This is a genomic window from Streptomyces sp. NBC_01016 (assembly GCF_026341035.1).
Lineage (GTDB): Bacteria > Actinomycetota > Actinomycetes > Streptomycetales > Streptomycetaceae > Streptomyces.
Window position 1 is genome coordinate 2569095 of record NZ_JAPEOQ010000002.1, and the last position, 922746, is coordinate 3491840.

811 protein-coding genes, 14 pseudogenes and 1 riboswitch (1 of these 826 cut by a window edge) are annotated in these 922746 nt (G+C 70.6%); of the genes and pseudogenes, 434 read left to right on the forward strand and 391 right to left on the reverse strand.

The window, feature by feature from the left end; translation table 11 throughout:
* Positions 1–278: 278 nt before the first annotated feature.
* Positions 279–620, forward strand: a pseudogene (locus tag OG746_RS45485) (VanZ family protein); the annotation flags it as partial.
* Positions 621–727: 107 nt separating this feature from the next.
* Here OG746_RS45485 and OG746_RS38475 read toward each other — a convergent pair.
* Positions 728–1729 (reverse strand): LacI family DNA-binding transcriptional regulator, encoded by a 1002-nt coding sequence (locus OG746_RS38475; protein ID WP_266723201.1) that lies wholly within the window; start codon positions 1727–1729, stop codon positions 728–730.
* Positions 1730–2288: 559 nt separating this feature from the next.
* On the opposite strand from OG746_RS38475, the gene OG746_RS38480 reads away from it, so the two are divergent.
* The 12 genes from OG746_RS38480 (at position 2289) to OG746_RS38535 (ending at position 20923) form a co-directional block, all read left to right on the forward strand.
* Positions 2289–3719: an L-fucose/L-arabinose isomerase family protein gene (locus tag OG746_RS38480; RefSeq protein ID WP_266725678.1), complete on the forward strand. Its 1431-nt coding sequence runs from the start codon at positions 2289–2291 to the stop codon at positions 3717–3719.
* Between the two features lie 85 nt (positions 3720–3804).
* On the forward strand, positions 3805–6384 hold the full coding sequence (locus tag OG746_RS38485) for an alpha-L-rhamnosidase (RefSeq protein ID WP_266723203.1): 2580 nt from the start codon (positions 3805–3807) through the stop codon (positions 6382–6384).
* 231 nt (positions 6385–6615) lie between these two features.
* Positions 6616–8019: an ABC transporter substrate-binding protein gene (locus OG746_RS38490; protein WP_266723205.1), complete on the forward strand. Its 1404-nt coding sequence runs from the start codon at positions 6616–6618 to the stop codon at positions 8017–8019.
* A 45-nt stretch (positions 8020–8064) separates the two neighbouring features.
* Complete coding sequence (locus tag OG746_RS38495; protein ID WP_266723207.1) at positions 8065–9006, forward strand: ABC transporter permease; 942 nt, start codon at positions 8065–8067, stop codon at positions 9004–9006.
* Positions 9003–10781: a dipeptide/oligopeptide/nickel ABC transporter permease/ATP-binding protein gene (locus OG746_RS38500; protein WP_266723209.1), complete on the forward strand. Its 1779-nt coding sequence runs from the start codon at positions 9003–9005 to the stop codon at positions 10779–10781. Before OG746_RS38495 ends, OG746_RS38500 begins: the two co-directional genes overlap by 4 nt.
* Complete coding sequence (locus OG746_RS38505) at positions 10781–11620, forward strand: ATP-binding cassette domain-containing protein (protein WP_266723211.1); 840 nt, start codon at positions 10781–10783, stop codon at positions 11618–11620. The genes OG746_RS38500 and OG746_RS38505 overlap by 1 nt, the downstream gene beginning before the upstream one ends.
* Before the next feature lie 35 nt (positions 11621–11655).
* On the forward strand, positions 11656–15636 hold the full coding sequence (locus OG746_RS38510; protein ID WP_266723213.1) for a glycosyl hydrolase: 3981 nt from the start codon (positions 11656–11658) through the stop codon (positions 15634–15636).
* A gap of 262 nt (positions 15637–15898) precedes the next feature.
* Positions 15899–16567, forward strand: coding sequence for a response regulator (locus tag OG746_RS38515; RefSeq protein ID WP_266723215.1), 669 nt, complete (start codon positions 15899–15901; stop codon positions 16565–16567).
* Between the two features lie 10 nt (positions 16568–16577).
* A complete protein-coding gene (locus OG746_RS38520) occupies positions 16578–17783 on the forward strand; it encodes a sensor histidine kinase (RefSeq protein WP_266723217.1) in 1206 nt (401 codons plus the stop codon).
* A 146-nt stretch (positions 17784–17929) separates the two neighbouring features.
* On the forward strand, positions 17930–18370 hold the full coding sequence (locus tag OG746_RS38525) for a hypothetical protein (RefSeq protein WP_266723219.1): 441 nt from the start codon (positions 17930–17932) through the stop codon (positions 18368–18370).
* A gap of 13 nt (positions 18371–18383) precedes the next feature.
* Positions 18384–19307 carry an ABC transporter ATP-binding protein gene (locus OG746_RS38530; RefSeq protein ID WP_266723221.1) on the forward strand — a complete coding sequence of 308 codons (924 nt, stop codon included), beginning with the start codon at positions 18384–18386 and terminating at the stop codon, positions 19305–19307.
* Positions 19307–20923, forward strand: coding sequence for an ABC transporter permease (locus tag OG746_RS38535; protein ID WP_266723223.1), 1617 nt, complete (start codon positions 19307–19309; stop codon positions 20921–20923). Before OG746_RS38530 ends, OG746_RS38535 begins: the two co-directional genes overlap by 1 nt.
* Positions 20924–21066: 143 nt before the next feature.
* On the opposite strand, the gene OG746_RS38540 is transcribed toward OG746_RS38535, so the two are convergent.
* Positions 21067–21201 carry a hypothetical protein gene (locus tag OG746_RS38540; RefSeq protein ID WP_266723225.1) on the reverse strand — a complete coding sequence of 45 codons (135 nt, stop codon included), beginning with the start codon at positions 21199–21201 and terminating at the stop codon, positions 21067–21069.
* 274 nt (positions 21202–21475) lie between these two features.
* Here OG746_RS38540 and OG746_RS38545 point away from each other — a divergent pair, with 274 nt between their 5' ends.
* The 7 genes from OG746_RS38545 (at position 21476) to OG746_RS38575 (ending at position 28448) form a co-directional block, all read left to right on the forward strand.
* Positions 21476–22642, forward strand: a complete 1167-nt coding sequence (locus OG746_RS38545; protein ID WP_266723226.1) for an ROK family transcriptional regulator — start codon at positions 21476–21478, stop codon at positions 22640–22642.
* Positions 22639–23484, forward strand: coding sequence for a sugar phosphate isomerase/epimerase family protein (locus OG746_RS38550; RefSeq protein WP_266723228.1), 846 nt, complete (start codon positions 22639–22641; stop codon positions 23482–23484). Before OG746_RS38545 ends, OG746_RS38550 begins: the two co-directional genes overlap by 4 nt.
* Before the next feature lies 1 nt (position 23485).
* On the forward strand, positions 23486–24541 hold the full coding sequence (locus OG746_RS38555; protein ID WP_266723229.1) for a Gfo/Idh/MocA family protein: 1056 nt from the start codon (positions 23486–23488) through the stop codon (positions 24539–24541).
* 256 nt (positions 24542–24797) lie between these two features.
* On the forward strand, positions 24798–26096 hold the full coding sequence (locus OG746_RS38560) for a sugar ABC transporter substrate-binding protein (RefSeq protein ID WP_266723230.1): 1299 nt from the start codon (positions 24798–24800) through the stop codon (positions 26094–26096).
* Between the two features lie 106 nt (positions 26097–26202).
* On the forward strand, positions 26203–27186 hold the full coding sequence (locus OG746_RS38565) for a carbohydrate ABC transporter permease (protein ID WP_266723232.1): 984 nt from the start codon (positions 26203–26205) through the stop codon (positions 27184–27186).
* Between the two features lie 11 nt (positions 27187–27197).
* Complete coding sequence (locus tag OG746_RS38570; RefSeq protein ID WP_266725680.1) at positions 27198–28034, forward strand: carbohydrate ABC transporter permease; 837 nt, start codon at positions 27198–27200, stop codon at positions 28032–28034.
* Between the two features lie 51 nt (positions 28035–28085).
* Positions 28086–28448: a GvpU-like protein gene (locus OG746_RS38575; RefSeq protein ID WP_266723234.1), complete on the forward strand. Its 363-nt coding sequence runs from the start codon at positions 28086–28088 to the stop codon at positions 28446–28448.
* Positions 28449–28586: 138 nt separating this feature from the next.
* Here OG746_RS38575 and OG746_RS38580 read toward each other — a convergent pair whose 3' ends face one another.
* Positions 28587–28937, reverse strand: a complete 351-nt coding sequence (locus OG746_RS38580; protein WP_266723236.1) for a PRC-barrel domain-containing protein — start codon at positions 28935–28937, stop codon at positions 28587–28589.
* Positions 28938–29578: 641 nt separating this feature from the next.
* Between OG746_RS38580 and OG746_RS38585 the strand changes: the two genes are divergently transcribed.
* From OG746_RS38585 to OG746_RS38600, 4 genes are all read left to right on the forward strand, one after another.
* Positions 29579–30628, forward strand: a complete 1050-nt coding sequence (locus tag OG746_RS38585) for an aldo/keto reductase (RefSeq protein WP_266723238.1) — start codon at positions 29579–29581, stop codon at positions 30626–30628.
* 89 nt (positions 30629–30717) lie between these two features.
* Positions 30718–32400: a murein biosynthesis integral membrane protein MurJ gene (murJ, locus tag OG746_RS38590; RefSeq protein ID WP_266723239.1), complete on the forward strand. Its 1683-nt coding sequence runs from the start codon at positions 30718–30720 to the stop codon at positions 32398–32400.
* A 110-nt stretch (positions 32401–32510) separates the two neighbouring features.
* A complete protein-coding gene (locus OG746_RS38595) occupies positions 32511–33221 on the forward strand; it encodes a polyamine aminopropyltransferase (RefSeq protein ID WP_266723240.1) in 711 nt (236 codons plus the stop codon).
* Between the two features lie 69 nt (positions 33222–33290).
* Positions 33291–33443 carry a hypothetical protein gene (locus OG746_RS38600; RefSeq protein WP_266723242.1) on the forward strand — a complete coding sequence of 51 codons (153 nt, stop codon included), beginning with the start codon at positions 33291–33293 and terminating at the stop codon, positions 33441–33443.
* A gap of 108 nt (positions 33444–33551) precedes the next feature.
* On the opposite strand, the gene OG746_RS38605 is transcribed toward OG746_RS38600, so the two are convergent.
* Positions 33552–33995: an HIT family protein gene (locus OG746_RS38605; RefSeq protein ID WP_266723243.1), complete on the reverse strand. Its 444-nt coding sequence runs from the start codon at positions 33993–33995 to the stop codon at positions 33552–33554.
* A 195-nt stretch (positions 33996–34190) separates the two neighbouring features.
* Here OG746_RS38605 and OG746_RS38610 point away from each other — a divergent pair, with 195 nt between their 5' ends.
* On the forward strand, positions 34191–36161 hold the full coding sequence (locus OG746_RS38610; protein WP_266723244.1) for an acyl-CoA dehydrogenase family protein: 1971 nt from the start codon (positions 34191–34193) through the stop codon (positions 36159–36161).
* 15 nt (positions 36162–36176) lie between these two features.
* Here the strand turns inward: OG746_RS38610 and OG746_RS38615 are convergent, their stop codons facing one another.
* Positions 36177–36692 (reverse strand): SRPBCC family protein, encoded by a 516-nt coding sequence (locus OG746_RS38615; RefSeq protein ID WP_266723246.1) that lies wholly within the window; start codon positions 36690–36692, stop codon positions 36177–36179.
* Positions 36693–36836: 144 nt separating this feature from the next.
* Between OG746_RS38615 and OG746_RS38620 the strand changes: the two genes are divergently transcribed.
* From OG746_RS38620 to OG746_RS38630, 3 genes are all read left to right on the forward strand, one after another.
* Entirely contained in the window at positions 36837–37394 is a 558-nt protein-coding gene (locus OG746_RS38620; RefSeq protein WP_266725682.1) for a Dps family protein, read from the forward strand.
* Positions 37395–37504: 110 nt separating this feature from the next.
* Positions 37505–37948 (forward strand): ATP-binding protein, encoded by a 444-nt coding sequence (locus OG746_RS38625; protein WP_266723248.1) that lies wholly within the window; start codon positions 37505–37507, stop codon positions 37946–37948.
* Positions 37949–38065: 117 nt separating this feature from the next.
* The gene (locus tag OG746_RS38630; RefSeq protein WP_266723250.1) at positions 38066–38935 is read left to right on the forward strand and encodes a SigB/SigF/SigG family RNA polymerase sigma factor; all 870 of its coding nucleotides are present in this window, start codon (positions 38066–38068) and stop codon (positions 38933–38935) included.
* 178 nt (positions 38936–39113) lie between these two features.
* Here OG746_RS38630 and OG746_RS38635 read toward each other — a convergent pair whose 3' ends face one another.
* Positions 39114–39287, reverse strand: coding sequence for a CsbD family protein (locus OG746_RS38635; protein WP_266723252.1), 174 nt, complete (start codon positions 39285–39287; stop codon positions 39114–39116).
* Between the two features lie 399 nt (positions 39288–39686).
* Here OG746_RS38635 and OG746_RS38640 point away from each other — a divergent pair, with 399 nt between their 5' ends.
* A complete protein-coding gene (locus OG746_RS38640) occupies positions 39687–41339 on the forward strand; it encodes a PP2C family protein-serine/threonine phosphatase (protein ID WP_323179734.1) in 1653 nt (550 codons plus the stop codon).
* On the forward strand, positions 41336–42547 hold the full coding sequence (locus tag OG746_RS38645) for a cobalamin B12-binding domain-containing protein (protein WP_266723256.1): 1212 nt from the start codon (positions 41336–41338) through the stop codon (positions 42545–42547). The genes OG746_RS38640 and OG746_RS38645 overlap by 4 nt, the downstream gene beginning before the upstream one ends.
* 18 nt (positions 42548–42565) lie before the next feature.
* Here OG746_RS38645 and OG746_RS38650 read toward each other — a convergent pair whose 3' ends face one another.
* Positions 42566–42709: a hypothetical protein gene (locus OG746_RS38650; protein ID WP_266723258.1), complete on the reverse strand. Its 144-nt coding sequence runs from the start codon at positions 42707–42709 to the stop codon at positions 42566–42568.
* Positions 42710–42869: 160 nt separating this feature from the next.
* On the opposite strand from OG746_RS38650, the gene OG746_RS38655 reads away from it, so the two are divergent.
* Both OG746_RS38655 and OG746_RS38660 read left to right on the forward strand, forming a co-directional pair.
* Positions 42870–43049 (forward strand): hypothetical protein, encoded by a 180-nt coding sequence (locus tag OG746_RS38655; RefSeq protein WP_266723260.1) that lies wholly within the window; start codon positions 42870–42872, stop codon positions 43047–43049.
* 87 nt (positions 43050–43136) lie between these two features.
* Entirely contained in the window at positions 43137–44144 is a 1008-nt protein-coding gene (locus OG746_RS38660) for a S66 peptidase family protein (protein ID WP_266725684.1), read from the forward strand.
* Between the two features lie 298 nt (positions 44145–44442).
* Here the strand turns inward: OG746_RS38660 and OG746_RS38665 are convergent, their stop codons facing one another.
* Both OG746_RS38665 and OG746_RS38670 read right to left on the reverse strand, forming a co-directional pair.
* On the reverse strand, positions 44443–45372 hold the full coding sequence (locus OG746_RS38665) for a carbohydrate kinase family protein (RefSeq protein WP_266723262.1): 930 nt from the start codon (positions 45370–45372) through the stop codon (positions 44443–44445).
* Positions 45373–45477: 105 nt separating this feature from the next.
* Positions 45478–46809, reverse strand: coding sequence for an oligosaccharide MFS transporter (locus tag OG746_RS38670; protein ID WP_266723264.1), 1332 nt, complete (start codon positions 46807–46809; stop codon positions 45478–45480).
* A 174-nt stretch (positions 46810–46983) separates the two neighbouring features.
* On the opposite strand from OG746_RS38670, the gene OG746_RS38675 reads away from it, so the two are divergent.
* Complete coding sequence (locus tag OG746_RS38675; protein ID WP_266723266.1) at positions 46984–48369, forward strand: glycoside hydrolase family 32 protein; 1386 nt, start codon at positions 46984–46986, stop codon at positions 48367–48369.
* A 53-nt stretch (positions 48370–48422) separates the two neighbouring features.
* Here OG746_RS38675 and OG746_RS38680 read toward each other — a convergent pair whose 3' ends face one another.
* The gene (locus OG746_RS38680) at positions 48423–49457 is read right to left on the reverse strand and encodes a LacI family DNA-binding transcriptional regulator (protein WP_266723268.1); all 1035 of its coding nucleotides are present in this window, start codon (positions 49455–49457) and stop codon (positions 48423–48425) included.
* 210 nt (positions 49458–49667) lie between these two features.
* Here OG746_RS38680 and OG746_RS38685 point away from each other — a divergent pair, with 210 nt between their 5' ends.
* Positions 49668–50717, forward strand: coding sequence for a LacI family DNA-binding transcriptional regulator (locus OG746_RS38685; protein WP_266725686.1), 1050 nt, complete (start codon positions 49668–49670; stop codon positions 50715–50717).
* A gap of 48 nt (positions 50718–50765) precedes the next feature.
* On the opposite strand, the gene OG746_RS38690 is transcribed toward OG746_RS38685, so the two are convergent.
* The 4 genes from OG746_RS38690 to OG746_RS38705 are packed head-to-tail and all read right to left on the reverse strand — an operon-like array spanning position 50766 to position 55409.
* Positions 50766–52196 (reverse strand): glycoside hydrolase family 32 protein, encoded by a 1431-nt coding sequence (locus tag OG746_RS38690; protein WP_266723269.1) that lies wholly within the window; start codon positions 52194–52196, stop codon positions 50766–50768.
* Positions 52193–53017 (reverse strand): carbohydrate ABC transporter permease, encoded by an 825-nt coding sequence (locus tag OG746_RS38695; RefSeq protein ID WP_266725688.1) that lies wholly within the window; start codon positions 53015–53017, stop codon positions 52193–52195. Before OG746_RS38695 ends, OG746_RS38690 begins: the two co-directional genes overlap by 4 nt.
* Before the next feature lie 23 nt (positions 53018–53040).
* Positions 53041–53985, reverse strand: coding sequence for a carbohydrate ABC transporter permease (locus OG746_RS38700; RefSeq protein ID WP_266723270.1), 945 nt, complete (start codon positions 53983–53985; stop codon positions 53041–53043).
* Positions 53982–55409, reverse strand: a complete 1428-nt coding sequence (locus tag OG746_RS38705) for an extracellular solute-binding protein (RefSeq protein ID WP_266723271.1) — start codon at positions 55407–55409, stop codon at positions 53982–53984. The genes OG746_RS38700 and OG746_RS38705 overlap by 4 nt, the downstream gene beginning before the upstream one ends.
* A gap of 272 nt (positions 55410–55681) precedes the next feature.
* Here OG746_RS38705 and OG746_RS38710 point away from each other — a divergent pair, with 272 nt between their 5' ends.
* Positions 55682–57235 carry a glycoside hydrolase family 32 protein gene (locus tag OG746_RS38710; RefSeq protein WP_266723272.1) on the forward strand — a complete coding sequence of 518 codons (1554 nt, stop codon included), beginning with the start codon at positions 55682–55684 and terminating at the stop codon, positions 57233–57235.
* 188 nt (positions 57236–57423) lie between these two features.
* On the opposite strand, the gene OG746_RS38715 is transcribed toward OG746_RS38710, so the two are convergent.
* A complete protein-coding gene (locus OG746_RS38715) occupies positions 57424–59025 on the reverse strand; it encodes a diacylglycerol/lipid kinase family protein (RefSeq protein WP_266723273.1) in 1602 nt (533 codons plus the stop codon).
* A 59-nt stretch (positions 59026–59084) separates the two neighbouring features.
* Positions 59085–59522, reverse strand: coding sequence for an STAS domain-containing protein (locus OG746_RS38720; RefSeq protein WP_266723274.1), 438 nt, complete (start codon positions 59520–59522; stop codon positions 59085–59087).
* 318 nt (positions 59523–59840) lie between these two features.
* Here OG746_RS38720 and OG746_RS38725 point away from each other — a divergent pair, with 318 nt between their 5' ends.
* Positions 59841–60770: a SigB/SigF/SigG family RNA polymerase sigma factor gene (locus tag OG746_RS38725; RefSeq protein ID WP_266723275.1), complete on the forward strand. Its 930-nt coding sequence runs from the start codon at positions 59841–59843 to the stop codon at positions 60768–60770.
* A gap of 93 nt (positions 60771–60863) precedes the next feature.
* On the opposite strand, the gene OG746_RS38730 is transcribed toward OG746_RS38725, so the two are convergent.
* The 3 genes from OG746_RS38730 to OG746_RS38740 all read right to left on the reverse strand — a co-directional run bounded on the left by OG746_RS38730 (position 60864) and on the right by OG746_RS38740 (position 62740).
* Complete coding sequence (locus OG746_RS38730) at positions 60864–61301, reverse strand: ATP-binding protein (RefSeq protein WP_266723276.1); 438 nt, start codon at positions 61299–61301, stop codon at positions 60864–60866.
* 36 nt (positions 61302–61337) lie between these two features.
* Entirely contained in the window at positions 61338–62072 is a 735-nt protein-coding gene (locus OG746_RS38735; RefSeq protein ID WP_266723278.1) for a GAF domain-containing protein, read from the reverse strand.
* Between the two features lie 245 nt (positions 62073–62317).
* On the reverse strand, positions 62318–62740 hold the full coding sequence (locus OG746_RS38740; protein ID WP_266723280.1) for a winged helix-turn-helix transcriptional regulator: 423 nt from the start codon (positions 62738–62740) through the stop codon (positions 62318–62320).
* A 97-nt stretch (positions 62741–62837) separates the two neighbouring features.
* Here OG746_RS38740 and OG746_RS38745 point away from each other — a divergent pair, with 97 nt between their 5' ends.
* The 6 genes from OG746_RS38745 to OG746_RS38770 all read left to right on the forward strand — a co-directional run bounded on the left by OG746_RS38745 (position 62838) and on the right by OG746_RS38770 (position 68152).
* Complete coding sequence (locus OG746_RS38745; RefSeq protein WP_266723282.1) at positions 62838–63551, forward strand: DsbA family oxidoreductase; 714 nt, start codon at positions 62838–62840, stop codon at positions 63549–63551.
* 46 nt (positions 63552–63597) lie between these two features.
* Positions 63598–64248 carry an FMN-dependent NADH-azoreductase gene (locus tag OG746_RS38750; protein ID WP_266725690.1) on the forward strand — a complete coding sequence of 217 codons (651 nt, stop codon included), beginning with the start codon at positions 63598–63600 and terminating at the stop codon, positions 64246–64248.
* 123 nt (positions 64249–64371) lie between these two features.
* Complete coding sequence (locus tag OG746_RS38755; protein WP_266723284.1) at positions 64372–65625, forward strand: sensor histidine kinase; 1254 nt, start codon at positions 64372–64374, stop codon at positions 65623–65625.
* Entirely contained in the window at positions 65622–66290 is a 669-nt protein-coding gene (locus tag OG746_RS38760; protein ID WP_266723286.1) for a response regulator, read from the forward strand. The genes OG746_RS38755 and OG746_RS38760 overlap by 4 nt, the downstream gene beginning before the upstream one ends.
* A gap of 126 nt (positions 66291–66416) precedes the next feature.
* On the forward strand, positions 66417–67352 hold the full coding sequence (locus tag OG746_RS38765; protein WP_266723288.1) for an ATP-binding cassette domain-containing protein: 936 nt from the start codon (positions 66417–66419) through the stop codon (positions 67350–67352).
* Positions 67349–68152, forward strand: coding sequence for an ABC transporter permease subunit (locus OG746_RS38770; RefSeq protein ID WP_266723290.1), 804 nt, complete (start codon positions 67349–67351; stop codon positions 68150–68152). The genes OG746_RS38765 and OG746_RS38770 overlap by 4 nt, the downstream gene beginning before the upstream one ends.
* Positions 68153–68287: 135 nt before the next feature.
* Here the strand turns inward: OG746_RS38770 and OG746_RS38775 are convergent, their stop codons facing one another.
* The 7 genes from OG746_RS38775 to OG746_RS38805 all read right to left on the reverse strand — a co-directional run bounded on the left by OG746_RS38775 (position 68288) and on the right by OG746_RS38805 (position 75582).
* Positions 68288–69364, reverse strand: coding sequence for a protein kinase family protein (locus OG746_RS38775; protein WP_266723291.1), 1077 nt, complete (start codon positions 69362–69364; stop codon positions 68288–68290).
* Between the two features lies 1 nt (position 69365).
* Positions 69366–70379 (reverse strand): threonine ammonia-lyase, encoded by a 1014-nt coding sequence (locus tag OG746_RS38780; protein ID WP_266723293.1) that lies wholly within the window; start codon positions 70377–70379, stop codon positions 69366–69368.
* A 274-nt stretch (positions 70380–70653) separates the two neighbouring features.
* Positions 70654–71631 carry a cyclase family protein gene (locus tag OG746_RS38785; protein WP_266723295.1) on the reverse strand — a complete coding sequence of 326 codons (978 nt, stop codon included), beginning with the start codon at positions 71629–71631 and terminating at the stop codon, positions 70654–70656.
* A 14-nt stretch (positions 71632–71645) separates the two neighbouring features.
* Positions 71646–72398 carry an IclR family transcriptional regulator gene (locus OG746_RS38790; RefSeq protein ID WP_266723297.1) on the reverse strand — a complete coding sequence of 251 codons (753 nt, stop codon included), beginning with the start codon at positions 72396–72398 and terminating at the stop codon, positions 71646–71648.
* A 152-nt stretch (positions 72399–72550) separates the two neighbouring features.
* Entirely contained in the window at positions 72551–72832 is a 282-nt protein-coding gene (locus OG746_RS38795; RefSeq protein WP_266723298.1) for a hypothetical protein, read from the reverse strand.
* A gap of 15 nt (positions 72833–72847) precedes the next feature.
* On the reverse strand, positions 72848–74188 hold the full coding sequence (locus OG746_RS38800) for a TRAP transporter large permease subunit (RefSeq protein WP_266723299.1): 1341 nt from the start codon (positions 74186–74188) through the stop codon (positions 72848–72850).
* On the reverse strand, positions 74185–75582 hold the full coding sequence (locus OG746_RS38805; RefSeq protein ID WP_266723300.1) for an RraA family protein: 1398 nt from the start codon (positions 75580–75582) through the stop codon (positions 74185–74187). The genes OG746_RS38800 and OG746_RS38805 overlap by 4 nt, the downstream gene beginning before the upstream one ends.
* 295 nt (positions 75583–75877) lie before the next feature.
* Here OG746_RS38805 and OG746_RS38810 point away from each other — a divergent pair, with 295 nt between their 5' ends.
* From OG746_RS38810 to OG746_RS38825, 4 genes are all read left to right on the forward strand, one after another.
* Positions 75878–76750 carry an NAD(P)-dependent oxidoreductase gene (locus tag OG746_RS38810; protein WP_266723302.1) on the forward strand — a complete coding sequence of 291 codons (873 nt, stop codon included), beginning with the start codon at positions 75878–75880 and terminating at the stop codon, positions 76748–76750.
* A 47-nt stretch (positions 76751–76797) separates the two neighbouring features.
* Positions 76798–78174 (forward strand): MFS transporter, encoded by a 1377-nt coding sequence (locus OG746_RS38815; protein ID WP_266723304.1) that lies wholly within the window; start codon positions 76798–76800, stop codon positions 78172–78174.
* Positions 78175–78203: 29 nt separating this feature from the next.
* The gene (locus OG746_RS38820; protein WP_266723305.1) at positions 78204–78857 is read left to right on the forward strand and encodes a 4-carboxy-4-hydroxy-2-oxoadipate aldolase/oxaloacetate decarboxylase; all 654 of its coding nucleotides are present in this window, start codon (positions 78204–78206) and stop codon (positions 78855–78857) included.
* A 70-nt stretch (positions 78858–78927) separates the two neighbouring features.
* Positions 78928–79605: a GntR family transcriptional regulator gene (locus OG746_RS38825; RefSeq protein WP_266723306.1), complete on the forward strand. Its 678-nt coding sequence runs from the start codon at positions 78928–78930 to the stop codon at positions 79603–79605.
* Between the two features lie 179 nt (positions 79606–79784).
* On the opposite strand, the gene OG746_RS38830 is transcribed toward OG746_RS38825, so the two are convergent.
* The 3 genes and pseudogenes from OG746_RS38830 to OG746_RS45490 form a co-directional block, all read right to left on the reverse strand.
* Positions 79785–80633 (reverse strand): ABC transporter permease subunit, encoded by an 849-nt coding sequence (locus OG746_RS38830; RefSeq protein ID WP_266723307.1) that lies wholly within the window; start codon positions 80631–80633, stop codon positions 79785–79787.
* 70 nt (positions 80634–80703) lie between these two features.
* Positions 80704–81165 carry a DUF8746 domain-containing protein gene (locus tag OG746_RS38835; protein ID WP_266725805.1) on the reverse strand — a complete coding sequence of 154 codons (462 nt, stop codon included), beginning with the start codon at positions 81163–81165 and terminating at the stop codon, positions 80704–80706.
* Between the two features lie 34 nt (positions 81166–81199).
* Positions 81200–82117 (reverse strand): annotated as a pseudogene (locus tag OG746_RS45490) (DUF8691 family protein); the annotation flags it as partial.
* On the opposite strand from OG746_RS45490, the gene OG746_RS45495 reads away from it, so the two are divergent.
* The 3 genes from OG746_RS45495 to OG746_RS38860 all read left to right on the forward strand — a co-directional run bounded on the left by OG746_RS45495 (position 82047) and on the right by OG746_RS38860 (position 85768).
* Positions 82047–84242 carry a winged helix-turn-helix domain-containing protein gene (locus tag OG746_RS45495; RefSeq protein WP_323179735.1) on the forward strand — a complete coding sequence of 732 codons (2196 nt, stop codon included), beginning with the start codon at positions 82047–82049 and terminating at the stop codon, positions 84240–84242. The pseudogene OG746_RS45490 and the gene OG746_RS45495 overlap by 71 nt on opposite strands.
* Positions 84243–84883: 641 nt before the next feature.
* A complete protein-coding gene (locus OG746_RS38855) occupies positions 84884–85219 on the forward strand; it encodes a MerR family transcriptional regulator (RefSeq protein ID WP_266723308.1) in 336 nt (111 codons plus the stop codon).
* Between the two features lie 345 nt (positions 85220–85564).
* The gene (locus OG746_RS38860; RefSeq protein WP_266723310.1) at positions 85565–85768 is read left to right on the forward strand and encodes a cold-shock protein; all 204 of its coding nucleotides are present in this window, start codon (positions 85565–85567) and stop codon (positions 85766–85768) included.
* Between the two features lie 214 nt (positions 85769–85982).
* On the opposite strand, the pseudogene OG746_RS38865 reads toward OG746_RS38860, so the two are convergent.
* Both OG746_RS38865 and OG746_RS38870 read right to left on the reverse strand, forming a co-directional pair.
* A pseudogene (locus tag OG746_RS38865) lies at positions 85983–86243 on the reverse strand (SDR family oxidoreductase); the annotation flags it as partial.
* A 102-nt stretch (positions 86244–86345) separates the two neighbouring features.
* Positions 86346–87836, reverse strand: coding sequence for an MFS transporter (locus OG746_RS38870; RefSeq protein ID WP_266723312.1), 1491 nt, complete (start codon positions 87834–87836; stop codon positions 86346–86348).
* A 226-nt stretch (positions 87837–88062) separates the two neighbouring features.
* Between OG746_RS38870 and OG746_RS38875 the strand changes: the two genes are divergently transcribed.
* The gene (locus OG746_RS38875) at positions 88063–88407 is read left to right on the forward strand and encodes a hypothetical protein (RefSeq protein WP_266723313.1); all 345 of its coding nucleotides are present in this window, start codon (positions 88063–88065) and stop codon (positions 88405–88407) included.
* 236 nt (positions 88408–88643) lie between these two features.
* Positions 88644–90692, forward strand: a complete 2049-nt coding sequence (locus OG746_RS38880; protein ID WP_266723315.1) for a GTP-binding protein — start codon at positions 88644–88646, stop codon at positions 90690–90692.
* Here OG746_RS38880 and OG746_RS38885 read toward each other — a convergent pair.
* From OG746_RS38885 to OG746_RS38900, 4 genes are all read right to left on the reverse strand, one after another.
* Complete coding sequence (locus OG746_RS38885; protein ID WP_266723317.1) at positions 90590–91729, reverse strand: MFS transporter; 1140 nt, start codon at positions 91727–91729, stop codon at positions 90590–90592. The genes OG746_RS38880 and OG746_RS38885 overlap by 103 nt on opposite strands.
* Before the next feature lie 385 nt (positions 91730–92114).
* A complete protein-coding gene (locus OG746_RS38890; protein ID WP_266723319.1) occupies positions 92115–92552 on the reverse strand; it encodes an RNHCP domain-containing protein in 438 nt (145 codons plus the stop codon).
* Between the two features lie 15 nt (positions 92553–92567).
* On the reverse strand, positions 92568–92945 hold the full coding sequence (locus tag OG746_RS38895) for an RNHCP domain-containing protein (protein WP_266723321.1): 378 nt from the start codon (positions 92943–92945) through the stop codon (positions 92568–92570).
* A 348-nt stretch (positions 92946–93293) separates the two neighbouring features.
* A complete protein-coding gene (locus tag OG746_RS38900; protein ID WP_266723323.1) occupies positions 93294–94850 on the reverse strand; it encodes an SGNH/GDSL hydrolase family protein in 1557 nt (518 codons plus the stop codon).
* 314 nt (positions 94851–95164) lie between these two features.
* Between OG746_RS38900 and OG746_RS38905 the strand changes: the two genes are divergently transcribed.
* The 15 genes from OG746_RS38905 to OG746_RS38975 all read left to right on the forward strand — a co-directional run bounded on the left by OG746_RS38905 (position 95165) and on the right by OG746_RS38975 (position 107280).
* Positions 95165–95437 carry a hypothetical protein gene (locus tag OG746_RS38905; RefSeq protein WP_266723325.1) on the forward strand — a complete coding sequence of 91 codons (273 nt, stop codon included), beginning with the start codon at positions 95165–95167 and terminating at the stop codon, positions 95435–95437.
* Positions 95438–95456: 19 nt separating this feature from the next.
* Entirely contained in the window at positions 95457–97253 is a 1797-nt protein-coding gene (locus OG746_RS38910; protein WP_266723327.1) for a S8 family peptidase, read from the forward strand.
* A gap of 13 nt (positions 97254–97266) precedes the next feature.
* The gene (locus OG746_RS38915) at positions 97267–97521 is read left to right on the forward strand and encodes a hypothetical protein (protein WP_160503574.1); all 255 of its coding nucleotides are present in this window, start codon (positions 97267–97269) and stop codon (positions 97519–97521) included.
* Between the two features lie 15 nt (positions 97522–97536).
* A complete protein-coding gene (locus OG746_RS38920; protein ID WP_266723330.1) occupies positions 97537–97899 on the forward strand; it encodes a hypothetical protein in 363 nt (120 codons plus the stop codon).
* A gap of 154 nt (positions 97900–98053) precedes the next feature.
* Positions 98054–98293 carry a hypothetical protein gene (locus tag OG746_RS38925; protein WP_266723331.1) on the forward strand — a complete coding sequence of 80 codons (240 nt, stop codon included), beginning with the start codon at positions 98054–98056 and terminating at the stop codon, positions 98291–98293.
* A gap of 139 nt (positions 98294–98432) precedes the next feature.
* Positions 98433–99170, forward strand: coding sequence for an AfsR/SARP family transcriptional regulator (locus tag OG746_RS38930; protein ID WP_266723332.1), 738 nt, complete (start codon positions 98433–98435; stop codon positions 99168–99170).
* 317 nt (positions 99171–99487) lie between these two features.
* A complete protein-coding gene (locus OG746_RS38935; RefSeq protein ID WP_266723333.1) occupies positions 99488–100195 on the forward strand; it encodes a polysaccharide deacetylase family protein in 708 nt (235 codons plus the stop codon).
* 169 nt (positions 100196–100364) lie between these two features.
* The gene (locus OG746_RS38940) at positions 100365–102026 is read left to right on the forward strand and encodes an alpha-L-fucosidase (protein WP_266723334.1); all 1662 of its coding nucleotides are present in this window, start codon (positions 100365–100367) and stop codon (positions 102024–102026) included.
* Positions 102027–102195: 169 nt separating this feature from the next.
* On the forward strand, positions 102196–103392 hold the full coding sequence (locus OG746_RS38945; protein WP_266723336.1) for an alpha/beta hydrolase family protein: 1197 nt from the start codon (positions 102196–102198) through the stop codon (positions 103390–103392).
* Between the two features lie 37 nt (positions 103393–103429).
* Entirely contained in the window at positions 103430–104404 is a 975-nt protein-coding gene (locus OG746_RS38950; RefSeq protein ID WP_266723338.1) for an epimerase, read from the forward strand.
* Between the two features lie 242 nt (positions 104405–104646).
* Positions 104647–104871, forward strand: coding sequence for a hypothetical protein (locus tag OG746_RS38955; protein WP_266723340.1), 225 nt, complete (start codon positions 104647–104649; stop codon positions 104869–104871).
* A gap of 337 nt (positions 104872–105208) precedes the next feature.
* Entirely contained in the window at positions 105209–105436 is a 228-nt protein-coding gene (locus OG746_RS38960) for a hypothetical protein (RefSeq protein WP_266723342.1), read from the forward strand.
* Between the two features lie 104 nt (positions 105437–105540).
* On the forward strand, positions 105541–106017 hold the full coding sequence (locus OG746_RS38965; RefSeq protein ID WP_266723344.1) for an LAETG motif-containing sortase-dependent surface protein: 477 nt from the start codon (positions 105541–105543) through the stop codon (positions 106015–106017).
* A 22-nt stretch (positions 106018–106039) separates the two neighbouring features.
* Complete coding sequence (locus OG746_RS38970) at positions 106040–106762, forward strand: RNA polymerase sigma factor (RefSeq protein ID WP_266723346.1); 723 nt, start codon at positions 106040–106042, stop codon at positions 106760–106762.
* Complete coding sequence (locus OG746_RS38975) at positions 106759–107280, forward strand: hypothetical protein (RefSeq protein WP_266723348.1); 522 nt, start codon at positions 106759–106761, stop codon at positions 107278–107280. Before OG746_RS38970 ends, OG746_RS38975 begins: the two co-directional genes overlap by 4 nt.
* 73 nt (positions 107281–107353) lie before the next feature.
* Here OG746_RS38975 and OG746_RS38980 read toward each other — a convergent pair whose 3' ends face one another.
* Positions 107354–107953: a hypothetical protein gene (locus OG746_RS38980; RefSeq protein ID WP_266723349.1), complete on the reverse strand. Its 600-nt coding sequence runs from the start codon at positions 107951–107953 to the stop codon at positions 107354–107356.
* Positions 107954–107992: 39 nt separating this feature from the next.
* Positions 107993–109456, reverse strand: coding sequence for a MocR-like pyridoxine biosynthesis transcription factor PdxR (gene pdxR / locus OG746_RS38985; protein WP_266723351.1), 1464 nt, complete (start codon positions 109454–109456; stop codon positions 107993–107995).
* Between the two features lie 46 nt (positions 109457–109502).
* Here pdxR and OG746_RS38990 point away from each other — a divergent pair, with 46 nt between their 5' ends.
* The 4 genes from OG746_RS38990 to OG746_RS39005 all read left to right on the forward strand — a co-directional run bounded on the left by OG746_RS38990 (position 109503) and on the right by OG746_RS39005 (position 115665).
* Positions 109503–110444, forward strand: coding sequence for an aldo/keto reductase (locus OG746_RS38990; protein ID WP_266723353.1), 942 nt, complete (start codon positions 109503–109505; stop codon positions 110442–110444).
* A gap of 117 nt (positions 110445–110561) precedes the next feature.
* A complete protein-coding gene (locus tag OG746_RS38995; protein WP_266723355.1) occupies positions 110562–111719 on the forward strand; it encodes an ROK family transcriptional regulator in 1158 nt (385 codons plus the stop codon).
* A 135-nt stretch (positions 111720–111854) separates the two neighbouring features.
* Positions 111855–113186: a glycoside hydrolase family 27 protein gene (locus OG746_RS39000; protein WP_266723357.1), complete on the forward strand. Its 1332-nt coding sequence runs from the start codon at positions 111855–111857 to the stop codon at positions 113184–113186.
* Positions 113187–113292: 106 nt separating this feature from the next.
* A complete protein-coding gene (locus tag OG746_RS39005) occupies positions 113293–115665 on the forward strand; it encodes a glycosyl hydrolase family 95 catalytic domain-containing protein (RefSeq protein ID WP_266723359.1) in 2373 nt (790 codons plus the stop codon).
* On the opposite strand, the gene OG746_RS39010 is transcribed toward OG746_RS39005, so the two are convergent.
* The 4 genes from OG746_RS39010 to OG746_RS39025 form a co-directional block, all read right to left on the reverse strand.
* Positions 115616–116686 (reverse strand): aldo/keto reductase, encoded by a 1071-nt coding sequence (locus OG746_RS39010; protein ID WP_266723361.1) that lies wholly within the window; start codon positions 116684–116686, stop codon positions 115616–115618. The genes OG746_RS39005 and OG746_RS39010 overlap by 50 nt on opposite strands.
* A complete protein-coding gene (locus tag OG746_RS39015) occupies positions 116683–118122 on the reverse strand; it encodes a sugar porter family MFS transporter (protein ID WP_266723362.1) in 1440 nt (479 codons plus the stop codon). Before OG746_RS39015 ends, OG746_RS39010 begins: the two co-directional genes overlap by 4 nt.
* A 68-nt stretch (positions 118123–118190) precedes the next feature.
* Positions 118191–118514 (reverse strand): L-rhamnose mutarotase, encoded by a 324-nt coding sequence (locus tag OG746_RS39020; RefSeq protein WP_266723363.1) that lies wholly within the window; start codon positions 118512–118514, stop codon positions 118191–118193.
* 283 nt (positions 118515–118797) lie between these two features.
* Positions 118798–119496: a GntR family transcriptional regulator gene (locus tag OG746_RS39025; protein WP_266723365.1), complete on the reverse strand. Its 699-nt coding sequence runs from the start codon at positions 119494–119496 to the stop codon at positions 118798–118800.
* A 164-nt stretch (positions 119497–119660) separates the two neighbouring features.
* On the opposite strand from OG746_RS39025, the gene OG746_RS39030 reads away from it, so the two are divergent.
* From OG746_RS39030 to OG746_RS39055, 6 genes are all read left to right on the forward strand, one after another.
* A complete protein-coding gene (locus OG746_RS39030; RefSeq protein WP_266723367.1) occupies positions 119661–120617 on the forward strand; it encodes a 2-dehydropantoate 2-reductase in 957 nt (318 codons plus the stop codon).
* Positions 120617–121705 (forward strand): mandelate racemase/muconate lactonizing enzyme family protein, encoded by a 1089-nt coding sequence (locus OG746_RS39035; RefSeq protein WP_266723369.1) that lies wholly within the window; start codon positions 120617–120619, stop codon positions 121703–121705. Before OG746_RS39030 ends, OG746_RS39035 begins: the two co-directional genes overlap by 1 nt.
* Before the next feature lie 77 nt (positions 121706–121782).
* On the forward strand, positions 121783–123141 hold the full coding sequence (locus tag OG746_RS39040) for an MFS transporter (RefSeq protein ID WP_266723371.1): 1359 nt from the start codon (positions 121783–121785) through the stop codon (positions 123139–123141).
* A gap of 104 nt (positions 123142–123245) precedes the next feature.
* Positions 123246–124088: a fumarylacetoacetate hydrolase family protein gene (locus OG746_RS39045; RefSeq protein WP_266723373.1), complete on the forward strand. Its 843-nt coding sequence runs from the start codon at positions 123246–123248 to the stop codon at positions 124086–124088.
* Positions 124085–124894 carry an SDR family NAD(P)-dependent oxidoreductase gene (locus OG746_RS39050; RefSeq protein WP_266723375.1) on the forward strand — a complete coding sequence of 270 codons (810 nt, stop codon included), beginning with the start codon at positions 124085–124087 and terminating at the stop codon, positions 124892–124894. The genes OG746_RS39045 and OG746_RS39050 overlap by 4 nt, the downstream gene beginning before the upstream one ends.
* Positions 124895–125088: 194 nt before the next feature.
* Complete coding sequence (locus OG746_RS39055; RefSeq protein ID WP_266723377.1) at positions 125089–125265, forward strand: hypothetical protein; 177 nt, start codon at positions 125089–125091, stop codon at positions 125263–125265.
* Positions 125266–125338: 73 nt separating this feature from the next.
* Here the strand turns inward: OG746_RS39055 and OG746_RS39060 are convergent, their stop codons facing one another.
* Both OG746_RS39060 and OG746_RS39065 read right to left on the reverse strand, forming a co-directional pair.
* The gene (locus OG746_RS39060; RefSeq protein WP_266723379.1) at positions 125339–126337 is read right to left on the reverse strand and encodes a phosphotransferase; all 999 of its coding nucleotides are present in this window, start codon (positions 126335–126337) and stop codon (positions 125339–125341) included.
* A gap of 137 nt (positions 126338–126474) precedes the next feature.
* The gene (locus tag OG746_RS39065) at positions 126475–127686 is read right to left on the reverse strand and encodes an FAD-dependent monooxygenase (protein ID WP_266723381.1); all 1212 of its coding nucleotides are present in this window, start codon (positions 127684–127686) and stop codon (positions 126475–126477) included.
* Between the two features lie 81 nt (positions 127687–127767).
* Here OG746_RS39065 and OG746_RS39070 point away from each other — a divergent pair, with 81 nt between their 5' ends.
* Positions 127768–128247 (forward strand): MarR family transcriptional regulator, encoded by a 480-nt coding sequence (locus tag OG746_RS39070; protein WP_266723383.1) that lies wholly within the window; start codon positions 127768–127770, stop codon positions 128245–128247.
* 17 nt (positions 128248–128264) lie between these two features.
* On the opposite strand, the gene OG746_RS39075 is transcribed toward OG746_RS39070, so the two are convergent.
* Entirely contained in the window at positions 128265–129707 is a 1443-nt protein-coding gene (locus OG746_RS39075; protein WP_266723385.1) for an alpha/beta hydrolase-fold protein, read from the reverse strand.
* Positions 129708–129981: 274 nt separating this feature from the next.
* On the opposite strand from OG746_RS39075, the gene OG746_RS39080 reads away from it, so the two are divergent.
* A complete protein-coding gene (locus OG746_RS39080; RefSeq protein ID WP_266723387.1) occupies positions 129982–131391 on the forward strand; it encodes a hypothetical protein in 1410 nt (469 codons plus the stop codon).
* Between the two features lie 110 nt (positions 131392–131501).
* Here OG746_RS39080 and OG746_RS39085 read toward each other — a convergent pair whose 3' ends face one another.
* Positions 131502–132683 (reverse strand): S1 family peptidase, encoded by a 1182-nt coding sequence (locus OG746_RS39085; protein ID WP_266723389.1) that lies wholly within the window; start codon positions 132681–132683, stop codon positions 131502–131504.
* Positions 132684–132883: 200 nt separating this feature from the next.
* Between OG746_RS39085 and OG746_RS39090 the strand changes: the two are divergent.
* Together OG746_RS39090 and OG746_RS39095 are read left to right on the forward strand one after the other, a co-directional pair.
* Positions 132884–132982: pseudogene (locus tag OG746_RS39090) on the forward strand (enolase C-terminal domain-like protein); the annotation flags it as partial.
* Positions 132983–133001: 19 nt separating this feature from the next.
* Positions 133002–133118, forward strand: a pseudogene (locus OG746_RS39095) (hypothetical protein); the annotation flags it as partial.
* A 118-nt stretch (positions 133119–133236) separates the two neighbouring features.
* Here OG746_RS39095 and OG746_RS39100 read toward each other — a convergent pair.
* Complete coding sequence (locus OG746_RS39100) at positions 133237–134214, reverse strand: LysR family transcriptional regulator (protein WP_266723391.1); 978 nt, start codon at positions 134212–134214, stop codon at positions 133237–133239.
* 115 nt (positions 134215–134329) lie between these two features.
* On the opposite strand from OG746_RS39100, the gene OG746_RS39105 reads away from it, so the two are divergent.
* Positions 134330–134944, forward strand: a complete 615-nt coding sequence (locus tag OG746_RS39105; protein ID WP_266723392.1) for a LysE family translocator — start codon at positions 134330–134332, stop codon at positions 134942–134944.
* 18 nt (positions 134945–134962) lie between these two features.
* Here OG746_RS39105 and OG746_RS39110 read toward each other — a convergent pair whose 3' ends face one another.
* Positions 134963–135448, reverse strand: coding sequence for a MarR family winged helix-turn-helix transcriptional regulator (locus OG746_RS39110; protein WP_266723394.1), 486 nt, complete (start codon positions 135446–135448; stop codon positions 134963–134965).
* Positions 135449–135574: 126 nt separating this feature from the next.
* On the opposite strand from OG746_RS39110, the gene OG746_RS39115 reads away from it, so the two are divergent.
* From OG746_RS39115 to OG746_RS39125, 3 genes are all read left to right on the forward strand, one after another.
* Entirely contained in the window at positions 135575–136534 is a 960-nt protein-coding gene (locus OG746_RS39115; protein WP_266723396.1) for a quinone oxidoreductase family protein, read from the forward strand.
* A 782-nt stretch (positions 136535–137316) separates the two neighbouring features.
* Positions 137317–139074, forward strand: a complete 1758-nt coding sequence (locus tag OG746_RS39120; RefSeq protein ID WP_266723398.1) for a SulP family inorganic anion transporter — start codon at positions 137317–137319, stop codon at positions 139072–139074.
* Between the two features lie 169 nt (positions 139075–139243).
* Positions 139244–141067: an alkyl/aryl-sulfatase gene (locus OG746_RS39125; RefSeq protein ID WP_266723400.1), complete on the forward strand. Its 1824-nt coding sequence runs from the start codon at positions 139244–139246 to the stop codon at positions 141065–141067.
* 20 nt (positions 141068–141087) lie between these two features.
* Here OG746_RS39125 and OG746_RS39130 read toward each other — a convergent pair whose 3' ends face one another.
* The gene (locus OG746_RS39130; RefSeq protein WP_266723402.1) at positions 141088–141930 is read right to left on the reverse strand and encodes a DUF1206 domain-containing protein; all 843 of its coding nucleotides are present in this window, start codon (positions 141928–141930) and stop codon (positions 141088–141090) included.
* A 298-nt stretch (positions 141931–142228) separates the two neighbouring features.
* Between OG746_RS39130 and OG746_RS39135 the strand changes: the two genes are divergently transcribed.
* On the forward strand, positions 142229–142384 hold the full coding sequence (locus tag OG746_RS39135) for a DUF6131 family protein (RefSeq protein WP_266723404.1): 156 nt from the start codon (positions 142229–142231) through the stop codon (positions 142382–142384).
* Between the two features lie 120 nt (positions 142385–142504).
* On the opposite strand, the gene OG746_RS39140 is transcribed toward OG746_RS39135, so the two are convergent.
* Complete coding sequence (locus OG746_RS39140; protein WP_266725694.1) at positions 142505–143074, reverse strand: TetR/AcrR family transcriptional regulator; 570 nt, start codon at positions 143072–143074, stop codon at positions 142505–142507.
* Between the two features lie 110 nt (positions 143075–143184).
* On the opposite strand from OG746_RS39140, the gene OG746_RS39145 reads away from it, so the two are divergent.
* Positions 143185–143850 (forward strand): O-methyltransferase, encoded by a 666-nt coding sequence (locus OG746_RS39145; protein WP_266723406.1) that lies wholly within the window; start codon positions 143185–143187, stop codon positions 143848–143850.
* A gap of 109 nt (positions 143851–143959) precedes the next feature.
* Positions 143960–144229 carry a hypothetical protein gene (locus OG746_RS39150; RefSeq protein WP_266723407.1) on the forward strand — a complete coding sequence of 90 codons (270 nt, stop codon included), beginning with the start codon at positions 143960–143962 and terminating at the stop codon, positions 144227–144229.
* Between the two features lie 439 nt (positions 144230–144668).
* Here OG746_RS39150 and OG746_RS39155 read toward each other — a convergent pair whose 3' ends face one another.
* On the reverse strand, positions 144669–146297 hold the full coding sequence (locus tag OG746_RS39155) for a DHA2 family efflux MFS transporter permease subunit (protein WP_266723409.1): 1629 nt from the start codon (positions 146295–146297) through the stop codon (positions 144669–144671).
* A 129-nt stretch (positions 146298–146426) separates the two neighbouring features.
* Between OG746_RS39155 and OG746_RS39160 the strand changes: the two genes are divergently transcribed.
* Positions 146427–146915, forward strand: coding sequence for a MarR family winged helix-turn-helix transcriptional regulator (locus OG746_RS39160; RefSeq protein WP_266725696.1), 489 nt, complete (start codon positions 146427–146429; stop codon positions 146913–146915).
* Positions 146916–146971: 56 nt separating this feature from the next.
* On the opposite strand, the gene OG746_RS39165 is transcribed toward OG746_RS39160, so the two are convergent.
* From OG746_RS39165 to OG746_RS39175, 3 genes are all read right to left on the reverse strand, one after another.
* Positions 146972–148378, reverse strand: a complete 1407-nt coding sequence (locus tag OG746_RS39165) for an MFS transporter (RefSeq protein WP_266723411.1) — start codon at positions 148376–148378, stop codon at positions 146972–146974.
* Between the two features lie 53 nt (positions 148379–148431).
* The gene (locus tag OG746_RS39170) at positions 148432–149352 is read right to left on the reverse strand and encodes an amidohydrolase family protein (protein WP_266723413.1); all 921 of its coding nucleotides are present in this window, start codon (positions 149350–149352) and stop codon (positions 148432–148434) included.
* Between the two features lie 86 nt (positions 149353–149438).
* Positions 149439–150464, reverse strand: coding sequence for an amidohydrolase family protein (locus OG746_RS39175; RefSeq protein ID WP_266723415.1), 1026 nt, complete (start codon positions 150462–150464; stop codon positions 149439–149441).
* Between the two features lie 224 nt (positions 150465–150688).
* Between OG746_RS39175 and OG746_RS39180 the strand changes: the two genes are divergently transcribed.
* From OG746_RS39180 to OG746_RS39190, 3 genes are read left to right on the forward strand one after another with little or no spacing between them, the layout of a single operon-like run.
* The gene (locus tag OG746_RS39180) at positions 150689–151438 is read left to right on the forward strand and encodes a response regulator transcription factor (RefSeq protein ID WP_266723417.1); all 750 of its coding nucleotides are present in this window, start codon (positions 150689–150691) and stop codon (positions 151436–151438) included.
* A 12-nt stretch (positions 151439–151450) separates the two neighbouring features.
* Positions 151451–152872 carry a sensor histidine kinase gene (locus OG746_RS39185; RefSeq protein ID WP_266723419.1) on the forward strand — a complete coding sequence of 474 codons (1422 nt, stop codon included), beginning with the start codon at positions 151451–151453 and terminating at the stop codon, positions 152870–152872.
* Complete coding sequence (locus tag OG746_RS39190; RefSeq protein ID WP_266723421.1) at positions 152869–153870, forward strand: TAXI family TRAP transporter solute-binding subunit; 1002 nt, start codon at positions 152869–152871, stop codon at positions 153868–153870. Before OG746_RS39185 ends, OG746_RS39190 begins: the two co-directional genes overlap by 4 nt.
* Before the next feature lie 8 nt (positions 153871–153878).
* On the opposite strand, the gene OG746_RS39195 is transcribed toward OG746_RS39190, so the two are convergent.
* From OG746_RS39195 to OG746_RS39210, 4 genes are all read right to left on the reverse strand, one after another.
* Positions 153879–154463 (reverse strand): histidine phosphatase family protein, encoded by a 585-nt coding sequence (locus tag OG746_RS39195; RefSeq protein ID WP_266723423.1) that lies wholly within the window; start codon positions 154461–154463, stop codon positions 153879–153881.
* Positions 154464–154533: 70 nt separating this feature from the next.
* Positions 154534–155514: a methylmalonyl Co-A mutase-associated GTPase MeaB gene (gene meaB / locus OG746_RS39200; protein WP_266723425.1), complete on the reverse strand. Its 981-nt coding sequence runs from the start codon at positions 155512–155514 to the stop codon at positions 154534–154536.
* A gap of 16 nt (positions 155515–155530) precedes the next feature.
* Positions 155531–157720: a methylmalonyl-CoA mutase gene (gene scpA / locus OG746_RS39205; RefSeq protein WP_266723427.1), complete on the reverse strand. Its 2190-nt coding sequence runs from the start codon at positions 157718–157720 to the stop codon at positions 155531–155533.
* On the reverse strand, positions 157720–159531 hold the full coding sequence (locus OG746_RS39210) for a methylmalonyl-CoA mutase family protein (RefSeq protein WP_266723428.1): 1812 nt from the start codon (positions 159529–159531) through the stop codon (positions 157720–157722). The genes scpA and OG746_RS39210 overlap by 1 nt, the downstream gene beginning before the upstream one ends.
* A 207-nt stretch (positions 159532–159738) precedes the next feature.
* A riboswitch (cobalamin riboswitch) is annotated at positions 159739–159860 on the forward strand.
* A 38-nt stretch (positions 159861–159898) separates the two neighbouring features.
* Here OG746_RS39210 and OG746_RS39215 point away from each other — a divergent pair.
* The 14 genes from OG746_RS39215 to OG746_RS39280 all read left to right on the forward strand — a co-directional run bounded on the left by OG746_RS39215 (position 159899) and on the right by OG746_RS39280 (position 175048).
* Positions 159899–160120 (forward strand): CbtB domain-containing protein, encoded by a 222-nt coding sequence (locus OG746_RS39215; RefSeq protein WP_266723430.1) that lies wholly within the window; start codon positions 159899–159901, stop codon positions 160118–160120.
* A 22-nt stretch (positions 160121–160142) separates the two neighbouring features.
* On the forward strand, positions 160143–160913 hold the full coding sequence (locus OG746_RS39220; RefSeq protein ID WP_266723432.1) for a CbtA family protein: 771 nt from the start codon (positions 160143–160145) through the stop codon (positions 160911–160913).
* A gap of 247 nt (positions 160914–161160) precedes the next feature.
* A complete protein-coding gene (locus OG746_RS39225; RefSeq protein WP_266723434.1) occupies positions 161161–161640 on the forward strand; it encodes a hypothetical protein in 480 nt (159 codons plus the stop codon).
* 107 nt (positions 161641–161747) lie between these two features.
* Positions 161748–162431 carry a GntR family transcriptional regulator gene (locus OG746_RS39230; protein ID WP_524540526.1) on the forward strand — a complete coding sequence of 228 codons (684 nt, stop codon included), beginning with the start codon at positions 161748–161750 and terminating at the stop codon, positions 162429–162431.
* Between the two features lie 186 nt (positions 162432–162617).
* Complete coding sequence (locus OG746_RS39235; protein WP_266723438.1) at positions 162618–163955, forward strand: MFS transporter; 1338 nt, start codon at positions 162618–162620, stop codon at positions 163953–163955.
* Complete coding sequence (locus OG746_RS39240; RefSeq protein WP_266723440.1) at positions 163952–164905, forward strand: dihydrodipicolinate synthase family protein; 954 nt, start codon at positions 163952–163954, stop codon at positions 164903–164905. The genes OG746_RS39235 and OG746_RS39240 overlap by 4 nt, the downstream gene beginning before the upstream one ends.
* Positions 164902–166050, forward strand: coding sequence for a mandelate racemase/muconate lactonizing enzyme family protein (locus tag OG746_RS39245; RefSeq protein WP_266723442.1), 1149 nt, complete (start codon positions 164902–164904; stop codon positions 166048–166050). Before OG746_RS39240 ends, OG746_RS39245 begins: the two co-directional genes overlap by 4 nt.
* Positions 166051–166146: 96 nt before the next feature.
* Positions 166147–166692: a winged helix-turn-helix domain-containing protein gene (locus OG746_RS39250; protein ID WP_266723443.1), complete on the forward strand. Its 546-nt coding sequence runs from the start codon at positions 166147–166149 to the stop codon at positions 166690–166692.
* A 188-nt stretch (positions 166693–166880) separates the two neighbouring features.
* Positions 166881–167891, forward strand: coding sequence for a LacI family DNA-binding transcriptional regulator (locus tag OG746_RS39255; protein WP_266723445.1), 1011 nt, complete (start codon positions 166881–166883; stop codon positions 167889–167891).
* Positions 167892–168037: 146 nt separating this feature from the next.
* Entirely contained in the window at positions 168038–169426 is a 1389-nt protein-coding gene (locus OG746_RS39260) for an ABC transporter substrate-binding protein (RefSeq protein ID WP_266723446.1), read from the forward strand.
* Positions 169427–169428: 2 nt separating this feature from the next.
* Positions 169429–170364 carry a carbohydrate ABC transporter permease gene (locus OG746_RS39265; protein ID WP_266723447.1) on the forward strand — a complete coding sequence of 312 codons (936 nt, stop codon included), beginning with the start codon at positions 169429–169431 and terminating at the stop codon, positions 170362–170364.
* The gene (locus OG746_RS39270; protein ID WP_266723449.1) at positions 170361–171200 is read left to right on the forward strand and encodes a carbohydrate ABC transporter permease; all 840 of its coding nucleotides are present in this window, start codon (positions 170361–170363) and stop codon (positions 171198–171200) included. The genes OG746_RS39265 and OG746_RS39270 overlap by 4 nt, the downstream gene beginning before the upstream one ends.
* A gap of 61 nt (positions 171201–171261) precedes the next feature.
* Positions 171262–173340 carry a beta-galactosidase gene (locus tag OG746_RS39275; protein WP_266723451.1) on the forward strand — a complete coding sequence of 693 codons (2079 nt, stop codon included), beginning with the start codon at positions 171262–171264 and terminating at the stop codon, positions 173338–173340.
* Positions 173341–173506: 166 nt separating this feature from the next.
* Positions 173507–175048 carry an AMP-binding protein gene (locus OG746_RS39280; RefSeq protein ID WP_266723453.1) on the forward strand — a complete coding sequence of 514 codons (1542 nt, stop codon included), beginning with the start codon at positions 173507–173509 and terminating at the stop codon, positions 175046–175048.
* Between the two features lie 133 nt (positions 175049–175181).
* Here the strand turns inward: OG746_RS39280 and OG746_RS39285 are convergent, their stop codons facing one another.
* Both OG746_RS39285 and OG746_RS39290 read right to left on the reverse strand, forming a co-directional pair.
* Entirely contained in the window at positions 175182–178502 is a 3321-nt protein-coding gene (locus tag OG746_RS39285) for a GH92 family glycosyl hydrolase (protein WP_266723455.1), read from the reverse strand.
* Between the two features lie 298 nt (positions 178503–178800).
* Positions 178801–180591, reverse strand: a complete 1791-nt coding sequence (locus OG746_RS39290) for a pectate lyase-like domain-containing protein (protein WP_266723457.1) — start codon at positions 180589–180591, stop codon at positions 178801–178803.
* 424 nt (positions 180592–181015) lie between these two features.
* Between OG746_RS39290 and OG746_RS39295 the strand changes: the two genes are divergently transcribed.
* Together OG746_RS39295 and OG746_RS39300 are read left to right on the forward strand one after the other, a co-directional pair.
* Positions 181016–182029: a LamG-like jellyroll fold domain-containing protein gene (locus OG746_RS39295; RefSeq protein ID WP_266723459.1), complete on the forward strand. Its 1014-nt coding sequence runs from the start codon at positions 181016–181018 to the stop codon at positions 182027–182029.
* A 120-nt stretch (positions 182030–182149) separates the two neighbouring features.
* Positions 182150–184282, forward strand: a complete 2133-nt coding sequence (locus OG746_RS39300) for a PQQ-dependent sugar dehydrogenase (RefSeq protein ID WP_266723461.1) — start codon at positions 182150–182152, stop codon at positions 184280–184282.
* 85 nt (positions 184283–184367) lie between these two features.
* Here the strand turns inward: OG746_RS39300 and OG746_RS39305 are convergent, their stop codons facing one another.
* Both OG746_RS39305 and OG746_RS39310 read right to left on the reverse strand, forming a co-directional pair.
* Positions 184368–184979 carry a sigma-70 family RNA polymerase sigma factor gene (locus tag OG746_RS39305; protein WP_266723463.1) on the reverse strand — a complete coding sequence of 204 codons (612 nt, stop codon included), beginning with the start codon at positions 184977–184979 and terminating at the stop codon, positions 184368–184370.
* Between the two features lie 134 nt (positions 184980–185113).
* The gene (locus OG746_RS39310; RefSeq protein ID WP_266723465.1) at positions 185114–185392 is read right to left on the reverse strand and encodes a hypothetical protein; all 279 of its coding nucleotides are present in this window, start codon (positions 185390–185392) and stop codon (positions 185114–185116) included.
* A gap of 173 nt (positions 185393–185565) precedes the next feature.
* On the opposite strand from OG746_RS39310, the gene OG746_RS39315 reads away from it, so the two are divergent.
* The 4 genes from OG746_RS39315 to OG746_RS39330 all read left to right on the forward strand — a co-directional run bounded on the left by OG746_RS39315 (position 185566) and on the right by OG746_RS39330 (position 188873).
* Positions 185566–186573, forward strand: a complete 1008-nt coding sequence (locus OG746_RS39315; RefSeq protein ID WP_266723467.1) for a MerR family transcriptional regulator — start codon at positions 185566–185568, stop codon at positions 186571–186573.
* A 113-nt stretch (positions 186574–186686) separates the two neighbouring features.
* On the forward strand, positions 186687–187961 hold the full coding sequence (locus tag OG746_RS39320; RefSeq protein ID WP_266723469.1) for an NAD(P)/FAD-dependent oxidoreductase: 1275 nt from the start codon (positions 186687–186689) through the stop codon (positions 187959–187961).
* A gap of 127 nt (positions 187962–188088) precedes the next feature.
* Entirely contained in the window at positions 188089–188586 is a 498-nt protein-coding gene (locus OG746_RS39325) for a DUF4383 domain-containing protein (RefSeq protein ID WP_266723471.1), read from the forward strand.
* A gap of 29 nt (positions 188587–188615) precedes the next feature.
* Positions 188616–188873 carry a hypothetical protein gene (locus OG746_RS39330; protein ID WP_266723473.1) on the forward strand — a complete coding sequence of 86 codons (258 nt, stop codon included), beginning with the start codon at positions 188616–188618 and terminating at the stop codon, positions 188871–188873.
* Positions 188874–188914: 41 nt separating this feature from the next.
* Here OG746_RS39330 and OG746_RS39335 read toward each other — a convergent pair whose 3' ends face one another.
* The 3 genes from OG746_RS39335 to OG746_RS39345 form a co-directional block, all read right to left on the reverse strand.
* The gene (locus OG746_RS39335; protein ID WP_266723475.1) at positions 188915–190357 is read right to left on the reverse strand and encodes an MFS transporter; all 1443 of its coding nucleotides are present in this window, start codon (positions 190355–190357) and stop codon (positions 188915–188917) included.
* An 8-nt stretch (positions 190358–190365) separates the two neighbouring features.
* Entirely contained in the window at positions 190366–191517 is a 1152-nt protein-coding gene (locus OG746_RS39340; protein ID WP_266723477.1) for an LLM class flavin-dependent oxidoreductase, read from the reverse strand.
* 752 nt (positions 191518–192269) lie between these two features.
* Positions 192270–192602 carry a helix-turn-helix transcriptional regulator gene (locus OG746_RS39345; RefSeq protein ID WP_266723479.1) on the reverse strand — a complete coding sequence of 111 codons (333 nt, stop codon included), beginning with the start codon at positions 192600–192602 and terminating at the stop codon, positions 192270–192272.
* 135 nt (positions 192603–192737) lie between these two features.
* Here OG746_RS39345 and OG746_RS39350 point away from each other — a divergent pair, with 135 nt between their 5' ends.
* Together OG746_RS39350 and OG746_RS39355 are read left to right on the forward strand one after the other, a co-directional pair.
* Positions 192738–193166 carry an STAS domain-containing protein gene (locus OG746_RS39350; protein ID WP_266723481.1) on the forward strand — a complete coding sequence of 143 codons (429 nt, stop codon included), beginning with the start codon at positions 192738–192740 and terminating at the stop codon, positions 193164–193166.
* Positions 193167–193225: 59 nt separating this feature from the next.
* Positions 193226–194098, forward strand: coding sequence for a SigB/SigF/SigG family RNA polymerase sigma factor (locus tag OG746_RS39355; RefSeq protein ID WP_266723483.1), 873 nt, complete (start codon positions 193226–193228; stop codon positions 194096–194098).
* Between the two features lie 80 nt (positions 194099–194178).
* Here the strand turns inward: OG746_RS39355 and OG746_RS39360 are convergent, their stop codons facing one another.
* The 3 genes from OG746_RS39360 to OG746_RS39370 form a co-directional block, all read right to left on the reverse strand.
* Complete coding sequence (locus tag OG746_RS39360) at positions 194179–195510, reverse strand: amidohydrolase family protein (protein ID WP_266723484.1); 1332 nt, start codon at positions 195508–195510, stop codon at positions 194179–194181.
* 88 nt (positions 195511–195598) lie between these two features.
* Positions 195599–196111 (reverse strand): nucleoside deaminase, encoded by a 513-nt coding sequence (locus OG746_RS39365; RefSeq protein ID WP_266723485.1) that lies wholly within the window; start codon positions 196109–196111, stop codon positions 195599–195601.
* Entirely contained in the window at positions 196108–197484 is a 1377-nt protein-coding gene (locus OG746_RS39370; RefSeq protein WP_266723486.1) for a purine-cytosine permease family protein, read from the reverse strand. The genes OG746_RS39365 and OG746_RS39370 overlap by 4 nt, the downstream gene beginning before the upstream one ends.
* Positions 197485–197810: 326 nt before the next feature.
* Between OG746_RS39370 and OG746_RS39375 the strand changes: the two genes are divergently transcribed.
* From OG746_RS39375 to OG746_RS39385, 3 genes are all read left to right on the forward strand, one after another.
* The gene (locus tag OG746_RS39375) at positions 197811–199334 is read left to right on the forward strand and encodes a helix-turn-helix domain-containing protein (protein ID WP_266723487.1); all 1524 of its coding nucleotides are present in this window, start codon (positions 197811–197813) and stop codon (positions 199332–199334) included.
* A gap of 69 nt (positions 199335–199403) precedes the next feature.
* The gene (locus OG746_RS39380; RefSeq protein WP_266723488.1) at positions 199404–200177 is read left to right on the forward strand and encodes an SDR family NAD(P)-dependent oxidoreductase; all 774 of its coding nucleotides are present in this window, start codon (positions 199404–199406) and stop codon (positions 200175–200177) included.
* A gap of 29 nt (positions 200178–200206) precedes the next feature.
* Complete coding sequence (locus tag OG746_RS39385; protein ID WP_266723489.1) at positions 200207–200800, forward strand: class I SAM-dependent methyltransferase; 594 nt, start codon at positions 200207–200209, stop codon at positions 200798–200800.
* A 64-nt stretch (positions 200801–200864) separates the two neighbouring features.
* Here the strand turns inward: OG746_RS39385 and OG746_RS39390 are convergent, their stop codons facing one another.
* The 4 genes from OG746_RS39390 to OG746_RS39405 all read right to left on the reverse strand — a co-directional run bounded on the left by OG746_RS39390 (position 200865) and on the right by OG746_RS39405 (position 203554).
* On the reverse strand, positions 200865–201155 hold the full coding sequence (locus OG746_RS39390; RefSeq protein WP_266723491.1) for a DUF4287 domain-containing protein: 291 nt from the start codon (positions 201153–201155) through the stop codon (positions 200865–200867).
* Between the two features lie 294 nt (positions 201156–201449).
* A complete protein-coding gene (locus OG746_RS39395; protein ID WP_266723493.1) occupies positions 201450–201758 on the reverse strand; it encodes a hypothetical protein in 309 nt (102 codons plus the stop codon).
* A gap of 459 nt (positions 201759–202217) precedes the next feature.
* Positions 202218–202343 carry a hypothetical protein gene (locus OG746_RS39400; protein ID WP_266723495.1) on the reverse strand — a complete coding sequence of 42 codons (126 nt, stop codon included), beginning with the start codon at positions 202341–202343 and terminating at the stop codon, positions 202218–202220.
* Entirely contained in the window at positions 202340–203554 is a 1215-nt protein-coding gene (locus tag OG746_RS39405) for a cation:proton antiporter (protein ID WP_266725698.1), read from the reverse strand. Before OG746_RS39405 ends, OG746_RS39400 begins: the two co-directional genes overlap by 4 nt.
* A 343-nt stretch (positions 203555–203897) precedes the next feature.
* On the opposite strand from OG746_RS39405, the gene OG746_RS39410 reads away from it, so the two are divergent.
* The 3 genes from OG746_RS39410 (at position 203898) to OG746_RS39420 (ending at position 206479) form a co-directional block, all read left to right on the forward strand.
* Entirely contained in the window at positions 203898–204674 is a 777-nt protein-coding gene (locus tag OG746_RS39410; RefSeq protein WP_266723497.1) for a class I SAM-dependent methyltransferase, read from the forward strand.
* Positions 204675–204723: 49 nt separating this feature from the next.
* Positions 204724–205308, forward strand: coding sequence for a TetR/AcrR family transcriptional regulator (locus tag OG746_RS39415; RefSeq protein ID WP_266723499.1), 585 nt, complete (start codon positions 204724–204726; stop codon positions 205306–205308).
* Positions 205309–205450: 142 nt separating this feature from the next.
* Positions 205451–206479, forward strand: coding sequence for a zinc-dependent alcohol dehydrogenase family protein (locus OG746_RS39420; RefSeq protein WP_266723501.1), 1029 nt, complete (start codon positions 205451–205453; stop codon positions 206477–206479).
* A 69-nt stretch (positions 206480–206548) separates the two neighbouring features.
* Here OG746_RS39420 and OG746_RS39425 read toward each other — a convergent pair whose 3' ends face one another.
* Complete coding sequence (locus tag OG746_RS39425; RefSeq protein WP_266723503.1) at positions 206549–209341, reverse strand: hypothetical protein; 2793 nt, start codon at positions 209339–209341, stop codon at positions 206549–206551.
* Positions 209342–209523: 182 nt separating this feature from the next.
* On the opposite strand from OG746_RS39425, the gene OG746_RS39430 reads away from it, so the two are divergent.
* The 3 genes from OG746_RS39430 to OG746_RS39440 all read left to right on the forward strand — a co-directional run bounded on the left by OG746_RS39430 (position 209524) and on the right by OG746_RS39440 (position 211829).
* Positions 209524–210120, forward strand: a complete 597-nt coding sequence (locus OG746_RS39430) for a TetR/AcrR family transcriptional regulator (protein ID WP_266723505.1) — start codon at positions 209524–209526, stop codon at positions 210118–210120.
* 231 nt (positions 210121–210351) lie between these two features.
* Positions 210352–211086 (forward strand): NADPH-dependent F420 reductase, encoded by a 735-nt coding sequence (locus OG746_RS39435; RefSeq protein WP_266723506.1) that lies wholly within the window; start codon positions 210352–210354, stop codon positions 211084–211086.
* A gap of 35 nt (positions 211087–211121) precedes the next feature.
* Complete coding sequence (locus OG746_RS39440) at positions 211122–211829, forward strand: nitroreductase (protein WP_266723508.1); 708 nt, start codon at positions 211122–211124, stop codon at positions 211827–211829.
* A gap of 64 nt (positions 211830–211893) precedes the next feature.
* On the opposite strand, the gene OG746_RS39445 is transcribed toward OG746_RS39440, so the two are convergent.
* A complete protein-coding gene (locus OG746_RS39445) occupies positions 211894–213468 on the reverse strand; it encodes an MFS transporter (protein WP_266723510.1) in 1575 nt (524 codons plus the stop codon).
* A gap of 214 nt (positions 213469–213682) precedes the next feature.
* On the opposite strand from OG746_RS39445, the gene OG746_RS39450 reads away from it, so the two are divergent.
* Positions 213683–214702 carry an Lrp/AsnC family transcriptional regulator gene (locus tag OG746_RS39450; RefSeq protein WP_266723512.1) on the forward strand — a complete coding sequence of 340 codons (1020 nt, stop codon included), beginning with the start codon at positions 213683–213685 and terminating at the stop codon, positions 214700–214702.
* Between the two features lie 76 nt (positions 214703–214778).
* On the opposite strand, the gene OG746_RS39455 is transcribed toward OG746_RS39450, so the two are convergent.
* From OG746_RS39455 to OG746_RS39470, 4 genes are all read right to left on the reverse strand, one after another.
* Complete coding sequence (locus tag OG746_RS39455) at positions 214779–215765, reverse strand: aldo/keto reductase (protein ID WP_266723513.1); 987 nt, start codon at positions 215763–215765, stop codon at positions 214779–214781.
* A gap of 337 nt (positions 215766–216102) precedes the next feature.
* A complete protein-coding gene (locus tag OG746_RS39460) occupies positions 216103–217107 on the reverse strand; it encodes an NADP-dependent oxidoreductase (RefSeq protein ID WP_266723514.1) in 1005 nt (334 codons plus the stop codon).
* Between the two features lie 144 nt (positions 217108–217251).
* The gene (locus OG746_RS39465; protein ID WP_266723515.1) at positions 217252–218307 is read right to left on the reverse strand and encodes an aldo/keto reductase; all 1056 of its coding nucleotides are present in this window, start codon (positions 218305–218307) and stop codon (positions 217252–217254) included.
* A 108-nt stretch (positions 218308–218415) separates the two neighbouring features.
* Positions 218416–219120 carry an SDR family oxidoreductase gene (locus OG746_RS39470; RefSeq protein ID WP_266723517.1) on the reverse strand — a complete coding sequence of 235 codons (705 nt, stop codon included), beginning with the start codon at positions 219118–219120 and terminating at the stop codon, positions 218416–218418.
* Positions 219121–219282: 162 nt separating this feature from the next.
* Between OG746_RS39470 and OG746_RS39475 the strand changes: the two genes are divergently transcribed.
* A complete protein-coding gene (locus OG746_RS39475; protein WP_266723519.1) occupies positions 219283–219843 on the forward strand; it encodes a TetR/AcrR family transcriptional regulator in 561 nt (186 codons plus the stop codon).
* A gap of 374 nt (positions 219844–220217) precedes the next feature.
* Here OG746_RS39475 and OG746_RS39485 read toward each other — a convergent pair whose 3' ends face one another.
* The gene (locus tag OG746_RS39485; protein WP_266723520.1) at positions 220218–221465 is read right to left on the reverse strand and encodes a LacI family DNA-binding transcriptional regulator; all 1248 of its coding nucleotides are present in this window, start codon (positions 221463–221465) and stop codon (positions 220218–220220) included.
* 388 nt (positions 221466–221853) lie between these two features.
* Between OG746_RS39485 and OG746_RS39490 the strand changes: the two genes are divergently transcribed.
* The 4 genes from OG746_RS39490 to OG746_RS39505 all read left to right on the forward strand — a co-directional run bounded on the left by OG746_RS39490 (position 221854) and on the right by OG746_RS39505 (position 226729).
* Positions 221854–223164 carry an extracellular solute-binding protein gene (locus tag OG746_RS39490; protein ID WP_266723521.1) on the forward strand — a complete coding sequence of 437 codons (1311 nt, stop codon included), beginning with the start codon at positions 221854–221856 and terminating at the stop codon, positions 223162–223164.
* A gap of 115 nt (positions 223165–223279) precedes the next feature.
* On the forward strand, positions 223280–224314 hold the full coding sequence (locus tag OG746_RS39495) for a carbohydrate ABC transporter permease (RefSeq protein WP_266723523.1): 1035 nt from the start codon (positions 223280–223282) through the stop codon (positions 224312–224314).
* Between the two features lie 16 nt (positions 224315–224330).
* Positions 224331–225251, forward strand: coding sequence for a carbohydrate ABC transporter permease (locus OG746_RS39500; protein WP_266723524.1), 921 nt, complete (start codon positions 224331–224333; stop codon positions 225249–225251).
* A gap of 80 nt (positions 225252–225331) precedes the next feature.
* On the forward strand, positions 225332–226729 hold the full coding sequence (locus tag OG746_RS39505) for a GH1 family beta-glucosidase (RefSeq protein ID WP_266723525.1): 1398 nt from the start codon (positions 225332–225334) through the stop codon (positions 226727–226729).
* 22 nt (positions 226730–226751) lie between these two features.
* Here the strand turns inward: OG746_RS39505 and OG746_RS39510 are convergent, their stop codons facing one another.
* Positions 226752–228095, reverse strand: a complete 1344-nt coding sequence (locus tag OG746_RS39510) for a cation:dicarboxylate symporter family transporter (RefSeq protein ID WP_266723526.1) — start codon at positions 228093–228095, stop codon at positions 226752–226754.
* 78 nt (positions 228096–228173) lie between these two features.
* Positions 228174–229340 (reverse strand): mandelate racemase/muconate lactonizing enzyme family protein, encoded by a 1167-nt coding sequence (locus tag OG746_RS39515; protein WP_266723527.1) that lies wholly within the window; start codon positions 229338–229340, stop codon positions 228174–228176.
* A 108-nt stretch (positions 229341–229448) separates the two neighbouring features.
* On the opposite strand from OG746_RS39515, the gene OG746_RS39520 reads away from it, so the two are divergent.
* Positions 229449–230126 (forward strand): GntR family transcriptional regulator, encoded by a 678-nt coding sequence (locus OG746_RS39520; RefSeq protein WP_266723529.1) that lies wholly within the window; start codon positions 229449–229451, stop codon positions 230124–230126.
* A gap of 58 nt (positions 230127–230184) precedes the next feature.
* On the opposite strand, the gene OG746_RS39525 is transcribed toward OG746_RS39520, so the two are convergent.
* From OG746_RS39525 to OG746_RS39535, 3 genes are all read right to left on the reverse strand, one after another.
* A complete protein-coding gene (locus tag OG746_RS39525) occupies positions 230185–231315 on the reverse strand; it encodes a M20 family metallopeptidase (protein WP_266723531.1) in 1131 nt (376 codons plus the stop codon).
* Complete coding sequence (locus tag OG746_RS39530; RefSeq protein WP_266723533.1) at positions 231312–232760, reverse strand: aldehyde dehydrogenase family protein; 1449 nt, start codon at positions 232758–232760, stop codon at positions 231312–231314. The genes OG746_RS39525 and OG746_RS39530 overlap by 4 nt, the downstream gene beginning before the upstream one ends.
* 104 nt (positions 232761–232864) lie before the next feature.
* Positions 232865–234451, reverse strand: a complete 1587-nt coding sequence (locus tag OG746_RS39535; protein ID WP_266723535.1) for a GMC family oxidoreductase — start codon at positions 234449–234451, stop codon at positions 232865–232867.
* Positions 234452–234573: 122 nt separating this feature from the next.
* On the opposite strand from OG746_RS39535, the gene OG746_RS39540 reads away from it, so the two are divergent.
* Complete coding sequence (locus OG746_RS39540) at positions 234574–235101, forward strand: GbsR/MarR family transcriptional regulator (protein ID WP_266723536.1); 528 nt, start codon at positions 234574–234576, stop codon at positions 235099–235101.
* Between the two features lie 3 nt (positions 235102–235104).
* On the opposite strand, the gene OG746_RS39545 is transcribed toward OG746_RS39540, so the two are convergent.
* Positions 235105–236148: an NAD(P)-dependent alcohol dehydrogenase gene (locus OG746_RS39545; RefSeq protein ID WP_266723538.1), complete on the reverse strand. Its 1044-nt coding sequence runs from the start codon at positions 236146–236148 to the stop codon at positions 235105–235107.
* Positions 236149–236243: 95 nt separating this feature from the next.
* Here OG746_RS39545 and OG746_RS39550 point away from each other — a divergent pair, with 95 nt between their 5' ends.
* A complete protein-coding gene (locus tag OG746_RS39550; protein WP_266723540.1) occupies positions 236244–236840 on the forward strand; it encodes a TetR/AcrR family transcriptional regulator in 597 nt (198 codons plus the stop codon).
* Between the two features lie 52 nt (positions 236841–236892).
* On the opposite strand, the gene OG746_RS39555 is transcribed toward OG746_RS39550, so the two are convergent.
* The 6 genes from OG746_RS39555 to OG746_RS39580 form a co-directional block, all read right to left on the reverse strand.
* Positions 236893–237849: a GNAT family N-acetyltransferase gene (locus tag OG746_RS39555; protein ID WP_266723542.1), complete on the reverse strand. Its 957-nt coding sequence runs from the start codon at positions 237847–237849 to the stop codon at positions 236893–236895.
* 27 nt (positions 237850–237876) lie between these two features.
* Entirely contained in the window at positions 237877–238797 is a 921-nt protein-coding gene (locus tag OG746_RS39560) for a Vgb family protein (protein ID WP_266723544.1), read from the reverse strand.
* Positions 238798–238934: 137 nt separating this feature from the next.
* On the reverse strand, positions 238935–240137 hold the full coding sequence (locus OG746_RS39565; RefSeq protein ID WP_266723546.1) for an IS110 family RNA-guided transposase: 1203 nt from the start codon (positions 240135–240137) through the stop codon (positions 238935–238937).
* Between the two features lie 756 nt (positions 240138–240893).
* Positions 240894–241802, reverse strand: a complete 909-nt coding sequence (locus OG746_RS39570) for an AraC family transcriptional regulator (protein ID WP_266723548.1) — start codon at positions 241800–241802, stop codon at positions 240894–240896.
* Between the two features lie 361 nt (positions 241803–242163).
* Positions 242164–243174, reverse strand: coding sequence for an alpha/beta fold hydrolase (locus OG746_RS39575; protein ID WP_266723549.1), 1011 nt, complete (start codon positions 243172–243174; stop codon positions 242164–242166).
* 231 nt (positions 243175–243405) lie between these two features.
* A complete protein-coding gene (locus OG746_RS39580) occupies positions 243406–243975 on the reverse strand; it encodes a TetR/AcrR family transcriptional regulator (RefSeq protein WP_266723550.1) in 570 nt (189 codons plus the stop codon).
* Between the two features lie 104 nt (positions 243976–244079).
* Here OG746_RS39580 and OG746_RS39585 point away from each other — a divergent pair, with 104 nt between their 5' ends.
* From OG746_RS39585 to OG746_RS39595, 3 genes are all read left to right on the forward strand, one after another.
* Entirely contained in the window at positions 244080–245507 is a 1428-nt protein-coding gene (locus OG746_RS39585) for an MFS transporter (RefSeq protein WP_266723552.1), read from the forward strand.
* A gap of 266 nt (positions 245508–245773) precedes the next feature.
* On the forward strand, positions 245774–246364 hold the full coding sequence (locus OG746_RS39590; RefSeq protein ID WP_323179736.1) for a DUF5994 family protein: 591 nt from the start codon (positions 245774–245776) through the stop codon (positions 246362–246364).
* Positions 246365–246369: 5 nt separating this feature from the next.
* Complete coding sequence (locus OG746_RS39595) at positions 246370–246654, forward strand: hypothetical protein (RefSeq protein ID WP_266723553.1); 285 nt, start codon at positions 246370–246372, stop codon at positions 246652–246654.
* Between the two features lie 44 nt (positions 246655–246698).
* Here the strand turns inward: OG746_RS39595 and OG746_RS39600 are convergent, their stop codons facing one another.
* The 5 genes from OG746_RS39600 to OG746_RS39620 all read right to left on the reverse strand — a co-directional run bounded on the left by OG746_RS39600 (position 246699) and on the right by OG746_RS39620 (position 252130).
* Entirely contained in the window at positions 246699–248099 is a 1401-nt protein-coding gene (locus OG746_RS39600; protein ID WP_266723555.1) for an MFS transporter, read from the reverse strand.
* Between the two features lie 63 nt (positions 248100–248162).
* The gene (locus OG746_RS39605; RefSeq protein WP_266723557.1) at positions 248163–249116 is read right to left on the reverse strand and encodes a PDR/VanB family oxidoreductase; all 954 of its coding nucleotides are present in this window, start codon (positions 249114–249116) and stop codon (positions 248163–248165) included.
* Complete coding sequence (locus OG746_RS39610) at positions 249113–249640, reverse strand: aromatic-ring-hydroxylating dioxygenase subunit beta (RefSeq protein ID WP_266723558.1); 528 nt, start codon at positions 249638–249640, stop codon at positions 249113–249115. Before OG746_RS39610 ends, OG746_RS39605 begins: the two co-directional genes overlap by 4 nt.
* Positions 249633–250931 (reverse strand): aromatic ring-hydroxylating oxygenase subunit alpha, encoded by a 1299-nt coding sequence (locus OG746_RS39615; RefSeq protein WP_266723559.1) that lies wholly within the window; start codon positions 250929–250931, stop codon positions 249633–249635. The genes OG746_RS39610 and OG746_RS39615 overlap by 8 nt, the downstream gene beginning before the upstream one ends.
* The gene (locus tag OG746_RS39620; RefSeq protein ID WP_266723560.1) at positions 250928–252130 is read right to left on the reverse strand and encodes an acyl-CoA dehydrogenase family protein; all 1203 of its coding nucleotides are present in this window, start codon (positions 252128–252130) and stop codon (positions 250928–250930) included. Before OG746_RS39620 ends, OG746_RS39615 begins: the two co-directional genes overlap by 4 nt.
* A gap of 177 nt (positions 252131–252307) precedes the next feature.
* On the opposite strand from OG746_RS39620, the gene OG746_RS39625 reads away from it, so the two are divergent.
* Both OG746_RS39625 and OG746_RS39630 read left to right on the forward strand, forming a co-directional pair.
* Positions 252308–252592 (forward strand): hypothetical protein, encoded by a 285-nt coding sequence (locus OG746_RS39625; RefSeq protein WP_266723562.1) that lies wholly within the window; start codon positions 252308–252310, stop codon positions 252590–252592.
* Complete coding sequence (locus OG746_RS39630; RefSeq protein ID WP_266723564.1) at positions 252589–253851, forward strand: amidase; 1263 nt, start codon at positions 252589–252591, stop codon at positions 253849–253851. The genes OG746_RS39625 and OG746_RS39630 overlap by 4 nt, the downstream gene beginning before the upstream one ends.
* A 41-nt stretch (positions 253852–253892) precedes the next feature.
* On the opposite strand, the gene OG746_RS39635 is transcribed toward OG746_RS39630, so the two are convergent.
* Positions 253893–254489, reverse strand: a complete 597-nt coding sequence (locus OG746_RS39635) for a nuclear transport factor 2 family protein (protein ID WP_266723566.1) — start codon at positions 254487–254489, stop codon at positions 253893–253895.
* 187 nt (positions 254490–254676) lie between these two features.
* On the opposite strand from OG746_RS39635, the gene OG746_RS39640 reads away from it, so the two are divergent.
* From OG746_RS39640 to OG746_RS39650, 3 genes are all read left to right on the forward strand, one after another.
* Entirely contained in the window at positions 254677–255543 is an 867-nt protein-coding gene (locus OG746_RS39640; RefSeq protein WP_266723568.1) for an IclR family transcriptional regulator, read from the forward strand.
* Between the two features lie 85 nt (positions 255544–255628).
* Positions 255629–256684, forward strand: coding sequence for a maleylacetate reductase (locus OG746_RS39645; protein WP_266723570.1), 1056 nt, complete (start codon positions 255629–255631; stop codon positions 256682–256684).
* Positions 256681–257580, forward strand: coding sequence for a hydroxyquinol 1,2-dioxygenase (locus OG746_RS39650; RefSeq protein WP_266723572.1), 900 nt, complete (start codon positions 256681–256683; stop codon positions 257578–257580). The genes OG746_RS39645 and OG746_RS39650 overlap by 4 nt, the downstream gene beginning before the upstream one ends.
* A gap of 25 nt (positions 257581–257605) precedes the next feature.
* Here the strand turns inward: OG746_RS39650 and dmpG are convergent, their stop codons facing one another.
* The 4 genes from dmpG to OG746_RS39670 all read right to left on the reverse strand — a co-directional run bounded on the left by dmpG (position 257606) and on the right by OG746_RS39670 (position 261275).
* On the reverse strand, positions 257606–258634 hold the full coding sequence (gene dmpG, locus OG746_RS39655; RefSeq protein ID WP_266723574.1) for a 4-hydroxy-2-oxovalerate aldolase: 1029 nt from the start codon (positions 258632–258634) through the stop codon (positions 257606–257608).
* On the reverse strand, positions 258631–259596 hold the full coding sequence (locus tag OG746_RS39660) for an acetaldehyde dehydrogenase (acetylating) (protein WP_266723576.1): 966 nt from the start codon (positions 259594–259596) through the stop codon (positions 258631–258633). Before OG746_RS39660 ends, dmpG begins: the two co-directional genes overlap by 4 nt.
* 3 nt (positions 259597–259599) lie before the next feature.
* Positions 259600–260439: a 2-keto-4-pentenoate hydratase gene (locus OG746_RS39665; protein ID WP_266723578.1), complete on the reverse strand. Its 840-nt coding sequence runs from the start codon at positions 260437–260439 to the stop codon at positions 259600–259602.
* 71 nt (positions 260440–260510) lie between these two features.
* A complete protein-coding gene (locus OG746_RS39670) occupies positions 260511–261275 on the reverse strand; it encodes an IclR family transcriptional regulator (RefSeq protein WP_266723580.1) in 765 nt (254 codons plus the stop codon).
* 225 nt (positions 261276–261500) lie between these two features.
* On the opposite strand from OG746_RS39670, the gene OG746_RS39675 reads away from it, so the two are divergent.
* Positions 261501–262307: an SDR family oxidoreductase gene (locus tag OG746_RS39675; protein ID WP_266723581.1), complete on the forward strand. Its 807-nt coding sequence runs from the start codon at positions 261501–261503 to the stop codon at positions 262305–262307.
* A 65-nt stretch (positions 262308–262372) separates the two neighbouring features.
* Here OG746_RS39675 and OG746_RS39680 read toward each other — a convergent pair whose 3' ends face one another.
* Both OG746_RS39680 and OG746_RS39685 read right to left on the reverse strand, forming a co-directional pair.
* The gene (locus tag OG746_RS39680) at positions 262373–264298 is read right to left on the reverse strand and encodes a sulfatase-like hydrolase/transferase (protein WP_266723583.1); all 1926 of its coding nucleotides are present in this window, start codon (positions 264296–264298) and stop codon (positions 262373–262375) included.
* 207 nt (positions 264299–264505) lie between these two features.
* Positions 264506–264907: a tautomerase family protein gene (locus tag OG746_RS39685; RefSeq protein ID WP_266723585.1), complete on the reverse strand. Its 402-nt coding sequence runs from the start codon at positions 264905–264907 to the stop codon at positions 264506–264508.
* A gap of 151 nt (positions 264908–265058) precedes the next feature.
* On the opposite strand from OG746_RS39685, the gene OG746_RS39690 reads away from it, so the two are divergent.
* Positions 265059–265961: a LysR family transcriptional regulator gene (locus OG746_RS39690; RefSeq protein ID WP_266723587.1), complete on the forward strand. Its 903-nt coding sequence runs from the start codon at positions 265059–265061 to the stop codon at positions 265959–265961.
* Here the strand turns inward: OG746_RS39690 and OG746_RS39695 are convergent.
* Positions 265940–267550 (reverse strand): sigma factor, encoded by a 1611-nt coding sequence (locus OG746_RS39695; RefSeq protein ID WP_266723589.1) that lies wholly within the window; start codon positions 267548–267550, stop codon positions 265940–265942. The genes OG746_RS39690 and OG746_RS39695 overlap by 22 nt on opposite strands.
* 210 nt (positions 267551–267760) lie before the next feature.
* Between OG746_RS39695 and OG746_RS39700 the strand changes: the two genes are divergently transcribed.
* On the forward strand, positions 267761–268201 hold the full coding sequence (locus tag OG746_RS39700; RefSeq protein ID WP_266723591.1) for an SsgA family sporulation/cell division regulator: 441 nt from the start codon (positions 267761–267763) through the stop codon (positions 268199–268201).
* Positions 268202–268237: 36 nt separating this feature from the next.
* On the opposite strand, the gene OG746_RS39705 is transcribed toward OG746_RS39700, so the two are convergent.
* The 3 genes from OG746_RS39705 to OG746_RS39715 all read right to left on the reverse strand — a co-directional run bounded on the left by OG746_RS39705 (position 268238) and on the right by OG746_RS39715 (position 271222).
* Positions 268238–268693 carry a VOC family protein gene (locus OG746_RS39705; RefSeq protein ID WP_266723593.1) on the reverse strand — a complete coding sequence of 152 codons (456 nt, stop codon included), beginning with the start codon at positions 268691–268693 and terminating at the stop codon, positions 268238–268240.
* 76 nt (positions 268694–268769) lie between these two features.
* On the reverse strand, positions 268770–269942 hold the full coding sequence (locus tag OG746_RS39710; RefSeq protein ID WP_266723595.1) for a serine hydrolase domain-containing protein: 1173 nt from the start codon (positions 269940–269942) through the stop codon (positions 268770–268772).
* Between the two features lie 146 nt (positions 269943–270088).
* Positions 270089–271222, reverse strand: coding sequence for an Lrp/AsnC family transcriptional regulator (locus OG746_RS39715; protein ID WP_266723597.1), 1134 nt, complete (start codon positions 271220–271222; stop codon positions 270089–270091).
* Positions 271223–271374: 152 nt separating this feature from the next.
* Here OG746_RS39715 and OG746_RS39720 point away from each other — a divergent pair, with 152 nt between their 5' ends.
* On the forward strand, positions 271375–272682 hold the full coding sequence (locus tag OG746_RS39720; protein WP_266723599.1) for a metal-dependent hydrolase family protein: 1308 nt from the start codon (positions 271375–271377) through the stop codon (positions 272680–272682).
* On the forward strand, positions 272679–274259 hold the full coding sequence (locus OG746_RS39725; protein ID WP_266723601.1) for an AbgT family transporter: 1581 nt from the start codon (positions 272679–272681) through the stop codon (positions 274257–274259). The genes OG746_RS39720 and OG746_RS39725 overlap by 4 nt, the downstream gene beginning before the upstream one ends.
* Before the next feature lie 17 nt (positions 274260–274276).
* On the opposite strand, the pseudogene OG746_RS39730 reads toward OG746_RS39725, so the two are convergent.
* Positions 274277–275185, reverse strand: a pseudogene (locus OG746_RS39730) (non-reducing end alpha-L-arabinofuranosidase family hydrolase); the annotation flags it as partial.
* A gap of 426 nt (positions 275186–275611) precedes the next feature.
* Between OG746_RS39730 and OG746_RS39735 the strand changes: the two are divergent.
* Positions 275612–276646: pseudogene (locus OG746_RS39735) on the forward strand (endo-1,4-beta-xylanase); the annotation flags it as partial.
* Between the two features lie 56 nt (positions 276647–276702).
* Here OG746_RS39735 and OG746_RS39740 read toward each other — a convergent pair.
* The 7 genes from OG746_RS39740 to OG746_RS39770 all read right to left on the reverse strand — a co-directional run bounded on the left by OG746_RS39740 (position 276703) and on the right by OG746_RS39770 (position 283696).
* Complete coding sequence (locus tag OG746_RS39740; RefSeq protein ID WP_266723605.1) at positions 276703–277536, reverse strand: alpha/beta fold hydrolase; 834 nt, start codon at positions 277534–277536, stop codon at positions 276703–276705.
* Positions 277537–277553: 17 nt separating this feature from the next.
* Positions 277554–277874, reverse strand: a complete 321-nt coding sequence (gene fdxA / locus OG746_RS39745; RefSeq protein ID WP_266723607.1) for a ferredoxin — start codon at positions 277872–277874, stop codon at positions 277554–277556.
* A gap of 7 nt (positions 277875–277881) precedes the next feature.
* On the reverse strand, positions 277882–278886 hold the full coding sequence (locus OG746_RS39750) for an NAD(P)/FAD-dependent oxidoreductase (protein WP_266723608.1): 1005 nt from the start codon (positions 278884–278886) through the stop codon (positions 277882–277884).
* A gap of 182 nt (positions 278887–279068) precedes the next feature.
* Entirely contained in the window at positions 279069–279962 is an 894-nt protein-coding gene (locus OG746_RS39755; protein WP_266723610.1) for an IclR family transcriptional regulator, read from the reverse strand.
* Positions 279959–280933, reverse strand: a complete 975-nt coding sequence (locus OG746_RS39760) for a DODA-type extradiol aromatic ring-opening family dioxygenase (RefSeq protein ID WP_266723612.1) — start codon at positions 280931–280933, stop codon at positions 279959–279961. The genes OG746_RS39755 and OG746_RS39760 overlap by 4 nt, the downstream gene beginning before the upstream one ends.
* Positions 280930–282309, reverse strand: a complete 1380-nt coding sequence (locus tag OG746_RS39765; RefSeq protein ID WP_266723614.1) for a M20 family metallopeptidase — start codon at positions 282307–282309, stop codon at positions 280930–280932. Before OG746_RS39765 ends, OG746_RS39760 begins: the two co-directional genes overlap by 4 nt.
* Before the next feature lie 115 nt (positions 282310–282424).
* Positions 282425–283696: an aromatic ring-hydroxylating oxygenase subunit alpha gene (locus OG746_RS39770; protein WP_266723616.1), complete on the reverse strand. Its 1272-nt coding sequence runs from the start codon at positions 283694–283696 to the stop codon at positions 282425–282427.
* Between the two features lie 161 nt (positions 283697–283857).
* Here OG746_RS39770 and OG746_RS39775 point away from each other — a divergent pair, with 161 nt between their 5' ends.
* Positions 283858–285351: an AMP-binding protein gene (locus tag OG746_RS39775; RefSeq protein ID WP_266723618.1), complete on the forward strand. Its 1494-nt coding sequence runs from the start codon at positions 283858–283860 to the stop codon at positions 285349–285351.
* A gap of 232 nt (positions 285352–285583) precedes the next feature.
* Here the strand turns inward: OG746_RS39775 and OG746_RS39780 are convergent, their stop codons facing one another.
* From OG746_RS39780 to OG746_RS39795, 4 genes are all read right to left on the reverse strand, one after another.
* Positions 285584–286531, reverse strand: coding sequence for a quinone oxidoreductase family protein (locus OG746_RS39780; RefSeq protein ID WP_266723619.1), 948 nt, complete (start codon positions 286529–286531; stop codon positions 285584–285586).
* A complete protein-coding gene (locus tag OG746_RS39785; RefSeq protein WP_266723620.1) occupies positions 286531–287385 on the reverse strand; it encodes an alpha/beta fold hydrolase in 855 nt (284 codons plus the stop codon). The genes OG746_RS39780 and OG746_RS39785 overlap by 1 nt, the downstream gene beginning before the upstream one ends.
* 32 nt (positions 287386–287417) lie before the next feature.
* On the reverse strand, positions 287418–288266 hold the full coding sequence (locus tag OG746_RS39790) for an alpha/beta fold hydrolase (protein ID WP_266723621.1): 849 nt from the start codon (positions 288264–288266) through the stop codon (positions 287418–287420).
* Between the two features lie 139 nt (positions 288267–288405).
* Positions 288406–289002: a TetR/AcrR family transcriptional regulator gene (locus OG746_RS39795; RefSeq protein WP_266723623.1), complete on the reverse strand. Its 597-nt coding sequence runs from the start codon at positions 289000–289002 to the stop codon at positions 288406–288408.
* Positions 289003–289089: 87 nt separating this feature from the next.
* Between OG746_RS39795 and OG746_RS39800 the strand changes: the two genes are divergently transcribed.
* On the forward strand, positions 289090–289821 hold the full coding sequence (locus tag OG746_RS39800) for an SDR family NAD(P)-dependent oxidoreductase (RefSeq protein ID WP_266723625.1): 732 nt from the start codon (positions 289090–289092) through the stop codon (positions 289819–289821).
* A gap of 42 nt (positions 289822–289863) precedes the next feature.
* Here the strand turns inward: OG746_RS39800 and OG746_RS39805 are convergent, their stop codons facing one another.
* The 5 genes from OG746_RS39805 to OG746_RS39825 form a co-directional block, all read right to left on the reverse strand.
* The gene (locus OG746_RS39805) at positions 289864–290643 is read right to left on the reverse strand and encodes an SDR family NAD(P)-dependent oxidoreductase (protein WP_266723626.1); all 780 of its coding nucleotides are present in this window, start codon (positions 290641–290643) and stop codon (positions 289864–289866) included.
* Positions 290644–290721: 78 nt separating this feature from the next.
* Positions 290722–291519 (reverse strand): enoyl-CoA hydratase/isomerase family protein, encoded by a 798-nt coding sequence (locus OG746_RS39810; protein ID WP_266723627.1) that lies wholly within the window; start codon positions 291517–291519, stop codon positions 290722–290724.
* The gene (locus OG746_RS39815) at positions 291516–293822 is read right to left on the reverse strand and encodes a CaiB/BaiF CoA-transferase family protein (RefSeq protein WP_266723629.1); all 2307 of its coding nucleotides are present in this window, start codon (positions 293820–293822) and stop codon (positions 291516–291518) included. The genes OG746_RS39810 and OG746_RS39815 overlap by 4 nt, the downstream gene beginning before the upstream one ends.
* A gap of 115 nt (positions 293823–293937) precedes the next feature.
* Positions 293938–294780, reverse strand: coding sequence for an IclR family transcriptional regulator (locus OG746_RS39820; protein WP_266723631.1), 843 nt, complete (start codon positions 294778–294780; stop codon positions 293938–293940).
* 88 nt (positions 294781–294868) lie between these two features.
* Positions 294869–296221, reverse strand: a complete 1353-nt coding sequence (locus tag OG746_RS39825) for an MFS transporter (protein ID WP_266723633.1) — start codon at positions 296219–296221, stop codon at positions 294869–294871.
* Between the two features lie 167 nt (positions 296222–296388).
* Between OG746_RS39825 and OG746_RS39830 the strand changes: the two genes are divergently transcribed.
* The 5 genes from OG746_RS39830 to OG746_RS39850 all read left to right on the forward strand — a co-directional run bounded on the left by OG746_RS39830 (position 296389) and on the right by OG746_RS39850 (position 301221).
* Positions 296389–297375, forward strand: a complete 987-nt coding sequence (locus OG746_RS39830) for an ABC transporter substrate-binding protein (protein WP_266723635.1) — start codon at positions 296389–296391, stop codon at positions 297373–297375.
* A 142-nt stretch (positions 297376–297517) separates the two neighbouring features.
* Complete coding sequence (locus OG746_RS39835; protein ID WP_266723637.1) at positions 297518–298525, forward strand: ABC transporter substrate-binding protein; 1008 nt, start codon at positions 297518–297520, stop codon at positions 298523–298525.
* The gene (locus OG746_RS39840; RefSeq protein ID WP_266723639.1) at positions 298522–299358 is read left to right on the forward strand and encodes an ABC transporter ATP-binding protein; all 837 of its coding nucleotides are present in this window, start codon (positions 298522–298524) and stop codon (positions 299356–299358) included. The genes OG746_RS39835 and OG746_RS39840 overlap by 4 nt, the downstream gene beginning before the upstream one ends.
* Positions 299355–300179, forward strand: a complete 825-nt coding sequence (locus OG746_RS39845; RefSeq protein WP_266723641.1) for an ABC transporter permease — start codon at positions 299355–299357, stop codon at positions 300177–300179. The genes OG746_RS39840 and OG746_RS39845 overlap by 4 nt, the downstream gene beginning before the upstream one ends.
* 70 nt (positions 300180–300249) lie before the next feature.
* Positions 300250–301221 carry a quinone oxidoreductase family protein gene (locus OG746_RS39850; RefSeq protein WP_266723643.1) on the forward strand — a complete coding sequence of 324 codons (972 nt, stop codon included), beginning with the start codon at positions 300250–300252 and terminating at the stop codon, positions 301219–301221.
* Positions 301222–301280: 59 nt separating this feature from the next.
* Here OG746_RS39850 and OG746_RS39855 read toward each other — a convergent pair whose 3' ends face one another.
* Positions 301281–302816, reverse strand: a complete 1536-nt coding sequence (locus OG746_RS39855; protein WP_266723644.1) for a carboxylesterase/lipase family protein — start codon at positions 302814–302816, stop codon at positions 301281–301283.
* 294 nt (positions 302817–303110) lie between these two features.
* Between OG746_RS39855 and OG746_RS39860 the strand changes: the two genes are divergently transcribed.
* Complete coding sequence (locus OG746_RS39860) at positions 303111–304526, forward strand: carotenoid oxygenase family protein (protein WP_266723646.1); 1416 nt, start codon at positions 303111–303113, stop codon at positions 304524–304526.
* A 16-nt stretch (positions 304527–304542) separates the two neighbouring features.
* On the opposite strand, the gene OG746_RS39865 is transcribed toward OG746_RS39860, so the two are convergent.
* The 4 genes from OG746_RS39865 to OG746_RS39880 form a co-directional block, all read right to left on the reverse strand.
* Positions 304543–304986, reverse strand: coding sequence for a PaaI family thioesterase (locus OG746_RS39865; RefSeq protein ID WP_266723648.1), 444 nt, complete (start codon positions 304984–304986; stop codon positions 304543–304545).
* 72 nt (positions 304987–305058) lie between these two features.
* On the reverse strand, positions 305059–305757 hold the full coding sequence (locus tag OG746_RS39870; RefSeq protein ID WP_266723650.1) for an enoyl-CoA hydratase-related protein: 699 nt from the start codon (positions 305755–305757) through the stop codon (positions 305059–305061).
* 58 nt (positions 305758–305815) lie between these two features.
* On the reverse strand, positions 305816–306409 hold the full coding sequence (locus tag OG746_RS39875) for a TetR/AcrR family transcriptional regulator (protein WP_266723652.1): 594 nt from the start codon (positions 306407–306409) through the stop codon (positions 305816–305818).
* A 127-nt stretch (positions 306410–306536) separates the two neighbouring features.
* On the reverse strand, positions 306537–307541 hold the full coding sequence (locus tag OG746_RS39880; protein ID WP_266723654.1) for a LacI family DNA-binding transcriptional regulator: 1005 nt from the start codon (positions 307539–307541) through the stop codon (positions 306537–306539).
* 112 nt (positions 307542–307653) lie between these two features.
* On the opposite strand from OG746_RS39880, the gene OG746_RS39885 reads away from it, so the two are divergent.
* The 3 genes and pseudogenes from OG746_RS39885 to OG746_RS39895 all read left to right on the forward strand — a co-directional run bounded on the left by OG746_RS39885 (position 307654) and on the right by OG746_RS39895 (position 309960).
* On the forward strand, positions 307654–308505 hold the full coding sequence (locus tag OG746_RS39885) for a phytanoyl-CoA dioxygenase family protein (protein WP_266723656.1): 852 nt from the start codon (positions 307654–307656) through the stop codon (positions 308503–308505).
* Positions 308498–309280: pseudogene (locus OG746_RS39890) on the forward strand (MFS transporter); the annotation flags it as partial. The gene OG746_RS39885 and the pseudogene OG746_RS39890, both read left to right, overlap by 8 nt.
* Positions 309259–309960, forward strand: coding sequence for an MFS transporter (locus tag OG746_RS39895; protein ID WP_266723658.1), 702 nt, complete (start codon positions 309259–309261; stop codon positions 309958–309960). The pseudogene OG746_RS39890 and the gene OG746_RS39895, both read left to right, overlap by 22 nt.
* On the opposite strand, the gene OG746_RS39900 is transcribed toward OG746_RS39895, so the two are convergent.
* The 7 genes from OG746_RS39900 to OG746_RS39930 form a co-directional block, all read right to left on the reverse strand.
* Entirely contained in the window at positions 309912–310706 is a 795-nt protein-coding gene (locus OG746_RS39900; RefSeq protein ID WP_266723660.1) for an SDR family NAD(P)-dependent oxidoreductase, read from the reverse strand. The genes OG746_RS39895 and OG746_RS39900 overlap by 49 nt on opposite strands.
* Positions 310703–311695, reverse strand: coding sequence for a fumarylacetoacetate hydrolase family protein (locus tag OG746_RS39905; RefSeq protein WP_266723662.1), 993 nt, complete (start codon positions 311693–311695; stop codon positions 310703–310705). The genes OG746_RS39900 and OG746_RS39905 overlap by 4 nt, the downstream gene beginning before the upstream one ends.
* Positions 311696–311787: 92 nt before the next feature.
* Positions 311788–312726 (reverse strand): VOC family protein, encoded by a 939-nt coding sequence (locus OG746_RS39910; RefSeq protein ID WP_266723664.1) that lies wholly within the window; start codon positions 312724–312726, stop codon positions 311788–311790.
* Positions 312727–312729: 3 nt separating this feature from the next.
* Positions 312730–313743, reverse strand: a complete 1014-nt coding sequence (locus OG746_RS39915; protein ID WP_266725702.1) for an amidohydrolase family protein — start codon at positions 313741–313743, stop codon at positions 312730–312732.
* 5 nt (positions 313744–313748) lie between these two features.
* On the reverse strand, positions 313749–314891 hold the full coding sequence (locus OG746_RS39920; RefSeq protein ID WP_266723666.1) for an FAD-dependent oxidoreductase: 1143 nt from the start codon (positions 314889–314891) through the stop codon (positions 313749–313751).
* Positions 314892–314947: 56 nt separating this feature from the next.
* Positions 314948–315931 (reverse strand): cyclase family protein, encoded by a 984-nt coding sequence (locus OG746_RS39925; protein ID WP_266723668.1) that lies wholly within the window; start codon positions 315929–315931, stop codon positions 314948–314950.
* Positions 315928–316929: a fumarylacetoacetate hydrolase family protein gene (locus OG746_RS39930; RefSeq protein WP_266723670.1), complete on the reverse strand. Its 1002-nt coding sequence runs from the start codon at positions 316927–316929 to the stop codon at positions 315928–315930. The genes OG746_RS39925 and OG746_RS39930 overlap by 4 nt, the downstream gene beginning before the upstream one ends.
* 148 nt (positions 316930–317077) lie before the next feature.
* Here OG746_RS39930 and OG746_RS39935 point away from each other — a divergent pair, with 148 nt between their 5' ends.
* The 4 genes from OG746_RS39935 to OG746_RS39950 all read left to right on the forward strand — a co-directional run bounded on the left by OG746_RS39935 (position 317078) and on the right by OG746_RS39950 (position 321323).
* Positions 317078–318016: a LysR family transcriptional regulator gene (locus OG746_RS39935; protein ID WP_266723671.1), complete on the forward strand. Its 939-nt coding sequence runs from the start codon at positions 317078–317080 to the stop codon at positions 318014–318016.
* A 100-nt stretch (positions 318017–318116) separates the two neighbouring features.
* Positions 318117–318890: an IclR family transcriptional regulator gene (locus OG746_RS39940; RefSeq protein WP_266723672.1), complete on the forward strand. Its 774-nt coding sequence runs from the start codon at positions 318117–318119 to the stop codon at positions 318888–318890.
* 122 nt (positions 318891–319012) lie between these two features.
* Positions 319013–320008 (forward strand): PDR/VanB family oxidoreductase, encoded by a 996-nt coding sequence (locus tag OG746_RS39945; protein ID WP_524540527.1) that lies wholly within the window; start codon positions 319013–319015, stop codon positions 320006–320008.
* Positions 320009–320105: 97 nt separating this feature from the next.
* On the forward strand, positions 320106–321323 hold the full coding sequence (locus OG746_RS39950) for a cytochrome P450 (protein ID WP_266723673.1): 1218 nt from the start codon (positions 320106–320108) through the stop codon (positions 321321–321323).
* A gap of 21 nt (positions 321324–321344) precedes the next feature.
* Here the strand turns inward: OG746_RS39950 and OG746_RS39955 are convergent, their stop codons facing one another.
* Positions 321345–322394 (reverse strand): LacI family DNA-binding transcriptional regulator, encoded by a 1050-nt coding sequence (locus OG746_RS39955; RefSeq protein ID WP_266723675.1) that lies wholly within the window; start codon positions 322392–322394, stop codon positions 321345–321347.
* 262 nt (positions 322395–322656) lie between these two features.
* Here OG746_RS39955 and OG746_RS39960 point away from each other — a divergent pair, with 262 nt between their 5' ends.
* From OG746_RS39960 to OG746_RS39985, 6 genes and pseudogenes are all read left to right on the forward strand, one after another.
* Positions 322657–323973 (forward strand): ABC transporter substrate-binding protein, encoded by a 1317-nt coding sequence (locus tag OG746_RS39960; RefSeq protein WP_266723677.1) that lies wholly within the window; start codon positions 322657–322659, stop codon positions 323971–323973.
* Positions 323974–324063: 90 nt separating this feature from the next.
* Positions 324064–324948: a carbohydrate ABC transporter permease gene (locus OG746_RS39965; RefSeq protein ID WP_266723679.1), complete on the forward strand. Its 885-nt coding sequence runs from the start codon at positions 324064–324066 to the stop codon at positions 324946–324948.
* A 3-nt stretch (positions 324949–324951) separates the two neighbouring features.
* Positions 324952–325788 carry a carbohydrate ABC transporter permease gene (locus OG746_RS39970; RefSeq protein WP_266723681.1) on the forward strand — a complete coding sequence of 279 codons (837 nt, stop codon included), beginning with the start codon at positions 324952–324954 and terminating at the stop codon, positions 325786–325788.
* 48 nt (positions 325789–325836) lie between these two features.
* Entirely contained in the window at positions 325837–328431 is a 2595-nt protein-coding gene (locus OG746_RS39975; protein WP_266723683.1) for a family 78 glycoside hydrolase catalytic domain, read from the forward strand.
* Between the two features lie 82 nt (positions 328432–328513).
* A pseudogene (locus tag OG746_RS39980) lies at positions 328514–328696 on the forward strand (glycoside hydrolase family 3 C-terminal domain-containing protein); the annotation flags it as partial.
* A gap of 126 nt (positions 328697–328822) precedes the next feature.
* Entirely contained in the window at positions 328823–329113 is a 291-nt protein-coding gene (locus OG746_RS39985; protein WP_524540553.1) for a fibronectin type III-like domain-contianing protein, read from the forward strand.
* Positions 329114–329140: 27 nt separating this feature from the next.
* On the opposite strand, the gene OG746_RS39990 is transcribed toward OG746_RS39985, so the two are convergent.
* Positions 329141–330094 (reverse strand): MerR family transcriptional regulator, encoded by a 954-nt coding sequence (locus tag OG746_RS39990; RefSeq protein ID WP_266723687.1) that lies wholly within the window; start codon positions 330092–330094, stop codon positions 329141–329143.
* Between the two features lie 108 nt (positions 330095–330202).
* Positions 330203–331096, reverse strand: coding sequence for a helix-turn-helix transcriptional regulator (locus OG746_RS39995; RefSeq protein WP_266723689.1), 894 nt, complete (start codon positions 331094–331096; stop codon positions 330203–330205).
* A gap of 216 nt (positions 331097–331312) precedes the next feature.
* Here OG746_RS39995 and OG746_RS40000 point away from each other — a divergent pair, with 216 nt between their 5' ends.
* The 6 genes from OG746_RS40000 to OG746_RS40025 all read left to right on the forward strand — a co-directional run bounded on the left by OG746_RS40000 (position 331313) and on the right by OG746_RS40025 (position 340259).
* A complete protein-coding gene (locus OG746_RS40000) occupies positions 331313–332290 on the forward strand; it encodes an aldo/keto reductase (protein ID WP_266723691.1) in 978 nt (325 codons plus the stop codon).
* A 58-nt stretch (positions 332291–332348) separates the two neighbouring features.
* Entirely contained in the window at positions 332349–333377 is a 1029-nt protein-coding gene (locus tag OG746_RS40005; protein WP_266723693.1) for a zinc-binding dehydrogenase, read from the forward strand.
* A 61-nt stretch (positions 333378–333438) separates the two neighbouring features.
* Positions 333439–334290: an aldo/keto reductase gene (locus tag OG746_RS40010; protein WP_266723695.1), complete on the forward strand. Its 852-nt coding sequence runs from the start codon at positions 333439–333441 to the stop codon at positions 334288–334290.
* Positions 334291–334465: 175 nt separating this feature from the next.
* Positions 334466–336577, forward strand: a complete 2112-nt coding sequence (locus OG746_RS40015; RefSeq protein ID WP_266723697.1) for a serine/threonine-protein kinase — start codon at positions 334466–334468, stop codon at positions 336575–336577.
* Between the two features lie 31 nt (positions 336578–336608).
* The gene (locus tag OG746_RS40020) at positions 336609–337982 is read left to right on the forward strand and encodes an SUKH-4 family immunity protein (protein ID WP_266723698.1); all 1374 of its coding nucleotides are present in this window, start codon (positions 336609–336611) and stop codon (positions 337980–337982) included.
* A gap of 87 nt (positions 337983–338069) precedes the next feature.
* The gene (locus tag OG746_RS40025) at positions 338070–340259 is read left to right on the forward strand and encodes a serine/threonine-protein kinase (protein WP_266723699.1); all 2190 of its coding nucleotides are present in this window, start codon (positions 338070–338072) and stop codon (positions 340257–340259) included.
* A 54-nt stretch (positions 340260–340313) separates the two neighbouring features.
* Here the strand turns inward: OG746_RS40025 and OG746_RS40030 are convergent, their stop codons facing one another.
* Entirely contained in the window at positions 340314–341045 is a 732-nt protein-coding gene (locus OG746_RS40030; protein WP_266723700.1) for an SUKH-4 family immunity protein, read from the reverse strand.
* Between the two features lie 557 nt (positions 341046–341602).
* On the opposite strand from OG746_RS40030, the gene OG746_RS40035 reads away from it, so the two are divergent.
* Complete coding sequence (locus OG746_RS40035) at positions 341603–342148, forward strand: hypothetical protein (RefSeq protein WP_266723701.1); 546 nt, start codon at positions 341603–341605, stop codon at positions 342146–342148.
* 67 nt (positions 342149–342215) lie between these two features.
* Here the strand turns inward: OG746_RS40035 and OG746_RS40040 are convergent, their stop codons facing one another.
* Together OG746_RS40040 and OG746_RS40045 are read right to left on the reverse strand one after the other, a co-directional pair.
* On the reverse strand, positions 342216–342365 hold the full coding sequence (locus OG746_RS40040) for a hypothetical protein (protein ID WP_266723703.1): 150 nt from the start codon (positions 342363–342365) through the stop codon (positions 342216–342218).
* A 1-nt stretch (position 342366) separates the two neighbouring features.
* Entirely contained in the window at positions 342367–342627 is a 261-nt protein-coding gene (locus OG746_RS40045; RefSeq protein WP_266723705.1) for a hypothetical protein, read from the reverse strand.
* Between the two features lie 174 nt (positions 342628–342801).
* Here OG746_RS40045 and OG746_RS40050 point away from each other — a divergent pair, with 174 nt between their 5' ends.
* Entirely contained in the window at positions 342802–343002 is a 201-nt protein-coding gene (locus OG746_RS40050; protein WP_266723707.1) for a hypothetical protein, read from the forward strand.
* A 40-nt stretch (positions 343003–343042) separates the two neighbouring features.
* On the opposite strand, the gene OG746_RS40055 is transcribed toward OG746_RS40050, so the two are convergent.
* The 14 genes and pseudogenes from OG746_RS40055 to OG746_RS40120 all read right to left on the reverse strand — a co-directional run bounded on the left by OG746_RS40055 (position 343043) and on the right by OG746_RS40120 (position 362674).
* On the reverse strand, positions 343043–343330 hold the full coding sequence (locus OG746_RS40055; RefSeq protein ID WP_266723709.1) for a hypothetical protein: 288 nt from the start codon (positions 343328–343330) through the stop codon (positions 343043–343045).
* Positions 343327–343923 carry a hypothetical protein gene (locus tag OG746_RS40060; RefSeq protein WP_266723711.1) on the reverse strand — a complete coding sequence of 199 codons (597 nt, stop codon included), beginning with the start codon at positions 343921–343923 and terminating at the stop codon, positions 343327–343329. Before OG746_RS40060 ends, OG746_RS40055 begins: the two co-directional genes overlap by 4 nt.
* Before the next feature lie 64 nt (positions 343924–343987).
* Positions 343988–344260, reverse strand: a pseudogene (locus OG746_RS40065) (Imm49 family immunity protein); the annotation flags it as partial.
* Between the two features lie 128 nt (positions 344261–344388).
* Positions 344389–345240 carry a pentapeptide repeat-containing protein gene (locus tag OG746_RS40070; RefSeq protein ID WP_266723713.1) on the reverse strand — a complete coding sequence of 284 codons (852 nt, stop codon included), beginning with the start codon at positions 345238–345240 and terminating at the stop codon, positions 344389–344391.
* 117 nt (positions 345241–345357) lie between these two features.
* Positions 345358–347571: an SUKH-4 family immunity protein gene (locus OG746_RS40075; protein WP_266723715.1), complete on the reverse strand. Its 2214-nt coding sequence runs from the start codon at positions 347569–347571 to the stop codon at positions 345358–345360.
* Between the two features lie 494 nt (positions 347572–348065).
* On the reverse strand, positions 348066–350270 hold the full coding sequence (locus OG746_RS40080) for an SUKH-4 family immunity protein (RefSeq protein ID WP_266723717.1): 2205 nt from the start codon (positions 350268–350270) through the stop codon (positions 348066–348068).
* A 251-nt stretch (positions 350271–350521) separates the two neighbouring features.
* Positions 350522–350863: a toxin-antitoxin system YwqK family antitoxin gene (locus tag OG746_RS40085; protein ID WP_266723719.1), complete on the reverse strand. Its 342-nt coding sequence runs from the start codon at positions 350861–350863 to the stop codon at positions 350522–350524.
* Positions 350864–350965: 102 nt separating this feature from the next.
* Entirely contained in the window at positions 350966–351754 is a 789-nt protein-coding gene (locus tag OG746_RS40090; RefSeq protein ID WP_266723720.1) for a hypothetical protein, read from the reverse strand.
* The gene (locus OG746_RS40095; protein ID WP_266723722.1) at positions 351751–358965 is read right to left on the reverse strand and encodes a toxin glutamine deamidase domain-containing protein; all 7215 of its coding nucleotides are present in this window, start codon (positions 358963–358965) and stop codon (positions 351751–351753) included. The genes OG746_RS40090 and OG746_RS40095 overlap by 4 nt, the downstream gene beginning before the upstream one ends.
* A 143-nt stretch (positions 358966–359108) precedes the next feature.
* Entirely contained in the window at positions 359109–359420 is a 312-nt protein-coding gene (locus OG746_RS40100) for an SUKH-4 family immunity protein (protein WP_266723723.1), read from the reverse strand.
* Positions 359421–359476: 56 nt separating this feature from the next.
* Complete coding sequence (locus OG746_RS40105; protein WP_266723725.1) at positions 359477–359947, reverse strand: hypothetical protein; 471 nt, start codon at positions 359945–359947, stop codon at positions 359477–359479.
* Positions 359948–360098: 151 nt separating this feature from the next.
* On the reverse strand, positions 360099–360530 hold the full coding sequence (locus OG746_RS40110) for a hypothetical protein (RefSeq protein ID WP_266723727.1): 432 nt from the start codon (positions 360528–360530) through the stop codon (positions 360099–360101).
* Positions 360531–360647: 117 nt separating this feature from the next.
* A complete protein-coding gene (locus OG746_RS40115) occupies positions 360648–360878 on the reverse strand; it encodes a DUF7489 domain-containing protein (protein WP_266723729.1) in 231 nt (76 codons plus the stop codon).
* An 80-nt stretch (positions 360879–360958) separates the two neighbouring features.
* Entirely contained in the window at positions 360959–362674 is a 1716-nt protein-coding gene (locus OG746_RS40120) for an amidohydrolase family protein (RefSeq protein ID WP_323179737.1), read from the reverse strand.
* On the opposite strand from OG746_RS40120, the gene OG746_RS40125 reads away from it, so the two are divergent.
* Positions 362613–363380, forward strand: coding sequence for an SDR family NAD(P)-dependent oxidoreductase (locus OG746_RS40125; protein WP_266723733.1), 768 nt, complete (start codon positions 362613–362615; stop codon positions 363378–363380). The genes OG746_RS40120 and OG746_RS40125 overlap by 62 nt on opposite strands.
* A gap of 145 nt (positions 363381–363525) precedes the next feature.
* Here the strand turns inward: OG746_RS40125 and OG746_RS40130 are convergent, their stop codons facing one another.
* Complete coding sequence (locus OG746_RS40130) at positions 363526–364476, reverse strand: ScbA/BarX family gamma-butyrolactone biosynthesis protein (protein WP_266723734.1); 951 nt, start codon at positions 364474–364476, stop codon at positions 363526–363528.
* Between the two features lie 120 nt (positions 364477–364596).
* Here OG746_RS40130 and OG746_RS40135 point away from each other — a divergent pair, with 120 nt between their 5' ends.
* Both OG746_RS40135 and OG746_RS40140 read left to right on the forward strand, forming a co-directional pair.
* The gene (locus OG746_RS40135; RefSeq protein WP_266723735.1) at positions 364597–365250 is read left to right on the forward strand and encodes a ScbR family autoregulator-binding transcription factor; all 654 of its coding nucleotides are present in this window, start codon (positions 364597–364599) and stop codon (positions 365248–365250) included.
* Positions 365247–365951 carry an HAD family phosphatase gene (locus tag OG746_RS40140; protein ID WP_266723736.1) on the forward strand — a complete coding sequence of 235 codons (705 nt, stop codon included), beginning with the start codon at positions 365247–365249 and terminating at the stop codon, positions 365949–365951. Before OG746_RS40135 ends, OG746_RS40140 begins: the two co-directional genes overlap by 4 nt.
* Before the next feature lie 102 nt (positions 365952–366053).
* Here OG746_RS40140 and OG746_RS40145 read toward each other — a convergent pair whose 3' ends face one another.
* The 7 genes from OG746_RS40145 to OG746_RS40175 all read right to left on the reverse strand — a co-directional run bounded on the left by OG746_RS40145 (position 366054) and on the right by OG746_RS40175 (position 372902).
* A complete protein-coding gene (locus tag OG746_RS40145) occupies positions 366054–367079 on the reverse strand; it encodes an aldo/keto reductase (protein WP_266723738.1) in 1026 nt (341 codons plus the stop codon).
* 52 nt (positions 367080–367131) lie between these two features.
* The gene (locus OG746_RS40150; protein ID WP_266723739.1) at positions 367132–368112 is read right to left on the reverse strand and encodes a quinone oxidoreductase family protein; all 981 of its coding nucleotides are present in this window, start codon (positions 368110–368112) and stop codon (positions 367132–367134) included.
* Between the two features lie 99 nt (positions 368113–368211).
* Positions 368212–369702: an MFS transporter gene (locus tag OG746_RS40155; protein ID WP_266723741.1), complete on the reverse strand. Its 1491-nt coding sequence runs from the start codon at positions 369700–369702 to the stop codon at positions 368212–368214.
* Positions 369695–371251, reverse strand: a complete 1557-nt coding sequence (locus OG746_RS40160; protein ID WP_266723743.1) for an MFS transporter — start codon at positions 371249–371251, stop codon at positions 369695–369697. Before OG746_RS40160 ends, OG746_RS40155 begins: the two co-directional genes overlap by 8 nt.
* Positions 371248–371700 carry an SRPBCC domain-containing protein gene (locus OG746_RS40165; protein WP_266723745.1) on the reverse strand — a complete coding sequence of 151 codons (453 nt, stop codon included), beginning with the start codon at positions 371698–371700 and terminating at the stop codon, positions 371248–371250. Before OG746_RS40165 ends, OG746_RS40160 begins: the two co-directional genes overlap by 4 nt.
* 29 nt (positions 371701–371729) lie before the next feature.
* Positions 371730–372494, reverse strand: a complete 765-nt coding sequence (locus tag OG746_RS40170; protein WP_266723747.1) for an SDR family NAD(P)-dependent oxidoreductase — start codon at positions 372492–372494, stop codon at positions 371730–371732.
* Between the two features lie 75 nt (positions 372495–372569).
* Positions 372570–372902 (reverse strand): hypothetical protein, encoded by a 333-nt coding sequence (locus OG746_RS40175; protein ID WP_266723749.1) that lies wholly within the window; start codon positions 372900–372902, stop codon positions 372570–372572.
* 384 nt (positions 372903–373286) lie between these two features.
* Here OG746_RS40175 and OG746_RS40180 point away from each other — a divergent pair, with 384 nt between their 5' ends.
* From OG746_RS40180 to OG746_RS40210, 7 genes are all read left to right on the forward strand, one after another.
* Positions 373287–374333 carry an AfsA-related hotdog domain-containing protein gene (locus OG746_RS40180; protein WP_266723751.1) on the forward strand — a complete coding sequence of 349 codons (1047 nt, stop codon included), beginning with the start codon at positions 373287–373289 and terminating at the stop codon, positions 374331–374333.
* Positions 374330–375412 carry a beta-ketoacyl-[acyl-carrier-protein] synthase family protein gene (locus OG746_RS40185; RefSeq protein WP_266723753.1) on the forward strand — a complete coding sequence of 361 codons (1083 nt, stop codon included), beginning with the start codon at positions 374330–374332 and terminating at the stop codon, positions 375410–375412. Before OG746_RS40180 ends, OG746_RS40185 begins: the two co-directional genes overlap by 4 nt.
* An 11-nt stretch (positions 375413–375423) precedes the next feature.
* Complete coding sequence (locus OG746_RS40190) at positions 375424–375561, forward strand: hypothetical protein (RefSeq protein ID WP_266723754.1); 138 nt, start codon at positions 375424–375426, stop codon at positions 375559–375561.
* A 198-nt stretch (positions 375562–375759) separates the two neighbouring features.
* A complete protein-coding gene (locus OG746_RS40195) occupies positions 375760–376623 on the forward strand; it encodes an AfsR/SARP family transcriptional regulator (RefSeq protein ID WP_266723755.1) in 864 nt (287 codons plus the stop codon).
* Positions 376624–376812: 189 nt separating this feature from the next.
* Positions 376813–378072 (forward strand): cytochrome P450, encoded by a 1260-nt coding sequence (locus OG746_RS40200; protein ID WP_266723757.1) that lies wholly within the window; start codon positions 376813–376815, stop codon positions 378070–378072.
* 74 nt (positions 378073–378146) lie between these two features.
* The gene (locus tag OG746_RS40205) at positions 378147–378347 is read left to right on the forward strand and encodes a ferredoxin (protein ID WP_266723759.1); all 201 of its coding nucleotides are present in this window, start codon (positions 378147–378149) and stop codon (positions 378345–378347) included.
* A gap of 165 nt (positions 378348–378512) precedes the next feature.
* Entirely contained in the window at positions 378513–378995 is a 483-nt protein-coding gene (locus tag OG746_RS40210; protein WP_266723761.1) for a hypothetical protein, read from the forward strand.
* An 85-nt stretch (positions 378996–379080) separates the two neighbouring features.
* On the opposite strand, the gene OG746_RS40215 is transcribed toward OG746_RS40210, so the two are convergent.
* On the reverse strand, positions 379081–379857 hold the full coding sequence (locus OG746_RS40215) for a hypothetical protein (RefSeq protein ID WP_266723763.1): 777 nt from the start codon (positions 379855–379857) through the stop codon (positions 379081–379083).
* A 348-nt stretch (positions 379858–380205) separates the two neighbouring features.
* Between OG746_RS40215 and OG746_RS40220 the strand changes: the two genes are divergently transcribed.
* Positions 380206–382644, forward strand: a complete 2439-nt coding sequence (locus OG746_RS40220; RefSeq protein ID WP_266723765.1) for a DUF3289 family protein — start codon at positions 380206–380208, stop codon at positions 382642–382644.
* On the forward strand, positions 382631–383227 hold the full coding sequence (locus tag OG746_RS40225; protein ID WP_266723767.1) for a hypothetical protein: 597 nt from the start codon (positions 382631–382633) through the stop codon (positions 383225–383227). The genes OG746_RS40220 and OG746_RS40225 overlap by 14 nt, the downstream gene beginning before the upstream one ends.
* A gap of 101 nt (positions 383228–383328) precedes the next feature.
* Here OG746_RS40225 and OG746_RS40230 read toward each other — a convergent pair whose 3' ends face one another.
* Entirely contained in the window at positions 383329–383844 is a 516-nt protein-coding gene (locus OG746_RS40230; protein WP_266723769.1) for a carboxymuconolactone decarboxylase family protein, read from the reverse strand.
* A 119-nt stretch (positions 383845–383963) separates the two neighbouring features.
* Here OG746_RS40230 and OG746_RS40235 point away from each other — a divergent pair, with 119 nt between their 5' ends.
* From OG746_RS40235 to OG746_RS40245, 3 genes are all read left to right on the forward strand, one after another.
* Positions 383964–384953, forward strand: coding sequence for a pirin family protein (locus OG746_RS40235; protein ID WP_266723771.1), 990 nt, complete (start codon positions 383964–383966; stop codon positions 384951–384953).
* A 122-nt stretch (positions 384954–385075) separates the two neighbouring features.
* On the forward strand, positions 385076–385414 hold the full coding sequence (locus tag OG746_RS40240; RefSeq protein WP_266723773.1) for a GNAT family N-acetyltransferase: 339 nt from the start codon (positions 385076–385078) through the stop codon (positions 385412–385414).
* 83 nt (positions 385415–385497) lie between these two features.
* Entirely contained in the window at positions 385498–386529 is a 1032-nt protein-coding gene (locus tag OG746_RS40245; RefSeq protein ID WP_266723775.1) for an NADPH:quinone reductase, read from the forward strand.
* A gap of 943 nt (positions 386530–387472) precedes the next feature.
* On the opposite strand, the gene OG746_RS40250 is transcribed toward OG746_RS40245, so the two are convergent.
* Together OG746_RS40250 and OG746_RS40255 are read right to left on the reverse strand one after the other, a co-directional pair.
* On the reverse strand, positions 387473–388285 hold the full coding sequence (locus OG746_RS40250; RefSeq protein ID WP_266723776.1) for an MBL fold metallo-hydrolase: 813 nt from the start codon (positions 388283–388285) through the stop codon (positions 387473–387475).
* Positions 388286–388425: 140 nt separating this feature from the next.
* Positions 388426–389457, reverse strand: a complete 1032-nt coding sequence (locus OG746_RS40255; RefSeq protein WP_266723778.1) for a LacI family DNA-binding transcriptional regulator — start codon at positions 389455–389457, stop codon at positions 388426–388428.
* Positions 389458–389678: 221 nt separating this feature from the next.
* On the opposite strand from OG746_RS40255, the gene OG746_RS40260 reads away from it, so the two are divergent.
* The 6 genes from OG746_RS40260 (at position 389679) to OG746_RS40285 (ending at position 396931) form a co-directional block, all read left to right on the forward strand.
* A complete protein-coding gene (locus OG746_RS40260) occupies positions 389679–390524 on the forward strand; it encodes a prephenate dehydratase (protein ID WP_266723779.1) in 846 nt (281 codons plus the stop codon).
* A gap of 36 nt (positions 390525–390560) precedes the next feature.
* Positions 390561–391400 (forward strand): helix-turn-helix domain-containing protein, encoded by an 840-nt coding sequence (locus OG746_RS40265; protein WP_266723780.1) that lies wholly within the window; start codon positions 390561–390563, stop codon positions 391398–391400.
* A gap of 166 nt (positions 391401–391566) precedes the next feature.
* The gene (locus OG746_RS40270) at positions 391567–392433 is read left to right on the forward strand and encodes an ABC transporter ATP-binding protein (protein ID WP_266723781.1); all 867 of its coding nucleotides are present in this window, start codon (positions 391567–391569) and stop codon (positions 392431–392433) included.
* Positions 392434–392550: 117 nt separating this feature from the next.
* The gene (locus tag OG746_RS40275) at positions 392551–393618 is read left to right on the forward strand and encodes an ABC transporter substrate-binding protein (RefSeq protein ID WP_266723783.1); all 1068 of its coding nucleotides are present in this window, start codon (positions 392551–392553) and stop codon (positions 393616–393618) included.
* An 86-nt stretch (positions 393619–393704) separates the two neighbouring features.
* Positions 393705–395774: an iron ABC transporter permease gene (locus OG746_RS40280; RefSeq protein ID WP_266725706.1), complete on the forward strand. Its 2070-nt coding sequence runs from the start codon at positions 393705–393707 to the stop codon at positions 395772–395774.
* Positions 395771–396931 carry a peptidase C39 family protein gene (locus tag OG746_RS40285; protein ID WP_524540528.1) on the forward strand — a complete coding sequence of 387 codons (1161 nt, stop codon included), beginning with the start codon at positions 395771–395773 and terminating at the stop codon, positions 396929–396931. Before OG746_RS40280 ends, OG746_RS40285 begins: the two co-directional genes overlap by 4 nt.
* 133 nt (positions 396932–397064) lie before the next feature.
* Here OG746_RS40285 and OG746_RS40290 read toward each other — a convergent pair whose 3' ends face one another.
* Together OG746_RS40290 and OG746_RS40295 are read right to left on the reverse strand one after the other, a co-directional pair.
* On the reverse strand, positions 397065–399245 hold the full coding sequence (locus OG746_RS40290) for a TerD family protein (protein WP_266723785.1): 2181 nt from the start codon (positions 399243–399245) through the stop codon (positions 397065–397067).
* Positions 399246–399349: 104 nt separating this feature from the next.
* Positions 399350–399970, reverse strand: coding sequence for a TetR/AcrR family transcriptional regulator (locus OG746_RS40295; protein WP_266723787.1), 621 nt, complete (start codon positions 399968–399970; stop codon positions 399350–399352).
* Between the two features lie 111 nt (positions 399971–400081).
* On the opposite strand from OG746_RS40295, the gene OG746_RS40300 reads away from it, so the two are divergent.
* The 8 genes from OG746_RS40300 (at position 400082) to OG746_RS40335 (ending at position 409304) form a co-directional block, all read left to right on the forward strand.
* On the forward strand, positions 400082–402352 hold the full coding sequence (locus OG746_RS40300; protein WP_266723789.1) for a 2Fe-2S iron-sulfur cluster-binding protein: 2271 nt from the start codon (positions 400082–400084) through the stop codon (positions 402350–402352).
* Positions 402353–402621: 269 nt separating this feature from the next.
* Positions 402622–403683: a glycosyltransferase family 2 protein gene (locus tag OG746_RS40305; protein ID WP_266723791.1), complete on the forward strand. Its 1062-nt coding sequence runs from the start codon at positions 402622–402624 to the stop codon at positions 403681–403683.
* A gap of 204 nt (positions 403684–403887) precedes the next feature.
* The gene (locus OG746_RS40310) at positions 403888–405408 is read left to right on the forward strand and encodes an ATP-binding protein (protein WP_266723793.1); all 1521 of its coding nucleotides are present in this window, start codon (positions 403888–403890) and stop codon (positions 405406–405408) included.
* A complete protein-coding gene (locus tag OG746_RS40315) occupies positions 405401–405835 on the forward strand; it encodes a roadblock/LC7 domain-containing protein (RefSeq protein ID WP_266723794.1) in 435 nt (144 codons plus the stop codon). Before OG746_RS40310 ends, OG746_RS40315 begins: the two co-directional genes overlap by 8 nt.
* Entirely contained in the window at positions 405832–406191 is a 360-nt protein-coding gene (locus tag OG746_RS40320) for a DUF742 domain-containing protein (protein ID WP_266723796.1), read from the forward strand. Before OG746_RS40315 ends, OG746_RS40320 begins: the two co-directional genes overlap by 4 nt.
* Positions 406166–406828 carry a GTP-binding protein gene (locus OG746_RS40325; RefSeq protein WP_266723797.1) on the forward strand — a complete coding sequence of 221 codons (663 nt, stop codon included), beginning with the start codon at positions 406166–406168 and terminating at the stop codon, positions 406826–406828. Before OG746_RS40320 ends, OG746_RS40325 begins: the two co-directional genes overlap by 26 nt.
* Complete coding sequence (locus OG746_RS40330) at positions 406825–408069, forward strand: cytochrome P450 family protein (RefSeq protein ID WP_266723799.1); 1245 nt, start codon at positions 406825–406827, stop codon at positions 408067–408069. Before OG746_RS40325 ends, OG746_RS40330 begins: the two co-directional genes overlap by 4 nt.
* On the forward strand, positions 408066–409304 hold the full coding sequence (locus OG746_RS40335; protein ID WP_266723800.1) for a cytochrome P450 family protein: 1239 nt from the start codon (positions 408066–408068) through the stop codon (positions 409302–409304). The genes OG746_RS40330 and OG746_RS40335 overlap by 4 nt, the downstream gene beginning before the upstream one ends.
* 24 nt (positions 409305–409328) lie before the next feature.
* Here the strand turns inward: OG746_RS40335 and OG746_RS40340 are convergent, their stop codons facing one another.
* Both OG746_RS40340 and OG746_RS40345 read right to left on the reverse strand, forming a co-directional pair.
* The gene (locus tag OG746_RS40340; protein WP_266723802.1) at positions 409329–411650 is read right to left on the reverse strand and encodes an FdhF/YdeP family oxidoreductase; all 2322 of its coding nucleotides are present in this window, start codon (positions 411648–411650) and stop codon (positions 409329–409331) included.
* A complete protein-coding gene (locus tag OG746_RS40345; RefSeq protein WP_266723804.1) occupies positions 411647–414148 on the reverse strand; it encodes an ATP-dependent Clp protease ATP-binding subunit in 2502 nt (833 codons plus the stop codon). The genes OG746_RS40340 and OG746_RS40345 overlap by 4 nt, the downstream gene beginning before the upstream one ends.
* A gap of 385 nt (positions 414149–414533) precedes the next feature.
* On the opposite strand from OG746_RS40345, the gene OG746_RS40350 reads away from it, so the two are divergent.
* Positions 414534–416171 carry an FUSC family protein gene (locus tag OG746_RS40350; protein ID WP_266725710.1) on the forward strand — a complete coding sequence of 546 codons (1638 nt, stop codon included), beginning with the start codon at positions 414534–414536 and terminating at the stop codon, positions 416169–416171.
* A gap of 12 nt (positions 416172–416183) precedes the next feature.
* On the opposite strand, the gene OG746_RS45500 is transcribed toward OG746_RS40350, so the two are convergent.
* Positions 416184–417431 carry a PucR family transcriptional regulator gene (locus OG746_RS45500; protein WP_323179738.1) on the reverse strand — a complete coding sequence of 416 codons (1248 nt, stop codon included), beginning with the start codon at positions 417429–417431 and terminating at the stop codon, positions 416184–416186.
* A 134-nt stretch (positions 417432–417565) separates the two neighbouring features.
* Between OG746_RS45500 and OG746_RS40360 the strand changes: the two genes are divergently transcribed.
* On the forward strand, positions 417566–418201 hold the full coding sequence (locus tag OG746_RS40360) for a DUF1345 domain-containing protein (protein WP_266723806.1): 636 nt from the start codon (positions 417566–417568) through the stop codon (positions 418199–418201).
* A 25-nt stretch (positions 418202–418226) separates the two neighbouring features.
* Here OG746_RS40360 and OG746_RS40365 read toward each other — a convergent pair whose 3' ends face one another.
* The 5 genes from OG746_RS40365 to OG746_RS40385 form a co-directional block, all read right to left on the reverse strand.
* A complete protein-coding gene (locus tag OG746_RS40365; protein ID WP_266723808.1) occupies positions 418227–419573 on the reverse strand; it encodes a serine hydrolase domain-containing protein in 1347 nt (448 codons plus the stop codon).
* A gap of 123 nt (positions 419574–419696) precedes the next feature.
* Positions 419697–420224 (reverse strand): NUDIX hydrolase family protein, encoded by a 528-nt coding sequence (locus tag OG746_RS40370; protein WP_266725714.1) that lies wholly within the window; start codon positions 420222–420224, stop codon positions 419697–419699.
* Positions 420225–420323: 99 nt separating this feature from the next.
* A complete protein-coding gene (locus OG746_RS40375) occupies positions 420324–420848 on the reverse strand; it encodes a P-loop nucleotide/nucleoside kinase family protein (protein WP_266723810.1) in 525 nt (174 codons plus the stop codon).
* Positions 420849–420900: 52 nt separating this feature from the next.
* Positions 420901–421542, reverse strand: a complete 642-nt coding sequence (locus OG746_RS40380) for a DUF4232 domain-containing protein (RefSeq protein ID WP_266723812.1) — start codon at positions 421540–421542, stop codon at positions 420901–420903.
* A gap of 254 nt (positions 421543–421796) precedes the next feature.
* Positions 421797–423449, reverse strand: a complete 1653-nt coding sequence (locus OG746_RS40385) for a glycine/sarcosine N-methyltransferase (RefSeq protein ID WP_266723813.1) — start codon at positions 423447–423449, stop codon at positions 421797–421799.
* A gap of 440 nt (positions 423450–423889) precedes the next feature.
* On the opposite strand from OG746_RS40385, the gene OG746_RS40390 reads away from it, so the two are divergent.
* The gene (locus OG746_RS40390) at positions 423890–426265 is read left to right on the forward strand and encodes a glycoside hydrolase family 127 protein (RefSeq protein ID WP_266723815.1); all 2376 of its coding nucleotides are present in this window, start codon (positions 423890–423892) and stop codon (positions 426263–426265) included.
* 23 nt (positions 426266–426288) lie between these two features.
* Here OG746_RS40390 and OG746_RS40395 read toward each other — a convergent pair whose 3' ends face one another.
* The 3 genes from OG746_RS40395 to OG746_RS40405 form a co-directional block, all read right to left on the reverse strand.
* A complete protein-coding gene (locus OG746_RS40395; protein WP_266723817.1) occupies positions 426289–427662 on the reverse strand; it encodes a M1 family metallopeptidase in 1374 nt (457 codons plus the stop codon).
* Between the two features lie 95 nt (positions 427663–427757).
* Positions 427758–431648: a Pls/PosA family non-ribosomal peptide synthetase gene (locus tag OG746_RS40400; RefSeq protein ID WP_266723819.1), complete on the reverse strand. Its 3891-nt coding sequence runs from the start codon at positions 431646–431648 to the stop codon at positions 427758–427760.
* A gap of 206 nt (positions 431649–431854) precedes the next feature.
* Complete coding sequence (locus OG746_RS40405; protein ID WP_266723821.1) at positions 431855–433453, reverse strand: GMC oxidoreductase; 1599 nt, start codon at positions 433451–433453, stop codon at positions 431855–431857.
* A gap of 159 nt (positions 433454–433612) precedes the next feature.
* Between OG746_RS40405 and OG746_RS40410 the strand changes: the two genes are divergently transcribed.
* Positions 433613–434254, forward strand: coding sequence for a TetR/AcrR family transcriptional regulator (locus OG746_RS40410; protein ID WP_266725716.1), 642 nt, complete (start codon positions 433613–433615; stop codon positions 434252–434254).
* A gap of 24 nt (positions 434255–434278) precedes the next feature.
* On the opposite strand, the gene OG746_RS40415 is transcribed toward OG746_RS40410, so the two are convergent.
* Together OG746_RS40415 and OG746_RS40420 are read right to left on the reverse strand one after the other, a co-directional pair.
* Entirely contained in the window at positions 434279–435607 is a 1329-nt protein-coding gene (locus OG746_RS40415) for a glycoside hydrolase family 125 protein (RefSeq protein WP_266723822.1), read from the reverse strand.
* 118 nt (positions 435608–435725) lie between these two features.
* Positions 435726–436313, reverse strand: a complete 588-nt coding sequence (locus OG746_RS40420) for a dihydrofolate reductase family protein (protein ID WP_266723824.1) — start codon at positions 436311–436313, stop codon at positions 435726–435728.
* Between the two features lie 160 nt (positions 436314–436473).
* Here OG746_RS40420 and OG746_RS40425 point away from each other — a divergent pair, with 160 nt between their 5' ends.
* The 3 genes from OG746_RS40425 (at position 436474) to OG746_RS40435 (ending at position 440389) form a co-directional block, all read left to right on the forward strand.
* A complete protein-coding gene (locus OG746_RS40425; RefSeq protein ID WP_266723825.1) occupies positions 436474–437679 on the forward strand; it encodes a cytochrome P450 in 1206 nt (401 codons plus the stop codon).
* Positions 437680–437848: 169 nt separating this feature from the next.
* Positions 437849–438793, forward strand: coding sequence for an alpha/beta hydrolase (locus tag OG746_RS40430; protein ID WP_266723826.1), 945 nt, complete (start codon positions 437849–437851; stop codon positions 438791–438793).
* Between the two features lie 3 nt (positions 438794–438796).
* Positions 438797–440389: a flavin-containing monooxygenase gene (locus OG746_RS40435; RefSeq protein WP_266723828.1), complete on the forward strand. Its 1593-nt coding sequence runs from the start codon at positions 438797–438799 to the stop codon at positions 440387–440389.
* Positions 440390–440411: 22 nt separating this feature from the next.
* On the opposite strand, the gene OG746_RS40440 is transcribed toward OG746_RS40435, so the two are convergent.
* Entirely contained in the window at positions 440412–440945 is a 534-nt protein-coding gene (locus tag OG746_RS40440; RefSeq protein WP_266723829.1) for a TerD family protein, read from the reverse strand.
* 131 nt (positions 440946–441076) lie between these two features.
* Between OG746_RS40440 and OG746_RS40445 the strand changes: the two genes are divergently transcribed.
* Both OG746_RS40445 and OG746_RS40450 read left to right on the forward strand, forming a co-directional pair.
* Positions 441077–441514 carry a VOC family protein gene (locus OG746_RS40445; RefSeq protein WP_266723831.1) on the forward strand — a complete coding sequence of 146 codons (438 nt, stop codon included), beginning with the start codon at positions 441077–441079 and terminating at the stop codon, positions 441512–441514.
* Positions 441515–441800: 286 nt separating this feature from the next.
* Positions 441801–442475: a PepSY domain-containing protein gene (locus OG746_RS40450; protein ID WP_266723833.1), complete on the forward strand. Its 675-nt coding sequence runs from the start codon at positions 441801–441803 to the stop codon at positions 442473–442475.
* A 135-nt stretch (positions 442476–442610) separates the two neighbouring features.
* On the opposite strand, the gene OG746_RS40455 is transcribed toward OG746_RS40450, so the two are convergent.
* The 4 genes from OG746_RS40455 to OG746_RS40470 all read right to left on the reverse strand — a co-directional run bounded on the left by OG746_RS40455 (position 442611) and on the right by OG746_RS40470 (position 446946).
* Entirely contained in the window at positions 442611–443810 is a 1200-nt protein-coding gene (locus OG746_RS40455) for a 4-hydroxybenzoate 3-monooxygenase (protein ID WP_266723835.1), read from the reverse strand.
* 173 nt (positions 443811–443983) lie between these two features.
* Positions 443984–444784: a helix-turn-helix domain-containing protein gene (locus tag OG746_RS40460; protein WP_266723837.1), complete on the reverse strand. Its 801-nt coding sequence runs from the start codon at positions 444782–444784 to the stop codon at positions 443984–443986.
* Between the two features lie 73 nt (positions 444785–444857).
* Positions 444858–445739, reverse strand: a complete 882-nt coding sequence (locus tag OG746_RS40465; protein ID WP_266723839.1) for an alpha/beta fold hydrolase — start codon at positions 445737–445739, stop codon at positions 444858–444860.
* Positions 445740–445773: 34 nt separating this feature from the next.
* Complete coding sequence (locus tag OG746_RS40470; RefSeq protein WP_266723840.1) at positions 445774–446946, reverse strand: cytochrome P450; 1173 nt, start codon at positions 446944–446946, stop codon at positions 445774–445776.
* Between the two features lie 297 nt (positions 446947–447243).
* On the opposite strand from OG746_RS40470, the gene OG746_RS40475 reads away from it, so the two are divergent.
* On the forward strand, positions 447244–447828 hold the full coding sequence (locus OG746_RS40475) for a dihydrofolate reductase family protein (protein WP_266723841.1): 585 nt from the start codon (positions 447244–447246) through the stop codon (positions 447826–447828).
* Between the two features lie 57 nt (positions 447829–447885).
* On the opposite strand, the gene OG746_RS40480 is transcribed toward OG746_RS40475, so the two are convergent.
* Entirely contained in the window at positions 447886–448236 is a 351-nt protein-coding gene (locus tag OG746_RS40480; protein ID WP_266723842.1) for an STAS domain-containing protein, read from the reverse strand.
* Positions 448237–448535: 299 nt separating this feature from the next.
* Between OG746_RS40480 and OG746_RS40485 the strand changes: the two genes are divergently transcribed.
* Together OG746_RS40485 and gap are read left to right on the forward strand one after the other, a co-directional pair.
* Entirely contained in the window at positions 448536–449492 is a 957-nt protein-coding gene (locus OG746_RS40485) for a GlxA family transcriptional regulator (RefSeq protein ID WP_266723844.1), read from the forward strand.
* Positions 449493–449610: 118 nt separating this feature from the next.
* Positions 449611–450609 carry a type I glyceraldehyde-3-phosphate dehydrogenase gene (gene gap / locus OG746_RS40490; RefSeq protein ID WP_266723846.1) on the forward strand — a complete coding sequence of 333 codons (999 nt, stop codon included), beginning with the start codon at positions 449611–449613 and terminating at the stop codon, positions 450607–450609.
* Between the two features lie 22 nt (positions 450610–450631).
* On the opposite strand, the gene OG746_RS40495 is transcribed toward gap, so the two are convergent.
* The gene (locus tag OG746_RS40495; RefSeq protein ID WP_266723848.1) at positions 450632–451618 is read right to left on the reverse strand and encodes an L-threonylcarbamoyladenylate synthase; all 987 of its coding nucleotides are present in this window, start codon (positions 451616–451618) and stop codon (positions 450632–450634) included.
* A 48-nt stretch (positions 451619–451666) separates the two neighbouring features.
* Complete coding sequence (locus OG746_RS40500; protein ID WP_323179739.1) at positions 451667–452308, reverse strand: carbonic anhydrase; 642 nt, start codon at positions 452306–452308, stop codon at positions 451667–451669.
* A gap of 315 nt (positions 452309–452623) precedes the next feature.
* Here OG746_RS40500 and OG746_RS40505 point away from each other — a divergent pair.
* A pseudogene (locus tag OG746_RS40505) lies at positions 452624–452833 on the forward strand (LysR substrate-binding domain-containing protein); the annotation flags it as partial.
* Between the two features lie 135 nt (positions 452834–452968).
* On the opposite strand, the gene OG746_RS40510 reads toward OG746_RS40505, so the two are convergent.
* From OG746_RS40510 to OG746_RS40520, 3 genes are all read right to left on the reverse strand, one after another.
* The gene (locus OG746_RS40510; RefSeq protein WP_266723850.1) at positions 452969–454492 is read right to left on the reverse strand and encodes a catalase; all 1524 of its coding nucleotides are present in this window, start codon (positions 454490–454492) and stop codon (positions 452969–452971) included.
* Positions 454493–454687: 195 nt separating this feature from the next.
* The gene (locus tag OG746_RS40515; protein WP_266723852.1) at positions 454688–455638 is read right to left on the reverse strand and encodes an AF_0692 family protein; all 951 of its coding nucleotides are present in this window, start codon (positions 455636–455638) and stop codon (positions 454688–454690) included.
* A 183-nt stretch (positions 455639–455821) separates the two neighbouring features.
* A complete protein-coding gene (locus tag OG746_RS40520) occupies positions 455822–456508 on the reverse strand; it encodes a DUF2848 domain-containing protein (RefSeq protein WP_266723854.1) in 687 nt (228 codons plus the stop codon).
* Positions 456509–456673: 165 nt separating this feature from the next.
* On the opposite strand from OG746_RS40520, the gene OG746_RS40525 reads away from it, so the two are divergent.
* Together OG746_RS40525 and OG746_RS40530 are read left to right on the forward strand one after the other, a co-directional pair.
* The gene (locus tag OG746_RS40525; RefSeq protein ID WP_266723856.1) at positions 456674–458023 is read left to right on the forward strand and encodes an MFS transporter; all 1350 of its coding nucleotides are present in this window, start codon (positions 456674–456676) and stop codon (positions 458021–458023) included.
* 46 nt (positions 458024–458069) lie between these two features.
* The gene (locus OG746_RS40530; protein WP_266723858.1) at positions 458070–458894 is read left to right on the forward strand and encodes a carbon-nitrogen hydrolase family protein; all 825 of its coding nucleotides are present in this window, start codon (positions 458070–458072) and stop codon (positions 458892–458894) included.
* A 59-nt stretch (positions 458895–458953) separates the two neighbouring features.
* Here OG746_RS40530 and OG746_RS40535 read toward each other — a convergent pair whose 3' ends face one another.
* Positions 458954–459583 carry a GntR family transcriptional regulator gene (locus tag OG746_RS40535; RefSeq protein ID WP_266723860.1) on the reverse strand — a complete coding sequence of 210 codons (630 nt, stop codon included), beginning with the start codon at positions 459581–459583 and terminating at the stop codon, positions 458954–458956.
* A 100-nt stretch (positions 459584–459683) separates the two neighbouring features.
* Positions 459684–460196, reverse strand: a complete 513-nt coding sequence (locus OG746_RS40540) for a CGNR zinc finger domain-containing protein (RefSeq protein WP_266723861.1) — start codon at positions 460194–460196, stop codon at positions 459684–459686.
* Positions 460197–460371: 175 nt separating this feature from the next.
* On the opposite strand from OG746_RS40540, the gene OG746_RS40545 reads away from it, so the two are divergent.
* Complete coding sequence (locus OG746_RS40545; RefSeq protein WP_266723862.1) at positions 460372–461241, forward strand: alpha/beta fold hydrolase; 870 nt, start codon at positions 460372–460374, stop codon at positions 461239–461241.
* 58 nt (positions 461242–461299) lie between these two features.
* Positions 461300–462412, forward strand: a complete 1113-nt coding sequence (locus tag OG746_RS40550; protein ID WP_266723864.1) for a mandelate racemase/muconate lactonizing enzyme family protein — start codon at positions 461300–461302, stop codon at positions 462410–462412.
* Between the two features lie 19 nt (positions 462413–462431).
* On the opposite strand, the gene OG746_RS40555 is transcribed toward OG746_RS40550, so the two are convergent.
* The gene (locus OG746_RS40555; protein WP_266725720.1) at positions 462432–463796 is read right to left on the reverse strand and encodes a sensor histidine kinase; all 1365 of its coding nucleotides are present in this window, start codon (positions 463794–463796) and stop codon (positions 462432–462434) included.
* Between the two features lie 71 nt (positions 463797–463867).
* Positions 463868–464575 (reverse strand): response regulator transcription factor, encoded by a 708-nt coding sequence (locus OG746_RS40560; protein WP_266723865.1) that lies wholly within the window; start codon positions 464573–464575, stop codon positions 463868–463870.
* A gap of 63 nt (positions 464576–464638) precedes the next feature.
* On the opposite strand from OG746_RS40560, the gene OG746_RS40565 reads away from it, so the two are divergent.
* Entirely contained in the window at positions 464639–465832 is a 1194-nt protein-coding gene (locus tag OG746_RS40565) for a UDP-N-acetylglucosamine--N-acetylmuramyl-(pentapeptide) pyrophosphoryl-undecaprenol N-acetylglucosamine transferase (protein WP_266723866.1), read from the forward strand.
* On the forward strand, positions 465829–466860 hold the full coding sequence (locus OG746_RS40570; RefSeq protein ID WP_266723868.1) for a GDP-mannose 4,6-dehydratase: 1032 nt from the start codon (positions 465829–465831) through the stop codon (positions 466858–466860). Before OG746_RS40565 ends, OG746_RS40570 begins: the two co-directional genes overlap by 4 nt.
* Before the next feature lie 8 nt (positions 466861–466868).
* On the opposite strand, the gene OG746_RS40575 is transcribed toward OG746_RS40570, so the two are convergent.
* Positions 466869–467249 carry a winged helix-turn-helix transcriptional regulator gene (locus OG746_RS40575; protein ID WP_266723870.1) on the reverse strand — a complete coding sequence of 127 codons (381 nt, stop codon included), beginning with the start codon at positions 467247–467249 and terminating at the stop codon, positions 466869–466871.
* A 113-nt stretch (positions 467250–467362) separates the two neighbouring features.
* Between OG746_RS40575 and OG746_RS40580 the strand changes: the two genes are divergently transcribed.
* A complete protein-coding gene (locus tag OG746_RS40580; RefSeq protein WP_266723872.1) occupies positions 467363–468295 on the forward strand; it encodes an NAD(P)-dependent oxidoreductase in 933 nt (310 codons plus the stop codon).
* Positions 468292–469179: an NAD(P)-dependent oxidoreductase gene (locus tag OG746_RS40585; RefSeq protein WP_266723874.1), complete on the forward strand. Its 888-nt coding sequence runs from the start codon at positions 468292–468294 to the stop codon at positions 469177–469179. Before OG746_RS40580 ends, OG746_RS40585 begins: the two co-directional genes overlap by 4 nt.
* Positions 469180–469236: 57 nt before the next feature.
* Here the strand turns inward: OG746_RS40585 and OG746_RS40590 are convergent, their stop codons facing one another.
* On the reverse strand, positions 469237–470091 hold the full coding sequence (locus OG746_RS40590) for an alpha/beta fold hydrolase (RefSeq protein ID WP_266723876.1): 855 nt from the start codon (positions 470089–470091) through the stop codon (positions 469237–469239).
* 130 nt (positions 470092–470221) lie between these two features.
* Between OG746_RS40590 and OG746_RS40595 the strand changes: the two genes are divergently transcribed.
* From OG746_RS40595 to OG746_RS40610, 4 genes are all read left to right on the forward strand, one after another.
* Positions 470222–470644, forward strand: a complete 423-nt coding sequence (locus OG746_RS40595; RefSeq protein ID WP_266723878.1) for a winged helix-turn-helix transcriptional regulator — start codon at positions 470222–470224, stop codon at positions 470642–470644.
* Positions 470645–470675: 31 nt separating this feature from the next.
* On the forward strand, positions 470676–471143 hold the full coding sequence (locus OG746_RS40600; RefSeq protein WP_266723880.1) for a hypothetical protein: 468 nt from the start codon (positions 470676–470678) through the stop codon (positions 471141–471143).
* The gene (locus tag OG746_RS40605) at positions 471140–472039 is read left to right on the forward strand and encodes an NADP-dependent oxidoreductase (protein ID WP_266723882.1); all 900 of its coding nucleotides are present in this window, start codon (positions 471140–471142) and stop codon (positions 472037–472039) included. Before OG746_RS40600 ends, OG746_RS40605 begins: the two co-directional genes overlap by 4 nt.
* Before the next feature lie 92 nt (positions 472040–472131).
* Positions 472132–472947: an alpha/beta fold hydrolase gene (locus tag OG746_RS40610; RefSeq protein WP_266723884.1), complete on the forward strand. Its 816-nt coding sequence runs from the start codon at positions 472132–472134 to the stop codon at positions 472945–472947.
* A 65-nt stretch (positions 472948–473012) separates the two neighbouring features.
* Here the strand turns inward: OG746_RS40610 and OG746_RS40615 are convergent, their stop codons facing one another.
* The gene (locus OG746_RS40615) at positions 473013–473411 is read right to left on the reverse strand and encodes a PPOX class F420-dependent oxidoreductase (RefSeq protein ID WP_266723886.1); all 399 of its coding nucleotides are present in this window, start codon (positions 473409–473411) and stop codon (positions 473013–473015) included.
* Between the two features lie 277 nt (positions 473412–473688).
* On the opposite strand from OG746_RS40615, the gene OG746_RS40620 reads away from it, so the two are divergent.
* Positions 473689–474294, forward strand: a complete 606-nt coding sequence (locus tag OG746_RS40620) for a DsbA family protein (RefSeq protein WP_266723888.1) — start codon at positions 473689–473691, stop codon at positions 474292–474294.
* Between the two features lie 44 nt (positions 474295–474338).
* Here the strand turns inward: OG746_RS40620 and OG746_RS40625 are convergent, their stop codons facing one another.
* The gene (locus tag OG746_RS40625) at positions 474339–475439 is read right to left on the reverse strand and encodes a CU044_5270 family protein (protein WP_266723890.1); all 1101 of its coding nucleotides are present in this window, start codon (positions 475437–475439) and stop codon (positions 474339–474341) included.
* On the reverse strand, positions 475436–476071 hold the full coding sequence (locus tag OG746_RS40630; RefSeq protein WP_266723892.1) for an RNA polymerase sigma factor: 636 nt from the start codon (positions 476069–476071) through the stop codon (positions 475436–475438). The genes OG746_RS40625 and OG746_RS40630 overlap by 4 nt, the downstream gene beginning before the upstream one ends.
* A 306-nt stretch (positions 476072–476377) precedes the next feature.
* On the opposite strand from OG746_RS40630, the gene OG746_RS40635 reads away from it, so the two are divergent.
* Positions 476378–476863, forward strand: coding sequence for a hypothetical protein (locus OG746_RS40635; RefSeq protein ID WP_266723894.1), 486 nt, complete (start codon positions 476378–476380; stop codon positions 476861–476863).
* A gap of 157 nt (positions 476864–477020) precedes the next feature.
* Entirely contained in the window at positions 477021–480680 is a 3660-nt protein-coding gene (locus OG746_RS40640; RefSeq protein WP_266723896.1) for a S8 family serine peptidase, read from the forward strand.
* 80 nt (positions 480681–480760) lie between these two features.
* On the opposite strand, the gene OG746_RS40645 is transcribed toward OG746_RS40640, so the two are convergent.
* Positions 480761–481762: a YjiK family protein gene (locus tag OG746_RS40645; protein ID WP_266723898.1), complete on the reverse strand. Its 1002-nt coding sequence runs from the start codon at positions 481760–481762 to the stop codon at positions 480761–480763.
* A gap of 156 nt (positions 481763–481918) precedes the next feature.
* Between OG746_RS40645 and OG746_RS40650 the strand changes: the two genes are divergently transcribed.
* The 8 genes from OG746_RS40650 (at position 481919) to OG746_RS40685 (ending at position 491244) form a co-directional block, all read left to right on the forward strand.
* On the forward strand, positions 481919–482815 hold the full coding sequence (locus tag OG746_RS40650) for a polyphosphate polymerase domain-containing protein (RefSeq protein ID WP_266723900.1): 897 nt from the start codon (positions 481919–481921) through the stop codon (positions 482813–482815).
* A complete protein-coding gene (locus OG746_RS40655; RefSeq protein ID WP_266723901.1) occupies positions 482812–483489 on the forward strand; it encodes a DUF4956 domain-containing protein in 678 nt (225 codons plus the stop codon). Before OG746_RS40650 ends, OG746_RS40655 begins: the two co-directional genes overlap by 4 nt.
* The gene (locus tag OG746_RS40660) at positions 483489–485027 is read left to right on the forward strand and encodes a CotH kinase family protein (protein ID WP_266723902.1); all 1539 of its coding nucleotides are present in this window, start codon (positions 483489–483491) and stop codon (positions 485025–485027) included. Before OG746_RS40655 ends, OG746_RS40660 begins: the two co-directional genes overlap by 1 nt.
* Before the next feature lie 185 nt (positions 485028–485212).
* Positions 485213–485968 (forward strand): response regulator transcription factor, encoded by a 756-nt coding sequence (locus tag OG746_RS40665; protein ID WP_266723903.1) that lies wholly within the window; start codon positions 485213–485215, stop codon positions 485966–485968.
* Positions 485965–487653 (forward strand): sensor histidine kinase, encoded by a 1689-nt coding sequence (locus OG746_RS40670; RefSeq protein WP_266723904.1) that lies wholly within the window; start codon positions 485965–485967, stop codon positions 487651–487653. The genes OG746_RS40665 and OG746_RS40670 overlap by 4 nt, the downstream gene beginning before the upstream one ends.
* Positions 487654–487817: 164 nt before the next feature.
* A complete protein-coding gene (locus OG746_RS40675; RefSeq protein ID WP_266723906.1) occupies positions 487818–488090 on the forward strand; it encodes a DUF3311 domain-containing protein in 273 nt (90 codons plus the stop codon).
* Positions 488087–489583 (forward strand): sodium:solute symporter family protein, encoded by a 1497-nt coding sequence (locus OG746_RS40680; RefSeq protein WP_266723908.1) that lies wholly within the window; start codon positions 488087–488089, stop codon positions 489581–489583. Before OG746_RS40675 ends, OG746_RS40680 begins: the two co-directional genes overlap by 4 nt.
* Positions 489580–491244, forward strand: a complete 1665-nt coding sequence (locus OG746_RS40685) for an HAL/PAL/TAL family ammonia-lyase (protein ID WP_266723910.1) — start codon at positions 489580–489582, stop codon at positions 491242–491244. Before OG746_RS40680 ends, OG746_RS40685 begins: the two co-directional genes overlap by 4 nt.
* A 63-nt stretch (positions 491245–491307) precedes the next feature.
* Here OG746_RS40685 and OG746_RS40690 read toward each other — a convergent pair whose 3' ends face one another.
* A complete protein-coding gene (locus OG746_RS40690; RefSeq protein WP_266723912.1) occupies positions 491308–492261 on the reverse strand; it encodes a PDR/VanB family oxidoreductase in 954 nt (317 codons plus the stop codon).
* Positions 492262–492436: 175 nt separating this feature from the next.
* Here OG746_RS40690 and OG746_RS40695 point away from each other — a divergent pair, with 175 nt between their 5' ends.
* Complete coding sequence (locus OG746_RS40695; protein WP_266723914.1) at positions 492437–493642, forward strand: cytochrome P450; 1206 nt, start codon at positions 492437–492439, stop codon at positions 493640–493642.
* On the opposite strand, the gene OG746_RS40700 is transcribed toward OG746_RS40695, so the two are convergent.
* Positions 493629–494447 (reverse strand): IclR family transcriptional regulator, encoded by an 819-nt coding sequence (locus tag OG746_RS40700; RefSeq protein WP_266723916.1) that lies wholly within the window; start codon positions 494445–494447, stop codon positions 493629–493631. The genes OG746_RS40695 and OG746_RS40700 overlap by 14 nt on opposite strands.
* A 232-nt stretch (positions 494448–494679) precedes the next feature.
* Here OG746_RS40700 and OG746_RS40705 point away from each other — a divergent pair, with 232 nt between their 5' ends.
* Entirely contained in the window at positions 494680–495105 is a 426-nt protein-coding gene (locus OG746_RS40705) for a DUF4267 domain-containing protein (RefSeq protein WP_266723918.1), read from the forward strand.
* A 3-nt stretch (positions 495106–495108) separates the two neighbouring features.
* On the opposite strand, the gene nhaC is transcribed toward OG746_RS40705, so the two are convergent.
* The 3 genes from nhaC to OG746_RS40720 all read right to left on the reverse strand — a co-directional run bounded on the left by nhaC (position 495109) and on the right by OG746_RS40720 (position 498589).
* Positions 495109–496599, reverse strand: a complete 1491-nt coding sequence (gene nhaC, locus OG746_RS40710) for a Na+/H+ antiporter NhaC (protein ID WP_266723920.1) — start codon at positions 496597–496599, stop codon at positions 495109–495111.
* A gap of 128 nt (positions 496600–496727) precedes the next feature.
* Complete coding sequence (locus tag OG746_RS40715) at positions 496728–497873, reverse strand: DmpA family aminopeptidase (RefSeq protein WP_266723922.1); 1146 nt, start codon at positions 497871–497873, stop codon at positions 496728–496730.
* Positions 497870–498589: a GntR family transcriptional regulator gene (locus OG746_RS40720; RefSeq protein WP_266723924.1), complete on the reverse strand. Its 720-nt coding sequence runs from the start codon at positions 498587–498589 to the stop codon at positions 497870–497872. The genes OG746_RS40715 and OG746_RS40720 overlap by 4 nt, the downstream gene beginning before the upstream one ends.
* A gap of 251 nt (positions 498590–498840) precedes the next feature.
* Here OG746_RS40720 and OG746_RS40725 point away from each other — a divergent pair, with 251 nt between their 5' ends.
* The 4 genes from OG746_RS40725 to OG746_RS40740 all read left to right on the forward strand — a co-directional run bounded on the left by OG746_RS40725 (position 498841) and on the right by OG746_RS40740 (position 502215).
* Entirely contained in the window at positions 498841–499863 is a 1023-nt protein-coding gene (locus tag OG746_RS40725; protein ID WP_266723926.1) for an asparaginase, read from the forward strand.
* Between the two features lie 137 nt (positions 499864–500000).
* Complete coding sequence (locus tag OG746_RS40730) at positions 500001–500291, forward strand: hypothetical protein (protein ID WP_266723928.1); 291 nt, start codon at positions 500001–500003, stop codon at positions 500289–500291.
* The gene (locus tag OG746_RS40735) at positions 500278–501024 is read left to right on the forward strand and encodes a hypothetical protein (RefSeq protein ID WP_266723929.1); all 747 of its coding nucleotides are present in this window, start codon (positions 500278–500280) and stop codon (positions 501022–501024) included. Before OG746_RS40730 ends, OG746_RS40735 begins: the two co-directional genes overlap by 14 nt.
* A 9-nt stretch (positions 501025–501033) precedes the next feature.
* Positions 501034–502215 (forward strand): hypothetical protein, encoded by a 1182-nt coding sequence (locus OG746_RS40740; RefSeq protein WP_266723931.1) that lies wholly within the window; start codon positions 501034–501036, stop codon positions 502213–502215.
* Here the strand turns inward: OG746_RS40740 and OG746_RS40745 are convergent.
* The 5 genes from OG746_RS40745 to OG746_RS40765 form a co-directional block, all read right to left on the reverse strand.
* On the reverse strand, positions 502160–503389 hold the full coding sequence (locus OG746_RS40745) for an NAD(P)/FAD-dependent oxidoreductase (RefSeq protein WP_266725722.1): 1230 nt from the start codon (positions 503387–503389) through the stop codon (positions 502160–502162). The genes OG746_RS40740 and OG746_RS40745 overlap by 56 nt on opposite strands.
* A 14-nt stretch (positions 503390–503403) precedes the next feature.
* On the reverse strand, positions 503404–503598 hold the full coding sequence (locus OG746_RS40750) for a ferredoxin (RefSeq protein ID WP_266723933.1): 195 nt from the start codon (positions 503596–503598) through the stop codon (positions 503404–503406).
* Between the two features lie 50 nt (positions 503599–503648).
* On the reverse strand, positions 503649–504881 hold the full coding sequence (locus tag OG746_RS40755; protein ID WP_266723935.1) for a cytochrome P450: 1233 nt from the start codon (positions 504879–504881) through the stop codon (positions 503649–503651).
* Positions 504882–505025: 144 nt separating this feature from the next.
* Positions 505026–505643, reverse strand: coding sequence for a TetR/AcrR family transcriptional regulator (locus OG746_RS40760; RefSeq protein WP_266723946.1), 618 nt, complete (start codon positions 505641–505643; stop codon positions 505026–505028).
* Positions 505644–505731: 88 nt separating this feature from the next.
* Positions 505732–507066, reverse strand: coding sequence for an NAD-dependent succinate-semialdehyde dehydrogenase (locus tag OG746_RS40765; protein ID WP_266723949.1), 1335 nt, complete (start codon positions 507064–507066; stop codon positions 505732–505734).
* A gap of 289 nt (positions 507067–507355) precedes the next feature.
* On the opposite strand from OG746_RS40765, the gene OG746_RS40770 reads away from it, so the two are divergent.
* Positions 507356–508573 (forward strand): alpha-hydroxy acid oxidase, encoded by a 1218-nt coding sequence (locus OG746_RS40770; protein WP_266723951.1) that lies wholly within the window; start codon positions 507356–507358, stop codon positions 508571–508573.
* Positions 508574–508678: 105 nt separating this feature from the next.
* Here the strand turns inward: OG746_RS40770 and OG746_RS40775 are convergent, their stop codons facing one another.
* Complete coding sequence (locus OG746_RS40775; RefSeq protein ID WP_266723953.1) at positions 508679–510223, reverse strand: FMN-binding glutamate synthase family protein; 1545 nt, start codon at positions 510221–510223, stop codon at positions 508679–508681.
* A 379-nt stretch (positions 510224–510602) separates the two neighbouring features.
* Between OG746_RS40775 and OG746_RS40780 the strand changes: the two genes are divergently transcribed.
* Positions 510603–512591 carry a glycoside hydrolase family 3 protein gene (locus tag OG746_RS40780; protein WP_266723955.1) on the forward strand — a complete coding sequence of 663 codons (1989 nt, stop codon included), beginning with the start codon at positions 510603–510605 and terminating at the stop codon, positions 512589–512591.
* Between the two features lie 27 nt (positions 512592–512618).
* Here OG746_RS40780 and OG746_RS40785 read toward each other — a convergent pair whose 3' ends face one another.
* On the reverse strand, positions 512619–513287 hold the full coding sequence (locus tag OG746_RS40785) for a TetR/AcrR family transcriptional regulator (RefSeq protein ID WP_266723957.1): 669 nt from the start codon (positions 513285–513287) through the stop codon (positions 512619–512621).
* Positions 513288–513443: 156 nt separating this feature from the next.
* Between OG746_RS40785 and OG746_RS40790 the strand changes: the two genes are divergently transcribed.
* Positions 513444–513836 (forward strand): cupin domain-containing protein, encoded by a 393-nt coding sequence (locus OG746_RS40790; RefSeq protein WP_266723959.1) that lies wholly within the window; start codon positions 513444–513446, stop codon positions 513834–513836.
* 119 nt (positions 513837–513955) lie between these two features.
* Here the strand turns inward: OG746_RS40790 and OG746_RS40795 are convergent.
* Positions 513956–514315: pseudogene (locus tag OG746_RS40795) on the reverse strand (FAD-dependent oxidoreductase); the annotation flags it as partial.
* A gap of 425 nt (positions 514316–514740) precedes the next feature.
* The gene (locus OG746_RS40800) at positions 514741–515958 is read right to left on the reverse strand and encodes an FAD-dependent monooxygenase (RefSeq protein ID WP_266725724.1); all 1218 of its coding nucleotides are present in this window, start codon (positions 515956–515958) and stop codon (positions 514741–514743) included.
* Between the two features lie 448 nt (positions 515959–516406).
* Between OG746_RS40800 and OG746_RS40805 the strand changes: the two genes are divergently transcribed.
* The 5 genes from OG746_RS40805 to OG746_RS40820 all read left to right on the forward strand — a co-directional run bounded on the left by OG746_RS40805 (position 516407) and on the right by OG746_RS40820 (position 521112).
* Positions 516407–517714 carry a sulfite oxidase gene (locus tag OG746_RS40805; RefSeq protein ID WP_266723963.1) on the forward strand — a complete coding sequence of 436 codons (1308 nt, stop codon included), beginning with the start codon at positions 516407–516409 and terminating at the stop codon, positions 517712–517714.
* An 82-nt stretch (positions 517715–517796) separates the two neighbouring features.
* Positions 517797–517877: a putative leader peptide gene (locus OG746_RS45595; RefSeq protein WP_353962433.1), complete on the forward strand. Its 81-nt coding sequence runs from the start codon at positions 517797–517799 to the stop codon at positions 517875–517877.
* Positions 517878–518134: 257 nt separating this feature from the next.
* Positions 518135–518692, forward strand: a complete 558-nt coding sequence (gene ssuE, locus OG746_RS40810; RefSeq protein WP_266723965.1) for an NADPH-dependent FMN reductase — start codon at positions 518135–518137, stop codon at positions 518690–518692.
* Complete coding sequence (locus tag OG746_RS40815) at positions 518689–519885, forward strand: SfnB family sulfur acquisition oxidoreductase (protein ID WP_266723967.1); 1197 nt, start codon at positions 518689–518691, stop codon at positions 519883–519885. Before ssuE ends, OG746_RS40815 begins: the two co-directional genes overlap by 4 nt.
* Before the next feature lie 135 nt (positions 519886–520020).
* On the forward strand, positions 520021–521112 hold the full coding sequence (locus OG746_RS40820) for an LLM class flavin-dependent oxidoreductase (RefSeq protein ID WP_266723969.1): 1092 nt from the start codon (positions 520021–520023) through the stop codon (positions 521110–521112).
* Positions 521113–521129: 17 nt separating this feature from the next.
* Here OG746_RS40820 and OG746_RS40825 read toward each other — a convergent pair whose 3' ends face one another.
* Genes OG746_RS40825 through OG746_RS40835 form a run of 3 tightly spaced genes read right to left on the reverse strand, consistent with a single transcriptional unit; the run spans position 521130 to position 523143 of the window.
* Positions 521130–522242 (reverse strand): Gfo/Idh/MocA family protein, encoded by a 1113-nt coding sequence (locus OG746_RS40825; protein ID WP_266725726.1) that lies wholly within the window; start codon positions 522240–522242, stop codon positions 521130–521132.
* 2 nt (positions 522243–522244) lie between these two features.
* Positions 522245–522943: a ThuA domain-containing protein gene (locus tag OG746_RS40830; RefSeq protein WP_266723971.1), complete on the reverse strand. Its 699-nt coding sequence runs from the start codon at positions 522941–522943 to the stop codon at positions 522245–522247.
* A gap of 35 nt (positions 522944–522978) precedes the next feature.
* Complete coding sequence (locus OG746_RS40835; protein ID WP_266723972.1) at positions 522979–523143, reverse strand: hypothetical protein; 165 nt, start codon at positions 523141–523143, stop codon at positions 522979–522981.
* A gap of 196 nt (positions 523144–523339) precedes the next feature.
* Here OG746_RS40835 and OG746_RS40840 point away from each other — a divergent pair, with 196 nt between their 5' ends.
* Positions 523340–524371: a LacI family DNA-binding transcriptional regulator gene (locus OG746_RS40840; protein ID WP_266723974.1), complete on the forward strand. Its 1032-nt coding sequence runs from the start codon at positions 523340–523342 to the stop codon at positions 524369–524371.
* 35 nt (positions 524372–524406) lie between these two features.
* Here OG746_RS40840 and OG746_RS40845 read toward each other — a convergent pair whose 3' ends face one another.
* The 9 genes from OG746_RS40845 to OG746_RS40885 all read right to left on the reverse strand — a co-directional run bounded on the left by OG746_RS40845 (position 524407) and on the right by OG746_RS40885 (position 536204).
* On the reverse strand, positions 524407–525507 hold the full coding sequence (locus OG746_RS40845) for a sulfite oxidase (protein ID WP_266723976.1): 1101 nt from the start codon (positions 525505–525507) through the stop codon (positions 524407–524409).
* A 100-nt stretch (positions 525508–525607) separates the two neighbouring features.
* Complete coding sequence (locus OG746_RS40850) at positions 525608–527218, reverse strand: acyl-CoA dehydrogenase family protein (RefSeq protein ID WP_266723978.1); 1611 nt, start codon at positions 527216–527218, stop codon at positions 525608–525610.
* Entirely contained in the window at positions 527215–528438 is a 1224-nt protein-coding gene (locus tag OG746_RS40855) for an acetyl-CoA C-acetyltransferase (protein WP_266723980.1), read from the reverse strand. Before OG746_RS40855 ends, OG746_RS40850 begins: the two co-directional genes overlap by 4 nt.
* 114 nt (positions 528439–528552) lie before the next feature.
* Entirely contained in the window at positions 528553–529302 is a 750-nt protein-coding gene (gene fabG, locus OG746_RS40860) for a 3-oxoacyl-ACP reductase FabG (protein WP_266723982.1), read from the reverse strand.
* An 8-nt stretch (positions 529303–529310) separates the two neighbouring features.
* Positions 529311–530579: a CoA transferase gene (locus tag OG746_RS40865; protein WP_266723984.1), complete on the reverse strand. Its 1269-nt coding sequence runs from the start codon at positions 530577–530579 to the stop codon at positions 529311–529313.
* A gap of 106 nt (positions 530580–530685) precedes the next feature.
* Positions 530686–531456, reverse strand: coding sequence for an enoyl-CoA hydratase/isomerase family protein (locus tag OG746_RS40870; protein WP_266723986.1), 771 nt, complete (start codon positions 531454–531456; stop codon positions 530686–530688).
* Positions 531453–532598, reverse strand: coding sequence for an acyl-CoA dehydrogenase family protein (locus OG746_RS40875; protein WP_266723988.1), 1146 nt, complete (start codon positions 532596–532598; stop codon positions 531453–531455). Before OG746_RS40875 ends, OG746_RS40870 begins: the two co-directional genes overlap by 4 nt.
* A 23-nt stretch (positions 532599–532621) precedes the next feature.
* Positions 532622–534832: an acetate--CoA ligase family protein gene (locus tag OG746_RS40880; RefSeq protein ID WP_266723990.1), complete on the reverse strand. Its 2211-nt coding sequence runs from the start codon at positions 534830–534832 to the stop codon at positions 532622–532624.
* A 46-nt stretch (positions 534833–534878) separates the two neighbouring features.
* A complete protein-coding gene (locus OG746_RS40885; protein WP_266723992.1) occupies positions 534879–536204 on the reverse strand; it encodes an MFS transporter in 1326 nt (441 codons plus the stop codon).
* A 234-nt stretch (positions 536205–536438) separates the two neighbouring features.
* Here OG746_RS40885 and OG746_RS40890 point away from each other — a divergent pair, with 234 nt between their 5' ends.
* Positions 536439–537347 (forward strand): LysR substrate-binding domain-containing protein, encoded by a 909-nt coding sequence (locus OG746_RS40890; protein ID WP_266723994.1) that lies wholly within the window; start codon positions 536439–536441, stop codon positions 537345–537347.
* Between the two features lie 19 nt (positions 537348–537366).
* Here OG746_RS40890 and OG746_RS40895 read toward each other — a convergent pair whose 3' ends face one another.
* Positions 537367–538149, reverse strand: a complete 783-nt coding sequence (locus OG746_RS40895) for a GntR family transcriptional regulator (RefSeq protein WP_266723996.1) — start codon at positions 538147–538149, stop codon at positions 537367–537369.
* A 231-nt stretch (positions 538150–538380) separates the two neighbouring features.
* On the opposite strand from OG746_RS40895, the gene OG746_RS40900 reads away from it, so the two are divergent.
* From OG746_RS40900 to OG746_RS40910, 3 genes are read left to right on the forward strand one after another with little or no spacing between them, the layout of a single operon-like run.
* Positions 538381–539466: a nucleoside hydrolase gene (locus tag OG746_RS40900; RefSeq protein ID WP_266723998.1), complete on the forward strand. Its 1086-nt coding sequence runs from the start codon at positions 538381–538383 to the stop codon at positions 539464–539466.
* Positions 539463–540887, forward strand: a complete 1425-nt coding sequence (locus OG746_RS40905; protein ID WP_266723999.1) for an MFS transporter — start codon at positions 539463–539465, stop codon at positions 540885–540887. Before OG746_RS40900 ends, OG746_RS40905 begins: the two co-directional genes overlap by 4 nt.
* Before the next feature lie 31 nt (positions 540888–540918).
* Positions 540919–541530: a class I SAM-dependent methyltransferase gene (locus OG746_RS40910; RefSeq protein WP_266724000.1), complete on the forward strand. Its 612-nt coding sequence runs from the start codon at positions 540919–540921 to the stop codon at positions 541528–541530.
* 164 nt (positions 541531–541694) lie between these two features.
* On the opposite strand, the gene OG746_RS40915 is transcribed toward OG746_RS40910, so the two are convergent.
* Positions 541695–543713, reverse strand: coding sequence for a GxGYxYP domain-containing protein (locus OG746_RS40915; RefSeq protein WP_266724001.1), 2019 nt, complete (start codon positions 543711–543713; stop codon positions 541695–541697).
* Between the two features lie 121 nt (positions 543714–543834).
* Positions 543835–544246 (reverse strand): annotated as a pseudogene (locus OG746_RS40920) (RidA family protein).
* A 143-nt stretch (positions 544247–544389) separates the two neighbouring features.
* Here OG746_RS40920 and OG746_RS40925 point away from each other — a divergent pair.
* Positions 544390–544758: a winged helix-turn-helix transcriptional regulator gene (locus tag OG746_RS40925; protein WP_266724002.1), complete on the forward strand. Its 369-nt coding sequence runs from the start codon at positions 544390–544392 to the stop codon at positions 544756–544758.
* A 235-nt stretch (positions 544759–544993) separates the two neighbouring features.
* Positions 544994–545953 carry a D-alanyl-D-alanine carboxypeptidase family protein gene (locus OG746_RS40930; RefSeq protein WP_266724003.1) on the forward strand — a complete coding sequence of 320 codons (960 nt, stop codon included), beginning with the start codon at positions 544994–544996 and terminating at the stop codon, positions 545951–545953.
* A 91-nt stretch (positions 545954–546044) separates the two neighbouring features.
* Here OG746_RS40930 and ulaA read toward each other — a convergent pair whose 3' ends face one another.
* The 4 genes from ulaA to OG746_RS40950 all read right to left on the reverse strand — a co-directional run bounded on the left by ulaA (position 546045) and on the right by OG746_RS40950 (position 549472).
* A complete protein-coding gene (ulaA, locus tag OG746_RS40935; protein ID WP_266724004.1) occupies positions 546045–547619 on the reverse strand; it encodes a PTS ascorbate transporter subunit IIC in 1575 nt (524 codons plus the stop codon).
* 38 nt (positions 547620–547657) lie between these two features.
* Positions 547658–548488: a PTS sugar transporter subunit IIAB gene (locus OG746_RS40940; protein ID WP_266724006.1), complete on the reverse strand. Its 831-nt coding sequence runs from the start codon at positions 548486–548488 to the stop codon at positions 547658–547660.
* 222 nt (positions 548489–548710) lie between these two features.
* Positions 548711–548965, reverse strand: coding sequence for a hypothetical protein (locus tag OG746_RS40945; protein ID WP_266724008.1), 255 nt, complete (start codon positions 548963–548965; stop codon positions 548711–548713).
* A 156-nt stretch (positions 548966–549121) separates the two neighbouring features.
* Entirely contained in the window at positions 549122–549472 is a 351-nt protein-coding gene (locus OG746_RS40950) for an antibiotic biosynthesis monooxygenase family protein (RefSeq protein WP_266724010.1), read from the reverse strand.
* Between the two features lie 91 nt (positions 549473–549563).
* On the opposite strand from OG746_RS40950, the gene OG746_RS40955 reads away from it, so the two are divergent.
* Positions 549564–550025: a MarR family winged helix-turn-helix transcriptional regulator gene (locus OG746_RS40955; protein WP_266724012.1), complete on the forward strand. Its 462-nt coding sequence runs from the start codon at positions 549564–549566 to the stop codon at positions 550023–550025.
* 41 nt (positions 550026–550066) lie between these two features.
* On the opposite strand, the gene OG746_RS40960 is transcribed toward OG746_RS40955, so the two are convergent.
* The 7 genes from OG746_RS40960 to OG746_RS40985 form a co-directional block, all read right to left on the reverse strand.
* Positions 550067–551005 (reverse strand): ABC transporter permease, encoded by a 939-nt coding sequence (locus OG746_RS40960; protein WP_266724014.1) that lies wholly within the window; start codon positions 551003–551005, stop codon positions 550067–550069.
* Complete coding sequence (locus tag OG746_RS40965; RefSeq protein ID WP_266724016.1) at positions 550992–551789, reverse strand: ABC transporter ATP-binding protein; 798 nt, start codon at positions 551787–551789, stop codon at positions 550992–550994. The genes OG746_RS40960 and OG746_RS40965 overlap by 14 nt, the downstream gene beginning before the upstream one ends.
* A 56-nt stretch (positions 551790–551845) precedes the next feature.
* On the reverse strand, positions 551846–552952 hold the full coding sequence (locus OG746_RS40970) for an ABC transporter substrate-binding protein (RefSeq protein ID WP_266724018.1): 1107 nt from the start codon (positions 552950–552952) through the stop codon (positions 551846–551848).
* Positions 552953–553085: 133 nt separating this feature from the next.
* The gene (locus OG746_RS45505) at positions 553086–553187 is read right to left on the reverse strand and encodes a putative leader peptide (protein WP_323179740.1); all 102 of its coding nucleotides are present in this window, start codon (positions 553185–553187) and stop codon (positions 553086–553088) included.
* 157 nt (positions 553188–553344) lie between these two features.
* Positions 553345–554574 carry an acyl-CoA dehydrogenase family protein gene (locus tag OG746_RS40975; protein WP_266724020.1) on the reverse strand — a complete coding sequence of 410 codons (1230 nt, stop codon included), beginning with the start codon at positions 554572–554574 and terminating at the stop codon, positions 553345–553347.
* A gap of 13 nt (positions 554575–554587) precedes the next feature.
* On the reverse strand, positions 554588–555187 hold the full coding sequence (locus tag OG746_RS40980; protein ID WP_266724022.1) for a winged helix-turn-helix domain-containing protein: 600 nt from the start codon (positions 555185–555187) through the stop codon (positions 554588–554590).
* Positions 555188–555469: 282 nt separating this feature from the next.
* On the reverse strand, positions 555470–556474 hold the full coding sequence (locus OG746_RS40985; protein ID WP_266724024.1) for an amino acid ABC transporter permease: 1005 nt from the start codon (positions 556472–556474) through the stop codon (positions 555470–555472).
* A 586-nt stretch (positions 556475–557060) separates the two neighbouring features.
* Between OG746_RS40985 and OG746_RS40990 the strand changes: the two genes are divergently transcribed.
* Positions 557061–558020, forward strand: coding sequence for an ABC transporter substrate-binding protein (locus OG746_RS40990; RefSeq protein WP_266724025.1), 960 nt, complete (start codon positions 557061–557063; stop codon positions 558018–558020).
* Between the two features lie 81 nt (positions 558021–558101).
* Here the strand turns inward: OG746_RS40990 and OG746_RS40995 are convergent, their stop codons facing one another.
* Both OG746_RS40995 and OG746_RS41000 read right to left on the reverse strand, forming a co-directional pair.
* Positions 558102–560789 carry a glycoside hydrolase family 84 protein gene (locus OG746_RS40995; protein WP_266724026.1) on the reverse strand — a complete coding sequence of 896 codons (2688 nt, stop codon included), beginning with the start codon at positions 560787–560789 and terminating at the stop codon, positions 558102–558104.
* 238 nt (positions 560790–561027) lie between these two features.
* Entirely contained in the window at positions 561028–562254 is a 1227-nt protein-coding gene (locus OG746_RS41000) for a PucR family transcriptional regulator (protein ID WP_266724028.1), read from the reverse strand.
* Positions 562255–562365: 111 nt separating this feature from the next.
* On the opposite strand from OG746_RS41000, the gene OG746_RS41005 reads away from it, so the two are divergent.
* The 4 genes from OG746_RS41005 to OG746_RS41020 all read left to right on the forward strand — a co-directional run bounded on the left by OG746_RS41005 (position 562366) and on the right by OG746_RS41020 (position 568400).
* Positions 562366–564411, forward strand: coding sequence for an acetate--CoA ligase family protein (locus tag OG746_RS41005; RefSeq protein ID WP_266724029.1), 2046 nt, complete (start codon positions 562366–562368; stop codon positions 564409–564411).
* A complete protein-coding gene (locus OG746_RS41010) occupies positions 564408–565730 on the forward strand; it encodes an alkyl sulfatase dimerization domain-containing protein (protein WP_266724030.1) in 1323 nt (440 codons plus the stop codon). Before OG746_RS41005 ends, OG746_RS41010 begins: the two co-directional genes overlap by 4 nt.
* Positions 565731–565883: 153 nt before the next feature.
* Positions 565884–567128, forward strand: coding sequence for an MFS transporter (locus tag OG746_RS41015; protein WP_266724032.1), 1245 nt, complete (start codon positions 565884–565886; stop codon positions 567126–567128).
* 66 nt (positions 567129–567194) lie between these two features.
* Positions 567195–568400: an alkyl sulfatase dimerization domain-containing protein gene (locus tag OG746_RS41020; RefSeq protein WP_266724033.1), complete on the forward strand. Its 1206-nt coding sequence runs from the start codon at positions 567195–567197 to the stop codon at positions 568398–568400.
* 70 nt (positions 568401–568470) lie between these two features.
* Here OG746_RS41020 and OG746_RS41025 read toward each other — a convergent pair whose 3' ends face one another.
* Both OG746_RS41025 and OG746_RS41030 read right to left on the reverse strand, forming a co-directional pair.
* A complete protein-coding gene (locus OG746_RS41025; protein ID WP_266724034.1) occupies positions 568471–569385 on the reverse strand; it encodes an endonuclease/exonuclease/phosphatase family protein in 915 nt (304 codons plus the stop codon).
* A gap of 155 nt (positions 569386–569540) precedes the next feature.
* Positions 569541–570440 (reverse strand): helix-turn-helix transcriptional regulator, encoded by a 900-nt coding sequence (locus tag OG746_RS41030; RefSeq protein WP_266724035.1) that lies wholly within the window; start codon positions 570438–570440, stop codon positions 569541–569543.
* A gap of 161 nt (positions 570441–570601) precedes the next feature.
* Between OG746_RS41030 and OG746_RS41035 the strand changes: the two genes are divergently transcribed.
* From OG746_RS41035 to OG746_RS41050, 4 genes are all read left to right on the forward strand, one after another.
* On the forward strand, positions 570602–571846 hold the full coding sequence (locus tag OG746_RS41035; protein ID WP_266724037.1) for an MFS transporter: 1245 nt from the start codon (positions 570602–570604) through the stop codon (positions 571844–571846).
* An 84-nt stretch (positions 571847–571930) separates the two neighbouring features.
* Positions 571931–572953, forward strand: a complete 1023-nt coding sequence (locus OG746_RS41040) for a zinc-dependent alcohol dehydrogenase family protein (protein ID WP_266724039.1) — start codon at positions 571931–571933, stop codon at positions 572951–572953.
* Between the two features lie 54 nt (positions 572954–573007).
* The gene (locus tag OG746_RS41045) at positions 573008–573721 is read left to right on the forward strand and encodes an SDR family NAD(P)-dependent oxidoreductase (RefSeq protein ID WP_266724040.1); all 714 of its coding nucleotides are present in this window, start codon (positions 573008–573010) and stop codon (positions 573719–573721) included.
* 101 nt (positions 573722–573822) lie between these two features.
* A complete protein-coding gene (locus tag OG746_RS41050; protein ID WP_266724041.1) occupies positions 573823–574260 on the forward strand; it encodes a pyridoxamine 5'-phosphate oxidase family protein in 438 nt (145 codons plus the stop codon).
* 79 nt (positions 574261–574339) lie between these two features.
* Here OG746_RS41050 and OG746_RS41055 read toward each other — a convergent pair whose 3' ends face one another.
* From OG746_RS41055 to OG746_RS41085, 7 genes are all read right to left on the reverse strand, one after another.
* A complete protein-coding gene (locus tag OG746_RS41055) occupies positions 574340–575338 on the reverse strand; it encodes a nuclear transport factor 2 family protein (protein ID WP_266724042.1) in 999 nt (332 codons plus the stop codon).
* An 88-nt stretch (positions 575339–575426) separates the two neighbouring features.
* Positions 575427–576794 (reverse strand): MFS transporter, encoded by a 1368-nt coding sequence (locus tag OG746_RS41060; RefSeq protein WP_266724044.1) that lies wholly within the window; start codon positions 576792–576794, stop codon positions 575427–575429.
* Between the two features lie 149 nt (positions 576795–576943).
* Entirely contained in the window at positions 576944–577723 is a 780-nt protein-coding gene (locus tag OG746_RS41065; protein WP_266724046.1) for an HpcH/HpaI aldolase family protein, read from the reverse strand.
* Entirely contained in the window at positions 577720–578496 is a 777-nt protein-coding gene (locus OG746_RS41070) for an SDR family NAD(P)-dependent oxidoreductase (protein ID WP_266724048.1), read from the reverse strand. Before OG746_RS41070 ends, OG746_RS41065 begins: the two co-directional genes overlap by 4 nt.
* Positions 578493–579803, reverse strand: a complete 1311-nt coding sequence (gene hisD, locus OG746_RS41075; RefSeq protein ID WP_266724050.1) for a histidinol dehydrogenase — start codon at positions 579801–579803, stop codon at positions 578493–578495. The genes OG746_RS41070 and hisD (OG746_RS41075) overlap by 4 nt, the downstream gene beginning before the upstream one ends.
* Positions 579804–579846: 43 nt before the next feature.
* Positions 579847–580542: an alpha/beta fold hydrolase gene (locus OG746_RS41080; protein ID WP_266724052.1), complete on the reverse strand. Its 696-nt coding sequence runs from the start codon at positions 580540–580542 to the stop codon at positions 579847–579849.
* Positions 580543–580547: 5 nt separating this feature from the next.
* On the reverse strand, positions 580548–581687 hold the full coding sequence (locus OG746_RS41085) for a cupin domain-containing protein (RefSeq protein ID WP_266724054.1): 1140 nt from the start codon (positions 581685–581687) through the stop codon (positions 580548–580550).
* 224 nt (positions 581688–581911) lie between these two features.
* Between OG746_RS41085 and OG746_RS41090 the strand changes: the two genes are divergently transcribed.
* On the forward strand, positions 581912–582910 hold the full coding sequence (locus OG746_RS41090; protein ID WP_266724056.1) for a LacI family DNA-binding transcriptional regulator: 999 nt from the start codon (positions 581912–581914) through the stop codon (positions 582908–582910).
* Between the two features lie 4 nt (positions 582911–582914).
* On the opposite strand, the gene OG746_RS41095 is transcribed toward OG746_RS41090, so the two are convergent.
* From OG746_RS41095 to OG746_RS41105, 3 genes are all read right to left on the reverse strand, one after another.
* The gene (locus OG746_RS41095) at positions 582915–584321 is read right to left on the reverse strand and encodes an amino acid permease (RefSeq protein WP_266724058.1); all 1407 of its coding nucleotides are present in this window, start codon (positions 584319–584321) and stop codon (positions 582915–582917) included.
* 134 nt (positions 584322–584455) lie between these two features.
* A complete protein-coding gene (gene hisD / locus OG746_RS41100) occupies positions 584456–585817 on the reverse strand; it encodes a histidinol dehydrogenase (RefSeq protein WP_266724060.1) in 1362 nt (453 codons plus the stop codon).
* 161 nt (positions 585818–585978) lie between these two features.
* A complete protein-coding gene (locus tag OG746_RS41105; protein ID WP_266724062.1) occupies positions 585979–586890 on the reverse strand; it encodes a LysR family transcriptional regulator in 912 nt (303 codons plus the stop codon).
* A gap of 171 nt (positions 586891–587061) precedes the next feature.
* Between OG746_RS41105 and OG746_RS41110 the strand changes: the two genes are divergently transcribed.
* Positions 587062–587952, forward strand: coding sequence for a carbon-nitrogen hydrolase family protein (locus tag OG746_RS41110; RefSeq protein ID WP_266724064.1), 891 nt, complete (start codon positions 587062–587064; stop codon positions 587950–587952).
* Between the two features lie 74 nt (positions 587953–588026).
* Here OG746_RS41110 and OG746_RS41115 read toward each other — a convergent pair whose 3' ends face one another.
* The 4 genes from OG746_RS41115 to OG746_RS41130 all read right to left on the reverse strand — a co-directional run bounded on the left by OG746_RS41115 (position 588027) and on the right by OG746_RS41130 (position 592944).
* Positions 588027–589709, reverse strand: coding sequence for a glycoside hydrolase family 13 protein (locus tag OG746_RS41115; RefSeq protein WP_266724066.1), 1683 nt, complete (start codon positions 589707–589709; stop codon positions 588027–588029).
* Between the two features lie 81 nt (positions 589710–589790).
* Complete coding sequence (locus tag OG746_RS41120) at positions 589791–590639, reverse strand: carbohydrate ABC transporter permease (protein WP_266724068.1); 849 nt, start codon at positions 590637–590639, stop codon at positions 589791–589793.
* Positions 590636–591619 carry a carbohydrate ABC transporter permease gene (locus OG746_RS41125; RefSeq protein WP_266724070.1) on the reverse strand — a complete coding sequence of 328 codons (984 nt, stop codon included), beginning with the start codon at positions 591617–591619 and terminating at the stop codon, positions 590636–590638. The genes OG746_RS41120 and OG746_RS41125 overlap by 4 nt, the downstream gene beginning before the upstream one ends.
* Positions 591616–592944: an extracellular solute-binding protein gene (locus tag OG746_RS41130; protein ID WP_266724072.1), complete on the reverse strand. Its 1329-nt coding sequence runs from the start codon at positions 592942–592944 to the stop codon at positions 591616–591618. Before OG746_RS41130 ends, OG746_RS41125 begins: the two co-directional genes overlap by 4 nt.
* 168 nt (positions 592945–593112) lie before the next feature.
* Here OG746_RS41130 and OG746_RS41135 point away from each other — a divergent pair, with 168 nt between their 5' ends.
* Positions 593113–594138: a LacI family DNA-binding transcriptional regulator gene (locus OG746_RS41135; protein WP_266724075.1), complete on the forward strand. Its 1026-nt coding sequence runs from the start codon at positions 593113–593115 to the stop codon at positions 594136–594138.
* Between the two features lie 58 nt (positions 594139–594196).
* On the opposite strand, the gene OG746_RS41140 is transcribed toward OG746_RS41135, so the two are convergent.
* A complete protein-coding gene (locus OG746_RS41140; RefSeq protein WP_266724077.1) occupies positions 594197–594565 on the reverse strand; it encodes a hypothetical protein in 369 nt (122 codons plus the stop codon).
* Between the two features lie 447 nt (positions 594566–595012).
* Here OG746_RS41140 and OG746_RS41145 point away from each other — a divergent pair, with 447 nt between their 5' ends.
* The 4 genes from OG746_RS41145 to OG746_RS41160 are packed head-to-tail and all read left to right on the forward strand — an operon-like array spanning position 595013 to position 598825.
* Entirely contained in the window at positions 595013–596074 is a 1062-nt protein-coding gene (locus tag OG746_RS41145) for an ABC transporter substrate-binding protein (RefSeq protein WP_266724079.1), read from the forward strand.
* Entirely contained in the window at positions 596071–596937 is an 867-nt protein-coding gene (locus OG746_RS41150) for an ABC transporter permease (protein WP_266724081.1), read from the forward strand. Before OG746_RS41145 ends, OG746_RS41150 begins: the two co-directional genes overlap by 4 nt.
* Positions 596913–597740, forward strand: a complete 828-nt coding sequence (locus tag OG746_RS41155; protein WP_266724083.1) for an ABC transporter ATP-binding protein — start codon at positions 596913–596915, stop codon at positions 597738–597740. The genes OG746_RS41150 and OG746_RS41155 overlap by 25 nt, the downstream gene beginning before the upstream one ends.
* Positions 597737–598825 (forward strand): LLM class flavin-dependent oxidoreductase, encoded by a 1089-nt coding sequence (locus OG746_RS41160; RefSeq protein WP_266724084.1) that lies wholly within the window; start codon positions 597737–597739, stop codon positions 598823–598825. Before OG746_RS41155 ends, OG746_RS41160 begins: the two co-directional genes overlap by 4 nt.
* A 14-nt stretch (positions 598826–598839) precedes the next feature.
* On the opposite strand, the gene OG746_RS41165 is transcribed toward OG746_RS41160, so the two are convergent.
* Complete coding sequence (locus OG746_RS41165; RefSeq protein ID WP_524540554.1) at positions 598840–599604, reverse strand: FadR/GntR family transcriptional regulator; 765 nt, start codon at positions 599602–599604, stop codon at positions 598840–598842.
* Between the two features lie 263 nt (positions 599605–599867).
* On the opposite strand from OG746_RS41165, the gene OG746_RS41170 reads away from it, so the two are divergent.
* From OG746_RS41170 to OG746_RS41200, 7 genes are all read left to right on the forward strand, one after another.
* Positions 599868–601235, forward strand: a complete 1368-nt coding sequence (locus OG746_RS41170) for an MFS transporter (RefSeq protein ID WP_266724088.1) — start codon at positions 599868–599870, stop codon at positions 601233–601235.
* The gene (locus tag OG746_RS41175) at positions 601232–602959 is read left to right on the forward strand and encodes a dihydroxyacetone kinase family protein (protein ID WP_266724090.1); all 1728 of its coding nucleotides are present in this window, start codon (positions 601232–601234) and stop codon (positions 602957–602959) included. Before OG746_RS41170 ends, OG746_RS41175 begins: the two co-directional genes overlap by 4 nt.
* A gap of 80 nt (positions 602960–603039) precedes the next feature.
* Positions 603040–603540 (forward strand): ribose-5-phosphate isomerase, encoded by a 501-nt coding sequence (locus tag OG746_RS41180; RefSeq protein WP_266724092.1) that lies wholly within the window; start codon positions 603040–603042, stop codon positions 603538–603540.
* Positions 603540–604310, forward strand: a complete 771-nt coding sequence (locus OG746_RS41185; protein WP_266724094.1) for a triose-phosphate isomerase family protein — start codon at positions 603540–603542, stop codon at positions 604308–604310. Before OG746_RS41180 ends, OG746_RS41185 begins: the two co-directional genes overlap by 1 nt.
* Before the next feature lies 1 nt (position 604311).
* The gene (locus OG746_RS41190; protein WP_266724096.1) at positions 604312–605121 is read left to right on the forward strand and encodes a sugar phosphate isomerase/epimerase family protein; all 810 of its coding nucleotides are present in this window, start codon (positions 604312–604314) and stop codon (positions 605119–605121) included.
* Positions 605118–605984, forward strand: coding sequence for a phosphogluconate dehydrogenase C-terminal domain-containing protein (locus OG746_RS41195; RefSeq protein WP_266724098.1), 867 nt, complete (start codon positions 605118–605120; stop codon positions 605982–605984). The genes OG746_RS41190 and OG746_RS41195 overlap by 4 nt, the downstream gene beginning before the upstream one ends.
* 66 nt (positions 605985–606050) lie before the next feature.
* Entirely contained in the window at positions 606051–606647 is a 597-nt protein-coding gene (locus OG746_RS41200; RefSeq protein WP_266724100.1) for a GNAT family N-acetyltransferase, read from the forward strand.
* A gap of 22 nt (positions 606648–606669) precedes the next feature.
* Here the strand turns inward: OG746_RS41200 and OG746_RS41205 are convergent, their stop codons facing one another.
* Entirely contained in the window at positions 606670–607572 is a 903-nt protein-coding gene (locus OG746_RS41205) for a helix-turn-helix transcriptional regulator (RefSeq protein WP_266724102.1), read from the reverse strand.
* A gap of 83 nt (positions 607573–607655) precedes the next feature.
* On the opposite strand from OG746_RS41205, the gene OG746_RS41210 reads away from it, so the two are divergent.
* Genes OG746_RS41210 through OG746_RS41230 form a run of 5 tightly spaced genes read left to right on the forward strand, consistent with a single transcriptional unit; the run spans position 607656 to position 612005 of the window.
* Complete coding sequence (locus OG746_RS41210) at positions 607656–608291, forward strand: non-oxidative hydroxyarylic acid decarboxylases subunit B (protein WP_266724104.1); 636 nt, start codon at positions 607656–607658, stop codon at positions 608289–608291.
* On the forward strand, positions 608281–609708 hold the full coding sequence (locus OG746_RS41215) for a non-oxidative hydroxyarylic acid decarboxylases subunit C (RefSeq protein WP_266724106.1): 1428 nt from the start codon (positions 608281–608283) through the stop codon (positions 609706–609708). The genes OG746_RS41210 and OG746_RS41215 overlap by 11 nt, the downstream gene beginning before the upstream one ends.
* A 53-nt stretch (positions 609709–609761) precedes the next feature.
* Positions 609762–610010 (forward strand): non-oxidative hydroxyarylic acid decarboxylases subunit D, encoded by a 249-nt coding sequence (locus tag OG746_RS41220; protein ID WP_266724108.1) that lies wholly within the window; start codon positions 609762–609764, stop codon positions 610008–610010.
* Positions 610011–610062: 52 nt separating this feature from the next.
* Positions 610063–610776, forward strand: coding sequence for a HEAT repeat domain-containing protein (locus OG746_RS41225; RefSeq protein WP_266725728.1), 714 nt, complete (start codon positions 610063–610065; stop codon positions 610774–610776).
* On the forward strand, positions 610770–612005 hold the full coding sequence (locus tag OG746_RS41230) for a MerR family transcriptional regulator (protein WP_524540529.1): 1236 nt from the start codon (positions 610770–610772) through the stop codon (positions 612003–612005). The genes OG746_RS41225 and OG746_RS41230 overlap by 7 nt, the downstream gene beginning before the upstream one ends.
* Before the next feature lie 37 nt (positions 612006–612042).
* Here the strand turns inward: OG746_RS41230 and OG746_RS41235 are convergent, their stop codons facing one another.
* Genes OG746_RS41235 through OG746_RS41250 form a run of 4 tightly spaced genes read right to left on the reverse strand, consistent with a single transcriptional unit; the run spans position 612043 to position 615646 of the window.
* Entirely contained in the window at positions 612043–612567 is a 525-nt protein-coding gene (locus tag OG746_RS41235) for a helix-hairpin-helix domain-containing protein (RefSeq protein WP_266724110.1), read from the reverse strand.
* Positions 612568–612589: 22 nt separating this feature from the next.
* On the reverse strand, positions 612590–613516 hold the full coding sequence (locus OG746_RS41240; RefSeq protein WP_266724112.1) for a glycine betaine ABC transporter substrate-binding protein: 927 nt from the start codon (positions 613514–613516) through the stop codon (positions 612590–612592).
* Between the two features lie 17 nt (positions 613517–613533).
* A complete protein-coding gene (locus OG746_RS41245) occupies positions 613534–614457 on the reverse strand; it encodes an ABC transporter permease (RefSeq protein ID WP_266724114.1) in 924 nt (307 codons plus the stop codon).
* Positions 614441–615646: a quaternary amine ABC transporter ATP-binding protein gene (locus OG746_RS41250; protein WP_404075159.1), complete on the reverse strand. Its 1206-nt coding sequence runs from the start codon at positions 615644–615646 to the stop codon at positions 614441–614443. The genes OG746_RS41245 and OG746_RS41250 overlap by 17 nt, the downstream gene beginning before the upstream one ends.
* Before the next feature lie 200 nt (positions 615647–615846).
* Between OG746_RS41250 and OG746_RS41255 the strand changes: the two genes are divergently transcribed.
* From OG746_RS41255 to OG746_RS41275, 5 genes are all read left to right on the forward strand, one after another.
* Positions 615847–616653, forward strand: a complete 807-nt coding sequence (locus OG746_RS41255) for an IclR family transcriptional regulator (RefSeq protein ID WP_266724118.1) — start codon at positions 615847–615849, stop codon at positions 616651–616653.
* 69 nt (positions 616654–616722) lie between these two features.
* The gene (locus tag OG746_RS41260) at positions 616723–617505 is read left to right on the forward strand and encodes an IclR family transcriptional regulator (protein ID WP_266724120.1); all 783 of its coding nucleotides are present in this window, start codon (positions 616723–616725) and stop codon (positions 617503–617505) included.
* A 245-nt stretch (positions 617506–617750) separates the two neighbouring features.
* Complete coding sequence (locus OG746_RS41265) at positions 617751–619829, forward strand: oxidoreductase (protein ID WP_266724122.1); 2079 nt, start codon at positions 617751–617753, stop codon at positions 619827–619829.
* A gap of 29 nt (positions 619830–619858) precedes the next feature.
* Positions 619859–621118: an aromatic ring-hydroxylating oxygenase subunit alpha gene (locus OG746_RS41270; protein WP_266724124.1), complete on the forward strand. Its 1260-nt coding sequence runs from the start codon at positions 619859–619861 to the stop codon at positions 621116–621118.
* Complete coding sequence (locus OG746_RS41275; RefSeq protein WP_266724126.1) at positions 621115–622167, forward strand: FAD-binding oxidoreductase; 1053 nt, start codon at positions 621115–621117, stop codon at positions 622165–622167. Before OG746_RS41270 ends, OG746_RS41275 begins: the two co-directional genes overlap by 4 nt.
* A gap of 19 nt (positions 622168–622186) precedes the next feature.
* Here OG746_RS41275 and OG746_RS41280 read toward each other — a convergent pair whose 3' ends face one another.
* From OG746_RS41280 to OG746_RS41300, 5 genes are all read right to left on the reverse strand, one after another.
* On the reverse strand, positions 622187–623509 hold the full coding sequence (locus OG746_RS41280) for an MFS transporter (RefSeq protein ID WP_266724128.1): 1323 nt from the start codon (positions 623507–623509) through the stop codon (positions 622187–622189).
* 423 nt (positions 623510–623932) lie between these two features.
* The gene (locus OG746_RS41285; protein WP_266724130.1) at positions 623933–625408 is read right to left on the reverse strand and encodes a sialate:H+ symport family MFS transporter; all 1476 of its coding nucleotides are present in this window, start codon (positions 625406–625408) and stop codon (positions 623933–623935) included.
* Between the two features lie 59 nt (positions 625409–625467).
* On the reverse strand, positions 625468–626163 hold the full coding sequence (locus OG746_RS41290; protein WP_266724132.1) for an N-acetylmannosamine-6-phosphate 2-epimerase: 696 nt from the start codon (positions 626161–626163) through the stop codon (positions 625468–625470).
* Positions 626163–627113 carry an ROK family protein gene (locus OG746_RS41295; RefSeq protein WP_266724134.1) on the reverse strand — a complete coding sequence of 317 codons (951 nt, stop codon included), beginning with the start codon at positions 627111–627113 and terminating at the stop codon, positions 626163–626165. The genes OG746_RS41290 and OG746_RS41295 overlap by 1 nt, the downstream gene beginning before the upstream one ends.
* Before the next feature lie 62 nt (positions 627114–627175).
* Positions 627176–628135 carry a dihydrodipicolinate synthase family protein gene (locus OG746_RS41300; RefSeq protein WP_266724136.1) on the reverse strand — a complete coding sequence of 320 codons (960 nt, stop codon included), beginning with the start codon at positions 628133–628135 and terminating at the stop codon, positions 627176–627178.
* Positions 628136–628333: 198 nt separating this feature from the next.
* Here OG746_RS41300 and OG746_RS41305 point away from each other — a divergent pair, with 198 nt between their 5' ends.
* A complete protein-coding gene (locus OG746_RS41305; protein WP_266724138.1) occupies positions 628334–629050 on the forward strand; it encodes a FadR/GntR family transcriptional regulator in 717 nt (238 codons plus the stop codon).
* A 33-nt stretch (positions 629051–629083) separates the two neighbouring features.
* On the opposite strand, the gene OG746_RS41310 is transcribed toward OG746_RS41305, so the two are convergent.
* Together OG746_RS41310 and OG746_RS41315 are read right to left on the reverse strand one after the other, a co-directional pair.
* Entirely contained in the window at positions 629084–629956 is an 873-nt protein-coding gene (locus OG746_RS41310; RefSeq protein WP_266724140.1) for an isocitrate lyase/PEP mutase family protein, read from the reverse strand.
* 89 nt (positions 629957–630045) lie between these two features.
* Complete coding sequence (locus OG746_RS41315; RefSeq protein WP_266724142.1) at positions 630046–630963, reverse strand: MBL fold metallo-hydrolase; 918 nt, start codon at positions 630961–630963, stop codon at positions 630046–630048.
* A gap of 122 nt (positions 630964–631085) precedes the next feature.
* Between OG746_RS41315 and OG746_RS41320 the strand changes: the two genes are divergently transcribed.
* The 3 genes from OG746_RS41320 to OG746_RS41330 all read left to right on the forward strand — a co-directional run bounded on the left by OG746_RS41320 (position 631086) and on the right by OG746_RS41330 (position 633299).
* Positions 631086–631262 carry a hypothetical protein gene (locus OG746_RS41320; protein ID WP_266724143.1) on the forward strand — a complete coding sequence of 59 codons (177 nt, stop codon included), beginning with the start codon at positions 631086–631088 and terminating at the stop codon, positions 631260–631262.
* Positions 631249–632640 (forward strand): amidase, encoded by a 1392-nt coding sequence (locus OG746_RS41325; protein ID WP_266724145.1) that lies wholly within the window; start codon positions 631249–631251, stop codon positions 632638–632640. Before OG746_RS41320 ends, OG746_RS41325 begins: the two co-directional genes overlap by 14 nt.
* Positions 632641–632738: 98 nt before the next feature.
* A complete protein-coding gene (locus OG746_RS41330) occupies positions 632739–633299 on the forward strand; it encodes a TetR/AcrR family transcriptional regulator (protein WP_266724147.1) in 561 nt (186 codons plus the stop codon).
* A 36-nt stretch (positions 633300–633335) separates the two neighbouring features.
* Here the strand turns inward: OG746_RS41330 and OG746_RS41335 are convergent, their stop codons facing one another.
* The 8 genes from OG746_RS41335 to OG746_RS41370 form a co-directional block, all read right to left on the reverse strand.
* On the reverse strand, positions 633336–634094 hold the full coding sequence (locus OG746_RS41335) for an ABC transporter ATP-binding protein (protein ID WP_266724149.1): 759 nt from the start codon (positions 634092–634094) through the stop codon (positions 633336–633338).
* Between the two features lie 9 nt (positions 634095–634103).
* The gene (gene mdlC / locus OG746_RS41340; protein WP_266724151.1) at positions 634104–635750 is read right to left on the reverse strand and encodes a benzoylformate decarboxylase; all 1647 of its coding nucleotides are present in this window, start codon (positions 635748–635750) and stop codon (positions 634104–634106) included.
* Positions 635747–636508, reverse strand: coding sequence for an ABC transporter permease (locus OG746_RS41345; protein ID WP_266724153.1), 762 nt, complete (start codon positions 636506–636508; stop codon positions 635747–635749). Before OG746_RS41345 ends, mdlC begins: the two co-directional genes overlap by 4 nt.
* A gap of 59 nt (positions 636509–636567) precedes the next feature.
* Positions 636568–637353, reverse strand: a complete 786-nt coding sequence (locus tag OG746_RS41350; RefSeq protein ID WP_266724155.1) for an ABC transporter permease — start codon at positions 637351–637353, stop codon at positions 636568–636570.
* Complete coding sequence (locus OG746_RS41355; RefSeq protein WP_266724157.1) at positions 637350–638306, reverse strand: ABC transporter substrate-binding protein; 957 nt, start codon at positions 638304–638306, stop codon at positions 637350–637352. Before OG746_RS41355 ends, OG746_RS41350 begins: the two co-directional genes overlap by 4 nt.
* A gap of 76 nt (positions 638307–638382) precedes the next feature.
* Positions 638383–638883 carry a MaoC family dehydratase gene (locus OG746_RS41360; RefSeq protein ID WP_266724159.1) on the reverse strand — a complete coding sequence of 167 codons (501 nt, stop codon included), beginning with the start codon at positions 638881–638883 and terminating at the stop codon, positions 638383–638385.
* 98 nt (positions 638884–638981) lie between these two features.
* The gene (locus tag OG746_RS41365) at positions 638982–639410 is read right to left on the reverse strand and encodes a hypothetical protein (RefSeq protein WP_266724161.1); all 429 of its coding nucleotides are present in this window, start codon (positions 639408–639410) and stop codon (positions 638982–638984) included.
* Between the two features lie 9 nt (positions 639411–639419).
* Positions 639420–641711 carry a P-loop NTPase family protein gene (locus tag OG746_RS41370; RefSeq protein ID WP_266724163.1) on the reverse strand — a complete coding sequence of 764 codons (2292 nt, stop codon included), beginning with the start codon at positions 641709–641711 and terminating at the stop codon, positions 639420–639422.
* Positions 641712–641960: 249 nt separating this feature from the next.
* Here OG746_RS41370 and rraA point away from each other — a divergent pair, with 249 nt between their 5' ends.
* Entirely contained in the window at positions 641961–642452 is a 492-nt protein-coding gene (gene rraA, locus OG746_RS41375; RefSeq protein WP_266724164.1) for a ribonuclease E activity regulator RraA, read from the forward strand.
* Positions 642453–642502: 50 nt separating this feature from the next.
* Here rraA and OG746_RS41380 read toward each other — a convergent pair whose 3' ends face one another.
* Together OG746_RS41380 and OG746_RS41385 are read right to left on the reverse strand one after the other, a co-directional pair.
* Positions 642503–643084 carry an LOG family protein gene (locus OG746_RS41380; RefSeq protein WP_266724165.1) on the reverse strand — a complete coding sequence of 194 codons (582 nt, stop codon included), beginning with the start codon at positions 643082–643084 and terminating at the stop codon, positions 642503–642505.
* An 88-nt stretch (positions 643085–643172) separates the two neighbouring features.
* Positions 643173–643982, reverse strand: coding sequence for a LysR family transcriptional regulator (locus tag OG746_RS41385; RefSeq protein ID WP_266724167.1), 810 nt, complete (start codon positions 643980–643982; stop codon positions 643173–643175).
* 67 nt (positions 643983–644049) lie between these two features.
* Here OG746_RS41385 and OG746_RS41390 point away from each other — a divergent pair, with 67 nt between their 5' ends.
* The 5 genes from OG746_RS41390 (at position 644050) to OG746_RS41410 (ending at position 647969) form a co-directional block, all read left to right on the forward strand.
* Complete coding sequence (locus OG746_RS41390; RefSeq protein ID WP_266724168.1) at positions 644050–644949, forward strand: NAD(P)H-binding protein; 900 nt, start codon at positions 644050–644052, stop codon at positions 644947–644949.
* Between the two features lie 322 nt (positions 644950–645271).
* Positions 645272–645475: a cold-shock protein gene (locus OG746_RS41395; protein WP_020119326.1), complete on the forward strand. Its 204-nt coding sequence runs from the start codon at positions 645272–645274 to the stop codon at positions 645473–645475.
* A 205-nt stretch (positions 645476–645680) separates the two neighbouring features.
* On the forward strand, positions 645681–647207 hold the full coding sequence (locus tag OG746_RS41400; RefSeq protein ID WP_266724171.1) for a DEAD/DEAH box helicase: 1527 nt from the start codon (positions 645681–645683) through the stop codon (positions 647205–647207).
* A gap of 70 nt (positions 647208–647277) precedes the next feature.
* Positions 647278–647595 (forward strand): CBS domain-containing protein, encoded by a 318-nt coding sequence (locus tag OG746_RS41405; protein WP_323179742.1) that lies wholly within the window; start codon positions 647278–647280, stop codon positions 647593–647595.
* A gap of 50 nt (positions 647596–647645) precedes the next feature.
* Positions 647646–647969 carry an SCO5918 family protein gene (locus OG746_RS41410; RefSeq protein WP_266724175.1) on the forward strand — a complete coding sequence of 108 codons (324 nt, stop codon included), beginning with the start codon at positions 647646–647648 and terminating at the stop codon, positions 647967–647969.
* A 56-nt stretch (positions 647970–648025) separates the two neighbouring features.
* Here OG746_RS41410 and OG746_RS41415 read toward each other — a convergent pair whose 3' ends face one another.
* Positions 648026–648373: a MerR family transcriptional regulator gene (locus tag OG746_RS41415; RefSeq protein ID WP_266724177.1), complete on the reverse strand. Its 348-nt coding sequence runs from the start codon at positions 648371–648373 to the stop codon at positions 648026–648028.
* 97 nt (positions 648374–648470) lie between these two features.
* Entirely contained in the window at positions 648471–649328 is an 858-nt protein-coding gene (locus tag OG746_RS41420) for a LysR family transcriptional regulator (RefSeq protein ID WP_266724179.1), read from the reverse strand.
* A gap of 70 nt (positions 649329–649398) precedes the next feature.
* Here OG746_RS41420 and OG746_RS41425 point away from each other — a divergent pair, with 70 nt between their 5' ends.
* A complete protein-coding gene (locus tag OG746_RS41425) occupies positions 649399–649716 on the forward strand; it encodes a hypothetical protein (protein WP_266724181.1) in 318 nt (105 codons plus the stop codon).
* A 224-nt stretch (positions 649717–649940) separates the two neighbouring features.
* Positions 649941–652274, forward strand: a complete 2334-nt coding sequence (locus OG746_RS41430) for a penicillin acylase family protein (RefSeq protein ID WP_266724183.1) — start codon at positions 649941–649943, stop codon at positions 652272–652274.
* A gap of 46 nt (positions 652275–652320) precedes the next feature.
* Here OG746_RS41430 and OG746_RS41435 read toward each other — a convergent pair whose 3' ends face one another.
* The 3 genes from OG746_RS41435 to OG746_RS41445 all read right to left on the reverse strand — a co-directional run bounded on the left by OG746_RS41435 (position 652321) and on the right by OG746_RS41445 (position 655412).
* A complete protein-coding gene (locus tag OG746_RS41435) occupies positions 652321–653508 on the reverse strand; it encodes an MBL fold metallo-hydrolase (protein ID WP_266724185.1) in 1188 nt (395 codons plus the stop codon).
* A 75-nt stretch (positions 653509–653583) separates the two neighbouring features.
* Positions 653584–654423 (reverse strand): DoxX family protein, encoded by an 840-nt coding sequence (locus tag OG746_RS41440; protein ID WP_266724187.1) that lies wholly within the window; start codon positions 654421–654423, stop codon positions 653584–653586.
* 194 nt (positions 654424–654617) lie between these two features.
* Complete coding sequence (locus OG746_RS41445) at positions 654618–655412, reverse strand: SDR family NAD(P)-dependent oxidoreductase (RefSeq protein ID WP_266725730.1); 795 nt, start codon at positions 655410–655412, stop codon at positions 654618–654620.
* Positions 655413–655510: 98 nt separating this feature from the next.
* Here OG746_RS41445 and OG746_RS41450 point away from each other — a divergent pair, with 98 nt between their 5' ends.
* A complete protein-coding gene (locus OG746_RS41450) occupies positions 655511–656371 on the forward strand; it encodes a helix-turn-helix transcriptional regulator (RefSeq protein WP_266724188.1) in 861 nt (286 codons plus the stop codon).
* A 16-nt stretch (positions 656372–656387) separates the two neighbouring features.
* Here OG746_RS41450 and OG746_RS41455 read toward each other — a convergent pair whose 3' ends face one another.
* Both OG746_RS41455 and OG746_RS41460 read right to left on the reverse strand, forming a co-directional pair.
* Positions 656388–657059: a response regulator gene (locus OG746_RS41455; protein ID WP_266724189.1), complete on the reverse strand. Its 672-nt coding sequence runs from the start codon at positions 657057–657059 to the stop codon at positions 656388–656390.
* Entirely contained in the window at positions 657056–658771 is a 1716-nt protein-coding gene (locus OG746_RS41460) for a sensor histidine kinase (protein ID WP_266724190.1), read from the reverse strand. The genes OG746_RS41455 and OG746_RS41460 overlap by 4 nt, the downstream gene beginning before the upstream one ends.
* 294 nt (positions 658772–659065) lie before the next feature.
* On the opposite strand from OG746_RS41460, the gene OG746_RS41465 reads away from it, so the two are divergent.
* Together OG746_RS41465 and OG746_RS41470 are read left to right on the forward strand one after the other, a co-directional pair.
* Positions 659066–660484: a GntP family permease gene (locus tag OG746_RS41465; protein ID WP_266724192.1), complete on the forward strand. Its 1419-nt coding sequence runs from the start codon at positions 659066–659068 to the stop codon at positions 660482–660484.
* Between the two features lie 171 nt (positions 660485–660655).
* On the forward strand, positions 660656–661666 hold the full coding sequence (locus tag OG746_RS41470; protein WP_266724194.1) for a mechanosensitive ion channel family protein: 1011 nt from the start codon (positions 660656–660658) through the stop codon (positions 661664–661666).
* 56 nt (positions 661667–661722) lie between these two features.
* Here the strand turns inward: OG746_RS41470 and OG746_RS41475 are convergent, their stop codons facing one another.
* The 3 genes from OG746_RS41475 to OG746_RS41485 form a co-directional block, all read right to left on the reverse strand.
* Positions 661723–662334, reverse strand: coding sequence for an SUKH-4 family immunity protein (locus OG746_RS41475; RefSeq protein ID WP_266724195.1), 612 nt, complete (start codon positions 662332–662334; stop codon positions 661723–661725).
* Between the two features lie 40 nt (positions 662335–662374).
* On the reverse strand, positions 662375–663244 hold the full coding sequence (locus tag OG746_RS41480) for an arylamine N-acetyltransferase family protein (RefSeq protein WP_266724196.1): 870 nt from the start codon (positions 663242–663244) through the stop codon (positions 662375–662377).
* 91 nt (positions 663245–663335) lie between these two features.
* Positions 663336–664325, reverse strand: a complete 990-nt coding sequence (locus OG746_RS41485; RefSeq protein WP_266724198.1) for an SDR family NAD(P)-dependent oxidoreductase — start codon at positions 664323–664325, stop codon at positions 663336–663338.
* Between the two features lie 152 nt (positions 664326–664477).
* On the opposite strand from OG746_RS41485, the gene OG746_RS41490 reads away from it, so the two are divergent.
* Positions 664478–665068 carry a TetR/AcrR family transcriptional regulator gene (locus OG746_RS41490; RefSeq protein ID WP_266724200.1) on the forward strand — a complete coding sequence of 197 codons (591 nt, stop codon included), beginning with the start codon at positions 664478–664480 and terminating at the stop codon, positions 665066–665068.
* 162 nt (positions 665069–665230) lie between these two features.
* On the forward strand, positions 665231–665848 hold the full coding sequence (locus OG746_RS41495) for a hypothetical protein (RefSeq protein WP_266724201.1): 618 nt from the start codon (positions 665231–665233) through the stop codon (positions 665846–665848).
* 103 nt (positions 665849–665951) lie between these two features.
* On the opposite strand, the gene OG746_RS41500 is transcribed toward OG746_RS41495, so the two are convergent.
* Entirely contained in the window at positions 665952–666407 is a 456-nt protein-coding gene (locus OG746_RS41500) for an STAS domain-containing protein (RefSeq protein WP_266724202.1), read from the reverse strand.
* Between the two features lie 225 nt (positions 666408–666632).
* On the opposite strand from OG746_RS41500, the gene OG746_RS41505 reads away from it, so the two are divergent.
* Positions 666633–667511 (forward strand): SigB/SigF/SigG family RNA polymerase sigma factor, encoded by an 879-nt coding sequence (locus OG746_RS41505; protein ID WP_266724203.1) that lies wholly within the window; start codon positions 666633–666635, stop codon positions 667509–667511.
* Between the two features lie 21 nt (positions 667512–667532).
* Here OG746_RS41505 and OG746_RS41510 read toward each other — a convergent pair whose 3' ends face one another.
* Positions 667533–668273, reverse strand: coding sequence for a GAF domain-containing protein (locus OG746_RS41510; protein ID WP_266724205.1), 741 nt, complete (start codon positions 668271–668273; stop codon positions 667533–667535).
* Between the two features lie 238 nt (positions 668274–668511).
* Here OG746_RS41510 and OG746_RS41515 point away from each other — a divergent pair, with 238 nt between their 5' ends.
* Positions 668512–668910 carry a DUF3662 domain-containing protein gene (locus OG746_RS41515; RefSeq protein ID WP_266724206.1) on the forward strand — a complete coding sequence of 133 codons (399 nt, stop codon included), beginning with the start codon at positions 668512–668514 and terminating at the stop codon, positions 668908–668910.
* A gap of 48 nt (positions 668911–668958) precedes the next feature.
* Here OG746_RS41515 and OG746_RS41520 read toward each other — a convergent pair whose 3' ends face one another.
* A complete protein-coding gene (locus OG746_RS41520; protein ID WP_266724208.1) occupies positions 668959–669318 on the reverse strand; it encodes a winged helix-turn-helix transcriptional regulator in 360 nt (119 codons plus the stop codon).
* 74 nt (positions 669319–669392) lie between these two features.
* Between OG746_RS41520 and OG746_RS41525 the strand changes: the two genes are divergently transcribed.
* Entirely contained in the window at positions 669393–670076 is a 684-nt protein-coding gene (locus OG746_RS41525; RefSeq protein ID WP_266724210.1) for an NADPH-dependent F420 reductase, read from the forward strand.
* A 138-nt stretch (positions 670077–670214) separates the two neighbouring features.
* Complete coding sequence (locus OG746_RS41530) at positions 670215–671408, forward strand: MFS transporter (RefSeq protein ID WP_266724212.1); 1194 nt, start codon at positions 670215–670217, stop codon at positions 671406–671408.
* Here the strand turns inward: OG746_RS41530 and OG746_RS41535 are convergent.
* The 6 genes from OG746_RS41535 to OG746_RS41560 form a co-directional block, all read right to left on the reverse strand.
* The gene (locus OG746_RS41535; protein WP_266724214.1) at positions 671377–672705 is read right to left on the reverse strand and encodes a hypothetical protein; all 1329 of its coding nucleotides are present in this window, start codon (positions 672703–672705) and stop codon (positions 671377–671379) included. The two genes, OG746_RS41530 and OG746_RS41535, sit on opposite strands and share 32 nt — an antisense overlap.
* The gene (locus OG746_RS41540) at positions 672702–677816 is read right to left on the reverse strand and encodes a hypothetical protein (RefSeq protein ID WP_266724216.1); all 5115 of its coding nucleotides are present in this window, start codon (positions 677814–677816) and stop codon (positions 672702–672704) included. The genes OG746_RS41535 and OG746_RS41540 overlap by 4 nt, the downstream gene beginning before the upstream one ends.
* Complete coding sequence (locus OG746_RS41545) at positions 677816–679882, reverse strand: CHAT domain-containing protein (RefSeq protein ID WP_266724217.1); 2067 nt, start codon at positions 679880–679882, stop codon at positions 677816–677818. The genes OG746_RS41540 and OG746_RS41545 overlap by 1 nt, the downstream gene beginning before the upstream one ends.
* Before the next feature lie 71 nt (positions 679883–679953).
* Complete coding sequence (locus OG746_RS41550) at positions 679954–680784, reverse strand: hypothetical protein (protein WP_266724218.1); 831 nt, start codon at positions 680782–680784, stop codon at positions 679954–679956.
* A 305-nt stretch (positions 680785–681089) separates the two neighbouring features.
* Positions 681090–682388: an MFS transporter gene (locus tag OG746_RS41555; RefSeq protein WP_266724220.1), complete on the reverse strand. Its 1299-nt coding sequence runs from the start codon at positions 682386–682388 to the stop codon at positions 681090–681092.
* Between the two features lie 124 nt (positions 682389–682512).
* Positions 682513–683397, reverse strand: coding sequence for an EamA family transporter (locus OG746_RS41560; protein WP_266724222.1), 885 nt, complete (start codon positions 683395–683397; stop codon positions 682513–682515).
* A gap of 85 nt (positions 683398–683482) precedes the next feature.
* Between OG746_RS41560 and OG746_RS41565 the strand changes: the two genes are divergently transcribed.
* The 7 genes from OG746_RS41565 (at position 683483) to OG746_RS41595 (ending at position 691758) form a co-directional block, all read left to right on the forward strand.
* Complete coding sequence (locus OG746_RS41565) at positions 683483–684019, forward strand: CGNR zinc finger domain-containing protein (RefSeq protein WP_266724224.1); 537 nt, start codon at positions 683483–683485, stop codon at positions 684017–684019.
* A 66-nt stretch (positions 684020–684085) separates the two neighbouring features.
* Positions 684086–684910, forward strand: coding sequence for a DeoR/GlpR family DNA-binding transcription regulator (locus OG746_RS41570; RefSeq protein ID WP_266724226.1), 825 nt, complete (start codon positions 684086–684088; stop codon positions 684908–684910).
* 162 nt (positions 684911–685072) lie between these two features.
* Positions 685073–686182 carry an alcohol dehydrogenase catalytic domain-containing protein gene (locus tag OG746_RS41575; protein WP_323179743.1) on the forward strand — a complete coding sequence of 370 codons (1110 nt, stop codon included), beginning with the start codon at positions 685073–685075 and terminating at the stop codon, positions 686180–686182.
* On the forward strand, positions 686179–687513 hold the full coding sequence (locus OG746_RS41580) for an MFS transporter (RefSeq protein ID WP_266724230.1): 1335 nt from the start codon (positions 686179–686181) through the stop codon (positions 687511–687513). Before OG746_RS41575 ends, OG746_RS41580 begins: the two co-directional genes overlap by 4 nt.
* A 58-nt stretch (positions 687514–687571) precedes the next feature.
* Complete coding sequence (locus tag OG746_RS41585; RefSeq protein WP_266724232.1) at positions 687572–689332, forward strand: dihydroxyacetone kinase family protein; 1761 nt, start codon at positions 687572–687574, stop codon at positions 689330–689332.
* Positions 689329–689832 carry a ribose-5-phosphate isomerase gene (locus OG746_RS41590; RefSeq protein ID WP_266724233.1) on the forward strand — a complete coding sequence of 168 codons (504 nt, stop codon included), beginning with the start codon at positions 689329–689331 and terminating at the stop codon, positions 689830–689832. Before OG746_RS41585 ends, OG746_RS41590 begins: the two co-directional genes overlap by 4 nt.
* Before the next feature lie 321 nt (positions 689833–690153).
* Positions 690154–691758: a peptide ABC transporter substrate-binding protein gene (locus OG746_RS41595; protein WP_266724235.1), complete on the forward strand. Its 1605-nt coding sequence runs from the start codon at positions 690154–690156 to the stop codon at positions 691756–691758.
* Positions 691759–691764: 6 nt separating this feature from the next.
* On the opposite strand, the gene OG746_RS41600 is transcribed toward OG746_RS41595, so the two are convergent.
* Positions 691765–692514 carry a FadR/GntR family transcriptional regulator gene (locus tag OG746_RS41600; protein WP_266724237.1) on the reverse strand — a complete coding sequence of 250 codons (750 nt, stop codon included), beginning with the start codon at positions 692512–692514 and terminating at the stop codon, positions 691765–691767.
* A gap of 351 nt (positions 692515–692865) precedes the next feature.
* On the opposite strand from OG746_RS41600, the gene OG746_RS41605 reads away from it, so the two are divergent.
* The 6 genes from OG746_RS41605 (at position 692866) to OG746_RS41630 (ending at position 699961) form a co-directional block, all read left to right on the forward strand.
* Positions 692866–694395, forward strand: coding sequence for an AfsR/SARP family transcriptional regulator (locus OG746_RS41605; RefSeq protein ID WP_266724239.1), 1530 nt, complete (start codon positions 692866–692868; stop codon positions 694393–694395).
* Between the two features lie 70 nt (positions 694396–694465).
* Positions 694466–696061 (forward strand): peptide ABC transporter substrate-binding protein, encoded by a 1596-nt coding sequence (locus OG746_RS41610; protein WP_266724240.1) that lies wholly within the window; start codon positions 694466–694468, stop codon positions 696059–696061.
* A gap of 28 nt (positions 696062–696089) precedes the next feature.
* Positions 696090–697016: an ABC transporter permease gene (locus OG746_RS41615; protein WP_266724242.1), complete on the forward strand. Its 927-nt coding sequence runs from the start codon at positions 696090–696092 to the stop codon at positions 697014–697016.
* Complete coding sequence (locus tag OG746_RS41620; protein ID WP_266724244.1) at positions 697009–697902, forward strand: ABC transporter permease; 894 nt, start codon at positions 697009–697011, stop codon at positions 697900–697902. Before OG746_RS41615 ends, OG746_RS41620 begins: the two co-directional genes overlap by 8 nt.
* Before the next feature lie 8 nt (positions 697903–697910).
* Positions 697911–698954 carry an ABC transporter ATP-binding protein gene (locus tag OG746_RS41625; protein WP_266724246.1) on the forward strand — a complete coding sequence of 348 codons (1044 nt, stop codon included), beginning with the start codon at positions 697911–697913 and terminating at the stop codon, positions 698952–698954.
* The gene (locus OG746_RS41630) at positions 698951–699961 is read left to right on the forward strand and encodes an ABC transporter ATP-binding protein (protein WP_266724257.1); all 1011 of its coding nucleotides are present in this window, start codon (positions 698951–698953) and stop codon (positions 699959–699961) included. Before OG746_RS41625 ends, OG746_RS41630 begins: the two co-directional genes overlap by 4 nt.
* Here the strand turns inward: OG746_RS41630 and OG746_RS41635 are convergent.
* From OG746_RS41635 to OG746_RS41655, 5 genes are all read right to left on the reverse strand, one after another.
* Complete coding sequence (locus tag OG746_RS41635; protein ID WP_266724259.1) at positions 699956–701419, reverse strand: MFS transporter; 1464 nt, start codon at positions 701417–701419, stop codon at positions 699956–699958. The two genes, OG746_RS41630 and OG746_RS41635, sit on opposite strands and share 6 nt — an antisense overlap.
* A complete protein-coding gene (locus tag OG746_RS41640) occupies positions 701409–702446 on the reverse strand; it encodes a dipeptidase (protein WP_266724261.1) in 1038 nt (345 codons plus the stop codon). Before OG746_RS41640 ends, OG746_RS41635 begins: the two co-directional genes overlap by 11 nt.
* Positions 702443–703111 (reverse strand): hypothetical protein, encoded by a 669-nt coding sequence (locus tag OG746_RS41645; protein WP_266724263.1) that lies wholly within the window; start codon positions 703109–703111, stop codon positions 702443–702445. Before OG746_RS41645 ends, OG746_RS41640 begins: the two co-directional genes overlap by 4 nt.
* Positions 703108–704838, reverse strand: a complete 1731-nt coding sequence (locus tag OG746_RS41650) for a hypothetical protein (RefSeq protein WP_266724265.1) — start codon at positions 704836–704838, stop codon at positions 703108–703110. The genes OG746_RS41645 and OG746_RS41650 overlap by 4 nt, the downstream gene beginning before the upstream one ends.
* Before the next feature lie 90 nt (positions 704839–704928).
* The gene (locus tag OG746_RS41655) at positions 704929–705714 is read right to left on the reverse strand and encodes an IclR family transcriptional regulator (RefSeq protein WP_266724267.1); all 786 of its coding nucleotides are present in this window, start codon (positions 705712–705714) and stop codon (positions 704929–704931) included.
* 160 nt (positions 705715–705874) lie between these two features.
* On the opposite strand from OG746_RS41655, the gene OG746_RS41660 reads away from it, so the two are divergent.
* The gene (locus OG746_RS41660) at positions 705875–706921 is read left to right on the forward strand and encodes a YncE family protein (protein ID WP_266724269.1); all 1047 of its coding nucleotides are present in this window, start codon (positions 705875–705877) and stop codon (positions 706919–706921) included.
* A 75-nt stretch (positions 706922–706996) separates the two neighbouring features.
* Here the strand turns inward: OG746_RS41660 and OG746_RS41665 are convergent, their stop codons facing one another.
* Positions 706997–707293: a ribosomal protein L7/L12 gene (locus OG746_RS41665; protein WP_266724271.1), complete on the reverse strand. Its 297-nt coding sequence runs from the start codon at positions 707291–707293 to the stop codon at positions 706997–706999.
* A gap of 82 nt (positions 707294–707375) precedes the next feature.
* On the opposite strand from OG746_RS41665, the gene OG746_RS41670 reads away from it, so the two are divergent.
* Both OG746_RS41670 and OG746_RS41675 read left to right on the forward strand, forming a co-directional pair.
* Positions 707376–708581 (forward strand): cytochrome P450 family protein, encoded by a 1206-nt coding sequence (locus OG746_RS41670; protein WP_266724272.1) that lies wholly within the window; start codon positions 707376–707378, stop codon positions 708579–708581.
* A 120-nt stretch (positions 708582–708701) separates the two neighbouring features.
* Positions 708702–709469, forward strand: a complete 768-nt coding sequence (locus OG746_RS41675) for a hypothetical protein (RefSeq protein ID WP_266724274.1) — start codon at positions 708702–708704, stop codon at positions 709467–709469.
* 13 nt (positions 709470–709482) lie between these two features.
* Here OG746_RS41675 and OG746_RS41680 read toward each other — a convergent pair whose 3' ends face one another.
* Positions 709483–710073: a CGNR zinc finger domain-containing protein gene (locus OG746_RS41680; protein ID WP_266724276.1), complete on the reverse strand. Its 591-nt coding sequence runs from the start codon at positions 710071–710073 to the stop codon at positions 709483–709485.
* Between the two features lie 88 nt (positions 710074–710161).
* Here OG746_RS41680 and OG746_RS41685 point away from each other — a divergent pair, with 88 nt between their 5' ends.
* On the forward strand, positions 710162–711394 hold the full coding sequence (locus OG746_RS41685; protein WP_266725731.1) for a cysteine desulfurase: 1233 nt from the start codon (positions 710162–710164) through the stop codon (positions 711392–711394).
* A gap of 66 nt (positions 711395–711460) precedes the next feature.
* On the opposite strand, the gene OG746_RS41690 is transcribed toward OG746_RS41685, so the two are convergent.
* Positions 711461–712372 (reverse strand): phosphotransferase family protein, encoded by a 912-nt coding sequence (locus tag OG746_RS41690; RefSeq protein WP_266724278.1) that lies wholly within the window; start codon positions 712370–712372, stop codon positions 711461–711463.
* 273 nt (positions 712373–712645) lie between these two features.
* Between OG746_RS41690 and OG746_RS41695 the strand changes: the two genes are divergently transcribed.
* Positions 712646–712912, forward strand: coding sequence for a hypothetical protein (locus OG746_RS41695; RefSeq protein WP_266724280.1), 267 nt, complete (start codon positions 712646–712648; stop codon positions 712910–712912).
* 65 nt (positions 712913–712977) lie between these two features.
* Here the strand turns inward: OG746_RS41695 and OG746_RS41700 are convergent, their stop codons facing one another.
* Both OG746_RS41700 and OG746_RS41705 read right to left on the reverse strand, forming a co-directional pair.
* Positions 712978–715422, reverse strand: coding sequence for a GH92 family glycosyl hydrolase (locus OG746_RS41700; RefSeq protein ID WP_266724282.1), 2445 nt, complete (start codon positions 715420–715422; stop codon positions 712978–712980).
* A 172-nt stretch (positions 715423–715594) separates the two neighbouring features.
* Positions 715595–716173, reverse strand: coding sequence for a TetR/AcrR family transcriptional regulator (locus OG746_RS41705; protein ID WP_266724284.1), 579 nt, complete (start codon positions 716171–716173; stop codon positions 715595–715597).
* A 119-nt stretch (positions 716174–716292) separates the two neighbouring features.
* Between OG746_RS41705 and OG746_RS41710 the strand changes: the two genes are divergently transcribed.
* From OG746_RS41710 to OG746_RS41725, 4 genes are all read left to right on the forward strand, one after another.
* The gene (locus OG746_RS41710) at positions 716293–717174 is read left to right on the forward strand and encodes an SCO6745 family protein (RefSeq protein ID WP_266724286.1); all 882 of its coding nucleotides are present in this window, start codon (positions 716293–716295) and stop codon (positions 717172–717174) included.
* A 367-nt stretch (positions 717175–717541) separates the two neighbouring features.
* On the forward strand, positions 717542–719044 hold the full coding sequence (locus OG746_RS41715) for a flavin-containing monooxygenase (protein ID WP_266724288.1): 1503 nt from the start codon (positions 717542–717544) through the stop codon (positions 719042–719044).
* 41 nt (positions 719045–719085) lie between these two features.
* On the forward strand, positions 719086–720057 hold the full coding sequence (locus OG746_RS41720) for an AurF N-oxygenase family protein (RefSeq protein WP_266724290.1): 972 nt from the start codon (positions 719086–719088) through the stop codon (positions 720055–720057).
* A 345-nt stretch (positions 720058–720402) separates the two neighbouring features.
* Positions 720403–722010, forward strand: coding sequence for an FAD-dependent oxidoreductase (locus OG746_RS41725; RefSeq protein WP_266724292.1), 1608 nt, complete (start codon positions 720403–720405; stop codon positions 722008–722010).
* A 42-nt stretch (positions 722011–722052) separates the two neighbouring features.
* Here the strand turns inward: OG746_RS41725 and OG746_RS41730 are convergent, their stop codons facing one another.
* Entirely contained in the window at positions 722053–722742 is a 690-nt protein-coding gene (locus OG746_RS41730) for a TetR/AcrR family transcriptional regulator (protein ID WP_266724294.1), read from the reverse strand.
* A gap of 287 nt (positions 722743–723029) precedes the next feature.
* Between OG746_RS41730 and OG746_RS41735 the strand changes: the two genes are divergently transcribed.
* Positions 723030–723638: a YdcF family protein gene (locus OG746_RS41735; RefSeq protein ID WP_266724296.1), complete on the forward strand. Its 609-nt coding sequence runs from the start codon at positions 723030–723032 to the stop codon at positions 723636–723638.
* An 18-nt stretch (positions 723639–723656) separates the two neighbouring features.
* On the opposite strand, the gene OG746_RS41740 is transcribed toward OG746_RS41735, so the two are convergent.
* Positions 723657–725999: an ATP-binding protein gene (locus OG746_RS41740; protein ID WP_266724298.1), complete on the reverse strand. Its 2343-nt coding sequence runs from the start codon at positions 725997–725999 to the stop codon at positions 723657–723659.
* A gap of 250 nt (positions 726000–726249) precedes the next feature.
* Here OG746_RS41740 and OG746_RS41745 point away from each other — a divergent pair, with 250 nt between their 5' ends.
* Positions 726250–726930, forward strand: a complete 681-nt coding sequence (locus OG746_RS41745) for an AroM family protein (RefSeq protein WP_266724300.1) — start codon at positions 726250–726252, stop codon at positions 726928–726930.
* A gap of 19 nt (positions 726931–726949) precedes the next feature.
* On the opposite strand, the gene OG746_RS41750 is transcribed toward OG746_RS41745, so the two are convergent.
* Positions 726950–727726: an IclR family transcriptional regulator gene (locus tag OG746_RS41750; RefSeq protein WP_266724302.1), complete on the reverse strand. Its 777-nt coding sequence runs from the start codon at positions 727724–727726 to the stop codon at positions 726950–726952.
* A gap of 274 nt (positions 727727–728000) precedes the next feature.
* Between OG746_RS41750 and OG746_RS41755 the strand changes: the two genes are divergently transcribed.
* The 3 genes from OG746_RS41755 (at position 728001) to OG746_RS41765 (ending at position 732298) form a co-directional block, all read left to right on the forward strand.
* Positions 728001–729653, forward strand: a complete 1653-nt coding sequence (locus OG746_RS41755) for an OPT/YSL family transporter (RefSeq protein WP_266724304.1) — start codon at positions 728001–728003, stop codon at positions 729651–729653.
* A 109-nt stretch (positions 729654–729762) separates the two neighbouring features.
* Positions 729763–730827, forward strand: a complete 1065-nt coding sequence (locus OG746_RS41760) for an S-methyl thiohydantoin desulfurase domain-containing protein (protein ID WP_266724305.1) — start codon at positions 729763–729765, stop codon at positions 730825–730827.
* Positions 730820–732298, forward strand: coding sequence for a M20/M25/M40 family metallo-hydrolase (locus OG746_RS41765; RefSeq protein WP_266724306.1), 1479 nt, complete (start codon positions 730820–730822; stop codon positions 732296–732298). The genes OG746_RS41760 and OG746_RS41765 overlap by 8 nt, the downstream gene beginning before the upstream one ends.
* 85 nt (positions 732299–732383) lie before the next feature.
* Here the strand turns inward: OG746_RS41765 and OG746_RS41770 are convergent, their stop codons facing one another.
* From OG746_RS41770 to OG746_RS41790, 5 genes are all read right to left on the reverse strand, one after another.
* Positions 732384–734336 carry a DUF2264 domain-containing protein gene (locus tag OG746_RS41770; RefSeq protein ID WP_266724307.1) on the reverse strand — a complete coding sequence of 651 codons (1953 nt, stop codon included), beginning with the start codon at positions 734334–734336 and terminating at the stop codon, positions 732384–732386.
* A 76-nt stretch (positions 734337–734412) separates the two neighbouring features.
* A complete protein-coding gene (locus OG746_RS41775; protein WP_266724309.1) occupies positions 734413–736806 on the reverse strand; it encodes a polysaccharide lyase 8 family protein in 2394 nt (797 codons plus the stop codon).
* Between the two features lie 21 nt (positions 736807–736827).
* Entirely contained in the window at positions 736828–738207 is a 1380-nt protein-coding gene (locus OG746_RS41780) for a M60 family metallopeptidase (RefSeq protein ID WP_266724311.1), read from the reverse strand.
* Between the two features lie 201 nt (positions 738208–738408).
* On the reverse strand, positions 738409–739545 hold the full coding sequence (locus tag OG746_RS41785) for a LacI family DNA-binding transcriptional regulator (protein ID WP_266724313.1): 1137 nt from the start codon (positions 739543–739545) through the stop codon (positions 738409–738411).
* 80 nt (positions 739546–739625) lie between these two features.
* Entirely contained in the window at positions 739626–740612 is a 987-nt protein-coding gene (locus tag OG746_RS41790) for a hydroxyacid dehydrogenase (protein ID WP_443063243.1), read from the reverse strand.
* A gap of 346 nt (positions 740613–740958) precedes the next feature.
* Here OG746_RS41790 and OG746_RS41795 point away from each other — a divergent pair, with 346 nt between their 5' ends.
* From OG746_RS41795 to OG746_RS41825, 7 genes are all read left to right on the forward strand, one after another.
* Positions 740959–741918: an ABC transporter permease gene (locus OG746_RS41795; protein ID WP_266724316.1), complete on the forward strand. Its 960-nt coding sequence runs from the start codon at positions 740959–740961 to the stop codon at positions 741916–741918.
* 94 nt (positions 741919–742012) lie between these two features.
* On the forward strand, positions 742013–742873 hold the full coding sequence (locus OG746_RS41800; protein ID WP_266725733.1) for a carbohydrate ABC transporter permease: 861 nt from the start codon (positions 742013–742015) through the stop codon (positions 742871–742873).
* A 113-nt stretch (positions 742874–742986) separates the two neighbouring features.
* The gene (locus tag OG746_RS41805) at positions 742987–744672 is read left to right on the forward strand and encodes a type 2 periplasmic-binding domain-containing protein (protein ID WP_266724318.1); all 1686 of its coding nucleotides are present in this window, start codon (positions 742987–742989) and stop codon (positions 744670–744672) included.
* A complete protein-coding gene (locus OG746_RS41810) occupies positions 744669–746096 on the forward strand; it encodes a M1 family metallopeptidase (RefSeq protein WP_266724320.1) in 1428 nt (475 codons plus the stop codon). The genes OG746_RS41805 and OG746_RS41810 overlap by 4 nt, the downstream gene beginning before the upstream one ends.
* A gap of 126 nt (positions 746097–746222) precedes the next feature.
* Entirely contained in the window at positions 746223–748439 is a 2217-nt protein-coding gene (locus OG746_RS41815; protein ID WP_266724321.1) for a galactose-binding domain-containing protein, read from the forward strand.
* Positions 748440–748523: 84 nt separating this feature from the next.
* On the forward strand, positions 748524–748949 hold the full coding sequence (locus OG746_RS41820) for a pyrophosphohydrolase domain-containing protein (RefSeq protein ID WP_524540530.1): 426 nt from the start codon (positions 748524–748526) through the stop codon (positions 748947–748949).
* Positions 748950–748999: 50 nt separating this feature from the next.
* The gene (locus OG746_RS41825; RefSeq protein ID WP_266724322.1) at positions 749000–749224 is read left to right on the forward strand and encodes a hypothetical protein; all 225 of its coding nucleotides are present in this window, start codon (positions 749000–749002) and stop codon (positions 749222–749224) included.
* 3 nt (positions 749225–749227) lie between these two features.
* Here OG746_RS41825 and thpR read toward each other — a convergent pair whose 3' ends face one another.
* The 3 genes from thpR to OG746_RS41840 form a co-directional block, all read right to left on the reverse strand.
* Positions 749228–749833, reverse strand: a complete 606-nt coding sequence (thpR, locus tag OG746_RS41830; RefSeq protein WP_266724324.1) for an RNA 2',3'-cyclic phosphodiesterase — start codon at positions 749831–749833, stop codon at positions 749228–749230.
* A 54-nt stretch (positions 749834–749887) separates the two neighbouring features.
* Positions 749888–752554, reverse strand: coding sequence for a rifamycin-inactivating phosphotransferase (gene rph, locus OG746_RS41835; RefSeq protein WP_266724326.1), 2667 nt, complete (start codon positions 752552–752554; stop codon positions 749888–749890).
* A 95-nt stretch (positions 752555–752649) separates the two neighbouring features.
* Positions 752650–753543, reverse strand: coding sequence for a LysR family transcriptional regulator (locus OG746_RS41840; protein WP_266724328.1), 894 nt, complete (start codon positions 753541–753543; stop codon positions 752650–752652).
* Between the two features lie 110 nt (positions 753544–753653).
* Here OG746_RS41840 and OG746_RS41845 point away from each other — a divergent pair, with 110 nt between their 5' ends.
* Both OG746_RS41845 and OG746_RS41850 read left to right on the forward strand, forming a co-directional pair.
* Complete coding sequence (locus OG746_RS41845) at positions 753654–754412, forward strand: sulfite exporter TauE/SafE family protein (RefSeq protein ID WP_524540531.1); 759 nt, start codon at positions 753654–753656, stop codon at positions 754410–754412.
* 123 nt (positions 754413–754535) lie between these two features.
* Positions 754536–755432 (forward strand): MBL fold metallo-hydrolase, encoded by an 897-nt coding sequence (locus tag OG746_RS41850; RefSeq protein WP_266724332.1) that lies wholly within the window; start codon positions 754536–754538, stop codon positions 755430–755432.
* 42 nt (positions 755433–755474) lie between these two features.
* On the opposite strand, the gene OG746_RS41855 is transcribed toward OG746_RS41850, so the two are convergent.
* On the reverse strand, positions 755475–755921 hold the full coding sequence (locus tag OG746_RS41855; protein ID WP_266724334.1) for an anthrone oxygenase family protein: 447 nt from the start codon (positions 755919–755921) through the stop codon (positions 755475–755477).
* Positions 755922–756014: 93 nt separating this feature from the next.
* Between OG746_RS41855 and OG746_RS41860 the strand changes: the two genes are divergently transcribed.
* A complete protein-coding gene (locus OG746_RS41860; protein ID WP_266724336.1) occupies positions 756015–756593 on the forward strand; it encodes a TetR/AcrR family transcriptional regulator in 579 nt (192 codons plus the stop codon).
* 328 nt (positions 756594–756921) lie between these two features.
* Here OG746_RS41860 and OG746_RS41865 read toward each other — a convergent pair whose 3' ends face one another.
* Entirely contained in the window at positions 756922–757611 is a 690-nt protein-coding gene (locus OG746_RS41865; protein WP_524540532.1) for a methyltransferase domain-containing protein, read from the reverse strand.
* Entirely contained in the window at positions 757515–757958 is a 444-nt protein-coding gene (locus OG746_RS41870) for a hypothetical protein (protein WP_266724338.1), read from the reverse strand. Before OG746_RS41870 ends, OG746_RS41865 begins: the two co-directional genes overlap by 97 nt.
* A 308-nt stretch (positions 757959–758266) precedes the next feature.
* Between OG746_RS41870 and gdhA the strand changes: the two genes are divergently transcribed.
* The 4 genes from gdhA to OG746_RS41890 all read left to right on the forward strand — a co-directional run bounded on the left by gdhA (position 758267) and on the right by OG746_RS41890 (position 764067).
* Entirely contained in the window at positions 758267–759622 is a 1356-nt protein-coding gene (gene gdhA, locus OG746_RS41875; protein ID WP_266724340.1) for an NADP-specific glutamate dehydrogenase, read from the forward strand.
* Between the two features lie 157 nt (positions 759623–759779).
* On the forward strand, positions 759780–760220 hold the full coding sequence (locus tag OG746_RS41880) for a spore germination protein GerW family protein (RefSeq protein WP_266724341.1): 441 nt from the start codon (positions 759780–759782) through the stop codon (positions 760218–760220).
* Between the two features lies 1 nt (position 760221).
* Positions 760222–761565, forward strand: a complete 1344-nt coding sequence (locus OG746_RS41885; protein ID WP_266724342.1) for a cytochrome P450 — start codon at positions 760222–760224, stop codon at positions 761563–761565.
* A gap of 132 nt (positions 761566–761697) precedes the next feature.
* On the forward strand, positions 761698–764067 hold the full coding sequence (locus OG746_RS41890; protein WP_266724344.1) for a SpoIIE family protein phosphatase: 2370 nt from the start codon (positions 761698–761700) through the stop codon (positions 764065–764067).
* 24 nt (positions 764068–764091) lie between these two features.
* On the opposite strand, the gene OG746_RS41895 is transcribed toward OG746_RS41890, so the two are convergent.
* Complete coding sequence (locus OG746_RS41895; protein WP_266724346.1) at positions 764092–765993, reverse strand: ATP-binding protein; 1902 nt, start codon at positions 765991–765993, stop codon at positions 764092–764094.
* 272 nt (positions 765994–766265) lie between these two features.
* Positions 766266–766499: a hypothetical protein gene (locus OG746_RS41900; RefSeq protein WP_266724347.1), complete on the reverse strand. Its 234-nt coding sequence runs from the start codon at positions 766497–766499 to the stop codon at positions 766266–766268.
* A gap of 299 nt (positions 766500–766798) precedes the next feature.
* On the opposite strand from OG746_RS41900, the gene OG746_RS41905 reads away from it, so the two are divergent.
* The 8 genes from OG746_RS41905 to OG746_RS41940 are packed head-to-tail and all read left to right on the forward strand — an operon-like array spanning position 766799 to position 777183.
* Positions 766799–767992, forward strand: a complete 1194-nt coding sequence (locus OG746_RS41905; protein ID WP_266724349.1) for a LacI family DNA-binding transcriptional regulator — start codon at positions 766799–766801, stop codon at positions 767990–767992.
* A gap of 40 nt (positions 767993–768032) precedes the next feature.
* Complete coding sequence (locus OG746_RS41910; protein WP_266724351.1) at positions 768033–769331, forward strand: ABC transporter substrate-binding protein; 1299 nt, start codon at positions 768033–768035, stop codon at positions 769329–769331.
* Between the two features lie 5 nt (positions 769332–769336).
* Positions 769337–770410 carry an ABC transporter permease gene (locus OG746_RS41915; RefSeq protein ID WP_266724352.1) on the forward strand — a complete coding sequence of 358 codons (1074 nt, stop codon included), beginning with the start codon at positions 769337–769339 and terminating at the stop codon, positions 770408–770410.
* Positions 770407–771378 (forward strand): ABC transporter permease, encoded by a 972-nt coding sequence (locus tag OG746_RS41920; RefSeq protein ID WP_266724354.1) that lies wholly within the window; start codon positions 770407–770409, stop codon positions 771376–771378. Before OG746_RS41915 ends, OG746_RS41920 begins: the two co-directional genes overlap by 4 nt.
* A complete protein-coding gene (locus OG746_RS41925) occupies positions 771375–772412 on the forward strand; it encodes an ABC transporter ATP-binding protein (protein ID WP_266724356.1) in 1038 nt (345 codons plus the stop codon). Before OG746_RS41920 ends, OG746_RS41925 begins: the two co-directional genes overlap by 4 nt.
* Positions 772399–773424: an ABC transporter ATP-binding protein gene (locus tag OG746_RS41930; protein ID WP_524540533.1), complete on the forward strand. Its 1026-nt coding sequence runs from the start codon at positions 772399–772401 to the stop codon at positions 773422–773424. Before OG746_RS41925 ends, OG746_RS41930 begins: the two co-directional genes overlap by 14 nt.
* 37 nt (positions 773425–773461) lie before the next feature.
* The gene (locus OG746_RS41935) at positions 773462–774745 is read left to right on the forward strand and encodes an alpha-L-fucosidase (RefSeq protein WP_266724358.1); all 1284 of its coding nucleotides are present in this window, start codon (positions 773462–773464) and stop codon (positions 774743–774745) included.
* A 14-nt stretch (positions 774746–774759) separates the two neighbouring features.
* Positions 774760–777183, forward strand: coding sequence for a glycoside hydrolase family 2 protein (locus OG746_RS41940; protein ID WP_266724359.1), 2424 nt, complete (start codon positions 774760–774762; stop codon positions 777181–777183).
* A gap of 56 nt (positions 777184–777239) precedes the next feature.
* On the opposite strand, the gene OG746_RS41945 is transcribed toward OG746_RS41940, so the two are convergent.
* From OG746_RS41945 to OG746_RS41990, 9 genes are all read right to left on the reverse strand, one after another.
* Complete coding sequence (locus OG746_RS41945) at positions 777240–778265, reverse strand: 3-oxoacyl-ACP synthase III family protein (RefSeq protein ID WP_266724360.1); 1026 nt, start codon at positions 778263–778265, stop codon at positions 777240–777242.
* A 14-nt stretch (positions 778266–778279) separates the two neighbouring features.
* Positions 778280–780148: a ThiF family adenylyltransferase gene (locus tag OG746_RS41950; RefSeq protein WP_266724361.1), complete on the reverse strand. Its 1869-nt coding sequence runs from the start codon at positions 780146–780148 to the stop codon at positions 778280–778282.
* Positions 780149–780517: 369 nt separating this feature from the next.
* Positions 780518–783127 carry a flavin-containing monooxygenase gene (locus OG746_RS45510; protein ID WP_323179744.1) on the reverse strand — a complete coding sequence of 870 codons (2610 nt, stop codon included), beginning with the start codon at positions 783125–783127 and terminating at the stop codon, positions 780518–780520.
* An 84-nt stretch (positions 783128–783211) separates the two neighbouring features.
* A complete protein-coding gene (locus tag OG746_RS41965) occupies positions 783212–784348 on the reverse strand; it encodes a helix-turn-helix domain-containing protein (RefSeq protein ID WP_266724363.1) in 1137 nt (378 codons plus the stop codon).
* Positions 784349–784356: 8 nt separating this feature from the next.
* Positions 784357–785178: a carbohydrate ABC transporter permease gene (locus OG746_RS41970; protein ID WP_266724365.1), complete on the reverse strand. Its 822-nt coding sequence runs from the start codon at positions 785176–785178 to the stop codon at positions 784357–784359.
* Positions 785175–786074: a carbohydrate ABC transporter permease gene (locus OG746_RS41975; RefSeq protein WP_266724367.1), complete on the reverse strand. Its 900-nt coding sequence runs from the start codon at positions 786072–786074 to the stop codon at positions 785175–785177. Before OG746_RS41975 ends, OG746_RS41970 begins: the two co-directional genes overlap by 4 nt.
* Positions 786071–787483: an extracellular solute-binding protein gene (locus tag OG746_RS41980; RefSeq protein ID WP_266724369.1), complete on the reverse strand. Its 1413-nt coding sequence runs from the start codon at positions 787481–787483 to the stop codon at positions 786071–786073. The genes OG746_RS41975 and OG746_RS41980 overlap by 4 nt, the downstream gene beginning before the upstream one ends.
* A 19-nt stretch (positions 787484–787502) precedes the next feature.
* Complete coding sequence (locus tag OG746_RS41985) at positions 787503–788603, reverse strand: carbohydrate kinase family protein (protein WP_266724371.1); 1101 nt, start codon at positions 788601–788603, stop codon at positions 787503–787505.
* A 240-nt stretch (positions 788604–788843) separates the two neighbouring features.
* Positions 788844–789962, reverse strand: coding sequence for an NADH:flavin oxidoreductase (locus OG746_RS41990; protein ID WP_266724373.1), 1119 nt, complete (start codon positions 789960–789962; stop codon positions 788844–788846).
* A 250-nt stretch (positions 789963–790212) separates the two neighbouring features.
* Here OG746_RS41990 and OG746_RS41995 point away from each other — a divergent pair, with 250 nt between their 5' ends.
* Positions 790213–791397 carry a 4-hydroxybenzoate 3-monooxygenase gene (locus tag OG746_RS41995; protein ID WP_266724375.1) on the forward strand — a complete coding sequence of 395 codons (1185 nt, stop codon included), beginning with the start codon at positions 790213–790215 and terminating at the stop codon, positions 791395–791397.
* Between the two features lie 47 nt (positions 791398–791444).
* Here the strand turns inward: OG746_RS41995 and OG746_RS42000 are convergent, their stop codons facing one another.
* The 4 genes from OG746_RS42000 to OG746_RS42015 form a co-directional block, all read right to left on the reverse strand.
* On the reverse strand, positions 791445–792635 hold the full coding sequence (locus OG746_RS42000; RefSeq protein ID WP_266724377.1) for an NAD(P)/FAD-dependent oxidoreductase: 1191 nt from the start codon (positions 792633–792635) through the stop codon (positions 791445–791447).
* Positions 792632–794092, reverse strand: a complete 1461-nt coding sequence (locus OG746_RS42005; RefSeq protein WP_266724378.1) for a sodium:solute symporter family protein — start codon at positions 794090–794092, stop codon at positions 792632–792634. The genes OG746_RS42000 and OG746_RS42005 overlap by 4 nt, the downstream gene beginning before the upstream one ends.
* Positions 794093–794174: 82 nt before the next feature.
* Complete coding sequence (solA, locus tag OG746_RS42010; protein ID WP_266724380.1) at positions 794175–795317, reverse strand: N-methyl-L-tryptophan oxidase; 1143 nt, start codon at positions 795315–795317, stop codon at positions 794175–794177.
* A 31-nt stretch (positions 795318–795348) separates the two neighbouring features.
* Complete coding sequence (locus OG746_RS42015; protein WP_266724381.1) at positions 795349–796101, reverse strand: GntR family transcriptional regulator; 753 nt, start codon at positions 796099–796101, stop codon at positions 795349–795351.
* A gap of 151 nt (positions 796102–796252) precedes the next feature.
* On the opposite strand from OG746_RS42015, the gene OG746_RS42020 reads away from it, so the two are divergent.
* Genes OG746_RS42020 through OG746_RS42030 form a run of 3 tightly spaced genes read left to right on the forward strand, consistent with a single transcriptional unit; the run spans position 796253 to position 799182 of the window.
* On the forward strand, positions 796253–796819 hold the full coding sequence (locus OG746_RS42020; protein WP_266724383.1) for a YciI family protein: 567 nt from the start codon (positions 796253–796255) through the stop codon (positions 796817–796819).
* A gap of 49 nt (positions 796820–796868) precedes the next feature.
* The gene (locus OG746_RS42025) at positions 796869–798341 is read left to right on the forward strand and encodes an arylsulfatase (RefSeq protein ID WP_266724385.1); all 1473 of its coding nucleotides are present in this window, start codon (positions 796869–796871) and stop codon (positions 798339–798341) included.
* 58 nt (positions 798342–798399) lie between these two features.
* Positions 798400–799182 (forward strand): GNAT family N-acetyltransferase, encoded by a 783-nt coding sequence (locus OG746_RS42030; protein ID WP_266724387.1) that lies wholly within the window; start codon positions 798400–798402, stop codon positions 799180–799182.
* 62 nt (positions 799183–799244) lie between these two features.
* On the opposite strand, the gene OG746_RS42035 is transcribed toward OG746_RS42030, so the two are convergent.
* Positions 799245–800042, reverse strand: a complete 798-nt coding sequence (locus OG746_RS42035; RefSeq protein ID WP_266724389.1) for an AraC family transcriptional regulator — start codon at positions 800040–800042, stop codon at positions 799245–799247.
* A 70-nt stretch (positions 800043–800112) separates the two neighbouring features.
* On the opposite strand from OG746_RS42035, the gene OG746_RS42040 reads away from it, so the two are divergent.
* Both OG746_RS42040 and OG746_RS42045 read left to right on the forward strand, forming a co-directional pair.
* Positions 800113–800931 (forward strand): phytanoyl-CoA dioxygenase family protein, encoded by an 819-nt coding sequence (locus OG746_RS42040; RefSeq protein ID WP_266724391.1) that lies wholly within the window; start codon positions 800113–800115, stop codon positions 800929–800931.
* Positions 800928–801197, forward strand: coding sequence for a hypothetical protein (locus OG746_RS42045; RefSeq protein ID WP_266724393.1), 270 nt, complete (start codon positions 800928–800930; stop codon positions 801195–801197). The genes OG746_RS42040 and OG746_RS42045 overlap by 4 nt, the downstream gene beginning before the upstream one ends.
* Before the next feature lie 6 nt (positions 801198–801203).
* On the opposite strand, the gene OG746_RS42050 is transcribed toward OG746_RS42045, so the two are convergent.
* The gene (locus OG746_RS42050; RefSeq protein WP_266724395.1) at positions 801204–801449 is read right to left on the reverse strand and encodes a twin-arginine translocase TatA/TatE family subunit; all 246 of its coding nucleotides are present in this window, start codon (positions 801447–801449) and stop codon (positions 801204–801206) included.
* Between the two features lie 2 nt (positions 801450–801451).
* Complete coding sequence (locus OG746_RS42055) at positions 801452–802435, reverse strand: sporulation protein (protein ID WP_266724397.1); 984 nt, start codon at positions 802433–802435, stop codon at positions 801452–801454.
* Positions 802436–802596: 161 nt separating this feature from the next.
* Here OG746_RS42055 and OG746_RS42060 point away from each other — a divergent pair, with 161 nt between their 5' ends.
* Positions 802597–803052 carry a tellurite resistance TerB family protein gene (locus tag OG746_RS42060; RefSeq protein WP_266724398.1) on the forward strand — a complete coding sequence of 152 codons (456 nt, stop codon included), beginning with the start codon at positions 802597–802599 and terminating at the stop codon, positions 803050–803052.
* 24 nt (positions 803053–803076) lie between these two features.
* Here OG746_RS42060 and OG746_RS42065 read toward each other — a convergent pair whose 3' ends face one another.
* Positions 803077–804009, reverse strand: coding sequence for a M56 family metallopeptidase (locus OG746_RS42065; protein WP_266724400.1), 933 nt, complete (start codon positions 804007–804009; stop codon positions 803077–803079).
* A gap of 3 nt (positions 804010–804012) precedes the next feature.
* Entirely contained in the window at positions 804013–804447 is a 435-nt protein-coding gene (locus OG746_RS42070) for a BlaI/MecI/CopY family transcriptional regulator (RefSeq protein WP_266724401.1), read from the reverse strand.
* Between the two features lie 278 nt (positions 804448–804725).
* Here OG746_RS42070 and OG746_RS42075 point away from each other — a divergent pair, with 278 nt between their 5' ends.
* The 5 genes from OG746_RS42075 (at position 804726) to OG746_RS42095 (ending at position 809371) form a co-directional block, all read left to right on the forward strand.
* Positions 804726–806075 carry a hemolysin family protein gene (locus OG746_RS42075; RefSeq protein ID WP_266725742.1) on the forward strand — a complete coding sequence of 450 codons (1350 nt, stop codon included), beginning with the start codon at positions 804726–804728 and terminating at the stop codon, positions 806073–806075.
* The gene (locus tag OG746_RS42080; RefSeq protein WP_266724403.1) at positions 806072–807094 is read left to right on the forward strand and encodes a hemolysin family protein; all 1023 of its coding nucleotides are present in this window, start codon (positions 806072–806074) and stop codon (positions 807092–807094) included. The genes OG746_RS42075 and OG746_RS42080 overlap by 4 nt, the downstream gene beginning before the upstream one ends.
* A gap of 112 nt (positions 807095–807206) precedes the next feature.
* Complete coding sequence (locus tag OG746_RS42085; protein ID WP_266724405.1) at positions 807207–807470, forward strand: GlsB/YeaQ/YmgE family stress response membrane protein; 264 nt, start codon at positions 807207–807209, stop codon at positions 807468–807470.
* A gap of 168 nt (positions 807471–807638) precedes the next feature.
* Positions 807639–808448, forward strand: a complete 810-nt coding sequence (locus OG746_RS42090) for an SAM-dependent methyltransferase (RefSeq protein WP_266724407.1) — start codon at positions 807639–807641, stop codon at positions 808446–808448.
* 95 nt (positions 808449–808543) lie between these two features.
* Positions 808544–809371, forward strand: coding sequence for a PaaX family transcriptional regulator (locus OG746_RS42095; RefSeq protein ID WP_266724409.1), 828 nt, complete (start codon positions 808544–808546; stop codon positions 809369–809371).
* On the opposite strand, the gene OG746_RS42100 is transcribed toward OG746_RS42095, so the two are convergent.
* Genes OG746_RS42100 through boxC form a run of 4 tightly spaced genes read right to left on the reverse strand, consistent with a single transcriptional unit; the run spans position 809355 to position 814902 of the window.
* Positions 809355–810212, reverse strand: coding sequence for an amidohydrolase family protein (locus tag OG746_RS42100; RefSeq protein WP_266724410.1), 858 nt, complete (start codon positions 810210–810212; stop codon positions 809355–809357). The two genes, OG746_RS42095 and OG746_RS42100, sit on opposite strands and share 17 nt — an antisense overlap.
* Entirely contained in the window at positions 810212–811786 is a 1575-nt protein-coding gene (locus OG746_RS42105) for a benzoate-CoA ligase family protein (RefSeq protein WP_266724411.1), read from the reverse strand. The genes OG746_RS42100 and OG746_RS42105 overlap by 1 nt, the downstream gene beginning before the upstream one ends.
* 33 nt (positions 811787–811819) lie before the next feature.
* Positions 811820–813238 carry a benzoyl-CoA 2,3-epoxidase subunit BoxB gene (boxB, locus tag OG746_RS42110; RefSeq protein ID WP_266724412.1) on the reverse strand — a complete coding sequence of 473 codons (1419 nt, stop codon included), beginning with the start codon at positions 813236–813238 and terminating at the stop codon, positions 811820–811822.
* Positions 813239–813240: 2 nt separating this feature from the next.
* The gene (boxC, locus tag OG746_RS42115; protein WP_266724414.1) at positions 813241–814902 is read right to left on the reverse strand and encodes a 2,3-epoxybenzoyl-CoA dihydrolase; all 1662 of its coding nucleotides are present in this window, start codon (positions 814900–814902) and stop codon (positions 813241–813243) included.
* A 143-nt stretch (positions 814903–815045) separates the two neighbouring features.
* On the opposite strand from boxC, the gene OG746_RS42120 reads away from it, so the two are divergent.
* Positions 815046–816419 (forward strand): NAD-dependent succinate-semialdehyde dehydrogenase, encoded by a 1374-nt coding sequence (locus tag OG746_RS42120; protein WP_266724415.1) that lies wholly within the window; start codon positions 815046–815048, stop codon positions 816417–816419.
* A 53-nt stretch (positions 816420–816472) separates the two neighbouring features.
* Here OG746_RS42120 and OG746_RS42125 read toward each other — a convergent pair whose 3' ends face one another.
* The 3 genes from OG746_RS42125 to OG746_RS42135 form a co-directional block, all read right to left on the reverse strand.
* Positions 816473–816856, reverse strand: a complete 384-nt coding sequence (locus OG746_RS42125) for a VOC family protein (protein ID WP_266724416.1) — start codon at positions 816854–816856, stop codon at positions 816473–816475.
* Positions 816857–816920: 64 nt separating this feature from the next.
* Positions 816921–817049 (reverse strand): hypothetical protein, encoded by a 129-nt coding sequence (locus OG746_RS42130; protein WP_266724418.1) that lies wholly within the window; start codon positions 817047–817049, stop codon positions 816921–816923.
* Positions 817050–817152: 103 nt separating this feature from the next.
* A complete protein-coding gene (locus OG746_RS42135; RefSeq protein ID WP_266724420.1) occupies positions 817153–818124 on the reverse strand; it encodes a lysylphosphatidylglycerol synthase transmembrane domain-containing protein in 972 nt (323 codons plus the stop codon).
* Between the two features lie 212 nt (positions 818125–818336).
* On the opposite strand from OG746_RS42135, the gene crcB (OG746_RS42140) reads away from it, so the two are divergent.
* Both crcB (OG746_RS42140) and crcB (OG746_RS42145) read left to right on the forward strand, forming a co-directional pair.
* Positions 818337–818801: a fluoride efflux transporter CrcB gene (gene crcB, locus OG746_RS42140; protein ID WP_266724422.1), complete on the forward strand. Its 465-nt coding sequence runs from the start codon at positions 818337–818339 to the stop codon at positions 818799–818801.
* A gap of 28 nt (positions 818802–818829) precedes the next feature.
* Positions 818830–819204: a fluoride efflux transporter CrcB gene (gene crcB, locus OG746_RS42145; RefSeq protein WP_266724423.1), complete on the forward strand. Its 375-nt coding sequence runs from the start codon at positions 818830–818832 to the stop codon at positions 819202–819204.
* A 23-nt stretch (positions 819205–819227) separates the two neighbouring features.
* Here crcB (OG746_RS42145) and OG746_RS42150 read toward each other — a convergent pair whose 3' ends face one another.
* The 3 genes from OG746_RS42150 to OG746_RS42165 form a co-directional block, all read right to left on the reverse strand.
* Entirely contained in the window at positions 819228–819413 is a 186-nt protein-coding gene (locus OG746_RS42150) for a DUF5999 family protein (RefSeq protein WP_266724424.1), read from the reverse strand.
* Between the two features lie 408 nt (positions 819414–819821).
* A complete protein-coding gene (locus tag OG746_RS42160) occupies positions 819822–821264 on the reverse strand; it encodes an SLC13 family permease (protein ID WP_266724425.1) in 1443 nt (480 codons plus the stop codon).
* A gap of 125 nt (positions 821265–821389) precedes the next feature.
* Positions 821390–822130 carry an IclR family transcriptional regulator gene (locus OG746_RS42165; RefSeq protein ID WP_266724426.1) on the reverse strand — a complete coding sequence of 247 codons (741 nt, stop codon included), beginning with the start codon at positions 822128–822130 and terminating at the stop codon, positions 821390–821392.
* 145 nt (positions 822131–822275) lie between these two features.
* On the opposite strand from OG746_RS42165, the gene OG746_RS42170 reads away from it, so the two are divergent.
* From OG746_RS42170 to OG746_RS42180, 3 genes are read left to right on the forward strand one after another with little or no spacing between them, the layout of a single operon-like run.
* A complete protein-coding gene (locus tag OG746_RS42170; RefSeq protein ID WP_266724427.1) occupies positions 822276–823442 on the forward strand; it encodes a pyridoxal-phosphate-dependent aminotransferase family protein in 1167 nt (388 codons plus the stop codon).
* Positions 823439–826342: an FAD-binding and (Fe-S)-binding domain-containing protein gene (locus OG746_RS42175; protein WP_266724429.1), complete on the forward strand. Its 2904-nt coding sequence runs from the start codon at positions 823439–823441 to the stop codon at positions 826340–826342. Before OG746_RS42170 ends, OG746_RS42175 begins: the two co-directional genes overlap by 4 nt.
* Positions 826339–828309 carry an enoyl-CoA hydratase gene (locus tag OG746_RS42180; protein WP_266724430.1) on the forward strand — a complete coding sequence of 657 codons (1971 nt, stop codon included), beginning with the start codon at positions 826339–826341 and terminating at the stop codon, positions 828307–828309. The genes OG746_RS42175 and OG746_RS42180 overlap by 4 nt, the downstream gene beginning before the upstream one ends.
* Before the next feature lie 85 nt (positions 828310–828394).
* On the opposite strand, the gene OG746_RS42185 is transcribed toward OG746_RS42180, so the two are convergent.
* Positions 828395–828961, reverse strand: a complete 567-nt coding sequence (locus OG746_RS42185) for a universal stress protein (RefSeq protein ID WP_266724432.1) — start codon at positions 828959–828961, stop codon at positions 828395–828397.
* Positions 828962–829246: 285 nt separating this feature from the next.
* Between OG746_RS42185 and OG746_RS42190 the strand changes: the two genes are divergently transcribed.
* The 3 genes from OG746_RS42190 to OG746_RS42200 all read left to right on the forward strand — a co-directional run bounded on the left by OG746_RS42190 (position 829247) and on the right by OG746_RS42200 (position 831613).
* Positions 829247–829639: an SAV_915 family protein gene (locus OG746_RS42190; RefSeq protein WP_266724434.1), complete on the forward strand. Its 393-nt coding sequence runs from the start codon at positions 829247–829249 to the stop codon at positions 829637–829639.
* 17 nt (positions 829640–829656) lie between these two features.
* The gene (gene lysA / locus OG746_RS42195) at positions 829657–830994 is read left to right on the forward strand and encodes a diaminopimelate decarboxylase (RefSeq protein ID WP_266724436.1); all 1338 of its coding nucleotides are present in this window, start codon (positions 829657–829659) and stop codon (positions 830992–830994) included.
* 193 nt (positions 830995–831187) lie between these two features.
* Positions 831188–831613, forward strand: a complete 426-nt coding sequence (locus OG746_RS42200; protein WP_266724437.1) for a nitroreductase/quinone reductase family protein — start codon at positions 831188–831190, stop codon at positions 831611–831613.
* Positions 831614–831646: 33 nt separating this feature from the next.
* Here the strand turns inward: OG746_RS42200 and OG746_RS42205 are convergent, their stop codons facing one another.
* Positions 831647–832195: a sugar O-acetyltransferase gene (locus OG746_RS42205; protein WP_266724439.1), complete on the reverse strand. Its 549-nt coding sequence runs from the start codon at positions 832193–832195 to the stop codon at positions 831647–831649.
* 197 nt (positions 832196–832392) lie between these two features.
* On the opposite strand from OG746_RS42205, the gene OG746_RS42210 reads away from it, so the two are divergent.
* Positions 832393–834309 (forward strand): alkyl/aryl-sulfatase, encoded by a 1917-nt coding sequence (locus OG746_RS42210; RefSeq protein ID WP_266724441.1) that lies wholly within the window; start codon positions 832393–832395, stop codon positions 834307–834309.
* Positions 834310–834359: 50 nt separating this feature from the next.
* On the forward strand, positions 834360–835253 hold the full coding sequence (locus tag OG746_RS42215) for an NAD(P)H-binding protein (protein ID WP_266725743.1): 894 nt from the start codon (positions 834360–834362) through the stop codon (positions 835251–835253).
* On the opposite strand, the gene OG746_RS42220 is transcribed toward OG746_RS42215, so the two are convergent.
* Genes OG746_RS42220 through OG746_RS42230 form a run of 3 tightly spaced genes read right to left on the reverse strand, consistent with a single transcriptional unit; the run spans position 835232 to position 839007 of the window.
* The gene (locus OG746_RS42220) at positions 835232–836239 is read right to left on the reverse strand and encodes a 1-aminocyclopropane-1-carboxylate deaminase (RefSeq protein WP_266724442.1); all 1008 of its coding nucleotides are present in this window, start codon (positions 836237–836239) and stop codon (positions 835232–835234) included. The two genes, OG746_RS42215 and OG746_RS42220, sit on opposite strands and share 22 nt — an antisense overlap.
* A 51-nt stretch (positions 836240–836290) precedes the next feature.
* Complete coding sequence (locus OG746_RS42225; RefSeq protein ID WP_266724444.1) at positions 836291–837580, reverse strand: MFS transporter; 1290 nt, start codon at positions 837578–837580, stop codon at positions 836291–836293.
* The gene (locus OG746_RS42230) at positions 837577–839007 is read right to left on the reverse strand and encodes a M20 family metallopeptidase (RefSeq protein ID WP_266724445.1); all 1431 of its coding nucleotides are present in this window, start codon (positions 839005–839007) and stop codon (positions 837577–837579) included. The genes OG746_RS42225 and OG746_RS42230 overlap by 4 nt, the downstream gene beginning before the upstream one ends.
* 160 nt (positions 839008–839167) lie before the next feature.
* On the opposite strand from OG746_RS42230, the gene OG746_RS42235 reads away from it, so the two are divergent.
* Together OG746_RS42235 and OG746_RS42240 are read left to right on the forward strand one after the other, a co-directional pair.
* Positions 839168–840067 (forward strand): LysR family transcriptional regulator, encoded by a 900-nt coding sequence (locus OG746_RS42235; RefSeq protein WP_266724446.1) that lies wholly within the window; start codon positions 839168–839170, stop codon positions 840065–840067.
* A gap of 40 nt (positions 840068–840107) precedes the next feature.
* Positions 840108–840653: an SET domain-containing protein gene (locus OG746_RS42240; protein ID WP_266724448.1), complete on the forward strand. Its 546-nt coding sequence runs from the start codon at positions 840108–840110 to the stop codon at positions 840651–840653.
* Positions 840654–840767: 114 nt separating this feature from the next.
* On the opposite strand, the gene OG746_RS42245 is transcribed toward OG746_RS42240, so the two are convergent.
* Both OG746_RS42245 and OG746_RS42250 read right to left on the reverse strand, forming a co-directional pair.
* Entirely contained in the window at positions 840768–843128 is a 2361-nt protein-coding gene (locus tag OG746_RS42245) for an MFS transporter (RefSeq protein WP_266724450.1), read from the reverse strand.
* A 55-nt stretch (positions 843129–843183) separates the two neighbouring features.
* A complete protein-coding gene (locus OG746_RS42250; protein ID WP_266724452.1) occupies positions 843184–843783 on the reverse strand; it encodes a TetR/AcrR family transcriptional regulator in 600 nt (199 codons plus the stop codon).
* 310 nt (positions 843784–844093) lie between these two features.
* Here OG746_RS42250 and kdgD point away from each other — a divergent pair, with 310 nt between their 5' ends.
* The 3 genes from kdgD to OG746_RS42265 all read left to right on the forward strand — a co-directional run bounded on the left by kdgD (position 844094) and on the right by OG746_RS42265 (position 847909).
* Complete coding sequence (gene kdgD / locus OG746_RS42255) at positions 844094–845026, forward strand: 5-dehydro-4-deoxyglucarate dehydratase (protein WP_266724453.1); 933 nt, start codon at positions 844094–844096, stop codon at positions 845024–845026.
* Between the two features lie 90 nt (positions 845027–845116).
* Positions 845117–846466: a glucarate dehydratase gene (gene gudD / locus OG746_RS42260; protein ID WP_266724454.1), complete on the forward strand. Its 1350-nt coding sequence runs from the start codon at positions 845117–845119 to the stop codon at positions 846464–846466.
* 120 nt (positions 846467–846586) lie between these two features.
* On the forward strand, positions 846587–847909 hold the full coding sequence (locus tag OG746_RS42265; RefSeq protein WP_266724456.1) for a gluconate:H+ symporter: 1323 nt from the start codon (positions 846587–846589) through the stop codon (positions 847907–847909).
* A gap of 50 nt (positions 847910–847959) precedes the next feature.
* On the opposite strand, the gene OG746_RS42270 is transcribed toward OG746_RS42265, so the two are convergent.
* On the reverse strand, positions 847960–848850 hold the full coding sequence (locus OG746_RS42270; RefSeq protein WP_266724457.1) for a LysR family transcriptional regulator: 891 nt from the start codon (positions 848848–848850) through the stop codon (positions 847960–847962).
* A gap of 155 nt (positions 848851–849005) precedes the next feature.
* Between OG746_RS42270 and OG746_RS42275 the strand changes: the two genes are divergently transcribed.
* The 5 genes from OG746_RS42275 (at position 849006) to OG746_RS42295 (ending at position 855880) form a co-directional block, all read left to right on the forward strand.
* Positions 849006–850094 carry an alcohol dehydrogenase catalytic domain-containing protein gene (locus OG746_RS42275; protein WP_266724458.1) on the forward strand — a complete coding sequence of 363 codons (1089 nt, stop codon included), beginning with the start codon at positions 849006–849008 and terminating at the stop codon, positions 850092–850094.
* A 128-nt stretch (positions 850095–850222) separates the two neighbouring features.
* Positions 850223–851596, forward strand: a complete 1374-nt coding sequence (locus tag OG746_RS42280) for a sodium/glutamate symporter (RefSeq protein ID WP_266724459.1) — start codon at positions 850223–850225, stop codon at positions 851594–851596.
* 148 nt (positions 851597–851744) lie between these two features.
* A complete protein-coding gene (locus tag OG746_RS42285) occupies positions 851745–853190 on the forward strand; it encodes an Nramp family divalent metal transporter (protein WP_266724461.1) in 1446 nt (481 codons plus the stop codon).
* A gap of 31 nt (positions 853191–853221) precedes the next feature.
* The gene (locus tag OG746_RS42290; RefSeq protein WP_266724463.1) at positions 853222–854955 is read left to right on the forward strand and encodes an IlvD/Edd family dehydratase; all 1734 of its coding nucleotides are present in this window, start codon (positions 853222–853224) and stop codon (positions 854953–854955) included.
* A gap of 25 nt (positions 854956–854980) precedes the next feature.
* Positions 854981–855880, forward strand: a complete 900-nt coding sequence (locus OG746_RS42295; protein WP_266724465.1) for an LLM class F420-dependent oxidoreductase — start codon at positions 854981–854983, stop codon at positions 855878–855880.
* Here the strand turns inward: OG746_RS42295 and OG746_RS42300 are convergent.
* Entirely contained in the window at positions 855877–856746 is an 870-nt protein-coding gene (locus OG746_RS42300) for a LysR family transcriptional regulator (protein ID WP_266724467.1), read from the reverse strand. The two genes, OG746_RS42295 and OG746_RS42300, sit on opposite strands and share 4 nt — an antisense overlap.
* Positions 856747–856838: 92 nt before the next feature.
* Here OG746_RS42300 and OG746_RS42305 point away from each other — a divergent pair, with 92 nt between their 5' ends.
* The 4 genes and pseudogenes from OG746_RS42305 to OG746_RS45730 all read left to right on the forward strand — a co-directional run bounded on the left by OG746_RS42305 (position 856839) and on the right by OG746_RS45730 (position 859419).
* Positions 856839–857201 (forward strand): DoxX family protein, encoded by a 363-nt coding sequence (locus OG746_RS42305; protein WP_266725745.1) that lies wholly within the window; start codon positions 856839–856841, stop codon positions 857199–857201.
* A 78-nt stretch (positions 857202–857279) separates the two neighbouring features.
* The gene (locus OG746_RS42310; RefSeq protein WP_266724469.1) at positions 857280–857891 is read left to right on the forward strand and encodes an acyl-CoA-like ligand-binding transcription factor; all 612 of its coding nucleotides are present in this window, start codon (positions 857280–857282) and stop codon (positions 857889–857891) included.
* Between the two features lie 49 nt (positions 857892–857940).
* Positions 857941–858993: pseudogene (locus OG746_RS42315) on the forward strand (FAD-dependent oxidoreductase); the annotation flags it as partial.
* 84 nt (positions 858994–859077) lie between these two features.
* Entirely contained in the window at positions 859078–859419 is a 342-nt protein-coding gene (locus tag OG746_RS45730; protein ID WP_524540555.1) for an aromatic-ring hydroxylase C-terminal domain-containing protein, read from the forward strand.
* 20 nt (positions 859420–859439) lie between these two features.
* Here OG746_RS45730 and OG746_RS42320 read toward each other — a convergent pair whose 3' ends face one another.
* Genes OG746_RS42320 through OG746_RS42330 form a run of 3 tightly spaced genes read right to left on the reverse strand, consistent with a single transcriptional unit; the run spans position 859440 to position 862050 of the window.
* Entirely contained in the window at positions 859440–860030 is a 591-nt protein-coding gene (locus OG746_RS42320; RefSeq protein WP_266724472.1) for a GrpB family protein, read from the reverse strand.
* A 1-nt stretch (position 860031) separates the two neighbouring features.
* Complete coding sequence (locus OG746_RS42325; RefSeq protein ID WP_266724473.1) at positions 860032–860976, reverse strand: fumarylacetoacetate hydrolase family protein; 945 nt, start codon at positions 860974–860976, stop codon at positions 860032–860034.
* 54 nt (positions 860977–861030) lie between these two features.
* On the reverse strand, positions 861031–862050 hold the full coding sequence (locus OG746_RS42330; protein ID WP_323179745.1) for a LacI family DNA-binding transcriptional regulator: 1020 nt from the start codon (positions 862048–862050) through the stop codon (positions 861031–861033).
* Between the two features lie 273 nt (positions 862051–862323).
* Between OG746_RS42330 and OG746_RS42335 the strand changes: the two genes are divergently transcribed.
* The 5 genes from OG746_RS42335 to OG746_RS42355 all read left to right on the forward strand — a co-directional run bounded on the left by OG746_RS42335 (position 862324) and on the right by OG746_RS42355 (position 868192).
* Positions 862324–863427 (forward strand): glycoside hydrolase family 172 protein, encoded by a 1104-nt coding sequence (locus tag OG746_RS42335; protein ID WP_266724474.1) that lies wholly within the window; start codon positions 862324–862326, stop codon positions 863425–863427.
* A gap of 84 nt (positions 863428–863511) precedes the next feature.
* The gene (locus OG746_RS42340; protein ID WP_266724475.1) at positions 863512–864870 is read left to right on the forward strand and encodes an ABC transporter substrate-binding protein; all 1359 of its coding nucleotides are present in this window, start codon (positions 863512–863514) and stop codon (positions 864868–864870) included.
* Positions 864867–865826 carry a carbohydrate ABC transporter permease gene (locus tag OG746_RS42345; protein WP_266724477.1) on the forward strand — a complete coding sequence of 320 codons (960 nt, stop codon included), beginning with the start codon at positions 864867–864869 and terminating at the stop codon, positions 865824–865826. Before OG746_RS42340 ends, OG746_RS42345 begins: the two co-directional genes overlap by 4 nt.
* Complete coding sequence (locus OG746_RS42350; RefSeq protein ID WP_266724479.1) at positions 865816–866664, forward strand: carbohydrate ABC transporter permease; 849 nt, start codon at positions 865816–865818, stop codon at positions 866662–866664. Before OG746_RS42345 ends, OG746_RS42350 begins: the two co-directional genes overlap by 11 nt.
* A 28-nt stretch (positions 866665–866692) precedes the next feature.
* On the forward strand, positions 866693–868192 hold the full coding sequence (locus OG746_RS42355) for an FGGY-family carbohydrate kinase (RefSeq protein ID WP_266724481.1): 1500 nt from the start codon (positions 866693–866695) through the stop codon (positions 868190–868192).
* A 12-nt stretch (positions 868193–868204) separates the two neighbouring features.
* On the opposite strand, the gene OG746_RS42360 is transcribed toward OG746_RS42355, so the two are convergent.
* Entirely contained in the window at positions 868205–869671 is a 1467-nt protein-coding gene (locus tag OG746_RS42360; protein WP_266724483.1) for an APC family permease, read from the reverse strand.
* A 164-nt stretch (positions 869672–869835) separates the two neighbouring features.
* Here OG746_RS42360 and dapE point away from each other — a divergent pair, with 164 nt between their 5' ends.
* Positions 869836–870975, forward strand: coding sequence for a succinyl-diaminopimelate desuccinylase (gene dapE / locus OG746_RS42365; RefSeq protein WP_266724485.1), 1140 nt, complete (start codon positions 869836–869838; stop codon positions 870973–870975).
* On the opposite strand, the gene OG746_RS42370 is transcribed toward dapE, so the two are convergent.
* The gene (locus OG746_RS42370) at positions 870964–872541 is read right to left on the reverse strand and encodes a PucR family transcriptional regulator (protein ID WP_266724487.1); all 1578 of its coding nucleotides are present in this window, start codon (positions 872539–872541) and stop codon (positions 870964–870966) included. The two genes, dapE and OG746_RS42370, sit on opposite strands and share 12 nt — an antisense overlap.
* 118 nt (positions 872542–872659) lie before the next feature.
* Between OG746_RS42370 and OG746_RS42375 the strand changes: the two genes are divergently transcribed.
* The 4 genes from OG746_RS42375 to OG746_RS42390 all read left to right on the forward strand — a co-directional run bounded on the left by OG746_RS42375 (position 872660) and on the right by OG746_RS42390 (position 876684).
* Positions 872660–873490, forward strand: coding sequence for a chorismate synthase (locus OG746_RS42375; protein ID WP_266724489.1), 831 nt, complete (start codon positions 872660–872662; stop codon positions 873488–873490).
* Positions 873487–874593: an o-succinylbenzoate synthase gene (gene menC / locus OG746_RS42380; RefSeq protein WP_266724490.1), complete on the forward strand. Its 1107-nt coding sequence runs from the start codon at positions 873487–873489 to the stop codon at positions 874591–874593. Before OG746_RS42375 ends, menC begins: the two co-directional genes overlap by 4 nt.
* A 127-nt stretch (positions 874594–874720) precedes the next feature.
* Entirely contained in the window at positions 874721–875368 is a 648-nt protein-coding gene (locus OG746_RS42385; protein ID WP_266724491.1) for a class I SAM-dependent DNA methyltransferase, read from the forward strand.
* A gap of 188 nt (positions 875369–875556) precedes the next feature.
* A complete protein-coding gene (locus OG746_RS42390) occupies positions 875557–876684 on the forward strand; it encodes an FAD-dependent oxidoreductase (RefSeq protein ID WP_266724492.1) in 1128 nt (375 codons plus the stop codon).
* Positions 876685–876757: 73 nt separating this feature from the next.
* Here the strand turns inward: OG746_RS42390 and OG746_RS42395 are convergent, their stop codons facing one another.
* The 3 genes from OG746_RS42395 to OG746_RS42405 all read right to left on the reverse strand — a co-directional run bounded on the left by OG746_RS42395 (position 876758) and on the right by OG746_RS42405 (position 881210).
* On the reverse strand, positions 876758–878626 hold the full coding sequence (locus tag OG746_RS42395) for a phospholipase C (protein WP_524540534.1): 1869 nt from the start codon (positions 878624–878626) through the stop codon (positions 876758–876760).
* A 158-nt stretch (positions 878627–878784) separates the two neighbouring features.
* Positions 878785–880029, reverse strand: coding sequence for an iron uptake transporter deferrochelatase/peroxidase subunit (efeB, locus tag OG746_RS42400; RefSeq protein ID WP_266724494.1), 1245 nt, complete (start codon positions 880027–880029; stop codon positions 878785–878787).
* Positions 880005–881210 (reverse strand): EfeM/EfeO family lipoprotein, encoded by a 1206-nt coding sequence (locus OG746_RS42405; protein WP_266724496.1) that lies wholly within the window; start codon positions 881208–881210, stop codon positions 880005–880007. Before OG746_RS42405 ends, efeB begins: the two co-directional genes overlap by 25 nt.
* Positions 881211–881436: 226 nt before the next feature.
* On the opposite strand from OG746_RS42405, the gene OG746_RS42410 reads away from it, so the two are divergent.
* Positions 881437–882609 carry a TetR/AcrR family transcriptional regulator gene (locus OG746_RS42410; RefSeq protein ID WP_266724498.1) on the forward strand — a complete coding sequence of 391 codons (1173 nt, stop codon included), beginning with the start codon at positions 881437–881439 and terminating at the stop codon, positions 882607–882609.
* 33 nt (positions 882610–882642) lie between these two features.
* Here OG746_RS42410 and OG746_RS42415 read toward each other — a convergent pair whose 3' ends face one another.
* Entirely contained in the window at positions 882643–883851 is a 1209-nt protein-coding gene (locus OG746_RS42415; protein WP_266724500.1) for an oxygenase MpaB family protein, read from the reverse strand.
* A 221-nt stretch (positions 883852–884072) separates the two neighbouring features.
* On the opposite strand from OG746_RS42415, the gene OG746_RS42420 reads away from it, so the two are divergent.
* Genes OG746_RS42420 through OG746_RS42430 form a run of 3 tightly spaced genes read left to right on the forward strand, consistent with a single transcriptional unit; the run spans position 884073 to position 887235 of the window.
* The gene (locus tag OG746_RS42420) at positions 884073–885665 is read left to right on the forward strand and encodes a succinic semialdehyde dehydrogenase (protein WP_266724502.1); all 1593 of its coding nucleotides are present in this window, start codon (positions 884073–884075) and stop codon (positions 885663–885665) included.
* Complete coding sequence (locus tag OG746_RS42425; RefSeq protein ID WP_266724504.1) at positions 885662–886186, forward strand: DUF4334 domain-containing protein; 525 nt, start codon at positions 885662–885664, stop codon at positions 886184–886186. The genes OG746_RS42420 and OG746_RS42425 overlap by 4 nt, the downstream gene beginning before the upstream one ends.
* Positions 886183–887235 carry an NAD(P)-dependent alcohol dehydrogenase gene (locus OG746_RS42430; RefSeq protein ID WP_266724506.1) on the forward strand — a complete coding sequence of 351 codons (1053 nt, stop codon included), beginning with the start codon at positions 886183–886185 and terminating at the stop codon, positions 887233–887235. Before OG746_RS42425 ends, OG746_RS42430 begins: the two co-directional genes overlap by 4 nt.
* An 87-nt stretch (positions 887236–887322) precedes the next feature.
* Here OG746_RS42430 and OG746_RS42435 read toward each other — a convergent pair whose 3' ends face one another.
* The gene (locus OG746_RS42435; protein WP_266724508.1) at positions 887323–888429 is read right to left on the reverse strand and encodes an Lrp/AsnC family transcriptional regulator; all 1107 of its coding nucleotides are present in this window, start codon (positions 888427–888429) and stop codon (positions 887323–887325) included.
* Between the two features lie 160 nt (positions 888430–888589).
* Here OG746_RS42435 and OG746_RS42440 point away from each other — a divergent pair, with 160 nt between their 5' ends.
* Positions 888590–889864, forward strand: coding sequence for an MFS transporter (locus OG746_RS42440; protein WP_266724510.1), 1275 nt, complete (start codon positions 888590–888592; stop codon positions 889862–889864).
* Between the two features lie 38 nt (positions 889865–889902).
* Positions 889903–891222, forward strand: a complete 1320-nt coding sequence (locus OG746_RS42445; protein ID WP_266724511.1) for an amidohydrolase — start codon at positions 889903–889905, stop codon at positions 891220–891222.
* A gap of 40 nt (positions 891223–891262) precedes the next feature.
* Here OG746_RS42445 and OG746_RS42450 read toward each other — a convergent pair whose 3' ends face one another.
* Positions 891263–892144, reverse strand: coding sequence for an SDR family oxidoreductase (locus tag OG746_RS42450; RefSeq protein ID WP_266724512.1), 882 nt, complete (start codon positions 892142–892144; stop codon positions 891263–891265).
* 126 nt (positions 892145–892270) lie between these two features.
* On the opposite strand from OG746_RS42450, the gene OG746_RS42455 reads away from it, so the two are divergent.
* Complete coding sequence (locus OG746_RS42455) at positions 892271–892852, forward strand: TetR/AcrR family transcriptional regulator (protein WP_266724513.1); 582 nt, start codon at positions 892271–892273, stop codon at positions 892850–892852.
* A gap of 34 nt (positions 892853–892886) precedes the next feature.
* Here the strand turns inward: OG746_RS42455 and OG746_RS42460 are convergent, their stop codons facing one another.
* Positions 892887–894797: a CocE/NonD family hydrolase gene (locus OG746_RS42460; RefSeq protein WP_266724514.1), complete on the reverse strand. Its 1911-nt coding sequence runs from the start codon at positions 894795–894797 to the stop codon at positions 892887–892889.
* Positions 894798–894990: 193 nt separating this feature from the next.
* On the opposite strand from OG746_RS42460, the gene OG746_RS42465 reads away from it, so the two are divergent.
* Positions 894991–896559: an AbgT family transporter gene (locus OG746_RS42465; protein ID WP_266724516.1), complete on the forward strand. Its 1569-nt coding sequence runs from the start codon at positions 894991–894993 to the stop codon at positions 896557–896559.
* A 28-nt stretch (positions 896560–896587) separates the two neighbouring features.
* On the forward strand, positions 896588–897688 hold the full coding sequence (locus OG746_RS42470; RefSeq protein WP_266724518.1) for an ArsR/SmtB family transcription factor: 1101 nt from the start codon (positions 896588–896590) through the stop codon (positions 897686–897688).
* Positions 897689–897711: 23 nt separating this feature from the next.
* Here the strand turns inward: OG746_RS42470 and OG746_RS42475 are convergent, their stop codons facing one another.
* From OG746_RS42475 to OG746_RS42485, 3 genes are all read right to left on the reverse strand, one after another.
* On the reverse strand, positions 897712–898779 hold the full coding sequence (locus OG746_RS42475; protein WP_266724520.1) for a tartrate dehydrogenase: 1068 nt from the start codon (positions 898777–898779) through the stop codon (positions 897712–897714).
* 70 nt (positions 898780–898849) lie between these two features.
* Positions 898850–899065: a type 2 periplasmic-binding domain-containing protein gene (locus OG746_RS42480; RefSeq protein ID WP_266724522.1), complete on the reverse strand. Its 216-nt coding sequence runs from the start codon at positions 899063–899065 to the stop codon at positions 898850–898852.
* 15 nt (positions 899066–899080) lie between these two features.
* Positions 899081–899617, reverse strand: coding sequence for a helix-turn-helix domain-containing protein (locus OG746_RS42485; RefSeq protein WP_266724524.1), 537 nt, complete (start codon positions 899615–899617; stop codon positions 899081–899083).
* A 187-nt stretch (positions 899618–899804) separates the two neighbouring features.
* Here OG746_RS42485 and OG746_RS42490 point away from each other — a divergent pair, with 187 nt between their 5' ends.
* Genes OG746_RS42490 through OG746_RS42505 form a run of 4 tightly spaced genes read left to right on the forward strand, consistent with a single transcriptional unit; the run spans position 899805 to position 902951 of the window.
* Entirely contained in the window at positions 899805–900086 is a 282-nt protein-coding gene (locus OG746_RS42490; RefSeq protein WP_266724525.1) for a DUF3311 domain-containing protein, read from the forward strand.
* On the forward strand, positions 900083–901609 hold the full coding sequence (locus OG746_RS42495) for a sodium:solute symporter family protein (RefSeq protein ID WP_266724527.1): 1527 nt from the start codon (positions 900083–900085) through the stop codon (positions 901607–901609). Before OG746_RS42490 ends, OG746_RS42495 begins: the two co-directional genes overlap by 4 nt.
* The gene (locus OG746_RS42500) at positions 901606–901941 is read left to right on the forward strand and encodes a TIGR04076 family protein (protein WP_266724529.1); all 336 of its coding nucleotides are present in this window, start codon (positions 901606–901608) and stop codon (positions 901939–901941) included. Before OG746_RS42495 ends, OG746_RS42500 begins: the two co-directional genes overlap by 4 nt.
* Positions 901938–902951 carry an LLM class flavin-dependent oxidoreductase gene (locus OG746_RS42505; RefSeq protein ID WP_266724530.1) on the forward strand — a complete coding sequence of 338 codons (1014 nt, stop codon included), beginning with the start codon at positions 901938–901940 and terminating at the stop codon, positions 902949–902951. The genes OG746_RS42500 and OG746_RS42505 overlap by 4 nt, the downstream gene beginning before the upstream one ends.
* A gap of 57 nt (positions 902952–903008) precedes the next feature.
* Here OG746_RS42505 and OG746_RS42510 read toward each other — a convergent pair whose 3' ends face one another.
* Both OG746_RS42510 and OG746_RS42515 read right to left on the reverse strand, forming a co-directional pair.
* The gene (locus OG746_RS42510; RefSeq protein WP_266724531.1) at positions 903009–906185 is read right to left on the reverse strand and encodes an alpha-N-acetylglucosaminidase; all 3177 of its coding nucleotides are present in this window, start codon (positions 906183–906185) and stop codon (positions 903009–903011) included.
* Positions 906182–907978 carry a DUF4091 domain-containing protein gene (locus OG746_RS42515; RefSeq protein WP_266724533.1) on the reverse strand — a complete coding sequence of 599 codons (1797 nt, stop codon included), beginning with the start codon at positions 907976–907978 and terminating at the stop codon, positions 906182–906184. The genes OG746_RS42510 and OG746_RS42515 overlap by 4 nt, the downstream gene beginning before the upstream one ends.
* Before the next feature lie 223 nt (positions 907979–908201).
* Between OG746_RS42515 and OG746_RS42520 the strand changes: the two genes are divergently transcribed.
* A complete protein-coding gene (locus tag OG746_RS42520; RefSeq protein ID WP_266725751.1) occupies positions 908202–908852 on the forward strand; it encodes a hypothetical protein in 651 nt (216 codons plus the stop codon).
* A gap of 124 nt (positions 908853–908976) precedes the next feature.
* The gene (locus OG746_RS42525; RefSeq protein WP_266724535.1) at positions 908977–909807 is read left to right on the forward strand and encodes an aldo/keto reductase; all 831 of its coding nucleotides are present in this window, start codon (positions 908977–908979) and stop codon (positions 909805–909807) included.
* 25 nt (positions 909808–909832) lie between these two features.
* On the opposite strand, the gene OG746_RS42530 is transcribed toward OG746_RS42525, so the two are convergent.
* The gene (locus tag OG746_RS42530) at positions 909833–910441 is read right to left on the reverse strand and encodes a histidine phosphatase family protein (protein ID WP_266724537.1); all 609 of its coding nucleotides are present in this window, start codon (positions 910439–910441) and stop codon (positions 909833–909835) included.
* Positions 910442–910555: 114 nt separating this feature from the next.
* A complete protein-coding gene (locus tag OG746_RS42535; protein ID WP_266724539.1) occupies positions 910556–911251 on the reverse strand; it encodes a type 1 glutamine amidotransferase domain-containing protein in 696 nt (231 codons plus the stop codon).
* 123 nt (positions 911252–911374) lie between these two features.
* Here OG746_RS42535 and OG746_RS42540 point away from each other — a divergent pair, with 123 nt between their 5' ends.
* Positions 911375–912121 (forward strand): IclR family transcriptional regulator, encoded by a 747-nt coding sequence (locus tag OG746_RS42540; protein WP_266724540.1) that lies wholly within the window; start codon positions 911375–911377, stop codon positions 912119–912121.
* A gap of 15 nt (positions 912122–912136) precedes the next feature.
* Here the strand turns inward: OG746_RS42540 and OG746_RS42545 are convergent, their stop codons facing one another.
* Positions 912137–913123 carry a zinc-dependent alcohol dehydrogenase family protein gene (locus OG746_RS42545; RefSeq protein ID WP_266724542.1) on the reverse strand — a complete coding sequence of 329 codons (987 nt, stop codon included), beginning with the start codon at positions 913121–913123 and terminating at the stop codon, positions 912137–912139.
* Between the two features lie 78 nt (positions 913124–913201).
* Between OG746_RS42545 and OG746_RS42550 the strand changes: the two genes are divergently transcribed.
* Positions 913202–913831, forward strand: a complete 630-nt coding sequence (locus OG746_RS42550) for a TetR/AcrR family transcriptional regulator (RefSeq protein WP_266724543.1) — start codon at positions 913202–913204, stop codon at positions 913829–913831.
* Between the two features lie 39 nt (positions 913832–913870).
* Here OG746_RS42550 and OG746_RS42555 read toward each other — a convergent pair whose 3' ends face one another.
* The gene (locus OG746_RS42555; protein ID WP_266724545.1) at positions 913871–915325 is read right to left on the reverse strand and encodes a serine hydrolase domain-containing protein; all 1455 of its coding nucleotides are present in this window, start codon (positions 915323–915325) and stop codon (positions 913871–913873) included.
* Positions 915326–915459: 134 nt separating this feature from the next.
* Between OG746_RS42555 and OG746_RS42560 the strand changes: the two genes are divergently transcribed.
* Positions 915460–916185 carry a TetR/AcrR family transcriptional regulator gene (locus OG746_RS42560; protein WP_266724547.1) on the forward strand — a complete coding sequence of 242 codons (726 nt, stop codon included), beginning with the start codon at positions 915460–915462 and terminating at the stop codon, positions 916183–916185.
* 240 nt (positions 916186–916425) lie between these two features.
* Positions 916426–917436: an FkbM family methyltransferase gene (locus tag OG746_RS42565; protein WP_266724549.1), complete on the forward strand. Its 1011-nt coding sequence runs from the start codon at positions 916426–916428 to the stop codon at positions 917434–917436.
* 87 nt (positions 917437–917523) lie between these two features.
* Here OG746_RS42565 and OG746_RS42570 read toward each other — a convergent pair whose 3' ends face one another.
* Entirely contained in the window at positions 917524–917889 is a 366-nt protein-coding gene (locus OG746_RS42570) for a YybH family protein (protein ID WP_266724551.1), read from the reverse strand.
* Positions 917890–918009: 120 nt separating this feature from the next.
* On the opposite strand from OG746_RS42570, the gene OG746_RS42575 reads away from it, so the two are divergent.
* Entirely contained in the window at positions 918010–918891 is an 882-nt protein-coding gene (locus OG746_RS42575) for a LysR family transcriptional regulator (protein ID WP_266724553.1), read from the forward strand.
* An 86-nt stretch (positions 918892–918977) separates the two neighbouring features.
* Complete coding sequence (locus OG746_RS42580; protein ID WP_266724555.1) at positions 918978–919415, forward strand: YdeI/OmpD-associated family protein; 438 nt, start codon at positions 918978–918980, stop codon at positions 919413–919415.
* Positions 919416–919432: 17 nt separating this feature from the next.
* Here OG746_RS42580 and OG746_RS42585 read toward each other — a convergent pair whose 3' ends face one another.
* Entirely contained in the window at positions 919433–920452 is a 1020-nt protein-coding gene (locus OG746_RS42585; protein ID WP_266724556.1) for an Lrp/AsnC family transcriptional regulator, read from the reverse strand.
* A 167-nt stretch (positions 920453–920619) separates the two neighbouring features.
* Here OG746_RS42585 and OG746_RS42590 point away from each other — a divergent pair, with 167 nt between their 5' ends.
* Complete coding sequence (locus OG746_RS42590) at positions 920620–921987, forward strand: MFS transporter (RefSeq protein ID WP_266724557.1); 1368 nt, start codon at positions 920620–920622, stop codon at positions 921985–921987.
* On the forward strand, positions 921984–922746 hold the 5' portion of the coding sequence (locus OG746_RS42595; protein WP_266724559.1) for an amidohydrolase. The gene runs 449 nt beyond the window's last position; only the first 763 of its 1212 coding nucleotides appear in the window; its start codon is at positions 921984–921986; the stop codon falls past the right edge of the window. Before OG746_RS42590 ends, OG746_RS42595 begins: the two co-directional genes overlap by 4 nt.

The window sequence follows — 922746 nt, forward strand, 5'->3', positions numbered from 1 at the left end:
TAGAGACGCAGGCAGCGACGGCACCGACTCACTCCCAGCGGGTAACTGCATTCGCGGTGTGATGGAGTACCGCCACAAGATGTACGTCACCAAGTGGCGCTGCCCCGGAGCCCCCGGCATCGACCCAAGGAACCTCCGCCGTGTGGGAGATCGTCCTCTGCCTGACCCCGCTGACCGTGGCGGGGTTCCTGCTGCTGTGCGCCGTCCTGCCCTGGGCGGCGGTGGCGCTGCAAGCCCGTACCCGGGATGTCGTCCCGGTGCTCTCCCGTGCCCTCCTGATGCTTTGTCTCCTGGTCGTGCTGGCGGCGACCCTGATCCCCGACCAGTCGCTGGGCAGTGGCGGGCAGCGCTACGTCATCTGGCTGCCGGGCGAGGGGCTGTGGGGCGACCACATGAGCACGCTCGGAATGAGTGACACGGAACGTGGCATGATCGTGCGGCTGCAGTTGGCGAACGCATTGATGTTCGTCCCCCTCGGCCTCCTCCTCGTCCTCGCGAGCCGTCAACCGCGCCTGGGCCGTGCGGCCTTGACCTGTCTGGCCCTGAGCCTTCTCATCGAGGCGGCGCAGTACGCGATGAACGCCGGCCGCACCGTCGACATCGACGACGTGCTGTTCAACACGCTCGGCGTTCAGCCAGGCGACCGGGGCTGCTGCAGCAGCAGCACCGTTGTGCGGGAACCCTGGTTACCGAACACCACGGGAACTTCGGAGAAGAGGCGGTCCGGTCATCCGCAGGTAGAGCCACGCACCACGAGCCGGGGAGGGAAAACCCGGGTCTCGTGCACATGCTCGTCGCTCGCTTCGATCTCGTCGATGAGGAGATCTATGGCTGCGCGGCCCAGGTCTTCGACCGGCTGGTGGATGGTGGTCAGCGGCACGGCCGCCAACGTCGCGACGTCGAGGTCGCCGTAGCCGATCACGCGGATGTCGTCCGGGATGCTCAGGCCGCGCGCGGACAGTCCCTGGCACACGCCCACCGCGAGGAAGTCGTTCGTGCAGAACACCGCATCCGGTACGGAGCTCAGGCCTCGGGCGATGGCGGCTCCCGCCTCGATCGTCATCGTCTCGGCGACGACCTGCTCGAGTCGGGCGTCCGGAGAGCTGCGGATCGCCTTGCGGGCTCCCTGGTAGCGGTCGGCGCACTGCCGGATCGTCCGGCTGCCGTTGACGACGAGGATGTGACGCGCTCCGTCGTTGAGCAGGTGGTCCACCGCCAGGCGGCCACCGCTGACGTCGTCGACGGCGACCGAGCAGCCGTCCTGCGCCGGCATGGTCCGGTCGGTCAGCACCAGGGGAATGCCGCGCTGACGCAGCCTGGTGAGCCGGTCCGGGTCGGCGCCGAGCGGCGCGACGACGACGCCGACCGCGCGTTGCTCTGCAAGCATGGTGAAGTAGCTGCGCTCGCGGTCGGGGTGGTCGCCGCTGTCGCACAGGACAAGGGAGAGACCGTGCCTGTACGCCGCGTCGGTGGCCCCCCTTGCGATGCGCGCATAGAAGGAGTTCGCGATATCGGGCAGGACCAGACCCACCGACGAGGCGCGACCGCTGCGCAGGCTGGCCGCCCCCGGGTGCGGCACATAGTCGAGGGCGGCGACCACGGTGCGTACCCGGGCGGCGGTGTCGGCGCTGACGCGCTCGGGACGGTTGAGGACGTTGGAAACCGTGGACGTGGAGACTCCGGCTGCCTCCGCGACATCCTGGATACGAGCGGGCGGCTTGCTGGACATCACGCCCCTTGTCCTCCGATCGCCCGGGTCTCACCAGATGGGGCAGCGCCTGTGCCGCACGGGCACGATGATTTCGGCTCCCGACCTTAACGAAAAAACTTTACATGGCCGCATCCGAAGCGCACAGGACCACCGGGCCCGGCACACGAAGGTGCTCCGACATCGCAAGGCATGCCCGTCCGGGCCGGGTGCAAGCCTTCTAAAAACGTTTTAGACGCGGCATCTCGCACCCGCCGTCAACCTCCATGTCCGCCTCAACCTTTGGTGGATCGTGGTGAATAGTGACGTTTGTTCATGGCCGGTCACCTCGCCGAAGAAGTTGCTGCACGTGTCTTGTTTGAACGTTCCAAGCGTCCTACGGTCGTTCGCACCGATCCCTCGACCGGGCTGTGCGGTTCACATCCCGGCAGGCACCGCTTTCCTCGCGCGACGCACCTTCATCTGTGCAGCTGTGCAGCCTCTTCGCCCTGGTATCTCCTGACTTCGAAGAAAGAGGGATCCAACCTTCATGGCCTCGAACCAGATCGCCGACAAGCCGGACGTGGAGACCGCGAGCGAGATGGGCGCGTTGCGACGGCTTCTGCCGCCGGTGTCGCGCAGGAAGACGCGTATCGGTCTGGTGGCAGGCGGACTGGGGGCCTACTGGCCGCAATTCCCGCAGCTGCTGCCCCAGTTGAAGGAATCCGCCCGGTACGTGACCGAGCGGTTCCAGGCCCTGGATGCCGAAGTCACCGATGTCGGCTTCGTGTCGGACGCCCGTGAGTCCGAAGTCGCCGCCGAGAAGCTGCGCATGGCTGACTGCGATCTCATCGTCGTGTTCCTCGCCACGTACCTGACGTCGTCCATGGTGCTTCCGATCGCGCAGCGTTCGGGTACTCCGGTGCTGGTGATCGATCTGCAACCGACGGAGAAGATGGATCACGCGTCCTTCGATACGGGCAGTTGGCTGGCGTATTGCGGGCAGTGTCCGGTGCCCGAGGTCGGGAATGTCTTCCGTCGCGCGGGCATACCGTTCCGCTCGGTATCAGGGTGGTTGCGCGATCCCAACGCCTGGCGGCGCATTGAGCGTTGGGTCGCCGCGTCGAAGGTCAGGGCGGCGCTCCGGCACGCGCGGCACGGTTTGATGGGGCATCTCTACCCCGGGATGCTCGATGTCTCCACGGACATGACGCTGCTGTCGGCCCAGTTCGGCTCCCACGTCGAAGTCCTGGAATTCGACGATCTCCGGGTCCGGGTCGCCGACGTCGGCGACGGACAGGCCAAGGAGCGGATGAACCTGGCCAGGGAGATCTTCTCCGTGGACGGCTCCGTGGCCGACGAGGACTTCGAGTGGGCCGCCCGGGTCTCCGTCGGCCTCGACCGGCTGGTCGAGGACTTCGGGTTGACCACTCTCGCCTACTACCACCGTGGGCTCGACGGCGAGCAGCACGAACGGCTCGGCGCAGGAATGATCCTGGGGGCCTCACTGCTGACCGCGCGCGGCATCCCGGCGGCCGGCGAGTACGAACTGCGCACATCTGCCGCGCAGTTGGTGAGCGACAGTCTCGGCGCCGGAGGGTCGTTCACGGAGATCCAGGCTCTCAACTTCACAGACGGCGTCGTCGAGATGGGGCACGACGGACCGGCACACCTGGCCGTCAGCGCGCAGGAGCCCATGCTCCGAGGACTCGGCGTCTACCACGGCAAACGTGGCTGGGGCGTCAGCGTCGAGTTCGACGTCGAACACGGTCCCGTGACCGCTTTCGGTATCGGCCAGGACCGGGACGGAACGCTGGTGTTCGTCGCGTCCGAAGGGAAGACCGTCCCCGGACCCCTCCTGGCGATCGGCAATACCACCAGCCGTGTGGACTTCGGACGGGACCCCGGCGAGTGGGTGGACGCCTGGAGCGACACCGGCATCGGGCATCACTGGGCGCTGTCCACCGGCCATCGCGCCGCCGAGTACGAGGCAGCCGCCCACCTCATGGGTGTGCCGTTCCGGCAGGTGTGACGACCGTTCCCCGGACACATCTCCGTTGCCCTGAAAGACACCACACTTTCCCGACCGCGGGCTGGTCCCGCGAGGAGGCATGACGATGCGCATCGAACGACTGGTGGCCGAGTACGGCGCTCCGGACCTGGGGATCGGCACGCCCAGTCCGCGACTCTCCTGGGCCCGTAGCGGTGGGGACGCGGAACAGAGCGCGTACGAAGTGCGGCTCCGGACCGCCGACGGCGGCACCGAGGTGGCGGGTGGAGCCGGGCCCGAACAGGTGCTTGTCGCCTGGCCGTTCCGGGAGTTGCGATCGAGGGAGCGCGTCGAGGTCCAGGTCCGGGCCGAGGCGGATGGCACATGGTCGGCGTGGAGCGACCCCCTCGTGATCGAGGCCGGGCTGCTGACACCCGAGGACATCGAGGCGCGGTTCATCGGCCCACGGGACATCGGCGGTCTCGACGGTGGCACGGTCGTGCTCGCCCGCGACCTCGAGCTGGACGGGTCGGTCGCCGACGCGCGGCTGTACATCACGGCACACGGCGTCTACGACGCGTGGATCGGCGACCGCCGGGTGGGCGACCACCAACTCGACCCGGGCTGGACGGCGTACGACACCCGCCTGCGTTACCAGACCTTCGACGTCACCGAGCACCTGCGGGCCCCGGGCGGGAACCGGATCGCGGTCGGCCTCGGCAACGGCTGGTACCGCGGACAGCTCACGTGGACGCTGCAACGCGACTCCTACGGTGACCGGCTCGGGCTCCTGGCCCAACTCGAGATCACCTACGCGGACGGCCGCCGGCAGACCGTCCTCACCGACGGCACCTGGTGCGCCGGGGAGACCGGGGTGCTCGCCGACGACCTCTACGACGGCCAGAGCACCGACCTGCGGGTGCCGCTCGCGCCCGAAGCCGTGGCGACCGGCCCGGTCGACGTCCTCGACGTCGACCTCGGCCGGCTCGTCGCGCCGATGGGCCCGCCGGTGCGCGAAGTCGCGACGGTGCCGGCGTGCGAACTGCTCACCTCGCCGACCGGAGCGCAGATCATCGACTTCGGAGAGAACGTGGTCGGCTGGGTACGTCTGCGTGTCACAGGGGAGCGCGGCGGCACCGTCACCGTGCGGCACGCGGAAGTACTCGAAGGCGGAGAGCTCGGCGTACGCCCGCTGCGCGAGGCCAAGGCGACCGACACCTACGTCCTCGCCGGCGGTCAGCAGGTGCTCGAACCGCGGTACACGTTCCACGGCTTCCGGTACGCGGAGGTCACGGGCGCCGAGGTGCGCCCCGAGGACGCCGAGGCCGTGGTGGTCAGCTCCGACCTGCGCCGTACCGGATGGTTCGAGTGCTCCGAGCCGGACGTGAACCGACTGCACGAGAACGTGATCCGGGGCATGCGCGGCAACTTCGTCGACGTACCGACCGACTGCCCGCAGCGCGACGAGCGGCTCGGCTGGACCGGCGACATCCAGGTGTTCGCCCCCACCGCCGGCTTCCTCTTCGACGTGGGCGGATTCCTCGGCTCGTGGCTGCGGGACCTCGCGGCGGAGCAACGACCCGACGGCGGCGTCCCGTTCGTGGTGCCCGACGTCGTGCGCGAGCACATCGGCGGCCCCCGGCCCGGTGACGCGCCGCACTCGCCGCCGGCCGGCTGGGCGGACGCGGCGGTCCACGTGCCGTGGACGCTGTACGAACGCTACGGCGACGTCGGCGTCCTCGAGAGGCAGTACGACTCCATGAAGGCATGGGTCGACAAGGCCCACGCCCTGGCGGGCGAGTCCCTTCTGTGGGACACGGGATTCCAGTTCGGCGACTGGCTGGACCCGGACGCGCCACCGCACGACGCGGCGGCCGCGAAGGCGGACCCCGCCGTCGTCGCCACCGCGTACCTGGCCCGCAGTACTCACCTCATGGCCCGCACCGCCGAGGTACTCGGGCACGAGGCCGACGCCCGGCGGTACGCACAGCTGTCGGCCGACGTCGCGCAGGCCTTCCACAAGGAGTACGTCGGACCGCACGGCACGGTGCGCAGCGACTGCCAGACGGTGTACGCGCTGGTGCTGGTCTGGGGCCTGCTCGACACGGACGTGCAGCGGCGTGGTGCGGGGGACCGGCTGGCGACGCTGGTCCGCGAGGCCGACTTCCACGTCAGTACCGGATTCCTGGGCACACCGGTGATCCTGGACGCCCTGTGCGAGGCCGGGCACCCCGAGCTGGCGCACGCGATGCTCCTGACCCGTACCAACCCGTCGTGGCTGTACCCGGTCGGCATGGGCGCCACGACTATCTGGGAGCGCTGGGACTCGATGCTGCCGGACGGGTCCGTCAACCCCGGCGAGATGACGTCGTTCAACCACTACGCGTACGGGGCGGTCGCCGACTGGCTGCACCGGAGCGTGGCGGGACTCGCCCCGGCCGCGCCCGGCTATCGCGAGGTCACGGTGCGGCCTTTGGTGACCGGCCAGTTGGACCGCGCGTCGGCCCGGCTCGACAGCCCGTACGGCCCGGTCGGTGTCGCGTGGCGGCTGGCAGGCGAGCGGTTCGAGCTGGAGCTCGACGTGCCGCCCGGAGTCACGGCCCACCTCGACCTGCCGCTGGACGAGCCGGCCCGCAGCGTCGGGCCGGGCACGCACCACGTGGCCGGGGACTGGGTGCCGGTGGGGAATCCGCTGCCCGCCCGCTGAGGTGTCGGTCCGAACGTTCCATCCAGAGGCTGAGGCTCCCTCACCTCAGGTCGGTTTCTCAAAGGCGAGAAGGGAGCGGCGATGAAGACGAAGTGGTTCGGAACGCTTCGTGGAGCAGGTTCCAGGTTGGCTGTCGCGGCGGTTGTCGCGTGTACCGCGCTGTCCGGGTGCGCGACCGGACACCCTGCGGGAGGCTCCGCGGTCAAGGGCCAACGGACACTGACCCTTGGTGTGTCGGGAGAGCCGCAGTCGTTCGACCCCGCCCTGCAGCAGAGCGGCGGCGACCAGCGATGGCGATGGCAGGCGACCTTCGACACGCTGCTGCGCTGCGACGCCGATGGCAACGTTGTCCCCAACGCGGCCCAGAGCTACAAGCTCAGCAAGGACGCGAAGACCCTCACCATGAAGCTCCGCAAGGGGATGACCTTCTCGGACGGCACACCGGTGAACGCCGCCGCCGCGAAGGCGACCATCGAGCACATGAAGAAGGGCGGCGGTTCCGACGCCGGCCGCGTCGCCGAGGTCACCGTCAAGACGCCGGACGCCCACACTGTCGTACTCAAGGCACCGCGCCCCACCGGCCAGTTGCCCACGTTCATGTGCCTGGCGCCCGGCGCCATCGCGGAGCCGAAGCAGATATCCAGCGGCTCCGTCGCCTCGGTTCCCGTCAGCTCAGGGCCGTACAAGCTCGACCCGGGCGGATCGACCTCGGGGTCCGTCTACCGGTTCGTCAAGCGCGACGACTACTGGAACGCCGACGCCTACGCGTACGACACCGTCGAGTTCGTCACCATGTCGGACTCCACCGCTCGGCTCAACGCGCTCATGTCCGGTGAGATCGACGGCGCCGTCATCGACCAGGACCAGGCGGCCGAGGCACGCAACACCGGCCTCCACGTCCTGTCGAATCCCGGCACTTGGACCGGCATGTACATCAACGACCGGGCCGGCAAGAAGATCCCCGCACTCGGCGACGTACGGGTGCGCCGCGCGATGAACATGGTCTTCGACCGGAAGGCCATCGCCGACCACATGTTCGGAGGCGAGGCCGCGCCCACCACCCAGATCTTCAACCCGGGCTCCACCGCGTTCGAGGCGAAACTCGACAAGGCCTACCCGTACGACGTCGCGCGGGCGCGCCGACTCATGAAGGAAGCGGGTCACGCGGACGGCTTCACGATCGAGGTGCCGAGCGAGGCGGACGGCAGCGCCGTCTACAACCCCCTCGTGATCCAGCAGCTCGGGCTGCTGAACATCCGCGTCAAGGAGGTCCCGCTCACGGGGCCGACCGCGATCTCCGACATCCTCGGCGGCCGGTTCCCCGTCATGTACGCACGGATGAGCACGTCGGCGTCGTCGCTGTTCAGCATCGTCGAGGCGCTCGAGCCCGGCTCCATCTGGAACGTCATGCGGACCAAGGACCCGAAGCTGCAGAAGCTCCTCGAAGAGGCTCAGGTCGCGCGCGGCAAGCGCGGCGACGAGGTCTATCGGGAGATCAACGAATACGTCGTGGACCAGGCCTGGTTCGTGCCCTGGGTCGCGGAGAACACGTTCTTCGCGACGCGGGACGCCTCGATGGTGCCCGAGATGACCGACCCGTTCCGCTTCAACCCGTACCTGAGCGACTTCAAGTAACCCCGGCCGCAAGGCTGTTGCCATCACGAGGAGGTGAGGCATCCCATGATCGGTTACACCCTGCGCCGGCTCGCCTCGGCGCTCCTGCTCACCGTCGCGGTCACGTTCGTGACGTTCGTTCTGATCTTCAGCGACAGCAACGCCATCGCCCGCGCCACGCTGGGCAAGGCCGCCACCCAGGCGGCCGTGGACCAGAAGGCCGCGCAACTCGGCCTCGACCGTCCCGTCCTGGTCCAGTACCTCGACTGGGTGGGCGACGTCCTGCACGGCTCGCTCGGCGTCAGCTTCTTCACCGGGGAGTCGGTGACGTCGATGCTGACGACCCGGCTGCCCGTGACGCTCTCGCTCACCGCCGTGGTCGTCGTCCTGACGGCACTCGTCAGCGTGCTCGTCGGCACCCTGGCCGCCGTGCGCGGCGGCTGGCTCGACCGGACCCTGCAGATGTTCGCCGTGTCCGGCGCGGCCGTGCCCGCGTTCATCGTCGCGATCTTCCTGGTGCTCCTGGTCGCGGTCGAATGGGGCTGGCTGCCCGCCACGGGATACGTCCCCTTCGCCCGCGGCCCCGTGGAGTGGGCGAGGTCCCTCGCGCTGCCAGTGCTCGCCATCCTCGTCGGCTCGATCGGTGGCGCGGCACAGCAGTTCCGCGGCGCCGTCTCCGAGGTCCTCCAGCAGGACTTCGTCCGTACGCTGCGCTCGCGCGGCATCGGCGAGTTCGGCATCGTCTTCCGGCACGTGCTGCGCAGCGCGGCCGCCCCCGGCCTGACCATCCTCGGCCTGCAGACCATCGGCATGCTCGGCGGCGTCGTCCTCATCGAGCAGGTCTTCGCGCTGCCCGGCGTCGGCGACCTCGCGGTCGAGATGACGCTGCGCTCCGACATCCCCGTCGTCATGGGGTGCGTCGTGTTCACCGTCCTCGTCGTCGTGGTCGTCAACCTCGTCGCGGACATCGTCGGCGCCTGGCTCAACCCGAAGGTGAGGCTCGGATGAGCGCGGAACAGGTCGCCAGCCCCGTCGTCGACCGCGAGGCTCTCGCAGGCGGCACGGCTTCTGCCGGTGACGGCCGCGGCGGCGGGACCTCCATAGGGCGCCGCCTGCTGCGCGACCCGCTGGCCGTCGCGGCCCTCGTGTACGTGACGCTCGTCGTGCTGGTCGGCATACTGGCGCCGCTGCTCGCCCCGAACGGGCCGAACCACGTCGACGTCAGCCAGGCCAACACCCCGCCGTTCGTGGGCGACTTCGTGCTCGGCGGCGACTCCTCGGGCCGCGACATCCTGTCCCGGCTGCTCTGGGCGACGCGCGGCACCCTGCTCTCCTGCGTCATCGTGCTGGCCGTCTCGACCGTCGTCGGTGTCGTCGGCGGCCTGCTCGCGGGCTACTTCCGGGGGCCCGCCGAGGCGATCGCCGGCTGGGTCGCCGACGCGGTCATGGCGCTGCCCGGCATCGTGCTGCTCATCGCCATGTACACCGTGATCGGCCCGTCGATTCCGATGGCCATGGCCGTGTTCGGTGTCCTCATCGCGCCCGCGAACTATCGGCTCGTACGGGCCGTTGTCGCCGAGGTGCGCGGCGAGCTCTACATCGACGCCGCGAAGGTCTCCGGCCTCTCCGACCTGCGGATCATCTTCCGGCATGTCCTGACCGCCGTACGGGCGCCGATCATCATCCAGTCCGGGTTCATCCTCGCGGCCGGTATCGGCATTCAGGCGGGACTGGAGTTCCTCGGCCTGGGCGACCCGCGCGACCCCTCGTGGGGCGGCGTCCTCCAACAGGCCTTCTCCACGGTGTACTTGAACCGCGGCGCGGTCGTCGCACCGGCCCTCGTCGTCAGCCTCACCATCCTCGCGTTCGTCCTGCTCGGTAACGCGTTGCGCGACGCGCTCCAGGGCTCCGGACGGAATCGGCCCGCGACCGCCGAACGCCTCGCGGCGGCCCGCGCTGCCCACCCCGCGTCGTCCCACACCCCGGAGGCCGACGCCCTCGTGAGCGTACGAGGCCTCGCGCTCGGCTACCCCGACGGCGAGGGCGGCGTAAGCGAAGTGGTCGAGAGCGTGGACCTGTGCGTACACCGTGGCGAGATCCACGGCCTGGTCGGCGAGTCCGGGTCGGGCAAGTCGCAGACGGCGTTCGCGATGCTCGGGCTGCTGCCCAAGGACGCGGTGGTGCTCGGCGGCGCGGTGTTGTTCGACGGCGCCGACCTGCTGGCCGACACCGCCGCGATGCGCCGGGCGCGCGGTACCCGCATCGCCTACGTGCCGCAGGAACCGATGAGCAACCTCGACCCGACGATCACCATCGGCCGCCAGCTCACACTCGGCCTGCGGGCAGTGAAGCGCATGCCGAAGGCGCAGGCGCGCATCCACCTCCTCGGCATCCTGGGCCGGGTCGGGATCGCCGACCCGGAGGCGGTCTTCGCCATGTACCCGCACCAGATCTCGGGTGGCATGGCGCAGCGCGTCCTCATCACCGGCGCGCTGGCGGGCGACCCGGAGCTCATCGTCGCCGACGAGCCGACGACGGCCCTCGACGTCACCGTGCAGGCCGACGTGCTCGCACTCCTTCGCGAACTGCGGGACGAGCGCGGGCTCGGGATGCTCCTGGTCACCCACGACCTCGGGGTCGTGGCCGACATCTGCGACACCGTGAGCGTCATGCGCGGCGGCACGATCGTCGAGCAACAAGAGGTCAGGTCGTTGTTCGCCGACCCCGAACACCCCTACACACGCGAGCTGTTGTCGTCCGCGCTCGACCCCGAGGAGTCGTGATGACGGACGCAACCCCGCTGCTGCGGGTGGAGAACCTCGTCGTCGAATACCGGTCGGGACGCCTGCGCTCGACGAAGCGGATCATCGACGACGTCAGCCTCGACATCGCACCGGGCGAAACGCTCGGCCTGGTCGGGGAGTCCGGCTCCGGCAAGACGACGATCGGGCGCGCGGTCCTCGGGCTCGCGCTGGTCACGTCGGGCCGCATCCTGCTCGACGGCACGGACATCGGCGGCCTGCGCCGCCGCGAGCGACGTGACCGCGCCCGAGACGTGCAGGCGATCTTCCAGGACCCGTACTCGTCGCTGAACCCGTCGATGTCGATCGCGGACATCCTCGCCGAGCCGATCCGCGAGGGAACCCCGGCCTCGCGACGGGGGCGGGTACGCGAACTCCTCGACGCCGTCGGTCTGCCCACGGACGCCGGGCGGCGGCGGGCGCGGGAGTTCTCCGGCGGCCAGCGCCAGCGCATCGCGATCGCGCGCGCCCTGGCACTGAGCCCGCGCCTCATCATCTGCGACGAACCGACCAGTGCCCTGGACATGAGCACCCAGACCCGCGTACTCGGCCTGCTCAAGGAGATCCAGCAACGCACCGACGTGTCCTACCTGTTCATCAGCCACGACCTGGGCGTCGTACGCGAGATGAGCGACCGCACCGCGGTGCTGCTCGGCGGCCGCATCGTGGAACAGGGCACGGCCGAGCAGATCGCCCGGGACCCCCAACACCCGTACAGCCGAAGGCTGCAGATGGCCACGCCCGTGGCCGACCCCGTACTGCAGGCGCGGCGCCGCGAGGAACGCCTGGCGATGCTGCGCGAGCAGGCGGCCGCGGGCTGACCACTACCGCCACACCCCTGACGGAAGGACCCCTGGTGGACCAGGACTTGACCGACCTCTTCGACAACCCGCCGGCACACAACGGCCCCGTCCCGCTGTGGTGGTGGAGCGGCGGCCCGGTCACGCGCGAGCGCGTGCGGTGGCAGCTGGAGCGCTTCGTCCAGGGTGCGATCCACGATGTCGTCCTCATGAACCTCGCGCCGAAGGGACCGACGTACGGGGCGCAACCCGACGACCCGCCGTGGTTCAGCGAGCGGTGGTGGGACCTCGTCACCTACACATGCGACGTCGCCGACGAACTCGGCGTCCGCCTCTGGTTCTACGACCAGATCGGGTTCTCGGGGGCCAACGTCCAAGGCACCGTCGTGGCCACGCACCCGGAGGCGGCGGGGCGGGTGCTGCGCACCGCCGTGACCGAAGTCGGCGAGGACGGCACGCTGCCGCTCGCCGAACGCGACCACGTCGTGGGCGTGTACGGGGACCGCGCGGGGGACGGCTGGCAGCGGCTCGACGTGCGCGACGGCCGGGTGGACGCCGCCCCCGGCACCCGCATACGCGTCGTGACCTGGCGCGACACCGCCTTCGACTACCTCGACCCGCACGCCTGTGCCCTCCTTCTCGACGCCGTGCACGGCGAGTTCGAGCGCCGCCTCGGCGACCGCCTCGGCAACGTCATCACCGGCAGCTTCCAGGACGAGCTGCCCGCCATGCCCACGTGGTCTGCCCGGTTCGCGGCCGAGTTCGAGCGCCGCCGGGGTTACGACCTGCTCGACCACCTGCCGTCGTTGTGGGAACGCGGGGGTGACGCCGACGACGCCGTACGAGCCGACTACCACCTCGTGCGCACCGAACTGGCCGAGGAGGCGTTCTTCCGGCCGCTCGGTGAGTGGCACGAACGGTGGGGCATGCTCGTCGGCGCGGATCAGACCAACCCGGCCCGCGCCGGCTGGCCGACCCAGAGCTCGCAGCTCTACGGCGACTACTTCACGACCCACCGGTGGATCAACGCCGTTGGCAGCGACCACGAGGGCGACGCCCGCGTCCACTCGTCCATGGCCGACCTGTACGGGCATCCGCGCGTGTGGATCGAGTCGTTCCACTCCAGCGGCTGGGGCGGCACGCTGGAGGACACCTGGGACTGGCTGCTCCCGTTCTTCCGCAGCGGCGCCGACCTGTACAACCCGCACGCCGCCTACCTCGACACACGCGCCGGCTGGTTCGAATGGGCGCCGCCGGGAACCGACTTCAGGCAGCCGTACTACGCGGTCTACCCGAGCTTCGCCCGCGCGGTCGCGCGCACGTCGGCGCTGCTGACCTGGGGAGACCACGTCGTCGACGTCGGAGTGCTCTACCCCTCGACCACGGGGCACGCGGAACTGGCACCGGACGAGCCGATCGACTACTTCGGCGAGGGACCCATCGGCGGCCCGCACGAACGGGCCGACCGCGCGCACATCACCTACCAGGCACTCACCGGCACGAACAACTGGTTCCGCCACACCCCGAGCCTGCTCGACCGCGCCGGGATCGACTTCGACGTCGTCGACGAGGACTCCCTGCACCGCGCGACGGCAGGCGACGGGAAGTTGCGGGTCGGGGCGCTCGGGTTCCGCACCGTGCTTCTCCCGTCGGTCACCCACCTGCGGCCCGGGACGGCGGAGCAACTCGTCGCACTGCTCGACGCCGGGGGACAGGTCGTGGTCGTGGGCGCCGACCCGGTGACGGTGACCGGCCGCGACTCTTCCACGGCGCTCGCCGCCCTCGTCGAACACCCCAAGTTGATCCGCGCCGACACACCCGAGCAGGCGGTCCGGCTGACCGCGGACGCCGGCACCCCGGCATGGGCGCCGCACGGGCTGCGCGCCCGCCGCCGCGGCGATGTCACCGCCGCGTTCGTCCCGGCCGCCGAGCCGAACGCGACCGCGTACCCGCTGCGCCAGGACCCGGACTCACTGCACTGGGACGAGATCGACTTCGACCCCGGCCGGTACGCGGCACGCACCCACGTGGACGTGGCGGGTCCGGTGGCCGAGGCGGAGGTGTGGAACCCGGCGACGGGCGAACGCCGGCCGGCGCCGATCGTTCCCTCGTCGGCGGGCAGCCGTATCGAGGTCGACCTTGCCGGGGCGCCCGCCGTCTTCGTCGTCTGGCGCGCCGGCGAGCGTCGGCCAGAGCACCCGGCGCAGCCCGCCGCCGCGACACCCGCTCCTCCGGTCGTCGAAGAACCGCTCGACGACGGATGGACCCACGAACTCGTCCCCACCCTCGACAACACCTGGGGCGACATGGCGCTGCCCGCCGGCCCGGACGACGTACCACTCGAGGTGTGGCGGATGCGATGGCGCGACGGCGAGGCCGAACCGGTCGACGTCCGCGCCACGTTCGGCCAGCAGGTACTGGTGCACGGCCCGTCGGCCACGCCCCCCGGACCACTGGGCGAGCGCGACGCGGAGCGCGTACATAAGGGCGCCGAACTCGCGGACCCCGACTGGCAGTTGCACCGCTTCTCGGCATCCCGCGGACTCGACACCGACCACGGACACCGGTACGAGCCGAAGGGGTTCGTGCCCGAGGAATTCCTGGTGCTGCCCGCGCCCGGCGAGGGCGAACACCTCTCCGTCCGTACGGTGTTGAGGGTGGAAGAGCCCGGGCCGTACCTCCTCACCGTCGCCGCACCGGCGGCGAAGCAGGTGTGGTTCGACGGGGTGCCGTGCACGGCCGACGGCGACCGTTACGCCACGACGATGCCCGTACGGTTCTCCGGCCGGACCGCCGTACTGGAGTACCGGGTGGGCGCCGGTGAACTGCCGGCCACGGTGCACGGGAACCACCCCGAGACCCTCGGGTCGTGGTTCATGCTCGAACGCCCCCAACAGCACGTGGAGCGTCCCGAGTTCATCGCCCCCGGCCAGGTGGCAGGCGGCGAGGGCGACGTACGGACCCGGTTCCGCACACCGTCCGACGCCGACGGCGTCACCCTGGTCACCGGCTCCACTGCCGCGCTGCGCATCGAGCTCGACTCGGTGCCCGTCGCCCGCCAGGAGAAGGTGCAGTACTACGAGAACGACGCGGGCGACCGGCCCATGTTCTTCACCCACCACCTCGGCCCGCTGCCGGCCGGGGAACACGAGCTCCGGGTCGTCGCCGAGACCGCCGACCCCGAGCACGCGGTGTCCGTCGACGCCCTCGTGCACGGGAAGGGCCTCCGGCAGACCGTGGTCAGCGGCCCGGAGTGGATCAGCGGCGCGGACGGACCGCCGGCCCGCGTGAAACGGGGCCTCGGCGCCGGACTCACCCATACGCACACGGCGCGCCGCCCGCACCCGCTGCCCGATGCCGCCTGGCTGGCCGGGCGGCCGGAGGTCGGAGAGCCCGCGGTGCGCTTCTCGGCCGCACGCTCCGCGGCCCCGCGCCTCCAGGAGTTCGAGGTCCTGCTGCCTGCGGGCGCGGTCGAGGCATCGCTCCCGGTGCCGGTCGAGAGCGCCGAGCTCGCCGGTGCCGCCGTGTCCGTCGAAGCCGGGCGCCTCACGCTGGACCGCCCCTTGGACCGCCCGGCCACGCTGATCGTGCGCACCGCCCCTCGCGCGTTCGACGTCGGCGGGGCGGCGTGGGACGGCCCGGTCGTGGTGCGCACGGAGTCCTTCGTGGGCCCGTTCGAGGACTGGCGGGACGCCGGACTCGGCGCCTGGAGCGGCGCCGTGCGCTCCGCGCGGTCGATCCACGTGGCCGAGAGGGAGCGCGTCCGCCTCGACCTGGGCCGTGTCCGCGGTGCCGTCGTGATCGCGGTCGACGACAACGTGGTGGGCGAACTCTTCTGCAGCCCCTTCGCCCTGGATCTGGGCGAACTCGCCCCCGGAGAACACCGGTTGACGGTCACCGTGTACGGCACGCTCGCGCCACGCCTCGACTCGATCAGCCCGACCCACTTCCTGCGACCGTCTCAACTCCACACCGGTGTACGTGGCCCGGTCCGACTCACCCGCCGAAGCGTGGGCGGTGATGTCCACGTGACGTGATGCCGCGCACGGCGGCGGGGCGCGCCGCCGCGGGAGCGGTCGTCCGGAACGGTGTGAGCAACACTCGGTGAGGCTTCCCCAGCCGGTCTGTGGCGCTGTAGCGCCCAGGCCACAGACCCGGCACACCGTCCCGCGGTCCCCCACACGGGAGAGCCGCCGGGCGACATGCGCCCCGGAGCCTCACCAAGGCCATGGGCGAGAACTGGCCACGCCTGAGGGCGGCCCGAATTCTCGCTCCGGACGACTGGAAGAATGCCCGGCTGTGACGATTCGTGTGCTGATGGTGGATGACCAGGAGATGGTGCGCCGCGGAATGGGGCGGATCCTCGAGAGTCAACCGGACATCGAAGTGGTCGGTGAGGCCGCCGACGGAGTAGCCGCACTGGAACAGGCCCGCCTGCTGCGGCCCGATGTCGCTCTCATGGACGTGCGCATGCCCCGGATGGATGGGCTCGAGGTCACCCGCAGGCTGCTCGAACCCGCCTCCGGGCTCACCACGAAGGTCGTCGTTGTGACGACCTTCGACCTGGACGAGTATGTGTATCCGGCGCTGCGCTACGGCGCTTCAGGATTCCTGCTCAAGCGCTCGGGGCCCACGCTGCTCGTGGAGGCGGTCCGTGCGGCCATGGTGGGGGACAGCCTCATCAGTCCCTCGATCACGGTCCGGCTGCTGCGCCATGTCACAGGCAACGGAGCTTCCGCTGGGGCGGGTTCGGCGCGGCCGGCGATGGTCGAACCGCTCACCAAGCGGGAGGTCGAGGTCGCTGGAAAGGTGGCCGAGGGCCTGACCAACGCCGACATCGCCGGCGAGATGTTCATCTCGCCGGGCACCGTCAAGACACATGTCGCGAGCATCCAGCGCAAGCTCGGTGTCCGCAATCGGGTCGGCATCGCCGTCCGGGCCTGGGAGATGGGGTACGCCCCTTCCTAGGCTGAGGCACATGATGCGAACCACACCCATCGGACTCGGGCGCCGGCGCGCCTTATGGTGCGGGCTGACGCTCGTCCTGCTGGGGCTGCCGGCGTTCCTCGGACCGCCCATGGCCCTGCTGCTCGCCCTGGTCGCGGTCGCCACCGTGCTTGCCGCCCTCGTGCCCTGGCCTCTGGGCCCGGTCACCCTGGTCCGGGCCGGATACGTGGTCGCCGTCCTCTCACTTGCCGTGGACCTCGGGTACCGGGGGCAGCAGGGGCTCACTCTGCTGTGGATGCCCTTCGAGTTCGCCGCACTGCTGGTGCTCACCGCACGCCTCGTACGCCGCGAACCCCGCCCGGTGCTCCCGGGTGCGACCCTCGCGATCGCCGCACTGGTGCTCCCACTGCGCTTCACCGTGCGCAACCCCGAGTCGGGCACCAACGGGTCCCTGCTCATGCTGGTGCTCACGCTGGTCCCCGTGCTCTGCGCGGTCGGCATCGGCATGCGGCTGCGTACCACGGACACCCGAAGCCGCCTGGCGGTTCTTGAGGCCCGCAGGGACCAGCGGCTGCACATGGCCCGCGTCCTGCACGACTTCGTCGCCCATGAACTGACCGGCATGGTCCTGGAGGTGCAGGCGGCACGCACCAGCGCCTACGACCCGGGCGAGTACGACGCCTTCCTCGCCCGGCTGGAGGAGTCGGGACTGCGGGCCCTCGATCAGATGGACCGCACCCTGGACACCCTGCGCCAGGCCGAGCAACTGCCCGCGCACGGCGGAGCCGCCGATGAGCCGGCCGAGGCTCCGACCCGGGTCCACGGACTCGTCGACCTGCCCGACCTCACGGAGCGCTTCTCGGCATCCACGTCCATCCCGACCGAACTCGACCTGGACGAAACGCTGGTGGGCACCCTGCGTCGGGAGATCGACGAAACCGCGTACACCCTGGTCCTTGAGGCGCTGACGAACGTACGCCGTCATGCCGCGGGAGCGACCTCAGTGAGGGTCAGCGTACGCCGGGACGCCGAGGACCGGTTGTGCGTGAAGGTCATCGACAACGGTGGACAGAGCAGCCCGCTGACCGGGGACCGGGACGGCGGCGGCACCGGCCTCGCGGGTCTCGACGAGCGGTTCGCCCTGCTGGGCGGGGGACTTGAGGCCGGACCCGACGGCACGGGCTGGCAGGTCACCGGCATCCTGCCGCTCCTGCAGCGGCTCGACGACACCGGCTGAACCACGCCCGGGGCGGGACTCGCCCAGACCCCGGCACCGGTCCCGAATCAGTCCCCGAATATCTGCCGAACGGCAGATGCCCAAAGGGGCGCGGCAGACGAGTCTTGGATCACTCACCGAGAGAGACAAGAACCCCGGAGGACACCGTGCTCCCTCGCAACTGGTCCCGCGCCCTGTTGGCCGCCCCCGCCGTAGCCGTTCTGGTCACAGCCACCGGATGCGCCAGCGCGAAGGACGCCGAACCCGAGAAGAAGACGTTCTCCTTCCAGGGGAACACCCTCGACGTCAGGTCTCACGGCATCCCCACCGACCTGGTCGCCTCGGGCCGCGACGACGTCCTTGTCACCCGGTGGTTCGACGTGGGCTTGGGCGCCGACGACGAGGCGAGCTGGGAACTGGCCAAGGGCGCGCTCGATCTGCGGGCCATGTGCAGCAAGCTCGCCAACTGCGATGTGCGCTTCAAGGTCGAGGTGCCCAAGTCCGTGAAGGTGCTGCGCAACGGCCGCCCCACGGATCTCAAGGGGGCCAAGAGCCAGGCTGCGGGCAGCCCGTCGCAGGCCGCCACCGCCATCCGGACTCGGGTGTAAGGGAGCCACCGGCATGCTGGAACTCATCGACATCACGAAGGTCTACCGGGGCGGCAAGCGCGCCGTGGACGGGATGACCCTGCGCATGGAGAGCGGAATGCTCGGCCTGCTCGGCCCCAACGGCGCCGGCAAGTCCTCGCTCATGCGGATCGCCTCCACCGTCACCCGCCCCACCAGCGGGCAGGTCGTGTTCAACGGCACCGACGTGGTGGCCAAACCGGACGTGCTGCGTCAGGCCCTCGGCTACCTGCCGCAGGACTTCGGGGTCTACCCGAACCTGACCTCACGGGAGTTCCTCTCCTACCTGGCCGCGGCCAAGGGCCTGTCCGCCCGCTCCGCACGCGCACGTATCGACGAACTTCTCCAACTGGTCAACCTGACAGAGGCGGTCAAACGACCTCTGGGCAAGTACTCCGGGGGCATGATGCGCCGCGTCGGCATCGCCCAGGCATTGCTCGCCGACCCGCAAGTGATCATTGTCGACGAGCCCACCGCGGGCCTCGACCCCGAAGAACGCGTCCGCTTCCGCAACCTGCTCAGCGATCTGGCCGCGGACCGCGTGGTCATGCTCTCCACCCACATCGTCTCCGACGTCGAGTCGGTCGCCGCCGACATCGCGGTCGTCGCACAGGGGCGGCTACTGCGCCGTGGCTCCCCCGAGGACCTCCTCGCCGCGGTGGACGGCTGGGTGTGGGACGTCCTCGTGGACCCGGCCGATGTTGCCGCCGTACGAGAGCGTCACCTCGTCTCCCGGATGGTGCGCACCACCAGCGGCGTACGGTTGCGGCTGATCACTCATGTGCCGCCGTACGCCACGGCGCAGCCAGTCACTCCCGACCTTGAGGACGCCTATCTGGCGATCGTCAACCAAGTCGGCCCGAAGAGCAGCGAGTTCACCTCGCAGGACCGGACCGTGGACCTGAGGGGCGGCTGGTGATGGGTGCTCTCTTCCGGCTCGCGAAAGCCGACTTCTGGGACCGGGTGAGGCGCCCGGCGTACGCGGCGATCCTCTGCGCCGCGGTCGGTCTGGGCTACCTCGCCACGCCCGGCAGGGACGCCGGCTGGGTCGTGATGCAGATCGGCCGCTACCGAGGCGAGTACAACAGCGCCTACATCGGCATGGTCGTCGCCCTCGCGGGCGCGGTCTGGCTCTGTCTCGGTGGTTTCTATGTCGTACGCAATGCCATCTCCCGCGATGAGAGGACCGGTGTGGGACGGCTGCTCGCGGCCACCCCGATCAGCAACGCCACCTATCTCCTGGCGAAGTTCCTGAGCAGTGTGCTGGTCCTGGCCTCCATGCTGGGTGTGCTCGTGGTCACCGCGGTGGTCATGCAGCTGGCGCGTGGCGAGGTCCTGGCCGTCGATCCCGTCGAACTGCTCAAGCCCTTCGTGCTGATCGCACTGCCCCTCATGGTGTTCACCGCGGCCGCGGCGCTCCTCTTCGAGACCATCCCGCTGCTGCGGGCGGGGCTCGGCAACATCCTCTGGTTCTTCATCTGGGCGTTCATCGCCATCGGCGGGCAGTCGCCCAACGCCCCGCTCGGCGGGATCGGTGTGCACGGCGTCGTGCAGTCGCTCGGCGGTGACATGAGGGCCCAGGGCATCGACCCCTCCAAGGTCGGCGAGTTCAGTCTCGGCCTGACCCTGGTGGACAAGCCGCTCGACACGTTCGTCTGGCACGGCTTCGGCCCCGACGCCGACTATCTGCTCTCGCGGCTCGCCCTGGTCCTGATCGCGGCCGCCCTTGTCCTCGTCCCGGCCTTGTGGTTCCCGCGCTTCGACCCGGCGCGCGGTCGTGAGGTGGCTGATCCGGCGCGGCAGAATCCTGCCGACGACTCCCGGGCCTTCCCGGTCACCCCTGCCGTCGTCCTGTACGAGGAGCCCGGCGCCGCCCGCCCCGATGCCTTCGGTGGCGTCCCCAAGACGCCGGTCAAGCGCGGGAACGCGACCCTGCGCCTGCTGTTCGGGGAGGTGCGCATCCTGATCCAGGGCGTTCCGCTCTGGTGGTGGGGTGGAGTCCTCGCACTCGCCGCGATCTCCCAGATGATCACCCCCGCGACCGGCGTCGCCAGGTTCCTGCTGCCGATGTCCTGGATCTGGCCCGTGCTGATCTGGTCCCGGCTCGGCACTCAGCGCCATGAATCCGGGGTCGAGGCGATCCTCGGCGCGTACCCCACCGCCCGTCGCCGCATCGCCTCCGAGTGGGCAGCAGGCTTCCTGCTCACCGCGGTCGTGGGCATCGGACCGGCCGTGCGGATGGCCACCGGATCGGACACCACGGGCCTCTTCCACTGGTTCCTCGGCGCGTTGTTCATTCCCTCCTTCGCTCTGGTCCTCGGCACGCTCAGCCGTACCCACCGCCTCTTCCAGGCCGCCTATCTGCCCCTCTGGTACGGCACGGTCAACGGCATCACGCCGCTCGACTTCATGGGCGCCCTCCGCGGGCCCGACGGAGTGCCGGTCGGCATGTCCCCGGGCCTGCTCATCGGCAGCACCGCGGTGATGCTCGCCATCGTCTTCGCCTCGAGCGCGGCCCGACGCGCGGCTTCGTGACGCCCGGAACTGCTCGGGCACCGCACAAAAGCCGGCCGGGGCCGCCCTTTTGCAGGGCGGCCCCGGCCGGTGCACCGGAGGCCCGATCGCTCTGTGGTGCACGTGCGGAGTACCACCCCTGCGCCCACGGCACTTTGCTGTCCCTAGGACTTGAGTGCGGCGCGCAGGCGCTCCGCGTAGGCGCGGCGGCGTTCGGCGGGGAGCGAGTCGGGCTGCGGGGCCGTGCCCCTCGTTCCGTAGAACGGGCAGTCGTAGTCAACGGGTTCGTGGTTGTGCACGGGGCACCTTCCTGACTGTTTGTCGAATCCGGGAAGGGGACTGATGCAGGTCTGGGTGAGAGCCTGACCTGCCCCACCGTTCGGGCTCCAGGTTCGGTGGCCAACCGGCAGTCGGGAGCAGCGCCAAACCGCACCCGTCGGAACACGCCTCGTCGACGCCAAGCCCGCAGCCCCAGCACACCGTCCCAAGCCACCCTTGTCCCCACCCACTCATTCCGATACCGTATTTATTAAAGCCGGTTTCCATAAGGGGATGGGGGCGATGGACACCGCGATGGACACTGCACGGGAGGCCGTTCAGGCGGAGCGGGCGGCGAATCAGGTTGCGTGTCTGGGGGTGTTGGCCGAGGCCGATGAGGCGTGCACGATCGGTGTGATCAGTGAGGCCACCGGGCTGTCGCGGCCGACGGTGCGGGCCGTTCTCGACGACCTCGTCGAACTCGGAATGGTCGAGGGCGTCAGCGCCGCGACGGCAGGGCCCGGCCGGCCTGCCCGTGCTTTTCGGTTCGCGCGTGAGGGCGGCCTTGTCGCCGGGGTCGACCTGGGGCCCCGAGGGGCGCGCGCGGTCATCTGTGACCTGTCCGGGCGCCGGGCCGGTTACGCGGAAGTGCCGCCCCACAAGCACGCCGACCTCGCGTTGATTTCGCGCGCGCTCGACGCCGCGGCCGGTTCGTCCGACCTTGACCACGACCTCGGACGGCTGCGTGCGGTCGGTGTCGCGCTGCCCGGTGTCGTCGAGACGGACGGGCGGCTGCGTGCCAGTCTCGCGCTGCCGGACCTGGTCGGTCTGCCGGTCGCGGAGCTGCTGGCGAAGGACCTCGGCCGGTCCGTGGTCGTGGACAACGACATCAAGCTGGCCGGTCTCGCGGAGCAGCGCGCGGGCGCGGGCCGCGGGTATTCCGATGTCGTCTATCTGCAGATCGGTCACCGGCTGTCCGTGTCGGTCGTGTTGGACGGTTCGATCCGGCAGGGCAGTCATCGCCTCGCGGGCGAACTCGGTGCGCAGCGCGGCATGCGCTGGACGCGGAACGCGCGGCGAGGGCAGTTGGTCTGGTCGTCGCGCCCGACGAGCGCGCAGGTGCTGAGCGCCGCCGCCGCGGGCGACGCCGACGCACAGGCCGAAGTCGAGGACTTCTGCGCGCAGATCGCCGAGCGGGTCGCGACTGTGCTGCTGGTGGTCGACCCCGAGGTCGTGGTCGTGCGGGGCGGTGCGGCGAAGGACGTCGGAGCGCTTCTGCGGCCGCTCGAAGCCGCGATCGAGAAGGAGTTGGTCTTTCCCGAGCGTCCGTCGTTCGTCGCGTCCGGTCTGGGGCGCGAGGCGGTGGTGCTCGGTGCCGTCGGCAACGCGTTCGACCAGTGCGGTTCAGAGATCTACGGAGTCCACGGCTATCCCAGCCCGTGGGCCCGCATCACACACGACGTGGAGGGGATCACCAAGTGAAGCTCGGAGTCAGTTCGTACTGCTTCCGCCAGCTCCTGAGCAGCGGCGAGATGGACCTGATCGGTGTTCTGGACTGGGTCGCGGCCTCGCGGGCCGGGCACATCGAGATCGCCGCGACGGACGGGGCGTACTACCTGGAGAACGAACGCGTCGTACGTGACACGGCGAAGCATGCCGAGGAAGTCGGCGTACCGATCGTCAATTACCTGGTGAGCGGCGATCTGAGGGAGGGCGACGGCAAGGAAGTCGACCTGCTGCGGCGGCAGTTGGACGTCGCGCAGCGCTTCGGTGCCGGGATCTTCCGGCACGACGTCGCGCCGTGGGCATGGCGTGAGCGGGACCCGGGGGAGTTCGAGTCGACCTTCGAGAAGGTCGTCGAAGGCTGCCGCGCGGTCGCCGACCACGCGGCGGCGCTCGGCATGGTGTCGACCATCGAGAACCACGGCTTCTTCATGAACGGCAGCGACCGTCTCGCCCGGCTCGTGCACGCCGTGGACCGTCCGAACTTCCGCGTCACGCTCGACCTCGGCAACGGCCTGTGCGTCGGCGAGGTACCAGGGAAGACCGCCGCCGGCCTGATCGACGTGGCGGCGTCCATCGGTGTGAAGGACTTCCACATTCGCCGCTCCGCGGGGGAGGGCTGGCTGAAGACGCTCGCCGGCGACTACCTCCTCGGCACCGTCTCGGGCCACGGCGACGTCGATCTGCCCGGCCTCCTTGCCCTGGTCGCCACGAAGCCCGACGTGCCGGTGAGCCTGGAATTCGAGGGCATGGAAGCGCCACTGCCCGCCATCGAGCACTCCCTTGCGAACATTCTTCGACTGACGGAAGGCGTGGCCTGACATGACGACCCGTATCGCAGTGATCGGCCTCGGGGCCATCGCCACCGAGCACTTGAGTGCCTACCAGAAGAACGACCAGGCCGAGCTGGTCGCCGTGTGCGACATCGACCCGGAGCGGGCAAAGGCCCGGGCCGAGCAGTTCGACGTGGAGCGGGCCACGACCGACGTCGAGGAGATTCTCTCCGACCCGGACGTGGACGCCGTGAGTGTCTGCGTGCCGAACACCCTGCATGCCCCCATCGCCGAAGCGGCGCTGCGGGCCGGGAAGAACGTACTGATCGAGAAGCCGATGACGGTCACCGTCGCCGAGGCCGAGTCGCTGGTCCGGGCCGTCGAGGAGACCGGACAGGCACTACAGATCGGCTACGTACGGCGGTTCGCGCCGAACGCGCTGGTGACGAAGCGGTTCCTGGACGCGGGCGAGTTCGGTGACATCTACGCCGCACGCGCCACGCTGTTGCGGGCCGCCGGGAACCCGGGTGGGTGGTTCGGCGACGTGGAGCTGTCGGGCGGCGGTCCGCTGATCGACCTGGGCGTCCACATCATCGACCTGTGCTGGTACCTGATGGGCAGGCCGAAGGCGGTGTCCGCGTCCGGTGTCACGTTCGCGCCGCTGGGTGCGCGCGACAACATTCAGAACCTCAAGCGGTACCGCGCCGCATCGGCGGCTCGGCCCAACACCGTGGAGGACTACGTCACCGCGCAGCTCCGCTTCGAGGACGGTCAGGTGCTCGATGTGGACACGTCGTACTCGCTGCACGCGCGCAACGAGATCAGTGTGCGCATCCACGGTGACAAGGGTGGCGCGGAGATCGAGCCCGAACTGCTGATGCTCACCGAGCGGCACGACACCCTCCTGCATGTGCGGCCTCAGATCGATTCGCTCGGCTTCGACTTCAAGGTCGGGTTCGCCAACCAGATCGACCACTTCCTGCGGATCTGCCGGGGCGAGATTCCGGCCGATGCCACCGCGGAACAGGGCCTGGAGATGGCCCGCATGCTGAGCGCGGTCTACGAGTCGGCGAAGAGCGGCGCCGAGGTGAAGATCGAGCGCTGACCTGGCCGATTCAGTTGCCCGGGATCGCCCCGTCCCGGGCAACTGGCATGCCTTCGCCGCTCCTTGGCGGCCGCCCGGAACCGACTGCACCACCTGCATCGGCCGGTGCGCCAGATGCACGGTCTGCAACGCGGATCACAGTTCAGTCGCCACTTCCAAAGGGGTCTAGACCTCCTGGTGAGAACGTGGTGAGAATCTGCGTGCTCACGGGCAACAACACTTCCCTGCTGTACTGCTGCAAGAGGAGCCACCACCCATGAACCGACGCGTCATCGCAGCCACCAGCACCGCCCTGGCACTGGGGCTCACCGCTACCGCCTGTGGAGGGGGTGGCTCGGAGGCCGACGGCGGGACCGACGGCAAGGGCAAGACGCTCAGCGTGTGGGTCATGGAGGGGACCAACCCCGACGCGAAGCCCTTCTTCAAGGAGGCCTCCGCCGCTTTCGAGAAGAAGACCGGCGCCAAGGTCAAGGTCGAGTACCAGCAGTGGGCCAGCGCCCAGCGGAAGTTCACCACCGCGATCGAGGGCGGTGCCGATCAGGTGCCCGACGTCGCGGAGGTCGGCACCACCTGGGTTCCCGGCTTCGCGGACAAGGGGGCGCTCGTCGACGTCTCCAAGGAGGTCGAGAAGGCCGGCCTGTCCGACGACCTCGTCCCCGCCCTCAAGGACGCGGGCACCCTGGACGGCAAGCAGTACGGCATGCCCTGGTACGCGGGAGTCCGCTCGATCGTCTACCGCAAGGACATCTTCGAGAAGCACAACATCAAGCCCCCGACCAACTGGAAGGAGCTGCGCTCGGCCGCCAAGACCCTGAAGAAGGACGAGCCGAAGATGATCGCCTTCCCCGTCGCCAGCGGCGCGGAAATGTTCACAACTCCCTTCATCTGGGGCGCGGGTGGCGAACTCGCCGTGGAAAAGGGCGGTAAGTGGAAGTCGGCCATCAACTCGAAGAAGTCCGTCGAGGGCATCACCGCCTACACCGACCTCGCCCTCAAGGACAAGGTGTCCCCGGCCAAGGTCAACACCTGGACCGAGAAGGAGGTCGGTGACGCCTGGAACAAGGGCGAGGTCGTCATGTCCCTCTCCGGCAACTGGACCCCGAAGGCCTTTGCCGAGGCCAACCCCGACCTCAAGGGCAACCTCGGCGCCATTCCGATCCCCGGCCAGAACGGCGGCATGTCCCCGTCGTTCCTCGGCGGCTCCTACCTCTCCGCGTTCAAGACGGACAAGCAGGCGCTGTCGTGGGAGTTCATCAAGCTCCTCACCACCGGCAAGTTCGCCAAGAAGTGGGCCGAGCAGAGCAGCTACCTGCCGCCCACCAACAGCGACCTCGACAAGATGCCCGACAAGGACGACGCGCTGGTCAAGCCGTTCGTCAAGCAGTTCAAGGACGGCGGCGCGAGCGTGCCCAAGGCCAAGTCGTACACCGAGATCCAGGCCACCCAGGTCATCCCGAAGATGGTCCAGTCGATCCTCGCCGGCAAGGCCACGCCGCAGCAGGCGGCCGACAAGGCGGCCAAGGAAATGGACGCCATCTTCGCGCAGGGCGAGTGACACTCACGGTCGCACGGCCGAGCGGTGGGTAACTCCCACGCCGCACCCCTCAATCCCCCCTCCGCACCCCTCAACCCTCCCCGCACATCCGACCATTGAGAGCTCCATGAACCGCTCGCTCGCCACCGGGACCGTGGATGCCCCGGAGCGCCAGGGCAGCCGGCCGTCCGTGCCCTCGCCCGAGTCCGAACGCCTGCTGAGGCGTAAGCGCCGGACCACCCTCACCCGGCCCTGGCTGCTGCTCGCCCCCTCCCTCGTCGTCCTCGCAGGACTGCTGCTCTGGCCGATGATCCAGGTCGGGATCCTGTCGCTGCAGGACTACGAGGTGAAGTTCGGCGGCGGCGTCGCCACCTTCACCGGCTTCGACCACTACGTCGAACTCCTCAGCGGCGATCTGCTCTGGAAGACGGTGCTGCCCAACACCGCGTTCTTCGCGGTGGCCTGTGTCGGCCTGACGGTGGTGCTCGGCACCGCGATCGCTCTGCTCCTGGCCAGGCTCGGCCCGGTCTGGCGGACCATCTGCTCCACCGCGATCATGGCTGCCTGGGCGATGCCCGCGGTGACCGGTACCTACGTGTGGATCTGGCTCTTCCAGCCGGGCGACGGCCTGTTCAGCGCTCTGGTGGGCGGCTCCGACTCCAGCAACTGGTTCACCGACCGCCTCTCCTTCTACGCCATCGGGACCCTCAACGTGGTCCACCACGGCTTCCCGTTCGTCGCGATCACCGTCTTCGCCGGACTCCTGACCATTCCCAAGGAGCTCTACGAAGCGGCGATGCTGGACGGCGCGAACGCCTGGCAGCGGTTCTGGAAGGTCACCGTGCCCGCCATCAAGCCGGTGTTCCTCGTGGTGACGATCCTGTCGACCATCTGGGACTTCAAGGTCTTCACGCAGATCTTCCTGATGCCCGGAGGCCAGGGCCAGAACGAGCAGGTCGAGAACCTCGGCGTCTACTCGTACCTCGAAGCCTTCGCCAAGGAAGACTATGGGACGGGCGCCGCAGCGGCGGTCCTGCTCACCCTCCTCCTTCTCGTGATCACCATCATCTACATCCGCACCCTGTTCAGGCAGGGGGAGGAGGACCTGTGAGCACCACCGACATGCCCGCCACGACGCGGTCCTCCCTCGGCTCCAAGGTCGGTCTGCCGGCAGCCGTCGCCGCACTCCTGATCTTCGCCCTCTTCCCGATCTACTGGATGGTCTCGACGGCTCTGGACCCGAGCGCCCAGAGCCGCGGAGCGAACCTCCTCCCCGGCGGCTTCACCTTCGACCACTTCAGTACGGTCTTCGAACGCGGCAACTTCGGTACGTACCTGCTGAATTCGGCGATCGTCGGCCTGGGTACGGTCGTGGTCTCGGCGGCCCTCGCGCTGTTCGCGGCGGTCGCGGTCGCCCGCTTCAAGTTCAAGTTCCGCACATCCGTGCTGGTCATGGTCCTGATCGTGCAGATGGTGCCGCTCGAGGCGCTCGTCATCCCGCTGTTCATCCAGATGCGCGACTACGACATGCTCAACAGCCTCCTCGGCCTGACCATCGTCTACACCGCGCTCTCGCTACCCTTCGCCATCTGGACCCTGCGCGGCTTCGTGCAGACCGTGCCCAAGGAGATCGAAGAGGCGGCGTACATCGACGGCTGCTCGTGGTGGCGGATGTTCCGCTCCGTGCTGCTTCCGCTGGTCGCGCCGGGGCTCGTGGCCACGTCGATCTTCGCGTTCATCACCGCGTGGAACGAGTTCGTCTTCGCGTACACCTTCATGAAGAGCAGCGACAAGTACACGGCCGCGGTCGGCATCTTCCAGTTCTTCGGTGAGAACACCACCAGCTGGGGCCCGGTCATGGCCAGCTCCACGCTGGTCACGGTGCCGGTCCTGATCTTCTTCGTGGCGGTCCAGCACCGGCTCGCCTCCGGCCTTGCGGCAGGAGCGGTCAAGGGCTGACCCCCTACGCCCCCAGCCTCACGGTCCGTTGTTGCCCGGTACTGTCCAGGGATGAGCGACGACATGGATCCCCTGCTGAAGCGCCTGACCGATCGAGTGGAGCGGGAGGGGCTCGCCCTGCCGATCACTCTGGTCGTGAACGGCACCACCATCACCGGAGAGGTCGTGCCGCACGCTGTGTGGGCCGGGCACATTGCGGAACAGCTTGCAGACTCGGAGAGCCGGGCGAGCATATTCGCCGACGACTTCACGTGGGAGCAGACGCAGCCCGAGCGTGATGGTGACTATCTGCATCTGAACGGAGGGAAGGTTGCCAGCGCCGGGGCTGTATTCCCTGAGCGCGGTGGCCTGTTCCGTATCCGGTTGGCGCACGTGAACGGTTGGTTCCTGGGGGAGATCCAGGCCCACGGGTGAGGGTGAGGGTGAGGGTGAGGGTGAGAGCGGTGGCGTGCCCGCCACTGGGGCAAGGGTGAGTGGGAACTTCGTCCCCTCATGACACCGGGGCCGGCCGAAGAGCTCGGCCGGCCCCGGTGGTCGTGATGGTTCGGACGGTCAGATGCGGCCCTTGCCGTAGTAGGTGCTGATCTGGTCGTGGTACCCGGCGTCTCCGACGTGCTTGTCCTTGTCGAATTCGGGGGCGTCCTTGATCTGTGCCTTTGAGCGGTCGACGTGAATCGTCCTGTTCACGGTGTCGATCCGGGACACTGTGCCTGCGGGCAGCAGGACATGCTTGCCGAAGATCCACACGCCGGTGTCGACGACGAGGTAGGCGGAGCCGACCTCGTCCGAGTGCTTGTCGACCTTGCCGATGCTGCCGTCGGTGGCCTCCACCTTGAAGCCGATCAGATCGGCTCCCGTGGTGTGGTTGCTCGTCGGCGGATAGCCCCACATGTTCTCGTTCACGTTCGGCTCCTTCATCGACGATGTACGGCCCGGAGCGCCCTGTCCAGCGGTTCCGGCGCTCCTCGGATCGGCGGGTGCCCCCGCCCCGGGAATGAACACAGATGACCAAGGAGCAACTGCGGCGCGGTTGCCGGGCGGACGTGCGGCCGCCGGATTCCCGGTCCGCCGAGTAGACGCTCCCCGCTGCGGTCCGACCTGCCGTGCCGAAGGCAGGGCGTGCCGGCTGTGAGGAACCTGCGGCGTGGGACTCTCACCGAGGTGCAGGCAGGGGGCCTGCCCTGCCTTTCTCGTTCTACCGCCCGATGGACGCGCCCCCAGGAACGGGCTCACCAGCGCCGCCCGCCCGACCGGTGGCGCGGTGACCAGTTCGGTCTCATCGGCCCGCCACATGACCGGCTCATCCTCGTCGCGCCAGGTCAATCCCGTGCGCCACCACGGCATGGCTACCCCGCACAAGGCAGCTGCCATCTCTGGTCCGTTGCCTCCCTGGGCCGCGATCCTGTCGATTCGGCCTCGCCCGCGCCTTGCCTGGCCACTGGACAGCTGACCCGCTCACGGGCCCTGTCCGTTCCCGTCCCTTCCGGATGCACGTGCGCAGGGGGTTGCCTTCGCGTGCACTTCAACTCCTAGCGTTCGCGGGCATGGAGACGACCAACGCGAAGAACGGGACGACGACCACCGCGACGCACGCGCCGTACACCAGGGTCCTTGGACGCAGCGGGATCGAGGTCAGCGCGCTCGGTTTTGGCTGCTGGGCCATCGGCGGGCCCTGGCAGGGGCTTGGCGGGGAGCCGCTCGGCTGGGGCGAGGTCGATGATGAGGAGTCCGTGCGTGCCGTGCGCCGTGCGCTGGATCTCGGCGTGACCTTCTTCGACACCGCCGACGCGTACGGGACCGGGCACAGCGAGCGCGTGCTGGGGCGGGCGCTCGGCAAGCGGCGGGCGGATGTCGTCGTGGCCACCAAGTGGGGCAACCTCTTCGACGAGGAGAGCAGGGTCCGCACGGGCGGCGACGACTCACCGGCGTACGTACGGCAGGCGTTGACCGCGTCGCTGGCCCGGCTGGGTACCGATTACGTGGATCTGTACCAGCTGCATCTGTCGGACGCTGACCCCGAGCGGGCCGCGCTGCTGCGGGACGCCTGCGAGGACCTCGTAGAGGAGGGGCTGATCCGGGCGTACGCATGGAGCACCGATGACCCGGAGCGTGCGGCGGTCTTCGCCGCGGGCCCACACTGCGCGGCCGTGCAGCACCGCTGCAACGTCCTGCAGGATGCGCCCGAAATGCTCGCCCTGTGCGAGGAGTTCGACCTCGCGAGCATCAACCGCAGCCCGCTCGCGATGGGCCTGCTGACGGGGAAGTTCGTGCCGGGCAACACGCTCGCGACCACGGACATCCGCAGCGCTCCGCCCGCCTGGCTGCCGGGGTTCGCGGTGGGTGGCGGCGTCGATCCGGAGTGGCTGTCGCGTGTGGAGGCGGTACGGTCCGTCCTCACGAGCCGCGGCCGTACCCTCGCTCAGGGTGCGCTGGTTTGGTTGTGGGCGCGCAGTCCGCGCACGGTGCCGATCCCCGGATTCCGGACGGTTGCCCAGGCGGAGGAGAACGCCGGGGCGATGGAGTTCGGACCACTGTCGGCGGGCGAGCTCGCCGAGATCGATCGTGCCATGGTCCCGGTCTCGCGCAGCTCATGACGGGGCGGCGGCCGAAGTCCAGGGCGCTGAACTGGTGTGTGTGGGGAGGTCAATTGGGGCCCTGAGACCTTGGGGCATAAGTTGACGGCATGGTTGAGGGGGCGAACTCCGCGGCGCAGACCATGCCGCAGGAGCAGCAGAACAGGGGACGGCATGCCGTCCGACCGAAGAAGGACAAGGGCGGGCTGGCTCGTTCGTCGTTGCTGATGGCTGTCGGCACGGTGGTGTCACGGGCAACGGGACTGATCCGTCAGGTACTTCAGGCCGCAGCGCTCGGCACGGGTCTGCTGGCCAGTACGTACAACACGGCGAACACCGTGCCGACGAGTCTGTACACGCTGCTGATCGGTGGCGCGCTCAACGCCGTGTTGGTGCCGCAGCTGGTTCGGGCCAGGGCGACGCAGCCCGATGGCGGACGCGCTTACGAGCAGCGTCTGGTCACGCTCGTGGTCTGTGTGCTGGGTGTGGGGACGGCGCTGGCGGTGTGGGCGGCGCCGCAGATCGTGGGCCTGTACATGCGGGACACCCCGGACAGTCACGAGGCGTTCGAGCTGACGGTGACGTTCGCGCGGTTCCTGTTGCCGCAGATCTTCTTCTATGGGCTCTTCAGCATCTACGGGCAGGTGTTGAACGCCCGCGAGAAGTTCGGCGCGATGATGTGGACGCCGGTGCTGAACAACGTCGTGCTGGTCGGCATGTTCGCCGCCTATCTGGGGCTGATGACGGTTCCCGACCGGGTGGAGGACATCACCGCCGACCAGGTGCTGTTGCTGGGGATCGGGACGACGGCAGGCATCGCCGTGCAGGCCCTGGCGCTGATCCCGTTCGCGCGGGCGGCCGGTTTCCGTTTCCGCCCGCGGTTCGACTGGCGGGGCACGGGCCTGGGCAAGAGCGTTCACGCGGCGAAGTGGACGCTGCTGTTCGTCCTGGCCAACCAGGTCGCCCTGACGGTGGTCACGAATTACGCCAACGCCGCCGACCAGGAGCTGCCGCAGGCCGGCGCGGGCTACTCGGCGTACACCTACGCGCAGACCATCTGGATGCTGCCGCAGTCGATCGTGACCGTGTCCCTGGTGACGGCCTTGCTGCCGCGCATGAGCCACGCCGTCGCCGAGGGGCGTATCCCGGATCTACGCGCGGACCTGTCCCGGGCGCTGCGGATCAGCGGCGTGGTCATCGTGCCCGCCGCGTTCCTCTTCCTCGCTCTGGGGCCACAGATCTCCTCGCTGCTGTTCGCCCACGGCGCGGCGGACGCCGACTCGGCCCGCCCACTGGGGTACATGCTGCAGGCCTTCGGACTCGGCCTCATCCCCTTCTCCGCCCAGTACCTCCTGCTGCGCGGCTTCTACGCCAGCGAGGACACCCGCACCCCGTTCCTCATGGCCGCCTGGATCGCGGGCGTGAACATCGCCCTGGCCACCGCCTGTCATGTGCTCCTGCCCGCCCGCTGGGCGGTCGTCGGCATGGCCGGCGCCTACACCCTCTCCTACGTGGCCGGTCTCGCACTCACCGCGCATCTGCTGCGCAGGAGACTTGGGGACCGCATCGACGACGGCGACCTGCGCCGCACCTACGTGAAACTGTTCTGCGCCGCGGGACCGGCCGCAGGGCTGGGCTGGGCCGCGGCGCGTGCGTGTGCGGGCCTGGGAAGCGGAACGTGGCCCACGGCCGTCGCACTGGCTACCGGGGCGCTGGCGACAGCCGTGGGGTACCTCCTCCTCGCCCGGCTGATGAAGGTCAACGAGCTGCGTCGCCTGCCCGGGATGCGCTGAGTCCAGGCGGACCAGCGGTCGTCGTCGCGTGGGGCCGAGCCTGCCGGTCGTGCGCCGCTTCGTACGCGAAGATGGTCGCGTTTCCCGGTTCGACTCGGCGGAGGCCGCGTATGAGTACTCGTTTTCAGGAGATCGACTGGCGCCCCACGCCCCTGGGTGACATCAGCCTGCGCCGCAGAAGGGACCCGGCCACTGGTGAGGACGTGTACGAGGTGAAGCTGGGGGAGGAGTTCCTGATGTCGAGCCTCTTCACCGCGGCCGAGATCGAGCTTGCCCGGCTCGGCCTCGGCGTCCTTGCGGACACGGAGCTGGATGTCGCCGTGGGCGGCCTCGGCCTCGGATACACGGCTGGGGCCGCACTCGACGATCCGCGGGTGCGTTCGGTGACGGTGATCGAGGCGCTGGGAGAGGTGATCGATTGGCACCGGCGCGGGTACGTGCCACTGGGCAGTCGTCTCACGTCGGACGACCGGTGTCGGCTGGTCGAGGGCGACTTCTTCGCGAGGGTCGCCGAGGGCGGTGGCCTGGACCCGAGTGAACCGGACCGCCGCTTCCACGCCATCTTGCTCGACGTGGACCATTCTCCCCGGCACGTGCTGCATCCCCGGAACGCGGCCCTCTATCGGCCCGACGGGCTGCGCGCGCTTGCTCAACTGCTCGTCCCGGACGGTGTGTTCGCCCTCTGGTCGAACGACCCGCCGGACCGGGAGTTCGAAGCCGCGCTCGAGGAGGTCTTCTCGAGCGTGCGGAGCCACGTCGTGGAGTTTGCCAACCCCCTGCAAGGTGGGTCGTCCACCAACACGGTATACGTGGCGCGGTAGTTCGTAGAGGGCGAGGCGGAGCTGCTGTGCCGGGCGGGCAGTAGCTCCGCCTCGAGGGGCAGCACGAGGATGACCACCACCGAGGTGATCACGGTGGAGGCGGTGTACCGGATGACGGCGCCGAACGCGAGGTCGGCGAGCGCGCCGATGACGGTGAGGGCGCCGATGACACCGAGGGTGAGGGCCATGAGCAGGGCCGCGTTCGCGCTGAAGGCCTGCTGAAGCGCGATCCCGTCGCAGGCGAAGGCGGCGCGGTCCTTGGACACCCGCAGCGTCCAGTGGCTGCCCCGTCCGGTGCACCGGATGCCCGATCGCTGTGGGGCGCACTCCCTAGGACTTGAGTGCGGCGCGCAGACGCTCCGCGTAGGCGCGGCGGCGTTCGGTGGGGAGGGAGTCGGGCTGCGGGGCCGAAGCGTAGAGGTCGTCGCCGGGGTAGCGGGGGAAGAGGTGTTGGTGGAAATGCCAGACGGTTTGGCCGCCGGCGGGCTCGTTCTGCTGGCGAGTGGAGACGCCCGCGCAGTCGTAGGTTGCGCGCATGACACGGGCGAGCTTTTGGGTGACGTCGAAGACGGCGTGACCGTCAGCGGCGGGGAGGTCATAGAGGTTTTCGTGATGGGCCACGGGGATGATCAGTAGATGCCCGGCGTTCCGCGGCCACCAGCGGGGGCAGATCGTGGCGAAGACGAGCTCATCTCGGTAGACGACTTCGGGCTCCCGGTCAGGGGGAAAGTCGCAGAACGGGCAGTCGTAGTCAACGGGTTCGTGGTTGGGCACGGGGCGCCTTCCTGACTGCTTGTGGAATCCCGGGAGGGGGCTGCACGTACTTTCTCAAGCGCCACCTCACCAATCACGGCGCACGTTACCGAGACGACCGACTGCCATGGTCTGCACCCAGCTCACACCATGGGACGCACCCGTGTGGTGTCGGTGGACCGCTTGTAAATCGTCTTCACGGGGTACCAGAGGTCCATGATCAACGATGCCTCCAAGTCCTCCGACGTCGACGTACAGGCCCTGACCGCGCTGCTTGACGGTGAGTACGCCGAGATCCGCGATCTGGTGCGCACGAATCTGTCGACGCACGCCTCCGTTCTCGAACAGGCCGAGGAACTCGGTATCGACGCGTTCCGCGAGCGGGTGCGCGAGCTCACGGTCGAACTGGCGGCCACCGGCCAGACGGGGATGGGGTTCCCGAAGGAGTACGGCGGGGGCGGTGACATCGGCGCCTCGATCGCCGCGTTCGAGACACTCGCCTACGGAGATCTGTCGCTCCTGGTGAAGGTGGGGGTGCAGTTCGGCCTCTTCGGCGGCGCGATCCTGCACCTCGGCACCGAGCGGCACCACCGGGCCCATCTGCCGGATCTGATCACCGGGAAGCTGATGGGCTGCTTCGCGATGACCGAGACCGGGCACGGCTCCAACGTCCAGGCGCTCGGCACTGTGGCGACGTACGACGCCGCGAGCCAGGAGTTCGTGATCACCACGCACGGCGACGCCGCGCGCAAGGATTACATCGGCAATGCCGCCCGGCATGCCGAACTGGCAGTCGTCTTCGCCCAGTTGGAGGTGGCTGGCAGGTCGGAAGGGGTGCACGCGTTCGTCGTGCCGATCCGCGTCGACGGCGCGCCGGCACCGGGCGTACGGATCGAGGACGCCGGCCGGAAGATGGGGCTCAACGGAGTCGACAACGGTCGCCTCTGGTTCGACGGTGTGCGGGTGCCGCGCGAGGCGCTGCTCAACCGGTTCGCCGATGTCACGCCTGACGGCGCGTACGAGAGCCCGATCGAGAACCCCGGCCGCCGTTTCTTCACCATGCTCGGAACCCTGGTCCAGGGGAGGGTCAGCGTCGGTGGAGGCGCGATCAACGCGGCCAAGGTCGCCCTGGCGATCGCCACGAAGTACGCGGTGCGCCGGCGGCAGTTCGAGGCGGCGTCGGACGGCGAGGAGCAGCTGCTCCTCGACTACGGGATGCACCAGCGCCGCCTGCTGCCGTTGCTCGCCCGCACCTACGCCCTGCACTTCGCCCAGGATGTGGTGCGTACCCAGTTGCACGAGGTCTTCTCGGGAGACCAGGACGACGAGCAGGCACGGCGGGAGCTGGAGGCCCGGGCCGCCGGCACGAAGGCGCTGGGCACCTGGCACGCGACACGGACGATCCAGGAGTGCCGCGAGGCGTGCGGCGGCGCCGGCTACCTCGCCGTCAACCGGTTCGCCGCGCTCAAGGCCGACAGCGACGTCTTCACCACCTTCGAGGGCGACAACCACGTCCTGCTGCAGCTCGTGGCGAAGGGGCTCCTCACGAACTACGCGCACGAGTTCGAGGACCTCGACCAGCTCGGCATGGTCCGGTTCGTGACCGGTCAGGCCGTGGAGACGGTCATCGAGAGGACGTCGGTGCACAAGCTGCTGGAGCGCGTGCGCGACCTGCTGCCCGGTGGCGACGAGTGGGACCAGGAGGCCGGCCTGCTCGACCGGGACTACCAACTCGCCATGGTCCGTTTCCGCGAGGAGCACATGCTCGCCGGCCTGGCCCGGCGGCTCAAGCGCGGGCTGGACGAGAAGGGCGATCCCGGTGTCGTCTTCTCCCACGTACAGGACCACGTGATCTCGGTGGCCCGCGCGCACGTCGAACGCCTGGTCCTCGAGGCGTTCGTCGACAAACTGCGCACGCTGCCGGACGGCGGGGACGACGGGAACGATGGGAACGACGACGGCAACAAGGTCGCACTGGGGTTGTTGTGCGACCTGTTCGCGCTGTCCACCATCGAGTCCGACCGGGCGTGGTTCATGGAACACGGTCGGCTGACCGTCCAGCGTTCCAAGGCGATCAGCCGTGAGATCAACAACCTCTGCCGAAAGGTCAGGCCGCTCGCGGTCGATCTCGTCGACGCATGGGGCATCCCGTCGGCGATGCTGCGCTCTCCGGACCTGGTGGGCTGACCCACCAGGCTGTGCTCAGGGCGCGGTGTCGTGTTCGACTTCGAGTTCGCGCTTGAGGTTGTGCAGCGTCTTCTCGATGTTGCGTTGTTGGAACGTGGCGAACGTCTTCCCGGAGGTGGCGACACGGTCGAAGGCGTTGGCCACGAATGTCGGCCAGGCGCGCCGGTCGTCGGTCCAGGTCTCCGTCACGCGGGTGCCGCTGCCGACCTCCTCGAACCGGTACTCCCAGGTGGCGATGGGGCCGCGCAGGAACGGCCGGCTGAGCCCGATCGCATGCACGCGGAACGCGAAGCGGTGACCCGGCTCGGCCGCTGTGACCGTGCATCGGGTCGTCCACCGGAACGCTCCGCGCTTGTTGCGGCCGACGAACGTGGTGCCGGGGCCGGCCGGCCCCGCGGGTGACTCGTCCGTCGTGCCGAGGTTCTCGGGGCTCCAACGTCCCATGTCCGCGGGGCGGCTGACGGCCTCGTACGCGGCGTCCGACGACACGGCGATGGTGATGCTGTCGCTCACGGTGAAGACGCGGGCCACGGGGTTCCTCCAACTGACGGCATTCGGCTTCCGACTCACGACGCGAACTTACTGCTGAGTAGGAGCATCGCATGTCGAGGGCATACCGAGCAGGAAGGGGGGTACGGGGTCGGGGCAATCCCGTACGAGACAGGAGATATGACGTTGACCTCCGAGGCTGCCCCGAAGTACACCGCGCCCGGCATCACGGCCAAGGATGCCGGGACCATGATCTCGCTGCTCCAGCAGCGTCTGCATGCGCTGAACGACCTTCATCTGACGCTGAAGCACGTGCACTGGAACGTCGTGGGCCCGCATTTCATCGCCGTGCACGAAATGCTCGACCCGCAGGTCGACCGCGTCCGGGCCATGGCCGATGACGTCGCCGAGCGCATGGCCACCCTGGGCGGGGTCGCCCATGGCACGCCGGGCGCGCTGGTCGCGGAGCGCTCGTGGCAGGACTACAGCGTGGGCCGGGCCGATGCCATCGCCCATCTCGGTGCGCTCGATCTCGTCTACACCGGTGTGATCGGGGACCTGCGTGCCGCGGTCAAGGAGGTGGGAGCCGTCGACGCGGCCACCGAGGACCTGCTGATCGGGCAGCTGCGGGACCTGGAACAGTTCCAGTGGTTCGTGCGAGCCCATCTGGAGACCTCCGGCGGCACCCTCGCCACGGCCGACGCCTCCACCGAACTGGACGCGGCGCGTTCCAGCGCACGGTGACCGACACCGCGCCGACCGAGACAGGGCAGGTGCGTAACCCGGGCAACGTGTGGGGCCCTCCGGGTCGGGCAGACGAATACGGACCGATCCGATGAGAGCGGTGACCGCACATGTACGACGCCACAGCCGAAGGCGTGATGACCGTTGTGGAAGCGGTGGGAACGGTGGAAACGGCACCAGAGCCGGAGTGCGAGGACATCAGCTGCGCGGACGCCCGGATGCAGGTCCGCTCGGTACTGAAGGAGGCGTGCGGCGGCCTGTCCCTGGCCCGCGCGCAGCAACTGCGCGACGACGCGCTGCTCGTGGTGAGCGAGTTGATCACGAACGCGCTGCTGCACGCGGGAGCCGTGACCGGCTTCCGCGCCCGACTGGCCGGGAACGAGCTGCAATTGCGGGTCAGTGATGCCAGCCCTGAGGTGCCGAAGGACCTGTCGCCGGTGCTCGGCCGTCAGGGCGGGTACGGCTGGACGATCGTCCAGCGCCTGTGCTCGCGCGTGCAGGTCGACAGGGAGCCGGGCGGGAAGACGGTCACAGCCGTCCTGGCTCTGGCGTGAACGCCGTGTGACAGGACACATCTGACCGTATGTATACGCGCATGACATGGGGGTAACCGCAGGCGTACGAGGATGGATGCCCGAAGCTCACACGACGAGAGACAGGGGACAACGGCAATGACCACCGCGGCAGTTCACCAGCAGACGCACATCACGGCCGACGAGGCCGAGGTGAATCTGATCGAGCGCGCCTATGCCGATCCTTCCTCTGTTCGCCCGAAGGACGCCCGAGAGATCGGGCGGCACTTCTTCGACCGCCTCGCTCGGCTGGAGGAGGGCACGCACGAGTACAGCTACGTGCGCAACGTGCTGATCGAGATGAATCTCTCTCTGGTGCGGTACGCGGCCGCCAGGTTCAGGCACCGTGGGCCCGAGGAGATGGAGGACATCGTCCAGGTCGGCACGATCGGCCTGATCAAGGCGATCGACCGGTTCGAGCTGACCCGCGAGGTCGAGTTCACGTCGTTCGCCGTGCCCTACATCGTCGGTGAGATCAAGCGGTTCTTCCGTGACACGTCCTGGGCCGTGCATGTGCCGCGCCGTTTGCAGGAGGCGCGGGTCGAACTGTCCAAGGCGAAGGAGGAGTTGAGCACCCGGCTGGGCCGCTCGCCCTCGACGGCGGAGCTGGCGGAGCTGATGCAGCTCGACGTGACGGAGGTGGCCGAGGCGCAGAAGGCGTCCAACGGCTACAACAGCGTCTCCCTGGACGCGGCGGTGAACGGGGCCGACGACGAGTCCGACACGATGCTTGCCGAGTTCATCGGCATCGACGAGGACCGCTTCGAACTCGTCGAGAACTTCCACTCCCTCGCCCCGCTGATCGTGGACCTGAATGAGCGGGACCGGCGCCTGATCCATCTCCGCTTCGTCGAGGAGCGCACCCAGCAGGAGATCGCCGACGAGCTCGGCTGCTCCCAGATGCATGTGTCCCGCCTGATCTCGAAGGTGGTCGCCCGGCTCCGCGAGGGGCTGATGGCGGCGGAGTAAAGCCGTCTGGATGCCCACTGGATGCCTTCTGTAGAGAATTGAGTGCGCTGCGCCGCCCATTCCGGGCGGCGCAGCGCCATGTTCACGGTGAAGACGTCCGCGATCCCCGAAACGAGCGCGCCCGTGGTGGGCCGCTCCATGAAAGGAGCGGACCACCACGGGCGCGAGCGCGGTGAATTCAGTGCTTGCCGATGTCCTTGGTCTTTTCCTTTGCCTGGCGGGCGTCGCCCTTCATTTGCTGGGCGCGGCCTTCTGCTGTGAGGCGTTCGTTGCCCACGGCGCGTCCGGCGGCTTCCTTGGCGGCGCCAGTGACCTGCTCGGTCTTTGCCTTGGCCTTCTCGCCGGCGGTCATTTCCGCTCACACTCCTTGGCATCGACATCATGTGCTGCCCTCCGATTGGCCACTCTGCAGCGAGGCAAACATCCTCGAGGCCATCGGATCCTGTGCCGTGTCTTTTGCGGTGTCTTTCGGCGGCATCTGCCGCCAGGTGTCACCAGGAGGAAAAGGGGCCCACCTCGCGTGCGTGAGATGAAGTGGGCTTCTCGAGAGAAAGTGCGGGCTCTGTCGCCGATTTCGGTTTGTCTCCGCCGTCTTGGGTACCCGGCGCGTGCTCTTGACGGCTCGGCGGTTTTTGTCGAGTGGCGGGGCCGTGGGTGTGCAAGGTCGGACGTGGTTGTCAAGGGTTCCAACGAAGGGTGGTGGGGTCCCGCACTGTGCGGGACCCGCGTGATGAAGTCCCCAACGGAGCCGGTGAGTTCCCGAAGCGCCAGACCTGCTGCCGGCCTCGGCGCGACGTACCCGTCGGTCACGGTGGACGGGGCAGGCCGCGTGCTGTCCTGCAGCGGCGAGGCCGTCGCCCTCCTGGAGGGTGTGCGGACCGGCGCGCTGCTCGCGGACGTGGCGCCTTCCTGGCTGGCCGAAGCGCACGCCGACATCGCCGGGGCCGCCGCGGACGGCGGAGCGGGTCCGTCCGCGGCGGTGAGAGGCCGCATCGGCGAGGCGACGGTGGACGCGTTCCCGAGCCGCGCGGCCGACGGCGGAGTGTCGTGGCGGCTGGTCGACGACCGTGAACTGCGCAACGTACAAGCGGAGTTGGCCCGCGAGAGGGCCCGCTCGCAAGTCCTGCGGGAGGTGTCCGGCGAGCTTCTGGCATCGCTGAACGTGGACCGATGCATGGAAGCGACCGCCCGCATGGCCGCGGCGCATCTCGCGGACGCGGCGGTCGTCGTCGGCGTCCGGTCCGGCCGCATGTATCCCGTCACCCGCTGCTCCACCGGCGGGCCGGTGGAGCAGGAGAAGGTCGAGCTGGATCCGCAAAGCATGCCGGGCCTCGCGGAGGCGCTGGCGGGCTTCCCTCCCGTGCCGTCGCGATGGATCGACCCGGGCCTCGTCCCGGACTGGGTGGTCCCGGAGCAGTTCACGGCCGGGCGGGCGCAGATCGGCTCCATCGTGGTGGTGCCGCTGCCCGGGCACGGTCTGCCGGCCGGGGCCATCGTGCTGCTGCGGCAGAGCCGGGAAGCGGTGTTCAGCGAAGCCGAGGAGGCCCTCGTCCGGCTCTTCGCCGCCCGCGCGGGCGTGGCCCTGTCCTCGGCGCGCGTCTATGCCGAGCAGGTCCACATCACGGACGTACTGATGCGGGAGCTGCTGCCCCCGGCCCTGGAGAGCGTGCACGGCATCGACTACTCCGGCCGCTACCGGGCGGCGTCGGCCACCGATCGGATCGGTGGCGACTTCTACGACGTGCATCCCGCCGACAGCGACGACGCGGAGACCTTCGTGGTCCTGGGCGACGTGTGCGGCAAGGGGCTCGAGGCCGCCGTACTGACCGGGAAGATCCGCAACACGATCGAGGCGCTGCTGCCGTTCGCCGCCGACCACCTCAAGCTGCTCGCGCTGCTCAACAACGCGCTGCTGTCCTCGCGCCATTCACGGTTCGTGACACTCGCCCTGGCCTCCGTCCGGCGTGAAGGAAGCCGCGTACGGCTGCGGGTCTCCAGTGCCGGACACCCCGCCCCCCTGATCCTGCGTGCCGACGGACGGGTGGAAGAGGTGGACACCAAGGGCGTGCTGATAGGAGTCCTCCCCACGGACCAAGTCACGATCACCACCGCGGCCGTGGACCTCGCACCGGGGGAGACCTGTCTCCTCTACTCCGACGGCGTCACCGAAGCCCGCGGCGGCCCGCTCGGCGATGTGATGTTCGGCGAACAGCGCCTGCACAACACGCTGTCCGAGTGCGCGGGCCTGCCCGCCGAAGCGGTCACCGAACGGCTCCAGATGGTCACCGCGCAATGGGTCGGCGACGGGCCGCACGACGACACGGCCGTACTGGCCATCACCGCGCCGCCCACCAGCCACCACGTGGCCGTGGACGGACACACCCGAGGCAGGTTCGCTTCATGACCACATCAGACGTCACCACACACGCCACATCAGATGTCACCACACGCACCACATCAGACGTCACCACGCACACCGCATCACACGCCACATCAGACATCACCGCACACACCGCATCAGGCGTCACCGCACACAGGGCGGCGCCCAGCCACGACGAACTCCGCGAGCAGTTGTGGCGCGCGGCGGTCGACTGCGACGTGATCCATGCCGTGGCCCTCGTACGGTATGCCGTGGGCGACGGCACTTCCTCGCAGGTGCTGGCCGCGGCGGAGCGGACGCTGCTGCAACTGATCGCGCCGGTGCAGGAACGCGTCGGCATCCAATGGGCGGCCAACGCCATCACGGTGGCGCAGGAGCACGCGGCGACCGCCATCAACGAACGCTGCGTGTCCGCCGTCGCCGACCTGGCCGCTCCCGCACTGGCCGACGCGGCGCCGCTGGGCCGGGTGACGGTCGCCTGCGTGGACGGCGAATGGCACGCCCTGCCCGCCCGCCTGGTCGCCGAGGTGCTGCGCCTGCGCGGCTGGCACGTGGACTACCTGGGCGCACAGGTCCCCACCGAGCACCTCATGGCCCACCTCCACCAACGGCCGAACGACGCCGTACTGCTGTCCTCGTCGATCTCCGCGCATCTGCCCACCGCCCACACGGCGATCAGCGCCTGCCAGGCCTCCGGCGTCCCCGTCATGGCCGGCGGCGCCGCGTTCGGCCCCCAAGGCCGATACGCCCACCGCATGCAGGCCGCCTGGGCCCCGGACGCCCTCGGTGCCCACACCCTGCTGAAGCAGGGCCTCGAACGGCCCACCGCGGACGCGGCCCGCCTGCCCGACCTGGACCTGCCGCATCTGAACGACCAGGAGTACACGCTGGTAAGGCAGACGAAACGGCAGCTGGTCACCCAGACCCTCACCGACATCGAGGACGCGTTCCCTCCCATGCGCTCCTACACCGAGTACCAACTCGAGCGCACCGCCGAGGACATCGACCACATCGTCACTCACCTGGCCACCGCCGTGTACGTCGACGACGCCGACCTGTTCACCGTCTTCATCACGTGGACCGCCGACATCCTCCGGGCCCGGAACGTCCCGCCGCAGAGCCTGCTGCCCGCCCTCGACTCCCTGCGGCGCCAACTGAACGACTTTCCGCGCGCCACCGGCATCCTCACCGCCGCGCGTACCGCCCTCGCCGTTCCCGCACAGCCCGCATGACGGGGTCCTCGGCGCCCCTCAGCGGCGGCGCAGCCGAGCGAGCCATCCGCGTGCCTGGGCCTGCCTGCGGGGGTCCGATGCCGTCCGGCGCGCCCTCGCGATCGTCCGCCTGCCCTGCGGACTGCGGCTGTACTGCTTGATCCGGTTGAGAATGCCGGCCATGAGTCCTCCATGATGTCTGTCGTTCTTCGACAAGAGCAGCGTCACTGCATCCTCGCTCTCTCTGCTGCTACCCGGGAAGCGGTACAGAACACAAAAGCGGGCACTCGGGAGTCAATGACGTCAACGACGTCAACTACACCGACGAGGAACAGGACTTCACATGTTCGCCATTGCCGCCGCCGTGCTGTTCTTCCTGGCATTTCTGATCAACGCCGCCGACATCTCGACGAACGACGTCTTCACCTCCGTGAACGTCATGCTCCTCGGGCTCACCGTTCTGGCACTCCACCTGGCGGGGGCCGGAGGCTGGGCGAGCAGCAGGACGTCGCGTCGACGATGAACTCGGGGGCTCATGACCCGGGGGCTCATGAAATGAGTCGCGTGGTGCGGCGGGTGCCGGAATACTGCCCCGGTGACTGCTACCTCGGTGACCGCTACCGCGCTGCCCGAACTCCTTCGCCCCCGTGCCCTGAAGCCCGGAGACCTGGTCGTTGTCGCGTCGCTGTCCGGGCCGCTGCAGGCCCAGTACGAGCCCGACCTCGAGCAGGCGGTGGTCGTACTTGAGCGGATGGGATTCCGTGTGCGTCGGGCGCCGCTCCTCGAAGCGGGGCGGCACCATTGGTGGAGTGCGGCAACACCGGCGGAAACCGCCGGGGAATTCAACGCACTTCTGCGTGATCCCGAGGTGCGCGCCATCATCGTGCATGACGGCGGCAGTTCAGCACTCGGCTACCTCGACCTGATCGACGTCGAGGCGATCGTCGCCGACCCCAAGCCGATCCTCGGTTACAGCGACATCTCACTGCTGCACCTCGTGCTCTTCGCGCGCACGGGGCTGGTCGGCTTCCACGCCGACGTGGCCACGCCTGGACTCGGCGGGCACTGGCAGTCCGCGCCCGCGGCACGCAGGGCGGAACTCGAGAAGCTCTACTCGACGTTGCTGACCGGCGAGGAGGCGATCGGTGCGCTGCCGACCACCCCGTCGTGGGAGTGCTGGCGTGCGGGTCGCGCCGAGGGACGACTGATCGGCGGGCTGCTCAATCGCATCGTGCTGGCACAGGCAACGCGTTACGCGCTGCCGCTCGAGCGGTTCGACGGCGCGGTGCTGTTTTGGGAGGAGATGGGCTGCCAGGCGGCCCATGTGTGGAGCTACCTACAGGTGCTGCGGCACAGCGGCATCCTCGACCGCATCTCCGGCATGGTCGTGGGCGTCCCGTGCGCGATCGATGGACTCGACTCGCCCGACGCCTCCCCGTCCCTGCCCGAGATGGTCCTCGACGTCCTCGGTGACCGCGACATCCCTGTCCTGGGCAACGTCGAGTTCGGACACGCCGGCCCGAACCTCCCGATGCCCGTCGGTACTCGCGTCGCCCTCGACGCGCAGCAGCGGACCTTGTCACTGCTCGAACCTGCGGTACGCCCGCTCAAGGCGTGAGGCGATCGAGGTGGAGCCGACCGGTGAGACGTTCGAAAGCCGGGGAGGCGCGTCCCATCAGCCGCCGGAGCACCTGCGGCACGCCTACGAGGCGTTGGGGGCAGTGGCCCCTGCAAATCCGGCACCGAGCACCTGCTTAGGGGGTCTACCGAGAGGCCCCGGTGCCAGTCCGCCACCGAGCACCTGCTTATGGGGTCTACCGAGAGGCCCCGGTGCCAGTCCGCCACCGAGCACCTGCTTAGGGGGTCTACCGAGAGGCCCCGGTGCCAGTCCGCCACCGAGCACCTGCTTATGGGGTCTACCGAGAGGCCCCGGTGCCGGTCCGCATCTCACCCGCGTTCGGCGGCTCGGCCCCCGCCCGCGAGCAGGTGATCGCCGCCGCGCGGGCGGCGAAGGCGAGCACCTCCCGCCAGGTGCGGCCCGGGACCGAGGCGAGGGCCCGCGCCGAGAGGAGGTCCCGCTCGGACAGCGCGTACAGCAGCGCGGCGTTCACGGTGTCGCCCGCGCCGATCGTGTCCACGACGTCGACGCGTTCGCCGGGCACGGAGAACTCCCGGCCGTCCCGGGTGAAGACCGTCAAGCCGTCGCCGCCACGGGTGATCACGACGGCGGCCGGACCTGCCGCGAGCCACCCCTCGACATCCGGCCCCAGCCAGTCCGCGTCCTCCTCGCTCAGCTTCAGCAGGGAGACGTACGGCAGCCAGCTCTTGAAACGGGCCCGGTAGGCGTCCGCGTCCGGGATGAGGCCGGCCCTGATGTTCGGGTCGAGGGCGATGAAGATCCCGCGCCCTGCCTCGCGCCGCATCAGCTCCTCGTACGCGCTCGCCCCCGGTTCGAGGATGAGCGAGCACGTCCCGAGCGACAACGCCCTTGTATCGGCGGCCAGTTCGCCCGGCAGCTCGAAGAGCCGGTCCGCGCTGCCCTCGACGTAGAAGCTGAACGCGGCAGAGCCGCCCGCGTCGATCGAGGCGAGGGCGAGCGTGGTCGGCTCGGGGCCGCGCTGGATGAGTCCGGTGCCCACCTGCTCGGCGCGCAGCCGCTCGACGAGCGAGGCGCCGAACGCGTCCGTCGAGATCCGCGAGCAGAAGGAGACCCCCGCCCCGAGCCGCCCGAGCGCGATGGCCGTGTTGTACGGGCCACCACCGCGCGCGGGCAGCAGGGACGCGGTCACGTCACCATGGGCCTGCGGCACCAGGTCGATCAATGCCTCACCGGCGACGACGATCACAGGGATGTTCCTTTCGCAAAACTGCTGGTGCTGAAACTGCTCGTGCTGAAACTGCTCGTGCTGAAACTGCTCGTGTTGAAGCTGCTCGTGCAGAGGGGGCGGGGCTCAGACCTTGGCCGGTTCGGGAGCCGGCTCCGTGACCACCGGCGCCACGGCCTCCGGCAACCCCTTCCCATCGGTCCGCAGCGTGCGGACCGAGATCAGGGTGAACGCGGCGACGAAGCCCGACATGATCAGGTACGTGTGGGCGTAGCCGATGCTGTCGTAGCCGATGCCCGCGAGCGGGGAGATGACGGCCGCGCCGACCTGCGTCGCCAACTGGAAGCCGACGAGGTAGATCGAGGACGAGAGCCGGGGCTCGAAGTGCCGGTTGATGTACTTGAAGATCGCGATCAGCATGATCGGCAGCTCGACCGCGTGCAGGAGTTTCACCGCGGAGATCGCGACCGGATCGGTGACCAGGCCGGACAGACAGATCCGGGTCGCCATGATGCAGCCGGAGACGAGCAGCGACCGCTTCGGCCCCAACCGGTTGACCAGGAACGGCGCGAGCGCCATGCCGCCCGCCTCCAGGAAGACCTGGACGGAGTTGAGGTCGCTGTACATGCGGTTGCCGTCGGCGGTGGTGGAGAAGAGCGAGGCGAAGTACGAGGGGAACATCGCGTCGTACGTGTTGTACGTCGCCGTCACCGCGACCACGAAGAGCAGCAGCCCCCAGAACGCCGGGTACGCGAGGAGCGACTTCACGTCGGCGACCGAGACGGATGACGCGGCATGGTCGACGGCGGCGGCCCGGCGGCCGTTCGTCACGCGGATCGCCACCAGGAGCACGACGAAGACGGCGGCGGCGACGGAGGCGGCCCAGAAGTTCAGGTCCGGGTCGATGTTGAAGAGGCGCCCCGCGAAGAAGGTCGCCGCGGCCCAGCCGAGCGACCCGAACATCCTGGCCCGGCCGAACTCGAAGCCGTGGAAGCGGCCGAGCCGCTCGGCGTAGCTCTCCAGCGTGGCGACGGCGACCGCGAACGCCATGGCCAGATAGGCGGAGCCGACGATCAGGCCGAGCGCGAAATGGGTCTTCAGGAGCGGGCCGTAGACGTAGATGTACATCGGGCCGACGAGCAGCATCAGGCCGCCGACCCAGTACAGAAGGTTCTTGCGCAGGCCGAGGCGGTCCTGGATGAAGCCGTAGACCGGCATGGTCACCAGGCAGCCGATGGCGTTGGCGCTGACCACCAGGGAGCTGCGGCCCGCGCTCAGTCCGATGTCCTGGGTGAGCCAGATGGAGAACAGTGACCAGGACAGCGACCAGGTCACGAAGAACATGAAGAGTGCCGCGCTGATCAGGGTGAAGTTCAGGCCGCGCCTGCTTCTCCCCGGGGCGGTCGCGGCGGGGCTCTGAGCCGCTCGGCTCTCGGTGGCCGGGCTCTGGGTGGTCATGGGCGCTCCCTCGCGCTGGGCACTGCGGTGTCCCGCGCAGCGCCGACTCATGATGCCGGAACAGACTGTTCCGGTCCTTTCCTCACACGTGCCCTTACACGTGCTAGGGCGGGTCAACTATCACGTGTTAGGTTCCGGTTGGCAAGAGGCCGATTTCAAGAAAGTGACATCACCATGACTGAGGCAGACGACCGGAACATCCCGAGTCACCATGTACGTCCTGCCGCCGGGCAGTGGTGCAACGACCCCAACGGGCCGCTCTTCCACGCCGGCCGCTACCACCTCTTCTTCCAGCACAACCCCGGCGCCCCGGTCTGGGGAGACATCCACTGGGGCCATGCGTCGAGCCCCGACCTTGTCACCTGGACCGACGAGGGCATCGCGCTCGCACCGACACCCGGCGGCCGGGACGGACGCGGCGCCTGGTCCGGCTGCGCGGTCGTCGACGACGGGGTGCCCACCGCCGTCTACACGGGCATGGACCGCGACGACGGCATCGGCTCGGTGATGCTGGCCCGCGCCACGGACGACCTGATCACCGAGCTGAAGGCCGAGCCCGATCCGGTCGTCGCGGGGCCGCCGCCCGGCCTCGACCTCGTCGCCTTCCGCGACCCGTACCTCTTCTCGTACGAAGGGCAACGCTGGGCCCTGATCGGCGCGGGACACCGGGGGAGCGGGGCCGGGGACGTGCTGCTCTACCGCGTGGACTCGCTCACCGAGTGGACCTACGCCGGTTCGCTCGTCGACGCCGCCGACCCGGTGGCGGGCCGGATCGCCGGACCCGCCACGGCATGGGAGTGCCCTGCGCTGCTGCCGACGGGCGACGGCCGCTGGGTGCTGCTCCTCTCGCTGTGGATCGACGACATCACGTACTCGACGTCGTATCTCGTCGGCGACCTGCGGGCGGCGGGCGACGGCCTGCGCTTCGTGCCCGCGACCGGCGGAATGCTCGACCACGGCAGGGACTTCTACGCCCCCACCGCCCTGGTCGAGGACGACCGCACCCTGCTGTGGGGCTGGAGCTGGGAGTCACGCACCGAGCAGGAGTCCGTGGCCGCGGGCTGGGCGGGCTGCCTCACCCACCCGCGCGAGATCGGCGTACACCCGGACGGCACCCTGCGCCTCGCCCCCGCCCGCGAGTTGACCGCGCTGCGCGGGACGCCGCTGCCCGTCGGCGCGGACCTTCCTGCGGCGTACGAGATCGAACTCGATGTACGGGTCGGCCTGCCCGACAGCGAGATCGTCCTGAGCCTCGGCTCGGCGGTGTCCCTCAGGGTGAACCCGACCCGCGGGACGCTCGTGCTGGACCGCACCGGCACTCCCGCGACGGCGTCGCATCCGCTGCCCCGGACGTCCGAGGCGATCGCGACCGTACCCGGCGGCACACGAACCCACCTGCGGATCCTGGTGGACGGCCCGCTGATCGAGGCGTTCGTCGACGAGCGGGCGATGCTCACGGAGAAGGTGTATCCCGCTCCCGTGGGGCGTTACGAGGTGACGGTGGTGCGGGGCTCGACGGAGGTGGAGACGCGCGCTTGGGAGTACGGCGGTCGGCACTGACGTGTCCAGCCGGAGACGGCGCGGCCGGGAACGCTCAGTCGGCTCCGGCTCCTTCAGCGGGCCCCCGTCGGCGGGCAAACCGAGTCCCGGGTGACCACGGGGCACGTCAGGCGGCGCGCGGTCTCCCGGTTCACCGGCTCGTCCGCCTCGGAGGCGTCGAGGAGCATACGGACCGCGGTCGCGCCCATCTCGTGGTGCGGGAGCGCGATCGTCGTCAGGGCGGGGACCAGGTGGCCGGCCATCTGGTCCTGGTCGTCGTAGCCGACGACCGACAGTTCGGTGGGTACGTCGATGCCCAGGCGGGCCGCGGCGAGCAGCGTGCCCGTGGCCATCCGGTCGTTCGCGCAGACCACGCCCGTCGGCCGGGCAGGACCGTCGAGCACCCGCATCGCCGCCGCGTATCCCTCGTCGATCTGCCAGCCCGCGCGGAGCACCCACTCCTCGCGCGCGCTGATCCCGGCGGCCCGCAGTCCGTCGCGGAAGCCGCGCGCCCGGTCCGACGCGGCGATGTCACCGGCCGAGCCGCCGAGCAGCGCGATGTCACGGTGCCCCGCCTCGATGAGCACATTCACCGCGGAACGGCCGCCCTTGCGTTCGTTCGACACCACCGAAGCGTACGAACCGGGCTTGCGCGGCAGGCAGTTGGCGAGCACCGCCCGGGACGGGTCGATGCCCTCGGGTACGGCGGTGCGGCGCATGGACATCGCCGCGTACACGATCCCGTCCACCCGGCGGGCCCGCAGCTCTGCGACCGCCTCCGCCTCGGCGGCCGGGTCGAGGCGGGACTCCATGAGCAGCACCTGGTGCCCGCGCTCACGGGCCGCCTCCATCGCGCCGAGCACCAGACGGCCGGCGAACGGGCTCGTCGCGATCTCGTCGCTGAGCAGTCCGATCACCGCGCTGCGCTGCTTGCGAAGCGAGCGCGCCACTTCGTCGGGGCGGTAACCGAGTTGATCGGCGGCTTTCCTGATCCGCGCCTGCGTCTTGGCGGAGAGGTTCCCCGCGGCGCGGCCGCTGAAGACGAAGGACACGGCGGCGCGTGACACCCCGGCAAGCTCGGCGACATCGAGGGCGGTGGGGCGGCTCACGTCGTGTCTTCTCCTGGTGGGTGGATTGGTGGGTGGATCGTTGGGTGGCTGCGGGCGACAATCGGCACCGCCAGTATCGCCGGAGCGCCCGGCCATGTCGGAGCGTCCGGCCATGTCGGGACGCAGGGGGCGCGGCTAGTCTGACGTGGATCAAGGCAGGTCACCCGTGCGGCATCGAAGGGGGCGGGGAACATCGAGAACGCCGACAGCCTGGGCAGGGACGCGGACAGGTCCGAGCGGCCGACGTCGAAGGACGTCGCGCGTCTCGCCGGTGTCTCGCACACCGCCGTCTCCTTCGTCTTCAACGGCCGGGCCGAAGGCAATCTCTCGCCCGCCACCCAGGCGCGCATCCGCAAGGCCGCCGAGCAACTCGGCTACCGGCCCAACGCCGTCGCCCGCGGCCTGCGCCGCCGTCGAACGGCCGTGATCGGCCTGGTCACCGACCACATCGCCTCGTCGCCGTTCGCCGGGGCGCTGCTGCGCGGCGCGATGGAGACCGCCTGGAACCGCGAACACCTGGTGCTCACCGTCGACTCCACCGGCGACCTCGCCAAGGAGGACGCGGCCGTCGCCGAGCTCCTGGACCGGCGGGTGGACGGCATCATCTACGCCGCCATGTCCCTGCGCTCCGCCCGTGTCCCCGCGGGCCTGAAGCGCACCTTCGCGGTGTTCGCCAACTGCCTTCCCGGCGACGGCTCGCTGGCCGCGGTGATCCCCGCCGAGCGGTCCGGTGGCCGGGCGGCGGCCAAGCTCCTCCTCGACGCGGGGCATCGCAGGGTCGCCCTGGTCGGCGGGCTCGACGACATCGCGTCGGCGGAGCGCCTGCGCGGTTTCCGGGACGCGCTGCGGACGGTGGGGGAGCGCGCGGGCGAGGACCGGATCGTGCGCGGCGGAGGCGAGATCTCTGCCGGCTACGCGGGAGCGATGCGCCTGCTGGACGGCGTGCCCGCCGAGCGGCGCCCCACGGGCATCGTCTGCTACAACGACCGGGTCGCGGCGGGTGTCCTGCACGCCGCGGCCCGGCTCGGCATCGACGTCCCCGGTGACCTCTCGTTGGTCGGCTACGACGATCAGGAGCACATGGCGGGGTTCCTGGACCCGCCACTGACCACCGTCGCGTTGCCGCACCGTGCCATGGGGGAGGTGGCGACGGGGCTGCTTCTGGACGCCATCGAGAACGCCACGCCCCCTGCCGTGGAGGTCCGGCGACTGGAGTGCCCCGTGGTGGTGCGTGACTCGGTGGGGCCGCCTCGTTCGTGAGGGCGCGGCGTGCGGCCCGTCTAGGGGGCACCCTTTGCCGAGGCCGACTCACTCGTGCTCCGGCGGTGTCACTTCCCAGCCGGTGACCTTCGCGCCTTCCCCGGCGACCGTCAGCTCGGCGATGTCGTCCGGGCGCCTGTAGATACGTTCTGTCGCCACCGCGCGGTCCGCCACGAAGAGTTCGAGCAAGGAGCCGTCGACCAGGATGCGGACATCAAGTCCGGCTTGCGAGACTGGAGTTGACCTCAGCGTGATCGATGCCGCGCCGTCGGGCCGTTCGCGGGGCCAGCCGGTGCGGTCCAGCGTCGCCGTGCCCGCCGCTGGGTCGAGCGTCAGCGTCAGCTCCGCGCCCGACGTGGCCCGCAGCAGCGTGACCGTGGTGGATGCGACGGCGGTGACCTCGATGTCGTACGCGAGAGGGAGTGGCGTACGACTACCTTGCTCCGTCACGAACGGTGTCCGTGCGCGCAGGAGTTGGAGCTCCGGTGCCGGTCTTACGCGTACCGTGCCGTCGGGGTGCGTGCCGACGACCCGCGGCGCCGTCAGGACACCGGACCAGCCGGCATCGTCCACCTCCCGCTGGCCCCGCGCCTCCCAGGACCAGCCCCACAGCAGATTCCGGCCCGCCGCGGTGTCGTGCAGCACGGCCGGCGCGTAGCAGTCCCTGCCCAGATCGAGCGGACCGCCGACGCGAGGAGTGAATCCGGTCAAGTCACCGTCGCGTCCAGTGGTGAGACGGCCCGTCAGGTACCCGGTCGACAACGGGGATCCGTCCCACAGCGACACCACCAGCGTCCAGTCGCCGCCGTCCCCCTCGAACAGCTGAGGGCACTCCCAGCCCACCGCGCCGCCGCCGAACGCCTTCTCCGCCACCGGATCGTGCCCGTCCACCAACACTCCGGCGAACCGCCAGGACTTGAGGTCGTCGCAGTCGTACAGGAGAACCGATGGTGTGCCGTCGGCGTGACCCGCCCCGACCACCGCCCAGCGGCGCCCGCCGTGCCGGAAGACGAACGGGTCGCGGAACATCGTCACGTCAAGGCCCGGTGGTGGTCCGGAGACGACCGGCTCGGGCAGCGTGCGCCAGGTCGTCAACTCCCGGGATTCGGGGGACGCCTGGGCCAGGCAGATGGTGCCGAGCCCGGTGTGTGCGTGGTCCACGCCGGTGTAGACGGCGGTGGGGACACCCGCGTCGGCCACCACACAGCCCGACCAGCAGCCACCCTCGTCCGGGCCGCCCGGTGTCGGGGTGAGCGCGATGGGGTGGTGCTCCCAGTGTGCGAGGTCGGCGCTGGAGACATGGCCCCAGTGCATGTTCGTGTGCACGGGGGCGTCGGGGTTGTGCTGGTAGAAGAGGTGGTAGCGGCCGCGCCAACGGAAGGGACCGTTGGGGTCGTTGATCCAGTTCGCGGGAGGTCTGATCCGGAAGCGCGGGGCGTGGGCATCGTTCTCGTCGGGTTCGAGGCGGGGCGTGCTCAACGGTTCACTCCAGCGGATGTGATGCCCTCGCGCAGCGGGCGCTGGCCGACGGCGAAGACGGCGATGGCGGGGATCATGGAGAGCACGACGCCCGCGAGGACCACGGACACGGATCCGGTGCCGAGGTTGCCCTGGAGCGAGACCAGGCCGAGCGGCAGCGTGAAGTTCTCGGTCGACGTCTCCAGGATCAGCGGGCGGAAGAACTCGTTCCAGTGGTAGTTGAAGGCGAGGACGCCCACGATCGCCAGGCCGGGCGCGGCCAGCGGCGCGTACACCGAGCGGAAGATCCGCCAGGGTCCCGCACCGTCGATCATCGCCGCCTCACCGAGATCCTTGGGCATGCCGAGGAAGTACTGCCGCATCAGGAACGTCCCGAACGCGGTGGGCCAGGCGGGGACGATCAGTCCGAGCAGTGTGTCGGTCAGGCCCATCGACTTCAGGACCAGGAACACCGGGACGATCGTGACCTGCAACGGCACCATCATCGTCGCGAGGACGAGCCCGAACAGCGGCTTCTTGAACCGGAATTCGAGGCGCGCGAAGGCGTATCCGGCGAGCCCCGCGGTGATCATCTGGCCGACCGCGATCAGCGCGGTCACCAGGGTCGAGTTGAGCGCGTACAGCCATACGTCGATCTCCGCGAAGACCTGACGGTACGCCTCGGTCGTCGGAGCGGACGGAATGAGCTGCGGGGGCAGGTCGAAGGACTCGGCGGGGGTCCGCAGCGAGGTGGACACGGTCCAGATCACCGGGCCGAGGGTGAGCAGCGCGACCACGGTCAGGCCGGCGATCCGTGCCCAGGAGGACAGGCCGTACTTCATACGGTTCACAGGGATCACCGGGCTCACTGGTAGTGGACGAATCGCCGGCTGAGCCGGAACTGGAGGGCCGTGACCGCGAGGATCAGGGCGAAGAGCAGCACGCCGACCGCCGAGGCCTCGCCGAACCGCAGCTGCTCGAAGGCGCTCTGGTAGATGACCATCACGACGGTGCGGGTGGAGTCGCCGGGCCCGCCGTCGGTCAGGACGTACGGCTGCTCGAAGACCTGAAGGGCGTTGATGATGCCCACCACGGAGGCGACGAGGAGGGTGGGCGAGAGCAGTGGCAGGGTGACGGCGAGGTGCTTGCGGATGCCGGTGGCCCCGTCCAGCGACGCGGCCTCGTGGATCTCCTTGGGGATGTTGTTGAGTCCCCCGATGAAGAGGAGGAAGGAGAAGCCGAACTGTTGCCAGACGTAGACCAGGACGACCGCCGCCATCGCGGAGTTCTCGGAGGTGAGCCAGGGGATCGGGTCGATGCCGACATGGCCGAGCAGCCAGTTGATCACCCCGAATTCCTGGTTGAAGAGGTACTTCATGACCACCGAGATGGATGCCGCGGACAGCACGAGCGGGAAGAAGAACGCCGAGCGGAACGCCGAACGAAGCCAGCCTGGCAGCCGGTTGTTGAGTGTCAGCGCGAGGGCGAGCGCGAGCAGCATCTGCAGGGCGACCGCGAAGAACATGAAGATGAGGGTGTTGGCGAAGGAGACGCGGACCGTGTCGTCGGTGAAGGCCTCGCGGTAGTTGTCGGTCCCTGCGAACGTCGGCGGGTCGATGACGTTCCAGTGGAAGAAGCTCAGGACGACGGACCCGACGATCGGTACGACGGTGAAGACGAGGACGCCGATGACGGTCGGCGCGAGGAAGAGCGTGGCCAGGAGGCGTGATCCACGGTCCCGGGCGGTGGGCCGGGGCTCCGGCTTCCCGACGGCGGCCTTCGCCTCTGCCCTGTGCTGGGTGGTCGTCATGCGTCACGCTCCATGGCCTTCTCCAGGTCGCCCTGCAGCCGCCGCAGTGCGGGACGCACCCCGCGCGGATCGGCGAGCGCGGTGCCGGTGTGCTTGAGGAGGAGCTGCTCGACCTCGGCGACCTGGGGCGGTGCCGGGATCGGTCCTGTGGTGGGGAACTTGTCGAGGGTGTCGTAGAAGACCTGCCAGTTCGTCGGCCCCGTCTTCTCGTAGCGGGCCGCCTGAACCATCGAACGACGGGCCGGAGTCGTCTGGTTGGCCACGAAGAGCTCGGCGAGGACGTCCTTGCGCACGGAGTACTTGATGAACTCCCAGGCCGCGTCCTGCTTCTTCGACGTACGCAGGAGCGCGAAGCCGGCGGCGCCGAACTGGTGGCGCTGGGTGCGCCAGCGGGGGAAGTACTGCACGTCGTACTCCGTGCGCCGCATGCCCGCGTCGTGCAGTCCGCCTGCCCAGAAGCCGCCCGCCGGGGTGACACCGACGCGGCCGGTGGAGAAGACACCGACCAGGTTGTCGCCGTTTCCGCCCTCGGGGCGTGAGCAGAGCCGGTCCTGGATGAGCGAGGCCAGATGGTCGTAGACCTCCTCCACGCGTTCATGGGTGGCCTGCGGGGTGCGCCAGCGGAAACCGCCGCCGCGGCCACGGCGTTGGGCCGCCGGATAGAAGCCGTCCCAGAGCCAGTCGCCGCCGGGCGCCTTGGACTCGGCGAGGATGTTCGTGTCGTTGGCGAACAGCCAGGGGACGACTCCGCCCCACAGCCGGTTCGTCCAGAAGTACGGCGTGAAGTGCGAGCCGCCGGTGCGCTTCATGTCCCGCAGCAGCGCCGTGAAGTCGTCGCGGGTCCAGTCGGGCGGCGGCAGTTCGGCTCCCGCCTTCTTCAGGACCTCGCTGTTGAGATACATGTCGGCTGCGTTGAACTCGACGGGGAGCTGATAGAGGCTCCCCTCGTACATCATCGACTCGACGAGGGACGGGTGGACGTCCGTGAAGTACTCGCGCAGCTCGTCCGCGTCGCGCCGCACCAGGCCGTCGAGCGGTACGCCGAGGCGCTGGGCGAAGAGCTGCACGCCCTCGGTGGCGACATAGACGAGGTCGGGTTCGGTGCCCGCGGCGATCTGGGTGAGGATCTTGGCGAAGAAGTCCGACCAGTCGGTGGCCTGGATCGGCAGCAGGCGCAGCTTGATGTCGGGGTGCAGCTTCTGGAAACCCTCGCGCAGAGCGCGCTGCGCCGCCGGGTCGAAGGTGGAGCCGAGCGTGGCGACGACCAGTGAGTCGCCGTCCCGGCCGGGGATGTCGGCGCCGGTGAGCCGGTCCCAGCTCGCGGCGGTGCCGGCGAGTGCGGCGGCGCCGGCGCCGTAGCCGCCGTAGCGCAGCACGGTGCGGCGGGGGAAGGTGCGGTCGGGAAGGTGGGGCGAGTCGGTCATCGGATGGCCTCACTCATGAAGGGCCTAACTCGTGTTAGTAAACTTCCGTGACCCAGATGATGAGAACCCTGTTACGTCGGTGTCAAGGCCCTTGCCGCGCTTGACCTTTAACGAGTTAGGTCTACAGTCCTGTCCCAGCGTGGACCGGCGCCGTCGAGCGAGGTCCCGCCTTGGGCCGCCAGTGCCACGAGCTTGAGTCGCCAGTGTCACGAGCCAGAGCCGCCGTGTCAGAAAACGTGTCAGGAAACGTGTCAGGAAAGGGACGAGTGACGATGCGAGACATGACCAGAAGGACGCTGATCCGGGCCGGAGCCGTGGGCGCGGCGCTGGCCGCGATACCCGCGGGATCGGCGGCCGCCCTGAGCGGCAAGTCCCTTAAGCAGAGCGCGAGTTACCGCGCCGAGTACCATTTCACGGTCCCCGACCAGTGGAAGAACGACCCGCAGAAGCCGATCTGGATCGACGGCGAGTACCACTACTACTACCTCTACAACGCGGACTATCTGGCCGGCGGCACGTCCACCGGCACGGCCTGGCGCCTGGCCACCAGCACCGACCTGGTCTCGTTCAAGGACCGGGGCATCGCGATCCCCAAGGACACCACCTCCAACGGCGACGTCTGGTCCGGCTCCGCGGTGGTGGACACGGACAACACCGCGGGCTTCGGCGCGGGCGCGGTCGTCGTCCTTGCCACCATGCAGCCGGACGGGACCACCAACGGCCAGGCCCAGTACCTGTGGTACTCCACCGACAAGGGTCGCACCTTCAAGAACCACGGCACCGATCCGGCCGTCCCCAACCCGGGCGTGCAGGACTTCCGCGACCCCAAGGTGGTCCGGGACGAGGAGCGCGGCCGCTGGGTGATGGTGCTCGCCGAGGGCACCAAGGTCGGCTTCTACCACTCCGCGAACCTCAAGGACTGGACACACGTCGGCGACTTCGTGAAGGAGGGCATCGGCGTCCTGGAGTGCCCCGACCTGTTCCGCATCACCACGGCCGCCGGCACCGCGAAGTGGGTGCTCGGGGTCAGCGCCAACGGCAAGGCGTCCGGTCTGCCCAACACCTACGCGTACTGGACGGGCGAGTTCGACGGCACCACGTTCACGCCCGACGCGCCGGAGCCGCAGTGGCTGGACCACGGCTTCGACTGGTACGGCGCCGTCACCTTCGAGAAGCACGCCGCGAACGGCGCCGTCGACCCGGCCGTCCGCTACGCGATCGGCTGGCTCAACAACTGGGACTACCCCAACACCACTCCGACCATCGACGCCGACGGCTTCAACGGCACGGACTCGATCGTCCGCGAGATCACCCTGCAACGCGCCGCGTCGGGCACCCACTACCTGGCGTCCCGCCCGGTGCAGGCCCTGGACCAGTATGTCTCACGGACCGTCGACCTCGGCGACGTGACCGTCGACGGGCAACTGGTCCTCGACTACACGGGTACGGCGTACGAACTGTCCACCGAGATCACCTGGGACCAGCTGACCGGCGCGGGCGTCCAGCTGCGCAGGTCCGCCGACGGCAGCCGGCACATCGACGCGGGCGTGTACGGGGACTACGCCTTCGTGAACCGCCGGGGCGCCGCCAACCCCGACACCTCCGGCAAGTGGCAGGAGAGCAAGAGCCCCTTCGACGCATCGGCCCACAAGGTCACGCTGCGCGTCCTGGTCGACCGCACCTCGGTCGAGGTGTTCTTCGACGACGGCCGGCACACCCACTCGTTGGAGGCGTTCCCCTACCTCACGGACACCCGGCTCGCGCTGTTCACGATCGACGGCAAGGCGGTCTTCAGGAACACCGTGATCCGGGAGTTCACCGTCTGAGCGATCACGAGGACGGGACGTCCCGCTGCTGCGGGAACGGGCTGGGCGGCCCTGGCGGAACGGCTCGGTGACGCCCCGACTCCGGCCGGCCACCCAGCCCCGTCCACGCACCGGCCATCAGCTGCGCACGCTCATGCGTATGGCCAGATCGGCCGTATGGCCGGATCGGCCTTCGCCGGCGCCTGGTGTCAGCGGAGCCACTGGCTCTGGTCGGCAGGGCGGTACAGGGTGATCGCGTTGGTGATCTTGTCGAGGACGAGGTGCCGGTAGGTCGCGTCCGTGACCTCGCCGTCGTACGCGAAGTGGGGGTCGCCCTGCAGTACTTGCAGGTCCAGGCGGCGTACCTGGGCGGTCGTCAGGACCCGGGAGTTGTGCAGGGTTCCGGTCAGGACGGCGAGGAGGAGTCGTGTGCGGGCCAGCGGGGTGCCGGCTTCCACGGCGCGGATGTCGAGCAGTCCGTCGTCGAGCTGGGTGCGGTAGGTCGGGGCGAAACCGGCGGGGTGGTAGATGCCGTTGCCCGCGAAGAGCAGCCAGATGCTGCGGGGGCGGCCGTTGATGGCCACCGAGAGCGGGCTGCCGGTGGCCAGGACCTTGGCCAGGCCCACGGCCAGCGCGGGCCACTTGCCGATGCGCTTCTCCAGGAGTTCCCGGGCGTGGACGAGTTCGGAGTACACGCCGATGCTGAATGTGTTGAGGAACAGCTGCTGTTCGCTGTTGCCGTGAGGGGCGGAGGGTGCCCCTTCGGACGGGCCCTGTGTCGCACCGTCTTCCGGGTCTGCGTGGGGGTCCTCGGGCCGTGTTGCCCGCCCTGCGTCGGCGGTGACTGCCTCGCCTGCCTGGATCGCGCGGGCGACATCCTCCAGGGTCTGGTTGCCGAGGTCGCCTGCGAAGTGGTTGAAGGTGCCGCCGGGGAAGACTGCGAGCGGTACGTGATGGCGGGCGGCCGTCGCGCTGGCCGCGTTGACGGTGCCGTCGCCGCCGCAGACGCCCAGCGCGCCGCCGTCCGCGACGGCGCGCAGCGCTGCCGCGTGGAGTACGTCCACGAGGTCGTCTCCCGGTTCGAACACGGTGATCGCGGCTTCGGGAAGGAGCGTGCGCAGCAGTGTCGCGGTGTCCTGGGACCAGGAGATGCCGGAGGACGGGTTGACCACCAGGTGCAGGCCCTTGCCGTCCTTGAGGGCCGGTGCCGGTTTGCGCGGGGGAGCGGCGGCCGCGGCGGTGTCCGGCTTCACCGGCCACCAGCGGCAGGTCAGCAGTGCGGCGCTCGCACCTGCGATGACGCCGGCCGCCAGACGGCCGCGGTGCTGAAGGCTCTCGCGGTCGCGTATGTAGGCGAGCCCCGCGGCGAAGGGCAGCACGGCGAGGCCGTGGCGGGGCGACTCCACGGCGACCGCGGAGGCGAACGCCGCGGCCGGCGCCAACGGGCTGGAGCGCAGAGGCGTGGCGCCCGGGCGGGGGACGTTCCTGGTGAGGGCATTCGTGCGGGGGCGGGTGGCGCGGGCGGCGGGTTTGGTCAGAGCCCGGTCCAGTACCGCGACGATGGCCACGGACCCGATGCCGCGCAGCGCGGCCCTGCGGCCGCTCCTGCCGCCCGAAAGCCCGAGCGCGGCAGCCGCGCCCAGCCATACGGCGTCGTGCCCCGCGACTGTGCGCAGCAGGCGGACCGCTGAGCTTCCGCGCAGGGGCCGCCCCTTCGTGGAGAAGGCGGAGGAGGTGGTGAAGGCGGAGAAGTACGCCTTCGGCCGCTTTCCCAGTCCTTGGATCTTTCCCAGACGTCCAGGTTGATTCATGCGCTCGCTACACCTCTGCACATCCAGTCCACTGCGCGACGACCGGGCCGACCGTAGCGTCACGTCACCCTATCGGCGCCCGGCTTCCGTACGGTCGGCGGTTTACTGGAAGGCGGTGGCCAGGCGGGGCGATGTTCCGGGGGCAGGGCTGTGAGGGCCTGGCTCACGGTGGAGTAGGAGGGCAGCAGTTCGCTGCTGCCGGTTTGGGCGAGCAGATCGACCAGGCGGCGCCCGGAGCCGGCCAGCAGGAGCATCCCCTCGCGGCGCTCCAGCAGCCAGCGGGCGGCGAGCAGGCAGTTGAGGCCGCGTGAGTCACAGAACGTGAGCGCCGTGACGTCCAGCACCAGGTGCCGGTGCCCGGCCAGGACCCGGGACCCGATGGTGCGGAGGAAGAACTGCTCGCAGTCCTGGTCGAGTTCACCGCGCACCCGCAGCACCGCGCAGTGCTCACAGTGCGTCAGGTCGGTGACGGACAGGCGGTTGGTCTGCGTGGACATCGCGGCTCCCTTTGGCCGTGTGGTCACGATGCGTGAGATGCGGCCGGCGCAGCCTCATCGTGCGGAGTCTCCTTCCGGTTGCCCCGGTGGCTTCTTCCTACGCGCCGGAGTTCGCCAACAGGCCGCATTTTCCGTCTAGTTGGGCGCTGCAGGCTGTTGCGGTCGGTCGCTGTCCGCGGAAATGGAGGATACCGCCGCGGGCTTCGCGCATGTTACGGAGCGTAAAATTGCTGGTGTGCTCCGGAAGATTGCGGGTATGAGGCGTGCACGCCGCACTCCCGACCGGGGGAGTGCCTTCGGATTGAGGGAGCGACGACGATGCCCCAGGCCTCCAGCCATCCGGCACAGCGGACCGATGTACCCGAGCGACATATGGCCGGCCTCGGGAGCGCCGCCCCGTCGGCCGACGCCCCGGGCCTTCCGTCACTCTCCGACACCGACACCGACACCGACACCGACACCGGCACCGACACCGATATCGACACGCTCGCGCCGGCGGACATCCGTGGCCTGTCGAAGTCGCTGTTCGCCCGGCTCGGCGAGGTGGAGGAGGGCACCCATGAGTACGCCTACGCGCGCAACACCCTCATCGAGCTCAACCTCAACCTCGTGCACTACGCCGCACGGCGCCTGCGTGCTCACGGCGATTCCTACGAGGATGTCGTGCAGGTCGGCACGATCGGTCTGATCAAGGCCATCGACCGGTTCGATCTGCAGCGCGGCGTGGAATTCACGAGCTTCGCCCTGCCCACCGTCATGGGTGAGATCAAGCGCTTCTTCCGCGACACCACCTGGGCCGTCCATGTCCCCCGGCGCCTGAAGGAACTCAGCCTGCACCTCGACCGGGCGAAGACCCTCCTCGAGCAGGTCGACGGGCACGCCCCCACCGTCGCCGAACTCGCCGCCCACCTCGGACTGGACGAGTGCGAGGTCGCCGAAGGGCTGAAGGCGACCAATGGCTGCACCGCTGCCTCGCTGGACCGATCGGTGGACGCCGGCGAGCCCGACGACACTCTGGCCGCCCATATCGGGTGCCACGACCCGGAGTTGGCCAAGGCCGAGAACCTTCAGGCTCTCAAGCCCCTGATCGCCGCCCTCGAGTCCCGGGACCGAGAGCTCCTCGCGCTGCGGTTCGTCGACGAGCTGACGCAGGCCGAGATCGGACGCGAACTGGGCGTCTCGCAGATGCAGGTCTCCCGCCGCCTCACCCGCGTCCTGGACCGGCTCCGGGTAAAGCTCAGCGTGTAGGAAGCGGCCGGCGGGCCCTCGGGAGGATCGGGATCCGTGGAGGCCCTGGGGAGCGGAGTCACTCCGCTCCCCAGGGCCTCCACGGCTGCGCGGCTACTCGCTCCTGCGGACGCTGCTTCGGGGCAAGGTCGCTTGGATCGTCTTGCCGCTGGGACCGGCGGTCACCGTGACCGACCGGGCCAGGTGGCGGACCATCGGCCAGCCGAAGCCACCGGTGCCGTCCGACATGTCGGGGGATCGTTCGTGGGGCGGTCGCCGATCGGCGTCGCTCACCGCGATCACGATGCTGTCCGCTCGGGCCTGCAGTTGCAGGGAGCAGCGGCTGCCGCGCGCGTGGCGGACGGTGTTGGTGACGAGCTCGGAGACGACGAGCTCGACACTGGCGGCGTCCTGCTCGTCGACTGACGGGTGCAGTCGGTCCAGAAAGTCGCGTGCCGTCAGCCGAGCCTGGGCTGCTGCTTCCGGTCGCTTGCGCAGTGCCACTCGTTCGTTGGCGCTGCTGTCTACTGTGTGTACCTGCTGCGTGGGCACTCTTGGACCCTCCTTGTGCGTGTGGGGGTTGAGGGCTCAGGACACGAGGGCGGCCGGTCGGCGGACGTCCGCCCTCGCCCCGGCGGGTTGCAGGACGCCGTCGCAGGTGTCGAGCAGCGACTCGTGCCGGCGCATGCTGGTGACCCGCAGCCAGGTCAGCGCCTCGCCGACCGGGCAGTCCTCGCGCGCGGCGACGTAACCGGCGGCCTGGTGGACGCGTTCCCAACGCGCCGCGCGGGTGTCGGTGGCCCACACCGGCTCGGGACCGGCGGCGTCGGCGTGCATGGGCCTCCAGCGCAGGAGTTCCTCACGGGCGACCGCGGTGGCCCGTTCGGCCTCGGCGATCTGCGCCGGGCTCGGCGGGGCGGAGCGGGTGTAGTACAGGCAGATCACACCGAGCGGCCCGTGCCTTCGGTGCAGCGGCAGCGCCAGAACGTGCCGGAGCGTGGGGAGTTCGTCGGACCAGCTCCGCAGGCGCGTACTGCGGCCGTTGTCATGGACGTCGGGGACGAAGGTGGTCCGCGCCCCCAGCGCGGCGTCGACCGAGGGCCCCTCCGCGTGGGCGAACTGGGCGGCCTCGGCCTGCAGGGCGCCTTCGTCGCTGGCGTACAGCAATTGCCACTGCTCAAGCCGGGGGAGCAGGGACATCGTGGCGTGCTGCGCGCCCAGCGATTCGGCGAAGGCCGTGCACAACCTCCTCGGCAGGGCCCGGCGCCCCACGGCCGCCGCGAGCGACACGTCGTGAACGATCGACCGGTCTTCCTCCAGCATGCGCCTCACTTCCTTTCTGGACGGGCCTTTGCCCTCCAGCGTTTGCGTCGGCGCCGCTGCGGAACGTGCCTGCCGCGACGCGGGGATGGAGATCCGCCTACCACCCGCGCACCGGTTTCACTCGTCCAATTATTTGGATTGCACTCGCGTACGGGAACACGGCGATGCGCCACTCCGTCGGGCGAGTGTTCTGCGTACGCAGGCGGGCAACCGAGAGTGCCGCGTGTGTCGGTGGGTGCCGCGGCTCAGGACCGGGAGGAGGTGGCGCTGCCGGCCTGGGCGCGGTTGGCGTGGATCTCGTCGTGGTGGCCGGCGACCCAGCCGATCAACTGCGTGACGATCTCGTGCAGGCCGCGGCCGAGCGGGGCGAGGGCGTACTCCACGCGCGGCGGCACCTCGGCGTAGGCGGTGCGCGTGATCAGGCCGTCGTCCTGGAGCTGGCGCAGCGTGTGGGTGAGCATGCGCTGGGAGATGCCGGGGATCTGGCGCTGCAGGTCGGTGTAGCGCAACGGGCCGTGCTCCAGGACGGCGACGATCAGCATGCTCCACTTGTCGCCGACCCGGTCAAGGACCTGCCGGACGAACGCCATGTGGTCGGCGGGGATGCTCGCGCACGGCCCGATCGCAGCCGCCATCTCCATATCGGTGCTGTCCTGCATGGCGCCCATTCCTCTCCGTCACGCACACCGGTGTGCCTTTTGTACCGGCTTCCATACTGGCGCATCATGGCGTTACGAACAAAAGAGAGGAATTGGAGGTCAGGGCATGAAAGTAGAGATCTGGGCCGAGGTCACCTGCCCCTGGTGCGGGCTGGGCAGCCACCGCGTGGACCGGGCCGTGGAGCGGTTCGAGCACAGCGATCGTGTGGAGGTGGTCCACCGTTCGTTCCCGCTGGGCACCGGCTTCCCCGCCGGCCGGACGGTCGGCGTCCGTGAGGTCCTGCTGAGCAAGTACGGCATCAGCGGCGCGGAGGCGGAGGCGGCGACCGGGCAGCTCGAGACGCTGGCCGCCTCCGAGGGGCTGAGCCCCTACCGGGTGCTGGACAACGTCGTCGGCGACACCGAGCAGGCCCACGAGTTCCTGGCCCACGCCTCCGCGCAGGGCAAGAACCGCGAAGCCTGGGACGCGATCTTCCGTACCTACTTCGGCAGGGCCGAGCCCGTCTTCGCCCTGGACGACCTGCTGGGCCTCTCCGACGAGCTGGGCCTTGACCCTGACCTGACGCGTCAGGTGCTCACCGAGCGCCGCTACCGCGCCCAGGTCCAGGACGACGCCCGCCGCGCTCGGCAACTGGGCGCCACCGGCGCCCCGTTCATCGTCGTCGACGGCCGCTACGGCGTCCCCGGCGCGCAGGACAGCGACACCCTGCTCGACCTGCTGCGTACCGCCTGGGACGAAACCCGCCCGGTCACCCTCGCCCCCGCGGGCGACGCCCCGGCCTGCGGCTCCGATGGCTGCGCAGTCCCGGCCCGCCCCTGACCCGTCACCCCATCCTCACCCCATCTCCGTGAAAGGCACAACTGCCATGTCGTACCTGCTGCACATCGACTCTTCCTCGCTCGGCGAGGCGTCCGTCTCCCATCAGGTCGCTCAGTCCTTCCGTGACCAGTGGCAGGGTCCGGTCGTCCACCGCGACCTCGCCGCCTCGCCGGTGCCGCACCTGAGCGCCGCGGGCATCACGGCCCGCATCACCGACCGGGACCAGCACACTCCCGAGCAGGCGAAGGCGGCCGCGCTCCAGGACGAGTTGATCGAGGAGTTCCTGGGCGCCGACGCGTACCTGTTCACGGTGCCGATGTACAACCTCTCGATGCCGTCGGTGTTCAAGGCGTGGCTCGACCAGATCGTCGTCACGGACCGCACCCTGATCTTCAACGGCCCCTCGCCGGTCGCGGGCCGCCCGGCCCTGCTGATCTCCGCCCGGGGCGGCGGCTACGGCCCCGGCACTCCCAACGAGGGCCTCGACTACGTGGTGCCCACCCTGGAGGCCGTCCTAGGCCACGACCACCTCCTCGGCCTGGACGTCACCACCGTGATACCCGAGCTGACCATGGCCCCCGTGAATCCGGCCATGGCCCCGCTCCTTCCCCTGCACGAGGCGTCCATGACGACCGCCCACGACAAGGCCCGCACGCTCGCGACGACCTTTGACACTTCGCTCCAACAGGCCGTATGAGACACGGGAGTTGTACGTAAGCGGCCCTGCGCGATCAGCGTCTCGTACCAGGCGCGTACCAGGGCCGACCGCTACTCCCAGAGGCGTATGCGGCCCGGCCCGACAGCCCATACCGTGAAGGGCGTGACGACCCCCGACCGCCTGCCTCTTCGGGCGCTGCCGCCACGCGCGACCGACCTTCTCGTGGTGGCGGCGGTCGGCCTGCTCACCGGGTCGGATCTCGCGGTCAATGATCCCGGGTACACGCAGGCCGACTGGTTCAGCCGGCTGCTTCTCGGGGTCTCGCTCGGCGCGCTGGTGTGGCGCAGGAGCCTGCCCCTGCCGGTCGCGGCGATCACCGGAGCTGCTTGCGCGGCCTGGGCCCTGTACGGGCACATCGGTGAACTCCTGAATCTCCCGGTCATCGTCGCGCTGTACACCGTGGCGGTCACGGGCCGTCGGCGCCGCACCTGGTGGACCGGTGTGGTCGCGGCGCTGGTCTCGGGGGCGGTGGCGCTGCGGGTCGGGTTCGACGTGGCCAATCCGCAGGGGTTGCCGCTGCTGGAGATGATCTGGCCGCTGGTGCCGCTGCTGCTCGGTGAAGTAGTCCGTACGAGAAGGCAGTTGACGCAGGCGTACGCGGCCAGGGCCGCCCGCGCGGAGGAGGACCGGGAGCGGGAGGCGGCGCGGCGGGTGCGCGAGGAGCGGGTGCGGATCGCCCGCGAGCTGCACGACATCGTCGCCCACACGGTGACCGCGATGACGGTGCAGGCCGGGGTGGCGCTCGACGCGCTCGACGCGGAGCCGGAGGTGTCGCGGCGGGCGATGCGGCAGGTACGCGAGTCCGGAAAGGAGGCGGTCCGGGAGCTGAAGGCCACGGTCACCGTGCTCCGCGCGTCGGATGGCGAGGCGGCGGAGCCGGCCCCCGGTCTCGGCCAACTCCCCTCGCTGGTCGAGCGGTTCGGCGGCAGCGGTGTCGCCGTGACGCTGGCGCAGGAGGAGGCAATCACCGGTGTGCCGCAGATGGTGGAGCTGGCGACGTACCGGATCGTGCAGGAAGCGCTGACCAATGTCGTCAAGCACGCGGGGGCCCGGCACGCGGCGGTGTCGGTGCGGGCCCGAAGTGGCGTGCTGCGTGTGGAGGTCGTGGACGATGGCACCATCGCCATCGCCACCGCGGGCGGCGCAGGTGGTTTCGGGCTGGTCGGGATGCGTGAGCGGGCTGTCGCTGTGGGCGGCACCATCGAATACGGTCCGCTCCCCGGTGGCGGTTTCCGGGTCGCCGCCTGGCTGCCGACGGCGTCCGCCGATGGGCTCCCGCCCGCGTCCGAGGACATCCCCGATCCGCTCACCACCGACATCCCGGATCCGCTCACCACCGAAGGAGAAGCGCGATGACCGTCCGCGTGGTGCTGGCCGACGACCAGACAGTCGTCCGCGCGGGCTTTCGCGCCCTGCTGGATCTCACCGACGACCTGGTGGTGGTGGCCGAGGCGGCGGACGGGCTCAGGGCGGTCGAGGCCGTGCGCACGACCCGCCCGGACGTCGTGCTGATGGACATCCGGATGCCCGGCATCGACGGCATCGAGGCCACCCGGCGCATCGCCGCCGACCGCACCCTGGACGGCGCCCGCGTGCTCATGCTGACGACATACCGCGTCGACTCGTACGTCTTCGAGGCCCTGCGCCACGGAGCCGCCGGCTTTCTGCTCAAGGACATCGAGCCGGACGACCTGCGCTCGGCCATCAGGACCGTCGCCGCGGGGCAGAGCCTCCTCGCCCCCGCGGTCACCCGCTCCGTGGTCGAGGAGTTCGCCCGCCTCAAGGCCCCGGAGGCGGCAGGGGCACAGCGCCTGGCCCCGCTCACCGACCGCGAGCGGGAGGTGATGGCGCTGGTCGCGGCGGGACTCAGTAACGAGGAGATCGGCAAGGAGCTGATTATGAGCCCGCTCACCGCGAAGACCCACGTCAGCCGGGCCATGACGAAGCTTGGCGCGCGGGACCGGTCGCAGCTGGTCGTGATCGCGTACGAGACCGGTCTGGTCCGCGCCGGGGACCGCTGACCCCGCGCTCTTGTCCACTCCTGCGGGAGTAGTGACCGACTCCCGGCGCAGGCTACTCCCGCGGGAGTAGCGGCCGACTCCCTGCGCAGGACGCCGGATCGCTCCGCCGTCCCTAGCGTCGACGACATGATCGAGGCAACGAAACTCACCAAGCGATACGGCGACAAGACCGCCGTCGACCGACTCTCTTTCACCGTCCGCCCCGGGCGGGTGACCGGCTTCCTCGGCCCCAACGGCGCCGGGAAGTCGACCACCATGCGGCTCGTCCTGGGACTCGACGCCCCGACCGCCGGACGGGTCACGGTGGGCGGCAAGAGGTACGGGGATCTCGCCGCACCGCTGCGCACCGTCGGCTCGCTCCTGGACGCCAAGGGCGTGCACGGCGGCCGCTCCGCCTACCAGCACCTCGCCGGACTCGCGGCCGGCAACAACATCCCGCGCCGCCGCGTCGACGAGGTCCTGGACCTGGTCGGCCTGCCACAGGCGACCGCCAGGCGCCGCACCAAGGGCTTCTCGCTCGGCATGGGCCAGCGCCTGGGCATCGCCGCCGCGCTGATCGGCGATCCCGAGGTGCTGATCCTGGACGAGCCGGTCAACGGCCTGGACACCGAGGGCATCCGGTGGATCCGCGACCTGATGAAGTCGCTTGCCGCACAAGGCCGTACGGTCTTCCTCTCCTCGCACCTGATGAGCGAGATGGAGCTGACCGCCGACCACCTGATCGTGATCGGCAGGGGCCGCCTCCTCGCGGACACCACCATGCGCGACTTCATCGAGACCAACTCCCGCGCCCACACGCTGGTGCGCTCCCCGGAGCCGGAGAAGCTGCGCGCCCTGCTGGAAGCCAAGGGCGCCCGCGTACGTCTGGACCCCCGGGGCGACTGGCGGGTCGAGGGCCCCGGCGCCGCCACGATCGGCGACCTCGCCCGCGACAACGGCCTCGCCGTGCACCAACTGACCCCCGCTCACTCCTCGTTGGAGGAGGTCTACACCGCCCTGTCCCAGGACGCGGCCGAGTACCGCACCGCTTCCGTACGTAAGACCGAGGAGACCTTGCGATGACGACCACTCATGCCACCAACCCGGCCCCGGCACTCACCGGACTCACCGGCGCCCGCGCCGGATACGTACAGGCCCTCGCCTACGAGTGGATCAAGTTCCGCAGCGTTCGCTCCACGGTGTGGACGACCGCCGCGACCACCCTCCTGCCGGTCGTGGGCGCGGTGTTCGTGGCGGCGACCGGCAGCCTGCAGCGCGACGACACCGTCCTCGGCGGCAGCCTCACCCTGGCGGTCGTCGGGCAGATGCTGGCCGCCGTGGTCGGTGTGCTCCTGGTCACCGGCGAGTACAGCAGCGGCACCATCCGCACCACGTTCGCCGCCAACCCACGCCGCGCGACCGTCCTCGCGGCCAAGGGCACCCTGATCGCCGGACTGCTGTACGTCCTGTCGCTGGCCTCCTGCTCCCTCGCCTACTTGGCCGGCGACGCCATGCTCGACGACGGGACATACGCGCAGGGCCGACCGCTGCCCGCCCTGTTCGGAGTCGCGGGATCCTTCGCGGTGGCCGGACTGCTCGGCCTCGCGGTCGGCACGCTCGTACGCCACTCCGCGGGCGCCGTGACCACCGTCATCGGCCTGCTGCTCCTGCCGTCCCTGTTCGGCCCGCTGTTCGGCGACGCGCAACGCTGGGTCGCGGGCATCTCGCCGACGGCGGCCCTGGAGAAGCTCACCCAGACCTCGGACGCCACGGCCGAGGCGGTCGGGAGCCTCGGCCCGTGGCCCTCGTTGTTGCTGGTCGCCGGATATACGGCGGTGCTGGTGCTCGCCGCGGGGGCGGTGCTGCGCCGCCGTGACGCGTGAGCCGAGAGGCTGTCCACGGCGGCGCAGCACGTGCCCGGGCATCGATGGCGGTGTCAGACCGCCATGCCTCCCATCTTCCAGACGGACAAGGACGTGACGGTGCTGCCCTCGCCGAAGAGTGTGTCGGCAGCCCCGTCAGCCGAGGGATGGGCTGTACGTGCGACCGATCCGGCGGATCTCCTCCACCGGATATGGGGTCTGCCTGCTCTCGCGCTGGAACTTGAGGTTGAAGTCCGATATCACGGCGGCGATCGGCGCGTGCCGGGCGAGGATCGCCGCGGCCTCCTCCGGGATCCCGGTGGGACGCTTGCCCTCTGCGTAGGCACGCACCAGCTCGTAGCGGCCGTCCCGGTCCTCCCGCCGGTATCCGTACAGAGCGGTGACCAGCCAATTCACCAGATACGTGGCGGTGTAACAGCGGTCGTAGGTCTGATGCCGGTCGAAGAAGTCGGCCTCGTCCTGCGACAGTTCGAACTGGGAGCAGATCGCGAGGCCGTAGTCTGCGAAGTAGAGGTGCTGCCCGTCGGTCAGGATGTTCTCGAAGTGCGCGTCGAAGTGCAGGAGCCCGCGGTTGTTCATGAACGAGACACCGGCTGCAAGTTCCCTCTCCACCATGGTGCAGGCCCGGTTGGCGACCTCGTCGCCTGCTTCGACCTGAGTGCCCAGCCACTGGTGCAGGTTCTGCGGGATGTACTCCAGGAACAGCGCGACGCTCGCCGAGGACTGCTGGAGAGCCTCGATCCGGCGGCGTACCTGTGATCCGCCGCCCCGATAAGCAACGGCCCGTTCGACGTCGGCCAGGTCCTCGGGCAGGGGCGTCGCGTCCGGCAACACCCGCCAGTGGTACATCAGTGGGAAGCCCTCGTGCTCCGCCGAGAGCACCCAGTTCGTCGTCATGGTGTGCGCGGCGAGCTCTCTCCAGGCCCCGAAGCCCGGCCCGGCGATGCTGCCGACGCCGTAGTGGCAGAAGACGGGCAGCTCGAACAGGTTCGCCGTGGACCGGACATGCTCAGGTTGCCTCTCCAAGTCGGTGAGGGGCACCCGCTTTACGAAAACCGGGGTTCCGGCGACCTCCAGCAGGGACGACTTCCCGCCGATGCCGGATCCGATCGGCACGGCCGTGTCCACAAGCTCGCGCAGCGCGTGATCACTGCACAGGGCGAGGGCTGTGGAGACTGCGCTGTGGGCAGTGAGACGCGCACCGCGAGACATGTCAGGAACTCTCACTGTTGGCTCCACCTGGACCGCGTGTGATGACAGACCTGGATGCGCCGACCCAGCGGTGATAGGCGTCCACGTCGACGTTGCTGCCGCACACGATGGTGACGACATGTCGGCCGGCGAAGCGGTCACGGTCTTCGAGGATGGCCGCGATGCCGAGCGCGGCCGACGGTTCGACGACGAGGCCGGCGTGGTCGAGGAGCATCCGCATACCGGCGATGATCGACGCCTCCTGGACCAGGACGGCGTCGTCGGCGACCAGGAGGAGGTCGTGAAGGACGGCCGGGATGGGGCGCCGGCCGGCGACGCCGTCGGCGATGGTGTCGGTCGAGTCGGTGGTGACGACCCGTCGCCTGCGCCACGAGTGTGTCAACGCCGGTGCGCCGAGCGGCTGGACGCAGATCACCTCGACCTCGGGTGCCAACGCCTTCACCACATGACCCACGCCGGTGGCCAGCGCCCCGCCGCCGAGAGCGATCAGGACGGTGTCGAACGACGGCGCGGTGCCCACCAGTTCCAGACCGATGGTCGCCGCGCCTTCGCAGGTCTCGATGTCCAGGCTGTCCTCGACCAGCCGGATGCCGTCGTGCCGTGCGATGGCCGCCGCCCGCTCGCGAGCCATCTCGTGGTCGCCGTCCACCAGCTCCAACCCGGCGTCCAGTGCGCGAATGCGGTCAAGTTTGGCCCGCGTCGCGAAGCGGGATGCGACGACTGTGACGTCGAGCCCCCGGCCGCGACCGGACCACGCGAGGGCTTGGCCGAGGTTGCCCGCGCTCGCGCACACCACGGCTCGCGAGGCATCGCCGGCGAGCAGGCTCGCGACCACCTCGGTGCCACGGGCCTTGAAGCTGCGGACCGGGTTCGCCGTCTCGAGCTTGATGCTCACCGTGCACCCGAGGCCGGGCTCCAGCGCCTCGCAGCGGTACAGCGGAGTGTCGAGAAAGACCGGGTCGATCAACCGGCGGGCCGCCCGGATCCGAGCGATGTCGAGTCGCGTCTGCTGCACGACACAGCAGCGTAGCGCCACCGGTGTTGGCGCCATGAGCAACTGGCTGGATTTGTGGGCAGGTTGAGGTGTCGCGCTGCGGCGGGCGAGTTTGGCGTCGTTCCGCCGCGCCGCCGTCGCTGGGCGCGGATTCCGCGCCCAGCCCCTCGCCCGGCGCACGGCCGAGCAGACCGTCCCGACGTCCCGTATATCATCCGGAACGGCCGTGACGAGGGGGCGCACTTGGGCAAACTGTGAAACGAGGGCCCTTCCAGGGGGCTGGCTCGATCGAATGTCAGCGCAGCGCAGTCGCGTTGGCCGGTGAGCCGACTCCGCCGGTGAGGTGGAGGGGCTTCACGGTCAGGAGGCTGTCCCAGTGGCCGGTGGCACGGCAGTCCTCGGTGAGTGCGGTCAGGTTCCACAACTCGCCCAGAGGGAGGCCGAGTTTGGCGATGAGTTCCTGGTGCATCATGCCCGCGTCCTCGGGCGCGCTGTCGTGGAAGTCGCCGTCGGGCAGGACGGGCAGGACCTCGACGGCGAACGTGTCGGTGGCCATCAGCGCGATGCGGTGGTCCCAGCACCAGGCGGCGAACTCGCGTGACTGGGCGAAACCGGTGGCACGGCGTGCGGCACGTGTCTCGGTACGTGTGTCGGGGTCGGTGGTGAGGTACCAGTGGGCCCAGCCGGTGTGGACGAGCACCAGATCACCGTCCTCGACGGTGCAGTGCTGTGCGGCGAGGGCCTCGTCGAGCAGGGCGGGGGTGAGGGCGGGGCCCGTGGTGTGGTCGAGCGGGGTGCCGCGCTCGCGCAGGTGGCCGTCGATGTCGATGAGCAGGCCGCGGCCCACCAGGGGTGTCTCGGCCCAGAGTTGGACGCCGAGGCGTGGGCTGCGCGGGGCGATGGCGTCATCGGGCACGCCGTTGTAGAAGCCGTGTCCGGATGCGCGGCGGTGGCGCAGTCCGTCGACCTGGGTGCTGGCCTGGAGATGGAAGCCGTCCAGGGAGTCGTCGCGGGCCTGGTCGTGCTTGGCGGTGATGTGGTGTTGGGGGATGCCGCGGGCCCTGGACATGGGCGGGTCGAAGGCGTCGAGTGCGTAGTCGAGGCTGATGGCGCGCCCTTCGCGTACGCAGGGTGTGGCGCGCAGGATCTGCTCGGGGCCCGCGAAGTCGGCCATGCCGCGCTCGGGCTGTTCGGTGAAGAGGTGCCAACTGGAGCCGGCGGGCGCGTCGGTGCGGGCGAGGAGGTCTGCGTAGGTGGGTATCGGCTGGGGCACGGCGGCGCTTTCGGTCAGGCGCAGCGCACGGCGATGGCCTTCGCTGCGTGGCGGACTTCGGTGATGATGCTCTGGTGGTCGGCCTCGGGCAGATCCGTGCTGGGGCCGACGATGCTGAGGGCGCCGAGCAGGGTGTCGTCCTTGAGGATGGGGGCGCTGACGGAGGTGACACCCTGGACGCGTTCGTCCTGGGAGAGGGCGTAGCCGGCGGTGTGCACGCGCTGGAGTTCGGCGGTGAGGTCCTCGGCGGTGACCTGCTGGCCCGACGCCCGGGTGAAGGGGGTCGCGGCGGTGACGTAGGCCGCCTGTTCGTCCTCGGGCAGCCAGGCGAGCAGGGCCTTCCCGGCTCCGAGGTGGAGCGTGAGCTTGTCGCCGATGGGGAGTTGGTAGCGCAGCGGGTTGCGGCCCTCGACGCGTGCGATCGGCACCCGCGAGTGGCCGACCCGGACGAACAGGGTCGGGGTGAGACCGGTGGTGGCGGCCAGCTCCTGAAGGATGGGCAGGGCGACCGGGCTGAGCCGGTTGTTGACCAGGAAGGCGTGGGCGGTGGCGACGGCCGCGGGCCCGGCGACGTAACCGGTGTCCTCCCTGGCCGCGTAGCCGCGGTCGACGAGGACGTTCAGGATGCGCTGGGCGGTGGCCACGTGCAGTTCCGCGCGGCGGGCGATGTCGCTGAGCCGCAGCGGGTGCCTGGCGTCCTCGAGGACTCCCAGTACGTCGAAGGCCCGGTCGAGCGAGCGCATGGGAGTGGCGGATGGGCTGGCCATGGGCTGGGGCTCCTGGTCGTCGTCGGCGCGGCACCCGGTGTGCCGCTGCCTGATAAGAGTTATCAGACTGTCGGCCGACGGCTGCGCGGGTCTCCCAAGAGCCTGCTCGCCCGCCCGCCAGAGGTCGCCGCCCGCCAGAGGTCGCCCGCCCGTCAGGGGGAGGTCGAGCCCGCGGCCGGTTGCAGGTCGTGCGCGGCGGCGGGGGCGTTCGGCTCGGGCTTCTCCTTGTCGACGTAGGACAGGATGAAGGCGAGCAGGCCGCTGACGCTCGCGGTGATGAAGGTGGGCGGCCCGGCGTGCTCGCCGACGGCGGCGACCCAGCCGGCGTCGCCGAGCGCGATCCCCAGGGCCTGGGCGATGACGACGACGAACCCGCCGGCCAGGAAGCCGATGACGCTGAGGCGGAAGAGGAACTGGAGTGTGCGGACGGTCATGGGACGGCCTCCGGTTCAGACGGGCAGGACGCCGGTGGCCACGGCGGCGCCGATGAGCAGGATGGGGATGCAGTAGTACGTGAGCAGAGGCATGAAGGTGCGTGACGGGTCGACGCCCGCGATGCCGCTGGCCACGTAGATGGGTGCGCCGGACGGAGGCGAGGCACCCTCGGTGGACGCGAAGATCAGCACGGCGACGCAGGCCGTGGCAGGCGAGACACCCGCGCCGATCAGCGCGGAGACGGCGACCGGTCCGATCGCGGCCATGGTGGCACTGGCCGTCAGCGGGATGGCGACACCCACCACCAGGAGGCCGACGACCAGGGCCAGCACCCACAGCGGCGCGTCCACTCCCGAGAGCAGGTCGGACAGCTGCGCGGGCAGGCCGAGTTCACCCAGCGCGTTGGCCGCGGAGAACGCGGCGACGATGGTGACACCGAGCACGCCGAACTTCGGCGCGGCCCCGCCGAGCAGCTCCCACCACGCCTGTCCGCCGCGCGGCAGATGACGTCGGCCGAGCACCAGCACGATCGCGATCATCAGGACGGGTATCCAGGTGATGAGGCTGATGGCGTCGGACATCTCCACGCCGTCCAGGTAGCGGCCGAGCGCCCCGGCGAGCGGCCCGCGCGTCAGCAGCAGCGGCACGACGATCCCGCCGAACAGGAGCAGGCTGGTCCAGCCCACGCCCATCGTGCGGCGCAGCGGCTTGAGTTCCTCGCCGGCCACCGGCTGGATACCGTGCCGACGCACCATGATGAACGCGGCGATCAGCCGGTAGCCGAGACACCACAGTCCGCCGATGAACAGCGGCAGCACGATGTCGTCGGTCGAGACCACGGAGGCGACGCCGGCCGAGCCCATGAGGATGAACATGGTGGAGCTGAACGGGAAGGTGACACCCATCCCCGCCCCGCCGGCCGCGACGGTCGCGGCGAGTTCACCGCTGACGTTCGACCGCTTCATCCACGGGATCGTCACCGACCCGACGGCGGCGGTGACAGCGGCGCCGACGTGCGCGATGGCACCGAACACACCGGCGGCGACGGTGGACGTGTAGATGGGGCCACCGCGCAGCCGCCCGAGGAGTGAGTTGAGGATGTCCAGGAGGTGGTCGAGGACCGGGGTGCGGGCCAGGACGTAGCTCATGAACACGAAGGCGAGCGCGGCGAAGGTGACTTCCTCCTGCAACGCCTCGGCCAGGCCGCTCCACAGCACATGGGCGATGTCACCACCGGAGAACAGGCCGGTGACCAGGAAGCCGACGATCAGTGCCTCGCCGATGTTCCGCTTGAGCACGGAGTTCCAGATGAGGATGGCCGCGATGTAGCAGCCCAGCGCCCATACGGCGATCATGATGCGTCTCCCGTTCCTGCCGCCGCGGCCGCCGTGGCGCGGATCGTGGCGCGCCGGCCGGCCTCGTCGGCCTCGACCGCGCGCGCCGCGGCGAGCACCGACTCTGCCTCCTCGGCGGCCACCACGGCAATGCCGTCGCCGTCCGCGACCACCAGGTCACCGGGGCGACACACCAGGCCGCCCACCGAGACGGGCACATTCACATGTCCGGGGCCGAACTTGTACGGACCGGCCGGTGTCACCGCGCGCGCCCACACCGGGAACCCGATCTCGGCGAGTACGTCGATGTCACGGGCCGCTCCGTCGAGCACCATGCCCACCACACCCCGCGCCTTGGCCCGCTCGCAGATCAGCTCGCCGACCAGCGCCCGGGAGGTGTCGGCCTCCCCGTTGACGACGATGATGTCACCCGGCTTCGCGACCTTGATGGCCTCATGGATGGCCCGGTTGTCGCCGGCCCGCGTCCACACCGTCAGCGCCCGCCCGATGGCACGCGCCCCGCTCCACATGGGCCGAATCCCGGAGTCGAGCAGCCCCAGCCGGTCGACCGCGTCACCGATGTTCGCGGTGGCCACGTCCTGGTGTGCGGCCAGCAGTTCGTCCGACACCCGCGGCACATCACGCAGCCCCTCCGGGCGGGCGGCCAGCAGGTGTACGTGTCCGATCGCCCGGGCGAGCTCCGCGTCCAGGTCGAGGTCTGCCATCAGCTCGGCGGCGGCCGACGTCTCGAACGCCCGGCGCTCACCGTGCTTCGCGGTCCCCGTGTACAGCCGCTCCAACGTGCCCGCGCCGCCCGCGAGTTCGGCGGCGATCTGCTCGCGCACCCACCCCTCGTCCCCGGCTGCCCGGCCCGCCTCCACGGTCTGCACGATGATCGCGCCGAGCCCCTTCATGAACACACTGCGCAGCAACTTGCGGGCGGACGCCGCTCCCGGCTCGCCGCCCAGGTCCTCCACCGGAGCGCCGAGGGTGCCGAAGTGGTCCGCGACCACGGTGGCACCAGGACCACTGGCCACCAGGGCGGTGCGGTGCCGGTACGCGGGGACGGACCCGATCACCGACACATCCGCGAACACGGCCTCGGAGGCGGCACCCACCGCGTCCGCGATCCGGCCCTTCAACTGCGGGGCGCCCGCGTTCATGTCGGCGTAGACCGTGGCCTTCCCGAGGTGCGGCGCGGCCTCCTGGGCCACGGCCAGTGCGGCCTTCGCCCCGGTGAGTCCGAGCACCAGATCGCTCCCGGCCACCGCGGCCCCGACGCTGTCCGCCCGCTCCACACCGTCCGGCGTCGGTACGTCCCCCGGGTCGTATCCCGCGACCGACCAGCCGTTCTCCAGGAACCCGGTCGCATACAACGCTCCCGCCTCACCGAGTCCGAGCACCGCGACGCGCATCTGTGGCCTCCTTGCCACCCCACCAGGGGATTCTCATTGCGTGATAAGTCTTATCGCTTGATGAGTAGGGATGTTGCCTGGGCGTGAAGTGGGCGTCAAGGGCTGTTTCGTCGCGCGCCCCGAAGGGGTCCAGGTGGTTGGCGGCTGAACAAGGGTGTACGACGTCACCTTGAGAGTGCTATAGAAGTACAACGCATCGGCGAGAGCGGCGTTTGAGCCACTAAAACTCCGTGATTGTTCTTCTATTGCACGTTCCCGGCCGGTGGTCGGGCCTACCTCGAGAGATGGCGCACGGATGACTGAGATCGTGATTGTTGGCTGCGGCGAGGTCGGTCTCGCCTATGCCGAAGCCGTGCGGGAGACGCCGGTGTCGGGGCTGCACCTGCTGGATCCCGCTCCCGCGCCGACGGCGCTCGCCCTGGCCCACGAGGCAGATCTGGAACTGCACCGGGAGGCCGGCCCCTGGCTGCACCCGGCCGAGGTGGTGCTCCTGGCGACACCGGGCGGAGCGCTGGCATCGATTCTTGACGCGCTGCTGCCCCACGTGCCGACGGGCGCCGTCATCGGGGACCTGAGCACCGCCTCGGCCGAGGACAAACGGGCCGCCGCCGCACGGTGCCAGGAGGCGGGCGTGGGCTATGCCGACATCGCCATCACCGGATCCGTCGCACTGGGCAGGGCGCGGACACCACTGCTCTACGCGGGCGAGGAGTACCCGGAACTTGTCGGCCTGCTGAAGCGGTTCGACGCGCCGCTGACCGTGCTGGGCGACTCCCGTCCCGGGGACGCGATGCGCGTCAAACTGCTGCGCTCAGTGATCATGAAGGGGCTTGAGGGCCTGGCGGTGGAGTGCCTGCCGGCCGCCCAGGAGTACGGCGTGCTCGACCAGTTGTGGGCATCGCTGGCCGACGTCGACCGCACCGGCTTCGTTCCCCTGCTGAACGCCATGGTGCGCACCCACCCGCAGCACGCGACGCGCCGTGAGCACGAGGTGGCCCAGGCGGCCGAGCAACTGGAACAGCTCAGCTACCCGAGCACCATGACCCGTGCCACCGAGCAGCGCTTCGCCGCGACCAACACCGCTGCCCAGCAGTCTCGTTCCGTGCCGGAGACGGCCGACGCCGCCATCGACTGGCTGGCCGGCCTCGCCCGCACCGGCCAGCGATGACACGCGCCCACCCGTCCGCGTAACCCACCGTTCCCCTCCGGAGAGTCATGTCCATACACCCCAACGATGTGGCGGGACAGTACAGGCCGGCCGTCGTCAACAAGATCAAGATCCGTCTCGTGCCGTTCCTGGCACTCCTCTACGTCATCGCCTTCATCGACCGGGCCAACGTCGGCTACGCGGCGCTGGAGATGAACGCCGACCTCGGCATCACGTCCACCCAATTCGGCCTGATCGCAGGCCTGTTCTCGATCGGCTACTTCGTCTTCGAAGTGCCGAGCAACATGCTCATGCGCAAGGTCGGCGCCCGCCGCTGGATCGCCCGCATCCTGGTCAGCTGGGGCGCCGTCGCCGTCGCGACCGGGTTCGTCCACAACTTCACGCAGCTCGCCGCCGTCCGTGTCATCCTCGGGATCGCCGAAGCGGGATTCTTCCCCTGCGTCATCCTCTACCTCAGCCAGTGGTTCCCGGAGCGCGAACGGGCCCGCGTAGTGGCGCAGTTCATGGTGGCCCTGCCCGTCGCCACGCTCATCGCCGGCCCGCTGTCCGGCCTCATCCTGGACCACGTGCACTGGCTTGGTGTGTCCAGCTGGCGGTGGGTGTTCATCCTCGAAGGTGTGCCGGCCGTCCTGCTCGGCCTGGCGACGCTGTTCCTCCTCACCGACTCCCCGCAGTCCGCACGCTGGCTGACGGCCGACGAGAAGCAGTGGCTCAGCCGCACACTGGAAGCGGAGAACGCGGCCAAGGAAGCCCGGCACCGCCAAGTCGGCTTCTGGCGCAGCCTGGCGGGCTGGCGCACCCTCGCCCTGGCGCTGATCTACTACAGCAAGTCCGTCGCCATCTACGTCCTGGCCTTCTTCACCCCGCAGATCGTCAACGGGTTGCAGGACAGCCTCAGCAACACCTCCGTCGGCCTGCTCAGCGCCCTGCCCTACGCCGTGGCGGCCGTGTTCATGGTCTGGTGGGCCCGACGCTCGGACCGGCTGCGGGAACGCCGCTGGCACGTGGCCATTCCGCTGTTCATCGCCGCCGCGGGCCTGTGCGCCATGGTCCTGGTGGAGGACAGCCTCGTACTGTCCCTGCTGCTGCTCACCGTGATCACGGTGGCCGTGTACGCGACCTACGGACCGTTCTGGTCGCTGCCCTCGCTGTTCATGACCGGATCGGCGGCCGCCGTCGGCATGGCCTCGATCAACTCCATCGCCAACCTCGGCGGCTTCGTGGGCCCCTACGGGTTCGGCGCCCTGGAGAGCGCCACCGGCAGCATCTACACCGGCCTGGCCATCGTCGCCGCCGTCCTCGTCGTCTCCGGCCTGCTCGTCGTACGCCTCCGGTTCGTCCGCGAGGCCGAAGCAACCGTCCGCTCGGCATCCGCGCCCGACCGGACCGGCCTGCCCAAGGCCACTGTGCACGACGTCGCCTGACCATCCATCAGTAACGAAACGGAAGATCCATGTCCCTCACGCAAACAGTCCGCACGCAAACAGTCCGCCCTGACCAGAACACTCTCGACCGGCTCGGAGAACTGGGAGCGGCCACGGTCTACGAGGCCAACGGCCAGTGCGGAGCCTTCGACGCCGGCCTCAAGCCCCTGGACCCCTCCCGCACCCTGGTCGGCACCGCGGTGACGCTCGACCTGCCGCCCGCCGACAACTGGTACATCCACCTCGCCCTCCTGGAAGCCGGCCCCGGCGACGTCCTCGTCGTGGACGCCAAGGGGTACCTCGAAGCCGGACCCTGGGGCGACGTGCTGACCTGCGCCGCCCAGGAGCGCGGCCTGGCCGGGCTGGTCATCGACGGAGCCGTCCGCGACAGCCGGGACATCATCGCCAGCGGCTTCCCCGTCTTCACCCGCGGCCTGTCGATCAAGGGAACGAGCAAGGCGGTGCCCGGCCGGATCAACGTGCCCGTCCGCGTCGGCGGGGTCCGCGTCGAGCCCGGTGACATCATCCTCGGTGACGCCGACGGCCTCGTCCGTGTCCCCGCCCACCAGACGGACGAAGCCCTTGCCGCCTCCGAGGCCAGGGCCGCGAAGGAAGCCGGCTTCCGCGACCGCATCCGCACCGGCGCGAGCACACTGGACCTCCTCGGGCTCCCGCGGCCCTGACCAGTACGGGACGGTGATCCAGTCGACTAGGCTTGCCGGGGTCCACAACGGTTGAAGGAGGCGGGTGGAGATGGGACGACCGGCTGATGCCATCTATCTCGCGCTGAAGTCCGCCATCCAGACCGGACAGTTGGCCCCCGGCGCCCACCTCGTCGAGGACACCCTCCGCGAGCAGTACCAGGTGAGCCGCACCCCGGTCCGCAACGCGCTGCGGCGGCTCAGCGACGAGGGCCTGGTCACCATCGAGGCCAACCGCGGCGCCTTCGTCGCCTCCTGGACCAGCGACGATGCCGCCGAAGTCATGGCGATCCGAGCCATGCTGGAACCCTACGCGGCGCAACTCGCCGCCCAGCGTCGCACCAGCGGACAGCTCGACCAGCTGATCAAGCTGTGCGACGCGATGGAGGCCTGCGAGCGGATCCGAGGCGACCGCTTCCGCGACGAACTCGCCCGCCAGAACCACGAGTTGCACCAGCTCGTACTGGAATGCGCGGCCTCCCCGCGGCTGTACAACATCGCCGCGAACCTGACCCGCGCCCCCCTCATGCTCGGCTCGTTCCAGTTCTACGACGACCTGCAACTCCAGCGGAGCCTTCAGGACCACCGGCAACTGGTCACCGCGATCGCGGCGCACGACAGCGCCACGGCCCGCGCCGTCATGGAAGCGCACCTGCGGCTGTCCTACATGGCACTGACCGCGTCACCCCAGCCCACCAACGCTCCTGGAACGTCGTCGGACGATACCTGAGACCGGGGTCGCTATCAGGCGCGCGGCGCCGAGTCGTACGACCAGAGCTCGTGCTGGAATCGTCCGGGCGACATGACCTCCTGGGCCTCCTTCGGGCGCCGGACGACGTCGCAGCGGCGCTGAGGACCCCGGCCGTGGCCGGGGTCCTCCGGAGTGCGCGAACAAGGGGCGTGGATCGGTCAGTTGGTGTCGCGGCGGTGCAGCAGGAAGGTTCCGATGATCAGGGCGACCACCGCGTAACCGCCGAAGACGAGTGCGTCCTGGGTCCGGGTGAGGGCGACGGCGACGGATTCAGCGGTGGCCGTGTCGGAGTCGATGGCCAGGAGTGCGTCGCCTGCGATGAAGGGCAGGAAGCGGGAGATCTGCGGCGACATGAAGAGGTTGAGGAGGTTCTCGACGACGAAGCCCCAGACCAGGAGCCCGGAGATCGCTGCGGCACCATGGCGGACGATCATGCCGATGCCCAGGCCGAGTACGGCGGCGAGCGCGGTGTACAACAGCGCCCACAGCGTGGTCACGGCCATGCCCGAGGTGTCACCCAGGTCGAGGCCGCTGACGAGCGCGCCACCGAGGCCTGCGGCCATCCCTGCCGCGCCGAGCACCAGACCGTACGCGGCCGCGGTGACCGTCTTGGCCAGTGCGACGACCCAGCGCGCCGGCTGCGCGGTCAGGGTGGCCGACAGGGTGCCGTGCTGTGCCTCGGAGGTGAAGAGGAGTACGCCGGCGACGGAGGCCACGACGGCTGTCAGCACGGTCGAGTAGGTGAAGACCTCGGTCGCCGTCAGTACCTCGTCGGTGACGAACGTCGCGACCGCCCAGGAGACGAAGGCGCCGACCAGGGTGGTGAGGGCGAGGACGGCCTGGTGGGAACGGAGCGAGGAGACCTTGAGCCACTCGCTCCTCAGGACGGCAGGGACCGCCCGGATGTTGTCGCCGGGTGATCGGGCGCCGGGACTCCGGTGTTCCTTCGGTACGACGGAGGTGGTGTCGAGCGACGGCGGGTTCGTGGTCACAGGTGTGTAGGTCATCGGTTCGTCCCTTGTTCGGGTGGCGAGTTGGTGGGTGGTGGGTGCGTGGCGGGGGAGAGGGGCGTGCGGTTTACGCGGCGGCGAACTCGGCCGAGGCCTTGGTCATGTCGAGCAGGCGGTCCTCGAGCGAGGTGGTGATCTCGGTGATCTCCACCACGCGGACGTGATGGTCGTACGCGATCTGGGACACGGCGGCCTTGGTGGTTCCGTGGACGAGCAGCCGGTCCCCGGTGGCCTCCGCGACGATGTGCTGTTCGGCCAACAGTCGTACGAGCTCGTCCGGTTGATGTGTCTCCACGACGACCCGGCTCTCGCCCCGCTCCAGGATCGAGGCGACCGACTCGGCGGCCAGCAGCCTCCCGCCGCCGATCACGATGAGGTCGTCGGCGAACATGCTCAGCTCGCTGATGACGTGGCTGGAGACGAAGACCGTGCCGCCCCGGCCCGCGAAGTCGGTGAGGAAGGTGCGCAGCCAGCGGATGCCGTCGGGGTCCAGGCCGTTGGACGTCGAGCAGCAGTACCTGCGGGTCACCGAGGAGGGCCCCGGCCAGGGCGAGACGCTGGCGCATGCCGAGGGAGAAGCCGCCCGCGCGCTGGCCCGCCGCCGTTTCGAGGCCGACCGCGACGAGCACCTCGTCAACCCGCGCTGCGGGGATTCCGCTGATGGCCGCCATGGCCCGCAGGTGGTTGCGGGCCGTGCGGCCGGGGTGCATGGAGCGCGTTTCCAGTACCGCGCCGACGACGGTCGCGGGGTGCTTGAGGTCGGTGTAGTGGATGCCGTCGTAGCGGACGTCACCGGTGTCGGGCCGGGTCAGGCCGACCATGACGCGCATCGTGGTGGACTTCCCGGCGCCGTTGGGGCCGACGAATCCGGTGACGCGGCCGGCCTGGACGCCGAACGTCATGTCCTGGACGGCGGCGCGTTTGCCGTAGTGCTTGGTGACGCCCGAGACAGTGATCATGGGAGAGCTCCGTACGTGGGAGTGGTGGGAGTCGTGTGAGTGCTGTGAGTCGTACGGGTCGTGCAAGGCGTGGGAGTCGTGTGAGAGGAGCGGGGAGACGGACACGACCCCGGCGTTGAACGACGTCAAGTGGGCGAGGACTCCGTGCAGATGGGCCGGGTCGGTGATGTCACCGACGAGGCGGGTGAGGCCGGCGTCCGTGTGATCGACGACGAAGTCGTCCAGGAGCGGCCGCAGGAGCCGAGGGCCGGCCCGGCCCCGGATGACGATCTCGTACGTGCTCTGCGGGGTCGTGTTCTGTGGGGTCGAACTCTGCGGGGTCGTACTCTGCTGGGTCATGTCCTGAGCATCGCGACGAGCGGCATGAGATCGCCTCGTCCGGTTCGCCACCCCACCCGGGTGAGGTGGTGGCAGTAGGCTCGGTGAGGTGACCGTCCCACGGGAAATGGGCTTGGCAGCAACGAAGTTGAGGCCGCCTGTGCCGCCCCGGCACCTCGTGCGGCGCTCCCGTCTCGATGACATCCTGCGTGCCGGCTGTGCCGATCACATCCGGCTGATCCTGCTCAGCGCCCCGGCAGGATCCGGCAAGTCGACGCTGCTCGCCTCCTGGCTGGCGGAGCGGCCCGAAGCCGTCGCGTGGCTGCAGGCGGAACCGAGCGATTCGGACCCCGTACGGTTCTGGTCGCACCTGATCGCGGCGATCGGGCAGGCGCATCCGGTCGCGGTGAGCGAGCTGACGCCGATCGTGGCCGGTTCCAAGGGGAACGACCTGGTCGTCGTGTCGGCGCTGGTCAATGCGCTGGCGGGGGTGGCCGGGCCGCTCGTGGTCGTCATCGACGACTACCACCTGATCGACAACCACAGTGTCCAGGCAGGCATGGAACGCCTCATCGACCTCTGTCCCCGCCAGGTCACCGTCGTCCTGTCCACCCGGATCGACCCGCCGTTCCGGCTCGGCCGGCTGCGCGTACGCGACCAGATCGCCGAGATCCGGGGCGCGGACCTCCGTTTCGACACCGACGAGGCGGCCGGGCTTCTCGGCGCGGCGGGCCGGTCCCTCGACCGCGCCCTTCTCGACCAGCTCTGCGGACGTACGGAAGGCTGGGCGGCCGCGCTCGTCCTCGCGGGGCTGACCCTCCAACGCGCCGCAGATCCAGGCGCGTTCATCGCTGCGTTCCGCGGCGACGACCACCTCGTGGTCGAGTACCTGCGGGACGAGTTCCTCGCCGCGGTCGACACGGACGAGCGTCGGCTCCTCCTGGAGACCTCGATCCTCGACCAGCTCAGCGGGGAACTCGTCGACGCCGTGACCGGCAACGGCACGGTTACCGGCACCGGCACAGGAAGCGGCGGCGCGAAATGGCTGCGCGAGACCGCTGCCGCCAACCAGCTCCTGATCGGCCTGGACCGCACCGGCACCTGGTTCCGCTACCACCACCTGCTGCGGGACCTGCTCCGGCTGGAAGCCCACCAGGAAATCCCTTCACAGATCCCCGCACTTCACGCACGCGCCGCGGCCTGGTTCACCGCCCAGGGCGACCTCGGCCGGGCCATCGACCACCGCCTCAACGGGGACGACCCGCGCGAGGCTGCCCAACTGATGCTCGTCCACGGGCCGCGCCTCCTCGCCGCCGGCCAGACCGACACCCTGCGGTCCTTCCTGGACCGGCTTGGTGACGTGGCGAAGACGCTGACCTGGTGCGCTCTCCTGTACGGCTGGTGCGAGTACCTGGCCGGCCGCTACTCACCCGCGGAGCGCTGGATCGACGTCATGCACGAGGTCGCGTACGAGGGCTTCGACACCACCCCGGCGATCTCCCTGCGCATGAACATCGCGCTGGCCCGGGGCGATGTCACCACCGCGATCGACTCGGCCCGCGAAGTCGCCGCCACCGAGGGCCTGTTGGGGTTCTCCTGCGACCTCGCGACGGCCACCGGAGCGGCCCACGCCTGGGCGGGGCAGGCCGTCGAAGCCCGGCGCATCCTGCGGTTCGCCGCAGAGAAGGCCGCCGCCGAGGAGTTCCGCACGGCACACGTTCTGGCTCTGGTCTACCTGTCCGTGGTCGCCTTCGACGACGCCTCCACGTCGAGCGCGCGAACCGCCGCCGCCACGGCGGTCGACACGGCCGGGCGGTTCGGCCTGGCCGCCTACCACGGCGTCGCCCCCGCCTACGCGATCCGCGCCCGCGCCACCGACGACCCAGCCCACGCCCGGGCGGACGCCCTGCACGCCCTCGGCCTGGTCCGCCGCTCCTCGACCGACCTGGCCCTCGGCTACGTCCTCACCCTCTGCGGAGACACCCTCGCCGCCCTCGGTGACCCCTCCGGCCTGCCTCTCCTCGCCGAGGCCCGTTCCGTCCTCTCCGCCTGCCCCGACCCCGGCATCGCCGGCCGCCAGCTGAAGCGGGCCGCGGCACGCCACGGCCTCGACGACGTCCAACCGGCAGACATCATCGAGCAGTTGACCGGCCGCGAGACCGCCGTCCTGCGCTACCTGCCCGCGAGTCTCTCGCAACGCGACATCGCGGCAGAACTGTACGTATCGCTCAACACCGTCAAGACCCACTGCCACGCGATCTACCGCAAGCTCGGCGTCAGCGACCGGAAGTCCGCGATCCAGGCCGCACGAGACCTGCACCTCCTCTGAGTGTGGTCGGGGCTCTGGCGCGAGCGCTGGACGGCTACAGGCCGCCGCGATGCGGGTTCGGCGACTGAGGTCGACTTCCTCCCGGCCAGACTCACGAAAATCTGTACTGGCCGGGGTAGACATTGGGTGGTGGTGTGGTTATGGTTTCTCTCGTAGCCGAGATCGAGCAAGCCCGGCAGGGATGAACTGCCGGGGAAGCAGTACCCGTAGTTGCAGTTCGCAGGACGGTGCGGTGGTGGAGTTTCGAAGCCAGGTTTGTTGCAGGACGGCGACGGGACTGACGACCGGACCGGGTGGCCCGCAGTGATCAGGGGCCGCCGTGAGCAGTACCGCAGTGGCAGTACCAGCAGTAAGTAAGTGTTTGATCCCAGAGGGAAGAAACGGAGGAGCCGAGCGCCATCAGGATCGCCCGGGTGGATGTCTTGAGCCCGGGTACCGCAGGACATCGATAGTGAGGTGGTCTCCGGTCAAGCAACCGCGATCCCCGCATCCCCGACATCTTCCAGGTCGGGTCGGCGGACACAGAAGGCCGGTGCAGTATCAGGGCCGGCAGATGGTGTAGCAGTTCCTTCGGGGCCCGGGTGCCGTACGGCACCCGGGCCCCTCGACGCGTTCCACACAGAGAACACAGAGAGGTGCAAGTGACAGCAGACGACTCGTTCGGCCGTCTCGACGACGACGACTACCCCGCCTACACCATGGGCCGGGCCACCGAGATACTCGGCACCACCCAGGGCTTCCTCCGCGCCATCGGCGAAGCCCGCCTCATCACCCCGCTCCGCTCAGAAGGCGGTCACCGCCGCTACTCCCGCTACCAGTTGCGCATCGCCGCCCGCGCCCGCGAACTCGTCGACCAGGGCACCCCCATCGAAGCCGCCTGCCGCATCATCATCCTCGAGGACCAGCTCGAAGAGGCCCAACGCATCAACGCCGAATACCGCGCCGCCGAAACCAAGAACCCCAAAACCCCGAGCTGAGACGCTGCACCACCCAGCCGCAGGCGACAGCTCCTCGTGCGCGTGCTCCGTCTCCGGGTGGATAAATTACCTGCACTCGCGGGACGAGGGTTTCACGCACCGTGCGGCCAGCGTGTTTACCGCGGCGAACAGAGTGGAATCGTTGACCGTACTCCGGTTGCCGCCAAATGCTACGGTCGACCTCAGTTGCAGTCATGGTTCCCGCAAACTTCAACGCCCGCGTCGGTATTTTCTGCGGCAGGGCGCGTTTTGTGTTTCCGGTCATTCTCCGGGCGGGACATCATGCCGGCGACCCGGTGTCCGTGGACCGCGGATTCCGGCGCACTGCGCCAAAGGAGATATGGCATGGCATCCGGAACTGTGAAGTGGTTCAACCCGGCCAAGGGTTTCGGCTTCATCGAGCAGGACGGTGACGGCGCCGACGTGTTCGCCCACTTCTCGAACATCGCCACCCAGGACCTCCATGAGCTACTGGAAGGCCAGAAGGTCGTCTTCGACATCGCGCAGAACCAGAAGGGCCCGACTGCCGAAAACATCGTCCCTTTCTGACGCACAGCTTCTGACGCAGGGCTTCGCAGCTGGGGCCCGTATCCCTCGGGATACGGGCCCCAGCCATGCCCGGAACTCCTTTTCAGGAATACGGGCCTACCGTGCCGGTATCTGCTTTTGCATTCTATTTGACCCCGCTCTTGAACCCCCTGCCCCTGCACTGGTCTTCCGCTGCGAGAATTCCTTGATATGGCCACCGCCGTCCGCGGTCGGGCTATACGCCGTATCCGCCGTCGATCCTCAGCACTGCACCGGTGACGTAGGAGGCCTGCGGGCCGGCGAGGAAGTCGCGGGCCGCGCCCCGGCTGAATCCATCGAGGGCCGACCTCGTGCCCGCGTAGTACGCCATCCCCTGGAAACCGGCCCGAGCAGCCACACCCGAGCTGATGCTGACGATGCGCCCGCCATCGGGCAGCAACGGCACCACCGCCTCGATCCCGGCCACCACGCTGGTGTAGTTGACGGCGAGCTGCCGCTCGCGGCCTGTGACGGTGTCGGCTTCTGACGGTGACGGTGTCGGTGCGGGAGGTGGCCGGGCCGGGGCCGCCGCGTTGGACGGACGGCTCCCGGCCGGGGATCACACGGCGGCGTGTCGGGTGTCGGCGGGGTCCTCGGTGGCGATGCCGTGCTGTTCGTTTTCGGGGCGTCCCTGCTTGGGCAGCAGAAACGTGATCGCGAGGAATGCCACGAGCAGACATGCCTGGACGATCAGCGCGCGGTGGAAGCCGCTCGTGAAGTCACCGGTCTTGGCCTGGGCGAAGAACACCGACCCGAAGATCGCGACGCCGATGGATCCGCCGACCGCCTGCACGGCCGACAGCACGCCGGAGGCGGAGCCGATCTCGTCGTCGTCGACCGCGGCGAGGATGAAGCTGAACAGGGCGGCGATCACCATGCCCGCTCCGATGCCTGCCACCGTGATGCCGGGGGCGATGTCCCAGATCGAGAACGAGGTGGAGTCGAGGCCGTCCAGTTCGAACCAGAGCAGAGCCGCTCCGGCCAGCTGGATCAGCGGGCCGATCTGCAGCACCTTGCGGCCGATCTTGTCGGCGAGGAACGCACCGCTGACGGCTCCGCCGATCGCGGTGCCGATGGCGAGCGGCAGGTTGCCGAGTCCCGCGTCTCCGGCGGTGAAGTGCTGACCGATCTGGAGGAACAGGGTGAGTACGAGCTGCGTGCCGATCAGGCCGCCGAAGAACAGGGCGATGCCGCCGAGTCCGACGGTGAAGGCGGGCTTGCGCAACAGGGCGGGGGTGACCAGCGGCTCCCGGCCCGCCGCGGCCGTGCGGCGCTGTTGCACGGCGAACAGGGCGAACCCGATCGCGGAGGCGGCCATGCACAGCCATGTCCACAGCGGCCAGCCGTTCTCCTGCCCCTGGTTGAGGGGCAGGACCAACAGGGCGCAGGACAGCACGACCAGGGCCGCGCCGGTCATGTCGACCCGCACCGTGCGGTCGCCCGGCTTCTTGGGTACGAACTTCGCGGCGATGATCAGTGCCGCGAGGCCGATGGGCAGGTTGACCAGGAACACCGACCGCCAGCCCAGGCCGAAGAAGTCGCCCTCGATGAGGAAGCCGCCGAGCACCGGGCCGATGATGCCGCCCAGACCGAGGACGGGGCCGAAGATCGCGAAGACCTTGGTGAGTTCGGGCCCGGAGAAGTTCTCCCGCAGCAGGCCGAGGCCCTGGGGCAGGAGCATCGCCCCGGCGGTTCCCTGCAGCAGCCGGAAGACGATCAGTGCCGCGATGTTCGGTGCGACTGCGCACAGAAGCGAGGCGGCGGTGAAGGCGGTCAGGCCGATCAGGAACATGCGGCGGCGCCCGTAGCGGTCGCCGAGCCTGCCGCCGAGCACGAGCCCGGCTCCAAGGGTGAGGGCGTAACCGCCGATCACCCACTGCAGACCGACGGAACTGGCGCCGAGGGATTCCTCCAGCGCCGGCCCGGCGACGTTGACGATCGACGCGTCAAGGAGATCCATGATCTCCGCGATGATCATCACGACCAGGATCAGCCACCGCCATCGCTGGGGTTCGGTGGTCCCGTCGGTGGTGGGGGACGGGTCGCGCATGCTCGATACCTCCATGGTGAAACAATTCCATCATGAAGGTAAAGTGGCGACGGGAGGTTGTCAAAGCGGTCGCCGACGCGTGCGGGGTGCGCGGCAGAGGGGAGGGGGGAAGGTCCCCGTCCACTGATGGCTGCCCAACTACCCGGCCTACGCTCGGCGTTGACGTGGTCTCCCGGCCACGGGAGGATCGGAGCAATCGGCGCTGGTCGGCGAAACGGGGTTCACCGTGAGCGAGGACCGTAGGGAAGATTTCTCGGACGCGGACATCGATCGGCAGTTCGCCGCCATCGTCCAGGGCGTAGCCGCTGACATGGAGCCCGGAGGCCCATTCGATCGCGGTCGGCCCGCAGTGACCGCGGGCGCAGGCAAGCCGATGTGGTACCTGGTCCCACTGCGAATGGTCTGCTCGATCACGTTCTTCATGACCCTGTGCTCCAGCATCGCGGCCTATGGCTGCGTCATGAACGACGCGCGTTGGGGCACAGCCACGCTGATCAGTTTCTGCGTGTCGGTCGGGAGCGGCGTCTGCCGACGCGTCGCCAAGTCAAGGTACGACCGACACCACCGGTAGTCAGCGCCGACAAGTACTGCATCTGTTGCATCCCAGCGGCTGACGGCTGACGGCTGCGGCCGGGGCGAGCGCGGCAGCGCGCGGAATTGCGTTGACAGCGCTGGATGCCGCTTGGAACATCGCCCCTGACCAATCGATCCCTGATCGACCGATCCCTGATCAACCGAGAGAAACGGACTTCACCATGCGCGAACTCGTGTGCCCCGCCGTCGCCCCCGACCTGCACACGAGGAGCCATGAACCGTCCGAACCCTCCCACCCCCGTACGTCATGACACCGCCACCGCCGGCCCGGCAACCAGCGCCCGGCGGCTCAATCTGGGCGTGGTGGCCCACGTCGATGCCGGCAAGACCAGTCTGACCGAGGCGCTGCTGCATGTCGGCGGTGCCATCGAGCAGGTCGGCCGGGTGGATGACGGCACGACCCAGACCGACACCCTCTCCCTGGAGCGGCAACGGGGCATCACGATCCGCTCTTCCGTCGCGGCATTCGCGATCGACGACGTCACCGTCAATCTCGTCGACACTCCGGGCCATCCCGACTTCATCGCCGAGGTCGACCGCTCGCTGGCGGTCCTCGACGGCGCCGTGTTGGTGTTGTCGGCCGTGGAGGGTGTGCAGGCTCAGACCATCGTGCTGTACCGGGCGTTGCGCCGCCTCGGTATCCCCGTGGTCTTCTTCGTCAACAAGATCGACAGGACCGGCGCGGCTCCCGAGCGGGTCCTTGAGGGGATCCGGAGCCGCCTGAGCCCGGCACTCGTGCCGCTCGGTCACGTGTACAACCCGGGCACGGCCGCGGCCGAGGCGGCGCCGTGCGCGTGGGACGACCCGGTCGAGTCGGAGCGTCTGACGGAATTGATCGCGGAACATGACGAGGGTCTACTTGAGGACTGGCTCGCCCGGGACCGACCCATCGGACCGCGACGCTTGCGTGCGGCCCTCGGCGCGCTGACCCGTGCCGGTGGTGGTGTCCACCCGGTTCTGTTCGGTTCGGCCAGGACCGGTGCGGGCGTCCGTCCTCTGATCGAGTCCGTCATCGATCTGCTTCCCGTGGCGCTTCCCGTGGTGGTCGGTGACGACGACGCACCAGCGGTGGCGCAGGTGTTCAAGGTCGAACGGTCGGGAGGGCAGCGGGTCTGTACGGTGCGGTTGCGTGCCGGAACGCTCGGCGTCCGCGATCGTGTGTCGCTCGCCGGTGACCGGTCGGCGACGGTGACGGCCCTGGAGGTCTTCAAGCCCGGCGGTGCCATGCGGTGCGATCGCGCGACGGCCGGTGAGATCGCCCGCGTACGGGGCCTGGACGGCGCTCGCATCGGAGACTGGATCGGTTGCCGCCCGTACGCCACCGCGGCGGCGGCAGCGTTGCCGGCACCGGGCTTCGAGACCAGGGTGGTCGCCCAAGACCCGTCCCGGCAGGGCGAGTTGCACCGGGCCCTGTCCGAACTCGCCGACGTCGACCCGCTGATCGGCCTGCGGCCCGAGCGAGGTGCCGCGCGGATCAGGATCTACGGCGAGGTGCAACAGGAGGTGCTGGCCGACACGTTGGCAACCGAATACGGCATCGACGTCGACTTCCGTGACACCGGCGTGGTCTGCATCGAACGACCCTCCGGGACCGGCAGCGCGGCGCTGCACATGGGCGAACCCGGTCACCCGTACAACTACACGCTCGCCGTGACCGTCGAGCCGGCCGCACCCGGCACCGGAGTCGAACTCCTCATCGCAGCGGACCGGTCCACGCTGCCCCTGCACGTCTACGGCAACGTCGACGGATACCGGACCGCGCTGCTGGACTACCTCCACGAGCCCTTGGCCGTCGGCCCGCACGGCTGGCGGGTGACCGACGCACGGGTCACCGTTACCGGCAGCGACTACCAACCGCCGGCCCCACAGGCCGCAGAGGTCAGGCGCACCACCGGCGTGGTGGTCCGCCAGGCCCTCGAACGGGCCGGGACGACTGTCTGTGAACCCGTCGACCGGTTCGTACTCGAAGCGCCAACGCAGGATCTGTCACCGGTACTTGCTCTGCTGGCCCGCCACGGCGCCGTCCCCGATGCCCACCAGACCACGGGACCCCTCGCCGTGATCACTGGAACCCTGCGGAAAGCAGAAGTGAACGCGGTACGCGGAGGCTTGCACGGCGCGGCTCGTGGTGAGGGCGTCCTCGATTCCACCCACGACCACTACCGGCCCGTACGAACCACCGGCAGAAGGAGCGCGGCGATGAGTCCCGCGCCGGCGAGTGCAGCGCCGGTGAGGGCGACACCTGTGAAACCGGCAGAGTGAAGGACGACTCCGCCCGCAGCCGAGCCGCCCGCGATGCCGGCGTTGAACGCGGAGATATTGGCTGCTGCGGCGATGTCGGTGGCGGGGTGGGCCTGCAGGGACACGTTGACCTGCGCGGTGGTGCTGAAGGCGTTGAAGGCTGCTGCCCAGAGCAAGGCGACGAGCCAGATCAGGACCGGGCTGGTCATCACCAGCGGGATGACGATCAGGCTGGTGGCCAGCAGCGCGACAGAGGTCACCAGAGCACGTCGGGTGTGTCGGTCGGCGGCTGTGCCGCCCACGAGGGTGCCGACTGTGCCGGAAACACCGCTGGTCAGCAGAAGGATGCTGGCCGTGGTGGTGCTGAGGTCGGTCTGTTGAGTCAGGAGCGTGACCAGATAGGTGAACGCCGTGTAGTGGCCGGCAGTGACAAGGGCATTGACCGAGAAGGTGACCAGCAGGCGGGGCTTCGCCAACACCTTGAGCCTGGTCGACAGACTGGACGCGGGCTCCGGCGGGGGTTCCGGCACCAGGCGGACGGCGGCTGTCAGGACTCCCACGGTCAGGGCGGACAACGCGCCATAGACGGCACGCCAACCGAACACGTCCCCCAGCAGCGTGCTCGCGGGAACCCCGACGACAGCGGAAACGGTGATCCCGGCGAAGACGACAGCGACAGCCCGTCCTCGACGCTCCGGTCCGGTCAGCGTCGTGGCCACGGTCAGGGCCGTCGCCGCATACATCGCCGCGGCGGTACCGGTGAGCGCCCTGGCCACCAACAGGGCTGGGAAATGGGTGGCGACGGCGGTGACGCCGTTCCCGACAGCAAGCGCCACCGATGCCCCCACGAGGACCTGACGACGCGACAGGTGACTCGTCGTCGCGGTGAGCACGGGGCCCAGGAGCGCGACGGCCACGGCGTACGCGGAGACGAGAGTGCCTGCGGCGCCCGAGGAGATCTCCAGGTCGGCGCTGATGGCGGGCAGCAGTCCGGCGATGGCGAGCTCGCTCGTGCCGAGGACGAAAGCGCCCAGTGCCAGCACAATCAGGGCCGGCATGGCGGCTCGCTGGTGGGTACCGGTTCCGGAAGAGCACGTGCGCATGACACCTCTTGGAAGAGCGACAGTTACGGGTTGTGCGCAGCGCTGATGACCGGCACGGGGCAGACGAAGACGGCCGGGGGAGTTGTACGAGGACGCCGACGGACGTGGTCGGCGAGAAAGAGGGTCCGCGGAAGCGGTCACCCGGGAAACAGCGGGGAGGGCCCGGCCGTTGGCTGTTGTCGCAGAAGGCGATGCCGGGCTTAACGATAGAGCAGTGATGTCGGCCGTCGTGGGCTCAACGGCAAATCGCCATGCGGTTCGCAGTGGGACGAAGCCGCTCGCACCACCTTGCCGGGCCGGTACGGGGGCTGTTCCGTACCGGCCCGGTCCTCACCTCACCTCACAGCATCAGCAGTGTGCGGTTCGCCGCTCGGCCCGTGGCCCTGAGGGGGAGGACCGCGAGGCGTATCAGGACGAGGGCGTTGTCGTCGCCCGCGACGCGGTTGGTGGAGAGTTCGCCGCACGAGAGGCACTCGTGGACGATCAGCCACTCCCCGTCCGGGCGGCAGGACACCGTCAAGGCGTCCATCCGGCCCCGGCAGTCCGACGCGCGGTCGCCTGGGATCCGGGCGTCCACGTGCAGGCTGGTCAGGCAGTTCGGGCAATGGTTGCGGTGGCCGCTGCCCGGGGCGTCGAGGGAGACCTCCAGGCGGCAGCCCGCGCAGCGGAAGTCGCGGGTGCGGTGGCCGTCGCGCTGGTCGTGGAGGATGTCCTTTTCGCGCTGTCGGCGCCGCCGGGGGACGGGGCCTTCGGACGACGTTCGGTTACGGCGTGGCATGCCGGGCCTCCCCGCTCACAGTGTGCCGAACGTTTCGAGGGGGAAGGGCGGTTGGGCCAGTGGCCGTACCGCCATCCGCATCAGCACCAGTTGGTTGTCATCGGGGCTCACGGGGTTCGAGGTGAGCTCGTCGCACCGCACGCAGCGGTGGACGATCATCCAGTCGCCGGTCCGCAGGACGGCGATGGCGATCGGTGACATCCGGCCGTGGCACTCGGTGCGGCCGCCCTGAACGTGGTCCAGGACATGGCGCGAGTGCAGACACGAAGGGCAGTGGTTACGGCTACGGCCGTCCGGATCGGCGGTGGTCACGGTGAGACCGCACCAGGCGCAGACGAACGTACTGATCTTGAGGGTGGGACTGGGGTTCGTGTTGGGGGTGTGCTCGGACACCTGTGCTCCTTGCTGGGGAGTCGGTCATCGACAGCAAGAGCAGGCCGAGCGGCCTCGACGGCTGGATCGGTCGGTTATCCGCGGTGTGTACGTGCGGTACGTGTACGCGGTACGTCGCGGTGAGGCGCGCTCGGCGCGGGCCGGGTCATCAAGACACCCTCTCGGTGGGCGCGGGGCCCGGTGGTTCGGCCGCACGGGCAGGGGATGCCGATGCGGAAGGAAGCAGCGGGCCAAGGGTAGGCAGGCCGGTGGGGCGTATGCGAGCGAATATTTCCGCGCGCGCCAGGAGACAGCGGCCCGCAGTGTTGCGGCCAGCGGCGAACGGGGTGAAGGTCGGCACCGGCAGGATCAGAAGCCGGAGAAGATGCGACGGAACAGATCCATGGACTCGTCGGCCCACCCGATGAGACGCAGGGTCGAAGTCAGGTTCCCCGGCGGCTGGTTGACCAGTGTGTCGTTGCGGATGAGACGGTCGAAGTCGATCAGTACCGGGTCCTGGCGCGGGGTGCGTCCGTCGGGCCTGAAGAACTGGACGCCTGCCAGCCGCATCACACTGATCACTTCCTGGGCGATGATGCCGTACCCGACCGTCGTCGGATGGACACCGTCGAGCGAGAACAGGCCGCCATCGGTGCGCCGTCCGTCCTTGCCGGCGAGGAAGTGCGAGTTCGGCGGCGGGGTCATCGCCCGCAGCGCGGGCGGCAACTCGTACGGCTGCCACCAGCCCGGACGCGCCGACAGGTCCTCCGCGTACCGGCGGGACGCGAGGCGGTCCAGCAGGCCGCAGGTCTCCAGCAGGTACCAGTCCTTTCCCTGGCGTCGGGCCTCCCGGACCTCCGCGGTGATCGCGTCGTTGTACTCGTCGATCGCGCTGTCGACCTGCTGCGCCTCCGAGCCGGTGATGCTCGGGTCCCGGCCGGGATCGAAGTCCCGGTCGCTGATCCATGGGCGGGTGTAGTACGGGTAGTACGCCGAGCCGGGCTCGGTCTTGCCCGCCACGCCGCGTGCGATCGGAGCGATGGTGACGTGCGGGACCGTGCACCAGATGACATGCCGTGCCTTGATGTCGGAGACCGCGGAGGCGACTTCACGCAGCTCTGCCCTGAAGTGCTCCGGCCGCCAGACGGTGAAGCGTCCCTTCTGATCCAGGTCGTCGAATCCGGGGTCCTCGCTCCAGACCACCTTGAGTTCGGTCACGGATTGCAGGGCGTTGTTCGCGCCCAGGAAGACGATCAGCGTCTCGATGCCGTGCTCGGCGTCGGTGCCGTCGGTGTCGTTGCCGAGCGCGGCAGCCGCACCCAGTTGACCGAGGGCCCCGGCCTCCGGCGGCCGGGTCGGCAACGCGCGCAGGGCGGCGCGCTCGCCGGCGTTCTGGACGATCTGGTTGATCGGGTCGTCCTTCGGTGTGTCGATCCGTTTGCGGCACTCGTCCGCCGACTTCGAGAGCGCGTCTCGCAGGTCCCACCCGAAGACGGCGAGGTTGTGCATGATGGCCGTGGTCGAGGGCACCGTCCGGCCGGGGCCCCGCTCCCAGTAGTCCTCCACCCGGTCCATGAGCCCCCGGGCCCGGAACGCCGCGAGCGGCACTTCCCACCAGTCCACGTCTTGCCCGTAGCGGGCTTCCAGGTCACGCAGGAGCAGCTCGATGTTGAGGGGCAGCCCGCCGACACCCTCGTACAGGGGGTACCTGAACCGTTCGATGCACCCCAACTCGTACGCGACGATTGCCGGATACGACAGACCGGTGTTGAAGATCGCGCCACTCTGGAACCCCTGTGTCAGCGAGTCTCCCATCGCCACCAGGCGGTGCCTCGGCTCTCCCTGCCAGTCGCGAGTGACCTCGACCCCCACCTTCGGGTCGGTCTCGGGCTCTCGCGGCCCCTGTCGGCGTACGGAATCGGCCATGATTCCCCCCCTGGCCCATCGCGGCGCACGGGCTGTGCCGCCCTCGCGGGGCTCATTCCTGCGTAGCGCAGCCGGACTCCAAGTGGCACATCCCGTACGGGAGATACGCACAAGTTGGTGCTCACCGCGTGCTCACCGCATGCCCGCCGCGTGCTCATCGCGGGCCCGCCGCTGTCCTCCACGTGCCGGACATCGCGGCCGCGGTGACGTCGCGGTGACGGTCCGGTGACAGCCACCCGCCTAGGGTCGGCGGGTTGGTGACCGCGAGCATGCCGTTCAGAGGCGGCACCACAAAGTGTCCGGGGGAGAGACCCGTGGCCGAGGCCGAAGTCATCGTCCAACTGCGTACGTCGCCGGGTCCCGCGCCGGCGGGCACCGCCGACGTCCTGGACGTCCGGAGCCTGCTGGAGCGTCGCTTCGGCGTCGAGGCAGAGATGTTGTACCCGGGCGCGGATGCCCCGGACCTCATCGGATGGCAACGGATCGCCGTCCCCGCAGGCGTGGACGCCGAGGCAGTCGCCACGGCCCTGCGCGGCCACCCGGCAGTCGAGGCCGCCTATGTGAAACCACCGGCGGACCTTCCGTAACGCGGTGAAGGAGTCAGCTGTGCCACAGCGATCAGGTGCGGGGAACAGCCGGGGGACCGACCGCCCGGCTCCAGAATTCGGACCACTCTTCGGACGCCCCGAGCTGGTGTGTGTCACACGCGCCGACGCCGGGGTGCGCATCACACCGACCGGCGCGACCGTCACGGCGGACATCTCCGTGAGCGGTATCGACGCCGTGGCGGCCCAGGCCGACGTCACCATCAGTCCCCTGTTCGGCGCGGACCAGGAACGGCTGCGCGCCCAGGCGGGGGCTCCCGCGGAGCACATCGGCGCCGACGACGCCACGGCGGAGGTCCTCGACCGGATGGGGCTCTTCTTCCATGTGGACGCGCCGGCCGACCAGTTGGACGCGCTGGCCGAGCAGCTCCGCGCGTCGGACGCCGTGGAGGGCGCCTACGTCAAGCCCGGCGTCGTCCTCGCCGCCTCGCAGACCGCCTCGAAGAAGAAGGAGAGCGGGGAGGCCGAACTCCCGCCGCTCAACGACATGCAGCCGACGGGCGCGGACGCGCCGCCCGTGAGTCCGGACTTCACCGCCCGGCAGGGCTATCTCGACGCGGCTCCGGGCGGCATCGACGCCCGTTACGCCTGGACCCGGCCGGGCGGCCGCGGCGCCGGCGTCAGGGTGATCGACTGCGAGTGGGGCTGGCGCTTCACCCATGAGGACCTGCGGCTGAACCAGGGCGGCATCGTCTCCGGCACCGGGAGCACGGACACCGATCACGGCACCGCCGTCCTCGGCGAGATCGGTGGCGACGTCAACGCGATCGGGATCACCGGGATAGCGCCGGACGCCGTCACCAGCGCGTCCGCGTTCTCCATCCCCACGGCCACGGCGATCCGGAACGCCGCCGACCGCCTCGGACCCGGCGACATCATCCTGCTGGAGATCCACCGTCCCGGACCGCACGCGACCGGCGTCGGCCAGGTCGGGTTCATCGCCGTCGAATGGTGGCCGGACGACTATCTGGCCATCCGCTACGCCGTCAACCGGGGCATCACCGTCGTCGAGGCCGCGGGCAACGGAGCGGAGAACCTGGACCACGTCGACTACGACACCCCGAGGGCGGGCTTCCCGGCCTGGTGGCGCAACCCCTTCCGGCGCACCGCCCTCGACGCCGGCGCCGTGATCGTCGGTGCCGGGGCGCCGCCGCCCGGCACCCATGGCGCCCAGCACGGCCCGGACCGGTCCCGCCTCGACTTCTCCAACTACGGTGCCTGCGTGGACGCGCAGGGCTGGGGACGCGAGGTGACCACCACCGGGTACGGCGATCTCCAGGCGGGCACCAACGCGGACTTCTGGTACACCGACCGGTTCAGCGGCACGTCGAGCGCCTCACCGATCGTCGTGGGCGCACTGGCGAGCACCCAGGGCGTCCTGCGCGCGAACGGCCGTGTCCCACTGTCGCCTTCGCGGTCACGGCAGTTGCTGCGCTCCACCGGCTCGCCGCAGCAGGACGCGCCCGGACGCCCGGCGACCCAGCGCATCGGCACGCGACCCGACCTGCGGCAGCTCATCCCGGTGGCCCTCCAGACGAGCAGCTGGGTCGGCGTCCAGTTCCGGGGCACCCTCGCCGGGAAGCGCACCGGCCGCTGGTTCACCTTCAACTGGCCCGCGCACTGGCATGTGGTGTGGACGGTCGTCCCGACCAGTCCACGCACCGGCGCCCCGCAGATCAGCTGGAGGGTCCGGGTCGAGCGGGCCAACGACACCTACGCGACGTACTGGATCGACGTGACCAACCTCGTGGCCGACTCGGTCGACTTCGAGGCCCGGTTCGCGGTTCTCGGATGGTGAGAGGAAAACGACGATGCGAGTAGGCACACAGTTCACCGGAACACTCAACCCCGGGCAGACCGGACGCTGGTTCACCTTCGGCTGGCCGCAGGACTGGCACGTCGTCTGGTACTTCATGCCGACGACACCGCAGACGGGCAGCCCCCAGATCGAGTGGGAGACCGAAGTCGAGCGGGCCTCGGCCACGGCGGTCACGTACTGGCTGACGGTGAAGAACATCGGCAGTACCCAGATGAACTTCGAAGGCCGGTACGCGGTTCTCAACTAGGCGAGGAGAACGGCCATGAAGGTGCACATCACGATCGCCGATGACGCGGGCGCGGCACCGCCGCCGGGGGCCGGGCCGGGGCGGCAGCACTCCGAGACGCGCGAGACCGCCGCGACGGGCGCCGTCGACGCCGGATCCGCCCCCGCGGCGGGAGCCGAACAGGCCATGACGAACGGCCACCGCACCAGCCCGGTATCGGAATCGATGCGTCCGGCCGGGCCCGTCACGGACGGCGGCGAGGCTCCGGGCTGGCTCGCCGAACTCGTCCGGCTCGCCGACGCCGGACAGGTGTCCCGCCCCGGTGAGGACCCGCAGGAGACCCGTCACTCCTCCGAGAACGCGTCGTCCATGGACGCAGGGCGCGCGGCACCGGGCTGAGCGGCAGCCACCGGTCTGCTCCCACGGAGCCGTGCGGGTGGCACCGGACGATGATGACGCGCAGGGCCGTCGTGGAGCGCGCGACGGCCCTGTCCGCTGCTCCCTGGCGGACCGCGGTGACGCCGCAAAGACGCCCGCCCGCCACACTTGACCGATGGAGCGAACTCGCGGACACCAGGAAGGCGTGACCGTCCTGCGCGCCTGGGTCGAACGAGGTGATCCGACGACAGGCTTGCGGGTCAGGATCATCCGGGTCGCGGACAGCGAACGGTCGCTGACCACCGTCGAGACGACCGTTGACGCTGTATGCGCGGCGGTCCGTGTCTGGCTCCTGGAGCTGCTGGCCGACGAGGCGGCGGACACCACAGGAGGGACCCCCGCGGAGCCGGAGTGACGACCGGCGACAGCGTGCACAGGGCGCACGGATGAGGTCGGTCACACGACGGACGGGTGGCTGCGGCGCCCCTAGACTGACGGCCTGGTCCATGCCCACCGGTCACCGGTGAACCCCCGAAGTATGTGGGGAGAGGCGGATGGAGACGAGTTTTCCGGCCGGGCTCGCCCTCGGCCTGTTGAGCGGTTTCCGGCTGACGACCGGAGCCGGCAGAACCAGCGTGGTCCCCGGCGCACAGCGCCTCATCGCCCTGCTGGCCCTCCAGGAACGACCGCTGTCCCGGGCCTGTGTGGCCGACGCCCTGTGGCCCAGCGGGCGCCCGGACCGCGCGGGGGCGAACCTCCGCTCCTGCCTCTGGCGGGTCAACCGGCGCTGCGGTCCGCTGATCGAGACATCGGCACAGCACCTGTCCCTGGCTGACGGCGTGGCCGTCGACGTCCGCGCCGTGAGCCGCCAGGCACACCGTCTGCTCGAGGGCCCCGACCCCTGCGAGGACTGCCTCACCGCGGCGACCCTGGCCGATCTGTCACTGGACGTCCTGCCCGACTGGTACGACGAGTGGGTACTCGTCGAGCGCGAGCAGTTCCACCAACTGCGCCTGCACGCCCTGGAAGCCATGAGCGGGCGGCTGGTCGCCGTCGGCCGCTACGGCGTCGCGGTGGACGCCGGGCTGGCGGCGGTGCGCGCCGAGCCGCTCCGGGAAAGCTCGCACCGGGCGGTCATCCGGGCGCACCTGGCGGCGGGCAACGACTGGGAGGCGGCCCGGCAGTACGTACGGTGCTGCCGGGCTCTTCACCGGGAGTTGGGGATCGAACCGTCGCCCGCGCTGCGGCGCCTGGTGCCGTTCCGGGACTCGACGCTCATGCTGCTGCGCTGAGGGCGGCCGGCCGGGCGTTTGGGTGGCACAATCTCGCCCTGCGGCGCTCCGAAAGACTTTCGAAACTCTCGTCGTGCTGATGCCTCGTCACGCTGGCCGAATCCCGCTCCTGGTTGCCAACCTGCCTTCTGTGCAGCCGAGTTGTTCCCATGACCAGGTGGGATGACGTGTGTGACGGGTGCCGTCGAACTGCAAAGTTTCGCTCTCTACGTCGAAAGAGTTGACAGCGCAAAAGCCCGGCGCCAGCCTAACGACGTCGACACGCACCTCAATGGCTGAGCAGCCTCACGCTGGCCCCACCAGGAGGAAGCATGAACATGAGCGACCTGCCCCCCAGAAACCCCCCACGTCGTACGTCGCGCTCTTTGATGGCCGGGCTGGCCGTCGCCCTGATGGCCGGCGCGTGCACCCTCGGCGTCGACACCACCGCATCGGCGCGTGCCGCTGCCTGCACCGGCTACGTCGGGCTCACTTTCGACGACGGCCCGTCCGGCAGCACGCAGGCCCTGCTCGACGCGCTCAAGCAGAACGGGCTGCGCGCCACCATGTTCAACCAGGGGCAGAACGCCGCTGCCAACCCGTCCCTGGTCCGCGCACAAGTAGCCGCCGGTATGTGGGTGGGCAACCACAGCTACACCCACCCGCACCTGACCCAGCTCGGCCAGGCACAGGTCGACTCGGAGATCTCGCGCACCCAACAGGCCATAGCCAACGGCGGAGGCGGCCAACCCCGGCTGTTCCGTCCGCCGTACGGCGAGACCAATGCGACGGTGAAATCCGTCGCGACCAAGTACGGCCTGACTCAGATCATCTGGGACGTCGACTCGCAGGACTGGAACGGCGCCGGCACCGACGCGATCGTGCAGGCCGCCGCACGGCTCACCAACGGCCAGATCATCCTCATGCACGACTGGCCCGCCAACACGCGCGCGGCGATCCCGCGCATCGCGCAAGGGCTTGCGGCTCGCGGTCTGTGTGCCGGCATGATCTCCCCGCAGACCGGCCGCGCAGTGGCTCCGGCCTGACGCCTCCACGCCGGATGAGTGGTTCCGTGTACGAGAGTCAACGCCTCGTCGTGGGTGGGGTACACGGGACCACTCCCGTCACAGCTCTTACCGAAAATCCGTTACTGCGTCATGATCCACCGGAGCGCAGCGAAGAGAAATCCGAGCGATGTGCCCGTAGGAGTGATTGATGACGTCTCGCCGCCAGATCCTCGGTGTCCTGGGAGCCGCCCCCGCGATCGCCGCCCTCGGCAGCACCGGCGCGTACGCCGCCGCTGCCGCGCCGACGGGAGCACCGGCCGGTAGCAGGGCCCGCGTCCGCCCCGCCTCGATCGTCCCGGTCGCGGGGGACGACACCCCGGAGCAGATCATCGCCAAGGCCGCGAACGTCGTACCCAGAAAAGGGCAGTTGGCGTGGCAGCGGCGGGAGATAACGGCGTTCACGCACTTCGGGATGAACACGTTCACCGATCGCGAGTGGGGGTCGGGCGCCGAGGACGCGGCGACGTTCGCGCCGACCGCCGTCGACGCCGACCAGTGGATCCGCACATACCAGGCGATGGGCGCCGAGCTCGCGATGATCACCGCCAAGCATCACGACGGGTTCACGCTGTTCCCCAGCCGGTACACGCCTCATTCGATCCTCAAGAGCCCCGGGCAGCCGAATGTCGTCCGCACGTACGTGGATGCGGCACGCGCCCACGGGATGCGCGTAGGGATCTATCTCTCGCCCTCCGACGGCGGCGAGTTGCCGCACGCCTGGCACGCCGAGTGGATCGAGTCACTGCGGAAGAAGCAGTCCGAGGGCGGGGAGTTGACCTCGGTGGAGCAGACCGCGCTCGACGACGGCGACCGTGCGCCCGGCGGACTCGGCCGGTTCGGCAACGGCAGCGCGGTCAAGAAGCACACCATCCCCACCCTGGTGGAGGGCGACGACCGGGCCGACGACGTGCGCTCGGGGAAGCTGCCGACGTTCACCGTGCACGTCAACGACTACGACGCGTACTACCTGAACCTGGTCTACGAACTGTTCACCGAGTACGAGCCGTTGGACGAGTTCTGGCTGGATGGCGCCAACCCGTGGGCCGACGCCGGGATCACCCAGGAGTACCGCTTCGAGGAGTGGTTCCGGGTGATCGAGGCGCTGTCGCCGGACACCGTCGTCTTCGGTGGTCCGACGGGCGTGCGCTGGGTCGGCAACGAGGACGGGATCGCCCGCGAGACCGAGTGGAGCATCGTACCGACGACCGCCGACCCGTGGACGTACCACGGCGAATGGCTGCTGCCGCACGGCCCGACCGCCGCCGACATCGGCTCCCGGGCCCGCCTCACCGAGTCCGGCGTGACCCATCTGTCCTGGTTCCCCGCGGAGGCCGACGTCTCCAATCGGCCCGGCTGGTTCCACCACCCCGACCAGAAGTCGAAGACGGCCGCCCAGCTCTTCGACCTGTACGAGAAGAGTGTCGGGCGCAACGCGACCCTGCTGCTCAACGTGCCGCCCTCGAAGGCGGGGACGATCGATGCCGCGGATGTCGCCGAGCTGACGGCGTTCGGGCAACGCGTACGGAAGGTGTACGGCCGGCCGGTGGCCAAGAACGCCGACGGTACGACCACCTTCGACCGGGTCGCGGTCCGCGAGGACATCGAGCACGGGCAACGGGTGGAGAAATTCGCCGTGGAGGCCGAGATCGGTGGTGCCTGGCGGCGGATCGCCACCGGTACCACCATCGGCTACCAGCGTTTCCTGCCGCTGGACGCCCCCGTCACCGCGAGCCGCGTCCGCATCAAGGTCCTCGCGTCCCGCGCGGAACCCCACTTGGGCCGGACGACGCTTCACCGGGCGACGGACTGACCCACGCCGTGCCCGTCCAACTCGGCCTCCGCCAAGGTGTGTTGTCCAGCGGTTCTGTTCGCCCTCACTTGTGTGATACCGAGGTCTGATGGGGTCCACCGACAGGGGTACGGTCAAGTAGCCCTGGAGCCGGACGTGTTGTGGAGAACCGGGGCCTAGCTTCGACTGTATGACCTCCAGACATCGCAGTGCCGCTGTGGCCACTCTGCTCACTCTGACCCTGTCCGCGCCGCTTTTGGGCGCCGCGCCGGCCGTCTCTGTCGGCACCGAGCAGGCTGCGCCCCGAGCTCAGTACAGCAGCGGGTTGGAACTGCCGCCCCTCACCGGTCCCTATCCCGTCGGTCGACGCACCCTGCACTTGGTCGATCGCAACCGCACCGACCCGTGGGTGCCGACGGCCGACGGTCGGGAGCTGATGGTGACAGTGGCATACCCGGCGCGCTCGGCGAGGGGTCTGCCGGCGGCGTACATGACCGACGAAGAGGCGCAACTCCTCTTGGAGGCGAGGGGACTCGGCGGCGTCGTGCCGCGCGAAACCGTTGCCGGCGCGCGTACCCGTGCGCACGTGGGCGCTCGCCCGGCGCCAGGGCATTTCCCCCTGGTACTGCTCTCCCCGGGCTTCTCGATGCCACGCACCACACTCACCTCCCTCGCCGACGATCTCGCGAGTCGCGGCTACGTCGTCGCCTCTGTGGACCACGCGTATGAATCCGTCGGCACGGCCTTCCCCGGGGGCCGGACGCTGACCTGTGTGGCCTGTGACCGGGTCGGCACGCAGGAGGAGCAGGCGGCCGTCGTGCGCGGCCGGGCCAAGGACATGTCCTTCGTGATCAGCGAGTTGACCAGCGGCCGACGGGCCGGGGCGCTGTCCCATGTGATTGACCGGAGCCGGATCGGGATCGGCGGGCATTCGATCGGGGGTGCAACCGCGGCGGCGACCATGGCCGCCGACCGTCGTGTGCGGGCGGGGGTCGACCTGGACGGCGACTTTTTCCTGCACCCTGCCGCGGCAGGGCTCGGCAGGCGCCCGTTCATGATGCTCGGCACCGAGTCCACCCACAGCCCCAGCAACCGGACAAGTGACTGGCCCGAGGCGTGGAAGCATCTGAACGGCTGGAAACGCTGGTTCACCGTGGCCGGCGCCGAGCACTTCTCCTTCACGGACCTGCCGTACCTGGCCGGGCAGTTGGGCCTGTCAGACCCTGACGTGCCGCTGTCCGGAGAACGCGGGTGGCGCATAACCCGCGACTACGTGTCGGCCTTCTTCGACCTTCACCTGCGGAGCATCGCGCAGCCGCTCCTCGATGGCCCCACGGCCACGCATCCCGAGGTCGCCCCGTATCCGGCGGGACGGGTCGTACGCTGACTCCACTGTGGGACACCAGGCGTCAGGGGAGGGGCCAGTGAAGATTGTGCTGCCCGGTGGGACCGGTCAGGTGGGCGGTGTGCTGCGGCGGGCGTTGACCGCTGCGGGCCACGAGGTTGTCGTTCTGACCAGACGCCCCGTGCGGGACGGCGAAGTCCAGTGGGACGGCAGGACGCTCGGCCCCTGGGCGGAGGTGGTCGACGGCAGTGACGTCATCATCAACCTTGCGGGCCGTAGCGTCAGTTGCCGCTACACCAACGAGAATCTGCGCGCCATGATGGACTCGCGTGTGGACTCCGCACGCGTCGTGGGCCAGGCGATCGCTGCCGCCCGGAAGCCACCCCGTATCTGGCTCCAGATGAGCACCGCCACCATCTACGCCCACCGTTTCGATGCGCCGAACGACGAGGCGAGCGGCGCGATCGGCGGAGCCGAGCCCGGCGTTCCCGGCTACTGGGCCTACAGCGTCGAGATCGCGAAGAACTGGGAGCGGGAGCAGGAGCGGGCCGCGACCCCGCAGACGCGCAAGGTGGCCCTGCGGTCGGCGATGGTGATGAGTCCTGATCGCGGTGGTGTCTTCGACTACCTGCTGTGGCTGGCGCGGCTCGGCCTGGGTGGGCCGGTCGCGGGCGGTGCGCAGTACGTGTCCTGGATCCACGACCGTGACTTCGTGCGTGCGGTGGAGTTCCTCATCGGCCGGGACGACATCAGTGGGGCGGTCAACCTCGCGGCTCCCGGCCCGCTGCCCCAGCGGGAGTTCATGCGAGTTCTGCGTGCTGCTTGGGGCGTGCGGGTCGGGTTGCCCGCGACGCGGTGGATGGCCGAAGTCGGGGCCTTGGCTCTCCGTTCCGACACCGAACTCCTCCTGAAGAGCCGACGGGTGGTGCCGGGGCGGCTGAGGGATGCCGGGTTCACTTTCGACCACGGCGCCTGGGCGGAGGCGGCGGCCGACCTTGTGGGGCGGACGCGCCGTGAGCGGTCCCGCTTCCGACGTGCAGCAGTAGGTGTCTGAGCCTGAGTTCGTGTGGGGCTCGAAGAACCATTCCTGGCGGCCTGGGTGACGCCAGGCGCGGGGCGCGGTGGGGTGGCCGGTCACGTCGCGTGAGGATATGGACGTGCCGGTTGGCGTGTTCGATCATCGCCATGATCTCGTGTAGAACTGCGAACAGTTCAGCGTCGGCGACGGAACTCGGAAGACTCGGAAGACAGCGGGTGAGTTCCGGGGCGTGTGTAGTGGAGCGACGGGGAGAGGTCATGGCGAAGGCAGTTCGGGCGTGGTTGGGGGAAAAGTGGATCACCTGCCAGGTCTGCGACGGTGATCTCTTTCGCGAACGGGGTGTGAAACTCAACAGCACCGGTGGCGAGTTCCTCGGACTGGCGTGGGCGGACGAGACCGCGACCGGGCTGATCTGCTGGCACTGCGGGTTCGTCCACCTCTTCGTCAACCGGGACATCGAGCTGCATCGCGTCAAGGTGTGAGCTGCGAGGCCGCCCATGAGGCCCGGACCGGTGCCGCAGGAGCGTGCACCTGGCAGGGAGGACTCGTATGGGGCGGTTGCTTGCCGCTGGGACCGTCGAGGTTCTCGTTGAGAACGGCACGCTCGGCCTGGTCGAACGATCGCGAGAGGGCGACGTCCACTACCCGGATGCGACGGCAGGGAGTTGGTTGCGTCCTGCCGAAGGGATGGTCCACGCGCACTGTCCCTCGAACGTGATCGACGCCCGGGTGCGCGTGGAACTGTGGGAGCGAGAGCCGGACGGCAAGGGTGTGTGGTCTCACAGGTAGGAGACCGAAGGGTTCTTTCTCGCAGGGGAATTGTGCGTCTACACGCTGGGCGAGTCGCTCCCCACCGAAATCGAGCTGGCCGCCACCGGGCGATACCGGGTGCGGATGTCGTGGGCGTTGAACCCGGAGGCCGGACCGTTCTACTCCCCGTTCAAGGGGCAGGGCGGCGCCCTGGAGTACGCCGCGGACGGTCATGAGGCCGACCTGGAAGGCGTGGATCAGTACTGTCTGGCGCAGGTCTGGAATCTTTTTGGGTGAGGGCGGCAACCTGCCGAGGGTTCGCGCGTCGTGTGGGGGTGAAGGGAGCCGTCCGGCATCCTTCACCCCGACCGTGGAGTACGACCGTGAACCACTTTGTTCCTGTGCGCAGTGCCGTCGTGGCCACCGGCCTGTTGGCCGCTCTGGCCGCGATTCCCGCCGCCCAGGCCACGCCGATGCAGTCGTCGGCCGGCCCCTCGGCCGCCAGCACCGCGACGCCGAGCCCGGTGCCCCCGGAGTCCGCCGGCAGCGTCCCGACGCAGGCATCGAGCGCCCCGCCTTCGGCCGAGCCCGCCGCCCCCGGCGGCAAGGGACACGAGGCCTCCTCGGCGGCGCCGAGTGCCGCCCCCGGCGGCAAGGGAGACGAGGCCCCCTCAGCGGCGCCGAGCGCCGCCCCCACCGAGCCGGGCACGCCCGCGCCCGCCGCCACCGAGCCCGGCACACCCGCCCCCGCCGAGGACGAGCTCGCACATACTGGGTCCTCGAACACGACCAACACCGTCCTGGGCGCCGGGGCCGTCGCACTCGTCGCCGGTGGCGCGGGGACCCTCTTCGCCGTACGCCGCCGCTCGCACCGCTGACACAGCACACCCGAGGAACCCTGTGCACACCCCCGTAGCCCACGAACTCGCCCCGCCACCACGGCCGTTCACCCTCCCGTACGGCCGGGTCCGCCCAGGGTGGCGGGACGTGCTGCGTGGGCTGCTGCGACGTGACCGGTCCGCTCTCGAAGGCGCACCCGGTATCGACGCGGCACCCGGCCCGGCCACCGATGCGCCGGGCCGGCCCTCACCCCCGTACGCGCACCCGCACGGCGTCACACCTCCGCCCCTCGACCGGCCGCCCACGATCGGCGAGCTCTACCACGCGCACCGGCTGCGCATGGTGCGGCTCGCGGTGCTGCTCGTGGACGACCTGGCCACCGCCGAGGATGTCGTGCAGGACGCGTTCACCGCCCTCTACCGCCGCCACGGCGAACACATCACGCAGGTGGACAACGCTCTTGGTTACCTGCGCACCGCGGTCGTCAACACCGCACGTTCGGTGCTGCGCCGTCGCCGCACGGCCCGGGCGTGGACCCCGCCACCGGCCGGCGAAGCCCCGTCCGCGGAGGACTCCGTCGTCCTCGACGAGGCACACCGCGAAGTACTCGCCGCCCTGTCCCGGCTCACACCGCGCCGCCGTGAAGTCCTCGTGCTGCGCTACTGGGCCGACCTCAGCGAGGCCGAGATAGCCACCACCCTCGGCATCAGCAAAGGCGCAGTGAAGTCGAACGCCAGCCGAGCACTGGACGCACTGGAAAAGATCCTGGAGGGCCGGATATGACTCCCCGCACACCACGTGCCCGTCCGGCCGACCGGGCCGAACGCCCGGTGGAGCAACGGTTGCGCGAGACGCTCGCCGTGCGCGCCGACAGCGTCACCGTACGGGCACTGCGCCCGGCCCGGCCGCCCGGACCGCATCTGCGCCGACTGCCTCGACTCCGCGACACCGCCCGGCGCTTCGTCCTCCCGGTCGCCGGGCTCGCCACTGCCGCAGCCATCGCCGTCGGCTACGTCGCCCTGGCCCCGGACGCGGACCCGCACCGCACCCCCGTGCCGCCCGCCGCGCCATCGTCCCCGACCGCCCCCGACCAGCGCCCGACGCCCAGCCCTTCGCCGTCGGATCCGTCCAGAACGGAGGTCCCCAACCCGGCTACGCCGTCGACCTCGTCCCCGTCCGCCGCGTCCCCGCCCACGTCGGCCCCATCCTCCGAGTCACCGTCCTCCGAGTCACCATCCTCCGAGTCCTCGACCGCGACGGACGGCGAACGCCCCACGGCCGGCGTGAGCGCACCCGGGTGAGTGGGGGCGGGCCCACTTCCAGGTGGTGTGGGCGTAGGGGTAGCCCGCCGAAACCGCTCCCGGTCAGCGCACCTCAGTCTCGACGCGGCCGCCACGACGTCAGCCCGTCCGTCGGGGTCGAGGCCTGCCAGGCACGGAACTCGTCGTAGGTGCGGATTCCGTGGTCAAGGGCCGCCTGGTAGACCCACACACCCTGTGTCGACTCGCCCCGTGCCGCTGCTTCTTCCTTGATGGCCAGGATGATGTCGCGCGTCGAGGTGTCCAACGCGGTGCGTACCGGGGTGACAAGGTCAGCCGCGCGTGGGCCGGGGTGGTCGTCGGGCAGCCACCACATGTCGATCTTCCAGACCTCGGTGGGCGTGAACTCGTAGTCCAGCCGCCAGTACAGCCCCTGATCCGGCAGGTCGAGGGCGTTGGCGAAGCGCAGATTACGCACGCCCGGCAACTCTGCGCAGGGCACGAGCGCGGCGAACCCGTCGGCGACCGACGGGGCGGGGGAGTAGATCTCCATGTCGATGTCGGGCTCCACCACGAGGTCGAGAGCGACGGATCCGACGAGTACGGGCGACCCCAGCGGCCGCCACCGCTCGAACAGGCCGAGCCGGTCCAGGATGGTGTCCGCGGTCGCGCGTCGTCGACTGGCGCGCTCCAGGCGCGTGTTGGGGATCTGCATCCCAGGAGCGTAGTGCGCGAAACCGCGGCGTCAGCGACGTCATGCGTGACGCAGCGGTGCTGCTGTACGTGTCGGTGGCGAGGCCGCGGGTGAACGCAACGCGTCGCGCAGGAGCGTGATGGCCGGAGGGATCTCGGTGTCGCTGATGTTGCCGTAGCCGAGGACGAGCGCGGGGTGTGTCGGCCGAGCCGCGCGGTAGTCGTCGAGGTCCGCCAGGCGCAGCCCCGCGGCGGCCGCGGCCCGGACCGTCCCGCGCGGATCGGCGCCGTCCGGCAGGTGGAGCAGGATGTGCAGCCCGGCGGCGGTGCCGGAGACCCGGCCTTCCGGCATCTGGGCGCCGAGGGTGCGGACCAGCAGGTCGCGGCGGGTGCGGAACCGCCGCCGTGCCGCGCGCAGATGGGCGTCGTACCACCCGCGGTCGATGAAGGTGGCGAGCGCGAGTTGGTCCAGCACCGGTGGCGCGGCGGCGACGGGGTTCGCCGCCCGGAGCACCGGGGTCATCGAGGCGGGGGAGACCAGCCAGCCCAGGCCGAGGGCCGGTGACAGTGTTTTGCTGACCGAGCCGAGGAGGAAGACCCGGCCCGGGGCCATGCCCTGCATGACGGCGACCGGATGGCGGTCGTAGCGGAACTCGGCGTCGTAGTCGTCCTCGATGACGAAGCCGTCGACCTCGCGGGCCCAGCGCACCAGACTCGCCCGGCGCTCCGGGGACAGCACCGTGCCGGTGGGAAATTGGTGTGCCGCGCCGACGATGACGGCCCGGGCCGGCGTGCGCGCGAAGTCGTCGACGTCGAGGCCGTCGTGGTCCACGGGCACCGGGTGCACGCGGAGGCCTGCGCTGGTCGCGGCGTCCTGCAGCCGCCCCCACCCCGGGTGTTCAACGGCCACGTCGGCGATCCCCTCGGCGCGCAACGCCCGGCACGTACGCAGCAGACCGTCGGTGACGCCCGCGCACACCGTCACGGACTCGGCGTGCGCGTCCGCGCCGCGCGAGCGTCGCAGGTACTGCGCGACGGTGGTGCGCAGCACGGTGTGTCCGGCGGCGTCGGGCAGGCCGAGGTCGTAGTGGACGGCCGAGCCGATGACCGCCCGGACGGCGTCCGCCCAGCGGCGGCGGGGAAACGCCCGCAGGTCGGGCAGGCCGGGCGCGAGGTCGTACCGGATGGGTGGTTGTGCCGGCGAGCGTCGGCCGCGGGGCAGCGGAGGTGTCGATCCCGACGCCTCCGGCGACCACGAGACACGTGTAGCGGAACCTACCCGGGCGGAGAGGTACCCCTCCGCGATGAGCTGTCCGTAAGCCTCCGTCACCACCCAACGGGAGAAGCCGAGTTCCTCGGCGAGTGCTCGGCTCGGTGGGACGGCGGCACCTTCCGCCAGCCGGCCGTCCCGGATCGCGGTGCGCAGCGCGTGAGCCAGACGGTCGTGCAGACGGCGCCGCCCGCCCTCCGGAGAACCGACATCCAGCAGCGTCGCCCACGCGAAATTGGTCTGGGAATCAGCCACAACATTGGAGCGTACCGCCGAACCGAACGCGCCTAGCGTGAGGGACATGACGGAGAATCTGGCCCTTGGGGCCATGCTGTTCGGCACGGCTCAGGACGAGCGCCGGTCGTTCGAGATACTGGACCGCTTCGTGGAAGCCGGAGGTGTCTGGATCGACACCGCCAACTGCTATGCGTTCTGGGCCGATCCGACCGGCTTCGGCGGGAAGAGCGAGGAGTTGATCGGGCGCTGGCTGGCACGTCGCCCGGGCGTCCGTGACCGGGTCAGGATCAGCACCAAGGTGGGTTGCGAGCCGACCGAGGCCGGACGATTCCCGGAGACCGCCGAGGGCCTGTCGGCCGGAGCCGTCAAGAGCGGGATCGAGGACAGTCTCCGACGCCTGGGCACGGACCATGTCGAGCTGTACTGGGCCCACATGCCCGATCCGGGCACACCGCTGGAGGAGACGGTCGCCGCCTTCGACGACCTCGTGTCCGCGGGCACGGTCGGGCGTCTCGGCTGCTCCAACTACCCTGTGTGGCAGGTCGATCGGGCACGGCGGATCGCGCGGGACCACGGTGGTGCCGGCTTCACCGCGGTGCAGCAACAGCACACGTACCTCCAGCCGCGCCCCGCGACCCGGCCCAGCGTGTCGCACCGCTTCGGTGCGGTCGGCGACGAGGTGCTCCACTACCTGGAGCACCACCCGGACATGGAGCTATGGGCGTACACACCGCTGTTGAGCGGCGGCTACACCCGCGCGGACAAGCCACTGCCACAGGAGTACGACCACCCCGGCACGGTCCGCCGCCTCGCGGCGCTCGATGAGATCGCCGCAGAGACCGGCACGAATCGTAACCGGGTGGTGTTGGCGTGGCTGACCGGAGGAAATCCGGCTGCCACACCGATCGTCGGCGTCAGCTCGGTCGAGCAGTTGGACGAGGCGTTCGCGGGCGTGGCGCTGGAGTTGACGGGTGATCAGCGCGAACGGCTGGACTGTGCGGTGTGAGCTGATAGGGGAGGCCGTGGGGGCGCGGGGGCGTGCGCGGTTCGTCGGGGCATCCCAGTTTCAGAGTCTTTGAATTTAAATATTGACGAAGGAAATTATTGCCCCTACGTTGCCTGCATGTTGCTGAACCGAGCGAAGCTGCTCGCGTCTCCGGCGGCCAACGCGGTGTTCACGACGGTGCTCACGCGTGGTCCGGTCGTCCGCCCGGAGATCGCCCGAATCACCGGTCTCTCCTCCGCCGCCGTCACCAAGGCGGTCAAGCCGATGATCGAAGCCGGTTACCTGGAGGAACTCACGCTGGGGCCCCGGACCGCCGAGGGCGCGGGACGTCCCGCGCACCCCCTCGCCGTCCGCGCCGACCGGGAGTTCTTCGTGGGCGTCAAGATCACCGCGGACGAACTCATCGGTGTGGTAACCGACTTGAGGGCGCAGGTCGTCGGCGGCGCACGCCGGGTCGCGGTGACCGACCGGTCAGTCGAGCAGGTCGTCCGGGACATTGCCGCGCTCGTCGCGGAGCTGACCCCGGCCCACGCCGAGCGGACCCACCACATCGGAGTGTCCGTCTCGGGCGACGTGGACCGGCCGGGCGGCGCCGTGCGCTACTCGCCGTTCCTCGGCTGGCGTGACATACCGCTGGCCCAACTGGTGGGCGTGGCAACAGGGTTGGCGGTAACCGTCGAGAACGACGTGAAGGCCTTGACCGTCGCCGAGCAGTGGTTCGGTGAAGGTGTCGGCGTCGACTCGTTCGCGCTCGCCACGGTCGGCGTTGGTATCGGCTGTGCTCTCGTCGTGGGTGGCCGCTTGGTGGCCGGCGGCTACGGAGTGGCCGGCGAGATCGGCCACATCCCGGTCGCCTCAGGGGACGGCCCGAACTGCCACTGCGGTGCCCGCGGCTGCGTCGAAGCCATTGCCTCCGAGGCGGCCATCGTCGCTCGCGCCCGACGTGTGGCGGACGATCAGGACCTCGACATGGCCGGAGCGATCGACCGGGCCCATGGCGGCGACGCGGCCGTACGCGCCGTTTTCGACGAGGCGGGCAAGGCCATCGGGCTCGGCCTCGCCGCCATGGTCAACCTGGTCGGGCCCGAGCGGGTCGTCGTCTCCGGTGAGGGGGTGGCGGCGTACGACCTCTTCGAGGAGCAGATCCGGGCGGCCTTCACCACCCAGGCCTTCGGGGCCGCCGCCCGCTGCCCGCTCGTGGTGCGCCCGCTGCCCTGGGAGGAATGGGCGCGCGGGGCGGCCGCCGTCGGCATCCAGTCACTCTTCACCGGGTGAGCCTGCGTGAGCGCCTTGCCCCCCCCCGCACGTCACCGTCCCCGTAAGGGCTCTGTCATGACTGCGGGTTCCACCGTGTCCATCGCGATGTCCGGTCTCAAGTCCTGAACTCCCTTCTTCCCGGAGGTACTTCCCGTGACCAGATCGATCCGACGCGCGGCTCTCGTCGCTGCCTGCACGCTGCCCCTCGCCCTCACCCTGTCCACCGGCACCGCCCAGGCCAAGACCCCGTACGTCAAGCCGTTCATGGGCTGGAGCAGCTGGAGCGTCGAGTCCTCCTCGCACAGCGACTACGGCACGCGCTGGCTGAACGAGGGCAACATCAAGAACGCCGCCGACGCGCTCAGCAGCAAGCTGGCCCCGGCCGGCTACAAGAACCTGAACATCGACGCCGGCTGGAACTTCGACTACGACTGGAACTTCCACACCGACGCCAACGGCATCCCGAACGCCGACAAGGACCGCTTCCCCAGCGGTATGCCGTCGCTCTCCGACTACGTGCACGGCAAGGGCCTCAAGCTGGGCCTGTACGGTGCCGCCGGTCTGGAGAAGGAGGTGTACGACAAGAACGCGCCGATCCTCGGTACGGACTGTCATGCCCAGGACATCGCCGTGCAGCCGCTGACGCCGACCAACAAGTGGGAGGGCGCCTGGAAGATCGACTACAGCAACCCCTGCGCCCAGGACTACATCGACTCCATCGTCGCCCGCTACGCCTCCTGGAACGTCGACTTCATCAAGATCGACGGCGTGACGAAGGACAACGTCGAGGACATCAAGGCCTGGTCCACCGCCATCGACCACAGCGGCCGCAAGATGTGGCTGAGCGCCAGCGCCTGGCCGGTCGACCTGGAGGCCGGCGACGGCCTGCGGCCCCACGCGAACGGCGTCCGCGTCGACACCGACATCGAGTGCTACTGCGACACCACCAGCACCTGGACCAGCTCCGTGGACGACCGCTGGACCGACCTGCCCAAGTGGCTGCCCAAGCTGTCCGCCCCCACCTACTTCGGCGACCTCGACTCCATGCCGATCAACAACAACTCCGGCAGCGGGCTGCAGGACGGCATCAGCGACACCGAGCGGCAGAGCGTCATGACGTTCTGGTCGATGGCCTCGTCCCCGCTGTACGTCGGTGGTGACATCTACTTCCTCGACGACAAGGCCAAGGCCATCCTGACCAACCCCGAGGTCATCGCCGTCGACCAGGCCGCCGTCCTGCCGAAGCAGCTCCGCTCCGGTGACACGCAGGTGTGGACGAAGCGCGTGGGTCACGACACGTACCTCGCGGTCTACAACATGGGCTCCTCGGCGACCGATATCCGCGTGAACTTCAAGGACCTGGGCATGCACGGTCCGCAGCGACTGCGTGACGTCGTCGCGCGCGAGAACCTCGGTTCCTTCAAGGGGAGTTGGACCGCCTCCTCCGTGCCGGCCCACGGCTCGCGGCTGATCAAGCTGTCGTAGGCCCCGCCCCTCAGACGCTCCCGGCGAAGCCCCGTCCCGCAATGGGGGCTTCGCCGGCCCATGGAAGGACCCGCACATGAGCAACGGCCCATGGAATGACCCGCACATGAGCAACGGACCGTCCCGCCGCACGTTCCTCGGGCTCGGGGCCGGGCTCGGCGCCGCCTTCGCGCTGAGCACCCTGCCCGCCTTCACCGCCCACGCCGCGCCGAACCGCCCCACCATCTCCCCGCTCGTCCCCGCCGACGAGGCGACCACACTCTGGTACCCCGAACCCGCCGACGGCGACCTCCTCATCGAGCAGGGCCTGCCGCTGGGCAACGGCCGCCTCGGCGCCCTCGTCGGCGGCGACCCCGACAGCGAACTGTTCCACGTCACCGACGCCTCGATGTGGACCGGCGGAGCCAACGCGACCCTCGACAGCGACGGCCAATTCCCGTACGGGCGCGACGACTTCGGCAGCCTCACTCTCCTCGCCCGACCCGTCCTGACCGTGCCGGGACACGGCCGCGCCGACGTGAGCGGCTACCGGCGCACCCTCGACCTCAGCAACGGCGTGGTGACCACCTCGTACACGAAGGGCAAGGTGCGCTACCAGCGGGAGATGTTCATCAGCGCCCCCGACGACGCCCTCGTCATCAGACTCAGCCAGAGCGGCGGCGGCACCCTCACCGGCAGCCTCGCCCTCTCCGGTACGCACGGCGAGACGACCACCGCGGACGCCGCCCGCCACCTCGCCTCCTTCTCCGACTCCTTCGCCAACGGCCTGCGCTACGCGGCCGCGGTCACCGCCACCGGCGACGGCGCCATCGCGGCGAAGGGTGCGCGCGTCACGTTCACCGACTGCACCGAGGTCGTGATCGTGATCAGCGGCGGCACCGACTACGCCCCCGACCATGCCGCCGGCTACCGCGACCCGAACCTCGACCCGCTGCGCCTCGCCGAGTCCAAGGCCCTTGCCGCGGCGGCGAGTTCGGGCGTGCTGCTACGTGACACGCACGTCGCGGACTACCGGCCCCGCTACGACCGGCTGAACCTAGACCTCGGCCCCTCCACCGGGCGGCAGCGCAGGCTCGACACCTGGTCGCGCCTGAAGGCGCGCGCCGCGGACGGATCCGCCCCCGACCCCGAACTCGAGGCCAGCTACCTTCAGTTCGGCCGCTACCTCACCATCTGCGGCTCGCGCGACGGACTTCCCATGGGTCTGCAAGGGCTGTGGCTGGAGGGCAACACCCCCGACTGGATGGGCGATTACCACACCGACATCAACCTCCAGATGAACTACTGGCTGGCCGACCGGGCCGGTCTGGGCGAGACCTTCCCCGCGTTCGCCGACTACTGCCTCGCGCAGCTGCCCGCCTGGAACAAGGTCACCCAGGAACAGTTCCAGGACTCCCGCAACCGCTACCGCAACACGTCGGACAAGGTCGCCGGCTGGACCGTCGCCTTTTCTACGAACCCGTACGGCGGCCTGGGGTGGTGGTGGCACCCGGCGGGCAACGCCTGGCTGTGCGAATCCCTCTACGAACACTACGAGTTCACGCAGGACACGAAGTACCTCGATCGGATCATGCCGCTGTTGAAGGGCGCCTGCGCGTTCTGGGAGGCGCGCCTGATCACCACGACGGTCGACGGCCGCGAGGTCCTGATCGACGACCACGACTGGTCGCCCGAGCAGGGCCCGCAGGACGCCCGTGGCATCACCTACACCCAGGAACTCCTGTGGTCCCTCTTCGGCCACTACGCGGAGGCGTGCCGCGCCCTCGGCCGCGACACCGACCACGCCGCCACCATCACAGGCCTGCGCGAGCGCCTCTACCTGCCGAAGGTCAGCCCGACATCCGGCTGGCTGGAGGAGTGGATGAGCGAGGACAACCTCGGCGAGACGACCCACCGCCACCTCTCCCCGCTCATCAACCTGTTCCCCGGTGACCGCATCCGTCCCGACGCGGGTGACCCCGAGCTCCTGAAGGGCGCGACAGCACTTCTCACCGCCCGCGGCATGGAGAGCTACGGGTGGGCCTGCGCCTGGCGGGCGGCGTGCTGGGCGCGGCTCAAGGACGCCGAGAAGGCCTACCAACTGCTCCTGACGAACCTGAAACCGTGGGCGGGCGGTGACACCGGCACGGCCATGAACTTCTTCGACATGTACCGGGTCTCCGACACCCGCGCCATCTTCCAGATCGACGCCAACCTCGGTACGCCCACGGCCATGCTGGAAACGATCGTCTACTCCCGGCCCGGCCACATCGAACTGCTCCCGGCCCTGCCGGACGCCTGGGCCGCGTCCGGATCGCTGCGCGGAGCGGGCGCGCGCGGCGGATTCACGGTCGACGTGACCTGGGAGCACGGCCGCGTACGCCGGGCGACGCTGCACAGCGTGGGAGGCCGCAAGACCACGGTCACCGCGGGCGGCCGGAGCACGACCGTCACCCTGAAGCCGGGGGAGTCGAGGGTGCTGAGGGACCTCGTGGCCTGAGTGCGCGGAAGCGGGGCGTTCGCCGGGCGGCCGCCTTCAGGTCCCGCCACATGGCGTCGGGGACGGGGCGGCGGAACTGGGCCGCCGCGTCGTGGACCTGCTCGGTGCTGCTCAGTCCGAGGAGGACGCCCGCGACAGCAGGGTGGCCGAGGGGGAAGCGGGCGGCGGCGGCGCGCAGTGGGACGCCGTGGCTCCTGCACACCTCCTGGAGGTGAAGGGCCTGGTCGAGGAGGTGGGTGGGGGCCGTCGCGTAGTCGTACGTGGAGTCCGGGCAAGGGGCCGCGAGGAGGCCGGAGTTGAAGACGCCACCGGCGACGACGGAGACATGTCGGCGCAGTGCCTGCGGCAGCAGGTCGTCCCGAGCGCTCTGGTCGAGCAGCGTGTAGCGGCCGGCGAGGAGGACCACGTCGATGTCGGTGTCGCGGACGAAGCGGGTAGGCATGGCGGACTGGTTCATGCCGACGCCGATGGCCCTGATGACACCTTCGGCGCGCAGCTGTTCCAGTGCCGGGTAGGCCTCGTCCAGGGCCTGTCGCTCATGGTCGTCCGGGTCGTGCAGGTACACGATGTCGACCCGGTCCAGGCCGAGTCGGCCGAGGCTGTCCTCCAGGCTGCGGCGTACGCCGTCGGCGGTGAAGTCCTGCCTGCGGCGGTGGGTCGCGGGCACGGCGAAGCCATGGGCGAGGTCGTCGCCGTGCGGGGCGGGGAGCGGTTCGAGTACCCGGCCGACCTTGGTGGACAGCGTGTACGTGTCGCGGGGGCGGGCGCGCAGCGCGTCGCCCAGTCGGCGTTCGGACAGGCCGAGGCCGTAGTGCGGGGCCGTGTCGTAGGTGCGGAACCCCTCGTCCCAGGCGCACTCCAGGACGCGCGCGGCCTCCTCGTCGTCGATCGCGCGGAACAGGTTGCCGACGCCCGCGCCGCCGAAGGCGAGCGGGGTGGTCCACGCGGCGGAGCGACCCAGCGGGACACGGGGGAGCGGGCGGGGCGTGTCCGTGGCTCCGCCGTCGCCGTGCGGGGTCATGTCGCCGCTCCGGTAGGGGAGCGCACCGGCTGACGCAGCCAGAGTGCCTCGATCTCCTCCAGTGACTTGCCGGCGGTCTCCGGCACCTTCCGTGCCACGTACCAGGCGGCCACCGCGGACAGCAGCGCGAACACACCGAACACCGCGGCGCCGATCGCGTGCAGCACATCAGGGAAGACCAGCGAGAACAGGAAGTTCATCAGGTACTGCGTGAAGGTGATCACGGCCATGCCGACGGCGCGGGCGCGCAGCGGAAGTACCTCGGGGCAGTACAGCCAGAAGACAGGACCGAGGCCGATGCCGAAGGCGAAGGTGTACACGAAGACACATGTCACGGCGACGACGGTGACGTCGGGGAACAACGCGAGCACGATCATGGGCGGCACCTGGGCCACCAGGGAGAGTGTCAGCAGGCGGACCCGGCCGAGCCGCTCGATGAACGGCAGGGACACCGCGGTGGACACCACGAGGGCCGCGCCCACGCAGTAGTTGGCGATGGTCCCCGCGCTGCCGGAGTCGGCGGTGAGGTGCTCGAAGATGATCGGTGCGTAGTAGACGACCGCGTTGATGCCGGTGAAGACCTGGAAGAAGGTCAGGATCAGCGTGATGCGCAGGGGTGCGCGATAGTGGCCGGTGAACAACTCCCGCAGCCCGGTGTGCTGTTGGGCCAGGCTGCCGCGGATCTCGGCGACCTCGGCGGCCGCGTCCGCCGGGGTGGTGCGCAGTGTCGTGAGGACCGCCTCGGCGTCGGCCTCGCGGCCGCGCATCATCAGCCAGCGCGGGCCCGCCGGGCTGGTGATCATGCCGATGAAGAAGACCACCGCCGGTATCGCCCCGAGTCCGAGCATCCACTCCCAGGCACCCGACGCCGACAGTACGTCGCCGACGGTGAAAGCGAGCAAGATGCCTACGTTGACGGCGAGTTGGTACAGCGCGGTGATGCGGCCGCGCAGATGCTTGGGCGCGAGTTCGCTGAGGTAGATGAGGCCGAACATGTTGGCCAGGCCCACGGCGAAGCCGAGGATGAAGCGGGACGCCATGAGTACGGGGGCGTTCGGTGAGACCGCGCAGCCGATCGAGCCGAGGACGAAGATCGCCCCGGCGAGGATCAGCAGGTGGCGCCGGTCCCAGCGACGCGCGGCGAAGGCTCCGGCGGCGATCGCGGGCAGCGCCCCGAGCAGCAGCAGGCTGGTCACCAGGCCCTGGCCGGTGGTGCTGAGCCCGAACTCCTCGGTGAGTGGGGCCAGCGCCCCGGAGATCGCCCCGGAGTCGTAGCCGTACAGGATGCCCGACAGGCCGCCGAGGACGGCGACCGCGTACACGCGGCGGGGCAGGGGGCCCGGGCTGTCGGTGTGCTCGCGTGGCTCTGGCGGCCCTGGCTCTGGCTCTCGCCCTGGCTCGCTGTCCGCGTGGCGGGACGTGGGTGTCTGCGTCATGGTGTGGCCTCTCGTTGGGCACGGAGGTGAGAGAGGGTGGGGCGGGGCAGCGGCTGTCGGCCCGGCCCTCACTTCATGAGGAAGACCTGTTCCATCGGCGTCCACCAGCCGTCGGGGCCGGCCTCCTCGACCGGCTCCTGGCAGGGGTCGGTCAGCTTCCACCACTCCTGCGTCGCCTCGTCGGCGGCCATCCGCGCGACGTCCGCCCGCAGGTCGTCACCGTGGTACTCGAAGTAGCTGAACAGCCGGTCACCGAGCAGGTGGATGGAGTAGTTCGCGATGTGGCAGCGGCGCATGGTGTCAAGGACCGCCTCGGGTACGTCGCGGTGCAGTGCGCGGTACTCGTCGATCCGCTCCGGACGCACCCGGATCACCTGTGCTACGCGTTCCATGCGGTGAAGTACCCCTTTCGGCGGCCCGCCGGTGAATGGGGATCGGTAGCGATCTCGAGGAGCGTCGACTCACTGGACATGCCGCTCACTGGGCATGCCACTCCGACGCAATCGACGCCGATCCTGTTCGTCTTCCGCGTCTTGGCCAGAAATCCAATACGATCTGGCCCGGCCATGCTGGGCCAGACTTCCGGGGCAGTCAACCCTTCCGGGCTGAAGTTCCAGTGGTGACAGGCGCGTTCGGGGTGTGGCGGGTCACGTCTGGCTCTGGCCCCTGGTCGGTTCAGGCGCGGGCGGATCCGTGGCGCCGGGCCGGGCGCGGCGAGGGGGCGTGCGGGCGGTGTCGGACCCGGCTCGAGCGCAGGTGGGCGGCCATCGCCTCGGCGGCCTTCTCCGGGTTGCGATGGGCCACGGCGTCCACGATCCGCTCGTGCTCGTCGATCGTCGGCTCGGCCGCTCCCGGTGCGCTGTTGAGGCGGAACATGTGCAGGTGCGCGTGGAGGCGGGTCACCGCCTCGGCCAGCAGCGGGCGGCCCGCCGCGTAGGCCAGTGCGTCGTGGAAGTCCTGGTCGAGCAGGGCGAATTGCCGGTAGGCGGAGTACTTGGCGCCGGTCTCCGGGTGTCGGCGCATCTCCTCGACGATGGACCGCAACTGCCGCAGATCCTCATCGTCCGCGTTCTCGGCGGCGAGGGACGCGGCGCGGGGCTCCAGCAGCAGCCGCATCTCGAACAGGTCCGTGAGGGCTTCCGGATCGAGCAGGTCGGTGGCGCGATAGCCGGCGTTCGGACGCTTGACGACCAGTCCGTCCGACTCGAGTCGGACCAGGGCCTCGCGGACGGGGGTGGCCGACACGTCGAGCCGACGGGCCAGGCCGTCGATGCTCATACGTGTGCCGGGCTCGATCTCATGGTCCATGACCATGGCCTTGACGGCCTCGTACACGCGATCGGCCAGCACATCCTGTCGGTTCTCATCCACCATGCCAGGAATCATAGAGAATCCGGGACTCGACTGGGGTGGGGCCTCGGGCTTCGGGTCGCCTGAGGGGTCGGCCGGAATGCCCTGCGCGCAACCCATTGCCACGCACCCGTTCCTATAGCATTCTGTGCCGCGCATGCATTTCCTATAGGAACGCGAGGTGAGCGGTGAGGGGAAGTACGCCCCGGCTCGACCCCGTCGCGGTGGTCGGCCCCGGCTCCGTAGGCCTCGCGCTCGCGGCCCGACTCGCCGGGCAGGGGCACCCGGTGACCCTATGCGGCAGACCCGGAAGCCCGCCGGTGTCCTCGGTGACGTGGAGCGACGGGCGCGAGACCCGGACCGTCGGCGTGGAGTGGTACGGCGACCCGGCCGAGGTACGTCCCTTCGCCCAGGTGGTGGTGGCGACCAAGCTGCACCAAGGGGAGGCGGCCCGGGCCTGGTTGGAGCGGCTGGTCGACCGGGACACCGTGGTGATCGTCGCGCAGAACGGGATCGAGCACCGTGAGCGGGTGGCTCCGCACGCTGCGGCGGGTCAAGTGGCCCCGGTTCTGGTGCACTTCAATGCCGAGCGGCGTGACCGGGACCTGGTGGACATCCGGCAGGACGGCCCGGGTCTGGTCGTCGGTGACGACGCACCGGGACGCCGTGCCCGCGCACTCCTCGACCGGACCGGACTCGGCGTGCACACCAGCGCCGACTTCACCACGGCGGCCTGGGAGAAGCTCATGGTCAACGCCGTCGCCAACCCCGTCACGGCACTCACCTGCCGTCGGGTCGAGGTTTTCGGTGACCCGTCCGTCCGGGACCTGTCGGCCGCCATGCTCACCGAAGTGGCCGCAGTGGGCCGGGCCGAGGGCGCCCGGCTGCCGGCCGAAGCCGTCGACGACGTACTCGCATGGATCAACGCCCGTCCGGCCGGGGCCGGTTCGTCGATGCTCGCCGACCGTGTCGCCGGCCGTCGTCTCGAGTACGACGGGCTGCTCGGGGCGGTGATCCGCCGGGCCCGGGCACACTCGCTCGCCGTGCCGATGTGTACGGCGGTCCTCGCGCTCGTCGCCGCGCTCGACACCACGCCCTTCGCGGCCGCGACACCACATGACACCTTCAAGCGTCAGGAGCAGTAGTGGCACACGTGATCAAGGCGGAGGCCTACCTCGTCGACATCGAGGTGGAGACCGTGCGTACGGATGCGACGCAGGCCTTCCTCAAGCAGGAGACCTTGTTCGTCGAGGTCGCCACGGACGACGGGCTGACCGGGACCGGCTACTCGTACACGATCGGCACCGGCGGCCGGGCCGTCCTCGCCATGCTCCGCGACCACCTGTTGCCCTCGCTCATCGGGCACGACTCCCGTGAGGTCGAGGGTGCCTGGCGCACCATGTACGACAGCACGCGGGCCACGATGGTCGGCGCGATCACCGCCCTCGGCCTGGCCGCGGTGGACCTGGCGCTGTGGGACCTGCGCTGCCTGCGGGCGGGCGAGCCGCTGTGGCGCGTCGCCGGGGGACACCGGTCGGCGGTTCCGGTGTACGACACCGAGCACGGCTGGCTGCAGCTCGACGAGGACGAGTTGGTCGCGGGCGCCCTCGCGGCGCGTGACCAGGGCTTCTCCGGAGTCAAGGTGAAGATCGGCAAGCCGAACCCCGGCGAGGACGCGGCGCGCATCCGGGCGGTCCGCGAGGCCGCGGGCCCCGGCCTCGACATCATGGTCGACGCGAACCAGGCCTTCACCGCCGCCGAGGCCGTGCGCCGCGCCGCCCTCCTGGAGCCGTACGACGTCGGCTGGTTGGAGGAACCGCTTCCCGCCGAGGACGTGGCCGGGCACGAACGACTGGCCGCCTCGACGACGATCCCCGTGGCGGTCGGCGAGTCCATGTACTCACTGGGCCACTTCCGCGAGTACCTGCAGCGCGGCGCAGCGGGCATCGTGCAGCCCGACGTGTCCCGGATCGGTGGCATCACGCCGTGGCTGAAGGTGGCCCACCTCGCCGAGGCGTTCAACGTCGAGGTGTGTCCGCACTTCCTGATGGAGATCCACGTCAGCCTCACCGCCGCCGTGCCCAACGCCCGCTACGTCGAGTACATCCCGCAGCTCCGGGCGGTGACGACACATCAGTTGCGGATCGCCGACGGCCTCGCACACGCCCCGTCCGAGCCGGGCCTCGGCATCGCCTGGGACCGCGACGCGATCGACGACCGCCGAGTCGCCTGACCCGCGTCCCTGAGTTGCGCTTCTGGCCCCGCATCCCCACCCGTCCCGCTGTCCGCTCCCGCACCAGGAGGACGACGATGTCCACCCTGACCACGGTCGAACCCGCCACCGCGGCGGCCGTGCAGCGCCGCAGAGTGCTGCTGGCCTCGCTCGTGGGCTCGGCCCTCGAGTGGTACGACTTCTACCTCTACGGCACCGCCGCGGCCCTCGTATTCAACAAGGTCATTTTCCCGTCGTTCGACGCCACGGCCTCACTGTTCGCCTCGTTCGGCACGCTGGCCGTCGGCTACTTCGTACGGCCGCTCGGCGGCATCGTCTTCGGCCGCCTCGGCGACCTGTTCGGCCGCAAACGGGTCCTGGTCCTCACCCTGCTCGTGATGGGCGCCTCCACCGTCGGCATGGCGCTCGTCCCGACGTACGAGCAAGTGGGCGTGCTCGCCCCGATCCTGCTGGTCGTCCTGCGCGCGGTCCAAGGACTCGGCGCGGGCGCCGAGTACGGCGGGGCCGCCGTCCTTGCGGCGGAGTTCTCCGAGCCCCGAAAGCGCGGGCTGTTCGGGACGGCGCCCAGCATCGGCGTCTACATCGGCATCCTGCTGGCCTCGGGTGCGTTCGCGCTGGTCACTCAGCTTCCGGAGGACCAGTTCCTGGCCTGGGGTTGGCGTATCCCGTTCGCGGCCAGCGTGCTGGTCATCGCCCTGGCCCTGGTCATCCGGCTGCGGTTGACGGAGAGCCCCGCCTTCGAGGCGGCGCAGGAGCGCACCGAGACGCAGGAGGTCTCGCCGGTACGGGACGTCGTACGCCATGAATGGAAGGCCGGGCTCGTCCTCTTCGGCCTGCAGACCGCGCAGAACGTCGTCGCCTACCTCAACCTGACGTTCCTGGCCGCGTACCTCACCGACACCCTCAAGATGTCCAGCTCGACGGGACCGCTCGCCGTCACGGTCGGCACGGCGGTGACGGCCGTGTCGCTCCCGCTGTTCGGCTGGCTCACCGACCGCGTCGGCCGCAAGCCGGTGGCCCTGGCAGGGACCCTCTTCTCCGCCGTCTTCGTCTTCCCGTACTTCTGGATCATCGACCACGCGCACAGTTCGCTCCCCGTCACGCTTGCCGTGGTGGTGAGCATGGGCATCGGGGTGGGCTGCATGTTCGCCCCGCAGGCCGCCTACTTCAGCGAGCTGTTCACGGCGCGCTCCCGCTTCAGCGGGCTCTCCCTGTACCGGGAGGTGGCCGGCGCGGTGACGGGCGGACTGACCCCGCTCATCGCCGTCGCCCTGGTCGCCGCGGCCGGGGACCGCTCCTGGGGGCTCGCCCTGTTCGTCGTCGCCGCGTGTGTCGTCGGCAGCGCGGCGGTGGCCCTCGGACCCGAGACACGGGGCCGCGACCTCGCCGCGACGACCGTCTCCGAACTCCGTGCCTCGACCGGCACGTTTCGCTGAACCACCCCTAGAACAGGCCCTCTTGAGCGCCCGCCCGCAAGGACAGTGCTCAGGAGGCGACAGCAAGACATCAGGAAGCGACAGCAAGACATCAGGAAGGCATCATGCGTATCGCTCGCCTCGGCCGCCCCGGCCAGGAGATCCCCGTCGTCCTCGACGGCGACCGCGTGCTCGATCTGCGCGGAGTGACCCCGGACGTGACACCCGAGTTCCTCGAACACGGTCTGAACAGCCTCGACGTCACCACCCTGCCCGAACTCCCGGATGCCGCCGGTCTGCGCCACGGCCCGCCGATCACCCGACCCACCGCGGTCGTCTGCGTCGGCATGAACTACGCCAAGCACGCGGCCGAGTCCGGCGCCGAACCACCCACCGAGCCGGTCGTGTTCCTCAAACACCCCAACACGGTGGTCGGCCCCGACGACCCGGTCACCATCCCGCGGGGCAGCACCATGACGGACTGGGAGGTCGAACTCGGCGTCGTCATCGGCAAGCGCACGAGCTACCTCGACTCACCGGCCGACGCCGCGGCCCACATCGCCGGCTACGTCCTGGTCAACGATGTCTCCGAGCGCGAGCTGCAGCTGCACACCTCGGGCGGCCAGTGGTCCAAGGGCAAGTGCGCGCCGACGTTCACGCCGGTCGGACCCTGGTTGGTCACCGGCGACGCACTGGACCCGGCGGCGGTTCAGCTCCGCAGCCGCGTGGGCGGCGAGCCGCGGCAGGACTCAAGCACCGCGGACCTGATCTTCTCCGTGCCCGAAGTCCTGTACCGGCTCAGCCAGTTCATGACTCTGGAGCCCGGCGACCTGATCCTCACCGGCACCCCCGAGGGAGTCGCCCTGTCCGGACGCTTCCCCTACCTGACGGCCGGGGACGTCGTGGAGCTGGAGGGCGAAGGGCTCGGAAAGCAGCGCCAGACCATGGCCGCGGAGGGAACCCGATGAACGAGGAGACGACACCGATGACCGGGACCTCGCCGAGGGCGACACACACCTCCGAGTACGCGGGTCTCGTCGCCGTGGTGACCGGCGGTGCGTCCGGGATCGGCCTGGCCACGGCCCGCGAACTGCACGCCCGTGGCGCCGAGGTGGCCGTGCTCGACCTGGCCGAGTCGGACGAGCCGTTCCTGCACGTGCGCTGCGACGTGACGGACGACGACGCCGTCCGTACGGCCATCGAAACGGTCACCGACCGGCTCGGGGGCGTGAACGTCCTGGTCAACAACGCGGGGATGGGCGCCCAGGGCACGGTCGAGGACAACGCCCCCGACGAGTGGCACCGCGTGCTCGATGTCAACGTGGTCGGCATCGCCCGCGTGACGGCGGCGGCCCTGCCGGCCTTGCGCAAGGCGGCCGCCGGAGGGGAGGGGCACGCGGCGATCGTCAACATGTGCTCGATCGCGGCGACCGCCGGGCTGCCGCAGCGCGCCCTCTACTCGGCGAGCAAGGGCGCCGTCCTGGCACTCACTCGCGCCATGGCCGCCGACCACCTCCGCGAGGGCATCCGCGTCACCTGCGTGAACCCCGGCACGGCGGACACACCTTGGGTGAACCGCCTCCTGTCACTCGCGGACGACCCCGAGGCCGAACGCGCCGCCCTGGCCGCCCGCCAGCCCAGCGGCCGCCTGGTGAGCGCCACCGAAGTCGCGTACGCAGTCGCCTACTTGGCAAGCCCGCACTCCGGCGCCACCACCGGCACGGACCTTGCCGTGGACGGCGGGATGCAGGGGCTGCGGCTGCGGTCCGAGTGAGGTCGGGGCCGACGGCTCGGCACGTGCCCCAACCAGGACACGGCCGCGCCGTCGGCAAGCCCCTCAACCGGCTCGGCGGCAGGCGCAGAGTTCCGTCAATGGGCCTTCAGGTGGACACCCCGACGATCAGTCACGGCGGATCAGCGCCATCGCCATCTGCTGGACGGAGCGGGTGAAGCGGCGAGGGTCGTCAGGTGGTGTCATGTGGCGGATCAGGTCGCCGTCCCCTCGGCTGCGTCGACCGCGTCTACACCGACCTCGCGGTCTTCGACATCACCCCGCAGAGCGTCCGTGTCGCGCAGACCTTCGGCGTCAACCTCGACGAGTTCGCGGCGCGCATGGATGTACCGCTGATTGCTGCCGAAGGGTGATGTGACGCCGGCACGAAGAGCTACGTCGCCGAACTGCCCCACCAATAAGCAGTGGTGGGGCAGTTCGGCCGCTTCACGCCTCGTAAGCGAGTGCCTTCTGCAGATGAAAGTCCGCGACGCCGAGCATCCAGTCCCGGTTCGGGAAGTCGCCCTCGGCGATGCGAAGGGGGCCGCCGACCAGGTCCAGGTGCATCACGTACTGGTAGAACTTGAGGCGTCGCGGGTCGAGTTCCGGGTTGCGGAGTGCCTCGTAGTACGAGCCGAAGCGCATCCGCATCCAGCAGTGCTCCACTTCGGTGTCGGTGTACATCAGGCCCTCGATGTCGATGATCACGGGCTCGCCGTCGGGTCCGACAAGCGTGTGTTCCGCGCAGAGTTCGCCATGGACCACACCGAACTCCGTGCGCGGCTCGAGTGCGGCGTGCAGGGTGCGGAGCTTCTCCTCCAACCTTCCCTCGCCTGCGGCCGCGCGGGTGTCGCGGGGCACGGCGGTGGCGATGTTCACCAGCGCGCGCTCCAGGTATGCCTGCTCGCAGGTCGTGTCCGGCGGCTCGCCCCCGCCGTCGATCCATGCCACCCGCCCGAAGGCCGGCGCGTGGTGGGCGTGCATGCGCCTCAGCATGTTCGAGAGCTGAGTGAGGGTCTGCCGGCCCGCGTCCGGATCGCGTTCCAACAACGCCTCCAGCGTGCCGCCGCGGATGTCCTCCGCCACCGCGATGTCTGCCGGATATAGACGCTTGCTGCGGTCGGCGAGCAACAACCGCGGCGATCGAGCCCCGACCGCTTCAAGGCGACGGGTGGCAGCCTCGAAGTAGTCGATGCCGGATGCGTGGGCGAACGGGTTCGACGGGTCGTCGTGGCCCTCCGGGAGCAGACCGTCCCAGTAGTCCTCAGCGGTGTTCCAGACATAGACGATGGTGCTCGAGGCGTCGTCCAGCGTGACGCGGTAGACGCCCTTCTTGCTGCCTTTGAGCAGCCGGTCGACGGCAGCGATGCGGCGGTCGGTCCCGAAGGCCTCCCGTATGACCGGGGCCAGGGCCTCGGCGTCGGCGAAATTCCGCTCGTCGGTCACGTCCGGTTCCCCTCTGCGGAGCGGCTGTATCGGCCCCCGGGGCACGCCCTCGCCGCGATGGGGCATGGCGACACGTTGCGCTGGATCCCGGCAGCTATGCGTTCGTGCACGCCGCCTCCCCACCAGCGTGAGTGCGCTCACTGCCGCGCAAGTCCGCCGTCCTCGCCTACTGCCGAGGCATCCCAGTCGATGTGGTGGCCGTACGTCTGCCGTGACTGTTCGCCGTTGGCAAGGCGGGGCAGGAGCAGTGGCATCAGCAGATCGCGGACGATCCGTCCGACCGGGCCTGCGGCCTTGTTGTTGTTGATCCGGGCGGCCTGCTTCACGATCCGTTCGACGCGCGGGCGGCGCAGTGCCTCGTACGCGGCGAAGGCGCCCTCGATCGTGGGTAGATCGCGCAGTGCCTTGGCGAGCTCCACGGCGTCCTCGACGGACAGTGAGGCGCCCTGGCCGGATGTCGGCGAGGGGGCGTGGGCGGCGTCACCGATGACGATCATCCGGCCGCGGTGCCAGGCCGGGACGCCCAGCATGGCGTGCATCGGGCTCGCCGGGGTGATCTCCTGGCTCGCGCGGATCAACTCGGCGGCAGGGCCCGCGTCATCGGCGAACAGGGCGGCGAGTCGGCGTCGCCACTGCTCGGCGTCGATGGCTTCGACCTCGCCGCGGGCCGGTTCGTCCTGGCGCGGCAGGTTGGCGAACCACCAGACCTCACCGTCGGGCGCGGGTGCGTAGCCGAAGAAGGCGCGTTTGCCGAACACCATCTGGTAGCTGCCCACTTCCGTGTTCACCGGCACACCGCGGGTGTAACCGCCGAGACCGATGAGGCCGGAGTAGGCGGGGGCGGGCGCCGCGGGGTCGATGAGCCCCCGGACCGTCGAGTGCAGCCCGTCGCAGCCGATCAGCAGATCGCCGTACTCCTCGCTGCCGTCGGCGAAGACCGCGCGGACGCCGTCGCCCGTGTCCTGTGCCTCGACCAGGCGCTTGCCGTGCTCGATGCGGATGCCGCGGCGCAGGGCCTCGTCGCGCAGCCCGCGATACAGGTCGGCGCGCTTGAGTGTCCGGCTGGTGATGTCCCCGTCCGGCCGACTGGTGCGCACCCGGCCCAGTGCCTTCCCGGTGGTGGAGACCATGTCGATGCCCGGGGTCTCGAACCCCGCGGCGCCGACCGCAGCGTCGGCCTCTATGGCGCGGAGGGCGTCGATGCCGTTCGAGCCCAGCGTCAGGAAGACGCCGACGTTCTCGGCGCCCCCGGCGTGGGCCTCGTAGACCGTCGCGTCGACGCCGGCCCGCTGGAGCGCCATGGCGGCGGCGGGCCCGGCCATACCGCTACCGATGATCAATGCTTTCACGTTGAGTCGCCTCTTCCATCCCGGTGATCACAGTAAGTTATTTAGATCTATCGAACTAAATAGTATGGCTACGATGCCGCTGTGACAACTCACGAGGAATCCGCACGGCCCACCGGTCGGGAGGAACTGGTGGACGAGGTGCTGCTGGCCGGCCGCGAACTGTCCACCGCCGCCGTTCTCTTCCACACCGCACTCGCCTCCCGCCAGGGGCTGAGCGCCACGGACACGAAGGCGCTGGACCTGGTCGCTCGGCTCGGACCGATGACGGCCGGCGACCTCGCTCGCCATCTGGCCCTCAAGCCCGCCTCCGTCACCGCCCTCATCGGCCGCCTGGAGGACAAGGACGCCCTGCGCAAGGCCCCGGACCCGGGGGACGGCCGCAAGGTGGTGCTGCACTTCAACGAGGAGTTCGCGGCCCGCAACCTGCACTACTTCGCCGACCTCGTCGGTTCACTGCGGGAGCTGTGCGAGCACTACACGGACGAGCAACTGGCGACGATCGCGTCCTTCACGAGGGAGGCGGCACGTCGGCAGGCGGAGGCGACGCAGAGGTTGGCCTGATCCGGGACCCGCGGGCCTCAGTGCCCGGTCCGCCGGGTCTGGCGGAAGATCCAGTCCCGGATGCCCGGGATGTCGTACGCGATCTGCCAGGTCCCCATGTGCGCGTTCGTCGCTGTGGAGTTGGCCGTCACCGTGCCGGTCAGGAAGGTCGCGTAGTTCACCGGCGCCTTCTGCTTCTCAAGGTTGCGGACGTCGGCGGCGAACTGCGCGGCGGTGGCTCCCGCGTCCCAGACCGCCTTGCCGACGCTCGTCCCCTGCGCCGCGATCACGTCGGTGATCGCGTTCCCACCGGGATACGCCTTCGTGTCGTCCTGCGAGACCACGATCCAGAGGTTCTTCCGCGCGAGCGGCGCGGCCTGCTCCGCCGGCCACTGCCCGGCGACGATGTAGGCCGCCGCGAAGAGGTCCGGGTACGCGATGTTCAGGCCGAGCGACATCATCGCGCCCATCGACTGGCCGGTGGTGTAGCGGCGGTCGGCGTCGACGGCGTACGTCTCGGTGATCTCCTCGACGAGGTGCGCCGTGGTCTCGAAGAGCGCCATCGGCTCGTAGTCGTCGTCGACCACGACCGCCCCGTACTCGGGCGCGAGGACGAACGCCTCGTTCCTGGCCTGGTCCTCGGGGCTCGCCCAGCACACCGCGCCGTTGCCCTGGACCAGGGGCGAGATCGTGTCGATGTTGATCAGGCTCGCGTCGTGCATGAAGAGGACCAGCGGGTAGCGGCGTCCGGGCGAGCCGTGCCGGTGGCTCTTCGGTACGAAGAGGTTGTAGCGGAGCGTCTGGCCGGTGGCCGGGTCGTCGAACGTGAACTGCCTGAAGTCGTCGACGACGAGGTTGCTGACGGAACTGGTGGTGACGGGCGTGGAGTTGGTCGGCAGGGCGCCGCCGTGGACGGTGGCGACGGGGCCGGTCTGGGTCACGGTGGCCGACGCGGGCGTGAGGGTGGCGTTGCTGGGGGTGGTGTCGCCGACCTTGGGGCCGCCGGCGCCGGCGCCGGTGCCGGTGCTCCCGCTCGGGCTCGGACTGGGGCTCGCGCTCGCGCTCGTACTGGCGCTGGGGCTCGCCGTGTCGCCTCCGCCTCCGCCCCCGCCGCCCGTGCTCCATAGCAGTGCCCCGTCGTCGTCCGGGGAGAGCTCGACCATGACGTACCGGCCGTCCCTGCCGCGTTCGGCGAGCTCGGGTGTCCGGTTCGCATAGACCTTCGTCACCGTCCGGTCCGCGACCTCGAAGGCCGATCCGCAGAGCGCGGAGTTGTCGATGTCGCGGTCGTATTCGACCGCAAGGGCAATGAGCTTCTGCCCGGCGCCGTACACCTTGGTAATTGCTGTGGCGCCTTTTATGTGCCCGGCCTGTGAGGCCGCCGCATCCTGGGCGCTGGCATTGCTTACGGACAAACCGCCGGCCGCGGCAAGGCCGGAGACGGCCGCCGTACCGGCGATGAATGTGCGCCTGTCCACCATGACGACTCCTAGTTTGGAACGGTCGCTGAGGCTGCTGGTCGATCGCGCCGGACATTACGCCGGATCATAGGGAAGGTCTCCCGGCTACCTGTGAATTTCCATCGGGAAAAAGGGCGCGCAGCAATTCCGTGCCAGGTGAAAGTGGGTGGCCGGTATTGATGACGAAGCTTGCAACCTTTGGTTTCACTCCCTGGTCGTTGTTGCACGGCGAAAATGCCTGTGATGCTGCCCGCCGTTACGTCTGCCGACCGAGTGCCGACCATGGAGGACCACAGTGACCGAGCAGCAGGACGACACAGGCGACATGGGGCCGAGCCGCAGATCGTTCATGGCCCTCACCGCTCTGGCGGCGGCCGTGCCCACCCTCATGGGCGGCGCCACGGCGGCCGAGGCGGCTTCATCCGGCTCTGATCGATCCGGTTCCGATCGATCCGGTTCCGAGTTGAAGGCCGGCGCGGGCAAGGCGGTGTTCACGCCGTCCGCCGCGATCCTCCCGCTGGACAAGTTCACCTCGGTCCACGACGACCTGCACGCACGCGTTCTGCTTCTTGAGTCCGCGGGGCGGCGCATCGCCCTGGTCGTACTCGACCTCACCTCGGTCAGCGCGGAGGCGATCGGCCTGATCCGCACGGCCGTCACCGGGGCCACCGGCGTCACCGCCGCCGACATCATGGTCACCGTCACGCACTGCTTCTCGGCGCCGCACGTGGCGGCCAGCACTTCCTCCGCGAGCGCGGCGGCCTACGTCCGGAACATCGTGGCCGCCGCCAAGAGCGCCGCCGAGGACGCGGCCAACGGCCTGCGGTCGGCCCGGATCGGCTACGGCGAGGGCCGGGCCGACGTCAACGTCAACCGCAATGTCTCCACCGCCGACGGTTGGTGGCTCGGCGTCAACGAGCAACTCCCCTCCGACAAGGGCGTGTACGTCGCCCGCGTCGACGACCTCGACGGCAACCCCCTCGCCCTCCTCACCAACTACAACGTGCAGTCCTGCGTGATGCAGGACTCCGTGATGGCCGACGGCAATCTGCCGATCACCGCCGACCTGGCCGGCGCCGCCGTCGCCCACGTCGAGGAGGCCTACCCGGACGCCGTCGGCTTCTGGCTGGTCGGGGCGTGCGGCGACCAGTTCCCCGGCCTGCGTGCCAAGCGGTACACCATCGACAAGGACGGGCACTGGACATACGGCGTCGACCTGAAGGACGCGGGCTTCGCACTCCTGGAGACGCAGGGCGAGCGGATCGGCAACGAGATCGTGCGGGTCTCCGAGACAATCACCCGTTACGCGAGCGGCAGCAGGGCCCCGGTGCGCCTGGTCACCGACTCGGTGACCACCACTCAGATCACGGGCCCCGGAGCGAGCGCCCCGGTCAAGACCGCGACGTTCAGCCCGGGAGACAGTGCCGAGGTGCCGCTGTGGGTCTTCCGGGTCGGCGACATCGCCTTCGCGGGAGTGTCACCGGAGCTGTCCACCAGCACGGCGCGGGCGATCCGTGAGGCCTCCCCGTTCACGGGCACCTTCGTGATGTCGATGTTCGAGGGCGGCGCCAAGAACATGCCCGACCGGTGGAACTACGAGCACTTCACGTACGAGGCCCTGGACGGCTTCTACATCGAGGGCACCGCGGAAAAGGTCGCGGCCAGGATCGAGCGCACGGTGAAGTCGCTGAAGTCGCTGAAGTAGCTGAAGTCGCCTGCCTGGGCAGCCGGGCAGCCGGGCAGCCGGGCAGCCGGACCGTTGTGGCCGACCGGGCCGCTGCTTTCACGCCGCGGACCCGGTCGGCCACACCCTCGTCAGGCGGTGACGAGCGTCAGCCCGTAGGCGTTGAGGATCTCGTTGACCGGCTGGAACCAGGTCTGGCCACCGCTCGTGCAGTCGCCCCAGCCGCCCGAGGTCACGCCCTGCGCCTGGTCGCCGGAGATGAACGAGCCGCCCGAGTCGCCGGGTTCGGCGCAGACGCTGGTGCCGGTCATCTCGTAGACCGGTCCCTGGCTGTAGTTGACGGTTTCGTTCTGGGCCAGCACGGTGCCGCAGTGCCAGTGCGACGTCGAGCCGGAGCGGCAGATGGACGAGCCGACGGGGGCCACCGCCGAGCCACGCACCAGGACATCACTGACGGTGCCCCAGCCGAGTACGACCGGCGTGGTCCACCAGCCGTTGCCGATCGGGATGTAGGAGTAGTCGTTGCCCGGGAAGGACGAACCGGCGAACGTGCCCATCGCCGACCCGTCCCAGCCGACAACGGAGCTGCCCGCCGTGCCGCAGTGCCCCGCGCTGACGAAGCCGCCGACCACCGAGAACCCTATGGAGCAGCGGGTGTTGCCGTTGATGTAGTACGGGTCGCCGCCGACGGTGCCCGCGGCGAAGGTCCGTGGCGTCTGCCCTGCTCCGGCGCGGCGCACGCTGAGGAGCCCCGCCTTGCGTGCCGGGGCCAGGAACTCCCGGACAGCGGCGCTGTGTTCGGAGCCCTCGCGTACGTCTGCCACCACGCTGTTCGTGCGGGGATCGACGCGCCAACTGCGGACGGCCATGGGGGCGCCGTCCGTCTTGGCAACGTTGTCGAGTGTCGACTTCGCGGCGTCGAGCGCCCGGGCGCTGTGCGCCACCCGCACGACCGAGGCGCCGGTGTCGCGTACTGAATCAGCGGCCGGGCCACCGGATTTGGTGAGTCCGACGACGAGGGTGCCGCGTGCCGGGTCGTACCAGGTGCCGCCGAAGTCCTGACTGGCCGCACGCTCGGCCCGGGGCGCGAGTTCGGCTGCGGCGGCTTCCTGGTGCAGCCGGGCGCGGGCCTGTGAGGTGGTGAGCCCGAGGTCCCGCTGCATTGCGGTGGCCAGGCCGGGGGAGAGGGCGCGTGCGGACGAGGACTCCGTAGCCGCGTCGGCCGCGGCGGCGGGGGACGTCAGGCCCAGGGTGGCGGCGCCTAAGGTCAACAGGACGGCGAGAGCAGAGCGGAGTCCGGTCGTACGTCTCATGCGTGAGCTCCTTCATTTCCGTGTGGGGCGGGAATGGTACGGACCTGCGACGTACTGTCGACCTGATGTCGCGCGCATGTCAATGCCGTGGCGGGATGCACTGCTTACGAATCCGCCGCACACCCGGTCACGGCTGCCGTGGTGCAGGTGACCGACTGATGTGAGCGGCGGCCGGATCCCTCGGCGACGACGTGACCCTGATGTGCGACGCCAATCAGCGCTGGGACCTGTCGACCGCGCACCGGAGGATGCCGGTCCTCGAAGAGACGCGCATGGACTGGGTGGAGGAACCGCTGCACGCCGACGATCTCGACGGCCATGTCGCTCTGCAGCGCTCGACGACCCTCGACATCGCCGCGGGGCGAAAGTATCTACAGCTACCAGCAGTTCACCGGCTTCATCGCCCACGACGCCGTCCGTGTCGTCCAGCCCGACGCCACCCGGCTCGGCGGTGTGACCGAATGGCGGCAGGTGTCCACGGCCGTCGCGGCCCCGGGCCCGCCGGGGCTGGCAGCTGCGTGGGGTCGGCGCGGTGCGTGGCGCATAGGGCTGCCTACGTGCCAGTGGACTCTTGTCCCTGCCCCTCGCCGGTGTCGGTGTCGGTGTCGGTGTCGGTGTCGGCGAGGTCGCGGGCGACGTCGTCCAGCAGGTGCAGAAATGCGCCGACCAGCGGAGTGAGGCTGGTGTCCGCGGGGGTCACCGCGTGGATGCGCCGGTGTGGGCGGGGCTCGGCGAGGTCGCGGTGGGTGGTGCCGGGGACGTGGGTGAGGGCGAGGCGTGAGACGAGGGCGACGCCGACGCCCGAGGCGACCAGGGCCTGCGCCACGTCGTAGGACTCGGTCTCGAAACGTACGCGTGGCGCGAACCCGGCCTTGGCGGTGAGGAGTTCGAGCTGCTCGCGAGGGCCCTGCCCGGAGGTGATGGCCACCCACGAGGCGTCGCGCAGCTCCCGCAGCGTCAGGGCGGTGCCGGGTGGACGTTCGACGGCCAGCGGGTGGTCGTCGGGGAGTACGACCACCATGGGGTCGACAAGGAGTGGATGGACCGCTACTCCGGCAGGGGCGGTGAAGGACGGTCCCCACTGGGCGGCCACCGCCACGTCGAGTCGGCCTGCCGTGATCTGGTCGGTGGCGCGAGCCGAGATCACGTCGATGACGGACACGTCCGCGTCGGGGTGACGGTGGCGCAGCGCCGTGAGAGCCGGCGGCAGCAGGTGCAGCGCGGCCGCCTGGAACGCGCCCACCCGCAACCGCAGGGCCAGGTGGCCAAGGAGGCCGGCCAGTCCTGCGGCGGCCTTGGCCGTCTCCGCCTCGATGACCTCGCCGTGCGCGGCAAGCAGCAGCCCCGCCTCGGTCAGCCGCGCTCCGCGTGCGCCCCTGATCACCAGTGGCGCCGCGCAGTCCCGCTCCCACCGGACCACTCGCTGGGTCACCGCCGCCGGGGTGAGCCCGAGCGCGTGCGCCGCCCCGGTGAGGGAGCCGTGCCGGTCGATGAGGGCGAGGAGCCGCAGCTGGTCGGGTTCGACGTGCATTCACTCAACTTAACGCTGACCGTGGCTGCGGTGACTTCCCTGAAGGCTCGGGGCGGGGAAACCTGGTGGCACCAACGAGTTCGACTCCCCTTCCGGCAAAGGAAAAGGCTGCCCCGTGCCCACCCACCTCCCCGCGTTCCTCGCCACCACCCTCCTGCTGTCGATGCTGCCGGGACCCGGCCAGGCACTCATGACCCGGCAGACACTCATGGGCGGGCCTCGCGCCGCTTGGGCGACCATCGCGGGCAACTCCACGGGGATCGTGCTCTGGTCACTCGCCGCGTCCGCCGGCCTCTCCGCCGTCCTGCTCGCCAACCCGCACGCGCTCGAGGTCGTCCGCCTCGTGGGCGGGGCCGTACTGGTGTGGCTGGGAATCTCCACCCTGCGGGCATCGAGGAAGAGCAACGCCACAGCCGAGGGCGGTGGGGCGGTGCGCTCCTGGAAGGGATTCGCCGTCGGCCTGGGAACGAACCTCGGCAACGCCAAGGCGGGAGTCTTCGCCGTCTCGATGCTGCCGCAGTTCGTGACGGACGGCGGCTCGCTCCTCGTCTCCGGCACCGTCCTCGGCGTGGTCTGGGCGCTGGTCACGGCCGCCTGGTACGTGGCCTTCACCTGGGCCGTGGGCCGGGGGCGGCGGCTGGTGTCGAGGCCGGCCGTCCAGCGCGGCCTTCAGGTCACCACCGGAGGGGTGTTGCTGGTGCTCGGCGTGGCGGTGGCGTCGGGCCTGTGAGCGCCGACGTCCTGACCGCTACGCGCCGGAGGCCCCGTCGCCCGGGGCGGCGGCGCGCAGGAGTTTCGCCGCCACTGCCCGAAGGTCGCCGCGCTCCGTGGCTGTCAGCGGCTCGGTCAGTTCGGTGACGGCCTGGTCCATCTCTGCGGCGCACAGTTCCGCGAGGGCGCGGCCCGTCGGAGTGAGGGCGATCAGGACGCTGCGGCCGTCGTGCGGTGAGGGGCGGCGTTCCACCAGCCCGCGCTTCTCGGCGCGGCTCGCCAGTCCGGTCATGGAGGACTTGTCCAGGCCCAGGTGGCGGGCGAGTTCGAGCATGCCGGGTGTGCGGTCGCGCAGGATGCCGAGGAGGCGGACCTGAATCAGGGACAGGTCGTGGTCGGCGGCCATGCGGGAGAGGATCCCCTGGACCAGGAAGGAAAGCTGGACCAGGGCGTCGACGGTGTTCTGGGGTTCGTCCGCCGCCTGGGAGCCGTCCGTCCCCTGGGGAGTGGGGGTGGGTGTCACTGTGTCCGCCTCTGGCCGATCTGGTACGCGGCACGAACCACCTTGACTTGGTACGTGCCGCAAACTATCTTGAAAGTAGTACGTGTCGCAAACTATATGCGGTCACACTGCCTCGGGAGAACCCCTATGCACGCAGCCGTCGTCCATTCCTTCGACACCCCGCCCCGCTACGACACCGTCGACACCCCCACACCCCGGGGAGAGCGCGAAATCCTCGTGGACGTCGTCGCTGCCGGTCTGCACCCGCGCGTACGATCCTCCGCCGACGGCAGCCACTACACCTCCGAGGGTGTGCTGCCGCTCGTGCCGGGCATCGACGCCGTCGGTCGCACGGCGGAGGGGGAGTTGCTCTACTTCGTCGCCCCGGACACCGCGCTGGGCACGATGGCCGAGCAGGCCGTCGTGGACCGCCGTCGCGCCATCGCCCTGCCGCCCGACACCGACCCGGTCGCGGTGGCCGCGGCCATGAACCCCGGCATGTCCTCCTGGGTCGCCCTGCGCCGCCGCATCGCTCTCCCGGCGGGCGCACGCGTCCTGGTCCTGGGTGCGACCGGCAGCGCAGGCCGGCTCGCCGTGCAGATCGCGCGGCACCTCGGCGCCGAGCGTGTCGTGGCGGCCGGCCGCGATCCCGGGCGGCTGGCCCTGCTGCCCGGCCTGGGCGCGGACGAGACCGTCTCCCTGTCCGGCGGGCCCGAGCAGGTCGCCGAGCACCTCGGCAAGAGCGCCGGCGACGTGGACGTCGTCATCGACTACCTGTGGGGCGCGGCCACCGAGCATGCCCTGACCGCACTGCTGACCGCCCGACCCGACCGGAGCAGGCCCCTGGCCTGGATCCAGATCGGCTCCGTCGCCGGGCCGGACATCACCCTGCCGTCCTACCTCCTCCGCGCCGCCAATCTGCAGATCATGGGCAGCGGCCAAGGCTCGGTCACCACCGCAGGCATCCTCGCCGAACTCCCTTCCCTGGCAGCCGAGATCACCTCCGGAACCTTCTCGATCGACCCGTCCCCGCTACCCCTGTCGGAGGTCGAGCGGGCATGGACGATGCCGACGCCGCCTGGCCGGCGCGTTGTGCTGATCCCCTGAGGCGGTTTGGCGCACGACAAGGAGGGGCGGTGCCGGTGCGGCACTCCCCGAGACGAGGCCTGCTGTGGCACGCCGTGCTGAGGAGCAGTGCCGGCCATCGCCGTCTCAGCCGGATCACTGGGGGATGGTGACCAGGGTGCGGCCGCGGCCTCCGGCGTCGACGCGGTCGTGCGCTTTGGTGATCTCCTCCAGCGGGAAACGGGTCGCCGATGTCCACGGTGAGGGCGCCGACGGCGGCATCGTACGCGTGGCGGATGCGTGGGTCGGCGGCGTTGCCGTGCAGGAAGAACTCGGCGCAGCGGTAGTAGTTCGAGGCGCGCAGGAACCCGTCGCGGGCGCTGGTGTCGTGGCCGCCTTCCAGTGAGGTGCGGGCCTGGTCGGCGATCCGGTGGGCGGTGGCCAGCCACTGGTCGTGCCAGCTGTCGTAGTCACCGTCGGCGATGCCCTGGGCGGTGGTGGCGACTTCGCCGGAGTCGGCGCCGCCGTAGGCGATGTGGCCGAGGGTCCGCAGCGTCTCGTACCAGAACGAGGGGTGGTCGGGGAAGAAGATCGGCTTCACCAAGGACTCCAGGGGTGTGGCCTGGCGTTGCGGCACCTTGATCACCGGCTTAGTTTCGCTCCATGGCGGAGACGGGATCTTTCGGGTTATTCGGCCGAGGTCTTGAGGGCCTGGTGGTGGAGGGGTTGGTGGCGGAGGGGGATCTGCCCCGCTGTGAGGACCCGCCGGGCCGGGGCTTCGACGAGCTCCACTTCCAGCCGGCGCGACGGGCGTGTTTGTGGGCGTGACACGGCCGAAGCCACCGAGGCTCCCGCGGCTCGGCAAGCCGCGGCCGTCCGATGTCTCCGCCGGGCTCGTCACCGGGCTGTTCTCCATCCCCGAAGGCATGGCGTACGCGGCGATCGGCGGCTTCAATCCGGTCGCCGGCATCTACGCGGGCGTCGTCCCGACCGTCCTCGGCTCGCTCTTCGCCCGCACCGTCCTGATGGTCACCACCCTCACCTCGGCGCTTGCACTGACCTCGCAGAGCGCCATCAAGGAGGCCGGGCTCGACGCCAAGGACGTGGGCAACGTCGCCACTCTCGCCGTACTGGCCGGGACGGTGATGCTGCTGATGGGGGTGCTGCGGCTCGGCGTCGTCATGTCGTTCGTGTCGAACGCCGTGATGACCGGCTTCTCCACCGGCATCGCCCTCCAGATCATCACCGGCTCACTGAAGGACGCCACCGGCTACAAGCCGGGCCCGCACAACAAACTGGCTCAACTCGCCGACTGGGTCTGGCACATCGGAGACTGGCAGCTCGCCGCGACCCTCACCGCACTCGTCACCGTCGCCGCTTGGGCGCTGCTCCGGCTCGTCAAACGGCTGGAGGCGGTGGCCACCCTCATCGCGCTGCTCGCGGTCAGCGTCGGTGTCGCCGTCCTGGGCACGCACGTCGACCTGGCCCGCGACATCGGGCACATCCCGGCGGCGCTGCCCTCCTTCACCGCCCCAGACCTGTCCGCCGTCGGCGCGCTGCTGCCCGGAGCGTTCGCCGTCGCCCTCGTCGGCCTCGCCCAGGCCGCCTCCATCGGCCCGACCGTCCCCAACCCCGACGGCTCCAAGTCCTCCGTGAACGGCGACTTCGTCGCCCAGGGACTCGGCAACCTCGGCGGCGGACTGTTCGGCGCGCTGCCCACCGGCGGTTCCATGTCCCGCACGGGCGTCGCGGTCGGCGCCGGCGCCCGCACCCGCTGGACCGGTATCTTCGCCGGGCTGTGGCTGGCCCTCCTGGTCCTCACTCTCGGCTCCCTCGCCGAACGCATCCCGATGCCCGTCATCGGCGCCCTCATCATCGTCATCGGCTGCGAACTGGTCGTGGGCCGGCTGCCCGACATCCGCCTCGTACTGCGTACGTCACCGCTGTCGGCGGCGGCGATGGTGATCACGTTCCTGGCGACCACGCAGCTGCCGCTCCAGCAGGCCATCGTGATCGGCGCCGTGCTGTCGCTGCTGCTGTTCTGTGTGCAGGCGGCCCGGCAGACGCGGCTCGTCTCCCTGCGCCGGGACACCGATGGCGGCCACTGGCGCACCGGCGATCCGCCGCGCCGCCTACCGCCCGGCGAGGTCACCGTCCTCGACTACGCGGGCACCTCACTGTTCGCCGAGCTGCCGCGCGTGGAGGCCGCGCTGCCCGACGTCCACGGGGCCCGGGACGCGGTCCTGGTGCTGGTGGTGCGCACGCTGCCCGATGTGCCCTCGTCGGCGGTGGTCAAGTTCCTCGACCGGTACGCCCGCTCCCTGTCCGACGAGGGCGGGCGGCTGGTCCTGGCCGGGGTGCAGCCCCCGCTCGCCCGCCTCCTTGAGGTGTCGGGGCTCGCCGAGCGCCTCGGCGAGGGCGGTGTCGTACCGGCGCAGCCCGAGATCTTCGCGCCGGTGGAGCGGGCGGTCGCGGAGGGCCGGGCCTGGATCACGTCGCACGAGAAGGCACCGGATGGGAGCCCGGAGGACCGGTCCGAGTCCGCCGGGCCTCGGCCGCCCGCCGCCGATCAGCCGCCATGATCCAGGCCCGGGCCGTAACAGGCAGCCCTGAGTCGTAACGGGCAGCCCTGAGCCTTCCTGAACTGAACGGCTCCCGCCCGACATGCGATCACCCCCGACCCACCCGATGCTGAGACGGACCGGCGCCGCCACGCGCCGGCCGGACCCGATCCGTGAAACGGAGCGCCAGATGACCGACGCCGCCGACCTGCCCTTCGACGACACCACCGACTTCGAGAACGCGGACCGGGGGTTCATCGACGCCCTCGTCCCCGCGGTCGTGAAGGGCGCCGACGGACAGGTCGTCTACGACAACGACGCGTACGCCTTCCTCAAGGCCGACTGCCCCGACACCGCGCACCCCAGCCTGTGGCGCCAGGCCCAGCTCTGCGCCCGCCAGGGACTGTACGAGGTCACCGAGGGCGTCTACCAGATCCGCGGCCTGGACCTGTCGAACATGACGCTCGTCGAGGGCGAGCGCGGTGTCATCGTCGTCGACCCGCTGCTGAGCGTGGAGACGGCCACCGCGGGCCTCGCCCTGTACCGGCAGCACCGCGGCGAACGCCCGGTCACCGGCCTCATCTACACGCACTCGCACGGCGACCACTTCGGCGGCTCGCGCGGCGTCCTGCCGCGTGGCACCGAGCAGGACGTGCCGATCCTCGCCCCGGCCGGTTTCCTGGAGCACGCGGTCAGCGAGAACGTGTACGCGGGCAACGCCATGACCCGCCGCGCGATCTTCATGTACGGCGACCGGCTGCCGAAGTCGCCCGAGGGCCAGATCAGCGCCGGCCTCGGCATGACCACCTCGAACGGCACGATCAGCCTCATCCCGCCGACCCTGGACATCACGCACACCGGGCAGGAGGAGACGATCGACGGTGTCCGCATCGTCTTCCAGCTCACCCCGGGCACCGAGGCACCGGCCGAGATGAACTTCCTCTTCCCCGAGAAGCGGGCCCTGTGCCTGGCCGAGAACGCCACGCACAACATGCACAACATCCTGACCCTGCGCGGTGCCGTCGTCCGCGACGCCCGTGTCTGGTCCCAGTACCTCGACGAGGCCATCGAGTACTTCGCCGACGCCTACGATGTCGCGTTCGCCTCGCACCACTGGCCGACCTGGGGCCACGACAACGTCGTCCAGTTCCTCGCCACCCAGCGCGACCTGTACGCGTACATGCACGACCAGACGCTGCGCATGCTGAACAACGGCCTGACCGCCCCGGAGATCGCCGAGGAGATCCAGCTGCCGCCGGCCCTGGAGAACTCCTGGCACGCGCGCGGCTACTACGGCTCCCTCTCCCACAACGTCAAGGCGATCTACCAGCGCTACCTCGGCTGGTTCGACGGCAACATCGCCCACCTCTGGGAGCACCCCCCGGCCCAACTGGCCCAGCGATACGTGGAGTTGGCGGGCGGAGCCGACGAGGCGTTGTCCAAGGCCCACGGCTACGTCGACGCGGGAGACCTGCGCTTCGCCGCCACCCTCCTCAATCACATCGTCTTCGCCGAGCCGTCCCGCGAGGACGCCAAGGAACTCCTCGCCCAGGTCTACGAGAAGCTCGGCCACGGCGCGGAGAACGGCACCTGGCGCAACTTCTTCCTGACCTCCGCGATGGAACTGCGCCACGGCGTGAACCCCATCGCCATCGACACCACCAACCCCGAGATGGCGATGGCGCTGACCACGGACATGCTCCTGGACTCCATCGCCATCCGCATCGACGGCCCCCGCGCCTGGGACGAGAACCTCACCGTCGACCTCGTCCTGACCGACGAGAACACCCGGCACCGCCTCACCCTCCACAACGGCGCCCTCACCCACCGCACGACGGCCGCCGCCAAGCCCTCCGCGGACCTGACCCTCACCCTCACCAAGCCCCAACTCCTGGGCATCCTCGCCGGAAAGGGCCTCGACGGCGTGAGCGTGGACGGCGACCCGAAGGCCCTCGCCACCCTCTTCTCGTACGTCACCGAACCCGACAAGGCGTTCCCGATCGTCACGCCCTGATCCAAACGACGGGCCCTGGATCAGACCTTGCGCCAGCGGGCGTTCGCCCAGGAGAACGCGCCGAAGGCCATGAGGCCGAGCGCGATCAACGCCAGCAGCCAGGGCCCGACGGGAGTATCGGTGAAGGCGCGCAGGGTGTCGTCCATGCCCTTGGCCTTGCCGGGCTCGTGGCGGACGGCCGCGACGATGGCGAAGGCGCCGGCGACACAGAAGACCGCGCCCCGTGCCGTGCCGCCGAAGACCCCGGTCACATCGACCGCCTGTCGGGGCCGCTTCGACATCTCGGACATCCTCAGATGCTTGTGGAACTTACGCAGAAGGGCCCTGACGGCGAGCCACAGGCCGGCCACGGCCAGCGCGGCACCGGCGACCCCCACGATCCACGTGCCGCCGGGCCAGTCCAGCGCCTTGGCCGTGACATCCTGCGAGTCCTTGTCCGAGCTGCCACTGCCGCTGCCCTTGCTCCCGGCCGCGTAGCTGAGCACGGAGTACGAGACGAATCCGTAGAACACGCAACGGGCCCCGGACATCGCCCGCTTGCTCGCCTTACGGCCGTCAGGTCCCGCCTGCCCGAACGCCGCCTCGGTCAGCCGCCACAGCGCCATCCCCGCCAGGGCGATGCCGAGAAGCCACAACAGGGCGGTGCCGAAAGGCTTCTGGGCGATCTCGGTTACCGCGCCGCCCCGGTCCGCCTGCTGACCTTCGCTGTCGGAGAAGGCGATCCGCAGGGCCAGGACGCCGATCAGGACGTAGAGGACTCCCCGAGCGACGAAGCCCGCACGGGCTCCTGCCGCGACCGCGTTGCTGTTCGCTGCGCGACGCGCGTGACCGCGTCCGTGTGCTGGTGCCCATCGAGTGGCCATGTCCCACCGAATGCCCCGGGAACGGGAGGCGAAGCATCTGGCCGAACAGCAGTGAGGTCGCGGGACGAGCGTTACCCGATTCACGGCAACGGGCCGCGGTTCGTGGCCCGTTGACGCATGAACGACGGATGGCGGGGCACTCGGAGCGGGCACGAGGAATCCAGCGGCCGCTGAACGCGCGGTCGGCTGGTATGCCACCCCGGCCCGGGACACACGGACGGGCAGGTACCGGGTGAGGCGGGTCCGGCAGGACGAGGATCCGTACGCACCGAAGAGCCTTTGAGATCGGAACCCGAAAATGATTGTCCTCGGCGCCATCTTGCTCATCATCGGCCTGCTGGTCGGTATTTCGCTGCTTACGATCGTCGGCAGTGTGCTCGTCGTGGTCGGCGCGGTTCTGTGGATCGCCGGTTCGACGGGCCGCGCGGTCGGCGGGCGCAAGCACTACTTCTGAGTTGCACCCTGTGTGGTTGTGGCACGGCGGGCGCGCCCTTTGCGCCCGCCGTGCCGTTGCGCTCAAGTGCGCATCGCTCGACGCGAGTTGAACTTCTCACCCGGCTCTGTACACCCGCAGTCAGGGTGAACGCAGGACTTGCATGAACTGGTCCGCAAGCGCCTTGGTGTCGATGCCGCTCGCGTCGTGCCCGGTGAGGATGCGGAAGAAGGGTGGCCCGATCAGGAGCGCGGTCGCCTGTTCCGCGGACAGGGCGGTGTTGCCGGCGGTGCGAGCAGTTTCCACTGTCGCCGCGGCGCTCTCTCCGAGGATGTCCCGGGAGGCCAGTAGAAGCGCGACGTCCGGATCGTGCTGGGCCTCCCCGATGAGGGCCCGGTAGGCCGCTCCAGCGTGCGAGTGCGCCAGGAAGGCGACGAGGGCGTCGAGGTAGGTCTCCACGTCCTTGCGGGCGTCACCGCTGCGAGGCACCGCCAGTTCTTGCTGGGCGTCGAGCACGCTCGCCTCGTACAGGACCTCTGCCTTGTTCGACCACCAGCGGTACACGGTCTGCCGGCCCACACCTGCCCGCTCCGCGATGCCCTTCATCGTCAGCGCCGCATAGCCGACTTCGACCAAGAGGTCGTCAACGGCGTGCAGCACGGCGGTCCGTGCGCTCTCACTGCGCGGTCGTCCACGGCCGCTGCCATCCATCATGCCCTCACTATAAACGAGACACTGTGCACCGCATGTGCTACTTTGCGGTGCACGGTGTCTCGTAAATGTGAACGTCGTGACTGGCCCCACCACTCAAGGAGCGACCCATGACCGCATCGCCCTGCACCCTTGCCGAACCACGTGTCGCCGCGGCCCTGGACCGGATGTTCGAGGCCGCAGCGCGCGACGAACAGGCCGCGGGACCTCTCGGGGCCCAGCAGTTCGCCGAGCGGGACAAGCTGACGGCCCAGCAACTCGCCGACGTCGCACAGGACGTCTACATGCCGGTCTCCGCAGAGGGCGGCAAGCTGCTCTACAACCTGGTACGAGCCGCCAGGCCGGCCACGGTCGTCGAGTTCGGGACCTCGTACGGGATCTCCACGGTGCACCTGGCCGCGGCCGTCCGCGACAACGGGGCCGGCCAGGTCATCACCACTGAGATGAATCACACCAAGGCGGCGGCTGCCCGGGACACCTTTACCGCCACCGGCCTTGACGACGTGATCACCGTGCTCGAGGGCGACGCCCTGGAAACGCTCGCCGGACTGCAAAAGCCGGTCGATTTCCTGTTCCTGGATGGGTGGAAGGACCTGTGCCTGCCCGTGCTGCAACTCCTCGAGCCGCATCTCGCCCCGGGAACCCTCGTCGTCGCCGACGACGTCGAACTGCCCGACCTCGGCCCCTACTTGGACCACATTCGCGACACCGCCAACGGCTACCACAGTGTCACCTTCCCTGTGGAGGACGGCTTGGAGATCAGCTGTCGCTTGTAGGTGAAATGGGGGAGGGGGAGTGGGCTCTTTCGTCCGGCGGTGGACTCCACGAGACTGAGGCCGTCCAGGACGCCGAAGACGGGGGCCTCGCGAAATGGCGAACTTTTTCATGACCGGCGCCGCGATGTTGGCTCGGCACGCAGATGAAAAGCTTGCTCAACGCAAGCGTGAGTCACGTCGTCGGGCCGGAGCCGAGGGGCGCCGCAGCGCCGAAGCGGCCAGACGCCAGAGCGTCAACAACACCCTGGACGAACTCCGCCGCAAGCTGACCCTCGGCATGATCAGCCGCAAGGAATTCGACGAAGCTGTCGCCTCTTCGGGGAACCAGGGGCTGAGCCCCAAAGGCGCGGCGTTCACGCCACCCCCACTGCAGCCGTAGAGGCGTACGCAGGTGGGAGCCCCGCGACGACGGGGGATGCATCGCGGGGCTCCGGTCCTATTCTGGCACGGACTTACTCGTGCGTAACCCCGGGGGAGCGGATGGATGGCCGGAGCCGCGCGGGCGGCGATGCGGCTCTGCCTCCCATGTCGACGCCAGTCCGTCCGGGCCCGCTGGAGCCGCGCCAAACCAACTCGGCGCGGACCCAGCAACCCCGCCCGTCTGCGCGAATACGAGCGGGGTACTCCCGCTCCCCGCTGTCGCAGAGGGCACCCGCGCGAGGAGACGGTGGGGGAGCTGTCCGTCCTCGCGCTCGACGGCCGCCATCGATCGCCATGACCGGTGGCGGCTGTTCCAACCCGACGAGTGCCCCTTCTGGTTGAGGGCATGCCGGGGGTCGGGTGTGCGAGACGAACGCCTCGCCCTGCAGCGCTGCCTGTCACGGCAGGGCCGGTTCCGTGTCGGCGTCGGCCGTCTCGGTCCCGTCCGGCGCCTGTGGCGGCATGGCGGGGATGAGCAGCGAGGCGAGCAGGCCCAGAACGACGAACCCTGCCGCGATGCAGCCGCCGATGGCGACACCGTCGGACATCGCCGAGCGGGCCGCGTCGGCGACCGAGGCCGTCTGCGGGTCCCCGGCCAGCGGGCCGATCGCGGCTCCCGCGCTGTCGGTGACGGCGTGGCTGAACTTGTCGGCGGCGGCCCCGGGCAGGCCGGAAGAGACCAGGCTGTCGTGCAGCTTGGAACTGAGTGTCGTGAAGAACACCGTGGTGAGCGCGGCGATGCCGAGGGCGGAGCCGAGCTGACGGAACGCGCTCTGAATGCCGGAGCCCTGACCGCTGCTGCCGTCGGGGATGTCGGCGAGGACGACGTTGGTGACCTGGGCCGTGGCGAAGCCGACGCCGATGCCGTACAGGAAGAGCATCGCCGAGATGGCCCACCAGGAGGTGTTCGGGGCGGCCACCAGGGCGACGCCGGCCAGGCCGACGACTTCGAGTGCGAGGCCGATGCGCAGCTGGATCAGCGGAGAGACCTTGGCGGCCATCCCGAAACTGGCCCCGCTGGCGACGAAGCTTCCGAGGGCCACCGGCACCAGGGCGAGCCCGGCCTGCAGCGCGCTGTAGCCGAGGGTGAACTGCAGCCACAGCGGGAGCACCGCGACGATGCCGAACTCCCCGACGCCGATGATCAGGGTGGCGATGTTGCCGCCCCGGAACGAGGCGATGGAGAAGAGTCGTACGTCCATCATCGCCATGGAGGCGTCGTCGCCGCGGGCCAGTTTCGACTGGCGGCGCACGAACAGGACCAGCGTGAGGGCGGCGAGGGCCAGTGCGACCAGAACGGGCGAGGGCCCGCTGCCCCAGGTGAAGCCGAGAACGTCGAGCGGGTGGACGGTGGCGACCCAGCCGTAGACGCGGCCCTCGACGAGCCCGAAGGCGAGCAGCCCGAGCCCGACGACGGACAGCACGGCGCCGGGCGCGTCGATACGCCCCTTGGCCCGGGGCGAGCGAGCCATGTAGCGCACCACACCGCACGCGACGAGCACGGACAACGGCACGTTGATACCGAACGCCCAGCGCCACGAGACGTGCTCGGACAGCCAGCCGCCGAGCAGCGGACCGAGCGCGGCGGCCGCGCCGATGGTCGAGCCCCAGACCGCGAAGGCCTGACCGCGGGCCTTTCCGGTGAAGTTGGCCTTCAGCAACGCCAGCGAGGTCGGCAGGATCATCGCCGCACCCGCGCCCTGCAGGAAGCGGGCCAGGATCAGCAGGCCGCCGTTCGGCGCAAGACCGGCGAGCACGCTGGTGGCGCCGAAGACCACGACACCCCAGGTGAAGACCTGGCGGGCGCCGAGCATGTCGGACAGTCGGCCGGTGAGCAGCAGCAGCGCGGCGAAGACGATCGCGTACGACTCCTGGATCCACTGCGCCTGCGAGGAGTTGACGCCCAGGTCCTCGACGACCGATGGCGTGATCACGTTGACGATCGTCGTGTCCACGACGATCAGCGCCACGCCCAGGGCGATGGCGATCAGTCCGAGCCACCGCCTGGTGGCTGTCGAGTCCCGCATCCCAATACCTCCATGGCGAAGTCATTCCACGATGAAGGTATTAAGGTGTGGGTAGATTGTCAAAGGTGATCTGCGAGTGCAGGTCCGGCGATGGTGACGCAGACGCAGGGGAAGGACGGCCCGTTCGTGATGGAGGAGTCGGCGCTCGATGAGGTGGCGGAGCGGCGCGAGCTGCTGGTGGAAGCCCTGAGGGTCTATGGCGGCCACTACGCGGAACTCAGCCGCAGCTTCGCCGCGCATCTCGGCCTGTACTCCACGGACGCGGCCGCGCTCTTGGAGATCATCGCGGCCGAGGAGCGCGGCGCCCCGATCTCCCCGGCCCGCCTGAGCAAACGCATCCTGCTGTCGTCCGGGGCGACGACCTCCCTCCTCAACCGCCTCGAGGACGCCGGACACATCGTCCGCAGCCGCGAACACAGCGACCGCCGCGTGGTCACCCTGCGCAGCAGCCAGCACATCCAAGAGCGCGCCGACGAATTCTTCCGTCCCTTGGCGGCGCCTATGGACGCCATCATCGGCCGCTATCCGCCCGAACTTCTTGAGCAGTTCGGAGAGTTGCTGGGGGAGATGTGTGCGGCCATGGACACTCACCTCACGCGGGTGAACCAGGACGTGTAACGGATACGTGGCCGCAGCCCGTCGGGGGATGTACGTCGTGTCGTACTGCTCCCGAATCAGTCGGCGCGGCCCGGCGCCCCCACGTCGGCAACCTCCGCAGGTGCCTTGGTCGCGGCGAGGCGGGCCCGGCGTGTGCGGGGACCGAAGAGTGCCAGGACGACGGCGCCGACCATCCACGTACCGGCGATGAAATAGAAGACCGTGCGGTAGCCGTGGTTGGTGTACAGGGACGCGACGATCAGCGGGCCCGCGGCGTTCGACAGGCGGCCGAGGCCGTAGGAGACGCTCGTGCCCAGGGAGCGGCCGCGGGTGTCGAAGAGTTCGGGGGAGTAGGCGTACGCCAGCGCCGTGTAGCCGCGCTCGAAGAAGTTCACCAGGAAGCCGAACACGACGATGAAGACCGGGCTGAACGTGAGCCCGTACAGCAGTCCGCAGATCGCGATGACCGTGCCGAACACCGTCAGCGACCACTTGCGCTCGAAGCGGTCCGTGACGAGCGATGCCAGGTACGAGCCGAGCGGTGCGCCGACCGTGGTGAGTGCCACGTAGAAGACGGACTTCTCGACGCTGAGGCCCTCCTTGGCCAGCAGGGTCGGCGCCCAGCTCGAATAGCCGAAGAAGCCGATGGTCTGCGTCACCCACAGGACCGTGAGGAGAAGCGTCGGAAGCAGGTACTTCTTCTGCAGGAGCAGCTTCAACGGGGCTTTCTGTGCCGGGACTTCGTCGACCGGCGGCGCGGGCTCGGGGAGCGGGCCCTTCTCCGCGGCGACGTGCGCCTCGATCTCCCGGAGCACCGCGTCGGCCGCGGCGTGGTCGCCCCGGCTCTCGTGCCAGCGCGGCGACTCCTTGAGGTGCCGGGTGAACAGGACGAGCAGGATGCCCAGGGAGCCCCACAGGTAGACCAGGCGCCACGACCAGTCGCTGAGGGGGACGACGAGGCTGGCGATGAGGTTGGTGACCGGGGTGCCGCAGATGCCGATGACGATGGCGTACGCCTGGTACTTGCCGCGGACCGCGGCCGGATACATCTCGCTGACGTAGACGACGGCCACGACGGTCATCGCGGACAGGCCCGCCGAGGTCAGCACGCGGAAGACACCGAGGGACACCAGGTCCCAGGAGAACACCGAGGCGAACGAGAAGACGGCGAAGAAGAGCGTCGTCTGCAGCAGCGCCCGCTTGCGCCCCCACCGGTCGGCGATGGCGCCGCCGACGATCGAGCCGATGAACATGCCGACGAAGGACAGCGAGGTCACGTAAGCGACCTGGTCGACCGAGATACCCCACAGGTCGACGAGTTTCGGTGCCGTGGTGGCGAAGCTGTTGATGTCCGCGAACTCGAAGAAGTACGCGAAGGCGATCGCGAGCAGGGTGAGCTTGTGGAAGCGGGATATGGGGAGCCGGTTGAGCCTGTTCAGCGCGTTGGAGTGGCTGGGCTGGTGGGCGTAGGTGGATGGGGACATGTGACGCCTTTGTCAGGTGGGCCTGGGGGAGGGGGTGGAGGGGGGCTTCGGGTTCAGACGTCCTCGCCGGGCCAGTACAGGCGCATCGGGTTGGCGACGAGGAGCTTGTGCCGCTGCTCCTCGGTGACGGCGATGTGCCGTACGTGGTCGACCAGGAGCCCGTCGTCGGGCATGTGGTCGGTGAGGTTGGGGTGGGGCCAGTCGGTGCCCCACAGCACCCGGTCGGGGAAGGTCTCGACGACGCGGCGGCCGAAGGGGACGACGTCGGTGTAGGCGTGCTGTTCGCCGTCGAGGGCGGCGGGCCCGGTGACGCTGAGGCGCTCGGGGCATGTCACCTTCACCCAGACGTCGTTGTGCTCCACGAAGCGCAGGAAGCGAGTGAACTCGGGGCCGTCCACGGGCCGGCTCACGTCCGGTCGTCCCATGTGGTCGATGACCAGCGGAGCGGGCAACGAGGCGAAGAACGCCTCCAGTTCGGGCAGATCGGCGCTCTCGAAGTACAGGACGATGTGCCAGCCGAGCGGTGCGATCTTCCGGGCGATGGTGTGCAGCGCGTCCTTGGGCGAGGTGTCCACCAGGCGTCGTACGAAGTTGAAGCGGACCCCGCGCACGCCCGCCGCGTCCAGCTCGCGCAGCTCGGCGTCGCTGATGTCCGGGCGGACGGTGGCGATGCCCCGCGCCCTGCCGCCCGCGGAACGGACGGCGTCGACCATGGCGGAGTTGTCCGCGCCGTGGCAGGTGGCCTGCACGATCACATTGCGGGCAAGGCCCAAGTGGTCGCGGAGCGCGAACAGTTGGTCCTTGCCGCCGTCGCAGGGCGTGTACTTGCGCTGCGGCGCGAAGGGGAACTCGGCCTGCGGGCCGAAGACATGACAGTGGGTGTCGACGGCTCCGGCCGGCAGCCGGAACGTCGGCTCGGACGGTCCCTCGTACCAGTCGAGCCATCCGGGGGTCTTGGGGGCAAGGGTGTGCACTGCTCTGCTCTCCGTACGAGGTGGGGGTGTCGGGTGACGTGTCGTGGGCGCCTCAGTGGGGCCGGCGCCTCCGTGGGTCCGGCGCCTCAGCGGCCCTGGCGCTTCAGCAGCGCGTCGAGCCGGGGGTACACGGCACGGGCGTTGTGCTCCTGGATCGCCGCGAGGTCGTCCGTGGGCAGTCCGGCCGCCTCGGTGTACCGACGTGTGTCGTCGAAGTGGTGGCCGGTGCACGGGTCGATGTCGCGGACGGCGCCGATCATCTCGGAGGCGAAGATGATGTTCCGCGACGGAATGACGTCGAAGAGGAGGTCGGAGCCCGGCTGGTGGTAGACGCAGGTGTCGAAGAAGACGTTGCCGAGGACGTGCTCCTCCAGCGGCGGCTTGCCGAGTGCCATCGCCAGTCCGCGGAACCGGCCCCAGTGGTACGGGACGGCGCCGCCGCCGTGCGGGACGACCAGGCGCAGGGTCGGGAAGTCGGCGAACAGATCGCCCTGCACGAGCTGCATAAACGCGGTGGTGTCGGCGTTGAGGTAGTGGGCGCCCGTGGTGTGGAAGGCCGGGTTGACGCTCGTACTGACATGGACCATCGCCGGGATGTCGTACTCGACCATCTTCTCGTAGACGGGGTACCACGAGCGGTCGGTGAGCGGTGGCGCGGTCCAGTGGCCGCCGGACGGATCGGGGTTGAGGTTGAGCGCGACCGCGCCCAATTCCTCGACGCAGCGGGTGAGTTCGGGGATGCAGGTGGCCGGGTCGACGCCGGGGGACTGGGGGAGCATCGCGGCGGGGGCGAAGCGCTCGGGGTAGAGCTGTGCGACGCGGTGGCACAGGTCGTTGCAGATCGACGCCCAGGCCGCCGAGGTGTCGAAGTCACCGATGTGGTGTGCCATGAACGAGGCGCGCGGCGAGAAGACCGTCAGGTCGATGCCGCGTTCGTCCATGAGACGCAGCTGGTTCGGTTCGATGCTCTCGCGCAGCTCGTCGTCGCTGATCCGCAGCTCTGCCCGCGCAGGGGAGGGCGTGCCGTCGGTGAGTGAGGCGATCTGCCGCTTGCGCCAGGATTCGAGCGCCGACGGTGCGGTCGTGTAGTGGCCGTGGCAGTCGATGATCATGTGCTGTGTCCTTAGGGGCCGACTCTGTCGTCTTCGACGGCAGCAGCCTGACTCCGGACCGCGCGGCACCGCGACGGCCCCGCACACGGACCTAACCGTCCCTTAACATTCCGGGCCTGCCGACCCGCTCCGGCACACCGGCCACGGAGTGTGCTCAGGTACGTGGTCTACATTCGGACGTGGGCGGTATCCGCACAGACACCGCTGATGGGAGGCGGGAGACAGTGCAGATACTCCTTGCGGAGGACGACGACGGAGTGGCCGCGGCGCTCCTCGAGGTGCTGTATGACCACGGCCATGTCACCCGGCGGGTCACGCACGGCAGGGACGTCCTGACGTACCACCGCAGCTCCGATCTGCTCCTCCTCGACCTGGGCCTGCCCGACATCGACGGCCTCGACGTACTGCGTTCCCTGCGTGCGGTGAGTGACATGCCGGTGGTGGTGCTGACCGCGCGCGGCGACGAGCGTTCGGTGGTGCGCGGGCTGCGGCTCGGCGCGGACGACTACCTGGTGAAGCCGGTACGGCTCGCGGAACTGCTCGCCCGGATCGAGGCCGTCACCCGGCGCAGTGCCGCGAAGAGCGCCCCGGCGGCGAGCCGGATCCGGGCCGGTGACGTCGAGGTCGATCTCGACGCGCGGCGGGTCCGGGCAGGAGGGGCGGACGTGGAGCTGACCACCAAGGAGTTCGACATCCTCGCCGTGCTCGCCGCGCGTGCCGGAACAGCCGTGAGCCGCGAGCAGGTCCTCGACGAGGTGTGGGGCGACGCCCACCATGGTGTGTCCCGCTCGCTCGACGTGCACCTCACCCAGCTGCGGGCCAAGCTGTCCCGCCCCGAGCTGCTCACGACGATCCGCGGCTTCGGCTACCGCTTCGGCGACGACGCCGCGTCCGGGCCCACGGACTTCGGTGACGACGCCGCCTCCGGCCCCACGGACTTCGGTGACAACGCCGCGTCCGGCCCCACGGACTGAGGGAGCGGGCACGTGCGCAACCGGGTCCAGGCGGCACTCCTCGCGTTCGTGGTGCTCGCCGTGGCCGCGTTCGCCGTACCGCTGCTGGTGTCCACCGCATCCGACCGCACACAGCAGCTGGTGCTCGCCCGCAGTTCCGACCTCGACCGCTTCGCCTCGCTGACGGACCAGGCGGCGACCACCGGGGACACCGCCGCGGTGGTCGCCGAGGCACGGCGCTACACCCGGCTGTACGGGGAGGCGCTCGTGGTCACCGACGCGCGCCACAAGCCCGTGGTGGAGACCGGCGGGATGCGGGCCGCCGACCCGGCCGTGGCCCGCCTCATCGACGCGGCCCTGCGCAACCAGACCGCGCATCCCACGGCCTCGCTGACGCCCTGGTCGGGAGGGCACAGGATGTTCGCCGAGCCCGCGGGCACCGGCACCCAGGTGTCCGGCGCCATCGTCCTGCGGGCCTCCGTACGGGCCGCTGCCGGTGACATCGCCTGGCGCTGGGCCGCCGTCCTCGCCGCGGCGGCCGTGGTCGCCCTTGCCTGCACGGCCCTCGCCCGCGCAGTGACCCGCTGGGTGGTCAGGCCGCTGCGCCGCCTCGACCGCGCCGTCGGCCAGCTCGCCGCGGGACTGCCTCCGGAACACACCCACGCCTCCGGTCCGCCCGAACTGCGCCAACTGGCCACCGGATTCAACCGGATGGCGAGCACCGTCACCTCCGCCCTGGAGCAACAGCGCAGGCTCGTCGCCGACACCTCCCACCAGATGCGCAACCCCATGGCCGCGCTCAGGCTCCGCGTGGACGCGCTGCACACCCACCTGCCCGCCGCGGCGGACCGCACGTACACCGGAGTCACCACCGAACTCGACCGCCTGGAGACACTGCTCGACGACATGCTGGCGCTCGCCACGGCGGAACACCGGGCCGGTGAACTGACCGTGAGCGACGGACCGTACGCACCCTGCGACGCGGCGGCGGTCGCGGCCGAGCAGCACCGGCTGTGGGAACCGGTCGCCCGCCGCCGCGGAGCACACCTCACCACGCGTCCCGCCGCCCCCGTTCTCGTCGCCTGCACGGAACACGAGCTCGCCCAGATCACCGACATCCTCCTCGACAACGCCATCAAATACGCGGGCGAGGACGCCGGGATCACGCTGCGCTGCACCGTCGAGGGGCCGCACGCGGTCCTCACGGTGACGGACGACGGCCCCGGCCTGGACGTCGAGGAACTCACCCGTGCCACGGAACGGTTCTGGCGTTCGGGCAAGCAGTCCGGCACGACGGGCACGGGCCTCGGCCTCGCCATCGCGGAACAGCTCCTCGCGGGGCGCGGCGGACGCCTGGAACTCGGCCCGGCGCGCCCTCGCGGGCTGCGCGCGCGAGCGGTCGTGCCACGCGCCGCCGAAGAGGCCGCCGAGCCCGGTCAGGAGGTGTCCCCATGAATCGGCGTACGGTCCTGATGAATCGGCGTACGGTCCTGCGCGCCGCGCTCGGCACCGCGGGCGCCGTCGCCCTCGGCGGCGCGCTCGCCGGCGACGTCTCCGGAATCGGCCGCGGTCCCAGCGGGGTGCTGCACCTGGCGACCGGGGAACCGACCGCCTTCTACGAGGCCTTCGGGCACCTCCTGGCCGATGAACTCACGGCGGCACACCCCGGCTTGCAATGCCGCGTCCGCACCACCGCGGGCAGCGTCGACAACATCGAGCGGCTGCGCGACGGCCGCGCCGATCTCGCCCTCGTCCTCACCGCCACCGCACGGGACGCCGCGGGCACCGACGTGTTCCCACGGCCCGTGCCGCTGCGCGCGATCGGCCGGGTCTACGAGACGTACCTCCAGTTCGCCGTACGCGCCGACGCGGACGTGCGGACCGTGGCCGACCTGCGCGGACACGTCGTCTCGCTGGGCGCCCCGGGCTCGGGGGCGGCCGTGTTCGGGGAACGGCTGCTGCACGCCGCGGGCCTGTCCCCCAGGACGGACGTGCGCGTACGCCATCTGCCGTTGAACGACGCGGCGAGCGCCATGGCGGCCGGTTCCGTGGACGGGTTGCTCGTGGCGGGCGGCGTGCCCCTGCCCGCGCTCAAGGACCTCGACGAGCGGCCCGGCCTGCGCTTCCTGCCGCTCGCCGAGCTGCTGCCCCGGCTCGGCGGCCGGGACGCACGAGCGGCTTCGGGCCTTGAACAGGTGGCGCTGCCGCAGGACGCGTACCGGGCTGCGGCCGGGGTCGCCACCATCGGTGTGTCCAACCTCCTGGTGTGCCGCCCCGACCTCGACCGTGACGTGGCCGACGCACTCACCCGCCTGCTGGTCCGGCGCGCCACACACCTCGTCCCCGGCAACGCGGTGGGCACCCAGTTCCTCGACGTCCGCAGCCTGATCGGTACGGGAGGCGTCGCCCTGCACCCCGGGGCACTCGCGGCGTACCGGTCGTTGCACGGCTGACCGTGGGGTCAGTGCGGACCGAGTGGGCGTCCCAGCCGTACGTTCCAGCGTCCCGACCGGCCGCTGAGTTCGGTGAGGGTCAGCGGTGGGACGTCGAGGCGCCAGAAGGTGGTGTGCGGCGCCCCCATCGCGTGGACCACGGCGGCACGCACCACCTCCGGTTCCACGATCGCGATCACCCGTCCGCTTCCGGGCTCGTCCGCCGCCGTCGCGTCGAGCCAGCGCCCGACGCGGGCGCAGACGGACGACACCGGCTCCCCGCCGTCCGGCGCGAAGTGCGGATCGCTGAGCCAGCGGGCCAGCGCCTCCGGTTCGGCCGCGCCCACCTCCTCCAGCGTCCTGCCCCGCCACGGCCCCATCGCCATGCCCGCCACATCCGGTGGCGAGGACGCCGGGCCGAGCCCGAGCTCGTGCGCGGTCTCCTCGCATCGGGCGCTCGGGGACCTCACGACGGAGTCGGCGGGCGGCAGCGATCCGGCCGCGGCCCGCGCGGCGTTCCGGCCGGAGTCGTCGAGCGGGGTGTTGTCGTCGAAGCGTGCCCGGCGCAGGGACGGGTTCATGGCGGGCGAGACGAAGAGGATGCGGCGGGTCACCTTGAACTCCCTTGGAGGTGCAGCGGGCGCGTACTCACTCTGTGCGTCATTCGATGCATCACTCGTCGCATCACCCGTTGCGGAACGCGTCCAGGATGCGCTCCGCGGCCAGCGTGGCGGTGAGCGCGCCCTCGCGGACCTGCTGCTCCAACCCGGGTGCCAGGGAGCGGACTTCCGGGTCGGCGTGCAGGCGGCCCAGCAGGTCGTCGCGGACCATCGTCCAGGTCCAGTCGACCTGCTGGTCGCGGCGCCGCTCGGCGAGGCGGCCCGACGAGTCGAGGAGGGTGCGGTGCTGCTCCAGGCGGTCCCAGACCGTGTCGAGACCGCTCGACTCCCGGGCGCTGCAACTGAGCACCGGCGGCGTCCAGAACGCGTCCCTGCCGTGCATCAGCCGCAGTGCGCCCGCCAGTTCACGCGCGGCGGCCTGCGCATCGCGCGCGTGCGGGCCGTCGGCCTTGTTGACGCTGATCACGTCGGCGAGTTCCAGGACGCCCTTCTTGATGCCCTGGAGCTGGTCGCCGGTGCGGGCCAGGGTGAGGAGAAGGAACGTGTCGACCATGTTGGCGACGGCCGTCTCCGACTGGCCCACGCCGACGGTCTCCACGAGCACCACGTCGTGGCCCGCCGCCTCCATGACGACGATCGACTCGCGCGTCGCCTTCGCGACACCGCCGAGCGTGCCCGCCGTGGGGGAGGGGCGCACGAACGCCGCCGGGTCGACGGCGAGGCGCTCCATGCGCGTCTTGTCGCCGAGGATCGAACCGCCCGTCCGGCTGGACGACGGGTCGACGGCGAGCACCGCCACCTTGTGTCCGAGGCCGGTCAGCATGGTGCCGAACGCGTCGATGAACGTCGACTTGCCGACGCCCGGCACCCCGCTGATCCCGATGCGCCGGGACCGGCCGCTGTGCGGCAGCAGCTGGGTGAGCAACTGCTGTGCCAGCGCCCGGTGTTGGGGGCGGGTGGACTCGACGAGGGTGATCGCGCGGGCGACGACCGCCCGCTTCCCGTCGAGGACACCCTTGACGTACGTGTCGAGATCGATGGCCATCCTCCGTGTCACCGGCTCACAGGTCGTCGTGCCCGAGCTCGCCCGCGAGCCGCGCCACCAGGTCGTACGCCGCGTCCGGGATGACCGTGCCGGGCGGGAACACCGCGGCCGCGCCCATCTCCAGGAGCGTGGGCACGTCGGCCGGCGGGATCACGCCGCCCACGACGACCATGATGTCCTCGCGGCCCTCCTCGGTGAGTGCCTCGCGCAGCGCCGGTACGAGGGTGAGGTGACCGGCGGCGAGCGACGACACCCCGACGATGTGCACGTCCGCCTCGACGGCCTGGCGCGCGACCTCCCCGGGGGTCGAGAACAGCGGGCCGACGTCCACGTCGAAGCCGAGGTCGGCGAAGGCGGTCGCGATCACCTTCTGGCCCCGGTCGTGGCCGTCCTGGCCCATCTTGGCGACGAGGATGCGCGGCCGGCGCCCCTCCGCCTCGGCGAACTCGTCCACCCGGCTCCGGGTGCGGTCCACGTTCGGGGACTCGCCTGCTTCGTTGCGGTACACCCCGGAGATCGTACGGATCTGTCCGGCGTGCCGCCCGTAGACCTTCTCCAGGGCGTCGGAGATCTCGCCGACCGTCGCCTTCGCGCGCGCCGCGTCCACCGCGAGTTCGAGGAGGTTGCCCTCGCCGCCGGCCGCGCGGGTCAGTGCCGCGAGCGCGTCCTGGCAGGCCGTCTCGTCGCGCTCCGCGCGCAGCCGCCGCAGCTTCTCGATCTGCTGCGCGCGCACCGAGGAGTTGTCGACCTTGAGGACCTCGATCTCCTCGTCGGTGTCCACCCGGTACTTGTTCACCCCGATCACCGGCTGCCGCCCGGAGTCGATGCGCGCCTGGGTGCGGGCCGCCGCCTCCTCCACGCGCAGCTTCGGGATTCCGGCGTCGATGGCCTGCGCCATCCCGCCTGCGGCCTCGACCTCCTGGATGTGCTGCCAGGCCCGCCGCGCCAGGTCGTACGTCAGCTTCTCGACGTACGCGCTGCCGCCCCACGGGTCGATCGACCGGGTCGTCCCCGACTCCTGCTGGATCAGCAGCTGCGTATTGCGGGCGATGCGGGCCGAGAAGTCGGTGGGCAGCGCGAGCGCCTCGTCGAGGGCGTTGGTGTGCAGCGACTGGGTGTGCCCCTGAGTCGCCGCCATCGCCTCCACACACGTACGCGTCACGTTGTTGAACACGTCCTGCGCGGTCAGCGACCAGCCCGACGTCTGGGAATGGGTGCGCAGGGAAAGGGACTTGGCGTTCTTCGGGTCGAACTGCTTGACCAGCTTCGCCCACAGCAGGCGCGCCGCGCGCAGCTTGGCTACCTCCATGAAGAAGTTCATGCCGATCGCCCAGAAGAACGACAGACGCGGTGCGAACGCGTCCACGTCGAGCCCCGCCTCCCGGCCCGCCCGGATGTACTCCACGCCGTCGGCGAGCGTGTACGCCAGCTCCAAGTCGGCCGTCGCGCCCGCCTCTTGGATGTGGTAGCCGGAGATGGAGATCGAGTTGTAGCGCGGCATCCGCTGCGAGGTGTACGCGAAGATGTCGGAGATTATCCGCATCGACGGCTTCGGCGGATAGATGTAGGTGTTGCGGACCATGAACTCCTTGAGGATGTCGTTCTGAATGGTCCCGGCCAGCTTCTCCGGCGGCACGCCCTGTTCCTCGGCGGCCACGATGTACAGCGCGAGCACCGGCAGCACGGCGCCGTTCATCGTCATGGAGACGGTCATCTTGTCGAGGGGGATGCCCTCGAAGAGCTGGCGCATGTCGTAGATCGAGTCGATGGCGACGCCCGCCATGCCGACGTCACCCGTGACGCGTGGGTGGTCGCTGTCGTAGCCGCGGTGCGTGGGCAGGTCGAAGGCGACGGACAGGCCCTTCTGCCCGGCCGCGAGGTTGCGCCGGTAGAAGGCGTTCGACTCCTCGGCGGTGGAGAAGCCCGCGTACTGGCGGATCGTCCACGGCTGGTTCACGTACATCGTCGGGTACGGGCCGCGCAGATACGGCGCGATGCCCGGGTACGTGCCCAGGAAGTCCAGGCCCTCCAAGTCCTGCCCCGTGTAAAGGGGTTGGACGGTGATGCCCTCGGGCGTCTCCCACAACAGGTCGTCGCCGCCTGCCCCCTTCTTCAGCGCCGTACGCCACTCGTCGGCGCTCCCGGCGCCCGGGGCCGGGGTTCCCAGGTCGATCGCCGAGAAGTCGGGGATGTTCGGGCCGGTCATCAGGACACTCCCATGCGGTCGAGCGTGGCGGTGAGCACGGCCACGGCGTCACAGCCGGCGAAGACGTAGGTGTCGACCCCCGCGTACGTTCCCGGGCGGCCCGCGAGGAACACCTGGCCGGCGCCCGCCTCGCGCAGGGCCCGCGCGGTGGCCTCGGCCTCCTCCTCGTACACGGTGTCGCTGGAGCACAGGCACGCCTCCCGCGCCCCGCTCTCCTCGAACGTGCCGTCCGTGACCGGTTCGATGCCGCCCGCCTGGAAGAGGTTGGCGGCGAAGCCGACGCGGGCGGTGTGTGCGGCGGCCGGGCCGAGCGCGGCCAGGTAGACGCGGGGGCGGGCGCCGGTCGCGGCGAGATGCGCGTCGGAACGGGCGCGCAGGGCCTCGAACGCCTCGTCGCGGCGTACGCGCGGCAGACCGCCGGACAGCAGCTCAGGGGCCGGCTCACGCACGACCGTCTTCTCGGCGAGGCTCGGGAACTCGCTGACCCCGGTGACCGGTTCGCGGCGCGTGGCCAGCTTCTTGCTCCGCGCCTCCCAGGTGGCGGCCAGCCGCTCGCGGACCAGGCCCGAGCGCAGCGCCGTCGCCTGCCCGCCGGCCTTCTCGATCTCCTGGAAGAACTCCCAGCCCGCATGGGCGAGTTCGTCGGTCAGGCGCTCCACGTACCAGGAGCCGCCCGCGGGATCGACGACCCGCGCGAGGTGGGACTCCTCGATGAGGATGGTGGAGGTGTTGCGGGCGATCCGGCGGGCGAACGCGTCCGGCAGACCCAGCGCGTGATCGAACGGCAGCACGGTCACGGAGTCGGCGCCGCCCGCCCCGGCCGCCAGCGACGCGACGGTGGTGCGCAGCATGTTCACCCACGGGTCGCGCCGGCTCATCATCACCGGTGACGTCACCGCGTGCTGGAGCTGCGCACCCGAGGCGGCCGCCCCGCAGGCCTCCGCGACGCGCGCCCACAGGCGGCGCGCGGCACGGAACTTGGCGATGGTCAGGAACTGGTCGGCACTCGCCGCGTACCGGAACTCCAGCTGACCCAGGCCCTGTTGGACGCCCAGTCCGGCGTCCGTCAGAGCCCGCAGGTAGGCGACGCCGGTGGCGAGGGACGCGCCGAGCTCCTGGGCGGCCGACCCACCGGCCTCGTGGTACGGCAGCGCGTCCACGGTCAGCGCCCGCAGGCCCGGGTACGCATCGGTGCACAGCCGGGCCAGCGCGACGGCGGGCGCCGCGTCACCGGACTCGCCCGTACGCGCCTCGTGCCCCAGCGGGTCGGCGCCGAGGTTGCCCCGGGCGGCGTCGTGGGCGATGCCACATGTGTCGTAGAGCCGCAGCAGATCCCGCGCGGCGGCGTCGTACTCCGCTCCCGCGTCGAGTACGACGGGCGCCAGATCGAGGTGGACACCGTCGAGCGCGGACGCGAGCGCGGAGACGGGGAAGCGGGCCGATTCGCCCACGGCCAGCCACAGTGACGTGACGCCGTTCTCCAGATCGGCCAGGACCGCACCGGAGTCGGCGACCGTGTGCCGCTGCCGTACGTCCCAGCCGCCGGCCGCGTTGCCCTCGGCGCGCCCGCCGCGTACGAACGGCGCGAAGCCGGGCAGGCCGGGGTCGGGCGCGTTGCTGTCGGCTGTGTACAGGGGCGGGACGCGCAGCCCGTCCTCGAGCGCGGTGGACAGGGCGTACTCCGCCTCGGAGTCCGAGACTTCCTTGCCGGACTTGCGCAGGACACCCGCCACCAGGTGCTGCCATTGCTCAAGGGTCGCGTCAGGAAACTCGGCTGCCAGGGAGAGCCCGTCGTCAGGCAGGACCGTCATGCCCGGATGCTAGGTCAGTCGGCTGCTGAGCAGGGCGGGGCGCGAGTGTGACCTTGTTTACCTTGTCCTGAAGGCGTCGCCGTCGTATCGGCTGGGAACAACAGGTCTCTTCGGCTGGGAACAACAGGTCTCTGTTCGCCGACCGGCACCCACGCGAGCGAGTCGTTCGCGCCCCATCTTGGCCATGCACGCGACACGCGGTACGGTCCCAGGGTTATCGACGACAGCACGACGGAAGCCGGTGAGATTCCGGCACGGTCGCGCCACTGTATGCGGAGGCCCTCGGGCCGCTCCGTGAGTCAGACCCGGGCTGTCGTCCCTTGCACCACCGATATGGGACGCGAACTCCCGAAGGAGGCCTTGCGCGATGGCGCAACACGTCGCCCAGCCGACTGCCACCACACCCGCCATTCCGGCCAAGCTGCCCCTGAAGGTGATCGCCCCCTGGGCTGCCTTCTTCGGCATCCTGATGCTCGTCCTGCTCTACTTCGTCGGCGCCGAACAGGGCGCCACCTCCGTGTTCAGCGGTGCGGGGGTTCATGAATGGGTGCACGACGCCCGACACCTGCTCGGCTTCCCCTGCCACTGACCCAGAGGGATCCGACGCGCTCATGAACTCAACAACCGTACGCAACCTGCTCGTTCGCGGCATGCTCGCGGGCCTCGCGGCGGGTGTGCTCGCCCTGGTCATCGCCTACTGGCTCGGCGAGCCCAATGTGGACAGCGCCATCGGCTTCGAGGGGGCCCACGCGGGCCACTCCCACGGCGACGAGGTCGAACTCGTCTCCCGGAGCCTGCAGTCCACGGCCGGCCTCGCCACCGGAGTCCTCGTCTACGGGGTCTCGTTCGGCGGCATCGCCGCACTCGCCTACTGCTTCGCCCTCGGGCGCGTCGGCCGCTTCGGCCCGCGCGCCACGGCGCTGCTCCTGTCGGGCTGCGCCCTGCTCGCCGTGTACGTCGTGCCGTTCCTGAAATACCCGGCCAACCCGCCCGCCGTCGGCAACGGCGACACCATCGGCAAGCGCACCACCCTGTACTTCCTGATGATGGTGCTCAGCGTGCTCCTCGCCGTCGCCGCGACGATCCTCGGCAAGCGGCTCGCGCCGAGGATCGGCACCTGGTACGCCACCGTCGTGGCGGTCCTCGGCTTCGCCGTGGTGATCGGTCTCGCGTACGCGTTCCTGCCCGTGATCAACGAGGTGCCGGCACACTTCCCCGCGGCACTGCTGTGGCGCTTCCGGCTGTCCGCGCTCGCCATGCAGATCGTGATGTGGGGCGGATTCGGCCTGCTCTTCGGCGAGTTGGCCGAGCGCCTGCTGAACCCGAAGCCGAAGCCGACGACGGCTCCGCCCGCACAGGCGTCGGTGCCCTCGGGTAACTGACCTGCCCCCGAGGCACACGAGAGGGCCCCCGGCACCGACCGGGGGCCCTCTCGCGTTTCACGGATACCACCGATGGGGCGAAGAATCACCCGCGACCGGGCGCTCTGGAGTGAGTCGTATTCCGTGACGACTGGGTCAGGTCTTGTGGGCGCGAGCAGTGTCAGTGCCGGGACGTAGCCTCGGGGTCTCTGTTCGTGCGTCTTCTGCGTGTGATCGCAGGGGGCGATGTTCCGCAAGGGGTCTGAGCATGGGTTCTGATGTGTCGGTCGACGGGCGCGCCGACTTCGATTTTCTCTTCGGCCGCTGGCGGGTGCGCAACCGCAAGCTGGTGGACGTCGCCGACCTGGCGTGTGAGGAGTGGGTCGAGTTCGATGCGACGTCGGCGATCGAGCCGATCCTGGGTGGGTTGGGGCATGTCGATCGGATATGGACCGACAGCTTCGAGGGGTTCACGCTGCGCCAGTTCGATCCGGAAGCCAAGATCTGGCGGATCTGGTGGGCCTCCAGCACCCGGCCCGGCCATCTCGACCCGGCCATGGAGGGGGCCTTCAGCGACGGCTTGGGCCGTTTCTACTGTGACGACGTCCTGGGCGGTCATGCCGTGAAGGTCCGCTTCGACTGGACCAACTCCTCACCCGACGCGGCCCGGTGGGAGCAGGCGTTCTCCTACGACGGCGGAGCCACCTGGCGCACCAACTGGACCATGGACCTCAGCCGGATCGCGTAGCTGCGGTAGCAGTGGGCGATGGTGTCACGGGGGCCGAGGTGGATTTGGGGAAGCTGGTGGCAGACCCATTGCCCTTGGTCGCTACGGCAGTTACGGTCCAGTCGTATATGACATATGAGATTCCATTTGGGGGCTCGACCTTGCCTGCTTTCAGTCCGGCCACCTTGCCGTCGCGGACCGCGCACGTACTCGAGGCCATCAAGGCGGCGATCCTGAATGGGGAGTTCAAGCCGGGAACCGCGCTGGTGGAGAACGTGCTGGCGGGGGAGTTCGGTGTGTCGAAGACGCCCGTGCGTGAGGCGTTGAAGGCGCTGGAGGGCTCGGGGCTCGTCGTCATCCGGCCGTTCGCCGGCACCACGGTGCGGGAGCTGAGCGAGCAGGACGCGATGGCTGTCTATGACATGCGGCTGCTCCTGGAGCCGGAAGCGGTGCGGCGCAGTGTCGTCGCGGGCAGTGACTTCTCCGGCGCGGCACAGGCGTTGGAGCGCGCGGCGTTTGCCGAGGACGCCTCGACCCGCTCCACCGCCAACAGGGACTTCCACCGCGGTCTCTACGCCGGGTGCGGCAACCCGCTGCTGCTCCGCACGCTCGACGGGCTCCGCGATCAGACGGCGCTGGTCTCCGCGTCCTCCTGGGCCCGGTCACCGTCGTGGCAGGAGGAGTCCCGCGAGCACGCGGCCGTACTCGAGCTCGTGCGCGCGGGAATGGCCGACGAGGCCGCCACGCTCGTCCGGCGTCACATCGAGGGATTCGTGGCCCGGCACCTTCAGGAGGAGACGCTCACTCACTGAACAACCGGACAACTGAACAACTGAAGACGAGGTGCGGCCCGTTCACCGCCAAGATCCCGGGCCGCACCTCAGAGATCCACGCTCCACAAGGAGCGTCGCCGTTACCCACTAGGAGCAACGATGCCCCAGTCTAACGTGCGCACGTCCGCCCCAGCAGGGCCAGGTCCCGTTCGCGAGCGCAGCCGTATGCGCTGGACGATCGTCGGATTCTCGGCCCTCGGGCTGACCATCGCCTATCTCGACCGCGCCGCCATCAGCGTCGCGATGCCGTTCATGTCCAAAGAGTTCCACATCAGCTCGGCGGTGCAGGGGGTTCTGCTCTCCGCCTTCTTCTGGACGTACGCGATCTTCCAACTCCCGTCCGGCTGGCTGCTCGACCGCTTCGGGCCCCGGGTGATCTACCCGATCGCGGTCGGCTGGTGGTCGATCTGGACCGCCCTGACCGCGTTCTCCCAGGGGGTCGGCTCGGTCATCGTGTTCCGGCTCGGCCTGGGCATCGGCGAGGCCCCGGTGCAGCCGGCGAACGTCAAGGTGGTCTCGCGGTGGTTCCCCCGCCGGGAGCGCGCCTTCGCGTCGAGCCTGTTCGACATGGGTCAGCAGATCGGAACGGCCCTCTCGGTCCCGATCGTGACCGCGCTGATCACGTTCAGCGGCTGGCGCACGGCCTTCGTCGTGATCGGCGTCGCCGGTCTGCTGTGGATCGTCGGCTGGAAGATGGTCTACCGCGAGCCCGAGAAGCATCCGCGCGTCTCCGCCGCGGAGTTGGCGCACATCCAGTCCGACCAGGGCGAGATGGTGGCCGCGCAGAACGCGGACGTCGACCACCAGGCGTCGTGGCGCGTGCTGTTGCGCAACAACCAGGTGTGGGCGCTGATGACGGGATACGTCTTCCGCTCGCTCGCCGGCGCGTTCTTCCTCACCTGGTACCCGAGTTACCTCCTCGACGACCGCGGCTTCTCCGAGGCCGAGTTCGGGATGGTCGGCGCCATCCCACCCCTCATCGCCATCGGCTCCACGGTCCTCGGCGGCATCGTCTCCGACCGCATGCTGGCGTCCGGGATGTCCACGAACCTGGCACGCAAGATACCGATCGTCTCCGGGCTCGCACTCAGCGCCTGCATCGGGTTCTCTCCCTTCATCGAGAGCAACGTCGTGGTCATGACCGTGCTGACCGTCAGCAACGCGGCACATTCCTTCGCAGGCGCCGCGATCCTGAGCCTGCCGGCGGAGGTCGCCTCCTCGCCGGCGACCGTCGGCTCGGTCGCCGGGTTCCAGAACTTCGGCTCCCAGCTCGGCAATCTCACCAGCCCGATCGTGATCGGACTCTTCCTGACCTTCGGCAACGGTTCCTACCTCGGCCCGCTGCTCGGCTCCGCCGCCTGCTGTCTGATCAGCGCGGCCATCTACCTGTTCTGGGTCCGGATCAAGCCCGTCACACCCGTGAGCGCCCTTGCGTCAGCCACCGATTCCGATCCCGACTCCCACCCCGACGCCGACTCCGCATCCAAGGGGGCATCTTCGTGAGCTCGACCCTGAACACCGCTGATCTCGTACGGCAGTTGAGCACCGTCATCGCAATTCCGGTGGTGCCCTACGGCGAGGACGGTGAGATCGACCACGACCGCGCCGGCGCACTGGCCGCCCGTCTCGTCGCAGGCGGCGTCTCGGTCCTGACGCCGAACGGGAACACCGGCGAGTTCTACGCCCTCACCCCGGCCGAACGACGGGCGGTCCTGACCACCGTCGCCTCTGCCTGCCCGGCCTCCACGACCCTCGTCGCCGGGGTCGGATTCGACGTGCACACCGCGAGCGCGGACGCCCGCTTCGCCCGTGACACCGGCGCGCACGCCATCATGATCCACCAGCCGGTGCTGCCCTACATGTCCCCGGAGGGCTGGGTCGAGTACAACGCGGCGATCGCCCACTCCGTACCGGAGTTGGGTGTCCTGCCCTATCTCAGCAACCCGGCGATCTCCGGCGCACACATCGCGGCCCTCGCCGAGCGCGCCCCCAACGTCGTCGGCCTCAAGTACTCGGTGCCCGACCCGGTGGTGTTCGCCGCTCATCGCGAACAGGCCGGGGACGGTCTGCTCTGGATCGCCGGTCTCGCGGAGTCCTACGCGTCCGCCTACTGGCAGGCCGGTGCCCGTGCGTTCACCTCGGGCCTGGCCAATGTCGCGCCGGCCGTACCCCTTCAGCTGCTCGCGTCCCTGCAAGCGGGGTGCTACGACGAGGCGGCGGCCCTATGGCGCCGGATCCGCCCCTTCGAGGAGATGCGGGCCCGCAACCAGTCGGCCGACAACGTGTCCGTGGTGAAGGAGGCCATGCACCAACTCGGTCTGTGCAGGCGCGAGGTGCGTCCGCCGAGCCACGCACTGTCCCGTGCCCGGGCGGCCGAGGTGACCGAGTCCGTCCGGCCCTGGCGGGAGCTCGTGCCCGCCCTCGACGAGGAGTTCAAGGAGTACGTGGCATGAAGATCGAATCCCTGGAGACCTTCCGCCAGCGGGTCGGCGACCGGCCCCGCGTCCTGGTGAAGATCACCACCGACAGTGGTGTGTCCGGCTGGTCCGAGGTGTACAACCACGGCCCCGACCTCGCCTACCTCCCGCTGCTCGACCACCTCTTCGACCAGATCAAGGGCATGGACCCGCTGCGGCCCACCGCGGTCAACCAGTTCCTGCACCAGTCCGCCCGCTTCCCGCAGGGGGCCCTGGGCACCGCCGCCATCGCCGCGATCGACCACGCCCTGTGGGACATCGCCGGCAAGGCGCTCGGCGTGCCCGTGTACCAGCTGCTCGGCGGCGCGGTCCGGGACCGGGTGCGGGTCTACGCCGGGCTGTACAACGCCCCGGACGTCGCCGAACTACGGGACAGGACAGCCGACTTGCACGAGCGGTTCGGCTTCACGGCGTTCAAGCTGAGCCCGTACCGTCGCAATCTGCACAACACCCGATACGGGCTCGTCGTCCGCGAACTCGGCGACTACTTCGGCGACGTACGGCAACACCACCCCGAGGAATGGGAGTTCGCCTTCGACGCCCACGCCTGTCTCTGGGAGCCGCACCAGGCAGTCGAGTTGGGTGCCGCGCTCGCACCCAACCAGCCGCTGTTCCTCGAGGAGCCGATCCGTCCCGAGTACATTCCCGCGTGGGGCCGGATCCGCTCGGACCTGCGCGTGCCGCTGGCCACCGGTGAGTCGCTCTACACCACACAGGAGTTCCTCGCGCTGCTCACGGCGGGCGGCGCCGACATCGTGCAACCCGACATCTGTGTGGTCGGCGGGATGACGCAGATGGTGAAGATCGCCGCGATCGCCGAGGCACACTACGTCCCCGTGTCACCGCACAACCCCATGGGTCCGTTGGCCACGGCGGCGAACGTGCACTTCGCGGCGGCCACCACGAACTTCGGCATCCTCGAATACGGCACGGGCTACCAGGTCGACGACATCTCCTGGTGCCCCGACCCGTATCTCCCGGTCGACGGCCACCTGGAGCTGCGCCCCGACCGGCCCGGCTGGGGCATCGAGATCGACGAGGACGCGCTCGTGGCCGACGACTGGGTGTCCTGGAACCGCAGGGTGCCCGTCCGTCCCGACGGGGCCACTGCCTGGATGTAGCCGAGCTCAACGGTGAAATAGATCAATTGCGCGACTTTGGGGTGGGTTCGTCGTTGAGACACGTGACCATGATCAACGTGTTCGAGGAGGCGACGGATGAGTAACAGGGCCAAGAAGAAGGGGCGCAAGCATCGCACGGTCAACCGCAGCCCGCGGCCGGTGACTCGACGGACGGCCGTCGCGGAGCCGGCGGTGGGCCGGGTGCCGCAGCAGGCGAGCGGCCCGGATCTGGACCGCGTGCTGGACAGGCTCGGCTACAGGCGGCTGCGCGTCCCGGCACCGGCAACACCTGAAACCAGCCCGGAGGCGGGCGCAGAGACAACTCCAGAGGTGGGCTCTGAGGCAAGCCCAGAAGTAGCCCCCGAGGTGAGCTCTGAGGTGAGCTCTGGGGCGAGCCCAGAGGCGAGCTCTGAGGCAGGCCCCGGGGCAAAGCCGGTCCTGGCGAAGAACACCCTGCTGACGTTGGAGCGGCTCCAAGAGGCATCGCTCGGACTCACGCTTGAGCAACTGTGTGAAGCGGTCGGCTGGACACCCCGCACGGTGACACGCCACCTCAAGAAGCTCGCCGACAGCGGCCTCGCCGAACAGGCCGAGAACGGGTGCTGGCTCGCGAGCGCGACGGCCGCCGCTCCCGTTCGCTAGTACGCGACGTGGAGACCGCCGGGCGGCGAACGCGGCCCGGCGGTCCAACGTGCGCCTAGGGGTGGCAAGTTGTGCGGCCCGCCGAACATCGTGCGCAAGGTCTTGACGCTCGTTTCGGCCGTGTGAACGATGGCATGACTACGTAGTCATGCCATCGTTCACACGGCCGAAGACGATCGGGAGGGCGCATGCCGACCACCATGACCGACGTGGCCCGTGCCGCCGGCGTCTCCCAGAAGACGGTGTCCCGCGTCGTCAACGGTGAGCCGTACGTGAGCGCCGAGATCCGCGAGCGCGTGCACCGGGCCATCCGGGACCTCGACTTCCGCCCCAACAACACGGCCCGCGCGCTGCTCAAGGGGAGACACCGCCGCATCGGCGTGGTCTCGCTCGGCAGCGCGCACTATGGGCCCACGACGCTCCTCATGGCTTTGGAGCGGGCCATGCAGCGGGCCGGTTACGCGTTCGCGCTGGCCGGCACCCGCGACGGCCGGGACAGGAGTCTCGCCGCGGCCGTCGCCTCGTTGCTGACCCAGGGCGTCGACGGCGTCGTGCTGTCCGAGCCGGTCGACGACGGCTCGCCGCTCCGGTTCCGCTGCGACGTGCCGATGGTCAGCCTGGGCGAACCCGTGGAGCTGTCCGGTGCCGCGGGCGCCGTGGTCTGCGCCGACGGTGTCGCCGACGCCCGATGCGCCACCGAACACCTCCTCGCCCTCGGCCACCGCACCGTGTGGCACATACCGGGCCCCGACAACTGGTTCAGCGCCCGTGACCGCGAGCGAGGTTGGCGTGCGGCGCTGGCGGAGGCCGGCGTCGCGGCGCCGCCGCTCGCCCCCGCGGGCGACTGGACCCCTGCCTCCGGCTACCGCGCCGCCCGGCAGCTGGCCCGCGACCCCGACGTCACCGCCGTCTTCGTGGCCAACGACGAGATGGCACTCGGCGCCCTGCGAGCCTTCACCGAGGCCGGGCGCCGCGTCCCCGAGGACGTCAGTGTCGTCGGCTTCGACGACATCCCGGCGGCCGCCTACCTCACCCCGCCGCTCACCACCGTCCGACAGGACTTCGCGACCGTCGCCACCCGCGCCGTCGACGTCCTGACCGCCATGATCGAGGACACCCCTCGACCGGCTGAACCCCCTTATCTAGCAAGCCAGTTGGTCCTGCGTGAGTCCACCGCGCCGCGACCTCGGACGACGTAAACCCCACACACCCGTCCACCCATCCACCGACAGACCGGAACACCCCCGGTCCGCCCCGCCATGCCCGCACACGGCCCCGCCGCCCCCGACACCCACCCACATACGCATCGCCCCCGCCCCCACCCGCACCACGTGAGGAGTCACGTGTGTTCACCCCGAGCCGCCACCTCCACCTCCACCGCCCACGCACGCCCCGCCCACCCACACCCCGACCACCCTCCCGCCGCGCCCTGCTCCGAGGCGCCGCCGGGCTCGGTGTCACCGCCGCGCTCGCCGCCTGCGGGCAAGGTGCCACCACGCCCCGTACATCCGGCGACGTCACCCTTGCCCTGTGGACCCACGACCAGAACTACGAGAAGTTCTTCACCCGTTCCATACCGGCCGCCGACCGGCTCACGGACTTCGCGTACCGCCTGAGCACCACGCTGGCGGGCGCCCCCGACCTGGTCACCAAGCTGCTCGCCCAGGCCGTCGCCGAGCGTGGTGTGCCGGACATGGTCGGCTTCGAGATGAGCGCCTTTCTGCGGATGCTGCGCGGTGACATCGCCGAGCGGCTGTTGCGCGACCTCGGCGAGGACGTGGCGAAGGTGCAGGGACTGAAGGAGGACCTGCTGCCCGCGCGCACCGCCCCGTTCAGCAAGGACGGCAAGCTCTACGGCCTGGACTCCGACACCCCGCTGGTCGTGCACTACTACCGCAGGGACCTCTTCGAGAAGTACGGGCTGCCGGTCGCGGCCGACACCTGGGAGGAGTTCGCCAAGTTCGGCGAACGCGCCCACCGCAAGCACGACGTCGCGCTCAATGCGGTCGTCACCGGCCCCGACGTCAACCAGGTCGTGCAGTCCTTCCAGATGCTGTTCAACCAGCGCGGCGGCGGCCTCTTCGACAAGGACCAGAACCTCACCCTGGACTCGCCCGAGGCGGTGGAGTCCCTGGAGTTCATCTGCCGTGGTCTGCGGGCCGGCTTCATCACTCCTGTCTCCGACTACTTCGGCGGCCCGATGCAGGCCGCGCTCAAGCAGGGCAAGGTGATCGGCGTCCTCATGGCGACCTGGTTCAAGATCTACGGCCTGATGCCCAACGTGCCCGAACAGAAAGGGAGATGGGGCATGGCGGCCCCACCCCGGTTCTCCGCGGGCGGCCACGCCACCTCCACCAGTGGCGGCACCGGATTCGGCGTGCTGCGGGGCAAGCCCAACTCCCGGGCCGCCGCGGAGTTCCTCCACAGCGCCTACCTCACCCACGAGGCCCAGGTCCGCCGCTTCCACGAGCTCGGCTATCTGCCCACCCGCGCCTCCGTCTACAAGGACAAGGCCCTGCTCCGCACCACCGACTCGTACCTCGGAGGGCAGCGCCCGTTCGACGTCTACACCGCGCTCCTCGACGACGCACCCCGCGTCTATGTCAGCCCGGACCAGTCGATCCTCAACGACGTGCTCGCCGGCTGTCTGCTCAGCGCCTACCGCGGCGACCTCACACCACGCGCCGCCATCCGCAAGGCCGCCGCCGACTTCCGCGACCAGGCGGGGAGGTAGCCATGACCTCGACATCCCTGCGCGCCCGCCCCGTCCGTGTCACCGAGACCGCCGCCACGGACGGCCGGAAGCGCCGCGCACCCCTCCACCCGTACCTCTTCATCGCCCCGTTCTACGTGCTGTACGTGCTGTTCATGCTGGTCCCCATCGCGGTGGCGATCTGGCTCAGCCTGTGCGAGTGGGTCGGGCTCGGCACCCCGCACTGGGTCGGCCTGCGCAACTACCAGCACCTGCTGACCGACGCGAGCTTCCACCGGGCACTCGGCAACACAGGGATATATGTCCTGGTCAGCCTTCTGGTCATCGTGCCCGCCGCGCTGTTCGTCGCCCAGGCCATCAACGCCCGCGGGGTCCGCGCCCGCGACCTGTGGCGGACCGCGTACTTCGTGCCGATCGTGGTGTCACCGATCGTCGTCGCCCTGATCTTCGGGCTCATCTTCGACCAGCAATTCGGGCTGCTCAACTCGCTGCTGCGGGCGCTGTTCGGCACCGGCTCCGTGGACTGGCTGGGCGATCCGACCCTGTCCAAGGTCGCCATCTCCCTTGTCATGGCGTGGCGTTGGACCGGTTACCTCACCATCTTCTTCCTCGCCGGACTGCAGAACGTGCCGCGCGAGCTGTACGAGGCCGCGGCCATCGACGGCGCCGGGCGGGTGCGCACCTTCGTCACCGTCACCCTGCCCTCGCTGAAGCCGGTGACCGCGTTCGTCGCGGTGACCTCGTTCATCGGCGCCGCGCAGATCTTCGACGAGCCGTATCTGCTCACCGGCGGCGGTCCTGCCGAAGCGACCCTGTCCGTGGCCATGTTCATCTACCGGGCCGCCTTCGAACGCCAGCAGTTCGGCTACGCGGCCGCTGCCGGGGTCGTGCTGTTCGTCGTCGTCTTCACCCTCAGCCGGATCTTCAACCGGCTGCTCGGCATCGGGAGGACCCAGTGAGCGCCCCAGTGAACGTCACGGTGCTGCGCCGTCCCCTCCTCTACACCACCCTCGGTGTGCTGCTGCTCGCCTTCACCGCCCCACTCCTCTGGGCGGTCAGTGGCTCCTTCAAGCGGCGCGGCGACATCTTCGGCTACCCGCCGAAACTCATCCCGTCCCCGGCCACGCTCGCCAACTTCCGTTCCCTGCTCACCGAGCAGCCCTTCGGTCGCTGGTTCCTGATGAGCGCCGTGGTCGCGCTGCTCGCCACCGTGGTCTCGGTGTTCGTCTGCGCGCTTGCCGGATACGGCTTCGCCAAATTCCGTTTCGCCGGGAAACGGTTCCTGTTCGGCGTGATGTTCAGCTCGCTGTCGATCCCGTTCGCGGTGATCCTCGTGCCGCTGTTCGTGATCCTCGTGAAGACCGGACTCGGCAGCCCGTGGTTCGCGCTGATCGTGCCGTGGGTGGCACCCGCGTTCGGCATCTTCATGATGCAGCAATACATTGTGCAGAGCGTCCCGGACGAGATCCTTGAGGCCGCCCGTATCGACGGCGCGAGCGAGTTCGGGATCTTCCGGCGTGTGGTGCTGCCACTGCTGCGGCCCTCGCTCGGCGCGCTCGGTGTCTGGCAGTTCCTGCAGAGCTACAACAGCTTCCTGTGGCCGCTGGTCCTGGTCTCCGACAGCTCCCAGTACACCCTTCCCCTCGGCCTGCAGACCCTCTTCCGGGCCGAGAACCGCCAGTACGACCTGGTCCTCGCAGGATCCGTGCTCGCGGTGCTCCCCGCCGTCCTCGTCTTCGTCCTCCTGCGCAAACAGCTCCTGGAGGGCCTTTCCACGGGCGCGGTCAAGGGATGAATGCCTGAGTGCCACCCGCCGCTCCGTCTCAACACACGCTCAACTCACGTATAGGAGAGCCATGTTCGACCTCCCGAACCGGGTCCTGTTCGGCGCCGCCTACTATCACGAGTACCAGCCCCACGACCGGCTCAAGGACGACCTCGACCAGATGGCCGAGGCGCACTTCACCGTCATCCGGGTCGGCGAGTCCGTCTGGTCGACCTGGGAACCCGACAACGGCCGCTTCGACCTCGACTGGCTGCAACCGGTCCTGGACGGCGCGCACGAGCGCGGCATCTCCGTCGTCCTGGGCACCCCGACGTACGCCGTACCGCCGTGGCTCGCCCGGCTCTACCCGGAGATCGCGGGGGAGCGGAAGACGGGACAGCGGATCGGCTGGGGCGCCCGCCAGGAAGTCGACTTCACCCACCCCGCGTTCCGCTTCCACGCCGAACGCGTCATCCGCAAAATCACCGAACGCTACGCCTCCCACCCGGCCGTCATCGGCTTCCAGGTCGACAACGAACCCGGCAACGAACTCCTCCACAACCACGGCGTCTTCCAGCAGTTCACCGACCGGCTGCGCGCGCAGTACGGCGACGTGGAGACCCTGAACCGCGAATGGGGCCTGGTCTACTGGTCGCACCGGCTCGCCACCTGGGCCGACCTGTGGACCCCCGACAACAACGCACAACCCCAGTACGACCTGGCCTGGCGCCGCTTCCAGGCCGACCTCACCACCGAGTTCATCGGCTGGCAGGCGGACATCGTGCGCGAGTACGCGCGACCCGACCAGTTCGTCACTACGTGCATCGCCTACGAACGCCCGGGCATCGAGGACGATCAACTGACGCGCCGCCTCGACGTCACCGCCGGCAACCCCTACTACGCGATGCAGGACGGCCTCGCCCACCCCGAGGGACCGCAGTCCCCGCAGGGCTGGACCACCTCCGGCACCTGGGCCCTGTACCGCAGCGCGGACCGCATGTACTCCTCGCGCCAGGAGCCCTTCCTCGTCACGGAGACCAACGCCCAGGCAATCGGCGGCAGTTACCACAACCGCCCGGCGTACGACGGACAGTGGCGGCAGGCGGCGTGGGCGCTCATCTCACGCGGCGCTTCGATGATCGAGTACTGGCACTGGCACACGCTGCACTTCGGTACGGAGACGTACTGGGGCGGCATCCTGCCCCACAACGGCCGCCCCGGCCGCGTATACCGCGAACTCGCCATGCTGGGAAGGGAGTTGGAGGTAGCGGGCGACCTGGTGGCAGGTCTCACCCCCGACACGGATGTCGCCTTCCTCTACGCGGGCCCCAGCAAGTGGGCACTACAGGCCCAGCCCGCACTCGCCCGACCCGACGGGGGAGCGGACCCGAACTCGTACCAGACCATCTTCGACGCGTTCTACCGCGGCGCTTTCGACGCGGGCCTCCAGGCGAGGGTGCTCCACCCAAGCCAACTGTCGGCCGCTGCCTCCGACTTGCCACCGATACTCGTGGCCCCGGCCTACTACGCGGCCGACGACATCACCCTCGACCTTCTCACCGCATACGCCGAACAAGGCGGCCATCTCATCATCGGCCCGCGCACGGCGTACGCCGACGAGGAGGCCCGCGCCCGCACGGACGCTCAACCCGCGCGTCTCGCCGAGGCCGCCGGAGTGACGTACGACGAGTTCAGCAACCTGTCCGCACCCCTCACGGTCCACGGTACGGACGCCTTCCCGCTGGAGGCCGACGCGCAGGCGCTGCACTGGGCGGACGGCCTGACACCGACGGACGCGCAGGCCCTGGCCTCGTACGAGCACCCGCACTTCGGGCGCTGGCCAGCCATCACCACGCGCGCGCACGGTGCCGGCCGCATCACGTACGTGGGTACGGTCCCGGACCCGGCGCTGGGGCGCGCCCTGTTCGGCTGGGCCGCACCCGAGCCCGCGACGGCCTGGCGCCCCGAGGCCCCCAGCGTCACCACCACGTCCGCGACCGCCCGCGACGGCCGCCGGGTCCGCTTCCTGCACAACTGGTCCTGGGAGCCGCAGACCTTCACCGCGCCGGAAGCGGTGCGCGACGTGCTGACGGGGGAGGCCCACGAGCGCGGAGGTGACATCACGCTGGGTGCGTGGGACGTGCGGGTGCTGGAGGTGACGGCGCGGTGACATCACGGGTGCCGCCCGAACGTATGGCCGCCTTGCCTTCCTGAAGACGCCATGATCAGGGGCATTGCTTTTCGGACGCGGATCGTTGCGTCATGGTGCGGGGCACACTTTCCCAGGGCTCTATTCGGCCATACGGCACCTCTTGTGTGGGAGTTGGAGAGTAGCGATGCGCGTTCCGATGACGATCGAGGACTTCCTGTACCGGGCCGAGCTCGGCTTCGCCGCCAGTCCCGGGGTGATCGACGAACCGGACCAGCCCGCGGCGCCCGTGCCGATGTCGACGTACGGGCGGCTCGGCGAGCGGGTGCGGGCCTGGCAGGCGGGGTTCGACGCGCTGGGCGTGGGGGAGGGCGAACGGGTGGCGGTGGTCAGCCACAACTCGGCCCGCATGCTGGAGCTGCTGTTCGCGGTGCCGATGAGCGGCAGGATCTGCGTGCCGGTCAACTTCCGTCTGAAGGCGGAGGAGATCGAGTACGTGGTGCGGCAGAGCGGCGCGTCGGTGCTGCTGTACGACCCCGAGGTCGAGGGCGCGGTGTCGGGGGTGAAGGTGCCCCACCGGTTCGTACTCGGCGAGCAGACGGAGAACGAGCTGATGCGCTTCGACGTTGCGCCGCGCCCGTGGTCGAGCCCGGACGAGAACGCGACGGCAACGATCAACTACACATCGGGAACGACCGCCCGCCCCAAGGGAGTCCAGCTCACCCACCGCAACATCTGGGTGAACGGCCTGACGTTCGGACTGCACACGCGGGCGTGGGAGCGCGACGTGTATCTGCACACGCTGCCGATGTTCCACTGCAACGGCTGGGGGATGCCGTTCGTGATGGCCGGACTCGGTGTGAAGCAGGTGGCGCTGCGGAAGGTGGACGGGGCGGAGATCCTGCGCCGGGTGGAGGAGCACGGGGTGACGCTGATGTGCGGCGCGCCGGCGGTGTGGAACACGGTCCTCGACGCGGCGTCCGGCTGGCAGGGCGAGATCCCGGGCCGGGACCGGGTGCGGATCGTGTGCGCGGGCGCGCCGCCGCCGAGCCGAACGATCCAGCGGGTGGAGGAGGAACTGGGTTGGGAGTTCACCCAGATCTACGGCCTGACGGAGACGTCCCCGATGCTGACGTTCAACCGTGCGCGGCCGGAGGACGCAGAGCTTCCGGCTGAGGAGCGAGCACGCAAGCTGTCGCGGGCGGGGGTCCCGGCGCTGGGCGTCCGCCTCCAAGTCGTCGACTCCGGTGAGGTGTTGGCCCGCTCCAACGTGGTCCTGGACGGCTACTGGGAAAAGCCGGAGGAGACGGCGGCGGTCCTGGAGGACGACTGGTTCCACACCGGCGACGGCGGTTCGGTCGACGAGGCGGACGGCCATCTGACGATCTCGGACCGGAAGAAGGACGTGATCATCACGGGCGGCGAGAACGTGTCGTCCATCGAGGTCGAGGACACCATCTTCAGCCACCCGGAGGTCGCGGAGGTCGCGGTGATCGGTGTGCCGCACACCAAGTGGGGCGAGACCATCAAGGCCTTGGTGGTCCCGGTGGCGGGCGCGACGGTGACGGAGGCCGACATCATCGCGCACTGCAAGGAACGCGTGGCCGGATACAAGGCGCCGACGAGCGTGGAGTTCCGGGAGGCGATCCCGCGCACGGCGACGGGCAAAATCCAAAAATTCAAGCTGCGGGAGCCGTACTGGGCCGGTCGGGGGCGGGACGTCAACTGACCGCGGGCCGCGGCTGCCCTGCAGGCGGGAGCGGCACGGCGCCGCGCGCCGATCTACGGGTGGCCCGGTGCTGGTGAGCACCGGGCCACCCGTGGATCGCTTCGGACCTCTGTGACAGGTCCGCTGGTGACGGTCAGTGCTTCAGCGTCATCGCATAGATCCCGAGGTTGCTGTTGCGCTGCCAGTCGAGGCCTCCGGACCCGGGGGCCACCCATGCCGGTACGGACGGTGCCGCCAGGGAGAGGGACCGGACCTGCTTCCCGGACTCCAGCGGGACGGTCGTCTCGTAGAGGGAGGCCTTGGTGGTGGTCTTCCCGGTTCCGGCCTTGAGCTGGTACGCGGTCGTCAGCGCGACGTCGTTGCCGAAGTCCGGAGCCTTGTTCGCCCAGCCGGTGAGCTTGAGCGGAACCGTCGCGGTGCTGCCGTCGGTGTACGTGACGACGGCGGTGGCCGACGCGGCGCCGGTGCTGCCGTTGTCGGACGCGCCCACGATGTGGAGGCTGTGGTAGTCACCGGTGGGGAGGGCGATTGCCTGGCCGGTGGACTTGACGAAGTTCTTGCTGGTGCCGGAGGTCTTGGGCGCCTGGTAGGTCACCCCGCCGAAGGTGACCGGGCCCGGTGCGGGCAGTTGGTCGGCGGCGAAGCTCGTACCCGTGCCGTCGAAGTCGCCCTCGCCCGGCGCGGCGAGCGTGGCGACGCCGTCGTTGTTGTAGGCGGAGTTCAGGTCGACGGCGCACGAAGTGACCGTCTTGATGGTGCAGTTCGCACCAGCCTTCTGGACAACGACGGTGACAGTCTTCTTGACCGGTGCGGCTCCGGGGAGTTCGGCGGTGACCGGCACCTTGTAGGTGCCTGCCTTGGTTCCGGCCGGGGCGGTGATCCGCAGACGCTTGTTCATCTGGGTGGGGAGCCCGTTCGAGTCGGCCTTCGCCGTCGTGTTGGACGGGGACACCGACCAGCCCTTCGGAGCCTTCGCGGTCACGGCGACCCGCGCGGTGTCCGGAGATGTGGCCAGCAGTGTCAGGTCGATCTGTTGTCGCGATGCGTGGTCTGCCGATGGCTCGATGGCGACCTGGTCCGGCCCCACGTCGGCGCTGAGCTGGTGCTGCGTATTCGGCGTCGTGTTGATCGACGGCGGGGCGTTCTTCTTGTCCGTCGCCCATGCGGTGGGCTTGGTGCTCAGGGCGTAGTCGATGTGTCCGCCGTGTGCGATGTCGGCCTGGTCGACCCACGCCTTGTCCCAGGCCTTGCCGTTCACCGTCGCGGAGGCGATGTAACGGTTGGCCATGCTGGTGCCGGGCGCCGAGATCGTCAGCGTCCCGCCCTGCGTCTTCCCGTAGTCACCGATCCGCACCCGGGCGTTCGGGAACTGCGGAGTGGTGATGACGTCGAAGTTGCCGCCGCTGGTCGTGGGGTAGAGGCCCAGCGACGACATCACGTACCAGGCGGACATCTCACCCATGTCGTCATTGCCGGGGATGCCGCCGGCGGTGTTCGTGAACAGGGTTTCCTGCGCCTTGATCACGGTCGCCGTGCGGCTGGGCTGTCCGGTCCACGCGTAGAGGTACGGCGCGATGAGGTTCGGCTCGTTGTTCGGGTTGTAGTGCGTGGAGCCGTAGTAGTTGTACGGGTCGCTGACCCAGGTCTTGCGGGCGGTCCCCGCCGGGTCGGTGAGGAGGTCGTCGTAGGCGAAGAAGTCGTTGAGCCGCTTGTTCGTCGCGTCCTTGCCGCCCAGCATGCTGATCAGCCCCGCCGGGTCCTGGGGTACCGACCACTGGTACTGGCTCGCGTTCTGCTCGTGGAACGCGTGGTTGCTGGTGACCGGGTCGTACGGGGTCAGCCAGGTGCCGTCGGCCGCGGTGCGCGGTCGGAACTGGCTGGTCTGCTTGTCGAAGACGTTCTTGTACGCCTGCCCGCGCTTGGCGAACATCTTGGCGTCGTCGGCGTGGCCGAGGCCCTTCGCCATCAGCGCCAATGACGCGTCGGCCGCCGCGTACTCCAACGTCGCCGACGTGCCGTAGTAGCAGTCGTTGTCGTTCGACTTGGTCGGGCAGCAGTTGCCGCTCGTGTCCCTGCCGCAGTCGGCGGTGGACTTTACGTTGAGGCCGTAGGGGATGTAGCCGCGTTCCGCGTAATACGCGGCGCCGGCACGGCCGTTCTCACGGACGTCGGCGGGTGGCACCTCGGTCGCGTTCGCCCGGAGGTACTTGTACGCCTCTTGGGCGTCCGCTCCAGTGAGCAGCCCCTTTGACCAGCCCTCGACGAGGAACGGCGTGACCGGGTCGCCGGTCATGATGTTGCCTTCCTCGTCCTCCAGGTACCAGCGCGGCAGCGCGCCGCCCTCCCGTGCGATCGCGAGGATCGACTTGTCGACGTCGCGTGCGACCTTGGGGACGAGCATCTCGAGGAGCTTGTTCTGCGTCCGGTACGTGTCCCACAGCGAGAGGTTGCTGTAGGGGGTGTAGTCGTCGGCGGTGTGGATCTTCTTGTCGGCTCCGACATAGCGGCCGTCGACGTCACCGATGAGGTTCGGGTCGAGCAGAGAGTGGTACAACGCCGTGTAGTACGCGACCTGTTGGTCGTGCGAGCCGCCACCGATCGCGGCCTTGTGCAGCATGGCGTTCCACTTGGCGTTCAACGCCTTGTGCACGGCGTCGAAGTCGAAGCCGAACTTCCCCGTCTCCGCCGCGAGGTTCTTGTGGGCGCCGGCGGGTCCGGTGAAGGAGAGCCCCACCTTCGCGACCACGGGATCGTCGTTCTTCGTCGTGTCGAACGTCGCCCACGCTCCGTTGGAGCCCTTGGCGGTCGAAGTGCGGGACCCCGGGCTCCGGTCGTCGCCCTTCCACGTGCCGTACGACGCGAACGGGCGGCTGAGCTGGGCGACGAAGTAGGTCTTCTTGGAGTCCTCGACCCATCCCTCGATCGTCCGGTCGCCGACGACGCGGATCTCTGAATTGCTCACGCCGGCACCGGCGTTGAACATCACGTTCGCCTGACGCGTCCGCGGGAACTTGTACTGCTGCCACCCGGTCCGGTCGGTCGCCGTCAGGCCGGCGGTCACGCCGTACTTGTCGAGCTTCGTCTCGTAGTAGTCGGGCCCCGTCGTCTCGTTCTCATGACTGAACTTCGACGCGTACTGTGCCGGATCGGTCGAACTCACCTCGCCGGTCGTGGGCATCATCGGCAGGTAGTTGAACCGGCACCCGTTGATGGTCGTCTGACTGAACCCGACGACCGTGTCGGAGGACTCCTTGTCGCACCCCGTGCCACCGGCCGTCTTCATCAACGGACTCTGCTGAACCAGGCCGAACGGCGCGCCCGCGGCAGGGAAGGTCAGTCCCTCGTTCTCTGTCCCGATGAACGGATTGACCAGCTTCGTCAGATCGGCCCCCGCTCCAGGCGGCGCATCGGACGACGACGCCGCCGACGGCTGCGTGGCGGTGCTCGCGCTCACTGGCGTCGCTGCGGCAGTACCCGCGGCGGCGAGAGCCAGGCAGAGTGCGGCGGCCCCCAGTCGGCCCCTCAGGCGCTGTGCCGTCGATCTGTTCCGGGTTGGTGCGTATCGCGCTGATTGCATGCCACTCCCGCTGTGGTCCCGCTCGTGGACATCGTTGTCATAGGGCGGGCATGACGCTAGATCGTCTCCTCCGCGCCTGCAAGGGGGCTCCGCTCCTCGATCCACGGAGCGGAGCCCGATGCAGGGACGGAAGTCGCGGACGTCCGTGCGTGGTTATGGGTAGGACGTCGCCGTGTTACGGGTAGGACGTCACCGTCGACGGCACCGTGGTGTCGCCCGAGGTGGCGGCGCCGGTGTCGTTGATGACGTGTTCGTACTGGCCCTTGCCGCCCAGTGACACCACGAGCAGGTCGTGGAACTTCACGCCAGGTGTGTTCGGCGCGGTGAAGCCGCGGTCCTGGCGGATCGTCGGGTCGACGTTGAAGAAGCAGTACGAGCCCAGGCCCCAACCCTCGTGACTCGTCACGGAGTTGTCCACCTTGTAGGCGGCGAAGCCCTTGGTGGTGCCGTCCTGGATCGCGGCCTGGTTCGGGGCGTCGTAGGCCTTCTCGTTCTGGAAGAAGATGGTGCGGCCGCCCTGCCCGAACCACTGCACGTCGTACTTGTTGAAGTGCTCCACGAACAGGCCCGTGGCCAGGACGTCGTCGCCGTTGACGACGAGTCCGTAGTCGGCGCGGTTGGTGTCCCAGCCGACCCCGTCGCCGTGGTCGGCGCGCCAGATCCAGGTGTGGTCGACGATGGTGTGCCGGGCGTTGACGACCAGGCTGGTGGTGGCCTTGCCCGCGCCTGCACCACCGATCCGTACGAACACGTCCTGCACGGTGATCGGGTCCGCGGAGTGGTCGGCGGACGCTCCCTTCGGGCCGATCTCCACCAGGGTGGAGGAGTTGACGGTGCCGGCGTCAACCAGGAACCCGGCAAGACGCACCCCGTTTACGTCGGCCACCTTCACGGCCGTCGCCCCGCCGTCGGGGATGAGTGTGGCGTAGCCGAGGCCGAGGACGACGGTGCCCGCACGGTTCACCTGGATCGGGGCGTCGAGGTGGTAAATGCCGGGCGTGAGAAGGAGGTTGAGGCCCTGGTCGAGGGCGGCGTTGAGGGTGCTCGCGCTGGCGCCGGGCTGAGCGACGTAGAACTGGCTCAGCGGGAGTGATGTGCCGCGCGGGGTGCCGTTTCCCCAGGTCGTGCCGCGGGCGTTCGTGCGCTTCTCCGGCAGGAACACCTTGTAGTCCGCGCCGTCCAGGTACAGGAAGGGCTTCTCGCGGGAGACCGGGGTGGTGTCGAGCGTGGTGTACGGCGGGTCGGGGAAGCTCTGCGCGGGTGCGCCCTCGACGCCGGAGAACACCATGTTCCAGACGGCGTTCTGCCATCCGCCCACCGAGGAGTCGCGGGTGTACCACTGCTGCTGCGAGTACGGGCCGACGGTGCCGTCGATGCGGCTGTCGGCTATGTAGCCGCCGCTGGCCCAGCCGTAGCCGTCCGGCGAGAGGTTGAGGCCACCGCGGACGTGCATCCGGCGGAACGGGGCGGCCTGGGCGACCGCCCACCGGTTGGTCCCGTTCACCGGCACGAGCGCCAGGTTCTCGGCGCTGCGCCAGAAGTTCTGTGTGGCGTTGCCGTCGAACCAGCCGGCGTCGACGGTGACGTCGCCGTTGATGGTGGTGTCGTCGGGGGACAGGCCGAGGCCTGAGATCGAGGTGTAGAAGCCGAGTTGGGCGTTGAGCCCGTTGTAGGTGCCGGGCTTGAACAGCAGGGCGTAGCGGCCGGTGCCGAACTGGGCGGTCTCCTGCTGCTTGAAGATCTCGTCGAGCTTGGCCTGGATGCCGGGCGTGGACGGGTCGAACACGATGACGTTGGGCCCGAGGTCGCCACCGGCGGCCAGCTTCTTGGCGGGCTTCGCCGAGTTGGTGGACTTCTTCGTGGTGGCGGCGGACGCCGCCGCGCTGCCGAGCGCGGGCAGTGCCGCGGCGGCGACACCCGCGGCGAGCAGACCGCGGCGCGACGGAGGACGGGAAGGTTGGGTCACAGCGGCTCTCCTGGTTCATGAAATGAACAATGGGGGGTGTGGGAGCGCTCCCTTGGCGACGCATGCTTCAGGTTGGTGAATGTGGCGTCAAGAGATGCGGCAGAAGTCCACGGAGAGCCGGGTGCGGTAAGTCCAAGTAAGGCCACAGAAGGGGTGGTTGAGCCTTCAGGAAGTGACGGCATGGGGCGAGGGGGCGGGGGCCCGCACTCCAACTCGCGCCACCACCAACCGAGTTGGGTGCGGCACACGGGCCGGCTCCGCCGTCGCCGCGTGGCCCCGTCGCCGCGTGGTCACGTCGCCGTGGCTCGGCGAGAGGAATTCCGACATCGTTGTCAGATCCCTTGTCGCCCGCGGCTGATCTTTGTACGTTGCACAGGCACGACTGGACAGGAAGCGCTTTCAACGCTTGCCCTCGGGAGTGGACATGACGCCTGGAACCATAGTGCCGGCACGCCGACGCAGACCTCTGCGGCGGGGGTTGTGGCCCACCGCGACGGCGGCCGGGGTCGCCCTGCTCGCCACCGCGTTCATCACCCCGCCCGGGGCCGCGTCCACGCCGGACGCCCGCTCCGCGGTCACCGGGGCCGGCCTCGGCCAAAGCCTGGTCGCGGGCTACGACTTCGAGCATCCGGACCCCGCGGACGCCGGGCGCGAACGCGACGTGGGGCCGTCCGGCACCACTTTGTCGCTCGTCAACGGCGGCGCGGCGATGCGCGTGCGCGACGACGCCGATCCGCGCCGCGGCCACGTCCTGCAGACCCGGCAGGTGCAGCCGGGCGCGGCCGGCAACGACGACTGGAAGGCAGGCGTGTACGACCCGGCCGGCGCGGCCTCGATGCACGCCTTCAACGGGACCCGCCAGGCCACCGTGATGGGCTGGTTCCGCACCACCGGGCAGAACCCGAGCCCGAATTCGGGAACGGCCGACCCCTCCGACCTCTACAACGCCATCGGCCTCGCCGGCGTCCTGACCGGCGACTCCAACGGTCACGACGTCCGCGCCCTCCTCGAACTGATCGACGTCGACGGCCAGTTGCGGCTGGTCGCCCTCGGCCGCCGCGTGGACGGTTCCGCGTCGCAGACCTTCGCCGCGGACGGCGACTGGCGCAGGCACCTGCCGGACGGCCAGTGGGTCCACCTGGCAGCGACCTTCGACTTCGACACCGGCGAGCTGGCGCTGTACCGCAACGGCCGCGCCCTGCCGGGCAGTTACGTACGCGACGACGATCCGTGGGCGCTCGCCGGAGACCCGGAACCCGATCTCGCCTCGCCGACCGATCCGCGCGGCATCAAGATCGGCGGAAGCTTTCCGCAGAACACACGTGAGGCCAACCCGTGCAACTGCCGCATGGACGACCTGCTGTTCCTGAACCGCGCCGCCACTGCCGGCCAGGTGCGGGCCGAGTACCGCCGCACCGGCGGGCACCCCGGATCCTGAGCGCCCGTCCAGATCCCGTCTCCCGCACACGCCGCCGTCCCGATCCCGTCCCCAGCACACACCGCCCGTCCCGATCCCGTCTCCTGCACACACCGCACGAAGCGTACGAAGGGAGCCCCCTTGTCCCCGTCGGCCCCGCACGTCCGGCCCCGTAAGAGAGCCCTCCTGATCCAGATCCTCACCGGCGCCCTGCTCGCCGCGACACTCGCCGCGGCACCGGCGGGCGCGGCCGAAGCGCCCGCCGACACGGGGGCGAGCGCCATCACCGACCCCATCCCCGGCAAACCCGTCACCTCCGGCCTCGGCCTCGAGGTCGAGGAGTTCGCGCAGCTCCCCAAGTCCGAGCCGCGCCCGGGCCCCGTCGAGGACGACCGTCTCATCCGGTACAACCGGATCAACTACCTGACCCCGTTCCCGGGCGGGTCCGGCCGGCTGGCCGTCGCGGACCAGAACGGCTCCCTGTACTCCCTCAACAAGGACGGCTCCGGGCAGCACGTCTACCTGGACCTGTACAAGGAGTTCTCGTCCGCCTTCTACGCCAGCCGGGGCCTGGGCACCGGATTCGGCTACGTCACCTTCGACCCGGACTTCCGGCACAACGGCCGCTTCTACACGGTCCACACAGAGAAGCCCGAACTGACCGACGCCAAGCCGGACTTCGACCAGCCCAGCGGAAACGGTTTCCACGGCATCGTCACCGAGTGGACCGCCGACGACCCGAGCGCCCCCACGTTCTCCGGCACCCACCGCGAACTGCTCCGCATCGGCTTCAACGGCCAGGTCCACGGCGTCCAGCAGATCGACTTCAACCCGACCGCGAAGCCCGGCGACGCGGACTACGGGCTGCTCTACATCGCGGTCGGCGACGGCGGAAAGGGCAACGCCACCGGCGACCCGCAAAACCGTGCCCTCCCGCACGGCAAGCTCCTGCGCATCGACCCGCGCGGCCGTGACAGCGCGAACGGCCAGTACGGCATCCCCTCCGCCAACCCGTTCGTGAACCAGGCGGGCACCCTCGGCGAGATCTACGCGATCGGCATGCGCGACCCGCACCGCTTCAGCTGGGACACGCGTGGCAGCCACCGCATGTTCCTGTCCCACGTCGGCGAGCACGCCATCGAGTCCGTCTACGAGGTCAAGTCCGGCGACAACTACGGCTGGAGCGAACGCGAGGGCGCCTTCGTCTTCGACAAGAAGGCCACCGACCCGTGCGCCAAGATCCTCCCGCTCCCCGCCGACGACGCCAAGTACGGCTACACCTATCCGGTCGCCGCCTACGACCACGACCCGCCGGCCGACTGGGACTGCAAGTCCGACGTGGGCCGCGGCATCTCGGGCGGCTACGTCTACCGCGGCCACGATCTGCACGGCCTCGAGGGCAAGTACATCTTCGGTGACATCGTCGACGGCCGTCTGCTCTACACGGACGAGAGCGACATGCGGCGCGCGAAGCCGGGCACGGAACAGCGGCTGGCACAGCTGCACAGTCTGATGGTCTACGACGCGAAGTCCGGCAAGCGCGTCTCCATGCAGGAGCTGACCGGAGACAAGCGCGTCGACCTGCGATTCGGACAGGACGCAGACGGCGAGCTGTACATCCTCTCCAAGGCCGACGGCAAAATCTGGAAGGTGACGGGAACCCGCAAGTTCGCGAGCTGTGACACCGACGGGACGACCCTCACCGATGTGATGGGCGCGGAGAACTGGGCGCCCGTCACCCCGTCCAAGTGGCAGTTCAAGGACGGCGAGGCGGTGATGACCGAGCCTGGCGCCGAACGGCCCGGACCGCGCCGCCCCTACGAGTACGCGGTGCTGACCGCCGGCCCCACGTACCGCAATGTGCGGATCGACGCCCAGATCCGCATCGATACGCCGACCGACATCGACAACCGGGACGTGGTCGTCGTCTTCGGACACGAGTCGGACACCCGATTCGGCTACGCGCATCTGTCCCAGGACAACTCCATCTACCCGCACAACGGCGTCTTCACGGTGGACGACGCCGACCGCCTCCGGGTGGAGGACCAGTGGGACGGCACCACCGGCGCTCCGCCCGCGATCAGCGACGCGGCCTGGCACCGGGTCCGGGTGGTGCGCTGCGGCGACACGGGGGAGACGGCCGTCTACATGGACGGTTCGCACTACCCCTTGATGACAGCCGTGAGCAAGCGACCCGGTGACGGGCGCGTCGGCTTCGGTTCGTTCGACAACGCCGGCCGGATACGCGGTCTGAAGGTGTCCGGTACGTCGTAGCGGCCATGTGTGGTGGCGGTCCGCGGCAGGTGAGGTTTCCGGCCGCGGCCGCCGCACCGTCTTCCGGTGATCGCCTCGGAGCGGCTCACGCGCCCGTCGTCGCCATGAGCTCGTCCCGCATGCGGAGCATCCCCCGGCGGGCGTGGCTCTTGACGGTGCCCAGCGGCCATCCCGTGAGTTCGGCGATCTGGTTCTGCGTCAGGTCGTCGTAGAAGGTGAGCTCCAGGACGCGGCGCTGCGCCGTGGGCAGCTGTGCCAGTGCGTGGGTGACGACGACTTGGTCGAGTACGCGCTGGACGTCGCGCTCCTGCGCCGGGTGGTGGACCGCGAGCAACGCCCCGGCGGCGTCGATCAGTTCGGTGCGCCGGGTGCGCGCGCTGAGCGCGTCGGCCACCTTGCGGCGGGTGATGCCGACGAGCCAGCCGGCGAGCTGACCGCGTCGGGGATCGAAGTTCCGTCGGCCGCGCCAGGCCGCGAGGAAGACCTGCTGGGTCACGTCCTCGGCCTCGCGGGCGTCGCCGAGCGAGCGGTGGGCCAGGGTGTGCACCAGCGTCGCCCAGCGACGGTAGGCGCCTTCGAGGCCCGCCTCGTTCCCGCGCAGCAGTTCGACGGCGATCTCCTCGTCGGACTGCTCGTCGGTCTGCTCGTCGGGCGCCCCCGGTGCTGCGGCCTTCGTCATGGTCAGTAGGACAGACATGGCCCGGTCCTTTCGCCGTCGGCTGCCGGCCACCACTGTGCTGACGAAAAGAGCGCGCATCGACTTGCAGCGAAGTTGCATCGATATGTGCTCAGTGGCTGGTCGGGCCGCTGAACCGGTACGCCGGTCGGGCCTCAAAGCCTGCGGCGGATCTCCTGCCATGTGGACGCCGGCGGCGCGGTGGGACGGTCGGGTCCCGCCCGGGCGGCCCGCACCACCCGCACCATGAGGCTGAGGGTCAAGAGGCAGGCAGGGCAGCCCAGGACGTGTTCCGTGTCCACGGCGTCCAGGGCCTGTTCGCCTCCGCCCCACGTGTCGACCGGCCGCGAACCGGGAGCCCAGGACTTCTCGCTCAGCGCCACGAGGGCGAGGTCCTCGGCCGGTGGATGCCGGTCCCGGGGTGGCGTGGTCATGGCGCACCTCGCGCTTTCGTCGGGCGTGGGGCCGGGACGGGGCGCGGTACTGTCCGGCGGCTTGCAACTCCTCTTCCGTGCAGGCAGGCCGGTTGGATGCGTGGGCGCGCGGGCAAAACGACAACACGACGCGGTGCGGTGGTGCACTGCTCTTGCATCGATATGGTGCGTACATGGATCAGCAGGCGTACGACGCGCGGGCGGGCGCCCCGGACGACGCGGCCGATGGCGCCGGCCTCACGTCCGGCACCGTGGCCCGACGCCTCGGGGTGTCACCCACCACGCTGCGTTCCTGGGACCGGCGCTACGGACTGGGACCGGCCCGCAGGAGCGAAGGCCGCCACCGGCGGTGGTACCCGGGCGACGTCGCGATGCTGGAGGAAATGTGCCGGCTGACCGCGCAGGGTGTGCCGCCCGGCGAGGCCGCGCGGCTCGTCAAGAGCGCGAGCCCTGTGCAGCCATCCCCGCTCGACGGCGCGCCCCACCCTGGGGACGGCGACGGCGATGTCACCGACCCGGCCGCTGAGCACGCGGGCCTCGCCCTCGGTGTGGCGCGCCCCGAGTGCCGCGGACTCGCCCGTGCGGCCGTGCGCCTCGACGCCGACACCGTCGAGGACCGCCTCCGCGGCTTCCTGCGTGAGCACGGTGTCGTCGCCACCTGGGAAGAGCTCATGATGCCGACGCTGAACGCCGTCGGCCGCAAGTGGGAGTCCGCGGGTGACCGTTACGTCGAGGTCGAGCACTTCCTGTCCTGGCATGTGTCCACGGCGCTGCGCTGTGTCCCCTTCCTCGACCGTCGACCGATCCGCCGCACGGGCGCTCCCGTCCTGCTGGCCTGCACCCCCGGCGAACAGCACACGCTGCCCCTTGAGGCGATGCACGCCGCTCTCACCATCGAGGGGCGCCCGGTACGGATGCTCGGAGCGGCCGTCCCCGCCGACGCTCTGGCCGAAGCGGTGCACCGAACCGGTCCCGCGGCGGTGATGCTCTGGTCCCAGACACGCTCCACGGCGGGCGCCTCGCTCGCCGAGCACCTCCTGCGCGTGGGTTGGGGCCTCAAGGGCGCGCGCCAGAAACCCGTGGTCCAGCTCGGCGGCCCCGGCTGGCGGGGCGCGGCGGTCGCGGGCGCCGCGTACCCGCACAGCCTCAGCGACGCGGTGACCGCGCTGCGCGCCCGCTGACGCGAGGCCCCCGCCCCCTCCCGGATGACACCGCATCCGTCGGCACGCCTTCCGCCGAACACAGGGAACAGGCCGACAGACCGGCCGCGCCGACGGACGGAAGAGGTGATCGCATGTCCGCCACTGGCAAGCCCACGGGGCGTCGCACGTCCGCGGCCAGGGACGGCGCCGAGGTGCTCGTGGTCGGGGCCGGCGTCGCCGGGCTCGCCTGCGCCCGGGACCTGCTGTCGGCCGGCGTCGACGCCCAGGTCCTGGAGGCCGCGGACGAGGTGGGCGGCCGGATGCGCGCGGACCGGGTCGACGGCTTCGTCGTGGACCGCGGCTTCCAGGTCTGCAACACCTCCTACCCGCAGGTCCGGCGCAGAGTGTCGCTGCGGGGCCTGCGCCTGCGGCCCTTCACCCCCGGTGTCCTGATCCACGCCCCTGGCGGCCGGCTCCGCTTCAGCGACCCCACCCGCCGACCGCGCACGGTGCCCGACCTGCTGCCGGGCCGCCTCGCCGGTCCCCGGGACCTCACCGCCCTCGGCGCGCTGTCCGCCCGGGACATGCTGGCGCCCGCCCGGCTGCTCAAGCGGTCCGCCGACACCACCACACGTACCGCGCTCGCGGCCGCCGGGATCTCGGAGGACCTCGTGGAGCGGTTCTTCCGCCCGTTCCTGTCGGGGGTGTTCCTGGAGGACGAGCTGGAGACATCCGCCCGGGTGTTCCACCTGGTGTGGCGGAGCATGCTGCGCGGCACGCTGTGCCTGCCGACCACGGGGGTCGGCGCGCTGCCGCGGGCCCTCGCGGCGGCCCTGCCCCCGTACGCCGTACGGCTGGAGACCCCCGTCGCCGAACTCACCGACGCAGGGGTGCTCACCATCGGTGGCGAGGAGATCCGCGCGCGGGCGGTCGTGGTCGCCACCGGCCCGGGCGCCGTCCCGGGGCTGCTGCCGCAGGTCACCACGCCCGGCTCCCGCGTGGTGACGACGTACTACCACGTCGCCCCGCGCTCCCCGCTCGGCGAGCCGACCCTGCTCGTCGACACCGAACGCCGTTTCCTCAACACGTGTGTGCTCAGCGACGCCGTGCCCGAGTACGCGCCGCCCGGCCACACTCTCGTCGCCACCTCGGTGCTCGGCCGGGACACGGAGGGCCGCGAGCGGGCGGTGCGGGAGGCCGCCGGGGAGGCGTACGGCACCGGCTGCGACGGTTGGGACCTGCTGACCCACCGCACCGTGGAGGACGCGCTGCCCGCCATGACACCGCCGCAGCCGCTGACCCGGACCACGCGCGTGACGCCGGGCCGCTACGTGTGCGGCGACCACCGGGCCACCGGCTCGGTCCAGGGCGCGCTTGCCTCCGGCGCCCGAGCCGCCCGCGAGGTGCTGCAGGACTTGCGACGCTGACCGACCGCGCCGCCGGAGCCCGCGCGACGTCGGGGCCCGGAGGGGCGCGATCACGGAGGACCGTCGCCGCGCTCCCGTTCGCCGCGCAGCAACTCCTCCAGGTCCGCCGGCCGGTCCCCTTGGCCCGGTGGAAGCGGCGGCGTCGGAACGCCGAACGGGACTCGATGCCGAGCTGTGCGGTGTCATCCTGCTGGTCTTCGGCTGCCTCGGCTTCGCCGACCGGCTCAGCCCCTTCGACACGGACGGCACGCAGATCGCCGGGATGTCCACCAACGGCGTGCTCAGCCTGATCTCGGTCGTCGTGGGTCTCGTGCTCATCGGCGGCGCGGTGATCGGCGGCAACGTCGCGTCCACACTCAACATGACGGTCGGCGCCCTGTTCGTCCTGAGTGGCTTCTTCCACCTCTTCGTCCTGGACCGCCCCGCCAACGTCCTGGACTTCGGCATGACGAACGTCGTCTTCAGCTTCGTGATGGGCCTGCTCGTGGCCTCCTTCGGGATGTACGGCCGGGTGTCGGGCAAGCTGCCGCACGACAACCCGTACTGGCGCCGCCGCCACCCCCGCGAGGCCGCCCGCGAGTCCCTGCGGAGTGCCCCGGCGCCCGCGCTCCGTCCGGGCAGGTGATCTCTCACGCCTCCCCGCATCCATCCGTCATGCGGCGTCGTTCGCCCTGCATGAAGAAGCTCATCGGTGTCGCCGGTCTCGCCCTCGCCATGACCGGACTCGCCGCACCCGCCCACGCCGTGAACGGCAGTGACCTCGGCTCCGGAATCGGCGTCTCGGACGACTGGAACGCCGGCTCCGCAGCTACCTGTCTCCAGGAAGTCGCCGTCGCCCCCGTGCTCGGTGACCACGTGGGCGCCCACGCCGACCACTGCACCGACGGAAGCCTGATCACCGGGAGCAAGTGAGCCGCCGCCCCCATCTGGCGGGGCGGCGCCTCCGGGGCGGGCTACTCGCCGTCGGCCGCCCGGCCGGTCCGTACGAACAGGTCCTTCTCGCGGAGCCGGGACGTCGCCCACACGCTGCCTGCCGCGGAGAGGACGAGGTAGCCGCACGCCAGCCATGGTGTGCCGGATCCGAGTGCGAGGAACGCGGTGACCAGGAGCGGTGTGATGCCGGACGCGAAGATGCCCGACACCTGGTAGACCGCCGACATCCCCGTGTAGCGCACGTGCACCGGGAACAGCGCGGCGAACAGCGTGCCCTGTGCCCCGTAGAAGCAGGCGTGCACGATGCCCAGGGCGAGCACGAGCGCCACGGCGAAGCCCAGCAGGCCGCCGGTCTGGAACAGCAGGAAGGCGGGGAAGACCGACACCCCGAACGCGGCCATGCCCGTCATATACGTGCGCCGTGCGCCGAACCGGTCCACCAGCCGCCCCGACACCGGGACGAGCACCGCCATCACCAGCGACGCACCGGTCACCGTCAACAACACGGGGGTGCGCGGCAGTTGGAGCGTCCCGGTCGCATACGTCAGCGCGAAGACGCCCCACGTGTTGAAGGCCACGCCCTCGCGCCAGCGGGCCACCATGCCAAGCAGCAGGTGACGGCGCGTCAGCCGCTCGCGCACCACCTCGACCAGGGGTACGGCCCTGGGCTCCGTCGTCCGGCCGAGCACGGCGCGGAAGGCGGGCGTCTCGTCGATCTTCAGCCGTACGGTCAGCCCGACCGCCACCAGGACAAGGCTGGCGAGGAACGCGACCCGCCACCCGTAGCCGAGGAACGCATCGTCGCTCAGTACGTTGCTCAGGAGCGCGAACACGCCCGTGCCGAGGGCGAGTCCGAGCGCCAGGCCGATCTGAGGGTAGCTGCCGAACCGGCCCTTGCGGCCCTCCGGTCCGTGCTCCACCGCCAGCAGGACGGCTCCCGCCCACTCGCCGCCGAGCGCCACGCCTTGCGCGACACGCAGGACCAGCAGCAGTACGGGGGCGAGCGCGCCCACCTGTTCGTACGTGGGAAGGAGGCCGATCAGCGCGGTCGAGACGCCCATCAGGCCCATGGTGAACGCGAGGGTGCGCTTGCGGCCCACGCGGTCGCCGATGTGCCCGAAGAGCAGGCCGCCGAGCGGACGCGCGACGAAGCCCACCGCGAACGTGGCGAAGGCGAGCATGGTGCCGACGGTGCCGTTCGTCTCCGGGAAGAACAGCTTCCCGAAGACGAGGCTCGCGGCCGTGCTGTAGAGGAAGAAGTCGTACCATTCGACGGTGGTGCCCAGCAGGCTGGAGAGGACGACGGTCCGCAGTTTGCGTCCGGACGTGGTGCTGCTCTCTGTGCCCGTGTCCTGAGCGTGCGTCAGTGGTGTGTCTGTGCCCGTGTCCTGAGCGTGCGTCAGTGGTGTGTCCGTGGCCGTGTCCTGGGCGTGCGTCAGTGGTGTGTCCGTGTCCGTGTTCATGTCTGCGCTCACACGCCCGCGAACGCCACGGTGCCGGGCTCGACGGGGGCCGGTGCGGCCGGGTGGCGCCAGGCACCGCGACGCTCCAGCAGCGGCAGGACGCCCTCCCCGAACCAGTACGCCTCTTCCAGGTGCGGCACGCCCGAGAGGACGAACTCGTCGATGCCCAGCCGGTGGTACTCCTCGATGCGGTCGGCGACCTCCGTGTGGCTGCCGACCAGGGCGGTACCGGCGCCGCCGCGCACCAGGCCGACACCGGCCCACAGGTTGGGGTAGATCTCCAGGTCGGAGCTGGTGCCGCTGGCGTGCAGCGCGCGCATCCGCTTCTGGCCCTCGGACTCGGAGGTCGCGAGGCCGCGCTGGACGGCGGCGACGCGCTCCGGGTCCATGCCCTGCAGCAGCCGCTCGGCCTCCGCCCAGGCCTGCGCGGCGGTGTCGCGGGCGATGACGTGCAGCCGGATGCCGAACCGGACGGTGCGGCCGAGGAGTTCGGCCCGCCTGCGGACCTCGGCGATCTTCTCCGCGACGGCCGCCGGCGGCTCGCCCCAGGTCAGGTACGTGTCGGTGTGCCGGGCGGCGACGTCCAGGGCCGCGGGGGAGGAACCGCCGAAGTAGACACTGGGCACCGGGTCAGGGAGCCGGTTCAGGCGGGCGCCCTCCACGCGGAGGTGCTCGCCGTGGTGGTCGACGGTCTGCCCGTCCCACAGGCGGCGCACGATGTCGAGGAACTCGCCCGTCCGTGCGTACCGCTGGTCCTTGTCGAGGAAGTCCCCGTAGGCACGCTGCTCGGCGCTCTCGCCGCCGGTCACCACGTTCAGCAACAGACGCCCGTGGGACTGCCGTTGATAGGTGGCGGCCATCTGGGCGGAGAGCGTGGGGGAGATCTGGCCGGGCCGGAAGGCGACGAGGAACTTCAGCCGCTCGGTGACCTGCGTCAGCATCGCCGTGGTCAGCCACGCGTCCTCGCACCAGGCGCCGGTGGGAGTCAACGCCCCCTCGAAACCGAGCTGTTCGGCGGTACGGGCGATCTGGCCCAGGTACTCCACGGACGCCGGACGGTCGCCCCCTGCGGTGCCGGGGGTCGAGCCGTGACCGCCGCCGACGACGTGGCGGCTGTCGCCGGTGGTGGGCAGGAACCAGTGGAAGGTGAGTGTGGACATGACGGGGTGAGGACCTCACAGAGCGTGGAGCAGGGAACGGAACAGAGCGCGGGCCGCGCGAAGGGCAGGCCGTTCGGGCACGCCGAAACCACGGCGCGGCGCGCAAGGCAAAGGGGCGGCGTCAGTGCCGACAGCAGGCGCTGGCGCAGTGGCAGAGGTCGATGTGCCGACGGGCGACGAGTAGCGCGCCCGCGCCGGATGCGCAGGAGGGGGAGGGGCCCGCCGGGCGCGGGCGCTCCGAGGAGGATCCCGTCGCCGGGGCGGACCATGGCAGGTCGAGCGGATGCATGGGCCCCTCCCTCCTTGCCTACAATTCCTATTGGATTACTAGGAAAATGTTCCGCATCGGTGTCCGCTGGTCAAGTTCCGTCTCAGTAGGCGGACGTGGAGGGGTACGTCGACACCCGGGCCAACTCACTGGTCCATGACATCGCACACGCCTGCGAGGCTTCCGTCGGCCACCATCGACGGCAGGGAGGCGGCGGACTCGGCACAGGTGCTTGCGTCGTTCCCGGTGAGGGGCGACGCGCTGTCGGCGGCCGAAGAGGGGGCAGCGAGGGACACCAGGGCCCCTGCGGTGAGAGCGGCGGCACCGACCGCAGAGCGAAGCGAGGATCCACGCATTGAGAACTCCAACCGTTCGAAAAGGCGCCGGGTGCGCAGGGCGCGCCATGACGGTGCACCCAGCCCGAGTAACGGCCGCCCCGTTCCGCCGGACACGGGAGGCCGTCGAGAATCGGCGGGAGTGTGGTTCAGGAGGTGCGCAGCGCGGAGTTGGTGCGGTCGGCTTCGTCGCGGGCGAGCAGTGCCAGCAAGGAGGCCACGCTCACGTCCGCCTCGGCCGGATGCCGCAGGATCTTCGCCGGGTCGATCTCGTAGACGTTGCTGCGGCCCTCGCGCACATGCGAGAGGTAGCCGCCCTCTTCGAGGTCCGTGATGATCCGCTGCACCGCACGCTCGGTCAGGCGGCAGTGCGTGGCCAGGTCGCGGATGCGGACCTGGCGGTTGTCGGCAATGGCTGCGAGTACCCGGGCGTGGTTGGTCAAGAACGTCCACCCGGTGTGCGACGTCGTCTGCTCCTCCATGTGACCACTATAGGGCCTTCCCGCCAAACGAATCACGAATATCTTTTCAGGTATTGGTTGACGTGATTCAAAGTTCGTACCAAGCTATGGGCCACTCAATGGGCAGAGCGGGGAGGCGTGGCGGTGCTGGACGGCATGGAGACTTCGAACGCGACGTGGACGTCACTGCTCATGAGCGGCGCTTCGCGGCACACCCGCATCGCCCCCTCGGCCCCTGTCGTCGAGGTGTTCGAGCGCGGCGACCGCACTGTCGTGGCGGTCTACGGCGAAATCGACTTCGACGTCGCGCCCGGCTTCGACGAGGCGCTGCGCACGGCTGTGGAGCGGTCGATCTCGGGGCTGGATCTGGAGCTCGGGGCCATGACGTTCTGCGACGGCGCCGGCCTGGGAGTGCTGCTGCGGGCGCGGCGGGCGGCCCTGGAGGCGGACAAGACCGTGAGCCTCTGCTCCGCCAGTGCGCCTGTCGAGCGGCTGCTGCGCGTCACCCGCACCCACGGCCTGTTCGCCGGTGACATCGGCCTTGAGCCGGCGCACGGCCGGCCGAACGGGGCGGGGGAGTCGTGACCCGCGACAAGCGTGGACGGGACCCGCATTCTTCGATACAGCTACAGAGGGGCATCCTCATGAACACTGAGACGGCAGTCGAACTCGCGCATCGCTCGGCCTCAGGGGCTCGGCGCGGACTGATCGAGCGTGCCTGTGAGGACCCGGTCTCGATCGCTCCCCGCGATGCGCGTGAGGTGGGCAAGTACTTCTTCGAACACCTCGCCGGCCTTGAGGAAGGCACCCGCGAGTATCAGTACGTGCGCAACGCACTGATCGAGATGAACCTCTCCTTCGTCAAGTACGCCGCCTCCCGCTTCAAGCATCGGGGCCAAGAGGAGATGGAGGACATCATCCAGGTCGGAACCATCGGCCTGATCAAGGCGATCGACCGCTTCGAGCTTTCTCGCGAGGTCGAGTTCACCACCTTCGCCCTGCCCTACATCACCGGAGAGATCAAGCGGTTCTTCCGTGACACCACCTGGGCGGTGCATGTCCCGCGGCGCCTGCAGGAGGCGCGCGTCGAACTGTCCAAGGCCACCGACGAGTTGCAGACCCGTCTGGGGCGGCAGCCCACCACCGCCGAACTCGCAGAGCTCATGCAGTTGGAGCCGGCCGAGATCGCCGAGGCGCAGAAGGCCGCCAACGGCTACAACGCCACTTCCCTCGACGCCACTTTCACCGGCCACGACACCGAGGGGGACTCCGCCCCGCTCGCCGACGTGATCGGCGTCGAGGAGGACATGTACGAACTGATCGACAACTACCGCTCCCTGGCGCCGCTCATGACCCGGCTCGACGCACGCGACCGCAGGATCATTCACCTCCGTTTCGTCGAGGAACGCACCCAGCAGGAGATCGCCGACGCCCTCGACGTCTCCCAGATGCACGTCTCCCGCCTCCTCACCCGCATCCTGACCAAGCTCCGCACCGGCCTGATGGCCACGGCGTAGGAGCGGCGCCGTACGGGTCGGCCTCAGGTCCTCGGGTGGATCCGACCCGGTCGGCGTCTACTTGATGGCCGTCTGTCTGATCAGTGCAGAAGTGCCGCCCGCCGCCGGAACAGTTCCTCCGCCGCCTCCTGCGCCCGCAGCCGTACCTGCTCCGTGTCCACGCTCAGCACCTTCCCGCCGGACACATGTAGTTCGCCGTCGACCCACACATGGTCGACGTCGGCGGCGGACGCGGAGAACACCAGGTGGGGGACGGCGTTGAAATCCTCGCCGTGGAGGAGGGGAGTGGTGTGCAGCGCGCGCAGGTCGACGGTGACGACGTCGGCGCGCTTGCCCGCCACCAGCGAACCCGTGACGTCGTCGAGGCCGAGGGCGCGGGCGCCGTCGCGGGTGGCCATGTCGAGGATGTCCCACGGGTCGCCGGTCGTCGGGTCGAGCGAGGTCACCTTCTGCAGCAGCGAGGCGAACTTCATCTCCTCCAGCAGGTCGAGGTTGTTGTTCTCCTTCTCGCCGTCGCTGCCGATGCCGACGGCGATGCCACGCCGGCGCATGTCGGCGACCCGGGCGGGACCCGACGACAGCTTCATGTTGGAGCAGGGGCAGTGGGCGACGCTCGTGCCGGTCTCGGCCAGCAGGTCGAGCTCGCGGTCGTCGAGCCAGACACAGTGGGCGATCACGGTGCGCGGTCCGAGGATGCCGCGATGGTGGAACTCCTCGACGGGACGGCGCCCGAACTGCCGCAGGGACTCCTCGACTTCCCACGTCGTCTCGGAGGAGTGGGTGTGCAGCCCGGTGTCGAATTCGTCCGCCAGCGCGGCGGCCGCGCGGAAGGCCTCCTCGCTGCAGTAGAAGAGGTGCTCAAGGCCCACCCACGAGCGCACCCGGCCGCCCGCGTACGTGCGGTACTCCTTCAGCAGGCGGCGGTTGGTCTCCAGCGTCTCGAAGTAGTCGTAGCCGGGGAGGTCGGCGACGTAGGGGACGAGCGTGGCGCGGATGCCGACCTGCTCGGCGGCGTGTGCCGAGCCCTCCATGTGGCGCCACATGTCCATCACGGACGTGGTGCCCGCGCGCAGGGATTCCGTGTAGCAGAGCAGCGACGCGGCCTCGGCGATGTCGGGAGTGAGGGCCTTGTGGGCAGGGTCCACGTAGTCGCGCAGCCAGTCCCACAGGGACTTGGACTCGGCGGTGCCGCGCAACAGGCCCGAGTGCAGGTGGGTGTTGTGCAGTCCGGGAATGACGGCGTGGCCGGTGGCGTCGATGACCTGCGCGTCGGTGCCGGCGAAGGCCTCCGGGCGGTCGACGGCGACGATGCGGTCGCCCTCCAGGAGGACGGAGCCGGGGTCAAGGACCGTCTTCGTGCCGTCGCAGGGGATGACGATGCCGTTGTGGATGAGAGTGCGGCGGGGTGACATGTGGGTGTGGGCTCCTCGGTGCGGGCGCGGGGGAGTTGTCACATAACGCGGGGGCGTTGTCACGTAAGGGGCGGGCTCAGGGGCGGGCTCAGTTCCAGAAGTCCGCGTGGACCGCCGCCGCCTCTTCGTGCAGGCACGGCCCGACGACATCCACCGGACGCTGCCCGGCCGCCAGCACCTCCCGACACGGCAGTGCCATCGTCGGGTTCTCGGGGTTCGCGCCGGTCAGGGCGAGGAGTTCGTCCTCGCCGAGGGCGTAGGCGACGCGGCCGATGCCGCTCCAGTAGACGGCTCCGGCGCACATCGCGCACGGCTCCGTGGAGGTGTAGAGCGTGGCGCGGTCCAGTGTGTCGCGGTCGTAGGTGCGGGTCGCCAGGCGTACGAGGTTGGTCTCGGCGTGGCCGGTGGCGTCCCGCTCGGTGACGACGGTGTTGCCGGCCTCCAGGACCTGCTCGCCGTCGAGGACGAGCAGCGCGCCGAAGGGATGGTTACCGGCGGCGCGGGACTGCGCCGCCGCGACGATGGCGGCCCGCAGGAACGCCTCGTCCTGTGCGCTGGGCGCGGTGGTGGTCGCGGTCGTGGTGGTGCTCGTGGGCGTCATGCCTCACTCCTCAACTTCTCGTACGGTGTGGATGGTTGGGGCCGTTCGGACATACGGGGGCGTGGACACACCACGGTGTACGCGGCCCCCGCCACCGCGAACCCGACGAACAGGCCGAACGAGCCGAGTACCGGATGTGCCTCGGCGAGCGGCCCCGTATAGAGGGACTGGTTCATGAACGGCAGCTCGGCCGCGATGGCAAGCAGCACGCAGGGCAGGCCCCGGCCGAAACGGTGCTCCGGGTCGTACGGATCCGCGAGGGCGCGCCGCCCACGGCCCCAGTACGCGACGATCATCACCGCGCCCCACGGCGCCAGCCAGTAACCCGTCATCAGGAGAAAGTCGTTGAGCTGCGCCGCGAAGTCGCCGTGCCCCGCATACCAGGCGAGCGCCGTGCCGAGGCCGCCGACGACGAGGACCGACACCCAGCGCGGAATGCTGAATCCGGCGACGAGCGCCGCCATCGCACCGGAGTACAGGTCGATGACCGTGGAGGCGAGCGTGGAGAGCAGCAGGCACAGCAGCACGACGGTGCCGAGGGCGCCCGGCAGGAGGCCGCTGACCATGGCGCTGGGGTCGTCGAGCGCGCCCACCGTGCCCAGCGCCGCGCCGAGCGAGCCGATCCACACCCCGGCGAGCGCACCGCCGCCGCCCGCCGCGAGGAACACCCGACGCGGCGAACTCTGCGCCGGCAGATAGCGGCTGTAGTCGGACGCGTACGCGGACCAGCCGAGTACGCGGGCCGAGGTGACGGCGACGACCAGCAGGAACGCGGAGGTCGAGCCGTCGGCCGGGGCCACGGGAGCGGTCGCGTGCGCCGCACCGAAGCCGTACGCCGACATCACCGCGAACACCACCACCAGGACCACGGCCAGGACCCGCTCCACGGTGTGGATCAACCGGTATCCCACGACCGCGATGCCGAGCTGGGCCACCGCCATCAGGACGAGCGCGGGTGCGAAGCCCATGCCCGTCAGATCGCGCAGGATGAACACCCCGAGCAACGAGTCGACCACACACCAACCGACGCCGTTGACCACGGTGAACGCCGCCGACGGCAGATTCCCGAGCCGGCCGAACGGGCCCCGGGACTGGACGAGTTGGAGCACACCGGTCAGTGGCCCGCGCGTCGAGAACAGGCCGACAAGCGCCGAGCTGAGCAGCGTGCCCGTGACGATCGCGAGGACGGCCGGCAGCAGGTCGAGGCCGAACACCGACGTGGACAGGGCGCCCACGCTGAGCGTCGCGAACTGCACGTTCGCGCCGAACCACAGCGTGAAGAGCGACCAGGGGCGGCCGTGCCGCCGCGTGAGCGGCACGGGTTCGGCTCCCAGACGTTCGATGGTCGAGGGACGTTCGGGGTCGGCGCGCATGGTGGGCTCCTCACCAGGACAGGACGGGAGTACGGAGCGGGGTGGTGCGGGTGCGGGGGCATGCGGCTCGTTGCGTGACTCGGTCGGTGTGGCTCAGCCGTCGCGTGACTGGGCCGTTGTGTGACTCAGCCGTCGCGTGGCTCAGTCGTTGTGATGACTCAGTGAACCGGCGTCGCGGCTCTTCCGGGATTGCAGATCTCTCCAGACGAGCGGCCCTTTTCGCGCGGCGGGCCCGTACTATGCTCCAAACCCCTTGCACGCCGGTGTGCATGCCTGTAACACGAGTCGCCCGCCCCTCCCCTGGGCGGTGCCGAGGAGGCCGACCGGTGGAGCTAGCCGAACTGCTCGCGATGCCACGACTCGGACTGCGGTCCGTCGTGGCAGCCCCCGTCGAGAGCCCGCGCATCCGGGGCGTCTACACCACCGACCTGCCCGACCCGGGGCGCTACCTCGACGGCGGGGAACTCGTCCTGACCAGCACCACCTGGTACCACGAGCCGCGCGACGCCGATGTGTTCGTCGCCGCACTGGCAGGAGCGGGCGTCGCCGCGCTCGTCGCCGGGACCGCGGACGTCGGCGCGGTGCCCGTGCCACTCGCCGACGCCTGCACCCGGCACGGCCTGACACTGCTCACCGTCGCCGACGAGGTCTCGTTCGCCGCGCTCACCGAGACCGTGCTCGCCGCGCTCGGGGGCGGCCATCGGCGCGCGCCCTCCGTGAACCTGCACCGGGGCCTGGTCGCCAGCATGGCCGCGGGGGAGGGGGCCGAAGGGCTCATCGACGTGTTCGCGCGGGCCACGGGTGTGTGGTGCGCGGTGCTCTCCGCGACCGGTGCGCCGCGCGCGGGCGGCGTTCCCCTGGTGAGCGAGCGGCAACTCGCCCGCGCCCACCACGACGCGCTCGGCGCGGGCGGCTTCCCCGCCGTACGGTCCGTCCCCGGCCGCGCTGAACTCACCCTGTTCCCCGTCCAGTCACCCGCCGCGCGCCGACCGCCTGCCGGGTACCTGGCCGCCTCGGGCGACTACCGCGACTGGGCACCGGGCGTGGCCGACGCCGCGTGGGAGGTGTGCGCGCTGCTCGCGCTCGACGGTGCCGCGATACAGGAACGCCGCCGCATCGAGGCGCGCTTCCTGCGCGAGGCCGTCGACCTGCTCACCGACGGCAGGGAAGAGGCGGCCGCCGCCCGGCTCACCAGCCTCGGACTCGCCCTCGACGCGCCGCTCAGCGCCGTGTACGTGCGCACCACCGGAAGCCCGTACGGGGCCGAACTCGCGGCCACCGTCCTGGAGGACGTCGCCGAACGGCTGCCCGGCTGCTCGGTGCCGATCCCCGCCGAGGACGGCGCCTACCTCATGCTCGTACCCGAAGGCGAGCACGACACGTCCGGCACCGCCGAACGGCTCGCGCCGCTCCTCGCGGACGGTCACGCCGCCATCGGTACGGGGGAGCCCGCCACGGGCCCGACCGGCCTGCGCCGCTCCCTGGACGAGGCCCGCAACGCACTCCGGGTCGCGGCCCTCGCCACCGGCACCGTACGCACCGCCGACCCCGGCTCCCTCTCCTCCTACGAACTCCTGCTCGCTGCCGTCCCCGACGACGTGCGCCGCTTCTACCGCGAGCGCCTGATCGGAGTCGTCGAGCGCTACGACGCCACACACGGCAGCGACCTCGTGGCCACCCTCAGCGCCTTCCTCGACGCCTCCGGCTCCTGGCAGCGCTGCGCCGAGCAACTCCACATCCACGTCAACACGTTGCGCTACCGGCTGCAGCGGGTGGAGCAGCTCACCGGCCACAGCCTCGCCACGCTGCGCGACCGCATCGACTTCTGTCTGGCGCTGAGCATCGGGTGAGGATCGGGTGAGGACGGACCGCCGTGCGGGGATGTATACGTCAGGCGTCCCAGAGGCTTTACTCGCCCAATGAGTGACACGACTGGAATGCTGGCCGGTAAGACCGTCATGATCACGGGTGCTTCGAGCGGTATCGGGGAAGCCGCTGCTCGCCTGTTCGCCGCCGAGGGGGCGGCAGTACTCCTGATGGCCCGCCGTGAGGACGTACTGAAGCAACTGGCCCAAGAGATAGTCGACTTGGGAGGTCGGGCGGCGATCAGCCCGGGCGATGTCTCGGTCCCCGAGGACACTCAGCGCGCCGTGGACGCGGCCTGTGAACACTTCGGCACCCTGGACGCGGCCTTCAACAACGCGGGCTTCGCCGGCGACGACCTGACGCCGCTGCACGAGCTCGACCAGGCCGTCTTCGACCGCACGATGGCCGTCAACGTCAGCGGCACCTGGAACTGTCTGCGCTCCCAGATCCCGGTGATGCTCGCGGCGGGGAAGGGCGCGATCGTCAACACGTCCAGCACCGCGGCCATGGGGGCCACCGGGGCTCCCGTGCCCTACGTCGCCGCGAAGCATGCGGTGCTCGGCATGACCAGGGCCGCGGCGGCCGAGTACGCGGAACACGGCATCCGCATCAACTCCCTCGTCGTCGGCACCACCCGCACGGAAATGATCGAGCAAGCAGTGGAGGCCTACCCGGAGTTGGGCCCGGCCTTTGTCGCCCGTCAGATGCAGAAGCGCATGGCGGACCCCGTCGAGATCGCCCAGGCGGCCCTGTGGCTGTGCAGCGACCGCGCTTCGTTCGCCACGGGGTCGGGACTGGCCGTGGACGGCGGGTGGACGGCCGGCTGACGGCAGCCGGACGAAAGAGCCCGGCGGTGGTGACGCCCGACGCATCGGAGCCAACGACCGTCCCGCTGGCCGGCTGGGAGAGCCACTTCGCCGACGGCAAGGGCTTCCGTGCGTCCGATGACCGCGAGTTGCAACTCCTGACCCCGCATCTGCCGTCGTCTGCCGGGGCCCGTCTCCTGGACGTGGGGTGCGGGCTGGGAAGTTACGCCGCCGGCCTGGCCCGGTGGGGATACGACGTGCTCGCGGTGGACTGGGCGTCCTCCGCGGTGGCCGCCGTCCGCGACCGCTATCAGGATCTCGTGCCCAATCTGACGGCCCAGCGCCTGGACTTCACCGACGAGCAGGCCGTGGGCAGGCTCGGGGCCGATGCCTTCGACGTGGTGACGATGCGGCTCGTCTACCCGTTCTTCACGGACAAGCGACAGGTGGCCGAGCGGGTCCGGCGGCTGCTGAGACCGGGCGGCGCGTGGGCCGTGACGACGCCTCTGGCGGAGCGGCTGTCCGCGCGGCGGCACATCGCGCTGTCCGCGGGCGAGGTGGGGGAGCTGATGTCGGGGTGGGACAGCGGCGCGTGGGTGGACCTGGAGCCGGGTGGGCTGCGGTGCATCGTGCTTCGCCGGTGACGGTTCAGCTCGTTCCTCAACCTCTGGCTCCGGTGGGGGCCCTTGCATATCCGGTCCACCAGCGTCATGGCTGCCGGTCCTGCTTGCCGTCGAGCCAGAGCGTGTCGGATTCGTCACGGTGCGAGCCCGTGGTTCCGACGTGCTTGGCGTCGATCTTTGCGCCGTTCTTGATGACGTGGACCAGCGCCATCCCGTGTCCTCGGCCCAGGTCGTAGTCCTGCTTGAGCCATTCCAGGATCGCCCCGGCCTTCGTAGCCGGTTCATCGAACCCTCGCTCACCGGCCAGCGCGATGAACTCGCGCGGCGTCAGGCCGGTCTTGTCCTCGATCTTGTCCAGGTATGCCTGAAACGACATGCTCGCTCCTGCGGTAGTTGCTGTGCGATCACGTACTCGGCCTGTAGACCTCTCGCTGCCCGCAAACTCATCGGTGCTTCGAGCCGGTCTGGAACGGCGGCTCGTATTGACTCACTCGGTGCCACTGGACGTGGCTCGTGGTCGCCGCCCACACCCGCGCCGAAACCCTCAATGCCCCGCCCCGGTAGGCCAGTTGTGAAAAGCCCCCGGCCGGCAAGGGTGTTGCCGGGCGGGGGCTCGTTCACCTTCGAGGCCGGCTGTGGGCCCGCCCCGAAGTGGTCAATCGGTCAGGCCTCAGCCGCCGATCGGGCCGGGGGCGTCGTTGTCGGTGTCCTGGCACTGCTGGATACGGTTCTGGATCGCCCGCGCCTTGGCGCGCTCCTTCGCGGCCGACTTGTGGTAGCCGAGGTTGTCCAGCTTGGCGGCTTTGGACTTGTGGCTGGCGACCTGCTGGCGCATCTTCGAGATGTTGCAGGTGATCGGGCCACGGACCGACACGCTGCCCTGCTCGGCAACGGGTGCGGCCTGCGCGGGGACGGCCGAGAACAGGACGCCGCCCGCGATGGCAGCGGACACGGCGAGTGTGGTGAAACGTCGGGTCAAGATTGTTCCTCTCCAAGTGACAGATCACAGCGACCTGTTGGGGGGTGGCTGATAGCAGTCGGTCACTGTATATGAAGAGATCGACTTTTCCTGGTATTAATCGCCGTACCTGCAGGGTCGGCCGACGACGCGGACGCCTGTCGCACCGCCGACGCCGCCCCCACCTCTACCTCGCCGAACTCTCGGTCTCCGGGTGCCTGTTGCGGGACGCCGGGCTTCTTCCCTCTTGCAACGAACGCCCAGAGATGTCGACTTCCAGGTTCTGCAAGCCCCACGTGGCCGTCACCGCGACAACAGCCGGTCCAGCAGCGTCCCCTCGTTCTGCCGCAGCCGGTCCAACCGCGCCTGCCGGGCATGCGCCCGGGACCGGACTCGGGACAGGGCCCGCCGCATCGGCTCTCCGCTCGCTCGAATCGATCGAAACACCGCTCCGCGCTCCAGCCTCTCCCGGCGCGGCCGTCACCGCCGCCGGAAGCGGCTGCGGGAGCCCGTACGGTTCGCCGGACACACCACGCCCGCGATCGTCACGTGCACGATCACCACGTCAGCGATCACCACGCCCGCGATCGCCACGTCCGCGATCACCACATCTCCGTCCCGGCGACATTCGTCCGCGCAGGCACCGCCTCACGTTCCTTGCCCCGCAACCGGAGGCCGAGCAGCGGGAAGACGAGGACGGACACCATGGCCGCGCCGACCATCGCGGCCGCCTCGCCCCTGCCGAGGAGTTCCTCCGCGAGGCCGATCGTCGTGATGGCGACGACCAGCGGCAGGCAGGTGGCCGAGTGGAGCGTCAGCGCCCGGCGGCTGAGCGGGGAGAGGTCGCGTGGGGCGAGCGCGTACGTCGGAAGTCCGCGTACGAGCAGGAACAGGACCAGGAACACGGGCAGCAGAACGAGCGGACGCCCGCCGGAGAGGAGCGACGACAGGTCGAACTCGATCCCGGTCACGATGAAGAACAGGGGCACGAGAAAGCCGAAGCCCAGGCCCTCGATCTTGCTCAGGACGTCCCTACCGACCTCCGGTGCCGTGCCCTGGAGAACCAGCCGGGTCAGCAGCCCGGCGGCGAAGGCGCCGAGCAGCACGTCGAGGCCGAAGGCCTGCGACAGGGCGAGCATCGAGACGAGCAGCAGCATGACGAAGCGGACCGCGAACTGGCCGCTCGTGTGCAGCGTCGTCTGGATGACCCGGGTGAACCAGGGCGGGCGCGGGCGGAGCGCCCAGAACACGGCCCCCGCGGTGATGGCGGCGAACACGGCGAGGATGACCGTCGACAGGCCGGGGTCACGGCCGCTGAGCAGGACGGAGATGGCGATGATGGGCCCGAACTCGCCGACCGCGCCGAACGCCGTCGTGACGGTGCCGAACCGGCCCTGCAGATCGCCGCTGTCGCGCAGGATGGGAACGACCGTGCCCAGCGCCGTGCTGGTGAGGGCCGTCCCGATGATCACGCTCTTGGGAAAGTCGAGGCCGGTCAGGGCCAGCGCCACCACGAGCCCCGCCACCAGCGAGATCACCCAGGCCCACACGGACCGGCGCAGCGTGTCGCCGCGGATGGCGTCGAACTGGATCTCGTACCCCGCGAGAAAGATCAGCAGGGACAGGCCGAGGTTCGCGAGAATGTCGGTGATCTCCCCGGAGCGGGCCCACCCGAGGACGTCGGGGCCCATGAGAATGCCGAGCACGATCTCGAAGATGATCACGGGAACCCGGACCCAGCGGCCGAGACCGTGTGCCAGCAAGGGGGCCAGCACCGCCGCGGCCATGATGAGGATCAGCGTTCCCGGATGCTCCACGACGATGTCCCCCTGGTGTGCGGCCGCTACCTGCTGGTTCCGAGGATCGGGGGAGCGGGCCGGTACGGCACCCATGGGCGGACCATGCGGGTGAACACGCCACGGCCCCAGGTGAGTTGAATCCTTGGATGCAGAGTGTGCGGGTGTGCGGGGTGTGCGGTTCGCGTCCGCCGATCGACACATCCTCCAAATTCGACGGTCCCGGCACTTGGGGATTTGATGGATCGCCCAAGCATCTGCAAGCCCTCTATGGAAATCTGCCTTGCAGATGCAAGATGGATGATGTTGTTCGGGTAGCGAATACGCAATCCCGGCCGGTTCGAGACCGCGAAGTGAGGTCCCCATGGTCACGCGCACATACGACGGCGGCTCCGGCGACGTCGACCACGCCACCGTCGGCTCCGGCCGCGCCTCCCACCGTCGACCCGACGCACGCATCGCCCACACCATCGCCGCGGCGCTCGGCGATGCGCGGGACATCCTCAACGTCGGCGCCGGCACCGGCTCGTACGAGACGGCCGCGCACACCATCACCGCGGTCGAGCCCTCCCTGGCCCTGCGCGCCCGACGCCCGGCCGAGCTCGCCACCGCCATCGACGCCGTCGCCGAGAACCTGCCCTTCGACGACGGCCGGTTCGACGCCTCCATGGCCCTCTTCAGCGTCCATGAGTGGCCCGACCCCGCGGCGGGACTGCGCGAGATGCGGCGCGTCACCCGTGGCCCCGTCCTCGTCCTCACCTGCGACCCCGCCCGCGTACGCGACTTCTGGCTCTACGAGTACGCCCCCGATGTGCTGGACATCGAGGCCCGCCGCTACCCGCGCCTCGGCGAGCTGGCCGACGCGCTCGGCGGCACGGTCGACATCCAGCCCGTACCCATCCCGTTGGACTGCACCGACGGCTTCAACGAGGCGTACTACGGCCGCCCCGAACTGCTCCTCGACCCCGCGGCCCGCCAGGCCTGCTCGGCGTGGAGCTTCATCGACGACCGTGCGCGTCAGGACTTCGACACCTCGCTGCGCCACGCCCTGGGCTCCGGGGCCTGGGACGCGGCCTTCGGCCACCTGCGCCATCGACCGACCTACAGCGGATCCCTCGTCCTCCTGCGCGCCACGGTCTGACCAGAGGACCTGTACGGCACCTGAGCACGGCCCGGAAGGGAGACACTGGATGACGCCGCCCCGCCCGCGCGCGGCGCGATGCGACGCCGAGGGCAATCGCGTCCGCATCATCGAGACCGCGAGCGAGGCCTTCGCCCGCGCCCCTGGTGCGACCCTCCAGTCGATCGCGAAGGCGGCCGGCGTGGGCCAGGGGACGATGTACCGGCACTTCCCGCACCGCGAGGCGTTGCTCCTCGCCGTGTACCGGGGCGACATCGAGACACTTGCCGAAGCCGCTCCGCGCCTCCTCGACGAACACGCACCGCTGGACGCACTGCGCCTGTGGCTCGGCCGGCTCGCCGCATACAGCCGCAGCCAACACGGGGCGGTCCAGGCCGTCGAGGCCGCCACCCGGGCGGACCTGGGCGGCCACTGCTACCCGCTGATCACCGCGGCGTTGAACCGGATACTCGCCGCCTGCAAGGACGCCGAACTCGTACGGCCCGACGTCCATGCCGACGAGGTGCTGCTGCTCGTGTCCTTCCTGTGGAAAGCCGGCAGCGGCCCCGATCGGCAGGAGCGCACCGAACGCATGCTTGCCATCGTCACTGACGGGCTGCGGGCCACGGCATGCGGTCGGGACCGCTCGGGCTGACCCGTCGGGGTGGCCGGGCGCTGCCCGCACCGGTCGCGTACGGTCGGTGCGGTCGGCAGCCCGGACCCGGGTCCGAGGCGCTGACCAGCATTGTCAGGGCGGGGGCGGTCGTAAACGGCTGCCGGGAGAGCGGAGTTCGCGGATGCGTGCAGTGGTCTTCGAGGAGTTCGGCAAAGACGCGGAGGTACGGCAGGTCGCCGACCCCGCGCCGCCCCGGGACGGAGTCGTGGTGCGGGTCGGGGCGACGGGGCTGTGCCGCAGCGACTGGCACGCCTGGCAGGGCCACGACCCGGACGTCCGCCTCCCGCACATCCCCGGCCACGAACTGGCCGGCACCGTCGAGGCGGTCGGCGCCGACGTCACCGAGTGGCGGACCGGCGACCGTGTCACCGTCCCGTTCATCTGCGCCTGCGGGCGCTGCGCCTCCTGTGTCCGCGGCGACCACCAGGTGTGCGAGCGCCAGGAGCAGCCCGGCTTCACGCACGCCGGATCGTTCGCCGAGTACGTCGCGCTGCACCATGCCGACGTGAACCTCGTCGCCGTCCCCGAGGGCATGACCGACGCCACCGCCGCGAGTCTGGGCTGCCGCTTCGCCACCGCCTTCCGCGCCGTCGCCGACCAGGGGCGCGCGGCCGCGGGGGAGTGGGTGGCGGTGCACGGCTGTGGAGGCGTGGGCCTGTCCGCCGTGATGATCGCGGCGGCGGCCGGGGCCCGGGTGGTGGCGGTGGACGTCTCTCCAGAGGCCCTCGCCCTGGCCTCCGCCTTCGGCGCCACCGTCTGCGTCAACGCGGCAGAGGTCCCGGACACCGCCGCGGCGGTCCGCGACGCCATCCGCGGCGGAGCCCACGTCTCCCTCGACGCGCTCGGTTCCCCCACCACCAGCGCCGCCTCCGTCGCGAGCCTGCGCCGCCGCGGACGCCACGTCCAGGTCGGCCTCCTGCCGGGCGGCGCCCACCTCCCGATGGACCGGGTCGTCGCCCTCGAACTCGAACTCCTCGGCAGCCACGGCATGGCGGCGCACGCCTACCCCCGCATGCTGGAACTGGTCACCGCCGGAACCCTGCGCCCCGACCGCCTCGTCACCGCCACGATCTCCCTGGACGAGACACCGGCCGCGCTCAACGCGATGGGCTCAGCGCCGGGCCGAGGGGTCACGATGATCGCGCCCTGACGCAAACCGCCGGGCGGAGGCGCACGCGCAGCGGCTCGCCGCGAACTCCATACGCACCTCGCCCGCGGCTCAGCGGCGCCCGCCGCCACCAGTGGTGCCGCCGTTCCCGCCTCCGTCCCCGGGGCGCACACACCCGGGGCAGTCCCCGTTCGTGTGCCGCAGGTAGCGATGCTGGTTCGCCAGGTCGACCACCCTGGTCATTGAGGGCTCCTCGGTGGGGAAGCCCACGCCGAACCGCTGGTAGAAGCCGAGCAGTTGGCCGTCGGCGCGCTCGACTGCGTCGCGGGCCCGGTCGTACGCCACCGAGGTCAGCCGGCGGAGGTCGATGCGCACGAGCCGCTCGCCGTCGGGCGGATGGGGCGCTGCGGGCCGCTCGTCGTCGGGTGCGGGAGGCGGTGCGGGCCGGTCGATCCGCTCGCCCCACCGGTAGAAGATCCGCTTCACCGGGCCGTCCTCCACCAGCCCGCCGAGGTACTCCTTGAGGATCTGCACGACCCCGTTGTCGCCCAGGTCGGGGATGTCGAAGGTGCGGGTGGCAGCCAGGGAGGCGAGTTCGGCGAAACGGTCGGTCCGCTGTTCGCGATCCGCGGCGAGCTGCTGGCTCGCGTCGAGCTGGGCGAGCTCTTCGTCGAGGCCGTCGGTCTCCGGCGGCACGGCAGGTTGCGGTGCGGCCGGGTCGTCGACGTCGAGTGAAGCGGCCTGGTAACGGCCGACCTGACGCGCGAGTTGGCGGGCCGCCGGGCTCACCGGCTCCCCGGGTGGCGAGGGCGCCGCCCGGTACACGGCCAGGACCACGGATCGCAGGCGCGCCGCCGAGCGGGGATGCGCCGTCACCTGCTGATGGATCTCCCGGTACGCGGCCGCTGCACCCGCCGCGTCCTCGCGGCGCTGCGTCTCCAGCGCGTACCTCTTGGCCACCGGCCGCTTCCACGTCCCCTCGGAGACCGGGGCCAGGACGACGGCGAACAGTAGCGTGACCATGAGGCCGAGGCTGAGCCCGCTGAGGACGCGCCGCCCGAAGTTGACCGCGGCGCCCAGCGGCAGCCGCGACTCGCGGAAGCGGGCCGGACGCAACCGCTCCCGCAAGCGCGCGACGCGCTCCGGCCACCGCAACACCGCGTAACTGCCGCAGGCCAGCACGGTGTACGCCACGAGCCAGTACAGCCAGGGCACTTCGGTCAGTCCTTGGATCGAGCTCAACACGCCCCGAACTGCGGCGACTTGGGTCGGGCTGAACGACAGTACGTTGCCCAGCCACACCACGAACAAGGCCAGAACCAGGCCGAGTTGCAGGGATACCACGACGTCGGCCGCCGCCTGCACCGTCGGCCGCGGCGAGTCCTTCAACCGGCGCCAGCCACGCCAGCAGAGCCAGATCGCGATCGGAAAGAACAGCCCGGCGGCCGGCAGCACGGTCAGTATGTCGCCGGCGACCAGCTGTTGGGCGGCCAGGCACACCAGCGCCACGCCGGGAAGATCCGGGAGGTGCCGCACTACGGTGCGTTCCGACCGGTCGCACCGCTTGATGGCGAGCACCAGCGCCCAACCGCCGAAGAAGACCAGCACGAGCAGCGGGACAAGCCGGGACGGGAACGACCAGAACAGCCTGGCCAGCAGCGTGACCGGCACGCCGAGGGCGACCAGCGCGAGGACGAGGGCGGCGACGTACCGGCGGTGCCGGAACCAGCGGATCAGCGGTTCGACGACGAACTCGCCCACCGTTCGCGGCAGGATCCCGACGAACGCCGCGAGCCCCAGCCCGAAGACGGCCCCGAAGAACCCGCCGAAGACCGCCGCGAGGACGGCCATCAGGACGGGGCCGACCCCGTCCACCCCCTGCCGGTCACCGAGCCGCCAGGCAGCCCAGGCGCCGATGCCGAAGGTGACGTACCAGCTCAACTGATCTGCTACGTCGCTGGGTTCCTCGGTGTCATTGGTGCCATGAGGCTCCCCGGTTTCCTCGGTGTCATCGCCGGTCGCCGTCGGGGTGGGTCGTGGGGCAGCGGTCGGAGCGGGTGCGGTCGGTGGCCGGTCGGTGCGTTGGCGGTGTGCGATGGCGAGGAGGACCTCGAGGTGGGGGACCTGGTACTGCGGAATCACGTAGTGGGTCGGGAAGTCGGGGCCGCGTGAGGACACCTCCAGGCCACCCTCGTCCGTGACGGTGATCGAAACGACGTCCTGCCAGGTCGTGAAGTCGTCCCGCCCGCGCCCGCGCCTGCGCCGCACAGCCAACCCGTCCCGACTCACCACCAGCACCCCGAACGGGACTTCGGCACCGTCCAGGACCGCCGCGATGGTCGGCGCCAGGACCGCGTCCCCGATGGCCTGCTGGATCGCCGGGCCCCACTCGCCCTCGTCCGGGAGCTGGAGCCCCTTGATCAACGTGCGGGTGGGCAGGCCCCGGATACGGGTCGCGTTGAGGAGGGGGCCGCGGTCGGCCGCCCCGAGTGTGATGACCGTCCCGTCGGGGTTGGCCAGCTTGTAGCGTTGCCTGCCGTCCGTGAAGAGCATCGTCGACGACCAGAGGTAGACGGCATCCCGCCCGTTGGAAGCGACGGCCATCACCCCGCGCTCGTACAGACGCAGCTCTGCGCGCGCGTGCCGCCAGTGCCAGAGCCCTCGGATGGCAACCGGCCCCAACAGCGCGAGCACACCCAGGACTTGGGCCACGGTCGCGTCGTCCCAGCTGAAGAACGCGCCGATGAGAATCGTCACGAGGAAGGTCAGGGCGGAGAAGGGGATGAGTCGCAGCAGGAGGAGCACATACGTCAAGGGCCCTCGGCGCGGCGGCCAGTAGGTGCGGCGATGCTGCCCCAGCACAGGGTGCTTCGCCTCGGCCTCTGCACTCCTGAGCTCATCCACCCCGGAGAGTGTTCCGCATAACAGGTCGCTCGACGACCGGATTGCGCGCGGGCGCAGGCAAGGAGTGCGTTGGGGGCCCCGCCCCAGCTTGACCGGATGCTGCCTCCGTTTTACTCTCGAATGAGAACGGAGGCGGCATCCGTTTTTACGTGTGATGGAACCGGCAGGGATCGGGAGGGCGTATGAGCACCAGTGGGCAACAGGGGCGCAAACCCCGTGCCGATGTCCAGCGCAACCGCGCTGCCCTCCTGGAAGCGGCGCAACGACACTTTCTCCGGCATGGGGTCGGCACCTCCCTGGAGGCCGTGGCCAAGGAGGCGGGTGTGGGGCCCGCCACCTTGTATCGGCACTTCCCCACCCGGGAAGCGCTGCTGGCCGCCGTGCTGCAGACGCGCTCCGAAGAGCTGGTGAACCGCCAGGCGGACATCGCGAAGCTCGGTGACTCCGTCGAGGCGCTGGAGCAGTGGCTGCGGGCGCTGGAGGAGTACTTCAGTGCCTTCAGTGGGCTGCCGGAGCCGCTCATGGCCGCGGCCCGCGCGCACGAGCCGAACAATCCGCTCACGCTTCCCTGTGACACCCTCATCTCCGCCACGGACGAGTACCTGCGGACCGCCCAACTCGCGGGCCGGGTACGGGAGTCGGTGCAGGGGTACGACCTGTTCCTTGCGGCCGTCTCGGTCGCCTGGATCCAGGGCACCGGTGCCACCGACGAAGCGTCGCTGGACCGGTTGCGTGCGCTCATCGCCAGCGGTTACCGCGAGCGGGACGACCAGGCGTAGGCCTTCGCCGCCCTCCGACACACCCTTTCCGACACGCCCTTTTCGACACACCCTTCCGGAATCCTTCAAGCCCTCGTCCTGTCCGGCACCTTCCGCTCGGCCGTCGGTCGCGCGGCGGCCCGGCGTGCCCCGGAGCAGTGGCACTCCAACCTTCGCACCTTCAAGCCTTGGCACCTCCAAGCCTTGGCACCTTCAAGTCTTCGCACCCTCAAGTCTTCGAGAGGACAAATCGTGAAAATCACCGTTATTGGCGCCGGTGTCATCGGCGGAAATCTCGCCCGCAAGCTCAGCACGGCCGGCCATGACGTCCAGGTCGCGGTCGCCCGGGGCCCCGAAGTCGTCGCCGACCACGTGCTGGAGACCGGGGCCCGCGCGGTGGCGCTCGACAGCGCCGTCCAGGACAGGGACGCCATCATCCTGGCCATCCCCTTCGGCAAGGCCCCGGAACTGGCCGAGCTGTTCACCACCGTGCCCGCCGAGACGGTGGTCATCGACGCCTCCAACTACTACCCGCACCTCAGCGGACGGATCGAGGAGGTGGACAACGGCGAGATCGAGAGCGTGTGGATCGCCAAGCAGCTGGGGCGGCCCGTGGCCAAGGCGTGGAACGCCGCCCTCGCCGAGACCCAGCGGACCAAGGGCGCCCCGGCCGGAACCCCGGGCCGCATCGCCCTCCCGGTCGCCGCGGACTCCGACGAGGCCCGGCGGGTGGCCATGCGCCTCGTGGACGACACCGGCTTCGACCCCTTCGACGCAGGGCCGCTGGCCGACTCCTGGCGTCAGCAGCCGATGGGCCCCGCCTACTGCACCGAGTTGACCCTCGATCAGCTGCCGGAGGCGCTGGCCGCGGCCGACCGCGTCAAGGACACCCAGGTGCGCGACAGCGTGATGGAACGCTTCGCCGCCCTGCCGGCCGACCCGACCGTGGAGGACGTCGTCGAGATGAACCGCGCCGCCCACCGCTGACATCCGAAACCCAACTCCCCCCGAAGGGAACCCCGTTGACCACCGCCACCCCGCTGCCCGCCTCGTACTTCAGTGATCTCGTACGCGCCAGGCACTCCTCCCGGCAGTTCCTGCCCACGCCGCTGCCCGCCGCGGACATCCGCAGCATCCTGGAAGACGCCCAGTCGGCACCCTCCAACAGCAACACCCAGCCGTGGCACGTCCACATCGTCTCCGGCGCCGCGCGTGACGCCCTGAGCAAGGAGCTCCTCGCGGCGTACGAAGAGGACCGGACCTCCCTCGACTTCACCTCCGGCTACGGCGAAGGCATCTACCAGGAGCGTTCGCACCAGCACGCGGCCACCGTCTACGGAGCCCGCGGCGTGGAGCGCTCCGACCTCGAAGGCAGGAAGGAGGTCATCCGCGAGAACCTGCGGTTCTACGGAGCACCGCATGTCGCCCTGCTCTTCATGCCGGTGCTCGGCGACGGTGTCCGCGCCGCCGGTGACATAGGCATGTACGCACAGAACTTCCTGCTCTCGCTGACCGCGCGGGGCTACCACGGCATCCCCCAGGCCGTCCTCGGTGTCTACGCCGACACGGTTCGCCAGTCCCTTGGTGTCACCGATGACCTCAAGCTGCTGTTCGGCGTCTCCTTCGGGATCGGCGACAGGTCCTCACCGATGCATGGCATCGATGTGGGCCGCATCCCGCTACAGCAGAGCGTGGCCCTGCATGACACCCCCGGCGTCCTCGACGGGTAGTACGCAACCACCCATCAACTACTGATCGACCACCCATCAGCCACCCATCAACCGCCCATCAAGGTCACCGGGACGAGGCCGGGGCCGGGGCGGCGGCCGGGGGGACGTCCTGTGGCGCTGGTGCGGCCGTCCGGTTCGGCGGTCGTACGAGGGCCAGGACGATCAGTCCGCCGAGGGCTGCCGCGCAGGCGGCGAGCAGGAAGACCGTGTCGAGCCCGGTGGCGAAGGCCTGATGCACCAGGTGCTGTGCCTCCGCGCTTTGGGCGGCGGGCACCGCCTGCACCAGGTGCTGCGCCTGTCCCGCGGCGAGGGCGGCGGCGGCCAGATCGGGGTCAGGGACGGCGCCGGACGCGGTGAGTGCGTCGGCCGTACGGCTGGTGAAGACCGCGCCGAGGACGGCGATGGCCAGGGTCATGCCCAACTGGCGGAAGGTGTTGACGGCTCCGCCGGCCATGCCCGCCTGTCGCGGCGGCACGGCGGACGTGGCGGCCGAGACCAGCACCGGGGTGGCCAGACCCACGCCGATCCCGGTGACCACGAGGCCCCAGACGAGCGAGGTGGCCCCTGCGTCGGCCGTCATCCCCGCGCGCAACAGCAGCATGCCGGCGGCGATGGACAGGAGCCCGAGGCCGACCGGCAGACGTGGGGAGAGCCGCTGGATGTGGCGTCCGGCGCCGGCGGCGACGAGGAACGACGCGCCGGCCAGCGGGGTCAGGGCGAGGCCCGCCGCGACCGGCCCGAGGCCCAGCACGGACTGCAACCACACGGAGAGCAGCACCAGGCACCCGAAGGCGCCGCCCTGCAGCAGCAGCGCACCGCTCATCAGGCCCGCGAACGACGGGCGTCGCAGCAGGGTCAGGTCGAGCATCGGGGCACCGCCGCGTCGTGCCGTGCGGTGCTCGATCAGTACGAACGCGGCCAGGGCCAGGACGCTGACGGCGAAGGTCGCCAGGATCTCGGCCGAGGCCCAGCCCGCCTCAGGTCCACGGATGAGGCCGTAGGTGAGCGTGGTGGCGGCGACGGTGAAGGCCGTCGCGCCGGGGACGTCGATGCGGGCCGGTGCGCCGTTGCCGGACGGCTTGCCCGACTGGTCGGCGCGGACCACGCGCAGCGTCATGGCGATGGCGACGGCCGCGATGGGCAGGTTGACCCAGAAGATCGCCTGCCAGCTGAAGTGCTCGGTGAGCAGGCCGCCGAGAAGCGGTCCCGCGGCGGCGGCCGCGCCGTTCGCGGCGCCCCATATGCCGAAGGCCGTGCCGCGGTCCCTGCCCTGGTACGAGGAGATCAGCAGGGCGGGGGTCGTGGCGAACATGGCGGCGCCTCCGACGCCCTGCACCACGCGGGCGGCGATCAGTACCCCGGCGTCGGGGGCGAGTCCGCAGACCAGCGAGGCCAGGCCGAAGAGCCCCAGGCCGTAGACGTAGAACCGCCGGTGCCCGAACCGGTCCGCCACGGAACCGGATGCCAGGAGCAGGGCGGCGAGGGCCAGGGCGTATCCGTCGATCACCCATTGCAGCGAGGTGAAGGAGGCGTCGAGATCGTCGGCCATGCTCGGCAGGGCGACGTTCACGATGGTCACGTCCACCAGCAGGATGAAGGCGCCGAGGCAGACGGCCAGCAAGGGCCACCACTTGCGCATGTCGTTTCTCCATTCGGATCGTGCGTGCTGTCGGAAGGGGAGAGCCGGCCGGTGAATGCACGTATGTCACGCACGTATGTCACGCATGTGTGGCACGCACGTGTGTCACGCACGCATATCCCCGGCGTCGTCCCTTCGACTGATCCTGGAACCCCCTCGGGCAATTCAATGAGCCAGAGATGCCCCGTTGCTCAGATCCGACACAATGGAATCCATGAAGACGTATCTCGACACATCTGACGAAGCCGACCGTGAGCTGTCGGTCGAGGAGATGGCGCTCGCGCACGCCCTTCAGATCAACGGACGGGCCTCGTTCAAGGAGATCGGCGAGGCCCTGGGGGTGTCCGACCAGACCGCGGCGCGCCGCTGGTCCCGCCTGCGGTCCGCCGGGAAGCTCAGGGTCCTGGGGCTGACCGATCCGATGCGGCTCGGCGACTCCTCGTGGGTCGTACGCATCCGGTGCACACCTGACGCGGCGGCTTCCATCGGGGAGGCGCTGGCGCGGCGCCCGGACACGACGTGGGTCAGCCTCAGCTCCGGCGGCACCGAACTCGTCTGCTCGGTGCGAACCCGGGGGCCGGGGCTGCGGGAGCCGCTGCTACTGCAGAAACTGCCGCGCACACCCCAGGTGATGGACGTGTCCGCGCACTGCCTGCTGCACGTCTTCTTCGGCAAGGACCTCAGCTCGATCAACAAGATCGGGCCACTGACACCCGCGCAGGTCGCGTCCCTCACGCCACCCTCCGTGCCGCAGCGCGCCACGGACGCGGCCCCCGCGGTGACCCTGGACGACGGCGACCGCCACCTGCTCGACCTGCTGGCCCGGGACGGCAGGGCGGCGCCCGGGGAGTTGGCTGCCGCGACGGGCCTGTCGCAGTCGACGGTGCGCCGCCGGATCACCGAGCTCAGGACGGCCGGAGTCCTCTACTTCGACGTCGAGTACCGCCTGGACGTTCTCCAGCGGAACTTCCGGGCGGCGCTGTGGCTGGAGATCGATCCGGCCCGCCTCGCCGAGGCGGGCGAGGCGTTGGCCACCCACCCCGAAGTGCCCTTCGCCGCCGCGGTGACGGGCACGGCCAACCTGTACGCCAGCGTGGACGCCACGAGCGCGCAGCACTTCTACCGCTACCTGACCGGGCCGGTGGCCACCTTGCCCGGCCTGCGCCACACGACGACCGCCCCCGTCCACCGCACCTTGAAGGGCCCCGGCCCCTACCTCCCGGCTGCGGGATGAGCCCGTACGGGCTGCGCCGCCCTGCCCTGGGCGGCGGTGGCGCCAGCCGTCATCCGCGAGGCCGACCGCCACCGCCTCACCTGTTGACGAAGCCCATGTGCGCGGCGTTGTAGCGGTCACCGTGCACACCGACCCGGTCCGCCAGGGCGTCGAGGCCGGCGATCTCGTCGGCGGAGAGCGGGACTTGGGTCGCGGCGGCGTTCTCCTCGAGGCGCGCGGTGCGGCGCGTGCCGGGGATCGGGACGATCCAGGGCTGCTTGACCAGGAGCCAGGCCAGGGCGATCTGGCCGGGGGAGGCGTTCTTGGTCTTGGCGAGGGCGGAGACGTGGTCGACGAGCGACTGGTTGGCGGCGAGGTTGTCCTGGTCGAAGCGCGGCACCCTGGACCTGATGTCGCCTTCGGTGAACGTGGTCGTGGTGTCGACGGTGCCGGTGAGGAAGCCCTTGCCGAGTGGGCTGAACGGTACGAAGCCGATGCCGAGTTCGGCGAGGGTGGGCAGGACCTCGGGTTCGGGGTCGCGGGTCCACAGCGAGTATTCGCTCTGCACGGCGGTCACGGGGTGCACGGCGTGCGCCCTGCGGATCGTGCCGACCGCCGCCTCGGAGAGGCCGAAGTGGCGTACCTTGCCCGCCTGTACGAGTTCGGCGACCGTGCCGGCGACGTCCTCGATCGGGACGTCGGGGTCGACGCGGTGCTGGTAGAAGAGGTCGATGGTGTCGGTGCGCAGGCGGCGCAGCGAGGCGTCGGCGACGCGCCTGATCTGTTCGGGGCGGCTGTTGAGCCCGTTCATCGCGCCGTTGTCGATGTTCCAGCCGAACTTGGTGGCGAGGACGACCTGTTCGCGCACCGGGGCGAGTGCCTCGCCCACCAACTCCTCGTTGACGTAGGGGCCGTAGACCTCGGCGGTGTCGAAGAAGGTGACGCCGCGGTCGACGGCGCCGCGGAGTACGCCGATCATGTCCGCGCGGTCGCCGGGGTTGGGGCCGTAGCTCTGGGACATGCCCATGCAGCCCAGACCGATCGCCGAGACCTCGAGGCCCTGGCCGAGTGTGCGGGTGTGCATCGTGGTGCTCCTTGTCGGGTGACGTCGAGCGTGAGGTGACGCCGGGAACCTCCGGACGTCGCTCGCTGTACTCACGTGTTCCAGGCTAGATCGGACGGACGGTATGAGGGGGGCCCTGTTGGTACCTGGAACGGGAGTGCCCCCACTCGCGGGGCGCGGTCGCTGAACTCGCCCCTGGAGTACGTCAGTTGTCGGGCGACCCGGGCGCGGCCACGGCCCGGAGGAAGTTCTGGGTGAAGGTCTATCGACAGGGCGGGGGAGGGGTTTGGTGCGTGGGGGATGTGTCCGGTGCCGCGGGTGGCTCTCCGGCCACCCGGCCGGGGCGGTTCCGATGTTCTCAGGTCATGGAGACGACGACCTTGCCGGCCTTCGCGCGGCCCTTCTCGACGTACTCCATCGCCTGGAGGGTCTCGTCGAACGGGAAGACGCGGTCGACGACCGGGTGGATCTTCCCTGCGTCGATGAGAGGGGTGAGTGCGCGGAGTTGCTCGCCGCTGGCCCTCATGAACAGGAAGGAGTACGTCACTCCGAGGCACTTGGCCTGGCGACGGGTCTTGAAGCTGAGCGCGGTCATGGCCAGGCGCAGGACCGGGTTCGCGCCGAGTTCGCGGGCGAAGGACGGGTCGGGCGGGCCCGCGACGGAGATGGCGGTGCCGCCGGGCTTGAGGATGCGCAGGGACTCGGCGAGGTTGTCGCCGCCGAGGCTGTCCAGGACGACGTCGTAGCCGTCGAGGAGGGTCTCGAAGTCCTGCGTGCGGTAGTCGATGACCTCGTCGGCGCCGAGTTCCTTGGCGAGGTCGACCTTGGCGGTGCTCACGGTGGTGGCCACATGTGCGCCGAGCGCCTTCGCGAGCTGGACGGCGAGGGAACCGAGGCCACCGGCGCCCGCGTGGACGAGGACCTTCTGGCCGGGCTTTACGTGTGCCCGCTCGACCAGCGCCTGCCAGGCGGTGAGGGCGACCAGGGGGAGGGAGGCGGCCTCGGCCATGGTGAGGGTGGTGGGCTTGGGTGCCAGGTCGTCCTGGTGGACGGCGATGAGCTCGGCGAAGGTGCCGATGCGGTCCTTGTCGGGGCGGGCGTAGACCTCGTCGTCGACCGCGAACTCCGTTACGTCGGAGCCCACTTGGACGACCGTGCCGGCGAGGTCGTTGCCCAGGACGAGGGGGAGTCGGTAGGGCAGGAACGCCTTGAAGTCGCCGTTGCGGATCCTCGTGTCGAGCGGGTTGACGCCCGCCGCGTGGATCTTGACCAGGACGTCGTCGGCGCCGACGACGGGGTCGGGGACATCGGCGGCACGCATGCCGCCCGCGTCGCCGTACTTCTCGACCCTGAAGGCCTTCATCGCCGTCTCCCTTTCTGTTCCCGTCCGTGCGAGGCCGGGGTTTCCGTTCGTCCCGTCACGGGTGTCCGTCGGTACGAGGCAGTCTGTGGTGTGTTCAGCGTTCGCGCGCGGCCCCGCGGCGCGGCCGGGGGCATCGCTGGTGGCTCAAGCCACCGGCACGGCCGGAGTGATGACGTGGTCGGCGGCGCCGCCCTGGAGGCGGTCCAGCGAGCCGGCGATCCCCTCGTGGGGCACGCCGAGCGGCACCGAGCTGACCTCGGTGAGCCGGGCGTACTGCTCGTCGGTCAGCCGGACGTCGAGGGCGCCGAGGTAGCTGTCGAGCTGGGCGAGGCTGCGCGGGCCGATGATCGGGACGAGCGTGGCCACCGAGCGGGCCGCGCGCTCGCGCACCCAGGCCACCGCCACCTGGGCGGGTGTCACGCCGGTCTCCTCGGCGACGGCCAGGACGGTGTCGACGACGGCGGTCTTCTGGCCGGTGTCCTCGGTGTGGATGACCATGCCCAGGTCGCTCAGACGACCGTCGGCGGAGGTGCGGTACTTGCCGGTGAGGAGTCCGCCGCCGAGCGGGGACCACAGGGCGGCGCCGAGCCCGAGGCTCTCGGCCATCGGCAGCAGCTCGCGGTCGGCGGTGCGCTCGACGAGGCTGTACTCGTGCTGGATGCCGATGATCGGGGCCTGGTTCCTGAGGTCGGCGAGGGTCACCGCGCGCGAGACGCGCCAGGCCGGGAAGTTGGACAGCGCGGCGTGGTGGATCTTGCCGGCGCTGACCAGGTCGTCGAGTCCGCGCAGGAGCTCTTCCATCGGCGTGAGCTCGTCGGGGAAGTGCACCCACAGCAGGTCGATGTGGTCGGTGCCCAGGCGCTTCAGGCTGGCCTCCACCGAGGCGACCATGTTCTTGCGGCTGTTGCCCGTCTTGGAGATGTCCGGCTGCGGGGCGGCGCCGAGGGTGAACTTGGTGGCCAGGACGAAGTGGTCGCGGTCGGCCGAGATCAGCTTTCCGGTCAGCTCCTCCGACTCGCCGAACTGGTAGCCGTCCGCGCTGTCGAGGAAGGTGCCGCCGGCCTCGGCGAACCGGTCGAAGATCCGGCGGGCCTCGTCGGGCTCGGCCCCGGCACCCCAGCCGGTGCCGAAGTTCGCGGTGCCGAGCGCGTACTCGGACACGCGCAGTCCGGTCCGGTGGCCGAAGGTCGTGTAGCGCATGAGATGTCCTTGCGTAGGGGGATCGCGAGCGAGGGGGAGGAGGGCGTTTCGGGAGCGCCCCGGAAGACTCAGGAGCGCCCCGGAAGGCTCAGGAGCGCCCCGGAAGGCTCAGGCGGCGTTCGGCTGCGGCTGCGTCTGCGGCGTGATGGCCAGGCCCTGCTTGACCTGTCGGGTCAACTCATCAGCGAGGATCTCGGGCAGGCCCGCCTCGATGCCGTCGAGTGCCTGCGCCGCGACGTCGGAGGCGGAGACCTTCTGGTCGGCGGGGACCTCGGCGGCCATGTCGGTGTCCATGTATCCGACGTGCAGCGCGGAGACGGTGATGCCGCGCGGCGCCAGTTCCTCGCGGCTCGCGCCGCTCAGCGCCCAGGCCGCGGCCTTGGACGCGGCGTAGGAGCCGAGGCCCGCCGGGTGGTACCAGGAAAGGACGGACAGGACATTGAGCACGGCGCCGCCGCCGTTGCCCTCGATCACGGGGGCGAAGGCGCGGGTCGCGGCGAGCGGCCCGAAGAAGTTGGTGTCCATCTCCCGGCGCACCTCGTCCAGGTCGCCGCCGACCAGCGTGGCGCCGGTGGAGATGCCCGCGTTGTTGATCAGCAGCGCAGCGTCGGAGGCGGTGCGGGCGGCCTCCCGGATCGACTCCTCGTCCGTGACGTCCAGGCGCAGCGGCGCGACACCCGGCAGATCGACCGTCTCGGGGCGGCGGGCCGCCGCGTAGACCTTCGCGCCGCGCTCCACGAGCTGGGCGGCGAGGTGCCGGCCGAGACCCCGGTTGGCGCCGGTGACGACCGCGACCGTGTTCTTGAGCTCCATGTCCGATCCTGCTCCCGGTAGTGGCGGGCGCCGTCCGGTCACCCGCGTCCATCAGATTTAGATTACGATGACAATCTAAACACTGGACTACGATAGATGCCAGTCGACATCCAAACCGGGTTCACGGAACCGGGTTCACGTAGGAGCACGCAGGAGGTGGCCATGGGCCGCGTATCGCAGGCGCAGGCGGAGGAGAACCGCAGGCGGGTCGTGGACACCGCCTCCCGGCTGTTCAGGGAGCAGGGCACGCAGGTCAGCGTCGCCGACCTGATGAAGGCGGCCGGTCTGACCCACGGCGCCTTCTACAAGCAGTTCGCTTCCAAGGAGGCACTCGTCGACGAGGCCACCGCCCACGCGATCGACGAGCTCGCCCAGCGGTACGCCGCCGGGCTCGAGCAGTACGAGGGCCGGCGCGACGACGCCCAGCGCACGCTGATCGACACCTACCTCTCCGTCGAACACCGCGACAACATGGCGGACGGCTGCCCCGTCGCCGCGCTCGCCACCGACATCGCCCGCACCCCCGACGACCAGGAGGCCCGCCGCGTCTACGCCGACGGGGTGGCCGACTTCGCCGACTTCCTCGCCGATGACGACCAGGACGGCCTCGCCCGCCTGAGCACCCTGTTCGGCGCGCTCGTCCTGTCCCGCGCCACCAAGGGCTCACCGCTCTCCGAGCAGATCCTGGCCGCCGCGCGTGTGGCTCTGACGGAAGCGGACTGATCGGCGGAGTGTTGGCGCCCGCCACGGCAGGGGCCGGTGTGTCAGGTTTCCTCGAAGTGTGGGGCTGTCCCGTGGGAGGGTGTGCTGGTGGCCGGCCAGGAACGGGCCGGGTCAGCCATGTGCGGGTGTCGACCGTGAGGCGGAGCCTGGTTCCTCCGCCGGGCTCTGGGTAGCTGCGCTGCTCGCCACCGGCGAAGCAATGACGGAGAACGTCCGCCACCGCCCGCACGGCCATGACTCACGCCGTCAGGGCCGACAACATCACCGAGGCCACCGAGATACTCATCGCCGCGCTTCCTGCGGCCAACAGCGAAGCCGAGAAGTCGGATTGGCGCAGTAGCCCTGCACCGTCCAAGCCTGGGCAGCCACCCCCGCTACGACGACTCCCGCACCACCAACTCCGTATCCAGCACAAGCCTCGTGCGCGCAACCGCCGGGTTCCCGATCTCGCGGAGGAGGGTGCGGGCGATCGTGGCGCCGATCTCCTCCGTGGGCTGGCGGACCGTCGTGAGCGGTGGGTTGGTGTGGCGGGCGAGGTAGGAGTCCTCGAATCCGACGACCGAGACATCCTCCGGCACGCGGCGACCCTGGGCGCGCAGTTCGAGGAGGGTGCCCGCGGCCATCAGGTCGGAGGCGGCGAACACGGCGTCCAGGTCCGGGGCACGTTCAAGTAGCGAACGCATCGCCGCGCGCGCTCCTTCCTCGGTGAAGTCGCCGACCTCGACCAGGTGTTCCTCAGCCGGGATGCCCGCCTGGACGAGTGCTTCCTGGCAGCCGCGCAACCGGCTGCGGCCGACCTCCATGTCCTGGGGGCCCGCGACAGTGGCGATCCGGCGCCGCCCGCGGTCCAGGAGGTGGCGCACGGCGGTGGCGGCCCCGCCCCGGTTGTCGGCGCAGACGTAACTGAGCGGGTCGTCCTCCCTGCGGCGGCCCGCGAGGACGGTTGGCAGCCCGGCCGATTCCAACAGGCCCGGCAGGACGTCGTGTTCGTGTATCGAGACCAACAGCACGCCGTCTACCCGGCGTTCGGCGACAGACTGGGTGAGCTGGTCGCGTTCGGCCTGGTCGCGGACGAGCGTCAGCTGGAGCTGGGTGCGCGTGTCGGCGAGCGCGGCGCTCACCCCGCGGATCACCGCCGAGAAGTAGGGCTCCGAGCCGAGCCGGCTCTCGGACTCGGGGATGACCAGGGCGACGGCGTTGGTACGGCTGGTGACCAGTCCGCGGGCCACCGAATTGGGGACGTAGCCCAGTTCCGCGATGGCGTTGAGGACGGCCTCCCGCGCCTTCTCGCTGACCAGCTCCGAGCCGTTCACCACACGGGAGACGGTGGTGCGCCCGACGCCGGCCCGCGCCGCCACGGTCTTGATGGTCGGCCGGGCGCCCGCCCCGCTCTGCTCGCGGTCCCGGCGTGCGGCCGGTTCTCGGGGTGTGTCCTGTTCTTGGCGTGCGGCCGGCTCCCGGCTGTCGGTCTGCGGATCGCTTCCGATGCGCAGACCCCGGCCCTCGCCTCGACCGCCGGCCCGGGCCCCGTCTCGACTGCCGGCCCGGCCCTCGCCTCGACCGCCGGCCCGGCCCCCGTCCCGCTCCCCGCCCGCCACTTCTCGTGTCGTGTCGCCGCTCATCGTTCCGGATCCTCCAATTCCCCTTCAGGGCCGCCCTGTTGGGGGTTCGACCCTCCCGGCCCCCTCCCGGCCTGCGCATTCTGTCAGCTGCCACCCCGATTCTGCCCACTCCGTGGCCCCTTTCCGGAAGCGTCCGTCGATAACGAGGTGGAAACGAGCTGGATTCGACTTCTTGACACGGGAGTTGTCGGGCCGCCAGTCTTCCTGAAACTCAGTGGGTACGTTCCCACCAACTCGCCAGCAGGCCGACCAGAGGCCGCGATTCCTGTCCGCGGCCCCCTGGGAAACCCGCTCTGAGCTGGGAACTTGATGATGCCTGCCGCGGGCGGCCGAGCTTTGGGCCGACTCGTGCCACCGGTGCGTCGGCGCCGTCTCATGGAGGACGTTCATGCTCAAGGTCGAGCGGAAACTGCGTACAAAAGTCACAGCTGTGCTGGCCTGTACGGCGGCGAGCGCCCTGCTCGCGGGCTGCGGCGGAGGGGGCGCGAGCGCCACCGGCGGCGGCGTCGAGGACGGCAAGGTCACCATCACCATGGGCCTGTACGGCGTGATGGGCTTCAAGGAGACCGGCCTGATCGAGAAGTACGAGAAGGAGCACCCCAACGTCACCGTCAAGGCCGAGGCGGCCGGCGACGAGCAGACGTACTACACCGCCCTGCAGACCCACCTCGCCAGCGGCTCCGGACTCAAGGACGTCCAGGGCATCGAGGTGGCGCGGGCGAAGGAGATCACCGAGACGCAGGCCGACAAGTTCGCGGACTTCGCCGGCACCAAGAACATCAAGCACTTCCAGCCGTGGAAGCAGGGCCAGATCACCACGAAGGACGGCAAGGTCCTGGGCCTCGGCACGGACACCGGGCCGATGGCGGTCTGTTATCGCAAGGACCTGTTCGAGCAGGCAGGGCTGCCCACCGACCGCGAGAAGGTCGGCAAGCTGTGGGCGGGTGACTGGAAGAAGTACGTGGAGACCGGCGAGAAGTTCGCCAAGGGCAACAAGAACAAGAAGGTCTCGTACCTGGACTCGGCCTCCGGCCTGTTCAACGCCATGGTCTACGGCAACTCCGAGCAGTACTACGACAAGTCCGGTCAGTTGATCTACAAGACCAACCCGGTGATCAAGGAGGCCTGGGACCTGTCGACCGAGGCCGCCCAGAAGGACCTGACCGCCAAGTTGCCGCAGTTCCAGCCGGGTTGGGACCCGGGGCTCGCCAACGGCACGTTCGCCACCACCGTCTGCCCGGCCTGGATGCTCGCGCACATCAGCGACAAGGCCGGGGACGCCAACAAGGGCAAGTGGGACGTCGCCAAGGCCCCCAAGGGCGCCAACTGGGGTGGTTCCTTCCTCGGGGTCACCGAGAAGAGCCCGGTGAAGGACGAGGCCAAGAAGCTCGTGGCGTGGCTGACCGCGCCCGCGCAACAGGCCTATCTCTTCGAGAAGTTGGGCAACTTCCCGTCCTCGAAGGCCGCACTCGAGGACCCGAAGGTGAAGGACGCCAAGTCGGAGTACTTCTCCGGCGCCCCGACCGGCCAGATCTTCGGAGCGGCGGCCAACGAGGTGCCCGCCGAGCAGGTGCTCGGCCGTAAGGACGGCACCATCAAGGACAACTTCCAGCAGGGTCTCCAGCTGGTCGAGAACGGCAAGTCCCCGGCCGAGGCCTGGAAGACCACCGACGAGCGCGTCAAGAAGGCCGTCGGCTGACGCGTACGGAACCGAGCGGGTGCGGTCGGAGTTCTGCCGGCCGCCCCGCCGCCGCATCGCGCACCCAGCCAGCTAGCTAGCCAGCCTGCCTTGCCCGCCCGATGGAAGGACCCCGGTGGCAGCCTCCACCCAGCTCGGCTCGTCCGCCGAGCCACCCCCGACACACGGCTCACCCGCGAAGCCGAACCCGAAGCCGGATCCGAACGGCGGCAACAAGTCCCGTTCGGACAAGGCCCGTTCGAAGATCCCGTTCCTGCACCGCCTCGATGTGAAGGGTGCGCCATACGCGTTCGTCGCCCCCTTCTTCGTCATCTTCGCCGCGTTCAGCTTCTACCCGCTGATCTACACCGCCTGGATCTCCCTCCACCAGGTCGAGCTGTCCACCTTCGACGTCATGACGTGGCGGGGCCTGGGCAACTACACGGCACTGTTCACCGACGAGCGGTTCTGGAACGCGCTGCGCAACACCGTCACCATCGGAGTGATCTCCACCGTTCCACAGCTGCTCATGGCCCTCGGCCTGGCGCATCTGCTCAACTACAAGATGCGCGGCTCGACCTTCTTCCGGGTCGCCGCCATCACCCCGTACGCCACCTCGGTCGGCGCCGCCGCGCTCGTCTTCACGATGCTCTTCCAGCGCGACTTCGGCATGATCAACTGGGGTCTCGGCCTCATAGGCATCGACCCGATCGACTGGGAGAACTCCACCGGTGCCTCCCAGACCGCCATCTCCGCGATCGTGATCTGGCGCTGGACCGGCTACAACGCCCTGCTCTACCTGGCCGCCATGCAGGCCGTGCCGCTGGAGCGCTACGAGGCCGCCGCCATCGACGGCGCCAACCGCTGGCAGCAGTTCCTCACCGTCACGGTCCCCGGCATCAAGGCGACGATCGTCTTCACCATCGTCCTGTCGACGATCGGAGCCACCCAGCTCTTCGGCGAGCCACTGATCTTCGGCCAGGGCCCCAACGGCGTCACCGGTGGCACCAACAACCAGTACCAGACGCTCGGCCTGCTGCTCTACGAAGAGGGCTGGAAGAACTACCAGATGGGCCGCGCGGCCACCGTGGCCTGGGCGATGTTCCTACTGCTCGTCCTCGTCTTCGTCCTGCAGCGCGCCATCTCGCGCCTGCGCAACCGCACGCACTGACCGGGGGAGTCACACCATGACCACCGACACCGCTCCGGTCCGCACCGGCGCCCGAGGCCGCGACGTCGTCCAGCGCCCCGCTCCCGCCCGCCGCAGGCGCCTGAGGCAGGGCGCGGGCAAACAGCACCACGCCGGGCCACTCACCTACGTCCTGCTCGGATTCACCGCCCTGGTCTCGCTCTTCCCGCTCTACTGGACGCTGGTCGCGGCCTCCAGCGACAGCGCCCGGATCTCGCGGACCCCGCCCCCGTTCCTGCCGGGACCGAACCTCTTCAGCAACCTCTCCCGGGCCTGGACCGAGGCCGCCATGGGCAAGGCGATGATGAACTCGCTGATCGTGGCCGGCGCCATCTCGCTGTCCACCGTGCTCTTCGCGACCCTCGCCGGATTCGCCTTCGCCAAGCTCCGCTTCAAGGGTCGCAACGCGCTCCTCATGGTCGTCATCGGCACCATGATGGTGCCGCCGCAACTGGGCGTGGTCCCGCTGTTCATGATGATGAGCGACCTCGGCTGGGGCCAGCAGCTGCCGTCGGTCATCTTCCCCACGCTGGTCAGCGCGGTCGGCGTGTTCTTCATGCGGCAGTACTTCGCCGAGGCACTGCCCGACGAGCTCGTCGAGGCGGGCCGGGTCGACGGCGCGCACTCACTGCGGATCTTCTGGTCCATCGTGCTCCCGATCGCCCGCGCCCCCATGGCCGTGATCTTCATGATCACGTTCGTGCACGCCTGGAACGACTTCTTCTGGCCGTTCATCGCCCTCGACATGACCAACCCGACCGTGCCCGTGGCCCTCACGCAGCTGAGCGCCGGCTACGTCCGCGACCAGTCCCTGATCATGGCGGGCGCGCTGCTCGGCACGCTGCCGCTGCTCGCGATGTTCGTGGTCTTCGGCCGGCAGATCGTCGGCGGCATCATGCAGGGCGCCGTCAAGGGCTGATCCGCTCCGTCGCCGCCCCCGCCTCCGCCCCCCAACTCCCGTACGACATCCTGCTGTTCGCTCTCCTCTGGAGGAGTCCCATGTCATCCGCGCTCACCTTCCCCACCGACTTCCTCTGGGGTACGGCGACCGCCTCGTACCAGATCGAGGGCGCAGCCCAGGAGGACGGCCGCACCCCGTCCATCTGGGACACCTACGCGCGCGCCCCCGGCAAGGTCCTCAACGGCGACACCGGCGACATGGCCTGCGACCACTACCACCGCTGGGCCGAGGACGTCGACATCATGGCCGACCTCGGCGTCAAGGCGTACCGCTTCTCGCTCGCCTGGCCGCGCATCCAGCCGACAGGCCGCGGCCCGGCCCTGCAAAAGGGCCTCGACTTCTACCGACGCCTCGCCGACGCGCTGCGCGAGAAGGGCATCAAGCCGGTCGCCACGCTCTACCACTGGGACCTGCCACAGGAGTTGGAGGACCTGGGCGGCTGGCCGGCCCGTGAGACCGCCGAGCGTTTCGCCGAGTACGCGAGCCTCGCCGCCGAGGGCCTTGGTGACCACGTCGACACCTGGACCACCCTCAACGAGCCCTGGTGCAGCGCCTTCCTCGGCTACGCGTCCGGCGTGCACGCCCCCGGCCGCACCGACCCGGTCGCCGCCCTGCGCGCCGCCCACCACCTCAACCTGGGCCACGGCCTGGCCGTGCAGGCGCTTCGGTCACAACTGCGCCCGGCCGCCCAGGTATCGGTGACACTCAACGTGCATCACGTGCGCCCGCTGACCGACGCGCCCGGGGACACCGACGCCGCCCGGCGCATCGACGCGCTGGCCAACCGGGTCTTCACCGGCCCCATGCTGCGCGGCGAGTACCCCGAGGACCTGCTGAAGGACACCGCGCCGCTGACCGACTGGTCCTTCGTCCAGGACGGCGATCTGGCAGACATCCACCAGCCATTGGACTTCCTGGGCGTCAACTACTACTCGCCGACCCTCGTCTCCGAGGGCGACCCGGCGCACGGCAGCGACGGCCACGGCGCCAGCGCGCACAGCCCCTGGGTGGGCGCGGACCGCGTCGCCTTCCACCCCACGCCCGGTGACAGGACCGCGATGGGCTGGACGATCGACGCCTCGGGCCTCGAGGAACTCCTGCTCCGCCTCGGCGGCGACCACCCCGGCCTGCCCATGGTGATCACCGAGAACGGCGCCGCGTTCCACGACTACGCGGACCCCGAGGGCAACGTCAACGACCCGGAACGCATCGCCTACGTCCGCGACCACCTGGCCGCCGTGCACCGCGCGATGTCCGCCGGCGCCGACGTCCGCGGCTACTTCCTGTGGTCACTGCTGGACAACTTCGAGTGGGGCTACGGCTACAGCAAGCGCTTCGGCATGGTCCACGTCGACTACCCGACCGGCACCCGTACCCCCAAGGCCAGCGCCCACTGGTACGCGAAGGTGGCGGCGACGGGGACGCTTCCGGTGTGACACGCCGCCCCTGCCGGGGAGATCAGCCGTCGGCGCCGACCTTCGTGGTGTCGACGGCTGCGGGCGGCGGGGGCGGTGTCTTGCCGGGTTGGAGCACCGACCGGGCCCGCGCCGTGTCGAAGTCGTTCTCCCACTTGCCGATGACGATGGTGGCGACCGCGTTGCCGAGGACGTTGATGAAGACGCGGCCCTCGTTGAGGATGCGGTCGACGCCGACGATCAGGGAGAGGGCGGCCAGCGGGATGTGGCCGACCGCGGTGACCGTGCTGGCCAGGACGATGAACGCGCCGCCGGCGATGCCCGCGGTGCCCTTGCTCGTGAGCATCATGACGCCGACCATGACGAGTTGCTGCTGCCAGGAGAGGTCGATGCCCATCGCCTGGGCGAGGAACATCGACGCCATCGTGAGGTAGACGGCCGAGCCGTCCAGGTTGAAGGAGAACCCGGAGGGAATGACGATCCCGACAACCGGGCGCCCGACGCCGAGGGTCTCCAACTTGCGTACCAGTTGCGGCAGTACGGCCTCGCTGGAGCAGGTGCTCAGCGCGACGAGGAGTTCGGTCTTGAGGAAGCGCATGAGGCCGAACAGGCTCAGCCGGCAGGCGCGCATGATGGCGCCGAGCACGACCAGGACGTAGACGACACACGTCGCGGTGAACAGCAGGATCAGGTACGCGAGTTGCTTGAGACTCTCGGCGCCGTACGTGGCGACCACCATGGCCAGGGCGCCGAAGGTGCCCAGCGGGGCAAGGCGCATCACCCAGCCGACGATGCGGAACACCACGTCGGACAGGGCCTTGATGCCTCGGGTGAGTGGGGCGCCGTCCTCGCCGGCCATGTTGAGGGCCACGCCGAAGACGATGGAGACCATCAGCGCGGCCAGGATCGCGTCACCCGTGATCGCCCCGAGGAGCGAGGTGGGGATCAGTGACGAGATGAAGCCGGTGAAGGTGGCGTGTTCGGTGGCCGTCTCCGGTACGTCCTCGGCGCGCAGCGTGGAGGGATCGACGTGCAGCCCCGCACCGGGCTGGAAGACGTTGGCGACCACAAGGCCGATCAGCATCGACACCAGGGACAGCACCAGGAAGTAGCCGATCGCCTTCACACCGATCCTGCCGGCCTTGCGCAGGTTGTCCATGGAGGCGATGCCGGTGGTGACCACGCAGAAGACGACCGGGACCACGATCATCTTGACCAGAGCGATGAACCAGTCGTTGAGCGGCTTGAGTTCCTCGCCCACGCCCGGCGCGAACAGTCCCACGGCGATGCCGAGAACGGCGGCCAGGACGACCTGGAACCACAGCTCACGCAGCAGCCGGTTCATCCTGGAGCGTGGTGGGCGGTCGGTGACGGCGGTGGATGTCATCGTAGGTGCTCCCTTGCACGACGATCGTGTGTTGCCCTGTCCCGTTGGTGCCTCGAGATGTGATGTGTGGAGAACGGCTCAGCTGTGCAGGGCGCGCAGCACCTTGTGGAAGGCGGCCTTGCCCTCGAAGCCGATGCCGGGGATGTCGGTCAGGCCGACGCGGCTCTTCTCCACGACGGCGTCGTCGGCGAAGCCGCCGGTGGGCTGGAACTCGCCCGGGTAGGACTCGTTGCCGCCGAGCTTGAGGGCGGCCGCGATGTGCAGCGAGAACTGGTGGCCGCCGTGCGGGACGCAGCGGCGCGAGGACCAGCCGTGCTGCTTCAACATGTCCTGGATGCGCAGGTATTCGGTCAGTCCGTAGGAGAGCGCCGGGTCGAACTGGAGGGTGTCGCGGTCGGGGCGCATGCCGCCGTAGCGGATCAGATTGCGGGCGTCCTGGAGGGAGAAGAGGTTCTCGCCGGTGGCGATGGGGCCTGCGTAGTGCTCGGCGACGGTGGCGTTGAGGTGGTAGTCGAGCGGGTCGCCGATCTCCTCGTACCAGAACAGTCCGTACGGCTCGATGGCCCGCCCGTACTCGAGGGCGGTGGCCAGGTCGAAGCGGCCGTTGACGTCGACGGCGAGGCGGGATCCTTCGCCGTCCAGGACCTCGATGACGGCCTCGATGCGGCGCAGGTCCTCGGCGAGGTCGGCGCCGCCGATCTTCATCTTGACGACGTCGTAGCCCTGGTCGAGGAAGCCGCGCATCTCGGCCTGGAGGTCGGTCAGTGTCTTGCCGGGGGCGTAGTAGCCGCCCGCCGCGTAGACGAACACCGAGTCGTCGGGCTCGCCGTCGCCGTGCCGCTCGGACAGGTACCGGTACAGCGGCTGGCCTGCGATCTTCGCGGCCAGGTCGAACAGGGCCATGTCCACGACGCCGACGGCGACCGAGCGCTCGCCGTGCCCGCCGGGCTTCTCGTTGCGCATCATCAGCTCCCACGCCCTGGCGGGATCCAGCTCGCCGGCCTCGTTCAGGAGGTCCCCGGGCTCCGCCGCCATCAGGCGCGGCAGGACCCGGCGGCGCAGGATCTCGCCCGCGCTGTAACGGCCGTTGGAGTTGAAGCCATAGCCCACCACCGGCTTCCCGTCGCGGATGACATCGCTCTCGATCGCGACGATCGAGCAGTCCATGGAGGAGAAGTCGATCCACGCGTTGCGGATCGAGGAGCTGATCGGGACGACGCCCTCGTACACGTTGGTGATCTTCACGATGGCCTTTCTTGTAACTTATAAGATGTGACGGCTGTTAGAGTGGGCGGCGCCACCGGGAGATGTCAAGGGGTGGGGGACCTCGGGAAAGGGACCGATCAAGAGGCCATGCCGAGCCAGAACACGTTCCTCAGCAAGAGCGATCTCGCCTACGCGGAACTGCGCGACCAGATCCTCACCGGCAGCCTCCCGGCCGGCTCCCGTCTCGCCCAGTACGACCTCGCCGACTCGCTCAACATGAGCATCACGCCGCTGCGCGAGGCCATCCGGCGCCTCAGCAGCGAGGGACTGCTCACCGTCGAGACCCACCGCGACGTACGGGTGTCGACCATGACCGCCGACGAGGCCCGCCAGCTCTTCGAGGTCCGCCTCTCTCTGGACCCCACCGCGGCCGAACTCGCCGCCACGCGCCGCACCGAGACCGACATCGCCGCGATGCGGGCCGCCGTCGCCGACCTGCTCCCGGTCACGCGCAAGTGGGGCGAGGAAGCCCTCACCGCCCACCGCGTCTTCCATCAGACGCTCTACCGGGCCTCGCACAACGACGTGCTCATCAAGATGCTCGACGACCTGTGGGACAAGTCCGACCGCTACCGCCGCCTCGGCCTCGACCTGCCGCCCGGCGACGAACCGCGCACCCGCGACCTCGAGGAACATCAGCGTCTGGTCGACCTCATCGTGGACGGCCAGGCGGCCCAGGCCGCGCAACTCATGCGCGACCACATCACCAACAGCCTGACCGCCACGGCGATCAGCGCTCTAGAGGACCTCGAGAACCGTTCGTAGTTCGTAGGACGAGAGCGATGCGCGCCCCGGACGCGCGCCCGACTGTTCCTACGGGTTCCTACGGGCGGGACGCCAGAGCGACGTCAATGGCCGTCCAGGCCATGCCGGTTGCCCCGTCGAGTACGGCACGGTCCGCCGCCTGTGTGGTGCACGCGGCGGTGAATTCCGGTTGGTGGTTGACCGCGGGGCCGCAGTCGAGTCCGAGCATGGGGTGGATGGTGGGCACGACATGGGAGACGTTCCCCATGTCGGTGGCGGCGCCCGCGACACTGTTCGGCAGTTCGGGGAAATGGCGGCCGAGCGCCGTCGCGTTGGCGACCCACAGGTCCAACAGGCCCTGGTCCGGCCGGAGATCGGCGTAGTCGGGGCCGACCGGCGTGGTGGACAGGTCGCAGCCGGTGGCCAGCGCGCCGGCCTCGAAGCACCGGTGCACCCGCTCCGCCAGGGGCCGCAGGGCGTCCAGGCTGTCGCTGCGTACGATCCAGTGGCCGCGGCTGGTGTCGGGGATGATGTTGGCGGCGGAGCCGGCCTGGGTGACGATGCCGTGGATGCGATCGGATGCGGCCGTCTGCTGGCGCAGCAGCCCGATGCCCATCTGGGCGAGGGTCATGGCGTCCGCCGCGTTGATGCCCAGCTCGGGATAGGCACCGGCGTGCGCCGCCTTGCCTTTGTAGGTCACATCGAACTGGGTGACGGCCAGGCCGGGCATCGCCGCCATCTCGACCGCGGCCGGATGCACCATCATGGCCGCGTGCACGCCGTCGAAGGCGCCCTTGTCCAGCATCAGAACCTTGCCGCCGCCTCCCTCCTCTGCGGGAGTGCCCAACACCCGTACGGTCAGGCCGAGGTCGTCCGCCAAGGGGGCGAGTCCAATACCGGCGCCGACCGCCGCTGCGGCGATGATGTTGTGGCCGCAGGCGTGTCCGATGTCGGGCAGGGCGTCGTACTCCGCGCAGATCGCGATGTGCGTCGGCCCGGTGCCGATCGTTGCCTCCACGGCGGTCGGCAGCCCGCAGTACCCGTGCCGGACCTCGAACCCCGCGTCGCTGAGGGCGTCGGCGACCCATCGGCTGGCGAGGTACTCCTCGAAGGCCAACTCCGGGTGGGCGTGGATGCGGTGGGACAGGGCGATCAGGTCGTCCGCCGCGGCTCGGATGTGCTGTGCCGCGGCCTGCTTCGTGGCGGTCATCGGGCGACCGCCGGGGCGGTGGCGGCGATGTGCACGGCGGCGGGCCGGGTCGCGGCGTCGTACGCGGCACGCGCTCCGGTGGCCCCCATGCCGCTGTCGCGGGCGGGTTCGTAGAGCCGCTCGGGGCCGCCGCCCTGCCACTGGTTGACCCAGACGACACCTACGGGAAGGTGTGCGGCTGCCGCGATGTGCTCGGGGTCGTCGGTGTACACGGTGGCGGCGAGGCCGTAGCGCGATGCGGCCGCGCGGGTGAGGCCTTCCTCGAAGTCGGCCACGACGGATATGGGTGCCACGGGACCGAACGTCTCCTCGGTCATCACGAGCATGGTGTCGTCGACTCCGGTGAGCACGGTCGCCGGGTAGAAGTAGCCGCGACGTTCCGGTACGGCTCCGCCGGTGCGCACGGTGGCGCCCTTGGCGACGGCGTCCTCGACATGGCGTCGTACGGTGTCGCGTTGGCGCGCGTCCACGAGCGGTCCGAGCACCGTGGCGGGGTCGAGACCGTCGCCGATGGTGAAGGTCCGCGCCGCGGCGACGAGGGCCTCGACGAACGCGTCCGCGATGCGCTCATGGACGTAGATCCGCTCCATGGAGGTGCAGATCTGACCGGTGTTGATGAACGCGCCGAACGCCACGGCCTGCGCGGTGGCGACCGGGTCCACTCCCGCGTCGATCACGACGGGGTCCTTGCCACCGAGTTCGAGCACGCAGCGGTTCAGACGCTGTCCGGTCGCCGCCCCCACGGCGCGGCCGGCCCCGACCGAGCCGGTGAAGTGGACGAGCCGTAGGTCTTCGTGCTCCGCCAGCGCCGCGCCGGTGCGGCCGTCGCCCAGGACCAGGTTCAGCACACCTGGGGGCAGCCCGGAGGAGGCGGCCAGCTCGAACAGCCGCACCGTGGACAGAGGGGACCGCTCGGAGGGCTTGACCACGACGGTGTTCCCCGCGGCGAGCAGCGGGCCCAGGGCGCCGAGGACCATGGCGACGGGAAAGTTCCACGGGGTGATGACGGCGGTGACACCGAGCGGGTGGCGGACGATGTCGGTCCGCTCACTCTCAGGACCCGGACCGGTCACCGTTTCGCTGAACGGGTAGGTGAGCGCCTGGTCCGCGGCGGCCTTCAGCCCGGCCACCGCTCCGTCCACGAAAGTGCGCCCGATGCCGACCGGTTTGCCCATCTCTCGGCATTCCAGCTCGGCAAGTTCCGCGGCGTGCGCGGCGATTGCGTCGGCCCAGGCGTGAATGCGCTCCACGCGCCGCGCCACGGTGAGCGCGGCCCACTCACGCTGGGCGGCGCCCGCCGCGGCCACGGCGTGGTCGACGTCTTCGGCGTTGCCCGCGCGGAAGTTCGCGATGGCTTCCTCGGTGGCGGGGTTGACCACGGCGACGACGTCCTCGCCGACCGGTTCTTCCCACCGGCCGCCGATGAGGTTCTGGAGGGTTTCCATGGGCGTGGCCGTTTCTGTTCGGGGCGGGGCTCTGGGCTTTGTGCGGGGGTCTGTGCTTACGGGGCGGTGTCAGGTGTCTCGATACGAGACGGGGGCGACATGTGTCAGACGTCGAGCCGGTCCGCCATGAGTTCGCCGGTCATGATGGCGGCGAGATTGGTGTTGGCCCGGGGCACGGAAGGGAAGATGGAGGCGTCCACGACCCGCAGCCCCCGGACACCTTGCACCCGGCACGCCGGGTCGACGACCGTCCCGGCGGCGCCGGGCGCGCCCATCCGGCAGGTGCTCGTGCCGTGTTGGGCGTCGATGACCGTGGAGAGCAGGTGGTCGTCGAGGCTGCTGTCGTTCGCCAGGGCCGCGAACAGCGGGCCGTTCGCCTCTTCGACCGACCCGCCCAGGATGGCGGCCGTCTCGGCGCTGCCGCTCAACTCCACGAGGGCGCGCACACCTTCCCTCATCGGGGCGAGATCGCGCTCGTCGGACAGCATCCGCTGGGCGACGTACGGGTGCACCGAAGGGTCGGTGGAGACCAGGGTGAGCTCGCCGCGCGAGTGGGTCCGGTTCAGCCAGACACCGAAGGCACCTGCGTGGGCCTGGGTGTTGGCCGTGGCCATGGCCAGCACGTTCTGATTGAGCGAGACGAACATGAGGTCGTCGGAGTGCGTACCCGTCCGGCTGGACCAGCGCACGCAGACGTTGGTGTGCCGGTCGTGCGGTGACTTGATGGCGGCCTCGGCCCGCAACGGCAGCGAGAGCACCGTCATCGCGTGGTCCTGCATACCGACACCGACCGGCAGGTCCTGACGCACCTTGATGCCCAGCGCCCGCAGCTGTTCGGCGGGGCCGATGCCCGAGCGCAGCAGGATCGCGGGGGAGTGGATGACTCCCGCGCTGAGGACCACCTCGTCCGCGTACTCGGTGACGAGGGCTCCGTCGATCACCGCACGCACACCGATCGCGCGGTCGTCGTCGAAGACGACGGTGTCCACCAGCGCGTTGCCGCGGATGGTGAGGCCGGGCAGGTCACGCGCCGGTTCGAGGTAGGCGTCGTTGACGGTGACGCGGCGGGCGGCGCGGGAGTTGATCGGGTAGGGGGAAACGCCGGTGGCGCCAGGGGCGTTGACGTCGGGCGCCCAGCCGAACCCCGCCGCCAGGGCCGAGTCGGCCAGGGCCCGGTCGACGCTTCCCCAGGCGTCCTTCGGGGCCCGGTGGATCGGGGTCGGTCCGCCGCGGCCGTGGTACGGCTGGTCGCCGAATGCGTCGTCGTCCTCCAGCTTGGCGAAGTAGGGCAGCACGTCGTCGGGCGCCCATCCGGTACAGCCGAGCCGGGCCCACTCCTCGAAGTCCGCCATCGGCGGCCGGATCGCGATCTGGCCGTTGACGGACGAACTGCCGCCCACGCCTCGGCCGCGCCAGTACGGGACCTGCGGCTGCTTCTCGGTGCGCGAGGAGTTCAGGCCGGTCCATACGAGATGTTCCGAGGCCGCGGGATCCATGAGCGCCACTACGGGGTTGGGCGAGCGCCACGCCTCCGGCATCTGCGCCGAGCGGTAGTCGGGTCCCGCCTCCAGCAGGAGGACCCGTCGGCCGCGAGCGGCGGCGCGGGCGGCGATCGCCGCACCCGCGGAGCCCGCGCCGACGACGATCAGGTCGCGAACATGCCGTGCCGTCTCGTGCTGTGCGTGTGCCATCTCGACTCCTTGATGCGGGAGCGTCCCGCACCGGTGAGTCCTGCGCGGATGCTGGTAATCTGACGCACAAGGAAAGTTCAGTCAAGAATGAATTTTCACTTTTTTCCGTACGGGGAGGATCGGTGCCGCCAGCCGCCGACAACGGCTCAGCCATGGGCGATGGGGCCTCGGCCATGGACGACGGGGCCTCAGCGGTGGGGACGGACGGGCCGCTGGTCGAGGACTTCGGCCGGCGGATCGGTCGCGCGATGGGATGGCCGCCGATAGCCGGACGGCTGGCGGGGGTCCTGATGCTCAGCCCCACCCCCATGACGCTGTCGGAACTCCAGGAGACGCTGGGGGCCAGCAAGGGTTCGACGTCGGAGATGACCCGCCTGCTCATCGCGAACGGCACGGTCGAACGGGTCAAGGTGCCCGGCGTGCGCCAAGCCGGTTACGTATGGCGCGACGACGCGTGGAGCGGCTGCCTCCAGCACCAGCTCGCCCAGACCGAGCAGCTGCTCGAACTCGCAAAGTCCGCGCAGGAGCGGGGAGTTGGCATGCCGGAGGCCCAGCAGGCGCGGCTGCGCGACATGCACACCTACTACGACTTCATGGTGCGGCAGCTGCGACGCCTGCTGGACGAATACCGTCAACTGCACGCCGGGTAGCGGTCAGTCGAGGTCGGACATGTCGAGCACGAACCGGTAGCGGACGTCGTTCCGCTCCAGGCGTTCGAGAGCCGTGTTCACTTGGGACGAGGGCAGCAGCTCGATGTCGGCGGTGATGCCGTGTTCGGCGCAGAAGCGCAGCATGGCGGCGGTGGACGGGCGGCCACCGCTGCCGGCGGAGCTGAGCTTCTTGCGGCCGATGAGCAGGTCCAGGGTGTCCACGGTGACAGGCCCGAGGTGTCCGAGGTGGCTGAGCGTGCCGTCCATGGCGGTCACACGCAGGTACGGGGCCAGGTCGTGTGGCGCCGAGATGGTGTCGATGACGACATCGAACCGGTCGCGGACCGCTTCCATCTGCTTCGGGTCGGTGGACACCACGAACCCCTGCGCCCCCAGGGCGCGCGCCTCCTCGGCCTTGTCCGGGGTCCGGCTGATGACGGAGGTCGTGGCCCCGAGCGCGGCCGCCATCTTGACCGCGAGGTGTCCCAGGCCGCCAAGTCCGGCCACGGCGACGGTACTTCCAGGTCCCACGCCGAGCGCCTGCAACGGTTCCCAGACGGTGACTCCCGCGCAGAGCAGTGGAGCCGTGGCGGCCGCGTCGAGCCCCGCGGGCAGGCGGTAGGCGAAGCGGTGGCTCACGACGTACTCCCGTGAGTACCCGCCCAATGTGGTCGAGCCGTCCTGCCGGTCGGCTCCGCCATAGGTCAGTGTCGGGAACTCACGACAGAAGTTCTCCTGGCCCGCCTGGCACATGCGGCACTTTCCGCACGAGTCGACGATGTTGCCGACGGCCACGGGGTCGCCCGGAGCGAAGTCGGCGACCGCGCCGCCGACCTCGGTCACCACGCCCGTGAACTCATGCCCGGGCACGAGCACGCCGTTCGCGTCGCTCCCGTGTGCCTCCAGCGCGTGCAGGTCCGTATGGCAGACACCGCAGTACTCGATGCGCACCGCGATGTCGTCCGGGCGCAGGTCCCGGCGCTCCAGTGCTGCACGGCGCAGAGTCCGCGTCGTGCCGTCCGCCTGCCATCCGGTCGTGGAACGCATCGCCAACTCCTAAGACAGACTGTTCGGTCTGTTTCACGGTAGGCGCACACGGGTCGAGAAGCAAACAGACGAGTCGGTCTGTTACGGTGCGAGGCATGCCCGACCAGCCATCCAGCAGCCGCGGAGCGGCGACGTATCAGCGCATCGTCGACGTCGCCACACAGGAATTCGCCGAGTACGGCATCGCCGGTGCACGCATCGAGCGGATCATCGCCGCCGCGCGCACCAACAAGGCGCAGCTCTATGGCTACTTCGGCAACAAGGAACAGCTCTTCGACGCGATCTTCTTCGCCTCACTGGAGCGGATCACCAATGTCGTCTCCATCGACGCCGAGGACCTCGCCGACTGGGCGGTGCGCCTCTACGACGAGTACCTCAGCCGCCCCGATCTGATCCGGCTCGCGACCTGGGCGCGCCTGGAGCGCCGCCCGACCGGGCACCTCGTGGCGGACCACGACCACTACGACGACCACAAACTCCGCGCCATCGCGGAGGCGCAGGCCGCCGGGCGCATCAGGCAGGGGGATCCCTTCGACGTGATGGCCATGGTCATCGCCATGTCCATGGCCTGGTCCCCGGTGAGCAACGTCTACGCAGCCTCCGCCGAGGAGCCCGCGAGCGTGCACGACCAGCGGCGCGCCCTGCTCAGGGACTGTGTGAGCCGTGCCGTGGCCCCGGACCGGGGGGCCTGAGTACACGAGCCCCGGGCCGGGAGAGCTGGGCGGGCCACGACGGTTCGGGGCGTCAGTCCCAGACCAGGTTGAGGGTGCGTTCGAAGTTGATGTATCCGGCGCGGGCGAAGGACTTCGCCATGGGGACGTTGTCGAGGTCCGTCGATGCCCTGATCCGGTCGACGCCCTCGGCGGCCAGGACGCGGGTGCCCTCGGCGAGGATCTCGTCGATGTGGCCGTTGCCGCGGTGTGCGGGCAGGACACCGAGGTACGCGATGATCGGGTGGTAGCTGTTGCGCGCCGGGACGACGAAGCCCACCGGGCCGCCGCCGTCGGGGAGTTCGGCGATGCGCCACCATTCGTGCGGGCTCTTGAACCCGGCGAACTCTTCGTCGTAATGCCGTTCCGCCGCCTCGCGCCGACTCAGCCCGGACGCCAGGTCCGCCTGGCCGTGGGTATCGAGGGTGCCCTCCATGACCGGGGTCATCAGGGCGAGGAGGTCCTCCCGGTCGGCCACCGGGCGGAAGACGAGACGCCCCTTGGACTCCGGGAGCGGGGACGTCGGGGTCCACTGCAGGCGCAGCCGCTCGACCAGCAGCCGTGCGCCCGTGCTCTCCAGTACGCGCGTGCGGGACTCGACCACCTCGCGGGCCGCGGGGTCGTCGTGCCAGTCGGGCGGGACGAAGCGGCTGTACTCCGGCAGCTTCGCGCCCGCCGGGAAGACGGCCGCCGTCGCCGTCCTGAACAGGCGCAGGCCGATCTCGTCGCGGTCGGCCCGTGGCAGCGTGTCGTCGACGTCGAAGAAGTCGAACTGCAGCGGGGCATCACCGCCCGGGCTCGTCCACCAGGCGAGCCGGGCAAGAAGACGGTCGCCGTCCAGGGCCACCCAGGTCCACTCCGGGCGACGGCGGCCGCCGTCGAAGTCGTCGGCCAGTTCGTGGTCGAGGACGTAGGGGAGCCGGCAGAAGAGATCGAGCTCCTCGGGGCCGGTCAGAGGTCTGTAATGCACCGATGCCAGGGCCGGGTTCACTTCAACTCCTTTGAAGGGGGACAGTGTTCAGGTCTCGGTGTGTGGTGGTGGCGGGCACGCCGGGGTTCCGGGCAGGACGCGGGCCAGCGCGCCCGTCTCCAGGGCCGTCCACAGGGCACCGTCCGGGCCCACCGTGATCCCGTGCGGCTCGGAGGCGGGCGTGGGCAGCTCGTGGACGGTGACCGAGCCTTCGCAAGTGATCGAGCCGACGCGGTTGCCGCCCCACTCGGTGAACCACGCCGTGCCGTCGGCGTCGGTGGTGACGGCGTGCGGCCGGGACGAGCGGTCGGGCAGCGGGTACTCGGTGATCCGGCCGTCGGGCGCCCGTCGGCCGATCTGACCGGCCGCGATCTCGGTGAACCAGACGCTTTCGTCCGGGCCCACGGCGATGCCCACCGGTGCGGCCGCCTCGGTGGGCAGCTCGTGGACGGTGATGTCGCCGCCCATGCCGATGCGGCCGATGGCGTTGGCCTGGTTCATCGTGAACCACATCGCGTCCCCGGCCGCGGCGATCGCGGAGGGGAACGCGCCGGTGAGCGGCAGCGGGTACTCCGTGACCGTTCCGTCGGTGGCGATGCGGCCGATGCGGTCGGCGGCGGTCTCGGTGAACCACAGTGCGCCGTCCGGCCCCGCGGCGATACCGAAGGGACCGCACTCCGCGGTCGGCAGCGCGAACTCCGTCACCCCGCCCGCCGTCGTGATCCGGCCGATCCGGTGCGCCCGGTACTCGGTGAACCACAGTGCGCCGTCCGGCCCGTTGCAGATGACCGTCGGACCGCTGTCCGGGGCGAGCCGATGACTGGTCGGCTCCTGTCCCGGCACGAGCCGACCGATCCTGCCGCTGTGCACCATGGTGAACCACAGCGCGCCGTCCGGTCCCGTGGTGATCGCGTACGGACCGCTGTCGCGATCGGACACCGCGTACTCCTCGACGCCCCGGGCGGTCACCGCTGCCGCTCCAGGCCTTCGGCGGTGTCGAGCCGTTCGATGTCGCTGGGCTCGAGGAGGACGACCCGCTCGTGGGCAGGCAGCGGATGGCTTGTGGACGGGGCGGGTGGCCGGGGGGGGTGTCCCTATGACTCTGGTCAAGGGGCGATCGGGGTTGGTGGTTGGTAGTAGGTGCCGTCGCGGAGCATCGCGAAGAGGACGTCGGCTCGGCGGCGGGCGAGGCAGAGGAGGGCTTGGGTGTGGTGCTTGCCCTGGCTGATCTTCTTGTCGTAATAGGTCCGCGATGCAGGGTCGGCCAGAGCTGCGAAAGCGGAGAGGAAGAAGGCGCGTTTGAGCTGCTTGTTTCCTCTGCGTGAGGGATGTTCGCCGCGGATCGAGGACCCGGAGCTGCGGGTCGCGGGGGCGAGGCCGGCGTAGGCCGCGAGGTGGGCGGCACTGGGAAAGCTGGTGCCGTCACCGACGTCGATGAGGATGCGGGCGCCGGTCCTGATGCCTATGCCGGGCATGGACATCAGGACCTCGGAAAGAGGGTGTGCCTCCAGGAGTTGTTCGATCCGGTGGGCCAGGAGTTTGCGCTGGTCGAGCACGGCCTGGAGCGAGTTGGCCAAGCTCGGGACGATCAGCGTGGCCGCGTTGGTGCCCGGAACGACGACGGTCTGTTCGTCGAGCGCGGCGAAGATGTCCTCGACCAGTCGCTCGGCCATCCGCGGTGCCTTCGGCCGGATCAAGGTGATCAGCTGGCGGCGTCCGGCCTTACGGATCTGGGCTGGGGATCCGAACTGATCCAATAGCCTGAGCACCGCGGGATGCTGGATGCGTGGGCCGATCACCCGCTCGAGGTGTGGGTGGATCTGGGTGAACAGGCCGCGGAGCCGGTTGGCCAGGCGGTTTGCCTCGGCGGCGAGGTCGTCGTCGAACCCGACGATCATCTGGAGTTCGGCGATCGTGTTGTCGTCGAGGTCGACCGAGCGCAGCGTGTGCGGCATGGCCCGGGCGGCGTCGGCGATGATGAACGCGTCTTTCGCGTCGGTCTTGGCCTCGCCGGGATAGAGGTCGGCGATCCGCCGCATGGTCAGGCCGGGCAGGTAGGCGACGTGGCAGCCCAGGTCGCGGGCGACGGCCAGTGGCAGGGCTCCGATGGAGGCCACCTGGTCGACGATGACGAGGACGGTTCCGTGCTTGGCCTGCAGTTTGGTGAAGACCTCGCGGAGTTTGGGCTCGCTGTTGGGCAGCCGTCGGTCGAAGGTCTTCTTGCCGGTCGGGGTGAGTGCGGTGGCGTGGTGTTCGCCCTTGCCGACGTCCAGTCCGAGGTAGACGTCGATGCTGCTGGTATCGATCACGTCATGGTTCCTTCGGTGCTGTTCACCCGGCCTCGCCACGGCACTGATCGCCACATCCACATTACGAAGAGCCTCCCGACCTGCGAAAAGGCCGGTGGTCATGCCCCTAATTAGTGGTCTGTCAGTGCCTCCGGAGCCGGTGACACCACCCCCCAGGCCATGATCTCGACAAGGGGAGGTAGTCATGCCAACTCCGAAGGCCGGTAACCCCGTTGCGGGGCTACGAAGAAGGTAATGGGGGGGGGGCGCTCGGGGCGGATGTCACGCGGAATCTCTCCGTGGGGTTCGGCGGGCGGAGGTGTCCAGCATGTATATCGGGCACCCCGGTAGCAACGGCCGATCTTGTCATGGTCGTTGACCCAGAGGTTCACGAATCGGGGAGACCGGGACGGACCCGCGGAACCAGGAAGGTGCGGCAGTCAGTGGCCCCGCGACCTCGCCGCTGCCGCCCGCATCTTGCGGGCGTCCGCACACATCCGCTGAGCCCGCTTGCCCTGCTGGAAGGCGCGCTCCCGCATCACGCGGGCGCGCTCCCGCATCCGTAGCTGCGCCGCGTACCCGGATGATTCACCTGAGCCCGAGGGCCTCATCGTGCCCCCTTAGCGGGTGGGATACGCCGCGCCCGAGCGCAGCGACAAGTACCTGATTGCACAGTACGCCCCTACGCCGGATCGCCCTCGTGCGCGCGGCGGCGCGCGCGGGCGGGCACCGCGATGTTCGTCGCGCTGGTGATGGTCACCCTTCGTGGGGGCGAGGCTATTGGCGCAGCGTGGTTGTCGGGCCGTGTCCGTAGGTGGCGCGGTACTGGGCGGTGAAGCGGCCGGGATGGAGGAAGCCCCAGCGGGCGGAGACGGCGGTCACCGTGGTGGTGCTGGGGTCGGCTGCCAGGAGTTCGCGGTGCGCGTTGGCCAGACGCACGGCGCGCAGGTGGGCGAGGGGTGTCGTGTCCCGGTGGCGGCGGAAGGCGTACTGAAGGGCACGAGGGGTGACGTGGGCGGCGGCCGCGATGTCGGCGAGCCCGATGTCGCGGTGGGCGCCGGCCTCGATGAATGACATCGCCCGGCGCACGGTGGCGGGTGTGGGAGTGCTGGGCCGCCGTGACGGGGAAGGGGGCAGGGCGGTGTTGGGGATGACAGCGAGGGCGGTGGAAGCCAGTAGGCGGGCGGCGTTGCCGATGAGGAGCTCTTGGCCCGCAGCCTCGTCATTGGCGAGCAGATGGTCGGCGATGTAGGTGACGGTGTTCTTCCAGAGCGCGGCCAGGCGTGGGGAAGCAGGGCGGAGCCCGGTGAACTGCCAGGTGCCGGGCTGCCCGTTGGGCAGATTTCCGGCGGCCTCCTCCAGGAGGGCAGGACGCAGCAGGACTGCCTGCAAGGCGGCGTCGTGGGTAACGGACCGGTAGGGCCGGTCGGGCAGGGACTGGACGAAGACGTCGCCGGCGGCGAAGCGTTCGTCGAAGCCTGCGCACTGGCTCGCCAAGGTGCCTCGGTGCAGCCTGAGGATCAGTAACGAGTCCATGCTGGCGGCGACATCGAGATCCAGAGGCGTGACGACGTCGTCGACCGCGAACGAGCCGGCGTCGCTGCGCGCATGGTGGAAATCGCGCCCGTTGGCCGGGTTGTCCATACGCATGTTGAGCCCGTAGGCGCAGTCCAGGAACGTGCGCACTCTCTCCGGGTCGGCCGAGGAGAAGTGTGTACGTATAGGGGAGTTGTCCTGTGAGGGTGAGCTCGGGAGCGTCATGGGTGGCTGCCGTCTGTCGGGCGTTTGCCTTCGCGACCACGCGCGGAACGAGTGATCAACATGAGGAAGAGCCTGGCACAGCACCAGCGTGTGGGGCGAGGGTTTCGTGCAATGTACAGACGCCTTCGCTGTGTGCACTGTTCGCCATTGCGTGGCCTTGTGAGTATGGGGGCCTGCGGATCCTCTCCTGTGATGACAGCGGGGAGGCCAACCGCCGCCGAATGCCGTGGTGTGGGGGCCAGTCGGCGGGTCCCCACACCACGGCCGGCCAACCATCGGGCCGGCCTCACGTCGCGCTGCGTTCGCTTGCCTCGCGGTACTGGCGTTCCACGCCTCGCGTGTAGATGTCCTCCGGGCGTCCTGTGCGCAGGAGTTCGCGCCACTGCTCGATGCTCCAGTCGCCGGGTGTGGTGGTGGCGATGAACTCCTGGAGGAGCCGGACGAACCGCGCGGGGTCGGCGTGGTGCGGGAAGTGTCCTGCGCCCGGGAAGATCTCGAGGCGGCTGCCGGGCATCGCCAGGTGCGCGGTGTGGGCGTGGTCCACGGGCAGCACGCTGTCGCGGTCGCCCCAGACGAGGAGGGTGGGTATGCCCTGGGCCAGGTAGCAGCGGTCCAGCATGGTGACCACCTGGCCGCGCCAGTCGACGACGGCCCGCAGCGTACGGGTGAAGGCGTTGCGGGAGTTCTGGTCGGGCAGGGCGTCGACCAGATTGACCAGGTCGACCGCGTCCACGCCGAGTCCGGTGTCCAGGAGTTGGAGGGCGCGGACGAACGCGGCGATCGACAACTGGGCGCCCGGCACCTTCAGTAGACCGAGGGCGAGCCCCGCACCGGGCAGGGTCGCGGCCCGCAGCACAGGAGTCACCTGGCGCCCGACCCCGCCGGTGGAGATCAGTACGAGCCGGTCGACGCGCTCGGGGAACTGGTACGCGAACTGCATCGCGACACCACCACCGAAGGAGTGCCCGACGAGGGTGACCCGTTCGACGCCGAGCACGCCGAGGAGATCCCGCAGGCCGTTCGCGTACGCGGCGACCGAGTAGTCGGCGCGCGGCTTCGCCGAGTCGCCGTGGCCGAGCAGATCGGGGGCGATGACGGTGTGCCGGCGCGCGAGGGCGGCGAAGCAGTCCTCCCAGTGCGCGGAGGACGCCCCGACTCCGTGGATGAGCAGAACGGCCGGGCCCTCACCGGCGATCCGATAGGCGCGGCGGTATCCGTGGACGGTGGAGAAGGTGAGCGTGCTGCCGGTCTCCGGCCCACGGCCGGCCGAGCCGCGGATCGGGATGACGTGCGCCATGGTCGTTCTCCCAGCGAGCGGTTCTCCGCAGGGGTGCGGGATCCCGGTGTCGTGTCCGGGGTCGGTGTGCCGAGTGTACGAAGCGCGGTGTGGCGGAGGGTTTCGTGCCGGTTGCGGGTGGATTCCGTTCCTGGGGTGGGCTCCGTGAGCTGGGCGATGGGCCGCGTGGTCAGGACCGTTCTGACGTGAGTGGTCAGGACCGTTCCGGACTGATCCCCGTCAGTCCGTGCGTCAGCGCAGCAGCCGGTCGACCAGGCCGTCCAGGTACTCCGGGGTGAGCGGGCCCGCGCCGAACAGGACGCGGATGTACATCGGGGCCATGACGTGGTCGAGGACGTCCAACGCGTCGAGGGACCGCTCCCCGCGCTCGCGTGCCCGGTCGAGCATGGACTGCATCTGACTTGCCCGTTCGCCGAGGAAGTCGTCGCGCAGGCGGAAGCCCTCGGGTCCCGAGCCGGACAGGGCGACGGTCAGGCGGAGTACGGCAAGGCCATCGGGTCCGGTGATCTCCTGGGCCACCTGGGCCGCGTAGGTGCGCAGGTCGCCGGCCAGGTCCCCGGTGTCGGGCATCGGTGACCGCGCGTTGAGGCGGGTCAGCGTCACGTCGGTGAGCAGCTCTTCGAGGCTGCCCCAGCGGCGGTAGACGGTGGTGTCGGCGACTCCCGCGCGGGCCGCGACCTCGCTGACGGTGAATCCGCCGTAACCGCGTTCTCCCACCAGGTCGGTGACGGCCTGATGCACCGCCGCGCCGACGCGGGCGCTGCGTCCGCCGGGCCGCCGGGTGCGCTGTTGCTCGTCCATGCCCCCACCTTAACGCAGTCCGCACTTGCTTTTATGTGGCGGGCTGCTCTATGGTCTCGCTTAATGCAGTCGCTGGCTGCGTTAAGCGAGTGAGAGGGGATTTCATGCTCGTGGTGACCTGTCTGGGGCAGTTCATGGTGCTGCTCGACAACACGATCGTCGGCGCGGCACTGCCCGACATGCAGCACCGCCTGGGTGCCGAACTGACCGGCCTGCAATGGATCGTCGACGCCTACGTCCTGCTGGTCGCCATGCTGCTGCTGTCCGGCGGAGTCTTCGCCGACCGCTTCGGCCGCAAGCGCGTGTACCTGAGCGGTGTCGCGGTGTTCACCGCGGCGTCCGTGCTGTGCAGCGTCGCGCCCTCGGTCGGCTGGCTGGTGGCCGGGCGGGTGCTGCAAGGGGTCGGGGCCGCGGCGCTGAGCCCCGCCTCGCTCGCACTTCTGGTGGCCGCGCATCCCGCCCCGAAGGAGCGGGTCAGGGCGATCGGGCTGTGGGCGGGGCTCAGCGGTATCGGCCTGGCCGCCGGGCCCGTGGTCGGAGGCGCCCTTACGCAGGCGTTCGGCTGGCCCGCGATCTTCCTGGTCAACGTGCCCATCGGCGTGGTCCTGCTGGTGGCCGGCCGGCGCGTCCTGAAGGAGTCCCGCACCCCGGAGCGCGGCGCCCTCGACATCCCGGGCACGATCCTGTCCGTCCTCGGGGTCGGCACGCTGTCCTACGCCCTGATCGAGGGCGGCTCGCGCGGCTGGACCTCACCGGTGATCCTCGGTGGCTTCGCGGCGGCGACCGTCCTGCTCGGCACGTTCGTGGCCGTGGAACGACGGCACCCCGCACCGATGCTGCCGCTGGGCCTGTTCCGTCAGCGGCTGTTCACCGTCTCCAACTCCGCGATGATCGTGGTGGGGTTCGCGCTCATGGGCTCGTACTTCTTCTTCTCGCAGTTCTTCGTGTACGTCCAGGGCAGCTCGATCCTGATGGCCGGACTGCAGACCCTGCCCGCCACGCTCGCCATGGTCGTCGTCAGCCCCTTCGCGGGCCGCCTCGCCGCCAGGTACGGCTACCGGTCCGTCGTCACCGGCGGCCTGGCGCTGGCCGGGCTCGGGCTCGTCGCGCTGGGCTGGGTGCACGCCGACACCGGTTACGCGAACGTGTGGTGGCGGCTCGCCATGGTCGGCATCGGCTTCGCCCTGACCATGTCCCCGCTGACCGGCGCCGCCATCCAGGCGGTCGACCCGCAGGAAGGCGGCCTCGCCTCGGGCGTCAGCAGCACCACGCGGCAGATCGGCGCGGTGCTCGGTGTGGCGGTGCTCGGGGCCGTGGTCCGCGCCTTTCAGTCCGGTGGGGCCTCCTTCGAGGCGGGTCTCGAAGGCGCCTTCGTCGTGGCCGGAGCCGTCACCCTGGCCGCCGCGGTGTGCACCGGCCTGTGGCTGGTGAGCTCCCGGCCGACGCCTGAGCCCGCGCCCGTACTCGCGCCTGAGCCCGCGCCCGAGACCGCTCCTGTGTCGCAGCAGCGCCCCGACCTCAGCGCGCGGTGAACCCCGTGAACTGCCTCCAGGTGTCCGCCTGGAGGCAGTTCACGGGGCGGAAGCTCGGCCGATCGGACGCGAAGCTCGGACGGTCGGCCGGCCACCTGCACCACGCAAGCGGAACGGCCTTCGTCGGACCCGTAACCGAACGCACCCGTAGGAGTACGGTGGAGGCACCGAGGGCATTTCGCACTCCGGCAGCCACGCGGGTCTCGTCCTCGGTGATCGGATACATCGGGGCGACCCCCGTGTCGCTCCGGAGACGGGTTCGCATCGTGATCGCGATCATCCCGCCCACCCGCACCACTCCACCCTCACCCTCCCCGCCGTCCGGTGCCCGCGTTGCGCTGAGGTCCCCGACGAGCCGCGGCCTGCTGGACGGCGCCTGGTGGCCCCACTCGCGCGACTTGACCGTCGAGCTTCCCGAACTCGTGGACGTACTCGACCCGTTGTGGGGCCGCATCACGCGTGTCGCCGTCAATCCGATGCTCTGGCCCGTCGTCCCGCGCAAGGTGACCGTCGGTCAGCGGGTGGTGAAGACCGGCTGGTTCACCCCCGAACTCGACCCGCACACACTGCTGTTGCTGTCCTACGGGACTCGCCGCTTCGATCTCCTGGTGATTCCGCCCGAGACGAGTGCCGCCTGCGCGGACCGGCTCATGGTCGCCGCCTGCGCCCCGGACGGTCCTCGGCTGAGCGCCACGGATCTCGTGGCGGCGGAAACCGCGCGCCTTCGTGGCGCCGCCGTGATCGACCGGCCACAGATCTCGCAGATCTCGCAGACCCCGCAGATCTCGCAGGGTTCGCGGGAGAACGAGGGCGGCGCGACGTCCACGCACGTCGGCCCCACGGTGGCGGGGCGGTGAGGGGCATGGACGCCATGCTCACCTCGGTCGCCTTCCTGGTGCTGATCGCCATGGGCGTCTACCTGATCCACCGTCTCAACGCCCAGCACGCCGAAAGGATCGCCTTGCGCACCTACCGCCGCTTCCTGCCCGGCCGCCGGAATCCCGGCGAGGGGGCAGACGCCGGAACCCTGCCCGACCAGCCGCCGCCGACCGTCCCGGCCGACCGGCACGACCATCGCGACGGCGGCCGCGGCCGGTTCCGGGCACGCCGCCGCCACGACCGCACCACGCACAAGCAGTCCCACTGATCCGTACCGCGTCGAGTGTTCCGGTTACGGGACGTCTATTCGGATCACGGGACGTCGGCCGCGTCCGGTGCCTTGGCGGGTGGCGTGCTGGCGGTCTGGTTCGGGTGCAGGCGGCGCAGCGCCCGGGGCGCCGTCTCCGGGAGGGCCGTCAGACACACCAGGGAGAGGACGCAGGTGCCGGCGAGGTAGTAGCCGACGTTCATCGCGTTTCCGGTCGCGGCGATGATCCGGTTCGCGACCAGCGGGGAGATGCCGCCGCCGAGGACCGCCCCGAGGTGGAAGGCGATGCCCATCCCGGACTGCCGCTGGTCGCGGGGGAAGAGCTCGGTGAAGAAGGTGTACATCGGGCCGAAGAGCAGCCCGGTCGTCGCGAAGCCGAGCATCAGCGCGCCGGTGAGGGCGCCGATGGAGCCCATTCCGGCGATGGGGAAGATGACCAGCGCCGCGACCAGCGACGCGAGCACTCCGGTGAACATGACCGGTCGCCGGCCGAACCGGTCCGATGCCCAGGCCCCGAGGACGTTGCTGGCCGCGTGGACCAGCAGGCCGAGGGTGCTGGCGTTGACCACCTCCTGCCGGGGCAGCCCGAGACCGTCAGGGGCGGCCGATGTCGCGTAGGACATCATGAAGGTGACCAGCGCGAACGTGCAGGAGTTCAGGCCGATGTTCACGCCCGCGGCCAGCAGTACGCGCCGCCAGTTGGAGCGGAAGACGTCGGCGACCGGGCGCCGGTCCTTGAGTGTCTCGCCCTCCTCGCGCACCATCTGCTGGAAGACCGGGCTCTCCGCCACACCGCGGCGGATCCAGATGCCGATGACGATGGCGACGCCACCGGCGAGGAAGGGCAGCCGCCAGCCCCATGACTCGACGCTGGAGTCCGGGAGGAAGAGCACGGCGGCGAACGCCAGGTTGGCGAGGATCGTCCCGAACGGCGAGCCGAGCGCGACGAACACGCCGTACCGGGCCCGCTTTTCATCGGGGGCGTGCTCGATGGCCAGGGCGGCAGCGCCGCCGGTCTCGCCGCCGCGGAACAGGCCGTGTGCCATCCGAAGTACGACCAGGAGCAGTGGCGCCGCGACACCGATCTGGGCGTAGGTCGGCAGCACACCCATCAGGACGGTCGCCGCGCCCATGCCGATGAAGGTGAGCAGAAGCGCGAAGCGCCGGCCGTACCGGTCGCCGAGCCAGCCGAACCCGGCCGCGCCGAGCGGGGCCATCAGGAAGCCGATGGCGAAGGTCGCGAGCCCGAGGAAGGTGCCGAACCAGGCGTCGTCGGTCTGGAAGAAGGTGTCGGTGAGGACGAGCGTGGTCGCCGTCCCGTAGATGGCGAAGTCGTAGAACTCCAGGGAGGTGCCCACGCCACTGGCCATGGCGATGCGGACGATGCCGGTGCGGGGCGGCTCCGGCGCGGTCGGTGTGTCCGCCGCCGATATCTGCTCGGTCATGTGTCTACCTCGGTGCCTGTGAGGGGAGTTTCGGCACGCAGTCGGAGGGTGGTGTGCCGCCGGTCAGTACAGCTCGATACGGAGCCGGTCGGAGCGCGCCCGTGACACGCAGAGGGCGATCTCCGTGCCGGCCGCGTGCTCGGCGGCCGACAGGCAGTGGTCGCGATGGTCGGCGGTGCCTTCCAGGAGGCCGGAGACACACGAGCCGCAGATGCCCTCCTCGCAGGACTTGCCGACCGGGATGCCCGCCTCCTCGAGCACGGAGAGGATCGACCGGTCCGCGGGGACCTCGAACTCCTCGCCGGTGTCGAGCTCCACCGTGAACGGCGTGTTGTCCGAGGCGTCGACCGGCTCCGCCGAGAAGTGCTCGACATGGACCTGCGCCTCGCCCACGACCGGCGCGAAGACGGCGGTGACCTGATCCATGAAGCCGACCGGGCCGCAGGTGTAGACATGGCTGGCAGTGCTCAGTGGGGCGGTCAACGAGCCCAGGATGTCCGGGTGTTCGGACCGCGGTCGGCCGATGTGGAGAGTGACCCGGTCGCGGAACTCGGCGCGGCGCTCCAGCAGGTCGCCGAAGGCGAGCTCGGCTCGTGACCGTACGAAGTAGTGCAGCGCGAAGTCGGCGCCGCGGCGGTGGAGTTCGTAGGCCATGCTCAGCAGTGGGGTGACGCCGATGCCGCCGGCCACCAGCAGATGCCGGTCGGCTCCGTCGGCGATACCCAGCAGGTTCCGGGGCGGTCCGATCGTCAACTCGTCGCCGACCGCCGTCCGGTGGAGCGCGGCCGAGCCGCCCCGGGACTCCGCCTCCCGCTTCACCGCGATGAGGACGGACGAGCGGTCGGCCGGGTCACCCGCCAGCGAGTACTGGCGCATGACCCCCGTCGGGCCGGTCACGTCGACGTGCGCGCCGGCGGCGAAGGGGCCGAACGCGGCGCCGTCGGCCCTGCGCAGCCGCAGGGAGCGGACCGCCGCGCTCTCCTCCACGATCTCGGAGACCTGGACGGCGACGCTCACAGCAGGAACCCCGCGGCGGGCACGGCGTCCTCGGCGTCCACAAGGCGGATCACCTTGCGCACGATCCGGTCCTCCGACCGGTCCGCACCGAACCGGACCGTGAACTCGACGTCCCCGGCCCACAGTTGGTGGCGGCCCCGCTTGTAGGCGACGAGGACCTGGGCGGCACGCAACGACACCGACCCGTCGGTGGTCTCCACGGGCACGAACCGCGACACGGTACGCACGGTCCTGGCCGAGTCGACCGCCGCGATGGCGTATCCCTCGGTGAGGCGCGCCACGCGCATGGCGCGCATCCGGGCGTCGTCGTAGACCATGTTCAGCTGGTCGTCGAAGTCCTCGGTGGTGGGATCGAGCGGGATGACGTAGATGCCGTCCTCTGCGTAGAGCCCGCTCCAGGCCCGGTACTCCTTGCGGTCGAGCAAGTCGGCCTCGTGCCAGAGGAGTTCGATGGCCCGCACGACGCGCGGGTCGGAGAGGGTGGCCCCGGGGGCGTCGGTGATCGTGGTGGCGGTGTCAGCCATTGCTCATCATCTTCTTCCACATCCGGTACGCGGCCCGCATACCGGTCTCGTCGGTGCTGTGCGAAGTGGCCCAGCCCTCGGGGGCGTCGGCCTCGCGCTTCAGGCCGCGGTTCACCATGATCGGCATCTCCGGGCAGGCCTGGGCGCCGCGCTGCACGCGGTCCCAGCCCTCGGCGTCGTCGGGTGTGCCGAAACCGAAGGGTCCCTGGAAGTGCTCGTGGATGCGCAGGCGTTCGCGGCGGATCGGGCCTGCGATCTCCTCGGGGGCGTCCACGCCGAGCGCCACGTGCTCGATGATCGTCTCGTCGACGCTGACCGGACGCAGCACCCGGAAGAACGCCGAGGAGAGGCCGACGTTGGGGAACAGGTTCAGGTTCGATCCGGTGCCGTGCATCGCGCGCACCAGCTTGCGGATCTGCGCATCGTCGGCCCCGCCCTCCCTCAACTCGGCGACCAGGCCGTCGAATCGGGGTTGCAAGGGTTCGCTGCCGTCATCGGCGTCGAGGTCGATGTGCGCCGGCACCATGTGCATCACGCTGTGCCCGTTGCCGAGGTCGTGGCAGGTGGAGGCCGGGTCGGTCATGAAGCTCAGCATGTCGGCCGTCTCGCCGTCCACCGAGCTCATCCAGGAGCGGTGCACGATCGGGAAGTGGTAGCCGTCGGTGGTGTTCTCCAACTGGATCTTCCAGTTGCCCCGGAACCTGAAACGGTGGGTGCCGAGCACCTTGAGCGGATAGCCGCCGCCCTGCTTGAAGAACCGGTCGGCCCACAGCCGCACATCGCCGAGGAACTCCTCCAGCGGCTCCGCGTCCTGGTCGAAGGTGGCGAAGATCAGGCCGCGGTAGCTCTCGGTGCGCAGCTTGTGCAGGCCCATCTCGTCCTTGCTCATCACCCCCTCGTAGCCGTCGGGGTAGGGGATGCCGCGCAGCCGCCCGTCCAGGCCGTACGACCAGGCGTGGTACGGGCAGGTGAAGCCGTTGGCCTCGCCGCGCGGCTTCTCGCACAGGCTGGCGCCGCGGTGCCGGCAGCGGTTGACCAGCGTATGGATGGCGCCCTTGCGGTCCCGGGTGACGATCACCGAATTGCGGCCCACGTACGTGGATTTGAAGCTGCCCGGCTTGGGCAGCTCGCTCTCGTGCGCCACCCAGATCCAGGTCTTCTCGAAGATCTGCGTCATCTCGCGCTCGAAGATCTCCGGGTCGGTGTAGACCCGTGCGGCGACACGGTCCTCCTGTACGAGATCGGACGGTTCCAGCTGGTGGATGGTGGCCGGGGTGAAATCGATGGTCATGCTGTCTTCTCCTCGGTGTTGCTGCTCCTGGGGCGGTCCGGGTCGTTACGTGGGTGTGTGGGGCCCAGGAAGCCGGGGGTGGTCGGGTCGAGGCCCAGCAGGACGGCCCCGGCGTCGTCGTAGATGTGCTGGCTGAGCGAGGCGTGCAACTGGGGGACCTGCGCGTCGAGGCGGATCCGGTTCAGAGGGTGCGAGTTCTGGATGATCGCCGCCCCGGACACCTTGGACAGGTCGTGGACGACCTGGGCAGCGGTGTCGGCGATGTGGACGGCGCTGAGCCGGATGCGCGCGATCTGATCGGCACTCGCCGCCTTCCCCGCGCTGACGGTCTCCCACACCTCCTCCGCGACGTCCAGGAAGTAGCGGCGTGCCGACTGCAGCGCCACGTAGGCCCGCGCGAACTCCGTGCGGTAGTAGGCTCGTTCGCCGATCGGCGGAGCGCCCGTGATGCCCCGGTAGGAGCCCGATTGCTGCGCGTAGTCAAGGGCGCCCAGGGCCACGCCGAGTCCGATGGCCGCATGGCACTGCGCCTGGTACGCCAACAGGGGGTAGCGGAAGAGGGGTTCGTCGATCTGTGAGGCGCCGCCGCGGATGTAGGTCCACTCCAGCGGGATCTCGACGTCCTCGAGCACCGTGTCGAAGGAGCCCGATGCGCGCATCCCGCTCACGTCCCAGTCCTGGACGATGGCCACCTGATCGGCAGGGAGGAGAGCCGCCCGCGGCTGCCCGCCCGCGGACTCGTCCAACAGGCCTACGTTGATGTAGTCGGCGGCCATGCATCCGCTGGCGAACTTCCACCGGCCGCTCACCCGGAAACCGTCCGCGGTCCGCTCGGCCTTCTGCATCGGGAAGAGGCCACCGGCCACGACGACGTCCGGGCCGTCGCGGTAGATCTCCTTCTGCGTCTCCACGGGGAGCGCGCCGAGGTAGGTGTTGGCGGAGGCGAAGCCCACCACCCAGGCGGTGGACCCGTCGACGCGGCCCACCTCCTCGACGAGCCTGAGGAACCGATGGGGCGGCAGCACATTTCCCCCGAACCGGATCGGGGTGGCGTGCCGGTACACACCGAACGGCATGAACTTCTCGATGAAGTCACGGGGGACGTACCCCTGGGCGTTGAACTCTGCCCGTCGCTCGCGGAGTTCCGAAAGCACCGCCTGCCACTTCGTGCCCGCTATGGGCTCGGGGGCGTCACCCATGTCGGCTCCTTCCGGCCGGTTCAGGGCCCCACGCTGGTTCGAGGCCCAACGGGATGCTCAGCCATCGAGTGGGCCGATGCGACGGGTCGGACCGGTGAGTGGACCGACCCGGCGGAAGTGGCAGGGCGATGTGGTCGGATCCAGAGGTGGAGCATGGAAAAGGAGGAGTGGCTGAGCATGAATGAGAACGAGCCGGTCGACCGCGCCCCGCGGATGACCCTCACCTGCTACAACGACAACCACGGCTACGGCTGGAAACACGTCGACCTGTTCGTCCACGACGCGGCGGGCCGTGAACTCGGCTGGGTGCACTGGGGTGTTCCCCAGGACGGCCCGGACGCGGCGGACGCGGAGACCGCGGCGGTCGAACCCGATCTGCGGCGCACCTCCGACTGGCGGCACGGTGTGAGCGCAGGTGGCGTGGACTTCTGGGAGGCGGATGCGCAGTGGAGGGAACAGTGAGTGACACCGTTCGACAGCCCTGGTCCCTGAGTGAACTCGTCGCCGATCTGAGGTCCGGGCGGACCACTCCCGAGGCGGCCCTGCGGCGCAGCCGCGACCGTATCGCGGGGACCGAGGAGCGGGTACGTGCCTGGGTGGCCTTCGATGAAAGCGCCGCGGACAGCGCCGCGGCCGTACGTACCGGGGCTCTGGGCGGCGTCCCGATGGGCGTCAAGGACATCATCGACCTGGGCGGGCTGCCCACCCGCTGCGGATCGGTGCTGCGGGCCGACGCCGGCCCCGCCGAGCGGGACGCCCCGGTCGTGGAGGCCTGGCGTGCGGCCGGGGCGATCCCCGTCGGCAAGACCGTGACCACGGAGTTCGCCTTCTTCGCACCCGGCCCGACCCGCAACCCCGCCAACCTGCGGCACACGCCCGGCGGTTCCTCCAGCGGCTCGGCCGCGGCGGTCGCCTCCGGGCAGGTCCCGCTGGCGATCGGCTCCCAGACCGCGGGGTCGGTGACCCGGCCGGCCGCGTACTGCGGTGTCGCCTCGCTCGTCCTGCGCCACGGGCACCTGTCCACCGACGGTGTCGCCGGCCTCAGCCCCAGCCTCGACGCCCACGGTGTGTACGCGGCGGGCGCCGCCGATGTCTCCCTCGCCTGGGCGGCCCTCACCGGCGAGCCGGACCCGGCCCGCGACGCACACACCGCCCCACGGATCGCGCTCTGGAACGCGGCCCCCTTGGCAGCCGTGTCCGACGAAATGGGTGCGGCGCTCGACTCCGCCGAGGCCCGGCTCACCGGACACGGCGCGACGATTGACGCCTTCCCGCTGGAGGCACTGATCGCCGAAGTGACCACGGCGCACCCGGTGGTGATGGCCTACGAGGCGGCGCGCGAGCGCTCCGCCGAGCTGGAGCGGGCCGATCAACTCAGCGCACCCCTGGCCGGGCTTCTCCGAACCGGTGCGGCCACCTCGGAATCCGACTACCGCGCCGCGTGCCGACTGGTCGCCGCGGCACGCACCGAACTCGGCGCGCTCCTCACCCAGTACGACGCAGTGCTCGGCCCTGCCGCGCCCGGGGCGGCTCCGCAGGGGCTCGACGCCACCGGCGATCCGGTGCTCAGCCGCCCGTGGCAGGCCCTCGGTCTGCCCACGGTGGCCGTGCCGGGGCTGCGAAACGCGGCAGGGCTGCCGCTCGGACTCCAAGTGATCGCGGGATCCGAGGCGGCAGCCCTGCGTGCTGCGGTCTGGGTGGAGCGAAGCCTCAACGGGTGAGGAAATCCCGGCCCGTTGAGGAGAGGAATGGGGAGAGTCGCTCAGGCGCCGGCAGCGTGCTCATTCGTGTGGTTCGTCCCCGGCTCCTTGAGCAGCACGGACCGCTTCGGATAGCTGCCGGCGAAGAAGTCGGGCAGGTCGGCGATGGCGACGTTCTCGGTCCGGGTCCGGGTGATCTTCCATACGCCGTCGATCCTGCGGAACGCGTTGTTGAGCCGGCTGGCGCGGATCAGGGACTTGCCGTCCTCGAAGAGCCAGGGCTGGAAGTGGATCCACTGGCCGTCGGCCTCGTCCCCGTACACATGGATCTGCTCCGAGGTGAGCCAGTGGGCGTTCAGGAGCAGCTTCGGGTCCTGGTCCTGCGGCCAGAAGCGGTTGAAGTGCGCGCGGATCGCCTCCTTGCCCTCGGCCCGGCCGAACTGGCTGTCGTAGTACTCGCCGACGCCCTCCCAGATGGCGTCGTCGGAGTAGAGGTCGAGGATCAGCTCGATGCGCTGCTCGTCGCTGTCGACCCCGTACTCCGGGCACGGTGTGTCGCACAGGAACATGTAACGGGCCTGAATACGGCGGATGTCGGCCTCGCCCTCGAGGACCTCGATGCGCTTGACCAGGGTGTCGATGGTGTCTTGGCTACTCATGTCGGCAGCCTCGCCGCCGCGCGTCCCGGAGGGAACCGCTCGGTCCACTGGGCGGATCGGCGCCGCGTAACCGGCCGTCATCGGGTCGTCACAGGGGTGCGTGTTCGCGGCCGAAGGGGGGTTGCCAAGAGGTTCACGAAGTTTGAACAATCACCTTTGGTCATTGGTATCGGCGAGGGGAAGCGGTATGCGCGCGAGCGCCCAGGCAGAACTCGACACCGCGGAGCAGGCCGCCCCGGAGGCCGGGCCCGCGGCCCCCGAACCGCACATGAGCTCCGTGCTCGGCAAGGCGCATCTGGTGCTCGGAGCCTTCTCCTCCGGCTCGACCTGCCTCGGTCTGAGCGAGCTCAGCCGCCGTTCCGGCGTGCCCAAGGCGACCGTGCACCGGATCGGAACCGAGCTCGTCCAACTCGGCTATCTCAGCCGCACGCCGGACGGGTACCAGCTCGGCTGGCGCATCTTCGAGCTGGGCCGACTGGTCCCCGGACCGGCCCATCTGCGGGCGGTCGCGCGCCCGGCGATGCTGGATCTGCGGGCCGCGACCCAGGCCGTGGTCCACCTGGCCGTGCCGCACGGCACCGACTGCTGCTACCTGGAACGCCTCGGCGGCCGCCGGGAGGCAGCCGTCGTCGCGGCCGTCGGTTCGAACGTGTCCCGGCCGCTCACCGTCTCCGGGCGGGTCCTCCTGGCCTACAGCGACGACCAGGAGGACGTGATCGCGGAGCTAGTGGCGCAGCGCGCCGACGGATCCCCGTCCTCCGACCGGCTCGACCCGGCGGCGCTGCGCGCCGAGCTGGCCCAGATCCGCGCCCGCCGATGGGCCCAGGAGCGGGAGTCGTGCATGCACGGCTACAAGAGCTTCGCCGTGCCGATCATGTACTTCGGGGGTGACCGGGTCATCGGCACGATCGCCGCGACGGTCCCGGCCGACCGCCGCGACGACCAGCAGCTGATCCACGCACTGTTGGCGACGGCGGCCGACATCGGCCGAGGCCTGTACCGACAGAACTCCTCCCATACGGGCCCCGGACCGCGGGTCGGCATGGCGGGCTGAGGGGGCGACGGGTGGTGGAGTCCGTCGGTCCGGCCACCGGACTGCCTCACTGCTCCGCACCCTCGACCCAGGCAGTATGGGCGGAATGAAGTTCGCACACGAAACCCCCGCGCAGCGCGCCGTGTTCGCGCCGGGGGAGGCCGTCCGCACCGTCGTCGACGAAGTGGCCCGGCTCGGATCGGGACGCGTCCTGATCGTCGGCGGCCCCTCCGCCAGAGCCCTGACCACGGAGCTCTCCGCGCACCTGACCGGGGCGCGGGTCCACGACGAGGTGGTCGAGCACGTCCCGGTCGAGGCCGCCGAGCGGGCCCGCGCGGTCGCGCACGAGCACGCCGCCGACGCCCTGGTGTGTGTCGGAGGAGGCTCGGCGACCGGCCTCGCCAAGGCCGTCGCCCTCACCACCAAACTGCCGATCGTCGCCGTCCCCACCACCTACGCCGGCTCGGAGGCGACCAACGTCTGGGGGCTGACCCGGGACGGCGTCAAGACCACCGGCGTGGACGCCGCGGTGCTCCCGGCCACCGTCGTCTACGACGCCTCGCTCCTGCTCACCCTCCCCGGCGCGCTCGCGGTCGCCAGCGGCCTCAACGCCCTCGCACACTGCGTCGACGCGATGTGGGGGCCGCGCGCCGACCCCATCGACCGAGCGATGGCACAAGAGGCGGCCCGCGCGCTGAGCGCCGGTCTGCCCGAAGTCGGCGCGCACCCCGACCGGTTGGCGGGGCACGAGCAGATGCTCTACGGCGCCTACCTGGCCGCGGTCGTCTTCGCCTCCGCGGGATCCGGCCTGCACCACAAGATCTGCCATGTGCTGGGCGGCCGTTTCGACCTCCCGCACGCGCAGACCCACGCCGTCGTCCTGCCGCACGTCCTGGCCCTCAACGCACCCCACGCCCCCGAGGCCGAGCGCAGGGTCGCCGCAGCACTCGACGCACCCACCGCCACCGAGGGGCTGGCCGCCCTCTACGCCCGCCTGGACGCGCCCACTTCGCTCAAGGAACTGGGCATGCCGGAGAGCGGCATCGCCGAAGCCGTGGAACCCGTCCTCGCCGCCGTACCGGAAGGCAACCCCGCCCCCGTGACCCGGGACCGGCTCAGCGCACTGCTGCGCGCGGCCTGGGAAGGAGACATCCCCCGATGACCACCCACCCGACCGGGACGGCGCCCGGCCCCGAACAGCAGCTCCGCGAGGCAGAACTCACCGACCGCGTCACGGCCTCCTTCGACAGCTGCCCGGACCCCCGGCTGCGGCAGCTGATGAGCGGCCTCGTGCGTCATCTGCACGCCTACGTCCGGGAGGTCCGGCTCACGGAGGAGGAGTGGAACCGGGCCATCGACTTCCTCACCCGCTGCGGCGACATCACCGACGACCGCCGCCAGGAGTTCATCCTCCTGTCCGACGTCCTCGGCGCGTCCATGCAGACCGTCACCGTCAACAACGAGGCGCACGGCGACGCCACCGAGGCCACCGTCTTCGGCCCCTTCTTCGTGGAGGACTCGCCCGCCGTACCGCTCGGCGGCGACATCTCCGCCGGTGCGCCCGGGGAACCCTGCTGGGTCGAGGGGACGGTCATCGACACGGCCGGCACACCACTGGCGGGGGCCCGGATCGAGGTGTGGGAGGCGGACGAGACCGGACACTACGACGTCCAGCACGACGACCACCGGACTGCCGCGCGCGGCCATCTGGTCACCGACTCCCAGGGGCGGTTCCGCTTCTGGGCGGTCACCCCGACGCCGTATCCGATCCCGCACGACGGCCCGGTGGGGGAGCTGCTGAAATCGGTGGGCCGCTCTCCGATGCGCGCCTCGCACCTGCACTTCAAGGTCACGCATGAGGACTGCCGCACGCTGGTGACCCACATCTTCGTACGCGGCGACGAACTCCTCGACTCCGACGCGGTGTTCGGCGTCCGGGACTCCCTGGTGAAGGACTTCGAGCAGCAGCCCGCCGCCCCCACCCCGGACGGCCGGATCGTCCAGGGACCCTGGACGCGGGCACGCTTCGACATCGTCCTCGCGCCCGCGAAGGCCTGAAGGGCGGCTCGCCCCGTACGTGGTGTCAGCTCGCCTGTGCGAGTCCCAGCGCCACGTCGACGATCATGTCCTCCTGGCCGCCGACGAGGCCGCGCTTGCCGACCTCGACGAGGATCGTGCGGACGTCGATGCCGTAGCGCTCGGCCGCCGCCTCCGCGTGGCGCAGGAAGGAGCCGTAGACCCCGGCGTAGCCGAGCGTGAGGGTCTCGCGGTCGACGCGGACCGGGCGGTCCTGGAGCGGGCGTACCAGGTCCTCGGCCGCGTCCTGGAGGGCGAACAGGTCGCAACCGTGCTTCCAGTCGTTGAGGTCGGCCACCGCGATGAACGCCTCGATGGGGCAGTTGCCCGCGCCCGCGCCCTGGCCGGCGAGCGAGGCGTCGACGCGGGTCACGCCCTCCTCCACCGCGGTCATGGAGTTGGCCACGGAGAGCGAGAGGTTCTCGTGGGCGTGGATGCCGAGTTCGGTGGCCGGGTCGAGGACGTCGCGGTAGGCGCGCATCCGTTCGCGGACGCCGTCCATCATGAGGCGGCCGCCGGAGTCGGTGACGTAGACGCAGTGGGCGCCGTAGGACTCCATGAGCTTGGCCTGCGCGGCCAGCGTCTTGGCATCGGCCATGTGGCTCATCATCAGGAAGCCGGAGACATCCATGCCCAACTCGCGTGCCGTGGCGATGTGTTGGGCCGAGACGTCGGCCTCGGTGCAGTGCGTGGCAACCCGCACCGATCGGACCCCGAGCGCGTACGCCCGCTTGAGTTCCTCGATGGTGCCGATGCCGGGCAGCAGGAGGGTGGTGAGGCGGGCGTTGGTGATGTGCGAGGCCGCGGTCTCGATCCACTCCCAGTCGGTGTGGCTGCCGGGGCCGTAGTTGAGGGATCCTCCGGCGAGGCCGTCGCCGTGGGACACCTCGATCCCGTCGACACCGGCCGCGTCGAGGGCGGCCACGATCCTCCCGAGCTGCTCCGGCGCGATGCGGTGCCGGATGGCGTGCATGCCGTCGCGCAGGGTGACGTCCTGGATGAACAGCTTGGTGTCATGTGTGGCGGTGGCACTCATGCGTCGGCTCCCTGGAGGTCGGTGGCGCGGGGGAGTTGGGTGGCGCGGGCGGCCATGGCCTCGGCCATCCGCAGGGCCGCGCTGGTCATGATGTCGAGGTTCCCCGCGTACGCCGGAAGGTAGTGGGCGGCCCCCTCGACCTCGAGGAAGACGGACACCTGGTGGGTGACCGGGGCCGTGGTGAGGGTGTGCACCGGCTGGTCGGCGGGGACCGGCGTGATCTGCACCTGCTGCTTGAGGCGGTAGCCCGGAACGTACGTGGACACCTCGTCGACCCGCTTGGCGACGGCCGCGCGGATCAAGTCGTGGGAGGCCTCGTCGGGCGCGTTCACCAGCGCGAGCACGGTGTCCCGCATGATCAGCGGCGGCTCCGCCGGGTTCAGGACGATGACGGCCTTGCCGCGGTCCGCGCCGCCGACGGTCTGGATCGCGTGGCTGGTCGTCTCGGTGAACTCGTCGATGTTCGCGCGGGTGCCGGGCCCCGCGCTCTTCGACGCGATCGAGGCGACGATCTCCGCGTACGGGACCGGTGCCACCGAGGACACGGCGGCGACGATCGGGATGGTGGCCTGGCCGCCGCACGTCACCATGTTCACGTTGTCCGCGGCGACGTGGTCGTCGAGATTGACCGCCGGGATCACCATCGGGCCGATGGCGGCGGGCGTCAGGTCGACGAGCTGCTTGCCGTACGGGGCGAGCGCCTCGGCGTTCGCGACGTGCGCCTTCGCGGACGTCGCGTCGAAGACGATGCGGATGTCCTCGAAGCCGTCCATCGCGATCAGGCCCTGGACGCCCTCGGCGGTGACCGGGACGCCGAGCCGCTCGGCGCGGGCGAGTCCGTCGGAGGCGGGGTCGATGCCGACCATCGCGCCCATTTCGAGGGTGTCCGAGAGGCGGAGCACCTTGATCATCAGGTCGGTGCCGATATTGCCCGAGCCGATGACGGCGACCTTGGTCTTCATGCTTCAGGCTCCTTCTTGGCGGGGTTCGGTGGCGTGGAAGCGGACGGACACCGAGCCGAGTCCGCTGATGTCGGCGGTGAACACGTCGCCGGCCGTGGCGGGCACCATCGGTCCGAGCGCGCCGGACAGCACGACCTGGCCCGCGCGCAGCGGGTCGCCGACGTCGCGCGCGGTCCGGGCGAGCCAGCCGAGTGCGGTGAGCGGATCGCCCAGGCAGGCCGCGCCGTTGCCGGCGGACACCGTCTCCTCGTGCCGCTTCATGGTCATCCCGGCCTCGACGGGCTCGAAGTCGGTGAGCGGCTTGGCCGGGCCCCCGATGACGTACAGCGCGGAGGAGCCGTTGTCGGCGACGGTGTCACCGAAGGTGATGTCCCAGTCGGCGATCCGGCTGTCCACGATCTCCAGAGCGGGGACCGCGTGCGCCACGGCGGCGCGGATCTGCGCGTCGTCGAGGGGGCCGTCGGTGAGGTCCGCGCCCAGGACGAACGCGATCTCCGCCTCGACCTTGGGCTGGAGCAGCCCGCCGACCGGCACGGAGGTGCCGTCCTCGACACTCATGTCGGCGAACAGCACCCCGAAGTCCGGTTGATCCACGCCCAGTTGCCGCTGCACGGCGGGCGAGGTGAGGCCGATCTTGCGGCCGGTGACGCGGCCGCCCGCTTCGAGGCGGTGTGCGGTGAGCAGCTCCTGGACGGCGTAGGCCGCCTTCACGTCGTCGCTGCCGATCAGGTCGCGCACCGGGGGACAGGGCACGTGGTCGGCGGCGGCGCGCAGCAGCCGCCGCGCCGCCTGTGCGACTGCGTCGTTGCCCGGGGAGGTGTCGCCGGGGGAGATCTCGTTCATGCCCCCAGCTTGGACAAGAGGGGCGCCCCGGGCCCAGCATTGAGTTCCGTCTGGCGGAACTCGTCCGTGGTTCAGTGCTTGCGCAGTTCCTCGCGGCGGCCGAGCGTCGCCGAGATCCCGGCCGCGGCCGCGCGCACGCTGTTGGCGTGCCGGGCGGGCTGGAACCGGTGCACCGGTCCGGTGACACTGACCGCCGCCACGATCTCGTCCGCCGGTCCGAAGATCCCGGCCGCGACACACACGATGCCGACCGCCGACTCCTCGTACTCGAAGGCGACACCCTTCGTGACGACGTCGGACAACTGCCGTGTCAGCACGTCGACGTTGGTGATGGTCCGGGGTGCCTTGCGCTCCAACGGCCCGCGCAGCGTGGCCTCGCGCACCTCGGCCGGGGAGTGGGCCAGCAGCACCTTCCCGATCGCCGTCGCGTGCAGCGGCATCCGGCCGCCGAGCCGGGAGGGCGAGTCGGCCTGCTGGTGGCCGCCCATCTTGGCGACGTAGACGACCTCGGTGCCCTCACGTGTCCCCAGATGGACGAGTTCGTGGGTGCGTACGAAGAGGTCCTCCAGGAACGGGGTGGCCACTTCGAGCAGCCCGCGCTCGACCGACGCGCGCATCCCCAGCTCGAAGACGAGCCCGGACAGGCGATAGCGCCCCTGGACGCGATCCAGGAGCCGGGCCGCCACGAGATCGCCGAGGACCCGGTGCAGGGTGCTCTTGGCGAAGTCCGTACGCCGCTGCAGCTCGGCGAACCCGAGGGTGGTGTCCTCGACGGTGAAGGCCTGCAGCACGGTGAGGGCCTTGGCCAGGACGCCGCTGGGCGCGTCGTCGCTCAAGGTGCCTTCCTCCTTCCCTGGTCCGGTCTCCGGTTGTCTCGGGCTGCCGTCCGGCCGCCTGTGTGTCCGGCTCCCACCTGGTGGTGGCCCGTCAGCTCAATCTACGTGTGGGCGGGGCGGAAGGTGTGTGAGCGGCTCGATCATGGGCGCCGCGCCTGAGACCATGGCCGACGCCCCGGCCCGCCCCCGTCCACGTACGCACCGAACCACCAAGAGGAGACCGACATGGGAACCATCGCCGTCACCGGAGCCGCCTCCGGTATAGGTGCCGCCATCGCCGCCCGGCTCTCCGAACAGGGGCACCGTGTCATCGGCGTCGACCTGCGCGGCACCGACGTGGCGGTCGACCTCGGCACGGCGGAGGGGCGGAGCGCCGCGGCGGCCGAGGTCGCCGGGCTCGCCGACGGACGGCTCGACGGATTCGTGCCGTTCGCCGGGATCTCCGGCGGCGCGGACCGGCCGGCGAGCCTGCTGGTCTCCGTCAACTACTACGGCGCCATCGGCCTGTTGGAAGAACTGCGCCCGGCCCTGGCGGCCGCGGGCGAGTCCTCCGTCGTCCTCGCCTCGTCCAACTCCACGACCACGCAGCCCGGTTGGAATCCGCGGCTCGCCGAAGCGTGCCTCGCGGGCGACGAAGAGGCGGCGCGCGCCCTCGCCGACTCTCTGGCCGACGAGGGCGGCGTGCTCACCTATCCGGCCACCAAGGCCGCTATCGCCCACTACACCCGCACCCGTGCGGCCGACTACATCGCGGACGGCATCCGCCTCAACGCCATCGCGCCGGGATTCATCGACACCCCGATGACCCGGGCCGGCCGCAAGGACCCGCGGATCGCGGCAGGCATCGAGGCGTTCCTGAAGGCCGTCCCGGCGGGGCGGGCGGGCAGCCCGGAGGAGGTCGCGGAGCTCGTGCTCTTCCTGCTGTCCCCCAAGTCCGCTTACTGCGTCGGTACGTTGATGTTCTGCGACGGCGGCCTCGACGCGCAACTGCGGGGGCTGGACTGGCCGAAGGTGCGGACGCCGGAGGGGTGAGGAGACCCCGGCTCGCTCCCTCCGCCGCTCGTCACTCCCGCGTCCGGCAGCCGGTCCGCGCCCGCTCAGCCCGAGGGGACGGGCTCGTAGACGGGCGAGGTCGGTGTGTACGTGCCGTCCAGTACGAATCTCAGGTACCGGCCCGCGTTGTGCAGATACTCGTCCTTGCTCGTGGCCGCCGCCTCGATCGCGGAGCGGGCCGGGCGGGCCAGGTCCGGGTCGACGAAGGTGAGCGCGTTGATCGCCTGGAGCCGGATCCGGACGTCGGGGTGCCCGGCGAGCGTACGGGACAGGAACTCGATGGCTTCGGACACACGGTGCCCACCTCGGACCAGGGTCTCCGCGGAGCTTATCCGCACCTGCGGCGAGGCATCCGTGCGCAGGGTCCGGGCCAGGCGGGGCAGCGCGGGGGCGGCGTCCCGCCCGAGCATGAGCAGGCCCTGCGCGGCCCAGTACCGTACGACTTCGTTCTCGTCGCCCAAATCCCTGGTGAGAGTGGGTAGATGGCGGGGGTCTCGCTCGATGGCCTGTCGCGCGAGCCGCAGTACGCGGCGCAGCGGATAGGCGCCGGGGCGGCGGCTCTGCTCCCAGCCCTCAAGGGGGCTGCCCTCCGGGATGAACCCGTTGTCGTGCACGTCCACGATGTGCTCGTCCAGGGCGCGCGAGAGCCGGTCGAGGGTGTGGCCGTGGGCGGGATCGTCGGCGAGATTGTGAATCTCGTGCGGGTCAGTGTGCAGGTCGTACAGTTCCTCGGCGGGCTTGGTGCCCCAGAACCGCTCCTGTGCGGGGTTCAGGGTGCCGTCCAGATGGGCCTGCTCCCACGACTGGTAGCCGCGCGCCTGCCAGGCGTAGGCGCCGTGCTGGCCCCAGGGGCGGTGCGGAGCGTAGTTGCGCAGGTAGCGGTAGCGGGCGTCGCGGACCGTGCGCACCATGTCGTAGCGCTCGTCCATACGGTCGCGGCCGCCGAACGCATAGCGGGAGGGCGGCAGTTGGCGCACTCCGGCGAACGGGTGGCCCTGCACATGGTCGGGGATGTCGACGCCCGCGAGGGCGAGCACGGTCGGCGCGTAGTCGACGGAGGTGACCGCCCGCCGCTCCACCGAACCGGCCGGGCGGGGCGCCAAGTGCGCCCACTTCTCCGGGAATCGCACGATCAGTGCGGTGCGCATCCCCTCGTCGTAGCAGTGCCGCTTGCTGCGCGGCAGGACGCCGCCGTTGTCGGAGTAGAAGAAGACGATGGTGTCGTCGGTGAGTCCTGCCGCCTCCAACTCGGCAAGTTTTGCGGCCACATGTCCGTCCATCGTCTCCATCGCGTCGTAGTAGTGCGCGAAGTCGCCGCGGATCTCCGGGGTGTCGGGCAGATAGGCGGGGAGGCGGATCTCGTCGCGCCGGGTACGGCCGTCCTGGGCGGTGAACAGGCTGGACTCGTGGGTCGTCATGTCGTTGAAGACGGCGAAGAACGGGGCTCCGGCGGGGCGGTCGCGGTAGTGGGCGGTCGCGCTGGACGCGTCCCAGGTGGCGTCCATGTCGACGACGGTGTTGTAGTCGGTCTTGGAGTTGTTCGTGGCGTAGTACCCGGCCTGCCGCAGATACTCCGGAAATCCCTTGAGGAAGGCGGGAGTGCGTCCGAGGGCCCGCATGTGCTCGGCGGGCCCCGCGCTCTGCGGGGCGACACCGGTCAGCAGGGCGAACCGGGACGGGGCGCACACGGGCGCCGTCGAGTACGAGTTCTCGTAGCGGATGCCTTCGCGGGCGAGCCGGTCCAGGGTGGGCGTTCTGGCGACGGGATCGCCGTACGCGCCGACAAAGGGGTAGTGGTCCTCGGCCACCAGCCAGAGGACGTTGGGCCGCTCGGCCGCGGCGCGTGGCGAGGAGTCGGTGGCGGCATCGGCGGCCGGAGCGGTGACGGCGGTCGTGGCCGCCGCCCCGGCGAGCGCGGCGAAGGTGCGGCGGGTGACGGGCACACCGAAGGGGGCGTGGGGCGCGGGCATGGCGAAGCTCCCGGATGCAACTGAGCGGGGTGGCAGGTGCGGTGACGGCAAGTGCGGTGGCGGGCAGGCGCTGTTCAGCGGGGGGAGCGACACAGGGACCCGGACTGTCGTCCCAGGTCCACGAACAGGCGCCTGACGAGCGGCGGTTGGCTGTACCGGCCGGTGAGCTCCATGATCCCGACATCATGCAGGGGGAACGGGGGTGCGTCAACGCGCGGACGACATGCTTCGGTAGAAGTCGAACTGGGTCACCCCGTGGTAGCCGTAGCTCTCCGGCGGCAGTTCGTGCAGCGCGACACCGGAACGGGCGAGAGTGCCCAGGGTGTCGGTGAGGAGTTCGTTGGCCTGGGCGATGAACGCGGCCTTCTCCGCCGCGCTGTTCGAGCCCAGGGTGATGCTGACCTCTACGTGGGCGTCGCGCGCCCCGCCGGTCATGGGCCTGCCGTCCACGTAATAGGTGCCGGGCTCAACCGCGGCGATCTGGACGATGGTTCGCGAGCGGTCCTTGCCCAGGGCAGAGACTGCCAGGTCGGTCAGGCCCTCCGCGAGAGTGTGTCGGGTCCCGACGGGGAGGTCGGGGTCGGTCACGGTGACACGGATGTAGGGCATGGCTCTCCTCGACATTTCGGCATACGCGTACGCACTTAATGACGCGCGTACTCGGCTGAACTCCGCCGGTATCGGCGGCACGGTTGAAGCCTCGCCCGACCTGGCACCATGGGTCCAACGCATACATGTCATGGCGATATGAGGCTCTCGCATGCCCCTGAACCTGCCCCAACTGCGCGCCTTCCTCGCGGTCGTCGACACGGGCGGCTTCAGCGCGGCCGCCGCCGAGCTGGGCATGACCCAGTCGGCCGTGTCGCACGCCGTCGCCTCCCTGGAACGCGAGTTGACCGCGCCGTTGCTCATACGCGCCACACCGGCGCGGACCACCGTGCTCGGCGAGCAGGTGCTGCCGCACGCCCGTACCGCGCTGGCCGCGGCCCGGTCCGTCGAGCAGATCGCGGCCGAGGCGGCCGAGTCCATGGCCGGCACCGTGCGCCTGGCCGCGACGCCGACGGTGTGTCAGGGACTGGTCCCGAGTCTGCTCAGGCACTGGCGCGAGGACCAACCACGCGTCACCGTACGGGTCTTCGAGGGTGACAGCGCCGAAGTCGCGGGCTGGCTGGGGAACGGGACCGCGGACGCCGCCGTCCTGATCGACCCGCCACCGGGCCCCGGCGTCCAGCTCGCCGACGACGGCTACCGGGCGCTCCTGCCCCGCGACCATCCCCTGGCCGGTGAGGAGCGTGTGGACATCCGTGACCTGGAGGACGACCCGTTCCTGATCTCGCCGAACGGCTGCGAGTCCCGGATCCGTACGATCCATACCCGGGCCGGCCTGCGCTTCGATCCGACCCACCGGGTACGGGACCTCGCGACGCTGATCAGCATGGTGCAGGCCGGAATCGGCATCACGGTCCTGTCCGAGGTCTCGCGCTCGCTGATCCCCGCCGACCTGGTCCTACTGCCCCTGGAGCCAGGGACCTCCCGCCGCCTCGTACTGACCGGCCCGCAGGAACGTCCGTGGCACCCGGCGGTACGCACACTGGCGGAGTCGGCCGTCACGTACCTCGCCCTGCGGGAGCGGGGTCAGCCTCAGCCGACGCGGCAGATGTAGATCGGGCCGAGCCAGCGGGTGCAGATGGGGGTGGGGGTGCTGGGCTGCGGGGGAGTGGTGGGTTCGGTGGGCTGAGTAGGGGCTGTGGGCTCGGTGGGCTCGGCCGGTTCGGTGGGTTCGGTGGTGGGTGTGGGCTCCGCCGGGGTGGAGGGCTCGGTGGGCTGAGTCTGTGTGGGCGTCGGCGTGGCCGGGGCGGCCGGTGGCGTAGGGGTGGTGTCGTCGGACGGCGGCTCGTCGGCCTTGGGCTCCTCCGGCGCGGCCCGCTCGGCTGCGGGCGGGTCCGCGGGCGTGGTCGGAGTCGCCGGGGCGCTCGGGGGCCCGGGGTCCGACGGCGCGGACGATGCCGTGGGCGCGGCCGGCGCACCCTTGTCCGCGGAGCCGCCCGGTGCCGCCTTGGTGTCGGGCCCGGCGTCGGGTTCGGCCGCGCGCTGCGACCCGCCCTGCGGAGCAACATGCTTACGTGAAGCGGAAGTTGAGGGGTCCGAGGACGGACTCGACGACGCACTGTCACGCCCGGTGGGTGACTCGCTCTGCACCGCCGCCGACCGCTGCGGCGGCACCGTATCGCCGTTCCCGGCGAGCATGAGCCCGGCCGCGACGGCGGCTCCCGCCACCGAGACCCCGAGCACCCCGGCCACGGCTCCCTGCGCCTTCGCGCCGCCGGCCAGCGCGTGCTTTACGCCGTGCAGCAGGCCGGAACCGGACCCGTGCCCGCCCGCCGCGGCGCCGGTGGCCCCGGCCCCGGCCGCGAGCGGCACCAGGAACTTCCCGGCCCCGCCGAGCACGAAGATCAGGAGCGCCGGACCCACCAGGGCCGGCAGCCGGTCGTTGGCGCGCAGCAGGACCGTGAGCCGCGCCCGGCAGTCGTCGCAGTCGTCGACGTGCGCGAGGAGCTTCTCCGACTGACGCGCGGACGCGCTGCCGCGTACGTGTGCGGGCATCCGGTCCCAGTGGCTCTCGCACGCCGGATCGTCCGGGGTCCCCGGATGCGCCCGCAGGAACGCCTGCCGCATGCCTTCACGTGCCCGGTGCAGCAGCACGGCCGTGGCCCCGCTGCCCGCGCCGATGCCCCGGCCCACCGCCTCAAGCGGCTGCCCCTCGGCCTCGGCGAGCCACAGGGCCTTCACCCACCGCTTCGGCAGCTGCCCGAGGACCTGGGACAACAGGTCCACGGCGGAGGCTCGGGTGGCCGGATCCTGGTCGCCGTAGCCCCCGGAACCGTATGAGCCGAACGAGCCGTACGAAGCATGCGTGCCGTTCGACACCTGTACCGGTTCGACGCCGGCGTGCGGGTCGAGGGGTGTCTCGCGCGCCGCCCCGCGCCCCGCGGAGGCGGCCAGGTGTCGCACGGTCGTCGTCAGGTACGCCGCGACGTTGTCGATGACATGCCCGGCGGCCAGGCGCCGCCAGACCCGGAAGTGGGCCTCGGCGACGAGATCGTCGGCAAGCCATGGGCTGCCGGTCAGCGAGCGGGCGTACGCGACGAGGCGAGGCTGCTCCGCCTCGTAGATCCGCGCGTACGCGGTGGGGCTGAGGCCGCCTTCCGTGGCGGCAGGGGGTATCGGCGCGGCGGCGGGGCCGTCGGTCATGGCAGGAGTCTTCCGTTCCGTCCGACGTCGGCGGTGCTCCGCCCGACTGCGGATCGGGCGGGGAGTTTGAAACCGTAATTCGTAAATGTCGGATTATGAAGGGGTGGGTGGCGTAGGTCACAACGACCTTTTCCGGAAATGCCGTAATGCCCCGCCCCGCTGTCGCGTCGAACGGTCACCTGGAACACGCAGTGGAGAAAGGGACCTGCCATGCCGACCACGCTGCCCGTCACGCTCGAACAGTCCGCCCGCGCCCGCCTCGTCGTCGCCGAGGGTCAGGGCCCCGAACGAAGTGTCACCGTCACCCTCCGTTATGAATCCGCCGACCCGCTCGCCCTTCAGCTGGTGTTTCCCGCGGAGGCCACGCTGGCCGGGACCGACGTGACGTGGGCCTTCGCCCGCACCCTCCTCGACGATGGCCTGCGCCTGCCGACCGGGACCGGGGACGTCCACGTGTGGCCGTGCGGCCGTGCGCGCACCGTCGTCGAGCTGCACGCGCCGCAGGGGATGGCCGTGGTCCAGTTCGACACCTCGGCCCTCCGCCGCTTCCTGCTGCGTACGTACGCGCTCGTGCCGGCGGGCAACGAGGACGTGGAGTCCGTCGTCGACCGCGCACTCGCCACACTCTTCGGCCCCGACACGGAACGGTGACGTCTGGGGCCGGGTCGGTCACCGGGCGAGGACGGCTCAGTCTCGGGGACGCTCGTCGATGGCGGGCATCGCCTCCCCGCCCGGGTGCCATCCGCTGAGGAAGCCGGCTTGCCTGCTCATGTCGACGAGTTCGATCCGTGCGCCGATGCTGTCCATCCGGTGATAGGCGAAGGGCCGACCGTAGGGGCAGCCGGAGAAGTCCACGGGCAGGCCCTCTTCCTCCAGTCGTCGGGAGCCTTCCCGGACATCGCTGGTCCAGAAGCCGATGTGGTCGAACCTGGCCCCCTTGGACGCGTCCCAGGGGCTGCCCGGCGGCCCTTCGATGAGCTCGATGAAGGGTGGCCCGCCCGCGGTGAACACGATCCGGTAGTCCCACTCGCCGAGCCGGTCGGACACGGGTTCATGCCACTCGACCCCGGCCGAACGCTGGAAGTCCCGCATCGCCTGCTCGAGATGCGGGACCACGAAGCACACATGGTAGAAGGCAGTCATCCACCCATGATCGAGCACATCGGCTCAGGGGCTCAGGCGTTCAGGGGATCAAGAGGGGGGTGAGGGGGCCAGGAGGTCATGGGGCAACCTTGTACACGGCGTCGACCAGGGTCATCTTCCGGGGGTCGTCGGCGATGCGTGTGCCCATGTGGTTCATGACGTAGCCGATACTGATGCCCGCTTCGGGGTCGGCGAGGCCGAAGGAGCCGCCGAAGCCGTCGTGGCCGAAGGCGCGCGGATTGGGTCCGTACGAGCCGTTCGCGCCGCTCAGCCAGAGGCCCAGGCCGATCTCGGTGTCGTGTGCGAAACCGGCGCCCAGTATCAGGTCCCGGCAACTGCCCTGGCCCTCGCGTACGCGTTCCGCGGCCTGCGGCGACAACACCCGGCGGTCGTCCGGGCGTTCGTGCCCGATGAACAGCCCGTACAGCGCGGCGACCCCCTGGGCCGTCGCGTGGCCACCGGCGGCGGGGATCTCGGCGGCGCGCCACTCGGGGGTGTTGGCTTCGGCGGCGCCGGTGAGCGGGTTGGCCAGGGCGGCGAGCGCGACCGGCTCCAACTGGCTGAAGGCGGCCTCCTGTTCGCTGCCGGCTGCGGCCAACGGGTGCATCAGCTGGGCAGGTTGCCGAGTCTCCTCCTCCGGGAAGCGGATGAAGAAGTCCACGCCGAGCGGCCCGGTGACCTCCTGGCGCAGGAACGCGGAGGGAAGCTGTCCGGTGATGCGCCGGATCACCTCGCCGACCAGGAAGCCGTAGGTGATGGCGTGGTAGCCGGAGCGGGTGCCGGGCTCCCACCAGGGCTCGGTGGCCGCGAGGCGCGCGGTGGTCAACTCCCAGTCGTAGAGCTCGTCCAGGGTGTGCGGTTCGCGCAGGCCGGCGAGGCCCGCGCGGTGCGACAGCAGATGGCGTACGAGGACGTTCTGCTTGCCGGCCGCGGCGAACTCCGGCCAGTAGGAGGCGACCGGCGCGTCCAGGTCCAGCAGGCCGCGGTCGACCAGGAGGTGTGCGCACAGTGCCGTGGCCCCCTTGGTCGTCGACCACACGTTGACGAGGGTGTCCTGCTGCCACGGGCGGGTGTGCGCGGCGTCGGCCCAGCCGCCCCACAGGTCGACGACCGGTTCACCGTCGAGCAGGACGGTGACGGCGGCTCCCAGTTCGCCGCGCTCACGGAAGTTGTCGACGAAAGCGGCGCGGACGCCGTCGAAACGCGCGTCGCAGTGCCCGCCGATCCGCGGTGTCGCCTGCTCGGCCATGGAACCTCCGGCTTCTCGGGCCGGGAGTCCGTAGCTCGTGTCCGTAGCTCGAGTGCCCGGCTCTACCTGTGCATACCGACTGGTCGGCATCGTCACCGCGGAACATACCGAGAGATCGAGTCGACGGGAAGGGGGCGGGTACGCGCTCACCCCTCCGGATGCCGCAACGGCACGACCCCCACGCTCCGCCCGTCGCGGTCCAGGAGCCGGCCCATGTGTTTGACCGTGCGGAGCACCACGGAGCGGTCCGCGACGGTCAGGCGGGGGAGTTTGCGGGAGAGGTGGGCCTCGAAGGTGTGGACGTCGTGCAGGGTGCGCAGCCACACGTCGACGACCAGGTTGTGCGGGCCCGCCGTGATCGCGCAGGAACGCACCTCCGGCACCTGGGACAGCACCTGGCTCGTCTCCTCCAGGTACTGACCCGGGACGGACGCGAAGTACACGGCCGAGAGTGGCCAACCGGACAGCGGGCGTGCCAGGTCGCAGCGGAGCAGGAGGCGTGAGGAGAGCAGAGCCGCGACCCGTCGGCGCACCGTCGTGAGGGTGGCGTCGCTCGATGCCGCCAGATCGCGCAGTGTCATCCGGCCGTCCACGCTGAGGAGTTCGAGAAGTCGTGAGTCGAGGCCGTCCCAGCGGGGCGGGGGCGTGGCACCCGTGGGGGCGGGTGGCGTCGCCGACTGTTCGAGGTGTGCGGTCTGCACCGCGTCCAGGCTGCGCAGCCGCCATCGGCTGCCTTCGGTGGGCAGTCCCGTCGACACATGTGTGCGGGTCGACCGTACGCCCGCGATCGGCCGGAACAGGCTCGCGGAGAGGCGTGACAGCTCGTCCAGGGTGCGGGTCTGCACGGAGGTCACCACGTCGCGGCCGCCCGCCGTCAGTTTGATGTTCGGCACCTCGGGGTCCGCCGCGAGGGCCTGAGCCACGTCCTCGGCGGCGCCCGGTTCCGTGTCCACCTCGATGACGCCCGTGACCACGATCCGGGCGTCGGTGAGGCGCGGGTACGCGGTGACCCAGGCGAGCCCGGCCTCCTCAAGGCGGCGCCAACGGCGCGCCGCCGTCACGGGATCGACGCCGAGCACCTCGCCGACCAGGGTCCATGGCGCCCGCGGATGGATCTGCAGGGCGTGCACAACGCCGCGGTCGAGTTCGTCCAGTTCAACCGGGGCGGTGGATGTGTCCGGCTCGCCGGATGTGCCGAGCCCGGTCGATGTGCCGGGCCCGCCCGTTGTGTCGGGTCCGGCACCGTTCCCCTGCCTCCCGGCACATTCCTGCGACTCCATGGGTGGCACCTTCCTGCGTGCGTCACGCGAATCCCGTACGAACCCTGCGTCGTCACACCGCGATGACGTGTGCATCCCACACTCCCCTTCAACAGGGCCCACCCACTGCCGACTTCAGGGCCCGCCGTACCGCACAGGAGTGACAGCACGCCATGACGCTCGCCACCACGCCGCACAACCCCCGGACCCCGCTGCGGATCCACAACGCCCGGCTGGTCGACGGCACCGGTAACCCTCCGGTGGACGACGCCGTCGTCCTTGTCGACGCCACAGGAATCATCACCTACGCCGGACCCGCGACGGAAGCTCCCCCGAGCGACCAGTCCGCCGCAGATGCCACGACCCGCACTGTCGACGCCGACGGACGCACCCTGCTGCCCGGCTTCTTCGACTGCCATGTCCACATGTCCTACGCTCACGGCGCCCACCCCGGGCGCCGCGCCGAACTCGACCCCGTCCTCGTCACCCTGGACACCGCCACCCGGCTGCGCGAGACCCTCGACGCGGGTGTCACCACGGCCCGTGACCTGGCGGGCCTGTCGGCCGGTTACCGTACGGCCGTCGAGACCGGGCGGATCGTCGGCCCGCGCCTTCAGACCGCCGTCCGCGTCATCAGCCACACCGGCGGCCACGGCGACGTACGCCTGCCGGACGGCACCGATCTGAGCGACGGCATGTCCGTGCTCGCCGACACCACCGACGAGGCCCGGATCGCCGTGCGCCGCGTGATCAGGGCGGGCGCCGACCTGGTGAAGGTGTGTGCCACCGGCGGCATGGGCAGCCCGTACGACGACCCGGACGACGAGGGACTCTACGAGGAGGAGATCCGCGCCGTCGTCGACGAGGCTCGGAGGCACGGCGACCGGCCCGTCGCCGCGCACGCGCAGGGCAACGCGGGCATCCTCAACGCGATCCGCGGCGGTGTCACCAGCATCGAGCACGGCTACGGCATCGACGACAGGGCGATCGACCTGGCGGGAGAGCGGGACATCTTCGTCGTGCCGACGCTGTCCACCGTGTACGCGGGCATCAACAAGGACACGATGCCCGACTACCACTACCAGAAGAAGACCCGCTGGTCCGGACTGACCAAGGAGAACATCGCCCACGCCATCGAGCGTGGCTCGCGGATCGCGCTCGGCACGGACGCCGCCGTCGGCCCGCACGGTGTGAATCTGATGGAGCTGAGCTATCTGGTGGATCTCGGTATGGATCCGATGGATGCCATCGTCGCCGGTACGCGGACGTCGGCCGAACTTCTCGGCGTGGATGAACAGTTGGGCAGTGTGACGGCGGGGCGTGTCGCCGATCTCGTGCTGTGTGATGGTGACCCGCTGGCCGACATCGGTGTGCTCGGTGACCCCGGAAACGTCGTCTGTGTCGTCCAGGACGGCATCGTCCGTAAGGATCTGCTGGGTCTCGTCGAGGGCGCCGCGTGTGCGGATGGGAGGCGGCCATGAAGTCTCCAGTGGCTGAGTTGTCGGCCTCCGGAGGGCAGGGGGAGGGGCCCGGGAAGGAGAAGCCGCGTGGCGTCGACCGGGTGCTTTCCTGGATCGAGCGGGCCGGAAACGCCCTGCCCCATCCGGTCGTCCTGTTCACCGCGTTGTTCGCGGTGGTGGCCGTCGTCTCCACCGCGCTCGCCCTCGCCGATGTGTCCGTCACCGTGCCGGGCACGGACGACACCAGGCACATCACCGGCCTGCTCACCGGCGGGGGTGTGCGCTGGCTGGTGGAGAACCTTGTCACCAACTTCGCCGCGTTCCCGCCGATCGCCGCCGTACTGCTCATGATCATGGCGGTGGGTGTCGCGGAGAAGGCGGGCCTGCTGGAGACCGCGATGCGGGCCACCCTGGCCCGCGCGCCGCGCGCCTTCCTGCCGTATCTGGTGGCGCTGGTCGCCTGTCAGGCGCACATGATGAGCGACGTGGCGGCCATCGTGCTGCCGCCGCTGGCCGCCGTCGTCTTCAAGAGCGCCGGTCGGCACCCGGCGGCCGGCCTGATCGGCGGCTTCGCCTGTGTCACCGCCGGGTACGCGGCCGGGTTCACGATCGGTTCGCTCGACGCCCTCTATACGGGCATCACCCAGCAGGCCGTCGGCGTCCTGCCCGACTCGCACCACGTCGACGTCAACATCCTCGCCAACTACTTCTTCACCGCCTCCAGCAGCCTCGTCCTCGGCCTGCTCGGCGGCTTCCTGATCAGTCGGATCCTCGAACCCCGCCTGCCTGTCTACGAGTTGGGTGACGACGCCCCGGGGGACGACGTCATCCCGCTGACCCCGGCCCAGCGCCGCGGCCTGCTGTTCAGCGCGCTGGCCGTCGTCGCGTACGCGGCCGTCGTGCTGTCCCTGTGGCTGCCCGGCGGCGCGCCACTGCGCGGCGAAGGCGGGGCACTGGTGCCGTCGCCGCTGCTCAGCGGCATCGTCCCGGTGCTCTTCGGTGCGTTCCTGCTCGCGGGCACGGTCTACGGCTTCACGGTGAAGACACTGACCGGCTCCGAAGGTGTCATCACCGCGATGACCGACTCGGTGAAGAACATGGCGGGCTACGTCGTCATGATGTTCGTCGCCGCGCAGGTCATCGCGGTGTTCAACTGGTCGAACCTGGGCGTCCTGCTCGCCGTGAAGGCCGCGGCCCTCCTGCAGTCCATCGGACTGACCGGCTTCGGCGCCCTGGTGGCCTTCGTCCTCCTCGTCTCGTGTCTCAATCTGGTGGTCATCTCCGGCTCGGCGCTGTGGTCCCTGATCGGGCCGGTCTTCGTCCCCGCGTTCATGCTGCTCGGCATGAACCCGGCGCTCAGCCAGGCGGCGTTCCGCATCGGGGACTCGGCGACCGCGGTCATCACACCGATGAACCCGTACGTGTTCCTGCTCCTGGCCCTGCTCCAGCGCTACGAACCCGAGGCACGGCTCGGCACGCTCATCTCACGGCTCGCCATCTTCGTGCTGCCGTTCATGGTGGCGTGGCTCGCGATCCTCGCCATCTTCTACGGGTTCGACCTGCCGCTGGGGCCGGGAGTGGGCGTCGGTCTCAAGTAGCCGGACCCGCCGTGCCGTCAGGGCCGCAGTGTCAGCAGACCCGGACGGTAGGGCAGGAGGCCGTAGTCGCCACCGGAGTTGGGGCTGCGTCCCTGGTAGAGCAGCTGAAGGTTGCAGGGGTCGACGGTCATGGTCTGATCGGCGTTGGTGCGGAGCAGTTCGCCGTGGCTGATGTCGTTGGTCCAGGTGGCGCCGCTGTTGGCCTTGCCGGCGAAGGGGTTGCTCTCGGTCGCGGCCTGGGGTGTCCACGAGCCGTTCAGGCTGGTGGCGGTGAACGAGCGGAAGTAGCGGCCCTGGGAGCCGATCGCCTCGACCATCATGAGGTAGCGGTTCTGGCCCTGGAGCTTGTACACCTGCGGGGCTTCGAACAGGTTGTTCGTCGTATCGCTCATGACCGTGGTGTACGAGGAGCCGAAGCTGCCCGGGAAGTTCCCGATCGGCATGCTCGCCCGGTAGATCTTGCCGTTGTCACCGGCGAAGAACAGGTACATGTTCGTCCCGTCGCCGATGATCGTCTGGTCGATGGGTCCTGTCCCGGAGCCGGTGATGCTTCCGGAGAAGAGCACGTGCTCGGACGACCAGCCGTTCGGGTTGGTGGGGTCGCTCGACGTCCGGTACGAGAAGGCGCTCCCGCCCCACTGGTAGGTGAGCACCCAGATGCTCTTCGGCGCGAAGTAGAAGAGCGAGGGCGCGACGGTGGCGGAGGACATGGTGTTCTGGCCGGCCGAGGCCATGTCCGACCAGTTGGTGAACGGGGTGAAGTTCATCGACCCCCACTTCGTCCCCGTGTCGTGCGTCGTCGCGTAGACGAGCTGCTTGCCGTTGTACGGGGCGACGGTGAAGTCCTTGAGCGAGGCCCATCCCGACTTGGGCTGCGCCAGCGCGCCCGTGGATGCCCAGCGGTACGCCGACGGGAGATCGCAGGCGTTGGGGGCCGCGGTCGCCGCGCCGACGGGCTGGGCACCGAGGAAGGCGGCCGCGAGCGACAGGGGTGCGAGGACCGCGAGCAGGCGTCTCAGGGGGACCGGGGACGGTCGGCGGAACCACATCAGAGGAACTCCCTTGAGGTCGAGGACACTTCCGAAAACTTTTCGAAGAATTCCCGGAATCTGTGACGCCACAAGCTAGGAATGTGTGGCTCCACGGTCAAGACCTGTCGCCGAACTGTCTGCAAATAGCGGCTCGTTGGGGTTCCGGAAGGTTTCAGGACTGGAACGGAAAGTTTTTCTGCGGGGCGTATTGACGATGCGCCGCCAACACCTCAATCATCCGTGTCTGAAGCCCCGGTCGTTGTTCGAGATCGCGAACCGGCGCTTCGGCCCTTCCATGATTTCTACCTTGGAGGCACCGTCATGGGCTCGTACGCCCTCTCCAGAACCGTTGCCCACCGAAAGCTCCGCTTTCTGCTGTTATCGCTGGTCGTTGGTGTCCTCGGTGCGGCCGCCTCGCTGGTCGCGCCGCCGACCGCACACGCCGACGAGAGCACGCTCGGTGCTGCCGCGGCGCAGAGCGGCCGCTACTTCGGTACCGCCATCGCCTCCGGCAAGCTGGGCGACTCGGCGTACACGTCGATCGCCGGCCGTGAGTTCAACTCGGTGACGGCCGAGAACGAGATGAAGATCGACGCCACCGAACCGCAGCGCGGCCAGTTCAACTTCACCGCTGGTGACCGCGTCTACAACTGGGCGGTGCAGAACGGCAAGAAGGTGCGCGGGCACACGCTGGCCTGGCACTCCCAGCAGCCCGGCTGGATGCAGAGCCTCAGCGGCAGCACCCTGCGCCAGGCGATGAACGACCACATCAAGGGCGTGATGGGCCACTACAAGGGCAAGATCGCCCAGTGGGACGTCGTCAACGAGGCCTTCGCCGACGGCAGTTCGGGCGCTCGCCGCGACTCCAACCTGCAGCGCACCGGCAACGACTGGATCGAGGCCGCCTTCCGCACCGCGCGCGCCGCCGACCCGGCCGCCAAGCTCTGCTACAACGACTACAACGTCGAGAACTGGACCTGGGCCAAGACCCAGGCCATGTACGCCATGGTCAAGGACTTCAAGCAGCGCGGCGTGCCGATCGACTGCGTCGGCTTCCAGTCGCACTTCAACAGCGGCAGCCCCTACAACAGCAACTTCCGCACCACGCTGCAGAACTTCGCCGCCCTCGGCGTCGACGTGGCCATCACCGAACTCGACATCCAGGGTGCCCCGGCCTCGACCTACGCCAACGTGACCAACGACTGCCTGGCCGTCTCGCGCTGCCTCGGCATCACCGTCTGGGGTGTGCGCGACACCGACTCCTGGCGGGCGTCGGACACGCCGCTGCTGTTCAACGGCGACGGCAGCAAGAAGCCCGCGTACACCGCCGTCCTCAACGCGCTCAACAGCGGTTCCTAGGTATACGCGGGTATACGCGTCCTGATGAGTCGACCGCGGCTGGTCCTGCTGGGTCAGCCGCGGCCGACCCAGTCCACGACGGTGTCGGCGAACTCCTGCGGAACCTGCTCCGGCGCCGCCACATGACCGCCGGACAGCACCCGTGTCCCGCGGCCGAGCGCGGCGGCGAACTTCGCGAGGGAGGGACGCGAGTAGTGGTCGTCCGGCGCGCAGACGGCGAGGGTGCGGGCAGTGACGAGGGGCAGACGCCCCTCCATGTCGTAGCCGGGGATGGCCCGATGACCCTCCTCGACACGGTCGAGGACGGTCAGCGCGTCGATGACGTACCGGGTGAGGGACGCCTCCTCGCCCGGCCGGTAGAAGCCGCTGCGCCGGCCCCACAGCTCTTGCAGGTGGGAGCCGTCGGGTTTCAGGTCGACGTGGTCGACCCGGTGTCCCGCGGCCGAGGCGCGCCGCTTCTCGTCGTCGACGAACGGCGTCCCGGACAGCAGCAGGCTCGCCACCCGGTCCCGCAGGCGCGCGGCCACCTCGACCGCGATCACCCCGCCCGTGTGGTGCCCGACCAAGTTCAGTCGTTCGAGGGCGAGTTGGTCGACGAGCGTGCAGACGGCGTCCGCGAACCGGTCGATGGTGTGCGGCCCCTCGGGCTTGGCGGACGCCCCGTAGCCGAGGGTGTCCATGGCGATCGCCCGGTACCGGGCACCGACCAGGGGGAGTACGTCGAGGTACTCCGTCCAGGAGCGGGGTGTCTGATGGAGCAGCAGCACGGGCTCGCCGCTGCCGGACTCCACGTAGTGCAACTGGCCGAAGCGGCTGGGGACATAGCCCTTCCGCAGCGGGACTGTGTCCGTGTCCGTCTCCGTGTTCGCGTACGTCGTGTCCGTCATACGTGGGTCGGCGGCGCTCACCGGGTGCTCACCAGCTCCGTGTCGACGCCCACCGGGCCGAGGGGTGTCGCACCGCCGGGGGAGCCGAGCGCGGCGTCGCGGCCCGGCAGGATCTCCACGAAGAAGCGCTTGTTGTCCTCGCGGAAGTCGGGGTCGGCCTTGCGGTCGACGGTGATCGCCTGCTCCGGGCAGGCCACTTCGCAGGCCCCGCAGTCGATGCACTCCATGGGGTTGATGTAGAGCTTGCGCTCACCCTCGTAGATGCAGTCGACCGGGCACTCCTCCATGCAGGACCGGTCCATGATGTCGACGCAGGACGAGCCGATGACGTACGCCATGGTGTGTTCAGTGCTCCTTCTCGGTGGAGTGCCCGGGGAACAGGGCCGCCTCCGGGTCGATGACGGTGGCCGCGTTGTTGACGGCGGTGGCGGCCTCGCCGAAGCCGACCGAGATCAGGCGGACCTTGCCGGGGTAGTCGGTGATGTCACCCGCGGCGAACACGCGCGGCAGGTTGGTGGCCATGTGGGTGTCGACGGTGATCTTCCGGGCCTGGAGGTCGAGTCCCCAGTGCTGCAACGGGCCCAGGTCGGCGAGGAAGCCGAGCGCGGCGACGACGGTGCCGGCCGTGACGAGGCGGGTCTCCTTCGTCGTACGGTGCCGGATCTCGGCCTGCTCGACCCGGTCGGCGCCGATGAGCCGGCTCACCTCGCTGTCGGTGACGATCTCCACGCCGAGGTCGCGGACCTTCTCGACGGACGCCGCGTGGGCGCGGAAGCGGGCCGTGCGGTGCACGAGGGTGACCGAGCGGGCGATCGGGGCGAGGAGGGCCGCCCAGTCGAAGGCGCTGTCACCGCCGCCGACGACGACCACGTCCCGGTCCGTGTGCACGGACGGCTCCGGCACGAAGTACTCCAGGCCCCGCCCGAGGAACTCCTCCCCGGCGGGCAGCGGGCGAGGTGTGAACGTCCCCACGCCGCCCGTGATGACAACGGCCCTGGCCCGCACCGTCGCCCCCTGGTCGCTGCGGACGACCGGCAGCCCGTCGGCGTCGTGCGTCAGCTCGGCGGCCCGGTGGCCGAGGAGATAGCGCGGGCAGTACGGCTCGGCCTGCGCGACGAGACCGTCCACCAGGTCCCGGCCGCGTACGGAGAGGAAGCCGGCGATGTCGAAGATCGGCTTCTCGGGGTACATCGCGCTGATCTGCCCCCCGAGCTGCGGCAGTACGTCCATGACGGTGACGGTCAGACCGCGGAACCCGGCGTAGTACGCGCCGTACAGGCCCGCCGGACCGGCGCCGATGATCAGGACGTCGGTGGTCAGGACGTCGGTGTCGTCGGTGAGTTGACTCATGGTGGTGAGCGTAGGAACGAGGGAGCGGTTCTCCCTATGGAGTCGTTCCGGTGAGCAGGACGGTCTCTGGGGTGGGTGGTCCGTGGGGTGGTGGCCCGTGGGGTGGGTGGGTCGGAACGCGGCGAGGGGCCCGCCGTTCGGCGGGCCCCTTCGTGCTTGTGGTGCGTGACGGCGCCAGGTCCCTAGGCCAGTGACCGGCCGATGCCAAGGGCCGCCGTGCGCAGGGCAGTTGCGTGACCGGACGCGTCCATCCGGTACGTGGGCGCCGTGATGGACAGCGCCCCCACCAGCGTGGTGCGTCCGGCGAACACCGGCACGGCCAGGCTCGCGTAACCGAGCCTGATCTCCTCGGACTCCAGGGCGATGCCCTCGTCCCGGATCCGGTCGAGCTGGGCGCGCAGCCGGCCCGGTGACACCACCGTGTGCCGGGTGATCGGCTTGAGACCGCTGCGCACCACGTCGACGAAGAGCGACGGCGGCGAGTGCGCGAGGATCGCCTTGCCGGTGCCCGTGCAGTACAGCGGGAGCCGGCCCGCGATCCGGGACTCGGCGTTCAGCCCGCGGTGCGGGAAGATCTTGTCCAGGTAGACGACGTCCAGGCTGTCGTGGATGGCGAAGTGGATGGTCTCCCGGGTGATCAGGAGCAGATCCTCCATGTACGGCTGTACCGCCTCGCGCAGGATGCGCTGCCGGTGCACCCGCTGCCCCAGCTCGAACAGCCGCAGCCCGAGCCGGTAGTCGCACCCCTCACGCTCCAACAGCCCCCAGGTGACGAGCTCTTGGGCCAGCCGGTGCACCGTGGCCTTCGCCGCCCCCGACCGGCGCACCAGCTCGGCCAGGGAGAGGGCGGAGTCATCGGAGGTGAAGGCCTCCAGGATCGGACGGACCTTTCCCAGAACGGAGTTCATGGGGTCGCCCCCGGCGGCGTCGGCCCCGGGCTCCGGCTCGTTGTCGGAGCGTTCGGAGCGTTCGGAGCGTTCGGAGCGTTCGGAGCGTACGGACGAGAGGACGAATTCGGCAGGTGGCGTCGCGGTCGGCCGGCGATCGGCCGGCGGTGCTCCGGCCGCCGCGCTCATGCCGACTGCCCCGCTGTCGACCGCCCCGCGTCCACGGCCGCCGGATCGATGACCGCGACACCCATCCCGGTGAGCCACTCGGGCATCGGCTCGTACGCCAGACGCCGAGCCGGCGCATGGTCAAGGGCGGCCGCCATCAGCAGCCAAGTACGCAGCTCCTGCGCGCCGTTGCCCGCCGCCTTCTCCAGCTCCTCGGTCGTGTACTCGGTGAGACGGTGGGCCTCGCCGCGCTCCAGAAGAGTGAGGAACTCGTTGTCGAACTCCGGCGTGAGGGAGGCCTCCGCGGCCCGGATGATCTCGCGGCGCCGGGCGTCGTAGTCCTGCCAGTTGTTGCGGCCGTCGAGCCACGCGCCGACCATGAACTCCTCGTCGTCGCCGTGCGGTTCGCGCCAGTCCGGCCACGGCAGCCGGTGCGAGAGCCCGCCCGAGCCGACCACCGCGACCCGCCGCTCGCCGGGGAAGGCGAGCACGGCCTCGCGGATGGCGTGCCCCAACTCCTCACACCGCTCCAGCGTGGGCAGCGGATGCGCGAACACGTTCACCACCAGCGGCACGATCTCCACGTCGAGCCCGTCGAGCAGGTACTGGATGGCGTGGGACTGCCCGTGGTCGATCTGGAGGCGGGCGGAGAACGCGGGGTCGAAGCGCCCGCTCTCCACCAGCGATTCGGCGATGTGCTGCGCGAGCGGCACATCCACCGGCTGCGGGCCCTTCGGCGTCCCGGACTCGCCGCTCGCGAGGCACTCCCCGACGCCGAGCGTGAACGGCGGGATCAGGTCGAGCCAGAACCCGCGGAAGTGGTTCGAGCCGATCAGGACGACGGTGTCGGGCCGGGTCCTGGCCAGTTCGTCGCGGGCCGCGCCGAGCGCGTCGCGGAACCGTTCGGCCCGGTCCTTGTGGACGGTCTCCTCCCAGTGCGTGTTCATCAGCGTGCTGTGGGAGGCACCCACGCCGAGCACGATCTCGCTCATGCCGTTGCTCCTTCCGGTGCCATGGGGGCCAGTGCCGTGGGGGAGTCGCATTCCTCGCGGGAACGGGTGACGGTGTCGACCGCCGTGCGGATCAGATGGCGGGTCAGTCTCTGCATCTCCTGTACGGAGACGGTGTTCATGCCGCGCGTGAAGTCGATGTCGAAGGGTGCCTCGGACACCTTCGGCATCCCGACGCGGACCGTGGGGATGCCGCGCCCGCGCAGGATGTTCGCGTCGGTGGCACCACTGTTCCCGGTCACGATCTCGTGCGGGAGCCCCTCAAGCGCCTCCCACCCGGCGACCGCGCTGCGGAACACCCAGCTCTCCCGGCTCGTGGACGTCCCGGGGATCGCCAGGATCATCTCGACCGTGGCGTCGAGGCCCGGCATCGACTGCTTCAACTCCTCGATGGTTGCGGTGAATTCACGCTTCGCCTGCATCGGTGTCGTCTCCGGTGCGATCCGCAGGTCGACGCGGAGGGTGCAGGCCGCGGGTGTCGCCGCGGCCAGGCGCGGCCAGCCGCCGCGCACCGACGAGACGACGCCCTGCGGTGCGACGGTGCCACCGGTGTGCCGCTTCGCGTACTCGGTGAACCACTCCTCCAGGTGCCGTACGACGTCGCCGGCGCGGCTGATCGCGTTGTCGTACGGGAGTCGGTGGCGGGAACCCACGTAGGTGTGGGTGCCGTGGACCGTCACCTCGAACCACACCAGGCCGACCTCGTCCCACGAGACCGTCCACCCCGGCTTGGCGATGACCGCGTAGTCCGTCCACACGCCTTGCTCCAGGAGGAACGAACAGCCCGCGCCCTGACCGGTGTTGAACCGGTCGCTGCCGGGTCGGGCGTTGGTGGGCATGCCGCCCGCGCCGAATGCGGCCACCAGGTCCCCGGTCAGCGGCACACCGGCCAGCGCGATCGCCTCTGCGGCCATCATCACGCAGGCCGCGTGGCCCTTCGGGTTGGAGGCGCCGAGCCCTGTCACCAGGTCGTCGTAGACGGTGGCCTCTGGGCGCATGTCCTCGCGCAGCTTCGGCCCGATCCACGGCACGTCCTCGCTATCGTCACCCACGGTGAAGGTGTCGATGGGCGCGTACAGCATCAGGTCGGGGCCGGTGCCGTCGCCCTCGAGGCGGGCCCAGGCGTTGGCCTGCCGCGCGTCGAGCGGCTGACACGTCGAGCGCAGGCCGACCGATTCCAGCGTCCCCGCGATGTGTTCGGCGAGCGGCCGCTCGTCACCCGTCGGGCTGGGGACACCGACCAGGCCCACGATGAGCTCGCGCAGCCGCTCCTCGGTGATGTGCTTCCATGCCTCCGCCACCCAGCCCTGACGCCGGGTGTCGAGGCCGGTCAGCCCGTCCGGGTTGGGGGCGTTCACTGGTTGACCCGGTGGACCTGGGTCATCGTGGTCTGCGCGAACCGCTTCTTCGCGCGGGGGAGTGCCACCGCGACGGCGACACCGAGCAGAATCTTGAACAGGGTGCGGGCCATGATCAGGCCTCCTCATCGGGCGTGGCGGTTTCGGTGACACCGGCGGCGGCGAACTTCTTGCCGTACTCGTCCTCGCTGAGGTTGCGCCACGAGGTCAGGGACACATCGGGGCGGTAGAGCTTCTCCGGGGGTGCGTCGGTCACGTCGACCATCCAGGCGTCCTGGCCGGAGAACTCGCCGTGGAACAGCCAGCGGATGGCGCCGAGGTACTTCGCGTAGAAGCGGAGCGTCTCCCAGCCCTGCGTGAAGTTGACCATCACACCGACGTAGCGGTGGTTGTCCTCGTCTACCGGGACGTAGAACTCGTAGTGGATGAAATTCGGGTACGCGATCCGCAGCACGCCGGGCATCGACAGGGACGCGAAGCCGGGGAACTCCTGGGCCTCGATGACGGGGTCGACGGCGTCGGACTTGCCGGTGTTGCCGAGGTTGAACGTCTCCTTGGGCGGCTGCTTCTTCCACCACCGCTTGTTGGACCAGCGGCCCACGCCCGGGAAGTCGGCCTCCCAGTGGACCTCGTCCTGTACGCGGTAGATCCAGCGGCCCTGCGGCACGATCCGGGTGATGTTCCAGGTCGGCATCGGCTTGAAAAGCCGCCAAAGGGCCGTGCGGTGAAGGTACTTGGCGTGGCCCTCGTCGAAGCCGTTCTCGCACGCGAAGCGCCAGTTGCCGCCGCGCGGCTCGATGCGGCCACCCATCACGAAGGCGTTCGACACCAACTCCTCGGGGAGTTGCTCGTCGATCGGGTGCGGCTCCTCGTCGGCGACCGGGATAAAGGCCCAGACCATGCCGAGCCGCTCCTCGACCGCGTACGTCCGCACGCCGAGCTTGCCCGTGAGACGGCAGCCGGGGCCGTCGGTGATGACCGCGGACAGCTTGCCCGTGGGCAGGTCGAAGGTCCAGCCGTGGTACGGGCAGCTGACCGTGCCGGGGAACTGCTGGTTGCCCTCGGACAGCGGCACACCGCGGTGCGGGCAGCGGTTGTGCAGCGCGTACACCTTGCCGCTGTCGCGGATCAGCGTGATCTTCTCGCCGCAGAGTGTGAACGGCTTCGGGTCGTCGGTGATGTGGCTCGACCAGGTGACCGGGTACCAGTAGCCGCGGAAGCCGGACGCCGCCTTGTCGTAGTGGGGCCAGGACGACCAGTCCTGCCGGCCGATCTTCTCGGCGGCGGCGCCGCGGCGCGCCCTGGCCGCGCCCTTGGCGGGCTCCTTCGCGGCGTCGTCCTTCGCGGCGGTCTTCCGGACGGCGGGGGATCGTTCGCTCGACGTCATCTCGTCGTGGCCTCCTGCTCAGTGGGTGTGCCGCACGAGCATCCGGCGCGGCGCGGCGCCCGCCTATGAACCTGTTCCGGTGAACGGACCACGGCCGACGGTGGACCGGTCAGCGAACCGTGGGCCTTGAGCCGGCGGGAGCGGGCGGACAGCATCCGTCCATGAACCGCATGACGATTCCCGGCCTCGTCGACGCGGCGGCCGAACGCCACGGAGTACGGACCTTCCTCACCGTCGACGGGACCCGGCGCACCTACGCGCAGACACGTACGGCCGCGGCCACCATGGCCGGCGCGCTCGCGGCCCGCGGCTGCCGGCCCGGCGACCGGGTCGCCGCGCTGCTGTCCAACCGCGTCGAACTGATCGACCTGGTCCTCGGCTGCGCCTGGCTCGGGGCAGTCGTCGTCCCGCTGAACACGGCGCTGCACGGGCGGCTGCTCCGGCATGCGCTGGACGAGGCGAAGCCTCAATGTCTTTACGTGGAGGGGGAGTTCGCCGAGCGTGTGGAGGCTGCGGGATACGCGGGCGAGGTGTGGGTGACCGGGTCGCCGCAGGCGCCCGTGCCCGGCGTCGAGCGGCCGCTCGACCCGTATCCGTCGCGCCCCGGTGACACGGCGGCCGTCATGTTCACCTCCGGCACCACGGGGCCCTCTCGCGGTGTGCGTTCCCCGCACGCCCAGTTCGTCTGGTGGGGGCGGAACGTGGCCGACTCGCTGTGCCTGACCGCCGACGACACCCTCTACACGTGCCTCCCGCTGTTCCACACCAACGCCCTCAACGCGCTGGCGCACGCGATGACCGTGGGCGCCTCGATGGTGGTGGACCGCAGGTTCTCCGCCTCGCGCCACTGGCGGCGGGCCGCCGAGACCGGTGCCACGTGCGTGTACGTGCTGGGGGCCATGGTGCCGATGCTGCTCGCCCAGCCGCCGGGGCCCGACGACCGTGCGCACCGGGCGTGGCGCGGGCTCGGGCCCGGCACGCCCGGTGCGCTGTGGGAGGTGTTCCGCGAACGGTTCGGTGTGGCGCTCGTCGACGGGTTCGGGTCCACCGAGACCAACCTGGTCATCGGGTCGGGTCCTGGTGACTGTCGGCCCGGGTACATGGGCACGGTGCGGGAGGGGTTCGAGGCGCGGGTCGTGGATGTGGATCTGTTCTGCGTTCCGGACGGCTCCGCAGGCGAGCTTGTTGTTCGTACCGAACGCGAACATGCCTTCGCCACGGGGTACTTGGGGGAAGCGGTGCTCGAGCCGGGTGGCTGGCGGCGGACCGGGGATCGGGTGGTGCGTGAGCCCGATGGGTGGTTCCGTTTCGTCGACCGCGTCAAGGACTGCATCCGGCGGCGCGGCGAGAACATCTCCTCGTACGAGGTGGAGACGGCGTTGTGCGCTCATCCGGACATCGCGGAGGCCGCCGCGTTTCCGGTTCCGTCCGATCTCGCCGAGGACGAGGTGATGGTGGCGGTGGTGCCGGGCGCCGGGCGCTCGCTCGACCCGGCGGAGGTCGCGCGGCACTGTGCGGGGGAGTTGCCCGGGTTCGCGGTGCCGCGGTACGTCGACGTGGTGGGGGTGTTGCCGCTTACGGAGACGGGGAAGGTTCGGAAGTCGGTGTTGCGGGAGCGGGGGGTCACGGGGGTGACGTGGGATCGGCTGGGCTAGGGAGCCGGGGGGATGTCACCGCCGGGTGCACGTCGTACGTGGCTGGGCGCGCCCACGCGGCGGAGCCGCATATTGACACAGCCCCGCGTCCCTGAAGGCATGCGGCTGCGCCGCTGCCTTCAGGGACGCGGGGCTCCCTGCGTGGTGCGAACGGCGTCCGTAGTTCGCATCCGCCCCAAAGCGCCCCGCCCCGAGCCGTCGGGCGGGCACTCGTGCCCGCCCGAGGCGGGCGTCAGCCAGGCAGCAGTACCGCCCTGCCGCGGACCCGCCCGCCCCGCAGCGCGTCCAGCGCCGCCGGGGCCTCCGCCAAGCCGAACTGCTCGACCGCCAGGGTCAGTTCACCCTCCGACAGGCGCCGGACCAGGTCGGCGGAGACCTCGCGTGCTCGGCGTTCCTGGCGGATCATGTTGACCGGGAGGAGGGCGACCTCGTCGAGGAGCCAGCTCGGCAGGTCGAGTTCGACGTGCGGCCCGGCCACGTAGCCGATGACCACCGCGCGTCCGCCCTGCCGTACCCACCGGCTGCGGCCCACCAGGCCCGCTCCGCCGAGTGTGTCGACGAGCAGGGAGGCCGAGCGGTCCTTGGCGAGCGCTTCCGCGTCGTCCAGCGTCACGGCCGCCACGCCTTTCGGTACGTCGGCCAGCTGGTCCTCGCGGCCGACCACACCGGTTACCGTCGCGCCCGCGGCCAGCGCCTGCTGCGCCACCATCGCGCCGACCGCGCCCGCGGCGCCGACCACGACGACGTCCTCACCCTTCTCGATCCGGCCGACGTCGTGCAGCGCCACGTACGCCGTCGTCGCGGGGACGAAGAAGCTCGCCGCCACCCCCGGGTCGAGCGGTGCCGCCAGCGGCGTGACCGCCTTGCGCTTGATGCTGACCCGTTCCGTCCACGTACCGTCCCGGAGCAGACCGAGGCCGCCGCCGCGCAGTACGACCTGATCGCCGGGCGTGAGGTCGGAGTCGGTGTCGGCCTCCAGAACCGTGCCCGCGCCCTCGACCCCGCCGATGTACGGCGGGGACGGCTTCAGCTCGAAATTGCCGGAGGCGACCGTCGCGTCGAGGTGCGAGACACCGCCCGCCGTCACCTCGACGAGGACCTCTCCCGGCGCGCGGCGCGGCTCGGGCACCTCGTCGAGGACCGGCGCGGCGCCCCATTCATGGAACCGTACAGCCCGCATCAGCCGGCCGCCTTGCCGATGAACTCGAGGCTGAGGGAGTTGTAGAGCTCGGCCTGCTCGTGCTGCGGCCAGTGCCCGCAGTCCTCGAACAGTTCAAGCCGCGAACCGGGGATGCCCTCGTGCAGCGCCTTCGCCTCGGGCACGTCGCCGAACGGGTTCTTGCGGCCCCACACCACCAGCGTCGGCTGGGTGATCTGCGCCTGCTGCTCGGGGGTCAGCAGGTTGCGCTTGCGGCGCTCCATGTCCTGGAGGGAGAGGAGGTTGTCGACACCCGCGACGAACTCCGGCGTGTGATAAATCGCGTGCCGCACCTCGACCAGTTCCTCCGTGGCGGAGGCGTCGTCGGCCATGAGCAGCCGCATCCGCTTCCGGGTGAGGTCGATGTCGTCGGAGCTGACGGCCTTCTTGGTACTGGTCCGAATGCGGTCCATGACCTCCGGGTTGGCCACCGTGCCGCCGGAGCACAGGAGTTGGAGGCTGCGCACCCGCTCGGGGTGCTCGATGGCGGCGCGGGCGCCGACCCAGCCGCCGAGGGACTCGCCGACGATGTGGACGCTGTCGACGCCGACGGCGTCCAGGTAGTCGATCAGGTGGGTCACGTAGTCGGCGATCTCGTACGGCTTGTCGGGCTTGCCGGTGTAGCCGTGGCCGAGCATGTCGATGGCGTGCAGGTCGTAGGCGGCGTGCGCGGTGATGTTCCGCGCGAAGGCCTCCAGGTGACCGCTGGTGCCGTGCAGGAAGATGACGGCCTGTGCGTTCGGGTCACCGGCGCGCAGGGTGCGGGTGGGGACTCCGGCGGCATCGACGTACTCGACGCGGAAGGGGGTGGGGCTGATCTCGGTCCAGATGGACATGTGCGGTACTCCGTAAGGAAGTTGAGGGTGGATCAGTTGAGGGAGTCGAGGAAGCCGCTGACCACCGAGTGGTACGCCTCGGGCCGCTCCTCCTGGAGGTGGTGGGAGGCGTGGTCCATCACGTGGAGGTTCCCGTTCGGCACCATGCGGGCCAGCATCAGCGGGTAGTCCGGGGTGAGGAACGCGTCCTGCATGCCCCACATGAACAGCGCCGGGGCCTGCACCTGGCCCAGCTCCTCGGTGAGGTCCTGCCAGTCGCCGCGCGGCGAGTCCGACATGGCGGCGAGTGCGCGCTCTTCCTGGTCGAGGCTCTGCTCGTGGCGCAGCGTCAGCGTCTCCTCGGGGAGCTTCGCGCCGTCGTACCACTCCAGCTTCGTGATGAGCTGCCGCATCTTCTCGCGGGTCGGGCCCTCGCCGCCGTAGTAGACGTCGCGGGCCGTGCGGCCCCGGTGACCGTTCTCGGGGAGCGGGGCGAGCGGCCCGTAGAACACGGGCATGCTGCCGGTGATGACCAACGACCGTACGCGCTCCGGGTACTTGGCGGCGAGGTTGAGCGCGATGGTGCCGCCCCACGAGTTGCACACGAAGTCCGCCCGGTCGATGCCGAGTGTGTCGAGGAGGCTGATCGTCTTCGCCGCGTGGTGGTCCCACATCGGGCCCTCGATACGGGACTTCTCCGATTTGCCGTACTGGTGGATGTCGACGAGCAGACAGCGCCGGTCGGCCGCGAACAGGGGCGCCACGGGCCCGAAGTCGCTCCACGCGGTGCAGCCGGGGCCGCCGCCGTGCAGGAACACGGTGTCGGGCCCGGAGCCCAGGTCGTGGTAGTGGTAGCGAATGCCCGCGCCGTCCGCGTAATGGCTCTCCGGTGCTGGTGACATGCGAGTCCTTCCGTACGAATGCGGGGGTACGGAGTCGAGCCCATCACCGCGCCGGGCGTTGGCCCAGCGTCACGGTCCGCTCAGCGAACCCCTCCCACTGGGTGACGCACGGGTACGTAAGGACGAGTGCCCGGCAGTATCAGCGGGCGGGTCGGGGCAGTACGGCGAGGGCCGTCCGGGCCACACCGGTCAGCGTCTCCTCGCTCGCTCCGGCCTTGCCCAGTGCTTCGATACCGCGCAGTACGGTGAGCACGAGCGCGGCCAGCTCTCCCGGATCCGCGTCCGCGGCGATGTCACCATGGCGCTGGCAGGCGGCGATGTCGTCCTGGAGCAGTGCCCGCAGCGCCTCGATGGTCGCGCGCGCCCGCTCGGCCACCGTCCGGTCGTGCTCGGCGAGTTCGGCGGCTCCCTTGGCCAACAGGCAGCCGCGGTGGGCCGTGTCGGCGGCGGTCGACGCCGCCACCGCGTACACGTGGGCGGACAGTCGCGCGTAGGCGTCCGCGTCGTCGCCGCTCAGCTGCCGGCTCGCGGACTCGACGGCGGAGCCGCAGTAGTCGTCGAACACGCGGTGGAACAGTTCCTGCTTTCCGCCGAACGCTCCGTACAGGCTGCCCTTGCCGAGCCCCGTCGCCTCGGCGATGTCCTCCATGCGCGTGGCGGCGTACCCACCCGACCAGAACCGCTCCCGGGCGGTGTCCAGTACCTGCTGCTCGTCGAACTTCCTCGGTCGTGCCATGGGCACAGCCTAGCCATTCTTGACCGGGTCGTCCATAACGGCTAGCGTTCTGGACGAACCAGTCAAGAACTGATGGGTGGGTGTGTGATGACTGAAGTACTCGCAGGCAAGGTGGCCGTGGTCACCGGAGCCAACAGCGGCATCGGGCTTGCCATCGCCAAGCGGTTCGCTGCGGAGGGGGCCCGCGTGTTCCTGGCCGGCCGCCGTCAGGAGCCGCTCGACGCGGCCGTCGCCGAGATCGGCCCCGCGGCCACCGGTGTGCGGACCGACGTCTCGATACAGGCGGACCTCGATGAGCTCTACTCGGTCGTGCGCAAGGAGGCGGGCCGTATCGACGTGCTGGTCGCCAACGCCGGCGGCGCCGTCCCCGAGCGCCTCGGTGAGATCACGGAGGAGGCCATCGACGCCACCTTCGGCGCGAACGTGAAGGGCACGATCTTCACCGTGCAGAAGGCGCTGCCCCTGCTGTCGGACGGTGCCTCGATCGTGGTGACGGGATCGAGCAGCACCGTCCGCCCCGAGACGGGTCTGGAGGTCTACGGCGCGTCGAAGGCGGCGGTGCGCAACTTGGTGCGCAGCTGGGCGCTCAGCGCGCAGGAACGGAAGTTCCGGGTGAACGCGCTGAGCCCCGGCCCGACTGAGACCCCGGGCCTGATCGGCGCGGTGGGCCCGGACCACCAGCTCGCCTCGGGGGTGCCGCTCGGCAGGATCGGCCGCCCGGACGAGATCGCCTCGGTCGCGACGTTCCTGGCCTCGGACGCCTCCAGCTTCGTCAACGGCGCCGACTGGTTCGTCGACGGAGGCCAGGCGCAGGTCTGAGACGGAGGGCAAGCGCAGGTCTGAGCACGCCCCTCCGGGGATTCACTGGGCGGTGTAGCCGCCGTCGACGTGCAGTACGGCGCCGGTGGTGAAGGACGAGCCGGCCGCCAGCAGTGGCAGTACCGCGTGCGCGACCTCCTCGGGCCGGCCCCAGCGGCCGAGCGGCACCTTGGCGGTGAAGGCGGCCTGGGCGGCGGCGTCGGTCTGGGCGTCGTCCTCGTTCATGGGGGTGCGGACGGGGCCGGGGGCGACGCAGTTCACGGTCACGCCACTGCCGGCGAGTTCCAGGGCCGTCGACCTGGTGAGCGCGGCGACGGCGCCCTTGGTGGCGGCGTACCCGGACCGTTCGGGGGCGCCCGTCGAGCCGAGCACGGAACCGATGGTGACGACGCGCCCGAAGCCCGCGTCGAGCATGCCGGGCAGGACGGCGCGGATCGCCAGCCAGGTGCCGACGACGTTGGTGTCGAGGGCGGCGAGGAAGTCGTCAGGTGAGAGTTCGAGGATCGACCCGCGGGCAAGGCGGCCGGCGGCGGTCACGAGGCCGGTGACCGGGCTCCATTGATCCTCTGCCTGGCGTACGGCGTCGGCGAGGTCGTCGGCGTTCGTGGTGTCTGCCTGGAGCGCCAACTGCCCAGTGCCAGAGGCGCATTGGAGTTGGTCGGCCGCCGCTCGGCAGCGTTCCGCGGAGCGGCCCGTGACTACTACGGGCCGCCCGGTACGGGCCACCGCCTCGGCGACCGCGAGGCCGATCCCGCTGGTTCCGCCGGTGACGAGCACGGGCCCGTCCTGTGGTGCGTCCTTGGTGTGTTGCGTGGAGGTCATCAGCCGAGGATGCGGAACGGACCGTGACACACCGATGCGGGCAGTCCGGTGAACGGACCGCCCGCATCGGTGTGTTCGTCACCGGCCCATGAACACCGGGTCCCGCTTCTCGAGGAACGCTTGCAGCCCCTCCGCAGCGTCGGCGGTCCCGGTCAGGTCGGCGACGCCCTTCTCCTCGTGCTGCAAGGCCTCCTCGACGGGCAGTCCGTGTCCCTCGTCGACGACGCGCTTGAGCAGGGCGATGGCGGCCGTGGGCTGCGCGGCGAGGCGGCGGGCCCGCTCGGCGACCACCGCGTCGAACTCGGCTTGCTCCACCACGACATCGACAAGACCGAGCTCCAGGGCCCGCTCAGGCGTCAGCCCTTCCGCCTCGATCATCAGCCGCTTCGCCAGGTGGGGGCCGACGAGCCGCGGAAGCCGCTGGCTGCCACCGGCCCCCGGGAAGAGGCCGAGCCGCATCTCCGGGAAGCCGAACGTAGCCCCGGCCGACAGGATCCGCAGGTCGCAGGCGAGCGACAACTCGGCGCCGCCGCCCAGCGCGTGGCCGTTCATCGCCGCGACGACCGGCTTGGGCGCCTGCTCGATCAGCCGCTGCACGTCGATCCAACGGCGCATCTTCGCCTGGTTGTCCGCCGACAGGTCCCGCATGACGGCGATGTCGGCGCCGGCGATGAAGAACCGTCCCGTGCCGGTGATGACGATGCAGCGCACCTCCGGGTCGGCGGCGAGGGGCTCCAGGGCCGTGAGGAACTCCTCGATCATCGCCGGGTTCACGGCGTTCGCCTTGGGCCGGTCGACGCGGATCGTGGCGACGGCGCCGTCGCGTGTCACGTGGAGTACGGAGTGCCCTACCTCGGTCATCCTCGCCTCGCTCACTCGGTCACTCCCTCGGCGGTCAGCGCCGCCAGTTGTTCGTCGGTCAGGTGCAACAGCTCTCGCAGTACCTCGTGGGTGTGCTGGCCGAGGAGAGGCGCGGGCCGGGTGAGTTCGCCGGGTGTCGCGGCCAGCCGGGGCACGATTCCCTCGTGCGGGACCGGTCCGGTCAGAGGATGGTCGAGTACGGGGTAGAAGCCGCGCGCGGCGAGCTGCTCGTCGGCCTCGACGAGGTCCTGCCCGGTCGCCACGACCGCCGCCGCGACGCCCTCGGCCTGGAGCAGCTCGGCCAGCTTGTGCGCGTCATGCTGGCGGGTCCAGGTGGCGAGAGCGTCGTCGATCTCGTCCTCGCTCCGCCTGCGGGCGGTCAAGTCGCCGTCGGTGCAGGGAAGTTCGACGGTCCGAGTCAGAGCCTGCCACTGCGCTTCGTCGGTCACCGACACCGCCACCCACCGGTCGTCGCCGGCCGCCGGATACACGCCGTGCGGCACGGCACGCGGCGACCGGTTCGGGAAGTCGGCGGTCCGTGGATCCGGCGCGCTGTCGCCCAGTACGGGTTCCAGGGCGGCCGGGCCCATCGTCGCGGCCATCGCCTCGAGTTGGGACAGGTCGACGTGTCCGCCCTGCCCACGTGCCAGGAGGTCGAGCGTGGCGAGCACCGCGGAGTTGGCCGCGATCATGTCGCCGAGGCCGAAGGTGAGTCCCTGCGGCGGGCCGTCCGGGTCACGTGTCTCGCTGGACAGGCCGGACATCGCGGCGAGTGTGTCGGCGAACGTCACGGCGTTGCGCCAGGGCCCGGTCTGTCCGACGCCCGCCATCGACACGAGGATCACGTCCGGATTCAGCTCGCGCAGCGACGCGTAGTCCATGCCCCAGCGCGCGAGAACTCCCGGGCTGAAGTTCTCCACGACGACATCGCAGTGCGGCACCATCTCGCGCAGCAGGCGCCGGCCTTCGTCGGTCCGCAGGTTCAGGGCGACGCTGCGCTTGTTGCGGTTGAAGTTGAGGAAGTAGCCGCTGTCGTCCGGGTCGGAGCCGGGCCGCAGGTGCATCGAGGGTGCGAAACGCGTGGGGTCCTGGCGGTGCCGCGACTCGACCTTGACGATGTCCGCGCCGTGCTCCCCGAACTGCTTGGTCACGTATGGACCGGCCAGCACCCAGGTCAGATCGAGGACCCGAATCCCTTCCATGGCACGGGACTTGGGCCGTCCGCCGCCGTCAGGTACCTGGGTGTTCGTGTCACGGCGCCACAGCGGATCGCCCACCTCGTGGAGCGCGGGCAGAGCGACCGGCCGGGGGAGCGCCGCCCACGGAAAGCCGACGTCCTCGACGCCGCCGTCCGGAAGTCCCTCGCCGGTGACCGTGACCAGCGACTCGCGGGCGCGCAACTGCGGGTGGTCCGGCAGCCGCCCGGCCGGGACCACCTCCGCCCACGGCAGGGCGCGTTCCCGCGCCTCGGCGGCCAGTTCGGCGGCCGGTTGCCGAGCCGCGAACCGCTGCACCAGCTCGTCGACATGCGCGCGCTGGTCCCACCGGAACGCGGCGTCCTGCCAGCGCTCGTCGACGAGGTCACCGGCCTCGCCCCGCTCCGCCATCCACGCCAGCAGGTCCGTCCACATCCGGTTACTGCCCGAGTAGCCCCCGGCCACATAACCGTCCGCCGCCTTGAAGATCCGGTGCGCGACGTGCTCGTACACCCCTCCGTTGCGTACGGGGAAACGTCCGGCGTGGATCCACGCGAGGGCGGCGGTCTCCAGCGTGGCGGCGACGGCCTCCTGCGCCGAGACATCGACGAGTTGCGGGGTTCCCGACACGACGGCGAGCAGCGCCCCGATCGCCGCATGGGCTCCGGCGGTCTGTAGCGCCTGCTCGCGCGGTGGCGGCTTGGGCTGTCCGTCGGGGCGCCCGCCGAGCCATGTCATGCCGCCCGCCGACGCCAGCACCAGATCGTCGCCGACCCAGCCGCGGCGCGGCCCGGTGAGACCGAAGGGTGTCACCACCACATGCACGGCGTGCGGCCACCGCGAGGAACCGTCCTCGCGCAGGCCGCGCAACCGTGCCACGGGTCCGCTCTCCAGGACGACATCGGCGTCCGCCGCCAGTGCGTCGAGCTCCGCCGCGTCCCGTACCTGCGTCCAGCGCTTGCCCGCGTGCCAGTGCGTACGGGCCGCCGGGTCGAGGTCGTTGCCCGGCTCGATCCGTACGACGTCGGCGCCGATGCCGACGAGCAACCTGGCTCCCTGGAAGGCGAGTTCATCGGTCAGGTCGAGCACGCGCAGCGCTGTCGGGTCCGTGTCTGTTCGCACCACGGCTCCTCCCCATACGTGTCCGCAGCCTTTGCGGAACTTCACGATCACCGGGGGCGGGGAGGCGGGCCACCGGGGTGTTCTGCTGACCGGACCGGGGTCCCGCGGCGAGTGCTCAGCTCGCGGCGGCGCGGGCGGGACGCACGCCGGCCGGCCTCGGTACGACCGCCGGTCGATCCATGTCGTACGACGTCTTCCGCGCCACACCGCGTTCGATGCTCTCGGCCGTGGCCCGCAGCGTCGCGAGGTGCCGGTCCACCGACACCTGCGCGACCGGCGCCGTGATCGAGAGCGCCGCGTGCGCCGACCCAGGCACGGCCACCGGCACCGCGAGGCTGGCGTACCCGGGCCTGACCCCCTCGACCTCCAGGGCGTACCCCTGACGGGACACCGTGGACAGGCGCCGCATCAGCACCTCGGGGTCCGCCACGGTGCGAGGTGTCATCACGGGAAGACCGCCGAGGGCGAGGGCCGCCACCAGTTCGGGCCCGTCGGGCGCCAGGGCGAGCAGCAGGTGACCGGTCGCGGTGCACGAGGCGGGCAGTCGGCCGCCGACCTGCGAGTGGGTGAGCACATTGGCCTCACCCGCGATCTTCTCCAGGAACAGGACATGGCTCCCGTCGAGGACCGCGAGGTGCACGGCGGCGTGACTCCGTGTGAACAGGTCCGCCATCAGCGGGCGCGCGACGGAGCGCAGCACCGAGGAGGCGGGCACCCGCTGCCCCAGGTGGAAGAGCCTGATGCCGAGCTCGTACGTCTCGCCGTGCCGGTCGAGGAGCCCCCACTGCACCAGCTCCCGGGCGAGGCGGTACGCCGACGCCTTGGGCACACCGGACCGACGGCTGAGCTCGCTCAGCCGCAGCCGGTCCGCCCCCGACTCGAACGCGGCGAGCAGCAGCTGCGCCTTGCCCAGTACGGAATTGCGCAGCAGGACATCCTCTTCGGCGTACGACCCCATCAGCAGACCCCTTACGTCCTCACATGGCGGTACAAGCCATTTGAAGTGCAACAACGCCATGTTGCATAGAGGGAACGGGGTGTAAACATCAGGCAACAGGTGTGTCGACGTCCTCCTCGGCCCGGTCGGTGCCCCGCCCGTCGGACTCCGTGTCCCCTTGTGCCTTGGGCACGTGCGCGAAGAAGACCAGTGCCACCAACGTGACGACGGCCATCCCCATGGTGAGAAGTGCCACCGGCAGGAAGTGTCCCGTGGCGGCCAGCAGCGCCGTGGCCACCACCGGCGACAGACCGCCTGCGATCGCCGACGACAGCTCGTGACCGAGGGCCATCCCCGAGTAGCGGGTGCTGGTGCTGAACAGCTCGGAGAAGTACGAGGGCTGCACCCCGATCATCGCGGCGATGGCGATGTGCCCGACGATGAACGCCGCCCACACCGCGGCCGGTTGGCCCGTGTCCATGAGTAGGAAGAAGGGTGCCGCCCACAGCAGCATGCCGGTGGCCCCGGCCAGATAGACGGGCCGCCTGCCCACCTTGTCGGAGAGCCGGCCGAAGACGACCATCATCGCCGAGTCCACCAGCATCCCGACGATCCCGGCCCAGAGCAGGACGGTCGACGAGATCCCCACGTGTGCCCCGTACACGAGGGAGAAGGACATGAAGATGTAGCTGGCGCCGCTGTCGGCGAAGCGCAGTGCCATCGCGAACAGCACCTGGCGCGGGTGGCGCCGCAGCACCTCGCGCAGCGGCGAATGAGGTGTGCTCTTCGCGTCCGTGGTGTCTGCCTCGAAGCTGTCCGTCTCGCCGAGGTTGCGGCGGATGTAGATGCCGACCACGAAGATGACCGCGCTGGCCAGGAACGGGAGCCGCCAGCCCCAGGCGAGGAAGCCGTCCCCCGACACCTGCTCCGCGATCCACAGTGCCAGCGCCGACAGGACGAAGCCCAGGCCCATGCCGCAGGAGCTGAACGAGGCGAGGAATCCACGGCGTTCGGCGGGCACGTTCTCGGTGATGATGAGCACGCCGCCGCCCCACTCGCCGCCGGCCGCCATGCCCTGGAGCAGCCGGAGCAGCACGAGGAGCACCGGGGAGAGCAGACCGGCCGTGGAGTACGCGGGCAGCAGCCCCATGCAGAAGGTGGCGGCGCCCATCAGCGAGAGCGTCCCCATGAGGGCGGCCTTGCGCCCGCGCCGGTCACCGATGTGCCCGAAGATCAGGCCCCCGACGGGCCGGGCGGCGAACCCCACCGCGTGCCCCGCCAGGGCCGCGATGGTGCCGAGCAGCGGATGCCCGCCGGAGGGGAAGAAGACCTGGCCGAGGACCAGTGCGGCGGCGGTGGTGTAGAGGAAGAAGTCGTACCACTCCATCATGTTGCCGGCGACGGACGCGATGACCACGCGTCGCGTCGCGGACGGGTCCTCGGTCGTGCTCTTGCGGGTCATATGTGCTCCTTGCCGTTCGACCCTGAAGATCGGTGGAGCGTACGAACGGCCCGGAGCGGCCTCAATCGGGTCGGTCCGCCAGGCGAGACACCGCGCTTCTCGCGGGCCCTGCGGGCTGCCAGCGTGCCGCCACCTCGACAGCACTTCGACCCCGGAGGTCGTATCCGATGTCCCGGAACCACCGCACTGTAGGGCGCCCGGCGGCCGCCCTCCTCACCCTGCTCGCACTCCTCCTCGCGACCGCCTGCGGCGCGGGCACCACCGATTCGGCGGGAACCGCGGGCGGCGGCAGCCCGACCGTACGCATCGCGCTCGGCGTCGACGCCTCGTACGCCCCGCTGTATCTCGCCGCGCAGCGCGGCATGTTCGAGAAGGCCGGCCTCGACGTGAAGCTGGTGAAGGTGGAGGGCGGCCCCGCCGCCGCGCAGGCGGTCACGGCCGGCACCGCGCAGATCTCTGCCAACGCCGACTCCACCGCGCTCCCGCAGATGGTGAGCAACCCGCGACTGCGCGCCCTGGGCGCCTTCCAGTCCTCGGGCCGCTACCTCAAGGTGGTGCTGCGCAAGGGCATCACCTCGCCGCGCGAGATCAGGACGATGGCCTCGATCCAGGGCATCGGCCTGTACGCCACCCACGAGTACCTGCGCCACCACGACATCGACCCTGACTCGGTGAAGATCCAGCAGAGCGCGCCGCAGGAGATCCCCACCATGCTGGAGCGCGGTGACATCGACGGCTACATCCTCTTCGACCCCTGGGTGAGCAAGGGTGTCGCGGCGGGCGGCCATCTCGCAGGCACCATCGGCGACTTCGGTGTCACCTACGTGCAGTGGCTGCTCGCGGACGAGAAGTGGCTGAAGGGGAACCGGGACCTCGCCGGGAAGGTGTTCAAGGTGGTCGCGGAGGCCGACCGGATCGTGACGAAGGACCCGCACGAGGGCGCACTCGGGGCCCACGAGCAGGCCCAACTGCCGGTCGTCGCAACGGAGAAGGCCATCGGCGAGATCTCCTTCAAGTCCCGTGCCCTGACCTCGGCCGATGTCACCTCCTCGCGCCGGATCGTGGACTTCCTGCGCGAGCAGAACCTCATCAAGAGCGCACCCGACCTCAACTCGGTGCTGCTGCGCGGCTGGTACGACCGGTACGCCCGGTGACCTGGGCCGACGCACCATTCCCCGGCCGTCCCGCTGAGCGGACCGCCACACATGCCCCGGCCCGCCGCCGCACAGTAACGTGCGCCAACTCGCGAGCCAGCACCCCGATGACCTGCCGAAAAGCGTCCACCCCGAGGTGACCATGCAGACAGCGTCCCGCCCGATTCAGCGCATCACCGGCTCCGCTTTCCTCACCGCCGCACTGCTGGCGGTGACCGCGTGCGGAGCGGGCACCACCGACGCCGGGTCCGGGCCGGGCTCCGGCGACAAGGCGGCCGGCCCCCGGATACGTATCGCGGTCGGTGTCGACGCCTCGTACGCTCCGTTCTTCGTGGCCGACGCCGAGGGGCTGTGGGCCAAGCACGGAGTGAACGTCGACCTCGTCCAGTTCGCCAAGGGCGGGGAAGGTGTCGACGCCCTCTCCGCCGGACAGGTCCAGATGGCCGGGAACTCCGACGCCACCACCATCGGCCTGCTCGGCCAGAACCCGGACCTGAGATCGCTCCTCGTGTACGAGAACTCGGGGCGGTACCTCAAGGTCGTCCTGGGCCCCCACGTGAAATCGCCCGACAAGATCCGGAAGATGGCCGTGGTCCCGGGCCTGTCCGAGCTGGCCGCCACACGGTTCCTCGAGTCCAAGGGCATCAAGCCCGGCTCGGTCGACCTCGTCACCTCCGATCCCGCCGAGATCCCGGCCCTCACCAAGAAGGGCGACGTCGACGCGTACGTCCTGTGGGAGCCCTGGCCGGCCAAGGGCAAGGAGCTGGGCGAGCGGATCCTGGAGACCACCGGCGACTACGGCCTCAGCTACCAGCACTGGCTGTTGTCGACCTCCCCCTGGCTGAAGGACCACAAGGGCACCGCCGCCAAGGTCGCCGCGGCCCTCGCGGACGCGGCCAAGAAAACGGAGAGCGACCCGGACGCCGCGGCGAAGGCCACCAAGGACGCCGCGAAGATCCCCACCGCCCAGACCCTGAACGCGGTGAAGGAGATCGACTTCGGCGTCCGCGACTTCACCACGAAGGACCTGAAGGGCTACGACGACACGGCCTCCTTCTACCTCGACACCGGCAAGCTCAAGGCCCGCCCCGACGTGCGCGGCGCCGTCCAGCACGGCTGGCTTCCCGACAACACGAAGGAATCCCGATGACCAAGGTGATCGAGAAGTCCACGGCCACGGGAGCGGCCCTGCGGGCCGAACGCGCCGGGATCTCCTTCGGCGACTTCCAGGCCGTCCGGAACATCGACCTCGACATCCCGGCCGGTGAATTCCTCTGCCTGCTGGGCCCGAGCGGCTGCGGGAAGTCCACGCTGCTGTCGGCGATGGCCGGATTCATCCAGGTCAGCGAGGGCACGCTGACCGCCGACGGCGCTCCCATCGGCGGCCCGGACCCCGAACTGGGCATGGTGTTCCAGAGCAGCGAGGCCCTCTTCGACTGGCTGACGGTGAAGCAGAACGTCACCTTCGGGCCCCGCATGCGCGGCCGTTCCCGAGCCGAACAGGACAAGGTGGCCGACGAGTTCCTCGGCCTGGTCGGGCTGCGCCACTGCGCGGACCGCTACCCCGGCCAGCTCAGCGGCGGCATGCGCCAGCGCGTCCAGATCGCGCGGGTCCTCGCCAACGAACCCGGCGTCGTCCTCATGGACGAACCCTTCGGCGCGCTCGACGCGCAGACCCGGCAGGTGCTGCAACAGGAGACGGCCCGCATCTGGCGGGCGTCCGGCTGCACCGTCGTCTTCGTCACGCACGACATCGACGAGGCGATCCTGCTCGCCGACCGCATCGCCGTGATGACGGCGGGCCCGGCGGCCTCGATCAAGTCCCTGTACACGGTCGACCTGCCGCGCCCCCGCGACGAGTCCGACCCCGCCGCCGTACGCCTGCGCCACAAGCTGCGCGACGACATCGGAGAAGAGGTCCGCAAGGCCATGCGCGACCAAGGGCTCGACGACCAGCTCGACGGAGAGGCGAAGGGCGCATGACGATCACCACGACGGAGGCCGCGGCCCCGACACGTACCCGCCCGCGCCGCACCAGCCGGGCGGGCGGACAAGGACTGCGCACCATCGGCCTGTACGTCCTCGCCGTCGTCGTCGGCCTGGGGGTCTGGCAGCTCGTCGCGATGAAGTACGGCCCCTCGCTGGTCGCCTCGCCGAGCCAGACCCTGTCGGCCGCGGGCGAGCTGGCGTCCGACGGCACGCTCGGCAACTCGGTCATCGCCTCCAGCCGCCGCATCCTGATCGGCTGGGGCCTCGGCGTCCTGGTGGGCGCCCCGATCGGCCTGCTGATCGGACAGATCAGGATCGTCCGGCAGCTCCTGGAGCCCTACATCGAATTCTTCCGCTTCATCCCGCCGGTCGCCTTCGTGACCCTGGCGGTGGTGTGGCTGGGCATCGGCGAGTCCTCGAAGATCGTCCTGATCTTCTACACGGCCGTCTTCATCGTCACCCTCAACACCAGTGCAGGCGTGATGGCCGTCAACGAGAACAAACTGCGGGCGGCGGCCAGCCTCGGCGCGAACCGCCGCCAGATCCTCCAGCGGATCGTGCTGCCGTCCACCGTCCCGTACATCCTCACGGGCGCCCGCCTGGCCATGGGCAACAGCTTCCTTACGATCGTCTCCGCCGAGATCGTCGCTTCCCAGGTGGGCCTCGGCTCCCTGATCTGGACGTCCCGGAACTACGGCCGCATCGACTGGGTCTTCGTCGGCATCATCACCCTTGGTGTGTTGGGTCTCGTCTACGACCGGGTGCTGCGCGTGATCGCGGTCCGTGTACTGCACAAGTACGGAGCTAAGGTGTGAGTGGGGGAACGGGGCGGGACGCGGTCACCAACGGAGACACCAACGGGGACACGAACGGAGAACACAGCACGTGAGCACCACCGCAACGACATCCCGAGCCCTGCTCCTGGAGGAGTTCGGCACCCTGCCGCGCCTCACGGAGCGGGCCGTGCCCGAGCCGCGCCCCGGGCACACCCTCGTACGGATGGCGGCGGCCACCGTCGCCCACCTCGACATGAACATCCTCGACGGACAGTTCGGCATCCTTCCCGAGCTGCCGTTCATCCCCGGTACCCAGGGCAGCGGCCACGTCGTCGCCTCGGACACGCACCCCGAGGGCGCGCTGGTCCGGCTTCGAGGGGAAGGGCTCGGCCTGAGCCGCGACGGTGCCTGGACGGAGCACGCGCTCGTGCCGGACGCCGCCCTGGAGCCCATGCCCGAGGGCACCGACCCCGCCCTCGCCTGCATCTACTTCTCGCCGGTCGGCACCGCCTGGGCGACCGTCCACGCCATCGCGCAGGTGCGGCCGGGGGAGCGGGTGCTGGTCACCGGTGCGTCCGGTGCGGTCGGTGCCATGGCCGTGCAGCTCGCTGCGCGCGCCGGCGCCGAGGTGATCGGTGCGGTCGGCCGTCCGGCGAAGCTCCCGCACGTGCCCGGGGTGGCCAAGGCACTGCTCGCCTCGGACCTCTCCGAGGAGACGATCGGCGGCAAGGTCGACGTGCTGATCGACACGGTGGGCGGCGAGATCCTGCGGAACGCCCTCACCCTGGTCCGCGGACGCGGCCGGGCGGCGCTCCTCGGCTACACGGCCGGCCGCGAACTCACCCTGGACCTCGCGGACTTCTTCCTCGCGGACGTCTCCCTGCTGCCCGTGAACATGATCTCGCGCGGCGAGGAGGTCGCCCCCGAGGTCCTGCGACTGCTGCCGGACCTGTCGTCGGGCGCGCTGTCGCTGCCGTACGAGCGGTACGGGATCGACGCGCTCGGCGAGGCGGTGGAGCGACTGCGCACGGGTGCGGCGGTCGGGAAGATCGTGCTCGACCTGGAGGGCTCCGGGAAGTAGGACCTGACGTACGGGAACGGGCCCCCTCCGATCGGAGGGGGCCCGTTGCGTATGCGGGGTCAGGACTGCGAAACGCCTGCCTGCGCCGCGAGTTGACCCGGATCGACCGGGAGCCAGTCGTAGTCGATGGAGTTCCAGAAGGAGCACTGGTGCTGGGTCGCGTACGCCCCGGACGTGAGGGCCTTGCTCTCACCACCGGGCAGCAGCGACATGTACTTCCCGGCCCGGTACGACGGCCAGGCGGCCTGTCCCGGAGTCGCGGGGTTCCCGTGCTTCACGAACGAGCCCCAGTAGCGCACCATCTCGTCGGACAGCTGCTGCTGCCCGGGTGACAGCTGCTTCGAGGCCGCCTCGGGCATCAGGTACGGCATCTCGGCGCCGTGCGAGGCACCCGGGTCGAAGCCGGCCGGCAGACCGCCCTTGACGGGCGGGTGCGGGTCGTCGAACTCGTAGAAATACGTGCGCGGTTGACGGCTCGCGGCCTGACCCGCGAGGTCGTGGTACTGGCAGCCTCCGAGCCCGTAGAACGAGCTGCTGTCGCCCCACAGATCAGCGAAGGCGTACGTCCCAGTGTACGAGTCGCCGTAGGCGCTGAACGGGTAGTGGGCGAGGACGGCGTCGGCCTGGTCACCGAACTCGATGCGGACCGCCTTCTCGTACTGCTCCTTCGTCGCCTTCGCGAACGGCAGCGCCCAGGAACGCACTTCGTCGCGCGTGTGACCGATGAGCAGGGGGACGTTCGCGGCCTTGCCCGTGCGGACGGCCTCGCTCGGCGGAATGGGCAGTTCGGGGCCGCCGGACACGGGTAGCGGTCCGCTCAGTACGCCTCCGGCGAACTCCCGTCCAGAGGCCAGCAGTTGATCGGCCGACTTGGACCGCAGGCAGGACGCGCTGTCCGCGGCGTTCGCACAGCCGGCCGCCGTCTCGTACTTCTTCCCTCGCGCGACGGCCTGCTGGGCCGTGAGGCTGGGGCAACCGCCGCTCTGGATGATCGCGCCGGAGAACAGGCCGCGGGCCGGCGGTGAGGCAAGGAGCGCGCAGACGGAATGACCGCCGGCCGACTGGCCGCCGATGGTCACCCGGCTCGCGTCGCCGCCGAAGGCGCCGACGTTGCGCTGCGTCCAACGCAGCGCAGCCTCCTGATCGAGCAGACCGTAGTTGCCGCCACCCTGCTTGCTCAGGCCCGGCAGATCGAGCCAACCGAACGCGCCGAGGCGGTAGTTGACGGTGACGACCACGACGTTGTTGGCCTCGGCGATCTGTGAGCCGTCCTCGTCGCCTCCCGACCCGCCGGAGAATCCGCCGCCGTGGATCCAGAACATCACCGGCAGTGGATGGTCCGTGCGCTTCGAGGGGGTGTAGACGTTGAGCGACAGGCAGTCCTCGCTCATCCCACGGCCGGCGTCGCCGCCGAACTGCATGCAACGCGGGCCGGGGGCCGTCGCCGGACGGGTCCCCTTCCACGAGGAGGCCGGGGCGGGCGGCTGCCAGCGCTTGGAGTCGACGGGCGGAGCCGCGTACGGGATGCCGAGGAATCGGTCGACGCCGTCCTTCGTGGCTCCCGCGACCCGGCCCTTGTCGGTGGGGACCGTCAAGGAGCGAGAGGCTGCGGAGGCGGGAACGGCGGATATAAGCGTGAGCAGCACGAACAGGCTCGCCAAGCCTGCAAGTCCTCTTCGGGCAAAGGAATGCACGGAACAACCTCCCAGGGGGCCGGAGCGATGGGCGAGGCCATGCTCCGTAACGCACGGCGGCCGCGCGACACTTCTGGCCCGCTCAGCGGACCGGATCGGGAACGGCCCGCCTCGATCGGGGGTCGACCCGGGCCCGCTTTCGGTAGAGGGTGGAGTCCTGGGCCACCCCCTGCCGGACCCGTCGAGGAGGCCGTCATGGCCGATCAGGGAAATCCGTATCTGCAAGGGCTGTTCGCGCCGGTGCGCGAGGAGGTCACCGCCTACGACCTGCCGGTGAGCGGGCGGATCCCCGAGGGGCTCGACGGGAGGTATCTGCGCAACGGGCCCAATCCGCTGAACCTCGACGACCCGGCGGCGTACCACTGGTTCACGGGGCCCGGCATGGTGCACGGGGTACGGCTGCGCGGCGGGCGGGCCGAGTGGTACCGGAACCGGTGGGTGCGCAACGACGCCATGGCCGCGACGCTCGGGGACAAGCCGCTGCACGGCCCGCGCCACCTCGACATGGACCTCGCGCCCAACACGCACATCCTGAACTTTGCCGGCCGCTACCTCGCCACCGTCGAGGGCGGAGCGCTGCCGTACGAGCTGGACGGCGACCTCAACACCCTTGGCCCGTACGACTTCCAGGGCACGCTGCCGGGCGGGCTCGCCGCGCACACCACCCTCGACCCGGTCAGCGGTGAGCTGCACGCGGTGGCGTACTGCTGGGCGTATCCGTATGTGCAGTACCTGGTGGTCGGGACCGACGGGCGGGTGCGGCGCAGGGTCGACATCCCCGTCGACGGGCGGCCGATGATGCACGACTTCTCGCTCACCGCCTCGTACGTGCTGCTGTACGACCTGCCCGTCGTCTTCAACCCGGACGTCGCCACGTCACCCTCGTCCCTGCCCTACATCTGGGACCCGGAGCGCAAGCCGCGGCTCGGCGTGCTGCCGCGCGAGGGGCGCGCCGAGGACGTGCGCTGGCTGGAGGTCGAGCCGTGCTTCGTCTTCCACCCCATGAACGCGTACGAGGACGGGGACGGGCTCATCACCGTCCATCTGGTGCGCTACGACCGGCTGTTCGCGGGGCGGGACAGCCGCGGGCCGGACGAGACGCCGCCACGACTCGTGCGGTGGACGGTCGATCTCGCCGCCGGGACCGTGCGCGAGGACGGCATCGACGAGCGGGCCGTGGAGTTCCCGCGGGTCGACCCGCGACGCGAGACCGGTGCGCACCGGTACGGCTACGGGGTCCTCGAACCCGTCGACGGGTATGCGGCCGAGCGGGCCCGCGTCCACCTGCTGTCGCCCACCTCGCCGGCGCCCGAGCTCGCCCAAGTCGGCGTCGGACTCGTCAAGTTCGACCTGGAGCGCGGCGGCAGCGAGGTGCATCGCTTCCATGCGGGCGGGGACGTCGGCGAGGGCGTGTTCGTGCCGTCGGCGGACAGCGACGCCGAGGACGACGGATGGATCCTGTCGTACGTCTTCGACCCCGAGCGCGGCGCCACGGACCTGGTGGTCCTCGCCGCCCAGGATCTGAGCGGCGGGCCCGTCGCGCGGGTGCATCTGCCGGTGCGGGTGCCGGTGGGGTTCCACGGCAACTGGGTTGCGGACCAAGAGAGTTGAGAACCGTCGCCGACGGCTAGAGAATCATGCAGGTGGTCGTGGCGTGGGCGATCAGCTTGCCCTGCTCGTCCAGGACCTTGCCCTCCGCGGTGGCGGTGCGGCGGCCGGCGTGGATGACCTTGCCTTCGGCGGTGAGGGTCTGGCCGTCGGTGCGGGCGGCGCGGATGTAGTTCACCTTGAGTTCGAGCGTGGTGTAGCCGGTGCCCGCGGGGAGCGTGGTGTGGACGGCGCAGCCCATGGCGGAGTCGAGGAGGGTGGCGGCGATGCCGCCGTGGACGGTGCCGAGGGGGTTGGCGAAGTCGGGGCGGGTGTCGAGGGAGGCGACGATGCGGCCGTGCTCGACCTCGTCGAAGTTCATGCCGAGCAGACGGCCGATGGAGGGGATGTCGGTGGGGCGTTCGGCCTGCACCCAGCGCATCAGTTCCAGGCCGGTCATGGCAGTGGGGTCGGTGGTCGTCACGGTGGTCGTTCTCCTTGTGCGGTGCGTGAAGCGTGGTGCGGGTGGCGCCCTTGCCCCGGGGTGCGGTCGTGGTCAGCCGAGCGGGTTGGTGGTGTCGCGCAGGGTGGCCAGGGCCGGGGCGTACATGCGGGCCTTGATGGTGCCGAGGGTGTCGCCGGCCTTGGTCACCTGTGCCTGGGCGAGTTCGATCGCGGCGGAGCGCACGGCGTCCTCGGGGACCGCCTGGTCGACGATGCCGGCGGCCGCGGCGTCGGTGCCGCCGTAGCGGTGGGCGGTGAGCATGGCCTCGTGCGCGGTCTGCGGGGCGAGGCGGGACTGGATCAGGGCGGCCATGCCGGGCGTGAAGGGGATGTTGATGTCCGCCTCGGGCAGACACCAGAACCCGCGGTCGGCCCGCATCACGCGGAAGTCGTGTGCGAGGGAGAACATGGCGCCGGCGGCGAAGGTGTGTCCCTGCAGCGCGGCCACGGTGATGACCGGCAGCGACAGCATCCGCGCGAACAGCTCGTGGACGGTGACGACGTAGTTCTCGTGCTGGTCGGCGTGCGCCAACACCCATTCCAGGTCGAGCCCGTTGGAGTAGAACTTGCCGGTGGCGGCGGTGACCAGCGCGCGCGGGCCCTCCGCCTTCTCCACCTCGTCGAGCGCGGCGCCGACGGCGGTGAGCCAGTCGGGGTGGAAGCGGTTCTCGCCGTCGCCGAGGTCGAGGACGAAGACACTGTCGTGACGGTCGAGCGAGGGCGTGACGGGCGTGACGGGCGTGGCGGTCATGGCGACTCCTTCGAGGTGTGCACGGGATGCGAGGTGTACGAGGTGGCGACGGGCCGGATCAGGTGTCGGGCCGCTCGCGCAGGGCGTACAGGAGGAGATCGTGGATCTCGGCGGCGGCCGCCTCGATCGGGGCGGTGCTCTGCTCGGCCCGGCACATGATGACCGCGCCCTCGACCGCGGCGATGATGAAGGCGCCCAGCCTGCGGCTGCGTTCCTCGGTCAGGCCGTGCCGGACGAAGAGCCCCGCGAGAGCCTCCTGCCAGCGGGCGAAGACGGCGGCGGCGGAACGGGCGAGCTGGGGCGCGTCGTCATTGGTCTCGACGGCCACCGCCACGATCGGGCAGCCGGCCCGGAAGCCGCTCTCCACGAGCCGCTCGCGCCACAGCACGAAGAACGCGTCGACGGCCTCCACGGGATCGTCGGCCTGCATCGCCGCGTCGATCAGTCCGGCGATGAAGTCCCCGGCCAGGGCCACCGCCTCGTCGATGAGCTGCGCCCGCCCGCCGGGGAAGTGGTAGTACACCGAGCCGCGCGGCGCCCCGCTGTGAGCGAGTACCCGGTCGACGCTGGTCGCGCTCGCCCCGTACTCGCGCAGCAGCGCGGCGGCGCTGAGGACCATCCGGTCACGACTGTCACTCTTGCGCGGGCTCACCTGTCCACCCCACCTCTGACGACGAGGCGCCCCACCGCCGAGCGGTGAGCTGCCTGGGCTACCTGTCAGTAACTTAAGGTGTATGACATAGAACAGGCAAGAGGGGATGGACGGCCGATCGGTCGGCTCAGGCCGTGCCGCGCTTCAACAGCCGGTGCGGCACGATCAGTTCCTGCGGAGGGACGTCGTTGCTGGGGCTGTAGATCCGGTCTGCCAGACACTGCAGGGACCGCTCGGCGATCTGCTGTTTGTCCGGCGCGATGGTGGTCAGGGGTGGGTGGCTGTAGCGGCCGTCCTCGATGTCGTCGAATCCGACGATCGCGATGTCCTCGGGCACGCGCAGGCCCCGTTCGTGCGCCACATGGAGGGCGCCCAGGGCGAGTTCGTCGCTGAAGGCGAACACGGCGTCGGGGACGGCCGGCCCGTCGAGCAGTTCGGTCATGGCGCGGGCGCCGTCCGCCCGGTGCAGCGCGGCCACGGGGCGCTGGGTGTCCGGGAGTTGGGGGAGTCCGGCCCGCTCCAGGGCCCGGCCGTGGCCCTCGGCGCGCAGTAGGGCCGTCCCGTTGTGCAGGTGCGGCTGCAGGCCGATGGCGGCGATGCGGCGCCGGCCGAGGCCGATCAGATGGCTGGTGGCCTCGTCGGCGGCGGTGACGTTGTCGACGGCGACGCGGTCGGCCGCGCCCCGCGGGCTGCGCTCGCCGAGCAGGACGAGCGGCACGGTCGGTGCGGTGGCGGCGAGTTCGGCCGGGTCGAGCGCCCAGGGGCTGATGATGAGCCCGTCGACGGCGCGCCCGCCGCCCTGGGTGAGCAGTCGGCGTTCGGCGTCGGCGTCGCCCCGGGTCTGGTCTATGACCACGGTCCAGGAACGGCGCTGGGCCTCGTCGACCAGGAGTCCGGCCAACTCGCCGAAGTAGGGCGAGTGCAGCTCGGGGATGGCCAGGCCGATGATCCCGGTGCGGCCCGCGCGCAGGCTGCGCGCGGCGAGGTTGGGCCGGTAGCCGAGCTCGTCGATCACCTCCTGGACGCGCCGTCGGGTCTCCGCCGCCACCGAGGCGGACCCACTGACCACATTGGACACGGTGCGCGTGGAGACGCCCGCCCGGGCGGCCACATCTTTCAGACGACTGCTCACCCGGTCATCCTTTCACGCGGCGCCCCCGGAAAACCGCTGCCCTGAGGGTATTGCAACGTTGCATTCATCGATGCAATCTAGTGGCGGAACTTCCGCTTGCAAGGAGGCAAGGATGACTGTGTCCGCATTCCCCGGCGTCAGCCCCGCCGATCAGGACGTCGATGTGACGCGGGACGTGGCGAACCTGTACGGGGACGGCATCACGGCGCGGAAGGGCGCCTTCGCCACGGAGTGGGCCGACCGGATGCGCGAGGACATCGAGGCCGCGTACGAAGAGGCGCGCTCCCGGCCGGGCGGCGCCGTGGGCCGCGGTCCGAACCGCTACTACGTGGAGATCCACCCCGAGCAGCTGCGCGGCTTCGTCGACCTCGTCGACCACCCGTGGGTGCGGTCGGTGGCCACCGCGGTCCTCGGCCCGGACTACCGCATCGTCGAACTCGGCTTCGACGTACCGCTCGAGGGCGCCGTGAACCAGCCCTGGCACCGCGACTTCCCCATCCCCGACGAGACGCGGAACGAACGCCGGCTGACGTCGCTCGCCTTCAACGTCACCGCCGTCGACACCGCCGAGGACATGGGCCCCTTCGAGATCGCGCCCGGCACCCAGTGGGACGACGAACCCGACTTCGAGCACGGGATGTTCCCGCCCCGCGAGCGCTTCGGCCGCTACGAGGAGCGCGCGGTGCGCAAGTACCCGCAGCGCGGCGACATCTCGGCCCGCACCGCGCTGACCATCCATCGCGGCACCAAGAACGAGTCGTCCAAGTCGCGGCCCGTGCTGATCCTCGGCCTCGACGGCCCGGAGTCGAACAACGGCGACCGGCACGACACCGCCGTCACCCGCACGTTCTGGGAGTCTCTGCCCGAGCGGGTGCGCCGCCACCTGGACTGCCCGATCGTCGACGAGCTGACGCCCGTCACCCAGAAGCACACCATCGAGGGTCTGGTCATGGGCGATGCCTGAGCCGGCCACGGAGGCGCACGGCCCCGCGGGCGGCGGACGCACCCCGGTGCTGGTCTACGCCGTCGCCGCCGTCTCGGCGCTTGGCGGTCTGCTCTTCGGGTACGACACCGGCATCATCTCCGGCGCCCTGCTGCACCTGCGGGAGGACCTCGACCTCTCCTCCCGCGAGCAGGAGATCGTCGTCAGCGTCATCCTGCTCGGCGCGATGGTCGGCGCCCTGCTCTCGGGGCGCGCGGCGGTACGGCACGGCCGGCGCAAGGTGGTGGCGACGGTCGCGGTGATCTTCGCCGCCGGCGCGGTCGCCGCCGCGCTCGCCCCCGATGTGTCGACGCTGATCGCCGCGCGCTTCGTGCTCGGACTCGCGGTGGGCGGCGCGTCCAACATGGTGCCCGTCTACATCGCCGAACTGGCGCCCGCGGCCGTACGCGGCCGGCTCATGGTGCTGTTCCAGCTGATGGTCGCCATCGGGCAGCTCATCGCGTACCTGTGCGGCTGGGCCCTGTCGGGCAGCGGCGGCTGGCGGGTCATGTTCGCCCTCGCCGTCATCCCCGCCCTGGCACTGGCCCTCGGCATGCTGCCGCTGCCGGAGAGCCCGCGCTGGCTCATCGAGCAGGGCAGGACCGACGACGCGGAGCGCACCCTGCGACGACTGCGGCCCGCAGGCGCGGACGTGGCCGCGGAGGCGGCCGAGATCGCCGCGGTGTCGAACAACACCCCTGCGGGCGGCGGTAGCTGGCGACAGCTGCGGCAGCGGTGGCTGCGCCCGGCCCTCCTGATCGCCCTCGGCATCGCGCCTTCTCCCAGCTCACCGGGATCAACGCCATCGTCTACTACGCCCCGACCATCCTCGACGACGCGGGCTTCGGCGACTCGGTGGCGCTGCTCACCGGCATCGGCATCGGCGCGATGCTCGTCGTGGCGGGCATCGTCGGTGCCATCGCGGTCGACAAGGCCGGACGGCGCCGCACGATGCTGTGGTTCCTGCCGGGCTCGGCGCTCGCCATGGTGGTGCTCGCGGCGGCCTTCGCGACCTCCTCCGGATCGACGGCCCAGCGCTGGACCGTGATCATTTCCCTGTTCGCGTACATCCTGTTCAACGGGGTGGGCATGCAGGCCGTCGTCTGGCTCATCGGCCCGGAGATCCTGCCGCTGGGCGTGCGCGGCCCGGCCACCAGCCTGGCTACGCTGTCCGTATGGGGCTTCGACCTCCTCATCGCCATGACCGCGCTGACGGCCATCAACACCGTCGGCCGCTCCGGCACATTCCTGTTCTACGCGCTGATGAACGTGGCCTGCATCGTCTTCGTCGCGCTGAAGGTCCCGGAGACGAAGGGCCGCAGCCTGGAGCGCATCGAGCAGGCGCTGCACAGCCCGCTGCCCTTCCGCCGGGCGCTGGACGACGACGGTCAGGGGTTGTCCGAGGCCTCGGACAGCCGCACGGGTGCGGTGGTGTGAGCGGCCGGTGTCCCCGGGCGCAGCGCGTCGGAGATGGACTTGGCGGCGCCGTGGGCCGTGTATCCACCGTCGACCGGGATCTCGGCGCCGGTGATGAACGACGACTCGTCCGACAGCAGGAACGTGACGAGCGGGGTGATCTCGTCGACCGTGCCGGTGCGGCCCAGCGGGGTCTCGCGCAGGTTGGCCTCGCGGAAGGCGGGGGCGGCCGACGCCGTCATCTCCGTCTCGATGAAGCCCGGATGGATCGTGTTGACGCGGATGCCGCGCGGGCCGAGTTCGAGTGCCGCCGTCTTCGACAGGCCGCGCAGCGCCCACTTGCTGGACGTGTACGCGACCGGGTAGTGGGCGGTGAGCGCGGCGGACGAGCCGACGTTGACGATCGAGGCGCCGGCGGGCATCAGCGGGGTGAGGTGCTGGATGCCGAGGAGCGGTCCGGTGACGTTCACGGCGTGCACGCGGGCGAAGTCCTCGGCGCGCACCTCGTCGAGGCGGGCGCGCCAGGTGATGCCCGCGTTGTTGACCAGGCCGTGGATGGGGCCGTACGACTCCCGTAGATCGGAGGCTAGTTGGGCCCATTGCGTCTCGTTGGTGACGTCGAGCGGGCGGATGCCGGGTCCCTCGGTCACGTCCGTCGCGATGACGTGGGCGCCCTCGCGGGTGAGGGCCGTGGCCTCGGCGGCGCCCTGGCCGCGGGCCGCGCCGGTGACGACCACGACCCTGCCCACCAGGCGCTTCGTTGTCACGGACGCTCCCGCGTGCGGCGGCGGCCGGCCGGGAGCGGCAGCGGGGCCGCGCCCTCGACGACGGTGTTGGAGAGGGTGCCGACGGCCTCGACCGTGAGGGTGACGGTGTCTCCGGGCTTCAGCGGCGGCGGAGTCTGTTCGCCGCGCCTGCCCCACAGTTCGGCGAGGCAGCCACCGTTGCCGCAGGTGCCGGAGCCGAGAATGTCACCGGGGCGGACGACGGTGCCGCGCGAGGCGTAGGCGACCATCTCCTCGAAGGTCCAACTCATGTTGGAGAGCAGGTCCTTGCCGATCGTCTCGCCGTTGACCTCGGCCGTCAGCGCCAGGCGCAGCAGACCGTCCGCGTCGCGGTACGGCTCCAGCTCGTCGGCGGTGACCAGGTACGGGCCGAGCGTGGTCGCGGTGTCCTTGCCCTTGCAGGGGCCGAGGCCGACCTTCATCTCGGCGGACTGGAGGTCGCGGGCCGACCAGTCGTTGAAGACCGTGTAGCCGATGATGTGCTCGCGGGCCTCTTCCGGAGTGAGGTCGCGGCCCTCGCGGCCGATGACGGCGGCGACCTCGAGTTCGTAGTCGAGGACGGTAGAGCCGGGCGGCATCGGGATGTCCTCGCCGGGGCCGTAGACGGCGTACGGGTTGGTGAAGTAGAAGGTCGGCGCCGCGTACCACTGCTCGGGTACGCCCGCGACACCGTCCACGGCCTTGCGCACACCCTCCACGTGTTCCTCGAAGGCGACGAAGTCCCGTACGGAGGAAGGCTGGAGGGGCGGCAGCAGCCGCACTTGGGAGATGTGCGGGCCGGGCGGTCCGGCAAGCGCGGCGGTACCGGCGTCGAGGAGGGACTGCAGGCCGCCAGAGGAGTGGATCAGGTCGGTGAGGGAGGTGACACCGGGCACCGGGTACAGGGTGTCGTCCTCCGTGACGACGGCGACGCGGGTGGGGTGTCCGTGTTCGTGTTCGTGCTCATACGTGGAGTAGGTGGCGAATCGCATGCGAGCTCCTGGCGGGCGCGACGGAACCGGGGCGCGGCGGGTGTGTCAGGGCATGGACAGGGCACCGCCGCGCCCCCGGAAATCGGGTGGGATCAGACCGGCGGGGCGATGAACACGCCGCGGTCGGGGTCGTTGAACGACTCCTTGGCGACGAGCTCGTTCATCGCGTTCGCCGTTCCCCACTGGTCGGTGACCTCGGGCTTCGAGAAGTCGTAGACGTGCGGGTGCCAGGTGTCCTCGTCGAGCAGCTCCAACTCCGTCGTGTATTCGACGGTGTTGCCGTGCGGGTCGAGGAAGTACGTGAAGGTATTGTCGCCCGCCATGTGTCGGCCGGGGCCCCAGATCTTCTTGAACCCGGCGCGCATCACGCGACCCGATCCGCGCATGTACTCGTCCAGGCCGCGCATCTCGAAGGAGACGTGGTGCAGCGCGGTGTGCGGGCCCTGCGCGATCGCCATCGAGTGGTGCTGGTTGGAGATCCGCATGAAGTGCATGACCTCGCCCATGTGCGGCGAGGACAGGGTGTCGGAGAGCGCGAAGCCGAGGTGGCGCTCGTACCACTCCCGGGTCTTGTTCAGATCCGGGGAGTTGAGGACGACGTGGGAGAGCTTGACCGGGATGGCCTCCTTCTCCTCGATCTTGCGGTGCCGGCGGACCTCGACGTCGGCGGAGACCTCGATGGTGCGCCCGTCGACGTCGAAGAAGCGGAAGCCGTAGCCGCCGCCGGGGGTGTCGACCTTGCCCGGCTGCGTAATCAACTGCACGTCACCGGCGAGGAGTTGCTCCGCGAGCGTGTCCACGTCCGCCGGGCTGGCGGCCCCGTAGGAGACGAGGTCGAGGCGCTTCTCGTCGGACTGGCGCAGGCGCACCACGTACTGCTCGGGGGAGCCCTCGGCGGCAAGGAAGGAGATGCCGGAGTCCTCGGCGACCTTGGACAGGCCCCAGACACCGGAGTAGAAGTCGAGCTGCTTGTCGTAGTCGGGCACGGCGAGGTCGACGTGCCGCAGGTGGGTGAGCAGACGATTGCTCATGGGTCAGTCCTTCCGGAGGCGGAGGAGGGCGGCCGCGGTGCCGCCGCGTACGGCGTGAAAGTCGGCGTCGGCGAGATCCGCCGCGCGCAGTGCGCCGACGGGGTCCTCGCTGCCCATGTCGAAGGGGAAGTCGGAGCCGAGCAGCACCCGGTCCGCGCCCGCGACCCGCACCAACTCCCGCAGTACGTAAGGGTCATGGACGAGCGAGTCGAAGTAGAGGCGGCGCAGGTACGCGCTCGGTTCCTGCGCGCACTCCTGGGCGTCGGCGCGCGCCCGCCACGCATGGTCGGCGCGGCCGATGTGGGTGGGCAGATAGCCGCCGCCGTGCGCCGCGATGATCCGCAGGCCGGGGTGGCGGTCGAGGACACCGGAGAAGATCAGGTGCGAGAGCGCGACGGCGTTCTCGGTGGGCTGGCCAACGGAGTTGGACAGGTACCACTGGTCGAGGCGTTCGTCGAGCGTGCAGCCGAAGGGGTGCAGAAAGACCAGCGCACCCGTCTCCTCGGCCCGTGCCCACAGCGGTTCGTACGCCGGGTCGGACAGCTCGCGGCCCGGCGCGTGGCTGGAGATCTCGACGCCGAGCAGACCCTGTTCGAGGGCGTGGTCGAGCGCGCGCACCGCCTGTTCGGGATGCTGGAGCGGTACGAGGCCGAGGCCCCGCAGTCGGTCCGGTGCGGCCGAACAGTGCGCGGCCGTCGCCTCGTTGGCGAGCCGGTACACCTTCTCCGCGGCCGCCTCGTCGGCCCAGTAGTGATAGTGGGACGGGGACGGGCTGACCAGTTGGACGTCCACGCCCTGCGCGTCCATCGCGGCCAGCCGGGCGGACACATCGGTGAGCCGGGCGAACCGCTCGCCGATCATCCGGCCGCTGACCTTGAGCGCGTCGGGGCCGTTGCGCCGGGCGTCCAGGGCCTTCGCCTCGGCGTGGCCCGGCAGGCCGTCCACGAGTGCCTCGATCTCGGGCAGCAGGACGTGGGCGTGCACGTCAATAGTCGGTGTCCCCGGAGGGGCAGTCACGTCGGTCACGGCAGCTCCCGCAGCATCGTCATCGTGCGGCCCATCAGGCCGGGCACATCCGCGTCGCGGACCCCGTCGAGCTGCCACTGGCCGATCTGCACGGACGCCTCAACGATCGGGCGCACACGTGCGATACGCCGCTCGTAGTAGGCCTGGAACAGCGCGTCGTCCCAGGTGTCGACGGCGCTCAGCATCTGGGTGAGCACCCAGGCGTCCTCCATCGACAGGGCGGCCCCCTGGGCGAGGGTGGGCGGGCAGCAGTGCGCGGCGTCGCCGACCAGGACGACCCGGCCGCGGTGCCAGGAGCCCTCGACCAGCATCCGGTCGAACCAGGTGTAGTTGACCTGCGCCGGGTCGGTGATGTGCGCGGTGATCTCCGGCCAGTGGCCGCCGTAGTGTTTCGCGAGCGAGCGCATCTCGTCGGCGTAGGAGTCCGCCGGGATGGTGGCCCGGTCGCGGTTGGCCTCGACGACGTACGCGTAGATCGTGGACTCGCTGGTCGGGCAGTATCCGGCGATGTAGGCGGGGCCGCCGTAGGCGAGGTCGGTGCGGGTCAGGCCGGACGGGCGCGGGGTGGCGACGCGCCAGATGGCCATGCCGGTGGGCTCGGGCCGGTCGGTGATGCCGATCGCGGCACGGGTGGCGGAGCCCAGGCCGTCGGCGGCGATCACCAGGTCGTAGCGGCCGTCGGTGCCGTCGCTGAAGCGTACGGAGACACCGGTGTCGTCCTGGTCGAGGGACTCGGCCCGGACGCCGAGCCGGACGGTGGCGCCGCTGGCGCGGACCGCGTCGATCAGGATCCGCTGGAGCTGCGGGCGCTGCATGCCGACGGTGGCGGGCAGCTCGTCGCCGCCGGTGCGCAGGTCCTCGCTGACGTGCAGGACGGTGCCGTCGGGGGCGGTGATGCCGACCGCGTCGAAGCCGTAGCCGGACCGCTCCACCTGCTCCCACACACCGAGTTCGCGCAGCACGCGCAGCGCATTGCCCTGGAGGGTGATGCCGGATCCTGCAGTGGCGTTCCAGTCGTCCTTGGCCTCGATCAGGTCGACCGCGATCCCGGCGCGGCGCAGCAGGATCGTCGCGGCGTTGCCGGCCGCGCCACCGCCGACGACGAGGACCGAGCGGGGACTGCTGGGGGTACTGCTCATGGTTAACTCCTGTGTTCCGTCGGCTACTTGACGGCAACTCGACGGCGACTTGTCGACTACTTGACGGCTACGGGGTTGACCGGGGAGCCGACGGCGCCGGTGATGGGCAGGGGAGCGGCGGTGAGCCAGAACTCGTAGGTGCCGTCCGCCGCGCAGTCCGCGGCGAGCGCGTCCGGGTCCCACATCTCGCCGATCAGCAGGCCCATGTTGGGGATGGCGACCTGGTGCAGCGGCTGGAAGGCGTGCTCGAACTCGTTGGGCCGCACCTCGAAGCCCCAGGTGTCGGTGGCGATCGCGGCGATCTCGGTGCGGTGCAGCCAGCCGGCCGAGGTGAAGGACAGGCCGGGGGCCGGGCCGCCCGCGTACTCGTTCCAGCCCTCGCGGCGGGCGCGGGCGAGCTGCCCGGTGCGCACGACGACGATGTCACCGCGTCCGACGCTCACCCCGTGGGCCTCGGCGGTCGCCGCCAGGTGCTCCTCGGTGATCGCGAACGCGTCGGGCAGCTCGCCGTCGGTGCCGATGACCCGGCCGACGTCGAGCAGGACGCCGCGCCCGGCCACGTACGGAGCCATGTGCTCGATGCCGGTGACCAGGTCGCCGTCGGAGGTGACGACCTTCTCGGCGGCGCGGCCGTTCCACGCCTTGCCGTGGTCGAAGATGTGGCCCAGGCCGTCCCACTGCGTGGAGCACTGCAGCGGCATGGCGATCACGTCGTCGGCGCCGCCCATGCCGTGCGGGAAGCCCTGGTTGGCGAGGGCCGCGTCGGTGCCGGTGTCGAGCATGGTGTGCACCGGGTTGGTGCGGCGCCGCCAGCCCTTCTGCGGGCCGTTCATGTCGAAGCTCTGGGCGAGCGAGAAGCTGGCACCCCGTCGTACGAGTGCGGCACCCTCGCGGCGCTTGGCCTCGTCCAGGAAGTTCAGCGTGCCGAGCCGGTCGTCCTCGCCCCAACGGCCCCAGTTCGAGTACGACTTGGCGGCGCGGGCCACCGCACCCTCCGGGTCGGTGCGGTCCAAGGACGCCGGCGTCCGCTCGGGGTTCACTCGGTCACCTCCGCCACACACCGGGTGCGCTGCGCGCCGAGCCCGGTGACGGAGCCGTCCATGACGTCTCCGTCGCGCAGCAGCCGACCCCAGTGCATGCCGTTTCCGGCGGGTGAGCCGGTCAACACCAGGTCTCCTGGCAGCAGTTGGGCGCTCTGTGAGGCGTAGGCCACCATGCGTGCCACGTTGAAGATCATGTCCTTGGTGGACTCGTCCTGCATGGTCTCGCCGTTGAGCTTCAGGGTGAGCTGCAGATCATCCGGGTCCGTGACCGATTCGGTGGGCACGATCCACGGGCCGAGCGGGGTGAATCCGGGTGCGTTCTTGCTGCGCAGCCAGTCGGTGCCGATCTGCGGCATGTCCCGGCGGAAGACGGTGGCGCGGTCGGTGAGGTCGTTGGCGATGGTGTATCCGGCGACGTACTCCAGGGCCTCCTCGACGGAGACGCCGTGGGCGGGCCTGCCGATCACGGCCGCCAACTCCAGCTCCCAGTCCGGCTTCCCGGCCCAGGAGGGCAGCACCACGTCGTCGTAAGGACCGGTGATCGCGCTCGGCAGCCCGATGAAGACGTACGGCAGGTCCTCCGTGGCCCGCCGGTCCATGATCTCCGCCGCCTCGGCGCGCCGCACGTCCTCCGGACGGTCGTCGCCCGGCGCCTTGTGCGCGACGTGCAGATCGATCACGTGCTGGCGGTAGTTGGCGCCGGACTGGAACACCTGGCGCGGCTCGACCGGCGCGTGCACCGAGAAGTCCGCGAGCGGCGTGCGCGCGACGGCGCCGTCGTCGGCCAGGGAGCGCAGCCGCGGCAGCACCGCGGCCCAGTCCTCCAGCAGCCGACGGGTCGTCAACCGGTCGTCGTCCAGGGCGATACGCAGGTCCACGACCCGCTCGTCGGGGGTGACCAGGGCGGGGAACTCCGGCCCGCCCGGAGTCGAGAGCGTGGCGAGCGCGAAGGGGCCGGCGAACGGCGCGGATGCGGGAGCGGGTTTCACGAACATGTCCTCCTGATTGCGGTGGTACTAATCTGGACCCGCCACCGGTGATCAGGGAAATAGATTCTGTGGATGCGGACTATCCGTTGGGTAAATTCTCCCTGGTCAGCACCGTCCGACCCCGAGCCCGAAGCCGTACAGCAAGGGAAAGCCCGTGAATCTGGCCCGTCTGGACCTCAACCTCGTCGTCGCCCTGCGGGCCCTGCTGGAAGAGCGCAACGTCACGCGCGCCGGACACCGCGTCGGGCTGAGCCAGCCCGCGATGAGCGCCGCGCTCTCCCGGCTGCGCCGCCACTTCGACGACGATCTGCTGGCCCGGGTCGGCGGCCACTACGAGCTGACCGCGCTCGGCCAGGTGCTGCTCGACCGTACCTCCACCGCCTACGACGTGCTGGAACGCCTCTTCGCCAGCCAGGCCACCTTCGACCCCGCACAGGAGAACCGCGAGTTCACGCTCGTCGCCTCCGACTACGCCGTCTCCGTGTTCGGCACCGCCCTCGCCCGCCACCTCCACGAGGAGGCCCCCGGCATCCGGCTGCGCTTCACACAGACCCCGACCACCGTGGTCGAGGACACGGCGACGCTGCTCAGCACCGTCGACGGACTGCTCATGCCGCACGGTGTCATCAACGACTTCCCCGCCACAGACCTCTACGACGACCGGTGGGTCTTCCTCGTCGCCGACGACCATCCGGATGTCGGGGACCGGCTCACCCTGCAGGACCTCGCGGACCTGCCCTGGGTCACCTATCAGCGCACCTACGACGCCCCGGCCGTGCGCCAGCTCGGCATGCTCGGCGTCGAGCCGCACGTCGAGGTCTCCGTCGACAGCTTCCAACTGCTGCCGCTCCTTGTGGCCGGCACCCGGCGCATCGCCCTCGTCCAGGCCCGGCTCGCCCGCCTGCTCGCGCCCATCGCCCCGGTCCGGGTCATGGAACCTCCCTACGAGGCGGTCTCCCTGCAAGAGGCGCTGTGGTGGCATCCCGTGCACACCCACGACGCCGCCCACATCTGGCTGCGGGAGACGGCCGCGCGGGTCGGGGCCGGGCTGCCCCGGTCGCAGGACGGTCCGCCGCTCAACAGCACAAAATGAACGGGGAGTTGGAAGTCGCGTGAGCGGAGAGCCGGAAGGGGCCACGTGAGCGGAGAGACGGAAGGAGCCACGTGACCGGAGAGCCGGAAGGAGCCCCCCGATGAAGCCACCCCACCGCGAGTCCGTCCTCTCCCGTGCCGCACGCATCCTGGGGGCCTTCAGCCAGGACGAACCGGCGCTGACCGTCTCCGAGATCGCCCGCCGCACCGGCCTGCACGTCGCCACCGCCTCCCGCCTCGTGGGCGAGCTGGTCGGGCACGGATTCCTGAGCCGCGACGAGGACCGTCGCGTACGGATCGGGGTCCGGCTGTGGGAACTCGTCGTCCGCGCCTCGCCCACACTGTCCCTGCGCGACGCGGCGATGCCGTTCATGGAGGGCGTGCACGACGTGGTGGGCCACCACGTCCAACTCGCCGTCCTGGACAGCGAAGAGGTGCTGTTCCTCGAACGCCTCTCGGCCCCGCGCTCGGTCATCAACTACACCCGCATCGCCGGACGACTCCCCCTGCATGCCTCCTCCAGCGGCCTGGTGCTGCTCGCCCACGGACCGGCCGCCCTCAAGGACCGCGTGCTCGCCGGCGAACTCGCCGCCTACACCGCCGCCACCCCGGCCACCCCAGCCGTGCTGCGGGCCGTCCTGGCCGAGGTGCGCCGGCAGGGCTACGCCTACTGCCCCGGATACGTCCACGAAGACGCCCTCGGCATTGCCGCCCCGGTGCGCGGCGCCGACGGCACGGTGGCGGCGGCGCTTTCGGTCATCGTCCCCAACGACCAGAGCGCACAGGCGGTCGTGCCCGTCGTCCGCACGGCCGCACGTGGTGTGTCGCGCGCGCTCGAAGCGGCCGCCGCCGCACCCGATACACCTGATGCGTGACGGACGTACGACGGTCAGGTGGAAGCGGTACGAAATCCGTCTCTCACTGGATGAGAAGGCCGTCGCGGTGCGACCGCCGCCACGCGCATCCTGCCTGCAATCCACAGACGGGAGGCGACGACGTGGTCGCACACCACCTGCTGCCTGAGATTGCCCGCGCCACCCCGACCCCCACCCCAGCCCTGACCCTGCGGGTGCGCGCCAAGGACACCGTCGCGGACGGCGTCGTGTCCCTCACGCTCGAGCGTCCGGACGGCACCCGGCTCCCGGACTGGACTCCCGGGGCCCATGTCGACCTGGTGCTGGCGGACGGGACGACCCGCCAGTACTCCCTGTGCGGCGACCGCTGGGACCCGTACACCTACCGCGTCGCCGTGCTGCGCGAGACCGCCGGGCGCGGGGGATCGGCGTATGTGCACGACCGCCTGGCGGTCGGCGACCCGGTCGGCGTCGGCGGCCCGCACAACCACTTCCCGCTGGCACCCGCGGACCGCTATCTCTTCATCGCGGGCGGCATCGGCATCACCCCGCTGCTGCCGATGGTCCACCAGGCCGAACTGATGGGAATCGACTGGCAGTTGCTGTACGGGGGCCGTACTCGGACCTCGATGGCATTCCGCGACCACCTCACGACCGCCTACGGCGAACGCGTCCACCTGTGCCCCCAGGACGAGTGCGGGCTGCTCGACCTGGACTCCTGGCTGAGCCGGCCGGAACCCGGCACCAAGGTGTACTGCTGTGGGCCCGCCCCGCTCCTGGCCGCCGTCGAGTCCGCCTGCGCCGCCTGGCCGCCGCACAGCCTGCGCACCGAACGCTTTACCGCTGCCGCCCCGGCCGAGCCCGTCCGCCAGACCCCCTTCGAGGTGGAACTGCGCCGCACCGGACGCACGGTCACCGTTCCGCCGGACCTCTCTGTGCTGCATGCCGTACGCCGTGCGGGAGTTGAGGTGCTGTCCTCCTGCGAGCAGGGCACCTGCGGCACCTGCCTGGTGCCGGTCCTCATGGGAACGCCCGACCACCGGGACGCGGTCCTCGCCGAGCACGAACGCGCCGCGGGTGACTGCCTGTTGCCCTGCGTGTCCCGCTCGCGCTCGGACCGACTCGTCCTCGACCTCTGAGGCCTCAGAGGTCCCAGAGGCTTCTGAGGTTTCTGAGGCCTCTGAACATCACCCGGGCCGACCGACCGACCGACCGAATCGCATTCGTGGAGCCGCCATGTCCGCAACAGCCGCCGCCCCCGCGTCGGTGCCGACCACCGACATCGACCCCTTCGCCGCCGAACACCTCGCCGACCCCGCCCCGTTGCACCGGGACCTGCGCTCCGCGGGCCCCGTCGTCCACCTGTCCCGCTACGACGTGCACGCCCTGGCCCGCTACGAGGAGGTGCACACGGCCCTCGTCGACTGGCAGACCTTCCAGTCCGGGGCCGGCGTGGGACTGGCCAACTTCCGCCACGAGAAGCCCTGGCGGCCGCCGAGCCTCCTCCTGGAAGCCGACCCGCCCCACCACGACGCCCCTCGCCGCGTACTGAGCGAGATCCTCTCCCCGCTCGCCCTGCGACGGCTTCGCGAGTCGTGGCAGAGCGTCGCCGACGACCTCGTCGACACCGTACTCGCCACCCAGGGAACGGAGTTCGACGCCTTCGAGGCGCTGGCCACGGCCTTCCCTCTTCGGGCCTTCCCGGATGCCGTCGGCCTGGGGCCCGACGGCAGGGAGAACCTGCTGCCCTACGGCAACATGGCGTTCAACGCCTTCGGCCCGCGCAACGAGCTCGTACGCGCCGACGCTGACCGTATGGCCGGTCTCTCGGCCTGGGTGAACGACCAGTGCGCCCGCGAGGCACTGAGCGAGGACGGCTTCGGCGCCCGCATCTGGGCGGCCGCCGACCGCGGTGACATCACCCCTGCGCAAGCACCTCTGGTGGTGCGCTCCCTGCTCACGGCGGGCGTCGACACCACGGTGCACGGCCTGGCCGCCACCCTGTACGCCTTCGCCACGCACCCCGATGAATGGCAACGGCTGCGCGAGCGGCCGCAGTTGGCGCGGGTCGCGTTCGACGAGGCGGTGCGCTGGGAGTCACCAGTGCAGACCTTCTTCCGCACCGCGACCACCGACGTCGAGATCGCCGGGGTCACCGTCCCCGAGGGCGGAAAGATCCTCATGTTCCTCGGCGCCGCCAACCGCGACCCGCACCGCTGGACCGACCCCGACCGCTTCGACCTCACCCGCGACCCTTCAGGCCACGTCGGCTTCGGCATGGGCCTGCACCAGTGCGTCGGCCAGCATGTGGCCCGCCTGGAGGCCGAGTGCCTGCTGACCGCCCTGGCCCACCGCGTGACACACCTGGAACTCGCGGCCCCGCCCCGCCGCCACCTCAACAACACCCTGCGCTCCTGGGCCTCCCTCCCGGTGCGGATCCGCCGCGCGACATGACACGTCCTACTGCATCGAGGCCTACCGCCCCTGCGGCGATGCCGTGCTGGCGCGCAGGACCAGGCGGGGCGTCATCGTGGTGCGCAGCGCCCGGTCCCGCCGCCGCTCCACACGTTCGATCAGCATCCGCGCGGCGGCCGCTCCCATCTCCTGCCCTGCCTGGTCGACGCTGGTCAGCTGGACGGGCGCCAGGGCGGCGAGTGCCGTGTTGTTGTAGCCGACCAGGGAGACGTCGTCCGGGATGCGCAGGCCGAGATCATGGGCGGCACGGTAGAGGCCCAGGGCCGCCACGTCCGCGCCCGCCATGACGGCGGTCGGCCGGTGCTCGCCCGTCAGCAGCGTGAGGCCGGCCTTGAAGCCGCCTTCGTCGGAGTAGGCGGCGTGGTGGACCTGGATGTGCCGCTCCAGGCCGTGCCGCCGCATCGCCTCCCCGTACCCGTCGGTCAGCGCGATCTCGGGGGTGCGCCGCCACTGCGCGGCCTTGTTGCCCGGCGCCGAGACAAGCGCGATGTCCCGGTGGCCGAGCCCGACGAGATGGTCCACCACGAGGCCGGCGCCGAGGTCGTCGGCGTCGGCCACTGTGTCGTGGCTGTCCGCGCCGTCGTGGTGGCCGATGACGACCGTGGGCGTCGCGGCGGCCGTGGTGAGGACCTCGGGGCGTGGCGTACCGGGCGCGATGAGGATCAGGCCGTCCATCTGGCGGTCCGTCATGGACCGGATGACACGGGCTTGTTCGTCCGGTTCGAAGCCCGCCGCGCCGATCAGCACCGTGTAGTCGGTGCGGCCGAGCTCCTCGCGGATGCCGTCGAGGATGTCGGCGAAGAAGGCGTTGCGTACGTTGTCGAGGAGCACGCCGATCGTGTACGTCCGACCGCGCATGCCACGGGCCGCCGCGTGCGGCCGGTATCCGAGCTCCGCGATCGCCGCGCCCACCTTCTCCCGCATCCCCGGGCTCACGCCGTAGGCGTTATTGAGCACCTTGGACACGGCCGTGGTGGACACCCCGGCGCGCCGGGCGACGTCGTTGATCGTCACGCGCTTGTTCGGCCTGGGTGTCGCGGCCCCGCTCATCGTCAGTACTCCGGATCTCGCGGCGTGAAGGGTAACGATTCACAGAATGCCACACCCGTGTCCCCACGTCTCCCTCCTGGGGCATCGACGTTACGGCTGAATGTCTTGACTGACACGGGAGTTGCGTGCAGGGTGATGCCCACTCGCAATGGGGAACGTTTCACACTCCCCGCCGTGGCCGGACGGCTTCCGCTCCATGCGCCGCTCCGTGCCCGAGCTCACCTCTCCGCTTCGCTGATTCACTGACTTCTGGGAGTGAACCGTGTCTTCCCGTACCCCCGTTGCCCGCCGCATGCGCCTGAGCCTGCTCACCGCCGGCGTCGCCTCGATGTCCCTGCTCGCGACCGCCTGTGGCGGCAGCGGTGGCGGATCCTCGGCCGCGCCGAAGGAGTTCGACTACCTGAGCGTCACCGAGAACACCACCGTCAAGACCGCTCTGAAGTCCCTGTCCAGGGGATCCTGCAAGTCCGCCCAGCAGGCGCTGCCGCTGAAGGTGGAGACGGTGCCGCAGAGCAGCCTCGACCAGAAGCTGCAACTGCTGGCCGGGCAGAACGCCCTTCCCGTTCAGTTCGCCGCTGGCAACGCACCTGCGCTCACGCAGCAGTTGGCGAAGTCGGGCAAGGTCGCCGACCTGGAGAGCCAGCTGAAGAAGCTGGGTGTTTACGACCAGTTGGAGCCGGCCGCCGTCTCCACCATCAAGGCGCTGTACGGCGACAAGCTGGATGTCCTGCCGTACGAGTACAACATCGAGGGGATCTTCTACAACAAGAAGGTCTTCAAGGCGAACGGCATCGAGACGCCCGGCACCTGGGCCGAACTGCGCTCGGCGGCCGCCAAGTTGGAGGCCAAGGGCATCCAGCCGTTCGCCGCCTCAGGACAGCAGGGCTGGCCGCTGACCCGCCTCATCAGCGGCTACCTCTACCGCAGCCTCGGCCCCGACGCGCTGCAGAAGGTCGCCGACGGCAAGGCGAAGCTGACCGACCCCGCGTACGTGAAGGCCGCCCAGGAAGTCGCCGAGCTCGGCAGGAAGGGCTACTTCGGCAAGGGTGTCGGCTCCATCGACTACGACACCGCGATGAACCAGTTCCTGGCCGGCAAGGCCGGCATGTACTACATGGGCAGCTGGGCCCTGGCCAACATCTCCGACGCCAAGCAGAACAAGGTCGGCGCCGAGAACGTCGGCTTCCTGCCGTTCCCCGCCGTCTCCGGCGGCAAGGGCTCGGTCGACCAGTACCCCTCCAACGTAGGACTCGGCATCGCCCTCAACGCGAAGTCCTTCGACAAGAAGACCAGGGACTGGGTCTCCTGCATCGCCAAGAACTACGGCAGCACCGCGCTCAAGGACCACGGCACCATCTCCGGATTCAAGGTCAACGGAGAGGTGAAGGACACCAACACGGTCACCACCCAGGTCCGGGACACCGTCGGCTCCTCGAAGCAGAACGTGCTGTGGTTCGAGGCCCTGTTCAGCACGAAGGCGACCACCGTCAGCCAGACCAACGCGGCACGCCTCGTCACCGGAAGCATGAGCCCGAAGCAGTTCATGCAGACCGTCCAGGACGCGCTCGCCGCGAAGTGACCGGCCCGGAACGCCTCTACGGAGGCCTCAACGGAAGCCTCAAAGGAAGCCTCAGCGGAAGCTTCAACGGAATCGAAGTGGACTCCATCCATGCACCGCGTACTCGGTGACCGCAGGGCCGTCGCGATCCTGCTCGGTCCCGCCCTCCTCGTCTACACACTGATCATGCTGGTCCCGATGGCATGGTCGCTCGGGTACTCCTTCACCAAGGGCAACAGCATCGACGGCTTCACCGGCAACGGCGTCGCCAACTTCTCCCGCCTCCTCGACGACCCGGCCGTCCACCACGCCCTGTGGTTCACCCTGAAGTACGCCGCCGTTGTCACCGTCGGCCAGGTTGTGGCGGGCTATCTGCTGGCCCTGCTCTACGTCTTCTTCCTCAAGCGCGCATCGGCCCTGATCCGCACCCTCGTCTTCTTCCCCGTGGTGCTGCCCACCGTCGCCGTCGGCCTGCTGTTCAAGAACTTCTTCCAGGTCGCCCCGAACCCCGGCCCGGTCAACTCCCTCCTGAACGCGGTGGGGTTGGACTCGATCGACTTCTTCGGCAGCTCCGGCAGCGCCTTCTGGGTCCTGATCGTCATGGACATCTGGCGCTCCATGGGCTTCTACGCCGTCCTCCTCTTCGCCGGCCTCGTCGACATCCCCGAGGAGACCCTGGAGTCCGCCCGCCTCGACGGCGCCACCGGCCTGCGCCTGGTGCGGCACATCGTGCTGCCGCTGTCCCTGCCCGTGCTGATGTCCTCGCTGATCTTCAGCATCAACGGCACGCTGAAGGTCTTCGACTCCATCGTCGCCCTGACCAACGGCGGGCCCGGCGACGGCACCACCCCGCTGACCCTGTACATGTTCCAGACGTCGTTCACCTACAGCGAGTACGGCTACGGCAGCACCATCGCTCTGCTGCTGACCGTGGTGTGTCTGCTGGTGAGCATGGTCGTCTACCGCGTCTCGCGGCGCGACCTCACGGAGGGCTGAGCCATGGCTGTCCGCAATCCCGCCCGCCGCTGGTGGGTGAAGCTCGTCATCGGCGTACTGCTCGTCGTGGAGATCTACCCGCTGATCTGGATGTTCCTGACATCCCTGAAGTCCAACAGCGACTACCTGAACAACTCCACCTGGAGCCTGCCCACCACCTGGGAGTGGGGCAACTACACCGAGGCATGGACCACCGGGAACATCGGCCTGTACGTACAGAACAGCCTGCTCGCCGTCCTGCCCGCCCTGGCCCTGATCCTGCTCCTCGGCACGGCCGCCGGCTTCGCCCTGCAGGTCATGGTGTGGAAGGGGCGCAGCCTGACCCTCCTTGTCTTCCTCGCGGGCATGATGGTGCCGCCGCAGATGATCCTGCTGCCCCTGTTCACCGTGTACTTCCAGACCGGCCTGTCCGGCACACTGTGGCCGCTGATCCTCACGTACACCGGGACCGGCCTGCCGCTGACCGTCTTCATGATGGCGACGTACTACCGCACCGTCCCGCGCGAACTCTTCGAGGCGGCCACCATCGACGGTGCCGGCATCCTGCGCGCCTTCTGGACGATCAGCGTGCCCATGGTGCGCAACGCCCTGCTCACCGTCGGTCTCGTGCAGTTCTTCTTCATCTGGAACGACCTGCTGATCGCCCTGACGTTCACCAACAACCAGGACCTGCGCACCATCCAGGTCGGCCTGCTGAACTTCACCGGCGACTTCGGTGCCACCCAGTACGGCCCGCTCTTCGCCGCGATCTGCATCAACGTCTTCGGCACCCTCCTGATCTATCTCTTCCTCAACCAGAAGGTCATGAAGGGCCTCACCTCGGGAGCACTCAAGGGCTGACCCCCGCAGGCCCGTTGCTCCCGCGCACGTGAATGAAAGGTTCCTCCCTTGCTGCCCTCACCGCCCTCACCGGTGTCCTTCGAACACCTCCCGGACGGCCTCGGCATCGGCACCGCCACGCCCCGCCTGTCCTGGACCCTGGCCCCAGGATCGAACCGCCAGACCGCCTACGAACTCCAACTCACGACCGATGGAGAGGAGTTGGTCACCTGTCGTGTCGACAGCGACGAGCAGGTCCTCGTGGCCTGGCCGGGCCCGCCGCTGGTCTCACGCGCACGCGTCGGCGTGCGAGTCCGGGTCTGGACGCCCGGTCACGATGCCCCCTCGCCCTGGAGCGAGGAACGCCTCGTAGAGGCCGGCCTACTCGACCCCACGGACTGGCGGGCCGTGCCGGTCGCCGCCGCATGGACCGAAGACCCGGAGGGGGATCGCCAACCGGCGCTGATTCGCCGGGACTTCACCCTCGACCGCCCCATCGCCCGCGCCCGCCTCTACGTCACCGCGCACGGCCTGTACGAGGCGGAGATCAACGGGCGCCGCGTCGGCGACGAGGCCCTCGCCCCCGGCTGGACCGTCTACCCGCACCGCCTGCGCTACCGCACCCACGACGTCACCGATCACCTCACCGAAGGCGCCAACGCCATCGGCGCCTGGCTCGGCGACGGCTGGTACCGCGGCAAGTACGGCTTCGACGGCGGCACCCGCAACATCTACGGCACCGACCAATCACTCATCGCCCAACTGGAAGTGACCTACGACGACGGCGCCACGACCGTCGTCGCCACCGACGACACATGGCGCGCGGCCCCCGGCCCGATCCTCATCAGCGGTCTGTACGAGGGGGAGACCTTCGACGCCCGCCTGCACCACGCGAGTTGGTCCACCCCGGCAGGCGCACACACCGGCACCTGGACTCCGGTCCGTACCGGCGAACGCGACCCCCGCACCCTCGTCGCGCCCCTCGGTCCCCCGGTCACCTGCACCGAGGAGCTCGCCCCGGCCACCGTCACCAAGGCACCCGACGGCCGCCACCTCCTCGACTTCGGACAGAACCTGGTCGGCCGCCTCCGCGTGACGGCCGACGGTCCGTCCGGTACCACCATCACGCTCCGGCACGCCGAGATCCTCCAGGACGGCGAACTGGCGACCCGGCCCCTGCGCGAGGCGTACTCCATCGACACCCTGATCCTGTCCGGCGACGGCCCGCTCACCTGGGAACCCCGCTTCACTCTGCACGGCTTCCGATACGCCGAAGTCACCGGCTGGCCGGGCGAGTTGATCCCCGACATGGTCACCGCCCGCGTCCACCACACCGACATGCGGCGCACCGGCTGGTTCGAGTGCAGCGACCCGTTGGTCAACCGGCTCCACGACAACGTCGTGTGGAGCATGCGCGGCAACTTCGTCGACCTGCCCACCGACTGCCCGCAACGCGACGAACGCCTCGGCTGGACCGGTGACATCCAGGTCTTCGCCCCCACCGCGAGCTACCTCTACGACTGCGTGGGCATGCTCGACTCCTGGCTCACCGACGTCGGCCTCGAGCAACTCCCCGACGGCACCGTCCCCTGGTACGTGCCCGTCATCCCCGGCGGCCCGATGTGGACCCCGATCCGACCCGGCGCCGCCTGGGGTGACGTCGCCACCCTCACGCCCTGGGTGCTCTACCAGCGCTTCGGCGACCGCGAACTGCTGCGCCGGCACTACCCGACGGGCAAGGCGTGGGTCGACCTGATGGAACGCCTCGCCGGGCCCGACCGGCTGTGGAACAGCGGCTTCCAGCTGGGGGACTGGCTCGACCCCGCCGCACCACCGGACGACCCGGCGGCCTCGCGAACCAACCGCTACCTCGTCGCCACCGCCCACTTCGCCCACTCCACACGACAACTCGCCCGCACAGCAGTCGGGTTGGGATACGAGCAGGATGCCGCACGGTACACCGCGCTCGCCGACGAGGTGACCGCCGCCTTCCACCGCCGTTACGTCCTGCCCACCGGCCGTATGACGAGCGACACCCCCACCGCCTACGCCGTCGCCCTCGCCTTCGACCTGCTGGCCCCGGAGCGGCGCGGCCCGGCCGGTGACCGCCTCGCTGAACTCGTCCTCGCCGACGAGGGGCGCATCGCCACCGGCTTCGTCGGCACCCCACTGATCTGCGACGCCCTCACCGACACCGGCCACGTCGACGTCGCCTACCGCCTGCTGACCCAGACCGCATGCCCCTCCTGGCTGTACCCCGTCACCATGGGTGCCACCACCGTCTGGGAACGCTGGGACAGCCTCCGCCCCGACGGCACCCTCAACCCCGGCGGCATGACCTCCTTCAACCACTACGCCCTCGGAGCCGTCGCCGACTGGCTGCACCGGGTCGTCGGCGGCATCACCGGGGCGGCGCCCGGCTACCGGGAACTGACCTTCCGGCCGCGCCCCGGCGGCGGCATCACCTGGGCCCGCACCCGCCACGAGACGCCGTACGGGACGGCGTCGCTGGACTGGGAGGTGACCGAGGCCGGCATGACGGCGCGTATCACCGTGCCCGAAGGCTGCACCGCCACCGCCGAACTCCCCGGATGCGCGCCCGTCGCGCTCGGCCCGGGGGAGCACACGCTCGACACCGCCGCGCTCATCTCCACGGCGGCGTGAACGCACCTGCTCGCGTCCGCCGCACAGCACGTACGTCACCTCAAGCCGGGGCCGGCCGTACACCTGACGACACGTCGGGGCCGTCGTCCAGGCCTGGTACGGAGGCCGGGGCACGGGCACCGCGCTCGCCTCGGTCCTCTTCGGCGACACCGACCCGGGCGGCCGCCTCCCCGTCACCTTCCCGGCCGACGCCGGCCCGGGCCCCGGCACCACCACCGCCACCTACCCCGGAACGAACGGCACGGTCACCTACGACGAAGGCATCAACGTCGGCTACCGCTACTACGACATCAAGGGACAGCGCCCCCGCTTCCCCTTCGGCCACGGCCTGTCGTACACCACCTTCGCCCACGGCTCCCTCGTGGCGGCCTACGACGCCGCCGCGAAGAAGGTGACCGTCTCCGTCACTGTCACCAACACCGGTACCCGCGCGGGCACGGACGTCGTCCAGCTCTACGCGACACTGCCGGACGCGGCGGCCGCCGAACCGCGCCGCCTCGTCGCCTTCCACAAGGTGTCCCTGCCCGCCAAGAAGTCCACGCGGCTCGAACTCTCCGTCCCCGTAGCCGAGTTGCGGGTGTGGAAGTCCGGCCGGTGGACTGTCGTCCCCGGCTCCTACACGTTCGCCGTGGCGCGTTCGTCGCGGGATGTCACCGCGCAGCGGACGGTGACGGTCGGCTGACGCAGGGACGCCTGGCCGCGCAACGGGCTACGTGGCGGTGGAACTGCTGCCGGTGCCCGCGCGCAACGCCTCGGCGAACCACGTGAACACCGGTGCCAGGCTCGGCGGGACGGGCCATGCGTTGATCACGGACAGGAGGTGCCAGTAGCGCTCCGCGCGGGGGTCGGCGGCCGTATCCAGGCGTGTCAGCAACCAGTCCCGCAGGTCATCGTCGTCCGCGCGGTCGAAGGTTTCCGCGTAGCGGGCGGTCAGGTCGTCGACGATGGGTGCGGCTTCGGGGGAGGCGGGGGCGATGCCGGAGGCGAGGGCGTGGCCGACCCGGGCGCGGACGGCTTCGGTCAGGTCGTGGTGGAGGCCGGTGGTGTCGCCCTGGGCACGTTCACGCGCCTGGTACTCGGCCATCCGCCGGACGGCGGCGCGGAAGTCGGGGTCCTGGGTGAGCTCGGCGAGTTCCGCCCAGGCTTCGACCTGCTCGGGTTCGGGGTCGTCGGGCAGCTCGGGCATGGCCGCGCGCATCATGGCCACGAACTCGGGATTGGCTTCAAGGCCGCCGAAGGTGTCGTCGATGAAGTCGGTGACGAGGCGTCTGCGTTCGTCTTCCGAGAGTTTCGCGAGCTTGTGCATGAGGTCCATCTCCTTGGGAGTAGAGCCCCGTTCGGCCACCACCCGAAGCACCGCGCGCCGCAGACGAAGGGTGCGGATCTGTACGTCCAGTGCGTCGGCGTGGGTCGCCGCGACCTCGGGCACCGAGATCTCCCGGTCCAACACCCGTCGGATGGCGGCGAGTTCGAGGCCCAGGTCGCGAAGGGTGCGCACCAGATCCAGCCGAGTGAGCGCGTGGATGTCGTAGAGGCGGTAGCCTGCCGGGCTGCGGTCGGTCGACGGCACGATCCCGCTGTCGGAGTAGAAACGAATGGTCTTGACCGTCAGTCCGGTCCTACGGGCAAGCGCCCCGATCGTGAAGAGTCCGTCGCCTTCCATGCCCCCACCCTCGTGTCTCCCCTTGGTGGAGACTCAAGTACATCTTCCCTCGGCGGGGCCGGCGGTAGTTCGGGCGAGTGAACGGATCGCGGCTGCGTTGAGGCGGTGTCAATTCGTGTGGGGTGATGTGCTGGGCGTCGAGGCGGCCGGCGCTGTCATGTCGAGCAGGAGCAGGGCGTCGTGGTCGGGGGTGCCGGGGTCGGCGGTGTAGACCCCGATGCGCTGGCCCGGGGTGCCTTCGACGTGCAGGGACTGCGAGGTGAGGGTCACGGTTCCGACCTGCGGGTGTTGGAACGTCTTGTGCGCCGGCTTGCGGCCCGTCACCTCGTAGCGTTCCCACAGGCCCGCGAAGTCGGGGCTCTTGAGGAGGAGTTCGCCGACGAGGTGGGTGAGGTCGGGGGCGTCGGGCGCGGTGCCGGCGATGGTGCGCAGGCGCGCGACGCAGGACGTGATCTGCCGGTCCCAGTCGGTGAAGAGGTCGCGGGCCGCGGGGTGGAGGAACAGGTAGCGGGCGAGGTTGCGCTGCTTGACCGGCCAGTCGTCGAGGCCCGCGTACAGGGCGAGGCCGCCGGGGTTCCAGGCGAGCATGTCCATGCTGCGGCTGATGACGTACGCGGGGTTCGGGCGCAGTGATTCGAGGAGCAGCTTGAGGTGGGGGCGCACGGTGCGGCTGGGCGCGGGCGGTGGTTCGGAGACGTAGCGGGCGGCGCGGGCGGCGAGCTCGCGCAGGTGCTGGTGCTCCTGGTCGTCCATGTGCAGGGCGCGGGCCAGAGAGTCGAGGACGGCCGGGCTGGGGCGGGTCTCCTTGCCGCGCTCCAGGCGAACGTAATAGTCGATGCTGATCCCGGCGAGGGTGGCCAGCTCCTCGCGGCGCAGGCCGGGGGTGCGGCGGATGCCGGCGCCGACGGTGAGGCCGACATGTTCGGGGCTCGTCTGAGTGCGACGGGCGCGCAGATAGCGGCCCAGCTCGGCGCCCTCGCTGTGCGCGCTTGTCGATGCCATGTCTCCAGTCTCACCCGCCGGGCACCCGCCGCGCAGAGCCGAGGGGGGCCCTGTCGTTACCCCTGAAGAGCCCGCCCTGCCGCACGGGCGCGATCCCGGCGAAGGTGAAGGAGCAAGACACCGGCACCCCGGCCCGACTCCGCCACCACAGGCGCGACCTGCCGGGGCGGGCGAGAGTGAGGGTGCCGGGTACGCCATGGATCGAAAGAGGGCGAGATGCGGTACATCAACCTGCGTGACCTGGAGGTTTCGCGGATCGGCCTGGGCGCGATGGGGATGTCCCACGGCTACACCGGCTCCGGCACAGACGACGCGGAATCCATCAGGACCGTGCACCGGGCGCTGGGGCTGGGCGTCACGTTCATCGACACCGCGGAGATCTACGGCCCGTACGCCAACGAGGAGCTGCTGGGCCGGGCGCTGAAGGGGCGCCGGGACCAGGTGGTGCTGGCCACGAAGTTCGGCCTGGTCTCGCACGCCGGTGACGGTGCCTGGAACCTGGACTCGAGCCCTGCCAACATCCGCACCGCGGTCGAGGGCTCCCTGAAGCGGCTCGGCACCGACCACATCGACCTGTACTACCAGCACCGGGTCGACCCGAACACGCCCATCGAGGAGACCGCCGGCGCCGTCGCCGAGCTGATCACCGAGGGCAAGGTGCGCGCCTTCGGCCTCTCGGAGGCCGGCCCCGACACCATCCGGCGCGCGCACGCCGTCCAGCCGGTGACCGCGGTGCAGTCCGAATACTCGCTGTGGACGCGCGGCATCGAGGACCGGGTCCTGCCGGTCCTGCGCGAGCTGGGCATCGGCCTGGTGCCGTTCTCCCCGCTCGGCCACGGCTTCCTCACCGGCACCGTCCGCTCCGAGGTCGACTTCGAGCCCGGCGACTTCCGGCACGGCAACCCGCGCTTCACCGGCGAGAACTTCCGGCGCAACCTGGCACTCGCCGACGAGGTCCAGGCCATCGCCGCCGACGCGGACGCCACACCCGCCCAGGTGGCCATCGCGTGGCTGCTCGCCCAGGGTGACGACATCGCCCCGATCCCCGGCACCAAGCGCGTGGCCCGCGTCGAGGAGAACACCGCCGCCGACGCCCTCACGCTCACCAGCGAGCAGCTCTCCCAGCTCAGCAGCCTGCCGCCCGCAGCCGGCGACACCCACACCGAGGCCCAGGCGCAGATGCTCGAACGCTGATCACCCACGCTCGCCACCCCCACCACGTGACACCACACCCGTTTGGAGTACGCCTCTCATGCGCGCAGCCCTGATGTACGGAGCCGGCGACGTCCGCGTCGAGGACCGGCCCGACCCGAAGATCGTCCAGCCGGCCGACGCCGTGGTGCGCACGCTCGCCGCGTGCGTGTGCGGCAGCGATCTGTGGCCGTACGGGGCCATGCCCGCCACCGAGGAGGGCCGTCCCATGGGGCACGAGTTCCTCGGCGTGGTCGAGGAGACCGGCGCGGACGTGACCGGCCTGAAGGCTGGGGACCTGGTCGTCGCCCCGTTCACGTACAGCGACAACACTTGCGACTACTGCGCCAAGGGCCTGCAGATCTCGTGCCGCAACGGAGGCCGGTACGGGTTCGACGGTGTCGACGGCGGGCAGGGCGAGGCCGTCCGCGTGCCGTACGCGGACGGCACCCTGGTCAAGCTGCCGGTGGCCGCCGACTCCGCGCTGCTGCCGTCGCTCCTCGCGCTGTCGGACGTGATGACCACCGGCCACCACGGCGCGGTCACCGCCGGTGTCGGCCGCGGCGACGCGGTGCTCGTGGTCGGGGACGGCGCGGTCGGCCTGTGCGGGGTGATCGCCGCGAACCGGCTCGGCGCCGAGCGGATCGTGCTCGCCGGCCGCCACGAGGCGCGTACCGAACTGGGGCGCCACTTCGGTGCCACCGACGTCGTCGCCGCGCGCGGCGAGGAGGGCGTCGCCCGCATCCGCGAACTGACCGGCGGCGTGGACAAGGTGATCGAGGCCGTCGGCACCCGCCAGGCGCTGGACACGGCCATCGGCGCGGTCCGGGACGGCGGCACCATCAGCCGCCTCGGCGTACCGCAGTACGAGGAGGGCCCGATCGGCCCGGCCGAGTTCATGCGGAATATCACGCTGACCGGCGGTGCCAGCCCCGCCCGTGCCTACATCGAGCAGCTGCTGCCCGATGTCCTGGACGGCACCATCGCCCCTGGCCGTGTCTTCGACCGCACCTTCGCCCTCGACGAGACACCGGACGCCTACCGGGCGATGGCGGACCGCCAGGTCCTCAAGGCGCTCATTCGCCCCTGACTCTCCCGACTCGCCAACTCGCTGAACCGCCAACTGGCTTGCATCACAAAGGACTTCCCCCATGCAGTACGTGACATTGAACAACGGTGTCGAGATGCCGCTCCTCGGCTTCGGCGTCTACCAGATCCCCGCCGACGACACCGAACGCGCCGTCTCCGAGGCCCTCGCCACCGGCTACCGCCTCCTCGACACCGCGGCCGCCTACGGCAACGAAGAGGCCGTCGGCCGAGCCATCAAGTCCAGCGGCATCCCCCGCGAGGAGCTGTTCGTCACCACCAAGCTGTGGGTCCAGGACGCCCCGGCCGAGGACAACACCCGCCGCGCCTTCGAGACGTCGCTGACCAAGCTGGGCCTGGACCACCTGGACCTCTACCTGATGCACCAGCCCTTCGGCGACGTCTACGGCCAGTGGCGCGCCATGGAGAACCTCAACCGCGAGGGCCTCGCCAAGGCGATCGGCGTCTCCAACTTCTACCCGGACCGCCTCCTCGACCTGATCGTCAACAACGAGATCACCCCGCAGGTCAACCAGATCGAGACCCACCCCTTCTTCCAGCGCGCCGACTATCAGGAGCTGATGGACGAGCACGGCGTGCAGATCATGTCCTGGGGCGGTTTCGCCGAGGGCAAGAACGACCTCTTCACCAACCCGCTGCTGGCCGAGATCGGCAAGGAGTACGGCAAGTCCGTCGCCCAGGTGGTGCTGCGCTGGCTGACCCAGCGCGGCGTCGTCGCCATCCCCAAGTCCGTGCGCGCCGAGCGCATGGCGCAGAACCTCGACGTCTTCGACTTCCGGCTCACCGACGAGCAGCTGGACCGGATCGCCACCCTCGACACCGGCAGCTCCCTGTTCTTCGACCACCACGACCCCGAGATCGTCACCTGGCTCGCGGCGCGCCGCTTGGACGCGTGACCTGGCCTGACCTGACCTCACGGCGCCGCGCCGCGCGTGGTCGGCCGGCGCACGCCACACCTGGGTAACAAGCGACGGCCGGGGCGTGATTCGCCCTGTGCGACCCCCATAGGATGAACGTCGTACGGTCAACACGATGTGACGGTGTCGGACGGACAGGACAAGCGGGGGAACGATGACCAGCCCGACCCAGGCCCCAGAGCAGGCCCAGGCCGCCTATGAGCCCCACCCTTACATCGGCGGGCGCAATGCCGCGCTGCGCGCGCTCGCCGCGTGGCGGATGGAGTGGCCGGGCGCGCCCCGGGTCGTCATCCTGACCGGGAGCCCGGGCACCGGGTGTTCGCGGCTGCTCACGGGGTTCCTGATGCTCTGCGACCCGGAGTACCGAAAGGGACTCGAGCTGGACGCGTTCGATCCGGCGACCGTGCCGCCGGACCTGCCCGCGCCTGCGGTGCCGAGCGTCGCAGGGCTGACTGCCGCGCAGACCCTGTGGTTGCTCGCCGATCACTACGGGTTGCCCGCGACCCGCACCGCCGACATCTTCCCCGAACTCGGTCAACTCCCTTCGTCAGGGCGGCCGGTGACGATCGTGGTGCCGGATGTGGACCGGGCAGGACCGGTGCGGGGGGCGGGGGAGCCCGCGCGCGTGGTGCGGGACGTGCTGAAGCCCCTCGCCGCCGTCGACTCCATACGTCTTCTCGCCGAGGTGCCCCGGGAGTTCGCCGCCGAACTCGCGGAGAGCCTGCCGTCCGGCGAGGTCCGCATCATCGACCTCGACGCACCCGAGTGGGGCGACCCCGAGGGGCTCGTGCTGCAGGCCGAGGCGCTGCTCAATCCCCAATTCGGCGCTCCGGAACTGCCGTTCACGACCGATCCCGCCGCTCGCCGCACGCTCGCCGAGGCGATCGCCCGACAGACGGGCGACGGCGCGGGCAGCCGGCTGACCGTGCATCTCGCCGTGCAGTCGATCCTGACGCACCCGGAGGGATTCGACCCTGCGGATGCGAGCCAACTGCCCGGCAGCGTAGGCGAAGTGCTCGATCTGCACGCCCAGCGACTCGACGCGCACCCCCGCACCCTGCGACAGATCCTGGCGCCCCTCGCCCTCGCCGAGGGCGATGGCCTGCCCGTGCACCTGCTGACCCCGCTCGCATCCGCCGTCGCCGAACGGGACATGAGCGAGGACATGGCGCGCGGCATGCTGCTCGCCGCTCCCTTCATCCGTCCCGTCGAGAGGGCCGGCGAAGACGTTCCCGAGGACGAGCGGACGCTCGTGGCGCTGCAACACCCGGGCATCGGGGAGGCCGTTCGGGCGGGCATCCCGGATGTGCCGGGCGCTCAGGCGCGTATCGCCATGGAGTTGCTGGAGGCCGTCCCCGATCAGGACTGGGCGAAGGCAGGGGAGTACGTACGCGATCGCATCGCGGGACACACCCTGGCGGCCGGACTGCTGCCCCGGCTCCTCACCGACCCGAACCTGTTCGCCCAGGCCGATCCGGTGCTGTTGCGTGCTGCGGTGGAGGCCCTGCCCTACGAGCAGTTGGAAGCACCGGCGCGCACGTATCTGCGTACGGCCCCGCTGCTCACGCGCACTCAGGCGCCGGCCATGCTGCGGGCGGCGCTTCTGGAGACGGCGTTCGTCGAGGACGGGTTGCCGGAGTACGCGGCGGTGTTGCGGGCGGCGCTGCCGGAGCTTGACTGGCACACCTTGTGGAGTGTGTCGGTCGCCGGGGTCGATGGTGTGACGGTCGGGAGGCTGGCGCCGTCTGCGGCTGTGCCGGAGGGCGACGTGCCGGACGGCGCCGAGCTGGCTCCGCTCGCGGTCGCCGTGAGCGTGGTGCCTCAAGGCACCCCGGGTTCACGCCCGTTGAAGGCCGACGATCCCGAGGCGCCCGCCGTGCTGGTGCACGACCTCGCCACCGGCTCCGTCATCGATGCCGACCCGGCCCGGATCCAGCGCCCCTCGGAGGACGAGCGCGCCGCGAGCCCGCTCGGATTCAGCCGCGGCGCCGACTACGTTCGCGTCTGGCGGCGCGGCGCGCAGAAGGGCGACGAGGAACTCGTGACGGCCCTGATCTCCGCCAGGCCCTTCACCGGAACCGACATCTCGGCCGAGGGTGTCCTCCTCGTTGCCACGGCACGTGGTGTGAAGGCGCTGCAGATCCGCCCGGCGAAGCCGGTTACGCCCGACGTACCTGCTCCCCGGGCAGCGGAGCCGGAGCCCGAGCCCGCGCAGGCTCCCCAAGCTCCCCAAGCCCCCGGACCGGACGCCCACCCCGGCGCCTGACACCCGCCCGAAGACTCGAAGGGAGTTTCCCGTGATCAGCCAGGAGCAGGCGCTCGCGACCGCCGAGGGGTGGCTCAACCCCGAGGGGCAGCAGCGCCGTGAGGTGCGGATCCAGGAGTTCGACCTGGGCTGGGTGGTGTGGGCTGCGGCCCCGCCCCTCGAGCGCGACCCGGTCACGGGCAAGCGCCGACCGCCGGCCACGATCGGCCACTCCTGCGGCGTGGTCGACCGCCGCACCGGCGAGCTGAGCACCTGGCCGTCCGTGCCGGTCGAGGAAGTCGTGCGGATGTACCAGCAGAAGCACGGCGGCGGCCAGGACACCGAGCCGTACGCCGGCGGGCAGGACACCGAACCGCACGGCGACGGCCAGGGCACGGCACCGCCCGCACAGCCGCCGGTCACCGGCCCCGGCAACACCGCCGTCTTCACCTACGTCGACCCGGGCACCGGCGAGGAGACGAGCCTCGTCAAGAACTCCGCCCCCGGCGAGCCGCACTCCGAGTACCAGGTCATGGTGGAGCTCGACCGCCTGGGCGTCCCCGCGCAGAACGTGATCGCGATCCACGTCGACCTCAGCTCCAGCCCGCTCCCCGGCGGCTACCCGGGCCTGCTGCTCGGCCGCCGCTTCGCCAACGCCAAGTTCACCTGCACGCAGGAGTACGGCCTGCGGGGCGAGGGTCGTGCCGAGGCGGTCGCCGCGCTGATCGAGCACGTCGAGCAGATGCACCGGATCGCGGGTCAGCAGCCGCCGCCCCGGCCCCACCGGGCGCCGGTGCCGACCGACGTCGAGCCGGCCGAGCCGCTGCGCGATGTCGCCCTGGGCCGCGAGCTGACGGAGGCCTTCGGCGCCGACGACGTACGCCGCTACGACGCCGACGACGTGGCGGGCACCCCGCTGCCCGAGGACACCAAGGCCACGCTGACGTGGGCCGGCCTTCCGTCCGACATCCCGTTCTTCTTCACGGCCGACAACACGGAAGCGGGGCTCCCGGGCGGCCTGTTCGGCAACGCCGCTGCGCACCTGCGTGCGGTCGGCTCCCAGGCCGGCGCCGACGCCCTCGCATTCCTGGAGGGCCACGTCAGGATCGGCACCGACGGCGTCGCGCTGATCACCGTCCAGTGCACGGGTTCCGACCTGGACGGCGAGCCGGTCGGCCAGGTCTGGGCCGTCACCCCGGACAACGGCGCGGGCCGCCGCGTCAACGCCTCGGTCTCCGCCTTCGCCCGCTCCCTCGCCCTCCTGCACACGACACGCGAGGAAATGATCGCGCTCGACCCGGTCATGGCGGGCAGCGCCGTCGCCGACTTCCAGGAGCAACTCGTCGCCATCGACGCGTCGGCCCTGGACGACCCGCGGAACTGGTGGTCGGTGATCGTCGAGCAGATGTGGCACGGGTTGTTCTGACCGGGTCCAATTTCCTTGAATGCGCGGCACGTTGGTGACAACGCGCCGCGCCAGTCGGTACTGGGAACGGGGAGGCGGCACCGGAGCATGGGCCGACGCCACGAAGTGGACGGTTACACCGTCGAGTTGGACGACGACTTCCAAGTCGTCCATCGCAACCCACGCGGCAAGAAGCTTCAGCAGGTACCCGAGTGGCTCGCGGACAGCCAGAGCACGCGCCGCCTGTACCGGCTGCGGCGGGCACTGACGGCACACCGCGAGCAGGCACGCGCTCTGGCCGAATCCTGGGCCGACGCGGGCGCGCCCGTGCCCAGGGCGCTCGCCGAATCCGACATCGTGTGGCGCGAGGCACTCGACGACGCCGGAGTGGAGCCGGTGGCAGACCTGCCCGCGCCAGAAGCCGGCGAGACGGATCCCGACGGGACGGACGCCGATGGGACGACGCTGATCGCGCGCACGTACGTCCACCCCGACGACCACACCATGACCCTCCTCCTGCACCCCTCCTTCGTACGCCACTGGGACGCACTGATGGCGTCGCGGGAGGAATGGGAGCTGACAGACACGTTCGCGACCGGCATCCCGGCCTCGGTGAACACGGGGCGCACCGAGGACGCCGAGGGCGGTGAACTCCCGTTCCCCGAAAGGCTGATGGCGGCCCACCCCGGACAGGAGCAGGAAGCCCTCGAAGCGGCCTACACCTTCGGTTGGAGCCTCTGGGGCAGCCCGAGCCTCTACAAGTCCCTCCTTGACGACCACTTGGAGGACCTGGCCACGACGGCACCGAGATTCCTCCCCGCGTTCCTCGACGAACTCGCCGACATCTGCCTGAAGGAGGGCGGAAAGCACAAGGAGTACGCCCCCGGGTACTTCACGCGCGCAAGGAACGCCGAACGTGAGCAGCACACCAAGCCCGACGAACGATGGCTCGACGCCCGCTACGCCACCTTCGCGGACCACGGAGCGCTGGCCGCCGGGGCGGTACGCGCGCGTGCCAAGGAACTCGCCTCCAAGGGGACGACGGTCTCACGGGACCAGCTGCGACGTTTCCGCGACGTACTGGAACGACGCGTCCACACGCCCGACGACCTGTATCCGGGCATGGCCGCGGACCTGCGCAAGGTGGCCCGCGCGGCGAAGGCGAATGCCGAGTCCGAAGTGGCCGCACTGCTCGAGGACATCGTGCCGAGGATCGGACTGTGCGCGGGCGACGTGCACAAGTTCTGGGCCGACGCACTGAAGGGGAAGGCCCTGGAGCTGCTGGTCGAACAACGCCCGGAAACGGTGCACGACGTACTGCGGCTGGCCCCCGGCGACGCGAGCAGCGCGCAGGAGTGGCAGTCGCTGCTCCAGCGCAGCGGGGCCCTGGCCCTGCTCACGGGCGCGCGCGCAGGGCTTCCCGCCGGCGAGACCGCCCGTCTGCTGCACGACTGGCTGGCGCGCGAACCGCTCGGGCAAGCACGCACTGAGGAGCTGTACGACGTGGCGATGAGCCTCGCCCCGCGCCTGGCGGCCGACGCCGTTCCGGTGCGCCTGCCCTTTCGCGATCCCGCGCCCGGCTGGTGGGCGCCCCTGCCGCTCGACCTGGCGGACGAACTCCTGGAACACGGCGTCCCGTTGGCGGACCCGCCACCGAAACTGGGCAGCCCCGGCGCCGCCCACATGCTCGTCGACCGGCGCCCGCACCTGACCCGCCTGCTCACTGATCCACGCTTCGCCCGCGAGCTGCGCAACGCACTCGACAGCGAACTGGAAGGGGTCGCACTCCGGGACGGAGGCGTCCCGTACCGCCACCACTACCGTCCGCACCACGCCGCGGAACAGGGGAGCTGGCGACACACCCCCGGCGTCTGCCGCACGGACGTGGGCCGCGAGGCGCTGGCCGCCTGGCTGGACCGCCAACGCGAACGCCTGCGCACCGGACTCGACCTGAACGGGCTCGTGCGCGTGATCGCCCCCTTCGTACACATCGGCGGAGCCGTAGACGAACTGCTCAAGGACGAGCCGGCCGCGCGCGAGTTCGCGGCCGTGGACGTGGTGGCGCTCGTCCTGACCGACCTCCCGACGGAGGCCGACCGCCCGGCGGTCGAAGCCCTGATGTCCACGATGCGCCCCGAGAACCTGATCCGCTGGCCCACACCGACCCTGCGCACCCGCATCGACGCCATCTTGCCCGGCCTGCCCGACGCGCAGGTCGCACAGGCCTGGGAGGTCCTCCAGACGGGGGTCAACTGCCAGGAGGGCCTGAGACGCGTCGTCGGCCGCCTATCGGCCTGACGGCGCCGACGCTCTGGTGTCACTTCTCGCGGCAGTGTCACGTCACATGTCACGTCACGTGTTCTCAAGGAGGTACGCCCATGCGGGCTGCCTGCCACCCGTCTCGTCGACCTCGGCCAGTGCTTCCGGGAGCCAATGGGTGACCTGCTCCCGCTCGTAACCGCGCGGAGGCGCGAGGTCGCGCGTACGCAGTCCGGTGACGTACAGCGCGACCATGGTCAGGAAGCTCTCCAGGTCGCGCGCGGCGGGAAGCGCGGTCAGATGCTCCTCGTCGGGGCCGACCGGGTCCGGGCCGGTCGGGACACGCAGGACGTGGCCGGTGGGCCCGTCGATGACGAGCTCGCCCCCCAGCCACCTGCCGATCTGGGAAAAGGGACCACTCTCCGCCGCGGGCTCGACATCATTCGGCCAGTCCACCTCGTCGAAGAGCTCCATGTCCGCGTCCCCGTACGGCAGGAGCGCCATGTCGCCCTCCACCATGTCCGGTAGCCCGAACTCGGTGAGAAGGTCACGCGTCGGCCGATGGGTCAACTCCTCGGGAATTTCCTCGGGTTCGGAATCCCAGATGCCATGGTCACCGAAAAGGGAGATCAGATCTTGGTGGCTCGGGGGAGCGGCATCGACGGGGCCGCTCGGGTCAGGGGCCGGGTAGTCCCCGGACAGCGGCTCCTGCCGGAGGCCGAAGGTGTCCGAGGGGTCCGCGTCACTCGCCGACTGGAGGGCGATCAGCCCCAGCTCGCCCCCGAACACGACGGCATCGCCCACGGTCAAAGGTGCGCAGGGCATCACGAAATTCCACTCGTCTCGCCGGGCGGACGGTGAGGCGAAGAGCTCGACGAGGCGGGTGAGCTCCCCGGCCTGTGAGGCCGAGGACGAGGCCGAGGGGTTCGGCCCCGTTGTCGTAGTGGACGGGGGCAGGGACAGGTCCGCACGGTGTTCCTGCGGAATCTCTTCCTGATCCCAGGGACCTGCGATGAGTTCGCCCGTCTCCGCGTCCGGACGGACACGTACGGCTCCGGCGACCTGCCGACCATGCGCTTCTGCAACCCGGCAATGGCGGGCCGCCCCTGCCAACGCACTTCCGTCACCCTGGAGAACCTGCCGGCCTCGAGGAACCGTGCGTGACACTCGCCCGGCGGCCGCCAGCGGACCCACTTCGTACGCCAGGGAAGCGAGACACCGGACGAGGCCACGGACTGCGCGAACTCGAACTCGTCGCGCGACCAGGCCATCAAATGCAACCAGGACGCCCACTCGCCCTGACGGGTGGGGACAACTCCGCACCCCCACAGGTGAATTGCATCGGCGGCGGGAGTGTTGCCGGGAATGATGCTGCTGTGGCTGTGCGCCGCGTCGATGAGTGCCGTCTGCGGCAGATTGGCCACCGTGCGTCCATCGCGCAGAAGTTCCTCGTACGACCCGGCCTGCACGGCGTGCATGGCGAGCCCGGCGGCGGCATACAGCCCGACGGAGCCGGACTTGGCCCACCCCTCGGGATGGCGGAAACCGTCGGACGTACGCAGCAACCAGTCGACCAGGTGCCGGTTGACGCGCACGAGTGGCTCGGCATCGACGCCCCGTCGCAGCGCTTCGGCCACGCGCTCATCGGCGAAGGAGACCCCGAGCGGCCCCGTCACGAGAACGTCCGAACGCTCCCGGGCCAGCCCGTTGAGTTCGTCCGCAGCCATGGTCTCGCCGGTCAGCGCAGCAATGAGCTGCGCCCACACGGTCACCGGCACGGTGCGCGGCTCAGCCAGGGCGAGTGCGCGCAGGGCCGCCGGAACATCGAGAGCCGGTGCGTCAGCGGCGGGCCCGGCCAGATAGAAGAGGTTCTCGGGCTGCAGGCCCAGCGGCAGGAGCCCGGCGTCGGTCGACTCCCAGCGCGGTGAGGGCCTGGTGCATGATCTGCTCTGCACTGAGCCCGGCGACGTCGACCAGCACACTCCCCGGTACATCCTAGTGCACCCGCCGCAGGACGGCCCCGGCATCGACACCGTCCGGAGCGACGACATGAGCGGCGCCGCCACCCCGCCCACCGGCGCGCCACCAAGCGCCTACCTGGCGGGCCACGCCTTCCGCGGGCATGCCGTCCGACGTCACCGTCATGTCACCTCTCGTCGCCACGGCTGTCGAACCCAATCACGGTAATGGACGGCGTCGTCACCGCTCTGGCTCGGGAGATCTGAAGATCTGATGTCGCCCCAAGACCCCGGAGCTTAAGCGAGCTGACGACCGAGGCTGGCTCGATCGGGGCATGCAGGGTCCCGGGCAACGGCCCGTACACCGACGCGTCGCCGTCGAGTCTCGTGATCGGGTGGCCCACGACCCCGCCTGCGACGGCGGCGGGGATGGTGGTGGTGTCATCCACGTCGACAACACCGTGCGGAAGCCTCGGACGAAGCGCGAAGCGGCTTCGTGGTCGACCCCGACGCCGTGATCACACCAGCCACAACAAGATCATCCCACTGCGGCCGGTCCGCCTGGGCACCTCGAATTCACCCTTCGTCGATCCCGCTCACCATGAAGCCGTACCATCCCCGCCATGACCATCGACCTCCTCGCCGAGGACCTCCAGCCCGGTGACCTTCTGGAGCTCTCGACCGAGTCGGGCACCCAAGTCCTCCGGTTGACGCATGTGGAGCGGCGTACCCAAGGCATCAAATTCATGGGGCGAAATCACCAGGGGGTCCTCTACTCCAGCGGAATAAAGTACGGCGAGCTCGCGCGGTGCGTCCGCCCGTAGACCGTCGCTCGGACTGCCGATGACAGTTACGGGACCACCCTTAGACCGGTGGCATCGGCTGCTCTTCCCCGTCTTCGAACAGGTACTGGAACATTTCCCGCAGGTAGGAGTAAAGGTCTTCGTCGCTGCGGAACTCGATGTCCGTGAGTCTTTCGTAGTCACCTGTCGAGAGTTCCCGCTCATTGAGCACGACCTCAAGGCCTTTTCGTACCCTCTCAACGTACTCCGCCTTGAACGCATACAGAGTTGCGCGCAGGGCCCCGCTGGTGTCGTACCCCTCTTGATAGTCCAGGTAGACCTTGATGAATTTCTCGAGCTCCCTGTTCATGAGAGCCCCTGCTGTGGGTGGCGGCCCGGGGCGGGGCGACGCTGCGGCTGTCCGTCGAGCAGGGGGATCGAAGAGCGGGCGATGCCCGCTGGCAGAGCAAACCCCTCGCGGTAGAAGCCCGGCACGTCAACGGCACCAAGTGCTGTTGCCAGTCGAGGCGTGCTGCCTTCGGGCAAGTCGAGGACCACCTGGACGTCACCTCGCGGGTCGTACTCGAAAACGTAGTGCCGTTGACCGTCGCTGTCGTAGAAGTTCTTCTCGATCTTCGTCAACTGCCGGCCTATATCGATGTGCAGAGTCATCAAGGGGGCGTCATACGTGTCGTTTCGCTCGAGGCGGACCAGGTATCCGACACGGGCGCCGGAACCCGAGAACCTGTGAGAGACACTCCAGCGGTGGTTCCCGGTCTCCTGAACCGCCAACTGGATTCCAAAGGGGATGCCGGGGCAGCGTGCCAGGTGCTCCTCCCTGGCGCCATCCAGGTCGCTTGTCCAGTGGTCAACGTGAAAAAGACGACCGGAATCGTAGAGTTCGGCGAACTGAGGTGTGCCGAACTCGTCGAGTTGAACGCATGTGTAGTCGCCCTCGTCCACGGCCTTCTCGCGACTTACCTCCTCTCCTGGGTACAGACCCCAATCCAGGTAATAGAGCTGACGTTCAGTGAGCACTTAGGCCTCGCAATTTGATGCGTGTCCGCGGGCAGATCGACCCCGATGGCGGTGAGGGCTTGGCGGCGATGGAAAAAACGGCCTGGCGCTCACGTGTGGCAGATCCGGTGGTGAACTGGCCTACCCAGGTACGTTCCAGGAGGCGCCGGGGAAGGTATTCGGACTCGACCTCGACCGGGATGCCCGCATCGAAGGCCATGCAGGCGGTGGCCAGCGGCCCGAGGGCGACCAACCCTTCGCCGTTCTGCGACCGGGCCGGGTCGCCGGTCCAGTACTACGGTTTCTCCAGGCGGGGTATCGGCCGGCGCGTCCTTGACCCAGTCGGCGGTCTGGTCTCGCTCGGAATTCATCGGGGCGGGGTCCTCCTCGTTACGCAGCCGGTCACTCAGCCTATTTGTCGCGCTGCTCGGCCCTGATGCGGGTGATGAATCGGGCGGTCTCTTCCTCGGTGATCTCGATGTGATCGTCGTCGTTGTGGCCCAGTTCGTAGCGGCGCAAGTACTCCGTCGGTTCCCAACGCAGATGACGAGTGAAGGCCTCGTCGCGGAACGTCGTGCCGTCTCGGCGTCGGCGCACGATGCCGGCAGGTCGTTCACGGGGAAATTCGTCGTCCACGCGGGCGTAGTAGGTGACGGTGCCGGGAGGCGAGTTGAGTACCGTCACGGACGCCCCGCGACTGTTCAGCCACGACTCCAGCTCAAGTCCCGCCAGTTCGCGTATCGCATCGCCTTCGGAGAGCCGAGCCGGGCCGCGAATCTCACCGGAGAGGCCGGTGACGACGGTGCTGTCGTCGAGCTCGACGTCAAGGGTCGCATCGTGTGCGGACGCTCCGGTGAGGTCGGCGCCGAGCAGAGATACGTCCCCGAACGCCGCACCGTCGAGCGTCGCATGGCGGAACGACGCTGCTCGCGCATCCACGTTCCAGAGGTCTGCGCTGCGAAGGTCGGCGCGCGCAAGGACGGCGCCACGCAAACGTGTGTCACCGAGGCAGGCCTTTACCAGTGATGCCCCGGTGAGGTCCGCGTTGTCGAGCACGGCGTCCGCGCTCTGTGCACGGTACAAGTCCGCTTCCACGAGCTTTGCGTCGGTGAGGTTGGTGTCGAAAAGCGTCGCCAGTGCGAGGTCGGCTCCCGACAAGTCGACGCCTGACAAGTCGAGTTGCGAAGCGTCAAGAGTCGTGTCCGTATCGGTCGTCTCGCACCAGGCCGCCAGAGCCGCCGCGGCCGTCGGATCGGCCGGCATGACCCGTACGGTTCTGTTCACGTCACGGGAACCGGTCAACTCGCTCACTCCCACAGGGGTGTTTGGTGGCCTGGGACAGGCTGTCTTTCGTGCCGTTGTCGCGTGGCGCGGGTTGGCTCATTCGTTTTCGAAGACGTACGCCCAGGCAGGAGCCTCGCTGCCCTTGTCGTCGATCATGGTCAATGCCCCGAGGACATAGCCGAGGACATCCGGCTTCTCCTCACGGGGCGGCGGGAGGGTGTCTCGGATACGCAGCCCCGTCACCCACCAGGCCACCATGGTCAGGAAGGCCTCCAGGCTGTGTGCCGCGGGCAGCGCGGCGAGTTCCTCCTCGTCGGGCCCCGTCGGAACACGCAATACGTGTCCTGTTGGGCCGTCGATGACGATCTCGCCTCCCATCCATCTGCCGATCTGGAAGAACGGTCCGGTCTCGTCGATGGGATCGATGTCGTCGGGCCACGAGGGCATCTCCTCGAGGATCTCGACGTCCCAGTCGCAGTAGGGCAGGACTCTCATCCCGCCCTCGGCCACGTCGGGGAGGCCGAAGTCGAGAAGGAGTTCACGCGTCGGTTCGTGGGTCAGCCCGTCGGGGAGCTCTTCGGGTTCGACCGGAAAGATGTCGTCGAACAACAGGGGCAGCACTGTGTGATCCGTCTGATCGGGCCCAGGGGAGTCGACCGGCGTGTTTCCGTCGGCCGAGGCGTAGCTGCCGCTCAAAGGCCGGTTCAGGGAGCCGAGGCTTGTGAGGTCGATTCCGTCGGCAGCCTCGATGGCGACAAGTCCCGAGTCGCTCCCGAGGACGGTGATGTCGCCGACGGTCAGCGGGACGCACGGCCACAGAAAGGAGCGGTCGTTGCGGCGAGGGGGAGCCGCAGCGAACAACTCTCGGACAGTGGAGGGGCCGGTGCTGTCCCCCTCGGCCGGGTGCGGTTGCGTCTGGGCCTCCGGCGCGGGCTGAGGTGGCCAGGAGAGGTCCGCACGGTGCTCCCCCTCGTCCCCTTCCCAGGGTCCGGCGAGTCGTTCGCCGGTTTCCGCATCCCAGATGGAGGTGTACTCGGCCCGCGATCCGACCATGAAGGACCGGTGTCGGCCCGCGACCGCGGGACGTTTTCGCCAGCGCACTTCCACCAACGCGTCGATCTTGCCTGATTGCAGATAAACGGGGTGGTATCCGCCCGGCGGCCGCCACTTCGCCCACTTCGCCTGCCAGGGCAATGACATGCTCGAAGCCGCGATGGCGGCGGCTGCCTCGTGGTCGTTGCGACTGAGGGTCATCAAATGCAGCCAGGAAGCCCATGAACGCTGGTTGTCGGGGACGACCCCCCATGTCCAAAGCTGCTTCGCGTCGGCAGCCGGGGTGTTCCCGGGAATGAGAAAGCCCACTGCGGTGCGACCGGCGTCCATCAGCACGCTCTTCGGGATGTTGGCGATCGCCTCGCCATTACGCCCAAGCTCTTCGTACGTCCCGGCCTGCACGGCATGCATGGCAAGACCGGTCGCGGCGTACAGCCCGAGGGCGCCGCTTCTGGCCCATCCGTCTGGGTGGCGGTAGGTGGGCATCGACTGCAGCAGCCAGTGGGACAAGTGGCTGTTGACGCGCCGCAGTTCGTCGGGTGCGGTCGCCGCGCGGAGAGCTTCGGCCACCCCCTCGTCGACGAAGGAGACACCCAAGGGGCCCGATCGCACGAGGGCGCTGTGCTCCTGGACGAACGTGGTGAGTTCGCCCTCGGTGGGGGTCACGCCGCTCAACGCGGCAACAAGCTCGGCCCACACCGCTACGGGCACCACACGTGGCTCCGCGAGGGCCAGGGCGCGCAGCGCGGACGACTCCGGCAGCGGAGTGGCGGAGTGCGACGGGGACACGTCGAAGACGGCTTTGGGGCTCGTGCCGCGGGGAAGCAGTGCAGGGGACGTGTCGGTCAGCACGGTCAACTTGCCATGTGCCAGCCAGCGAAGAGCGAAGCCGAGCAAGTGCTCGGGCTCGTGCGAGCGCCTGGTGGGACCTGCGCGGTGGGCATTGACGACGAGCAGCAGGCGGTGATCGGTCCAATCGAGTTCCGCGTTTTGCCAGCTGCGCTGCTTGTCCGCGGACAGATCCACGCCGAACGCCGTGAGTGCCTGGTGCAGAACCTGTTCCGTGGTCAGTCCGGTGGCATCGACGAGCACGCTGCCCGGAATGCGTTCGTGTGCCCGGCGTACGACCGAGGCGCCGTCGGCCGCGACAGGCGACACGACGTAGGTGACACTGCCTGTGTGCTGGCCCTCATGCCACCACTCGACGACGGCCTCTACGCTTCCCTGCGGAGAGGTGTCGGCTGTCGGACGGGGCATGTCACTCCTTGACGTCGGTCCGGCGGGCCTGCGTCACGGTAGATACGGCCCCCGATTGGTTCATGACGATGGTCGTTGCCAGCCGTCCTTCAGAAGGTGACTGACTCCGTTCAAGACGTCTGCACGGTCCGGCACGTTCTCGATCCAACCATTGCCGATGGCGGCCGGAACCATGTCTTTCTCGCGCTCTTGGAACCCCGAAGGGAGCCGCACCATCAGTGCGGCTTCGCTTCGACCTGATCAAGAAGGGGGGGCGCGTCGGCGCATGGTGAATTCGTGTGTGGGCGAGGGGTTGTGGACCGGCATGTCGCACGCGTCGTTCCAGTAGGAGGACGCGACCTCTAGGGACAGGGGGAGGCAGAGTCCGTCCGACAGGGCGAACATTGCAGCGAGGGCAAGGTCGGCCAGTTCGAGATGACGGTCGGCGGTCTCTTCGATTTCGCGGGTGAGGCGGACGCCGCTTCCCGGGTGATCCAGCATCCTTGTGGTCGGCATCAAGTGTTGTGGAGTACGTAGGACCAGGCGGGCTGTTTGCCACCCGTCTCGTTGGCCTCGATCAGTGCGCCCACCGTCCAATAGGTGGCCTGCTGTCGTTCGGCGCTGGTCGGGGGAGCGAGGTCCCGTGAGCGCAAGCCGGACACGAACACCGCGACCATGGTGAGGAATTCCTCAAGACTGTCCGCGACAGGGAGACCTCCGAGATGGTCCTCGCCCGGCTCGGCGGGGACGCGCAGCACGTGTCCGGTGGGGCCGTCGACGACGAGGCTGCTGCCCACCCACTTGCCGATCCGGAAGAAGGGGCCGCTCTCGGTGACGGGCTCGATTCCCTCGGGCCAGGAGGGCAGTTCGTCGAGGACGCCCATCTCCCAGTTGCCGAACGGGAAGAGCCCCATGGCGCCTTCCTTCATGTATGGCAGACCGAATTCCAGGAGGAGTTCGCGTGTCGCGGGGTCGGTGAGCTGATCCGGAAGGTCCTCGGGCTGGATGGGATAGATCTGGTCCTCGCCGAACACGGTGAGAAGGTCCTCGTAACTCGGGGCCGGCGCGTCGACCGGGCTGCACGGACCCGCGTCCGTGTAATCGCCGCTGAGGGGGAGCGTCCTGGCCCCGAAGTCGGAGAGGTCCACGCCGTCCGCGGGTTCGATCGCCATCAAGCCCAAGTCGCCCGCGAACAGCGTGACGTCGCCGACCGCCAGCGGTACGCAGGGAAGTATGAAGGCGCCGTCGTCCCGTCGCGGGACCGACGCGGTGAACAGTTCGCGGACACTGTCGGGCGCGGGGGAGACCTGCCCGAACGCCGCGGGCCAGGTGAGATCCGCGCTGTGCTCCTCGAGGATCAGGTCGCCCTCGAGAGAGTCCGTGAGCTGCTCTGCCGTCTCCACGTCCCGGATCGAGACGTACAGCAACTCCTCCTCGTTCACCGTCCGCCGCTGCAGACCGGCGACGGCGGGCCGCCCCTGCCAGCGCACCTCCGCCAGGGCGGCCAGCCGCCCCGCCTCGAGGAAGTCGGGGTGAAGGCCGCCCGGCGGCCGCCACTTCGCCCACTTGGCCTGCCAGGGCAGGGCGAGACCGGAGGAGGCGACCGCTGACGCGAACGTGCTGTCGTTGCGCGAAAGGGCCATCAGGTGCAGCCACGACGCCCACTCCGTCTGCTGCCGCGGGACGATTCCCCAACCCCATAGGTGAATGGCGTCGGCGGCGGCCGTGTTCCCGGGGATGTAGAAGGTGATGCTGCGTGCCGCGTCCATGAGGGCCGTCTGCGGCAGATTGGCGACGATGCCGCCGTCTCGGAGGACTTCGTCGTACCGTCCTGCCTGTACGGCGTGCATGGCGAGCCCTGTGGCCGCGTACAGGCCGACGGCGCCGCGCTTCGCCCATCCCTCGGGGTGACGAAGTTCGGCAGCCGAGCGGGTCAGCCAGTCCACCATGTGCCCATGAAGACGGCCGAGTTCGCCGGAACCGACTTCGTGCCCGGCGTCCCGGCGCAGCCTCTCGGCGAGGCCCTCGTCGACGAAGGAGGCCCCGAGTGGCCCGAGCCGAAGCACGCCTGACTCTTCCCGCGCGAGCGCGGCGAGTTCGTCCTCGGACGTCGGCTCACCGGTCAGCGCCGTGACCAGTTGGGCCCACACCGGCAGTGGTACGAAGCGGGGCTCGGCCAAGGTCAGGGCCCGTAGGGCCGGCGAGTCCGGAGTCGCCTCAGGCGCGGTGGCGGGCGCCGAGACCCGGAACACCGTCTGGGCGTCGGCATCGGTGGGCAGCAGCCGCGGAACCGCATGAACCAGTATGGCCAACTTGCCGCGCGCCAACTGTGGGAGCGCCCAGGTCACCAACTGCTCGGGCTCGTACGAGCGCCGGGTCGGACCGGCCCTGTGGGCGTTGACGACCAGCAGCAGCCGCTCCTCGGGCCACGCGCCGAGCGCGAGACGCCAGGCGCGCGACCCGTCCGCGGGTGGCTCGACTCCGAGCGCCGTGAGGGCCTGCCGCATGACCTGCTCGGCGGTGAGTCCGGTGGCGTCGACGACGACGCTGCCGGGTATGTGCTCGTGCGTTCGGCGTACGACCGCGGAGGCGTCGTGGCCGTCCTCCAGGGCGAGGAACGCGACACGCCCGCCGTGCCCGCCCTCACGCCACCACGCGCCGACGTGACCGGCGACTTCGTCCTCGGGAAATCCGGAGGTGTCGGTGGTCGGCTCGGGCACTGTGCCCCTCCCTGGTTCGTGTCGGTTCCCTGGACTCAGGTGGAACGGGACGGACCCACTCGCTGGATCACCCGGTCGATGAAGGCCGCTGCTTCGATCTCCGAGATCTCCACGTGGTCGGTGTCATTGTGTCCCAGGGCGTACAGGTCGAAATAGCCGGTGGGCTCCCAGCGCAGGTTCCGGCCGAAGGCCTCCGCGTGGTGACAGGCTCCTGCTGCCGGCTGATGGCATCGACGCCGACGGTAAATCGCTCAGTTTCCCGGGTGTGACGCGTCGTTGGTGCCCTCGGGAAAGCTTCCGTACTCCTCGACCAGGTTGCCTTCCTTGTCCCATTCGCGGCCGCATATGTCTATGCCGCGCTTGTAGACGATGTGCGTGGCCATCTGCCCATTACGGTGCCATGAACGCCACTCGCCAACGTGCGCGCCCAAGCTGAGTGTTCCCTCCGCCTTCAAGGAGCCGTCAGGCCACCACCGGCGGTACGGACCGAACGGCAATCCGTCGAAATACGTCTGCAGTTCGATCAGCCGACCCTCTTTGTCGTGCGCTACGACCTCACCCGTATAGGGCTCGCCCTCGTAGTGCACGATCACGTTGTCGTCTTCTGTGGACGTGTCTCGTCTGCTGACTCGCATCGTCGTTCCCAATGCTGCTCTGCTCGCGTCCGTACTGGCCCGCTCCCACAAACTGATCCCCTACGAACGGGACGGGCCGACTCGCTGGATCACCCGGTCGATGAAGGCCGCCGCTTCGATCTCCGAGATCTCCACGTGGTCGGTGTCATTGTGTCCCAGCGCGTACAGGTCGAAATAGTCGGTGGGCTCCCAGCGCAGGTTCCGGCCGAAGGCCTCATCGCGGGTGACGGGCTCCCGTCCGACCGCCCGGCGGCGCATCACTCCGAGGGGGCGTTCCCTCGGGAATCCCTCGTCGACGACCGCGAAGTAGGTGATCCTCCCCTTCGCCTCGAAGTCCAGGGCGTCGAGCGTCGCCGTGGTCACGGTCGGGAAGGGCGGAGCGGCGATGGTTGTGTCGAGGCCCCAGCGGGGCAGGCTCACGCCGTTGAGGTCGATGGCCTGATCGACGTAGAAGCCGCCCCCACGCTCGTACATCAAGAGCAAGGGCTCGTACGGTTCCGGGAGTTCGGGCAGATCCGTACGCCCCTGACGGCGCAACTCAGCCCAGCGGACGGCGCCCGTCACGGTCCGCTCGACCGAGTACGGGCCGATCCCGCCGCGCAGGAACGCCTTGAGGTCGCTCGCGACGTCCGGGGCCAATTGCACGGAAGCGTCGACGTGTTCAACGATGTCGAAGAACGGCCAGGCGCTCTCGGCTCCGTAGTGTCGGGCCCACTGGGCGGACCTGCGCAGATATTCGCGCATCAGGAGAGCGCGCGACCGTGTGTGGTCGAACGCCGCGGTCCAGTCGTCCCAGTCGATGGCTCGGAGGCGGCTGAGTACCCTACCGGCCGACAGATCTCCGGTCATCGGAGGTTCACGCCCTTCGCTCGCAGTTCCCTGACCACAGCCTTCATTGTTTCATCCAGGTTGGACAAGTCCTCGGCCAGCGGCACCGGCGGGGGTGTGAGGCCCAGAGACGGCCAGTGGGCGAATCCACCCTTCGTCGGATGTGGCGCCAGCTCGTGTGCTCCGGCGTCACTCAGGTCGTGCGGGAACTCCCTGTAGTAGCCGTCCGGGGCGCCGTTCGTCGTCACGGGCGTGTAGAGGTGTTCGGCGGCGGAGGAGTAGGGCAGCCCCGCCTTCATCAACTGGCTCTCGACGTACTCGTGCGACATCAGTGCCCTGAACTCCTCGATCTTGTCCGAGGGCAGGGTGCCCTGCTGCGCCCCCAGCCACAGTTCGGCGACGTCCTCGCGCGGCTCGAACAGGCCCCGTTTCACCTCACCAGGACCGACAGGCACGTCGTGCTGCGCGCGGAACAAATGGCTCTTCACCTCACGCAGGACGGACTCGTCGACACCGGTGGTGCAGGCGATCTCCGGGAGGTCGTTCTTGTTCGGTGTCGCACGAATCTGCTCGTACAGGCGGCTCGAGCGCGCCGACGAAGGCTCCGACACGTACCCCGCGCCCGAAGCGAAGGGGCCCGCCCGTCCTGGAGGTGTCTCATGGTCGGTGGAGCCGTGCCCCGCTGCGCCCGTGTCCCTGGCGGCGCCCGCGGGGGGCGCGCCGGTGTCTGGCGCGGAGTCCAGCTGGACGCGACCCGCGTCGTGTGGCACCGGAACCCTGCCGAACATCTCGTCCTGCTCGGCATTGATCGCGGCAAGCTGCTCCGGGGCGACCCCCGGCAAGCGCCCCCGCTCATAGAGAACATGCGTGTCCATCTTGGCCACGAAGCTCTCCGGTGTGTGGAACTGGACCTCGAAGGCCCTCCCCGACACCGGGTCACGCCAGGTGGAGTTGATCCCCTTGTACCCGGGAGAGTCCCAGGTGTTCTTGAACGTGACGTTCTCGAACCCCTGGGCCCGAAGGGTGTCCACCGCCTGCTGCACCCCTTGGGTGTAGCCGTCCGCCGGCATCTCGACGGTGTAGCGGATCGAGTCCCTGATCCGCGCGAGGGCGTCGCTCTCGGTCAGCTCCGCGTACCGGGCGAGGTCGGTGGCCAGCTTGCGCTTGAGGGAATCCTCGCCCTTGAGGCGGTAGTCGAGTCCCGTCAGGCGTCCGTCGTCGACGTTGTGCGCGAGCTGCTGAAGGGTCGCGGTGATTCTCGGTTCGGCCGCGGCCGACTGCCGCAGGAAGTCGTCCGCAGCCGCGTTCTCGTCCGGTGTGAGACGCAGCCCGTTCTCGCCCTCCCAGGAGCCGTCCGGCAGATTGCCGCGCGGGCCTTCGGGAAGCGTCTCGTCGTCGGGCAGGTCGTGCCCGTCCGCCGGCGTCGCCTGAGGCTGCTGCCCGTCGTCGTCGGCCTGTCGCTGCTCGCCGTCGGCAGGCGTGCCGGTTCCTGCCGGTTCGGCCGGTGCGCGGCGGTCCGTGCCGGCCGGGTCCGGCGGGGGTGTGCGGTCGGGGTTCGTAGGGCTGGACTGGCCCGCGGAGGGTGCCTGGGTGGGTGATGTGTTCTGGTCGGGGGCTGGGGGCGGGGACTGGGTCTGGGTGGCCACGGATTGCGCCAACTCGTTGACGAACCCCAAGTGGGCGCCGAATTCCCCGTCCTGGATCCGTTGGCTCGGCGTGCGGTAGTTGTTCGTGCTGTTGCCGGCCGCGCGCTCGGCCGCCTTCAGGCCCTTGAGCTCCGGGTCTGCTCGATACGTCGTGCCGTAATAGACGGGTACGCCGTTCATCGCCGTGCTCTTCTTGATCGTCTCGCTGCAGTTGGCGTGACCGGTGGGATGGTGCGAGACGGTGCCGTCGGGATTGGTGGTTCTGGTCGTGGGCAGGCCACAAGGCTCACGCTCGGTGAAGAGACCTCTGATCTCGACCGGGGACTGCTCCCGAGCCGCCCGGTTCTCGTTCAGCTGGTCGATCCACTTGAGGATGTGGGACTCGGAGTGCGCTGTGTTGGCGCCGTCCACACCAGGAGGAACCGACGAATCGACGATGTAGTGACTCTCGTTGGTGTCGGGGTCGACGACCTCCACCACCGCGTAGTTCTTGCCGGAGAGGTCGGGAGAATTCGCCTCGGTCTCCTCGACGAGCCGCCTCAGATCCGCGACATTCCGAAGGTCCGTCCCGTCCGGGTGCGAGGAGAGCTCGCGACGCCAGGCGGCCGCTGATTCGTGGAAATTGCCGTCGCGGTAGGTGTTGTTGTCGGTGGCCGGGTCAGGGTTCACGCCCACGGCGTTGTTGGCATGGAAGGACTGGCTGATGCGGGCCATGGTGGCGATGGCGGCGTACCGCTGGCCGTCGTTCATTCGCGACCATGCGGGATCAAGGTGCTGGCGCAGATCACTGTCGGTGAAGTTCGTCGACGGCGTGGGCACATTCCGGTGCGCCACCATCGCGGCCTCGTGCCCGGCCCTGGCCTGAGGAAGAGCCTGCTCGGCGGCGGCGAGCCGCTGCTCCGCATCGGCTCGCTTCTGCTGAGCCACCTGCTTCGCCGCTTCGGTCTTTGCCCTCTTCTCGGCGCCCTCCGCCCTGGTGCGTGCCGCCTTGGCGTCGGCGACCTCCTTCAGAGCCTTGTCGAGGTCCTGCCGGGCCGCACGTACCTGCTGCGCCGACTCCGCGTGCGCCTGGCGGCGATCGATGGATTCCCGCAGCACGTCGGCCAGGGGCGTCCTGGGCGGATCGCCCTGCGGCTGGGCCCACTGCCGCATCTGCTCCTGAACCGGGTCCAGGCCGATGCGACGGACGCGGTGTGAGGCGCGGAGGTCCTGCTGCGCCTGGTCCGGAGGGAGGTTTGCGTGTTCCTGGTCCGCGGCTTCCGGGTCGGGGAGGCTCTGGTTGCGCTGCGCGCGAGTGGCTTCCGCACTGGGGTCGTTGGACTGAGGGGTTGAACCTGCCGGGTTGTGGGGCGCGGGTCCGGTGGTCTGACCCTGGTTCTGCGCGGCAGGCTGGTTGGTGGTGTCGATGGGGCGGCGGTTGGCGTCCAGGGGGATGGCGAAGACGCCGTTGTTGCCGTTGTGGAGCGGGGTGGTTGAGCTCTGACCCGTCTGCGGGTCGGCGTAGACGATCTGGCCGTTGTGGTTGACCACGTTCCAGGCGTGGGCGCGGCCGTCGGCGTTCTGCGTGATGATGACGGCCTGTGAGCCGTGGCCCTCGTTGAGGAGGGTGGTCTCCAGGTTGTTGTACGCGTCGCGGCCGTCGCCGAAGTCGTCGAACTCGGCGCCCAGGGTGTTCTCGATACGGTCGCGGCCGCCCGGTTCCGGAGTATCGGCGGGGGTGCCGTCCTCGTTCGGGCTGCGGCGGGCGGCGACCGTGGGGTTGCCGGCGTACGAATCGGTGAACGCCAGCGCCCCGTCGGGGCAGTTGACGTCGCGGCCCGAGTCGTCGGGGTTCTGGCCGCGGATGTCCCCCAGCCACGAGCCCTCGCGCGGGTCGGGGGCCTGCTGGAACGAGCCGTCCTCGTTGCGTGGGAATCGTTCCTGCTGCGTGCGGTCGTCGGCGTCGGTCGGATCGTCGTAGCCGTCCGGGGGGCCGGAGGGGCGCGTTGCCGTGGACGGCGTCGGTTCCGTTGAGTCGTGTGAGTCGTGGTGCTGGTCGGTGCCGTCGTCCGGATTTTGCGTGGAGTCGGTGGAGTCGGTCGCGTCGGTGTCTTGAGAATCCCCGGGACCCTGTGGGGATTCGGAGTCCTGGTTGTCCTGGCTGTCCTGCGCGTCCTGGTCCGTGTCGGACTGCGGGTCTTCCTGGTTCGTCGACTCCGGGGGCTGCGTGGTGTCCGAGTCCAGATCCGGGGTGGCGTCCGTGTCCGGGGTGGGGGTATCGGAGGCCGGGGCCTGATCCGGGGCCGGTTCCTGTGTGGTGTCGGACGACTGGGGGTCGGGCGTGGACTGGTTCGTCGACGAGTCCGGGTCCGAGGTGTTGTTCGTTGTGTCCGGGGTGGTGTTCTCCGCGGACGGCTGCGGCGTCGACGGAGTCAAGAAGTACGGGGTGATCGGATTCCTGTTGGCGTCCAGTGGGGTGTAGAAGACCTCTTGGGCGCCCAGGTGGATCGGGTTCTCGCTGACGACGCCCGTCTGCGGGTCGACGAACAGGACCTGGCCGTTGTGGTTGACCGCCGCGAAGGCGTGGCCGCCACCGCCGGGCCAGTTGACGCCGATCACGGCCGCCGAACCGTGCCCGGCCTGCGACAGCTCGTGGGCTATTCGCGCGTACGGGTTGGGGTGGTCCTTGCCCGCGTACGTGCTGGGGGCGCCGGCCCAACGCGCCTGATTGTCGACCGAGTCGCGCTCCGCGGAGAAGCGGTTCAGGCTGCCGTCCGGGTTCTGGTCAAGGGTGCGCGGGGCGGACACCGTCGGGCGGCCGAACCATGTCTCGAGGAACGAACGGGTGCAGTCGGCGCAGTTGTTGGACCGGCCGGGCACGCCCGGGCCGCCGTCGTTCTGCAGGCCGGCCCAGTTTCCTTGCCGCGGGTCCGCGAACACCTGCGGGGTGCCGTCGGCGTTCCTCGGGTGGGCGTTCTCGAGGTCCTGTTGGTGGGCGGGGTCGGGTGTGGTCAGTCCTTCGGACGGGGTGTTCAGGTCGTTGCGGATGTCCGAGAGGTTGTCCGCCTGGGTCGGGGGCGGAGGTGCCGTGGGTTGTTGCTGTTGCTGTTGCTGTTGTTGCTCGTGCTGGTTCTGGTCGGGCGTTTGGTTGGTGGCGTCCGGCTGTGGGGTGGTCGGCTGGTGGTTGTTCTGGGCCGGCATCCCCTGATCGTTCGGCGTGGACGTGGGGGACTGGGGCGAGGGCTGGTGGTCCGAAGGGCGGTTGTCCGGTGGGCGGTTCGTCGGGCGGTCGCCGCGGGGCGGAGTGGTCGGGCGGCTTGGTGTCTCGGCGCGCGGTGTGCTGGTGCGCGGCGGCGACGCGGGGCCGTTCTGCCGTGTGTCCCGGGACGGCGTCGTGGGCCGGGCGCCCGGCTGGTCCGTACGCGGTGTTGTTGCGCTGGGCGTGGTGGACCGCGGTGGCGTCGTGGGGCCGCCCGCCGCCGGTGCCTGCGTCGGGATGGGGCCGGCCGTCGGTGGCGGCATGGCGCCAGGGGTCGGCGTCGAAGGCGGCGCGGAGGACTGGGCCGCCTGCTGCGGGCCGCCCGTGTCACCGGACTGCGCGTTGGGGGCCGGGGGTGCCGCCGTGGCGACGCCGCCCATGAGGTCCATGTCCGGGTCGCTCGGGTCGTGCGGGGTCGGGGACGGGTGTGTCGGCGCGTGGCCCTGGCCGGCACCGGGGTGGGAGGTGGGCGCGTTGCCGGGCATGGCGCCGCTCGGCATGCGGCCGCTGCCGGTGCCCTGGCTCTGGTTGTCGTTGTTGGTGCCGTCGCCGGAGTCGCCCGGCGTGGGGCCCTGGGCGTGCGCGGGCATGGTACCGACCGAGTCGCGGTCGACCTGGTGCGCGCCGGGTTCGGGGCTGGAGTTGTCCGGCGCCGGGGTGGGCGCGGCCTCGGGCGGCGTGGATGGGGTGGGCTCAGGATTGCGCTGGTCCGGGATCGACGCACCCTGGCCCGGGCTGGGGGTGTCGGCGCCCTCCGGACGGCTCGGGGCGGCGCCCTCCGGTGTGGTGTCCGGCGTCGGGGAGGTGCTGACGTCCGGCGTGGTGCCCGTGCTCTCGTTGGGCGAGGGATCGGAGGGCAGGGACGGCTCGTTGCCCGGTGGCGTGTTCGTCGGGGCGTCTGGGCTGCTGTCCGGACGGGCGGAGTCAGGAGTGGTGTCGGGGGCCGGCCCGCCCTCGATGTCCGGCGTCGTGGGGGACGGCGTGGACGATTCCGAGGGCGCGGCGGGGGCGGACGAGTCGGCGCTCGACGAATCCGGGGTGGAGGAGCTGGGGCTCGAGGAGTCCGGCGTGGAGGAGTCGGGGCCGGACGGGTCGCCCCCCGACGACTGACTGATGCTGTCCTGGTACGCCTGGGTGCCCACGTCGAACGGGCTGGGCGGGTCGGAGCCACGGCTCGGCGCGGGCGAGGACGAGGACGACGAGGTGTCCGGTGAGGCCGTGCCGCCGGTACCGTCCGTGCCGCTGCTCGGCGGCGTACTCGGCGAAGAGGTGTCCGAACCGCCCGATGGGGAGGAGGACGAAGGGCCGCCGATGTCCGGCGCCCTGCGCCCGGAGTCGCCGCCGCTCGAACTCGGCGAAGTACTGGAACCGGACGAGTCGCCCGACGAACTTCCGCCGTTCGAAGGCGAGTTGGACGAACCCGACGAACTGCTGGAGCCGGGGGAGTTGCTGGACGAGCTGCTGTCGCCCGCCGACGAGTTGCTGCTCGACGACGAACCGCCGGAGGACGAGTCGCTGGAGCTGGACGAGTTGGACGAGCTGTCACTGCCAGAGCTCGACGAACTGTCGCCTCCGTCCCCGCCGTCGCCTCCGCTCAGACCGTGGCGGGCGCCGTGCCCCGCCCGGGAGCCTGCGCCGTCGCGCAGCGACTCGCCGAACGTGGAGCCGGAGTTCTCCAGCGCGCTCTTGCCCTCTTCGTAACCCGTCTTGGCGGTGCGGCCCAGGTCGTAACCCGACTGCTTGCCGAAGTTCTGCTCGACGGTCTGGGCGACCACGTCGGAGATCATGGCTTCGAGTGCGGAGACGAAGGGTTCCTTGGCGGTCTCCAGGACCGCTTGCAGGATCTGTTGGGCTATCTCCTTGAGGAGCTTGCGCAGGATCATGCGCGTGGCGGCGGCCGCGCCCATCGCGCCGATCTCGGACAGGCCCAGGGTGAACGGAGCGGCGGCCTGGGCCGCGGCGATCTCGACCGCCAGGATGACCAACTGGGCGATCACCGCGATCTTCAGCCCGATGATGAGCATCGCCGCGGCGTCCATGCAGATGGCGATCAGCTCGGCGCCCTGGCGGGCGTCGTCGAAGTAGCCGGAGCCGCCGGCGAACTTCTCCCAGGTCTTGTTGAAGCCGTCGATGGAGTCCCCGGCGTTCTCCGCGAGGACGTTGCCGGCGGCGGTTAAGCCACGGGACTGGAGGTCCGTCACGTCGGCGGCGAACTGGCGCCAGGTGTTGGCGCATTCCATCATTTTGTCTTCGTCGCCTGTGGGCCAGTCGAAGCCGCACATCTCGAGAAGCCACTCAAGCCCGTTGGGCAGCATCAAAGCCACGACGAAGACCCCCGTTGTCGCCATGCAGTTCGTGTTGTCCCGGCCTTGTGGGCCGGCTCAACCGGCTCGCGCCGACGCAGAGCCATGCTCATGCCAGAGAGTACCCAAGGATCATTCGGAACCCTCAACCATCCTGTGTCACAGTGCAGTTGCAGACACCGGAGGTCTCAGCCGCTGCTTCGGCGCATGCTGCGGTAGAGGTCGATCGCGGAGTCCGGCGGGAAGTTGGGGATGTAGGTGACGGCTCCGTCGGTCTTGGAGATCACCATGTGGCTGCCGCCCAACGGTGCCTGGGTGCCGGGCGGCGGCGGGGGCATGACAGCGTGGACGAGGAAGCCGATGTCGAACTCCACCACGTGCAGCGGCGCCGGGTTTCCTTCCGGATCCAGCACTTCGAATCGGGACCGAGCGGCGGCCAGGGCCTCTTCGGCGGTGGTGGGGACGGGCTGCACCGCTTCGGGCGTGCCGGGCTGAGACACGAACTCTCTCCTATGGGCAATTGAGTGACGGCAAATCAACCAACGCTGTGAGTCGGCTACTTGCTCACGGACTTCAGAACGTGGACCTCGCCGCCGAACTGGTTCTCCGGCGTCTGCTCCTTCACCAGAGCCTCGTTGAAGTCCTCGTTCTCCTCGTGGTTCTTCGCCATTCGCTCCAACGCCTTGCCGATCTCGTTGAGCTTCGTGGCCAGGTGCTCCATCGAGTCCGTCATGCCGTCGCGCAGACCTTCGTAGACCACGCCGAACTTCTCGCCGAGTTCGTCGTCGCCCCAGGGCGGGGTGCCGGCCTTGTCGCTGAAGGTCGTCATGCCCTTCCAGGCGTCCTGGGCGACGCTCGCGAACGACGTGTCCTTCGGCGCTTCGCCCCCGCCGCCTCCGCCGTCGCCCTGCGCGGCCAGGCCGTTCTTCAGCCTGGCGGTCGCCTGGTAGAACTCCCTGCCGATGTCGGAGAAGCTCTGCCCCTCGGCCTTCAGCGTCTCCGGACTGCTCCTGAATCCGTCACCCATGACCACGCCCCCGTTTCACCAACCGGCGTCACATTGCCGCCGGTTCGCGTCCGTCTCATGTCTACGACAGCGTACCCAGAGGCACTGACAAGCGCTCAACCTCCGGGTGTCACAGTGCTGTTCCGAGACCGGCGGGGGAGCGGGCCCGGGATCAACCCCGGTGTCCGCCCTGCCCACGCTTCTTCGACCCCGTGAACAAGTTGGTCGAAGGACCGTCGCGCTCGTCGCGCTCCTTCTGCTCCTCCTCTTCCCGCTTGCGCGCCCACTCCTCGCGCTTCCCGCGCTCGGCCTCGCGGTCCTCCATGGTCTGCGACTCCGCGGCGTGCCGGATCTCGGTCATGCGGTCGCCCAGCGCGTCCATGTAGCGTTCGTCCTTGATGGCGTCGGTCATGCCCATACGTCCCGACAGGATTCCCTGGGCCATCTCCTGGAGCGGGCCGTTCACGTTGGGGTTGTTGGCCAGAGTGCGCAGCGCTTTGTGGAGGCTCTCGGCCTGCTCCGGGTCCTGCGCGACGTCCATCAGCTCCGAGTCGTCGATCTCCCGATCGCCCGGCCCCGGTCCGTTTCCCGGCCTGTTGGTCATGAGGAACCCCCTTCGAGCCCAGCGGGCCCTTCACCTTCACGCACACCGATCCACGAGCCTATCCAGCGGACCGCTCGGACCGTCAACCCGCCCTCATCCACCCACAATTCGCCCGGTCTAGCGAGGCGCCTTGGCCGGCTCCGAGGCCCCCGCTTCCTTGACGAGGCGGTCGCCGATGGTCAGTGACTCCCACAGGGGCTTATCCAAGCGGACCTTGATCGTCGAATCGTCCTGGAGGCGGACCTCGACGTAGTGGTAGAGGTTGGAGCCGTCGGTCGCCCGGCGGGTCTTGTCGATGACGATGCCGTCCCAGGCGTCTTCTTTGCGTACTTTGCGGGATTTGAACATCTCGCCACTGTAGCGGGCTGCCCGCGTCGGGCTGGTGCAGCCACCCCGGCAGCCCCAGCCCGCCCCAACCTCCCATGTCGTTACCGCGGTTCGCCCCGCAGTGGTCGCCCCGGAAGAGCATCGGGGCGCAGCGCGCCGTCCGAGACCACCGGCACCCCCGCCACGTACAAGTGCCGCACCCCGCGCGACGCCCGTGTGGGATCCGCATACGTGGCCGTGTCGGTCACCGCCGCCGGGTCCAGGGCCACGAGGTCCGCGTCGGCGCCCACGCCCAGGTGGCCCTTGGCGCGGGCGCCGGGGGCCACGTCGTCGAGGATGCGGGCCGGGAGGTAGGAGCAGCGGCGGAAGGCCTCCAGCCAGGTCCAGGCTCCGGTTTCGCGCACCATCAGGCGGAGCGTCTTGGTGAAGGTTCCGGCCGTACGAGGGTGTGTCGTGCCGCCGGGTGGCAGGGGCCACCGGGTGCTGTCGTGGCTGCCGTCGGGCCAGAAGACGGGCATCGCGTCGCTGGCGACGACGGCGTCGGGGAAGGCGAGTGCCTGCCGCAGCAGGGCCAGGTCGCGCGGGTTGTCCTCGTCGAGGAATTCCAGGAGGCAGGGCGCGCCCGGGTCTTGTGCCCGCAGTTGTTCCAGGCGGGCCGCGTCCGCGATCCGCTCGCCGGTCTCGACCATGATGACGCTGCTGGGGCCCAGGCCCTTCAGGCGCAGCCGCTCCGGGGCGATGAAGGCCGCCCCGACGGCTGTGCTGCCCGCCCCGTACGGATAGGCCTCCACTGTGACCCGTGAGCCCGACTGTCGTGATTCCTCAAGGGTGTTGAGGACGCGGTCGACGTGTCGACCCGAGGTGCTGTTGACGTGGCAGTGGTGCATCGCCGCGCCGGTCTCGGCCGCCGCGATCGCGATCTCCGTGGAGCCGTCGACAGGGGTGGCCGGATCCATTTCGACCAGTTCCCGTACGTGTGTGAACGTGGGTGCGCCGGCCTTCGCCGCGAGCCGGGCCACGGCCCGGAATTCGGCGGGCTCGGTGGCGGGCGCGTAGCCCATCAGGATGCCGATCCCGAGTGCGCCTGCCGCCAGCTCGTCCTCCAGCAGGGACAGCCACGCCGCCAACTCGCGCGGTGACGAGGACCGTTGCCAGCGCGGGTCGCCCAGCACGGCAAGGCTGGACGCGATCCGGGCATCGGGGGTGATGCCGGCGAGAACCTGGGCCCGCGCGCCGCCCCAGGAGGCGGAGAAGCCGAAGTGGAGCGGGCGGCCCGCGGCGGCGGCCTCGGCGTAGGCCCGCTCGACCGGCATCAGGCCGGCCTCCAGGTCGAGCGCGGTCGTCACGCCGTCCATGGCCTGCAACCGGTGCCCGGCGATGGAGTGGACGTGGCTGTGCAGGTCGACGAAGCCGGGGCCGATGACGAGCCCGGTGGCGTCCACCAATTCCGCGCCCGGCGGCGGTGCGAGGTCGGTGCCGACGGCGGCGATCTTCCCGTCGGCCACGAGCACGTCGGCCGCCCCGTCGAATCCGCCGGCGGGGTCGATGACGCGACCGCCCTGCAACAGTGTCTGCATACTCGTCTCCTCCTGAACGACTTGATCAGTTCTACTCGGAGACGTACCGAACGGGGTGAGTGTTTCCGAACGTTGCACAACTCGGCAGGGGCTGACGAAGGCGTTCCGGACCAGGCCGGCCAAGGGAGGCTCCTGCCCGGCCTGACTCCGGCCGGTCCCGGTCTGCTTGACTTCCCGCATGTCAACACACGGTTTGCTCGCTGAGAAGAACATCCTGGTCGCCGGTGCCTCCAGCGGCATCGGTGCCGCCGCGGCACGGCTGTTCGCCCGTGAAGGTGCCAGGGTGGGACTGCTGGCCAGGCGGCAGCAGAATCTTGAGGACCTCGCCGCGGACATCCGTGCCGAGGGCGGCACCGCCGTGCCGATCGCCGGCGACGTCACCGACCCCGAGGACGTCGAGCGGGCGGTACGGGTCGTGGCCGAGGAGTTCGGGCGTCTCGACGGCGCGTTCAACAACGCAGGCACCGCCACCGTCGGGACCGAACTGCACGAGATGTCCATGGACGATTACGACCTGGTGATGGACACCAATGTGCGGGGCACCTGGAACTGCCTGCAGCACGAGATCCGCGCCATGCTCGCCTCCGGCGGCGGCTCCATCGTCAACACCTCGAGCGTCGCCGGCCTGGTGTCCACCGGCGTCGGCGCGCCCTACATGGCTGCCAAGCACGCCGTCATCGGCCTCACCAAGGCCGCCGCCCACGAGTACGGAGAACGCGGCATCCGCGTCAACGCCCTTGCGGTCGGCTCCACTTTGACCGAAATGATGGAAGGGGCCATCGCCGGCTCCCCCGGGATCGAGAAGACCTTCTTCGCCCGCGCCATCCAGCAGCGCATGGCTTCCCCCGACGAGATCGGGCAGGCCGCCGCCTGGCTCCTGAGCGACCGCTCCACCTTCGTCACCGGTGCGACCATGCCCGTGGAGGGCGGGACGCTCGCGGTCTGATGTGACCGCCCGCATGGCCCTGCGCGCCTTCTCCGGGAAGCCCCAGGAAGCCCCGGGAAGCCCCGGGAAGCCCCGGGAAGCCCCGGGAAGTCCTGGGAAGTCCCGGGAAGCTCCTGGACGAGGGTGCAGGGCCGCTCGCGGTGGTTCAGCGCTGCTGTGCGCCGGCGAGGGTGAGGGAGGAGCGGAAGCACTCTTGACCGCTCTGCATCATGCGTACGTGTGTCACGGGCCGGCCGGCGTCGTCCTCGCCCGCGGTCTCGGCCGTCACGGTGCACGGCTGATCGAGCTCCACGTAGCGGGAGAAGAGGGCCTGTTGGCCCGCCGGGATCACCGTGAGACGCGGGTGGAGCTCCTGCGCGGCCTGGCGCGCGGCTTCCAGCAGCAGGGTGCCGGGGGCGTGGTCCACGGGGTGGTCGAAGTAGAACGGGTGGTGCACGTCGACGCGCAGGAGCCACTCCTGGGGCCGATCGGTGGGGGAGAGGGCCACGTCGTGGAACTCCGCTACGCCCAGCGGCTGATGGGGGAGCGGCGGGGGCAGCGGGACGGCCCGGGCCATGGCCTCTCGGCCGTCACCGGCGTCGGGGCGGATCCGTCGGTAGACGGCCGGTGCCAGCACGGGGAAGCGTGAGTGGGCACGGGCCAGCGAGACCCCGTCGGCCAGTACGTCGATGTCGAAGGCCAGGAATGAGGCGCGCTTGCCCCGGTACTGCGCCTCGGTGCAGGTCACGTGCAGTTCGACGTCCTGTGGTGCACGCTGCACGACGGCGCGCAGGGCGGACGGCGTGCACGTGTAGCGGAACTCGTCCCACAGAAGGTGGTGACCGAGCGGTACTTCATGGCCCACATGGGCGAGCAGTGGGAAGCTCTGGCGGACGGTCTCCACCAGTAAGGCAGGGCTGACGTGCCCGAAGAGGGGCGCGAATGAGTCGGTGGCGCGGTGCCAGTCGACGGGTATCGAGAACGTTCCGTCCGCGTTCCCTCGCCAGTCTTTGAGCAGAACCTGACAAGCGTGGTGCTTGTGGACCAGCTCCTTGGGGACCGGCCTGGCCGGCTGGGGCTGTCTTGCTGAGTCGATGTTCGTGGTGACGGTGCTCATCAACGGCCTTCATCTCGGGATGGGCGGAGTTCGCATCCAAGCCGGTGCGGCGGCCCATCGGATGTCTGACCGTAGAACATAGCGTGTATTATTTTTTGTCAACCGGCAAAGGGGCTGAAGATGGCAAAGGGTCAGCAGGAGCGGGCGCTCGCGACGCGCAGGATTCTGCTGCTAGCGGCGGCAGAGGTGTTCGACGAGTACGGGTACACGGGCGCCGGGATTGCCAAGATCCTCCAGCGGACGGATCTCACGGCGGGCGCCCTGTATTTCCACTTCGGCTCCAAGCAGGGCCTGGCGCAGGCGGTGATGAACGCGCAGCCGGAGGCGCTGGTCATCCCGGATGACGCCAAGGGGCTGCAGAAGCTGGTCGACCTGCTGCTGACCTGGTCGTTCCAGCTCCAGCGTGACCCGCTGCTGCGTGCCGGTGTCCGGCTGACGGACGAGCAGGCGACCTTCGGCATGCGCGATGTGACGCCGTATTCGACGTGGCGCACGATCATGCAGGAGTGCCTGGAGGAGGCGCGCGGTGCCGCGGAACTGCGAGCGGGGGCGGAGCCGGAGACGGTGGCGAAGTTCCTGGTCGGCGCGTGTACCGGGCTGCAGACCTACTCCCAGGTCGAGACGGGGCGCGAGGATCTGCCCGAGCGGGTCCTCGACATGTGGCGGCTGACCTTGCCCGGAATCGCGTCCACCGAAGCCATCAAGCACCTCGAAGTCAGCGTGGAGCGGGTCGACCCCGCCCTGCGCACCCCACGAGAGGAACCGAAACCGTGAGCACGTTCCAGAGGCTGAAGGCGGTGGCTGTCAACATCGACGGCGTCATGCTGACGGACACCTTCAGCCCGGTCATCCACCGCTTCATCACCTCAAGGGGAGGTGAGTACACGGCGGAGACCGAGCGCTCGATCTTCTCCCAGCGGCGGGCGGAGGCGGGTTGGGCCATGGCCCGCTCGGTCCCGCAGGAGATGACGGGGCCAGAGGCGCTGGAGACGTACTTCCGCGAGCGGGACGAGTATCTGGCCGAGAACCCGGTCGAGTTGAGCCCCGGAGCCACCGGACTGGTCAGCAGGCTGCGGGCACTTGGGCTGCGAACCGTGTGCTACGGCGGGCTCGGGGCCGACCATTTCCGTGCCTCGCTCGGTGCCGACGCCGAGCTGTTCGACGAGCCCGGCTACATCTGCACCAACGACTTCCGCCCCGGTGTGGCGGAGATACCGGGCATCCTCGGCCTGACGCAGGGCGAGGTGGTCTTCATCGACGACGTGGCCAAGGTGAGCGAGGTGGCCCGGACGGAAGGGGCGCCCTTCGTGGGCTACCCCAGCACCTTCCCGCACAGCCACCAGGCGCAGTTGATGCGCGAGGTCGGCGTTGAGTACTTGGTGTCGCACCTGAACGGAGTCGACGAGACGCTGCTGAGCGGGATCGACGAGTCTGTTGCTGCGGGACGTCTGTGGGCGACGGCGCCGGTGAACTGACCTCGTACGTCGGGTTGTTGCCCGCCCCGGAGGGGGTGGCGGGCAACAATCGGACGAGGGGCGGACAACCACCGGACGGGGTACGGGTTTTCGGCTCTGCCGTCAGCGGCGCCGAAGCCGTGCGTCGGACAGGTGCGGCGGCACATAGTCGGCATCGGCGGGGTTGAGGTCGGTGCCAGGCGGGACGAGCTCGTCGATGCGGTCGAGCACGTCGTCGGGCAGGTCCAGTTCGGCCGCGCCCAACAGGTCCTGCAACTGGGCCAGAGTGCGCGGGCCGATGATGGCGCTGTCCACGGCGGGGTGGGACAGGACGAAGGCCACGGCGAGGTGGGCCAGCGGCACCCCGGCTTCCCCGGCCAGCTTGAGCAGGTCCTCGACCAGCTCGAGTTTGCGCCGGTTGCCGGGTGACTCCTGGTCGAACTTGTACCGGATCATGTCCTGCCGGAAGCCCGCCAGGCGCAGCTCCTCACCGGCGCGGAAACGCCCCGTGAGCCACCCGCTGTTGAGCGGGGACCACGTCAGGACGCCGATCCTGTGCCGCTGGGCGGTGGGCAGCACGGCGCGCTCGGCACCCCGAAGGAAGATCGAGTACGGCGGTTGCTCGGTGCGGAAGGGGATGTGCCCGCGGCGCTCGGCGGTCCAGCGTGCCTCCACCAGTTGCTCGGCGGGGAAGCCGGAGCTGCCGATGGCCATCACCTTCCCCTCCCGGACCAGATCGGACAGGACCGAGAGGGTCTCGTCGATGTCGGTGTCAGGGTCGGGCCGATGGATCTGGTAGAGGTCGATGCGGTCGGTCCGCAGCCGGCGCAGGCTGCCCTCGACGGCCTGGCGGATCCAACGGCGGGAGTTTCCACGCTGGTTGGGGTCCTCGCCCATCGGGAAGTGTGCCTTGGTCGCGAGCACGACGTGGTCGCGGCGGCCCTTGAGGGCGTGACCGAGGATGGTCTCGGCCTCACCGCCGGAGTACATGTCTGCGGTGTCGATGAGGTTGATGCCCGCGTCCAGGGCGGCGTGCACGAGCCGGGTGGCCTCGTCATGGTCGGGGTTGCCCCATGAGCCCAGCATCATCGTGCCGAGGGCCAGGCGGCTGACCGTGATTCCGGTGCGGCCGAGCGTGGTGGTGCGCACTGTAGGTGTCTCCTTGCCGGGAAGGACGGGAAGGACGGGAAGGACGGGAACGTCAGGCGCCGATGGCGAGGACGGTCTTGCCGGTGCTGAGGCCGGAGCCGATGTGGCGGTGTGCCTCGGTCGCCTCGTCGTGGGCGAAGGTGCGGCTGATGGGCACCGTGACGCTGCCGTCGAGTACGGCGGTGAGCGCGCGCCGCAGCGCGTCGGTGATCTCCTGAGGTGCCTCGGCGGCCAGGGCGGCGAGGTTGAAGCCGAGGACGGCCTTGCCGCTCATCCACAGGTCGTTGGCGCCGAAGGGGACGTCGTCGGCACCCGATGCGTTGCCCATGGCCACGAGCCGGCCGCCGATGCCGAGGGCCTGCATGCTCTGGGTGCGTGCGGCCCCGCCGACCGGGTCGACGGCGATGTCGAAGCCGCGCCCGTCGGTAAGGTTCGCGGCTGCCGCGGGCAGTTCGTCGCGCAGCAGCACATGGTCGTAGCCCAGGGCCTTGGCATGCTCGATCTTCTCCGGGCTCCCGACGGTGCCGATCACCTGAGAGGCGCCGAGCAGGCGGGCGACCTGCCCGAGCTGGCTGCCGACACCGCCGGCAGCGGCGTGCACCAGGACGGACTCGCCCTTCTGGAGCCGGGCCGTGCGCTCCAGGACCAGGAAGGCGGTGCTGGTGTTGGAGGGGGTGGCGGCCGCCAGCTTGAGGTCGGCGCCGGCGGGCAGCGGGCAGACCAGTCGGGCGTCGGTGACGGCGACCTGGCCGTAGCCCCCGCCGCGCAGCATGGTGAGCGCGGCCACCTGCTGGCCGGGGCGCAGGCCGGTGACCTCCTCGCCCACGGCCCGGACGGTGCCGGCCACCTCGATGCCCGGAACGTATGGCAGTTCGAGGTCGACGACGCCGGAACGGAAGAGGATCTCGGCGTAGTTGACGCCGGCCCAGGCGACGTCGATGGAGACGTCCCCCGGGCCGGAGGTGGGCTGCGGGGCGTCGGTGAGGGTGAGGACTTCCGGGCCGCCGAAGCGGGGGATGGTGATGGCGCGCATGCGTCGTACCTCGCGAGGTCTGGGGACGGTGATGGTGTGTACGGAACTCGTACGGAACTGGCAGGGGAAGCGGGAACTCGTACGGAAAGCAGGCGCGGGTCAGGCCGGCTCGTGCACGACCTCCCGGTGCCGATCGGACGGCACGTCCGTGGTGTTCGCGCGCGGCCGTCGCAGGAGCGCCGCGATCGCCGCCGCGGAGGCCAGGCACAGCGCGGCGAAGCACCAGAGCACGGAGTGCAGGCCGTCGGTGAGACCGGGGCCGGTGAGCGTGCCCTGTGTGGTCTGCGCGAGAACGGCGCCGACCGCGGCGATCCCCACTGTTTCGGCGGTGAGCTTGGCGGTGTTGAAGGCGCCGGACGCCGCGCCCGCGTGCTCGACCGGGACGGCGTCCACGGCCTGGCCGTCGAGCAGCCCCTGGGCGATCGCCACGCCGCACCCGGCGACCAGCAGGGCGGGCAGCAGGGACGCGCCGGTCGCCATCCATGCCGCGCCCGCCGCCACCAGGACCAGTGAGGCCACCACCTGCACCCGGGCCGGGATCCAGCGCACCAAGTAGCCGCACAGCAGCGGCAGGACGAGCACCGGAGCGGTCAGCGCCAGCATCGCCCACCCGGCCGTGGACGGGGTCATGCCCACAGCGCGCGTGAAGTAGGTCGGCAAGTAGGTGAGCAGCGGGGCGAAGAGCCCGACCACCGCGGCCACCGCCAGGCACAGCGCCGCGAACCGGCCGGTGCCCACGTGCCGCAGGTCCAGCAGAGGACGCGCGGCCGTCCGCTCGCACCGTACGAAAAACGCAAGCGCCGCGACGGTGATCGCCGCGGACGCCCACACCAGCGGGGACGTCCAGCCGAGCAGCGGGCCCTCCACGAGCGTGAAGACCAGGGCCAACAGCCCCACGGTGAAGCAGATCGCGCCGGCCGGGTCGCCCTGACGGCCCGTGGCCCGCGGTGCGGCGGGGCGCGGCAGCAGCGGGACACCCAGCAGACACACCGCGCCGACCAGGCCCGGTAGGGCGAAGGCCGCCCGCCAGCCGAAGCCGTCGACGAGCTGGGAGGCGACCGTCGGACCGAAGGCAAGCCCGACGCCGATGGTGGTGCCGAACAGGCCGAAGACGCGGGCCCGTGAGCGGCCGGTGAACGCCCCCGCCAGCACCGCGCTGGCACCGGTCGTGGTGGCGGCGGCTCCGATGCCGGCGAGTAGGCGGGCCGCGTCAAGGAGCCAGATATTTCCGGCAGTTGCGGCCAGCAGCCCGCAGGCCGCGAAGAGCGCCACACCCGTGGCGAAGACGCGCCGGGCGCCGAAGCGGTCCGCCCAGGCGCCGGTGACCAGCATGAACGCCGCGAAGGTGGCGCTGTAGGCGTTCACCACCCACTGGGTGTCCGACAGGCCGACGTCGAGCTGCCGGGCGATGTCGCTCAGCGCCACCGAGGCGCCGGTCAGGGTGAAGGGCACCAGGAACAGGGCGACCAGCGTGGTGGCCAGAACGGCCCCGGAACGCCGCGGAGTTGAGGCGGGCACGCTCCGCGGAGTTGTCCCGGGCACGCCCGGCTGAGGTGCACCGGGAGAGCTCTGCTGCGAGGCCTCAGGCATGCTCGGCCTCCTTCACCCGCGCGGTCTGCTCCGCCGGAACCTCCGCGCTGTCCGGTCGCCGCGGCGCGAGCAGCTTCCACACCGCCACGCCGATGACGGCGCACAGCGCGGCGCTGACGAGCAGGACGGTCTGCCAGGCACCGGTCAACTCCTGGGCCACCAGCTGCTGGAAGCTCTCACCTGTGCCGGACGGGGCCAGGCGCGCCAGCCCCTCGCGCTCACCCGCCGCGGCGGTGTTGGCGATCTCCCCGGCGGACGCGGCGGTCCGGCCGTCGTCGGCGAGGCGCCCGGTGAGTAGTCCGACGAGGGCGGCGCCGGCGGCGGCGATGGCCACTGCCTCGCTGCCCAGGCGGAGGGTGTTGAGGAACCCGGCGGCGGTGCCCACCGATTGGGGTTCGACGACGTCGAGGACGGCGCCGTCGACGAGGCCGAAGTTCAATCCGAGGCCCACGCCGAGCATGATCAGCGGTGCGGCGAGGTCCGCGGCTCCGGCGCCCGGGTGCAGGGCGGGGGCCAGCCAGGCCACACCGGCCGTGAGCAGCAGCACGCTCAGCCCGAGGACGGCCCGGGTCGACATGCCCCAGCGCTGCAGCCGGGCGGCCAGCATCGGGGTCGGCAGGATGGGCAGCGTCATCAGGAGCATGAGCGTGCCCGCCGCCTGGCTGGAGATCCCGTCGGCCACGACCAGGTAGTTCGGCAGCAGGGGCAGCAGGATCACGAAGGCGAAGGTCGCCGCGACCGGGACGAGGCAGAGGCCCATGAAACGGGCGTTGCGCAGCAGCGCCAGGTCCAGCATCGGCGCGCTCACCCGCTTCTCGACGGCGCCGAAGGCGGCGAACAGCACGACGCTGCCGACCAGCAGGGCGACCACCGCGGGGCTCGACCAGCCCCACTGCGGGCCCTCGGCCACACCCATCATCAGGGCGAACAGGGCGGTCACGAACAGCACGGTGCCCAACCAGTCGACCCGCGCGCCCTGTTGGGGCCGAGCCCCGCTCATCGCCGGGATCGCGCAGGCCACCAGTGCCATCAGGATCGCGTGCAGGCCGAAGAAGGAACGCCAGCCCAGCGAGTCCGCCAGCACTCCCGCGGCCATGGCGCCCAGCGCGAGCCCGGCACCGGTCACGATCCCGACCGCGGCGAAGGCGCGCGTACGGGCGGCGCCGGTGAAGGTGGCGGAGAGAATCGCGCTGCCGCTGGTGAGCAGGGCGGCGGCGCCGATGCCCGCCAGCGCGCGGGACGCGTTGAGGATGGTGACGTCGCTGACCAGTGCGCTCAGGGCGCTGGAGGCGGTGAAGAGCACCGCCCCGGCGGTGAACAGGCGCCGGCGCCCCCAGGCGTCGGCGAGGGAACCACAGGCCAGCATGAAGCTGGAGAAGGTGAGGTTGTAGGAGTGCACCACCCACTGCAGGCTCGCCAGCGAGGCGTCGGTGTCGCGGGCGATGTGCGGCAGGGCGACTCCGGAGCCCGTCACCGAGGTCGGCAGCACCAACAGCGCCAGCAGGACGGCGACAAGCACCCATGCGGCGCGGGAACGTCCCGTACTCACGAGGCGGCCACCAGGGACTCCGCGCGCACCTTGAGAGCGGCGTTCATCAACATGAAGCCCTGCTCGATGCGCCACACCATCGCGCCGGCCAGCGGCATGCTCAGCCCGCCGAACTCCTCGAGCTGGCGCAGCCGGACACCCCCGTCGCGCTCCTCCAGGACGAAGGAGTGGCGGGCGCGGAAGAACGCGGGATGCTTGATGATCCCCGACCACTGCAGCAGCCGGCCCTCGTGCAGGGCGGTCACGGTGGGTGTGTGGGTCTCCTCCTCGGTCTTCATGGGCCGCTGCATGCGCAGGTGGAGCCGGGCCCCGGCCTCGATGCGGCCGCTTGCGTCGATGATGAAGGGGTTCCAGTCGCGGTAGCGGTCCAGGTCGGTGACGGCTTCCCATACGGCCTGGACCGGTGCGTCGATGTCGACGTGGGTGTCGATGCTGCGTCGTGTACGCACGATCGTCTCCAAGGGGTTCGAGGTCCGGTTCAGGCCGGGATGGACATGGACAGGCCGCCGTCGACCAGCAGGTCGACCCCGTTGACGTAGGCGGCGTCGGAGGAGGCCAGGAAGGCGACCACGGAGGCCACTTCCTCCGGCGTGCCGATGCGCCCGCACACCACGTCGCGGCGCGCCGCCTCGCGGCCCTCCTCGGTGGGGACCGACTCGCGGTACATGTCGGTGTCGATGTAGCCGGGGCTGATGGCGTTGACGCGGACACCGTGCGGCGCCAGGTCGGCGGCCAGGGTCTTGGCGAGGTTGCCCGCGGCGGCCTTGGAAGCGGCGTACAGCGAGCCGATGGCCAGTCCGCGGTGGTGGGTCCACGAGGCGTTGATGACCACCGCGGATCCCTCGTTGAGCAGCGGCAGGGCGCGCTGGACGGTGAAGAAGACGCCCTTGACGTTGGCGGCGAGCACGTCCTCGACGTCCTGTGCGGTGAAGTCGCCCAGGCGCTTGAAGACGCCGACACCGGCGTTGGCGAAGACCGCGTCCAAGGTGCCGAAGCGCTCGCGGACGGCGTCGGCCACAGCCTCGGCGCCGGAAGCCGTGGAGATGTCGGCGGACACGGTCAACACCCGTTGCCCGGCGTCCAGTTCGACGGCCGCCTTCTCCAGGCGCTCGGTATTGCGGCCGACCAGGGCGACCCGTGCTCCTTCGTCGAGGAAGCGGTGGGCCGCGGCCAGGCCCATGCCGGAGCCGCCGCCGGTGATCAGGACGGTCTTGTCGGCGAAGCGGGAGGTGTGCACATGCATGGTGGGTAACTCCTCATGGTTGTACGGGGGTTGGGTGCGGGCGCGGGTACGGGAAGGGTGTGAGCGCGCGCCGGGTCAGACGGGGGAGGGGAGCAGCTGATCCGCACGCTGGACGGCGAGTTCGGGGACGGCGCGGCGCGCGAGCCCGGCCATCGTGCGGCCGGGACCGACGTCGAGGAGCCGGGCGCAGCCGGCCGTGTCGCGCAGCGTGTCGAGCACGCCGTGCCAGTGCACCGGGCCGGTCAACTGAGCGAGACACAGAGCCGGGTCCGCCGCCTGCGACACCTCCTCGACCAACTCCCAGGCGCGGCTGGTGGACCAGGGGGCGCCCAGGCCCGGACGCTGCACCCCCTGCCCCGGAAACAGTGCGGCCGTGCGCGCTGCCGGAGACGCTTCATTTGCAGCCATTGTCTTCTTCCCTGCTCCGTCGTTCGGCGGTCGCCCTAACATGTTCACGACCGCTTTCTAAAGCGGTGCTCAAGGATCACTAAAGCGCAATTTCCCCCCGCCTCGTATTCGGCGGCTTTAGTGATTCTTTGGTGCGCCGCAGTGAGACTCCTGGTGTCGGCCGAGCGACGGACTCGGCCCCATCGGGAGGGACGCATGAACCACACGGAGCGGGCCGCGCGGGCCGGACTGAGGAATTCCCACGCCGCGAGAATTCGGGCGTTGATGGGCCTGGCCGAGGAATTCGAATCACCGCGGGCTTTCGCCGGACCACCGCAACCGCGCCCCTGGCGTTCCCCGCTGCCCCGGTCCGCCTGACCGCCCGTTCCGACGAAAGGAAATCCCGTGCCCCCGACCCTGTCCGCACCGTCGGCCCCGCACCGAGGCGAACAGGCGGAGCTGTCCTTCACCCGCATCGTCGACCGCCGCATCCTGCACCGCTGGGCACTGTCCGAGGTCTTCCTCACCGATGTGCATCACACCGACGACGGCGGCTACCGCGCCGCGGCCCAACTGCCCTGGAAACACCCGTACTACGGCGACCACCTCACCCGCCTCGACTGCCCCGACCCGCTGCTCCTCCTCGAGTGCGTGCGTCAGGCCGAGACCTGGGGCGGGCACGCGGTCGCCGGCGTGGGCGAGGACCGCCAATTCCTGCTGCGCCGCTGGACCATGGCGCTGCCGGGCCTGCTGACCGCCCCCGACACGCAGCGTCCCGCCGAGGTCTCGGTGGCGGTGACGACATCCGGCGCCCAGGGCCCCGCGGGCTCCCCGCGCCGTCTCACCTTCGCCGCCGACGTGGGGGTGTGGGACCACCACGTAGGACAGGTCCGCATCGAGGTCGGCTACATCCCCTCCGATGTGTACGCCGCCGTGCGTGAGAGCGGCCGTGGCAGACCGCTTCCCGACTTCGCCGCGCTGCCCCGCACCACCAGCTCCCTGGCCCCGCACTGGGTCGGACGCACCGACCGCCACAACGTCGTCCTCGACGACATCACCGTGGACGGGCAGGGCACTTCGGCGCGCGTGTGCGCCCCGCTGGACAACCGCAGCATGTTCGACCACGCCCAGGACCACGTGCCCGGCATGGTCCTCATGGAGGCCGCCCGGCAGCTGTGCCTGTTCACCGGAGCCGAGCTGCACGGCACATCCGCGGCCCACACCACCGTGGCCGGCTTCGACTTCTCCTTCAGCCGCTACGCCGAGCTGGACGCGCCGCTGACCGCCCATGTGCGGCACAGCGGCCCCTACGCAGGGGACGACGCCCTGGCCTCCGCACTGCCCCGACTGACCACCCACCACGTCGAGTTCCTCCAGGACGGAGCCCTGTGCGCCCGCGGCGTGCTGCACACCACCACCGCCCGCGCCGCACCCCAGAGGAGCCAGCCGTGATCGACATCCCCCGCGGCACCTGGATCGCCGCCGCCGAGTGGCTCCCGGCCACCTCCCGGACCCCTCAGGACGCTCTGCTCCTCGGGCAGGTCACCGCCGAGGAGATCGCGGCCATGGGGTACTCCTACCTGCCGTGCTCGGAGGACCTGTCCGCACCGCAGATGGCGGCCGAAGCCGGATTCGCGGCCCTGGAACGCGCCCAGGTGGATCCCGCGCGGCTGGGCTCCGTCCACCACGCCTGGACCTACTACCAGGGCCACGACTTCTGGTCCCCGGCCCACTACGTCGCCGCGCGCCTGGGCGCCCGGCACGCCGTCCCCGTCGGCATCCAGCAGATGTGCAACGGGGGAGCGGCCGCCCTCGAAGCGGCCGTCGCCCGCCTCGCCGTCACCGCACCACCCGCCTGCGCCCTGGTCACCACCGCGGACCGCTTCGTCGCACCCGGCTTCGACCGCTGGGCGGGCGACTACGGGGTCTGGTACGGCGACGGCGCCACCGCCGCCGTCCTGGGCCGCGCCGCCACCCCGGGAACGGTTCCGCCGGAACGGTCCCTGCAACTGCGCGCCCTGGTCACCCGCGCCCAGCCGGACCTGGAAGTCGTGCACCGCGGCCGCGACCGCTTCCATGCCGCCGCGGGCGAACTCGGGCCCGTCGACGTACGCCGCACCAAGAAGGCCTATCTGAGCGGCACGAGCCGGGACGCCTTCGTGGCCCGGCTGCGGCGGTGCACCACCGAAGTGCTCGCCGCCGCCCTCGCCCAGGCCGCCGACCGGCCGGGGGCCTGCACCGACAGCGGCCCGCGCAGCGTCCTGCTGCCCCGCCTGGGCGCGGCCACGGCACGCGACATCTACGGCAAGGCCGTCGCCGAAGTGACCGGCGCCCCGGCCGTGGACCTGGGCGCGGGGACCGGACACCTCGGCGCCGGGGACGCCCTGTCGAACCTGGCGGCCCTGTCCGACCCCTCCCACCCGCAAGGGCTCCTCCCGGGCGAGTACGCCGTCGTGCTCAGCGCCGGAGCCGGCTTCACCTGGAGCGCGCTCGTCGTGCAGCGCCCCACCGAACAGACCGACCCGTCGTGAAAGGCCACTTCATGTCCGCACCCACCCCGTCCGACAGCCTGCTGGAACAGGCCCCGCCCGGGCTTCCCGGCTGCGTGGGCGACGACCCGGATCTCGTGGCGCACGTTCGCGACCGCGACGGAATCCTGATCCCCGGCATGAACGGCTGAAGCGTCAAAGCAGCGACTGAAGCATCAAGGAGTCGTCAACAGTGGCTCGTGTGAGGAGGCACTCACTCGGCGTACAACATGAGAACGGGTATTATGTTTTCTGTGCGTACGCCGCCACCGTGTGCACAAAGGCATCCGGGCAGCGCTCTGTCTCCGAGGGTGGAGCGCTGCCCGGTACGGCTCCTGAGGGGGACTGCAGTGACCGCAGTGACTGAGCACCACGCTTCCGAGACCAGAGTGAGCATCGAGACCGAGGCCCTGCGATTCCGCATCCTGGGCCCGCTCTCGATGACCGTGCACGGCCGCGAGGCCGCACCGACCGCGGCGAAGCAGCGCCAGGTGCTCTGCCTGCTCCTGATGAACGTCGGCCGGCGGGTGACCACCACCGCGCTGACATCCGAACTGTGGCCCAACGAGGTGCCGCGCACGGCGAAGACCGCCCTACAGACCTACATCAGTGCCCTGCGGCGGCTCTTCGCCAAGGAGCTCGACCTGCCCGCCGAGACCGTTGCCGCGTCCCTGCTCACCACCGACGCCGGGAGCTACACCCTGCACCTTCCCGCATCCTGCTGGGACGGCGCCGAGTTCCAGGCTCTCCTGGAGCGGGGCGAGGGCGCCGCCGCGCGCGGAGACTACGAGGAGGCCGAAACCACGCTCGCGCGGGCCCTGTCGATGTGCCAGGGAGACATCCTCGAAGATGTACTGAAGGGCCCTCAACTGCGCCCGCTGGCCCGCTTCTTGGACGAGGCCCGGCTGCACGGCGAAGAGATCCTCGTCGACACCTTTCTGCGTACCGGCAAGAAGAATCAGGCCGTGTGCCGTGCCACCACCCTGGCCGACCGCAACCCCTACCACGAGGGACTGCACGCCCAGTTGATGCGATCCCTGTACGCCGCCGGCCGGCGCAATGACGCGCTCAAGGCCTACCGCGAGCTCGACGCCCGCCTCGCCGACGAACTCGGCACCGTGCCCTCACCGGAAACCCGCACCCTCCACCACGCCCTGCTCCAGGATGCCCCCGACGCCGCCTTCTTGCGCCTCGCACCGGTCAGCGGCGGCTGATCCGTGGGGTCGGCTCGGTGCGGCCACGACGCGGGGTGCCGCTCGGGGATGTGACGGTTGTGCGTCATACATAGAGAGTGCATCATGCACAGACGGTGCATGATGCACTCTTGTTGAACGGTGCATTGTGCAGGCCCTTTCGCCACCGTGGACACCTGCCGCCGCCTCCACCCCACGAGGAGCCGCACCATGACCGACCAGGCCGAACACGCCTACGCCCAACCGCCCGTCAGCCTGCCGCTGTCGGGAGACACCCCGCTCGAACCGCCCGCCGTGTGGGAGGAGTTGCGCGCCCGGTGCCCCGTCGCCCGCGCCACGCTGCCCAGCGGTGACACGGCCGTCTATCTGACCCGGTACGACGACGTCCGGGGTCTGCTCGCCGACCCCCGGTTCGTCCGCCCCACGGAGGAGGACAACGCCGCCCGGATGGCACCCGAGGGTGCCGGGGGAGCCGCCGCCACCGGTAGTTCCGCCGTCGCGCACCCCACCAAGGGCGAACCGCACCAGCGTTGGCGCCGTCAGGTGGGCCGCTACTTCACCGCCAAGCGGATGACCGCCCTGCGCCCCGCCATGACCCGCCTCGCCGAGGGTCTCGTGGACGCCATGCTCGCCGATGGCGCCCCCGCCGACCTGCGGGCGAGCCTCGGCTTCCCGTTCCCCGTCTACGTCATCTGCGACCTCCTCGGGGTGCCCGCGGAGGACCGGGACCGCTTCTCCGGCTGGTCCGACAGCTTCCTCAGCGTCACTCGCTACAGCGCCGACGAAATCCGTACCGCCCAGGCGGAGTTCGTCGCCTACATGTCCGCGCACATCGCCGCCAAGCGCGCCGAACCCGCCGACGACCTCCTCAGTGTTCTCATCACGCAGAGCGAAGAAGCGGGCGGCGCGGGGAGCGAGAGCGAAGGCGGCGGCCTGAGCGACGACGAACTCGTGTCCACCGGCATGGGACTGCTCGTCGCCGGCCACGAGACCACCGCCAACTCGATCGGCAAGATGGTCTCCCTGCTGCTCGACGACCGCGGCCGCTGGGAGAGCCTGCTGGCCGACCCGTCGTTGGTGCGCACCGCCGTCGAGGAGTCCCTGCGCTTCGACAGCAACCTCGGCTTCGGGCTGCGCCGTTACCTCGGCGAGGATGCCGAGGTCGGCGGGCAGGTCGTCCCGGCGGGCAGCACGGTCGTGTGCAGCATGCCGGCCGCCAACCGCGACGAGCGCGCCTTCACCGGCGCCGACGCCATGGATCTCGCCCGCACCCCGAACCCCCACCTCACCTTCGGCGTGGGACCGCACTCCTGCCTCGGCCAGGCACTGGCCCGCACCGAACTCCAGGTCGTCCTGGAGGTCCTGCTGTCCCGCGTCCCCACCCTGCGCCTCGCCGTCCCCGCCGCCGAACTCCGCAAGACGGAGGGCCTCCTGGTGGGTGGCCTGAGCGAAGTCCCCGTCAGCTGGTGAGTCCGCTGGTGACCCCTGGACCTGTAGCCCCGACGACCCCGACAACCCCGATAGCCCCGTAGAGGAGACGGACCGTGAAACTCACCGTCGACCAGGACAAGTGCTGCGGCGCCGGTGCCTGCGTCCTGTCCGCGCCGGAGGTATTCGACCAGCGCGACGAGGACGGCATCGTGACCCTCCTGACCCCCGAACCCGGCTCCGAGCACCACGCTGCCGTACGCGAAGCGGCGGCCATGTGTCCCACCGCGGCGATCGGTGTGAGGGAATCCGGCTGAGCGTCACGAGGTCATGGGCCGCCCTCTCCGTCTCGCCGGTCGCCCCGTCACGACAGCGATTTCGGGCACGCCGGACGACGTGTGTCACACAAAGAAGTCATTCGACTACCGTGCGTATCCATCGTGCGGGACTGCCCGCACGCGACTCGATGGAGAGGATCGTTCATGACATCCATCCGCCTGCTCGGACGGTCACTCGGACTCGCGTCCGCTTCGCTCGCTGTGGCGGTGGGTGCCCTGGCTGCCCCCGCGGTGGCTCTGGGCGGTCCGGAGCCACTGCCCACCATGACCGTGGACTTCGGTTACGAGGACGAGCAGCCCAGCGGCAGCGAGGGGCAGCAGTTCGACGGCGATGCCCGTCTCCTCGATGCCTCGGGAGACGTGGTGGGGCGGTTCTACTACGACTGCACCACGGCGGCGCCCGGGAAGACGACGGTGGGTGCGCTGTGCTCCGGCGCCTACGTCATCGAGGGGAGGGGTGAGATCTTCACCCAGGCCTTCAAGCCCATCCAGAAGGATGAGGACACCATGCCCCGCCCCACCCGCTCCGCGGTGACCGGGGGCACGGGTGACTTCAAGGGTGCGAGCGGCCAGGCGACGATGCTGCCGGTCGGTGAACCGGACACCAATACCGTCGTGTTCAACTGACGCGCACGCATGGCGTCGTGCGCGCTCGCACTCTGTACGGCTTTCTGGGGCCGGGTGGTTGGACCGCCCGGCCCCGCCGTAGAGATCAGATCTTCGGGGCAGTCACGATCTTTCCGGTCGGCGCCTTCGCGCCGACGGACGCGCCGAAGTCGGACCACGTGATGGTCTGCATGCCGGTCCCGTTGCTGTACGGCACCTCCTGCCGCAGCAGGTAGGGCTTGCCCGTGGTCGCGATGCTGAACGTGGCCTTCTTGCTCGGGTCCGTGCCCTTGGCGACGACCGTGGCGACGGGCTGCCCCGCCACCTCCGCGGCGTCACCCTTCTCCAGCTTGAGGGAGCTCTTCTCCTGCTGGCCGAACTGCTCGACGTGGCAGTAGCTGACGAGCGCCTTCGTGAGCGAGGCGGTCGGTGAGCCGTGCATCCACTGCTCGGCCTGGATGGTGCCGGCATCGTTCTTCTTGGCCCAGGAGACGAACTTGGAGTCGACCTTGACCCAGACGTCGTTGCCCTTGCGGATGATTTCGAAGGTGCCCATGTCCGTGAGGTCGACCGTGCCGGTGCACTCCGTGGCGGAGAGCCGGAGGTCGGACTTGGCGTCCGAGCGCGACATGACCTCGTGGACCGAACCTGCGGCGGCCTTCGTCTCCAGGCCCTTGGCGCGCAGTTCGGTGGCGGCGAGCTTGTCGGCGCCGTTCGGCTTGGCGTCGGCCTTGGCCGGCTTGTCCGCGGCGGTCGACGCCTTGCTGTCGGCGTCCGCGGCCTTGTCCGAACCGCTGTTGCAGGCCGTCAGCGACACCAGGGCGGCGGCGCAGGCGAGCGCGGTGGCGGTGCGGCGGACGGACAGGACGTGCGTGTTGTTCATCAGTTCCCCGTTGTTCCCCGTGAGTGTGTGGTTGCCGTAAGTGGCATGTGCCGTTCTATCAGTGGGCGGGTGACGCCTCGTAGCGGGGGCTCGACTCAACGTCGTGAACGGCGGTCGTCAAGGGTCGAAATCGGCCTCTCCCTCACCAGGCGCCACCGCCAAATCACCAGGAACGGAACTTAACGATCCACCCAGCGTCCTCAACTTCCCCTCATGGAAGCCAAGGTTCCGTCATCGACCCCTGCTAGCTTCTGCGTTCGACTGGCGAAGTGCCGTGAAACGGGGGCTACTTCGCGACGCCTGGTAAGTGTGGACACTTGGGGGAAGACCATGCGCAGACGCGTCACAATGCCACTCAGTGCCTTATTACTCCTGCTCGGAACCGCGGCACCCGCGATCGCGGGCAACGACGAGGACACACCTCCCGGGAAGACGATCTACCGGGACAAGGCGGTCGACGTCTCCTATCGGCAGCTCGCGGCGGACGATCCGCAGTGGGGCAGGGTTCCGAAGGAGTTGCGCGACAAGTCGACCGAGGGCTCCTACATCGCGGAGCTCCAGATCAAGAACGTCTCCAAGCGAGACATCACCGACTGGTCCCTGACGTTCGAACTGCCGGACAGGATCACGGCCACCGAGTCGGCGAAGCTGGATGGTGCCCAGCAGGGCGAGCGCACAACGATCCAGAACGACGCGGCGAACAAGGTGATCGAGCCGGGTACGACCTCGACCCTTTGGTACCGCGCGAAGGCCGGCGGTACGGCACACACCCCGGCCTGGACGAGCTTCGCGAAGGACGGGGCGCGGCCGACGAAGGACACCGACGGCGACGGGCTCCCGGACGACATGGAGCAGCGCGCCAAGCTCGACCCGAAGAGCAAGGACACGGACCACGACGGCCTGGCCGACTTCTTCGAACTGGGCAACCGCAGCGACCCGTCCAAGGCGGACAGCGACGGCGACGGCGTCCGTGACGGCAAGGAGGACCCGGACGGCGACAAGGTGTCGAACCTGCGCGAGGTGCAGCTCAAGACCTCACCCGGGCGGGCGGACACCGACGCGGACGGACTGGCCGACGGCAAGGAACTGACCCGGCACACGAGCCCGGCCAACCCCGACACCGACGGCGACGGCGTGGAGGACGGCCAGGAGACGCGGATCGGGTCCGACCCACGTGCCGCGGAGTCCTCGTTCGACGTGACACGGTCCGCGGACGGCGGAGCCACCACGGCCTCGGCCACGATCAAGGGACTGAGTCCCAAGCAGGTGTCGACGTTCTCGGTCACCAAGCTCCCGGCCGATCAGCAGCAGTTCCCGAAGTCCACTCCGGGCTACGTGGGCAACGGCTACGAGTTCACGGTCGACGGCAAGTTCGACGCAGCGAAGATCTCCTTCAAGGTCGACAAGGTCGCCCCGAAGCAGGCCGGATCGGACTTCAAGCCGGCCGTCTACGGCTACGACGAGAAGTCCCAGCGCCTGATCAAGCTCGCGGACCAGCGGCTCGACGGCGACACGATCACGGCCACCACCAGCGACTTCTCCAAGTACACGGTGCTCGACAGCCGGGCCTTCGACAAGGTGTGGGAGCACACCGACCAAACCGTCCGTAAGGATTCCGCCCAGGAACAGGGCTCGTCGAAGGACACCGACAACGACGGCATCAGCGACGGCGACGAGAAGGCGATGCGCGCCGGGAACCTCGTCCAGGGCAATGGTGTGCCGGTGGGCGCGATGGACCCCAAGAACCCGGATTCGGACGGTGACTCGGTCAAGGACGGCAAGGAGGTCCAGGTCGTCACGGACAAGCTGTCCGGTACGAAGCAGGGGACGCAACAGGGGACCAAGCAGCTCACCTACGCCAAGCTGACCTCGAACCCGCTGAAGACGGACACGGACGGGGACGGTTCCCGGGACCGTGCCGACCAACACCCGCTGGTCTTCGACGAGTCGGACATGCTGATCCACCAGTCGGCGAACCGGGAGGGCCGGCGCAAGGAGCCCAACCCCGACGACTTCCAGGTGCCTCCGAGCCGGCTGGTGGCGGACGACCTGACGTTCAACGACTACAACTGGGACGAACTGACCGATCTCAGCTGGGACTTCTGGAACGCCTCGATCACCCCCGAGTTCCTGATGTGGGGAGAGTTCAACGACATCATGAACTTCGGCAAGGCCGGCGCGGACAGCGGCAATCAGCAGACGGTGGACGACCTGCGCAACGCCTTCCGCTTCGGCCACAACGGGGAGAGCGCGGGCTCCGTCTCGGTGGACGACGACTACGACCCCGCCCGGTTCCAGCAGGTCGGCTCCGGCAGCGCCCTGTCCCGGGCGGTCGCGGCGTCACCGCAGGAGAAGACGTACACGGACAAGGCCAAGGAGCTCATCGTCCAGTCCATCAAGGACAACAAGGGCGGGACGGCGCAGTTCCAGCTCCAGGACGACCTGAACCAGAACCTGCTCTACCAGACGTTCTCCCGGGAAGGTGTGCAGTACCCGGTCTACGACTTCTCCCTCTTCGACGCCAACCAGCGTGCGCTCTCCATCGCCATCCACCAGTTCCACGGGCAGACGATCCGGCTGAAGGACTACAAGGTCAGCGGAAACACCTTCTCCGGGAAACTGCTGTTCCACTCCTACGACCACTTCGGACTCGACCCCGACGACGAGATCACGAACTACGGCTTCATCGACTGGTTTACGCTGCAGCACTATGAGCGATTCGAGGGGAAGTACGCCCCGCCGATCGCGGTGGCGGACGTCGAGATACCCATCAATGGTTCGTTCTGACGCCCTCGAGTTGGAGCGTCGCCGATGGCGGCGCTCGCCGGGCCGGGTTCTGCTCGTCGCGCTGATCGTGGCGGCGGCGCTGTTCCTGGCCTGGCGGGTCGTCGTCCTCGGACTGCTGGAGGCACACTTCGGCAGCGGGTACGACGACGGGCGGTTCGACAAGCTGCAGACGGAGTTCGACCGCCGGTCGTCGGCCTTCGCCAAGGCCGACGACCGGATGCGGGAGCTGGCGGCCGCCCACCCGCGGGCCGAACGGATCACCTGGATCCCGGCGGTGATCTGCGTGCGTGACGCCGGACGGCCCGAATCCTGTAAGCCGACGTCTGCCGAGGACCAGGCGGCGTACAGGGCGCTGTGGGGCGTCGACGTGATCGTCCGCCAGTCGAAGGACAAGGGGCGCACGTTCTTCCGTTTCTACGGCAACGACCCCCCGCGCTACACGATCATGCACGCCTCCGAGGACACGGACGCGGAGGAGTACGCGGACGACCGCGACTTCCGAAGCACGCGGTCGCTGAAGCCGGGGTGGACGATCCTCGGCCCGATCGACGATCTGGACCGTGAGGATGCCCAATGGCAGTAACGGATGCCCAATGGCAGTAAGAGGGCGCTCTCTTCTGCCCCGGCCGCCCGCCGGAGTCGTCGTGATCAGTCCTCGACCTTGCTGCGGCTGGGTCGGCCAGGTCACTGGACTGCCGGGTTCGGCATGGCGGCCCGGCGCACGGGGTGCTTGCTGAGGATGGAGACCCGGTTGAAGGCGTTGATGGAGATCGACGCCCAGATCGCGGCGGAGATCTCGGCGTCGTCGAACACCTCCCGGGCCGCGGCGTACGCCGACTCCTGAGCGGCGGCGTCATCCGGGTGCGTGACTGCTTCGGCCAGGCCGAGCGCCGCCCGCTCCCGGTCGGTGAACACCTCGGTGTCCCGCCATCCCGGCAGCACCCCCAGGCGCAGCGGTGATTCACCGGCGTGCAGGGCGGCACGGGTGTGCGTGTTGAGGCAGAAGGCGCACCCGTTGATCTGGGACACGCGTACGTTGATCAGCTCCAGCAGGGCGGGCTCGAGGCCGGCCGCGGCGGCTTCGGCGCGAACCGTCTCGGCGGCGTGCCGGAAGGCCCGGTATGCGTCCGGTGACTGCTTGTCGATGAAGACCCGGCGCCGGTCCTGCGTGCCCGTGGTGGTCGCTGCTGTGCTGCTCACTGTGGAGCCCTCCCTCGTTCGTGGCCGCCGGTGCCGGTCGGCAGTGGCGACCTACGCCAATATAGTTTACTGTTCAATCACCTTGCTACGGGGAAGATCCACAAAGGGGGAGGAGCGCCATGGCCGCACACGAGCAGACGCCGGTCGAGAACCACCGCACGCCGGTGACGCCACATCAGAAGACCGCCGACAGCAGGCGGGTGGAGCTGCTGTCGGCCCGCGAGGTGCCACTAGGCGGCCCGCGGGCGATGACCGTACGGCGCACCCTTCCCCAGCGGGAACGGAGCCTGATCGGTGCGTGGTGCTTCGCCGACCACTACGGGCCCGACGACGTCACCGCCACCGGCGGAATGGATGTCGCGCCGCATCCGCACATCGGCCTGCAGACGGCGAGTTGGCTGTTCAACGGCGAGATCGAGCATCGCGACAGCCTCGGCACGCACGCCATGGTGCGACCCGGCGAGCTGAACCTGATGACCGCCGGGCGCGGCATCAGCCACTCCGAGGTGTCCACCCCGGACGCCACCGTCCTGCGCGGTATCCAGCTCTGGATCGCGCTCCCGGACGCGCACCGCGACGTCGCGCCCGCCTTCCGATACCACGCCCCCGCCACCATCGCCCTGGACGGAGCGGAGGCCAGGGTCTTCCTCGGCACGCTGACCGGAGACACCTCCCCGGTCCCCACGTACTCCCCGCTGCTCGGCGCGGAACTCGTGCTCGAACCGGGCGCGCACGTCACCCTCGCGGTGGACCCGGCCTTCGAACACGGGGTCCTGGTCGACGAAGGGGCCGTCCGGGTCGAGGACACCCTCGTACCGCACGCGGAGCTCGGCTACCTGGCCCCGGGCGGAGACACGATCACCCTCACCAACGACGCGAGCAGCCCGGCGCGGCTTCTGCTGCTGGGCGGTACACCGTTCGGCGAAGAGATCGTGATGTGGTGGAACTTCATCGGCCGGAGCCACGAGGACATCGTCGCGGCCCGGGCGGAGTGGGAAGCCGACGCGGAACGCTTCGGCACGGTGTCCGGCTACCCCGGCAACCGCCTGCCGGCCCCCGAACTGCCCAACAGCAGGCTGAAGGCACGCGGCAACCGCTCGCCGCACTGACGGCCCCGGGAACACACCAACACACCAACACGCCAGCACACCAATCCGCCTACGCCCCGACACACCAAGGCCCAAGACTCAAGACTCAAGGCCGTCCCGCACGGCACAAGGAGAAAAGAACCATGACATCCGCCACCACTCCGGTCGTCGAACACCGCCCCGACGAGCAGCGCTACGTCATCACGGTCGACGGCGAACAGGCCGGTCTCACCGAGTACCGCGACCGCGACGAGCAACGGGTCTTCTTCCACACCGAGGTCGACGACCGCTTCGCCGGACAGGGCCTGGCCTCGACGCTGGTGACCGAGGCCCTGGCCGACGTCCGCGCCGCCGGCAAGCGGGTGGTTCCCGTCTGCCCCTACTGGGCCAAGTACGTCAAGAAGCGCGAGGAGGAGACGGCCGACGTCGTCGATCCGGTGACCCCGGAGATCATGACGTGGCTGCGAAGCCGGATCGGCTGAACGCGGACGGTCTCCCTTCCCGCCCACCGTCTCCTTTCCCGCCCACCGGGAATACGACAAGTCCAGTAGTGATTGGCCAGAACATGAAGGCCATCGTGTACAGCAGCAACGGCGACTCCGAAGTTCTGAAGGTGGAGGAGCGCCCCGTCCCCGACCCCGGTCCCGGCGAGGTCCGGGTCGAGGTCCATGTCTCCGGGGTCAACCCCACCGACTGGAAGGTCCGGGCAGGAGTCTCGGGTCAACTCGGGGACGGCGAAAGTCAGGTGCCCAACCAGGACGGTGCGGGCCGCATCGACGCGGTCGGCGCGGGAGTCGACCCCGCGCGGATCGGGGAGCGGGTGTGGCTGTACCTGTCCGCGGCCGGGCGCCCCGACGGCGGCACGGCCCAGGAGTACCTGACCATCCCGGCCGAGCGGGCGGTGCCGCTCCCGGACAACGCCGGCTACGACCTGGGCGCGGCGCTCGGCGTCCCGGCGCTCACCGCCCACCGTGCCCTGACCCTCGCCGCCGACGGACCGGACCGGTTGGCGCCGGGGGTGTTTGACGGACGGACCGTGCTGATCGCCGGAGGAGCGGGCGCGGTCGGCAACGCGGCGATCCAGCTGGCCCGTTGGGCCGGGGCGACGGTCATCACGACCATCAGTTCCCCGGAGAAGGCCGACCTGGCGCAGGCCGCCGGCGCCCACCACATCGTCAACTACCGTACGCAGGACGCCGCCAAGGTCATCCTCGACCTGGCGCCGGACGGGGTCGACCTCGTCGCCGAAGTCGCCCCGGCGGTCAACGCCGAACTGAACCTGGCGGTCACCAGGAACAACGCAACGATCGCCTTCTACGCCAACAACGGCGGCGACGAACTCCGGCTGCCGCTCCGCGCGACCTTCGGCCGGAACCTGGACTGGCACGGCCTGTCCCTCTACACCGTCCCGGCCGACGCGATGCGCGACGGCGTGGCCGCCGTCTCGGAGGCCGTCGCGGCCGGCGCGCTGCGGGCAGGTACGGAGTCCGGTCTGCCGCTGCTCCGCTTCCCGTTGGAGCAGACGTCGAAGGCGCACGAGGCGGTCGAGGGCGGTGCCGTGGGCAAGGTCCTCATCGACGTCAGGGCGGCCGAGTAGGGGCGGAGCCTGTGGCCCCGCTGCCCTGGGGCGCAGGACTTGGCCTGCGCGATCCCGACGGGGTCGGTCCAGTGCGGTGAGTGTGCCGTCCTGTCGTCAGGCGGTGTCGTGGTCGGTCCAGGTCGATACCTGGACCGACCCCAGGGGCCAGTGGCGGTCGGTGACGATGCCGGGGCTGCGCGCTTCCAGTTGCTGAACGAACTGGTCGTGCCAGCACACCTGTTCCCGGTGCAGGGCCGGCCGTGACAGACGACCGACAGCAGGGTGGCAGGCAGCGATGACCTGTGCGAGGTCAACTCCGTTTCCAGGATGGTGAGTACGAACGGCGCGTACCAGACGACCAAGGGCTCTTTGGTTGCCAGATACTCGGTCAGAGTGGCCGCCAGCTCGCCCAGCGCCTCGCGGGCAGGTGTCCCTTCGGCGCGTGCCCGCTCCACCGTGATGCCGTGGCCCTTGTACGGTGCGACGGACAGCGGACCGGGCCCCGGGTCGACGAGCCAGGACCTTTGCGTCCCGTCAGTGGTGCACACCGCCGCACTCAGGATCCGGTCGACGGTGAAGCGGTTGCCGGTGGTCGCGATGTCCAGAGCCATGAGGCGGCGCCGATGCCAGCCCGGGTGGGGGAGACGGGGCGGTGGCGCGGGCTCACGGACGTGGTCACGGTGGTAGTGCACGTCCCTTCCGCCGGACACCTTGCGCACCACTACTCCCGTGTAGGCCGCGACGGTTTCCCCGCAGGTCTCGCACCGTCCGTCCCACCGGTTGGGTAGGAGTGCGGAGGGGTCCGAGGTGGTGCCGTCCGGGTCGGGTGTCGGGGCGTGCGCCGGGTGGTAGGTCACCCATCGCCCCCACGCACTGCGCAGCCGCGTGCCGGTCTCGGCTTCGACTTGCTCGCCGCAGCGGGCGCATGGGGCCGCGTACTGGTTCGCCCGTGCCGGATTGTTCACTTGCCACCTCGCCGCGCAATGCTCTGGGCCTGCCCCTCGTGCACGTCGTTCACCCACTCCCAGCCGGGCCTCGCCGATGCGCCGAGCCGTGGGTCGTCGGGAGTGAGGCCGTCCCGTAGGGCGTGTACGTACGCCCGGTCCTGGTGGATGCGTGTGCGTACCTGAGCGGTGCCGGCGACGGACCCGTGGCCGGGGACCAGGACGTCGACGTCGTCCGCAACGTCCTCGAGCAGTCGCAGGCTCACCAGGTAGTCCTCGATCGGGGTGGTGGACTCGTCGAGCATCGGGATCAGGACGTCGGAGAGCATGTCGCCCGCCACGAGAACCCTGCTGTGAGCGATCAACAGCGCCGCGTGGCCGGGTGCGTGGCCAGGGTGTTCGATGATTCGCACCTCGGGGCCGTCCCAAGGAATCCGTACGGTTCCGGCCGGCAGAGCCGTGATGAGGCCGAACAGGTCCAGTGGCGTTTCCAGGGCGATTTCCGGCGGTAGGCCCTCGGTGACTTGAGTCCTCCAGTCCGCGTGCGACAGCAGCTCTTCCATTTCCGCCGCGCAGCGGGCCGTGCCGTAGCGAGGTGCTTCGCCGAGTTCGGCGTGCCAGAGGACGTGATCCCAATCGGGGTGCGTCGAGAAGCCTGCTGACACGGGCTGACCGTACTTACCGAGGTCGTTCGACAGGCAGAGCATTTCGTCGTCCGTGATTCCGGGGTCCACGAGCAGCACGCCATCCGTGCCCTGCACGACAACGGTGTTGTTCTGGAGCAACTCGCTCTGGTGGACAAGCACCCCTTCCGCTACCTGCTTCAGCATGGGGAACCTCCCGTTTGTGGCCTGCGGCCGCTTGGTGAGACGTTAGCCCACTCCATCCCTTTTGTGATGTCCTCGGGCAAGGGCGGCCGTCGCCGGTTTCCCCCAACTCGCCCTTCCCGAACGGCGTTTGTGCCGGGCGCTCAGGCGTCGGCGGGGGCCACCACCGAAGCGCGCGCGACGACCGGGCACTCCAGGCGCCGTACGTGCCCCGCCGGGACAGGGCCGCCGGACTCCACCGCGTCGAGCAGCGTGTCCACGGCCGCCGCGCCCATCGCGTGATGCGGCAGCGCCACGGTCGTCAAGGCCGGGACCAGGTGCGCGGCCATCTGGTCCTGGTCGTCGTACCCGACCACCGAAAGCCGCTCCGGCACGGAGATCCCCAGCCTGGCGGCGGCCAGCAACACCCCTGTCGCCACACGGTCGTTGGCGCACACCACGGCCGTCGGCGGCTTCGCCACGTCCAGCAGGCGCAGCGCGGCGGCGTACCCCTCGTCGATCTGCCAGCCGGCCCGCAGTCGCCGCCGGGCGCGCACCGGTACACCCGCCACGCGCAGTCCGTCGGCGAAGCCGAGGGCGCGGTCGTCGGCGGCGATGTTCCCTTCGGGCCCGCCCACCAGCGCGATGTCCCGGTGTCCGGCCGCGAGCAGCACGTCGACGGCGCCGCGCCCGCCGGCCCGCTCGTCCGCGACCACGGCGGCGTACGAACTCTCCTTACGGGGAAGGCAGTTGGCGAGCACCGTGCGTGCCGGGTCCAGGCCCTCGGGGACGTCCGTCGCGTTGAGTTCCATGGCCGCGTAGACGAACCCGTCGACGCGGCGTGCCCGCAGCTCCGCGACCGCCTCGGCCTCCGCCGCGCTGTCACTGCCCGACTCCATCAGCAGCACCTGGTGCCCGCGCGCACGCGCCGCTTCCATCGCGCCGAGCACCATGCGTCCGGCGAAGGGACTCGTGGCGATCGAGTCGCTGAGCATCCCGATCACACCCGTACGCCGCGCGCGCAGCGACCGCGCCACCTCGTCGGGCCGGTAGCCGAGGGTGTCCGCCGCCTCTTTGATGCGCTGCTGTGTCCGGGCCGACAGATTCCCCTCGGCCCGCCCGCTGAAGACGAACGACACGGCTGCACGCGAGACGCCGGCGAGCTGGGCGACGTCGCGGGCGGTGGGGCGCTTCACGCGGGGGCTCCTTCGAGGGCCGGGCGTCCATCCGAGCGCGACGACGTGCACGGGCGGACGGAGCGATGGGCCTCCAGTGTGCCGGATGGCGTCGTGGGAGTCCCTGTCGGCGGGGGCGTACGGTCCTGGCCGGGGGCCCCAGTCGCCGGGATGAAAGAGTTGGGTCTCCTGTTGAGCCCCCTGAACGATCGCAACGGCCTCCGCACCGAAGGTGAAACCCTGTGACCAGCATCGCGTATCAAGGCGAACATGCCTCCAACTCGGCGACCGTCGCCCAGAGGCTGTTCCCGGGGTGCACGGAACTGCCCTGCGTCGGCTTCGAGCAGGCGCTGGACGCGGTGACGCTGGGCACCGCCGACCTGGCGGTGATCCCGGTGGACAATTCCACGGCCGGCCGTGTCGCCGACGTGCACCATCTGCTCCCGGAGTCGGGCCTGTTCGTGATCGGCGAGTACTTCCACGCCATCCGCTTCGACCTCATGGGGGTGCCGGGGACGTCGCTCGGTCAGGTGGAGTGCGTCCGCAGCCACGTGCACGCGCTGGGGCAGTGCCGGAAGGTGGTGCGTGCGGGCGGGTGGCGTACGCGGGTCAGCGACGACACCGCGGGGGCCGCCCGCGAGGTGGCGGAACTCGGCGACCCGCGGCATGCGGCGCTCGCCCCGCCGGCCGCGGCCGGGCATTACGGTCTGGAGGTGTTGCAGGCCGGCGTCGAGGACGACCCGGACAACACCACGCGGTTCGTCGTCCTGTCCCGTGACGCCGAATTCGCGCCCCTGGAGGGCGGGCCGACCATGACGAGCCTGTTCTTCGCCGTGCGGAACATCCCGAGCGCGCTGTACAAGGCGCTCGGGGGCTTCGCCAGCAGTGGGGTGAACCTCACCAAGATCGAGAGCTATCAGATGGGGGCGGGACTCAACCCGAGCTGCTTCTACGTCGAGATCGAGGGGCACCCCGACGAGCCCCGTGTCGCGCTCGCCCTGCAGGAGCTGAGCTTCTTCTCGTCCGAGGTCCGCGTACTCGGCGTCTATCCGGCCCACCCGCACCGGCTGGAGGAGCGGAACGTGTGAGGGGTGGCTGCCGGCGCCGCGGATAGACTCGTGCGCATGCAGGTATCGGCGTTGCCGGAGCCGGTCGAGCCGCTTCCGGAGCAGGGGGCGGCTCCTTTCACCATCACCGCCGGGTTCCGGATTCCCCGAGTTCCCACCGAGTGGGCGCCGCACTCGCACCCCTTTCACGAACTCGTCTGGGTACGTGGCGGAACGCTGACGTCCCGCGTCGGGGATCGCGTCTTCACCGTGTCCGAGGGGCACGGTCTTTGGATGCCCGCCGGAGTGGCGCACGGGGGCCGGTCGACGGCGGGTGCGCAGTTCCACGACGCCTTCTTCGCCCCGGACCGCACACCGTTCGCGGTCGGGGAACCGAAGGCGATCGCGATGACGCCGCTCCTTGAGTCGTTGCTGATCCATCTGTCCGGCACGGACCTCGACGAGGCGGCCAGGGCACGGGCGGAGTCGGTCGTGTTCGACGTGCTCCGGCCGTCGGAGCGCCAGTTCGCCCTCCAGTTGCCCAACGATCCCCGGATCGATCCGATCGCCGAAGCCCTGCTGGACGACCCCGGCGATCCCCGCTCGCTGGAGGAGTGGGCGGTGCGGCTCGGGATCAGCGACCGGACGGTCACCCGCGCGTTCCGCCAGGCGACCGGCCTCTCGTTCGCACAGTGGCGGCAACTGCTGCGGGTGCACCGCGCGCTGACGCTGCTCTCCGAGGGCTTCGACGTGCTGACGGTCTCCGAGACGCTGGGCTACGCCCGTTCCAGCTCCTTCATCGCCGCGTTCCGGCGGGTCATGGGCACCACGCCGGGCGCGTTCTTCGCGGCGGGCGACGGAGCCGACGGCGCCCCGGGCGATGTCCGGAATCCCGTATCGGGTGTCCAGAACGCGTGATTGTCGACGCGGCGGCCGGAATATAACCTGCACGGAGTTAGGTAACCCTTAGTTGGTGCTCGACGTGCACGGCGCTGCCCGTACGCGGGTGAGTTCGCGGCCCGGCCGGTGACGGCCGGTCGGAGGGTGCCGCGCCTCCTGCCCTTCCGACCACCGGGATTCGTCGATGTTCACGCGCTCTCCTCGGCCCACCGAGCGTTCGGTTGCCAGTCCCGATGTGCCGGCGGGCGCCGCCCTCAACGGGCATGACCTGGTGCTGCGTTACGACGGCAAGCCGGTCGTCCATGGTGTCTCGATCGATCTGGCGCCCGGCCGCGCGACCGCTCTGGTGGGCCCCAACGGCAGCGGCAAGTCCACGCTGCTGCGGGCGCTGTCCCGGCTGCACCGGGTGGAGGGCGGCCGGGTGACGCTCGGCGCTCCCGACGGCCCGTCCGAGCGTGACGCGACGCTGCTCAGCGCCCGCCAGTTCGCCCGTGAGGTCACGCTGTTCTCCCAGTCGAGGCCCGCGCCCCAAGGGCTGACGGTCTCGGAGGTCGTCGCCTTCGGGCGCCACCCCTACCGCCGCGGCTTCGCGGGACCGACCGCCGAGGACCGGGCCGCCATCGACCGTGCCATGGGTGTCACCGGCGTACGGGACATGGCAGGACGACCGGTCGGGGAACTGTCCGGCGGCGAGATGCAACGTGTCTGGCTCGCGGCCTGCCTCGCCCAGGACACCGGCGTCGTCCTGCTCGACGAACCGACCAACCACCTGGACCTGCGCTACCAGTTCGAGACGCTCGACCTGGTGCGCGATCTCGTCGAGGAGCACGGCATCGCGGTCGGGATCGTGCTGCACGACCTCGACCAGGCGTCCCGTGTCGCGGACACGCTGGTCCTGATGCGCTCCGGCCGCGTGCACGCGGCGGGCGCACCCGCGGACGTCCTCACCGCCGAGAACATCGGCGAGGTCTACGACATCCGGGTCGACGTCAGCGTGGACGCCCGCACCGGCCGCCTGCGCATCGATCCCATCGGGCGGCACGCCGCCTGAACTGGCGGCACTCAGCCTGAGGCGGAACATCCGCCGCTCCCACCAACACGTACGTACACACACGTACCGCCGACCCACACACGTACCTCCGACACATCTCAAGAAAGAGGCCCCTTCATGAACCGTGCCCGTCTCCTGGCGGCGTCGGCCTCCACCGGGCTCGTCCTCCTCGCCGCGACGGCCTGCGGCACGACCGACGTCGACAAGGCCGTCAAGGCCGAGGGCGGGGCCAGTGCGTCGCCCGCGTCGAAGGACTGCGCCTCGGACACCACGGCCACCTCGACGAAGCCGGTCTCCTTCAAGGACGGCGTCGGCCGCACCGTGAAGCTCGACAAGCCCGCCAAGCGGATCGCGGTCCTGGAGTGGCAGCAGGTCGAGGACGCGCTGACGCTGTGTGTCACCCCCACCGCCGTGTCCGACGCGAAGGGCTACAGCACCTGGGTCAGCGCCGAGAAGCTGCCCAGCGGGGTGACCGACATCGGTACCCGCGAGGAGCCCGACCTCGACACCCTCTACGCGGCGAAGCCCGACCTCGTCGTGGTGGAGGGGTTCGACGCCGACGACGAGACCGTCAAGAAGCTGGAGAAGCGGAAGGTCCCCGTGATGGTCACCAAGGGGGCCGACCCGAAGGACCCGATCGGCAACATGAGGAACGTGTTCAGCATGATCGGCAAGGCGACGGGCCGCACCGAGCGGGCCGACCAGGTGCTCAAGGAGTTCGACGACCACCTGGCGACGGCGAAGAAGAAGGTCACCGACGCCGATCTGCCCACGAAGGACTTCCTGTTCTTCGACGGATGGCTGGAGGGCGGCAACCTCACCGTCCGGCCCTACAGCGACGGCGCCCTGTTCACCGAGATAGGCAAGGAGCTCGGCATGAACCCGGCGTGGACCAAGGCGGTCAACAAGAACCACGGGGACGGCGGTGTCGACAAGTCCTACGGGCTCGCCCAGACCGACGTCGAGGGACTCACCGCGGTGGGTGACGCCAACCTCTTCTACGCCAACGACGAAGGTGCGGGGGGCTACGTCGAGGCGCTGAAGAAAAACCCGATCTGGAAGACGATCCCGGCCGTGAAGGAAGGCCGCGCGCACTCGTTCCCGGCGCGGGTGTGGGGCGCCGGCGGTCCGCGTTCCACCGAGCAGGCGATCGACGCGTACGTCGACGTACTCGACAAGAAGTGAGCGCATCGCAAGAAGTGAGCGCACCGCAAGAGGTGAGCGCGCTGCATGAGGTGAGCGCACCGCATGAGGTGGGCTCACCGCACGAAGTGGCCACGCCGCAAGGGCCCAAGGCGCCGGGTGCCACCGGGATCGCCCTCCTCGCGGCGCTCCTCCTCGCGACCGTCCTGGTGGGCATGTGGCATCTGACGCAGGGCACTTCGGGTGTCGGCGTCGGAGACCTGGTGCGGTATTTCGCCGGAGGGCGGGGGCACACCGGTGGCGCGCCGGTCGGTGAGATCTTCACCGGCTCGCGCCTGCCGCGCCTGCTCGCGGGCGTGGCGGTCGGGTTCGCCCTCGGTGCCGCCGGAGCGCTGCTCCAGTCCGTCACGCGCAACGCCCTCGCCTCGCCCGACACCCTCGCGGTCACGGCCGGCGCCTACTTCACCCTCACGCTCGTCGCGGCCTTCGGTCTCGCCGTCCCGCTGTGGGCGTCAGGCGTCGTCGCCTTCGTCGGCGGCCTGACCGCGGCGGCGCTCGTGCTGCTGCTCGCGGGCCGGGCCGCCGGCACCGCGGGCACCCGCCTCATCCTCGCCGGATCGGCGACGGCGCTGGCCCTGGACGCGGCGACCGGGGCGCTCCTCATCCTGTTCAACCAGAACACGACCGGCCTCTTCGCCTGGGGGAGCGGTTCGCTCGCGCAGCTGAACATCGACGCGGCCGTGCGCGCCTGGCCCCTCGTGGCCGTGGTGCTGTGTCTCGGCCTCGCGCTGTCCCGGCGCCTCGACGTGATGAACCTCGGCGACGACACCGCGGCCACTCTCGGCGTCCCGATCCGTTCCACCCGTGTGACGGCCGTGTTCTGTGCGGTGCTGCTGACCAGTACGGCGGTCACCCTCGCGGGACCGATCGGCTTCGTCGGCCTCGGCGCACCCGTCCTGGTCCGCCTGATCGCCGGGCGGGTCGGGGCGCTGCGCCGGCACCTGTACTCGGTGCCCGCGGCCGGGCTGCTCGGCGCGCTGCTCATCCTTCTCGCGGACGCGGGCCTGCGCGCGGTGCAGGGCGCGGACGGGGCGGCCGCCATCCCCACCGGCGTACCGACCGCGCTGCTCGGCTCCGTCGTGATCGTGGTGCTCGCGCTGCGTCTGCGGGACACGGGCCAGGCTTCGCGGCCCCCGCATGCGCGGGTCGCCGCACGGTCGCGGCGCGCGTTCCTCCTCGTCGTGTCCGGCGCGGTGGCGCTGCTGGCCGTGGCGGCCGTCGTGGCGGTCCTCGCGGGCAGTCTCTGGCTGCGGACCGGGGACATCGTGCTCTGGGCCCAGGGCCTGGCGCCGGATCTGATTGGCCAGGCGCTCGACGACCGGGTCCCGCGCGTGACCGCCGCGGTGTTCGCGGGCGCGGCGCTCGGGCTGGCCGGATGTGTCGTGCAGGGCGCGGTGCGCAATCCGTTGGCGGAGCCCGGGTTGTTGGGCATCACGGCGGGCGCCGGGCTCGGTGCGGCGAGCGTCGTCACGTCGGGCCTGCCCGGCGGACGGCCGGTGCTCATCGTGGTGGCGGTCGCGGCGGGCCTCGCCACGTTCGCGGTGGTCGCCCTGTTGTCGTGGCGCGGCGGCTTCCTGCCCGACCGGTTCGTACTGATCGGCATCGGCTGCGGATACGGACTCAGCGCCATCACCACCTTCCTCCTCCTGCGCGCCGACCCGTACAACACGCCCCGCATCTTCACCTGGCTGTCCGGTACGACCTACGGCCGCACGTTTCCCGATGTCGTCCCGGTCGCGGTGGCCCTGGCGCTCGCGCTGCCCGTGCTGCTCGCCATGCGTGAGCGGCTCGACCTGCTCGCCGTCGACGAGGACACCCCGCGCATCGTCGGCGTCAAGGTCGAACGCACGCGTTTCACCGCTCTGGCGATCGCCGCTGTGCTCGCGGCGCTCAGCGTGGTCGCTGTCGGCGTCGTCGGTTTCGTGGGACTCGTCGCCCCGCACCTCGCCCGGTCACTGGTCGGATCCCGGCACGGCCGGGCCATCCCCGTCGCGATGCTGCTCGGCGCGGTGCTGGTCTGCGTGGCCGACGCCCTCGGCCGGGCGCTCGTCGCACCTGCCCAGATGCCGGCGGGCCTCATGATCGCGCTGGTCGGCGCCCCGTACTTCGTGTGGGTGCTCCGGAAGTCCCGCGCATGACGCCGCCCCGCAGAATGTCCCCCGTCAAGGAAGCCCTCGTGCGCCCTATCATCGTCGTCCCGTTCGAGTCCGATACGTCACCGGCCTTGCTGAGCCGCCTCGGCCACCTCGACGTGCCTGAGCGCTGGCACGCGGTCGACCGTTCCGCCCATGCCCCGCACATCGTCGCCGTCCCGGGCGACGATGATGACGCCACGGACTGGACCGGCGCCGCGCTCGTGTCGGCGCGCCCGGGCACCGCCTATCTGAAGATCGTCGACGCCGTCGGTGATGTGCAGGCGGCTGCCGAGGCGGTCGTCGCCCACGCGCGCGACCAGGGCCTCGCGCAGGTCAAGTGGGAAGGCTGGACGGCGAGTTCGGAGGACGCCGCGTCCGCCGGCTTCACCCCGTTGCGTGCACCGCTCACGCCGCTCGACGACGCGACGGAGCCTGCTACGGGAGACGCGACAGGGCCTGCTACCGGTGACACGGCAGGCCCCGCCACCGGATACGTACGCTGGCTGCACGACACCATGGTGAGCGAGCCCCCGTACTACGGGCAGACCACACACTTCACGTGCGGCGCCGTCACCGCCCTGCTCGCGCAGGCGCACGCGGGGACACTGTCGCCCGAGGCGCTCGACCGCCGGGCGGAGCTGACACTGTGGCGCGATGCGACCAACTTCCTTGCGTGCGAGCCCGTAGGCCTTGGTGTCGCCGTGCGCCGGGTGTGGCCGTCGACGCCCGTCACGGTCCATCTCGACGTGGACCGCCCCGTCCTGCTCGACCATCTCCCGGACAGCGAACAGGAGTGGCGCGCCCTGCTGCAACGGGAGTCCCGTACGCAGGCCGCGCACATCGGCGTCCCCGTCGACGCACGCCACCTTTCCCTGGCCGCGATCCGCGCCGCGCTCGACCGGCAGGAACACGTGCTGCTCCTGGTGTCGCTCGCCGCGATGCAGGGCTTCGACGTGCCGCACTGGGTGCTCTGCCACGGCGTCGTCCCCGGAGCCGTCGTGATCGAGGACCCGTGGGCGAGCGCGGCGGCGGGGGACACCTGGGTCGACGCCCATCTGCTGCCAGTCGCCGATGCGTCGCTCGACGAGATGGCCACCGTCTCGGCGGACCGCTTCCGCGGCGCCGTGAGTATCGGTCACGCGCCGGAACCCGCTCCGTAGGAGATACGACGAAGTCCCCGGCGCGGGGCGCCGGGGACTCGAAGTCGGCGGTGAGGAAAGCGAGGAGGCTAATTCATTGAAAGGAGTTGAGAAGGAAGCCTCTTCATGGCCTCACCGCGCTTGACGCTACCAGTCACTCAGGGATCGCGTCGCGCAGATTTTCCGGGGTGAGGATCCGCGACTCGGGATGCAGCCCTTCGGGGCGCTGCATCCCTATGTAGGTGACCGGCCCATCCGGAACGCTCTTGCCGTCCCACAAGGTCACCTCCGCATCGCCCAGCAGGCCCAACAGCCAGCGTACGGTCAGGAATTCGCGCTCGACGATGCCGCGCGCCAGCGCCTCCACCGTCACCCGGGTCTCCTCGACACGGTTCGCGGCAGGCATACCCTTGAGGTGCAAGTGCAGCCAGTGCGCGCACCATTGGCCGTCCTCGCCGCGCCGGAACACCAGCGGCAGCGCCACCCGGCCGGGGCCCCGCAGATCCGACTTCATCCGCACGGTGCGCGGTTCGAACGGCCGCCCCTTCTGCTCGCCCTCCCGCAGCATGAACCCGAAGAACGACTCCTCGACGTCCATGAAGCCCTCCCCTGAGAACAGCAGGACCTGCGGCACGACGAAGCTTCCGCGCACCGCTCCGAGCCGCAGCTCGATGAACTCCGAGGCGCCCTCGGGTGCTTCGACGATGTCTCCGGAGTGCCGCCCCTCCACGTCCGTCAGCTGGGTGTACGAGAGCCAGGTGACCTGCTCGTAGTTCTCGTCGAGGATCACCGCGGACAGGTCGTAGTCGGTGGTCAGGCTCTGCTGCTTCCAGTACACGAAGAACCGCAGCAGCTCACCCTCGACCGGTGACACCGAACCGCGCGGCAGCACACCAAGCCCGGCCGAGACCGCCTTGCCGCTGAGCGGCAGCGCGACATCGAGGACGTCCGGGTCGACGAGCACCGCGCCGGCCTCCGGCAGCCGGCGCGCGATCTCGGCGTCGAGCAGCCCGACGAGTCGCTCCTTGACGGGCCCGGGAAGCGCGGGACGCGTGTCCTCGGCGACCCAGGCGCGCCCGAGGCGGTTGATGAACACCCGGCGCACACCTGCCCGTTCGAGCCGGTCGCCGCGGTTCAGCAGGTGCTGGCGCACCGAGAGCAGGACCCGCCCGGAAGCCTGCGGGGCCACCTCCTCGACGCCGCTGAGTACGGCCGTGCACTCCTCGTCCGTGTGGGCCGAGCGCAGCAGCCGGTCCACGGACCGCAGCAGCACACCCGGTGCGGACTTCAGCAGCTCCACCGCGCCGAGCAGGTCGCCCCGGTCGAGCAGCTCCTCGGTCCGGCTCGCGAAGGACCGCACCCGCTGCTCGCCGCGGGCCACCGCGAACACCTGGGCGGCGTACGGCCACTGGGGGAACTTGTGCGGGTGCAGCCGCTCGCCGAGGCGCTTCCACATCTCCCGGTGCGCGGCCACATCGGCGAGCTTCGCGGGCGCCGCGGCGACCACGGCGTCCAGACCCGCGAGTAGCGCCCGGCGCGTGGGCCGCGAGAGCTTCCCGAACTTGGTGGGCTCGACGAGGGACACGTCGCCATCCGGGCCCGCCAACGCGCAGGCGAGACGCAGCACATCGGTGACGGTGTCGAGGAGCGGACCAGAACCCGCCCGCAGGCGCGCCTTGTTGATGACCGCGCGGTTCTCCCGCACGGGGATCTCCTCGGGCTGCGGGCCGTCCACGCAGTGCGCCGCCAGCGCGTCGAGGTCGCGAAGGTCCTCCTCGCCCAGGGGCGTGAGGCTGCCCGCGAGCTTTAGGTACAGCTCGCAGACCTCGGCCCGCGCGTCCTGCCCGAGATGCAGCACCGTCATCAGGTCACCGGCCGCCGCGATCAACTCGTCGTGGTGGCCGAGCATTTCGGTGTACGTGTGCTGGTAGCGGCCGTAGGACGGCAGTGTCAGCAGATTCACCACTCCGGTGCTCAGCTGCTTGAGGGTGCCTTCGCGGGCGTCGTCGTCGGAGAGTGCCTCGCGGATGCACCGCATCCAAAAGTCCATGGTGTCCGGCACATGCGCCGGGAAGTCGACGAAGTACGTGTTGTGCCGCACATGGTCACCGACCAGCTCACGCACACCGGCCAGCGTCCGCACGGCGACATCGACCACCGCCCCCTCGGACAGCACGGCCAGCCGCTCCAGCAGCGGCGCGGACAACTTGAAGCCCACGGACATCAGCGCGGCATCGAACTGCCGCGCGGCGACGGCACCTTGCCCGGCCGCGCCCTCGGGGGCGGGCAGACGGTGGGCGTGCCGGACGACCAGATGCTCGAGAGGATGAACCATGTGGGAATGGTGACAGCGGGGTGCAGGTGCACGCACTCGGGTTTTTGCGGCGCCTGTCTCCAGGTCGGACCCATCTCCCGACCGGACCCATTTCCCAGCCCGACCTATCTTCCGGCCTGAAGATACAGCGTGATCATGTCGACCAGTTCCTTCTCCAGGCGTTCGACCTGAACGGCGTGGGGCGTCGCCATGAGCTTGTGGGTGTTCAACTCGACCGTTCCCAGGATCAGTTCGGCGGCCATGTCGAGATCCTGTACGTGGACGTCCGGATGCCGTGCGAGCAGATCGCGCAGCTGGGCGACGCGCGTCGCGCCGTGCTGGTCGACCGCCTCGATCAGTTCGCTGGAGACCGGTGCCTGCTCGATCATGATCCGCAGCAGTTGCGGGTCTTCGCGGTGGTGGTCGATCGCGTCACGTACCAGGGAGCGCACCAGGTCCCTCAGGCTCCCGGGCGTCAGCTCGATCCGGTCGGCTCCTGTCCAGGCGCCGCGGTCGATGTGCCGCACCAGCAGCTCGGCGAGGATGGCGTCCTTGTTCGGGAAGTACTGGTACAGCGAGCCGATCGACATGTGGGCGTGCTCGGCGATGCGGTTGGTGGTGCCGGCGGCGTAGCCGTACTCCGCGAAAACGTGAGCAGCCGAGTTGAGGATGCGCTCGCGGGTGAGCTCGGCGCGTACCTGGCGGGGCTTGCGACGTGGGGTGAGGCGGCGATCGGCCGATGCCATCGGGTGATCCTTTCCGGCCGGGAAAAGCGAGTAGCCAAAGAGCTGAGCTTTTACTCAGAATACTGTCATGACCTGCGTGAATACCCGAAACACCGATACGGGGGATGGCACGTGAACCCCAAGCAGCACGCGTCCCCGCCGGACCTGCCCGACCCGCCCCACCGGCTCACCACCGTCGAGGAGCTGGAGTCGACCATCGGCCGGCCGGCCGCGATGATCACCCGCAAGCAGGTCCGCGCGCTGGACGAGGGCAGTCGCGCGGTTCTGGCCCGCTGCCCGGTCGCCGCCTTCGGCTACCGCGATGCCTCGGGCGCCGCGCGGACCACGTTCGTCGGCGGTGCGCCCGGCTTCGCACACGTCCACTCCCCGACGGAGATCTCCTTCGCCGTGCCAGGACCGGAGGTCGCCCGTGGCCCGGTCTCGGCATTCTTTCTGCTGCCGGGCGTGGGTGAGGTGTTGCGCGTCAACGGCACAGCGGCAGGCCGCCGTGGCGGAGAGGTGCTCGTGGAGGTCGCCGAGGCGTACGTGCACTGCGCGCAGGCCGTCATCCGCTCACGTCTGTGGGAGGCCCCCGCCGCGGCTGCGACAACCGAACCGGTCGCGGGCGAGGGCCCGTTGGCCGGGCCCGGGGTGGCCGACTTCCTGGCCGCCGCGCCCTTCCTGGCCCTGTCCAGCTGGGACACCGACGGCGGCGGCGACACCAGCCCGCGCGGCGAGCGGCAGCCGGTGGCCCGCATTCTGGACGGTCGTAGGCTCGTCATCGCCGACCGCAGGGGCAACAAGCGCGCCGACACCTTGCACAACCTGCTCCAGGACGACCGGCTCTCCCTCGCGGCCCTCGTGCCCGGCCGCAGCGGCGTGCTGCATGTCCGTGGGCGCGGCGCGATCACCGACGACCTTGCGCTGCGGGAGACGATGGCGCTGCGGGGCGTACCCCCTCACTTGGCCCTCGTCATCGACGTGGAGCACGCCGAGGTGACCGGCAACGCCGCCGTGGCGGATGCTCGACTGTGGGACCCGGGCCGGGCGGAGAGCGGCGAGGCGCCCGACATGATGGCCCTCGGCAGCGCGCACCTTGCCGCCAACTCGGCTGAATCCGGGCGAGGTTCGGCATGGCTGATCAAGGCCTTCGCCGCGATCCCGGGAGTGTCCCGGCTGATGCGCAAGGTGATGGACCGCGGCTACCGCTTCGCCCTGCAAAAGGAGGGCTACGAGGAAGTGCGGATTCCTGCCGGCACCCGTACCGGTGAGCCGGCGCGGCCGAGCGAGGCGGACGGTGCGCTGCGGCGGGTGCGCGTGGCCGAGGTGCGGCAGGAGACACCGACGGCCCGCACCCTCGTCCTGCGGGACGCATCCGGGGAGGAGGGGGCCCTCGGGGAGGAGAGGCTCTCCGGGGAGGAGGGGTCCTCCGGGGAGGGGAGGCTCTCCGGGGAGGAGAGGCCCTTCGACTTCCGGCCCGGGCAGTTCTTCACCCTGATCGTGGACGTCGCCGGCCACCCGGTACGACGCGCCTACTCGGCGTCGTCCGCCCCCGGCGCCACGCACCTCGACGTCACCGTCAAGCAGGTGGACGGCGGGCACTTCTCCACGCACGTCCACCGCGACCTGCGCGTGGGGGACCGCCTCGCCGTGCGCGGGCCGTCCGGCACCTTCCACACCCGGGACGAGCCGCAACGGCACCTCGTCCTCATCGCGGCCGGCAGCGGCATCACACCCATGATGAGCATGATCCGTTCTCGGCTGGCCGACCCGGCGGGTGACGGCCGCATCGCACTGCTCTACAGCAGCCGCACCCACGAAGAGATCATCTTCGCCGACGAACTGGCCCGGCTGGAGAAGGAGCACCCGGAACATTTCACCGTCACCCACGTCCTGACCCGGCGGGACGGTCGGCTCGATGCCCGAGGGGTGCGGCGCTGGGTCACCACAGAGGCCGCTCAGGCCCTTCCCGGAGATGCGCACCACTACCTCTGCGGCCCGGAGGCGCTGATGGACACCGTCCGGGGTGTCATGCGTGAACTCGGTGTCCCGGACGAGCGCGTGCACCAGGAGCGCTTCAACGCTGCCGCGACTCCGGCCGCGGTGGCGGGCCCGCAGCAGATGCGGGTCGAGGAGGGCGGCGCGCCCGTGGGCGCCACGATCGTCGAGCCGGGCCAGACCCTTCTCGACGCGGGCCTCGCCGCCCGCCTGCCGATGCCGTACTCCTGCACCGTCGGCAACTGCGGAGACTGTGCGGTGCGGCTACGGGGTGGTGAGGTCACGCAGGCCGAGCCCAACTGCCTCACGCCCGAGCAGCGGGCCGACGGGTACGTGCTGGCGTGTGTGAGTTGCCCGCTGTCGAACGTGACTCTCGACATCGGGCCGCAGTCGCCAACGGCCTGAAGCGTGCCGAAGAACTCCCCGTTCGTGTAAGGCAGTTATCCACAGGCGCCAGGTCGTCCACAGATTGCGGCGGCCCGGCCTTTCGCGGCCCACGCCGGGCTAGCTTCATAGGTGTGCGACGGCGCGGTGCCGGAGCGAGAAAGCGGTCGGGGGAGCGGGTATGGGCAGTGGGCTGCCGGTTGTCGGAGTGAGTGTTCTTGTGTACGCGGTGGTGGGCGCCGTAGTGCTTTTCAGGGCCGCGGTGCGGCGGCTCGTTCGGGGGCGTGGACATGTATGACGTGACAGTGATCGTGCCCGCGCACAACGAGGAGGCCGGGCTTCCGGCGACCCTGGAGTCGATCGCGGCACAGACCGTGCCGCCGCGCAGGGTGATCGTGGTGGACGACGCGTCCGTCGACGCCACCGGTGAGGTCGCGAGACGGCACGGCGCCGAGGTTCTGCGCCCGCGGAGCAACCTCGGCAGCAAGGCGAAGGCGCAGAACCACGCGCTGCCGCACTGCACTTCGGAGCTCGTCCTCGCGGTGGACGCGGACACGGTGCTCGCGCCCGACTACATCGAGAAGGTCGCGCCGGTCTTCGCCGACCCGCGCGTGACGATCGCGGCGGGCAATGTGCAGACCCGGTTCGCCCGGACGCTGTGGGAGCGGGGTCGGTCGGTGGAGTATCTGCACGGATTCCACTGGCAGCGGCCGATCCAGGCGGGCGCGGGCAGCCCGATGGTGTGCTCGGGGTGCTGCTCGATGTTCCGACGCAGCGCTCTTGGGAAGCACGGGTTCCCCGAGCGGACCATCGTGGAGGACATGGACTTCACGTGGTCCGAGCAGATCGCGGGGCGGCGCGCGGTGTACGTGGGCGAAGCGGTGGCACGGGCGGCCGACCCGGAGAGCCTGCTGTATCTGCGCAAGCAGGTGTGGAGGTGGATGGCGGGCTTCTGTCAGAATGTCCGGCTGCACGCAGGGCAGTTGGCGCTGCGCAAGCCGATGCTCGCGCTGTGGGTGGTCCTCGCGCTGATGGAGATTCTCCTCGCCCCGCTGTGGTGGGGCGCGCCCCTGGTGCTCACCTTCGGGTTCGGACGACCTGCCGTGGAGACGTTCGGCTGGTGGCTCGGGTCCGAACTCGCACTGACCCTTCCGCCGTTGATCTATGCGTCGCGCCGACGGCGGGTGCCGTTGAGATCGGTGCTGGTGAATCTCCTGTGTGTGTATCCGACCAAGCTCGTCAATGTCGTCTACGCCTGGAAGGCGGTCGTGGTGGAGCTGGTCCTGGTGCCGCTGGGCCGGTCGAAAGGCCTGGTCGTGTACGAGAAGGGGCGGGCGCCGACGGCCATCTGAGCCCGGGGCGCGGAAATCCGTCCGAATGCCGCCAACTCGCCCGCGAGGCGACGCGATTCAAGATCCTGGACGGCTTCACTCGAACGTGTGGTGGGAGGTAGGGTCGCAAGCGGCAGGTGGGCTTCCGCGCCTTCCCTCCTACCCCCGCCCCGTCCCCTCCTCGCAGTCGGCCCCCACGCCCTGTTCTCCTCGAGGTCCGCATACATGATTGAGATACCCGAGCTGGCCGCGGGTGCCCTGGCCGCCGGGACCGTGTCGGCGTTCGTGCTCGGCGGCGGCTTGCTGAAGGCCCGTCAACACAGCGGCAGACAGTGTGACGAGACCGATTCGCTCCGCTCCCGCCTCGAAGCCTCCCGCGAGGAGCTGGAGGCCGCCCGCGAGGAACTCGACGATCTCGCCGCGGCGTTCGCCTCCGAGGTCGCCCACCTGTCCGGCACGCGCATGCCGGCAGCGGCCACCCACACCGCCCACCCGCACTACCAGGTGCCGGGACCCCTGCAGCCCGACCTCGGCGGCAAGGAGCTGGCCGCGGGCCTCGACTCCGTGCTCGACGGGCTGCGCACCGCCATCGCCCAGGAGCGCAAGCGGGTCGACGCCGCCGCCCGTGCCGGGATGCGGGGTGCGACGCGCGAGATCCAGGCGGGCCTGTACCGGCTGCAGGACGTCCTGCGCGGGCTCCAGGAGCGCTACGACGACCCCGAGTTGGCGCAGACGCTGTTCGCGCTCGACCACGAGAACGAGCAGTCGCTGCGCCGGGCGCAGGTCGCCGCCGTGGTCTGCGGGGCCTGGGTCGGGCTCGCCCGCGGCGAGTCGCACCTGGTGGAGGCCGTCACCGGCGGCCAGTCGCGGCTCGCCGGGTACGAGCGGGTGGAGATCCACAACCACCTTGAGGACGGCACCGGGCTGATCTCGCACGCCGTCGAGCCGGTCGCCATCATCGTGGCCGAACTGCTCGACAACGCGCTGCGCCACTCCTCGCCCGACACCACCGTGGGCGTGCACCTCGAACGCGTCCACCACGGCGTCAGCGTGACCGTCGACGACGCCGGTGTCGGGATGAGCTCCGACGAACGGGCCCATGCTCAGCGGATGGTGGCGGGGGAGGAGCCCATCCTCCTGTCGGAGCTCGGCGATCCGCCGCGCATGGGGCTCGCCGCGATCGGCCAGCTGACCCGGCAGTTCGACCTGTCCGTCGACCTGTCCTCGCCCTCTCCGTACGGCGGTGTCCGCGCGGTCCTGCTCGTGCGGGACCACCTCCTGTGCCGGATCGCCCCCGAGGAGCGCAGGCCGGCCGCCGCGGCTCCCCGGTCCACCCGCGACACCACGCGCGACGTCTCCCACGACTCCACCCACGCCCTCGCGGCGGACGAGGCGCCGGCGGCATCCGCGTCCGCGCCCGCACAGGCCGCCGCCCCGGCCCCGGCGGCGACACCCGCCCGGCCGGACACCCCGCTCACTGACGGCGACGAACTGCCCCGGCGCCGCCGCCGGGTCCGCACCGAAGCGAAGGCCGACGCACAGTCCGACGCGCGCCCCGCCCCGTCGAAGCCCCGGCCCGCCGCGCACCGCAGCCCCGAGGAGCAGGCCGCCGCGCTCGGCGCCCTGCAAGCGGCCACCGCCGCGGCGCGGAGCGCCGCACCGGGGGACGGCGAGGCCGCACAGCAACCGCACGACACCGCGGGCGACCGCCCCGGCACCAGTGAAGGGAACACGCCCGATGAGTAGCCGTGACCTCGGCGACAGCGCTTGGGTCCTCGATCCGATCCTGGAGATCCCGCACGTCCAGGCCGCCGTCCTGCTCACCAGGGACGGCCTGCTCTCCGGACACACCGAGGCGTTGACGCAGGCTTCCGCGGAGCGCGTCGCCGCCATCACCAGTACCGTGCAGGGCGCCTGTCGCACCGCGGCGGCCGCCTTCGCCGACCAGGAGACCGCGGACGTACGCCAGGTGGTCATCGAGTCCGACCACGGCTACATCCTCGTCGCGCCCACCGCGCACGGCACTTGCGTGGCCGCCTTCGGAGACCCCGAGGTACGGCTCGATCTGCTCGGCCACCGTGTCCACTCGCAGGTGGCCAGGCTCGGCGAGAAGGCCATGGCGGCCGCGCCCCGCGGGGTCGACGGCGGCATCGCCGGCGGCACTGGGGAATGACGGGCCGCCGGAGCGGCCGGCCGCTGGTCCCCGCGTACCTCGCCACCGGCGGGGTCGCGCAGCCCAGCCGCAACAGCCTGGAGCGGCTGTCCGTGCTGACCGGCGTCGGCGCGCCCTGGCCCGCAGGACTGCCCGCCGCGCAGCACGCCCTGCTGCGCACCCTGGACGGCGGCTCGCTCACGGTGGTCGAGTCCGCCGCCCTGCTCGAACTGCCGGTCTCCGCCGTACGGGTGCTCGCCGCCGCACTGGTCGACCAGGGGCTCGTGGGTGCCCGCCCGCCAGTCCCGCCCGCCGCGCAGCCCGATCCCGATCTGTTGAAGAGAGTCGCCGATGGCCTCCGCGCCCTCAAGCGCTAAGTCCGCGCCGGCAGGCGCCGAGTTTGCGCCGTCAGACCCCGCGCCCGCAGGCGCCAAGAGCGCAGTACATCTCCCGGACACCGCACGGGAGTTGGTGAAGATCCTGGTCACAGGACCCTTCGGGGTGGGCAAGACCACCCTGATCGACTCCGTCTCCGAGATCCGCCCGCTGCACACCGAGGAGCAGCTCACCGAGGCGTCGGCCGCGGTCGACGACCTCGCGGGTGTGCGGGAGAAGACGACCACGACCGTCGCCATCGACTTCGGGCGGATCAGCCTCAAGGGCGGGGCCGTCCTCTACCTGTTCGGCACCCCGGGGCAGGAGCGCTTCCGTGCGCTGTGGGACGACATCGCGTACGGCGCGCTCGGTGCCCTCGTGCTGGTCGACACCCGCAGGATCGACGAGTCCTTCGAGGTCCTCGGCCTCGTCGAGGAGTCGGGTCTGCCCTACGCCGTCGCTCTCAACACCTTCCCGGATTCGCGCAGTTACACCGAGGAGCAGCTGCGGCTCTCCCTCGACCTGGACGACGACACCCCGATGGTGATCTGCGACGCCCGCGACACGTACTCCTCCGTCGATGCCCTGCTCGCCCTTGTGCAGCACCTGATCGACCGCAGTTTCCCGGAGCCCCGATGACGTATCCCGCGCAGGCCGAGGACTTCCACCTGTCCGCGCCGGTCCGCCTGTGGGAGGACGGCTTCGCCGCCGACCCGCACAGCTACTACGAGGCCCTGCGCGCCCAGGGCCCGGTCGGCCACGCCGAACTCGCCCCCGGCGTACCCGCGTACGTCGTCACGGACCGGCGGGCCGCCCTCGACCTGCTCCACGACACCGAGGCCTGGTCGCACGACCCGCGGCCGTGGGAGGAGACCGTCGACGGCGACGCGCCGATCCTCGGCATGATGCGGTGGCGGCCCAACGCCCTGTTCAACGACGGCGAGTTGCACGGGCGCTACCGGCGCTCCCTCTCCGACGCCTTCGACCTCGTGGAGCCGCACGACCTGCGCGAGCGGGTGCACCGCGCCGTGGACGTGCTGGCCGCAGGGATGGCGTCCCGGGGGCGGGCCGACCTCGTGAGCGAGTTCGCCCGCCCGCTGATGTCGCTGGTCTTCAACGACCTCTTCGGGCTGCCGGACAGCGAGAGCGACCGCCTCCAGGACGCGATCGCGCGGGTGATGGACGGCGGCGACCAGGCGGCGCGCGGCGAGGAGGAGTTCGGGCGCTACATCCTGGACCTCGTCGCCGCCAAGAGCGCGCAGCGCGGCCAGGACCTCACCAGCTGGCTGCTCGACCACCCCCTCGGCCTCACCCCCGAGGAGGTCACCTGGCAGGTCTTCCTCATGCTCGGCGCGGGCCACGAGCCCACCGCCAACCTCGTCTCCAACGCCCTGTCGCGGATCCTCGGCAACCCGGCGTACTACTCGACGCTGACCAGCGGCTCCCGGCCGGTCATGGACGCGGTCGTCGAGGTCCTGCGGCACGAGACTCCGCTGGCCAACTACGGCATCCACTTCGCCCGCAAGCCGCTCACCTTCCACGGCGTGTGGGTGCGCGCCGCCGTCCCCGTCGTCATCTCCTACGGGGCCATCGGACTCACCGCGGAGGAGGCGGCCAAGCAGTCCCCGGTCGCCCGTCACCCGCAGGACGCCTCGCACCTGTCCTGGTCGGCCGGAGAGCACTCCTGCCCGGTCAAGCAGCACACCCTGCTCATCGCCACCGAGGCCATCGAACGCCTCACCCAGTGGCTCCCCGACCTGGAGCCGACCACTCCGCGCGAGCAACTGACGTGGCGCACCGGGCCGTTCAACCGCTCTCTGACGGAACTGCCCGTCCGCTTCGTGCCCCGTACCGCATCCCAGTCAGGAGCGTCCGAGTGACCGAGACCGCGTCTTCGCCCCGTATCGCCATCGACCCGTTCGGCGCCGACCTGCCGGCCGAGGCCGCCCGACTGCGCGCGGCGGGATCCGTGGTCCCCGTCGCACTGCCCGGCGGCATCCCGGCCTGGGCACCGACCCGCTACGACACCCTCCGGTCGCTGATCCTGGATCCGCAGGTGAGCAAGGACCCGCGCAAGCACTGGTCGCTCTGGCCCGAGATCGGCGAACACCCCGAGTGGGGCTGGGTCCTCGGCTGGGTCGGCGTGGTCAACATGCTCTCCACGTACGGCCCCGACCACACGCGGCTCCGCAAGCTCGTCGCGCCCAGCTTCACCGCCCGCCGCACCGAGCTGATGCGCCCCCGCGTCGAGAAGATCACCGAGGAGCTCCTCGCGGCCCTGGACGCGGCCGCGGCCGACGAGGCCGTGGATCTGCGCGCCCTGTACGCCAACCAGCTGCCGATGCAGCTGATCTGCGAACTCTTCGGCGTACCCGACCACTTGCTCGGCCCGGTCGAGCGTCTCGTCGACGCCATCATGGACACCTCCGACCCGAGCCCCGAGCACGGCGCGTTCGTGCAGGAGCAGATCGCCGCCGTGCTGCCGGCGATCATCGCCCACCGCACCGAGCACCCCGGCGACGACATGACCACCGAGCTGCTGCGGGTGCGCGCGGAGGACGGCGACCGGCTCAGCGACGAGGAGCTGCTCTACACCCTGCTCCTCGTCATCGGCGCCGGCTTCGAGACGACCGTCAACCTGATCGGCAACGCGGTCGTCGCCCTGCTCACCCACCCCGAACAGCTCGCCGCCGTCCGCTCGGGCGAGATCGCCTGGGACGCCGTCATCGACGAGACGCTGCGCGTGCACCCCTCCATCGCCAGCCTGCCGCTGCGGTTCGCGGTCACCGACGTGACCGTCGACGGGGTGACGATCCCGGCGGGCGACGCCATCCTCACCACGTACGCCGCCTCGGGCTACGACCCCGAGCACTACGGGCCCACGGCCTCGGAGTTCGACGCGACCCACGCCGCCGACGACCACATGTCCTTCGGTATCGGCGTCCACCGCTGCATCGGCGCCCCGCTCGCCCGCCTGGAGGCGCGCACCGCCCTGCCCGCCCTCTTCGACCGCTACCCGAACCTCCGCCTCGACGTCGAGGCGGAGGAACTGCGCCAGGTCCCGTCGTTCATCGCGTACGGCTGGCAGCAGATCCCGGTGCGCCTGCACGGCTGAGCCGCACCGGTCCCGGCCGGCCCGTCATGTCGAGAGCGTCACCGTCACCTTGACGTGCTTCATGATGGGCTGGTCGCTCTGCGTGCTGTGATCGCCGATCGCGCACAGCACGTTCATCTCCGGCATGTACCCGGCCGCGCAGCCGCGCGGGATGTCGTACGGGACGGCCAGATAGCCCGCGAGGCTGCGCCGGCTGCCGTCCCTGGCGGTGCTCGTGATGTCGACCGGGTCGAACTCGCCGATGCCGCGCTCGCGCATGTCGTCCTGGTTCAGGAAGACCAGCGTGCGCAGGTTCTTGATGCCTCGGTAGCGGTCGTTGTCCGAGTAGATCGTCGTGTTCCACTGGTCGTGGGAGCGCATCGTGCCCAGCGCGAGGGTGCCGGGCTCCGGGATGACGTCGGGCAGCGGGGCGGCGGAGAACTCGGCGCGGCCCGAGTCGGTGAGGAAGACCAACTCCCTTGCGGGCTGCTTGATGCGGAAGCCGAGCGGGAGGCGCACCCGGCGGTTGCAGTCCTCGAAACCGTCGATGACCTGCGCCATGGTGTCGCGGACGCGGTCGTAGTCCTCGACGTACCACTCCCAGGGCGTACCGCTGTCGGGCAGCGAGGCGCGCGCCATGCCCGCGATGATCGCCGGCTCGGACAGCAGGTGCTTGGACGCGGGGCGCTTCATGCCGACGGACAGGTGCACCATGCTCATCGAGTCCTCGACCGATGTGGCCTGGAGGCCGCCGCGCTGCTCGTCCTTCTCGGTGCGGCCCAGGCACGGCAGGATCAACGCCCTGCGGCCGTGCACCAGATGGCTGCGGTTGAGCTTCGTACTCACCTGCACCGTCAGCTCACAGGTGCGCAACGCCTCGTACGTATAAGGGGTGTCGGGCGCCGCGAGCGCGAAGTTGCCGCCCATGCCGACGAACACCTTCACGTCGCCGCGCCGCATCGCCTCGATCGTGCCGACGGTGTCGAGCCCGTGCGCACGCGGCGCGTCGATGTCGCAGGCCTCCGCGAGCCGGGCCAGGAACGCGTCGCTCGGCCGGTGGTCGATGCCGCAGGTCCGGTTGCCCTGGACGTTGCTGTGCCCGCGTACGGGGGAGGGGCCCGCGCCCTCGCGGCCCAGATTGCCGCGCAGCAGAAGGACGTTGACGATCTCGCGGACCGTGTCGACGCCGTGCTCGTGCTGGGTCACGCCCAGGCACCAGCTGATGATGCTGCGGTCCGCGTCGCGGTACACGCGGGCCGCCTTGAGGATCGCGTCGCGGTCCAGCCCCGACTGGCGCTCGATCTCGTCCCAGGGAGTCGCCTCGCACAGCGCGCGATACGCGTCGAAGCCCTCGGTGTAGCGGTCGATGAACTCCCTGTCGAGCGCCTTCGGATCGGATCCTGACTGTTCCAGGACCGCCTTGGCGATGCCGCGCAGGAACGCCATGTCGCCGCCGATGCGCACCTGGAGGTTCAGGGTGCTGGTCCGCGTCGCCTTGTTCAGCGCCATGTCCTTGAAGTCGTGCGGGATGATCGTGCGGGTCGCCGCCGCTTCGACGAGCGGGTTGATGTGCACGACCTGCGCGCCACGCTCGTACGCCTCGGCCAGCGCGGTCAGCATCCGCGGGGCGTTGGAGGCCGCGTTGACGCCCATGATGAACAGGGCGTCCGTCCTCTCCCAGTCCGCGAGGTCGCAGGTCCCCTTGCCGGTGCCCAGGGACGCCTGCAGGGCGCGGCCGCTGGCCTCGTGGCACATGTTGGAGCAGTCGGGCAGGTTGTTCGTGCCCAGTTCGCGCGCCCACAGCTGGTAGAGGAACGTGGCCTCGTTGCCGAGCCGCCCCGACGTGTAGAACGAGGCCTGGTTCGGGTTGTCCAGCTCCCGCACCGTCCGGCCCACCAGCTCGAACGCGTCCTTCCAGCTGATCGGGACGTAGTGGTCGGTCTCCGGGTCGTAACTCATCGGCTCGGTCAGCCGGCCCTGGTCCTCGAGCGCGAAGTCGCTCCACCCGGACAGCTCGCTCACCGAATGCTTGGCGAAGAACTCGCGCCCGACCCGCTTGCGTGTCATTTCCCAGGTGACGTGCTTGATCCCGTTCTCGCAGATGTCCAGGTGCAGGCCCTTGAGGTCGTCCGGCCAGGCACAGCCGGGACAGTCGAAGCCGCCGTTCTCGTGGTTCATCTTCAGGATGGCCCGGGGCCCGTCGAGCAGTTCGCGCTCGCGCACCATGAACCGGGTGACGCTCTTGGCGGCGCCCCAGCCCGCCGCCGGGTGGTGGTACGGGTGGAAGTCCGGCTTCTCGTCGGGTGCAGGGCCGACGCGCGGCTCCGGTGTGTCCTGACCGTCCTGGGAGGCGTTCACTGGACTCATTCCTTGTCGGTGGAGTTCCTGCGGATCGTGCAGTGCAGGGTGTCGTTCTGCACGTCGGCGACGATCGTGTCGCCAGGGTCGGCCTCGCCGCCGAGCAGCAGGGACGCGATGCGGTTGTCGAGCTCGGTCTGGATGGTGCGGCGCAGCGGGCGGGCGCCGAACTCCGGCTGGTGCCCGTGCGCGATCAGCAGCTTCTTGGCCGCCTCGGTGACCTCCAGTTTCAGCCCCTGCGCGTGCACCCGGCGCTCGCTCTGGTCCAGCAGATGGTCGACGATCCGGCCGAGGTCGTCCTCGGTGAGGCTGTGGAAGACGATGATGTCGTCGATGCGGTTGAGGAACTCCGGCAGGAATCGGCCCCGCAGCTCCTCCATCAGCTCGTCCTTGAGCTCGGCGGCGTCGCCCTGGTGGGCGAGGATGCGGTGGGCGCCGATGTTGGACGTCATGATGACCACGCAGTGCCGGAAGTCGACGGTGCGGCCCTGGGAGTCGGTGAGCCGGCCGTCGTCGAGGATCTGCAGCAGCGTGTTGAAGATGTCGGGGTGCGCCTTCTCGACCTCGTCGAACAGGACCACGCTGTAGGGCTGGCGGCGGACCTTCTCGGTGAGCTGCCCCGCCTCGTCGTAGCCGACGTAACCGGGAGGGGCGCCGACGAGCCGGGCGACGGTGTGCTTCTCCTGGAACTCGCTCATGTCGAAGCGGACCATGCGGCTCTCGTCGCCGAACAGCAACTCGGCCAGGGTCTTGGCGAGTTCGGTCTTGCCGACGCCGGTCGGGCCGAGGAAGAGGAACGAGCCGACGGGCCGGTTCGGGTCGCCCATGCCCGCCCGGTTGCGGCGCACCGCCTCGGAGACCGAGGTGACCGCCTCGTCCTGCCCGACGATGCGGGCGTGCATCTCCTCCTCGAGCCGCAGCAGCCGCTCCTTCTCGCCGGCCGTCAACTGGGCGACCGGGATGCCGGTGCGGCGCGAGACGATGTCGGCGATGTCCCCGGCCGTCACGGAGACCACGCCCTCACGGCGTTCCTCGATCCCGGCGACCTCGCCCTCCGCCTCGGCGATCTGCTTCTTCAGCTCGGAGGCCTTCTCGAAGTCCTCGGACGCGACGGCCTGGTCCTTCTCACGGGTCAGCTTGGCGATGCGGTCCTCGCGCTCGACGACCTCGGTGGAACGGCTCGCGTTGCGCAGCCGCACCCGGGCGCCCGCCTGGTCCATCAGGTCGATGGCCTTGTCCGGCAGGAACCGGTCGCTGATGTAGCGGTCCGACAGCTCCGCCGCGGCGGTCAACGCTCCGTCGGCGAACCGGACTTGGTGATGCGCCTCGTACGCGTCCCGCAGCCCCTCCAGGATCTGCACGGTCTCCTCGACCGTCGGCTCCGGGATGAGTACGGGCTGGAAGCGGCGCTCCAGCGCGGCGTCCTTCTCGATGTGCTTTCGGTACTCGTCGATGGTGGTGGCGCCGACGACGTGCAACTCGCCGCGCGCCAGGGCCGGTTTCAGCATGTTGCCGGCGTCCATGGAGCCCTCGCCGGTGGCGCCCGCGCCGACGACGGTGTGCAGCTCGTCGATGAACAGGATGATGTCGCCGCCTGCGTTCTGGACGTCCTCGATGACCTTCTTCAGGCGTTCCTCGAACTGGCCGCGGTACTGCGCCCCCGCCACCATGGCGGACAGGTCGAGGGAGACGACCCGCTTGTCCTTGAGGGTGTCCGGGACCTCGCCCGCGACGATGCGCTGCGCGAGCCCCTCGACGATGGCGGTCTTGCCGACGCCGGGCTCGCCGATCAGCACGGGGTTGTTCTTGGAGCGCCGGGAGAGGATCTCCACGGTCTGCTCGATCTCCTCGGCGCGGCCCACGACCGGATCGAGCTTCCCGGCCTTGGCCTCCTCCGTGAGATCGCGCCCGAACTCGTCGAGCGTCGTGGATGCTCCTGTCGACCCACTGCTGCCGCCGCCGCTGCCTTCCGGCCGGGCCGCCTGCTCCGTGGCGTTCGCCAGCCGCTGCGGATCGAGGCCGCTCGCGCTCAGCAGCCGCGCCGCTCCCGTCCCGGGGTCGGCGATCAGGGCGCCGAGGATGTGCTCAGGACCGATGTAGGAGACGCCCGAGGCCTGGGACTGGGCATGGGCGGCGGCCAGCGAGCGCTTGGCCGCCGGGGTGAGCCCCGGCTCCGCGGACGGTTGTCCGGCCACCTGCGGAAGGATCTTGGCGATCTCCTCCGCGAGCCGGTCGGGGTCGACGCCGGCCTGCTCAAGGACCCGGCGGGACGGCTCCACCTTCGTCGTCGCCCACAGCAGATGTTCGGTGTCCAGATCGGAGGTGCCGTCGTCATGGGCCTTCTGCGCGGCCAGGTTGAGCAGCTCCTGGGACGACTCGGTGAGCAGCCGGCCGATGGGCACGCGCTGCACCGCCGGCGGCGAGCTCGCGGGGGACGTACCGAAGAACCGGTTGAACATCTCACTGAAGGGGTCCGAGGGACCGAACCCGAACGGCGACATCGACATGGTGACTCCAAGTGCGCAATGGGTTTCTCCAAGCGAACCCCTGCCCTTGATCCCCCGCAAGCTGATCTTCGCAGAAGGAACGCCATGACCAGGCGCCCTTCGGCAATTCTGGTAATCGACACAAAAACCTTTGTCGGGCCGCACAAGACGGTTATCGATTCAACCGTGATGGTTCAAGATGGTGCAATTCGAATAGATTCTTTGTTTGACTTGTTCGGTGATTTCCCGGACGGTGAGAAAAAGATTCCCGGGTCGTTTGGACAGCTGAGTGAGACACCTGCCGCGTGTGGCCGAGCGGGTACGGCGGGCGCTCTCGCCGCGTGGCGCCCTCGCGTTGCACAGCGAGGACGGAACCCTTTCGTTCGGGCTCCGTGCCGCCCTTGCCATGGCTCTGGTCGCCGTCCCGATGGCACTCGCCGGGCAGGCCGAAGCGTCCGTCTACGCGATGCTGGGCGCATTCACCACGACGTTCGGACGCAACTTCCCTTACGCCCGCCGGGCCCGGGTGCTCGCCCTTGTCGCGCTCTCCATGACGGCCTCCGTCGGTGCCGGAGCGGCGCTCGGCGTCTGGGCCCGCCCGCAGGACGGGGGAGCGGGCGCCGCCGTGGTGGTCGCCGCCATGGCGGTCGTGGCCGGGGTCGCGAAGGCCGGCTGCGACGCGGCCCGGTTGCGGGGGCTCGGCGCGGTACTGCTGCTGTTCTCGTTCGCGGTCTCCGCCTACGGAGCCCCGACACCGTCCGACGTTCCGGTGCGCACCGCGCTGGCGGCACTGGGCGCGGCCGTGGCCTGGGTGCTGGCGATGGCCGGCCGGTACGCACATCCCGACCGACCCCAACGGCTGGCCGTGGCCGTGGCGCTGCGTGAGCTCGCCGGGCTGCTCGATGCCACCACCGACGACGGCGGGACGGACCGGCTCGCGCGCCACCGGGCGACCGCCGCCGTGCTCGAGGCGCACCGGGCCCTCGACCTGGCACCCGCGACCGCCGCCGAACGCGGGAGCGAGGGCGGGCCCTGCGTCCGCCTGGCAGCCATCTCGTGGTCCGTGCTGATCCGCTCCGCGAGCCGCCCGCCGGACCTGCCGGCGGGGCCGGCCGGACACCTGCGCGGACAGGCGGTCATCCTCCTGGGGTGTCGCCGAGGGGAGCCGGAGCTGCTCCCAGGCGTGGAGGCGCTCGCGGGGATCGGAACCGGGACCGGTGCGCGCGACACCCGGGGCACTCAACCCGCCGCCCCGGCCCGCGTGGACGGGCCACTCGCCCTGGAACAGCGAGCCGCCGTCCTGACCATCGGGCGCCGCGCCGACGCGGCAGGCCGCGCCTCCCGCCGCGCCGTCCTGCTCGTGCCCGCCCTGCGCATGACGCTCGGCACCGGCCTCGCCGGAGGCATCGCCCTGCTGCTCGGCCTGGGCCACGGCTACTGGGCGGCGATCTCCGCGGCCGCCGTGCTCCACTCGATCAACGTGCGCACCGCCGCCCAGCGCGCCGTCCAGCGCACCCTGGGCACCGCCGCCGGACTGGCGCTCGCCGTCGCCGTGCTGGCGCTGCACCCCGGGCCCCTGACGCTCGTCCTCGTCATCGTGCTCCTGGAGTTCCTGCTGGAGTACGGGGTCGCGCACAACTACGGCATCGGGGTCGTGTTCCTGACGCCCCTGGCCCTGCTGATGAGCGACCTCGCGAACCCCGTATCGGCCGAAGACCTGGTCCAGGACCGGGTGTTGGGAAGCGTCGTGGGCATCGGCGTGGCCCTGCTGTGCGCGCTCGTCCTCATCCACGGTCGTGCGGCGGAGCGGGTGCGGCGCGCGCTGACGGCATGCGGCGCCGCGGCCGAACTCGCCGAGCGGGCCCTGGCGAACCCGGGCACTTCCACGCTGCCTGAGTTGCGGTCGCGGCTGGCCGAGGCCGTCGTCGAACTCCGTGACGCCGACGACGCCGCAGCAGGCGAACTGTGGCCCGCCGAGCTCGACCCCACCGAACTCGCCGCCGCCGAACAGCGCGCGCACGGGATCCTGCGGCGCCTGGAGTGACTCAGCAGCGTGCTAGCCGTCGGTGTCCATTCGGACGGCGTCCGTCGCGGTCACCAGCTCCGCCAGCGAGCGCGGATCACTGAGCGAGCGGCCGGTGAGTTCGCGGACGCGGTTCAGCCGGTACCGGACGGTGTTCGGGTGGCAGTGCAGCACGCGCGCCGCGCTCTCGGCCGACCCGGCCTGATCGACGTAGGCCCGCAGCGTCCGCAGCAGCGCGACGCGGTCCTCCTGGGGCAGGGCGAGCACAGGACCGAGCACCTCCTTGGCCAGTCGCCGCCCCTCGTCCGGGTCGTAGGCGATCAGCGCGGAGAGGGGGCTGGTGCTGAACTCCCGTACGCCGGCCTTCCCGACAGGGATGTAGGCGAGCGCCGTCCGGGCGAGGTGAAGAGCGCGCGGCGTGTCGGCGAGCGACTCGTACGAGGGGCTCACACCGGTACGGGACGCGGCGGCCGCGCGCAGCACGCCCAGGACTTCGTCGCGCTGCTCGTCGCGCAGCGCGATCACTCCGGCCTGGAGAGCAGGCGTGAGATGCCAGGCCGACACGATGCCGAGCCCGCCCAGCATGCGTTCCACGCCGACCAGGCTCTCCTCGGCGAGACCGGCGGTCTCCGTGGCCGCCACCGTCAGCTTCGTGTCGAGGGGCAGCCCCAGCAGCCTGCCGACCTCCCATGAACCGGACTCGGGCACCAGCCGGCCGGTGAACAGTGCCTCCATGAGGGCCGAACGCCGCCGCTGCTGAGCGACCAGCAGCTCCGCGGTCGCCGAACGGTAGGCCTCCGTGAGGGCGAGCGCGTGCTCGTCGGAGAGCCGCCACAGGGTGCTCGACGCGGCGAGCAGCGCGTCCAGGAAGTCCGGGCGGGCGACGCGCCGGGCGTGCTCGACGAACAGGTCCCAGAGCATCGCGCAGGCGATGCGGTAGCAGCGCAGCACCTCGGGCAGCGGCGCCCGCTGGTGCGCGCGGCGCCGCCCCGTCTCGGCGGGCGCCGACAGGTCGGGCGCGGTCCTGGGTCCGGTACCGATTCCTGCGTCAGTCCTGCGCTCCGCGAGACCGTCGAGGATGAACTGCAGGTTGACCGCTACAGAGGCGCGCAACTCCGCGCCCGGGACGATGCTTTCGTCGCGGTAGAGGTCGATGCGGTCGCGGGTGGCCGCGCACACGTCGTCGATCAGCCGGGGCAGTTGCTGCTCCGCCCACGCGACCAGCTCACCGAGCAGAGGGTTCGGCACTCGGCCGCCTGTGTCCGCGATGTGCCCAGCCATGAGTGCTTCCCCTGTTGCGCCGGAGGTGGGGGCCCAGAAGTAGCCGTGGCGCCTCGCGATCGTCAAGTCGGCGCGGCCGTGTCGCGACAGCCATCGGGGGCGATGTGGCACGGACCCGTCTAGTGTGACGAGCCATGAGCGCCTGGTTGCCGACGTCCGCGGTTCCCCGCCTGGCCGTCTCCGTGGGGGTCGGGTTGGTGGCCGCGGTGGCCGTCGGCCTTCCGGTCAGTGTGCCGATGGGCATCCTCGCGGGCATCGCCGCCGCGGAGCTGGTCTTCGTGGTGACGGGCTGGCTGGTGATGTGGCCGATGGACGCCGCCGCCACGCGCCGCGAGGCACGGCGTGAGGACTTCGCCCCCGTCACCGAGGAGTTCGCGGTGGTCGGCACGGCACTGTGCGGGCTGGGAGCCATCGTGGTGCTGCTGCTCCTCGACGGCTCCGGAGCCCGGCACGCGGGGGCCGCGGTCGCCCTGGGCGGTGTGTTCATGGCATGGGCGGCCCTGCACCTGATGTATGCCGCGCGCTATGCCTATCTGTACTACCAGGGCTCCGCGGGCGGAATCGACTTCAACTCCGAGGACCCTCCGGCGTACCGGGACTTCTTCTATTTCAGTTACAACCTCGGAATGACCTACCAGGTGTCCGACACCGACGTCTCCAGTTCGGTGATCCGGTCGGTCGTGCTGCGGCACTCGCTCCTTTCGTACCTCTTCGGCACCAGCCTTCTCGCCACCGCCATCAATTTGGTCGCGGGCATGGTCACCGGCTGACGGTCCGGCGCCGTTCGGTGCGAGGTCAACCCGTGAAGCGCGCTGCGGCCCGGCTGTTGTGGAGGTACTGCGCCCGGCCGTCCGCGTCCTTGCCGATCAGGACGAACACCTCGTGTCGCCCCGCGCGTTCCTCGACGGTGATCAGTCGGTCGGGGCCGAGGCCGACCAACTGCTGGGTGATGCTGTCCTTGCCGAGCAGCACCCTGGCCTCGCTGGTGCGCGGCGTGGTGGTCAGTGACGTGGTGCCGTCGTCGTGGACGGTGAGGTCGAAATCGAGCAACGTGGAGCGGTACGTGCCGGTGGCGCGGTGCGCGTCGACCGGTGCCGGCTGCTCGGGGACCCGGGGCAGGGCGGGCAGCCGTGCGTCGGCGAGTTCGCCGAGCAGGTGACCGCCGAGGTCCTGGAAGAGCGCCGCCGCGTCGCCGCCGTTGGTGAGCACGGCGACGGCGACGCCCGCCTCCGGCACGACCCGCAAGAACGCGTACTGTCCGATCGTGCCGCCGTCGTGGCCGATCATGGAACGCTCGGGCTGGTCGTACAGCATCCAGCCGAGCCCCCAGCGGTCGCCCAGCGCCCCCAGGGGTGGCGCTGTCACCTGCGTCTCGCGCATCACGTCGAACGCGCGCTCATCCAGGTGGAGTTGGACGAACCCGAGCAGGCTGCGCGCCGGCATCGCAAGTGCGGCGCCGGCCGGGGCGGTGGAGGGCGGCAGCCCGTAGACCGGCGCGGGCTGCGAGTCGGGGCCGAGGTGGCCGATGGCGGGCAGTTCCAGGATGGCCTCGCCGACATGGGTCGCCACGTGGGCGAGGCCGAGGGGCGCGATCAGGTGCTCGCGCAGCGCCGCATTGAAGGTCTGCTCGCTCAGCACCTCGACGAGGCGGCCGAGGACGACGTAGCCGCTGTTGCAGTACGAGAACTGTTCGCCCGGCGGGTACAGCTGCTCGGCGTCGGCCAGGGTGGGCAGATAGAGCTCGATCGCGTCGTCGTTCGCGCCCGTGTCCGTGAACCGGTCGCCTTCGACTCCCGAGGTGTGGCAGAGCAGTTGGCGGACGGTGACGGTGGCGGCGGCGTGCTCGTCGGCCAGGGCGAACTCCGGCAGGTACTGCCGCACCGGGCGGTCCAGGTCGAGCCGTCCCTCGTTCGCCAGCTGCTGGATCAGGGTCGCCGTCCAGACCTTGGTGATCGACCCGATCTGGAAGACCGCGTCCGGGGTGACGGGCACCCCGGTGGCCCTGTTCACCACACCGGCGGCCGCGTCCACCACCTCGCCGTCCACGAGCACGGCGACCTGGGCGCCGGGCACCTTGTGCACGGCTGTCAGCTTGGGCAGATGCTCCGCGATCCAGGCCTGGGCGGTGGACGCTCGTGACATGACTTCTCCCTCGTGGCGCGTGCTCATGGGCGCAGGCTCGTTGGCGCACGTCAGTCAGCCAATGGTGCTACCAGGCCCGGCGTTTCGGAACAAGGCGGTGCCGGGCGCCGGTCGCGGGCGGGTTCAGAGGCCGAGGCCCGCGTGGGCGAGGGCCTGTTTGAGGAGGGCGCCGTGGCCGCCGGGCATCTCGTCCTGCATGGCCGACGAGACCGCATCCTCGGGGCTGAACCAGACCAGGTCGAGCGCGTCCTGCCGGGGTTGGCAGTCCCCGGCGACCGGAACGATGTAGGCCAGCGAGACCGCGTGCTGGCGCGGGTCGTGGTACGGCGTGACGCCTTGCGTCGGGAAGTACTCGGCGACGGTGAACGGTTGCAGGGAGGCCGGCACCCGGGGCAGCGCCACCGGGCCGAGGTCCTTTTCGAGGTGGCGCAGGAGGGCGTCGCGGACCCGTTCGTGATGCAGCACGCGGCCGGAGACCAGCGTGCGGCTCACGTTGCCGTCGGGGCCGATGCGGAGCAGCAGTCCTACGCTGGTCACCTCGCCGCTGTCCGCGACGCGCACCGGCACGGCTTCGACGTAGAGGATCGGCATGCGGGCACGGACCAGCTCCAGCTCGTCGGAGGCCAGCCACCCGGGCGTTGTCTCTGTCATGTCGGGCATGGCGTGATCATATTTCAGCGGCTCCGGTCTGTGGCCGAATTGGACCCGTCCGGGCCTCGCCGATCCGACGCGCGCCGAACGGCGGGGGAGTCAGCCGAGCGACGGCCACCGGTGCACGGCCCACTCCCGCCACCCCGCCCACCCGGGCGGCGGGCCGTCGATCCGCCGGCCCTCGAGCTCCGCCGCGTCGGGCTCTTCGAACAGCGACCTCCAGCGCAGGAGTTCCGCCTCGCTCATGGGGAAGGTCTGGTCCGGAGTGGTCGCCTGGCGATGGGCGATGCGGGCGCGCTGGGTTTCGTGGTCCACCGGCACGTACACCAGGTGGCAGGACGCGCTCTCGGATGTCACCAGCGAGCGGATCGCGGATCGCTCGTCACGGGACCAGCAGCCGAAATCCAGCACGACATCGGTACCCAGCCGCAGTGCCTCCAGGGCCAGCCACAGCAGGCGCCCCTCCAGCACGTCCCGCTTTCCGCCCGCGTCCGGCTCGCCGAACAGTGGAATCATCCACTCGTCCGGCGTGAGCCGAAGGGCCCCGTGCTCCTCGGCCAGTTGCCGGGCCCGCGTGGTCTTGCCGGCCCCGGGCAGGCCGACCGTCAGGAACAACTTGGTCATGCCTGAAGGATGGCCGCACGGGTCGAGGAGATGCACGGACGCGCCGACGGTCCTACTTGGCGGTGTGCGTCGGGTAGACCTGGACGTCGGTGTAGGCGCCCTTGATGTCTCCCGCGCCCGCGGGCCAGTCCAGGGTCACGGAGTGGGTCTCGTTCGGGGGCGTCACCACGATGTTGGTCGGGGACGAGAGGCTCTCACCGGAGCTGTCGATGTCGTAGGAGAGGTTGAAGATCGCGGAGTCGCCCGGCTTCAGGGTGGTGACACGCGGTTCGGCGTGGCCGCGCTCGATGGGGTTCGAGGTGTTGTCCTTGTCCTTGATGTCGACGCCCGCGAAGCCCGTCGCCGAGCAGGTGGTCGAACCCCGGTTGACCATGGAGATGTCGATCCGGCCCGAGGTCTCGTCGGGCGCGGCGTCCACGGCGTTGATGGCCAGGTCCTCCGTCTTGCAGAAGGTGGCCTTGGTGCCGGACTGCGTCCCGCTGTTCGCGGCGCCGGCCTTGACCTCGGTGTCGCTGCCGGAGCCCGCCTTCGCGTCGCCGGCCTCCGACTTCGAGCCGCTGTCGGAGGACGAGGACGAAGAAGTGGCCGAGGAGTCCTTGGCGGAGGCGTCGGAGTCACCGCCGCCGCAGGCGGTGAGCGAGAGGGTGGCGGCGACGCCGATGGCGGCGAAAGCGGAGATGCGGGTGTACTTCATGGGGTTCCCCCGTGGGTGGCTCGGTGTGTGCGGTCTGAAGTATTTGTATCCCGCACCGAGTCACAGGCAGTGCTTCGGGGTGTCTTCGTTCTGTCACAGGCGTATCGAGTAAGGGCAGGTGGCAGCCCGACCGGCCGGTCCCGTAGGTACCTCGGGGCCGGCCGGTGGAACGTCGTTCAGCGGACTCGCTCAGGTGTCTCGTTCAGGTGTCTCGCTCAGCACTACCGCTCAGCCGTACAGCTCAGCCGCACCGCTCAGTCATCGCCACCGAGCCTGAAGTGGAAGATGCCCCACGTGAGATGGGTGTCGCGGCCACCGTTGACCCAGTGGCCGAGTCCCGTCTTCATCTGGGAGAGGTAGTCGTGGCTGATCTTTCTGGCCAGCCCCTCGGCCTCCAGACGCTCGGTCTCCTCGAGGACCCGCGTGTAGTGGTTCACCAACTGCTCGCGGTGCTCCTCGAACCCGCCGTCGACGGCGGTGAACCCGAGCCGCTTCAGTTCGCGCGTGTAGAAGCCGGGCGAGCCCATGTCGTCCAGGTGGATCCGGTCGAGAATCGGCTGCAGCACGTCGGCGCGGCCGCCCTCCGTCGCCGCCATCGGGTCGGTGAAGATGAGTTGGCCGCCGGGCCGCAGCACCCGGGCGATCTCCTTGAGGACCTGCTCCCGGTTCCCGCTGTGCAGGAAGGCGTCCTGGGACCAGACGACATCGACCTGGTCGGCCGGGTACGGGATGTCCTCGAAGGACCCGTCCACGACCTCGATCCTGTCGGTGAGCCCGCGGGCCGAGTTCAGCTGCTTGTGGCGCTGGTTCTCCACCTCGCTGAGGTTGAGGGCCAGGACCCGGCAGCCGTACGTCTCCGCGAGGTACCGGGCCGAACCGCCGAAGCCGGAACCGAGATCGAGCACCACGGAGTCCCGGGTCAGCCCGAGCTTCGACGCCATCTGCTCGACGGTCCGCCGGCTGGCGTCCGCGATGGGCTCGTCGGCGCTCTCGTACAGACCGATGTGGATGTCCTCGCCGCCCCACACCGTGGAGTAGAAGGTGTCGGCGTCGGGCGAGTTGTAGTAGCTGCGGGCGGTGCCGACCGCGCCCTTGTACTGCTCCTCTCCCTCGGTCCTGTACTCCTTCTCCGCGACATGGATGAAGAAGTCCGGCTGCTCACGACGGTAGGTGTGCTGGAAGTCGCCGTAGGTCTCGATGCGCTGGAAACCGACGTCCGACATCAGCTTCCGCGTGTAGTCCTTCCGGAGCGGAAACATGTTGAGGTAGTACATCGAGCTGTCCGGGAAGCTGTACCGCATGCGGCACAGTCCCTCGTCGACGTACTCCGGCTCCACGATGACGTCTTCACCGCAGTAGTAGTAGCGGTGCTTGCTCGTGTACCCGTCGTCCAGCATCGCGTCGTAATTGCGCTGATCCAGGATGAGAATTCCGTCGTGCTTGAGCATCGCGTAGAACTCGGCCAGCGCCTTGCGCCGGTCGCGTTCCGAGAAGAGATGCGTGAAGGAGTTGCCGAGACAGACGATGGCGTCGTACTCCCCGTGGACGTCACGGTTGAGCCATCGCCAGTCCGCCTGAACGACCCGCAGGATGTGGTCTCCCCGCTTCTGGCCGTTCTCGAAGGCCCGCGCCAGCATCTCCGCGCTGCCGTCCGCGCTGACGGTCTCGAATCCCGCGGACAGGAGCGCCACGGAGTGGAATCCCGTGCCCGTCGCCACATCGAGCACGCTCTTCACCCCCCACTTCCGCAGCAGGTCGATGAAGAAATTTCCTTCGCTGTCCGCCCTCTTCTCCCAATCTATGAGGGAGTCCCATTTCTCGACGAAGCTGGGGACGTACTCCTCCGTGTAGTGCCCGGTTTCGCGTACTTCGACAGGGTTGTCGCCGAACTCTTGGGCCGGTTGCACGATGATGGGGAACCCTTCAGCTAGGAGGAATCTTGCCCTGGCGCGGCAGCCCAAGACGGCACAGAACTCCAGCACTCGGGAGCCGCACGGTCTGAGCGCATCGCTGTCCAAGACTGCGCGGTCTCATGCCTCCAAAGTTCGTATACAGGGCCGGGGTTGAGGCAAACAGCGGACCTGGCCAGCGCCTCTCCGTTCCAAGATTGTTTGAGGTGGAGAGAGTGAAACCGCCTCGTATAAAGGTCATTCACGGAGGAACCGCCGCGACGGCGATAGTCAGCCAGGGCCGGAAACCGCTGCATGGTGGCCCCGTCCGGCGTGCAGAGGTGTTGACGGGCGGTCCACCCTGCGTGAGATCTTGGGCCCCGTTCAGGACTGTTCGACAAGTCAGAGGCTGTTCGGTATCCCGAACGAAGCCGTAACTCCCGTGAAAGGGGAGGGGCATGACGACGTTCGGTGGCCGGTCCATACGACGACGTGACTTCATGGCCGCTTCGGCCCTCGGTACCGCCGCCGTGGCGGCCGGCTCCTGGCCGGCGGCCGCCACGGCGCCAGAGCCCGGCACCGGCGCGGCCCGCGCGCTCGCGGCCCACGCGCTCGCGAAGGATCTCCCGCCGTACGTCGGCGCGGGCAGCACGGCGCCCGTCCGGCCCTTCCGGCTGAACGAAGTGGCCCTGGGCAAGGGCCTGTTCCAGGAGAAACGCGACAGAGTGAAGGCGTTCATCCGCGCCTACGACGAGCGGCGCTTCCTCGTGCTGTTCAACAAGGTCGCGGGCCGGCCCAACCCGCCCGGCGTCGAGGTCCCCGGCGGCTGGGAGGACGGCGGCCTGCTCAGCGGCCACTGGGCAGGCCACTACCTCACGGCCCTCGCGCAGTCCCATGTCGACCAGGGTGAACAGGTCTACAAGGACAAGCTCGACCGGATGGTGTCCGAACTGGGCGCCTGCCAGGACGCACTGAAGGGCAAGACGGTCCATCCGGGCTACCTGGGCGCACTGCCCGAGGACACCGTGCTGCGCGCGGGCCCGCCCAGGTTCGCCGTGTACGGCAGCGACCCGGACACCAACACCTGGGCTTCCTGGTACACCCAGCACAAGATCATGCGCGGCCTCCTCGACGCGTACACCCTCACCGGCAACGAGCAGGCCTTCGAGATCGTCCGGACCATGGCGGACTGGGCCCACCTGGCCCTGACACTCGGCGACATCGAACACCCCGACTACAAGGGGCCCGTCACCCGCGACGACCTGAACTACCTGTGGGACACCTACATCGCGGGGGAGTACGGCGGCGCCAACGAGGTCCTAGCCGAGATCCACGCGCTCACCGGCGACGGGCGCCATTTGGAGACCGCCCGGCTCTTCGACAGCCGCGAGTCCCTCTTCGAGGCCTGCGTCGAGAACCGCGACATCCTCGTCACCACCGACGAGAACCGGCCCGGCCGCAGACGCCCGAACCACCTGCACGCCAACACGCACGTCCCCAACTTCATCGGCTACCTACGGGTCTTCGAGCAGAACCGGGACGACGACTACCGGCGCGCGGCGGAGAACTTCTTCGGCATGGTCGTCCCCCACCGGATGTTCGCGCACGGTGGCACCAGCGGGACCGTCCCCGGCAGCAACACCAACCCCGAGGCGTTCCAGAACCGCGACAACATCGCCCACGCCATCGCCGGCGACGGCGCCGAGTCCTGCACCACGTACAACCTGCTCAAGCTGGCGCGCAATCTCTTCACCTTCGACCCCGACCCGGCCTACATGGACTACTACGAGCGCGGCCTGGTCAACATGGTGCTCGGGCAGCGCGCCGACACGGACCGGACGGACGATCCGCAGCTCGCCTACTTCCAGCCGCTGACCCCGGGCGCCGCCCGCGAGTACGACAACACCGGAACCTGCTGCGGCGGCAGCGGCCTCGAAGGCGGCACCAAGTACCAGGAGACGGTGTACTTCCGCTCGGCCGACGACAAGACCCTGTGGGTCAACCTGTACGTCCCCTCCACCCTGCGGTGGCAGGACCGGGACTTCACGGTCACCCAGACGACCGGCTTCCCGCGCGAACAGCGCAGCACCCTGAAGATCGACGGCCGCGGCCGGCTCGCCCTCAAGCTGCGCGTCCCCGGCTGGGTGGCCGACACCAAGGACGGCTTTACGGTCTCGGTCAACGGACGCCGCCGCACCGGCCCGCGCCCGAAGCCCGGCAGCTACCTCACGATCGACCGCGACTGGCGCCCCGGCGACACCGTCGAGGTCTCGATGCCGTTCACCGTCCGCATCGAGCGCGCCATCGACCGCCCGGAGGTCCAATCGGTCTTCTGGGGGCCCCTGTTGATGCCGGTGCTCGGCGAGGTGGCCAAGGGCGAATTCCAGGAGCTGACGCTCTACCGGCACCTGAAGCGCGACGGGAACTACGCCCGGTCGGCGATCACGCCGCGCCGCGGCCAGACTCTGGCCGTCGGTAACCGCACACTGCGCCCGCACTACGTCGGCGACCGGCAGCCCCAGTCCGCCTACTTCAAGCGCGTCGAACCCGAGGTGGTCTTCGGCTCCATCGCCACCGGCGTGCCCAACCGCAAGCGCGACGACAACCTCCCGGACTACGACGTGCCGGTCGAGGGCGTCACCTCACCCGGCGACGACGGCCTGACCTTCCTCGACGTGGTGTGGGACGGCGCACCGTTCGCCGAGCACCGCGACTTCGTCCGCCGGGTGGAGCGGACCGCGGACGCATGGGCCGCCGCCGGCCTCTTCACGAAGGAGCAGCGTGCCACCGTCGTCGAGCACGCGGCCGCGGCGGAGCGGGAGTTGACGCCCTAGGCTCATACGGCAGTCTCCTACGACTACGACGACGAACTCACCAGCACCGGAACCTCCGGCAGCGCCGTCTCGTGGACCCACGCACGGAACACCTCGTCCACGGGCCGGCGCGCGAACCGCTCCATGTGCGCCGCGAACATCTCGGTCGTGACGACGCCGTGCCGGTGCAGGTCCGTCCACGCGCGCAGCGCCTGGAAGAACGCCTGGTCGCCGAGTGAGCATCGCAGGGCGTGGATCGCCAGGGCGCCGCGCTCGTAGAGGCGGTCGTCGAACATGTGCTTACGGCCGGGGTCGGCCAGGGACAGGTTCTCGGGGAGCTCGGCGAGCAGGCCGTGGGCCGCGGCGGCGAGGTCCTGGGCGCCGCGGCCGCCCGAGCGTTCGCACCAGAGCCACTCCGCGTACTTGGCGAGACCCTCGTGGAGCCAGATGTGCTGCCAGTCGGCGACGGTGACGCTGTTGCCGAACCACTGGTGGGCCAGCTCGTGGGCGATGAGCCGCTCCGAACTCCGGGCGCCGTCCACGTGGTTGGTGCCGAACAGCGACAGGCCCTGCGCCTCCACGGGCACGTCGAGCTCCTCGTCGGCCACCACGACCGCGTACTCGCCGAACGGGTAGGGGCCGAAGAGCTCCTGAAACAGGGCCATCATCTGCGGCTGGCGCGCGAAGTCGCGGGAGAAGGCGGTGAGCAGATGGGCCGGGAAGTGGCCGGTCTGCGGGACCCCGTCGAGGCCCGGATCGCCGAGCAGCGCCGTCTGGAATCTGCCGATCGCCAGGCCGACCAGATAGCTGGAAGTGGGCGCGGCCTGTTCGTACAGCCAGGTCGTGGTCGAGGCCCTGGTCGTACGCGTGAGGAGACGGCCACCGATCACCACCTGGTACGCGGAGGGGGTGGTGAGGGAGATCTGGTACGCGGCCTTGTCGGCGGGGCGGTCGTTGCACGGGTACCAGGAGGGGGCGCCGACCGGCTGGCTGGCGACGAGCGCGCCGTCGGTCAGCTCCTCCCAACCCAGGCCGCCCCAGGCGCTCTTCACCGGCTTCGGGTTGCCGGAGTAGTGCACCTCGACGGTGAACGCGGCGCTCGCGGCCAGCGGCTTCGCCGGCCGGATCCGCAGCCGGCCGCCGCGCAGCGTGTAGTGCGCGGGGCGGCCGTCGACCCGGATCCGGCCGATACGGAAGTCGGCGAAGTTCAGCTGGAATTCATCCAGTTCGGCGCGGCCCGCAATGGCGCTGAGCCGGGCCGTGCCGGCCAGCCGGTTGGGCTCGGGCCGGTAGTCCAGGTCGAGTTCGTAGCGGTGCACCCGGTAGCGGGGGTCCCCATTGGACGGGAAGTAGGAGTCAGGCCCGTGGTGCCCGTGGTGCCGGCCGCCGTGGTGCTGACCGTAGTGCTGCCCGTTCACGCCTCGTCCGCTCCCTGTCCCTGTGCCTGTCCCTGTGCCCGTACTCGTCTTCGTACCCGTACGACATGGCCAACGTGCCTTCAGGGCCCGCCAATTCACGGGCGCCAGGCCTCTATCGGGTTGCCGAGCCACCGGCTGCCCGGCGGTACCGACTCGCCGGCCATCACCAGGGACGCGGGCCCCAGCGTGCTGCGGGCACCGACCTCGCTGCCCGGCAGCACGATTCCGCCCGGACCCAGCGTGGCGCCCTCGCGAAGGGTCACAGTATCCGTCCGCAAGATCCGGTCGTGGAAGAGGTGCGTCTGCAGGACACAGCCCCGGTTCACGGTCGCCCCGGCCTCCAGGGTGACCAGGTCGGTCTCCGGCAGCCAGTAACTCTCGCACCACACGCCCGCCCCGATGTGCGCGCCGAGGCCGCGCAGCCAGGCGGTGAGGACCGGGGTGCCGGGCACCGACCCGGCGAGCCACGGCACCGCGAGCATCTCCACGAAGGTGTCGGCCAGTTCGTCCCGCCACACGAAACCGCACCACAGCGGGTGCTCGCTCGCGCGATGGCGGCCGACCAGCAGCCACTTGGCCACGATCGACACCGCGCACGCGAGGACACCCGCGGCCAGCAGAACAGGGCCGCTGACGAGCGCGGCCGCCCACAGGCCGTGCCTCGCCGCGATGGCGGCCAGCGCGCCGAGGACCAGGACGATCAGGGCGGCCGAGCAGAACACCGGGACGAGGCGGCCCAGTTCGACCAGGGCGCGCGCCCAGCGCAGCCGGACCGGCGGTGTGTAGGTGCGGCCCGGATCGACGCCGGTGGCCGGGCGGGGCAGCCGGACCGGCGGCAGACCCAGGTACGAACTGCCCTGCTTGGCCTTCTTCGGGGTGGCCGACAGGACGCCCACCAGTCCGTCGTCCGGCACCGAGCGGCCGGGCGCCGTCATGCCCGAGTTGCCGAGGAACGCCCGGCGGCCGATCCGGGCGCGCCCGATCCGCACCCAGCCGCCCCCGAGTTCGTACGGCGCGGTCAGCGTGTCGTCGGCGAGGAACGCGCCGTCGCCGACCGTGGTGAGGCCGGGCAGCGCGAGCACCGTGGACACCTCGGCGTCCCGGCCGACGCGCATGCCGAGCAGCCGCATCCACACCGGCGTGACGAGCCCCGCGTACAGGGGGAACAGCGTCTGCCGGGACAGGTCCATCAGCTGGGTCACGGTCCAGGACTGCCAGCCCGCCCGGCTGTGCACCGGGAACGTTCCGGAGGTCAGGCCGAGCCCGGCGAGCCGCACACCGGCCAGGATCAGCACGGCGTACGTGAGTCCGTAGGCGAGGGCCGCGGGGGCGGCGGCGAGGAGCCCGTCGCGCAGCGCATCGCCGAGCCCGGCGCCCGCGGGCACGAAGGCGCGCGCGACGAGCAGGGCCGGGAGGGCGGACAGGAGCGGGAGGAGAGTGAGGGCGAGGCCCGCGGCGCCGTACATCGCGCGCCAGCCCACCGTGCGCGGCGGCCGCTGCGCGGGCCACTCCCGCTTGGCCTTGCCGAGCTTGACCGCCGGGGAGCCCGCCCAGCGCTGGCCGGTCGGTACGTGTCCCTGGACGGCGGAGCCCGGTGCGATCTCGGCGCGCTTGCCCACCCGGGCGCCCGGGAAGAGGACGCTCCGCGTGCCGACCACGGCGCCCGCGCCGACCTTCACGGCGCCGATCTCCAGGCGGTCGCCGTCGAGCCAGTGCCCCGACAGGTCGACCTCGCTCTCGACGGCGCAGCCGCGGCCGAGCTTGAGCAGGCCGGTGACCGGCGGCAGCGAGTGCAGATCGACGTCGGGGCCGACCCTGGCGCCGAGCGCGCGGGCGTAACGCTGCAGCCAGGAACCGGTCAGCGAGGTCGCGCCGCTGTGCTCGGCGAGCCGCTCGGCGGTCCACAGCCGCAGATGGACGCCACCGCCTCTCGGATACGTCCCCGGGCCGACGCCGCGCAGCAGCAGCCGGGCGCCGCCCACCGCCACGGCGAGCCGCCCCGGCGGACTGAACAGGACGAGCGCCGCCGGCGCGATCAGCCACCAGGAGGCGGACGGGGCCCACGCGTAGCCGCCGAACCGGTGCAGGACGTCGGCCAGCGCGGCGAGCGCGATCGTCCAGCGCAGGCCGTTGAGGGTGAACAGCGGTATCAGAAGCAGCAGTTGGACGAGCTTGGCGCGGTTCGGGACCGGGACGATCGTCCGCTCCGCGCCGTCGTCCTGCGCCGACTTCTCCAGGCGGCGGGCCAGCTTGCGCAGGACCGGACGCTCGTAGAGGTCGATGACGGCCGCGTTCGGGTAGCGGGTGCGCAGCCGGGTGGTCAGCTGGGCGGCGGCGAGGCTGCCGCCCCCGATGGTGAAGAAGTTGTCGTGCGCGTCGGTGACGGGGACGCCGAGGGTCTCGCTCCACTGCTCGGCGAGCCAGGCCTCGGTGCCGTAGAGCTGCTCGGTCGGGGCATCGGTCGCCACATCGGGCAGCGGCCACGGCAGCGCGTCGCGGTCGACCTTGCCCGAGGTGCGCGTGGGGAGTTCGGCGACGGGAGCGAGCAACGGCACGAGCGCGGCGGGCAGTTCGGAGCGCAGCTTGTCCACGGCGGCCGCGTGCTGCCAGCCCTCCTGGGTGACGATGTAGCCGACGAGCAGCTGGTTGCCGCCGCGCGCGGTGCGGACGGCGCAGGCCGCGCCCGCGACGCCGGGCAGCGCCTGCAGCGCGGAGTCGACCTCGCCGAGCTCGATGCGCCGCCCGCCGAGCTTGATCTGCTCGTCGCCGCGCCCGAGGAAGACCAGGCCCTCGGGGTCGGCCTTGACCAGGTCGCCGCTGCGGTAGGCGCGCTCCCAGCCCAGGGCGGGCAGCGGCGGATACTTCTCGGCGTCCTTGGCCGGGTCGAGATAGCGGGCCAACCCCACTCCACCGATGACGAGTTGACCGCTGGCGCCCATCGGGACGGGCCGGTCGGCCTCGTCGACGACGGCGAGTTCCCAGCCGTCCAGCGGCAGTCCGATGCGGATCGGCTCGGCGCCGGTCATCAGGGAGGCGCAGGTGACGACGGTTGCCTCGGTGGGCCCGTACGTGTTCCAGACCTCGCGGCCCTCGGTGACCAGACGCTGGACGAGCTCGGGCGGACACGCCTCGCCGCCGAAGATCAGCAGCCGGACGTCGTTGAGGGCCTCCGGCTCCCAGAGCGCGGCCAGCGTCGGCACGGTGGAGATGACGGTGATCTCCTGCTCGGCCAGCCAGGGCCCGAGGTCGGCGCCGCCGCGCACCTGGGCGCGCGGCACCGGCACCAGGCAGGCGCCGTGCCGCCACGCCAGCCACATCTCCTCGCAGGACGCGTCGAACGCGACGGACAGGCCCGCCATGACCCGGTCGCCGGGCCCGATCGGATCCTCGGCGAGGAAGAGCGCGGCCTCCGCGTCCACGAACGCCGCGGCGCTGCGGTTACGGACGGCGACGCCCTTGGGCCGCCCGGTCGAACCGGACGTGAAAATGATCCACGCGTCGTCCTCGGGCCCGGGCCGCCCGGCGGGAACGGGGGAGGGCTCCGCGACGGTGAAGGCGTGCCCCGCCCCGATCACGGTCCGCACCCCCGCCTCACCGAAGACGAGTTCGGCCCGCTCGTCCGGATCCTCGGCATCCACGGGTACGTACGCGGCGCCCGCCGCGAGCACGGCGAGAATCGCCACGTACAGGTCGTTCGTCCCCGACGGCACCCGCACGCCGACCCGGTCGCCGCGCCCCACCCCGGCCCCGGCCAGACGGCTGCGCAGCCGGCCGACCTCAACGTCCAGCGCGCGGTACGTCAGTCGGCGCACGCCGTCGTCGAGGGCGAGCTCGTCGGGGTGCTTTCGGACGGTCGCGTCGAGGATGTCGACCAGGGTGCGCGGTGCGGCGGCGTCCTTCGCGAAGAAGTGCGCCGGAGCGTCGAGCCGTTCGGTCAGCTCCGCTTCGAGCAGGCTGAGCTCGTCGTGTGCGCGAGTGGCGTCCATCGGGTCCCAACGTCGAGAAGACGGCAGCCCCGGCCGGAGCGACGCAACTGCCCCCGAACTGCCCGAAGTTGCCCGGGTGGAGCCGGACAACCGGGACATGCTACGGCGTCCGGGGTGTCGGACGCGGATCGTGCAGGTCAATCGGGACGCGGCGAACTCCACGGGGGTGGTGCCGAGTTGGCCGGAGAGGCAGTGTGTCGGAGTGGTCAGATGACCGTGCCGACGTCCTTGGCGGCGATGCTGTCCATGGCGCGCTCGGCCACCGCGGCGATGGTCATCGAGGGGTTGCAGGCGCCGGTGGTGCCGGGGATGAGCGCGCCGTCGAGGACGTAGAGGCCGCGCTGCCCCTGGACGCGTCCCTCCAGGTCGCACACGGTGCCCATCGGGGCGCCGCCCAGTGGGTGCCAGGTGCTGTTGACCAGGGAATTGGTGTCGATGAGGGTGCCGAGGCCCCGGGAGATCTTCGTGACCCGCTGATGGATGGCGCGGTAGCTGGTGTCGTCGCCGCCCGCGGGCCAGTGCAGGGAAACGGAGTCGGTGCTGGAGTTGTAGCGCAGGCGGCCGCGGTCGGGGCTGACGCCGAAGCCCACCAGCATGGTCGTGCGGGTGTCGAGGCCCAGGGGTGGGAGGGAGGCCTGGATGACGGTGTTCGCGGTGGCCGGGTCGGTCCAGTCCTTGCTGCCGTAGACGACGGGACCGCCCTGCTCGCCGCCGAAGTCCTCCTGGAGGCTGGTCCACGCGTAGATGCGGTCGCCGTTGGTGCCCCAGCCCTCGCCGAGCCCGTCGGGCAGGTCGGGGACGGCTCCGGTCGCGCCGGCGCGGACCAGGAGTTTGCTGGTGTTGACGCTGCCGGCCGCCATGATCAGGGCGCGGGTGGTGAGCACCTTCTGTTCCAGCACGGTGCCGGAGTCGTCGGTGCGGTCGACATGCACCTCCCAGCGGCCGTCGGCGGCGCGGGCCACGGAGGTGACGTTGTGGTGGGTGGCGACGGTGACCTTGCCGGTCGCCTCGGCCTGCTTCAGGTAGGTCACGTCCACGGAGTGCTTGCCGCCGTTGTTGACGCCGAGCGCGCAGTCGCCGTTCGTGTACGAGGGCAACATGTCGCCGCGCAGTTCGGCCAGGGCGTAGTCCCAGTCGATCGGCATGGGGATCTTCTCCAGGCCGTATCCGGCCTTGCGGACCCGCTCTCCGAAGACCCGGGACGCGAAGTAGTTGGGCGAGTCGATCAGTTGGTCGGGGGCGGTGTCCGCCTTGAGCATGCGGGCGACGCGCGGATAGTGGACGCGGTCCATGCGCCGGTAGTCGAGGCCTTCGGGCAGCCAGGTGTTGAACACGGCCTCCGAGGGCTGGAGGGTCATGCCCTGGTAGACGAGCGAACCGCCGCCGACCCCGGCCGCGCACACGCTCAGGATGTTCTCCCCGAGGACCGGCTCCAGGAGGCCGGTGTAGGGCGCGAAGCCGAGCGGGGTGCCGATCAGGCGGGCGAGCGGCCTGACGGCTTCGGGCAGGGTGCCGTACCAGAGCACCCGCTTGTCGAGGCCGGAGACGTGCGGGAAGGTCTCCGCGTTCGGGCCGGTCGGCCAGCGCCGCCCGCGTTCGAGGACGGTCACCGGGACGCCGGCCCGGGCGAGCCGCAGTGCGGCGACGCCGCCGCCGAATCCCGATCCGATGACGACGACGCGGTGTTCCTCGCGGGTCAGCCGTACGCGGGCCGGTGCGGCCGCCGCGACCGGGGCCGGAAGGGCAGCGGCGGTGGCGAGGGCGGTGGCGCCGGTGAGCAGGGCGCGCCTGGTGGGGGAGGGCATGGGCAACTCCTTGACCAAGTGGGGGGAGAGGGAGGGCACAAGGGGGCACAGGGGCATACGCCTGCCAACTCCGGTCGAGAGCACGGTGGTTACTCGCCGGTCAGCTACCGCAGAGTAGAGTCGTGTGTCACTCAGTGACAAGATGGCGGCATGCGACAGATGCCATGGGAAGAGTGGCGGCAGGAGGCGACGACGACGGACGGGCGGCCTTCGCTCGCCGAACGCCGCAAGGCCGCGCTCCGGTTCGAGATCGCCTGCGAGGCGGTGCGTCTGTTCACCTCCCAGGGCGTCACCGCCACGACGGGGGCGCAGATAGCGGGGGCCGTCGGCGTCTCCTCACGCACCCTGTGGCGGCACTTCCCGACGAAGGAGAGCTGCGTGCTCCCGCTGCTCGCGGCGGGACTCGACTTCGCGGTGACCCAACTGCGCCACTGGCCACCGCAGATGAGTCTGCTGGACTTCTTCACCGAGTCGCGCGGAACGGGAGATCTCCCGCAGGGCACGCCCACCATCCTCGCCCTGATCCGCATGACCTCGACCGAGCCCGCGCTGCGCGCCGTCTGGCTCCAGGCCCACGACGACGCGCTCCCCGTCCTCGGCCGCCTGCTCGCGGAACGCTCCGGCGGCCATGCCGACGACCTGCGCGTGACGGTGCACGCCGCGACCCTCAACGGCGCCCTGCGCGCGGCCGCGGAGAACTTCGCCCGCCGCTACGCGGACCAACCCGATGCCTCGTACAACGAGTTCGCGGAATGCCTCGACGTGGCCCTGCGCGCGGCGTCGGAGGGGCTGCCGTACTGAGAGCAGCTGTGGCCGACAGGCTGTCTAGGCGGACGCGTCCAAGGAGGTACCCACGGACGCGTCCCACAGGGCTCGAGTGCCGAACCCGACCAGATCCAGGGCCAGTTCCGCATACATGGCATTGGCCCAGGAGAACCAGTCGCGGGTGAACCTGTCCGGGTCGTCCTTGTGGAAGGACTCGTGCATCGCCCCGGTTCCGGCGTCGGTGTTGATCAGGGTGTGCAGCAACTGCAGCCGCCGCTCGGGGTCGTTGCTGGTCAGTCCCTCCACGGCGAGGGCGATGGGCCAGATGTAACCGTCAGGGGTGTGCGGACTGCCCACACCCTCGGCGGCCGTTCCCCGATACCAGGTCGGGTTGGCGGGGGAGAGGACGAACGCGCGGGTCGCCAGGTACAGCGGATCCTTCGGCGAGATGTCGGCGACCAGCGGCAGGGACAGCAGGCTGGGCATGTTGGCGTCGTCCGCCAGGAGCGCGTTGCCGAGCCCGTCGACCTCGTAGGCGTAGATCGAGCCGTGGTCGGGGTGGTCGACGGTGCCGTGCTGCCGGGTCGCCGCGCGCAGTTCGACCGCCAACTCGGCCGCATCGTCGGCGAGTTCGGTGTCCTGAACCTGCCGCGCCATGTTGGCGACGCCGTCGAGGGCAGCGGCGGCGCACAGGTTGGCGGGCACGTTGTAGCCATAGGTGCACGCGTCGTCGCTGGGCCTGAACCCGCTCCAGGTCATCCCGGTCTCGGCGACGGGAGTTCCGCGCCCCTCGTTCCGCAGGGTGTCGGTCGGCGGGACGTTCGCCCGCACGAAGCGGTACTTGGAGAGGTGCTCATGGTCCTGCTCCGTGCGCCACACGGAGATCGCGGCGCGCGCCGCCTCCAACGCCTGCGCCAAGTGGTCGGTGCGCCCGGTCGCCCGCCAGAAGCGATGGGCCAGCAGGAGTGGGAAGGCGAGGGAGTCGACCTCGTACTTCTCCTCCCAGACCCAGGGGTCCTCGCACAGGTCGTCCGTGTCGTGCGCCCGTCCGGAGGCCTCGGCGTTGAACGCGTTGGCGTACGGATTGTGCGCGATCTGCCGGAACTGGCGGCGCAGCACGGCGAGAAGCAGGTCCTGCAGGTCCTCGTCGCCCTCGAGCAGCGCCAGGTACGGCATCATCTGCGTCGTCGAGTCGCGCAGCCACATGGCGGGGATGTCACCCGTCACGACGAAGGCGGTGCCGTCGGGCATCGGGCGGATGGTGCGGGCCAGCGTGTCGTCCAGGCAGCGCAGCAGCGTCTGTCCGAAGCGGGGGTCGCCGAGCTCGTCGAGGCGGCGAACCGCCTGCTGGACGACCGGATTGTGCTGGACGCTGGTGGGAAACGGCATCGTCGGCCTTTCGGTGGCGGGGCGATGCCAAACGTAGATCACGACCGTGGGGCGGGGAAGAGCGCGGCAGACATCGAGCCCGGGCGCCGCCCCGCCACATCGGGGACCCTACGGCCGACTATCGGCGGACGGGATACCGCAGGTGGAGGGCACGGCGCCCCTGGACGACGATCGGGTCCTCGAGGAGGAGGTGGCCGCGCGCCAGCTTCGCGAAGTAGGGGATCCCCTCGCCGAACAGCACGGGGACGAGGCTGACGCACACCTCGTCGACCAGACCGAGGTCGAGCGCCTGCTGGGTGATCGCCGCGCTCGCGATGGTGACGTCCTGATCGCCGGCGATCTCCTTGGCCCGGACGATCGCGGCCTCGACTCCGTCGACGAACGTCGTGGTGGGCCACTTCGTGGCGGCGTCCTCGGGTGCGCGATGAGTGACCACGACGACGGGTGCGCCCACCGGGTGCTTGTCACCCCAGCCGTCGGCGATGTCGAACAGGTGCCGGCCGGCGACGAGGGCGCCACAATTGGCGGTCAACTCTCCCATCACCTGGGCGCCGGCGTCGTCGACCTGGGAGTCGACGGACTCGTTCGGGTCGGGGACGTTCACGCCTCCCGCCTCGTACCACTCGAACAGCTCCCCGATCTCGTCCTTCGGGCTCGCGATGAAGCCGTCCAGCGACATCGTCATGTGCGTGAACACCTTGGCCATCGGGGATCTCCCACCGTTTGTCGTCGTCTCGTCCGTCACGGGTATCGACTGCCTGTTCCCTCGAAACTCATCGGCCTCCCGGCGTCGCACTTCAAATCCGTGATCGACGGCTGCTCGCACGTCCATTGACAGTGCGTCAGGAGTCACCCACCGTGCCGCCATGAGTATCGTCCCGCCACCCGCCCGATTCCTACCCCGCGGTGCCGAGTCCTGGCGCGACCCCTACGCGATGTACGCGGCCCTGCGCGACCACGATCCGCTGCACCACGTCGAGGACGGCGACCACTGGGTGCTCTCCCGCTACGACGACGTCTTGGACGCGCTGCGCCACCCCGAGCTGTTCTCGTCACGCCAGGGGCTGACGGTGGCCCGCGACGACATGGCCGCGGCCGGTGTGGAGGCCGCGCCGCCGCTGGTCATGCTCGACCCGCCGGAGCACACGGAGTTCCGCGGGATGCTCACCAAGGGGTTCACTCCGCGCCGCGTGGAATCCGTGGCGGACGCGGTACGCGACTTCGTACGCACCCGGCTCGACGCGATCGCCGAGATGGCCGCGGCGGGCGAATCGGTCGACCTCGTCGCCGAACTGATGCGGCCGCTCCCATGTTTCGTCGTCGCCCATTACTTGGGGGTCGACGAAGCCGACCGGCAGCGTTTCGCGGGCTGGACACAGTCGATCGTGCAGGCGGGCGCCCAGGGCCACGCGCTCGACGCGCGCGAGGCGGTCGCCGACCTCTTCGCGTACTTCGCGGAACTGATCGAGCGGCGCCGCGCGCACCCGGCCGACGACACCGTCTCCGACCTCGTCCGCGTCCTGGCCGACGATCCGCAGGCCGTGATCCGGATCCTGGGATTCGCCTTCACCATGATCGCCGGCGGCAACGACACGACCATCGGACTGCTGACCACCGCATCCCAACTCCTCACCGAACAGCCAGAGTTACGGGCCCGGTTCGCATCGGACCCGGAGTCGGTCGGGCCCTTCGTCGAGGAGGCGCTGCGCCTGGCGTCGCCGGTGCAGGGCCTGGCCCGCACCCTCGCCGAAGACCTGAGCCTGCACGGCAGGACCGCGCCGGCCGGGGACAAGGTGCTGCTGCTCTACGGCTCCGCCAACCGCGACCCGCGCGCCTTCGGCCCCCACGCGGACGAGGTCGACCTGGAGCGCACGACCCCACAACACCTGGCCTTCGGCTACGGCCCGCACCACTGCCTGGGCGCCGCGGCGGCCCGCCTCCAGGGACGGATCGCGCTCACCGAACTCCTCGCCCGTTTCCCGCACTTCACGGTCGACGCGCCCCGCGGTACGTTCGCGGACGGCTGCTACGTGCGCCGGTACGAGACGCTGCCGTTCGCGGCCGGTGGGTGAGCCGAGGACCCGTTGCGCGAGCCGGCCTCCGCCGAGGTCTGGACCTCGCGAGGATCTCCGGCGAGCATGGTCCGTGCACGGTACAGCGGCCGGTGCGCGGGGCCGGGCCCGCCTGCCGTACGAGCATCACCTCCGAGAAGACGAGCAGGATCGACGAGGGGACGGCCGTATGCCACTGGAACCGGTGACCCAGGCGTTTCTGGCGGAACTGGCCAAGGCCGACGGCCCGGCGATGCACGAGTCCACGCCGGCCATCGCCCGTCTGCACGCCCCCATCCTCTCCGGTATCAGCGGCCGGGGCCCGGAGGTCGGCGCGGTACGGGACGTCAAGATCGAGGGCCGCGACGGCGGGCGATTCCGCACCAGGGTGCTGCGTCCCGAGGGCACCCCGCAGGCGGTCGTCGTGTACTTCCACGGCGGCGGCTGGGTCGTCGGGGACATCGACCTGCAGTACGACCACGTGGGCCGCCGGCTCGCGAACGCGACGCAGTCGACCGTGGTGATGGTCAACTACCGCAAGGCGCCCGAGCATCCGTTCCCGACAGCCGTCGAGGACAGCTGGGCCGCCCTGACCTGGACCGCCGAGCACGGGGACGAACTCGCCCCGCAAGGCGCCCCGTTGCTCGTCGCCGGCGACAGTGCGGGCGGCAACATCGCTGCCGTGATGACCCGCTGGGCCCGCGACCGCGGCGGGCCCGCCGTCGACTACCAGGCCCTGGTCTATCCCGTCACCGACTGCGACCTGGACCGGCCCTCGTACCTCGCCCCGCAGAACCAACTCATACTCACCCGCGACACCATGGCCTGGTTCTGGGACCACTACCTCCCCGACGAGCGGGCCCGCACACACCCGGACGCCTCCCCGCTGCGCGCCGACAGCCTCGCGGGCCTGCCCCCGGCGCTCGTGTACGTCGCCGAGTGCGATCCGCTGCACGACGAGGGAGTCGCCTACGCGCACGCGCTGCGCGAGGCGGGCGTCCCGGTGGCACTTGAAGAGGCCGCGGGCCAGATGCACGCCTTCTTCCAGATGGCGGGCATCCTGCCGGGCTTCGAGGACGGGCTGCGTCTTGTGGCGGAGCACATCAACAAGTTCGTCGCCGAAAGGACGGTGTGAGCCATGGCCAACCACGACGTGCTCGTCATCGGCGCCGGTTTCGCCGGCCTCTACCAGCTGCACCGGCTGCGCGCGCTCGGCTTCGACACCTGCGTGATCGAGGCAGGCGCGGACGTCGGCGGCACCTGGTACTGGAACCGCTACCCGGGCGCCCGCTGCGACATCGAGTCCGTCGAGTACTCCTACTCCTTCGACTCCGAGCTCGAGCAGGAGTGGGACTGGAGCGAGCGCTACGCGGCCCAGCCGGAGATCCTCGCCTACGTACGCCATGTGGCCGACCGGTTCGACCTGCGCAGGGACGTCGTCTTCAACACCCTTGTGGAATCGCTGGATTGGGACGACGCGGCGGAGCGCTGGACGGTCCGGGCCTCCGACGGAACACCCCGCACCGCCCGGTACGTCATCGCGGCCACCGGGTGCCTGTCCGTGCCGTCCCGGCCCGACTTCGAGGGCCTCACGGACTTCGCGGGCGAGGTGCTGTGGACGTCCAACTGGCCGCACGAGGACGCCGACCTGGCCGGCAAGCGGGTGGCCGTGATCGGCACCGGATCCTCCGGACTGCAGACGATCACCGCGATCGCCCCGCTGGTGGGCTCGCTCACCGTCTTCCAGCGCACCCCGTCCTACGCGGTGCCCGCCCACAACGGCCCCAACGCCGCCCGCCTCGCCGCGGCGCGGGCGCGCTACCCCGAACGGCGCGAGGTCTCCCGCGCCTCATCGAAGGGCTTCGACTGCGACGAAGAGGCGCAGGTGCTCGTTGTCGAGACCGAAGAGCAGGGAATCGTAGGGGAGTTGGACCGCCGCTGGGACATCGGTGGTCTGTGCTTCGGCAGCGGCTTCAGTGACCTGCTCAGGGACGCGGAGGCCAACGAGGCCGTCGCCGAGTACGTCCGCGCACGGATCCGCGAGAAGGTGAAGAGCCCCGAACTCGCCGAGCGGCTCACCCCGCGCACGTACCCGATCGCCAGCAAGCGGATGTGCGTCGACACCGGCTACTTCGAGGTGTTCAACCAGGACAACGTCACCCTGGTCGACCTCGCCGAGCGGCCGATCGACCGGATGACCGAGCGCGGGATCCGCACCGAGGACGGGGGCGCGTACGACGTCGACGTCATCGTCATGGCGACCGGATTCGACGCGATGACCGGCGCCCTGAACGCCATCGACATCCGGGGCGCCGACGGCCTCGCGCTGCGCGACAAGTGGGCCCACGGCCCGCGTACGTATCTGGGCCTGATGTCGGCCGGCTTCCCCAACCTCTTCACGGTGACCGGCCCCCAGAGCCCGTCCGTCCTCTCCAACATGATGACCTCGATCGAGCACCACGTGGACTGGATCACCCGCGCCCTCACGCACCTGCGCGAGCGCGGACTGCACCGCATGGAGGCCGACCCGGACGCCGAGGACAACTGGGTCAACACCACCAACGACCTCGCCGACCTCACGCTCATGCCGCAGTCCGCGTCCTGGTACATGGGCGCCAACATCCCCGGAAAACAACGGGTGTTCATGCCCTTCATCGGCGGCGTCGGCCTCTACCGCGACCTCACCGACGGCATCGCGGTGAGCCACTACCACGGCTTCGAACTGAGCTGAGCGGGAGCGGTATTGGTCCGGCTCAACCCTGCCGGGCGCTGCCCATTTCGGCAGGGAACGCGCTCGCGTCGCAGTCGAAGCCCTGGATCAGCTCGTGGAGTTTCCAGGCCCCGGAGTCATTCCGCCGGAACTCCACGATCGTCGCGGCGGTGGCCCCGGCGACCGGCGTGAAGTCGGTCTCCAGAAGCTCCGTGTACTTCTCCACGACCACGACCCCGGCATTCTCGATGTCGGAGAAGGTGCGCGGGTCGGCGTCCTGATGGATCACCACGCCGACCACCACTCGCGCGTAGGAGGACGCCAGTCGGTCGAGTTCGAGAGTCATGACCTCGACGAAGCCGAAACCCATCCCGGTCTTGCTGTCCCGGATCATGTTGATGGTGCCGTCGGGGGAGCGGCTGTCGTAGTGGACGACGTACGCGGGATCCCCGTCGACGTCGTCGTCGGAGTACGTCGCGGCGACGATGTCGAGATGGCGCGGTGACTCCCCGACGGGGCTGGGGTCCCACCGAAGCCTGACATCGATCTTCTGCAGTCCCGTCGTGACGCTGCTCACCGAACGCCGCCTCCTTGCCTCGAGTCAACGAGGGGCCATCCCGCCCCCGTGCCCTCAAGTATGTCCTGCTACCAGCGGCTTGATGGTCCCTTAACGCAATTCGCGGCCGCCCGACTCGTAGCATGCAACGCATGGCCATCAAACTTGAGAACGTCGCCATCGCTGTTCGCGACCTCGAAGCAACGATCTCCTTCTTCACCGACCTCGGCCTCACGGTCCTCGGCCGGGACACGGTCAGTGGGGAGTGGACCGATACCGCCGTCGGACTCGATGGCAATCACGCCAAGATCGCGATGCTCCAGACGCCGGACGGACAGGGTCGCCTGGAGCTCTTCGAGTACATCCACCCCGATGCGATCGAGACGGAGCCGACCCTCCCCAACGAGATCGGTATGCACCGCGTCGCCTTCTCGGTCGACAACATCGAAGAGGCCCTCGAGACGGCCGCCAAGCACGGGTGCCACCCGCTTCGCGGCGTGGGCACCTATGAGGACATCTACAAGCTCACGTATGTCCGCGGCCCCAGCGGCATCATCGTGATGTTCGCCGAGGAGCTGAAGAAGGGCTGACGGCCGATCGGGTCAATCGGCCTCCCGGCTCCTGCGCGCGTGTCGGGCAGGGCGGGAGGCCGTGCGCCGGGCCGTCGCGACGGGCAGGGCCGAGACCGTGTGCCGGGACGTCGGGGCGTCGGGATGCCGAGCCCCGGGGAGGCTGGGACGATCGGCGGGCGTCCGCTTCGTGCCCGTTTGCGGAGTCGCCGTGAGGGCGGCGGGCGCACGGGGTGACCTGGGCGCGGGAGCGGCACGGATCTCCCCGGCCCACGGCACGAAAGGCCCACCCATGCACTCTGTACCCGTGAAGCGGAGCAACCGAAGCGCGCGAGGGCGTGCCGTCGGCGTCGTGTGCGCCGTCGCCGCATCGCTCTCCCTGCTGAGCGCGTGCTCGTCGGACGACGGGGACGGCACCTCCTCGGGCGCCAAGAAGAGCGAGAGCGCCTCCCAGCAGGACCAGGCCGGCGACGCGACCCCGACCGGCCGGCTGAACGAGGACCAGGCCGAGCGCAAGAAGCTGCTCTCCGCGACGAAGGTCGGCTGGGACAAGGCGGCACGCACCGCCGAGAAGGAGGTCTCCGGCAGCAAGCTCCTGGACATCGAGCTCGGAGACGACAACCAGGGCAACCCGGAGTGGGAAGCGGAGGTCGTCGCGTCCGACGGCACGAGCACCGACGTACGCGTCGATGCCGTCACCGGCAAGGTGAGCGGCTCTACGACGGACAAGGACCAGGACGCGGACGACAAGAAGGAGAACTCCGACAAGCTCGCCGCGGCCAAGATCACGGCGGTGAAGGCCGCCGATACGGCCACAGAGCGGAAGAAGGGCAAGGTCACCTCCGTCGCCCTCGACGACTCCGACAGCGGGTCCACGGTCTGGTCGGTCGACGTGGTCACCCCTGCCACCTGGGACAAGACGTCGTTCGACATCGACGCGGCCAACGGCAAGGTCCTGAACGAGCACGTCGACAAGGACTGAATTCCCCCGGCCCCGGACGCGTTCGGCCGACCACACGGACCGATGGTTCCTTGGCGACCCCGGGCCATCATGAAGGACGGCACCCGAGGCCTGCGCGGATCACCGCGGAGCACATCGACCGGGTGTGTCCACGACCTACGAGGCGTGAGGCGCCGCCGGTTCCAGCATGGTTTCCAGGTTCTTGCGGGCGATCTGCTTGCGGAACTCCCCTTCGTAGGTGGTGTCACCGGAGTCGTGCATGGTCTGCGTCATCCGGACAGCGGATGCCTGGCGCTCCCATGTGTGGTTCAGGCAGGTGTCGGAGTAGCTGTCGAGCAGGGTCGAGTCGTTCTTCTCCACCTGCCGGACGACCGCCTTGGCCAGTGCGTCGGCGTCGTGGAGGGCGAGGCTCATGCCCTCCGCGCTCATCGGGGAGATGAGGTGGGCCGCGTCCCCGAGCAGGTACAGGCGCCCATGGCGCATGGGGCTGAAGACCACTCCGCGCAGCGGCACGACCTGCCTGCTGGTGATCGGACCCCTGGACTCCACGGGCCCACCGAAGCGAGCCTCCAGTTCGTTCCAGATGCGCTCGTCGGGCCACTGTTCGACGGTGTCCGTGAGTGGACACTGCAAGTAGAGACGGCTCGCGTGCGGGCCTCGGGTGATCCGCGCGGCGAATCCGCGCGAGTGCACGGCCAGCACGGCCAGGGGATCCGCCGGCGCCTGCGTCATCGCGCTCAGCCAGGCGTAGCCGAACTCGTAGGTGGAGCTGGTGAGTACGTCGTCGGGGACGGCCGTCCGGCTGACGCCGCGGTAGCCATCGCTGCCGGCGACGAAGGCGCACGTGAGCGTCCGCGTCGAGCCGTCGGCGTCCCGGTAGCGAACAGTCGGCTGCTCGGTGCCGGTGCCGGTGCCGGTGTCGATGTCGATGTCGATGTCGTGCAGGGATACGTCCTGCGCTCCGAAGCGCAGGTCACCGCCGTCGCGCAGGAAGATCCTGATCAGATTGCGGACGAGGATCTGCTGCGGGCAGAACGCCCCGTCGACCTCGTCCTCGTCGTCACCGCCGCCCATCCTCCATTGCCGTTCTTCTCCGTCGATCAGCAGCGGCACACCCGCGTCGGAGTCCCCATGGCTGTAGCCCTCGACGGCCTCTCCCAGCCCCCACTCGTTCAGTACACGCACACCGTTGGCATCGAGAGCCCCGGCCCTCTGCCGCTGCTCCACGTAGTCACGACTGTGCTTTTCGAGGACGACGCAACCGATCCCCTTGCCCAGGAGGAAATTGCCCAGCGTGAGTCCGGCGACTCCGCCCCCGACGATCACGACGGTCGTGTCCCTGCCGGTTTCGGTCATGGTTTTTCGAGCTCCTTGCAGAAGGTGGGGCCGCGCACTCCGCGCTGCGGGGGCGGCCGTGCCGCCTGGGCGGCGGCGTACTGACACCACTGTGGAACCGGCATCAGCCGTCACCAACCGGTGAATGGACATGTGATACCGAAAACCCGCCAATGTGCCGAGGGGCAGCACACCTAGGGCATCGCGGGGCTGTTGCGCAGGTCCGCCTGGTAGCTGCCCGGGGTTTGGCCGACGACGTCGTTGAAGGCGTCGATGAAGCTGGACGGGTTCGACCAGCCGCACGCCATCGCGGTGTCGGTGACCGACGTGCCCTCCGTCAGATGGGCCAGCGCGTGATGGATGCGCAGGATGGTGCGCCACTGGTGGAAGCTCATGCCGAGCTCGGTGTGGAACAGGCGGCTCAGGGTGCGCTCGCTGGCTCCCGCGACGCGTCCGAGCTCGGACAGTGTCGCGGGCCGGGCCGGATCGGCGTGCAGAAGATCGGTGACGGCACGGAGCCGGTCATCGTCCGCCTCGGGCAGATGCAGGGACAGCTCGGGGGTGTTGGACAGCTCGTCGATGACCACGGCGAGCAGCCGCTGGTGGGCGCCGGGACGTGTCTCGGGCCGGTCGCCGGTGAGGGCGAGGACGGCCTCGCGCAGCAGCGGGCCGACCGCGAACACGCTTGGATGCGCGATCAGTTCATGGCACAGCTCGACCGGAACGGTCAGCAGTCGCGTGTCGGTGCGGCCGTAGAAGCGGTGGGAGTGGGCGAAGCCGGGCGGCGTCCACGTCACGCGGTTGGCGGGAGCGACCCAGGTGCCGCGCTCCGTAGTGGTGGCCAGCGTCCCGGCGGCTGCGTAGACGAGCTGGCCCGCCTCGTGGGTGTGCGAGGCCATCGCGTAGCCATGCGGCAGCCACCCGGCTCCGCTGGGCATGTCCTGCGGAGCCGAGGACTTCAAGGGGGCCGACGACGGCTGGCGGGTTTTCGGCATCAGGGGCCAGTTTACCGACGGTACGAGGCCCTCGACTCCGATGCCCGGGCCGCAGGTGCTACGGACGACCTGCTCAGCCGGTGTGGGACACCACGGCGTCGATGAGCTCCGGCCAGAGCTCTCGGGGGCGGTCGTGGCCCATGTCGGGGATCAGCAGGAGTTCCGCACCCGGCACCAGCTCCGCGGTGCGCTTTCCGCCGCTGGGGTCGATCAGCGTGTCGTCCAGGCCGTGGATCACCAGCGTCGGCACCCGCAGTTCGCGGAGGGCGTCCGCGCGTGAACCGCTGAGGACCATCGCGCCGAGTTGCCGCCCGATCCCCGCGGGGTAGAACGAGCGGTCGTGGCTCGCGGCGGCCAGCTCACGCAGCGCCGCCGCGTCGCCGTAGCGCTTGGAGGCCCACACCAGCTCCTTCTCCGCCGCCGCGACATATCCCTCGCGATCCGCCGGCTTCGGAGTGAACAGTGCCGCCTGCGCCTCCGGGCTGGACCGGCCGTACTCACTCTCGCCGGTCGAGGACATCATCGACGTCAAGGTAAGCACCCGGTCCGGGGAGGAGAGGGCCATCGTCTGGGCGATCATCCCGCCCATCGAGGCGCCGACCACGTGGGCGCGGTCGATACCGAGCGCGGTGAGCAGGCCGAGTCCGTCGTCGGCCATGTCGCTAAGCCGGTAGGGAACCATCGCGAGGGCGGCGGGAATGTCACCCGAGCTGACGGCGGCGATGAACTCGCCCATGTCGACGGGATGCTCGTCGAACTTGGTGGACAGCCCGCAGTCGCGGTTGTCGTAGCGGATCACGTACCGGCCGCGGTCCGCCAGCGCCCGGCAGAAGTCCTCGTGCCAGCCGAGCAGCTGCGCGCCGAAACCCATCACGAGCAGGACGGGTGGGTCCCCGGGGTCGCCGAAACTCTCGTACGCGATGGACACCTCGGGAGACACGACAACGTTCGGCATACAGGAATCCTGTCATGAGGCCGACGGGCAGGCCCTAGACGCTCACCGTGACCTCCAGATGCTCCAGCCCGCGCAGCCCGTTGTTGAGCAGCGGCCTCGAGGACACGGTCTCGAACCGGCTCACCCGGTCGGCGAGGCGCTCCAGGAGCGTGCCCATCTCCACGCGGGCCAGGTGCATGCCGACGCAGACGTGTTCGCCGCGGCCGAATGCCAGGTGGTCCGAGGGGCGGCGGGTGATGTCGAAGCGTTCGGGATCCGGGTAGTGGCGCTCGTCGCGGTTCGCGGAGCCGTAGAGCAGGGCCACCCGGCTGCCGGCGGGGAGACCTACGCCGTCGATCTCGTGGTCCTCGGTGAGGACGCGGCTGAACTGCGGCACCGGGGTCTCCAGGCGCAGCGACTCATTGATGGTGTGCGGGATCAGGGATCGGTCGGCCCGCAACAGGTCCCACTGGTCCGGGTGTTGGGCGAAGAGCGCGATCGCGTTCGTGATCGCGAGAATCGTGGTGTCGAGGCTCGGCGTGACGTAGTCGAGCATCAGCGCCGGGCACTTCTCGCGCGGCAACTCCCCGCGGTCGGCCGCCTGATGGAGGTTGGCGGCCCAGCCGTCGGGGTCGATGCGCCCGGGGACCGCCTCGTGGACGACGTAGCCCATGAACTCCTCGACCATGGGCGCCGCCTTCGTGAAGCGCTCGTTGGCGGGCCCCTGCATGTCCCACATGGCCGCGGCCCACTCCAGCATCTTGTCGCGTCCCCGGTCGGGCAGGCCGACGAGGTCGGAGACGACGGCCATGGGCAGGTGCTCGGCCAGCTCCGTCGCGGCGTCGAACCGGCCCCGCTCGACCAGCTCCGCGACGATCCGCTCGGCCTCCGCCTCGATGGTGGGGGTGACGTCGCGCATCCGGTCCTGGCGCAGCGGACGGCCCAACACCGCACGCATCGCGGTGTGTTCCGGCGGATCGCTGCACAGCGTGATCCCCTCGAGCTGCGCGTTCATGTCCGGATCGACGAACACCCCGCGGGCCGAGGAGAACGTCCGCCAGTCCATGAGCGCCGCGCGCACCTCCTGGTAGCGGGGGAGGGCGTAGAGGTCGTAGCGGGACAGGTGCACCACAGGACCGAGCGCCCGTAACTCCTTGTAGATCGAGTACGGGTCGGCCCGCGCGCCGGGCGTGTAGAGATCGACGTCGCTCACCGGTATCGCGGACATACGCGCTCCTGGGGACGGGGGCCCGAACGTCGTTCGGTGCGGGCCCGGTTCGTCGTCGAGTACGGAAGGTCCGAGCGATCGTGGCATGCGGCCTGCGCCCATTAGGCGTATGTCATGAACACAGGACATCTTTGTGACAGTCCCGACCGTAGGGGTCTTTCCGGCCGGAGCGGCCGGATCCGGGATGAAGCGACCTCGGCGTAGGCCTCGCCAGGGCGATGAGTTCGCCTGCTGCCTGGAGTCTTCCGCTGTGACCACGGAGCCTTTCCGTGCCGTGCAAGAGAGAGGGAGGCCGGCATGCGCAATCCGATTCGGCTGTACATGTCGATGTCGCTCGACGGCTTCATCGCCGGTCCGGACGATCGACCGGGCCAGGAGCTCGGCCGCGACGGCGGACGCCTCTTCAACTGGCTCGACGACAGGAAATCCGACGGCCCCAGCGGACAGGTCTACCGCGAGGCGCTGGCGACCGGCGCGGTGATCTCCGGCCGTCGCACCTTCGAACTCGCCGGACGCTGGAAGGGCGACCACCACGACGGGGTGCCGATCTTCGTCCTCACCCATCACGTGGACGACGGGGACGTACCGCCCGGCCACGCACGATTCGTCACCGACGTCGAGGACTGCGCCCGGCAGGCCCGCGAGGCCGCCGGGGACCGGCCGGTCATGGTCCACGGGGCGGGCGCGGCCCAGGCGCTCCTGCGGGCCGGCCACATCGACGAGATGGAGATCCACCTGGTCCCGGTGCTCCTCGGGGAGGGCCGGCGCCTGTTCGACCACCTCGGCGCCGACCACATCGAACTCGACCTCACCCGACGCCTCGACGACCGGGACGTCACGCACTTGCGCTACCGGGTGCGCGGCTCCGAGGGGGCTGCGTAAAGACCCACTTCGTCTCTTACCGCGTCACTGACCTGGACCGCTCGAAGACGTCGTGGCTCAGGAGTCGGTGGCCTCCGTCGGCGGCGGTTCGGGGGTGGCGAGCAGGAGGCGGGCGGTGCCGGAGATGTCCAGGACCCGGCGGACGGGGCCGCTGACGGCGATCAGGCGCAGGCTGCCTCCCGCGTCGGCGGCCAGCTGTTGATGGCGCACGAGGAGGTTGATGCCGGTCGAGTCGGTGAACGGCACCTCGGCGAAGTCGAGTTCGCAGCGCCGTGGGTGCAACGGGACAAGCACCCGGTCGAGGCCGGGCGCGGTGTTCAGGTCGAGTTCCCCGCGCGCGCGGAGGAGGACAAGGTCTCCGGCGTCGACGACGTTGATGTCGAAGAGGGGTGAGGTCGGCGTGCTCATGTTGTTGCTCCTCGGCCTACCCGCTTGAGGTGCGTTGAGTGTTCCATGGAAGCACCGAGCGCCCGGTCCTGGCATCCGAACCGGCGGAAGGCGGCCAAGGTTGCTTGTTGGTCATGCCTACGGCATATGGTGGAGGGGCCTATTGGCGGCGAGCATACGGTCCTGGGCGTACGTTGGCATATGGCGCCGCCATCGTGCGAGACGGCCAAGGCGTGCGGGCCGCCCACGTGTTGTCGTCCTTCCCCTCGCGGTGGCAGTGCGGTGCCGGGATCGTGGCCACTCCCGCGTAATCTCCTCCTGTGTCAGCCTCCCGCCCGCACCATGTCGCCGTCCTCGTGCTCGAGGGCGCCAAGCCGCTCGACGTCGGGATTCCCGCGCAGGTGTTCACGGCCCGCGCGAGCATGCCGTACGAGGTGCGGGTGTGCGGGGCGGAGCCCGGGCTCGTGACCGGCGGCGACGGACTCGCGTACTCCGTGGCGTACGGGCTCGAAGCGCTCGCGTGGGCCGACATCGTCTTCGTTCCCGGCTACCGGTTCCCCGATCGCGAGGACCCGCCGCGGGCCGTCGTCGACGCGCTGCTCGCCGCCCACGAGCGGGGCGCCCGGCTCGCCGCCATCTCGACCGGCGCCTTCGCGCTCGCCGCCACGGGACTGCTCGACGGCAGGCGCGCCACGACGCACTGGCACTACACGCGCGCCCTCGCGGCCAGGCATCCGCTCGTCCAGGTCGACGAGAACGTGCTGTTCGTCGACGAGGGCCGCGTGCTCACCTCGGCCGGTGCCGCCTCCGGCATCGACCTGTGCCTGCACATCCTGCGCGGCGACCTCGGAGTCGCCGCTTCCAATCACGCCGCCCGCCGGCTTGTCGCCGCGCCCTACCGCAGCGGCGGCCAGGCCCAGTACGTGCCGCGCAGCGTCCCCGAGCCGCTCGGGGAGCGATTCGCCGCCACCCGCGAATGGGCGCTGCACCGACTCGGCGAGCCCCTCACCCTCGACACGCTGGCGCGGCAGGCCGGGGTGTCACCGCGCACCTTCTCCCGGCGCTTCGTCGACGAGACCGGATACACCCCGATGCAGTGGGTGATGCGCGCCCGTATCGACCTGGCCCGCGAACTGCTCGAGCGCTCGCAGCGCAGCGTCGAACAGATCGCCGCCGACGTCGGGCTCGGCACCAGCGCGAACCTGCGGCTGCACTTCCAGCGCATCCTCGGCACCACACCGAGCGAGTACCGGCGCACCTTCACCCCGGGCGGCTGACCCGTCCCGGGGCCGCTCGACGCCGCGTGGCGGGATCCTTTTGAAGCGTGGCGATCCCGCCACTGTCCGCACCGCGAGCCGCGCGCGAGCCTGGTGGGGAACGGAAGGGACACCATTCATGACTCGCATCGCCATCAACGGATTCGGCCGCATCGGCCGCAATGTGCTGCGCTCCCTGCTGGAGCGCGACAGCGACCTCGAGGTCGTCGCCGTCAACGACCTGACGGAGCCCGCCACGCTCGCCCGGCTGCTCGCCTTCGACAGCACGGCAGGACGGCTCGGGCGCCCGGTCACCGTCGACGGGAACACCCTCGTCGTCGACGGCCGGCGGATCACGGTGACGGCCGAGCGCGAACCGGCGCAGCTGCCGTGGGCCGAACTCGGCGTCGACCTCGTCCTGGAGGCCACCGGCCGCTTCACCTCGGCCAAGGCGGCCCGCGCCCACCTCGACGCGGGCGCGAAGAAGGTACTTGTCAGCGCCCCGTCGGACGGCGCCGACGTCACCCTCGCGTTCGGGGTCAACAGTGACGCGTACGACCCGTCGGTGCACACGATCGTCTCGAACGCCTCCTGCACCACCAACGCGCTCGCGCCACTGGCCAAGGTGCTCGACGAACTCGCCGGTATCGAGCACGGGTTCATGACGACGGTGCACGCCTACACGCAGGAGCAGAATCTCCAGGACGGCCCGCACCGCGACGCCCGCCGCGCCCGCGCCGCCGGGGTCAACATCGTGCCGACCACGACCGGCGCCGCCAAGGCGATTGGCCTGGTCCTCCCGAACCTCGACGGCAGGCTGTCGGGCGACTCGATCCGCGTCCCCGTACCGGTGGGCTCGATCGTCGAACTCAACACGACCGTCGCCCGCGACGTGACGCGCGACGAGGTGCTGGCCGCCTACCGCGCCGCGGCCGATGGCCCGCTCGCCGGCGTCCTCGAATACTCCGAGGACGCGCTCGTGTCCTCCGACATCGTGGGCAACCCCGCCTCGTCGATCTTCGACTCGGCCCTCACCCGCGTCGACGGCCGACACATCAAGGTGGTCGCCTGGTACGACAACGAGTGGGGCTTCTCGAACCGGGTGATCGACACGCTGGAACTCCTCGCCGCCCGCTGACCGGAAGCGCCCGGCCCGTCGGTTACGCGGGCCGGGGCCCGGCCGCGCGGCGCAAGCGGTTGGCGATCGCGAGGCCGAGGCCCTCCTGCGTCGGCAGCGACGCGAGGATGAGGTCGCAGCCCTGCTCGTCGAGTTCGCGCAGGTAGCCGTAGAGGCCGCGCGCGTAGGCGTCCAGCGACGCGGGGACGGCGACCACGGCGTGCGCCTTCACCGTCTCCGGAGCGTCGGCGAGGGCCGACGGCAGGAACACGCCCACCCGGTGGCCGAGTTCGTGCGCGCGGACCGTCTCGGCGAGGATCTCCTCCGGCTCGACGAGGACGACGCGCGCGTTTGGCGCGTAGTGCGAAGGATGCTGGCCCGGTACGCGCACCTCGCTGGTGTCGGGGACGTCGAGGGGGCGTCCCAGCGCCTGTTCGAGGTCCTCGCGCGTCACGCCGCCCGGCCGCAGAATGCTCAGCGACTCGCTCGTGGCGTCCACGATGGTCGACTCGACGCCGACCGCGCAGGGACCGCCGTCGAGCACGAAGTCGACACCGTCACCGAGCTCCGCGCGGACGTGATCGGCGGTGGTGGGGCTGACCGAGCCGAACCGGTTGGCGGACGGGGCCGCGATGCCGCCGCCGAAGGCGTTGAGCAGCTCCAGCGCGGCGGGGTGATCGGGCACGCGCAGCCCCACCGTCTCGAGTCCGCCGGTGGTTTCGAGGGGCACCCGGCCACTGCGCCGCAGGACCAGCGTGAGCGGCCCCGGCCAGAAGCGCTCCGCGAGCAGGCGCGCCGCCTCGGGCACGTCCTCGGCCCAGTCGCCCAGGTGCTCGGCGCCGCCGATGTGGACGATCAGCGGGTGGTTGGGCGGGCGGCCCTTGGTCTCGAAGATGCGGGCGACGGCGGCCGGGTTCTCGGCGTCGGCGCCCAGACCGTAGACCGTCTCCGTCGGGAGGGCGACGAGCCCACCGGCGCGCAGCACGGCGACCGCCTTGTCGATGTGGATGTCGCTGGTGGGTGCCGGCACCCTCGCGTTGTCCTTCACTGTGGTGCGCTTCTTTCGATGGGGCGGGGGTCAGAGTGCGGCGTCGGCGGTTTCGCTCAGGCCGTGGGAGGCGACCAGCTGCGCGGTGCCGTCGGCCAGTCGGTAGGACAGGCCCACCACGGCGAGGCGTCCTGCGGCCACCTGCTCGGACAGCACACGGGAACGGTCCAGCAGCAGGTCGACGGTGTGCCGTATGTGCTCGTGCAGGATCTCCTGGTCCGAACCGCGGCCGTCGGCGCGGGCCGCGAGCACGCTCGGCGTCACGCGCTCGACGACGTCACGCACGAACCCGGCGGGCGCCCTGCCACCGTCGGCGGCGTCCTTGGCGGCGGCGATCGCCCCGCAGGAGTCATGGCCGAGGACCACGACCAGCGGGCAGCCCAGCACGCTCACCCCGTATTCGATGCTGCCCAGCACCTCCGAACCGACCACGTGGCCGGCCGTGCGGACCACGAACATGTCCCCGAGCCCCTGGTCGAAGATGATCTCGGCGGCAAGGCGGGAGTCGGAGCAGCCGAACAGCACCGCGAAGGGGTTCTGCCCGGGCGCGGTCTCGGTACGGCGCGCGGCGTCCTGGTTGGGATGTCCGGGGGTGCCGGTGACGAAGCGTCGGTTGCCGTCCAGCAGCATCGCGAAGGCGTCGTCGGGAGTGGGATTCAGCGTCTCGGTCACGACGGCAGGCTACGACTCGGCTCCCGGAAGCGTGCAGCCAGGTCCACCGAACCCCGACGAAGGCAACCCTGGTAGCCCCCGAAATATGTGTGGTCCGCCAGCGCGCGGGCGCATGCCAGCAGGATCCGGCGCCCCCGCCCGGTCGGTCCAACAGATCGTGTAGCTGCCTGCCATCGATAGAGTAGATGGATGGAGATGCGTCAGCTCCGTCACTGACCACCGGACGCGTGTCCATCGGCACGATCCAGACCCTCACCCCCCGTGGACCTGCCCACGGAACTCGCGGCGTGCTATCGCCGACTGCCCGGCATCCAGGTGTCCGCACGCGACGCGCCGGTCGACGAGCTGTACGCGGCACTGCGCGCCGAGGAACTGGACCTCGCCTACCTCGCCCCGGACGCGGCCGAACTCCCCGAAGGACTGGTGGAGTTCGTATCCTGGCACGAGGAACTGGTGCTCATCACGGCCCCCGGGCACCCCCTCGCGCACGCGGGCCGCACCCTGATCCGGGACCTCGCCCAGGAGTCCTTCATCGACTTCCGCGCGGGCACGGGCCTGGAGACGGCGGTGCGCAGACTGTCGAGCACCTCACCCGCGGCCCGGGCGGGACTCCGGCCACGCGTCGGTAGCCGTCACCCGCCCGCGGGCCGCGGGTGTACCTCAGGCCTTGTCCTGCATGCTGCTGCGCGCCGGGTTGGCCTGCTCCGCCGCCTTGGGGTCCTTCTCGCCGGCCTTGGCCTGCACGCCCTGCTTGATGCGCTCACCGATGGTTCGGTCGATGTTGGACCAGTACTCGAACGCACGGTGCAGCACCGGCTCGCTCACGTCGTTGAGCAGGTGGCCGACGACGTTGTCCACGAGACGGTCGCGCGCGGCGTCGTCGAGGACCTCGCGGACCATCGTGCCCGCCTGGCCCCAGTCGTCGTCCTCGGCGTGGTCGACGTAGGCGGCGCGGGTGATGTCACCGTCCGCGGACCAGCTGGGCGGTGTGCCGTAGCGGTCCGTGTCGGCCGCCGGGCCGCCCTTGGAGTTCGGCGCGTACACCGGGTCCGTGGTCTTGCGGTAGGCCATGGCCCCGTCTTTGGAGTACGTGTTCACGGGCGCGACGGGAGCGTTGACCGGCAGCTGCTGGTAGTTGCCCCCGATCCGGTGCCGGTGCGCGTCGGCGTAGGAGAACAGCCGGCCGAGCAGCATCCGGTCGGGGCTCGGGCCGATCCCCGGGACCAGGTTGTTCGGCTGGAACGCCGCCTGCTCGATCTCCGCGTGGTTGTCCGTCGGATTGCGGTCGAGCGTCATCTTGCCGACCTCGACCAGCGGGTAGTCGGCGTGCGGCCACACCTTGGTCAGGTCGAACGGGTTGAAGCGGTACGTGGCGGCGTCGTCGTACGGCATGATCTGCACGTACAGCGTCCAGCTCGGGTACTCCCCGTCGCGGATGTGCTCGAAGAGATCACGGGTGTGGTAATCCGTGTCGGCCGCGCACATCTGGTCGGCCTCGTGCTGGGTGAAGCACTCGATGCCCTGGTCGGTCTTGAAGTGGTACTTCACCCAGAACCGCTCGCCCTGGGCGTTGACCCACATGTAGGTGTGGGACGTGTAGCCGTTCATGTGGCGCCAGGTCCGCGGAATGCCCCGGTCGCCCATCAGCCAGGTGACCTGGTGCGCGGACTCGGGCGAGAGGGTCCAGAAGTCCCACTGCATGTCGTGGTCGCGGAGGTTGTTGTCCGCGCGGCGCTTCTGGGAGCGGATGAAGTGCTGGAACTTCATCGGGTCCTTGATGAAGAACACCGGGGTGTTGTTCCCCACCATGTCGTAGTTGCCCTCGGTGGTGTAGAACTTCACCGCGAATCCGCGGGGGTCGCGCCAGGTGTCCGGGCTTCCGCGCTCGCCGGCGACCGTGGAGAACCGGGTCACCAGCTCGGTCCGCGTCCCGGGCTGGAACAGCGCGGCCTTCGTGTAGGGGCTGACGTCGGCGGTGACCTGGAAGTGGCCGAAGGCGCCGCTGCCCTTGGCGTGCGGCTGCCGCTCCGGGATCCGCTCGCGGTTGAACTGCGCCATCTGCTCGATCAGATAGGAGTCCTGCAGGAGGATCGGGCCGCCGGCGCCGACCGTGAGCGAGTGCTCATCGCTTTCGACCGGAACGCCGGCATCCGTGGTCGTCGCTTTGGCTGTGTCGTCACTCATGGGCTACGCGTGCCTTTCGACGGGGGTCCTAAACGCCTCGGCGCCCTGTGGGTGCAGCCTCGGAGGACGTTTCAGGCGGAGCCGCCTCTCGAAGGGCACACCGGGCAAACCGACGACATGACCATGCTGCGGCCTCCGTGCGGACCCGGCCATTCGGACCGCGTGGGCCCACCGCGGTGGGCCCACGCGGTCCGCTCACGCGGAGCGGGCGCCCACCCGTCGCCCGGCGACGCAGAGCAGGGCGACGGCGGCGCCGGCCAGGAGGATGTGGCCGACGAGGTTGACGGTGCCCCCCGAGCCCTGGTCCGGGGTCTGGCCGAAGCCGACCCAGGCGTAGGTCAGCGTGGCGCCGGCGGCCAGGGCGAAGATGTGCGGCGGCGCCCAGTCACGCGCGCGTGCCCAATGGTGGACAAGGCCCGCGGCCGCGACGGCGATCGCGAGCGCGGCGGCCACGCCCAGCCGGCTCGGCTGGAGAACCAGCCAGAAGGCGCTGGTGACCGCGCACGAGGCGATGCCGACGAACAGCGGCCGGGGCGCGCCGCGGGAGTCGAGCCCGGCGCGCGGGCGGGGGATCAGGAACGCGGCGACCACGAGCGCGGCCACCACGGCGGCCGTGCCGGCCAGCAGCGGCCAAGGAGCCATGTAACCGCTGTCGTCGTAGCTGCCCCAGCCGACCACCACGGCCCCCAGCACCAGCAGTCCGGCCGTGACGGTGAGCCCGGTCCTTCCGAGCCACGGACGCTCCGCGCGCTGCGGGACGAGGGCTTCCATGAGCGCGATCGGCACGGTGATGCTCCACAGCGCGTGCACGGCCAGGACGGAGATCAGGCCGTAGGCGCCGGTGCCGACCAGGGGGATGGGCGTCACGGTGACCATGTCGTAGTTGCCGGAGTAGTCGGCGTTGAACAGCATCTGGTCCAGCAGGCCCTCTTCGAGCAGCGCGTACGCGGCGCCCAGCAGCAGGATGGAGCCCCAGCCGCGTCCGGTCCTGCGGACGAGTTCGCGGATGAGCAGGGCCCCGCTTCCGTAGAGGAGCGCGAGGACCGGCAGCAGCGCCAGGGCGTCGAGTGAGGTCGCGCCGAGGAGCATCTCGCCGATCAACGGCGCGAGGAAGAAGAGTCCCACCGCCGGCATGCTGTTTCTCATGCCGCCGACGCTACGGACGCCGGGCCCGCCCGCGAGTCGGCCGAGCGGCTGCCCTGGACGGCTGTGCGGCTACGGGCCCGCGGCCAGAAATATCCGAAGGTAGACAGCAGGGAGACTTTGGGCGGACCCAGCCGGGTGCGCACGCCATGGGCGGCGCACCCGGCACCCGTTCTCGTGCCCCGCTCAGCCGATCGGCACCGGCAGCGGTGTCACCGCGTAGGCCAGCGTGATGGTGTCACCGGTCGACGGGTCGGACAGCTCCACCCGCCAGGCCTCGCCGAACTGGTCCACGCCCTCCGCCATCGGGATGGTGCCGGAGATCAGCACCGTGCCGGGGAGCAGCTCGCCGCGCTCGCGCAGCACGTCGGCCCAGTACGACGGCGTGAGCAGCTCCGCGAGGGAGCCGTCCTGGATCAGGGACTCCTCGCCCTTCACCGTGACCCACGCGCGCAGCGTCAGGTCGTCCAGGCGGCCCTCGACGTCCGAGAGGCGCCAGGCGCGGCGGGCCAGGACATCCGGGCTCGCGTTCTTGCTCCAGGCCACGCCGTGCACCTCGAGCTCGCGGTCCGTGTGGTCGCACGCGGCCGTGAGCAGCAGCTCGCCGTCCTGCGCCACGACGAGCGCCCACTCCGCCTCGCCCGAGGTCCGCCCGTGCTGCACCGCGACCCGCTCGGTCTGCTGCGCGAGGTAGGGGGAGATGGGGTACAGGGCCGGGGTGGTGGTCGGCGCGGGCACGCCGAGTTCGGCGAGTTCGGCGACGTGCGCGGCGACATCGTCCTGGCTGCGCCCGGCGTATCCGGCGTTGAGGACCTGGACGACGTCCACGTCGCGGGTGGAGCCATCGGGCAGTTCGAACGTGAGCAGCGTCATGGAAATCTCCAGGGGTGAGCAGGTAGGAGGGTTGCGAAGCGGTTAACTTCCCGTCCGGGGCTTGCGCATACGACCTGTATACAAGAAGTATGCCGGAAGGTCGATGTCTCCCCGAACGTCGACGTCCCCCCTCAGACCGTCGAAGCCCCCGAACCGAGGACCGAAATGCTGCAAGACTCCCCACGCGGCCCGGCCGCCTCACCGGTTGTCACCCCGAACCGCTCCGGTCTCGTCCGGGCCTTCTTCGCGAGCCTCACCGGCACCGCCCTGGAGTGGTACGACTTCGCGGTCTACTCCGCCGCGTCGGCCCTGGTCTTCGGCGACCTGTTCTTCCCCTCCGAGGACCCGCTCACCGGCACCCTGCTGGCCTTCTCCACGTACGCCGTCGGCTACGTCTCGCGCCCGCTCGGCGGCATCGTCTTCGGTCGGCTCGGCGATGTGATCGGCCGCAAGAAGGTGCTGATCGCGACGCTCGTGCTGATCGGCGCGGCCACGTTCCTGATCGGCCTGCTGCCCACCCACAGCAGCATCGGCGCCGCCGCTCCCATCGCCCTGGTCGTGCTGCGGTTCGCGCAGGGCGTGGGCGTCGGCGGCGAGTGGGGCGGCGCCGTGCTGCTCTCCAGCGAGTTCGGCGACCCGAAGAAGCGCGGCTTCTTCGCCTCGGCCGCACAGGTCGGACCGCCCGCCGGCAACCTCCTCGCCAACGGCGTCCTGGCGGCGCTCGGCGCCCTGCTGACCGAGGACCAGTTCCTCTCCTGGGGCTGGCGCGTCGCCTTCCTGGTCTCCGGCGTCCTGGTCGGATTCGGCCTGTGGATCCGCGCGAAGCTGGAGGAGACCCCGGTCTTCAAGGCGATGGAGGCCGAGCAGAGCCGCCCCGAGGCGCCGGTGCGCGAGGTGCTCACCCGGCAGCCCCGCGCCCTGATCGCGGCGATGCTCGCCCGCGTCGCCCCGGACGTGCTGTACGCCTTGTTCACCGTGTTCGTGCTGACCTACGCCACCGACGAGCTGGACATGTCGCGGGGGTCCGCGCTGACCGCCGTACTCATCGGCTCCTCGCTGCAGATCTTCCTGATCCCGCTCGCGGGAGCCCTGTCCGACCGCGTCAACAGGCGCCTGCTGTACGGATGTTCGGCCGTCGGCGCCGGTGTGTGGCCGTTCGTCTTCTTCAACATGGTCGACGGCGGCTCGTGGGGTCTGCTCGTCCTCGGTGTGATCGTCGCGCTGGTCCTGCACTCGCTGATGTACGGCCCGCAGGCCGCGTTCGTCGCCGAACAGTTCTCGCCGCGGCTGCGTTCCACGGGCTCCTCGCTCGCGTATACGCTGGCCGGTCTGATCGGCGGCGCGATCGCTCCACTGCTGTTCACGGCGCTGCTCGGCTCGTTCAACAGCTGGGTGCCGCTCGCCGTATACGTTGCCGTCACCGCGGCCGTGACCGTCACCGGGCTCCTGCTGGGCCGCGACGCGGAGGCGGCCACGGACGAGGACACGGAGCTGGTCGCGCAGGCGACCGCCTGAACCGCACACCTACCGCCCCATCAGGCCTCATCAGGAGGGACACCCCATGCTCATCGCCCTGAGCCAGCTCACCACCGGGCCCGACCCGGCCAAGAACCTCGACCTAATCGAGGAGCAGGCGCGGCGCGCGGCCGACGCGGGCGCCCGCGTCGTCGTCCTCCCCGAAGCGGCGATGGCCTGCTTCGGCACGCCGCTCACCCCGCTCGCCGAGCCGCTCGACGGCCCGTGGGCGAACCGGCTGCGGGCCATCGCCGAGGCGGCCGGCATCGTCGTCGTCGCCGGGATGTTCACCCCGGCCGACGACGGGCGGGTGACCAACACCCTGCTCGCGACAGGCCCGGGCGTCGAGGAGACCTACGACAAGATCCACCTCTACGACGCCTTCGGCTTCGCGGAGTCCGATACCGTCGCGCCCGGAACGCGGGTGGTCACCATCGACGTCGACGGCGTCCGCCTGGGTCTCGCGACCTGCTACGACGTGCGCTTCCCCGAACTCTTCCGGGCCCACGCCGACGCGGGTGCCGTCGCCACGCTGCTCCCCGCGTCCTGGGGTGCGGGCCCCGGCAAGCGCGAGCAGTGGGAACTCCTCGTACGGGCCCGGGCCTTGGACGCCACTGTCTGGGTCGCCGCGGTGGGCCAGGCGGACCCGGCAGCGAGCGGCATCGACGTCAGTGGCACGGCCCCGACGGGCATCGGGCACAGCATGCTGGTCGGTCCTGACGGCACAGTGCGGGAGAGCCTCGGCGCCGAACCCGGCCTGATCGTCGCCGAGTTGGACGTCGCCGAGGTCGAGCGGGTGCGCGGGAAGATCTCCGTGCTGGCCAACCGCAGGCTCGGGCGCGACGACGCGGTGATCACCTACCCGAAGTGATGCGGGTGGGCCGGCTCAGGGACACCCGGGCCGGCCCGGATCACCCAGTTCGGCCGGGGTTACCCAGCCAGCAGTACCTTCAGCGTCGACTCCAAGTGGCTGTCGATCGCCGCGCCCACCGCGTCCGTGTCACCCGCGGCGAGCGCGTCCAGGATCATCTTGTGCTCGTCGATGACCGACTTCTGCCGACCGCTCTGGTTGTACAACGCCACGACACCCGCGCGCACTTGGCGGCTGCGCAGCCCGTCGTAGTGGCGGTCCAGCAGGCCGTTGCCCACGGCCTGGACGATCGTCGCGTGGAAGCGGTGGTCGATGGCGATGAACTCCTTGGCGTCGTCGGGCCCGCTCAACCCGCGCTGCCGCTCAAGTAGTTCGCCCAGTTCCTCCAGCGGCACCCGGTCCGCCTTGATGACCTGCTCCGCCGCGTACCGTTCCACCATGCCGCGCAGCTCCATCAGCTCGGTGATCTGCCGCCCGGTCAGCCGGGAGACGCGCGCGCCGCGCCGGGGCACCATCTCGACCAGATCCTCGGCGGCGAGCAGCAGCAGGGCCTCGCGGATGGGGGTGCGGGAGACGCCGATGCGGTCGGCGATCTCCTGCTCGGACAGGAACTCGCCCTGCATCTCCGGGTCGGTGAGCACCGTCCCCTTGAGGTAGGCGTACGCCTTCTCCCGACCGGACGTCGCCATGTGAGCTCCCGTGGACCGTGGTTCTGAATCGCATACAACTTGTATACGGAAGTTACCACGGGGTGGAGTTACCACGGGGTGGAGGAGGAGTGCCCGATCGCTACTCGGCGACCCCGTCGCGGGTGCGCTGGTAGTGGCGCCTCGCCTTCATCCGGTTTCCGCAGACGGCCATGGAGCACCAGCGGGCCCGGTTGGTCTTGCTGCGGTCGAGGAGGAACAGGCGGCACTCCGGGTTGGCGCACGGACGCAGCCGGCCGGGCTTCGCCTTCTGCAGCGCGCTCCATGCCAGGACCGCCTCCACGGCCGGTCGGCGCTCCGCGGGGACGTCGAGCTCCCAGGTCACGCCGTCGGGGGAGAGGTGCGGCCGGGAGCGCACGCCCTCAAGGATCGGGGCCAGCGACGTGGCCGGCCGGGCGCCGCGCACCACCTCCTGCAAGGCGTCGCGCGCCTGCACCAGGTGAGCGAGTTCCCGGGTGCTGCCGCTGCCGCCGTGCGCCTTCTGCCACGCCTTGGCCGCTTCGCGGTCGGCCAACTCGTCCGTAGGTGTCCCGTTGGTCACCGGTGTGGTGTTGAGGAGTTCCAGCAGTGTGTCCTGCTGCCCGGGGTCGATCACTGCAGTACCTCCTGTCCGGCGTTTCCCGCGTCGAGTTCGCCTGCAGGCTACTTGCCGCGAAGGTGCGGCAACCGCCGTCTACTCAACCCTAACCCTTTAAAGCGCATTGACCGGTTATCCCGACTGTGCTCCACTGGGCCTGTAACCGGTAAATCGCGAATGAGGGGTTAGGGTCATGTCCTCCACGGTCCACCACCGCACCGCCACCATCAACGGTCTCGATGTCTTCTACCGGGAGGCCGGTGATCCGAAGGCGCCCGCCGTCGTGCTCCTGCACGGCTTCCCGACCAGTTCGCACATGTTTCGCAACCTGATCCCGGCGCTCTCCGACCGCTATCACGTGATCGCACCCGACCACATCGGCTTCGGGCAGTCCGCGATGCCCGCGCTGCGGGACTTCCCGTACACCTTCGGCGCGCTCGCCGACGTCACGTCCGGGCTGCTCCAGCACCTGGGCATCGACAGGTTCGCGATCTACGTGCAGGACTACGGCGCCCCGATCGGCTGGCGGCTCGCCCTGAAGGACCCGGAGCGGATCACCGCGGTCATCACGCAGAACGGCAACGCCTACGAGGAGGGCTTCGTCCGGCCGTTCTGGGACGGTCTTTTCGCCTACGCCGCGGCGCCGGGGCCGGACACCGAAGGGCCCGTGCGCGCCGCCCTGACGACGGAGGACGTCCGCTGGCAGTACGTGACCGGGGTGGCGGATCCGAGCGTGGTCAGCCCCGACAACTGGGTCCACGACCAAGCACTCCTGGACCGCCCCGGCAACGCCGAGATCCAGCTCAAGCTCTTTCGCGAGTACCCCACCAACGTGGACCTCTATCCGGCCGTCCACCAGTACTTCCGCGACTCCCAGGTCCCGCTGCTCGCGGTCTGGGGCGCGGGCGACGAGATCTTCGGGCCCGACGGCGCCAGGGCGTTCGGCCGTGACCTGCCGGACGCCGAGATTCATCTGCTCGATGCCGGACACTTCGCCCTGGAGAGCCGCCTCGAGGAAGTCACGGAGCACATCCGTGGGTTCCTCGCCCGGGTCCTGGCCTGACGTCCGCGAGCGGCGGCCGGGCCCTGGTCCGCACGGCCCGTGCAGTAGAAAGAAGCCCATGAAGATCACCGACATCACGCTCGACCACCTGCGGCTCGAACTCGACCCGCCGTTCCGTGCGGCCTGGGACCCGGACCCGCGGCGGCACTTCGACGCGACCATCGTGCGGGTGCACACCGACGAGGGTGTCACCGGCATCGGCTCGGGTGACACCATGGACGGCTTCGACGCCTTCCGGCACCTCTTCATCGGCCAGGACCCGCTGCACATCTCCCGGCACGTGAAGGCGATCGAGACGGCGAACTTCCACGGCGGCCACTACTGGCCGCTCGAAGCCGCCCTGTGGGACATCGTCGGCAAGGTGCACGGCCGGCCCGTGTCCGAGCTGTTCGGCAATGCCACCAAGCGCCTGCCCGCCTATGCCTCGTCGGGGGAGCTGAAATCCCCGGAGGAGCGCGTGGCCACCGCCCTGAAGGTGCGTGAGGCCGGCTTCAAGGCGATGAAGATACGGATCGACCGCAACCGGGTCGGCGAGGGCATCGCGGCCGTACGCGCGGTGCGCGAGGAACTGGGCGAGGACTTCGACATCATGGTCGACCTCAACCAGTCCTGGCGAATGGCCGGCGACACGGCGGACGCGACCGACCTCGCACGCACCCGCAAGACCGTCGCGCGCCTCGCCGAGCTGGACGTGTTCTGGGTCGAGGAACCGCTGCCGTACGCGGATCTCGAAGGCTTCAAGCGGCTGCGTGCGGAGAACCCGGGCGTGCGCATCGCGGCGGGGGAGATGCACCACTCGACCACCGAACTGCTCCGCTACCTCGAAGAGGACGCGCTGGACATCTACCAGATGGACGTCGTCCTGGCCGTCGGCATGCACCGCGCACGCACCCTGGCCGAGGTGGCCCAGCTCAAGCACCGCCACTTCACCCCGCACAGCTGGACCAACGGCATCGGTGTCCTGGCGAACGTGCATGTCTCGGCAGGCGTCGGCGGCGGCCCCTACTTCGAGTTCCCCTTCGACCCACCGGGCTGGACCCCCGAGCGCCGCGACTTCATGCTCGCCGAGCCGGTGCGGGTGGACGCGGACGGGTGTGTGCGGGTGCCGGATGCGCCCGGGCTCGGTGTCGAGCTGGACGAGGACGCGGTGGAGCGGTGGCGGGTCGGCTAAGTGCGTCACCACTGGAGCCCTAGGCGTGCGGAATCGTGAGGCGGAACTGGGCGCCGCCACCCGGCGCGGGTTCGGCGACGAGGTCGGCGTGGTGTGCGTGCGCGATCTGGCGGGCCATGGCGAGGCCGAGGCCGGACCCGGGCAGGGCGCGGGCGCTGCGGGCGCGGTAGAAGCGGTCGAAGACGTAGGGCAGATCCTGTTCGGAGATGCCGGGGCCGTGGTCGCGGACGGTCAGCTCCAGGGTGTCCGACACGGAGGTGAGCGTGACCCCGACGGGGCGGCCCGGCGGGCTGAACTTGGCCGCGTTGTCCAGCAGGCTCGACAGCAGCCGTGACAGCCGCGCCGGCACACCTGCGACGGTGGCGGTGCGCGCCTCGGGGGCGATCGACAGGGTGAGCGGGGTGGCCGGCCAATGGCCGCGTGCCGTCTCGACGGTGTGCGTCACGATGTCCGCGAGACGTACCTCCTCGATCAGCGGGTCCGGTTCCTCGTTCCGGGCCAGCTCGACCAGGTCGTTGACGAGGAGGGTGACCTCGCGCAGCTGGCGGCCCAGCGCGCCGGCCGCGCGCTCGCGCTGGGCGTCGCTGAGGCGGGAACTCCTGGTGAGCAGTTCGGCGTTGGTGCGCAGCGCGGTCAGCGGGGTGCGCAGTTCGTGGGAGGCGTCGGCGACCAGGCGGCGCTGCGCGCCGATCGACTTCTCCAGCTCGTCGAGCATGGTGTTGAAGGAGGCGGCGAGACGGGTGATCTCGTCGTCCTGGCCGGCGCGTTCCGGCGGCAGCTCGATGCGGTGCCGGGCATCGCGCGTGGCGGCGATGCGTTCGGCCGTGGCGGTGAGCCTGCTGACGGGCGCGAGTCCCGTGCGCGATACCCAGGCACCGAGGGCGCCGGCCAGCAGCACACCGGCCACTCCCATGCCGCCGAGCAGCACCGCGGCCTGACGCACACCCCGGTCCACGGTGTCCGCCCGCACGGCGACTTGGAGGGCGCGTCCCTCGGGCAGCGGTGTCGTGAGCATCCTGGCCCGGTGACCTGACAGCCTCAACTCGCTGTAGTACGGCCCCCGTTCGCCGGAGGCCACCTCGCGCGTGGAGTCGGTGACCGGCAGGAGGTACGGCTGCGTCGGGTCGTCGTCCGGCTGCGCGGGGACCAGCTGCGCGCAGGCCGGGGCGGCGAGGTAGCGGCACTGGCCCTGCACCACACCCGAGGGCTCGTGGCCGTACTGCTGGGTGGCCAGCCGAGCGGACTGCGTCAGGTGCAGGTCGAGCTGGTGCAGCAGCTGATGACGGATCACCACGAAGCTGCCGGCGCACAGGCCGACGGCCGCGGCGGCCACGGCCGCGGCGGCGGCGAGGGTCAGTCGGGTGCGCAGGGGACGGCGGCGCATCCAGCGGGCATGTCTGCGCCCGCCCTTCGGCAGCGGCCGGGACTGCGGTTCCGTGCTCTGCGGTTCCGTGCTCACGCCAGGTCCAGCCGGTAGCCGACGCCATGTGCCGTGTGGACGAGCCGTGGCTCGCCGTCGGCCTCCAGTTTGCGGCGCAGATACCCGACGTAGACGGCGAGGGAGTTGGAGTCGGGACCGAAGTCGCGGCCCCACACCCGCTCCATGATCGTCTCGCGGGGGAGTACCTGCCCGGGGTGGCGCAGCAGCAGCTCGAGGAGGGAGAACTCGGTGCGGCTGAACTCGATGACACGTGTGCCGCGCCGCCCGCTCCGGCTGGCCGGGTCGACGACGAGGTCGGCGAAGCCCAGCGTCGTCGACGACTCCTCGGGCGCGGCGCTGCGACGCAGCAGGGCCCGGATCCGTGCCACCAGCTCGTCAAGCGCGAACGGTTTGACCAGGTAGTCGTCGGCCCCCGCCTCCAGGCCGTCCACCCGCTCGCTCACCGAGCCCAGCGCCGTGAGCACCAGGACCGGCGTGCGATCGCCGAGCGCCCGCAGGCGGCGGCAGACCGCGAGGCCGTCCATGCCAGGGAGCATGACGTCGAGCACCATGGCGTCCGGCTCCCAGGCGGCGAGGGCCGAGAGCGCCGCGAGGCCGTCCTCCGCCCCGCGCACCTCATAGCCCTCGACCGTGAGTCCGTCCTCGACGGCGTACCGCACCTCCGGCTCGTCGTCCACCACCAGAACCTTCGGTGCGTTCGTGCACCCGTCGGCCGCGTTCATGGGGACAGCCTGCCAAAACCTGGTCTTAGAAAGTTCTTAGAGCGCGCCAGCAGTGTGACGGCCATGAGGACACAGCGAACATCCCATGGCCGGCTGTCGGTGGTGATCGGCGCGGGCGGCACGGGTGGACACATCTATCCGGGGCTCGCGCTGGCGGACGCGCTGCGGCGCGCCGTGCCCGACGCCGAGATCTCCTTCGTCGGCACCGAGCGCGGCCTGGAGACCCGGCTCATCCCGGAGGCCGGGTACCGCCTGCACACCGTCGACATGATCCCCTTCGACCCGTCGCTGGGTGCCCGGCGGTTCCTGCTGCCCGCCGCGCTGGTCAAGTCCGGCGCCCAGGCCAAGTCGGTGCTGCGTGCGCAGCGGGCACAGGTCGCCGTCGGCATGGGCGGGTACCCGAGCGCCCCGGTGATCGTCGGAGCGCGGATGGCCGGGCTGCCCAGCGTCATCCACGAATCCAACGCGGTGCCCGGGCGGGCCAACCGGTTCGCCGCGCTGCTCACCGACCAGATCACGCTGGCCTTCGAGGAGAGCCGGGCACATCTCGCCGGCAGCCGGCACGCCGACGTCGTGGGCATGCCGATCGCCTCGGAACTCGCCGCGCTGGACCGGCCCCGGCTGCGCGACGACGCCCGGCGGGCCCTGGGGGTCCCTGCCCACGGACGGCTCCTGCTGATCAACGGCGGCAGCCTCGGCGCCGCCCGGCTCACCGCGGCCGCCGCCGACCTAGCTCGGCGTTGGCGGGACCGCACCGGCGTCCACCTGCTGATCAAGACCGGACCCGCGGCTCTGGAGGACATCCGCCGGCGACTCGTCGAGACCGGCGGGGACCGCGTGGCGACCGCCGTGCCCTACCTCGACCGCATGGACCTGGCGTACGCGGCCGCCGACCTGGCCGTGTGCCGCGCCGGGTCCGCGACCGTCGCCGAACTCGCGACCACCCGCACCCCCGCCGTCCTGGTGCCCTACCCCTACGCGCCGGGCGACCACCAGACGCACAACGCGCGGGTCCTCACCGACGTCGGCGCGGGACTCCTGCTGCCTGACGCGGACACGGACGCCGCCAGCCTGGCCGCTCTCGTCGAGCCACTGCTGGCCGAACCGTCCCGGCTGGCCGCCATGTCGGCCGCCGCGCACCCCGGCCGACACGGGCGGGCGGCCGACCTGCTGGCCGCCCACGTCCTGCGCCTGGCCGGTCGCCCTGGCACCCACCCCACCACTCTTCCCGCACCCCACACGGAGATCGCCATATGACCACCAACACCCACCACACCGCCGCTGCCGCCGACTTCGACTGGACCGGCCGCACGGTGCTTGTCACCGGAGCCGAAGGCTTCATCGGCTCCACCCTCGTCGACCTCCTCGTCGCCCGCGGGGCGAAGGTCCGCGCCTTCGTCCACTACAAGCCGTACGGCGAGAAGGGCAATCTCGCCCCCTATCTCGGTGCCACCCACGGTCCCGTCGAGATGATCGCCGGTGACGTCCGGGACGCCGGTCGGGTCATGGACGCCGTCGAGGGCTGCGACACCGTCTTCCACCTCGCCGCGCTCATCGGCATCCCCTACAGCTACGACTCACCCGGCGCGTACGTGCAGACGAACGTCGTCGGCACCGAGAACGTGGCCGAGGCCTGCCGCAGGCACCAGGTGCGCCGCCTGATCCACACCTCCACGAGCGAGGTCTACGGCACCGCCCTCACCGCCCCGATCAGCGAGGCGCACCCGCTCCAGCCGCAGTCCCCGTACTCCGCCTCGAAGATCGGCGCGGACATGATGGCCCTGTCGCACTGGCACGCCTTCGAGCTGCCGGTGACGGTGGTGCGCCCGTTCAACACGTACGGCCCCCGGCAGTCGGCGCGCGCCGTCATCCCCACCATCCTCGCCCAACTGCACGCCGGCCGACGCCAGATCAAGCTCGGCTCCCTCACCCCCACGCGCGACTTCACCTACGTCACCGACACCGCCCGCGGCTTCCTGGCCATGGCCGCCTGCGACGCGGCCCTGGGCCACAGCGTCAACCTCGGCACCGGCCAGGAGATCGCCATCGGGGACCTCGCCAAGGCGCTGATCAACGCCTCGGGCCGGGACGCCGAGGTCGTCGTCGACCGGAGCCGGCTGCGCCCGTCGGGCAGCGAGGTGCACCGGCTGCTGTCCGACAACTCCCGCGCCCGGGATTGGGCGGGGTGGGAGCCGGAGGTCGCGCTGGACGAGGGGCTGCGCCGCACTTCCGACTGGGTCGCGGAGAACCTGCACCTGTTCGCGGCCGACCGCTACCAGGTCTGACCGACGGATCAGGAGGCGGCCGACGTTGAAGTGTCGGGGGCCGGGACGACGCTGAGGCCACGGTGGCGGATCCGGTCACGGCCCCACTCCCCGAGCGGCAGCAGCGCCTCGTTGAGCGCCGCGCCCGACTCGGTCAGCGCGTACTCCACCTTCGGCGGCACCTCCGCGTAGACCGTGCGGAGCACGAGGCCGTCCTCTTCCATCTGGCGCAGATGCTGGGTCAGCATCTTCTCGCTCACGCCCGTCAGCGCACGGCGCAGTTCGGCGAAGCGCCGGACGCCGTGCGCGTGCAGCTCCCAGAGGACAAGGCCCTTCCACTTTCCGCTGACGACGTCGAGTGCGGCGTCGATACCGCAGATGTAAGGGCCGTTGCGGGGCGCCTTCGCCATGTCCTGCAGCCTCCGGTCTCTGCTTGCATACAAAGCTTGCTTACAAAAAGGTAAGTACCGCAGTAAATAGTGGGTACTTCCGCGACGATACCGCCTTGCGCAGCATGGTCGTCGTGTCCGAACCCACTAGAAAACCAGTCCAGTTGACCGACGTCAGCATGCTCGGCCTCGGCGCGATGGGCAGCGCGCTGGCGGCCGCGCTGCTCGACGCCGGACGCTCCGTGACCGTCTGGAACCGAACCCCTGGCCGTGCCGCAGAGTTGATGACCCGCGGAGCCCGTGGCGCGGGCGCGGTCGGTGAGGCCGTGACGGCGAGCCCGGTCGTCGTCTGCCTGCTCAAGTACGACTCGGTCCGGGACACCCTCGGCCCGGTCGCCGACGAGCTGCGCGGTCGCACCCTGCTCAACGTCACGACCACCACGCCGAACGAGTCCCGCCAACTCGCCGCCTGGGCCGCCGAGTTCGGTGTCACCTATCTCGACGGCGCCATCATGGCCGTACCCGCCATGATCGGAACCCGCGAGGGCCAGATCTTCTACAGCGGCTCGCGGAAGGCCTACGACACCCTCCTGCCGACCCTCGACGTCTGGGCCACGAGCGAGTTCCACGGCGAGGACGCCGGCCGGGCGTCGCTGGTGGACCTGGCGATGCTGTCGGGGATGTACCAGATGTTCGCGGGCTTCATCCACGGTGCGGCGATGGTCGCCCCCATGGGGATGAGCGCGTCCGACTTCGCCGCCCGGCAGGCCCCGTTCCTGGCCGCCATGACCCACGGACTCGCCGGCTTCGCGGAGATCGTCGACGGCGGCGACTACGCCGTCCCCGGCCAGCAGAGCCTGGACTTCTCCGACCTGTCGCACATCGTGCGGGCCAGCGAGGAGCAGGGCGTCGACGCCGCCCCGATCGCCGGGGTCCAGGCGCTGATCAGCCGACAGATCGATGCGGGTCACGGCCGGGAGGGGTTCGCGCGGATCTACGAGAGCCTGCGCGCCGCCCGTCCCACCACCCGCCCCACTACCCGCCCCGAGGAAGGAACCGCAGCATGAGTACCACCCCCGTCACCCTGATCGGTCTCGGCCCGATGGGCCAGGCCATGGTCCGGGCGCTGCTCGCGGCCGGCCACCCCGTGACCGTCTGGAACCGCACTGCCGCCCGCGCCGACGGCCTCGTGTCCGACGGCGCCACCCTGGCCGCCTCGCCCGCCGACGCGGTCGCCGCGAGTGAACTGGTCATCCTCAGCCTCACCGACTACCAGGCGATGTACGACATCCTCGGCGGCGCGACCGCTGAGCTGGCCGGCCGCACGATCGTCAACCTGAGCTCGGACACCCCCGACCGGGCCCGCGAGGCCGCGGCCTGGGCGGCGTCGCACGGGGCGAAGTTCCTGACCGGCGGCGTGATGGTGCCCGCGGAGATGGTGGGGACCGAGGCGGCGTACGTGTACTACAGCGGACCGCCCGAGGTCCTCGAGGCGCACCGCCCGGCGCTGGCCCGCATCGGGGCGCCGCGCCATCTCGGCGAGGACGCGGGCCTGGCGCAGTTGATGTACCTGGCACACCTCGACGTATTCCTGACGAGTCTGTCGGCGCTGCTGCACGGCACCGCGCTGCTGGGCTCGGCCGGGATCAGCGCGACGGCGGCGATCCCGGAGCTGATGTCGACGCTGACCGGCATCCCGGCCATGATCGAGGCCGGCGGGGACATCGGCGCGCAGATCGACTCCGGTGAGCATCCGGGACACCTGAGCACGGTGACCATGATGGGCGCGACCGCGGACCACATCGCCGCCACCAGCGCCACCGCCGGGGTCGACCTCGCCCTTCCCCGCGCCGTCCAGGCGCACTACCGCCGCGCGATCGCCGACGGCCACGGGAAGGACAACTGGACGCGCATCGTCGACGGGATCCGGGCCCCGCGAGCGACACCGTAGCCGGGTCAACGAGGCGTGGCTGATGGCGAGTTCGGTCGCGGCAGCGTGTCGATAGGTTCAGGCGCTTCCAGCCGAATCCTCACCGGCCAGGAACGGACGCAGCAGAGCCAGCAGGGCGTCTGGCCGGTGCAGCGGGATGATGTGGCCGCAGTCCTCGATGAGGTGCCCGGTGAGATCGTCGGTGACGGGGCGGAGTTGGCGTTCCAGGGCTGAGCCGACCGGCTGCGCGCCCAGCGCCATCGTCGGCACCGTCAGGCGGGCCGCGGCGACCGCGTCCTCGATCTGCGCCGCGCTCTCGGGCATGGCCCGGTAGTACGAGAACGCGCAGGTCAACGCCTGACGGCCGGTGTATGCGCGGACGAAGGCGTCCCGGACGGCGGGGCGCACGCCGTCGCCACCCGTGCCGGCGTGGAGGAACCAGTCGACGTACTCGGCTTCGTGGCCCTCCAGCACGGTCTCGGCCAGTCCGGGCGCGGCGGAGTGGAAGCCGAACCACCACGGCGGACCGCCGGCGAGGAACTCCTCGGCGCCGGGCAGTCCGCCCAGCAGTGACTCCATGACGACCAGGCGGCGGACGAGGTCGGGGCGGCGCAGGGCGAGGAGGAAGGCCGGCGGGGTACCGGCGTCGATGCCCACCACCGCGGCCGAGGACACACCGAGCGCACCGAGAAGCGCGGCGGCGTCCTCGGCCAGGGTGCCTGCGTCGTACCCGGATTCGGCCCTGCTGCTCGCGCCGAACCCGCGCAGGTCCGGGGCGATGACGCGGTAACGGTCGGACAGATCGGCCATGACGTCCGTCCACAGCTCCCAGGTGTGCGGGAAGCCGTGCAGCAGCAGGACGGCGGGTCCCGAACCGGCAAGGGCGACGTTGAGTTCGACACCGTTGACGGAGATGCGTCGGAGCTCGGGCACGGAGGGACTCCAAGGGCGGTGAGGGAGGCGTGGATGAGGGAGAGGCGGTGAGGAATAGTGACAACCTCACGGTAAGGAACTAGCCTGATCCGCCCAAGACGGCACTTTCCCTTCAGGTGGTGAGCCCCAGGTGACCACGTCGAGATCCGGCGGACGTGAGCAGCGACGCGGTGAGCGTGGTGAGCGCGGTGACCTGCTGGATCCGCTCTGCCCGACCCGCCGGTTGCTCGACCGCATCGGCACCAAGTGGACGTCGATGGTGGTCAAGGTGCTGGCCGAGCGGGCTCCGGGCGAGATCCGCTTCGCTGAACTGCGGCGCCTCGCCCCCGGCATCTCGCAGAAGATGCTCTCCGTCACCCTGCAGAACCTGGCCCGCGACGGCCTGGTCGCGCGTCGCGTGGAACCCACCGTCCCGCCCGCAGTCCACTACCGGCTCACCGAGCTCGGCCTGTCCCTCGAAGGGCCGCTCTCCGCGCTGCGGGTCTGGGCCGAGACACACATGCCGGAGATCGACCGCAACAACCAGCTCGCCGACGAGTCGTCGCCCGACTAGCCACTGGCACCCATGAGGCATGATCGGGGCCATGAGACATCCGCATCTGGCGAGTACCGAGGCCGCTGTGGTGGCGGTTCGTGAGGTTGCTCGGGAGTACCACCTCGAGGTGTCCGTCACCGACGACATCGGCGCCGACCAGACGTCCCGCCGGACCTCGGCCGGGGTCTTCACCGTCCTCGACCCGGACGGCACGCTGCCGCACGAGGCACACATCGACCTCGGCGGCTCTCCCGCGGTGTCCGTCCGGATCTTCCCGGACGGCGACGCGAAAATCACGGTCGAGAACGTCGACTTCGACGACATCCCCCGAGACGCCGTCCCGGCGTTCCTGCGGTCCGTCTACGGAGGCCTGGCCCACGTAAAGCGAAGGCGGTTCCCTCCCGCCCTGTGGCTGATCGTGCCGCTGCCCGGTGACGACACCTACAAAGAGCTGATCCTGCCCAGTGCGCTCAGCCCTTGGCTCGCCCGCAACGTTCAGGAACGGAACACCCCATGAAGGCAGCGCAGTTCAGTCGGTTCGGCGGTCCCGAGGTGCTCGAGATCGTCGAGCTCCCCGATCCGCATCCGGGAGCCGGGGAGATCCGGATCGCGGTGCGCGCCGCCGGTGTGAACGCCAGCGACTGGAAGAAGCGACAGGGGCTGATGGACCAGGAGTTGCCCCAGACGATGGGCTACGAAGCCGCGGGGGTCGTCGACGAAATCGGGGACGGGGTCGAGGAAGTCGCCGTCGGGGACCGGGTGTTCGGGTTCGGCGGTGACGGCGCCGCGCAGGCGGAGCGGGCCGTGTTGTCCGCATGGGCGGCCATCCCCGCGTCGCTGGACTTCGCCGGCGCCGCGGCCCTGCCCTCCTCGGTAGAGACCGCGGCGAGAGCCCTCGACCAGCTCGGCGTCCGCAGCGGTGGCACGGTTCTCATCAGCGGGGCGTCGGGCACCGTCGGCAGCGCCGCCGTCCAACTCGCCGTCGCCCGCGGTGCGCGGGTGATCGGCACCGGCAGCCCGGCCACCCATGACCGCCTCCGCGAACTCGGCGCGGAACCCGTCGCGTACGGCGACGGCATGACCGACCGGGTCCTGGCCCTCGCGCCGAACGGGGTCGACCTGGCGCTGGACGTCGCCGGCAGCGGGATCCTGCCCGAGCTGATCGACCTCGCCGGCGGTGCGGACCATGTCATCACCGTCGCCGACTTCGAGGGGGCGCAGCGGCACGGTGTGCGCTTCAGCCGCGGAGACACCGGCCGCGCCGTCTACGCGCTGGGTCAGGTGGCCGAGCTGATCGCCGCGGGCCGGTTCACGCTCCCCGTCGGCCGGACCTTCCCCTTGGCCGACGTCGCCGAGGCGCATCGGGTCGGGGAATCCGGCCAGGTACGCGGAAAGCTCGTCCTCTTGGTCTGAGGTTGCCCGCTGAGGCGATGAGGTTTCCTCCCGGGCGGAGTCCTCCCTACGTCACCGCGATCGCGGGACGACCGCCCAGGGAAGGACGACCCGTGACCACCACCCACACCCTCGACGTCGCCGGTGCCCGGCTGCACTACGAAGTCCGCGGCTCAGGACCGCTGTTGCTGGTCATGGGGTCGCCGATGGATGCGGAGGCGTTCGGGCCGCTGGCCGACGCGCTCGCGAGCGACCACACGGTCGTCACCCACGACCCGCGGGGCATCTCCGGCAGCCCCCTCGACGACCCCGAGCAGGACTCCACCCCCGAACTGCGGGCGGACGACGTCGCCGCGCTCCTGGACGCCCTCGGCGCGGATTCCGCCGACGTGTTCGGCAGCAGTGGCGGGGCGGTCACCGGGCTCGCCCTCGTCGCACGGCACCCCGGGCGGGTGCGCACGCTCGTCGCGCACGAGCCCCCGCTGCTGGAGCTGCTCCCCGACGCCACGGAGCAGCTCGCGGAGGCGGACGACATCGTCGAGACCTTCCACCGGGAGGGGGTGGGCGCGGCGTGGATGAAGTTCATGGCCAACGCCGGGTTCGACGTCGGCGACGGCGAGGACGCCGCCCTCACGCCGCCGCCCGGGGAGCCCTCGGACCAGGACCTCGCCAACAGCGCCCACTTCTTCGGCCACGAACTGCGGGACACCATCCGCCACGTACCCGACATCGCTGCGCTGACGGCCCCTCCGACCCGCGTCGTGGTCGGTATCGGCGCCGGCTCGGCGGGCCTGATCACGGCCCGTACCTCCAGGGCACTGGCCGAACGCATCGAAACCGCTCCGGTCGAATTCCCCGGCGACCACGGCGGCTTCATCGAACAGCCCAAGGAGTTCGCCGAGCGGCTGCGCGAGGTGCTGAAGGACTAGCCGACGAACGGCGGCGGTCGGCGGGCGACGGGCCACAGACGGCGGGGCCCGCCGACCGGTCCCGGCTAGAAGGTGACCTCGAGCCCGATGACGGGATGCCTGCGGTGCCGTCCCGAGATGGCGGAGTACCAGTCGCCGATGCGCGCCATCACGTACTTCTGGCGCAGCAGAGCACCCGCCTTCTTCGTCTCCGCCTCGTCCAGCACCCGACCGGTTCCCGTGGCCCGTACGGCGTCCGGGGCGACGCGGCCGCGGACGTCGCAGACGGCGACCTCGGCCCGGGAGTCGCGGCGCAGCCGCTTGACCTTCCAGGCGTCGGCCGCGCTGCGCACGTAGAGCCGGTCACCGTCCATGGCGTGCCAGACCGCGGTGGCTCTCGGTGTGCCGTCCTTGCGGTATGTGGTGAGGCTGACGTAGCGGGCGCGCTGGAGCGCGGCGAGTGTGGCGGGGTCGAGTGAGGTCACAGGGGGACGGTACCGGGAAACGTCAACCCATCTACCGTCCAGGGGTGTTGGCGGCGCGCTTCGGCGCGATCCGGTTTTCATGACACGGCCCTGGACGAGAAGCCCATGGCATAAGGTCTGCTTGCTTCCGGGGAGGGGAACATTCATGCGTGCAGGGTTGAGTCGTGCTGTCGCGTCCACAGTGAGTATCACCTTGGTGGGTTTACTGCTATCCGGATGTGGGCGGGCGGCCCAAGCGGACAGCGAAGGGCCGGCGGATTCATTGGAGTACGCCCACGTGACTCACCTGCCCGAAAGGCTGTCCGAGGACGGCACGACCTTCCAAGTGGGGTCATCCACCGCGCCGAAGGTCATTCACGTGTACGAGGACATGCGTTGCCCGGTGTGCGGCGAGTACGAGGCGGACGGTGCGGCGGCGGTACGTCGGCTGGCTCTCTCGGGCGACGTCAGGGTCGACTACACGCTGGCTTCGTTTCTCGACGACCGGCTTGGCGGGTCCGGGGCCAAGCGTGCGGCCAATGCCTTGCGGGCCGCCTTCGACCGGGGGAAGTTCATCGAATTCCACGACGTCCTGTTCGCCCATCAGCCGCAGGAAGCCGTCGATGGGTATACCGATGCCTTTCTGCTGCGTATGGCCTCTCAGGTGAAAGGCCTGCGCGGCAAGGAATTCGACACCGCGGTGCGCACCATGAAATACCGTGCCTTCGTGGGCGCGTCACAGCGGGCGTACGAGTCCGTCGGGGCGCCCGGAACTCCGACGTTCTTCGTGAACGACACCCCTGTGCCGGACGACCTGCGCGAGAACATGTTCGACCGGGACATGGTGGGGATGGTGCTCGTCGCACTCGGAGGGCCTGATCAGGGGCCGGGACCGGCGAACTGATCATTGCTGATCTGCCGGTCCCGTGCCGTCCCGGGGCAGGTTTCTCAGCTCTCCCGCGCCCTGGACGGCTCCTGTCCCGCCTTGTCGACGACCGCGAAGTCCAGGATGGCCTCGCTCGACATGAGCGTGCCCTTCTTCCCGTACTGGGTGTCCTTGACGAGGTAGCTGCGAGAGCCCAGGAACGTGAGGTCCTGGCGGTCGAAGACCCACTCGGTGCGGGTGTGGAACGTGGTGTCCTCGCGGGCGATGCCGACGCCGTGCCGGCCGATGGCGTCGTGGGCGGCGGGGGCCTTGGTGACGCCGGGGATCTTGGCGGCGGCCCGGTAGAGAGCGGCGGCGGCCTTCGGTGGAGTCACCCCGCCGAGAAGGCCTCCGATGCGTTCGAACACCGCCTGGTCGCGTTCCTGGTCGTCGGACTCGGGTGTCTTGGCGTACAGGAAGTGCAGCAGCTTGTCGGGGTCGGTGGGCAGGGACGCCAGCCAGTGGTAGGTGGGGCGGCCGAAGCCTTCCGGAGTGCCCTCGGTGTCGCCCAGTTGGGCATTGATGGGCAGGGTCTCGCCGTCCTCCTTGACGATCCCGAGCTTGCGCAGCGGCCCGGGGTCCTGGGCGACCCAGCTCTCGGACTCCTTCAGCGGCTCCATCACCGCCTTGCCACTGGTCAGGTCCGCACCCTGGTCCTTCTGTCGGGTGTAGGCGAACTGGTCGTCGCGGACGGTGAGTTCCTCGTTCTTCCCCGCGGCGTCGGAGATCTGGTCGAGGAGCGCGGCCGCGGGGCGTACGTCCCTGCTCGCCGTGGTGGTCGTCGCGGTGTCGTCGCCCGTGGTGAGGACGACGCTCGTGGTGAGGATGCCGGCGAGGGCGAGCGCCGTCACCGGTACCAGGATCGCCGGGCGCAGCAGGCGTCGGGCGGAGAAGGCCGGACGGGCAGGTCGCGCGGGGCTGTCGGTGCGGTCGCGGTCGATGTGCTGCATCAGCTGTTCCTTGTGGTGAAGGTGCTGCGTGTGGGGGAGGGGGCGACGGTCCGGGGCCGGCAGCAGCCGGGCGATCTCCGCGACGTCGGCGTCGGCGCGTGCGTCTGCGCGTGTGTCGGCGCGTGTGCCGACGTCTGTGCGTCGGTCCGCTCGTACGTCCTTGTTGGGGGTCATGCCGTCTCCTCCCGCACGGGCAGGGCCGCGAGTGCGGCTTCACCCTTCATCTCTCCGCGGTCCGCGCGCGGTTCCGGATTTTCCTGCGCCTCGTCCGTGAACCGGGCGAGCTTGGCGCGGGCCCGCGAAAGCCGGGAGCGCACGGTGCCGACGGGGATGTCGAGCGCCTCCGCGGCCTGCTTGTAGTCGAGGCCGGACCACACGCACAGCGTGAGCACTTCCCGCTCCGGGCGCCGGAGTCGGTCGAGTGCGACGTGTACGGCGGCCAGGCGCCGGGCATCGTCGACGCGCCCCGCGACCTCGGGAGCGAAGTCCTCGACCACGGGTGTCCGCCGCTGCCGGGCCAGGAACGCGACGCGGCGGCGCAGGCCCCGACGGGCGTTCTCCGCCTTGTGGGTGGCGATGCCCAGGAGCCAGGGGCGCAGTGATCCCCCCTCCTCGTGCAGCCGTTCCCGTACCCGCCAGGCGGTCAGGAACGTCTCCGACATGATGTCCTCGGCGCTCGTCCGGTCGCCGGTGAGCCACAGCGCGTGCTGGTGCACGGCGGCGGCCCACTGCTCGTACATCTCGGCGAACGCGTCGCGCTCACCGGCCCGTACGCGTCTGCGCAGATCGTTTTCTGAGTCCCTCACACCGACTGTCTCTCCGCGGTCCCGGTGGAGTTCCTGTGACCTGCGCCATGTCGACCTCCCCGTCCAGGGGGGGGCGAGGAACAAGGCTAGCCCTGCGGCGGAAGCCAGCCGGAGGCCGGTGACCCGGGAGCGGAGTTCACCAAGTGACGACTGTCATGTCACGAACGTGTCCTGAACACGATCATGAAGCAACTGGGGCAACCGCACCGCTGTCTGAGGGGATAGAAAGCAACACGGGGGAACACCCGCCCCGTTCAATCGCCCGTCGCTCTCCAGGAGCGACGGCCCCACGCGGAGGACACAAGAATGCGCACTCGGAAGATCTCGGCACTGACGCTGACCGCAGTGGCCCTCGGACTGTCGCTGACGGCCTGCAACGGCAGCAACGGCGCCGACAACTCCTCCTCCAGTGCGTCTTCCAGTGCGTCTTCCAGTGCGTCTTCCAGCGCGTCTTCCTCCGCGAGCAGTTCGGCGGAGACCGCGAGCACCCCGCAGCCCGATGCGACGCAGGGCCAGTCGTCGGGGGCTCCCGCCGCCAAGTCCGACGCGAAGTGCACGGACCAGATCAACTACGCGGGTGACCCGCGCTCCAACGCCGAGATCAACTCCATCGGCGCGGACACGGGTACGTGCCCCGAGCCCCAGAAGTCCGACAAGCCGTCGGGTACGCCGAAGGACCCCGACACGAAGTGCACGGACCAGATCAACTATGCCGGTGACTCGCGCCCCAACGCGGAGATCAACTCCATCGGCGAGGAGACGGGCTACTGCCCGCCGGTCAAGCAGAACTGAACGGCCTGAACGGACACGGTGAGCCGAGTGGCGGATAGGCGCCGTGGCGCCAACCCGCCACCGTAAAGCAAGTACCGCACGACGCACAGTAGTTGACACTCTTCCCAGCTCTCGGAGCGCACCCCCGCACCCGATGGTTCCAGGAGAAGAGGCAACTATGGCAAGAGGTACCGCGCGACGCGGCGCGGCCCTGCTGTCGGCCGGGTTGGCGTTCGCGCTGCTGCCCGCCGGCGGTGCGCACGCCGCGCCGGACCACGTGAGACCCCAGTCCACGAAGGCCGCCCGCGCCGCTCACACCGTGACGCTGGTGACCGGGGACAAGGTGACCGTGACGGACATCGGCGGCGGGCAGCGGACCGTCGATGTCAAGAGGCCCCAGGGAGCCACCGGCCTCGTCCGTACGCAGGTCACCGACGGCAAGGTACGTGTCGTGCCGGACGAGGCCGCCCCCTACCTCGCCTCGGGGAAGCTCGACACCCGGCTGTTCGACGTGAGCGGGCTCATCGAGCAGGGCCTCGCGGACACCAAGGCCGACGCCACCCCGCTGATCGTCACCTACGGAGGCAAGAGCGCGCGCAGCACCGCCGCCACGCCCAAGGGCGCCGACCGCACCCGCAAACTCGGCAGCATCGGCGGCGCGGCCCTCGACGCCGACAAGGGGCGCACCTTCTGGAACGACCTGACCAGCAAGGGAAGTTACACCGACGGCATCGGCAAGGTGTGGCTCGACGGCCGCGTCGAGGGCGACATGGAGGAGTCCAACGCCCAGATCGGCACCCCGAAGGCGTGGGAGGCGGGGCTCACCGGCAAGGGTGTGAAGGTGGCCGTCCTGGACACCGGGTACGACACCACGCACCCCGACCTCGCCTCCCGCGTGAGCGAGTCGAAGTCCTTCATCGAGGGGCAGGAGGTCGCCGACCGGGCGGGGCATGGCACGCACGTCACGTCGACCGTCGGTGGATCCGGCGCCGCGTCCGACGGCAAGGAGAAGGGCGTCGCGCCCGATGCCACGCTCGCCGTCGGCAAGGTGCTCAGCGACGAGGGCTACGGCACCGAGTCCGAGATCATCGCCGGTATGGAGTGGGCCGCCAAGGACATCAAGGCCAAGGTCGTCTCCATGAGCCTCGGCTCCGACACCGGCAGCGACGGCACCGACCCGATGGCCCAGGCCGTCAACTCCCTCACCGCCGACACCGGCACGCTCTTCGTCATCGCCGCGGGCAACGCCTACAGCCCCGGCACCATCGGCTCGCCCGGCGCCGCCGACTCTGCGCTCACCGTCGGCGCGGTCGACTCGGACGACGAGCGGGCCGCGTTCTCCAGCCAGGGCCCGCGCCTCGGCGACGACGCCCTCAAGCCCGACCTCTCGGCCCCCGGCGTGGACATCCTCGCGGCCCGCTCCTCGCTGGTGGACGGCTCCGGCAGCTACACCACCATGAGCGGTACGTCGATGGCGACACCGCACGTCGCCGGTGTCGCCGCCCTCCTCGCGCAGGCCCACCCCGACTGGACGGCCGCGCAGCTCAAGAACGCGCTGATGTCGTCGTCGAAGCAGCTCTCCGACTCCGCGTACGCCATCGGCTCCGGCCGGGTCTCCGTCCCCGACGCGATCGCCGCGAAGGTCACCGCGACGGGCAGCGCCGACCTCGGCTCCTACCGCTGGCCGTACGACAGCAACAAGCCGGTCACCAAGACCCTCACGTACTCCAACTCCTCAGACGGTGCTGTGGAGTTGGAGCTCGCGGTGCAAGGGGCTCCCGACGGCGTTGCGACGCTCGCCGACTCAAAGCTGACCGTGCCCGCGCGTGGCACCGCCTCCACCACCGTCACCGGCGACGGCTCGAAGGCCGCCGTCGGCACCAACAGCGGTCGGATCGTGGCTAGTTCGGGTGGCGTGGCCGTCGCGCACACCGCATTCGGGCTGGTCAAGGAAGAGGAGCGGTACACGCTCACCGTCCACGTGAAGGACCGGGACGGCAAGCCGGCCGCGGCCGACCTCATGTACCAGCGGCTCGCCAAGGGCACACTGCCGCAACCGGCCACGGTCGACGAGTCCGGCACGGTCAAGCTGCGGCTCCAGCCGGGGACGTACTACCTGGACTCGTTCCTTGACGTCCGCGGAGCCCACGGCAAGGACTCCCTCGGCGCGGCCTATCTGTCCGACCCCGAGGTGAAGGTCGACGGGGACCGCGAGATCACGCTCGACGGCACCAAGCTGCGTGAGGTCGACACACGTGTCTCGAAGGACACCGACCCGCACCAGACACTCGTGCAGTACGACCGCAAGGCGGGCGGCACCGACGTGTTCGGCATGGTGCTGCTGCCCATCAAGTACGACACGCTGTACGCACTGCCCACCCGCCCTGTGAGCGACGGCAGTTACGCGTACCGCACCACCTGGCGCGAGGCCCAGCCGCGCGTCACCGTTGACGGCGTCGACGAGGTGTGGGAGCAGCCCGGCTCCACGCTCGTCGAGGGTGACAGCAGGCTCGCGCTGGTGAACGCGGGTGCCGGTGCCCCCGCGGACTACACGGGCAAGAACGTGACCGGCAAGGGCGTCCTCGTGCACATCGACGGCACCCGCACCCCGGCGCAGATCGCGCAGGCCGCCCAGGACGCGGGCGCCAAGGCGCTGTTCCTCACGGACGACAACCCCGGCCGGCTGAACACCCTCTTCTACAACGACGACAACACGGACCGGCCGCTGCAGATCGCGAGTGTCACCAACGCCGACTTCGCGCGGCTGCTCACCAAGCAGAAGCACGGTGAGCGCATCAGGATGACGGGCATCGCCAACCCCACGTACTCCTATGACCTGTCGAAGGGCTACAAGGGCGCGATCCCGGACCGGAGCCTGCTCTTCGCGCCGGATTCCAAGGACCTCGCCACCGTCGACACCACCTTCTACGGTGCGAAGAAGACCGCGGGCAGCGAGTTCCGCCACTCGGTCGACCCGTCCTTCGCGGTCGCGGGCGGGTTCCAGGAGCGGTACGACTTCCCGGGGCACCGCACCGACTACGTGTCGGTCGAGCCGGGCCAGAAGTGGCACGAGTCCGTGAACCTCGGTCCCCTGGAGGAGCGCAGCGGCCTGGTGTCCTACCGGCCGGGCAGGCACACCGAGTTGAACTGGTTCAAGCCCGTCTGGCACCCCTACGGTGGCAGCGGTCTCGGTTGGGGCCAGCAGCGGAACGGTGACATGCTGCGCTTCAATATCCCCGGCTGGGGCGACTCGGGCCCTGACCACACCGGCTTCGGCGACCCGTACAGCCCGGAAGCCGGCATGACGCAGTCCACCGAGGCCTTCGTGAACGGTGAGAGCGCGGGCCGACGCACGGGCAGCACCGCCCAGTTCAGTGTCACCGACGGTTCCGAGCAGCCGTTCAAGCTGGTCACCGACACGGAACTCGACCCGGCCGTGTGGGGCATCCGCAGCACCTCGCACAGCGAGTGGACGTTCCGCTCGGGCACCACGCCGGACGACGCGTACACGTTCCTGCCGCTGATCAACCTCAACTACGACATCGACACGGACCTTGCCGGAAAGGTCCGTTCGGGCAAGCGCCTGCCCATCGGCCTGTCCGCCGAATACGTCAAGGACGCGGCCGGCACGGGCACCATCGGCGGCGGCACCCTGAAGGTGTCGTACGACGACGGCAAGACGTGGAAGTCCGTTTCACTCACCGGCAGCGGCGCTTCCTGGAAGGGCACGCTGAACGTGCCGCGCGACGCCACCTCACTGTCGCTGCGGGCGACGGCGAAGGACGACAAGGGCGGCTCGGTGTCGCAGGAGCTCGTCCGGGCGGCGGCCGTGAAGTAGCCGTCCAGGACGATTGGAAGAAGGCCGGGGCCCGGCGCGGAGTAATGCCGCGCCGGGCCCCGCTCGATCCCGACGGCGCGTCAAAGTGCGCTGCCCCGGCGGCCGTTGGACCTCTTGCGCAGGCACACCATGCGGCCGCCCCCGAACAGCAGGGCCACGACGGCGGCGACACCGATCACGACGCCGGTGACCCGCATCCCGCTGAGGCCGTCGGCCTCATCGACGATCGCCGCGCCCGCCTTCGCCGGCCGTGCCACCACGCCACTGTTCCTGCCCTCGCTCCCGTACAGCAGTGTCCTGCCGTCCGTCGTGAACGTGATCGCCTCGCCCTGTTTCTGCTTCGGCACGTCCAGGGACCGCGGGTGGGACGGCTTCCCGTTCTTCCAGGTGTACATGATGCCGTCGTCGCCGCGGACGGCCAGCCGGGTGCCGTCGGGGGAGAAGGCCGCGTCCGTCACCCACAGGTCGATGTCGGCGACCTTGCCGAGGGTGTTGTCGCCGTCGGGGCTCGGCTCTTCGGGCGCCTCGTACAGCGCGCCGCCGTCCTTGTCCTTCGTGATCACGTAGATGCGCCCGGTCCCCGGGTGCACGGCGAGTGACTCGGCGTTGTGCGCCCCGTCCTCGTACGCCACGTGGTACTCGGTGGCCGCCACCGTCCGGTCGGAGAGGTCCGACGGCTCCTTGAGGCGGTAGATCCAGACGTGGTCCTCGTCCTCGTCGTTGTCGCCGGTGGCGCCGACGTAGAGGTGGCCGTCCGCGCCGACCGAGACGGCCTCGACGTCGTGCGGCTTGCCGACGCCGGTGTACGTGATCCTGGCGACCGTCTCGCCGGTCCTGCCGTCGACCGCGTACAGGTACGTGCCGTCGTCGCCGTCGTTGTGCGTCCAGTAGATGCCCGGGTGTGCCCGGGAGGCCGCGAGGCCGCTCGACTCGGTGATCCGCGGGTCCTTGATGGTGAATCCGTCGTCACCCGGGACCGAGGCGGACGCCGCGCCCGCGCCCACACCTGCCCCTGCTCCCGCTCCTGCAAGGAGCAGGACGGAGACCGGCAGCGCCGTTGCGTAACCCAAGATCCTGCGCATGGCGCCAGCCTGTCACGGCTTCCGGGCGGTCTCCCGTTCATGTTGCCGTAGCCCGGAAGACTCCTGAAATACACCCGAGATTCTCATGGGCCCCTCATGTGCCGTTGGTTGCGTGTGCCTGGCCGGTCGGTCCGCAACGTATGAGCAAGGAGGCGCATGGTGTTCCTGTCGAAGGCAGCCGGCGAGCAGGAGAGCGAGGAGCCACTGCATGTGGCCAGTCGGCTGCACGCGTTCAACCGGTTCGAGCTGAAGTACCTGGTCCCCGTCGACCAAGCGGCCGAGATCCGCGACGAGTTGGCCGAGCGGATGGACACCGATCCGCACAGCCCGGTCGGCGGGTACGGGGTCTGGAGCCTGTACTACGACAGCCCTCAACTCCGGTTCTACTGGGAGAAGATCGAGGGACTCAAGTTCCGGCGCAAGCTGCGCATCCGGCACTACGGGAACCTCGACGGTGTCACCGACGACTCGATGGTCTGCGTGGAGATCAAGCAGCGCGTCAACCGGGTCACGCAGAAGCGGCGCATCATGCTCCCCTACGGCGTGGCACGGCAGTTGTGCGACGACCGTGAGATGCCGGAGCACTCGCCGAAGGAGAGCGCCTTCATCCAGGAGGTCCTCGCCCTCGTCGTCGAGGCGAACCTGCGGCCCACCGCCATCACCGGCTACCAGCGCGAGGCGCTGGTCGGGCGGGAGGCGGACACCGGCCTCCGTGTCACCTTCGACCGGCGCATCCGCGGCCGGGACCGGGACTTCCACTTCGGCACCCCCACGCCCGAGAACCGGTTCACGATCCCGCCGCACCTGTCGGTCATGGAGATCAAGGTGAACGAGCGCACACCGACCTGGATCACCGACCTGGCCGCGCGGCGCAACCTCAACCTCGTACGGATCTCCAAGTACGTGCAGTCCATCGAGGCGTTCGGGCTCGCCCCGCGCTCGGTCTTCCACGTCAACGAGGCGGACTGCCCGCCTCCAACCCCCTCTGAAGAACTGCCGCTCGAGCAGCGGCCGGCGCAGCACGATGCGTCGTTGAAGGTAGGAGCACAGTGAATTTCGATCTGCAGGAACTCAGCGGCACGTTCAGCGTGGCCGATGTCGTGGCGGCGATGGCGCTGTCGTTCATCCTGTCCACGGTGATCGGCTACACGTACCGGTACACGCACCGGAACGTGTCCTACAGCCAGTCGTACGTGCAGACGCTGGTCATCGTCGGCATGATCGTCGCGCTCATCATGCTGGTCGTCGGCTCGAACCTGGCGCGGGCCTTCTCGCTGGTCGGCGCCCTGTCCGTGGTCCGCTTCCGCAACGCGGTCAAGGAGACCAGGGACGTCGGCTTCATCTTCCTGGCCATGGCCATCGGCATGGCCTGCGGTGCCCGCTTCTACACGCTGGCCGCGGTCGGCGCCGTCGTGATCTGCGCCGTCATCCTCGTGATGCACAAGTTCAACTGGTTCGCCCTCAACGTGCAGCGCCAGGTCGTCAAGGTTCAGGTCCCGGCCGGCGAGGACTACACCCCGCAGCTGCGTGACGTGCTCATCAAGTACACCAGCGAGTTCGAACTGGTCAGCACCGAGACCATCCGCGGCGGCGCGCTGAACGAGATCTTCTACACCGTGCGCCTGAAGAAGGGCGCCGAGCCCAGCGACCTGGTCGGCGCGCTGCAGGAACGCACCTCCGGCCAGCGGGTCACCGTGCTGACCGGTTACGACACGACGGACCTGTGATGCCCTCCGCCAAGGCGGGGCGGCGGCTGCGGGACCGGCTGCCCGTGCGCCTGCGCCACCACTGGAAGCCGGCCACGGCGCTGGGTGTCGGGCTCGCCGCGATGGTCTGTTTCCTGGGTGACGCGCGGATCTCCCCGTACGTGACCTCGTCCTCGCGCGTCGAGGCGGACGCCATCACCGACAACGTCCAGGGGACGGTGGACCTGTACGACACCTCGGTGTCGCACTCGATCCAACTCGCGTACCAGCAGACCGACTTCGACAAGATGATGAAGGAGTTCAAGGACGACGGCACCAAGGACTACATCGAGGCCGACCTCACGATCGACGGTGTCTACCTCAACGATGTCGGGATCCGTCTGAAGGGGAACTCCACCCTGTCGTCCCTGCGCGGCGCCAAGGGCATGCCCGGTGGCGGCCGGAACATGCCCCAGGGCGGGCAGGCAGCTCCGGCCGGCGGCCAAGGTCAGAAGGCCGGAGGCAAGGGCGGAATGGGCGGCATGATGCAGTTCAATCTGTCCGCCAAGAAGCCCGAGGAACTGCCCTGGCTCGTCAAGGTCGACGAGTACGTCGAGGGCCGCGCCTACCAGGGCGAGCGGGAGATTTCGCTGCGCCCCGGCAGCAACGGCCAGGTCCCGGCCAACGAGGCACTGTCGCTGTCCCTGACCGACGAGAGCGGGCAGAAGGCCGAGCGGTACGCCTTCACCAAGCTGAAGGTGAACAACCGGCCAACCGCCGCCCGCCTCATGGTCGAGGCCCCCGACACCGACTACGCCGACGACGTGTCCGGCGGCAACGCCGTGCTCTACAAGGCCCGGGCGAGCGGCAGCTTCGAGTACAAGGGCGACGACCCCAGCGACTACGAGACGTCCTTCAAGCAGCTCAACAAGAAGGGCAGCCAGGACCTCGAACCGGTCATGAAGCTGATCAAGTGGGCCGGCAAGGCCTCGGACAAGGAGTTCGCGCGCGACCTCGACACTTACGTCGACGTCGACTCGTTCGCCAAGTACGTCTCCTCGCAGAACCTGCTGCTGAACTTCGACGACATGGCGGGCCCGGGCAAGAACTACCTGCTCTCGTACGACCTGGACACCAAGAAGTTCTCCGTCCTGGGCTGGGACTACAACCTCACCTTCAGCGGCGACGCCACCACCGGTCCCGACGACTCGGTCGGCATGGGCGGCGGCATGCCTGGGGGTGCGCCCGGCGGCGCAGCGCAAGGAAAGCAAGGTGTCGGGGGCGCGGACGCGGACGCCAAGGGTGGAATGGGTGGCATGGGCGGGCGCATGCAGCACGTCCTGAAGTCCAAGTTCCTCGACTCCGACGCGTTCGACGGTGTCTACCAGAAGACGTATAGCGAGCTGTACCAGAAGTTCTACGGCTCGGGTACGGCGACGAAGACCCTCCAGGAGATCGCGGGCCAGGCCCGCAAGGCGGGCGCCGACTCCAAGGAGTTCGACACCGCCGTCACCAAGCTCCAGAAGACCGTCACCGACCGGCGCGCGGCGCTGGCCAAGGACAAGAAGGTGACCGGCTGATCGGCTGAGAAGGTCTCCGGCATCCCGGGCCGTCGCTGCGCGGAGCAAGCGGCCCGGGGTGCCGGAGATGGTCGGCCACGTCCCTATTTGTGCTCGTCACGCACAGGAACCCTGCCTAGCATCGCGCCGCACGACCAGGACCCGCCCCGGCGGCTCCGCCTGTCCGTATCCCGAGGTGTCGGAGCATGAACATCCAGCAGCAGCCACCCGCGCGCACATCCAGCGCCGCACACACCGTCCTGGTCGTGGAGGACGACGCCAGCATCCGTACCCTGCTCACCTCCGCGCTCAGCGCGGCCGGCTACGCCGTGGCGAGCGCGGCCGGCGGGCAGGAGGCCATGTTCGAGGCGGGCAGCCGCCGGCCCGATCTGATCGTCCTCGACGTGATGCTGCCCGACACCGACGGCTTCGAGGTCACCCGAGCCCTGCGCGCCCAGGGCGTCTACACACCCGTGCTGTTCCTCACCGCACGGACCGGGGTCGAGGACCGCATCATCGGCCTGAGCTCGGGCGGCGACGACTATGTCACCAAGCCGTTCCACGTCCAGGAGGTGCTGCTGCGCATCCGCGCCATCCTGCGCCGCACAGGTATCTCCGCCTCCGCCACCGGTGCCCGGCCACCCTTGCGGTACGCCGACCTCACCCTGGACGAGGACACCCACGAAGTGCGTCGCGCGGGCCGCCTGCTGAAACTGTCACCCACCGAATTCCGGCTCCTGGCCTGCCTGTTGTCCCATCCCGAACGCGTCATGGAGAAGGCCGAGATCCTCCAGCAGGTGTGGCGCTACGACTTCTCCGGTGACACCCGGATCGTCGACACCTACGTCAAGAACCTGCGCCGCAAGATCGACCAGGACGGTCCCGCGCTGGTGCACACCGTGCGCGGCGTCGGCTACTGCCTGCGGCTGCCGCGTGGCGAGTCCGACACGGTGACACGGTGACGCGCCCGCGCCTACGACGCCTGCGTAAACGGCTGCGGCTACGGCTCCGATTGCCGCGTTCCCTGCGCAGCCGCCTCGTGCTGATCGCGGGCCTGCTGGCCACCAGCGCCGTCCTGTTGTGCCAGCTGGCCGCCCTGACCGTGCTGCGCGGCTGGCTCACCGACCAGGTGGACAACCAGCTCTTCCACTTCCGTCCCCCGGGCCGGGTCTACGAAGACATCAAGACCGACGGCACACTGCGAGGACCGCCGAGGTCCGACAACACGCTGCCCTCCGACTACCGCGTCCACTTCTACGACGAGAACGGCCGGCTGCTCGGCGACTCCCTGGGCAGCAGCGACGCGCCGGGCCCACAACTCCCGCAGCGCGCCGCCGACTTGCACCTGGCCGCGCGGCAGCCGAGCACGGTCCCGGCCGAGGGCGGCGCGGGGTCCGACTGGCGGGCGATCTCCTACTCCGGGCCCGACCACATGCGCGCCGTCGTCACCCTGCCCCTGGACACCGTGGACGGCGCCACCACCAAACTCCTGTGGGTCAGCCTCGGCCTCGGTGTCGCCGTCGCGGTCGGGGTGGTCGTCCTCGGCAACGGCGCCGTCCGCCTGGGACTTCGCCCGCTCACCCGCGTCGAGCACACCGCCCAGCACATCACCGAGGGTGCCCTCGAACTCAACGTCCCCGGTACGGACCCGGACACCGAGGTCGGTCGCCTTGGCCTGGCCCTCAACACCATGCTCGACCGACTGCGCACGGCGCTGCACCGCACGGAGGCCTCGGAACAGCAGCTACGCCGCTTCCTCGCGGACGCGGGGCACGAACTGCGCACCCCGCTCACGGCCGTCCAGGGATTCGCCGAACTCCTCCTCGACGCACCCGACATGGCGGACCGGCGCCGTCACGAGGCACACACCCTGATCGCCCACAACGCCGACCGGATGAGCCGCCTCGTCGACGACCTGTTCCTCCTCGCCAAGCTCGGTGAGGGCGGAGGCGACACCCACCCGCCCACTACGCACCGCGAACCCGTCGACCTCCTCTCCCTGGCGGCCGACGCCATCGCCACCACCGCGATCCGCCACCCCCGCCGCGCCATCACCCTGGAACCCCTCGGCGGCCGCACAGGCGACTTCGGTGTCGGCTCCGCCCCTGACCCCAACCCCGACCCCGACGGCCCCGATCCCGAACACGACCTCGACATCGTCGAGGCCCCCGGTGACCCCCACCAACTCGCCCAGGTCCTGGGCAACCTGCTATCCAACGCCTGCGTACACACCCCCGCCGACACCGGCATCCGCGTCCGCGTGGGCGCCGCCCGCACCCCGGCCGAGCAGGGGCCGGGCAGCGGGGTGACACTGCCACCCGGCACACCCGTGTCTGTCGTCGAGGTCGCGGACAGCGGCCCGGGCATCGAACCCGCAGAGGCGCCCCACGTCTTCGACCGCTTCTACCGGGCCACCCCGCCCGTGTCGTGCGACGAACCGGCGGAACCGACGGAACCGGACCCCGAGGCCGCACCCGAACCGGGCTCCGGCCTCGGCCTGGCCATTGCCTCCGCCATCGCTGCCGCGCACGGCGGACGTCTCGAACTGGACAACCACCCAGGTACCGGCTGCACCTTCCGGCTGCTCCTACCGAACTTGGCCACCGCACCCAACTCGGCCACCACGCCGAAGGTCGACCAAGGTTGACCACCGCGCCGAAGAACGACACGTTCCTGCACCGTGAGAATCCGCCATTGCCAAGATCCGTTCACCGGGCAAGCATTCCCCGCGCGCCCGCCCGTTGACCTGAGGACCAGGCCTTCCGGACGGGGCCCTGCCCATGGCCCGTCCGCCCGGAGGGAGCACGTTTCGTGTCACGCCGCTGGATCCTCTATCTGCTCAGCGCCGTCCCGGTCGCCGGGTCGTTGATCGTCGTCAATACCGAGCGGCCCTACGTCCTGGGCCTGCCGATGGTGGTGTTCTGGGCCGCCCTGTGGGTGGTGCTCACCACCGTCGTCATGACGGTCGTCTACTTCCTCGACCCCGCGAACCGCGAACCCGACGGACCTGATGAACCCGATGAACCGTCCGACGAGCGCGGCGAGTTCGCCGGTGAGGCAGCCTCCGAAGGAGTCGCCCGATGAATACCGCCCTCGCCATCCTCGGCAGCGCATTCGTCCTCGTACTCGTCCTCGGGCTGCTCGCCCGGCGCGGTCGCACCATGGACCTCGAACAGTGGTCCGTCGGCGGGCGCGGCCTCGGCAGTCTGCTCGTGTTCCTCCTCGCCGCCGGCGAGAACTTCACCACGTACACCTTCCTCGGTGGCAGTGGCGGCGCCTACTCGATGGGCGGGCCGATGATCTACATGTTCTCGTCGATCTGCTACGTCGTCTTCTACTGGCTGGCCCCGCCGATCTGGGCGTACGCCCGCCGCCACAAGCTGCTCACCGCCCCGGACCTGTACGCGCACAAGTACCGCTCGAAGGGGTTCGGTGTGCTCACCGCCGTCGTCGGCGTGGTATCCCTCGTGCCGTATCTGGTGCTGCAGCTCAAGGGGCTCGGCATCATCGTCCACGAGTGCTCGTACGGGCGGATCTCGCAGGGCGCCGCCGTGTGGATCGGGGTCGCCGTCATCGCCGTGTACGTCACGGTGTCCGGGCTGCGCGGCACCGCTTGGAACGCCATCATCAAGGACACGTTGATGCTCGTCCTCGTCGTGGGGCTCGGTCTTTATCTGCCGATCCACTACTACGGCGGGCTCGGCGACATGTTCCACGCGCTGTCCGCCGCCCACCCGCACTTCCTGACACTCCCCGACCACGGGTACAGCGTGTGGTGGTACATCTCCACCAGCCTGCTGTTCGCCCTCGGCATCTGTACGTGGCCGCACATGATGCCCGGCATCCTGGCGGCCCGTAGTGCCAAGGCGCTGCGCCGCAATGCCGTGATCACACCCGCGTACCAGATCGTCCTGGTCATGGTCCTCGTCATCGGGTTCACCGCCGTGCTCAAGGTGCCGGGTCTCAAGGACGGGGACCTCGCGCTGCTGTCACTCGCCAAGGACGCGCTGCCGCCGTGGCTGGTCGGCCTCGTCGGGGTCGCGGGCATGCTCGCCGCGCTCGTCCCGGGTGCCATGCTGCTGCAGTCCGCCGCGATGCTGGTCGCGAAGAACATCTACCAGACGGCCCGCCCCGCCACGAGCGAGCGGACCGTCGGACGGCTCAGCCGCCTGCTGGTACCGGTGCTCGCGCTCGTCGCCGCCGTGCTCACCTTCCGCGGCGGCGAGGCCATCGCGATGCTGCTGATCATGGCGTACGGGTTCGTGGTCCAGCTCTTCCCGGTACTCGTCGCGTCGATGTGGCGGCGCAATCCGGTCACCACCGCCGGTGCCTGGGCCGGTGTGTGCACCGGTGTCGCCATCGTCAGCTGGACCACGCTCACCGATGCCACCAGTGCGAGCCTGCTGCCATGGGCGCCGCGGCCGGTGCAGGACCTCGACGTAGGTGTCGTCGCCATGGTCGCCAACATTCTCGTACTCGCCGTCGTCAGCGCGGCCACCCGGCACCGCGCCGGACACCCGGACGACACCCGCCCCGCCACCGCCGCTGCCACCGTCCCGGAAGGAGCCACCCTGTGACCACCACGGACACCACGGCCACCGCACCCCTCGTCCTCGGCGACCGGCCGCTCACCCTCGACGGCCTCGTCGCCGTCGCCCGCCACCACCGCCCCGTAGCGCTCGGCGCGGCGGCCGAGAAGGCCATGGCGCCGAGCGCCGCATGGATCTCCCGGCTCACCGACGACATGGCCGAGGGCGCGGCCGCACGCCCCGTCTACAGCGTCAACACCGGATTCGGTTCGCTCGCCGGACGGCAGGCCTTCGAGACCGCGGAGGACGCCGTCGAACTGTCCCGTCGGCTCATCGTCTCCAACGCCTGTGGCGTCGGCCGGTATTGCGGCGAGGACGTCGTGCGCGCCACCATGCTGATCCGCGCCTCCAGCCTGGCGCGCGGCTACTCAGGCGTGCGCCCCGATGTCGTGCACACGCTGCTCGCCATGCTCAACTCCGGTGTCCATCCGGCGATCCCCGAGTACGGATCGCTCGGCGCCAGCGGCGACCTCATCCCGCTCGCCCACCTCGCCCTCGTCCTCAGCCGCCCCGCCGGTGACACCGACCCGGAAGAGGACAGCGGACTCGCCCACTACGAGGGCGAGTTGGTGAGCGGTCGCGCGGCCATGGCCGCCGCGGGTATCGACCGGCTCGCCCTCGGCGCCAAGGAGGGCCTCGCCCTCACCAACGGCACCTCGTACTCCACCGCGCTGTGCGCCCTCGCCCTGGCCGACGCGGAGAACCTCCTCGCCACCGCCGAGGTGACCGCCGCGATGAGCATCGAGGCGCTGCTCGGCTTCGGCGACGCCTTCCTGCCGCAGCTGCACGAGGCCCGCGGACACCCCGGGCAGATCGCGACGGCGGCCCGGCTGCGCGAACTCCTCGACGGCAGCGCCTTCGTCGACGGCGCCGCCGACACCGATCCCGTACGTCAGCCGCCCCAGGACGCGTACTCGCTGCGGTGTGTGCCGCAGGTGCTCGGGCCGGTGCGGGACACCCTTGGGTTCGTCCACGGCATCGTCGAGACGGAACTCAACGCCGCCACCGACAACCCGCTCGTCGTGCCCGGTCTGCCGCGCGACCTCAAGGCCGTCTCCGGCGGCAACTTCCATGCCCAGTACCTGGCGTTCGCCTCCGACTTTCTCTCCATCGCGGTCACCGAGATCGGGTCGATCGCCGAGCGCCGCCTGTTCCGGCTCAACGACGGCACACTCAACCGCGGGCTGCCCGACATGCTCGTCGACGGCGAGAAGGTCGGCATGGACTGCGGCTACATGCTGCCGCAGTATCTGGCCGCCGCCCTGGTGTCGGACTGCAAGACACTCGCGCACCCGGACAGCGTCGACTCCATCCCCACCTGTTCCAACCAGGAGGACCATGTCTCGATGGCGTCCAACGCGGGGCGTCACGCCCGCCAGGTCGTCGCCAATATCGAGGCGGTCGTCGCCACAGAGCTGTTGATGGCCGGCCAGGCGATGGAGTTGCGGCTCGCCGAGCAGGGGAGGGGCCCGGAGGCCCTCGCCCCGGCCACCCGCGCCGCCCTCGACCGGCTCCGCGCCACACCGGCCACCGACGGACGGCCGATCGACCACCTGACCCGTGATGTCGTGATGTACCCGAGGGTGCACGCGGCGCTTGACCTCGTCAGGTCCGGGGCGGTCGTGGACGCGGTGACCCAAGTAGGGTGATCTGTACGGGGATTGCCCGGACGGTACGCGCCCGGGCGGTAGCTGCCCGGGCGGCCCCCGGCGTCACACATCGAGGACCAGACGGTCCCCCTGGCAGCGCGATACGCAGATCATCATGACGTCGCCCGCGGCCCGCTCCTCCTCGCTCAGGAGCTGGTCGCGGTGGTCGGGGGTGCCGCCGAGCACCGGTGTCTCGCACGTCCCGCACACACCCTCCCGGCACGAGGTGAGCGTGCGCACGCCGGCCTGCGTCAGGGCGTCGACGATGGACTGCCCGGCGCCCACCTCGATCTCCTGCCCGTCGGCGGTCTCCACCGTGAACGGCCGGTCGCCGTCCCGTGCGTAGCCCTCCGGTGCCGCGGCGAACCGTTCGAGTGTGAGGCGGGACGTCGGGTGCGCGTCGGCGTACCCCTGCACCGAAGCGAGCAGCCCGGCCGGGCCACACGCGTACACATGGGCGTGCGCCGCGCCCATGCCGTCGAGCTCCGCGGCGAGGTCCGCGACGCCCGAGACATCATCGCGGTGCAGGCGCACCCGGTCGCCGTACCGGGTGAGTTCCTCGGTGAACGCCATGCTCTCCGCGCTGCGCCCCAGATAAAGCAACTGCCAATCGGAACCCGCCCGTTCAGCCGCCGCGAGCATCGGCAGGATCGGCGTGATGCCGATGCCGCCTGCGACGAACACCAGCCGTGGTGTGCCCAGGTCCAGCGCGAAGGTGTTGCGGGGCGCGCTCACCAGCAGGGTGTCGCCCGCCTCGACCCGATCGTGCAGATACGCCGAACCGCCCCGGCCATCGGGCTCCCGCAGCACGGCGATCCGCCAGCCGGCCTCCTCCGTCCCCGAGGACAGTGAGTACTGACGGACCAGGTCCCGGGACAGGACCACGTCGATGTGCGCTCCGGGCGTCCACGCCGGAAGCGACCCGCCCTCACGCGCGGCCAGCACCAAGGAGCGCACCCCCGCGGCCTCGGAGCGCGTCTCCTTCACGGTCACGGTCAGGTGCTCCTGCGTAGGCATGCTTCCTCCATGTCGTCCTCCGAGTCGCGTCAGCCGCAAACTCGCCTGAGCCGCATCGTCAAAAACCCGGCCGCACGCGGCAACAGCGGTTCTCAGCAGGTGATAACGCCCGTGTCCCGGGCACGGCCCGCCGGTCTACGGTGCCTGCGACCACCGAGCCGCATCAGGAGGCCAGATGTCCGCCCCGGCCGACACCCCCGTCGCACACCTCGCCGACGACCCCTACGACGACGCCCACCTCACCGACCCGTACCCGCTCTTCACGCGGATGCGCGACGCGGGGCCCGCGGTGTGGCTCGAGCGCTACGGGGTGCATGCCTTCACGCGGTTCGCGGAGTGCCGGGAGATTCTCACCGACCACGACACGTTCCTCTCGGGCGCCGGGGTCGGGCCGCGCAACTACCACCAGGAACCCCCGTGGAAGCCGGCCGGCATCCTGGACTCCGACCCGCCGACGCACACGCCGCTGCGTACCGCCATGTCCGGGGTCATCTCCCCGCGCAACGTGCGTGCGCTGCGCCCCGCGTTCCGTGCCTATGCCGAGCAACTCGTCGACGAACTCCTCGACAAGCGGGAGTTCGACGCGGTGACCGAGATGGCGGAGCTGTTCCCCATCGAGGTCTTCGGCAACGCCGTGGGCATCCCCCGCGAGGGCCGCGCCGAGAACCTGCTTCCGCACGGAGCCATGAACTTCTCCGCCTTCGGCCCCGAAGACGCCCGCTACGCCGAGTACTTCGCCGCCGGCGAGCACACCGTCGACTGGGTCATGGAGAACTGCGCCCGCGAGAACCTGACGCCCGAAGGCCTCGGCGCGAGGATCTGGGAGTACGCCGACCAGGGCATGATCACCGGCGACGAGGCGACCCGCCTGGTGCGCGCGCTGCTTTCGGCGGGGCTCGACACCACCGTGCTCACCCTCGGCAACACCATGAAGTGCCTGTCCGCCAACCCCGGCCAGTGGGAACTGCTGCACGCCGACCCGAAGTTGACCCGGTTCGCCGTGGACGAGGCGCTGCGCCACGAGTCACCGTTCCAGTCCTTCTTCCGCACCACCGCGCGCGACGTCGACTTCCACGGTGTCCGCATCCCCGAGGACACCAAGGTCGCCCTGTTCACCGGAGCCGCCAACCGTGACCCGCGTCGCTTCGGCGAGGACGCCGACGCCTACCGGATCGAGCGGGACGCCTCCGGGCACCTGGCGTTCGGCTTCGGCATCCATCAGTGCGTGGGCCAGCCCATCTCGCGCCTGGAGGCGGAGGTCCTGATCGGCGAACTGGCCCGCCGGGTGCGGACGGTGGAGCCTGCCGGTGATCCGGTGCCGTTCCTGCACAACACGCTGCGTGGCTGGAAGCGCCTGCCGGTGCGCATCACTCCGGCGTGAGGGCGCCCGCCCCGCGCTCCAGGATCTCCGCGAGGCGCGCGCCCGCCGCCCTCAGTTGGGCGCGGGCCTGACGTCGCCAGGTCGGCCCGCACCGCGGTTCGGGCCCGGCCACGGTCAGCGCGCACACCACCTCGCCCATCGCGGTCACCGGCACCGCGACGGCGACCGCGCCCTCGTTCAGCTCCCCCTGCGAGATCAGGAAGCCGCTCGCCCGGATTCCCTCCATCTCCCGTGCCAGTCGGGCCCGATCGGGCGTACGGTCCGTGATCGTACGCATCGGCCTGCCAAGCACTCGGTCGATCACAGGGGGCGGCGCGTGGGCCAGCAGGATGCGCTGCCCCGCCCCCGCGTACAGCGGCAGCAGCTGGTTGATCCGGAACGCCATTCGCATCTCGTGCGGTGACTGGGTCTGGCGCAGACACATCGCCTGCGACCCGACCCGTACGGTCAGCACGGCCGTCTCACCCGTCCCGTCCGTCAGCTCCTGCAGCAACGGGTGCCCGAGCTCCACGAGCCGGGTGTGCGTCAGATGCTGCCCCGACAGTTCCAGCAGCCGCCAGCCGGGTGCGTACGTACCCGAACGCTCCTCCACCAGGTCCAACTCCCGCAGCGTGCGCAGATATCGGTACACCGTGCTCACCGGTATCCCCGCGTCGGCCGCGATCTGCTCGACGCGGGTCTCCCCGGACTCGGCGACGCTCATGAGCACCTTCAGCCCACGCTGGAACGACACACCCGCACCGGACGCCGCGGGGCGCGCGGCCGGCGTCGTCGCGTCGGAATCGTGCGGAACAGCCCTGGTCAACAGCCTTCTCTCCTCGGACCGGTGTGCCGGTCGGTGGACCCGGTCGGCGGCGTCGCCAGCGTAGATCAGGCAGCCCGTTCGAACCAGGCTCCGTCCATATCGACCCTAGCGACGCTAGACAAGCGAGCGGCAGCAGCACTAGCGTTGGCCCATCATCTAGCGGCGCTAGATTCCGATGGGGGTCTGCGCCGGCCGCTGCCTCGTCCCAGACCGAACGTCAAGGAGAGGAACCATGTCACTGAAGCGCGTCAATACCATCCTGACCACCGTCATCACGCTGTTCGTTCTCTACCTCGGGCTGTCCTTCATGCTGGCCCCCGAGACGTCCACTCCAGGCGTCGGCCTGCCGACCTGGCCCTCCGGCGACGGCGGCGGTTTCCTCGTCATGAAGGGGCTCCGCGAATTCGCGATGGGCCTGGTCATAGGCGTCCTGCTGCTGACGGGCCACCGCCGCGCCCTCGGCTGGGTCCTGCTGATGGAGGCCGTCGCCCCGTTCGGCGACATGATCAACGTCCTGACCCACCAAGGCTCCGTGGCCGCCGCGTTCGGCATCCACGGCCTGACCGCGGCATTCATCGCGGTCACCGGTCTGCTGATCCTGCGCGAGACCCGCAAGACCCACAACGCCCCCACCTCGGTGCCCGCCGCGGCGGGGTAGGTGTCAGGAGACGGGCGCGGACGCGGTCGGCTCCGTGGACGTGGGCCGGGAAGAAGGGGTCGTGCCGTTGCGGGCGATGCCGATGCCGGTGTAGCCGCAGATCACCGCGAACACCGCGCCCAGGTAGCAGAGGAAGGCGTAGGGCGCGTACGAGATCGTCGCCACGCCCAGCGTCGTCGACATGTACATCGCGGCCTCGCTCCAGGGGATCAGCGGGACCATGACCGTGCCGGAGTCCTCCAGGGTGCGGGAGAGGTTCTTGGGGGCGAGGCCCTTGTCGGCGTAGACCTGCTTGAAGCCCTCGCCGGGGATGAGGATCGTCAGGTACGAAGTGCCGGTGGCCAGCGCGACACCGATCGACGACCCCACCGTCGCCAGGACGATGCCTCCGGTGCGCCGGACGCGCTGCAGCAGGCGCGTGATCAGCACGTCCATGAAGCCCGCCTCGGTGATGATGCCGGCGAACGCGAAGCCGGCGAGACCGATGAGGACGACGCTCGTCATGGAGGAGAGTCCACCGCGGTCGAGGAGGGTCCGGGCCGTCTCCGGGATGGCCTGCGCGTCCCACCCGTGCGCGGCGAGCATGTCGGAGTTGAAGCCCTCGGACGCGGCGGTGCTCAGCTCGGACAGGGAGAAGCCCTGCACCACGCCGCCCAGGACCGCGGCCACCACCGACGACAGAATGATCGTCGGCAGCGGCGGCTTGCGCAGCACCGCTCCCACCAGGACCACGAGAGGCGGCAGCAGGAGCAGCGGACTGAAGGTGAACGCCTTGTCCAGGAAGCCGAGAAGCTCCTCCGTCTGCTTGCCCGTGCCCTGCGACGCATGCGTGTCCATGCTCAGGCCGAGGAAGAAGTAGGCGATCAGCGACACGACCGCGGCGGGCACCGTGGTGTACAGGAGGTGGCGGATGTGCTCGAAGAGGTTGGCGCCCGCGACGACCGGGGCCAGGTTGGTCGTGTCCGACAGCGGTGACATCTTGTCGCCGAAGTAGGCACCCGCGACGATCGCACCGGCCGTCATGGGCAGCGAGGCACCAAGACCGCCCGCCACGCTGATGAGCGCGACGCCGACCGTGCCGACCGAGCCCCACGACGTTCCCGTGAGCGTGGAGACGACCACGGTGACCAGGAACGACACGGGAAGTATCCAGTGGGGTTCGATCACTTGGAGCCCGTAGTCCACGACCATGGGGATCGTTCCGCTGATCATCCAGGTGCCGGTGAGCATGCCGATCGAGATCAGGATCAACAGCGCGGGCATGGTCGAGTCGATCTTACGGCGGATGCCGATGAGCATCTGCTCCCAGCTCAGGCCGAACCACAGCGCGTACACCCCGGCGAAGCTCGAGGCGACGATGAGCAGGATCACGGGATCGAGGCCGAGCCAGACCGTGCCGACCACCAGCAGCGCGATCATCACGGCGATCGGGGCGAGGGCCTGGAGGAAGGTGGGGGTCCGGCGCGGCGCCGCGACCGGAGCGGTTTCGGGCATGGTTCGCTCTTTCCGGGGTGGTTGAGGACAGGTCGGGCCGGGCCGCCGGGCATGCCCGGCGGCCGGAGACCTGCTCCGATGTCTGGGGGTGTGGGGTGTGGGTTGGTCGTGTTCGGGGTGCGGAGCTCTTACGGGGTGGGCTCCGGCGGCGCGCTCTGGTGGGCCAACGGCTCGGGGTGGCGCAGCAGTTGGGCCACTAGGTCCGTGGGCAGCGCGGGTGCGTGGTGGCCCCGGATGCCGGTCACCGGGTGCGCGGCGAACAGGGAGCCGAGGACGGCCTCCTCCGTCGCCTCGGCGACGGCCCGGAACATCAGGTCCATCAGGGGGCCGTCCTCCGCCAGGGCCGAGGAGGTGCGGACGGGCCCGGACGGTACGTGGGGTGTGCGGTTCGTCGTGGACCAGGCCAGGGCGTACTCGCCGCTGCCGTGCTGGATGATGCCGCCGGTGCGGGCCAGACCGACCGAGGCGCGCTTGGCGATGCGCCGCAGCTGGCGGGCGTCCGCCGGGGCGTCCGTGGCGACGAGGACGACACAGGATCCGGCGCCACGGGCGAACTCGGCCTGCTCCGCCGCCTGTTCAGGTGTGAGGTGGCGGCCGACCGGGGCGCCGAGCACCGTCAGGTCCGCCGCCCGCCCGAAGTTGGCGAGGACGAGGACGCCCACGGTGAAGCGGCTGCCGTCACCGCCGTCACCGGTGTCCACGAGTCGCGAACTGGAACCGATGCCGGCCTTCCACCCGAAGGACACCATGCCGGTGCCCGCCCCGACGGCCCCTTCCATGACGGGCCCTTCTGACGCCGAGGCCAGCGCGTCGAGGACATGACGCGGGCGGACGAGAAGCCCGCGGATGTCGTTGAGCCAGCCGTCGTTGCACTCCAGGACCACGGGGTTGACGGTGCCCGTGGAGACACCGATCTCCGGGTGGTCGCGCAGCGCGTGCCGGGTCAGGCCCTCGAAGGCGGCCCCGACGCCGAGCGTGTTCGTCAGCGCCAACGGCGTTTCCAGCACGCCGAGTTCGACGACCTGGCTGAGTCCCGCGGCCTTGCCGAACCCGTTGACGACGTCCAGGCCGGCAGCCGGCTTGTGGCGGAACACGGAGCCGGTGGCGGGGACGACGACGGTCACGCCCGTCCGCGCCGGCTGCGCCTCGTCGTCGTGGTGGAGGGTGAGGTGCCCCACGCGGACACCTCGTACGTCGGTCAGGGAGTTCGAGGGGCCGGGCGGCAGCGTGCCCGGCGCGATCCCCAGGGCGCGGGGACTGGGCCGGGGTGTCACGTCGCCTCCGCTCGGCCGGCGCGGCGGCGCGCGGGCGTGGCCCCCTCGCCGTGGTCCGCGTGCCGCGTGTCCGACTGCAGGGAGTGCAGCAACTCGGTCTCCACCAGGGAGAGATGGGCCTCCATCAGGCTCGCGGCGAGCTCGGCGTCGCCGTCCGCGACCGCCTCGGCCATCGCCTCGTGGTCGGTCAGCGAGGCCTCCGTGTGGGCGGGCCGCGACACGAGCCCGCTGCGCAGCACGATCACCTGCTGCTGCACCAGCCACACCTGCTCGGCGATACGGGGGCTGTGCGCGGCCTCCATCAGCAAACGGTGGAAGTCGAGGTCAAGGTTGTACGGGAGTTTGCGCCCCGTCTCGCGCGCCGTGCGGGAGCGCACGCACACCTTGCGCAGGCGGGCCACCTCCTTGGGCTGCCTGCGGAGCGCGGCCAGGCGTGCCGCCCGGCATTCGAGCGCCGAGCGCAGCTCGAAGAGTGCCGCTACGTCCTCGGGGCCCGCCGTCAGGACGGCGGCGCCCTTGTTGGGCACGTGCACCAGCAGCCCGTCGCTCACCAGCTGGCCGATGGCCTCGCGCAGCGGGCTGCGGCTGATGCCCAGATCGCGGGCGATCTCCACCTCGTTCAGGCGTGAGCCGGACGGCAGCACACCGGTGAGGATCTGCTCGCGCAGCATCTCGACCACCTGTCCCGCCAGACGACGGTGGATCAGTCCGGTCACGGGAACCTCCGAAGGACAAAGAGCGCGTGGTGTCGACAGCGGGTGGCGTTGATCTGCCGAAACACGCTGTCGAAGTGTCGACAGACGTCAGTGGACAGCCGTTCCGAACCCCGTGTCAAGGCTTCTCCGGAACCGTCTTTCATGGCGGACAACTGTCGACACTTGCTGCTGAAACTGGTAACTGTCGACACTTGAAAAGCTGTGCGGGCCTCCAGCCGGGGGCCCGCACCACCGACCGTCGAAGGACACTCATGACTGCCGTAGCCCCCAGCACGTCCACGCCCGAGTCACCGGTTTCACGGCCGGAGTGGCCCGTGCTCGCCGAGGTGTGGCGCGGTGACTTCCTCGAGTCCGTGCACCACGGCTCCGTCGTGGTGCTCGACGCGGACGGCGCCGCCGTACTGGCGGCCGGCCCCGTCGACAGCCCCATGTACCCCCGGTCGTCCAACAAGCCGCTCCAGGCCGTCGGCATGCTCCGTGCGGGCCTCGACCTCGACGGCGAACTCCTCGCCCTTGCCTGTGCCAGCCACTCGGGCGAGGCCTTCCACCTCGACGGGGTGCGCCGGATCCTCGCGGGAACGGGACTGACCGAGGACGCCCTGCGGTGCACCGAGGCCCTGCCCATCGGCGTCGACGCGCAGCCCGCGCACCTCGCCGCGGGTCTCGGCCCCAGCCGGATCACGATGAACTGCTCGGGCAAGCACGCGGCGATGCTCGCCACCTGCGTGGCGGCGGGGTGGACCGTCGACGACTACCTCGACCCCGGCCACCCCCTGCAGTTCGCCCTGCGCGACACGTTGGAGGACCTCGCGGGGGAGAAGTCGACCGCGGTCGGCGTCGACGGCTGCGGCGCCCCGCTGTTCGCGCTCACCCTCACCGGCCTGGCGCGCGCCTTCGCGAAGATAGCGGCCGCGGCCGACGGCACCCACGAGAAGCGGGTGGCGAAGGCGATGAACACGCACCCCGAGTACGTGGGCGGCACCGGCCGCGACGTCACCACCCTCATGGCGGCGCTCCCCGGCGTCGTAGCCAAGGACGGGGCGGAAGGCGTCTACGCCCTCGCCCGCCCGGACGGCTCAGCCGTCGCCCTCAAGATCGCGGACGGCGCGCAGCGGCCCCGCCCCGTGGTGATGACCGCCGCGCTGCGCCACCTCGGAGTGGACGTCGACTCCGATCCCCGGCTGGCGGCGCTGACCGAGGCACCTGTCCTCGGGCACGGTGAACCCGTCGGGGCGGTGCGTCCGTCGGCGGCGCTCGGGACCGCCCCGCAGTAGGCGCTCGGGACCGTTCCCCAATAGGCGCCAGGGACCGCTCCGCAATAAGCGTGAACCGCCTGGCCAGGTGCCCCGTAGAGCCCGGTGTGCGCGGATCACCATCCGCGGGGTGATGTGGAGACGAGAGAAGGGGGCCCATGTCGCGTATTCACATTCCGGTGGATGACCTCGCCGACACCATGGACGCGCTGCGGGACATCCGCGAACGCATCGCGAAGACCGCGAAGTTGGGCAACGTCGGTTCGGACGACGACGTGGGCGACTCCGGCCTGACCGGAGCCGTCAACGGCTTCGACGCGGCATGGACGGCCGGACACGAGCGGGTCCAGGACAACGTGGACACGTTCAAGGAAGCCGCGCAGGGCATCGTCGACAACTTCACCGACACCGACAACGACGCTACGAAGGCACTGGATGACACCGCTTGAGACGCAGGACGGGGACGGGGGAGGGCGGCCGGGGCTGCTGCCTGTGGGTGAGCGGCCGGAGGGCGCCCCTGCGCGCTACACCCTGAAGTACCCGTCCAGTTGGTCGCACCTCGACCTCGACCCGAACATCCGGGACGTGGCGATCCGGCGCCGTATCGAGGAGCAGGCGAAGGGCATCGAGGTCGACCGCGAGCTGGTGGACAGCCTGATCCGGGACACCCGCAAGAGCGCCCGCGAGGCCTATACCCAAGGCGCCCTGCAGGTCGGCTACATGCTCGGGTTCCTCCGGGACGGCAGCACGCTGAACGCCACGGCGATGGTGCTGCGGGCCCGGATCCCCGACGGCGAGACCACCGAGTTGACGGAGATGATGCTCGCCGCGGGCATGCGCAACAGCCGTACCTCGGTCGGCCGGCACTCCGAACTGAACCGTGTCGAGATCATGGAGCTGCCCGAGGTGGGCAGCGTGGGGCGGATGACCTCGATCGAGGACTTCGACTACTTCGGGCAGGCCACGGTCCGCACGGCCGTGCACCAGGTCGTGATCCCCGTGCCGTCGAGCCGGGAGCTGATGATCCTCGCCGGCACGACGCCCAACATCAGCCTGGCGGCAAAGTTCTTCGAGGTCTTCGACGCCATCGCCGAGACCTTCCGGTTCCACGACTCGGAGGAACCCGAGGACTCGGAGGAACCCGAGGAAGCCGAAGCCGCCGACACCGAGAACGGGAAGTGAGGTTCCGCCATGGCACGGCCACCGCTGGCCGACTGGGAATCGGTGTTCGGCTTCTCGGACGACCCGACACCCGGCGACCCCGAGATCCTCGAAAAGCTCGCCGCGGAGTACCGGTCCATCTCCCACGACGCCCAGTCCGCCCACTCCGTCGTCGCCCGCCTGGACTCCGACGAGCTCGGTGAGGGCAAGTCCATGGAGAAGCTGCGGACCCAACTCGGCGAACTGCCCAAGCAGGTGGGCAAACTCCACTCGTCCTACGAGGCGGCCGCCGACGCGGTCGCCACGTACGCCGAGCAGCTCAAGGAGTCACAGCACCAGGCGGACCGGGCGCTGGACAAGGGCCGCGACGCGAAGGAACGGCTCGACTCGGCCACCGACGTGGCGGCCGCGGCGAGCGCCCATGTGAAGCGCCTCGACAGCGCGGAGGCCCCGCCGCCCGACGACCAGGAGGCCCGCAGCAGCGCCCGGCGCGCGCTGGCCGACGCGCGGGAGGCGGAGGGTGACGCCGCGCGGTCCGTCGAGTCGGCGGAGGCGGACCTGGAAGCCGCCCGGATGCTGGCCGTGGACGCGCAGGAGCTGCGCACGTCCGACGCGGGCGTCGCCAAGCGCGCGCTGGAGGACGCCGAGGGCGAGGCGGTCGAGGGCAAGAGTTTCTGGGACCGGATCGGCGATCTCCTGAACACGATCTTCTCCGTCATCGGGACCGTCCTCGGTGTCATCGCCATGTTCATCAGCGGCCCGATCGGCGTCGCGCTCGCGATCGGCTCGGTCGTCTTCGGGACGGCCTCGCTTGGCCTGACGATCGGGAAGGGATTCGACACCGGGAAGTGGGACATCCCGAGTCTCGTCCTGGGAACGGTGGGGCTCGCCGCGGGCGGGATCTCCATCCTCAAGGGATTCACGGGCGTCGGCAGCCTGGGGAAGGCGACGGTCGGATTCGGGGACTGGATCAAGAACCTCTTCACGTGGAAGCCCACAGCGGTCTTTGTGAACGCGCCGCAGATCGAGCTGGACGTCCTCGCGGGGGCGGCCAGGGTCATCGGCACCGAGACCAGGCTCGCGGCCCCCGCGCCCGCGATCGGTGTCCTGGAAGGCATCCTGGACGGCCTCGGTCTCGCCACCGGGATCGGCGGCCTCATCTGGGGTCTCGGTCTTTCGCCACGGGTACAGGGGGGAGTCGTGCAGACGTGAGGGCGTGCCAGTCGGCCCTGGCGCCGATGGCTGTGCGCCAGCGGCGCAGTTCCTTGGGCGGCATGCCGATGGCCAGGACCCCGGTCAGGGTCGTGCCGCTGCGGTAGGCGACGAGGAAGCGGCCCTCCGACAGGGCCCCTTCCACGACGCGCGCCTCGTCGTGCCCCCGGAGGTGGCCGTACGCCTGGATCTTGAGCCCGTGCTGATCGGACCAGAAGTAGGGGATCGGCGCGAACGGCTTGGGCTGCTCCGGGCGGAGCAGGTTGCGGGCGGCGGCCATGCCCTGTTCGGCGGCGTTGGTGCGGTGCTCGATGCGCATGCTCGTGCCGAACAGCGGGTTGTGCCAGCGGGCGACGTCCCCGGCCGCGTACACGCCGGGGGCGGCGGCCGTGTACTGGTCGCACACCACACCGTCCTCCAGGCGCAGTCCGCTGTCGGCGAGCCATTCGGTGTTGGGTTCGGAGCCGATGGCCACGAGGACGTCGTCGGCCGGAACCAGGGTTCCGTCCGACAGCCGTACCGCGGTGACGCGGGCCGCTTCGGTCACGAACTCGTCGACCTTGGTGCCCGTACGCAGGTCCACGCCGTGCTCACGGTGCACCTGCGCCAGGTGGGCGCCCACGTCGTGGCCGACCGCGTGGGCGAGGGGGAGCGGGGCGGGCTCGACGAGGGTGACCCGCGCGCCCAACGCCCGTGCAGATGAGGCCACTTCGGCGCCCAGGAACCCGGCTCCCACCACGACCAGGCGCCGCCCCGCGGCCAGCCGGTCCCGCAGGGCGACGGCATCCTCCAGGTCGCGCAGCACGTGCACGCCGGGCAGTCCGCACTGGGGCAGCTTCCGCGGACGTACGCCGGTGGCGATGACCAGGCCGTCGTAGGGGAGTTCGGTGCCGTCGGACAGGGTGACCGTGCGGGTCCCGGTGGACAGCGCGGCGGCCGAGGTGCCCAGCCGCAGGTCCAGGTCGAGCGCGGCCAGGTCGGCGGCGGGCCGCAGCGTCGCCCGCTCGGCGTCCCAGTCGCCGGAGAGGATCTGCTTGGACAACGGCGGCCGGTCGTAGGGCGGGTGGAGCTCGCGTCCGACGAGGTGGATCGAGCCGTCGTAGCCTTCGCGGCGCAGGGTTTCGGCGGCGGCGAGGCCGGCCGCCGAGGCTCCCGCGATCACGATCCGGCGCAGTGGGCGACCGGTTGTCACTTGTCCGCCAGGTGGATGGCCGCGGCCGGGCAGACGGCGGCCGACTCCTTGACGTCTTCGTGGTGTGCGGTGTCAGGGGTGTCGGTGAGCAGCTCGACGATGCCGTCGTCGTCCTGGTCGAAGACCTCGGGGGCGAGCATGACGCACTGGCCGGAGGCGACGCATTTGGGCTGGTCCACGGTGACGCGCATGGTGGCTCTCGTTTCTCTGGGTGGGGGCGTACGCAGGTGGGGGCGAGGGGCTACCAGGTGACCGGGAGTTCGTAGACGCCGTACACCAACCCGTCGTGCTTGAACTCCAGTTGGTCGATGCCGGTGGCCAGAGCCAGGGTGGGGATGCGCCGGTAGAGGGTGCTGTAGACGACCTGGAGTTCGACGCGGGCCAGCGGCTGGCCCAGGCACTGGTGCACGCCGAAGCCGAAGGCGACGTGCCGGCGGGAGTCGCGGGTGATGTCGAGTTCGTCCGGGTTGCCGGCGAAGGCCGCCGGGTCACGGTTGGCGACCTCGCCCGCGAGGATGATGCCCTCTCCCGCGCGGATGACCTGCCCGTCGATCTCGATGTCCTCCAGCGCCAGACGGCGGCGTCCGGAGTGCGTGATGTTGAGGTAGCGCAGCAGTTCCTCGACCGCGGCGGATACCGTCTTGGGGTCCTCCGTCCCGCGCAGCGTGGCCAGTTGGTCGGGGTGCTCCAGCAGGGCGAGGGTGCCCAGGGCGATCATGTTGGCGGTGGTCTCGTGTCCTGCGGCGAGCAGCAGGACACCCATGTGCGCGGCCTCGCGCCGTGTCATCTCCCCGGTGGCCACCCGCTTGATGGCGAGTTCTGAGAGCAGGTCGTCCTCGGGCCGGGACTGCTTGGTCGCGAGCAGCTCCTCCAGGTAGTCCGCGAGGGCGGTGGTGGCGGCGACGGTCTCCTCGGGTGCGGAGTCGCGCTTGACGATGACCTTGGTGTGGCGCTGGAACAGGTAGTGGTCCTTGTAGGGCACGCCGAGCAGTGCGCAGATGACGAGGCTGGGGATCGGCAGGGCGAACGCCTGGACCAGGTCGACCGGGTTCGGTCCTGCGAGCATCTCGTCGATCAGGTCGTCGACGATCTTCTGGATCGAGGGGCGCAGTGCCTCGACCTTCTTGATGGCGAAGGGGGCGGTTACCATGCGCCGGATCCGGGCGTGCTCGGGGTCGTCCATGTTCAGGAACGTGCGGCGGCTCTGGGCGCCGGCCTTCTGGCCGGCCGAACGGTGGGGATAGCCGGGCCCGTTGACGTCCGCACTCACACGCGGGTCGCCGAGCAGCGCGCGCAACTGGTCGTAGCGGGTGACCAGCCAGGGGCTGCTGCCGTCCCAGATCCGTACCCGGGACAGCGACGGGGTGGACTGCAGGGCGTGCAGGGCCGGGGGCGGGTCGAAGGGACAGCCGGTCGCACGCGGGCTCGGGTGCTGGGGAAGGTCGACCGCCGTGTCGGTGGGGGCCTCGGTCATGGAGGTGCCTCCGTGGGGAGAGGGGTTGCTTCCCCACATACCTAACAGTGTTAGGTGCCTTGGGCAACCATGTGATCAAGTTCGCCCGGTTGAAACGTCGCTATTCGGCCGACTCTCACCAAGGACCTTCTGGCGGTACGGACTTCAGGTCCCGGAGGGAAGCAGCCCGAGCAGGTCGTCCGCCCTCGACAGCACCGACTGCCGGTCGGTGGGGAAGGGCAGCGCCACGGCCATGGACACGATGCCGTGCAGCGAGGCCCACAGCAGCACGGCCAACTGCTCGTCGCCCGGGCCCTCTTCGCCACGCCGCAGGGGCGACACCGCGTCGCGCCACACCTGGAGCACCTCGCGCATCGGGCTCGAATCCGACTCCTCCCGAGGTACCTGGATCCGCTCGATGCCGAACATCAGCTGGTACACGCGCGGGTTGTCCAGGGCGTAACAGCAGTAGTGCCGCGCCATCGCCCGCAGCGCGGCACGCGGCTCGTCCTCCGCGGCGGCGTCCCTGGCCGTACGCAGTTCCACGGCCAGCCTCTGGTAGGCCCGGTGCGTGAGCGTGGCCATCAACTCCGCCCGGTTCTTGAAGTGCAGATAGATGCTGGGCGCGGAGATGCCCACCTCGCGGGCCACCGCCCGCAGCGACAGATCCCCTTCCCTGCCCGACTCCATCAGCATCCGTGCCGCGGTCCTCAGGATCTCGTCCTTGAGAGCGGCCCCCTCGCCCCACTGGCTCGGCTCACGCCGCTTGAACCCTTCGCCCATCCCGCGCCCCTCCACCACCGGTGGCGCCGACCGGACGGATCCCGTCGACGCCACCGCCGTCTGCCTGGCTCCGCGCTGACGCTTACGCTTACGCGACCGTGCGGATGAGCTTCTTGTTCACGAACTCCTCGATGCCGGGACGGCCCAGCTCGCGGCCGAAGCCGGAGCGCTTGACGCCACCGAAGGAGAGCTCCGCACCCTCGGCGCCGACGCCGTTGATGAAGACCATGCCGGCCTCGATACGGTCCGCGACCCGCTGCGCCTGGTCGGCGTCGGTGGTGAAGACGTACGAACCGAGGCCGTACGGGGTGTCGTTGGCGATCCGCAGGGCGTCGTCCTCGTCGTTGGCCTTGAAGACCATGGCGACGGGGCCGAACAGCTCCTGGCGGGCCGTGGCGTGCTCGGTGGTCAGGCCCGTGAGGACGCCGGCCGGGTAGTGGGCGCCGTCGCGCTTGCCCTCGGTGTGCAGCGTGGCGCCCTCGGCGACGGCCGCCGCCACCTGGCGCTCCAGGTTGTCGGCCGCGGCCACGGAGGACAGCGGGGCGCCGGACTGGCGCGCGAGGAGCTGGGCGGCGAACTTCTCCACGAACGAGTCGTACAGGTCGGAGACCACGACGAAGCGCTTGGCGGCGTTGCAGGCCTGGCCGGTGTTGTCGAGGCGGGCGGCGACCGCGGACTCCACGACCGCGTCGAGGTCGTCGGCGGACAGCACGACGAACGGGTCGGAGCCGCCCAGCTCGAGGACGACCTTCTTCAGGTTCCGCCCGGCGATCTCGGCGACCGCGGCCCCTGCCCGCTCGGAACCGGTGAGCGAGACACCCTGGACGCGCGGGTCGGCGATGACATCGGCGATCTGCTCGTTGGTGGCGTAGACGTTGACGTACGCGCCGGCCGGGAGGCCCGCCTCGCCGCACAACTTCTCCAGGAGCGCCGCCGTGGCGGGGCACTGCGGGGCGTGCTTGAGGACGATGGTGTTGCCGAGCGCGAGGTTCGGGGCGGCGAACCGGGCGACCTGGTAGGCGGGGAAGTTCCACGGCATGATGCCGAGGAGCACGCCGACCGGGCTGCGGCGGACGACCGCGCGGCCGGGACCGGAGGTCACGTTCACCGCCTCGTCGGCGAGGTACTCCTCGGCGTGGTCGGCGTAGTAGTGGTAGATGTCCACACAGAAGTCGACCTCACCCTCCGCCTCGTCGCGCGGCTTGCCCATCTCCCGCACGATGCTGTCCGCCAGCTCGTTACGGTGCTCGGCGTGCAGATCGCCGAGGCGACGCAGCAGCGCGGCACGCTCGGCCACGGTGCTGGTGCGCCCCCACGCGGTGGCCTGGTGCGCGGCGTCGACGGCCGCGGCCACCTCGGCATCGGTGGCGGTGGGGTAGGTCTCGACGAGCTCGCCGGTGGCCGGGTCGGTGACTGCGTACATCGGATCTCCAGAAGAGTGCGAGGGGGCAGGAAACCAGGGCCTGTCGTTCGGACCAGGTCCTGGGTCGGCACGCGGTCCTCACATGCCGCGAGGCCGACTGGTGAGAACCCTACGGCTCCGCGGCGGTGCGCACCCCAGCGGGCGACTCGAGGTCTCCCATCACGGCCGCCGCCGCGCCGTCCGGGAGGGACCACGGATCATGGACCTGTAATTTGCCGTCCACGGGCGCATCGTCCGTCGCCACGGCCGCCCGCAGGACCGCATCCGTCACGCACCGCAGGAGGAACCCATGAAACACCGACTGCCCCAGATCTCCGAGCTGCGCCCCCTGCTGAAGTTCGACGGGTTCAACCCCGACAGGCGTGCCGCCCGGCTCGGGAAGGCGGCCGACGTGTGGGATCTGCGCGCTATAGCCAGGCGCCGTACACCCCGCCCGGCGTTCGACTACGTGGACGGCGCCGCGCAGCGGGAGTTGACGGTGCGGCGGGCGCGCAGGGCCTTCGACGATGTCGTGCTTCTGCCGCGCATCCTGCACGGGACCGAGAAGGTGGACCTGAGCACGAGGATCGCGGGCGCGTCGTCCGAGCTGCCGTTCGGGATCGCGCCCACCGGGTTCACGCGCTTCATGCACGCGGAGGGTGAGGACGCCGGAGCCACCGCGGCCGCCGCGGCGGGCATCCCGTTCTCGCTGTCGACCATGGGCACTCGCTCGCTCGAACACGTCGCCGCCGCGGCACCGGACGGGCGCCGCTGGTTCCAGCTGTACCTCTGGAAGGACCGGCAGAAGTCGCTCGACCTTCTCCAGCGGGCCACGGCGAGCGGCTTCGACACGCTCCTTGTCACCGTGGACACCCCGGTGGCGGGGCAGCGGCTGCGCGACTCCCGCAACGGCATGGTGATCCCGCCGAGGCTCACCCTCAAGACCGTGCTCGACGCCTCGTACCGGCCCGAGTGGTGGTTCAACTTCCTCACCACCGACCCGCTCAGCTTCGCCTCGCTGTCCGGTACGAGCCAGGACCTGCCGTCGCTCATCAACTCGATGTTCGACCCGACCCTGTCGATCGAGGACCTGGAGTGGATCCGGTCCCAGTGGCAGGGGAAGCTGTTCGTCAAGGGTGTCCTCACGGCCGAGGACACCCGCCGCTCGCTCGACGCCGGGGCCGACGGCCTCGTCGTGTCCAACCACGGCGGACGCCAACTCGACCGCGCACCCGTCTCGTTCCACGCCCTGCCCGAGGTACGGGCAGAGGCCGGCGACGACGTGGAGATCATCCTCGACTCCGGCATCATGTCCGGCGCCGACATCGTCGCCGCCCTCTGCGCCGGCGCCGACTTCACCCTCATCGGGCGCGCCTACCTGTACGGGCTGATGGCCGGCGGCCGCGAAGGTGTGTCACGAGCCGTCGAACTGCTCGCCAGGGAGATCGAGGTGACCATGCAGCTCATCGGGGCGGCGACGATCGCCGACCTCGGACCGCATCTGCTGCGCACGCGCCACACGGGCTGATGCGAGTACCCGCCGACGGTGACAGGGACGGGTGGACATCATCACCGGTCACCGTCGGACGGGGCAGACTCGGAAGCGGCGTACAGGGCAACCTCGGAAGGCGGCTCAGACGCCCGGCTTGGGCTCCGGCTCCGGCCGCGTGGTGAGGAGTTCGGTGATCTCCTGGGCGAGGTCCGTGCCGAGTTCGCCCCAGCCGGCCTTGTAGCCGTAGACGCTCGCCAGCGTACGGGCGTCGTAGTCGCCGTTCATGATGTCGATGTCATCGGGCGTGATGAGCGACGGGTGGGCGACGCCGACCGCGCCCGACACCTTCAGCAACTCCTTGCGCAGGGTGCGCAGATACATGGCGGCGCGGGTGGCCTTCGAGGGCGCGTCGAGGCCGCGCACCAGCCAAGGGTCCTGGGTGGCGATGCCGGTGGGGCACTTGTCGGTGTGGCACTTCTGCGCCTGGATGCACCCTATGGACAACATCGCCTCGCGGGCCACGTTGATCATGTCGACGCCCAGGGCGAAGGCGACCGCGGCGTTCTCGGGCAGGCCGAGCTTGCCGGAGCCGATGAAGGTGAGCCGGTCGGTCAGGCCACGCTCGGCGAACGTGCTGTACACGCGCGAGAAGCCCATCCGGAACGGCAGCGACACCGAGTCGCTGAAGATCAGGGGAGCGGCGCCGGTGCCACCCTCCCCGCCGTCGATGGTCACGAAGTCGACGCCGCGGTCACCGCGCGCCATCAGGGTGGCGAGCTCCTCCCAGAAGCTCATCTCGCCGACCGCGCTCTTGATGCCGACCGGGAGCCCGGTCTCCGTGGCGAGCAGCTCCACGAAGTCCAGCAGCGAGTCCACGTCGTGGAACGCGGTGTGCCGCGAGGGCGAGGCGCAGTCCTTGCCGGCGGGGATGCCGCGGATCCCGGCGATCTCGGAGGTCACCTTCGCGCCCGGCAGCATTCCGCCGAGCCCCGGCTTGGCGCCCTGCGAGAGCTTGATCTCCAGCGCCTTGACGGGAGCGCTGTCGACGACGGCCTTGAGCTTGTCGAGGTTGAACGTGCCGTCCTCGTTGCGGCAGCCGAAGTACGACGTGCCGATCTGGAGGATCAGGTCACCGCCGCTGCGGTGGTACGAGGAGAGGCCGCCCTCACCGGTGTTGTGCATCGTCCCGGCCAGCGCCGCGCCCTTGTTGAGCGCCGTGATCGCCGCGCCGGACAGCGAACCGAAGCTCATCGCCGAGATGTTCACGACGCTCGCGGGCCGGAACGCCTTGGCGCGCCCGCGCGGCCCGCCGAGCACCTTCGCAGAGGGCAGCGGGGCCTGCGGGTCGTGCAGGTCGGGGAGCGCCCCGGCGAACGTGCGCTGCTTGACGTACGCGTGGCCCTGAACGTGCTCGACGTCGTTGTCGGTACCGAAGCCGAAGTAGTTGTTCTCCTCCTTCGCCGACGCGTAGATCCAGCTGCGCTGGTCGCGGCTGAAGGGACGCTCCTCGTCGTTGGACGTGACGACGTACTGGCGCAGCTCCGGGCCGATCGTCTCCAGCAGGTACCGGGCGTGCCCGATCACGGGGAAGTTCCGCAGCAGTGCGTGCTTTTTCTGCACGAGGTCGCGGGCAGCGACCACCGCCAACGCGGTGGCGGCCGCCGCACCGATGTTCCGAGCACGCATGACGTTCCTCTCCTCGACTGCTCGATACCCGACGTCACCGCTGGGCGGCGGACGACGTGGACGCCCGACGTCGAACTCGGCCGGTCAGGCTCGGGCGTTCGACGGCGAAGCGCCACCTGATCGTAGAGGTCGGGGGTCGGGGAGGGCGTGACCGGGGGCGGGCGGGCACTCCCTCCCGCCAACAGCCATGGGGCGCGGAGCACTTCGCTTGTCACAGCTCTTGTATTGCTTGAACCTGCAACCTACTTTGAAGGCGCTCCGGTGATGTATCGCTTCACAGCATGAAGACGTGGCCCTCCGCTGCCGCCGCCCGTCAAACGGCGAATCGGCTGCAGGAGGCCTTGTACGCGCTCAAGTGGACCTCGATGGAGAGGAACGCATGCGTTCACGCAATCACCCCACGGGCGGCCGGCGAAGACTGGCCCTCGGGGCCGCCGTCACCACCCTCGCCGCCCTCGTCGCCCAGCCGGGCATGCTCACCGCACCGGCCGGCGCCCACGGGAAACCGTCCGCCCCGCCCCGCCTGGAATCGCGCGACGTACCGATCCTGGCCAAGGACGGCATCCGCTTCCGCGACCTGAACCGCGACGGCCGCCTCACGCCCTACGAGGACTGGCGCCTGAGCGCCACCGCACGCGCCCGTGACCTGCTGTCCCGGATGACCCTGGAGGAGAAGGCCGGGCTCCTCGTCCACGGCAACCTCCCCACAGCGGGCGACGGCTACGACGCGGCCGCGACGGCCCAACTGGTCGGCGACCGCCACGTCACCACCGCCATCACCCGCCTGTCGAAGTCGCCGGAGAAGGTCGCCGCGGCCAACAACAGCGTGCAGGCGATCGCCGAGAAGCAACGCCTCGGCATCCCCGCCGTGATCTCCACCGACCCGCGCAACGGGTTCTCCGTGGTCGAGGGCCAGACCGTCGCCGGCGCGGGCACGACGGCCATGCCCGACGCCATCGGCATCGCCGCCGCCCACAACACGCGCCTCACCGAGCGGCTCGGTGACATCGTCCGCCGCGAGTACCGGGCCGTGGGCATCACCGAAGGCCTGTCGCCGCAGGCGGACATCGCCACCGAGCCCCGATGGACCCGCATCGACGGCACCTTCGGCTCGGACCCGGAGACCGCGGGCCGCCAAGTGAACGCCTACGTCAAGGGAATGCAGCACGGCGCCGACGGCCTCGGCCCGGACAGCGCGGCCACCGTCACGAAACACTGGGTGGGCTACGGCGCCCAGGCGAACGGCTACGACAGCCACTACTACTACGGCCGCTACGCCACGTTCCCCGGCAAGAACTTCGCCGACCACATCACGCCGTTCAAGGGCGCGTTCGCCGCGCACACCTCCGGCATCATGCCCACGTACTCGATCCTCAAGGACCTCACGTACAAGGGCCACAAACTGGACCAGGTGGGCGCGGGCTTCAACTCGTACCTCCTGAAGGACCTTCTCCGAGGCACCTACAAGTTCGACGGAGTCATCGTCTCGGACTGGGGCATCACCGGCGACTGCCCGCAGCAGTGCCTCGACAACCGGCCCCCGGCGTCCTTCATCGGGCCGTGGGGCGTCGGCATGCCCTGGGGCGTCGAGAACCAATCGATCCTCCAACGCACGGCGCTCACCCTGAACGCGGGCGTCGACCAGATCGGCGGCAGCGACCAACCCTCGTACGTCGTCCAGGCCGTACGGCAGAAGCTGGTCGGCGAGCAGCGGGTGAACGAGGCGGCGCGGCGCGTGCTGGAGCAGAAGTTCCGCCTCGGCCTGTTCGAGAACCCGTACGTGGACGAGGAAGCGGCCGGGCGCCTGGTCGGCAACGCCGCGTTCCAGGCGGTGGGCGACAAGGCGCAGTCCGACTCCCTCACCCTCCTCAAGAACAGCGACCGAACCCTGCCCGCGCGCGGCGGCAAGGTCCGCACCGTCTACCTGCACGGCGTCTCCGCCGACGAGGCGAAGGCGCGCGGCCTGAAGGTGGTGGACGACCCGGCCGACGCCGATCTGGCGGTGGTACGACTCGCGGACCCCAGGGCCGGCTCCGACCTCACGGGCCTGGAGTTCCCCGACTCCGACCCCGCGTACCAGGCCCTGCGCAAGGCCGCGTCCACCGGCACCCCGACGGTCGCCGTCCCCAAACTGACCCGCCCACTGATCCTGACAAACATCACCCGCGCCGCCGACGCGGTCATGGCCAACTTCGGTGTCTCCGACGCCGTCCTGCTCGACACGATCTTCGGCAAACGCAGCCCGAACGGCAGGCTCCCCTTCGAGCTGCCGTCCTCGATGAAGGAGGTGGAGGCGCAGCGGGGCGACGTACCCGACGACACGGCGCATCCGCTGTACGAGCGGGGGTTCGGCCTCAAGTACCGGTGACCGGGCTCGCCCATCCGCAGCGAGTCATCAGCGGCTGACGGCCAGGCCGTCCACCAGGGCTCGGAGCCCGTCCTTGTAGGTGTCTTTCGCGGTCAGTGGTGCCCAGCGGTCCGCCGCCTGTGCCAAGCGCGGGAGCTCGCTCGGGTCGAGATCGGCGAAGACCTGTTCCCGGTAGGTCGTACGGTCACCGTCGGCGCGCCGCCGGGCCGCCGTTGTCCTGACCACGATTTCGCCCGCGGTGTAGTACCAGATCGCGCGGTAGCCGTGCACGGCCTGGTCGAGGGAGAGTCCGCACTCGACCAGGCCGTCGACGATCTGCTCGACGAACCACAGCGCGGACGTGGACATCAAGTCGTCGGCGGTCAGCACCTCCACGATCCAGGGGCAGGCGGCCAGCGCCTCGTGGATCGCCGCGGCGGCGACAACGACCCGCTCGCGAGGGTGGTCGGGAAGCTCGGGGCGGGTCAGCTCCCGCGCCGCGTAGTCGTCCAGCAGCAGGACGAGCAGTTCTTCCTTGTCTCGCACGTGGTGGTAGAGCGCCATCGGCGTACTGCCGATCTCGGCGGCCAGTCGACGCATGGTCAGCTTGCGCACGCCCTCCTCGGTCACGATCCGGCGAGCTGTCCCGATGATTTCCTCGCGAGAGATACGGGGAGGTCGGCCCGGGGTTTTGCGCGGTGTTGACGGCTGCGGCATGCCCCCATCATCCCCCAGTAGTCGACACGGGCGACCCTCGGCGCTACATTTTCTTACACGTACAGAAAACCTCGAGGGCGGCCCGAGGTGGTGCCGACGGCAGCGGCCGCACCTACAACCCACCACCCCCGCACAGAAGTTGAGAGGAACACCGCCATGACAACCACCAGCATTGACCTGTTCGCCTCGGCGCTGCACTTCAGCGCCGACGGTGGTGTCCGAGCCGCCGAACGACAGATGTCCGGCAGCGACTCCGACGCCTGGCAGATCGCCACCTTCCACGTCGAGACCGACGCCGATGTGCACGCCGACCACTGGGAGATGCACCCGGAAGCCGAGGAGGCGGTGTGCTGCCTGACCGGAGGTGTCCGCCTGTACTTCCGTCCCGACGGGTCCGGCTCCGAGGACATGGTTCAGTTGCAGGCGGGCGCCGCTGCGGTCGTTCCTCGCGGCCGCTGGCACCGCCTCGAACTGGACGCACCCAGCGACCTGATGTCGATCACCCTCCGCAAGGGCACCCTCCTCGAAAGGCGCATCGACGCCCCCTGAGTGCCGAATTGGGGGTGCTCACGAGCGTTGGGGGAGTGCGGTACGCGCCGCGTCGTCCGAGTCGCGTCCGACGGCTGACCGTCCGAAACGGATGCACGTTGCCGTCATGCACCGCGCGACTACCCCAGGACCGTGCCCGACGATTCCGTGTTGACCTCGCGCTTTCGGGAGAAGGTGCCGATGGCGACGTAGAAGCCCGGCAGGGCCGTCTTGTCGTAGATGGGCGTCCAGTCGTCGGCGACGTCGTACACGCCGGCGACGCCCTGGGGCCGGTTCGGGACGGTGAGGTCGGGGAAGCGCCGGGCGGCGCGGGTGACTTGGGACTCGAAGCGCTCCACGGTGGGGTTCGGGTTCGCGGCGTCCGGATCCTCGATCCACTCCAGCGGATCGCACTCCGGCTCGGTGCCGCCGATGAGCAGGTTCCCGCCGGTCTCGGGGCGCATGTACGTGCCCAGGTCCATGTCGCTGATCACGAAGAAGTCGGCGTCGGGCGCGAGGAGCGGGGCGGGGGCGAGCCACTCATGTGGTCAAGATCTTCCGGGTCACGAGTCTGTCCCGGCGGGTGTACGAATCCGAATGCGGGTTGTCTCGCGGAAGACCTGACGAACTCTGGGTAAGGGTTGTACGTTCGGTTGCGGCGGTCGCGGATGCGTCTCGCCACGGCCCCCTGTCCCCGGGCTCCTTTGTGCAGACCACAGGCGGCTGGGGCCGCGTCGCCGACCTTCGGCGGTCCCAGCTCACGCCCTGTCATGTGCTGTGCGGAGTGGCCTCCCGCGCTCTCCGCCCCGTGCAGGGCGTCCGCGTGGGGGAGGGAAGGGGAGCTTCCCTCCCCCACGCTCGGCGGCGTCCCGCCGGAGTGTTCCGTCCGGCGGCAGTCGCTGCTTCTTGCCTGCCCGAAATGTGTTCACGTACGCGCCCGGGGTGTCCCGCCGAACGCCCCCGTCCCGTCCGTCCGTTGCCACCACGCCTCCAGGCCCGCCTGGTCGAGGGACCGCCAGTCCGGGGTCTCCTGGACCAGGCCGCGGCCCAGCCGCCGGCCCAGGTCGACCATGACCCGGCCGGTGGGCGCGCGGTCGGCGTCGTACGCGGACAGGGCCTCCGGCCAGGTGGACGCGGAGGTCAGGGCCGACTGGAGGGCCGTGGCGTCCTGCAGCGCCTTGACGGCGCCCGCGCCCGTGTGCGGGCGGGCGACCGTGGCGGCGTCGCCCATCAGCAGCGCCCTGTCCACCGCGTAACGCGGCGCCGTGAAGTCGTAGAGGGGCTGCAGGAACAGCTCGTCGTATGTCGTCGCCCGCACCACGTCGCCCCAGAAGGCGGGCAACAACTCGGCGGCCACGTAAGCGAGATGGGCGCGGAGGCCGTCGCCCGCCGTGCCCGGATGCAGCGTCGTGGGAGTCTGCAGGCCCTGGTCGAGGCCGGACGGCGGGGCCGTGTACAGGACCCAGTTGACCCGGTGGACACCCGGGGCGCCGTCCGGGATGCGGTACGTGACCAGGTGTCCGCCCGGGAAGACGACGTACACGCACTCGTCCTCGGCCCACAGGTCCGCATCGCGCAGCCGGTCCGACGGGTAGGCGCCGCGCCAGGCCAGATATCCGGCGTAACCCGGCTGGACGTCGGGGTACACGGCCGCGCGGACCGCCGACCGGTAGCCGTCCGCGCCGATCACCACGTCGTAGCGGTCGGTGTGCCCGTCCGCGTGCACCGCGGCGCCCTCCGGCGTCACCTCGACCGCCTCGACGGTCGAGCCGTGCCGGAAGTCCGCCGCCTCGGGCACCCGGCCGCGCAACTCGCGCCAAAGCGGCCCCCAGTTGTAGGTGCGGAACGGGAACGGCAGCACCGCGAGCTCGCGCCCCAGCGGGCCGCTCGCCGCCGCGTCGTCCCGCACGTACCAGCGGCGGCGGGTGACCTGGTGATACGGCATCGACGCGTCGACGAGGCCGGCCAACTCCAGTTCGGCGTAACGGGCGTTGTGCATGGCGAGGCCGACGCCGCGGTCGGCCAAGCGGCCCGCCGCACGCTCGTACACGGTGACCTCGTCGGCCCCGCCACGCCGCAGCGCGAGCGCCGCCGCGCACCCCGCGATGCTTCCACCTACGACCGCGACCCTGCCGCCACGCATATCCACGTCCCCGTGGTTCGTCCATTGGCTGTGTACGTCGCCGGATTCGCGTGACGTACTGGCGTCATGATGCCAGCGGGGCGCGTGCGGGGGCCGGGACGCGCCGAGGTCCGTCGTCGATCGGCCGTCGGCGGCCATGGCCGTGACCGTGGTGCCGCGACCCGCGCCCGCTCCACCGGCGCCCCAACCACCTCGAGGCCAGGCGCCGTTGACACCCTCGCGCCCCGCGTGCTTGCATCGCGCCATGCCACCGCTGGAGCCTCTGACGCGTCGCCGCACCGTGGACCTCGTCCGCGTCGCTGCCGCGCTGTGTCGGTTCCCCGGCTGATCACTCGCCGCCTCGGTCCGGTACCCAACTGCCGTATGTGTCCGCTCTGTTGGGTGCGCTGGTCCGGCCGCCACACGTCCCGCGCGCCGCCGCCTTCCCCGCTGATCACGAGGACCCGCCATGCCTGAGTCCGCCCTGCCCGAATCCGCCGTGCCGCCGCCGCCCCGCCCCGCAGCCCGCCTCGACGAAACCGCCTACGACCGGCGCAGACTGCGCCAGTGGCTGGCCGGGGACGCCCGCGCGGACGGGGTCAGCCGCCGCCGGCTGCTCACCCTGCTCGCCGCCACGGCCGCCGCCACCGCGCTCCCGGCGCCGCGCCCGGCCCACGCCGCTGACACCCCCATCGTCAAACCGCTGCCGCCCGAGTGGTTCATCCAGCGCGGCACCAACGCCGAGACCCGCTGGGAGGCGCTGCGAGGGACCGGCCATCTCACCCCCAACGAGCGGTTCTTCGTCCGCAATCACACCGCCACCCCCGTCCTGGACGCAGACGACTGGCGGTTGCGGTTGTGGGGCAGCGGGCTGCGGGGCGCGCACGGCGAGGACAGGCCGGTGGAGTTCGGCTACGACGATCTGCGCGCCCTGCCCGCCGTCACCCGGACCGCGTTCGTCGAGTGCGCCGGGAACGGGCGCAGCTACTACACGTCCCAGCAGGGCGAGACGGTGACCGGAACCGCGTGGACGCTGGGCGCGGTCGGCGTCGCACGATGGCGCGGGGCGCGCCTGGGCGACGTACTCCGGAAGGCGGGGCTGTCGTCGGACGCCGTCGACGTACAACCGCGTGGGCTGGACGCCGAGTACATCAGCGAAGGGGAGAACCTCGGCCGGGTGCGGCGTCCGCTGCCGCTGGCCAAGGCGCTGGACGACGTCCTGCTCGCGTACGAGATGAACGGCGAGCCGCTGCCGTACGACCATGGCTACCCGGTGCGGGTGCTGGTTCCGTCGTGGGTGGGGATCGCCTCGATCAAGTGGGTCGGTGACATCGAGGTGTCCGCGCAGCCGCTGTTCTCACCGTGGAACACCGCCTTCTACCGGCTGTTCGGCCCCGGCTACCCGGAGAACGGCAGCGCGCCGCTGACCCGGCAGACCATCAAGAGCGCCTTCGAGCTGGCGAGCGGCGCCCGGTTCCCGGTGGGGGAGGGACAGGTGCTGCACGGCCGGTCCTGGTCGGGGGCGGGCGGCGTCGCGCGGGTCGATGTCAGCACCGACGGCGGGGCCAGCTGGCGGCCCGCCCGGCTGCACGACCGGCCCCGCGCGGGCACATGGACCCGCTGGTCCGTGCCCTGGAAGCCCGACGCCTCCGGCGCCACCCATGTCCTGGCCCGAGCCACCGACACCGCGGGCCGCAGCCAGCCGGACGTCGCGGTGCCCAACACGCAGGGATACCTCTTCGACGCGGTGGTGCGGCATCCGGTGGCGGTGGTGTGACGGCGACTTCCGGCTCTCAGAATGTGGAATCGGGCCCGTGCACTGTTGACCGGCGGGACTTTCCGCTGCTTTGATCGATGACATGAAGCGACAGGACCTCACGCAGCGACGCCACGTCGATCTCGCGCGTGTCTCCAGCTCCTTCTGTCGTTGTCGGGTCTGAGCGCACCCCGCGATAAACCCTCGCGCACGCGTCGCTCCCCTCATTCTCCTCGCGGATCCCACCCGCTGACGTCCCCTTTCAGGAACGTCGCTCCCGTGCGCCCCGATTCGGGCCACTGACCCCACTGCTGCCCCTCGTACGTGAGTTGGAGGCGCAAGCCGTCGACACGGACGCCGGGTCCGTCCCGGCCCACGCCTGACCAACCCGCCTCCGCCCGCCCCGTCTTGAGCGTCCCGAACCCAGAAAGAAGGCCCCCCATGGCCACCGTCCTGTCCGTCTCCGGCAGTCCGTCCCCCACCTCCCGCACCGCCCGTCTCCTGCGCGCGCTCGACACCCGGCTGACCGGGCAGGGGCACGAGGTGATCCCGCTCGATGTGCGCACGATCCCGGCCGAGGCCCTGCTCCACGCCGACTTCCGGCATCCCGCGATCGTCGAGGCCACCGCCCTGTTCGAGCGGGCGGACGGGGTCGTGGTCGGCACACCGGTCTACAAGGCTGCCTACTCGGGGTTGCTGAAGTCGCTCCTCGACCTGCTCCCGCAGTACGCGCTGGCCGGAAAGACGGTGCTCCCGCTGGCCACCGGCGGTTCCACCGCCCATGTGCTGGCGATCGACTACGCCCTGCGTCCGGTCCTCGCCTCCATGGGGCCCGCGCACATCACGCCGGGCTGGTTCACCCTCGACAAGGACATCAAGGTGGGCGACGACGGCACGCTGACCGTCGCGCCCGGCTCTGCGGAGGCCCTGGCCCAGGTCACCGACCAGTTCTCCGCCGCGCTGGGTGGCCGCACGAAGCTGCTTGCGGCCACCGGATGAGCGCCGCGACCGTGCTCGCCGACGATGCAGAGGCCCTGGCCGTCGCCGCCGAACTCGCCGAGGAATTCCGCAAGGAGGCCGCCGAACGGGACACGTTGCGCAGGCTCCCGCGCGCCGAGCTGGAACGCCTTTCGGCCTCCGGGCTGCTCGGCGTGACGGTGCCACGGGAGTTCGGCGGCGCGGACGTCCGCACCGAGACGCTCGCCGAGATCTTCCGGCTCCTTGCCGCCGCCGACGCCAGCCTGGCGCAGATTCCGCAGAGCCACTTCGTGTACGTCAATGTGCTGCGCCGGCAAGGCACGCCGGAGCAGCAGGGGTTCTTCTTCGGCGAGGTGCTGCGGGGGAAGCGGTTCGGCAACGCGCAGTCCGAGGCGGGCACGCAGCACGTGCAGGACATCCGCACTCGGCTCGCGCGACTGTCGGACGGGGCGTACGTCCTCGACGGCGTCAAGCACTACTCCACCGGGGCGCTGTTCGCCCACTGGATCCCCGTCCTTGCCCGCGCCGACGACGACACCCTGCACGTGGCGTACGTGCCGCGGGACGCGCCCGGTCTCACGGTGGTGGACGACTGGGACGGCATGGGGCAGCGCACCACCGCCAGCGGAACCGTCCGCCTGGAGTCGGTGCCCGTACCCGCCGACCGGGTCGTGCCCCATCACCTCACGTTCCAAGGGCCTCAACTACACGGAGCTGTAGCTCAGTTGCTGCACGCCGCCATCGACGCCGGGATCGCCTCCGGTGCGCTGGGGGAGGCGGTGGAGTTCGTCCGCACCAAGAGTCGCCCCTGGTTCGAGAGCGTCGACGAGGGGCACGCGAGCGCCGCCGACGACCCGCTGCTCATCCAGCGGTTCGGCGAACTGGGCATCCGGGTACGGGCCGCGGACGCGCTGCTCGCCGTCGCTGCCAGGTCCGTGGACGCAGCCCGCGCCGACCTGACCGACGACACGGCGGCCGAGGCCTCGATCGCTGTGGCCGCGGCGAAGGTGACGGCGGCCGAAGTCGCCGTGGAGACGGGCAGCGCCCTCTTCGAGGTGTCCGGCACCCGCTCGGCCCTCAACTCCCTGGATCTGCACCGCCATTGGCGTGACGCCCGCACTCACACCCTGCACGATCCGGGCCGCTGGAAGGTCCAGCACATCGGCCGCTACGTACTCAACCGGACCCGTCCGCCCCGGCACGGCCTGCTGTAACAACGGTCGGCTGCAACAACGGCCGGCTGTAACAGGCGACCCTGATCGGAGAACCCCTGTGCCCCTTACCTTCCACCGGCGCCTCCCCACTGACGTACGCGGCGAGACTGACGTACGCGGCGAGCAGGTGGCCTCGTGAAGTTCCTCGCCATCACCCTCATCACCCACCGGCCCGACCCGGTCACCGGCATAAAGAAGCCGACCCACGATCGGTTCCGTGAGGTGCTCCAACACGCGGTGCTCGCCGAGGAGTTGGGGTTCGACGGGTTCGGTGTGGGGGAGCGGCACGAGCGGCCGTTCATCTCTTCCTCGCCGACCGTCGTGCTCAGCCACATCGCCGCGCTGACCAGACACATCCGCCTCTTCACCGCGGTGACCACGCTCAGCCTCCTCGACCCCGTGCGTGCCTACGAGGACTACGCCACGCTCGACCACCTCTCCGACGGGCGCCTCGACCTGATCATCGGCAAGGGCAACGGGACCGCCCAGCGCGAGCTGTTCCACGTCACGCCCGAGGACCAGTGGGACCGCAACGCCGAGAGCTACGAGGTGTTCCGGAAGCTCTGGCGGCAGGGCAAGGTCACCGCGGCGACCCGGTTCCGTCCGCCGCTTGCCGACGCCGAGGTGTGGCCGCGGCCGTACCAGCAGCCGGTCCGGGTCTGGCACGGCAGCGCCACCAGCAAGGAGTCGGTGGACCTCGCGGCCCGCTACGGCGACCCGCTGTTCTCGGCCAACGTCACCAACCCCATCGAGCCGTACGCCGAGCTGATCCGCCACTACCGCGAGCGCTGGGAGCACTACGGCCATGACCCGGCGAAGATCGCCGTGGGCGCCGGTACGGCCGGGCTGTTCGTGGCCCGCACCTCCCAGGAGGCGGTGAAGGTGTACCGGCCGATCTTCGAGTCGACGCTGGCGTTCCAGCGGCAGTCCGGGCTTCCGGTGGTCTTCGAGACCGTCGAGGACTTCGTCGAACGAAGCTCCGCCCTGATCGGCAGCCCGCAACAGGTCATCGAGAAGGTGCACCGCTACCACGAGCAGTTCGGGCACTCGGTGCTGCATCTGCACGCGGACGGCGGCGGGCTGACGGACACTCAGCACCGCGACTCCCTCGAACTGTTCCAGTCCGAGGTCGCCTCGGTGCTGCGGCACGAGCTCCCCGACCCGCCGTTCGCCTGGGAGCCCGTGCTCCCGGCGCCGCCGGTCGTCGAGGAACCCGTGCGCGTCTGACCCGGGCAGAGCTCCCGCTAGGGCGCACCCACCCCCGTACGCGACAGGTCGGCGAGCGGCACCGGCGCCGGGCGCGGGGCGCGGCTGGACACCGTGACGGAAGTGCCGCCTGCCGCCGAGCCGAGCAGGGACTCCATGATGTCCAGCACGTGGTACGCCAGCGTGCCCGACGCACGCGGCTCGTGGGTCGGGGGCGTGGCGGCCAGATCGGCGATGCCGTAGCCGCGGCCCGAGTCGCTGTAGCCGGCGGAGACCGGGAGGGCCTCCCACGTCTCGGCGCCGAGGCGGAACAGGCGTGTGTCGCCGGCGAAGTGGTTCGGGTCGGGGACCGCGAGGGACCCCCGCGGTCCGTGGATCTCGATGTTCGAGGAGTGTGTCGCGACCGCGTCGAAGCTCACCACGAGCGTCGACAGCGCGCCGGACTCGTGCACCAGCACCCCCGTGACATGGGTGTCGACCTCGACCGATACCCGCTCACCGGCGCGCGGACCGCTGCCGATCTCCCGCTCGGAGCGGGGGTGGCTCGCGGCGCCGATCACCGAGGTGACCGGTCCGAGGAGGGTGACCAGAGCCGTGATGTAGTACGGCCCCATGTCGAGGAGCGGGCCGCCGCCCGGCGCGTAGTAGAAGTCCGGGTTGGGGTGCCAGCGCTCGTGGCCGGGGGTGACCATCGTGGCTGTGGCCGCGACCGGGCGGCCGATGAGCCCGTCGTCGATGGCCTTGCGCGCGGTCTGGATGCCGGTGCCGAGCACCGTGTCCGGCGCGCAGCCGACGACGACGCCCGCCTGCCGGGCGGCCTCCAGCACCTGGCGGGCCTCGTCCGTGGTGGCCGCGAGCGGCTTCTCGCCGTACACGTGCTTGCCTGCCGCGATCGCCTTGAGGGCTATCTCGGCGTGCGCGGCGGGGATCGTGAGGTTGAGGACGAGGTCCACGTCGTCGGCGGCGAGCAACTCCTCGACGGTGACCGCGCGTACGTCCCCTTCCCACTCCTTCGCCACCGCGCGCGCACGCTCCGCGTCCAGGTCGGCCACGGCGACCAACTCGACGTCCGCCAGCCTGCGCAGACTCGCCAGGTACTGGCCGACGATGGTCCCGCACCCGATGATGCCGACGCTCAACGGCCTGTCCATGTTCAACGGCTTGCCCACAGCAGGCCCCTTTCGACGATGGTGCGCACGCTCGGGTGCTCGAGGTCCTCGACGTGGTGGCCCGGTGTGCACACGAAGATGCGGCCCTTGCCCCACTTCCGTGTCCAGATGGCCGGCGAGGTGACCTCGCGGTGCCACGGGTCCCAGGCGCGGATCCTCTGCGTGGTGGTGGCGAGCACGTCGATGTAGTCGTCCGCGAGGACCCAGTACTGCTCGGTGACGAGGTCGAAGTCCTCGATGCCCTCGGTGACGGGGTGTTGGGCGGCGGCCGGGAGCATGTTCACCGTGTACGGGACGTAGTTGTCCGCCTGCTCGCCCTTGCGCTCGTCGGGGTGCTTGCCGGGATGGCAGGCGAACTGGCCGCCGATGAGGTGCAGATAGTCCGCGGTGTTCCGGTAGGAGTCGGCGATCCCGCCGTGCCATCCGGCGAGCCCGGTCCCGTTCTCGACGGCCGTGCGCAGCCCCGCGAACTCCTCCCGCTCGATGGTGGACATCGTCATGCACTGCATCACCAGGTCCACGCCTGCCATGTACGCCGCGTCGGCGTAGACCTTGGGCGAGTCCTCGATGCGTACGTCGTAGCCGTTGGCCTTCAGGTGCGGGATGAACAGGTCGGTGGCCTGGACGGGTTGGTGCCCGTCCCAGCCTCCGCGTACGACGAGTGCCTTCTTGGCGGTGGTCACAGAACTCCTTTGCCGGGTGAGAGGGGGTACGGGTGTCACTTGCCGAAACCGGCCGTGAGGCCGCTGACGAGCTGCCGGCGCGCGATGACGTACACGACGAGCAGCGGCAGCGTCGCGAGGATGGCCCATTCCGTGCAGCCGTCCAGGCGTCCGCGGATGCCGCTGAGGCCGCGGAGCCCGCTGAATCTGCTGGAGGCCATGGTCGTCCGTTCCTCGGCGTTGAGAGACGGGGATCGAAATATTTCGAAGATTGTTCGAGACTCCGGAACCGTAGAAGTGGCGACGGAGACGGTCAAGAGGCCGTGCAGCAGAAAGATTTGGCGCCCGGGGTTGACGCCGATGACGCCGCGTCCCAAGCTGCCGTCACCGAAAATATTTCGACACCCAGGAGACCCTGTGCCGCTCCCGTCCTCCTCCGTCAGGCCGACCCTGGCCGCCATCGCGCACGGCACCGGAGTCTCCACGGCGACGGTGTCCAAGGTCGTCAACGGCCGGGCGGACGTGGCCGACGAGACCCGGGCGAAGGTACTGGCCGCACTCGAGGAGGCCGGCTACCGCTCGCCGTCCCAGCGCCGGGCACCCTCAGGGCCCGACGTCGTCGAGGTCGCCTTCGACGCGATCGACTCCGCGTACCCCTCGGCGCTGCTCAACGGCATCCTCGACCACGCCGCGAGCACCGGCGTCGAGGTCGTCGTCAGCACGACCGGACGCCGGCGCACCACCGAACGCGGCCTCGGCCGCAAGGCACAGCGCATCATCAACGAGGGCCGTGCCGGAGTCATCGTCGTGACCTCGGCCTACGGCGAGTCCGGCCTCGCCGCCTTCCTCCGCCGCCACATCCCCGTCGTGGTCATCGACTCCTACAACCCGCCACCGGCCGACGTCGTCAGCGTGGGCGCCGCCAACTGGGCGGGAGGCAAGGCGGCCACCGAACACCTCCTGGACCTCGGCCACCGCCGTATCGCCTACCTCGGCGGCCCGGAGACGATCGAGTGCAACCAGGCGCGCCTGCACGGCTACCTGTCCGCGCTCGCCTCGCGCGGCATCGAGGCCGACCCCGGCCTCGTCCTGCACGGCCGCTTCCGCGCCGAGTACGGCATCGAAGGGCTGAGCACCCTCCTGTCCCGTACGCGACCGCCGACCGCGGTCTTCGCGGGCAACGACGCGATCGCCGTCGGCGTCCTGCGCGAGGGCCGCAGGCGCGGCATCCGGGTACCGGAGGACCTGAGCCTCGTCGGCTTCGACGGCACGGCCCTCGCCCGCGACTCCGTCCCCGCCCTCACTTCCGTCGCCCAGCCCCTCCAGGAGATGGGCCGCGCGGCCCTGCGCACGGTACTGCGCCAGGCGCGGGGCGAACAGCCCGACACGCATCGCGTGGAGCTGGCGACGCAACTGGTCGTGCGGGAGTCAACGGCTGTGCTGGAGTGAGGGGTTGGGGGCTCGTGACCTACCGGTCCGGCGCCTCAGCCGGTGACCTCTCCCGCCACGTGCACGGGATGGTCGAGAATCTGGTTGTTGAGGTAGCCGAGTCGGTTCCACGGGACGTGGGCCGGCTGGGTGCGGCCCGTGTCGTCCGTGGCGCGGATCGAGATGGTGTGCTCGCCCGGGTCGGGGGTCCAGGTGAAGTGCCAGCGGGTCCAGGCGCCGGCCTCCCGGGAACCGGTGAGCCGGGCCTCGTGCCACGGGCCCCGGTCGATGCTGTAGGCCACCGAGGCGATGCGCTGCTCCCCGGCGAACGACCGTCCTCGTACGAGCTGGGGCTCCGGCTTCAGGTGTGCGGGCCAGTCGAGTTCCACCAGGCTGGTCACCGGGAGTTCGTTGATGGGTGTGCCCAGGACGGGTCCGTGCGCCGGGTGGTCGGGGCCGATGAGGACGTAGTCCTCGGTGTTCCAGGGGACGTGGATCGGTCTGCGGGACACCTCGATGCGGCCGACCCACTTGATGCTCGCCGCCCCCAGCCAGCCGGAGACCACGACCCGGGCCGGGAAGCCGTGGTCGGGCGGCAGCGGCTCGCCGTTCATGGCCAGGGCGAGCAGGGTGTCGTCGGCCATCGCCTTGTCCAGGGGCATGGGCCGCCGGGCGCCGCACTCGTCGAGCGCCACCGGCATGACGTCGTGCGCGTCCGGGCCGACGCCCGCCGCCTCGAGCAGGTCACGCAGCCGTACGCCGGTCCACTCGGCGGTGCTGACCGCGCCGCGGCCCCACGGGGTCCCCGCGATGCGCTGCCCGTGCTGCCGACCGAACAGCACACGGCGATTGCCCGCGCACTCGATCGTGCGTGTGACGGAGACCAGGGGAAACGCCCGCCACAGATCGTCGTAGCCGAAGGTGACGGGCGACCGCACGGCATCGCCGTCGATCCGCAGGGACCATCCCTCGACGTCGATCCGGGGCGTGGGGGAGTGGCTGCGGACGAAGAAGCGGTCGTTGGGGGTCAGGTGGCCGGGCATCCGGTCCGCCCGCGTACCGAAGTCCAGACCGGTGCCGGTGTCCTCCATGACCTCGGCGGAGGTCGGCTTGACCACTCCGGGCACTGCGGTGACTGCCGTGTCGGTTGTCGTCATGCCCTTAGCGTCGGCCCCTGCGCTGCGGGCTGGTAGCCGCTTGTTCCCTATGAGCCCATAAGCGGGGCCTATGCCCTTAAGTGGTTGGGGGTGCCCCCTTCTAGGTGGTTGGAGGTGCCCCCTTCGCCAGCTGCCGCGCGATCACCCGGAGCGCCAGCACCTCGTCCGCTCCCTCGAAGATCGACAGGACGCGGGCGTCGACGAAGAGGCGGGACACCGCGTACTCCTCGGCGTAGCCATAGCCGCCGTGCAGCTGCTGGGCCTCGCGGGTGACCCATTCCGCGGCCCGGCAGGCCAGTTGTTTGACCTGGGCCGCCGGTAGGACGCCTTCGCCCGCCGTGATGGCCCGCGCCGCCGTGGCGGTGAAGGCTCGGCAGGCCGCGATGTGGGCGGCCATGCGTGCCAGCTTGGCCCGGGTGAGCTGGAAGGAGGTGAGGGGGTGGCCGAAGACGGGGCGTTGCCGTGCGTGGTCGGCAGCCAGTTCCAGGGCCGACTGCATCACGCCGACCGCGCGGGCCGCCGTCTGTAGACGGGCGTTGGCGAAGGCCTGCATCTGTAGGTAGAAGCCCCGGCCGAGGCCCTCGTCGAGGCCGATGAGGTTGTCCGCCGGGACCCGGAACCCGTCGAAGGTGACCTCGAACGAGTGCATGCCGCGGTAGCCGAGCGTGCGGATCGCGCGGCCCGCCGCCGAGCCGCCGCCGTCCTGCGTGACCTGCCACTCGTGGCCGGGGAACGACGGCTTCTCGACGACGAACAGGGACAGGCCGCGGTGGCCCGCCGAGCGGTCCGGCTGCGTACGGGCGAGTACGAGGAGGTAATGGGCGCGCCCCGCGAAGGTGCACCACGTCTTGACTCCGTTGAGGATCCAGTCCTCGCCGTCCCGCACGGCCGTCGTGGTGATGCCGCCGACATCCGAGCCGTGGTTCGGTTCCGTGACCGCGACACCGCACAGCCGCTCACCGGTCGCGATGAGTGGCAGCCACCGTCGGCGCTGCTCCTCCGTGCCGCCGCGCGCGATCGCCGTGCCGATGATCTCGGGCCGGGTGATCAGCGAGCCCGCGGCGCCGAGCGAGGCCCGCGACAGCTCCTCCGTCACCACGACCATGCTGAGCAGCTCGTCCGCGCCGCCCTCGGCGAAGCCGCCGTACTCGGCGGGGATCGAAAGGCCGAAGCAGCCCATCTCGGAGAGGCCGTCGACGATCTCGTCCGGGATGTCCTCGTCGCCCGCGTGGATGGCGTCGGCGACCGGCTTCACCTTCGCCTCGGCGAAGTCGCGGAACGTGGAGCGCACCAGCTGAAGCTCGTCGGAGAGGTGGCGCGGGGCCGCCTCGCCACCGGCAGCGAGGACGCGTTCGGCGACGGTGTCCAGGAACGCGGGCGCGCGCCCGGCCGCGATGTGCTCGGCGCCCGCGTCGAGCGCCGTCGTCCCGTCCAGGCCCCACAGGGCTTCGCGGCCTGCCGTCCGGCCCGCCAGATCGGCTGCCGTGTCGGCGGCGAAGAGCAGCGCCAGATCCGCCTCGACCGCGCTGTGCGCGCCCAGGTCGAGGAGGTGGCGGGCGGCGGCGACCGCCGAGGACACCGAGGCGATGTCGTACGGGACGGTCTGGTCCTCGTCCGTCGCGGGGGCCGCGGCGAGGCGTGCGGAGGCCTTGGCGACGACCTCCTCCAGTGCCTCGACCAGCTCCGTCGCGCGCACAAGTGCAGTGGTCACGACGTCACCCGCTCGAAGACCGCCGCCAGGCCCTGGCCGCCGCCGATGCACATGGTCTCGAGGCCGTACCGGGCCTCGCGGCGGTGGAGTTCGCGGGAGAGGGTGGCGAGCATGCGGACTCCGGTGGCGCCGACGGGATGGCCGAGCGAGATGCCGGAGCCGTGCACGTTGGTGCGCTCCAGGTCCTTCTCGCCGAACTCCCACTCGCGCATCACGGCGAGCGCCTGCGCGGCGAAGGCCTCGTTGAGCTCGACGAGGTCGATGTCGGCCAGGGTGAGCCCGGCCCGGTCGAGGGCGACCGCGCTCGCCGGAACGGGACCGATGCCCATCGTCTTCGGCGGCACCCCAGCCACGCCCCAGGAGACGAGACGTACGAGCGGCCGCAGGCCCAACTGCTCCGCGCGCTCGGGGGTGGTGACGACACACATCGCGGCCGCGTCGTTCTGCCCGCTCGCGTTGCCCGCGGTGACCGTGGCCTCCGGGTCGGAGTGGCGCAGGATCGGCTTGAGGCGGCCGAGGGACTCCAACGACGTGTCGGCGCGCGGGTGTTCGTCGGTGTCGATGACGGTGCCCTCGTCGGTGGGGCGACGTCCGGGGACCGTCACGGGCACGATCTCCTCGGCGAGGACGCCGTCCGACTGCGCCCGCACGGCGCGCTGGTGGGAGGCGAGGGCGAGACGGTCCTGCTCCTCGCGGCCGATGGCGTACTCGCGGCGCAGGTTCTCCGCCGTCTCCAACATGCCGCCGGGTACCGGGTAGTGGCGGCCTCCGGCGGTGGAGCGGGCGCGCGCGAGGCCGTCGTGCAGCTGGATGGCGGCGCCCTTCGCGCCCCAGCGCATGTCGGTCGAGTAGAACGCGGCGTTGCTCATGGACTCCGTGCCGCCCGCCACGACGACGTCGTGCGCGCCGGTCTGCACCTGCTGAGCGGCGTAGAGGACGGCCTGCAGCCCCGAGCCGCAGCGGCGGTCGAGATGGAGGCCGGGCACGGTGACGGGCAGGCCCGCGTCCAGGGCGACGACGCGGCCGATCGCGGGCGCCTCGCTGTTGCCGTTGCAGTGGCCGAGGATGACGTCCTCGATGGCCTCGGGGTTGAGGCCCGTGCGTTCGAGGAGGCCCTTGAGGGCGGCGACGCCGAGGTCGACGGCGGTCAGCGACTTGAACATGCCGCCGTAGCGGCCGATGGGTGTGCGGACGGGTTCGCAGACGACGGCTTCACGCATGGGGTGCTCCTGACGGGGTGCGGGTGCGGGTGTACGGCCGATGGCCGGCTGAGCTCGCAAACGAGGCCCGGCTCACATGTACGAACTCACAAGTACCAACTCACGAGTACCAACTCACATGAACCGCCCACCCGTTACCTCCAGCACGGTTCCGGTCATGTACGAGGACAGGTCCGAGGCCAGGAACAGCGCGACGGAGGCGACCTCCTCCACCTCGCCCGCGCGCCGCATCGGGATCTCGGCCATCTTCTGGTCCCACGCCTTCTCCGGCATCGCCTCGGTCATGGCGCTGCGGATCAGACCGGGCTGGACGGCGTTGACGCGCACACCATGGTGGGCCATCTCCTTGGCGGCGGCCTTCGACAGGCCGATGATTCCGGCCTTGGCGGCGGAGTAGTTGGTCTGCCCGACCATGCCGACCTTGCCGGACAGCGAGGAGATGTTGACGATCGCGCCGCGCTTCTGCTCACGCATCACGGCGGCGGCCTTGCGGGTGCCGTTCCAGGTGCCCTTGAGGTGGACGTCGATGACCTGGTCGAACTGGTCCTCGGTCATGGTGCGCATGGTGGCATCGCGGGTGATGCCGGCGTTGTTGACCATGACGTCGAGGGAGCCGAAGGTGTCGATCGCGGCCCGGATCAGGGCGTCCACCTGGGCGGCCTCGGTGATGTCGCAGCGTACGGCGTGTGCGACGGAGGGCCCGCCGAGTTCCTTGGCCGCGGCCTCCGCTGCCTCCAGGTTGAGGTCCCCGAGCACGACCTTCGCGCCCTCGCGGACGTAGGCCCTGGCGATGGCGAGCCCGATGCCCTGGGCGCCGCCCGTGATGACTGCGGTCTTGTCGGCCAGAAGTGCCGTGGCTGCCATGAGTGTCTTCAGCTCCCTGTGGTCGTGGTGAACGGGTGCGCGGCCCGGCGGGGACGGATGACGCCCGCCTCGCCGAGTTTCTCCAATTCGGCCTCGCTGAGCCCCAGTTCAGTGCGGAGTACGTCGTCGGTGTGCTGGCCGACCGTGGGCGAGGGTTCGGGCGTGGACTGGGTGTCGTCCATGACGACGGGGGAGCCGGGTGCCCAGTGCGCGGGGATGCCGTCCTGGCCGACGCGGGCCATCAGCGGGTTCTCGCGCAGCAGTTGGGCGCCGTCGGCGGCGAGGTCGGTGAAGCTGCGGTAGGTGGACCACAGCACGCGGGTGCGGGCGAGCGCCTCCTGGGCCTCGGCGAGGGTGTGTGCCGCGAACCAGTCGGCGAGCAGCTCGCCGAGGACCTTGCGGTGGGTGTAGCGCTCGAACTCGTCGGAGAGATCGGCGCCGAGTGCACGGCCGACGGCGTCGACCGCGTCGGTGAGACCGGTGGCGCCCAACAGGCCCTGCCAGTGACGGGTGGTGAGGGCGACGACCATGAGGCGGCCGCCGTCGGCGGTGGCGAAGTCGCGGCCGAAGGTGCCGTAGACGTAGTTCCCGGCGCGGACGCGCGGTGTGCGGTCGAGCTGGGCCTCGGCGAGGTAACCGAGGTTGCCCGCTGTCGCCAAAGCCACGTCCTCCAGGGCGACGCGGACCTGCTGGCCCTCGCCGGTGCGCAGCCGATGGCGTTCGGCGGCGAGCAGACCGACGGCGAGATAGAGACCGGCGGCCACATCCCAGGCGGGCATCAGGTGGTTGACCGGATCTGGCGTGCCCTCAGGGCCGGTGAGCTGGGGAAAGCCTGTGGCGGCCTGCACGGTGTAGTCGACGGCGGCCGAGCCGTCCCGACGTCCGGTGAGCAGCACGTGGATCAGATCGGGGCGGCGGGCGGCCAGAGCCTCGTACGAAAGGTCCTGATAACGCTCGGAGTTGGCGATCACGATGCCGCCGCCCGGGCCGCCCCCGGTGGCCAGACCGGCGACGATCTCACGCCCCTCCTCGCTGCGCAGGTCGACCTCAACGGCCCGCTTGCCCTTGTTCAGGCCGGACCAGTACAGGCTCGTACCGCTGTCGGCGAGCGGGTGCCGGGTGCGGTCCGGCGCGCCGTTGAGCGGCTCGACGCGGATGACGTCGGCGCCCAGCTGGGCCAGCGTCATCCCGCCGAGCGGGCTGGCCACGTAGCTGGAGAGCTCGACGATCCGCATGCCCTCAAGGGGACGGGAGCGTGACGCCACGGGGTGAGGCATGCGTTCTCCTCTCATTCCTTATGCCCGTACGGGTACGGGCTTTCCTTACGCATACGGGACGCATACGGGACACATACGGGTACGCGTACGGGTGCGGGCTGCCGACTCAGGCCGGGAAGACCGGGCGGCGGCGTTCCAGGAACGCGGCCCGGCCCTCCACGAAGCCCTGGCCGCCGAGCAGTTCGACCTGCGCCGCCGCCTCCGCGTCGAGGACCGCGTCCAGGTCCTGTGCCTCCTGGGCGAAGATCCGCTTGGTGGCGTCGACCATGGAGGGCGACGCGGCGGCGAGCCGCTCGGCCCGCTCCCGCGCCCGTGCGGCCACCTTCTCGCTCTCGGTGATCTCGCTGACCAGGCCGATCCGCTGGGCCTCGGTGGCGTCCAAGTCCTCGGCGAACAGGATGAGTTCCTTGGCGCGGGCCGGTCCGACGCGCTGGGCGAGGCTCCAGCTGAGTCCGGAGTCCGCGGTGAGCCCGATCTTGGCGAAGGAGGCCGCGAACCGGGCGTCGTCGGCGGCCACGACGTAGTCGCAGGCCGCGGCGAGCCCGAGGCCCAGGCCGTACGCCCCTCCGCGCACCGCGGCGACCACCGGCTTCGCCGAGCACGCCAGTGCCCGGGCCACGTCATTGACGACGGCGAGGCGCTCGCGGGCGACGCTCGGGTCCTGCGCCATCGAGCGGATGTCACCGCCCGCACAGAACACCTCGCCCGCACCGGTCAGCACGATCGCCCGGCACTCCGGATCCTGCCCGGACTCCCGCAGCGCGGCGAGGAGTTCGCGCCGGTCGGCGAGGTCGAGGGCGTTGCGCCGGGCGGGCCGGTTCAGGGTGAGGGTGTGGACCGGGCCCTCGCACCGCACGTCCACGGCGGGTTCGATCATGACCGGGCCTGCCGCAGCAGCTGCTTGGCGATGATGACCTTCTGGATCTCGCTGGTGCCTTCGTAGATGCGGAAGAGCCGGGCGTCGCGGAAGCAGCGCTCGACGACCGTGCCGCGCATGTAGCCCATGCCGCCGTGGATCTGTACGGCCAGGTCGGCGGCCTTGGAGACCATCTCGGAGCAGAACAGCTTGGCGGCCGAAGGACGGATCCTGCGGTCCTCGCCGGAGTCGTACTTCTCGGCGGCGTCCAGGACCATGGCCCGGCCCGCGAGCACACCCGTCTGGATCTCGGCGAGCATGCCCTGGACGAGCTGGAACTCGCCGATGGGGCGGCCGCCCTGCTTGCTGGTCGCCGCGTGGGCGACGGACTCCTCCAGGACCCGCTCGGCCATGCCGACACACAGCGCCGCGATGTGCACACGCCCGCGTACGAGGGACTGCATGGCCGTGCCGAAGCCCGCGCCCTCCTCGCCGCCGACGAGCGCGCCCTTGTCGACCCGTACGTCGTCGAAGAACACCTCGGCGGTCCAGGCGCCCGCCTGCCCGGTCTTGGCGTCCTTCGGGCCGACCGTGACGCCCGGAAGACCCGCCTCGACGAGGAACACGGAGATGCCCTTCGTCCCGGTCGCCTCCTCGCCGGTGCGGGCGAAGACGACGAACAGGTCGGCGAGCGGCGCGTTGGTGATGAACCGCTTGCTTCCGTTGATGACGTATCCGTCGCCCGCCCGGACGGCGCGCGTGGTCAGGCCCGACGGGTCGGAGCCCGCCTCCGCCTCGGTCAGCGCGAACGACGCGACGGCGCCCTCGGCGAGCCGGGGCAGCCAGTGCTTCTTCTGCTCCTCGGTGCCCGCGTTGTCGAGGACCTTGCCGGCGATGCCGTTGTTGGTGCCGAACATCGAGCGGAACGCGGGCGTCGTGTACCCGAACTCGAAGGCGAGTCGGACGTCTTCGGACAGGCTCGCCCCGAGCCCCCCGTACGCCTCCGGCAGCGTGTACCCGAACAGGCCCATCTCGACGGCCTTGCGGCGGACGTCCTCCGGGATGGCGTCCGTCTCCTCGATCTCGTCCTCGCGCGGGACCACGTCCTCCCGCACGAGGGTGTGGACGGCGGCGACGACCGCCTCGAACTCCTCGGCTTCCATCGTGAATCTCCTTTCCAGGTACGTCAGTTGACAGGGGCGCGGGTTGAGTTGGTAGGGGCGAGGTGTGAATTGACTGGGTCGCGGTGCGAGTTGGCCGGGGTGAGGTGCGCCAGCGCGTCCACCGCCGCCGCGCCCTCGCCCACCGCGGCAAGGAGCAGCGGGTTGACGTCCAGCTCCGCGAGCTCGTCCGCGAGGTCGGCGGCCAGCCAGGACAGCCGCGCGATGGTGTCGGCGGCGGCCTCGACGTCGCGGGCGGGCTTGCCGCGCACCTCGCCGAACAGACGGCTGCCGCGCAGGGACAGCAGCAGTCGCCGGGCGCCGACCGTGTCGACGGGGGCGACGGCGACCCGGCTGTCGGCGAGCGCCTCGACGAGGATGCCGCCGAGCCCGGTGACCACGACGGGCCCGAACACCGGATCGTTCTTGACGCCGACGATCAGCTCGGTGCCGCCGCCTTCGGCCATCCGCTGGACGAGAACGCGGGCGTCGTCCACGCCTGCCTCGCGGGCGATGCGCAGCACATCCTCGGCGGCCTCGCGCACGGCGTCTGCGCCGTCGAGGCCGAGCCGGACGCCGCCGATGTCGCTCTTGTGCCCGATCCGTTCGGACAGCAGCTTCACGGCGACGGGCCCACCCAACTCCCGGGCAGCGGCTGCCGCTTCGCCCGGATCGATGGCCGGGCGCGATGCCGCGGCCCGCACCCCGTAGGCGGCGATCAGCTGCGTCGACTCGTACTCGTCGAGCTGGGTGCGGCCCTCGGCGCGGGCGCGGGAGACGACGGCGCGGGCGGCCCCGGTGTCGACGTCGGCGGGACGCACGGGGGCCGGGAGGGCCGGCCGCAGGCTGAAGTCGGCGAGGAGACCGAGGGCGCGGGCAGCCTGGGCGGGGTCGGTGTAGCAGGGGATGCCCAGCTCGCGCAGCCGGGTGCGGGGACGGCCGCTGCCGCCCGTCCACACGACGACGAAGGGGCGGTCGGTCGAGCGGTACGCCTCGTCGAGGGCCTCGATGAGCGTGTCGGCGCAGTTGTCCGCGCAGCCCAGGAGGACGGCGATCATGTCGGTGCCCGGATGCTCGACGGCGACCTTCAACGACCGCCGCAGGATGTCGGGTTCGGCGATGAGGCTGCCGGTGAGGTCGACGGGGTTGCGCGGGGACCCGTAGACGGGGATCGCGGCGGCCATGGTGCGCTGCCACTCCTCGTCCCAGGCGCGGACCTCGATGCCGTGGCCCGCGGCCGCGTCGGCCATCAGGGCCCCTGCACCGCCGGAGACGGACAGGGAGGTGAGCCTGCGCCCTGCCGCGCGGCGGCCGGTGGAGAAGATCTGGGCGGCCTCCAGCATGGACTCGGGACCGTCCACGCGCAGAATGCCGTACTGCCTGATCGCGCCGTCGAAGACGGCGTCCTCGCCGGCGAGCGAGGCCGTGTGGGACTGGGCGGCGCGGGCGCCGGCCTCGGAACGGCCGACCTTGACGGCGATGATCGGCTTGTCCCGCTCGTGCGCCTCCCGGGCGGCGTCCAGGAGACGGCGGCCGCCGGTGACACCTTCGAGATAGGCGAGGATCACCTCCGTGTCGTCGCTGCGCACCAGACCGTCGACCAGCTCGGCGACCGAAAGGTCCACCTCGTTGCCGGTGTTGAGGTAGTGGGATATCCCGATGCCGAGGTTCTGGGCGGCGTTGAACACGAAGCCCCCGAAGGCGCCGCTCTGGCTGAGGAAGGCGATCGGGCCCTCCACCAGGTCGGCGTCCTCGTCGAGCGCGGAGGTGAAGGTGGGCAGCGCCCGCTCGCGGGAGGCGATCATGCCGAGGCAGTTGGGGCCGAGCACCCGTACCCCGCTCTCGGCGATCGCGGCCTTCAGGTCCTCCTGGAGCTCCACGCCCCGGCCGCCGACCTCGGCGAACCCCGAGGCACCCAGGATGGCGGCGGGGATGCCGCGCCGGCCGCAGGCGCGGACGGCGTCGGCGGACTGCTCGGCCGACAGCATGATCATGGCGAGGTCGATGTCCCCGTCGATGTCGTCCAGGCCGCGGTAGGCGGTCAGGCCCTGCACCTGATCGCGCTTGGCGTTGACGGGAAGGATCCGGCCCGTGAACCCGAACCGCTTGAGGTAGTCGACGGGCCGCCCCGACAGCTTCGTCGGGGTGTCGGATGCGCCGAGGATCGCGATGGAGCGGGGGTGCAGGAGTGCGTTCAGGGCGTCGTCGGTGCGGGGGCGGTCTGCGTGCTGCTGCACGGTTCCTCCTCGGGACTGCGAGACACGAAGTACGAGTAGGTGGAGGTCAGTTGGCGGCGGCGGGCGAGGCCTCGGTCTGCTGCTCCTTGTCGACGGTTCTGGCCGCCAGGGTGAGGAAGGCGCGGGCCGCGACGAGTGAGATCGCGCCGAGGACGACCACGAAGAGGACCGGCAGCACGATCGTCCCGGAGGCGGACAGCAGCGACTGAAGGATCACCGGTGCCAGCCCGCCGAGCACGCCCGCGAGCCCGTACGCCGTGGAGATGCCGGTGTAGCGGACCCTGGCGGGGAAGGCCTGGGCGAACATGCCCGCGACGATCGCGTAGTACATGACGTCCGGGATGGTCGCGAGGACCGCGCCGGTCACGGCGAGCGGGAAGCTCCCGGTGCCGATCAGGGTGAACATGACCGGGATCGTGGGGATCTGGCAGGCCAGGATGACGGTGACGGCCTTGCGGACGCCCCAGCGGGTGGCCAGCACGGCGCCGAGCGGTTGCACGAAGAACTGCACGATGCTGGCGACCAGGATGACGGTGAGGAAGTCCTGCCGGCCCATGCCGACTTCACCGGTCGCCCAGGACAGGGCGAAGGTGTCACGGGCGTAGACGATCGCGAAGACGGTGAACGCGGCGCCGACACCGAGCAGCAGCAGCTTGGAGTGCTCCCGGAACAGGGTGACGACCGGCACCTTCACGGTCTGGTCGGCGGCCCGCAGGGACACCATCGCAGGAGACTCCTCCAGGCTGAGCCGGATCACCAGGCCGATGATCACCAGCAGGGCGGAGGCCAGGAACGGGATCCGCCAGGCCCACGCAAGAAGTGCCTCGTCGGAGAGCCGCCCTACGGCGAGGAAGGAGAGGGTGGCCAGGATGCGGCCGGTGGGCGAGCCCTGCTGGGCGAAGGCCGCGAACAGGAACCCGCGTTCCTTCTTGGCGTGTTCGGTGGTGATCAGGACCGAACCGCCCCACTCACCGCCGAGCGCGATGCCCTGCACGGTACGGAACACGGTGAGCAGGACCGGCGCGGCCACACCGATCTGCCCGTACGTCGGAAGACACCCGATGCCGACCGTGCTGACACCCATCAGCAGCAGCGTGGCGACGAGCGCCTTCTTGCGGCCGAGGCGGTCGCCGAGGTGGCCGAAGAGGATGGCGCCGAGCGGCCGGGCCAGGAAGCCGACCCAGAAGGTGACGAAGGAGAGCAGCACGCCGACCGTCGGGGGCACGTCGGCGAAGAACAGCGGGGCGAACACCAGGGCGGAGGCGGTGCCGTAGACGTAGAAGTCGTACCACTCGATCGTCGAGCCGAGGTAGGAGGCCCAGCCCGCCCTGCGGGCCATCTTCTCCTCTGCGGGAAGCCGTCTGATCGGCATCTCGTCCCGCTCCTTCCGGTGGGCCGCGGACGTCGTCGTCCGGGCGTGGGCAGGGGAACTCCGTGGGGAATCAACGTGATCGCGCTCACAGGGAAGCTATGGCTGCCGAATGGTTTCGTCTAACACCAAACTTGCCTACCGTTGATTCGGCTGCGCGACATAATCACCGGTGACCTGCGCGGACGCACCCGGCACCGGGCACGTTCAACGGGCCGGAACCGAACGGGAGTTCATGTGGAATTGCGTCATCTGCAGTCGTTCGTGACGGTCGCGGAGGAGCTCAACTTCCGGCGGGCGGCGGAGCGTCTGCGGATGTCGCAGCCTCCGCTGTCCCAGCAGATCAAACGCCTGGAGCACGAGGTCGGCGTCGTGCTGCTGCGCCGCACGACGCGGCAGGTGGCGCTCACGGCGGCGGGGGAGGCGTTCCTGACGGAGGCCAGGCGGGCGCTGCGGGCCGTGCAGGAGGCGCCGCTCGCCGCGCGCCGGGCCGCGAGCGGACAGACCGGGGTGGTGCGCCTCGGGTTCAGCGGGCCCACCTCCCACGAGGTGCTGATCCTGATGACCCGGAAGTTCCGCGAACACCGCCCGCGCGTGCGCCTGGAGATCCACGGCCCGGTGTACGGCGGCGAGTTGGTGACCCGGCTCACCGACGACGAGATCGACGCGGGGCTGATGCGGCTGCCGGTCGCGGGCACCGGCATCCAGGCCCGCGAACTGACCCGGCACGGCATCGTGGTGGCCCTCCCGGCGGGCCACCGGCTCGCCACGCGCGCGGAGATCGGCATGGACGACATCCAGGACGAGCCCGTCGTCAGCCACCCCACCAATCGGGGCGCGGGCATCGTGGCGCTGATCCACACCGCCTATCTGGCCCACGGTTCGAGCCCGCGCATCGTCCAGGAGGCGCCGGACACGCATACGATCCTGACGCTGGTCGGCGCCGGCGTGGGCATCGGCTTCGTGCCGTCCTCCGCCAGCCACCTCAAGGTCCCCGGCGTGGTCCTCATCCCGGCCCGCGACATCCCGCCGCTGCCGCTCGCCCTGGCGTGGCGCGCGGGCGACCCGAACCCGGCGCTGCACGCGCTGATCGACCTGCTGGACGAGATCGCGGCGGACTGTGCGCCGGGGGCGGTGGCCACGTGAGGCGGCGGGCCGCGGGAGGTCAGCGGCGCTGGCGGACGTGGAGCAGCGGGGCGCCCGCCGGGTAGAGGTACTTGGCGGCGAACAGGGGCCGGCTGCCCCAGGACACGACCTGCGTGACGAGCGTCGCCGGGGTCTGCGCGGAGCGTTCCATCGCCGCGCCGCGTTCCTCGCCGAGCAGGGTCGCGCCGACCGTGCTGCGGCCGGTGAGCGGGGCGTCGGTGGCGGCGAGGAGGACGGCGCTCATGCTGCGGTCGGACGCCCCGCCCCGGCTCGCGTCGGCCGTGCGGTCGAGGAGTGCGGGCCCTTCGGGGACGGCCTCGGCGAGGGTGGCGTCGTCGGCCGCCCACTCGTGCGCGAAGCACGCGGGCACGCCGTCCGCCGACAGCAGGGTCTCCCAGAACCAGGTGCTGTCGCTGCCGGACAGCCGCAGGTGGTGGGCGGAGAAGTCGGTGGGCAGGTCCCGGCTGGCGGCGAGCCGGCGGCCGTCGACGTGGGTGGTGTCGAGCAGGTCCTCGACGGGCGAGAGGCGTTCGAGGCCGCGCGGCGGCAGCTGATGGCTGACCCGGCTGCCCACCCCGTGCTTGCGGGTGATCACGCCGTCCTCCTGGAGCAGGATCAGCACCTCGCGCAGCGCGGGGCGGCTCACACCCAGCTCCCCGGCGAGCGTCGGCTCGGAGGGCAGCACGGAGCCGGGCGGGAAGGTGCCGTCGTGGATCGCGGCGACGATCCGCTCGTACAGCTCGACGCGGGGCGGTCGGCGGTGAGCCGCACGTGCGGTCATGGGGCGGGGCCTCTCGGTCATGTCAACCATTGTCCGGCCGCCAGTGGTCATACATCCAGCGGGCTTGGTGCGGGGTCCCTTCGAGCATGCACCAGAGCCAATACGCCGGTCAACAGTGGAAATCAACCCCTTGTCAGCGAGGCGATCCGTACTTACGCTCCACCGCAGACTTCAGTTGTCTGACAACTGGCGCTGAGTGTCTGGCAACCGGCGCTGAGCTGGATTGAACCCCCTCCTCGCGGAAGGCCCCCGATGAACGCCCCCATGCCCCTGCTCATGGACTGCGACACGGGCGTCGACGACGCCCTCGCCCTCCTCTACCTCGCCGCCACCCCCGGCGTGGACCTGCGCGGTGTCACCACCGTCGCGGGCAACACCAGCGCCGAACAGGCCGCGATCAACACCCTCCAGGTGCTCGAACTCGCGGGCCGCACCGACATCCCCGTCGCGGGCGGCGCCGCCACCCCGCTCACCGGAACCGATCCCGAGTACGCCACCCATGTGCACGGCGACAACGGCATCGGCAACATCCAGCTCCCGCCGCCCGCCGCCGACCTCGACCGGCGCGACGCCGTGCAGCTCATCATCGACGCCGCGCACGAGGCCCCGGGCGCCCTGCACATCCTGGCGACCGCGCCCCTCACCAACCTCGCCCACGCCCTGGAGCGCGAGCCCCGGCTCCCCGAACTCGTCGGCCACGTCACGGTGATGGGCGGCGCCGTCCACCACCCCGGCAACATCGGCGCCCGCGCCGAGGCCAACATCGGCAACGACCCCGAGGCCGCCGCACGCGTCCTCGCCGCGGGGTGGGAGCTGACCATCGTCCCCCTCGACGTGACCATGCGCGAGCGCCTCACCCCCGCCCACCAGGACCGGCTGCGCGCCCACGGCACGCCGGCCGCCCGCTTCGCCGCCGACGCCCTCGACGTCTACTTCGACTTCCACGAGCGGATCGTGTTCCCGTTCCGCGCCTCCGCCTGCCACGACCCGCTGGCCGCCGCCATGGCCGCCGGTGACCTCACTCCGGTCCAGGCCCCCGTGCTGCATGTCACCGTCGACACCACGCAGGGCCCCGCGCGCGGGGAACTCGTCGCCGACGCCCGGGGCATGTACCGCGACTATCCGCGTACGCCCGAGGCCAACGCCCGCGTCCTCCTGGAGACCGACGGCACGTTCCCGGAGCGCCTCGTGGAGCGGATCAACTCCATAGACGTGCCGACCGCAGACGTACCGGCCACAGACGTATCGGCCGGAGCCGTACCGGTCGCAGACGCACCGGCCGGAGGCGCACCGGTCGGAGCCGCCCAGCCCGCCGCCGGATCCGGAGCCCTCTCGTGAGCCGCACGGCCCCCGCGGCGACCGCCGAGGTCGCGGAGGGCACGGGCCGCCGCGGGAGGTCGCACGCCCTGCTGCTCACCGCGCTCATCGTCGCGGTGATCGCGTTCCAGCTCGGTGCCTCCATGGTCACCCCCGCGCTCCCCGAGATCGCCAGGGAATTCGATGTCTCGGCCTCCCAAGTGGCGGGCGCCCAGGACCTGTTCTTCCTCGTCGGCGGTGTCGCGGGCGTCGTCCTCGGCCGACTCAGCGACCGCGTGGGCCGCCGCCGCATCCTGCTGGCCGCGATGGTCACGATGTGCCTCGGCGCGCTGATCGCCGCCCTGGCACCCAGCGTCCCCGTGCTCATCGCCGGACGCATCCTCCAGGGCGCCTCCGGTGCCACCTTCCCGGTCACGTACATGCTGCTGCGCGACACCATGAGCCCCGCCAGGTTCGGCCCGGCCCTCGGGCTCGTCACCGCCATCAACGGGGGCGTCGGCGGTCTCGACGGCCTGGTGGGCGGCATCGTCGCGGACACCGTCGGCTTCCGCTGGATCTTCGGTGCCATCCTCGTCGTCGGCCTGACCGCGATCGTGCTGGTGCTGCGCTTCCTGCCCGAGACCGCGCCCAAGGACGGGCGGCGGATGGACTGGTGGGGCGCCGCCGCGCTGTCCGCCGCGCTCGTCTGCGTCAACCTCGCGCTCAGCAAGGGCTCCGCACACGGCTGGTCGGCTCCGCTGCCACTCGCCCTGATGCTCGCCGCACTCACCCTGCTCGTCGTCTTCTGGCAGTTGGAGAAGCGCCGCACCGCCCCGCTCATCGCCGTCGAGCACCTGCGCTCGCGCCAGGTGTGGCCGCTGCTCGCGACGACCCTGCTGACCCTGATGGGCGTCTTCTCCGCGATCAACTTCACGTTCGTCCTGCTCAGCCAGGACGGGGAGTTCGGCTACGGGATGAGCGCGACGCTCTCCTCCCTGCTCTACCTCACCCCGCCCGCCGCCATCGGCCTGCTCTCCGCGCCGCTGACCGGGTGGCTGGCGCCGCGCAAGGGCTGGCTGGTGCTCCTGCGCACGGGCCTCGGGCTCAGCCTCCTCATCCTGCTCGGCACGGCCCTGCTGCCGGACAACCGGTGGCTGCTCTTCGCCGCGGCCTGCGCCCTCGGCATCGCGTACAACGGCCTGGCGATGACGCCGCTCAACGCGCTCGGCGTCGTCGTCTCCCCGAAGGACGCGCCCGGCGCGGTCCCCGGCATCAACGCGGCCTGCTTCGGCATCGGCTCCTCGGTGGGCATCGCACTCGTCGCCCCGGCGGCCGGCTCCGGCACGCTCGGCGGCATCGAGCAGGCGCTGTGGATCTCGGCCGGCTTCACCTTCCTCGCCCTGCTCGCGGCGTGTGTCCTGCGCCTTCCGGCGAGCGAGGGCGGCGACGAGGCCCGGGCGTGACCGGGCGCCGCGTCGACCTATAGTCGATCTCATGAGTCGTTGGCAGGAACTGACCGGTGGAAAGTCCGGGGGCGAGTACGCCGCCCGCTTCGAGGCGCTCGCGCGCAGCGGAAAGGACATGCACGGAGAGGCGTCGTTCTGCTCGGCCCTCGTGCCCGCCGGGGCCCGGGTGCTCGACGCCGGGTGCGGCACCGGACGGGTCATGATCCGGCTCGCGGAGCTCGGGCACGACTGCGTGGGCATCGACCTGGACGTCTCCATGCTCGACGTGGCGCGGGAGCGGGCGCCTCAACTGCCCTGGTTCCAAACGGATCTGGCCGAGTTCGACCCGGCCGCGCTCGGCATCACCGCGGACTTCGACCTCGTGGTCGCCGCCGGCAACGTCCTGCCGCTGCTCACCCCCGGTACCGAGGCCACGGTGGTCAAGCGCCTGGCCGGGGCCCTGCGCCCGGGCGGCCTGCTGGTCGCGGGCTTCGGCCTGGACGCGGCCCACCTGCCGGTGCCGCCCACGATCACACTGCCGGAGTACGACGCCTGCTGCGAGGCAGCCGGACTGACCCTTGTGGACCGGTTCGCCACCTGGGACGCCGCGCCGTACGACGACGGCGGCTACGCGGTCAGCGTCCACCGCCTCGGTTCCTGACGGGGCCCGCGTGGACGTGCCGTCCGTCCCCGGACGCCCTGCGCTCCATGGGCATGCTGATCGAGCAGGCCGCTGTCCGACTGGCTCACTGACTGACCGGCCGTGTGGGTGCACACGCGCCGGGCGGGGAGCACCCGCCCGGCCGCGTCGCCGTCGAGGTACTCCTACTCGTAGCTGCGGTCGAGGAGTTCGAAGAAGGCGTCGCCGCGCACGATCTCGAACGGGTCGTCCAGCAGCTTCGCCAGTTCCGCGATGTCGCTCGGCGTCCAGCTCCACGCGTTGATGGCCGCGGCGATGAACATCGGCTTGTCCGGATCGCGGCCCTCGATGTGGTGCAGCAGCGCGTCCCGGAAGTCGGCGCCCTTGCCCTGCGGGTAGAAGTTGCCGATCACCGGGATTCCAGCCGGGCGGGCCTGTAGATCGCCGGTCTCCCAGGACTGGATGACACCCCGCAGCGGCGTGTTCTTCCGGAAAGACGCCATGACGCTCTCGTCGAACGGCACCCAGCCGTCGTTGTCCGCGTTGCGCGGGTTGTACGCGTAGACGAGATCCATGCCGGTGCGCCGCAGATAGCGCCCCGTGAGTTCGGTGTACGAGTCCAGCGCCGCCTTCGGCCACGAGCCCGGATAGGTGTAACCGGCGCCGGACGGGCCGCAGATGAGCAGGTCGTTGTCGGTGGCGGTCTTCTGGTAGTACGCGAGTTGGGCGGGGCCGATGTCGGCGAGCAGCGGGGTGACGGTCCAGTTCACCGGTACGTCGCCGCGCTTGGGGTCGTCCCAGATGTCGCGCATGCGGCGCTGGCAGTACTGGATGTTGTCGCCCTCGCCGACGGTGAACGTGACGTACACGCGGTTGCGCAGCTCGGCCTTGGGGCGCTTCGGTACGCGGCCGGAGACCTTCGCGGGGACACCGGCGTGCACGGTGCCGTTCATGTAGAAGTCGGCGGCGACGACCGGCACTCCGTGCTGCGAGGCGCGGTCCACGCCGCCCCACTCGCCGGCCACGTCGTTGGGGAACCATCCGGCGTACGGGGTGGTGGGCGCCAGCTTGGTCAGCACCTCGTCGAGCAGCTTGCCGGTGTCGCCGGACGGCGGCAGCCACAGCACCATGGCCCGGCTCGCCACCACGTAGTCCCGGAAGTACGGGAAGGGCTCGACACGGGTGGGCGCGGTGGCGGTCGCGGTCACCAGGTACTGGTTCCAGAGGTCGACGTCGACGGTCAACTTCCCTGTCCCCGCAGGCGCCTTGAAGTGGTAGACGAAGTAGCCTCCGCCGTCGGCGAAGCGGTTCGCCTTGTCGCCGAGCGAGGAGTTCAGGCCGTCGAACAGATAGGGCTTCTCGCCGTCCGTGCCCGGCGTGAAGGACGCGAGCTCCTTGCCGTCCGCCGTGACCTTGACGGAGCCGACCGAGGCGCCCCAGCCGTCGTCGCCGAAGGAGTCCTGGAAACGGAGGTAGACATCGTTGTCGCCGCCCAGTTCGGGGCTGAGGTCGAGCGTGCGGGACTTCCGGTTGGAGGTGTCCCGGATCCGCTCGCTCTCCCGTGCCACCTCCCGCCACTTGACGCCGCTCACACTCACGGTCCGGGTCGGCGGCAGACCGGACAGCAGCGCGTGGTCGCAGTGCGGGAAGAGCTTGTCGAGCTGCCAGCGGTAGGTGCCCAGGACGTCGTCCGGGTCGAAGCGGCCGCGCAGGTCCACCAGGGTCTTCAGGCCGTGGTCGCGCGCCTGCTCCGCGGTCGCGGCCACCCCGTTCTTGAGGCCCGCGAGCGTGGTGGCGACGTTCACGGAGTCCGGCACGTCGGGGTCGACGAGGACGGCGCCGCGCACCCGATCACGGTAACGGCCCACCAGATCAAGGGCGTTGTCGTGCTGGGCGACGGACGCCCCGGTGCTCGACAGCCACCGCCGGTCGGCCGCGCCGTCGTCGAAGGTGAAGTAGAGGCGGGGGCCGCTGCGGTTCACGGTTCCCTGAAGGGTCGTCAATAGCAGCTGGTCGTAGCCATTCAGGGCGCCGACGTGCGCGACGTCGAGCCGCGTCGGGCGGCCGAAGGACGGCAACAGGCGGGCGGGTGCGGCGCGTTCGGCTGCGGCCGCTGCCGCCGCCGGGTTCGGCAGGGAGATCCCGAAGGCCCCGGCGGCCAGGGCCGCTCCGCCGGTCCGCAGGACGGTTCTTCGTGTCACCATCGACGTTCACTGCTCCTCGATCGGGCCACTCTGACATCGTTGTCGACCGTCGGTGAACGTAACCAGTGGGTGGGGCGTTGTCTATGGGATACGCACATACTTTTGCGGGAGGGTGCGGCTCTCAGTCGAGAACCGCCGTCGCCTCGACCTCGACGAGTACGTCGGGCTCGAAGAGGTGGTCGACCCCGATCAGCGAGGCCGGGGGGGAGTCGGTCGCCCAGGCCCAACTCCCCGGCCACCTGGCCGATTCCGGCCATGAACGCGTCGATCTTCTCCGGCGCCCACCGCACGACGTAGAACGTCAGCCGCACCACGTCGTCGAACGTCGCGCCCGCCCCGGCGAGCCCGGTCGCGGTGTTGCGCAGCGCGTGGGCGACCTGGCCGGCCAGGTCACCCGGTGCGACCTGGGTCCCGTCCGGGGTGCGGGCAATCTGACCGCTCACGTACACATGGCGCGTGCCGGTCGCGACGGCGACGTGGTGGTAGGGGGTGGGCTGCAACATGCCGGCGGGGGTGAAACGGTGAACGGACATCAAGGGCTCCTCATGCCTCATTGCTCATGTCTCATGTCTCGAGTTGCTCAGGTCTCATGGCTCGCGCCCGGAGTCGAACGACTTGCATGTATACCTTTGATACCTGGTACACAAAGGACACTTCAACGAGACCAGGTTTCGGCATGGATACCGCCCCCACCCCGGACAGTGAACTCCGCGTCACCGCCCCGCACCGGGAACTCCTCGACCAAGTCCTGGACAAGTGGTCGCTGAGCGTCCTCAACGAACTCTGCGAACGGCCCAGCCGGTTCAACGAACTGCGCCGCGCCATCCCCGCGGTGACACAGAAATCGCTCACCGCGACCCTTCGTCGACTCGAGCGCAACGGCATCATCGAGCGCGAGCTGCTCAGCTCCCGCCCGGTCGCCGTCGAGTACCGGATCACACCCCTCGGCAAGACACTCCGTCGCCCGGTCGACGTACTGCTGGACTGGGCCACGACCCATATGCCCGAGATCGAACGCGCACGCCGGAGCTTCGACACCGAGTGAGTCGGCGGTCGGCGGGCCCAAGTCCTTTGCTCGATTCGCTCGTTGATCGTGCGTACACATCAAGGGAGTCACGGGATCAACCGGTTGTCTGCACACCGTCTTCACGCAGGTCAGGCCTGTTACCCGGTTATGACATGGCGATCTTGACGTAAAGGGCCTGTGGGCAAGTAGGTTCGTGATGCAACGATTTACCATGACGAACCGGCGGTCACCCGCCGGAAGGAGGGGGCGTTCCATGGGTTCCCATGCCCGACCCAATCGGCTGCACAAGACCGGCGCGAGATTCGCGACGGTCGCGCTCTTCGGAGCCGTCCTGCCGATCACCGCCGGCGGCATCGCCCAGGCGGCCACACCGGCCGCCACGCACTCCGCCGAGCAGAACGACGGCGCGCCGGCCGCGGACACCCAGGACGTCCCTGACATCGCGGCCGACCACGCCTACCTCCTGGACGCCCGTGACGGCAGCCAGGAGCGTGAGATGTGGGCCGGGGCCAAGGCCGACGAGAGTGTGTCGATGGCCAGCACGACGAAGATCATGACGGCCGTGGTCGTGCTCAAGCACCCGGAGTGGCTCGACCGGCAGGTCACGGTCAAGCAGGAGTACCGGGACTACGTCCAGGCGAATGGCGCGAGCACCGCAGACCTCCAGACCGGCGACAAGCTGACCGTCCGCCAGCTGCTGCACGCCATGCTGATCCCCTCCGGCGGAGACGCCGCCATGGCCCTCGCCGACAACTACGGCGTCGGGTCCACCACGGAGGCGCGCATCGCCGACTTCGAGCGCCAAATGAACGCCGAGGCCGCGCAGCTGGGCATGACCGGCACCCACTTCGACTCGTTCGACGGCATCTCGCACGGCGACAACCGCAGCACCGCCCGCGATCTCGCCAAGCTCGGCCAGCGCGCCATGCTCCAACCGGTCTTCGCCGACGTGGTGAAGCAGAAGAAGTACGAGGCCGAGGCCCCGGCGGCCAACGGCCACACCCGGTACTACACCTGGGAAAACACCAACGACCTGCTCGGCACCTACGACGGCGCCCTGGGCATCAAGACCGGCAGCGGCGAAGAGGCCGGCTACTCCCTCGTCTTCGCCGCGAAGCGCGACAACCGCACCCTGGTCGGCGCGATCATCGGCGCCGACAAGGAGGTCTTCGGCGACGCCACGAAGGTGCTCGACTGGGGCTTCGCGCACTGACGGGACCGTCCGTCACGCCGTGCGAAGGCGTCGAAGGCCCGCTGAAACCCCGAGGGTTCAGCGGGCCTTCGACGATTCCGGAGAGTGTCGGTCAGTCCTCAGGCGGAGGCGGCGGCACCGGGGCACCCGCCGGAGGTGCGATCTTCGAGTACGTGCGGGAGACCGAGGTCCCGCCGCCCGCGGAGTCGTCGTGCTGCTCCGGGCGGTCCTCCGGCGGCAACAGCGCGGCGCGCTTGGCGCCCGGGTCCCAGCCGGTGTCCACGACCCGCTTCTGCCATGTGATGGCCCCGGCCAGGATCACCAGGCCGACGACGAGCATGAGGATCACGCCCGCGACGTCACCCGCCTTGGCGACGTTGCCGAGGATCAGGCCGAGCCACCCGAAGTCGGCGTCACCGAACGTGGTGTTGGCCGAGCCGAACGAGCCGAGGACGCCCAGCAGGAACGCGGGCAGGAACGTGATCAGCACACCGTTGAGGAACGAGCCGAGGGCCGCCCCGCGACGACCGCCCGTCGCGTTGCCGAAGACACCCGCCGCGCCACCGGTGAAGAAGTGCGGGACGAGCCCCGGCAGCACGAGGGCCGTGCCGAACGCGGGCTTGAACACACCGACGAGCAGCCCGAGGCTGACGAGGCCGCCGACGAACGAGCAGATGAAGCCGACGAGCACGGCGTTCTGGGCGTAGGGGAAGACGATCGGGGCGTCCAGGGCGGGGATGGCGCCGGGCACGACCTTCTGCGCGATGCCCTGGAAGGCGGGGACCAGCTCGCCGAGGATCGTGCGGACACCGAACAGGATGACGGCGACGGCGATGCCGAACTGGAGGCCCTGGTTGACCGATGACATCAGGTAGTTGCCGACACCGGTGGAGGCCGTGCCGCCGTCCGTCGCGAACGCCTTGAACGCCTCCGTCTTCCCGACCTTCGCGAGGAAGACGATGGCCATGATCATGTAGATGAGCAGCATCGACAGGGCGGTGGCCACCATCGAGTCACGCAGGAAGCGCAGGCCCTCGGGCAGGTTCATCTCCTCCGTCGAGCGGCTCTTCTTGCCGACGGCCTGCCCGGTGGCACCGGAGAGGATGTACCCGGCGGTCCCGAAGTGCCCCACGGCGACGGTGTTGTTGCCGGTGACGCGCTTGGTCCAGGGATGCGCGAAGGCGGGCATCGCGACGAGCATGATGCCGAGAAGGACCGCGCCGGCGACGACCACGATCCATGACGTGACGCCCGCGGTGGCCATCACCATCGTCAACAGCGTTGCCATGAACAGCATGTGATGGCCGGTCAGGAAGACGTACGAGAGCGGGGTGAAGCGGGCGAGCAGAAGGCTGACGAGGAAGCCGAGGATCATGAGCCACGCCACGCGCGAGCCGTACTCGGCCTGCGCGATGCCGACGATCGCCTCGTTGGTGGGGATCACACCGTGCGAACCGGTGGCGCCGGTGATCATCGTGCCGAGCGGGGCGAGCGAGTTGGTGACCAGGGTCGCGCCCGCGCCGATCAGCAGAAAGCCGAGGGTCGCCTTGATGGCTCCGCCGATGACCTGGCCCGCGGTCTTCTTCAGGGCGATGAGGCCGACGGCCGTGATGATGCCGATGAGATAGGCGGGGACGCTGAGGATCTCGTTGACGATGAATTTCGCGATGTCCACAAGGGAGTGCATGCGGGACTCCTGGGGAGGGGAGCGGTGGGAGCGGGGGATCAGACGTCGTAGAGGTCGCGCATCGCCGCGTCCACCTCCTTGGTGCTGGTGAAGTCCTCGATCACCCGCACCGGCACCCCTACGTCGCCGAGCGTCCGCGCGATCTCCCGCGACGTCATGATGGCCACCGCCTCGGACGCCTTGCCCTTCGCGGAGATGGTGTCGGTCGCCTCGGTGGTGATGTACCGGCCCCACTTCCAGCGGTCGAGCACCTTGTCCAGCGTCGACTTGAGGAAGAGGCTCGTGCCGACGCCGTTGCCGCACACGGTCAGGATCTTGTGCATGCCGTGGGCGGAGCCCTTGGCGGCGGGCCGTTCGGGGGCGGCGTCGGACGGTGTCGGCGCCGCTGCCGGTGCCGCTGCCGACTCCGGCTCCGGCGTCGTGTCCCCTACGAGGATCTGCCGCAGGGCCTCCGGTGTCGGCGCGTGGTCGAGGGCCGCGGAGGTGTCCGGGTCGGCGAGCAGGCGGGCGAGGGCGCCCATCGCCTGGGTGTGTGCCCCGGCGTCCGCGGCGGCGAGTGCCACCACGAGGTGGACCGGGTCGTTCGTCTCGTGCCCGAAGTTCACCGGCGTCGAGAGCCGGACCCATGACATGCCCGTACGCCGGACGGCGGGGGAGGGCCGGGCGTGCGCGAAGGCGAAGCCGGGCGCGATGACGATGTAGGGGCCGTTCTCCTCGACGTTGCGGAGCATCTCCCCGGTGTAGGTGTCCGTGCTGACATCCGTGGAGACGAGCAGGTCACCGGCGGTGCGCACGGCGGACTGCCAGTCGGGGGCGGCCACGTCGAGGCGGATGGCCTCGACGGGGATCAGGTCACTCAGTTCACTCATACGAGCAGTGGTCCCGAGCGGCGGTCCCGTGTCAGCGCGACACGCCGGGTGAAGACACCTTCGTTATGAGGTTCCTCTTCGTTTTGAGGTTCCTCCGGGGAGGTGTGCGCACACGCGGAGGCGGCCCCGCCGAAGCGGGGCCGCCTGCGTCATGCGTCATGCGTCATGCGTCATGCGTCATGCGTCATGCGTTACGCGAAGGAGCGGAGCCCCCAGGTGCCATCAGCGACCGGCGTAGTCGTGGTAGTGGGAGTGCTTCTTCCAGGCGCCGACGTTGTGGTGGGCGGCCAGCGAGTTGGAGACGGTGACCCCGTTGCGTCCGCCGACGTTGACGAACTCCTGGCCGGCGATCCCGGCGTGGTCGTACACGTGGCTGCTGTCGTGGCGGCTGTGGTCCACGTCGGCGACGGCGGGGCCGGCGGCCAGGAACCCGGCCACCGAGGCGACGGCGACAGCGGCTGCGATGCGACGCACCATGAACTTCTCCTTCTGAGAGGGATCAAGCGATCAGTTAAAAGATCAGCAGACCGCCGGTGGGTGCGCACCTCGGGGCGTCCCCGGGACACCCGCGTGCAGCAACGCGTTCCCCTGCTCGGCCCCATGATCGGCGTGTCGCGTCGACCTGGAGGCCTTTCAGACGTTCTGTCCGTCGGGTCGGTGGACCGAGCGGACCCGGGCAAAGGTCGGGTCGAAGGCCTCGGCGATCGCTGCCGCCTCGGCGATGTGCTCGCGGACGTCGGGGCGTCGCATGGCCTCCTGGTACTGCTGCTCGCTGTTCCACTGTGCGTAGTTGACGACGCGGCGGCCGTCGAGGCTGATGTGGAGGTTCGCGGAGACGAAGCCGGGCACGGCCAGGAAGACGTCGCGGGTGGCCCGGTCGAGGGCGTCGGCGAGCTCGATCTGTCGTTCCGGCGGGACGGTGAAGACGTTCACCAGCGTGATCAGGTCGGCGTCGGCGGAGATGGTCGTGGTGGGACTGCTCATGGTCGGCGCCTCCGGCGGTAGCGTGCATCCAATGTCAGGACTTTGACATCACGAACGTAGGTGTGCCGCTCGTGTATGTCAAACTACTGACATGGAAGACCGGAAGCCGGCGCAGCCGCCGCACCCCGCCGACGACGTCACGGACCATGTGGGATACCGCCTCAAGCGCGCCGCCGCGGCCCTTCGCGGCGCCATGGACGCGGCGTTGCGCGAGCACGAGCTGACCGTGCCGCAGTACTCCTGCCTCGAACTTCTCGATGAGCGGCCGGGCCTGTCCAACGCCGAACTCGCCCGCGCCACGTTCGTCACCCGGCAGTCGGTGAACGTCGTCCTGCGCAACCTCCAGGAAGCCGGCCTGGTCTCCCGGCCCGCCACCACCGAACACGGCCGCGCCCTGCCCACCCACCTCACCGCTGAGGGACTCGGGCGGCTCGAGGCGGTCAAGTCCGCCGTCTATGACATCGAGCGGCGGATGATCGAGACCATCCCCGAGCGGCGCCTGGCCGCCCTCCTCGCCGACCTCGACCGCATGGCCGACGCCCTCGGCGGCTGACCGGCCGGACCCCCGGGCCGGGCGGCAGCCGCCGGTCATGGTCAGCGGGAGGTGAGCAGCCCCCGCCCCCGCAGCACCCTGCGCTCCAGCGGGCTGAAGATCAGCAGGTCGATGGCGATGCCGACCAGGAGGATCAGGAGGATGGCCAGGAACACCTGCGACATGCTGCTGTTGTTGCGGCCGTTCTCCAGCAACTGGCCGAGGCCCACGCCGAGATCGGGAGACGAGGCGATGATCTCGGCGGCCATCAGGGAGCGCCACGAGAAGGCCCAGCCCTGCTTCAGCCCCGCGAGATAGCCGGGCAGCGCGCCCGGCATCACGATGTGCCACGCCCCGCGCAGCCCGGTCGCGCCCAGAGTCTGTCCGGCGCGCAGGTACAGCGGCGGGATCTGGTCGACGCCCGCGACGAGGCCGTTGGCGATGGAGGGGACCGCGCCGAGCAGGATCACGGCGTACATCATCGAGTCGTTGAGGCCCAGCCAGATCACGGCGGGCGGCACCCACGCCACCGACGGCAGGGACTGCAGGCCCGACAGGATCGGGCCGATGGCCGAGCGCACGAACCGTACGCGGGCCACCAGCAGGCCGAGTGGTGTGCCGATGACGAGGGCGAGCAGGAAGCCGAACAGGCCGCGTGACACGGACGTCCAGATGGAGTCGAGGAGCGTGCCCTGGAGCCAGGCCGTGCGCACCTCGCCCCACACATCGGACGGTGAGGGCAGCTTGTAGTCGGGGACGACGCCCGCCCACACCAGCAGCTGCCAGACCACCAGCACCACCGCGACCGCGGTGAGGGGCGGCAGCACCTTGCGGCGCAGTGTCTCGCGCAGCGGCGTACGGAAGGTCTGCACCGAGTCCAGTGCGTCGAGCCCGGCCTCCAGACCCGCCAGATCGCTCGGGCGGCGGGGCTCGCCGGGCGTCGGGGAGCCGTCCTTCGTCGCCTCGGCGTCGAGGGTGACGGTGTGGTCAGTGGCGGCCATGGCGGCGGATCTCCCCACGCAGTTCTTCGGTGATCTCGGCGGACAGTTCGGCGACCGAGGTGTCCTCGAGGCGTCGCGGCCTCGGCAGGTCGACCGTCCACTCCCGGGCGATGCGGCCGGGGCGGGACGACAGCAGGACGACGCGCTCTGCCAGGCGCACCGCCTCCCGCACGTTGTGCGTCACGAACAGCACCGACACACCCGTCTCCTGCCAGATGCGGGTGAGCTCGTCGTGCAGCACGTCGCGGGTGATCGCGTCGAGCGCGGCGAACGGCTCGTCCATCAGCAGCAGCCGGCTGTCCTGGGCCAGGGCGCGGGCGAGTGCCACGCGCTGGCGCATGCCGCCGGACAGTTCGTGCACCCGCTTGCCGTGCGCGCCGCTCAGGCGCACGAGGTCGAGCAGCCGCTCCGCCTCGGTGTGCCGCTCCTGCGCCGCGACGCCGCGCAGCTTCAGCGCCAGCTCGATGTTCTTGCCGGCCGTGAGCCACGGGAACAGCGCGTGCTCCTGGAACATCAGGGCGGGCCTGCCGTCCGTGGCGATGGAGCCCGCGGACGGCAGGTCGAGGCCCGCAGCCAGATTGAGCAGGGTGGACTTGCCGCAGCCCGAGGCCCCCAGGAGGGTGACGAACTCACCCGGCGCGACATCGAGTGTGATGTCGTCCAGGACGAGCTGCTGTCCGCCGGGCGTGCCCGGTGCGGGGAAGGACTTCGAGACATGCTCGATACGCGCTGCGTGTGTCACCGTCTCGACGGCCTCGGCCGACTTGGGTGTCGTGGTGGCCATGGGCGTCACCTCCTGAGGGTTCGTCAACTCGTCGACGTGCCCGGTCCGATGGGTTGTTACTTGGCGCCGAGGCCGGCGTCGTCGACCTCGTCCTCGCCCTCGGCCTTGAGGACCTTGTTGAGCGGCTTGAGGTCGTAGATGCCCTTGAGGTCGGGCTGCTCGAGGAGTCCGGACTTCACCGCGTGCTTCGCCTCGGAGTCGAGGGTCGAGGCCAGCGGGTCGTCGAGGAAGTCGATGGACTTCCAGGCCGGGTCGATGACATCGGCCGGCAGCGCCTTGCCAGAGAGCTTCTGCAGCGCCGCGTTGGCGGATTCCTTGGCCTTCTCCGGGTTGGCGTTGATCCACTTGTTGGTCTTCACGGAGCCGCGCAGCACGGCCTCGACGACGTCCGGGTGCTCCTTGAGGAACTTCTGCGACACGATGATGTTCGTGATCACGAACTTCTTGTCGGGCCACAGGTCGGACTCGTCGAGGATGGTCTTGCCGCCCTCGGCGACGAGCTTGGACGCGGTGGGCTCGGGAACCCAGGCGCCGTCGATGGAGCCGGACTTGTAGGCGTCGGGCGTGATCTTGTTGTCCGTGCGGACGACGGAGACATCGCCCTTGCCGCTCTGGGCGTCGACCTTCCAGCCCTTCTCCGCGATCCAGTTGAGGAACGCGACGTCCTGCGTGTTGCCGAACTGGGGCGTGGCGATCTTCTTGCCCTTGAGGTCGTCCAGGGACTTGATCTTCTTCGGGTTGACGACCAGCTTGACGCCGCCCGAGGCCGAACCGCCGATGATCCGCAGGGACTTGCCCTTGGACTTGGTGTAGCCGTTGATGGAGGGGGAGGGGCCGATCCAGCCGATGTCGATGGATCCGGCGTTGAGCGCCTCGATCTCGGAGGGGCCCGCGTTGAAGGTCGACGGCTTGATCTCCGTGCCGCCGAGCTCCTTCTGCAGCAGGCCCTTCTGGACGCCCACCAGGGCGGTGCCGTGCGTCAGGTTGGGGAAGTAACCGATCTTCACCGAGTCGGCGGAGAGCTTCTTGGCGCCCGACGCGGCCTTGGCCTGGTCGCCGCTGTCGTTCGACTGGGACCCGTAGCCGCATGCGGTCAGCAGGAGCGGGAGCGCTGCTACGGCGGCGAGGGTGCGCAGGGTGGTGCGTGGGCGTGCGGCAGACACGGAGGTGTCCTCTCGGGAAATGAGTGCTTCAGGGGAGGCGCGCGGGGCGCCGTGGGACCGTGGACCGGCATTCGGCGGGCCCGGGGGCCGTCGTCCAGGGGCGGCCTCGGGCGGCCCGGCGGACGGAGGTGGCTCAGGCGGCCCGACAGATGGCGCTGGACGTGCGGCCGAGGTCGATGTGGCGGCGCGAGGTCAGCAGGAGGCGCGACAGGTCCGCGCGGCTGAGCGTACGCATGGCCACCCCCTGACTTCCCCAGTTTTCCTACCTGACAGATAGGGATCGTGGCAGAAGGAAGCGCTCACCCCAAGAGGGTGTTCATCATATGGACGTACGAGTCTCGCATGTCGAGAACTCGCATTTCGGAGGCGCTGCGAGAGGCCCGCGGAAATCCTCAGGCGGGCAGGGCGAACGGGGGCTGTGCGCCGTTGAGGAAGTAGTCCCCGATGTCGCGGAGTTGGTGCCCCAGAGGCTCGTACAGAGTGTGGGTGCGGGCGTTGCGCCAGAAGCGGTCGAAGCCGAGGACTCCGGAGGCGGCCCGTGGGCCGACGATGTCCAGGGCCCGGGTCGTGGACTCCTGGGCGGCCCGCGACGCGGCGGTCTCCGCCATGGTCACGAGGGCCGCGACCTCCGCGTACTCGTCATAGGCGAGCTCGTCGCCGAGCGCCAGCGCCTCCTGTACGGCTCCCAGTGCCTGGTCCGCGAGCGCCGACGCGGAGCGGATGAGGACGGTGAGCTCCCCATAGGTGGTCAGCACCTGCGGGTCGTGCGGGCTGCCGACCGGCCAGGCCGGATGCAGGGGCGTCTGGCGCGCCCTGCTGTACTCGCGGGCCTCGGCGAGCGTTCCCTCGGCCGTACCCAGCAGGACCTGCACGGAGACGAGGTGGGCGACGGGCGACGCCAGCGCCGTACGCGGCGGCAGGAAGTCCTCGTCCGCGGAGAGCGGGCCGAGCACTTCGTCGGCCGCGACCGTCACGTCGTCGAACTCCACGCTGCCGCCGGCCGCGAGTCGCCGGCCGAAGGTGTCCGCGGCGGCGTCGATCACGACACCGGGACGGTCGGCGTCCACCACGACGGCGAGCGGCGCGCCCGTGTCCGCCCGCACGGCCCGGACGGCGAGCCGGTCGGCGGCCAGGACCCCGGTGGTGTAGTCCTGCCGCCCGTTGAGCACCAGCCCGCCGGAGTTCCTGGTCAGCGTCAGCGCCGGTTCCTGGCGGGCGAATCCGCCGCCCCAGCACCACTGCCCGGCAGCGGACCGCTCCTCGATCTGCGCGGCGAGCGCGGGCCCGGCGAAGAACCGGGCGCTGCCCGCCAAGAAGTAGTGACAGCCCAGCAGTTGGCCGATCGCGCCGTCCGCCGCGGAGATCTCACGGACGACCGCGAGGGCGGCGGCCCAGTCCCCGCCGCCTCCGTCGGTCTCGGCCGACGCCGGAGGTGTCAGCAGGCCCGCCTCGCGCAGCCGGGACACCTCGTCGACGGGGGCCTTGCCCGCCTGCTCCCTGGCGACCGCGTCCGTGGCGAGGTCGTCCGCCACCTCGCGGGCCACCCGCAGCCAGTACGGAGGGGTGGAGCCGGTCCGGTCGTGGGCCGAGGTGGTGCGGGGCGACGCGGTGGCAGGGCCCATCACGGGGATCTCCTCAAGGTCGGTGGCAGGGGGCGGAGTCGGAGCTCTCCTGCCGGTCGGGGCGCTGCTCGGGGACGTACTTGTAGCCCACGCGTCGTACGGTGACGATCCGTTGGCGGTGGGCCCTGCCCAGCTTGCGGCGCAGTCGGGCGATGTGGACGTCCACGGTGCGGCCGTCGCCGACGTGGTCGTAGCCCCAGACGGCGGTCACCAGCAGCTCGCGCGTCAGCACGTGGTGAGGGCGCTTGACGAGGTGCGCGAGGAGCGCGAACTCCAGGTAGGTGAGGTCGAGTTCACGACCGTCCAGCTCGGCCACGTGCCGCACCGGGTCGATGCGGATGGTGTCGTCGTCCGTGGGCCGCGCGGCGGCCGGCGGCGGGACGGGGATCGCGGCCGCGGGGTCGACCGGCCGGATCTCGGGCCGGGGCCCGCCCTCGGCGAAGAGCTCGGTGGGGTCGGTGCCCTCGGGGACGAGCAGCAGATATCCGACCATCGGTACGGAGGTCCGCCGGCCGCCGCCGCCCTGCGGGGTGTCGCGGACGAGGCTGAGGTGGCGGGCGTCGGAGGGTGGCGCGGTGGCGTGGGTGGTCCCGGTCTGCGGTGCCGTGGTCATGGCGGTTGTCCCTCGGTGGTGTGTCGGGTCACCGGCGCGCAGTGGATGAACGTGCCCTGGTGACCTGGGAATTGGCGTGCGGAGCGGCACGATCCGACCTGTGGGCCGGGTGCCTTACGCGCGACAGCACGCGGCGCTGACGACGTGACCAAAGTCGACATGCCGACGACGAACGAGTCGCTGCTGCGTACGGGACATGTGCACCATCCTGTGTGCCCGAGCGGGCCCGGTCAAGGATTTCCTAGTAATTCGGTAGGGAAAGTGGGGAAGGTGTGGCGCAGCTCACCGCTCGCCCCGGATCGCGGGTCGCGCGTCGGCCGCCGTCACCCTGCTCAACCATGCGCGAACGGAGGTGAGGCGACCGCGCAGCCGCTGCAGCGGAGTGGGCGGCAGCGTCCGCGAGTCGCCCCGCGCGTAGTGCCGCTCGACGTAGTACTGCCCCACGCTGAGGACGCTGGTGACCGCGATGTACCAGAGTGTGGCGACCATGAGCAGCGGAATGACCTGGTACGTCTGGTTGTAGATGAGCTGCGCCGAGTACAGCAGGTCGTGCACGGCGAGAACGCTGACGATGCTCGTGCCCTTCAGGGTGCCGATCAGCATGTTCCCCGCGGTCGGCACGATCGAGCGCATCGCCTGCGGGACGACGATCCGGCGCAGCGTGCGGCGCCTGCTCAGGCCGAGCGCCTGGGCGGCCAGGGTCTGCCCGGAGTTCACGGAGATGATGCCGCCGCGCACCACCTCGGCGGCGTACGCGGTCTCGTGCAGCGTCAGGCCGATCAGGGCGGTGAGGGTCGGGCCGAACAGGTTCACCGTCTTGACCGTGACGAACTCCGGGCCGAACGGGATGCCGAGCCCGAGCGTGGGATACAGGGTGCCGATGTTGAACCAGAACAGTAGCTGCACCAGGAGCGGCGTGGACCGGAAGATCCACACGTAGCCCCAACTCAGCGTGCGCAGCACGGGGTTGGCGGACAGCCGCATCGTCGCGAGGACGGTGCCGAGCAGGAACCCAAGCACCATCACGGCGGCGGTCAGCCACACCGTCAGAAGCAGACCGTCGAGCACGGCGGAGGTGGTGAAGTAGTGACCCACCACCTCCCACTGGAAGGCGTCGTTGCGGACCACGGAGTTCAGCACCATCGCGAAGACGAGCAGCGCGACGGCGGCGGACGCCCAGCGTCCGAGGTGCCGGCGCGGCACGATCCGGGGCCGGGCGGGGGCGCTCGTCGGCTCCTCGGGCGGTGCGGCGGGGGAAGGTTCTACGTAGGACGACGTGGTGGTCATCGGGGCTCTCCGGGGGAGGGAATCGCGGGCAGGGGTGAGAACGCGTCGTCACATGCGCCGCGTCCCTCAACGCGGCCGGAGCGGCCGCCGCGTACTGCGGGGCCGGTCCACCGTCGATCGTATGTGCCCGCCACGCCGATGTGTCAACAGCGCCCGGACGCAGCCGAGTCGAGGACATCCGGCATCCGGACACCGGCCGGGCGCGGCTTGACGAACAGCTCGATGTACTGCTCAATTGTCCGCATGACTGCCCAGCGCTTGGTCTCGCGTGACCACATCGACTTCGGTCGGGTGTGGTCCGCGGCGTGTTGCGCCTGATGCGGCAGCGGGCCCTCTGACCGGCCCTTCCCTCCCTCGGTGACCCCGTCGCGGGCCGAGCTCTCCCTTTCTGGCGCGCGCTGCCGCGAGTCCTCTCTTCATGACTTCTCGTGACTGCTCACGACTTCCCGTGGTGCCTCACGATGCTCGACGTCGTCACACCTGCCCCGTCCCGTCGCTCCGCTTGCCGACGGGCCGTCATTCGACGTGCCTCCGGTGCCCCGCGCACTGTTCGGCACTGTTCGCACACCTGAAAGGCTCCCGCCCCGTGAACCTGCCCGGGACCAGAACCCGACCGCGGCTCGCCGCCCTCTTCCTGCTGCCGCTCCTCGCTCTGACCGCCTGCGGCTCGGGAGACACCGACACCGACGGCGCGGCCGGGGCGGGCGCGCAGGCGGCCGCCGCACCGAGCGGCAACCCGGTCGCCGCCGTCCGCAAGGTGGAATCCGCCGCCAAGCTGCTCCCCGCCGACGTCCGCAAGAAGGGCACGTTGCGCATCGGCAGCTCGACCGGAGGCCCGCCCGCCGCGTACTACCCGAACGGCACCGGCAAGAAGGCCGTGGGCCAGGACATCGACCTCGCCGACGCCGCGGCCAAGGTCCTCGGCATCCAACTCCGGCGCCAGGACGCCTCGTTCGAGACGATCCTCCCGGCCCTCGAGAGCGGCAAGTACGACCTCGGCACCGGCAACTTCGGTGTCACCGGCGAGCGCCTGAAGACCATCGACTTCGTCACCTACATCAACGACGGCCAGGGCTTCGCGGTCAAGACGGGTGACACCTCGTTCGGCAAGAAGATCACCGACCTCGCGCAGCTCTGCGGCCGGAACATCGGCGTCGGCGCGGGCACCACGTTCGAGGCGACCCTCGACGCGGAGAAGGCGCGCTGCACCAAGGCCGGCAAGGAGCCGTACGACGTGCAGGTCTTCTCCGACAACGGCGCCACCCTCACCGCGCTCCAGCAGGGCCGCATCGACGTGATCATGTCGACCATCAACGGCCTGCGCCACCAGGCGAGCAAGTCCGCCTCCCGGACCACCTTCCTCGGCGAGTTCCACCGACTCGACGTCGGCTTCGCCTTCAAGAAGGACTCCCGGCTCACCAAGGCCTTCCAGGCCGCCGTCAACGAGCTGATCAAGGACGGGACGTACGAGCGGATCCTCAAGAAGTGGGGCACGTCCGAGTCCGCGATCGAGACATCACGGATCAACCCGCCCGAGCACACCTGACAACGGGGAGCGGGACGCACCCGCCCGGGTGCGGAAAACCGACAACGGCTCTCCGCACCCGGGCAGTTCACGGCACCGCGCCTACTTGGCGGTCTCTTCGCTCTTGGCGATCACCTCGCTCAGCACCGGAGCTGCCGAGCCGTCACCCCACACCAGCCGCACCGCGTCCGCGCTCGTCCCTGCGGGTGCGGGCAGGGTGGTGACGGCGCCGTCGAGCGGGCCGAGGTCCTGCCATGTGCCGTTGACGCGCAGCTGCACCTGTGCCTTCGACGACGTCCCGTCGTCCGGGCGCAGCACCGTCACCGAGGACACGGCGCGCGACGCCGGGTACGTCACGGTGACGGCGTCGTCCGAGGCCGGGGCGGAGGCGGCGCGGTAGGCGCTTTCGGGGAGGCCGTCCGCCGCCGCGGCAAGGCTGCTGCCCTCCGCCGCGACCGGGCCGCCGCTCACCGTCGGGCGGTCCGTACGTGCCACCGTGAACTCGCGGACGATCAGCCAGTTCGTCTGGTCGGCGCTCGCGCGGGCGCGCACGTACCGGGCGGTCGTGCCGCTCGGCGCGTCCGCCGTCCACGTCGCCTTCCCGCTGAACTCCGCGCCCAGCGCGTGCCACGTCGTGCCGTCCGACGAGTACTCGAGGACACCCTTGTGCAGATAGTCCTCAGTGCTCCCGGACTTGCCCATGGCCACCGTCACCGAACCGAGCGGCTGCTCACCGCCCAGGTCGACACCGACACCCTCGCCCGTCTTCGGCGCCCGGCTGCTCCAGAAGTACGTGGAGTCGTCGCCGTCGGTCATCCGGTCGGCCGTGTTGCCGTTGTAGACCGGCAGCCCGGTCGTGCCGGTCGGCTGCGGCGGCAGGCCGAGACCCTTGTTGGACGTGTCCCGCACCTTCGCGAAGAACGGTTCGAGCACACCCTCACCGACGACCACCGGCACCTTGTTGCGGTTGAGGTCGGTGTACCGGTACGACTTCGCCTTCGTGACCAGATCGGGCAGCTGCTGACGGAGTGTCCAGGCCGCGTCGGTGTGCCCGGCGCGCTGCTCCTCCAGCATCCGCACCGCCGCGACCCCGGCCCTGCCCCACGCCTGAGCGGAGTCCAGCCACGGCCCGGAGTCCTCGACGAAGCCCTTCTCGACGCCGTCGCGAATCGTCGTCGGCGCGTCCCGCAGCGCCGCGAACGCCGCCGTCAGCCGGGACGCCGGGACGGAACCGTCCCAGTACCCCTTCATCAGCTTCGACAGCTCCGGCGCCTCCACGGAGTCCATCCGCGAGCTGTGGTTGACGTCAGTGAACGCCCGCAGCGCCCGCGCGACCTTGGCGTTCCCACCGGCCGTCTCCTCGACGGCAGCACGGTAGGAGGCGTCGGGGTCGTACGCCGAGTCGTTCCACGTGTAGTCGGCGACGGTGTGCAGGGCGAGCTTCGAGGCGTACGGCTGGATCATCGGGTTGGCGGTGATCCCGGCCAGCTCCTCGGCAAGCCCCTTCTCGCGTCCGCTGAACGGGCCGAGGAACAGCCGCCCGGTGGCGAAGTCGTTGACGGGGTAGTTGTCCCACGTCAGGATCTCGTGCCCGAACACCGCCTTGGCCCGCTTCGCCTGAGCCACCGTCATCGTCGGCGCCACGACACCCTCGCCCGTCCACTCGACGAGCACATCCTTGTCGAGCTGCCCGGCGATCGCCGTCTTGTACGGCGTGGAGGTGGTGTTGTAGTACTCCGTCGGCACCATCTGCAGCGGCAGGGCGCCGTCATGGGTCTTGATGAACTGCTGGTTGACCCGGTTGAGCAGATACGCCTGCGCCTGACCGGCAGCGCCTCCGCCGGTGCCCCACTTCGCCTTGTCCGCGTCGCAGTTCCAGTCGGTGTAGCTGATGTCGTCCAGCGGCACCGCGAACTGCCGTACCCCGATGTCCCACAGCGTCTGGAACTTGTCGGTGAGGGCCTTGAGGTCGTCGTCGGAGCTGTAACAGACGCTCAGACCGGGGGAGAGGGCATAGGTGAACTCGACGTGCTTCGCGCGCGCCCGGTCCACCAACTCCGCGATCTGGCCGAGCTGTTCGGGCGGGTACGGGTCGCGCCACTTGGCGCGCAGATACGGGTCGTCCTTCGGCGAGTACACGTAGATGTTCATCTTGTGCTCGCCGTAGTAGTCGAGCTGGTCCAGGCGCGCCTCGTGCGACCACGGGGTGCCGTAGAAGCCCTCGATGACACCGCGCACCGGCGTCGCCGGCCAGTCGCGCACGGCCAGTCCGCGCACGGTGGCGCCGGGAGCCTTGCGGTGCGGCAGTACCTGGCGCAGCGACTGCGCCGCGTAGTACGTGCCGGTCGGATCGGCGCCGGACAGCACGATGCGGCCCGCGCCCTTGCCGCCCATGGCGAGGACGTAACCCTCGGCGGCGAGCCCGGCCGGACCGTCGGTGCGCAGGGCGTCGAGTGCGCCCGCGGAGGCCGGGTTCTCGGAGGGGCCACCGACGTAGACCGTCAGCGAACCGGAGCCCGCGGGAGCCTTCCGCGTGGTGGTGACATCCCGCGCGCCGGCCGCCTTCAGTACGGCGGTGGTCAGTTGCACGGCGGCCGGGTCGGACTTCGCGCCGGTGACGACCGTGACGGCGGGGGTGATGATGACCCGGTCGGAGCGTTGCCGCTCGCTGTGCGGGGCCGGGGTGATGGCGGGCGCGCCGTCATCGGACCCGGCTCCGGACCCGGGCCCCGATCCGGCGGCGGCCGGGCCCGAGCCGAATGTCAGGGGAGCGGCGGCCAGGGCCGCCACGGCGAGGACGGCGATGAGCGGCGTCCTGCGGGATCTGTCAGTCCTGCGGGATCCGTCAGTTCTGCGGGATCCGTCAGTCCTGTGCGACCTGTGCGGCCTGTGCAATACGTGCGATCTGTGCTTCGTGCGGAACATGAGTGAACCTCCACGGTGGGCACATGCAACATGCTCTAGCGGACTAGACCACCTTGGTGATGCAGTGTCAATGTTGCGTGAAGTAGCGGGAGTTCGAGCAGTTTCACGCATCGCGGTGCTCGGCTCCGCCGACTCCCATCGCGGCGCCGAGTACCAAAAGCCCTTGGGCTGTACGCGGGTTGACCCCGGTGAGCGCGTCGACGCGGGAGAGGCGGTTGTCGATCGTGTTCGGGTGGACGTGGAGCTGCTGCGCGGTCTGCCGCCGGTTGAAGTCGTTCGCGAAGTAGGCGCCGACCGTCGTCAGCAGGTCCGGCTCGGTGCGCAGCCGCTCCACGAGGGAGCGCAGGTGCGGGGCCGCCTCGCTCTCGTGACGGAGGTGGTAGGCGAACAGATGGTCGCCGAGCACGGCCACCTCGCCGGGGGCCACCGCAAGGGGGAGCAGCCGGCGGGCCTGCGCGGCAGCGGACGGGATCCCGGCGTGGTCGCCGGCGTGCGCGAAGCCGGCGGTCATGTCGATACCCGTGGCCTGCCGGACCCGTTGCAGCGCGGCGCGTGCCGTCTCCGGACCCTGGTCCGAGCCGCCCTGATCCGAGCGGTCGGGATCCGAGGGGACGAGGACGAGCCCGCCGTCCGGGTCGAGGGCGGCCAGGAGGTCCGCGGCGCCGGCGTCCTCGCTGAAGGCGCGGAGCAGTTCGTCGGTGAGCCGGTGCACCTTGCGGCGGCCGGCGAGGCGGCGCCCGAGCGCGTCCCCGATGGACTCCGAGGGGTCCGCGACGAACCGCAGCGCGAGCACCGTGTAGGAGTCGGCGAGCCGGATGCCGAAACGCGTGGCCGACTCGGTGGCCCGCTCGCCCGCCACCAGAGCACGCACCGTCGCCCGCCGGGCCTCACGCTCCTCGCTGCGGGAGGCCTGGAACTCCTGCTGGTGCGCGTCGAGCGCCTCGCGCGTCACATGGCGCAGCCAGCGCAGCAGCACCGCGCCCGCCTGCGGCGGCAGTTCACCGTCGGCGACCTGCGTCAGCTCGTGCCAGATCTCCTCGGCGCACAGGTGGTAGGCCTCCATGAAGTGTGCGGCGGGAAGCCCCTCCGCGCCCCGCGCGTGGGCGCGCTCGCGGAACAGCCGCAGCTCCTCGTCGCGGGGCTCCCGCAGTTCCCGTGCCATGCGGACGTAGAGCCGGGATCCCTCGCGGCAGGTGTGCGCCATGTGCCGGTGCAGATGCTCCGTCACGACGCCCTGGTAGTGCGGGGATCCGTCCACGTACCGGCGCATGATGCGGTCGGCCACCGCCGGTATGCGCCGCTCCAGCCTGTCCCACAGCCCTTGTGACATGTCACAGGAGGCTAGCCGAAATCCTGGTGACCAAGCGCTTACTCCCGGTGGTCGACGTCGGCACAGTGGGATCCGTCCGCGGTGGTCCGAGCCACAGGGAGTTGTCCGTTGGTGCCCGAAGTCATGCGTTGCGAGCCGCTGTTCCGGCCGAAGTCCATTGCCGTGGTGGGTGTATCGGCGTCCCAGGAGCTGTCATGGGGGCGCATCACCGTGAAGCGACTGCTGTCCGGTGGATACGAGGGTGATGTCTACGCCGTTACCAGGGGAGAGCTGACGCTGCCGGGCGTCCGGACCGTGGGAGCGCTCGCCGAGATCGGGCACGGCCCGGACCTGGTCGTGCTCGCGACTCCGGCGGCGACCGTGCCCGGGCTCCTGCGCGAAGCCCGCGAGGCAGGTGCGGGCGCCGCGATCGTCTACGCCTCCGGTTTCGCCGAGGAGGGCGACGAGCAGCTCCAGGACGAACTGCGTGCCGCGGCGGGTGACATGCCGGTGCTCGGCCCCAACTGCCTTGGTCTGGTGAGCCGTCCGGCCGGAGTGCAGGTGTCGACGACGGTGTTCCTGGACCGCGAGCGCAGCGAACCGGGCCCGGTCGCGATCGTCACCCAGAGCGGCGCGGTCGGCTTCGTCCTCGCCGACCTCCTGGAGCGGGCGGGCCTCGGGTACTCCTACTACGCCAGCGTCGGCAACGAGGCGTGCCTGTCCGTCGGTGAACTCGGCGGTCACCTGCTCGCGCAGCCCGACGTCGAGGTACTGGTCCTGTACCTGGAGGGGGTCCGCGACGCGGCTGGGCTGCGGGAACTGGGGCGCCTCGCCCGGCAGTCGGGGAAGACCGTCGTCGCGCTGACCGTGGGCCGCAGCGCCGCGGGCCGCCGAGCCGCCCTCTCGCACACCGCCGCCGTCGCCGGCGACCACCTGCTGCTCGCGTCACTTTGCCGGCAGGAGGGCATCCGGCTCGTGACCGACGACGACCAGCTCGTGGACGCGGTGCTGTGCGCCCGCCGGGGCATCCGACTCCCGCCCGCGCCACGGCTCGCGGTCCTCACCATGTCCGGTGGCGCGGGCGGCGTACTCGCCGACAACCTGACAGCGATGGGCGTCCGCATCCCCCCACTGTCGGCCGAGACCCGAAGCCGGCTGGCCGCGATCGGCGGCGTGGAGGCCACCGACGCTAACCCGGTCGACCTCGGCGGCAACCTGTTCCGCTGGATGGACCGCGTCGAGGACCTCCTGGGCGTACTCGACGAGGACCCCGAACTCGACGGCGTCGTCCTGTACTTGACGTTCGGCGACCTGTTCCCGGAGGCCTACCACCGTCTCGCGCGAGCGGCGAAGTCGATGCGCACACCGGCCTGGTTCGTGTGGGCGTGCGCACCGTCCGGCGAACTCGAACAGCTGGGGATGCCGGAGACGGTGGTTGGCAGCATGGGTGCGTTCCTGCGGCGGCTGCGTGTACTGGTCCCGGAGGCCGCGCCCGCCAAGGCCTTGCGGCAGGAGCGGCCCGCCGCGACGCGGTGGGCGTGGTCCGAGCTCCGATCCGCGCCGCTGACCGAGGCCGCGGGCATCGCGCATGTCCCGACCGTGTCCGCCGCGAGCGCGGACGGGCTCGTCGCCGAGGTCCGACGCTCCGGATGGCAGGGCCCCTATGTCCTCAAGGGCGACGCCGCCGACGTACCGCACCGCGCGCGGCACGGCCTCGTACGGGTCGGAGTCGAGGAGGGACAACTGGCGGAGAAGGCAGCCGAGTTGGCCCACCTACTGGAGACGGCGTCCACCGACCCGGGCCGTCGCCTGGTGTCTCAGCCGCTCCTGGAACACACCGCCGAGCTGGCACTCGGCGCGACCCACGACTCCGTCTACGGCACCGCCCTGCTGCTCGGTGCCGGCGGCGACCGGGCCGAGGACCCCGCAGCACCACGGCGCGGCCTGCTGCTGCCGGCCACCGACGACCAGATCCGCGAACTCGCGGACTGGGCCGCCTTCGTACTCGACGCACCCGCGGAGGCGACCGTGCGGGCCGTCACCTCCCTGACCCGGCTGCTGGACGAGCACCCCGGCATCGAAGAGGTCGACATCAACCCGCTGTGCGTCGTCGGCGACCGGCTGATCGCCGTCGACGCGCTGATCACACACCACGAGGAAGAAGGAGCCCGCAAGTGACCGACGACCTGCTCGAATACGCCGACCGTGTATGGCGCGGCGAGGCAAGCACGAAGGTCTACCACTCCGGCGAACTGCGCCGCGAAGGACTGCGCGAGGTCGCGGACGGGGTGTGGATGTGGCCGGCCTTCGGCAACGTCTACCTGTTCCCCACCTCCGACGGCCTGTTCTGCTACGACACCGGGGAGAAGCGCACGGCCGGCGATCTGCACGCCGCGGTCCGGGCCCGTACGGACGCGCCGCTGCACACCGCCGTGTACTCCCACGGCCACATCGACCACGTCTTCGGCGTGGCCCCCTTCGACGCCGAGGCCGCCGAGCGCGGCGCGCCCCGCCCCCTGGTCCTCGCGCACGAGAACACCCCGCCGCGCTTCCGCCGCTACGCCGCGACCGCCGGCTACAACGGCGTGATCAACCAACGCCAGTTCCAGCGCCCCGACTTCCGCTGGCCGACCGACTACCGCCACCCCGACGTCACCTACTCCGACCGCAGCAATCTCCGCGTAGGAGACCTCGACGTACGGCTGCGGCACGCGCGCGGCGAGACCGACGACGCCACCATCGCGTGGCTGCCCGAGCGCGGGATTTTGTGCTGCGGCGACTTCTTCATCTGGTCGTCGCCGAACCCCGGCAACCCGCAGAAGGTCCAGCGGTACGCCCTGGAGTGGGCGCAGGCCCTGCGATGGATGGCCGGTCTGGGCGCCGAGATCCTGCTGCCCGGCCATGGTGTGCCGATCGTCGGCGCCGAGCGCATCCGCACCGCGCTCAGCGACACCGCCGAGTTCCTGCAGGCCCTGCACGACCAGACACTGGCGGCCATGAACGCCGGGGCCACCCTGGACGAGGTCGTCCACGACGTCACCGCGCCCGCCGAGCTGCTGCGCAAGCCGTACCTCAAGCCGTCCTACGACGAGCCCGAGTTCGTCGTCCGCAACCTCTGGCGGCTGTACGGAGGTTGGTACGACGGCGACCCCTCCCACCTCAAGCCCGCCCGCCGCAGCGAGCTGTCCCGCGAGATCGCCCAGCTGACAGGCGGCGCGGACCGGCTCGCCGAACGCGCCCGCGAACTCCTCGCCCGCGGCGAGCACCGGCTGGCCGGCCACTTCGCCCAGCTGGCCGCCGACGCCGCGCCGGACGACAAGGACGCACACGCGGCCCGCGCGGAGGTCTTCGCCGCCCTGGAGAAGGCGGCCACGTCGACGATGGCCAAGGGCGTCTACGCCTGGGCCGCCGCCGAGTCCCGCGCCGTCCTCGCGGGCGACGACCTCGACAGCCAGCTGCGCGCGCGGACCGCGGGCCGTACCCGGTGGGCCATTTGACGAAGGAGAGTTGACGTGGACGTCCCCTCCGTACGACCCGCTTCGGAACGAACCGACTCCGCACAACCTGCTTCCGGACGAACCGACACACCACCCGCAGGACCACCGCGAGCGCATGAGGCGCGGGCCGGCAGTCCCCGGCGCGCCTGGCTGGTGACCTTCCTGCTGCTGGCCTTCATGCTGATCAACTTCCTCGACAAGGCCGTCCTCGGCCTGGCGGCGAAGCCGATCATGCATGACCTGGGGCTCAGCCCCAGCGAGTACGGGCTGCTCTCGAGCGGCTTCTACTTCCTCTTCAGCCTCTCGGCGATCCTCGTCGGGTTCGCCTCCGACCGCGTGCCCACGAAGTGGCTGCTCATGGCGATGGCAGTGGTGTGGGCACTGACCATGCTGCCGGTCCTCGCACCCGTCGGATTCGGCGTGCTGCTCGCCAGCCGTGTGGTCCTGGGCGCGGCCGAGGGTCCTGCCAACCCGGTCGCCATGCACGCCGTGCACAAGTGGTTCCCCAACGAGAAGCGGAGCCTGCCCACCGCGCTGCTCAACGTCGGCCCCGGAATCGGAGTGGCACTTGCGTCCCCGCTGCTCGTCGCGGTGATCGCCGCGTTCGGCTGGCGGTGGGCGTTCGTGTCACTGTTCGCGGTCGGTGTGGCATGGGCGCTGCTGTGGGCGGTCTTTGGTAAGGAGGGAGGCGTCTCCGACACCGGGGCGCAGCACGGGAGCGGGGCACCGGCCGCCGTGGCCGAGGAACCTCGCATCCCGTACCGCCGCATCCTGCTCAGCGGCACGTGGCTGGGCGGTTTCGTGGGGGCCTTCGCCGCCTACTGGGCGTTGGCGCTGCTGATCGCATGGGTGCCGCCGTACCTGGAGACCGTCCTCGGCTACAGCGCGTCCACCACCGGCACGCTGGTGGTGCTGCCCTGGATCGCGACGGCGGTGTTCAACCTCGGGCAGGGCGTGCTGACGCAGTGGCTGATGCGGCGTGGCGTCTCCAGCCGGATGGCCCGCGGCGTGCTCGGCGGGACCGGCATCCTCGTCGCCGGCATCGCGATGGTGCTGTTCCCGCTCGCGCCCGAAGGCGGGCTCCAACTCGCCCTGCTCACCGTCGCGTTCAGCCTGGGCGGGATCCTCTTCGCCATCGGCGTCACCGTCACCAGCGAGATCACCCCCGCTCGCCAGCGCGGCTCCGTCCTGTCGATCACCGTCGGAATCGTCACGACGGCCGGCCTGCTCGCGCCGTACGTGACCGGACTCGTCATCGAGGCCGCACCGGACCCGGCCGCCGGGTACGACCTGGCGTTCACCGGGGCCGGAGTGCTCATGCTGATCGGCGGTCTGCTCGCCGTGATCTTCGTACACCCCGAGCGCGACGCCCGCCGCCTCGGCCGCACTCACCCGTGATGCCGCAACTCGTGATGTCCCAGCCCGAGAAGTCCTAACTCCCGCCCGCACAAAGGAGTGTTGACCGTGCTCACCACGAAGCCCGACGACAATCCCCTGCTCGGCTCCCGAGAGGTCCACGTCGTCGCACCCGGCGTCTACACCATCGGCCTGCAGGGCAACAGCCTTGCCGTGGAGACCGATCAGGGACTGCTGGTCATCGACTCGGGACCCGCCCCGGCCGTCGTCCCCGAGGCCCTTGACCGGCTGCGCGAGCACACGGACAAACCTGTGCGCTGGATCGTCTACAGCCACGGCCACCTCGGCTACAACTACGGAGTACGAGGCTTCCTCGATGCCGCCGCCGAGCGCGGGGAGCCGCGCCCGACGGTCATCGCCCACGAGAACGTCGTGCGCCGCTACCGCCGCTACCTCGAGACCGCCGGACTTCAGAACCACATCAACACCCGCCAGTTCCGCAAGCCGGTCGAGGCCTTCCCGGCCGTGCCGCCACTGACCTTCCCCGACGAGACGTACGGCGAGTCCCTCACGCTGGGCAGCACCGGCCGCACCGTCCGGCTGCTGTGGGCCCCGTCGGAGACCGACGACGTGACCGCCGTGTGGCTGCCGCGGGAACGGATCCTGTACGGCAGCGCCGCCGTCATCAACGGCATCCCGAACATCGGCACACCGATGCGGACCATGCGGGACGCCGTCCGCTGGGCCGACACCCTCGACCGGCTCGCCGCGCTCGAACCGGCCACCGTGATACCGGAGTTCGGCCCGGTCATCCGCGAGGGCAGCGCCGAACAACTCACCGCGACCGCTGCTGCCCTGCGCTGGCTGCGTCGCGCGGTCGTCGACCGCCTCAACGAGGGCAGGTGCGCGGACGACATCGTGCACGAACTCGACTACCCCGCCGAGCTGTTCGACGTCCCCTGGATGCGGGAGGCGTACGGCCACCGCGAGTACATCGTCCGGGACATCGTGCGCTCCGAGACCGGCTGGTGGGACGGGAACCCGACGACCCTGCACCCCTCGCGACCCGCCGTCGCCGCCGCTGCCCGCGCGGAGGCGATCACGGACAAGCAGGCGGTGCTCGACCACGTGGCCCGGCTGCGGGACGCGGGCCAGGTGCAGGAGGCCCTGCACGTCGTCGACCTCCTGGCCCTGGCCCCTGGGGACGCCCCCGAACTCGCGGCCGCGCGCGATCTCAAGAGCGAACTGTGCGCCCTACGGGCGAAGGAGGCCACCAGCTACGTGTCCCGCAGCTTCTACCGTGTGACGGACTGAACGGCTGTCGCATGACGGGCTGAACCGCCGCCGCGCGACGGGCTGAACCGCCCGCTCGGCGAGCTGCAACTCAGCCGAGCGTCAGCCTCACCTGCACCGGCAGATGGTCACTGGGGAACTGGCCGTTCTTCTCATACGTGTTGATGGACGCGGAGTGCACGGTTACGCCCGGTGTGGCGAGGATCCAGTCGATGCGGTCGCCGTCAGGGACGAGCGGCTTGTAACCGTGGAACGTGGCGTAGAGCTTGCTGCGTTGGGCGGCCGCGTCCCAGGTGTCCTTGAGGCCCGTGGCGAGGAGCTGGTCGTAGACCGGGTTGCCGTGCGCGGCCACGTTGAAGTCGCCGGTCATCAGCAGCGGCAGGGACTTGTCGAGCGCCGCGATCCGCGAGGCGATCAGCTCCGCCGACTTCACGCGGGACACCTGGACCTGGTGGTCGAAGTGGGTGTTCAGCACGTAGAACTCCTTGCCGCCCTCGGTGAGGTCGGCGAAGCGCACCCATGTGGCCATCCGGATCACCGAGTTGCCCCAGCTCTTCGAGCCGATCAGCTCCGGGGTGTCGGAGAGCCAGAAGTGGTCGAACTCGACCGGGCGCAGGCGTCGCGTGTCGTAGAAGACGGTGCCGAACTCGTCCCGGCTGCCGCCCGCTCTGCCCGTGCCGATCCAGGCATAGTGCTCACCCAAATCGGCGTGAATATCCTGGAGTTGGTGGTACAGGCCCTCCTGGGTGCCGATGACGTGCGGCCGCTCCTTGCGGAGCAGTTCGCGCATCACCGGGCGGCGGTCGGCCCAGGAGTGGGGCGAGGTGTCGGAGGCGTAGCGGAGGTTGAACGTCATGACGTGCAGACGCCCTCCGCGGCCCGACGTCGCGGCGCCCGCGGGCGCCGCGACGGTGGTGGTCACCGCCGCGGCGGCGGGAAGCGCCGAGGCCACGGCGAGTACGGCACGCAGTCCGTGGCGGCGCGTGAGGCGGGGGTGCTCGGTCATGGGTCCTCCTGGTGCGTCGAGGTCTGGGCAGGGGACCCACGGTGGCGGGCTCGGGTGAGGCGGAGGTGAACGCTCGGCGGCGGTGGATGTGACGTCTGTGGGCCCTTGACTCCTAAGTGCCCAGGGGCTGTTGGCGTGAAGCGGGGGACGGGGAACTATGCGCGGGGCGGGGCGGCCTCGTGGGAGCGGGTGGCCGCGAGGCTGGAGAGGAGCTTGAGGCGCTCTTCGGAGGTGGTGCCGGGTTCGGCCGAGTAGAGCGTCAGGTCGTGCACCGCGCGGCTCGCCATCGGCAGATCCAGGGAGAGGTAGGAGAGTTCCAGGTCACCGACGTCGGGGTGGCGCAGCCGTTTGATGCCTTCGTGGCGGATGCGGACGTCGTGGGCGGCCCACTGGGAGCGGAACTCGGGGCTCAGCGTGGACAGTTCACCGATGAGTTCGCGCAGCGCCCGGTCGTGGGGCTCGCGGCCGGCCTCGGCGCGCAGCAGGGCGGTGGTCGCGACGGTGGCGGCGTCCCAGTCGACGAAGAAGTCCTGCGATCCGGGGTCGAGGAAGATGTAGCGGGCGATGTTGGGGCGGCCCTGCTTGTCGGTGGTGGGGCTGGCGAACATCGGTGTGTGCAGGGCGTGGGCCAGCGCGTTGTGGGCGATGACGTCCTGGCGGCCGTTGCGTACGAAGGCCGAGGACATGGTCATCGAGTCGAGCATCCACTGGACGCGCGGCGGCACGGCGACATCTCGGCGGCGGGACGGCGCCCGGCGGGCGGGCCTGGCGGCGCGGGCCAGGTCGAACAGATAGGTGCGCTCGTCCTCGTCCAGTTGCAGGGCCTGCGCGACCGCGGCGAGCACGTCCTCGGACACGCCGCCGATGTGGCCCTTCTCCAGCCGCGTGTACCACTCGGTGCTGACACCCGCCAGCACGGCGACCTCCTCGCGCCGCAGCCCGGGCACGCGCCGCCGGGCGCTGGTGGGCAGCCCGGCCTGCTCCGGGGTGATCCTGGCGCGTCGACTGGCGAGAAAGTCCCTGATCTCGCCGCGGTGGTCGCTTCGCTCGTCCATGCGTTCCACGGTAGCCATGGGCGGCCGCCGAGGGAGGTCGAGCTTGTACCCCCTATAAACGCGACCTTCCCCACCTGCGGAAACACCGGTTTCGTGGAACCAGCACGGCACAGAGGCGCCGCGAACAGGCGCTGCACGGAGTCACCCCACGGAGTTGATGCATGAGTACGCGAGGAGGAACCCTCCACGCCCCCACGGACGGCCGGACAGCCCAGACCCGGTCGGCGCCGTCGGCCCGCCTCCCGCTCGTCGTGTACGTGCTGGCGATGGGCACGTTCCTGATGGGCACCACCGAATTCGTGGTCGCCGGGCTGCTGCCCGAGATCGCGGGAGACCTGCAGGTCGGCGTGGCGCGGACGGGACTCCTGATCACCGTCTTCGCCGTCGGGATGATCGTGGGCGCGCCGCTGATGGCGATGCTCACGCTGCGGCTGCCCAAGCGGTTGACCTTGATGCTGGCCCTGGGGGTCTTCGCCGTGGGCCACGTCGTCGTCGCCCTCGGCTCCAGCTTCCCGCTGCTGCTCGCGGCCCGGTTCCTGACCGCGATCGCCACGGGCGCGTTCTGGGCCGTGGCCAACGTGGCCGCCGCGAACGCCGCGGGACCGGCCGCGAGCGCCCGCGCCCTGGGCCTCGTCGGGGCCGGGGCGATGCTCGCCAACGTCGTCGGAGTGCCGCTGGGCGCGTTCGCCGGACAGGCCATGGGCTGGCGCGGCCCGTTCTGGGCCCTCGCGGCGCTCGCCGCCGCGGCCGTCGTCCTGATCGCCCGCACCGTCCCGCACGACGGCCCGGACCGGCACGGCGGATCGGTCCGCTCCGAGCTGTCGGCGCTGCGCTCCGGACGGCTCTGGCTGGTACTGGCGGCCTGCGCCACCACGACCGGCGGTGTCCTGGCCGCGTACTCGTACATCGCGCCGCTGCTGACCGGCCGGTCCGGCCTCGCCTCCGGGTACGTGCCGCTGGTCCTGGTCGGCTTCGGCCTCGGCGCCCTCGCCGGGTCGCTCGTCGGCGGACGCCTGGGCGACCGCCGCCCCCACGTGGTGACCATCGTCGCCCCGGCCGGGGCGACACTCCTGCTGCTGGCGATCTGCCTGCTGGCCGGCTCGGCCCCGGCGACGGTCGTGCTGGTCGCCCTGCTGGGCTTCTTCGGCCTCGGCGCCAACCCGGTCCTGATCGCCCTCGCGGTCCGCTACGCCGACCGGGCCCCGGCGCTGGCCTCCGGCCTGACCGTCGCGGCCTTCAACCTCGGCACGGCCGTCGGATCCTGGGCGGCCGGGCTCTCGCTGACCGGCCCGCTCGGCACGACCGGCCCCGCCGTCGTCGGCACGGCCGTCGCCGCGCTGACCCTGATCCCCGCGATCATCATGGGTCTCAGGAGCCATCGCCGCCCAGCGCAGACGCGTGCCTAGTCAGCGGCTCCGGGCCGGACGGACACCGCGTCCCCTGGGGCCCACCACACCGAACACACCGAACACGGAACGAGGAGACCCACCATGCGTGGAGTAGTGATGCACAACGCCGGCGACGTCCGAGTGGAGGACCGCGAGGACCCGAAGATCCTCGAGCCCACCGACGCGATCGTGAAGCTGACCGCGACCTGTATCTGCGGCTCGGACCTGTGGCCGTACCGCGGGATCGAGCCCGTCGACCACACGCTCATGGGGCACGAGTACGTGGGTGTGGTCGAGGAGGTCGGTGACGCGGTCGAGACCGTCGGGCCCGGGGACTTCGTCGTCGGCTCGTTCGTCATCTCCGACAACACCTGCGAGATCTGCCGCGCCGGGTTCCAGTCCAAGTGCGTGCACGCCGAGTTCGTGCACGGCGGGATCGGCACGCAGGCCGAGAAGGCCCGCATCCCGCTGGCCGACGGCACTCTCGTCGCCACCCCGGGCCAACCCGCCCCGGAACTGATCCCTGCCCTGCTGGCAGCCTCCGACGTGCTGGGAACCGGCTGGTTCGCGGCCGTCGCAGCGGAGGCGGGACCCGGCAAGACCGTCGCGGTCGTCGGCGACGGCGCGGTCGGGCTCATGGCCGTCCTCGCCGCCGGACAACTGGGCGCCGAGCGGATCATCGCGATGTCCCGCCACCCGGAGCGGCAGAAGCTGGCCCGCTACTACGGTGCGACCGACATCGTGGAGGAACGGGGCGACGAGGGCGTAGCGAAGATCAAGGAACTCACCGACGGCCTCGGCGCGCACTCCGTCGTCGAGGCGGTCGGCACGCAGGAGTCCTTCATGCAGGCCGTGGGCGCCACCCGCGGCGGCGGCCACCTGGGATACGTCGGCGTCAACCACGACGTCCGGATCCCCGGCATCGAGCTCTTCTTCGCCGGCATCCACACCCTCGGCGGACCCGCTCCCGTACGCCGTTTCCTTCCCGAACTGATCCAGCTGATCTGGAACCGGAAGATCGACCCCGGCAAGGTCTTCGACCTCACGCTGCCGCTGGAGCAGGCCCCCGAGGGCTACAAGGCGATGGACGAGCGACGGGCCACGAAGGTCCTGCTTACGCTGTGAACGCTGTGACCCCCTACGGAACGCTGTGACCACCAACGGACGGAGTACACGCACATGTCCCTGATCCTGGTGACGGGAGCCTCCACCGGCCTCGGACACGCGACGGCGGACGAGCTGGCCGGGGACGGGCACGACGTGGTCGTGCACGCCCGGACCCCGGCGCGCGTCGCCTCGCCGTCCGGGGCGGGCCGTTGGGCGGGCGTGGTCACCGGGGACCTGGCCGAGACCGGCGAGATCCCCGAAGTCGCCCGGCAGGCCGCGGAGTTCGGCCGATTCGACGCGGTCATCCACAACGCGGGCACCATGCACGCCCCCGAGTCGGCCACGGTCAACACGGTCGCGCCGTACGTACTGACCGCCCTGATGGACAAGCCGTCCGCGCTCGTCTACCTGAGCAGCTCCATGCACCGGGACGGTTCCACCGACCTCACGCGGCTGACCGACGGCACGGCCACGTACAGCGACACCAAGCTGTGGGTGACCGCGCTGACCGTGGCCCTCGCGACCCGCTGGGAAGGGACGGCCGCGCATGCCGTCGACCCGGGCTGGGTCCCCACCCGCATGGGCGGCCCGGCGGCCACCGACGACCTGACGGCCGGTCACCGCACCCAGACATGGCTGGGCACCCACACCGGCGTCACCCCGCCCACCGGCGGCTACTGGTACCACCGGCACACCGAGGACCCGCACCCAGCGGCGCGGGACCCGCGGTTCCAGGAACGCCTCCTGCGGGCGCTGCGGGACCTGACCGGGGTGGCGCTCGACTGAGTCTCGACCGAGTGCGGCTCGCGCACCCCGTCCTAGGACGGAAGTCGCAGGTCGGAGGTCGGTCGACAGGAGGGTCGTGACACCACAGGGTGGGCGATGTGATGTCTCGTGACTTCGATGTGGACACGTTCCTGCGACAGCCGCTCACCGCACGCCTCGCCACCAACGGCCCCACCGTCCGCCCGGTCTGGTTCCTGTGGGAGGACGACGCGTTCTGGGTGCTGACGGGGCCGTGGGCCCGACTCTTCGACCGGGTGAAGGACGACCCCCACGTCGCGCTCGTCGTGGACGAATGCGACGTCGCGACAGGGCGGGTTCAGCAGGTGATCGCCAGGGGCCGGGCCGAGCTCGTGCCGTTCGACGTGCCGCGGGGGCGCCGCAAACTGGTCCGCTATCTGGGAGCGGACGAGGCGCTGTGGGACGAGAGGTTCGTGGACTATCTCTACGACGAGCCGAGCGAACGCGGCACGACGTGGCTGAGGTTGAAGCCCGTCTCGCTCACGGCCAAGGACCTCAGTTACGTCGCCGCGCCGTCCTGACGGCACTCCAGCGAAGGGCGGCTGAGATGGTCGGGACGCAGCGCCGCACCGTCCCGACCACCCTCGCCAGGTGGAGACATCAGTAGATGTTCGCCGCCACGTCCGCGCCGTCCTCACGGCCCGCGTTGATCTGCGCGCGCAGCGCGATCTCGTCGTACACGCGGACCTCCTTCACGATGCGGCCGTCCTGGATCAGGAACTGGGAGACACCGAGCACCGTGACCGGCTTGCCGGTGAGCGGGCCGAAGGCCGGGATGCCCTTGTACGTTCCGTGCATGGTCCAGGTCACGGCGACGCGCAGACCCGCGTAGCGCTCCGCGTAGTGGGTCTGGACGTCCCGTACGGCGAAGCGCGCGTCGGGGAAGGGGCCCACCATCTCCAGCAGATCGGCCTGGTAGCGCTCCGGGCGGATGACGGTGCGGTCGCCGATGGTGTGCAGGAAGAGGTCGCGCGCCATGAAGTCGTTGACCTTGTTGAGCCGGCGCTGCGACCAGACCTGCTCGATGAAGTCCAGGACCATCTCGCACTCGGGACGGAAGTCGTCGGGGCGCGGACCGCTGACACCTTCCAGGAGCACGTCCTTGGGCGGCTCCTCCGTCATCGACCCGGTGTAGCCCTGGAACTGGATGCCGCGCGCGGCCTCGTCCGGATCGATGCCGAGCTGCAGGCAGTCCGCGAGGTCGTCGCGCACGACCCACTCCTCGACCATGCGGCCGCGCCGGTAGAGGCAGTTGGCGACCGTGCGCTTGCGGACGCGGATGTTGCGGCCGTCCACGAGGTGCTCGTCGGCGGAGAAGACCAGGTGCGAGCTGAGGAACGCGTCGTCGCCGCGCGCCTCCCACACCACGTCCTCGGCCTGGCCGATGTGGCCCGGCACGGCGGCCATCCGCATCGTGCTGCCTTCGATGACACCATCGCGGCCGACGACCGTGCCGAGGCTGGCGTGAACGATCGAGTCGGGCTCGTAGTTGGCGACGATGTGTTCGATGTCGCGCTGGACCCAGATGCGGTCGGTCACCTCGCGGATGAACTCGTCGGGGTCGTTGTAGGGCTCGTACGCGACGGGGTCAAGGGCCATGGTGGTTCTTCCGTTCCAGTGCTGAGTGAATGCGTATGTAGCGTGACTGATGTGTGGTGTGTCGGGCAAGGGGTCAGGGCACGCGGGATCAGGCCGGCTGTGGTGTCTCCTGGCGCGGGAACTTGTCCGCGCCCAGCTGGCTCCGGTACGTCTCCGTCATGAAGCCGGTCACGACGACGAGTGCCAGGACGGCGCCGACGCCCAGGTAGGCCCACACCGCGTAGATCGTGTCGAAGGTGTCGACCAGCAGCGTCGCCACGAACGGGGTGATGCCCATGAAGATGGAGAACGAGCTGTTGTACGCGATGGCGCTCGCGCTGAACCGGGTGCGGGTCGAGAAGAGTTCGGCCGCGCAGACCGTGATGATGCCGGTGAGGAAGAACTCCGGTACCAGATAGATGAGTTGGCTGGCGACGGCGGCGCCGAAGGTCCCGTGGTCTCCCACCCAGAACGCGAGCGGGACGAGGACGATGCAGGCGATGGCGCCCGTGATGAGCATCGGCTTGCGTCCGATGCGGTCCGAGAGCTTGCCGGCCAGCGGCAGCAGCGGGATGAGGACGGCGATCGAGATGGCGTTGGATGCCAGGCCCATCCAGCGGGGCAGTCCGAGCGTGTTCGTCAGGTACTGCGGATAGAACGTGACCCACGTGTAGGACAGGATCGCGCACATGATGGAGATGCCGCAGTAGACCAGGATGGGACGCCACTGCGAGCGAAGGGCCTCGAGCACCGGCGACTTGACGACGTTGGTGCCGTCCTCGGTGGCCCGCACGAACTCCGGGCTCTCCGAGATGCGGCTGCGCATCCACAGGCCGATCAGGCTGAGCGGGATCGCCAGCAGGAACGGGATGCGCCAGCCCCACGAGTCGAGCTCGGGACCCTCGAACACCCAGCTGGTCAGCGCGGCGACACCGGCACCGGCGAGCGTGCCGACGAAGCAGCTGTTGGAGGCGTACGAGGTGTAGTAGGCGCGCCGGTTGGGCTCGGCCCACTCGACGATGAATGCCACCGCGCCGACGTACTCGCCGCCGGAGACGACGCCCTGGACCACGCGGAGCGCCAGGAGCAGGAGCGGCGCCAGGATGCCGACCTGGTGGTACGTGGGCAGGACCGCGACGAGGGCGGTGGACGCGCCCATGGCCACCAGGGTCCACAGCAGCGTCTTCCTGCGGCCCACCCGGTCGCCCCAGCGGCCGAGGAGGGTCCCGCCGAGGGGGCGGACCAGGCACGCGATCGCGATGATCGCGTACGTGCCGAGCACCGCCACGGTCTTGTCGCTCTCGGGGAAGAACGCCGGGGCCATGATCGGCGCCATGTAGCCGTACAGGCCGTAGTCGAACTGCTCGACGAAGTTGCCGACGCTGCCCGCGCCGATGGCCCGGCGAATCGCGCTCCGCTTCTCCGCTTCGTCGGGGGCGGTCGCTGGGGTTGTGCGAGGTGGCGCTGCAGAGGACATGGCTGCTCCGATCGCGCGGCGGATGAGGGGTGCGAATGAGGGGGAGGTGTGCATACGTGCGGGTGTATGCATACGTATGAACTAGGGTTGAACGTTAAGGTTCCGGGGGTGGACCGTCAAGAGGTGCGGACGGGTCCGAGGAAGGTGTGTCACGACGAAGGTGTGTCACGGTCCGGACGGTGCGCGAGGGCGCCCATGGTGTCCATCAGTACCTGCGCCATGTTGAAGACGATCAGCCGGGATCCGGCCTCCTCGGCGGCCTGCGCCGCTTCGAGGTGCGGGACGATCGTCATCACCGTGCGACCGTTCTTCGCGGTCGCCCGATGTGCCTCCTGTACAAGGCCGTTCACGACCTCCGGGGCGGGGAAGCCGCAGTCCGCCGCGAGGTCCGCGGGGCCCACCAGGACCGCGTCCACGCCCTCGGTGCCGGCGATCTCGTCGGCGGCGGCGCAGGCGCGCTGCGTCTCGATCATCGGGATGACCAGCGTCTCGCGGGACGCGGCCACATGCTCGGCCGCGGTGACCGTACCGAACCGCCCCGACCTGCTGTACGTGGCGAAGCCCCGCTCGCCCCAGGGCGGATAGTGGCTCGCGGCCACGGCCCGCCGGGCGTCCTCGGCGCTGTCCACGTGCGGATGGATGAGACCGGCCGCGCCCAGGTCGAGGGCGCGCAGCGCCAGCGCGGGCTCGGCGGTGCCCACACGCACGATGACGTCGATCCCGTGGGCCTGCGCCGCCAAGATGTGCTGCTGGAGCAGAGCCATGTCCGCGGGCCCGTGCTCGCAGTCGATGACCACGTAGTCCAGACCGGCGACGCCCGCCATCTCCACCAGCGTCTCCGACGGCAGCCGCAGCAGCCCGCCGCGCAGCGATTCACCGTCCGCCAGGCGCTGCTTGAGGCTCCGGCGCGGGGTGCGAGGAACCGTCATCGTGCCACCATCCCTGCCGAGAGATCGATATCGGCGCCGCACAGGCCACGCATCCGCAGCATCGCCGTCACCGCGTCGCCCACCTCTTCCTCGGTCACCATCCGCCCGAGCGCGGCACGTGACACGAAGGCCTCCTCGGCCTCGGCGTAGCTGCTGCCCGTGCGCTCGGCCTCCAGACGGAAGTTGCGCTCCATGCGCGGACCCGAAACCGGTCCGGGAGACAGGGAGTTGACCGTGACACCCTGCGGTCCCACCTCGCCCGCCAACGTCGTCGTCAGGCCGATGACCGCCATCTTCGACGCGCAGTACGGTGTGCGGCGCAGCAGCGGCCGCTTGCCCGACACTGAGGCCACGTTGATGACATCACCGGAGCCACGACGTGTCATGGCGGGAAGGAACGCCCGGCACATCAGGAACACACCGCGTACGTTCACGTCGAAGACCTCGTCCCACTCCTCGGGCGAGATGTCGGTCAGCGGCGCCACGGGGCCCGCGACGCCGGCGTTGTTGACCAGGATCGATATCTCCTCGTCCGCGAGGGCCGAGGCGAGCGCGTCGACGTCCGCGGGGCGGGACACGTCGCAGACCTGGGGGACGACCCCGGGCCCGAGCTCGTCGGCGGTGCGCTTCAAGGAGTCCACGTTGCGCCCGGTGATCACCACGCGGGCGCCGTCGGCCAGCAGGGACCGGGTGATGGCCCGGCCCAGGCCGCTGCCACCGCCGGTGACGAGTGCCGTCCGCCCGGCGAGTGGTGCTTCCGTACGGGAGGTCATGCGCCCGCCTCCTCGTTCCACGTCAGGGCCTTGTCGCCGTACTTCGCGGCGCGTACGTCACCGGAACGCGCGTGCCCCTCGAAGAGCTCGACGCGGGCGGCGCGCCCGCACACCTCGCCGAGCAGCGCCGACGAAGCGGTGTCGGTGACTTCCTGGTGGGTGACCGTCTTGAGGTACTTGCCGACCCACAGACCGCCCGTGTAGCGGGCCGCGCCACGGGTGGGCAGCACGTGGTTGGTGCCGATGACCTTGTCGCCGTAGGAGACGCAGGTGCCCTCGCCGAGGAAGAGTGCACCGTAATCACGCATCTTGTCCAGAGCCTGGCGCGGGTTCTCGGTGAGTACCTCGACGTGCTCGCTCGCGTAGGAGTCGGCGATCTCGAAGGCCTCGTCGAGGGTGTCGGCCACGACGATCTCGCCGTGGTCGCGCCAGGCCGGCCCGGCGAAGTCCTTCGTCGGCATGCCGGGCAGCAGCCGCTCGATGTGCCGCTCGACCTCGCGCCCCAGCTCCTCGGACGTGGTGACGAGGACGGCGGGGGAGTCCGGGCCGTGCTCGGCCTGGGACAGCAGGTCGACGGCGACCACGAAGGGGTCCGCGTGCTCGTCCGCGATCACCAGGATCTCGGTGGGGCCGGCGAACAGGTCGATGCCGACCTCGCCGAACAGCTGACGCTTGGCCTCGGCCACATACGCGTTGCCGGGCCCCGCCAGCATCGGCACGCCGCCGATCGTCTCGGTCCCCACGGCCATCGCCGCGACGGCCTGGACACCGCCCAGCAGGTAGATCTCGTCGGCGCCCGCCAGGTGCATCGCCGCGACCGTCGCGGCCGGGATCTCGCCCCGGATGGGCGGGGTGCAGGCGACGACCCGGGGCACGCCCGCGACCTTCGCGGTCACGATCGTCATATGGGCCGACGCGGTCAGCGGGTAACGGCCGCCGGGCACGTAGGCGCCGGCAGAGGCGACAGGTACGTGCCGGTGGCCGAGGCGCACGCCGGGCAGTGTCTCGATGTCGACGTCGAGCATCGAGTCCCGCTGGGCCTGCGCGAACGTACGCACCTGCTCCTGCACGAACCGGATGTCGTTGAGGACCTGCTGCGGGACACCGGCGACGATGCGCTCGATCTCCTCGGGCGACAGACGGAAGGACTCCGGGCTCCAGTTGTCGAACTTCTCGGAGTGCTGGCGCACCGCCTCGTCGCCGCGCTCGCGGATGTCGTCGAGGATGGCGCGCACCCGGTCGGCGACGTCCGCGCGGGCGGCGGTCACCTGGGCGGCAGGGACGGGGGACTTGAGATGTCGGGGCATGAGGGCTCTCCTCAACTCGATTCTTTGGATACGGGGTCGGTGCTCAGGCGGCGGCGGCCGCGGCGACCAGGTCCTGCAGCGCCGCGCCCACGGCGTCCGGCCGCTGCCACGGCACCAGGTGCCCGGCGTCGGGAAGTTCGCGCATACGGGAGTGCGGCAGGGCCTCGGCGATGGCGTGGTGGAAGGCGGGCGGGCAGAGCGTGTCCCGGCCGCCCGCGAGGACGACGGAGGGGCAGCGCGCCGAGCGCAGCGCCGTGAACGCGTCCTCGCGGGTGGGCTGGGCGGCGAGCTGGGCGCGGGCGGCATCGGGGCCCACGGCCTGCGCCATGCGGCGGTAGCGCTCGGCGTCCGCCGCGGTCGGGCGGCGGTCGGGGAACATGTCCGGCAGCGTGCGCTCGACCACCTCCGCGAACCGGCCGGCCGTGACGAGATCGTCCAACTCCCGCCAGGTGGCGTGCTGTTCGGATCGAGGGGCGCCGGCGTTCGTCGCCATCACGCACAGTCCGGCAATCCGCTCGGGTGCCCGCCGCAGCGCCTCGAACCCGACGATGGCCCCCAGGCTGAGCCCGACGAGCACGAACGGGCCTTCCACCGCGGACAGCACGTCGTCCGCGAGCGCCCCGATGTCCGGCTGCGTCAGCGCGACGTGGTGGACGTCGTGGCCCTCGGGGAAGGTGACGTCCGACCACAGGCTCGTGTCGCAGAGCATGCCGGGGACCACGACCAGGGGCAGCGGCACGCCGGTCACCAGCGACGCGCGGAGCGGGGGAGCAGCGCGTACGGGGCGACGTACCCGTTGTGGTCCAGGCCCAGGCCCGCGTCGGCGGCGGCCTTGAGGACCTCCTCGTCCCACTCCAGGCGGACGCGGCCGTCCCCGGAGTTGACCACCAGGAGGTCGCCCTCCTCCTCGCCGACGTTGCGCACCGTGCGCCAGGCGTCCTGCGGTACCGACAGCATGTCGCGCGGGCCGAGGCGCACCGAGACCGGGTCGGTGCGGTTGAGCGTGACCTCCCACTCGCCGTTCTTGACGATGAGCGTCTGGGTCTCCTGCTGGCGGTGCTGCGAGACACCCTGGCCGGGCTCGGCGCGCAGCCAGGCGACATTGTGGCCGTGCGGGTTGAACACACGCGGGTCCTGGTGCGGGTCCTCGGTCATGCCGTAGCCGATGACGCAGCTCAGGCGCGCCCCGCCGCCGGGCAGGGAGCTGTCGATGAAGGGGTGCTCCGACCACACGAGCTCGTCGGCCGCGGCGACCCGGCGCTTCATCTCCTCGGCGCTGTAGTGGCGCAGCCGGTCGATGTGCTCCTGCGCCATCGGCGTGACCCGCTCGGACTCCGCCGGCAGCTCGTCCCCGGCGGCGGTGTCGACGAGCTGGTTGTCGGCGCTGAGGTACAGGCCGTGCTCTGCCGCCTCGCGCAGGACCGAGGGGCCCCAGATGATGCCGCCGGTCCTGTCATGGCCGAGCACGGTGAACAGCCAGCCGTCGTCAGGGCCGGTGTTGGTGAAGCCGCGGAAGATCCAGGTGGGGATGGACGCGATGTCTCCGGCCCTCAGGAGCAGTTCACCTTCGCTGCCGTCGGCGCCCCAGCGCAGCAGGTACTCGCCGTCGGTGCAGATGAACACCTCGGCGGTGTAGTGCAGGTGCAGGTTGTTGGTGATGCCGTGCGGCATGGCGGCGGCGCCGATGTTGTAGCCGTGCGGCAGCCGCAGGTTGACGTGCTGGCCGGAGGACTGCGAGACGCCCGGCCCGATCATGGCGTAGTTCTCCTTCCGGTCCGAGCCGGGCGTACGGCAGTCGATGAAGGCCTGGTTGCAGGAGACGAAGTCGCTGCGGCGCACCGTGCGGCGCTCAAGGTCGGGCGTGGACACGACGACATCGGGCATGGGGGCTCCCTGGTGGACAAGCATGAATGGAATACGTATGCATTGCCATGACAGGCCTCCGGGGTGTGTCCTGTCAAGGGGGTAGAAACGAATTTCGCTGCGGTCGACGGGCGCGCCGCGATCAAGGAATCGGGCGGAGACATACGTATACGGGGTGGCGTACGTATACTGTCCGGGCGCGGTGCTGGTTCCGGGCGGTACGAGGTGTCGACGAGGAGAGAGACATGGCGATCACGAGTCACGACGTGGCGAAACTCGCGGGTGTCTCGCAGCCCACGGTGTCCCGCGCCCTGCGTGACGACCCCCGTGTCTCGCAGGCCACCCGCGCGAAGATCAAGCGGGCCGCCGAGGCGCTCAACTACGTACCCAGCGAAGCGGGCCGCACGCTGTCGACCCGGTCCACCCACCGGGTCGGCGTCATCGTCACCGACATGACCAACCCGTTCTATCCGCATGTCGTCGCGCCGCTCCACGACGAACTGGAGCGGCTCGGCTACCGGATGATGCTGCTCACCGAGCGCTCCGACGAGGCGGTCGCCGAGGAGAAGCTCCTTGACCAGTCGCTCGACGGCGTCGTGCTCGCGACCGCCACCACCGACTCGCGGCTGCCCGCCCTGCTGGAGCGGCGCGGCATGCCCTACGTGTTCCTCAACCGGGACACCGGCAGGTCCGGCGACTTCGCCTCCGTCGTCGACAACGAGGGAGGTGGCCGCCTCGTCGCGCAGGAGCTGGTCGGGCTCGGCCACCGCCGCATCGCGGGCATCTTCGGCGCGGCCAACACCACGACGGGCCGCGAGCGTGAGCTGGGCTTCCGGCTGGCCCTGGCCGACGCCGGCATCGGGCTGCCGGACGACCGCGTGGTGCGTGGCGCGTTCGAGTACGAGACCGGGTACGCGGCGCTGCCCTCGCTCCTCAAGGCGGCCGAACCGCCCACTGCCGTCTTCTGCGGCAACGACGTGGTCGCCATCGGTGTGCTCAACGCCGCGCTCGCGGCGGGCGTCAAGGTGCCCGACGACCTCACCGTCATCGGCTTCGACGATCTGCCCATGGCGGCCTGGGAGGTCTTCCGGCTCACCACCGTCCGGCACGATCTGGGTGAACTCGCCTGTCAGGCGGCCCGGTTGCTGGCCCGGCGGATCGCCGGGGAGGTCGACGCGGACGGCGAACGCCTGGTCCTGCCGACCGAGTTCGTCCCGAGAGCCACCCACGCCAAGGCCCGCTGAACCCTCACGACCCGGAGGTCGCGCGGACGGGCTCGGTGGTCGCCGTGGGCGTCGCACCACGTCGCTGTCGCACCACACCCACGGTGGCCAGCACCGCGGCGAGCCCGAGCGAGAGCCACAACTCCAGCCGGTGGCCCGGCAGTACGGCCATGAGGACCAGTACCCCGGCGATGAACGCGATGGTGGCGAGCGTCAGATAGGGGAAGCCCCACATGCGTACGTCGGTCGGACGGTCGCCCTTGCGGCGCACGGCGTACTGCGTCAGCGCGATGACCATGTACATCATCAGGGCGATCGCTCCGCTGGAGGCGATGAGGTACGAGAACACGTCCGGCAGCAGATAGTTGGCGATCACCGCGGCGATGCCGACGACTGTCGACGCGAGCACCGCATTGCGGGGCACACCGTGCGGTGAGGTGCGGGCGAATGCGGCCGGGGCGTCACCGCGCCCGGCCAGCGAGAACAGCATCCGTGAGGCCGTGTAGACGGCGGAGTTGAGGCAGCTGCACACGGCGACCACCAGCACCACGTCCATGATCCGGGCGGCGCCCGGGATGTTCATCCGGTCCAGGACCGCCTGGTAGGACCCGGCCCCAAGGTCGTCGGCGTTCCAGGGCACGAGGCAGACCACGACGAGGATCGAGCCGATGTAGAAGAGCCCCAGACGCCACACCACCGCGCGGATCGCCTTCTTGATGTTCTTGCGCGGCTCCTCGGACTCCGCCGCCGCGATGGTGACGATCTCGCTGCCCTGGAAGCTGAACATCGCGGTGAGCAGTCCGGCCAGGATCGCCGTGACACCCTGCGGGGCGAAGCCGCCGTGGCTCCAGAGATTCGACACACCATGGGTGTCGGACCCGGGCAGCACCCCGAGCACCGCGAGCGCCCCGAGGACCAGGAACGCCACGATGGCGACGACCTTGATCAGCGAGAACCAGTACTCGAACTCGCCGTAGTTGCGCACCGCCAGCAGATTGCTGCCCGTCAGCACGAGGATCACCGCGAGGGCCGGTATCCAGCTAGGGATCGAGGTCAGCCCCGCGACGACCTCACCGGCCGCGATGGCCTCGATGGGGATGACCAAAATGTAGAACCACCAGTACAGGTACCCGATCGAGAACCCGGCCCAGCGGCCCAGCGCACGGTCCGCGTACGTGGAGAAGGAGCCGGTGTCGGGGTTGGCGACGGCCATCTCGCCGAGCATCTGCATGACGAGCACCACCAGGGCGGCGGCCAGCAGGAACGAGACGATCACGGCCGGACCAGCGGTGGCCACGGCGGCCGACGAGCCGACGAAGAGACCGGCGCCGATCACCCCGCCGATGGAGATCATCGTGATCTGGCGGCCCTTCAGGCCCTGGGTGAGCGTCGCTCCCGCGGCGGGGGACGGCTCAGGAGGAGGGTGTTGCATGTGAGGATCCTTGGCTCGCGGACGAGGTGGGAGCCGCGCCGCGCCTGAACGGCACGCAGGGTCCCGGAAGAGGGGTGGGCCGGGGACGGACGCCGATGACGACGTCGCCCCCGGCCCGGCGGTGGGAGGAGCGGTCAGAGCTGCTCGCGCAGCGCGGCCGGCACGTCGTCGAACGCGCCCGAGGTGCGGCCGATCTCGTCGATGCGCAGCGTCGCGGTGGCGCCGTGGGCCGCCAGGCCCTCGAAGGCGGAGATCCGCTCAACTGCCGGGGCCAGCGCGGCCGTTCCCTCCTTAGCGGCCCGCTGGTACGTCAGCGGCTTGAGGAACCGGGAGACCGACAGGCCGGCGTTGTACCGCGCGGTCTTGCCCGTCGGCAGCACGTGGTTGGTGCCGGCGATGCCCTTGTCCGAGTACGCGACGGTGGACCACGGACCGATGAACAGCGAGCCGTAGTTGGACAGGTTCTCCAGGTAGAAGTCGTCGTCCTCGGTGTGCACCTCGAGGTGCTCGGGGGCGATGACGTCCGCGACGGCGACGGCCGCGTCCCGGTCCTCGACCACGATGACGGAGCCGAAGTCACGCCAGGCCGGACCGCAGATGTCGCGGGTGGAGAGGGCGGTGAGCTGGCGCTCGATCTCGGCGATCACGGCGTTGCCCATCCGCTCGGACGTGGTGATCAGCGCGGCAGGGGAGTTGGGGCCGTGCTCGGCCTGGCCCAGCAGGTCGGCCGCCACCCACACCGGGTCGGCGCTGTCGTCGGCGATGACCGCGACCTCGGAGGGTCCCGCGAGCAGGTCGATGCCGACCTGGCCGAACAGCTGCCGCTTGGCCTCGGTGACGAACGCGTTGCCCGCGCCGACCAGCATGTCCACCGGCGCCTCGCCCAGCAGCCCGAAGGCCATCGCGCCGAGCGCCTGCACACCACCGAGGGCGAACACCCGGTCGGCGCGGGACAGATAGGCGCCGTACAGCACCGCGGGGTGGGCGCCGTGCTCGCCCGACGGCGGCGTACACGCCACCACGGTGGGCACACCGGCCGTCTTGGCGACGTTGACCGTCATGAAGGCGCTGGCGAGCAGCGGGAAGCGGCCGGCCGGAAGGTAGGCGCCGACGCGGGAGACCGGCACGTACCGCTGGCCGCCCTTCACGCCGGGGGCGAGCTCGATCTCGAAGTCCGTCAGGTGCTCGCGCTGCGCGGCGGCGAACCGGTGGGTGCGCTCGTAGCCCATCTCCAGGGCGGTGCGGACGTCCGGCGGCAGGGCGTCGCCCGACTTCTTCAACTCGCTTGCGGAGACCTCCAGTTCGCTGGACCAGCCGTCCAGCTCCTGGGCGTAGGAGCGCACCGCGTCCATGCCCTTGCGCTCGATTTCCGCGAGCATCTCGGAGACGCGCTCGACCACCTTCGGGTCGCGCTGGGCGGGCGGGCCGTCGACGGACGGCTTCTTGAGCCACTGGAGGGGAGGGAGGGCTTGGGCTTCGTCGTGCGTGATCTGCATGGCGAGGACGCTAGACGGGCTTCTGCCACAGGACTAGAGGGGCGATTCCTGTCCCATCCACAGGGTTTTCCTGCATGTCACCACCGCCCCTCTCGCAGGCCGCGTGTGAGAGGGGCCGCGGTACCTGTCACAGGCCGCGTGCGAGCGTCACCGCGATCCCCTCACAGGCCGCGTGCGAGGCGGATCTCGCGCAGGGTGTCCTCGGCGATGCGGGCCAGTTCGCGGGTGGCGCGGGACAGCGGGTGCCCCCGGCGCCGTACCAGCGCGATGGTGTCGTAGAGGGGGTCGGCGAAGCGGGCCGTGTGCAGCCCTGCGGGGAACGCCGGACTGTCGACCACGGCGCGGCTGGCGATCGTGTCGCCGACCCCGGTGGTCACCAACTTCAGGGCCGCTTCCACGTGTTCGAGCTCGATCAGCGGTTCGATACGGACGCCCGCGAACTGCGCGCGTTCGGCGAGCTGCCGCCGCGTCGGGTCCTGCCAGCCGTAGTGGGCGTCGTACAGGACGAGGGGTGCGCGCGCGAAGTCCTCGATGGTCACCGGCGCCCGGGTGCGTTCCTCGCTCGCGCTGACGTAGTACACCTCGTCGCGCAGTAGCGGCGTCACCTGCAGCTCCTCGTCGTCGATGGGGAGCACCACCAGGCCCGCCTCGATGCGTCCGGCCGCCACGGCCGCCGCGGTCTCGGCGGAGTTCTGGCCCACGAGCCGCACCCGCACCGACGGATAGCGGGCATGGAACAGCTGCACCAGGTTGGACAGCAGGTAGTAGTCCGCGTTGCGCAGGACTCCGAAGGTGGCGGTGCCGCCGCCGAGCGAACCGAGGGAGTGCACGGCCCGGGTGCCGCTGTCGGCGGCCTCCACGGACTGCTGGGCGTAGGGCAGCAGCTCCTGCCCCGCCGAGGTCAGCGCGAGGGTGCGGCTGCCGCGCACGAACAGCTCGGCGTCCAGTTCCGCCTCCAGGCGGCGCACGAGTTCGGAGGCGGATGCCTGGGCGATGTCCATGGCCCGCGCCGCGGCGGTGAACGACCCGAGCCGCTCCGCTTCGACGAAGGCCCTCAGCTGGTTGAGGGTCATGCGGCCACAGGCTAGTCCTGTGCCTGCCGCAGGGGACAGGGGGGTTGTCCGATGGTGGGTGGGCTGATTGGCTCGTCCGGGCCCACACACCGCCCCGCACACCGCCCCCACACACCGCCCCCGCACACCGACCCCCGCACACCGCTCCCGCCCGGAAGGCCCCTCCCGCCGATGACCAGCCGTCCCCTGTCGATCTGCCTCGTCCAGTCGGCCGCACACCATCACGCCGCGGACGACGGCCTGGACGCGTTCGCGGCGGACGTACGCCGTGTCACGCGCGCCCACCCCGGCGCCCGGCTGCTGGCCTACCCCGAGCTGCACCTGTGCGGCCACCGGCCGGACGAGGACCCGGCGACGGTCATGACGGCGGCCGCCGAGCCACTGGACGGCCCCCGCAGCGCCCGCCTCGCGGACCTCGCGCGCGAGACGGGTGTGTGGCTCGTGCCCGGCAGCGTCTACGAGCGCGGCGCCGACGGTCTGATCTACAACACGGCGCCCGTGTACTCGCCCGAGGGCGAGCGCGTCGCCGCCTACCGGAAGATCTTCCCCTGGCGCCCCTACGAGACCACGGCGTCCGGCGCGGAGTTCGTCGTCTTCGACATGGACGGGTACGGGCGCGTGGGCCTGTCCATCTGCTACGACGCCTGGTTCCCGGAGGTCACCCGGCACCTGGCCTGGCAGGGCGCCGACCTGGTCCTCAACCTCGTACGTACACCGACCGTCGACCGCACCCAGGAACTCGTCCTCGCCCGGGCCAACGCGATCGTGAACCAGGTCGCCATGGCCAGCGTCAACGCGGCGCAGCCGGACGGGATCGGCCGCAGCCTCGTCGTCGACTCCGAGGGCCGGGTGCGCGCCGAGGCCGAGTCCGCGACGGACCAGATCGTCACGGACGTCCTCGACCTGGGGGAGGCCCGCCGGGTGCGCACGCATGGCACGGCGGGCCTGACACGGGTGTGGGACCCGTTCACGGCCGGTCAGTCGCCGCTCGAACTCCCCTTGTACGCGGGCCGCATCGACCCCGAGCGATGGAATGAGGCGCTCCCGGACGGCGAGCGGTAGGGCGGCGGCGTACGCCGAGGGCGCCGGCCACACATGGTGACCGGCGCCCATTCGCATGCTCAAGCAGCCGCCATTCAGGCCTGGTTGCGCATCCAGACCGTGGTCCAGGCGGGCAACTCCCCCTCGGGTAGCGGGTTCGAGGCGAGCAGCACCGTGCCCTGTGGCAGCGGGACGGACTCGTCCGAGAGGTTGCTGAGAACGTGCCAGCCGCCGCTGCGGGTGAAGTGCACCAACCCCCGCTCGGCGACGCCCGGGGTCGTGTCGGCCCACTCCAGCGTCTCGTCCGTGACCAGGTCGCGCCGCAGATGCAGCGCCTCGCGGTACAGCTCCAGGACCGAGTCCTTGTCACCGGCCTGGACATCGGCGGCGTACGAGCCCCAGCCGGCGGGCTGCGGCAGCCAGGAACCGCCGGGGCCGAAGCCGTGGCTCGCGCCCTCCCGGGTCCAGGGCAGCGGCACCCGGCAGCCGTCACGGCCCTTGACCCGGCCGCCGCTGCGTACCCAGATCGGGTCCTGGAGGTCCTCGGTGCGCAGGTCGGCGACCTCCGGCAGGCCCAGTTCCTCGCCCTGATAGACGTACGCGGAGCCGGGCAGCGCCAGCATGAGGAGTGTCGCCGCGCGGGCCTTGCGCAGCCCCAACTCCTGGTCCGGCGAGGGTTCCTGGCCGTCCGTCATCAGCCAGGACTCCACGTCGGATTTGGTGGCGCCGGTGGGGAGGGCGTAGCGCGAGGGGTGACGCACCACGTCATGGTTGGACAGCACCCAGGTGCTGGTGGCACCGGCGTCGCGGGCATGGGCGAGCGCGGAGTCGATGGTGTCCCGCATCGCGCCGGCCTCGAGAGGCGTGTTGAGGAAGTCGAAGTTGAACGCCTGGCCGAGCTCGTCCGCGGAGGCGTACGGGGCGCGCCGCGAGGAGCGTACCCAGGCCTCGGCGACGGCGAAGCGAGGCGGCTCGTACTCGTCGAACACCCGCCGCCAGCCGCGGTAGATGTCATGGACCGCGTCCCGGTCCCACAGCGGATGGCTGCCGTCGTCGGGCAACTCGTCCGGCTGGTAGCTCTGCGCCTCACCGAGGTCGCGCAGCGGCTCGGCCAGATCCTTGGCGAGGCCGTGCGCGACATCGACGCGGAAGCCCGCGACTCCTCGGTCCGACCAGAACCGCAGCGTGGTGTGGAAGTCCTCGCGCACCTCGGGGTTGTCCCAGTTGAAGTCGGGCTGCTCGGGCGCGTACAGGTGCAGGTACCACTGGCCGTCGGGAACCCGGGTCCAGGCGGGGCCGCCGAAGCTGGACGGCCAGTCGGTGGGCGGGAGTTCACCCTGCTCGCCACGGCCCTCGCGGAACACGTAGCGCTCGCGGGCGGCCGAACCGGGGCCCGCGGCCAGCGCCTCCTGGAACCAGACGTGCTGGTGCGAGGAGTGGTTGGGGACGATGTCCACCACGATCTTCAGGCCGAGCCGGTCGGCCTCCGTGACCATCGCGTCGAAGTCGTCGAGCGTGCCGAGCCGGGGGTCCACATCACGGTAGTCGGCGACGTCGTACCCGCCGTCGGCCAGCTCCGACGGGTAGAAGGGGCTCAACCAGACGGCGTCCACGCCGAGTTCCGCGAGGTAGGGCAGGCGGGAGGTGGCACCGCGGATGTCACCGATGCCGTCACCGTCGGCGTCGGCGAAGCTGCGCGGATAGACCTGGTAGACAACGGCCTGCCGCCACCAGTCGGCGTCGGTACCGGTGCCGACGGGGTGGGGACGCTGAGGCATGTGAGGGCCTTTCGGGGTTGTGCGGTGTGCCCGCCCGGCGGGTGCGGGACGGGCAGGTGGTACGCGGAACGGTGTGGCGGGTCAGCCCTTGACCGCGCCCGTGGTCATGCCGGACACGACCGCCCGGCGGAAGATCAGGACCAGCAGGGCGATCGGCACGGTGGCCACCATCGCCCCGGCGAAGATCACTCCGTACGGGACCTGGTACTGGCTGGTGAACAGGGCGATGCCCACGGAGACGGTGCGCCGGTCGTCGACGCCGTTGAACGTGAGCGCCAGCAGGAACTCGGACCAGGTGGCGGTGAAGGAGAACACCCCGGCGGTGAACAGGCCGGGCCGGGCCAGCGGCAGGATCACCGTCAGCGCGGTGCGCCAGGGCCCCGCGCCGTCGACGGTCGCCGCCTCCTCCAGCTCGCCCGGGATCTTGCTCAGGTAGTTGCGCATGATCCAGACGGCGAACGGCAGGTTCAGCGCCACGTACGGGACGATCAGGCCGGGATAGCTGTTGAGCAGGCCGGCTTGACGCTCCATCAGGAACAGCGGGACGAGCAGCGCGATCGGCGGGAAAACCGACAGCATCAGCAGTGCCGTCATGACGGCGCCCCGCCCGCGCAGCCCGAACCGGGCGAGTGCGTAGCCGGCGAAGAACGCCAGGGACAGGATCAGGATCGTCGACACACAGGCGACGATGACGCTGTTCAGGAAGTACTGGCCGATCCCGTTGCGCACGAACGCTGTCGTGTAGTTGTCGAGCGTCGGCGCCTTCGGCAGCAGGGTCGGCGGCGTCGCGCTGATCTCGGCGGGGCCCTTGAGCGATGAGGACGCCATCCACAGCAGCGGCAGGGTGGCACAGACGGCGATCAGGAGACCCCCGGCGTTGACGACATTGACGTACCGGCGGACACCGGAGCGCTGGGTGTGGCGGCTCATCCTCGGACCTCCTCATCGGTCTGGGCGCGAAAGACGCGCAGGAACAGCAGGCAGCAGGCCATGACGATGGCCGCGGTGGAGACGGCGACGGCGGCGCCCCCGCCGAAGTCGAGATCCTGGAAGAGGATCCGGTAGCCGAGCATCGCCACCGACTGGGTGGCCGTGCCGGGACCGCCCTGGGTCAGCACGAACGGCAGGTCGAAGATGCCGAAGGCCTGGAGGATGCGGAAGAGCACCGCGATGGCCACGATCGGCTTCAGCTGCGGCAGCGTGACCCGCCAGAACGTCGTCCATGCCCCTGCCCCGTCGATCTCGGCGGCCTCGTACACCTCCGCCGAGATCAGCATCAGCCCCGCGAGCACGACGATCGCCACGAACGGCGTGGTCTTCCACACGTCGACGACGACCATCGCGGCCATCGCGGGAACCGGCCGCCCCAGGATGTCCGGCTGGGTGCCCAGCACCTGCTCGCACAGCCAACTCGCGGCTCCGTACGTGCCGTTGAAGAGGTACGACCACAGCTGGGCGGCGACGACGTTGATCAGCGCCCACGGCAGCAGAAGCAGGGCGATGAGCCAGCCGCGGGCGGCTCCGAGCCGCTCGAGAACCAGCGCGGCGAGCGTGCCGAGGACCAGTTCGAGCAGCACGGAGACGATCGTGAATCCCAGCGTGAACGCGAGTGCGTGGTACCACTCGGGATTGCTCAGCAGCGCCTCGTAGTGTGCGAACGTGGGGGACCCGAGGCGCAACCCGCCGTAGTCGAGGCGCACTTCGGCAAAGGACAGCGCCAGCGAGAAGACCACGGGGAAGACCGTCACCACCGTGACGACCAGCAGAGCGGGCGAGGCGAAGAGCCAACCGGTGCGGGTGCGGCGGCGCGCGCCGGAACCGGCCGACGGGGTCTGTCGACCCGGGGGTGCGGAACGACTGTCGCCGCCCTTCGCCGGTGTCGATGTCTTCGACTGCAGCGCGGTACTCACAGCGCTTTCCCTTCCAGAGCCTTACGGAGGCCGTCTTGCGCGGCACGAACCCCGGCCGCGGGGGAGAGGTCGCCACCGACGACCGCGTTGGCCGGTGTGTAGAGCGCCTTGCTGACCTGCGGGTAGTGCGGGGTCTGCACGGGCCGGGCGACCAGGTGCAGATCGGCGGCACGCAGCACCGTCGGGTCACCAGCCGCGCGTGCCTCGCGCCCGTGCAGCACGGAGGTCATGGCGGGGACGACACCGGCCTCCCGGGCGAGCAGCCGCTGCACCTCCTCGCCGGCGCAGAACCGGGCGAACTCCATTGCGGCGCCGAGCTGTTGGGAGCTGGGATTGACGAAGTTGCTCCAGCCGCCGGCGCACGAGACACCACGGCGGCCGGTGCCCTCGAAGCCCGGACGGAGCGCGACACCCACCTTGCCCGCGACACGCGAGACGTTCGGGGTGGCGCTGTTGACCCACGCGTAGGACCAGTTGCGTAGGAACAGGCCCCGCCCGTTGATGAACGCGTCCTGGGAGTCAGACTCCTCATAGGTCGTCACCGTCCGGGGTGTGACCCCGGACGTGATGAACTCCGCCATCAGCGAGAACGCCCGCTCCGCCGCCGCCCCGCTCAGGGCGGCCCTGCCCCGCTCGTCGAGGACGGTGCCGCCCGCGTCGGCGAGGAACTCGGTGACGTTCGCCGTCAGTGACTCGGTCACGGCGGCCTGCCACAGGAACCCGGCCGCCGTGTCCCCGGCCCGCTGTACCGTGCGCGAGGTGTGCAGCAACTCCTCCCAGGTCCGGGGGACCCGCAGGCCGTGCTTGGCCAGTAGGTCCTTGCGGTAGAAGAGGTACGTGCTGTCGAGGAAGAACGGCACCGCGTACGCCGTGCCCCGGTACGTGGAACTGCGCCGCAGGGCCTCCGGGTAGGCGTCCCAGAAACCGTCCGGCAGCAGCTCGTTCACGGGCAGAGCGAGCGCGGCCCGGCCGAACTGCGTGGGCCAGGTCGTGTCGCCCAGGTAGACGTCGGGCTGGGGCGAGCCGCCGGCGAGCTGGGTCGCGATGGCGCTGCGGTTGCCGTCCGACGTCGACAGCGCGTTGATCTTCGAGATCCGGACGTTGGGGTGGCGTCGCTCGAAGGCCCGGATGATCAGGTCGGCGACGACGGCACCCCGGCGCGACGGGATCTCGGAGACCCACCAGGTCAGCCGGGCTGACTTCTTCGGCGTCGTCGCCGCCTGCGCGACCAGGTCGTCGACGTCCCTCCCTCCGCATCCGGACGCCAGTCCGGCCGCGACGGCGCTCCCGACGCCGGCGAGCACGGTTCTGCGGTGCAGGGTCATGGCATGCTCCTCCCCTTTCATGCCGCCGAATGACAGCGCTAGCACGGTAGGGAGCCGCAAGATTCACTGTCAATGGCCTTGGCGAAGACATTGCAGGCAATCCTTGAAATGACAGCGTTGGCATTACCGGGCTCGGCGAGGCGTGATCGCTGTGTTAGCGTCCCGGTCATGACTGGTGAACGGGGCGCCACGCTGGCGGATGTCGCACAGAGGGCCGGAGTGTCTCCCTCGACCGTCTCGCGCACGCTGCGCGGTCTGTCGACGGTGTCACCGCAGACCCGCGAGCGGGTCGAACAGGCCGCCCGCGAGCTGTCGTTCGCGATCTCGCGCAGCGCCTCCAGTCTCGTGACCGGGCGCACCGGCAGGATCGCCGTGCTCGTGCCGAACATGGAGTCCTGGTTCCTGGGCGCCGTACTGGCAGGGCTCGCGCCCGAACTGAACGCTGCCGGGCTCGACCTGCTCGTCTACAGCGTCACCACCGCCGAACAGCGCGCCCGATTCTTCGACCGACTGCCCGCCCGCCGCAACGCGGACGCGCTGCTCGTCGTCAGCTTCGCGCTCTCCCCCGAGGAGCGGGAGCGCCTTGACGGCCTCGGCATGCCGCTGGTTTTCGTCAGCCAGCACGAGAAGGGCCGGGCCAGTGTCTACGTGGACGACGCGGAGGCCGCCCTGCGGGGCACCCGGCACCTGCTCAACCTCGGTCACCGCCGCATCGCCTACATCGAGCCCGCCGACGACTCGGGCTTCGCCTGGAGCAGCCGCGCCCGCCTTGAGGGGTACCGGGCCGCGCTCACGGAGGCTGGTGTCGAGCACGACGAGGAACTGGTCCGGCAGGTCGCGCAGTGGCAGGGGCCGAGCCTGGACGCGGCGGTCGGGCGGCTGCTCTCCCTTACCGAGCCACCCACGGCGATCTTCGCCGAGACGGACGACATCGCCTTCCGGCTGCTGACCGTGTTGCGCGGGGCGAACGTGCCGGTGCCGGACCGCATGTCCGTCCTCGGCTTCGACGACCACGCGATGGCGGCGCCGTGGGACCTGTCCACGATGGCGCAGCCCGCCCGCCAACTCGGCGTCGCCGCAGCGGAATTGGCTCGCGCCGTGATCCAGGAACCCGAGGCGAACCTGGAGCGCCATGTCGTCCTGCCGGTGGAGCTGGTGCCGCGGGGGAGCACGGGGCTCGCCCCGCGGCAGTAGTGCGGTCCCGGACCGGGATCAGCAGTCGCACACCCCCGGGACCGGGATCAGCGGTCCATCAGCAGTCGCGAACCGGATCCGTCTCGCTGTAGATGTCGGTGTCCTTCATGAAGCCGAGCCGGCCGTTGTCCGCCACCGTCATCAGCCAGCGCGTCGGGTGCGGCCCGCCGACCCAGTCCTGGCCGTCCATCTTGCAGTAGAACCAGCTGGGGTTGGAGTTCATGTACCCGACCACCCTGCCGGGGTCCGGGTAGAGGTGGTTGTTGCCGATGGTGCCGTACACCGGGGCGCCGGCGACGTTGTGGCACCAGTGCCGGTTCCCGTCCTGCCAGCAGCCGTCCGCGGCCGAGGCCGTGGGGGCGAGGGTGGCGACGGCGCCTGCGGCGAGGGCCACCGCGCCCAGGACCGAAGCGAGCTTCTTCTTCATACAACTCCCCATGTTGTGGCCCCCATTGGGGCGACGAACGTTGTTGTCGTGCCGCCCTGGTCAGGGGCGGCCACCGGGGAAGACGGTGCCGCGCGCGGGTGCGGTTGCCGGAGCCGGGCGGTCTTCACTCGTCCGGGCGTACGCAACACGCGTATGGCCCCTGCATGAAAGGGGTATTGCAGTCCGGCCCCGGGCGACCCACGCCCTTGACCCGCCTCCGGCGGCCTGGCTAGCTTCGGCGGCATGTCCGACGACCAGCGGTATCACAAGCGCCGAGCCATCGATCTGATGCGTGTCGCCACCGCCGTGTGTAGCTGAGCCGCGGCGCCCGTTCAACGGGCGCGCATCCTCGCGTACTTGCCTCCCTCCCCGGGGTCCCACGCCTGCTCCGGTGTGCCGCCCCTCCTCTCTGTGAAGGCACGAATGATGCCCCGTCTCCGCATACCCATGTCCAGATTCCGGAGCGCCGCGGTCGTCGGTTCGCTCGCCGCGGCCCTGCTGCTCACCTCCTGCGCGAACAACTCGACCTCGACGAGCGGTAGTCGGAACGTCGCGTCGAAGAAGATCCCCGCCAAGGTGTCGGCGGACACCACGCTCACCGTCGGCGCTCCGATCCTGAAGGTCGCCCTCGAACTGTCCGGGCAGATCGACAAGCTGCCCTTCAAGGTGAAGTGGGCCAACATCAGCGGCGGCCCGCAGTGCTCCGAGGCCTTTCGCGCCGATGCCCTCGACATCTGCTCCGCGGCCGAGATCCCGTCCATCAACGCCCACTGGACCGGGCTCGACACCAAGCTCGTCGGCGCCGAGTTCCGCAAGGATCCGATCGCCGACCCGATCTACGAGCTGGGCATCGCGCCGGGCGCCGGCATCAAGAAGCTCGCCGATCTGCGCGGCAAGAAGATCGCCTACAGTCCCGGCCAGGCGCAGGGCGCCCTCGTGCTGCGCATTCTGAAGAAGGCCGGGCTCGGCAAACAGGACGTGAAGCTCGTCGAGCTGGCCAGCACCGGTGATGTGTATCCGACGGCCCTCGGCAATCACCAGGTCGATGCCGCGCCCATCGCCGGTGTCAACATCAAGCGCTACCTCACGAAGTACGGCGGGGACGGTGCCACCACCATCCGGCACGGCCTGCGCGACGATCCCGGACACCTGTGGGCGCTGACCGACGCGGTCGCCGACGGGCAGAAGTCCGCTGCCATCAAGGAACTCATCCGCTTCTGGGCCCGCGCCGAGGTCTGGATCGACGCGCATCCCAAGGAGTGGATCGAGGGCTACTACGTCAAGGACCAGGGGCTCAGTCGCGAGGACGGCGAGTATCTCGTCGCGCACGCGGGCCGTCCGGTCTTCCCGGCCAGCTGGAAGGGGGCGATCGCGCGGCAGCAGCAGACCGTCGATCTGCTCGCGAAGGAGCAGAAGCACGAGCGCTTCGACGCGGGCGTTCTCTTCGACCGGCGCTACGAGCGGGTCGCCGCGGACGCGGTGGCCGGCGAGGGTGGTGAACAGGCGTGAGTTCAACCGCTGTTGAGTTGAAGGTCGAGGAGGGGGCCGCGGCCGGGGCGGGGGAGCGTCCGGCGCACGCGCCCCGGCCCCGCGTCCGCAAGCGGCTCGCTCCCGGACGGCCCGTCCCCTACGGCTGGGCGCTCGGCCCGCTCCTGTTGCTCGCCGCATGGGCAGTCGGCTCGGGCGCAGGCCTGATCGACCCGCGCAACCTGCCCGCTCCGTGGGCCATCGCGAGCACCGCGGGCGACCTCATCGCCGAGGGCAGGCTCCAGTCGAACCTCGCCGTCTCCGCCCAACGCGCCCTCCTTGGCCTGGTGTTCGGCGTGCTGGCCGGGCTCGCGCTCGCGCTCGTGTCGGGGCTGAGCCGGATCGGCGAGGGGCTCGTCGACGGGCCCGTGCAGATCAAGCGGTCGATCCCCTCGCTCGCGCTGATTCCGCTGCTGATCCTGTGGTTCGGCATCGGCGAGTCGATGAAGGTCGTCACCATCGCGCTCGGGGTGTTCGTGCCGATCTACATCCACACCCACAACGGGCTGCGCGGCATCGACAGCCGCTACGTCGAACTCGCCGAGACGGTCCGCCTGGGGCGTGCCCGGTTCGTGCGGCACGTGGTGCTGCCGGGCGCACTGCCGGGCTTCCTGCTCGGACTGCGGTTCGCGGTGACCGGGGCGTGGCTCGCCCTCGTCGTGGTCGAGCAGGTCAACGCCACCAGTGGCATCGGCTACATGATGGAGCTGGCACGGACGTACGGACAGACCGACGTGATCCTCGTCGGGCTCGTCGTGTACGGAGTGCTCGGCCTCGTCTCCGACGCCCTCGTACGGCTCGTGGAGAGAAAGGCGCTGACATGGCGACGTACCTTGGCCGGCTGAACCCCGTACGGCACGACGGTGCGGCGCGGTCCGCTGCCGTACGCATCGAGGGACTCGTCCGCACCCTCGGCGGGCGCGACGTACTGAACGGGCTGCAACTGTCCATCGCGGAAGGCGAGTTCGTCGCCCTGCTCGGCCGCAGCGGCTCCGGCAAGAGCACTCTGCTGCGGGCCCTGGCCCGGCTGGACCACGATGTGTCGGGCGGGGGCGAGCTGATCGCGCCCGACAACGTGTCCGTGGTGTTCCAGGACGCCCGGCTGCTGCCCTGGAGGCGGCTGCTGGACAACGTGGTCCTCGGTCTCGACGGGCCGGACGCGGTGGAGCGCGGGCGCACCGCCCTCGCCGAGGTCGGCCTCGAAGGGCGCGAGCGGGCATGGCCGATCGAGCTGTCCGGCGGCGAGCAGCAGCGGGTCTCGCTCGCCCGCTCCCTGGTGCGTGAGCCTCAACTCCTCCTCGCCGACGAACCGTTCGGCGCGCTCGACGCCCTGACCCGGATCCGGATGCACGGGCTGCTCCGGCAGCTGTGCGAACGGCACCGGCCCGCGGTGCTCCTGGTCACCCATGACGTCGACGAGGCCATCGCGCTCGCCGACCGGGTGGTCCTCCTGGAGGAGGGGCGGATCGCCCTCGACCTCCCGGTGCGGCTCCCGGTGTCCCGCCGGCGCGGCGATCCCGAGGCTGCGGTCCTGCGCGAGCGGCTCCTGCGGCAGCTCGGCGTCGAGGCCGCGGAGGACGCCGAGGGTGGCGCCGCTGCGGCGCAGGTCCATGGTGAGACGACTGGCGTGGAACCGGAGGGGCGATGACGTCGGCGACCGAGGAATTCCTGTGGTACATCCCCAACACCGTCGAGCCGGGACACCGCGGCGACGACACCAGGGCAGGCTGGGGCTCGATCGAGTTCTCCACGCGGCTCGCCCGCACCGCAGAGGAACACGGCTGGGGTGGCGCCCTGTTGGGCACCGGATGGGGCCGGCCCGACACCTTCACCGTGGCGACGGCGCTCGCCGCGCGGACCACCACGTTCAAGCCGCTGATCGCGATCCGTCCCGGCTACTGGCAGCCGGCCAACTTCGCGAGCGCGGCGGCCACTTTGGACCAGCTCAGCCTGGGGCGGGTGCTCGTCAACATCGTCAGCGGCCTGGACAACCCGGCCGCGTACGGTGACACGAACGTCGACCCCGCCGCGCGGTACGCGCGCACCCGGGAGTTTCTGCACCTGGTGCGGCGGCTGTGGACGGAAGAGGATGTCACCTTCGAGGGCGAGCACTTCCAGGTGCGTCACTCCACGGTCTCTCCCCGCCCGTACGAGGCGCCGGGCCGCGCGCATCCGCGGCTGTACTTCGGCGGTGCCTCCGAGGCCGCGGAGCGGGTCGCGGCGGCCGAGGCCGACGTCCAGCTGTTCTGGGGCGAACCCCTCGACGGGATCGCCGAACGCATCGACCGGCTGCGGAAGTTGAGCGAGTCGGAGGGCCGCGTCCACGCCCCGCTGGAGTTCGGGCTGCGGATCACCACGGTCGTCCGGGACACCAGCGAGGAGGCGTGGGAGGCGGCCGAGCGCAAGGTCGCGAAGATGGCCGAGGGCTCCGGTGACACCGCCTGGTCGGGCAACCGCCGCACGGCCGTCGGCCAGCGCCGACTCCTTGACCTGGCCGAGCGCGGCGAGGTGCTGGACCGCTGCCTGTACACCACGCCGGGCCGATTCGGCGGCGGGGGAGCGGGGACGACCTGGCTGGTCGGCTCCCCCGACGAGGTCGCGGCGGCCCTGCACGACTACCGCAGGCTCGGCATCTCCCACTTCGTCCTGTCCGACACCCCCTACCGGGAGGAGACCGCCCGCGTGGGCGACCAACTACTGCCCCGGTTGCGGGAGTTGGCCGTACCCCGTTAGATCCTCGGCGGAACTCAACCCTGTTGCGGCTCGTCCCCCACCGACTCCCGCAGCCGGGCGCTCGCCATCCGCATGTGTTCGGCCATGGCCCGGTCCGCGCCCTCGGGGTTGCGGTCGCGGATCGCCTTGAGGACGGCGTCGTGTTCGCACAGGGTGCCGCTGACGGTGCCCTCGATGTCGCTGACCCGCTCCATCCAGACCTGGAGCAGCGCGCGGATGCTGTGCAGGATGTCGCTCAGGACGGTGTTGCGGGCGATGCTCGCGCACTCCAGGTGGAAGGCGATGTCGGCGTCGATGAACGCCTTCACGTCGCTGCCCGCCTCCTGCATGTGCCGCAGGTGCTCCTCCAGGCGCGCCACGTCCTCGTCGCCCGCGCGCTCCGCGGCGAGCCGCGCCGAGACACCCTCCATGTAGGTGCGCACCTCGACCAGGTCCCGGGTGCGGCGCTGGCCCAGCATCAGGCCCCAGTTGATGGCGCGCGGCAGGAACTCCGACGTGCCCTCGCGGACGTACGAGCCGGAGCCCGGCCGGATCTCGATGATGCCGAGCACGTCGAGCGCGGACAGGGCGCCGCGCACGCTGGAGCGGGCGACGCCGAGGGCCTCCGCGAGCTGGCGCTCGGCGGGCAGTCGGGTGCCGGGCTTGATGTTCCCCGCGGAGAGGTGGTCGAGCAGGCGCTTGGCGACCTCGCTGACGGAGGACTCGCGCACGACCGGGCGCAGGAGCGTGGCGAGGTCGGCCTCGGGGGTGGCGTCGGAGGGCTGGTTGGTCACGGTCACCAGTAGACCAGACGGGTCGTCCGGGCCGGTCCACGGCCGCGCGCGACGCTCTTTCATGCCCGCTTTGTCAAGGGTTCAGCCATGAGCAACAAGTGCGACGCTCGCCACATTGGTAAATTGGTGACCAATTTGAAGATCGGGTCTAGCGTGACACGCAGATCGGCCCGACCTGAGCGGCCAGCCAGCTGCTGCAGAGCCCTCGCCCCTCGTGCCGAGCGTGACCCAAGTCCGGACAGAGCTGTCCGGCGAGCCGAGGAGTCGCCATGCCTGCCACTGCCGCGCCGCCCGTGAAGGCGACGAGGTCGGCCGTCGAGAAGTCGGCCATCAAGAAGATCTCGATCCGGTTGGTCCCCTTCGTGGCCCTGATGTTCTTCGTGAACTATCTGGACCGCACCGCGGTGTCGTTCGCGGAACCGAACGGGATGGGGGACGACCTGGCGCTCACCGCGGCCCAGTTCGGCTTCGCCTCCGGGATCTTCTTCGTCGGTTACATCGTGCTCGAGGTCCCCAGCAACATGGCGTTGCACCGCTTCGGCGCCCGCCGCTGGCTGGCCCGGATCATGGTGACCTGGGGCATCGTCTCGCTGCTCTTCACCTGGGTGGACAGCAGCGGAGGCCTCTACACGCTGCGCTTCCTGCTGGGCGTCGCGGAGGCCGGGTTCTTCCCCGGCGCGATCCTCTTCCTCAGCCAGTGGGTGCCCAGCCGCCACCGCACCAAGGTCCTCGGCCTCTTCTACCTCGCACAGCCGCTGACCACGGTCTTCGGCGCCCCGCTCGCGGGCTGGCTGATCGGCCACCACGGCCTGTTCGGCCTCGAGGGCTGGCGCGTGATGTTCCTGTTCGTGTCGATCCCGGCGATCCTGCTGGGCGTCATCGCCTGGTTCTACCTGATCGACCGCCCCGCCGACGCCAAGTGGCTCACCACCGAGGAGCGGGACTGGCTCACCGAGGAGCTGGCCGCGGAGAACGCGCAGAAGACGGGCCACGAGGACAAGCACGCCAAGGGCGACCTGAAGGCGGCGTTCACCAACGGACGCGTCTGGATCCTGGCCGTCGTCTACTTCGGCTTCGTCTACGGCCTGTACGCGCTCGCCTTCTTCCTGCCGACCATCATCGACGGCTTCCAGGAGCAGTACGACACCACGTTCAGCGTCATGGACAAGGCGTGGATCACGGCCATCCCGTACCTGCCCGCTGCGATCGTCCTCTTCTTCTGGAGCCGGCACGCCACCCGGCACGGCACCCGCACCTGGCACGTCGCGGGTCCCGCGATCGTCGGCGGCGTCTCCATCCCGCTGGCCCTCTACATGGGCTCGCCGGCCGCGACCGTCGCCGTCATCACCGTGACCGCCTGCGCCATCTTCGCCGCGCTGCCCGTGTTCTGGGCCGTGCCCTCCCGCTTCCTGACCGGAGCGGCCGCCGCGGCGGGCATCGCGCTCATCAACACCGCGGGCAATATCGCGGGCTTCGCCTCCAGCTACATCACCGGCTGGCTCAAGGGCTGGACGGGCGACTACTACGTACCGCTCTACCTCGTCGGCCTCTTCATGCTGCTGTCCGCCGTGCTGATGATCGTCCTCGCCCGCCGCGCGCCCACCAGCACCTCGTCCCTCCCGGAGAACCAGCGATGACCCGCCTCCACAACGACCCCGCCGCCTTCGCCGACGAAGCGCTCGAAGGCTTCGTCGCCGCCCACCGCCGCTGGGTGCGCCCCGTCACCGGTGGCGTGGTCCGCGCCACCGCCAAGATCCCCGGCCAGGTGGCTGTCGTCATCGGCGGCGGATCCGGCCACTACCCGGCGTTCTCCGGCCTCGTCGGGCAAGGGCTCGCGCACGGCGCGGCCGTCGGCAACGTCTTCGCCTCGCCCTCCGCCCAGCAGATCCGCGGCGTCGCCAAGGCGGCGCAGTCGGGCGGCGGTGTGCTGCTCATGTACGGCAACTACGCGGGCGACGTCCTGCACTTCGGGCAGGCCGCCGAGCGGCTGAACGGCGAGGGCATACCGACGCACACGTTCGCCGTCACCGACGACATATCCAGCGCGGGCCCCGAAGAGGCCCACAAGCGGCGCGGCATCGCCGGCGACCTGCCCGTCTTCAAGGTCGCCGCGGCCGCCGCAGAGCAGGGCAGGGACCTCGACGAGGTGGCGCGGATCGCCGCCCACGCGAACGACCGCACCCGCTCCTTCGGCATCGCCTTCTCCGGCTGTACGCTCCCGGGCGCCGACCACCCGCTGTTCACGGTCCCCGAGGACCGGATGGCCGTCGGCCTCGGCATCCACGGCGAGCCCGGCATCGGCGAGGAGCCCGTCCCCACCGCGGACGAGGCCGCCGAACTCCTCGTCGCCACCCTCCTCAAGGAACTCCCCGACGGGATCCACGGACCGCGGGGACAGCGCGCCGCGGTGATCCTCAACGGCCTGGGCTCCGTGAAGTACGAGGAGCTGTTCGTCGTCTACCGCAGGGTCGCGCAACTGCTCGACGAAGCGGGTGTGACGGCCGTCGACCCCGAGGTCGGCGAACTCGTCACCAGCTTCGACATGGCCGGCATCTCCCTGACCCTGACCTGGCTCGACGACACCCTCGAAGCCCTGTGGACCGCACCGGCCGACACCCCCGCGTATCGCAAGGGCGCCGTACCCGAAGCGGCAGCCGCGGACGAGGAGTCGTACGAGACCGAGGAAGGGCCCGAGGTCTACACGGCGAGCGAGGAGTCGCGGCAGGCCGCGGCGACCGCGCTCGACGCGCTGCGCCGCCTGAAGGACACCGTCGACACGCACGCCGACGAACTCGGCCGCATCGACGCCGTCGCTGGCGACGGCGACCACGGCATCGGCATGCAGCGCGGCTCGACCGGCGCCTACGAAGCCGCCCACCGCGCCCGTGAGGCGGGCGCGGGAGCCCGCTCCCTGCTGACCGCCGCGGGCGACGCCTGGGCCGACAAGGCGGGCGGCACGTCCGGCGCCCTGTGGGGCATCGTCCTGCGCGCGCTCGGCGACGCGCTCGGCGACACCGAACGGCCGACCCCGGCGTCCGTCGCCCACGGAGTCCTACAGGCGTCCGACGGCGTCCGCAGGACCGGCGGCGCCGAGGTCGGCGACAAGACGATGGTCGACGTCCTCGTGCCCTTCGCCGAGACACTGGGTCAACAGGTCGACGCGGGCGCCGGGTTGACCGCCGCGTGGGAGGCCGCCGCCACCGCGGCCGAGCGCTCCGCGAGCGACACCGCCCACCTGCTGCCCAAGATGGGCCGAGCCCGCCCCCACGCCGAGAAGTCACTGGGCACACCCGACGCGGGCGCCCACTCCCTCGCCCTGATCGTCCGCGCCGTGCATGGCGCGCTCGCCCCGTGCAAGTAACCGTCTTGCAGGTAACCCCTGTGTCAGTACCCCGGTGCAAGTAACACCCTTGCAAGCAACTCCCTTTAAGGAACGCTGAGATGAGTGACAAGCTGCGGATCGTCGTCGGCTGCGACGACGCCGGATTCCAGTACAAGGAGGCGCTGAAGCAGGACCTCCGGGCGAGCGACCTGGTCGAGTCGGTCACCGACGTGGGCGTGGACGCCGACGGACACACCGCCTACCCGAAGGTCGCCATCGCCGCCGCCGAGATGGTGGCCCGCGGCGAGGCCGACCGGGCGCTGCTGGTGTGCGGCACAGGGCTCGGCGTCGCCATCGCCGCCAACAAGGTCAAGGGCATCCGCGCCGTCACCGCGCACGACTCCTTCTCCGTAGAGCGCGCGATCCTCTCCAACAACGCCCAGGTACTCACCTTCGGCCAGCGCGTCGTCGGCATCGAACTGGCCCGCCGCCTCGCCGCCGAGTGGCTCACCTACCGCTTCGACGAGACCTCCGCGTCCGCGGCGAAGGTCCAGCTGATGAGCGACTACGAGAACGAGTCCACCGAGGCAGAGGCCGAGACCGAGGCAGAGGCCGCCTGATGAACGCCCCCGTCCTGCTCGGGGTGAGCCTGAAGATGTACTTCGGCCACCACGAGACCCTCAACTGGTCCCGCCGCATCGTGCAGTTGGCGGACCGGCACCCGGCCGTCACCAGCGGCGCGGCCCGGCTGTTCGTGCTGCCGTCCTTCCCGGCGATCGTGCCGGTGGCCGGGATCCTCGCGCGCAGCGGAGTCGACGTCGGCGCGCAGGACATCGCCACGGAGGACGTGGGTGCCTACACGGGCGAGGTGTCGGGGCCGCTCCTCAAGGAGATCGGCTGCCGCTACGCCGAGGTCGGGCACGCCGAGCGCCGCCGCCTGTACGGGGAGGGTGACACGGTCGTCGCCTCGAAGACCGCGGCCGCGCTGCGCAACGGCCTCACCCCGGTGCTGTGCGTCGGCGAACTCGACCCCGTGGAGCCGGAGGAGGCCGCCCGCCGCACTGTCGCCGAGACCGCCCGCCTGCTGTACGGCCTGGAGGGTCAGGTCGTCCTCGCCTACGAGCCGCAATGGGCCATCGGCGCGCCCGAGCCGGCCTCGCCCGAGCACATCACCACGGTGTGCGCGGCGCTGGGGGAGTGGCTGAACTCCCGCCCCCAGCACGCCGGTTCCACCGTGATCTACGGAGGCAGCGCGGGCCCCGGCCTGCTCACCCGCCTCGGCGGCTCCGTCGGCGGCCTCTTCCTGGGCCGCTTCGCCCACGACCCGGAGGCCGTCGGCCGCATCCTCGACGAGGTCGCGCCCGCCGCCTCCCGCACGGAGGTGGCCTGACATGGCGTACGGCATCAGCACCTACGCGTACTTCTGGCGCATCTCGTCGCGCGCGCCGCAGCCGATGACGGCCCTGGACATGCTCCGGGACATCCACGGGCTCGGCGGCCAGGTCTTCCAGATCTGCGACTACGCGCCGATCGAGTCCTACGACGACACGCAGCTCGCCGAGCTGAAGGCGGCGGCCGCCGACCTAGGTGTCACCTTGGAACTCGGCACCCGCGGCATCGCCCCGGACCATCTGGAGCACTACCTCCGCATTGCGCGGAAGCTCGGCGTGACCTTCGTCCGCTCCATGCTGCACACCGCCGACCACAAGCCCGGCGTCGAAGAGTCGGTCGCCTTGCTGAAGCAGGCCATCGGCGGCTACGAGGAGCAGGGCGTCACGCTCGGCCTGGAGACCTACGAGCAGGTCGCCACCGCCGACCTCGTCGACGTCGTCCGCACCGTGAACAGCCCCCGCCTCGGCATCGTCGTCGACCCGGGCAACTGCGTGGCCCGCCTGGAACACCCGTCCCAGGTCGTGGAGTTGACCGCGCCCTACGTGGTGAACGTGCACGTCAAGGACTTCGCGTTCAGCCGCAGGGACGGCTGGGTGGGCTTCACCTACGCGGGAGCACCGCTCGGCACAGGGCTGCTCGACTACCCAGCCATGATCGCCGCCGTCCGGGACCACGCCCCGGACCCCGCGTCGGTCAACCAGATCGTGGAGCACTGGCTCCCGTGGCAGGACGGTGGCTTCGATGTCACCGCCGAGCTCGAACACCAGTGGACCAAGCACAGCATCAGCACACTCCTGAAGGGCGAATGAACATGGCCGCCGAGAACAACACGACCGTTGCCGTCATCGGGGCCGCCGGCAAGATGGGCCAGCGTGTCTCCAACAACCTGGTCAAGAGCGACTTCACCGTCCTCTTCTCCGAGAATTCGCCCAAGGGCCAGGAGCTGATCCGCTCGCTCGGCCGCGAGCTGACCGACTCCGAGACCGCCGCCCAGCAGGCCGACGTCCTGATCCTGGCCGTGCCGGACATCGTTCTCGGCAAGGTCTCCGAGCAGCTCGTCCCGCTCCTGAAGCCGGGCGCCGTCGTCCTCACCCTCGACCCGGCGGCCGCGTACGCGGGCCTGCTGCACCCGCGCGCCGAAGTGCACTACGTGTGCGCGCACCCCTGCCACCCGTCCGTCTTCCTGCAGCGCAAGACGCAGGCCGAGCTGGACGACACCTTCGGTGGCATCGCGGCTCCGCAGGAGGTCGTCGCCGCGTACGAGGGCGGCGACGAGGCCAAGCAGGCGCTCGCCGGATCCGTCATCCGCGTGATGTACGCGCCGGTCGTCGACGTCCACTGGGTCACCGTCAAGCAGCTCGCCGTCCTGGAGCCGACCCTCGTCGAGACCATCGCCTGCATGGTCGGCGCTCTCCTCAACGAGGCGCTGCACGAGACCGTGCACACGGTCGGCGTCCCGGAGAAGGCGGCCCGCGCCATGCTCCTCGGCCACACCCAGGTCGCCCTCGCCAACACCCTCAAGGGCGACAACCCGTTCTCCGACGCCTGCCTGATCGCCATGGACTACGGCCGCGACTCCATCGTCAAGGACGACTGGAAGAAGGTCTTCGACGACGGCGAACTCGACAAGGTCATCACCAAGATGCTCAAGATCAAGGAAATCCGCCGCTGAGACACCCCCGCTCCACTGCCGGGTGGCACGCCCCACGGGGGACGGGCCACCCGGCACACTGGGGGCATGGCCGATCATGCTCGAGGCGTCCCGGTGCCGCCCTTCCGGCACAAGCCCACCCTGGCAGGTGAGTTGGCCCTCTTGCGGCCGACCACGGTGAACGACGTCGCCGCTCTGCTGCCCATGCTCCACGACCCGGAGGTGGCGCGGCTGACGGGGAGCCATGACCGCGACGGGTTCGATGAGGTGCGGCTGCGTGCCTGGTACGGCTCCCGTGTCGACCAGGACGACCGCCTGGATCTCGCGGTGGTGGAGCGGGCGACGGGGCGCGTCGTCGGCGAGTCGGTGCTCAACGACTGGGACGCGGGCAACGAGAGCTGCAGCTTCAGGATCGCCTTCGTGCCCGGCGCCCACGGCCGTGGTCTCGGGACCGAGGCGACGCGGCTGATCGTCGGGTACGGCTTCGAGGAGCTCGGGCTGCACCGCATCTCGCTGGAGGTGTATGCGTCCAACCCGCGGGCCCGCCGCGCCTACGAGAAGGTGGGCTTCGTCGCCGAAGGGGTGCTGCGGGATGCGTTGCTGTGGGATGGGGAGCGCGTGGATGCCGTCGTGATGTCGGTCCTCGCGCCGGAGTGGTTCGAGCACCGCGGGCGGGCAGTGTGAGCGGGCCGGGGGCGCTCCGGGTTCAGGGGTTCGCCCGGAACGCCCCCGGTGTCACCCCCGTACGCAGGCGGAAGAACTTCGTGAAGTCGCTCGGGTCGTCGAAGCCGAGGCGGGCCGCCACCTCCTTTGCCGGGAGGCCGCTGTGCCAGAGCAGGCGTTTGGCCTCCAGGAGGACCCGGTCGTCGACGTACTGCTTCGCGGTGCGGCCCGCCGCGGCGAGCGTGGCGCGGGTCAGGGTGCGGGGGCTGTAGCCGAGGGCCGACGCGTAGTCCTCGACCCGGCGGGTCACCGCGTGGTCGCGCTCCACCGCCGCGTGGAAACGGTGGAAGGTGCCGGACGCGGCCGCGGGCCCCGGCTCCGGGGCGCGTACCTTCGCGAGGCGCATCACCAGCACCGACAGCAGCGCCCGCAGCGCCTCGGTGTGCGCCTGGAGGGGGAGCGAGGCCATCGACCCGTACTCGTACGCGAGGTGGTCGAGCGCCCGCCGCACCCCCTCCGCGTCCGGTCCCGCCGGTGTCAGCGGACGCTGTTCGTACGGCGGGTCCATGTGCGCGGCCGAGACGATCGCGGGTGGCAGGAAACCCGCCTTGAAGACCACGTCCACGCCGTCCGCCGTCCGCAGGTCCCGGCCGAAGCGCTGCACCTGACCCGGCCGGATCCACAGCCACGAACCGGGCCGCAGCTCGTACTCGACGAAGTCCACCGCCACCTGCAGCGGACGCTCGCGCGCGCCGATCAACTGGTGGAAGGCGGGCCGCAGCGGCGCGTACGGATCGTTGCCGTGGCGCAACGAGCGGTCGTGGAGGTCGGCCAGCTCCTCGACCTCCACGCCGGTCGGCGCGCCGACGTTCGGTGTGTATTCGAGGTCCCTGACGTCGGGGCGCTCCTCGCGGGCCACGCGGCGTTCCTGTCTGATTTTCCCCATCGTGAGTCCCGAGCGTACCGCTGCCTCCCCCTTCCCGCCGCCTAGCGTGAAAGCACAGGTCAGCGACGTGTGAGGAGTGTCCTGTGCGATTGGTCGTGGGAATGACCGGGGCTACGGGAGCTCCATTCGGTGTCCGTCTACTGGAATGTCTGCGCGAGCTGCCGGACGTGGAGACACATCTGGTGCTCTCCCGCTGGGCGCGCACCACGATCGAGCTGGAGACCGGCCGCTCCGCGGCGGAGGTCTCGGCGCTCGCCGACGTGACACACCACCCCGACGACCAGGGCGCCACCATCTCCTCCGGCTCCTTCCGCACCGACGGCATGGTCATCGTGCCGTGCTCGATGAAGACGCTCGCGGGGATCAGCGCCGGCTACGCCGAAGGGCTCGTGGCGCGCGCCGCTGACGTCGTCCTCAAGGAGCGCCGCAAGCTCGTCCTCGTCCCGCGCGAGACTCCACTGAGCGAGATTCACCTGCGGAACATGCTCGAACTCGCCCGCATGGGCGTGCAGTTGGTGCCGCCCATGCCCGCCTTCTACAACAACCCGCGCACCATCGACGACATCGTCGACCACATCGTCGCGCGGGTCCTCGACCAGTTCGACCTGCCCGCCCCGGCCGCCGAGCGCTGGGCCGGCATGCGTGCCGCCCGCGCCGCCCGCACCGCGGCCGAGTCCGCAACCTCCGTACAGAACACAGGAGTTACCCATGCCCTATGACGATCTGCGCAGCTTCCTCGGCACCCTGGAGAAGGAGGGCCAGCTGCTGCGCATCTCCGACGAGGTGCTGCCCGAGCCCGACCTCGCGGCCGCCGCCAACGCGACGGGCCGCATCGGCGAGAACGCCCCCGCCCTCTTCTTCGACAACGTCAAGGGCTTCACCGACGCGCAGATCGCGATGAACGTGCACGGCTCCTGGGCCAACCACGCGCTCGCCCTCGGACTGCCGAAGAACACCCCGGTCAAGGAGCAGGTCGAGGAGTTCGCGCGGCGCTGGGACGCCTTCCCCGTCGCCCCCGAACGCCGCGAGGACGCGCCCTGGCGCGAGAACACCCAGGAGGGCGAGGACGTCGACCTGTTCTCCGTTCTTCCGCTGTTCCGCCTCAACGACGGTGACGGCGGCTTCTACCTCGACAAGGCCGCCGTCGTCTCCCGCGACCCCGAGGACCCGGAGAACTTCGGCAAGCAGAACGTCGGCATCTACCGCATCGAGGTCCTCGGCGCGAATCGCCTCGCCATCCAGCCCGTGCCCGTACACGACGTCGCGATCCACCTGAACAAGGCCGAGGAGGTGGGAGAGGACCTGCCCATCGCCATCACGCTGGGCAACGACCCGGTGATGGCGATCGTCGCCGGCATGCCGATGGCGTACGACCAGAGCGAGTTCGAGATGGCCGGCGCCCTGCGCGGCGCGCCCGCACCGATCGCCACCGCGCCGCTCACCGGCTTCGACGTGCCGTGGGGCAGCGAGGTCGTCATCGAGGGCGTCATCGAGTCGAGGAAGCGTCAAATCGAGGGCCCCTTCGGGGAGTTCACCGGTCACTACTCGGGCGGGCGCCGGATGCCCGTCGTCCGCATCGACCGGATCTCGTACCGTACGAACCCGGTCTTCGAGTCCCTGTACCTCGGCATGCCGTGGACCGAGTGCGACTACCTCGTCGGCCCCAACACGTGCGTGCCGCTGCTCAAGCAGCTGCGCGAAGCGTTCCCCGAGGTGCAGGCCGTCAACGCCATGTACACCCACGGCCTGATGGTGATCATCTCGACGAAGAAGCGGTACGGCGGCTTCGCCAAGGCCGTCGGCATGCGCGCGATGACGACGCCGCACGGGCTCGGATACGTAGCCCAGGTGATCGTCGTCGACGAGGACGTGGACCCCTTCAACCTGCCGCAGGTCATGTGGGCCATGTCGGCGAAGGTCAACCCGAAGGAGGACGTGGTGATCATCCCGAACCTGTCCGTCCTGGAACTCGCTCCCGCCTCGGAGCCCGCGGGCATCACAAGCAAGATGATCATCGACGCGACGACCCCGGTGGCACCCGACGCCCGCGGCAACTTCTCCACGCCGGCCAAGGACCTGCCCGAGACGGCCGAGTGGGCGAAGCGTCTGCAGGACATGATCGCGGCCCGCCACTGATCCCCGCCGTCCCCTCTCTCCCTGTCTTTCTTTCTCCAGAAAGGTCAACGCCCATGAACAGCAAGCTGGTTGACGGCGCCGAGTGTCCGCGCTGCCCCGCCGACACCATCACCCACCTCGCCACGTCCCCGGTCCCCGGAGTGTGGGACGTACTCCAGTGCACCCACTGCCTCTACACCTGGCGCACGAGCGAACCCGACCGCCGCACCCGCCGCGACGCCTACCCCGAGGCCTTCAAGCTGACGGACGCCGACATCGAGAACGCGATCGAGGTCCCGGCGGTGCCGCCGCTGCGCGTTTGACCTTGACACGGTGACAAGGTCTTCACTGCTGTTCGAGGAGGTGGTCTCGATCATGATCACTGGGCAGGACACGGAGACCTTGCGCGCACTGCGGGGGCTGGCGGACCGCGATGCGTCGGTGCGGCTGCGGGCCGCGATGGCGGTCGGCTCGTCGCCCGACCCGGGGTTCGTCGGCACGCTCGTCGAGCGGTGCGCGGTGGAGCCGGAGTTCTACGTTCGCGACATGCTGACCTGGGCGCTCACCCGTCACCCGGCGGCCCTGACGCTCCCCGCGCTGCTGCGCGAGGTGCGGTCGGGGCCGGCGCAGGCGCGGAGCCAGGCGCTGCACACGCTCTCCAAGATCGGGGACCGGAGCGCGTGGCCGGTGATCACGCGGGAGCTGTTGACGGACGCCGACGACGAGGTGGCGCGCAGTGCTTGGCGGGCGGCTGTCGTGCTGGTATCGGACGACGGCACGGGCGACGGTACGGACGGCGGCGCAGAGAACGAGAAGGTTGCCCTCGCCGCCGTACTCGTGACGCAGCTCGGCCGCGGCGGGCGGGAGACGCAGCTGAGCCTGGGCCGGGCCCTGGTCGATCTCGGTGACGTGGCGATGCCCGCGCTGCGCACCGCGGCGACCGCCTCCGACCCGGACGTGCGTGCGCACGCGCTCGCCACGCAACAGGTGCTGCGCGACCCGGACACCGGGTTCGGCTTCGCGATCGAGGAGGCGAAGCGCGTCGTGGCCCTCGGCGGGGCTCCCGTGGTGGACGATGAAGTGTGTTGATCGGTGAGGTGGCGCGAAGGTCCGGGGTCAGTGCCCGCATGCTCAGGCACTACGAGTCGCTGGGCCTGGTGCGGCCCTCGGAGCGCACGGGCTCCGGGTACCGGGAGTACTCGGGCGACGACATCCGGCGGATCTTCCACATCGAGAGCCTGCGGTCGCTGGGGCTCTCGCTGCGCGAGATCGGGCGGGCGCTCGACGAACCGGGCTTCACGCCCTCGTCGCTCGTCGGCGATCTCATCCGGCAGACGCGTGAACGCATCGCGGCCGAGACCGAGTTGCTCACGCGTCTCAACCGGATCGACGCGGCGGAACCCGGCGACTGGGAGGAGGTCCTCCAAGTCGTAGCGCTGCTCCAGGCGTTGAGCTCGAAGAGCGCCGACGCCCGGCAGCGCGCGGCCCTTTCGTCGGGCGGCCAGGACGCGCTGCCCGTGGCGGCCCTGGTCGAGGCGGTGTTGAGCGAGACGGACACGAATGTCGCCGGGGCGCTGCGCTGGGCGCTGGTGCGCTCGGGCGGCGCCGACAGCCTGCCGCTGCTGGTGGAGGCGCTCGGCTCGCCGGAGGCCGCCGTTCGGGAGCGGGCCGCTCAGTGCCTCGCCGAGCTGCCCGGCGACGAGGCCACCACGGAGCTGCGGCACGTCCTCGCGGGCCCCGACGCCGTGGTCAGGGGGCGCGCCGCCGTGGCACTCGGCAACCGGGGAGCGGCCGACGCGATCCCGGAGCTGATCGACATGATCGTGGCGGGCAGGAACGACACGGACGCGGCGGATGCGCTGAGCGTGTTGGCGGTCGAACCCGCATCGGCGGGCGCCACCGCATCGGCGGGCGCCACCGCATCGGCGGGCGCCACCGGGTCGGCGGTCGACCCCGCACCGGGCGCCAGCGCAGCGGTGGGTGACGCGGCGTCGGCGGTCGATCCCGCACCGGGCGCCACCGCACGGGCGGGTGACGCGGCGTCGGCGGTCGACCCCGCACCGGGCGTCACCGCACCGGCGGTCGTCACCGCGTCCGCGGAGGCCACCGCACCAGCGGAGCGCATCGCCACCACACTCGTCGACCGCCTCGACCGCCCCGCCACCGAAGCCCCCGCCCGCGGCCGGCTCACGCAGGCGCTCGCAGGTATCCCGGGTGCGACGGCGACGCGCGCGCTCGTCGAGCTGTCGGCCGACGAGGACCGCGCCGTGGCGCTGACCGCGACGTATCTGCTCCGGCTGCGCGACGGCGAACGCTGACGTCAGGATCAGCGACGTACGTAGGGGAGCACCCGGCTCAAGCCCGCAGGGCCGTCCCCTTGCCGGCCAGCTCCTCCTTCAGCACGCGCACGGCCTTCGGCCCGACGCCGTGCATCGCGAGCAGCTCGGCCTCCGAATGCCGGGCCACCCGCTCAAGCGTGTCGATGCCCGCGCTCAGCAGAGCCCGGGTGGCGGGCCTGCCGATGGCGGCCGGAAGGTCACCCGTCGCGTCGGCGGCGTCCATGGCCGCCGCGAGCCGCTTCGGCGCCCGGTTCGACCAGGCGGCCCGCACCAGCGCGTTGAGGTCCTTGCCGTTCGCCTCGGCCAGGGCGAGCCGCACCCCGATCGTCGCACCCGAGCGCAGCACCGCCTCCGCCCCGGCGTGCACGGCGAGTGCCGCCCGGGCGTCGTCCTCGGACAGCCGGAGCTGTACGCACCCGTCCTTGGCCAGTGACGCGAAACCCTTGCCCCGTACGGAGAAGGCGACCATGCCGAAGTGGCGTCCCTCCTCGGTCTCCGGGAGAGCGAGCGCGGCCTTGCGCAGCTGGGCGATCGTCGTCATGCCACCAGCATGGCAGCAGGTGTCACTTCAGCCAGCTGTCCACCAGCTGCTTGTTGTCCGCGATCCACTCCTTCGCCGCGGCCTGCTCGTTGCCGGTGCCCTTCTTCTGGAGGAGGAGTTCCAGGCTGCCGAGCTGGCTGCTCGTGAGGTGGAAGTTCTTGAGCCAGCCCGCGACCTCGGGGTTGGCCTTGGAGTAGCCCTTGGAGGCGACCATCTGGACCTTGTCGGGCTTGCCGTAGGCCTTCTTGGTGTCCTTGAGGACCTTCAGCGGCATCGAGGTGTACGCCCAGTGCGGCCGCCAGAGCGTGACCACGATGGGCTTCTCGTCCTTGACCGCCTTCTTCAGGGCGGAGAGCATCGCCGACGTGCTGGACTCGGTGAGGTCGTACTCGCTCTTGAGGCCGTAGTCCGGCAGCACGGGGTCGCGGGTCAGGCGCATCAGGCCGGAGCCCGCCTCGATGCCCACGATCTTGCCGCCGAACTCCTTGGACTTCCCCTTGAGGTCCTCGATGGTGTTGACGTCCTTGACGTACTTGGGGACGGTCAGGTTGAGGTCGGCCGGCTCGTACCAGGTGCCGAGCTTCTCCATCTTGGGGCCGAGCTTTTTCCAATAGGTCTCGTGGGTGACCGGCAGCCAGGCGTCGAGGTAGATGTCGGCCTGCTTATTGGCGACGCCGGTGTAGGTGCTGGCGACGTCCAGGTCACGGACGTCGACCTTGTACCCCTTGTCCTCCAGGATCTGCTTCCACAGGAAGGTCGCGGAGACTCCCTCGTCCCATCCGGCGACGTAGGCCAGCTTGACCGTCTTCGAGCCACCGCTACCGCTGTCGTCGTCGGATCCCCCCTCGACCTTGGAGGTGTTGCCGCTGCATGCGGTGGCGAGCAGGGTGAGGGCGGCGGCGGTACAGCCGAACAGGTAGGTGGTGCGGCGGCGGCGGTTGCGGATCATGGCTGGAGCTCCTGTCTTCACGCGGAAACCGGAGTGGTGGACGAGGCGGGAGAGGACGACTTCTCCGTGTCGGCCACCGGGGTCTTGCCGGTGCGCCCGCGCCCCGGCCAGCGGCGTATACGGGGTGTGGCGAGGGCACTGGTGGTGCGGTCGAGGAAGATGGCGAGGAACACGACGGCGAGGCCGCCCTGGAAGCCGATCCCGACGTCGAGCTGGCTGATGCCGCGCACCACGATGGTCCCCAGACCGTCGGCACCGACCATGCCGGCGATGACGACCATGGAGAGCGCCAGCATGATGACCTGGTTGATGCCGGCCATGATCGAGGGCAGGGCCAGGGGGAGTTGGACACCGCGCAGGATCTGCCCGTTCCGGGCGCCGAAGGCGTGCGCGGCTTCCACGACCTCCCGATCGACCTGCCGGATGCCCAGTTCGGTGAGGCGCACGGCGGGCGAGATGGCGAAGAGGATGGTGGCGACGACGCCGGGGACGAGTCCGATGCCGAAGAAGAAGACGGCCGGGATGAGGTAGACGAACACCGGCAGCGTCTGCAGGAAGTCGAGAACAGGCCGAACCAGGGCGCTGACCAGCGGACTTCGGGCGGCCCAGATGCCGATGGGTACCCCGATGACCACGGCGAACACCGATGCGACCACGACGACGGCGAGCGTCTGCATCGCCGGGGTCCACAGGCCCATGCCCTGGATGAGGAGGAACGCGCCCAGGGTGTAGAGGGCGAAGAACCAGCCGCGTGCGAAGAACGCCAGGATGGTGAACACCGCGATGATGACCACCATGTGAGGGGCCGTCAGTACGTACAGGACCGCGTTGACGAGTTCCGTCATCACAGTGGTGACGGCGTCGAAGAGGCCGCTGAGGTTCTCGGTCAGCCAGTCGACGGCCTTGTTGACCGGGGTGCCGAGATCAACGCTGAACAGCATCGGCCACCTCCTCTTGAGTGCTGCCCGATGTTTCCGAAGTATCGCCCTCTTCGCGGGAGTTGGGTGCTTCTGGTGCAGAGAGAGCGGTGAGCAGTGCCGCGCGTGGTACGACGCCGAGGAGCCGGCCGTCGTCGTCGGTCACGGCCAGCGGCACCGCGTACCGCCCGGCCGCCGGGAACAGATCCACGAGCAGCGTGTCGGGGCCCGCCCGCCCGTATGCGTCGGTCAGGCTCTCCGGGCTGTCGCGCAGCGAGGCGTGCCCCGCGTCGGCGGCCCGTGCGATGTCCTCGGCGTGCGCCACACCGGAGACGAGCCCGTCGCTGTCGAGCACGTAGACGGCGCCGGCCTCGATGTCGGCCATGGCGCGAAGGACATCGCGCGGGGCGTCGTCGAGGCCGGCCGTCGTCAGCGGCTCGCGCATGACGGCGCGGGCGGTCAGCACGCGGGAACGGTCCACGTCGGAGACGAAGTCGCGTACGTAGGCGTCGGCGGGGGAGTCGAGGATGTCGGTCGCGGTGCCGAGCTGTACGACGCCGCCGTCCCGCATGACCATGATCCGGTCGCCGAGCCGCATCGCCTCGTTGAGGTCGTGGGTGACGAAGACGATGGTGCGGCGCAGATCGCGCTGCAGGCCGAGCAGTAGATCCTGCATGTCCCGGCGGATCAGGGGGTCGAGCGCGCTGAACGGCTCGTCCATGAGCATGACTTCGGCATCCGTGGCCAGCGCGCGGGCCAGGCCGACGCGCTGCCGCATGCCACCGGAGAGCGCGCTGGGGTAGGCCTCGGCCCAGTCGGAGAGGCCGACGGTGCTGAGCGCCCAGTCGGAGCGCTCCTTTCGCTCGGCGGCGGTGCCGCCACGCAGTTGGATGCCGTACGCGGCGTTCTCGCGGACCGTGCGGTGCGGGAAGAGCGCGAAGTGCTGGAAGATCATGTTGACCTTGCGATTGCGCAGCTCGCGCAGGTCCGCATCGTTCATGGCCAGCAAGTCCCGGCTGTCGACGCGGAGTTCGCCCGATGTCGGCTCGATGAGACGGTTGAGCATCCGGAGCAGAGTCGACTTCCCGGACCCGGACAGGCCCATGACGACGAAGAGTTCGCCGGGTTCGACGGTGAAGGACACATCGCGCACGGCATGCACCGTGTTGTCGGCGGATTCAAAAACCTTGTTAAGCCGTGCTGCTTCTATCACCGTGCCCCACCTCCAGGGGTCCGCGCGGGGCGGTTGGAACAAGTCCGGGCTGGTGTTTCGCATTGCGCAACAATTGTGCAGTACGGTGTGACGATGCCGTTGATCGTGACGGCGCGTCAAGGCTCTTGCATCCGGGCAACCGCGAATTAACGTCTGCGGGCGGCTAGTTGGGTCGCCGAGGCGGAGAGCTGGAGGGTGCTGTGGCGACGACCGGCAGCCGTGGGCGAGCGCGCGACCGTGCGGTCCAGTCCGTCGACCGTGCGGTGTCGGTGCTACAGATCCTGGCCGTGCGCGGGCCGTGCGGCGTCACCGAGATCGCCGGTCAGCTCGGCGTGCACAAGACGACCGTGTTCCGGCTGCTCGCCACCCTGGAGGCGCGCGGTCTGGTCGAACAGGGCGCGGGCCGGGGCCGCTACCGCATCGGACACCCGCTCACCGAACTCGCCGCCGCTGCCGCGAAGAACACCGATCTGTTCCTGCTCAGCCGCCCCGTCTGCCAGGAGCTGGCGCAGGCCGCGGGCGACACCGTGAACGTCTCCGTCCGCGAGGGCCGCGACGTGGTCACCGTCGGCCAGGTGGCGGGCGAGGCGTCGATCGCCAGCGTCGACTGGGTCGGCAGACGCTGCCCACTGCACGCCAGCGCCGCGGGCAAGGTCTTCCTCGCCCACCCCGCCCCTGACCGGCACGGGCGCCTGCCCGCGGAGCTGCCCCGGGGCAGGCGCCTGGAGCGGTTCACGCCCCGCACCATCACCCGCAGGGAGCACCTCGCGAAGGATCTCGCCGTCGTGCGCGAACGGGGCTACGCCGTCTCGTTCGAGGAGTACGAGATCGGCCTCGTCTCCCTCGCCGCGCCCGTTCGCGCCCTGGACGACACGGTCGTCGCCGCCGTGACCCTCGCCGGGCCCGCCTTCCGTATCCGTGAGGACACCGCGCCCGTCCTCGCCGGAATGCTGCTCGCGGCCGCGGCGCGGATCTCGTGGCGGCGGGGGCAGGTCAAGCGGGGCTGAGCCCGGCGAGGCCGGTCCGGCCGCGGTCGCGACCGGTGTGCGCTGGCACTTCCTGGATAGGCTCCACGTATGAGCAGCAAAGGTCGCGCGCGGGACACGTCGGTTCAGTCGGTGGACCGGGCGGTGTCGATCCTCCAAGTGCTGGCCGTGCAGGGGCCGTCCGGCGTCACGGAGGTCGCCGACGCCCTCGACATCCACAAGTCGACCGTGTACCGGCTGCTCGCCACCCTTGAGGCGCGCGGCCTCGTCGAGCAGGACAGTGAGCGCGGCAGCTACCGCATCGGCTACACCGTGGTCGAACTCGCGGGCGGGGCGACCAAGGGCAATGACCTGTCGCTGCTGAGCCGGCCGGTCTGCCAGGAGCTTGCCGCCGCCGTCGGCGAGACGGTGAATGTGGCGGTCTACGACGGCGAGGCCGTCATCAGCATCGACCAGGTGCTCGGCAACGCGGCCATCACCAGCATCGACTGGGTCGGCAAGCGCACGCCCCTGCACGCCACGTCGGCGGGCAAGGTCTTCCTGGCGCACATGCCGCAGCCGGAGGCCGCCGAGATCCTCGAGCAGCCGCTTGAGGAGTACACGCCGCACACCATCACGGACCCGGCGCTCCTGAAGGAGCAACTGCAGGGGGTGCGCGAGCTGGGTTACGGCGTCATCAGCGAGGAGCTGGAGATCGGGCTCGCCTCGCTGTCCGCCCCCATCAGGTCGCTGAACGGCGAGGTCATCGCCACCGTGACCGTCTCGGGGCCGACGTTCCGGATCAATGACCACACGATCTCCGGACTCGCCGAACAACTGGTGGCGGCCGGCGAAAAGATCTCGTGGCGCAAGGGCTATATCCGGCGCGGCTGATTACGCAGCGGTAGGGGTTGACGACGCGGTCTCGTGCGCCGCACATTTGTCTCGCATCGCGTTGTTGTTTCGTATCGCGAAACGGGAACGTGGCGACGTCGTCGTCACGCAGCCATCCCCGTTGTCCCCTGCCGTCACATCCGGGTCGTCCCCCCATCACGTCCGGGGTCGTTCCCCGCATCACATCCGGGGTCATCCCCGTCACATCCGGGCCACAGAGCTTCCCTGCCTCCCTTGGAGCTGTCGTGCGCGCACCGAACACGAACCTGGATCCCCTGCTCCAGCCCTTCCGGCTGAAGCACCTCACCCTGCGCAATCGGGTGGTCAGCACGTCCCACGAGCCCGCCTTCGGTGAGGACGGACTGCCCAAGGACCGCTACCGCGCCTACCACTTGGAGAAGGCCCGCGGCGGCGTCGGCCTGACGATGATCGGCGGCTCCGCGGTCGTCTCCCCCGACAGCCCGCCCTCCTTCGGCAACCTGCTGCTCTACCGCGACGAGATCGTGCCCTGGCTGCGGCTGCTCGCCGACGACGTGCACGCGGCGGGCGCGGCCGTCATGTGCCAGGTCACCCACCTAGGGCGCCGCACCAGCAACTACACGGGGGACTGGCTGCCGGTGGTCGCCGCCTCCCCGCTGCGCGAGCCCGCGCACCGCGCGTTCCCGAAGGCCGCCGAGCTCTGGGACCTGGACCGGATCGTCGCCGACTACGCGGCCGCGGCGGTGCGCTGCAAGGAAGGCGGCCTGGACGGCATCGAGTTGCAGTCGTACGGCCACTTCTTCGACGGGTTCCTCTCCCCGGCGACCAACCACCGCGACGACGAGTACGGCGGCGACCTGGAACACCGGATGGCCTTCCCCCGCCGCGTGATCCGGGCGGTGCGCGAGGCGGTCGGCCCCGACTTCGTCGTCGGCATCCGCATGGCCCTGGACGAAGCCCTCCCCGGCGGCCTCACGTTCACCGAAGGACTGGCTGCCGCCGAGCAGTTCACCGCCGACGGCATCGACTTCATCAGCGCCATCCACGGCACCATCGAATCCGACGCCTCCCTGTCGCGGACGATCCCCTCCATGGGCACGCCGCTCGGCCCCTTCCTCGACTTCACCGGCGAGATACGCCGCCGCCTCGACATCCCCGTCATGCACGCCGCCCGCATCGCCGACCCCGCCACCGCCCGGCACGCCCTGCGCGAAGGCCTCCTCGACCTCGTCGGCATGACGCGCGCGCAGATCGCCGACCCGCACCTCGTCGCAAAGATCACCTCCGGTGAAGAGGACCGCATCCGCCCCTGCGTCGGGGCGAGTTACTGCCTGGACGCGATCTACGACTCCGGGGACACCAAGTGCATCCACAACCCGGCCACCGGCCGTGAACTCCAGATCCCCCACACCGTCCCGGCCGGAACGGGGCCGCGCCGCAGGGGAGTTGTCGTCGGAGGCGGCCCCGCGGGCCTCGAGGCCGCCCGCGTCCTCGCCGAACGCGGTCACGACGTCGTGCTGTTCGAGGCGGGCGACCAGGCGGGCGGCCAGATCCGGCTCGCCGCGCAGAACCCCCGCCGCCACGACCTCCTCGGCATCGTCGACTGGCGCGTCGCCGAGTGCAAACATCTCGGCGTCGACCTGCGCCTGGGCGTCTACGCCGAAGCGTCGGACGTGCTCGCCGAACACCCCGACCTGGTCATCGTCGCCACCGGCGGCCTGCCCAACCGCTCCTTCCTCGCCGCGGGGGAGGGACTCGTCGCGGACACCTGGGACGTGATGTCCGGCTCCCTGCGCCCGCGCGCCGGCCGGGACGTCCTGATCTACGACGACCACGGCGGCTACCCGGCCATGGACGCCGCGGAACTCCTCGCCACGCACGGCGCCCGACTGGAGTACGTGACACCGGAACGGACGCTGGCACCCGACGTCGGCAGCATGAACTCCCCTGCATACATACGGGCGTTCACCGAGCACGACGTCACGGTCACGCTCGCCCGGCGACTGCGCTCCGTGCGTCGGAGCCGGGCTGGGGACGGTAGCGGGGGCGGCCGGCTGGTGGCGATCCTGTTCAGCGAGTACACCGGCACCGAGACCGAACGCGTCGTCGACCACGTCGTCGTCGAGCACGGCACCCTGCCCAACGACGAGCTGTACACCGATCTGCTGCCCGCCTCCCGCAACTTCGGCGAGGTCGACCACCGGGCCCTCCTCGCCCGCGAGGCGCAGACCGTCGTCCGTAACCCGGCGGGCCGCTACCAGCTGTTCCGCATCGGCGACGCGGTCACCAGCCGCAACATCCACGCCGCCGTGTACGACGCGCTGCGCCTCTGCCTGCCGGTCTGACGAGTCCGACGAGCCTTCGGAGAGACACCATGACTGTTCACGCCTCCGACACCACCACACCCGCCGACCTCGTCGCCCGCCGCACCCCCGGACACAGCCTCGAAGCCCCCTTCTACGTCAGCGACGCGCTCTTCCGCCTCGACGTCGACGCCGTCTTCGCCCGCAGCTGGATCTTCGCCGCCGCCGAGGCCGAACTCCGGGAACCCGGCGACTACATCACGCTCACCCTCGGCGCGTACTCCGTCATCGTCGTCCGCGACGACGACGAGGAGGTGAGGGCCTTCCACAACGTGTGCCGCCACCGGGGCGCCCGTATCCTCAACGACGAGCGCGGCTCCGTCGGCAACATCGTCTGCGGCTACCACCACTGGACGTACGGCGTCGACGGGACGCTGCTGCACGCCGAGTCGCAGTCGCCCGACTTCGACCGCTCGTGCTTCGGTCTGCGCTCCGTCCATGTACGCACGGTCGCCGGCCTCGTCTTCCTGTCCCTGGCGGCCGAACCACCCGCCGATTTCGACGAGTTCGCGGCCCGCGTCGAGCCGTATCTCGCGCCGCACAACCTGGCGCGCGCCAAGGTGGCCCAGCAGATCGACCTCGTCGAGCACGGCAACTGGAAGCTCACCATGGAGAACAACCGCGAGTGCTACCACTGCGCGGGCCACCCCGAACTCCAGCGCTGCTACTTCCCGCTCTACAACTTCACCGAGGACGAGGTGCCGCCGGGCATGCGGGCCACGTTCGAGCGCTTCCAGAAGGCCGACGCCGAGGCCCGTGCCACGTACGAGTCCCTCGGCCTGCCCTACGCCACCATCGAGGAACTGGTCGAGCGCCCCACCGGTTTCCGTGTCCAGCGCGAACCGCTCGACCTCGCGGGGGAATCCTTCACCCCCGACGGCAAGGCCGCCGTACGCCGCCTGCTCGCCGACTTCCCGACGGCGCGCCTCGGCCACCTCGGTCTCCACCTGCAGCCCAACGCCTGGTTCCACTTCCTGGCGGACCACGCGGTGCTGTTCTCCGTCGTCCCGCTCGCCGCCGACCGCACCCTCGTACGCACCACATGGCTCGTGCACGCGGACGCCGAGGAGGGCATCGACTACGACCTCGACAGCCTGACCGGAGTCTGGGTGGCCACCAACGAACAGGACGCGGTCTTTGTCTCCCGGGCCCAACTGGGCGTCAGCAGCCCCGCGTACGGTCCGGGCCCCTACAGCCCGACCGAATCCCAGGTCGAGGACTTCGTCACCTGGTACATCAACCGGCTCACGGCGCACCTGGAGGGGCCATGACGACAGCGACGCTGACCGCGGCGGGACTTCCGCCCGCCTGGGCCGACGGCCTGCTGGTGTGCCAGCAGGTCCACGATGTGACGGCGGACGTGCGGACCTTCGTCCTCGCGCCCACCGAACCGCGGCTCTTCCGCCACGACCCCGGCCAGTTCCTCACCCTCTGCCTGGACATCGACGGCGAGCCCGTCGAGCGCTGCTACACCCTGTCCTCCGCGCCCACCCGCCCCGACCTCGCCACCATCACGGTGAAACGCGTCCCCGGCGGGCACGTGTCCAACTGGCTGCACGACCATCTGGCACCCGGGGGCACGGTGTGGGCGCGCGGCCCCCTCGGCCGGTTCACCATCAACCAGCACCCCGCCCCGAAGTACCTGTTCCTGTCGGCGGGCAGCGGTGTGACCCCGCTGATGTCGATGACCCGCACGCTGTACGACCTGGCCCACCCCGTGGACGTCGCCTTCGTCCACAGCGCCCGCACCTTCGACGACATCATCTTCCGCCGGGAACTGGACTTCATCGCGGCGGCGTCCCCCAACTTCCGGATACGCCACGTCCTCGACGACCACGGTGAGCAGCTGAACGCACGGATGCTGCGGTCCTTCGCCCCCGACCTCGCCGAACGCGAGGTGTTCACCTGCGGACCGGCCGGCTACATGCGGGCGGTACGCGAAATGCTCGCCTCCGAGGGCTTCGACATGGCCCACCACCACGAGGAGAGCTTCACCTTCGCTACACCGGTGCCGACCGAACCGGAGTCCGTCCCCAACGCCGGCACCGGCCTCGTCACCGGCTTCAAGGTCCAACTGGCCCGCACAGGGCGCACCATCGAGTGCGACGCCGAGACCCCCGTCCTGGCGGCCGCCGCCCGCGAGGGCATCACGCTCCCCGCATCCTGCGCGCAGGGCCTCTGCGGAACCTGCAAGACGACCCTCCTGTCCGGCTCGGTCGACATGCGGCACGCGGGCGGCATCCGCCCCCGCGAGATCGCCAACAACAAGATCCTGCTGTGCTGTTCGACGCCGCGGGAGGATCTGGTGATCGACGTGTAGCCCCCAGCCGCGCGGTGGCTCAGGCGCTGGGTACGGCGATCCGCCCGGCGACAGCCCCCGCCGCCGCGAGCCCGACCACCGCCAAGCAGCTGCTCACCAAGAACGGGTCGAAGGTGTCGAGGGTGGGGGCGAAGCCGAGGCCTACGTAGAGCGTGACACCCGTGGATCCGCCCAGTTGGTCGGCGGCCCGCTGGATGCCGGAGGCGATGCCGGCGTCGGCCTCGGTCACGCCGGTCACCGCGACGTACTGCAGCCCGACGATCCCGAAGCCCATCCCGGCCGCGATGAGCACCATGGCCGGGACCAGTGCCCAACCGGCCGCCCCGAGCGAGGCGATCAGCGCGATGGTGGCCATCGCCAGCACCGTGAAGCCGATCCCGGCCAGGACGCACACCCGGGCACCCCAGCGCCCGAGCAGCCGAGGCACCAGCACCGAGGCCGCGATCAGGGACACCGCCAGCGGCAGCATCGTCAGACCCGCCTCGAGCGGTCCGGCGCCCAACCGGTCCTGCAAGTAGTAGGTGAACAGCAGGAACGACGTGGACAGCGCGGCACTCAGCAGCGCGGTGGCCGTGTTGGCCAGGACGCGCGGCCGGTTGCGGAAGAACCGGAGCGGCACGAGTGGGTTCCGTGACCGGCGCTCGATCTTGACGAAGAGGATCCCGGCCGCCACCGCGCCGCCCAGCGCCAACGGTGGCAGCCAGGGCAGGGCGCCGTCCGTCGCCCCCGCCTCGACGACACCGAGGGTGAACAGCAACGGCGCCGCGATCAGCAGGAGCGAACCGGGAAGGTCCAAGGGCGCGCGCCCGACGGGCCGTTCGCCCGGTACGAGGAACACCGCCGCGGCGAGTACGAGCAGGATGAAAGGCACGGACGCCAGGAAGATCCATCGCCAGCCGAGCAGCTCGGTGATGACACCGGAGACCACGAACCCGAGGACAAGGCCGCAGCTCGCGACGGCCGCCCACAAGCTCAGCGCCCGCGACCTGCGCGGCCCCTCGGGAAACAGGAGGACGATCACCGCCATCGCCGCGGGAAGCGCGATCGCCTCCCCGGCGCCCTGCAACAGCCGCGCCGCCACCAGCACGGCGAACGACGGCGCGAGTCCTGCCAGCAAGGACGCGGCGCCGAACAGCGCGGTGCCGAGCAGCAGGACGTGGCGCCTGCCCAGCACGTCGCCCAGTCGGCCGCCCAGCATCAGCAGACCGCCGCCGGTGATCGTGTACCCGACCACGACCCAGGTCAGAGTGTGCCCGTCGACGCCGAAGTCGGCGCCGATCGAGGGCAGGGCGACATTGACCACGGTGACGTCGACCGCGATGAAGAACTGCAGCATGGCCATGCAGCACAGCACCAGCCACGCACGCACCGGGGACGAACTGCCCCCGCGGGAAGAGGAATTGCCTGAAAACACAGAGTGCTCCGTTGCCCAGAAACGATTCCGAGCAGCACAAACGCGCCGCTCCGGTCCAACCGAGGAGCGACAGGGCGTTCAGCCGAAGACAGAAGTGAGAGGAACGCCCGCCGCTAGCGGAGCGTCCTCGTCACCGCGGCGCAAGCGGCCGCGCACGAGGCAGCAGACATGCCGGCGATGCTACCGGACCGCCTCGTAGGGGTGTCCGGGGCGCGTGGCTCCGTCCATCGGTGGGCCCGGACACACGCTCTTGATGGCGCTCGCCCTCACGATCCCCGCCGTGAAGGTCGCCCGACCGGGAGCCTGCGGGTGCGCCGCGCCTGGTGGTGACGGGGCGGCGCACCCGGTCCGTCAGAGCTTGCCTGCCCCGTTCGGCTGCGGGGTGTCGGCCACAGGCGTCGGCAGGTCGGCCGCCAGGTGGTCGTGTGCCGCGTCCGGGTCGGTCAGGCGGTTCAGGCGGGCCGGGACGTCGAGGCCGACCAGGACGACGACGATGATGGTGCCCGCGAAGGTGAGGACAGCGAGGGCCCGGCCCAGCGGCATTCCGTCGGCCAGTGACGCGCCCAGGACCGGGGCCACGGCGCCACCGAGCGCACCCACGTTGTACGTGAAGCCGAGCGCGGCCGCCCGGTTCTCGGTGGGGAAGTGGCCGCCGATGTAGCGCGGCAGCAGCCCGGAGATGCCGAAGCTGAGCCCCTGCAGGACGAACAGGAGCGCGCCCAGCAGGAGCAGATTGTCCTTGACCGCGAAGACCGGGAAGACAAACACCATCGACGCGATGAGCGTGAGCGCGTACGCCTTCTTCGTGCCGATCCAGTCACCGACGAACCCGGCCAGCCAGCAGCCCGCCATCGTGCCGAAGCCTGCGAAGAACATCGCGTTGCTGACCTGGTCGGGGGAGTAGCCGAGATCCGACTTGAGGTACGTCGGAAGGAGCGCCTGGATGGGCCAGGTGTAGAGGAACGCGAAGAACACCGTCACGGTCATCGCCACGTACAGCGTCCAGTTGCGGCGCCCGCCCAGCTGCGCGGCGAGCGCGATGAGGCCGACGCCCGCGACGACGGAGAGCACGGGCACGTACCCCGCCCCGATGGGGGTGAAGACAGCGAAGAGGGAGACCGTCGCGGCGACGGTCAGGACGGTGTTGGCCGTCGCGCGGGCCGTCGTCGCGAAGAGCGGCCGGAAGGGGTTGGGCTTCGTCGCCCGCTGCTCGACCGTCTCGCTCCACTCGGCGGCCTCCGGCAGCGACCGGCGCAGCCACAGGGCGACCACGATCGGGATGATCCCGAGGTAGAACATCCACCGCCAACCCAGCGACGGCACCACCCACTTGTACACCTCGGCCGCAAGGACGGAACCGACCGAGAACCCGGAGATCAGGAACCCGCTCGCCCGGTTGCGCAGGCGCGCCGGCCAGCTCTCCATCGCGTACGTCGCACTGGCGCTGTACTCGCCCGCCATCCCCATGCCGATGGCGAGCCGGGCGACGAACAGGCTGGTGTAGTCCCAGGCGAAACCGCAGGCGAAGGTGCCGAGGGAGTAGAGGAGGATGCTCACCACCATCGACAGCTTGCGGCCGTAGCGGTCGCCGAGGGCGCCGAGCACCGCGCCGCCGATCCACCGGGTGATGAACGCGGCGGACACCAGACTGGCGCCCTCCACCGTGCTGAGCCCGAAGTCGTCACTGATCTCCGTGAGGACGAGGGTGATCAGGACGAAGTCGAAGCCGTCCAGGACATAGCCGACCCAGGCGGCGAAGAACGACTTCCACTGGGTACCGGTCACCTCGCGGTACCAGGGACGTGTGTCGTGGGTTGTATGGCGCACGGTGTCTCCAGAATGTCGGACCGCCTCGGCATTGAGCACGGGCCGCGGGCGGTGGCGTGTCAGCGCTGGGTGAGTCCTGCGACGAATTGGCCGGTCAGGGCCGTGGGGGCGGTGATGGCTGTGCCGACCACGACACTGTGGGCGCCGCGCGCGAGGGCCTGCGCGGCCTCCTGCGGGGTGCGGATGCGGCCCTCGGCGACCACGGGCACGTCGAGGGCCGTGGCGAGCGCGGCGACGAGGTCGAGGTCCGGCCCTGCCTGCTTCGGGGTACCGGGGACGTAGCCGGAGAGCGTGGTGGACACCAGGTCGGCGCCCTCGGCCGCCGCGGTGACACCTTCGTCGAACGTCGCGACGTCGGCCATCACCAGGGCGCCCGCCGCGTGCACGGCCTCGGCCGCCGCGGCGAAGGTGCTGCCGTCGGGGCGCGGTCGGTCGGTGGCGTCGATCGCGACGACGTCGGCGCCGGCCTCGGCGATCGCCACGGCGTGCCGGACGGTCGGCGTGATGTAGACGCCGGTGTCGCCGTCCTTCCAGAGGCCGATCAGGGGCAGGCCGACGGCGGCGCGGATCGCGGCCACCACCTCGGGTTCGTTGGCGCGGACGGCGGCGGCGCCGCCTGCGGCGGCAGACCGTGCGAGACGGACGAGGGTGGAGGTCTCGCGCATCGGATCGCCGGGCGGGGCCTGGCAGGACACGATCAGCCGGCCGGCGAGGGCTTCGGCGAGGGCGGCGGGGGAGGGAATGCCGGTATTCATCAGAGATTCTGCTTCTGGTCGTGGGGGTGGTGGAGGGGAGCGGTCGCGGTGAGTGCGGCGGCGCCGAGTACGGCCGCGTCCGCGCCGCCTCTCGGTGCCTGCGGCCTCAAGTGGCTTAGTAGCGGCAGGAGTTCACCCGTGAACGCGCGGTCCAGCGCGTCCCGGTACAGCGGACCGATCCGTGGTACGCCGCCCGCGACCACGACACGGTCGGGGCCGAGCGCGTTGGCGAGTCCACCTAGGGCGCGCCCGGTCGCCGTCGCGCCGATCGTGATGGCACGGAGCGCGTCGTCGTCCCCGGCCGCCGCGCGCTCGGCGACCGTCTGCAGGCGGTCGACGGGCCGCCCGGTGAGCCGCTCGTACAGGGCCGTGATGCCGGGCCCCGAGGCGACGGCCTCCAGGTGTCCGCTCGCGCCGCAGGTGCACGGGAGCCCCGCGGCCTCGGGGCTCGGCAGGTGTCCGAGGTGGCCGGCGACGCCCGCGGCCCCGTGCAGCATCCGCCCGCCCGCGGCGACGGCGCCCCCGACTCCCGTACCGACGGCGACGAACAACAGCGTGGCGTCGCCGTCGAGCGCGGCGAGTTCGGGTCCGGCCGTGGCGCGTACGTCGTTGTCGCAGGCGACCGGGAGGCCGGTGCGGTCCGCGAGGCCGGCGCCGAGCGCGGTGCCCGCCCACCCGCGGATCGTGTCGGTCGAGGCGGTCACCATGCCCGTACGAGGGTTGATCACACCGGCCGCGGCGATACCGACGGCCCGCGCGCCGTGGTCGACGGACCGTGCCGCCTCGGCGAGGGCGTCGAGGACGGCAACGGGCCCCTCAGTGGCGGGTGTTGGGCGGGTGTGCCGGTCGAGTACAGACCCGTCCGGGGCCACCAGGGCGGCGTCGATCTTCGTGCCACCGAGGTCGAGCCCGATGACGGGACCGGACACGGGAAGGGGCCCGGTGCTCATCGGACCGGACGCGCCAAGGGGCCCGCTGCTCATCGGACCGGACACGGGAAGGGGGCCTGTGGTCATCGGACCGGCGCGAGCCCGGCGGCCCGCAGGCGGGCGGCGATGCTCTCGACGGCCGCCTCGCCCAGCTGGATCTGCGGGAACGCGGTGTCGCCGTTGTCGATGACACCGAGCAGGCGCAGGGCGCCCTTGAAGGATCCGAGCGCCGACGAGCTGCGCCCCATGTCCCCCTCGGGACCGACATCGACGATGCCGAAGAGCTCGACGAGCCGCTCCTGCTCCTTCGCCGCAAGATCCCAGTCACCGGCGCGGGCGGCCTCGTAGAGACGTACGTACGCGGCGGGATCCACGTTCCCGATACCCGGTACGACACCGTCCACCCCCGCCAACAGGGCCGCGTCCACGGTGAGTTCGGAGCCGGTGAGGATGCTGAAGTCGGGCGCGGGGCCGGTCTCCCTGCCGTGCCTGCCGCCCAGCTCGACGATCAGACGCCGCAGCCCGCCCTCGTCGCCACTGCTGTCCTTGACGCCCGCGAGCGTGCCGTCCTGCGCCAACTCCCGCAGTAGCGCGGCGGACAGCTTGCTGTGCACCGACACCGGCAGGTCGTACGCGAACAACGGCAGGTCGACGCGCGCGCGGATGCGCCGGAAGTGCCGGGCGATCTCCAGCGGGTGCGTGCGCGTGTAGAACGGTGCGGTGGCCACGAGCCCGTCGGCGCCCAGCTCCGCGGCCTTCGCGGCGTGGTCGAGGACGCGCGGCGTGGTGGTGTCGATGACACCGGCGAGCACCGGCACTCGGCCCGCGGCGGCGGACACCACCGTTTCCAGGACCGTGGCGCGCTGCGCGTCGGTGAGGTAGGCGACCTCGCTCGTCGAGCCCAGCGCGAACAGGCCGTGCACGCCGCCGTCGACGAGGTGCTCGACGAGCCGGGACAGAGAAGCGCTGTCGACGTCGCCCTGTGCGTCGAGCGGCGTGCAGACGGGCGGGACGACCCCGCGAAGAGGGCTGGTGAGAGGCATTGCGGTTGCTCCAGTGCTGCTGCGGAGGCGTGGCGCATGATCGGCCACGAGGTAAGACGTAAGATGTCTTACGTCAGGCGTCACCATAGACTCAGCTGGGCGCCACAGGTCAAGAGCGTCGTGAGTCACACCGGGAATTACGCCGGTAAGCAACACCGGGTCGTCACATCACGCCCGGCCGATCGGAAGGAGTCGTCGGTGGCCCGCACCACGCTGACCGCGGACGTGCAGGAGAGCATCAAGCAGCTGATCCTGGAGCGCGGTCTCGCGCCCGGCAGCCCGCTGCCGCCCGAGGGCGAGCTGGCGGAGCTCTTCGACGTCAGCCGGGTCTCGCTGCGCGAAGCGCTCAAGGCGCTGCAGGCCTTGCAGGTCATCGAGATCCGGCGCGGCTCCGGCACCTTCGTGGGCTCGCTCTCCCTCGACCCCTTCGTGAAGGGCCTCGCCTTCCGTGCGGCCGTGCGGCACCGCAACGGGGAGCCGAGTCTGTACGAACTCATGCGGGTGCGCGAGGCGTTGGAGGCGGGACTGATCGAGAGCGTGGCGGTGTCCGTGCCCGAGGAGGACCTGGCTGCGCTGCGCGGGATCGTCGCGGACATGGAGAAGGAGGCGGAGTCGGGGCGCGTCGCACGGGCCACGGATCGCGCCTTCCATGTGGCGCTCTACCGCTCCCTCGACAACTACCTGCTCAGCGAGGTGCTCGACGCGTTCTGGGCGGCCATGGACCAGGTCCGCGACGACGTCGGCGACAGCCACCAGGTGGGTGCCATCACGGCCGCCCACCACAAGGCGATCGTCGAGGCCCTGGCCGCGGGGGACGGGCCCCGCGCGGCGGCGGCGATGCGTACGCACTTCGACGGCATCCGGGAGCGGCTTGCGCCGGGTGGCGTGGCCGCCGCCGCCCGACCGGTGGGCTGACCGCCGCCCGGCCGGTGGGCTGAGCCCGGCCCGTCAGTCGCTGGGGCCGGCCCCCTTCTCGTACCGGCCCCGCAGGTCCTCCCAGAAACCGAGCCCGACGGACTCGAACAGCCCGCGCACCGGCAGCTGCCCGGCAGTGTCGAGGTCGCCGGACGCCGCGCGGGCGAGCGCGTCGCGCATCGCGGCCGCGGCGCTGCCGACGTTGAGGAGGGGCATGATGGCCAGCGCGTATCCGGCCTCGCGCAGCACATCGAGCCCCGCGTCGGGTGTCTTGCCGCCGGGGACGAGGTTGAAGAGCGCGGGCGCGGCGACCTCGGACGGCACCCGCCGCACCTCCTCCATCGTCTGCGGCGCCTCGACGAACACCATGTCCGCGCCCGCCTCCACGTACCGGTTGACCCGGCGCACGGCCTCGTCGAAGCCGTGCGTGGCGCGGCAGTCGGTGCGGGCGATGAGGACGGTGCCGGGGTCGCGGCGCGCCTCGGCCGCCGCCTCGATCTTCGCGGCGAACTCCCCGGCGTCCACTACGCGCTTGGCGTCGAGATGCCCGCAGCGCTTGGGGAACTCCTGGTCCTCCAGCTGGATCGCGGCGACGCCCGCGCTCTCGTAGAGCTGGACGGTTCGGTACGTGTGCGTGAAGTCGCCGAACCCGGTGTCCGCGTCGGCGATCAGCGGGATGTCCAACACCCCTGCGAGCAGCCCGGCCTGACGCACCATCTCGGTCTGCGTGGCGAGCCCGATGTCCGGCAGCCCGTTCGCGGCGGCCACGGCCGCCCCCGACATATAGGCCGCGCGGAATCCGGCGCCCGCGGTCAGCGACGCCGACAACCCGTCGTACACACCGGGCGCCAGCACAGCCGACCGCTCGCGCAGGATCTCGCGCAGCCGATTCCGTGTGTCCGTCATGAGTCTGCCTCCACCGGGTTGGTTCCTCGTTCGAGATCAATTCCTCATTCGACCCTCCGAGCGCCCGCGGGGGAAGTGGGCGACGACTGTCAGTGCGAGGGCCGCTGTGCGTCGGCCGGGACGGGGGAGAGCCGGTAGGTGCCGTCGTGGGTGACGACGTGGCCCGCCGTGGGCGGGGCGAAGTGGGTGCCCAGGACGAGCGTGTCCGTGCCCGCGAGCGAGTCGAGCAGCGCGCGGCGCGAGGTCTCGGACCGGTGCGGGTCGATGTCGACGCAGGCGCCGATGGCGGGGTGGGCGAGCTGTACGGGGTGGTGGACGCAGTCGCCGGTGATGACCGCCGTACCGCCGTGGCCGGTGAGCTCGACGGCCACGTGGCCGGGGGTGTGTCCCGGCGTGGGGAGCAGGCGCAGGCCGGGGGCGACGGTGAGCCCCTCGGCGGGGACGTCGACGAGGTCGAGCAGGCCCGCCTCCTCCACCGGGAGCACGGAGTCCCGGAACATCTGCTCGCGCGCCTCGTCCATCTCGTACGCGGCCCAGAACTCCCGCTCCGTGCGGGAGGTCAGGTAGCGGGCGCGGGGGAAGGTGGGGACCCAATCGCCGTTCACCATGCGGGTGTTCCAGCCGACGTGGTCGGCGTGCAGGTGAGTGAGGATCACCAGGTCGACCGAGTCCGGGGGGAATCCGGCGGCGGTGAGTGTGCGCAGGTAATCGGTGTTCAGGTCGCGCCAGGCGGGGTTGGCCCGTTCCTTGCCGTTGCCGATACCGGTGTCGACGAGGACGCGCAGTCCGCCGACGGTGAAGGCGAAGGTGTGGCTGTCGATACGGAGGGTGCCCTCGGCGTCGGCGAAGTCGGGCCGCAGCCAGTCCTGTTGGGCGACGAGGTCCGGTGTGGCGTCGGGCAGCAGCCACGGTCCCGTGGCGGGCGGAAGAGGTGTCTCGTCGATGCGGTGGACGGTGATGTCACCGACGGTCCAGGAAGGGGTGGTGGTCGCGGGAGTGGTGGCCATGAGGGTCCGTCCTTCGAGGTGGCGCTCAACGCTAAAAGCAACGTGTTTGCTTTAGTGGATCTTAGGGGCTACGGTCCACTAACGCAAACGATTAGCGTTTGTGGAGCTAGGAGGAACCGTCCATGTCCGATGTCGACCGGCAGGCCGCCGTCGCGGCCACCGCCGACCACATCCGCTCCGTCGTCGCGGTCCTGTGGGAGCTGGAATTCGGGGACACCCCGCCCGCCCTCGCCTACCGCGCGGAACGACAGGAAACCTCGGAGCACTCGGAACAGGAGAAGCCCGTTGCAGCCGTATGAGATGTCCCTGAGTCGGGCCGCCGAGGCGATCGGGGAGCGGCAGTTGTCCCCCGTCGAATTGGTGGACTCGGTCCTGAGCCGCATCGCGCAGGTGGAGCCGGACCTCGGTGCCTACGTCACCGTCACTGCCGAACGGGCTCGCGAGGCGGCACGCGACGCCGAGCGCGACCTGTCGGCCGGCCGGCATCGAGGCGCGCTGCACGGAGTCCCCATGGGGCTCAAGGACCTGATCGACGTCGCGGGCGTGGCGACAACGGCCAGCTCCCGGGTGCGCGACGGACATCGTGCGCGGACCGACAGTGCGGTCGCCGCCCGCCTGGCGGAGGCCGGCGCCGTACTGCTGGGCAAGACGCACACGCACGAGTTCGCCTACGGCCTGACCACCCCGCAGACCAGCAACGCCTGGGATCGCGGTCGGGTCGCCGGGGGTTCCAGCGGCGGATCCGCCGTCGCCGTCGCCTCCGGCATGGCGACCTACGCGCTGGGTACCGACACGGGCGGTTCGATCCGCGTGCCCGCCGCGCTCAACGGTGTCGTCGGCCTGAAGCCGACCTACGGCCTCGTCCCCCGCCGTGGTGTCACCTCCCTGTCCTGGTCGCTGGACCACGTAGGGCCGATCGCCCGTACCGTCGAGGACGCGGCGCATGTCCTGGGCGCGCTGGTCGGGCACGACCCGGACGACCCGGCCTCGCTCAGTGCCCCGTCCACGGACTACCGGCCGGGGCCGGGCGCGAGCCTCGCGGGGCTGCGCGTCGGGGTGCCGCGCACCTACTACTTCGACCACGTCCAGCCCGAGGTGGAGGCCGAAGTCCGGCGCGCCATCGGACAGTTGGCGGACCTCGGCGCCAGACTCGTCGAGATCGACATCCCGATGGCCCGGTACGTACAGGCCACGCAGTGGGGGCTGATGGTCCCCGAGGCGACCGCGTACCACGAGGGCACCCTGCGTACGGTCCCCGAGCTCTACCAGGCGGACGTCCGCACCCTCCTCGAAGCCGGTGAGCTGATGCCCGCCGGGGACTACCTGCGCGCCCAGCGCTCCCGGGCGCTGATGCGGGAGGAGTGGGCCCGCGTGCTGCGGCAGGTCGACGTGGTCGCCGCCCCCGCCGTCCCGGCGACCGCCGTCGAGGCCTCCCAGGAGACGATCACCTGGGCCGACGGCACGGTGGAGGCGGTCTCCGACGCCTACGTACGCCTGTCGTCCCCGGCCAACATCACCGGGATACCGTCCCTGTCCGTACCGGTCGGCCACGACACGGCCGGACTGCCCATCGGCATGCAGCTGCTCGGCCGCCCCCTCGGCGAACGCACTCTCCTGCGGGTCGGACACGCCTACGAGCAGACCCGGCCCGCTCGTGCGCTCGCGCAGGCGGCGTGATGAGGAAGCCGCAGACCCCTGGATGAGGAAGCCGCAGACCCTTGGATGAGTGAGCCCCGGACTCCTAGACGCAATGTTTTCGCTTTAGCATGGGTCCCATGAGCAGGCAGATGGCACGTCCCGGTGGGCGCAGCGCCCGGGTCCAGGCGGCGGTGCACGAGGCCGTCCGCGAACTCGCCGCCGAGGTGGGCCGGGACGCGGTGACGGTGCCGATGGTCGCCCAGCGTGCGGGCGTGACACCGTCGACGATCTACCGGCGCTGGGGCGACCTTCAGGCGCTGCTGTCCGACGTGGCGGTCGAACGCCTGCGGCCCGAGACGGAGCCGAAGGACCACGGCACCCTCGACTCCGACCTGACCGTATGGGCCGAGCAGTTCCTCGACGAGATGGCCTCGCCCGCCGGACGCGCCTACATTCGCGACGCCCTGCTCGGCGACCCGGACGGCAGCAACGCCGGCCAGTGCTCCGCCTACGCCGCCGAACAGATCGACGTCGTCCTCGCCCGCGCGAAGGGGCGCGGGGAGACGACACCCGATGTCGAGACGGTCATGGATCGCGTCGTCGCGCCCCTCATGTACCGGATCCTCTTCCGCCCGGACGGAATCGACGCCGCGTACGCCCGCCGCCTCGTGGCCGAGGTACTCGGCGGGATCGGCTGACATTGGGGCGCGGGCACCCCGCCGACGCCGTCCCCTTCAGCTGAGCTTCGGCGCCCGCACCGTCCGACCCACCTCCGCCCGCAGCTTCACGAACTCCGGCAGGCCCCGTGTCGCGATCTGGTCGCGTTCCACGGGGAGTTGGACCCGCAGGTCGAGGGCGACGCCGGAGTCCGGGGCGGGCGAGAGGGCGACCACGCGGTCGCCGACGTAGACACTCTCGTCGATGTCGTGCGTGACGAACACGATCGTGGCGCCGTCCGTGCGGTGGACGTCGAGCAGCAGGTCCTCCAGGTCCTCGCGGGTCTGCGCGTCGAGGGAGCCGAAGGGCTCGTCCATGAGGAGCAGCGACGGGCGGACCACCAGCGCGCGGGCGATCGCGACCCGTTGCTGCATGCCGCCGGAGAGCTGCCAGGGGTGGCGGCGGGCCGAGGATTCGAGGCCGACACGTGCCAGGATGCGGTCGGCCGCGGCCCGCCGTTCGGTGCGGCGCAGGCCCTGGCGGCGCAGCGGCAGCGCCACGTTGTCGCGGACCGTGAGCCAGGGCAGCAGGGAGCGGCCGTAGTCCTGGAACACGACCGCGAGGCGGTCGGGCACCCCGGCGACCGGTGTGCCGTCGACGGTGATCGTGCCCTCCTGTACGGGGAGCAGCCCCGCGATCGTGCGCAGCAGCGTCGACTTGCCGCAGCCCGACGGGCCCACGACACACAGGAGTTGACCGTCCGGCACGGTCAGGGACACATCGTGCAGGACGCGGTGGGAGCCGTAGGACTGGCTGATGGCGGTGAGGCGGAGCATGCCGGGCCCTCACCGGGCCCATGGTTCGTAGAGCGTGCCCTCGGTGCCGGCGACCTTGAGGTGCAGCAGGTGGGGGCCGTCCTCGTCGCCGAGGTGTGTCACCGCGCGGTCGAGGGCCTTGCCGAGGTCCTCCGGACGGTCCGCGTAGTGGGCCGCGCAGCCGAACGAGGCGGCGAGCGCCGCGAATTCGATGCCGCCGATGTCCGTCCCGGGTGCGGGATCGATGCCGATCCGGCGGCCGAGCGCGCGCACCGCTCCGTAGCCGCCGTTGTCGAGGACGATGAACGAGACCGGTGCCCGGTGTTTGGCCGCCGTCCACAGCGCCTGTACCGAGTACATCGCCGAACCGTCGCCCAGTACGCACACCACGCGCCGGTGGTCCGCGAGCGCCCGGCCGACGGCCAGCGGCAACCCCCAGCCGAGGGCTCCGCTGCCCGTGGTGAGAAAGCCGCCGGAGCGGTCGACCGGGACGCGGGCGTGGAGTGCGTCGCGATGACTGGGGGCCTCCTCGACGAGCACGCGGTCGCGGGGCAGGCGCCGGTACAGCTCGTCGAGGACCAGTTCGGGTGTGAGGTGGCTGCTGTCCGCGACGCTCACCGGGTGCGGACGGACGCGCGGCGGAGGCGGCTCGCGGTCCGACTCGCCCACGAGCGCCGCGAGTTGGGTCAGTGCCGGGCGCAGGGTCGTGACCAGGCTCGTGCCCGTAGGAAGCCATGTCGCCTGGGCCGGGTCGCAGTCCAGGTGGAAGAGTTCGGTGCCGGGCGCGAGCGGTGGGCTGTCGTCCACCACGTGGTACGTGAACACCGGCGTCCCGAGCGCCACCACCACGTCGTACGGTGCGAGGCGCGCGGCCAACTGGCCTGCCACCGGCGGCAGGAAGCCCTGGAAGAGTGGATGCGACTCGGGGAATCCGGAGCGGCCGGACAGCGGGCTGATCCAGACGCCCGCCCGGATCCGCTCCGCCAGCGCGAGTGCTTCGGGCAGCGCCGCCTCGTCGTCCACTCCCGGGCCGATGACCAGCGCGGGGCGGGCGCAGCTGTCGAGGCGGGCGGCGAGCGCGGCGAGCGCGTCGGGGCTCGCCGTGAAGTCCGTGTGCACCGCCCGGGGTTCGACCGGCTGAGCCGCCGCCCGGTCCCAGTCGTCCTCCGGCACGGACACGAACACCGGACCGCGCGGATGGGTCATCGCCACGCGGTGGGCCTCCGCGAGGACGGCCGGGACGTCCTCGGCGCGCTCGGGCTGGCGGGAGAACTTTACGTAGGGGCGCGGGAATTGGGCCGGTTCGTCGACCCCGAGGAAGGGTCGAAGCTGGATCAGCGAGCGCGCCTGCTGCCCGGCGACGATCACCAGTGGCACCCGGTCGCGGTAGGCGTTGAAGACGGCGCCGAGCGCGTTCCCGACGCCGCCCGCCGAGTGCAGACTGACGAACGCGGCGCGTCCCGTGCCCAGGCTGTGCCCCGCCGCCATGCCCACGGCCGTGGACTCCTGTAGGCCCAGGACGTAGCGGAAGTCGTCGGGCCAGTCGCGGAACATGCGCAGCTCCGTGGAGCCCGGGTTGCCGAAGACCGTGGTCATGCCGGTGGCGCGCAGCAGCCCGACGACCGCGTCCAGCACCGTGGTTGGCGTTCCGTGGGTGGCCTCGTCCGTCGTCGTCATGCCGTCCTCTCCGTGCCGAGCACGCGTTTCTCGATGGCCAGCAGGCCGGTGTTGAGCAGATAGCCGAGGACGCCGAGCAGCGCCAGGGCCGCCCACACGGTGAGCAGGTCCGAGCGCGACTGGGCGTCGGTGAGGATGAAGCCGATACCGTTCTCGGTGCCCGGCAGCAGCTCGGAGAAGACCATGAGGATCAGGGCGAGGGACAGGCTGAGCCGCAGTCCGGCGAAGATCCGGGGCAGCGCGGACGGCACGATGACGTACCAGAGCCGCTCGGCCGTCGTGAGCCGCAGCGCGGCGGCGACCTCGAGGCGCAGCGGATCGGTGTTGCGGGCGCCCTCCGCGGTGTTCACGAGCACCGGCCAGACGGCGCTGAACACGATCGACGTGATCTGCATCGGCGTACCGAAGTCGAGGACCACGACGAAGACCGGGACCAGCGCGGGCGGCGGCACGGCCCGCGCGAACTGCAGCACCGGATCGCACAGGGCGTACACCCGCCGGGAGCGGCCGATCGCCACCCCGAGCACGACCCCGGCCACGGCCGCGAGCAGGAAACCGGCCGCCATCCGGCCGAGGCTCGGGCCGATGGTGTCGAACGCGGCGTCGGTCAGGAACACATGGCGGACCGGTCCGGAGAACCACAGCTCGTACGCGTGGTGCGCGATGCGCGACGGGGGCGGGAAGAAGACACTGCCGTGCGCGCGGGCCGCCACCTCCCAGAGCGCGACGGCGAGCACCAGGACGGGCCAGCGCAACAAGGTCCCGGTCCGGACAACTGATCCACCTGATCGGCGAGTTGGCGCCTGCACCGTCCCCGTCACGCGCGCACCGCCCGCCGTTCGGGCGTCCACGGGAACAACCGCCGCTCGCCCCACACCAGTACGCCATTGATCAGCAGGCCGAGCACGCCCGCCCACACCACGCCCGCGAGCACGTCGCGGTTGCCGTCCGTGGCCTGTTGGGCCTGCGCGATGAAGATGCCGAGGCCCTCGCCGAACCCGGACAGCAACTCCGTGGCGACGGCCACGACGAGCGCGACGGCCGCCGAGATGCGGATGCCGGCGGCGATGAACGGCGCCGCGCCGACCAGTTCGACGCGCAGCAGCACCGCGCCCCGGCCGAAGCCGAAGGCGCGCAGCGTGTCCTTGGCCAGCGGCTCGCTCTCCCCGAGGCCGTACATCGTGTTGAACAGGATCGGCCACACCGAGGCGTACGTGACGAGCGCGACCTCCGTCTCCGTGCCGGAGCCGAGCAGCAGTGACACCAGCGGGATCAGCGCGACGGACGGCAGCGGCCGCAGGAACTCCACGATCGCGCGCACCGCGGCGTCGACCACCGGCACGCTCCCGAGCAGAAGCCCCGCCGGCACGGCGATCGCACACGCGAGCGCGAGCCCGAGCACCCAGGCGCGCAGCGTGGCGGCGACCCCGTCGAGGAACACCGAGTCGCCCGCCAGCTCAACGGAGCGGGCCAGGATGTCGGACGCGGGCGGCAGATACTCGCGCCGCACGATCCCGGCGCGCGACACCGCCTCGCAGACGCCGAAGGCCAGCAGCACGCCGAGGATGCCGAGCCCGGCGTCCCGGCGGCCGCGCCCGTTCACTTGACGACGAGCGTTGACGGGTCGACGGCCTTCTTCAACAGCCCCTGTTTCCGCATGAGTTCGGTGAGTCGGCGGAGCTGATCCGCATCGGTCTTCGACGGATACGCGGGCAGCCCCATCGACTTGGCCTGCGCGGCCTTGACCTTGCTGTACGTGGGCACCACCTTGCGGACGGCGGAGGGATCCTCGTCGGCGATCTTCGAGGCGGCCTCGATGGCGCGCTTGAACTTGGCGGCGGTGTCCGGGTTCTGCTTCGCGTACCGGGCGGTGGTGACGTATCCGCTGATGGGAAGCGACTCGACGGGGCTCGCGGCGCCGTCGATGAGGACCTTGGCCTTGAGGTCGCTCTGGATCGCGCTGTCGAAGGGCTCGACGACATGCACCGCGTCGACCTGGCCCTTCTCCAGGGCGGCGCCCATCTGCGGGAACGCGATCTGCCGGTACGCCGGCTTCCCGGCGCCCTGCTTCTCCAGGATCGCGTCGAGCGTCAGCGTCTGGATGTTGTTGAGGATATTGACGGCGACCTTCTTGCCCTTGAGGTCGTCCGCGTTCTTGATGGGGGAGTCCTTCGGCACCAGGACATCCATCATGTGCGGCGCCGTCCGCACGCCCTCCGCGAGGATGCGCACGTCGAGCGTGCCCTTCTCCTGGGCCTGCAGGAAGGTCACGTAGTTCGCGCTCGCGATCACGTCGACCTGCCCCTTGGACAGTGCCGGCAGTGCCTGGATGCTCTGCTGAACGGGCTGGATGCGGACATCCAGCCCCTCCTTCTTGAACAACCCTCGGTCGCGGGCGATGTACAGCGCGGCCGAGTCCGTCAACGGCAGGGCGGCGACGGTGACTTGGGAGTCCTGGCCGCCGCCGGAATCGTCCGAACCGCTGTCCCCGCACGCCGTCATCAGTAAGGCAAGTGTGGTGACGGCCGCCGCCGCACCACCCGTTCGCGTCTGCACCTGACGTAACGTCACAATCATTGCTTATCAGGTGATTGACGGTGATCGCCACAGGGCCTCTGCCGCCGTCACCGGATCATTGCTGGTCGCGGCGGAGCAGCAGATTCATGGCGGTGAGGGTCAGTACGGTCTCGCCGTGCTGGTCGAGGACCTCGACGTCGGTGTGGACGAGGCCCCGGTCGGGCTTGCTGCGTGAGGGGCGGGCCGAGCGGACCGTGGTACGGATCGAGAGGCTGTCACCGGGGCGGACCGGGCGCGGCCAGCGCAGTTCGTCGATGCCGGGGGAGGCCAGGCTCGCGACCTTGCTGACGTAGTGGTCGGCGTACAGGCGCATCATCACCGAGGCGGTGTGCCAGCCGCTCGCGATGAGCCCGCCGAAGGGGCCGGTGGCGGCGGCCTCGGGATCGGTGTGGATGTCCTGCGTGTCGAACTCCCCGGCGAAGCGGAGGATGGCCTGCTCGGTGACGGTGATGCTGCCGTAGGTGTACGTCGATCCGGGGACGTAGTCCTCGAAGTACCGCTTCTCGATGGGGGTGTTGAAGTCGGGGCCGATGGCGTGCGTCGATGGGGTGGTCATCGATCGCACGTTAGTCGACGGGCGCGGCGGCCACGCGGCGGACCCGTCGGCGCCGTGCACGTCGGGGTGCACGGCGGGGTGCACGTCGTGCGGACCGGTTACGCGTTGCCTTCGCCGCCGAAGCGTTGGCGGAACTCCTCGGCGAGGGTGCCACCGGCCGCCGCCACCAGCTGCCCGACGACCGGGTGGATGACGAGGCTGGTGACGGCGCCCGCGAGCGCGGGGAGGTGGCGGGAGAACCAGCGGCGTACGTACTCCATGGTGGAGAGGTCGGGTTCCGGCGCGGTCGCGGACTCCTCCAGCTCGTCGAGGAGTTCACCGGCGCGGTCCGGGGCGTCGGCCGGAAGCAATGCGCGGACGCGGGTGAACTCGGCGCGCAGCTCGGCCAGTTGCTGCTCGGTCACGGCGGTCGGCGCGCCGGGCCCCTCCACCCGGGAGACGGTGTTGTCGCGGCCGACGACGACCTGGCCGGAGACACCGCCTTCGGTCCGGATCTCGTAGTGGTCGCCGCCTGGTGTGTTGGGCATGAGGTCTCCTCAGTCGATGCCCGATTCGGGCTCGAAGGGCGCGGGTGAGGGGGAGGGGGTGAGTGGATCGGTCGGGCCGGGAGGGTCGGTGGGGCCGGTCGGTCCGGTCGGTCCTGTGGGAACGGTAACGGCCGTCCCGGTGACCGACATGGATACGTCCGGCTGCCCCGCGTCGTCGGGCATGGTGACCAGCGCCTTGTACGGGCCGGGCTTCTTGGGTGCGAAGGTGACCTGGAAGACGCAGTCGTGCGAGCCAGCCGCGGGTGGGCACGAGGTCAGGGCGGTTTGCCAGTTGGCGGGATCGCCGGCCTTCAGTGCCTGCTCGTCGTCGCACTTGAGCCACGAGGTGAAGTGGACGGTCTCCGTCTTCGTGTCGCCGACCTTGACGGCGCCGAAGTCCCGTGCGGGGAGACCGACCGCCGGACAGATTCCCGGGCCCGGAGAGGGCGTGGCGGCGCGCGGACCGGTGGGAGCGGTGGACACGGGTGACGACTGCTGCGACGGGCTCTGGCTCGTGGGTGAGTCGATGGGGCTCGTGGGCGAGAGCTGCGTCAGGGGCGAGGTGATGCTCGGGGTGCCGTTCACCACCACCGGGGTGCCGCCGCCGGTCAGGGCCGCCACCCCGACCGCCACGCCCGCTGCCGCCAGGACGCCACCGGCGCCGACCGCTGCGGGGTGCGACGAGACGGCATGGTGCACGGATTGGCGTGCCCGGTGGATCCCCGACCCCCGTGGCCGGGGAGGCCCCACACCGCTGCCGAGCGGACTGCCGGCGCCGGACGGGCCACTGGGGACGGACGTGCTGCCCTGTCCAGGCCCCGGTATTCCCCCGCCTGCGCCACCACTCCCGCCACCCGCCTGCGCCGCCGCGTACCCCATCCCCCCGCCGCCACCGACGAGCCCCGACGAGGCCGTGCTCAGTGCGACAACCCGTACGTGCACCTCGTGAGCGAAGTACGACTCGTCCGCCGCGGCACCCAGGAACTGGGCCGCCGCCCTGCCGTAGCGCAGGACCTGTCCCCATACGCCCCAGTGCAGCGAGAGCGCGAGCAGCGGGGCCGCGGCGCGTGCGAGATCCCGCACGCCCCGGTGGTCCTCGACCATGGCCAGATTCCCGAGGACCCGCCGGATCACGGCGGCTTCGGCGCACGCCTCGTACCGGGTCGCGCGGGTCCGCAGCCAGTGGGTGAGGGCGGGCGCGAGCTCGGCGGCGGCGGGGAGTATCCCGGCCTGCTGGGCGACCAGGACGGCGAACGGGCCACAGGAACAGAGGTTGTCGCCGTCGACCTCGACAAGCCTCAGCGCGGTGAGTTCGGCGAGCGCAGCCGGATCGGGGCGCACCCCGAGTGCCGACAGCAGGACCGGTGACGCGGGCAGCGGCGCGAGGGTGCACAGCGGCCGCAGCAGCCCGACCGCCCGCTCCGACAGCCGGGCCACGATGCCGACGGCGAGGGCGGTCTCGTCGACGGGGAAGAATCCGGGAGGCCATTGAGGGACGCCGCCGACCCGGCCCGGGGCACTCCGCCCCTGCGCGACGTGGAACGCGGCGGCTGCCTGCAGGATGGTCTGCGGATGCCCGTGGACGGCCGCGACCAGGTGCCGGGCGGCGTCGGCCGCGGGCCCGCCGGGGTGGTACCCCACCTCGCGTACCAGCAGCTCGAACGCGTGCTGTTCGTGCAGCCCGTCGAGCCGCAAGGGACGGGCCTCGGGCCTCTCGATGCGGTCCACGGCGGCCGTGAGCAGCCGGCAGCCGGGCGTTGCCTCGATCAGCATGCCCAGGTCGTCGGGGGAGACCTGGAGGTCATCGACGACGAGCACCACCTGCACGGCACCCAACAGCTCCCGCAGAGTGGCGGGTTCGGGCTTGTAGCCCTCGCAGGGGCGGCCGTCGGGAAGCTCGTAGCAGGCCTGGAAAATCTCTTGGAGCAGGTCCTCCGTCGTCCTGTCGGCGGCGTGGAGATGGAGAACGGGACGGCCGAGCGCGAGCTGCTCGGCGGCGCAGCGGCGCAGCAGCGCGCTCTTGCCGATGCCGGGCGGTCCGAAGACCTGAACCCGTCTCCCCGCTCCCAACCAGCCGCCGATCGCGGCGAGTTCACCGTCTCGGCCGACCAGCGCCTCGCCCTGGCCGCGCAGCGCGGACCCGCCCGGATAGGGGCGGTGCCGCAGCCGCAGCTGTGGTGGACCCTCGGGCCGGTAGGCGACGTACGCGCCCTGCTCGGCATTGATGACGACGTTGTTCCGCCCGACGACGACCTGCCCGTTCACTTCCCCGCGTAGGTCGACCCTGCCCATATCCCCCATGGGCTCGCCCTTCCCCCGTTACGCCATGACAGCGTTCTACGCCGACCGGCAGCTCCTATCAAGGCAGTTACGGCAGATAGGGGTAAGCGGTGAAAAATAGGTCGGAAGTGGGCGCGTGGCTACCGGTGGGAGTCGATCCCCTGGATCCGGTCGAGGATGCCGGCCGGGGCATCGCTAAGTTACTTGGATCAATGGCGCCGGGCTCCCCGAAGGGCTCGGTCGCACGTCGTCCCTACGCCAGGAGGCCCCGTGTCCGCGACGCGCATCCCGACCCCCACCGCCGACCTCTACGACGAGTACGGCGACGAACTCCGTGTCTGCGACGTCCAGTTCACCTCGTACGGCGCCGTCCGCTCCTTCACGGGGCCGGTCAGGACCGTGTCCGTGTACGAGGACAACACCGTGCTGCACGCCCTGCTCCACGAACCCGGCGACGGAGCGGTCGTGGTCGTCGACGGCGGCGCCTCCCTGCGCACCGCGCTCCTCGGCGACCTCATGGCGGCCCGCGCCCGGGACAACGGCTGGGCCGGTCTCGTCATCCGCGGGGCGATCCGGGACGCGGCCGTCGTCGGCGTCACGTCCGTCGGCGTACAGGCCCTCGGCTCGACGCCGCGCAAAAGTGCCAAGGAGGACAAGGGCGAGGTGGACGTGCCGGTGACCTTCGGGGGTGTCACGTTCCGGCCCGGCGACATCCTGCACGCCGACGAGGACGGGGTGGTGCTGCTGCCGGCGTCGGAGTGAGGTCGGCGCCCCCGCGGTGACGCGCGAGCCCCTTCGCCCGGCCGGCCGGGCTAGCGCAGGCCTTCGCCGTGCGCGGGCTCCGGGCTGTTGCGGAGGCGCTCCTCCAGCAGGTCCAGCAGGGCGGGCAGTTCGGGGGCGACGGCGAGGTCGTCCAGGGTGGGGGCCGGGAGGAGGCCGGAGTCGGCGATGCCGTGCAGGGCGTCGAGCAGTGGCGTCCAGAAGCCCCCGGCGTCGAGGAAGCCGACGGGCTTGGCGTGGAAGCCGAGTTGGCGCCAGGACCACACCTCGAAGATCTCCTCCAGCGTGCCGAGTCCGCCGGGCAGGGCGACGAAGGCGTCCGCCTGGTCGGCCATGATGGCCTTGCGCTCGTGCATCGATTCGCACATGAGCAGTTGGGTCACGCCCTCGTGCGCCCACTCCCGCTCGACCATGCTGCGCGGCATGACACCGATGACCTCACCGCCTGCCTTCAGCGTGCTGTCCGCGATCGCACCCATCAAGCCTCGGCGGCCACCGCCGTAGACGAGGCCGATGCCACGCCGGGCGAGCTCCGCCCCTACGTGGACGGCCAGTTCGGTGTGGGCCGGGTCGACCCCGCTGGACGAGGCGAGGAAGACGGCGAGGCGGCGCATGTGGATCTCCGGATCGGTCGCGGTGGATGCTCCGGTCTACCACGCGCCTGGCACGGCTGACCAAGGCTTTCCCTGTCCTGCGTACCGCTCAGGCCTGCCGCAGCACGGCGGTGGCGATCTCCAGGAAACCGCGCAGCAGCTTGTCCCGTCGCCCCTCGGGGGCCACCAGGCACGTGTCGATCGGCGGGGCGTCCGTGAGGGGGATGTGGGTGAGGTCGGGGCGTGAGTAGGAGCGGGCGACGCTCAAGGGGACGAGGGCGATGCCGTGACCGGAGGCGATGAGTTCGAACTTCTCTTCAAGGGACGACGTCCGCCGCGTCGGGGCGTCGAGCACCCGCTCACCGTCCAGATCCGCGGAGGTGAGCTCGGCGCGGTCCGCCAGGGGGTGTGTCGTCGGCAGGCAGGCGACCCTGGGCTCCCGGCCGATGGGAATGACGTGCAGGCCCGCATCCTCGAACGGGCGTCGCAGGTAACCGACTTGGGCCCGCCCGTCCCGGATTGGCGCGTCCTGCTCCCACCAGCGTGCCGGTACGAGGTCCGTCTCCACGTCCGGGTGGCGCGAGGCGAACTCCCGGATGGCATCCGCCACATGCAGGCCGGGAGAGAACGCGACGACGAGGCGCTGGACGCCACGATCCGCGTCGCGAACGCGCTGCACTCCCGCCGCGACGGACGCGAGAATCCCTTGCGCCTCCGCGTACAGCTGCTGCCCGGCGGCGGTCAGCTCGACGCTGCGGGTCGTCCGTGCGAGCAGGGTGCACTCCAACTCCTGCTCGAAGGCCCTGATTTGGCGGCTGAGCACCGGCTGGGCGATGTAGAGCTGTTGCGCCGCCCGGCCGAAGTGGCGGTGCTCGGCCACCGCGACGAAGTAGCGGAGCTTGCGCAGATCGAGATCCATACCTCCAGGGTATTGATTGCCGGGAAGGGTATTGGACGCTCCCGGGAACGGGTCCGAGACTCGAGACATGATCGTGCTCACGACTCCCACCGGAAATATCGGCAGCCAGGTCCTCGATGCGCTGCTGAACGAGGCCCCCGAGCGCGGCGAGGAGCTGCGCGTCATCGTGCGCGACCCCGCGAAACTCCCCGAGGAGGTACGGGCCCGCGTCGACGTCGTCCCCGGCTCGCACGGCGACGCCGACGTCGTCGACCGGGCCTTCGACGGCGCGGACGCCGTCTTCTGGGTGGTCCCGTCCTCGGGCCCGCGGGCGCCCAGCCTGGACGCCGTCTACTCCGGGTTCACCCGCGCCGCGGCCAAGGCGTTCGCGGCGCACGGCGTCGGGCGTGTCGTCGGCGTCTCGGCGCTCGGCCGCGGCACTCCCGTCGCCGGGCGCGCCGGACACGTGACGGCGTCGCTGGCCATGGACGATCTCATCGCCGGCACGGGCGTGGCCTACCGGGCGCTCGCGAACCCGTCCTTCATGGAGAACCTGCTGCGGCAGGTGGCCCCGATCCGCGACACCGGCGTGTTCACCGACATCGTCGACGGCGATCGCGCCGCCCCGCTGGCCGCCACCCGGGACATCGCCGCGGCCGCCGCCGGCCTGCTGCTCGACCGCTCCTGGTCGGGGACGGGCGAGGTTCCGGTGCTGGGCCCGGAGGACCTGTCGCCGAGCGACATGGCCCGCATCATGTCCGAGGTGCTCGCCCGGCCCGTCCGCTACGAGAGGCAGCCGCTCGACGACTTCCGCGCCGCACTCACCGGCCACGGCGCCGGGGACGCGGTCGTGGAGGGCTTCGTCGCCATGATGACGGCCAAGGACACAGGCCTCGACACCGGCGTGCCGCGCACCGACCGTACGGCGAGCCCGACGACCTTCCGGACCTGGTGCGAGGAGGTCCTCAAGCCGGCTGTCCAGGCGTGAGCGCGCCACCGGAGGATGCAGGACCCTGCACTACGGGTGACCCAATATCTACGACCGCGCGATGAGGGTTTTGCGGATCATGTGGTGAGAGTTTCTGCCGGGGCGGGAAAAGTCGAATTCCGTGGTGGGTGCAGGCTGTTTTCGCGTGCTAGTCTCGGTTCAAGTTGCAGTTGTGGTTCCCAAAGCTTCAAGTGCCCCGGACCTGCTCATGCAGGTCGGAGCGCTCTTGTATTTCCGGTCATTTTCCGGGCGGGGTAATCATCGCGGCGACACGGTTTTCGCACAGTGCGGATTCCGATGTACTGCCCCAAGGAGATATGACATGGCCACTGGAACCGTGAAGTGGTTCAACTCGGAAAAGGGCTTCGGCTTCATCGAGCAGGACGGCGGCGGCGCTGACGTCTTCGCCCACTACTCGAACATTGCCGCCCAGGGCTTCCGTGAGCTGCTCGAGGGCCAGAAGGTTTCCTTCGACATCGCGCAGGGCCAGAAGGGCCCGACGGCCGAGAACATCGTTCCGGCCTGACACTGACGCGCATTTTGCAGCTGGGGCCCGCATCCTTCGGGGTGCGGGCCCCAGCTGTATGCGTCCGCGCCCCGGTTCCACTGTGTACGCGTGGATTTCCGCCGGTCGGCTGCTTGTTTTTACCATCGGTCCATACTTGTAATTCTCCATGCCGCTCATTGCTGCGGGGATTCCTTGATATGCACCGCATCGAGGAAGGTTCCGCATGAACCGCACACGTACAAACAACCGTTCCACCCGTAACCGTCGTGACAACGCCTTCGCCGGAAAGGACGGCAGCCGCTTCGGCTCGCCGGCGCCGCGTACTTCCGGTGGACAGGGCCGCTCCGGTGGCCAGGGCCGCTCCGGCGGGCAGTCCCGCTCGGGTGGGCACGGCCGCCGACCCGCCGCGGTGCAGGGCGAGTTCGCGCTCCCCAAGACGATCACCGCCGCGCTGCCCGCCGTCGACGGCTTCGCCGAACTCGGCATGCCCGAGCAGCTGCTGGCCGAACTCGGCAGGCAGGGCGTGAGCGTGCCGTTCCCGATCCAGGGCGCGACGCTGCCGAACTCCCTGGTCGGCCGCGACGTTCTGGGCCGTGGGCGCACCGGCTCCGGCAAGACCCTCGCCTTCGGCCTCGCGCTGCTCGCCCGCACCGCCGGACAGCGTGCCGAACCCCGCCGGCCGCTGGGACTGATCCTCGTACCGACGCGCGAGCTGGCACAGCAGGTGACGGACGCCCTCACGCCGTACGCCCGCTCCCTCAGGCTGCGGATGGCCACGGTCGTGGGCGGGATGTCGATCGGCAAGCAGGCAAGCGCGCTGCGCGGCGGGGTCGAGATCGTCGTCGCGACCCCGGGCCGGCTCAAGGACCTCATCGACCGTGACGCCTGCGGACTGGACGAGGTCGCCATCACGGTGCTCGACGAGGCCGACCAGATGGCCGACATGGGATTCATGCCGCAGGTCACCGCGCTGCTCGACCAGGTGCGCCCGGAAGGGCAGCGGATGCTGTTCTCCGCCACCCTGGACCGCAACGTGGATCTGCTGGTGCGCCGCTACCTGAGCGACCCGGTCGTGCACTCCGTCGACCCGTCGGCCGGTGCGGTCACGACGATGGAGCACCACGTCCTGCACGTGCACGGCGCCGACAAGCACGCCGCCACCACGGAGATCGCCGCCCGCGACGGCCGCGTGATCATGTTCCTCGACACCAAGCACGCCGTCGACCGGCTCACCAAGGACCTGCTCAGGAGCGGGGTGCGGGCCGCCGCGCTGCACGGCGGCAAGTCCCAGCCGCAGCGCACCCGTACGCTGACGCAGTTCAAGACGGGGCACGTCAGCGTGCTGGTCGCGACCAACGTCGCGGCGCGCGGCATCCACGTCGACAACCTGGACCTCGTCGTCAACGTCGACCCGCCGACCGACCACAAGGACTACCTGCACCGCGGCGGCCGCACCGCCCGCGCCGGTGAGTCCGGCAGCGTCGTCACCCTCGTCACCCCGGACCAGCGGCGGGCCATGGTCCGCCTCATGTCGGATGCGGGTATCCGTCCGCAGACCACCCCGGTACGCTCGGGCGATGAGGCCTTGCAGCGGATCACCGGCGCCCAGGCCCCGTCCGGCATTCCGGTCGTCATCGCAGCACCGGCGGCCGACCGCCCCAAGCGCGGTTCGTCCTCCCGGGGCCGCCGCGGCGCTTCCTCGGCCCGGCGCGGCCCCGTACGCAAGGCCGCCGTCGATCCGGCGGCCTAGGCGGCGCAGCACCATCGTGATCAGGAAGTCGACCCATCTCTGCAGGAGGCACCTTTTGACACTGGTTCAGATGCAGCCCCGTCCGGCGATCGCCCGCCCCGCGCGCCGGAAGGTGGCCGACGCGGTGGACCCGGCCGGACCGCGGGTGTGTGACGACATGAGTGTCGAGGTGGCGCTGTCCGTGATGGACGCCGCGCACACGGGTCGGCTGGTCGTCTGCGATCGGGACGACCAGGGCATCGGCGTCGTCACCCGGGCCGAACTCGCCGCCGCCCGCGACAGTTCCGCCTACACGGACCGCATCTGCCTGCGCGACATCCTCGGCGTCCACATCGTCGGCGTCCACGCGCCGATCACAGCCTCGGTAGCCTTCGCCCTTTCCCACTGAACCGTTGCCCCTCCGGCCGGATCGTTCTTCCCTACTCCTTGTGAGGACCCATGCGCTGCGTCATCGCCCGCTTCCCGTTCGATCTCACCAAGAACGGAGTACTGGAATCGATGAAGGGCATCAAACCCGAACCGAGCACCGGCGAAACCGTGACCATCGGCCGCCGCCAGTACCCCGCCAAGCAGGTCGGGCAGGTCATCACCCGCCAGGACCGGCGTGACTTCACCGCCGCCGAAGTCCTCCGGGCCATGACCAAGCTCGGTTTCACCTGCCACACCGCCCCCGAGCCGGCACCCGAGCCCAGCCTCGACCCGATCGAGCGGGCCTCCGCGATGCTCGGCACCAACACGCCTTTCCGAACCGACGACATGTGACATGCAGTGGGGCCCGAACGGCACGCCGATCGGGCCCCCATGTGAGCGTCGCACTCTCAGCTGTCCTCGGCCGCGGTGGCGGAACCCTCCGATTCGGCGGTGCGGCGGTATTCGGCGTTGATGCGCTGCGCTTCTTCTAGTTGGTCTTCGAGAACGATGATGCGGCAGGCGGCCTCGACGGGCGTCCCCTGGTCGACGAGTTCCCGGGCGCGCGCGGCGATGCGCAACTGGTAGCGGGAGAAGCGGCGGTGACCGCCTTCTGAGCGGAGCGGGGTGATGAGGCGGGCTTCGCCGATGGCACGGAGGAAGCCCTGGGTGGTCCCGAGCATTTCGGCGGCCCGGCCCATGGTGTAGGCGGGGTAGTCGTCGTCATCGAGACGCCCGAACGAATCGTCTGCTGTCACTTGCACCTCTCTGCGGAACATCTTTGAGGGACCTGGTGCCTGCCGTATGGCGTCAGGGCGCGCCAGGACCCCGAAGGAACTTCTACACCATCTGCCGTTACGCGCGTGCCTCGGCCACCCCGACCGCCGCCGTCACAAAGGCCCGTAGGAGCGGATGCGCCGCCTGAGTCGGCCACGCGAGCACCAGGCGGCTCTCGGGGGCGTCCGTGACGGGTACGCAGACCACGCCCGGCGGGACCGGGTGGACGAGGGAGCGGGGCAGGACGGCCACGGTCCGGCCCACCGCGACCAAGGGGATCAACTCCGCGACGTCGTGCACCTCGGGGCCGGCCCCACCGTCGCCCCCGATCCCGGATACTCCCTTCCAGCGCGGCATCGGCTCGCCTTTCAGATCGGCGAGCCGCACCGCCTCGCGGGCGGCCAGCCGGTGGTCCGCGGGGAGGACGGCGACGCGCTCCTCGATGCGGAGCGTCTCGTGGTCCAGACCCTCCAGATCGTCGAACGGTACGTACAGCAGCCCCACGTCGGCCCGCCCGTCCCGCAGTTGTTCCGCGCGGTCGGCGGGCCCGCTGAACACGATCTCGACCCGGCGCGCATCGGATGCCTCGGCGTACGCGGCGAGGATCGACGACAGCAGATCGGCGTCGCCGCCCGGCTTGAGGACGAGCCGCAGCCGCGTCCCCGCGTCCGCGGCCCGACGGGCCCGCTCCGCGGCGGCGGCCACCGCGTCCAGCGCGTACCGGCCGTGCCGCAGCAGGGCCTCGCCCGCCGGTGTCAGCGCGACCTGGCGGCTGGAGCGGACGAAGAGCGTGACGCCGAGCCGCCTCTCCACGCGCTGGACCGCCTTCGACAGAGCCGGCTGCGCGATCGCCAGACGCTGGGCGGCGCGGCCGAAGTGCAGCTCCTCGGCGACCGCGACGACGTACTCGATCTCCCGTGTCTCCAGTTCAGCCATGCCTCCAGGTTATCGTTCGAGGCCGAGCGGATCTTGGACGGGGCGCCCCACCTCCTGTTTCGATGGCTGCATGATTCACCACACGATGCTCGTATCCTTCGACGGCCCCCTCCCCGACACCGACCTCGACCAATTCCTTCAGGACATCGAGAAGATCATGGTGGACTCCGGTCACCTCCAGACGTCCGCCACCCGTCGGCACATTCCGGTTCCCGGCGAGGAGGCCATCCCCGCGATGATCGCCACGGCGGTCCTACAGTTCGGCGTCGCCGACATGGAAGCCCTCGGTGCCGCGTTCGCCGCCCCCGGCGTCGGGGAGCTCATCCACCGCTGGCAGGCCCGGTACCCGTACAAGGTCGCCTGGGTGAACCACGAGCCGCTGGACTGAACGCTGCGTCAGTAGCTCCGGCGGTCCCGGCGGCCGCCCGCGGTCAATATGAACGAAACGACGCGCCCCTCGTCCTGCGTTCCGCTTCCTCCTAACCTCGAGCCGTTCGTGTCAGGGATCTGTTGACCGACGAGGAGGTTGTTGTGGCGAATGCCGGGCAGGGGCGGTTTTCCAGACGGCAGGTACTGGCGGCAACGGCAGTCGGAGTGTCCGGAGTTGGTGTGATGGCCGATGTCGTGGGCGCAGCACCGGCGGGCGCGGCGGCGGCCGGGCCGCGCGACTACCGGGTACCGGGCCTGCGGGCGCCGGTCGAGCTGATCGAGGACCGCTACGGCGTGCCGCACATCTACGCCGACAACGAGCACGACGTGTTCCTCGCGCAGGGCTTCAACGCCGCCCGCGAGCGCCTCTTCCAGATCGACCTGTGGCGCAGGCGCGGACTCGGCGTGCTCGCCGACGTACTGGGGGCCGACTACGTGGCGCAGGACCGGGCCACCCGCCTGTTCCTGTACCGCGGCGACATGGACGTCGAGTGGGCGCGCTACGCCGAGGACGCGCAGCGCATCGCGACACAGTTCACCGCCGGGATCAACGCCTACGTGGACTGGCTGGACGCCCACCCCGAGCAACTCCCCGAGGAGTTCGGCCTCCTCGGCTACCGGCCGGCGCACTGGGACCCCGAGGACGTGGTCCGCATCCGCAGTCACGGACTGACCCGCAACCTGACCAGCGAGGTCAAGCGCGCCCAGGTCGCCTGCGCCGCCGGGGTGGACGCCGACCTGGTGCGTCAGGGGTTGCAGCCGGACCACAAGGCGCGCGTGCCCGACGGCTTCGACCCGTGCGTGCTCCCCGACGACGTGCTCAAGGTCTTCGAACTGGCCACCCAGGAAGTCGAGTTCAGCGAAGGTGCGGTACGTAGCGCGGTCGTGCGCGACGCGACCACCGAGGGCTCCAACAACTGGGTGATCGGCGGGCAGCGCACCGCCACCGGGCGGCCGATCCTCGCCAATGACCCGCATCGCTCCTACTCGGCGCCCTCGCTGCGCTACCTCGCACACCTCAGCGCGCCCGGCCTCGACGTCATCGGCGCGGGGGAGCCGGCCCTCCCCGGCATCTCCATCGGGCACAACGGCACCGTCGCCTTCGGCCTGACCATCTTCCCGATGGACCAGGAGGACCTGTACGTCTACGAGTTGGACCCGGACGACCACAGCCGTTACCGGTACCAGGACGGCTGGGAGCCGATGAAGGTGCTGCACGAGCGGATCCCCGTCGCGGGCCAGGACGACCACCCCGCCGAGCTGACCTTCACCCGGCACGGACCCGTGATTCATGTCGACGAGGAGCACAACCTCGCCTACGCCGTGCGCACCGCGTGGCTGGAAGCGGGCACGTCACCGTACTTCGGCAGCGTCGCCTACATGCGGGCGCGCAACTACCGCGAGTTCACCGAGGCCATGCGCAACTGGGGCGCCCCGACGGAGAACCAGGTCTACGCCGACGTCGAAGGCAACATCGGCTGGGTGCCCGGCGGCCTCGCACCCAAGCGGGTCGGGTACGACGGGCTGCTGCCGGTGCCCGGAGACGGCCGCTGCGAGTGGGACGGCTTCTACTCGGGGGACGACCTGCCGCGGACCCTCAACCCGGCCGCCGGGTTCATCGCCACCGCCAACCAGTTCAACCTGCCGCCCGCGTACCAGGACATGGGACTCGGCTACGAGTGGACCAACCCCTTCCGCCACCAGCGGATCGTCGAAGTCCTCTCAAAGCAGCACAACCACACCCTCGCCGACTCGCAAGCACTCCAGCACGACCAACTGTCCATACCCGCTCGCAGGTTGACCGCCCTGCTGGCCCGCCTGCACAGCAGCGAACCCGACCGCCGTCGGGCCCTGCGTCTGCTGCGCACCTGGAATGCCGTCGAATCGGCCGACTCAGGGGCGGCGGCCCTGTTCGAGGTGTGGCTGTCCAGGCACCTGGGGCCCGGCTTCGTACGGGCCGCGGTACCGAAGGCCGCCGAGCTGATCGAGGACGCCGACACCCTCGTCCTGCTCGGCGAGTTGGAGAAGCCGGGACGGTGGCTGAAGGACGAGGCGGCCCGCGACCGGCTGCTGCTCGACACACTGGGTTCGGCCTACGCCGAGGTGCGCAAGCTGCTCGGGGACGACGAGCGGAAGTGGCAGTGGGGCGCACTGCACCACAGCCTCTTCCAGCACCCGGCATCGGCAGCGCTCAGCGACACCGACCGCGCCCGCTTCGACGTCGGCCCGATGCCGAGCGGCGGATCCCCCGACACGGTCAACGCGGCGACCTACCGCACCAGCGACTTCCTGCACACCAGCGGTCCTTCGTTCCGGGTGGTCCTGGACGTGGGCGACTGGGACTCGTCGGTGGCGGTGAACACCCCCGGCCAGTCCGGCGCCCCGGACGACCCGCACTACCGCGACCTCGCCGAACCCTGGCTCGACGGCGACTACTTCCCGCTGGCCTACACCCGCGCGGCAGTCGAGAAAATCGCCGAACGCCGCGTGCGGCTCCTTCCGGTAGAGGCGTCCTGAGCGGCCTGCCGCAGAGGGGCCGTGCCGACGGCATCGTCGCCGGGGATCAGCCCACCCCCAGGTGGAGCAGGTCCTCGCCGACGATCAGCCTGCCCGAGTAGCCCTTCTGCGCCGCCTTCCAACGGCGGGCCGGATTCGTCGCGGGGACCAGGTGGTTGAGCACCAGGTTGCGGGCGCCCGCCGGCTCCGCGACGTCCCGTCCGACCTGCTCGATCGTGGTGTGGCTCGTGAGGAGGTGCTCGCGCAGGGGCTCACGGATGGCCTCGGGGACCGCAGCGACCAGTTCGTCGACGAAGCGGGGGTCGATCACCTCGTGCACCAGATAGTCGGCGTCCCGCGCCAGACGGATCAGGTTGTCGCTGACGCAGGTGTCACCGGAGAAGACGACGGAGCCGTCGGGGGTGTCGAAGCGGTACGCGAAGGTGGGCGCCATCGGCCGGTGGTCGACGAGGGTCGCCGTGACACGGACGTCGCCGTCCTCCCAGATGGACAGCGGCTCCGTGAGGTGCAGCGGCCTCCCGGCCGGATCGATGTCCCACACATCGCCCAAGTCGATGTCGTGCACGTTGAACAGGTCGTCCGGCATGGTGAAGTTGGACTCGCGGGCGCGCCCGTTGAAGTCGGCGGCGAACGCCTGGCTCAGGTAGCCGGTCATCGCGGAGATGCCGGGCGTCGGACGGTCCGGGTTCACGACGGGCGGTGCCTGCCGGTCGGGAGGGAACACGCTGGGCAGCGTGCCGCGGTCGCCGGGGCCGAACACCTCGATGGGCGGCAGGGTCCGGCCCACGATGTTCGAGGGGCCTGTCGCGTAGAGGGACGGCCAGTCGGCGACGTGGTCACTGTGCAGGTGGGTCAGGAAGACACCTCGTACCCGCGTGAGCGACGAGCCGAGGTGGTCGTCAGGACCGAGCCCGCTCTGCACCAGCCGGTGCAGCGCCCCTTGTCCCAAGTCGACGATGTAGACCCGGTCTTCGTACACGATCGCGCTGGAGACGCCGCATCGCGCGCCGTCCGCCCAGGCCGGGCCGCCGGCCGTGCCGAGCAGAACCAGACGGGTGCGATGGCGGCTCGCGGTGCGTCCGGTGGCCTGGGAGCGTGCGGCGGCGGTCCCGGATCCGAGGGCGAGCAGGCCGGCGGTGGCGGTCGTCGCGCCCAACGCTTGAAGGAAGCGGCGCCGGTTGGTGCGGGGCGCCGGGGCGCTGTGGGAGAGGGCGTGGTCGAGCAGATGGCACACGTGCGGTGGACCTCCTTGGACCCGAGCGGGTGTGCTCGGGGTGTCGGGCGTGCTCGGGATCTCGGGCAGCAGGCGTCAGGCGTCGGACCCGGGGGAGACGTGCGACGCGGGGGACATGGGTGACGCCGCCAGGGCCGCGTCCGGACGGTCGCCCGGCTCCCCGCTCGCGGCAGCGAGCCCCCGACCGGTCTTGCGCAGATGCGTCCACAGTCCGAGGAAGCCGGCGAGGAAACCGCTGATCAGCCCGGACACGGCGTGGTTGGCCGCGTTGGCGGCGGCGTTCAAAGGCATGCCGACGACCAGGTAGTTGGCCACCGCGCTCATCACCGCGCCGATGACACCCCCGATCAGCCCGCTGACGAGCGACACACGGACCGCCGACGGGCCCGTGGACACGACGCGGCGCCCGGTGTCAGTGGCCTCGGGTGCCCGCGTGTCCGGTGATGACCCCTCGATGCCGATGACCCGGTCGAGCGCCACCGGGCCCGGACCCGAGAGTGCGACGGCGAGGAAGCCGGCGATGAGCACCAGCGGAAACTCCGCGCCCGCGCCACTCGCGGCGCCCTGCTGCGGCGTGATGAATCCCGTGTCCGTATTGACCAGGGCCAGTGCGACACACAGGTGGACCGACAGCAGCAGCGCCGTGAGCCGGGACAGCAGCCCCACCACGAGGAACAGTCCGCCGAGCGACTCACCGAGAGCCACGGCCCAGCCGACGGCCGAGGGCGCGGGGACGTCCAGGCTCGCGAGGAAGGCACCGAAGCCGTCGGGACCGTGCACCAGCTTGTCCACGCCGTGCACGGCCATGACGGCCCCGCAGGCGACCCGTGTCACGCACGGGCCGACGGAACGCAGCCCGTGCAGCGGGGCGACGCCAAGGGCGCGCCGCAGCGCCGTGGTCCTGGAAGGGGCCATGACGGGGTCCTCTCGGAGGGGTGACATGCCGGTGCCTGGAGTGCGTCACGGGCACGTCGGCCGGTGACGTATGCGCAACTGTGCTGGTGACAGGCCCGGTTGGGAATCCTCCGGGGCATCGCGACTTCGGATGCCGCTCATCCACCGCGTGGATGCCGGGGGAGCGGAACATCGCATCCGCACGCCCGGTCGATTCAGGCCCCCGCCCCGCCATCCACCGGCACCACCGCCCCGGTCACCATCGACGCCCGGTTACTGAGGAGCCACGCCGCCGCCTCGGCGACCTCGCGGGGTTCGGCCATCCGACCGAGGGGGATCGCCGACTTCACCTGGTCGACGATGCCGGGGGTCGCGGCCTCCCATGCGTCGATCATCTCGGTGGCCGTGCCGCCGGGAGTGAGGCCGTTCACCCGGATTCCGTCCTGGGCCCAACTGACCGCGGCGGTCTCGGTGATGCTGTTGAGCGCGCGCTTCATGGCGCCGTAGGCGGGCAGGGCGGGGTTCGCGCGGCGGCTGCCGATGCTCGACGTATTGACGATCGCCCCGCCCCCGCCGCGTCGCATCAGTGCGGCCTCGGCGGTCATCGCGGTCCAGTGCGCGCGGAAGTTGACGGCGAACTGCTGGTCGATGTCCTCGTCGCTGGTGGTGTGGAGCGGTCCGGGCTGCTGGATCGCCGCGCCGTTGTTGAACGCTCCGTCGAGGCGACCGTGCAGCTCGCCGACGTGGTCGACCGCCGCGCGGATGCTGTCCCGGTCGGCCAGGTCCAGCGCGACGGCGTCGGCCACGCCGCCGTCGGCGCGGATCTCGGTGACGATGCGCTGGAGCGCTTCGGTGCCGCGCGAGGCGAGCACCACGGCGGCGCCTTCCTGGGCGAAGAGGCGGGCGGCGGCCGCCCCGATGCCGCGGCTGGCGCCGGTGATGAACACGACCTTGCCGGCGAGCAGGCCGATGGGCGGGTGCGTCATGCGGTTCGTCATGTGGTTTGTCATGTGGTTCGTCATGAGGGGAGTGTCGGCGCGGTCCGCGGGTCCGATACAGGCACAACCGGTACCAGGATGTGCGGCCGCGGGGCGGGCACACTGGGGGCATGGACAAGCAGGAACTGGGCTCGTTCCTCCGCAGCCGCCGTGAGCGCCTCAAGCCGCAGGACGTCGGCCTGCCCTTTGGGGCGCGACGCCGGACACCGGGGCTTCGCCGCGAGGAAGTGGCGGTCCTCGCGCACATTTCCACGGAGTACTACGTCCGGCTCGAGCAGGGGCGGGCGCCGCGGCCGTCCGGTGAGGTGCTCGCCGGGATCGCGGGAGCGCTGCGGCTCACCGACGCCGAGTCCGACCACCTCCATGTCCTCGCGGGCACCGCACCGAACCGCAGCGGGCTGCACCGGCGCGACGTTCGCCCGAGCATCCTCGCGCTCCTCGAGCGGCTGCCGCAGACGGCCGCGTTCGTGACATCCGCCGTGTTCGAGGTGCTTGCGTGGAACGACCTGACGGCCGCGCTCATGGAGGACTACGCCGAACTGGCCCCCGATGAGCGCAACTTGGCGCGCCGTGCGTTTCTCGGGCCGCAGCGTCCCGGGGCGCCGCTCTACGGGATCTCCGACGCCGCCGAGTTCCGTCAGTACGTCGTCATGGAGCTGCGGGCCGCCCTCGCCCGCTACCCGGAGGATCCCGCGGTCACCTGCCTCGTCGCCGAACTGCGCGACGGAAGCCGCGAGTTCGCCCGGCTGTGGGAGCTGCGTGACGTGCAGGCGGCGCCGACCCTCACCAAGACGTTCCACCACCCGGTCGTCGGAGAGGTCACCGTCGACTGCGACGCCCTCGCACTCACCGACCGCGACCAGCGCCTCGTGCTGTACAGCGCGCCACCCGGATCCCGGGACGCCGAGACGTTGGCCCTGCTGGGCGTGGTCGGTGCTGACGGGGGCGGGGTCCTGCCCCGGGCCACGTAACCCCTGCCGAAGTCCCTCAACCCGCCGGTCGGTACTCCTGCTCGGGGCGCCCCGTGGCCCCGTACCGCAGTCGCATGCGCAGCAGGCCGTCCGTGCACAGGCCCGCGAGGTGGCGTTGGGCCGTGGCGCGGGAGATGCCGATGGAGTGGCCCACCTCCGCGGCGGACAGGGCGGCGTCGGCCCCCCGGACGGTGGTGAGTACCAGTTGGCGGGTGGCGGCGTGTGCGCCGGTGGGGCGGTCGCGGCGCGGTGGGGGAGCGAAGAGCGTGGCCACCGCTTCGTCGATCGTGTCCTGGTCGACGTGCGGGGAGTCCAATGTGCGGCGGTAGCGGGCGTAGCCGCGAAGGCGGTCGATCAGGCGCTGCGGAGGGAACGGCTTCGCCAGGTAGGTGAGCGCGCCGGCCGACAGTGCTGCCCGGACAGTTTGTCCCTCCGTCGCCGCGCTCAACACGAAGGAGTCGCAGGGCAGTTCGCGGACCAGGTCCACGCCGGAGCCGTCCGGGAGGTACACGTCCACCAGGGCCAGGTCGACCTGCCGCTCCCGTACGATCTCGCGCGCCTGCTGGGCCGACTGCGCGGTGGCCACCACCGTGAATCCGGGCGCCTGCGCCACGTGGGACGCGTGCAGGCCCGCCACGTGGAAGTCGTCGTCCACCACCAGCACCGACAGCGTGGTCCTTTCGCTCACCGTGTCTCCTCCAGTACGCCCGGCAGCCGTGCCACGAACACGGCGCCGCCGGGATCCTCGTCGTTGCCCGGGCCGCCCGGTGTCACCAGCTCGACCGCTCCGCCACGGCTCCGTGCGATCTGCCGCACCAGCGCAAGGCCGACGCCCCGGCCGCCGGGCGTCGAGGTGTCCTCCTTGGACGAGACACCCTCCTCGAAGATGTCCTCCGTGCGGGCCGCCGGGACACCGTCGCCGCTGTCCGCCACGGTGATCACGAGCGTCGTGCCGTGCGTCATCAGTTCCACTTCCACCTGCCGTGATGTGCGGCCGCCCTCGCCCGCGGCGTGCACGGCGTTGTCCAGCAGGTTGCCGAGGACGGTGGTGACATCGACCGGTTCGGTGACGGGGGAGTCGATCCAGGTGCCCTCGCCGAGGGTCAGCTCCACGCCGTTCTCGCGTGCCTGGGCCGCCTTCGCGCGCAGGAAGGTGCGCAGGTACGCGTCGTCCACCGCGTCCAGGCCGGGCAGGGACACCGACGTCGAGCCCGTGCCGAGGAGTTCCTCCAGGTAGCGGGCCGCCTGTGTCAGATGGCCGCCGTGGACCAGGCCGGCCACCACGTGCAGCCGGTTGCTGAACTCGTGGCGCTGGGCGCGCAGCGCCGTACTCATCGCCTGCACCGCGTCCAGCTGCCGTGTCAGCGACTCGACGTCCGTGCGGTCCTTGACGGTGACGAGCGTGCCCAGGTCCCGGTCTGCCCTGCGCACCCGCCGCGCCGACACCACGAGGACCCGTTCGCCCGCCGTGGTCACCACCGGTTCACCGCCCCCGCCGTCCGGCCGGGCCGCGCGGGCCACCGCCAACACCCGTGGGTTCAGGCCCCATTCGGACACCGGGGCGCCCACCGGTCCGTCCACCGCGAGCAGCCGCCGCGCCTCGTCGTTGACGACCGTCACCCGCTCCCGCGCGTCGAGCGCGAGCACACCGTCGCCGATGCCGTGCAGCACCGCCTCCTGTTCCTGCACGAGACCCACCAGTTCCTCCGGTTCCAGGCCGAGGGTGAGCCGTCGCCACCGGCGGGCGAGCGCGGCGGAGGCCATCACACCCACGAGCAGTGCCACCGCCAGGCAGGCCAGACCGACAACGAGTACGCGGACGACCTGGTCGTGCACGTGGCTCGCGGCGACCCCCGCGTTGGCCTCGCCCACCACACGACGGCTGTGCGGGGCGTAGACGGGGACCTTCGCCACGATCTCCTCGCCGAGGTGTGCGTGGTCGTGGTCAAGCACCTCGTGCCCGGCGAGCGCACGTGACGGGTCGGTGCTCACCATGCGTCCGAGCTGGCTCTTCTGCGGGTGGGCGAGGCGGACGCCGCGGTCGTCCGTGACCACCACGAACAGCGATCCGGTACGGGCCCGGGCGGCCTGCGCCAGCGCCTGCACCGGTCCTTCGGCGAGGGCGTCGACCTCCTTCTCCGCGCGGGCCCTGCGGTGTCCGTCGCCGGACACGGAGTAGTGGGCCGCCTGCGCACGGACGACCGGGTTCGCGGCGACGGTGCGGGCCACGCCCAGCGCCCGCAGCTGGTACTCGCGCTCGACATGGCGATCGTTGACGTATGCGAAGGCCCCGAAGGCGGCGGTGAGGGCGAGCGCGACGACCGCGCTCTGCAGCAGCAGTACCTGGGTACGCAGCCGCAGTCGCCGATTGCGCCACCGCTTGGACCTGGAGAACCTCACATCGCGACGGTATCCGCCGCCTCTCGCGGGACCTCCAGGGGCCCCGTCCCGAGCGTGCACTCAATGAGCACAACCCGCACAAGGCGGGTTTCGCGGCTTGCGCGCGCAACCTGTTCGGCGCGGATCGCAGCGGGATACGTTCACCCGGATCATCCCCCGGCCGACCCCGTGTGCGTTCGCCGATCCGTTGCTGATCCTTCCTGCCCGAGCCGCTTTGACCAGGAGTTTCCCCATGACGCCACCCACCGCAGAGGCCAGGGACGGCCTGCGCGACAGCACGCGCGGAGGTTGCCGGTGACCACGCACACCTGGGGACTCCTGGCCATCCTCGTCCTGTCCATCGTCGCGCTGATCGCACTGATCAACTCGCGGCTGCGCCTGCACCCCTTCGTGGCCCTGACGCTGGTCTCGCTCGCCGCGGCCGTCGCCGCCGGTGAACCCGCGGAGAAGATCGCCGAGTCACTGGAGACGGGCGCGGGCTCGATCCTCGGCGACGTCGGTGTGACCCTCGCCTTCGGGGCCATGCTGGGTCGGCTGCTGTCCGACTCCGGAGCCACCGACCGCATCGCCCGGCTCATCGTCCACCGGGCCGGTCGCAGATCGCTGCCGTGGTACATGGCCGGTGCGGCGTTCGTCATCGGCATCCCGATGTTCTTCGAGGTCGGCCTCATCGTGCTGCTGCCGCTGATCTTCAGCGTGGCGCGGCGGCTGCGCGACGACCACGACGTCAAGGGCTCCCCGTACGTGGCCCTCGCCGCCCCGGCGATCGCCGCCCTGTGCACCCTGCACGGCATGGTGCCGCCGCATCCGGGACCGCTGATCGGGGTGAACGGCCTGCACGCCAACCTCGGTCTCACCATCGGCGTCGGCCTGGTGTGCGCGATACCCACGGTCATCCTCGCGGGCCCCGTCTACGGCCGGTGGATCGCGCCGCGCCTCGACGTCCGGCCGGACCGGGCGCTCGTCGCCCAGTTCACCGGTGACCGAGCCGCTGATGCCGACGCCGGCACCTCGGCCGACACCACGGAGGCCGGCCGGCCGCGCCGCAGCGTGCCCACCGGCTGGGCGGTCGCCGCGGTCCTGGTCCCCGTCGTCCTGATGCTCCTGAACACGGTCGCCGACCTCGTGCCCGCGCTGCCCGCGGGGCTGCGGCACGCCCTCGCCCTGACCGGTTCGCCGGTCGTCGCGATGTTCTTCGGCCTGCTCTTCGCGCTGTTCGTGGTGGCACTGCCCAGCGGGGTGGGCGGCGAGGCGATCCGCGACTCCCTGGGCGAGAGCCTGCGGTCCGTGGCCGGCATCCTGCTGATCATCGCGGGAGGCGGCGCGTTCAACCAGGTCCTCGAGGACTCCGGCATCGGCAAGGCGGTGGAGTCGGCCGCCTCGGGCGCACACCTCAACGTACTCGTCCTGGGCTGGCTGTTGGCACTGCTGCTGTCGTTCTCGACGGGCTCCGCGACGGTGGGCATCGTCGCCGCCACCGGAGTCCTCGCTCCGATGGCCGCCACGGAGTCGAGCCTTGCCACCTCGCTGCTCGTCGTCGCCATCGGCGCGGGTTCCGTGGGCCTCAACTACGTGAACCACGCGGGATTCTGGCTGGTCAAGGAGTCCTTCGGGATGACACTCGGTCAGGCCACCAAGTCCCACACCGTCATCCAGACACTGGTGAGCGTCTGCGGTCTGCTGATGACACTTCTGCTGTCGCTTTGGGCGTGACGCGGTGACGAGGATGCGAAGGTCCCGTCGGGACACGTGAAGGCTCCACACATCCCTCTCCACCGCTTTGACCTCGGTGGAGAGGGGTCAATAGGTTCGGGCGCCGAGTACTTCCCCGCGTACTCCCTTGTCCTGCCACGGACTTGACCCGCCACGGAACGGAGCTTCCCCGTGTCATCCCTTGACGCGTTCACGTCGTATCCCCTCAGCAGCGAGAACCCCGTGACCGGCGCCCCCGAGTGGCTGCGGGACAACCTCGGCACGTTCGTCGGCGTTCCGCTCCGCATCCTCCTGATCGTTCTCGGTGCCATGCTGGTGCGCGCGCTCGCCCAGCGGGCCATAACCCGGACCGTGAACAGGGTTTTGCAGGCCAACGAGCACGGCAGTGAGCCGCGGCGCACCACCCGCGGTCCCGCCGTGCTGCAGCGCGATGCCTCCCGGGCGCAGGAGCGGCGCGAGCAGCGGGCGCGCACCATCGGCTCGGTGCTCAGCAGCATCGTGACCATCGTCATCTCCGTCATGGGCCTGGCCATGATCCTCGACCAGATCGGCATCGCGCTCGGCCCGCTGCTCGCCAGCGCAGGCGTGGTGGGTCTGGCGATCGGCTTCGGCGCGCAGAGCCTCGTCGCCGACTATCTGGCCGGAATGCTCATCATGATCGAGGACCAGTACGGCGTCGGTGACTCGGTCGACCTCGGCGAGGCCATCGGCGAGGTCGAGCACGTCGGCCTCCGCCTCACCCAGGTCCGCGACCTCAACGGTGGCCTGTGGCACATCCGCAACGGCGAGATCATGCGCGTCCGCAACGACAGCCAGGAGTGGGCCCGCGCGGTGCTCGACGTGTCGGTGGCGTACGACTCCAACCTGGAGAAGGTCTTCGCCGTACTGGAGGAGACCGGCATGTCGCTGCGCGAGGACCACGCCTACAACGGTGTTCTGCTGGAGGACCCGTCGGTGTGGGGTGTGCAGTCCATCGAGGCCGACGGCATCGTGGTGCGGCTCGTCGTGAAGACCGCGCCGCTGAAGCAGTGGGCCGTCACGCGCGAGCTGCGCCGCCGCGCCAAGGAGGCCCTCGACGCGGCCGGCATCGAACTCCCCTTCCCGCAGCGCGCGGTGTGGGTGCGAGGCGCCAAGGACGCCGACGCGGAGAACACTCGCGCGGACGCCCCGCTCTCACGCTGAGCGGCACCGACGTCACCCGCAGGCGGCACTGACGTCACCCGTATTCGGCACCGAGGTCACCCGTAGAGCGAGCGCGCTCCCGGTGAGCCGTCCGCGAAGCGCTGGCCCATGGCGATCTCGTCCCCGATCACCGACCAGAGGGTCTCGTCGTGGAGGAAGGGGAGCGGGTCGACACTGCTCGTCTCCTTGCGGATCCGCTCGACCTCGCGGTCCAGGCGCTCGAACCCGGCCTCCTCGCCCTCGTCGCCGAACGTGAACTCCTCCAGTACGCGCTGGAAATGGAGCGCCACGTGGATGAGTGAGGAGACATCGGCGTGGAGCTCCTGCATGGTCTCCTCGTCCGTGTCGACGGCGTACACCTTGCCGGAACCGGGGTCGAGGGCGAGGTGTGCGTTGAGCAGCCAGCCGATGACGGGCCAGCTGCCCGCGTCCGGCGGAGCGTCCTCGAAGTCCTCGGTGTCGGCGACGTCCTGGACGAGCGACGGCCCGCCGGACTCCGCGGAGGGCTCGTACAGCAGGAGCGTCCCCGTGGGGACGCCGACGGTCCGCAGGAGACGTACGCCCTCGGTGTCCGCGACGGACGGCGGGAAGGCGGTGGCGGGCAGCGTCGCGAGCCGGTCCTCGCCGAAGGTGTCGGCGAGGACGTCGCGGGTGACGTCGAAGAGCATGGCTGGAACGGGCTCCGAACTCTCGGATGGGGCGGCGGGACTACGTGGCCGGGGGCCGGTTGGCGTCGAGTTGCGTCAGCCGGGTCACCAGGAGCGCGGCCTCCTCGGGGTCCATGCGGATGTCGAAGACGTCGTCGAGCAGCTTGGGCACCTCGCGCGGTGGCACGGTCTCCGTCACCGGATCCTGCCCCGGCCGGTGGGTCGTCCAGGCCAGCGCGTCGAGCGTGTCGTACCGGTCCGTGCGCAGGCGCTGGATGTACGGGCGGGTGACGAAGGGGGAGCGCTCGTGCGTGGACACGAAGTGGTTACCGACCGCGTAGTCAATGGGGTACTGCGGGTTCTCGGTGAACACCTGCCGCACCGTCCAGCCCTCGGGCCCCTCCGGGCCGTCCCCGCGCTGGTGCACCGCCCAGCCCTCCGAACCGTGGGTGATGACCTGCCGGCGCAGCAGGTACGGCCACGGTCCGCCCTCGCTGCGGGCGCCGTCGACCAGCTCGATGGGCTCCAACGGGCTGGCGCCGAAGCCGATGTCGACCAGCCACCGCCCGCCGTCCAGGTCCACGATCAGCATCGCGTGGGTCGGCGGGCGGGGTGTGCTGGAGTCCGCCCCGAGCTGCACGCGCGCGGAGACGGCGGTGAAACGGAACCCGAGCGCCTCCAGCGCGGCGGCGAACAGCACGGTGTGCTCGTAGCAGTAGCCGCCCCGGCCCCTGCGCACCAGCTTGTCCTGGACCGACGGCACATCGATCCGCACCTCGCGGTACAGGAACGAGTCGTACGTGTCCCACCGCAGGGTCAGCACATGTGCGCGCTGCAGGGCCCCCAGTGTCTCGAGGGTGGGCGCACGGTCGCCCTCGTACCCGAGGCGGGTGAGATAGGCGTCCAGGTCGAGTTGCTCGCTGCTCCACATGTGGGGGTCAACCTCGGCGGGCTCGGCGGCTATTCCGGGCGGCTCACCCGATCGGGCCCGGCGGGGCGCACCCCGACCGCGACCGGCCGGTTCACGCCTTCAGCATCCGCTCGCTCAGCTCCCACAGCCGCCGCGCGGATGCGGGGTCGAGGGAGTGGGACATGGCGTCGGCCGGGATGCTGTCGGCCGTCAACGGCCGCTCCTCGTCGTCCAGCGGCGCGATGTCGCTGTCCTTGAGGTAGACACCGCCGATGTTCGCGAGCGTCGGGTGCGCGGCGCCGAACACGATCGTCGCCGCGCCCTGCGCCGCGGTCTTCTTGCCGCGGACGGGGTCGATGACCGGTCGGCCCTGCTCGTCGATCAGCCCCTCGGCGCGCAGGGCCTCCTCGCCCGCCGCACTGTTCAGCGCGGTGCCGACGACGACGCCGGGGTGGGCGGAGTAGGCGCGGATGCCATCGGCGGCGTGGCGGTGGTCGAGTTCGACGCCGAACAGGACGTTGGCGCACTTCGACTGCGCGTACGCGAGGCCCGAACTGTAGTCACCCGCCTCGAAGTTGACGTCGTCCCAGCGGATGCCGGACATGCGGTGGGCGCCGGAGCTCACGTTGACGACGCGGGCTCCGTGGGCGGCGCGCAGGGCGGGCAGCAGGTCGAGGGTGAGCTGGAAGTGGCCCAGGTGGTTGACGGCGAACTGCAGCTCGTAGCCGCGCCCTTCGACCTCGCGGGTCGCGGGGGCGGCCACGCCTGCGCAGTTGACGAGGATGTGCAGGGGGTGACCCGTGGCGTTCCACCGGTCGGCGAAGGCGGTGACGGAGGTCGGGTCGGCCAGGTCCAGACGCCCGGTGTCCACCTCTTTGATGCCGGCCGAGGCCAGTGCGTCCGCCGCGCGCCGCGGGTCGCGGGCGGCGACGGTGACAGAGGCGCCCCTGGCGGCGAGCGCGCGGGTGACCTCTCGTCCGATGCCGGCGTGGCCGCCGGTGACGACGGCGTACTTGCCGGTCAGGTCGACGTCGGCGAGGACGTCGTCAGCCGTCGACGCGGGCGTGAATCCGGAGCCGATGGGTCGCTGCTTGGTGGTCATGAGACATGTCCTCTCGCGGTGAGGCGTGTGTCGACCGTGATGTGGTCGCCGCCCACTTTCCGGAACGTTGCTCCGTTTAGCTTACGGAGCACTGTTCCGTTTCCGCAAGCGCAGTAGGGTTCGCTGTGACGATCAGTCCTCGGGAGGAAAGCGTGGAAACCACGGAAGGCCAGGTCGGGGGAGCCGGCCGCGGCAAGCGGGCCGACGCGGCGCGCAATCAGGAGAAGCTGCTCGCCGCGGCCGCCCGAGTGTTCGTGACCTCTGGCGTCGACGCACCGGTGCGGCAGATCGCGGCCGAGGCCGGCGTCGGCATGGGCACGATCTACCGGCACTTCCCGACCCGCGCGGAGCTCGTGGTCGCGGTCTTCCGTCATCAGGTCGAGGAGTGCGCGGAGGCGGGTCCGCGGCTGCTGGCCGAGGCGGGGTCCCCGTTCGAGGCGCTGCGTGCGTGGGTCGACCTGTTCGTGGACTTCCTGGTCACCAAGCACGGCCTGGCCAACACGCTGGAGCCGGGCAACAGTGGTTTCGCCGCGCTGCACTCGTACTTCATCGATCGCCTGATGCCCGTCGCCGAGCGGCTGCTGGACGCCGCCGTCGAGGCCGGCGAGATCCGGTCCGGTGTGCGGCCGTACGAGCTCCTGCGTGGCATCGGCAATCTCTGCATCGGTCACGAGAGCGACACCGATTACGATCCCCGCCGGTTGATCGATCTGCTGCTGCGGGGGCTTCAGCAGCCGCGCTGAGTCGGTCTGGTGGGGGCAGGCGGGGCCCGGCGTGGATGCTGCGGGATTACGCCGAGGTCGTCGCCGGGGGCGTTCGCTGGGAGAGTGCCTTCGCTCGCCCGCAGGTGTGACCCGCAGGCGCGCCGCCCGCTCCGGGTGGCACCCGCAACGAACACTGGCGGCATGATTCTGCGCCTCACTTCCACGCGGCTCGTGCAGCGTGCCGCTCTGGTCGCCGCCACCGCGCTGACGACCGCCCTGTCCGCCGGGCTCGTCGCCGTTCCCACCGCGTCGGCCGCGTCGCCCGCCCACTGCGCCGGCTCCTGTGGCGGCCCGGCCGTCGTGGCCCCGCTGTCCCAGGAGCCGCCCGCCGTCGGCGCGTGTACGAGCCCGGAACCCGTGGTGTGCGAGATTCGCCGCTCCACGCCCGACGAGCGGGTGGAACAGCGCGACATCCGTATGAGGTACCTCGACCTCATCGGCGACATGGACCACGTACGGTGCACGATGCGCGCCGAGGGGCGCAGCCCCGAGGAGATCGCCCGCCGGCTCGTCGACATGCGCAACGACGCCAAGGAGATCACCCGCGCCGGGATGACACCGGAGGAGGTCCGGGTCCTCGAAGCGCGCAACATGGTGAAGTACGGCAACCCTCTCGGCCCCACCGCCGACCAGCTCCACGCCAAGTACGGCTCCTGGGAGAAGGTCGCCGACGCCGCCACCCGCACCAGCCGTGCCGTCGACGGCGAACTCGGCCTGGCGTACCTCCCCTGTCCCTGTGACGTGCCCGCCGCGGCCTGACTCGACGGGACCCGGCGGGGTGTGCGGTCAACTGCCCGCCGGGGCGCGGTAATTGGCTCGCAGTGCGATCAAGTGATCGCCGGGGCGTGGCGATTGTCCCGTGTCACTGCCCCGCTTCGCCGTCCGCCGTGCAGGCTGCCGGTGGCTCGGCGGCGCCCTCGCCGTCGTGGGCGGGCGGTGGCCAGACGGGGCGGTGGTGTCGGGGCAGAACCTTCAGGGCCTGGCTCACGGTGGAGTGGGACGGCAGCAGTTCGTTGCTGGCGGTCTGGACGAGTAGATCGGACAGGCGGCGTCCGGGCCCGGCCAGCAGGAGCATCCCCTCGCGGCGCTGCAACAGCCAGCGGGCGGCGAGCAGGCAGTTGAGGCCGCGCGAGTCGCAGAACGTGAGTGCCGTGACGTCCAGCACCAGGTGCCGGTGCCCGGACAGCACAAGGGATCCGATCGCCCGGAGGAAGAACTGCTCGCAGTTCTGGTCGAGTTCTCCGCTCACGCGCAGCACGGCACAGTGCTCGCACCGCGCCAGCTCGGTGACGGACAGGCGACCGGCCTGCGTGGACATCGTGCCTCCTGCGAGTCGTACGGATACGACGCTGATTTCTTCGGTTGCCCCGGACCTTCCCGCGTACGCGCAGCAGTACATCAATCAGCGCAGTGTTTCCGTAGACCTGCGTCACATGTGTGACGGAGCGTCAAGTTGCAGGTGTGTAACGGGAGGTGGTGGGTAGGGGCCGTGGACGCCGCACTCCCGGCGGGGGAGTGCCTTCCGCGCGAGGGAGCGACGAAGATGACCCAGGCCGCCGGTTCAGCGATCGAGCGCCCCGATTCGCCCGAACGACATACCACCGGTCTCGGCGGTGCGGCCCCGGCGGCCGACGCGCCGGGCCTTCCGTCACTGTCCGACACGGGTGGACTCACTGCGGCGGACATCCGCGAGCTGTCCAAGTCGCTGTTCGCCCGGCTGGGTGAACTCGAGGAGGGCACCCATGAGTACGCCTACGTACGGAACAATCTCGTCGAGCTCAACCTGAACCTCGTGCACTACGCCGCCCGGCGGCTGCGGACTCGGAGTGACAGCTACGAGGACGTCGTGCAGGTCGGCACCATCGGTCTGATCAAGGCCATCGACCGCTTCGACCTGTGCCGTGGAGTGGAGTTCACCAGCTTCGCCCTGCCCACCGTCATGGGCGAGATCAAGCGCTTCTTCCGCGACACCACGTGGGCCGTGCACGTTCCCCGCAGGTTGCAGGAGCTCAGCCACCACCTCGACCGGGCGAACACCCGCCTGGAGCAGGTCAACGGCCACGCGCCCACTGTCGCGGAACTCGCCGCCGACCTCGGCCTGGAGGAGGACGAGGTCGCCGAGGGGCTGACCGCCTCCGCCGGCTGCACCGCCGCCTCGCTCGACTGGTCGACCGACGCCGACGACACGCCGGCCGACCATATCGGCTGCCACGACCCGGAGTTGGCGAAGGCCGAGAACCTTCAGGCCCTCAAGCCCCTGATCGCCGCCCTCTCGGATCGGGAACGCACACTCCTCGCGATGCGGTTCGTCGACGAGATGACGCAGGCCGAGATCGGACGCGAACTGGGTGTCTCGCAGATGCAGGTCTCCCGCCTCCTCGCACGTGTCCTGGACCGGCTGCGCGCGCGGCTCGGCGAGTAGGACGCCTCCACCGGGCGTGCCTCAGGACGCGACGGCGGGGGCCCGCCGGTGCCCGCCCGGACGCGCCCCGGCGGGCTGTAGGACCAGGTCACAGGTGTCGAGCAAGGATTGCTTCCGACGTGTGCTGGCCGTCTGTAGCCACGCCAGAGCGTCACCGACGGGGCAGTCCTCGCGCTCGGCCACGTAACCTGCGGCGCGGTGGATCCGTTCCCAGCGGGCCGCGCGGGTGTCGGTGGCCCAGACCGGCTGGGGACCCGCGGGGTCCGCGTGCGCGGGGCGCCAGCGCAGTAGTTCCTCGCGTGCGACATCGGCGGCCCGCTCGGCCTCGGTGATGTGCGCCGCGGGCAGCTGGGTGGGCCGGGTGAAGTAGAGGCAGATCACCCCGACCGGCCGGAACTCACGGTGCAGCGCCAGCGCCAGGACGTGTCGCACCCCGGGCAGATCGTCGGACCAGTCCGGCACGTGCGAGCGGTCGCCGTCGCCGCCGCGTACCTCGGGGACGAAGACGGTCCGTGCCTCCAACGCGGCACTGACCGAGGGCCCGTCGGCGTGCGCGAACTGGGCGGCTTCGGCCCGCAGAGCGCATTCGTCACTGGCGTACAGCAACTGCCACTGTTCGAGGCAGGGGAACAGGGACATCGTCGCGTGCTGCGCACCCAGTGACCGGGTGAACGCCGTGCACAGCCGTATCGGCAGGGCACGCCGCCCCACGGCCGCCGCGAGCGACACATCATGAACGACCGACGGGCCATCTTCCAACATGCACATCACATCCCTTCCGGACGGGCCTCGGCCCCTCCGGTGAGCTACCTCCGATCCGGCGGGACTTGCTCGCCGTGACGAAGCGGTGGGACTCCGTCTACCACCCGCACACCGCTCTCACGCATCCGATCTGCCCGCACGCCCATCTCGTTCGGGCGGGCCCGTACTTGTGTGCGGGCGACGGTGATCGGCCACCCCATCGGACGAGTGTCCTGTTCCCTGCGAGGGGCAGCCGAACATGATGAGACTGGTCGAAGACGTGGAACGGACGATGGAGCGCTGGACGGACACGATGTGGGCCCGGCTGCTCCCGCCCCGGCGCAAGCGGGGCGAGGTGGTGTCGATACTCCGCCGGCACTGCGACGACCGGGCGCTGATCCTGGGACGCCGGCGCGTACTGGTCCCCAACGCCTTCGTCGTCGAACTGCCCCCACCCATCCACCTCCAACTCGCCGCCCACAGCGGCGACGTGAGCCGTCACCTGGCCGTCCAGGTCCGCCGCCACGCCGCGGAGTCGGGATACACCTTCGCGGGCCCCGTCGCCGTCCACCTGGAACCCTCAACGAGCACCACCCTCGGCCGCTTCCGCGTCCACAGCCGCATCGCACCGATCCCGGCGCGCCGCCGGGGCGAGTGAGCGGGCCGCCGTGCCGAAGCGCATGGCAGGTGGCCTTCGGTGCCGTATCTAAGTCCTTTTGCCTTCTTCCTCGCGCTCCTGGGCAGCCATGACCTCGTCGCCGTACTCGAAGGCCCAGGCGCCCACGGCATCGATGGGCCCCAACAAGGTCCGGCCCAGGGGAGTGAGTTGATACTTCACCCCCGATCCGTTCGGGCATGTCCGGCGGTCGACCAGTCCATTGAACTGAAGCCGCCGCAGGGTCTCGTTGAGCACCTTGGGGCTGATGCCCCCGATCCGCTCCCGTAGTTCGACCGGGCGTGCGGCGCCGTCGCGGAGCGCCCAAAGAGCCACAGCGTTCCAGGTGTTGGAGAAGAGGTCGAAGGCCAGACGGGCGCGGCAGTCGGCGAGGAAGGCGTCGGTCGTCATGTACCAAATGGTGCCCGAGCCACCTTCTAGCGTCGATGTGCACGGTCCAAGTAGGCGCGAGAAGGGAGCCGATGATGAGAATCGGCGTATTGGGAACGGCAGGCATGGCCGAGGCGCTCGCCACCCATTGGGTGCGGGCCGGTCACGCGGTGACCATCGCGGGGCGAGACGTGGGTAAGGCAGAGCGGCTCGCGACACGCGTCGGAGGCTGCGCGAAGGCTGCGGGTCTGCGGGTGGCGGCCGAGTCCGACCAGGACGTGGTGCTGGTCGCCCTGCCCTTCGGGGTCGGAATAGAGGTGGTGCGGGATCTGCGGGTGGCATTGGAGGGCAAGGTGCTGCTCGACTGCTCCAACCCGGTGGGACCTGGGTTCAGGCTGTTGACGGACGGAAGGCTGTCAGCTGCACAGCAACTGGCCATGGCGGCGCCGGGATCGCACGTGGTCAAGGCCTTCAATCTCTGTCATGAGGGCGTGTGGCGCATGCGACCGCCTGTTTTCGACGGGCGGCCGCTGGCTGTGCCGATCTGCGGGGACGACGAGACGGCCCTGGGACGTGTACGTGAGTTGGTTCGGGACGTGGGCTGTGCACCTGTGGTGGGTGGCGGGCTCGATCGTGCTGGGCTGCTGGAAGCCACGGCCGCGCTGTTCATCGCCCTGTGGGTCGGCGAGGGAGTGGATGCGCAGGCCATCGCGCCGCCGATGGAATACGCGGCCGGAGCGATCAGCAAGGAAGCGCGAGCCGAGGCAGGTCCCCGCTAGCCGGCTATAGACGCGTAAATGGGCCCGGCCCTGTCGAACCGCACCGTCCACCAGCACCATGTCACCAACCGCCCGTCGGCAAAGGGAGTTGGTGAAGGCGTGAGTCGTTTTGGGCATGGTCGCGCGGAGAGGTACCGGATGGGGCCCGGCGTCGCGCTGGCTGTCGTCGCGGTGAGCACGTTGTTGTCGATGAGTGTGTGGTTCTCCGCGTCGTTCGTGCTGCCGCAGTTGAAGGAGGAGTGGGGGCTGAGTCCGGGGTCCGGGGCGTTGTTGACCGTCGCCGTGCAACTCGGGTTCGTCGTGGGGGCGGTGTCGTCGGCGATGTCCGGGCTGGCCGACCGGGTGGCGAATCGTTTTCTGATGTGTGGTGGTGCGGTGGGTGCCGCGGCCGCCAATGGTGGGGTGCTGCTTGCGGACGGGCTGTGGTCGGCTGTTGTGCTGCGGCTGGTCACCGGGTTCTTCCTCGCGGCGGTGTATCCGCCCGCGCTCAAGGAGACCGCGACGTGGTTCCGCGCCGGGCGGGGCAAGGCGCTGGGAGTCATGATCGGCGCGCTCACCGTCGGCTCGGCGCTGCCCCATGCCGTGAACGCCGCGGGAGGCGTGGACTGGCATCTCGTCATCGCGGTGACATCCCTGATGGGCGCGTGCGGGGGCGTGCTCGCCCTCTCCCTGCGGTGGCCCGGTCCCTATCCGTTCCCGCGGCGCCGGGTCACCGTCGGGGGCGCCCTGCGGTCGCTGCGCAACCGCGATGTCGTGCTCGCCGACCTCGGGTACGTGGGGCACATGTGGGAGCTGTACGCGATGTGGGGCACGGTGGCGTCGCTGCTGGCGAGTGTGCCGGTGGTGGAGGGATCGGGGCGGACCGATGCGCTTGCCTCCACCATCGCCTTTGTGTGCATCGGAGTTGGCGCGTTCGGGTGCCTCCTGGGTGGAGTGCTCGGGGACCGGTGGGGGCGTGCCTCCGCGGCGCGCATCTGCCTCGTCTGTTCCGGTGGGGCCGCGCTGCTGCTCGCTGTTGGTGTCGATGCGATGCCGTCGGGCCTCGTCATCGCGGTGTGTGTCTTCTGGGGGTTCTGGGTGGTGGCCGACTCCGCCCAGTTCTCGGCGCTGGTCACCGAACGGGCCGACCCCGACTACGTAGGCGGGGCCCTGTCGTTGCAGCTCGCGCTCGGCTACTCGACCACCGCGGTCACGCTGTGGGGCGTGCCTGTGCTGGTCGAGCACACGTCGTGGCGGGTCGCGCTGCTGGTGCTCGTAGTGGGGCCCGTCGTGGGCGTGGTGGCCATGAGCCGGTCGATCGTCAGGGATCGGCGTGCGGCGGCGGTGGCTTGAGTTCGGTACTCGTCTGCTGTGCCGTGCCCGCCGGATGTTCCGTATCCGCCGCGCGCAGTGCCAGTAGCAACTGGCCCCCTGCCGCCGCTGCGGCCGTGCGCTTCTTGGCGCGTGGTCCCTCAGGCCGTAATGCGAGGGCCTCGGTAACCGCACGGGCGCCGACGCGGCGGGACCGGTACTCGGCCGGGCAGGTCAGGAAAGCCAGTGCCGCCGCCGCGAACACACCGGGCACGACGGACAGGCCGGACGGGATTCCCGCCAGGAGGCGGTCGGCATGCACCTGGGTGGCCGGCGCCGAGGGCAGCAGGTCCGGGAGGCGGCGGCAGGCGAATTGCGGGTAGCCGTCGTCGAGGAGGGCCGCAGCCGCCTTCGTCGAGGAGGGATCGGGGCCGTCCGACAAGGCCTCGGCGATCGGCGCGGGCCATGTCTTCGGGCGCTCGTGACCGGCCAGGTCCAGCGCGGCGCAGCAGATCCGGAGGCGGGTGTCGAGGGGAGGGTGTGGCGACAACTCCGCTGCGTCACCTGCCGGTTCGGGTTCCATGAGCGTGCCCACGACGTCCGCGAGGACCGCGGGGTACGCCATCCCGCAGGCCAGGCTCGCGCACACGTCCGCGAACACCTCGCCGATCCACGCCTCGGGCAGTGACGTGCCCGCGAGGCGCGTGGCAAGCGTCTCCGTCAGGTCGAAGTCGTCCTCGATGTGATGGCCGACCTCATGCGTGATGGTGAGCACGGCAGGCACATGCGAGCCGTAGTACCAGGGCACGTCGATCACCGGGAACGGCAGGCTGCGCACCAGTTGGACGCCCGCGCGCGTGTGCATGCCGCCGCGCGGCAACAGGTCGCGGTACTGGCCCCCGCGCCGGTGCGCACGCGGCGCCGGATCCCGGCTGAAGGACACGAGTGGTGGTTCCTTGGGCCGTGTGTCCCCGGTCGCGAGTGCCGCATTCAGCGGGCCCTCGTAGCACGCCCAGGCGAGTTCGTCCGCGGCGTCGAGGTAGCCGCGGTACTCGTCGAGCCTGCGCAGTGCGAACTTCGAGCGGAAGTAGTCCCAGACGTGGTGCAGGTCCAGGATCAGTACGGGCAGGCCAGCCGCGTCGGAACCGGTGGCCAGCTCGGCGCGCGCTGCCGCGATGCCCTCGTTCAACATCGCTTCCACCGAACGGAGTTGGCTGCGGTGCTTCTCCAGCGGTGTCTTCTTCAGCGGAGCCTGCCCGTCGAACGCGAGCCTGCGCCATGCGGCCAGTTCGTCGCCCAACCCGTCGAGCAGCGACTCCAGTTCTGCCGGCGGTGTCACGACTGGCCCATCGGGCAGCGCAGCAGCGCGGAGGACGCTGCGAACAACGCCGTCGCCCGGAGCGCGTCCGCGTTGGTCTCGAACGTGGTGCCCCGGTCCTCCGATCCCGTACCGGCCGCCGTGCGCATGCCGCGTACCGCGTGCGCCACCGAGGACTCCTCGGACAGCGCCTGGTAGAAGGCGATCACATGCTCCAGACCGCCGTCGGGGAACAGCCCCGTGCACACGACCGCGGGGCAGTCGCCGAGCCGGAACAGCTGCGCCGCGAAGAGGTTGCGCAGCGCCAGTTGGACGTGGAGGTCCACCTCTGAACCGGGGCACGGCGGGTCGAGCACCACCAGCGGCGTGCGGCCCGGCTCGAAACCGGCCAGCCAGCGCGCCAGTTGACTCGGGAAGACGTCCGAGCCGAGCGCCTTGCTCTCCAGCCGGCGGGCATGGCCGGGCGGCGAGAACTCGAGATACGGCATGCCGTCGCGCTGCCGCAGCGGGGCGGCGATGTGCAGGGCGTCGGTGCCGTCCGGAGGCGACGTCAGACGGTCGGCGAGATCGGGCACCGAGTCCACCACGACCAGCTTGACCGGGAAGCGGCGCTGCTGGAGGTGGAGGCGCCGCTGCCAGTACGACAGAGGCACCACTCGCTCCTCCTGCTTCGTACTGAACACCAGGACCTTGCGGGGGCCCGGCTCGCGTGTCTCGTCCCGTTGCAGTGCGCGCCTGGTCTCCGGACTGACGAGCGGCCAACCTGCCGTCGGGCCCCCGGGCTGGATGCGGTGCAGTGCCTTGCGGGTCTCCGGTCCCACGAGGCCGTCCACGTCGAGGTGCACTCCGAGTCGCCGGTTCATGCGGAGCTGCAGCCAGCGCACGTCGATGTGGCGGGCCGCGGAGGGCAGCGTGCGGTACATCACCGGCGGCTCGTCGTCGTCCGCCGCGTCCAGCGCGTGCTGCAGCGTCATCTCCCAGGGCAGCGCGTGCGCCGTCGGATCGTCGGACTCGAGCCGGGCGAACCGCAGCCGGCGCAGCGTGGGCCTGCTCAAAGCGGCGCGCAGCAGCCACTCGTCGGCGTGCCACGCCGCCAGTTTCGCCGGGTGCGGCGAGGCCTCGTCGTCCACCGGGTCGATGTCGGGGCGGCGGCGCAGCGCCAGCGTCCGTTCGCCCGGCCAGTCCTGGAAGAGGCGCAGGCCGTCCTGGCGGTCCGTATCGCGCATCACCGGCCAGCTCAGGCTGAGCAGGAGGTCCTCGATCCGCTCCGGCACGCCGTCGACCTGCACGCGCCGCGCGCACTCCGTCAGCGTCATCGGCAGACTGTGCTGGACGATGCCGGTGTGCGAGGCCAGCGCGACGGCCCGGTTGAACGCCTGCACCGCCGCGGTGCGGTCCGGTTCGATCCCGGCGAGCAGCACCAGCGCGGCGAGCGCGAGCCGGGCGTGCGGGATGCGCGGCGCGTCGCTCGGCACGGGCCGTGGCTGCTCCCACGGCACCCGGTGCAGCAGCCGCACGGCCAGCTTTCGGTGGCCGAGGCGCGCGGCGATGCGCGCGCACCGCCAGACGATGAGCCGGTTCCCGTCCGCCCCCTCGACGAGACTGACCACCGCCCGCTTCAACCGCGCGGGATCCTCGCCGCCGACCTGCGCGATCAGCAGCTTGGCCAGCGCCTGGTCGGGATTGTCGCCGTCGTCCGTCATCTCGTAGAAGGGGCGCAACAGCGGCCAGGGCACACGGTGTTCGAGCGCCGGGTTGTCGACGAGGTCGCGCAACGTGGCCAGGCGCGCCTGGGCGGGCCGCACCTCGCCCAGCGCCGTCGCCAGTTGCTCCAAATGCTCCCCGGGTTCCTGGTCCTCCGTCAGATCCGCGATGCGGCACAGCACTTGCAGGGGACGGACGAGCGCGGGCAGATCCCCGTACGGCACGGGCATGCCCTCGACGGACGTCACCCCGTGGGTGCGCCTCGCCCACTCGCGGGCGAGAAGGTGCAGTCGGAGCGCGAACTCCGGTTCCTGGCCCGGAGATTCCTTGGGTTCAAGGAGACGGTGGGCGGAGGTGAAGTCCATGCAGTCGCGCAACAGGAAGCGGGCGAACAGATAGTGGCACTCGGGTTCACCCGTCAGATAGCCGAGTTCGGACCACAGTCCTGCCGCACTCGTGAACCAGTCGTTGGCGTCGGAGAGTTCCTGGAGCTCGCCGAGGGCGACGCCGCGCAGTTGGGCGTTCTGGGCCAGGTGCCGGTAGCGCTCGGCGCCCTGCAATTGTCCCGCGGCGATGTCGGCCCGGTGGATCGCGGTGAGCGCCGGTTCCTCCCGGCCTAGCAGCAGCTGCGCCTTGGCCTGCAGCCGCGCCTTGTCCGCCTGCTCCGACGGCGTGGTGACACGCGCCGCTTCGAGCACGCCGAGGGCCAGCTCCGCGCGTCGGCAGCGCAGCAGCAGCCCGGCCCGCTGGGCGATGGCCTGGAACGTGGGCTGCCCGGCCTCCTCAAGGAGTTCGGCGGCCTGCGCGTACAACTCGATGGCCCGGCCCACGTCGCCCATCAGCCGACGCTGCGCCGCCTCCTCCGAAGCGGCGGTCGCCGCGACGCCCCGCTGGCCTATCTCCCCTGCGAAGGCGAGGACTTGGTGGTACGCCGCCGCCGTGTCCTCGGAGCGCAGCAGGCGAAGTTGTGCGGCGCGGATGCTCAGCGCCCACAGTCGTTCGAGCGAGGGGAGTTCCGCGCGGGCCAGCACATGCTGGTCGAGCAGATGCACCGCGTCCCCCGCGCTCCCGCCGAGGCCCAGCATCGCGGCCCGTACGACGTCCTCGCGCACCGAGTGCGGCCGGTCCTGTGCGCTGATGCCGCCCTGCGCGAACAGCTCGTCGGCGCGCTTCAGATGCAGCTCGATCTCGGCCCACACATGGTCGTGTGCCACCGAAGGGGTGCCCTCCGCCATGGCCTCGCGGAACTGGGCGTAGGCGATGTTCAGATGGGCCTCCGCCATGAGGGAGAACGTGATGACGGTGCCGCCGCGCACCTGGCGGGGGACCTCGCGGTCCACGTACTCGTCCCCGAGGATCTCCTCGGCGAGACCGCGCAGTTGGTCGGTATTGCCGCCCGCCCAGGCGCGTTCCATCGCGCTGCGCCAACGCCGGGGTGCCCGCGGATCGCGCATCTGGAAGCGGTGGTAGAGGGACTCGCGCAGATACCACGCCCAGTTCTCCGGATCGGCCTCTCCGGCGTCGGCGGCGCGCTGTTCGAAGCGCTGGGCGAAGTCCCGGTGCAGCTCGGTGAAGACGTTCTTGTCGGAGATGAGGTCGCGCATCGGGCCGAGGACCACGCTGTGGAACACCACGGACTCCTCGTCGCCTGCGACCTCGCTGATCCAGGAGGAACCGCCCGCGTACTGGAGCAGCTTCCCCCAGGCGTTGTTGAGCCGCTCCCGGTCCGGCGGCGGGACGGGCGGGAAGACCGCCCCCTCGCTGTGCAGTTGATGCGCGTCGGTCAGCGGGTCGTCCGCCGACTCGGCGGGTCCGGCGGTCCTCCGCTTCTCCAGATGGGGCCGCAGAATGTCATGGACGTGCTCGCGGCGCAGCCGCCGGGGGATCACCCCGTACCGCACCAGCCACAGCACGACCGGGTCCTCGATGCGCCGCAGCACCCGCTTGACGAGGTAGCGGATGAGCGGGTCGCGCAGGCTGCCCAGCTCCTCCGCGGTCACCTCGGGGTTCTGGTCGGTGACGTCCGCGAAGAGCGCGAGATGGAACGGCATGCCGTCGCTGCGGCGCACGATGATCTCCCGCAGCTTCGAGTGCCGGACCTCGCGTATGTCGCGCAGATAGCGGTCCGCCTCGTCAGGGGTGAACTGCGCCACCTGTACGTTCTCGTAGTCGCCCAGCGAGGCGAGCGCCTGGCCGTGCCGGATGCTCAGATCGTGGCGGCCGGAGAGGATGAGCCGCAGCGCCGGGCAGGCGCGCACGGTCTCGCCGAGCAGCCGCAGCAGGCCGTCCGTGTGGGAGGCACTGCGCAGCACGACCTCTTCCAGTGTGTCCACCACGAGGAGCGCGGGCCGCTCCGTGCCGAAGCTCTTGTTGAACCGGGAGGTGAAGGCGTCGACGACCTCGCGCCCGATCCGGTTCTCGTCCTGGGAGCGGATACCGCGGGCCGCCTCGGCGGCCGACCGCGAGGTGGGGCGGCGCAGCAGGGAGCGGTAGGCGGCGTACTTTTCGAGACCGGTGAACACCCGCTGCGGCAGCCGCTGTTCGAGCTGCTCGGCCGCCTCCAGGAGCAGCAGCCAGGGCCAGTGCGCCGCGTTCAGCGGGTCGACGACGTCGAAGTCGATCCGGGCGCAGTTGATGTCCGCCTCCGCGGTGACAGCCTTTCGGGACACCAGCCAGCGCAGCTGCATGGTCTTGCCGGTGCCGCCCGTGCCGTGCATCTGCCAGACCCGCGGGCCCTGCGCGGACAGCAGCCTCCTGGCCCGCTCCCACAGCCCGTCCGGTTCGAGGAACTGGGCGCAGCGGGCATAGTCGGCGGCCCAGTAGGTGCGCGCCCGCAGATAGCCGGCGCGGTCCTCGGCCAGCTTGAGGAGCGGGCGCGGGGCGATCCCCGCCCGGTCCGGATCCGCCAGTACGTCGACGAGGTCCTGGCAGCGGGTGAAATCACGCTGGGTGTCGCTGGCGAGGAACAGCTCGTCGAAGAGTGCGGCGGCGCCTTCCGGATCGGCGAGCATCAGATGCCGCAACTGCTCGGCCGGTCGGCCCCGAGAACGCCAGTGCTCGCTCAACAGCCATTCGAGTTCAATGAGTTGCTTGGGGGACGGAGGGCTGTCGCTCTCCTCCAGCCAGGGGATCAGATACGCGGGGCGATCCGCATCCGGGACCTGATAACTCAGCCGGTGGCCGGGGACCTCCTCCACGGCGCCGCGCTCCAGCAGAGTGGTGAGGCCGGGCGGGGTGCCGCCCACGAAGTTCCGGATGACCGCGTACGCCTCCTCGTCGAAGAGCCGCGCGACGGCTGCAGCCTGGAGGGCGTCCGTCCACGGTGCGGGCAGCAGGGCGCGCCGGATGTCGTCCAGGGCCTCGCCCTGTCCCAGCCGGTCGGCGAGTTCGGTGAACGCGGCCGCGAGGCGCTCGTCCGAATCGGACATCAGCCCGCCTCCCTCATGCCGCCCATGTCGAGCCACGTGTCCAGGACCCGCTGATACATCCCGACGTGGAAGGATTGCTGAGTGCCCTGCAGGCCGTTCATGCCGTCCAAGAGTGCCTCGAAGTCCTGGAAGCGCTGGCGCCGCAGGATCTGGTTCTCATGCCGCTGGCGCTCCCAGAATTCCCTGGCCAGCCGCTTGTAGTGGGGCTGTTGGAGGTTTGTCAGGACCACGGGTGAGCCCTCCATGAACTTCTGCAGATGCCGGAACCCCGGCCAGCTGTGGGGAGCCACGGTCAGAATGCGCAGCGGGAAGTCGCTGTCGGCGTCTTGTACGGGGCCCAGCAGTAACGGCAGGAGGGCGTCGCTGAAATCGGACTCGCTGATCCTCTGTACGCTGTCGATGGCCAGCAGATGGGGGCGGCGACGGGCCACGGCCCGGCTCCGCAGGGTGTTCAGGAAGGCACTGAAGATCTCGGCCCTGCGGGCCTCGGCATGCCGGTCGGCATCCACCTTGAAGGAGTGGCCGAGGTCGAATGCGGGCGACGGCATCCCCTCGGCCCAGCGCTGGCCGCCCTGGGCGGCGAGATTGAGCACCTGGTTGAACCTGGCGAACTCCGTGACGTGCATGGCATTGGGCTGATGCTTGTCGTCCGTGCACGCCTCGCGCAGCGCCCGCAGTACGGCCAGCCAGTCCAGGGTCACCGGCTCGTCGCCATGGCCCTGGCCCGCGTAGTCGGCGAGGTCGGCGTAGGTGATGTCCTCGCCGCGCAGCATGCAGGTGAGCAGGCACCACTTGGCGAGCCAGGTCTTGCCGGACTTCTGCTGTGCGGAGGTGATGGCGAGGAGACGGTCCGGCGGGTCCGTGCTCTCGGGCGGTTCCCACCAGCCGGTACGGCGTTCCTTGGCCTGCCCCACGAACATCGCGAGCTCGGCGAATGGCCAGCTCTTGTTCAACCGGGTCAGTTCGGGTTCCGGGTGGCCGAACTTCATCCGCACCACGTCGCGTGGATCCTCAACGCCGCACTGGAGGACCGGCAACGCCCACGAGGGGCCGTTCGAGTCGTCTATGTGCAGATGGTTGCGGGCTGCGGTGACTGCCGCGTCGATCGGCTGGGCGTCGGCCAGCGCCTGGTACAGCGAATGGGAGAACTCGGCGGCGGCCGGCGAGTCGATGTCGGCCTGCATGGCCACTACCGCCAAGGAGCCCCGATCCAGACATGTCTCGATCAGATCCGCGAACTCGGCTGCCGGCGCGTGTGCCTGTCGGCAGGCGTTGAGCACCACGAGCCGAGGCTTCCAGGAGGCATAGAGGTGATCCATCTGTTCCGGACCGAGCGTCCAGCTCTCCTCCGGCGCTTCCCAGTCCGGGTCCGGGGAGCCGATCGCGGGCTGTGCGGCATTGAAGTGGAGCCCTCCCGTGTCCCCGGCGACCGCGCGCATGCCGTGGCCGATGAAGTGCAGTACATGCGGGCGGACATGGGTCACTTCGGCGATCAGTTCACGCAGGTTCGGGCCGTCGATCACCTCGGTGTGCACCCGGCCGGGCAGCTGTGTGAGAGCCGCGCCGATCAGCGCCAGCTCCTGGTCGGCGAGGAGGCGGCGGTCGCGCGGATTGCACACCACCAGCAGTACTCGCAGGGGCCCCCTCTCCGGAGGGGTCTCCGCAGAGGTCCCGACGCGCCGCCCGCGACGCAGCAGTACAAGGTTGTTGCGCGACCACGCCTGCCGCCTGTCGCGCATCAACTCCCAGGGCAGTTGGGCGAGTGTCGGAGACTCGATGTCCACCCTGACGTGCAGCGGGTCCTGCTCGGATGCCCCTTCCTGCAGCTCCGCCCAGCGACCGGCGGGCGCCGCGTCGAACACCGCTCGGTACAGGCGCAGTCCGATGTCGGTCCGCTGCTGCGGGGGAGCCCCGGATTCGAGTGCCGCGGTGAACGGCGAGGCCTTGTCGCCGGTCGGGTCGTGTGCGACCGCGACCAGCTCGTCGCCCAGCATCCACTCGAACTCATGGGTGTTCGTGTGTAGTTGAACCCGGTCATCAGTGATGCGAATAACTGCGTCGGTCATTGCCGGCCCCCCCGAAAGTCCTGCCGTGTGCTGTTGTGCTTGGTGCCTCGCGTGTTCTTGGTGGCTCGCGCCTAGAGTCGTTCCCCCGACTCCAGGTGCTCCAAGTCCCCTGCCTGCTCTACGTGTTCGATGACGGCCACCGCCTCGTCCCGGGCCTCGTCCAGCAGCAGCGGAGGTACGGGACCCGCGGCGAGACCGCGGCCCGGCTGCGGTGTGCCGTACTCCTCCCTGACGCGGTTCAGCCAGGTACGGCGCACCCGGACCACGCGGTAGCAGGGGGTGAGATTCGTTCCGGTCCAGTTCAGGCCCAGCCGGCTCGACGCGCTGAAGGCACCCCGCCCCGCGAGGTCGACCAGCTGCAACGGCCCGGGACCGACCGTCCCTTCGAGCCGCAGCTCGGCGCTGGCGCCCGCCCGGTCGGCGATGAGCACGGTGCCGGCGCGGGCGGCGATGACATCGGAGACGACGAGCAGGTCCGGGTCCCAGTCACCCCGCCAGAGTCGCCGCACCAGGGAATCGGCCAGCTCCGCGAGGTCCGCGAGGCCCGACTGTTCGAGACCGGTGTAGACGATCAGGGCGCTGTGCTCGTCCCGGAATTCCACCAGTGCCCCGGCCTCGGCCGCCGCCACCGTCGAGAACCCGTCCGCGGCGACCCCCGCGGCCTTGAAATGTACGGCGACCGTGCCCCCTGCGTCGTACGTGATGTCACCCGGAGCGCCCGCGGGCCGCGGCTTCGCCTCGATGCCCCGGTCCGCGAGGCTGCCCGCGGCGACCGAGCCGGTGCGGTGCAGCTTGCGCACCTCGCCGACCTCCACGCGCTCCGTCAACGGCCACGCCGACCACCAGCCGCGGTAGACGTCGCTGAGCGCCTTCCGGTACGCCTCGTATGAACCCTTGGCCATAGCCGCTCCCCCTTGCCCCCGTGAGAATGCGGCGCCCTTTTTGGAGGCTAGCAGCGGTTCCGTTCCCGGGCGCCGGGCCGAACGGCCCCTGCTTTCGGGGTGGTCAGAGCCCGGCGCGAGGAGCCAGGACCCCTCCGAACAGGGGCTCGCATCAGGGGTGTGACGGTGCCCCTGGAGCCCCGGGAGCTGCGGCTCGTACGGAGACGGCGGTACGCGGACGGGACGGGGGAGCGTAGCGCGAACCCGCCCGGCCAGGGCGGTCCTGGGGCCTGCCGTTTGGACCAGGCCCCGTGGCGTACGCCGGACTAACAGTCCGAGAGGGAGTCCCGCTTCGTGTCCGGAGTACCTGCCGCGCGGCGGGGCGACGGGGGAGTGGCCGACCGGCCACCGGGCCGGAGTGTCAGGGCCGCCGCGATCGCCGTCGCCACCGCCATCACGAGGAAGCCGGCGGAGAACGTGGCCACTTGGGCGGCGAGACCCAGCAGGAGCGAGCCGAGGCCGGTGCCCGCGTCGAAGCCGATGTTCCAGGCGACGGAGGTGGTGTGTCGGTGCTCCGTGCCCGCGCGGTTGAGCGCCTGCACGAGGGTGAGACTCTGCAGCCCTCCGTACGCCGCCCCCAACAGCAGGAGTCCACCAAGCAGGGCTGGGAGGACGGCAGGAGCGGAACGGACGGACCAGGCGACGAGGACGAGGCCGGCGCACGACGCAAGCAGCAGGCCGAAGTTGAGTGGCCGGGTGCTGATCCTGTCCGCCAGGACGCCGCAGCTCCAGCGGGTCACCGCCGCGGTCGCCGTGAAGGTGATCAGCGCCCCGGCGGCTGCCCCTGGTGTGCCGGCGAACTGCGGGGTGAAGGTCAGGATCGCGCCCCCGGCCACCGTCACGAGCAGCAGCAGGGTCACCGGCATCAGGATGCGCCGCAGCGTGGTCGCCGTCGCCGTAGGGGGAGAAGAAGGGCCGGGAGCGGAGGAGCCGGGAGCTGGGATGTCGGGAGCAGGGGTGTCGGCGTGGGCGTCGAGGGCGCGTCCCAGGGCGGGAGTGAAGGGCAGGGCCAGCACGGGGAGGATGCCGCACGCGAGGATCGCGGGCAGGGCGAACGCCGCGACGAGGGCCGGCGCCGCCGGGGTCAGCACCAACTGGGGCAGCGCGATCGACAGGCCGTACACGCCGATGGCCGCGCCCTGACGGCCGCGCGGGGCCAGGGCCGCCACGGCGGTGGCACCGCACACGGTCATGATGCCGAAGCCCGCGCCGCGCAGCGCCGTGGTGGCCAGGATCGGCCACAGGTTGTCGCTGAGGGCCTGGAGAGGCGCGGGCAGACCGAGCAGCAGGGCGCCGAGGGCGAACGTGCGCGACCACCCCAGCTTGCGGAGCGTGGCCTTGACGCAGAGCTGGGAGGCGACCGTCATGGCCATCAGGACGGCGGTGACGAGTCCGGCGCCGAACTCGTCGGCCCCTCCGTCCAGGGCCCACTGCGGGGATACGGGCAGCAGCAGCGCGAACCCCGAGAAGCAGCAGAGCACCACCGTCATCAGGGGCGGGATGCCGGGCGACCGTATGACGGACGGTTTCGTTCCCTTGACGGACGGTCTCGTTCCTTCAGCCATGCAACTCAGTCCTCTTTTCCGTCGGGCTGGCGGGACAAGGACGAGCGTAGTTCTGCCGACGGACCCCGTGGTGGGTCAGGGTTCAAAGCATCTCGACCATTACGTGGACGCAGCATCTCGACCTTCACGTAGACCCGGCGGATCGGGCGGCGCGACGCACCGACCACACACCGGCCAGGACGATCAACGCGGCCGCCCCGAGCTGGCGCCCCGTCAACTCCTCGTGCAGCAGCACGAAACCGATGCCGGCCGCCACGGCGGGGCTCAGCGCGAGCAGCACACCGAAGGCACGGGCGTCGATGCGCCGCAGCACCGTCATGTCCAGCGAGTACGGGATCAGCGAGGACAGCAGCGCCACAAGGAGCCCGGTGAACAGGACGGAAGGGTGGGCCGCCACCCGGTCGCCGTCGGTGACGGCGGTGACCGGGGTCAGCACGCAGGCGCCGACGGCGAGCGCCAGCGTCAGCCCCGTCCAGTCGGGGAACAGCCGCCCGACCCGCCGGCTCAGGACCACATACCCGGCCCGGCACACCGCGGCGGCGCCTCCCAGGAGGAGCCCGGCGGCGGGCAGCGAGGCGCCGGGCGCCGCCAGCAGCAGTACGCCCGCCAGGGCCAGCAACGCCACCACGAGATGCTCGATCCGGCGGGCCAGGGCGATCGACAGGGCCAGCGGGCCGAGCAGTTCGAGTGTCGCGGCCACGCCGATCGGGAGCCGGCTGATGGCCTGGAAGTAGGCCAGGTTCATGGCCGCGAGCACCAGGCCGAGCGCGACGGCCGCGCGCCACTGCGGGGCCGTGATCCCCCGCAGCCGCGGCCGGACGAGCAGCCACAGGACCACGGCGGCGAAGAACAGCCGCATACCGGCCAGCGCCGTGGGACCCGCGGACGCGTACGCCCCCTTGGCGACCGCGGAACCCACCTGGAGGCTGGCGATCTGGGCCAGCATCAGCACCGGCGCCGTCGCCACTCCCCGCGACCGCGGTCGGGGATCCTCCACTGCCACGCCCATCGGAGTCCTCCACACGTTCGGCACCGCCCTCCGGCCGCCGACGCGCGTCGGCACCGCTCGCCTCACACGGTGCTGTAATGCCCTTATGCACTTCAACCATTACGGCGGCGAGGCCGCCCGGCTGGCCGCCGACCTGGTCAACCTGACGGAGACACCACGCCCCGAGGACCTGGAGACACTGCTTGCCGCGCACGGCGTCGTGAACCGCGCACTCACCACCGCGCAGGCCGAGTCGATCTGGGACTGGAGCCGGCGCCTGGCCGTGTGCTTCGGGCGACAGGACCTCGAAGAGCGGTGCCACGCGGTCAACGAACTCCTCGCGGACGCCTCGAGCAGCCCCCGGATCTCCCTGCACGACGGGCAGCCCCACCTGCACTACAGCGCGATCGGCGCCGACCCGGCCGCACACATCCGCGCGGTCACCGCGGCCGGGCTCGCCTATGTCATTTGCTCCGCCGCCGACCGCCTCGGCCGCTGCGCACGCCGGAGCTGCGCCCTGGCCTTCGTCGACACCTCCCGCAACGGCCGCCGCGCCTACTGCTCGGTGCGCTGCGCCAACAACGACGCCGTGGCCCGGCACCGCGATCGGGGTCGCGCATCACAAGACAGAACACATTCCTAACACGAGGGGTGTTGTGTTTGAGGGGTCCGCTGTTAGCTTGTCGGGCGACGGCAGGAAGGAATCGCTGTGAGCCCCGATGAAGTCCCCACGGGTTCAGCAGAGTTGCTGAACCCACAGGCGCGCCAGGAGCGCATCCGTGACCGGGTGCTCGAGCTGGGCTCGGCCCGCATCGAGGACCTGGCGCGCGAGCTGGGGGTCAGTGTGATGACGATCCACCGCGACCTGGACCGTCTCGCCGATGAGGGGTGGCTCCGCAAGACGCGCGGGGCGGCCACGGCCCAGCAGTCCGTGCTCTTCGAGAGCAACGTCCGCTACCGGACGACCCAGCAGGGCGAGGCCAAGAAGGCGCTGGCCGGCGCCGCCCTGGAGCACATCGACCGCGGTCAGGCGATCCTGCTGGACGACAGCACCACGTCCCTCGCCCTCGCCCGCGCGCTGCCCGAGAGCGGACCGCTCACTGTCATCACCAACTTCCTCGCCATCGTCAACGCCCTTGCGGGCCGCCCCGGCATCGAGCTGATCTCGCTCGGCGGCAGTTACGACCCGCACTACGACGCCTTCCAGGGCATGGCGACCTGCGACCACATCAAGCCCCTGCGCGCCGACACCGTGTTCATCTCGACCTCGGCGGTCGCGGACGGCCACTGCTACCACCAGTCGCAGGAGGCGATCCTGGTCAAGCGGGCGCTCCTGGAGGCCGCCCAGCGCCGGATCCTGCTCGTCGACCACACCAAGTTCCGGAAACGGGCCCTGCACCGGGTCGCCCCGCTCAGCGATTTCGACCTCGTGATCGTCGACGACCGCATCTCCCGGGCCGAGTTGGAGGCGCTGCGCGAGGACGGCGTCACCGTGCAGGTCGCCGCCCTGCGGCCGGGACCGCCCGAGTCCTGAGCCACCCCGAACCACCCTGTCCCACCCCGAGCCACCGTGCTCCACCCAGAACCACGGTGCTCCACCCCGAGCCACCGTGATCCCACCGGATCCACCCCCACGGATCCGTGTCCCCCAACCGCATCTCATCCGCGCAAGAGCCGACTGCCAATGGAGGTAGTAGTGATCAGTGTGCCGAAGCGAATGCAGGCCGTGGTAGTCCACGGGCCCGAGGACTATCGCCTCGAGGAAGTCGATGTCCCCACACCGGGCCCCGGCGAACTGCTGTTGCGGACCGAGGCGGTGGGGGTGTGCGCGAGCGACCTCAAGTGCTACCACGGCGCCCCCAAGTTCTGGGGCGACGAGAACCGCCCGGCATGGGCGCAGCGCGGCATCATCCCCGGTCACGAGTTCGTCGGCGTGGTGGTCGCGGGCGACGACGCCGCGCTTGCCGCCCAGCAGGTGAGCGTCGGTGACCGCATCGCGTGCGAGCAGATCGTGCCGTGCGAGGAGTGCCGTTACTGTCGGCGCGGTCAGTACTGGATGTGCGGCCCGCACGACATGTTCGGCTTCCGCAACCACCACGGCGCCATGGCGCAGTACATGGTGATTCCGCCGAAGGCCCGCGCCCACAAGGTCTCGCACGACCTCGCGCCGCACCACGCCGCGTACGCGGAGCCGCTGTCCTGCGCGCTGCACGCGGTGGAGCGCGCCGACATCCACTTCGAGGACGTCGTGGTGGTCGCCGGCTGCGGGCCGATCGGCCTGGGCCTCATCGCGGGCGCGCGGCAGAAGAACCCGCTCAAGATCATCGCGCTCGACCTGGACGACAACAAGCTCGAACTGGGCCGCCGCACGGGCGCCGACATCGTCCTCAACCCCGCCAAGGAAGACGTCGTCGCACGCGTCAAGGAGATGACCGACGGCTACGGCGCTGACGTCTACCTGGAGGGCACCGGCGCGACGCCCGCGGTCGCGCAGGGCCTGAACCTGCTGCGCAAGCTGGGCACGTACGTCGAGTACTCGGTCTTCGGCTCGGACGTCACGGTCGACTGGTCGATCATCTCCGACGACAAGGAACTCGACGTCCGCGGCGCCCACTTGGGCCCGCACTGCTGGCCAGCGGCGATCCGCCTCCTCGAGGAGGGCAAGGTGCCGGTCGACGACATCTGCACCCACCAGTTCGGCCTGGCCGACTTCCAGAAGGCGCTCGACCTGGTCGCCGACACCTCCGGTGCCTCCGTGAAGGTGTCCATCCTGCCGAACGCCGAGTCCGACGCGGTGATCGCGTGACTGCGGCGGCCACCGGGGCCGTGAAGGCCCCCGAGACCCGGCTCGACCGCATGGGCATACCCCACTCGTTGCGCTGGGGCTTCGTCGCCGTCCTGGTCTTCATGACCGGCAACGGCACCGAGTCCAACTTCATCGCCCCGCACATCGAGCACGTCCTGGGCAGCTCCACCGCGACGGCCAGCACCATCATCTCCATGTACGGCGTGTCCGTACTGGTCGGCAGCTACCTCTCCGGAGCCCTCACCGACCTGTGGGGCCCGCGGCGGGTCATGCTGCTCGGCACCGTGGTGTGGGTCGTGTTCGAGGCGCTGTTCCTGGCGGGCCTCGCCGCCGGCAGCATGCCCATGGTCTTCCTGACCTACTTCCTGCGTGGCTTCGGCTACCCGCTGTTCGCGTTCGCCTTCCTGGTGTGGGTGAACCTCGTATCGCCGAAGGAGCGCAACGGCGCCGCGGTCGGCTGGTTCTACGTCATGTTCACCGGCGGACTGCCCACGCTGGGCTCGCTGTTCGCACTCGGTATGATCCCGGCGTTCGGCGGTTCGACCGGCGGCGAGACGGGCGCCATGGCGGCCTCGACGGCGCTGGTGGTGATCGGTTTCCTGATCGCCCGGTTCGCCGTCAAGGAGCCGCACGGGTCGCAGCGGGTGGCCCCGGCCGACAAGTCGTCCTTCGAAGTCCTGTCTGCAGGAGTGCGCCTGACGGCACATCAGCCCAAGGTCCTTATGGGCTTCCTCGTGCGGCTCATCAACACCGCGCCCCAGTACGGCATGTTCATCATCCTGCCCGGAGTGATCGCGGACGACCGCGGCTGGGGACAGAGCCGCTGGCTCACCATGACCGTCCTCGTCTACGCGACGAACATCCTCGTCAACGCCCTGTTCGGCGCCATCGGCGACCGCTGGGGCTGGCGCCGCACCGTGCAGTGGTTCGGTGTGTTCGGCTCCTCCATCGGCCTGCTCGCCTGGTGGTACGTGCCGCAGATGGTGCCCGCCGGTTCCACCTGGGGCTTCTGGGTGTCCGTCGTCGCGGGCTGTGTGTTCGGCTGCCTGCTCGCCGGGTTCGTACCGATGGGCGCGATCATGCCGGCGCTCGTGCCGGCGGAGTTCAAGGGCGCGGCCATGGCCATGTACACCACGGCGGCCGGTGGTGCCTCGTTCCTCGGCTCCGCGGTGGTCGCCGCCGTGCTCTCCGTCGGCCTCGGCAACGCAGGAGTGGTGTGGGCGTTCGTCGTGCTGTACGGCGCGGCCTTCGTGATGGTCTCGTTCCTCAACGTGCGCCAGAGCGAGCCCAGTTCAGAGGAGGAGCAGGCCGGAGCCGTCATGGCCCGCTGACCTGCCCCCGACCGCGTACCGACGCGCGACGCACCGTAGTTGTTTTGGAGGTTCTCTCGTGACCAGACTCTTCGACGACCCGGCGAACTTCGCCGAGGACCAACTGGCCGGCTTTCTCGACCTGTACGCGGACCGGTTGCGCGGAGTGCCCGGAGGTGTCGTCGCGCACCGCGGCGAACAGCCACAGGTGGCGGTCGTCATCGGCGGCGGCTCGGGCCACTACCCGGCCTTCTGCGGAACGGTCGGACCGGGCATGGCCCACGGCGCGGTGGTGGGCAACGTCTTCACCTCGCCGTCGGCCACCCAGGTCTACTCGGTCGCGAAGGCCGCCGACCAGGGAAGGGGAGTGATCCTCAGCTTCGGCAACTACGCCGGGGACGTGCTCAACTTCCGGATCGCCGCGGAGCGGCTCAACGCCGAAGGCATCGACACCCGGATCGTGATCGTCACCGATGATGTGGCGTCGGCCGAGGAAGAGGGCAAGCGCCGGGGCATCGCGGGTGACTTCACGGTCTTCAAGGTGATGGGCGCGGCGGCGGCAGAGGGCCTCGACCTCGACGAGGTGGAACGCCTCGGCCGCGCCGCCAACGCCGCGACGCGCAGCCTGGGCGTGGCCTTCTCCGGCTGTACGCTGCCGGGCGCGGGGGAGCCGCTCTTCGAGGTACCCGAGGGACACCTGGGCCTCGGCCTCGGCATCCACGGCGAGCCCGGCATCGAGGACGTACCGATGCTGAAGGCCGACGAGTTGGCGGCGCTCCTCGTGGAACGCGTCCTCCAGGAGACACCCGCCTCCTCGAGCCGCCGAGTGGGCGCGATCCTGAACGGCCTCGGTGCCACCAAGTACGAGGAACTCTTCCTGCTCTGGGGCCGGGTGTCCGCGCGACTGCGGGAGCGCGGGATCGAGATCGTCGACCCCGAGGTGGGCGAGCTGGTGACCAGCCTCGACATGGGTGGCTGCTCGCTCACCCTGATGTGGCTGGACGAGGACCTCGAGCCGCGCTGGCGCGCCGACGCCTACACCCCGGCGTACCGCAAGGCACGCGCACCGCTGACCGGCCTGCACGCTGCCGACGCGAACGGCGGCGCGGCGGCCGTCACCGAAATCCCCGAATCATCCCCTGCAGCAAGGGAGTTGGCGGACGACATACGCTCGGCCCTCTCCGCCATCCACCGCACGATGGTGGACAACGAGGAGGAACTGGGCCGCATCGACGCGGTTGCCGGAGACGGCGACCACGGCCGCGGCATGGTCCGGGGCGCCCGGTTCGCCGCGGAGCGGGCCGAACAGGCGAGCCGGGAGGCCGGCGCCGGATGGCTGCTGCGGCAGGCGGGCCAGTCCTGGGCCGAGTACGCGGGCGGCACCTCGGGTGTGCTCTGGGGCGCGGCACTGGAGGCGTTCGGACGCTCACTGGACGACGGGGCGGAGTCCTACACGGCCGCCGATGTCGCCACGGGCGTACGGGCGTTCGCCGACGCGATCGGCGACCTGGGCCGGGCGACACCGGGCGACAAGACCATGCTCGACGCCCTGCTCCCGTTCGCCGACACACTGCAAGAGGCAACGGACTCCGGCGTCGACCCGGCCGAGGCCTGGCGCGCGGCGGCGGAGGCGGCGACCCACGCCGCCGAGGCGACGAAGGACCTGCGCCCCAAGATCGGCAGGGCCCGACCGCTCGCGGAGCGCAGCCTGGGCACACCCGACGCGGGAGCGACCTCGCTGGCCCTGATCGTGACGGCGCTGGCCAAGCCGCCGCACGCAGAGGGCCAGACACACGATCAGTCACACGAACAGAACCGACAGGGAGTGACAACGGCATGACGGACCGGCTGCGTCTGGTCGTCGGCTGCGACGACGCCGGCTTCGAGTACAAGGAGCGCATCAAGGCCGACCTCCAGGCCGACCCTCGCGTCTCCGAGGTACTCGACGTCGGCGTGGAGGCCGACGGCACGACCGCCTACCCGCACATCGGCGTGGCCGCGGCCCGCCTCGTCGCCGAGGACCGCGCCGACCGCGCCCTGCTCATCTGCGGCACGGGCCTCGGCGTGGCGATCTCCGCGAACAAGGTCCCCGGCATCCGCGCGGTGACCGCCCACGACGTGTACTCCGTGGAACGCTCGGTGAAGAGCAACAACGCGCAGGTGCTGTGCATGGGCCAGCGCGTGGTCGGCCTCGAACTGGCCCGCAAACTCACCTCCGAGTGGCTGGAACACCGCTTCGACCCGTCCAGCTCCTCGGCGGAGAAGGTGGCGGCACTGAGCCGCTATGAGGCGGATCCCGGCGGGGCGGTGCCGGAGGGGGTGGGGTTCACGGAGTGCTGAGGAGGGACGGCGATGGACGCCGAATGGACGTCCTCACGCGTCCCGCGTCACGCGCGTAATCTGCTCCTCCGCCGCAGAGTTGACGGTGCGTGACACCAAGCCGCCCATCGATGCCCTTGGATGCCCCCTCCCATCCGAGACGTCGGAAATCTTCCTCGCGGACAGTCGCCGAACACGGGACATGCCGCCGCGGGACGCCGGACGCGGAGGCGTCCGGCGTCCTTGACGTGCGATCGGACGCCTCTCTACCGTCGCCGCCCGTTCACCAGATGTCGACGTGGCGGGGGCCCGGGCCCGTTCCGTCACCCGCGAGGAGCTTCGATGAGACGAACACGCAGCGTCGGTGGTGCGGTGGCGGCCGCGGCTCTGACACTCTCCCTGGCTGCCTGTTCGGGCGGCTCCGGAGGCTCGGACAGCTCGGGCGGCGGAGCCGGAGGCAAGCACCTCACCATCGGCACCGCCGCGGAGGTGCCGCACCTGATCCCGCAGAACGATCTCGGCGCGACCGGGATCCAGATCGAGTCCGCGCTGTGGGCGCCGCTCACACAGGTCGATCCGAAGGACGGCCACCTGCGCAATGTGGTCGCCGACTCGATCAAGTCCAAGGACGCCAGGACCTGGACCATCAAGATCAAGCCCGGCTGGACCTTCACCAACGGCGAGAAGCTCACCGCGAAGTCCTTCGTGGACACGTGGAACTACACCGCGTACGGGCCGAACGGCTTCGCCAACAACGGCTTCTTCCAGCGGGTCGAGGGCTACGAGGCGCTCAACCCGGCGAAGGGGAAGCCGAAGCGGGACACGCTCTCCGGCCTGAAGGTCATCGACGATCTCACGTTCCAGGTGAAGCTGAAGCAGCCGTTCTCGCCCTACCCCACGACCCTCAGCTATCTCGGTGCCACGGCGCTCGCCTCCGAAGCCCTGAAGGACCCGGAGAAGTACACCCACAAGCCGATCGGCTACGGGGCGTACAAGCTGGACGGCGCCTGGAAGCCCGGGCAGCCGGTCAATTTGGTGCGCAACAAGGGCTACAAGGGCGGGGACGCTCCCGAGGCAGAGTCGATCACTTTCCGGTTCTTCGCCAACCCGGAGACGGGCTACAACGAGTTCCTCGCCGGGAACCTCGACTTCGCGCCGCTGCCGACGTCCAAGATGGACACGTACAAGCAGGAGGCTGCTGGCCGGTATCTGCAGGCCAAGGCGGCCAACCAGACGGGCTATCTGGTCCTGCACGTCAACGTGAAGCCGTACGACAACCTCAAGGTGCGCCGGGCCCTGTCGCTCGCCCTGGACCGGGCCGCGCTCGCCAAGGTGAAGCCCGGCAGCGTCCCGTCGAAGTCCTTCACGCCTTCGAGCATCGCGGGCCACCGCGACGACACCTGTGGTGACTGCAAGCTGGACGTGGCCAAGGCGAAGAAGCTGCTGAGCGAGGCGGGCGGATTCCCCGGCGCGCTGAAGATCTACTACTCCACCGATGACTCCGGCAGCCAGGTCTACGCGGAGGCGATCGGCAACATGTGGCGCCAGAAGCTCGGCATCAAGGTCAAGTACGACGGCCAGCCGGGCAGCGAGATCGGCAAGCTGGACGAAGCCGGCAAGCTCGACGGCGTCCGCATGCAGGGCTGGGGCCACGACTACCCGTCGATCGAGGACTACCTCACCCCGGTCTTCGCCTCCTACGGTGATGTCAACACCGGTAAGTACGACAACCCCGAGGTCGACAAGGCGCTGCAGAAGGCGAACGGCATCGCCGACCAGCAGCGGGCGATCAAGGCGTACCAGAAGGTGGAGGACATGGCCGCCGCGGACATGCCGATCATCCCGCTGTCCGTCGTCAGCCCCATCTACCTGCACGCCAAGGGTGTCGAACCGCTCAACTCCCCTTACGCGGGCGTCGATCCGATCCGGTCCACCCTCACGCGCTGACCGCCATCAGCCCCCCGCCGGCCCCGTACCGTCCCGCGTCGCGGCCGGTGCGGGGCCGGCTTCGCCGTCGGGCCCGCCGACCGCCGGCATCAGTTCGCGCAGCCAGTGTTCGGCCTGGGCCACATGCGTGTGGGCCGCGCAGGTCGCCGCCGCCGGATCGCGGTCGGAGATCGCCCGGGCCAGCTCGCGGTGCCCCTCGTCGCTGCGGCGTCGCAGGTGCCGGCCCTCGGGCAAGGTGAAGATCTGGTACTTGCGGGAACGGGAGCGGAAGACCGAGATCAGCGCGGCGAGCGTCGGGTTCCCGCCGATCCGCGCGATCTCGCAGTGGAAGTCGTGGTCGAGCGCCGAGGCCTTGTCGGGATCGTCCGTCAACTCCATCGCATCGACAAGGCCGTTGAGAATCCGCACGTCGTCCTCGGTGCGGCGCGCCGCCGCACGCGCCGCGGCGTGCCCCTCGAGCAGCCGCCGGATCTCGTACATCTCGAGCAGCCCTGCCAGCGGCAGCAGATCCACCGTGAGTGACAGGCTGCCGATCAGATCCTGGGGTCGAAGGCCGGAGACGTAGGTGCCGGAGCCGTGCCGCGGCTCGATCACGCCCAGGGCCGCGAGCATGCGCACGGCCTCGCGCAACGAGCCCCGGGACACCCCCAGTTCGGCGCACAGGTCGGCCTCGGCGGGTATCCGCTCGCCGGGTCCCAGACGCTCCGTGGCGATCATGTGGCGCAGTCCGTGGAACGCCTTCTCCACTGCCGACATCGGTTTTCCTCCCCCTGAGGTCCGGCGCGGTCCGCCGAGTATCCAGTGCGGCGCCGACGTTCGGAGCACTGTAGCCAGCCGGTGAGTCATCGTATGACTTCAACTCCTGGCCATGGGGGGCATATTGAATGCCGAGCAAGAGGGGTTGTGCCGGTGGCGGGCACCTGCCAAGATTCCCGCATTCATCAGATGACTCCTTGGTCACGAGTGAGTCGGGAGTGATGATGCACGCGGTGATCCGCTGCCCTGAGGGCGGTCGGAGCGCCGTGTCCCACCGGTTCCGTCGCCAGTGCCGTCCGAGGCGCCGGTGCGAGGCGCCGCGCCTGTCCGGAAGCAGGGAGGGAGTAGGGCATGGAAACGCTTGGTACCGGATGGCGGGACGTCGTGCGCTACGAGGTCCTCGGGCCGGTCCGTGCGCTGCGTGCGGGTACCGGGCTCCGTCTCGGTACACCTCAACAACTCGCTCTCCTATCCGTGCTGTTGCTGCACGGCGGCCGACCGGTGGAACGGCACGAGTTGGTGGCCGCCCTGTGGGGCGAGCGCCCCCCGGCCGGCGCCAACGGACTCCTGGCGACCTACGCGGCCCGCCTGCGCAAGGTCCTCGAACCCGACCGCCCGCGCCGCACCTCACCCCGCGTCCTCGTCACCCGCAACACCGCGTACGGGCTCGAACTCGGCCGCGACGACCTCGACCTGTGGCGCTTCGAGGACGCTGTGGCCGGGGCCCGCAGCGCCCGCCGCAACCGCGATCTTGACGCCGCCCGTTCCGGATACGAGCGAGCGCTGGCCGTATGGACGGGCGAGGAGGCCCTGGCAGGGGTGATCGCCCCGTTCGTCGAGGTGGAACGCCTACGGCTCGCCGAACTTCGGCTTGCCGCGCGGCTCGAACACGCCGAAGTACTCCTGGAGTTCGGTGCGTCCGAGGAACCGGTCGAGGCGCTGAGACCCCTGTCCCGCGCCCACCCGCACCACGAGCGGCTGCACGCCCTGCTGATGCTCGCCCTCTACCGGGGCGGTCGGACGGGGGAGGCGCTGGAGGTCTACCAGGAAATCCGGCGGGCCCTGCTCGGCGAGTTCGGTGTGCCGCCGGGCCCGCGCCTGGCCCGTATCCACGAGCGGATCCTCGCGGCGGACCCCTGGCTGTTGCCCCGCGCCGCAGCTGCGCCCCTCGTTCCCGCCCAACTGCCTCGCGACATCGCCGACTTCTCAGGACGTGCGTCCGAACTGGGCCGACTGCGTCACCTGCTGGCCGCACCGCACGGCGTCGTGGCGGGCCCCAGTGTCCTGGTCACGGGGCCACCCGGCGTCGGCAAGTCGGCCCTCGCCGTGCACGCGGCCCATCAGGTCGCACCCTGCTTCCCGGACGGCCAGCTGTACGCGGAGCTCGGTGGTGCCACCGGGAGCCCGGCCGAACCCGCCGACGTGCTGGGCCGGCTCCTGACCGACCTCGGCGTACCTGCCGCGGAGCTGCCCGACGGTGCCGCACACCGCGCGGCCCGCTTCCGTACCCTCACCGCGCGCCGTCGCCTGCTGCTCCTGCTCGACGACGCCCATGACGAGGCGCAGGTCCGGCAGTTGCTGCCGGGCGGCCCGGGCTGCGCCGTGCTGGTCACCAGCCGGTCCCGCCTCGCCACGCTGCCCGGACGGTCGGCCGTGCCGCTGTCCTATCTGCGCGAAGAGGAGTCGCTGCGCATGCTGACCCGGGTGGCCGGCGCCGACCGGGTTGCCGCGCAGCCCGCCGCGGCCCGCACCCTGGCCCGCGTCTGCGCGGGTCGGCCGCTGGCCGTACGGGCACTGGGTGCGCGGATCGCCGACGCGGACTCGGCGGAACTGCCGTTACTGGCCGACCGGTTGGATTCTCCCGGCTCGCGCGCCGGCTGACTGCCCACCGGTCCTCGTTGCCGAGCATCACCCGCAGGCCACACACCCCCGAGACACCAAGGAGAAGCGCATGCGTCGATCCCGTCATGCGGCCCACGCCGTCACCGCCCTCGCGGTGGCCGTCGCCGCCACTGCCTGCTCGTCCGGGAGCAGTTCCGACGACGGTGCCTCGGGCGGCAAGAAGTCCGTCGTCGTCGCGACGAAGAACGAGATACCCGCCATCAACCCGGCCAAGGACAACAGCTCCACCAGCATCCAGCTCGCCTGGGCCATGTGGGCTCCGCTCACCGACCTCGACCAGAAAACCGGCAAGCTGAAGTACGTGGTGGCCGACTCGGTCACCTCCAAGGACGCCAGAACCTGGACCATCAAGCTCACACCGGGCTGGACGTTCACCAACGGCGAGAAGCTGACCGCCAAGGCGTTCGTAGACACCTGGAACTACACGGCCTACGCGCCCCACGGCTACAAGAACAATGGCTTCTTCAGCCGCATCAAGGGCTACGACGACCTCAACCCGGCGAGTGGCAAACCCAAGAAGACAACGATGTCGGGCCTGAAGGTGATCAATGACCTCACCTTCCGGGTCACGCTCGACAAGGCCTTCTCCCCGTACCCGACGACGCTGATGTACTACGGCTCCGTCGCGCTCGCACCCGAGGTGCTCAAGGACCCCGACGCCTACGACCACAAGCCGATCGGCTACGGGCCGTACAAGCTCAAGTCCCAGTGGAAGGCCGGACAGCCGGTCGTCATGGTCCGCAACAAGAGGTACCCGCTCAAGGGCCCGGAAGCGGACCAGCTCACCTACCGGTTCTTCTCCAACCCGGAGACCGCCTACAACGAGTTCCTCGCGGGCAGCGTGGACTACACCATCGTCCCCGACACCAAGAGCGACACCTACAAGAAGGACGCCCCTGGCAAGGGCGCCGTGTCCAAGGCCGCGGTCAACATGACCTACCTCGCCCCGCCGGTCAACTCCGGCCCGTACAAGGACCCGAAGGTGCGCCGCGCCCTGTCGCTCGCCCTGGACCGCAAGGCGCTGACCAAGCTGCGCGCGGGATCCTTCCCCGCCACCTCGTTCACCGCGCCCTCGCTGCCCGGACACCGCGAACACACCTGTGACGCCTGCACGTTGGACGTCGCCAAGGCCAAGGCGCTCCTGAAGCAGGCGGGCGGCTTCCCGGGCACGCTGAAGATGTACTACAACAGCGACGACCCCGGGCAGCGTGTCTTCGCCGAGGCACTGGGCAACATGTGGCGGCAGAACCTCGGCATCAAGGTCGCCTACGTCGGCAAGCCCGCCCTCGACCTCAGCGGCCTGTTCAGCAAGGGCAAGGTCGACGGGATGTACCTGGCCGGCTGGGGCCACGACTACCCGTCCATCGAGGACTGGCTCACTCCCATCGCCGGCAGCCACGGCGACGTGAACGGCGCCCGCTACAGCAACCCCGCCCTCGACAAGCTGATCGACGAGGGCAACGCGCTCGCGGACCCGGCCGCCGCCATCAAGAAGTACCAGGCCGCAGAGGACCTCGAGGCCGAGCAGATGCCCATGATCCCGCTGTACCACAAGCCCGACGCCTATCTGCACTCGCCCGGGGTCGAGCCGCTGGACTCCCCGTACGCCGGGCTCAATCCGGTCTGGTCGACCGTCTCCCGCTGAACTCCCCGACACCACAAGGAGATCCACGATGTTCAGGTATGCGCTCCGGCGCCTGATCATCATGGTGCCGATCGGGATCATCGTGACGTTCATCGTCTACGCGATGGTGTTCGCCCTGCCCGGCGACCCCATTCAGGCACTGTCCGGCGACAAGCCGCTCGCCCCCTCGGTGATCGCGGCCAAGCGCGCCTACTACCACCTCGACGACCCGCTGTTCTCCCAGTACCTGCACTTCATGGGAAACCTGCTGCAGGGCAACCTCGGCCAGACCTTCGACGGCCAGGACATCGGCGAACAGCTGGCCCTGCGCTGGCCGGTCACCCTCCAGCTCGGACTGACCGCGCTCGCCATCCAGACCGTCTTCGGCCTGCTGTTCGGCATCTACGCCGGCTGGCGGCGCGACGGGCTCGTCGACCGGTCACTGCTCGGTGCCACCCTCGCGGTGCTCGCCGTGCCGGGACTCGTCGTCATGTTCTTCGCCCAGTCACTGTTCAGTGTCCAGCTCGGCTGGTTCCCGGTCTCCGGCAGCGCTGACGGCTGGCCCACCAGCTATCTGCTGCCCGCCACCGTTCTCGGCGTGCTCGGCTTCGCCGGGCTCGCCCGCATCACCCGCACCAGCCTCGTGGAGGTGGCGGGCGCCGACTTCGTGCGCACCGGCCGCGCCAAGGGACTGTCCCCGCAGCGCATCCTCTGGCGACACGTGCTGCGCAACGCCCTGCTCCCTGTGATCACGTTCATCGGGCTCGACCTGGCCGGCACGCTCGGCGGCGCGATCATCACCGAAGGCATCTACAACCTCAACGGCATCGGCCAGTTCATGTTTCGCTCGATCGGAATGAAGGAGGGCGGAGTCGTCGTCACTCTCTCCACTGTCCTGCTCATCGGCTACATGGTCGTCAACTTGATCGTCGACCTGCTCTACGGCCTCCTCGACCCGCGGGTGCGTCATGTCTAGCCCCGCGCTGGTCGTGGCGACCGAGACCGAGCCGACCGCCGAGGACGCCCCCGCGGGCGCCGCGGTCCTACGCGAACTGCTGCGCAAGCCGCGGTTCGTCCTGTCCGGTGTGGTGATCCTCGTCATCGTGGCGATGGCGGCTTTCCCACGCCTGTTCACCTCCGTCGACCCCACCGCCTGCAACCTGCGGTACAGCAAGATCGGACCCTCCGCGGCGCACTGGTTCGGCTACGACATCCAGGGCTGCGACTACTTCGCCAATGTCATCTACGGCGCCCGCCCCTCGGTCCTGGTCAGCGTCTCCGTCACCCTCGTCGGCTTCGTGGTGGCCTGCACCCTCGGCATGCTCGCCGGATACTTCCCCGGATTCGTCGACGGCCTGGTCTCTCGCACCGCCGACGTCCTGTTCGCGCTGCCCGGCCTCGTCGCGATGATCGTCATCCTGCAGGCCTTCTCGGCCCGTTCGGTGTGGACGATCGCCTTCGTGATCGTGCTGCTCGGCTGGCCCGCCGGGATGCGTCTGATGCGTTCCACGGTGCTGTCCGTGCGCAGCCGCGAGTACGTGCTGGCGTCCCGGGTGCTCGGCGCGACCGCACCGCACATCCTGCGCAAACACATCTTCCCGAATTCCGTGGCTCCGCTGCTCGCCCTCACCACACTCTCGGTCGGTGTCGCCGTCGGAACCGAGGCCGCGCTGACCTTCCTCGGCATCGGGCTGCAGCCGCCCACCATCTCCTGGGGTCTGCAGATCGCCATCGCCGCGTCCTACCGCGACGACATCCATCTGTTCCTCTTCCCCGCGCTGTTCCTGACGCTGACAGTGATGTCCTTCATGATGATGGGCGACACCGTTCGGGACGCGCTCGACCCGAAGCTGCGGAGGTGAGCGCGGACATGACCGCCACCGACACCGTCGAGCACACCGCCCCGCTGCTCGAAGTCACCGACCTCACCGTCGAGTTCGCCACACAGGGCGGCACCTTGCGCGCCGTCGACGAGGTCTCCTGGTCCCTGCACCGGGGCAAGACCCTCGTCGTCCTCGGCGAGTCCGGTTCCGGCAAGAGCGTCTCCACGCAGGCCATCACCGGCATCCTCGACTCACCGCCGGGCCGCGTCCGCGCGGGCAGCGCACTCTTCGACGGCCAGGACCTGATCGCGATCCCCGAGAAGCAGCGCCGCCGGATCATCGGCAGCCGCATCTCGCTCGTCTTCCAGGACGCCCTGTCCGCCCTCAACCCCGTGCACACGGTCGGCCGCCAGATCGCCGAGCTCTACCAGGTGCACCGCGGCATGTCCCGCAAGGACGCCATGCGCGGGGCCGCCGTCATGCTCGACCGGGTCGGCATCCCCAGTGCCCGTGCGCGGGTGCGCGACTACCCGCACGAGTTCTCCGGCGGCATGCGACAGCGCGTCATGATCGCCATGGCGCTCGCGCTCGGTCCCGAGGTGCTCATCGCCGACGAACCGACCACCGCGCTCGACGTCACCGTCCAGGCCCAGATCCTCGAACTCCTGGAGGAGATCCAGCAGGACAGTGACATGGGCGTCGTCCTCATCACCCACGACCTGGGCGTCGCCGCCGAGATCGCCGACGATCTCGTCATCATGTACGCGGGCCGGGTCATCGAATCGGGCCCCACCGCGCTCGTCCTCGGCGACCCGGCCCACCCCTACACCCAGGGCCTGCTGCGCTCGATGCCGTCGAGCGAGATGAAGGGACTAGAACTGCCCGCCATCCCCGGCACCCCGCCCAACATGCTGCGCCTGCCGACCGGCTGCCCCTTCAGGCCGCGCTGCCCCAAGGCGATCGACCTGTGCGCCACCGAGCGCCCCGAGCTGTCCACCCTGTCGGGCGGCGGTCCCCGCAAGGTTGCCTGCCACCTCGCGGACACCCTCGACACCACGCAGACCCCTTCACTGGCCGGAGGCGCCTCATGAGTGACGTACTCCTCCAGGCGACCGGCCTGGCCAAGCACTACGACACCGCGCCCCGGCTGCGTCCCGGACGCGCCAAGTCCCTGGTGCGTGCCGTCGACGGCGTCGACCTCGAACTGCGCAAGGGGGAATCCCTCGGCATCGTCGGCGAGTCCGGCTGCGGCAAGTCGACCCTGCTGCGACTGCTGTGCGCGCTGGAGCGGCCCACCGCCGGCAGCCTCACCTTCGACGGCCAGGACGTCGGCCGGCTGCGCGGCGCCGCACTGCGCCGCTGGCGACGCCGCGTCCAAGTGGTTTTCCAGGACCCGTACGCCTCGCTCAACCCGCGCATGCGCGTACGAGACATCATCGGAGAGGGCTACGACGTCCATCCCGACGCCGTCCCTAAGCAGGGGCGCCGCCACCGGGTCGAGGAACTGCTCGAACTGGTGGGCCTGGAGCCCGCGCACGCCGACCGCTTCCCGCACCAGTTCTCCGGCGGACAACGCCAGCGCATCGGCATCGCCCGGGGCATCGCCCTCGGCCCCGACGTCCTCCTGTGCGACGAACCCGTCTCGGCCCTCGACCTGTCGGTACAGGCCCAAGTGGTCAACCTACTGCTGCGCCTGCAAAGGGAGTTGGGCCTCAGTCTGGTCTTCGTCTCCCACGACCTCGGCGTGGTACGCCACATCTCCGACCGGATCGCGGTCATGTACCTGGGCAAGGTGGCAGAGTACGCCGACGCCTCCCACCTCTACGAACGCCCCGCCCACCCCTACACCCAGGCACTGCTGTCGGCCGAGCCGTCCCTCGACCGGATCCGCAAGCCCGACGCCCCGCGCCGTCGCCGCATCGTCCTCGCCGGCGACCCGCCGTCGCCGGTCAACCCGCCTTCGGGGTGCCGGTTCCACACACGGTGTCCGGTGGTGCGGGATGTGTGCCGACACACCGAGCCGGAACTGGAGCAGGTGGCCGGGCGGCTGGCGGCATGTCACTTCGCGGAGGAGCTGCTCGGCGCGGACGCTCTATGACGCCGACCCGGACAACGTCTCCAGCGAGCGGCCCTTCGTGGCCGTGGACAGGGTGAGCGTGAGGACGCAGCCCGCGGCGAGGACCGCGCAGATGAGGCTGAAGACGCCGGTGAAGCGGAGGGTGGCGTACATCGTGCCGATGAGCATGGGGGCGACGATGCCGCCGATCCGGCTGAAGGCGTCCGACGTGGCTGCCGCCATCGAGCGCAGCTGCGTCGGGTAGACCTCCGGGAGGTACGTGTACAGCGGTGCGTAGAGGCCGTTGAGGAAGAAGCCGAGGAGCAGGCTGAGGACGAGGACCGACAGGTCGGTCTCGGCCTGTGAGACGAGGAAGGCGCAGAGCGTGGACGCGGCGAGGCACGTCACGATCGACCACTTGCGGTCCGTCCGGTCGGCGAGCCAGGCGGCGGGGTAGTAGCCGAGCACCTGGGCGACCTCGACAAGGAGCGCGTAGCCGAAGCTGTCGGTGATGCTCATGCCCCGGTCGAGCAGCATGCTGGGCAGGAACGTCAGGAACCCGTAGTAGGCGAAGCTCGCGACGAAGAACATGCTCCATACGACGATCGTCTGGCGCAGGTACGGGCCCCGCCACAGGCCGGTGAACTGCGCCGCCGCGCCCAGGTCTTCGTCGCGTGCGGCCGTCCCGGGCGGCTCGGGGGCGGGGAGGGGTGTGCCGGTGCGTGCGCGGACCGACTCCTCCAGTCTGGTCACCACCGCCTCGGCCTCGTCGTCGCGGCCCTTGAGTAGCAAGTAGCGCGGCGACTCCGGCAGATTGCGCCGCCACCACAGGGCGAGGATCACGGGCAGGCCCACGAGGACCAGGCCCCAGCGCCACCCGTGGTCGACCCGGGCCACGACGAAGGTGCCGATCAGCGCGGCCAGTACATACCCCAGGCCGAAGAACCCTGCGAGGGAACCGACGTAGGTGGCTCGCTTGGCGCGCGGCGCGAACTCGGCCAGGTAGGGGATCACGATGTTGACGTTGATCCCCACTCCGACACCCGCGAGGAAGCGCAGGGCCAGGAGGAAGCCGTAGTCGGGGGCGGCCGCCGACAGCAGTGTGCAGCCGCTGTACAGGACCAGCGACCACAGGAGCAGCGGCTTGCGGCCCACCCGGTTGCCCAGGAGCGCGAGCGACAGGTCACCCACGAGCGCGCCGGCCAGCGTCGCGCTCGCGATCATGCCCTGCTCGCTGCCGGTGAGCGCGAACGCCGTGGTGATCAGCGGGAGCAGGAAGGACATGATGCCCAGGTCGAGCCCGTCCAGGGTGGTGCTGAGACCGCCCTGCGTGAGGATGCGGCCCTGCACCCATGTCATGGGGAGCCGGTCGATGCGGGCGGTCAGCCGGGCGGCGCGTGCGTCCGGATCGTCCGGCGGCGGCGGCACTGTTGCGGCCGGATTCGGGTCCGGAACCTGTGCCGGTTTCCGTGGCATGTTCGCGGTCTGCTCAGATGTCATCGCCCGTCGGCCTTTCGCTTTCGAAAACGGCGGAGTAGAGGCGCAGCCAGTTGCCTCCGACCACCGCGTGCGCCTCGTCGGGTGCGAAGCCGAAGTCGACCAGCCTGTCGGTGACTTGGGCGAGGCCGGAGGCGTCGGTGAGCCACTCCGTGGTGTCGGTGTCGGTGTCGGAGGCGGGAGAGGTGCCGAGGTCCGCGCCGCGCTGTTCGCCGCGTGTCCAGCGCCCCTTGCGCATCCACGTGAACTCCGCCGCCCCCGCCCTCGGGCTCAGGTCCGTGCCGATGGCCACATGCCGGGCACCGACCAGGTCGACCGTGCGGGCCACCATCGCGCACCAGTCGTCCAAGGTGCGCGCGTAGTGCCCACAGATCGAGCGGTACGTGGCGAGGCCCACGACCCCGTCCCGCGCGGCGAGCGCCTTGAGCGTGGCGTCGTCCGCGTTGCGCGGATGGTCGTACAGGGAACGGGGGTTGGCGTGGGTGAGGGCCACCGGCAGCGCGGAGTGCTCGATGGCGTCCCGCCGGGTGCGCTCGCCGGAGTGCGAGAGGTCGACCAGCATGCCGACCGCGTTCATCTCGCGCACCACTTCACGGCCGAAGCGGGTGAGTCCCGGGTCGGACTCCTCGTAACAGGAGCCCCCGAACTCGGTGTTGTTGTTGTACGTCAGCTGCATCACGCGCAGCCCCATGTCGTGAAAGAGCCGGACGAATCCGAGCCGGCCCTGGAGCGGGCTGGCGTTCTGCGCCCCCAGGAGGATGGCGGTGCGGCCCTGCTCCTTCGCCCGTTCGATGTCGGCGGCGGTGCGTGCGGGCACGACCAGGTCGGCGTTGGCGGCGAGGAGGTCGTTCCAGGCGGCCAGCGCGTCCATGGTCTCGACCGCGTCCTCCCAGAACGCGACCGTGGCCGTCGCGCAGGTCACGCCGCCCGCGCGCAGTTGGAGGAAGACGTCGCGGTCGTAGGGGCCGCATTGCAGGCCGTCGATGACGAGGGGTGTGTCCCGGCTGGGGGCGGTAGCGGTGGCGGTCATGAGGCGACCTCCACCGGTTCGTCCTCGCCGACCTCCGCGAGGATCTCGCCGCCCGGGCCGAACAGCGAGTCACCGGCGTGGGTGCGCGACAGCGCGCTGTCCGGGGTCAGCGCCGCCTCCGCCTCGGTGACGAAGCGCTGCCACAGCGTGCCTGTGACCGGCACTCCGTAGGTCTGGGCGCGCAGCTCGGCGGCGTCCGGCCCGGGGCGCGGGCCGTCAGGGGTGGGCGTCACGGTGACCGTGGACTCGGTGAGGGCCAGTTCCACGCCGTGGCGGCGGGCCAGCGGTGGCAGGGCGCGGACGGCCCAGTCGTCGCCGGGGGCGGTGAAGGAGGCGGAGCCGTCGGTGTGGGCGGCGGCCACGGCGAGGTCGAGGAGGTCGGCGGCTGTGGCGAGGGCGGGTTGTGCGTCCGGGGCGGGGAACTGGGCTGTGGCGCCATCCAGTTGGGGCCGCAGGTGCCGGGCGCGCAGGGCGGGCAGCGCGTCCAGCAGGCCGGCCAGGCCGTCGAGTCCGTGTGTCTCGGCGCAGACGACGATGTCCCGGGTCGCTGCCACGGAGCCGAACGGGATCGCGGTGGTCAGCAGCACCCGGCCGGTCATCAGGCGCAGCTCACGGACCGATACGCGCAGGTCGGCGGGGGCGTGGTGGGCAGGGGTGGGGGTCACGCGTTCTCCTCGGTGCGGGTGGGAGCGGCGGCGGCCGGTCGTGCGGGCAGCGTCCAGTCGTCGCGGTCGTGTCGGTGGATGGCGTGGCGCGTGGGCGCGCCGTGGAAGAGCAGGCCGAGGACATTGCGCCCGGCGGAGTCGGCGGTCTTGTCCAGGCCGTGGACCGCCGAGTTGAGGAACCGTACGAGGTACGCGGGCACGAACGCGTCGTCGGCGATGTTCATGTGCGGGCTGTGCAGGGCGAGTTCGGCGAGGCTCTGCACGCGCGCCACCGTGTCCCGGTGTCCGGGACACCGCACGCAGAACGCTCCCGTGGTCTCGCGCGGATCGGCCGCCTTCAGATCCGCGTACAGGGCCTGCACCGAACGCGGCACGTTGAGCTGCCAGTCGAGGCCTTCGGTGACCTCCTCGCGCGGCCCGCGCCGGGGCTCCTCGGCGGCACGGGACTTGTACCAGATGTGGCGCAGCGCGCCCGGCGTGGTCAGATCCAGGTCGAGTGCCCAGCGGTAGGCGGTGTCGAGGTGCACCAGGAGGGCCCCGGTCGTCTGCTGAGGTGTGGCGGTCAGTGTCTCGTCCACCCGCTGCCGTTCGACGAGTGGATCCGTGAGGTGCGGCACGCTGTCGATGAGCACACCGGCCAGGGTCTCGACGGCCCGCTCGTCCAGCTCCGCGTTCCATCGGGCCCACAGGCGCGGGAGCGCATCGGCGCTGCTCGGCCGCTCCAGGGCGTCCAGGAGAGCGATCGCCCGGTGCAGGGAGCGGGCGAGTTCGGCCGGCGGCTCGAACTGGTCGTAGACGGTGGGGTCTTGTGCATGGAAGCGCGCGGTGCGCTCGATCAGCTCTCGTACGGCGGACAGGTGCGGGGCGCCGCGCCGCGCGTCCAGGGCCTGCGCGAGGGCCTGTTCGCGCAGATCGAGCCAACGGTCGACGAGACGGGGGTGGTTGTTGGCGAAGAAGACGAGGCCGAGCGCGGAGGCGTTGCCGAGCCCCAGACGGCGCCGCAGTTCCGGGTCGAGCGCGGGGGCCTCGGGGTTGCGGTGCCGGGCCAGGTGCTCGGCGAGGTCGGCGGCGAACTCGCGCATCAGATAGGCGGCGAGCATTTGGGCATGCAGGGGCGCGGCCAGCGGATGGTTGTCGGGCAGCGCCGCGAAGGACCGGGTGCCGAACGTGCCGTTCCCGTCCAGGCCGGTGTTGCGCATCAAGTAGCCGACGTCCCAAAGGCGATCGGCGTCCGGCTGATGTCCCTCGGCGAGGCTGGAGACGACGTGCTCGAACAGTCGCAGGCTGCGGTTGGAGCGGCACCACACCAAGGTGTGCGCGGTGGCCCGGCCCCCGTAGAGCTTCGGCATCTCCCGTTCGGTGTGCGCGAGTTCGCTGTCGTCCGCGGTGCCGTCGAAGAGCGCGCCCGTCATGTCCCAGTCGGTGCCGACGATCCGGCTGGTACGTCCCTCCAGGCGCGGCCTGAAGGAGAAGGCGACGAAGTCGAGGGGCCCTCCCGGCGTCCGGACGCGATAGCGGGCGCGGCCGCGGGCCTCCTCGTCGATGGCGAACTCGAGCCGCTCGACCCGCCAGCCCTGCGCCGTCATGCGGTTGACCAGTGCCCGGCTCGCGCTGAGCCGGGTGGGCGGGATCTGGGCGAGGCGCTCGGGCCGCAGGAGCCGGTCCGGGGTGCGGTCGGTGGGTTCGGTGTGTCCTGCGGGTTCGACGACGGAAAGGGGCACGTTCATACGCAGTCCTGATGGTGTGTGGGTGGTACGTCGGCGGGCCCGGGGGAGCGGGCCGGCCGGGACAGGGGGACACGGGGAGAGATGCAGGTGTCAGCCGTGCAGGCCGAGGGCACCACTGGTGTCGAGCCGGAGCAGCTGCTCGATCTCGTGGGCGGTGGGTCGCAGTACGGCGAGCGCGTCGGCCGTCGTGATGCGCTCGCGTGGTCCGTGCACGCTGAGCGCCGCGACGACCTGGTTGCCGGGGCGGCACAGCGGGACGGCGAGCGCGGCGATGCCGTCCTGCTCGTCGTCGGTGGACGTCGCCCACCGGGTTCCGTTGATGAGGCCGAGTTCGTCGGCATCGGGCAGGGCGATGCCCCGATCCCGCAGCGGTTCCGTGATGTCCTGCGCGCACAGCGCCGCGAGCAGGCGTCCGGAAGCACTGGAGGTCAGGCTGAGCCGGTCGCCGAGGAGCAGCGTGGCGTGCAGGGACCGGCCCGGATCGGCGCGCTGGACGACCCGCGCGGTGTCCGTGTCGAGCACGGCGATGCTGACGACCTCGCCCGCCTGCCGCGCGGCGCGCTCCAGCAGCGGAGCCGTGCGTTCGCCGATGCCGGCCTGGCGCAGGGCGGCGTGTCCCAGGTGGGCCGGGCGCAGGGTCAACCGGTAGGAGCCGTCCGGGAGTTGCTCCATCCAGCCCGCCGCCTCCAAGGTGACCAGTTGGCGGTGTGTCTCGGCCCGTGATGTGCCCATGGCCCGGGCGAGGGACGAGACCCGGACGGGCTCCGTCGCGTCGGCCAGGGAGTCGAGCAGAGTCAAGGCCTTCAGGACCGTGGCCAGGGGAGGTGTGGCGGGTCGTGGCGGCCCCGGCGTCGCGGCGCTTGTCACAGTATTCATGACACCGTCTTTCTTTGAGAGACGGCGGGACTGTAGGGAGCGGGCGGGGGTTGCACAAGGGGGTGACGCATTAATTCCCTGTCACCCTTGCCGTTACATTAGGTTAGCCTTGCCTAATCTTTACTCGATGGTTCATCGGATCGGCAGGGAGACCGCACCCATGTCCTCGCTCAACAGACGCGTCCACCGCACCGCGGCGAGCGCCGTCGCCCTGGTGTCCTGCACCGCGTTCACGCTGACGGAAGCCGCCGCTACGGCCGGTTCGACGGTCATGTCCGCGCCGCTCGCCCCCGGCCTCTACCAGTCCGCGTACTCCGAGAGGAACGACGTGCTCTGGGCGACCAGCTCGGTGGGGCAGCCGCCGGCGCCGGTCACGGACTCGCGGCTGGTGCGCCTCGACCCCGACACACTCGAGGTCGAGGCGACCCACCCGACACCCCTCGACGACGGCGACGGCACCATCGAAGCGGCCTACGGCATCGATGTGGACGACGAGCACAACACGGTGTGGGTCACGAACACACGCAACGACAGCATCGCCGTCTATAGCCAGAAGACGGGCCGCCACCTCGCGACCGTGCCGGGCGTCGCGCACGCGCGCGAGATCGTCGTCGACGAGAAGCGCGACACCGTCTGGGCCACGGCCTTCGGCACCGGCTCGGTCGTCGGCTTCAACACCCGTACGTACGAGGAGACCCGGCGCGTCACCGTCGAGGGAGCGGGCCTGACGGGCCTCGCGGTGAACGAGCGCACCGGAGCGGTCCTCGCCACCGATTTCACGCACGACCGGATCATCCAGATCACCCCCGGCTCCTCCGAACCGCGCCTGCTTCCCACCGGCGACGGCCCCCTCTCCATAGCCCTGTCGGCGAACGGCCGGACCGCCTACACCGCCGACCAGGGCGCGGGTGGTGTGTCCGTCGTGGACCTGCGCAAGGGGGCGGTAGTCAGGTCGATAACCACCGGGGAGGGCGCCAAGTCCCTGGCCGCCGTGGGGCGTTCGGCGCGTGTGTTGGTCGTCAACCGGCTCGCCGACTGCGTCTCCGTCGTCGACACACGGTCGGGAGCGGTCAAGGAGGCGATCGGCACCAACGCGCTCCCCAACCATGTGCACATGAGCGACGCGAGCACCGCGTACGTCCTGGACAAGTCGGCCGCCGGGCCCAAGGGTGAGGACCATGTCACCCGGATCGACGTGGCCCGCTGACCCCGGAGGGTGCCGCGGCGCCCTCAGCTGTGGCCGGCCCGATTCCGGGTCAGCTCTGGCCGGCCCGACTCCGGGTCACCTCTGGCCGGACTCGATGCGGTCGACCTCGTCCTTGGCCTCCTTGAGGCCCACGCCGGTCGCCTCGCGGTAGGCCTTGATCGCCTCGATCTTCTTGCCGTCCCGCACCAGGGCGCGTACGCCGTCGAGACCCGGGACGAGCGTGCCGGTCTCGATTCCCAGGTGCTCGATGACCAGATCCAGCTTCCGCTCGACGCGGGCGGTCCTGCGGTCGGCACGGTCGACCTTGCGCTCGATGGTGCCGATCGCGATGAGCACACCGACCAAGAGGATGAGTATTGCTGCGCTGTCCATAGTCGCTGATCCTAGGCAACTCGGATGACGAGGATGACGCGAATGGCACGCGGACAGCTGTACGTCATTGGATCCTGAGGTGATGACCGACCCGACCCAGGATCCCCGCTTCCTCCGGAACCCCTATCCGGCCTACGCGGCCATGCGGGCCACGTGTCCGGTGCGGCCCGTACCGGCCGGTTCCGCAGGCCGCGCCAACTACGTGGTCACCGGCTACAAGGAAGCCAGGGAAGCCCTCCACGACGCCCGGCTGTCGAAGGACACGGCCGCGTTCTTCGCGGGCAAGGAATCACGGCGACGTCTGCACCCCGCGGTCGCCCACACCATGCTCGCCAGCGACCCGCCCCAACACACCCGGCTTCGCAAGCTCGTGACGAAGGCGTTCACGACCGGGGCGGTCGCGCGACTGCGTCCGTTCATCGCGCGCGTCACCGAGGAGCTGCTGGACCAGTGGCCCGTCGGCGAACCGTTCGACTTCGTGGCCGGCCTGGCGGTGCCGCTCCCGGTCGTCGTGATCTGCGAACTGCTCCGGGTCCCGGCGGCCGACCGGCCCGACGTGCAGCGCTGGTCCGCGGAGCTGTTCGCGGCGGGGGAGCCCGATGTCATCGACGCGGCCTCGCACGCGATGGCGCAGTACATGACGGACCTGATCGCCGCCAAACGCCTCGATGCCGGTGACTCCCTCCTGGACCGGCTCATCGCCGCTCGCGACGGAGAAGACCGTCTGAGCGAGCACGAACTCGTCTCCCTGGCCGTCCTGTTGCTCGTGGCCGGACACGAAACCACCACCAACGCCCTGGGCAACGCCGTCCTGGCACTGCTCCAGCACCCGGCACAACTGGAGCGCCTGCGGCGAAACCCGGACGACATCCCCGGCGCCGTCGACGAACTCCTCCGCTTCGACTCCGCGGTGAGCACGTCCACCTTCCGGTTCACCACGGAGTCCGTCACGCTCGGCGGCACCGAAATCCCGGCAGGTGTACCGGTGTTGGTCGCCCTGGGGGCAGCCAACCGGGACCCGGCGCGGTACCCCGGACCGGACGAGCTGGACCTGGACCGGGACGCCGCCGCCCACCTCGCCTTCGGCCACGGTATTCACCGCTGTGTGGGCGCACCCCTGGCCAAGGCGGAGATGGAACTCGTGCTGCGAGCCGTTCTTGCACGCTTCCCGGAACTCCAACTGGCCGTATCGGTAGACGAGTTGATGTGGCGACGTACCCGCCTTGTCCGAGGCCTGTCGTCGCTTCCCGTTGTCGCTTCGGGGACGCAGCTCCGCACCGGCGAATAACTCGGGACGCATCTCCACATCGCCGAATAAGAGGTCGTGAGGCTCTTCCCGCTCCAGTAAGGTCGGGATCTTCAGGCGGCCGAGGTCGCTCTGGAGTCCTCGAAGGTACGGGTCACCGTCATGCATCCAACCGACCACCCTGCCCGTCGCAGACTCGACGCGGCCCTGGCCGATCTCGCCACCGTCTTCCGCGGAATGACCGCGCGCCCGGACGAGTCCAACTGCGAGTGTCATTGGGGGAGTGCGGAGGAGCTGGCCCTCCTCAAGACGCCCGACACGGAACTCGACCCGGACCTCCTACGCCGCGCCTGGCAGGCCATCGACTGGACGGATCACGGGGCTGTGCTGCGCCGCATCCTGCCGCAGTTCGCTGCGGCCCTGGTGGCCGGTCGCGTCGAGCCACTGTTCGGCCTTGAGGAGGCGGGGTACTCCTTCGCCCGTGGCCGCTGGCAGCAGTGGCCCGATGAGCAGGCCGGTGCGGTACGCGAGTTCCTGCACGCCTGGTGGGCGCAGAGCCTCACGGATCCGGACGCCGCCGTCCCGGCGCACCAGGTCATGGCGATGTGCGCCGAGGCGTCCGGCACGGTCACCCCCTGGCTCGCCGACTGGGAGCGGCATACCGACCCCCTCAGCGACCAGCGGCTCGCGGAGGCCGCGGAGGAGTGGGAGTACGAGCTGCTGGGCGACCAACTCCCGTGGTACGTCAACTGGTACGAGAACGACGAGGACCGGATGAGCGCCGAGCTGGCGGCCTGGCTCCATGGCCACGCCGCGACGCGACTCCGGGCTTCAGGTGCCTCGCCGGAGCTGCGGCGCCGGATAGCGCTGCTCGCACTCACCGGCGAGGATCGCTGGACGCACCCGGACTGGCCGGGGCACCGCTACTGACGCCCGCCCCGCGTCACTGCTGCTTGCGCGCCGCGTAGGACCGGGCCGCCCGTACGCGGTTCCCACAGCGCGTCGTGCACCAGCGGCGGGCGCCGTGGGAGCGCAGGAACCAGCGGGCGCAGTTCTGGGCAGCGCATTCGGTGAGGCGCTCGGCCTCCGTGCCGACGAGAAGGTCGGTGGCGTCATCGGCGAGTTGGGAGAGCGCGGCCGCGACCGGGTTGCCGGTGTCGGGGGTGTCGGCGCGGTGCGGGCCGGTGGTGGACCAGGCCAGCCGTGGGGTCGAAGGGGCCGCGGCGAGCGCGGAGTTGAGGGCGTCGAGGGCCTCGGCGGGCGGTGGCCCCGAGCCCTCGGTGCGCGCCCGCAGCAGAGTGCGTACGGCCTCGCGCAGACCCAGCAGCCGCCCGTGCTGCCGCCCGTTCAACGCGGTCCGGTCGGTCAGCAACTCGTGCCGGACGAGCCACAGATGGGCGGCCTCGGTGTCGTCGAGCAGGTCGACGGCGCCGTGGCTGAGGTCGAACCGCGTGTTGACCAGGGCAAGCGAGAGGAACCGCTCCTCTCCGGGGACCGGTGGCTGGCGCAGATAGACAGGGTCGGCATGATCCACGCCCTCATGTTAACGCTTGCGATTCTCCGTGAGAAAGCCTAGCGTCACTCACGTCAAATGAGACAGGAAACCGTGAGAGGTGGCGACCGTGGGCTTCGACGTCGACGCAGTGCGCAAGGACTTCCCGATTCTCGGGCGCACGATGGACGGCGGCGCGCCCCTCGTCTACCTCGACTCCGGCGCCACCACCCAGAAACCGCTCCAAGTCCTCGACGCCGAGCGGGACTTCTACCTGCACCACAACGCGGCCGTTCACCGCGGCACCCACCAACTCGCCGACGAGGCCACCGAGGCGTACGAGAACGCGCGGCACACGGTCGCGGACTTCATCGGCGCGGCGGACGACGAGGTCGTGTTCACCAAGAGCACCACCGAGGGCATCAACCTCGTCGCGTACGCCCTGGAGAACGCCCGCCGGATCGGTCCCGGCGACCGCATCGTGGTGACGGAGATGGAACACCACGCCAACCTGGTGCCCTGGCAGCAACTGGCCGAACGCACGGGCGCGTCCCTCGACTGGTTCGGCCTCACCGACGAAGGCCGCCTCGACCTGAGCCGCACCGACGAACTCCTCGACGAGCGCACGAAGGTCCTCGCCCTCACCCACCAGTCCAACGTCCTCGGCACCCTCAACCCCGTACGGGAACTCGCCGATCGGGCCCACGCGCACGGCACGCTGGTCGTGGTCGACGGCGCCCAGTCCGTCCCGCACCGCCCTGTCGACGTCCACGCCCTCGGTGCCGATTTCCTCGCCTTCTCCGGCCACAAGATGCTGGGCCCCAGCGGCGTCGGCGTGCTGTGGGGGCGCCGCGAACTCCTCGCCGAACTACCGCCGTTCCTCACGGGCGGCTCGATGATCGAGGTCGTCGAGATGGACCACTCCACGTTCCTCCCGCCGCCGCAGCGCTTCGAGGCCGGCGTCCCGATGGCGGCCCAGGCGGTGGGTCTGGCGGCGGCCATGGATTACCTGACGGCCCTCGACATGAACGAGGTGGTGGCCCACGAGGACCGCCTCACCGAACACGCCCTGCGCCTCCTGGCCGAAATCCCCGGCGTCCACATCGTCGGCCCCGGCGATCTGCGCGACCGCGGCTCGGCCGTCTCCTTCACCGTCGACGACATCCACCCGCACGACGTCGGCCAGATCCTCGACGAACGCGGCATCGCCGTCCGCGTGGGCCACCATTGCGCCCGCCCGATCGTGCGCCGCTACGGCATCCCCGCGACGACCCGGGCGTCCTTCTTCGTCTACAACACGCACGCGGAGGTCGAGGCCCTCGCCGAGGGTGTCCGCGAGGCGCAGAGGTTCTTCGCGAGGTGACTCGTGGGCGTCCGGTCCGTGCGTCAAGTCCGTGCCATCAGGCCTGTGCCCGTCAGGCCCGTGTCATCAGATCCGTGCCATCAGGCCCGTGACGTAGGCATCCAGCCGCTCCTCCACGACCCGCGTCGTCAGCTCCGTCCTCCCGGCCTCCCGCCACGGCCGCGCCACCACCTGCACCTCTTCCGAGAACGCCAGCGCATCCCGCACCCGCCAGTACAGCCGCTCGCCGTCGTCAGCGGCGAGCACCCCACCGGCCTCCTCGTACGCGTCGGCGAACCGCTGTCCCCACTCCGGCCCGTGCAGCAACGCGAGATTGGTGCAGCTGTGCGCCACGTCGAGGTCCGCCGGGCCCCAGGAGGCCCCGGCCCAGTCGACGACGCCGGTGATCCGGGTCGGGGACGCGTCGAAGAGTACGTTGCCGAGGTGGAAGTCCCGGTGCAGGAAGCGCCCTTCGTAGGGCGGCGCGGGCGCACGGATGACGTCGATGGCCGCGGCCCATGCGGCGGTGTCGGCGCCCTCGGGGACCACGACGGTGTCGGCGGTGGTCAACGCCTCGTACTTCGGGGGCTGTTCGCTCGGGCGTACCGCATGAATCGCCGCGAGCTGCCGCGCGAGCAGCCGGACTCGCGTCTCCAGTCCTTCACCGCCGAGGAGCGCACGCCCCGGCAGACACGTCATCAGGAGCGAGGGGTACTCGCAATGCGCGGCAGTGGGATCAACCGCGAGGAGCCCCGGTGCCGGTACATCGCCCGCCTGCTCCAGCAGGGCCAACGCACCGGCCTCCCGGTCCAGCGCGTCCTCGGCGCGATCCACGAAGAACGGGTCCACGAAACTCCGCAACACCAGTTGACGGGTACCTCCGCCCCGCGCGGCGACGGTCAGCCTCCGCATCTCGGCGGTGACACCACCGTGCAGCGCCTCGACGCGGACGATGCGCTCTCCGGCCTCCAGGAACCGCCCCACCCACGCAAGCGTCAACGGGCGGACGGTGGCCGACGCGTCGGCTGATTCATGGTGATTGATCACCCGGCCACCGCATCATCCGGCGGACGACACACGCAAGCGCATTTCGCGAGGGGCCCTACGCTTACGAAGGCTTGGTGACGCGTCACCCGTCTTCACCCAGGCATAGGCGGGCAGCGTGGCGGCGCGCTCGGCGATGGCGGCGTACAGGGCGTCGAGCGTGGGGCAGGCGGCGTGTGAGCCCGGGCCGGTGTCGTCCCCGCCGAGGTCACGGAGACCGGCTCCTCGTTGTTCGCGCAGGCGCAGGCGCAGGCGCAGGCGCAGGCGCAGGCGCAGGCCGCGGCGGGGCGCGGGGTGTGCCTGGTGACGGACCATGCCCGCTTCGACCTGACGGAACTCGTCGTGAACACGCCTGAGGGCGCACTCACCGTCCCCCTGTACGCCGACTGGGACCGCTCGCACTACGCCTGCGATGCGATCCGTTCCTACGTGGAGGGGCTGCGGGCGTACTGCGAGGAGCGGCTGGAGGTGTTCCCGGGGATGGGAACGTCGTAGCGCGCACTACACAGGGAAGGGCGCGGCCCCCCGTGAAGGAGGAGCCGCGCCCCAGTACCTCAACCTCAGTTCCCGGCCACCGAAGGCGGCGCCGCGTTCGCGCCCCAGTTCGTCGGCTTGTCCGAGAGCTTGAAGCCGATCTTGCCGGCGCCGAGCAGGTCCTTGTGGGAGAGCCAGCTCTGGCGCAGCGGCGTGCCCTTGCCCGTGGTCACGGACGAGACGTACTGAAGCTTCGACGCGTCGGCGCCGGGTGCCTCGATGCTGATCCTGCGGCCGTGTGCCGGGCGGATCTCGACCTTGTCGAACATCGGGGCCGACAGGACGTACTTCGCCGAGCCGGGCTGGACCTCGAAGACACCGGCCATGGCGAAGACGAGCAGCGACGACGTGGCGCCGAGGTCGTCATTCCCGGGCATGCCGTACGGGTCGTCGGTGAACAGCGTCCGCATGGCCCGCAGCACCGAGGAGGTCTTCCACGGGGTGTCGGTCCACGCGTACATCCACGGAGCGTGGAAGTCGGGCTCGTTGTTCGGGTTGAACGCGAAGTTGTTGTGGTAGTCGTATGCGCCCGTCACCCAGGAGTCCTTCGCGGCCTTCGCCGGGTCGCTGAGCACGGTCGGCATGTCGAAGAACTTGTCGAGCCGCTTCTCGGCCGCCGCCTTGCCGCCCATCAGGCCGTAGAGGACCTTCGGGTTCTGCTGCGCGAGCCACTGGTACTGCCAGGCCGTGCCCTCGTGGAAGGCGCCGGACTGGGTCGGGTCGGGGTCGCCCGCGACGCTGCCGTCCGCGTTCTTCGTCACCGGGAAGCCGGTGAAGCCCTCCGAAGTGACGCCCGAGTCCCACAACTTGGTGAAGTTGTCGCAGCGCGAGGCGAGCGTCGCGGCCTTGTCCCGGTGACCGAGGCCGTCGGCCATCGTGGCGAGGGCGCAGTCGCCGAGCGCGTACTCGAGCGTGGCCGAACCGGCCTGGCGGCTGTCGCCGAACTTGTAGCCGGGCAGATCCTGGTAGCCGACGAAGCCGTTCTTGACGTACGTCGGGTTGCCGTCGCGGCCACGGAAGGTCGACTGGTCGGCCGGTACCTCATTGACGTTCTTCCACAGCGCGTCGAAGAGCTCGCGCGAGGTGCGGTGGTCGAGCAGACCCCGGTTGTACAGGTCGACGATGAACGGGGTGACGGGGTCGCCGCTCATCACGTTCGTCTCACTGTTGCCGAGGCCCCAACGCGGCAGCCAGCCACCGTCTTTGTACACGTGCAGCAGGGACTTGGCCATGTCGGCGGCCTTGTCCGGGTGCAGCAGCGCGACCAGCTGGTTCTGCGAGCGGTACGTGTCCCAGAGCGAGAACATCTGGTAGTACGTGGAATCCGCGCGATGCACCTTGTCGTCGAAGCCGCGATAGCGGTTGTCGACGTCGGAGCCGATCGACGGGTGCAGGAGCGAGCGGTACAGGGCGCTGTAGTACGTGCGCTGGTCGGCGGTGGAGCCACCGGCGACGCGCATCCGGTTCAGCTCGTCGCGCCACGCGTCGTGCGCGCCGGAGCGAGCCCGGTCGAACGAACTCGGCTGCTCCGCACCGCGGTTGAGGCGCGCGCCGTCGACCGAGGTGTAGGACAGGCCCACCGACGCGCCGACCTTGTCGCCCTTGGACGGGTCGAACGACAGCCAGGCACCCGCGCGCTTGTCGCCCCGCGAGGCCGCACGCTGGTTCGGGGTGAGGGTGCCGTCGCTCCAGGTGCCGAACTTCGAGAACGTCCGGTCGAACTTGGCGCTGAAGTAGACCCGGTAGCGCTCCTTGCCGGTCTCCCCGCAGAAGTTGCCGCCCTGCACCCAGCCTTCGACGGTGTTGTCGCCGACGACCTTGATGTCACCGGCGTACGTGCTGCCGTTGCTCTCCCCGGCCTCGATGAGGACGTTCTCGGCGCCCGAACCGCTGGGGAACGTATAGCGGTGCTGGCCGGTCCGCTGGGTCGCCGACAGCTCGGCCTTGATGCCGTTGTCGAACTTCACGCCGTAATAGCCGGGCGAGCGCGTCTCGTTGTCATGGCTGAACTTCGCGCCGTACTGCGCCGGATCGGACGAGGTCACCGTGCCCGTGGTCGGCATGAACCGGATATTGCCCATCGTCTGACAGCCGACACCGGAGAGGTGCGTGTGGCTGAAGCCGAGGATGGTGTCCTGCGCGTAGTCGTACGAGGCGTACTTGTTCAGCTGCGTGTCGGGGCTCAGCTGGACCATGCCGAAGGGGGTGGTGGCACCGGGGAAGGTGGTTCCGTCGCCGTTGTTGCCGATCGACGTGTCGACCAGGCTCGTCGGGTCGGAGGCGAAGCCGGGCCCGGTCTCCTTGGCGCTCGCGACACCGGGGGCGAGGGTGGCGGCGGCCACCGTGGTGACGACGAACGCGGCGGTGACGGTGCGCCGCAGCGATCGCAGCGATCGCAGTGGTGCGAGCGACCTCAGCGATCTCAGTGGTCCCGGTGAGTTCTGCGAGCTCGGTGACGGCGACGCTCTCATCGCGGCCTCTCTTTAGACAACGTTGTCGAAGTGATTCCTTTCGATCTTTGTCGTGAGGGAGGGGATTCGTCAATGGATCGTCAATGGATGGACCCATAGGCGCTGTTGGGGAGGGGTGTGTGAGATGGGGTGGAGGGACGCTTGGGTGGAGGGGTGCTTGCGTGGAGGGGCGCTATCCCCGGCCTCCGGAGAACAGCAGCTCGGTCAGCGCCCGGAACACGTCCTCCGGGTCCCGACCGTCCACCGGCCCCCGCAGGTTCTCGCTCAGCAGGAGCGTGGTGAAGCCGTGGGCGAGTGACCAGGCGGCGACTCCCGCGAGTTGGGCGTCCTTGCCTCGTCCGCTTGCCGGTACGTCGGCGACCCCGGAGCGCAGTTCGGCTCCGGTGCGGGCGCGGGCGGCGAGCAGCGCGGCGTCGTCGGAGCGCAGCAGGTCCGGCTGGAACATGACCTGGAAGTGCGCCGGGTGCTCGATGCCGAACCGGAGGTAGCGCACCCCGCGTTCGCGCAGGTCCGCCGCCTCGGCCAGGGCGTCCGCCAGCAGTTCGAAGCCCTCCGCGGCGATCGCGGTGAGCAGGCCCGTGCGGTCCTTGAAGTGGTGGGCGGGGGCCGCGTGCGAGACGCCTGCGCGGCGGGCGAGGTCGCGCAGGCTCAGGGCGCCCGGCCCCTCGGTGGCGATGACGTCGAGGGCCGCCGTCAGGATGGCGCGGCGCAGGTCCCCGTGGTGGTACGAGCTGCTCTTGGCGGTGGGCATGGTCAGCAGGCTACGCCGAATCTAGGCATTGACAAGTTCGGGCGGGACGAGGAATCTAGCCAGTGTCAAGTTCGAGTGTGTGGACGCCTTAGGGTGACGGCTTAGGACAGGGGAGCGCCATGTCGGTACAGAGCGTGGATCGGATCGATCTCGGACGCGTACGTCAGCTGTGGCACATGCTGGAGCCGCTGCACGCGGTGGTCTACTTCGCCCCGGAATCCTTCGAGGAGTCGCGTCGGCTCGGCATTGAGCCCGGCCGCTGGCCCACCTACTTCGCCTGGCGGGCCGCGCCGCTCGGGCCGGTCGGGAGCGAGCAGGTGACGTCCGCGTTCTACAGCTTCAGCCCGGAGACGGTCGGGCAGCACATCCCCTCCGTATGGAACGCCGCGTCCCCCGCGGACGCCCTGGCCGCCCGCCTTCGCGCCGTCGACCGGGCCTACCGCGCGCTCTTCGGTGACCGTATCGACGGCCCGGAGCTGGCCGAGGCCGCCGCCCTGGCCCGCCGCGCCGCGGAGGCCGCCGTGCACGCGGGCCGCCCGCTGGCCGCCGCCAACGCGGCGCAGCCCTGGCCGGCGGCGCCGCACGTGGTGCTCTGGCAGGCCGCCACGATCCTGCGCGAGCACCGCGGGGACGGCCATCTCGCGGCACTGCTGGTCGCGGGGCTCGACCCGGTGGAGGCGCTGGTGTCGTTCGCGGCGATCGGGGCGGCACCCGAGGAGACCTTCGCGAGCCGCGGCTGGAGCGAGAAGGAGTGGTCCGCCGCGCGTGAACGGCTGGTCGGGCGAGGCCTCTTGGAGTCGGACGGCACGGCGACCGAAGCGGGACGTGCGCTGCGCGCCACGGTCGAGCGCCACACGGACGAGCTGGCGGCAGCGCCCTGGCAGGCACTGGGCGCGGCCGACACGGGCCGGCTTGCCGACCTGCTGGGGGACTACTGGGTCGCGGTCATCGGGTCGGGGCTGCTGCCGGGGACGAACACGTTGGGGATCGGCAAGGTGTGACGGGACGGTGCCGGTCGCTCAATGACCGGTGGTCGACATCCGGATCCCGATGGTCGTGAACAGCGTGCCGCCCCCCTCGTGGAGGGTCGTGACCTCCGCGTTCCGTTGGTTGGGTGTGGTTCCTGGTCACGGCCGCCTCCGCCAACTTCTTTACCGTTCGCGGGTGTTCGGCCGTGCCACGCGAGTTCTCCTGTGTGACCCACGTCACGTTACCAACGGTATCTGAAACAGAGTGTCGCAGGTAAATTGCGGGTACCGCGCAGATGAGAACCACGTGTCTGAGTAGCCGCCAGTGCCCCGAGAGGCGCTGAACCCTCCGTCCCTGTCTCTCTCAGGGGCTCACGAGCGAGAGCGAGGACCCTCCGCGATGGAGCAGCAGCACGTCGACGTCCTGGTCATCGGTGCCGGAATATCCGGCATCAGCGCCGCGCGCCATGTCCTGCGCGACAACCCCAGGGCCTCGCTCGTCGTACTCGAGCGCCGCGCCCGCGTGGGTGGGACCTGGGACCTCTTCCGGTACCCCGGCATCCGGTCCGACTCCGACATGCCCACCTTCGGCTTCGGATTCCGGCCCTGGAGCGACGCGCGCATCCTCGCCGACGGAGCGCAGATCCGCCAGTACGTGGAGGACGCCGCGTCCGACGGCGGCATCCTGGAGCGCACCCGCTTCGGCCGCCGCGCCATCAGCGCCGACTTCTCCCACGAGACCGGGCGCTGGACCGTCGAGGTCGAGGACGAGGGCACCGGCGAGCACGAGTCGTACAGTGCCGGCTACCTCGTCGGCGCGACCGGCTATTACGACTACGACAAGCCCTACCGCCCCGAGTTCCCGGGCGAGGCCGACTATCAGGGCACGCTCGTGCACCCCCAGCAGTGGCCGGAGGACCTGGACTACGCCGACAAGCGCGTGGTCGTCATCGGCTCCGGGGCCACCGCCATCACCCTGCTGCCCGCGATGGCCGACAAGGCCGCGAGCGTCACCATGCTCCAGCGGTCGCCCACGTACGTCATGGCACTGCCGGAGGTGGACCCGCTCACCTCCGTCATGAAGAAGCTGCGCGCCCCCGCCCGGCTGACCCACAAGGTGGTCCGGGCGCGCAACATCGCACTTCAGCGCGGGAGTTACGCCTTCTGCCGCAAGTACCCGCGCCTCGCCCGCAAGGTGCTGCTCGGGCTCGTACGGGCCCAGGCGGGCAAGGGCGTCGACATGCGCCACTTCAGCCCCACGTACAAGCCCTGGGACCAGCGTCTGTGCGTCGTACCCGGCGGCGACCTGTTCAAGGTGCTCAAGCGCGGCAAGGCGGCCATCGCCACCGACCACATCGACACGTTCACCGCCGACGGCATCCGCCTGAAGTCGGGCGAGGAGCTCAAGGCCGACATCGTCGTCACCGCGACCGGTCTGAGCGTGCGCCTCATGGGCGGCATGGACGTGACCGTCGACGGCGTCCCGGTGGACGTCACGAACCGCGTGCTCTACAAGGCCGTACTGCTCGAGGGCGTGCCCAACATGTCGCTCGTCATCGGGTACACCAACGCCTCCTGGACCCTGAAGGCGGACCTGGCGGCCGACTACACCGCCCGCCTGCTCGCGCACATGCGCCGCAACGGGCACGACATCGCCACCCCGGTGGCCTCCGACGGTGACCGTTCCGAGTTCTCCGTCATGGGCGAGGCGCTGACCTCCGGCTACATCGCCCGCGCCGACAAGGTCATGCCGCGCCAGGGCACCCGCGACCCGTGGCGGCTGTGGAACAACTACTACCGCGACCGGGCCATGCTCCAGAACGCCCCCATCGACGACAGCCCCCTGCGCTTCGACAAGGCGGGCCGGCCGGCCGAGACCCAGGAACCGACCCGCGCAGCCTGACAGCCTGTTCGACCAGCTCCTACCACCGACAATCGAGGACGATGATGACCCCGAACCTGTCCAGGAAGGTCTACGACGAGCGCCTGCGGACCTTGTCCGAGGGCTCCGTCAACGTCAACTTCAACGCCTTCGTCGACATCAAGTGGGACGACCCCGAGTTCGCCGTGGACACGAGCGACACCCGCTGGGTGCTCACCTCCGCGGACGCCCTGGGCGCCCACCCCTGGTACCAGAAGCAGCCGCTGGAGACGCAGATCCGGATCGGGATCTGGCGCTGGGCGGTGATCGCCAAGGTGGGGATGCAGTTCGAGAACCTCCTGATGCGAGGGGCGCTGGACTACATCTACCAACTGGGCAACCAGAACCTGGAGTTCAGGTACCTCACGCACGAGATCACCGAAGAGACCCACCACACCCAGATGTTCCAGGAGCTGGTGAACCGCACCGGCGTGGACACCCCGGGCGGCAAGCGCTGGTTCCGCCAGCTCAGCCGGGTTCTGCCGCTGTTCGGCTCCCTGTACCCCGAGGCGTTCTTCACCGGCATCCTCGCCGGTGAGGAGCCCATCGACCATCTGCAGAAGGGGGCCCTGCGCAGCGGGGAGCCGGTGCACCCGCTGCCGCAGCGGATCATGCAGATCCATATCGCGGAGGAGGCCCGGCACATCTCCTTCGCGCACGAGTTCCTGCGGCTGCGCGTCCCGCGCTACGGCAAGGCCCGCCGCGGCGCCCTGTCCGTCCTCTTCCCGGTGATCATGCGGACCCTGTGCGACGTCATCATGATCCCCGACAAGAAGTCCGCCGACCTGGTCGGCATCCCGGACTGGGTGATCAAGGAAGTCTTCTGGAAGTCCGAGGCCGGCCAGAAGATGCTCCAGGAGCTCTTCTCCGACGTGCGGATGCTCGCCCAGGACATCGGCCTGATGAACAAGGTGTCCCGCCCGCTGTGGAGGGCCCTGCGCATCGACGGCCGCCCCGCACGCTTCCGCGGCGAGCCCTCCCCGCTCGCCGACTGACCACCCGCTTCCGCGGTGAGCCTGGCCTGCTTGCCGACTGACCGTCCGCTTCTGCGGCGAGCCCGGCCTGCTCGCCGGCTGACCGTCCGCTTCCGCGGTGAGCCTGGCCTGTTCGCCGGCTGACCGTCCGCTTCCGCGGTGAGCCTGGCCTGTTCGCCGACTGACCGTCCGCTTCCGCGGTGAGCCTGGCCTGTTCGCCGACTGACCGTCCGCTTCCGCGGTGAGCCTGGCCTGTTCGCCGACTGACCGTCCGCTTCCGCGGTGAGCCCGGCCCGCTCGCCGACTGACCACCCGTCAGTCCCCGCACCGCTCTTCCCTGAACGTCCGAACGGAGACCAGCCCGCCGTGCCGTACGCCGTCACCCGATCCTGCTGCGCCGACGCCTCCTGCGTGCTGGCCTGTCCGGTCAACTGCATCCACCCCGCTCCGGGCGAACCCGGCTTCGCCACCGCCGAGATGCTGTACGTCGATCCGCGCACCTGCGTGGACTGCGGCGCCTGCACGACGGCCTGCCCGGTCGACGCGCTCAAGCCGCACACCGCCCTCAGCGAGGCGGAGTTGCCGTTCCTGGAGCTGAACGCCTCCTACTACAAGCAGAATCCGCACGACGACCGCGCCCCCATGTACGTCGTGCCCAGGCAACGCACGCTCCCGGAAGGTGAGTTGTCGGTCGCGGTCGTCGGCGCGGGGCCCGCCGGGCTGTTCGCCGCCGACGAGCTGCTGCGGCACCCGGGTGTGCGCGTGACCGTCCACGACCGGCTCCCCACCCCGTACGGGCTCGCGCGGGCCGGCGTGGCACCCGACCACCAGGACACCAAGCAGGTCACGGAGCTGTTCCGGACCATCGAGTCGCAGCCCGGATTCAGCTACCGCCTCGGCGTCCAGGTCGGCACCGACCTCACCCACGCCGACCTGCTGCGCGAGCACCACGCGGTGATCTACGCCGTCGGCGCGGCGACCGACAAGCGCCTCGGTATCGAGGGCGAGGACCTGCCCGGCAGCGTCTCCGCCACGGACTTCGTCGCCTGGTACAACGGCCACCCCGACCGCGCCCACGACGACCACCCCCTCGACACCGAACGCGCCGTCGTCATCGGCAACGGCAACGTCGCCCTCGACGTCGCCCGCATCCTCACCGCCGACCCCGACGCCCTGGCCCGTACCGACATCTCCGACCGCGCGCTCGACGCGCTGCGCGCCAGCAAGGTCCGCGAGGTCGTCCTCCTCGGCCGCCGGGGCCCCGCTCAGGCCGCGTTCACCGTGCCCGAACTCCTCGCGCTCTCCGCCCTCAAGGACGTGGACGTGAGCATCGAGGGCTGGCCCGAGGGCCTGGCCCCCGACACCAACGAGAAGACCCGGCTGCTGGCGGAACTGGCCGCCCATACCCCGGTCGAGGGCCGCCGCCGCATCGTGCTGCGCTTCCTCGCGGGACCGGCGCGCCTCGTCGGCGAGGACCGCGTACAGGCCCTGGAGCTCAACCCGACCACCCTGCACACCGACGAGGACGGCACCGTACGCGCCCGGCCCACCGGCTCCACCGAGACCCTGGAGACCGGCCTCGTGCTGCGCTCCGTCGGCTACCGCGCCCGGCCCGTCCCCGGCCTGCCCTTCGACGAGGACAGCGCGACCGTCCCGCACGAGGGAGGCCGGGTCGAGCCCGGTGTCTACGTCGCGGGCTGGGTCAAGCGCGGCCCGACCGGGTTCATCGGCACGAACAAGACCTGCGCCCACGAAACGGTCGAGTCCCTCCTCGACGACTTCGCCGCGGGCCGCCTCCCGCAGCCGGAGCCCGGCGCCACGGCGGCGCCGGACGCCCTTGGCCTGGAAGCCTGGCAGGCGATCGACCGCGCGGAACGGGCGGCGGGCGAGGCCCAGGGCCGCCCCCGCGTCAAGCTCACGGACACCGAGGCCCTGCGGCGGTCCGCGCAGGCCACCCCGGTCGCGGCCGGCTGACGCACAGCGCTGCCGGCCGGCCCCGACCGACCGGCAGTGCAGTCAGGCCCCTTCCACATCCGCCACCCGCTCCTGCGGCGACAGCTCCACGCCGAAGTCCCGCAGCGCCGCCTCCAGCACCGCCCAAACCGAGCGGCACAGCATGGCGCGCAACTCGTCCTCGGACAGCTCGCGTTCGGGATCCCGCATCCACTGGTTGACCGCGGTGTCCACGAACCCCACGATGCCGACCGCCACCGAACGGATCGGCGCCCCCTTCAGCCCAAGGGCCGCCAGTACGTCACTGAACCGCTCGCTCAGCATCAGCGCGATGGCCGTCTTGGTGTCCGCCACCAGCGAGCCGTCGCCCATCGAGTGTTCTGCGACGCCCATGTAGGCGTACAGGCGCGGATGTTGGGCCACCCAGTCCAGATGCGCGCCCACCACGCGGTACACGGACTCCTCGACGGTGCCTTCGAAGCTGAGCGTGGGCTCCATCCGCTTCACGAACGACTCCACGACGCGCCGGCGGATCAACTCGTCGAAGGAGGCGCGGTCCTTGAAGTGCCGGTAGAGCACGGACCGCGGCAGGCCCACGCGCTCCGCCAGGCGCTGCATCCGAAAGTGCGCGCCCTCCTCCTCGATGAGCGCGACAGCCGCGTCCACCAACTCGACCTGACGCTGTGCCTTGTGCCCGTCCCAGCGGGTGGAGCGTCCATCAATCTGCGGCTCACCGCCGGTTCTCTCCGCCATCCCCCCAGGATATCGGCCCGATCCGAACACATAACCAGGACAGCGGAGGGGTGTGAGACACACTCCTCCGCCGTCTTCGGCACTCTTCAGTACTCTTCGGCACTCTTCAGCACTCTTCAGTCCGAACGGCGCGTTTGCGCCACTTCGGCCGTGCAGTGTGGAAACGTTCCTTCTGCAAGGTGGTCGCCGCCGGGGACCTTCCGCCCCCTCCTGGGCCCCGGCGGCGCTTGCGTTCGAGCGGGTCCACGGAGCGCTCGCGGCTGTCCGCCACCCATTACAGTCGCCGCATGCGACGGCGTACGGGCCTGGCGACAGCAGGGGCAGCCGCCCTGCTCTGGGGCGAGTGGCTGAACCGGCGCTGGTCGCGCACCTTGGTGGGGAGCGCCAGGGGCGGAACCGGATCCGAGGCCGTGGTCGTGCTGGGTTTCCGCAACCCGCAGCCGACGGCGAACTTCATCAACCGCTGGCGGGTACGCGCCGGCCTCCGTTCCGTAGCCGCCGACAACGCCAGCGACACACGCGTGATCTTCAGCGGTGGCGCGGCGGCCGGGAGCCCCGCCACGGAATCCCGGTTGATGGCCGACTACGCGAAGTCGGTGCTCGCGTTCGACGCCACGCTGCTCCTCGAAGAACGGTCCACGACGACATGGGAGAACATCACGAACGTGATCCCCATGCTCGAGGACGCCGACCGCATCAAGATCGCCTCCCAGCCGGCGCATGCACTGAAGGCCCGCGTCTACCTGCGCCGACAGCGCCCCGACCTCGCCGAAAGGCTGGTGCGGGCGGACGACTGCCGACCGGGTGAGTGGCTGGTCGGCAAGCCGCTGCTGGCGCTGTACGGGCTGTGGACACTCCGCGGCCTCAGGGCCGAAGAACGGAAGGCCTCCATTTAGACGACCGCTCGGCGGCCCTCACTCTCCGGTCGTCGCCGTGGCGAGCTTTACCGCGATGCGGTTGCGGGAGTTGATGCCGAGTTTGGAGAGGATGCGTTCCATGTGGGCATCGACCGTACGGCGGGAGATGAAGAGGCGCTCGGCGATCTCCCGGTTCGACAGTCCTTCGGCCGCCAGGCGTGCCACTTCGTGCTCGCGGCGGGTCAGTGACTCCCCGGAACCCGCTCTGCGCTGGCCCGGCAACTCGGCCGGTTCCAGGACGAGTTCGTCCGCCCCGGTGAGCGCGGCCGCGAACAGGGCCTCGCGCGGTGCGGTGGCGCCCAGCTGCCACAACTGCTCGTAGACGTCGCCGCCCAGGTCCGAACGCGTCGCCTCCGCCGCCATCCGGTGGTTCTCCACGGAGACCGGAGCTCCGCTCAGCAGCTCGCCGCCGGTCGACTGCCACAGCGCGTCCGAACCGCCGAACAGCCAGGCGGCCCGCCGGTGACGGCCGTCGCGGGCCGCGGCCCACGCCATGATCTCCACCGCGTAGCCGCAGCCGATCACGTCGCCGAGAGCCGCCTTGAGCGGCAGCGCCTCCTTGAGGGCCACCTCGCTCGCCCCCGGATCCCCCTTCGAGTAGTGGCTGAGCCCCACGATGGTGTGCACGAAGCCGCGCAGCCAGCACTCCTTGGAGCCGACGCCGAGCCGGGCGAGCCCCTGGCCGCTGCGCTCCAGGGCGAGGTCGTCCTGCCCGGACAGGTGGTACTGGTATCCGGCCTGAACATCCAGGCAGACCAGGCCGACGAGGTCGCCGAGCGCCGCGAGCCGTTCATGGGCGGCCACCGCGGCCCGCTCGGCGCGATCGAAGTCGCAGGCGAACGTGTGCGCGCAGTGCAGATACAGCCAGCCGCGGGCCCGGATCAGGGACTCACCGAGCCGGTCGGCGATCTCGATGCCCTCCTTGATCTCCGGAACGGCGCCGGCCGGGTCACCCTGGAAGGTCTTGATGTACCCGCCGATGATCAACGCCCAGGCCCGCTCCGGTGTCGCCCCGGGAAAGGCCGCCGCGGCCTTCTGCTGCCAGTACCGCCCCTCCGTGAGGAGCCCCGTGATCTGCCAGTACCCCCACAGCGCCCCCGCGAGCCCGGCCCCCTTCTGCTCACGGTCACCGCGCCCGAGCGCGTACTCCAACGCCAGCCGGATGTCGGGGTGTTCGCGACGCAGGGCCTGGCAGCGCGGCAACTGGTCGTCGTCGATGAAGTGCCGGTCGAACTCGTCCGCCGCCTTGACGTACCGGGCCAGATGCCGGTCGCGTGCCGCGGTCTCCTCGCCGAATGCGGCCAGCTTCTCGGCCCCGTACTCGCGCAGGGTGTCGAGCATCCGGTAGCGGGTGGCACCGTCGACGCCGTTGCCGGGCCCGAACTCGTCCACCCGCTGCACCACGGACTTGTCGACGAGGTCGATGAGTACCTCCAGCACCTCGTCCGATCCCAACTCACCGAAGCCACACACCTCTTCGGCGGCCGAGAGGTCGAAGACGTCACCGAAGACGGAGATTCGCGCCCACAGCCGCTGCTCGCGGGCGTCGCACAGGTCGTAGCTCCAGTCGATGGTCGTACGCAGCGTCTGATGGCGCGGCAGCGAGGTGCGGCGGCCGCCGGTGAGAAGACGGAAACGGTCCTCCAGGCGGTCGATGAGCTGGTTCAGCGGCACGGCGCGCAGCCGGACGGTGGCCAGTTCGATGGCGAGCGGCATGCCGTCCAGGCGGCGGCACAGCCGCACGACGGCTTCCCGGCTGGCGTCCGTGACTTCGAATCCGGGGACGACGGCCGCGGCCCGCTGCTCGAAGAGGGAGACCGCCTCGCCGCCGGCGTCCGACACACCGAGCGGCGACAGCGGGAAGGTGTGCTCACCCGGTACGTCGAGGGGCTGCCTGCTGGTCGCGAGGACGCGCACGCCGTCGGTCTCGCGCAGCAGCACGTCCACGAGCTCGGCGCAGGCGTCCACCAGGTGCTCGCAGGTGTCCAGGACGATGAGCGCGGGCGTCTCCCGCAAGTGGTCGAGGACCACGTCCAGTTGGGGCCGCACCGACTGCTCGGGCAGGTCGAGGCAGGCGGCGAGGGTGTGCGGAAGCAGCCCGGGGTCGCGCAACGCGGACAGTTCCACCAGGCACACCGGCGCATCGGCCCCGGTGGTGCGGCCCGCGAGGGCGCGGAGCGCGAGCCGGGTCTTGCCGACACCGCCAGGACCCACCACGGTGACACATCGCTGTGTGTCCAACGCCGTTGCCAACTGGGTCAATTCAGGGGCCCGGCCGATGAAACCGGTGAGCTCACGGGGGAGTTCGCCGGGACGGCGCCGCACAATGCCGAACGTCATGCAGCGGATTTTCCCCCGCGCGCCCGGAGCGTGCGGCGGGATGCGCGAAGGTCCATACGAATCGGTGAGGTGCGGCGTAGGATCCGCGTTCGATTGCTGGGTGGTGCGGCTCAGTGGGCGTCGTCGAAGTGGTCGACGATCGCATCGGTATCCGCATCAGCCACACCCCTCGATGACAATGCCGCCCACCGCATGTCTATCTTTCTGGAATCCAGTCTCATAATCTTGAACTCGAAGGAATCCAGAACTCATGCGAAACGTCGGCTTTCTGACCATCGGCCAGTCGCCGCGCCCCGACCTCAGTGGCGGGATCGAGGCGGCACTGCCCGCCACCGCGCGCGTGCGGCACGCCGGTGTGCTCGACGGGCCCGACCCTGCGCGAGCGGCGGAGCGCCTTGCCGCCACCCCCGGGCGGCCCACCCTGATCACCCGCCTCGCGACCGGAGTCACGGTCACCCTCGACGAATCCGCCGTGGGGGAGGCCCTGCAGGATCGGGTCGACGCGCTGGAGGAGGAGGGCGTCGACACCGTGGTGCTGCTGTGCACCGGCGAGTTCCCGGCCCTGCGCGCCCGGCGTGCGCTGCTCGTCGAACCGGACGCCCTGCTGACGACGTACGTCCGTGGTGTGTTGAGCGGCGTGCCGGTGGGCGTGATCGTGCCGCTGTCGGAGCAGGTGGCCGCGGCGCGTGAGAAGTGGCGGGGTGTCACGCCGGCGCCGGAGTTCGCCACGGCGTCGCCCTACGCCGCGGACGAGACCGAACTGCTCGACGCGGCACGGGAGTTGATGGGTCGGGGCGTGGCGGCCCTCGTCCTGGACTGCATGGGATACGCGGACCGGCACCGCGAGGCGCTGCGCGCGGGCGGCGTCCGCGTGCCGGTCCTCACGTCGAGCGGGATCACCGGAGCCATGACCGGCCCGCTCCTCGCGTAGGGCGCCGCAGGTCCCCGGGTCAGCCCTCGTCGGCGACGAAGCGCAGCCAGTACGGGTCACCGATGCGCTTGCCGACGCGGGCGGCCGCATCGCGTACCGCCCTGCCGAAGCGTTCGGTCGTCTCGTCGCGCAGTTCCGGGGCCGGCAGTGCGATGCCGATGCCGAAGATCTGGCCCGTGTCGTTGTCGAGCACGGCGGCCGAGATGCCACCCACGTTCGGCACCCACTCGCCCTGCGAGATGTCCCAGCCGTCGACGCGGATCCGGGCCAGCGTGGCGACCAGCTCCTTGCGGGTCCGCGGGGCCGTACCCGTCGCCTGTCCGAGACGGGCGTCGACGAGCCGCATGACCTGCGCGTCGTCCAGGCGGGCCAGCAGCGCCCGGCCCATCGAGGTGGCGTACGCGGGTGCCCGGGTGCCCGCCGGTGTGTACGCCTGGAGGGCGCCGGCCGTGCCGATGCGCATGTGCAGCACCAACGACTCGGCCCCGTCGAGCACGTCCACGTACCCGGTGTACCCGGTGTCGGCGACGAGGCGTGCGGCCTCCTCCTCCAGCAGGGAGACGGTGCCGCGCGAGGCGCGGAAGTGGTACGAGGCCTCCATGATCAGGCCGCCGGGGCGGTAGGCGCGGGTCAGCGGGTCGCGGTCGAGGAAGCCGTACTCGGCCATCATGCTCAGCGTCCGTGACACCGAGCTCTTGGGCAGCCCGAGCTCGGCCGCGACATCGGTCACGGTGACATCGCGCTGCAGGTGCGCCATCAGGCGCAGCACGTCCCGTGCGTTGGCGAGTGTGCTCACCGGTTCCTGTGCCTCCCCCGATCGGTTTCCGGGTCCGATCGTATGCGCTCGTGCGGCGCCGCCCGCACTGCCCCGTCGTCGGGCTCATGTGCGGCTCACATCGTGAGAACTCCTCGAAGGGGCTTGACGGCACGCCCGAGGTCTATGAATGATCCAGGTCCAGATATTCGGAACTAGTTCCAGAATATAGAACTCGACAACTTCGCGACGTCGCAACCCCGCGACTCCGCGACTCCGCCAGGTCGCCGACCGGCGCCGACCGTCAGGAGCACCCATGAGCACCAACGCCGACACCGAGAGGCCACCCACGGCCGACGCCGGGGACCCGCACGACGCGGGCGGCGCCCCGCGCCGCCATCCCCGCGCCCTCGCCCCCGGCAACCTGGTCCTGACCGTGGTGCTCAGCGTGTTCGGCGCGATCGTCGGCGTGCAGCTGCTCGCCACCCTCGGCGTCACCCCGAGCACGTCGCTGATCGGCGCGCTGGCCGCGATGACGCTGGCCCGCGTCCCGCTCGTCGCCTTCCGCGGCTTCCGTTCGGTGCACGCCCAGAACCTGGCGCAGACGAGCATCTCCTCGGCCACCTTCGGCGCCGCCAACAGCCTGTTCCTGCCGATCGGCATCCCGTTCCTGTTCGGCCTGGACAACATGATCGTGCCGATGCTGATCGGCGTCTCCGTCGCGATGCTGGTCGACGCCTGGCTGCTGTACCGGATGTACGACACCCCGGCCTTCCCCGCGAGCAACCCGTGGGCCCCGGGACTCGCCGCCGCCGAGGCCATCAAGGCGGGCGACGAGGGCGGCCGGCGCGCCGGAGTGCTGGGCCTCGGCCTGGTCACCGGCCTGGCGGGAGCCGCGTTCGCGCTGCCGATGTCCGCGTTCGGTGTCGCCCTGATCGGCGGGCTCGCCTCGATGGCCGCGTTCGGCGCGGGCCTGCTGATCATCAGCTACGCCGAGCCGCTGTTCGGCCTCGACCTGAACGCCATGTACCTGCCGCACGGCATGATGATCGGCGCCGGTCTGGTCGCCTTGATCCAGGTCGGCCGCACGGTCCTCAAGACGCGCAAGACGACCGCTCCGGCCGCCACAACCGGGCCCGCTGCTGCCCCCGACGACGGCGCCCGGCGCCTCGGCAAGTCGCTGCGACTGGGCTTCGGCGCCTACCTCGCCATCTCGATCCTGCTCTCCCTCGGTACCGGCATTTTCACGCACATGAGCGTGGGCATGCTGATCGCCTTCGTCCTCTACGCCACCGTGGCCGCGTTCCTGCACGAGCTGCTCGTCGGTATCGCCTCCATGCACTCCGGCTGGTTCCCGGCCTTCGCGATCGCCCTGATCACGCTGCTGCTCGGCATCCTCGTCGGCTTCCCGCCCGAGGCCCTCGTCGTCCTCTCCGGCTTCACCGCGGCCACCGGACCGGCATTCGCCGACATGGGCTACGACCTCAAGGCCGGCTTCATGCTGCGCGGCGAGGGCGCGGACCCGGCCTTCGAACTGGAGGGTCGCCGACAGCAGTTGATCGCCGCGATGGTCGGCTTCGGCATCGCGATCGTCGTCGTGGCGGTCTCGTACCAGATGTTCTTCAACAAGGGGCAGACCGCCCCGATCGACGCCGCGTACGTCGCCGCCATCAAGGCAGGGCCGTCCGTGGAGACGGCCAAACAGCTGGCCCTGTGGGCGATCCCCGGCGCGATCGTCCAGCTCATCGGCGGCCCGAAGCGCCAGCTCGGCATCATGCTCGCCACCGGCCTGCTGATCACGACGCCCATGGCCGGCTGGATGGTCGCCGCGGGCCTCGTTGTCCGCGTCCTCGCGCCGCGCTTCCTCGGCCCCAAGGCCAAGGAGAACCTCGAGGTCTTCGCCGGCGGAGCGATCGCGGGCGACGCGCTCTATTCGTTCGGCAACGGCGTGTGGACGGCGACGAAGTAGCTCTCCGCGCCGCCACGCCCGCCCTCGCACCACTCGTCATTTCCGCACGACTCGTAGCACTTGCACCGCTCGTACCACCCGTACACCGAGAACCACCCAGGAGACCCCTGTGAAGCGACAGTTGACGCACGACGACCTCAAGGCAGCCGTCTACGGAGGCGCCGTGCTCGGCGGCGGAGGCGGCGGATTCGTCGAGCGGGGCCTGCGCACCGCCGAACTGGCCCTTCAGGTGGGCACGCCCGAGCTGTGGAGCGCGGACGAGTTCGCCGACGACGCCCTGACCGCGACCGTCGCCCTGGTCGGAGCCCCCGCCGCGCCCGACCCGCAGGTGCTGCCCACGCACCTGCTGCGCGCCCTCGAACTGCTGCGCCGCGACCTGCCGAGCCCGCTCGTCGCCATCCACACCAACGAGAACGGCGCCGAGACCACCATCAACGGCTGGTTCCACTCCGCCATGACCGGCCTGCCCGTCATCGACCTGGCCTGCAACGGCCGCGCCCACCCCTCCAGCCAGATGGGCGCGATGGGCCTGCACGCGCGCGAGGGCTACCGCTCCTACCAGGGCTACGCGGGCGGCAAGCCGCACACGTACGTCGAGGGCGCCGTCACCGGCACCCTCGACGCCACTTCGAACGTTGTCCGCCGCGCCTCCGTCGAGGCGGGCGGCTGGGTGGGCGTCGCCCGCAACCCGGTCGAGGTCGGCTACGCGACGCAGGCCGGCGCCCCGGGAGCCATCGGCTTCGCGATCGAGCTCGGCCGTCGCTTCCTGGCGGAAGGACCGACGGGCGCGGCCGCGCACCTCGGCGGTGAGATAGCGGTGACCGGCACGGTCCGCGAGTACCGCTGCGAGCAGCGAGAGGGCCTGGACATCGGCGTCGCGATCCTGGACGACGCGGCGGGCACGGAGCTGCACTTCGTCAACGAGTACATGACCTTCGAGGCGGGCGGCGAGCGCAAGGCCGCGTTCCCCGACCTGATCACGACGTTCGACGCGGCCGGGCAGCCGCTCGCCTCCGCCGACGTCGAGGTCGGCAAGGAGGTCTCCGTCCTGGTGGCCCCGGCGGCGAACCTGCTGCTCTCCTCCACGATGCACACGCCCGAGCTGTACGCGCCGATCGAGGACCTGCTCGGCTTCCCGTTCGCCCCGGCGGCGAAGGCGCTCGCCGATGCCTGAGCCGGTACGCGCCGCGGACGCCGCCCTCGTACGGGACTTCTGCGCGACGCGCTGGGACGAGGAGGTGCTCCCGCTGGTCCGGGAACACATCCGCGTTCCGGCGGTCAGCCCGGCGTACGACCCGCAGTGGGAGTCCCACGGATTCCTGGACCGGGCCGTGGAGGCCGCGGCGGCGTGGCTGCGCTCCGTGGAGGACCTGCCGGGCCTGCGGGTCGAGGTACTGCGCGCGCAGGGACGTACGCCGCTCGTCTTCTTCGAGATCCCCGGCCACGACTCGACCGCAGAGGAAACCGTCCTCTTCTACGGTCACCTCGACAAGCAGCCCGAGGGCGACGGCTGGGCCGAGGGCCTGTCGGCGTGGGAACCGGTCTTCGACGGCACCCGGCTGTTCGGCCGCGGCGGCGCCGACGACGGCTACGCGCTGCCCGCCGCCCTGACCGCCGTACGGGCCCTCGCCGCACAGGGCGCGGCCCGCCCACGCTGCGTCGGCGTCTTCGAGGCGGGCGAGGAGTCGGGCAGCCCCGACCTCGACCACTGGTTCGCCGAACTGGCCCCGCGCATCGGGGAGGTCGGCCTGGTGGTGTGCCTGGACTCCGGCGCGGGCGACTACGAACGGCTGTGGCTCGTGACGTCGTTGCGCGGCCACTGCGGTGGCACGCTCGACGTGCGCGTGCTCGACGACGGCGCGCACTCCGGGGACGCGGGCGGTGTCGTGCCGTCGACGTTCCGCGTCCTGCGCCACCTGCTGGACCGCGTCGAGAACAGCGGGACAGGCGAGCTGCGGGTGGAAGAACTGCACTGCGAGGTGCCCGACGAGCGCCGCGCCCAGGTCACAGAGGCGGCGGCCCTCCTCGGCGACCAGGTCTGGCAGCGCTTCGACTGGCACGAGGACGAGACCGGCCACCGCACAGGACCCGTCACGCACGATCCCGAGGAACTGCTGCTCGCCCGCGCCTGGCGCCCGAGCCTGGCGGTCACCGGCGCGGACGGGCTGCCGCCGGTCGCGTCCGCCGGCAATGTGCTGCGCCCACACACCAGCGTCAAACTCTCGTTCCGACTGCCCCCGTTGGCGGACAGCGCGAAGGCGCTCGCGGAGGTGGCACGCCTCCTGGAGGAGGCGCCCCCGCACGGCGCGTCCGTCCGCTTCACACCCGACCGGGTCCTGGCCGACGGCTGGCACGCCCCGCCCGAGCGCCCCTGGCTCCGCGAGGCGCTCTCCGCCGCGAGCCGCGCCTGCTTCGACGGGGCGGACGCGGCCCGCATCGGCCAGGGCGGCACGATCCCGCTGATGGGCCAACTGAGCCGGCAGTTCCCCGAGGCCCAGTTCCTCGCCTGCGGAGTCCTCGGCCCGGGCGCGAACGCCCACGGCCCGAACGAGTCGTTGCACGTGCCGTACGGCCAGCGGTTGACGGCGTGCCTGTCGCTGGCGGTGAACGCGTTCGCGCTGCGGGCGGGTGGCGCTGCGGGCTGAGGCCCGGGCGGGCGCGGATCGTCAACTTGGTCAGGCGATACGCGCCCGCCGCGGCCATCGCGTTCAACAGCGCCTCCGACACCACCTATGAGGCCGCCGCTCGCCGGCTCGAGTGAGGTGTCACCCTCACCACCTCACCGTCCGGGAACGTGACCGCGACCGTGCCCGCCGCGTCCACCGTGCACTCGATCGCCTCCCGCAGCGCCCGCGGGTGCACCGCGTCGCGCGTGAGGGCCACCAGGGTTACGTGGACGGTGGTGTCGCCCGGGTGGGGGAGGGAGCGCAGATACGGGGTCGCCGAGTGGGGGCCGAAGGCGTTCGCCGCCACCTCGCGGGCGATCCCGGCCTCCGTGTCCCAGCCGTGCAGGGCGACCACCGCGCTCGTCAGCCCCGATTCCGTGCGGGTCAGCGCCCAGCCCGGCCCCTGGTCGGTGTGCGGTCGCACGGAATCGGCGACCGCGTGCCCGCCCTCGCGGACGGTGACGCCCGCCGGGGCCTGCACCCGGTGCACCCGCAGCTCCCACGGGCCGTGCAGCACACTCGTCGACTCGATCGGGAACTGTGTGTCACTGTCCGGGAGTTGAGCGTGGTGACGGGAGGACGCACGGTGTCCCTCGCACGTGAGGGGGTGGATGCGGCGGCGGCGCGAAGGCGTGCCGTCCGGGGTGAGCAGCGCGATGTGGTTGTCGACGGTGCGGGACCAGGCGTGCGGGGCGGACTCGGGTGCGGTCGCGGTGGAGTAGGCGAGCTTGGCGTAGTGCGGATCGTCGTCGGCCGGTCCTTCGAGCGGGTTGTGGTCGCTGCCGTGGTTGACCAGGCGGACGATGCCGTCGTGCGGGGTGCCGTGCAGCAGCCAGCCCGGTGCGGGAAGGGCGGTGTACTGCGTGTCCCGCTCCACGGGCAGGGGGAGCTCGCGGTCGGTCCACACCGGGTGCTCGGCGGGCAGGAGGAGTCCCAGGAAGCCCTTGCTCGACCAGTACGGTGAGGCCGGCCCCGAGTACGGCTGGGTGGTCGGCAGGTGCGGGCCGTACCAACCCAGGGGCTGGAGTCCCCGCTCGTCCGGTACACCGCGCTCGGTGAAGTGGCGTGCCGTGCCCGATGCCAGCCGGCGTGTCAGGCCCGGCGCGAGGGGTGTGCAGTCGGCGAGCGCGCCCAGCCAGACGGGCGCCGTCGCCGCCATGCGGTAGGTCAGGGAACGCCCCTGGTGCACGGGTGCGCCGTCCGCGCCGAAGAACTGCGGGTACGTCTCCAGGAACAGGGAGAGCCGTTCGCGGTAGGTCTTCGCGCGGCCATCGTCGCTGTCCGGGCCCGCGATCCTCGCCCACAGCAGCGGGTACAGGTGCAGAGCCCAGCCGACGTAGTAGTCGAAGTTGCGGCCGTCGCCGTCGCTGTACCAGCCGTCGCCGACGTACCAGTCCTCGATCCGGTCGAGTCCGCCGTCGATGTCGCTCTGGCTGTACGGGGCGCCGACCGAGGCCAGGAACTGCTCCGACACCACCTGGAACAGGCGCCAGTTGTTGTCCCACGTGCGGGCACCAACGAAGCCCGAGAGCCAGTCGACCACGCGTTCCTGGACCCGGCTGTCGAGCCGGTCCCAGATCCAGGGGCGGGTCTCGTGCAGGCCGATCGCGATCGAGGCGGCCTCCACCATCTGCTGGGAGCAGTCAGTGAGTTCGGGCCAGGCCTCCGCGTGGTCACGGTCCGTGCCCGTTGTCAGACCCTGCGTATACCTTTCGATCAGGTGGGAGACGGCCGGGGCTTCGGTCCCGTCCGCCGTCCCCGTCGTGTCCTTGCCCGCGCCCGCGATCCGAAATGAGGCCAGCAGAAATGTCCGAGCGAACCCTTCGAGCCCGTCCAGCACCACCCCGGACCAGCTGCCCCGCCCGGGAAGCCGGTACTGCGCGAACCCCGGTGTCGCGAAAGGGGCCAGCGCCGCCAACTGCCGGTCGGCGAGGGCCTCCCAGTGTGCCCGGGTCCACCCCGTCAGCGGGGAGCGGACGCGGTCGGTCGGCGGCAGGGAGAGGTACGGGGCGGGCATGGTGGCTCGACGGCTCCTCGGTCGGGGCGGGCGGGGAGGTGGGCTGGCTGCTGTGCGGGTTTCTGTACGGGCTCCGCTACGCGAGGTCGGCGGTGTGCGTATGGCCGCGCGAGCCCGCGATGCGCACCGTGACCACCGGGCGACGGCCCGGCGTGACGGAGACCGTGTCGTCGGCGCGGACCACGTGGCGCACGGCGAAGGGGAGTTCGACGGACAGGGTGGTCCCGGTGCGGCCGGGGTCGGACACGGCGACGGTGATGCCGTCGTCCCGGCGGCGGACGAGCACGGTGCCCGGGCCGTCGGCGCGCAGCCCGTCGACGGATCCCGCCGCCCAGAAGTGCGCGGCGAGCAGCCCGAGCCGGGGTGATTCGACGGCCTGGACGGTCGCGCTGTTCGTGATGACGCGCACCGGGGCGGAGCGGGACCACGTGGCGGTCGCGGCGGCCGTCGCGCCGGGGAGCAGGACGTAGGCGTAGGAAGCGGATTCGGGGGAGGGGCCGTGATCGAACCAGAGGGTGGCGTAGCGCCGGGTGACCGGGGTGGTGGAACCGCCGGTGTCCGCGCCGGTGTTGAGGGAGCGCCAGGCCCCGGTGCGTTCCTCGCGCAGTGCACGCAGGGGGCCGCCGGCCGGGAAGACGTAGCCTCCCGTTCCCTCCAGGTGTGCCCAGCGCGCGTCGGTGAGCCGCGCCGACCAGCCCTGCTCACCGGGCTGCGGGCGGTCGTCGACGGTGAGCCGGGGAGCGCCGTCGGCGTGCAGGTTCCGGTTCTCCACGACGGTCTCGACGGTGCGGCCGTCGCCCGCGGTGATGCCGGCGCCCAGCGCGACGACCGCGTTGTCGAGGAAGAACCACGCCTTCTTGGCGCGCAGCGTCGACCCGTCGGCGATCAGCTCCATCGCCGCCGCGCCGTACTGGCCATCGAGCACCGCGCCGCCCGCGACCGCGTTCTTCGGGCGGAAGGTGTCGGTTCCCGGGGCGGTGCCGAGGTCGGCCCGTGTGCGGGTGTCCACGGTGGTTCCCGGCAGCCGGTAGGGGTTCACCGTCGGCCAGAAGTCGTCACCGAAGGCGTCGAGGTCGTCGCCGTCGTACAGGTACGTCATGCCGTCGCCGGTGTACCAGCCGTGCAGGTTCTCGCCGTTGCCCGCCTCGTACGCCGCGATGCGCTTGGAGGACAGGGACAGGGTGCACGACCAGCCGGGCCGCCGGTGCACGACCCGGTCCATGTCGGCGAACACGTGATGGCCGGTGACCCGCTCCGCGGGGCGCACCGCCGTATCCGCCATCAGGGCCTTCGCGCGGGCCAGGGCGGGGACGCCGACGAGCCGCAGGTACGGGGTGTCCCGGTTGCGCAGGATCCAGCCCTTGACGGCCGAGCGCCAGCGGTCCGCGTACGACTGCGGTGCGCCGTCCGCCAGTTGGAGGATGTACGAGGCGGTGGCCGCCCCGTCCGTGTGGTCGCGGGCGCGTTCGCGCGAGATGGCGCGGCCACGCAGCGCGTCCATCATCACGCCGTCGAGGAGCACGGGCACGAAGGAGCGCTCGACCGCCTCGTACAGCACCGTCACCGCCGGGTCGGTGACGGACCACTGGGAGTCGGCGAGCAGCGCGATCAGCTGGCCCGCGCTGCCGAGCAGGACGCCGCCGTAGGTACCGGTGTAGGCGACCGAGGAGTGCTGGACGAAGGAGCCGTCCTCGTAGAAGCCGTCGCCCGAGGTGACGTACTGGAAGAGGCTGTTCTTGCCGTCGTCGCGCACGTCCGAGAGACCGTCGCGGGCCAGCGCGACGACGTCCGGATCGCCGGCGAGCAGGCCGCGCAGGGCGACGATGACGGCCTTGTCCGCCCGGTTGGCGCCCGTCTCCGCCAGCGTGGGGGAGTTGGTGCGCCTGTCCGCGTCGGGGACGAACTTGGCGACCGTCTTGAGGTAAGCGGACAGATCCTCGGCGGGGAGGTGGGCGCGCAGCAGCACACAGGTGTCGAGCAGCGCACGCGGTGCGCCTATCTCCCAGAACCACCAGTTGCCCGATTCGGAGCGCGAGTCGTTGTAGCCGGCGGTGCGCAGGAAACGCAGCGCGTCGAGAAGCGCCTCGCGCACGGTGGTGTCGTCGGTGAGGGAGGTGCCGGGGGTCGCCCACGCCGTGGTGATGGTGCGCAGCCGTGTGTAGCTCTGGCCGAACATGCCTGGGTCGGAGGCCGGCGCCAGATCGGACCACAGGGCATTGCGTCCCGCGGAGCGGTCGAGCTTCTGCCACCAGTCGGCGGCCTGCTTGTCCAGGGCGGCCAGCGCGGCGGCGACATCCGGGTCTCCCGGGTCGACCTCGCCGCCGGTGAGCTGTTGGGCCGCCCGCGCGAGCAGCGGCTCGTAGGGGTCCTCGGCCGCGGCGGCCGACATGGCGCCGAGACCGAGGGGAAGTGTCGTCGCCACGGCGCCCGTTCCCATGAGGGCGAGGGTGCGTCGTCTGGTCAGCTGCATGGTCGGTGTTCGCCCTTCGGTTCAGTCGGTCAGCGTGGCCGGGTCGACGGACGGCTTCGGCAGCCCGAGCGCGGCGAGTTCCGCGCGCCCCTGCGCGTCGATCGGGAAGGCCCAAGTGGTGACGAAGAAGTCGGTGAGATCGCGCTCCGCGACGCGGCTCGCGTAGAGGGCGAGGGCCCGGTAGCGCCCTGCGGAGTCCGAGGAGTCCGACTGCGGGTTCTCCTCGCGCACCAGCCGGTGAAGCCGCGGCCAGAACGAGTCGCCGAACGCCAGCTCCAACTGCCGCAGCGGAACCAGCTTCTCGTACGCCCCGAAGGACTTCTCGTACGTGAGCCCGTCCGTGCCGAACTTGGCGCGGGCCGACTGGAAGGGGTTGAGCCCCGTCGCCGGGTCGGCGGTCAGCAGATTGGACGGCTGCCCCAGGGCTCGCTGCACGGCCAGGGAGTAGATGTTCACGGTGACCTCGGTCATCGCGGCGGGCTTGTACGCGAACTGCTGATGCAGATGGCCGAGTTCGTGGTAGAGCCCCCAGCCACGGGTGCGCAGCCCCTGCACCGTCGTGGCCCGGTCGAGGTACGCGCGCGGGAAGCCGTTGTAGCCGTGGGTGGCGTACGCGCCGACGCCGGACGGCACCACCGACACCTCGGTGAAGTGGTAGCCGCCCGCCTTGGGCCGATGCACGGGCTTGGAGCCGTCGAGACCGCTGATCGCCGACTCCGCGTCGATGATCTCCTCAAGGAGGCGCAGCAGCTCCGCGTGGCTCTCGTCGCGGTACAGCAGGGCGCCCTCGCGGGTCAGCGTCACGATCGAGCGCGGGCCGTGCAGCTCCACGACCGGCACATCCGTCAAGGTGTCCAACTGGCTCTGGAAGTCGGCCTCTTCGGTGCTTCCGAGGGTGAAGACCGGCATGGGTGTGCTGCCGCTCTTGAACGCCACCGTGGCTCTCTCCCCGTTGCCCTCCAGGGAGAAGTAGACGGGGCCGCCGTGCGGGTCGGTGACCGTGTTGGCGCCGGCCTTGAGTGGGTAGCTCCGCGGAGCGGTCAGGGTGGCGTAGTAGTCCCACCGGCCGATCCACACGGTGGGCAGTACGCCGTCGTTGGGCTGCACGTCCAGGCGCAGCGGGATGCCCGCCGCGACATGGCGGCCCGTCGGCTGGAACTCGGAGGCGCGCAGGGCCTGTCCGAGGCGCAGCCGTTCGGCCTCGGCCGACGGGCGGGCGGTCAGCCGCGCGGTCGTGGAGGCGGCGGCCTGCGCGGAGCCCGTGCCGAGGGTGAGCGCGAGGCCGCCGGCGGCTCCGGCACCGGCCAGCGCGGTGAGCACCGTGCGCCGCCCGGGCCCGGGGCGCGCGTCGGGGTGGCCGGCGGCGGCGTGGACGTGGGAGGACGTGTCGGCAGGGCGCATGCAGGGACTCCCCAGGAGACGAAGGACGTCGGAAGGATGAGCGGGACGTGGTGCGTGCGAACTGGGCGCCAGCATGTAAGCGTTTGCTGCCGGGTGGCAAGGTGCTGGAGCGATTTTCTGCTCGTTACTACGTCAAGAAGCCCTGAATCAAGCAGGATTGCGCAACCGTGCGGGGTGCTGCGGTACGGCGACGGCTGCGGCTCAGGCCTGCCGACGGCTCCCGCTTCTCCCGCGGCCACGCGCCGCCGCCGGGGGTGCCACGGAGTCACGGACCACGATGTGCGTGCCCAGACGCAGCGTGCCGGTCGTGGGGGCGCGCCAGTCGTCCTCGTCCCCGCCGTTCAGGGCGACCCGCACGGCCTGTCGGCCCATCTCCTCCAGCGGGATGCGGACCGTGGTCAGGCGCGGCCGCAGTTCCTGGGCCACCGGAATGTCGTCGTAGCCGACCAGCGACACGTCCTCCGGTACCCGAAGCCCGGCCTCCTCCAGCGCCTGCGCGGCCCCGGCGGCGACGATGTCGTTGGCCGCGAAGACCGCCGTGAACTCCGGTCCGTCCCGCAGCAGTTCGCTCATGCGTCGGTAGCCGAAGGACCGGCCGAAGGCGCCCGGCTGCTCCAGCTCGGGGACGCGGTCGATGCCGCGCAGCTCGAGCGCGCGCCGGTGCCCGGCGAGCCGGTCGCGCGCCGTCGACAGCGCGGGCGGGCCGCCCAGGTAGAGGATCCGCCGGTGCCCCCGGGTGATCAGATGGTCGGTGATGGCGAACGCGCCGCCCTCGTTGTCGTACTCCACGTCCACCGTGGGCACACCCACGCCGAGCGAGGGGCGCCCGCACAGTACGAGCTTGGCGCCGTCCGAGGCCAACTCGTGGGCCCTGCGCGAGAGTTCCGCGCGGTAGTCGGGATCGTCGACGCTCCCGCCGACCAGCACCACCGCGTCCGCCCGACGCTCGTGCATCAGCTCGATGAAGGCCAGCTCGCGCTGCGGATCGCCCTGCGTACAGCACACCAGACACAGCCGGTCGCCCGCGGTCGCCTCGCGTTCGACGCCGCGCGCGATGTACGCGTAGAACGGGTCGATCAGTTCGCTCACGATGATGCCGACCGTGCGCCCCGAACTGCCGGCGAGGGCGCGGGCATGGGCGTTGGCCACGTAACCCAGCTCGCGCGCCGCCGCTTCGACGCGCTCGCGGGTGGCCGCGGCGACCGGGTAGTTGCGGTTCATCACGCGGGAGACGGTGGCCGTGGAGACACCGGCGTGCTTGGCGACGTCGACCACCGTCGCGCGGCGCCGCTCCCGGTGACCGGAGCCGCCGGGCGCCGTCGATCGTTGCCGGGCCATCCGGCCCACCCCCTGGTGATCCTGCCGTGCCGTCGCTGCTCCGCCCGCCCCAGAGCTTATGCCGTGCGGGGTGGGCCCGGTCACGCGATGTGCTCCAAGTCGTCGAGGCGGACGGGGTGGTCGAGTGGAGCGCCGTGCGCGTACCGGGTGAGCTCGTCGACGGCGAGCGCGCCGAGCCGCCCCACCTCGTTGCCCTGGGCGCCCGCCATGTGCGGCGTGATGAGGACGTTGGGCAGGTCCCACAGCGGATGGTCGGCGGGCAGCGGCTCCGGGTCCGTCACATCGAGCACGGCGTCGATCCGCCCGCTGACCAGGTGCTCGACCAGGGCCTCGGTGTCCACGAGGGGCCCGCGCGCGGTGTTGACCAGCAGGGTGCCGGGACGCAACAGGTCCAGGCGGCGGGCGTCGAGCAGCTGCCGGGTCTCGTCGGTGTCGGGCGCGTGCAGGGTGACCACGTCGCTCGCGGTGAGCAGGGTGTCCAGGTCGGTGCGGGTGACGCCGAGCAGGACGGCCTCGGTGTCCTCGATGTACGGGTCGTACAGGAGGACCTCGACGTCGAGCGAGCGCAGCAGCCGCACCACCCGGCGGCCGACGTGCGAGGCGCCGACGACCCCGACGGTGAGGCCGCGGGTGCCGAGCCAGTGGTGCCGGTCCAGGTCGGCATCGGTGCGGTGGGTGCGCCGTGTGCGGAAGAGATGGGCGAGCGGGAAGGCCCGCTTGGCGCCCATGATGATCGCCGCGAGGGTGAACTCGGCGACCGGCACGGCATTGGCGGCGGCGGCCGACGACACCGCGATACCGCGCTCGTAGGCCTCCCGCCCCAGGAACGGCTTGACGGTGCCGGCCGCGTGGATGACCGCGCGCAGCCGGGGCGCGCCGTCGAGCACGGTGGTGTCGATGGGCGGGCAGCCCCAGCCGGTGAGCAGCACCTCGCACTCGGCGAGCGCGGCGCGCGCCTGTGGGCTGGTGAACTCGCGCAGGACGTGCGGCGGCCGGATGTCGGCCGTGTCCTCGAGCCGGACCCGTACGGCGGGTGGGAAGACGTCGTCGACGACCGAGGAGTGCATCGCCAGAACCGTACGGGGCCGCCGCGGGGGCGGTGTGGTGCCGATGGCCGAAGCCTCGGCCCCGGTCGACACCTCGTCAGTGGTACGCACCCTGCCTCCGGACAGTAAACGTGTTCTATCAGGTGACCGCACGCTAAGGACACTGCCGTACGACCGTCAACCCAAAAGCCAGACCCAGTCCGTGAGTTGGCAGGTCAGAGACTCAAATCCCGCGCAGAACGCTCGTATTGGAGGGCCATCGACATGCAGCGCTTGCCCGGATCTATTGACGGCAGGGTTAAACGCTTACTAACTTGCCGCCGCAGTAACGCAGTTCTTGCGTCACCCGGCCGAACAGGACCGCCCCATGACTGCTTCCGCGCCACCCTCAGCCGTGCCCGGCACCATCCGCAGAACCCTGTGGCAGCGCGTCAAGCGCGACAAGGTGATGCTGCTGCTCTGCCTGCCCGGCTTCCTGTACTTCGTGGTGTTCCACTACGTGCCGCTGCTCGGCTACATGGTGGCCTTCCAGGACTACCAGCCCTATCTGGGCTACATGCACAGCGCCTGGACCGGCTTCGCCAACTTCGCGAGCGCCTTCGCCGACCCCGACTTCTGGTCGGCGACCGCGAACACGCTGGAGATCGCGCTCGTCCAACTGGTCCTGTTCTTCCCGGTGCCGATCGGGCTCGCGATGCTGCTCAGCAGCATCGTCAGCGACAAGCTGCGGCGCTTCGTGCAGAGCGTCGTCTACCTGCCGCACTTCATCGGCTGGGTCATCATCGTCTCGATCTTCCAGCAGATCCTCGGTGGCGCGGGGGCGGTCCCGGACCTGCTGGAAGCGGTCGGCCTGCCGCACTACGACATGATGACCGACCCGAATGCCTTCCCCTGGCTGCTCGCGCTGCAGGTCATGTGGAAGGACGCCGGCTGGGGCACCATCATCATCCTCGCCGCGCTCCTGAACATCGACCGCGGCCTGTACGAGGCGGCTGCCATGGACGGCGCCGCGCGCCGGCGCCGGTTCTGGCACGTGACGCTGCCCGGCCTCGCCCCGGTGCTCGTACTGCTGCTGATCCTCAACCTCGGCAACATTCTCACGGTCGGTTTCGAACAGATCCTGCTGCAGCGCGACGCCGTCGGCCCGGGCGCCGGCGAAGTGCTCGATACCTACGTCTACTTCCACGGCATCAAGGACAACCAGTGGGGCACCGCGGCCGCCGTCGGTCTGGTGAAGGCGGTCATCGGCACGGCCCTGGTCATCGGCGCCAACAAGTTCGCCCACCGGCTCGGACATGAAGGGGTGTACAGAGGTGCTGACCGCTGAGACGACCGCGGTGGGGACGCGCCGCAAGGCCACGCCCGCCGCACCGGACGCCGGACCCGGCGAACTCCGTCCTTCGGGGGCCCGCCCGCCCTGGATGGAGCGCCCCACCAGGGTGGGACTCGCCCTCAAGGGCCTCGCCCTGGTCGTCGTCGTGGCCCTCGTCGCGTACCCGCTGCTCGGTGTGATCGGGACGAGCTTCGCCTCGCAGACCGACATCATCCACGCCAACGGGCTCGTCCTGTGGCCCGACCACCCCAACCTCGACGCCTACCGCACGGCCTTCACCGGGGGCCGGGTCACCCGCGCCCTGTTCGTGAGCATCGCGGTCACCCTCGCGGGCACCGTCTGCAGCCTGCTCGCCACCATCGGCATGGCGTACGGCCTGTCGCGGCGCGGCATCGTCGGAGGCCGCTTCCTGCTGATGACCGCCCTGTTCACGATGCTGTTCAACGCGGGCGTCATCCCCAACTTCCTGCTGGTCAAGGAGCTCGGCCTCTACAACACCTTCGCCGCCCTGGTCCTGCCGACCATGGTCAGCGCCTTCAATCTCGTGGTGATGCGGGCGTTCTTCATGAACCTGCCGGAGGAGCTGTACGACGCCGCGAAGGTCGACGGCGCGGGCGACTTCCGCACCCTGATACAGGTCGTGCTGCCCCTGTCGAAGGCGGTCATCGCCGTCGTCGGCCTCTTCTACGCGGTCGCCTACTGGAACGCGTACTTCAACGCCCTGCTCTACCTCGGCGACAACGACAAGTGGCCGCTGCCCATGGTGCTGCGCACCTTCATCCTCCAGGGACAGAACCTCGACACGGCCGCGGCCGGTGAGGCGATAGCCCCGCAGCAGGCCGTGCAGATGGCCGTGCTCGTGATCGCGGTCGTGCCGATCCTGCTCGTCTACCCGTTCCTCCAGCGCTACTTCACCAAGGGCGTCCTCACCGGCGCCGTCAAGGGCTGAGAAGGCCCTGGGGCTGTCGTCGAACTCCCGTCTGCGCCGCGACCCCAGGGCCCGCACACCGGCCGCCACCCCCCCCGACTTCCGTGTGCCCCTTCACGTTGAGGAGACTTCGCATGCCCGGCACCACGACCATGAACCGCCGCACCATGCTCCGCTGGGGTGTCGGCGCCGGGCTCGGCGTCGCCGCCGCGCCCCTGCTCGCCGCGTGCGGCGACGGCGGCACGGCCGCCAAGGCGGAGGCCAAGAGCGCCAAGCTGCTGCCGGCCACGGCCATCCGCAACATCGGCATCGAGGCCGACCTGCCCGGCACCGTCGCGGGCGTGCCCGCCGCGTTCCTGAAGTACCCCACCGAGATGGCCCGGGCCACCAAGGGCACCCCGCTCAAGGGAGCCAAGAAGATCACCGCGGTGACCGAGACCTTCGCCCCGCTGCCCCCGGAGCGCGGCAAGAATGCGGCCTGGCGGGAGATAGAGAAGCTGCTGGGAACCAAGGTCGACTTCACGGCGGTGCCGGCCGACGACTACCCGGCGAAATTCTCCACGATGGTCGCCGGTGACCAGCTGCCCGACATCTTCATGTACCCGGAGACCGGCGGCGTCGACAACAAGGCGGCCTTCCTCGCCTCCACGTGCGCGGACCTCACCCCGCACCTCGCCGGAGGCAAGGTCAAGAAGTACCCCAACCTGGCGGCGATCCCCGAGTACGCCTGGAAGGAGGCCATCTTCGGCGGGAAGCTCTACGGCATCCCGATCGCCAGGTCCGGCAGCGGCGGCGCCGGCTTCTACCGCGCGGACCTGTTCAAGCAGGCGGGCGTGGACAGCCTCGACGAGATCGACAGCCTGGAGCGGCTCGTCGAGCTGGCCAAGGAGCTGACCGACACCAAGAAGAAGCAGTACTTCTTCGCGGGCAGTGGCACGAACCTGCTCGCCATGTCGGCCGGCGCCCAGTACTTCTGGACGCACGACACCAAGTCCGGCAAGTGGACGTACCAGTTGGAGGACGAGGCCTACCGGCACGCCGTCGAGACGGCCGCCAAGCTGTACAAGGCGGGCTGCTTCTACCCCGGCACCGTACAGATGTCGGGCGCCCAGAAGGCCCAGTACACCGACCTGTTCAAGAACGGCAAGGCCGCGTACGTGTACGACGGCATGCCCTCCTACCTCACCACCGGCACCGGGTACGTCGACGCGATGAGTGCCATCGACAAGTCCTTCGACGTCCGCCCGATGGTGCCGGTCGGCAAGGACGCGGTCGCCTGGAGCGACAACCCCTCCCTGGAGAACTGCCACATCACCAAGGCGAGCCGGGGCCGGGTCGAGGAGATCCTGCGGCTCGCCGACTTCGCCGCCGCGCCCTTCGGCTCGCTCGAGTACACCCTCATGAACTACGGCGTCGAGGGCACCGACTACAAGCGCGACAAACACGGCACGCCCGTCCTCACCAAGCAGGGCACGCAGGACGTCACCGTGCCCTGGACCAAGCTGGCCTCGGCCGCCCCCGCCTTCTTCAGCGCCACGCACCCCGAGGCGGCCCGCTACGCCCACGAGGCGTACACGAAGCTCATTCCGATGCTCGCCGAGGACCCCACCCGCGGCTACACCTCTCCCACCTGGGACTCCAAGGGCCTCGGCAGCCTGTACACGATCCATCTCGACGGCGTGAAGGACCTCGTCACCGGGCGCAAACCGCTCTCGTCGTACGACGCCCTGGTCAAGAAGTGGCGCAACGCGGGCGGCGACAAGTGCCGCGCCGAGTTCAAGCAGGCCGCCGAGCAGGGCGGGAAGAAGGGGGCCAAGTGAGCACCAGCAGACGCACGTTCCTCACCGCCGCGACCGGAGCGGCGGTCGCCGTCCCCCTGTTCGGCGCCCCGGCGCACGCCGCGGGCTTCGACCCCCGACCCGGCTCCGACGGCGTCGGCGACCCGCTGTTCCCCACCCTCGGCAACGGCGGCTACCAGGTCGACCACTACGACCTCACCTTCGACTTCACCCCAGGCACCTACGACTTCACGGCCTCGGTGACCCTGCGCGCCCGGGCCACCCACGACCTGTCGGCCTTCAACCTCGACACGGACGGACACACCATCGACTCCGTCACGGTCGAAGGACGGCAGGCACGCACCGCCCTCACCCTCGGCCAGTCCGGCCAGGAACTGACCGTCACCCCGGCCGCACCGATCCACAAGGGCACCCCGTTCACGACCACCGTCCGCTACCACGGCAACGGCAAGGCGCCACGGGCCGGGCTCACCGGATGGCGCTTCGGGACGGACGGCGGATTCGCCTCCGCCGTGCAGTCCTCGCGCGCGGACACGTTCCTGCCGTGCAACGACACCCCGTCCGACAAGGCCACCTGGGCCTTCCACATCACCGCGCCCAAGGGCTACATCGCGGCGGCCAACGGCGAGTTGACCGGCAAGGACCACCGCGGCGACGGCTCCACCGTGTGGCACTTCGCGCTGCGCGAGCGGATGCCCACGGAGCTGCTCGGTATCGCCGTGGTCAAGGGCACGTACCTGTATGGCAGTTCGCACACCGGGCTGCCGCTGCGGCACATCGTCCCGCAGGGCCGCGAGGACTTCTACGCGCCGATCGTCGCCCGCACACCGGACCATCTCGCGTGGCTGGAGGCGAAGTTCGGCCCGTACCCGTTCTCCGTCTACGGCGTCCACATCTACGACGGGTACACCGACGCCCTCGAGAACACGACGCTCACCCTGATGGGCACCAACTGGTTCAAGGACGACGCGGCCGGCCACCCCACGTACGAGAACACCATGGTCCACGAGCTGACCCACCAGTGGTTCGGCGACAGTGTCACCCCGCACGACTGGCAGCAGGCCTGGCTCAACGAGGGGCCCGCGGTGTACTACGCGGCCCTCTACAGCGAGGAACGGGGGTGGTCGCGGATGGCCGACAAGATGCAGACCACGTACGAGAAGCTGGACGCGATACGCGCGAGTGACGGGCCGCCGGGGCTGCCCAAGGCGCTCGGCGGAACGAACATCTACGACGGCGGCGCGCTCGTGCTGTACGCACTGCGACTCCACGTGGGGCAGCGGAAGTTCGACCGGGTGATGGGGTTGTGGCCGCGGCGCTTCCGAGACCGGACCGTCACCAGCGAGGACTTCATCCGGCACGCGGTGGACGTGACGGGGGAGCGGGGAGTTGATCCGTTCCTGCGGGAGTGGTTGTTCGGGGCGAAGAACCCGCCGATGGCCTGATTTTAAGCCCCTCCGGCGATTGAGGAGCGGGGTCCGGGGCGGAACCCCGGGGCGTCGGAGCGCAATTGCCAGAGGGATCACGAGGGGCCCACTACTCACTTCACCTGAACGAGAGGAAGGCACCGCATGAGATCGGCCATCCGCGCCACCATGACGGCGTTACTGTCCGCCGCAGCCATGGGGCTCACGCTCCTGCCGGCGCCCCGCGCGACCGCCGCCGACACGGCGGTCCTGCACGCCGCGCCCCACGGCTCTGGTACGGCCTGCACCATCACCCGCCCCTGCTCGCTCGACAGTGCCCGTGACGCCGCGCGGGCCCTCGCCGGACGAAGTGTCCGTGTCGAACTGGCCGGTGGCACCTACGCGTTGAGTCACCCGCTCGAACTCGGCGCCAAGGACTCCGGTGTCACCTGGGCCGCCGCGCCCGGTGCCCGGCCCGTGCTCTCCGGAGGGCGCGCGATCACCGACTGGTCCGCCAATGCCGACGGCACCTGGACGGCACCGGTGCCGGACGGTGTCACCCCGCGACAGCTCTTCGTCGACGGCGTACGGGCCGTCCGCGCGCGCGGCGACTCCTGCGCCGCCTCCGTGTGCGACGCCACCAAGACGGGCATGACCGGCGCCTCACGCACCGGCATCGACCGGTGGGAACGGCCCACCGACGCCGAGGCCGTCATCCGGGTGCGCTGGCGCAACTACCACTGCCGGATCGCCTCGGTCAGCGGCGACCTCATGACGTTCGCCCAGCCCTGCTGGACCAACTCCACCTCCGGCACCGACCGCACCGGACCCGCCTGGGACACCACCACCGTCGACTCCAGCCGCTACGCGAAGGTGTCCTACTTCGAGAACGCCCGCGAACTCCTCGACAAGCCGGGCGAGTTCGCGTGGGATTCCGCTGCGCGGACCGTCACGTACCTGCCACGCGAGGGCGAGAATCCGCGCCGATTCCAGGCGATCACCCCCGCCACGGAAGGGCTCGTGAACGTCGACGGCGCCCACGACGTCCGCCTCACCGGCATCGGCTTCGCGTACGCCGCCTACCGGCAGCCCGACACCGACGAGGGCTACGCGGGCACCCAGGCCGGACTGACACTCACCGGAGCCACCGGTCCCGTCGACCACGCCGGCCGTCACTACACCAAGCCCGCGGCCGCGCTCACCGTCCGAGGCGGCCGTGACGTGGTCGTCGACGACGCCGACTTCACCCGGCTCGGCGGCGCCGGAGTCGTCTTCGAGCAGGGCACCCAGGACTCCACCCTCACCCGCTCCCGCTTCACCGACCTGTCCTCCGGCGCCGCCTACATCGGTGACACGGAGCCCCGGCCGACCGCCGAACTCACCGGCGCCCGCAACACGGTGTCGTACAACACCGTCCGGCACACCGGCGTCGAGTACACGGACGCCGTCGGCATCTGGGCGGGCTACGAGGCGGGCACCGTCATCGACCACAACACCCTCGACGACCTGCCCTACTCCGGCATCTCCGTCGGCTGGGGCTGGAACCAGCCCGAGGTCCAGAAGTCCGTCCTGCGCGACAACCGCATCACGAACAACCGGATCACGAACGCCATGCGCGTCTCCTACGACCAGCACGACGGCGGTGCCATCTACACGCAGGGTGCCCAACCCGGGACCGTGATCTCCGGGAACTACCTCAACCGCAGCGCGTACGGGAACACCGAGCGCGACGGCAACGGCATCTACCTCGACGAACAGTCCAGCCACATCACCGTCACCCGCAACGTCCTGACCCGGCTCGGCTACAAGTGGGTCTCCAACTGGGCGGACTACGGCATCGACAACCACGCCACCGGCAACTGGACCGACACCGACGCCCCCGCCCTCGGAGGCACCGGTTCGACCCTGACCGCCAACCACACCAAGCTCGACCGACTGCCCGCCGAGGCGCTGAAGGTGGCCGGGTCGGCCGGCGCGGACCCCCACGGCCGTGTCGAACAGCTCCGCCGCGACCTGGCCCGCACCGGCACCGCCACGCAGTCCTCCACGGACGGCACCGCCACCGCGGCACGCGCGACCGACGGCGACACCTCCACCGACACCCGTACACAGTCAGAGCCGGGCGCCTGGTGGCAGGTCGACCTCGGCGCCGTCCGGCACATCGGCCAGGTCGAGGTCTGGAACGACGCGTCGACGACAACGGCCGACTTCGACGTACAGCTCGCGAGCTCGGCCGACTTCTCCGACGCGACGACCGCACACATCACGGGCAAGGCCCTGCGCCCCACCCTCATCGACACCGACGAGGAGGCACGCTACGTCCGCATCAAACTGAAGGGCACCGGCAGGGTGGGTCTCAGTCACGTGTTGGTGCATCCCTGACGGGGATGCGAACGCGTACGCGGGTGGGCGGTCACGGGCCATGCCCCGCTCACCCGCGGACCCGGAAGCGCTTAGGGTCGACGTATGGATCACGAACCCATGCGCAGTGTCGCCGAGTTCCGCGAGACGTTCGACGGTTCGGCCGCGGCCGAGCGTCCCGAACTGGCGGAACACCGGCGGACGTTGCTCACCGAAGAAGCCCGCGAAGCAGCCGAGGCCCTGACCGACCTCGCGAACGCCCTGCGGGCCGGCGACGATCCGGGCACCACGTACAGGGCATTGGCCAAGGAGCTGGCCGATGTCCTCTACGTCACATACGGCGCCGCCGACGCGCTGGGGATCGACCTGCCGGCGGTCTTCGCCGAGGTCCACCGGTCCAACATGAGCAAGCTCGACGCGGACGGACGGGTCCTGCGCCGGGACGACGGCAAGGTGCTCAAGGGACCCGGGTACCGGCCCCCGGTCCTCGACCACGTCGTCGCATGGCCGCCGGCCGGTTCCTCGGTATGACCGAACAACCCCCGCCCAGCCACTGAACTTCCGCCTCATAGACTGACCCTGTGACGGACAACACCTGCACCCACTGCGGCACCGGCGGCCTGGAAGACGGATTCATCGAGGACGCGGGGGAGCACTCGCGTGGCTACGCGCGTTGGATCGAAGGCGCGCTGGAGAAGGGCCTCTTCGGCGGTGCCAAGCGGCTCGGCCGGCCTCGCCGACGGATCGAGGCGCTGCGCTGCCCTAAGTGCGGGCACCTCGAACTGTTCGCCGTCGACAAGGTGTAGTCCTCAGATCCCGGCGGGCTCCCCGGCACCGCCGCCGAGCTCCCACGACGCGATGTCCTGATAGCGCCTCGGCGCAGGGGCGTTCCCGGGGGTGCTGCCGACCAGGTGGAGGCGGAAGGGGCGCCAGCGGCGGCCGATGAAGGTGTCGAGAGCCTCGGCCGCCTCCGGGACGGACGTGGTGTCGTGGCGGCGGGCGCGCGCCAGCGTCAGGTGGGGGCGCAGTGGACGCTCCGGGAAGTCGACCCCGCAGGCCCTGACCTGTTTCCGGACCGCTTCGGACAGCAGATGCAGACAGTCCAGGTCACCCTCCAGGCCGCTCCACAGGACGCGCGCGTCGAAGTGGCCACCGCCCCGCAGCGCCAGCTCGGGGGAGGGGTGGCCGGCTGCGAGGCCGGCGAGCGGCTGCCGGAGCTGCTGGACGGTTGTCAGGGACTGCTCGCCGAGGAACGCCAGTGTGATGTGCCAGTCCTCGATGCGGTTCTGCCGCAGGCGGGGGTGGGCGGCGTAGACCGGGCGCAGAGCGAGCGCCAGTTCGTCCTTCGCGTCGTCGGGCGGGGCGAGGGCGATGAACGCGCGCAGGGTGGCGGCGGGCTCGGGCGTTTCGGTCACGTGTGCCTTCGTGTCGGTCTCGGTCGATGGTCTGCAGGGCCCGATCGCTCCCGGTCACTCCAGGATCTCGACGTACCCGTCCGCCCCGTGCACACGGATCCGCTGGCCGTCACGGATCAGCCGGGTGGCTCCGTCCACGCCGACGACCGCCGGCAGGCCGTACTCCCTCGCGATCACCGCGCCGTGCGTCATCAGCCCGCCCACCTCCGTGACAAGCCCCGCGACGGCGACGAACAGCGGCGACCAACTCGGATCCGTGTACGCCGTGACCAGGATGTCGCCCGCCTCGAGATCGGCCTCCGCCATGTCGAGGACGACGCGCGCCCGCCCCTCCACCGTCCCGGCGGACACCGGCAGACCGATCAGCGCGCCGTCCGGCACGTCCTCGCGCCGGTACGTTCCGCGGACGGCCTCGCCGTCCGAGGTGAGCACGCGCGGCGGGGTGAGCGACTGGTACGTACGGAAGTCGTCCCTGCGCTCCTGGATGAGCCGGCCGTCCGCCCGGTTCGTGCGCACGACGTCATGGAGTTCCTGGAACGTCAGGTAGTAGATGTCTTCGGTGTCATCGAGCACACCGGCGCGCACCAGGCGCCCCGCCTCCTCCAACAGCGCCCGCTTGTAGATGAAGTAGCGGCGGATGATGCCGTACTTGGGGTACTCGCGGTATCCGATGAAGGTGCGGACGCGCTCGATCATCCGCCGGGTCTCGTCGGCCTTTGCGTCCCCGTCCCCTTCTCCGTCCGCATCCCCATCCGCAGGCAGGGCGCGCAGGCGTGACAGCACGTCCGCTTCCTTCTGGCGTGCCTTCTCAAGACCCTCCTCGAACCGCCGCGCCGCGGCGCCCGGTTCGAAGTTCCGTACGTTGTCGAGGATCACCGGCACGAGTGTGGTGGGGCGTTCGCGCCAGCGCGGCCGCGTGATGTCGATCTCGCCGACGCAGCGCATCCCGTACCGGTCCAGGTAGGCCTCGATGACGGCGCGCGCCTCGGGTCCGCCGGTGCGCTTCGTCAGCTCGTCGAGGAAGGTGTCGTCCGCGAGCTGCCCCGTGTCCTGGAGGAAGGCGAGGACCCCCGGTAGCGGGCGGATCACATCCGCGACGTCGAGCAGGGCGAGGCCCATCTCCGACGTGATGTTGCCGGGGGCGGACAGCGTTAGCGTGTCAGCGGCGTTCTTCTCGCCCAGCCACTCGTACAGCTTGTCGTTGAGCCACCACGTGGCCTCCATGCCCGCCATGATCGCTTGCATGCTCAGCCGGTCACCGAGGGCCCGCTTGTGCTCCTCGAAGGCGTCGAGCAGAAAGTCGAAGAGGGCAGGACCGGTCTTCGACCGGATGTCGCGCTCCAGGGCGGCGATGGACTCCTGGCTGCGCCCGATCAGTGCGGTGACGACGGCCGGGTCGGTCTCGATGGGGGCGGGCGGGCCGCCGCCGGCCGGTGGCGTGGCGGGGGCCGGGTCGGGGAGTGTCGGGACGAAGTCGCCGCGGTCGAGGACGGTTTCGAGGGCGTCCCTGATCAGCGGGTCGCCTCGGCCCACGATGTCGAGGAGGCCCGCGCGGCTCGTGGGCGCGGCCAGGCGCCGGGTGGCGTCGACGAACAGCCGCCCGCCGGCCTCGTGCATCGGCGCCATCGCCGTGTGCTGCCACACGGAGACGCCCAGCGGCCTCATCGCGTCGGTCATCATCTGCTGATGGCCGACGGAGAGATAGACGTGATTGTCCTGGTCATCGCGCTCGGGGACCGGGAACAAAGTAGTGATCGGCCGGCTCTGCACGATCTGGAACTCGGCGTCGGTGCCGGGATCGGTGCCGGGATCGGTGTCGACCAGGCACCATTCGATGTCCTGCGGCCGGCCGAAGTGTGACTCGATACGGCGCCCGAGCCCGACGAGTCGTACGACCTGCGCATCGGTCAGCGCCGGCTGCTCCTGCCGCCGCGCGTCGACCGTCACTTCCTCCGTGCCACCGCCCGGGACCGCGTACACGGCACGCTGCTTGGCGGCGATGGTCCGCTCGACGACCTCGCCGTCCCGCACCCGGAAGACATCCGGGTTCACCAGGCCGGAGACCAGGGCCTCGCCGAGGCCGAAGCCGGCGTCCACGGTGGCCACCTTGCGGTTGCCCGTGACCGGGTCCGCCGTGAACAGGACGCCGGACGATTCCGGGCGGACCATCCGCTGCACGACCACGGCCATGTCGACCGTGCGGTGGTCGATGCCGGCCCGCTGACGGTAGGTCACGGCCCGCTCGGAGAACAGCGAGGCCCAGCACCGGCCGATGTGCTCCAGGATCGCCCCCGACCCGACGATATTCAGGTACGTGTCCTGCTGGCCTGCGAAGGAGGCCGTCGGCAGGTCCTCGGCCGTCGCGCTGGAGCGGACGGCGCAGGCGGCACCCTCACCCAGGTCCGCGAGCGCGCGGCCGATCCCGGCCGCGAGGTCCTCCGGAACACCGACCCCCTCGACGATCCCGCGGAGCTCCGCGCTGAGCGTACGGATCGCCTCCCGGTCGTCCGGATCCGTGCGCGACAGCTGCTCCAGCCGCTCGTCGATCGTCGGCGCGTCCGCCATCACCCGCCGGAACGCACGAGTCGTCACGCAGAAACCGGCCGGAACCCGGACACCCTCGATCCGCGCAAGCCCGCCCAGGTGTGCGCCCTTGCCGCCGACGAGCGCGATGTCCGTCTCGTCGACCTCCTGAAGCCCCATCACATACTGCTCGCTCACTGCGCTGCCTCCCGGGCGGCCGTGCCTGATAGTTGATGGCTCACTACGAATCTATGAATCTACGGATCTGCGGATTGCCGATGGCTGACTACGGATTATGACTCCAACGCTGCTCGCCGCAGATGCTCGGCCAGCGCCTCCGCCGCCGGAGACGCGGCGCCGTCCTGCGCGCCCCAGGCCAGCAGATGACGCCGATGTGCCCACGAGTCCTGCAACTCGCATACGTCGAGGGGGTGTCGGGGGTCGATCGCGCGCCGCGGCACGACGGCGAGCCCGGCGCCCGCGGCGGCCAGGGAGACGAGGACGCTCAGGTCGGCGACGGTGGTGCGGTGGCGCACCACCGGGGCGTTCGGCCCGAGCCGCTTCTCGATCCAGCGGCGCAGCGAGGAGCCGGCGTCGAGGCCGACGAGCGGGTGCTCGGCGACCTCGCTGTACGTCAGTGAGGTCCGCCCGCCGAGGACCCCTCCCGCCTGGCCGATCACGACGAGGGAGTCGTCGCCCAGGGGTTCCATGCGCAGTCCGCTGTCACCGGCCTCGTCGTCGATGACGACCCCCATGTCCGCGTCGCCGTCGGCGAGCCGTCGTATGGTCCGTGGTGTGCGGCTCTCGGACACGGTGACGTCGGTGTCCGGATGGGCGCGCAGGAACGGGACCAGGGCGGCCGGTACGAGCCGGTGCATCGCGGATCCGCCGCCCAGCAGGGTGAGTTGGGCGTTCGGGGACCGGGTGTAGCTCGCGACGGCGCTGTCGAGACGTGCGGTCCTGTCGAGTACGTCGCGTGCGTGGCGGGACAGCGTCGCTCCCGCAGGAGTGGGCCGTACGCCCCGGCGGCCGCGGATCAACAGCGCCACCCCGGCGTGGTGTTCCAGCGAGCGCACCCGGGTGCTGGCCGAGGGCAGGCTCAGGTGCATGCGCCGGGCGCCCGCCGTGATCGAGCCCTCCGTGACGATGTGGAGGAAGAGCCGCAGGTCGTCCAGGTCGTAGCGCACCGGCCCAGGGTAGGGCACCGCGCAAGGAACAGCCTTAGGGACAGCCTTAGGCAGGGAACGTCGATTCCGCATTGTGGCGCCGATCGTCGGCGGGTGATGCTCTGCGGGTGATGGAGCCTTTTCTTGTCCTGTTGGCCGGCGTCGCCGCCGGAGCCCTGAACGCCGTCGGCGGCGGCGGAACCTTTGTGGCGCTGCCCGCACTCGTCGCGGTCGGACTGCCACCGGTGGTCGCGAACGCGGTGTCGCGCGTCGCGCTTGTGCCCGGCGCGGTCACCAGCGCGTGGGTCTACCGGCGCGAACTCGCCCCCGTAGGGCCCACGTCCACCAAGGCGCTGACGGCGACCAGCGTGGCGGGCGGCGCCGTCGGCGCGGGTCTCCTGCTGGTGCTTCCGGCTGCCTCCTTCGAGGCCGCGGTGCCGTGGCTGCTCGCGTTCGCGACGCTGGTCCTGGCCTTCGGACGGCACCTTTCGAGTGCGTTGACCCGTGTGCTGGGGCGCCCGGTCGGCATGAGTGGGCGCGCCGCGCTGGTCGGACAGTTCTTCCTCGGTGTGTACGGCGGTTACTTCGGCGGAGCCGTAGGCATCCTGATGCTGGCGCTGTGGGGCATCGGCTTCGGTCTCGACGCCGCGGCCGGCAACCCGATGCGGGTGACCCAGCTCGCGGCCATGTACCTCAGCGCGACCGTGCTCTTCCTGCTGGCCTCGGACGCGCTGTCCGCTCCGCTGCTCCTCACGGCCATGCTGGTCGGCGCGGTGGCGGGCGGTTTCGCAGGGGCCCACCTGGCGCGCCGCCTCTCTGCCCGGCTGCTGCGGGGCGTCCTGTTGGCGACGGCCGTGACCACGACCGTGCTGTACTTCCTGCGTGGCTGACCACATTTCTTGCGGAGCCGACCAAGCGCGCCGGGGAGCAGCGCGCCGGGGAGCAGCGGGCAGGGGAGCAGCGGGGAGGTGCCTTATGGCGGTCCCGTCCGCGGTTCGATAGAAACGGTAACCATGGAACCCCGCCCCACCGGATACACCCCCGAGGCATACGGCGCGGTCACCGTGCTCGTCGGTGCCCGCAACGGCGCCTACCCGGGCGCCAATTCACTGCTCGTACGCGGCACGAGCGCCTCGCTGGTCGTCGACCCTTCGCTGTCGCTCGTCGATGACGCGCCGCCCGCGGACCTGGTCCTCGTGAGCCACGCCCATGAGGACCACGTCGCCGGCCTCGGAAGCTACGAGGTGCCGGTGCACGTGCACCGCGGCGACCTCGACGCGCTGCGCTCGCGTGCGGCCCTCGTCTCCGCGCTCGGACTGCCCCCGGACACGGTCGACGCCGTCGACGCGGCGATGCGGGACGAGTTCCACGTGGAGGGCCGCCCGGATGCGCAGGCGTTCAAGGACGGCACCGTGTTCGACCTGGGAGGGCGGACGGTGACCGTCGTCCACCTGCCCGGGCACACCGCGGGCCACAGCGGATTCCTGGTCGAACCGGACGGCTTCCTGTTCGTCGCGGACATCGACCTCACCTCTTTCGGCCCGTACTACGGCGACGTGGGCAGCAGCCTCATCGACTTCGAGGCGTCGATGCGGCGGTGTGCGGAGATCGACGCCCGCTGGTACGGCACCGCCCACCAGAAGGGTGTGATCGAGGGAGCGGCCGAGTTCCGCCGCCGGCTCGACGCCTACGCCGGCGTGGTGGAGAAGCGGGACGCCGAACTGTTCGCCTTCCTGAGCGAACCGCACACACCGGACGAGATCGCCGACCACCGGCTGGTGTACCGGCCGCATGTCGAAGGGGCGCACATCCGGCCCGTGGAACTGCGCACGGCGCGGCGGCACTTGGACCGTCTGATGGGGCAGGGGCGGGTCGAGGAAGTGGAGGCCGGGCGCTTCCGCGCCGCGTAGAGACACGGCACGGAGGGGAATTCCCGGCCGGCGCCCACGAACTCAGACCAGCGCCGTGACCAGCACGGCGAACGCGGCGACGATGACGGCGACGCGGACGTAGTGGTAGCGGTCCCAGCGGCTCATCTGCTGCTTCCAGTCCGCGGGCCGGTTCTCGGCGGTCCACGTCTTGCCCTGGTTGTTGATCGGGACGAGCAGCAGGAGCGACATGACGATGCTGACGACGAGCAGTGCGCCGGCTGTGATGAGCAGGCCCGTGCCACCGTCGCCCCACGCGGCGACGGCCCAGATCGCGATGAGGACGAGCGATCCGAAGTACCAGAACGGCATCACGGCGCCGAGCATCCGGCCCCCGTGCGAGCGGGCCTGCTGGTTGGCGTCGTCGGGGAGTCCGCTGAAGATCGGATTCATGACGAAGGCGACGGAGAACTCCACCCCCACCATCACGCCGAGAACCACGGTGGTGAAGACCTCAAGTGCGTCGAGCATGGTGACCCCTCCTGAGCTATCTAGCGGCGCTAGATGATGAGGCAACGCTAGCCCTACTGCCGCTCGATTGTCTAGCGATGCTAGGATCTGCTTATGTCGGTACAGGAACGCAAGGAGCGCGAACGCGCGAGCCGCGAGCGCCTCATCGTGGCGACGGCCCGCGAACTCGCCGAGCAGCAGGGCTGGGACGCGGTCACGACCCGCAAGTTGGCCGAGCGCATCGAGTACAGCCAGCCCGTCCTCTACAGCCACTTCCGGGGCAAGCGCGAGATCATCGGCGCCGTGGCCCTCGACGGTGCCGGCGAGCTGGCCACGGCGCTGCGCGCCGCGACCGCCGCGGTGGAGGGGCCGCGTGCCCGGGTCACCGCCCTCGCCCGCGCCTATCTCGACTTCGCCGAGAAGAACCCCGCGGTCTACGACGCCGTGTTCCGGCTCGACGGGGGCCTGGCGTTCGCGCGCGAGGACACCCCGGAACCGCTGAAGGAGGGCTTCGCCGCGCTGATGGAGACGCTCGGTGAGGTCGCGGGGGACGGGGTCCACCCGGGGCTTTTCACCGAGGTGTTCTGGGCCTCCCTGCACGGCCTCGCGACCCTGTCGAGGGCGGGCCGGCTGCCGCCGGAGTACGTCGAGCAGCGGCTGGAGTTGCTGGTGGATCGGCTGCCCGTGGTGTGAGGCACCCGGGCAGCGGATTCACTTGCGGACGGGCTCACTTGAGGAGTGCAGGACGACGCGGCCGGCCGGTCCACCCTGACAGCTTGCCGAACAACGTGCCCACGGTGTGAAGGCGGCCGGGGAGTCCGGTGCAGTTCGTCAACCCGGTGCCGAGCGGCGGAACATGGCGGATCGCGGCTCGTTACGTCCACTGAGACCGGCTGCGGAACCTGTCGCCTGATGAGCGTACGGGGGAGTGCACACCCCGCGGCCGGCCTCTTCCCCTCCGGCCGGCCCCGCTTCCTCGAACCAGCGGGGCCGGCCGCTCCCTTCACGCCTGGGTGCGACGTCAGGCCCGGCCGTGTGCCAGCAACGCCGTGTGCGGCAGGTGCAGTACGCCGCCCGGTCCGGCGAACTCGGCGGCCAGCGCCTCGAATCGGCCCCTGATCTCGGCGACGACCGCCGGGCTCTGGCTCGTCACCACCTGGCCGATGGTGGCCACCCCGGCGGCCGGTCCGCTCCACCACTCCTCGACCGTGGTGCGGTGGTCCCAGTCCAAGGTGTCGCACACGACATCCGCCAGGCCCGCCTCGCCCAGCAGCGCGGCGAAGCCCTGTCGGGTACGGGCGAAGTCGTCCTCGGGGGCGAGGGCCGGCAGGTGATCCGGACGGGTGGCGCCCGCCGCCCGGACGGCGCGGGTGGCGTGGTTGAGGACGAAGTTGCCGACCGCGGCGTCGAATGCGGCTTCGGTGAAGGGGAGTTGGGGCAGGGTGGCGAGGCGTACGTCTGCTGTGTATGCCGCTGCGGCGGCGCGGGTGACCATGCCCGGTTCGACGTCCACCGCGGACACCTTCGCGCCGTGTTCCCTCCCTGCCGCCCATGCATGGTCCGATTGTGGCTCCGCCCGTTCGTCCGATTCCTCTGAAGCAGTAAGGACGGTTTTCAGCGGGTCAACGGATCGTCGCCCAGCGTGGTCCGAGGGGTCGGAGCCGGGGTGATCGTGCGGTACGCGGCGCGGGCGTGGGTCACGCGGGCCCACAGGGTGCCGACGAGGGTGGCGGTCAGGAGGCAGGTCAGCCAGAGCGTGTCGCGGTGGCCGATCCAGCTGAGGGTGCCCGCGGGCGGTATCGCGAAGCCGTTGAGGAACAGCCAGCACAGCACGGCGGTGCCGGGCGCCGCGGTGAACCTGGCGCAGAAGCCGAGGCCCGCGGCGAGCAGGGCGAGCGCGGTGAGCGCGAGCCACGGGCGGCCCGGTCCGAGGAACGTGTTGATGAGCGCCACGAGCAGCAGAGCGGTGCCGCCGGTCACCGCCCACACCAGCGGCGTGGCGACGGGCCGGGGGACGGGACGCGGTCCGGTGCTCTGGATGGACACCCACTTGATCACGCGCACGCTTCCTTCCGGCCGGGTTCGGACGCCAGGGTTCGTATTCTCTCCCACCGCTCCGCGCGGCCGGAAGTCCCGTCCCGGATGATCGGAATGGTGCGTTCCGTGCTATTTATGCAGGTCGGTTGTGCGTATGTGTCGGCCCTTGCCGTCCGGAATTCGGATGGCCACTGGTCAAGGGGTTTACATGCGCGTAACACTTACCCTGTCCCACGCACGGCAATGGCGCCGAGCGCTCATCGAACGACCGGACCCGAGCGAGCCGCACCCGCAGGGAGATGGCGACTGCCGAGCCCGAAAGGCTTTCAGTGACGACGCGATCCAACACGCAGGACATCCTCGGCAACCTCCTTGCCGAGATCGAAAAGCGAAACCCCGCGCAGCCCGAGTTCCACCAGGCCGTGCACGAGGTCCTCGAGACTCTCGCGCCGGTGCTCCAGGCCCGCCCCGAGTACGCCGAGGCCGCCATTGTGGAGCGGCTGTGCGAGCCCGAGCGGCAGGTCATGTTCCGGGTGCCGTGGCAGGACGACCGCGGCCGGGTCCACGTCAACCGCGGGTTCCGCGTCGAGTTCAACAGTGCGCTCGGCCCGTACAAGGGCGGCCTGCGCTTCCACTCGTCGGTCAACCTCGGTGTCATCAAGTTCCTGGGCTTCGAGCAGATCTTCAAGAACGCGCTGACCGGACTCGGTATCGGTGGCGGCAAGGGCGGCAGCGACTTCGACCCGCACGGGCGCAGCGACGCCGAAGTCATGCGGTTCTGCCAGTCGTTCATGACGGAGCTGTACCGCCACATCGGCGAGCACACCGACGTTCCGGCCGGTGACATCGGCGTGGGCGGCCGCGAGATCGGCTACCTCTTCGGCCAGTACCGGCGCATCACCAACCGCTGGGAGTCGGTCCTCACCGGCAAGGGGCAGGGCTGGGGCGGCTCCCTGATCCGCCCGGAGGCGACCGGCTACGGCAACGTCCTGTTCGCCGAGGCGATGCTGCGCGAGCGCGGCGAGGACTTCGAAGGGCAGACGGTCGTCGTGTCGGGCTCCGGCAACGTCGCCATCTACACCATCGACAAGCTGCACGCCCTCGGTGCGAACCCGGTCACCTGCTCGGACTCCTCCGGGTACGTCGTGGACGAGAAGGGCATCGACCTCGAACTGCTCAAGCAGATCAAGGAGGTTGAGCGGGGCCGTGTCGACGCGTACGCCGAACGCCGCGGCTCCTCCGCCCGGTTCGTGCCCGGCGGACGCGTCTGGGACGTCGCCGGTGACGTGGCGCTGCCGTCGGCCACGCAGAACGAGCTGGACGAGAACGACGCCGCGGCCCTCATCCGCAACGGCGTCAAGGCGGTGTCCGAGGGCGCGAACATGCCGACGACGCCCGAGGCCGTGCACCTGCTCCAGAAGGCGGGCGTCGCCTTCGGCCCCGGCAAGGCGGCCAACGCGGGCGGCGTCGCCGTCAGCGCGCTGGAGATGGCGCAGAACCACGCCCGTACGTCGTGGTCCGCGCAGCGGGTCGAGGACGAGCTGGCGCACATCATGAAGGACATCCACGCCACCTGCCACGAGACCGCCGAGCGCTACGGCGCCCCCGGCGACTACGTGACGGGCGCGAACATCGCGGGCTTCGAACGCGTCGCCGACGCGATGCTGGCGCAGGGCGTCATCTGACCCCGAGCGGCAGTGAGTTGTAGAGGGTGGGGCGGCGCGCGCCGCCCCACCTTCCTTTCCTGCACGGCCAGTTGGTCCGGCACGGCGGTGGCGGACCGGATGCCTCCGGCCTAGCGTGAAGTGCTCCGCCCCGGAACACACGCCAGGGAGGCACCGCATGACCAGTCAGGACCGACAGACCGTGGCCGGCTCGTCGGCCGAGCTCGGCGCCGCCCACGCATCCGCCGCGCTGCTGGAACGGCTGGCCGACAAGCTCGGCGGCCGGGCCTCCGTCGCCGCCGTCTTCGGCGAGCCGGTCTTCCGGGAGGGCATCACCGTCGTCCCGGTCGCCCAGGTCGGCTTCGGTTTCGGTGGCGGCGCCGGGCGTGAGAAGGCGGCGGACAAGGACGGGGAAGGCGGGGGAGGCGGAGGCGGTGCGGGGGCCAAGCCGCTCGGCTTCATCGAGATCAAGGACGGGACCGCCACTTACAAGCCGATCCGTGACCCGTGGGTGGACGTGGCCCTGCCGCTCGCCACGCTGCTGGTCGGCGTCGTCGGGACCAGGGTGCTGCGCGCGGTGGCGAAGTCCCGGTCGGCTCGGCGCGACAAGGCGGAGTGACGTGACGGTCGAAGGGGTCGAGGCGCGGGCCATTCCGGCTCAGCGGCGTGATGATCGCGGTCTGCCCTGGGTCGGGCAGCTCTTCGCGTACTCCAAGGATCCGGTCGCGTTCTACCGGCGGGGCTGGGAGCGGTACGGGCCGGTCGCCCCGTTCCATGTGCTGGGCAAGAACTCGGCGATGCTGCTCGGTCCCGACGCCTGCGGCGAGGCGCTGCTGAACAAGGACAAGGCGTTCGCCAACGAGCCGGCGTGGGCGCAGCTCGTCGGGCCCTTCTTCCATCGCGGGCTGATGCTCATCGACTTCGACGAGCACAAGGCGCACCGCCGGATCATGCAACAGGCCTTCACCCGCGAGCGGTTGGCGGCGTACACCCGGCGCCTCCACCCCGCGATCGAGCACGGCATGGCGGGCTGGGAGGAGAGCGCGGAGTTCCCCTCGTACTGGAAGCTGAAGCAGCTCACGCTTGACATCGCGGCCGACCTCTTCATGGGTGGCGCGAAGGACACGGGCCAGGCCGAGATGGACCGGGTCAACAAGGCGTTCATCGCCTGCGTCCAGGCCGCCGCGGGCGTCGTACGCGCCGATGTGCCGTTCACCCGGTGGGGCAAGGCGTACCGCGGACGCAAGGTGCTCGAGGGGTTCCTGCGCCACTACCTCCCGGCGAAGCGCGCCGAGCAGACCGACGACATCTTCTCGGTCCTCTGCCATATCGAGACGGAGGACGGCGAGCGGTTCACCGACGACGACGTCGTCAACCACATGATCTTCCTCATGATGGCGGCGCACGACACCTCGACCGTCACCACCTCCACGATCCTGCAACACCTCGGCCAGCACCCCGACTGGCAGGAACGCTGCCGCGCGGAGGCGCTCGCGCTGGGCCCCGCGCCGTCGATGGCCGAGCTCGAGGGCATGGAGTCGATGGACCTGGTGATGCGCGAGGCGCTGCGGCTGCGGGCGCCGGTCCCGACGCTGGTGCGGTACGCGGTCAAGGACACGACGATCCAGGGCGTGCGCATCCCCGCCGGGACGGACGTCCTCGTGGGCGTCCAGTTCAGCCACCTCATGGACGAGTACTGGACGAACCCCACGGGGTTGGACCCGGACCGCTTCGGCCCCGACCGCCGGGAGGACCGCTCGCACCGGTACGCCTGGGAGCCCTTCGGCGGCGGCGTGCACAAGTGCATCGGCCTGTACTTCGCCGGCCTGGAGATCAAGGCGATCATGCACCGCATGCTGCGCGCCCACCGCTGGACGGTCGACCCCGCCTACGAGCCGCCGATGGACTACCACTCCCTGCCGTTCCCCAAGGACGGCCTGCCGATCGCATTGACCGGACGCTAACCCGTCCGGTTACCTCCCTGTTGTCTGTAAAGTTCCTTTAGGGACTTTCGGTCCTTACAAAGGCCATATGTGATCCCCGACGATTGTCCCTGGAGGACCACGCGGAAGGGGGAAACCCAGGGAGGTCAGTACATGGTCGGCACCGGTGCGCCCGGCGGCGGCGCGAGAGCGGCTGCCAGGTATGCGGCGGACGGCACACGGAGCCCGACACGTGTGGTCGGGCTGCTGCTCGCCGCAGTGGCGGCCCTGTATGTGGTGGCGCCCGCGGTGCACTCGGCGGCCGTCCCTCTGGTCCACGCCGAGCTCGGCCTCGGCACGGGCCACGAGGTCGTCGCCCGCGTCGTGGGCTCGTCCCTGGCACTGCTCACCCTGGTCGTCGCGGGACGGGCCGGCGACCTGCGGGGCCGACGCTCCGTACTGATCCTGGCCCTGGCGGGGCTCGCCGCCGGCTGCGCGCTGCTCGCCGTCGCCTTCGACGGCTGGTCCTACGTGTTCGGGCGGATCGTCGTCGCCGTGGCTCTGGCCGCGGTCTTCGTCAGCTGCCTCGCCTTTCTGCCGACCGTGTTCCTGCCCGGCCGGATGCGCAAGGTGATGGGCGGCTGGCTGGCCGCGATGTCCGTGGGCTTCGTGCTCGCCGTGAACCTGGCGCCGCGGGCGGCGTCCACCACCGGGTGGCGCGTCGCCATGGCCACGATGACCGTCGCGGCCATCGCGGCGCTCTTACTGGTGCACCGCTACGTACCCGAACCCTCCGCGGCGACCCGGCATCCGATGCCGGACCGGCCGCGTGCCGCCTGCCTGATCGCCTTCGGCGTCCTCGCCCCCGCGGCGCTGCAGCTCGCCCCCGTGTGGGGGTGGGCGGACCCGCGCGTGGGCCTGCTGCTGCTCGCCGCCACGGTCGGCCTCGTCCTCGCGCGGCTGCGCTGCCCCGGCCTGTCGGTGGCGTCCCGCGGGCGCCCGGCGCTGATGCCGGGAGCGCTGCGGGCGGGCGCGCTGATCGCGGGCCTCGCGCTCGGCTTCACCCAGGTCGTGCTCGCCATGGCCCTCCCGTCGCTCGCGGCCGAGAGGGGTGGCGGTCCGGGGTCCGCGGCGTTCGTCATCTCGGCCTTCGGCGTCGGCGGCGCGGCGAGCTGTCTGCTGGTGCGGCGCCGCGCGATCGAACCGGTGACGGGGTCCTCACTCGGTCTGCCGCTCGCCGCGCTCGGCCTGGTCCTGCTGCACGCCGGACTGAACGTGCACGCCTACCCGGTGGCGGGCGACTTCGCCGTCGTGGCGCTGATCGGATTCGGCGTCATGCTGGCCGCCGCACCGCAGATGGCGCGCTACCTCGCCGCCCTTCCCCGTACCTACCTCGGCACCAGCGCGGCCCTGCTGCCCGGCGCCATCCTCCTGGGCACCGCCGCCGCACAGTCCCTGCCCTACACGTCCGCCATCGACAGCGCCCCGCTGCCCTCCGAGGCGCGCCAGCTGCTGCGCGTCGGCACGATCGTGCTCGCCGTGGCCGCGCTGCTGCTCGGCCGTGTCGCGGTCTCCGTGGCGGTGGCCTGCGCCGCGGGACTGCAGTATCTGCTGACGCGTACGGGCATCGGCGACGCCGGCACCCTGATCGTCGCGCTCGCCTTCGGGGCCGCCGCCGGCGCCGTCGTCTGGTCACGGCGGGAGCAGCGCGACCGGCTGACCCGGATGAGCCAGACCGCGAGCACCCTGCAGCACGCCGTGCTGCACCCCATACCCGAGGACCTGGGCCGGCTGCACCTCGCGAGCCTGTACCGGCCCGCCACCGCGGACACCGGCATAGGCGGCGACTTCATCGAGGCCCTGCACACCCCGTTCGGCACCCGCATCCTGATCGGCGACGTACGCGGCAAGGGGCTGCAGGCGGTGCAGACCGTCACCGACCTGCTGGGCTGTTTCCGCAGCCAGGCGTTCGAGACGGAGGAGCTCGGGGAGCTCGCCGCGCGCCTCGACCGGCAGGTGCTGCGCGCCGCCGCCACGCGCGGGGACGAGGAGCTGTTCGCGACGGCGCTGCTGCTGCAGCACGACGGCCCGGGGCAGAACGCCTGCGACCTGCACGTCGTCAACTGCGGCCACCTCACCCCGCTGGAGGTCACCCCCGCAGGCGTCACGGAGTTCGACGTCCCGACCCTGCTGCCCCTGGGCTTCGGCACACTCGGCTCCGGCGCCCCGCTCACCCCGCACACGGTGCGCCTGGGTGCCGGCGCGACGCTCGTGGCCCACACCGACGGTCTGAGCGAGGCCCGGAACCCGACCGGCGAGTTCTACCCCCTCACCGAGGGCCTGACCCGGGCGCCGTACGGCACCCCCGAGCACCTCGTCTGCCACCTCGACGCCGGCGTACGCGACTGGACGCACCACCTGGCCGACGACATCGCGATCATTGCTCTGCGCCCGGCGGAGACGTCCCTTGCCACAGCGGAACTGGGCGCCCCACGGAACGGGGAGACGCGGGACCCCGCAGGGCGGTTCAACGGGACGGTGTGACCCCCTGGTCCGCAGCGTGCCAGGTCACCCGGACAACCCCGGAATGATCGGCTCCGGGGCGGCCTGCCCGGTGCGCAGGACCGTGAGGAGGGAGCGCAGCGCGGCGTGGGCCTGCGGCGCGCAGGTGGCGGAGTCGGCGTCGGACACCGCGCGGTGGGCGCGCGTCCAGGCTCTGGCGGCGCGGCCGTTGTGGTGGTCGACGAGGGCCAGGGCGTAGCGGGCGCGCATGCTGGACCACACGTCGTCGCGCAGCCCGGGCTGGGCGAGGGCGGCGAGGGCCGCGCGGTGGGCGGCGCGCGGCTCGGTGTCGCGCCGGGCGAAGGCGAGGGCCGCGAGGTAGACGGCGCGGCCCGGCCCGCCGGTGGAGTGGTCGGGGGTGAGGACGCAGGCCTGGTCGAAGAGGTCCCCGGCCTGGAGGGGGTCGCCGAGGGTGAGGGCGATGAGGCCGTGGACATGGGCGATGCGGGCCAGCAGGGTGTCGTCGCCGTCGAGGACGGCACCGGGCCAGATCCGGTCGAGCAGGGTGAGGGCGGTGTCCGGGTCGGTGCGCGCGGCGAGCCATGCGGCGAGCCAGGCCGCGGGGGCCGCCGAGGGGTGGTCGTCGGGGCAGCGTGCCAGGAGCTGGAGGAGATAGCGCAGCCCGGCCGCGGCGTGACCGGTGACCCACCAGAACCACAGGCGGGTCGCGGCCTCCAGGGCGGCGACGGTGACCTCGGGCCGGGGGTCGGTCAGCGCGTACCGCAGGATGGCGTTGAGGTTGTGCTGCTCGTCGGCCACCAGGCGTAGGGCCTGTGTCTGATGACCGTGCTCCCACAGGTGTTCCGCGAGGTGAACGACCCGTCGGCAGTGCCCGGCCCGGCGTTCGACGGCGATGTCCAGCTCGCCGGCCTCGGTGAGCCGGCGCTCGCCGAACTCCCTTACGGCCGGGGGCATGCGATAGCGCGGCTCGCCGGGGCCGTGCGGGTCGTTCTCGTGCTGGAGCAGGCCGAGCGAGGCCAACTGGGTCAGCAGGCCCGGCACTTGATGCGGGGCGATCTCGCCGCCGGTGCACAGCAGAACAGCCGCCGCCTCGCCGAACGACCCGGCCAGAATGCTGGCCCGGCTCCACACCATCCGCATCCAGGGGGAGCACAGCGTGTGCACGGCCCCGACGGCCTCCTCGACGGAACGGTGCCGCCGCAGCCGCGGCCGGGGGCTGTGCAGCCAGGACTGCCCGTGCTCCACGAGCTCGGCCAGGTCGTGCAGGGAGTACGACCTCAGCTGGGCGGCGGCGAGTTCGATCGCCAGGGGCAGTCCGTCGAGGGTGTGGCAGACGGCCTCGACGCGCTCGAGGGTGGCCGGGTCGCGGTGCCGCAGCGCGCCACCGGCCGTGGCCAGGAACAGGCGCGCGGCGGGCGAGGGGGAGCCGTCGTCCTCGGGCTCGGTGGGGAGCGGGCCGAGCCGCAGCACCGCTTCGTCGCCGAGCCCGAGGGGGCGGCGGGCGGTGATCAGGACCTGGAGTGTCGGGTGGCGGAGCAGCTGCCGCTGGACCACGCCGACACACTCGTCATGGACCGGGTCGATGTCGTCCAGGAACAGCAGGACCCGGGGGCCCGCCCGCCGTCCTGCGGGCGGGCCGTCCGGCGAGAGCGGGGTGCTGAGCAGCGCCTGCCGCACGGCGTTGCGGAAGTCCCCCGGCCGGCCGGACGCCTCCGGCCAGGACACCCGCACGACCTGCCGCCGGGACCGCCGGGACCTCTGAGCGGCGACGTCGCTCAGCAGGCTCTTGCCGACCCCGACGGGGCCGGTGACGGTGACGAGCCGGTGGCCCGCCAACAGGCTCCGTAGTTGGGTCAGTTCCGCCTCTCGCCCGATGAGGGAGCCGTCGGCCCTGCTGTCCGCGACGAGCCTGAGAAGCGTGCCGACCTCGCCGGCTTGCTTGCGCACCTTGTGTCCTTTGCGGCTTCGATGAATGGAACGAAGGGTGGTGAGCGAAGATCAGCAGAATCGTTACTGTCGCGACTCCCAGCAGCTTCAACGCCGGTGGCGCGCCCCGGTAGTGCGCGTGGGCGCAGGCGTACCCGCAGGGCAGACAATTCGGATGCCCTGGCTGACGAAATCCATGAAAAACACCAATCAGGGGCACATTTCACGCACTCCTGCGCATAGGAACTCCACATAGAGACGTCCGGTCAGGACGTCCACCCCGCCGTGACGGGTCAGGGCTCCCGGCCGTTGAACACGTCATTGCGCAGCAGCTGTTCGGCGCACCAGCGGAAGTGGCCGTCGTCGTCGCCCATGCCGAACAGGTCGTAGGTGGTCAGGGCGTACGCCGCCTGGTAGGCGCTCAAGGTGGCGGGCGCGTAGCCGAGTTCGTCGGCGAACAGCCGGGTGAGCTCCTCGGTGTGGGCCGCCGCGTGCGGGCCGCACGGGGCGACCGGGGGCGTCCGCATGGATGTTGGGCGGTGTCGAGCAGGTGTTGGCGGAGGGCGGACGCGTGTCTTTGGGTGTCTCACCCGGCCATGCCACCGTATTCACCCCTCATCCATGTCAAATCATGGTTCATGGCGGCTTGTTGCGTCGATCAGCACAGCAAATACAGGGCTCATAGCGGCAATTGGTGCACGACCTGTTGCCCCAGAGGCTTCAGCGCTTTAGCGTTCTCGCACTCAACCGCTTGAGTTCAGGGCAGTTGGGTTTCGGGCCGTCCCGTTCGGGGGCGGCTTGCCGGTAGGCGTGGCAGGAGAATTCCATGCGCCGTACTCCCTCCAGACGCTCGACCCTGAAAGACATCGCCGAAGAGGCGCGCGTGTCCGAGTCCGCCGTGTCCCTGGCGCTCAACGGGCGGCCCGGTGTCTCGCCGGCCACCCGTCGGCGGGTGCGCGAGGTCGCGGACCGGCTCGGGTGGCAACCGAGCGCGGCTGCACGGGCGTTGACCGGTGACAGCACCGCCACGGTCGGCCTCGTCCTGGCCCGCCCCGCGCATGCCCTGGGTGCGGAGTTCTTCTTCCTGCAGCTGGTGTCCGGGATCCAGGAGGCGCTCGCCGTGCGGAGTATCGGGCTGCTCTTCCTCGTGGTCCCCGATCTGGACGCCGAGTGTGCCGCCTACCGCCGCTGGTGGGCCGAGCGCCGCGTCGACGGTGTGCTCGTCGTCGACCCGAGGGACGGCGACCCGCGCCCGGCGCTGCTCGACGAGCTCGGCCTGCCCGCCGTCTTCGTCGGCCCCGTGCCGCGGAGCGAGGACGAATCGGCGCACCCGGGCATCTCCAGCGTGTGGGCCTCGGACACCCTGGCGATGGCCGGCATCGTCCAGCACCTGCACGGCCTCGGCCATCGCCGCATCGTGCACATCGCGGGGCTGCCCCATCTCGCCCACACCCAGCGGCGGATCCGCTCCCTGCGGGACGAGGCGGAGCGGCTCGGCCTCGACCCCGCCGACGTACGCAGCATCCCCACCGACTACTCCCGGCAGCAGGGCGTCGAGGCCACCCGACAGGTGCTCGACACACCTGCGCCGCGGCGGCCCACGGCGATCGTCTACGACACCGATGTGATGGCCGTCGCCGGGCTCGGCGTCGCCGCCTCGCTCGGCATCGAGGTGCCGGGCGCGCTGACGCTCGTCGCCTGGGACGAGTCCGTGCTCACGGGCTCCACCCACCCGCCGCTGACCGCCCTGGTGCGTGACACCCCGGCCTTCGGGCGGCACGCGGCCGAGGAGCTGCTCGCGCTGATCGACGGCGGGCCCGCGCGCACCGTCGAGGACGAGACCCCGCGCCTCGTCCCGCGCGGCAGCAGCGGCCCGGCCCCCGCGGACCGCGGCCGCGCCCCCACCGGACGTGCCCCCACTGGACGTACTCCCACTGGACGTGCTCCCACGGGAGGCGCCCCCACCGGTCACGCCCCCGCAGGAAGCGCCCCCACCGACCGAGGCCCCACCCCCGGCTGATCCACGCACCACGGCGCCCCACCGCCCTGCTCTGACAACGATGTCCACCGTGTGCCGCTCCACCCCACCCCCCGCGCGATGTCCCAACAAGCTGCCCCCGACCTGGGCCTTCGACTTCTCCAAGGCCTCCGCGCCGGACGACCACACCGTAGAGATCACCTTCGACAAGCCCGCCTACTCCAAGATCGACAGCATCGGCGGGACCACCCCGGTGCCCGAGAAGATCTGGAAGAAGAAGGACGGCGCGAAGGACACCAACCCGAACCCGGTCGGCTCGGGCCCGTACAAGCTCAAGCAGTACACACCGCAGCAGCTCACCTTCGAGGCCCGCGACAACTATTGGAAGCAGAAGAACGTCCCGGTCAAGACCGTGAAGGCGCCCATCGTCACCCAGGCGTCCGAGGTGCCCAAGCTGCTCAGCGGGGAGCTCGACTGGAGCGGCGCCGTCGTGCCCGACGTCAAGAAGCAGTACATCGACAGGGACCCGAAGAACCACCACGCCTGGTACCCCACCTACGGCGGCCAGTTCCTGTTCTTCAACCACACCAAGAAGCCGTTCGACGACGTCCACGTCCGCAAGGCGCTTTCGCTGGCCGTCGACCGCAGTCAGCTCCTGAACGTGACCAACCCGGGGATGTTCAACACCCTCAATCTCACGGGTCTCGACTCGAAGACCCAGGGCAAGTGGATCGCCGACGAGTACAAGGATGCCGAGCAGCCGAAGGCCGAACTCACCAAGTCGCTCGCCGAGTTCAAGAAGGCCGGCTACACGAAGAAGAACGGCAAGCTGGTCGACGGCGGCGGCAAGCAGCTCAGCTTCTCCATCATGGAGGTGCAGGAGTGGGGCGACGCCGTGCAGTTCGACAAGGTCGTCGCCTCGCAGCTGCAGAAGGCGGGCGTCGACGTCGAGGTGAAGCCGATCGCGGCCGCGCAGATCGACGCCAAGCGCAAGTCCGGTGACTTCGACGTCACGATCGGCGGCGGGATCTACTACTCCACGCCGTACAACTTCTTCAAGGACATGCTCTACAGCGAGAACGCCGGCATCTGGACCAACTACGGCCACTACAAGAGCAAGAAGGCCGACGCGCTGCTCAAGGACATGGCGAGCGCCAACGACGACGCGACCATCAAGAAGTACTCGGCCGAGTTCGAGAAGATCATGGTCGACGACGTGCCCGCCGCGCCGCTGATCACGATCGGTGTCTCCTCCGAGTACAACAGCAAGAACTGGACCGGCTGGCCGAGCGCGAAGAAGCCCTACGCCCAGCCCGCCCCCTGGGGCGGTGGCGTCGACGCCATGAGCATCCTGCTCAACCTGCGCCCGGCGAAGGGCTGATGGACATGGCCACCGCACCCGTCCTCACCCCCGCCGCCGCAGAGGCCCCGCCACCCGCCCGGCGCACGGCGGCCGGCCGGCTCGGCGCCGCCCGCTACTTCCTGCGGCGCCTCGGCTTCTACCTCGGCGCCGCCGCCGTCGCCGTCACCCTCAACTTCCTCATCCCGCGCCTGATGCCGGGCGACCCCGCCTCCGCGCTCATCTCCCAGATGCAGCAGAAGCAGAACCTGTCCGCCGAGCAAGTGACCAGCATCTACCGGCTGTTCGGCGCGCCCGGCGCCCCGCTGTGGGACCAGTACGTCACGTACCTCGGCCAGATCGCCCACTTCGACTTCGGCGCGTCCGTCGCCTACTACCCGACGCCCGTCTGGGAAGTGATCCGCTCCGGGCTGCCCTGGACGATCGGACTCGTCGGCCTGACCGCCGTGCTCGCGTTCGTCATCGGCACCTCGATGGGCGTCCTCGCGGGCTCCCGCGTCGGCTCGCGCTTCGACTCCTTCATCACGCCCGCCTCGATGTTCCTCGGCGCGCTGCCGTTCTTCTGGGTCGCGCTGCTGCTGGTCATGGCGTTCGGCGTGCAGCTCAACTGGCTGCCGATCAGCGGCGCGTACGACGGTGACATGGCGGTCGCGTTCAACGGCCCGTTCCTCATGAGCGTCGTGACACACGGCATCCTGCCCGCCATCACGATGGTCGTCGCCTCGTTCGGCGGCTGGCTCGTCGGCATGCGCAACATGATGGTGACCACCGTCTCCGAGGACTACGTGCTCCTGGCCCGCGCCAAGGGCCTGTCCAAGGCCCGCGTGATGTTCCAGTACGCCGCCCGCAACGCGGTCCTTCCCAGCGTCGCCGGCTTCGCCCTCACCATTGGCTCCGCCGTCAGCGGCCAGATCCTCGTCGAGATCGTCTTCTCGTACCCCGGCGTCGGCTATCTGCTCTACCAGGCCGTCTCCAGCGTCGACTACCCCCTGATGCAGGCCCTGTTCCTGATCGTCTCGCTCACCGTGCTCGCCGCGAACTTCATCGCGGACTCGGTGTACGGACTGATCGACCCGCGCGCGAGGGAGACCCGCTCATGACGAAGTCGGTACGCGCCCGGCGGCGGCTGCCGAAGCTGCCCGGGAACATCAAGGTCCGCGTCGGGATCGCGATCATCGTGTGTTTCGCCCTGCTCGCGGTGCTCGGCCCGTTCGTCGTCGAGAACCTGATGGGGCTCTCACCCACCGACGTCGACACCAGCGGCTCCATGCAGCCGCCTTCCGGGGCACACCTGCTGGGCACCACGGCCAACGGCGAGGACGTCTTCGCGCAGCTCGTCGTCGGCAGCCGTGTCTCGCTGCTCGTCGGGCTCGTCGCTGGTGTCGTCACCACGGTGCTCTCGGTCCTGGTCGGGGTCGCGGGCGGCTACCTCGGCGGGCGGGCGGACTCGTTCCTGACCGTCGCCACCAACATCTTCCTCGTCATCCCCGGCATGCCGCTCCTGATCATCGTGGCGAGCTATGTGCAGGGGCGCGGCGGCTGGCTCACCGTGGCCCTCGTCATCGGCCTCACCGCGTGGCCGTGGGCCGCCCGGCAGAAGCGGGCGCAGACACTGTCCCTGCGGCACCGGGACTTCGTGGCCGCCGCCGAGATGACCGGCGAGAGCCGCTGGGGTGTCATCACCCGCGAACTCATCCCGTCCCTCGCGCCGCTGATCTCCGTGAGCTTCCTCGGCGCGGTCGTCGGCTCGATGTTCGCGGACGCGGGCCTCTCCTTCATGGGTCTCGGCAACATCAACATCACCAGCTGGGGCTCGATGCTGTACTGGGCGCAGAACGGCTCCGCGCTCACCCGCGGCGCCTGGTGGTGGTTCGTCCCGCCGGGCGCGTGCATCGCCCTCGTCGGCGTCGCCGCGGGGCTCGTCAACTTCGGCATCGACGAGGTGTCCAACCCCCGTCTGCGCAAGCCCTCCAAGCAGGTACGGATGCGGGCCCGCGCCGCCCGCCTCGGCGCGGCGGACACCGCCGTGCCCGCCCAGGCCACGCCCGTGAAGGAGGCCACCTCATGAGCCCGACCCCCGGCGCTCCGCTGCTGACCGTCCGCGATCTGCACGTCGACTACTTCGACCAGGACAACCCCGTGCACGCCGTCCGCGGCGTCGACCTCACACTGCGCCGCGGCGAGACCCTCGGCATCGTCGGCGAGAGCGGTTGCGGAAAGTCCACGCTGGTCACCGCCATGACCCGCCTGGAGCGGCCGCCGGCCGTGACCACCGCGGGCTCGGTGATCCTGCACGGCCACGACGGCGCCGACAACACCGACATCCTGCGCCTGACCGAGCGTCAACTGGCGGCGCTGCGCTGGGAGAAGATCGCGATCGTCTTCCAGAGCGCGATGAACGCCCTCAACCCGGTGCTCCGGCTCGGCACCCAGTTCGCCGACGTCCTCCGCAAGCACCGCGGCCTGTCGAAGAAGGAGGCCTGGGAGCGGGCGGGGGAGCTGCTCGGCATGGTCGGCATCCCCGCCGACCGGCTGCGCAGCTACGCCCACGAACTCTCCGGCGGCATGCGCCAGCGCGCCACGATCGCCCTCGCGCTCGCCTGCGAACCGGACCTCGTCGTCATGGACGAGCCGACGACAGCCGTTGACGTCGTCATGCAGCGCCAGATCCTGCGCCAAGTTGCACGTCTGAAGCGCGAGTTGGGCTTCTCGGTCGTCTTCATCACCCACGACCTGTCGCTGCTCATCGAGATCGCCGACCGGATCGCCGTGATGTACGCGGGCAAGATCGTGGAGACGGGGCCACCGCGCCGCCTCTACGAGGACCCGCAGCACCCGTACACCACCGCACTGCGCGGCGCCTTCCCTCCGCTGCACGGCGAACGTCGCGAGATCACCGGTATCCCCGGCTCGCCGCCCGGACTGCGCACCCCGCCGCCGGGATGCTCCTTCCACCCGCGCTGCGCACACCGGATGGACGCCTGCGACCGCGAGGAGCCGGTCCTGCTGCAACTCGGTGACGCCGGCGACGTCGCCTGCCATCTCCACCGGCACCCCGCCACGACGACCCCGGAAGCCGAGGACCGCCATGCCCGCACCTGAATCCACCCTCCCGGCAGCGGTGTTGGAGGCCCGCGAGGTCGTCAAGCGCTTCCCGATGCACGGGCCCGGCGGCCACGGCAAGGAGGTCAAGGCCGTCGAGCCGACCTCGCTCGCTCTGCACAAGGGCCGCATCACCGCGCTCGTCGGCGAGTCCGGCAGCGGAAAGTCGACGCTCGCCCGGATGCTCGCGCTCGCCTACCCGCCCACCGAGGGCGAGATCCGGCTGGACGGCGACGTCGTCAAGAAGGCCCGCACGGCGAAGGCGAAGCGCGCGTACTACCGCCAGGTCCAGATGATCTTCCAGGACCCGTTCTCCTCGCTCAGCCCGGTCCACAAGATCCGCTACATCCTCAGCCGCCCCCTCAAACTGCACGGCCTCGCGTCCGGCGCCGAGGACACGGAGCGCCAGATCCTCCAGCTCCTCGAACGCGTCAACCTCACACCCGCCGACCAGTTCATCGACAAGTTCCCCTACGAGCTCTCCGGCGGCCAGCGCCAGCGCATCGCCATCGCCCGCGCGCTCGCCGCCCGCCCCAAGGTGCTCCTCGGCGACGAGCCGATCTCCATGCTGGACGTCTCCATCCGCCTGGACATCCTCAACCTGCTCGGAAAACTCCGCGACGACGAGGGCCTGGCGATCCTCTACATCACCCACGACATCGCCAGCGCCCGCTACTTCGCCGACGAGATCAAGGTCCTGTACGCGGGTCAGCTCGTCGAGTCCGGACCCGGCGACGAGATCGTGGCCAACCCCCAACACCCTTACACCAGGCTTCTGTTGGACTCGGCCCCCGACCCCGACCGCGGCGGCTTCCTCGACGAGCCGGATGTCGCCGACGACGAGGAGACCCTCGGAGAACCCCCGAGCCTCGTCGACCCGCCCTCCGGCTGCCGCTTCCGCACCCGCTGCCCCCTGGCGAAGCCGGTCTGCGCCACGGCCTTCCCGGCCAGGACCCAGGTCGACGAGAGCCACTGGGTGCACTGCTGGGCGCAGGACGAGCAGTACGCCTGAGCCCGCCACGCCCCGTACCACCCCGAAAGGACCCGCGTTGCAATCCGACGCCCCCATCGGGGCGATCGCCCCGATCGCCCCGACACCGCACCAACTCGCCTGGCAGCGCAGCAACACCGGCGCCTTCTTCCACTTCGGCATCAACACCTTCCACGGCCAGGAGTGGAGCGACGGCACCCTCCCGGCATCGTCCTTCGACCCCACCGACCTCGATACCGAGCAGTGGGTCGAGACCGCCCGCGCCGCCGGGGCCCGCTACGCGATCATCACCGCGAAACACCACGACGGCTTCTGCCTGTGGCCCACGAAAACCACCGACTACTCCGTCGCCTCGTCGCCGTGGAAGGACGGGAAGGGCGATGTCGTCGGCGAACTGGCGGCGGCCTGCCGGGCGGCCGGGATCGGCTTCGGGGTGTACCTCTCCCCGTGGGACCGTCACGCGCCCGAGTACGCCGACCCGGCCGCGTACACCGAGCTCTACACCGAGCAGATCCGCGAACTGTGCACCTGGTACGGGCCGTTGATGGAGCTGTGGTTCGACGGTGCGGGCTCGGACGGCTACGAGTACGACTGGACCGCCATCATGGCCGTCGCCCGCAAGCACCAGCCGGACGCCATGGTGTTCAACATGGGTGACCCGACGATCCGCTGGGTCGGCAACGAGGACGGGCTCGCGGCCGACCCCGTCGAGTACGTCGTCGACCACACGCAGATGAGCAACTACACGGTCGTCACCGCCGAGTTCGCCGAGGCGCTCTACCTGCCGCCGGAGTGCGACGTGTCGATCCGGCGCGGCTGGTTCTGGCACCCGGACGACGAGCCCAAGTCCCTGGAGCACCTGCTCGCCATCCACTACCGCTCCGTGGGCCTCGGCGCGAACCTCCTGCTCAACCTGCCGCCCGACACACGCGGCCGGATTCCGGACGCCGATGCCGCGCGGTTGGCGGAGTTCGGCGCCGAGGTCGCTCGCCGCTTCGGGACGCCGGCCGCCACGGCCGAGCTGGCCCGCGGGGACACCTGGACGGCTTCCTTCGGGGGCCCGGTCACCTTCGACCACATCCGGCTGCGCGAGGACCTCACCGAAGGGCAGCGCGTCGTACGCCATGTGGTGCGGTCCGGCGACCGCGTCCTCGCCGAGGGACTCACCGTGGGCGCAGGACGCATCCACCTCACCGAGCCGGTGACGGCCGCCGAGCTGGCCGTCGAAGTCGTGGGCGACGGCGCGGTGTTGGAGTCCGTAGAGGTCTTCGAGACGGGAGTGCGGGAGCTGCCACAGGTTCCCGACGGATACCGGGCGCCTACGGATCGGCCGGACGAATGAGAGGGCACGGGAACGTGGAACTGACGGGTGAGGGCTGGAAGCTGCGCGGCAGCGGTGACACCGGTGAAATCGGTGACATCGAGGTGCCGGCGGTCGTGCCGGGATGCGCACACACCGACCTGATGCGGGCCGGGGCCATCCCGGACCCGTTCCTCGGCACGAACGAGGCGGAGGCGCAGTGGGTCGGGCTCACGGACTGGGAGTACAGCAGAGCCTTCGACTTGTCCGCCCAGCCCGATGGCTCACGCGTGCACCTCGTCCTCGACGGGCTCCAGACGGTCGCGACGGTCCTCGTCAACGGCACCGAGGTCGGCAACACCCGCAACATGCACCGCCGTTACCGCTTCGACGTGACCGACGCCGTACGGCCCGGGACGAACGAGCTGGCCGTCCGCTTCGCCTCCTCCGCGCAGGCGATGCTGGACGCGGCCGGCGACGACCCGCTGCCGTACGACTGGACGTACCCCTACAACGAACTGCGCACGATGGCCTGCGAGGGCGGCTGGGACTGGGGCCCGACGCTCGTCACGGCGGGGATCTGGCGGGACGTACGCCTTGAGGTGTGGGACACGGCCCGCGCGGACGTCGATGTCACCACGACCCTGGACGAGGACCTGTGGCGCGGAACGCTCGTCGTGGGCCTCGACGTGGAGGGCGGCCCGTGCGAGGCCGAGGTGGTCGTCGCGGGACACACGGAGCGCTTCCCGATCGCCTCAACGGGGCGCCAAAAGCTGGCTGTTGATGTCCCGAGCCCCGACGTCTGGTGGCCGCGCGGCTACGGCGCACCCACGCAGCACGACGCGACCGTACGACTGCTGGACGCGACCGGCAGGACCCTCCAGGAGACCCACCACCGCGTCGGCTTCCGGCACATCGCCATCGACACGACGCCCGACGAGCATGGCCGCGCGTTCACCCTGCGGGTCAACGGCCGCCCCGTGTTCTGCAAGGGCGCCAACTGGATCCCCGACGACCTCTTCGTCTCACGGATGACGCCCGCCCGGTACGAGGAACGTATCGACCAGGCGTGCGCGGCGAACATGAACACCCTGCGCGTCTGGGGCGGTGGCATCTACGAGGACGAGGCCTTCTACGCGGCGTGCGACGAGCGCGGCGTCCTGGTCTGGCAGGACTTCATGTTCGCGTGCGCCGCCTACCCCGAGGAGGAGCCGCTGCGCTCGGAGGTCGCGGCCGAGGCCGACGACGTCGTCCGACGCCTCGCGGCCCACCCGAGCGTCGTCGTCTGGAACGGCGCCAACGAGAACCTGCTCGGCCACGAGGACTGGGGCTGGCGCGCGCAGATCCGGGACCGCACCTGGGGCGAGGGCTACTACCGCGAGCTGCTCCCGGCCGCCGTCGAGGCCCACGCGCCCGGCGCCGTGTACGTCGTGAACAGCCCCGTGGCGAGCGAGCCCGGCGTCCACCCGCAGGTGCCAGGCGACGGCCCGACCCACCTCTGGGACACCTGGAACCTCCTGGACTACGCCCACTACCGGGACCAGATCCCGCGCTTCGCAGCCGAGTTCGGCTGGCAGGCCCCGGCGACCCGGGCCACGCTGACCGAGGCGCTCGGGGCGCTGCCCGAGCGCCCCGACGACCCGGCCCTCCTGGCACACCAGAAGCAACCCGGCGGCGAACGCAACCTCGTGGACCGCCTGAAGGGCCGCTTCCCCGCCCCGGACCGCATCGCGGCGGACACCGACCGCTGGCACCTGGCCACCAGCCTCAACCAGGCCCACGCCCTGCGCACCGCCGTCGAACACCACCGCTCGTGGTGGCCGCGCACGGCCGGCTCCCTGATCTGGCAGCTCAACGACGTCTGGCCCGCCCTGTCCTGGTCCCTGATCGACCACGGCGGCCGCCCCAAACCCGCCTGGTACGCGGTGCGCGGAGCCTTCGCCGACCGCCTCGTCACGCTCCAGCCGAGGGAAGCGGGCCTCAGCGCCGTCCTCGTCAACGACACGGACGAGCCGTGGACGGGTGAGCTGGCACTCCGCCGCGTCCACGTCACGGACGGCGAAGTGGCCCGCACGGAAGGGGAGTTCATCGTCCCCGCGCGCACGGTCCTCGCCCTCCCCGCGGGCCCGCGGATCACCCAGGCGGGCCGGCGCCGCGAGGAACTGGTGGTCGCGGAGACCGAGGGAGCCGACCGCGCCGTCCACGCCTTCGTACGCGACGACGGCGTCCGCTGGCCCGCCCCCGACGTCAAGTACTCGGTCGAACGGAAGGAGGACCACGCGCTCGTCCACGTCACGGCGGGAGTCGCACTCGGTGACGTGATCGTCGAGGCGCCCGGCATGCGCGCGGACACGGCGCTCCTGACGCTGCTGCCGGGGGAGAGCGGGACGGTCGTGCTGCGGCCGGAGCGGGAGGGGGCCCGGCTGCCCGGGGAGGACGCGGTTTCCCTGCACACCCGGAACGGCTTCTTCCACGACTGACGGTTCCGTACGGCGCGCTTCCCGGCATCGAGGTGACGGGAAGCGCGCCGTGCCGGTCAGGACTGGCGCAGGCAGAGCGCTCCCCACTGGAATCCGGCGCCGATCGCCGACATCACGAAGGTGTCCCCGGGCTTGAGGCGCCCCGCGGAGACCGTGTGGTGCAGGGCGGTGAACATGCCGGCGGCGCCGGTGTTGCCGAGCCGGTCCAGGGTGACCGGGGCCTTGGACGGATCGATGCCGAGGGCGGTCGTCGCCTCGCGCAGGATGTTCAGGTTGGCCTGGTGGAGGAAGAAGTGGTCGACGGAGCCCACGGTCAGGCCGGCGCGGCGGACCGAGGCCTCGATGCACTCCGGGATTCGAGTGGTGGCCGTCTCCCACACCGCGCGGCCGTCCATCTCGACGTAGTGGGCGCGCTCGGCGACGGTGGCAGGGGAGGTGGGCATGCGGGAGCCGCCGGCCCGGACCTGGACGTCGTAGGTGAGCCGAGAGCCCAGGTCGTAGGAGAGAAGCCCGGCGCCCGGGGTGTCGGTCCGGGTGAGGACTGCGGCCGCGGCCGCGTCCCCGAAGAAGACGCCGGCGGTGCGGTCCTGGGGATGGGTGATCCGGGAGGCGCAGTCGGCGGCGACGAGCAGCACCGTACGGATGGAACGGTTCTGTAGCAGGTGCGCCGCGGTGAGCAGGGCCTGTACGCCGGACGCGCAGGCGGCCTGGGAGAAGTCCAGCGGAAGCGCGCGGTGTGCGCCGAGTGCGTCCTTGACGATCAGCGCGGTGGACGGGAACGGCATGTCGCCGGTGTAGCTGGCGACGATCACGACGTCGATGGCGGACGCTTCGACGCCTGCCGCGGACAGCGCGGGGCGGGCGGCCGCGAGCGCCATGTCGGAGGTGGCCAACTCGGGTGCGAGACGCCGCCGTTCACGGATGCCGGTGCGGGTCGTGATCCATTCGTCGGAGGTGTCCAGGACCTCGGCCAGCATGGCGTTGGTGATCACCGTCGGGGGGAGGTGCAGGCCGGTCCCGGCCACGGAGAACGGGACGGGCAGGCCGTCCCCGGTCTGATGGCACAGCTGCGGTTGTTCCACGTGGGCGAGGGTGGTCATCGGACGGTGCTCCGATCCGGAGCGAGCAGGGCGTCGAAGTCGGTGTAGTAGCGGCCGGAGGCGAGCGGCCGGCCGAGGAGGACACGCCGGGCGGCGTCGGCGGTGAGTGCTCCGCCGAGCGCGACCCCGCTGGCCAGCTGGGGCCAGGAGCTGTACGCGGTGCCGATCAGCGGGATGGCCGCGGCGAGGTCGGGGCTGATCCGGTCGGCGTCGACCATCGCGAGGATGAGGTCGACGGTCTCCTCGAAGGAGAGCTCTCCGGCCACGTCGGCCGCGCACGTGGCGCCCAACCGGCCGTGCAGCAGCGGCCGTTCGGGCTCGAGGTCGAAGCGCTCGACGTCGAGCAGACCGCGGTCGTTGGCGTCCATCAGGACGGGGACGCCGAGCGCCCGCGCCCGCTCGCGCGCGGCGAGTTTCACGTACGGGGCGTCGCACTCCTCCACCAACAGGTCGATGCCGCCGTCCGCGGTGAAGAACTCCTCCATCACCTCCTCGGTGAGTCCGCCCGGGAAGATCTCGATGTCGAGATAGGGATCGATCTCGTACATCTGACGGGCCGCGAGCACACACTTGTTGACGCCGACATCGTGCGCGGCGGCCCGCAGCCGGTTGAGGTTGGACAGGCTGAGGGTGTCGAAGTCGGCGAGGCGGTACGCGCCGCCGATGCCCTCCATGGCCAGCGTCAGCGCGCTCGCCGAGCCGACCGAGAGGCCGATGACGCCGATCCGGCGGTCGAGGAGGCGCCGCTGCTCGGGCCGGTCGATCTTGCCCCGGTTGCGGTCGGTGCGCACCATGCGGAACTCGGGCGCGGGCAGCACGTGCACCAGGCGTCCGGACCACGGATGGAAGAACCAGCTCCCGTACTCCCAGGGCTCGGCGCCGTCCAGCTGCCGCTCGCGGGCGGCGGCCAGTTCGGCCGGGTCGTCGTAACGGGGCCCGGGCTCACGGCTGCGCACCAGCTCGGCGATCTGCTGCTCGATGGTGTCGTGCACCTCGCGGACCCGGCCGGAGGCGAGCAGGGCACGCAACTCCCCGGGCTCGTCGACGGGTTCGGGCCTCCAGGATCGGCGGTCGGGGGCGTGTTCCGTGCGGGCCGAGGCGAGGGCGGCCGCCAGGGTCGCGGGCGCCTCCTCGCGCATCGCTGGCAGGTCCAGACGTACCGTTTCGGCGTCCACGACCAGCTGCGGGAAGAGATCGGTGTACTCGGCGACCAGGTCTGAGTAGTCACCGGCCGCATCCCCGATCCGGCACATGAGCAGCACCACGTCCTCGGTGTAGTGCTCGACGTACCGCCGCGTTCCGGCCACCGGACGGAAACCGAACCGGGCGTGGAAGGCGTCCTGCCCGTCCTTCGTCCCGGACGTGCCCACCATCGCCTTCGCGCCCAGGTGCCGCGCGGCGGCCAGCGCGAGCGCGTTGAGCTGGACGCCCAGGCCCAGCTTGCGGGCGTGGTGCTCGACGACGAGCCGGCTGTGCTCGTACGTCTCGCCCGTGCCGAGACCGCTGTCCAGGAGCAGCCGCGCGTACGCCTCCGCGCCCAGGTACTCGCGGGACTGGAAACGCTCCCCGGTGTCGGGCGTGGACAGCCGGACGTACCCGAGCGGCGGGCCCTCGGCGGTGCGCCGCCCGACGAAGTGCCAGGCACCGAAGTCCAGGTGCTGGTCGTCCACATGGTCGCCCGAGGTGGTGCGGAAGTCCGGACGGCGGCCGTTGTCGTACAGGATCCGGGCGCGCAGTTCGCGCACCCGGTCCACGAGTGCGGTGCCGGTGGGGCGGCGGGCGCCGTCGGCGGGCACCCGGAAGGCGGTGAGGTGCCAGGGGCGGGAGGGCGCGGCGGAGCGACGGCCGAGAAGGTCGGCGTTCATCGGTGAGGGGTCCTCCGAGAGGAGCAAATGTGACGGTGTGTGCATGCAGTGAGCGGACAGTGAACGTTCGCTATTGCGTGATCGTCGCAGAGGCCGTTGCATGAAGGGTGTCCTGCGTGGGGTGGCCACCTTGTTGGGTGCGACTGTCCGTGATGAATGCGCAGGTCAGTGGCGGGAGTGGGGGAAGTGGACCGGTCCGGGACCGGGGAAGACACCTTGCCGGAAGAGGTAGTTGACGGTGGCCGCTGTTGACGTGGTTCGGCCGATCGAGTTGCCGCCCCGACGCGGTGGTCCGCCGCGGGGGACCACACACCAGTGGGCCAGCCGGCGAACTCCTCCGGCTGCCCCACTGGTGTGTCACCGGCACCCTCACCCGTTCACATGCCGCCCGAGCGCCCCGATGAAGTCACGGAAGTACGCCTGGGTCACGCGGGCGTCCGGCACCATGTCGTATGCGTGGAACGCCCCCGGATACACGTGCAGTTCGGTCGGTACCCCGGCGCGGATCAGGCGCGTGGCGTACGTGACGTCCTCCTCCAGGAAGAGGTCGAGCGCGCCGACGCTGAGGTAGGTGGGTGGCAGGCCCGCGACCGACTCGACGCGGGCCGCGGCGGCGTAGGGGGAGACGTCGCTCCCGCCGGGCTCATGGCCGAGGAGGGACGTCCAGCCGAAGCGGTTGTCGGCCGGGGTCCAGATGAACTCGCCCGCGTGCGGGTGGGCGTCGACCGTGCTGGAGGTGCGGTCGTCGAGCATCGGATAGATGAGGAGCTGGAACGAGACGGGTATCTCGCCCCGGTCGCGGGCCAGGAGCGTGAGGGCCGCGGCGAGCCCGCCACCGGCGCTCGCGCCCCCGATCGCGATCCGTTCGCGGTCGACGCCGAGTTCGGCGGCCTGCTCGTGCACCCAGCGCAGGGCGGCGTAGCAGTCGTGGACCTGGCCCGGCGCCCTGGTCTCCGGGGCGAGCCGGTAGTCGACCGAGACGATCTGGACGCCGGTCTCGGTGGCGATCCGTCGGCACAGGAGCTCGTCGGCGTCGGCGGCGCCGAGTACGTAGCCGCCGCCGTGGATCCATACGAGGACGGAAGTGGTGGACGTGGTGCGGGACTTGGGCTCGTAGTGGAGGACGCGCACCTCGGGGTCGTCGTCCTCGAAGCCTGGTACCCGCCGCTCGGTTGTGGTGATGTCCGGGAAGAGCGCCTGCGGGTCGGGGGCGTCCGGCGCTCGGGGGACCTCGCGGACCAACGGCAGTATCTCCGGGCTCAGTTGCAGCGGCGGGAAGACGTCCAGGATCGGCGCGATCTCGGGGTCGACCAGGTGGCGGGTGCCGGCCGCCGGACGGGGGCGTGCGGCGCGGGTGAGGGCGAAGCCGCGATAGCCGTCCTCGGCGACCTCGTCGCAGATGTCCCGGTAGGGGCCGACCCCGCCGACGTACGGCATGAAGATCCGGGGCTTTCCGGGGACGTTGGCGCCCATGTACCAGGACGCGGCCCGCGGGTAGAGGGTCGCCTGCGCCGCCTCGTTGACGTGGTCGACCCACTTGTCCTGGGCGTCGCGCTCGGCCTCGATCCGGACGACGCCGGTGCGGCGCGCGTGGTCGATCGCGTCGGTGATCCAGTCCACGTGCTGCTCGATGGAGACGATCATGTTGCTGAGGACCGATGGGCTGCCCGGCGCGGTGATCATGAACAGGTTCGGGAAACCGGCCGACGCGACCCCGAGGTACGTGCGTGGCCCGGCGGCCCACTCCTCGCGCAACGGGACACCGTCGAGGCCGCGGATGTCGAGCGCGTCGAGCGGCCCGGTCATGGCGTCGTACCCGGTGGCGAAGACGATGGCGTCCACGGTGTGATCGACGCCGCCGACCCGGAGGCCGTGGGGTGTGATGCGCTCGATCACCTTGTCACCCAGGCCGACCAGGGTCACGTTGTCGCGGTTGTACGTCGCGAAGTAGCCGGTGTCGACGCAGATGCGCTTGGTGCCGATGGGGTGGTTCGTCGGGCAGAGGAGTTCGGCGACGGCCGGGTCGTCGACGATGGCGCGGATGCGGTCGCGTACGTAGTCGGCCGAGAGCTGGTTGGCGGACTCGTCGATCGAGGTGTCCTCGAAGGCACCCATGAAGGTCGTGCCGCCGTGGGCCCAGCGCTGGTCGAGTTCGGCGGTGCGGCGGGCCTCGTCGAGGTCGAGCGCGTTGCCGAGCGGCGGCGGCACGACGACCCCGGAGGCCGAGGCGCGGGCCTCGGCGCGCAGCTCGCGGTAACCGGCCTTCACGCGACGCTGCTCGTCGGGCTCGAGCGGCCTGTTGTTCGCCGGTACGGAGAAGTTCGGGGTGCGCTGGAAGACGGTGACGTGCGCGGCCTGCTCGGCGATCACCGGGATGGCCTGGATGCCGGAGGACCCCGTGCCGATGACGGCGACGTGCCGCCCGCTGAAGTCGACGCCCTCGTGCGGCCAGCGGCCGGTGTGGAACGTGGGCCCGGTGAAGGAGTCGAGGCCCGCGAAGTCCGGCACACGGGAGGCGGACAGGCAGCCGACGGCCGTGACGAGGTACGACGCGCTCGCCCTTCGCCCGTCCTCCAGCGTCACGGTCCAGGTATCGGCCCCCGCGTCGTAATCGGCCCCCCGCACCGAGGTGTTGAACTCGATGTCCCCGCGCAGATCGAAGCGGTCGGCGACGTGGTCGGCGTAGCGGAGGATCTCGGGCTGGGACGGGTAGCGCTCGGTCCACTCCCACTCCTGCTGCAATTCCTCGGAGAAGGAGTACGAGTAGTACATCGACTCGACGTCGCACCGGGCGCCCGGATACCGGTTCCAGTACCAGGTGCCGCCCACGCCGCCACCGCGCTCAAAGACCCGCACCCGCAGGCCGAGATCGTCGCGGAGCCGGTGCAGAAGATACATGCCGGCGAAACCGGCTCCGATGACGATGGCGTCGTACTGAGTGGTCCGAGGGGTCCGATCGGTGTTCGGCGTCTGCTGCATGGGCGTCACCACTCCCTCCCCGGCGACATGGCCGGGCTCGGTTGGGTCGATCACCAGCAGGATCGGCAGAACGTGTGACGCACGTCATTGGGCAGGTGGCTCGGTTGACGAGCCATCTGTCCCGCCCGCCGTGGGATCCGCCCGATACAGATCACCGGACTCCTGCAGCCGCCGCAGCACCAGGGCGAGGAAGAGCCGGGTGCGCCCGTACGGTTCGGTGAAGCTGAAGCCGAGGTAGCGCTGGGCGCGTTCGACCCGGTACGCCACCGAGTTGTGGTGCCGGTGCAGCAGGCGGGCGGCCTTGCGGACGGAGTCGGTGGCGGCGACCGCTTCGAGGCACACCAGCATGTCGTCCCCGTGGTCGTCGACCAGCCGGCCGAGCTGCCGCACATCGGGCACGGGGGCGATCTGCTCGGCGCTCAACGTCTCGGCGAGCAGCGCGTACCCGCCGAGCCGTGCCGCGTCGACGAGCGTGGCCTCCTCGACGCCGTACGGCCCACGCGCCCGCGTGCTGGGCCGGGCGAACCGCAGCGCGGTCCGGGCCAGTTGCCACGCCTGTGGCGCGTCCGCGGCGGGACAGGGCCCGGCGAACGCCGCGCGGGCCCCGACCGGCACACCGGGAACATCGCCGGGATCGAGCTCCTTCGCGACGACCAACTGCACGGCGCCGACGGGGGCGTGGAGCACGACGGGCGTAAGCCCCCGCAGCCCGTCGACGAACGCCCCGGCCACGCCGGGCGGCCCCGCCAGCGCGAACACCATCACGACCGACGCCTCGCCGAACCCGAGCCGCAGCCACGTCCGGGCCCGCTCCGACGCGTCGACGCCACCATCGACAACGGACCGCAGTGCGACGCCGTCCGCGACCGGACGAGCCGCCGGAACCCGCCCCAGCAGAGCAACCTTCGCCCCGATCCCGAGCCGCCGCAGCAGCAGCGTGGTCTCGGCTTCGGTCAGGGGGAGGCCGGCGGTGTCGATCCAGATCTGTCCGGTGCCGGGCAGCTCGCGCGTCACCACCCGACCGGGAACGGCCTGCTCCGGATCGCCGGCCGGACGACCGTCGGGAACCGCCGTCCGGACCTCGCCCTGCACGGTACGGATCCCGACGGCGCGCCCGAGGGCGCCAGCGGTGCGCTCCAGAAGAACGCCCAGGTCCGCGTCGGACTCGGCCAGCTCGTCGACGAGCCGCAGGACCGCTTCGAGGTCGAGCGGGTGTGACACGGCGCCCCCTACTCCTTCACCGCCCCACTCAACATCCCCTCGATGAACTTCCGCTGCAACGCCACATACACGACCACCACCGGCAACGCGATCAGCGCGGACGCCGCCGCCAGCAGCGTCGTGTCCGCGCTCTGCTGGCCCTGGAAGAAGGCGAGGCCCAGGGGGACCGTGCGGAGGGACTCGTCGCTGATCATGACCAGGGCCATCAGGAACTCGTTCCACGTCCACATGAACGTGATCACGATGAGCGTGGTGATGGCCGGGCGGCCCATCGGGACGAGGATGCGCCAGAGCGTGGTCCAGGTGTTCGCGCCGTCGACGCGCGCCGCCTCGATCACCGAGCGCGTGCTGTTCATGAAGTACGTGCGCATCCAGAACACACCGAAGGCCAGGGACTGGGCGGTCTGCGGGAGGATCAGCGCCCAGTAGGTGTCCGTGAGGTGGAAGTAGCGGAGGTCGAAGTAGAGCGGGACGACCAGCGCCTCCTGAGGGAGCGTGAGGCCCAGGACGAACAGGTAGAAGAGCAGCGTCGAGCCGCGGAAGCGCATCGTGCCGAAGGCGTACGCGGCCAGGATGGACAGCACCGTCGAGGCCGTCACCACGACCACCGTCACCAGCACCGAGTTGCCGAGGTACGTGCCGAAGTGGCCGCGCTGCCACGCCTGTTGGAAGTTGGACCAGTGGAGGGTGTCCGGGAGGGCGAAGCCGCCGCCCACCGAGTCCGGGGAGGAGAAGGCGGTGGAGAGGATGCCGATCACCGGGGTCAGCGCCAGGACCGCGAAGAGCGCCAGGATCGCGTACGTGGCCGTGCGTTCGATGCGCGAGGTCATGCGCGGCGCCCTTCGACGAGACGGGAGACCGTGACGGTCAGGGCGAAGATGAGGACGGTGAGTGCCACGCCGATGGCGGCCGCCGAGCCGACCTCGTTCAGTTCGAAGGCACGGTGGTAGACCTCGTAGGCCGGTACGGAGGTGGCATTGCCGGGGCCGCCGCCCGTGGTGATGTAGATCAGGTCGAAGTTCCGCAGGCCCGCGATGATCGTGAGGGTCAGGGCGACGGAGATCTCGCCCCGTAGTCCGGGCAGTGTCACCGCGAAGAACTCCCGTACCGCGCCCGCTCCGTCGAGCCGCGCCGCCTCGTACAGCTCGCGCGGGATGCGTTGCGCTCCGGCGAGGAAGAGGACCATGCACAGGCCGGTCATGACCCAGGTGCCGACGACGCCCACGGCGGGCAGCGCCCATGTGTCGTCGCCCAGCCACGGGCGGGCCAGGCCGTCGAGGCCGACGCCCCGCAGTACGTCGTTGAGCAGGCCGTCGGGCGCCAGGATCGAGCGCCAGGCCACACCGACGACGACCATGGCCAGGACCTGCGGCAGGAACAGCACCGTACGGAAGAAGGTCAGGCCGCGGACCCGGATGCGGGACATCGTCGCCGCGAGCAACAGGCCGATGGCCACCGGCAGCGCCGCGTAGAAGACCAGCAGGATGAGTGCGTGGCCGAAGGGGGCGCGAAGCGTCGGGTCCGTGAAGAGTGCCGTGTAGTTGTCCAGGCCTGCGGACGTGGCCCGGGTCAGGCCGTCCCAGTGGAGGAAGGAGAGACCCACCGCCTGGCCGAAGGGGTAGAGGAGGAACAGGCCGTAGACGGCCAGTGCGGGCAGGACGTAGAGGTAGCCGATGGAGCGGGGTTCGCCGGGGGCCCGGCTCGTGGATGTGGGTTTGCCTTTCACGAGTCCGACGCTCCCGAACTGGCCTTGCCCTGTTGCTTCTTGATGAACGGGGCGTAGTCGGACTGGAGTTTGCGGGCGAAGTTCCGCGGCGAGGTCTTGCCCGCGATGAGGTCCTGAAGGGCCGCCGAGCTCGTGTCGTAGAACGTGGGCGTCGCGTAGTCCAGGTACGGGACCAGACCGTCCGCCGACGTCAACTGACGCCAAGCGTCGACCATTTGGCCGTCGGGGGACTTCGGGTCGAGGGCGTCCGCCGCCTTTCCGGGGACCGCAGGCAGCACGCCGTTGCGCGTCATCACGTCCGCCGCGTGCTCGCTGGTGATGAAGTCCAGGTACGCGGCCGCGACCTCGGGGTGTGCGGAGCGCGAGGTGACCGACCATGCCAGGCCCTGACCGCCGGTGGTGGCGGGCTTGCCGCCCTCGGTGGCGGGTGGTGGGGGCATGATGCCGAGGTCGTCGCCGAGTCGCTTCTTCAGGTCGGCCAGCATCCACGTACCGGTGATCGTGTACGCGCCCTGCCCGGCCATGAACTTCTTGTTGGCGTCGTCGTAGCCGAGCCCGTTGGCGTCCTTGGGGAGGTAGCCGCGGTCCAGCCAGTCGGTCAGCGTGGTGGCCGCCTTCGTCGTACGGGACGTGACGAAGCCGTCGCCGCGGCCGAGGACGGTGTCGCGGGCCTGCGCGGCGCCCTGCTGGTCCTGGAGCATGCCGAAGGTGTGGATCGCGGGCCACTTGTCGAGGTTGCCGAACTGGATCGGGAGCTCGTCCGCCTTCTTCAGCTCCGCGAGGCTGTCCGTGAACTCGGCCCAGGTGCGCGGGGGTTGGACGCCCGCCTGCTTCAGGACCTTCTTGTTGTAGTAGAGGCCCACGAACTCGCCGGTCTGGGAGATCCCGTACAGGCGTCCTGTGCCGAAGCGGCGGGACGCGCCCGGCTCCGCCACGGAGACCCGGTTGAGGTTGAGGAGCGTCGCCGGGTAGCGGGTGTTCCACTCGTAGATGCCCGCGTAATTGTCGAGCGGTGTGAGCAGGCCCGCCTCGACGAACGCCACCATGTCCGGGTAGCCCTGATTGGCCTGGACGACATCGGGCGGATTGTTGCCGGAAAGGGCCAGTTTGAGCGTCGTCTTGAGGTCGTCGAAGCTCCGCGAGACCCGCTTGATCGTGACGTTCGGGTACGTGTGCTGGAACTCCTTGTTGAGCTGCTCGATCTCGGCGTTGGTGCCGCCGCGGACCTCCTGGTCCCACACGTGCAGCGTCACGTTCCCGGCCTTTTTGGGGTCGGGTATGCCGTTGCCGCCGCCCGGTGCGGTGTCACCGGTCACGGCGCCCGAACCGTCGGTGCCCGGTGTGCAGCTCGCGGCGCCGACGGCGAGGGCGGCCGCGAGCACCGACCGCCGCGTGAATCTTGAGCTCATGGTGGTGTCTCCGTGTCTCCTACGCGGCCCGGAAGCCGAGGGTCGGTGTGGCTCGGCGGCGGGCCACCTCGTGCAGCCGGGCGGGCACGACATCGGCCAGGAAGCCGTAGCGCCGCACGAGCTCCGTGGTGGCGGCGTCACCCGCCTTGGCGGCCCGCTCTGCCAACTCGCCCCACCAGGCAGCCACTTCGACCCAGCCCGGCGCGGACAGCGAACCACCGAAGTGCTGCACGGACAGGGCGGCCGTGAGGTTGGCGAAGGCGAGGCGGTCCGCGAGCGGCCACCCCGCGAGGGTGCCGGTCACGAACCCGGCCATGAACACGTCCCCGGCGCCTGTCGGGTCGAGGGCCTCCACGCTCAGGCTCGGGACGTCGGCGTGCTCCCCGGAGAGCGAGTCGACGGCGACGGCGCCTTCGGACCCCTTGGTGACAACGGCGATAGGAACGAGATCGGCCAGCTTGGCCACCGCATCCTGCGGAGTGTCGGTGCGCGTGTAGTGCAGCGCCTCGGTGGCGTTCGGCAGGAAGGCATGGGCGTACCGGAGGCCGGTCAGCGTCGCGGTGTCCCAGCGGCCCGACTCGTCCCAGCCGACATCGGCGAAGATCCGGGCGCCCTGGTCGTGCGCCTGCCGCAGCCAGGCGTCCTCGCGGTCGGGTTCGAGCGAGGCCACGCCGGCGCGGGCGCGCGGCACGGTGTGCTCCAGCGGGGGCGCCGGGTGCTCGTGCGTCACCATGGTGCGCTCGCCGTCGTACGCCATGGAGACCGTCAGCGGCGAGTGCCAGCCGGGGAGCCGCTGCGAGTGGGTGAGGTCGACGCGCTCGACGTCGGCGAGCGACTCCCAGCAGTAGTCGCCGTACAGATCGGTGCCGAACGTGGCCGCCAGCGTGGTGCGCAGGCCCAGGCGGGCGAGCGCGGTGGCCATGTTCGCGATGCCGCCGGGGCTGGAGCCCATGCCGCGGGCCCAGTTCTCGGTGCCGATCTTCGGGGCGCCGGCGAGCCCGGTGAACACCAGGTCCATGAAGACGGTTCCCGTGAGGAACACGTCGTGTTCGGGATCGCCGGTGGCACGCACCCCCGCCAGCGGATCGATGCAGTCGCACACCGCCCTGCTTGGACTCACCGTCGTACCCTCCCTGTTCGCGAACGTCGGCCGATGCGGCGCAACGATGATCGATACCATGCACTTCCGGCCAGGCAGTTGCAAGAAGTTGCTCACCTTTGCGCGGGCGCCGGCTCTGTGCATGACGCTGTGCATGTCTCTGTGCACGACGCTGTGCATGTCTCTGCGCATGACGAAGGGGCGTCCGCCCTCCGGCCGTGTGGCGGGAGGGCGGACGCCCCTTCGTCGGGTTTCGGTCTACTAGCTCAGCGTCTTCAGAGCCGCCGCGTCGTACGCCTTCAGCTCGTCGAAGCGTCCGGCGAGGACCTTCGCCGCCCAGTCCGGGTCCTGGAGCAGGGCGCGGCCGACCGCGACCATGTCGAACTCGTCGCGCTCCAGGCTGTCGAGAAGGTCGTCGATGCCCTTGACCGGGGAACCCTCGCCCGCGAAGCCGCGGATGAAGTCGCCGTCGAGACCGACGGAGCCGACGGTGATGGTCGGCTTCCCGGTGAGCTTCTTGGTCCAGCCCGCGAGGTTCAGGTCCGAGCCGTCGAACTCCGGACGCCAGTAACGGCGGGTGGAGGCGTGGAAGACATCGACACCGGCCGCCGCGAGCGGGGCGAGAATCGCATTGAGCTCCTCCGGGGTCTCGGCGAGCCGCGCGTCGTACGCCTCCTGCTTCCACTGCGAGTAGCGGAAGATGATCGGGAACTCGGCGGAGACACGCTCGCGGATCGCGGCCACGACCTCGGCGGCGAACTTCGTACGGGCCACGGCGTCACCGCCGTAGGCGTCGCCACGACGGTTGGTGCCCGCCCACAGGAACTGGTCCAGCAGATAGCCGTGCGCGCCGTGCACCTCGACACCGTCGAGACCGATCCGCTCCGCGTCCGCGGCAGCCTGCGCGAAGGCACCGATGACGTCGTCCAGGTCGGCCTGCGTCATCTCCTTGCCCTCGCCCTCGGTACCGTCGACACGGATACCGGAGGGGCCGACGGGCGGAGCCTCGGCGAAGGGCGGCTGGCCCGCCTTGCGCACCATGCCGATGTGCCACAGCTGCGGCACGATCGTGCCGCCCGCCGCGTGCACGTCCTCGGCGACCTTCGCCCACCCGGCCAGCTGCTCCTCACCGTGGAACCGCGGCACCCGGTCGCTGTCGCCGGCCGAGTCGTGGCCCACGTAGGTGCCCTCGGTGATGATCAGGCCGACGCCCGCGGCGGCCCGCCGCGCGTAGTACGAGCGCACATCCTCACCGGGAACGCCGTCCGGCGAGAACATGCGGGTCATCGGCGCCATCGCGATGCGGTTCGGCACGGTCAGGCCGTTCAGCGCGACGGGACGGGAGAGTATCTCGGCGGCGCGGGACGTGGGGTCGGCCACGGGGGGCTCCTCAGAAGTACGGGCATACGGGATATCGGAACCGGTCGGCTGTGCGGCGCTGCACAAACGGCGATCTTCGGTGGCAACCGCTGCACCTCCCGCGCGCATTCCGCGAGCGGGCCGCACCGCGGTGTGATCCCGGCCACGGACGGCGGGGCGACCTGCCGCTCAGCCGTGTTGATCACTCCCGTACCGTGCTGCGACGGGGCCGGCCTCCCCCCTCCCGGTCTCGCAGAAGGAGTGAGAGCTGGTGCGTACTCTCGACACGAGTGTGGTGGTTGTCGGAGCCGGTCCTGCCGGGCTGACGCTCGGTGTGTTGTTGCGGCGGCGTGGGGTCGACTGTGTGGTGGTCGACAAGTTCACGCGGGAGCAGTTGCTGGCGCGTTCGCGGGCCGGGTTCCTGGAACGGCGGACCGTGCAACTGCTCGACCGGCACGGTCTGTCCGACCGGCTGCGCGCGGAGGGCCTCGCGCACACGCGCTGCGAGATACACGCCGAGGGCGAGCGGGTCACCGTGGACTACGAGGCGTGGTGCGGCGACGCGCCCAGCTATGTGTACCCCCAACAGGACGTCGTGGCCGACCTGTTGGACGCGTATGTCGGTGAGGGTGGCACCCTGCTGCTCGGCAGCCCGGTCACCGATGTCGTGGTGAGCGAGGCGCCGCGGGTCGTGTGCGGCGACGGCACCGTGATCCACGCGGACCTCGTCGCCGGCGCCGACGGGTGGCACGGGCCGACCCGCGCCGCGCTGCCGGACCCGGCCTTCACCCGGTACGACGTCCCGCACGACGCCCGCCTCCTGGGCGCGCTCGTCGAGGCACCGCCGTCCGCCGGGCACACCGTGTACGCGCAGCACCCCGACGGCTTCGCGGGACACATGCTGCGCTCCCGCGACGTCACACGCATGTACCTCCAGATACCCGCCGGTGACACCGTCGAGCAGTGGCCGGACGAACGGATCTGGAAGGAGCTGCACACGCGGCTCGACCTGCCGGACTGGACGCTCAACGAGGGCCCCGTCCTGGACCGGGCCATCGTCGACATGCACACCAAGGTCGTGGAACCCATGCACCACGGGCGCGTCGTGCTGCTCGGCGACGCCGCGCACATCGTGCCGCCCTCCGGAGGCAAGGGGATGAACCTCGCGGTGGCCGACGCCGCCGATCTCGCCGCCTCCCTTCCGAGCCACTTCGAGGGCGAGGAGCCCCTTGAGGCGGTGCTGGCCGCGTACTCCCGGCGGCGCCTTGCCGACGTGTGGCAGGTGCAGGAGTTCAGCCACACCATGCTGGAACTCCTGCACGCCGACGAGCCCGGCACCCCGGGCTCCGCCTACCGCGAACGGCTGCGGCGCGCCCGGTGGCAGCGGCTGCGCGACGACCCCGCGTACGTACGGTCCTTCGCGGAGCAGTACATGGGGCCTTCGCTCACGGAATAGCCCGGGTCACTGTCGGGCCGTGACATGCGGACGCTGAGTAGCTCGGGTCACTGCTGGCCCGCGAAGCGCGGACGCTCCAGCTCGCCGAAGGAGTCGGGTGCCGCGCCCGTGAGGCGGTCCGGGGTGAAGTCGGCCAGCAGGGGGTCCCGTTCGCCGGTCAGCAGCTCGTGCGCCGCGAGGCGTCCGAGCAGCGGCCCCAGGGTGATGCCGCTGTGCGTCGCCAGCGCGTAGACCCTGCCGTCCGGGCGCAGCCGGCCCGCCACCGTGAGGCCGTCCGCGGGGAGGGCGCGTTGGCCGACGCGGAACGATTCGAGGCGGGCGCCCTCGGTGCCGTGCAGCAAGTCGGCCAGCCGGGCGAGGAGTTGGGCGGCGTGCGGGCCGTCCACCGGCGGCGGCGCGGCCGGGTCGGCGTCCTTGTCCAGGTCGAGGCCCTGGACGACGAGCCGGCCGCCGCCGTCCGGGCGGACGTTGAGGCGGGGCGTGGTGAGTACCGCGTCGAGACGTGCCGCCGTCGGGGAGGTGTAGCCGAGGAGGCCGACCGTGGCGGAGCCGGGCTCGTTCGTGTCGGCCATGGGCAGCGACACCCCGGTCAGCGCCGCGGTCCGCTCGCTCCACCGCCCCGTCGCGCTGACGACGAAGTCGAAGGTCTCGCTGGTGCCGTCGGCCAGTTCGACCCGCACGTCAGAGGCGCGTTCGTCGATGCCGGTCACATCGGCCGGGCAGCGCAGCTCGGCGCCGTGGTCGCGGGCCTCGCCCCACAGGCGGGCGACGAGCGGGTGCGGCAGCACGTAGCCCTCCTCGGGGAAGTACGCGATGCGCCGCACCTCATCCGGGACGCGGAGGTCCGGCACGAGTTCGCGGGCCTGGTCGGGCTTCAGCCACCGCCAGGGATAGTTCCGGCCCTCCAGGAGTTCGAGAGCGTCCGCGAGGCGCCCGTCGCCCACGTCGTCCGCCGCCCACTCCAGGTTCCCGGCCGGGAAGAACCAGTCCGGCGCCGGGCCGCCCGCCTCCCGCAGGGCGTGGTGCTCGTCGACACCCGCCACGTTCAGCTCGTGGTACGAAATCGGGTTCTTGGCATGGGAGTTGATCCAGGCGAACGTGGTGCCGGTCGTTCCGGCGGCGAATCCGGTGCGCTCGAAGAGGGTGACCGCGGCGCCGCGCAGGGCGAGGGAGCGGGCGGTCGCGGTGCCGAGGACTCCGGCGCCGATGACGGCGATGCGGGGGGTGGGGGCGGTCATACGGAGGTGCTTCCTTCCGGTGCGGGGACGGGGGAGGACTGGGCGGGCACGGGCGCCGACGGGCGGCCCGAGGCCAGGGCGCAGCCGAGCAGGACGACAGTGGAGGCGGCGATGCCGTACACCGCGTACGGCACGACGGTGTCGGCGATCTGGGCCGCGCCGCAGCCCACGAGGCCCGCGGCCATCGCGGAGAGGGCGGCGGCAGGTGTCAGCCGGAACCTGCGGCGCAGCGCGTAGCCGAGGAAGAGCGGTGCGGCGAGCGCGGCGGCCGAGTACGCGTAGGTGGCGACCAGCCAAGTGAGCGCGGTCGGGAAGGAGATGGCGAGCACGGCGGCGATCGCGGTGACCACGACCGTGCAGAGCCGGGAGAGTGTCACCATGCGGCGGTCGGTGCGCCGCCCGCCCACGACGCTGCCGTACAGGTCGCGCACCAGGCTGGTGACGACCGACTGCAGCGCGCTGCCGGACGTCGAGACGATGGTGGCCACCAGGAACGCGCCGTAGGTGACAAGGAGGAGCGGCGGCAGCTGCGTGATCAGCCAGCCCGCCGCCTCCTCCGGGTTGCTCAGGCCGGGGTGCTGGGCGCGGACGGAGAGGCCGATGGCCGCCGCGTAGACACCGCCGACGAGGATGGTGAGCCCGCTGAGGATGATGCCGCGGCGGGCGTCGGAGACGTTTTTGGTGGCGAAGATGCGCTGGTAGTAGAGCTGGTTGGTGAGAGTGCCGGGCAGGATCGCGGCCACCCACAGCCACACCTGGTCGCCTCCGGCGGCGAACAGGCCCGACGGCTGCCACAGCCGCTCGGGCACATGTGTCGTGATGCCGCTCCAGCCGCCCGCGAGATGCACGGCGTAGGCGGCGACCACGAGCGACATCACGATCTTGAAGATACCGAAGACGAAGTCAGTCCAGGCCACCGATGTCAGCCCGCCGGGCAGCACGAACAGCAGCGAACCGGCGGCGATGACGGCGATCAGCAGGCTCGGCGAGAGCCCGGTCAACTGCCCGAACAGCTGGGAGAACGCGACGAATTGGGTGGCCAGCCAGCCGAACGGGACGACCAGCGCGCACACCCCGGCGAGCGCGACGACGACCCGGCTGCGCCCGAACAGCCGGGTGACGACGTCGGGGACGGTGCCGAAGCCCTGGTCGCGCAGCCAGCGCGCGGTCAGGGCCAGGCCGAAGAAGCCCAGCACGACGCAGAGTTCGTACGCGAAGACCGACCAGCCCGAGGCGTACGCGATGCCGACGTGGGCGATCAGTACGCCACCGCCCGCCGCGGTCGCGAACTGGGTGATGACGACGACGATGAGGGGCAGCGACTCGGGCGCGGAGAGCCAGTCGGCGGAGTTCTTCGCGCGGCGGCCGAAGTACACCGAGAGCAGCGCCCCGGCGGCGATGATGACCAGACCCGCGACGACGATCGCGGCTATTTGAGCGGTGGAGTGGTGCGGCAAGGGGTCACGCTCCTCGGGAGGGCAGGGGGAAGCCAGGAGGGTGTGCGGTGCCGTGCGGGTGCCAGTGGGGGAGTGGTGGGTGTCAGCCCGTGAAGCGCGCCGGGTCGAGGAACGAGATGTCGTACGGCGACTTCCCGTCGGTGACCAGGGAAGCGGCGATCTCCCCGAAGACCGGCGCGAGTTTGAAGCCGTGCCCGGAGAACCCGGCGAGGAGCGTGGCGTCGCGGGCGCCGGGCAGCGGGCCGACCAGCGCGTGGTCGTCGGCGCTGAACGCCTCGGCGTACACACCGATCCGTACGGGATGCGGGACGAGGCCGGGCAGCAGCCGGGCCACGGCGGCGGACGCGGCCTGCGCGAACTCGGCGTCCGCGCTGCGGGGCAGGTCCTCGGGGGCGCCTGTGTCGTGCCAGGGCAGGTGGTGCGGCACGATCTTGACGGCGGTTCCGTCGAGCACGGGGAAGCAGGAGAAGCCCGCCTCGTGGTGGCGCCGGATGGCGATCGGCAGCCGGTCGGGCCGGTGTGCCGCGACGTCCTTGGCGGCGAACCACGCGGCGGTGATGCGCCGCCCCTGCAACGGAAGCCCCGCGAGCCGCGCGAACGAGCCGGACCAGGGGCCGGGGCTCAGCACCACGTGATCGACGTCGTACGTGCCCTGCTGGGTGCGGATGTGCCAACCGCCGCCGGGGCGTTCGTCGAGCCCGTCCACCCGGTGGTACGGCAGCAGTTGGGCGCCCAGCTCCTGCGCGCGGGTGAGCGCGGACTGCACGGCGGGCTCGGGGCGCAGCACCCCGGCGCCCGGGTCGAGGACGGCGATCTCGTCGTCGTCGAGCCGGTGCTGCGGGAAACGCCGCGCGGCCTCCGCGGCGTCCAACACCTCGACGTCCAGGCCGTGTTCGGCGGCACTGCCCTGAACGGCGCGCAGATCAGGGTGGTCGGGCGGACCGAGCGTGAGCCCGCCGCAGAGGGTGAGCAGCTCGCGGTCGGCCTCGCTTTCGAGGCGGCGCCACAGTTCGTACGAGCGGCGCAGCAGCGGAACGTAGGAAGCGCCCTCCTTGTACGCGGTACGGAAGATCCGGGACTCGCCGGCCGAGGCGCCGCGGTCGTGGCCGGGGGCGTACGCGTCGAGGGCGAGCACCTCGACACCTCGGGCGGCGAGGTGCCAGGCCGTCATGGCGCCGATGACACCGGTACCGACGACGGCGACGCGCAGCGGGGGAGTGGACATGAGGGTTCCTTCCAGCGAGTACGAGAAGGTTTCAGGACCCGCCCGGCACCTCCGGCGCTACCGCCGTTTCCGGCAGATCAAGGACCGACTGCTCGACGAAGAACTCGGTGAGCCCCGGGCGCATGATGTGCCACATGGCCTCCGCGAGCCCGCCGTCGGTCAGCCGTGTGAGACGTCGCAGCCGCAGGACGGCCTCGCCGGGCGGGGTCTCCAGCAGGGCCGCGGTCGTCTCGTCCAGGACCTGGGCCTCGACGTACATCCGTGAGGTGCTGACGGGGATGCCGGTGCGGTGGAAGTAGTGCAGGACGGTCAGCTGTTCAAGGTCCTCGCTCAGCAGGTGCGGGGCGAGGGAGAAGGGCACGGCGGACAGTTCGACGGCGAGCGGTTGACCGTCCTCGCTGTACTTGACGCGCCGCAGCTCGTTGACGGGTTCGGTGTCGGGCACTCCTGGCAGGGTGACGCCGGCGTCACCCGCCGGGACGACCTTGGCGGACTGGACGATGTGCGGACCCGGTACCTCGGGCCCGGTCTGCCGCACATCGGTGAAGCGCAGCAGATTCTCCTGGCGGGCCCCTTCGGCGACGAACGTGCCGCGCCGCCGGTAGCGGACCACGAGGCCTGCCTGGGCGAGTTCGTGCAGGGTGCGCTGCGCGGTGGCGCGGCTCACCCCGTACTCCTCGCGCAACTCGGCCTCCGTCGGTACGCGGGAGCCGGGCTGCCATTCACCCGAGGTGATCCGGGCCTCGATCTCGGCCCGGATCAGTTGATACTTGGGAATGCCCATTGATTTGATCCAACCATTCGCCAATTGACCGGTCAATAGTGCGGGGTGGGGTGATCTCTACCCACGGGCCATTCTCGGGGTGTGGGCGGGGTGCGGGAGCGGGCGGGCATGCGGTCTGCCGCCGGCCGCGGTGGAAGGGGATCCTGGGGCCATGGAATTCCTCTGCTACCACCGTGACCGCAAGGACTCCCTGGCGCTGCGTTATGAACTCGCGGAGAGGCACTGGTCCTACATGGACGGGTACGCGAAGGAGATGATCGCCCGCGGTCCGACGTTCGCCGACGACGGAGAGACGCTCACCGGGAGCGTGCACATCGTCGACCTGCCCGACGCCGCCGCGGCTCGCGCGTTCGCCTTCGACGAGCCCGGATACCAGGCGGGCGCCTACCGGGACGTGCTGCTGCGGCGCTGGCGCAATGAGTTGGGGCGCAGCATGTGGGACTTCCCCGGCGGCCCGACCGAGGGGCACCGGTACCTCGTGCTCGGTCTCGGCGCGGGCCCGGTCACCGGCCTCGACGTACCGGCCGACCCGGACCCGTCCGTCGACCGGGACGAACTGGTCGCCTACGGGCCGCTGTTGTCCGACGACGGTGCCTCCTGGCTGGGTACGGCGGCGCTGCTCCGGGCGCCGGACGCGGACGCGGCCCGCGCCGTCCTGGCCCCGGGCCGGTACGCCGACATCGAGGTGCACAACTGGGAGTTCGGCGGGCGGTCGTGACCGTGGTCCGCCGTGCCGACCCCCTGAGAAGTCCGAGAAGGTGACGCCTGTGTCCGCACCGAACATCGTCCTCATCTGTGTCGACCAGTGGCGCGGCGACTGTCTCTCCGTCGCGGGCCACCCCCACGTACGCACCCCACACCTCGACCAACTCGCCGCCTCCGGTACGCATTTCACGTCCGCGTACTCCGCCACCCCCACCTGCATCCCGGCCCGCGCCGCCCTGTTCACCGGCCAGTCCCAGGAGCGCCACGGCCGCGTCGGATACGTCGAGGGGGTGCCGTTCGAGACGGCTCACCCCACCACCCTGGCGGGCGAGTTGGGGCGCGGTGGGTACCAGACGCAGGCCATCGGCAAGATGCACGTGTGGCCCGAGCGGGCCCGCGCCGGGTTCGACGACGTCGTCCTGCACGACGGCTTCCTGCACTACGCCCGCCGCGAGGAACGCCGCAACTTCGCCTTCTTCGACGACTACGTGCCGTGGCTGCGCCGCCAGCCCGGCGTCGGCCCCGACGCCGAGTACAGCGACCACGGGGCGGGCTGCAACTCCGTCGTCGCGCGCCCCTGGGACAGGCCGGAACATTTGCACCCGACGAACTGGGTCGCCACGCAGACCACGGAGTGGCTGTACCGGCGCGACCCCTCACGCCCGTTCTTCCTCTACCTGTCCTTCCACCGGCCGCACCCGCCGTACGACCCGCCGCAGTGGGCCTTCGACGAATACCTCCAACTCCCGCCGTACGAGCCCGTGGTGGGCGACTGGACGGACGACTTCGCGGGACACCGAAAGGACGGCGACCACGAGGCGTTCGCCGGCCGCATGGACGCCCGGACCATGCACCGCGCGCGGGCCGGCTACTACGGGCACATGGCCCACATCGACCTCCAGATCCACCGGATCCGCATGGCCCTCGAGGACTTCGGCCTGCGCGACAACACGGTCATCGCCTTCACCTCGGACCACGGCGAGATGCTCGGCGAACACCACCTGTTCCGCAAGGGATTCGGCTACGAGGGCTCGGCCCGCGTCCCCCTGCTCTTCGGCGGACTGCCCGAGGGGTACGCGGCCGGAAACGTCGCCGACGAGGTGGTCGAGCTGCGCGACATCATGCCGACCCTCCTCGACCTGGCCGGACTGCCGGTCCCCGACACGTGCGACGGACGCAGCCTCGTGCCGCTGCTGCGCGGCGAACAGCCGGACGACTGGCGGCCGTTGCTGCACGGCGAGCACGTACTGCTCGGACAGTCACTGCAGTGGGTGACCGACGGACGCACCAAGTACCTGTGGATGTCGGGCGACGGGCACGAGCAGCTCTTCGACCTCGCCGCCGACCCGCACGAACAGCACAACCTGGTGGACGACCCGGCGGCGGAGGACCTGCTGCACACCTGGCGCGGACACCTGATCCAGGCGCTGACCGGGCGCGAGGAGGGCTTCGTCGAGGACGGCCGACTCGTCACCGGGCGGCCCGTGGTGGCCGTCCTGCGCCCCACCCGCGAACGCGTTGAGACAGCCGGGTAGCAGGTCCGCCGTGGGGGTCCAGGCACGCGGTTCCAGGGGCGACTGGTAAACACGTCGCATGGAGGAACTTGCGAGACTCAGTGAGATCGAGCAGGCCGCGGCCGGGCACGGGCAGTTGATGTGGGCCGCCCAGGGGCAGGACGGCGAGAGCCCGGGGCCGGGGGTGCGGGCCTGGCGACACGGCGAAGCGTGGGCGGTGGCCAGTCCGAACCAGCAGCAGGACCGGCTCATGGTCCAGGGCGACAGCGCCGACGCCGCCGTCCTGGTGCGGCGGGTCCTTGAGGAGGTGGGCCCGTCCTACCGTCTCCTGGGGGAGGCGGACTTGATCGATGAGTTGGTGCGGCGGTTGCCCGGGTTGGTGCCCGTCCACCAGTTCTTCTGGATGGAGACCACGTCGCCTTCCGGCGCCGCCACCGCGGGCGTCCGGTGGCTGGACTCGCGTGAGGAGAAGGAGGCGGCGTCCCTTTTCGATCGCTACTTCCCCGACTCCTACGCGCAGCCGGGGCGCGCGGGCGTGCGCCGCTGGGCCGGAGTCGTCGGCGTCGTGGGCGAGGAGGCCGGCAGCGAGGACGGCAGCGTCGGGGCGGAGCCGCTGACGGTCGCGGCGGACGCGTGGTCCGCGGCCGGGTGCGGGTTCATGGGTGGTGTGTTCACCCACCCCGCCGCCCGTGGCCGTGGTCTGGCCCGGGCCGTGTCCGGCTACGTCCTGGACGACCTTGTAAGCCGCTACGGCCGCGCCGCGCTCATGGTGCTCACCGGCAACGCGCCGGCCATCGCCACGTATGAACGCCTCGGCATGACCAAGCACCGGTTCGGGGCGGCGCACCTGCGCGCCCGGTGACGCCCTAGCCTCGTCGGCCGCGCGGGTGCGGCCAGGGTGTCACCGGGGCGGTCCGACGCCGCTCACACCACCCGCCGCCCCCGCACCTCCCGCGGCGACGCGCCCAGCTCCCTGCGGCAGGCCTTGTTGAATGCTTGCAGGTCCGGGATGCCCACCGTGGCGGCGACCGCGGTGATCGCGAGTGTGGAGGACTGCAGCAGGTGCCGGGCGCGCTCCATCCGGCGTCTGCGGATCCAGGCCACCACGGTGTCTCCCGTGTCGGCGCGGAAAAGGCGGGTCAGATGGCCGGGGGAGACGCCCGCCGCGGCGGCGATCCCCGGCACCGTGAGCGGCGTGGCGAGGGACCGCTCGATGTACTCCGTCGCCGCCGCGAGCGCCGGATGGGGGCGGCCGGTCCTTTCGGGCGGGCCCAGTTGGGTGGTGTGCCACAGCACCGTCCACACCTCGGCGGAGGCCCGGGCCCGCGACAGCGGCATGGCCGCCACCGCGCTCCCGAGCAGCGTTCCGAGCAGCGTTCCGAGCAGCGCCGCCTGCGCGCCCGCGTCCTGCATGACCGGCACCCGGCGCAGCCCCTGCGGATCACGGCCCGGCAGCCGGAAATGCGCGTACAGATGCTCGCTGCGCCGCGACGCGTAACGGAAATGGGCCTCGGTGTCCGGCCGGATCAGGCTGATGTGTCCCGGCCGGATCGGATGGCGCAGGCCGTCGACCGTCAACTCGCCTGCGTAGCTGTAGAGATGAAGTTGCCACAGGTCGGGCAGTCGGAAGGACTCGCGCAGCGCCTGCCCGCCGTGGACGCCGACGCCCGCGCTGACCACCTCGGGCGGCTGGTCCAACTGCAACGCGACGCTCTCGGCCATGCCGGAAAATTACCAGTAGAGGCCCGATAGGGCCCACGACGAACGGACATCGGCTGCCTACGTTTGCCTCATGCCAACCAGTGAGCAGCTGCTGAGCTCCGTACAGATGGCGCGCTTCGTCGCCCACGGTTCGCTCCGCCTCGACGCGGTCGTCCCACCGGAGCTGAACGACCAGGCCGTCGACGTGTTCGAGGCCGGGATCCCGGCCGCGCCGTACGGCACCCCCGTCCCGAAGGCCTACCCCGACGGCTCCTTCGCCCGACGGCTCCTCGAACTGCCTGTTGTGGCAGGGGCGTTGGAGAGTCTGGTCGGACCCGATCCGACCGTCGACCATCACGCCGTGCATGTGCGCGAGGCCCGTGACGGCACCGCGCAGCCGCTGCACGGAGACGCGATCATCGATGTGAGGCCGGACGCCTTCGATGTCCAACTCATGTACTACCCGCAGGACGTGACGCTCGACATGGGCGGCACCCTGAGCGTGCCGGGCAGCCATCTGCGGCACACCAACGAGACCGACACCGGCCGCTACCAGAACCTGCGCGGCCAGAACCGGCTGACCTGCCCGGCCGGCACCGTCCTGCTGATGCACCACGGCATCTGGCACGGCGGGCGCCGCAACGACAGTGACATCCGGCGCTACATGTTCAAGATCCGGTTCAATCCGACCGTGCCGCAGGTGCGCCTCTGGGACACCTCCGACCTCGACGACCCTGCGGTCGGCGACGAACTCCGCCACGTCTTCCCCTGGTACGAGCCCGCCACCGGCCGCCTGGAGATCCACAACCGGATCCGGCTGTGGCGCGCGCTGACCGGCGACGACACCTTCGACCTCGACCACTGGGTGACCCGGGTCTCCAACCGTCCCACCATCGGGAGCCACGCATGAGACAGCAGGTACTCGTCCTCTACCTCGCCAACTCGGCGCTCGACGCGAAGGTGGTCGGCTGGGCCCGCTACGACGGCACCGGGACCACCGACCACACCACGGGCGACAGCGACGAGCCGCCGTACGAGACGGGCCTCGAAGCCCTCCTCGACGGCTGGCGCCTCTTCCAGGCCGCGCAGCTGCTCCCGCCGTATCCGGGCCACGAGTACGACACGTCGTACCTGAAGCACGAGTTCTTCTTCGAGAAGCTCCAGCCGACTCCCTGAGGCGGGCTACGAGTTGGGTGACTCCTGTCCCGGTTCGCGCTGGGGCGGAGTCACCGTCTCGCCCTGGATGACGCGCGGCGGATTCCGGGGACGGTCGCCCGCCGGGTCGTCCTGCTCCTTCACGGCCCGCGCCTCGGCCTTGAGGATGCGGGCCGACTTGCCCGCGCTGCGGGTCAGTTCGGGCAGCTTCTTCACGCCGACCACGACGGCGATCACGATCAGGACGATGGCAATCTCACTCAGTCCGAACATGGTCAGTCCTCGCCGCCCTCGTCGTCGCTCTCGTCCTCGTCCTCGAAGAAGTCCCCGACCTCGTCGACGACTTCGGCGGCGACCATGCCGCCGACCACACCGACCGCGAGCCCGGCGGCGCCGACCGCCACGGCCGTGCCCACACCCGGCCCGGAGCGGTGCCCACCATCATGCCCGTACGAGGCGTCGTACGAGGCGTGGGTGTCGTAGGCCGAGTGGTGCTCGACCAACTCCCGTACCCAGCCGTCGACGACCGCGTTCCAGTCCTGGCGTCCCGCGTCGGCGTGCGCCACGGTGAAGCGGGTGAGCGCGTCGTGGCCGCCGGAGAAGGGGCCGCCGCGTTTGTCGGCCTCCAGGACCACCTCCGTGCCGTCCGGCGTGGCGAGGAAGGTCAGCTCGATCTCCTTGACGGCGTGCGCGTACTGCGGGTAAGGCGACAGCTCGATCTCCTGGTAGAAGGGGAGCTGCTGCCCGGTGCCGCCGATGTGCCCGTACTCCAGGTCCGCGGACGTGAAGCCGAAGCCGAGCTGCCCGAACGCTTCGAGGATCGCCTCCTGTACGGCGAGCGGTCCGACCGCGAGCTGGTCGAGGTCACCCTTGTCCTTGGCACCGGCCACCGAGAGTTCGGTGCGTACGCCGAGGGCGATGCCGAGCGGCTGCCCGTACAGCTCGGTGATCGGCGTCTCCCACGGCAGCGTCACCGTGAACGGCACGCTGTGCTCGGCGCCCGCGACGAGCCGGAAGCCGCCGCCGACCACGAACCGGTCGAAGGCCACGACGCCGTGGCTCTCGCCGTCGTCGTGCTCCGCCTCGACCTGGGCGACGAGCTCCAGGGTGATGTGCTCGATCTCGAAGTCGCCGCTGCCGCCCTTGAGATGGACCCGGCCGGAGACGGTGCCGCCAGGGGCGGTGGTCCAGTCGGGGAGGACCGTGTCGACGGTGGGCCCGCCCACGCCGAGCGAGCCGAGCAGTCGTTTGAACACCATCGAGGCGTGAACTCCCTTGTGGGCGTAGGAGATGTTCTACAGGCGTGTAGAAGTATAGGGGTGGGGCGGAACTTTCCCGGGTCTTCGCCAGTTTCTACAGTGCTGTAGAAGTATGGGCGCGCGAACAGCGCACGTACGAGATCTCAATCCGAGGAGTGCCCGTGGCCCTGTGGGACCGCATCAAGGAATCCGCGTCGACGATGCAGACGCAGTTGGTGGCGAAGAAGAACGACCTGAAGTCCGGGGCGTTCCGGGACGCCTCCATGGCGATGTGCGCGCTGGTGGCCGCGGCCGACGGCACCATCGACGCCTCGGAGCGCCGCCGCGTCGCGCAGCTCATCATGAGCAACGAGGTGCTGCAGAACTTCGACGCAACGGACCTTCAGAAGCGCTTCGAGGCGAACCTCGACAAGCTGACGGCCGACTTCGACTTCGGCAAGGTCAGCGTGTTGCAGGAGGTCGCCAAGGCGAAGAAGAAGGAGGCAGAGGCGCGCGCCGTGATCCAGATCGGCATCGTCATCGGCGGTGCGGACGGCGACTTCGACCCGACCGAGCGGGGCGTCGTGCGCGAGGCGTGCCAGATGCTCGGCCTGGCGCCGACCGAGTTCGACCTCTAGTCGCCGGCGCCGGGTCCCTCGATGTCAGAGCGGTGTGGCCGCGTGGAGCGTGGCCGCCAGGGTGAGTGCGGAGTTGGCGGACGACATGGCGGACGCCGCCGCGCCGAATCCCGCCGTCCACGTGGCGAGCCCCACCGACGTGAACGCCGTGGCCCGGCCCTGGACGGTGGGCGGCGGCGCGAGCAGTGCGGCGACGCGGCGGGGCAGCGGGCCGGGAGCGGCGAACGCCGCGAAGAGCGGCTCGCGCGGCCCGCCCGCGGACAGGGCCGCCTTGCCGATGGCGCGGGCGACCACCTTGCGGTCACCCACCAGCGCGGCCGCCTCCTCGTCGGCCCACCGCTCGGCCGTGTACGCGACGGCCGAACTCAGCGGACGCAGAAAGGGATTGGCGCGGGCGGCCAGGCGCACGGTCAGGAGTTGACGGTGGTGCCGGGCCGTCAGATGGGCCCGCTCGTGGGCGAACAGGGCCCGCCGCTCCGCGGGCGCGAGCCGATCGAGCAGCGAGGTGCTGACGACGATCCGGCCGCGACCACCACCGGGCAGCGCATAGGCGTACGCCTGGGGGTCGGGCAGCACCGCGACCTGGGTGGCGGGCAGGCCCGCGAGCGCGGCGTGGGCGCGGCGGCGCAGCGTGAAGTGGCGCCAGAGCGTGCGGGTGCAGGCCGCGACGACGGCGAGCAGCGCCGGAATGGCAGCCTTGCCCGCGATCTCGTCCTGCGGCACGGCGGCCCGCACCTCGGGATCCGACCAGCCGTCCGGCAGCGGATTGCCCGGCAGCTGCGCGGTGCCGACGACCATCAACAGGGCGAGGCACACCGTGCTGCAGACCGCCATTACGGCGGCCACGCAGGTCAGGAGTCGGGTCGCGGTGCGCGGATGCAGCCGGTGCGCGGCGAGCCGGGCCACCGGCCAGGCCGTCAGTGGCAGCACCAGCGGCAGAAAGACGAAGATGCCCACGGCTCAGCCCGTTCCTTCCTCGTCGCCGACCGCCGGGGCTGCTCCCGAGCCTGCGTCCGTGTCCGCTTCAGCGCGCCGCAGCAGATCCCGCAGCAGCCGCTCGTCGCCCTCGGGCAGCGAGGTGACGAAGCTGGCCAGGACCGCCTCCCGGTCCGCCTCGGCGTCCAGCACCTTGCGCATCTTGAACGCGGCGAGCCCGGCCTCGTCGGCCACGGGCGTCCACACGAACGAGCGCCCCTCGCGCCGCCGGGTGACCGCGTCCTTGGCCTGCAACCGCGCCAGGATCGTCACCACGGTGGTGTACGCGAGGTCGCCGCCCATCCGGTCGCGCACCCACCCGGCGCTCACCGGGGCCTCGGCCGTGCGCAGCGCGGCCAGGACCTGCGCCTCCAGCTCGCCCTGGGCGCGTCGTGGGGTCCTGTGGCGGGACGTCGTCACCGGCTCCTCCTGGTGGCTGGGTGTACGGGCCGGTCCATCATCCCTGTTCGCCCCCGAGTGCCCGGCAGGAGGTGCGGTGGCGCCGCGTACGGGCCCGTCGGAGAGTGGTCGGGAACGCCGGCGCCGGGCCGGGCGTTGTCGTAGCGAAGGCAAATGGAAAGTAAAATTCGAAGGAGTAGCCGGTTGTCCGCCAGACCGACGGACCCAGCGGGGCACAGTCCCCGACCACCCCGCCCCTTGATCGATGAGCACGGCACGCGGCGAGGTGGTGGCAGGTGCTGAGTGCCGTGCTCGGCCTCCTCGCGGTCCTTGTACTGACCGCCGGGACCGGCTACTTCGTGGCCCAGGAATTCGCGTACGTCGCGGCGGACCGTCTCGCGCTCGCCCGCGACGCCGAGGCGGGGGACAAGAGAGCGGCCAAGGCCCTCAAGGTCCTCGAGCGGCTGTCCTTCATGCTGTCCGGCGCCCAGCTCGGCATCACGGTCACCGGCCTGGTCGTCGGCTTCCTCGCCGAGCCGTCCGTCTCGGCCCTGCTGCGCCCGGCCCTGGACGGCATCGGCATCCCGGCCGCCGCGGTGACCGGCATCTCGGTGGTCCTGGCCTTCGTCCTGGCCACGGTCGTCCAGATGGTGCTGGGCGAGCTGGCCCCGAAGAACCTCGCCCTCGCCGTCCCCGAACGCCTGGCCAAGTCCCTCGCCGGGTCCACACTCGGCTACCTGAAGGTCGTCGGCCCCGTCGTGCACCTCTTCGACAGCGCCGCGAACAAACTGCTGCGCAAGGTCGGCATCGAACCCGTCGAGGAACTCCACCACGGCGCCACCCTGGAGGAACTGAGTCATCTCATCGGCGAGTCACATCAGCAGGGCGAGCTGCCCCGCGAGACCGCCACCCTCCTCGACCACGCCCTGGAGTTCAACGAGCGGACCCTGGACCAGGTGATGGTGCCGCGCGCCGACGCGGTCTTCGTCCGCAAGGAGGCCACGGCCGACGACGCGATCGAGCTGATCGCCAAGCACGGCCACTCGAACTACCCGGTCATGGGCGACCACCCCGACGACGTCACCGGCGTCCTCGGCGTGCGCGAACTGATGCGGCTCCAGCAGTCCGCGTACGCGAGCACCCCGGCGGGGACCCTGGCCCGCCGGCCCCTTCTGCTGCCGGACATGCTCCAGCTCCCCGCCGCGGTCGACCGGATGCGGGAGGCCGACGACGAGTTCGCGGTCGTCCTCGACGAGCACGGCGGCGTGGCGGGAGTCGTCACGTACGAGGACATCGCCGAGGAGCTGGTCGGTGACATCGCCGACGAGACCGACCGCGAGACACAACTGGCTGTCCAGGACCCGGACGGCACGGGCTGGGTGATCGACGCGGGCCGCCGCATCGACGAGATCGCCGAGGCCACGGGCGTCGAGCTGCCCGAGGAGGAGGGCTACGACACCGTGGCGGGCCTGATCGTGGACCGCCTCGGCCGCTTCCCCGCCATCGGCGACCGGGTCACGATCGACCTGGCCGGCGAAGGCGAGCACGCCGTCATCGACGTCCGCACCCTCGACCGCCACGTACCCGAACTCGTCCACCTGGCCCGCGAGTCCGCCGCTGCCGACACCGAGGAGGAGCCGCGCCCATGAGCTTCCCCATGGCCCTCTTCATCACGGTCCTGCTGCTGATCGGCAGCGGTTTCTTCGTGGCCGCCGAGTTCGCGCTGGTCGCCGCCAAACGGCATCGCATGGAGCAAGCGGTCGCGTCCGGCGCCCGCGGCGCCAAGGCGGCGCTCGCCGGCATGCGGGAACTGTCGCTGATGCTCGCGGGCGCCCAACTCGGCATCACCATCTGCACGTTGGGACTCGGCTCGATCTCCAAGCCCGCCATCTCGCACGAGCTGGACCCGCTGCTGCACGGCTGGGGCCTGCCCAGCGGCCTCAGCTACGGCGTCTCCTTCGCCTTCGCGATGATCGTCGTGGTGTTCCTGCACATGGTCGTCGGCGAGATGGCGCCCAAGTCCTGGGCGATCGCCCATCCCGAGCGCTCGGCGATGCTGCTGGCCCCGCCGTTCCGCGCCGTGGTCAAGGTGGTCCGCCCGCTGATCAGCGTCCTCAACATGGTGAGCAACGCGCTGGTACGGATGTGCCGTGTCACCCCGCGCGACGAACTCGCCGAGGTCCACAACCGGGAGCAGCTCACGCACCTCGTCGTGGAGTCCGAGCGGCTCGGCCTGATCAGCAAGGACGACTCGGAGCTGATCACCAGCTCCCTGGTCGAACCGCTCACCCCCGTCGGCGAACTCCAGACCCCGGCCGCGCGGATCACCTCCGTCCCCGCGGACGCGGACCTCGACGCGATCCTCGCCACGGCGGCGGCGCGCGACCGCAGCCGCCTCCTCGTCCGCGTGGGGGACCGGGTCGTCGGCTCCGTGCACGCCCGCGACGCGCTGATCGCCCGCAGTCGGGGGCGCGCCACCACCGCGGGCGAACTGGCGCGCCCGGTACCGGAGTTGCTGGCCACTGACACGGTCGGCCAGGCCATCGAACAACTCCGCCACCGCCGGGCCTCGCTCGCCGTCGTCCGCGACGACACCGGCCGGCTGACCGGCCTCGTCGCCCTCGACGACCTGCTGGCCCGCCTCACTCACCCGCAGGCGGCCGCCTAGCGCTCAACCGTCGCCGAGGGGACTGCGTCCCCCATGTCGGGGAACACGTAAATCGACATTCGACAGCTGTGTCGAAACGTCGAAGTGTCGGATCAAGGGGAGGAAGACAGGCATGGAGATCTCCGGCATCTTCACCGCGATCGTCATCGGCATCGTGATCGGTGTGCTGGGCCGGCTGGCCATTCCGGGCCGCCAACGCATCGGCATCCTGTGGACGCTGCTGGTCGGCATCGCCGCGGCGCTCATCGGAACCGGCCTCGCCGGCGCGTTCGACGTCGCCGAGACCGACGGCATCGACTGGATCGAACTCGCCATGCAGATCGGCCTCGCCGCGGTCGGCGTCGCGGGCGTGGAGAGGCTCAAGGGGCGGCGCTGAGCCGAGCGACGGGGCGCCCAGGGTCTGTCCCGAACGGCAGACCCTGGGCCGGGAGCAACCTCGGTAAAAGTCAACGAAGTTGATCGACTGTGCCTAGGGCCTGTCGTTTGGATCAGGCCCTAGGTTGGTCCTCGCCCCGATTCGCACTGTTCGAAGGAGCCTGCCGGCATGCCCGACTCCGCGCCCCGCGACCCCGCCGCCGACCCGCTGCGGACGGACGTCTCCCACTCCGCCCGGATCTGGAACTACTGGCTGGGCGGCAAGGACCACTACGAGGTCGACGCCGAGGTCGGCGGGCAGGTCCTGGCCTTCGTGCCGGAGCTGCCCCGCTCGGCCGTCGCCGACCGGCGCTTCCTGGCCCGCGCCGTGCGCTACCTGGCCGGCGAGGCCGGAATCCGGCAGTTCCTGGACATCGGCACCGGACTGCCGGTCGCGAACAACACCCACGAGGTCGCGCAGGGCGTCGACCCGAGCTGCCGGATCGTCTACGTCGACAAGGACCCGGTCGTCCTCGACCACGCTCAGGCCCTGCTCACCAGCGCGCCCGAGGGGGCCACGGACTACATCGAGGCGGACGCGCGGGACCCGGAGGCGATCCTGCGGGGCGCCGCGGCCACCCTGGACCTGGACCAGCCGATCGCGATCACCATGCTCGGCGTCCTCAACTTCGTCATGGACACCGACGAGGCGGTCGACATCGTGCGCCGCCTCCTCGACGCCGCCGCACCCGGCAGCCACCTCGTCGTCTCGCACCCCACCACCGAGGTCGACGGCGAGGCCATGGTGGCGGCGGTCGAGCACTGGAACAGCCAGGGCTCGGCGCCCATGACACTGCGCAACCGTGAGGACCTCGGGCGCATCTTCAGCGGCGTGGAACTGCTCCCTCCGGGCATCGTCTCCTGCTCCCGGTGGCGCCCCGAGCCCGCGGACGGGGACGTCGAGGTCACCCACTTCGCGGGTGTCGGCGTCAAGCGTTGAGGGTTCCTCGACACTCTACGAAAGTGTGGTGCCACGCCATCGGCATGTAGCAGGAGTCGGCTACCCTGGGGCAACGCCCAGTGGAGGAGCCCGGATTGACCAGGCCGACCGGATCGGGGAGTGCGCGCTCCCTCCTGCTCACCGTGCTCGGTGAGTACGTACTGCCACGGGACGCCCCCGTCTGGACCTCGGCGCTGTTGCACGTGATGGACGGCCTCGGCGTCGAGGAGAAGGCGGCCCGCCAGGCGCTGAACCGGCTGTCGGCGAGCGGCCTCGTCACCGCCGAGCGGTCCGGGCGGCGGGTGCGCTGGGTGCTGACCGAGCACGGCAGGACGGTGCTGGGCGAGGGCGCGGAGCGCATCTACTCCTTCGGGCGGGCGCGGGCACGCTGGGACGGCCGCTGGCTGGTGCTCCTTGTGAGCGTCCCGGAGAGCAGGCGTGAACTGCGCCACCGGCTGCGCACCCGCCTGACGTGGGTGGGCCTCGGCAGCCCCGCGCCGGGGCTCTGGGTGGGCCCGCACACCTCACGCGAGGCGGAGGCCAAGCAGGTCGTGGAGGAGCTGGGGCTCGGTCCGGAAGTGTCCTCGTTCTGCGGGCCCTTCGCGGGGATCGGGTCCGAGCGGGACATGGTGGAACAGGCGTGGCGGCTCGGCGATCTGGCCACGGAGTACGAGGAGTTCGTCCGCGCCTTCGCCGGCATGCGGGCCGAACCCGGTACGGACACCCTCCTCGCGCAGGTCCGGCTCGTCGACGCATGGCGCCGCTTCCCGGCCCTCGACCCGCAACTACCCCTGGAGTTGCTGCCCCCGCACTGGATCGGCGCCCGCTCCGCGAACCTCTTCACCGAGCTGCACGAGCGCTGGCACGCGGACGCGCAGGCGGAGTGGGACCGGCTGACCGCCCCGGTCACGCCGCCGGCTTGAGCCGGTACACCTGCGCCGCGTTCCCCGCCAGGACCAGACCCGTGGTCGTCTCGTCCGGGCACAGGGCCGCCACCGCGCGGGCGTTCTTCGCGATGCCCGGCACCCCCGGCCAGTCGGTGCCGAAGATCATGCGGCGGGTGAGGCGGGACCAGTCGTGCTTGGCGTAGTACGTGCGCAGGCGGGACGGCGGGAGGCCCGAGAGTTCGATCCACACGTGCTCGTTGGACAGCGCCATGAAGGCCGCCGCGTCGTACCACCAGCCGCGCCCGCCGTGCGCGAGCGCCACGTCGAGCCGCCGGAAGTCACGCAGCACGTCGTCCAGGAACAGCGGGTCGGCGTACTTGTTGAGGGCGCCGGGGAACGTGCTCGTGCCGCAGTGCACGACGAGCGGGATGCCGGCCGACTGGCAGAGCTCGTACGCGGGGTAGAGGCGCCGGTCGTTGGCGGCGACGCCCGCGTGCACGGGATGCAGCTTGCAGGCGACCGCGCCCAGGTCGAGCTGGCGCTGGAGCTCCTCCTCGATGGGGTAGTGCAGGTGCGGGTTGATGTTGGCGATCGCCTTGGCCCTCGACGGGTCGTAGGCCGTGATCGGAAGCAGGTCCTCCACCGGCTGCACACCGGTCGCCCGCGGGCTGTACTCCGACAGCAGCAGCGCGATGTCGACGCCCTCCGAGACGAGATGGCGGTGGAACGCCTCGGGGCTCACCGTGTCGCCGTCGTAGATGCGGGCGAGGAGATCGTGGTCGGCGACGCCCTGCGTCCACTCCTCGTACGTGGGCTTCAGCGTGGAAAGGCGCGCCGGGTGGAGGTGGACGTCGATCAGCGGGTGGCCGTCCAGCATCAGGTCTCCTCGTACTGTTCTCGGGAAGCGGTCACATCTCCGGCCGCGCGGGCCCGTAGCTCCACGCGGCGGATCTTGCCGGTGGCGGTCGTCGGCAGCGCCTCGGTGAACAGCACGTGCCGGGGCCGCTTGAACGAGGGCAGCCCGGTGCGGCAGTACGCGATGAGTTCGCCGGCGGTGACGTCCTGCCCCGGTGACGTGACGACGTACGCGACCGGCTTTTCAAGCCCGTCCGTGTCCGTCGCCGCGACCACCGCAGCCTGTGCGACGGCGGGGTGTTCCAGCAGGCGCGCCTCGACCTCGGCGGGGGACACCCAGATGCCACCGGCCTTGAGCATGTCCCCGGTGCGGCCGAGACACGTGAAGTAGCCGTCCTCGTCGCGTACGTAGGTGTCTCCGGTGCGCAGCCACTCGCCGCGGAACACCTGGCGGGAGTCGTCGTAGCGCGACCAGTAGCCGGTGGCGACGGAGCGGCCGCGCACGTGCAGGGTGCCCGGTGTGCCGGCCGGTGTCTCGCGGTCCTCCTCGTCGAGGACGCGCAGCTCGTAGCCGGGTACCGGGCGGCCCGTCGTGCCGGGGCGGATCGCGCCCGGGGCGTTCGACAGGAAGATGTGCAGCGTCTCGGTCATGCCGATGCCGTCGATGATGTCGACGCCGAAGCGTTCGCTCCAGCGGTGCTGGAGCGCGGCGGGCAGCGGCTCGCCCGCGGAGGCCGCGAGTCTGACGCCCGCGAGTGCGTCGCCGGGGAGGTCGGCGCGGAGCATGTTGGCGAAGAACGTCGGCCCTGCGAAGAACAGCGTCGCGCCGAACTCCCGGGCCCGCGCGGCCAGCAACTCCGGGCGCGAGGGCTCCGGTTCGAGCACGGTCGTCGCCCCCACCGCGAGCGGGAACAGCAGCGAGTTGCCGAGGCCGTACGCGAAGAACGCCTTGGCCGCCGACAGGCAGCGGTCGCCGGTCCTGATGCCGAGGACCTGGCTCGCGTACGTCTCGCAGACCTCGGCGACGGCGCCGTGCCGGTGCATCGCGGCCTTGGGTGAGCCGGTGGTGCCGGAGGTGTAGAGCCAGAAGCCGGGGGAGTCGGCCGTGGTCGCGTATACGTCGGTGTCCGGGGCCGCCGCGGCCAACTCCCGCAGCCGGTGCACCGGAAGGCTGCCCGTGAACGTGACATCGGCCCCGGCGAGCAGCCCTCGCAGCTCCGGAGCGTCCGGCACCGCCTTGTCGGCCACCGCCGCGTACGAGGAGCCGACGGCCAGGAACGCCGCCCGTGCGTCCCGCAGCAGCTCGGCGAGGTCACCCGCGTGCAGCATGGTCGACACCGGCACCGGTATCGCACCGACCCGCAGCGCGGCGAGGAAGACGGTGACGAAGTCGGGGGAGTCGGCCATGAACAGCATCACGCGCTGCTCGGGCCGCAGGCCGATCGCGCGCAGGCCGGTCGCCGTGCGGCACACCCGGTCGTGCAGCTCGGCGTAGGTGAACTCGCCCGCGGGGCCGGTCAGTGCGAGGCGGGCGCCGTCCCCGTGGTCGATCCGGCGGTCGAGCAGATAGCGGCACGCGTTGAAGGGTTCGCTCATCGTCGACTCCCCGGTCGTCGGCCTCGGGCGTCCTCAGGTCAGGTGCACGTACTCGTAGTCGAACGGCTTGCCGTTGATGCCCTGGCGCGGCGGGGCGATCCAGGAGGCGATCCGGCCGGGCTCGTGCACGGGCCGCATCAGCGAGCGGATGTACGTCTTGTCCACCTCGGTCGGCAGCCAGGCGCCCTTGGCGTCCTCCCACGCGTCGGGGGTGAGGAGCGCCCCGTCGGGCGCCGTCTGGATCGCGGCGAAGGCGCCGACCTGCCGGTTGAACGCGATGTGCGGCAGGTACAGCCGCTGGTCGATCCCGGCCTCTTCAAGGAGGCGGTTCCAGCGGTTCAGGCCGCTGTGGCAGTCGCGGATGTACTCGCGGCGCAGATCGGTGTTGAGGCCCACGAGCGCCGCGACCTCCCGCTGCCCGATCGCGCCCTCGACCAGTGCGTCGACCAGGAACGAGTCGTCGGCCAGGGCGTGGTCGTCCTTGCGGCGCTCCTCGCCCCAGCGGCCCTTGAGCCCCGAGGTGTAGTAGTTGGCGACGTTCGTCGACGTCTCCGAGCCGAACAGGTCGAGCGAGACCGAGTAGTGGAAGTTGATGTACTTCTGGATCACGTCCAGCGGGATGCCGCCGCAGCCGGTCAAGTCCTCGGTGTCATGCTCGCGCATCAGCTCGGCCGTGCGCAGCACCACCCGGTCGATGCCGGTGGTGCCGACGAACATGTGGTGCGCCTCTTCCTTCAGCATGAACTCGCACGTGCGCGACAGCGGGTCGAAGGCCGACTCCTTGAGCGTGCCCAGCTGGTACTTGCCGTCGCGGTCGGTGAAGTACGTGAACATGAAGAAGGACAGCCAGTCGGGCGTCTCCTCGTTGAACGCGCCCAGGATGCGCGGCGATTCTTCGCTGCCGGAGTTGCGATGCAGCAGCTCCTCGGCCTCCTCGCGCCCCTCACGGCCGAAGTAGGCGTGCAGCAGATACACCATCGCCCACAGATGCCGGCCCTCCTCCACGTTCACCTGGAAGAGATTGCGCAGGTCGTAGAGGCTGGGCGCGGTCGCACCGAGGTTGCGCTGCTGCTCGACGCTGGCCGGTTCGGTGTCACCCTGGATGACGATGAGGCGCTGCAGATCGGCCCGGTACTCGCCGGGCACCTGCTGCCAGGCGGGCTCGCCGCGGTGCGCGCCGAACGCGATACGGCGGTCGGGCTTCGGCTCGGCGAGGAACACACCCCAGCGGTAGTCGCGCATCGCGACGTGCCCGAACTGTGCCCAGCCGTCCCGTCCGACGTCGACTGCGGTGCGCAGATACACGTCGTCGGTGGGGAGGGTGGGGCCCATGGAGTCCCACCAGGTGAGGAAGTTGGGCTGCCAGGACTCCAGGGCCCGCTGGAGCCTGCGGTCCTCGTGCAGATCCACGTTGTTGGGGATCTTGTCCGTGTAGTCGGCGGTGAGCGCCATCGTCACACCCGCTTCCGGTCGAATTCGGCGCGCTGTCCGGTGCCGTACCTGCGCAGGGCTCCTTCGGGGCCCGAGGCATTGGGACGGTTGAAGATCCAGTTCTGCCAGGCGGTGAGTCGCCCGAAAATCTTGGTCTCGAGGGTCTCGGGGCCCGGGAAGCGCAGGTTCGCCTCGAGTCCGGTCAGGGCGTCGGGGCTGAACCCGGCCCGTTCCTCCAGCGAGATCCGCACCTCCTCGGCCCAGTCGATGTCGTCGGGGGCGAAGGTGACCAGGCCGATCCGCTCGGCCTCCTCGGCTTCCAGCGGTCGGCCCGCTGCCTCCTGCGCCGCGGCCAACGCGGGGGCGTCACCGAGGAACCGGGTCTCAAGGCGGCTCAGCCCGTTGCTCATGGAGAGCGGGCCGAGGTTCATCGGGCCGACGACGAGCGCGGCAGGATCGGCGGCCGGGTCGATCTCCTCGAAGACTCCGGCCAGTTGGAAGGACCGGTCGGCCGCGAGGGCGGTCTCCAGGAGCGTCCCGGCGAAGCAACTCCCGGGCTCGATCAGGGCGATGAGGCTGCGGCTGCTCAGGTCGAGGCGCTTCAGCGTGCGCTTGAGGTAGAGGGTGATCTCGCGGGCGAGCCAGTCGTCGCGGTGCGCGAGCAGCAGGGCGTCGTGGTCGAGGACGCGGGAGGCGTCGCCCCGGCTCCGTACGACCCAGGTGCCCAACTCCGGTTCGTTGGTGCGCAGATCGAGGATGAGGTCGTCGAGTTCGCGGGCCAGGGCGAGCGGCCAGCTCGCGTCGCCCTGCCGGTGCAGGGCGGCGAGGTCGGCCGGCGCGTCCTCCGGCGGTCCTTCGAGCGTGATCTCCACGGTGCGGCGGGCGCGGTCGAGGGCCGCGTGCACGTACCGGTACTCGACCCGGTCCTCGGTCCGGGTCTTCTCCAGCGGGGTGAGGCGGATCCCGTGGGGTTCGCCCACCGGGCGGTCGGAGCGGGCGGCGGCCTCGGCCGCGCGGGCGGCGACGGTGTGCTCCCACTCCTTGCGCGGCACGGCCTCGTCGATCAGGCGCCATTGCGCGGCCCGCCGCCCGCCCATGCCCTCCGGCTTCGTGGCGAAGTAGTCGGCTCGGTCCCGGCGGACATGCCGCTTGTCGACGAGCCGGGTCAGGCCGCCGGTGCCCGGCAGCACGCCGAGCAGCGGCAGCTCGGGCAGTGACACCGTCGACGAGCGGTCGTCGACGAGCAGGATCCGCTCGCAGGCGAGCGCCAGCTCGTAACCGCCGCCCGATGCCGTGCCGTTGAGGGCGGCGAGGTAGGTCTGGCCGGAATGTGCGGAAGCGTCCTCGATGGCGCCCCGCGTCTCGTTCGTGAACTTGCAGAAGTTCACCTTCCACGCGTGACTCGATCCGGCCAGCATCCGGATGTTCGCCCCGGCGCAAAACAGCTTCTCCTTGCCGCTCGTCACGACCACCGCACGCACCTCGGGGTGCTCGAAGCGGAGCCGCTGCACGGCGTCGTAGAGCTCGATGTCGACGCCCAGGTCATAGGAGTTGAGCTTGAGTTCGTAGCCCGGAACGAGGCCGCCCTGCTCCGCCACGTCCATGGTGAGCGTGGCGACGGCCTCGTCGACCTTCAGCGACCAGTGGCGGTAGTCCGTCGGGGCAGTCCGGAACTCGACGCGCATGGCGGTCCCCCAGTCCTCGATGAGTCCTCGGATGACACAACACTCCACGCTCGACTGTAGGAGCGTCAATAACCCGTAGTACGTTTCCTGGGGGTGGGCAGGGTCTGGACGGGCGGCGGGAGGCAAAAGGTATGGTCGCGAGCATGACGGCCTACAAAACGGTGAACCCCGCGACCGGCGAGACCCTCAAGGAATTCCCCGAGGCGACCGCAAAGCAGATCGAGACGGCGCTGGCCGACTCCCATGCGGCATACCAGACTTGGCGCAACTCGGACGTGGAGACCCGCTCCGCGGTGCTGCGCCGCGTCGGTGAGATCTACCAGGAGCGCAAGGACGAGCTCGCCGGCATCATCAGCCTGGAGATGGGCAAGCCGCTCGCCCAGGCCAAGGGCGAGATCGACATCGTCACCAGCATCTACGAGTACTACGCCACGCAGGGCCCCGGCTTCCTCGCCGACGAGGAGCTCTCGGTCAGCGGCGGCGGCACCGCCACCGTGCGCACCGCCCCGCTCGGCTCGCTGCTCGGGATCATGCCGTGGAACTTCCCGTACTACCAGGTGGCCCGGTTCGCCGCGCCGAACCTGATGCTCGGCAACACGATCCTGCTCAAGCACGCGCCCAGCTGCCCGCAGGCGGCCCTCGCGATGGAGCAGATCTTCACGGACGCCGGCCTGCCGAGCGGTGCGTACATCAACGTGTTCGCGACCAACGACCAGGTCGCCGACATCATCGCCGACCCGCGCAACCAGGGTGTCTCGCTGACCGGTAGCGAGCGGGCCGGTTCGGCCGTCGCCGAGATCGCGGGCCGCAACCTGAAGAAGTGCGTCCTTGAGCTGGGCGGCTCGGACGCCTTCATCCTCCTGGACACCGACGACGTGGCGAAGACGGCCCGCAAGGCGGCGATGGGCCGGCTCGGCAACGCGGGGCAGGCCTGCAACTCGCCGAAGCGCTTCCTCGTGCAGGAGGGTCTCTACGAGGACTTCGTGCGCGAACTGACCGCGAACGTCGGCGCGGTGCAGGCCGGCGACCCGCTGGAGCCCGGCACCAAGTTCGGCCCGCTGTCCTCGCGCGCCGCCGCCGACCAGCTCCTTGAGCAGATCAAGGACGCTGTCGACAAGGGCGCCACGCTGCACACCGGCGGCGGCCGTGGCGAGGGCCCGGGCGCGTACGTCGAGCCGACCGTGCTGACCGGCATCACGCCCGAGATGCGCGCCTACAAGGAGGAGCTGTTCGGCCCCGTCGCCGTCGTCTACCCGGTGGCCGACGACGACGCCGCCGTCGAGCTGGCCAACAGCTCTCCGTACGGGCTCGGCGGCGCGGTGTGGAGCGGCGACGTCGAGCGCGCCAAGCGGGTCGCCGACCAGCTCGACACCGGCATGGTGTGGATCAACGGCTTCGCGGGCACCCAGGCGGACCTGCCCTTCGGCGGCGTCAAGCGCTCGGGCATCGGCCGTGAGCTGGGCAAGTACGGCATGGCGGAGTTCGCGAACAAGAAGCTGATCCGCGTCCAGGGCTGAGCCCGGAGCGGGCCGGGCACACCCGAGCGGTGGGCCCGGCCCGCCCCTGCGCGTCAGGGGCGGGCGTACGGCGTGGTCATGATCTCCATGTTGTGGCCGTCCGGATCGTCGAAGTAGGCGCCGTGCCCGCCGAACAGGTCGTTGACCCGGCCGGGTTCGGTGTGTCCGGGGTCGGCGTAGTACGTCACCCCGACCGTCTCAAGACGGCCGATCATCGCGTCGAACTCCTCCTCGGGCACGAGGAAGGCGTAGTGCTGGGACTGGATCGGCTCGTCCCGCTTCTCGTAGTAGTCGAGCGTCACGCCGTTGCCGAGATCGACGGGCAGGAACGGCCCGAACGGGGCGCCGACCTTCAGGCCGAGGATCGCGGCGATGAACTCGGCGGACAGGTGCCGGTCGGTCGCGTAGACGGCGGTGTGGTTCAGCTGGACATGCATCAGTGGTGTGAGTCTCCGGTGTCGGGGACCGTGACCCTAATGCGGACGGCCGACAGCGGCAACGCTATTTCCGGCGGCGGAAGAACAGCCACACCCGCGTGACCATGAGGCCGAGGATCACCACGGCCGCCGTGATCTGCAGCCAGCGCGGAACCACGTCGAGGCGGGGCAGGAACAGGGCGAGCGGCGTCATGGGCACCACGCCTCCTCGTGTGCGGCACATCGGGTTCCGAGTCGCGAATGTACCAAGTCGGGTCCCGCACGACCTCGCGCAACGGACCGGCGCCCGGCGGTCGTCAGATCACTTTGCGGCGCACCAGCGCGGCCAGCACCAGAGCGCCGGGCAGCAGCGGCCCCCAGACCGTGAGCAGGCGGAAGCCGACGACCGCGGCGGTCGCCTCGACGACCGGTGACCCCGCGCCGACGAGCGTGAGGGTGAGCGCCGCCTCGACGGACCCGATCCCGCCCGGCGTCGGCAGCACCCCGGCCACCACCGAGGCCGTGAGATACGCGAGGGCGATGTCCAGCGACGGCACCGGCATCTGCAGGGAGCGTGCCACCGCGACCATGACGGTGGCCTGCAACGCGGGAAAGCCGACCGCCCCGCACCACAGGGCCAGCGCGCGGGCGGGCCGGGCATGCAGGGCGCGGACGTCGGTCAGCGCGGTGGCCAGGAAGCCCCGGACGGCCGCGCGCAGGGGCCGCACCCACCACAGCACCCCCGCCGCGACGGTGACCGCCGCGACGAGCAGCAGCACCGCCAGGCCACCCCGCTCGGCCGACATCAGCCCACCCAGCGGCAGCGCGTCCGGCGAGGCCGCCATCAGCGTGATCAACAGGGCGTACCGGCCGATGGGTTGAGCCAGCGAGTACAGCGCCAGCGCGGCGCAGGCGCGGGTCGAGGGTATTCCGCAGGAGCGCATGAACCGCAAGTTCACGACGTGCGCGCCGAGCCCCGCGGGCAGCAGGTGATTGGCGGAACCCGCGGCGACCTGCGAGGCGAACAGCCGCCCCACGGGCAGCGGTTCGAGCACCGCGCCCTGCCGCAGCAGACACACCGGCAGCCAGCACGTGACCGTGACCACGGCGGCGGCCAGCAGCCAGCCGGTATCCGCGCCGCGCAGCTGCGTGAGCCCCGCGGTGAACAGGGGCCAGTTCCAGGCCACCCACCCGGCGACCAGGACGAGCGGAACGAGCGCAAACCATTTCCGTACGGGGAGTCGGCGTCGCAGGGCAGGCCGCAGGACAGGGGGAGGGGGAGTGGCCACGCTTGAGCCGTCCTTTCCGAGCGCGCACAGCGCAAGGCAGGGGAGGGAGCGGAATGGGGCTATTACGGTGATGCCCGTTTTGCCGACATCGTAGTGTCGCGCGTCCGTCAATCTGCGAAATCGTGCGGGCCGGTGCCGATGTGCGAGGACGCACCCCCGTAACGTGTGTGGCCGGTGAGCAGGAGATGTACAGAGGAGAGGCCCGCAGTCCGATGGTGAACGACCCCGTCGATCCGGACGCGGACCCGCATGTTCCCCAACCGCGCACAACCGCCTGGCAGGGGCAGGGCCCCGTCGTCGCCGTGGTCTCGCTCGGCGGCGCGGTCGGCGCGAGCGCCCGCTACGGGGCGAGCCTGCTGTGGCCCACGGCGAGCGGCGCCTTCCCCTGGACGACGCTCGTCGTCAACGCGATCGGCTGCGCCGTCATCGGCGTCTTCATGGTCGTCATCAGCGACGTCTGGGCGGCCCACCGCCTCGTCCGCCCGTTCTTCGGCACCGGCGTCCTGGGCGGCTTCACGACCTTCTCGACGTACGCCGTGGACATCCGGAACCTGATCGTCGAAGGCCATCCGCGCACCGCCCTCGGCTACTTGGCCCTGACCGCGTGCGTGGCGCTCGCGTCGGTGTGGGCCGCGGCGGGGCTGACCCGCCGCGCCATCGAGTGGAGGCAGCGGTGACAACCGGCAACACGGACGGGGGCGAGGCGTGAACTGGCTGCTGGTGATCGTGGGCGCGATGGTCGGCGCCCCGCTGCGCTATCTCACCGACCGCACCGTCCAGTCCCGGCACGACACGGTGTTCCCCTGGGGCACGTTCACCGTCAATGTGGCGGGATCCCTGATCCTCGGCCTGGTCACCGGCGCCGTCGCGGCCGGCGGCGCCTCTTCCCAGGTCCAACTGCTGCTCGGCACCGGCCTGTGCGGGGCCTTGACGACGTACTCCACGTTCTCCTACGAGACCCTGCGCCTGGCCGAGCGCGGGGCGCGCTTCTACGCCGCCGTCAACGTCGTCGCCAGTGTCGCGGCAGGGCTCGGCGCCGCCTTCACGGGCGCGGCGCTCGCGGCGGCCATCTGGGCCTGAGGGAGCGGGGCGGCCGGTCACTCTCAGGCCGCGACGACCAGCCGCTGTACCGGGTACGAGCGGTGCGGGGCCACGACGCCCCCGTCGGGCCGCAGCTCGCCGGTGTCGTCGAAGACGATCGTGCCGTCGCAGCACAGGCTCCAGCCCTGTTCGGGGTGGGCGGCGACGACATGCTCGGGGTGCGGGCACGTGGGGCGGTGGAAACACATGGCGAACCTCCGAGGTCGGCCGGTAGGGCGGTCCTGGAGGGCTGCCCCCGTACATCGACGATGCGCCTGCCGGGCCCCGCGAACCAGGTCCTGGCGCCGAATGTGACAGCTCCCGGACACTCCCGGCACCGTTCCACGACCGCCGCCCGCGCCCTCTCGCCGTAAGAGAGGCGTCAAGGGCGCACACGGCGGCGTAGGGGAGCCGTCAACGGGCGAAGAGCTGATCAAGCAGGTCGAGTCCGCCAAGGCCGCCGTCATCAAGGACAACACCACGGCCACGTACAAGGTGAAGGCCTCCGACATCCCGGCCGGGACCTCGGATTCATGGGCGAGCCGCAGGTCAACGTCCTCGAACTCAACGTCGCACTCAGGCAGTTGACCCGCTGAACGGTCCCGGTCGCCTCGCCGTCACAACTGGCCGGGGATCACGAGGATGACCCACGTCGCGAGCGGGGCGATCACCGTCATGCTCAGGCCCCATGCCATCAGCCGTCGGAAGACGGTGTCCCGCATCTCCTCCGGAGCGCTGGCCACGGTCAGCGCTCCGCTGGTGGAGAACGGTGAGGAGTCCACCACGGAGGACGAGATCGCCAGGGCGCTGATCATGCCGATCGCGCCGATCTCGCCCCCGGCGAGGAACGGGACGGCCAGCGGGATGAGGGCGCCGAGGATGCCCGTCGTGGACGCGAACGCGGACACCACGCCGCCGATCACGCAGATGAGCAGCGCCGACACCAGGGGCGTGCCGAGGTCGCTGACGCTCTCGCCGGCCCACTTGATGGTGCCCATCTTGTCCATCAGGCTGACGTACATCACGATGCCGCAGACCAGCAGGACGGTGGGCCAGGCGCAGCGTTCGACGGCTCCCTTCGCGGAGGCGGGGGAGACGAGGCACAGGACGGCCGAGACCACGAAGGCCATCAGGCCCACGTCGAGGTCGAAGGCGAGCGAGCCGAGGGCCAGGCTGATCACCCCGAGCACGGTGAGCACGCGGACGGGATCGAGGCGGAGGATCTCCTCGGTGTCAGGGGCCGGCGGCCGGGGTTTCGGCGGGGCGGCCGTGGGCGCCGTCAGTTGGCCGCTGGTCGGGGTCGGCGCTGCTTCCGGGCCGCCCGCCGGAGTCGGCGACGGTACGCGCTCGCCCGCCGGGGCCGGGACCGATGCGGCGGGGGTGCCACCGCCCGTGGTGTCTGCCGGGGCGCCCCCTCCTTCACCCGGCGCACCGGCCGGGACCTCCGCCCGACGCCCCAGCAGCTTGCGGCCGCCGAACAGGAAGAAGACGACCACGCTGAGCGCGAGATTGAAGAGGAACGAGGTCAGGAAGAGCATGCCCTCGCTGCCGGGCAGGTCCTCCCGCTGCACCACGCCGTTGGTGATGGTGCCGAAGATGCTGATCGGCGAGAAGCCACCGGCGCTGGCACCATTGATGATGAGCAGGCCCATCAGGATCGGGTTGATCTTGTGCCGCACGGCGAAGCCCATGCCGATGGGCGCCATGATGCCCACCGCACCGGGGACGACCGCGCCGGAGGCCGTCAGGGCCCCCGTGATCAGAAACATCACCCAGGGGATGAGGGCGATTCTGCCGCGGACGGCACGCGTCGAGGCCTGGACGAGCCAGTCCACCGTGCCGTTGTTCTTGGCGATCGCGAACAAAAGTGTGACGCCGACGAGCACCACGAACAGATCGCCGGGAAAGCCGGCAAACAGCTCGTCCGCCGACTCTCCGGCGACGGCCGTGCCGACGACGAACGCGGCGACGATGGCGATGACGCCCATGTGTACCTTGGTGAAGGTTGCAATGACGAACACGAGCACAAGGCCGATGATGGAGATGACTTGATCTGACACGAGGCTTCCTCGCCTTCGGTCGGTGGTCACCACACGTTCAGGACATTCCGGAATCCGGAATCTGGGTCTCGGGTTGGGGCGAGAGTATGGAAGGCGTCTGATGGGACGTCAAGACACCTTGCACATCAGGAGATTCGGGCGCTGATGGTGCGCGCCGCCTCCTGCACCAGGCCACCGAAGGTGGCGGCCGCGTCCTCGGTCATCCGGCTCGTCGGCACATTGACACTCACGCTGGCCACCGGCAGGCCCCCCGCCCCGAGTACGGCCGAGGCCACCGCCGAGACATCCGCGCGCCACTCGCCCGAGTTCGTCGCGTAGCCCCGCGCCCTGATCTCCCGTACCTCCGCCAGGAGTTGCTCCCGGTCGGTGACCGTGGTGCCGGTGTAGCGCGGCAGTCCTTCGTCGAGGTACTGCTCGACCGCGTCGTCGGGGTCGGCGGCGAGCACCGCCTTGCCGTTGGCCGAGGCGTGCATCGGGAGATCCTGGCCGAGCGGCAGGATGATGCGCACGGCCTTGCTGGTCTGGAGTCGCTCGACCAGCAGCACCCTGCCGCCCTCGCGCACCGCCAAGTGGACCGTCTCGTCGGTCCGCCCGCGCAGTTCCTCCATCACCGGAAGCGCCGCGTCGCGCAGCCCCAGCTCGTCGGTGGCGTGCCGTCCGACGTGCAGCGCCTTGGTGGTCACCACCCAGCGGGTGGGGGTTCCTCCGGCGGGGCGGATCCAGCCCGTGGTGTGCAGCGTGACGAGCGAGCGCTGGACGGAGCTCTTCGGCAGGTCGAGGGCCCTGGCCAGGTCGGCGACGCCGACGGGCTGCATGGCCGCAACTTCCTCCAGTGCCCGCAGGGTGTTGGCCACGTTCTGCATCATCGCGAGTCCTCACGCATCCGTTGATCCCAACCAGCGACCGGTACGCGGCCGTTGACGCGTCGGCGAGGGGAAGCCTACGCTCCACGTGCCGCTTCACGGTACGGCGTGCCATCTCACGGCACAACACCTTGAGGAGTCGAACCGCATGACGCTCCGCACCGGCCGCCACTTCCTGCAGATCCCCGGCCCCACCAACGTCCCCGACCGGGTCCTGCGCGCCATGGCGGCGCCCACCATCGACCACCGCGGCCCGGAGTTCGCCGAGCTGACGAAGCGTCTGCTCGCCGTGCTCAAACCGGTGTTCGGTACGGCGGGGCCCGTCGTCGTCTACCCCGCCTCCGGCACCGGTGCCTGGGAGGCCGCGCTGGTCAACACGCTCAGCCCCGGCGACCGGGTGCTGTCCTTCGAGACCGGGCACTTCGCCGTCCTCTGGCGCGAGATGGCCCGCGGCCTCGGCCTGGACGCCGATACCGACGCCCTGCCCGGTGACTGGCGGCACGGCGCGGACCCGGAGGCGCTCGCCGAGCGGCTCGCCGCCGACACCGACCACCGGATCAAGGCGGTCTGCGTCGTCCACAACGAGACATCGACCGGTGTCACCAGCCGCATCCCAGAACTGCGCGCGGCGATCGACTCCGTGGGCCACCCCGCCCTGCTGTTCGTCGACACCATCTCCTCGCTCGGCTCCATCGACTACCGGCACGACGAGTGGGGCGTCGATGTCACCGTCGCCGGTTCACAGAAGGGGCTGATGCTGCCGCCGGGCCTCAGCTTCAACGCCGTGAGCGACAAGGCCCTCGCCGCCTCCCGGACCGCCGGGCTCCCCGCCTCCTTCTGGCGCTGGCAGCCGATCATCGACGCCAACGCCAAGGGCGCCTTCCCGTACACACCGGCCACCAACCTGCTCTACGGCCTGGACGAGGCGCTGCGCATGCTGGAGGAGGAAGGCCTGGAGAACGTCTTCGCCCGACATGCCCGGCACGCCGCCGCCACCCGTGCCGCAGTGCGGGGCTGGGGACTTGAGGTGCTGTGCGCCGACGAGCGCGAGCACTCCGGTTCGCTCACGGCCGTCCTGATGCCCGAAGGACACGACGCCGACAAGCTCCGCAAGATCATCCTGGAGCGCTTCGACATGTCACTCGGCTCCGGCCTCGGAAAACTCGCCGGCCGTGTCTTCCGCATCGGCCACCTCGGCAACTTCAACGACCTGACCCTCGCGGGCACGCTCGCCGGAGTGCAGATGGGCCTCGAACTCGCCGGAGTACCGGTCCAACGGGGCGGACTGGAAGCGGCGTTGGAGGTGCTGCGATGACGGCACCCAGCGAAGTCCGCACCGCCGCCCGCGACCTCGAGGCCGCGCTGCGCCGCGACCTCGACGGCGAGGTCGCCTTCGACGACTACACCCGGCACCTGTTCTCCCGCGACGCCAGCATGTACGCGATCGAGCCGCAGGGCGTCGTCTTCCCGCGCCACGCCGACGACGTGCGGGCCGCGGTCGCGGCGGCCGCCGAACACGGTGTGCCGCTGGTGCCCCGGGGCGCAGGGACCAGCCTGGCCGGACAGACCGTGGGCCCCGGCCTCGTCCTCGACCTCTCCCGGCACATGCACCGCATCCTCGAACTCGATGCCGACGCGCGCACCGCACTCGTCGAACTCGGCGTGGTCCAGGACCAGTTGAACCGGGCCGCCGCGCCGCACGGCCTGATGTTCGGCCCGGACACCTCGACAAGCAACCGCGCCACCATCGGCGGCATGGCGGGCAACAACTCCGCGGGCAGCGGGTCGATCCGCTACGGCATGACCATCGACCACGTACGGGAGCTCGACGTCGTGCTCTCCGACGGGAGCACGGCCCGGCTTGCCCCCGTCGACGAGGAGGAGCGCGCCCGACGGGCCGGCCTCGACACCCTGGAGGGGCGGCTCTACCGCGAGCTCCCCAAGATCGTGGAGGCGCGCGCCGGGGCGATCGCCACGGGCTTCCCGGCGTACTGGCGGCGCTCCGGCGGCTACCGCCTCGACCGGCTCGCCGACCGCTCCGGCGATGCCCCCTTCGACCTCGCGAAGTTCGTCGTCGGCTCGGAAGGCACGCTCGTCGTCGCCACCCGCGCCCTCGTCGACCTCGTGCCCAAACCCGCCCGCACGGTCATCGGCGTCGGCCACTTCACCTCCGTCGCCGGAGCCATCGAGGCCACCGAGGACGCGCTCTCCTGCGATCCGTCCGCCGTCGAGATGATGGACCGGACGATCCTCGACCTCTCCCGGCAGAAGATCGAGTACGCCTCCCTCGGAAACATCCTCGAAGGAGACCCGGAGGCCCTGCTCTTCGTCAGCTTCACCGGTGACGACGAGACCGAACTCGGCCGTCGGCTCCAGGAGTTGACCGCACTCTGGAAGCGGCACGGCCACGGCTACCACACGCTCCAGGCCGTCACCCCCGCCCAGCAGTCCGGGCTGCTCAAGGTCCGCAAGTCCAGCCTCGGCCTGCTGATGGCCGCGAGCGAGGGCACCCGGCGACCGCTGGCCTTCATCGAGGACACCGCGGTCGACCCCCAGCACCTCGCCGCGTACACCCGCCGCTTCAAGCAGGTCCTCGACCGGCACGGCCTCGACGCCGGTTTCTACGGCCACTGTTCGGTCGGCTGTCTGCACATCAGGCCCTTCGTCGACGTCGCCGACCCCGCCCAGGTGCGGACGATGCGCGCGGTCGCCGAGGAGATCAAGGAACTGGTACGGGAGTACGGCGGCGTCAACTCCAGCGAGCACGGCGACGGCCTGGCCCGCAGCGAGTTCAACCGCGAGCTCTACGGCGACGACCTGTACGAGGCGATGCGCGAGGTCAAGGGCCTCTTCGACCCGGAGAACCGGCTGAACCCCGGCAAGATCGTCGACGCCCCGGCGATGACCGAACACCTCCGCGACGCGGCGCTGCCGCCCGCGCCGGCCCTGCGAACCCACCTCGACTTCGAGGTCGTCGGAGGCGGCGACATGCGCGGCGCCGCCGACCGGTGCATGAACATCGGCCTGTGCCGCAAGAGCGACGCGGGCGTGATGTGTCCCTCGTACATGGTCACCAAGCACGAACACGACTCCACGCGCGGCCGTGCGAACGCCCTGGTCAAGGCGCTCTCCGAGCCCGACCCGAAGGCGGCGCTCGGCGACGAGGGGCTGCACGACGTCCTCGACCTGTGCCTGATGTGCAAGGCGTGCAAGAGCGAGTGCCCGCTCGGCGTCGACATGGCCACGCTGAAGGCCGAGACCCTGGCCCACCATCACGAGCAGCACGGCACGCCGCTCCGGTCCCGGGTGTTCGGCGCCATCCGCCGCCTCAACCGGCTGGGGTCGGCGACCGCCCCGATCTCCAACCTCCCTTTGCCGAGGCGGCTGTTGGAACGCAGACTCGGTATAGCCAGCGCCCGGCCGTTGCCCGTGTTCGCCCGCCGCAACCTCGTGACGTGGTTCCGGCGCAGGCCGGGAAGCGTGGCCGGAAGCCAGGGCACCGTGACCCTCCTCGCCGACTCCTTCACCACGTACACCGACCCGGACGTCGGCCGCGCCGCCGTCGAACTCCTCGAACGGGCGGGCTGGCACGTGCGGTTGGAGAGCGGCGGCTGCTGCGGCCGCGCCGCCTTCTCCAAGGGTCTGCTCGACCAGGCGAAGGCGCAGGCAGGCGATCTCGTGCACCGCCTCGCGGACTCGGGGGACGGTCCCATCGTCGGTTGTGAACCCTCCTGCCTGCTGACCCTGCGCGACGAACACCACGCCCTGCTGCCCGGCGACCCGGCCGTCGCCGACGTGTCCGGACGGGTGAAGCAGTTGGAGGAGCTGCTGACCGAGGCCATCGACGACGGCAGGCTCCCACTGCGGGACGACACGGGGCCCGCGGGCCGCCGCATTCTCTTCCACGGCCACTGTCACCAGAAGGCGGAGGTCGGCACCGCGGCGACCGTGGCGCTCCTCCAGCGCATCCCGGGCGCCGAGGTCGTCGAACTCGATGCCGGGTGCTGCGGGATGGCGGGCTCCTTCGGCTTCGAGGCGGAGCACTACGAGACATCCATGGCGGTCGGCGAGGACCGGCTCTTCCCCGCGGTCCGGGCCGAACCGGACGACACCGTGGTCGCCGCCACCGGTGTCTCCTGCCGCCAGCAGATCCACCACGGCACGGAGCGCACGGCGGTGCACCCGCTCCAGCTGATACGGGAGGTGTTGCGATGACCGTCACCGCGGGAGCGCTCGACGGCGTCCGCATCCTCGACCTCACCCAGGTCATGGCGGGCCCGTACTGCACGATGCTGCTCGCCGACCTCGGCGCGGATGTCATCAAGGTCGAGTCACCGGAGGGCGGCGACCAGACCCGCACCTCGATGGGCACGCCACGGCCCGGCAGCGACACCCCCGCCTTCCACGCCCTCAACCGCAACAAGCGCAGTGTCACCCTCAATCTGCGCACCGACGCCGACCGCGCGGAGTTCTTCCGGCTCGTCGCCGACGCGGACGTCGTCGTCGAGAACTTCCGGCCCGGTGTCACCGACCGCCTCGGCGTCGGCTACGAAGCCGTCCGCGAGGTACGGCCCGACATCATCTACGCGTCGATCTCCGGCTTCGGCCAGTACGGCCCGTACGCCGACCGGCCCGGCTACGACCTCATCGCCCAGGGCATGGCGGGCGCCGTCAGTGTCACCGGCGACCCGGACGGGCCGCCGGTCAAGTGCGGGCTGCCGGTGGGCGACCTCGGCGCGGGCATGCTGTGCGCGCTGAGCATCGCGGCCGCGCACGTCCACCGGCTGCGCACGGGGGAGGGGCAGTACCTCGAAACCTCCCTGTACGAAGCGGTGTTGGCGATGTCCGTATGGGAGTCGGTCGAGTACTTCGCCGGTGGCGAGCCCCCGCAGCGCCTCGGCTCCGCGCACCGCATGTCCGCGCCCTACCAGGTCGTCCGCACCAAGGACGGCCATGCCACTATCGCCGCGAACAACCAGCGGCTGTGGCTGCGGCTGTGCGAGGCCCTCGACCTGCAACACCTCGCGGACGACGAACGGTTCGCGACCAACACCGACCGGATGGGTCACCGCGCCGAGCTGATCGCCCTCCTCGAAGGGCGGCTCGCGGCGACCAGTACCGAGGAGTGTGTCGCCCAACTCCTCGACGCGGGCGTCCCCTCGGGGCCGATCCTCGACTACGGGCAGATCCTCGAGCACGACCCGCACGCGCGGGCCCGCGGCATGGTCGAGGAGTACGACCACCCGGTCGACGGCCGCAGTCGCGTCGTCGGCTTCCCGGTGAAACTCGCCCGCACCCCGGCCCGGCTGCGCCGCCACCCGCCGGTGCTCGGCGAGCACAACGAGGAACTCCTGGGAAAGGGGACGGAGTTGACGCCCGACGACGAGGCGGCAGGCGGCTCCGTCACCTGGACCCGCCACGCGGTTCCCGGAACCGACACGTACGCCGCCCACCTCACCCTGGTCAACCCGGACCGGCGCAACGCCCTGACCCTGCGCATGTACGACCAACTGGAGCGCGCCTGCCGGGAGATCGACGCCGACCCCGACATCCGGCTGACCGTGCTGCGCGGAGCGGGTGGGCGGGCGTTCGCGGCCGGCACCGACATCCGCGAGTTCCGTGACTTCAGCGGGGAGGACGGCGTGGCGTACGAGCGTCGCGTCGGCCTCGCCGTCGACCGGCTCGCGGCGATGCGGATGCCCGTCGCCGCCGCGGTCGAGGGCCCGGCGGTCGGTGCGGGCAGCGCGCTCGCGAGTTGCTGCGACGTGGTGGTGTGCACCCCCGACGCCGTCTTCGGCGCCCCCATCGGCCGCACGCTCGGCAACTGCCTCGCCCCCGCCATGATCTCCCGCCTCTACGCGGGACTCGGCCGAGCCCGCACCCTGCGGTCCCTCCTCGCCGCCCGCCTGATCACGGCGAAGGAGGCCTACGAGTCCGGATTCGTGGCCGACATCGTCGACCCGGCCGACCTGGACACATGCCTCGCGGAGCTCACCGCGGACATCGCCCGCTGCGCCCCGCTCACCTTGGCAGCGCTGAAGGAGGCGGACCGGCGCGTCCTGGCCGCGTCCGCCCCCGGCCACGCCGAGGACCTGTACGCCCGCGTCTACGGCAGCCGCGACTTCGCGGAGGGCGTGACGGCTTTCCTGGAGAAGCGGAAGCCGGAGTGGGAGGGACGGTAGGCCTCCACGTCGAGGTGCCCGGGGGTGTCGGAAGGACGGTAGATCTCCACACCCCGGTCTTCGGGGGGCGCTGCCCCGTCCGCCGTCACGTCGCGGGTGGTGTGGTCTCCCGGGTGAAGTGCCGTGTGTCCAGGCGCAGTCGCCACACATTGCGGCGGTGGGCCATCGCGAGGTCGGCCTCCAGCGGGGGCGGCGGGACGGTGAGGACCGGGCAGGCGGCGTGCGCGACGCAGTAGCGGCTCACCGAGGGGCGGAGCGCCCGGTGGAGCCTGCCGCGGTGTCCGGCGCCGACGACCAGGAGGTCGTCCTCCCGGTCCGCGGTCATGGCCAGGGCCCTGCCGGGTGTGCCACGGGCCAGAACGGCCCGCAGGGGAACGCCCGCCCCTCCGGGGAACACCTCGCGGACGGCGGTGACGAGCGTCGTCCGGGCGAGGTTCTCCCAGTCGAGGCCCGGGAGTGGGGCAGCGGGCGCCCGGCGCGCGTGGAGTTCTCCGCCGGGTGGCTGCCAGGCGAGCACCGCCCAGAGTTCGGCCCGCCGCTGGCCGGCCTCGTCGGCGGCCCGGCGCAGGGCGGCACGGCTGCCCGGAGTGCCGTTCACTCCCACCACGACGCGGGTGGCAGGCAGGGCCGGGGCCGCATCGGAACCGGTCATCGCTTCACGCTCCGTCAACTACCGCCGTACGGCGCCCCGTCGGCGGTTCTCTCGTAGACACCTGCTCCATCCCACCCTCGTACGGTCGCCCGCGCCCAGCCGTTCCGTCGCTTCTTGGCGCACTCCTGACGGCTGCGGGCCACCATCGGGGCGGCGCCCGTCAGCAGCGCGTCAGCATCGCCGCGATCACCGTCAGCGTCCCGTCAGGACGGTGCCGGGGGTGGGGGAGAGCGGGCATAGCGTCCTCGGTGAGCCACCATCCCCGGACTCTCCAGGAGGCATCCCATGGCACAACCCGTGAACGACGAGGACCCGGAACCCTCCGAACGGTTCCCGGCCGGGCCCCTCTACGTTCCCGTCCGGCCGGGCCCGCTCGGGTGCGCCGCCCGGCTGTTCCGCACCCCGCTCGGTGACCGTACGGCCGTCGGCTTCACCTCCGAGCGTGCGCTGACCGCCACCCTCGGCGCCGTCCAGCCGTGGGTCCGGCTGGCCGAGCCCGCCCTGCGCGACATGACCGCACCGCTCGGCGCCGCCACCGTCACGGTGGACCCGCAACTCTCCGCTCCCGCACCGGTTTTGCGTCCGAATCACCACACACGGAGCCTGCACACGAGAGGCACGCTCCGGGGAGCCGGGATCGCCGCCCTCGTCATGGCGCTGTCGTACTGGATCGGCTGAGGAAGGGCGACGACACGATGACCACCATTCACGAACCTGTCACCACCACCGCGACTCCCGAGGACCTGTCGGTGTGGCCGAGCTCCACCACGGAACCGCGCCCCGGCGACGCGACCGTCGGCGGTGTGTCGCTCGCGGAGGTCGCGGGCCGCTACGGCACTCCTGTGTACGTACTCGACGAGGGCGAGGTCCGCCGCCGCTGCCGCACCTACCGCGACGCCTTCCCGGAGGCCGAGGTCCACTATGCGGCCAAGGCGTTCCTGTGCCGGGCCATGGCGCACTGGGTGCTGGACGAGGGTCTCGGCCTCGACGTGTGCTCCGCCGGTGAGTTGGAACTCGCGGTCGCCGCGGGTTTCCCCGCCGACCGGATCGTTCTGCACGGCAACGCCAAGACGCCGCACGACCTGAAGCGTGCCCTCTGGTACGGGGTGGGCCGCATCGTCATCGACAGCCCGTCCGAGATCGCCCGGATCGCCGCGGCGGTCGGCCCCGACGGCCACCAGAAGGTGATGGTCCGCGTGGTCCCCGGCATCAGCGCGGGCGGCCACGACAAGATCCGTACCGGTACCGAGGACCAGAAGTTCGGGCTGTCCATCAGCGACGGCTACGCCCAGCACGCCATCGCCCGCATCCTCGACCAGCCGCAGCTCGAACTCACCGGCCTGCACTGCCACTTGGGCTCCCAGATCACCGACGTCAAACCGTATCTGGCGGCGGTGCGCCGCATGGCGGGCCTGATGGCCCGCCTGAAGGAACAACACGGGCTCACGCTGCGCGAGTTGGACATCGGCGGCGGACATGGCGTCGCCTACCGCCCCGGCGAACCGGCCATGGACCTCACCCGCCTGGCCCGCAAGGTCCGCGCCGAGCTGGCCGAGGCGTGCGCGGCGGCCGGGCTCACCGTGCCGCGTCTGATCATCGAACCGGGCCGGGCCGTCGTGGGGCCCGCGGGGGTCGCCCTGTACCGCGTCGTGTCCGTCAAGCACACCGGCGGCCGCACCTTCGTCGCCGTCGACGGCGGCATGAGCGACAACCCGCGGCCCGCGCTGTACGGGGTGCGCTACGCGCCGCGCCTGGTCGGCCGCAGGGGCAGCGCGGACCTCGCCCCTGTCACGGTCGTCGGCCGGCACTGCGAGGCCGGTGACGTGCTCGCCGCCGACGCCCGGCTCGCCGACGACGTACGGGCGGGCGACCTGATCGCCGTGCCGGTGGCCGGCGCCTACCACCTGTCGATGGCCTCCGGCTACAACGCAGTTGGCAGGCCACCGGTGGTCGCCGTCCACGACGGGCGCGCCCGACTCCTCGTACGCCGCGAGTCATTGGAGGACATCCACAGCCGCGACGTGGGCCTGTAGAACCGGGCCTCGGTCGCTGCTGCCGCTCATGCCTCCTCGCCGGTCTCGGCTCTCGGCCGGCCGGCGCTGATTCCCGGGCCGTCCGGTCTTCGGGTTCAGCAGGATCAGCCGGACCGGCAGGGGGGGGTGCCTACTCTTGGAGGGCAGGGAAGGGACGTCACGGCGCCCCCGACGGAGGAGAAGAGGTCCCACCATGTCCACCAGGAACTATCTGCGTCCGCCCTGGGCGGCGCGTGTCATCGGCGGACGCATGGCGCGCCTGGTCAAGCCCAAGGTGGTCAGCCTGCTCTCGGTCCCCGGCCGCACCACAGGGGCCTGGCGCTCGACCCCCGTGGCCGTGCTCGACCACGGGGGTGCGGAGTACCTGCTGGCGGCCTACGGCGACACCGAGTGGTCCCGCAACCTGCGCGCCAGCAAGTCGGGCCGTCTCACCCGGCGCGGCCGCGTCGAGCAGTTCACGGCGGTCGAGGTCGGACCGGCCGAGCTCCCGGAGCTCATGGCGGCCTACCTGAAGGAGTTCGGCAAGCTCCCGAACGTCGCCAAGACCTTCGACGCGCTGCCGGATCCGGCCGATCACCCCGCCTTCCGCATCACGGTCACGGGGGGCGGGCGCTCGTAGAGCGGGCCGGGGCTCATGGGGGTGTCCCCGGGGTCAGTCCTCCCAGTGTTTGCGCTCGGCCGCCGCGGGGCCGGTCACCAGTGTGTTCGGTGGTACGTCCTTGGTGACGACGGTGCCGGCGCCGACCACGGCGCCGTGGCCGATCGTGACACCGGGCAGTACCGTCACCGCCGCGCCGAGCCATGCGTTGTCCCCGATCGTGACGGGCGCCCGCGTGTAGTACTCGGGGCGCTCGGACCCGCGGATCGGGTGGTTGGAGGAGATCAGGTTGGTCTTCGGTCCGATCAGCACGCCGTCGCCCAGGCGGATCCCGCCCTGGTCGAAGAACGTGCAGCTCTGGTTCACGAAGACGTGCTCGCCGAACTCGATGCGCAGACCGTAGTCCGTGTAGAAGGGCGGATAGACGGTGACGGACTCGGGCATCGGCCTGCCGATGATGTCGGAGAGCAGCGCCGCGCGTGTGGTCTTGTCGTCGAAGGGCAGGACGTTCAGCCGTGAGGTCAGCGTGGTGACGTACTCGATGCGCTCGGCCACGCGCGCGAACTCGGGTGTGCGGACGTAGACGCGATCCTGCTCGGGCATGACGGTTCCTCACTACGGACGGCTTGGGTGCAGTCATCAAAGCGAGCGGTGGATACCCGGATCAAACAACGTTCTTGGCGGGCAAGGACAACAGCTGGTTGTACGCCTGGGGAGGGTGTGGCGGGGGGTAGTTGGCGTACCGATGTGGATGCGGGTCGGGCCTGACGGTCGAGTCGTAAGAGTGCGAATCTGGCGATATGACTTCAACGCCCAAAGAGTCACCCAAGGTCCCGTCCCATCCCGCGCAGCCGATCATCAACCGGAACCAGGCGGACCTGCGCTCGCGCCTCCCGTTCGAGGACACCCAGGACTTCGAGGACGCCGCACGGGGGCTCATCGCCCGGCGGACGCCCAGCGCCGTCGAGGCCGCGGACGGCACCGTCGTCTGGGACAACGACACGTACGCCTTCCTCGGGGCCGAGGCGCCCGACACGGTGAACCCCAGCCTGTGGCGGCAGTCCCAACTCGTCGCGCAGCAGGGCCTGTTCGAGGTCGTCGAGGGCATCTATCAGGTGCGCGGTCTCGACCTGTCGAACATCACGTTCGTCGAGGGTGCCACCGGTGTGATCGTGATCGACCCGCTGATCTCGACCGAGACCGCGGCGGCGGCCCTCGCCCTGTACCGGGAGCACCGCGGCGAGCGCCCGGTCACCGGCGTCCTCTACACCCACTCGCACGTCGACCACTTCGGCGGCGTCAAGGGTGTCACCACGCAGGAGGACGTCGACGCCGGGCGGGTGCCCGTGATCGCGCCGGAGGACTTCACCGAGCACGCCGTGGCCGAGAACGTGTACGCGGGTACCGCGATGGCCCGCCGCGCCGCCTACATGTTCGGGGCGGCGCTCGCGCGCGGTCCGCAGGGGCAGGTCGGCGCCGGGCTCGGCCAGACCAACTCGACCGGCACCGTGACCCTGATCCCGCCGACCGTGACCATCACCACGACGGGTCAGGAGGAGACCGTCGACGGGGTGCGCATGGTCTTCCAGATGGCGCCCGACACCGAGGCCCCGGCCGAACTCCTCGTCCACTTCCCCGACTTCAGGGCCCTGTGCACCGCGGAGGACGCCACTCACACGCTGCACAACCTGCTGACCCTGCGCGGCGCCGTGGTGCGTGACCCGCATGTCTGGTCGCATGCGATCACCGAGACGATCGACCTGTTCGGCGACGGGACGGACGTCGTGTTCGCCTCGCACCACTGGCCGACCTGGGGCCGGGAGCGTGCCATCGCCTTCCTGGAGACCCAGCGGGATCTGTACGGCTACCTCCACGACCAGTCCCTGCGCCTGATCAACAAAGGCTGGACCGGCAGCGAGATCGCCGAGCACCTCGAACTGCCCCCGGCCCTGGAGAACGCCTGGAACACCCACGGCTATTACGGCTCCGTCAGCCACAACGTCAAGGCCATCTATCAGCGCTACATGGGCTGGTTCGACGGCAACCCGGCCCATCTGTGGCAGCACCCGCCCGTCGAGGCCGGCAGGCGCTACGTCGAGTTCATGGGCGGCGCCGACGCCGTCGTGACCAAGGCCCGCGGCTCCTTCGACACCGGGGACTTTCGCTGGGCGGCCGAGGTGCTCAGCCACGTCGTCTTCGCGGAGCCCGGGCACGCCGCCGCCCGAACACTGCTCGCCGACACCCTCGAACAGCTCGGTTACGGCGCGGAGAACGGCATCTGGCGCAACTTCTTCCTCTCCGGCGCCACCGAACTGCGCGAAGGCCGGTTCGGCACGCCCGCGGTCGCCGCGTCGCCGGACCTCATCGCGAATCTCTCTCCGACCAGGCTGTTCGACGCCCTCGCCATCCAGGTCGACGGCCCCAAGGCGTGGAACGAGAAGCTCGCCGTCGACATCCTGCTCACCGACGTCGACGAGCGCTACAGGGTCCGCCTCGCCAACGGGGTGCTCACCTACAGCTCCGCACCGCAGAGGACCGCGGCCGACGTCAGCCTCACCACCACGGCCCCGGTACTGGCGCGCCTCGCTGTCACCGGTCTGACATCGGAGGGCCTTGAGCGGGCGGGTGTCCAGGCCGAGGGTGATGTGTCGGCGCTGGCCCGGCTCGCCTCGGTGCTGGACCCCGGCGACCCGGACTTCGCGATCGTCACGCCGTGAGGTTTACCAAGTAAAAAATGTAACTCGGTTACGTTATGATGTCTGCCGTGATGATCGACAAGGCGCAGCAGACGGACGTAGAGCAGGACAGGGCGCGCCCCGTCCTCGTGACGGGAGCCACCGGACGGATCGGCCGGGCGGCGGTCGACGAACTTCTGGCCGCGGGCGTGCCCGTGCGGGCGCTCACGCGCGATCCCGCGGCCGCGGCCCTCCCGGACGGGGTCGAGGTCGTGGCGGGCGACTTCGCCGAGCCCGCCTCGCTCGACCGCGCGCTGCGCGGCGTGCGCTCGGTGTTCCTCCTGTGGACGGCGCCGCCCGCCACGGCAGGGGCTGTCATCGAGCGGTTCGCGGCCCACACGCGAAGGATCGTCCTCCTCTCTTCGCCGCACCGCACACCGCACCCGTTCTTCCAGCAGCCCAACCCGATGGCCGAACTGCACTCCGGGATCGAGCGCCTGATCGCGGACTCGGGGCTCGATTCCACGATCCTCAGGCCCGGCATGTTCGCCTCGAACGTGCGCCTGTGGTGGGAGCCGGCGATCAGTGCGGGCGAACCCGTCCGATGGCCCTACGCCGCCGTGGAGACCGCCCCGATCGACGAGCGCGACCTCGCCGCCGTGGCGGCCCGCACCCTGTACGAGGACGGGCACACCGGCGGCGACTACGTCCTCACGGGCCCCGAGGCGCTCACCCACGCCGAGCAGGTGCGCGTGATCGGCGACGTCATCGGCCGCCCGGTCCCGTTCGAGGAGTTGACGCCGGACGGGTTCCGGCGCGCGACCGAAGGTGTCTGGCCGCGGCCGGTCGTCGACATGCTGCTCGACGCGTGGGGCGCGAGCGAAGGGCACCCGGCGTACGTGACATCGACGGTGGCCGACATCCTCGGGGTGCCCGCGCGGACGTTCCGCGAGTGGGTCACCGATCAGTGGAAGGCGCCGCTGTAGGCATTGAGGGCCGGCTGACCGCCGAGATGGGCGTAGAGGACGTTCGAGTCCTTGGGGATGTCCCCGCCGTGTACGAGGTCGATGAGCCCGGCCATCGACTTGCCCTCGTACACCGGGTCGAGGATCACGCCCTCCAGTTCGCCGGTCAGCCGGATCGCGTCCACGGTGGAATCGACCGGGATGCCGTAGCGGTCACCGGCCCAGCCCTCCAGAACGGTGATCTCGTCGTCACGCAACTCCCGTCCGAGGCCGATGAGTTCGGCGGTGTTGCGGGCGATCTTCGCCACCTGGGCGCGGGTCTCGTCGATCTTCGCCGAGGCGTCGATGCCGATCACCCGGCGCGGCCGGTCCTGGCCCGCGAACCCGGCGATCATGCCCGCGTGTGTGCTGCCGGTGACGCTGCACACCACGATCGTGTCGAAGAAGACGCCCAACTCGCTCTCCTGCTGCTCCACTTCGTACGCCCAGTTCGCGAAGCCGAGGCCGCCGAGCGGATGGTCGGAGGCTCCGGCGGGAATCGCGTACGGGGTGCCGCCCGCGGCGCGTACGTCCTCCAGGGCCTGCTGCCAGCTGTCCTTGAAGCCGATGCCGAACCCGGCCTCGACCAGGCGTACATCGGCGCCCATGATCCGGGACAGCAGGATGTTGCCGACCTTGTCGTTGACCGCGTCAGGCCAGTCCACCCAGCTCTCCTGCACCAGTACGGCCTTCAGGCCCAACTTGGCGGCGACCGCGGCCACTTGCCGGGTGTGGTTGGACTGCACGCCGCCGATGCTGACGAGCGTGTCCGCGCCCTGGGCGAGCGCGTCGGGGATCAGATACTCCAGCTTGCGGGTCTTGTTGCCGCCGAAGGCGAGCCCGGCGTTGCAGTCCTCCCGCTTGGCCCAGACGCGCGGGCCGCCGAGGTGCTTGCTGAGCCGGTCCAGGGGGTGCACGGGGCTGGGGCCGAACAGGAGGGGGTGGCGCTCGAAGTCGTTCAGGGGCATGGGGACTCCTTGCGTGGGCGGGCCCGTCGGGCGCTGGTCATCGGGGGCTGGTCATCGGGAGTGGAGGGTGCGGCGGCGCAGCACGAACAGGCTGGTCAGGCTCGCCACGGCGGCGAACGCCACCCAGTAGCTGGGGGCCGCGGACTGCCCGGTCGTGTCGAGCAGCCAGGCCGCGATCATCGGGGTGAAGCCGCCGAAGACGGTGACACCGATGTTGTAGCCCACCGCCATGCCGGTCGCGCGGGTCTCGGCCGGGAAGATGCCGGCCATGAGTGCGCCCATGGGTCCGTAATAGCAGCCCTTGAAGAGCGCCATCACCATGACGACGCCGATCAGCATGGCCAGCGAGGGCGAGGCCACGAGGAGCGCGAACATCGGGTAGATCAGCAGCAGGACCGCGCCCGCCGCCGGAATCATGATCGCGATCTGGCCCACCCGGTCGGAGAAGTGGCCCGCCACACTCGTCACCGCGAGCAGCACCAGACCGCCGGCGAGCGCCGCGATGAAGCCCGTGGAGTCCGGGAGACCCAGGGTCTTCGTCGCGTACGTCGGGATGTACGTGATCAGGTAGTTGAGGCAGGTCGTGACGGCGAGCAGCCCGATGGTGAGCAGCACACCGGCCTTGTGCTCGCGCAGCATGGTGCGCACCGGCGCACGGACGGGTTCGGACTCCGGGGCGGTGGTGGGTGGTTCGGGCACGTTGCGGCGGATGTAGAGGCCCACGGGCGCCACGAGCAGGCCGATGAGGAACGGGATCCTGAAGCCCCATGAGGTGAGCTGGTCCTCGCTGAGGGTCGAGGTGAGCACGGTGCCGAGGAGGGCCGCGAGCAGTGTGCTGGCGGCCTGGCTGGTGAACTGCCAACTGGCGGCGAAACCGCGCCGGTTCGGCATGAACTCGACCATCAGTGCCGTCGCGCTGCCGAACTCGCCGCCCGCCGCGAAGCCCTGGATGAGGCGGGCGAGGAGGATGCCGATCGGTGCGACCGCGCCGATCGCCGCGTACGACGGCATCACGCAGATCAGCAGCGTGCCCAGTGCCATCAACCCGATCGACCAGGACAGCGCGGCCTTTCGACCGGCCCGGTCGGCGTACGAACCCAGCACGAGAGCGCCCACGGGCCGGATCAGGAAGGAGACGCCGAAGGTGCCCAGGGTGAGGAGCAAGGACACGGCCGGGTCGTCGTTGGTGAAGAAGACCTTCGACAGGTACGTCGCGAAGTAGCTGTAGACCGCGATGTCGTACCACTCCAGGGCGTTGCCGACGCACGCCGCGGTGATGATCTTCCCTGGGCTCGGTGTGGTGGCCGCCCGTCCCGTGGTTCTCGCTGGTGGCGCGCTCACGGGGTGGTCCCGTCGTCGTCGCTGGACGGGACCTGCGGGGGCCAGGTGCCGAGCCCGCTGAGTTCGGCGAGATCCCAGAAGAGGCCGGCCATCACCTGGAGCGACTCGCGGACGAGCGGGGCGGGCAGATGCTCGTCGGGGGCGTGCTGGGAGCAGCCCGGGTAGGAGTGCGGAACCCACACCGTGGGCAGGCCGAGGCCGCGGGAGAAGGCGGAGTTGGGCAGCGAGCCGGCGAGGTTGGGCAGGAGCGCGGGCGTCGTGCCCGTCGTGCGCTCCAGCGAGTCCAGCGTCCAGCGCACCCAGGGGTTGTCCGGGTCGAGCCGGGTCGCCTCCATGCCGTAGTCGGCGGTGACGTCGACCATGTCGAAGCCGTGCTCGTCGAGGTGCTTGCGCAGCGCGCCCTCCACGTCGGACGCCTCCAGGCCGACGACGAAGCGGAGCTGGCAGTGGGCGCGGGCGGTGCCCGGGATGGCGTTGGTGGGGCTGTCCGGCTGGCCCGTGGTCATGGCCAGGACCTCGATGGTGTTCCAGGCGAAGAGGCGCTCGTTCGGGGTGAGACCCGGCTCGCCCCAGCCGGGATCGGGGGAGGGCCCGTCGGTGCCGGCGGGGATGTCCGCGAGGGCCCGGCGCACCTCGTCGGGGATCCCAGCGGGGCGCAGGCCCTCGACGCGGATGCTGCCGCGGTCGTCCACGAGGCAGGCGATCGCGTTGGCCAGCACGGTACCGGGGTTGCGCAGCAGCCCGCCCAGGTTGCCGGAGTGGTGGGAACCCTCGCGCAGCTCCAGGGAGAGCGTGAAGTTCACGGCGCCGCGGGAGCCGAGGAAGACGGTGGGGCGGTCCGTCGCGACGCGCGGGCCGTCGGAGCCGATGAGCAGGTCCGCGGCCAGCAGCCGGCCGCGCTCCTGCTCGCAGAACTCGGCGAGGCCGGGGGACCCGAACTCCTCACCGGTCTCCAGCAGAAACACGACGTTGTAGCCGAGCGACCCCTGCCGCTGCCCGATGACATGCTCCAGGGCGACGAGATTGACCAGGTGCTGCCCCTTGTTGTCGGCGACCCCGCGCCCGTACCAGCGCTCGCCCTCGACGGTGAGCCGCCAGGGATCCAGCCCGGTGCGCCACCGGTCGGGGTGTCCCGGCTGCACGTCCGCGTGGCCGTAGGTGAGGAGCGTGGGCAGGCCCTCGGCCTCGGTGCGGCGGGCGACCAGGAACGGGTGGCGCGCGGAGACGGGGTTCTCCGCGATGTCGACGGCGAACCCCATGCGGTCGAGGCGGGGCGCCACCTCCTCGGCCAAGTAGCGGCGCAGCTCGGGTTCCTGGCGCGGGTCGTGGCTCTCGGTGGGGACCGCGACGAGGCGGGTGAGTTCTTCCCTGAACGTCCCGGAGTCGAAGTGGTGTGCGGCGCTGTCGATCGCGTCCTGTCTGCTCATGGGCCACGACGGTGGCACCGCACGGAAGGGGCCAACAAGGGGTGGTAGGACGTCCGTCGGTGACAATATGGGAACGCGTGCGTTGCCGTTGCGGCAACGCAAACCGGCACGGCATGTATACGAAAAGCGCCTGCGGAGAGAACGCGAGGGTGGAAATCCGATGCCACTGGTCGACCCGGCCCTGAAGTACTTCATCGCCGTCTTCGAGACGGGATCGGTGAACGCGGCGGCACGCCGTCTCTTCGTCGCGGGCTCCGCCGTGAGTCGCCAACTCGCCCGGCTGGAAAGGGAGGTGGGCGCCCCGCTCTTCGACCGCCTGCCCAGCGGTGTCATCGCCACCCCGGCCGGGCGCGCGTTCGCGGGCTTCGCGCGGCGGGCGATCCAGGACGCCGAGGCGTTCACCGACGAGGTGCATCAGCGCCGGACGACGAGGGCGGTCATCACCGTCGCCGCCACGATCGGTGTCACCCACCATCTGCTGCCCGACGTCGCGGCAGGCTTCCACGCGGCGCACCCGGAGGCCCGCGTCATCCTGCACGTGGCGCGGCCGACGGAGGCGACCCAGATGGTGGCGGAGGGCATCGCCGACTTCGGCGTCACGTTCAACATCGCGCTGCCGGCGGGTGTGTCGATCCGTTACACGCAGGAGGCCCCGCTGTGCGCGATCGTCCGCAGGGGGCACCCCCTCGCGGACAAGCAGGCCGTCTCGGTCCGCGACCTCGTCCGGCACCCGGTGGCCCTGCCCTCGACCGACACCACGAGCCGGCTGCTCCTGGAGGCCTCGGCGGCGGCCCACCAGCTCACGGTGGAGGGCGTCTTCGAATGCACGACAGTGGACGCCCTCCTGCGCTTCGTGCGCGCCAGCAGCGCGGTCACCCTGGCCAGCCGCGTCACCCTGGGCCCGTCCGACCGCCGCGCACTGGCCGCCGTCCCCCTGGAAGAAAAGGAATTCCGCCAGCGCACCCTCCAGGTCCAATGCCGCGCCGGCCGCGAACTCCCGCCCGCCGCGGCGGATTTCATGGACCGGGTCATCGATGCGCTGGGGCATCGGGCGGTGTGAGGGTGTTGGGTCCCTGCGGTCGACGGGTGACGATGACCCCATGACACGTAGACCCGCACCACACTCATGGGAACACCCGGGCATCGAGGTCCGCCCGTCTCCCGTAGGAGGCTCGGGCCTGTTCGCACGGACACCCATCACGACCGGAACAACCGTGGCCCGGCTGGGCGGTCGCCTGGTCTCCGACGCGGAACTGCGCGCCCTCCTCGACGACGCCGTCCGCCACCCGGAACGCCCGTACGTCGACACGATCGCCGTCGCCGACACGAGCCACCTGGTCCTCCCGCCCCGCAGCGAACAGTCCATCGGCTACAGCAACCACAGCTGCGATCCGAACCTGTGGTGGGACGGCCCGTACACCCTCGTCGCCCGTCGCGACATCGCGCCGGACGAGGAACTGACCAGCGACTACGCCACCAGTACCTGGGACCCGCGGTTCGTCCTGGCGTGTGCGTGCGGCGCGAGGAACGGCTGCCGGGGGACCGTCACCGGAAGCGACTGGCGGCTGCCGGAGTTGCAGGAGCGGTACGGCGATCACTGGGTTCCGGCCGTCCTGGACCGGATCGCCGAGGCGTCGCGGTCATGACCGGCACATATCGCATCGCCCCCCTCGGCAAGACGTGCACCTGGCAAAGCGCCGCGGGCGGGGCAGACAGCTGCCCCGCCCGCGGCGGTGTGCTCACTCAGTCGTCGGGGACCGTCAGTCCCCGTGGCCGAGCGCGACGTCGAGGTCGCTCGGGTTGCCGCTGCCCGCCACCGTGACCGGCTTCGACACCGGCGGGTAGCCGCTGGCGATCACCGTGTACGTGGCGCCGGACAGGCCGGCGAAGGCGTACGCGCCGTCGTCGCCCGTGGTGTGCACCGCGACGACGTTGCCCGCCTGGTCGAGGAGCGTGACGCGGGCGTCGTTCACCGGGGAGCCGCCGGTGCCACGGACCGTGCCGGTCAGGGTCGCGGCGGAGCGCAGTACGGCGTCCTGCCGGGTGGCGGTGCCGCCCGCGACCTGGGCCTGACCCGCGAAGGGCTGGAAGCCCTCCGCGCTGGCCGTGAACGTGTAGGCGCCGGGCGGCAGCTGCGGCAGCGAGTAGCCGCCGTCCGTGTCGGTGAGCGCCGAGCCGACGGTCTCACCGCGCTCGTCGGTGGTGATGACGAGCGCGCCGATGACGGGAGCCGAGTCGGACTCGGACCGTACGGTGCCGTAGAGGCCGCCGTCGCCGCTGAGGACGAGGTCGAAGCTGACCGGTCCGTCCGCGCGGAGCGCGAGCGTGGCGACCCGCGGGTCACGGCCGGGCGCCGAGCCGACGAGGACGTAACCGTCGCCGTCGCCGGACGGGGCCGACACCGCGTAGCTGCCGTCGGAGGCGGCGGCGCCGCGGCCGATCTGGGCTCCGGTGCGGTCGATCAGGGTGACCACGGCGCCCGTCAGGGGAGCACCCTGAGCGTCGAGGATCCGGCCGTGCACGCCCGGCCCCTCCACCGCGAAGGCGGTGGCGACGGGAGTGACGGGAGCGGCGGAGGCCACGGACTCGGCGACCTCGGCCGCCTCGGACGTCGACTCGACCTTCTGCTGCGCGTGGGCCAGCGGACGGCCCGCACGGTACAGCAGCACCGAGACGATGAGACCGGCCACGAAGAACCCGGCGGCCCACCAGTACGCGGTCGCGTAGCTGTGCACGGCGGCCTCGGCCTGGTCGAGCTTCGAGGCACCGTGGTCGGCGATGTAGTTCGAGGCGGCCGTCGCGGCCATGGTGCTGAACAGCGCCGTACCGATCGAACCGCCGACCTGCTGCATGGTGTTGACGGTTGCGGCGGCGACGCCCTGGTCCTTCGGGTCGACCCCGAGGGTGGCGAGGCTCATCGCGGGCGGCATCACGAGACCGATACCGACACCGATCATGATCAGCGGCGGCAGCACGTGCGAGGCGTAGCTGCTGGTCACGTCGAGCGCGGTGAGCCAGACCAGGCCGCCCGCGGTGAGACCCATGCCGACCGGGACGACCGGCTTGGGGCCGAGCTTCGGAACCAGCGCCATGGTGGCGACCTGCGCCGTCACCATCAGCGAAAGGATCATCGGCAGGAACGCGACGCCGGTCTCCATCGGGCTCTTGCCGAGGATGATCTGCAGGTAGTAGGTCAGGAACAGGAAGATCCCGAACATGCCCGCACCGGTGATGAACACGCTCACGTAGGACGCGGCACGGTTGCGGTCGGCCAGGACGCGCATCGGCAGCAGCGGGTGCTTGGCCCGGGTCTGCCACACGATGAAGAGCGCGAGCAGCACGACGCCCGCGGCCAGGAAGACCCAGCACATCCAGTTGCCCCAGCTGTGCGTCTCGGCGTTGGAGAAGCCGAAGACGATGCTGAAGAGACCCGCCGCGACGAGCAGCGTGCCCAGCAGGTCGAGCTTGGGGCGCGGGCCGGGAGCGGGCTTGCGGACGAAGATGACCGCGCCGACGACCGCGACCGCGGCGATGACCAGGTTGACGTAGAGCGTCCAGCGCCAGTCGAGGTGCTCGGTGAGGAAGCCGCCGAGCAGCATGCCGATGGCACCACCGGAACCGGCGATCGCACCGAAGATGCCGAACGCGCGGGCGCGCTCCTTCGGCTCGGTGAACGTCGTCGTGAGCAGTGCCATCGCGGTCGGCGCGAGGATCGCGCCGAACACACCCTGCAGGGCGCGGCCCGCGACGAGCATCGAGAAGCCGGTGGCGGCACCGGCGAGGGCGGACGAGCCCGCGAACCCTATGAGGCCGATGATCAGCGTGTTCTTGCGTCCGAAGAGGTCGGACAGCTTGCCGCCGAGCAGCAGGAGGCTGCCGAAGGCGAGCGAGTAGGCGGTGACGACCCACTGGCGGCCGTCGTCGGAGAAGCCGAGGTCCGCCTGGGCGGACGGCAGGGCGATGTTCACGATGGTGGCGTCGAGCACCACCATCAGCTGGGCGAGGCCGATGACGGCCAGCACCCACCAGCGGTGGGGCACGTGGTGCGCGGCCGGGGCGCCCGGCGGCTGTGCGGACGAGGCCGCGGCCGGACGCTCGGGCGCGTCGAGCGGGGTGGGCATTGCGTGGTCCTTCGAGGTCTGTCGGGAGCCGGAGGCCGGGAGGGGCCGGAGGCGGTCAGGCGTTCAGCAGCAAGGGGAGGACGACGGTGTCCACGTAGCGCTGGAGATATTCGGTGTCGGCCGCCTGCCGCTCGAGGAGCGGCCGGGAGAAGACGGAGCCGACGAACATGTGCGGAAGGAAACCGCAGGCGGGCGCGGAGCGGTCGATCTCGCCGCGCTCCGCGGCCCGCGCGAGCATCGCCTCGAACAGGTCGAGCTCGGGCTGGACGAGCGCCTCGTGCACGGCGTCCGCGAGCTCCGCGTCCTTGCGGATGGCCAGCGAGATGCCGCGTACGAGGTCGAGGTCCTTGCGGGCCTCGCCGATCCGCTGCGCGAGCGCGTGCAGATCGCCCCTCAGGGACCCGGTGTCGAGGTCCTCCAGGGAGAACGGCCGCATCTCGCGCAGCGCCTCGGACACCAGGCGTGGCTTGCTGCCCCACTGCCGGTAGAGCGTGGCCTTGCTGCACCGCGACTCCGCGGCGACGGCGTCGAGCGTCATCGTCTCGTAGCCGACGTCGCGTACGAGGTCGAGGGTGCGTCCGTAGAGCTCGCGCTCCCGCTCGGGGGTGAGCCGGGTGCGCCGCTTTCTGCGGGTGAGGGGTTCGGGCAGCCCCATGGATTCCTTGCCTGATGGTGGTGCGCGGATCCGCTCGCGGTCTGTCGTGCGCGGATAAGCGATCCGAAACGGTTTCGTACCGCTAAAAGGTACGCCCTCCCGTCATCGAAACGCAAACGTTTCGCTGTGGGGTTGGTCCGGACCGCCGCCGCAATGATTCCGAATGTGCATCGCAAGATGCGAAATCGGTGTTGGACGCGCATCAGCCCCAGCTCATAGCGTCACGCCAGACCAGTGACGCAGGCCATACGGGAGTCGGCCCGCCTCCTGGTACGTCTGTCGCACACCTCAGTTCGGGAGCACCACCGCTATGACCGCCTACACGCCCGCCGGCCTCGGTCGACGCCTCGGCTCTGGCCTGCTGTCCTTCCCCGTGACCCACTTCCGGGGCGAGGACCACCCCGCCGCCCTCGACTTCGACGAGGAGGCCTTTCGGGAGCACATCGGCCGCCTGGGAGCGTACGAGGTGGCCGGGCTCTTCGCGGCCGGCGGCACCGGCGAGTTCTTCTCGCTGACCGTGCCCGAGGTCGGGCGTGTCGTCGCCGCCGCCGTGGCCGCCGCACCCGAGGGCACGCCGATCCTGGCCCCGGTCGGCTACGGCACCGCCACCGCCGTCGAGATGGCGAAGGCCGCCGAGAGCGCGGGCGCCGACGGCATCCTGCTCTTCCCGCCGTACCTCACCGAGGCCCCGCAGGACGGACTCGCCGCGCACGTCGAGGCGGTCTGCAAGGCGACGAACCTCGGTGTCATCATCTACAGCCGCGCGAACGCCGTGTACCGCGCCGACACCGTGGCCCGCGTCGCCGAGTGCTGCCCGAACCTGATCGGCTTCAAGGACGGCGTCGGTGACATCGACGCCATGACCCGCATCTACACGAAGCTCGGCGACCGCCTCACCTACATCGGCGGCCTGCCGACCGCTGAGACCTTCGCCCTGCCCTACCTCGAACTCGGTGTCACCACCTACTCGTCGGCCATCTTCAACTTCGTCCCGGAGTTCGCGCTCTCCTTCTACGCGGACGTCCGCGCCCGCCGCCACGACGAAGTGCTGCGCAAGCTCCGGGAGTTCGTCCTTCCGTACACGGAGATCCGCAACCGCAAGAGCGGGTACGCGGTCAGCATCGTCAAGGCGGGACTCACCGTCACCGGCCACCCCACGGGCCCGGTCCGGCCGCCGCTGACCGACCTCGAACCGGACGAACTCGACGCGCTCACCGCGCTGATCAGGGGGATCGACCTCTGAGAGCACACCACGCGCGACCCATGCACTGCCCGCCCCTTCCGTAGGTCCCCTCATCCGCCTGCGAGCCGCACGCGAAAGGTCTCACCGTCCATGAGCACCAAGGTCGTTCCAACCGCCGCCACCCCCGTCGTCGCCTCGATGCGGGTCGTCCCGGTCGCGGGCCAGGACAGCATGCTGCTGAACCTGAGCGGCGCCCACGCCCCGTACTTCACCCGCAACCTGGTGATCCTCACCGACTCCGACGGCCGCACCGGTGTGGGCGAGGTCCCCGGCGGCGAGCCCATCCGCGGCACCCTCGAAGACGCCACCGACCTCGTCGTCGGCCGGCCCGTCGGTGACCCGCAGGCGGTGCTGCGCGCGATACGCGAGCGGTTCGGCGACCGGGACGCGGGCGGCCGCGGCGCGCAGACCTTCGACCTGCGCGTCACCGTGCACGCGGTCACCGCCGTCGAGGCCGCACTGCTCGACCTGCTCGGCCAGTACCTGAACGTGCCGGTCGCGGCGCTCCTCGGCGAGGGCGTGCAGCGGACGTCCGTCCCCGTCCTCGGCTACCTCTTCTACGTCGGTGACCGCCGCCGCACCGACCTCCCGTACCGCGACGAGTCCGACGCCAAGGACGCCTGGGAGCGGCTGCGCAGCGAGGAGGCGCTCACCCCCGAGGCGGTCGTCGCGCTCGCCGAGGCGGCCCAGGAGCGGTACGGGTTCCAGGACTTCAAGCTCAAGGGCGGTGTGCTCGACGGGCGCGCCGAGGCCGAGGCCGTCACCGCGCTCGCCGAACGGTTCCCCGAGGCCCGCATCACCCTCGACCCCAACGGCGGCTGGCTGCTCGACGAGGCCATCGAGATCGGCCGTTCGCTGCGTGACGTGCTCGCGTACGCCGAGGACCCGTGCGGCGCCGAGGGCGGCTACTCGGGCCGTGAGGTGATGGCCGAGTTCCGCCGCGCCACCGGCCTCAAGACCGCCACCAACATGATCGCCACGGACTGGCGGCAGTTGGGCCACGCCATCAAGGCCGACGCGGTCGACATCCCGCTGGCCGACCCGCACTTCTGGACCATGAACGGTTCGGTGCGTGTCGCGCAGCTCTGCGACGCCTGGGGTCTGACCTGGGGCTCGCACTCCAACAACCACTTCGACGTATCGCTGGCGATGTTCACGCACGTCGCCGCCGCGGCGCCCGGTGACATCACCGCCATCGACACCCACTGGATCTGGCAGGACGGCCAGCGCCTGACCCGTGAGCCGCTGCCCATCGAGGGCGGCGCCATCGCCCTGCCCGAACGCCCGGGCCTGGGCGTCGAGTTGGACATGGAGCAGATCGAGGCGGCCCACCAGCGCTACCTCTCCCTCGGCCTCGGCAGCCGGGACGACGCCGCCGGTATGCAGTACCTGGTCCCCGGCTGGACCTTCGACGCCAAGCGCCCCGCGCTGGTGCGCTGAGCCTTCTCCGCTCGCGCCTCTCTTTTTGCCGGTGCGGCGTCCGTCCGTGACGCCGCACCGAGCCCTCGCATGCCCTGACTTCAGAACGTGCACCTCCGTCACTTCGAAGGAGAAGTGATCATGCCCATGCTCGTCGTTGCGCTCAGTGTTGTGGCGCTGCTGTTTTTGATGACCAAGATGAAGCTCAACGGCTTCGTTTCCCTGCTTCTCGTCGCGGTGGTCGTCGCGATGGTCCAGGGCATCAGCCTGCCGGAGATCTCCGATGTACTGGAGACCGGTATCGGTGATCAACTCTCCGGCACCCTGCCGGTGATCGGCCTGGGGGCCATGGTCGGCCGCGTGATGGGTGACGCGGGAGCGGCCCAGCGCATCGCCACCAAGCTGACCAAGGCGTTCGGCGACCGATGGGTGCAGGTGGCGATGGTCGTCACCGCGATGCTCATCGGCGTCACGATGTTCTACGAGGTCGCCTTCGTCATCATCGTCCCGGTGGCGTTCACCCTGGTCCGCGTCACCCGGCAGAACCTGCTGTGGATCGGCCTGCCGATGTCCATCGCGCTCTCCACGATGCACAGCTTCCTGCCGCCGCACCCGGGCCCGGTCGCCGTCGCCGAGACGTTCGACGCCTCCATCGGCAAGACGCTCTTCGTCGGCCTGTTCATCGCCGTCCCGGCCGGCGCCCTGATCGCCCTGGTCTGGCCCCGGCTGCCGTTCATCCGCCGGATGAACCCGTCGATACCCGAAGGCCTCGTCACCGAGCACGTCTTCGACGAGGACGAGATGCCGGCCCTCGGCTGGTCGCTCGCGGTCGCCCTGCTCCCGGTGGTCCTCATCGCCGGCGCGGCCATCGCCGAGATGACCCTCGACGACCACGCCCCCGGCATGGGTGTCATCAAGTTCATCGGTTCCCCCGAGTTCGCGCTGCTGCTGACCCTGCTTCTGGCCATGTACGTCTTCGGCCCGCGCGTCGGCCGCTCGTTCAAGGAGATCGCCACCTCCTGCGGCGACGCCGCCAAGTCCATGGCCATGATCATGCTGGTGATCGCGGCGGGCGGCGCGTACAAGAACGTCCTCGTCGAGGGCGGCATCGCGGACTACATCAAGAACACCACCGAGCACTGGTCGATCTCGCCGCTGCTGCTCGCCTGGCTGATCGCCGCGATCCTGCGCATCGCCCTCGGCTCGGCCACGGTCGCGGTGTCCACCGCCGCCGGCATCGTGGCACCCCTGGTGGCGAGCAGCGGCGCCTCCCCGGAGCTGATGGTGCTCGCCGTCACCTGCGGCTCGATCGCCTTCTCCCACGTCAACGACCCGGGCTTCTGGATGTTCAAGGAATACTTCAACCTCTCGGTCCTCGACGCGATCAAGGCACGGACCACGTATACGACGGTCCTGGCGTTGCTGGGCCTCGGTGGGGTGTTGGCGCTCAATGCCGTGATGTGAGGGTCTTCCGGCAAGCAGTGACACCGGGTCGCGCGAGGAGCGGCCCGGTGTCACGCCGACATGAGGGCCCGGGTCACCGCCGTGATCGCCGGGGTCGGGGTGCCAGGGAGGCGGGCCAGGTGCACCCGGCGGATCTCGGGCGGTGCCCCCTCGACGCTCAGCAGCGTCACCCCCGGCGGCAGCACCGGAGCGAGTCGGCGCGGCACCGTGGTCACTCCGAAACCGGCGGCGACCAGCTGCGTCTTCGTCAGCCAGTCGCGCGCCGAGTGGACCACGCGCGGCCGTCCGGGCAGACCCGGCCAGACGCCCAGCAGGGGCTCGGAACGGGACGACGGGGTGGCGATCCATGCCGCGTCGACCAACTCGTCGATGTGCACGCCGGCGCGGCCCGCGAACTCCCCGGTCGCCGGGGCCGCCACCACCAGGTCGGTGTCCTCGACGGTCTCGAACCGCAGGCGCGGTGACTCGCCGTCCGACGGCCGGTGCGGCGGGCGGGAGGTGAGCAGCGCCAGGTCGATCGAGCCGGCGCGCAGCGCCCGCGTCAGGCCGGGCGTGGTGCCCTCGCGCGTGGTGACCGTGATCTGCGGATCGGCCTGCGCGAGGCGCCGCAGCGCGGCGGGCAGAAACGCCGCGCCCGCGCTCAGGACGGCGCCCAGACGCACCACTTCCGTCCGCGCCGCGGCCCCGGCGAGTTCACGCTCCGCCGCCGCGACGGCGTCGAGGACGGTCCGGCCGTGCCGCAGCAGGGTCAGGCCCGCCGGTGTGAGCCGCACCCCGTTCCTGCGGCGCTCGAACAGGGCGGCGCCCGCGGCCTGTTCGAGGGCGGCGGCCTGGCGGGAGACGGCCGACTGCGTGTAGCCGAGCCGGGCGGCCGCCGCCGTGAAACTGCCGGACTCCGCGATCTGCCGCAGGACCCGCAGGCCCGCACTGGAGATGTCCATGGGTCCTACGAATACCAGGGCCGCTCCGCACGGACACCAGCGGCACGCCATGCGGACTCCGCATGGCAGGGATGCCGGATCGTCGCTTCCCGCATGCCCGGCGCGCTCCTAACGTCGATCCCGGAAACCGTTCCCTCACACCCGGAGGTCCACCCATGCGCGCAGCGGTCCTGACCGAGTTCGGCGCCCCGCTCACGGTGCGGGAGCTGCCCGACCCGAAGCCCCACGCCGGTGAGGTGTTGGTCGAAGTGCTGGCCGCCTCCGTGGCCCCGTACGCGGACGAGGTCTTCGGCGGCGTACGGAACTACCCGCTCGTCCCGCCCGTCGTGCCCGGCATCGGCGGCGTGGGCCGGATCGTGCACATCGGCCCGGACGCCACCCGGCTGCGCGTGGGCGACCTCGTGTGGTGCGACATGACCGTGCGCTCGCGCGACGACGCGCTGACCCCCGACATCGCGCTCCAGGGCTGGAGTTCGCGCGGCGAGGGCGGCGCCGCGCTCGCCCGGCACCTGCACGACGGGGCGTTCGCCGAGCTGATGCGTGTCCCCACGGAGAACGTCTTCCCGCTGCCCGCGCAGGCGGCGGACGACCCGGCCCGGTGGGCGGCGATCGGCGCGCACATCATCCCGTACGGAGGGCTGCTGGCCGGCGGGCTCGCGGCGGGGGAGACGCTGCTGGTCAGCGGAGCCACCGGGAACCTGGGCAGCTGCGCGGTCGCGATCGCCCTCGCGATGGGGGCGGGGCGGGTGGTCGCGCCCGGCCGGAACCGGGCCGCTCTCGATCTCCTCGCCGACCGGTTCGGCCCGCGGGTGCGCACCGTCCGGCTGACCGGTGACGAGGCCGCCGACAGCGCCGCGACGACCGCCGCGGCCGAGGGGCCGGTCGACATGATGCTCGACCTGCTCCCGCCGAGCGCGCCCGGCTCCGTGACGCGCGCTGCGGCGATGACCGTGCGCGAGTACGGCCGCGTCGTCCTCATGGGCGGCGTCGGCATGCTCGGCGGCGACGACCTCGCGTTCCCCTACCCGTGGCTGATGCGCAATTCGATCACGGTGCGCGGGCAGTGGATGTACCCGCGCGAGGCGAACACCGGCATCATCCGGCTGCTCGCCGCAGGCGCGCCGGACCTCGCCGCCGAACGCGTCCGGACCTTGCCGCTCGACGAGGTCAACGAGGCCGTCGCGTACGCGGCCGCCCACGGCGGCCCGTTCGACCGTACCGTTCTGGTGCCCACGAGCGGCTGACCCGGCGAAGCGGAACCCGGCAAAGCGGAAGCCGGGTTTCCCTTTACCGTTTCTTTGCTGATAGAAAACTCCGGTTCACCCCGCACGTCCCGCACTGACTGAGGTGCCTGCCCCACCCCGGAGTCCCCGTGTCCTACACACCGTGGTCGCTGCTCAGCGACGCCGGTCTCATCGCCGCGCTGCTGCTCGTCGGCACGCTGCTGCGGGCCCATGTCCGGCTGTTCCAGCGGCTGATGCTGCCCTCCAGCGTCATGGCGGGCTTCCTCGGCCTCGCGCTCGGCCCCGAGGGGGCGGGGCTGCTGCCCTTCTCCGATCAGCTCGGCACCTACGCGTCCGTCCTGATCGTCGTCGTGTTCGCCTGCCTCGCCCTCACCGACGGCCTCGGCCTCAAGGGCTTCGGCAAGGCGGCCGGCTCCTTCGGCTCGTACGGTGTCGCCGCCTACGCCCTCCAGGTGGGCATCGGCGTCGTCCTCGGCCTGGTGCTGCTGCAGCCTGTGTGGGACGTGCCCGACGCCTTCGGCGCGCTGCTCTTCGCGGGCTGGGCCGGCGGCTTCGGCACGGCGGCCGCGCTCGGCACCGCCTTCGAGGCGAACGGCTGGGAGGGGGCCAGCTCGCTCGGCTTCACCTCGGCCACCGTGGGCATGCTCGTCGGAGTCGTCGGCGGCATCATCCTGTGCAACTGGGGCGCGCGGCGCGGCCACACCAGCAGCGTCGGCCGCTTCGAGACGCTCCCCGAGGAACTGCGCACCGGCCTCGTGCGCGACGAGAAGGAGCGCCACCCCACCGGCAGGGCGACCACCTCGCCCGCCTCGATCGAGCCGCTCGGCTTCCAGATCGCGGTCATCGCCGCGCTCTCCGCGGCCGCGTACGGCGTCTCCGAGTGGATCACCGGGATGTTCCCCTCGCTGATGCTCCCGGTCTTCGCGCTGGCCTTCATCCTCGGCCTGCTCCTGCGCGCCGTCGTGGCCCGCACCAAGGCCTGGAACTACGTCGACGGGGACTCGCTCAAGTCGCTCTCGGGCACCGCCACCGACGTCCTGATCACCTGCGGCATCGCCTCCATCGTGCCCAGCTTCGTCGCCGACTTCTGGCTGCCGCTGGCGCTGATGTTCGCGGTCGGCCTCGCCCTGGTGCTCTTCCTGTTCCTGGTCGTCGCGCCGCGCCTCTTCGAGGGGAACTGGTTCGAGAAGGGGCTCGTGACGTGGGGCTGGACGACCGGCGCCGCCGCGACCGCGATTGCCCTGCTGCGCATGGTCGACCCGAAGCTGAAGAGCGGCACGCTGGAGGAGTTCGGCGTCGCGTACATCCCCGTCGCGCCCGTCGAGACGGCCACCGTCACCTTCGTGCCCGTCCTGCTGTCGGCCGGTGCCGCCTGGGCCGTCGGCGGCGCGTGGGCCGCGGTCGGCGTGCTCGCGCTCGTCCTGCCGTGGCTGGCCGGCTGGGCACCGCGCGGCAAGGCGAAGGCGGATGCGTCGCCGGTCAAGGAGAGCGCCGGAGTCTGAGACACCACGCATCGACAACGCCCCGGGCCGACAGGCCCGGGGCGTTCTTCGTGCACACCCATTGCATGGGCTCCCCGAATCATCCGATGATTGCGGGGCATCGCCAAGCGCTCCACTTCCGCCCCAACGGCCCCCGGAGACGCCCCAGATGACCGAGACCGGAAGCTCCCCCGCCCCATCACCCGCCCCGTTCCCCCTGCGCACCAAGCTCCTCCCGCCCCCCGCTGTACGGGAGCTGCCCGCACCGCCCGCGAAGACCTGGCGGATCATCGGCCCCGGCGTCGTGGCCGCCGGAGTCGGACTGTCCTCGGGCGAGTTCATCCTGTGGCCGTACATCGCCACGCAGGTGGGCCTCGTCTTCCTCTGGGGCGCCGTGGTGGGTGTCGTCACCCAGTGGTTCCTCAACATGGAGATCGAGCGCTACACCCTCGCCACCGGCGAGACCGCGGTGACCGGGTTCAACCGCTACTGGCGGCACTGGGGCCTGGTCATGGTGGTGTTCACCTACGCGGCCAACCTCTGGCCCGGCTGGGCCACCAGCTCGGCGACGATGCTCAGTTACGTGTTCGGAGGCACACCCGCCTACATCGGCATCGGCCTCCTGGTCCTCATCGGGCTGATCCTCACCCTCGCGCCCGTCGTCTACAACGCGCTGGAGAAGCTGCTCGGCGTCAAGATCCTCGTCATCGGCGGCTTCTTCGTCCTCGCCCTGATCCTCGCCGTCACCGCCACCACGGTGGGTGATCTGCCGAAGGCCGTCACCGACGCGACGTTCCCCTCCGAACTCGGCGTGGCCGTCCTCATGGGCGCCCTCGCCTACGCGGGCGCGGGCGGCGGGCAGAACCTCGTGCAGAGCAACTGGATCCGCGACAAGGGCTTCGGCATGGGCCACTACGTGCCCCGGCTCGTCAGCCCGGTCACCGGTCAGGAGGAGGCCGCGGGCCCCGTCGTCGGCTACGTCTTCGAGCTCAACGAAACCAACATGTCCCGCTGGCGCCGCTGGTGGCGCTTCGCCAACATCGAGCAGGCCGTCACCTTCGTCCTCGTCACCATCGTGACGATCGTCCTGTCGTCGATGCTGGCGCACTCGACGCTGTTCGGGACCGGCGGGCTCGAGAACAACGTCGGCTTCATCGAGAAGGAGGGCCAGGTCCTCCAGCAGCGCGTCGGGGACTGGTTCGGTGTCTTCTTCTGGCTGGTCGGCGCGTTCTCGCTGTTCAGCGCGGCCACCGGCATCATCGACTACACAAGCAGAATGGCGGCCGACGTCCTCAAGTCGACGTATCTGCGCGGGAGTCGGACGAGCGAGTCGCGGATGTACGCGCGCCTGGTGTGGGCGGTCGTCGCCGTCGGCGCGATCGTGCTGCTCTCCGGGCTCGACCAGCCGCTCGTCCTGCTCGTCATCTCGGCCTGCGTGTCCGGACTGATGATGTTCGTGTACTCGATCCTGCTCCTCGTCATGAACCGCACCGCGCTGCCCAACGCCCTGAAGGTGCGCGGCCTTCGCGTGGCCGCGCTGGTGTGGGCGGTGGTGCTCTTCGGTGTGCTGTCCGTGCTCACGGCGCGGCAGCAGCTCGCCGACCTGTTCGGCTGAACGACCCCGGCTACGTAGAGGAGAGACATTCATGGCACATGGTCACGCGGCCCGACGCAGCCAGGCCTGGTTCGGTGCCGCCGGACGAGGCGGCATGGTGTACCGGTCCTGGATGCGCAACCAGGGCTTCGGGCCTGAGGTGTTCGACGGGCGGCCGGTGATCGGGATCGCCGTGTCCGCGTCCGAACTCGCGCCCTGCAACGCCCACTTGCCCCGGGTCGCCGAGGCCGTGAAGCGTGGGGTGTGGCAGGCCGGGGGCTTCCCGCTCGAATTCCCCACCATGGCCACCGGCGAGACACTGATGCGGCCCACGGCCATGCTGTACCGCAACCTCATGGCCATGGAGGTCGAGGAGCTGATCCGCGCCAACCCGCTGGACGGTGTGGTGCTGCTGTCGGGCTGCGACAAGACGACCCCGGCCATGCTCATGGGTGCCGCGAGCGTCGACCTGCCCGCCGTGATGGTCACCGGCGGGCCGATGCTCAACGGCAAGTTCCAGGGCCGCGACGTCGGTTCGGGCACGGCGGTGTGGCAGATGGAGGCCGAGGTCAAGGCCGGGCGGATGACCGAGGAGGAGTGCTTCTTCGCCGAGGGCTGCATGGCCCGCTCCAACGGCCACTGCATGACGATGGGCACGGCCTCCACCATGGCGTGCATGGCGGAGACGCTCGGCATGCAACTCCCGGGCTCCGCGACCTGGCCCGCGGTCGACATGCGCCGCTACGAGACCGGGCAGGCGGCAGGCCGCCGCATCGTGGACATGGTGGACGAGGACCTGCGCCCCTCCCGCATCCTCACCCGCGAGGCCTTCGAGAACGCGATCCGTACGAACGCGGCGATCGGCGGCTCCACCAACGCCATCATCCACCTGACGGCGCTCGCCGGCCGGGTCGGCGTGGACCTCGACACCGAGGACTTCGACCAACTCGCCCGCGACATACCGACCTTGCTCAACCTGATGCCGTCCGGCACCTACCTCATGGAGGACTTCTGCTACGCGGGCGGCCTGCCCGCCGTCCACCACGAGCTGGTACGGGCCGGGCTGCTGCACGGCGAAGAACTCACCGTCACCGGGCGCAGCATCGCCGAGAACGTGGCGGACGCGGAGCGCATCGGCGACGAGGTGATCACGCCAGTGGTCGCCCCGTTCCAGCCGGCGGGCACGGGGACGGCCGTCCTGCGCGGCAACCTCTGTCCCGACGGCGCTGTCATCAAGCAGTCCGCGGCCTCGCCCCACCTGCTCACCCACACCGGCGTCGCCCGCGTCTTCGACTCCCCGGAGGCCTATCACGCGGTGTGCGACGACCCGGACCTGGACGTCGACGAGAACACCGTGCTCGTCATCCGCGGCGCGGGACCGAAGGGCTACCCCGGCATGCCCGAGGTCTCGAACGTGCCCCTGCCCACCAAGCTGCTGAAGGCCGGCGTCACCGACATGGTGCGCGTCTGCGACGGCCGGATGAGCGGCACGGGGTACGGCACGGTCGTCCTCCACGTGGCACCGGAAGCGGCGGTCGGCGGCCCCCTGGCCCTCGTACGCGACGGGGACACCATCACCCTGGACGTACCGAAGAGGTCACTGCAACTGGAGGTGGACGAAGCAGAGTTGGCGAGGCGGCGCGCCGCGTGGCAGCCGCCGGCGCCGCGACACACGAGCGGCTACGCGTGGCTGTACACGCAACACGTCGAGGGCGCCGATCGCGGCGCGGACTTCGACTTCCTGCGCGGATGCCGCGGGAGCGCCGTGCCGCGCGACTCGCACTGAGGCGGGTGTGGGTAGCCTCGGGGGCATGGCCAACATCAATTTCAGTTCTCGTGTCGGCGTCTGGTGGACCAGTGACCGGTGGCCGATCAACGACGTCGTCGCCCGAGCCCGTGAGATCGAGAACCTCGGCTACGCCTCGCTGTTCTACGGCGAGGCCGGAGGCAAGGAGACCTTCACGCAGGCCGCCGCCCTACTGGGCGGCACCGAACGACTGGTGGTCGGCACCGGCATCGCCAACATCCACGCCCGCAGCGCCCCCGCGAGCGAAGCGGGCGCCCGTACGCTCGGCGCGCTGCACCCGGGCCGCTTCGTGCTCGGCCTCGGCGTCAGCCACGCCCCACTGGTGGAGCACAGCTACGCCGGTTCCTACAGCAAGCCGCTGGCCACCATGCGGGAGTACCTGCGGACCATGGACGCGGTGCCGGCCGAGGTGGAGCCGGACGGGCAGCGCCCGGCCCGACTCCTCGCCGCCCTGGGCCCGAAGATGATCGAGCTGTCCGGCAAGGCGGCCGACGGGGCGCACCCGTACCTGGTGACCCCGGAGCAGACCGCGTCCACTCGCGAGCAGCTGGGGCCCGACAAGTGGGTGGTCAGTGAGCAGGGCGTCGCGCTCACCACGGACCGGGAGACCGGTCTGCGGCGTGCGCACCAGCACCTGCACATGTACTCGCAGCTGCCCAACTACCGTAATTCCTGGCTGCGTCAGGGATTCGACGAGTCCGACGTGGTCATCGGCGGTTCGGACAAGCTGGCCGAGGCCATGGTCGCCATCGGCGACGCGGAGACGGTCGCCGCGCGCGTGCGGGCGCAGCTGGACGCGGGCGCCGACCAGGTGGTCGTGCAGGTCCTCGGAGACGACCCCTCCGCCGACCCGCTGCCGGCGCTGCGCGAACTCGCCCCGGCCCTCGGCCTCGGCACCGCTTAAGAGGAGGCGGCCGATCGGTCGCGGTACGTCGTGGTCGCGAGCTGGACGAACGAGCGGATCAGCGGGTTGGTGTCGCCGTCGCTCCACGCCGCGACCACGCGGCTCGGTGGCATGTCGGTCAGCGGCACCACGGTGAGTCCCTGCCCAGGTGGGTGACCCAGGAGTGTCATGCCGACCGTGCCGTTCCAGAGCACGGCCTGCCGGCACTCCTGGACCGTGCGGACCACCGGGCCCTCGCGGGGCCGCCCGCCGCTCCAGTACGTCTGCCAGTCGGGGTCGGTGCCCGGCGGGAACACGAACCAGCGGCGGTCGGCCAGGTCCGCCAGGGCCAGGCTGTCGCGGCGGGCCAGCGGATCGTCGTCGCGCAGCAGGGCGCCCACCGGGTCGGCGCCCAACTCGCGTACGGCCAGGCCGGTTTCGTCGAACGGGCCACGGGTCAGGGCGATGTCGACGAGGCCGGCGTGCAGCCCGCAGGTGGGATCGGTCAGGTCGGTCTCGCGGATGCGCACCTCGACGCGCGGGTGCGTACGGCTGTGGGCGGCGGCAAGCCGGGTCACTCCCGGATCGCTGCTGTCGCCCAGGACACCCACGGTAAGAGCGGCGGATCCCGCCGCCACTGCCACCCGGTCACGTACCAGGTCGGCCCGCTCCAGCAGGGCGCGCGCCTCGTCGAGCAGTACCAGCCCCACCGCGGTCGGCGTGACACCGGCGGGGGAGCGGTCGAACAGCGCGGCCCCGACCTCGGTCTCCAGCTGCTTGATCGCCCGACTCAGCGGTGGCTGACTCATGTGCAGCCGGGTGGCGGCCCGGCCGAAGTGGAGTTCCTCGGCGACCGCCACGAAGTAGCGCAGCGTGCGTAGCTCCATGCGGGGACGATACCCGTACGGTATCGGCCTCGCGAAACGGGTCTTGGACGGAACGCCTGCCCCGGCGGTGGAATCGGGGCATGACCGAGGAACTGAAGCTCGCCTATTGGATCGTCGCGGGGCTGCTGGCCCTGTTCTACGTCTACTCGGGCGGGCTCAAGATGGTCCGCAGCCGCGAGCAGCTGCGGCCGATGATGGCCTGGGTGGACAGCACGCCGATGCGGGCCGTCAGGGCGATCGGGGCGCTGGAAGTGCTCGGCGCGCTCGGCCTCGTGCTGCCTCCGCTGACCGGTATCGCGCCTTGGCTGGCGCTGGTCGCGGCCATCGGATTCGTGGCCTTGCAGATCGGCGCGACCCGGCTCCACCTGCGCCGGGGCGAGCGCCAGGTCGCGCTCAACGGTGTGCTGCTCGGCGTAAGCGCCGTGGTGGTGGCGCTCGCGACAACCTGGCTGTGAGCTGGAGGCCGTAGCGGCGAGACATATTTGCGTGTCACGCATTATTGCGTAGTACGCAAGTTTTGCTACGGTGGTGCCATGAGCGGACTGAGGGAGCGCAAGAAGGAAGCCACACGCGTGGCGCTGAGCTGGGCCGCGATCAGGCTCACCGTGGAACGCGGGCTCGACAACGTCCGGGTCGAGGACATTGCCGAGGCGGTCGGCGTCTCGCCGCGCACCTTCAACAACTACTTCTCCAGCAAGGCGGAGGCGATCGCCTTCCGTCACCTCCAGCGCTCCCTGCGGGTGGCCGCGGAGGTGCGGTCCGCGCCGGAGGGCGAGCCGTTGTGGGAGGTCATCTCCCAAGCGGTGCTACGGCAGTTGGAGCCTGGGCCCGAGGTGCGGGAGATGCCGCCGCAGGAGCCGGCCAACTGGGCGGCGGGGCTCCGGGTGATGGTGGCCGAGCCTGCGTTGCAGGCCGAGATGCTGCGGGCGGGCAAGGTCGCGGAGAGCGAACTCGCCGCGGCGATCGCCGACCGCACGGACACGTCCGTCGACGTCGACCTCTACCCCCGCCTGGTGGCCGCGACCGTGACCGCCGCCAACAGCGCCGCGATCGACCTGTTTCTGCAGGGCGGTGCGGAGGAGTCGATGGAGGCTCTGCTGCGGTCGGCCCTCACGATGCTCGCCGCAGGGCTGCCGACCCCTTAAACCCTCTCAGTCCTCTAAGCCCTTCAAGTCCTCTCAGTCCTCAAGGAGGCATGTCATGTACGACGTGATCATCGCGGGCGGCGGCCCCAACGGGCTGATGCTGGCCTGCGAACTGGCGCTGTCCGGGGTGCGCCCGGTCGTCATCGAGCGGCTCACCGGACCGAAGACGGAACCCCGGGCGAACGGCCTGGTGGGCCAGGTGGTGCGGATGCTGGACCGGCGCGGCCTTTACGCCCGGATCAGCGGTTCCGACGAACCCGTACGGCCCGCGCCCCGCTACATGTTCGGCGCGTTCCCCCTGGAACTCCACCGGCTCGAGCACAACCCGGTCGGCATTCTCCCCGCACCCCAGGCCCGGATCGAGGCGGTCCTCGCCGAACGGGCCGCCGAACTCGGCGTCGACCTGCGCATGGGGCAGGAGGTCACCGATGTCCACCAGGACGCCGACTCGGTCCGGGTGACCCTGGCGAGCGGGGAACACCTCACGACCCGTTACCTGGTGGCCGCCGACGGAGGCCGCAGCACCGTGCGCCGCCTGGCCGGCATCGGCTTTCCCGGAGTCACCAACGACGACTTCGTGTCACGCTCCGCGAACGTCTCCGCGCGCGATGAACACGTAGGCCCGCAAGGCGAGTTGATCGTCCCCGGCTACGGGACGCTGCCGCCCACCATGTACGTACGCACCGAGCGCGGGACCATCGTCTGGGCCCGGCTGCCCGGCCGCCCCGCGAGCGTCCACACCACGGAGGTCGAGTCACCGGACGAGGACCGGTCCGCGCCGATGACCTTCCAGGAACTGCTCGACAGCGCCGAACGCGTCCTGGGCGCACCCCTGCCGGTACTCCCGCCCGAGGGTGAAGGGCCGCACCTGCTGCGCCGCCTCGTCGGAGGCAACACCCGGCTCGCGGACCGCTACCGGGAAGGGCGGATCCTGCTGCTCGGGGACGCGGCCCACGTGCACTCCGCGGTCGGCGGCCCCGGCCTCAACCTGGGTCTCCAGGACGCCGTCAACCTCGGCTGGAAACTGGCCGCAACGGTGCGCGGGTGGGCGCCCGCAGAACTCCTCGACACCTATGACGAGGAGCGCCGCCCCGTCGCCGAACGCGTCGTGTACTCGACCCTCGCCCAGTCGGCGCTGCTGCGCCCCGGCCCGGAGGTCACCGCTCTGCGGACCGTCTTCGGCGAGATGCTGGCCACGACCGCGGGCACGGAACGCGTCGCCCACCTCGTCGCCGGCACCACCGAGGGCTTCGCACCCGACCTCGTCGTGCACACCGCCACGGGAATGCACCGGCTGGCCGAACTGACCGTCACCGGACGTCCGTTGCTCCTCGACCTGGGCGGAGGATCCGCCGACGTGGCGAAGCCCTGGCACGACCGCGTCGACGTGATCACCGGCACGGCCGACGGCACCGACGCGACGGGCATGCTGCTGCGTCCCGACACCCATCTCGCCTGGACCGGCCACGGCCCGGACGACGTGGGCGGACTGGAGGCGGCACTGCACCGCTGGTTCGGCACACCGTAGAGATGGGGCGCAGGTGGGTGTCACCTGCGCCGTGCCGGGGCGGGGGCGGGGTGCCAGCCGGTCCGGGCTGCCCAGGCCTCCGCCGCCTCCATCAGTACCTCGGTGGCCGGCGCCTTGATCTGCCCGTAGTCGGACAGATCGGGGACGCTGCGGGCCAGGCGCTGCTTGAACGCTCCCCACGCCCGGCGGGCATCCTCCTCCGCGCGCAGGTAGTCCCGGAACAGCAGCGCGAAGCGGGAGTTGGGGCGTCCCTCCTCGCGCACGTGCACATTGCAGCGACGCGCACCGACCGGCGGCGCGAACACCAGCTTGCGGCACTCCTCGCCGCCCGAGACCTCGACGCGGTTCCAGGGCTCGGGACGGCGGCGGAAACCGATCGCCGCGAGCAGGGCGGTGTGCACGTCCTCGTCGAGCGCCGCGACCCGGACCTGGATGTCCACACAGTCCTTCGCGGCCAGACCCGGCACCGACGTGGAGCCGACATGGTCGATCGAGAGAGCCTGCGTGCCGAGCGCGGGCCCCAGCACGCCCGCCAGCCGCTCGAACTCCGCGGCCCACTCCGGCCGATGGTCCAGAACCGCCAGCGGACCGGACTCATCGGGGAACGGCACGTCAGGCGCTCCCCGAAGCGGATCGGCGGACGTCGCGGCGGATCAGCGGGCGGTCCACCGCCTCGACCAGCCAGTCGAGTTCGGCCCGCCCGACGCGCACATGGTTGGTCAGCACGCCCACCCCGTCGATCGCCGTCTCGACCAGGTCACCCGCCTGCAGCGTGAAGTCGATCTCCGGCACGATGCCGGTCCCCGTGGACAGCACGGCCCCGTCGGGGAACGGCTGGCACCGCCACAGGTACTCCGCCAACTCCTCGGGCGAGCGGTGGAACGCGGCCGTGGAGATCGCTCCCCGGAACGCGGCGGACCCGTCCCGCCACACGGTCAGCGAGATCTTCAGCGCCTGCGGGGCGTCGATCTCCCACACCGGGACGATGCCCGAGGACACCGCCGCGCTCCCGGCGTAGATCTTCGCCTGGGGGAGATAGAGCGGGTTCTCGCCCTCGATGGAGCGCGAGCTGACGTCGTCCACGATCACGTAACCGACCGTCTGCGCCGCCTGGTTGAGGACCACGCCGAGCTCCGGCTCCGGCACGTTCAGCTCGGAGTCGTCCCGGACCGCGATCGGTTCGTCGTCGGTGACCAGGCGCCACGGCAGCGCCTTCAGGAACAGCTCGGGCCGTTCGGCGTCATAGACCCGCTCGTACACCGACTGCTCGGTGCTCTCCTCGACGCGGGCCTCGCGCGAGCGCTCGTACGTCACGCCGGCCGCCCACAGCTCCATCAAACCGTCCATCGGCGGCAGCAGGAGCACGTCGGCCTCGTCGACGTCGGGCTGTTGCCGCGCGGCGGTCGTCTCGACCAGCTCCCGCAGTCCGTCGACCGGCAGCCGCAGCAGGTCGGCGACGCGGGGCGCCCCGTCGAAACTGCGGATCGCGCCGGATGCGTCGGCGATCCCTGTCCTTACGGTTCCGGTGTCGTCGGCGAAGCGGACGATGCGCGTCATGCGGGGGTCCTTTCCCTCGGGCTTTCCGGTCTGTGTACTTCCGTGCGTGTGCGGTCAGTGGGTCGCCGGGCCGCTCGTCGACTCCCGGACCTGGAGCGAGGTGCGCAGCACCACCGTCTGCAGCGGCTTCGCGGTCCCCGCGATGCGCTCCTGCAACAGCTGCGCGGCCGCGAACCCCAGCTCGTACGAAGGGAGTTGGACCGAGCTGAGGGACGGTGTGACCAGCTCGGGCCAGGGCACGTCGCCGAACGAGAGCAGCCCGGTGCCCGGCGGTTCGAGCCCGGCCTCGCGCAGCGCCGCGAGCGCACCCACCGTCATGAGGTTGTTGGCCACGAACACGGCGTCCGGCGGCTCGGGCAGGGCGAGCAACCGCTCCATCGCGGCGCGCCCGCCGTCTACCCGGAAGTCCCCGTGCACGACGTACTCGGGGGGCGGGTCGGCCGGCTGCCCGGTGTCGCCCAGGTGGTCGCGCAGCACCGCCCGGTACCCGGCGAGGCGTTCGTCGGACGTGGAGGCGCCGTCGGGGCCCGCGATACAGGCGATACGCCGGTACCCGCGGGCCAGCAGATGCTCGGTGGCCTCCTCGCCGCCGTGCCGGTTGTCCATCATCACGGCATCGACGGATGCGCCGCGCGGGCGCCGGTCGACCGCGACCACCGGGGTGCCCCGGTCGACGAGCGCGGACAGGTCGGTGCGGTGCCGGGAGGCGGCGGCGACTATCACCCCGGCCATCTGCTCGGCCGCGGCCACCTCCAGATAACGGTGCTCCTTGTCGACGTCCTCGTCCGTGTTGCACAGCACCACCGACAGGTTGGTCTCCTGCGCCGCGTCCTCGACGCCGCGGGCGAGCGCGGTGAAGAACGGGTTGCCGATGTCCGGGATGATCAGTCCGATCACGGAGGCGCGCTGCATCCGAAGCGAGCGGGCGACCCGGTTGGGCGCGAAGCCGAGCAGGGCCGCGGCGGCGCGCACGGTCGCGGCGCGCTCCGCGGTGACCCGGCCGCCGTTGAAGACCCGCGACACGGTGGCGGGGGAGACCCCGGCCTCGCGTGCCACGTCGTAGATCGTCGCCACAGACCTCTCACGCAGCCCCTCGTCCAGGCGGGGCAGACGGCCCCGCGATCCGTGCTGTGCCCGGTGGTGCCGCCATTGTCCGCCTGAGCAACTCCCCTTCCCACGCGAAGTCTTGACAGCGTCTGGCGGGAAACCTACGTTCCCGTGAAACGGATTTCAAGACGTTCGGCCGCGGCCGCAAAGGGTGCGGATTTCTCAGCTCGGCATTCCAGACATTGACGGAGAGAACCTCCGCGATGTCATGCGAAATCGATTTCAAACGACGGAGCTTCGATGAGCATCGCCCCCGGACTGACCGGCCTCGCCCGCACCACGAGCGCGGTCACCCGCTCGATCAGCGCGGAGAACTTCACGGGCGCCAAGGGCGCAGGCGGCATGGCGACCGAGGGCACCGGCGCGCGGGCCGCGAGCAGGCTCGGCCGCGGCTGGAAGATCTCGCCGAGCATCGACATCGCGGCCGGCGAGACCGTCGTCCTCGCCGACATCGAGGGCCCCGGCACGATCACCCACATCTGGTGCACCACGGCCCCGCACGCGGCCTGGCGCCAGACGTTGCTGCGCTTCTACTGGGAGGGCGAGGACACCCCGGCCGTCGAGGTCCCGCTCGGCGACTTCTTCTGCAACGGCTGGAACGTCTTCAGCCAGGTCAGCTCCATCCCGGTGGCGGCGAACCCGAACGGCGGGCTCAACGCATACTGGCCGATGCCGTTTCGCCGGGCGGCCCGCATCACGCTGGAGAACCTGGCCCCCGAACAGCTCACGCTCTACTACCAGGTCGACTACGAACTGGGCGAAGTCGCCGACGACGCCGCCTACTTCCACGCCCAGTGGCGGCGCAGCAACCCGGTCACGGCGGGCACCGACCACACGCTCCTCGAAGGCGTCGAGGGCAAGGGCCAGTACGTCGGCACGTACCTCGCCTGGGCGGTCAACAGCCCCGGCTGGTGGGGCGAGGGCGAGCTGAAGTTCTTCCTGGACGGCGACGACGAGTGGCCGACCATCTGCGGCACCGGCACCGAGGACTACTTCGGCGGCGCCTGGAACTTCGACGTCCCCGGCCAGGGCTACACCGCGTTCACCACCCCGTACCTCGGACTCAACCAGATCCTGAAGCCGGACGGACTCTACGACAGCCAGCAGCGGTTCGGGATGTACCGCTGGCACGTCCTCGACCCGATCCGCTTCCAGGACGACCTGCGCGTCACGGTGCAGTGCCTCGGTATCGGCCGCGGCCAGGGCAACGGACTCCGGCACCGCTACCGCGCCAACCACGACGACATCGCGTCGACGTCCCTCTTCTACCTGGACCGCCCCGCAGGCTCTGGCCTGCCGCCCACTCCGGACCTGCTCGACCTCGAGGTCGACACGCACATGTAGCCGGTCCGGTTCGTCCGTCACCCCGCACCACCCCTACGTAGGCAGGCACGTACCCACACCCACAGAGAGAGACGGGAGCACGCCATGCTCCGACACGGCAAGGGCGCCGTGACGCCGTCCCGCCGCCGCATCCTCGGCGGCGCCGCCGGGCTCGCGGCGGCCGGCGCGACCGGGCCGCTGGTGAGCGGTTGCGGTGGGCCGGCCAAGGCCGAGGGCGGGACGTTGAAGTTCTGGCACTTCTACGACTCGGCCTCCTCCGATCCCGCGATGCGCGGCCAGGCCAAGTGGTTCGACGACGTCATCCGCGACTGGAACGCCACGCACGACGTGAAGGTCGAGCCGTTCTTCGTTCCCGGCACCAGCTACCAGGGGTCGAAGATGGTCACGGCCTTCGCCTCCGGTACCGGCCCGGACATCTTTCTGCTGAGCCCCGGTGACTTCCTGCGCTACCAGAACGGCGGCATCCTCGCCGACCTCACTCCGCACATGGACAGGGCGGCCGTCGCGGACTACGGGACGTCGCTGACCAGCCGCGTGGTCGAGGGCAAGGTGTACGCCCTGCCGATGGAGGTCGAACCGTTGGCGATCTTCTACAACGTCCGCAACTGGGAGAAGGCGGGCCTGTCCGAGGCCGACATCCCCACCACGTGGGACGGGCTCCTCGACGCAGGCGACAAGCTGCGCGCCAAGGGCGGTGGCGCCGGGCTCGTCTTCGAGACCGACCCCGGCTACTACCAGAACTTCACCTGGTACTGCTGGATGTGGCAGGGCGGCGGCGACGTCCTCGACAAGGACGGCAACGTCACGTTCGACTCCAAAGCGGCACGCCAGGGCCTGTCCCTGTGGCAGGACGCGGTCCGGCACGGCATCGCGCCACGCACCAAGCCGGCCGCCGGCGACCAGCTCAGCGCCTTCAAGGCGGGTCAGGCAGGGATGTGGCAGAGCGGCATCTGGATGGTGAACACGTTCAAGGTGGGTGCGCCCGAGCTCGAGTACGGAGTGTTCAAGCTGCCCACACCGCCCGGCGGCCGCTACTCCACCGCCGTCGGCGGCTGGTCCTTCTGCGCCAGCACGCAGTCGAGCAACCCGGACGCCGCCGCCGAGTTCTGCGGATGGGCGCTCGGCCGCATGAACAAGAAGTCCGTCGACCGCACCGTCTCCTGGTGCACCGGCGTGAAGTCCGATGTGTCGCCGCGCGCCTCGGCGCTCAAGGCCGCCACCGCCAAGGGCGGTTACGACTCCTGGGCGATGAAGAAGTTCAAGAACGAGATCTTCCCCGGGGGGCGGCCCGAGCCGCGCTACCCCCCGGTCGTCTACAAGGCGGTCTCGGACGCCATCCAGGCCACCATGCTCGGCGGCAAGGGCGTGGCCTCCGAGGCCGACCGGGCCGCGCAGACCATCGAGGCGTACATGAAGAGCTACCAGGGGGCGAGCTTGATATGAGCAGCATCGCTACCGAACGGCAGCAGGCCGCCGCGCCACCGGCCGCCGCGGAACACCCGCCCCGCCGCAGGCTGAGCCGCAAGCACCGGGAGTGGATCGCGGCCGGTCTCTTCCTGCTGCCCGACGGACTCGGCCTGTCCGTCTTCGTGATCCTTCCGATGTTCTTCTCGATCGTCCTGAGCTTCTTCCAGGTGTCGGGCTTCGGCTCGTACGAATGGATCGGACTCGGGAACTACGAGCGGATGTTCAACGACCCGTACTTCTGGTCCTCGATGTGGGTCACGGCGAAGTACGTGGTCATCATGGTGCCGGTGCTCTTCGTCGTCAGCCTCGGGCTCGGCATCCTCATGAAGCAGAAGCTGCCCGGCATGGCCGTCTACCGTACGGCCCTGTTCATGCCGTACATGCTCAGTCTCGTCGTCGCGGGCCTGCTGTGGAAGTTCATGTTCGACGAGCAGACCGGCGTCGCCAACAAGATCGTGGGCGCGTTCGGCATCAGCCCGCAGTCGTGGCTCGGCGACCCCAGCCTCGCGCTGTACTCCGTCATCCTCGTGACGGTCTGGTACATGATGGGCTACTACATGATCATTTTCCTCGCGGGCCTCAACGAGATCCCCAAGGAGTACTACGAGGCCGCCAAGATCGACGGCGCGAGCCCGTGGACGTCCTTCCGGAAGATCACCTGGCCGCTGCTGCGTCCCACGAGCTTCTTCGTGCTCATCATGACCACGGTCGCCGCCATCACCGGCACCTTCGACCTGGTCTACTCACTGACCGCCGGCGGACCGGCCAACGGGACCGCCGTCGCCATGTTCTACATCTACCAACAGGCGTTCGTCTTCGGTGAGTACGGCTACGCCTCCGCTCTCGGCACGTTCCTCGTGCTGATCATGGTCGTGCTGTCCTGGGTCATCTTCAAGCTCACGAAGGGCGGGAGGTTCGACGATGGAGAGTGACACCGTCACCACAGGCATGACGCCCCGTACGCGTTTCGGTAAGCGCGGAGGGCTCACGATCGTCGGGATCGTCCTGTCGCTGGTCAGCCTCTTCCCGATCCTCTGGGCCATTTCCTCGTCCTTCAAGACGCGCGCCACCGTCACCGACGGCAAGCTGCTCCCGAACGACTTCACCTGGGAGAACTTCCGCTACGTCTTCACCGAAGTACCCTTCGGGCGCTGGCTGTTGAACAGCTTCATCATGGCCGCCGTCATCACCGTCGCGGCCCTGTTCTTCCACTCCATGGCCGCCTACGCGCTGGCCCGGCTGAAGTTCCCCGGCCGCGACTCGATCTTCGCCGTCATCTTCTCGACGCTGCTGATCACCGCGCCCGTGGTGCTCATCCCGCTGTTCATCATCGTGCGCCAACTCGGGATGCTGGACAGCTACGCGGGCCTGATCATCCCGCTCATCTTCAACGCGTTCGGGATCTTCCTGCTGCGCCAGTTCTACCTGGGCATCCCCAAGGAGCTGGAGGAGGCGGCGATCGTCGACGGCTGCGGCTACTGGCGCGTCTACTGGAACATCATTCTGCCGCTGTCCCGGCCGATCCTCTCCGCGCTGGCGGTGTTCTTCTTCCTCGCGAACTGGAACCAGTTCGCCTGGCCGCTGGTGTCCACGAGCAGCACCGACCTCACCGTCACCCAGGTCGGTATCTCGTCCTTCACTACGCAGTACGGCGCGAACTGGAACTACATCCTCGCCGCCGCCGTGATCGCGGTGATCCCCATGCTGACGTTGTTCCTCATCTTCCAGCGCCAGATGGTCGAATCGATCAAGACCTCTGGCCTGAAGTAGAAGAAGCAGAACCAGAAAGGGTGACCACATGACTCAGCCCTGGCGCCAGCCCCAATCCGCAGTCATCGGCGTGGACATCGGTACGTCCAGCAGCAAGGGGATCCTCGTCGCCCTGGACGGCACCGTGCTGCGCACCGCCGTCCGCGAGCACGCCGTCGACCGTCCCGCCCCGGGGCACGTGGAGATGCCGGGTGAGGTGTGGTGGGACGAATTCGTGTCCCTCGCGCGCGAGTTGACGTCCGCCGAGGAAACGGACGTGGTCGCCGTCGGCGTCAGCGGCATGGGGCCGTGCGTGCTGCTCACCGACGCCGACGACATGCCGCTGCGGCCCGCGATCCTGTACGGCGTCGACACCCGCTCCGTCGCCCAGATCGAGCGCCTGGAAAGGGAGTTGGGGGCGGACGAGATCGTCCAGCGGTGCGGATCGCGGCTCACCTCGCAGGCGGCGGGCGCCAAGGTTGCGTGGGTCGCCGACGAGGAGCCGGAGGTGTTCGCCCGCGCCCGCCGTCTCTACATGCCCAGCTCGTGGCTCGCCCGCCAGCTCACCGGCGCCTACGTCCTCGACCACCACTCCGCCAGCCAGTGCACCCCGCTCTACGACACCCTGGCCCGCGACTGGTACGCGCCGTGGGCCGAGCGGATCGCGCCCGGTGTCGAACTCCCGCCGCTGCGCTGGTCCGGCGAGGCGGCCGGAACCGTCACCGCCGAGGCCGCCCGCGCCACGGGCCTGCCCGCCGGCATCCCCGTCACCACCGGCACCGTCGACGCCTGGGCCGAGGCGCTCAGCGTCGGTGCGCACGGCGTCGGTGACCTGATGCTGATGTACGGCACGACCATGTTCCTCGTGCACACCGTGCCCGATTTGCTGCGCGACCCCGCGCTGTGGAGCACGGTCGGCGCGCTGCCCGACACCCGCAACCTCGCGGGCGGCATGGCCACATCCGGCGCCGTCACCGGCTGGCTGCGCGACCTGTTCGGCGACGTCGCCTACCCCGAACTCCTGGGCCTCGCCGAGAAGTCGGGGCCCGGCGCGAACGGCCTGCTGATGCTGCCGTACTTCGCCGGGGAGCGCACCCCCGTCGACGACCCGCGCGCCCGTGGTGTCATCGCCGGTCTCACTCTCGGCCACACACGAGGCGACCTGTACCGGTCCGCCCTGGAGGCCACCGCCTTCGGTGTGCGGCACAACATCGAGGCGCTGGAAGCCGCGGGCGGCGACATCCGCCGCGTCGTCGCCGTCGGCGGCGGCACGCAGGGGCGGCTGTGGACCCAGATCGTCTCCGACGTCACCGGCCGCACGCAGGAGGTGCGGACGACCTCCGTCGGAGCCTCCTACGGAGGGGCCCTGCTCGCCGCGCAGCTCGTCGCGGACGACGCCCGCATCGACGACTGGAACCCCGTCGCCGAACGCCTCGCGCCGCGCCCCGAGGTGACGGCCCGCTACGACGACCTGTACGCCCTCTACCGCGACCTCTACCCGGCGTCGGCGGACGTGACGCACGCCCTGGCCGACCTTCAGACCCGCTGAGTCGCCCCGTGCTCAACTCGCCGCTGTGGCCGACCTCTCCCGCTCGACCTCCTCCCGCAGCGCCGACCTGCGCCGCCCGAACGCCAGGTACAGCGCGGCCGCCAGGGCCAGCCAGCACAGGAACAACGTCCAGGTCGGGCCCGGCAGTTGGTAGGCGAGGTAGGCGCAGGCGGCGGCGGTGAGGATCGGCACCACCGGGTAGAGCGGGACCCGGAAGGGGCGCGGGGCGTCAGGGGCGATGCGGCGCAGCACCATCACCGCCGCTGCCACCGCCACGAAGGCGATCAGCGTGCCCATGCTGGTCAGGTCGGCCAGCTCCTGGAGCGGCACGAACCCGGCGAGCGCCGCGACCGCGACACCGACGATCCAGGAGTTGGCCGCGGGCGTGTGCCGCTTGCGGTCGACCCTGCGGAAGACCTGGGGCACCAGGCCGTCCCGCGCCATCGAGAACAGGATGCGGGTCTGCCCGTAGAGGGTGACCAGGACGACGCTGAAGATGGAGACGACCGCGCCGGCGGAGAGGATCAGGGCGGCGGTGCCGGAGCCGGTGACCGACGTGAGGATCGACGCGAGCACCGCCTCGCCGGCCGCTTCCTGGCGCGCGAACGCCCCCTCCGGCTGCGCGCCGATGCCGGCGACCGCGACCAGGATGTAGAGGGTCGTCACGACGAGGAGTGTCAGGAGGAGCGCGAGCGGGATGGTGCGGCGGGGGTTGCGTACTTCCTCGCCCGCGGTGGATACCGTGTCGAAGCCGACGTACGAGAAGAAGACCGCGGAGGCCGCCGCGGTGATGCCGCCCAGGCCGTGCGGCGCGAAGTCGGCGAAGCGGTCGGCCCGGAAGGCGGTGAGGGCCACCGCCGCGAACATCACGAGGACGGCGAGCTTCACACACACCAGGATCGAGTTGACCAGGATGGACTCCCGGGTGCCGCGGGCGAGGAGCGCCGTGCACGCCAGGACGACCACGATCGCCGGGATGTTCACCATGCCGCCCGCGCCCGGCGGTTGGCTGATCGCGTCGGGCAGCGTGACACCGAAGAGCGCGTCCGAGACCTCGTTGAGGTACTGGCCCCAGCTGACCGCGACGGTGGACACCGCCACCCCGTACTCCAGGACCAGACACCAGGCGACGAGGTACGCGATGCCCTCACCCAGCGAGGCGTACGCGTACGAGTAGGTGCTGCCCGCCACGGGGATCGCCCCGGCCAACTCCACGTAGCAGAGCGCCGCGAGGGCGGCGACGGTGCCCGCGATGACGAACGACAGCACGACGCCGGGACCGGCCGTGGGCACGCTCGTGCCGAGGACGAAGAAGATGCCGGTGCCGAGCACGGAGCTGATCCCGAGCAGCGTCAGCCGTCCCAGACCCATGGTGCGTTCCAGGCGGGGTCCTTCGTGCGGATCGCCCTCGCCCTCGGCGGCAGCGACGATGCTGTCCAGGGGTTTGCGGCGCAACAGCTGAGTGGCCACTGGGCCCATGGGTCCTCCTGTACGACGAGTGACACGGCGACCGGGACGCCGTGCGGTCGGTGAGGCCCCGGATCCTTCGGGACCGGCGGGCCCCGCACATTGGCCGATCGGCACAAGTGCCGCACGGGGTCTTGGCCGATGTCACAACCCGCTGCCGGTAGGGTCGTCCGAGCATGGTGGACGCACCCCGCGGACACCCCGCACCGCAGACGCGAAGGAGATCAGCCGTGCCCCTCGACCTCGCCGCCGACGTCGTCGCACTCACCGAGGCACTGGTCGACATGCCCTCCGAGAGCGGCGCCGAGGGTCCGCTCGCCGACGCCGTCGAGGAGGCGCTGCGAGCGCTCCCGGGCCTGGAGGTGGAGCGCGTCGGCAACTCCGTCGTCGCCCGCACCGACCTCGGCCGCCCCGAGCGGGTCGTGCTCGCCGGACACCTCGACACCGTCCCGGCGGCCGACAACCTCCCGGCGCGCCGCGACGGCGAGCGGCTGTACGGGCTCGGCGCCTGCGACATGAAGGGCGGCGTGGCGGTCGCGCTGAAGCTGGCCGCCGCTGCGGCGGAGGCGCGCGGATCGCTGACCCGCGATGTGACCTTCGCCTTCTACGAGTGCGAGGAGATCGCCGGCGACCGCAACGGCCTCGCCGTGATCGCCGCGCACAGGCCCCAACTCCTGGACGGCGACCTCGCGTTGCTCCTCGAACCTTCCGGCGGCGGAGTGGAGGCGGGCTGCCAGGGCTTCCTCCTCGCCGACATCGTCGTGCCGGGGCGGCGGGCGCACACCGCGCGCGCCTGGATGGGCAGCAACGCCGCACACCTCGCCGGTGAGGTCCTCACCCGGCTGCACGCGCACGTCCCGGAGCGGATCACCATCGACGGCCTGGAGTACCGCGAGGGCCTCAACGCCGTCGCCGTGCGCGCCGGGGTGTCGTCGAACGTCGTGCCCGACGAGTGCGTGGTCACCGTCAACCTCCGCTTCGCGCCCAGCCGTTCGCCCGAGGAGGCGGAGGCGTACGTGCGCGGGCTCTTCCCGGAGTACGAGGTGCGCGTCACGGAGGTGGAGCCGGGCGCGCTGCCGGGTCTCGACAGGGCCATGACGGCCGGACTCGTCAAGGCCCTGGGCGTCGAACCGCGCCCGAAGCTCGGCTGGACCGACGTGGCACGCTTCGCGTCGCTCGGCGTACCGGGGCTGAACTGCGGGCCCGGCGACCCCCAACTGGCGCACACTCCGGGGGAGTTCGTGTCGATGGCGGAGCTGCGGGAGTGTGAGGAGCGGCTGCGCGGGTGGCTCCTGTCCCAGGAATCAGCCGCGTAGCCCCGCCAGCGTCCGCAACTGCACCCACAGCACCAGACGTTGGTCCGGATCGTCGAGGTCGATGCCGAGCTGCCGCTGCACCTTGCGCAGCCGGTAGCGGCAGGTGTTGGGGTGCACGACCAGCTTCTCCGCCGCCCGTCCGGCGTCGCAGCCCGCGTCCAGCCAGCAGATGAGCGTACGGGCGTACTCGGTGCCGTGCTCGGCGTCGTGCGCGAGAACGTCCCGCCAGGGCCCGGCCTCCTGGTCCCTGCGGTCGGCCAGGAACTCGCCGAGCACGAGCAGCGAGGTCTGTGCCCGCACCTGACCGGCGTCCGCCACCTGCCCGGCCCCCAGCACGCGCAGCACCAGATCGGCGTCGTCGCGCGAGTCCCGGACCCCGGCGACACCAGGCACCGCGTGCCCGAGCCCGGCCCGCACGGAGATCCGCAGCGCCTCCTCCGCGCGCCGCACGATGTCCTCGGCGATCCGCAGATGCCGGTCCGCCGCGTGATCGGCGGCCCCGACCACCGGCAGCAGCGCATACACCACACCGTCGAGCAGGACGCAGGCGTGCTGCCCGTACCGGGTCTGGCACTGGAGCCGTACGAGGTCGAGCAGGCGCAGCGCCGCCTGCCCACCGTCCTGCGCGGTCGCCGCCCCGGCGAGCGCGAACGCCGCGACCCGCACCGGGGCGTCCGGCGCGAGTCCGAGGCGGTGCGCGGCGGCGGCCGGTTCGATGGAGCCGTCGAGCAGGCGGCGCAGCAGGTCGCTGCTCAGGTGCCGGGCCAGCTCGTCGGCGGCCCGCGCCCGCAGCAGCAGCATCGCGGCGGCCGAGGCGCCCTGGCGCAGCGCGTCCCCGGCGTCGGCGGCCAGGCTCCCCGTGTCCACCGCCCAGATCGAGCCGAGCAGCTCGCCCCCGGCGCGCACCGTGGTGGCCAGGCGGGGCAGCTCGTCGGCGGTCACCCCGGGAATCTTCAGCGGGCCCTCGGCGGCGTACAGGCGGCGGTAGTCCTCGTCGTTCTCCGGACTGCCGGGGACCTGGCGGCCGAGGATGCCCTGCCGCCTGGTCTCGTCGACGGGCTGGCCGGGGACGGTCGAGTACGCGAGGATCTGGCGGCCGAGGTCCTCCACGGCGATCGCCCCGCCGACGGCCGCCGCGACGGCGTTGGCCAGCGCGAACAGATCACCGGGCAGCGCGTCCTCGCCCAGCGGCGCCGTGCGCGTGCCGTGCGCGCCGACGACGGACGACAGCAGCTGGAACACCTGGTGCCAGGCGGCGTCCCGGTCCGTCCCGAGCAGCGCGGCACCCGCCGCCTCGGCGTCCGGCACCGCGTCAGACCCGTCGCCGCGCACCACGACGCCCGCCATCCCGGCCCGCCCGGCGTCGCGCACCAGCGGCCCCGCCTCGCCCGCGCGCACGCCGACGGCGAGGAGCAGCGCGCCCGGCGCCCGCTCCGGCAGCGGGGTGTGCGGGTCGTGCAGCAGCACCTCGGTGACCGGGACGGTGCGGCCGTGCGGGGCGCTGAGCAGGCGCAGCGTGGAGCCGCCGAGCGCGTCGAGGAGGTTTCCCAGCGTGCAGGTGTCCATGGGTGAACCTTTCGTCGAAGGCGGCAGCCGGGGGATTGTCCGATCGCAACAGGCTAGACGCCGATGATTGGCCACCATCACAAGGACCTCCCCGCCGTCCGCCCCGAGACTCGTGGCCATGAACGATCTGACGACCTCGACCGTCGACGACGTGGCGGGACTGCGGGCGGTGGCCGACTTCCTCGCCGACGTGTGGCAGATGCCCCGCGACGCCCCGCCCTTCCACACCGATGTGCTGCACAGCGTCGCCCACGCGGGCGGCGCCGTGCACGCGGCCCGGTCGGGCGGCGCCGTGGTCGGCGCCTCGGTCGCGGTGTTCGGACCGCCGGCCGAGCGTGACATCTACTCGCTGGCCGCCGCGGCCGCCACCTCCGACCGCGGCACCGGTTACCTCGTGAAGCAGGCCCAGCGCACCTGGGCGCTCGAACGCGGCGCCCGCACCATGCGCTGGACCTTCGACCCGCTCGTCGCCAGGAACGCCCGCTTCAACCTCGTGAAGCTGGGCGCCGTCGCCAGCGAGTACCAGGTCGACTTCTACGGGCCGATGGACGACGGCATCAACAACGGCGACGAGACCGACCGCCTCACCGCCCTGTGGGACCTGACGGCCGACGCCCCGGGGGCCGGCGACCCGGCCGATGGCCGCGCCGAGGCCGCCGTGCTCGCCAAGGCCCCGGACGGCGGCACGCTCGCCGCCCGCGACGCGAACCGCCTGTGGTGCCGTGTCCCGGAGGACATCGTCGCTCTGCGCGCCAGCGACCCGGACACCGCGCTGCGCTGGCGGCACGCCGTGCGCGAGGTCTTCACCTCGGCGTACGCGGAGGGGCTGCGGGCGACCGCGATGTCCCGCGACGGCTGGTACCTGCTCACCCTTCCCCAAGCTCTCGGCTCCGCTCGAGCAGGGGAGACCCCATCCTCTGCTTCCACCGCCCGGGAGGACCAGGCATGAAGATCGAACGCGTAGAGCTGCTGCACATCGCGATTCCGCTGGTCAAGCCGTTCCGCACCTCGTTCGGCAGCGTCGACAGCAAGGACGCCTTCCTGCTGCACGTGGTGACCGACGAGGCGGAGGGCTGGTCGGAGTTCGCAGGCGACCCCGACCCGCTGTACTGCTCCGAGTTCATCGCGGGTGCCGAGATCGTCATCCGGGACTTCCTGCTGCCGCGCGTCAAGGCGCTCCCCGAGCCGCGGGCGGCGGCCGCCGGGGCCGCGATGGAACCGGTCAAGGGCAACGAGCTGGCGAAGGCCGCCCTCGAGACGGCGCTGCTCGATGCCGAACTGCGGTCCCACAACATGCCGTTGGCCACGTACCTCGGCTCGGCCACCGGGCAGAAGGTGCCCGCGGGTGTCTCCGTCGGCATCAAGAACTCCATCCCTGAACTCCTCGACGACGTCGAGGAGTATCTGGCCGAGGGCTATGTCCGCATCAAGCTGAAGATCGAGCCCGGCTGGGACCTGGAGCCGCTGCGCGCGGTGCGCGAGCGCTTCGGCGACGCGCTGCCGCTGCAGGTGGACGCCAACACCGCGTACACCCTCGCCGACGCCGAACACCTGCGGAAACTGGACGAGTTCGGGCTGCTGCTCATCGAGGAGCCGCTCACCGAGAACGATCTGCGCGCCCACGCCCGGCTCCAGCAGCGCATCGCGACGCCGGTGTGCCTGGACGAGTCGATCCACAGCGCGCGGGACGCCGCCACGGCCATCGCCATGGAGGCCTGCCGGGTCATCAACGTCAAGCCGGCCCGTGTCGGCGGCTATCTGGAGGCCCGCCGCATCCACGACGTGGCCGTCGCCAACGGTGTGCCGGTGTGGTGCGGCGGCATGCTGGAGACGGGCATCGGCCGGGCCCCCAACCTGGCGCTCGCCGCGCTGCCCGGCTTCACGCTGCCCGGCGACACCTCGGCCTCAAGCCGCTACTACGCGGAGGACATCACCGAGCCGTTCGTGCTCGACAAGGACGGCTGCCTGTCGGTGCCTTCGGGCCCCGGAATCGGCATCGACCCGCTGCCGGAGACCCTCGCGCGCTTCACCACCGCCACCCACTGGCTGTAACCGGTGGGTCGACACCCGGGTCATGTTCGGATCCGGTCTTTCCGGGTAGCGGCGTGACGGTCACCCCTGGGCGGGTCGAAGCGGGCCCGCCGGGGGCGTGAACCGTCCGACGACAAGGGAGACTTGGGTGTCAGAGAGCCAGGACCGGATCAAGAAGGCGCACGGTCTCGAGGGTGTTCCCGACCGTATCGACTCGTACTACGGAGAGTGGGCGGCCTCGTACGACGAGGACCTGCGCACCACCGACTACCGGGGCCCCCACGAGATCGGCGAGCTGTTCGACGCGATGGCGGGCGACCATCCGGGTGCGATCGGGGCCGGGTCCGTGGTCCTCGACGCGGGCTGCGGAACGGGCCTCGTCGGGAGCGTGCTCGCGCGGCGCGGCGTCACCGTGATCGACGGCTTCGACCTCAGCGAGGGCATGGTCGCAGAGGCCCGCAAGACCGGCATCTACCGCTCGCTCACCGCAGGCGTGGACATGAACCGGGGCCTGGTGGAGTACGCGGACGACAGCTACGACGTGGCCGTCTGCTGCGGTGTCTTCACGCTGGGGCACGTGCCGCCGACCGGGGTGCAGGGGCTGCTGCGCGTCACCAAGCCGGGCGGCCTCGTCCTGATGAGCACCTTCTCGAAGTACCTGGCCGGCTCGGACTTCGTCGAGTACGTGCAGCGGCAGGCGGACGACGGCGCCCTGAAGGTCGTCGAGCGGCGGCGCGACGTGCCGTACACGGCCGAAGGGCCCGCGGACTACTGGGCGTTCGAGGTGCTGCGCTGACGGATCCGCCCGGCGGGTTCCGGCGTGTGTGGTGCCGCTGTCGGTGAGTTGTCGGCGGCGGTCGGTGGTCTGTAGGTGATCTGTCGTGGGCCGCAGGGAGATTGGTGGCTGCAGGCGCCGTGGGACAACGGCGCCGGCCGCGGGCACCACGCCCCGCGGCCCACGTACGATCCGGAAGGACCCCACCCATGGCCACGGACAGCAAGCACGTCACGATCATCGGAGCCGGTCTCGGCGGGCTCACCCTCGCCCGCGTCCTGCACCTCCACGGCATACCCGCCAGCGTCTACGAGGCCGAGTCCTCGCCGACCGCACGTGCGCAAGGCGGGCTGCTCGACATCCACGACTACAACGGCCAGCTCGCCGTCGAAGCGGCCGGCCTGATGGACGAGTTCCGCGCGCTCGTCCTGGAGGGCCACGAGGCCATGCGGATCCTCGAACCGGACGGCACCGTGCTGTTCGAGAAGGACGACGACGGCACGGGCGGCCGCCCGGAGGTCTACCGCGGCGAACTGCGACAGATCCTGCTGGACTCCCTCCCGGCCGGCACCGTCCACTGGGGCCACAAGGTCAGCGGCGCCCGCAGCCTCGGCGAAGGACGCCACGAGGTGACCTTCGCCGACGAATCCACCGTCGTCACCGACCTGCTGGTCGGCGCGGACGGCGCCTGGTCCCGGATCCGCCCACTGCTCTCCGCGGCCACACCCGCGTACTCCGGCAAGTCGGTCGTCGAGACCTACCTGTACGAGTCCGACACCCGGTACCCGGCCACGGCGAAGTCGGTCGGCGGCGGGATGATGATCTCGATGAAGCTGGGCCGGGAGCTCTTCGCGCACCGCGAGCGGGGCGGCACCCTGCACGCCTACGTGGGTCTCGAAGAGCCGCTGGAGTGGTTCGACGCCATCGACTTCACCGACGCCGCCGTCACCGAGCGCATCGCGGAGGAGTTCCACGGCTGGGCGCCCGAGCTCACCGCGCTGATCACCGAGGCCGACGACGCACCGACCCTGCGCCGCCTGTACACGCTGCCGACCGACCATCGGTGGGAGCGGGTGCCGGGTATCACTCTGCTGGGCGACGCGGCGCACCTCGCGCCCCCGAACGGCGAGGGCGCCAATCTGGCCATGGTGGACGGAGCCGAGCTGGGGCAGGCGATCGCCGCACACCCCGGCGACGTGGAAGCCGCGCTGACCGCGTACGAGCAGGCCATGTTCGCCCGCACCGCCGAGACCCACGGGGCCGACGATGACGACCACTCGCTGGAGGAGCTGATAGCCGAGCTTCACCGTGCGAAGGCGGCGGACGCCGCCGAATGATGCGGAAGTACGGAACCCGCCCGGCACGGTCCAGGGGGCGCTGGGCCGTGCCGGGCAGTCTGGGGGCGCGACGTCAGGCGGCGGTGCGCTGCCTGCGTCGCAGGGTGAGGTACGTGCCGGTGGCGCCGGTGGCGAGCAGCGCGGCCACACCGAGGCTCACCGGGAGCACCGGGAAGTCGTCGGTCGTCGCGGCCGTGTTCTCCATCGGCGGGCCCGGCGTGATGTGTGTCGTGACCGGGGCGACGGCGTGCAGGGCGCCTTCGGACTTCACCGAGCCGTCCGTGTTCAACAGCAGCTGTCTGTTGTTGGGGTGCTTGAAGTCGAACATGCCGGACAGCGGACCCGCGGTGGCGTCGAAGGAGTGGTCGCCGATCCGTCCTGTGTGCCAGTTGTTCTCGATGAAGCGGATGATGGACGCCTGGTCGGTCATGGTGTGGTCGACCTTGTTGACCTTGCTGTACGGGGAGATCACGAGCAGCGGTTGCCGGGTGCCGGGGCCGCAGCGGTCCTGGTAACCCCCGGCTGCCGCCGGGCCGTTCTGGCAGGCGGGGGAGTCGGCGGCCTTGCCGTTGGAGCCGACCGTGGTGTCCTTCGAACCGTTGCGCGGCGGGATGTAGGCGTGGTCGTACCAGCCGTCCGAGTCGTCGTACGCGACGACGATCGCGGTCGACTTCCACTGCGGCGAGCTCTGCACCGCGTTGATCTGGTTCACCAGGAAGTGCTGCTCGTCGACCGGGTCGGAGTAGCCGGCGTGCCCGTCCTGGTAAGCGCTGGCCTTGACCATGCTGACGGCCGGGAGGTGGCCCGCCTTCGCGGCGGCAGCGAAGTCGGTCAGGTCGTAATTGTGGTTGGCGCGGCCCGCGTGGCCGATCTCCGCGACGCTCGTGGGCGCCAGGTGGTGCGGGTTCGCCGTCGTCTTGTAGTAGGCGAACGGGTTGTGGTGCGGGCTGTAGTCGAGGGTCGACGCGCCGCCGACATTGGCGTGCGCGTCCTCGCACTTGGCGTACGAGCCGTCCTCGCCGTTCCACGCGGAGCTCGGCCGGAAGCCGCCCTGGAACCAACCCCAGGACACCTTGCGGGTGTTGAGCAGGTCGCCGATGTTCCTGCCCTGCATGGTGGCGAGCGCACTGGCCGCGGTGTGGTTCTTGTCGGAGCAGTCGTCGAACGACGGGTCCGGGTCATTGATCATCGTGCCGACGCCGTGCGCGTCCGGCGACTGGACCGCGGTCTTGTCGGGCGTATCGGTCTGCTTGGGGTTCTCGGTGCTGGAGGCCGGGTCGGTGGAGATGACTCCGTGCGTGTTCCCGGAGGCCAGGTTGATGGCTCCGGGCGTCGACGGGCCGTAGTTCGACCCGTAGGAGCGGTCGCTCAGGGAGTAGTGCTGCGCGTAGTTCCACAGCGCGGTGACGGTGTTGCCGTCGAAGTAGTCCATCGCCAGGCCCGGTTCGCCGAACAGGCCGCCGCTGCACTTGTCGACCTCGGTGTTCTGCACGAACTTGTCGGCCTTGCCGCCGTTGTACGCGTACTGCTCGGGACCGTAGGAATGGTTCTGGTCGCAGGTCACCGCGTGGTCCGGGGTCAGCCGCTTCGGGGTGTACTGGTTGGGGTTCTGCTTCAGCAGGCCCGCGTGCGCGAGGGTGTCGATGTTCTTCGGCGTGCCCTTGGCCGGCGTGAACTTCGTGCCGTCGGTGTTCGCGGCCTTCGGATACGTCGCGAAGTAGTGGTCGAAGGAGTTGTTCTCGTCGAAGAGCACGACCACGTGCTTGATGGGAGTGGCGGTGCCGGAGGCGTGCCCCGCGGGTGCGGCCGCCCACGTGGGGGAGGCCCCGCCGAGCACGGTGAGCGCGGCGGCTCCCGCCAACGCGCCCAGGCCTCGCACCACTGATCTCCCGGTCACCGATCCGCCGGTCACCGACCCGGATCTACGTGCCTTGCTGTCCATGGATGTGCGTCCTCCGACCCACGTCGACGGCGTGCATGCGCATGTACGGTGGCACTTGAGTGAACCCTGCATCTATATCAACGGGCAGATCTTGACCACCTGTTGACCGCTTGTGAGCGCAAGCTTTCCGTAGCGGTGAGGTCCGCTTGGGAGTTGCCTCAGGACAGCAGGGCTCGGCCGTACCAGTCGTCGGCGTCGCGCACGCCCGGCAGCGCGAAGAAATAGCCGCCGCCGAACGGGGAGATGTAGTCGGTGAGCGGTTCGCCCGCGAGCCGCTTCTGCACGGTCTCGAACTGCCGCCGCGGATCCTGTTGGTAGCAGGAGAACAGCAGGCCCATGTCGAGGTTGCCGTTGGCGTCCGTGCCCCGGTCGTAGTTGTAGGCGCGGCGCAGGATCCGTTGGCCCGCGGTGTTCGGGGTGCGGGGGTTGGCGAGCCGGATGTGGGCGTCCAGCGGGATGACGTCGCCCTTGGGGTCGTCGACGAACTTCGGGGTGTCGTGCTCCGCGTCACCGTCCAGCGGCGCGCCCGACGCGCGGGAACGCCCGAACATCCGCTCCTGCTCGCTGAGCGAGACGCGGTCCCAGAACTCCACCAACATCCGTATCAGCCGGACCACTTGGTAGCTGCCTCCGACGGCCCACTCCGGCTCACCGCCGTCCTTGCCGACCCACACCAGGCGGTCCATCGCGCGGGCGTCGGCGGTGTCCGGGTTGGCGGTGCCGTCCTTGAACCCCAGCAGATTGCGCGGCGTCCCCGAGGGGCGCGGCGGGCTGGTGAAGCCGTCCATGCGCCAGCGCACCTGCAGCACACCGCGCGTGTGCCGGGCGATGTCGCGCAGCGCGTGCAGCACCGTGTCGCGGTCGTCGGCGTGCAGTTGCAGGCTCAGGTCGCCGTGACACCAGTCGGGGCGGAGGTCGTCGTCGGGGAACGCGGGCATCGAGGTGAGCCGGCGCGGCCTGCGCCGGCCGAGCCCGAACCGCTCGTCGAACAGCGACTCCCCGACGCCCACGGTCACCGCGAGCGCCCCGCCCGGCAGCCGCTCGCCGAGGACCCCCGAGTCGGCCGGCGGCGCGGTGATTCCGGCGGGCTCCGGCGTCCCGCCCGAGGCGAGGAAGCGGCAGCGGTCGGTCAACGCCCTCAGCGCGTCCGCGAGTTCGGCCCGCCCGTCGGCGGTGACATCGAGGGAGACGAACGCGGTCGCCCGGCGCTGCGCCGCGACGACGGAGGCCTGCCGGACGCCGTGGAACGCGGCGACGGGTGCGGCCGGGATGTCGACCGGCCCTCCGACCGGGGCCGCGGCGCCGCCCGCGGTGAGCCCGACCCCGGCGAGTGCGGCACCCCGCAGCAGTCCCCGCCGCCCGACACCGCCCGCCCCGCTCACACCGTCCTCCGCGGATCGCACAGCGTCGCCACCGAGGCGAGGCGCTCGACGAGGTCCCCGAACCGGGCGTCGACGCGCTCGCGCCGCACCCGGCTCAGCTCCTCCAGTGGTGGCCAGTGGTCGTCGTGGCGCAGCCCGTCGAGGGTCTGCCCGGCCTGCTTCAAGTCCCGTTCCAGGGACGGGAGGTGGGCGTAGCGCCGGGTCAGGATCGGGTGCAGGCGGGAGAGGACCTCGCGGGTGCCGTCCACGTTGGCGCGGGCCGTGGCGAGATTGCTGCCGCTGCCGAAGTCCGTGCGCCCCGTCAGCTCGAACTGCACCGTGTTCTCCAGGATCTCGTGCGCCCGCAGGCCCAGTTGTACCGGGTCCATCCGGGCCTGCGCCCAGTCCTCGCGCAGCGCGGTGACCGCCTTCAGCAACGCGGCCGCAGGGGACCGCAGTTCGTGTGCCGACTGGCCGTGCCACAGCCCGTACTCGACGCGGTGGAAGCCGGTGAAGTCCTTGTCGTGGGCGCCGTCCGGCAGCCCGGCGTCCGTGCCGTTGATCCGCCCGTCGGCGTCGCCGAACGCGTCGTAGGCCGCGCCCATCCGCTCGTACTGGAGGTGGGCGGGCAGCCATGCGGTGCGGGCCGCGCCGAGGTCGCCCTCGTCGACGGCGTCGCGGAGCGTTCCCGTAAGGCGGACCACCTTGTCGAGCCCGTCGCCGACCCACTTCTGGTAGGCGATCGACGGCGGGATCAGGTCGTGCGTGGTGACCGGCGCGGCGGCGGGCCCCGAACGCCCCTTGCGGATACGGACCGTGGGACCGGTGACGGCGTCCGCGTCCTCGGGAAGACACTTGAACGCGTACGCGCCCCTGCCGAGCCGCACCGTCAACTCCCGTGTCGTGCCGGGACCGATGTCCTCCACCTCGCCGTACATGACGTGGCTGCGCGGATTCTCCAGGAACACCTCGGCGGAGGCGGCGGAGGTGTTGTGCAGCGCGAAGACCTGCACGCCCGGCGCGGGTGCGTCCCAGCCCTTGCCGCAGTGGCTCCCGGACACCTCGACCAGCGTGCGCGGCGGGCCGCCGGAGGAATCGCCGCGGTCGTGGTCACCCTGGGTGAGCGCGATGACATTGGCCACCAGCAGACACAGCAGCAGGACGAGTGCCCCGGTGAACAGCCACCGTTGTCTGCGCCGCCACCCGTCGCCGGGCCTCGACATCCGGGCCTCCCAAGGGGGTCGTACCGTGCGGGACGGCCCGATGCTAAGCGGCACACTCCACGCGAACAGCAGTCCCCCGAAAATCATGACCAAGAGTTGACGCGAGATCGTGTACACGCTCGTCCGCAAGGAGGTCCGCGCACGCCATGGCGCGTGTCCCGGCGTGTGATTGACTGGCTCGTATGGCCCCGCCCCTGTCTCTGCCCCCGCACTCGTCAGCCCGGTCATGACCGCGGAGCCGATGCCGGCCACTCGTCCCCGCAACCGCAGGCAGCTGATCGTCGAGGCGGCCGGGCGACTCTTCAGCGAACGCGGGTATCACGCGGCGTCCATGGAGGACATCGCCGCCGGAGTGGGCATCACCGCGGCGGCCCTGTACCGGCACTTCCCGAACAAGTACGCGCTGTTCTCCGAGTGCGCGCACGCCATGGTGGACGGGCTCGTCGCCACGCTCGACGAGCTGCCGCCCGAGGCGGACACGGCGGAGCTGCTCAGGGCCCTCGTCCGGATCACCGTGAAGCGCCGCGCGGAGGGTGGCGTGTACCGGTGGGAGGCCCGGTACCTCAACCGCGAGGACCGGGGGCTGCTCCGGGGCAAGTTCGCGCGCGTCGTCGGGCGGGTGACCGAGGCGGTGCGCAGGGAACATCCGGGCGGGCGCGTGGAGTTGCGTGTCGTGGCGGCGCTCGGCGCGATCGGCTCGATCACGATGCACCACACGTCCATCGCCCAACGCCGGGCCGAGGAACTGCTGTTGACGTGCGCCCTGCGGCTGGTCGAGCAGGACCCGGACCCCGCCCCGGCAGCCAAGGGGAGCGAGCGGGCCATCGAACTGCCGGCGCTCCCCGTGGCGCGCTCACGGCGCGCGGAGATCCTCGCGGCCGCCGTCCCGCTGTTCGCGCGGGACGGGTTCGCCAACGTCACGAACGGCCAGATCGCGGAGGCGGTGGGCCTGGCCCCGTCCGCGCTCTACCGCCACTACCCGGGCAAGGTCGACATCCTCGCGGCTGCCTGCCTGCAAGCGGCGGGACTGCTCGCCCAGGCGGTGGACCAGAACCTGGAGGGGACGGCCGACCCGCACGAGGCGGTGGCGGCGCTGGCGGCCACGTACGTGGCGTACAGCTTCGAGCACACTGCGCTGACGAGCGTCGCGGAGGCGGAGTTCATCGGCCTGCCGGACGAGCTGCGGCGCCCCTCGATCCTGGCGCAGCGCGAGCACATCGCCGTATGGGAACAGCAGTTGAGGGCGGCGCGCCCCGAGCTCGACCCGCGTCAGGCCCGCGTCCTGGTGCACGCCGGGTTCGGCGTCGTGGTCGAGGCCGGGCGGAGCATGCGGTGGCGGGACAGCCCCGAGCACCGCGCCACGGTGGCGGGACTTGTGGTGCGGGCGCTGGGGCTCTGAGCGGTGAGCCCCAACGCCCGCGTGGGGGAGTGGCTAGTCCTGCCGGTTGTGCGTCGGGATCACGATGGGTGTGGTCTGCCCCGATGCGCCCTTGTTCAGGAACGCCATGGCCAGCGCGCGGATGAACTGGTCGAACATGTAGAACGCGCTGGGCGCGATGGGGTTCAGTCCCTCACGGAAGAGGATGAAGGCCGGCCACACGGTGCGGATCAGCGTCGCCGATGCGTAGTCGCGCTTGAGCCCCAGCCAGTCGCCGATCTCGTTGCTGAGGACGTAGCGGACGAACTCGTTGAGGAACCCGCGCGTGACGCCGAGGTCGACCTGTGCGGTCAACCCGAGGAGATCCTCAGCGAGTTCGATGCCCTCGGTGGTGGGGGAGAGGATCGGTGTGAGTACCTGCGCCGACTGCTTGTCCGCCTCGTCCCACGACTTGGGGATGTACTCCGTGCGCACGCCGAGCAGGTGCAGGGCGACCTGCCAGCTGTGCAGGAAGGCCTCCTGGTCCTCGGCCGAGAACGGCACCTTCCAGTCGAGCAGCTTCCTGCGCACGAACGTGCCGAGGCTGTGGAAGGTGACCAGGATGTCGGCGTTGCTGATCGGGATCTTCTGGTCCGCGACCGCCGACCAGTGCGGGGACTGCGGCAGCATGTGCCGCACCGCGGCGTGCACCAGGCGCGTCTTGTTGGCGGTGACGACGAACTGGCCCTCGGGCTCGAAGCCCTTCAGTTGGGCCAGGTCGTAGCCGAACGTGAATGTTTTGGCCGCGCGATCCTGCATGTCGGCGCCGCCGGCGGACCAGTACACGCTCTTCGCCTCGCGCGGGATCACGGTGCTCATGATCCCGCTGCCGAGGCCGTAGAGCAGGAAGAGGTAGGTGTCCTTGCGCCGGTTGAAGTCGGCGGCGCGGGCGAGCTTCTTCGGATCCGCCCAGGACGGCAGCTTGTTGACACCCTGCAGATACGTGTGGAGTTCGGACGGCAGGCCGCTGGGCAGCGGGTCGCTGTTGTTCACCCACGGCCCCATCGCCTTGTTGACGGCAGGGACCTGACCGCTGGTGATGATCTTGGCCATCAGCGGGTCGATCTCGTCGTCCCACACGTACTCGGGGTCGGTGCCCGCTCCGGCGCCCGCGACCGAGCCCGTCGGCGACCAGGCCCATGCGTTGGTGGCCGTACCCGTCGCGCCCACGAGTCCCAGCGCGGCACCGAGCGACAGGATGTTTCTGCGGCTCAGATTTGTCATTGACTTACTCGCTTCCCTGGTTGGCCAGGCGGTTCAACAAGCCCGGATGTGCTGGGCGTTGGGGTTCTCCGCCACGCTTCAAATCTTGTTCCAGGATGTGATTTCTGATTAACATAGCGAGGCGCGCAGTCATCGACAAGAGAGTCGGCAAGAGTGCCGACAGGGCATCGAAGTGACCGGTGCGAACCGGAGCAGCGGTCCCGTACGAGCGAGGAGCCCGCATGAGCACGGACCAGGCCCGCCCCGCGTGGGTGACGGACGAGGCGATCGCGCGATGGTGCGGCGGGGTGCGCCGCGACGCGAAACGCGACGAGGTCGAGGCCCCCGAACCGCTGGCCGCGCTGGCGCCGTTCGACCTCTCGCCGATCGCGGCCGTTCCCACCTGCACCCCGGAGGATGTGGCGCAGGCGGTGGCGGGGGCCCGCGCCGCCCAGACGGCATGGGCGGGAACACCGGACAAGCGCCGCTCCGACCTCGTACTCGCCTTCCACGACCTGCTGTTGAAGCGGCAGGACCAGGCGCTCGACCTGATCCAGTGGGAGACGGGCAAGGCGCGCTACCACGCGTGGATGGAGGTGGCCCAGGTCGCGACGATCGCCCGGCACTACGCGCGGCGCGCCCGGCACTACTTGGCGACCCGCCGCGTACGCGGGATGATCCCCGGCGCGACGCGAGTCCAGGAGGTGCGGGTGCCGAAGGGAGTCGTCGGCATCATCTCGCCCTGGAACTACCCCCTCTACCTCGGCGTCGGCGACGTACTGCCCGCCCTCCTCGCCGGCAACGCCGTGGTGTCCAAGGCGGATTCACAGACCGCGCTGACCCTGCTGTGGACGCGGGCCCTGATGGCGGAGGCCGGGCTGCTCGCCGACCTGTGGCAGATCGTGACCGGCCCCGGCTCCGTGGTCGGCACGGCCCTCGTCGACGCCGCCGACTACGTCTGCTTCACCGGGTCGACCGCCACCGGACGCGCCGTCGGCGAACGCGCCACGCGCCGCCTGGTCGGCGCCTCCCTCGAACTCGGCGGCAAGAACCCGCTGATCGTGCGCGCGGACGCCGACGTCACGGCGGCCGCGGCCGGCACGGTGGCGGCCGCCTTCGCCAACACCGGGCAGATGTGCATCCACATCGAGCGCGTCTACGTACACGAGAAGATCTACGACACCTTCCGCGACGAACTCGTCCGCGCGACACGGGCGTTGCGCCTCGGCCGGCCCTACGACTACTCGGCGGACATCGGCTCCCTCACCTCGAAGGCGCAGCTCACGGCCGTCGAGTCCCATGTCGACGAGGCGGTGTGCCAGGGGGCGACGGTGCTCGCGGGCGGCAAGGCCCGCCCCGACATCGGCCCGCTCTTCTACGAACCCACCATCCTCGAAGGTGTCACACCGGAGATGGCGGTGTGCGGCGAGGAGACCTTCGGCCCGGTCGTCTCGCTCCACCCCTACGAGACCGACAATGAGGCCGTCGACCTGGCCAACCAGGGCAGTTACGGCCTCTCGGCGTCGATCTGGTCGAAGGACACCCGCGAGGCCGCCCGCCTCGCACGCCGGATCCGGTCCGGCTCGGTCAACATCAATGACGGCGCCGCCGCGGCCGCCGGCAGCATCGAGGCGGGGATGGGCGGCATGGGCGACAGCGGACTCGGCAGGCGCCACGGGGCCGAGGGGATCCGCAAGTACACCGAGAGCCAGACGATCGCCACGCAGCGGTTCCTCCCTCTCGGTCCGACAAAACCGGAGGAGAGCTCGGTGACATCTTTCATCCGCCGTACGAACGGCCAACTGGCCCTGCTGCGCAGGCTGGGGGTCCGATGAGCGGCGTGAACGAACGATGGAAGGCCCTGCGCGCGGTGGAGGGTCTGGTCGACCCGGCCGAACTCGACGCCCTGTGGGCCGACTTGGAGACGGTCGATGCGGCCTCGCTGATCGGCCCCTGGCGCGGATTCGCCTTCCTGACCGGCCATCCCATCGAGAAGGTGCTGGCCGCGAGCCGCTGGCACGGCAAGCGGTTCGACGCGCTCGACGACGCGAAGCCACTGATCTGCCGCGCCGAGGACGGCAGCCTCTACTCCGACACCAAGGCGGGCCGCGGCGAGGCCAGCCTGTGGAACATCGAGTTCCGCGGCGAGGTGACCGCCACGATGGTGTACGACGGTATGCCCGTGTTCGACCACTTCAAGCGGGTCGACGACAGCACGCTCATGGGCGTGATGAACGGCAAGCCGGGTGTCGTGCTCGTGGACGGCCGGCACTTCTACTTCGGCCTGGAACGCGAAACACCGGACCGGAAACGCGAAACACCGGACCTGGAACGCGAAACCCCGGACCGCACATGAAGGCCTCGGTGCTGCTCTCGCGCGGCGCCGCGCCCAGCGCACTCGTCGAGGCCGAACTCGACGACCCACGTCCGCACGAGGTGCTCGTCCGGATCGAGGCGGTCGGCCTCTGCCACACCGACCTCGCCACCCGGAAGGCGCTCGGCGACCGCCCGGCGGTGCTCGGCCACGAGGGCTGCGGCGTCGTCGAGCGCCTTGGGTCGGGGGTCGCCGGCCTGGAGGTGGGGGACCGGGTCGTGCTGTCGTTCGCGCACTGTGGCCGCTGCGGCCAGTGCCGGTCAGGACACCCCGCCTACTGCGACCTCGCGATCAGCCTCAACAACTCGGGACGACGCGCGGACGGAACACCCACCATCCGCGTGGACGGTGTCCCGGTCTTCGGCTCCTTCTTCGGCCAGTCGTCCTTCGCCACGGCCGCGCTCGTCGACGCCCGTTCCTGCGTGCCGGTCGGCGACGTACCGCCGTGGGTCGCCGCCCCGCTGGGCTGCGGGTTCCTGACCGGCGCGGGCGCGGTCCTCAACGTCCTGCGACCGGGTCCCGGCGACCGGCTTCTGGTGGTCGGAGCGGGCGCGGTCGGCACCGCGGCCGTGCTGACCGCGCTGTCCGAGGGGGCGGAGGTCGTGGTCGCGGAGCCGGTGGCCGCGCGCCGCGAACTGGCAAGCCGGTACGGCGCGTTGGCGGTGCCCTCACTGGACGACCCGCTCCCCTCGGTGACCCACGTCCTCGACACCACCGGCCGTCCGGAGCTCTTGACCCGCGCCCTGTCGCTGCTCCAGCCACGCGGCACGCTCGCCGTGGTCGGCCTCGGGCCCGCGACGGCCGAGATCGACGGGCGGGACCTGATGCTGCGGGGGCTCCAACTCCGGGGCTGCGTCGAGGGGGACGCGGAACCGGCGCAGCTCGTACCGGAGTTGATCGGGCGCTACGAGAAGGGGCGGCTGCCGCTGGACGAGCTGGTGACGACGTACGGGCTGGGGGAGTTCGACCGGGCGGTGGCGGAGCAGAGGGAGGGAAAGGTGCTGAAGGCCGTTCTGATTCCGGGGAGTTGACGGCGAGCGGCTGACGGACGAGTGGATGACGGGCGACCGTCGGACGGGCTCCACAGCTGATGGGCTGAACGGCTGACGGTGTGTCACTCAGGCGTGATGGTCCACCGGGATGTGCCCCCGGGCGCGCCCTTCATCGTCCAGCAGGCGCCCCATCCGCTTGGCGGTCAGCAGGGTGACATCACGGCGCAGGATTCGGGCACCGGCGAGCCGGGAGCCGAGGCGGACCTCGAACCCGGCGGCATCGCTCAGCGAGCGCGCCCAGGTCGACACCAGCAGATTGGCCTCCCCGGTCACCGCCATGCACAGCCGGACCCCGGGCAGCGCGGCCACCAGGTGCCCCGCCGCGTCCAGTTCGGCGGAGGGCACGGCGACCCGGTACGTGCTGATGACCGGTCGGCCCGCCGCCAGATGGGACACGTCGCAGCGGATCCTGACCTGGCCCGAGGCCAGCATCCGGGCAAGCCGGCGGCGGACCGTCGCCTCGCTGGTGCCGGTGTCCCGGGCAAGATCGCTGTAGGGGCGGCGGGCATCGTGGGACAGCGCGCGGAGCAGCGCACGGTCGGCGGCGCCGTGCTGCGGGGCCGCCGACCGATCCGCCGCGGCGGACGTCAGGCGGGAGCGCTGGCCCCGGTCGAGCGCGTGCACCTTCCAGTCCGCGCCTTCCCGGTAACTGTGCAGCACCACGGAGAGTTGGACGTCGCGCGCGCCCGGAAGACCGGCGAGCGGGCCGTCGGCGAAGCGCGTCAGGGCCGCCGTACCGGAGCAGGACAAGGTGAGGAAGAGGGCGCCGTCGGTGCCGGTGGTGCCGCCGCCGGTGGTGCGCTCGACACTGGCCACGCGCGGGTCCGCGCACGCCGCTTCCGTGGCGGCGGCCAGGCTGCCGGGAGCCACGGCCACATCGGCGAAGGCCATGCACAGGCGCTGCCCCCGCCCGTGCCGCTCCCACGTCTCGTACGCGGTGCTCCAGGCGAGCCCGGAGGCACGCAGCCGGTCCCAACGGCGGGCGGCGGTGGTGGCGTCGATGCCGAGGACCGCGCCGATCCGCGACCACGGGGCACGGGGGCTGGTCTGCAGGGCGTCGACGAGCGCCATGTCCGTCTCGTCGAGGTCGTCGTACATGTCGGCAGTCGGAGAGACGGAATCCTGCGCCTCTAGGGCGATGGATTCCGGCATCGGTGCGGGGGCGGACGGCATGGCGACCATTGTGGGGCCACTCGCACCCGCCCGTACGGCGGCCCCGACACAGGGGCGTACGCCCGCCGTACGGATGTGCGCGCCGGCCCGGACGCAGACCCGTTCGCAAGGCCAGGCGTGCGCGCCCACCCCCAGTCGCGACACACACCGTGGAGCCGCCGTGAGCGCCACCGATTCACCTACCGACGCGCCCGCCGCGCACCCCGCGCCCACCGAGGGCCGGGTCCGGCTCGACCGGGCCGCGAAGACGACCGTCGGGCTGCTGTTCCTGGCCTGGATCGTCGACTACATCGACCGGCTCGTGATCAACCTCGCGCTGCCGCACATCGGCACCGAGTTCGGCATCGACCGCACCCAGCAGGGCATGGTCCTCTCCGCGTTCTTCCTGGCCTACGCGGCGTGCCAGATCCCCGGCGGACTGCTCGCCGACCGGTTCGGATCCAAGCGGATCCTGCTGTGGGCGATGCTGATCTGGTCGGTGTTCACGGCGCTGACCGGAACCGCCTGGTCGTTCGCGGCGCTCGTCGTGATCCGGGTGCTGTTCGGCGCGGGGCAGGGCGTCTTCCCCGCCGCCGCGATGAAGGCCGTCGCCGAACGCACCGGATCCCGCGATCGGATGACGGCGAGCGGCTGGATCTCCTCGTCCAACTCCTTCGGCGCGGTCGTCGCGCCGCTGATCGCGGGACCCGTCATCGCCCTGTGGGGCTGGCGCATGTCGTTCTACGCCGTCGCGGGACTCGGCGTCGCGACCTTCGTCCTCGTACAACTGCTGCTTCCGCCGGTGCGGCCGACCGCGCAGACAGAGGCCGCCGGGGGCGGCGGCGGAACGCGTGCGCTGCTCGTCACCCCGGCGATGTGGCTGTACGTGGGGATGCTGTTCGGCTACGGCATGCTCGCCTGGGGCCTCAACTCCTGGGTGCCGTCGTATCTGCAGACCGAGCGCGGGCTCTCGCTGGAGAGTTCGGGCCTGCTCACGGCGCTGCCCGCGCTGTTCGGCGGAATCGCCATGATTCTCAGCGGCTGGTGCGCGGACAGGCTGAAGGGCCGCCCCGCGGTTCTGGTCGCGCCGTCCATGACCGTCGCCGGTGTGGCGGTGCTCGCGATGACGCAGGCCGAAGGTCTGGTCGCGTTCGAGACGCTGCTGTGTCTCGCCTTCGCCGCCTGCACGTTCTGCTTCACGCCGATCTTCGCGGTGCCGCTGCGGACGCTGTCGACGCGGCTGAGCGGCGCGGCCTCGGGAATGATCAACTTCGGCGGCCAGTCCGCGGGCATCCTGGTGCCGATGCTGATGGGATATCTCGCGGACACCTACTCGTTCACCGTCGCCTTCGCCGTCCTCGCCCTCGGGGCGGCGCTCACCGCCTGCCTCGCGCTGCTGGCCCCGCAGACCTCCGAGACCCTGCGCTCCCGACTCGGCCCCGCCGTCCGGGACTGACAACCGGCCCTCCCAACTCAGCGAAGGAGCTTTGCCGCATGACCCCCTCCACGTCACCCGCCCCCGCCTGCCCGGTCGATCCCGCCCGGCTCACGCTGCCCGCCGGCACCCCCGCCGACGAGGGGCTGCCGCAGCTGCTGCCCGCCCTGGGCGAGCTCTACCGGGACCTGCACGCCCACCCCGAGCTGTCGATGCACGAGACCCGCACCGCCGAGATCATCGCGACCGTGCTGCGCGCGCAGGGCTGGGAGGTCACGGAGCACGTCGGCACCACCGGCGTCGTCGGCACGCTCACCAACGGCGAGGGCCCCACGGTCCTGCTCCGCGCCGACACCGACGGGCTGCCGCTGGCCGAGGACACGGGCCTGCCCTACGCGTCGACCGACACCGCGACGGGGCCCGACGGCCACGAGGTCCCGGTGATGCACGGCTGCGGCCACGACCATCACGTCACCGCGCTGCTCGGAGCGACCGCGCTGTACGCGGCGGACCGCGCCAGCTGGCGCGGCACGCTGCTCGCCGTCTTCCAGCCCGGCGAGGAGATCGCGGCGGGCGCGCAGGCCATGGTCGACGACGGCTTCGCGGACCGCTTCCCGCGCCCGGACGTCTGCCTCGGCCAGCACGTCAGCCCGCTGCCGACCGGCACGGTCGCGCTGCGCCCCGGCACGACCATGTCGGCCGCGGACAGCTTCCGCATCCGCCTGTTCGGCTCCGGGGGACACGGCTCGCAGCCCGAGCTGACGGTCGACCCGATCGTGCTCGGCGCGCACGTGGTGACCCGGTTGCAGACGGTGGTGTCCCGGGAGATCGCGGCCCAGGACGCGGCCGTGGTGACGGTCGGCTCGTTCCGGGCGGGACACAAGGAGAACATCATCCCGGACAGCGCCGAACTCAAGGTCAACGTCCGGACCTTCGACCCCGAGGTACGCGAGCGGGTCCTCGCCGCGATCGAGCGGATCGTGCGCGGCGAGGCGCAGACCGCGGGCGCCCCGCGCGAGCCGGAGTTCGAGCCGCTCAACGCCTTCCCGCTCACCGTCAACGACGACGACGCCACCGAGCGCGCACGCGCCGCCCTGCTGGCGGTCTACGGGGAGGAGGGCGTCCAGCACATGGCGCGCCCGCTCTCCGGCAGCGAGGACTTCGGCATCTTCGGCACGACCCTCGACTGCCCGTCGGTGTTCTGGATGTGGGGCAGCTTCGACCCCAAGCTCTACGAGGGTGAGGACCCGACGCGGCCGCGTCCTGGCATCCCCGGCAACCACTCGCCGCGCTTCGCCCCGCAGGCGGAGCCGGTCATCGAGTACGGGGTGCGCGGGCTGCGCGCGGTGGCCGCCGAGTTCAACGGCCCGGGAGCCTGACGGCGCCGCGGGGAGGCCCGGCCTCCCCGCGGCAAGCGGCTCAGGGCTCGATCTTCTCCAGGTCCTCGAGCAGCCCCGGGTGGGTCGGCTGCCAGCCGAGAGCGGCGCGGGTGTGCGCACTGCTCGACGGCTGGTCGGTCGCGAAGATCGGCCCGAGCGGACCGAAGTTCTCCTCCGGCACGGAATCCGCAGGGACCCCGAGCCGCCGCCCGACGACCGCGGCGATGTCCCGTACGGCATCGCCCTCGTCGGCCACGGCGTGCCACGCGGTGCCGGCCGGGGCCTTCTCCAGGGCGAGCCTGAACAGGACGGCGGCGTCGAGGGCGTGGACGGCGGGCCAGCGCTGCGTACCGTCGCCGGGGTAGCCGGCGACTCCGGTGCGGCGGGCGATCTGCGTGAGCATCCCGGCGAATCCGCCGTCGCCCTGGTTGTGAACGGTGCGCGGCAGCCGGATCGCCGAGCTGCGTACACCGCGCGAGGCGAGGTCGAGGGCGCGCCCCACCGACACGCCGCGCCCGCCTACCGGCCCGTCGGTGGGCAGCGGGTCCTCTTCGGTCGAGGCCCGCCCCGGCACCCACGGGGTGCCGGACACCGTGACCAGCGGCTTCTCGGAGCCGATGAGCACGTCGCCGAGTGCCGCGAGCGCGGCGCTCTCCTCGGACACCGAACGCGCGAGCGCCTCGGGTGAGCTGAAGTCGTTGGTGAAGGCGAGATGGACGACACCGTCCGCCTGTTCGGCGCCGCTGCGCAGCACGTCGAGATCGGTGAGCCCACCGCGGAGCACGTCCGCGCCGGCCGCGGTGGCCTTCTCGGCGGAGGCGTCGGAGCGGGCGAGGGCGGTGACCGTGTGCCCGGCGGCCAGCAGTTCGGCGACGACGGCCGAGCCGATCAGGCCCGTACCGCCGGTGATGAAGACATGCATGATCGACTCCAGATGCGAGGCATGGGAATGGCCATGGGAAGGGGATCGGTGATGCGACACATGTCGCATCACCGACTACGGTACACCCGCTGATGCGACACGTGTCGCATCGCTTAGGATGGGCGTATGCCGAGATGGAAGCCGGATGCCCGGCAGCGCCTGGTCGTGGCGGCGCTGACCCTGTTCGCCGAGCAGGGCTACGACGACACGACGGTCGCCCAGATCGCCGAGCGCGCGGAGCTCACCCGCAGCACGTTCCACCGGCACTTCGCCGACAAGCGGGAGATCCTCACCGCAGGGCAGAAGACCCTCAGCCGCCTGCTGGTCGAGGGCATCACAGAAGCCCCCGACGACGCGACCCCGGTCGAGGCCGTCGCGGCGGGCCTTGAGCGCGCCTCGGGCGAGATGACCTCGTTCAACCGCGAGCTGAGCCCGCTGCTGCACGCGGCGATCGAGGCGAACGAGGAGTTGCAGGAGCGCAACGCGCTGAAGAGCATCGGCATGGCCGCCGCCATGGTCGAGGCACTGCGCCGCCGCGACGTCCCGGAACCCACGGCGCAGGTCGCCGCGGAACTCGGCGTCCTCGCCTTCAAACTCGGCTTCGCCTCATGGGGCGACCCCGCCCGCGACGAAACCCCCGGCGACCTGGCACCCCTCGTACTGGCCGCCCTGGACGAACTGCGCGCGGCGGCGACGGGGCTCCGCTAGCCGAACGGCCGGACCCGGTCACCGCCGACGGTCGTCAGCTCAGCGCGTCCGCTCCGCCCTCCACCCACACCCGCAGCGCCGACGGCCGCACGGCGTCCATGTGCACCCGGTTGACGGCGATCGCGCTGCGCCGCGTGGCCGCCTCGGGTTCGCCGGTGTTGGTGTTGACGTCGAAGCGGGGGAAGTTGCTGGAGGAGACGTCCAGCCGGATCCGGTGGCCCGCCGCGAAGCGGTTCGCGGTGTCGGGCGCCGTCACCTCGATCTCGTACACCTCACCGGGGACCAGCGGTTCGGGCCGCTCGAAGGAGCGATGGAAGCGGCAGCGGAAGATGCCGTCGGTGAGGTTCATGGCGAAGCCGTGCGGGTGGTCGGGGTTGGGCGGGTACTGGTCGATGAGCTTGACGGTGAAGTCGGTGTCGGGCGCGGAGGACGACACGTGCAGCCGCACGGAGACGGGCCCCGCCAGCACCACATCCCGGTCCAGCGGTGGTGTGAGGACGCTGATGACATCGGGGCGGGCGTCGAGCGGGAGATAGGGCTCGGTGGCCCCGAACGTCCGGGCGTCCGGGGCGTTCTGGTCGTACGCGCCGCCTGTCATGACCGGTTCCCCCGATGTCACCTGCCCGCCCATGGTTGGCACCGGGTTCCGCGGATCGAAGTCGTACGCCACCGATGCCTCGTCCGCCGTCGGCGGGGCGGGGGAGAGGGCGCCGTTGGCGTGCAGGTACAGCGACACCGGGCGCGTTCCGGACGGCGGCCAGGCCGTGTCCGTGCGCCACGCGCCGCCGTGGCGCATGCGCCCCGCCGCGTCCCGGCGGCCGTCCCCGCCGCCCATCAGGAAGTACTGCACGGCCGGGAAGGTGTCAGGGTGTGACACCTTCCGCCCGAGCGCCTGGTCGAACCACCGGCTGCGGAACGCGAGATACGACTCGGCCAGGTTCCCGGACAGCGTCGCCGCCGGCCCGAAGTCGACGTCTCCGGAGAACGTCTCGCAGCGGTGGCCGTGCGTCCACGGACCCATCACCAGGTAAGCGGGGGCCTCCTTGCGCGCTCGCAGCTCCGTGAAGTTCTCGATGGTGGACCGGACATAGGGGTCGTACCAGCTGCCCATGTGCAGGCTCGGGACGTCGGGGAAGCGGTCGTAGGAACCGCGGCCGTAGAGCGCGGGGTTGCGGTAGTAGTCGCCGAAGGCATCCTCGCGCCACTGCTCCAGCAGGAACGCCTCGTACACCGGAAGATGCCGCAGCGGAGACGACCCCGGCCGCCACGGCAGCGCGGTGAACCAGCCCGCCACGTCCAGGCGGCGCATCTCCTCCGCCAGGACCGGATCGGCCGCCGCCTCCGGGCTGTTGGCTCCGTGCCGCAGCGCCCACGTGGCCTGCTTCAACTCGAAGGCGCCGCCCATCCGCATGCCCGCCTCGTACGCCGACGCGAAGCCGCCCGAGTCCTGGAACATCGCCGCGAGACCGGCCGGGGCCTCCGCCGCCGCGGCGGCCTGGACGTGCGCGGAGTAGGACACCCCGGTCATCACCACCCGGCCGTCGCACCACGGCTGCGCCCGTAGCCACTCCACGGTGTCGGCGCCGTCCGGGCCCTCCCCGAGGTACTTCACGAACGTCCCCTCCGACTCCCCGCGCCCACGGCAGTCCTGCCGCACGACGTGGTAACCGGCGTCCGTGAAATGCCGTGCGATGTCCTCGGGCATCGGCACCGGGGTGTCGTGCCGGTCCTGGTCCGAACCGCGCTGCTCGCGCTTGCCGTACGGGGTCCGCTCCAACAGCACCGGCAGCGGCGGGGGTTCGGGGTCGGAGCCGGCGGTGTAGAGGTCCGCGGAGAGGCGGGCACCGTCGCGCATGGGGACGGTCAGGGGCCTGCGCCACAGCGTGCCGTCGGCATGCAACGGGCAGGGGGCGCTGGGGGCTTTGAGGGCGTCTTGCGAGGTCACGGCCGCAACCGTAGGTCGCGGCCGACGCGCGGTGGATCACTTGCCGCAATCACGTCAACTGTTCCGTCAGGCCGTGACGCCGTGCGTATCCGCTTCGTACTGTGTGCCCGCCGCCCTTCCGGACCCAGCGATCAGCACAGGCGCGACCTTGTGCGCCCGCCCGGCGTGGCCCCCTTCGATCCCAGGAGAATCCATGAGCGCGACCGCTCGCCGTGAGGTGCGACCCGAACGCCCGCCCACCGGGGGCGGGGGCTCGCGGCTGCTCGACTTCATCGAGCGGGCGGGCAATGCGCTGCCGCACCCGTTCTGGCTCTTCTGGATCATGGCGGGCGTCGTCGCGGTCGTCAGCTGGGCGCTCGCGGCGGCCGGGGCGCAGGTCGCCGACCCGTCCAAGGACGGCACCATCGCCGTGCGCAGCGCGATATCCGCCGACGCCGTCCGCGACCTCGTCAACGGCGCGGTGGACAACTTCGTCACCTTCGGCCCGCTCGGCACGGTGCTCGTGGTGATGCTGGGCGTCGCCGTCGCCGAACGGGCCGGCCTGTTCGAGGCGTTGGCGCGGCGGATGCTGGCGGGCGTCTCACCGCGCTGGGTCACGCTCGGCGTCGCCCTGTGCGGTGTGCTGTGCAAGTTCCTGTCCGACTCCGCGTACGTCGTGCTGATTCCGCTCGGTGCCATGGCGTTCCGCGCGGTCGGCCGCTCGCCCATGCTCGGCATGATCGTGGCCTTCGTGTCGATCAACGCCGCGGGCGACGCCAACCCGCTGATCACCTCCAGCGACGTGCTCTACGCCTCCGTAGCCACCGAGGCCGCCCACCTGGTGGACGCCGACTTCGTCGTCCGGGCCACCGACAACGTGTACTTCTCCACGACGTCGGCGTTCATCCTGGCCTGCACCGTCGCCTTCGTCACCGAGAAGGTGCTCACCAAGCGCGAGCATCTGCTCGTGCCGGACGCGGACCTGGAGGAGAAGGCCCGGCAGACCGTCATCACGGCGGGTATCGACGACGCCACCGAGGTCCGCGCCCTCAAGCGCACAGGCCTCGTCGCCCTCGGCTACGCCGTTCTCCTCATCGCCGCGATGCTCCCGACCGACTCCCCGCTGCGCGGCAAGGGTGGCTCCATCGTCGAATCGACCCTGCTCAACAGCGTTTCGGTCTTCGTCGCGATGTTCTTCATCCTCATCGGCTACGTGTTCGGCAAGGCGACCGGCCGCATCGAGGGCAGCCGCGACGTGCCCGCCCTCATGGCCGAGGGCGTCCGCGGCATCGCCCCGCTGCTCGTCCTCTTCCTCGCCGTCTCGCAGTTCCTCGCCCTGTTCCAGTGGACGAACATCGCCACCGTGCTCGCCGTGAAGGGCGCCGACTTCATCGAGCACCTGGGCGTGCCCACGCTCGTCCTCTTCCTCCTGCTGCTCATCGCGATCTCCCTGATCAACCTGCTGATCACCAGCGGCTCCGCCCTCTGGTCGCTGGTCGCCCCCGCCCTCATCCCGATGATGATGCTGCTCGGCACCAGCCCCGCCACCACGATGGCGCTCTACCGGATCGCCGACTCGTGCACCAACTCCATCAGCCCGATGGGCACCACCTTCGCCCTCGCCGTCGGCTATCTGCAGACGCTGCGGCGCAAGGCGGGCATCGGCACGCTGGTCTCCTTCACGCTGCCCGTCGCGATGGCGATGCTCGTGGTCTGGGTCGTCCTCTTCTTCGCCTGGTACCTGCTCGGCATCCCGCTGGGGCCGGGGGCAGCGGTCCGCTGACCCGTGCGGGCCTTCGTACCCTGATGCGGTGAGCATCATCATCGACGTCGGAGGGCTCGGCCCCGCGGACATCGCAGCCGGGCCCTCCGCTCTGTCCGAACTCATGGCGAGCCTGCACATCCTCGCCGAACCCGAGCACCACCCCGAGGCCGCCGAGTGGACCGCCCGCGTCGCCGCGGTGAACCCGGCACTCCGTGACGAACTCGCGGTCTTCGCCCCGCTGTGGGCCCGCTTCCGCTGCCGCCTCTTCTACCCTCGGGCGCTGCCCGTCGCGGCGGATCTCCGGGAGGAATTGGCGGCCATCGAGGACCTTCCCCGTACGGAATTCCTCGGCCTCGTCGCACCCGGCGTGCTCGGTGCCAGCGCCCGACCCGCGCCCGCCGCCCACGAACTGCGCACCGGCACCGAGGCTGCCGAGGAGTACGTACGCCAGTGTCGGCGGCGCTCGCACTCCAGGGGCGACCTGGCCGTCGAACTGGTCGCGGACCCGGCCGCGTTCCGCGCGCGGCTCCTCGCGGTCCTGCGCGCCGCCGACGCCGCATTCTTCGCCGACGACTGGCGCAATCTGGGCCCCGCACTCGACGACCACGCCCGTGAGGTCCGGCGGCGGCTCGCCCGACCCCGCCCGCCCGTCGACGTGCTCACCGAACTGCTCCCCACCGCGTCGCGCGTCGGACCGGGCGCCCGGATCCGCCTCGACAAGCTGCAGATCGACGAGGTGGTCGTCGGTCGGCGCCCGCTCGTCCTCGTCCCCTCGGTCCGCGTCTGGCCGCACCTCGTCGTCAAGGACGAGGACCCGTCCTGCGTCGTCGTGCAGTACGCGGTCCGCGCCGCGATGCCCTCCGGGCCCGGCCAACTCTCCCTGCGCGCCTTGCACGACCGGCTCACGGCACTCGCCTCACCCGGCCGCATGGAGCTGTGCCGGCACCTCCTCGGCGAACCGATCACCACCTCCGAACTGGCCACCCGCCTGGGCTCCACCGAACCCCAGGTCTCCCGCACACTGCGCCAACTCCGCGAGGCGGGCCTGGTCCGCTCGACCCGCGACGGCAAACTCGTCCGCCACCGACTGGCGACGGACGTCGTACGCGCGTTGGGCGACGACGTACTGGCGACGGTGATGCGCTGAGAGGGGGGAGGGGAGACAGACGGTCAGCGGTCCGTGATGGCTTCGAGGACGAGCTGGGTGAACTCCTTCGTGGTCGCCGTTCCGCCCAGGTCGGCCGTCCGTGCGTTCGTCGTCGCGAGGACGGAGGCGAACGCGTCGAAGACCTCCGTCGCGGCCTCGGGGTGGCCCAGGTGGTCGAGCATCATCGAGGCGCACCAGATCGCGCCGAGCGGGTTGGCGATGCCGCGGCCCGCGATGTCGGGGGCCGAACCGTGGACGGGCTCGAACATCGACGGGTACTCGCGCTCCGGGTTGAGGTTGGCCGCGGGCGCGATGCCGATGCTGCCCGCGACGGCGGCCGCGAGGTCGGAGAGGATGTCGCCGAAGAGGTTGGAGCCGACGATCACGTCGTAGCGGGACGGATCGAGGACGATCTTCGCGACGAGCGCGTCGATGTGTTCCTGCCGCCACTCCACCTCCGGGAACCGCTCACCGGCCTCGCGCACCAGCTCGTCCCAGAACGGCATGGTGTGCACGATGCCGTTGGATTTCGTCGCCGAGACAAGGTGGCCCTCGCGGCGTCGCGCGGTGGTGAACGCGCAGTCGAGGATGCGCTCCACGCCGGGGCGGGTGAACACCGCTTCCTGGACTGCCATTTCGTTGGGGAACCCGCGGTTGAGACGCCCGCCGATCTCCGAGTACTCGCCCTCGACGTTCTCGCGCACGACGACGAAGTCCACGTCCGCGCCCGCCTTCGCGACCGGGCTCGGGACGCCCTCCAGCACCTTGATGGGACGCAGGTTCACGTACTGGCGGAACTGGCGGCGGATGGGGATGAGCAGACCCCAGAGGGAGACATGGTCCGCCACCCCCGGCCAGCCGACCGCGCCGAGGAGGACCGCGTCGTGGTCGCGGATCCGGTCCAGGCCGTCCGTCGGCATCATCGCGCCCTCGGCGCGATACCGCTCGCAGGACCAGTCGAACGAGTCGTAGGAGAAGGCGAGTCCGTGGCGTTTGCCGACGGCGTCGAGGACGGCGCAGGCGGGCGGCAGTACCTCGGTGCCGATGCCGTCACCAGGGATGAGCGCGATGCGGTGGCGAGTGGTCGTCATGGTGACCATGGAATGCCGAGCTGTCCCGGGCTGTCCAAGACGCGTTTGCAGCCCGTTCGATAACGCTCGCCTATCGGTTCTCCGGCTTCCGTTCCCGGGGAGTCCCCTGGCCCGTACTGCGCGACCTTTCGATCACGTCGATGAATGCCGCTGCCGCCGGGCTCAGCCGGTGTCTGCGCCACACCAGGCCGACGTCGAGCGTGTCCTCGATGGCGAGCCTGCGCACCCGCAGCCCGACCGTGTCCGCGAGCGGGCGCCACGAGTCGGCGACGACGGCCACCCCCACGCCCACCACGAACGACTACGGCGACGGGGGAGTGACTGACACGATGTACTCCACCGGGCCGTCCGCCGCGTTGCGGTAGAGGTGGGGCTGGCGGGCGTCGAAGGTGATGGACTCCTGCGCGGTCACCGCGTGGGTGACACCCGCGATCTCCACGGTCAGCGTGCCGTCGATGACGTAGGCGCACTCCGTGGAGGGATGGGCCCACGGTTCGTCGCTCGTGGCCGCGCCCGGCGGGAGGATCGCGCGGAGCACCTCCAGGCGGCCGTTGCTCCCGGCGAGGCGCTCGTACTGGACCAGGCCGCGCGGGCCGCTGATGGTGGAGCGCTCACCAGGTCGGCTGATGTGGACCGCGGGGACGTCCTCCTCGTCGAACAGGGCGACCACCGAGGCGCCGAACACGTCCGCGAGCCGCCGCAGCGTGGCCAGACTCGGTTCCGTCACGCCGCGTTCCACCTGGCTCAGGAGCGTCGCCGAGAGACCGGCCTGCTGGGCCAGGGCGCGCAGGCTCAGTCCGCGCTCCGTGCGCAGTGCCCGCAGCCGGGTGCCGATCATGATCCTCCGTACAGGGTGAGTGCACACCGCACATCTCGTCCTGTGAACACGCGTTGACGATTGTCTTTCCGGAGCTTAGCATCTCGGATCGCCCTCCCGTGTGCAGCCAGACTGCACGCGGGAGGTGCCCAGTTCCGATCCGACCGATCGGACGCGACCCAACCCGATCCGACTCGTAGGGGATGCGATGGCATCGACGGTCCCGAGGCCGCCCACGGCCCACCGCTGGCTGCTCGTCCTCCCGTTCGTCTGGCAGGTCGTACTCGTGCCCGTGGTCAACGGGGTGCGGTTCGCGCCGCTGAACATCCCGTTCCCGATGCTCTGGCAGATGCTCGGCGTCCTGGCGTCGACCGCCGTCATCGCCCTCGTCTTCCGCCTCGACCGCAGGGCGGGCGTGGACGAGGAGGAGGCCCGGTTCCTCGAACTCACCGCGCGTCCGGCCGAGTTGAAGGCGGGTGAGGTGGCGTGACGCTCGCCCTCGTGCTCGCCATCGTCGTGGGCACCGTCGTCGGCGCGATCGGCTTCGGCCGCCGCGCGAGCAGCGGCGCCCCGGCCACCACCCTGTCGGGCTGGGCCGTCGGCGGCCGCCGCTTCGGCACCGTCCTGTTCTGGTTCATGAACGCGGGCGAGGTGTACACGACCTTCGCCGTCCTCGGCATCTCCGGATACGCGTGGGCCATGGGCGCCCCCGCGTACCTCGCCTTCACCTCGGTCTCCCTCAGTTACGCCATCGGTTACTGGCTCATGCCGAAGATCTGGCGGGCCGGCCGCAAGCACGCGCTGATCACCCAGGCCGACTTCTTCACCGCCCGCTTCGGCGCGCCCTGGCTCGGTGTCGTCACCGCGCTCGTCGGCATCGCCGCCCTCGTCGTCTACGTACAGATCCAGTTGGTCAGCCTCAGCCTCATCGTGCGGCTCACGCTGGGGAGTTCGGTGTCACCGAACGCGGCCGTCGTCATCGGGGCGGTGGTGATGCTGGCCTTCGTCTTCCTCGCCGGGCTGCGCTCGGCCGCGTTCTCCGCGGGCGTCAAGGACGTCCTCATGATCGTGGTCGTCGTGCTGCTGACGGCCACGGTGGCGAGCAAGGTCGGGGCCTCGTCCCTCTTCGACATCTTCCGGCTCGCCGAGGAACAGCACCCGGGCATCGGGAAGTTCCCCGGCATCGACCCCACGTCCCCGACCACGTCGACCTGGCTGATGACGTCCGCGCTGAACGTGGCGCTCGGCAACTGGGTGTTCCCGCACCTCTTCCAGGTCTCCTACTCGGCCGCGTCGGGCACCGCGATCCGCCGCAACGCCATCTGGCAGCCGCTGTACTCGCTCGCGTACTTCTTCGTGATCCTGCTCGGCTTCGCGGCCCTCGTCGCGGGGACGAAGCCGGCGGGCGGTGACCTCAACGCGGCGCTCCTGCAGTTCGTTTCGGACAGCTACCCGGCCTGGATGGTCGGCCTCGTCGCCGGCACCGGCTTCCTGCTCGCGCTCGCGCCCGGCTCCGTACTGCTGCTCACGTCCGGCGTCCTGTTCGCCCGCAACGTCGTCGGCACCGTGACGCGTCGCGGCCTGTCGGACCGCACCACACTGCTTGTCTCCCGCCTGTCGATGATCGGCTTCGCCGCGGTCGCCGTGTGGCTGACCATCGGCCGCAGCCAGTCCCTCGTCGACATCCTGCTGAACGCCTACTCGGCCATCGGCATGCTCGCCCCGGCCGTCGTCCTCGCCTTCCTGTGGCGCCGCACGTCCGCGATCGGCGTCCTGCTCGGACTCGTCGCCGGGTTCACCGCGCTGCTCGCCCCGTTCGCCAAGGACTACTGGGCCGCGCACCTGCCCGAATGGGAACCGGGCCTCATCGCCATGGCCATCAACGCCGTGGTGGTGCTGGCCGTCAGCCTGATCACGCCGAGGCCGAAGGCGGAGGCCGTGGCAGTGGGCCTGGCCCTTTCGGCGGAGGACTGCAAGCCACCGGCAGAGAGTACGAGGACGGGGATCGCATGACCGAGAACGATGCCGAGGAACTGGTCACCGAGCTCTACGACTTGCGCGTCACCGTCGACCGCATCGAGGGCCGCTCCGTCTGCGGAATGGCTGTCGGCGACTACTTCGAACTCGTCGACAGCGCGCGCCTGCGCATCCCCGAAGGACGCCACTTCTGCGTCTACGCGCTGCAGGCGGTGCTGCCGCTCCTGCCGGCCAAACAGCGTGCGCTGCCCGCCGGTGACTGGCTCGAACGGGACACGCTCGTGTGCTGCCCCGACCCCGAAGAACGACTGATCATGCGCATCGACCGCACGGCGCGGTGCCGCCTGAACACGGAGGACCTCACGTGACCGCTACGACCGCCGCGGCGAAGGTCGAGATCGGGCTCGGCCTGCAGAGCGACAAGCAACCCGCCGACTACGCCCGGCTCGCCGCCCGCGCCGAGGACCACGGCTTCGACGTGCTCTCCGTGTTCGGCGACCTGATGTACCAGCCGCCGCTCTTCCCGCTGCTCGAGATGGCCCGCGCGACGCGCCGCGTACGGCTCGGCGCCGCCTGCTGGAACCCGTACTCGATGCATCCGTACGAGATCGCCGGCCAGGTCGCCGCGCTCGACCTGGCCTCGTCCGGGCGCGCGTACCTGGGCCTGGCCCGCGGTACATGGCTGGGCGATGTCGGCATCGGGCAGCCGCGGCCGCTTGCGCACATCCGGGACGCCGTGGGACTGATCCGTGCGCTGCTCTCCGGCTCGGAGGAGGGCTACGAGGGTGAGGTGTTCCGGCTTGCACCGGGCACGCGCCTCCGTTACCGGCCGGAGCGCCCCGACGTCCCCGTGCTGATCGGCACGTGGGGTGCGCGCACGGCGGCTCTCGCCGGGCGCATCGCGGGCGAGATCAAGATCGGCGGTTCGGCGAACCCCGCCATGGTCGACGTGATGCGCCGCCGGATCGCGGGCGGGCCCGACGCCGCTCCCGCGGACCACGTGGGCATCGTGGTCGGCGCCGTGACCGTCGTCGACGAGGACGGGGCGCGGGCGCGGGCCCACGCCCGTACCGAGGTCGCGATGTACCTCGCGGTGGTGGCCGATCTCGACCCGACGGTCGACGTCCCCGCCGGGCTGCTGGCGGGCGTCAAGGAGCGGCTGGCCCGCGGTGACTCGGTCGGCGCCGGAAAGCTGATCCCCGACGACCTCCTGGACCTGTTCGCCTTCTCCGGCACACCCGAACAGGTCGCGGCGCAAGCCCAGTCGCTCATCGACGCGGGCGCGTCCCGCGTGGAGTTCGGGACACCGCACGGCCTCACGGACGACGGTGGCGTCGACCTCTTGGGAACGCGGGTGCTGCCGCTCCTGGATCGGTGACGGACTGCACCGGCGGTCGGTGCCGAGGTCTCGGGGCTCTGCCCCGGACCCCGCTCCTCAATCGCCGGAGGGGCTTGATGGGGTCCGCAGCTCATCGAACGTCACGATCCCCCGTTCTTGGCTCCCACCATTCGCCGCACTCATGAACACCCCCACGTCCTGCCCGCCACCCGCGACCCCCGCCGGGGCAGCCGTGCCGACCGTCGTCCAAGTGGTGCCGTCCGTGCTGAACTCTCCCTTGTACGTGGCACCTTGACGGGTCAGACGCAGCCGCACCGGCGCCGTCACCGAGCCGCCCGCCGTCGTGACGGAGTCGAGGCGGCCGTTGCCGTCGGCGTCCCAGGACAGCGCACACCCGTTGGACGGGGTGACCGCGAGATTGACGTATCCTGAACTCCCCTTGCCCGTCAGGTCGTTGCGGACGATCAGGCCCGCGCGCGCCCAACCGCCCGTGCGGTCCTGGGCGGTGACCCGGACCGAGGCGGAGGACCCGTCCGTGAAGGCCCCGGGGCGGTAGATCGCGCCGAACTCGTCCGTGCCGCCCCACAGATCGGCGCCGCCGCCCTCGATGGCGAAGGCATCGCCGGACTGGCCGAACACCGCGTCGTTGAACGACACCGTCTTGTACGGGTCCTTGACCCCCGTTCCCGCCAGGAGCCGGACCGCGTCGACCGCCGCGCCGCGCGCGGTGCCCATCCGGTACGCGGCGTCGGCGCGCGCCCGGAGCACGAGCCCGTCCGCCGCGCCAGTCAGTGACACCGTGAAGCGTCCCGTGAAGGACTCGCCGGGAGCCACCGAAGCCGCGACGACCGGGCCCTCCGCACGAGCGGTCAGCCCGTCGGGCAGGTCGAGCGAGAGGACGACGCCCCGCGCCGCCGCCAGGCCGTTACGGTTGGTGAACGTGACCTCGACCGTGACCGGCTCGTCCGTGGAGACGGCGGCGTGCGCGGCGGAGGCGGTCAGCGTGGCCTGGTGCGCGGTGTTCGCGAGCGTGTCGTGGATCCGGCGTGCGAGCCGCTCGATCGACCCCGAGGGGCGCTCCGGATAGGGCTCGTGGCCGTGCGCCCACTTGTCGTCCATCGCGAACCAGTCGATCTCGGCGGGCTCCCGGTCCTCGGCGAGCGAGGCCGTCAGCTCGGCGAAGTACCTGCGCCAGCGGGGCAGATAGAGGCCGGAGACGAGGCCCGACCACTCCCGGTTGGCGTAGTCGCGCAGCCCCGCGTCGCTGCCGGCCCGGTCACCCCAGGTCGTGACGATCGACCGGGCGTCGTACTCCAGTTGGTCCCGTTCCGCGCGATCGGCTCCCCAGGCACGGGCCTCGGCGAGCCACCGGCCCAGCAGATGCTGCTCCGAGGTGGCCAGCGCGTCGTCGAGGAGCTTCATCCAGTCGAGCCACGTCCGCGTCAGCTGCTCGAACAGTGCGGTGTCACGTGCCTCGTACGCCGCCCTGATCTGTGGCAGCAGCACCCGGCTGCGGTTGGCGAGCACCTGCCGGGCGACGTCGAGCAGGTCGTACCGGTAGGCGGAGCTGTCCCGCAACTCCTCGTCGACGGCCAGGAGTTCGGTGAGGGCGCGGTCGAAGGCGGCGGTGTCGTAACGCTCGGCCTTCGGGCTCCACGCGGCGGCCGACTGTACGTTCAGCGCCGGCCGGGCCCCGAACAGGCCGTCCGGCGCCTCGCTCCAGGAGTCGGTGCGGCGCATCCCGTACGCCGTCTCACGCAGCACCCGCCAGGCCGCGCTCGCGTGCCGGTCGGCGCCGCCGTACCGGGACGCCGCCCACCGCCCGAACCAGTCGTCCAGGTCGACACTGCCCGCCGTCCACGCAAGGTCGCCGAGGAGTGCGAGCGCCGCGGGGTTGTTGTCGGCCCCCTCCGGCATCGCGGCGATCCCGGACAGCCTGCTGCCGTCCTTGTCCCGCCAGCGCGGGTAACTCTCCACCCAGTCCGGGGTGTTGGCGCCGAGCGCGGTGTGCCCGCCGAAGTTCCAGATGCTGCCGTACGTGTACGGGGTGTCACCCCAGTCGCTCTCCCGGTCGGTCACCGTGGCGTACCGGTCGGACAGACCGTCGACGATCAGCATGCGCGAGCGGTCCACGGCGTCGAGGATCTCGCGGCGCGGATTCGTCTGCCAGCCGAGGATCGCCCACACGGCCTCGGGATGGGCCGTGCGCAGGGCCGTCTCGACGGCGCGCGCGGCCTCACCGACCGGCACGTCGCCGGGCCGTCCGCCCTCGTGCAGCAGATCCATCTTGTACATGGAGGTGCCGCCGAGTCGCGTGTCGAGCCGGGCGTAGAACTCGGCGCCCACCTCGGCGAAGGCCCCGGTGCGCGGGTCGAGCCAGTCGGGGCGCTTGAACCCGCTCCAGGTGCCCTGCGGGACGACCTTCGCCCCGTCGACCCGCTCGGGAAAGCCGTCGGGCACGGTGCCGAACCAGCCCGGCAGCACCGCCGTCATGCCCAACTCCCGTACGCGGTCGGCGATTTTGTGCCCGAGGTCGGCGCGCCGCTCCAGCAGGCGCCGGCTGACCGGGCCGCCGAACCCGGACATGTTCTGCAGCAGCCACCACGGCTGGTGCGCCGGAGCCGGGATCCACGCCAGCAGCTCGGCCTCGGAGTACCCGAACCGCCGGAACGTGTCGAAGTAGGCGGCCTCCACGCCGGTCGTCACGAGGACCTCGTTGAATCCGTGCAGCGCGAGCACGTCCAGCTCGCGCTGCCAGGCGTCCCAGTCGCGGTAGGGGCCGGTGTAGCCGTCGTTGGTGTCGTTCAGGGCGAACCGGTGGGAGACGTTCGCCGACGCCGTCAACTCGGCGGTCGGTGCGGGCAGTTGCTTCGGAAGGTTCAGCTGCTCGCCGTTCCAGGTGACGGAGGCGTGCGCGACATCGCGCAGATAGCGGTGCAGACCGGCGAGGAGGACGGCCGGGGTCGATCCCTCCACGACGATGCGCCCGCGGGAGCCGGAGACCCGGAACCGGTCGGCCGCGCCCCCGCCGCCCGACGGGCGGAAGGTGACCTGGCCGTGGTGGCGGGGCAGCAGCCGGCGCAGCGCCGCGTCGCCGGGTCCGGTGTCGAAGCCCGCACGGCCGCCGGAGCCCGCACTGCCGCCAGTGGCGGCGAAGGCAGCCCCGCCCGGTGTGGGCAGGGCCGTGACACCCAGCACGATCGCCGTGCTCGACAGCAGCCGTCTGCGGCTCAGGCGGGGCCGGTTCGGCTGCTGCGGTGAGGGTCGGGTCACGAGGTCAACTCCCGGATGACGGCCGCTCTGGCCTTCTCGATGTCGGTGACGTCCTTGGTGCGGCCGTCGAGGTTCCTGGTGGCGAGGTCGAGGGCGGCCCGCAGCGCTTCGCTGTCACCACCGCTCCCGGAGTCCGCGAGCTTCTCCCGCGCCTGCGCGATCAGCTCGAAGTCCTCGATCCCTTCCTTGAGCTGTTCCCACCGGATGCTCGACATCGGCCCGTCGTCCTCCGGATAGACGAGATACTCGTCGCCCTGGGTGAAGATGTGCACCGGCTGCTCGAACGGGTCGGAGGTCCAGCTGTTCCACGACCAGCGCAGCAGCCCGTCGAGCTGCCGCTGGGCCGAGATCCACGGCAGCATCCGGGCCTCGACCGCGGGTGAGTACGAGAAGGTGTTGGGGTGGTCCGGCACCCCGTACACGTAGAACGTGGTGATCTTGCCGTCCTTGCGGCGCTGCGCGACCTTCTCCGGGGTCATCTTGTCGATGCCGCCCCAGTCGACGGAGAGGTTCGAGGCCAGGGGCTCCGTGCTGATGGACCCGGCGACCGAGATGCGCCGGTCGAAGGCGGGCGCCACCTCGTGCACGAAGTCGCGGACGACCTTCATCGTCTCGACGGGCCGCTCGTCGAAGGACAGCCACGTGTGGTCGAGGCGTCCGGTGTCCCGCAGATGGTCCTCGAACGCGCGCAGGAAGGCACCCCACGCCTCCCGCCACCGCTCGCCGCCCAACTCGACGTTCTCGTACACCTCCTTGCCGGTGCGCGAGTCGACGTACGTCAGGTGTTCCTTGTCCTGGAAGGCCAGCATGGAGAACGCGCCGATGTCCGGGCCGATCCCGGCGCGCTCGGCGGCGGCGACGTACTTGTCCCAGCGTGCGAAGTCGAAGCGGAACCGGTCGCCGTCCCAACTCCAGCCGACCATGCTGGAGTACGGGGTCGCCGTCTGCGACTTCCGGCTGTTCCCCGGCCACGGATAGTGCCAGGGGTTGTCGACGACGGTGGTGTTGATGACCTTCTGCCCGCGGCTCGCCAACTCACGGTTGTACGTGTCGATGAGCTTCCAGTGCTTCGCCGACCACGGTGCGACGTGGTGCGCCTTCGCGATGGTGTCCGGCTGCGCCCAGACGTCCAGGAAGAACCGGTAGTTGGCCGGGTCGGGCAGGCTCACGTCCGCGACCTCGATGGTCAGCGGGTACGTGGCCTGGGTCTTCCCGTTCACGGTGACGGCGACGGAGCCCTTGTACGTCCCGGCGGGAGTGCCCTTCGGGATGCGGAAGGTGAACCACAACGGCTGCGCGGCGTACGCGGGAACGTCGACGGCCGACCGCTCCTCCAGCGCGTCCCCCACGACGTCCGGATTGCGGTCGCCGGACACCTCGGTGGGCGAGCTCACCTGGTCGATCGTGGCGGACCAGTCCAGCTCGGACTTGGAGCGCTGCACGGGCACGTACTTCACGAACCGCACCTGGGCGCGCCGGGCCGCGTCCCCGCCGAGCCGGGCGCCTTCCGGCCCCGTCAGTTCACCGACCCGGGCGGACACACCGCTGAGCGGTGTGCCGGAGGCGATGGCGAGCTGCGCGGAGACCTGCTCGCCCCGCACCGCCGACAGCGTCAGCTCCTTGGTGTCCTTGCCCTGGATCGCCTTCATGGGATACCGCGGCACCCGCTCCTCCGCGGAGTTCGCGAAGGCCCCTGTCGGTACCCACGTGATCGTGTCCCGCGTCCCCATCGCCTCGGCGACCTTGGCCGTGAGCCAGTCGGCACTTCCCGGTCTCCGGGGTGAAATGCGCACGTTTCACGTCCTTTGTTCGAGTGGAACCGGACTGAGCGCTGTCCAAAGTGCAAGAGCTTGCTTGATCCACCCAATGTTTGAGCACAAAACGTCAACGTGTCAACGGAAAAGCACTCGACTGCCGTCCCCGATCGCGCCATGATCCGCTCTCGTGACGACATCGACGCAGAAGCAACTCCTGGCCCGGGCCGCCGCCCGCAACAACGCGGAGTGGTGCGCCGCGATGAGCCGATCGCACGGCGTGGCGGGCGAGTTCGGGGGTGAGGTGTGGACCGCCCCGGCCCGCACTCCGCTGTACTACCCGGACGCGGTGACGCTCGCGCCGGGCGCCGACCCGGCCGCCGTGACGGCCCGCATCGACACCGCCGCACCCGGCGCCTCCGTCAAGGACAGCTTCGCCGACCTCGACCTGACGGAAGCCGGTTTTCAGGTGCTGTTCGAGGCCCGGTGGATCCACCGCCCGGCGGGCGCGCCCGCCCCGGCACCGACTCTCGCCTGGGGCGTCGTGGACGACGCGGAGACCCTGCTGTCCTGGGCGAAGGCCTGGGGCGACACGCGCCTCTTCCGGCCCGAACTCCTCGACGACACAGCCACGTTCGTGCTCGCGGGGCGGACGCCCGACGGGCGGGTGGTCGCCGGAGCGGTCGCGAGCCCGAGTGGTGACGATGGCCACCAGGTCGTCGGAATCTCCAACGTGTTCGCGTCGGACGGCGGCCCGGACTCGGTCTGGCCCGGGGTACTGGACGCGGTGCACCGGCTGTTTCCCGATCTGCCGGTGGTCGGCTACGAGCAGGGCGACGACCTCGCGGTTGCCGTCCGCCACGGCTTCGAGGCGATCGGATCGCTACGGGTCTGGGTGCACGGCCGACCGTGAACCGTCCGCGCCGATGAGACGTACGTTGGAGGGGGCGGGCGTGCGCCTCCAGCGACGTACGCCCGTCGTACGAGACACCGGTCCAGACACCGGACTTGAGTCACCACGTAAGGACACACGAGTCATGAGCACCACTCCCGAGGTCACCCTCAACAACGGCGTGACCATGCCGCAGCTCGGCTTCGGCGTCTTCCAGGTTCCCGACGACGAGGCGCACGCCGCGGTCACGAGCGCCCTCGACGCCGGCTACCGCAGCATCGACACGGCGGCCCTGTACGAGAACGAGAAGGGCACCGGCCGCGCCATCGCCGACTACGGCCTGGCCCGTGAGGACGTCTTCGTCACCACGAAGCTGTGGAACACCGAGCAGGGCCGGGACACCGCGCTGCGCGCGTTCGACGCCTCGCTGGACCGGCTCGGCATGGACTACGTCGACCTGTACCTGATCCACTGGCCGGTGCCGTCGCGCGACAAGTACGTCGAGACGTGGCAGGCGTTCGAGGAGATCCTCGCCAGTGGCCGGGCGCGCGCCATCGGCGTCTCCAACTTCCTGCCGGAGCACCTGGACCGGCTCGCCGCCGAGACCTCCGTCGTCCCGGCCCTCAACCAGATCGAGCTGCACCCGCGCCTGCAGCAGAGCGAGCTGCGCGCGTACGACGCGGAGCACGGCATCGCGACGGAGGCGTGGTCCCCGCTGGGCCGCGGCAACGGCGTCCTGGACGACGAGATCGTCACCGCACTCGCCCGCAAGTACGACCGCAGCCCCGCGCAGATCGTGCTGCGCTGGCACCTCCAGCTCGGCAACGTCGTCATCCCGAAGTCGGTGACCCCGTCCCGCATCCGCGAGAACATCGCCGTCTTCGACTTCGAGCTGGCCTCTGACGATATCGCCGCGCTCGCAGGCCTTGAGACGGGCGAGCGCGTGGGCCCGGACCCGGCCGTCCTCGGGTCCTGAGGGTTCCGGGCCCGGCGGGGCCCACTCACTGACCGAGCGGTCGCCCCTCCCAAAGCTCGAGCTCCCAGCCCTGCTCCGGCGAGCCGGAGAGGGTGACGATGCCCGTGTTGGGGAGCGGGTGGGCGGCGACGAAAGCGACATCCACGTTGCCCGCCCGCGCGGCCGTCCACGTCCGGATCACGGCGCCGTGGCTGACCATGGCCACGGTGTCCGCGCCCGTCCTGGCCGCCTCGGCGACCACGGAGTCGAAGCGGTCGAGTGTCTCCTCGCCGGTCTCGCCGCCGGGCATCCGGAGCGCGGTGTCGCCGGAGGACCAGGAGAACGCGGTGTTGAGGTACTTCTGCGCGGACTCGTCGTCGCCGCGCATCTCCAGGTCACCCGCCGCGATCTCACGGATCCCGTCCCGGATCACGACGTCGAGGCCGGTCGCCTTGGACAGGGGCTCGGCGGTGAGCTGCGTGCGGATCAGGGTGGAGGCGTACAGGGCGTCGATCCGCTCGTCGGCCAGCGTCCCCGGGAGCGCCGCCGCCTGCTCCAGACCGAGCGGCGTCAGGCCGGGGCCCGGCGCCGCGGAGTCCAGGAGCCGCTTGAGGTTGGACGGGGTCTGGCCGTGACGTATGAGCAGCAGACGCATGCGGGGGGAACCTCCACGAGACGAACGGAACGCTTGGGTCCACTGTGTCATCCGTGGGGAACATCGGTGGTCAGGCCAGCTTTTATCGGTGGTCAGGGCAGCCTTTGTCGGTGGTCAGGCCAGCTTTTCCAGCAGCTCGGCCGCGAGCGGGGCGGCGGAGGCCGGATTCTGTCCGGTGACCAGGTTGCGGTCGACGACCACGTGCGGCGCCCACGGCTCACCGACCTGGACGTTCACACCGGCCTCCGTGAGCCGGTCCTGGAGCAGCCACCGCGCCTTGTCGGCGAAGCCGGCCTGGGTCTCCTCGACGTTGGTGAACGCGGCGACGTCGTAGCCGGCGAACACGTTGCCGCCGTCGGCCTTCGTGGCCGCCAGCATCGCCGCGGGCGCGTGGCAGACGACACCGAGCGGCTTGCCGGACTCCAGGGCGCGGGTGAGCAGGGCGCCGGATTCGGCGTTGACGGCGAGGTCCTCCATCGGGCCGTGGCCGCCGGGGTAGAAGACGGCCGCGTAGTCGTCCAGGTTCACCTCCTCCAGCTTGATGGGGGAGGCCAGCTCGGCGTTCGAGGACACGGCGGCGGCCATGCGGGCGGCGTTCTCCTGGCCGTCGTTGAACTCGGGCGCGAGGCTGCCCGCGTCGACGGTGGGAACGACGCCGCCCGGCGTGGCCACGACGATCTCGTGCCCCGCCGCCTTGAACGCATCGTACGGGGCGATGGCCTCCTCGGCCCAGAAGCCGGTGGGGTGCTGGGTGCCGTCGGCCAGGGTCCAGTGGTCGGCGCCGGTCACCACGAAAAGGATCTTCGACATGGGGTGCTCATCTCCGCGGGAGTCGTCGGGAAACGTCGGGAATCGTCGGTCCGGTGATGTCTTGACGTCTACGAAGGTAGGCCCGCGGGCCACGGCCGACCAATGGTGGGCTACCGTGCCCGCGTGGCAGAGCGGATCCAGTCGGTGGAGCGGGCGGCGTTGGTCCTGCGGCTGCTCGCGTCCGGGCGCCGGCCGTTCGCGGTGTCGGAGCTGGCCCGCGCGATGGGGCTGCCCCAGGAGTCCCTGGGCGGAATCCTCGGCACGCTGGTCGCGGCGGGCCTGGTGGATCGGGACCCGGCCACGGGCAAGTACCGGATCGGCGCCTCGCTGCTCCACCTGAGCAACGGCGACCTCGACACGAACGAGCTGCGCGCCCGCTCCCTGCACAGCGCCGACACCCTCGCCGCGCGCAGCGGCGAATCGGTCTGGATCGCCACCCCGCACGAGGGCGGGGCCCTCGTCATCCATCACGTCTTCCGCCCGGACGACAGTGCTCAAGTCCTGCGCATGGGTGCCCACTTGCCGCTCCACGCCTCGGCCGTGGGCAAGACGCTGCTCGCCTTCGACCACGAGCTGGACGTACCCGAGAAACTCCCGGCCCTCACCGGCCGCAGCATCACCGAACGTGCGGCCCTGGCCGCCGAGTTGTACGAGATACGCCGCCGGGGCTGGGCCGCCGCCGTCGACGAGCACGCGGACGGCAAGGCCGCGATCGGCGCCCCGCTCCGCGCCGCCTCCGGCCGTACGGTCGGCGCCATCAGCATCGCGGGACCCACCCACCGCCTGACCGAGGCGGGCCATGCCCGGGCGGATCTCGCGGCCCAGGTCATGGATGCGGCGCGGGAGATCGGCAGAGCGCTGGCGCGCTGAGCCGGCCGAAGGGGTCTACGGTACGAGCACGATCCGGCCGAAGGCCTCACCCGAGTCCATCAACTGGTGCGCCCGCACGGCCTCTTCCAGCGGGAGCACCGCGTGCACCACCGGATCCAGGGAGAGCTCTCCCGCGAACAGCTCGGCGCGCACGGCGCGTTGAGCGGCCTCGGGCACCGTGTCGGCGCTGAAGGTGGCGAACGACATCGACTTCCGGAACGCCGCCGTCATGTGCGCGGCGAGGTCCGCGGGCGGAGGCCCGGCGACCATGCCGATCGCCACCAGACGGCCGTTGGGGTTGAGGCGGTCGAGGAACGTGGGCATGTCCGGTCCGGCGATGATGTCGATGATGACGTCGTAACCCTCGGGGGCATCGGCATCGGCATCGGCATCGGCATCGGCATCGGTGGAGGTGCCGGAGCGGTCCAGTACGTGGGTCGCCCCCAGCTTGCGCAGGCGTTCGCCGCGCTCCGCCGACGAGGTCGTGACCGCAACCGCGCTCGCCCCGCCGCGCGCCGCGAGCTGCACCGTCGGGATGCCCAGGCTGCCGGCCGCGCCGCGCACCAGCACGGACTCGCCGGGGGCGAAGTGGGCGTGGCGCAGGGCGAAGTGCGCGACCACGCCGGAGGTGCCGAGCGTCACCGCGTCGGCGGCGGACAGCTCCGCGGGCAGGGGGAGGACCGCGTCCACGGAGGCGACGGCCTGCTCGACGTAGCCGCCGCCCGTGCCGGTGAACGCCCAGACGCGCCGGCCCACCCACGAGGCGTCCACGCCGGCGCCGACCGCGGTCACGGTGCCCGCCACCTCGCTGCCGGGCACATGGCCCTCCTGGAACAAGCCGAACGAGGCGAGGGCGCCGCTGCGGATCAGTGCGTCGACCCCGCCGACGCCGATCGCCTCCGTGGCGATCAGTACCTGCCCGGCGGCGGGCACCGGGGCCGGGAGGTCGACGACCGCCATGCCCTCGGGGCGTCCGAATTCCTGGATCGCGATGGCCTTCACGGGGGCTCCTTTGGTGTCTCGGGGTGGGGCTTTCGGACGTTAACGGACGCCCCCGTCCGTTTGGGTAAAGTGAGAGAGGTGACCGAACGTTTGCCTCAGACGCTGCGCTCCGACGCCCTCGACAACCGCGAGCGCATCCTCGACGCGGCCCGCGCCGTGTTCGCCGCCGACGGCCTGAACGTGCCGATGCGCGAGATCGCCCGCCGTGCCGGAGTCGGCCCCGCCACCCTCTATCGCCGCTTCCCGACCAAGCAGGAGCTGGTCACGGAGGCCTTCGCAGAGGAGATGCGGGTGTGCCGCAGGCTCGTGGACGAGGGGCTCGCCGACCCGGATCCGTGGCACGGGTTCTGCCACGTGATCGAGGAGACCTGCGAGATGCACGCCCGCGACCGCGGCTTCACCGAGGCCTTCATGTCGGCCTTCCCCAAGGCCCTGGACTTCGCCGAGAACCGCGCGTACACGCTGAAGGCCATCGCCGAAATCGCCCGCCGCGCCAAGGACTCCGGCCACCTGCGCCCGGACTTCGTCCTGGACGACCTGATCCTGATGCTCATGGCCAACCGAGGCATCCAGGCGGCATCGACATCCGCCCGCGTCGCCGCCTCCCGCCGCTTCGCGGCCTTCGTGATCCAGGCGTTCTCGGCGTCCCCGGAGCGCCATGGCGAGCTGCCGCCGGTGGCACGACTGTCACCCCTGTTGTCGGTGTAGGCGCCAGGCGGCGGGGCGCTCTACGCGGCGCAGTCGTAATCAACCGACCTTGGGGCCGCAGCGCATACCGATGTAGACGCAGCCTGTGCCGTCCTGCAGGGTGGAGAAGACCACGGGCATGTAGTCCTCGCTGAATGCGGCACCCACTCCGGTACCGGCGAACACCGACTCGGTCACCGGTAGCAGGTCGATTTCCAGGGGCTCGGAGAAGTCCTTCATGCCATCGACGAACTCGTACACCGCGTGCCCCGCACCGTCCCGTTCGGTCACAGTGATGACCACACCCTCGCGCCTGTACGTGCCAAGGAGCGGTGCGAGGTCAACCACAGGCGGTTCGGCCGGAGGGGCGAAGGGCTCAGGCATCGTCACATCGGCCAGGTCGGCGAGCAGTTCCCGGTAGAGGGCCGCGTACAGCTCGCGCGCCCCGCCGCCGTTGGTGAGCAGGGCGACCGCGACGCCCGCCGTGGGAACCACGCGCAGGTAGCCGTACTGGCCGATCGATGCGCCGTCGTGGCCATACCCCTGGACACCGTCCCAGTCGTACAGGGTCCAGCCCAGCCCCCAGCCGTCCGCACTGACCGTCCACTTGTCGGGTGACTCGACCACGCGCTGTTGCATCATCGCGACGGTCTCCTCGGACAGCACCCGCGTGCCGTCCTGCGCGACGCCGCCGTTGAGGTGCATCTGCGCGAGCCGGACGACGTCCCCGGCTGTGGCGATGACCCGGCCGTAAGGCCCTGCCGAGCGCGGCATCAGATCCCAGGCCGGCGCGGGCTCCGGATCCTGGCCCGCCTCACCCAGGTGCCCCATCGCCGCCCGGAACCGCAGCGCCTGTTCGGGCAGGGTCACGGTGTGCGTGAGGCCGAGCGGAGTGAGGAGCAGGTCCTCCAGTGCCTCGTCCCAGACCTTGCCGGTCACGACTTCGATGATCCGGCCGAGGACGTTGTACCCGACGCTGCTGTAGGAGAGCGCGGTGCCGGGCGGGCAGTCGAGCGCCACGTCCTTCGCAGCCTCGACGTACTTGGCGAGGCAGTCGTCGCCGCGTCCGCTGTCGTGGTTGAAGTCGCAGGTGAGGCCACTGGTGTGGCTGAGCAGCTGGCGTGTGGTGATCACTTTGGTCGCGTCGGGGTCGGCGGCGGAAAACTCCGGCAGAACCTCCACGACCGGTGCGTCCAGGTCAAGTTCACCTGACTCGGCGAGGCGCATGATCAGAGAGGCCGTGTAGATCTTGGCGATGGAGCCCATCTGGAAGACCGAGTCGGTCGTCGCTTCCACGCCCGTGCCGCGATGCAGCACGCCACTGGCCAGCTCGTGGACGGTCCCGTCGACGAGAACCGCCAGTGACGCGGCGGGGACGTGATGCTCGGTACGCAAGGTGTCCAGACGGGTCTGCCAGTGGGCGACGTCGAACTTCCGGCCCGCCGAGTCCCGCGCTCCCCAGATGCCCTTGCTACCCCAGTTGCCCTGTTCGTCCCAGTTAACGACGGTCGACATGCCGAACCCCCAGCTCGATGCGTACGACGTTCCTTGTTGCGAACACTGTACGCACGGCGGAACGCTGTATGCAAGGTGCGTACGGCGTCCGCTATGGTGGGGGAGAAGGTGGAGCGAGTAAGGATGAGGGGCGTATGTCAGCCGAAAAGAAGCCGATCGCGTCGGTGTGGACCCGTCCGCAGCCCCTGCAGCGGGAGCAGCTGACTCGCGATCAGATCGTTGCCGCAGCGATTGAGTTGCTGGACGCGGAGGGTGCCGAGGCGCTCAGCATGCGCAAGCTCGGCACCCGCTTGAAGGCGGCGGCCACCTCGCTCTATCGACACGTGGCCAACAAGGACGAGCTGATCCAGTTGGCCGTGGACGACGTCTTCGGAGAGCTGGGCATGCCGGTGGCTGCCGAACGTGGCCAGTGGCGTGCGGACGTCACCCGCATCGCCACGGAACTTCGTGCGATGAGTCTGCGACACCGCTGGATCGTGTCCGAGCTCGGCCAGGTCGGACTTGTTCACATCGGTCCCAACGCCATGCGGATGGCGGCGGGTCTGCTCGCGCAGTTCGAAGTGGCGGGCTTCCCGGCGGACGAGAGGGACCGGGCGATGGGGACGCTTACGGCCTACGTCATCGGTATCGCCGCCTCCGAAGCCGCGTACCTTTCGTTGATCGCCCGCAGCGGCAGGAGCGAACAGGAGTGGGTGGCGGGCCTGCGGCCTCTCTTCGATGACGCCGCGCACCAACACCAGCGGCTACGAGAGGGAAGCTCTGCCCGGCAGGACCTTCCCCCGCAACAGATCCGCGATGACGACTTCGCTTACGGGCTTGACCGGGTCCTCGATGGCCTGGTCTCCCGGCTCCGGGCCTAGGGCCTGATCCAAATGACAGGCCCTAGCCGACGGAGATGCCGGAACCGGCGGTGACCGGGGCGCGAGCTTCTCTGATGAGCCCACCGGGATTCCTCTCTTTCGGGTGAAACCTGACCTGGTGGGTCCCGCTTTGAGACCGCTTCTGACCTGTGACGGAGGCGACTCGGAGGAGCGGATGTCATTTGGCGGCGGCCGAGTCGGTGTCCGGGGGGTCGGCGCGGCGGCTGCGAGTGTGCATGCATGGCTAGCGTGTACAGAACTCTGCTGAACACCGTCGCCCGGACCGGCGCTCAGGTCGTCGATCTGGCTCCCGGAGCCGCGGTCCTTGCGCGGAGCCGGCGGAAGTGGGCAGGCGCCTGCCTCGAGGACGGAGCGCACCTCGTCACCAGCCGGGGGAAGTGGACCGATTCCCCCTTGGAAGACGGGGCGCACCTCGTCACAAGGCGCGGAAAGTGGGCCGCCACTCCGCTCGCCGAGGGGGCTCAGCTCATTGTCGATGAGCGAAAGTCACGTGCGCAGGAGCATGGATTCCAGAAGGCGGCCGCCGACTATCTCGGTGCTCGCCACGTGGCCGCCATGCTCGAGTCCTACGGCGTGAACTGCGTATTCGATGTCGGGGCGAACGTCGGCCAGTACGGCAGGCGACTCCGAGAATTCGGGTACAAGGGGCGGATCGTTTCGTTCGAGCCGGTTCCGCGGTTTCTGGAAAAGTTGCAGAAGCGCGCTGAAGGCGACCCGGACTGGCATGTCGTCCCGTGCGGTCTCGGACGGGTGGACACGATTCAGCCCATGCACGTGGAGTGGCTCAGCATGAGCTCGCTCCTCCCGCCCAGCGAATACGGGAACACCCGGTACAAGCGATTCGTCAAAGGCGGCACCGAGGACATTCAGATCTGTCGGCTCGACGGGCTGATGGACAAGGCTCTCGACGGAATCGACAATCCGCAGCCCTATCTCAAGATGGACACTCAGGGCTACGACCTCGAGGTGTTCGCCGGGGCGGGGGAGCGCATCTCCGAATTCGTGGGGCTGCAGTCGGAGGTCGCACTTCTGAGGATCTACGAGGGCAGCCCGCGGATGGCCGAAGCGCTCGCCGAGTACGAGCGTGAGGGCTTCGAAGTCACCGGTATGTATCCGGTGACCCAGGAGAGCGGCTCCGGCCGCGTGCTCGAGTTCGACTGCGTGATGATGCGCGCCAGTGAGACGCCGGTCCCGCTGCCTCGCGGTCAGCACGCCGCTCAGCAGTCCTAGCCCGCGTGGGCAGCACGCCGCTCAGTGGTCCTGGCCCCCGTGGGCAGCGCGCCGCTCAGTAGTCCCGGCTCGCGCCCGCACGCGTGGTCAGCGCGTCGGCGGCGCGAACTCGGGCTGGTCGAGGAAGCGCAGCCAGCTTCCGTCCGGCTGGCGGCGCACGACCTGCGCACGGGCCCCCGTCCCGTCCTTCGGCGGCGTCGACGTGAGGGCGATGTCGCCGCTGATCAGCGTCGGCAGCGGCTGCTCCGGCTCGAAGTGGGGGCGGTTCGCCAGCACCTTCTCCCACAGCACGCGGATCGCCTCCCGCCCGACCGTCTCCTGGCCGGGCGGGTAGGCGAGCACCGCGTCCTCCTCGTAGAGCGCGGCGACGCCGGCCGCGTCCCCCGCGTTGGACCGCTCGACGAACAGGCGGGTGATGTCCTCGGGCCGCATGGCCTTCTCGTACTCCGACATGGGGTTCCTCCCGGCGTCAGTTCCCTGGCTTGGTGCTTCCAGCGTCGCCGCCCGATGATCAGAAGTCCAACAGATGCTTCTGATGGAAATCAGAAGCTGCGGTCATGGACAATGGGTGTCATGGACCTGAGGCAGCTCGAATACTTCGTCGCCGTCGCCGAGGAGCGGAACTTCACGCGCGCCGCCGAGCGGGTGCACATCAGCCAGTCCGGCGTCAGCGCGCAGATCCGGCAGCTGGAGCGTGAGCTCGGGGCGGAGCTGTTCGACCGCTCGTCCCGCACCGTCACGCTCACCGTCGCGGGCAAGGCCGCGCTCGAACAGGCCCGCGCCACCCTCGCCGCGGCCGGGACGATCGGCCGGGCGGTGGCCGAGGTGTCCGAACTGATCAGGGGGCGGCTCACCGTCGGCATGGTCATCGGCTGCACCATCACCCCGCTGTTCGACGCCCTCGCGGCGTTCCACGAGGCGCATCCGGGCGTCGAGCTCTCGCTCCTGGAGGACGGCTCCGACCGGCTCGTCGAGGGGGTGCGCGCCGGCGATGTCGACCTGGCGCTCATCGGCGCCGCGCACAGCACCCCCGACGGCCTCGACTCGCTGACCATCGTCGACGAGCGGCTCGTCGTGGCGGTCCCGGCCGGGCACCCGCTGGCGAAGCAACGGCGCGTCGTACTACAGGACCTGATGGCCCATCCGATCGTCTGCATGCCGCCCGGCACCGGCCTGCGCACGGTCTTCGACCGGGCGTGCACCGCGCAGGGACTGCACCCCACGATCGCGCTGCAGGCCAGTGCCGCGGACTCCATCGCCGCCCTCGCCGACCGCGGCCTCGGCGTCGCCGTCCTGAGCGAGTCGATGGTCGCGGATCACCCCGACGGGCTCACCGCCCGCACCATCGACGACGTCGACACACCGGCGCTGCTCGCCCTGGTCTGGAAGCGGGCCCACAACCCGGCGCTGCGCGAACTGCTGGGCCACGCACGGGGGGCGTTCGCGCGACGGTGACGCTTGCCGGGCTTGGTGGTACAGATCCCCTACGCTCCCGATCGGACGGCCCTGGGAGACGACCCTCGCGAGAACGGGAGCACCACATGAAGTTCCGGACCCACGTCGAACCCCCGGAGCCGATGCACGGCCTGGAGGTCCCTCCGGAGCTCGTGGACGAGCTCGGCGGCGGGAAGCGGCCCCCGGTGGTCATCACGGTCAACGGTCACACGTGGCGCAGCCGGGTCGCCCTCATGCGCGGCCGCTGCCTGCTCGGCCTGAGCAAGGCGAACCGGGAGGCCGCGGGCGTCGAGACGGGGGAGGAGGTCGAGGTCGACCTGCGACTCGACACCGAGCCCCGCACCGTGACCGAGCCCGAGGACTTCGCCCACGCCCTCGACGCGGACCCGACCGCCCGCGCCGCCTACGACCGCCTCTCCCACAGCCGCAAACGGCAGCACGTCCTCGCCATCGATTCCGCGAAGAAGCCCGAGACACGCGCGCGACGCATCGAGAAGGCGTTGGAGTCGCTGCGGACGGGCTAGCGACGAGCCGCCGAGGCTCACCAGGGCCTGATCGGACGCACCCCCGTGCGTCTGCCGTCCTCGTCCAGCAGATGGCCCATGCGCTTGACCGTGTGCAGGCCGACGATGCGGTCGGTCACCTCCAGTGTCGGCAGGCGCGCGCCCAGGGATGTCTCGCGGCGTTGGATGTCGCCGAGGTCGCGTACCCACAGGGTGGCGAAGATGTTCGTCCGGCCGGTGACCGCGGCGACGAGGCGGCACTCGGGCAGTGCCGCGAGGGCACGGTGGACGGCGGCGATGTCACGGGCCGGGACGCGGCCGAGCAGCGAGACGGGCAGCGGGCGTCCCGCGAGCGCGTTCGCCATGTCACAGCGGAAGGTGAGGACACCCGAGTCGGTGAGCCGGTGCAGGCGGCGGCGGACGGTGGCGGGACTGGTGTCGGTGTGTGCGGCGAGCGCCGCGAGGCCGAGGCGGCCGTCGCCGACCAGGGCGTCGAGCAACCTCCGGTCCACCGCGTCGAGTTGGGACGTCGGCGCGGTCTCGGACGCATGCGTGCTCGCCCGGCCCAGGGCGCTGAGCTGCGCCGGGTCCAGGGAGCGGAGCCGCCAGCGGCTGCCCTCCACGTAGAGGGACGTGGCGAAGAGGCAGTCGACGGCGGTGACACCGGGCAGCGGTTCGAGGTGTGTCGTCACGAACCGGGTGAGCGCGGGCAGGTCGGGGGCGAGGACGTCGATGAGCAGATCGGCGCTGCCGGGGCCGGTGAGTTCGACGGTCACCGCCTCGTCGTGCACGCGCAGCTCTTGAGCGATGCGCATACGGGTGCCGGGTCGGCAGCGGACCAGGACGAACGCCGTGCAGCGCGTGCGCGAGAACTCCCGGCCCGGCGCCGCGTACACCCAGGCGAGCCCTTCCGCGGTCAGCCGGTCCCAGCGGCGGGCGAGGGTGCTCGCGGTGACACCCAGCGGCGGTGCGAGTTCGCTCCAGGAGGCGCGGGGGCGTAGCTGGAGGGCGTTGACGAGTGCGAGGTCCAGCTCGCTCGCGGTGACCGTTTCTCGCATCCGGTAACCCCTCCGTGCTCGTTTCCGACGAATCCGCGGACCGGTGCGACCGCAGCCCGCACAGTAGCCACCGGATGTGATTCCGGCCAGAAGGGACGTCCCCGGTGGGCGCAGACGTGAGCACACGAGGGTCAGCGGTGGGCACCGGCCGCGGCATGCTCGGTGCGATGGCGGTTGTCGTCGTGTTCAGCGGCGTCGTACAGGGCTATCTCACGCCGCTCCTCCCGGAGTTGGGGCAGCGGCTCGGCATCGGCGGAGTGGCCCAGAACAATCTCTATCTGCTGTCGCAGTGCGCGTTCGCCGTGCTCACACCACTGCTCTCACGCCTCGGTGATCTGTACGGTCACCGTCGGCTGCTGCGGGTGGCGCTCACGATGGTCGCGGCCGGTTCGCTGCTGATGGCGGTGCGGCCGACGGTGGTGACACTCGCCGTGGGGATGGTCCTGCAGGGCGCGGTGGTCGGATTCTTCCCGCTGCTCGCGGGCATCCTGCGCTCGCGCGCCCCGGAACGCGGCCGCACCGGGATGTCGCTCCTGGTCGGCGCCCTGCTGATCGCCGTCGGCGCGGGCGGCCTCGTGGCGGGCGCCCTCAGCGAGCGGCATGCCGAGGCCGGGCTGTGGGCGGCGGTGCCGGTGGCCGTGCTCGCCCTGGCCGCGGGCCTCGTACTGCCGGACAGCGACGGGGAGTTCGGCGGCCGGTTCCACTACGGAGCGGCGGCGCTGCTGACCATCGGTCTCGTCGCGCTGGTCCTGTTGCTCGCACAGGGCGGCACATGGGGGTGGACCTCGGCGCGCTCCCTGGGCACGGGCGCCCTCGCGGTGGTGGTGTTCCTCGCCTGGGTGACGGTGGAGCGCCGCGCGACCCAGCCGCTGGTGAGCGTCCGCATGCTGCGGGACCGGCGGCTCGCGGCGGTCAGCGCGCACACGTTCTGCGCGGCCTTCGGCACGATCGGCTTCCTCGGCGCCAACGCCCTGTTCCTCGGGGCGGACCCGGCCGCCGTCGGCTACGGCATGGGGCTCGGCCCGCAGTCCATCGCGACGGTGTCCCTGGCCATGGTGGTCATGGGCTTCGCCGGCTCCACGGCCACACCGCGCCTGGCCCGCCGCATCGGCGACCGCGCCGTCCTGGTCACCGGCGGAACCCTCATCGGGCTCGGCTTCCTGGGCCTGATCCTCTTCCACGCCACACTCCCGCAGTACATCGCGTCGGCGCTGATCGTCGGCCTGGCGACCGGTGTCTTCGAGTCCATCACACGGACCCTGTCGGCGGAGATCGTGCCCGAGCGGCAGACCGCGCTGGCCGTGGGCATCAACGAACTGGCGCTGTCGCTGGGCGCGGCGATCGGCGCCGCCGTGATCGGCGGGCTCTTCTCTGCACACCAACTCGGCGGCCACATCGCACTGTCCGGCTATGTGTGGAGCTGGAGCGCCTGCGCCGCGGTTGCCCTGCTCGGCGGGACCCTCGCGCTCCTGTACGGGAGCGGGGCCACGGCCGACACCGACATACGCACCGACGCGAAGGAGAGCCTCGCATGACGACCATGACGACAACGCCTTCCCTGCACGACGAGGTGACACAGGCGGTCCTGAGCCGGCGCGAGCAGCTCATCGCGCTCAGCCACAGCCTGCACGCCGAACCCGAGACCGCCCTCGAGGAACACCGCTCGGCCACGAAGATCGCCTCGCTCCTCGACGCGGCCGGTTTCACGGTCACCCGCCCCCTCGACTCGCTGCCCACCGCACTCGACGCGACGTACGGCAGCGGCGAGTTGGTGCTCGCGTTCTGTGCCGAGTACGACGCGCTGCCCGGCATCGGCCACGCCTGCGGGCACAACGTGAACGGCGCGGCGGCGGTCGGCGCGGCGCTCGGCCTCGCGGCTGTCGCGGACAGGCTCGACGTCACCGTACGGCTCATCGGCACGCCGGCCGAGGAGGACATCGGCGGCAAGGTGCTCCTCATCGAGGCGGGCGTCTTCGACGACGTGGCCGCGGCACTGATGGCGCACGCCGCCCCGGAGGACACCGTCGGCGCCTCCTCCCTCGCGATCGGCGCCTGGGACATCACCTACCGGGGCCGGCCGGCCCACGCGGCCCTCGCACCATGGGAGGGCGTGAACGCGCTCGACGCGCTGACCGTCGCCCAGACCGCGATCGGCGTGCTGCGCCAGCAGCTGCCTCCGGGCTCCCTGGTCCACGGCATCGTCACCGACGGGGGCCGGGCCCCGAATGTCATCCCCGACACCGCGGCCGCCCGCTACGAGGTGCGGGCCCCCACCGTCGAACAGCTCACGGCGG

Excerpts from the sequence above, each read along its gene's own strand:
- OG746_RS42270 (WP_266724457.1), bottom strand. The coding sequence starts at position 848,850 with ATGGACATCTCCAGTGCGGGCCTGCGGGTCCTGCGGCAGATCGCGGAG.
- OG746_RS42520 (WP_266725751.1), top strand. The coding sequence starts at position 908,202 with ATGAGCCGATCGCACGGCGTGGCGGGCGAGTTCGGGGGTGAGGTGTGG.
- OG746_RS40520 (WP_266723854.1), bottom strand. The coding sequence starts at position 456,508 with ATGACGCTGCTCACGTTCGAACTGCCCGATGGCTCCACCCGCGACGTG.
- OG746_RS40290 (WP_266723785.1), bottom strand. The coding sequence starts at position 399,245 with ATGGTTCATCCTCTCGAGCATCTGGTCGTCCGGCACGCCCACCGTCTG.
- OG746_RS39695 (WP_266723589.1), bottom strand. The coding sequence starts at position 267,550 with ATGACCGACGGCCCCGCCGCCGCGCCGATACCCCCTGCCGCCACGGAA.
- OG746_RS40330 (WP_266723799.1), top strand. The coding sequence starts at position 406,825 with ATGACGTATCCCGCGCAGGCCGAGGACTTCCACCTGTCCGCGCCGGTC.
- OG746_RS38765 (WP_266723288.1), top strand. The coding sequence starts at position 66,417 with ATGATCGAGGCAACGAAACTCACCAAGCGATACGGCGACAAGACCGCC.
- OG746_RS40310 (WP_266723793.1), top strand. The coding sequence starts at position 403,888 with ATGATTGAGATACCCGAGCTGGCCGCGGGTGCCCTGGCCGCCGGGACC.
- OG746_RS40015 (WP_266723697.1), top strand. The coding sequence starts at position 334,466 with ATGACCAGCCCGACCCAGGCCCCAGAGCAGGCCCAGGCCGCCTATGAG.
- OG746_RS40650 (WP_266723900.1), top strand. The coding sequence starts at position 481,919 with ATGGTGTTCCTGTCGAAGGCAGCCGGCGAGCAGGAGAGCGAGGAGCCA.
- OG746_RS38675 (WP_266723266.1), top strand. The coding sequence starts at position 46,984 with ATGACTGAGGCAGACGACCGGAACATCCCGAGTCACCATGTACGTCCT.
- OG746_RS41530 (WP_266724212.1), top strand. The coding sequence starts at position 670,215 with ATGGGGCCCGGCGTCGCGCTGGCTGTCGTCGCGGTGAGCACGTTGTTG.
- OG746_RS39770 (WP_266723616.1), bottom strand. The coding sequence starts at position 283,696 with ATGACGTCGAGCGAACGATCCCCCGCCGTCCGGAAGACCGCCGCGAAG.
- OG746_RS42090 (WP_266724407.1), top strand. The coding sequence starts at position 807,639 with ATGCCCGACTCCGCGCCCCGCGACCCCGCCGCCGACCCGCTGCGGACG.
- solA (WP_266724380.1), bottom strand. The coding sequence starts at position 795,317 with ATGTCCACTCCCCCGCTGCGCGTCGCCGTCGTCGGTACCGGTGTCATC.
- OG746_RS40755 (WP_266723935.1), bottom strand. The coding sequence starts at position 504,881 with ATGACCGAGGCCCCCACCGACACGGCGGTCGACCTTCCCCAGCACCCG.
- OG746_RS41705 (WP_266724284.1), bottom strand. The coding sequence starts at position 716,173 with ATGCCCACCGCCAAGAGCAGCTCGTACCACCACGGGGACCTGCGCCGC.
- OG746_RS41310 (WP_266724140.1), bottom strand. The coding sequence starts at position 629,956 with ATGACGGACACACGGAATCGGCTGCGCGAGATCCTGCGCGAGCGGTCG.
- OG746_RS40600 (WP_266723880.1), top strand. The coding sequence starts at position 470,676 with ATGAGACATCCGCATCTGGCGAGTACCGAGGCCGCTGTGGTGGCGGTT.
- OG746_RS40050 (WP_266723707.1), top strand. The coding sequence starts at position 342,802 with ATGACCATCGACCTCCTCGCCGAGGACCTCCAGCCCGGTGACCTTCTG.
- OG746_RS41120 (WP_266724068.1), bottom strand. The coding sequence starts at position 590,639 with ATGAGCCGCCACACCCAGCGCTCCGGTGTCCGCCGGTACGTCAATGTC.
- OG746_RS42425 (WP_266724504.1), top strand. The coding sequence starts at position 885,662 with ATGAGCGGCGTGAACGAACGATGGAAGGCCCTGCGCGCGGTGGAGGGT.
- OG746_RS40420 (WP_266723824.1), bottom strand. The coding sequence starts at position 436,313 with ATGGCCAAGGTGTTCACGCACATGACGATGTCGCTGGACGGCTTCATC.
- OG746_RS41635 (WP_266724259.1), bottom strand. The coding sequence starts at position 701,419 with ATGACATCTGAGCAGACCGCGAACATGCCACGGAAACCGGCACAGGTT.
- OG746_RS41025 (WP_266724034.1), bottom strand. The coding sequence starts at position 569,385 with ATGACCGAGCACCCCCGCCTCACGCGCCGCCACGGACTGCGTGCCGTA.
- OG746_RS45730 (WP_524540555.1), top strand. The coding sequence starts at position 859,078 with ATGCTGGCCACGACCGCGGGCACGGAACGCGTCGCCCACCTCGTCGCC.
- OG746_RS41665 (WP_266724271.1), bottom strand. The coding sequence starts at position 707,293 with ATGGACAGCGCAGCAATACTCATCCTCTTGGTCGGTGTGCTCATCGCG.
- scpA (WP_266723427.1), bottom strand. The coding sequence starts at position 157,720 with ATGACCGGCCCGAACATCCCCGACTTCTCGGCGATCGACCTGGGAACC.
- OG746_RS42465 (WP_266724516.1), top strand. The coding sequence starts at position 894,991 with ATGAGCGCGACCGCTCGCCGTGAGGTGCGACCCGAACGCCCGCCCACC.
- gudD (WP_266724454.1), top strand. The coding sequence starts at position 845,117 with ATGAGCACCAAGGTCGTTCCAACCGCCGCCACCCCCGTCGTCGCCTCG.
- OG746_RS40740 (WP_266723931.1), top strand. The coding sequence starts at position 501,034 with ATGGCACGGCCACCGCTGGCCGACTGGGAATCGGTGTTCGGCTTCTCG.
- OG746_RS40265 (WP_266723780.1), top strand. The coding sequence starts at position 390,561 with ATGCAGGTATCGGCGTTGCCGGAGCCGGTCGAGCCGCTTCCGGAGCAG.
- OG746_RS42435 (WP_266724508.1), bottom strand. The coding sequence starts at position 888,429 with ATGCCGTCCGCCCCCGCACCGATGCCGGAATCCATCGCCCTAGAGGCG.
- OG746_RS42150 (WP_266724424.1), bottom strand. The coding sequence starts at position 819,413 with ATGTGTTTCCACCGCCCCACGTGCCCGCACCCCGAGCATGTCGTCGCC.
- OG746_RS41625 (WP_266724246.1), top strand. The coding sequence starts at position 697,911 with ATGACCGCCACCGACACCGTCGAGCACACCGCCCCGCTGCTCGAAGTC.
- OG746_RS40960 (WP_266724014.1), bottom strand. The coding sequence starts at position 551,005 with ATGGCCGCCACTGACCACACCGTCACCCTCGACGCCGAGGCGACGAAG.
- OG746_RS39510 (WP_266723526.1), bottom strand. The coding sequence starts at position 228,095 with ATGACATCCACCGCCGTCACCGACCGCCCACCACGCTCCAGGATGAAC.
- OG746_RS41365 (WP_266724161.1), bottom strand. The coding sequence starts at position 639,410 with ATGCCCAACACACCAGGCGGCGACCACTACGAGATCCGGACCGAAGGC.
- gap (WP_266723846.1), top strand. The coding sequence starts at position 449,611 with ATGACTCGCATCGCCATCAACGGATTCGGCCGCATCGGCCGCAATGTG.
- OG746_RS41755 (WP_266724304.1), top strand. The coding sequence starts at position 728,001 with ATGAGCACCAACGCCGACACCGAGAGGCCACCCACGGCCGACGCCGGG.
- OG746_RS38790 (WP_266723297.1), bottom strand. The coding sequence starts at position 72,398 with ATGGCCAGCCCATCCGCCACTCCCATGCGCTCGCTCGACCGGGCCTTC.
- OG746_RS41110 (WP_266724064.1), top strand. The coding sequence starts at position 587,062 with ATGACCAGCCGTCCCCTGTCGATCTGCCTCGTCCAGTCGGCCGCACAC.
- boxC (WP_266724414.1), bottom strand. The coding sequence starts at position 814,902 with ATGCGCGTCGAGTTCCGGACTGCCCCGACGGACTACCGCCACTGGTCG.
- OG746_RS39955 (WP_266723675.1), bottom strand. The coding sequence starts at position 322,394 with ATGAGCGGGGCCGCGACACCCAGGCCGAACAAGCGCGTGACGATCAAC.
- OG746_RS40885 (WP_266723992.1), bottom strand. The coding sequence starts at position 536,204 with ATGCCGATCAGACGGCTTCCCGCAGAGGAGAAGATGGCCCGCAGGGCG.
- OG746_RS41385 (WP_266724167.1), bottom strand. The coding sequence starts at position 643,982 with ATGGATCTCGATCTGCGCAAGCTCCGCTACTTCGTCGCGGTGGCCGAG.
- OG746_RS41800 (WP_266725733.1), top strand. The coding sequence starts at position 742,013 with ATGGAGCGCCCCACCAGGGTGGGACTCGCCCTCAAGGGCCTCGCCCTG.
- OG746_RS39705 (WP_266723593.1), bottom strand. The coding sequence starts at position 268,693 with ATGACTGCCTTCTACCATGTGTGCTTCGTGGTCCCGCATCTCGAGCAG.
- OG746_RS39265 (WP_266723447.1), top strand. The coding sequence starts at position 169,429 with ATGACCTCGACATCCCTGCGCGCCCGCCCCGTCCGTGTCACCGAGACC.
- OG746_RS41445 (WP_266725730.1), bottom strand. The coding sequence starts at position 655,412 with ATGACAAACCACATGACGAACCGCATGACGCACCCGCCCATCGGCCTG.
- OG746_RS40800 (WP_266725724.1), bottom strand. The coding sequence starts at position 515,958 with ATGCGTGGCGGCAGGGTCGCGGTCGTAGGTGGAAGCATCGCGGGGTGC.
- OG746_RS40760 (WP_266723946.1), bottom strand. The coding sequence starts at position 505,643 with ATGGGCGAAGGGTTCAAGCGGCGTGAGCCGAGCCAGTGGGGCGAGGGG.
- OG746_RS39715 (WP_266723597.1), bottom strand. The coding sequence starts at position 271,222 with ATGGAGTCGCAGGAATGTGCCGGGAGGCAGGGGAACGGTGCCGGACCC.
- OG746_RS42535 (WP_266724539.1), bottom strand. The coding sequence starts at position 911,251 with ATGTCGAAGATCCTTTTCGTGGTGACCGGCGCCGACCACTGGACCCTG.
- OG746_RS40790 (WP_266723959.1), top strand. The coding sequence starts at position 513,444 with ATGACAACCACCAGCATTGACCTGTTCGCCTCGGCGCTGCACTTCAGC.
- OG746_RS38575 (WP_266723234.1), top strand. The coding sequence starts at position 28,086 with ATGAGCGACGACATGGATCCCCTGCTGAAGCGCCTGACCGATCGAGTG.
- OG746_RS40175 (WP_266723749.1), bottom strand. The coding sequence starts at position 372,902 with ATGGCTGCAAATGAAGCGTCTCCGGCAGCGCGCACGGCCGCACTGTTT.
- OG746_RS41145 (WP_266724079.1), top strand. The coding sequence starts at position 595,013 with ATGTCCAGATTCCGGAGCGCCGCGGTCGTCGGTTCGCTCGCCGCGGCC.
- OG746_RS39310 (WP_266723465.1), bottom strand. The coding sequence starts at position 185,392 with ATGACCACGCCACCCCGGGACCGGCATCCACCGGCCGAGGACCTCGCC.
- OG746_RS39775 (WP_266723618.1), top strand. The coding sequence starts at position 283,858 with ATGAACCGCATGACGATTCCCGGCCTCGTCGACGCGGCGGCCGAACGC.
- OG746_RS40825 (WP_266725726.1), bottom strand. The coding sequence starts at position 522,242 with ATGGACAGGCCGTTGAGCGTCGGCATCATCGGGTGCGGGACCATCGTC.
- OG746_RS40575 (WP_266723870.1), bottom strand. The coding sequence starts at position 467,249 with ATGGCGAAGGCGCCCCGCAACGGCCCTTACATCTGCGGTATCGACGCC.
- OG746_RS39360 (WP_266723484.1), bottom strand. The coding sequence starts at position 195,510 with ATGTCACCCCGCCGCACTCTCATCCACAACGGCATCGTCATCCCCTGC.
- OG746_RS40075 (WP_266723715.1), bottom strand. The coding sequence starts at position 347,571 with ATGCCCCGTCCGACAGCCGACACCTCTCCGCAGGGAAGCGTAGAGGCC.
- OG746_RS39820 (WP_266723631.1), bottom strand. The coding sequence starts at position 294,780 with ATGGGGTCGTACGCCGAAGAGGATGTCCTGCTGCGCAATTCCGTACTG.
- OG746_RS38500 (WP_266723209.1), top strand. The coding sequence starts at position 9,003 with ATGAGCGCGGAACAGGTCGCCAGCCCCGTCGTCGACCGCGAGGCTCTC.
- OG746_RS40735 (WP_266723929.1), top strand. The coding sequence starts at position 500,278 with ATGACACCGCTTGAGACGCAGGACGGGGACGGGGGAGGGCGGCCGGGG.
- OG746_RS39470 (WP_266723517.1), bottom strand. The coding sequence starts at position 219,120 with ATGGAGCTCAAGAACACGGTCGCGGTCGTCACCGGCGCCAACCGGGGT.
- OG746_RS41440 (WP_266724187.1), bottom strand. The coding sequence starts at position 654,423 with ATGGCCCCTTCCAGGACCACGGCGCTGCGGCGCGCCCTTGGCGTCGCC.
- OG746_RS38480 (WP_266725678.1), top strand. The coding sequence starts at position 2,289 with ATGGGCGCGTTGCGACGGCTTCTGCCGCCGGTGTCGCGCAGGAAGACG.
- OG746_RS41130 (WP_266724072.1), bottom strand. The coding sequence starts at position 592,944 with ATGACCCTGCACCGCAGAACCGTGCTCGCCGGCGTCGGGAGCGCCGTC.
- OG746_RS39675 (WP_266723581.1), top strand. The coding sequence starts at position 261,501 with ATGGGAACCATCGCCGTCACCGGAGCCGCCTCCGGTATAGGTGCCGCC.
- OG746_RS41855 (WP_266724334.1), bottom strand. The coding sequence starts at position 755,921 with ATGCTCGACGCACTTGAGGTCTTCACCACCGTGGTTCTCGGCGTGATG.
- OG746_RS39040 (WP_266723371.1), top strand. The coding sequence starts at position 121,783 with ATGTCCACCCTGACCACGGTCGAACCCGCCACCGCGGCGGCCGTGCAG.
- OG746_RS41335 (WP_266724149.1), bottom strand. The coding sequence starts at position 634,094 with ATGCTCCGCCTCACCGCCATCAGCCAGTCCTACGGCTCCCACCGCGTC.
- OG746_RS42080 (WP_266724403.1), top strand. The coding sequence starts at position 806,072 with ATGAGCTTCCCCATGGCCCTCTTCATCACGGTCCTGCTGCTGATCGGC.
- OG746_RS38710 (WP_266723272.1), top strand. The coding sequence starts at position 55,682 with ATGCGAGACATGACCAGAAGGACGCTGATCCGGGCCGGAGCCGTGGGC.
- dapE (WP_266724485.1), top strand. The coding sequence starts at position 869,836 with ATGGTGGACGCACCCCGCGGACACCCCGCACCGCAGACGCGAAGGAGA.
- OG746_RS39910 (WP_266723664.1), bottom strand. The coding sequence starts at position 312,726 with ATGAGCAATCGTCTGCTCACCCACCTGCGGCACGTCGACCTCGCCGTG.
- OG746_RS40325 (WP_266723797.1), top strand. The coding sequence starts at position 406,166 with ATGGCCTCCGCGCCCTCAAGCGCTAAGTCCGCGCCGGCAGGCGCCGAG.
- OG746_RS41425 (WP_266724181.1), top strand. The coding sequence starts at position 649,399 with ATGATTCACCACACGATGCTCGTATCCTTCGACGGCCCCCTCCCCGAC.
- OG746_RS39680 (WP_266723583.1), bottom strand. The coding sequence starts at position 264,298 with ATGCCCGCGCCCCACGCCCCCTTCGGTGTGCCCGTCACCCGCCGCACC.
- OG746_RS38715 (WP_266723273.1), bottom strand. The coding sequence starts at position 59,025 with ATGAATCAACCTGGACGTCTGGGAAAGATCCAAGGACTGGGAAAGCGG.
- OG746_RS38495 (WP_266723207.1), top strand. The coding sequence starts at position 8,065 with ATGATCGGTTACACCCTGCGCCGGCTCGCCTCGGCGCTCCTGCTCACC.
- OG746_RS41520 (WP_266724208.1), bottom strand. The coding sequence starts at position 669,318 with ATGACGACCGACGCCTTCCTCGCCGACTGCCGCGCCCGTCTGGCCTTC.
- OG746_RS42525 (WP_266724535.1), top strand. The coding sequence starts at position 908,977 with ATGAGCACCACTCCCGAGGTCACCCTCAACAACGGCGTGACCATGCCG.
- OG746_RS41720 (WP_266724290.1), top strand. The coding sequence starts at position 719,086 with ATGATGACCCCGAACCTGTCCAGGAAGGTCTACGACGAGCGCCTGCGG.
- OG746_RS42285 (WP_266724461.1), top strand. The coding sequence starts at position 851,745 with ATGACCGAGACCGGAAGCTCCCCCGCCCCATCACCCGCCCCGTTCCCC.
- OG746_RS42455 (WP_266724513.1), top strand. The coding sequence starts at position 892,271 with ATGCCGAGATGGAAGCCGGATGCCCGGCAGCGCCTGGTCGTGGCGGCG.
- OG746_RS39550 (WP_266723540.1), top strand. The coding sequence starts at position 236,244 with ATGCCCGACCAGCCATCCAGCAGCCGCGGAGCGGCGACGTATCAGCGC.
- OG746_RS39150 (WP_266723407.1), top strand. The coding sequence starts at position 143,960 with ATGACCGGCGCCGCGATGTTGGCTCGGCACGCAGATGAAAAGCTTGCT.
- OG746_RS41900 (WP_266724347.1), bottom strand. The coding sequence starts at position 766,499 with ATGCGGACGCCCCCGGTCGCCCCGTGCGGCCCGCACGCGGCGGCCCAC.
- OG746_RS40665 (WP_266723903.1), top strand. The coding sequence starts at position 485,213 with ATGAACATCCAGCAGCAGCCACCCGCGCGCACATCCAGCGCCGCACAC.
- OG746_RS38475 (WP_266723201.1), bottom strand. The coding sequence starts at position 1,729 with ATGTCCAGCAAGCCGCCCGCTCGTATCCAGGATGTCGCGGAGGCAGCC.
- OG746_RS41420 (WP_266724179.1), bottom strand. The coding sequence starts at position 649,328 with ATGGCTGAACTGGAGACACGGGAGATCGAGTACGTCGTCGCGGTCGCC.
- OG746_RS41675 (WP_266724274.1), top strand. The coding sequence starts at position 708,702 with ATGCATCCAACCGACCACCCTGCCCGTCGCAGACTCGACGCGGCCCTG.
- OG746_RS40135 (WP_266723735.1), top strand. The coding sequence starts at position 364,597 with ATGGCAAAGGGTCAGCAGGAGCGGGCGCTCGCGACGCGCAGGATTCTG.
- OG746_RS40400 (WP_266723819.1), bottom strand. The coding sequence starts at position 431,648 with ATGGACGCCACTCGCGCACACGACGAGCTCAGCCTGCTCGAAGCGGAG.
- OG746_RS40875 (WP_266723988.1), bottom strand. The coding sequence starts at position 532,598 with ATGGAAGCCGAGGAGTTCGAGGCGGTCGTCGCCGCCGTCCACACCCTC.
- OG746_RS38885 (WP_266723317.1), bottom strand. The coding sequence starts at position 91,729 with ATGCCGGCCCTGATTGTGCTGGCACTGGGCGCTTTCGTCCTCGGCACG.
- OG746_RS41590 (WP_266724233.1), top strand. The coding sequence starts at position 689,329 with ATGACGGACCGGCTGCGTCTGGTCGTCGGCTGCGACGACGCCGGCTTC.
- OG746_RS40055 (WP_266723709.1), bottom strand. The coding sequence starts at position 343,330 with ATGAACAGGGAGCTCGAGAAATTCATCAAGGTCTACCTGGACTATCAA.
- OG746_RS40150 (WP_266723739.1), bottom strand. The coding sequence starts at position 368,112 with ATGCGCGCCATCACCATCCCCCGCTTCGGCGGCCCGGAAGTCCTCACC.
- OG746_RS39760 (WP_266723612.1), bottom strand. The coding sequence starts at position 280,933 with ATGAGCGAGATCGTGCTCGGCGTGGGTGCCTCCCACAGCACGCTGATG.
- OG746_RS41515 (WP_266724206.1), top strand. The coding sequence starts at position 668,512 with ATGATGAGACTGGTCGAAGACGTGGAACGGACGATGGAGCGCTGGACG.
- OG746_RS40565 (WP_266723866.1), top strand. The coding sequence starts at position 464,639 with ATGAGGACACAGCGAACATCCCATGGCCGGCTGTCGGTGGTGATCGGC.
- OG746_RS40895 (WP_266723996.1), bottom strand. The coding sequence starts at position 538,149 with ATGACCGAGAGGCCCCGCCCCATGACCGCACGTGCGGCTCACCGCCGA.
- OG746_RS39610 (WP_266723558.1), bottom strand. The coding sequence starts at position 249,640 with ATGGCTGACACCGCCACCACGATCACCGACGCCCCCGGGGCCACCCTC.
- OG746_RS40375 (WP_266723810.1), bottom strand. The coding sequence starts at position 420,848 with ATGACCAAGTTGTTCCTGACGGTCGGCCTGCCCGGGGCCGGCAAGACC.
- OG746_RS39505 (WP_266723525.1), top strand. The coding sequence starts at position 225,332 with ATGTCATCCGCGCTCACCTTCCCCACCGACTTCCTCTGGGGTACGGCG.
- OG746_RS42015 (WP_266724381.1), bottom strand. The coding sequence starts at position 796,101 with ATGGGCATTCCCAAGTATCAACTGATCCGGGCCGAGATCGAGGCCCGG.
- OG746_RS41595 (WP_266724235.1), top strand. The coding sequence starts at position 690,154 with ATGAGACGAACACGCAGCGTCGGTGGTGCGGTGGCGGCCGCGGCTCTG.
- OG746_RS40765 (WP_266723949.1), bottom strand. The coding sequence starts at position 507,066 with ATGTACGCAGTCACCGACCCGGCCACCGGCGAGCTCGTCGAGACCTAC.
- OG746_RS41655 (WP_266724267.1), bottom strand. The coding sequence starts at position 705,714 with ATGAATACTGTGACAAGCGCCGCGACGCCGGGGCCGCCACGACCCGCC.
- OG746_RS41095 (WP_266724058.1), bottom strand. The coding sequence starts at position 584,321 with ATGCAACACCCTCCTCCTGAGCCGTCCCCCGCCGCGGGAGCGACGCTC.
- OG746_RS41135 (WP_266724075.1), top strand. The coding sequence starts at position 593,113 with ATGACTGGTGAACGGGGCGCCACGCTGGCGGATGTCGCACAGAGGGCC.
- OG746_RS39165 (WP_266723411.1), bottom strand. The coding sequence starts at position 148,378 with ATGTCCCCATCCACCTACGCCCACCAGCCCAGCCACTCCAACGCGCTG.
- OG746_RS41030 (WP_266724035.1), bottom strand. The coding sequence starts at position 570,440 with ATGGACGAGCGAAGCGACCACCGCGGCGAGATCAGGGACTTTCTCGCC.
- OG746_RS39140 (WP_266725694.1), bottom strand. The coding sequence starts at position 143,074 with ATGGATGGCAGCGGCCGTGGACGACCGCGCAGTGAGAGCGCACGGACC.
- OG746_RS40445 (WP_266723831.1), top strand. The coding sequence starts at position 441,077 with ATGGCCATCAAACTTGAGAACGTCGCCATCGCTGTTCGCGACCTCGAA.
- OG746_RS40900 (WP_266723998.1), top strand. The coding sequence starts at position 538,381 with ATGAACGCCCCCATGCCCCTGCTCATGGACTGCGACACGGGCGTCGAC.
- OG746_RS38925 (WP_266723331.1), top strand. The coding sequence starts at position 98,054 with ATGGAGCGAACTCGCGGACACCAGGAAGGCGTGACCGTCCTGCGCGCC.
- OG746_RS40635 (WP_266723894.1), top strand. The coding sequence starts at position 476,378 with ATGCGCACTCGGAAGATCTCGGCACTGACGCTGACCGCAGTGGCCCTC.
- OG746_RS41495 (WP_266724201.1), top strand. The coding sequence starts at position 665,231 with ATGATTCTGCGCCTCACTTCCACGCGGCTCGTGCAGCGTGCCGCTCTG.
- OG746_RS41815 (WP_266724321.1), top strand. The coding sequence starts at position 746,223 with ATGAGATCGGCCATCCGCGCCACCATGACGGCGTTACTGTCCGCCGCA.
- OG746_RS38980 (WP_266723349.1), bottom strand. The coding sequence starts at position 107,953 with ATGCAGATCCCCAACACGCGCCTGGAGCGCGCCAGTCGACGACGCGCG.
- boxB (WP_266724412.1), bottom strand. The coding sequence starts at position 813,238 with ATGGCGCTCACCGCCGACTACACGGACAAGATCCCCAACAACGTGGAT.
- OG746_RS41225 (WP_266725728.1), top strand. The coding sequence starts at position 610,063 with ATGATCACTGGGCAGGACACGGAGACCTTGCGCGCACTGCGGGGGCTG.
- OG746_RS41035 (WP_266724037.1), top strand. The coding sequence starts at position 570,602 with ATGAGTACGCGAGGAGGAACCCTCCACGCCCCCACGGACGGCCGGACA.
- OG746_RS40950 (WP_266724010.1), bottom strand. The coding sequence starts at position 549,472 with ATGAGCAGTCCCACCACGACCATCTCCGCCGACGCCGACCTGATCACG.
- OG746_RS39525 (WP_266723531.1), bottom strand. The coding sequence starts at position 231,315 with ATGACCGCCACGAAGCAGGCCGCGGCACAGCACATCCGAGCCGCGGCG.
- OG746_RS41320 (WP_266724143.1), top strand. The coding sequence starts at position 631,086 with ATGTCCGATGTCGACCGGCAGGCCGCCGTCGCGGCCACCGCCGACCAC.
- OG746_RS39595 (WP_266723553.1), top strand. The coding sequence starts at position 246,370 with ATGGACGCCATGCTCACCTCGGTCGCCTTCCTGGTGCTGATCGCCATG.
- OG746_RS39410 (WP_266723497.1), top strand. The coding sequence starts at position 203,898 with ATGGTCACGCGCACATACGACGGCGGCTCCGGCGACGTCGACCACGCC.
- OG746_RS41780 (WP_266724311.1), bottom strand. The coding sequence starts at position 738,207 with ATGCGCCCTGCCGACACGTCCTCCCACGTCCACGCCGCCGCCGGCCAC.
- OG746_RS40730 (WP_266723928.1), top strand. The coding sequence starts at position 500,001 with ATGTCGCGTATTCACATTCCGGTGGATGACCTCGCCGACACCATGGAC.
- OG746_RS39130 (WP_266723402.1), bottom strand. The coding sequence starts at position 141,930 with ATGGCCACTCGATGGGCACCAGCACACGGACGCGGTCACGCGCGTCGC.
- hisD (WP_266724060.1), bottom strand. The coding sequence starts at position 585,817 with ATGCAGATCACGCACGACGAAGCCCAAGCCCTCCCTCCCCTCCAGTGG.
- OG746_RS40275 (WP_266723783.1), top strand. The coding sequence starts at position 392,551 with ATGAACCGTGCCCGTCTCCTGGCGGCGTCGGCCTCCACCGGGCTCGTC.
- OG746_RS39740 (WP_266723605.1), bottom strand. The coding sequence starts at position 277,536 with ATGACGGACACGACGTACGCGAACACGGAGACGGACACGGACACAGTC.
- OG746_RS41140 (WP_266724077.1), bottom strand. The coding sequence starts at position 594,565 with ATGAAGAAGAAGCTCGCTTCGGTCCTGGGCGCGGTGGCCCTCGCCGCA.
- OG746_RS39970 (WP_266723681.1), top strand. The coding sequence starts at position 324,952 with ATGGCTGTCCGCAATCCCGCCCGCCGCTGGTGGGTGAAGCTCGTCATC.
- OG746_RS40070 (WP_266723713.1), bottom strand. The coding sequence starts at position 345,240 with ATGCCGGCCGATCCGACGGCCGCGGCGGCTCTGGCGGCCTGGTGCGAG.
- OG746_RS38830 (WP_266723307.1), bottom strand. The coding sequence starts at position 80,633 with ATGACCTACACACCTGTGACCACGAACCCGCCGTCGCTCGACACCACC.
- OG746_RS41790 (WP_443063243.1), bottom strand. The coding sequence starts at position 740,612 with ATGCACTCCTCGGTCGTCGACGACGTCTTCCCACCCGCCGTACGGGTC.
- OG746_RS40470 (WP_266723840.1), bottom strand. The coding sequence starts at position 446,946 with ATGTCCGCGATACCGGTGAGCGACGTCGATCTCTACACGCCCGGCGCG.
- OG746_RS39235 (WP_266723438.1), top strand. The coding sequence starts at position 162,618 with ATGCGCTGGACGATCGTCGGATTCTCGGCCCTCGGGCTGACCATCGCC.
- OG746_RS42410 (WP_266724498.1), top strand. The coding sequence starts at position 881,437 with ATGACCGCGGAGCCGATGCCGGCCACTCGTCCCCGCAACCGCAGGCAG.
- OG746_RS41040 (WP_266724039.1), top strand. The coding sequence starts at position 571,931 with ATGCGTGGAGTAGTGATGCACAACGCCGGCGACGTCCGAGTGGAGGAC.
- OG746_RS39840 (WP_266723639.1), top strand. The coding sequence starts at position 298,522 with ATGACCAAGGTGATCGAGAAGTCCACGGCCACGGGAGCGGCCCTGCGG.
- OG746_RS39615 (WP_266723559.1), bottom strand. The coding sequence starts at position 250,931 with ATGACCATCGATTTCACCCCGGCCACCATCCACCAGCTGGAACCGTCC.
- OG746_RS41220 (WP_266724108.1), top strand. The coding sequence starts at position 609,762 with ATGAACAGCAAGCTGGTTGACGGCGCCGAGTGTCCGCGCTGCCCCGCC.
- OG746_RS39045 (WP_266723373.1), top strand. The coding sequence starts at position 123,246 with ATGCGTATCGCTCGCCTCGGCCGCCCCGGCCAGGAGATCCCCGTCGTC.
- OG746_RS41670 (WP_266724272.1), top strand. The coding sequence starts at position 707,376 with ATGACCGACCCGACCCAGGATCCCCGCTTCCTCCGGAACCCCTATCCG.
- OG746_RS40240 (WP_266723773.1), top strand. The coding sequence starts at position 385,076 with ATGACATCCGCCACCACTCCGGTCGTCGAACACCGCCCCGACGAGCAG.
- OG746_RS41235 (WP_266724110.1), bottom strand. The coding sequence starts at position 612,567 with ATGACGACGATCGCCCAGCTGCGCAAGGCCGCGCTCGCTCTCCCGGAG.
- OG746_RS41630 (WP_266724257.1), top strand. The coding sequence starts at position 698,951 with ATGAGTGACGTACTCCTCCAGGCGACCGGCCTGGCCAAGCACTACGAC.
- OG746_RS39795 (WP_266723623.1), bottom strand. The coding sequence starts at position 289,002 with ATGGCACGACCGAGGAAGTTCGACGAGCAGCAGGTACTGGACACCGCC.
- OG746_RS41565 (WP_266724224.1), top strand. The coding sequence starts at position 683,483 with ATGCACTTCAACCATTACGGCGGCGAGGCCGCCCGGCTGGCCGCCGAC.
- OG746_RS41845 (WP_524540531.1), top strand. The coding sequence starts at position 753,654 with ATGGAGCCTTTTCTTGTCCTGTTGGCCGGCGTCGCCGCCGGAGCCCTG.
- OG746_RS42185 (WP_266724432.1), bottom strand. The coding sequence starts at position 828,961 with ATGACCGGTTCCGATGCGGCCCCGGCCCTGCCTGCCACCCGCGTCGTG.
- OG746_RS41730 (WP_266724294.1), bottom strand. The coding sequence starts at position 722,742 with ATGGCGGAGAGAACCGGCGGTGAGCCGCAGATTGATGGACGCTCCACC.
- OG746_RS39465 (WP_266723515.1), bottom strand. The coding sequence starts at position 218,307 with ATGCGCTACACGACCTTCGGCCACCGGACCGGACTGCGCGTGTCCGAG.
- OG746_RS42560 (WP_266724547.1), top strand. The coding sequence starts at position 915,460 with ATGTCAGCCGAAAAGAAGCCGATCGCGTCGGTGTGGACCCGTCCGCAG.
- OG746_RS39625 (WP_266723562.1), top strand. The coding sequence starts at position 252,308 with ATGAATGAGAACGAGCCGGTCGACCGCGCCCCGCGGATGACCCTCACC.
- OG746_RS38695 (WP_266725688.1), bottom strand. The coding sequence starts at position 53,017 with ATGAAGTACGGCCTGTCCTCCTGGGCACGGATCGCCGGCCTGACCGTG.
- OG746_RS40955 (WP_266724012.1), top strand. The coding sequence starts at position 549,564 with ATGGAAGACCGGAAGCCGGCGCAGCCGCCGCACCCCGCCGACGACGTC.
- OG746_RS41920 (WP_266724354.1), top strand. The coding sequence starts at position 770,407 with ATGACGAAGTCGGTACGCGCCCGGCGGCGGCTGCCGAAGCTGCCCGGG.
- OG746_RS41560 (WP_266724222.1), bottom strand. The coding sequence starts at position 683,397 with ATGGGCGTGGCAGTGGAGGATCCCCGACCGCGGTCGCGGGGAGTGGCG.
- OG746_RS42085 (WP_266724405.1), top strand. The coding sequence starts at position 807,207 with ATGGAGATCTCCGGCATCTTCACCGCGATCGTCATCGGCATCGTGATC.
- OG746_RS40345 (WP_266723804.1), bottom strand. The coding sequence starts at position 414,148 with ATGTCGATGTCGCCGTTCGGGTTCGGTCCCTCGGACCCCTTCAGTGAG.
- OG746_RS42580 (WP_266724555.1), top strand. The coding sequence starts at position 918,978 with ATGAAGTTCCGGACCCACGTCGAACCCCCGGAGCCGATGCACGGCCTG.
- OG746_RS42445 (WP_266724511.1), top strand. The coding sequence starts at position 889,903 with ATGACCCCCTCCACGTCACCCGCCCCCGCCTGCCCGGTCGATCCCGCC.
- OG746_RS40120 (WP_323179737.1), bottom strand. The coding sequence starts at position 362,674 with ATGCCGCTGGAGGCACCGGCGACCAGGATGTTCTTCTCAGCGAGCAAA.
- OG746_RS39800 (WP_266723625.1), top strand. The coding sequence starts at position 289,090 with ATGACTGAAGTACTCGCAGGCAAGGTGGCCGTGGTCACCGGAGCCAAC.
- OG746_RS39940 (WP_266723672.1), top strand. The coding sequence starts at position 318,117 with ATGAAGCCACCCCACCGCGAGTCCGTCCTCTCCCGTGCCGCACGCATC.
- OG746_RS40965 (WP_266724016.1), bottom strand. The coding sequence starts at position 551,789 with ATGGCCACCACGACACCCAAGTCGGCCGAGGCCGTCGAGACGGTGACA.
- OG746_RS41090 (WP_266724056.1), top strand. The coding sequence starts at position 581,912 with ATGGCGATCACGAGTCACGACGTGGCGAAACTCGCGGGTGTCTCGCAG.
- OG746_RS39025 (WP_266723365.1), bottom strand. The coding sequence starts at position 119,496 with ATGGTGGATGAGAACCGACAGGATGTGCTGGCCGATCGCGTGTACGAG.
- OG746_RS42125 (WP_266724416.1), bottom strand. The coding sequence starts at position 816,856 with ATGCATGTCCAGCTGAACCACACCGCCGTCTACGCGACCGACCGGCAC.
- OG746_RS41055 (WP_266724042.1), bottom strand. The coding sequence starts at position 575,338 with ATGGCCCTTGACCCCGTCGCGTACGAGCCCTACAACGACCCCGACGAG.
- OG746_RS41970 (WP_266724365.1), bottom strand. The coding sequence starts at position 785,178 with ATGACCTCGCGCATCGAACGCACGGCCACGTACGCGATCCTGGCGCTC.
- OG746_RS38870 (WP_266723312.1), bottom strand. The coding sequence starts at position 87,836 with ATGCGCGACCCGTCCCCCACCACCGACGGGACCACCGAACCCCAGCGA.
- OG746_RS39995 (WP_266723689.1), bottom strand. The coding sequence starts at position 331,096 with ATGGCATCGACAAGCGCGCACAGCGAGGGCGCCGAGCTGGGCCGCTAT.
- OG746_RS42240 (WP_266724448.1), top strand. The coding sequence starts at position 840,108 with ATGACACGTAGACCCGCACCACACTCATGGGAACACCCGGGCATCGAG.
- OG746_RS38610 (WP_266723244.1), top strand. The coding sequence starts at position 34,191 with ATGATCAACGATGCCTCCAAGTCCTCCGACGTCGACGTACAGGCCCTG.
- OG746_RS38595 (WP_266723240.1), top strand. The coding sequence starts at position 32,511 with ATGAGTACTCGTTTTCAGGAGATCGACTGGCGCCCCACGCCCCTGGGT.
- OG746_RS42265 (WP_266724456.1), top strand. The coding sequence starts at position 846,587 with ATGCCCATGCTCGTCGTTGCGCTCAGTGTTGTGGCGCTGCTGTTTTTG.
- OG746_RS41860 (WP_266724336.1), top strand. The coding sequence starts at position 756,015 with ATGTCGGTACAGGAACGCAAGGAGCGCGAACGCGCGAGCCGCGAGCGC.
- OG746_RS42040 (WP_266724391.1), top strand. The coding sequence starts at position 800,113 with ATGCCAACCAGTGAGCAGCTGCTGAGCTCCGTACAGATGGCGCGCTTC.
- OG746_RS41195 (WP_266724098.1), top strand. The coding sequence starts at position 605,118 with ATGAACATGGCCGCCGAGAACAACACGACCGTTGCCGTCATCGGGGCC.
- OG746_RS40945 (WP_266724008.1), bottom strand. The coding sequence starts at position 548,965 with ATGGTGCGTCGCATCGCAGCCGCTGTCGCCGTCGCCTCGGTGGCCGGG.
- OG746_RS40410 (WP_266725716.1), top strand. The coding sequence starts at position 433,613 with ATGCCATGGGAAGAGTGGCGGCAGGAGGCGACGACGACGGACGGGCGG.
- OG746_RS42120 (WP_266724415.1), top strand. The coding sequence starts at position 815,046 with ATGACGGCCTACAAAACGGTGAACCCCGCGACCGGCGAGACCCTCAAG.
- OG746_RS42570 (WP_266724551.1), bottom strand. The coding sequence starts at position 917,889 with ATGTCGGAGTACGAGAAGGCCATGCGGCCCGAGGACATCACCCGCCTG.
- OG746_RS38810 (WP_266723302.1), top strand. The coding sequence starts at position 75,878 with ATGACTGAGATCGTGATTGTTGGCTGCGGCGAGGTCGGTCTCGCCTAT.
- OG746_RS41735 (WP_266724296.1), top strand. The coding sequence starts at position 723,030 with ATGCGACGGCGTACGGGCCTGGCGACAGCAGGGGCAGCCGCCCTGCTC.
- OG746_RS39160 (WP_266725696.1), top strand. The coding sequence starts at position 146,427 with ATGGAGGAGTCGGCGCTCGATGAGGTGGCGGAGCGGCGCGAGCTGCTG.
- OG746_RS40270 (WP_266723781.1), top strand. The coding sequence starts at position 391,567 with ATGTTCACGCGCTCTCCTCGGCCCACCGAGCGTTCGGTTGCCAGTCCC.
- OG746_RS38735 (WP_266723278.1), bottom strand. The coding sequence starts at position 62,072 with ATGCTGGAGGAAGACCGGTCGATCGTTCACGACGTGTCGCTCGCGGCG.
- OG746_RS38625 (WP_266723248.1), top strand. The coding sequence starts at position 37,505 with ATGTACGACGCCACAGCCGAAGGCGTGATGACCGTTGTGGAAGCGGTG.
- OG746_RS39330 (WP_266723473.1), top strand. The coding sequence starts at position 188,616 with ATGCGGCGTCGTTCGCCCTGCATGAAGAAGCTCATCGGTGTCGCCGGT.
- OG746_RS38940 (WP_266723334.1), top strand. The coding sequence starts at position 100,365 with ATGACGTCTCGCCGCCAGATCCTCGGTGTCCTGGGAGCCGCCCCCGCG.
- OG746_RS41770 (WP_266724307.1), bottom strand. The coding sequence starts at position 734,336 with ATGCCCGCCCCGTACCTCTCCCTGCCGCCGACCGACCGCGTCCGCTCC.
- OG746_RS41050 (WP_266724041.1), top strand. The coding sequence starts at position 573,823 with ATGTCTCGTGACTTCGATGTGGACACGTTCCTGCGACAGCCGCTCACC.
- OG746_RS40865 (WP_266723984.1), bottom strand. The coding sequence starts at position 530,579 with ATGCCTCACCCCGTGGCGTCACGCTCCCGTCCCCTTGAGGGCATGCGG.
- OG746_RS42360 (WP_266724483.1), bottom strand. The coding sequence starts at position 869,671 with ATGGGCCCAGTGGCCACTCAGCTGTTGCGCCGCAAACCCCTGGACAGC.
- OG746_RS42205 (WP_266724439.1), bottom strand. The coding sequence starts at position 832,195 with ATGCCCGAGCAGGATCGCGTCTACGTCCGCACACCCGAGTTCGCGCGC.
- OG746_RS39535 (WP_266723535.1), bottom strand. The coding sequence starts at position 234,451 with ATGGCACACGCACAGCACGAGACGGCACGGCATGTTCGCGACCTGATC.
- OG746_RS41880 (WP_266724341.1), top strand. The coding sequence starts at position 759,780 with ATGACCAGTCAGGACCGACAGACCGTGGCCGGCTCGTCGGCCGAGCTC.
- OG746_RS41600 (WP_266724237.1), bottom strand. The coding sequence starts at position 692,514 with ATGTCGGCAGTGGAGAAGGCGTTCCACGGACTGCGCCACATGATCGCC.
- OG746_RS40680 (WP_266723908.1), top strand. The coding sequence starts at position 488,087 with ATGAATACCGCCCTCGCCATCCTCGGCAGCGCATTCGTCCTCGTACTC.
- OG746_RS42300 (WP_266724467.1), bottom strand. The coding sequence starts at position 856,746 with ATGGAGCTACGCACGCTGCGCTACTTCGTGGCGGTCGCCGAGGAACTC.
- OG746_RS42290 (WP_266724463.1), top strand. The coding sequence starts at position 853,222 with ATGGCACATGGTCACGCGGCCCGACGCAGCCAGGCCTGGTTCGGTGCC.
- OG746_RS39245 (WP_266723442.1), top strand. The coding sequence starts at position 164,902 with ATGAAGATCGAATCCCTGGAGACCTTCCGCCAGCGGGTCGGCGACCGG.
- OG746_RS38570 (WP_266725680.1), top strand. The coding sequence starts at position 27,198 with ATGCCCGCCACGACGCGGTCCTCCCTCGGCTCCAAGGTCGGTCTGCCG.
- OG746_RS38720 (WP_266723274.1), bottom strand. The coding sequence starts at position 59,522 with ATGTCCACGCAGACCAACCGCCTGTCCGTCACCGACCTGACGCACTGT.
- OG746_RS41525 (WP_266724210.1), top strand. The coding sequence starts at position 669,393 with ATGAGAATCGGCGTATTGGGAACGGCAGGCATGGCCGAGGCGCTCGCC.
- OG746_RS39135 (WP_266723404.1), top strand. The coding sequence starts at position 142,229 with ATGATTGTCCTCGGCGCCATCTTGCTCATCATCGGCCTGCTGGTCGGT.
- OG746_RS40605 (WP_266723882.1), top strand. The coding sequence starts at position 471,140 with ATGAAGGCAGCGCAGTTCAGTCGGTTCGGCGGTCCCGAGGTGCTCGAG.
- OG746_RS42565 (WP_266724549.1), top strand. The coding sequence starts at position 916,426 with ATGGCTAGCGTGTACAGAACTCTGCTGAACACCGTCGCCCGGACCGGC.
- OG746_RS38700 (WP_266723270.1), bottom strand. The coding sequence starts at position 53,985 with ATGACGACCACCCAGCACAGGGCAGAGGCGAAGGCCGCCGTCGGGAAG.
- OG746_RS39490 (WP_266723521.1), top strand. The coding sequence starts at position 221,854 with ATGCTCAAGGTCGAGCGGAAACTGCGTACAAAAGTCACAGCTGTGCTG.
- OG746_RS41740 (WP_266724298.1), bottom strand. The coding sequence starts at position 725,999 with ATGACGTTCGGCATTGTGCGGCGCCGTCCCGGCGAACTCCCCCGTGAG.
- OG746_RS38555 (WP_266723229.1), top strand. The coding sequence starts at position 23,486 with ATGACGACCCGTATCGCAGTGATCGGCCTCGGGGCCATCGCCACCGAG.
- OG746_RS41330 (WP_266724147.1), top strand. The coding sequence starts at position 632,739 with ATGAGCAGGCAGATGGCACGTCCCGGTGGGCGCAGCGCCCGGGTCCAG.
- OG746_RS40725 (WP_266723926.1), top strand. The coding sequence starts at position 498,841 with ATGACTGCCGTAGCCCCCAGCACGTCCACGCCCGAGTCACCGGTTTCA.
- OG746_RS41450 (WP_266724188.1), top strand. The coding sequence starts at position 655,511 with ATGGACAAGCAGGAACTGGGCTCGTTCCTCCGCAGCCGCCGTGAGCGC.
- OG746_RS39790 (WP_266723621.1), bottom strand. The coding sequence starts at position 288,266 with ATGTCACCAGCACCGGAGAGCCATTACGCGGACGGCGCGGGCATTCGC.
- OG746_RS40855 (WP_266723980.1), bottom strand. The coding sequence starts at position 528,438 with ATGCGTGAAGCCGTCGTCTGCGAACCCGTCCGCACACCCATCGGCCGC.
- OG746_RS40115 (WP_266723729.1), bottom strand. The coding sequence starts at position 360,878 with ATGTTCAAATCCCGCAAAGTACGCAAAGAAGACGCCTGGGACGGCATC.
- OG746_RS42450 (WP_266724512.1), bottom strand. The coding sequence starts at position 892,144 with ATGCATGTCTTCATCACCGGCGGTACGGGCCTGATCGGCTCGGCCGTC.
- OG746_RS42215 (WP_266725743.1), top strand. The coding sequence starts at position 834,360 with ATGATCGACAAGGCGCAGCAGACGGACGTAGAGCAGGACAGGGCGCGC.
- OG746_RS39050 (WP_266723375.1), top strand. The coding sequence starts at position 124,085 with ATGAACGAGGAGACGACACCGATGACCGGGACCTCGCCGAGGGCGACA.
- OG746_RS39830 (WP_266723635.1), top strand. The coding sequence starts at position 296,389 with ATGTCCCGGAACCACCGCACTGTAGGGCGCCCGGCGGCCGCCCTCCTC.
- OG746_RS41785 (WP_266724313.1), bottom strand. The coding sequence starts at position 739,545 with ATGGCCCGGCAACGATCGACGGCGCCCGGCGGCTCCGGTCACCGGGAG.
- OG746_RS38995 (WP_266723355.1), top strand. The coding sequence starts at position 110,562 with ATGTTGCTGAACCGAGCGAAGCTGCTCGCGTCTCCGGCGGCCAACGCG.
- OG746_RS39225 (WP_266723434.1), top strand. The coding sequence starts at position 161,161 with ATGGGTTCTGATGTGTCGGTCGACGGGCGCGCCGACTTCGATTTTCTC.
- OG746_RS38770 (WP_266723290.1), top strand. The coding sequence starts at position 67,349 with ATGACGACCACTCATGCCACCAACCCGGCCCCGGCACTCACCGGACTC.
- OG746_RS39635 (WP_266723566.1), bottom strand. The coding sequence starts at position 254,489 with ATGAGTAGCCAAGACACCATCGACACCCTGGTCAAGCGCATCGAGGTC.
- OG746_RS39020 (WP_266723363.1), bottom strand. The coding sequence starts at position 118,514 with ATGGAACGCGTAGCACAGGTGATCCGGGTGCGTCCGGAGCGGATCGAC.
- OG746_RS39640 (WP_266723568.1), top strand. The coding sequence starts at position 254,677 with ATGCGCGCGAGCGCCCAGGCAGAACTCGACACCGCGGAGCAGGCCGCC.
- OG746_RS38530 (WP_266723221.1), top strand. The coding sequence starts at position 18,384 with ATGCTGGAACTCATCGACATCACGAAGGTCTACCGGGGCGGCAAGCGC.
- OG746_RS40425 (WP_266723825.1), top strand. The coding sequence starts at position 436,474 with ATGAGTATCGTCCCGCCACCCGCCCGATTCCTACCCCGCGGTGCCGAG.
- OG746_RS42000 (WP_266724377.1), bottom strand. The coding sequence starts at position 792,635 with ATGACCGCCCCCACCCCCCGCATCGCCGTCATCGGCGCCGGAGTCCTC.
- OG746_RS41405 (WP_323179742.1), top strand. The coding sequence starts at position 647,278 with ATGCAGCCCCGTCCGGCGATCGCCCGCCCCGCGCGCCGGAAGGTGGCC.
- OG746_RS41775 (WP_266724309.1), bottom strand. The coding sequence starts at position 736,806 with ATGCAGCTGACCAGACGACGCACCCTCGCCCTCATGGGAACGGGCGCC.
- OG746_RS39990 (WP_266723687.1), bottom strand. The coding sequence starts at position 330,094 with ATGGAAGGCGACGGACTCTTCACGATCGGGGCGCTTGCCCGTAGGACC.
- OG746_RS42375 (WP_266724489.1), top strand. The coding sequence starts at position 872,660 with ATGAACGATCTGACGACCTCGACCGTCGACGACGTGGCGGGACTGCGG.
- OG746_RS41915 (WP_266724352.1), top strand. The coding sequence starts at position 769,337 with ATGGCCACCGCACCCGTCCTCACCCCCGCCGCCGCAGAGGCCCCGCCA.
- OG746_RS40980 (WP_266724022.1), bottom strand. The coding sequence starts at position 555,187 with ATGACCACGGCACCGCAGACCGGGACCACCCACGCCACCGCGCCACCC.
- OG746_RS41910 (WP_266724351.1), top strand. The coding sequence starts at position 768,033 with ATGTCCACCGTGTGCCGCTCCACCCCACCCCCCGCGCGATGTCCCAAC.
- OG746_RS41155 (WP_266724083.1), top strand. The coding sequence starts at position 596,913 with ATGGCGACGTACCTTGGCCGGCTGAACCCCGTACGGCACGACGGTGCG.
- OG746_RS42415 (WP_266724500.1), bottom strand. The coding sequence starts at position 883,851 with ATGACAAATCTGAGCCGCAGAAACATCCTGTCGCTCGGTGCCGCGCTG.
- OG746_RS38745 (WP_266723282.1), top strand. The coding sequence starts at position 62,838 with ATGAAAGTAGAGATCTGGGCCGAGGTCACCTGCCCCTGGTGCGGGCTG.
- OG746_RS39965 (WP_266723679.1), top strand. The coding sequence starts at position 324,064 with ATGCACCGCGTACTCGGTGACCGCAGGGCCGTCGCGATCCTGCTCGGT.
- OG746_RS40555 (WP_266725720.1), bottom strand. The coding sequence starts at position 463,796 with ATGCGCCGCCGTCCCCTGCGCACCCGACTGACCCTCGCCGCCGCCGCG.
- OG746_RS38650 (WP_266723258.1), bottom strand. The coding sequence starts at position 42,709 with ATGGCCGGCATTCTCAACCGGATCAAGCAGTACAGCCGCAGTCCGCAG.
- OG746_RS41820 (WP_524540530.1), top strand. The coding sequence starts at position 748,524 with ATGGATCACGAACCCATGCGCAGTGTCGCCGAGTTCCGCGAGACGTTC.
- OG746_RS45595 (WP_353962433.1), top strand. The coding sequence starts at position 517,797 with ATGAAGCGACAGGACCTCACGCAGCGACGCCACGTCGATCTCGCGCGT.
- OG746_RS42180 (WP_266724430.1), top strand. The coding sequence starts at position 826,339 with ATGACCGTCACCGCGGGAGCGCTCGACGGCGTCCGCATCCTCGACCTC.
- OG746_RS41650 (WP_266724265.1), bottom strand. The coding sequence starts at position 704,838 with ATGAACGTGCCCCTTTCCGTCGTCGAACCCGCAGGACACACCGAACCC.
- OG746_RS39620 (WP_266723560.1), bottom strand. The coding sequence starts at position 252,130 with ATGGGTGACGCCCCCGAGCCCATAGCGGGCACGAAGTGGCAGGCGGTG.
- OG746_RS42390 (WP_266724492.1), top strand. The coding sequence starts at position 875,557 with ATGGCCACGGACAGCAAGCACGTCACGATCATCGGAGCCGGTCTCGGC.
- OG746_RS41545 (WP_266724217.1), bottom strand. The coding sequence starts at position 679,882 with ATGACCGACGCAGTTATTCGCATCACTGATGACCGGGTTCAACTACAC.
- OG746_RS42030 (WP_266724387.1), top strand. The coding sequence starts at position 798,400 with ATGGAGGAACTTGCGAGACTCAGTGAGATCGAGCAGGCCGCGGCCGGG.
- OG746_RS42035 (WP_266724389.1), bottom strand. The coding sequence starts at position 800,042 with ATGGCCGAGAGCGTCGCGTTGCAGTTGGACCAGCCGCCCGAGGTGGTC.
- OG746_RS39650 (WP_266723572.1), top strand. The coding sequence starts at position 256,681 with ATGACCACCCACCCGACCGGGACGGCGCCCGGCCCCGAACAGCAGCTC.
- OG746_RS39930 (WP_266723670.1), bottom strand. The coding sequence starts at position 316,929 with ATGTTCGTGAAACCCGCTCCCGCATCCGCGCCGTTCGCCGGCCCCTTC.
- OG746_RS40530 (WP_266723858.1), top strand. The coding sequence starts at position 458,070 with ATGCTCATCGCCCTGAGCCAGCTCACCACCGGGCCCGACCCGGCCAAG.
- OG746_RS39710 (WP_266723595.1), bottom strand. The coding sequence starts at position 269,942 with ATGGCCGAGCAGGCGACACCGCGGATCGGCGGGCACTGCGACGCGCGT.
- OG746_RS40370 (WP_266725714.1), bottom strand. The coding sequence starts at position 420,224 with ATGACAGAGACAACGCCCGGGTGGCTGGCCTCCGACGAGCTGGAGCTG.
- OG746_RS40170 (WP_266723747.1), bottom strand. The coding sequence starts at position 372,494 with ATGCATGTGCACACCTCCCGCTTCGCCGACAAGACCGTCCTGATCACC.
- hisD (WP_266724050.1), bottom strand. The coding sequence starts at position 579,803 with ATGCCCCGACATCTCAAGTCCCCCGTCCCTGCCGCCCAGGTGACCGCC.
- OG746_RS39725 (WP_266723601.1), top strand. The coding sequence starts at position 272,679 with ATGAAGTCTCCAGTGGCTGAGTTGTCGGCCTCCGGAGGGCAGGGGGAG.
- crcB (WP_266724422.1), top strand. The coding sequence starts at position 818,337 with ATGGTGAACGACCCCGTCGATCCGGACGCGGACCCGCATGTTCCCCAA.
- OG746_RS42190 (WP_266724434.1), top strand. The coding sequence starts at position 829,247 with ATGGCACAACCCGTGAACGACGAGGACCCGGAACCCTCCGAACGGTTC.
- OG746_RS41300 (WP_266724136.1), bottom strand. The coding sequence starts at position 628,135 with ATGCCTCTCACCAGCCCTCTTCGCGGGGTCGTCCCGCCCGTCTGCACG.
- OG746_RS39520 (WP_266723529.1), top strand. The coding sequence starts at position 229,449 with ATGCCGAGCCAGAACACGTTCCTCAGCAAGAGCGATCTCGCCTACGCG.
- OG746_RS40215 (WP_266723763.1), bottom strand. The coding sequence starts at position 379,857 with ATGAACAACACGCACGTCCTGTCCGTCCGCCGCACCGCCACCGCGCTC.
- OG746_RS38520 (WP_266723217.1), top strand. The coding sequence starts at position 16,578 with ATGATGCGAACCACACCCATCGGACTCGGGCGCCGGCGCGCCTTATGG.
- OG746_RS42275 (WP_266724458.1), top strand. The coding sequence starts at position 849,006 with ATGCGCGCAGCGGTCCTGACCGAGTTCGGCGCCCCGCTCACGGTGCGG.
- OG746_RS42430 (WP_266724506.1), top strand. The coding sequence starts at position 886,183 with ATGAAGGCCTCGGTGCTGCTCTCGCGCGGCGCCGCGCCCAGCGCACTC.
- OG746_RS42325 (WP_266724473.1), bottom strand. The coding sequence starts at position 860,976 with ATGACGCGCATCGTCCGCTTCGCCGACGACACCGGAACCGTAAGGACA.
- OG746_RS38485 (WP_266723203.1), top strand. The coding sequence starts at position 3,805 with ATGCGCATCGAACGACTGGTGGCCGAGTACGGCGCTCCGGACCTGGGG.
- OG746_RS42250 (WP_266724452.1), bottom strand. The coding sequence starts at position 843,783 with ATGGGGCTGCCCGAACCCCTCACCCGCAGAAAGCGGCGCACCCGGCTC.
- OG746_RS40000 (WP_266723691.1), top strand. The coding sequence starts at position 331,313 with ATGCGGTACATCAACCTGCGTGACCTGGAGGTTTCGCGGATCGGCCTG.
- OG746_RS39445 (WP_266723510.1), bottom strand. The coding sequence starts at position 213,468 with ATGCGCAAGTGGTGGCCCTTGCTGGCCGTCTGCCTCGGCGCCTTCATC.
- OG746_RS39350 (WP_266723481.1), top strand. The coding sequence starts at position 192,738 with ATGGAGACTTCGAACGCGACGTGGACGTCACTGCTCATGAGCGGCGCT.
- OG746_RS38955 (WP_266723340.1), top strand. The coding sequence starts at position 104,647 with ATGGCGAAGGCAGTTCGGGCGTGGTTGGGGGAAAAGTGGATCACCTGC.
- fdxA (WP_266723607.1), bottom strand. The coding sequence starts at position 277,874 with ATGGCGTACGTCATCGGCTCGTCCTGCGTCGACATCATGGACCGGTCC.
- OG746_RS38635 (WP_266723252.1), bottom strand. The coding sequence starts at position 39,287 with ATGACCGCCGGCGAGAAGGCCAAGGCAAAGACCGAGCAGGTCACTGGC.
- OG746_RS42355 (WP_266724481.1), top strand. The coding sequence starts at position 866,693 with ATGACTCAGCCCTGGCGCCAGCCCCAATCCGCAGTCATCGGCGTGGAC.
- OG746_RS38860 (WP_266723310.1), top strand. The coding sequence starts at position 85,565 with ATGGCATCCGGAACTGTGAAGTGGTTCAACCCGGCCAAGGGTTTCGGC.
- OG746_RS39415 (WP_266723499.1), top strand. The coding sequence starts at position 204,724 with ATGACGCCGCCCCGCCCGCGCGCGGCGCGATGCGACGCCGAGGGCAAT.
- OG746_RS38630 (WP_266723250.1), top strand. The coding sequence starts at position 38,066 with ATGACCACCGCGGCAGTTCACCAGCAGACGCACATCACGGCCGACGAG.
- OG746_RS39370 (WP_266723486.1), bottom strand. The coding sequence starts at position 197,484 with ATGCGCGCCGACCCCGAACGTCCCTCGACCATCGAACGTCTGGGAGCC.
- ulaA (WP_266724004.1), bottom strand. The coding sequence starts at position 547,619 with ATGCACTCCCTTGTGGACATCGCGAAATTCATCGTCAACGAGATCCTC.
- OG746_RS40250 (WP_266723776.1), bottom strand. The coding sequence starts at position 388,285 with ATGCTGAAGCAGGTAGCGGAAGGGGTGCTTGTCCACCAGAGCGAGTTG.
- OG746_RS42530 (WP_266724537.1), bottom strand. The coding sequence starts at position 910,441 with ATGCGTCTGCTGCTCATACGTCACGGCCAGACCCCGTCCAACCTCAAG.
- OG746_RS39015 (WP_266723362.1), bottom strand. The coding sequence starts at position 118,122 with ATGACGCAGACACCCACGTCCCGCCACGCGGACAGCGAGCCAGGGCGA.
- OG746_RS40645 (WP_266723898.1), bottom strand. The coding sequence starts at position 481,762 with ATGCGCAGGATCTTGGGTTACGCAACGGCGCTGCCGGTCTCCGTCCTG.
- OG746_RS39100 (WP_266723391.1), bottom strand. The coding sequence starts at position 134,214 with ATGCACGTCGAACCCGACCAGCTGCGGCTCCTCGCCCTCATCGACCGG.
- OG746_RS39460 (WP_266723514.1), bottom strand. The coding sequence starts at position 217,107 with ATGAAGGCCTTCAGGGTCGAGAAGTACGGCGACGCGGGCGGCATGCGT.
- OG746_RS41060 (WP_266724044.1), bottom strand. The coding sequence starts at position 576,794 with ATGTCCTCTGCAGCGCCACCTCGCACAACCCCAGCGACCGCCCCCGAC.
- OG746_RS39315 (WP_266723467.1), top strand. The coding sequence starts at position 185,566 with ATGGATCAGCAGGCGTACGACGCGCGGGCGGGCGCCCCGGACGACGCG.
- OG746_RS40480 (WP_266723842.1), bottom strand. The coding sequence starts at position 448,236 with ATGAGCACGCCGACCTCACCCCTCTTCGACATCAACGTCGTCGACGCC.
- OG746_RS38505 (WP_266723211.1), top strand. The coding sequence starts at position 10,781 with ATGACGGACGCAACCCCGCTGCTGCGGGTGGAGAACCTCGTCGTCGAA.
- OG746_RS40025 (WP_266723699.1), top strand. The coding sequence starts at position 338,070 with ATGGGCCGACGCCACGAAGTGGACGGTTACACCGTCGAGTTGGACGAC.
- OG746_RS41175 (WP_266724090.1), top strand. The coding sequence starts at position 601,232 with ATGACCCGCCTCCACAACGACCCCGCCGCCTTCGCCGACGAAGCGCTC.
- OG746_RS42105 (WP_266724411.1), bottom strand. The coding sequence starts at position 811,786 with ATGAGCGAACCCTTCAACGCGTGCCGCTATCTGCTCGACCGCCGGATC.
- OG746_RS42130 (WP_266724418.1), bottom strand. The coding sequence starts at position 817,049 with ATGACGCCGCTCGCCCTGTTCCTGCCCCGCCTCGACGTGGTTCCGCGC.
- OG746_RS39175 (WP_266723415.1), bottom strand. The coding sequence starts at position 150,464 with ATGATCATCGACTGCCACGGCCACTACACGACCGCACCGTCGGCGCTC.
- OG746_RS38815 (WP_266723304.1), top strand. The coding sequence starts at position 76,798 with ATGTCCATACACCCCAACGATGTGGCGGGACAGTACAGGCCGGCCGTC.
- OG746_RS41805 (WP_266724318.1), top strand. The coding sequence starts at position 742,987 with ATGCCCGGCACCACGACCATGAACCGCCGCACCATGCTCCGCTGGGGT.
- OG746_RS39700 (WP_266723591.1), top strand. The coding sequence starts at position 267,761 with ATGCCGACCACGCTGCCCGTCACGCTCGAACAGTCCGCCCGCGCCCGC.
- OG746_RS40660 (WP_266723902.1), top strand. The coding sequence starts at position 483,489 with ATGCCCTCCGCCAAGGCGGGGCGGCGGCTGCGGGACCGGCTGCCCGTG.
- OG746_RS38565 (WP_266723232.1), top strand. The coding sequence starts at position 26,203 with ATGAACCGCTCGCTCGCCACCGGGACCGTGGATGCCCCGGAGCGCCAG.
- OG746_RS41105 (WP_266724062.1), bottom strand. The coding sequence starts at position 586,890 with ATGACCCTCAACCAGCTGAGGGCCTTCGTCGAAGCGGAGCGGCTCGGG.
- OG746_RS42045 (WP_266724393.1), top strand. The coding sequence starts at position 800,928 with ATGAGACAGCAGGTACTCGTCCTCTACCTCGCCAACTCGGCGCTCGAC.
- OG746_RS42555 (WP_266724545.1), bottom strand. The coding sequence starts at position 915,325 with ATGTCGACCGTCGTTAACTGGGACGAACAGGGCAACTGGGGTAGCAAG.
- OG746_RS40380 (WP_266723812.1), bottom strand. The coding sequence starts at position 421,542 with ATGAAGTACACCCGCATCTCCGCTTTCGCCGCCATCGGCGTCGCCGCC.
- OG746_RS39365 (WP_266723485.1), bottom strand. The coding sequence starts at position 196,111 with ATGACGCCCACGAGCACCACCACGACCGCGACCACCACCGCGCCCAGC.
- OG746_RS40350 (WP_266725710.1), top strand. The coding sequence starts at position 414,534 with ATGGCTCTGGTCGCCGTCCCGATGGCACTCGCCGGGCAGGCCGAAGCG.
- mdlC (WP_266724151.1), bottom strand. The coding sequence starts at position 635,750 with ATGACGACGACGGACGAGGCCACCCACGGAACGCCAACCACGGTGCTG.
- OG746_RS40285 (WP_524540528.1), top strand. The coding sequence starts at position 395,771 with ATGACGCCGCCCCGCAGAATGTCCCCCGTCAAGGAAGCCCTCGTGCGC.
- OG746_RS39645 (WP_266723570.1), top strand. The coding sequence starts at position 255,629 with ATGAAGTTCGCACACGAAACCCCCGCGCAGCGCGCCGTGTTCGCGCCG.
- OG746_RS39125 (WP_266723400.1), top strand. The coding sequence starts at position 139,244 with ATGACCGACGCCGCCGACCTGCCCTTCGACGACACCACCGACTTCGAG.
- OG746_RS38975 (WP_266723348.1), top strand. The coding sequence starts at position 106,759 with ATGACTCCCCGCACACCACGTGCCCGTCCGGCCGACCGGGCCGAACGC.
- murJ (WP_266723239.1), top strand. The coding sequence starts at position 30,718 with ATGGTTGAGGGGGCGAACTCCGCGGCGCAGACCATGCCGCAGGAGCAG.
- OG746_RS39530 (WP_266723533.1), bottom strand. The coding sequence starts at position 232,760 with ATGGAAACCCTCCAGAACCTCATCGGCGGCCGGTGGGAAGAACCGGTC.
- OG746_RS42230 (WP_266724445.1), bottom strand. The coding sequence starts at position 839,007 with ATGAGCAGACAGGACGCGATCGACAGCGCCGCACACCACTTCGACTCC.
- OG746_RS40750 (WP_266723933.1), bottom strand. The coding sequence starts at position 503,598 with ATGCGCGTCACCGTGGACCAGCCCAAATGCGTCGCCTCCGGCCAGTGC.
- OG746_RS40090 (WP_266723720.1), bottom strand. The coding sequence starts at position 351,754 with ATGACCGGAGATCTGTCGGCCGGTAGGGTACTCAGCCGCCTCCGAGCC.
- OG746_RS41410 (WP_266724175.1), top strand. The coding sequence starts at position 647,646 with ATGCGCTGCGTCATCGCCCGCTTCCCGTTCGATCTCACCAAGAACGGA.
- OG746_RS39785 (WP_266723620.1), bottom strand. The coding sequence starts at position 287,385 with ATGTCCATCTGGACCGAGATCAGCCCCACCCCCTTCCGCGTCGAGTAC.
- OG746_RS42165 (WP_266724426.1), bottom strand. The coding sequence starts at position 822,130 with ATGATGCAGAACGTGGCCAACACCCTGCGGGCACTGGAGGAAGTTGCG.
- OG746_RS41085 (WP_266724054.1), bottom strand. The coding sequence starts at position 581,687 with ATGCCCGATGTCGTCGTGTCCACGCCCGACCTTGAGCGCCGCACGGTG.
- OG746_RS39720 (WP_266723599.1), top strand. The coding sequence starts at position 271,375 with ATGACGCTCGCCACCACGCCGCACAACCCCCGGACCCCGCTGCGGATC.
- OG746_RS42175 (WP_266724429.1), top strand. The coding sequence starts at position 823,439 with ATGACGGCACCCAGCGAAGTCCGCACCGCCGCCCGCGACCTCGAGGCC.
- OG746_RS42050 (WP_266724395.1), bottom strand. The coding sequence starts at position 801,449 with ATGTTCGGACTGAGTGAGATTGCCATCGTCCTGATCGTGATCGCCGTC.
- OG746_RS39295 (WP_266723459.1), top strand. The coding sequence starts at position 181,016 with ATGACGCCTGGAACCATAGTGCCGGCACGCCGACGCAGACCTCTGCGG.
- OG746_RS38805 (WP_266723300.1), bottom strand. The coding sequence starts at position 75,582 with ATGCGCGTCGCGGTGCTCGGACTCGGTGAGGCGGGAGCGTTGTATGCG.
- OG746_RS38990 (WP_266723353.1), top strand. The coding sequence starts at position 109,503 with ATGACGGAGAATCTGGCCCTTGGGGCCATGCTGTTCGGCACGGCTCAG.
- OG746_RS41430 (WP_266724183.1), top strand. The coding sequence starts at position 649,941 with ATGGCCGATGTCGTGGGCGCAGCACCGGCGGGCGCGGCGGCGGCCGGG.
- OG746_RS40030 (WP_266723700.1), bottom strand. The coding sequence starts at position 341,045 with ATGCCCTGCGCACCTTTGACCGTGGGCGATGCCGTCGTGTTCGGGGGC.
- OG746_RS42310 (WP_266724469.1), top strand. The coding sequence starts at position 857,280 with ATGAGCGGACTGAGGGAGCGCAAGAAGGAAGCCACACGCGTGGCGCTG.
- OG746_RS42350 (WP_266724479.1), top strand. The coding sequence starts at position 865,816 with ATGGAGAGTGACACCGTCACCACAGGCATGACGCCCCGTACGCGTTTC.
- OG746_RS38820 (WP_266723305.1), top strand. The coding sequence starts at position 78,204 with ATGTCCCTCACGCAAACAGTCCGCACGCAAACAGTCCGCCCTGACCAG.
- OG746_RS40315 (WP_266723794.1), top strand. The coding sequence starts at position 405,401 with ATGAGTAGCCGTGACCTCGGCGACAGCGCTTGGGTCCTCGATCCGATC.
- OG746_RS41200 (WP_266724100.1), top strand. The coding sequence starts at position 606,051 with ATGGCCGATCATGCTCGAGGCGTCCCGGTGCCGCCCTTCCGGCACAAG.
- OG746_RS40435 (WP_266723828.1), top strand. The coding sequence starts at position 438,797 with ATGGCCAACCACGACGTGCTCGTCATCGGCGCCGGTTTCGCCGGCCTC.
- OG746_RS40235 (WP_266723771.1), top strand. The coding sequence starts at position 383,964 with ATGGCCGCACACGAGCAGACGCCGGTCGAGAACCACCGCACGCCGGTG.
- OG746_RS42420 (WP_266724502.1), top strand. The coding sequence starts at position 884,073 with ATGAGCACGGACCAGGCCCGCCCCGCGTGGGTGACGGACGAGGCGATC.
- OG746_RS39485 (WP_266723520.1), bottom strand. The coding sequence starts at position 221,465 with ATGAGCGGCGACACGACACGAGAAGTGGCGGGCGGGGAGCGGGACGGG.
- OG746_RS42245 (WP_266724450.1), bottom strand. The coding sequence starts at position 843,128 with ATGCCCACCCCGCTCGACGCGCCCGAGCGTCCGGCCGCGGCCTCGTCC.
- OG746_RS40210 (WP_266723761.1), top strand. The coding sequence starts at position 378,513 with ATGACATCCATCCGCCTGCTCGGACGGTCACTCGGACTCGCGTCCGCT.
- OG746_RS39085 (WP_266723389.1), bottom strand. The coding sequence starts at position 132,683 with ATGAGACGTACGACCGGACTCCGCTCTGCTCTCGCCGTCCTGTTGACC.
- OG746_RS39455 (WP_266723513.1), bottom strand. The coding sequence starts at position 215,765 with ATGCACACCCGCACACTCGGCCAGGGCCTCGAGGTCTCGGCGATCGGT.
- OG746_RS40155 (WP_266723741.1), bottom strand. The coding sequence starts at position 369,702 with ATGCCTGAGGCCTCGCAGCAGAGCTCTCCCGGTGCACCTCAGCCGGGC.
- OG746_RS38890 (WP_266723319.1), bottom strand. The coding sequence starts at position 92,552 with ATGCCACGCCGTAACCGAACGTCGTCCGAAGGCCCCGTCCCCCGGCGG.
- OG746_RS42370 (WP_266724487.1), bottom strand. The coding sequence starts at position 872,541 with ATGGACACCTGCACGCTGGGAAACCTCCTCGACGCGCTCGGCGGCTCC.
- OG746_RS41360 (WP_266724159.1), bottom strand. The coding sequence starts at position 638,883 with ATGACCACCCCATCGACGCACGCCATCGGCCCCGACTTCAACACCCCC.
- OG746_RS38900 (WP_266723323.1), bottom strand. The coding sequence starts at position 94,850 with ATGGCCGATTCCGTACGCCGACAGGGGCCGCGAGAGCCCGAGACCGAC.
- OG746_RS39345 (WP_266723479.1), bottom strand. The coding sequence starts at position 192,602 with ATGGAGGAGCAGACGACGTCGCACACCGGGTGGACGTTCTTGACCAAC.
- OG746_RS41315 (WP_266724142.1), bottom strand. The coding sequence starts at position 630,963 with ATGGCCACCACTCCCGCGACCACCACCCCTTCCTGGACCGTCGGTGAC.
- OG746_RS41715 (WP_266724288.1), top strand. The coding sequence starts at position 717,542 with ATGGAGCAGCAGCACGTCGACGTCCTGGTCATCGGTGCCGGAATATCC.
- nhaC (WP_266723920.1), bottom strand. The coding sequence starts at position 496,599 with ATGCCCGAAACCGCTCCGGTCGCGGCGCCGCGCCGGACCCCCACCTTC.
- OG746_RS42575 (WP_266724553.1), top strand. The coding sequence starts at position 918,010 with ATGGACCTGAGGCAGCTCGAATACTTCGTCGCCGTCGCCGAGGAGCGG.
- OG746_RS40295 (WP_266723787.1), bottom strand. The coding sequence starts at position 399,970 with ATGGCATCGGCCGATCGCCGCCTCACCCCACGTCGCAAGCCCCGCCAG.
- OG746_RS41500 (WP_266724202.1), bottom strand. The coding sequence starts at position 666,407 with ATGTCCACGCAGGCCGGTCGCCTGTCCGTCACCGAGCTGGCGCGGTGC.
- OG746_RS38795 (WP_266723298.1), bottom strand. The coding sequence starts at position 72,832 with ATGACCGTCCGCACACTCCAGTTCCTCTTCCGCCTCAGCGTCATCGGC.
- OG746_RS40930 (WP_266724003.1), top strand. The coding sequence starts at position 544,994 with ATGGGTTCCCATGCCCGACCCAATCGGCTGCACAAGACCGGCGCGAGA.
- OG746_RS40475 (WP_266723841.1), top strand. The coding sequence starts at position 447,244 with ATGCGCAATCCGATTCGGCTGTACATGTCGATGTCGCTCGACGGCTTC.
- OG746_RS40550 (WP_266723864.1), top strand. The coding sequence starts at position 461,300 with ATGAAGATCACCGACATCACGCTCGACCACCTGCGGCTCGAACTCGAC.
- OG746_RS40430 (WP_266723826.1), top strand. The coding sequence starts at position 437,849 with ATGCCACTGGAACCGGTGACCCAGGCGTTTCTGGCGGAACTGGCCAAG.
- OG746_RS39145 (WP_266723406.1), top strand. The coding sequence starts at position 143,185 with ATGACCGCATCGCCCTGCACCCTTGCCGAACCACGTGTCGCCGCGGCC.
- OG746_RS41400 (WP_266724171.1), top strand. The coding sequence starts at position 645,681 with ATGAACCGCACACGTACAAACAACCGTTCCACCCGTAACCGTCGTGAC.
- OG746_RS41710 (WP_266724286.1), top strand. The coding sequence starts at position 716,293 with ATGTCGGTACAGAGCGTGGATCGGATCGATCTCGGACGCGTACGTCAG.
- OG746_RS39660 (WP_266723576.1), bottom strand. The coding sequence starts at position 259,596 with ATGAAGACCAAGGTCGCCGTCATCGGCTCGGGCAATATCGGCACCGAC.
- OG746_RS40570 (WP_266723868.1), top strand. The coding sequence starts at position 465,829 with ATGACCACCAACACCCACCACACCGCCGCTGCCGCCGACTTCGACTGG.
- OG746_RS40525 (WP_266723856.1), top strand. The coding sequence starts at position 456,674 with ATGCTGCAAGACTCCCCACGCGGCCCGGCCGCCTCACCGGTTGTCACC.
- OG746_RS39305 (WP_266723463.1), bottom strand. The coding sequence starts at position 184,979 with ATGTCTGTCCTACTGACCATGACGAAGGCCGCAGCACCGGGGGCGCCC.
- OG746_RS41115 (WP_266724066.1), bottom strand. The coding sequence starts at position 589,709 with ATGCCTCAGCGTCCCCACCCCGTCGGCACCGGTACCGACGCCGACTGG.
- OG746_RS40220 (WP_266723765.1), top strand. The coding sequence starts at position 380,206 with ATGCCACTCAGTGCCTTATTACTCCTGCTCGGAACCGCGGCACCCGCG.
- OG746_RS40910 (WP_266724000.1), top strand. The coding sequence starts at position 540,919 with ATGAGTCGTTGGCAGGAACTGACCGGTGGAAAGTCCGGGGGCGAGTAC.
- OG746_RS41745 (WP_266724300.1), top strand. The coding sequence starts at position 726,250 with ATGCGAAACGTCGGCTTTCTGACCATCGGCCAGTCGCCGCGCCCCGAC.
- fabG (WP_266723982.1), bottom strand. The coding sequence starts at position 529,302 with ATGGCAGCCACGGCACTTCTGGCCGACAAGACCGCAGTCATCACGGGC.
- OG746_RS39860 (WP_266723646.1), top strand. The coding sequence starts at position 303,111 with ATGGCCGATCAGGGAAATCCGTATCTGCAAGGGCTGTTCGCGCCGGTG.
- OG746_RS39825 (WP_266723633.1), bottom strand. The coding sequence starts at position 296,221 with ATGACCCGCAAGAGCACGACCGAGGACCCGTCCGCGACGCGACGCGTG.
- OG746_RS39210 (WP_266723428.1), bottom strand. The coding sequence starts at position 159,531 with ATGACGGTCCTGCCTGACGACGGGCTCTCCCTGGCAGCCGAGTTTCCT.
- OG746_RS40465 (WP_266723839.1), bottom strand. The coding sequence starts at position 445,739 with ATGCCGAACGTTGTCGTGTCTCCCGAGGTGTCCATCGCGTACGAGAGT.
- OG746_RS38800 (WP_266723299.1), bottom strand. The coding sequence starts at position 74,188 with ATGATCGCCGTATGGGCGCTGGGCTGCTACATCGCGGCCATCCTCATC.
- OG746_RS41390 (WP_266724168.1), top strand. The coding sequence starts at position 644,050 with ATGATCGTGCTCACGACTCCCACCGGAAATATCGGCAGCCAGGTCCTC.
- OG746_RS40925 (WP_266724002.1), top strand. The coding sequence starts at position 544,390 with ATGGATACCGCCCCCACCCCGGACAGTGAACTCCGCGTCACCGCCCCG.
- OG746_RS41930 (WP_524540533.1), top strand. The coding sequence starts at position 772,399 with ATGCCCGCACCTGAATCCACCCTCCCGGCAGCGGTGTTGGAGGCCCGC.
- OG746_RS38945 (WP_266723336.1), top strand. The coding sequence starts at position 102,196 with ATGACCTCCAGACATCGCAGTGCCGCTGTGGCCACTCTGCTCACTCTG.
- OG746_RS40110 (WP_266723727.1), bottom strand. The coding sequence starts at position 360,530 with ATGACCAACAGGCCGGGAAACGGACCGGGGCCGGGCGATCGGGAGATC.
- OG746_RS45505 (WP_323179740.1), bottom strand. The coding sequence starts at position 553,187 with ATGCGTACGCTCAGCCGCGCGGACCTGTCGCGCCTCCTGCTGACCTCG.
- OG746_RS42210 (WP_266724441.1), top strand. The coding sequence starts at position 832,393 with ATGACTTCAACGCCCAAAGAGTCACCCAAGGTCCCGTCCCATCCCGCG.
- OG746_RS39115 (WP_266723396.1), top strand. The coding sequence starts at position 135,575 with ATGCACGCAGCCGTCGTCCATTCCTTCGACACCCCGCCCCGCTACGAC.
- OG746_RS40515 (WP_266723852.1), bottom strand. The coding sequence starts at position 455,638 with ATGAGAAACAGCATGCCGGCGGTGGGACTCTTCTTCCTCGCGCCGTTG.
- OG746_RS41795 (WP_266724316.1), top strand. The coding sequence starts at position 740,959 with ATGACTGCTTCCGCGCCACCCTCAGCCGTGCCCGGCACCATCCGCAGA.
- OG746_RS39380 (WP_266723488.1), top strand. The coding sequence starts at position 199,404 with ATGAGTGACACGACTGGAATGCTGGCCGGTAAGACCGTCATGATCACG.
- OG746_RS42585 (WP_266724556.1), bottom strand. The coding sequence starts at position 920,452 with ATGCGAGAAACGGTCACCGCGAGCGAGCTGGACCTCGCACTCGTCAAC.
- OG746_RS42020 (WP_266724383.1), top strand. The coding sequence starts at position 796,253 with ATGGAATTCCTCTGCTACCACCGTGACCGCAAGGACTCCCTGGCGCTG.
- OG746_RS41905 (WP_266724349.1), top strand. The coding sequence starts at position 766,799 with ATGCGCCGTACTCCCTCCAGACGCTCGACCCTGAAAGACATCGCCGAA.
- OG746_RS40770 (WP_266723951.1), top strand. The coding sequence starts at position 507,356 with ATGAAACACCGACTGCCCCAGATCTCCGAGCTGCGCCCCCTGCTGAAG.
- OG746_RS40320 (WP_266723796.1), top strand. The coding sequence starts at position 405,832 with ATGACGGGCCGCCGGAGCGGCCGGCCGCTGGTCCCCGCGTACCTCGCC.
- OG746_RS41505 (WP_266724203.1), top strand. The coding sequence starts at position 666,633 with ATGACCCAGGCCGCCGGTTCAGCGATCGAGCGCCCCGATTCGCCCGAA.
- OG746_RS39755 (WP_266723610.1), bottom strand. The coding sequence starts at position 279,962 with ATGAGCGCGGCGGCCGGAGCACCGCCGGCCGATCGCCGGCCGACCGCG.
- OG746_RS41480 (WP_266724196.1), bottom strand. The coding sequence starts at position 663,244 with ATGTGGAGCAGCGAGCAACTCGACCTGGACGCCTATCTCACCCGCCTC.
- OG746_RS39805 (WP_266723626.1), bottom strand. The coding sequence starts at position 290,643 with ATGACCTCCACGCAACACACCAAGGACGCACCACAGGACGGGCCCGTG.
- OG746_RS42590 (WP_266724557.1), top strand. The coding sequence starts at position 920,620 with ATGGCGGTTGTCGTCGTGTTCAGCGGCGTCGTACAGGGCTATCTCACG.
- OG746_RS42100 (WP_266724410.1), bottom strand. The coding sequence starts at position 810,212 with ATGCTGGACGGCCACCCGCTGATCGACGTCCACCTCCACCCGGCGCGC.
- OG746_RS39665 (WP_266723578.1), bottom strand. The coding sequence starts at position 260,439 with ATGAACGAGATCTCCCCCGGCGACACCTCCCCGGGCAACGACGCAGTC.
- OG746_RS38655 (WP_266723260.1), top strand. The coding sequence starts at position 42,870 with ATGTTCGCCATTGCCGCCGCCGTGCTGTTCTTCCTGGCATTTCTGATC.
- OG746_RS39575 (WP_266723549.1), bottom strand. The coding sequence starts at position 243,174 with ATGGCGCACGTCATCCCGATCCGCGGCTCGGCCGGCCGTGGGCCGGAG.
- OG746_RS38725 (WP_266723275.1), top strand. The coding sequence starts at position 59,841 with ATGCCCCAGGCCTCCAGCCATCCGGCACAGCGGACCGATGTACCCGAG.
- OG746_RS39585 (WP_266723552.1), top strand. The coding sequence starts at position 244,080 with ATGCTCGTGGTGACCTGTCTGGGGCAGTTCATGGTGCTGCTCGACAAC.
- OG746_RS38560 (WP_266723230.1), top strand. The coding sequence starts at position 24,798 with ATGAACCGACGCGTCATCGCAGCCACCAGCACCGCCCTGGCACTGGGG.
- OG746_RS41260 (WP_266724120.1), top strand. The coding sequence starts at position 616,723 with ATGAGCAGCAAAGGTCGCGCGCGGGACACGTCGGTTCAGTCGGTGGAC.
- OG746_RS45500 (WP_323179738.1), bottom strand. The coding sequence starts at position 417,431 with ATGGCTGGGCACATCGCGGACACAGGCGGCCGAGTGCCGAACCCTCTG.
- OG746_RS40815 (WP_266723967.1), top strand. The coding sequence starts at position 518,689 with ATGAGCGCCGCGACCGTGCTCGCCGACGATGCAGAGGCCCTGGCCGTC.
- OG746_RS38750 (WP_266725690.1), top strand. The coding sequence starts at position 63,598 with ATGTCGTACCTGCTGCACATCGACTCTTCCTCGCTCGGCGAGGCGTCC.
- OG746_RS41395 (WP_020119326.1), top strand. The coding sequence starts at position 645,272 with ATGGCCACTGGAACCGTGAAGTGGTTCAACTCGGAAAAGGGCTTCGGC.
- OG746_RS41240 (WP_266724112.1), bottom strand. The coding sequence starts at position 613,516 with ATGATCCGCAACCGCCGCCGCCGCACCACCTACCTGTTCGGCTGTACC.
- OG746_RS38545 (WP_266723226.1), top strand. The coding sequence starts at position 21,476 with ATGGACACTGCACGGGAGGCCGTTCAGGCGGAGCGGGCGGCGAATCAG.
- OG746_RS41510 (WP_266724205.1), bottom strand. The coding sequence starts at position 668,273 with ATGTTGGAAGATGGCCCGTCGGTCGTTCATGATGTGTCGCTCGCGGCG.
- OG746_RS39750 (WP_266723608.1), bottom strand. The coding sequence starts at position 278,886 with ATGAGTCAACTCACCGACGACACCGACGTCCTGACCACCGACGTCCTG.
- OG746_RS40775 (WP_266723953.1), bottom strand. The coding sequence starts at position 510,223 with ATGCGTGCTCGGAACATCGGTGCGGCGGCCGCCACCGCGTTGGCGGTG.
- OG746_RS40405 (WP_266723821.1), bottom strand. The coding sequence starts at position 433,453 with ATGCCCTCCCCCACCAGGCGCGCCCTGCTCACCGGCGCCACCGCCCTC.
- OG746_RS40545 (WP_266723862.1), top strand. The coding sequence starts at position 460,372 with ATGTCCTCCACGGTCCACCACCGCACCGCCACCATCAACGGTCTCGAT.
- OG746_RS41615 (WP_266724242.1), top strand. The coding sequence starts at position 696,090 with ATGTTCAGGTATGCGCTCCGGCGCCTGATCATCATGGTGCCGATCGGG.
- OG746_RS38600 (WP_266723242.1), top strand. The coding sequence starts at position 33,291 with ATGACCACCACCGAGGTGATCACGGTGGAGGCGGTGTACCGGATGACG.
- OG746_RS41245 (WP_266724114.1), bottom strand. The coding sequence starts at position 614,457 with ATGCTGTTCAGCGTTGATCTCGGCACCCCGGTCAACAAGGCCGTCGAC.
- OG746_RS39215 (WP_266723430.1), top strand. The coding sequence starts at position 159,899 with ATGGCGCAACACGTCGCCCAGCCGACTGCCACCACACCCGCCATTCCG.
- OG746_RS39870 (WP_266723650.1), bottom strand. The coding sequence starts at position 305,757 with ATGACCGCCACGCCCGTCACGCCCGTCACGCCCTCGCTCGACCGTCAC.
- OG746_RS42395 (WP_524540534.1), bottom strand. The coding sequence starts at position 878,626 with ATGGACAGCAAGGCACGTAGATCCGGGTCGGTGACCGGCGGATCGGTG.
- OG746_RS39320 (WP_266723469.1), top strand. The coding sequence starts at position 186,687 with ATGTCCGCCACTGGCAAGCCCACGGGGCGTCGCACGTCCGCGGCCAGG.
- OG746_RS41555 (WP_266724220.1), bottom strand. The coding sequence starts at position 682,388 with ATGGCTGAAGGAACGAGACCGTCCGTCAAGGGAACGAAACCGTCCGTC.
- OG746_RS39545 (WP_266723538.1), bottom strand. The coding sequence starts at position 236,148 with ATGCGTTCCACGACCGGATGGCAGGCGGACGGCACGACGCGGACTCTG.
- OG746_RS40625 (WP_266723890.1), bottom strand. The coding sequence starts at position 475,439 with ATGACCCCCAACAAGGACGTACGAGCGGACCGACGCACAGACGTCGGC.
- OG746_RS41765 (WP_266724306.1), top strand. The coding sequence starts at position 730,820 with ATGCCTGAGCCGGTACGCGCCGCGGACGCCGCCCTCGTACGGGACTTC.
- OG746_RS41070 (WP_266724048.1), bottom strand. The coding sequence starts at position 578,496 with ATGACCTCCCGTACGGAAGCACCACTCGCCGGGCGGACGGCACTCGTC.
- OG746_RS40985 (WP_266724024.1), bottom strand. The coding sequence starts at position 556,474 with ATGACCACCACGTCGTCCTACGTAGAACCTTCCCCCGCCGCACCGCCC.
- OG746_RS39780 (WP_266723619.1), bottom strand. The coding sequence starts at position 286,531 with ATGCGGGCTGTACGGTTCCATGAATGGGGCGCCGCGCCGGTCCTCGAC.
- OG746_RS41290 (WP_266724132.1), bottom strand. The coding sequence starts at position 626,163 with ATGAATACCGGCATTCCCTCCCCCGCCGCCCTCGCCGAAGCCCTCGCC.
- OG746_RS39580 (WP_266723550.1), bottom strand. The coding sequence starts at position 243,975 with ATGGACGAGCAACAGCGCACCCGGCGGCCCGGCGGACGCAGCGCCCGC.
- OG746_RS40940 (WP_266724006.1), bottom strand. The coding sequence starts at position 548,488 with ATGAGTGAACTGAGTGACCTGATCCCCGTCGAGGCCATCCGCCTCGAC.
- OG746_RS42170 (WP_266724427.1), top strand. The coding sequence starts at position 822,276 with ATGACGCTCCGCACCGGCCGCCACTTCCTGCAGATCCCCGGCCCCACC.
- OG746_RS40130 (WP_266723734.1), bottom strand. The coding sequence starts at position 364,476 with ATGAGCACCGTCACCACGAACATCGACTCAGCAAGACAGCCCCAGCCG.
- OG746_RS40585 (WP_266723874.1), top strand. The coding sequence starts at position 468,292 with ATGAGTACCACCCCCGTCACCCTGATCGGTCTCGGCCCGATGGGCCAG.
- OG746_RS41280 (WP_266724128.1), bottom strand. The coding sequence starts at position 623,509 with ATGGCCATGCTGCAGTTCTTCATCGCGGTCGACGTCACCGTGGTCAAT.
- OG746_RS39835 (WP_266723637.1), top strand. The coding sequence starts at position 297,518 with ATGCAGACAGCGTCCCGCCCGATTCAGCGCATCACCGGCTCCGCTTTC.
- OG746_RS42335 (WP_266724474.1), top strand. The coding sequence starts at position 862,324 with ATGAGCATCGCCCCCGGACTGACCGGCCTCGCCCGCACCACGAGCGCG.
- OG746_RS41980 (WP_266724369.1), bottom strand. The coding sequence starts at position 787,483 with ATGAGCTCAAGATTCACGCGGCGGTCGGTGCTCGCGGCCGCCCTCGCC.
- OG746_RS40390 (WP_266723815.1), top strand. The coding sequence starts at position 423,890 with ATGACGACGTTCGGTGGCCGGTCCATACGACGACGTGACTTCATGGCC.
- OG746_RS41950 (WP_266724361.1), bottom strand. The coding sequence starts at position 780,148 with ATGAACGCCGACCTTCTCGGCCGTCGCTCCGCCGCGCCCTCCCGCCCC.
- OG746_RS41295 (WP_266724134.1), bottom strand. The coding sequence starts at position 627,113 with ATGAGCACCGGGCCCCTTCCCGTGTCCGGTCCCGTCATCGGGCTCGAC.
- OG746_RS41610 (WP_266724240.1), top strand. The coding sequence starts at position 694,466 with ATGCGTCGATCCCGTCATGCGGCCCACGCCGTCACCGCCCTCGCGGTG.
- OG746_RS39230 (WP_524540526.1), top strand. The coding sequence starts at position 161,748 with ATGACATATGAGATTCCATTTGGGGGCTCGACCTTGCCTGCTTTCAGT.
- OG746_RS39255 (WP_266723445.1), top strand. The coding sequence starts at position 166,881 with ATGCCGACCACCATGACCGACGTGGCCCGTGCCGCCGGCGTCTCCCAG.
- OG746_RS40365 (WP_266723808.1), bottom strand. The coding sequence starts at position 419,573 with ATGTCACGAGCGTCCACCGCCCAGGCCTGGATCGCGGAGCATCTGCCC.
- OG746_RS40200 (WP_266723757.1), top strand. The coding sequence starts at position 376,813 with ATGACCGACCAGGCCGAACACGCCTACGCCCAACCGCCCGTCAGCCTG.
- lysA (WP_266724436.1), top strand. The coding sequence starts at position 829,657 with ATGACCACCATTCACGAACCTGTCACCACCACCGCGACTCCCGAGGAC.
- OG746_RS39355 (WP_266723483.1), top strand. The coding sequence starts at position 193,226 with ATGAACACTGAGACGGCAGTCGAACTCGCGCATCGCTCGGCCTCAGGG.
- OG746_RS38880 (WP_266723315.1), top strand. The coding sequence starts at position 88,644 with ATGAACCGTCCGAACCCTCCCACCCCCGTACGTCATGACACCGCCACC.
- OG746_RS41160 (WP_266724084.1), top strand. The coding sequence starts at position 597,737 with ATGACGTCGGCGACCGAGGAATTCCTGTGGTACATCCCCAACACCGTC.
- OG746_RS41275 (WP_266724126.1), top strand. The coding sequence starts at position 621,115 with ATGACGACAGCGACGCTGACCGCGGCGGGACTTCCGCCCGCCTGGGCC.
- OG746_RS39010 (WP_266723361.1), bottom strand. The coding sequence starts at position 116,686 with ATGACCCCGCACGGCGACGGCGGAGCCACGGACACGCCCCGCCCGCTC.
- OG746_RS41190 (WP_266724096.1), top strand. The coding sequence starts at position 604,312 with ATGGCGTACGGCATCAGCACCTACGCGTACTTCTGGCGCATCTCGTCG.
- OG746_RS39450 (WP_266723512.1), top strand. The coding sequence starts at position 213,683 with ATGAAGACGTATCTCGACACATCTGACGAAGCCGACCGTGAGCTGTCG.
- OG746_RS39190 (WP_266723421.1), top strand. The coding sequence starts at position 152,869 with ATGAATCGGCGTACGGTCCTGATGAATCGGCGTACGGTCCTGCGCGCC.
- OG746_RS38825 (WP_266723306.1), top strand. The coding sequence starts at position 78,928 with ATGGGACGACCGGCTGATGCCATCTATCTCGCGCTGAAGTCCGCCATC.
- OG746_RS41045 (WP_266724040.1), top strand. The coding sequence starts at position 573,008 with ATGTCCCTGATCCTGGTGACGGGAGCCTCCACCGGCCTCGGACACGCG.
- OG746_RS40460 (WP_266723837.1), bottom strand. The coding sequence starts at position 444,784 with ATGCCGAAAACCCGCCAGCCGTCGTCGGCCCCCTTGAAGTCCTCGGCT.
- dmpG (WP_266723574.1), bottom strand. The coding sequence starts at position 258,634 with ATGAGTGCCACCGCCACACATGACACCAAGCTGTTCATCCAGGACGTC.
- OG746_RS39885 (WP_266723656.1), top strand. The coding sequence starts at position 307,654 with ATGACTGTGTCCGCATTCCCCGGCGTCAGCCCCGCCGATCAGGACGTC.
- OG746_RS41170 (WP_266724088.1), top strand. The coding sequence starts at position 599,868 with ATGCCTGCCACTGCCGCGCCGCCCGTGAAGGCGACGAGGTCGGCCGTC.
- OG746_RS41540 (WP_266724216.1), bottom strand. The coding sequence starts at position 677,816 with ATGTCCGATTCGGACGAGCGCCTCGCGGCCGCGTTCACCGAACTCGCC.
- OG746_RS40095 (WP_266723722.1), bottom strand. The coding sequence starts at position 358,965 with ATGGCGACAACGGGGGTCTTCGTCGTGGCTTTGATGCTGCCCAACGGG.
- OG746_RS41620 (WP_266724244.1), top strand. The coding sequence starts at position 697,009 with ATGTCTAGCCCCGCGCTGGTCGTGGCGACCGAGACCGAGCCGACCGCC.
- OG746_RS42475 (WP_266724520.1), bottom strand. The coding sequence starts at position 898,779 with ATGACGACCACTCGCCACCGCATCGCGCTCATCCCTGGTGACGGCATC.
- OG746_RS42485 (WP_266724524.1), bottom strand. The coding sequence starts at position 899,617 with ATGATCGGCACCCGGCTGCGGGCACTGCGCACGGAGCGCGGACTGAGC.
- OG746_RS39340 (WP_266723477.1), bottom strand. The coding sequence starts at position 191,517 with ATGTCCACACTCACCTTCCACTGGTTCCTGCCCACCACCGGCGACAGC.
- meaB (WP_266723425.1), bottom strand. The coding sequence starts at position 155,514 with ATGGCCATCGATCTCGACACGTACGTCAAGGGTGTCCTCGACGGGAAG.
- OG746_RS42345 (WP_266724477.1), top strand. The coding sequence starts at position 864,867 with ATGAGCAGCATCGCTACCGAACGGCAGCAGGCCGCCGCGCCACCGGCC.
- OG746_RS39685 (WP_266723585.1), bottom strand. The coding sequence starts at position 264,907 with ATGCCCTACATCCGTGTCACCGTGACCGACCCCGACCTCCCCGTCGGG.
- OG746_RS38535 (WP_266723223.1), top strand. The coding sequence starts at position 19,307 with ATGGGTGCTCTCTTCCGGCTCGCGAAAGCCGACTTCTGGGACCGGGTG.
- OG746_RS40305 (WP_266723791.1), top strand. The coding sequence starts at position 402,622 with ATGTATGACGTGACAGTGATCGTGCCCGCGCACAACGAGGAGGCCGGG.
- OG746_RS41925 (WP_266724356.1), top strand. The coding sequence starts at position 771,375 with ATGAGCCCGACCCCCGGCGCTCCGCTGCTGACCGTCCGCGATCTGCAC.
- OG746_RS39220 (WP_266723432.1), top strand. The coding sequence starts at position 160,143 with ATGAACTCAACAACCGTACGCAACCTGCTCGTTCGCGGCATGCTCGCG.
- OG746_RS40005 (WP_266723693.1), top strand. The coding sequence starts at position 332,349 with ATGCGCGCAGCCCTGATGTACGGAGCCGGCGACGTCCGCGTCGAGGAC.
- OG746_RS42220 (WP_266724442.1), bottom strand. The coding sequence starts at position 836,239 with ATGCCCCTGAACGACTTCGAGCGCCACCCCCTCCTGTTCGGCCCCAGC.
- OG746_RS41550 (WP_266724218.1), bottom strand. The coding sequence starts at position 680,784 with ATGGCCAAGGGTTCATACGAGGCGTACCGGAAGGCGCTCAGCGACGTC.
- OG746_RS40340 (WP_266723802.1), bottom strand. The coding sequence starts at position 411,650 with ATGAGTCCAGTGAACGCCTCCCAGGACGGTCAGGACACACCGGAGCCG.
- OG746_RS38930 (WP_266723332.1), top strand. The coding sequence starts at position 98,433 with ATGGAGACGAGTTTTCCGGCCGGGCTCGCCCTCGGCCTGTTGAGCGGT.
- OG746_RS41000 (WP_266724028.1), bottom strand. The coding sequence starts at position 562,254 with ATGTCACAAGGGCTGTGGGACAGGCTGGAGCGGCGCATACCGGCGGTG.
- OG746_RS40560 (WP_266723865.1), bottom strand. The coding sequence starts at position 464,575 with ATGAACGCGGCCGACGGGTGCACGAACGCACCGAAGGTTCTGGTGGTG.
- OG746_RS41180 (WP_266724092.1), top strand. The coding sequence starts at position 603,040 with ATGAGTGACAAGCTGCGGATCGTCGTCGGCTGCGACGACGCCGGATTC.
- OG746_RS40805 (WP_266723963.1), top strand. The coding sequence starts at position 516,407 with ATGCCTGAGTCCGCCCTGCCCGAATCCGCCGTGCCGCCGCCGCCCCGC.
- OG746_RS40705 (WP_266723918.1), top strand. The coding sequence starts at position 494,680 with ATGTCACTGAAGCGCGTCAATACCATCCTGACCACCGTCATCACGCTG.
- menC (WP_266724490.1), top strand. The coding sequence starts at position 873,487 with ATGAAGATCGAACGCGTAGAGCTGCTGCACATCGCGATTCCGCTGGTC.
- OG746_RS39075 (WP_266723385.1), bottom strand. The coding sequence starts at position 129,707 with ATGGTGGACAGGCGCACATTCATCGCCGGTACGGCGGCCGTCTCCGGC.
- OG746_RS42055 (WP_266724397.1), bottom strand. The coding sequence starts at position 802,435 with ATGGTGTTCAAACGACTGCTCGGCTCGCTCGGCGTGGGCGGGCCCACC.
- OG746_RS38920 (WP_266723330.1), top strand. The coding sequence starts at position 97,537 with ATGAAGGTGCACATCACGATCGCCGATGACGCGGGCGCGGCACCGCCG.
- OG746_RS42405 (WP_266724496.1), bottom strand. The coding sequence starts at position 881,210 with ATGTCGAGGCCCGGCGACGGGTGGCGGCGCAGACAACGGTGGCTGTTC.
- OG746_RS41850 (WP_266724332.1), top strand. The coding sequence starts at position 754,536 with ATGGAACCCCGCCCCACCGGATACACCCCCGAGGCATACGGCGCGGTC.
- OG746_RS40040 (WP_266723703.1), bottom strand. The coding sequence starts at position 342,365 with ATGACGGTGACGTCGGACGGCATGCCCGCGGAAGGCGTGGCCCGCCAG.
- OG746_RS41640 (WP_266724261.1), bottom strand. The coding sequence starts at position 702,446 with ATGACCGCCACCGCTACCGCCCCCAGCCGGGACACACCCCTCGTCATC.
- OG746_RS40510 (WP_266723850.1), bottom strand. The coding sequence starts at position 454,492 with ATGAGTGACGACACAGCCAAAGCGACGACCACGGATGCCGGCGTTCCG.
- OG746_RS40415 (WP_266723822.1), bottom strand. The coding sequence starts at position 435,607 with ATGCCGTTTCCCACCAGCGTCCAGCACAATCCGGTCGTCCAGCAGGCG.
- OG746_RS40785 (WP_266723957.1), bottom strand. The coding sequence starts at position 513,287 with ATGCCGCAGCCGTCAACACCGCGCAAAACCCCGGGCCGACCTCCCCGT.
- OG746_RS39950 (WP_266723673.1), top strand. The coding sequence starts at position 320,106 with ATGTCCGCAACAGCCGCCGCCCCCGCGTCGGTGCCGACCACCGACATC.
- OG746_RS41475 (WP_266724195.1), bottom strand. The coding sequence starts at position 662,334 with ATGCTCTTCGACGTCACCCGCGACGTCCTCGCCGACACCTTCGGCGAG.
- OG746_RS40360 (WP_266723806.1), top strand. The coding sequence starts at position 417,566 with ATGAGCGCCTGGTTGCCGACGTCCGCGGTTCCCCGCCTGGCCGTCTCC.
- OG746_RS39905 (WP_266723662.1), bottom strand. The coding sequence starts at position 311,695 with ATGCGATTCGCCACCTACTCCACGTATGAGCACGAACACGAACACGGA.
- OG746_RS39475 (WP_266723519.1), top strand. The coding sequence starts at position 219,283 with ATGGGCCGCGTATCGCAGGCGCAGGCGGAGGAGAACCGCAGGCGGGTC.
- OG746_RS41185 (WP_266724094.1), top strand. The coding sequence starts at position 603,540 with ATGAACGCCCCCGTCCTGCTCGGGGTGAGCCTGAAGATGTACTTCGGC.
- OG746_RS38705 (WP_266723271.1), bottom strand. The coding sequence starts at position 55,409 with ATGACCGACTCGCCCCACCTTCCCGACCGCACCTTCCCCCGCCGCACC.
- OG746_RS40915 (WP_266724001.1), bottom strand. The coding sequence starts at position 543,713 with ATGGTGACACGAAGAACCGTCCTGCGGACCGGCGGAGCGGCCCTGGCC.
- OG746_RS39275 (WP_266723451.1), top strand. The coding sequence starts at position 171,262 with ATGTTCGACCTCCCGAACCGGGTCCTGTTCGGCGCCGCCTACTATCAC.
- OG746_RS38915 (WP_160503574.1), top strand. The coding sequence starts at position 97,267 with ATGCGAGTAGGCACACAGTTCACCGGAACACTCAACCCCGGGCAGACC.
- OG746_RS38740 (WP_266723280.1), bottom strand. The coding sequence starts at position 62,740 with ATGGGCGCCATGCAGGACAGCACCGATATGGAGATGGCGGCTGCGATC.
- OG746_RS40245 (WP_266723775.1), top strand. The coding sequence starts at position 385,498 with ATGAAGGCCATCGTGTACAGCAGCAACGGCGACTCCGAAGTTCTGAAG.
- OG746_RS40190 (WP_266723754.1), top strand. The coding sequence starts at position 375,424 with ATGTCCGCACCCACCCCGTCCGACAGCCTGCTGGAACAGGCCCCGCCC.
- OG746_RS40225 (WP_266723767.1), top strand. The coding sequence starts at position 382,631 with ATGGTTCGTTCTGACGCCCTCGAGTTGGAGCGTCGCCGATGGCGGCGC.
- OG746_RS40695 (WP_266723914.1), top strand. The coding sequence starts at position 492,437 with ATGTCCGCCCCGGCCGACACCCCCGTCGCACACCTCGCCGACGACCCC.
- OG746_RS41370 (WP_266724163.1), bottom strand. The coding sequence starts at position 641,711 with ATGGGGGATATGGGCAGGGTCGACCTACGCGGGGAAGTGAACGGGCAG.
- OG746_RS39690 (WP_266723587.1), top strand. The coding sequence starts at position 265,059 with ATGCCCCTGAACCTGCCCCAACTGCGCGCCTTCCTCGCGGTCGTCGAC.
- OG746_RS39600 (WP_266723555.1), bottom strand. The coding sequence starts at position 248,099 with ATGACCGAGCAGATATCGGCGGCGGACACACCGACCGCGCCGGAGCCG.
- OG746_RS39280 (WP_266723453.1), top strand. The coding sequence starts at position 173,507 with ATGCGCGTTCCGATGACGATCGAGGACTTCCTGTACCGGGCCGAGCTC.
- OG746_RS41065 (WP_266724046.1), bottom strand. The coding sequence starts at position 577,723 with ATGACGGTTCCTCGCACCCCGCGCCGGAGCCTCAAGCAGCGCCTGGCG.
- OG746_RS39430 (WP_266723505.1), top strand. The coding sequence starts at position 209,524 with ATGAGCACCAGTGGGCAACAGGGGCGCAAACCCCGTGCCGATGTCCAG.
- OG746_RS45510 (WP_323179744.1), bottom strand. The coding sequence starts at position 783,127 with ATGCAGCAGACGCCGAACACCGATCGGACCCCTCGGACCACTCAGTAC.
- kdgD (WP_266724453.1), top strand. The coding sequence starts at position 844,094 with ATGACCGCCTACACGCCCGCCGGCCTCGGTCGACGCCTCGGCTCTGGC.
- OG746_RS39250 (WP_266723443.1), top strand. The coding sequence starts at position 166,147 with ATGAGTAACAGGGCCAAGAAGAAGGGGCGCAAGCATCGCACGGTCAAC.
- OG746_RS38670 (WP_266723264.1), bottom strand. The coding sequence starts at position 46,809 with ATGACCACCCAGAGCCCGGCCACCGAGAGCCGAGCGGCTCAGAGCCCC.
- OG746_RS38935 (WP_266723333.1), top strand. The coding sequence starts at position 99,488 with ATGAGCGACCTGCCCCCCAGAAACCCCCCACGTCGTACGTCGCGCTCT.
- ssuE (WP_266723965.1), top strand. The coding sequence starts at position 518,135 with ATGGCCACCGTCCTGTCCGTCTCCGGCAGTCCGTCCCCCACCTCCCGC.
- OG746_RS40975 (WP_266724020.1), bottom strand. The coding sequence starts at position 554,574 with ATGGGCCCTGCCACCGCGTCGCCCCGCACCACCTCGGCCCACGACCGG.
- OG746_RS39500 (WP_266723524.1), top strand. The coding sequence starts at position 224,331 with ATGACCACCGACACCGCTCCGGTCCGCACCGGCGCCCGAGGCCGCGAC.
- OG746_RS38775 (WP_266723291.1), bottom strand. The coding sequence starts at position 69,364 with ATGTCTCGCGGTGCGCGTCTCACTGCCCACAGCGCAGTCTCCACAGCC.
- OG746_RS38645 (WP_266723256.1), top strand. The coding sequence starts at position 41,336 with ATGACCACATCAGACGTCACCACACACGCCACATCAGATGTCACCACA.
- OG746_RS40010 (WP_266723695.1), top strand. The coding sequence starts at position 333,439 with ATGCAGTACGTGACATTGAACAACGGTGTCGAGATGCCGCTCCTCGGC.
- OG746_RS42340 (WP_266724475.1), top strand. The coding sequence starts at position 863,512 with ATGCTCCGACACGGCAAGGGCGCCGTGACGCCGTCCCGCCGCCGCATC.
- OG746_RS42200 (WP_266724437.1), top strand. The coding sequence starts at position 831,188 with ATGTCCACCAGGAACTATCTGCGTCCGCCCTGGGCGGCGCGTGTCATC.
- OG746_RS39845 (WP_266723641.1), top strand. The coding sequence starts at position 299,355 with ATGACGATCACCACGACGGAGGCCGCGGCCCCGACACGTACCCGCCCG.
- OG746_RS41380 (WP_266724165.1), bottom strand. The coding sequence starts at position 643,084 with ATGCGCCGCCTCGCCGTCTTCCTCGCCTCGTCCAGCGGGGTCGACCCG.
- OG746_RS39420 (WP_266723501.1), top strand. The coding sequence starts at position 205,451 with ATGCGTGCAGTGGTCTTCGAGGAGTTCGGCAAAGACGCGGAGGTACGG.
- OG746_RS40455 (WP_266723835.1), bottom strand. The coding sequence starts at position 443,810 with ATGACCGAAACCGGCAGGGACACGACCGTCGTGATCGTCGGGGGCGGA.
- OG746_RS38760 (WP_266723286.1), top strand. The coding sequence starts at position 65,622 with ATGACCGTCCGCGTGGTGCTGGCCGACGACCAGACAGTCGTCCGCGCG.
- OG746_RS42235 (WP_266724446.1), top strand. The coding sequence starts at position 839,168 with ATGCCACTGGTCGACCCGGCCCTGAAGTACTTCATCGCCGTCTTCGAG.
- OG746_RS41485 (WP_266724198.1), bottom strand. The coding sequence starts at position 664,325 with ATGACCACCAAGCAGCGACCCATCGGCTCCGGATTCACGCCCGCGTCG.
- OG746_RS41270 (WP_266724124.1), top strand. The coding sequence starts at position 619,859 with ATGACTGTTCACGCCTCCGACACCACCACACCCGCCGACCTCGTCGCC.
- OG746_RS40780 (WP_266723955.1), top strand. The coding sequence starts at position 510,603 with ATGCGTTCACGCAATCACCCCACGGGCGGCCGGCGAAGACTGGCCCTC.
- OG746_RS42500 (WP_266724529.1), top strand. The coding sequence starts at position 901,606 with ATGACCGAGAACGATGCCGAGGAACTGGTCACCGAGCTCTACGACTTG.
- OG746_RS40105 (WP_266723725.1), bottom strand. The coding sequence starts at position 359,947 with ATGGGTGACGGATTCAGGAGCAGTCCGGAGACGCTGAAGGCCGAGGGG.
- OG746_RS40535 (WP_266723860.1), bottom strand. The coding sequence starts at position 459,583 with ATGGCGACGTCCGGTCGGGAGAAGGCGTACGCCTACCTCAAGGGGACG.
- OG746_RS41215 (WP_266724106.1), top strand. The coding sequence starts at position 608,281 with ATGCCCTATGACGATCTGCGCAGCTTCCTCGGCACCCTGGAGAAGGAG.
- OG746_RS42295 (WP_266724465.1), top strand. The coding sequence starts at position 854,981 with ATGGCCAACATCAATTTCAGTTCTCGTGTCGGCGTCTGGTGGACCAGT.
- OG746_RS39155 (WP_266723409.1), bottom strand. The coding sequence starts at position 146,297 with ATGCGGGACTCGACAGCCACCAGGCGGTGGCTCGGACTGATCGCCATC.
- OG746_RS40845 (WP_266723976.1), bottom strand. The coding sequence starts at position 525,507 with ATGACGACAACCGACACGGCAGTCACCGCAGTGCCCGGAGTGGTCAAG.
- OG746_RS40835 (WP_266723972.1), bottom strand. The coding sequence starts at position 523,143 with ATGGCCTCCAGCAGATTCAGCGGGCTCCGCGGCCTCAGCGGCATCCGC.
- OG746_RS39390 (WP_266723491.1), bottom strand. The coding sequence starts at position 201,155 with ATGTCGTTTCAGGCATACCTGGACAAGATCGAGGACAAGACCGGCCTG.
- OG746_RS41890 (WP_266724344.1), top strand. The coding sequence starts at position 761,698 with ATGGTCGGCACCGGTGCGCCCGGCGGCGGCGCGAGAGCGGCTGCCAGG.
- OG746_RS40870 (WP_266723986.1), bottom strand. The coding sequence starts at position 531,456 with ATGATCGAACCCGCCGTGGACGTGCGGTGCGAGGGCCCGGTCCACACC.
- OG746_RS41605 (WP_266724239.1), top strand. The coding sequence starts at position 692,866 with ATGGAAACGCTTGGTACCGGATGGCGGGACGTCGTGCGCTACGAGGTC.
- OG746_RS38585 (WP_266723238.1), top strand. The coding sequence starts at position 29,579 with ATGGAGACGACCAACGCGAAGAACGGGACGACGACCACCGCGACGCAC.
- OG746_RS41700 (WP_266724282.1), bottom strand. The coding sequence starts at position 715,422 with ATGAGAGCGTCGCCGTCACCGAGCTCGCAGAACTCACCGGGACCACTG.
- OG746_RS40640 (WP_266723896.1), top strand. The coding sequence starts at position 477,021 with ATGGCAAGAGGTACCGCGCGACGCGGCGCGGCCCTGCTGTCGGCCGGG.
- OG746_RS40125 (WP_266723733.1), top strand. The coding sequence starts at position 362,613 with ATGTCAACACACGGTTTGCTCGCTGAGAAGAACATCCTGGTCGCCGGT.
- OG746_RS39335 (WP_266723475.1), bottom strand. The coding sequence starts at position 190,357 with ATGAACACGGACACGGACACACCACTGACGCACGCCCAGGACACGGCC.
- OG746_RS39005 (WP_266723359.1), top strand. The coding sequence starts at position 113,293 with ATGAGCAACGGACCGTCCCGCCGCACGTTCCTCGGGCTCGGGGCCGGG.
- OG746_RS39920 (WP_266723666.1), bottom strand. The coding sequence starts at position 314,891 with ATGAGCAGTACCCCCAGCAGTCCCCGCTCGGTCCTCGTCGTCGGCGGT.
- OG746_RS41660 (WP_266724269.1), top strand. The coding sequence starts at position 705,875 with ATGTCCTCGCTCAACAGACGCGTCCACCGCACCGCGGCGAGCGCCGTC.
- OG746_RS41205 (WP_266724102.1), bottom strand. The coding sequence starts at position 607,572 with ATGGGGAAAATCAGACAGGAACGCCGCGTGGCCCGCGAGGAGCGCCCC.
- OG746_RS42490 (WP_266724525.1), top strand. The coding sequence starts at position 899,805 with ATGGCATCGACGGTCCCGAGGCCGCCCACGGCCCACCGCTGGCTGCTC.
- OG746_RS40690 (WP_266723912.1), bottom strand. The coding sequence starts at position 492,261 with ATGCCTACGCAGGAGCACCTGACCGTGACCGTGAAGGAGACGCGCTCC.